Below are 733878 nucleotides of genomic sequence, written 5' to 3' on the forward strand. Positions count from 1 at the left end.
CCTCCGCCTCGACGATCGTTTTTGACGCCCTGCGCAAGGCCATCATCGAAGGCGACCTGAAGGAAGGCGAACCGCTGCGGCAGGATGAAATAGCCCAGATGTTCAACACCAGCCGAATCCCCGTGCGCGAAGCAATTTCGCGTCTGGAGGAGCAAGGACTGGTAAAAACCCAACGCTACAAAGGCGCCGTGGTCTCTGGCCTGTCAGCTCAGGAAGCTCAGGAAATCTTCGATTTCCGGGCCGTGTTGGAATCTGAAGTTATCCGCCGCGCAGTACCGCGCATGTCCCCCATGGCTATTTCTACTGCGAAGGCCTGTCTGGAGGCGTTCTCGCAATCCGAAGATCCGATGACTTGGGGTGATTTGAACCGCGATTTTCACTCCACGCTCTATCGGGAGAGCGGGCTGCAGTATCATATGGATGTGATCGACAATGCGATGGATCGCGTCGACAGTTATCTGCGGGCGCAATTGGTACTGTCCAACGGCAACGAACGCGCCAATGCCGAGCACCTCGCGATTTGGGACGCCTGTGTTGCTGGAGATGCCGACCTTGCAGCGGCGCTCACACGCGACCACATAACTGGCGCCTGCAAAACCCTGCTGGACACTCTGAAGGACCTTGGTTGAGGCCTACGGATCGATGCCCCAAGCGGCGCTCAGGCGGTTTTGAGCGCTTTTTTGAGGCGACGGCGTTCGGATAGGGCAAATCCCAGCACCCATGAGGGGTGTCTCCAAGCTGAGACCCCGAGCTTTCGCAGCCCCCCTTCCAGATAGGATCGGCGCAGTTGTCGTTCCTCCAGTCGGCGACGCATGGCTTTTACAATTGGATCTTGGTCACTGAGACCAAACACCTGTGCATCTGCAAGACGCTGACGTAGAAGAAAAATTTCTCGACCGACTTCAATCAGACGCTTGTTTCGAAAGGCTTCTGCATCGGCAATGCGACGTGCTGTACTGGTCTGGCCCATACCGACGCGATATACAATGAGCTCTTCGTCGATGAACGCCACCCTGCCCTCAAGCGCCGCTCGGAACCCAAGAACAAGATCCTCGTAGCAATCCGCAAACTGAATGGGACCATACTTGCGGAACAGTTCTTTGTGCCATGCGCAGGTCGCACCGAGGAACAACTGCATGGAACAGGCGGCCGACATGGCATCGGTTCGGGTATAGAAAGTGGCTTTTGCATAGGATTTCGGCATCGGTTTGCCGTCCAAGGTCTCAACGTGACCATGTGAGAAGGACAGAAGCGGATCGTCGCGCTCAAAGACTTCAATGGTGCGCGCCACACGACCCGGCAAAGAGATATCGTCACCAGAGGCCGCAATGATTACATCCCCGGAGCTAAGCTCAAAACACCGTTCGATATGTTTATTCACGCCCAAATTCTGCGGATTTTTGTTCAGCACAACGGAATGTGGCCCCGCGTAATCGGCAACCAGAGCCCGCATCACCTCGAAGGTATCATCCTGCGAGCAATCGTCCGACAGAAGGATCTCGATCGGGTCACTCTCCTGCGCAAGAACCGCCTCAACCGCCTCTTTCACATAATCCTGCTGATTGTAGGTAAGAAGCACAACTGAATAGCGGTATTTGTTCATTTCGACCCAATCCTACCTGCACACTCGTGCAGAAAATCCATTTCTGTTCCGCCGTCTGCCGCCCTGGGCTCGTTGTCAGGCACGCCTTGTTTGCGGTCTGCGCGCGACACCAACCGGAGAGGAGAGGCTGCGCCCCATCAATAGAGCAGTTCGCTCTGCGGTTCCATGGAAGACGTCGCTTGCTCTATCATGCCCCCGCCCATTCTCTCCCTTGGAGCTGAGCGACATGGTCCCGAACTAGAGAACCGCATTCTGCGCAAGGCGTGCCCTTGCCTCAGCCAAGTTCCGCAGACCATCCGCAGTATGTCCAATTCGATTGATCGGAGGCGACAATATGGTAGACAACTGAGCCAATAGATTAGACCGGATCGCACTCTTGTGGTGGGAAATCCGACGCCTGTTCCGATCAGCTGCGACAAGCGGATCGATGTCACAATACCGGAGTGCGGATTTGCCCCTCAGCGACTGCAAATTTATAGACCTGCCCAAGATCGAAGATGCCCGCGGCAACCTGACATTTGTCGAGGGGATGAACCACATCCCGTTTGATATCAAACGGGTCTACTACCTTTATGATGTGCCGGGCGGATCCGATCGCGGTGCCCATGCTCATAAGGGTCTACACCAGTTCATGATTGCAATGTCGGGCAGCTTTGACGTGGTTCTGGATGACGGGGTCAATGAAAAACGCTTCCATCTCAACCGCTCCTATTTCGGCATCTATATCTGCCCGATGATGTGGCGCTATCTCGACAATTTCTCGTCGGGCGCGGTCTGCATGGTCATGGCCTCCGCGCCCTATGACGAGGGGGATTATATCCGCGATTACGGCGCATTCCGCCAAGCGGTCGGCGTCAAATGATGCAGGTCCCCTTCCTCGACCTGAAGGCCGCGTATGATGAGCTGGCAGAGCAGAGTGAACCGAAGATGCTGGAGAGCCTGCGATCTGGCTGGTATATTCTCGGCCCTGAGGTTTCCAGGTTTGAGCAGGATTTTGCCAGCTACTGCGAGGTCTCGCACGCTCTTGGCGTGGCCAACGGCCTGGATGCCCTGAGACTCGCCCTGGTGGCGCTTGACATCGGGCCGGGCGACCGTGTCCTCGTCCCCTCCAACACCTATATCGCCACCTGGCTCGCGGTTTCCCAATGTGGCGCAATCCCGGTTCCGGTGGAGCCTGATCCCGCGACCCACAATATCACCGCCGAGGGTATTCGGGCCGCCATGGTCCCCGGAACCAAGGCCGTCATACCTGTCCACCTATACGGGCAACCTGCGAATATGACCGCCATCATGGCAACCGCGCGTGATCTCGGGCTGAAGGTCATCGAAGACGCCGCTCAAGCGCATGGCGCCTGCTGGGATGGACACCGCATCGGCGGTGCCGGCGATATCGTCTGCTGGAGCTTCTATCCGGGCAAGAACCTCGGCGCGTTGGGGGACGGCGGTGCGCTCACCACCAATTGCGACACTCTGGCAGAGCGGCTGACGCTGCTGCGGAATTACGGCTCGCGGGAGAAATACCGCAATGAGATCGCAGGCTTCAACAGCCGCCTTGATCCGGTTCAGGCCTCCTTTCTGTCGGTCAAGCTTGCGGTGCTGGACGACTGGAATGCGAGGCGCGCGACGATCGCAGCCCGCTATCTGTCGGAGCTGGATGGACTGGGCCTGACTCTGCCGTATGTCGCCGCAAAGGCCGATCCAGCCTGGCATCTGTTCGTGGTGCGTCACCCGGAGCGGGACCGGCTAGCCGCCGATCTGGCGCAGACCGGCGTTCAAACGCTGGTGCATTACCCTATCCCACCGCATGCTCAGGCGGCCTACGGCGATATGGGCCTGACGGATGAGGCGCTGCCGCTGGCGGCGACCTTGGCACGGGAAGTGCTTAGCCTGCCTATCGGCCCGCATCTGAACACCGCGCAGATCGATCATGTGATCAAGAGCCTCAGACAGCTGGCCTGATCGCCCCACCTTGAGCGCTATCAGGGATTGATCGGCAGGAAATCATTGTCCAGGTGCTCGACCACCTCCACGCTGGAAGGCTGGCGTAGCAGCTTGGCGTATTTGTATTTGAACGCACCACTGGAAAGGGCAACGATCTGCTGCGCGACCCAACCGGGTTCCAACATGGTCGACGTATCCGTGTCACTGCCCGCCCAGAACTTCGTTTGAATACCTGAGGGCGCAACAACCAGCACCTTGCCAATCCCCTCGCCCCGGACCAGCGCTGCGCCCAGCATACCCAAGCCAGCCTTGGTCGCGCAGTAAGCGGGCATTTCGGGCTGCGGTTTATATTGTGAGCTGGAGGTCACCAACATCAGCTTGAGCGGCCCCGAGGCCTGACGCACGAGGCGCTGAATCAACATCATCGGTGCAAGCAGCCCGACATTCGCCATCTGTGAAAGCGCCCCATCCTCCAGAGTAGCAATTGATCCACGCTGCAAAAATCCGGCGCAGTAGACCAATGTCTGCACATCCCCAACCCGCATGACCAGTTCGTCAAGCTGCGCGGTTAAGTCTGCAACATCATCGGTGATCGATAGCGCGTGAAACTGAACGCCAGCGCACCCCGGATCAACACGGCCAGCAATCGTGACACGATGCCCCTCGCAGGCATAGTGTCGGGCCAATTCCAAACCAACCCCCGAAGAGCCTCCAACGATCAGAATGTTCTTTTTCAAAGCAACCTCTTACCACAACCTGCCAAGTTACGGATAGCGCTCAACAAACGCAGCGGCAACAGCGCATGATCGCACACACCGGGGTACGGCTGGTGCCTTTGAATAACAGTACAAAAGTTGGGGTGATGGCGGAGACGAAGGGATTCGAACCCTCGAGACCCTTCCGGGCCTACTCCCTTAGCAGGGGAGCGCCTTCGACCACTCGGCCACGTCTCCGCTGACCCGTCTATCAGCGCAACCAAGCTGAGAACAAGGGCGAAATGCGCTTTTCAGGAAAAAATTTCCACGCGTTCAGCCGGAGTTCCGAAACCAATATCGCCCCGCCGCGATGTGATGCGACGGGGCGATATATAACTCTGTTTGCAAAGACCTGCAGCAGGCCTGCTCATGAAGCCTACGGCAGGATGGCGAGCCGCTTTAGGAAGAGAGATTTCACAGCATCTGCGTCAACGCCCATGTAGACATCGATAGGCTGGCGGGCGCTGTCAGAGGCGAGGCGGGTTTCGCCCGATGTCTCGCCCTCGCAGGACACTTCCATTGCCACTGCACGTGCGGTGAACAACTCCGGATGGGTACAGGCGATGACCGCAGCCGGATCATGCAGTGAACAGCCATCGAACTTTCCAACCGTTTCGTAGAAATGCAGATAGAAGACTGACATTTCCTGCAGCATGCCACCCAGTTCCGGTGACGTCGCCGCAATAGCGGAGAAATCTTCCTTGGTGCACAGGATACGGTGGGTCACATCAAGGCCCACCATTTCAACCTTCGCGCCGGAGCCAAAGACGACGTCAGCGGCATGGGGGTCGTGATAGATATTGGCCTCTGCATGCGGGGTGATATTTCCACCCTCCTCAAGCGAGCCGCCCATGATGACGATGCGTTTCACGTTCTTTGCGAACTCACCGTCGCGCTGGATCGCGTGGGCGATGTTGGTCAACGGGCCAATCGGGCAGACCACCAGCTCACCCTTATGTTCACGCGCCATACGGATCAGGAAATCAGCCGCGTCTTCGTCCAGTGCCTGCCCCTTGGGCGTCTTGGCCGGGATATCACCAAAACCCTCGGCACCGTGCACATGGGCCGATGGCGTGAAGGGCGGCAACACCAATGGGGTTTCCGCGCCATGCGCAACGGGCAGGTCCAGACCGGCAGCTTCCAGCAAGCGCAGCGCGTTGCGAGTTGCCGTTTTGGTGGTCACATTGCCAAAGATCGTGGTAAGCCCCAATAGATCAATGTCAGGCGCTGCCGCCGCATAGAAAATCGCCATGGCATCGTCGATACCGGGATCCGTGTCGATGATCAGCTTTGTCATTTTTATCCTTCCGACTGATTAATCGTGGGGGTTTAGCACCTTCGTTAGCGATAACTCAAGCCTGCCACTTTCAGGAATAGGCGACAACTCTATCAAGAAAATACCCGCCTTCGCTAGAAGACGGGCATCGAAGTTCTGTAAATTCTGCGAGTGATCAGGTGTTGAACAAGAAGTGCAGAACGTCGCCATCTTTGACGACATAGCCCTTGCCTTCGGCACGCATTTTGCCCGCCTCTTTGGCGCCTTGCTCACCGCTGTGCGCGATGAAGTCCTCATAGGCGATGGTTTCTGCCCGGATAAAGCCCTTCTCGAAATCGCCGTGGATGACGCCTGCGGCCTGCGGTGCCGCAGTACCTGTGCGGATGGTCCAAGCGCGGGCCTCTTTCGGTCCGACGGTGAAATAGGTTTCCAGATGCAGCAGCTCGTAGCCTGCACGGATCAAGCGATCCAGACCTGCCTCGGCCAGCCCCATTTCAGACAGGAACATTTCCGCCTCTTCCGGCTCAAGCTGACTGATCTCTTCCTCGATCTGAGCGGAGATAATCACGTGGGAATTGCCCTGCGCTGCCGCCATCTCCGCAACTTTGGCAGAGTATTCATTGCCTTCAACGGACTCACTCTCACCCACGTTACAGACGTAGAGCACCGGTTTGGTGGTCAGCAGCTGCAGCATTTTCCAGGCCTTGGCATCCTCGGCGTCGACCTCTACCAGACGGGCGGGTTTTCCCTCCTCAAGCATCGCTTGCGCGTCCGCCAAAAGGCGATCCTGCTGCTGGGCCTCTTTGTCATTTCCCTTCAGCTTGCGCACCAAGTTGGTGCGACGCTTCTCGATGCTCTCAAGATCGGAGAGCATCAGCTCCGTCTCGATCACCTCAGCGTCAGCCACCGGATCAACGCGACCGTCCACATGAGTTACGTCGCCGTCTTCAAAACACCGCAGCACATGAGCAATTGCATCCGTTTCGCGGATATTGGCCAGGAACTGGTTGCCCAGACCTTCACCTTGTGAAGCGCCTTTGACGAGGCCCGCGATGTCAACAAAAGTCATTCGGGTCGGAATGATCTGTTTGGACCCGGCAATCGCGGCCAGCTTGTCCAACCGGGCGTCCGGTACGCCGACTTCGCCGACGTTTGGTTCGATGGTGCAAAACGGAAAGTTCGCCGCCTGCGCCGATGCGGTTTTCGTCAATGCGTTGAACAGAGTCGACTTGCCGACGTTCGGCAGACCCACGATTCCCATTTTAAAGCCCATTTCGGCCTCCTGATGCCACTTGGGAGGTGCTTCTAGGCAGCATTTTGCAGTGACGCAAGCGCGCATCTCACGCTCACACCTCGGCACCAATCCATCGGCACCTTTACGTAGCATGACCACCACTGGGATTGTCGGCGCCGATGCAGAGCAGATAAAAAGTCGGCAGGAGGTGCAACCATTTGGCGACACTCGCGTTCCTTTGAACAGGGCGTGATGCATTTGACCAATTGGACAGTGGACATTTCCCTGATTTCGCAGATCATTTCAATCAAGCTGGCCAACACGAGACTACTAAAATGACTTTACGCACCTTCGTTACAGCAGCCCCCGTCGCCTGTGCCCTGATGCTTGGCAACGCCCTGCCCGCCACAGCCGGTGACTGGATTTTCGGGGCGGGCTATTCGAGCTTTTCAAGAGACGGCGCCGAGGACAGTGCACTGGTGTCAGTTGAATATCAGCACGATGCGTTCTGGCAACGCGGCAATTTTGATGCATCTTTCGGCGCGGCGCTGGACGTTCAGACCACCGGCGACTTGTTCATCGGTGCCGGCGCAGTTGGCAAATGGCACCTGCAACGCGGTTGGTTTATCGAAACCAGTGTCATGCCTGGCGCTTACGCCGAAAGCGTTAAACTGAACGACTTGGGATCCACCTTTGAAATCCGCAGCGCTATTGCTGTAGGCAAGAAGTTTGCGAATGGAAAATCGCTGTCTCTGGCGCTGACCCATAAATCCAATGCTTCAACGGCGGACATCAATCCGGGAGTGAATTCACTGCTGCTACGCTGGCACGTCCCGTTCAACGGCTAGCCGGTCATGAAACCGCATCTTCTGCGTCACTGCGGGGACAAAGAGGCGCACGGGATTGATTTCCGCCGAAACATTCGTCACACCGGGGCGGACACATCTAAAAGGCCCGATCATGACCCGCATTGATGCCAAATTCACCGAGTTGAAAGCTGCTGAGAAAAAGGCCTTCGTCGCCTATGTCATGGCGGGCGATCCTGACTTCGACACCTCGCTTGAACTGGTCAAGGGCCTGCCTGCGGCGGGGGTGGACGTGATTGAACTAGGCCTGCCCTTCACTGACCCGATGGCTGATGGTCCAACCATCCAGCTGGCCGGTCAGCGCGCGCTCGAAGCGGGTATGACATTGGAGCGCACGCTGGAGCTGGCGCGCGCCTTCCGCGCCGAAGACAACACCACACCCATCGTCATGATGGGCTACTATAACCCAATCTACAGCCGCGGCGTCGAGACTTTCCTGAAGGATGCCAAGGAGGCGGGCATAGACGGGCTGATCGTGGTGGACCTGCCCCCGGAAGAGGACAGCGAGCTATGTTTACCTGCACAGGAAGCGGGGCTGAATTTCATTCGCCTGGCGACCCCGACCACAGATGACAAACGACTGCCCCGTGTGCTGCAAAACACCTCTGGCTTTGTATATTACGTCTCGATTACCGGGATAACCGGTGCCGCAGAAGCCGAAGCAACCAATGTCGGCCCCGAAGTGGCCCGGATCAAAGCAAAGACAGATCTGCCTGTCATCGTTGGCTTCGGCATCAACACACCCGAGAAATCACAAGCCATCGCATCCGTTGCAGATGGCGCCGTGGTCGGCTCGGCCATCGTCAGCCAGATCGGTGCGGGAAAACCGGTGGGCGAGGTCCTCAGCTTCGTCAAGTCCCTCGCAGACGGCGCGCATTCCGCCTAAGTCACTATTCAGTAACAACCTTTACAGAGGCCGCACCGAGTTGGTGCGGCCTTTTTGCTATGCCGAGATCATGGATTGCGCTTTCGCCCTCCAATTGGTAAGAATTTATTACCAAATAAAGGTGAGGACAAAGCCGTGCCGGTCATTACCAATATCGACGATCTGAAACGCATCTACGAACGCCGCGTGCCGCGGATGTTCTATGACTATGCGGAAAGCGGTAGCTGGACCGAGCAAACCTTTCGCGACAACACCAACGACTTTGAAAAAATCCGCCTGCGCCAGCGGGTGGCCGTCGATATGGCCGGGCGCAGCACAGCCAGTCAGATGATCGGGCAGGATGTTGCGATGCCGGTCGCCCTCGCTCCGGTTGGTCTGACGGGCATGCAGCACGCCGATGGCGAGATCAAAGCCGCGCGCGCGGCCGAAGCCTTTGGCGTGCCCTTCACGCTATCCACCATGTCCATCAATTCGATCGAAGACGTCGCCGACGCCACGACCAAGCCCTTCTGGTTTCAGCTATACACCATGAAGGATGATGATTATGTGCGCCGCCTGATCCAGCGGGCCAAGGATGCCCGATGCTCAGCTCTGGTGATTACACTGGATTTGCAGATTCTCGGCCAACGCCACAAGGATCTGAAGAACGGCCTCTCAGCCCCGCCCAAGCTCACCCCCAAAACCATTGCAAATCTGATGACCAAATGGACCTGGGGGCTGCAAATGTTGGGCGCAAAGCGGCGCAATTTCGGCAATATCGTCGGTCATGTGGAGGGTATATCCGACGCTTCATCACTTGGCGCATGGACTGCGGAACAGTTTGATCCCTCGCTCGATTGGAGCAAGATCGCCAAGCTCATCGAACTCTGGGATGGCAAGGTCATCCTGAAGGGTATTCTGGACGTCGAAGATGCCAAGATGGCCGCCAAGCTTGGGGCGGATGCGATCGTGGTGTCGAATCACGGCGGCCGCCAGTTGGACGGTGCACTCAGCTCGATTCAGATGCTGCCTGCGATCATGGATGCTGTTGGCGACCAGATCGAAGTGCATCTAGACAGTGGTATTCGCTCTGGACAGGACGTTCTTAAGGCACTGGCCTTAGGTGCCAAGGGAACCATGATCGGACGCGCCTTTGTCTACGGTCTCGGTGCGATGGGCCAGGAGGGCGTCACCCGCGCGCTGGAGGTGTTACACAAGGAGCTGGACACCACGATGGCGCTCTGCGGTGAGAAATCCGTGGCCAATCTGGGGCGCCACAACCTGCTCATCCCAGAGGATTTTGGCGGGCGCTGGCAGTAACAGCTGTTCGCACAGCCCGGTCAGATCGGGTTTGCGGCTTGCAATAGTAACCGATCCGGTCTATGCGCACGACTTCACGCGGGGTGACAGCCTTGGAGGCACCCCCATTGTCAAATTGGAGAATTATCATGGCTGGTCAGATTCCTGATCTTGTTTGCCAAGAACGTACGGGGTCGGGCAAGGGCGCCGCTCGTGCAGCACGTCGTGCTGGCATGGTTCCTGGTGTTGTATTTGGTGGCGACGCGGATCCCGTGTCCATCCAGATCCCCTTCAACGAACTGCTGAAAAAACTGAAGGCTGGTCGCTTCAAGTCCACCCTGTGGAACCTGAAAGTGGAAGGTCAGGAAGACGTGCGCGTCATCTGCCGCGACGTTCAGCGTGACGTTGTTAAGGACTTGCCGACCCACTTCGACCTGATGCGCCTGCGCCGCACCTCGAAGGTGAACCTCTTCGTTCCAGTTGAGTTCATCAACGAAGAAGAAGCTCCGGGCATCAAACGTGGCGGCGTTCTGACCGCTGTGCGTCCCGAGGTAGAGCTGGTCGTTACTGCCGGTGACATCCCCGAGAAGCTGATTGTTGACCTCGCCGGTCTGAACGTTGGCGACACCGTCACCATCTCGGCGATCAAGCTGCCTGAAGGTGCAAAGCCGACCATCGACCGCGACTTCGTAGTGGCCAACATCTCCGCTCCGTCGGGCCTGAAGTCCGCAGACAACGAAGAGTCTGAAGACGAAGCCGAAGCGGCCGCAGAAGAATAAGCTCCGACCGAAAGGTTTGGAACGTGAGAGCGAGGTCGGTTTCGGCCTCGCTTTTTTGTTTGCGCTTAAGTCGGGATATGCCGCGTCGGTCAGCTGCCGACCACAGAATGATATGCAGGGTCTGGATTTTTTCCCTGAAACGCGCGATGTAGCGCCATAAGACAGTTCCCCATCCCAAATACATCGTTGAAGTGTGCATGAAACTATTTGTTGGTCTTGGAAATCCCGGTGCAAAATATGCAGGCAACCGGCACAATATAGGCTTCATGGCACTGGATCAGATCGCCAGCGACCATGGGTTCACCCCGTGGAAATCCAAGTTCCAGGCACAGATCAGCGAAGGCGTTCTTGGCCGCACCAAAGTGCTGCTGCTGAAACCGCAGACATTCATGAATCTGTCCGGCCAATCCGTTGGCGAAGCAATGCGGTTTTACAAACTGACCCCTGCTGATGTGACCGTCCTTCACGACGAGTTAGACTTGGCACCGGGCAAAGCACGGGTCAAACAAGGTGGCGGACATGCCGGTCACAACGGGTTGCGTTCGATCCATTCTCATATCGGCGCCGACTATGGCCGCGTCCGCTTAGGCATTGGCCACCCCGGTCACAAGGACGCTGTCGCAGGCTATGTATTGCGTGACTTTGCCAAGGCTGATGAGGCCTGGCTTGACGACCTGATGCGCGGAATCTCCGATGGTGCCGCCCAGCTGGCCGCAGGTGATGGCGGAAAATTCATGAATGCCGTGGCGCTGCGCGTCGCCCCCCCGCGCAGCTCTGGTTCCGGCGCAGAAGGCAAAGGGAGCAAAGCTGTCACCAGTTCAAAAAAAGCGACACAGCCCGGCACCAAGAAGACGCCTCCCCTTGCCTCAGAGACATCCGCTGCAGAGAGCACTGATGAAAGCCCGCCGTCGGCTATTGAACGGCTTCTAAACAAGTTCAAGTAACCAAAGTTTCCGTTGCGTCCTGTTTGCACGCGCGGGCTGCGGCTGACTAGGCTCAGCCGTGTCCGAGGAGGATTATTATGCGTCGATATTTAAAGTTATTTTCTTATTTTCTCATTATCTTACTGATCTTCGCCGGGGCTCTTGCCTACTGGCAGCGCGAGCAACTGAGCCGGTTGATGGCCGTTAACACGCTGTTTGACGAAGATCGCATTGTTTCCAATTTTTCAAATATGGAAGACGCCTTTCTATCCGCGCCACTTGATCGCGGCGATGGCCGGGTGAGCGCGCTGCCTCCCGGGATAGAGATGACCCTGCCTCCCGGCGCGCAAGACTGGATCAGTCGCCGTAAAGTGACCTCCCTGCTGGTGTTAAAAGGCGGTCAGATCCGCCACGAGAGCTACTATCAGGGTACAGGGCCGGATGATTTGCGGATCTCTTGGTCGATGGCAAAAAGCTATCTCTCCGCACTCTTCGGCGTGCTGCTGCGAGAGGACAAGATCCGCTCTCTGGATGATTTGGTCATCGAGTATGCGCCAGAGCTGAAGGGGAGCGCTTATGAAACGGCCAGCATTCGCAATGTGCTGAATATGGCCAGCGGCGTGAAGTTCAACGAGGACTATCTGGACTACGATTCCGATATCAACCGGATGGGCCGTACTCTCGCGCTTGGTGGGACGTTGGATGATTTCGCCGCAGGCCTGACGGAAACAATCGGAGGACCGGGCGAAGCTTGGCAATATGTGTCCATCGACACCCATGTTCTGGGCATGGTTATTCGTGGTGCAACGGGACGCCCGGTCCCCGAGTTGCTGTCCGAGAAAATACTGCGGCATCTAGGGTTGGAACGCGCTGGCTACTACCTAACGGACGGCGAAGGCGTCGCATTCGTTCTTGGCGGCATCAATCAAACCACACGCGACTACGGGCGCTTTGGCCAGATGATCGCCCAGAACGGCCGCTACAACGGCAGACAGGTTGTGCCACAGGCCTGGATCGCTGCCTCGACCCGCTCATCCGCGCCGACCAAGGCAGGCCGGATCGGATATGGGTTTCAATGGTGGATCCCGAAGAACGCAGTTCCGGGTGAATTTCTGGCCAGAGGCGTCTATGGGCAATATATCTACATCAACCAAGGCCGTGACGTGGTTGTTGTGGTCACCAGCGCTGATCGGGGATTTCGCAAACCCGGTGTTGCGGATGAAAACGTCAAAATGCTGCGCGCATTGGCAAAATCACTGTAGGATAGACCCATGGATCAGAACGACAGCATAAATGTGTTCGGGGAAGCATTGGCCCCCTGTTCCACTACTCCCCTGACCGGGTTCTTCCGGGACGGCCATTGCAACACCTGCGCGCAGGACCAGGGCAGCCACACGGTCTGCGCAGTGATGACCGACGAATTCCTGGCTTATTCCAAATACGTCGGAAATGATCTGTCCACCCCACGGCCTGAATTCGGCTTTGCAGGGCTAAAAGCAGGCGATAGCTGGTGCCTCTGCGCCGGGCGCTTTTTGCAGGCCGCCGACGAGGGCTGCGCGCCGCAGGTCAATCTCGCGGCGACACACAAACGCGCGCTGGAGATCGTACCGCTCAACGTGCTGGAAAGCCATGCATTGCCGGGAGATGTGGCCTGAGGCCAAGACCCGTTACCAGAAATGAAAAAAGGCGCCCGCGATGCGAGGCGCCTTTTGTTTTCTTCGCTCTGCCGGGATCAGTCGCTGTCGCGACCTTCGGTATCCGACATATCGAAGCCAAGGTGACGCGCGACGGTAAAGATATCCTTGTCGCCACGACCGCACATGTTCATCACGATAATATGGTCCTTGGGCAGGTCAGGCGCGATCTTCATCACATGGGCCAGCGCGTGGCTCGGCTCAAGCGCCGGAATGATACCTTCCATAGCGCAAGACAGCTGGAACGCCTCCAGCGCTTCCTTGTCGGTGATGGACACATAGTCGGCGCGGCCGATGTCGTTCAACCAGGCATGCTCCGGGCCGATGCCGGGATAATCAAGCCCCGCAGAGATGGAGAATCCTTCCAGAATCTGACCATCCTCATCCTGCAACAGATAGGTCCGGTTGCCGTGCAGCACGCCGGGGCGCCCGCCAGTGAGCGAGGCACAATGCTGCATCTTCTCATCGACGCCTTTGCCACCGGCCTCAACACCGATGATATTGACCGATTTGTCGTCAAGGAACGGATAGAACAGCCCCATCGCATTGGAGCCGCCACCGATCGCTGCGATTACAGTATCCGGCAGACGCCCCTCGCCCTCCTGCTCCGCCAGTTGCCAGCGAACCTCTTTGCCGATTACAGACTGGAAATCCCGCACCATGGCCGGGTAGGGGTGCGGCCCGGCCACTGTGCCGATGCAGTAGAAAGTGTCGTGCACATTAGTCACCCAATCGCGCAGAGCATCATTCATGGCATCCTTCAGCGTGCCACGGCCGGAGGTCACCGGAATGACTTCGGCCCCCAGGAGGCGCATGCGGAAGACATTAGGGGCCTGGCGCTGCACATCATGCGCGCCCATATAGACCACGCATTTCAGCCCGAATTTGGCACAGACAGTAGCTGTCGCCACGCCATGCTGGCCCGCGCCGGTTTCCGCGATGATCCGATCCTTGCCCATGCGGCGGGCCAGAAGGATCTGCCCAAGCACATTGTTGATCTTATGCGCGCCGGTATGGTTCAGCTCATCCCGTTTCAAATAGATTTTGGCGCCGCCCAGATGCTCGGTCAACCGCTCGGCGAAGTAGAGCGGGCTGGGGCGACCGACATAGTTTTTCCAGAGATCATCCATCTCCGCCCAGAAACTGGGGTCGTCCTTGGCGCGATCATATTCCTCTTCCAGGCTGAGGATCAGCGGCATCAAAGTCTCGCTGACGAACCGTCCACCAAAAATACCAAACCGTCCCTGTTCGTCGGGACCGTTCATGAAGCTGTTGAATAGATCTTCGGCCATGGTTCTTTCCTTATTCGCGGCGCTCGATATGAGTATAGCGCGGCCTGCTCCGGGTAAAGAGAGGTGCAGCGGATTCTAGGGTCTGATGCGCAATGTCGCGGCGCTGAGGTCAGGCGTGTAAGGCCGATATGTGCGCTTCAGCGGCGCGGCGCGCCAGCGGCTTCACAGAAGGCGCGAATGCGAGCCGGATCCTTCTCCCCGGGCGCACTCTCAGCACCAGACGCCACATCGACCTGACGCGCGCCAGTGACGCGGATCGCCTCTGCGACATTCTCGGGCGTCAGCCCGCCGGCCAGCATCCAAGGGGCGCGCCAGTATTTCTTGCGTGCCAGAAGCCCCCAATCAAAGGTGACGCCATTTCCGCCCGGCAAGACAGCGCCCTTCGGCGCCTTGGCGTCCACCAGAATTTGATCGGCAACGGTCTCATAGCCCTCGATCCTTTGAATATCCTCGAGAGTGGACACCCCGAGCACCTTCATCACAGGCAAACCATAGCGCGCCTTCACCTCGGCCACGCGCTCCGGCGTTTCCTGCCCGTGCAGTTGGATCATGTCCAATGGAACCGCGCTGGTAATCTCGTCGAGTATGGCATCATCAGGGTTGACCACCAAAGCAACCTTACACAGCCCAACCGGTGCCTCGACGGCGAGCGCGGCCGCTCCCTGCGGGGTCACCGAGCGGGGGGACTTCGCGAAAAAGTTGAACCCAATATACGCCGCCCCCGCTTCCGCCGCAGCAACGATGTCCTGCGGCGTTTTCAACCCGCAGATCTTAACCCGAATGTCCATCATCAGAGCGTCAGCTTGCTTCGTCGAGTATGGCGAGGACCTCGTCCTTGCCCTCGTGCTTCTGCTTTTTGAGGCGATTGACCTCGCGCGAGAGCTTCTTCGCCTCACGGGCCTTCAGATCTGCCTCACGACGGTGTTTGTGTTCACGCAGCCATTCAATGATGAAACCGATGATCAGGCCAATAGCGATGCCACCCAAAACAACCACAAACAGGGGCAGTTCAATGCGGAAATTATAGCCCAAGAACTCGGCAAAGGCTGTCGGCATCAGCTTGAGCTCAACCAGACCCCGATTTGCCAGAGAAACAGAGATGAGGGCGATGGCAATCACCCCAAGGTAGGCATAGCGAATATAGCGCATCAGGCTTTTCCGTTCAGGCGGTCCCTCAAGAGTTTACCTGTCTTGAAGAACGGCACGTGTTTTTCCTCAACATGGACCGTTTCACCCGTGCGGGGATTGCGACCAACCCGCGCATCCCGCTGTTTCACTGAGAAGGCGCCAAAGCCCCGCAGCTCCACACGGTCGCCGCGCGCCATTGCGTCGGTCACCTCTTCGAACACCGTATTCACGATCCGCTCCACATCACGCTGATACAGGTGCGGGTTTTCGTCTGCAATCTTCTGAATCAATTCCGAGCGGATCATTTCTCGGCCCTCCCAAGCCAAGCTAGGCACAGTTTCTATCCCACGACTATAGGTACAAAACCTCAAACCGGGAACAGTGGATGCAGGCCTGCCCCGCAAATAAGTCAGCGTTTGCCTATCATTAGGCGAGTTCTGGCGGCTTCTGCCTACAAAGCAGAGATGGGCCCCCCTCAATTCCGCTGCAAGAGTTCGCAATTGCACTTGTGATTCGCAGCAATTTTTCGCCCGCGCTCTCTCCCAGGCTAGGGCAGAGCAGCCTGCGACAAAAAGAAACGGCCCAACCCCAAGGGGCAGGACCGTTCTAAAGTCTTCAGCCTAGGCTGGCTGCTGAAATCAGTCGCCTGTTTTCAGTGCGGCACCCAGAATGTCGCCCAAGGACGCGCCGGAATCGGAGGAGCCATACTGTTCGACGGCTTCTTTCTCTTCCGCGATTTCGCGTGCTTTGATCGACAGACCCAGACGGCGAGTCTTGCTGTCCACGTTGGTCACGCGCACGTCAACCTTGTCGCCGACCGAGAAACGCTCAGGGCGCTGTTCGGCACGATCACGGGAGAGATCGGAGCGGCGGATGAAGGACTTCATGCCTTCGTATTCCACTTCGATGCCGCCTTCTTCGATGGCAGTGACGTTCACGGTTACAATGGAACCGCGCTTCACGCCGCCAACGGCTTCAGCGAACTTGTCGCCGCCCAGGGCTTTGATCGACAGGGAGATACGCTCTTTCTCGACATCCACTTCGGAGACAACGGCCGAAACCATGTCGCCTTTGCGGTAGTTCTGGATCGCATCTTCGCCGCGCTCGTCCCAGGAGAGGTCGGACAGGTGAACCATGCCGTCGATGTCGCCGTCGAGGCCAATGAACAGACCGAATTCGGTGATATTCTTGACTTCGCCTTCGACCTGAGTGCCCTCGGGGTGTGTTTCTGCAAACACTTCCCACGGGTTGCGCATGGTCTGCTTGAGGCCCAGGGACACGCGGCGCTTGGCACCGTCGATTTCCAGAACCATGACGTCGACTTCCTGGGAAGTGGAGACGATTTTGCCCGGGTGGACGTTTTTCTTGGTCCAGGACATCTCGGAGACGTGGACCAGACCTTCGACGCCCGGCTCCAGCTCAACAAATGCACCGTAATCGGTGATGTTGGTGACGCGACCCTTGTGCACGGAGGACAGCGGGTATTTGGCGCCAACCAGATCCCACGGATCTTCCTGCAGCTGCTTCATGCCGAGGGAGATACGGTGTGTCTCTTTGTTGATCTTGATGACCTGAACCTTGACGGTTTCGCCGATCGACAGGATCTCGGAGGGGTGGTTCACACGGCGCCATGCCATGTCGGTGACGTGCAGCAGGCCGTCAACGCCGCCCAGGTCAACAAACGCACCGTATTCGGTGATGTTCTTGACCACACCGTCCACTGCCTGACCTTCGGACAGGTTGCCGATGACTTCGGCACGCTGTTCGGCGCGGGACTCTTCGAGGATTGCACGACGGGACACGACGATGTTGCCACGACGACGGTCCATCTTCAGGATCTGGAATGGCTGCTTCAGACCCATCAGCGGGCCAGCGTCGCGCACGGGGCGAACGTCAACCTGCGAACCGGGCAGGAATGCAACTGCGCCGCCCAGGTCGACAGTGAAGCCGCCTTTGACGCGACCGAAGATGGCACCTTCGACGCGCTGGTCGTCTGCATATGCTTTTTCCAGGCGATCCCATGCTTCTTCGCGGCGCGCCATCTCACGGGAGATAACAGCTTCGCCACGGGCGTTCTCAGCAGCGCGCAGGTAGACTTCTACTTCGTCGCCAACAGAGATTTCGGGAGCTTCGCCAGGGTTTGCGAATTCTTTAAGCTCAACGCGGCCTTCCATTTTGTAGCCGACGTCGATGATGGCCTGGCCCGCTTCGATCGCGATGACCTTGCCTTTAACAACGGAACCCTCTTCGGGGGTGTCCATTTCGAAGCTTTCGTTCAGGAGGGCTTCGAATTCCTCCATCGATGTGTCTTGAGCCATGTGGTCTCAGGTTTCCTTTACAAATCGGTTTTATCTGGCCGGGCGGTTGTCTCCGCCGGTCTTGAAGATTGGTCCTTATGAGGCGCAGCACAGGCCGGTCTGATCAGACAAACACAAAGGGCCGAGGTATGCCCCGACCCTGCTCAGAATGCCGTCCGTGCGTTAACCGCCTCTATAGTGACAGCGCGCTTACTATGCGGATTCCCGCTCCGGCGCAAGGGAAACCGTCATCACGGCACCAAGGAGCGGCGAACAGTCACACGGTCACAGCAGGTCCAAACGGCCCGCAATCACAGGCCGTGGAACCGTTACCGCGACCGGATCAGGCTAGCGCCGTGCATCAATCGCCGCGATAGCCATCGCCACAGCCTCATCAATCGTGAGGGCACTGGTATCAATCAGCACCGCATCGCTGGCGGGCTTCAACGGTGATTCCGACCGGTTGGTGTCGCGTGCGTCCCGCGCCTTAACATCTTCCAGAACCTCGGCGTAGCTGGTGGGATTGCCCGCAGCCATCAATTCCTGCAAGCGGCGCTGCGCACGGACTTCGGCGCTGGCTGTCACGAAAAGCTTGGCCTGCGCGCGCGGGCAGATCACCGTACCGATGTCCCGCCCGTCCAGAACCGCCCCGCCTGCACGGCGGGCAAAAGCGCGCTGGAAATCGACCAAGGCCGCGCGCACCTCAGCGATCACTGCCACTTTGGATGCAGCCTGCGCCACCTGAGCTGTGCGCAGTTCTGGCCGTTCCAGATCATCCGGCAGCAGTGCAAGGGCGGCGTCAATCGGCTTATCCCCGGCAAGCATCCGCGCGCCAACCGCTCGGTAGAGCAAGCCCGTGTCCAGATGGCCAAACCCGAAATGGGCCGCAACCGCCCGGGAAATCGTGCCCTTGCCAGCAGCAGCCGGGCCATCAACTGCAACAGTAAAGCTCATGCCGTTGTCTCTAGCCGCGCCCCCAGCGCGGTCATCAGCGGGGTGAAGATCGGAAACGAGGTGGCAATCGGCGTGCCATCATCAACAGTCACGGGTTTCTGAGCCCCCATGCCCATCACCATGAAGGACATCGCAATCCGATGGTCAAGGAAGCTCTCGCAGGTGCCTCCGCCGGGCACACCTTCCGGTCCCAGACCGGTAACCGCCCACCAATCCTCGCCCTCTTCAACCATCACGCCATTTGCGCGAAGACCGCGCGCCATAGCGTCGATCCGGTCGCTTTCCTTTACCCGGAGCTCCTTTACGCCGGTCATCATGGTCTTGCCCGTCGCAAAGGACGCCACAACCGATAGCACCGGATATTCATCAATCATCGAGGCTGCGCGCTCCGGCGGAACATCGATCCCCTTCATGTCGGGCGAGTATCGCGCGCGCAGATCCGCGACCGGCTCACCGCCCTCTTCGCGCATATTTTCAAAGGTCAGATCCGCGCCCATATCCTGTAAAGTATAGAACAAGCCCGCCCGCGTCGGGTTGAGGCCGATACCAGGTACCAGCACATTAGACCCCGGCGTAATCAGTGCTGCGCAGACCGGGAAGGCCGCGCTGGAGGGGTCACGTGGAACTGCAATGACCTGCGGTTTCAGCTCAGGCTGCCCCGTTAGTGTGATGACCCGGCCTTCATCCGTGTCCTCGACAGTGATCTCGGCGCCAAACCCCGCGAGCATCCGCTCAGAGTGATCTCGGGTGGCCTCTTTTTCGATCACGACTGTCTGCCCCGGAGCATTCAGCCCGGCCAGAAGGACCGCGGATTTCACCTGCGCAGAGGGCACCGGAACCGTATAGCGCACCGGTGTCGGCTCCGCAGCACCAACAATTGTCATGGGCAGACGCCCACCGGAGCGACCAACAGATTGGGTCCCAAACAAGGCGAGCGGATCGGTCACCCGCGCCATTGGTCGTTTGTTGAGGCTGGCATCCCCGGTGAAGGTGACCGTAATGGGGGACGTCGCCATAACCCCCATGATCAGACGCACACCGGTGCCAGAGTTGCCGCAGTCGATCACCTGGTCCGGTTCCGCCAGCCCACCGACACCGACGCCATGCACAGACCAATTGCCGCCACCATGGTTGATGACCTCCGCCCCCATGGCCTGCATTGCCTTGGCCGTATCCAATACGTCTTCGCCCTCGAGCAGGCCTGAAATCTTGGTCTCTCCCACGGCCAGTGCGCCCAGGATCAGCGAGCGGTGCGAGATTGATTTGTCGCCCGGAACCTCGGCAATGCCGGTCAGCGGATCCGCGCGGTGCGAGGTCATCGGGATGGGCGTACCGTGTCCGGACATGAGGAGCCTTTCGAAATGCTAGCGTTCACAATTGGACTACCCAATCGCTTGGTGTCGGTCCAGCGCGTTTTCCCATTGCCGTCGCCCCTCGCAAGATATTGCGCCATACACAGAGCAGGGTCAGGTCGCAGGATCAGAGGCGACGGAATGTCATATAATGAGGTGTGCGACCTTCGCGCAGCGCCTTTTGCTCGTAGCGGGTCGAGATCCAGTCATCCCAAGCCACGCGCCAATTATCCGGCCCCTCTGCCAGCCACTCGAATCCGGCCTGCGGCACCTCTTCCATGGTCTGGCGAACGTAGTCGGGAATATCCGTAGCCACCCGAAAGATCGCACCCGGTTTCAGGCATTTTGCCAGCGGCTCAAGATGTTCCTGCGTGACGAAACGGCGCCGATGGTGGCGCGCCTTTGGCCAAGGATCAGGGTAGAGTAGAAACGCACGCGAAATCGACTGCTCCGGCAAGACATCCATCAGGTCACGGGCATCGCCGGGGTGGACCTTGATGTTATCCGCCCCTGCGCGCCGGATTTTGCCCAGCAGCATTGCGACGCCGTTGATATAGGGTTCCGCACCGATGATGCCGACATCCGGGTTCGATTTGGCCTGATGTACCAGATGCTCACCACCGCCAAAGCCAACTTCCAGCCAGACGTCACGCCCGCCGAACATGTTCTGCAGATCCAAGGGTGTACGATCCGGATTCACATCCCAACCCACCGCGCCGGGGCTGAGCGAGGCTAGATCCTCATCAATATAGCGCTGCTGGCTATCCTTCAGTTGCTTGCCCTTCAGGCGCCCGTAGAAGTTACGCCAAGGCGCACCACTCTGATGTTTATCAACCGCGTTGGGCCGACTATCGCCGGAGGGCGCCTGGTTGGGTTTGCTGTCATCAGACATCGGGGATTTTTCCTATCGAGCGTTCAAAACCTGGCCGCCCCTCTGCCCGATGCAGGCGTCTGGGTCAAGCCAGCCACCGCGACGGCCCCGCTCTAGGGGGTCTCGCGCAGCACCCCAGCCGCCATCAGACGCAGCCGGGTCGGGTACCAGACATCCTCGGGGTTGGTTTTCAGCGTCTCAATCGCAAAGGCCGGATCCACGCCACGCTGCATCATATACTTCATATGGCGAAAAACCTCTGACTGCGTGTCACGATAAATCCAAGTCCCGAATTCAAAAGGTGTGGCCCAGTTTTCATCCTTGCGCCATAGGCGATAGTAGCTCTGCACCGCTTTCGGTGTCCAGTCGCGCTGGTGAAAACCAATCTTCGACCCGAGGGTCATTCGGCGTCGATTGCCAGCCAAGAAGATATCTACACAGGCGCTGATGCATTCTCCGACCACCCAGGTATCCAGCGCATGATCCTGAACAATATCCGCGATCGACTCCCCCGCGTAAACGCTGCCTCCCCCACTGTTCAGCTGGAGCCGCGTGATATTGGGGTTGGCATCCAGAATATCGCGGAAGGGATCGATATCCTCATCACTGATCTCACCGGTTTCGGCGTGCTGCGTGCCATCAACCTCCTGCGCAACCAGATTGTCGGTGTCGTAGATCAGCGTTGTCCCATCAATTTTGAACTTGGGTGGAAGCGTCTGACGGGCCTCCGCCGCATGCGGTATCAACGAGACTGCCAGCACACAGGCCAATCCCCACAGCGCAAGCCGCCGACACACGCGCAGGTGCAGGATGAACCAGCAGCGAGACCCCATCAAAGTCAGCTCCATAACAATGCAATTACAGAACTATACTGACCGCAAAATACCAGGATCTCCAAGCGCTTTGCGCATCTGAAACCGCTGGATGTGACGCCTAGACGAAAAAAGGCGGGGAGACCCCCGCCTGTTCTCAACACATATAAGAAATATCGAACTGGGTCAGATCGCTTTTGTCAGCGCCTCAACCAGATCAGTCCGCTCCCAGCTGAAACCGCCATCAGCATCCGGCTCGCGACCAAAATGACCATAGGCTGCAGTGCGTTCATAGATTGGCTTGTTCAGCCCAAGGTGATGGCGAATACCGCGCGGCGTCAGATCCATAATTCGATCAATCGCCGCCTCAATCCTGGCCGCATCCACATCGCCCGTGCCGTGAGTATCGGCGTAGATCGACAGTGGTTTGGCAACGCCAATCGCATAAGACAGCTGAATTGTGCATTTATCAGCAAGCCCTGCCGCCACAACATTTTTGGCAAGATAGCGTGCCGCATAGGCTGCCGAACGGTCAACCTTGGTCGGATCTTTCCCCGAGAATGCGCCACCACCATGAGGTGCTGCACCGCCATAGGTGTCGACGATGATCTTGCGCCCGGTCAGGCCCGCATCCCCGTCGGGACCACCGATAACGAATTTACCGGTTGGGTTGACGTGCCAGATGGTTTCATCGGTCAACCAGCCGTCAGGCAGGGTCTCGTGGAAATAGGGTTCTACGATGGCACGTATGTCGTTGGAGGTCAGCGTCTCATCCAGATGCTGGGTCGACAGCACCAGCGAGCTGACACGCACTGGTTTCCCATTTTCATAGACCACCGAAAGCTGCGACTTCGCATCAGGACCCAGCGTCGGTTCGGTACCGTTCTTGCGCACCTCGGCGAGGCGCCGCAGGATTGCATGGCTGTACTGAATCGGTGCAGGCATCAATGCAGGCGTTTCATTGGTCGCGAAACCAAACATGATGCCCTGATCGCCTGCGCCCTCTTCCTTGTCGACTGCGGCATCAACGCCTTGGGCGATATGGGCGGATTGCTCGTGCAGCAGGTTGGTGATCTCCACCGTCTCATGATGGAACTTATCCTGCTCGTAGCCGATGTCCTTGATGCAGGCGCGGGCGATCTCATCGATGCGGCCCATGTAATCGTGCAGTTTGTCCTGATCCGACAAACCCACTTCCCCCCCGATGACCACGCGGTTCGTGGTCGCAAAGGTTTCAGCCGCGACGCGGGCTTCGGGCTCTTCGCTCAGAAAGGCGTCCAGTACGGCGTCCGAAATACGGTCACAGACCTTATCCGGGTGTCCCTCGGAAACCGATTCCGAGGTGAAAGTATAATTCGTGCGGGTCATGAAAGGTGCTCCGTTGGGTTTAGCCTGCCACGCCAGGAAGCCGTTGTGGCAGTAATCGATCCGCAGTACGCGGGGAGACGTGTGTCGTCAATCTATAATGCCCAGAGGTTAAGCAGCTATGACCCGCGTGCAACTGTGGTGCTGCGTCGCAGCGCCAGCCCGCCAAGGACGATGCAGAAAAGAAACACCGGCAAATCTCCGGTCTTCGCATAAAGGGTTCGCGGCAGCGGTGCAGGCAGCGCCGCATCGAGATAGCCCGCAACGCCTAGGGGAAGGGCCTCCAAAATCCGGCCATATGGATCAATCATGGTCGAGATCCCGGTATTTGCGACGCGCGCCATGGGCAAGCCCTGCTCAATCGCGCGCATCCGCGCCTGAACCAGATGCTGATAGGGGCCGGAATAGGTCCCGAACCACGCATCATTGGTGATCTGGATCAGCAGGTCAGCACGCCCCGGTGCGGCATTCACATCCTGCGGAAACACTGCCTCATAGCAGATCAACGGCAGTGCCTTTCCCACAGGTAGATCCAAAAGCCGAGGCCCCGGCCCCGCCGCATAACCCGCCCCGGCCTGCGACGCAAAACCATGCACGCCAAAGCGCGCCATCAGATTGCCCGCCGGTATATACTCCCCAAAGGGGACAAGATGCGCCTTATCATAGATCTGGGCAGGAACGTTACTGCCCTCCAGTACAATCGCCGAGTTGTGATATTGCCCGTCTGTTCTGCGCTGGATGCCCAACATCACCGGCGTCTCCCCAGCGGCAGACACAACCTCATCCAAGACATCTTCGGCATAGTTCAACATCAGGGGAATCGCCGTTTCCGGCCAGAGGATGAGATCCACCGTCGATCCATCAGTTGCCGGCGCACGCGAGTACTCCAACTGCCGTTCCACAAACGACCAGCGCAGGTCCGGATGCCATTTCTGGTCCTGAGGCGCATTGGGCTGCACCAGGCGCAGCGTGTGCTCGGTCAGTGCGGCGACAGGTGGTTTGGGCAGAAGCACCACGCCGGCGCCCACTGCAATGAGTGGCAACAGCGCAGCAACCGGGCGGTGGCGGATCAAACCAAGTGGCACGGTGGCAACCAAGGTCAGGAGACCCAAGCCATGTGGTCCGATCCAAGGCAGCAACTGCGCAGCCGGGGTATCGATCCAGAACTGCCCGAAAGCGGCCCAGGGCAGGCCGGTCAGGACATAGGCCCGCGCGAACTCCGCCAGCGACAGCACAGCGATGAGCAACAACAGCCTAGCAGCCCCTTGCCCAAACCGCACCGCAACACCAAATGCCAGTGCCCAAAACAGCGCCAACCCGCCCGCAAGGCCCATAACTGCAAAAGGCGCCATCCAGGCATAACGGTCTGCATCAATCTGAAATGGCTCGTAGATCCAGATCATACCGACGGAAAAAAAGGCCGTTCCCAGCAACCAGCCAAACAGCGCGCCCTGGCGGGGCGAAGAAGCCTGAAGCAGCTGATATCCGACCATGCCAAGACATAGCGGCACCAACCAAAGCGCGTGAAACGGCGCCAGCGCAAACGCCAGCAACCCTCCCGCTGCGACAGCGGTAGCAATAGGTAGGAACGCGGACCGAAGGCTGGTCGCCGACCAGACCCTAGTGATCATCCCGACAATCCGGCAGCCGCACCCGCAATCGCTTGATCCGGCGCGGATCGGCGTCCATGACTTCAAACTCAGGCCCATCGGGATGCTGAATGACTTCGCCCCGTGCCGGTACCCGTCCCGACAGCATGAAAACCAACCCGCCAAGGGAATCGATCTCCTCACCGTCCACATCCTCGTGGCTTGTCAGCGACCGGCCGATTTCATTCTCGAACTCATCCAGCGGGGTACGGGCCTGTGCGATGTAGCACCCCTGCTTCTCACGAAACCAGGTCTGATCCTCACCGGCATCATGTTCATCCTCAATCTCACCGACAACCTGCTCGATCAGGTCTTCGATGGTCAGAAGGCCATCAACTCCGCCATATTCATCAATCACCAGCGCCATATGGCGCCGCTCCGCCTGCATCTTGGTCAGCAGAACACCGATCGTCATAGATGGCGGCACAAACAGAAGCGGCCGCACCATGCCTTCGAGACCGAAATCCGCTTCGGTGCCATTGAAGCCATGCATCAGGGCGAAATCTTTGAGATGGACAAAACCGATGGGCGTATCCAGCGTGCCCTCATAGACGGGGATCCGGGTGAAACCGCTTTCGCGGAAAATCTGAACCAGTTCATCCTTGGGTGTGGAAACCGGGATCGCGACAATCTCCGCTGCGGGAATGGCCACATCCTCAACCCGCAAGCGACGGAGGTTGATCATCCCATGCGGCTGGTTTGGTAGACGTGTGTCCGGACCGGAAGTCACGTCTTCTTCAGTCTCGGCAGGGGCAAAGGAGCCGAAAATACGCCCCAGAAATCCCGTTGATTGTGCAGCCGCGACACTGTTGTCAGCGCCGCTCTTGTTCTCCAGCGCGCCCTGCGCTGCGTTAGAACTTCCGTCTATATCGTCCATCGTTCCTATCCGATACGCCCCTGATTGGGGCTGTCATCCAAAGTATATGGGTCATCGACACCCATTTTGCCAAGTATCTGCACCTCAAGACGTTCCATCAAAGTGGCGTCAGGGTCACGGATGTGATCATAACCCAAAAGATGCAACACTCCGTGAACGATCAAATGGCGCAGGTGATCAACCAGCGGCTTGTGCGCAGCCTCCGCCTCGCGGGCACAGGTTTCATAGGCAATCGCAATATCGCCAAGCGGGATTTCGCCGGTGAAATCCGCTTCGGGCGGCAGCGGCTCGCCACCCGCCTCCTCTGGCGAAAGATCCACCGCGGGCCAGCTGAGCACATTTGTAGGCTTCGCCTTCTGGCGAAACTCAGTATTCAGCTCCGTGATCCGTGCGTCATCGCAGGCCAGCAGAGACAGCTCGCAATCGTCGGCATCCAGATCGAAATGCGCCAGCACCGCTGCAACCGCTTGCTCGGCATTCGGGCGCAAACCCGCCTCTTGCCAGCGGCTATCATCAATGGAGATGTCGAGAGTCATATTACAAGTCTCAATGCTATCGCCGCCCGAAGCGCAAGCCGGATGGGGAACCGAGGGTCCAAGCCCTCCCGATCTTCATCCGGCAGATAATCGTCCCGCTTTCAGCACCTAGCTGCTGGATCAGGCGGAGTTTTCATCCGCCTCATAGGCCTCGATGATCGCGGCTACAAGCGGATGTCGCACTACATCACGCGATGTGAAGTAGTTAAAGCTCACCTTGGGAATATTGCTTAGCAGGCGTTCTGCATCCGCCAGCCCCGATGCCACGCCACGCGGCAGGTCAACCTGGCTGCGGTCACCAGTGATGACCATACGCGATCCTTCGCCCAGACGGGTCAGGAACATCTTCATCTGCATCGTGGTGGCATTCTGAGCCTCGTCCAGCACCACAAAGGCATTGGACAGCGTGCGCCCCCGCATGAAGGCCAGCGGTGCGATCTCGATCTGTTTCTCTTCCAACAGCTTCGCCAATTGCTTGCCCGGGAGGAAATCATTCAGCGCATCATAGAGCGGCTGCATATAGGGATCGACCTTATCCTTCATATCACCGGGCAGATACCCAAGCTTCTCGCCGGCCTCCACCGCAGGGCGGCTAAGAATAATCTTGTCGACATGGCCAGTGATAAACATACTGACCCCTACGGCGACGGCCAGATAGGTTTTCCCGGTACCGGCCGGGCCGATGCCAAATGCCAGTTCATGTTCAAACAGAGACTGAACATAGGCTTTTTGTGCATCGGTGCGTGGCTCGACCAGCTTCTTGCGGGTCTTGATCTCGACCTTGCCGCCCCGAAACATCTCCAACTGGCTACCGGGATCGGCGACCTGCTCCTGCCCCATCCGCAACTCGCGATCAATATCGCCGGCCTCTACGCTTCGACCAGTTTCCAACCGATCATATAGCGCGGCCAAAACAGCTGCGGCCTGATCCCGTGCGGCTTCTTCGCCCAGCACCGAAAGCTGGTTGCCACGCCGGACGATCTGCACACCGAGCTTTTGCTCAAGCGTTGCAAGATTGCGATCGTATTCGCCGCACAGATCAATCAACAGTCGGTTATCGGGAAATTCAAGCAGCGCCTCGTGGGAGGCATCCTGCTCCTGCGATGGGGTCAAAGTGCCAATGGCCAATCCGGTCTCCTGTCTTTGACGTTGTCCTTTCAGTGTGCCTTTCCAGTCGCGCCGGTGCAAGGCTGCGCACCCGCAATTTCACGCGATTGAAACAAAATGGCCGCCCCGGGAGGGCGGCCAATGCTGCGTGTTTTGAATATCTGGCGGATCCGGTCAGATCGGATCCTCGACACTGGAGCCTGACTTGAACGGGCCAACTGCGGTATTGGGAGGCGCAACGCCAGAACACACCGGACGCCCATCGGGGGCCAAGCGTTGCGACAGATAACCTTCCACACCATCGTCGATGATCCAGTGATCGCAGCCGGTTGGGTCGACCCAAATGCCTGCCTTCAACTGAGAGAGGTCCTTGCTGTCGAAACCGCGATCCACGGTCTTGTCGACTTTTTCGTCGCAGGCCGCGAGACCAATCGCCACGGATGCCAGCAACACTGCTTTGATGAATGACATAGACGTGCTCCTCAGCGCAGGCAGATGATTTCAACGCGGCGGTTCTGCGCCATATTGGCGGCAGAATCATTGGGGACACGCGGATCGCGTTCGCCGTATCCGCGTGCCTCAAGGATACGCGCGCCAACCGATTGGCCGACCTTGGCGACCGCATTTGCTCGGCGTTGCGATAGGCGCATATTGTATTCATCCGATGCACGGCTGTCGGTATGGCCGGTAATAATGAACGAACGCGCATTCGCGGATTGGAAAAACTCGCGCAGGCGCTGCTGCCCCGCTGCGCTGATGTGGTGCCTGTTGGTCGCAAAGAACTGATCGCTGGGCATCACGCCGCAGATATCGCCGCGACGGCAAACAGGTTTGCCATCACGGGTGACATGCGGTGTCATGAAGCCTTCGGCGCCGTCATCCATTACCCAATGTTCACACCCATCGGGATCCACCCAGATAGTCGGTACATAGCTCTGGCCGATCACAGCGCCGACGCCTGCATCCTGCGCCATCAACGCACCAGCGCTCAGGCAAATGGTCGCGGCAGCCGCAGAAAGAACCCCGCCCAGCTGTTTCGTCAGTGTTTTCAACACACCTAATATCCCCCTTACACCAATCGTTCGCAGGCGCCATTCTTGCGGCCACGCAGGCTTTGCGCCGACCGTTACAGTGATATTCGCAGGTATAGAACGCAAATTGCAATCATTTGCTTAAGGAAATCAGAAGTTTCACGCGACCGTAGCGCATCGAGACCACGACTTGGCCGACACGGCAGCAGCCATTGCCGCGCCGCCAGTTGCTATTCAATCAGCGCACCCGCCAGCGAGTTGGCACCGGAGGACAGGATCCGCACACGGGCGAGATCCCCGATGGCCCGGTCACAATCCGCGACATGGACCGCGTGCAGGTAATCGGATTTCCCAACCATCTGGCCCGGGAACCGCCCTGCCTTCTCAAACAACACGGTGACGTCACGATCTACCATGCTGTCCTGAACCTCGCGTTGCTGCTTTGTCAGCAGGGCCTGCAATCGTTGAAGCCGATCGTCTGCCTCTTGCGGGTCAACCTGGGTACGTTCCGCCGCCGGGGTCCCGGGGCGAGTTGAGTATTTGAAGGAATAGGCGGTGCCGTATTTCACTTCTTCCACCAGATCCAATGTTGCTTGGAAATCCTCTTCGGTCTCTTCCGGAAAGCCGACGATAAAATCGCCGGAGATCAGGATATCAGGCCGCGCGGCGCGGATGCGCTCGATCAGGCGCAGATAGCTTTCGGCGGTATGGGCACGATTCATCCGCTTCAGGATTTTGTCGGACCCTGCCTGCACAGGCAGGTGCAGATAGGGCATCAGTTTGGCACAGGTGCCATGCGCCTCGATCAGGTCATCCTGCATATCGTTGGGATGCGAGGTTGTGAAACGGATACGCTCCAGCCCATCTACCTTGTCCAGCTCCCAGATCAGCTGCGCCAGCGTCATGTCGCCATTGGGGCCAGCCCCGTGATATGCGTTCACGTTCTGGCCCAAGAGAGTGATTTCGCGCACACCACGCTCCACCAGATCCTGCGCCTCTCGCAGGATGCGGTCTGCCGGGCGTGAGACCTCGGCACCGCGGGTGTAGGGCACCACGCAGAAGGCACAGAATTTGTCGCAGCCTTCCTGCACCGTCAGAAACGCGGTTGGGCCACGTTTGGCTTTGGGGCGGTTCTTCAGCTTCTCGAACTTGTCTTCCTCGGGGAAATCGGTGTCGAGCACCTTTTCGCCGGTCCGTGCCTTCGCCTCCATCTCCGGCAAGCGATGATAGCTTTGCGGGCCCACCACCAGATCGACCAACGGCTGTCGGCGCATGATTTCCTGGCCTTCTGCCTGCGCAACGCAGCCTGCAACGCCGATCTTCAAATCCGGTTTCTCCGCCTTGAGCCCCTTGAAGCGGCCCAGTTCGGAATAGACTTTCTCGGCGGCCTTCTCCCGGATATGGCAGGTGTTCAGCAAGATCATATCGGCGTCATCAGCCGATTTCGTCTCTACATACCCCTCACCGCCCAGCGCCTCGGCCATGCGTTCACTGTCATAGACATTCATCTGACAGCCATAGGTCTTGATAAACAGCTTCTTCGGGGCGCTCATGGGGACAACCTTTTCAGCGGAGGGGTCGCAACAGCGGCGTGGCATAGCCCGAAACGGCTCTGCTTGCAATGCCGCCCCGATTACCCGATTTTAGCAGCAACCGCCAGATAAGGGCGTCGGCAAAGAGCAGCAGGCAATCGGATATGATGCATTCATCACTCGAGGGATTTCTCGAACATGCCAAAACGGCCCTGACAAAAGGGCCTGTCGCTCTGATCTTTGTCGAGGACAAGGTTGAGATCGCAACAACCCTGCGCCACCATCTTGATCTAGGCTTTGCGACTGTCGTGGTGTTTATGCCCGATGCCTTTGATATCCCCTATGATCTGGAAACACGCATCGAGCGCGTACCGTATGATTGCAGCAGGCGGGATACCGTGTTTGAAGCCATAAACAAAGTCATCGCGGCCGCCGCACCCGGATGTTGGCTCTACTACTGTTATAACGCTGAATACCTGTTCTACCCCTTCTGCGAGAGCCGGAACGTTGTGGAATTGCTAGGTTTTCATGCCGAAGAACGCCGTGACGCGATGCTGAGTTATGTTATCGATCTCTATGCGGGGGATCTTGCGGCAGCGCCGAACGGAGTTTCGTTGGACACTGCACATTTGGACAAATCCGGCTACTATGCCCAATCCCGCAACGATCCGCAGACTGGTCACCCGCTGGACCGTCAGCTGGATTTCTACGGCGGCGTGCGCTGGCGGTATGAGGAACATATTCCGGCGGCCAGTCGCAAGATCGACCGGATTTCACTATTTCGCGCCAAACCTGACCTGCATCTGTTCGACGATCACCGCTTTAGCGAGCCCGAGTACAACACCTACGCCTGCCCCTGGCATCACAATCTGACGGCGGCCATCTGCTCCTTTCGGACGGCAAAAGCGCTGAAACGCAATCCCGGATCCTCCTTTGAGATTGATAACTTTCGCTGGCATAATTCTGCGCCGTTTGACTGGCACTCGCGCCAGCTTCTTGATCTGGGGCTGATGGAACCGGGGCAGTGGTTCTGAAGGTCTGAGCCGTCACGCCGCCTCAGACCCTGATACCCGTCAGCGCTGCAACAGAACCGGAAACCAATCCTCGCGCAGAAGCTGACCCGGTGTCATCTCATGGCCGGGATATGGCGGCGACGTCGGTCCAGGCCGTTCGATGTAGCGCGCATCATCTCCGACAAGACGCAGCGAAAAGGCACGACGACGGGAGCTGCTGGTATTGGCGCGCGCGCCATGCAGGGTGCGATAATTGAATGCGACCGCATCACCCGGCTGCATCTCCCATTCTTTGACTGTCATGCCTTCAGCATCTGGATCCGGAACCGGCATGTACTGCCCCTCATCGGCAAAGAACCCTTCTTCAGACACCCACCGTGTCGGCAGGACCTCTTTCTCCCACCGGTGAGAGCCCGCGACACAACGCAGTGATGCATCCGTGACCGGATCAAGCGGTGACCAGAAGCTTATGGTTTGCTGACCTTCAACAAAATAGTAGGGTCCGTCCTGATGCCAGGGTGTCGCCATGGAGGTGCCCGGCTCCTTCACCAAGACATGATCATGAAACATCTGAACGCGTTTGGACTGCATCAGATCTGCCGCCACCTCGGCGACGGGTGAGTGTTTGATCGCCTCTTCGAACTGAGGGATGCGGGTCCAGTTGCAATAGTCGTCAAAGAAACGCCCTGTCTGGCCCTTTTTTTCGTTATTCGAAGCATAGGGGCCCGGCTCGGCCATATTGGCCTCCACGCCGTCACGGAGAAGCTCCACCTGCTCCGCGAAGAGCCCGCGGATCAGCACCACGCCGTCACGTTGGAACTGATCGATATGATCCTGAGTAATGAGGGGATGAGGCATGGGGATAGTCCTTGAGATCGAAATTCTGGGCTGCGACGGCTGGCGAAGTGCCCCACTTGCCTTCGATCTTGCGCACAGAGGTTACGCATGCTCAAATAATATCTTAATATGCAAAAAATAATCTGATGTTATATCTAACACTGCGCCACTACGAATACGTCTGCGCAATTGCGCAGCATGGCAGCCTCTCAGCGGCCGCAGCGGCGGTGCATGTCAGTCAGCCAGCCCTGTCCACCGCACTCGCGCGGATTGAGGCGCAGTTGGGGGAGACCTTGTTTCTACGCCGTCGTGGCGCTGCGGTGGTTCTCACACCGCAGGGACGCAGTTTCGCAGCACGCGCGCAAGTGCTGCTGGAGCAGGCTTCACGGTTGGAACGTCAAGGTAGCGAGGATGCGACCGGCCAGCAGCTGACGGTTGGCTGGTTTACTGACCTCGCGCCATTCCTGCTCGCCCCCGCTCTCAAGCGCCTTCGCGCTGCACTTCCGGGTGTCGCGATCCGTTATAAGGTCGACCATTTTGAACCACTGATCGCCGCAATGGTTGCCGGGGATGTTGACTTGGCCGTCAGCTACGACCTGGGCGTGGACGCCAGCTTCATGCGCCAGGAGCTGTCACGCCGGTCGCCCGTTGCACTGCTGTCGCCCTGCCATCCGCTGGCAGGGCGGGATCACCTGTCGCTAGCAGATCTCGCTGAGCAACCGCTGATTCTATCAGAAGAGGGGCACTCCGTGCGCCATATGCTTGGGTTATTCAAATCTATCGGCACCCTGCCCCGTATCGCCCACCGCGCCGCATCGGTGGAGCTGTTGTGCAGCTTGGCCGCCCACGGCGAGGGCATTGGCATCACCTACAGCAGGCCACCCGGCACAAATTCTTACGATGGGCCCGGATTGGTCTCGGTTCCGGTCAGTAACACCTCTGCGGAAGAGCCTCTTGTGCTGATCAGCCACAGCCGTCCTGCCCTCGGCAGCGTGATACAACGCGCACAAGGTATTTTGGCAGACGTGATAACGGCTAGCTCACCGGATCAGTGAAGGTCTTCAGATCTTGCGCAGGCGGATCACAACATCAACGGATGCAATTTCAACCCCCTGAGGTGCCGCAGGAAGGCTCTTGATCACCAACTGGTCGGATGGTGCATCTGACAAACGCCCCTCATCCTCCCAATAGAAGTGGGGATGATCGTGCGTATTGGTGTCAAAATAGCTTTTGGAGCCATCCACCGTGATTTCCTGCAACACACCAGCATCGCAAAACGCGCGGAGCGTATTGTAGACGGTGGCAAGGGACACAGCAGCGCCTTTGTCCTTCGCCGCATCAAACAGGCTTTCAGCGGTGACATGGCGATGCTTGCCATCGCCCACGAGCAATTCTGCCAGCGCCACCCTCTGACGGGTCGGACGCAATCCGGCTGTTTCCAGCCAGTTGGTAGCGATATCTGCGGGTGTTGGCGTCATAAAGCAGGTCCTGCATAGCGTTGCTGGGCCCATTTATAGGCCGAAAGGGCCACTGTATTCAATTCAATTTGCGCGGCGTCAGCATCTCCTCCTAGACTGTTACAGTTGAAAAACCTGAAGGCCACAGGCGGGATGCCCGTTGCCCCGCTGCGCCCGGAACCCTTGCAGGAGAGTCGAAACGGGTGCTACAGGGGGCCAGATAGACGATGATAACATAGGCAGGAGAAGCGCCAGCATGGCCGATTACCCCAGCAGCTTTGACAAAGACGATTTGCTAAAATGCGCCAGAGGCGAGCTGTTTGGCCCCGGCAATGCGCAGCTGCCCGCCCCTCCCATGCTAATGATGGATCGCATCACCGATGTGTCCGCAGATGGCGGCGCCCATGGCAAAGGTCACATTACAGCCGAGTTCGACATCACCCCTGAGCTGTGGTTCTTCGACTGCCACTTTCCCGGCAACCCGATCATGCCCGGCTGTCTTGGTCTTGATGGCCTCTGGCAGCTGACCGGCTTTAACCTCGGTTGGCGCGGCTGGCAGGGGCGTGGCTATGCATTGGGTGTTGGTGAGGTCAAATTGACCGGCATGGTGCGCCCGGATCGCAAGCTACTGACCTACAAGATCGACTTCACCAAGGCGATCCAGACCCGCCGCCTGACCATGGGTGTTGCCGATGGGATCGTCGAGGCAGATGGCGAAGTCATCTACCAGGTCAAAGACATGAAGGTGGCCCTGTCCGAGAGCTGATCGACAGCTTTCCTCTGGCCCCCTTGAAACAGCATAGGAGTACGCAGCATGCGTCGTGTCGTCGTCACCGGTCTGGGCATCGTCTCGTCCATCGGGAACAATGCCGAAGAGGTCCTGACCTCTCTCAAAGCTGGAAAATCCGGCATCGAAGCCAGCCCTGAAATGGCGGAACATGGCTTTCGCAGCCAGATCGCAGGCACGCTCAAGCTGAATGTGGCAGATCATGTCGACAAACGCACCCTGCGCTTCATGGGCGCGGGCGCGGCCTATGCTCATATCGCGATGAGCCAGGCGATTGCGGATGCCGGTCTGTCCGACGATCAGGTGGTGAATGAGCGCACCGGCCTTGTTGCAGGCTCTGGTGGCCCATCTACATCCGCCATGCTGACAGCGCATCAAACCGTTCTAAAAACCGGCGCGACCAAGCGTATCGGGCCGTTTGCAGTGCCCAAATGTATGTCCTCCACTATCTCTGCCAACCTGGCGACGGCGTTCAAGATCAAGGGCATCAACTACTCCATCACGTCCGCCTGCTCCACCTCGCTGCATTGCATCGGCAACGCAGCCGAGCAGATCATGATGGGCAAACAAGATGTGATGTTTGCCGGCGGCGGCGAGGAACTGGACTGGACGCTTTCGTGCCTGTTCGACGCGATGGGCGCGATGTCGTCGAAATATAACGACACACCGGAGAAAGCCTCGCGTGCCTTCGATCAGGATCGCGACGGGTTTGTGATTTCCGGCGGCGGTGGCATTGTTGTGCTGGAAGATCTGGATCACGCCTTGGCCCGCGGTGCCAAGATTTATGCCGAGGTAACCGGTTTTGCGGCGACATCGGATGGCCACGACATGGTCGCCCCCTCCGGAGAAGGTGGCGAACGCGCCATGCGGCTGGCTCTGCAGTCCCTGCCTGACGGCCGCAAAGTAGACTACATCAATGCCCATGGGACCTCGACCCCGGTTGGCGACGTCGGCGAGATCGAAGCGGCCCGGCGGGTCTTCGGTGCGGGCAAGGTTCCCCCGATCTCCTCAACCAAATCGATGACCGGTCACGCACAGGGCGCGGCTGGAGCGCTGGAAGCAATCTTCTGCCTGCTGATGCTGGACAACGACTTCATCACCCCGTCGATCAACGTCGACACCCTGGCCGAAGGCATTGAGCCCGCAGAGGTCGCAACACAACTGGTGGAAAACGCCGGTCTGGACAGCGTGATGACCAACAGCTTCGGCTTTGGTGGCACCAATGGCTCAATGGTTTTGAGCAAATACAAAGGATAACGGCGTATGTCAGGAGTATTGACGGGCAAGCGTGGCCTAATCATGGGGGTCGCCAACGATCGTTCGATCGCTTGGGGTATCGCCAAGGCCATGGCTGAGGCCGGAGCAGACCTGGCCTTTACCTATCAGGGTGAGGCATTCGGCAAGCGTCTTGAGCCTCTGGCTCAGAGCGTTGGCAGCGATTTCATGGTCGATGTCGATGTGACTGACGACGCCTCACTCGACAGGGCCTTCGAACAGCTGTCTGCACGCTGGGATAGCCTTGATTTTGTCGTTCATGCCATCGCCTATTCGGACAAAGCAGAGCTGACCGGGCGGTTCCTTGATACCAGCCGCGAGAACTTCAAGAACTCGATGGATATCTCGGCCTACTCCTTCGTTGAGGTCGCGCGCCGCGCCTATCCGCTGATGAAGGATGCGGGCGGTACTCTACTGACGTTGACTTATCAGGGGTCAAACCGTGTCGTCCCCAACTACAACGTCATGGGCGTCGCCAAGGCAGCGTTGGAAAGCGCCACGCGCTATCTGGCCAATGACCTCGGCCCTGAGGGCATTCGCGTTAACGCGATTTCTCCCGGCCCGATGAAAACCTTGGCCGGCGCCGCCATCGGCGGTGCGCGCAAAACCTTCAAGCATACCGCTCAGAATGCACCAATGCGGGACAATGCAACGCTGGAAGCCGTTGGTGGGACAGCTGTCTACCTCGCTTCTGACGCCGGAGCCTGCACCACCGGTGAAGTCATTCGCGTCGACGGGGGATTTCACGTTCTTGGAATGCCGCAGCAGGACAATCTCTGAACGCTGCCTCACTTTCTGGACAACGATTGAAGGGCACCCGTTACGGTGCCCTTTTTCGTTTAGCTGTGCTGTTTATGGGGGGGGTCGGTCCTACTGTGCTGCTGACAATTCTGCCGTAAGCTGCTGCATGAGATCTGCCGTCGGCATCGGGCGCGCGGCTGCCGCGCCCTGCCCCGCCCATTGCGCACCATATCCGGCTTCCCCTGCCTGTTTGGCGGCAGCGTTCAGCGCCTTCCCCGCATCGTATGCAATCGGGTAATCCGGGATCATTTCGGGGTCGACCCTGCTCGCCCAGTCGGTAAATCGGTTGCTCAGGCAGCGCGCAGGTCTGCCTGAAATCGCCGCGGTCATCTCGGTTTTCGGATCATCCGCCAACAAAGCGTCCCTATAGCCCGCATCGGCGCTGCTTTCCGGGCAGGCGATAAATACCGTACCCAGCTGCGCCGCCACCGCTCCTGCGGCAAGCGCCCCCGCAATATCAGCGCCGGTCATCAGCCCACCAGCAGCAACCACCGGCAGGTTTAACTCTGTAACCAAACCGCGAACCAGCTCCAACGTGCCAAGCCGCTCATCCCTGCCCCTGGGGTCAAAGACACCCCGATGCCCCCCGGCCTCCCAGCCCTGTGCAACAACAACATCGATGCCTGCCTCCTCCAGCATCTTGGCCTCCACCAGAGATGTTGCAGTGGCCATCAAGAGGATACCTGATGATTTCAATGCCGCTATTACCTGATGCGGCGGCAGGCCAAAATGAAAGCTGACAACAGCAGGCCGACGCGTCAGCAGCATCGCCTGCATATCTGTATCAACATTAAAACTGGTGTAGATTTCGCGCAGCTCCTTCGGCGGCGTGGTCTGGAAGACTTCAAACACAGGTGCGAGATGCCGGAGCCACACCGATTCTCGTTGACGGTCAGACACCGCAGGGTGATGGCAAAAAACATTGATATTAAATGGCTTATCCGTCAGCGCAGCCGTCTGGCGTATCATCGCCTCGGCTCCGCCCACAGATGCCGCACCAATGCCCAAAGCACCTAACCCGCCTGCATTGCTGACGGCAGCGGCCATGTCTGGTGTACTGACGCCCGCCATCGGTGATTGCAGGATCGGCAAGGATATTCCAAGGCGATCCATAAAGGCTTCTGAAGTAGAAAATTTGGCCATGCCGTCCTCTTTCGCCTTAGATCGTTCCGCAGCAAAAGAGCCGGTTTGGTGAGGCGACGCAAGAGGCGCCACCTCCGCCGGCCTTAGTTGATCGATACCAATTCGATATCAAAAATCAGATCCTTGCCCGCCAGCGGGTGGTTGGCGTCAAGGGTCACGGTCGCCTCGGTCACTTCCACCACAGTTACCGGCAGAACTTCCCCGGTTGGAGCCTGCATCTGCAGCTGGGTGCCCACCTCAAGTGGGATATCATCGGGAATGCCTTCGCGCGGGATGGTCTGACGCGCCTCATCATGGCTGGGGCCATAGGCCTGATCAGCAGGAATGTTGAGCGTCTTTTTCTCGCCTGCGGTCATACCAGCCAGACCTGCGTCCATACCTTCGATGACCTGACCGGAGCCAACGGTGAACTCAAGCGGCTCGCGCCCTTCAGAGCTGTCAAAGACGCTGCCGTCTGTCAGCTTGCCTGTGTAGTGGATGCGTACGGTATCGCCGCTTTTTACCTCGGTCATGGGACCTCCAGTTGGTTTCACGTTACAAAGGCGCGCACAGTATAGGACCCACCCCTGATGTAAACCCAACCTACCAGCGCCCCGAACTGGTAGCGGTTTGTCACGGTATGCATCGCATTGTGGCTGGAATTAACGCCCGTTTTGCGCCTAGGCTAGCTCAACCACAGGACACCGGACGGGAGACCCCATGGCGATCACAACCTGTATCTTCGATGCGTATGGCACATTGTTCGACGTGACGGCGGCCGCACGACAAGCCGCCCATGAACCGGAGTTCCCACATCTGATTGATCATTGGGCCGAGCTGGCCAACCATTGGCGGCTGAAACAGCTACAATACACCTGGCTGCGCGCCATCACCAACGCCCACACGGATTTCTGGCAGGTCACCCAAGACGGATTGGACTGGGCGATGGAAGCCACCGGACTTAGCGGGGATCCGCAGCTGAGAAAACGGTTGCTTGATCTCTATTGGCAACTTCAAGCCTATGAGGAGGTGCCGGAGATGCTACGCGCGCTCAAGGCAGCTGGCCTGCAGACAGCCATCCTGTCAAATGGGTCACCCAAGATGCTGGAAGGTGCCGTCAACTCCGCCGGTGTGAGCGGGCTGCTGGATGATGTCTTATCCGTGGAGGCCGTCGGTGTTTTCAAACCCGCCGCACAGGTTTACGATCTCGTCGGGAAACGGTTCAGCTGTCAGCGCAACGAAGTTCTGTTTGTGTCCTCCAACGGCTGGGACGCTGCAGGGGCGTCGGGGTATGGATTTACCACAGCCTGGGTCAATCGTGGCGGCGAGCCAATGGATCGTCTGCCCTGGACGCCGCATCATGTGTTGAGCGATCTGAGCAGTATTCCGACATTACTTGGGACATAATCCTGTGTCGCTTACATCAGGACCGCTTTCAGTCTTCACCACCTCGGACGGGTTGCAGCTCGCCTATGACGATCCCAACCAGTCAGCCAGCGGAGCGCGCCCACCGTTGCTATGTCTGGCAGGTCTAACACGCGACGGGCAGGATTTTCGATACCTTCGGCCGCACATTCATGGTCATCGTATGATCACGCTGGACGCACGCGGTCGCGGCAGATCGCAATACGCCGAAGACATTCACAGCTATTCAGTCCCGCGTGAGGCGCAGGATGTAATCGAGCTGCTGGATCATCTTGATATTGATCGCGTCACACTTCTTGGCACATCACGCGGCGGGCTGGTCGCCATGGCGCTGGCCGCTTTGCACAAACACAGATTGGCTGGTGTGATCCTGAACGACGTCGGGCCAGAGATTCCGGCGGATGGGATCGCGCGGATTATGGCCTATGTCGGGCATCGCCCTGCGGTCAAAACTCACGAACAGGCCGCTTCGGTGCTGGCGACACATATGGCCCCAGCATTTCCCGATGTGCCAATGGCGCGCTGGCGCGAGGAGGTGGAGGTTTTCTACACCCAGACGCAGGACGGCTTGGCTCTGCGCTACGACGCACGATTGCGCGACGCCCTGCTAGCACAGGCTGCCACCGGACCAACGCCAGACTTGTGGCCGCTGTTCCACTCTCTCAGCGGGGTACCGTCAGGCCTCATCCGTGGGGCCAACTCGGATATACTCAGCGCCGACACCTACCAGAAAATGCAGCTCCGCCTGCCGGAGTTGCTTGCCGTAGAGATTCCGGACCGCGGTCATGTCCCGTTCCTTGATGAGCCCAGGTCGCTGGCGCTTATCCATCGTATTCTGGAGATTGCCCAATGACCTCTTTTGCCGCGATTACCGCAGCCGCCGACCGCCTGAGCGGTCACGCACGCGAGACGCCGCTGTTATCTTCACCGTTTCTGGACGACATCGCCGGACGGCGCGTTTTGGTGAAGGCCGAATGCCTGCAACACACTGGTTCGTTCAAATTTCGCGGAGGCTGGGCTGCCCTCTCTGCGATGACCGATGAGCAACGGCACTGCGGCGTCCTGACCTATTCCAGCGGCAACCATGCACAGGGGGTGGCCGCTGCAGCCGCTGCACATTCAACTCCCGCTGTGATCCTGATGCCGCAGGACGCGCCGGCCATCAAAATTGCCAATACGCGCGCGCTCGGCGCGGAGGTGGTGTTGTTCGACCGGGCCAAAGACAACCGTGATGCCATCGGAGCAGAACTTGCAGAGGCGCGCGGTCTTACCCTGATCAAACCCTACGACGACGTGGAGGTCATCGCCGGACAAGGCACTGTTGGCTTGGAGATTGCCCGCCAAGCTGCTGAGTTGGACGTAGCCGAAGCAGATGTCTTGGTGTGCTGCGGCGGTGGCGGTTTGACCGCGGGCGTTGCACTTGCTCTGGAACAAACAGCACCAAAGATGAAAGTAAGTCCCTGCGAACCTGAGCGTTTTGACGATGTCATCCGTTCACTGGCTGCGGGTAAAATCTGCCGGAATGAGGCCTCCGCGGGTTCACTCTGTGATGCCATACTAACGCCGGCACCGGGCGAAATCACCTTCCCCATCCTGTCGCGGCTCTGCGGTTTGGGCGTCGTCGTCAGCGAAGAGGAGGCGATGCGCGCCATGGCGCTGGCCTTTTTACGACTGAAGATCGTGTTGGAACCCGGTGGTGCGGTGTCTCTCGCAGCAGCCTTGTTCCATGGTGACCAATTAAGCGGCCCTGCCACAATCGCTATCGCAACAGGCGGCAACGTCGACGCAGCCCTTTTTGCTGAGGCGTTGCATCGGTTCGGCTAACTCCGAATGACCGCCCTTATCGAGCTTAGAGTACAACATGACCGAATTCACCATTGCATCCTTCAACGTGAAAAACCTGATAGGTCCGGATCAGGAATACTATAAATTTCAAAGCTACACGCCTGAGGAATACGCGTGGAAGGCCGATTGGATGGCCGATCAGCTGCTGACTCTGGATGCCGATATCGTGGGGTTTCAAGAGATTTTCGAGGAAGCGCCGCTGCGTGAGATCATCGCTGAGACCGACCGGCGCGGGCAGGAGGCAAATGCCGCCAGCCTGCCTGACCGGTCCAAACGCTATCACCGGAAGGCGATTTTCCGCAAACTGGCCTATACGCCCTACACTGAGGCTGAGCTGGCCTTTGCGCCGAACATAAACGACAGCGAAATACCAGGGAAACGGCGCCCCGGCCTTGCTATCCTGTCGCGGTATGGCTTCGCTGAACCGGTTGAGATTATTCAGGATCTGCCGCAACCGCTTGATATTCCGATGGCCTGCCTTGGTGGCGAAGAGGACGCGGGCTATTACACGCTGAGACGGCTGTCGCGCCCGATCATGAAGGCCCGGATCCCCGTCGCCGGGCAGATTGTCAGCGTCTTCAACTGTCATCTGAAATCCAAACTGGGTGAGTTCATCACCCCGCAAGGTGCGCCCTATCCACCTGAAACCGTGCTCACAGCCTATGATGCGGGTGGTCGTGCCTTGGGCGCGCTGCGCGCAGCTCTGCGCCGTATGGCTGAGGCCTGGGTGCTGCGGCGGATGGTCTTGGACGAATTGGAACAGAACCGTCCAGTCATCGTATTGGGAGATTTCAATGACGGGGAAAACGCCGTCAGTTCCGAAATCATCAGCGGCGAGACCCCATTTCGAAATTACTCCTGGATGCTGCGCCATGACGCCCGACATTCAGGAGACCGCTACAGTGCGGAGGAGAACCGGCAGATCCGCGAAACCATCGACAAGTTTCGATTGCGGTCAGCAGAAAAGCAATTCCTCAAAAAGTCGCTCCGCGATGTGGTCTACACCACGGCATTTGGCGGCGTTCATGAAAGCATTGATCAGATCTACATGTCCCGCCATTTTGATCCGGACTGGGCAGGCCAAATCGGAGAGATGGAATATTTCAGCGTCTTCAATGACCACCTGACTGATGGCAGCCATCCCGAAGCTCCCTACAACAAACTCGCCTCTGATCACGGGCAGATCATGGCTCATATGCGGCTCAAATCTGGGGGTTAGGGCCGCATATGCTCATCTTTTCACGGTCCGGCTGACTTTACCTGAGGGCGCCCGCGCGTTAGAAACCGCGACTGAACACACCCCGGAGCCCCTTTATGCCATTTGCTGATCTGGGCGATATCCAGCTACATTACCAACTGGATGGAACTGCCGACGGACCTCCTTTGGTCTTTGCCAATTCCCTTGGCACTGACCTGCGTGTCTGGGATCAGGTGGTAGAACGACTGCCGAGAGAACTGCGCATTATCCGCTACGATCTGCGTGGCCACGGCGGAACACCCGCAACGCCCGCCCCCTACTCCATGGGCACATTGGTCCGCGATGCCGAGCGGTTGTTCGACCATTTGCAGATAAAGGGCTGTATCTTTGTCGGGCTGTCTATCGGCGGCATGATTGCGCAGGGGCTGGCGATCAAGCGGCTGGATCTGATGCGTGGGCTGGTACTCTCCAACACCGCCGCCAAGATCGGGACCGCCGCCACTTGGCAACAGCGCATTGACGCAATCAAACGTGACGGGATTGATGCCATTGCGGACAACATCATGGAGCGATGGTTTGCACCGGCATTTCGAAAATCGCCCGAGATGGCGCCTTGGCGCGACCATCTGCTCCAGCAATCGAGCGAGGGCTACATCGGGTGCTGCGCGGCGATCGCCGGGACAGATTTTTACACACCCACCAGCGGCTTACGATTGCCGACCTTAGGAATTGCGGGTTCTGATGACGGCGCGACACCCGCGGACTTGGTACGTGAAACGGTCGACCTCATCCCCGGTTCCAAGTTCGAATTGATCCGCCGCGCCGGTCATATACCTTGTGTCGAGCAGCCCGAGGCTTTTGCGGATCGTCTGATCACCTTCCTGAGGGAGCAAGGGCATATCTGATGGCTGCTGTGCCGAGGTCCGGTGCGCTCTCGGGAACGTGCGAGCGACCACAACAACTGGCACAAATGGTAGCCGACCGCCCTTATGATAGGGTAACAGGCCTGTATATACCCCATTTGCCGCCTATTGCTGCCCCGCAGCAGCCATGGCAACCCTTAGTGAAAGATCTCTGATGGCCGCTTCTCTCTTCGACAGCCAACTCTATGCGTCATTGTTTCCTGCGGGAGATATTTCCCGGCTGTTTTCAGACAGCGCCGAAATTCGCGCGATGCTGCTGGTCGAGGGGGCGCTGGCCAAGGCGCAGGGCAAACTCGGCCTGATCCCGGAGGAAAGCGCGGCAGCGATTGGCCGCGCGGTGATGGAGGTCGCTCTGGACCCCGGCGCATTGGGCAAATCGGCCGGACAGAATGGCGTTCCGGTTCCAGGTTTGGTGAGTGCATTGAGGGACGAGATGAACGCGCCGGAGCACGCCCAATATGTACATTGGGGGGCAACCTCGCAGGATATTATGGACAGCGCCCTGATGCTGCGATTGCGGCAGGCACTTGCGGCCGTTGAGGCTGATCTGCTCACCCTGCTTACGCAACTGTCCGATATGGCCGACACCCATGCCAACCTTCCGATGGCTGCACGCACCTATGGTCAGTTGGCCACCCCGACCAGCTTCGGAGCCGTTGTGGCCACGTGGGGACAGCCTCTGGCGGCACTGCTCGAAGAGCTGCCAGTGCTCCGTCAAACCTGTCTTCTGGTGTCACTTTCCGGTGCTGCTGGAACGTACAGCGCATTGGGGTCCAAGGCCAGTGAGCTGCGCGCGGAGCTGGCTGCGGGATTATCGCTGGCGGACCCACATCGCAGCTGGCACACGGATCGCAGCCCGGTTTTGCGGATCGCAGACTGGCTCACCCGCGCCTGCACCGTATTGAGGAAATTGGGGACTGATTGCCTTGCCCTACGCCAAAGCGGTATCGACGAGCTAACAGTCGGCACAGCGGGCGCCTCCTCAACCATGCCGCAGAAACAGAACCCGGTTGCCGCCTCGGCGCTGATCGCACTGGCCGCGCAGGCAACCGCACAGCTTTCGGCGCTGCATCATGCCGCCGCGCATCAAAACCAACGCGACGGCGCCAGCTGGTTTGGCGAATGGCTGAGCCTTCCGCAGATCGTTTTCTGCGCCGCAAGTGCCGCCCGGACCGCTGTCTCCATGACCATAGAACTGGCGCCAGACGCCAAGCAAATGTTGCGCAACCTCCACGCTGCCAATGGGACAATCTATGCAGAAGCGCTAAGCTTTGCCTTGGCGGAGCAGATGCGGAGGGGTGAGGCACAGGCCGCAGTCAAGGATCTCTGCGTGAAGGCAGCGCAGGACGGAGTACCCCTGCAAGAGGTTGTTGCCGTGCAATTTCCAGAGCTGGATCAGACCACACTCTTTGACGCAACACGGCAACTCGGATGTGCCCCAGACGAGGCACAGCGATTTGTGAAAACCACAGCCGCTCTGAAAGGCCGCAAGGAATCGACCTGATACACTGCTCATCAGCGACCTAAGTGGGTGCGCCCCGCTATCCCTGCGCCTATGTGCCTCGGTATGCGACGCTTCATTGACGGTTTCAGACTTGCAGCCCTCCTCCCTCCGGTCCACCGTGGCCTACAAACAGGGAGAGAGATGCATGCCAACCATCAAAGCCGCCGTCTGCCACGAGTTTGGTAGCCCTCTCGTGATTGAAGAGGTACAGCTTGCCGCGCCGCGCACTGGAGAAGTAGAGGTGACGCTGGACGCCGTTGCGATCTGCCACAGCGACATCTCATTTGCAGAGGGCGCCTGGGGTGGGTTTTTACCCGCCGTTTATGGCCACGAAGCCGCTGGCGTAATCAGCGCCGTCGGCGATAATGTGCAGGGCTTTGCTGAGGGGGACAGCGTCGTTGTCACTCTGATCCGATCCTGTGGCAGCTGTCCCAGCTGCGCAGGCGGTGCGCCCACCCTATGCGAAACACCTTATGATACCGTCAACGGTCCGCTCAAAACCACCGACGGCGCGCCCTTGATGCAAGCAATGGCTTGCGGTGCCTTTGCTGAACGGGTTGTCGTGGATCAACGCCAAATCGTAAAAATTCCAAGCGAAATTGCCAAAGATGTCGCCGCGCTAATCTCCTGCGGCGTCATCACAGGCGTCGGTGCAGCAGTGAATGCCGCAAAGCTTCGTGCAGGCGAGGATGTCGTTGTGATCGGCGCAGGTGGCGTTGGCCTCAATGCGATCCAGGGCGCCCGCATTGCCGGTGCGCGACGGATCGTTGCCGTCGATCTGAGCGAGGAAAAGCTGGAGATTGCCAAGGAGTTTGGCGCGACCAACACAGTCCTCGGCCGCCTCGATGCACCATGGAAGGCTTCATACAAGGCCCTTGGCGGCAAGGGGGCTGATGTTGTTCTGGTCACAGTCGGCGCTATCCCAGCCTATGAGCAGGCCACGCGATATCTGGGCATCGGCGGGCGCATGGTGATGATCGGCATGCCGCACTCGGGCGCGAAAGCCAGCTATGAGCCGGTCATCATGGCCGCCATCGGGCAAGGCATGATCGGCTCCAAAATGGGTGACGTGGTAATTCAGCGCGATATTCCGTGGATGGTAGACCTCTATCAGCAGGGGCGCCTGAAACTGGACGAGTTGATTTCCGGACGTTGGAAGCTTGAAGACATAAACGCTGCGATTGCCGATACAAAGACAGGATCGGCACGTCGCAACGTCATCCTTTTTGACCGATAGACCTCTGAGCACACAGGGAAATACCTGACATGAAACTGCAAGACCTAGACATCATTGTCACCGCTCCACCAGCCCCTGGCTGGGGCGGGCGTTACTGGATCCTGGTCAAGGTGACCACCGATACCGGTATCACCGGCTGGGGCGAATGCTACGCGGCCTCCGTTGGCCCTGACGCAATGACGCATGTGATCCGCGATGTCTTTGAGCGGCATATGCAGGGTATGAACCCCGAAGATATCGAATGGATGTTTCGGCGGGCCTATTCCTCGGGTTTCACGCAGCGCCCCGACCTGAGCGTCATGGGCGCGTTTTCCGGCCTTGAAATCGCCTGCTGGGATATCCTCGGCAAGGACCGTGACCGACCGGTTCATGCTTTGATTGGCGGGCAAATGAACGACCGGTTGCGTGCATACACCTATCTTTATCCATTGCCCCACCACGATATTGATGCGTTCTGGAACACGCCCGAACTGGCGGCTGAGTCTGCAATCGCAGCAGTGGAAAAAGGCTACACCGCAGTCAAATTCGATCCCGCCGGTCCCTATACGATGCGGGGGGGGCATATGCCGGCCCAATCTGACATCACCCAATCCGTCGCCTTTTGCCGCGCCATCCGGGAGGCCGTCGGCAATAGAGCAGATTTGTTGTTTGGCACCCATGGCCAGTTCACACCCGCAGGGGCCATTCGGCTCGGCCAAGCGTTGGAACCTTATGAGCCCCTGTGGTTTGAGGAGCCCACACCTCCTGATCTAGTTGCAGATATGGCTCGGGTCGCAGATCGGGTCCGCATCCCCGTCGCGACAGGGGAACGGCTAACAACGAAAGCGGAGTTCGCCGCAATCTTGCGTGCAGGTGCGGCAGAAATCCTGCAACCGGCCCTGGGGCGATCCGGCGGCATCTGGGAGACCAAGAAAATCGCAGCTATCGCCGAGGTTTTCGGCGCACAGATGGCGCCTCATCTCTATGCGGGTCCTGTCGAATGGGCGGCCAATATCCAGTTTGCGGCCGCAATCCCCAACCTCTTGATGATCGAAACAATCGAGACACCGTTTCATGCGGCGCTGATCAAGCAGGGGATCACTGTGGAGGACGGTTTCGTGATCCCGTCAGAGAACCCGGGTCTTGGCATTGAGGTCGACGAAGATCTTGCCCGCGCCCATCCCTTTATCGGGGATGATCTGCACCTCAACATGCAGGATGCCCCATGCAACTATGCCGAGGGTAACAGTTTTGTGGGCGGCGCCCCTCCTATTGAAGAATAACCAGCGCCACGCAGGAAAGGCGCGCATCTCCTGCGAAAAATCGCCATGCCGTGTGCCATATGCGCACGGCATGGCCCAACGGGCCGGATCCTGGCCAAGATCCAGCGACGGGCGGGAGTGCATGGAATGAAGAAATACAGTCAACTGTCTTCGACGATATGTTGTCGCTGTTCACCCAGCCCATCGATGCCTAGCCGCAGGGTATCGCCCGCCGTCAGATAGATCGGGTCGGGCTTCTGCCCCATCCCCACCCCCGGCGGTGTCCCGGTTGCAATAAGGTCACCCGGATGCAGTGTCATCAACTGACTGAGATGCGAGATGATTTCGGCGACGGAGAAGATCATTGTACTGCTGTGACCCTGCTGCATGTGCTTGCCGTTCACATCACAATAAAGCGCAAGTTGCTGCGGGTCGGGAACCTCATCGGGTGTTACCAGCCACGGGCCAATAGGGCCGAAACTGTCGCAGCTCTTGCCTTTGGTCCATTGCCCGGACAGATCCATCTGGAAAGATCGCTCCGAGACATCATTGACCACGCAATAGCCCGCTACATGGTCGAGCGCGTCTTCAACCCCGACGTATTTGGCGGTTTCCCCAATCACCACGCCCAACTCCACTTCCCAGTCGGCTTTCCGCGCGCCGCGCGGCAAAACCACCGGATCGTTTGGGCCACTGATGGCTGAATTGGCCTTTAGAAACAGGATCGGATGCTGCGGGATCGCAAGTCCCGCCTCCTCAGCGTGATCCCGATAGTTCAGGCCGATACAGAGGAATTTGCCGACGTTGCCAACGCAGGGGGCCAACCTCGGCTCTCCCTGAACGATCGGCAGATCTGCCAGTGGAAGCGATGCCAGCTCCTCTCGCGTATCATGCCCTAGTTCTGCGCCCGTGAGATCTTTGACATGCCCGCCGAGATCTCGCAGGGTTCCATCCCCGGCTTTAAGGCCGGGACGAATACCAGCGTCACTATAGTATCTTAGTAATTTCATGGCAGTCGTCTCCTCTCGATCCCAAACGCCCGCACCTCTCATGGACGCGTATAGTGTCCCTTAAAAGCGATCAGCTCGACACATAGCCTGCAACGACTTGCAACAGTTTAAACGCGGTCGCGGCATCGTTTTCCACAACCGCGAGGAACTCCTCCTCACCAATCCGCAAACAGGTCAAATCGCTTTCCGCAATCATGCTGAGGGCTCGGGGTTCCTTCCGGATCAGACCCAATTCGCCGACCAGACGACCGGCGCCAACTTTGGCAACCAGGCGGCGTGTCTCCCCGTCCTGCGGCAAATACAGGCCTGCCTCTCCCTCCAGCACCATATAGGCGCCATCGCTGGCCTCATCGTCTTTCAGAAATACTGTGTCACCAGATTTTGCCGTGTACCAGCGCGCGCCAAAGGCCAAAAGGCGCAGCTGACGGCGGTTGAGTTCGGAGAACAGCTCTGTCTGCTCCAGCGCTCTGAGTTTGCGCGCAAGGTCCGCACTCCCCGCGCCATCGCTGACCGCATCCGCGACTGGGCTATCGCTGACCAGTCGTCCCTGCCGCAGTTCATAGTAGCCGTCGAATACATCCGGGCTTTCGAAGCTGCTGCCAAGGTAAATCAACGTGGTGTCCGGCAACAGCTGGCGCAGATTCTTGTGGATTGCGATCCGGGTGTCGAGATCATAACTCGCCATAGCGGCGTCCAAGATCAAGATATCAGGGCGTTTGATGGACGCCCGAGAGAACGCAAGCGGCTCGGCAAAGCTGGCAGCAAGCCCCTGCCCGCCCAGCGCGATCGGCAGATCAAAGATCAGCTCAACCACGTGGTCGCGGACACCGTTCTTCACCAACACATCCGAGACAAGTTTCTGCACCTCTTCCGCCCGCCCGCCGGCGCTATCGGAGATTTTTCCGAACAGGGCGTTTTCCAGAACCGTCAAGCCCGGTGCAAATGCCCGGTCATCAAGCGGTTCGAAAATATCATCCAGCGTCGCCATCAACTGGCTGGAATGACTCTGCCGGAAGGCCAGAATACGCTCTTCTATCTCACTGCTGAACGCCGCACCGATCTGCTCAGCTGAAATGCTGAAAGGAACGATCAGCAACCGCGCCAGCTCCTCATGGCTCAGCGCGGAGACGCCATCGTTACGGGTCTTATCCACCAGCGCGAGCGCCCCCTCATAGGCCGAGGCCTCCAGACCCAGCTTGCGAAACAGCGGATGATCGGTGCCGTCGATTCCAAAGATCTGCCGCAGCATTTCCACCACATCGCGACTTAGGGCGACAAGATCCGCGTCCAGATTGAGGTCCCGCAGCTGATCGAGGAAATCATCCTGCTGGCGCAGCACGTTTTCGCTCATACGGACCTGAGTGGTCGCATACAACAGGTTTTCAGCCACTGGCAGTGCCGGATTGTAGCGATCAGGTGCCAAGAAATGCACATAGCCATCTAGGCCCGCGTCGATGACGGCCTGCTGTACCATGCCGCGCAGATCGACAAGTTGCTGCGCCAGTTCCGGGTGACTTGAAGGCTCAAAGCGTTGCTCCACCCCGCGGCGAAATAGTGCTGTGTCAGACCCGATACCTGAAACCAGTCTTAGCCACCAGTCACGCAGCTCCGCCTCGCTCGAGAACCCGGCAAGGGCCGGATCAAGCCATGACGCGTCTAGAGGATCGGGACTATTGCCTGCCCGCTGCGCCACATCATACCGACGCAGATCCTGTGCGGCTCCCAGCGGGCGCTGTCGAATCGGCATCATCACATTGTCGCCAAATGATCCTTGAAACAGCACCGGTCGGGAGGTGGCATGACCGATACGCGCAGCGATCACCGCCTGATGAATGTCGCGCATGTTCTGACCATCAATCGAGACCTCGCCAGCCGAGGGCAGTAGTTCCCGGGTCAGCAGCCCCGCTAGGGCGCGGCGATCTTCCTCCGACGGGGCGGCGACGCCGATCACCTTCCCCGCCGGGAACCGTGCGTTCAAATCTTCCAGAACGAGATTGCCATTGGCATCACGAACATTGACCCCCTCAACGACGATATCACTCTGAAGGCGCTGCAATTCATCCGGTGCGCCAGTCATCAACGCCTCGTCCACCATTCCCGGCGGATCGAAACGCTCCAGGATGACATCCCAGCGCAACGCCATATCCTGCGTCTGATTGTAGTAGGCCAGCAACTCCTTCCAGGGAGATGCCAGATCCTTGTAGGCTGCGAGAGCGGCAACCAACGCGCCAAGCGAGACCTTGCCCTCCAGCACCAGATAACCACCCACCGCATAAAACAAGAACGGCGTCAGCTGCGTGATGAAGTTGTTGAGAAACTTCATGAAGAATTTCTTCTGATAAATCTCAAACCGGATGTCATAAAGCCAGCCAAGCCGGTCTGTGATCACAGCCATCCGGTAGCGCCAGCCGCCATTCAGACGCAGGGTCGACGCCCCCGCCGCGCTCTCTCCTATTTCAGAGGCCAAGGCCCGGATCTGGCGAATACGTTTCTTGTTCAGCAGGTTGATCTGGCGCTGCAACATCGGAATCAACCAGCCCTGCAACGGAATAAGCGCAACAGCCGCCAGCCCGAACCAGACATTCTGCATGAACAGAAAATACAGGATGGTCAGCATTTGACCCGCCTGCAGAACCGGCTGGCTGACCGCATCCCCCATGAGCCCACCCATGGGCTCGCTCTCGGATGTGATCATGGAGACCAATTCACCCTGGCTGACCCGCTCGAAATACGGCTGCGGAAACCTTAGCACACGTGAGATCAGCCGATAACGAAACCGTCGCAACATCCGCTCGGCCAGAATGCCCTTCATCGTGTTGATGCGCATCTTCAAGAGGCCATGGGCCAGCACCGCCAGAAGGAACCCGCCGCACAATAGCCAGAGGTAGTGCAGCTGGGTCAGTTCGTAGCCAAACAGATCAATGCTGGAACTTTGAGCACCGATAGCATCATTGATGATGCGCTTTGGCAGTTCCAGCGTCAGATACAGTAATGGAAACAGGCAGGCAGTAACCACCAGCAAGACCATCTGGTCGCGCTTGGAGTAAGTCCAGATAAACCGAAAGAGAGTGCGTTCTATGGGACGGCTCCGAAATGGCGACAGTTGCGGAAACGGATCCTGATATGCCTAGCCCGGATTACCTGTTGCAGGCAATGGCAACAGGGCGATCCCCCATCGAAGTTCGTTCACAAGCCTCATGACAACACTAAGTTCCGGCACAGTTGACGGTGCGTCGTGACGAATACTGTTACAGGCCATTTGCCTGCATCAAAAAAATACGTAAGCTTTCAGAGCTCGCGACACAAAATGAGGCCGTTCCTTTGTCAGATCCTCTCGCATCCCTGTTGGGATTGCTCTGCCTGCTTCAGATCAAGCATATGTTTGCCGATTTTTATCTGCAGACGCCTAAAATGCTGTCAGGCCGCGGGGAATATCTACATGCAGGGCGCGCGCAACATGCCGGGGTTCATGTGTTGGGATCAATCATAGCCTTTGTGATCATGGGGGCGCCCGTCGGATTTATTCTGATTATATGCGCGCTGGAATGGGTCGCCCATTTCAATATCGACTATTGCAAGGCCTGCTATTCCAAACGCAAGGAACTGGCACCGGACATGGCTGTCTATTGGCGTGCAATGGGGACAGATCAGGCGCTGCACCAGCTTACCTATCTGGCGATGGCAGCCGCTTGGGCACATGTGAGCTTCGGATAGATACCCCAGAGAAGCGTGGCGCACAGCCATCACCAATTAGGCCCAGTCTAGGGCGCCACGGGTTCATCGCGTTTAATAGTCCGCAGAACCACATTTGTCTGCGCGCTGGCCACCGCAGGCAAGCGGAACAAAAACTCCTCCAGAAATCGGTTGTAGGCATCCAGATCAGGTGCCAGCACGCGCAGGTGATAGTCTGACTGCCCAGTGGTCGCATAACATTCCTGAACCAGACGGCTGGTTTCCACCGCCCTGATGAAATCCGCCAGCTTATCGCGATCATGACGTGTCAGCTGGACATGAACGATGGCATGAAACCCCAGCCCCATCGCCTTTGCATTCACCACGGCACCATAGCGTTCAATTATGCCAGCCTCCTCAAGCATACGCACCCGCCGCCACAGCGCAGAGGTGGACATGCCGACTGCGTCAGCCAGATCCGCATTCGACATTCGCGCATCCTGCTGAAGGAGTGTCAGGATGCGGTGGTCACGGTCATCCAGCACCAATTCATCACTCATGGACGTACTTTCCAGATTACCTCGTCTAATGGTACGGATATTCACTTTTACGCCTACGGGCAAACAATCTGGCACAGATTTTCGGCATGATCGGGTTATTCTTTCAAATAATAACCACTTTGATGCAAGGGATGCCTCCATGACCCAGCTCAGCCATGATTTCCGCAGCTACCAGCTGGATGACCGATATGAGTATACCAGAGGCCGCGTTTTCCTGACAGGCACACAGGCACTCGCGCGGGTCATGTTGGATCAGGCCCGGCGCGACAAGTCTGCGGGATTGAACACGGCGGGTTTTGTTTCCGGGTACCGTGGGTCACCGCTGGGTGGAGTTGATCTGGAATTCTGGCGCAGCCGCAAACGCATGGATGCGCACAACATTGCCTTCATGCCTGCCGTCAACGAGGACCTGGGCGCAACCGCTGTTCTGGGCGCACAGCAAGCCATTCTCGACCCTCACTGTGAGGTCGAGGGCGTGTTTTCCATGTGGTATGGCAAAGGACCGGGTGTCGACCGGTCTGGTGATGCGCTGAAACACGGCAACGCCTATGGCTCATCAGAAAAGGGCGGCGTTTTGGTGGTTGCGGGCGATGACCATGGCTGCGTCAGCTCCTCCATGCCCCATCAATCCGATGTGGCCTTCATGTCGTGGTTCATGCCGGTCCTGAACCCTGCCGATGTCTCCGAGTTTCTGCAATTCGGCGAATATGGATTTGCGCTTTCACGTTACTCCGGCACGTGGGTCGGATTTAAGGCCGTTTCGGAAACAGTAGAAAGCGCCCGTTCGGTCGAACTGCGTCCGGATCGCAGTTTTACGTACCCAGAGCTTCCAGACTACCCTGGCGGCCTGCACATCCGCCGCTCCGATCTTCCTTCTCCCGAGATCGAAACCCGGATCCATGCCAAACTGCGTGCGGTACGAGCCTTTGCCGAGGCCAACCCGATCGACACCAGGATCTATGACCTGCCAAAAGCGAAGTTCGGGTTTGTGACCACTGGCAAGGGTCACCTCGATCTGATGGAAGCGCTGCGGTTGCTTGGTCTTGATCAGGCCGCCTGTAAGCGTTTGGGCATCGATATCTACAAGGTTGGCATGGTCTGGCCGCTTGCTCGAACGGAGGCGCTGCGCTTTGTGAAGGGCAAGCAAGAGGTTCTGGTTGTCGAGGAAAAGCGTGGCATTATCGAAAGCCAGTTCAAGGAATATTTCTACGACTGGCCTGGCGATAAACCGGAGCGGATGGTTGGCAAACATGACAGCCAGGGAAACCCGCTGATCCCTTGGACCGGGGAGCTGTCCCCTCTTACCTTGGTGCCGATTATCGCAGAACGGCTGAACCGGTTTTTCCCGGAGGAGAACCTGCTGGACCGCGCAGATGCCCTGACTGCGCATCCACCCCGATTGCTGAATGTACCGGGTGCCACCCGCACGCCCTATTTCTGCTCAGGTTGCCCTCACAACACCTCGACCAAACTGCCCGAAGGAAGCAAAGCAAATTCCGGTATCGGCTGCCACGTCATGGCAAGCTGGATGGACCGCGACACCGCTGGCTACGCCCAGATGGGCGGCGAAGGCGTGCCCTGGACCGTTGCCTCCAAATTCAATGGCGGCAAACATGTGTTTCAGAACCTTGGTGAGGGGACGTGGTATCACTCTGGTTCGCTGGCCATTCGTCAGGCCGTCGCGGCCAACACGAATATCACCTACAAGATTCTCTATAATGACGCCGTTGCGATGACGGGCGGTCAGCCGGTAGATGGCCCTGTGAGTGTCTCAGGCATCGCCCAGACCTGCCGCGCCGAAGGCGTTGACCGGATCGCATTGGTGTCGGACAACATTGAGAAATTTTACAAGTCGGAGTTCCCGGCAGGCACCAGCTTTCATGATCGAAGCGACATGGACAGCGTCCAGCGTGAACTGCGCGAGATCCCGGGCGTCACCGTCCTGATTTACGAACAGACCTGCGCCACTGAAAAGCGCCGCCGCCGCAAGCGCGGCACGATGGAAGACCCCAAGCGTTTTGCCTTCATCAATGATCTGGTCTGCGAGGGCTGTGGCGATTGTTCTGTGGAATCCAACTGTCTGAGCGTTGAGCCAAAAGAAACCCCCTTTGGTCGCAAGCGTAAAATCAACCTCTCCAGCTGTAACAAGGATTTCTCCTGCCTGAACGGCTTCTGCCCCAGTTTTGTGACCGTAGAGGGCGCGACACGACGCAAAAAGGAGGTCGCTGCACTGGATGCTTCAGCGTTGACCGCAGATCTGCCACCCCCGGCTCTGCCATCACTAAAAGAGCCGTTCGATCTTCTGGTGACGGGCGTTGGTGGCACGGGTGTGGTCACCGTAGGTGCGCTGATCACCATGGCAGCCCACCTGGAAGGCAAAGGTGCCAGCGTGCTGGATTTCACCGGCTTTGCGCAGAAGTTTGGCACAGTTTTGGGCTATATTCGCCTGTCCAATACACCGGACGCCCTGCATCAGGTGCGCATCGACCAAAGTGCCGCGGACGCAGTGATCGGCTGTGATGTGGTCGTCAGTTCTGCGCCCAAAGCCTCCGCCCATTATCGCGCAGGCACCAAGATGGTACTGAACCGCGCCGAAATGCCGACAGGTGATCTGGTCCTACGTCGAGATGCAGACCTGATGGCCAATCTGCGTGAGAAATCCATCTCGGATGTCATCGGTGCGGACAACCTGTCAGGGTTCAACGCAAACGAGGCGGCTGAGACCCTCCTCGGTGATGCGGTCCTGGCCAATGTGATGATGCTTGGCTTTGCTTGGCAGAAAGGGTTGGTGCCCGTGAGCCTCGGCGCGTTGGATCAGGCAATTGTACTCAACGGGGTCGCCATCGAGAAGAACCGCCTGGCGCTCTCCATTGGGCGTGCATTTGCCCATGATCCTGCGCGCCTGTCCGACCTATATGACGAAACAGAAGCCCCAGATGAAACGCTGGCAGAACTGATTGACCGGCGCGCCACCTTCCTGACCGGGTATCAGGACGTCGCCTATGCACAGTCCTATACCGCGCGGCTGGAGGCGCTGCGCAATGCGCTCCCCGAAACCGGGTCAGACGCGCTGGTGACCGCCGCGGCGCGATCGCTGTTCAAACTGATGGCTTACAAGGACGAATTTGAGGTGGCCCGTCTGCTGAGCGATGAAAGCTTCAAACATCAGCTTGAAGCCGAGTTTGATGGCGACTTCCGGGTAAATTATCATCTCGCGCCGCCGCTTCTCAGCCGGAAGACAGATGCGCGCGGGCGTCCTCAGAAAGTGCAGTTTGGTTCCTGGATGCGCCCCGCGCTGCGTCTTCTTGCCCAGGGTCGCCGCATGCGTGGCAGCCGTTGGAATCCATTTGGGCGCCACGAAGAGGCGCGCCTGCACCGCGACTTGCTGATCTGGTATCAGACCATCATCACAACCGCCACAGAGCGCTATTCACCTGAGCATCATGAGGTCTGGCTGAAAGTGCTTAGCGCCCCCATGGATATACGGGGCTATGGCCCTGTAAGGATGGCGGCGGCTGAAAAGGTCAAAGCCGAGGTCAACACCCAGCTGGAGACGCTTTGATATCACCGGTCAAGGCCGCCTCAAGGACGCCAGAACTCTCTGGCATAACCCGCAAATTCAGCCAGTTCTTCGGGGCTGGCTGCTTGCCCTGTGAACACTTCCAAATAGGCGCCGGTCATGCCGAGCCGCTGCTCATAGGGCTCGTTCAGACCTGCCATGTCGTATCCCAGCTGCATATAGTAGAGCACCTTTGCACGCGTCTCCGCGTCGCGTTCCGCAAAGTCATAGCGCCGGAACATCGCCGTCAGCGCGTCGATCCGCCTTGCATCAGACATATCCAGAATATTACGTACATGACCGGATCTGCGCGCCCAATCACGCACCGCGAAATCCAACGCTGTGTTGAACAATTGCGGATTGGCGGTGCAGCGAAATACGTTCAGCACTGCCGCCGCAATGGTGTCCGCCTCAGCCTCGGCCTGACCGATCATGCCAATCGTATTGGTCTGCTCCCAACTGGTCAGCAGCGCGTCGAGCAGATCCTGGCGTGATTTGAAGTACCAGTAGAACGAGGAGCGCGAGACGCCCATCCGCTCGGCCAGGGCCAGCACCTTCACTTGCTCCACTCCGTCGGTGATAAGAACATCCATAGCAACATTCAGCCAGTCAGCGCGTGTGACCTTGATGTTGCCAACCAGCGGAGCGGCATCTGGATCGTCACGATGCAGAACGGGTTTATCTGCCATGTCAGGCCCCTGAATTGTTGGATCGAGAAGGCGGCAGAGCAGCCGCAGAAAACGCCCTCAATCTGCCGCTGTTTTCGGCCACTGTCCATCCATACGGCAGGCTCCTCTTCCAGAGAACGCCTACAGTTGAGCGCTGGGTCGCGCCGCGATCCGGTCGTACCATCCACGGGTGGCAGTATTCCCCTCAGGGATACGCATTTTGATAACGCGCGCGAAATCGACAAACACAAATGCAGCGATATCGGCAAGGGTCAGATGATCCAGCGCCACAAAAGTGCTTTGCTGCAATCGTGCCTCCAACAGATCAAAGAATTTCTGCGTTCGACTACGACCCCGTTCTGCCAACTCAGGGATTTGCGCATGGTTTTCCGGGCCAGGAATGGCCCGATGGGCAAAGGCCGGGTGGCTGTTGCGTAATGCCTCGGCAATAGGCAGCCCACCCTGCGCCTCGACAATCGCGTGCCACATCAGGACTTGCCCCTTTTCCTCGGGGGTGCGCCCCATCAAGGGAGGCTCAGGGTGCAACGCTTCCAGATAGGCTGCAATCCCCAAGTTTTCGGTCAAGATCAGCTCACCGTCGGTCACCAGCACCGGCAGTGTCGCCTGCGGGTTGATGGCGCGGAATTCCTCGGACATCTGCTCCCCCTTGGCGATGGAGATGTCCCGCGTTTTGATGTCCAAACCTTTTTCCGCGATGAACATCCGCGCCCGCCGCGGGTTAGGTGCAGTGCTGCAGTCGTAGAATATCATCGTGTCACCTCTTGCCAGCGCCCATCATCCCGGACCAACCTTGGTCGGTTTCTGGTGATGAGGCCAGAGAAACCCAACGTCGCTAAGAGCAGTGCGGCAAGGCGAAGACGTGTCAGGCAGTCCGACGGTAGATGAAGCAGCGACCCGGCACAGCTCCCTCCGGCAACGGCTGTTCCTCCAGCGCGTCGAAATACATCCGGTCAGAGGAGACCATCAAACCATTGATCGCCAGCAGCGGTTCGATCAATGGTGAAATCATCCTCGCAAAAGCGTCGTTCTTTTCCCGGTCGTGCCCACCCAGATCCGCATGGATCAGGCTGGCACCCGCAGGAAACCGGGTGCGCGCTGCGGGCAGAGTCTCGCGGACATCGCCGAGAATGGTCAAATGCTCCGCCGGTGTACTGTCCGGGTGCGATGCCACCGCCCGTTCAAACACATAGACATCACGATCTCGGATACGCTCCCGCATGTGGTGAAAGGTGCGCCCATTGCCCAAGCCCAGTTCGAAAACCGGTTCGCTCCTGCCCGCTGTCTGCGTGATTGCCGCATCCAAGCAGGCCCGCTGTGACACCATCCGGTCGATAAAGAGATCCAGACGGGTGATGGTGTTCTGCTCGCTCATGGCATTCTCCCCTTGGGTAAAGATTGGCGCCAGAAGGCGGCCTGCCGCGACAGCTGTGCCAGAGATTGCCGCGAATGTGTAGCATCCTATCGATAGGTGTCCGGGCGTTACAGCACGAGGTTTGGCCGCTCTCATACGCTCAAATTTTCGACATCGATGTTTAGCGGATGGAAATGGGATTTGACTATTGCACCAGTGGCGCGCGACAGTGGGCGAAAAAACAGGGGATATGGAACCACGATGAAAGCGCCTCAACGGCTTGGTGGCTTAGGCTAAATGACGCCTCTGCTGTCTGTCGAAAACCTCAGTATCGGATTTGGCCAGGGCGACCCGGTTGTACAGAACGTGAATTTTTCCGTCGCTGCCGGAGAAACTGTTGCCCTTGTTGGCGAAAGTGGATCCGGCAAAACCGTGACCTGCCGCGCCGTTCTGCGCATCCTGCCAAAGGCCGCGCAGATCCGGCATGGTCGGATGCTGTGGCGCGGAGTCAATGGTGGTGGAGAGCGGGATCTGCGGCTCCTTGGCGAGCGGCAGATGCGCGATATTCGCGGCAATGAGATCGCGATGATCTTTCAGGAACCCATGCGTTCGCTCTCACCGCTGCACCGGATTGGTAACCAGGTTGCCGAAGTTCTTTGGCTGCATGGCGGAAAAAGCGAAAGAGCAGCAAAGCGGGAGGTTTTGACCTGTTTTGAACGCGTGGGCTTCCCCGATCCCGAACGCACCTACAAATCCTACCCGTTTGAGCTGTCCGGTGGGATGCGCCAGCGGGCGATGATTGCGATGGCTATGGTGGCCAAACCTGATTTGTTGATCGCGGACGAGCCGACCACCGCGCTGGATGTGACAACACAGGCCCAAGTCCTAGGACTGATGAAAGATCTGCAGCGTGACACGGGCATGGCCATGATCCTGGTAACCCATGATCTGGGTGTGGTCGCCAATATGGCCGAACAGGTCGTTGTCATGCACAAAGGGCGCGTGATGGAGGCCGGCAGTGCGGAAACCGTTCTTGGCGCACCAGCGCATCCCTATACCCAAGCTCTGTTCAAGGCGGCACCGCAAATCCCCGAGACGCCTGAACCTGTCACCCCGGCGCCAAGCGATGATCTCATTCTTGAGTTGCGAAACGTCTCCAAAACCTATGCATTGCGCGCGGGCAAAGGCTGGTCTGCCCCGACCCTCATTCACGCCTGCAAGGAACTGAACCTGGCGTTGCCACGCGGCAAAACACTGGCGATTGTTGGCGAAAGCGGCTCCGGAAAAACCACTGCTGCCCGCATCGCACTGGGCGCCGAAATGCCCGATCCCGGCGGCGAGGTGTTGTTTCGGTCTGCATCCGACGCGACACCGATTGCCGTTCACGATATGAACCGAAGCAGCCGGACCGCCTTTCAGAAAGCGGCTCAGATGGTGTTTCAGGACCCCTATTCGTCGCTGTCGCCGCGCATGCGGGTTCAGGATGCCATGGTGGAACCGATGGAGATCCACGGTCTGGGCAACCGCAGCAGTCGCCGGGAGCGCGCTGCTGAGATGTTGCGACTGGTGGGGCTGCAGCCCGAGATGTTGCTACGATATCCGCATGCCTTCTCCGGCGGTCAGCGGCAGCGACTGTCGATTGCGCGTGCGCTGATGCTGGATCCATCACTGATTGTCTGCGATGAGCCGACTTCGGCGCTGGATGTCTCGGTACAGGAACAGATCCTGCGTCTGTTGGAAGATATTCGCGACCAACAGCAGCTTTCCTATCTCTTCATCAGTCACGACCTCGCTGTTGTGGCCCGCATTGCCGACGAGGTGGCGGTGATGCGTCGTGGTATGGTGGTAGAACAGGCACCACCTGAAACACTGTTTTACAATCCGCAGCATCCCTACACGAAGGCACTGATCGCCGCCCAACCAGAGCCAAGCATTAAGCGCCCGATCAACCTCAAATTGGTCGCACAGGGTGCCGGATCACCCGACAGCTGGCCCGATCGCTTCAAATTCTCTGGCATCACGGCCCCGCCATTGGTGCACGTGGAACCCGGACATAAGGTACGATGTCATGTTTAATCTGCGCCAATCCCTGAAGACCCTCGCAACTGGCGCGCTTTTGGCCCATGTTCTGCCCCTTGCCATAGCCTCGTCTGCTATCGCCAGTCCGGCAGCGTTGGTCGAAAGCGGATTTTGGGAGCAGGAGGTCAAGTCAGGTGACCTGCCACCGATTTCCGAGCGCCTGCCCGAGGTGCCATTGGTGGTCGATCTGGAAGCCAAGGGGCGTCAGCCCGGCATTCAGGGCGGTACCCTCAACACGATGGTCACACGGTCCAAGGACATCCGGCAGATGGTTGTCTACGGTTACGCCCGGCTGGCGGGCTATGACGAAAGCTACCAGCTGCAGCCCGATATACTGTTGAACTTCGAGGTCGAAGACAATCGGCGCTTCACCCTGAAACTGCGCCCCGGTCATCGCTGGTCGAATGGCGACCCGTTTACCTCAGCCGATTTTGAGTATTGGTGGAAAGACGTCGCCAATAACCTGCTGCTCAATCCCACAGGCGCTCCAGACTATCTGAAGGTGGATGGCGCCCTGCCGACCGTGAGCTTTCCTGACGAAACAACCGTAATCTACGAATGGGCGGCCCCTAACCCGAGCTTCCTGCACAGCCTCGCGCAGGCCAGCCCGCCGTTCATCTATCGCCCGTCTGCCTATCTGAAACAATTTCACGCAGACTATGCGGACCCCGCAAAACTCGCCGAGGAGGTCGACTACGCCAGGGTCAAAAGCTGGGCCGCGCTGCACAACAAGCTCGACAACATGTACAAGTTCGACAATCACGAATTGCCGACCCTTCAGCCCTGGATCAACGCCACCTCGGGCAAGAAAATCCGACACCTCTTTGTCCGCAATCCCTATTACCATCGGCTCGATAGCAATGGCGTTCAGCTTCCCTATATCGACACGGTCGAGATGGAAATCGTGGCAGGCGGGCTGGTCGCCGCCAAGACCAATGCCGGTGAGGCAGATCTTCAGGCCCGCGGCCTTGGCTTTCGCGACATTCCGATCCTGCGCAAGGGCGAAACCGATGGCGCCGACTACAAGACCTACCTCTGGGGCAATGGCACCGCGTCGCAAATCGCGATCTATCCCAATCTTAATGTCAACGACGACCAGTGGCGCCAGGTGCTGCGCGACACCCGTGTCCGTCGCGCATTATCCGTGGCGATCAATCGCGCAGGCATCAACAAGGCGCTGTATTTCAAGCTGGCAAAACCCGGTGCAATGACGGTTCTGGAGGCCAGCCCCTTCTTTGATCCCGCCCTCCGCGAGGCTTGGGCACAATATGATCCTGAACTGGCCAATCAGCTGCTGGATGAGGCCGGGCTAACCGAGCGCGACGGCTACGGCATTCGCAAACTCCCCGATGGCAGACCGATGGAACTGGTTGTGGAAACCGCAGGGGAGCGGCAGGAGGTTGAAAACGCTCTGCAAATCCTATCGGACGACTGGCGCGATGTCGGTGTCAAACTGGTGATGCGCCCGCTGGATCGTGACATCCTGCGCAACCGGGTGTTTTCCGGCACCACAATGGCGTCGGTCTGGTACGGTTGGGACAATGGCCTGCCACAGACCTACACCTCGCCTGCGTATCTGGCGCCAACGGATCAGGTCTTTCTGTCCTGGCCAAAATGGGGCCAGTACCACCAGACCGGTGGCGATGTTGGCGAGGCTCCCGACCTTGAGCCCGCGCAAAGGCTCATGACACTCTGGCATGACTGGGAAACGGCCAAGACTGACGAAGAGCGAACACGCGCCTGGCAGGAAATGCTGAAGATTCACGCTGATGAGGTCTATGCCATCGGCCTTGTCGCTGCGGCCCCGCAACCGGTTGTCGTCAGCAACCGCCTGCGCAATGTACCGCAAAAAGGGATCTGGGCATGGGATCCCGGCGCCCATTTTGGCATCTACCGCCCGGATGAGTTTTTCTTCGAAGACGGCAAGGGCTGAGGAACCACATCAATGGAGATCCTGCGCTACGCCATCTACCGGTTTGGAACCATGTTGCTGACGCTGCTGGTGGTGTCTGTGCTGATTTTCATCATCATCAACCTGCCTCCCGGTGACTACCTGTCAAACCAAATCGCTGAGCTCCGCGCCTCCGGTCAATCCTCCGGTGTTGAGAAGGCTGAATTCCTGCGCAAGGAATACGCGCTGGATCGTCCCCTTTGGCAGCAGTACATGATCTGGATGGGCTTTATGCCCGGCCCACATGGGTTTTCCGGTATGATCCAGGGCAACTTTGGCTGGTCGTTCGAATTTGACCGGCCTGTTGCCGAAATCGTAGGCGAAAGCCTCTGGCTGACCGTTCTGGTCAATGTCGCGGCGGTGCTGTTTGTCTATCTCGTCGCCCTTCCGCTGGGCGTTCTGGCAGCGGCCCGATCACGCACATGGGTCGATTACACTTCTGCCTTTGTCGGTTATCTTGGGCTCGCTACACCAAACTTTCTGCTGGCGCTTATCCTCTTCTATTACGGGCACAAATATTTCGACCTGCCCATAGGCGGGCTAATGGATCCCTCCTATGAAGGCGAGCCCATGACCTGGGACAAGGTGAAGTCCATTCTGATCCATCTGATCGTACCAACCTTCGTCATCGGCACCTCTGGTGCATCCGCCATGATGCAGCGGTTGCGTGCCAATATGCTGGACGAACTGGGCAAACCTTACGTAGAAACCGCCATCGCAAAAGGGATGGCCCCCGCGCGGATGCTGACCAAATACCCGCTGCGCGTGGCGTTCAATCCCTTTGTTGCGGATATCGGAAATCTGCTCCCCGCAATGATCTCCGGTTCGGTTCTAGTGTCCGTCGTTCTGGGCCTGCAGACCATCGGCCCAACCCTGCTGACTGCCCTTAAGACACAGGATATGTTCCTCAGCGGGTTTGTCCTGATGTTCGTTGCGCTGCTGACGCTGATCGGGACCATGATTTCCGATGTGTTGCTTGTCATGCTGGATCCCCGCATCCGCTATGAGGAGCGCAAACGATGAGCACGCAGCCCGACAATCGCTATGTCGACACCACCCCCTATGATCCGGATGCAGCTCTGCAAGAGCTGGAGCGCAAGGATCTGGATGCCCCCAATTGGGTTCTGATCTGGCGGAAGTTCAAAACACATAAGCTCGGTCTAACCTCAGGTATCTTCCTGCTGGTCTGCTACCTCCTGCTTCCGGTCATCGGTTTCATAGCGCCATATGGGCCAAACGATCGCGACAGTGAGCATATCTATTCGCCTCCGCAGTCCATCAATCTGTTTCACGAAGGCAGTCTTCGCGCGCCGTTCATCTATCCGATGACCTCGGAGGCGGATCTCGAAACCTTCCAGTGGATCTTCAAACCCGATCTGGAGAACCCTCAGTCGCTACGGTATTTCTGCGAGGGCGCGACTTACAAGATTGCCGGGCTGATCCCTTCCAATACGCATCTTTTCTGCGCCCCTGAAGGTGCCACGCTCTTCATCTGGGGGTCTGACCGCTTGGGCCGCGATGTCTTTAGCCGCATTCTCTATGGCGCACAGCTCTCCCTCACCGTAGGTCTGATCGGCATCACCGTCTCCTTCATTCTAGGTATATTCTTTGGCTCTCTGGCCGGATATTTCGGTGGTAAACTGGACTGGGTGATCAACCGTATGATCGAAATCCTGCGGTCCCTGCCAGAACTGCCATTGTGGCTGGCACTCTCGGCTGCTGTGCCGTCCAATTGGTCGCCAGTCGCGGTGTTCTTCGTCATCTCGATTATCCTCGGAATTCTTGACTGGCCCGGCCTTGCACGCTCGGTCAGGGCAAAATTCCTGTCTTTAAGGGAAGAGGAATACGTCCGCGCAGCCGAAATGATGGGCGCGTCATCGGGACGTGTCATTCGCAAACACCTGTTGCCGAATTTCATGTCGCATCTGATTGCATCAGCCGCGCTCTCGATCCCGGCGATGATCTTGGGTGAGACGGCCCTGTCTTTCCTCGGCCTTGGTCTACGCGCGCCCGCTGTAAGCTGGGGGGTCATGCTGAATGATGCACAGAACCTTGCCTCAATTGAAATCTACCCCTGGACCGCTATTCCGATGCTCCCAATCATCGTTGTTGTGCTGGCATTCAACTTCCTGGGCGATGGGCTGCGCGACAGTCTGGATCCCTATCAGCAATAAGCCACGCCAGCCTAACGATAACCATGAGGAGGCGACAATGCGCGATCTTCCCAGCCATGACATGTTTCGCGTGATCCCCGGTGATCACTGGCCAAGCTGCTATGCTGTTTCGGAGTTGGCCAACCGCTCGCTGGCCGCCGTCGGGGTCGCCCTTGCGGAGTTGATGAAGGCCACAGATCTCACCGCAGCTGCGCAGCCAATCACCCTAGATCAACGCCGTGCCGCGCTGTGGTTTCGCTATAGTTTTCGGCCTCAGGGCTGGGAGATGCCCAATCTCTGGGATCCTCTGGCGGGTGACTATCGGACTGCTGACGGATGGATCCGCCTTCACACCAACCTGCCCCATCATCGCGCTGCTGCGTTGAATGTTCTGAGCTGCAACCCTGAGCCGGAAGCCGTTCGCGACGCGGTTTCACAGCAGCTGGGCGATACGTTGGAACAGGCTATTGTCGCCGCAGGCGGCGTCGCAGCAGCCATGCGCAGCGCCGCAGAGTGGCAAACCCACCCGCAGGGTCAGGCTGTCGCATCGGAGCCGCTGATCGCGTGGAGCAATGCCCGCCATATTCACATGCGGGAGCGGCCATCAGCCACACCGGCGCGACCTTTGGCAGGGCTTCGGGTGCTGGACCTTACCCGTGTTCTGGCCGGTCCAGTGGCGACGCGAACCCTAGCCGCATTTGGTGCGACGGTGCTGCGGATCGACCCGCCGGGATGGGATGAGCCTGGTGTTCTTCAGGATATTTCACTGGGTAAGCAGATGTCATCATTGGACCTGCGCTCTGAACAGGGATGTGACCAGTTCGAAGCCCTCCTGACGAAGGCTGACGTGCTGGTGCATGGTTTTCGCCCCGGTGCGCTTGAGGGGCTGGGATACGATAGTCCAAAACTGCGAAAGCTTGCACCGAACCTGATTGATGTGCGCCTCAATGCCTATGGCTGGAGCGGCCCTTGGGCCAAACGCAGAGGCTTTGACAGCCTTGTACAGATGAGCAGCGGCATCGCGGAGCGCGGGCGGCACTGGATGGCAGGTGGGCAAATCGCGCCTGATACATCGGCCAAACCAGTACCACTACCGGTTCAGGCGTTGGATCACGCCACTGGTTATCTGATGGCTGCCGCTGTGCTAAATGCTCTGACCAAGGCCTGCCAAGGCGATCCCGTGGGGGATGCACGCCTGTCCCTGGCCCGCACTGCTCATGCCCTTACGGCCCTGACAGAGCATCACGGTGACGACAGCTCCCCCGTCGGCCCGCTCATGGGCGCGGATGATGCGGATTATTCCAACCATATTGAGCTAACGAGCTGGGGGCCGGGGCACCGGTTGCTGCCGCCATTGACGGTCGGAAAGACGCCGATGCGCTGGGAGCAGCCTGCAACAGCATCAGGCACCGCCGCACCAGTCTGGCCCGGATAAGACGTTAGCGGTCATCTACTCCGCCATCGTTCACATCCATCAGATCGTCATCAATGGCGGCCTGAACCGCGCCGACTGCAAGATCGCGCTTCTCCTTCGGTGCCTGATCTGCCTGATCCTCTGCCAAACGCACGGTGACCTCGCGATGAGCAAATTTGATCCCTTCACGGGCGAAAAGGTCGCGAATATCCTGAAACACTTTCTTGCGTACGAGCCATTGGTCACCGGGTTTGGTCATGAATTTGACCCGTATGATCATCGCGGAATCCTGCATTTCGATCACCCCCTGCGACTTCAGGGGCTGGATGAACGTGTCGCCGATCACCGGATCATCCAGCAATTCCTGTCCCAGTTTCTTGATCAGCTTGCGAACCTTCTCGACATCGGTGTCATAGGTCACCCGTAACGGCAGCTTCATCATGACCCAGTCACGGGAGTAGTTGGTCAGCACGCGGATTTCGCCAAAGGGGATGGTGTGCAGAGCCCCCAGGTGATGCCGCAATTGAAACGAGCGAACAGAAATACGTTCAACCGTGCCTTTAACATCGCCGATATCGATATATTCGCCTTTACGGAAGGCATCATCGACTAGGAAAAACGCACCCGAGAAGATGTCCCGCACCAACGTTTGTGAGCCAAAGCCCACAGCCAGACCAACAACACCAGCACCAGCGAAGAGCGGGCTGACGTTGATCCCCAGTTCCAGCAGGACGATCAGGACGATGGACACCACCACTACGGCAAGAATGGCGCCCCGAAACAAAGGTAACAAGGTGGCAAGTCGGCTGGCTCCACCGGCACCGCCTTCATCGCCCAACTCACCCACGGGCATGTCCCCAACTTCTTCGTCGATTTTGCTGTCGATCCAGATCCGGGCAATATGATAGACGATATAGCCGATAAACAGGATTACGATGATATCACTCATCCGGTCCAGTCGGGAGTTCTCCATCCACGCAGCCTCGGGGTTCCATATAGCAACCATCGCGAAGAAACCGACGGTGAACGCTAGGATCCCCGCAATCCGACGCGCGAGATCTTCGAAGGTGGCGATCGGATGCCGCGGCTGTGGCGCGACTTCAGCCTCATCGTTCTCATTGTCAGCATCATCGTCGTCGCTGATAGCGCCGCTCTCGACCAAAACCCGTCGCTGCGACCGGTTGAAGAAGCGCTCGATCACATAGTTGATGATGCCATAGACCACGAGGATCGAGGTCAGAACCGAATAGCTGCCGGCCATCAGCGGCAGCGACATATCGCGCTCAAGCACCAGATCAAAGGCCAATTCCAGCCAGCCGAAGATGATGTAGATCATCAACACTGGCGCCCAGACCACAGACAGAAGCCGGACCAGCCATGAGCACGCCTCGGACGGGCGACCTGCGCGGATTGCATTTGAAATTGCGCGGGCGTTGATCACCACCATCAAGAGGTTACCCACGGTACCCACCAGCGCCAGCACACCATAGACAAGCGCATAGACGTTGTAGTTCAGCCCGAAATCCCCGACCCAGGTTGCAAACAATACCGAGCAAATATCATAGGTCGCCAGCACTGAGGCCCAAACGTAGAGGCGACGTGCATCGCGGTCCGAAAAAACGGGAATACGGTATTGGCTCAGGTAGGGAGACAGTACCATACGCCACAAATCCGAGACCGATCTGGACAGGAAGAAGGCTGTGTAGATGGCGGTAACGGTAAACTTTACCGATGAGTTACCGGACGATCCAAAGATAAGGTAGGATGTCAACAGCGCGAAGGCCATGGCCACAATGGTCCCGACAACCCCCATGAGAAAGCGAAATACCAGAAATGGCATTTTGTCCTGATAGCCCTCGGGGTTCTCTTTGATCCGCGCGACCACATGCTTTTTGACAATCCGCTTGCCATAGATCTCCACCGAGACCCAACGTCCAATGAACAAAAGCAATAGGCTCCAGCCAAGCACCTTCACATAGGTGATGATGCGCCCATCCGGGCTGGTTTGCCGCAGAATATACTGCACTTCGAATATCGAATAGGGCATCGCCTCGAGGCGACTTTCCAAAGCAGCGCCGAATTGCTCGACCTCGGATTGTGCCTTCATCAGCGCCGAGGCGCCCTCCATCTGATCCGTTGCCGGAACCGGAGTGGCGTCGGTAGGTGTATCCGAGGTAGACACGAGCTTCCCGCGCCCATCCACGATGATCACGCCAACCCCGCTATCTGCCGCCTGTTCGATCGCTTTGGCCAGACCATCGTCGCCGGTTGAATTCGTGGCCTGAGCCAGTGCTTCAGAGGTGCTACTGACCGCAAAGGAGAGCGCCACGATCAAGCAGATAAGAAATTGCGATACCAGTCGCCGCATACGCACCACCTCTGAATTTGTAACCATTCATTCACCAAGGCCGCAAAACGGTGAAAATATCAAGCCTTTGCACGGCTGTGTACATCAAGAGGTCAGGATTATTCCCGCCCTGCAGCGCTTGATTGCAACTTATGCCTCTGCGCGTTATAGAAAATTCAGCGTACCGCGTGAGACGTGAAGATAGGACGGGACCCACGGGCACCGTAAGCCTCCTTCCACGGTTTGGGCCGGACGCAGCAACGATCTGTGCCTTGGCCCGTAGTGTGTCAGGCTGAGCAACCTGAGGCGACACTATGCTGAGGCGGACCCTGGCCAAGCCGACACGCACAGCCGCTGATGCGGGGGGTGGACAGATATGTCCAATCATCCGCCGCACCGGCAACCTGCTAGATCATGCCGGTGCCGCAACCTCCCTTCCCTCTTTCCAGACGCAGGCCCAGCTATGACAGCCAACGCCCCCTCCAGCGCCCTTCGCGGGGCGCGTGTCATGCTCTACAGCCACGATACCTTTGGGCTGGGCCATCTGAGACGATCACGGGCACTGGCAGGCGCGATCACCCATGCTGATCCGACCGCCTCAGCTCTGATCCTGACCGGTTCCCCTGTGGCAGGACGTTTCGCCTTTCCCTCCCGGGTCGACCACGTGCGACTGCCCGGCGTGATCAAACGCTCGGACGGCTCTTATGCCTCGCGCACGATGGGAATGTCGATTGAGGAGACGACATCTCTGCGCGCCGGTCTGATCCGCTCAACCGCGCTACAATATGCCCCCGATGTGCTGATCGTTGATAAAGAGCCGACTGGCTTCCGTGGCGAACTGCTGCCAACGCTGGACGAGCTTAAGTCGAATGGAAACACGCAGCTGATCCTCGGCCTGCGTGATGTTTTGGATGAGCCAGACGTTCTGGCCACTGAATGGGCGCGCAAAGACGCTGTTGCAGCCACCGAACAATTCTACGATGAGATCTGGGTCTACGGCATCCGTTCCGTCTACGATCCGACAGCCGGTCTGCCGCTTAGTCAGGAGGCGCAGGCGCGGATGCACTGGACCGGATATCTGCGTCGCGATTTGGGTGAGTTGGGCGCACCACCCGAGCAACCTTATGTTCTGATCACTCCCGGCGGTGGGGGCGACGGCGCGATGATGGTTGATCTTGTGCTGACCGCTTATGAGCGGGATCCGGACCTGGCGCCGCGCGCGATGCTGGTCTACGGCCCGTTTCTGTCCGGCGACACCAGAACCGAATTCGAGACCCGCGTTGCCGCGCTTGATGGCCGGGTTACCGCTGTGGGTTTCGAATCCGAGATCGAAACCCTCTTTGCAGGCGCTCAAGGGGTTGTCTGCATGGGCGGCTACAACACGTTTTGCGAAGTGCTGTCCTTTGACAAACCCGCCGTTATCGTCCCGCGCACCACACCGCGACTTGAGCAATGGATCCGGGCCAGCCGCGCCGAAGAACTGGGGCTGACAGCGATGCTCGACGAGCGCCGCGACGGCTGGACACCCGAGGCCATGATCCGGGCCATTCGCGCGCTTGCCGATCAGCCGCCCCCCTCTGCTGCGATCCCTGACGGCTTGCTGGACGGGCTGGACTACGTCACCGACCGTGTCGACGCGCTGCTGCATGGCACCAACGGAAAGGCTGCCGAATGACCACCGGATCAACCGGGCCATCCCGCCCGCCCCTTGCCGTTGTTGTAAAAGGCTGGCCACGTCTTTCTGAAACCTTCATTGCACAGGAGCTGGTCGCGTTGGAAGCGGCAGGTCATCAGTTCGAGATCTGGTCTCTGCGCCACCCTACAGATGTGAAACGCCACCCCCTGCACGAAAAACTGACTGCGGCGGTCCACTACCTGCCGGAATATCTCCATCAGGAACCGGATCGTGTTTGGGCTGCGCGGGATCAGGCCAAAACAATGCCTGGCTATCAGACCGCTTATCGGATTTGGCGCGAAGATCTGCGTCGCGATCCTACTCGCAACCGAATTCGCCGCTTTGGGCAGGCCTGTGTTCTGGCCACTGAGATGCCCGACGCGGTGCTCGGTCTCTACGCTCATTTTCTGCACACGCCGTCTTCTGTCGCGCGCTATGCGGCAATTATGCGCGGCCTACCGTGGAGTTTTTCGGCCCACGCCAAGGACATCTGGACCTCACCTGATTGGGAACTGCAGGAGAAACTGGCCGCCAAGAGCCATGGGGCCACCTTTGGGGCGACCTGCACCGGATTTGGCGCGAAGCATCTGCAGGAAATGGCAGACCGCAGTGACCGCGTTGATCTGATCTACCACGGGCTTGACCTGTCACGGTTCCCCTCGCCCCCACAGCGTAAATGGCGCGCACCGGGCGATCCGCTGCACCTGATGTCAGTGGGGCGGCTGGTCGAAAAGAAAGGCTTTGATCGGCTGATAGGTGCGCTGGCGCTTTTGCCCGGCGGGCTGGATTGGCACTGGACCCACATAGGTGGCGGTGACATGCGGGATTTGTTGCAGGGCATCGCCGAGGACCTGGGAGTCGCGGATCGCATCACTTGGCGCGGAGCCTGCGATCAGCCCGAGGTGATCGCCGCCATGCGCGCCTGCGATCTGTTCGTCCTGCCCAGCCGCATCGCCCGTGATGGTGATCGGGACGGTTTGCCTAATGTACTGATGGAAGCCGCCTCCCAGCGTCTGCCAATCCTGTCCACGGCAGTATCAGCTATCCCGGAGTTCATCGAAAGCGGCACCCATGGCCTGCTCAGCGAGGACACGCCTGAAGCCTTGGCTGAAGCCATCCTGACCCTCAGTCGAAACCCCGAGCAGGCGGCCCGCATGGCAGAGGCTGCCTTGGGTCGGTTGCGCAGCGATTTCGGGATGGATCCCGGCATTGCACGCCTGTCGGAACGACTGACCCTTATGATGCAAAACGCATGACGCTTGGCCAGGGCCGAACTATAGCCTTTTACGCGCCAATGAAATCGCCGCGCCATCCGGTCCCCTCAGGCGACCGCGAAATGGCGCGAAACCTGATGGGTTTGCTTTCTGGCTCTGGTGCGATGGTCACATTGGCCAGCGAGTTGCGGATCTACGACAAATCAGGCGATGCGGAGCGTCAGGCAATTCTGCGCGCCAAGGCAGCGCATGAAATCGACCGCATCTGCACCGAGATAGTAACCGCGCCAAAAGCGGAGCGACCGGACCTCTGGCTAACTTACCACAACTATTACAAAGCGCCCGACCTGATCGGACCAACCGTCGCCCGCCGACTTTCTATCCCCTATGTGCAAGTGGAGTCGACAAGAGCCAAGAAGCGCCTGTCGGGCCCTTGGTCCGAATTTGCCCAAGCCGCCCATGACGCGGCGGACGCAGCCTCTGTCATTTTCTATCTGACGCAGCAGGACCACCAGACATTGTTGCGGGACAGGTATTGCGATCAGCATCTGGTTCACCTGTCGCCGTTTCTGCTGGATCACCGGTTGCCGGAGCCCAGTGACCGGTCCGGCCCCATGCTCTGTGTCGGTATGATGAGGGAGGGTGACAAACTCGCGTCATACCGCATTCTCGCCGACGCGCTGGCTCAGGTGGCGCAACCATGGCGACTGAATATCGTCGGTGACGGCCCCGCCCGACCTGAAGTGGAGCAGGTCATGTCCCGCTTCGGCAACAAAGTTCGTTTTCTGGGGGAGTTGGACCGGGACGCCTTGGGCATACTCTATAGGAAAGCCTCCATCTTTGTCTGGCCTGGCGTCAATGAGGCATTCGGGATGGTTTATCTGGAGGCCCAGTCCCACGGGGTTCCGGTCTTAGCACAGGATCGCCCAGGTCTGCGTGACATTGTCACCAACTGGGATCTTTCTGCGCTCACGCCGCCACCAGACAGCGGCCCGGAAGGCTATGCACAGGCATTGACACAGGTGCTTGATGATCCGGTCCTGTGTGACCGACAGGCCAGCCGTGTCCGCAACCGGATCGCAAATCGCCACCTTGCACCGGCGGCCGCACAACGTTTGTGGTCAACACTTTCACCCTTGCTGGAGATCCCATCATGATCAGGCTTGCTCTCTTGCGCCACGGCCACACCGATTGGAACCGCGCTGGCCGCATACAGGGGCGCAGTGACATTCCGCTGGACGACACTGCCCGCGCCGAACTTTCCGCGCAAACCCTCCCCGCGCCTTGGGATCAGGCGTCACTCTGGTCCAGCCCCCTGAAACGCGCGGCTGAAACTGCGGAACTGGTCGCCGGACGCGCACCCAAAACCAGCCCAGCCCTAATTGAAATGAACTGGGGTGACTGGGAAGGGCAGCACGGCAAAGAGCTCAAGTCCGATCCAGCCAGCGGGTTCCGCGATATTGAGCACTGGGGGTGGCACTACCGCCCGCCCGGTGGGGAAACCCCGCAGGAGGTCTGGGAGCGGATCGCCCCTTGGCTTGCGAATCTGACGGAAGACACGGTTGCAGTCTGCCACATTGGCATCATGCGGATGATCCTCGCCCGGGCTCATGGCTGGAACTTTGACGGCCCCGCCCCGTTTCAGGTCAAGCGCAATCGATTGTTTGTGGTCGAGCTTGATGGTGATGGAACTCTCACCCCCACTGCCGACCCGGTGCGCCTCAGGAAACGGGTTGCGGAATGAAAATTCTGATTGCTGTGACACATCTGTTGGGCACAGGACATCTGTCCCGTGCTCTGACGCTGGGCCGGGCCTTCGCCGCAGCTGGGCATCGGGCCTATGTGGTATCAGGCGGCGGAGCCGCACCCCACCTTGATCACAGCGGCGTTGATCTGATCCAGCTGCCGCCACTACGCTCTGACGGCGTGGCGTTTAACAGATTGCTGGCTCCAACCGGCGAGCTGGCGGACGATACCTATCTCAACAATCGTGTTGAGCAGCTCTGCGACACACTTCGAGATGTCGCACCCGATATCCTGATCACCGAGTTGTTTCCCTTCGGTCGGCGCAGCCTGAAGCAGGAGTTTCTGGCACTTTTGGATAAGGCCAACACTCTGCCTAACCCTCCGGTCATTCTGGCATCAATACGCGACATTCTCGCGCCACCTTCAAAACCCAAGAAGGCGGAGGATGCCGCTACTATCCTAACGACACATTACGACGGCGTGCTGGTGCATTCCGACCCGCAGGCCACCCGGTTGGAGGCCTCTTGGCCGGTGACAGCCGAGATCTCGGAGAAACTTCGCTACACGGGTTACGTTGCTCCAGCTGCGCCGGTGCCGCATCCTGAGGGTGTTGGCAAAGGCGAGATCCTTGTCAGCGCTGGTGGTGGCAGCGTTGGGTCAGCGCTTTATCGGGTTGCTGTAAAAGCCGCCAAATTGCGACCGGCCCTGCGATGGCGCATCCTGATAGGCGGAAATAATGCGGCTGAAGAAATCACGCGTCTGAAAGAACAGCACGGCGAGACCGCTGCCATTCTGGAGCCAGCACGGCCAGATTTTCGCCAGATGCTGCAGGGCGCTGCCGCCTCAGTCAGCATGTGCGGCTACAACACCGCACTAGACTTACTTCAGACCGGTGTGCCTGCGGTGATTGTTCCCTTTGATGCGGGCAACGAAGTTGAGCAATCTCTGCGCGCCGCCAGCCTCACCCCACTCGATGGTATCACCTCTCTGACTGCCGCCGATTTGACACCAGAGGTGCTTTGCGCGGCACTGGATGACGTCATTGCCGCTCCTGCACGACCGACGGATGGCTTCCGGTTTGACGGCGCCGCCCGAACGGTAGAGATTGCGTGCAACTTGGAAAAGGAGCGTGCATGACACCGGATTGGACCAGCTTGGACCGCGAGCTTTCTCGATGGCAGGACGATGGGCTGATCCTGCCAATCTGGTGGCGCGACGACGACGCAACGGCCCCCACGCCACAGCTGGACCAACTGATTGAGCTGTCAGAACGCCTGGCCCTGCCCGCCCATCTTGCGATCGTTGCGCGTGATGCGACACCAACCCTGGCGACCCGACTGGCGCAGGTGGACACCCTAGTGCCAGTCGTGCACGGCTGGGCTCATGAAAACCACGCGAGCGCCGGTGACAAGAAAGCAGAATTTGGCACCCACCGTCCGATCGACGATGTGTTGGAAGACGCTGAAAATGCTCTGAACCGGCTGCGCGACCTGTTGGGTGACCGGCTGCGACCCATGTTTGTCCCGCCCTGGAACCGGATAGATACCGACGTCGAGCCCTGGCTCGCCGGGTTGGGCTACAGCGCCCTGTCGACCTTCACCCCGCGCCGCCGGGCAAAAGCGGCACCGGGGCTCTGGCAGATCAACACCCACCTCGACCCGATTGACTGGAAGGGCTCGCGCGGGCTTGTAGCCCCAACACTGTTGCTGTCACAGCTGGTGACACAGCTCGCCGCACGTCGTAAGGGGCAAGCTGATATTGCCGAACCCTACGGCATCCTCACCCACCATCTGGTGCAGGATGATGCGACTTGGGGATTTTGCGAGGATGTGATGCGCCGCCTGCTCGATGGGCCAGGGCGGGCTTGGGTATTTGATGAAAGGATTATCTGAATGAGCCGCTTGGATTCCATGCTGCGCCGTCTGACCGCGCAGCGGGATGGGCTGAACTGGGCCGCGGAGCAGGTTCGCAACCTTCCGGGGGATGTGCTCGACATCGGTTTGGGCAACGGGCGTACCTATGATCATCTGCGCGAAACACTGCCGGACCGGCGGGTGCGCGTTATCGACCGGGTGCTGCAATGCCACCCCTCGTGCGTGCCGCCAGAGGCTGATTTCCTGCAAGGCGAGGCCCGCCCAATGCTGGGCACGCTGGCACAGGAAAGCCGCCGGATCATATTGGCCCACTACGACCTTGGTTTTGGTGTGAAAGAAAAGGACGTCGCCGAAGCCGCCGCTCTGTCCCCGGCGATTGCGGCTGTGATGGCACAGGGAGGGATCATCGTGTCTGGTCAGCCCCTCGTCGGATTTGATGAGCTGGACGGCCCGCAAGGGATACCTCCTGGGCGCTATCTTTTCTATCGGGTGAGATGAGAGCCCCGCGATGCTTGAAAAAACGCCCCGGAACAGTCCGGGGCGTTTTTTGTTACATTTTGCACCCTGGGATCAGGCGACACGATTGCCACGCGACCAGACCGCACCCAGCGCTGGAACGCCAGCCCGCATCCGGAAGCGGATCAGATCAGCCCGCTTGCCAATTTCGATACGCCCGCGATCTGCAAGATTGACTGCATCCGCCGGGGCCGAAGTGACCGTTGCCAGACCACGCGCAATATCTCCCCAGATTTCGCCAAGCTGCGCGGCCGCCAGCAACAGGGCCGCAGGCACATAGTCCGAGGACAGCACATCAAGGAGTTCCAGCTGTGCCAGATCCTTGGCTGCGACATTGCCGGAATGCGATCCCCCCCGGATCAGGTTAGGTGCCCCCATCATCACCTTGATACCGTGGTCGTGACAGGCTCGCGCGGCCTCTACCGTGGTGGGAAATTCCGCCAAATGGATACCGTGGCCGGCGGACACCGTCACCTGCTCTGAGGTTGTATCATCGTGACTTGCCAGAACCGCACCAAAGCGGCGCGCGGCTTTCACCGCTTCGACCTCATGCAGATCACCGTAGGTGTCGCGCATGCGCTTCAACCCGGCGACATGCGCCTTAAAACCATCGTCGTCAAAGCCGTGCTTGCCTTTGACGTAGGCTTCCAGTTTCGACATGTCCCGGAACTGTCTCTGCCCTGGCGTATGATCCATCAAGGAGACAAGGCCGACACGATCTGCATCACCAAATTCGTTCAGCTCATTAACAAGCGTCTCAGAACAGACTTCGGCGCGCAGATGCAGGAAATGACTGATTTTCAAAACGTTTTGATCGCGCAACTCAAGCATCTCGCTTGCAAGGCTGCGCGCGTATGCACCATATCGGGATTCCGCTGCCTTGATAGAACCCACCCGCATAGCATCGAAAACTGTGGTGATACCGGTGCCTGCCAACTCAGCATCATGGGCGATAATCGCTGCCGCGTGGGGCCAGTCGACCTTGGGGCGGGGCTGGATGTGTCGTTCCAGATTGTCAGTGTGCAGTTCCACCAGACCAGGGCTGACATAATCCCCCTCCATGTCCACAGCACCCGTTGGGACGGAAGTGCCATCGGCAATATCGGCGATCAGCCCATCTTTCAGCGTCATGGAACCTGTTCGGGTCTCTCCCGGCAGAACAAGCGTGGCATTGGCAAGGATCAAAGGTTCTGTCATCTGACTTTCACACGGTTTGAGCTATAGAACGGGCCACACCTAGGAGGCCATTGTGACATTCACGCGATACGCGATCTATTATGTGCCGCCCAAACAGGCGGAATGGAGCCGGTTTGCATCCAGTTGGCTGGGCTGGGACATTCATGAGGGTTCTTCGTCGGACCATCCCACCGACACTGGCCTTGACGTGGCGACCATCACCGATGTGCCGCGCAAATACGGGCTGCACGCGACCATAAAACCGCCGTTCCGGCTTGCGGAGGGAACGACATTTGACGCTCTGGCCGAGCGGTTCGCGCAATTCACAACTGCGGCAAAGCCGGTGACGCTGGAAGGGCTGTCGTTGACCCGGCTTGGCCGTTTTCTTGCACTTTGCCCCACCGGGGATCAATTGAGGCTGAACCGTCTTGCATTTGGCTGCGTCCGCGATCTGGATGAATTCCGTGCGCCCGCCACCACCGATGAACTGGAAAAACGGCGCGCTGGTGGGTTGTCGCCTGCCCAGGAGCAAGCGCTGGTAACATGGGGCTACCCTTACGTGGGCGACAGTTTCCGGTTCCACATCACCTTGAGCGGCAAGCGACCTAAAACGGAGTTGCCTGCCATAGAGGCTGTTCTGCAGGATCGTTTGGTTCCCCAGCTGCCAAAACCCTTTGTCATTGGCGATCTGGCTTTGGTTGGAGAGGACAGCGACGGACGGTTTCACATGGTTCATCGTCATGCCCTTTCCGGCTGAAGCCAGGGCATCAGGGCGGTTTCCGCCGCCTGGACCGCCTCTTCCAACTGACCACTGTTGTCGATCTCAATCACCTGCGACAATCCCGCAGGCATAGGTGTTGCCGCGCAGGCGAGCCTGCGCTCAATCTCCGCGCGATCCTCACGCCCGCGCGCCATGAGCCGTTCGGCGAGCACCTCGGGTGTTGTTGTGACAGAGAGAACAACCAACCTGCCGAAGACCGCCTCAGCCTCCAAGAGTACCTTGCGTGAGAGGTTCACCAGAACACCCGAGGCCCGATTACGCAGATCATCAATCTCGCGTGGGATTGCATAGGAAAGACCATGCGCCTGCCAATGCAGGGCAAAGCCCGGCTCGGTACACAGCGTTGCGAACCGATCCTCAGTTACAGCCTCGTAATCCTCCCCACCGAGTTCCGGCGCGCGGGTGATGATCCTCCGCTGCCTTACCAGTCCCGGAACGCGCTCAAGTAGCGCCTCCATCAGGCTGTCTTTGCCGACGCCCGACGGGCCGACCACGGCGATCACCGGCGCTTTGACTGATCCCGCACTCATGCGGCAGCCTTCGGTGTGAAGGCAGACACATCGACAAAGCGATCACAAACCTGTTCGCGCGCAGCCTCATCATGGAAAATTCCAATGATGGCCGCGCCGCGCGCCTTTGCCTCCTCTATCAGGCTTAAAACCGTGGCGCGGTTTTGCGCATCAAGGCTCGCCGTCGGCTCGTCCAGCAACATCGCAGGATAGGTATGGGCAAAACCCCGCGCGATATTCACCCGCTGTTGTTCCCCGCCGGAAAACGTTGTCGGGCTAAGTTCCCAGAGGCGTTCGGGAATGTTCAGCCCCGCGAGCAGCGTCGCGGCGCGGTCGCGCGCCACCGCTGAATCTACCCCAACCGCCAGAAGAGGCTCCGCCACGACATCCAGCGTCGGCACCCTTGGCACCACCCGCAGAAACTGGCTCACGTAGCCTAGCGTCTCGCGTCGTAGCGCCAGAATGTCGCGCGGTGCGGCCCTGGCGACATCCACACCGCCAATCATGACCTTGCCGGACGCGGCGAGATAGTTTCCATAAATCACCCGCATCAGCGTCGATTTTCCAGCCCCGGACGCGCCCGTAAGGCCAATACACTCCCCTGCCGCGACCTTCAGGCTCGCGCCCTCCATCACGGGGATGACCGCAGCACCTTGATTGTGCAGGGTGAAACTCTTGCTCACGTTTTGAAGTTCAATCATCTCAGATCCTCAAACCTGAAGAACGCTGGAAACCAGCAATTGTGTATAGGCGTGTTGTGGATCGTCCAGCACCTGATCGGTCAGCCCCGTCTCGACGACATGGCCGTCTTTCATCACCATCAACCGATCCGCCAGAAGCCGCACGACTGCGAGATCATGGGTCACGATAATGGCGCTTAGCCCCATTTCCCGCACCAGGCTGCGCAACAGATCCAAAAGCCGCGCCTGCACCGAAACATCCAAGCCCCCCGTGGGTTCATCCATGAAGACAAGCCTCGGTCCGGTGACCAAATTGCGGGCAATCTGCAACCGTTGCTGCATGCCACCCGAGAAAGCGGAGGGACGATCATCAATGCGGCTTTCGGCGATCTCGACCCGGCCCAGCCAATCGGCAGCGCGGGCACGGATATTGCCGTAATGCCGATCCCCCACAGCCATCAGCCGCTCGCCAATATTGCCTCCCGCCGAAACGGACATCCGCAACCCATCGCGCGCATGCTGATGGACAAAAGCCCAATCCGTGCGCCCCAGCATGCGACGTGCTGGTTCCGACATGGTGACAGTATCGATTGGTCCGTCAGCACGGGTGTCGAAAACCACCTCACCCCGATCTGGCGTCAGATGCCCGGCCATACTGTTCAACAGGGTCGATTTTCCCGACCCGCTTTCCCCGACGATGCCCATGACTTCGCCCGGATAAAGATCAAAGCTTACATCCGTGCAGCCAACCCGCGCACCATACATCTTGGCCAGGTTTTTTACTTGCAACAGCGGCGTCATCACGCGGCCTCCTCGCTCAGGCGGCCGAGATGGCCCGCGTCACGCCGGGATCGGCAATAATCCGTGTCGGAGCAGACAAACATCCGGTTGCCGGCATCATCCAGGATCACCTCATCCAGATAGCTGTCCTCTGCCGCGCAGAGATCGCAGGGATGATCTGCCTTGCTGGCCTCGAACGGGTAATCCTCAAAATCGAGTGAGACCACTTCGGTATAAGGCGGGACGGCATAGATGCGCTGTTCACGCCCCGCGCCAAAAAGCTGAATCGCCGCCATGTTCATCTTTGGATTGTCGAACTTTGGAATGGGAGACGGATCCATCACATAGCGATCCGCGACCTTCACCGGATACGCATAGGAAGTCGCGATGGCGCCGTGCTGGCTGATATCCTCATAAAGTTTCACGTGCATCAACCCGTATTCCTGCAAGCTGTGCATCTTGCGAGTTTCGGTTTCGCGCGGCTCAAGGAAGCGCAAGGGCTCCGGGATCGGCACCTGATAGACTAGGATCTGATCCTCGCTCAGCTCCGCTTCCGGGATCCTGTGGCGAGTCTGGATGACACTGGCCTTTGCGGTTTCTTCGGTGGTGGCCACGCCTGCGGTGTTTTCAAAAAACTTCCGGATCGAGACCGCATTGGTGGTGTCATCCGCGCCCTGATCAATGACCTTCAGCGTATCATCCGGTGTCAGCGTCGCAGCCGACACCTGCACGCCACCCGTACCCCAACCATAGGGCATCGGCATTTCTCGGCTTGCAAAAGGAACCTGATACCCCGGTACCGCCAGCCCTTTCAGGATTGCCCTGCGGATCATCCGCTTGGTCTGTTCGTCAAGGTATGCAAAATTATAGTCGGACATCTTGGGCACCTTTCTTGAAATTGGCCCTGAGGCGTATGCAGCTCATTCTGCCGCCTCCTTTGCTGCCATTTGTTCTGCCAACTCGGCCGCCTCGCGGCGCAGTTTGCGGACCAGTTCCAGTTCCGATTGGAAATCGACGTAATGCGGTAGTTTGATGTGCTCCAGGAAACCGGTGGCTTGAATATTATCGGCGTGGCTCAGGACAAATTCCTCATCCTGCGCGGGGGCGCCAAGGTTATCTTCGCCGAGTTCTTCCCAACGCAGTGCACGATCGACCAGCGCCATGGCGATAGATTTGCGTTCTGACTGGCCGAACACCAACCCGTAGCCACGGGTGAACTGCGGCGGCACGGTTTTCGAGCCCTTGAACTGGTTCACGGTTTCACATTCGGTCAGCTCCACCTCGCCAATCTCGATGGCAAAACCCAGTTCCGGGATCTCCATCTCCACCGGCACGGTACCGATACGCAATTCCCCGACAAAGGCGTGGTTGCGCGCATAGCCACGCTGTGTCGAATAGGCCATGCCGAGGATGAACCCCTCATCTCCCCGGGTGAGCGACTGCAACCGTACCGCCCGCCCAGCTGGGAACGACATCGGCTCCCGCGTCAAATCACCCGGTTCGGCATCTGTTTGGGGTTCCTGCTCAATGATGTTCTCACCGTCAAGGAAGGACAGAATATGCGGTGTGTCTTCGCTTCTTGGCTCGGCTTTTGACGCTTCTGGCACCTCAGCCCCATCGGCCTCAGCGGCCAGTTTGAAATCCAAAAGCCGATGGGTATAGTCGAAAGTCGGCCCCAAAACCTGTCCCCCCGGCACATCCTTGAAGGTCGCGGAGATCCTGCGGTCACAGGCCATACGCCCAGTCTCAACCGGCTCAGATGCGCCAAAACGTGGCAGGGTGGTGCGATAGGCGCGGATCAGAAAGATCGCTTCAATCAGATCCCCGCGCGCCTGCTTGATTGCGAGCGCCGCTAGATCAGGATCGTAAAGCGAGCCCTCCGCCATCACGCGGTTCACGGCAAGACTGAGCTGTTCGCGGATCTGCGCGAGGCCCAACTCCGCGACAGAAGTGTCTCCACGGCGTTCCTCAGCGAGCCAGGCATGGGCGTTGTCAATCGCCCGCTCGCCCCCTTTTACGGCTACATACATGTCTTAGCCTCCTTTATTGGAAAGCGGCGTGATCCGGCTGGATCGGGGCAGCGCGGAAACCTGGCTACCGGCGGTAAAATAGCTGTCAAAGCCAAGTGGGAAGAGCATGGAATTGGCCTGAAACGGACCGATATCCGGCAACCAAATCTCAGTGCTGGCCTTGATGCCGGGGCCACGCAACTCGGCGTTGGGCGTGTTAAAGGACGGCAACTCCACAATCAGGGTCGCCGAGCGATCCGGGTACTCCGACGTCCCGATGCGATAACGATCCAGCGGCGTAAGCGCTGACCATCCGCCAATGGCAAAATCAGCCTGTTCTGGCCTGACAAAAGGCGCGCCTGTGTGAAAGGTAATCCAGTCCCGCACAGCCGGGCGGTCCACGTCGGACGCAAGATAGAGGCTCGTATCTGGATCGCAGAGCGTCAATAACAGGCACCCTGCGGCAACCGAGAGCCCTTCGGGTGGAGTGGTGCCAGTGATGTCTTTGATCTCACCGGGCCGCGCCATGGCGGTCATCGCAGCGCGAAACGCTTTCGCTGACTGGATCGGCGGAGCGGTGAAACCTCCGGAGAAATGAGACGCCTGGGTTTGTGACGACATCAGTCTTCCCCTCGCACCATGGTGAAAAAATCAACTTTTGTCGCAGCGGCTTTTGCAGCTCGGCTCATTTTTCGCGCCTGCTTTGCCGCCTCAAGCGGTGACAGAATCTGGCGACGAACATCCTCTGCTGCGTCTGTCTGCATCAGCGCATCGACCTTGGCCGCAGTCTCTGCCTGACCCTTGCTGCGCCCCTGCACATATCCGTGCCCGACAGTGCCATCCGGCAATGTCAGCGCGCAGCGGGTGACCGTCATTTCGCCCAGATTAAAAGGTGCGCCACTGGCCCCCATCCTCCCCCGCACCATGACGCCACCAACTTCAGGGGGGCGCAGCCATGTGTGATCGGGGTCATGTCCGTAACCCTGCCACAGCTCGCTTAGCAGCCTGATGTCTGCTGTCGCCAAAAGGCCCATCCAAGCCTTGCGGTCAGCCTCATCACCGGTGCTGCTTACTGTCATGTTCTTGTCACTGTTCATTCTGTCTAAGCCTCTTGGCCTGCTTGTCTAGATGAGCTATACAACTAGACAAATACTACCTGAGTCGCACTGGGCGGCGCAACGACAACCTTGTGAAAGTTTCGTGACATGGCCCGCACCCCAGTATGGAAATCCATCGCCATCAGTCTCACCGATGATATCGCGCAAGGCCGCTATCAGACGGGAGACAAGCTGCCACCCGAAGTGCAGCTCTCAGGCAGGTTTGGCGTGAACCGCCACACCGTCCGTCGCGCTCTTTCAGACATGGCCGATCAGGGCCTGGTCCACGCCCGACGTGGCGCCGGGGTCTTCGTTGCGGCGCAGCCCACCGATTACCCCATCGGCAAACGGGTGCGATTTCACCAGAACCTTGCCCGTCTGGGGCGCATTCCCGCCAAGAGGATCCTGACGCTAGAGACCCGCGCCGCAGGTCAGCGCGAAGCCGAGGCGCTCAGGTTGGAAGCAGGTGCAGCTGTTCACGTATATGACGGACTCTCGCTTGCTGATGGGCAGCCGATTGCACTGTTTCAAAGTGTCTTTCCGGCCGCACCGTTGCCAGGGCTTCTCAGCGCTCTGGAGGAAACGCATTCGGTAACGGCAGCGCTGAAACACTGCGGCATCCAAGATTTCACCAGAGTAGAAACCCGCATCACAGCCAAACTGGCAACAGCGACGCAGGCCCTGCACCTCAAGATTTCCGAAGGAAGTCCCATTCTGCGAACAACCGGGATCAACGCCACACCGGGCGACGACCCGATAGAGTTCGGTCGCACATGGTTTGCCGGAGACCGCGTGACCTTGACCGTCAGCGATCAGGACAATCCTGAAACGAACGGGCGGCGTAGGCAATCAACCAGGGCGTTCTGAAACCGAAGCATCGACGAGTGTTAGCTCGTATTTCTCTAGAAACGCCTCAGCACAGAGCAATCGGAAGTCGGGTACAGTCGCCCTCAGTCGCGCATGATCCCAGTTCCACCAGGCCAAAGCCATCATGCGGTCGGCGACAGATTCGCTATAGCGTCGCCGGATCAGCCGGGCCGTATTCCCTCCGACAATTGTGTAAGGGGCAACATCTTTTGTCACCACAGCCCCTGCCGCGACAACGGCTCCATGACCAATGGTCACCTCCGGCTTGATCAGCGCGCCGTGACCGATCCAGGTATCGTGTCCAATATGAGCCAGACGACTGGCGCGGTGATCAAACCAAGCAGCATCATCCTCGATATCTTCCCAATAGTGGGAGGACCGATAGAGGAAATGATGCAGAGAGGCTTTTTGCAGCGGATGATCCGTCGCCCCAATGCGGGTGGTGCTGGCGATATTGGAGAATTTTCCAATCCGCGCATTGGCGATATCGCAGTTTCGATCACAGTAGCTGTAGTCGCCAAACTGGCTGTTCAGCACGCGACTGTCTGCGCCGATTTCGACAAAAGCGCCGAACTCGCTGTTTGTAACGGCACAGTTGGGATGTAAATACGGGTGATCGGCTGAGAGACGAGGCATCTGATAGCTTTCAGTAAGATATGACGGGAAGATGACACCCCCGGACAGTCAGGGCAGTAACATCGCGGCCCCTTGGCGGCGCGCCTTGCGACCCGGTTCACCCTTGATCAAGCGGCGACGAAGCCAGCCAGAGAGCCAGTCCATCAACATCACCATGAGGATGATCAATACGATGTAGTATGCGACTTCTTCCCAATCTTTCTGGGTGATGATTGCCTGCGTCAGTAGCAGTCCGATGCCACCGCCGGTGATGGCGCCAATAATTGTCGCGCTGCGGGTGTTCGACTCAAGAAAGTAGAGCAGCTGACTGAGCAAGACCGGTGTAATTTGCGGGATCACGCCAAACCGGTAGCGCTGCGCCGGCTTGGCGCCGGTTGAGGCAACGCCCTCGATCTGTTTCTGATCGACGTTTTCCAATGCTTCGGAGAAGATCTTGCCGAAGGTACCGGTATCCGTCACCAGAATTGCCAGCGCACCGGTCAACGGACCAGGGCCGAAGGCCCGTGCCAGAACAACGGTCCAGATCAGCGAGTCCACCCCGCGCACAAAGTCGAACACACGACGGGTGGCAAAGCGAACCGCACGCAGCGGCATGAAATTCCGGGTGGCCGCGAATGCCAGCGGAAGCGCAATCAAACCTGCCCCCATCGTTCCCAGAAATGCCATCAGAAGTGTTTCAAAAATCGCCCAAGCGACATCCTGATGACGCCACATCTTGTTGGTCCAGAAATCATGAAAAATCGCACCCGCTTCGCCGGTTGCGGCCCGCGTCATCAGTTCACCGATGCCCATGCCGTGGTACGGACTGTCCAGGGTGAAGAAAAACAGCTCCCAACCGGCAAAATAGCGAAACACCTCCGCCCGGTTGCGGGTCACTGTCAGGCGCCCGGCGTCCGTAGTGACGGCCAGCCGGTTCTTGGAGGCGTTGATCCAATCCGGCAAATCCCCTGCCGGGAATTCCGCCTGGACACCGGCACTGCGGCTTGGCGTTGCGCGAATAGTACCATAGCCGGGTATGTCAAAGGCGATGGTCTCAGGACCGAACCGGACCTCATAGCCATCTTCGAGGTCGACGATCGTAACCTTCGAAGAAGTATCGGCAAGCGTCACCCACTCCGGAGACTGCCCGTCCGGATAGGCGCCCTTGCGCTCTCCCTCGATGGCCACGCTGACGGCACCGCTGCGGTTGTCACGGGTGACGTGGGTTTTGTAACTGTAGCTGTCTGCTACCAATGTGCGCGCATTCTTCGGGTTCATTCGCTCGGCCAGGCCCGCCACATCAAAGGCGACGAACACATAGGCAAGATAGGCAAGCACCAAGAGCGGCAACGCCAGGCTCAAGGCACGCTTGCGCATGAACAGGCGTTCCATATCCAATTTGCGCAGAGTCGGAGGGACGGTCGTGTCAAAAGTCGTCATTGTTTGGCTCCGTGGGTCAACCGGTCACGCAGCAGGCCCGACAGTTGATCCACCAGGACGATGGTGAAAAACAGCAGAAGAAAGATTGCAGCGGCCTCGTCGTAGCGGCCCTGCCCCCAGGACATCGCGTTGCGCAACTCATACCCGATGCCGCCGGCCCCTACAAAACCGAGGATAGCCGAAGCCCGAATATTGATTTCAAACCGCAAGAGCGCGTAGCTGACGTAGTTTGGGCCAACCTGGGGGAAAACGCCCAACACCATGCGCTGCGCCCAGCCAGCACCGACAGAGGCCAGCCCTTCGACTGGTTTCAGGGATGCATTTTCATTTACTTCCGAGAACAATTTCCCCAGAGCGCCCGCCGTATGAATTGCAATGGCAATCATCGCTGGCACAGGGCCGCCACCCAGAAGAAAGATCAGAACCAGCGCGATCACGATTTCCGGGATCGCGCGGAAGATATCCAATAACCGGCGAAAGACCGGGATCAAGGACGGCCAGCGGGCCAGACCCCGCGTCGCCAACAGCGACAGAAGAGTTCCGAAAATCGCACCAATCAGCGTGGCCGCAGCCGCGATATTCAGCGTCTCGACCAGCGCGGGGAAAAACTGCAAAACATGTGCAGGCAGGAGGGAGAGCTTCTCAACCGCTTCTGACAGCACCTCGGAAGGGTAGTCGAAAACATGGGTAATGCCATTCCAGAATGAGCCGGCATTGCGATCATCTGCAATCCGGAAACCGGCTGCCATCATAGCGACAAATACCGCCAGAATGACCCCGCCATACAAGCGCTTTCGCTGGATTAGTGCCTGATACTCGGCCTGTATATCAGCCACTGGCCGGGCCGAGACTGTTGCATGTGTCATGACTGGGATCCTGTTTTGCGGCAACTGTGTCATCAGCCGACGGGACAGTGACGCTATCGAAAGAGCATCTTCGCTGACCTGTGCGGACTCTTGGCAATTGGCCGACAAAAATGGCGGGGGCGATGCTCATCGCTCCGCCCCCACACGCTTTGGTGCTGAAATTAGTTGGACTTCAACTTTCGTGCTTCGATAATCACCTCATAAGCATCATGGGTGATCGGCATGAAACCCTTGGCCTCGCCTGCGGCTACGCCGTAAAAACAATCGGCGTCCATTGATTTCAGGGATGCCATCAGGCCGGTCATCTTCAGTTTTACGTCCTCGGGCAGCTCTGTACGCAGAACCACGGGACCTTCGGGGATCGGCTTCGATTGCCAGATCTGCACCAGATCATTCATGTCAACGAGGCCCGCATCGACGGCACGACGCAGCGCACCCGAATTGAAACCATCTTCCCATTCGCCCAGGCCATCGGCCCAACTGACGCCCGCATCCACATCGCCATTGGCGACCGCAACAATGGTCTGTTCATGGCCGCCGGTGAATTTCACTTCACCAAAATAATCGCCCGACGTCATTGTCGCGCCGGTTGCTTCGGGGATCTCAATTGAGGGAATCAGAAACCCGGAGGTGGAGTTCGGGTCACCAAAGCCAAAGGTCTTGCCCTGCATATCGTCCAGCGACGTGATGCCGCTGTCCTTGCGGGCAAAGCCGATGGAGTAGTAGCCGTAGCCGCCGTCGTTATTGACCTTCACGAGGATAGGCTCAACGGCGGCCGGATCGCTCAGGTAGGTCTTGGCGTAACCCGATGCGCCCAACCAGGCCATATCAATGGTGCCGCCCAACAAGCCTTGAATGACGCCGTTGTAATCTGCTGGGGCGAAGAGTTTGGTTTCAACACCAAGAAGATCTTCAGTTTTCTGGCGCAGACACTCGTTGTTGTTCAAACGATCCTGAGCATTCTCGCCACCAAGAATACCAATGCGGAACTCCTGGATCTCCGAGGTGTCAGCCAGAACCGGCGTGGTCAGGGCTGTGGTCGCCAGAATGGCGGTAAACAGGTTTTTCATAGTTCGATCTCTCTGGTTGGTCACCCCAGCACACAAACGGCCGGGTTTGGAAAAGCAATCAAACAGCCGCAACGGGCTGGCGGCGCGGCTTGGTACGGTTCAGGGTCTCAATTTCAGTGGAGGTGGCGGCTTCGGAGAAATCGTCACCCGCACCATAGATTTCGCGGGCAACTCCCGTGGTCAGTTGCTCTGGCAGACCGTCAAAGACGATACGCCCATCGCGCATGCCGACAACGCGGTCGCAATAGCGGCGCGCCGTGTCCAGTGTATGCAAGTTCGCAATCACCGTGCGGCCGTCCTCTTCGTGAATGCGCCGGAGCGCCTCCATCACGGTCTGTGCGTTCATCGGGTCCAGTGAGGCAATCGGTTCATCGGCGAGAATGATCGCCGGATCCTGCATCAGGGCGCGGGCAATAGCGACGCGTTGCTGCTGACCGCCGGAGAGTGCCTCTGCCCGTTTGGCGGCATGTTCCGCGATACCCAGCCGTTCAAGGATGTCGATTGCGCGGTGGATGTCATCCATTGGGTAGAGATTGAACAGCGTCGCCAAGGTTGAGCGTCGGTTGAGCGTGCCGTGCAGTACATTGGACACGACATCCATGCGCGGCACCAGATTGAACTGCTGAAAGATCATCGCGCAATCCGATTGCCAGGCGCGCTTCTCCTTGCCGCGCAATTGGGTCACGTCCCGCCCTTCGAAAAGGATCCGCCCCTCGCTGGCATCGCCGAGCCGATTTATCATGCGCAACAGCGTGGATTTACCGGCCCCCGACCGGCCGATGATGCCGATCATGCATGGCTTATCGATATCCAGCGTAGCGGTATCCACCGCGATTTTATCGCCGAATCTCTTGGTCAGTTTGTCAATTCGCAGCACCTGAGGCTCCCGTCTCTGTCTGGGACTGCCTAAGGGGAGAGAGCAAAACTTGTGTGTCACCGCAGTGAAGCTTTTGTAACGCCATCCCTCGTGGCTATCGGTGCCCCCTAGGCGCGCAGCTTCCAAGCCGCTATATGGCGGCAAAACGCTGTCCACGAACCCAAGGAACCGCTGCCATGTCTTTCGACCGCTCCATCAAGATCGCGCCGTCTATCCTGTCCGCTGACTTCGCCAACTTTGGCCAGGAAATTCAGGCCATCGAAGCCCAGGGGGCCGATTGGGTCCATATTGACGTGATGGACGGTCATTTTGTGCCCAATCTCACCTTCGGCCCGATGGCGGTGAAGGCCTTTCGCCCCCATGTGAAAACCGTGATGGACGTGCATTTGATGATCGCCCCAGTCGATCCCTATATCGACGCATATGCCGATGCGGGCGCCGATGTTCTGACCGCCCATGTAGAAGCAGGCCCACACATCCATCGCACCCTGCAGGCGATCCGTGCTGCCGGGATGAAAGCCGGTGTCGCGCTCAACCCCGGCACCCCAGCAGAAGCGGTGGCGCATCTTCTCGACCTGACCGATCTGATCTGCGTGATGACCGTCAACCCCGGTTTCGGCGGGCAGAAGTTCATCGATATGACCAGCAAGATCCGCAGCCTGCGCGAGATGATTGGTGATCGTCCGGTCCATATCGAGATTGACGGTGGCATTGATCCGAAAACCGCACCACTGGTTGCCGAAGCCGGTGCCGACGTTCTGGTAGCGGGCTCCGCCGTCTTCAAGGGGGGCTCTGTCGACAACCCTGAGATCTACGGCGAGAACATTCGCAACATCCGCGCCGCTGGAAGCGGTGTCTGGGCATAAGACCCAGCGGGCAGATCCCCTGAATAAGAGGCGTCCTGTCGGGCGCTTCTTTTCCTTCTGGGATCATACGGCGGGCAGTTGATCCGCAAAATGTGACAGCAGCACGTGCTTCAGTATCTTCCCTGTCGGTGCGGCTGGCAGCTGCTCCGTCAGGATGAAGAGACCAGGCCGTTTGTAGCCTGCAAGCTGCTCCGCCACGAAGGCACGCAATTCACTCACCTTTGGTTCATCCCCAACCGCCACCTGTACAAAGGCAACCACCTGCTCATCTCCTCCTTGCGGGCGACCGACTACAGCGGATTGAACCACCTGCGGGTGAGCGTTCAGCGCTGCTTCGACTTCTGGCGGAAAGACGTTGAAGCCTCCGTGGATGATCAGTTCCTTGGCACGCCCGTCAATATGTAGGTTGCCACTTTCGTCCAGCCGCCCCATGTCTCCGCTGCGCAACCAGCCCTCAGGATCAAGAACAGCTTGGGTTGCCTCCGGGTTGTCGAAATACCCCAGCATGACATTGCCGCCCCGCAGGCAAATCTCTCCCAACCCATCGCCACCACCCGGAACGCTCTGATCCAGACGCACATCGACACCCGGTAGCGGCGGACCTACCGACGTATCAGGATCACCCAAGCAGTTACGCGTGGCACAGATACCTGCGGTCGCCTCGGTCATGCCGTATCCGTTTTGCAAGGCAACGCCGTAAAACGCCTCGGCCCGACGTTTCCAATCGGGATCCAACGGCGCAGCACCGGACGACACATAGCGCAAATCCGGACTGCCGAGGTGGTCCAGCCCCTGCTCCTTGGCATATTGCATCACCAGCGCGTGCATCTGCGGCACTGCAGAGACAAGGGTGATGCCGGACCGCAACGCCTGATAAAACCGCTCCGCCGTGAACCGTGTCTCAAGCCGCACCTCGGCTCCGATCATCACGGAAGCAGTTAAAACAGACGCAAGGCCAAACACATGGCTAAGAGGCAACACACCGTAGACCACGTCATCGACGGTCATATCGCGCAACCGTGCCGAGGCACCGCCGCCGAAATTCAGATTGTCGTGGCTTAGCATCACCCCTTTCGGAGCGCCGGTGGTGCCTGTGGTATAAAGGAGCACTGCCAACCCCTCGGGTATCTGCACGTGGGATCTGCCATCTGCATCCTTAGAAACAACATGCAGGCGGCCAAAGTCGCCTTCAATAGCCTGCGCGCCGAGGCGGCGGGCATGGGCGGCCGCGTCAGGCGAAGCCGCAGCGGTCAGCAGAACCACCACAGGCTTGGCATGAGCGAGGATGCGGTCGACCTCAGGCGCGCGCATCCGGGCATTGACCGGAACCGCCACGGCTCCCAGCTGTGATGTGGCAAACAACGCGGCGACCGCGGCGCAGCAATTCTCGCAGAGCAGCATCACCCGGTCACCCGGCCCGACACCTAGGTCGGCCAGATGTGTCCGTAATGCGTCGCAGGCCCGCGCGAGATCACCATAGGTCCAGCGCGTGCCACCACTGTCACCAAAAGCCGGGGCCTTGGGGCGTTGGCGCGCATGTTCTTCAAGGTATTCGTGCCATAGCGTCATGGATCATCCCCTGTGATTTTACGGGCCGTGTCGGATCACTCGGCGCGGAAACAATGGGCGCACGTCAGCGGCGTATCCTTTTGAATACGCCACTTGCCGTGGCGAGGACGTGGCCACCGCTGTCCACCAGTTCGCCCGTGACATAGGCCAACGATGCGCCGCCACCGGTTGCTTTGGCCGTGGCCTCAACCCGGCCGGTGCGCGCAGCAGCCACATAAGAGAGGGTCAACGACACGGTGACCACCGGCGGGTGCGCCAGCACATCAAAATGCTGCGAGGCTGTATTGCCGCAAACCACATCCATCAATGTCGCGACGATGCCACCGTGCAGCAGCCCGTTGCGGTTGAGATGTTGCGGTGCGAGCTCCAATGAGACACGGCAGGCTCCAGTGCGCGTGTCAATCTCCGTGCGATAGCCGACCAGTTGCTGGCAGCCCGGGTCCTCAATAATCCGTTTAACCGGCACGGGCGCCTCTCCGCCCTCAGCCGAGTTGGTTGACGATATCGGGTCAGGCTGCTGCGAGGTCAATGAACCGCTCCAGCTGAGTGTCCGCGTCGCCAAACCGATGTTCGGCCATCACGATGCGCTTGGCGATATGGGCCAGCTCATATTCTGCGGTCATTGCAATGCCGCCGTGCAGCTGGATTGCCTCTTCGGCGATATGACGCCCGGTTCGACCGATGAGATTGCGTGCAGCTGCAATGTGGCGGTCGCGTGTCTGCGGGGTATCCCCAAGGTGGCCCGCAGCATTGATCACCGCAGAGCGCGCCTGTTCGACCTCAATCAGCATCTCAGCAACACGATGTTGCAGCGCCTGGAACGTCCCGATTGGCCGCCCAAATTGCTGTCGCGTCGTGAGGTAATCCATCGTCAGCCGCGTGGCCGTTTCCATAGCACCGAGGGTTTCTGCCGCCAGCGCAACCTCTGCCGTGGCCAATGCTGTCTCAATCCGGGTAGCGGCCCCGCTCGCTGAACCAAGACGCGCTGAGAGCGGCAGGCGGACACCATCCAGCTCGATCTCTGCGGCTCTGCCGCCGGCCAGCAGCGCGCTGCCCTGCATGCGCACACCAGCCGCTTGCGGATCAACGAGAAACAGTGACAGGCCGTCGCGGTCACCAGAGGCCCCTCCTTCGCGCGCAGAGACAATCAACAGCTCCGCCGCCTCAGCATTGACCACCACGGTTTTGCGGCCCGTCAGGACAATATCCTGTCCATCAACAGTCGCGGTGGTCTCAACCCAAGTGCGCTCGTAGCGGCTGGTCGGCTCTCCATGGGCGAAGGCCAATTGCAGGTCTCCCGCAACCAGCCGCTCAAGATATTCCCGGTCACGGGGCGACGGCTGCGCATCACGTGGCCCGCACAACAAAGCACCGCAGAGCACTGCTGAATCAAGGACCGGTTCGACCACACCCGCACGACCCAACTCTTCAAAGACTGTCGCGATGTCAAAGCCAGCGCCGCCGTATCCGCCGAACGCTTCGGGTAGCAAAGCGCCAAGCACGCCCAAGTCAGCCAGTTGTGTCCAAATCGCAGGGGAATACCCCGAAGGATCCGCAATCGCCTCGGTTCGCGCAGCCACCGTATAGCGGTCCGCAAGAAACCGACGCAGGCTATCCTGCAACATCTGCCGCTCGTCCGTCAGCTGAAAGTTCATGACCTGCCTCCCAGCGATACCTTGGCGATGATGTTTTTCTGGATTTCGTTCGAGCCGCCAAAGATCGACAGCTTGCGATTGTTGAAATACTGCGCCGCAACGGCGTCGCTGCCCTCCGGCGGAGCAAGGGCACTGTTGTCGCCGGCCAAAGCCTCAGACGCGAAGGGAAGCGCGTAAACGCCAGCAGCACGGCGCGCCAGATCATTAATCTCCTGACGAATTTCGGTGCCTTTCACCTTGAGCATCGAACTCTCCACGCCCGGGGCCTGACCTTGGGAGGCGGCAGAGATGATGCGCAGATTGGTAGTCGCCATAGCCATCAGGTCGATTTCTGCGCGGGCCAGCCGCGCCGCGAAATGCGGGTTCTCAATCAGCGGGCGGCCACGATGGATCTGCTGACGTGCGAGCCGCTTCACCGCTTCCAATCCCGCCTGGCTGAACCCCACGCCTGCGATATTCGTACGCTCATGGGTCAGCAGATATTTCGCGTAGGTCCAGCCTTTGTTTTCCTCGCCAACCAGGTTTTCAACCGGCACCCGCACATCGGTGAACCAGACTTCGTTCACCTCGTGGGTGCCATCAAGCAGGATGATCGGTCGCACCTCGATACCGGGCGTATCCATATCGATCAGTAGGAAGGAAATGCCCTCCTGCTGTTTCGCATCCGGGTCGGTCCGCACGAGGCAGAAAATCCAGTTGGCGTATTGGCCGAGCGTGGTCCAGGTTTTCTGTCCGTTGACAACGTAATGATCCCCGTCACGAACAGCCCGTGTGCGCAGACTGGCAAGATCAGAACCGGCGCCGGGTTCGGAATACCCCTGACACCACCAATGTTCCCCCGAAAGGATCTTGGGTAAAAAATGGGCGCGCTGTTCGTCGGAGCCAAATTTCTGCAAAACAGGCGCCAACATGGTCAGTCCAAAGGGGACGATGCGTGGCGCATGGGCGCGGCAGCATTCTTCCTCAAAGATATGACGCTGAACTGCGTTCCAACCGCAGCCTCCGTGTTCCTCTGGCCAGGTTGGTGCCAGCCAGCCCTGCTCATTCAGAATACTGTGCCAGCGATCATGCCCCTCCTTGCCCAACCCGCGCCCCAGACGAACGGCGTCTGAGAGGTCCTGGGGCAGCTTGGCGTCCAAAAAGGCGCGGACCTCCGCGCGAAAGGCAAGGTCCTCGGTCGAATAGTTCAGGTCCATATGCCGCGCACCTCCCCGTGCTGATTGGCTGCTATGTTTGACTTGTCCGCCCCGCTCCCCTCAACACGGCGAGCCGCGCGCGGTTGTGATCAATAAATTTCAAACAGACCCGCTGCGCCCATGCCGCCGCCTATGCACATGGTGACCACCCCGAGTTTGGCGCCACGTCGGTGACCTTCACGCAGGAGGTGTCCCACCATCCGCGCGCCAGTCATGCCGAACGGGTGGCCGATTGCAATTGAACCGCCGTTGACGTTACAGATTTCATCCGGAATGCCGAGTTTATCCCGGCAGTAAAGCGCCTGACTTGCGAAAGCTTCGTTCAGCTCCCACAAGTCAATATCAACCACCGTCAACCCGTGCCGCTCCAGCAGACGCGGCACGGCATGCACGGGGCCGATGCCCATTTCGTCGGGCGCGCAGCCTGCCACGCAAAACCCTCGAAACGCCCCCATAGGATCAAGACCGCGGCGGCTGGCCTCATTAGCCTCCATCATCACGACGGCAGCCGCTCCATCCGAGAGCTGGCTGGCATTCCCAGCGGTGATGAATTTGCCTGCACCGCGCACCGGTTCCAGCCCAGCCAGCCCGTCCAATGTCGTCTGCGGACGGTTGCATTCATCCCGATTTACTGTGACCTCGCGATGACTGACCTCTCCTGTGTCCCGGTCCTTTACCGCCATAACCGTTTGCATGGGCATGATTTCATCATCGAAGAGGCCCGCATCCTGCGCTGCTGCGATCTTCTGCTGACTGCGCAGGCCATAGGCATCCTGCGCCTCCCGGCTGATACGATACCGCTCAGCCACGACATCCGCCGTGTCAATCATCGCCATGTAGACGTCAGGATTATGCTCTTGCAGCCAGGGATCCTGCACCTGTGTCACGTTGGGCTGCACCATGGAAATGCTCTCCACCCCGCCCGCAACCATCGGTCCGACCCCATCGGCAGTGATTTGCTGCGCCGCCAGCGCAATGGTCTGCAGGCCCGACGCGCAGAACCGGTTCACTGTCATGCCAGCCGCTGACTGCGACAAGCCGGAGCGCAAAGCGATCTGGCGCCCGATATTGTGCCCCGTCGCCCCTTCGGGAAAGCCGCAACCGATGATGCAATCCTCAACTGCGCCCCCTTCCAGACCGGCCCGTTCAACAGCGGCAGCAACAGCATGCCCCCCCAAGGTGGCACCATGCGTCTGATTGAAAGACCCGCGAAAGGATTTGGCCAGACCGGTGCGAGCGGCAGAAACGATAACAGCCTGTTTCATATCAGCGAGCCTCCTTGTTGAGATCATCAAAGCTGCGCCCTTCAGCGACCAACTGCTCCAGCAGCGGTGCTGGCTGCCAGAAGAAGGCATCTTCCTTGGCGTAGCGGCGAATATCCTTGAGAATACTGTCCAGCCCCTGCAGATCCGCCCATTTCAGAGGGCCGCCCCAGAACCGGGGGAAACCGTAACCAAACAGCAGCACCATATCGACATCCAGAGGACGGCGGGCGATGCCCTCACCGACAACCTTTGCCGCCTCATTGACCATCGCGCACATGTAGCGGCGCAGAACCTCGTCATTGGCAAAAACCTGTGGTGTCACGCCCTGATCGCGCTGATCGCGTTCGATGTATTCGGCTACCTGTGGATTCGGCGTCCCGCCACGCTTGCCCTCTTCGTAGACGTAAAAACCGCGACCGGTTTTCTGCCCGAAATCGCCGCCTTCACAGAGCATATCAGAGAAATGCACCACCCGTTCACGTTGGTCGAGTGTCGGCGCGCGACGCTTGCGCGCGGCCCAGCCGATGTCCAGCCCAGCGAGATCAGCGACCGCAAACGGACCCATGGCGAAGCCAAACCCGGTCATCACCTTGTCGATCTGATAGGGCGATGCGCCGTCCAGAACCATATAGTCAGCTGCCTTGCGATAGCTGTTCATGATCCGATTGCCGATGAAGCCATCACAGACGCCGGAGCGTACCGAGGTTTTCTTCAGCCTTTTGCCAAGGGCGAAACCGGTGGCCACGACATCAGGCGCTGTCTGATCTGCGACCACCACCTCCAGCAGTTTCATCACATGCGCGGGCGAGAAAAAATGCAGCCCGATCACGTCAGATGGACGACCGGTGGCGGTCGCAATGTCGTTGATATCCAGATATGACGTATTGCTGGCGAGAATGGCACCCGGTTTGCAATGCTCATCCAGCGCTGCAAAAACGTCGCGTTTCACACCCATGTCTTCAAAAACCGCTTCGACCACCAGATCGACCTGCGACAGCGCTGCATAATCCGTTGCCAGTTCAAGCGCCTCATTGAGAATGGCGTCGAATTGCGACTGGCTGATCTTGCCCCGCTTCAGCGCGCCCTTGAGATTGCCTTCAATGCGCTCCCGCGCCGCAACTGAGGCTGCCTCGTCCCGTTCAATCAGCACCACCGAAAGTCCTGCCAGCAGCGCAGCTGTTGCGATGCCAGCCCCCATGGTACCGCCACCGATGACCCCCATCGCAGCAATATTGCGGGGAGTTACATCAGCAAGCTCAGGCAGTTTGCTGACCGCCCGCTCCGAGAAGAAAGCGTGGATCAGGCCCTGCCGCTGATCGCTTTCCATCAGTTTCATAAACAATTCGCGTTCTTGCCGCACACCATCAAGAAAACTTGGCGCCTCGCAGGCGGCCTGCACCGCCCGCACCGCAATAGCCGGGGAGAGCTGACCGCGCCCACGGGCCAGAACACGATCATATGTGGCATCAAAATCGACAGGCTCCGGCGCGGGCATGTCACAGATCGGGCGACGCGGTGCATTCTGTTCAAGGAGCTCACGGGTATAGGCCAGCCCGACTTCACGCGGGTTGCCCTCAGCAATACGATCAATGACGCCCTTATCGAAAGCCTCGGCAGCCGCCACGTGGCGGCCAGTTGTGATCATCTCCAATGCGGCCTCCGTACCTGCGACGCGAGGTAACCGCTGGGTCCCACCAGCGCCTGGAATGATCCCCAGATGGACCTCCGGCAACCCCATCTTGGCGCCTGGCACGGCGATCCTGTAGTGCGAGGAAAGCGCTACCTCCAACCCACCGCCCAGCGCTGTGCCGTGCAGGGCCGATACGACGATCAGCTTGGCGGCTTCGATACGGTTGCAGAGATCTGGCAGGCCCGGTTCCTCCATGGGTTTGCCAAACTCTCGGATATCAGCACCTGCAAAATACGTCCGCCCCTCACCATAAATCAGCACGGCTCGCGCGCCTTCCTTCTCGGCGCGTTCAATTCCTGCCAACAGACCGCGGCGCACATCTATACCAAGTGCATTCACCGGCGGGTTCTGCGCGGCAAGAACTGCGATGTCACCAATCCGCTCGTAGACAATGGCTTCGGTCATGGAACTTTCCTCTTTTTGCGGGCGGTGCCGATCAGGAATGCAACGCAGCGAAGCTCACCGGAGCCAGTCTGCGGCATGACTATCCTCGGTCGACGCAGGCGTCGGCCCCAATAATTTCGCAATGCGGAACATTATTCCGCAACATGGGGCCCACCCTAGATATGGCTCTGCAAGCTGACAAGACCCATCATGCCGTGCCCCACTGCAGCTTGCCAACCGCCGCTCAACATCTTCGGCATATGACGGTGCGTCTCTTCAGACATGACAATTGCGATCAGTTCGCAGGTTTTGGGATCGGTCGGCGGTAGGCTTCAGTCAATGTGTCATCCACCTCGGACGCCTTGTAGACACCCAAGAGAATCCCCTTTCGGGCCGACTTCCCCCGCCGCGTGGCAATCTGTTCGTCCGATAGCGTGATGCGCTGCGACATCCGTAGCCCCCACTCCAATAGACGGTCATACATCAGATCAATCACCTCCTGATGCGCGCCGGTCTTAACCAGATCTACCAGTTCATCAGGATCGTCCTGAAGATCAAACAGCATGGGGCGAAGACCGCCTTCTGCGTGCATGAACTTCCACCGTTTATCGACCACCATAAACAGGCGGGCATCTTTGGGGGCCAGCCCGAGTTTTTCACACAACGGCAGCGTCGCATAGTCAAACTCTGCGACAGCATAGTCGCGCCATTCGGGCATCTCGCCACGCAGCCATGGCATCAGTGAGCGCCCCTCAAGGATATGCGAGGCAGCCGCCCCTTCTGCAGCCTCCAGAAATGTCGGCAACAGATCAATCGCCTCAACCAACTCATCGCAAGTGGTTCCGCGTGTGACATCCGCTTCCTCTCGCGGATCATAGATTATCAATGGCACCTTGATCGACGGCTCATGGAACAGGTTCTTTTCTCCCAACCAGTGATCGCCGAGGTAATCCCCATGGTCTGACGTCAGCACGATCATAGTGTCCTGCATACGTCCCGTCGCCTCTAGCCACGCAAATAGATGGCCCATCTGATCGTCGGCCTGCTTAATCAATCCCATATAGGCCGGGATCACCTTCTGACGCACCTCATCGCGGGAAAAGGCCTGGCCAATCTGATTGTTCATCATCCCCGCGAACACGGGATGAACCTCCTCCCGCTCAGCCGCACTGCGCACAGCCGGAAGCACATGCTCGGCACCATACATATCGTGATAGGGAGCCGGCACGATGTAGGGCCAATGCGGTTTGATATAGCTCAGATGCGCGCACCAGGGCTGATCACCGTTTTGTTCGGCTGTCTCAATAAACCTCATTGCCTCACGGGTGAGCCATGGCGTCTCGCTGTCTTCCTCAGCAATATTGGCTGGTTTGTCGGCATTGACCATGAACCAGCCGGACGCGATATCCGCCCCTTCCGTCCCGGCATTGGCAAAATCACCCCACGGGTTCTCACCCGGATAGCCCTTCGATTTGAGATACTCGTTATAGGGGCTGCGCTTACTGTCATAAAAACCATCAGGCCCTTCGGCCCAAAGCCCATCGTCACGCACAAACGGATCAAAACCACATTCCGTCTGGCGCACGCCAATAATACTGTCACGAGCAAGGCCAAGGCGCTGCATCCCTTCCGCATCGGCAACCATATGGGTCTTACCAATCAAATGGCAGCTCATCCCGGCCTTGCGCAGATGGTCACCCATCGTCCACTCCCCCACACGCAGAGGGTAACCGTTGAACTGCACGCCATGACTTGATGGATAGCGGCCTGTGTAACTGGACATACGCGAGGACCCACAGGTCGGCGATTGCACATAGGCACGAGTGAACCGCACCCCACGCGTTGCCAAGCCGTCAATATGCGGTGTCTGCAAGTGCGGGTGCCCAGCACAGCTGAGATAATCAAACCTCAGTTGGTCAAACATGATGTAGAGAATATTCATCAAGCCCTCCTCAGCCTTTGACTATCTCTGCCTGCTACTGACACGCTGGCCAAAGGTGCAGACCAAGGCTCTTGCCAGTCAGAGCACAGGCGCAAAATTAGTCAACATGTAAACTATTCCACATCTGATCGCTCAGCGAAACAGGCTTCCGGGCTGGACGCATCAACACTGCACCACGCTGACCAACCGGCTGGTTGCAGATTACTAATATGTTACAGATTTCATGCAGTATGCATATTACGGTTACATCTCTCTTGCCGAGAATCACTTCTACGCCTATTACCGACTATATGGTCGGCTTATAACTTGCCGCGATCTGGAGACGCGAACACCCATGGATGCTTTCATCTGCGATGCCACCCGCACCCCAATCGGCCGCTACGGCGGCGCGCTCAGCCAGGTGCGGACCGATGATCTGGCCGCCCTGCCAATTGCCGCGTTGGCAGCGCGCAACCCAGACGTCGACTGGGGCTCCTTGGATGATGTGATCCTGGGTGATGCCAATCAGGCGGGCGAAAGCAACCGCAACGTGGCCCGTATGGCCGCTTTGCTGGCGGGCTTGCCCACCACTGTGCCCGGCACCACCATCAACCGCCTCTGCGCCTCCGGCATGGATGCGGTCGGCATGGCGTCGCGCGGCATCAAGGCAGGCGACTATGACATGGCCATTGCCGGCGGCGTCGAAAGCATGAGCCGCGCGCCCTTTGTGATGCCCAAGGCGACCTCCGCCTTCACCCGCGCCAACGCGGTCTATGACACCACCATCGGCTGGCGCTTCGTGAACAAGAAAATGCACGAAATGTACGGCACTGACTCGATGCCGCAGACCGCCGATAATGTGGCCGAGGATTATGGTGTCAGCCGCGCCGATCAGGACGCCTTTGCCGCCCGCAGCCAGGCTCGCTGGGCCGCTGCGCATGAGGGTGGCATCTTCAACGACGAAATCACCCCGGTCACCATCCCCCAGCGCAAGGGTGATGCTATTGTGGTGGACACCGACGAACACCCCCGCCCCGGCACCTCGGCGGAGAAACTCTCAGGCCTCAAGGGCGTCAACGGCGCGGACAAGACTGTGACCGCCGGCAACGCCTCTGGCGTCAACGACGGCGCCGCGGCGATCCTGATGGCGAATGAGGCCGCGGCCGCGAAGAATGGCCTGAAACCGATGGCCCGCATCGTCGGCATGGCCGCCGCAGGGGTAGAGCCACGCATCATGGGTATCGGCCCGGTGCCCGCCACGCGCAAGGTGCTGGCCCGCACCGGTCTGACCATTGACCAGATGGACGTGATCGAGCTGAACGAGGCCTTCGCCGCGCAGGGCCTTGCGACACTGCGTGAGCTTGGTCTTCCGGACGATGCACCCCATGTTAATCCCAACGGCGGTGCAATTGCACTGGGCCACCCGCTCGGCATGTCCGGGGCGCGGCTGGTGCTGACCGCCGCATACCAATTGCAGCGCACCGGCGGGCGGTATGCGCTCTGCACCATGTGCGTCGGCGTCGGACAGGGCACCGCCCTGATCCTCGAACGCGTGTAAGAAACCCAAGGGAGGTCCCAGACATGTATGCTCAGATGGTCAAATCCGAAGCGACCCAGGACGATCCGGAAAAGCTGGCCGCCTTTCAGGCGCGTATCGACGCGGGCGAGAAGATCGAGCCCAAGGACTGGATGCCCGAAGGCTACCGCAAGACGCTGATCCGCCAGATCGGCCAGCACGCCCATTCAGAAATCGTCGGCCAGCTGCCCGAGGGCAACTGGATTACTCGCGCGCCCACGCTGGAACGCAAGGCGATCCTGCTCGCCAAGGTACAGGATGAGGCGGGCCATGGCCTGTACCTCTACTGCGCGGCGGAAACCCTCGGCGTGTCGCGCGACGAGATGACTGAAATGCTACTGGACGGGCGCATGAAGTATTCGTCGATCTTCAACTACCCGACGCTGAACTGGGCCGACATCGGCGCAGTCGGCTGGCTGGTGGACGGCGCGGCGATCATGAACCAGGTGCCGCTGCAACGGACCTCGTTCGGCCCCTACTCCCGCGCGATGATCCGCATCTGCAAGGAAGAGAGCTTCCACCAGCGCCAGGGCTATGACGCCATCCGCAGGATGGCCGAGGGCACGGCTGAGCAGAAAAAGATGGCCCAGGACGCACTGAACCGCCTGTGGTATCCGTCACTGATGATGTTCGGCCCCTCCGACAAGGATTCGGTCCACTCCACCCAGTCGATGGCCTGGAAGATCAAGATGAACACCAACGACGAGCTGCGTCAGAAGTTCGTAGACCAGACCGTGCCGCAGGCCGAATACCTTGGCCTCACCGTCCCCGACCCGGACCTGAAATGGAACGAGGAACGTGGCCATTATGACTACACCGACCCGGACTGGTCAGAGTTTTACGACGTACTGAAGGGCAACGGCCCCTGCAACACAGACCGCCTCGCCGCCCGCAACAAGGCCTGGGACGACGGCAAATGGGTGCGCGACGGGCTCTTGGCCCACGCCAGAAAGAAAGCCGCACGCCAGCACGCCGCCGAGTAACCCCAAGCATTTTGGCGCTCCGCCCGATTTTGAACGCTGCGAAAGCGCCCCCTTCAGCCAGGAGGAATTGAAACATGAAAAACGAATGGCCCCTTTGGGAAATCTTCATCCGCGGCCAGCATGGCATGAGCCACCGCCACGTCGGCTCCCTGCATGCGCCGGACGCCGAGATGGCGATCAAGAACGCCCGCGACGTCTACACCCGCCGCAACGAAGGTGTGTCGATCTGGGTGGTTGAGGCCAACCACATCGCCGCCTCCTCGCCCAGCGACAAGGGCCCGCTTTATGAGCCATCGGAAAGCAAGGTCTACCGCCACCCGACCTTCTTCGACATCCCCGAAGAAGTGGGGGCCATGTAATGACCGCCGCTGTTAACACGGAAGACGCGCTCACCCAATTCCTGCTGCGGATGGGCGACAACACCCTGATCCTCGGCCACCGGGTCAGCGAATGGTGCGGCCACGCGCCGGTGCTGGAAGAAGACATCGCGCTGGCCAACACCGCGCTGGACATGATCGGCCAGACCCAGATGTGGCTCGGCCTCGCAGCTGAGGTGCAGGGCGACGGCAAATCCGCCGACGACCTCGCCTTCCTGCGCGACGCCTGGGACTTCCGCAATGTGCTGCTGTGCGAGGTGCCGAACGGCGACTTCGGCCGCACCCTGATGCGCCAGTTCCTGTTTGACGCCTGGCATTCGATCCAGCTGGGCCGACTGATGAAATCTTCGGATGAACGGGTGGCCGCAATTGCCGAGAAAGCCTCAAAAGAGGTCGCCTATCACCTGGAACGCTCTGCCGACACGGTGGTGGGCTTGGGTGACGGCACCGAGGAAAGCCACCGCCGGATGCAGGAAGCACTGGACTATCTGTGGCCCTACGTGGGTGAAATGTTCCAGTCCGACGATGTGGACGCCGAGATGGTCAAGGCAGGCATCGCCCCCGACCCGGCCAGCCTGCGCGAAGAATATGACGCGCTGATCTCCCGCATCCTGGGCGACGCGACGCTGACCATTCCGGAAAGCCGCTTCGCCCATAAGGGCGGGCGCACCGGTGCGATGCACACTGAACATCTGGGCCACCTGCTGACCCAGATGCAATGGCTGCAACGCGCCTATCCCGGCGCCAAGTGGTAACGGAATTGATGAAGAGTTAAGGGCAACGCCCGCTCGCCGGGGCGGGACGGGCATTGCCCGGTGTTCCGCCGGACGGAACAGCCAATGAGGGTAACCGCATGAGCCAAGTGACAACTCAGCCAAGCATCACCCGGATCTGGGAGTGGCTCGACACCGTACCCGATCCGGAAATCCCGGTGATCTCGCTGGTGGATCTGGGCATCATCCGCAATGTGGCTTGGGAGGATGAAACACTGGTGGTAACCGTCACCCCAACCTACTCCGGCTGCCCGGCCACTTCGGTGATCGCAATGGATATTGAAACCGCCCTGCGCGACCGCGGTATCGAGGATCTGAAACTCACGACCCAGATCTCCCCCGCTTGGACCACCGACTGGCTGTCCGAAAAAGGCCGCGCCAAGCTGGAGGACTACGGCATCGCCCCGCCCCAGCCCGCAGGCGGCCCCGAAAAATGCCCGCACTGCGGCAGCAAACATGTCACCAAGGTCAGCCAGTTCGGCTCGACCCCCTGCAAGGCCCACTGGCGCTGCCAGGACTGCCTCGAACCTTTTGATTACTTCAAGTGCATCTGAGGAGACCCTGATGGCGCGCTTTCACGACCTAGAAGTCACCGACGTTCGTAAGACCATCCGCGATGCGGTGGTTGTCACATTGAAGCCCGCGGGTGGCGCGGCTGAGGAGTTCAACTTCACCCAAGGCCAGTACCTGACCTTCCGCCGCGACTTCGACGGCGAGGAGCTGCGGCGTAGCTACTCGATCTGCGCAGGGCGCGGCGAAGGTATTCTGCAGGTTGGCATCAAACGTGTCGACGGCGGTGCGTTCTCCACCTGGGCCAACACCGAGCTGAAAGCCGGCGATACCCTGCAGGCAATGCCGCCGATGGGGAGTTTCTTCACCCCGCTCAATGGAGCTGCTGAAAAGCACTACCTGGGCTTTGCTGGCGGCTCCGGCATCACGCCCGTGCTGTCGATCCTCAAGACCACGCTGGACGCCGAACCCAATTCCTCCTTCACGCTGGTCTACGCCAACAAGGGCGTGAACACGATCATGTTCCGCGAGGAGCTGGAGGATCTGAAAAACCTCTACATGGGCCGCTTCAACGTGATCCACGTGCTGGAATCCGACGCACAGGAAATCGACCTGTTCACCGGTCTGGTGACGGAAGAGAAATGCGCCCAGCTGTTCGAGCACTGGATCGACATCCAGTCGGTCGGCACCGCCTTCATCTGCGGCCCGGAGCCGATGATGCTAGGCATCGCCAGCGCCCTGCGCACCGCCGGCCTCGATGACAGCCAAATCAAGTTCGAGCTGTTCGCCTCTGCCCAGCCGGGTCGTGCAAAACGCACGGCCACCGCAAGCGATGCTGCCTCCGGTGCCAATCAGACCAAAGCTGCGATCACCTTGGATGGCGCGACTCAGACCATCGAGATGGGTAAGAACATGACTCTTCTGGATGCGGCGCTGGAAAACGCGATGGACGCCCCCTATGCCTGCAAGGCCGGTGTCTGCTCCACCTGCCGCTGCAAGGTGCTGGAAGGGGAGGTCGAGATGGTCGCCAACCATGCGCTTGAGGATTACGAGGTCGAGAAGGGCTACGTCTTGTCCTGTCAGGCTTATCCGCTCAGTGACAAAGTGGTGGTGGACTATGATCAATAGCCCATTAGGTTAGAGCGCAGGCAGCGGCAGCCCCCCACTCAGCAAACCCGAGGAGACCATGCCATGAATGATGAGATGAGCATTGAGAGCTATCTGGCAGCCGGTGGCGTCCTCAGCAATCCATCCAATGTTCCGCCACGCTACCGCGCCGAGTTGATGACCATCATGGCCAGCTTCGTCGACAGCGCGCTTGCGGGGGCGGCAGGGTTTGTCGATATCATCAATGAAGGCCCAGGCATTAAGTCCCGCATGGCTGCGGCCCGGATCGTGCTGGAAAAAACCGCCAACGCTGATCGTGTTCTGCAGGTCATGGGTGATTTCGGTGCCGACACCGAACGCTATGTGGATCATCACCCCTGGACTGCGCGCCTGGATCGCGAGGCCGGGTTGGATCAGAGCCGATCCAAACACGACCGGCGCCTTGCGGTATTCAACTACCCTCTGGAAGGGTGGGCCGATGCTGTGGTTATGAACCTTCTGATGGGCCGCGCGGTCGCTGTACAGCTCGCGGAACTGTCGATGATTTCCTACCAACCGTTGGCTGAGGCCTTCCGCGCAATTCAACCCGTCGAGGCCCATCATGCGCGTCTTGCCCACGAAGGGCTGTCGCGATTGGTGCAGGAAGGCGACATCAACATGTTGCAGGAATCCATCCACTATTGGTGGCCACGTGTCGCCATCAGCTTTGGCACTGATACCTCTGACAAGTTCGAGACCCTCTGTGGGCTCGGCCTGCGCCACCGCAGCAATGCGGACCTGCGCACCAGGTGGCAAAGCGAGATGCGCGGCGTTCTGCGAGAGCTGGGGCTGGAGGCGCCAGAGCCCGCCTGATCGAGACGTAGTCGTCTCCCTGATCTAGCAATTCGCCCAAGCGCAGATGGCAGGAAAAGGTCTGGACGGCTGACCCATTGCGCCATAGGCTCAGCCCACTCCGGCACCCACAGGACGAGGCCAGGCATGGCGATCAGCAAGACCATTCGCACCTATTTCAACGGCAGCTGGCACGATGGCGATGTCGCGATCATGAAGGCTGCAGACCATGCCGCCTGGCTTGGGTCCTCCGTGTTCGACGGGGCACGCCTGTTCGATGGGGTCACCCCTGATCTTGATCTGCACTGCGCCCGCGCCAATGCTTCAGCTGAGGCGCTTATGATGGCACCGACCGTCAGTGTCGCTGATATGGTCGCCATCGCCAAAGATGGCCTCTCCCTCTTTGCACCCGGCTCGGCCGTCTACATCCGGCCTATGTATTGGGCGACAGGCGGTGATTCCACGATGATCGCTCCGGAGCCAGAAAGCACCCAATTCGCGCTCTGCCTGGAAGAAATCCCAATGGCGCCCCCGACCGCCTCCGCCACACTGACCCGCACCTCCTTTCGGCGACCCATCCTTGAGAGCGCCGTGGTGAATGCAAAGGCCGGCTGCCTCTATCCCAACAACGCCCGCATGTTGCGTGAAGCCCGCGCCAAAGGCTTCAGCAACGCCTTGGCATTGGATGCGATGGGCAATGTTGCTGAAACCGCGACGGCGAATATCTTCATGGTGCGTGATGGAGAGGTTTTCACCCCAATCGCAAACGGCACCTTTCTTGCCGGGATCACACGTGCCCGACATATCGCAAACCTGCGCGCCGATGGTGTCACGGTTCACGAGAGCGTCCTGGGCTACACGGATTTTGAACAGGCCGATGAGATCTTCATGTCGGGCAACATGAGCAAAGTCACCCCGGTCACCGCCTTTGATGATCGCCAGTATCAGATCGGCCCCATCGCCAAACGAACACGCGATCTTTACTGGGACTGGGCCACAAGCAACGGCAGTTGATCCCGGCAGCGTGACGCCGCGGCTCGTCTATTGCACCATTGGATCGCTTACGCCATGATCCAACCGGAACAACCAGAGGATCAATATGCGCAAATTTCTTGTCGTATTGGATGACAGCCGCGAATGCCTGAATGCGATGCGGTTCGCTGCAATGCGCGCTGCCAAAACCGGTGGCGGGGTCGAGATCCTGTCGGTAATTCCCCCGGATGAATTCAACCATTGGATCGGCGTCGGCGAAGTGATGCGGGAGGAAGCCCGGGAACGCATACACGCGCATTTTGAAGTTTTTGCGAAATGGATGCGCGACCGTCAGGGGGTTGAACCGAAACTTGTGATCCGTGAAGGCGAAGCCGTTCCCGAGATCATCGCCCAGATCGAGTCCGACACCGAAATCGGTGTTCTGGTGCTAGGCGCAGGAGACGATCGCAAAGGTCCCGGCCCGCTTGTTACTCAACTGAGCCGCTCATCCGGCAGCCTGCCGGTGCCGATCACAATCGTGCCCGGCGATCTGTCCAAGGAAAAACTGGAAGCGATCACCTGATCGCTTCTGACCTGCCAGCACGGTTACCCTTCTCCTCCTGAGGAGATTGGATCACGAAGCGCCAGCACAGCCCGCGAGGGCTTTCGAATTTAGAATTGTTCCAAATCTTGACTTAAGCGGGTCGGAGGCGCATATCTCTGCCACGCTTTAAGGAGGCCCGACATGTTCATTCAGACCGAATCCACGCCCAACCCGGCGACGCTGAAATTCCTGCCGGGCCAGACTGTTCTGGAGATGGGCACCGCAGATTTTCCAACCGCAGATGCCGCAGGCAGCTCGCCTCTGGCGCAGCGAATCTTTGCCGTTTCCGGGGTTACCGGCGTTTTCTTTGGCAATGACTTTGTCACAGTCACCAAGGCTGACACCGTTGAATGGGATCACATCAAACCCGCAATCCTGGGTGCGGTGATGGAGCATTTCCAGTCCGGCCAGCCCGTCATCTCTGAGGGCGGAGAGCAGGCATCCGGCCATGCTGAACACACCGGCGAAGATGGCGAAATCGTCAACCAGATCAAGGAGCTCCTCGACAGCCGCGTACGCCCTGCCGTGGCCCAGGATGGCGGCGACATCACGTTCCATGGCTTTGATCGCGGCGTTGTCTATCTGCATATGCAGGGGGCTTGTGCCGGTTGCCCGTCTTCGACGCTGACCTTGAAGATGGGTATTGAAAACCTGCTGCGTCATTACATTCCGGAAGTGACCGAGGTGCGCCCCGTTGCCGTCTGACGTTCTCGTCCTCGGATTTGATACATCGGCCGCGCATTGCGCGGCCGCTTTGTTGCAGGGTGACGTCATCCTTGCCCAAGCTTGCGAAGAGATGGCGCGCGGACAGGCCGAGCGCCTGATACCTCTGCTGGAAGAGGTACTGGCTGAAGGCGGAGTAACTTGGGCGGATCTTGATGCGCTGGGAGTTGGCGTAGGTCCGGGTAACTTCACCGGCATTCGCATTGCCGTCTCAGCTGCGAGAGGCCTGGCACTGGGGTTGGAAATCCCCGCCGTCGGCGTCAACGGGTTTGAGGCGCGTGAGCACCCCGGCACATTCGCTGCGGTGCCAGCCCCACGTGATCAAGTGTACGTATACCCGCCCGGAGAAGACCCTCGGCTGATGCCGCTTTCCGAAGCGCAAGCCATCGCAACCACGCTGAGGCTGGAATTGGCTGCCGAGGCGACGCCACCGCGCATCGCCGAAACAATCGCGCGCAGGGCTGCAGAACGCTACAAAGACACCATATCCGCCCCGGCCCCGCTGTATCTGCGAGCCGCTGACGCCGCCCCTGCCAAAGACGCACCGCCAACACTGATTGACGGCTGAAATCTGCCTGCCGACCATGACAACACCCGTGCACAATCAACCGAGCACTCCGACGCCGGAGGACATGACCCGCACCCATCAGGCTGCCTTTCTGCAGGGGCGCCCCTGGTCAGCACGCGAATTTGCGGCCCTGCTTGACAGCCCGTTCAGCTATGCCGTCGGGGATGCGCGCAGTTTTGCCCTTGGCCGCGTCGTCGCGGGAGAAGCGGAACTCCTGACAATTGCCACCCACCCCGATCATCAACGGCAAGGTCTGGCCCGGGCGATTCTGGAGAGATGGTGGGAGGTCGCCTTGGCGCATGGTGCAACCGATGGTTTTTTGGAGGTCGCAGAAGACAATCACCCGGCCCGCAGCCTGTACAAGGCTTATGGATTCGCAGAAAGCGGCAGACGGGTCGGATACTACACCCGCCAAGGCACAGCAGCAGTGGACGCAGTGCTCATGAGCGTCAGTTTACGCAAGGCTGAAAGCGCAGAATAACACCAAAAGGTCAAAAAACGGTTGACCCTTTCCGCAGCCTACGGCCTAAATTGTCGCACCTTTTTAAAAACACATGGGTTGGGGCGGTCAAACTGGCCGCAACAAGAACAACAAATTGGGAGTACCCCTATGACCCTGATGAAATCCCTGATGAGCGCCGCGGCAGCCGTGGCGCTGACTGCCGGTGCTGCAATGGCAGAACCGGCGCTGATCTTCGATCTGGGCGGCAAGTTCGACAAGTCCTTCAACGAAGCAGCCTTCACCGGCGCGCAGCGTTGGGCTGAAGAAACCGGCGAAAGCTTCCGCGAAATCGAACTGCAGTCCGAAGCCCAGCGTGAGCAGGCGCTGCGCCGCTTTGCCGAAGCAGGCGCAAACCCGATCGTAATGGCAGGCTTTGCCTTCGCAGACGCACTGGGTCAGGTCGCTGCAGACTACCCGGAAACCAAATTCGTGATTATCGATATGGTTGTCGATGCACCCAACGTCCGCTCGGTGGTCTTCAACGAGCATGAAGGCTCCTACCTCGTGGGTATGCTGGCGGCCAAAGCGTCCAAATCGGGCACCGTTGGTTTCATCGGTGGCATGGATATCCCGCTGATCCGCAAATTCGCCTGTGGCTACGCCGAGGGCGTAAAAGCGGCCAACCCGGACGCAACCGTGATCGCCAACATGACCGGTACCACCCCGGCGGCCTGGAATGACCCGGTCAAGGGCTCCGAGCTGACCAAAGCGCAGATCAGCCAGGGCGCTGACGTTGTCTATGCAGCAGCAGGCGGCACCGGCGTTGGCGTACTGCAGACCGCAGCTGACGAAGGCATCCTGTCGATCGGCGTGGACAGCAACCAGAACCACCTGCACCCGGGCAAGGTTTTGACCTCCATGATGAAGCGCGTCGACAACGCTGTGTTCGAAGCCTTCTCCGACGGTCCTGAGCTGGAAACTGGTTTCTCCGTCATGGGTCTGTCCAATGGTGGCGTTGGTTTCGCGGTTGACGACAACAACGCGTCTCTGATCACCGAAGAGATGACCGCTGCCACTGATGACGCGGCTGCCAAGATCGCAACCGGTGAGATCACCGTGCATGACTATATGTCGGACGACAGCTGCCCGGCTCTGTCCTTCTAAGCGCTGAACTGCCCCCCGGCCCACCGTGATCCTCTTGCGATCATGGTGGTGACCGGGGGTTTCATATTGCCCGGAGGCTGCGCCTTTGCCGCCTCCGGGTTTGGTTTTTCCTAGGTTGGCTAAAATGCACATGTTAACCGCCCGTCGCTGTGACGCGGATCTGTGCCAACTGATCGAGGATGAATAAGGGGAGCCCGAATGACGGCACCAGCAATTGAACTAAAAGGCATCTCCAAAGCCTTTGGCCCGGTTCAGGCCAATAAGGATATCTCAATCCGTGTTTCCCCCGGCACGATCCACGGGATCATCGGCGAAAACGGGGCGGGCAAATCAACGCTGATGAGCATCCTCTACGGGTTCTATAAGGCCGACAAAGGCGAAGTTTGGATTCACGGGAAACGGACAGAGATCCCGGACAGCCAGGCGGCGATCTCAGCGGGGATCGGCATGGTGTTCCAACACTTCAAGCTCGTTGAGAACTTCACCGTGCTGGAGAATATCATTCTGGGCGCCGAGGACGGCGGACTGCTAAAGCCCTCGCTCAGCAAAGCCCGCAAGTCTCTGAAAGAGCTGGCAGCCGAGTACGAGCTGAACGTTGATCCCGATGCGCGTATCGACGAAATCGGTGTGGGCATGCAACAGCGCGTCGAGATTCTGAAGGCGCTCTATCGGCAGGCCGACATTTTGATTCTGGATGAACCGACCGGCGTGCTGACCCCGGCAGAAGCGGATCAGCTGTTCCGCATTCTGGACCGGCTGCGCGCTGAGGGGAAAACAATCATCCTGATCACCCACAAGCTGCGGGAGATCATGGAGTACACCGACACGGTTTCGGTGATGCGCCGTGGCGAGATGACCGCCACCGTCAAGACAGCCGAGACCAGTCCCGAACATCTGGCCGAGCTAATGGTTGGTCGCAAGGTGCTGTTGCGCGTCGATAAAGTCCCCGCAACTCCTGGGAAGCCGATCCTCGAGATTGAGAACCTCAGTGTTGTTGATGAGGCCGGTGTTGCGCGTGTTAAGAACATTGATCTGACCGTCCGAGCCGGAGAAATCCTGGGGATCGCAGGCGTTGCGGGCAATGGCCAGTCCGAGCTGATGGAAGTCTTGGGTGGCATGCGCGAAGGTCAGGGAAGCATTCGCCTCAACGGCGTTGCCCTACCTTTGTCCGGTTCTGGATCTGACGCCCGCGCACGTCGCGCAGCCCATGTGGCCCATGTTCCCGAAGACCGCCAGCGCGAAGGTTTGATCATGGATTTCCACGCCTGGGAAAACGTGGCCTTTGGCTACCACCACGCGCCCGAATACCAACGCGGCCTGCTGATGAACAACGCAGCCCTGCGCGCTGATACAGAAGCCAAGATGGCCAAGTTTGACGTTCGTCCGCCGGATCCATGGCTCGCCGCCAAGAACTTCTCCGGAGGCAACCAGCAAAAGATCGTTGTGGCCCGCGAAATCGAACGCAACCCGGAGCTGTTGCTGATCGGCCAGCCCACCCGTGGCGTCGATATCGGTGCTATCGAGTTCATTCACAAGCAGATCGTCGAACTGCGCGATCAGGGGAAAGCTATCCTCTTGGTCTCGGTCGAGTTGGAAGAGATCCTGTCGCTCGCCGACCGTGTTGCTGTGATGTTTGACGGAATGATTATGGGTGAACGCCCTGCTGATCAGACCGATGAGAAAGAGCTGGGCCTGTTGATGGCCGGCGTCGCGGGGGAGGCCGCGTAAATGGATAAGATGCCTAAATGGGCCGATGTTGTGCTGATCCCGCTGATCAGCCTGCTGCTGGCCGCTATTCTGTCTGCCTTGGTGATCCTTGGCATTGGTGAAGACCCGATTGCAGCCGTGAACCTGATGGTATCCGGGGCTCTGGGGTCAACCTATGGCTGGGGCTATACGCTCTATTACGCGACCAACTTCCTGTTCACAGGTTTGGCCGTATCCGTGGCCTTCCACGCACGCCTCTTCAACATCGGCGGCGAGGGTCAGGCGATGCTGGGTGGCCTGGGGGTTGCCCTGGTCTGCCTGTACATCCCTTGGCCGCATTGGTCGCTGGCCTTGATTTTCGCCAGCCTCGGGGCTGCGCTGTTCGGGGCGGCCTGGGCAGCCATTCCTGCTTATCTTCAGGCGAAACGTGGCAGTCACATCGTGATCACTACGATCATGTTCAACTTTATCGCTGCTGCGGTACTGAACTATGTGTTGGTGAATCTTCTGCGTCCCGAAGGATCAATGGATCCGGCCACAGCCCGCTTTCCTGAGGCCGTTCACCTGCCGTCACTGCATGAAATTCTGGCGCCTATTGGCATCGAGTTTTCCAAGGCCGCGCCGGCAAATGTCAGCTTTCTTGTAGCGGTTGCGGCTTGTATCGCAGTCTGGCTGCTGATCTGGCGCACCAAGCTTGGCTATGAAATTCGCGCCTATGGCAACTCCGAATACGGCGCGCTTTATGCCGGGATTTCGCCGGTGAAAATCACCATGATTGCCATGCTGATCTCAGGCGGTCTGGCCGGCATGATGGCCACCAACAACGTTATGGGTGAAGCAGAGCGTCTGGTTCTGAACTCCACGGAAGGCGCGGGCTTTATCGGCATTGCCGTGGCTCTTATGGGGCGCAGCCATCCCTTTGGTGTGTTCCTTGCCGCGATCCTGTTCGGCTTCCTCTATCAGGGCGGCGCTGAACTGGCGCTCTGGACCAGCATCCCACGCGAATTGATCGTAGTCATTCAAGCCCTGGTGATCCTGTTCACGGGTGCATTGGACAATATGGTGAGAGGCCCGCTGGAGCGGATCTTCCTCGCTCTGCGCCGGGGGAAAGCGTGATGGATTTTCTGACTCTGATCCAAGTGCTCGACAGCACCGTTCGTCTGGCAACACCGCTTCTGCTGGCCTGTCTTGCAGGTTTGTTCTCCGAGCGTGCAGGTATCTTTGACATTGGCCTTGAAGGCAAAATGCTGATGGCTGCCTTCTTCTCCGCTGCGGTTGCCGCGACCACGGGGAATGTCTGGTTGGGCCTTCTGGCTGGCATCGCCTCTTCATTGGTCCTCAGCGGGCTGCATGGGCTCGCGTCCATCACCTTCCGCGGCAACCAGCTAATCTCTGGTGTGGCAATCAACTTCCTCGCTGCCGGCATGACCGTGCTGATTGCGCAGGACTGGTTCCAGCAGGGCGGTCGTACCCCGTCGTTGTTCTCCGGCGGTCGTTTCGAGCCAATCAATCTGCCGTTTGCGGATGCGTTGGCAGATGTTCCGATACTAGGGCCGATCTATAGCGAACTGCTGTCAGGTCACTCTGTGCTGGTCTACTTGGCCTTCTTGGCGGTTCCCGCCACAGCATGGATCCTGTTTGGCACCCGCTTCGGCCTGCGGCTCCGCGCCGTTGGTGAGAATCCGGCCGCCGTTGATACCGCCGGTGTGTCCGTGGTCGGGCTGCGTTACGCCGCCGTGATGATCTGCGGCCTCCTTTGTGGGATCGCGGGTGCGTATCTTGCGACCGCACTTCAGGCCGGGTTTGTGAAGGACATGACCGCAGGCCGGGGCTTCATTGCCTTGGCAGCGCTGATTTTTGCGAAGTGGCGTCCCTGGCATGCGCTAGGCGCCTGCCTTCTGTTCGGCCTCCTACAAGCGGTTGCTCTCCGGTTCCAGAACATTGAAATCGGGACCTTTGTGATCCCGGTTCAGATGATGGACGCGTTGCCCTACATTCTGACAGTCGTGATTTTGGCTGGGTTTGTTGGCAAGGCTGTTCCGCCGAAGGCCGGCGGTGAGCCCTACGTCAAAGAACGCTAATATCCAGTTCCATTCCGCATAGTCCCTTGGGACTGTGCGGAAACATCGTCAAGCGCCCGGCCATGGCCGGGCGTTTTGCGTTTCATTCTACTTGCACACATCAAACAGCAATCAACAGGACCGGGTCCCCCTGCCGAAAATCATAGGTCCAGTTTTCCCCACAACATCAGTCCTGTTTTCTGCACAGCGGCATCGACAGTTGATTTTACCAAGGTGCTGCGGTCTAACACTGATATGCAGATTTATCTTCCCATCGCCGAGGTCTCGGTCAACGCATTCCTGCTTCTCGGGCTCGGCGGTATGGTCGGCATCCTGTCCGGCATGTTCGGGGTTGGCGGCGGCTTTCTGATGACACCGCTCTTGTTTTTCATCGGTATCCCCCCGGCGGTTGCCGTAGCTACCGAAGCCAATCAGATCGTCGCCTCATCTTTCTCCGGCGTTCTTGCCCATTTCAGGCGGCGAACCGTCGACATCAAGATGGGTCTGGTCCTGCAAGTCGGGGGTCTGTTTGGAGCAGCACTTGGGGTTGTAGTCTTTAACTACCTCAAGGCGCTTGGTCAGGTCGATCTACTGGTTAAACTCTGCTATGTCGTCTTCCTTGGCGTGGTTGGCGGGCTGATGTTTATCGAAAGCCTGAACGCGATTCGAAAATCCAAGGCCTCCGCAGGCGCGGCGCCAGCGCCTCGCAGACAGCGTGGCTGGGTTCACGCTCTGCCGTTCAAGATGCGGTTTCGCACGTCAGGTCTCTACATCTCTGTCATTCCACCACTGCTCGTCGGCGTCGCTGTCGGCATTCTTGCAGCGATCATGGGGGTTGGCGGCGGTTTCATCATGGTACCTGCGATGATCTATATTCTGGGCATGCCGACCAAGGTGGTTGTCGGTACATCGCTGTTCCAGATTATTCTGGTCACCGCCTTTACCACCATGTTGCACGCCACCACAAACTACACAGTGGATATCGTCCTTGCGGTTCTGTTGCTGGTCGGCGGCGTCATCGGCGCGCAGATTGGCACCCGTATTGGGGTTTATCTGAAAGCAGAGCAGTTGCGTATCCTGCTCGCCCTCATGGTGATCGTAGTCTGTGTCAAGCTCGGTCTGGACCTCTTGCTCATGCCGTCAGAGCTCTATTCGCTCGGCAGCGACGGGGGCCATTGAGATGCTCCGTTGCGCTATCCATCGTAATCACCACGTCGAGGTACGCTCAGGCTGGCGCCGCGCAAGTCGACGGCTTTGTGCAGCAGTCTTCTTAGCGATGCCGTTCACGCCATTGGCCTCAGCCCCAACGGCAGCACAAACCGTGACCAGCCTAGCCAACAGTGAGCCTGCAGCCGGACCGCGCGAAGAGGTCGTCCTGGGTCTCAGCCAGGATCGTGTGGCCATCACTGCCAACTTTGACGGCTCGGAGATCCTGATCTTTGGCGCCGTGAAGCGCGAGGCACCGATCCCGCAGGATGACCCGCTTGAGGTGATTGTCGCGGTGTCCGGCCCGGCGTCTCCAGTGATGGTTCGGCGCAAAGAGAAAAAACTGGGCATTTGGGTCAATACTGACAGCGTTCTGGTGGATTCGGCCCCCAGCTTTTATGCGGTCGCCACCAGTGCGCCTCTCTCGCAGGTGCTGAGCGATACCGAAGATCTGCGGTATCGGGTGTCCGTGGGTCGTGCGATCCGCTCGGTTGGGGCGGGAATGCACATCCGCGGTGCCCAGCAATTCGCCGAAGCCGTGATCCGCATCCGCTCCGACAATGATCTCTACTCGCTACGGGAAAATACCGTCGCGGTGGATCAGCAGACCTTGTTTCGCACGGCGATTGACATGCCTGCCGACCTTACCGAAGGGGCTTATAGCACGCGCATTCTGCTTACCCGAGGGGGATCAGTGGTGGCGCAGTACGAAACCAGCATCGACGTGCGCAAAGTGGGGCTGGAACGGTTTCTCTACGCGATGTCGCGGGAGCAACCGTTTCTCTACGGTCTGATGTCTCTGGCGATTGCGATTGCTGCAGGCTGGGCAGCCTCCGCCGCCTTCCGCCTTCTGCGCAGAAGCTGAGAACGGCTCCCACGGTAAAAAGGCGCCGCGTCCCGTCTAACCGCGTCCAATATAGGGCATGGTCGTCGCCATGACCGTCATGAATTGCACATTCGCCTCAAGTGGCAAATCTGCCATATGCAGCACCGACTGCGCGGCATCTGAAACAGCAAACGTCTCCATTGGTGCGGCGGTCGGATCAGCGGCGATCTGGCGCGCGCTCAACTCTTCCACCATGGGGGTACGCGCATTGCCGATATCGATTTGCCCGCAGGCGATCTGAAAGGGACGCCCGTCCAACGAGAGGCTGCGGGTCAGCCCGGTAATCGCGGATTTTGTCGCGGCATAGGGCGCTGATCCGGGGCGCGGCACATGGGCGGCAATGGAGCCGTTGTTGATAATCCGGCCCCCCTGTGGCGATTGCCGGCGCATCTGCCGAAAAGCCGCGCGGGCTGCCAGAAACATACCGTTCAAATTGACATCAACCGCCGCAAACCAATCTTCCAGCTCAATCTCGTCAATGGTGCCCGAAGGGGTGAATATACCGGCATTGTTGAACAGCACATCCAACCGCCCTACCCGCCTTGCAAAGCAATCAAAGGCGTGGTCCACAGCCTCTGGATCCGTCACATCGGCAGAGAGAACATGAGCTGTGTCACGCCCCCGTGCGACCTCTTCCAACTGTTCGGCACGACGCGCCAGCAGGCCAACCTGCCAGCCTTTCTTCAGAAACAACTCAGCCACGGCGCGACCAATACCTGAGCTCGCGCCGGTGATCAGGATGGTACGTTTGGGGGTATGATCCTCTTCGCTCATACCGGGTTCTCCTCCTGCATTTCCAAGGTCAGCGTACTGGCCGTTGCTGCGCGCAAGTCATCCACCTGCAGGAGGCCTGTTGGCTTTGCCAGACGGTTACGCACCACCCATATAAGCCGCTCTTGCGCCCGTGTAATCGCAACATAAGCCAACCGCTTCCACAGGGGCTGGCCAGCTTCCACTCGACCCATCCGCGCAGCTGCGTAGATGTCAGGCGCAAAAACCTGTGCCGTTGGCCACTGTGATCCTTGAGCCTTGTGAATGGTGACCGCTGCCCCATGCAGAAACGCCGCGCCCATCCGCGCAGCAAACGGAATGAAGGGCTCTTCTTCTTCGGGTTTTTCGATCTTCACGATTGACGCGGCGGACACCTGCGGATCCTCTGCCCCCATCACATGAAGACGCGAAAATCCCGGTTTCCGGCCCGGCCCAAGATAGATCACCTGCGCCCCCTTGATCAGACCACGAGCCTCCAGATCCAACCGTTTCTTGCGGTGTTTCATCGGCAGTTCAATGCCATCACAGATCAGCGGTTCGCCCGCCAGCAGGCTGTCTTCCGGGGCACCATGCACATTTCTGAAGGCGTTGATCAGCCGGATGCGGGTGTTGTTGCGCCAGACCAGAACCGGGGAACGTGCCATCAAATCCACCTCCACCCGCTGCCCCCAGACCACGCGCTCATCCTTGCGGGAAAGATCTTCGACCATACGCTCGAAATCCTCAAAACCGACCTCCGGATCAGCCAGCGCATGGGCGAGATCGAGAATAGGGTTGCCCGCCTCCTGACGGTGAATACGGTTGAGGACTAGCTTTCGCTCTTCCGGCAGTGTTTCAAAGACCATCGCACCAGATTGGTTCACAGGTGCAAGCTGCGCCGGGTCTCCGAACAGTAAAAGGGTCGGAAAAATCTCCTTCAGATCCTGAAACTGGCGATCATCCAGCATGGAAGCCTCATCGATAAAACCGATGTCCAGCGGTTCCTCTCGGCGCTTCCAGCCGGTAATGAAATCGGACCCCCGCAGACCCGCAGCCGCCAAGGCACCTGGGATGGATTTATTGCGCTCATAGAAGGCTTTGGCACGGGCCAGCGCCTCCTCGGTTAACCCTTCAATCTCGGGTTCGTCGCCGCTACCGGCCAGCCACTCGGCAATTCGTTCGTATTCAGGATCATAGACGGGCGTATAGAGAATTCGGTGAATGGTGGTTGCCGGCACGCCACGCAGGCGTAGAACACTGGCCGCTTTGTTTGTCGGCGCCAGGATCGCAAGCGTGCGGCGGTCCTCGTTTTTCTTCCGGCTTTCATAGTCGCCCGATACGACTTCAACCCCGGCTTTCTCCAGTGCCTTGTAAAGCTCCGCCAGCAACAGCGTCTTACCGGACCCGGCCTTGCCGATCACAGCCATCGCACCACCGTCACCGCGCGGTGGGTGTAGCAGATCGTCTTCCAGATCGACTCCTGCATCATGAAGAAGACTGCTGACGCGATCAAAGGCAACTGCCTGATCATCGGAGAATTTTATGGGTGCTGCGCTCATGTCGCGACCCTACAGGCGCCGGGCCGACTGCACCAGAGCAGACGGCCCGGCGTGGCCCGGTTTTGGCAGAGCTCAGGTCTGCCTCTCACGTCCTCTTCAGCGCAGCCGTCAGCCGGTCAGGGCGACGGGTCCAGGCTCCCCTGCCCCGCCAAACGAACGATCAAACCACAAAGTCGACAGCTCCGGCTGTATACTCGCCTTCTGTGCAACGCGGTGATAGGCCTCCGACGAGTAATCCCAGAGGCCGAGGCAGATCCGGTCCCGCCCCTCGCCCATGGTGCCAATCACCTCCGGGCTAAAACCAAGCGAGCGGTAGATCCGGACCATCCGGCGATCAAACACCCCTGCAAAATGGGCAATGTTGAAATTCCGCATGATCTCCAGCCCGGCCAATGTCAGCGCCCCGGCGACGTTACCAGTGACATCGCGTGAGAGGCAGAACCGCGTGCATTCCCAGATCAGCGGGCTGCTGATCGCATGGCCCCCGGTTAGCTCAGGAAAGACATCGTTGACCATGATCGGACCCGTGGATGGTAGGAACCGCATGGAGCCGCCGTGACGGCCATCGGCTTGCTCCCAAATCACATATAGCGGATCAAGCGCGTCATACTCGTCGCGCTCTTCTCCTTGGGCGTCGACTGCGACATCCCATCCGAGCCGTGTTTTGAATTGATCGGCGCGGTCAACGAACATCGAATGAGCCAATTCACGGTGCTGGTGCAGGTCGTGTGCATATACATAGCGAAGCATAACTTAGTCCCCTTTAGATAGAAAAGTAGGACCAGATTACGACCAGAAGAGATTCTCAACTATAAGGTTAATGAATGCCTGTAGCTTCAACGTGTTAAATGATGATGAGACCGAGACTCAGCGCACGAGCGATGGCGTGGGTGGTGTTGATGGCCCCCAATTTGAATCGCGCGCTCTCGATATAGACACGTAGAGTATGCTCCGAGATCGTCAGTGTCTTCGCCACCTGAGCACGGCTATAGCCCATCGCTAGCAGGGTCAGCGCGTCAATCTCACGGGGGGACAGCGGTTGGACATGTTCGGGACTGCGATCTGGCTCAAACTCCAGCGCCTTGCGATTGAAGTAGTGCCCAATCAAGATCAGATCACGGCTGTGTTTGTCGGTGAACCGGGTCCAAGTGTCATCGTCGCAGTTATGACTGACCGTAAACAATGCAAATTGCCCATTTGGGCCTCGGATCGGGATTGAATACCCTTGATTCCCGACATCATGAGCCAAGGCATCCTGCAGAAACTCACGTGCGGGTTTGGAGGACCAGTCAAGCCGTCGCCAATCGACCGGATGGAATCGCTGATAGCACCCGATAATCACAGGGTCGACGCGCACATAGGCTTTTTCCTGGTAACGCTCCACCCAACCCTGCGAATAGGTGCCAAAGTGATAATGATCACCGGCACTATCAACCCAGTGATACATGGCATGATCAACTTCAAAAGTATCGCAAACCCGCTGGATGATCTCCTGCAGGCCATCGACTGAGGTTGTCGCATCCAATACCTCGAGGATCAGATCAAGATTAACTTTGGTCGCCATAAATTGCCTGGATCTCACTTAGTCTTGGCACAGGTCTCCTGCACCGTTGCGGCTGTCTGCATAAATTGCAAGCCACGTTCCTAGTCTTTGTGCCGCGATCATTGCGGCAGCGTCAACGGAATGCCTGCATGTTGATCGAGTTTTTATTTCATAGGGGATTATCTAGCGCGCGGCTACAAAATGTCTGCATCATCAGCACCAAGCCGCTTGCCTATCCAACGTCACGATCCGCAAGACGACAACATGCAAAACACATGAAAAACCCCGCCAGTCCTTTCTGAGACCGGCGGGGCGAAACTGATAGAAATCAACTGGAGGGTCTACCCTGCCAGGACATCTTCCAAAGTCCGCAGTCCGGTACGCGGCGCCTGAACAAGAACGGACATATTGCCGGGCTTATGTTCGTTACGCAGCATCTTCATATGGGCCTCCGGCAAGTCTGACCAAGAGAAGACCTCAGACATGCAGGGGTCTAGGCGACGCTCGACCATCAGTTTATTTGCTGCGGCCGCTTGTTTCAGATGCGCGAAATGGGAGCCCTGCAGACGCTTCTGGTGCATCCACATATAGCGCACATCAAAGGTCAGGTTATAGCCGGTGGTACCGGCGCAGATCACAACCATACCGCCTTTTTTGCAAACAAAGGTCGAGACTGGAAATGTGCTTTCGCCCGGATGTTCAAACACCATGTCAACATTATTGCCTTTGCCGGTGATGTCCCAGATTGCCTTGCCAAACTTGCGCGCTTCCTTGAACCAATTGGCATACTCAGGGGTGTTCACTGTCGGCAGCTGGCCCCAGCAGTTGAAGTCTTTGCGATTGATGACACCTTTGGCCCCCAACCCCATGACAAAGTCGCGTTTACTCTCGTCCGAGATCACGCCGATGGCGTTGGCGCCAGCGGTGTTGATCAGCTGGATCGCATAAGAGCCGAGGCCACCCGATGCACCCCAGACCAGTACGTTCTGGCCCGGCTTCAGATCATGTGGTTCATGACCGAACAGCATCCGGTAAGCAGTGGCCAGTGTCAGCGTATAACAGGCGCTTTCTTCCCATGTCAGATGTTTGGGCCGAGGCATCAGCTGCTGTGACTGAACATTGGTGAACTGAGCAAAAGATCCATCAGGCGTCTCATAGCCCCAGATCCGCTGGCTGGGGGAGTACATTGGATCGCCGCCGTTGCATTCCTCATCATCGCCGTCGTCCTGATTGCAGTGGATCACCACCTCATCACCGACTTTCCAACGCTTCACCTTGTCCCCAACGGCCCAAACAATGCCAGAGGCATCGGAACCTGCGATGTGAAATGGAGCGCCATGCCCGTCGAACGGGCTAATAGGGGTCCCGAGTGCAGCCCACACACCGTTGTAGTTCACCCCAGCCGCCATCACGAGAACGAGCACATCGTGGCTGTCGAGCTTGGGCACATCGACAACTTCCTGCACCATGGCAGTGTCGGGGTTGCCGTGACGCTCCTTGCGGATCGTCCAAGCATACATTTTTTGCGGCACATACCCCATCGGCGGAAGTTCACCAATCTCATAGAGCTCTTTTTCAGGGGCCTCGTAGGAGAAGGCGCCGTTCTGCGTATCCAAAGCCATGCTGGCCTCCTTTTTTCCGCTGTTCGCCGCAATGCAGAATCGCGACTGCTATCTAGGGAATATGATTCACCAAGCAATAATGCAACATCATTTATTCAATTTGGGTAACTTTATGACCCAGCGAGTGCAGAATGACATTTTGCGACTGCAGAAAAATTACACTAGTCAGACACTTCTACTGGCGGATCAGGAATGAGATGGCGGATGGAATTTGCATAGTAGACAAGCAGATCCTGGCGCTCTGCGACCACCTGATAGCGGTTTTGGTGCTCTTCCAAGATCCCCCGGGCTGTTAGCTGACGCAGCCCGACCTCCGCTGTGTAACCATGACTGTCACGCGGCATGTGAATATAGGCGAAGGGCATCTGGGCGAGTAGCCCCTCCATCGCCTGTTCGATATCTGACCGGCTCAACGGGTCGGAGCCAGACGACAAGCGCACCAACGTTGCGGCCACCAGAGCCACCGGCAGAACCGGAACACATTCGCCAATCCGCCCCATCAACTCCTCCGCCAAGACGGTCGGCGTATCTTCCTCCCCGTCACGCAACATAAACGCCCGCAGGCTAAGTGGACGCCCGAAGCTGACCGCCGCATATCCAAATCGTTGGTAACGTCCTGTGAGCCAGAGCATCAGTTGACGCAGCATTCGGATGGCAACCACATGGATGCGCGGACGAAATCGCCGTTCTCCGGATTGGGCCGCCGACGTCAGAATCTTGTCCTCAAGGACACGGTCGTAATTCAGAGCGACCGGCACAAACACCACATCCCGCCCCCCTTCGCCCTGGGCCAACTGCCCATCTACAATATATTTGAGCAGCCCCACCTTCGGCTCGGCCAGGGCGCCGTCCAGGCTCAGCCCACCCTCGGGAAACATCGCCTGTGTCACACCGCCTTGCGTCGCCAAGCGTACATAGGTCGCAAGAACACGGCGATAGAGGTCATTCCGTGATTTCCGACGAATGAAATATGCACCCATCGCCCGGATCAACCGTGATAAGGGCCAAACCCGCGCCCACTCCCCCACCGCATAGGAGAGCGCGGACCGATCTGCAGCGAGGTAGGTGATCAGCACATAGTCCATATTTGATCGGTGGTTCATCACAAACACCACTGTCGCCTCCGGATCAATGGCCTTAAGCGCGGCCTCGTCGACGTAACCGAGGCGCACCCGGTAGACTGCGTTGGACAGAAACCGAGCCACACGGATCGCAACACTGAAATAGGCAACCGCAGAGAAGGAGGGCACAATCTCGCGCGCGTAGCGGCGGGCCTCTTCAAAGGCAACGTTCTCCGGAATACTCATATTACGCGCATGATCCGCGATCGCTTGTGCCACCTGTGGGTCGTAAATCAGCCGCTGAATCATGTCGTAGCGCCGCGCCAGTTTGAACGGCTGAATAGGACGCTCAAGCCGCCGATTGAGTCGCGCCACCGCACGCTCAAGCCGACGACGAAAGAACCACCGCACCGAAGGGAACAGAAAATGCGACGCAAAGGTGATCGCAGCAAACAGCAGGATCAGCACAAAGAGCCAAAGCGGGAGTTCCACGGTCTGCGTCATCCCGCTAAGCCTTGCCCAAACCTGCCCCGTTTACAAGCCTTTGCAACCTCACCTCACCGCTACCGGTCACCCTGCGTGGCCCCACGCCTCGCTAAGAACATCCGCTTGGGAAGGCAACTCACCCAGTCGGGAAATGACTATGGACAGGATCACAGTTTGCCTCTGCGCAATGGCAGCAGCCAGCACATAGTTCTGGCCCGCAAGCGCATCAACAGCGTGACAATCGCCCACCTCAGCAAGGCGGTGCCCAGTGAGCGCACCTCGTCAAGTCAGCACTCTTCTAAAGCTGTAACCAATTTGTAGGATCTCAAATCAAACACGGAACCACCTCAACGATCTACAAGCGACCAAAAAACACGAGAGAGACACTGCGATCCCAGAAATGCCGCAACGCAGCGAATTGACATAGGTCTATAATTACTATTTAGATCCACACAAAGAAATATAATTACCTCAACCCTATTGGGAGGCTGATGATGCCGCAGATGCAAAAAGACCGCCCTTGGCTGATCCGCACATATGCGGGCCACTCCACTGCCAGCGCATCCAACGCGCTCTACCGTGCTAACTTGGCGAAAGGGCAAACCGGTCTTTCCGTCGCCTTCGACCTGCCAACCCAGACCGGCTATGACAGCGACCACGTATTGGCACGTGGCGAAGTCGGCAAGGTTGGCGTGCCGGTCTGCCATCTGGGTGACATGCGGTCCCTGTTTGACGAGATCCCGCTAGAGCAGATGAACACCTCGATGACCATCAACGCCACGGCCCCCTGGCTGCTGGCGCTCTACATTGCGGTGGCTGAGGAACAGGGTGCGGATGTCTCCAAGCTGCAGGGCACCGTGCAGAACGACCTGATCAAAGAATACCTCAGCCGTGGAACCTATGTCTGCCCTCCCAAACCCAGCCTCAAGATGATCGCGGACGTGGCGGAATACTGCTACACCAACGTACCCAAATGGAACCCGATGAACGTCTGCTCCTACCACCTGCAGGAGGCCGGTGCGACGCCGGAGCAGGAACTGGCCTTTGCACTCGCAACCGCGCAGGCAGTGCTGGACGAACTGAAACCGCGCATCGCACCGGAGGATTTCCCGGCTATGGTCGGTCGCATTTCTTTCTTCGTGAACGCGGGCATCCGGTTCGTGACCGAAATGTGCAAGATGCGCGCCTTTGTCGATCTTTGGGATGAAATCTGTCGCGACCGCTATGGTGTCGAGGACCCCAAATTTCGCCGTTTCCGCTACGGTGTGCAGGTGAATTCTCTTGGCCTGACCGAACAGCAGCCGGAGAACAACGTCTACCGTATCTTGATCGAGATGCTGGCTGTGACACTGTCGAAAAAAGCGCGAGCCCGCGCCGTGCAGCTGCCCGCCTGGAATGAAGCGCTTGGCCTGCCCCGCCCCTGGGACCAGCAATGGTCCATGCGGATGCAACAGATCCTCGCCTATGAGACCGATCTTCTGGAGTATGGCGATCTGTTTGATGGCAACCCCACAGTGGATGCAAAGGTTGAAGACCTAAAGACAGGCGCACGTGCCGAGTTGGCCAATCTGGAGTCCATGGGCGGCGCAGTGGCCTCCATTGAGTACATGAAGGGCCGGTTGGTCGACTCCAACGCCGAACGCCTGAACCGGATAGAGAAAAACGAGACCGTTGTCGTTGGCGTCAACAAATGGACCGAGGGTGAGCCGTCTCCGCTACAGACTGAAGATGGCGGTATCATGGTGGTCGATCCGGCGGTCGAGCAGGAGCAAATCAGCCGCCTGAATGACTGGCGCAGTGGGCGTGACGATGAGGCAGTGCAATCGGCGCTCACAGCTCTGCGCGCCGCAGCGCAAAATGGTGACAATATCATGCCGCCTTCCATCGCCGCAGCCAAAGTCGGCGTCACCACCGGTGAATGGGCCGAGGAAATGCGCAAGGTCTATGGCATCTATCGCGGCCCCACCGGCGTTTCGGGTTCAGTGTCCAACAAGACTGAAGGTCTTGATGAGTTGCGCGACAAGGTCAACGCGGTAAGCGATCAACTTGGTCGCCGCCTGAAATTCCTGGTCGGAAAACCTGGACTCGACGGTCATTCCAATGGTGCTGAGCAAATCGCCTTTCGCGCCCGCGACTGCGGTATGGATATTACCTACGACGGTATTCGCATGACTCCGGAGGAGCTGGTGGCATCGGCAATCGCGGATGACGCCCATGTTGTTGGCATGTCGATCCTCTCCGGCAGTCACCTACCCCTGATCGAAGAGTTAATGGGCAGAATGGCAAAAGCCGGTCTTTCGCATGTTCCCGTTATTGTGGGAGGAATCATTCCGGACGATGACGCTGACCGCTTGAAAAAAATGGGGGTGGCCCGCGTCTATACTCCCAAGGATTTTGAGCTCAACGCAATCATGGGAGATATTGTTGAACTTGCAAAACAACCAGAAACGGCTGCGCATTAGCGGATTTTCGCAATAAAAATAATCGAAACAATTTTCTTGGTGAAATCACCATGAATATGAGGCCATAAGTGAATGCGCCTCGACGTAACCCGTCGTGCATTCATTCATGGAGACAAAAAATGACCGTTGACCTCACATCGATGTCGCGAAAAGATCTTTTGGAATTACAGAAAAACGTTGAAAAGGCATTGAAAGACGCTGAGCAGCGAGAGCGGATCGAAGCATTGAAAGCCGCAGAAGAAGCCGCTGCAAAATTCGGTTTCTCGCTCGATGAGATCGCAGGCAATGGCCGCGGCACTGCCAAGAAAACTAAGGCTGCTCCGAAATACCGCAACCCTCAAAACCCGGAAGAAACCTGGACTGGCCGCGGCCGCAAACCACATTGGGTTCATGCAGCGCTGACATCCGGCGTTGATATTTCCGATCTGGAAATCTGATTTTCCGAAATTGAGGTTAAAAAATGACTGTTCATATCGGGGCCGCCAAGGGCGAGATTGCAGAAACCGTTTTGCTGCCGGGAGACCCCTACCGCGCGAAATGGGCGGCCGAGACATTTCTGAAAGATGTGCGCCTTGTAAACGAGGTGCGCGGAATGTTGGGATTCACCGGCACATGGGATGGTCACCCGGTTACGATTCAGGGCAGCGGAATGGGCATGCCGTCCCTGTCCATCTACGTGAATGAACTGATCCGCGATTATGATGCCAGGACCCTGATCCGCATCGGTTCCTGTGGCGGCATGCAGGACAAGGTGAAGATCCGCGACGTGATCCTCGCCATGACAGCGACAACCACCGGCTCCCCCTCACGCGGGATTTTCAAGGAGGTCAATTTCGCCCCCTGTGCCGATTGGTCCCTCCTCCAGGCGGCCGTAAAAGCTGCTGAAACCCATAAACTGACCCCGCATATTGGCGGCATCTATTCGTCGGATGTGTTCTACGATGAACGCCCGGATCTGAACGAACAAATGGTGCGCCACGGCATTCTAGGCGTCGAGATGGAAGCCGCTGAGCTTTACACGCTTGCAGCGCGCTACGGCTGTCGCGCCCTGGCAGTGCTGACCGTGTCCGATCACCTCGGCACAGGCGAGGCGCTGCCCTCCGACCAGCGCGAACGCAGCTTCGGGGATATGGTGGAAATCGCACTTGAGGCAGCCTTCGCCTGAGCAGGCTGGTCTCTTTAATCCAACCGAAAAGGCAGCACCTGAGGTGCTGCCTTTTTCCTATTCGCAACATGACAGATCAACTACAACCGTGACTGCCATCGTAGCCATTGCGCGCAGGCGATTGCCAGCCATCCAACGCAGTGCCCTCGGGTGTAAAGACCTCTACCAACAGCGGGTAGCACGCAGCACTGTCGCTGGTATGTTCCGATCCACAATCACCTCCAGGGCAGGCACTTAATGCCCCCAGCAGGTCGATTTCGGCGAAAAACTCCAGATAGTCACCGGGGCGTACCGGACTGGCCTTCATAAAATACTGCCCGGTATCGCGGGTGAACCCGGTACACATGAAAACATTCAAAACGTCGTGTACATGCCGCTCCGCGTCTGCCAGCGATAGGTTCAGTTCATCAGCCAGTGCGCGAGTCAGATTGGAGTGGCAGCAATGGTGATAGTGATCGCCGGCAAGCAGGTTTCCGGTATAGGGATCGCAGCGCGTGCCGATCACGTCATGCACCGAGCCACCGTAGCTGTCGATCCCATACCAGCCGAGGGTGTCCGCAACAATGGTCGCCATGGGGCGCAGATGCGGCAGCGTGCTCCACAGCCTCTCCCCCTCGGTCACATGGGTTCCGTGCAAAGCCCGCGTCTTACCGGAGAAAAACCGCTCGCTCAGATCGGAGCCGTTCCAGAGGTTCAGGTCCCCCACCTGTGCCCCTTCGACCGATGTAATTCGGAAAAAACTGCCGGCTGCGACACGAAAACAAGCCGCTTGGCGCGGGGCAACCAGCACCTCATCGGTCTTTCGCGCTGTCTCACGCGCTGCAAGGTATCGCGGCAAATCCGGCTTTGGCAGCGTTTCATTGGGATAGCAGATCACTGGCGGGATCGCGCGCCGCTCCTCTGCATCAGACGGCAACCCTGTCTCGGCATTTGGGAGCTCAGTATTGGACATGGCGCAAACCTCTTTATTGTTTGCGCCATGAAAGCCAAAGCGACGTTCCGAAACAAGCGGTGATTGCGACCGCATTCACCAGCCACTGAGGTCAGATCACCACTACATCCAGCGGCGGGAAGCCGTTGAAGCCGACCGATGCGTAGGTGCTCGTATAGGCGCCACAGGCATGTATCACGACCCGGTCTCCAGCTTTCAGCTCCAGCGGCATCTGATAGAGCTGCTTTTCATAGAGCACATCCGCACTGTCACAGGATGGACCGGCCAGAATGCAGGGACCGGTTTGCCCATCACCATGATCCGTGGTGATGCGATAGCGGATCGCCTCGTCCATGGTTTCGGCCAGACCGGAGAATTTGCCGATGTCCAGATAGACCCAGCGATGCAGATCACCTGCATCTTTGCGCGACACCAGTAGAACTTCTGCTGCGATTGCGCCTGCCTCTGCCACCAGCCCGCGGCCCGGTTCCGCCATGATCTCGCAGGCGTCCGGAAACCGTGCGTTCACCAGCGCCATTACTTCCTGAGCATAGCGGTTCGGCGCCATCACCTCAGTGCCATAGCTGGCGGGAAAACCGCCGCCAATGTTCAGAAGTGTCAGCTGATGTCCAGCGCCCTTGGCCGAACGCCAGACCTGCGCCACCTGATCAAGCGTGTCAGCCCACATCTGCGGTTCACGGGTCTGCGATCCGACATGGAACGAGAGACCAGACACGCAGAGATCAAGGTCGCGGGCCCGGTCCATCAGGGTCAGGGCCATTCCTGCGGTACAGCCGAACTTACGGCTCAGCGGCCAATCGGCGCCGGTCGCCTCAACCAGCAGACGGATACAAACCCGCGCGCCCGGCGCGTGAGCGGCCAATTTTTCCAGTTCCTCCAAAGCATCAACAGCGAAATGCGTGATACCGATCTCATGCGCGAAAGCGATGTCCGCCGGACGCTTGATGGTGTTGCCAAAGGTGATCTGTTTCGGTTTTGCGCCAGCGGCCAAACACATCTCGATCTCAGCACGGCTGGCGGCATCAAAATTCGCCCCCATCCTGGTCAGACGACGCAGGATCTGCGGCTCCGGATTGGCTTTGACTGCGTAGTGAATACGGGCGCGGCCCAGACCCTGCGCGAGAGCGGCGTATTGCCGGGCGACAGCTTGACTGTCGATCACCAGTGTCGGTCGGTCAAATGCGTTCTGTGCAATGTAAGACAGGTGGCGAGAAACGGGAGCAATAGCATCTTCACGGACGAGTGGCCCGGTTACGTTTGCGTTCATGGTCATCTCCAAAAGACCCGGCCATCTATGACCGCTCACTTCAATCAGAGACGTTACCGTCGCTACGTAACCATGGGGGATGACCCTTGGGACAGAGGCGCGTGCGTTGGCGTCTGCGCGCCATATCCACCAAAGCAACGAGTCGATCAAGCACTTTTTCGCCCGCCTCTCAGCCTATGCGGGACATGTGCGTATGCCAGGTGTCAGCGGTCTCACCAGCCTTACGACATAGTGGTTTGGGCGAAGCCCCTGCCTACTCCGCCAGACGCAGACATAGTTTCGGCGCCGCAGAGCCGGGTTGTACGGCGCCGCAAGCCGCACATCTCCACTGGTCAGCCGCGCGTTCCTGCCGCCAACGACAATGTCGGCTCAGACTGGACGTGTTGTGCCGCCATAGGAAGTATCCAAAAACGCCAAGCAACAGAAAGATTATCAACACGGGCATGCAGCCTGTCTATCTACTGCTTTATTCAGCTGCAACTGCTGCCAACGCCAGCCTGCTCCGACCAATCAGGCCGCGGCATAGTAATCGACAACGCCCTCAGTGGTCGCAGGCTCTATGATAGCGCCGGAAGCTGCGCGTGGTTCCGGCACATAGTAAGCCCAGGCCTGTTCCAGATGTGCCAGTGCTTCGGCAGCTCGCCCTACCTTCGGCGACGTCGCAGAGTTTGCAGCGGTCTGGTGAATTTGCTTCACGGCTTGATCGGTCATGTGATCGCTCCTGCTCAAGAGAATGCCTCTCCCCTGCTCAGGAATTTATGCCTGTGAGCGTGCTAACACACCCTCCGTTTCAACAAGATCGCCATGCGTGCAGCGCAACCCCATACCCAAGGGATCTTTGAAAAGACAGTGTCTGACGATACAAAGAAAAACGCCGCCCAGGGGTCCTGAGCGGCGTTTGAGAATACGTACTCTGAGTCAGATCAGACCGCGCGTTCCACCATCATCTGCTTGATGTGCGAAATCGCCTTGGCCGGGTTCAGACCCTTGGGGCAGGTTTTTGCGCAGTTCATGATCGTGTGGCAACGGTAGAGCTTAAAGGGGTCTTCCAGCTCATCCAGACGTTCCGGTGTCGCCTCATCCCTGCTGTCGATGATCCAACGGTACGCATGCAGCAGCGCGGCCGGCCCAAGATAGCGATCACCGTTCCACCAATAGCTGGGGCAGGACGTCGAACAGGAGGCACACATCACACATTCATAAAGACCGTCGAGTTTCTTGCGATCCTCAATAGACTGTTTCCACTCTTTTGCAGGGCGGTTGGTCTTGGTTTCCAGCCACGGCATGATTGAGGCATGCTGAGCATAGAAGTGCGTCAAATCGGGGATCAGATCCTTTACCACCGGCATATGCGGCAGCGGATAGACCTTCACGTCACCCTTGATTTCATCCAGCCCGTAAATACAGGCTAGCGTGTTGATACCGTCGATGTTCATCGCGCAAGAGCCGCAGATCCCTTCGCGACAAGAGCGGCGGAATGTCAGGGTCGGATCGATCTCATTCTTGATCTTGATGAGCGCGTCCAGAACCATCGGACCGCATTTGTCCATGTCGACAAAATAGGTATCCACCTGCGGGTTCTTGCCGTCGTCCGGGTTCCAGCGATAAATGCTGAATTTGCGCACATTGGTTGCGCCTTCGGGCTTGGGCCAGGTTTTACCCGTGGTGATCTTGGAATTTTTCGGAAGTGCGAATTCGACCATAGATCGTTCTCCTTGCTTAGCTGCCCACCGACCGCAGGCGCGAGGCGCTGCGGAGGCAGGAGATCGGTGTCTGCGGCCCGGACAGGCCGGATCGCAGCTCTTTGGGTGTCGCGGCTATGCCAGCCGCAAAGTCATGGGCACGGGGCCGCATCAGAACAGCCCCCCTGCCGTAAAAGGGGTGTGTTCCGCCAGCCGCGAAAGCCGAGCCGCATCATCGGGGTAATGCCGCACCAAAGCTGCCAGCAGTGCGTCATCACGAGCCGCGAGGTGCAAAATCGCCTGATATTCTGCATCTCCCGCCATCTGTCGGCAGCGTTGATCCGTCTTCAGATCAAAATCGGCGTCGCCCTGATCCTTGTCGAAGGACGACCCACCGCCGTAGGTTTGCATCTTGCCGAGCGTATTGTCCGCAACAGGCAGGCCCAAACGGTCCAGCAGATCCGTCCGATAGTTGGCACTGCGCATCCAACGGTCGTAGTCAACCACCACCAGTGCAAGCTCATCCGCATGTGAGGCCAGCTCCAGCATGCGCCGATAGCTGTCTATTGCCCGCAGCACCACGGCGTTACGCTGAACCAGCGAAAAAGCGGGATTACTCTGCAGCTTTTTCAACAAAGAGGCCGACCAATTCAGGAAACCACGCAGTAGCAGGATATCCCCGCTAAACAGCCTCTCATCCAGATCGCCCGAGACAGGACGATCCAGACTGTAATCCGACGGAACAGTGTCTTCGTAAGAAATCAACAGCAGACCACCGGAGGCCATTGACGCCCCAAGCGCATGCAGATCACGCGCCTCTGATCGCGACAGGCCCACGGTATTACGCTCTATCCCTTGATGATGCGACAGCGGCAGTCGGGCCGGTTTGCAGTTGTTGAAGAACAGAGCCTGCTGCCTCGGCGCGTTGCGTTGCAACCAATTGGCAATCGCATGATTGCCGGACCGACGCATCCCGAACAGGCGAAGTGCGACGTCAGGCTGCCAGCCAAGACCCGGCCAACCGCCGGGTTGTTCTGCAGCAGCGGCCGGAGACGGTATTGAAACGTCTTGCTCAATTGCCATCATAGCAGCCCCCAACCATGTACACTCAGCTCCCGCGAGGGGGCGCTGAGTGTCATGTGATATGCGGGAACTGCGCGCATCACGGTCTTAGAACGTCCGTGCCTTGGGGGCGATTTTCGCCTCGCTGATGCCGCCTTCGGCCTCAGTGGTGAGAGGATCAACAATCACCGGACGGTAAGTCAGATCCACCTTGTTGCCATCGACGCGGCTCACGGTATGGACACGCCATTTCTCATCGTCCCGGCTGGTGAAATCCTCATGCGCATGGGCACCACGGCTTTCCTGACGTGCCTCGGCCCCGACAATTGTCGCCAGGGCGTTTGGCATCAGGTTGGTCAGCTCAAGCGTTTCCATCAGGTCAGAGTTCCAGACCAGCGACCGGTCCGTCACAGCCAGATCGTCGATCTTTGCTGCGATGGCGGTCATCTTGGTCACACCTTCCGCCATGGTCTCCGATGTGCGGAACACGGCCGCATCGCTCTGCATGGTGCGCTGCATTTCCAGACGCAGATCCGCGGTTGGAATGCCGCCCTTGGCATAGCGCAGACCGTCAAACCGGTCGAAGGCTTTGTCCACCTGCGCCTGATTGAGAACCGGGTTCGGCGCATCAGCATCCACCACCTTGCCCGCACGGATTGCCGCAGCTCGGCCAAAGACCACAAGGTCGATGAGCGAGTTGGACCCCAATCGGTTGGCCCCGTGAACTGAGGCACAGCCCGCCTCGCCCACGGCCATCAGGCCCGGCACCACAGCGGTCGGATCCTCGGCTGTCGGGTTCAGCACCTCACCCCAGTAGTTGGTCGGTATACCGCCCATGTTGTAGTGAACCGTTGGCAGAACCGGAATCGGTTCCTTGGTCACATCCACGCCGGCAAAGATCTTCGCGCTTTCGGAAATCCCCGGCAAGCGTTCGGCCAGCGCTTCGGCTGGCAGATGGCTGAGGTTGAGGTGAATGTGATCACCATGTTCACCCACACCGCGGCCTTCGCGGATCTCCATGGTCATCGAACGCGAAACATAGTCACGCGGCGCCAGATCCTTGTACTGGGGCGCATAGCGCTCCATGAACCGTTCGCCTTCGGAATTGGTCAAATACCCGCCTTCGCCCCGCGCGCCCTCGGTGATCAGACAGCCGGAGCCATAGATCCCTGTGGGGTGGAATTGCACGAATTCCATATCCTGCAGCGCAAGGCCTGCCCGCGCCACCATGCCACCGCCGTCGCCAGTACAGGTATGCGCAGAAGTTGCGGAGAAATAGGCACGGCCGTAACCGCCAGTTGCCAGCACCACCATCTTCGCGTTGAAGACATGCATGGTGCCATCGTCCAGCTTCCAGCAAACAACACCCTGACACTGCCCATCCTCGGACATGATCAGGTCGATAGCAAAATACTCGACATAGAACTCAGCATTGTTCTTCAGCGACTGACCATAGAGCGTATGCAGGATCGCGTGGCCGGTCCGGTCAGCAGCGGCACAGGTACGCTGCACTGCAGGGCCTTCGCCGAACTCGGTGGTATGCCCACCGAAGGGACGCTGGTAGATCTTGCCTTCCTCGGTCCGCGAGAATGGCACACCGTAATGCTCGAGCTCGTAAACCGCCTTGGGCGCTTCACGCGCGAGGTACTCCATCGCGTCAGTATCGCCGAGCCAGTCAGACCCTTTGACCGTGTCATACATATGCCACTGCCAGTGGTCAGGACCCATGTTGGACAAGGACGCCGCAATGCCGCCCTGGGCCGCCACGGTATGCGAGCGGGTCGGGAAGACCTTCGTCACGCAAGCCGTGCGCAGCCCCTGCTCTGCCATGCCGAGGGTGGCGCGCAGGCCGGCACCACCGGCGCCAACCACGACCACGTCATAATCATGTGTTTCGTATTCGTAAGCAGCCATTGAAAACCTCGGGATTTACAGCGCCAGGCGGATCAGCGCATAGGCGCTGACCGCGGCCACGGCATAAGACAGGCAGGTGACCAGAATGATCGTCAGACGACCGGCAAAGCCATGCACATAGTCCTCGATCATGATCTGCGCACCGGATTTAAAGTGCATCATGCCGACCCAGATGGTCAGCAGAGCGACAAGTGCAGGAAACGGGCGAGCGTAGTAGGCGGTGATCTCTTCATAAGATCCGCCCAGCGCCGAGCCAAAAGTGAACACGAACAAAGGCACCAGGATAAGCAGCCCGATAGAGCTGACCTGCATTGACCAATGATGTGCCGTACCGGATTTCGCAGCACCCATGCCCACGGCACGCTTGCGATCTGTCAAATAACGCATTGCGATTGCTCCTTCAGATCAGACGAGAACAAGGGTGAGGGCGGTCAGCACAACCGACCCGATAATGACGAACCAACCCAGTTTCTGCGCAGGCTCCAGATCCAACATTTTGCCGTTGTCCCAGATCAGGTGACGCACGCCAGCCAGCGTATGGTACCAAAGGCCCAGCACCGACAGGCTCATCACGATGTCGCCGAACCAGCTGGTCATTACAGTATTGGCGGTGCGGAAGTAGTCTTCAGAGGTTGCCGCCGCCAGGAACCACCAGGCGATCAGTAACGCGCTCACGATAAGGGCATTGCCCGTAATCCGCGTCAGGATCGAGGTGATCGAAGTGATCTGCGGGCGATAAACCTGCAAATGTGGCGAAAGCGGGCGGTTGCCCCGATTTACATCGGCCATGTTGGCTCCTTTCCGGTTAGCTGACGACGTTTTAGCGGTTTTTTACGTCCTGTCACGCAAACGAGCGGTAAAAATGCGCAGTTATTTTTAGGAATGCCGCGAAAACAACAATATGTGATCACACGCTTCCGGTAAGTGATCACAAAATAGGATATACGAGAATCCTTACAGAATCACATGGTGTTCGCGAATTTATGGGATCGTCGGGAGAAAGCTGCTCAATCCCGCGTTCTGCTGCGCCACTTCACGTAACAGCTTTTTACGGATCGCTTCCGGATAGTCCTCAAACCCTGCTGCCGTCTGCACAAAGGCGCCCGCTCCATGAATGACCTGCTCAAAGAAATAGGCCGTCAGATCCGGCTCGCTCTCCTCAATGGCCAAGGCATTCACCGTGACGCCAGCGGCGCTGAGCGCGTCTCGGATGGCGGTTGGCTCCACCCCCTCATTGGACGGCCCGTCGCCAGAAACATCAATCACGCGGCGGCGGCATCCGGGCACGGTTTGAAACTGCTTGATGGCCAGCTGTAGCGCCTCTCCTATGCCAGTTGCATAGTTTCGCCAGGGACGCGGCGCCGCCGCGATATCAGCCGCCAGCTGGTCCAAGGCTTGGAAGTCCGCAGCACGTCGCCAGCTGAGCGTGATCTCCTGGCGACCACTGCCAGACCACTGCATCAATGCTACCCGCGCCTGCGCCCGCACCAAGGCCTCCGCCACGACCCCATCCTGTAACGCGGCGGCCAGACCTTCCATCTGTGTGCGGTATTCTTCAACATCGACGCTGCCAGAGACATCCACCGCTAGTACCAATGCCAGATCACAGGCGCGCGCCGGTATTGGCACCTGGATGACAAGCATAAAAACCAACAGTCGAAAAATCCGCATAGGGCTAGCTTAACTAAAACCGAACCGCGGCCCTATTGTTTTTCTCGTGATTGGTTTTGGTCCACAAATAATGTCTCTATCGGTGCCCAGTGGGACAGCGGACTATGGCTGCGACGGTCATATGCAAACCAGTTGCCGCCACCGGGAGGTTGATCCCACCGTCGATCAATTTTCTGCCCGGCCAGCGCGCAATATAGCAGTGTACCAACAGCGCCATGACCACAGATGATTAACGCACACCCCTCGTGATCTGCCTCTGCGGCGACCATCTCGCGTAGAATGCGGGCCTGTGCATTCTGTGCCGTCTCCCAACCGCGGACTGATCGCGCCGGGTTGGCAAAAAACGCATCCGCTTGCCGCTCAAACGCGTCGGGCGGTAAAAACCCGGTACTGCTGCGGTCGTTCTCATGCGTGTGATGGCGCTGCTCAAGATCCACGCCCAGCGCATTGGCAAGTGGCTTGGCCGTCTCAATTGCTTTTCGCTCTCCACTGCAAACCACTGCAACAGGACAAGTCGACGACAGAGCAGCAACACGTTTCGCCAGTTGGTCAACGCGTTCTGCCCCCAATACGGATAGCTGCCACTCGGTCACCTGTACCTGCGTGTCCACAATGACCTGAGGATGGGTGACATAGATCGCCGTCTGTGGCGTCAGTTGCATGGCGCAACCTCTCTGCCTCTGCGTTAGAGCGGCATCAACGCCCAGTAGTCGAGATCCAGCAGAACCTCCGGGTGATATTTGCCGTCCTCCCCCTTCAGTTGGAAAGGTGCCCCACCGCTGGTCGCAACCAGACGCAACCGAATGGCGCCGACACCGGGCGCACTTGTCTCAACCTTATCCAACACTTCGGACCAAGCACGGATCGTCATACCGGCGGTACACGGGTTGGCATGCGCACCGCCATTCAGCCCGACAATTATTTGCGCATTGGCCAAGCCGTTGAAGGACAGCGCCCGCGCCATGGAGATCACATGCCCGCCGTAGATCAGCCGTGATCCATCCGGCCGAGCCGTGGTGTCAAAGTGAACCTTGGCCGTGTTCTGCCAGAGCCGGGTTGCGAGCATATGCTCGGCCTCTTCGACCGTGACACCGTCGATGTGATCAATCTGTTCCCCCACCGCATAGTCGCCCCAGCGGTGCGGCTCCCCCGCGAGCGTGAAATCATAGCTGGAGAAATCCAGCCCTTCGGGAATGACCAGATCCTCAGCCGGGATCACCCTGGTGAGTTCGGGAATACAGGTCTCGGGCGCGGGCGCTTCCAGATTGCCTTTGCGCACCATAACCCAGCGCACATAGTCCAGCACGCAGTCATCCCGCTGATTGAGGCCGCGTGTGCGAACATAGACCACACCGGATTTCCCGTTAGAATTCTGTTTGACCCCAATCACTTCGCTCTCAGCGCGCAGAGTATCACCAGCGTAAACCGGCAGATGCCAGCGCCCTTCGGCATAGCCAAGGTTTGCCACCGCATTCAACGAGACATCCGGAACGGTCTTTCCAAAGACCATGTGGAACGCCGCCAGATCCTCAAGCGGCGCGCCCGCCAGACCACATCCTCGCGCAAATTCATCCGAGGAGTAGAGCGCATGCCGTGCCGGGTACAGCGCATGGTATAATGCGCGCTCCCCCCCCGAGACAGTGCGCGGAACCGCATGGTACAGCACATCGCCAACGGCATAATCCTCGAAAAAGCGGCCCGGATTGGTCTTGGCCATTAGTGTTCTCCCAGTTTGGTCTCAGGCGTGTAGGTGCCAGGCACCTCCTTCACCACGGATTGACCGCAGCGCATGATCCCCTTCACGGGGTCGAAAGTCTGGGTCGGACTCCCGTAGAGCTCCCACCCTTTGTTCAGCGCATCGGTCACCTTGTGGCAGAAGGCTGACGTGTCGTCCTCAGACAGAAATCGATAGAGTTTCATCATTGATTACCCCGGAAACGGCGAGGGGCCGATCAGCCCGTGAACATAGCCGATCACACCCAATAGGACGATCGACGCGACAAAGAACATCCCGTCCTTGGCAAGGCTGCCCTTCGGGTTTGCTGTCCAGACCGGCTCAGCGCGATTGATCACAACCATTTCCGCCAGCGCCCAAATCAGCATGCTCCCAAAGAGCACAAAGGACGCAGGATCCCAGTTTACCAGCAGATGTGCGACCGCCCACATCGCAACGCCCAGCAACATGGGGTGGCGGAGTTTGTAAAACAGCGCGCCCTTGCTGGGACCAGGGCTGGTGAAATAAAGCGCCAGCAACACCAATGTGTTGTTGATGTGCGTGAAGAATGGCGGCGGCAGCGCAAGATCAAAGGACTCAGCACTACGATATCCGACAACCATCAAAACCACACTGGCCAGCAAAATAAGCGCTATCAACCCTTTGCCACGATCGCCAAGAGCAGCGCGTGCATCAGGCGCCAAACGTTTAAAAAAATGGGCTCCCCACCAAATCAGGATGCCTAGAAGCAACAATGCCATGTCAGTCTCCCATAGAATTTTGACTGACCCAACGCCTAGGCTGAAACCGCTGCGATTGCATCCGCTTTTGCAAGAATTTCACGGGCGGTAGCCACGTGCAGATTCTCGACAATCTTGCCATCCACAACGGCCACACCCTGCCCCTCTGCCTCTGCGGCATCAAACGCCGCGATCTGACGTCGTGCGAGGTCAATCTCGTCCTCGGAAGGGGCGAAGGCGACATTTGCCACATCTACCTGCGCCGGGTGGATCAATGTCTTGCCATCAAACCCCATATCGCGGCCCTGATTACACTCGGCTTCCAACCCTTCGGCATCCTTAAAGGCGTTGTAGACCCCGTCGACAATGACCACCCCTTCCGCCTTGGCCGCCAGCAGGCACTGCCCTAGCCCGGCCATCAGCGGCAACCGATCCGGGCGAAAGCGCACTTGCAGCTCCTTCGCCAGATCATTGGTCCCCATCACCATGCCTTGCAAGAGCGGATGCGCAGCGATGGCCGCGGCATTCAACATGCCGCGCGGTGTTTCCATCATCGCCCACAGCGGTTTATTCCCTGTGATGGTTGCCAGAGCGTCCAGATCAGCTGGGGAGGAGACTTTGGGCAACAGGATCGCATCACAGTCCATCTTGCCCGCCGCCGCAGCATCAGCGCGCCCCCATTCGGTATCCAATCCATTGATCCGAACAATCTTCACCCGCGCCCCATAGCCACCTTCGCGCAGCGCCTCTTCCAGCGTTTGGCGGGCGTTTGCTTTCTCATCCGCCGAGACCGCGTCCTCAAGGTCAAAGATAATCGCATCCACCGGCAGATTGCGGGCCTTGTCCAGCGCGCGAGGCTTGGACCCCGGGATATACAGAACCGACCGATAGGGGCGTGTGCGCGGATCCATGAGTAATCTCCTGAGTCATTTTGTTGCGCAAACGGCTATATAATTGAAAGTTAGCTTTCAAGTGAAATGATGCCGCACCGCAGAATAAGTCACGTTAACACAGCGAGTACGCAGGTCTGTGATCGCAATAAAGCCCAGATAAATAGTTATTATTACTGGCTCCGCCCCCCGAGAACGGGCCGTTAAGAGGATGTCAGCTTCTTTTCGCCACTTTGTTTGCACCGGATGAGGATCGAACCAAAACGGCATCACACATCCGGGAGCGGGCACAGCAGCCCGTGCAGACGATGACGCGATACCGGTACGGCGTACACCCTGTCCGGGTCTGATCACACGACCCGAAGGGCCAGCCCGCCGCCGGATCTTCCGGAAAGGGTAAAACCCATGTTGAAGAAGACGTTTGAACTTGCAGTCCTCAAAAGCGCCGCTTTGGCAGCACTCGCCCTGATGGCACTGCCCGCTGTCGCACAGACAAGCAACAACTGCGCGCCCCGCGATCAGGTGGTGAAGCGCCTTGCCGAACGCTACGGCGAAAGTCGGCAAAGCATCGGCATCGGACAGCGCGGCGTGGTGATGGAAACATTCGCCTCGGCGGATACCGGCAGCTGGACCATCACGATAACCACCCCCGGCGGCGTGACCTGCCTTGTGGCCTCGGGCCAGTCTTATAAATTTCTGGCGGAGGCCCTACCAGTTGTCGACAGTGACGCCTGAGCGGGCTTCATCGCAAGATGAGCCTTAGGCGTGAGACATCCGATCTGACCAGTCGGCGGAGGGGCCATGTAAAAATGGCCCTCTGCCAGCAACGCAAGATCCGCCCCCGCTCAGGTCAATCCGTCCCAGATCAGCTTTGTCCCGGTGGTGACCAACAGCACATAGGTCAGGCCAAAAAACATAGGCTCAGATACCCGATGATGTAAGCGGACCCCGATCCAGGCCCCCAGCAAGGCGAAGGGCGCCAGCATCAGATCCAGTGTCAGTGACGCGGGCGTCACCATTCCCAGCATCGCATAGGGGACGAACTTTGCCGCATTCAGGATACCGAACACCAACACGGTCGAGGCTTGGTATTCTGTTTTGCTCATATTGCGTCCAAGCAGATAAACAGCCGCCGGCGGTCCACCTGCGTGGCTCACGAAACTTGTAAACCCAGCAACCACGCCGGCTACAATCCCGGTCACATCCGCCTTTTCGCGCGGCTTAGCCAATCGTGCCCTGAGTCGCCCGGACAGCTGCCAGGCCACAAAAGCGACCGAGATCACACCAATCAATATCCGCATCGCATCGGCGTCGACAGATTTGTAAAATGCTGCCCCCAATGCCACGCCAGGCAAGCCGCCGAGGATCAACAAAAGCGACTCCCGCAGCCGCCAGCGCCCCCAATAAGGCCGCAGCGAGGCAACATCGATCAACATCAACAGAGGCAACATAAAAGCAAGCGCCACGCCGGGCTCCACAATCAGAGCGAGAATCGAAGACGACGCAAAAGCTGCGCCCGATCCAAAACCGGCCTTAGAAACACCAGCAAACGTAATTGCCAATACCGCTACCAGAAAAAACATCACTGTAATCTCAGGCATCTGCGAAACCCCTCTAAGTGCCTCATATGTCGGTTTTTTAAACACATCTGTCCGATTTGAACAGTCTGCGGCACATCGGCCTTCGCGGTGCAGGGATCTTGCGCCACGCCACGGAACGGCTTAGTCCTCCCGGCAATCACAACCGGACCGGAGATAAATCCCAATGGCTCGACCCAAAATCGCCCTGATTGGCGCAGGTCAGATCGGTGGCACACTTGCCCACCTCGCAGCACTGAAAGAACTCGGCGACGTCGTCCTGTTCGACATTGCCGAAGGCACCCCCGAAGGCAAGGCGCTCGACATCGCTGAATCCGGTCCTTCCGAAGGCTTTGACGCCAAGCTGAAGGGTACCCAATCCTACGAGGATATCGCTGGTGCAGACGTCTGTATCGTGACCGCCGGTGTGCCGCGCAAACCCGGCATGAGCCGCGATGACCTTCTGGGCATCAACCTCAAGGTCATGAAATCCGTAGGCGAAGGCATCCGCGATCACGCCCCAGACGCGTTTGTGATCTGCATCACCAACCCTCTGGACGCGATGGTCTGGGCTCTGCGTGAATTCTCCGGCCTGCCCCACGAGAAAGTCTGCGGCATGGCTGGTGTGCTGGACAGCGCCCGCTTCCGCCACTTCCTGGCAGAAGAATTCAACGTTTCCATGAAAGACGTCACCGCATTTGTTCTGGGTGGCCACGGCGACACTATGGTGCCGCTGACACGCTATTCCACCGTTGCCGGTATCCCGTTGCCTGATCTGGTCAAGATGGGCTGGACCAGCCAGGAGAAACTGGACGCGATTGTCCAGCGTACCCGCGATGGTGGCGCTGAGATCGTCGGCCTGCTGAAAACCGGCTCCGCCTTCTACGCACCTGCGACCTCCGCGATTGAGATGGCCGAAGCCTACCTCAAGGATCAGAAACGCGTCCTGCCCTGCGCGGCCTATGTTGACGGCGCTCTGGGCCTCAAAGGCATGTATGTAGGCGTGCCGACGGTGATCGGCGCAGGCGGCATTGAGCGTGTGATCGACATCAAAATGACCTCGGATGAGCAGACCATGTTCGACAATTCTGTCAACGCGGTCAAAGGTCTGGTTGAAGCCTGCAAAGGTATCGACGGCTCGCTGGCCTAAGATCTGGCCAAGACACTGTGAATTCCCTGAAGGCCCGTCCAATTGGCGGGCCTTTTCCTTTGCAGTTTCTTAAGGACGCATCTTTAGCACCGCTGCGCGCTTGCTCACGTACCGCCGAGACGCCCCACAATGAAGTCCGCCCGAGCCACGACGTCGGTCTTCGGCAAAATAACGATATCATAGCCAAGCGTCTGATACCCTGATCGCAGCCGTGTGTATTCCTCTAGCGCCTGCGCGTAGCTGTGCCGCCGCGCTGCTGTCTGTCGATAGATTTCGGGCCAGGGTGGCGTGAGAAAGACCACGTCATAATAGCGCTCAGCAGGATCCAGAGTGGTCGCAACCGAGAGCCCGCATACATGCTCCAGGGCGAGAGCCGCATCCACCAACCCACGATCAAAGAATACCCAATCCTTCGCGGTTGCCACTCGTTGGCGGTCCGCGCGGGCCAGCTGTAGGGCGCACCGGGCGAAAGCCTCCATATTGACCCAAGGAAGGGCGCCCCCCGCACTATCCATCTCTTGCGCGACGATCCGGAGACCCGGCTCCGGCACGGTCTCAAATCCCCGCCCCGACAGCTCCGTCAGCAGCGTTGATTTCCCCCCGCCGGAACACCCGGACAGGATCACATGCCGTGTTTTGATGTCTGCAGTCATATCGGTGCTCCAGATCTCCTTTGCAGTCGGCATTCCACTAATTTCCAGCCTATCATATGGCTCCGGACCAAGCGGCACCGCCGCACCTCAATCAGTTTCGCCTTAACCAGATAGATGCCGCATCAGTGTAACGTAGTGTCGGAGTTGATCAAAACCGCTCTTATCGAATCAACTTCGTTCACCTCTTGTAAATTTGTGATCACACGTCGGAAATGCGTGATCACAAAATCAATAAATCTTCGGGATTTCTTTACCAGCTGTAAGAAAACCCTTTAAACATTGGCGCTATGACGGCGTATTAGATCAAGATAATTGCAGCCAGACGGGACAGTTTCAGATGAACATCCACGAATATCAGGCCAAGGCCCTCCTCCGCAGCTACGGCGCGCCGGTTTCGGACGGGCGTGTGGTGCTCAAGGCAGAAGATGCCAAAACCGCAGCAGGTGAGCTGGACGGCCCGCTCTGGGTGGTCAAAGCTCAGATCCACGCTGGTGGTCGCGGCAAAGGCTCCTTCAAGGAGGCTGACGCGGGCGAAAAAGGCGGCGTGCGTCTGACCAAATCGGTTGAAGAAGCGGCTGACGAAGCCAAGAAAATGCTGGGCCGCACCCTTGTGACCCATCAGACCGGCCCGGCCGGTAAGCAGGTGAACCGCATTTACATCGAGGCAGGCTCCGGCATTCAGACCGAACTCTACCTCGCGCTGCTGGTGGATCGTCAAACCTCGCGCATCTCCTTCGTCTGCTCCACCGAGGGCGGCATGGACATCGAGGAAGTCGCCGAAGCCACCCCCGAGAAAATCCTGTCCTTCTCCGTTGATCCGGCGACTGGCTATCAGGCGTTCCACGGCCGCCGCATCGCCTTCTCGCTCGGTCTTGAAGGCGCACAGGTCAAGCAATGCGTCAAGCTGATGGGCCAACTCTACAAGGCATTTGTCGAAAAAGACATGGAGATGCTGGAAATCAACCCGCTGATCGTCTCCGACAGTGGCGACCTGAAGGTGCTGGACGCCAAGGTCGGCTTCGACGGCAACGCGGTCTACCGCCACGCTGACATTTCCGAACTGCGCGACACCACCGAGGAAGACCCCAAGGAGCTGGAAGCCTCCAAATACGATCTGAACTACATCGCTCTGGACGGTGAGATCGGCTGCATGGTGAACGGCGCGGGTCTGGCGATGGCCACCATGGACATCATCAAACTTTATGGTGCGGAGCCTGCAAACTTCCTCGATGTGGGCGGCGGCGCCACCAAGGAGAAAGTGACCGAGGCGTTCAAGATCATCACCTCTGACCCGAACGTCAAAGGCATCCTGGTCAACATCTTCGGCGGCATCATGCGCTGCGACGTCATCGCCGAGGGCGTGGTCGCCGCGGTGAAAGAGGTCGGCCTGAAGGTACCGCTGGTTGTCCGCCTCGAAGGCACCAACGTGGAAGCCGGCAAAGACATCATCAACACCTCCGGTCTTGATGTCATCGCAGCCGACAACCTGTCCGACGGCGCCGAGAAAATCGTGAAAGCGGTGAAAGGATAAAGCCGCTTATGCTGCTGTGGGCGACATACGCAATTGCGATCATTCTTGCCGGTTTGGCTGCCGCTTTGGCCGCCGGTTTGGTTGGGCTTGCACTTGTACCATTGGTTCGGTTTGCCCATCGCAGCGCGCTTTTCCTTTTTGTACCAATCGTAGGGTTCGCGGGGTACTGGGTTTCCAGAACCACCATCTATCCGATTCAACAAGGTTTTGAGTCAGGAACCATTGACGGTCCTTCCGGCATTGGGGCGGCAGCACTGCTATTTGGCGCCTACGCTTTTGTCATCGCATTTTGCGCTGCATCGTTTTTTGTCTGCGCAAATCTTTGGATCCAGTCTGCGGCGAAGACGCCGAATGAGACGAACTAATCAAGGAGACTCCTAAATGGCAGTCCTCATCGACGAAAACACCAAAGTCATCTGTCAGGGCTTCACCGGCTCGCAGGGCACCTTCCACTCCGAACAGGCCATCGCCTATGGCACCAAGATGGTCGGCGGCGTGACCCCCGGCAAAGGTGGCCAGACCCACCTGAACCTGCCGGTCTTCAACTCCGTGCACGAAGCCAAGCATGTGACCGAGGCGAATGCCTCTGTGATCTACGTGCCGCCCCCCTTCGCGGCTGACTCCATCCTTGAGGCCATCGACGCCGAGATGGAGCTGATTGTCTGCATCACCGAGGGCATCCCGGTTCTGGACATGATGAAAGTGAAGCGCGCGCTGGAAGACAGCAAATCGCGTCTGATCGGCCCGAACTGCCCCGGCGTGATCACGCCTGATGCCTGCAAGATAGGCATTATGCCTGGCCACATCCACAAACGTGGCTCGGTTGGCGTTGTCTCCCGCTCGGGCACCCTGACCTATGAGGCGGTGAAGCAAACCGCAGACATCGGTCTGGGCCAGTCCACCGCTGTCGGCATCGGCGGCGACCCGATCAAGGGCACCGAGCACATCGACGTGCTGGACATGTTCCTGAACGATGATGAAACCCAGTCGATCATCATGATCGGTGAAATCGGTGGCTCCGCTGAAGAAGAAGCCGCAGAATTCATCGCCGAGCAGAAGAAAAAAGGCCGCTGGAAGCCCATCGCTGGCTTTATCGCAGGCCGCACTGCCCCTCCGGGCCGTCGCATGGGTCACGCTGGCGCGATTGTCGCAGGCGGCAAAGGTGGTGCCGAAGACAAGATCGAGGCGATGAAATCCGCTGGTATCGTCGTCGCCGACAGCCCCGCCACACTGGGCGAGGCGGTTCTGAAAGCGATCGGCAAGTAATGCGATTGGCGCGCGCAGCATATACCGAACTGACGAGATCTTTTGATTTCGCAAATCGTACTGCGCGCGCAGACTATTTCAGCTTTGTAGTCGCCAGCATGTGCACAATGAGCCTGGTAATTTTCGCCTGCCATCACGTGCTGCCCTCAGACATTGCTCTGCAAGCAACGCTACTCACCGTCTTGTTCTTTTACTTTCCCGTAACGTCGGCCGGAGTACGACGATTGCATGATGTAGGGGAAAGCGGCCTCCTTATGTTGGAGCCGCTAAAGCCGTTCCTTGCTCTTGGAGTACTGGCGGTTTTGGTCTGGCTTTGCGTCTCTGGAACGGTAATCGGCGGTTTTGTAGGAATATTCTCCGCGCTTTACTTTGGGACTGCCATAACAATCGTCGCGTCCATCGCAGCTTTGGTTGCTCTCTTCCTGACCCTTGCTTCTTTCTCCACAACGCTGGGCTTACTTTTCCTGCCCTCCCAAACTGGCCCTAACAAATACGGTCCCAACCCGCACGAGGCACCCAAATGACCGACCAATCGCCCAACGACCTCTTCCACGCCTCCTCTTTCATGCAGGGGCACAATGCGGAGTATCTTGAGCAGCTCTATGCCCAATACGCCAATGACCCCAATGCGGTGGATGCCGCCTGGGCTGAGTTCTTCCGGCAAATGGGTGACGCAGAACTTGATGTGAAGGCGGAGGCCGCCGGCCCCTCCTGGGCGCGCGGCGACTGGCCTCCTGCCCCCAATGATGATCTAACAGGCGCGCTGACAGGCGAGTGGCCCGCTCCAGCCGAAACCAAGGGTGCTGGTAAGAAGATCAAGGAACAGGCTGCCGCCAAGGGCGTCGAAGTCACCGATGACCAAGTGCAGCGCGCTGTACTGGATTCGATCCGGGCGCTGATGCTGATCCGGGCCTACCGGATCCGTGGCCATCTGGCCGCCAATCTCGACCCCCTCGGTATGCGCGAGGAAGCCCAGCACCCCGAGCTGGATCCGCGCACCTATGGCTTCACCGAAGCGGACATGGACCGCCCGATCTTCATCGACAATGTTCTGGGGCTTCAGGTCGCCTCGATGCGTCAGATCGTCAGCATCGTGAAGCGGACCTACTGTGGCACCTTTGCGCTACAGTACATGCATATCTCCGATCCCGAACAGGCCAGCTGGCTGAAGGAGCGGATTGAAGGCTACGACAAGGAAATCCGCTTCACCCGTGAAGGGCGCAAGGCAATCCTCAACAAAATGGTTGAGGCAGAGGGTTTCGAGAAGTTCCTGCACGTCAAATACATGGGCACAAAGCGCTTTGGTCTGGACGGTGGCGAGAGCCTCATTCCGGCAATGGAGCAGATCATCAAGCGCGGTGGCGCGCTGGGGATCCGCGATATCGTCATCGGCATGCCGCACCGCGGTCGCCTGTCGGTGCTCGCCAATGTGATGCAGAAGCCCTACAAGGCCATTTTCAACGAATTCCAGGGCGGCAGCTTTAAGCCTGAAGATGTCGATGGGTCAGGCGATGTGAAATATCACCTTGGCGCGTCCTCGGATCGCGAATTTGACGGCAACTCCGTTCACTTGTCGCTGACCGCGAACCCCTCCCACCTCGAGGCGGTGAACCCGGTGGTGCTGGGCAAGGTCCGCGCCAAACAGGATCAGCTCAAGGACAGCGAGCGCAGCAAGGTGCTGCCGATCCTGCTGCACGGTGATGCAGCCTTTGCCGGTCAGGGTGTTGTGGCTGAGTGTTTTGCACTCTCCGGCCTGCGCGGCCACAAGGCCGGCGGCACGATGCATATCGTGGTGAACAACCAAATCGGTTTCACCACCGCACCGCATTTCTCGCGCTCCTCGCCCTACCCCACCGACAACGCGCTGGTGGTCGAAGCGCCGATCTTCCACGTGAACGGCGACGATCCGGAGGCTGTGGTCCACGCGGCCAAGGTCGCCACTGAATTCCGCCAGAAGTTCCACAAGGATGTCGTTCTCGATATCTTCTGCTACCGCCGGTTTGGCCATAACGAGGGCGACGAGCCCATGTTTACCAACCCGCTGATGTACAAGAAAATTAAAGGCCACAAAACAACCCTGTCGCTTTATACTGAGCGTCTGGTCAAGGATGGCTTGATTCCCGAGGGTGAGATTGAGGATATGAAAGCCTCGTTCCAAGCCCGATTGAATGAGGAATTCGAAGCCGGCAAGAACTTCAAGCCGAACAAGGCTGACTGGCTGGATGGCCGCTGGTCGCACCTCGACAAGAAGGACACCGATTATCAGCGCGGCCAGACCTCTGTGTCGCCCGAGACGTTCAAGGACGTGGGCACGGCTCTCAGCCGAGTGCCCGACGGTTTCCCCGTCCACAAGACCATTGGTCGTTTCCTGGACGCGCGCGCCAAGATGGTGGACAGTGGCGAGGGGATTGACTGGGCAACCGGTGAGGCGCTGGCCTTTGGTTCTCTTCTGACCGAAGGTTATCCGGTGCGCCTGTCCGGGCAGGATGCCACCCGTGGTACATTCTCGCAGCGTCATTCCGGCATCGTCAATCAGAACACCGAGGAACGTTACTATCCGCTCAACAATATCCGCAGCGGGCAGTCCCACTATGAGGTGATCGACTCGGCCCTCAGCGAATATGCTGTGCTCGGCTTCGAGTATGGCTATTCACTTGCCGAACCCAATGCACTGACGCTCTGGGAAGCGCAGTTCGGCGACTTCGCCAACGGTGCCCAGATCATGTTCGACCAGTTCATCTCCTCTGGCGAAAGCAAATGGTTGCGGATGTCCGGCCTGGTCTGCCTGCTACCGCACGGATTTGAGGGCCAGGGGCCGGAGCACTCCTCCGCCCGCCTTGAACGCTTCCTGCAGATGTGTGGTCAGGACAACTGGATCGTGGCCAACTGTACGACGCCTGCTAACTATTTCCACATTCTCCGCCGCCAACTGCACCGCACCTTCCGCAAGCCGCTGATTCTGGTCACGCCGAAATCGCTGCTGCGTCACAAATTGGCGGTGTCCAAGACAGAAGAGTTCACCACCGGATCGTCCTTCCACCGGGTTCTGTGGGATGATGCGCAGCACGGCAATTCTGACACCAAACTTGTCGCCGATGACAAGATTAAGCGCGTCGTACTCTGCTCAGGCAAAGTCTACTACGACCTCCTCGAAGAACGCGACGTCCGTGGGCTCGACGATGTCTACCTGATGCGGATCGAACAATATTATCCGTTCCCTGCCATCTCCCTTGTGAAGGAGCTAGAGCGCTTCAAAGGTGCTGAGATGGTCTGGTGCCAGGAGGAACCCAAAAATCAGGGCGCCTGGAGCTTCATCGAACCGAATATCGAATGGGTGCTGACGCGCATCGGCGCCAAGCACAGCCGCCCGACCTATGTCGGTCGCGCCACCTCGGCTTCGCCCGCAACGGGCCTGGCCAGCGAACACAAAGCCCAACAAGCTGCGCTCGTGAACGAAGCGCTGAGCATCGAAGGATAACACCCCATGACCACCGAAGTTCGCGTGCCCACCCTGGGCGAATCCGTGACCGAAGCCACCGTCGCCACCTGGTTCAAGAAGCCGGGTGACGCGGTCGCCGCAGATGAAATGCTCTGCGAGCTGGAAACAGACAAAGTCACCGTTGAGGTCCCGGCTCCTGCCGCCGGCACCCTGGGTGAGATCGTCGCCGCCGAGGGCGAAACCGTCGGCGTCGATGCGCTGCTTGCGACAATCGCAGAAGGCGGCTCTGCCGCAGCGGCCGCCCCTGCAGCTTCCGCACCAGCCGCCACGAAGGAAACAACAGAAGGTGATGCAGGCGCAGCCACCGATGTGATGGTTCCCACCCTGGGCGAATCTGTGAGTGAAGCCACCGTTTCCACCTGGTTCAAGAAGGTCGGCGACAGCGTCGCGCAGGACGAAATGCTCTGCGAGCTGGAAACGGATAAGGTTTCAGTCGAAGTTCCAGCCCCGACTGCCGGTATCCTGACCGAGATCACCGCTGAAGAAGGCAGCACCGTCGACGCGACTGCCAAACTGGGTGTGATCTCAGGTGGCGAAGCAGGCGCCGTAACGCCTACGCCCACCAAAGGGGAAACCGCAGGTGGGGCGCAATATACCACGCCCCCCGCTGGCCAGGGCGGCCCCGCCAAGGATATCGCAAATGCACCTTCCGCCGAGAAGGCAATGGCAGAGGCCGGCCTGTCCGCCGATCAGGTGCAAGGCAGCGGCCGCGATGGCCGCATCATGAAAGACGACGTTGCCCGTGCCGTGGCCGCTGCCGCAGCTGCGCCTGCCAGCACCTCGACCCCAGCAGCGGCGGCACCTGTGCGCGCGCCGGTTGCTGCGGACGACGCCGCCCGTGAAGAGCGCGTGAAAATGACACGCCTGCGCCAGACCATCGCCAAGCGTCTGAAGGACAGTCAGAACACCGCTGCCATGCTCACCACCTACAACGAGGTCGATATGACCGAGGTGATGGCCCTGCGCAACGAGTACAAGGATCTGTTCCTGAAGAAACACGGCGTGAAACTGGGCTTCATGTCGTTCTTCACCAAGGCCTGCTGCCACGCCCTGAACGAGGTCCCTGAGGTCAACGCCGAGATCGACGGCACCGACATCGTCTACAAGAACTTCGTCCACATGGGCATCGCCGCTGGCACGCCCACGGGTCTGGTCGTTCCGGTCATCCGCGACGCCGATGCAATGTCGTTCGCGGACATCGAGAAGGCGATCGCTGAGAAGGGCGCCCGCGCCCGTGACGGCAAGCTGTCGATGGCAGAGATGCAGGGCGGTACCTTCACCATCTCCAACGGCGGCGTCTATGGCTCGCTGATGTCTTCGCCCATCCTGAACCCGCCGCAATCCGGCATCCTGGGCATGCACAAGATCCAGGACCGCCCGATGGCGATCAACGGCAAGGTTGAGATCCGCCCGATGATGTATCTGGCACTCTCCTATGACCACCGCATCGTCGACGGCAAAGGCGCCGTCACCTTCCTCGTGCGCGTCAAAGAAGCACTGGAAGATCCTCGTCGGTTGCTGATGGATCTGTAAGGTTAGCAGATGGTACCTCCCATTGGAGGTACCATCCGCCTATTTGATCGGTGTAGTTAATGAATGATATTGAGAAGTCAGAAATCGTAATCTCAAAGATCGTCAACTTATTGATGAGTTGGGGCATACAGGAATGCACCATGGAATTTGACGAACTGGAATTAGATCCGGAGGAATTTGGCGGTTTCTTTTTTCCCTGTGTCGATTGGCTGGTATCCGAAGGCGTCATTCGCGTCCAAGACATTCGCCGCTACACTGACTCAAACCATTCCGGCTTTCCTGACCGTCCGGTCCTCACCTCGTACGGGTTCCAGCTTTTGGAGCAGAAAATTAGTGTTGGAGCTGACGCTGAGCGTCTTGCTAATCGAGTGAAGGAAGTGAGCAGTAACGGTGTTGGGTATGCTAATGTCGGTGACTTAATCGGAGGTATTTTAGGCGGCTTTACGAAGTCGATAGGTTCATGACCCCTGAACTCACAGCCCTCACCCTCGCTGCCCTGCTGCAAGCCTTGCAGTTTTGCGCATATGCAATCACGGCAAACCGTCAGCTGGATCCCAAAATCGCTCTGGGCCCCCGCGACACACCTGTCACCCTCACAGGTACAGCCGGGCGCTTCAAACGCGCGATGGAAAACCATTTCGAAGGGCTAATCCTCTTCACCATCGCCTGCGGCGTGGTGGTGATCAGCGATCAATCGACGGGCTTCACCTCGGGCTGCGCCTGGGTCTACCTTGCCGCCCGGGTGCTCTACGTACCAGCCTACGCATTGGGCTGGACCCCTGGCCGTTCGATCATCTGGTTTGTCGGCTTTTTCGCAACGGTCTTCATGTTGATCGCAGCGCTGGTATGAACCGTCATCTTTCCCCAAATACTCCGGGGAAGGCCCGCAAGGGCCAGGGGCAGCGCCCCCTCCCCGTTCAACCCTGAAGGAGCACATCAAAATGGCATCCTATGACGTCATCGTAATCGGCGCCGGCCCCGGTGGCTATGTAAGCGCCATCCGCTGCGCCCAGCTCGGCCTCAAGACCGCGGTGGTCGAAGGCCGCGAAACCCTCGGCGGCACCTGCCTCAACGTCGGCTGTATCCCGTCAAAGGCATTGCTGCACTCGACCCATCTGCTGCATGAAGCGGAACATAACTTCGCCCATATGGGTCTGAAGGGCAAAAGTCCCTCGGTCGACTGGTCCCAGATGAAATCCTATAAGGAAGAGGTCATCGGCCAGAACACTGGCGGTATCGAATTCCTGTTCAAGAAGAACAAGATTGACTGGATCAAGGGCTGGGCCTCCATTCCCGAGGCTGGAAAGGTCAAGGTGGGCGACGACAGCCATGAGGCCAAGAACATCGTGATTGCCTCCGGCTCCGTTCCCTCCTCGCTGCCAGGCGTTGAGGTCGACAATGACAAGGGGATTGTGGTGGACAGCACCGGCGCGCTGGACCTGCCGAAGATCCCCAAGAAAATGGTTGTGATCGGTGCTGGTGTGATCGGCCTGGAACTGGGGTCAGTCTATGCACGTCTGGGGTCTGACGTGACCGTGGTTGAATATATGGACGCCGTCTGTCCCGGCATGGACAAAGATGTTCAGCGCAGCTTCAAGCGGATCCTCGAAAAGCAGGGCCTGACCTTCATCATGGGGGCTGCGGTACAGGGGGTTGAAACGTCCAAAACCAAGGCGAAGGTGAAGTATCAGCCTAAAAAGGGTGGTGACGAAGAGGTGATCGATGCCGATGTGGTGCTCGTTGCCACAGGTCGCAAACCCTATGCCGATGGTCTTGGGCTGGACGCACTTGGCATCAAGATGACCGAGCGCGGCCAGATCGCAACCGATGCTCATTGGGCCACCAATGTCAAAGGCGTTTACGCCATCGGCGACGTCATCGAAGGTCCCATGCTGGCGCATAAGGCCGAAGACGAAGGCATGGCCGTTGCCGAGGTGATTGCGGGCAAACATGGCCATGTGAACTACGGCGTCATTCCCGGCGTGGTCTACACCACGCCCGAGGTGGCAACCGTTGGCCAGACCGAAGATGCGCTGAAAGCCGAAGGTCGCAAAATTAAGACTGGCAAGTTCATGTTCATGGGCAACGCCCGCGCCAAGGCCGTGCATCAGGCCGAAGGTGGTTTTGTGAAACTCATCGCGGACAAGGAAACCGACCGTATCCTGGGTGCAGCCATTATTGGTCCGGGCGCTGGCGATCTGATCCATGAAATCTGCGTCGCAATGGAGTTCGGCGCCTCTGCCGAGGATCTAGCCCTCACCTGTCACGCGCATCCGACCTATTCAGAGGCGGTCCGCGAGGCGGCCCTGGCCTGCGGCGACGGCCCGATCCACAGCTGATCAGGGCTTTGCCAATAGGAAACGGGGTACGTTCTGCCACCGCCTGCTGTTAAATATAGACCCAACACCAAAGCGGCCCATCCATGGTGGGCCGCTTTCTTATAAAACGGAGCCTTTGCCATGACAGTCAGCCTGCAAGTGATCTACCCCGCATCCGAAGACGCAACCTTTGACTACAACTACTATGAAAAAACCCATCTTCCCCTGTTGGAAGAACACTGGGGCGATCTGATGGACACGGTGGAGGCCTCACGCGGGATTGCCAGCGGGCCGGACGTACCACCTGCCTTTCTGCTGATTGCGACCATTACCTTCCCGAATATGGAAACGCTCGACACAGCGATGGTGGAGAAAGGCGGGCCAATCATTGATGATGTGGCAAACTTCACCAACATTCGCCCGCAGATCCTTGTCGGGCAAGTCCTGATGAGCTGACTGAAGGCACCTCACGCCTTAACTATCGATGCCCTTAAGAAGGGGCGCTGGTCCGCGCCCCAACGCGTTGGCTTTACCACATGGTCTTGGCGGCGCGCGGTGCCCAGGCTTCGTCGTAGGCCTTTCCGCCCTCTTCTCCGGCTGTCTGCTCCGCAAGGATCTCCCCCATGGTGGGCAGACCTTCGCTTTCGTCGCCAGAACTCCAGGTCCGCGCCCGCATTAGAGCACGGGCACATTGGCTATAGATCTCGTTGATTTCAATAACAATGACGGTGCTGGGCTGTTTGCCACTCCTGTCAAACTTGGCGCGCAGGTCGGCATCTACCGTCACCTTGGCTGTCCCGTTCACGCGCACCACATTGTTCGATCCCGGCACCAGAAACATCAGAGATACGCGCGGATCCCGCACGATATTACGCAGGCTGTCGATCCGGTTGTTGCCGCGCCAGTCCGGCAGGGCCAGTCTGCCCGGGTCGAGTTCAAGAACGACCGGGCCATCATCACCGCGTGGGCTGTCATCGGTGCCTTCCGGCCCGACCGTGGCCAACATGCAAAGCCGCGAGGCCATGATCCACTTGCGATAAAGCGGCGTCATCTGCCGTGCGACCTTGCGCAGGGAAGGCGCCCCTGGCGTACCGTAGTGGGCCTCCAGCTCTTCAACCGTGGTGAGAAACTCCATCGACTTTAAACCCCGCTTCCTGCATCAACTTATTCGAATGATTTTCGACCTCGCGCTCAAGCCTGGCCATGAACTCATCGCGCTCCAGTCCCGGCGCGATCGCGGGCAAGAACTCAACAACACCCAGGCCGGGTTTGCGCATGATTCCGGTGCGCGGCCAGAACAGCCCAACATTGGTCGCCGCAGGCACACAGGGCTGCTCCAGCGCGGCATAAAGAACCCCAGTGCCGATTTTGTAAGGCCTGTCTGCCCCCGGTGCGACGCGGGTGCCTTGCGGATAGATCACCAGCTGACCGGGGTCGGCGAACTCTGCCGCGACATCCTTGACCATGCGGGCGATGGCATTGCCCTTCTTACCGCGGTTGACCGGCACACAGCCCAGACGCTTTGCATAAATGCCAATGATCGGTGTCCACAACAACTCGCGTTTCATGATGAACTTGGCTGAAGGCGTGGCGTGAAAAATGATCAGAATGTCCAGAAAGCTCTGATGCTTCGCTGCGATGATCACCTCTTCGGTCGGCACTGGACCTCGCACCTCGGTACGCAGACCCAGCATCCAGCGGGCGCACCAGAGCACATAGCCCGCGTAGCTGCGACAGGCGACGCGGGCACCGCGCGGCGACACCAAAGCCCATGGCGCAAAAACCAGACCAAAGATCAGCATCATCACATAGATCTGAACCATAAACACGGCCGAGAGCAGCCATCGCAATGCAGTTTTCACGCCAAATCTCCAAGACGTTTGTTGGCCGCACGCGTTGTTGCGGCAAAGGCGACGAGCGCACCAAGCAAAGGAATGCACAGGGGCAGGAGCCAGCTCCACCCCTGAAAACCAAGACCAGTCAGAAATCCGCCCTCACGAGAGGCCTCGGGCATCAGCCAGACTCCCAACATACCAAGCCCCACGCCAACCCCCGCCCCAAACAGAGCGCGCAGGGTAAAGCGACGGATAAAGGCCTGAGCAATATAGGTATCTAAGGCACCAACAAGGCGCAGCACCTCAATTACCTGGGCATTGGCCGCAAGGGCCGCATTGGCTGCGAGGGTGATCATCGCGGCCGTGGCACCACCGATAAGCAGAATAGACACCCACGCCAGACGCCGTAGCGCCTGCGCCGCGTCCACCAACGGTGCCCGCCAACGGGTATGATCATCCAGAACAGCACCCGGCACCTCAGCCTGCAGCCGCAATCGCAATCCTGCATCATCGTAGCCCGGATCACCTTCGATCACCTCAATCAGCTGCGGGATCGGCAGTGTGTCCAGCGGCAGCTTGGTCCCGAACCACGGTGTCAGAAGTGCCGCCTGTTCTTCGCGGCTGAGCGCGCGGGCGGAGGCAACACCCGGGGTCTGTTCCAGAATGGTCATCGCCGCTTCGGTCTGGGCGACTCGCTGCTCGGCAGGCGCGTTGATTCGCAGCGTCGCAGCGCGGGCGAGCTCTTCTGCCCAGCGGTCCGCCAACCGGCCTGAGGCCAGCGACAAGGCCAGCGCAAAGACAGCCAGAAACGCCATCGCCCCCGACACAAACAGCGTCAGCTGGGCGGTAAACCCGCTTGGCGGAACCACGCGGTCAGCCTGAGCATCTCCGACGATCACATTGCGCAGCCGGGCCAGATTCATAGATCTGCCCCCGCCTGCTGAAGCTGCCGGTTAGAAATCCGCAGGACCCGTGCCTGCACCTGTTTTTTGGCCGCCCGGATGAGCGACAGATCATGAGTGGCCACCAATACCGTTTTGCCCATGTGGTTCAGCTCCACCAGCAATTGCAGCAGTCGCTGCGACATGTCCCAATCCACATTGCCTGTTGGTTCGTCCGCGATGATTACCTCAGGTGACAGAATAACCGACCGGGCCAGAGCCGCGCGCTGCCGTTCTCCCCCGGACAGCTCCGGCGGCGTTGCATGCGCCCGCTCCGACAAGCCGACCCAATTGAGCAATTCCCTCAGATTGGCCTCTTCCTGATCGATGTCGCGCCCGGATACCGTCAGCGGCAAAGCGATGTTTTCGATCACCGGCAAATGGTCCAAAAACCGGCAATCCTGATGGACCACACCGATACGCCGCCGCAAATAAGCCATCTGATCACGGTCCAAACCATTGATATCCATGTTGAAAGCGCGCGCGCGGCCTGACGTTGGAGTCAATGCGCCATAGCAGAGTTTCAACAGGGTCGTCTTGCCCGCACCCGACGGGCCCGTTAGGAAATGGAACGACCCCGGCGCCAGCTGTACTGACACCTCGCTCAGCAGTTCCCCGCCACCGTAATTGTACCCCACATTGTCCAGCTCGATCACGGCGGTCCCCTTTTGGTCACCGGTGTTTTGCCCGACTGTGCGACCAGTTTCAATGGTCGGCGCTGTTGCGGTGCTGCGCCCTCTGGAACAGTCAACGCCCGTCGACGCGATTGGCTCTTTCGTGGAAAGGCGGAACTGCCTATGATTATTCAACAATCACACGCCGACAGCCGCCCGGACCCCCCCGGAGCCACCCCAGGTCCCAAGGAGTGACCCATGCGACTGACATGTCCGAACTGTGCCGCCCAGTATGAGGTGCCGGATGATGTAATCCCTGATGAGGGCCGCGACGTGCAATGCTCCAATTGCGGGCAGACGTGGTTTCAGGCTGGCCGTGCGTTGGACGCAGATGACGCTGAGAGCGCGCCAACAGCAGGCCCGAATCTCGCCGACCTACCGCCGGATGCAGATACGCCCGCATCTCATATTTCTGATCAGGACCCGCTGACAGACGACGCAGACGACGATATCGCCGAGGAGACCGATCTGCCCCCCGATGAGGCAGTGTCCGAAGATCACCCCGCCGAAGAGGACACGGCCGAGGATCGCCCCCCCGACGTCGCGGCCACTGCGCGCGGTCTGGATCCGGCAATCAGCGATATCCTGCGCGAAGAGGCAGAGCGCGAAGCCAGCCTGCGTGCCGCTGAAAACAGCCCGCTGCAAACCCAGACAGATCTGGGGCTTGATTCACTGCCTGAGGAAGAATCGGCGCGACGTGCCCGTGAAGCCCGCGAACAGATGGCCCGGATGCGCGGCGAGGATCCGCAGCAGCTGGCCACCGCTGAGACGGAATCTCGCCGTGGACTGTTGCCGAATATTGATGAGATCAATTCCACCCTGCGCTCAGGCGAGGGCGCCGCAGCGCCAATCACCCCCCCGATGGATGCAGCACCGCCCAAGAAAAAGCGCAACTTTGCCCGCGGGTTTGCCTTCGCCCTGCTGATCGCGCTGGCCCTTGCTATGGCCTATGATAACGCGCCCCTGATCGCACAGAAACTGCCACAAGCTGATCCCTATCTCAGTACATATGTCGCCAAGGTGGATGCCGCGCGGTTGTGGCTGGATACGCAAGTGCGCGCTTTCACCGTGCAGCAATAGCCCGTCGCGCTCAGGCTTGGAGAACGTCCAAACGTGGTGGCGCCACCGGCCCCATCAGAACCGGTCGAGTAACCGCTCAAGATAACTGCGTTCGGTGTCGCTGCGGCTGCGTTCACCGGCCCGGCGGCGGATTTCCTCCAGCAGGTCCCAGGCGCGGCGATAGGCCTGACCCTCGCTGAACTGCCCGTCCGAGACCCCGCCGTCCCCCTGTTCGCCATTACGCCGACCCAGCGGGTCCATGCGATTGCCCTGCGCCGAGGTATTGGCGCGCCCCTGCCCCTGCTGCTGTCCGGGCTGTTGCTGTTCTGCCATCGCTTCGCCAAGCGCCCGCATACCTTCGCGCAGCGCCTCCATGGCGTCGGACTGGCGGTCGATGGCCTCTGCCAGATCTCCCTGTCGCAGCGCCTCCTCAGCACCGTCCATGGCACGCCCGGCATCATCCAAAGCGTCCCGCGTCGCCTGATCCCCTTCGCCATTGCCCAATGGCAGACCGTCGCGCTGCGCACGCAGCTGATCCCTGAGGGCTTGCTGGCGATCCGCAAGGGAACCACCGAGGCCACGACGCCCGCCCGGCTGGGCTGCATCGCCACCGCTCTGCCCCCCATCGGCATCAGGTGCGCGCTGCCCCTGACCACCCTGGCCGGGCTGTCGCTCCCCGCCGGGAGTGCCAGCACCCGGCCGGTCGCCCTGCCCCCCTTGATTGCCCTGCCCGCCCTCATGGGACTGTCCACGGCCCAGACCGCCATTGCGTCCTTCGTTGCCTTCGCTTTCGCCACGGCGAGCACCGGGGTTGAATTGCTCCTGTAAGTCGCGGAACGCCTGATCCGACAAGCCCTGCTGTTCGCGCAGGGTATCAGCCAGCCCCTCCATGCTTTGCTCACCGGGAGACCCATCCTGCCCCTGCTGCCCCTCAGTCACGCGCATGTTCTCCATCATCTGCTGAAACTCACGCAGCGCCTGCTCAGCCTCGGCCATGCGGCCCTGTTCCATCAGCTCCTGAATGCGATCCATCATCGCTTGCAAGTCCTGCTGGCTCAACTGCATCGCGTTCTCATCCGGGGCGCCCTGCTGCTCGCCCTGATTGCCCTGTTCTTGTGCCTGCCGCTGCAACTGGCGCAGATAATCCTGCGTCGCATCGCGCAGCTGCTGCATCAGGCGGGCAATCTCTTCCTCGCTGGCGCCGTCTCGCATCGCCTGGCTGAGCTGCTCCTGCGCCCGTTGCATCCGCGCCATGGCATCCCCGACGTCTCCCTCTTCAAGCTGAACAGCAAGATCCCATAGCGCCTCAGCAAGATCTTCCTGCTGGTTCGGCCCCAAAGTGCCCGCCGCGCTATGCTGCTCAAGTCGACGTAAAATAGTGCGCAGGCGCAGGTAATCACCGTGATCGCGAAATACCTCAGCCGGGTAGGTCGACAGGGTGCGCAGGATCTGCGCCACCCTTGATGCATTGGCGCGCGCCCAGAGGAGGTCGCGCCGCTGCTCCGCCACCGCAGCGGCCATAGGATCAAAGAAACGGCGGGTCACAAGCGGCGCGCTCAGTGGCTCGGCCTTCGCCTCCTGACCAGCAGCATCCTGTGCAACCATCCGGTAGGTGACCGGCATATTCGCCCATGGATGCTTGGCGAAGGTCTCAATCATCTGTTCATCAAACGCACGACGATCACCACTGAGTGGCAGCGGCAGATCCAGCACAATCGGATCACGCGCACCCGGCAACGCCGCCAACCCGTGACGCCGATCCAGCGCGTCCAAATCCAGTGCGATCTCCACCTGCCCACCATCGACGCCGTAGTCATCGCTTGCCGTGTAGGCCAGCGATGTGGTGTCATCAGCTTCAAGCGTCGGCTCGCCGATGATGGCAACGCTCGGAAGCTGATCCCTTAGCAGTGTGACATCCCAACTGCGCCCGCCTGCACCGTTGATCGAGAGTGTGCCGTCACGGGTAATCTCAAAACTCTGTTCGGCGGCAGCGGCAGACGGCAAGTCACCAACACGTCCGGAGATTGTCTCGTCCAGTGTCAGATCGCCGACCTCACCATAAAATCGCAGGGTAAGACGGCTGTTCTCCGGCAGGTTCAGCGCGGTCTCAGTCTGATCATTGAGATAAAGCACCGGAAGCCCAGTGTAGCGTGGCGGCTCGATCCAGCCTTCCCAGGTCGGCCCCGTAGCAGCCGCAACCGCGCCGGGGGTGATCTCGCCAAGGGTGCCGACCCGCCAGATGGAGCCGAACAACACTGCCACCGCCAGCGCCAACATCGCCAGATAGCGCAACGCAAACGGGTCCGCCCGCGCAACAGAGAGATTGGGTTTCGGAGCTTTGGCCGCAGCAGCGCAGGCCTGCATCCGCTGCTGGTGCGCCTGCCAGAGCGCTTGCGATGCGGGATCATCAGAACCAATAGCCTGCGCATCCAGCAGTGCGGCAATCGGATGTCCGGGAACCGTCGCATCCAATCGCGCAAGAGCGTCCGACAGACGAGGCCAAGTAAAGCGCCAGACCCCAAAAGCAAACGCTGCCACAACAGCCATGACCAGCGCAACCGCGCCGAACCAGACCAGCTCCACCGGCAGCTTTTCATGCAGCCCAAGCATCATCGCGGCAAGCGCCAGCATCACCAGCGACAACAGGGGCCAATAGGCCCGTACCAGGCGTTCAGAGAGCAGGCCGAGCCATGTTAATCGCAAGGGCAAGCGCAATCGCGTCAACCGCGGGTCAGAAAACTGCAAACCTGATGACGCAGAATCTGGCGGCGCGTCGCCGCCACCTGCTCCCGATGTCCGCCCCAAATCTGCCTTGCCACGCCCCTGAGAACTGGGCGCGGTTGCAGGTCTGTCGTCAGCCTTGCGGCGAAACTTGGGGGTCTTCACCATGCGGGCGGCGCCTCCGATCAGCCCTGCGCCGCGCCAGATGCCGCGAAACCCGTCAGAGCCACTCAGGGATGGTATCGCGGTTTATCATTTCGTCAAAGTCCGGACGTCGGCGAATAACCGCAAATTGATCCCCATTCACCAGAACTTCGGGGATCAGAGGGCGCGAATTATATTCACTGGCCATCACCGCCCCATAAGCGCCTGCACTGCGAAATGCGACCAAATCCCCCGCCTCAAGTGGCGGCATATCGCGGTGGCGGGCAAAGGTATCGCCGGTTTCGCAGACCGGACCAACAATATCATAGGCCCGCTGTTCAACCCCAGCACTCGGTTCGATGACCGGGACGATATCGTGGTAAGCCTCATACATCGCGGGGCGGATCAGATCATTCATCGCACCGTCAATGATCAGGAAATCCCGGTCTTCCCCGGATTTCACATAGATCACCTTGCTCACCATGATCCCGGCGTTGCCCGCAATCAGGCGCCCCGGCTCAATCTCAATCTCACACCCAAGGTGCCCCAATGTGCGCTGCACCATGGCACCATATTCCACCGGCAGCGGCGGTGTATCATTGGAGCGGGTGTAGGGAATGCCCAAGCCACCGCCGAGATCCAGCCGGTGGATATCATGCCCGTCGGCGCGCAACTGCTCGGTCAGCTCCGCCACCTTCTGATAGGCCAGTTCAAACGGGGCAAGCTCAGTCAGTTGCGATCCGATATGAACATCGATGCCGATCACTTTCAGCCCCGGCAGGCTCGCGGCTCGGGCATAGACTTCGCGCGCGCGGGCAATCGGGATGCCAAACTTATTCTCGGATTTGCCGGTGGCAATCTTGGCATGCGTTTTGGCGTCAACATCAGGATTCACTCGCACGGTGATGGGCGCCACCACTTCCAGCTCCATCGCCACGGCGTTGATCACATCCATTTCCGGCTCGGATTCGACGTTGAACTGGCGGATGCCGCCGCTAAGTGCGGTGCGGATCTCGTCCTGGGTCTTACCGACGCCCGAGAACACGATCCTGTCGCCCGGAACCCCTGCCGCCTTCGCGCGCAGATATTCGCCCTGGCTGACGACATCCATTCCGGCTCCGGCCTGTGCCAATGTTTTCAGAATCGCCTGATTGCTGGCGGCCTTCATCGCGTAGCAGACCAGATGATCCATACCCTTCAATGCGTCATCAAAGAGATGAAAATGGCGCAGCAGCGTCGCGGTGGAGTACAGGTAGAACGGGGTGCCCACAGCGGCCGCGATCTCGGCCACCGGCACATCTTCGGCGTAAAGCGCGCCGTCACGATAGAGAAAATGATCCATAGATCGCGCTTAGACCAGAACCGGGGCGCGGATCAAATGATTCCGCGCTGCATCACACGCCAAGATAAACGCTGAGCGGCCCCTTGTGCAGGCCAAGACTGCCGCCTGCGTGCACACCGCTGCTAGAAACACCGACGCCTGCGTTCAGAGAGGGGCGCACCGGTTCGCCGTCAACACCACAGGCCGCAAGACCAGCGCAGGCTGCCAGCGCACATAGGATCAGAACGGGTTTTGCCATGGCGACCTCTTTCGACGTTGGCCTCTATTCAGTTGGGCGGTTGCGGTCGGGTTTCCCTTCTGGCCGCAACCTTGCTGCCGTCAATCGGACAGGACATCCTGCCAGCGGGCGATCTGCGCACGCACTTGCGCCGGAGCCGTGCCGCCATAAGATATGCGTGAGTTTACCGAATTCTCAACACCAAGCACAGAGAAGATGTCTTCGGTGATGCCTTCGTGAACACCCTGCATATCCGCCAGCGACAGGTCTGGCAGGTCGCAGCCACGGCTTTCGGCCATGGCCACAAGCGTCCCGGTCACGTGGTGGGCGTCGCGGAACGGCACCTTCAGCACCCGCACCATCCAGTCTGCCAGATCGGTCGCGGTGGAGAAGCCAGAACCTGCGGCGGCGGCCAAAGATTCGCGGTTACCGGTCATATCTTTGACCATGCCTTCCATCGCCGCCAGCGCCAGCATCCAGTTATCGGCGGCGTCAAAGACCTGCTCCTTGTCTTCCTGCATGTCCTTGGAATAGGCCAGCGGCAACCCCTTCATCACCATCATCAGCGCGGTATTGGCGCCAAAGATCCGTCCCACCTTCGCGCGGATCAGCTCGGCGGCGTCCGGGTTCTTCTTCTGCGGCATGATGGATGAGCCGGTGGAGAAACGGTCCGACAGGGTCACAAAGCGGAACTGGGCGGAGGACCAAATCACCAGCTCTTCGGCAAAGCGGCTGAGGTGGACAGCACTGATCGAAGCCACCGACAGGAATTCCAACGCGAAGTCGCGGTCACTGACCGCATCCAACGAGTTTGCTGCCGGACGATCAAAGCCAAGCGCCTTCGCCGTCATCTCCCGGTCGATCGGAAAGGAGGTGCCGGCCAGTGCCGCCGCGCCCAGCGGCGATTCGTTCATCCGCGCGCGGGCGTCGCGCACGCGGGACAGGTCACGGCCGAACATCTCGACATAAGCCATCATGTGGTGGCCCCAGGTCACCGGCTGCGCGGTTTGCAGATGGGTGAAGCCCGGCATCACCCAATCGGCGCCTGCCTCAGCCTGCGACAGAAGCGCGCGGATCAGCGCCAGAAGGCCGCTTTCGGCTGCGTCCAGCTGGTCGCGCACCCAGAGTTTGAAATCGGTCGCCACCTGGTCATTGCGGCTACGGCCCGTGTGCAGACGGCCCGCGGGCTCACCGATGATCTCCTTCAGGCGGGCCTCCACGTTCATGTGGATATCTTCCAGCGCGGTGGAAAACTGGAAAGTTCCGCCCTCGATCTCTGACAAAACGGTGAGCAGCCCTTCCCGAATGGCTTTAGCATCATTATCCGTAATAACGCCTGTCGCGGCCAGCATCGCCGCATGGGCTCTGGAACCGGCAATGTCCTGCGCTGCCATCCGCTTGTCGAACCCGATCGAGGCATTGATTGCCTCCATGATCGCGTCCGGGCCAGCGGCAAAGCGGCCGCCCCACATCTGGTTCGAGGATTGATCTGTCATGGTGTGGAACCCCGGAGATAATATGCGTCTGTTTCGTCAGCTTTCCCTTTATATGGCCCTGACCTTGGGTGCAAATGCCGCCTTGGCCGCCGACCCGGTGGCGCTCGCGGATATGCGACAGGGCGACATGAAAAAACTGGTGCTCCATAGCGCCCCGAAACCTGTGTCCAGCGCGGAGTTTCAGTTGGCGGACGGCGCGGGCACCGCGACGTTGGGGGATTACCAAGGCAAGATCGTACTGCTGAACTTCTGGGCCACCTGGTGCGCGCCCTGCCGCAAGGAGATGCCCCAGCTGTCAGAGCTGCAAGAAGAATTTGGCGGCGACGATTTCGAGGTGCTGACACTTGCCACCGGGCGCAACTCGCCTGCCGGTATCCAGAAGTTCTTTGACGATACCGGCATCACCAACCTCCCCCGCCATCAGGACCCCCGGCAGGCCGTAGCGCGTGAAATGGCGGTCTTGGGTCTGCCGATTACCGTTCTGCTCAACCGCGAGGGCGAAGAAATCGCCCGACTACGCGGCGATGCCGAATGGAACTCTGACAGCGCCAAAACCATCATCCGGGCGCTGATCGCCTCCGACTGAAGTCTCAGGGCAATCGTTTGCCGAACGTCTCGCCAACGACAACGGCAGGCCGCTTGACCCCACGCCACCTTTGACAGGACCGCGCCCCTGCCACCAATCTCGGTGGCAGGGAGGATATGATGCCGCTGGAAATCCTGATCGCAATGGTGCTGGTCGGCATTATTGTCATAGCTGTTGTGCTTCATTTTACTGGCCGGTCGGCGCCAGTCCCCATGACGCGCGAGACGGCTTCTAGGGCATGGTCCCGCCACGATCCCGACTCCCGGATCCATGATGCCCAGCCAAGCACTCTTGGCCATGCCGCCCTGATTGACACGGATAATGGGCTCGGTTTGGTCTGGTGTTTTGGTGCCGACACAATCGCCCGCCCGCTTGCCGGGTCCAGCCTCATGGATCACCCCAAAGGGTTCCGGGTTAGGTTTGCCGATTTCGCTACCCCATCTGTGCTGCTGCACCTGTCCGATAGTGAACGCGAGGGCTGGCGCCGCCGGATCCTGGCCGCAAGCGCCACCTCACAGCCCCCGACCGCCACAGAACAGAGAGACCAGACACATGCCTGATACGATCTCCTACCCTGATGTCACCCAATGGGCCGTTCCCTTTTTCATCGCGGCCATTCTGGCGGAGTTTCTCTGGATCGCGATCAAGCGGCGGGGCGGGCGCTATGAGACCCGTGATGCTGTCACCTCTCTGGTGATGGGGGCAGGCAGTGTGGCCTCTGGCATTGCGCTCGGTTTCATCGCTTGGGCGTTCTTCATGCTGCTGTGGCAGATCACGCCGCTAGACCTCGGCACCTCGGTCTGGGTGATTGTACTGTGTTTTGTCCTTGATGACCTGCGCTACTACTGGGTGCATCGGTTTGGGCATCGGGTGCGCTGGGTCTGGGCCAGCCATGTCAATCATCACTCCAGCCAGCACTACAACCTGACTACGGCACTGCGGCAGACTTGGACCGGCACCTTCACCTTCATGATGGTAGTGCGCGCGCCTCTGGTTCTGCTGGGGTTTCACCCCGCCATGGTGCTTTTCGTCGGGGGGATTAATCTGGTCTATCAGTTCTGGATCCACACCGAAGCTATTGGCCGTATGCCCCGCTGGTTTGAGGCGGTGATGAACACGCCCAGTCACCACCGCGCCCATCATGGGCGCAATCCACGCTATCTCGATTGCAACTATGCCGGTGTCTTCATCATCTGGGACAAGGTGTTTGGGACCTTCGTTCCCGAACAGGATCACGATCGGCCGGATTATGGTCTGGTCCACAACATTGGTACTTTCAATCCGCTGCGTGTGGCTTTTCACGAATGGGTCAGTATTTTCAAAGACATGACACAGCCGGGCCTGACGCTACGGCAGCGCCTTCTCTACGCAGTTGCGCCCCCTGGGTATAGCCACGATGGCAGTCGCGACAGCTCCGAGACGATCCGCGCCAAACATCTGCAGCGGCATCCGGAGGACATTGGCAGCGCCGGATTTGACAAGACCTGAGCGCTGCTCCTCAATTTGGATAAAATTCTTCCTTTAATCCAAGCGCAACGCTTTTGCGTCAAGGTACAGCCTGATCCATATTGATCAAACCACGCCAGTGCCAAGGGATATACCCGTGAAGAAGAAGCAAAAGGTCATGGCCGACATGCCGGAAGGCGGGGAGAATCCGCTGACCTCTGCGGTTGTCTCGCGCGATCGGTCGACCCTCGACATGGTCAGCGATGCGATTCGTCACAATCAGACTATGCTCGCCTATCAGCCCATCATGCAGGCCATGCCGCCACAGGGGGTTGCCTTCTACGAAGGGTATATTCGTGTTCTCGACTCGACGGGTCGTGTGATACCAGCACGCGACTTCATGCCATTGGTTGAAGACAAAGAAGAAGGCCGCGAACTGGACTGCCTCGCCTTGGAACATGGCCTGAAGGCGCTTGCGCGCAGCCCCAATATCAGGCTCTCCATTAACATGTCAGCGCGATCTATCGGCTATCGGCGCTGGATGCGGGTTCTGGAACGCCACCTGAAGAAAGATCTCACACTGGGCGAGCGGTTGATGCTTGAGATCAGCGAAGCCTCTGCAATGGCGACGCCTGAACTGGTGATCGATTTCATTGACCGGATGCAGAAACATGGCATCGCCTTTGCGCTTGATAACTTTGGTGCGGGAGCAACCGCTGTCAGCTACTTCCGGCAATTCTTCTTTGATGCGGTGAAAATCGACGGCCAGTTTGTGCGCAACATCCATGCCAGCCACGACAATCAGGCAGTGGTCCGTGCGCTGGTCGGGATCGCAAAGCAGTTTGATATGCTCGTCGTTGCTGAATCCGTAGAAAGCCCAGCCGACGCCGAATTCCTGATCTCGATTGGGGTGGATTGCCTGCAAGGGTATCTGTTTGGCGCACCCTCAGTCAGCCCGCCTTGGCTGGAAGAGCTGCGGGAAAACAGCCGCGCCTCCTAACCCCTCCGGCCTGCTATCCACAACCTGGCCAAAATTAGCCGATTCTCGCTCCGTGCAGAATCGCCATAAGGCCGCGTTGAATTGATTGCTTGGCAAATGCGCGGGCCTGTCACAGTATATTAGACATAGTATTGATTGACACAGGCTCTTCCTGTGGGACACCTTGCACGTGCTGCACTTGCAGCAAGATACACGGCCTTTTTCAGAAAAGGCAGGGGGATCCCGGTTGCTGCGGCTGCAAAAAAGTAGACTGCTCAGTTGGCCTCCCGGGACTATGAATCGCAGAGGACCCTAACTGATGACTAACGTAGTAATTGCATCCGCCGCACGCACCGCCGTCGGCAGTTTTGGTGGCGCATTCGCCAAGACCCCCGCACATGACCTCGGCGCTGCGGTGCTTCAAGCGGTTGTCGAACGTGCCGGGATCGACAAATCCGAAGTCTCAGAAACCATTCTGGGCCAAGTGCTGACTGCAGCGCAGGGGCAGAACCCAGCCCGTCAGGCGCATATCAATGCAGGGCTCCCTCAGGAAGCCGCAGCTTGGGGCCTCAATCAGGTCTGCGGATCGGGATTGCGGGCCGTGGCCTTGGCCGCTCAGCACATTCAGTTGGGCGACGCTGCTATCGTCTGCGCCGGCGGTCAGGAAAATATGACGCTCTCGCCGCATGCTGCAAATTTGCGTGCCGGTCACAAGATGGGCGATATGAGCTATATCGACACCATGATCCGCGATGGTCTTTGGGACGCCTTTAACGGCTACCACATGGGGCAAACCGCTGAGAATGTTGCCGATAAATGGCAGATTTCCCGCGAGATGCAGGATGAGTTCGCTGTTGCCAGCCAGAACAAGGCCGAGGCGGCTCAGAAGGCGGGCAAATTTGCTGATGAAATCGCGGCCTTTACGGTCAAAACGCGTAAAGGTGACATTATTGTGGATCAGGATGAATACATCCGCCACGGTGCTACAATCGAAGCCATGCAAAAACTGCGCCCCGCCTTCGCCAAGGATGGTTCGGTCACCGCCGCTAATGCCTCCGGCCTCAATGACGGTGCCGCTGCCACACTGCTGATGAGTGCGGATGATGCTGAGAAGCGCGGCATTGAGCCTCTGGCGCGGATCGCCTCCTATGCCACCGCTGGGCTGGATCCGTCGATCATGGGTGTCGGCCCGATCTACGCCTCCCGTAAGGCGCTGGAAAAGGCAGGCTGGTCCGTTGATGACCTAGATCTGGTGGAGGCGAACGAAGCCTTCGCAGCGCAGGCTTGCGCGGTGAACAAGGATATGGGCTGGGATCCAGCAATCGTGAACGTCAACGGTGGTGCCATCGCCATTGGTCACCCGATTGGGGCCTCTGGATGCCGGGTTCTCAACACTCTGCTGTTCGAAATGAAGCGGCGCGACGCCAAAAAAGGGCTGGCAACCCTTTGCATCGGTGGCGGCATGGGTGTCGCCATGTGTGTGGAGCGCCCCTAAGGCGCAGACTGCTGACCATATCAAGGGCGCCCCGGTGGCGCCCTTTTCTATCTCTGGTGTATTTTGCGATACATTTGCGGAACAAGGCGACGCGACGTTCACCTTAATATCGACCTAAGAAGATGTTTTCTTCACGAAATATAATTGCGCAACTTATATCAAAATAGTAGCAAGATTACCAAGTCAAATAACGGAGGACTATTCCATGGCACGTAACGCACTCGTCACCGGCGGCTCTCGCGGCATCGGCGCAGCAATCTCTCAGGCGCTGAAGGCGGAGGGTTACACGGTGGCGGCGACCTATGCCGGCAATGACGAAGCAGCGGCAAAGTTCACCGAAGAGACCGGCATCAAGACCTACAAGTGGGACGTTGCCAGCTATGAGGATAGCGCTGCCGGAATCGCCAAGGTCGAAGCGGATATCGGCCCCATCGACATCGTGGTCGCCAATGCCGGCATCACCCGCGACGCCCCGTTCCACAAGATGACGCCAGAACAATGGCAGCAGGTGATCGACACCAATCTCACCGGTGTGTTCAACACCGTGCACCCGATCTGGCCCGGCATGCGTGAGCGCAAATTCGGTCGTGTGATCGTGATTTCTTCAATCAACGGGCAAAAGGGTCAGTTCGCGCAAGTGAACTATGCCGCAACCAAAGCTGGGGACCTCGGCATCGTGAAATCCCTGGCCCAAGAAGGCGCCCGCGCCGGCATCACTGCAAACGCCATCTGCCCCGGCTATATCGCGACTGAGATGGTGATGGCCGTTCCAGAGAAGGTCCGCGAATCGATCATCGGTCAGATCCCGGCAGGCCGCTTGGGCGAACCCGAGGAAATCGCCCGCTGTGTTGCCTTCCTCGCGTCGGAGGACTCGGGCTTCATCAACGGCTCAACCATCTCGGCAAACGGCGCGCAGTTCTTCGTCTGAGACCCAGAAAGCCAAAAAACGGCAAGGGCCGGTCCTACGGGCCGGCCCTTTTCCAATCCCGTAAGGACATGCGCGCTATGCCCAGCGGGAAACCCCTGTACCCACACGGCCAATACGACGGGATGCAAATAAACGTGCCCAGAGTGCACGAAGGACCTGACCGCGCTCCTCATGCGCGCGCTGCATGGCCAGTTTCACTGTACTATTGGCAGAATATTCCATCGTTTCGGCCTCCATTCAGATCAGTGTTGCTAACTTGATCTCAATATGGACCTTTCTTGGAAAAGCGACAAACGAGACTTTTCACCGCTTCAGTTAAGTAATACTGATGTCAAATGTCCGACCGTCTTCCTCCACTGACCGCCTTACGTGCCTTTGAGGCAGCTGCGCGCCACATGTCCTTTGCCCGTGCGGCGCAGGAGCTCAACGTTACGCCCGCAGCGTTGTCGTTCCAAATAAAATCACTTGAAGAGCATTTGGGCACACCGGTGTTTCGTAGGCTAAACCGCGCAGTGGAGCTGACCGCCGCCGGAACCGCCCTTGCGCCAGGAACCTCTGATGGGTTCCAGGCCCTGACCGCCGCGTGGCGCACAGCCCTGCGCCTGCAAGACGAGGGTGCCTTGACGGTTACCGCCGGTCCCGCCTTCACCGCCAAATGGCTGGCCCCTCGGTTTTATGAATTTGCCCGCGCCCATCCGGAGATTGATCTTCGGTTTTCCGCCAGCCTGCGCCGGGTAGACCTGATGCGCGACGATGTGGACGTCGCCATCCGCTTTGGCTATGGCCCCTATCCGGACGTCTATTCCATGCCGCTTCCAGTCGAATGGGTCATGCCCGTGATGACACCAGAGGTGGCTCAGCAATATCCCACACTCAAAGCCCTGAAAGACGCGCCACTGATCCACGATGATTCACTGAATTTCATGTCCCCGCAGTTGGACTGGGCCGCCTGGTTCAAAATGATGGGCGAGGAATTCAACCCGACGCATGGCGCGCGCTTCAGCAATTCAGATCACGCGGTTGACGCAGCCTTGGCCGGTGCGGGAGTAGCCCTGGGAAGGCGGGCCTTGGTGGTGAAAGATATTGCCGAAGGACGACTGGTTACGCCGTTCAGGACGGCACTTACAGGCAAGGCCCGCTTTAGCTTTCTGTGCCAGAAGGGGGCCGAGAACCGCCCTCAAATCGTAGCCTTCCGCGACTGGATACTTGCCGAAATCGAAAAAACGGCTGAGGTATCCGAAGGATTGACCATAGTCTCGGTGGATAGCTTTACATGAGTAGAAATCGCGCAACCGCCATCGGATTTATCGCTGTGCTCCTCTGGGCTCTTCTGGCGGTTTTCACCGTTGGCACGGCCCCAACCCCGCCACTGTTGTTGAATGCGTTGTGCTTCACCATTGGCGGTTCGCTGGGGCTGATCTGGTGTTGGCGCAGTGGCGGCCTTACCGCATTGCGGGCGGTGTCGTGGCGTGTCTACCTCTTTGGCAGTCTGGGTCTCTTTGGCTATCACGCGCTCTATTTTTCGGCCCTGCGGCTAGCGCCCGCTGCCGAGGCCGGATTAATCGCCTACCTCTGGCCATTGCTGATCGTGTTGTTCTCCGGCCTGTTGCCTGGAGAGACCCTGCGGGTCGGGCATCTCCTCGGGGCTATTTTGGGGTTTGCAGGAGCCGCCACGATCATCACCGGCGGCGGCGCGGAGTTTGATGCTGCGGCCCTTCCGGGGTACGGGCTGGCGCTACTCTGCGCCCTAACTTGGTCGGGCTATTCCGTGCTTGCGCGACGTCTTGGCACCGCGCCTACAAGTACCGTTGCGGTGTTCTGCCTGATTACTGCTGCGGCCTCCTGGCTGCTGCATTTCGCGCTTGAGGACAGTCAATGGCCCATTGGCATCGCAGGTTGGGGCGCAACACTGGCGCTGGGGTTGGGGCCGGTTGGGCTGGCGTTCTACGTCTGGGACATTGGTGTGAAGCAAGGCGACATCCAATTGCTTGGCACAAGCTCTTATGCGGCGCCGCTTCTCTCTACCCTAATCCTGGTGCTGGTCGGGATTGCCCCTGCCACCTGGACGCTGGCCATTGCAGCCTGCCTGATCACGGGCGGAGCCGTTCTTGCAGCCCGTGCCAACAGAGGGCATTCATAGAGATGGAAACGAAAAGGGGCCACCAGCCACGCCGATGACCCCCTCACATCCTACTTCAAGTTCCCGCTACCGCAGCGGCGGCGCTGCAAGTCACACGGGAGACAAAGCGCTCCTCAGACGGCAAGCTCCTCCGTCGAGAGGCGTTCAATTTCTTCTTTCAGCTTCAATTTCTGCTTCTTCATCGACGCGATACTTAGCCCGTCCGTTGCAGGCGAACGTTGGGCGTGTTCAACTTCCATGCTCAGATGCTCGTGCTTCTTCTTTAGTTCGGTGAGATGCGAGCTGAGGCTCATGTCATTCCTCCTTCTTTGAGCGTGTTGCGTACAAAGTGAGTGGAGCACAAGAATATTGCCCTGTCACGCTGCAGAAGCATATATTTTGTCATGAAACCGTCATTTCGGCATGGACCCGCCGAATGAGGTCCGATTTCTCAGGAATCAACCGTAAGTGTTAACGAGGCCAGGGTAGCGCACACCCATCTCGAAGCACGGCCCGAATATCCGGCCGGTAGCTCTCGGCATCACACAGATGCACCTCTCCATCATGCAGGATCAGTGGCGCGTGCAACTTGAAACCCGCACGTCCGCCCTTGCGCGCGCGCAGCAACACGAGTTCTGCGCTCCGGCCCACACGAGCGGCCAAGGGCAGCACCTCAAGCGATCCCAAACGCCCCAGACAGGCGCCCAGCATTTCCGGCAGGCGATCGGCCCGCTGGATCATATGAAGATACCCTTTGTGAGAGAGACGCCGCGCAGCTGTGTCGAACCAGACGCTCAGCTCGGTTGCGCCACCCAGCGCAATTTGCCGCCCGACATCCTGCGCGGGGCTATGCGCGCCTGCACGGTAATAGGGCGGATTGGCGATCACCTGGTCAAATTGCTGTTGCCGCAAATCCATCGGCAACTCTGCCAGATCCGCTTCAACCACGGTCATTTCGACTGCGTTCAGCGCGGCATTGCGTCGCGCCAGATCCGCATAGTCAGCTTGCAGCTCCACGCCGGTCAGTTCAAGCCCCGGCACCCGTGCGGTCAGACAGAGCAGTCCTGGCCCACCGCCGCAACCCAGCTCTAGCACCCTGTCGCCAGGGCGTGCAGGAACAGCCGCAGCCAGCAACACCGGGTCCACGCCAGCACGATATCCTTGCTTCGGCTGCAACAGCTGCACTTGCCCACCCAAGAAAGCGTCCTGAGTAAGCGCCGCGTCGTCAAACCCCTGCATCAACGCAACGGGATGTCATTGTCGCGCATCACACGCTCGGCCGCGGCATGATCATCGCTGCGCACCATCAGCCTGCGGGGAAAGATTCCGATGCCGCCTTCAAGGATGCTCATATTTACGTCCATTTGAAAGCAGTCTATATCCTCACCCTCAAGAAGGGCGGTGGCAAAGGCCATGATGGTTGGGTCGGTGCTGCGCAAAAGTTCCTTCATAGGGATGGATCTAAGGGCAAGGCCTGCGCCTTGTCGAGCCTTGCAAGCGGGAAAACGATGAATCAAATCCTGACGCAAAAGCCGCATGACATGCTGGCCGCGACACTCAGCGACGAAATGGCAGCGGTGAATTCGCTGATCCAGACCCGGATGGCGTCCAAACACGCCCCGCGCATTCCCGAAGTGACCGCCCATCTGGTTGAGGCCGGCGGCAAACGCCTGCGCCCCATGCTGACGCTCGCAGCAGCGCGCCTCTGTGGATACAGCGGCGACAACCATGTGAAACTGGCAGCCACTGTGGAGTTCATTCACACTGCCACCTTGCTGCATGACGATGTGGTCGACGAAAGTGGCCAGCGGCGCGGTCGCCCGACGGCAAACCTGCTGTGGGACAACAAAAGTTCCGTCTTGGTAGGCGATTACCTGTTTGCCCGTAGTTTTCAGTTGATGGTGGAAACGGGATCATTGCGGGTTCTCGACATCCTCGCCAATGCCTCCGCCACCATTGCCGAAGGTGAAGTCCTGCAAATGACCGCAGCCAGTGATCTGGCTACGGACGAGGACATCTACCTTCAGGTTGTGCGGGGCAAAACCGCGGCATTGTTCTCAGCGGCCACGCAGGCTGGTGGCGTTGTCGCAGGCGCGCCTGAGGCGCAGGTTGACGCCCTCTTTGCCTATGGGGATGCCCTTGGTATCGCCTTTCAGGTCGCCGATGATCTATTGGATTATCAAGGTGATAGCGCCGCCACCGGCAAAAACATCGGCGATGATTTTCGCGAACGCAAGCTGACCCTCCCGGTGATCAAAGCCGTGGCGCAGGCCACCGCAGAGGAGCGTGCATTCTGGGTCCGGACTATTGAGAAGGGGCGTCAGGACGAAGGTGATCTGGACCACGCACTGGCGCTGATGGAGAAATACGACACCCTGAGCGCAACCCGCCACGACGCCATGGGCTGGGTGGCAAAAGCGCAGGATGCATTGACCGCGCTGCCCGATGACCCAATCCGCCAGATGCTGCATGACCTGGCCGATTACGTGGTGGCCCGGCTCGCCTGAAATTCTAAAATAAAGTGGTGATATAGCCAAACGAAGCCAGCGCCCACGCGCTGGCTTTATCAGTATCAGGGTCTCAGGCCAGCAGACGCCCTGCGCGGACCCACCAATCAGCATCTACCCCCCGCAGCCAGTCTGCGGCGGCCTGTGCTTCTGCATCTGTTGGGTAAAGACCATAGCAAGTCGCGCCCGAACCAGACATGGCGTGATACAGGGGCGCCGTCTCAGACAACGCATCCAGAACCTCTCCAATCACCGGCTCCAATCGGATCGCTGGCGGTTGAAGATCGTTGCGCTGTGTCTTGAGCCATGCCGCCAGATCGCCAACAGAGTCCCAGGTTGGCAGCTCAGCAGGCATGGCAGGGTTGTCCCGTTTGCCCATCGCGCGAAAAATCGCAGGCGTCGCAACCGACACGCCCGGATTGATGAGCACAATCGCGCAGTCTGGTAGCGGCGACAGACCGTCCAGCCGCTCCCCAATCCCGCGCATCCGCTGCGTGCTCGGCGACATGCAGACCGGCACATCGGCCCCCAGCGGCAGGACCTCCTGCGTGCCCGGCAGGGGTTGCCCCCATAGTTCAGCAAGTGCCCGAAGAGTCGCCGCCGCATCAGAGGACCCACCGCCAATGCCAGATGCAGGCGGCAGGTTTTTCTCCAGTGACAGCGCAGCGCCGCGCGCGGGATCCATCAGCGCCGCGGCCTTCATCATCAGATTGCTGGCATCCACCGGCACGCCTGCTGCCATCGGCCCGGTCACCTGCAGCGATCGCTCATCCGACGAAGCAACCGTGATCCGATCACCGATATCGGCAAAAACCACAAGAGAATCAAGGATGTGATAGCCATCCGCGCGTTGGCCAGTCACATGCAGGGTCAGATTGATTTTGGCCGGGGCAAAGGCCTCAACCGTCATGGGCAACCTTCAAGGGCGCCGCGCCCTCTTCCGCAAGCACCGCATCGAGCCCGGTGTCCAGTTTGCGGCGAATACGCTCTGGGTCGGCCTCGCTGTCAGTATCCTCCGGGTCGATGAAGGATAGCGCCCGCTTCCACTGGAATTCAGCCTCACGGGCCCGGCCAACGGCCCAGTAGACATCGCCAAGATGATCATTGACCACCGGGTCCACCGGCATCAACTCGACGGCAGTCTCCATATGGCCAACCGCCTCTTCATAACGCCCCAGTCGATAAAGCACCCAACCAAGGCTATCGACGATATAGCCTGCATCAGGCCGTGCCGCGACAGCGCGCTCGATCATCGAGAGGGCTTCATCCAGCTTGATCTGCTTTTCCACCAGCGAATAGCCAAGATAGTTCAGCACCTGAGGTTGATCGGGGCGAATATCCAAAGCCGCACGAAAATCGGCCTCTGCCTGCTCCCAGTTTTTCAGCCGCTCATGACAGATTCCGCGGGCATAGAGCAGGAACCAGCGCCCCTCAACGCTCTCATCCATCAGATCCAGCGCGGTATCATAGGCGGTGACCGCGCCGCTATAATCTTCCTGCTGGCGCAGCAGGTCACCCAGATTGGTGTGAACCGGCACTTCCATTGGGAAATCGCGCGCCAACTGCTGCAACACCTCGGCGGCAGCATCCGGCTTGGCTGCACGGCGCAGGGCCTCAGCCCGGCCCAGTTCAGCCGCGTGGTAATCGGGATGGTCGCGCGGCACCTGTTTGTAGAGATCGATCGACAGGGTATAGCGGCCCAATTGGTCAAACAGCTCTGCCGCCAGCAAGAGCGCATCCACGTGATCCTCTCGCAGGGCCGCAGCGACGCGCGCATACATCAGCACATAGTCATCCGCCATCTCACCATTGAGTGCCGCACCCATGGTGAAAAATACTTCGGCAATGCCCTGCTGCGGTGTCGCCGCCAGCGCGTAAGGCAATGTTTCACCGTCCTTCAAGCGGTCCGACAGAGCCGCCAGACCGGGGTCCAGCTGCCCACTGAAAGCCTCGGAAAGGACCTCCAGCGCCTTCTCGTTGCGGCCGAGCTGGGACAGGATTTCAAGCCGTGCGATCACCGCTCGGCGTGAGGTATTGGTCAGCTGCCCCTCATCAGCGGCAAAAAGCGCCTCCGCCCCCTCATAATCGCCAACGGATGCGAGCGCCAAAGCACGGTGATAGCGCGCAAAGAGGCCCAGCCCCTCTTTCTCGCCCAGTTGGTCGAACTGCGCCAGCGCATCATTCACCGATCCGGCGCCAAGATAGGCCCAGCCCAACAACAGCCCATCAACCAGAGCGTTGATTTCATATTGGCCGTCTTGCTGCGAGGTCACGCGCTCAATAATGGTATGGTAGTCCTCTGCCATCACCAGACTGGCGGTCATGACGATATTGGCAACCTGACTGCGCGCGCCCATTTCGGACAGGCGTTCCGCCACTGGCGCTGCCCCTTTGACGTCACCCAGCGCCAGCCGCGCAAAAACCACATGCTCCATCAGCAGCGGGTTCTGCGGATCGCGCACCAACGCCCGATTGTAATAATCTGCCGAGGCCTGGAAATCGCTATCCAATGTCGCCGCCCGCGCCGCCAGATACGCCCCGGCAAGCCCATTTGCATGCGCTGCATTGGCCTGCAAGAACATCGGCAGGGTGGTCGTCGCGGCGAGGGCCGCCGCACATGTCAGGCTGCGAAAGAATCGGACGGGCACGGGGGGCCTCCTCTTTGGTGACTGGTCAATATCTGCCTCGCCACAAAGCGTAGAGCGCCACCCCTTAACACGCAATGGGGCAGCCCGCAGGCTACCCCTATTATTCCGGCAAATACCCGCCGAAACCGCTCGATAAGCGATCACATGTTCGGGTAGTTCGGCCCATCGCCCCCCTGCGGCGTGGTCCAGGTGATATTCTGGCTCGGATCCTTGATGTCACAGGTCTTGCAATGAACACAGTTCTGGAAGTTCACCACGAACTCCGGCTTGCCATCCTTTTCGACCACCTCATAGACACCGGCCGGGCAGTAGCGTTGCGCGGGTTCGGCGAATTTGGGCAGGTTGACACTGATTGGGGTGTCCAGATTGCCCAGACGCAGGTGACAAGGCTGGCTTTCCTCGTGGTTGGTGGCGGCAAAGGCCACGTTGGTCAGCCGATCAAACGACAACACACCATCGGGTTTGGGGTAATCAATCGGCTTATGCTTGGAGGCTTCTTCCGTTGCCTCGGCGTCGTTTTTGCCATGGCCAATCGTGCCGAACAGCGAAAAGCCGAGTGTGTTGGTCCACATATCCAGACCACCGAGCATCAACGATGCAGTGAGGCCCCACTTTGACCACATCGGTTTGACATTGCGCACCTTTTTGAGGTCGGCGCCAATCGCCCCGTCGCGAACGCTGACCTCATAGTCGGCCAGCTCATCGCCCGAACGCTCCGCCTTGATCGCGTCGAAGGCCGCTTCGGCAGCAGCTTTGCCCGACAACATGGCGTTGTGGTTGCCCTTGATGCGCGGCACATTGACCATACCGGCAGAGCAGCCCAGCAGAGCCACACCCGGCGCGACCAGTTTCGGCATGGACTGATAGCCACCTTCGGTGATCGCACGGGCACCGTAGGCGACGCGCTTACCCCCCTTCAGCAACTCAGCCACCATCGGGTGATGCTTGAAGCGCTGGAATTCCATGTAGGGATACAGATGCGGGTTCTTGTAGTTCAGGTGAACCACGAAACCGACATAAACCTGATTGTTGTCGAGATGATAGATGAAGGAACCACCGCCCGCATTGGAGCCCAGCGGCCAGCCCATTGTGTGGGTGACAGAACCCTCTTTGTGCTTGGCGGGGTCGATCTCCCAGATCTCTTTCATGCCAACGCCGTATTTCTGCGGCTCTTTGTCATCAGAGAGGCCGTATTTGGCAATCACTTCCTTGGAGAGCGAACCGCGCACACCTTCGGACAGGAACACATATTTGCCGTGCAGCTCCATGCCCGGTTCGGTGTTGGGACCATAGGAGCCATCAGCTTCCAGACCAAAGACACCGGCAACCACACCTTTGACTTCGCCGTTGTCGCCGTAAACCAGCTCGGAACACGCCATGCCCGGGAAAATCTCGACGCCCAGCTCTTCGGCCTGCTCTGCCATCCAGCGGCAGACGTTGCCCATGGAAACGATGTAGTTGCCGTGGTTGTTCATCAACGGTGGCATGGGGAAGTTGGGGATACGGATCTGACCCGCCTCACCCAGCATGTAGAAATTGTCGTCCTTGACCGGCACGTTCAGCGGCGCGCCTTTGTCCTTCCAGTCAGGGATCAACGCATCCAGACCGCACGGGTCCAACACCGCACCGGAGAGTATGTGCGCGCCCACTTCGGACCCTTTTTCCAGCACCACAACCTGCAGGTCGCTATCCAGTTGCTTCAATCGGATCGCCGCAGACAGACCAGCCGGGCCTGCCCCAACGATCACAACGTCGTATTCCATCGCTTCACGTTCAATCTCGGCCATTGCGGGCTCCTTGGCTGTAGGTCTGGGCCATCCCATGCGGGTGGCGTATCCTTGGCGTAATTTTGTTTCGCGGTTGCTTAGCGGGTGGCAGAGGCACTGGTCAATCCAAACTCTACGTTACACTGCTGTAGAACCCTCAAATGCGACAATTCGAGCGTCAGTTTTCGTCATTTGAAGGAGTATTCCCGTCGTTCATCGTTTCTGAGGGCTTATCCCCCATCAGATAGCGCGGTCCCTGCCCTTTGGCAGCGGCAGCATCATCCGGGTTGTACAGCTTGCAGGTGGGCAAAGACAGACAGCCGCAACCAATGCAGCCATCCAGATTATCGCGCAAACGCTCCAGCGTTTCGATTCGGGCATCCAGATGGCTGCGAAAAGCAGCGGACAGATCGGTCCAGTCGGCCTTGGTCGGGGTACGCCCCCCCGGCAGGCTTTTCAGAAAGTCGCGGATCTCCGGCAGTGTGAAGCCAAACTTCTGCGCGATCATAATAAAACTCAACCGCCGCAGATCCGCCCGGTGAAACCGCCGCTGCCCACCCGTATTGCGCCAAGGCTCAACCAGCCCCTGTGCCTCATAGTAGCGAATTGCCGACACCGCGAGGCCCGTGCGCTCCGCCAGATAGCCGATGGTCAACCCGTGAGATGCAGCCATGAGATACTCCCTTACAGCCCCGGAGATTTCGTAACGCCTTAGCCTGCGGGCTCAGAAAAATCAGAAAACACCAAAAAAATGCTTGAGCTAAAGTTAGGTTTAGAAATTACAACTCAATCAGGCAAGAGAAAACACAAAGGAGCCTGACATGACCGTACGTCTTGAACACGCAAACATCACCGTGTCCTCTCCCGAGACCACCGCAGCATGGATGCAGGATGTGTTTGGCTGGCACATTCGCTGGCAGGGGGAGGCCATTAGCGGCGGCTACAGCCTGCATGTGGGCGAGGCTGACAGCTATTTGGCACTGTACTGCCCCCCAGAACCCCTGGCCAAAGCCCCGACCAGCTACACCGTAAACGGAGGGCTCAACCATATCGCCGTTGTTGTCGACGATTTGGACGCCGTCGAAACACGGGTTCGCGCGGCTGGCTTCATCCCGGGCGAGCATCACGACTATGAACCGGGTCGCAGGTTCTATTTCCGCGACCGGGACAATATCGAATTCGAGGTGGTTCAATATGATGCTTGATCTCCTTTGGCACAGCAGCCACCCGCGCGCGGTTTTACCCACCCAGCGGCGGCACCCCGCCCCGACGATATTGTCGCAGCAGCGCGCGACGACACGCCAGCTGCCACGGATCCGACGCTCTTCCACGATCAGCCGTCTGATCAGCTTACTGCAAGGGCTGGATCCCCGGCCACGGGTGCCCCGCCACAGCATCACCGGCAAAACATCCAGTCTGCCTGAGGTTCCCTGACCGCACCAAGACGCCGCCGCGATGAAGACAAAAGCGGACCGAAGTCGGCCGACACATTGCGAGTTTCTCGCCAAATCTCCGTCCGGGGGCGTCTAAAAAAGCGGAGTTTTCCGCCTGTTGGCATGAAATCGCTGTGGACAGGCAACCCCGCCCTCTTGCATTCGGCGGCAGGATTGGGTCAGGTAAATACGACACAACCGGTTTGTCCCGCTGTCAGTTCGGCAGTGGGACAACCGGTTTTCCTATAGACGCGAACCGCCACGGCTGGTGGCCAAACCTGACACGATATCTGGACACAGACATGGAAAAGATCCCGATGACCCCCACGGGTCACGCCGCCCTCGAAACTGAGCTGAAGACCCTGAAATCGGTGGAACGCCCGGCGATCATCAAGGCCATCGCCGAAGCCCGCGAGCTGGGCGACCTGTCGGAGAACGCCGAATACCATTCCGCGCGCGAAAAACAGTCCTTCATCGAAGGCCGTATCAAAGAGCTGGAGGGCATCCTGTCGCTGGCCGATGTGATCAACCCGGCAAAGCTCTCCGGTGCAATCAAGTTCGGCGCCAAGGTCACCGTCGTCGACGAAGACACTGACGAAGAGAAGACCTGGCAAATCGTCGGCGAACATGAGGCCAATATCGAAGCCGGTCTTTTGAACATCAAATCCCCCATCGCCCGTGCCCTGATCGGCAAGGAAGAAGGCGACAGCGTCGAAGTCCGCACCCCCGGTGGGGATCGCGCTTATGAGATCCTCAAGATCATCTACGCTTAACATACAGCAGCGGCGTGGCGCGCCATACAGGCGCCCCGCCAATCTCTCCCAGCCGCCGCACACTGCGGCATATGCCAACCCATCTCGCCCCTGTTTCCGAGCAACAGTATGACCCGTTCCAGTTCCCCAGCCGCAACGCCGCCCACCAGCGCCCTAGAGGCACCACCGGAACGCCCGGTCTTTGGCCTGATCGAAGCTGCGGCACTCGGGCTCAGCGCCCTGTGGTTTCTGGCAATCGTCGCGATTTTTGTATTGGGTGGCACAGCAGATGCGCCAGCAGCGGGATGGCCGGATATTCTGCTGCGAATCGTCGCGGTGATCCTGCCGGTGCTACTGATCTGGGTGGGCGCCATCGCCCTGCGCTCAGCGCAGGTGATGCGAGATGAATCACAACGGCTCCACGCGGCCATCGACGGGATGCGCAACGCCTATATTGCCCATGCTCAACAGGCGGCCTCGGTTGCCGAACCTTCAGTGACCCGCAAGCTGGATGAAATCGCCGCCGCGACCCGCAAGACAGAAACCGCGCTTGCCACATTCCAGACCAGCCGCCGAGCCCGGCCGATGCCGGGGATCTCCACGACTGCCGCAGCAGGGGGCGAGACGACCGATCAGGGGCTTCTGGCACTTGGTACCCCCGCCGAGGATCTGGCCACTCCGCTGCCCTCTGCCCAGTTGATCCGTGCGCTGAATTTTCCGGAAACCGCAGAGGATGAGGAAGGGTTTGCCGCGCTGCGTCTGGCCCTGCAGGACCGTAAGGCCGCACAGATCATTCAGGCCGCACAAGATGTGCTGACACTGCTCAGCCAAGACGGCATCTATATGGATGATCTGCGCCCCGATATGGCGCGTCCGGAAATCTGGCGTCAGTTCGCACAAGGTGCCCGTGGCCGCGCGGTCGCAGCCTTGGGCGGGGTGCGGGATCGCAGTTCACTCGCGCTCACGAACGCGCGGATGAAACAGGATCCGATCTTCCGTGATGCCGCACATCACTTCCTGCGCCGTTTTGACCAGATGCTAGCCGAGTTTGAGGACGACGCCAGCGATGCAGAGATTTCGTCACTGGGCGAAACCCGCACTGCCCGCGCCTTCATGCTGTTGGGGCGTGTTGCTGGCACCTTCGACTAGACCCGCGCGGGTTAGAGGCCGAAACTGGCGTAGGGTATGAAACGCACCGGGTCACCGGGTTCGATCGTGGCCGCGCCATCCGCCAATTCAACCAGCCCCTCCGCCCAGCTGAGCGAACTGACCCGTCCTGAGCCTTCGGATTTGAACACCTCAACCTTGCCATCCCGCACACGGGCACGCAGATATTCCCGCCGCCCTGGCTTTTTCCGCTTATGAAAGGCGGCCGGTAAGTCAAAGCCCTGCGGCTCAACCCAGCGCGCACCCGCCATCAACCCCATGGATGGACGTGCAAAAATCAATGTACAGACCAATGCCGCGACCGGATTGCCCGGCAAACCAAACACCGGCACCCCCTGCCACATCCCCAGCGCCAGTGGCCGGCCCGGCTTCAACGCAATCCGCCATTGCTGCATGGCACCGCTCTCCCGCAACAATGCCGACATATGATCCTCATCCCCCGCAGAGGCACCGCCGCTGGTCAAGATCACATCAACCTGTGTCGCCGCACGATCCAGACAGTTGCGCAACGCTGCGCGATCATCTGGCGCTTTTCCCAGATCCACCGCGACAAATCCCATTTGGGCCAACAAAGCCAACAACATCGGACGATTGGCATCATAGATCTGCCCTGCCGCCGCAGGCTCTCCCGGCTCCACCAGTTCATCACCCGTAGAGAGAACACCAACCCGCAGCAGCTCCCGCACTGGAAGTTCGGACAAGCCCGTCGCCGAGGTCAGCGCCAGATCCGCAGGTGTGATCACCCGCCCCTTGGACAGGATCAGATCACCCGCAGCCGCATCTTCACCAGCCTTGCGGGTATTGACGCCACGCTTGAGCGGCCCCTGAAACGCGATCTGAGCGCCCTCCCTGCTGACATCCTCCTCAAGGATCACGGTATCCACCCCTTGCGGCAGGGCAGCCCCCGTCAGGATACGAATGGCCTGCCCAGCGGCGACCTCCCCCTCATAGGACAGACCCGCCGCCGCCCGCCCCTCACAAAGAGGCAAGACCTGTGGCCCCTCTCCGGCAGGGCCTGCAAACCCGTAGCCATCCACCGCCGTATTCGGTTGCGGCGGGTTGCTGCGAAGAGCAAACACATCCTCCGCCAAAACCCGGCCCAGACATTGCCCCAACGGTCGCACCGCAGCAGCAGTCACCACTGTCAGGTTTTGCCGCAGATGATCCAGTGCCGCATCAACCGGTGTCCAGTCGACACCAGCGGGCAAGGCAAAACAATCATTGCGTAAAGGCGGCGGGGCAAGGGTCATAGTTGGTCCACTCCCAGGATCCAGCCCTCTTCGGGCGCGGTGACGGTCAACAGCCGCTGTAATTCTGCCATGGGTAGGCCCGCAAGTTCCAGCGCCAGCTTGTGCACCTGCCAGGCATCCTTGATCCAGTGGTCTGGCCCCGGCCCAGCCAGCAATGTCGGCCAGATTTCAACCAGCGCCACTGGTTTGTCCAGCGGTTCAAACGGCCAGACCGCGACCTGACCAGCAAAGCGGCGACGCAGGCGCTCCAAAACCGGCAGACCCATCATCACCTGACTGCCAACCGCTCCTGCACCGGACATTTGCCAGCAGGTGAAACTGCCCTTGGCATGATGTTCAACCGCGCGGCGCTCAGGAAACGGATTGCGGTAGTTGTCTTTCTTGCGTGGCAACCCCGGAATATCGCGTTTTAGACCATTGGCCCAGAACGGCCCCAAACCACCAAACCGCCGGTTGATGCTCCCGGCGAGATCAAACCGATTGTTGTCCCCCGGCGCATCCTCGATGCGCGTCTCAAACCAGTGCCAGAGGTCAAGCGGATCATCCGAGTCGGTCAGCGCGCGACAAAATCCAGCCGGGTAGCCAAAAGGGAAATCGAACCCAAGCATTAATCTGCGCCCGGCAGTCAGTTCGACCCCGATCAGATCGGTCAGCCAATCCTCTGCCAGTTGACGATTGCGCAGATACACAGGGGCATCCGCAGCACCGTCACGATGGACGCTGGCCCAGATCGCATCCTTGCAAGGCGTTGCACCCCGGTCGTTGCCACCCGACCAGTCCACCATGGCAAAGCTCTGCCAGTGGTTCACCGGGCAATCTCCCCCGCAATGAAATCGGCAATCGCTGCGGTATCATCCAGATCAAAAACTGGTCGGTCCAGATCCAGCGGGATGTCACTCGCCACGGCGCGGATGGTGGAATCTTCAGGCGCGATGAGAGGCTGCCCCGCCGCCGTACGATAGGCCTCTATCTTCGGATGGGCCTCACGTTTGAACCCTTCGACCAGTACCAGATCCACCGGGCGCAACCGGGCCAGCAATTCGGTAAACTCCGGCTCAGGCGCACCGCGCAGCTCCTGCATGATGGCCATCCGATTGGGCGAAGCCAGAATAACCTCAGCCGCTCCAGCCGTTCGGTGACGATAGCTGTCGGTCCCCGGCTGATCCACATCCGTGCTGTGATGGGCATGTTTCAGCGTCGAGACGCTGAGGCCGCGCCGACAGAATTCAGCGACCAATCGCTCCATCAACCCGGTCTTGCCGCAGTTCTTCCAACCCGTGACACCATAGATCTTCATCGCAGCAATGCCTCCGCCCGCACCAGATCATCCGGCGTATTGACGTTGAAAAACGGATCAAACGGGTCTGCATCAAACAGCGCTTCGCGACCATCATGGCGGTCGGTCCAGAGCACAACCTTGCGCAGGCCATCTTGCAAGGCCGCGCGTAGATCATCGCGCAGGGCCACCGGCCAGAGGCCAAAGGTCGGATGTCGGTTTACCCGGCTGCGCCCTCCGGATTTCAGCTCTTCTCCCGTCCGCGGCGTCGTCGCGAGTACCAGTGGATGCATCTGCCCGGCGGCGCTTTCGCTCAGCCGAGCAACGAGGTCCTGCGGGAAAAAGGGCGTATCGGCCGCGACGGTCACGATGCTGTCAGCCCCCTGTTCCGCAGCCCAGTCCAGTCCCGCCAGCACCCCGGCCAGAGGGCCAGCGAATCCGGCGATACTGTCAGCGACCACCGGCAGTTCCAGATCGGCGAAACGCGCCGCATCACCGTTGGCATTCAGCGCCATATGCGCGACCTGCGGCGACAGGCGATCAATCACGTGACGGATCAGGCTGCACCCGCCAACCTGCAAGCGCCCTTTGTCGCCACCGCCCATGCGGGTCGCGAGACCTCCTGCGAGGATGATGCCCAAGGGTCCGTTTTGTCTCATGACATCTCCTCTTTGCGCGCGAAATGACGTGGTTTCATAAGCGTACCCCGTATCGAGAGCACTTATCGTTCGGCGCTCTTGCGCCGATGCGCCTTGGCCTCTGCGGGCACATTGGCCGGATCCATATCCCGGATCAGCCGCGCCTCACCCGACAAACAGATGAACCGCTGCCCGCGCATCCGGCCGATAAGTGTCAGGCCCAGTTCCTGTGCGATCTCCACGCCCCAAGCGGTGAAGCCGGAGCGCGACACCAGCACCGGGATCCCCATCATCGCGGTCTTGATCACCATCTCCGAGGTAAGCCGTCCGGTCGTATAGAGGATCTTGTCAGAGACCTCTGCATCCGTGCTCTGGATCCAGCCCGCGATCTTATCCACGGCATTATGCCGCCCGACATCCTCCATATAGACCAGAGGGCGATCTTCTTGGCACAGCACCGTGCCGTGAATGGCGCCTGCCTCAAGATAGAGCGAAGGGGTGCGGTTGATCTTGTGGGCCAGCGCATAAAGCCAGGAGCTGCGCACGGGTGTCTGCGGCAACACGACCCCCTCAAGCCCCTCCATCATGTCGCCAAAAACCGTCCCAACTGCGCAGCCTGATGTGCGGGTCTTTTTCTGCAGCTTGTCCTCATAGGAGGTCTCAACCGCAGTTCGAACCACCACCGTCTCCAGTTCTTCGTCATAGTCGATGGCGGTAATCTCATCACCTGGGTGCAACATGCCCTGATTGCGCAGAAAGCCAAGCGCCAGATACTCAGGATAATCCCCGATGGTCATCGCCGTCACGATTTCCTGACGGTTGAGGTAGATCGTCAACGGCCGTTCCTCCACCACCGAGATTTCTGTTGCCGTGCCGGTGTGGTCGACCCCCTGAACCGCCCGCGTCAGCCGCGCATCTGCAGGCGCAGGGGCAATCACATATTCTGCCAATACCGACGCCAAGTCAGAGCCTTCCTCAGCCATCATCAATTGCAAACCTCCCTCGGCGAGCTTATGCCATCTGAGCAGTAACCTAGGACCAGACCATGGCAATCACCACCACGAAATCGGCTTTTTGGAAGGGGTTTCGCGATGGCGCGCCCTTCCTTCTGGTCTCGGGACCATTTGGGCTGCTGTTTGGCGTTCTCGCCGCCGAAGCGGGACTGATTGTCCCCGAAGCCATGATCTTTTCGCTCTCGGTCTTTGCCGGGTCAGCACAGTTCACAGCCCTGCAGCTGATGGAAGAGAATACACCTGTGCTGATCATTCTGATCTCAGCGCTGGCCGTGAACCTGAGGGTCGCGATGTATTCGGCATCTCTCACACCGTATCTCGGCGGTGCCCCGTTGTGGCAGCGTGCCTGTGCAGCTTACCTGACCGTTGATCAGTCTTATGCGCTCTCCATTGTGCAGTTTGAAACCTACCCGCAGATGACCCTGTCGCAACGCATGGCGTATTTTTTTGGCACCAACGGATGCGTGGCGCCGGGCTGGATGATTGCCACCTATATCGGCGCCTTGGTAGGCGCTCAGATCCCGGCCAGCTGGGGGCTCGACTTTGTACTGCCGCTGGCGTTTCTGGCTATGATCGGGCCAATGCTGCGCACGCCAGCCCATGTTGTTGCCTGTTTCGCCGCCGTCGCCACGGCTCTGCCTGCGACTGCCCTGCCCTATAATCTTGGCCTGATTGTTGCAGGCCTCGTCGGCATGATGGCCGGTGCCCAGACCAAGGTCTGGCTGGAGCGCCGCCAAACTGCAAAGGATCCATCATGACACAGGCCCCCGATCCGACCCTGCTCTGGACCATTATCATTGGTCTGGCCATCGGCAGTTTCGCCCTGCGGTTTGCCTTTATCGGGCTGATGGGCGGGCGCAGCATGCCGCCCTGGCTGATGCGCCACCTGCGGTACACTGCGGTAGCGATCATTCCGGCGCTAGTGACACCTCTCGTGGTCTGGCCAACCCCAACGGGCGGCACGCCCAGCCTTCCGCATCTGGCAGTTGCGGCAGCGGTTTTCGCACTCGGCTACTGGACGCGAAATGTTCTGATCGCCATGGGCAGCGGCGCGATCGGCTTTCTGCTGCTGTTCCTGTTTTCAGCCTGATCCATTCCGACCAAAAACAAAAGCCGCAGACGATGCTGCGGCTTTTCGCTATCTTCGGTCGTGGCAAGCGCCGAGGGGATCAACCGCCCGCGTTCAGCGCGGCGTTGTTCTTCGCCAGCCCTTCTTGCAGATCTGCGCTGTCATTCTCCCGGTAACGCTCCGTCGTGACACCCGGCAATGCCCCGAACTGCTCAGACAGTTTGCCCGGATAGAAAGTCACATCCAGTGTCTCGAGCCCCGGAACCTGTTTCAGAATGGACGCCGTCGCATTGGCGCAGAACGCCCCCGGTACACGCCCGTTCGCCCGGACCAGCTGATAGGCCCGTTGCGCTTGCTCCGGTGTCACCTCGAGCCGCTGCACCACCACATGATGCGTGCTACGTGCATGAGACCCGCGATAGGCTTTTTCTACTCCCGGCGTAATGCCAAACAGCACATCGTCGCGCTCTGGCACCACATCGGCATAAAATGAGCCCGCCGGATCAAAAATCACCCGTTCGGAGGCGTTGACCATAAGCGACGTATGCGCGCCCTTGCCGGTGCGATTGTTGATCATGGTGTACAGCGTCAACGCAGGCGGACCATTGTGACGATAGGCCACCCGCTCAAGCGTGGCGTCATCGGCATTGGGCTGCTGCTGGGCCGCGCAAGCCGTCAGCGCGGCAACCACCACACCAAGCGCAGCAAACCGCAATCCGGTCGACAGCCGCCGGATACCGGAACGCACGTTAAGATCAGAACCGCTCACGAGGGTGATCAGGTCGCGAAGATTGCAAGGAACACAGCAAAGAGCAGCGCCGCAATGCAGAACCGAGTGGTAAATTTGAGGAAGCCTTCGTAGGTCTTTTCCTGAACGGTAATATCCATCGAACCGTGCTTATGGTCAGCCATATGTCCATTCCTATACGCGTCTGTTTTCCGCTGAATACTGGATTTCGAAGACCCTGTCACCACGTCAATCGGGCGCAGCCGGGTCAAATCAGCGGGTGAAATTGCCACGGCAGGGCCGGTAGCCATACCCCCAACGCCAACTCAACCCCGAGCAGGGCGCGCCGCCGAATCGCACGGCCGCGTAGATCGCCGTCGCCACTGGTGACGCAAGATTGGCGATTGTGGGTTCTTTGCCGCTGAGGTTCGTCTCTACGCAGCGGCGCAGAGCCTGATCCGCAGCCAACCGCGCCCGTTGGCTGACCGCCGCCAGCACCGCCTCTTCCCATGCGATTGGATCTGCACCACCAATCCCCGCAGCGTTGTGATAAAGCTGGTCATGGGCAATGCAGCAGGCCTCAAACGGCGGGCCACCATCAGCACCGGACCTTCCGCTCATCTGCCGCCAGATCGCCGACAAACCACCGCTACACCCATCCGTGGTGAACGGCACTGTCTCACCCCCAGCCGCTGCGACCTCCTGCATCAGCGCGTGATGTGCGGCGCGCTCCAAGCGCTCCCAATAACCGTCTGGCCTGTCCGTATCCGCAGCAATAGCGCTGGCGGCGACGCAGCAAAACAACGCAACGCCGCCCCACAGGGATAGTGTAACGCGAATATCAGGTCTCAGACCCGTCGCCCTCAAGGTCAGACACCAGACGGAAACCGATCCGATTGGCAGGGGCGGCCTCATTGCGTTTTGGCAGGGCCCGCAACATCACATTGAGCTGGCTAACATGCTGCACCAGCTGAGTCCGCGCACCGCTGGAATCGCTGCCGTAATATGTGATGATATCGGGGTCAAAATACCCCATACCTTCAATCCGCATCACCCCGGCATCGCCACCGGCAAAGCCCATCGCGACCTCATGCTCCCCGTCCAGCTGCTCCTCGAAATTCTTGATATAGAGGATCAGTCGCTCATAGGCCCAGCGTGCGGCGCTCTTGTCTGCGACGGGTTTCTGCAACGGCTCAGGCAGCTTCTCGATGCCTGTACAGGCATCAGGATCGGCATGAACCTCATGCACACAGGGCAGAACAGCCGCCTCGGCGGCCTCGGCGCTTGTTGCGATTTCATCTGTCATGATCTCTCCCTTTCCAGGGGTCGATCACCCCTTGCGCTGGTAGAGCCAGGCCCCGTCAGCCCGGCGGCTGCGGTCCACCTGACCCAGATGGTACAGATGATTTACATGGGCCACCGCCTCGACCAAAGCAAGCCCGTATTCCCCGCCCCCGATCTTGCGCTTGAACAACGGAGCAAAACACTCTGCCGCAGTCCTCGGCTCATCAAGGTGATCGAGCAACCGCGCCAGCGCGCCGTGGTGATTGTCAATGAGCTGCGCCATGCGATGCGGCAGGCCCAGAAACGGCAGTTTATGCCCACCCAAGGCGAGTTGATCCGGCCGGGTAAGCGGTGCCAGACGTTCACAGGCCTCCAGCCATTCCGCCACCGGATCCGCCATCGGCTCGGTCGCGTAGACACCGATATTGGGGCTAATCGACGAGAGGATCTGATCCCCTGTGATCACCAGATTGTCATCACGGCTCCAGAAGGTTGCATGCTCTGGCGCGTGGCCATTGCCCATATGCACATCCCAGTCGCGCCCGCCCATGCGGAACACATCGCCCTGTTTGATACGAGTAAATCCAAGCGGCATGGGATAGACCGTATCAGCAAAATTGAATGGCCGCTCCGCCACCCGTGCGTCGTAGATCGCCGGATCCATCCCGGCGCTGCGATAAAACGCCAGCGTCTCCTCCGGCCAGCTTTTCTGCACATCCAGCGTCAGCATCCGTGCAAACAGCCAGGCCGTCCGTGTCGTGACCAATTCCGCGCCATGCTCCGACTGGAACCACCCCGCATTGCCGATGTGATCCGGATGATGATGCGTCACGACCACCCGGCGAACCGGTTTGCCACCCAACGGCCCCGCCATCAGCTGTTCCCAGATCCGACGGGTCTTGTTCGACGACATACCCGTGTCAACGATGGTCCAGCCATCGCCGTCGTCCAGCGCATAGACGTTCACGTGATCCAGTTTCATCGGCAGTGGCAGGCGCATCCAGAGGACGCCCTCAACCACTTCAATCGCTTCGCCCTGCGCGGGAGGTTCACTCCATGGGCCATCGGGGCGTGGGCTGGTCATCCGTCGGCCAACTCATCCAGGGTCAGCGCCCGTGCGCCATCTGCCCCCGCCTGCGCATGCGCCAGCAACGCAGCATGTTCCGGCAACATCCGGTTGATGTAGAAGCGCGCAAGCTTCTCACGCGGCCCGCCCAGATCCGCCATCGCCGCCGCCAAATGGTAATGCCCGCCCAGAACCCGTGCAAAAGCATGCAGATAAGGCACAGCCCCGGCAAAACGCACGTCCAGATCATCCTGTGCTGTCAGCCATTCGGTCGCCTCGCGCAGAGATTCGCAGGCCTGCCAGACCGCCTCTGCCATATTCGGATGGGTGGTGCGGGCGCGTTCGGCCTGTTCCTCGATCTCGTCAATCAACCGGTGCGCCATGTCGCCACCGTCCATCATCTTGCGACCCACCAGATCCATCGCCTGAATGCCGTTGGTGCCTTCGTAGATCGCCGTCACCCGCACATCGCGGTAGAATTGCGCCGCGCCGGTTTCTTCAATGAACCCCATGCCACCGTGCACCTGCACCCCGGCTTCCGAAACCCGCATTCCGGTTTCCGTGCCAAAACTCTTGGCGATCGGCGTCAGGAAAGCCGCCCGCGCGGCCCAGTCCTGCGCACCGGTGGCCGTCTGCATATCAATCGCCTGCGAACACGCCAGAAGGATCGCGCGCGCGGCAAAGAGATCCGCCTTCATCTCCATCAGCATCCGGCGCACATCCGCATGATCGACAATGGTGCCAGACGCAGAATTGCCCTGTTTGCGCTCAAGCGCATAGGCCAGCGCCTTTTGATAGGCCGCGCCGGCAATGCCAACGCCCTGACCACCAACGCCAAGACGGGCATTGTTCATCATCGTGAACATCGCCGCCAGACCACCGCCCGGCTGACCGACCATCCAGCCAATAGCACCATCATATTGCATCACACAGGTGGGTGAGCCATGCAGACCCATCTTGTGCTCAAGGCTCACCACCTTCAGATCATTGGCCTTGCCGGGATTGCCCTCGGTGTCCGGCAGATACTTTGGCACCAGAAACAGGGAAATCCCCTTGGTGCCCGGCGCCGCATCAGGTAGGCGCGCCAGCACCAGATGGCAGATATTGCCCGCAAAATCATTGTCGCCCCAAGAAATGTAAATCTTCTGCCCGCTGATCGCGTAGGTGCCGTCGTCCAACGGCTCCGCCTTGGAGCTGAGCGCGCCCACATCGGACCCCGCCTGCGGTTCGGTCAGGTTCATGGTGCCGGACCACTCGCCTGAGATCAGCTTCGGCAGATACAGCGCCTTGATCTCATCGCTGGCGTGATGTTCCAGCGCCTCGATCTGGCCCTGGCTCATCAGTGGCGCCAGTTGCAGCGACAGGCAGGCGCCCGACATCATTTCATTCACGGCGGTGGTCAGGGTCATCGGCAGTCCCATGCCGCCAAACGCCTCAGAGGCGCTCATCCCGATCCAGCCCCCCTCGGAGATCGCCTGCCACCCTTCGGCATAGCCCGGCGATGTGCGCAGCACCCCGTTGTCCAGATGCGCCGGCTGGAGGTCACCATCACGGTTCAACGGCGCCATGACCTCATCACAGAACTTCCCCGCCTCGGTCAGGATCGCCGTTACGACGTCATCGCTCGCTTCACCAAAGCGGTCGGTGGCAGCGATTTCATTGAAACCGATGATATGTTCGAGGAGAAACTGATACTCGGGAACCGGGGCGCGGAAGGTCATGTCTGGCCTCTTTCAGAGAGAGCTGTTCGGGGCAGTCTTGGCATCATTGCCCCAAACCTTTATGTTGGTTGTCTTGTTCGATTACCTAATCGGGCCCTGTTTTCAAGCAACCAAAACGCCGCGTCACCAGCCATGTCCAGCCCAACAACCCGCCTCCTGACCGCCCAGCCGCAGGAAATCAGCACCGCTGCGGACCTGTTGAAGGAGGGCAAGCTTGTCGCCTTTCCGACAGAAACCGTCTACGGACTGGGCGCCGACGCGCGCCAGACCGACGCGGTTGAGGCGCTTTATGCCGCCAAGGGACGCCCCAGCTTCAATCCGCTGATCGCGCATGTCCATTCGGTCGAAACCGCTCAGCGCCATGTGATCTGGTCCGATATCGCCGACAGGCTGGCGGACGCCTTCTGGCCCGGCCCGCTGACCTTGGTCCTGCCGCTGCGCGAGGACCACGGTATTTCGCCTTTGGTCACCGCCGGGCTGAGCACCCTTGGCATCCGTATTCCTGCCCATCCCGCCGCCCGCGCGCTGCTGTCGGTACTGGATGGGCCGGTCGCGGCGCCTTCGGCCAATCCGTCTGGCAGGATCAGCCCGACCACCGCCGCCCATGTTATCGCCGGTCTCGATGGGCGGATCGCTGCGGTTGTTGATGACGGCCCCTGCGGCGTTGGTGTGGAATCAACAATCATCGGACTGGCCACTGGCACGCCCTTGTTGCTGCGGCCCGGAGGGCTGGCCACCGAAGAGATTGAGGCCGTTCTGGGCCAGCCTTTGCACCTGCGCGATGCCAGCGATCCGCTGACTGCGCCGGGCCAGCTGCTGTCACATTACGCCCCCCGCGCCAGCGTCCGCCTGAACGTCACGGCCCCGCAGGACGGTGAACTCTACCTTGGTTTCGGCGCCATGGAATGTGATTTGAACCTCTCCGCCAGCGGTGACCTGCGCGAGGCGGCCGCGCAATTGTTTGGCCATCTGCACCGCCTTGATGCCAGAGCGCTGCCCATCGCTGTCGCCCCCATCCCGGAGACCGGGCTGGGCGTTGCCATCAACGACCGCCTGCGCCGCGCTGCTGCGCCGCGCTGATCGGCAAGACCCAAACGTCAGCGTGTCTGGAACGGTCAGGCGTGACCGGCACTGGTAGACAGGGTCAAAGGATCAACCCCCAGCGACCGCAAGGCCGCCTCCCATTTGGTGATATCATCCAGATCAAACACCAGTTCCGGTGTTGCCGGAGCGGTGAGCCAGCCATTATTGGCAATCTCCGTCTCCAGCTGCCCCGGCCCCCAACCTGCATACCCCAGCATCACCATGACCTGCTCAGGTCCGCGTCCCATCGCGATATCTTCCAAAACATCCACGGTCGCCGTCATTGAGAACGCCTCCGCCACCCGCAGAGAACTGACGTTGGATTTATATTCAGGTGAATGCAGCACAAAACCACGCTGCGTCTCAACCGGGCCCCCAAAACGGACCGGCAGGGCCGCCTCTTCTGCACTGCGCGGTGTGATGTCCAACTGTTCCAGAAGATTGGACAAATCGACACCCGCTGCGGGCTTGTTCACGATCAACCCCATTGCGCCATCATCTTCATGTGAGCACAGCAAGATCAGCGAATGCTCAAACCTCGGGTCACCGATGCCGGGCATCGCAATCAGCAGTTCGCCGGTAAGATCCATATGAATCTGTCGTCCTTTTTGTAATTGCCGTCATCCGCAGTGCGGCGACGGGCCTGCCCTTTCACAATGGCCACCCACAGCGAGAGGTTCAAGGCCAAGCCGTGCCAAAGCGTCAGCCCGCAAGCGCTGACCGGAACGTGACTTGGCATTTCAGGCGGAATTGCGCATCTAACATGACATGACGACACATCCGTTTCTCTCTGCTTTCGCGACTGCTGCCAGATCACTGGCGAAGGGTCTTTGCACACTGCTTGGGCTGGGGCTTGTGGCCTTGCCTGCCAGCACCTCGGCCGAACAAATGTCCGATATCGTGCAGATCGAAGTGCTGGATGGCGGCCCGACCCGGCGCGGCACCCATATGGGCGCATTGCGACTGACACTCTCGGAGGGCTGGAAAACCTACTGGCGCGCACCCGGTGACGCAGGCATCCCGCCCCGATTCAGCTGGCGGGGATCGCGCAACGTCGGTGCGGTTGAAATCCGCTGGCCCACGCCCGAGGTTTTCCTGACCTCCGGATTTCGCACCATCGGCTACCATGATCAACTGGTGCTTCCGATTGAAATCACCCCCGCCAAACCCGGTCAGCCACTGCGACTGAAAGGCCGGATGGAACTCGGTGTCTGCAAAGATGTCTGTGTCCCCTCGGAACTGCGCTTTGATCGCCCACTTCAACCCGACAGCCGCCGCAATCCGGCGATTGTTGCAGCGCTGGCGGATCGCCCATGGTCGGCGAAAGAGGCCGGCGTGCAGGCCGCAACCTGTGCGATCACCCCCAGCCGCTACGGCATGGAGCTGGTCGCTCGGATCACCATGCCCAGCGCCGGCGGCGATGAGGTCGTGGTGGTTGAACCGGGTCCTCCCACCTTGGTGACGACCGAGACGACAACCACCCGGCAGGGTCGCCATCTGACCGCCAAAACCGAGATCATCTCGGCTGAGGGTGGCCCCTTCGCAGTTGATCGCTCGCAGATGCGGTTTACCGTGCTGGGCCGCAACCACGCGGTGGACATTCAAGGCTGCACCCGACACTAATAAGGGGATTATCAGCCGGATCGGATCCAGCCATGCCCAACGATGCAGCCATCCCCGATAGCTCCAGCGGTCAAAATCAGCCCCCGCGCCCGGTCCTTGGCGCCCTTGCGGTGGTCTGCCGCGCAGGTCAGGGCGGCGATCAGGTCATCCTCATCCAGCGCAAATCGCCCCCGAATGCGGGCTGGTGGGGATTCCCCGGCGGCCATGTCGAACTGGGAGAGACGGCGATGCAAGCTGCCGCCCGTGAACTGCTAGAAGAAACCGGCGTCATCGCAACCCCGCGCGAGGTGCTGACCCATGTCGATGTCATGCTGCGCGATGAGGCCGGCAAGGTACACCGACAGTATCTCTTGGTCGCCGTGCTCTGTGATTACATCTCAGGTCAACCAACCCCGGACGATGATGCCCTGCAGGCGCAATGGGTGCCAGTCGCCGATCTGACCAACCGTTTTGGCGCGACCCCTGACCGTATGCTGATCGATCAGGTGGCGGAGGTCGCCGCACTTGCCCAAGAACAGCAGCATAGCGCAACAAGCGCCTGACCTCCATTACGCAGGCCGAACCGGTGGGGCAGCCGATGGTCAGATCCCTGCGCGACGCCCTCCCAGCATCCGTGCTGTGACATAGGCCATCAAACTGAGCAGCACCGCGCCGGTCACAAACAGCAGCAGGGCAGCGCGCAGCGGATCCATCTCCACCAGCCCGGGCGCGACCGCTCTCAGCACCGGGTGCAGCGCCCCCACCGCCATCGCATAGCCAACAGTCACCGCCAGCCACAGGATCTGTGCCGCACCAAGCCCCAGAGTCAGCCAACGCAGGTCACCAGCGCGCGAGGACATCCCCCGACGCAACGCTGCAAAAGGACGCGCCACATCTGCCTGCACAGCCACCAACGCGGGCACGACCAGAAGCACCAGAAACATGCCGAAGCCAAGACCATAGACCAGCGTGATCACTGTGGGTTTGAGGAACTGTGCTTGTTGCGAGCCCTCATACATCAACGGGGCCAGCCCCAGAACGGTCGTCAGTGTCGTCAGCATCACCGGCCGCAAACGATCCGCAGCCCCGTCAATGATCGACGGGATCAGCCCGCGCTCTTCTGCGTATTCGTCAATGGTTGTCACCAATACGATCGAGTCGTTGATGATAATTCCCGTCATCCCCAACAGGCCAACAACGGTGAACATCGACAGCGGCACCTCCCACAGGTAGTGCCCCCAGATCGTCCCGACGAGGCCAAAGGGAATGATCGCCATAACCACCAGGGGCCGCGTCCAGCTGGCGAAAATCCACGCCAGCACCAGATAGATCCCCGTCAGGCACAGGATCAATCCGGTTCTGGCATCATTCAGAAACTCATTTTCTTGCTCACTCAGCCCCGCCAATTGCCAATCCACCTGTCGCTCACTGGCGATCTTCGGCAAGATCTCCTCTTGCAGCGCTGTGGCAATGGCCTGTGCCCGTGTCGGATCATCCTCTGAGATATCCCCGGTGACGCTGATCACGCGGACACCATTTTCACGCCGAACGGTGGAAAATCCGGTGCGCTGGGTCACCGACACGATATCGGCCAAGGGCAGATAGACACCTGCCGGGCTGCGCATCAGCGTACGCTCCAGGAAATCAGCGGTCAGCTCCCCCTCCGGCAGCTCAACCCGGATCGCGGCACTGCGCGGCCCATCCGGATAGGTTGCCGCCTCTATGCCATTCAACCGTGCCCGCAAGGCACGCCCCAGCGTCTCCACCGTGAACTCAAGCGCCCTTCCCTGCGGGGTCAGTTCGAGCACCAGCTCTTCCTTGTCATAGGCAAGGTTGTCCTCGACTGCGGACACCTCCGGGTAGCGCAGGACGGCGGTTTTCAAATCTTCTGATGCAGCCTTTAACACCTCGACCGCAGCGCCACTGAACTGCACATCCAGTGCATCACCACCGGGACCGGACCGCCAGCCTCTGAACGATACCGTCTCCGCCAGCGGGTGGCGGCGCACACTGTCCTGCAGCTCCGCCACAAAGGCAAAACTGGAGTATGGGCGCAGATCAGCATCAATCAACTCAATTGAAATCCCCCCAAGAAGATCGCTGTCCTTGGCGTCCACCCCGGCCAGACCACGCCCGGCATTGCCGCCAATCTCGGCCATGACAAAATCAACCGGATTGCGGCCATGCCGGGCCTCATAGTCGCGCCCCAGCGCCTCAACCGCGCGCTGCATTTCCCGCATCATCGCAAGCGTATCCGCCCGGGTTGCCCCCTCGGCCATGGCAAAATTTCCGGTGACCGATCCACGCTCCGGCGCGTTGAAAAACCGCCATTTCACGTCGCCGCCAATGAACAGCGCCAGCTGGCTTGCCAGGATCACCGCAGCACCAGCCAGCACCACGTAGCGGGCACGAACCACCAGCCCCATTAAAGGCCGGAACAGGGTGTCACGCAGGCGGCGAAACCCCCGGTTTACCACACGGCTGGGCAGGTCATACCAATGCTCCTTGGCACTATGCGCCAGCGCATGGGCCAGATGATTTGGCAGGATCAGAAAACACTCGATCAGTGAACCCAGAAGCACCGCAATCACCGTCAGAGGGATATCTCGGATCAACTCGCCAAACCGACCGCCAATCGACACCAATCCGAAGAACGCGATCACCGTGGTCAATGTGGCCGCGAAGACCGGCATCGCCATGCGGCGCGCGGCGTTCTCTGCCGCCGCAACCGGGTGTTCGCCCAGACGCCGCGCCCTGAAATCGGCATGTTCCCCCACCACGATTGCATCATCTACCACAATGCCAAGGGTGATGATCAGGCCAAACAGGCTGATCATATTGATGGTCAGCCCCGCCATATACATCAGTGCAATGGCGGCAAACATGGCTGCGGGAATACCCGCCGCAACCCAGAAAGCGATGCGCGCATTAAGAAACAGGAACAGCAGCGCCAGCACCAGGCCCAGCCCCATCAGCCCGTTATCGACCAGAATATCCAGACGCCCGGTGATCGCTTCAGCGCGGGTGCGGATCAGATCCGCACTGACGCCATCCGGCAGGCTGGCCTGCAAGGCTTCCACCACACCTTCGACCTGATGCTGGATGTCGATGGCATCGCCCTGATCCGACCGGTCCACCCGGATCGACATCGCAGGGTTGTCCCCCACGAAATAGGAGCGATTGCGGTCCACGCCCTCGACCCGGATTGTAGCAACATCACCCACGGTAAGGGCCGACCCATCCGGATTAGTCCGCAGCACGATGCCCGCCAACTCCTCCGGCGTGCGTTTCTCACTGCCAGTGCGGATGCGCGCGTTGGCGCCACTCACGTCACCCGCCGGATTGGCGTCAACCTCCGCTGCAATCGCTGCCGCGATATCAGCCATTGCGATGTCATGAGCGATCAAACTGGCAGAAGGCACTTCCACCATGGTCTGCGGTGCAGCAATGCCTCGGATCGTGGTGCGGGTGACCCCCACTTCAAACAGGCGCACAACCAGCTCATCCGCAAACAGTCCCAACTGGCGCGGTGCAATTGGCCCGGTGATCACCACATCAGTGACACGGTCGCGCCATGCGCCACGGCGCACGCTCGGATCTTCGGCCTCCTCCGGCAGCGTGGTGATCCCGTCTACAGCACTCTGGACATCATCGGCCGCGCGCGCCATGTCCCAGCCCGGCTCGAAGTCCAGCGAGATGCTGGCGCGTCCCTCGCGCGATGTGGCACTGGAGCTTTCGACCCCATCAACGGCCAGCAGCGCGGGTTCCAGCGCCTGCACGATGGCGCTGTCGATGTCCTCAGGCCCGGCCCCTTCCCATTCGACCGAGACGGACACCCGGTCCACGATCACATCCGGAAAGAACTGCGCGCGCATGTTCGGAATCGCCGCTGCGCCCAGCACCAGCAGCAAGACCAGAAGCAAGTTCGACAAGGTCCGGTGCCGGGTAAAATAGCTCAGAACGCCGCCAGCCGAGCGGGGGAGGTTCCGCAGCATGATCCCTAGCCCCCCATCCGGGTTTCAATACGGTTGATCAGCCGCGCGGGGACCTTTGCGGCGGCCAACTGTTCCAGCATCCGCGCCCGCACCGCCTCTGGCATCCCACTGTTGCCTTCAACCATAGCAACCAGCCTGGCCCGGCGATCCTCCGACAGTTCAATCAGGTCAGCCTCTGCTGCAGCGGTGTCGCGCGGGGTGTCAGCATTGGCACCGGTAACCTCTGCCCCCTGTCGCAGGGGCCGCACCTTGATGCCTGCGCCCAGCAGGGGCGTGCGCCCGGTGACAACCTCGCGCCCCTCCAGCCCTGCGCCGCGCAGCAGCACATCATCCGCCTGACGACGCACCAATGTCACGTCCAGCGCCTGTAGCCGGTCATCCTCCCCCAGCACCAGCACCGTGCCGTCCGATCCCAGCGCCGATGCGGGCAGTCGGGCCACCTCGCTCACCACCGGTTCCTCAACCTCCACAGTGACAAAATCACCGGGTTTGAAACCAAGCGCCGGGTTCAGTCGGGCGTAGATCAATCGGCCGGCCAGACCCTCGCCTGCATCGCCACTGTCTCGCACCACGACGCCAGACGCCGTCAGCGCCGCACCGGTAGCATCCAGCGTAACCTCCACCGGCGCCGAGAGCAGCTGTCCCTTAGCGTCCAGCAGCCGGGCATATTGCACGGTCGAGACCCGAAACGCCACATCCAGCTGCGCCGGGTCCACCAGATCCGCAAGCTTTTCATTGGCCGATACCAGCCGCCCCTCAACCAGATTGACCGACTGCAAAGTTCCGTCAAAGGCAGCGATGATCGTCGTATCGTCAAGATTGCGCCGCGCCTCATCCAGTGCAATCTGCGCCCGCGCCAACCGCGTTGCTGCCTGATCAATACGCGCTTCCGCCAAGGACAGCGCCTGCCGGCGGGAAATCACTGCCTGTCGGGCCTGTGCAGCGGCCAGTTCAGCCACTTCCACCGTTGCAGCTGACCCAACACCGCGGGTTTCAAGATTTTGCTGCCGATCCAACGCGCGGGCCCTCAACGTCGCCTGATCCTCGGCTGCTGACAGCTCATCCCGCGCCAGCGCCAATCCGCGCCGGGCCTCGCGGGTTTCCGCCTCGGCGTCCATCATGTCCGCCTCTGCGCGCTGCAGGGCCGCCCGCGCATCGGCCGGGTCGATCTGCACCAGCAGAGTGCCCGCCGTGACGTCGCCGCCATCCTCGAACCCCGATGCCAGCTCAACCACCCGACCAGCCGCTGCGGTGCGCAATTCCAGCCTGCGACGGCTCTCGATCCGACCAAAGGCGGTCAGCACAGGCTGCACGGAGCCCAACTCGGCCCGCACAACATTCACGGCAAACACCCGCTCACGGGCCGGCGGCGCACGGCGCTCGTCACCCATACGGGTCTGGATCGCGGACAGTACCATCTGCACCGCCAGGAGCAGCAGCGCCGCCGTCAGCGCCGCAAGGAACACCCCAATCACCGTTTGCCGCAAAAACCGCATACTCTATTCCTCAATCGGTCAAACGAACCGGCACAAACAACTGCCGCAGTATCCATGAACGGACCTCGTCAGGCCCAAAGAATACCAGTTTGCACAAAGCTATACGAGGTTACACGCAGTCGCGGATCAATTCCGTCTCACTTACGACGCAAATGTTCGTCAAGCCGTGGCATGATTTCTACGAAATTGCAGGGCCGGTGCCGGTAGTCGAGCTGCTTCACGAGGATTTCATCCCAGGCGTCCTTACAGGCCCCCGGACTTCCCGGCAGCGCAAAGAGATAGGTGCCCCCCGCAACCCCGCCTGTGGCCCGTGACTGCACCGCAGATGTGCCGATTTTCTGCATCGATACGATGGTGAAGACCGTTCCAAACGCGTCGATTTCCTTCTCGTAAACATCCCGGTGCGCCTCAACCGTGACATCGCGCCCGGTCAGGCCGGTGCCTCCGGTTGAGATCACCACATCAATCTCCGGGTTGGCAATCCAGTCGCGCAGCTGGGTTGCGATCTCGGCGCGCTCATCGGGGAGGATCTTGCGGTCCGCCAGGACATGCCCGGCGGTTTCCAACCGATCAACCAGCACCTGACCGGAGCGATCCTCCGCCAGTGACCGGCTATCCGATACGGTCAGCACCGCAATCCGAACCGGAATGAAATCCTTGGTGTTGTCGAGTTGCGCCATGGTTCTGGCCCTTATCCCTGATGTTTTCACAATCTTAAAGAACGATGCCCGGAAACCCCGAGACCCGATCAGATTTCAGCCTGCCGACAGCCGCGCCTTGATCTCAAGAAGATCCGCCCACGCAGCGCGTTTCTGTGCTGGTTGTCGCAGCAGATAGGCCGGGTGGAACATCGGCATAACTGGCTTGCCCTGAGCCTCCTGCCAAGTGCCACGCATCCGGGTAATCCCGCGTTTGCCAAGCAGGGCATCACAGCTGATGTTGCCCATAGCGATCAGGATATCCGGCTTTGCCAGCGCGATATGACGCTCCAGAAATGGGGTCATCATGGCGATTTCCACCGGCAGAGGATCGCGGTTCTGCGGCGGCCGCCAGGGCAACACATTGGCGATATAAACGTTCTCCGCCCGCGACAGGCCAATCGCCGCCAGCATCCGGTCCAGAAGCTGCCCGGCCCGTCCAACAAAGGGTTTGCCCGCGATATCCTCATCGCGGCCAGGCGCCTCGCCCACCACCATAACGCGGGCACCGGGCTGTCCGTCTGCGAACACCAGATTGCGCGCGCCTTTTTTCAACTCGCAATGCTCAAACTGCGCCAACGCCTCATAGAGGCCCTCCAGCGAGCCTGCCGCACCCGCCATCTGTCGGGCCACCTCAACCGGATCAACCTCCCGTGGTTTCACAGGCTCAGCCGCCGCTGCGGCTGCGGCCTTTGGTAGCCGGGCCTGCAATTCATAGCGATTGACCGGCGCGTCACCGATCGCATCGGTTGCCCCCAGTTCAATCTGCCACGCCAAGAGCGCATGGGCGCTGTGATAATCCAATGCCGATTCCATACCCCAAGCTACCCTGCCTGGAGGCGGATCAAAATACCCGCCGTGCGCGCCGCTTGCCGCAGGTCACAGCCCTGCTATAAGAGCGCCAAACATCGCGGAGCCTGCCCATGCCCAACGCCACCTTGTCACCTGATCCGATGGCCTTTTCTCAACGGCATCTCTTGGGCATCGAACCGCTGAGACCGCATGAAATTACCGCCATCCTTGATCTCGCTGACAGCTATGCCGATCTGAACCGCCGTCCCGACAAACACGCAAATGCGCTGTCGGGGCTGACCCAAGTGAATATGTTCTTTGAGAACTCCACCCGCACGCAGGCCAGTTTTGAAATTGCCGGCAAACGGCTGGGCGCGGATGTGATGAACATGGCGATGCAAGCCTCCTCGATCAAAAAGGGGGAGACCCTGATTGATACGGCGATGACGCTGAATGCCATGCATCCCGATCTTCTGGTGGTGCGTCATCCGCATTCCGGCGCCGTGGACCTTCTGGCGCAGAAGGTAAACTGCGCGGTGCTGAATGCCGGCGACGGGCGGCATGAACACCCGACGCAGGCGCTGCTGGATGCTCTGACCATCCGCCGCGCAAAGGGGCGTCTGCACCGGCTGAACATCGCGATTTGCGGTGATGTGGCCCATTCCCGTGTGGCGCGCTCAAACCTGATCCTGCTGGGCAAGATGGAAAACCGCATTCGTCTGATCGGCCCGCCGACACTGGTGCCCAGTCACTTTGCCGAGTTCGGGGCTGAAATCTACGACGACATGCGCGAAGGCCTGAAAGACGTGGATGTGGTCATGATGCTGCGCCTCCAAAAGGAGCGTATGGACGGCGGCTTCATCCCGTCGGAACGCGAATACTACCATCGCTACGGGCTTGATGCGGAGAAACTGGCGCTGGCCAAACCCGACGCCATCGTCATGCACCCCGGCCCGATGAACCGCGGCGTTGAAATTGACGGCACGCTTGCCGATGACATCAACCGGTCGGTCATTCAGGAACAGGTCGAAATGGGCGTCGCCGTCCGCATGGCGGCGATGGATCTTCTGGCCCGCAACCTGCGCGCCAGCCGCGAGCGTGCGGCGTCGCAACCGGGCGTGGCCTGATCCATGGCAGACCCGGTGGCACAGCCCCTGATCATCGCCGCAGGCGAGCAGCGGGTGATCCATGTCTTCGACCTCGACATGCGGCCCGAACAGGCGCGTTTCCTGCGTGAACCCGGTGCGCTGGCGCAGGTTCTGGGCATTGAAGATATCGATCTGGATCACGTGGAGATTTTCCCGGTGAGCGATCTGGAGGATCTGGGGCTTGTCGGTTATTTGCGCGATGGCTGCGGTATCCCGAGTGAGCAGCTGGCCTCCGACAGTCAGAAACTCGCTGCGATCGAAGGCTATGTGCTGCTGCTGCGGTCGCGCGCGCTGCGCGGCGAGGCAGCGCGCCTCACCCCGGCCAGTCAAATTCGACATATTGGCAACTATAGTGAGGTGGGGGCAGATTGGGCCAGTGTTCCCAGCAATCCTGACGACGCACCGGAAAGCGCCAAACCCTATTCCTCATCACGCCCCTCCCCACGGGAGGCCCGCTCTCGCGCACGGCGCATCGGGGCGACGATCTTTGCAATCGTGATGGCGCTGATCCTGCTTGTCGTGCTGATGCTGGCGACCTGAGATGTCCGAAACCGTCTTCCCCCCTGATCGTATGGCATACTGGCGCAGCCACGCCTGGCTGGCCGTCATCGCCATGGTTGGAGCCATAGGCATTCTCTGGATCATGGGAAACCCGCATGTCTGGACCGGTGCCATCGGCGGGCTGGCCGCCATTGGCCTGCGCGGTGGCTACCTCATGTCCGATGAGATGACCCGCGTCTGGTCGCTTGAGGGCGGCGCTATCAAAGGCCCCGATCAACAGACCATTCCGCTCGCGGATATCGCCGAGCTTAACCGTCTTGGCAGCACGGTCCAGATCGTCACCCATCAGGGTCACAAACACCTGATCAAATACCAGCCCGACCCAGGCGCGACCCTCAATGCAATTGAAAGAGCAAAGGTATGAGTAGCACAGACGAATGGACCGACATCCTTGATGATGGTGAAGAAATTATCTGGCAGGGTCGACCTGATGGGGCGATTGCCTTACGTCCCGCATCCCTGTTCGAAGCCGCTTTTGGATTGTTTTTTTCTGGCTTTGCTCTGTTTTGGATGCTGGGGGCATTCAAATCGGGTGGATCATTCTGGATGTTTGGTCTTTTGCACTTCAGCGTCGGCTTGGGGATCATTTTCCACGCTGTATTTTGGTCATCATATGTTCGCAGGAACAGCTGGTACACGCTAACCGACCGTCGCGCGTTCATCGGAACCCGCCTACCCTTGCTAGGACGGAAGCTGAAGTCCTACCCGCTCACCGGCAGCACACCGCTAGAACTGGTTGATGGACAACCCGCCAGCGTATTTTTTGCCGAAAGAACCAAGCGCGGGGAGAACGGATCAACAACCGTTGCGGTTGGATTTGAGCGAATTGCGGAAGGTCGCGAGGTCTATCGCATGATGCGCGATGTTCAGGCCAGGGCGTCGGAAAGGAAATGACACGTATGACCACTCTCTTCACCAACGCCCGCCTGATCGACCCTGAGGCCGGAACCGATAGCATCGGTGCGGTTCTGGTGCAGAACGGCCGCATCGCGGTAGTCGATAAGACCGGCACAGACCCTGACCAATTGTTTCGCACGCGAAACATTGGGGCAAAGGATGTGACCCTTATTGATTGTGGGGGCAAATGTCTGGCCCCCGGCATTGTCGATATCGGCGTGAAGGTTTGCGAGCCGGGTGAGCGCCATAAGGAAAGCTATAAATCTGCTGGCCTCGCGGCGGCGGCGGGCGGGGTCACCACCATGGTAACGCGCCCCGATACCACCCCGTCCATCGACAGCCCGGAAACGCTGGAGTTCGTGACCCGGCGCGCGCAGGCCGATGCGCCGGTGAATGTTCTGCCCATGGCTGCCCTGACCAAGGGACGCGCAGGCCGGGAAATGACCGAGATCGGCTTTCTCATGGATGCCGGCGCGGTTGCCTTCTCCGATTGCGATCATGTGGTCGCCGACACCAAGGTTTTTTCCCGTGCGCTGTCTTATGCGCGCAGCTGCGGCGCGCTGGTCATTGCACATCCGCAAGAGCCGGGACTAAGCAAAGGGGCTGCCGCAACCTCGGGTAAATTTGCCACCCTGCGCGGTCTGCCCGCCGTCACGCCGATAGCGGAACGAATGGGGCTGGATCGCGATATCGCCCTATTGGAGATGACCGGTGCCAGATACCACGCCGACCAGATCACCACCGCCCGCGCCCTGCCTGCGTTGCAGCGGGCAAAGGCGAACGGGCTGGATATCACCGCGGGCACGTCGATCCATCATCTGACGCTGAACGAACTGGATGTGGCAGACTACCGAACTTTCTTTAAGGTAAAACCACCGCTGCGCTCCGAAGAAGACCGTCTGGCGCTGATCGAGGCGCTGCGCGAGGGGCTGATTGACACGATCTCCTCCATGCACACGCCGCAGGACGAGGAAAGCAAGCGCTTGCCGTTTGAGGAGGCCGCCGCCGGTGCTGTCGCATTGGAAACCCTGCTGCCCGCAGCCCTGCGGCTTTATCATGCGGAGCAGCTGGACCTGCCGACATTGTTCCGTGCCATGTCCCTGAACCCGGCCAAGCGCTTGGGATTGAAATGTGGTCGTCTGTCCGAAGGGGCACCTGCGGATCTGGTGCTGTTTGATGCGGAGCAACCCTTTGTGATGGACCGGTTTGCGCTGCACTCGAAATCACAGAACACCCCCTTTGACGGGCAGCGGATGCAAGGTAGGGTGCTGGCAACCTATGTGGCCGGTGAACCGGTCTACCGGAGAGATTGATGCCGCCTATTGAAACTGCCGCCCCTGTCCTGCTGCTATGGGCCGTGATTGGCTATGCACTGGGCGCCATCCCCTTTGGCCTGCTGCTCACCCGGGTCATGGGGTTGGGCAATCTGCGCACTATCGGATCGGGCAATATCGGCACCACCAACGTGCTGCGCACCGGATCGAAGAAAGCCGCTGCGCTGACCCTGCTGCTGGATGGCGGCAAGGGGGCTATGGCCGTTCTGCTGGCCCGCGCTCTGGTCGGTGAAGATGCCGCACAGCTGGCCGGTCTGACGGCCTTCCTCGGCCATTGCTTCCCGGTCTGGCTGAAATTTCAGGGCGGCAAAGGCGTTGCCACCTTTCTCGGTCTGATGCTGGCGCTGGCCTGGCCGGTGGGAATCGCCTGCTGTCTGACTTGGCTGGCCGCCGCCTACCTGAGCAAGATTTCCTCGATGGGGGCTTTGGTGTCTGCAGTGGCGGCGCCGCTGTGGTGCCTGCTTCTGGGCGCACCAATGACGACGGGTCTGGCAGCACTACTGGCGGTGATCATCTTGTGGCGGCACAAGGAAAACATCGCGCGGCTGCGTCTCGGGACAGAGCCAAAGATCGGGCAGAAGTAACCCGACACCTGCTAAACCTTTGTTTTACAAAGACGCCCTCCTCCGTCATGGACGAGGGCTTTTTCATGTTCACAGGAATGTGCCACAGCGCCTGTGCAGAGGATTTGTGCATCAACGCACATACAAAAGGAGTTGTTTTGAACGTGATCGAGGGAGCCCTCATATCGGTGTCGTGACCAAAACGGTCCAATTTTGAAGACCTGAATTTTGATGACGTAACGCTTTGATCATTCCAACTCAGGGTGCCGAGGTACCCGCTACATCGAAAGGTTCATACCGATGAACACCGTAAAATCCCTTCTGGGCGGGATCGCCCTCTCCGTTACTCTGGCAACCTCTGCGCTGGCCGCTGGCGTTGATGTCAACGCCTCCTCTACTGGTCTGGCCATGCAGGGATATGACCCCGTCGCCTATTTCAACGCCGGTGAAGCGACCAAAGGCTCCTACAAGGTGACCGCAACCCACGACGACGCCACATATTGGTTCGCCACCGAAGAGAACAAAGCCCTGTTTGAAGCCACGCCGGACGCCTACATCCCGGCGTATGGTGGCTACTGCGCCTTTGGTGCGGCGATGGGCTTCAAGTTCGACGGTGATCCGCACCAGTGGAAAATCGTAGATGACGTCCTCTACCTGAACCTGTCGAAGGATATTCAGGAACGTTGGAGCACAGACATTCCCGGCTTCATCGAAAAAGCCGATGTGAACTGGGATGAAATCGCCGACGCTGAACCGGCGGAGCTGCTGCAGTAAGCCTGTAACGGCAGATCCAAATTGCAGATGGGCGGCAGGATATCCTGCCGCCCATTCTGTTCATCCCTCAGAGGGAACACTCGCTCTGCGCAGGGAATAATTACTTCGATGCCAGCCGTTCGACCGCTTCAGCCGTGCGCTTGGTGTTGTTGTAAATCCCTAGCGCGAGGTAGAGGGAGCCGGCGATCAGGATCACATAGAGAGTGCCCACCACCAGAACCCCTAGTGCCGCGAGGATGCCGCCGCCGCCCGGCTGCATGGTTGCCAGAACCGCGCCGCCGACAACTGCGAGCAGCAGCAGAACAACGACGACACCAACCAGTTTCTCAAATGCCGAAATGAAGAAATTGCCCATATCAATACCTTTCAGAGCCATAGATTACGCGCTCTTTTAGGGGGGCGAAATTTAGAGAACAAGCTCTCAATTAGGGGGAAAATCAAGCGGATAGCGCCAGAGGAAGCTTCCGCCAACATACCCCGAACCCGTCGCGCAACAACCGCGCCGCCCCGGCAGAAAAAAGGGCGCCTGCCAGCGCCCTTTCCGTGATCTCAGCCTGATCCCCTATGGGACTTAGTAGCTGTATTCAGAGTAGATCCGGCTCAGATCGCCATTCCAGTCGCCATGATAGCGATCCAGCAGCTCATCCGCGGGGACTTTGCCGGTTTCGATACTGTCCTTCAGCGCATTCAGGAAGTGGGTTTCATCCGGCACCAGCCCCCCAGCCCCGGCGCGGGCACGCGATTTGAGACCCGCCTCAGAGATCGCCACGACTTCGCGGGCCAGATCATGCATTTTGATGTTGCCGACCTGTGCCTGCAGCCCCTGTTCCGATGCGGCCACACGCTGGGCCTCGCGGGTCTCTGCATCCCAGCCTTTTGCCAGATCCCACGCGGCATCAAGACTGGATTGATCGTACATCATGCCAACCCAGAATGCAGGCAGCGCGCAAAGACGACGCCAGGGGCCGCCATCCGCGCCGCGCATTTCCATGTACTTCTTGATCCGTGCCTCGGGGAAGGCGGTGGTCAGGTGATCTGCCCAATCGCTAAGGGTAGGCGTTTGCCCCGGCAATGCGGGCAGCTCCCCCTTCAGGAAATCGCGGAACGACATCCCAAGCGCGTCGATATACTCACCGTCGCGGTAGACAAAATACATTGGCACATCGAGCGCATATTCGACCCAACGCTCGAACCCGAACCCCTCGTCAAAGACAAACGGCACCATACCGGTCCGGTCTGCATCCAGATCGCGCCAAACGCGCGAGCGCCAGGATTTGTGATTGTTCGGCTTCCCCTCAAGGAAGGGCGAATTGGCAAAGAGAGCGGTTGCCACGGGTTGCAGGGCGATGGCCACGCGCATTTTCTGCACCATGTCCGCCTCGGATCCGAAGTCGAGATTCACCTGCACGGTGCAGGTGCGGCGCATCATAGTACGGCCCATACTGCCGACCTTGCCCATATAAGCGTCCATCAGCTTGTAGCGGCCCTTAGGCATCAAGGGCATTTCTTCGTGGGACCAGATCGGGGCCGCTCCCAGACCGATGAAACCGACGCCAATTTCATCCGCGATATCCTTCACCTCGCGCAGGTGGGTGTTCACCTCGTCGCAGGTTTCATGGATGGTTTCCAGCGGGGCACCAGAGAGTTCCAGCGCGCCGCCCGGTTCCAGCGAGACATTGGCGCCGTCTTTCTCCAGACCGATCAGATGGCCACCTTCGCGCACCTCGGACCAGCCGTGGCGGTCGCGCAACCCCTCAAGAACGGCCACGATAGAGCGCGCGCCCTCAAACGGCAGCGGCTTCAGCGAGTCCTTGCAATAGCCAAATTTCTCATGCTCGGTGCCGATACGCCATTGGTCACGGGGCTTGCAGCCAGAGGCAAGATATTCCGCCAATTGTTCGTGCCGTTCGATCGGCCCACCGCCGGATTGAGGGATAGACATCTGGGGCTCTCCGTAAGGTTGATCCGTCTTGCGCTGCAAGTCGTGGTCGGTATTTCCGGCAGTGTCAATGCAGCCTGTGCACGGTTGGTCGTGTTGGCGCGCGCTCCCAGATCACGACCTGGTGACCGCCGGATCTGTGCAATTCTGCCAGCATCCGCTCCATACGCAACCCCGGCAGGGTCGCGAAAGCGTCAAAGAGCGCATCGGTGTTGGTTGCATTGACCGGGATCGCCAAGGCCGACTGCCCCGGTTGATCCAGCAACCAATGAGGTGGTTTGGCGGCGTGATCCAGTGTCAGGCGCTCCAGTTCGGAGAGCGCGACAGCCCCACCGGTGAGAGGGCCGAAATAAGCGATCTGCCCTTCGTCCACCTGAACCACACCGGGGCCGCCGCCGCCGAGGCGAAACCGCATGCGCTGCATGCCGATGACCGCGATGACAACGCCCAGCCCCAGCAGCGCCCAGCCCAGCAGCGCCTGAAATCCGTAGCTGCCAAGCGCCCAGAACAGGCCAAGCGCACCAAGAGCCGTCGCCGCAATCATCTCGCGCCAGCGCCAAAGAGCCGCGCGGGCTTCTGGTCGAATGAAGGTCATGAAGCAGACCCTCCTCCAGCCAGCTCAGGCTGCGGCGCATGATCAAAAAGGATGAGAGAATAACCGCCGATGGGTTGAAATCCGATGGCCCGATAAGCCCGCACGGCGGCCTCTCCCGCTGCAAAAAGCACGGCCTGTTCCACGCCCGCCCTGCGGGCTTCTTTCAGGTGTAGCGCCAGCGCGCAGCGGGCGTAGCCGTGGCCGCGTTGTTCGGGCGGTGTGTAGACCCCACCGATTTGCACCACCTCAGGCAGCTGCGCGTTGAAACCTGTCATGGCGACCCAGCGGTCTGCGATGCTCAGCACTCGGTGACTGTCGCGCAAAAGGTAGCTGTCGATATCCTGTGATGCGATGGCCACCGCCTCACTCGCGGGGGTGCCGAGAATTTCCTGATGATAAGCCGCGCGCCACTGCACCAGCATCGGGCGGGGCGCAGCCGACAAGGGGTGCAGCGTCGCGCCTTTTAGCTGCGGTCGGTCAAGACTGCTCAGATCCAGATCCGTCAGCGAGAGCGCCAGTCCCGGCTCATCACGGTCAAGCCGCTTGGGGTGCTGGTCCAGCCCGGTGGCCGCAAGGTAGCGGCGCGCTTGCGTCGTTTCCCCCAACACACCGACCTGGGGTTGCGATGAGGTCTCTGCCAGTCTCTGCTCCACCAATTGCTGCAATTGCTGCCAGTCCGCAGCACTGGCCTCAGCCGCCTGAATCAGCAGGGTGCCATCATTGGTAAGGCCCGCAACGCCGCTATTTCCACTGCCGCGCACCCAAACACGCATCGCCTTGGCCTCGGTCCCGTGCAGGCCGTGGTCGCGCAGATTGATCAGTAGAAACATGGAGCTGGCGACGTTGCGACGCAGCAGGTCACGGATCGCAGCGAGGTCGCCGTCCTGTGCCGGACGCCAGCTCATCCCCAATCTCCATAGCGTTGCTGCCAAACGGTTAGTGCCGCGACCGCAGCGGTATCAGCGCGCAGGATTCGTGGCCCCAGGCTGACCACATGGGACTGTGACAAGGCGTGTAGCCGCTTGCGCTCGGATGGTGAAAACCCACCTTCGGGACCGATGAGAATCGCCCATGGGACCGGTGCCGTTGTCTCGCTGGCCAGTGCCAATGCGCTGCCGACCTCGGCTTCGTCGCAAAACATCAACTGGCGCTCTTCGGGCCAGTGGTCCAGCAGGCGCGAGAGTTTTTGCAGTTCGGTCACTTCTGGAACATAGGTGCCACCACATTGCTCGGCGGCTTCAACCGCGTGGGCCTGAAGGCGGTCTTGGCGAATGCGGTCGGAATTTGTGAACTCGGTCTGTACCGGCAGAATCCGCGCCGCACCCATTTCGGCGGCCTTCTCCACGATGAAATCGGTACGGGCCTTTTTGATCGGGGCAAACAGCAGCCACAGATCCGGCGGCAACACCAATGGGCGGGTTTGCTCCTGACAGACCAGAACGCCACTGCGTTTGCTGGCCTCGGCCACCTCCACGCGCCATTCGCCATCGCGCCCGTTGAACAGCAGCAGCTGTGCCCCAACCGCCTGCCGCATCACCCCAAACAGGTAATGCGCCTGATCCCGGTCCAGAGGAACCGATTGCTCTGCCCCCAGCGGGTGCTCTACATACAGTCTGATCTTTGCACTCATGAGGCATACATATGCAAGGCGGGACGCCAACACCAGATGGACAGGTCGCAGATGCGGTCAAAGGCAATTGGGTCGATCGCTACGCCCCTGAATGGAGCCGCCCCTATCTGCGCCTCAGCCGCGCGGATCGCCCCATCGGGACCTGGCTGCTGCTGATCCCTTGCTGGTGGGGGCTGATGCTGGCGATCCTGTGGGATCAAAGCCCACGCTGGGGGGATCTGTGGATTTTTGTCGCCTGCGCCGCCGGGGCCTGGCTGATGCGCGGGGCCGGCTGTACCTGGAACGACATCACCGACCGCAACTTTGACGGCAAGGTCGAACGCACCCGATCGCGGCCCATCCCCTCGGGTCAGGTCACCGTCACCGGGGCTGTCGTCTGGATGGGGCTGCAAGCGCTAATCTCGCTCGGCATTCTGCTGAGTTTCAATCAGGCTGCTATCGCAATGGGTATTCTGGCGTTATTCCCGGTGGCGGTTTACCCCTTTGCCAAGCGGTTCACCTGGTGGCCACAGGTGTTTCTGGGGCTGGCCTTCAACTGGGGGGCGATGCTGGCCTGGGTGGCCCATACCGGCACACTGAACTGGCCAGCGGTTATCCTGTATCTGGCGGGAATTGCCTGGACGCTGTTCTACGACACGATTTATGCGCATCAAGACACCGAGGATGACGCGCTGATCGGCATCAAATCCACAGCACGGCTGTTTGGCACGCAAACGCCCATGTGGTTGCGCCGGTTCATTGTCGCCACCGTCAGCCTGATGGCCGTCGCCATCATTCTGGCCGTGCAGCCGCAGGGATCGGTTCTGGCGTTGATGCTGGCACTGGCTGCGCCATGGGCGATGGGCTGGCATATGACTTGGCAGCTGCGGGTGTTCGATGCGGAGAACAATGATCGTTTGGTGCAGCTGTTTCGACTCAACCGGGATACGGGCTTGATTCCGCTGATCTTCTTTGCCGCAGCTCTGTTCGCATGATTGAACCCGTCGCGCAGCCCCTGTAAGACAGGCAAAAGCCGTCTCAGACGGACGCCTCAACGGAGACCAGCCTGCCCATGCGCCTGTCCTCGCTTTTGATCTCTGGCCTGACCTTTGTCGCCGCTGCCGCGCTGAGCCTGGTGGTGGCCGGTTTTGCGGTGACGGGCATCGAGGCGGGCAGTGAAACCGCAGTACGCCGTGCGCTAGACACAGCCGGCCATACCTGGGCCGAAGTCACCGCTGACGGGCTGCGCGTGATCCTGAATGGCACCGCGCCAGATGAGGCGACACGTTTCAGCGTGATTTCGCTGGTGGGCGGAGTGGTCGACGCGGCGCGGGTGATCGACGAGATGCAAATCACCCCCTCCGAAGGCATCGCGCCACCCCGATTTTCAGCCGAAATTCTGCGAAATGACAGCGGCATTTCAATCATCGGGCTGATCCCTCGCGTTACCGACCGCGAAACAGTGATCACCCGGCTGAATACAATCGCCGGTGCGGATCAGGTTGCGGATCTGCTGGAAACCGCAAATTACACCGCCCCCAAGGGCTGGATGCCCGCTATGGACTTCGCATTGGATGCTCTGAGCCTGCTGCCCCGGTCAAAGATCTCGGTCGAGGCGGAGGAAGTTTCCATCACCGCCATTTCCGACAGCGCCGATGCCAAGGAACAGATCGAGAAACGCCTGACCCGCATGGCACCAGCCGGGCTGCGCCTGGCTCTGGATATTGCGGCGCCGCGCCCGGTCATCACACCGTTCACCCTGCGCTATAGCCTTGATGATACGGGCGGTCGCTTTGACGCCTGCTCCGCAGAAAGCGCCCTGAGCCGAGACCGGATTTTGCGGGCGGCGACCAAGGCCGGGTTTGACGGCAAGGCCGATTGCGTGATCGGCATGGGGGTCCCCTCGCCCAATTGGGCCCGCGCCGCCGAGCTGGGGATTGCATCTCTGGCAGAACTGGGTGCGGGATCCGTGACGCTGGCCAATGCCGATATGACGCTGGTCGCCGCCGAAGGCACCGCACCGGCACTGTTTGACCATGTGGTTGGTGAGCTCGAGAGCGCCCTACCCCAGGTTTTTGCCCTGCATGCGGTCTTGCCCGAGCCGGAAACCGATGAAGGAAGCGGTCCACCTGAGTTTACCGCAACCCTGAGCCCGGAAGGTCAAGTGCAACTGCGTGGGCGGATTTCGGATGAGGCGCTGCGCCAGATCAGCAGCAGCTATGCCCAGGCGCGGTTCGGGTCGCAGAATGTCTATAGTGCCACACGGGTGGTTGAGGATCTGCCTGCCGATTGGCCCGTGCGGGTTCTGGCCGGGCTAGAGGCACTGTCCCATCTTCAGCGCGGCGCGGTGTCGGTGACCCCGGACAGCCTGAGTCTGAGCGGAATGAGCCACCGCGAAGACGCGCCTTCTGAAATCGCCAAGCTGTTGTCCGCCAAACTTGGCGAGGCAGAGAGCTATGAGCTGAACGTCACCTATGAGGAGCCGCCGGAACCTGCGGATAAGCCGATGTCGCCGGAGCTGTGTGAGGCGGAGCTGGCGGCGGTGCAGGCGGTCTCAAAAATCACCTTTGAACCGGGCTCGGCGACCGTGGCCGCCGATAGCCGGGACACATTGGACCAGATCGCCGACATCCTGGCGCGCTGTGACGGGGTGCGGCTGGAGATCCAGGGCCATACCGACAGTCAGGGACGCGAAGAAATGAACCAGAACCTCAGCCAAGCACGGGCACAGTCGGTTCTGAATGAGCTGCGGGGTCGTCGTCTGGTCACCAGCAGCTTCACCGCCAAGGGGTATGGCGAAAGCACCCCGATTGCGAGCAATGACACAGAAGACGGCCGTGAAGCCAATCGTCGGATCGAATTCCGCCTGATCCGCCCCGCTAATGACGCCACCAGCGAAACCACGCTTGATGAGGCCGCCACCGCCCCTGAAGGCACCTCAGAGACCCCTTCCGACAGTGAACAGGAGACATCCGGACAATGAACAGGACAGAGTTCATCATCACCACTGCCATTATCCTGTTTGTCGCCTTTGCGATGGGGTGGTTTGCCAATTGGCTGGTGCATCGCTTTACCCGCGTGAAGCAGAGCGACGTGGCCGATCTGGACCGGATGAGCCAGGAGTTGCACGAAGCAGAAGAAACCCGCGATCAGGCGATCACCTATCTGCAGCAGCGAGAGGCCGAACTGTCCAATCAGCTGGTTCAGACAGAGGCTGAACTGCGCGCGGCCATGGACGGGCTGCGGGATGCGCGCCGCGAAGCGGAAGAATTGCGCGGGCAGTTACACGGATAAGACGGTCGGCGGGATCAGTCCCAGCGAGTCAGCGCCTCTTCGTCGCTGTCCTTTGCCTCTACCCAGTTTCCGGTGCCATCCTGCGTCAGCTCTTTCTTCCAGAAGGGGGCGCGGGATTTGAGGTAATCCATCAGATATTCTGCGGCCTCAAATGCATCGGAGCGATGACGGGCTGCGGTGGCGACCATCATGATCTGCTCGCCCGGAACCAAGCGCCCATGGCGGTGAATGACCAGCGCATCCGCAAGGGACCAGCGCTGTTGCGCCTCCTGCGTGATCGCCTCTATCGCGCGCTCGGTCATACCGGGGTAATGCTCAATCTCCATTGCCACCATGTCGCCGCTGTCGGATCCCCGCACCACGCCGGTGAAGGTTACGAGAGCACCGGCATTGGCGCCGGAGGTCGCAACATCCGACGCAAAGCGCTGGCTTTCCTCCCCCAGATCAAAGGCGTCCGTTTGCACCGTGATCCGCATCTCTCAGCCTCCGGTCATAGGTGGGAAAAATGCCACCTCTCGCACGCCATCAAGCGAGGCATCAAAATCAGAGAGGTCCTGATCCAGCGCCACACGTAGCGCCGACAGATCCGCAAAAGCCGCGGCATAGCGCGGATCGCGGCCGCTGAGTTCGGCCACCAGATCGCGTACAGTTCCGGCTGTGGTCTCGAGTTTTTCCTTCGGCAGTCCGATACGCTCGCGCACCCAGGCAAAATAGAGAACATCCATCAGCGGGTCTCCTTCAGATGTGGCAGTGCCTTGCGCATATAGTCAGCGCCAGTCACCAATGTCAGCGCCGCCGCGATCCACAGCAGCAACAGGCCCAACCGGCTGGTCCAGATCATGCCTTCGTATTTCCAGCGCAGGCCAAATTCATCGCTGATCTCGCCCAGCATAATCTGATCCACCAGCGGCTGATCCATGCCAAAGGAGGACATCACCAGATAGTGCTCAAAGATGCCTTGGGAAAACAGCGTGGCAATGGCGATCATCTGCGCGGTCGTCTTCCATTTCGCCAGCGCCGTCACCTTGAGCGTGCCCGCCGTATCGCCGAGAAATTCGCGCAAACCGGAGACAAATACCTCACGAAACAGGATCACCGTGGCGGGCAGCACCAGCCAGGGCGTCCAGTGTTCGGCAGCGTATCCCACGAGGATCATCAATGCGATCACCACCATCGCCTTGTCAGCGATGGGATCAAGCATCGCCCCCATCTTCGTCTCTTGCCCCCAGGACCGCGCGAGGTAGCCGTCAAACCAGTCGGTAATCGCCGCGCTGACAAAGAGGATCAGCGCAAACCAATCCGCATAGGGGCGCGAAAAATAGAGGAACATAATCGCGAGCCCCGGTGCTGCCACCAGGCGCATCAGGGTGAGGATATTGGGCACGGTCCATTTCATGGCTGCACACTAGCCCGCAGTTTCACGGGTGGAAAGCGGTACAGGTGAATTTTCGGACGCGAATGGCCACATCTTCGCGACTGTTTTTTGACCATCAAGTCAGGACCTTGTCCCACCGCACCATCAGCCTCTCACGGAGTATGCCGCAGCCGACACAGAATGGCTGCCAGTCTGGCTGGCAGCCAAGCCCGAGCAGCTACCCCTGAGCATGAAAGAAATCATAGATCCGCTGCGCTAACGCTGCTGAGACCCCTTCTACCGCCTTCAGGTCCGACAGGTTGGCCCGGCTGACCGCCTTGGCGCTGCCAAAATGTGCCAACAGCGCACGTTTGCGGGCCGCACCGACACCCGGCACCTCATCCAGCGGCGTGGCGCCCATGGCTTTCGCCCGTTTGGCGCGGTGGGTGCCAATCGCAAAACGGTGCGCCTCATCCCGCATTCGCTGCACAAAATAGAGAACCGGATCATTGCGTTGGAGGGCAAAAGCGGGCTCCCCCAGGCGGTGAAACTCTTCCTTGCCGTGGTCCCGGTCGACACCTTTGGCGACACCAATCATGGGAATGTCCTGCACACCATGCTCAGCCATGATCTCCGCCACTGCGCTGACCTGCCCGGCGCCGCCGTCAATCAACAGAAGATCCGGCCAGAGGCCCTTCGCACGGTCGGGATCCTCCTTCAGCAGGCGCGAGAAACGACGATGCAGGACTTCTTTCATCATGCCGAAATCATCGCCGGGCGTGAGATCATCGCCCTTGATATTGAACTTGCGATAAGCGTTTTTCATGAACCCTTCGGGGCCGGCGACGATCATACCACCGACAGCATGGCTGCCCTGAATATGGGAGTTGTCGTAGACCTCAATCCGCTGCGGTGGCCCCTCCAGACCGAAGGCTTCAGCCACACCGCCCAGCAATTTGGCCTGTGTCGCGCTTTCGGCCATGCGCCGGGCGAGGGATTCGCGGGCGTTGCGCACGGCACCGGCCACCAGCTCTGTCTTCTCTCCACGCTGCGGCACCAGAATTTCGACCCGGCGCCCGGCCTTGTCGCTGAGTGCCAGTTCCATCAGATCGCCATTCTCAATTTCGTCAGACAGGATCAACTGCCGGGGCGGTTCCTTATTGTCGTAGAACTGGCCGATGAAGGCCTCCATCACCTCAGCCGAGGAGACGTCACCGTTGATGCGGGGATAGAAATCCTGGTTGCCCCAGTTCTGGTTGGCCCGAATGAAAAACACCTGCACGCAGGCCTGTCCGCTGTCGAGATGCAGACCGATCACATCCGCCTCCGCCACGCCGCGTGGGTTGATACCCTGCGAGGTCTGCACCTGCGTCAGCGCCTTGATCCGGTCGCGCAGGGCGGCGGCGCGCTCAAACTCCATCGCCTCGGAGGCTGCCGCCATCTGCTCGGCGAGTTCTTCCTGGATCTTGGTGGAACGCCCGGACAGAAACCGCTCAGCATCCCGCACGGAGGCCGCATAGTCCTCGGCCGAGATCTCACCGGTACAGGGCGCGGTGCAGCGCTTGATCTGATATTGCAGGCAGGGACGCGTGCGGCTTTCGAACATCGCATTGCTGCAATTGCGCAGCAGGAAGGCCTTCTGCAACTGATTGAGAGTTCGGTTGACCGCGCCTGCACTCGCGAAGGGACCAAAATAGCTGCCCTTCTCGCGTCGGGTGCCGCGGTGTTTCTTGATCTGCGGAAACGCGTGATCCTTTGCGACCAGAATATTGGGGAAACTTTTGTCGTCACGCAGCAGTACGTTGTACTTTGGCTTGAGCTGCTTGATCAGGTTCTGCTCCAGCAGCAGTGCCTCAGTCTCCGTACGTGTGGTCAGGAACATCATCGATGCAGTAGCCGCGATCATCCGCTCAATCCGGGGCGAATGGCCCGGACGGGAATAGTTCGACACCCGCGCCCGCAGATTGCGCGCCTTTCCGACGTAGAGCACACGGCTCTCGCTATCCAGCATCCTGTAGACACCCGGAGAACTGTCTAGGGTCTTCAGGTAATCCTGTATTATGGCGTACCCCGTCCGGGGGATGGGGCTTGTCGTTTCAGGTGAGGTTTCGGGCTGATGGTCTGTCATGTTCCGAGATCTATGATTCCCGCAGGTGGTCTGCAATGTTAGCGCATCAGGATCAACATGGAACAAATCCACTGATGCTGTGGATAAGTCTGGTAATATCTTATGGCTATCCGCATTTTTTCCTTATTTTTGGCTGATTTCCAGCGTTTGCCTAAAAAATAGGCACATAGGTAAGCACATGATAACAAAGGAAAACTTTTATGATTGCGGACAAGGTTATGATTTCAAAAGGATTTTTGTAACAGGTTTACGACCAGTTGACGCTACGTGCACAACTTCGGCGCTACCACTTTTGAACCGCCCCGCAGACAGGGTTATTCCAACCCCACAACGTCCGGTGTTTCCCAGCTGAGATGCTGACCGCTGTCGATGCAAATAAGCTGCCCGGTGACCGATGGCGCGCGCAGAAGATAGCTCAGCGCCGCTCTGATATCAGCCGGATCGGCACCGCGCTGCAGCGGGGTGTTGGCACATTGGCGGGCGAATTGGCTTTCGCTCTGCCGCGGACCTCTCAGCGTGGGTCCTGGGCCGATACCATTGACACGGATGCGGGGCGCAAGCGCCTGCGCACTGGTGCGGGTCAGCGTCCAAAGCGCGGATTTCGCCAGCGTATAGGTCATGAAGTCCGGTGTCAGTTTGCGCACGCGCTGATCAATGAGATTGATGACGGACGCAGACGCCAGCGCCCGCCCCTGCTCATCAACCTGTTGCGGCAGATCCTGCGCGGCCAACTGTTGCGTCAGGATAAAGGGCGCACGCAGATTGCTGTCCATATGGCGATCCCAGCTGTTGCGAGTCGCCGTCTCCAGGCTGTCGTGCTCAAATATAGAAGCGTTGTTCACCAGACAGGTGATCGGCCCTCCCAGAGCGTCCGCTGCGGCAGGCAGCAGGGCCTCTGTCTCTGCTTCCTTCAGCAGATCAGCCTGCAGGGGAACAGCAACGCGGCCCATCGCGCGAATATCTGCCGCTGTGGTTTCTGCTGCGTCAGCTGAGCTCGCGTAGTGGACGGCGACGTCATAGCCGTTTGCCGCCAGCTCCAACGCCATCGCGCGGCCAAGTCGCTTGCCCGCGCCGGTTACCAATGCCCGCATATTGCTATCTCCTCATCTGCCTGTTGGCAATGAGTTAGAACAGCTGCACCAGGTAGACCACATAAACAGCAGATAAAATCACACCCCAAGTGCGGGTGATGTCCATTTTGAAGAAGACAAAGGGCACCAGCAGCAGTGACGAAGCCAGCATCACCCAAAGATCCGCCCGCAGGAAGGAGGGATCAACACTGATCGGACCAACAAAGGTTGCGATGCCAACGATCGCGAGCAGGTTGAACATGTTGGAGCCGATGACATTGCCGAGCGCGACATCTGCCTGACGACGCAGCGCGGCCATGACGGTTGTCGCAAGTTCCGGCAAAGAGGTGCCAATGGCCACCAGCGTCAGGCCGATCACAGTTTCCGTGACCCCATAAGTGCGGGCGATAATCGACGCATTATCGACCAGCAAATCAGCCCCCAGCGGCAAGCCGATTAGCCCCAGGAAAAGGTAGATGCCGATGCGCCAGTAAGGCATATCGGGATCGGCCTCCTCGATATCATCCAGCTCACTGTCCTTGCCATTGCGGCGATGGGCGCGGGCCTCGCGGAAGGCAACGCCAAGAACCACCGACAGAGCTGCCAGCAGGATCAGGCCGGACCAGACCGTGAAGGTCCCGCAGAAGGCCAATCCGATAAACAGGACCGAGGCGATCAGCATAAAGACATAGTTCTTGCGCGTGTCGCATTCACTGGTGTGCAAGGAGCGCATCAGTGCGGGAATGCCGAGGACCATCAGGATATTGGCCGTGTTTGACCCGACCACATTGCCAAGTGCAATCCCGTCAGCATTTTCGCCGACGGCGCGGATGGCGATCAGCAGCTCCGGCGCCGAGGTGCCAAAAGCCACGATCGTCAGACTGACAATGAGCGCCGGCACACCAAGCCGCAAGCTGAGGTTCACAGCCCCGCGCACCAAAGCGTCCCCGGCGAGCAGCAGGATCACAAGCCCAAGTCCAGACAACAGCCATGGCATCATTGCCGAGGCCCTCCATTCTTTTTGCAGGCACAGGGGCCTTTTCCGATCTTGAAGCGGCCGCAGCTGCCACAGCGCCGCGAGGCCAAGTGTTTTTGGCCGGGCATCCGCAGCTTGCCGAACATCGCCAGCACAGCCATCACCACAAGAAACAGGGAAACAATCTTAAAAATCACGTCAGAGGCCAAACCGCGCGTATTCGGCGCGTTCCTCAATGCCGCTCAGCGCGTCTTGCGCAATCTGCACACCGATCCGGCCCAGAAGCGGCTTCTTAATGCCGTAGCGCCGGAACCGCACCTTGGGACCAAAGCGCGCCTGCATCTTGGGGCGCAAATGGCCGATGCCATCAATCAGACCAAGGGAGACGGCGCGTCGTCCAAGCCAGATCTCACCGGTGTAGAGATCCTCACTGGCATCCAGTTTGTCGCCACGGCGATCTTTAACATGGGCGATGAAATTGTCGTGGATATCGCCCAGCAGCTGCTTCAGGCGCTTCACGTCCTCCGCGTTTTCCGGGCGGAACGGGTCCAGCATCGATTTGCTGCGACCAGCGGTATAGACCCGCCGCTCGACGCCTTGACGCGCCAGGAACACATGGGCACCGAAGCCTGCGGAAATGACGCCAATGGAGCCGAGGATCGAGCTTTCATCGGCCCAGATCTCATCCGCCGAAGCCGCCAGCCAGTAGCCGCCTGAGGCCGCCACATCTTCGACAAAGGCGATGGTGGGGACCTTCAGCTCCTCAGAAAGGCGGCGAATGCGCGCGCCGATCAGGGCGCTTTGCACTGGTGAGCCACCGGGCGAGTTGATCTCAAGAGCGACCGCAGCCGGTTTGCCCTTGCGAAAGGCACGTTCCAGCACCGGACCAAGTGCGGCATCATTCAGGGCACCGCGACCGGCCATGCCAATGGCGCCATTGAGGCGCACAACAGCAACCAGCGGTGGCTTGTTCAAGAAGGGCAATTTTAGGTTCATGGCGCCGATGTAGAATGCCGACTGCCCTGAAACAAGGGATGGGGCCGGAACGATGCAAGCGCAGCGGCAAAAAAGCCGCGTCGCTTGGGTAAAATTGCAACGTTCCCTCAATACGTGCGACGTCCGCACAGATTGCCTGCCGTTGGAGCAGCCCGATCAGGGCCGCCCCGATATCGTGTGTGTGATGCTCAAGACCCGCCGCAAGCGCCTGATGGTCTGACCATATTGCCTGGCCGTCAGGACCGAATGCGCCAACCGGTTTTGAAAATCCACCAGATCACCGCAAGGCAGAGCGCCGTAAACCCACCAATGGCCAGCAGACTAAGCCCGACGGGCACGTCTGAGGCACCGAAGAAAGACCAGCGGAAACCGGAAATCAAATAGACCACCGGATTGAAGAGGGTGATTTTCTGCCAGATCGGCGGCAGCATCGAGATCGAATAAAACGACCCACCTAGGAACACCAGTGGCGTGACGATCAGCAAAGGCACCAGTTGCAGCTGCTCAAAATTCTTGGCCCAAACCCCAATGATGAAGCCCAACAGAGCGAAGCTGACGCATGTCAGCACCATGAACAAAACCATAGCCAGCGGGTGCGCGATGGTCAGATCAACAAAGAGCGACGCCGTCACCAGGATAACCACGCCGATGAACAGCGCCTTGGTTGCCGCCGCCCCCACATAGCCAATCACGATTTCCAGGAAATTCACCGGCGCGGAGAGCAACTCATAGATGGTGCCGATAAATTTGGGGAAATAGATCCCGAAAGAAGCGTTGGACGTGGCCTGCGTCATCACGCTGAGCATGATAAGACCCGGCACGATGAAGGCACCGTATGGCACGCCTTCAACCTGATCAATGCGGCTGCCGATGGCGGCTCCAAACACAACGAAGTAGAGCGAGGTGGACAGCACCGGAGACAGGAAGCTCTGCATCAGTGTGCGAAAGAACCTCGCCATTTCAAAGCGGTAGATTGAAGCGATTGCGGTCCAGTTCATGTCGATTCTCCTGAAACCAGCCCGACGAATATGTCTTCAAGGCTGGATTGCCGGGTTTGCACATCCGCCAGCGTCAGGCCGGATTTTGCCACGTCGTTCAGCAGCGCCGTGATGCCGGTGCGCTCGGCGTTGGTGTCGTAGGAATAGATCAGCCCACGGCGATCCTCGGTCAGGGTCAGCCCATAAGCTCCAAGGCTGTCGGGGACCGCTGTCAGCGCGTCGGTCAGCTGGACTTCCAGCTGCTTCTTACCGAGTTGCGCCATCAGCTTGGCCTTCTCCTCGACCAGCAGGATTTCTCCATTGGTGATGACACCGACGCGGTCGGCAATAGCCTCGGCTTCCTCGATATAATGGGTGGTCAGAATGATGGTGACACCATCGCGTTTCAGCTCCGCCACCACATCCCACATGTCTTTGCGCAGCTCCACGTCGACGCCAGCGGTCGGTTCATCCAGGAACAGGATGCGGGGATCGTGGCTGAGCGCCTTGGCAATGAGCACCCGACGTTTCATGCCGCCTGATAGCTCCATAATCCGGCTCTTGCGTTTATCCCAGAGCGACAGCTTGCGCAGGATGTCCTCAAGCAAGGCATCGTTGCGCGGTTTGCCAAACAGTCCACGGGAAAATCTGACGGAGTTCCAGACGGTTTCAAAGGGCTCCAGATTGATTTCCTGCGGCACCAGCCCGATCAGGCTGCGGGCGGCCCGGAAGTCTTCGATAATGTCATGCCCGCCGACAGATACGTGACCCGAAGTGGGGGTCGTGATGCCGCAGACGGTTGAAATCAATGTGGTCTTGCCCGCGCCGTTTGGACCAAGCAGCGCGAGGATTTCGCCCTCCTCTATGTCAAGCGAGACCCCTTTGAGGGCCTGAAACCCACCCTCATATGTCTTTTCCAAATCACGAATGGATAGGATGGCTGACATTGCTGCCTCCTTCAAAAGTAAACTCATCAGTTCAGCGCACGGTAGCGCCAACACTGCGCAACCGCCAGCGGGGATTGCAACGCCAGCGTTTACAGATGCGCATTGTCTTGTGCATTGGTGCAGATCGAATTTTATCTTGATGTCAAAGTAAATTTGGTCCATCAATTATCTCGAAGTAAAGATATGAGGCATAAATGGATATTCTTCTTTTTGGGGCGACCGGAGATGTCGGCCGCGCCACGGTCCTGCAAGCCATTGAACGCGGGCACCGTGTGACTGCGATTGCGCGCAATCCAGACCTGCGCGGACCACTTGGCAACCAGCTGGTGACACCGCTCGCCCTGGATGTGTTGACCAGCGCTGAGCAACTGGCCGATCTTGCCCGCCGACATCACATCATTATCAGTGCCTTGCGCCCGGTCGCCGGGCAGGACGCCTTGCTGGTGGCGTTGACGCAAGCGGTGCTGCAGGCCGCAGAAGCGGGCAATATCCCCGCTCTGATCACCGGAGGCGCTGCCCTTTTGAAGCTGGCTGACGGCAGCGGGGAGACGGTGCTGAGCGCACCGGGCTTTCTGCCGGACACCGTACGTCCGATTGCAGAGGCCTGCGCCGCGCAGGATCATTTGCTGGAGAGCACATCACATGTGGATTGGACCTGCCTGCGCCCAGCTGCGATACTGCAGGAGGGAGAGCGTCGGGGTCGCTACGAATGGGGCACCGATACGCTGGTGACCGATGCCGATGGGCTGTCGCAGATTTCCTTTGCCGATTTTGGCGGTGCCCTGATGGATCTGGCAGAGCAGCAAAACCGCCCCGAAAAGCGGCTGACTGTCGCCTGGGGGAACGCCTAAAATCAGACCCTAATAGGGCAATCCCACATAGTTTTCGGCCAAAGATGCCTGCGCCGCGTCGGAGGAGAACAGGTAATCGAGATCTGCCTGCTGCAGCCGCAGATCCGCTGGCGACATGTCAGGGAAGCGATGCAGCAGGTTGGTCATCCACCAGCTGAACCGTTCAGCCTTCCAGATCCGCGCCAAAGCGCGCTCGGAATAGCTGTCCAACGCAGTGTCATCATTGCGTTGGAAGTGATCCGACAAACCTTCGTACAGATAATGGATATCTGAGGCTGCGAGGTTCAGCCCCTTGGCCCCAGTTGGCGGCACGATATGGGCGGCGTCTCCGGCAAGAAATAGCGCGCCATAGCGCATCGGCTCCGCCACGAAGCTGCGCAGCGGCGCGATGGACTTCTCAATTGAGGGCCCGGTTTGCAGTCCACGCGCCACATCCTCTGGCAAGCGTCGCTTCAACTCCTCCCAGAAGGCGACATCGCTCCAGTCCTCGACCCGATCGGTCAGCGGCACCTGAATGTAATAGCGGCTCAACTGCGCATTGCGCATCGAGCATAAGGCAAAACCACGGTCGTGCCGGGCATAGATCAACTCATCCGCGGCGGGAGATGTCTGCGAGAGCACGCCGAGCCAGCCGAACGGGTAGACCTTTTCATATTCGCGCAGGACATCTGACGGAATCGACTTCCGGCTGACCCCGTGAAACCCATCCGCGCCGACAATGAATTTGGTATCAATCCGACCGGTTTCGCCCTGCTGTTCATAGGTAACATAAGGCCGCGCCGTCGTCAGATCATGCAGTGCGACATTCGCGGCTTCGTGGATGATCTGGCCACCTATGGCATCGCGGGCTTCATAGAGATCGCGTGTCACCTCGGTCTGGCCATAAACCATCACCGTCTGCCCCTTGGCGCTGCCAGCAAGATCGATACGGTCTAGCCGCCCCTGATGGGCAATGTGAAATCCGTGATGCACCACACCATCGCGGTCCATGCGCGCGCTGGCACCAGCCCGGCGCAGCAAGTCCACAAATCCGTGCTCCAAGACCCCCGCACGAATGCGCCCCAGCACATAATTCCGGGTCTGACGCTCCAGCACGATTGTGTCGATCCCGGCGCGGTGCAGCAATTGCGACAGCAAAAGCCCGGAGGGACCACCCCCAACAATCACCACCTGTGTTGTCTGGCTCTGCATCAGCTTTCTCCTGTTCGCCTGCCTATCATGCAGAAACTCCGCCATCTTGCGAATAGACCCAACCGCCCAGTTCTTGTATATTTCGCACATGACTGAACCGAAGGCGATAACCACCTACTCCCTGTTTGGAGAGAATACGGAGTTGGCGGATCTTCTGCATATTGAGAGCATTGAGGCGCGGTCCTCGCTCCATGATTGGTCGCTGACGCCCCATCGTCATGCGCGGTTGCATCAGATTTTAACCCTGACACAAGGCGCAGGACTGGCCACGATTGACGGTATCGAGCTAGATCTTCATCCCCCGTGCATGATCAATGTACCCCGTGGCGCCGTGCATGGGTTTCGGTTTAATAGCAATACTACAGGATGGGTGCTGACACTGACATCCGATCTTATGGATCAAGTGCTTGAGGATAACCTCGATATTCTGACACCCCTGGATCGCGCGGCGGTCACACCCCTGCGGGATGACTTGCTACAGCTAGTCACTGCGATCCGCGACGCCTATGAGGCAGATGGTTTTGCGCGCACACCGATCCTGCGTGGACTTGTCGGCGCGGTCACCGGCACGGTTGCGCAATGCATCGGTGCGCAGCAGTCTCGCGAGTCCAACCCGAAGGCTCATCAACTGTTCGCCCGGTTCGAAACGCTGGTGAACCGGGATTTCCGTGCCCGGCGGCAGGTCAGCGACTACGCGCGTGAACTTGCCGTTTCGACAACGCACCTCAACCGGATCAGCCATCAGGCAACCGGGCAATCCGCCTCACAGCTGATCAACGAGCGGATGTTACGTGAGGCGCGCCGCCTACTGATTTATACGACATTGAGTGCCGCGCAGATCGCCTATGAGCTTGGCTATGCTGACCCCGCCCATTTCAGCCGTGTGTTTGCGCGGGGCACCGGGCTACCGCCACGACGGTTTCGTCGGCATGTCACCGCAGGCGGGTTGCCACCTGAATAAACCGCCGCTGTCTCGGCAGATGATCAAAAATAAACCGCCCCGGATTGCTCACGAGGCGGTTTTGATTGGTTTTGACCAGATGGTTGGCGCTTACTCTTCCGGGCCCAGTTTCGACAGACCTTTCAGAATGTCGATAGCATAAGCCAGCTGGTAATCCTCTTCGCGGCGCTCCGCTGCGGCCTCGGCCTTGGCGCGGTCTTCCTCAATCTGACGGATCTCATCCTCGGAAAGGCTATCGTTGTTCAGACGCCCCCGCAGATCTGCCTCAGACCGGGTCCGGCGGGCGGCGGAGGTATTGTCCTCTTCCTCCTCCGCATTTGGATCCCGGCGGGGCTGTTCCACAACGATGTCGGGGGATACCCCAAGCGCCTGGATCGAACGGCCCGATGGGGTGTAGTAGCGCGCCGTGGTCAGACGCATTGCGCCCTCTCCCTTGAGCGGCATCACTGTCTGCACGGAGCCTTTACCGAAGGATTTGGTACCGACCACAATGGCACGGCGGTGATCTTGCAGCGCACCCGCGACAATCTCAGATGCCGAAGCCGACCCGCCATTGATCAGGACCACGATGGGTTTGCCGTCAACAAGATCGCCTGGCGTTGCGTTGAACCGTTCACCGTCCTCAGGATTACGCCCACGGGTAGAGACGATTTCACCGCTGTCGAGGAAGCTGTCCGCCACTTTGATCGCCTGTGTCAGCAGACCACCGGGGTTATTGCGCAGATCCAGTACGATACCGTTGACATTGTCCATGCCACCGGCCTCTTCCAGCTGCTTTTTCAGGCCCGCCTCAAGGTTCGGCGTGGTCTGGTCATTGAAGGTGGTCAGGCGCAGAACAACTGTTTCATCTTCGGTCCGGGCGCGTACCGCCGTCAGCTTGATTGTGTCGCGAATGATAGACACATCAAAGGGCTCCGCCTCGCCTTCGCGCACAACGGTGATGACAATCTCGGAGCCAACCGGCCCACGCATTAGATCCACCGCCTCGTCCAGCGCCAGTCCCAGAACGCTTTCGCCATCCACATGAGTGATGAAGTCGCCGGATTCCATCCCGGCCTCATCCGCCGGGGTGCCATCAATGGGCGAGACCACTTTGACGAAGCCTTCTTCCTGCGTGACCTCAATACCGAGACCACCAAATTCACCACGGGTCTGCACCCGCATATTGGCGGCATCATCCGGGGAGAGGTAGCTGGAATGCGGATCCAGCGAGGCGAGCATGCCACCAATGGCGGCTTCAATCAGCTCGGTCTCATCGACGTCTTCGACATATTGTACGCGGATGCGTTCAAAAATGTCGCCGAAGAGGTCCAGCTGCTCATAAACGCTGGCCTCCCGGCTGCCTTCCTGTGCCAAAAGCGGCTCAGCTACATAGGTGGTGGCAAGTATCCCTGCCAGCGTGCCGCCCACTGCGGCCATCGCGAATTTTCTCATGAACTAATTTCCATCCTTGTCGGTGCGGAACCAGGTTTCGGGGTCCACCGGACTGTTGTCCATTCTCACTTCTATATAGAGCGTTTCTGTGCGGTCAGTTCCAGCCCCTTCACCGCTTAGTGACAAAATGGCGCCGATTTCCGGGTTTTTTCCCCCCATCAGGCCAATTGGGGTTCCTCCGGGGATGACCTCCCCCATGGTTCCGTAAACTTCGGCCAGTCCCGACAGCACAAAAAGCGTCTCGGGCTGCGGTTCGAGGATGACGACATTGCCAAGATCCAGCAGTGGCCCCTGATAGCGGATCGTGGCGGCGGTAGGCGACACCACAAGCGCGCGCGGACGTGCCGCGATCAACCAACCGGGACGGGCGATGCCTGCGGCGTCTTTTTCACCATAGCCGCGAAGGACCAGTCCTTCGACGGGGATCGGAAGCGTGCCGCGCAAGGCGCTGACATCAGCATCGGTTGTTGCGATCTCCCCCTCCGCGATTTCAGCCAGCCCGCTGGCAAACCCGCTGAGCGTCTCCGTCGAGGATATCAGAATGGCAGTTCGCACAGGATCCTGGATGAAGCGACGTGGCAGATCGGTGCGGTCGGCGATGGCGGCAGACAGTTGTACACGGGCCTCTTGTACACCGTTCAGACCCTCCTGCAGGGTGTTGGCCGCGCTTTGCTGCAACAGGCGCAGCGTCTGGACCTCCTCCAGATCGCGACGCAGCGCAGTTGCCCGCGATTGCAGCGCCGGTGTCACCTCTGCCAGTGTCATAGCTGAACGCGCCGCGCCGAGCGGACCCGAGGGATGTAGCATCAGCACAGGGGGCGGCGAGGTTTCGATCGTCTGCAAGACACCAAGCAAATCCGCCACGTCATCCTCGCGCGCCTTCAACTGAGCGGCCAACTGCCCTTCGCGCTGCGCCACACGGCGCAGACCATCGCGCATAGCGGCCAGCCCTGCCTCATAAGCGCGAACGGTTTCTGTCAAGGCCGCCACCCGATCACGGGCGCTTTCCGCGTCTTGCAGCGCCAAAGTCGCCGCCTCAAGCTGGTTGGCCGCCTTCTGTGCGGCAGTCGCGGGATCCTCTGCTGCTTCTATTCCCCCTGCCAATACTGACAAACCCAGCGCAAGGGCACAGACCTGCAAGCCATGTCGGGCAACATCAGACCAAAGGATGCCGAATGCTGAACTCATGCCAGCAGGCTTTCCCCGGTCATTTCATCCGGTTTCGGCAGGTCCATCAACTGCAACAGCGTTGGTGCCAGATCTGCGAGGCGACCGTCACGCAGCTGTGTCCCTTCGAGTCCACCAACCAGCGCAACCGGCACCAGATTGGTGGTATGCGCTGTATGTGGCCCACCGGTTTCCGGGTCCACCATCACCTCGCAATTGCCATGATCGGCTGTGACCAGCATCACGCCACCTGCGGACTTCAACGCGGCGACGACTTTGGCCAGCCCCTGATCTACCGCTTCGCAGGCCTTGATTGCGGCGTTGAGATCGCCGGTATGACCAACCATATCCGGGTTCGCGTAGTTGGTGACAATCAGGTCATAACCCGCCTCGATCGCCTCGACGAACCGCTCGGTCACCTCAGGCGCTGACATTTCCGGTTGCAGATCATAAGTCGCAACCTTGGGCGATTTCGGCATGGCGCGGTCTTCGCCCTCCTCCGGGTCTTCTTTGCCGCCATTGAGGAAGAAGGTCACATGCGGATATTTCTCTGTCTCGGCGAGGCGGAACTGACGCTTGCCCTGTTTCGCCACCCAGGCACCCAATGTGTTGACGATGGCGCGTTTGGGAAACACCGTCTGCATGTATTCGTTATGACCTTCGGAATACTCCACCATGCCAAGCAAGGCCGAGAGATCAGGGCGCGCGCCGGTGTCGAAAGCGTCAAAGTCTGGCTCACCAATGGCGCGCAGAATTTCGCGGGCGCGGTCAGCGCGGAAATTCAGGCAGAAAATGCCATCCCCGGCCTTTACGCCGTCATACCCATCAATCACCGTGGCCTTGATAAATTCATCCAGCTCATCGCGCGCATAGCTGGAACTGATCGCGTCCGCGGCGGTCTCCGCCTCATACTGCCCGCGACCATGGATCATGGCGTCATAGGCCTGACTGACACGTTCCCAGCGATTGTCGCGATCCATAGTGTAGTAGCGCCCGGTGACGGTGGCGATACGCGCGCCCTCCGCGAGATCACCTTGCAGGGCGGTGACGAAGTCCAGAGCAGATTTCGGGGCGACATCGCGCCCATCGGTCATCGCATGCAGCCAGACAGGCACGCCCGCATCCCGGACCGCCTTTACCGCGGCAAGGATATGGGTGACATGGCCATGGACACCGCCATCTGAGACCAGCCCCATGAGATGTGCCGCACCGCAGGTTTCCTTCAACCGGGCGATAAAGGCTTGCAGGGCGTCATTGTCGAAGAATGTGCCATCCTCAATCGCCAGATCAATCTGCCCCAGATCCATCGCCACCACGCGACCTGCGCCGATATTGGTGTGGCCCACCTCTGAGTTCCCCATTTGCCCGCTTGGCAGACCGACATCCGGCCCATGGGTGATCAACCGCGCCATTGGGCAGGTCTTTGCAATCTCGTCGAGCGTTGGTGTCTCAGCCAGATAGGGCGCATTCGCGGTTCCCGGCTCAGCATTCCCCCAACCATCAAGGATACACAGAACAACAGGTTTGGGCGTCGACATGGTTTCAGGCTCCGGCTCTGAGTGGCGTTACTGCCTTCTACAGATTTGCCGGGGGTTGGGAAACCGCCGATCGGTCTGGAGGGGCTATCCGCGCGCCCCTCCGTTCTGGGGCGAGGTCCTCAGACCGGCTGCGCCGCCGATGTGCGATACTGGCGTTCAATGTCCAAGAGCCGCTGTTTGCGCCACAGTCCCCCACCGTATCCGGTCAGCGACCCATCCGCACCAATCACCCGGTGGCAAGGCACCACCAGGGCGATCTGATTGGCGCCATTGGCGCGGGCCACAGCACGGGTGGCATCGGGTCGGCCAATGGTGCGCGCAATCTCCGAATAACTGCGGGTGATGCCGGGTGGGATTTGCCGCAGGGCATCCCAGACCTGCTGCATGAAGGCTGTGCCATGATAGGCCAAAGGGGTCTCAAACTGTGCCGAGCGCCCAGCAAAAAACGCGTCAAGTTCTGCCCGGATCTGCTCGCTCGGCGGTGTGGGACCGATGCCAAGGTCGCCTTTCACCGCGCGTTGCAGCTTGTCCAATTCGCCCTTTAGCGCCTTACGTTCCACAAATTCCAGCAGGTGCAGTTCTGTCTTGCTGGCAACGGCAATCATGTCACCAAGCGGTGTCGCAATCCAATCCGCTAGCAACAGGCCTTCACCGGTCAGGCTACCCGGCGCACGTCCCAACAAGCGGGCAAATGCGGCGCGAAACGCACTAGGAGAGTCAAATTGCGCGTCCAGCTGCGCCTCGATCACCTTGCCGCCGTCCGACAACACAGTGAAACCTTCGCGCAGTCGGCGCTGGCGGGCCATCTCCAGAAAAGTCATGCCGAACTGCCGCTTGAAACTGCGCCGCACCGTGGAGAGATCAAATCCCATGCGGGTAATGTCCCCCTCCCCCCAGCGATAGTCCGGACGTTGATCCAGAGCCGCCAAAAGGGTGGCCACCGCCGGATCCGCCTCTGCCATCGGGCGCAGGGGGTGGCACCGTTTGCAGGCGCGAAACCCTGCTTCGATACATTCGCCTACACTACCGAAAAACTGGCAGTTCTCGCGTTTGGGTTTGCGTGCCGGGCAGGTCAGACGACAAAAGATGCCGGTGGTGGCGACGCAGACATAAGCCTGTCCGTCATACCGGTCATCGCGATTGAGCAGCGCCTGATACAGCGCCTCATGGTCAGGAAGATCAAACAACATATGCCTTGTTTAGCATATGGCCGTGAGCCTGCCGCCGATAATCAGGCGTGGATTATGCGGCGGCAGTTTTTTTGGTTTAGCAGCCTCTGGCATGCGCCCCAATCAGTCCAGCGCGACGCGACACCAGACGGCATCGTGATCGGACAGCGGACGGCCATTTTCATCGACTGAAGACACCAGACGGTTTTCCGTCGAGCACATGCCACGGGTGCAGAACCAATCCAGTTTCATCTGCCTATCCGGATGCGGCGTGATAAGGCTTGGCCGGGTGGTGACACCATCCGGTGTCGCCGACCAGTCATAGCCATGCGCGCGCGCCAGATCGAACAGCGTTTCACGTTGCCAGTCGAAATCAGGCGGCAAATGGTTGCCGGTGTTGAGATCACCGCCGATCAGCACCGGCATATCCGGCGCAAACGCATCGATCGCATGCAGCAGACGGTCGAATTGCGCATGGCGGTGGTCAGCGTCAGCATTGCTTTCCAGATGAGTGGAGACAGCGCAAATCGGCCCCGCCTCAGTCGGCAGGACCGCCGCGATAGCCATCCGCCCGCCAAGACGCGGCTGTTCCGGATCTGCGGGCACCTCATCCGAGGAAAACCAGTGGCCGTGGTCATCCAACCGGATCAGGGTGACACGCTCTGGCGGAACGGCCGAGAGTATGGCGTTCCCGTGCCAGCCAAACAGGTTGAAATCATCCGTGCAGAAGGCCTGCTCGGTCGGGCCACCCAGATCCAGCTCATGGAACTCAACCCCAAAGACGTAAGCCATGTCCAGTGCTTTCGCCATGGCCTCGGTGGTGTGGCGCTGACCGGTGCGGGCCATGCCATGATCCACCTCCGACAGCAGGACGACCTGCGGGGCGAGAGGTTGAATATGACGGGCCGTATCCTCCGGGAACAGGCAGCGCTCGACGTTCCAGGCAACAACAGAAACCGAAGCGGTCAAGACCTCCAGAGAAGCCTGACCGCCGGATTGCAAGGCCGACATTGCCGGCACCTCAGCCATCAGCGACCGGTGCGCCTCCGCATTGCGCGGTGCCGCCTTGATCCGCGCCTGCAGATCGGATGAAACCGACGGCAGACTGTTCAGCACCGCTGTCATCGTCGCTGGCCGCTTTCCGCATCAAACAGGCAGATCGCTGCCGGGTCGACCGAGATCTGATGGGTGCCGGGCTCAACCGGGATATCCTTCAGCACATGGATGGTGAAGGGCTGCCCACCCAGTTTGCCATGCAGAAGACGGTGTGCGCCGAGTTCTTCGATCAGTTCGACATCAATGGAGACACCGCCTTCGCTGACCAGCTGTACATCTTCCGGGCGGATCCCCAGCTTAACCGCGCCCTCTGCGGAGGTCTTAAGCGCGCCCATAGCAACGCCATCTGGCAAGGTGACCTGCCCACCAGCAATGCTGGCATCAATCAGGTTCATCGGCGGTGCGCCCATGAATGACGCCACAAAGACGGACGCCGGGTTGTGATAAATCTCCGAAGGGCTGCCGATCTGTTCGATACGGCCACCGTTCAGCACGATGATGCGATCCGCCATGGTCATCGCTTCGACCTGATCGTGGGTCACGTAGATAGAAGTGACCCCCAACCGGCGCTGCAATGCCTTGATCTCAATCCGCATCTGGTTGCGCAGCTTGGCATCAAGGTTCGACAAAGGTTCGTCGAACAGAAACAACGCCGGGTCACGCACGATGGCACGGCCCATAGCAACCCGCTGGCGCTGACCACCGGACAACTGAGACGGTTTGCGCTCCAGATACTCTTCGAGGTTCAGCATCTTGGCGGCCTCGGCCACCTTGCGCTCGATCTCATCCGCAGGGGTTTTGCGGTTCTTCAGACCGTAGGCGATATTCTTGCGCACGGTCATATGCGGATAAAGCGCGTAGTTCTGGAACACCATCGCGATATCGCGATCTGCGGGATCCACGTTATTCACCACCCGGTCGCCGATCTCCAGCGAGCCTTCGGTTATGTCCTCCAGACCGGCGATCATGCGCAGCAGGGTGGATTTGCCACAACCCGACGGGCCGACCAGGACGACGAATTCGCCGTCCTCGATCTTGAAGCTGGAAGAGGTAACGGCCTCAACCCCGTTGGGGTAGACCTTGCGTACAGAATTCAGGGTAACCTGAGCCATTGTGTGAAGTCCTTACTTGTCGGATTCCGTCAGGCCCTTGACGAACCAGCTTTGGAAGAAAATGACGACTGCCACCGGGGGCAGGATGGCAATCACTGCCAGAAGATTTGCACGACCGAATTCCGGCACATTGGTGCCTTCCAGGGTCTGGGTGATCTGTTTGATCCCCCGTACCAGCGTATACATGTCCTCTTCGGTCGTGATCATCGTGGGCCAGAGATACTGGTTCCAGCCAAAGACAAACATGATGATGAACATCGCTGCGATCATGGTTTTGGACAGCGGCACGAGAATATCGATGAAGAACTTCACCGGCCCTGCCCCGTCGATGCGGGCGGCCTCAACAAGTTCTTCGGGGATCGACCGAAAATACTGCCGGAAGAAAAATGTCGCCGTGGCCGATGCGATCAGCGGGATGATCAGGCCCTGATAGGTGTTCAGCATACCAAGCTTCTGCACAACCTCATAGGATGGCAGAATACGCACCTCCAACGGCAGCAGCAGCGTGGTGAAGATCACCCAGAATGCCAGCGAGGCGAACCGCAGGCGGAAGTAGACGATAGCATAGGCCGCCATCATCGCGATCACGATTTTGCCAAGCGCAAAGCCGATGCCCAGCACGAAAGAGTTGAACAGCATCCGGCTCCCGGTATTCGCTCCGGAGAATCCAGACGCCTCAAACATCGCCTTCTCGAAATTCTCATCGAACTGATCGCCGATTTTCAGCTGCGGGCCGTATTTGATTATGTCCACGTCCGGTACCGTGGTGGTCAGTACCACCATGATCAGCGGCACCAACATGAACAGTGAGCCGAGGATCAGCACAGTGTGGTCGCCGATCGCCCCCCAGTTGATGGAGCGGCGTGGCGTTTGGACGGGTGTTTGGTCAGCCATGTCAGCCCCCTCAGGTATAGTGGATGCGGCGGTCGATCAGCCGGAACTGAAAGATCGTAAGCGCCAGAACAAGGACCATCAGAATAACAGACTGCGCCGACGAACCACCCAGATCGTTGCCACGGAACCCATCCACGTAGACCTTGTAAACTAGGGTCATCGGGTTGTTCCCCGGCTCACCTTTCACAAGGGTGTCGACGATGCCGAAGGTGTCGAACAGCGCATAGGTGATATTGATGATCAGCAGGAAGAAGCCAGTCGGCGCCAGCAGCGGAAAGGTGACATCCCAGAACCGACCTGTGGCTGAGCGATTGTCGATCAGGGCCGCTTCGCGCACGGAACGCGGGATCGACTGAAGACCGGACAGGAAGAAGATGAAGTTGACCGGAATCTGTTTCCAGACCGAAACCAAGACCATGGCGGCGGCAGTGTCATTGAAATTCACACCCAGCACAAAATCCCAGCCAAAGACGCCAGCAAGGCGTGTCAGTGGCCCCCAGCTCTGGTCGAACATGATCAACCCGATAAAGCCCGCAACCGGAGGGGCCACCGCGTAGACCCACATCAGAAGCGTCCGGTAGGTGCGGGCACCGCGCAGAACATTGTCCGCCTTCACCGCCAGCAGCAGTGCAATCGCCAGCGAGAAGAAGGTTACCAGCACCGTAAAGACGAGCGTGAAAATCGCGACACGGCGATATTCGGAATTGCCCAGAAGATCAGTGTAGTTATCCAACCCTACGAAGGTTGAGCCAAACCCAAACGGATCCTGAAGGTAGAAGGACGACTGGATTGCATGCCAGGCGGGCCAATAGAAGAAAATAGCGATAATGACGAGCTGCGGCATAAGCAACAGGATCGGCATCCACTTGGTCGAGAATCCGGCGCGTTTCACGGTATGCCTCTTCGTTGGAATGCGTGACGGCCGCAGGGACTGCGGCCGTCACAAGTAAGGGGAAGCCCCGCGATTAGCCTTGGGTCTTGGCGAAACGGGCCAGCAGGTTGTTGGCTTCGGCTTCGATGGCGTTGAACGCGTCTTCAACCGATGTTTCACCCGTCAGGATGCGGCCGTATTCACGGTTCATCACGTCGCGGATCTGCACGTAGAAACCCATGCGATAGCCTTTGGTGTTGTCACCACCGGGCAGCGAGAGCTGCTGGATACCAACCTCGGCAGCAGGTGCGCGGTCATAATGGCCGTCCGCTTTTGCCATTTCATAGGCGGCTTCGGTGATCGGCACATATCCGGTTTCTTTGTGCCAGAAATACTGCACCTCAGAAGAGGTCAGGAAGTCGAAGAACGCAGCGGTTGCCTTGTTTTCTTCGGCATCATGACCAGCCATTGCAAACAGGGACGCGCCGCCAATGAAGGTCTGCGTCGGCTCTTTGGTCACACCTTCCCAGTAGGGCAGCATGGTTGCGGAGAAATCAAACGGCAGGTCTTTCTTGCTCAGACCACCAAAGGAGCCGGAAGACCCCAGCCACATGGCAACCTTGCCTTCCTCAAACGGCGTCTGGTTGTCGCCCCAGCCTGTGCCGAACCATTCGAAATGGCCCTTTTCCTGCCAGTCGGTCACAGCGGTGAAATGCGCCTTGATCGCGTCATTGTTCACCAGAATCTGAGTGTCGACGCTGTCGTAACCATTGTTGTTGGTTGCAAACGGCAGGTTATGGCGCGAATGGAAGTTCTCGGTGAAGATCCAGGGCAGGTGCGATTGCGACAGGGCGGTATACCCGGCCTCTTTCAGCGCAGGCGCGGTCACAGTCTGGAATTCTTCCCAGGTTTTGGGTGCGGTAACCCCGGCTTTTTCCAGCGCCTGGATATTGTAGTACATGATGGGCGTGGAGGAGTTGAACGGCATGCCGATCATCTTGCCATCGCTGTCGGCGTAGAAATAACGCACACCAGCGATATAGTCGTTGATGTCGAAATCAACGCCATTATCGGCCAAAAGATCCTGCACCGGAATGGTCGCGCCCTTCGCGCCAATCACGGTCGCGGCGCCGGCGTCAAACACCTGCATCACATTGGGTTGCTCACCCGCGCGGAAGGCGGCGATGCCCGCAGTCAGCGTCTCTTCATAGGTGCCCTTGAAAACCGGGGTGATCTTATACTCATCCTGGCTCGCGTTGAAGTCGGATGCGATCTGGTTGACGGTATCACCCAGCGCACCACCCATAGCGTGCCACCAGGTGATTTCAGTTTCGGCATATGCAGCATTGGCGGCGAATGCCAGCGTGGCAGCGGTTGTGAACGCAATACGTTTCATCTTCTGTCTCCGGTCCTCCGTCGCCCCTTTAAGAGCGAGCGGTTCCAATTGAACCACGGCGACCGGTTCAGGCCGCCGCGGTATTATTAATTGGCCTCCCCTTAGGCCAGTGAGCTCTGCTGCAGCAGCGCTTGAAGCGCTTTTGTCTCAGGAACGAGTCCGTTGCACCAGACCTGCACACGTGTTCATATAGGGGCGGTATGTAACGGTTGTGTCAAGGGTTTCGGTGTTTAGCGAAAAAAACATCCCGCCCGAAAGGGACGACAGATGAAACGACAAGGCCCAGCAGCTGGTAGGCGGCTGTCGCGCGTGACAGCAGCGGATGTCGCTGAAATCGCAGGTGTTTCGCGTTCGGCAGTGTCACGCGCCTTCACCGAGGGCGCCTATCTTGATCAGGAAAAGCGCGAACGCATCCTGTTGGCCGCCCATGAGCTGGGGTATCAACCCAATGCACTGGCAGCCACATTGCAGGGCGCACGCTCCAATCTGGTCGCGGTCTTTGCCGGTGAGATGCGGAACGAATACGACAAGGAGGCGACCTCAGCGCTGATTGCCGGTCTGAACGCCGCAGGTAAATGGCCTGTGGTGATAGCCGGCAGTGGCGACCATGCCCGTGATGCCGTCACTCAGGTGTTGCGCTACCCGCTGGACGCGATGATTCTGCGCAGCGGCAGCCTCGCCACCGAGATTGTCGATCTCTGCAGCAAGCTGCATATCCCCGTCATTGCCTCTGGCCGGATTATCGACTCTGAACGGGTCGACAACATATGTCTACGCAATCACCAAGCGGCAATGTTGGCAGCAGATATATTTGCGCAGCGGACACGGCAGCGCGTCGCTCTAGTAGGGGGACCGGACGACTTCGGCGCGACCGCTGAGCGTCGGAATGGGCTGCTCGACGGCCTGGCGAGGCATCGGCTCATCCTTGCCGGAGAAATCAAAGGAAACTACACCACCGAAAGCGGATATTTCGCCACGCAGAGATTGTTGGAACAGGCCCACTTCGACGGGATATTCTGTGCCAATGATGCCATGGCCATCGGCGCACTCGGGGCGCTCAAGGACGCAGGGCGTGTTGTATCACAGGATATCTCGGTCGTCGGTTTTGACGATATCGAGATGGCCCGCTGGCCAACCATCCGGCTGACCACATTGCGAAACCCGATTGGTGACATGGTCGCTGCGGTATTGCGCTGTCTGGATCGGCGCCTCGACCACCCTCAGGCGCAGGAAGAGACCGTGCTGCTGGATGCAGAGGTCATCCTGCGTGACACTCACTGACCTCCAAGTCCTGTTTATAATCTGTCTTACCCGTGCCTTGACGAGCGCTTACAGGGCGGCGGTGCGGATATACATGCGATTTGAGTCGCGTCGGATCTGCACAAATGATGGGTAAGAGCGTTTGCCTATCAGGGCTTGAGTGCGCTCAACCAGCCCGCAAAGGCAGCCAGGCTCCAGACACATTAAATTACAGCCAGAACAGGACGGTAGCTGCGAGAGCGATGGCCGAGAGGAAGACCTTCGGGCACCTGTCATAGCGAGTGGCTACACGGCGCCCGCCCTTCAGGCGTCCGAACATAATCTCGATCCTGTTACGGGGTTCGTAGCGGCGCTTGTCGTATCGGACAGGTTTGTCGCGCGATTTTCGACCCGGAATACAGGGTTTTATTCCCTTGTCTGTAAGGGCTTCGCGGAACCAATCGGCATCATAGCCGCGATCACTCAGTAGCCAATCAGCCGATGGAAGGCTATTCACCAAAGCTCTGGCCCCCATGTAATCGCTGACCTGCCCTGCGGATATGAAGAAGCGTATCGGGCGTCCGAGACTATCGGCAACGGCATGCAACTTCGTATTCATGCCCCCCTTGCTGCGTCCGATCAGCCTGCCATGCCCCCCCTTTTTCAACCGCAGGCTGGAGGCCGTGCGGTGCGCTTTGAGGTAGGTTACGTCGACCATGAGGGTCTTGTGATCGGTTCCCTCCGCAGCGAACCCGGTCATGATCCGAGCGAACACACCCATATCGCTCCACCGCTTCCATCGGTTGTAGAGGGTTTTTGGTGATCCATATTCGCGAGGCACATCAGACCAACGCAACCCATTGCGATTAATGAAGATAATTCCGCTCAAAACACGTCGATCATCAACTCTCGGCTTGCCATGTCTCTTCGGAAAGTAAGGCTGAAGGCGCGCCATCTGTTCGTCAGTCAGCCAGAATAGATTGCTCGTGATATACCCCTGAAACTCAGGGGCTTGAAACACGCAGCCGAGATGGCGGCAACCAAACTAGTGGGTCCAGAATTTAGCCTCGCGCGCCTCTACTAATCTGGAGTAGTTCAGTGATGAGAGATTTCTGATCGGTGACACGCCTTGGCTTCCGTTCACCAACCTTGTCAGGGATCTTTGTATCGAACGGGGGTTTGTCCCAAAGACTGGACAGGTTGCGTATCTTCGGGACGAATTCTTTACGTTTGTGCTGTTGGGCATGGGCGTCCTGATTTATCCCGAGAACGTTGTGCGCGCGCGCCGGGCTGGGCTCAGGGCCGTGCGCATCCGGGATGTGGGGAAAGTTGTCGATATTTCGGCAGTTTGGCTTAAGGAGACACGCAACCCGGCACTTCCAGGGTTTCTTGACCTGTTGCCTGGCCAGATTGCGTGATCCTCTTCTATCGCGCTTGTGTCTTTCACTGCGCGGGGATCGGTTTGGCCGGGATGTCGACCATCTTGCCGCGGGGGATCAGGCGGTCAGCGTCATACATGGGCAAGGTACAGGTTGTGGCATTTATCCCAATCTGCCTGGGGTAGTTCGACCGGGAAACTTCTGATCTGCATAGCGTCTCGTCAGTTACGGTGAACATTGGTGCGCTAACGTGCTTTTCTTCCCTCGGGTCAGGCGCTTCTTTTGTGTCCAGTCCAGACATCAGTTTGCGGACTGAACCGATCATTCCATCGAGATGCTGGAGACTGCCAGAGTGGATCTTGCAATCCTCTGGAAACTCGGCGACTGGGCGAACTACAAAAGCAAACGTCTCATGCCTTGCCCTGCAGTCCCAACGTCTAATCAAGCTATCGTCGGCCAAATTGAGAAAATGGAAATTGCAGATGCTATGCGCAGTCTTCCATTGCTTAGCGATAGCTCTGGTGACGCGGGCCGGCGCGCCTAGTATGATGCAGCTAGGCTACTTTATGAACCCAGTCGGTCAACCCTTACAACCCTGACTCTAGCAGCCGTCTTGCCATTGCGAAGAGGGAACTGGGGTTTAAGGATCACCGGAGTGTCCGCTCTCGCCCAGCCCCCCCTGATTGGTTCGCACATACAGAGAATGGTAGCAAGCCGCCCCAAGTGTTGGATTCAGGACCTTCAAACCTCAGGCACATTGCAGTTCTTGAAAACTAGAAGAACAGTCAAGTTGACCGAGGATAGCCCATTTAAATCGTCACATTCCGTAGAATCTACGATTTCACACGTCAAGATCTGCGTTCCAGGCCAGACAAGTTTCGCCTCACGCCAGACGGTATGTTCAAAGGAAAATGGCTGGGGTGGTAGGATTCGAACCTACGATCTTCAGTACCAAAAACTGTTGCCTTACCACTTGGCCACACCCCATCGGTGAGCGGCTGTCTAAAGGCAGATATCGGGAGGCGCAAGGGGGTTTTTGGAAAAAAATGCAGTTTTCACGCCTCCCTTTGATCCTGCAGATCACCCTCAGAAATCACCGCCCGAGATTTTAGTTTTTCGTGGTTCACCCGGTCTTTACAAGGATCGCGCCTGCGCGTTTTCCGGCCTCCACGGCCTGATGCGCCCTTGCTGTATCCACCAGGTTGAAAATAGCCGCGATAGGGGGCTGAAACGCGCCCTGCGCCGCGGCGGCATTGATACGCTCTATGGCATTGCGCCGGGCTTCTGCGGGCAACAGATAGACCAGCGCCATCTCCAATGTCACAGCTTTAAACATCAAGGGATAGAACGGTAGGCTGGGGGTCATGTCCCGTGCCGACCCATATGCGGTGATGCGTCCATTGGGGGCGATGACGGCCGTGTCGACCGCACAATTGTCACCAAATTCGACCTCAACAATGTGATCCACGGGACAGCCCCCGTTTGCCGCCAGGATCTGTTCAGCCAGATCGTCCTCAGCGTAACTCAGCACTGCATCAGCTCCGGCACGCTTGACCCGTTCGAAATCCGCTGACGAGCAGGTGGCAATCACCCGCGCGCCGCCCCATTTGGCCAGCTGCACCGCCAGCAGACCAACAGTACCAGCTCCACCCTGAACCAGTACTGTTTTGCCACCGACATCACCGCCAGAAAACACCGTATGGGCCGCAGTAAGCCCTGGAATGCCCAGAACTGCCCCCTGTTGCAGGGTCAGCCCTACAGGCAAAGGGACAGCTTGATCCGCAGGCAAGGTGATCGAACTGGCTGCGGTGCCACATGGACGCTGCCACTGACCGTTCCAGATCCAGACCTCTTCACCAATTCGGGCCGGATCAACACCCTCACCCACCTCGACGATCACGCCAGATCCGTCGCTATGCGGAACAATCACAGGATAGGGAAGTTCAGACACTCCGGCCCGGGCACCGGCTCTTGCCTTCACATCAGACGGGTTGACGCCGGAATAGGCCAATTCAACGCGCAGTTCGCCCCGCGCGGGCGCGATATCGGGCAGATCTTCCAATTGCAGCACAGTTTCCGCCGGTCCAAATGCCCGATATGTGATCGCTTTCATAATTTGGCCTTTCTCACCTGATGCGACCGACCGTCTGCTCCAACAGGATTTGGTGCCAGTCACCCTGCAAAAGAGCGAAGACGCGGCAGGCTTGCAAGCCCCCGCGTCTGCTTTGCGTGCATAGGTGTTGAATAATCACCTGGCTTTCATCGTGTTCAGGTTCATCGTGTTCAGGCCGGAACGCCTGCAGATCTCAATGCCTTGCTCCAGTCCTTGCCGAAGGGGGCATTGGGTGCAGCATGGTCTTTCTCGTAGCGGGCGATGTTGAATCCCGGCTGGACGTCCAGCAGGGATTTCACAACATCCCGCGCCTTGACCGTCAGCCCCATGGATTGCAGGGCAATGGCCTTCGTCCGCAACGTGGCCGGGAACGTCGGGTTGGCCTGTAGCGATCGATCCGCAAGGCTGACTGCGCGGTCATAGTTCTGCGCCCCAAGGTTGGCCGTTGCCGAAAGCGAATCGAAGTAATATCGCTGCGGCCCAAGCGGTGACAGCCGACGCGCGGCATCAGTCAGGCGGACGGCATCTTCCGGCTGGTTCTGATAGGCAAATGTTGTCCCTTTCAATAGCAAGGCCAGGGCCTCGTTCGGATTGTCCTTCAACGCAAGATCATAGGAATCCTGCGCGAGATCAAAGCGGAACATTAGATGGCTGGCTATCAATCCGCGTACAGTCAAGGCGAGAGAGAAGGAAGGATCCTGCGCAAGTGCCGCTGCAATCAACTGATTGGCCAGATGCGCATCCAACTGCCGATCCGTAGAGAACCCCTTCTGTACGCGCATCACATGCCACATGGCCATCCACGTCAGCGCAACCGGGTGCTGCACCTCACGCTCCAGCAATACAGCAAGAATTTCCTGCGCCTGATTGAACTGCGGCAACTGCATGTCCTGCATCAGTGCAATCGCCGCCATCAACAGCGTGTGACTGTCATGTTTGGACAAGGGGCGAAAGCCGACCAGCCGCACTGACTCCCCCACAACCGTCCATCCGATCTGCGCAGTCACATCCCTCAGCGCTCCACTACAACCGCTGGTCAGTAACGAGAGTGGTTCTGTGAACTCACGGGACCAGATGACCTGCTCACGCTCTGCATCATGCAGATCGACCTGTAGCCGATACGTCTGCCCGGTAACATTCACCGTTCCCGAGACCAGATAGTTGGCGCCCGCCATGGAGTAGACTTCGCTTGGCCGCACCTGATGCGGGTCAAACTGCCGCGAGGCCAAATAAGAAGTTACGCAAAAGGCGTGGCTGCGCGACAGATGGCGCGCCAATTCCTCAGAGAGCAATGCACCAAGTGGCGATTTCGCGTCTCCCGGCGCACGATGCACAAACGGCAGAACCGCAATCGGTGGCAGCAGGCTGTCAAGCACCGCACGGCTATAGTCCCGCAACATACCGGTGGCCGCCCGATTCCGCACATCGGCTCGCGTCAGCTCATTGCGTTGCTGTTCCAGCCAGACTGCAAATGTCGTTTCATGCGGAAGCTCGAACCCTTCCATGAAATCGCCTTTTCCCGGATCCGCGTCCACGTCGACCTTGGACAAATCCAGGACCACGCGCTCCCGATTTGCCGAGAGCAAACTCGCGCTATCTGGACCAAGATGTCGCCGAAGGGTCGAAAGCGCAGTCCGCAGGCTGGCCTTGGCCTGTTCTGGCTGGGCCAAACTCCAAAGTGTGCGCTCCAGAAAGGCCCGCGTGCGGACCCCGCCTTCTGCGGTAGACAAAAGTGCCAATAGTGCTTGGTGCTTTGAGCCGAGGAGAATACTCTCTCCATCGGGCAGAAAAACTCCAAAAGCGCCAAAGTGGCGAATTCTAAGTTTATTTTCCATATCCCAAACCCACTGTCTCTAGCAATGCAACCGGAACCAAAACCCCCTATCCCGACCAAATTGATTACCCACAAATTAACCATCCCACAGGAAACGATGAAAGTCACCAAAAATAATACAACCTAAAGTTTTTCAATAGTTTGAATAACGCACTTTTGTGGCAGTCTGAACTTATTTGGCGTTACCCTCACACTCCCAAAGTGAAGCTCCTAGTCGGTCTACGATATGGGTTAGCACTAAGATATGCGATCGACACTTCTCGCTCCCTCCGCATCAGGATATCGAGAAGATCTATAATTACATGAAAATCAATATCTTACGGTGAAAATTCAATGTTGTATCTGTCCTGCACGAAATTCATTAAATTCCTTATGTCAGAATGCACGCAGTAGCTGTTTACGAATTATAATTTTGGCACGAACCGATACCCGCTGCTGGCTGCCTCAACATACCCTAAACCGCCTTTCGGCAGATGATACCCAACAACCATGAGTTGTTCATGAGCTAACTGTTCCAGCAGCTTCTGCCGCACCTGTGCTGCGGCGACAGGATCCTGATCTGACGCAATTTCCCAGCTCGGTTCAGAGAAGCTGACGTGAGCGTTGGTTACTGCATCCCCCAGGATCATAATCCTGTCGGATCCACGTGCGATCTCAAACGACATATGGCCAGGCGAATGGCCAAAAGTAGCCCGTGCAGCGATACCGGGAAGAATCTCGGCACCGTCATCAAAGAGAGTGATTCCATCTGCCAGTATCTCCATTCGACGACGTGCACCGACGGCCATTGATGCCCTATCCTCGCCAATCGTATCAACAGTCGCCGGATCAAACCAATAGTCCCATTCCTGACGTCCCATCAAATGCTTTGCGTTGGCAAAAAGCGGATCATCAAAATCGTCCAGAACCCCCCAGAGGTGATCCGGGTGACAATGAGTGAAGACAACATGGGTGATATCCTCCGGGCTGATGCCAACCGCGGCCAGTGCATCCGGCAACTGCCCTGCCCCATCTTGAAAACTTGGCCCGGCCCCCGCATCGAAAAGAACAATACGATCCGCGTCACGCAGAAGCGTGATATTGATCGCCGGCGTCAGCGGATCGTCAGGGGTCATCCCATGCTCTGCTAACACCGGGGCAAGCATGGCGGGATCCAGATCACCGTATAGGAACGACGGCGGCAGACGCATCTGACCGTCGGACAGGCTGAGAATCTCTGCACCACCAAGCGAGACTCTGGTCTCAGACCAAACGCGACTCGCTGGCAACAAAGCCATGCCCGCCCCCAGCCCCTGCACGAAACGCCGTCTTGTCACTGTCATGATCTGCCTCCCTCGACACGTCATATTGGTATTCAAATATATGCATAAAATGAAGCCCGGTCAGACCTGATATCTCGGATTGTTTTCGCTGAATAAAAAAGAGCCTACAGATTGCGATCTGCAGGCTCTTTGGTTTTCCTTGCGAGAATACGGCTTACTTCCGGCTCAACTCTTTCCAGATGCCGTTTTCTACCACCGAAATCACAATGACATCGGCACCGCGATGGTCATCAGGACCATATGTGATTTGTGTGTCAGTCAGCGCATCAAAGAAATCGAGGCTTTCCATCCCCTTGATGAAACTCTCATGCGTCAGCTCGGGGCCCGCCGCCTCCAACGCGTTCACCACGGTATTGGCAGCGCTATATCCAAGCATGGCAAAGCCACCGGCGGGCTGGCCGAATTTGGCCTCATAGTCCGCCATAAATTTGGCGGGCACTTCATCATCGGCCCGGGCGATCAGATCGGCCCAGCCTGCCGCCGCATACAACCCATCTGTCACGCCGCCCGGTACGGCGGCCACCACCTCAAGAAATCCGGCAGAGGTGTTGAGAAATTTCACATCCGTCCAACCCAGTTTCTTGGCGGTGCCAACCACGGTGATCCCCTGCCGCACGCCAAGAGCCATAGTGACAACATCGCACCCTTCCGCTTTCAGCTTGGTGAGGGAGCCAACAAAATCCAGCTCGTCCGGTTTGTGGGTGGTCTCAGCGGCGAAACGCAGGCCCAGGTTGGCGGCGATATCCGCACTGCCCTCCTTGATCTCCTTGCCAAAGTCGGACGGGATATACATGGAGCAGACTTCCTTGGCATCGAACTCCTCTGCCAGATAACTCACCCCGGCCTGCACCTGATCGTAGTAGCTGGAAAAGCCGATAAATTTGTTGTCCACCGGGTCCTGCAGCATCTGTCGCGCAGCGGTCAGCGGGCTGATGTTGGGAATGCCCTTCGGGTCGAGCAGTTTAAAACCGGCGATATTCATCGGCGTGCCAAGCGACAATAACATCGCAAACACCTGATCGCGGTTCAGAAGCTTATTGTAGCCCTGCATCGCCCGCGGGATCTGGTAGCCGTTGTCTTCCACCACGAAACGGATCTGACGACCATGGACCCCGCCATTGGCATTGGCTTCCTCGAAACGCAGATTGGCGCCATTTACCGCAGGCACGCCGACCGCAGCAAAGATCCCGCTTAGGTCATTGACTGACCCCAACACGATTTCGCTGTCGCTGACGCCCTGAGTATCCGCCATCGCCTGCGGCGCAAGCCCCGCTGCCAAAGCTATCCCGACAAGCTTCGCTGTCCATGTCTTCATCTGCGCTTACTCCCTTGTGTCCCCCGGCGCGGATGCGCCCGTTATGTCAGTACATCTGGTCAATCAGGTTCTTGTGCTTTTTCTCCACCAGCCCGCGTTTCAACTTCATCGTTGCGGTCAGCTCGTCATCCTCAGCTGTCAGCAGGACATTGATCAGGCGAAAATCCTTGATCTGTTCGACGCGCGCGAAATCTCTGTTCACGGCATCGACCTCCCCCCGGATCAGGTCAACCACCTGTTCCGCCGCACAGAGCGAGGCAAAATCACTAAACGGGATTTTTCGATCCTGGGCAAATTTCTCGACGTTTTCCTGATCAATCATAATCAGGCAGGTGAGGAATTTGCGCCGATCACCAATCACCACCGCGTCGGAAATATAGTGGCTGAATTTTAGCCGACTCTCGATTTCCGCCGGGGTGATATTCTTTCCGCCAGCGGTGATGATAATGTCCTTGATCCGCCCGGTGATGGTTAAGAAACCTGCATCATCCAGCTGTCCGACGTCGCCTGTGCGCAGCCAGCCGTCCTCGGTGTAGGTTTCAGCGGTTTTTTCAGGCTTGTTCCAGTAGCCCTGGAAGTTGTTTAGCCCCCAAAGCTGAATTTCGCCATCCGGCGCGATGCGGATCTCAACGCCAGGCACCGCCTGACCAACGGTGCCTGGACGATGCGACAGGACCCGGTTGGCAGCGGTCAGCCCGGCGTTTTCGGTCATCCCGTAACCTTCAATCAGAGGCACCCCGATCGACCAGTACCAGCGCAGCAACTCAGGTGAGATCGGTGCCGCCCCCGTACCGCCCCGGCGCAACCGGTCCAGCCCCAGCATCCGCCGCAGATTCCGTAGGACCAGCAGATCCCAGATCCGGTAGCGCACAGCGATGCCGGTCGGGACGGGTTTCGCGGCCAGCACATAGTTGGCCCGCGCCGCGCCCGCCGCCACCGCCCGGTTAAAGGCCCAGCGGCCAAGCCAGGTCGCCTCCTGCGCCAATACCAGAACCCGGGAATAGACTTTCTCCCAGACACGTGGCACCGCAAAGAAGGTTGCAGGCGAGACTTCCTGAATATTGTCAAAGACCGTCTCCGGACTTTCGGCGAAATTGACCGTACTGCCCGCCGCCATCGGCAGATAGACCGAGACGTTGCGCTCAAGAATATGGCACAGCGGCAGGAAACACAGTTGTTCATCCGTGGCGTAACACTCCAGCGACCGTGCGCCCGACTCCATCGTGGCCAGGATATTCTCATGGCTCAGCATGGCGCCCTTAGGCAGACCCGTGGTCCCGGAGGTATAGATCAGCAGCGCAGTATCATCCGGTCGAGATCGCGCCACCGCATCCTCAAACACGGTTGGGTTGGCAATTTTATAGGCCGCCCCCTGATCATAGAGCTGATCGAGAAACAGACATTTTTCATGCCGGAGATCATGCAGCCCGTCGCGGTCCAGAATGATCACCCAGCACAGGTGCGGAACCTCCGCCTCAATCTCCAGAAACTTGTCCAGCTGTTCGTCATTCTCCACCACCAGAAACCGGCTGCCGCTGTCATTGATCAGATAGGCCAGTTGTTGGGCTGAATCCGTGGTATACACCCCCGAGGCAATCGCCCCGGCGCCCTGAATACCCATATCGAGGTAGAGCCATTCCTTGCGATCTTCGCTGAGGATTGAGACAACTTCGCCTCGCTCCAACCCAAGCGCCATCAGGCCGAGGCCGATTTTCTCGGCGTGGTCCCAATAGTCCTGCCAAGAATAGGCCTTCCAGATGCCCATGTCCTTTTCGCGGTGCGCGGTGCGGGGACCAAGCGTGCGACAGCGCAGTGCAAATAGCTTCGCCACCGTATCGCAGCGATCCACCATGACCGGCCGTTGTCCGGGCGTTGCGTTGTAGCTAGCACCGTTCAGCACGACCTGAGGCAACGGGGCCGTTGCCCCATCCTGCTCTGCTCTGCGATCTGCCGCCACCACTGTCTGTGTCACCGTTATCCCCATCCGCGCTTAAACCCATGTTTTTGCGCCTGTTCAGGCCTCTTAATCAGCGCCATGTCTTCTTGCGCTTCCAGCGTTTTTCACTGCGTTGGCCCGCTTCCTGATGGCCCAGATAGAAGGATTTGATATCCTTGCTCTCCATCAGTCGGTCGGCGCTGCCGTCCATGACAATACGCCCAATTTCCATGACATAGCCGACATGAGCCAGTTCAAGCGCGATACGCGCGTTCTGTTCCACCAACATCATGGTCACCCCCTCATCACGGTTCAGCCGTTTGAGGATGCCAAAAATTTCCTGCACCAGTAGCGGCGACAACCCCAGGCTTGGCTCATCCAGAAGCATGATCCGCGGGCGCAGCATCAGGCCGCGGCCAATCGCCAGCATCTGCTGCTGACCGCCGGACAACGTCCCGGCCTCCTGGTGGCGCCGTTCCGCCAGAATGGGGAAATAGTCAAACACCATCTGGCGGTCACGTTCGATCTCCGCCTGATCGCGCCGGGTGTAGGCGCCCAATGTCAGGTTTTCCTCAACAGTCAGCAGGGGGAAAACCTCCCGCCCCTCCGGCACATGCACGATGCCGCGCCGGACAATGCGGTGTGGCTCCTCGCCTTGGATCTCTTCACCAGCGAAGCTAACACTGCCCTTTTCAGGGTCCATGATACCAGAAATTGTCTTTAGCAGCGTCGATTTCCCAGCGCCATTTGCGCCCAGAACAGTGACGATCTGACCGGCCTCCACCGACAGCGAGACACCGCGAATGGCCATGATCGGCCCGTAAAAGCTCTCAAGGTTGCGAATATCCAACAAGGCTGCACCCATCACACCGCCCCCGCGCCCAGATAGGCCTCGATCACCGCAGGGTTGGCCTGAACCTCAGCCGGGGTTCCTTCCGCCAATTTGGCGCCATCCGCCAGAGCCAGCACCCGGTCCGATACGCTGGAGACCAGCCCCATATCGTGCTCCACCATAAGAACGGTGATCCCCATCTGCTTGCGAATATCGTCAATCCACCAGCGCATGTCCTGAGTTTCTTCAACCGACAGGCCTGAGGCGGGCTCATCCAAGAGCAAAAGCCGCGGGCCGGACGCCAGCGCTCGGCCCAGTTCAACCACCTTGCGCACCCCATAGGGCAACCCGGCGATCATCTTGTCGCGATAGGCCTGCAGGTCGAGGAAATCGATCACCTCCTCCACCGCGGCCCGGTGGCGGCGCTCTTCGCGCCGAACGCGCGGAGAAAAGAACAGCTCCTCCATCAGCGTGCTACGCCGGTGGCGATGCCGCCCGACCAGCAAGTTCTGCAATACGGTCGCATGGTCGAACAGCTCGATATTCTGGAACGTGCGCGCGATGTCCAAGTCGGCCACCGCATCAGCTTTGGACTGCAACAAATCCCGTCCGTCAAAACTAATACGGCCCGAATGCGGTTCGTAGAACCGGGAAATCAGGTTGAAAACCGTCGACTTACCCGCGCCATTGGGGCCGACGATGGCATAGACCTCCCCCTCCTCAACCGAGAAGCTGAGGTCATTCACCGCCACCACGCCGCCAAATTTCAGCGTCGCATGTTCAATCTCCAACAGGCTCATCTGAGGCGCTCCGTCTTGAGATAGGATTTCTGGCGGCGGAACATGTCTTTGCGGGCAAAGGGGAACAGCTCAAACCAGATGCGGATCTTCAGCCAGCGCCCATATAGCCCCATCGGTTCAAACAGGATGAACAGGATCAGGATCATGCCGAAGACGCCGGTTTCCAATCCCGGGATAGCAACACCGCCGCCCAGCACGCTGTCTTTCAGCATCGACAGCCCCTGCGGCAGGAAGGCAACCACCACCGCGCCAAAAAACGCGCCATGGATGGATCCAAGCCCCCCGATGACGATCATCATCAACAAGGTGATGGAGATCACCAAAGAGAATGTCTCGTTGTTGAAAGCGCCCGCGTAGTAGCCCATCAGCGCCCCGGCCCAACCGGTGATCATGCAGCTCAGCCCGAAAGCGGTCGCCTTGGTGCGGGCGATATGAACACCCATCGCGGTGGCACTGACCTCACTGTCGCGCACTGCGGCAAAGGCCCGGCCAAGCGGTGAGCGCAGCAGGTTTCGATAAAACAACGTGCAGACGACCGTGACACCGAGCACAAGATAGTAAAACCGCACCGGCATCGTCCAACGCTCGATCTCAATACCGAACAGGCGGATCACATCAGGGAACTTGCCCGAGACACCACCGGTCCATGGCTCCAGAAGCACGATGATATCGTCGGCGAGGATCGACAGGGCAATCGTCGCAATGGCGAGGTATATCCCGTGCAGGCGCAGCGCCGGAATGGCGATGATTGCCCCGACAATCCCAGTAATCAACCCCGCCAGCGGAAAGGCCACTGCAAAGGGAAGGCCTTGTTCGATCAGGATGGTATTGGTGTAGCAGCCAATCGCCAGAAACGCCGCGTGCCCAAGGCTGGCCTGACCTGTCTGCCCGGTCAGCAGCATCAGCCCCAGACCGGCAATTGCCCAGATCAGAACATTTGTGACTTCGCCGATGTAGAACTCATTGATCAGCAGCGGCAGGATCAGCGCGAGCACCAGCAACGCGCCGTAGACCAGCAGGCTGTGACGGTCGGGAAACAGGCGTATATCGTGATCGTAACTGGTTTTGAACTGGATCCGCATCGGCTCAGACCTTCTTCGTGCGGACTTGGCTGAACAGGCCGTGTGGGCGGAACACCAGCACGGCGAGCAACAGCACATAAGGGGCAATCTGTGAATACCCAGCCGCAAGGTATCGCGCGGCAAAGGGTTCGATGACACCCACGATCAACCCGCCAGCCAATGCCCCAGGAAGGGATCCAAAGCCACCGATGACCGCGGCTGCAAAGGCCTTGATCCCCAGCAGCCCTGCATTCGGATCAATCGCCCCTTTGGAGGCAAAAAGAATGCCCGCAACCGCTGCAGTTGCCCCCGAGAGGCCCCAGATCAGCCCCTGTACCCGTTTGACAGGAATGCCCATGAAATAAGCGGCCATCTGGTTCTGACTGGCCGCCTGCATCGCCAGCCCCAGCTTGGTGCGCTGAAAGAACTGATAGAGTGACCAGGTCAGCAGCACAGTCACAATTATGATCGCCAGATCCGCCAATCCCAACACAACCCCTGCGAGTTGCACATCACCCAAGGCAAGCGGGCTTTCCAGCGTTTGCGGTTCATGTCCCCAGATGGCGCCCGCGAAAAACCGGATGACGAAGCCGAGCGCGATGGTCAGGATGACCACCGCCGTCTGGTTCTGACCGAAGAGATGGCGCAGGATCACCATATCCAGAAGATACCCAAGCCCGGCCATGATCGCGATCGACAAGGGCGCCGCCAACCAGAACGGCAGATGCAGATATTCGGCGTTGGTCAGCCCCAGTGTGACAAAGGCGCCGAGCATCATGAAATCGCCTTGCGCAAAATTGACCGCTTCAGTCGCCTTGTAGATCAGCACAAAGCCAAGCGCGATCAGGCCGTAAACACAGCCATTCGCAAGCCCGCTAACCAGCAGCTGCACTCCGTCCAAATTGTCCTCCCCTGCCCGTTCAGGGCGGTTCTCGCGTATTTTCTACGGTGCAGACCTCCTCAAGCCTGCTCGTCACTGCGATTAAACCCAGAGTAGAGAGATATATTTTCACCTGTCAATCCACGCGACCCTGCGTCAGGGCCAGAAAAACAGGCTATCAGATTCGCAAAAAGCACCTAACATTCGCGTCAGATCAACCGGTCACAGCAGGACCAAAATAGATCGTATCGTCGCTGTCAGGTGCAGACGTTTTTCAGTGCAGCGCAGAATCTCGCGGCGGCTGGGGACAGGCGATGTTCACTGCGCAAACACAGTCCCACCGGCCCACGGGTGCTGTCCGTATCCAACGGCAGTGCCACCAGAACTCCGCTGGCAAGATCGGATCGCACAACGCCGTGGCTGATCACCCAGATAGCCTGATGGGCCAACGCGAATTGGCGGCCAAACGTTGACGACACCGTCTCGATGGGCGCATCGGGCATCGAGATGCCTTGCTCCAGGAACATCCGCTCAACTGAGGATCGTATAATCGACGCAGGAGGCGGCATCAGCACCGGGTATTCGCCGAACAGGGCATCCGGCAGATGCGCAGCATCCAAACTTGTCAGCGGATGGTCCGGCGCCACAACCACCGTGACCCGCTCGCGAAACAGTGGGTCGAAATCCAAGCCAACCATGTTTTCAGGCGCAGGCAAACGCCCCACCACCACGTCCAGCTCTCCCCGTCGCAACAGATCAAGGAGATATTGATTGTCACCCGACATCACCGAAAACCGGCTGCGCCCGCCTTGCTCCCAGATACTGGCCAGCGCTTCGGGCACCACGGTGGCCGATACCGTAGGCAAAGCCCCAATTGTGACTTTCGATCCTTCCGCCGCATCCAGCCCGCGTAGCAGATCAACACCATCACGCGTCAGCGCCAAGCTGCGTCCGGCATAGTCCCGAAACATTTCACCATAGGCAGACAGACGAATGCCGCGTCCATGCTTCTCCACCAGCGGCTTTTCACATACCGCTTCTAACTCACGCAGGGCGCGCGTGACTGCCGGTTGGGTCATACCCAACCGCTCTGCAGCCTGGGTGACGCTCATCTTGCGCGCAACCTCAACGAAGACTTCAAGATGGCGGAGTTTCAACTGAGACGAAAGACGCATATCATTTTCGACATAAGAACATCCATACTACAGGATTATACAGACCAATTACGATATGAGATAACACATAGCGAATGGAGAAGCATATGCGCAAGCCACAGTATGACGCAGGTCAGAACATTCGCCGCGAGGTCTTGGGAGCGAGCCACGTCGCCAACGCAGATGCGGCCACGACCCCACTGGACGCGCCGTTCCAACAGTTGATTACCGAAGCCGCCTGGGGAACGGTCTGGGCTTCGGATCAGATCAGCCGCCGAGAACGGTCTATGCTGACGCTCGCGCTCTTGGCAGCGCTCGGCAATTTTGACGAGATTCCGATGCATATACGCGCGACCACAAACACCGGGGCGACGCCTGAGGATATTACAGAAGTTTTTCAGCACGTTGCCATCTATGCCGGTGTGCCACGCGCCAATCATGCATTGAAGCTCGCCAAGAAAACCTACGCCGAGATGGCCGCCGAACAAAAGGCCGCAGACGGCAGTGCAGGAGACAGCCATGACGCCCCCTGATTACTACGTCCGCGACCGCCGGTGGCACCCGCCAGCATTTACACCGGACTACAAAACATCGGTGAGCCGGTCACCCAGATTACCCTTGCTCAGTCTGGAGAATACGGCGAGCGAAATCACCGGCCCAACCTTTGCGCCGACTGACATCGCCCCGGGCGACAACGATCTGCTGACCAATTTCGCACATGACGGCGGCAGCCCGATCGGTGAGCGGATCCTGCTGCATGGCCGGGTCCTGGATGAAAACGCACGACCTGTCCCCAACACCTTGGTCGAAATCTGGCAGGCTAATGCCTCTGGCCGGTACCGGCACAAAAAAGACGGCTATTTGGGTGCAATAGACCCGAATTTCGGAGGCTGCGGCCGGGTGCTGACAGATGAAAATGGCGCCTATGCCTTTCGCACGGTCAAACCGGGAGCCTATCCCTGGCGCAATGGTATCAACGACTGGCGTCCGGCGCATATCCACGTTTCGGTCTTCGGAAGCGCCTTTGCCCAGCGCCTGATCACGCAGCTTTACTTCGAAGGCGACCCGCTGATTGCCCGCTGCCCCATCGTTAGCACCATCCCGGATCCAGCCGCCGTGCAGCAGTTGATCGCGCGGCTCGATATGAATGAAACCCGCCCACTGGACATGATCGCTTATCGGTTCGACATCGTTCTGCGCGGACGTCGGTCGACGATGTTCGAAAACCGAATGGAGGGGAACTGATGACGTCGCTGAAGGAAACACCCTCACAGACTGCAGGGCCTTATGTCCATATCGGTCTGGCTCCCGGCGCTGCCGGGTTTGACATCTACGAAACCGAGCTGGGCCAGGATATCGCCGGGCCGGAGGCCAAGGGCCAGCGCATCCGCGTAGAAGGCCGGGTTCTGGATGGCACTGGCACCCCGCTAAAGGACGTGTTGATTGAGGTCTGGCAGGCCAACGCCAAGGGGGTATATGCGCACCGGGAGACGCCCCAACCAGAAGGGGAGCCTCAACAGGTCGAGGCCGGGTTTCGGGGATGGGGGCGCGTGATTTCAGATTTTGATACCGGCGACTGGCAGTTTGAAACTGTGAAACCCGGTCCGGTTCGCGACCGCGGCGGCCAAATGATGGCGCCCCACATCAACCTCTGGATTGTGGCGCGCGGCATCAACGTTGGCCTGAATACCCGACTCTACTTCGAGGAAGAGCAGGAGGCGAACGGTAACGACCCTGTGCTGAAGCTGATCGAACAGACCAGTCGACGCAGCACTCTCCTCGCCCGGAGGCAGATGCAAGCAGACACGAGCACCGCCGAAACACCTTTGGTCTATCGCTTCGACATTCATCTACAGGGACCGGATGAAACCGTGTTCTTTGATATCTGAGGAGGCTGATCATGAACAATCCTTGTATCATCTGCGTCGCCATTACTGGATCTGTTCCGCGCAAGGCTCATAATCCAGCCGTACCAATCAGCATTGAAGAGCAGATCGAAAGCACCCATGAAGCCTATGAAGCCGGTGCCAGCATCGCACATTGCCATGTCCGGCTGGAGGATGAGACGCCGACCTCGGATCCCGACCGCTTCGCCCGGCTCATGGGTGGTATCCGTCATCACTGCCCTGATATGATCATCCAGCTGTCGACTGGTGGGCGGTCAGGGGCCGGACACGAACGCGGCGGCATGTTGTCACTGCGACCGGACATGGCCTCGCTCTCTGTCGGCTCCAACAACTTCCCAACCCGCGTCTATGAGAACCCACCGGATCTGGTGGACTGGCTGGCGGCACAGATGCTGGCGTATGACGTCAAACCGGAGATCGAGGCCTTTGACCTCTCGCACATTCACCAGGCGGTGGCGATGTCACGGGACGGTCGACTGAAGGCCCCGCTTTATGTGCAGTTTGTACTGGGTGTCAAAAACGCGATGCCGGTGGACCGCGATGTCTTCGATTATTACGTGAAGACCATGCAGCGGCTTGCTCCGGACGCGCAGTGGTGTGCCGCTGGGATTGGTGCAGGTCAGCTGGACGTCAACGAATGGGCCATCGCAGCGGGTGGTCACACACGCACCGGGCTGGAGGACAATCTGCGGCTGGACCGCCATACGCTTGCGCCCTCCAACGCCGCATTGGTGCGCCGCGCCGCAGATCTATGTGACCGCTACAACCGCCCTGTGGCAACATGCGCCGAAGCCCGTGATATTTTAGGTCTGCGCGCTGCCAACAGCTGAAACCCCTCGCGCATAACCTCTTGGGCCGGGTGGTCACAGGCCCTCCGCCCTCCCCTCTTTCGGCTGCTTTATGCTGAGAATTGCGGACGCCGCGTCAGGCGGCTCTCACCTCTTGTTTGCGCGGATAGCGCACCTTATCTCGATGATGCGCGCGACGCATTCGCAGCAAGAGCCGCTCCTCCCTCGGCTGCTGTTGCCCCACTGCCTGACCCTCCCGAGTTGCATAGGGCCTCGAATGCGCCGCGCGTCACTCCGGATCACAAACACCTGCCGCTCTGAGGCGCCAGCCTATCCCTCACCCACTTCAGGCGGCTGGGACAGATCACGCAGAATGGGGCAGTCAGGCCGATTGTCACCTGCGCAACAGGTCACCAGCTCCGACAGCGTATCCCGCATCGCTTCAAGATCGGCGATCTTGATATTGATCTTGTCGAGATGCTCCTGCGCCAATTGTTTCACGTCGGCGCTGGCCCGGCTCTCATCCTCATAAAGCGCAAGCAGCGTCCGGCAATCTTCGATGGTAAAGCCAAGCGCGCGGGCGCGGCCCAGAAACGCCAGCTTGTGCAGGTCGGTCTCCGCAAAGCAACGATAGCCATTCTCACTGCGCCGCGGTTTGATCAGGCCTATGTCTTCATAGTAGCGAATGGTCTTGGCCGACAGGCCAGAGCGGCTGGCCACATCACCAATGTTCATGGTCGCACCTCATTCATCTGCTGCGCGGGTGTTGGATCCGCCGGTGTCGCTGACTGATCTATGTCCGAACGCAGCCCACGCAAGCGCAGCGCATTGCTGAGTACAAACACACTGGACATCGCCATCGCACCTGCCGCCAGTCCTGGCGACAAAAGCGGCCCGCCAAAGGGCACCAGGATCCCCGCAGCCACAGGCACCAGCAGAATATTATAACCAAAGGCCCACCCCAAATTCTGCCGGATATTGCGCAACGTCGCCCGGCTGATCTTGATGGCGTTGACCGCCCCGCGCAGGTCACCAGAGACCAGGACGATATCCGCTGCCTCAATGGCCACATCCGTTCCGGTGCCGATTGCAATCCCGACATCTGCTGCCGCCAGGGCAGGCGCATCATTGATCCCGTCACCAATGAAGGCAAGGGCTCCGTGTTGCTTCTGCAGCGCCTCCAGTGCACTCACCTTATCACCGGGCAGACAGTTCGCTTCAACGATCTCAATCCCCAGATCATCAGCGATAGCCTGCGCCGTGGCCGCCCCATCGCCGGTCAGCATCGCAACTTTCAACCCCTGAGCGGCCATGGCTTTTACAGCGGCACGGCTTCCCTCTTTGACAGGGTCGGTTACGGCCACCAACCCTGCCAGCTGTCCATCAACCGCCGCAAATAGCGTGGTTGCACCGCGCGCGGCGAGATGCTCAGCCTCCACCTCAAATGGCGCACAGGAAATCCCCTCACGCGTCATCAGTCGCGCAGCCCCGATAAGAACCAGCTGGCCCGCTACAGTTGCGCGCAAACCATATCCTGGAATGGCTTCAACCTCGGTCGCTTGCGGGATATCCGCCCCCGCTGCACCTGTTATGGCCCGTGCGATCGGATGTTCCGACTGGGCCTCCGCCGCCCCCAGCAGCGGCAGCAGCCCGGCCCTGTCAAACCCGTCGGCACAGCGCAGCATGGTCAGTGTTGGGCGGCCTTCCGTCAGGGTGCCCGTCTTATCCAAGGCAACCACGCGTGTGTCCTGCAACCGTTGTAGAGCGTCTCCCTTGCGGAACAGCACCCCCATCTGTGCCGCACGCCCAATCCCAACCATGATCGAAGTTGGCGTCGCCAGCCCCATTGCGCAGGGGCAGGCGATGATCAGCACAGATACCCCCGCAACCAGCGCCAAGGGCAGGGCCGGGTCCGGGCCAAACAGCAGCCAGACAGCGACCGTCAGCGCCGCAATCACGATCACCGCCGGGACGAACCACAGTGTCACACGATCCACCAGCGCCTGCACCGGCAGTTTGGCGCCCTGCGCCTGCTCAACCATCCGCACGATCTGCGCCAGCAGCGTATCCGCACCGACATGAGTGGCGCGATAGTCCAAAACCGCAGCCCCATTGATGGTGCCCGCCGTCAGCACATCGCCAGCAGCTTTCTCCAAGGGGACCGGTTCTCCGGTGATCATGCTCTCATCAACAAAGGAGCGGCCGGTCAAAACCGTACCATCCACGGCAATCCGCTCACCCGGTCGCGCCCGCAGATGATCGCCAACGCACAGCTCCGAGACCGGACGTTCCTCTGCCTTGGTGCCGGTAACAACCAACGCGACCTTGGGCTGCAGCCCGACCAGAGCACGGATAGCAGCGCCGGTGCGCCCCTTGGCACGGGCTTCCAGCCAGCGCCCCAGCAGGATCAAGGTGACGATAACCGCTGCCGCCTCGTAGTAGACATTGACGGTACCCACAGGCAGCAAGCGCGGAGCAAAGGTTGCCACCACCGAGTACCCGTAGGCTGCCGTAGTCCCGATCGCCACCAACGCATTCATATCCGGCGCAGCGCGCAGCAGTGCAGGCACCCCCTGGCGGTAGAACCGCAGACCGGGACCAAACAACACCAGTGTTGTCAGCAGAAATTGCAAAATATGGCTATTCCCGGTGCCGATGGTGCGCGCAACCCAATGGTGCAGCGCAGGGATCATATGGCCGCCCATCTCGATCACAAAGACCGGCAGCGTCAGGGCAGCAGCGATAAGTAATTCCCAGCAAAGACGCTGAATTTCAGCTTCCTTTGCAACCTTCAGGCTATCGGCGTCACTTTGCGTGTTCCCGATATATATCGCGGGATAGCCTGCGTGTTTGCTGGCCTTCAGCAGATCCTCCGCAGTCAACACGCCAGCCAAATAGGTCACATAGGCCTGCTCCTGCGCAAGGTTCACGTCTGCCGAAACTACCCCGTCGACCTGTTGCAGAGCGCGTTCGACGCGACCAACGCAGCTTGCGCAGGTGAGACCGCTGATCTGCAACTCAATCATCGCCTCTGCCGCCGGGTATCCGGCCGTTTTCAAGGCCCCGCGCAGATCCTCCGCCGATATCTCGGATGACCCCACAATACGCGCTTTGCTGGTCGCCAGATTGACGGATGCCTCCTGCACCCCGGACACCGAAGCCAGCGCCCGCTCTGCTCGCCCGACACAGCCAGCACAACTCAGGCCGGTCACCTCAATGTTCAGTTCCCTGACGTGTGGTTCTTCCATGGCTGACACCTTCCAGACATTGCCATTAAGATCATATCCTTGTTGACATGGGGCTTCCAGCCGCAGGAAGCTCAAGAGCCAATCCGCGTAAAATTAGTCTTCGGCATCCCAATCTCCCCTTCCCCCGAACGGGCTTCGGGATGACGGGAACGGATGTCTCGCTGTCGTATTTTTTCAGGGCACAGTTGATCAGCATTGCTAGACTGGCGACACCAAGAAATGCACACCCCGCGACAGCGGGCGGTTTACGCCCCCCCAACGGGTCTGCCAATATGACGCTCAGCGCAATTGGCGCCTGCCGTCACAGACAGAACAAAGGAATTTCACCATGATACGCACTCGCGCCGCTGTGGCCGTTGCCCCGGGCAAACCGCTGGAGATTATGGAGGTGAACCTCGAAGGCCCGAAGAAGGGCGAGGTGCTGGTCGAAATCAAGGCAACTGGTCTTTGCCACACAGATGAGTTCACCCGCTCCGGTGATGATCCCGAGGGTATCTTCCCGGCAATTCTGGGCCATGAAGGAGCAGGCGTTGTGGTCGAAGTTGGCGAAGGCGTGACCAGCCTGGAAGTGGGCGATCATGTGATCCCACTCTACACGCCGGAATGCCGCGAATGCGAATACTGCCTCAACCCCAAGACAAACCTGTGTCAGGCGATCCGCTCGACGCAAGGCCAAGGCTTGCTGCCGGACGGCTCCACACGGTTCTCAATGCTGGATGGCACGCCGATCTACCACTACATGGGATGCTCGACCTTCGCCAACCACACCGTGGTGCCGGAAATCGCCTTGGCAAAAATCCGCAAAGACGCCCCTTTCGACAAGGTCTGCTACATCGGTTGCGGTGTCACCACGGGTATCGGCGCGGTGATCAACACGGCCAAGGTAGAGATCGGCTCGCGCGCTATTGTCTTTGGTCTTGGCGGCATTGGCCTCAATGTCATTCAAGGCCTGCGCTTGGCCGGTGCGGATCAGATTGTCGGTGTGGACCTCAACCCCGGCAAGGTCGAGATGGCCAAGCAGTTTGGCATGACCGATTTTGTGAACCCGGCTGAAGTTGACGGCGATCTGGTTGCGCATCTCGTGGAACTGACCAAAGGTGGAGCGGATTACACCTTTGATGCCACGGGCAATGTACAGGTGATGCGGACCGCGCTTGAAGCCGCGCATAAAGGCTGGGGTGAGAGCATCATCATCGGCGTGGCACCGGCAGGTGCCGAAATCTCCACCCGTCCGTTCCAACTGGTGACAGGCCGCAGCTGGCGCGGCACCGCCTTTGGCGGCGCGGCCGGGCGTACGGATGTGCCCAAGATCGTGGACTGGTATATGGACGGCAAGATCGAAATCGACCCGATGATCACCCACAAGCTGTCTCTTGATGAAATCAACCACGGGTTCGACCTGATGCATGAAGGCAAATCGATCCGCGCCGTCGTCGAATTCTGATCCCGCATCGCAAATAAGACACTACAGACAAGACCATGACGCAGGCCACCCGGCCTGCGTTTTCATTTGGGCTGCGCATCCGCCGTGTCAGGATCAAACATGCCGACAGGACTGGCGGCGCCGTTCAACCACAGGCATACTCAACCTCACATGCTCCGCTTTGGCCGAGGAACCGGATTGAAACTGCACGCCATCGATATCTCCAAAACCGAGTCCGCCGCGACGATCATCTTTCGCGCCCTGCAGAAGGCAATCATCACCGGTGAGCTCTCTGATGGCACGCCCCTGCGGCAGGATGAAATCGCCAAGGCCTTTCGAACCTCCCGATTTCCCGTACGCGAGGCCATCGCCCGTTTGGAACAACAGGGGCTGGTCACCTCCCAGCGCTACAAAGGAGCGGTGGTCGCGACCCTGTCGATGCAGGATGCCTCCGAGATTTTTGAACTGCGCGCGAAGCTTGAAGCCGATATTATCCGCGCCGCGGTTGCCAATATGACGCAAGAGATCACGGATCAGGCCCATGCGCATCTGGATGCCTTTGCAGCCTGTAATGATCCGATGCAATGGGGACCGCTGAACCGGCAATTTCACGGCACGCTCTACAGCGTCAGCGGCCTACCCTACCATATCGAAGTCGTTGAGAGCGCAATGGATCGTATCGACCGCTATCTGCGGGCGCAGTTGATCATGAGTGACGGCATGGCCCGCAGCGACCAGGAACATCGCGCTATCCTCCGCGCCTGCGAGGAGCGTGATGCTGAACAGGCCGCCCGGCTAACAGCAGAACATATACTGGCGGCCAAAACCTCACTTGAGGAGCAATTGCGGGCTCAGATCCCCTGATCCAGCGTCATTCCCCTGCATCGACTGCCGCAAGACTGACATCATACCCCCAGAGCCTGCGCAGGTGCTTCAGTACCTCGTCACGGTCCTCCTCCGACAGGTGGATTCCGTCGCGCACGGTATGGGTCAGCTTCAGCTCGCGATCCCCCTTCAGATCGGCGTCCGTGACCTGAATATCAGGCTCTAAATAGGCCAGATCGTAAGAGTGTGCGAGATCCCGGCGCACCGAGCGATAGCCAGTACGATTGTGAATCTGGCTTACCACCAGATGCGACTGTTCGGCATCATCGGCGAGGGTGAACAGCTTGAACTTGCGGATAAGATGAGGCGACAGGAACTGCTGGATGAAGCTTTCATCCCGGTAGTTGGCCCAGGCGTTCCGCATCACCCGCCGCCAATCAGGATCGCCTGCAAAATCAGGAAACCACTCCCGATCTTCGTCGGTCGGCTCCTCGCAGATCCGCCGGATATCCTGCATCATCGCAAACCCCAGCGCATAGGGGTTGATACCGGAATAACGCGGGTCGTCATACTCGGGCTGAAGCACCACATTGGTGTGGCTGTGCATCATCTCCATATAGGAGCCTTCGGTCAGGCGCCCCTGCTCAAACAGCTTGTTGATGATGTAATAATGCACAAAGGTCGCGCAGCCCTCATTCATGACCTTGGTCTGCTTCTGCGGATAAAGATACTGCGCCAGCATTCGCACAATGCGCAGGATCTCGCATTGCCAAGGCTCCAGTACCGGACTGTGCTTTTCCAGAAAATACAGCAGGTTCTCCTGCGGCAGGTTCATCAGCTTGCGGCGGGCACTGTAAGGTTCATCCTTGATCTGTTCCAGCTTGTCCCGGCCCAACGTGGCATCGGTCCAGATGTCCAATACGCTCTGCGCGCTTTCATGGCCTTCCCGCACCTTTTGCATCGCGGCCAGTTCTTCGGTGGTTGGTTTGGGCGGGCGCCCATAACGAAACACCCCCTGCGACTGCAATGCATGGGCCGCATCCAGGATTTCCTCAACCGCGCTGAGACCATAGCGTTCCTCGCAGGCGGCGATGTAATTCTTGGCAAAGGCCAGGTAATCATGGATACCAGCCGCGTCGGTCCATTGCTGGAACAGGTAGTTGTTCTTGAAGAAATGATTATGCCCAAAGGCCGCATGCGCCATGACCAGCGTCTGCATGGCCATCGTATTCTCTTCCATATTGTAGCTGATACAGGGGTTTGAGTTGATGACAATCTCATAGGCCAACCCCTGTCGGCCAGTCCGATAGAGCGCCTCATCACGGGCAAAATGCTTCCCGAACGACCAGTGCTGATACATCAGGGGCAGGCCGACGCAGGAATAGGCATCCAGCATCTGTTCGGCCGAGATGATTTCGATCTGATTTGGATAGACATCCAGCCCCAGATCATTGAGCGCGATATCCTCAATCGCATCGCGCGCGACCTCCAACAACTCAAAGGTCCATTCCGGCCCTGTGAACATTGGTTTCGCGACAGTGTCACCCGCCTGCATTCTGCGCCCCTTTTGCCTTGGGAAGGAAGAATTCCCGGAAAATCGGATAGATATGCGATGGCTGCGACACGCGCTGCATTTCAAAATGCGGAGCCTGTGCCTTCACCTGCCGGTAGTTCTGCCATAAGTCCTCGCCCGCTTCGGGGTTGTTCAACAGCATCTCTGCGTTTTCATCGACGATTTCGACGTACGCGTAATACTGGCAAACCGGCAGCAGGTCCTCCAGCAGCAGCGCCTTGCAGCGCGCCGAGTCATTGCCGAAATTTTCCCCGTCAGAGGCCTGTGCGCCATAGATGTTCCATTCATCCGGCGGATACCGTTCGGCGACAATCTCCTTCATTTTTTCCAGCGCGGTCGAGACGATGGTGCCACCGGTTTCGCGCGCATAGAAAAACGTCTCCTCATCGACCTCTTGCGCGTGATGGGTATGGCGCACAAACACCAGTTCGGTGTGTTCGTAGCTGCGGGTCAGGAACAGATGCAGCAGCAGGAAGAAGCGTTTTGCCAGATCCTTCTCCCGCTCCTGCATGGAGCCGGAGACATCCATGAGGCAGAAGACAACCGCGCGTGAGTTGCGGATTTTTTCCGGCACATGCGTATCATAGCGCAGATCCAGCGGATCGATATAGCCAACCACCCGACGTTTGCGCTCCAGAACCTCCAGCCGGTGTCGCAAATCCTCGAGATGGATCTGCTGTTTTTCGCTACGTTCCGGCAGCGACTCCAGCTCTTCAATCTCGCCCTGTAGCTCGGCAATGGATCTGGCGGAGGGCCGCTGCAACGCGATCCGGCGCCCCAAGGAATTGCGCATGGTCCGCACAAGGTTGAGGTTATTCGGCGTGCCCGCAGTGGTCAGCCCTGCACGGCGTGTTCCGATGGTTTCAGTCTCTACAGTCGCCTTTTCGACCAGATCCGGCAATTCCAGCCCGTCGAACAAGATCTCAAGATATTCGTCACGCGTCAGTGTGAAGGAAAATTCATCCGCGCCGTCACCATCCTCGGAGGCCTGTTTGCCGCCCTCACCCGCCCCACCTTGGGGTCGCTTCAGGGTATCTCCGACAACAAAATCCTTGTTGCCCGGCAGCACATGGCGGCGTCGCCCGCCTTTGGATGAGTGGTGGAAGCGGGGCTCTTTCAGCCCGCGCGAAGGAATGGTGACCTTCTCACCTTCGGCCGGGATGCCACCGCCATCCTTGATCGACTTATCTCGGACCGACCTATCGACACGTTCCTTGATGCTTTCACGGGCACGCTCAAGGAACCGTTGCCGGTTCCCCAAACTCTTGCCCTTGGGATTGGCGCGCCTGTCGATAAAATGATGCATCTGGCACCCACCCTTTTTCTGTTAGCCCGCCTTGTTCACGCGCATGTACCATTCCACCAAGCGCCGGACCTGCCGGTCGGTATAGCCGTGGCTGCGCATCCGTTCGACGAATTCCTGATGCTTGCCTTCGGTCTTGCTGTCTTTCTTAGATCCGAAAGAAATCACCGGAAGCAGCTCCTCGACCTGACTGAACATGTGTTTCTCAATCACATCCCGCAGTTTCTCGTAGGAATTCCACGCCGGGTTTGACCCGGTATTGGCACGATGACGCAGGGCGAATTTCACAACCTCATTGCGGAAATCCTTGGGGTTGGCGATGCCGACGGGTTTCTCGATCTTGCTGAGCTCGGCATCCAGAACCTCGCGGTCATAGAGCTGGCCAGTATCGGGGTCCTTGTAATCCTGCTCCTCAATCCAGGCGTCAGCATAAGAGATATACCTGTCGAACACGTTCTGCCCGTATTCGGTATAGCTCTCCAGATAGGCCTTCTGGATTTCGTTGCCGATGAACTCCTCGTAACGAGGCGCCAGTTCCGTCTTGATGAAGGCGAGATATTTTGCCTCCGTCTCCGTTGGGAACTGTTCGCGTTTGATCATCTGCTCCAGCACATACATCAGATGGACCGGATCTGCTGCGACCTCATCGGTGTCGAAGTTGAACGTGGTCGACAGCACCTTGAAGGCAAAGCGCGTGGAGATCCCGTTCATCCCTTCATCGACCCCGGCCCGGTCCTGATATTCCTGCACAGTTTTCGCCTTTGGGTCGGTATCCTTCAGGCTCTCGCCATCATAAACGCGCAGTTTGGAATAGAGGTTAGAATTCTCATGCGGCTTCAGCCGGGTGAGAACTGAGAACCGGCTGAGGATTTTCAGCGTTTCAGGAGCACAAGGGGCTTCCGCAAGCTCACTATACTCAATTAGCTTGTCGTAGATCTTCGCCTCTTCGGTGACGCGCAGGCAATATGGGACCTTCACAATCGACACCCGGTCGATGAAGGCCTCATTGTTCTTGTTGTTCTTAAACTGCTGCCATTCAGATTCGTTTGAATGCGCCAAGATCAGCCCTGTGAAGGGAATCGCGCCGAAGCTTTCGGTCCCCATGTAGTTGCCTTCCTGCGTGGCAGTCAGCAGCGGGTGCAACATCTTGATCGGCGCTTTGAACATCTCGACAAATTCAAGCACCCCCTGCGTTGCGCGGTTCAACCCGCCCGAGAAACTATAGGCATCCGGGTTGTCCTGGCTGAAATGCTCCAACTGGCGAATGTCAACCTTCCCGACAAGAGTGGAGATATCCTGATTGTTCTCGTCTCCCGGCTCAACCTTCGCTACGCAAATCCGCCTCAGCCGCGACGGGTACAGCCGCACCACTGAGAATTTGTTGATATCGCCACCAAACTCATCCAACCGCTGCACCGCCCAGGGAGACATGAGCCCCGGCAGACGATGCTGGGCGATCCCGTATTCATCGCTCAGCAGCTTGCCCATGCGAACCGGATCAAAAAGGCCCAGCGGGCTCTCAAAAATGGGGGACAACTGGTGCCCTGCCTTCAGCACGTAGATTGGCTGATCCTCGACCAGACGTTTTAGGCGTTCCGCGAGAGAAGATTTACCGCCGCCAACGGGGCCCAGCAGGTAGAGTATCTGTTTGCGCTCTTCCAACCCCTGCGCAGCGTGGCGGAAGTAGCCCACGATCCGCTCGATCGTGTCCTCCATGCCGTAGAAATCCTTGAAGGCAGAGTATCGCTTGATAGTACGGTTCTGAAAGATCGGCCCCAATCGCGCATCTTTTGATGTATCGACCAGTTCCTCTTCGCCAATTGCCTTGAGCATACGTTCGGCGACATTGGCGTACATGCTGGGATCATCACGGCAGGCATTCAGGTAGTCCTGCAACGACATCTCCTGCTCACGCGTTTCGCCATATTGTTCGGCAAAGATTTCGGCAATGTCTTTCATCTGGCTCTAGCCTCCTAGTTACTGCGCGCCGGTCCTCCTGGGGTCCAAGATCGCACACGGACAGAGGGCGCCCAGCGCGAGGGCCAAGGATTGTCCGCGTGAAAATATTCGTCTGAATTCTGCTCGGCGCCGGATCCGGCGATACAAGACCAGCGGGTCACTCTGAACGGTGACGTTACAGCTGCGGCCTGGGTTTCGGCGTCGTGTACTTAGGATCAACTCTACACCAATTATGCCCTTCATCCTATCTGAAACTGGTGTCTTTTTGGTTAATTTCCAGTGCGTTTTAATAGAACACTTGTTCACACATCAGCGATATAGACGTGACCTGATCGGCCAAAATCGCGCCCTCATCATGCCGATCAAGAAAGGGCAGGTTCCAGCAACCGCCTTAGAGATAAGGCCCACGAACGCTCACGCGCAGCGCAAACCTATCGCAAGCCCACCGCATCAAATTCCCTAACGTCAACCAGAAGGGAATATTAACAAAAATCACCCAATAAACTTCGATGCAAATTGAATACAAATTAGCCACACCCGGATCTTTTCGGTAAAAATCCGCTCATCAAAACCTAGACAAGGCCGCCGAGAAGGCAGCAATATGGCGCCAATATGGCCGCGGAGACGGCTGATGGGCAAAACAATGCAGGCTACCTTGGCGCTATGATTCTGGCGCTTTGGTCTTTGACGAGCGGTATATAAAAATGAGTACGGTTGGATACATCGTCCGCGACATGGCGGGCACCAAGCAGCATGGTACATCTGCTGACACCCCACAGGCGACTATTGCAACGGCAACGGCGAAAGACATTTCGCTGAATCTCGGCCCGTCCGATGTCGAGAGCTACGCACGGCGGGGTCAGGACCTTCACATAACGCTGATCGACGGCCAGGTGGTGGTGCTGGATGATTTTTTCAACACCGGAGCAACCGGAAGTAAGAACCTGTTCCTGAGCGAGGAAGGCAACTTCGTCGAGGTGGTCCTGGAGGACCGCACCGATGGAATGCTCTATGCCAGCTACGAACCGCTGGACCTAAGCGGCAAGTGGAGCGCCTATGATGATATGGTGTTCCTTGACGTGGAACGCATTGAACCCGTTGTGGCACCTCTCGTAGCACCACTTCTCGGCGGTCTCGGCACTGCTGGTGCGGCGGCCGGTGTTGTCGGTGCAGCTGCCATCGTTGGTGGTGGCGGTGGCGGCGGCGGTGGCGGCGGGGCAGTCACGCCCACCGTCGACAATCCCGATGCAACCTATCCCGTCGCCGGATCCACCACCGAAGATGTGGTCGTCAGCGGCACCGGTGCCCCCGGCTCCACCGTCGAGGTGACACTGGGCAGCGTCACCGAAACTGTCACGGTTAAGGACGATGGCACCTGGACTGCCAATTTCCCGGTGACCAACCTGCCGCCAGACGGTTCTTACGAGACCACAGTCTACGTAAAGGACCCGGACGGGACCGAATTCAATCTGGATGGCCCTTCGGTCATCATCGACACCACACCGCCGCCGATCGACGTCAACACGGTCGAAGGCGATGACCACATCAATTATATCGAAGTGGCCGATGGTGTTGTGATCAACGGTACCGGTGAAGCCGGTGCCAGCGTCAGCGTGGAATTCCAGGGCGTGACCCGCACCACCACAGTCGCTGATGACGGCACATGGTCGGTGAACTATAGTGTGAACGAGGTGGCGACGGGCATCTACAGCTCCACCATCGAAGTCACCAGCGCCGATTCCTTTGGCAACACCAGCACCACCACACACACTGTTGATGTCGACACAGAAACCCGTGTGACCATCAACACCCAAGTGGGCAATGATCACATGATCAGCGGTGCCGAGCAGGCGGCAGGCATCACCCTCACAGGTACCGCCGAAGCCGGGTCAAGTGTTGTGGTCACCTTCCAGGGGGTGAGTCGCACAGTGACAGCTGACGCACAGGGCAACTGGTCGGCCAGCTATCTCAGCTCGGAAATCGCGACCGGCACCTATGACGCAAGCGTCTCCGCCGTGGCGACCGACACCAGCGGCAATACCAGCTCCACCTCAACCACTATCCCTGTGGACACCGAAACCACGGCATCTCTCGATGCGGTTCAGGCGGGCGACAATGTGATCTCCGCACCGGAAGTGACCAGCGGTGTAACCCTGACGGGCAAGGCCGAGGCCGGGGCCAGCGTCGCTGTGACACTTGAGGGCACCACGCACACAGTAACAGCGGATGCGCAGGGCAACTGGAGCGCGGATTTCGCCACTAGCGAGATCCCGACAGGCGAATATGACGCCAATGTCTCGGTCACAGCAACCGATGCGCTCGGCAACACGGCCTCCACCACTGGTACCGTCCGTGTGGACACCGAAACCGAGGTGGCACTCAGCAACCCGCTGGCAGGTGATAACCTGATCAATGCGGTCGAGGCCAACAACGGTCTGGATCTGACAGGCACCGCCGAGGCAGGCGCCAGCGTTGTGGTTCAGCTGGGCAATGCCACCCGCACCGTGACTGCCAATTCTCAAGGGCAATGGACAGCGAGCTTTGCCGGGTCCGACATTGCCGATGGGACTTATGACACAACCGTGACGGCAACAGCGACGGATGCCTACGGCAACACCGCCTCGACCAGCAGCCAGATCCATGTCGACACGACAACCAGCGTCGGTCTCGACAACGGGCAGGCCGGTGGCGATGACGTGCTGAATGGTGCAGAAGCCGCGGGCGGCCTCACCTTGACCGGCACTGCAGAGGCCGGTGCATCCGTTGCGGTCACCTTCCAGGGCATCACCCGCACCGTGACAGCCGATGCACAGGGCCGCTGGAGCGCGCCTTATACCACTGGTGAAATCACCCCTGGTGAATATGACGCTCCGATCAGCGTCACCGCGACTGATGCAGCCGGGAACAGTGAGAGCACGACAGGCACCCTGCGCGTCGACACCTCAACCGCGGTCAGCATTGATGCCAATCAGGCAGGCGGCGATAATATCGTCAACGCCGCCGAGGCACAGGCCGGTGTGACGCTTACCGGCGCTGCTGAGCCAGGATCTGCTGTTGAGGTGACGGTCGCGGGTGTAACCCGGACTGCAACCGTGGCCGCAAATGGCACTTGGAGCGCCCTCTTCGAGCCGGGCGCGCTGACGGCTGGCGAATATAATACCTCGGTCACAGTGTCGGCAACGGACGCGGCGGGTAATACCGCTTCGGCCTCCTCTGCCCTGCGGGTAGACACCGTCGCAGGCACTGTGGCGCTATCTCCCGACCCGATCGAACTCGACGATGTGATCAACGCCGTCGAACGCGCCGACGGTGTCGAAATCAGTGGCACCGCGACACCGGGTCTGACCGTGACGGTTGGCCTCGGTGCGGCAAGCCGCCAGGTGGTCGCGGATGTCAACGGCGACTGGGCTACGACCTTCCCGGCGACCGCAATCCCGACGGGCACGCAGTCCTTGCCGATTACCGCCTCTATCATCGACGATGCGGGTAACACGGCAAGTGTCTCTGACACCGTCGCGCTCGATACCGAAGTCGTGCCTTTGACGGTTCAGCCGAACCAGACGTCGGACGACATCGTGAACAAAGCGGAGCAGATCGCAGGCACCACCCTGTCGGGCACGGTTGAGGCTGGCTCTACGGTTGCTGTCACCATCGGCGCGGTCACCAACAACGCGACGGTTGATGCCTCCGGGAACTGGAGCGTGACCTTCGCTGATGCGGATCTGCCCGATGGCACCTATACCGCTACGGCCACCATTCGTGCGACAGACGCCGCCGGAAATGAACGCAGCACTGTTGAGCAGTTCTCGGTGGATACCGAAGTTGGTGCCGCGACGATCAACACGGTCACAGAATCCAGCAATGGGATTGTGCGGCTGGAAACGCTGGATGCGACCGACAACTATACTGTCAATACATTGAACCCAAACGGCACCATGGGGTCCCCTGCTGCGTCGAAAACCGTCGATCCCATCGACGGGACAGAGTTCCGCTTTGGCTCTGCCATTCCGGATGGCACGCATCTTGTGCTATCGCGCAACGATGCGGTCGGCAATACATCCAGCACGCTCGTGGTTTTTGACGACAACGCGACCAATTCAGGCTCTCTGGACCACGCGGCCCTTGGACAGTTCAACGTGGACGATCTGAACCTGCACTACGCATCTGATGTCAGCCTGACCCTGAACGAGGCGGATATCAAAGCGCTGTCCGGCAATTCAGACACGCTTACGATCCGTGGTGACAACAACGACACCATCACCTTGGCTGGTGGCAATGCAGGTGGCACCCGTCAGATCGACGGCGAAACCTTCAATGTCTATACCATCGGCAACGATGGCACGACGCTGATTGTCGATCAGGACGTGCAGGTGGTTCTCTGATCCACAGAGATCGACCGGGGGCCGATTTGGCGCTGGCCATTGGCCCCCGACACGAATACCCGGACACAAGGGTAAGGATACAGGCGATGCGAGGGGGCAGAATGCAATTGGGACGACCCATTGGCGCTGTGGCACTGTTGTGCTGCCTGTCGGCCTGCATGCAGTCCCTCCCCTTTGCCAAGCCCGGCGAAGGCGCCGATACGGATGTCAGCCGTCGCGCCAGCAGCTTTGCCCAGCCAGATGCCAAAAACCCCTCTGCCGTGATTTCCACGCTGATGCAGCGTCAGTCGCTGCTGGAAGACGGTAGCGTCTATGACGTCGTGGCCCAATCAACGATCTCCGCCTCTGCCCGTGCCGCCGAAGCGGAGCTGACCAGCGCCAAATTGCGCGCCGAAGCCAAGTCGAAAAACTGGCTACCCACGCTGGGGCCTTCTGTCAGTCTCACGGATCTCGGCGACCTGGTGGCGGGTATCCTGATTGAGCAGGTGCTGTTCGACAACGGCCGCCGCAAAGCAGAGCGGGCCTTTGCCGCCGCCGACGTCGAGGTCGCCGCAGTCAACCTGTCGATTGATATGAATGAGCGCGTCGAAACCGCGCTCAGCCTCTATGTGTCCGGGCTGCGCGGCTCCGAAAAAGCCGCCGTCGGCACCCGTGCTCTGTCACGGATGTATGAATTCGAGCGTATCGTTTTGGGCCGCGTTGAAGGCGGCGTCTCGGATCGCGCCGATCTCAATGTCGTGCAGAGCAAAATCAACGGGATGCGCTCTGCTGTGGCGACGGCCAAGGACGCAACCTCGACGGCCACCGCCGAGTTGAAAGCGATCACCGGTCAGAGCTTTGCCGAGACCCCGAGCCACCTGCAACTGGCCTCCCCACCGGAAGCCGGAACCTATTTGACTGTGCTCAAGGCGGAAGCCGAGGCCACCCGCAGTGTGGAACAGGCCAAGATGGAACGCGCCGGTCTGCTGCCGCAAGTCTCTGCGGCGGGCAATGTCACCAGTGATGGATCCGGCGCGGGTCTGACGCTGGATCTGGCGCAGCCCTTTGGCCTTGGTACCCCTGCCGCGCTGAAAGCGATCGAGGCCTCCAAGGAAATTGCCAAACGTCAGGTCTCCGAGGTCGAAGAAGACGCGCGCCGCGACTACAGCCGACAGATGCAGCGCCTTGCCTCCTATCGCAGGCAAGAGGCCGAAGCCGCAACACTGGCGCAGACCAGCCGCGAGACCTATCGCCTGTTTCAGGCACAGTTTAAGGCCGGGCAACGCTCGGTCATGGATGTGGTGTCCATCTACGAAGAAGTGGTACGCCGCGAACACGCCCATATCGATGCAAAATACGAAGTCGTTCTGATCCAGCTGGCACTGGCAAGCGATATGGGACTTTTGGCCGATGGGGACCGGATTTGAGCAATTCTAATCGCCCGACAGATGACACCGTGCTGCGGACCGTCCCCCCAGCCCCCCGCGCGCCGGATGATGCTGCACGCGGCAGCGGCGGTAAACCTGTACTCCGTGCTGTAGAGACCCAAGCCGCACCACATCTGGCGCCAGCTTCAGCTGCACCAACGCCCACACCCGGCCCCGCAGCCCCCCCGATGGCTGAGGTAGATCTAACCGGGTTGCTGGAAGACGGCGACATCGGCGAGGTGAGCGCGCTGATTGAGGATGCGACTGCCCGCATTCAGCACCGCGCCGCACTGATCGCGACCTTTGCCGCCCTCAAAGGGACCAATGTCGCCCTCAGTGACGTTGCCGAACACATGTGGCGCAACGATCCCGGCGATGTCTCAGTGGACTCGCTTGCCCGTGCGCTACAAACCACCGGCATGCAGGCACAGATCAATCATCAGGTGCCTCTCACCGCCGAGAGCTGGCCCGCGCTGGCAATGATGAACAACGGCCAATGTGTGCTGGTGCTGTCGCAAAGCCGCGACATGCTCAGCGTCTATGACACCACCTGCACTGACAATCGTGCCGATGTTCCGGTGGGTGAGTTCGGCCCCTATTTCACCGGCACCACGCTGGGTGCGCGGAATTCGCTGAAACAGATCGCCGCGCGTCATACGCCGCAGCTGGAAAGCGACCATTGGTTCTGGGGGGAATTCCCCAAATACCGCCGTCAGGTCGGCGAGATCATGCTCGGCTCGCTGGTTGCCAATATTCTGGCAGTCTCGGTCGCGCTCTTCTCCCTGCAGGTCTATGACCGCGTCGTGCCGCACCAGTCCCACGCAACGCTTTGGGTGCTGGCGGTTGGTGCTTTCCTCGCCATCATGCTGGAGGCGCTGCTGAAACTGGCCCGTGCTCGTCTCACCGATGCCGCCGGACGCCAGATTGAGCTCTCTGTCCAGAACAACCTGATGCGCCGTCTGATCGGGATGCGGTCGGACAAGAAACCGCTGCCCCCGTCAGGCTTGTTCGCCGCAATGCGTGACTTCGGATCAGTGCGCGAGTTCTTCACCTCGACAACGATTTCGACACTGGCTGACATCCCCTTCATCGCTGTTTTCCTGCTATTGGTCGCATCAATTGCCGGCCCGATTGTCTGGATCATCATCGCCGGCGGTATACTGATGCTGCTGCCCGCGTATTTCATGCAGAAGCGCATGATTGCCCTCACGCGTCAGACCCAAGGGGCCAATGCCAAAGCTGGTCGCTTGCTGCACGAGGTGGTGAATGAACTGGACACCCTCAAGAGCCAACGCGGCGAAGATCGTGTGCTGCGCCTCTGGGACGAGTTGAACACCCTGTCCACCCATGCCGCAACCGAACAGCGCCGCCTGTCCAGCGCCCTGACCCATTGGTCGCAGGGCGTGCAGCAGGCCACCTATATCGGGTCGGTTGTGGTTGGTACTCTGATGGTGTTTGCCGGTGAGTTCACCGTCGGGACCATTATTGCGACCGGCATTCTGACCAGCCGGACGCTGGCGCCTCTTACCCAGTTCGCCGCGACACTTGCCCGCTGGAGCAACGTCAAAGGCGCGCTGGAAGGGCTGGATGCCATCGCCAATTCTGCTCAAGAAAAAGAAGACGAACGATCCTATCTGCGCCGTGACAGCCTGCAAGGGCGGTTTGAACTGCGCGAAGTGATGTTCCGCTATGACGAAGACGGCGCGCCGACGCTGGATGTGCCGGGTGTCGCGGTGACACCGGGCCAGCGGGTTGCCGTGCTGGGCGTCAATGGCTCGGGCAAATCCACGCTGCTCAAACTGATGTCGGGGCTCTATGCGCCGGACCGCGGCCGGGTGATGATCGACGGCACCGATATGACCCAGATCGACCCGCGCGACCTGCGCCGACACATCGGCTATCTCAGCCAGGATGTGCGCCTGTTTGCCGGCACGCTGCGCGAGAACCTGAACCTCAACCAGCTGGAGCGCGACGACGACCGGTTGATGACGGCACTGGATTTTGCAGGTCTTGGCGCGCATGTGCGCAACCACCACAAGGGCCTCGACCTGGAAATTTTCGACGGGGGCGGCGGTCTGTCCATCGGGCAGCGCCAGTCCATCGGCTGGGCACGCCTGTGGTTGCAAAACCCATCAATCGTGCTGCTGGATGAGCCAACCGCAGCGCTTGATCAAACGCTGGAACGCACTTTGGTCAGTCGCCTGGAAACCTGGCTGGAAGGACGCACGACGGTGATCGCAACGCACCGGATGCCAATCCTGTCGCTGACCAACCGAACACTAATCCTGCAATCGGGCCGGATGGTGGTCGACGGTCCGCGTGATCAGGTTCTGGCCCATCTCGCGGCAGGGGAAGCCAAATGACCTCAACCGGCTACGATCTTCGCGAGACCTCGCGCGGGGCCAGCCGTATCATTTATCTGGTCGCAGGCGCGTTGGTGGTGTTTCTACTCTGGGCCAGCTTTGCATGGGTTGATGAAATCGTACGCGCAGATGGTGAGGTTGTCTCCTCCTCGCGCTCCCAGATCGTGCAGAACCTTGAGGGCGGTATTCTGGCCGAACTGCACGTCCATCAGGGTGATGCGGTGAAGGCCGGTCAGATCCTTGCGCGTCTGCAAGACACCAAATTCCGCGCCGCAGCAGATGATCTGCAAGACCGGATCGACGCACTGGAAATCAAACAGTACCGTCTGGAGGCCGAACTGGAAGGTGCGTTTGATTTCAACGTGCCGGACGAACTGGCCAAGCGCTCCCCCGGGATCTACACCTCTGAACGTGCGCTGTTGAACGCCCGTCAGACCGATTTCACCAGCCGCCGCGACAGCGCCCGCGAAATCCTTGACCAGTTGAAGGATGAATTGGCCAATATGCAGCGCCTCTATAAAAAAGAGATCGTCGCTCTGATCGAGGTCAACCGCGCGCAAAAATCTGTCAGCGATGCGCAGGCGAAATACAATGAAATCGGCACGCAATCCGAACTTGAGCTGGCGGAGGACTACTCCAAAACGCTCCGCGAACTGACATCCTACCGGCAGGAACTGCGGCTGGCACAGGATCAGCTGAACCGAACGGTGATCACCTCCCCCATGGCCGGGATCGTCAACAGCCTGGCCGTCACCACCATCGGCGGCGTGATCCGCCCCGGCGAGGAGATTGTCGAAATCATCCCGCTGGGTGAAGAGATGTTTGTCGAAGCGCGGGTCAAGCCTGAGAATATCGCCAGCGTACAGCCCGGGCAGGATGCCACGATCAAACTGTCGGCCTATGACTACACCATCTATGGCTCGCTGAGGGGCAAGGTAGATTTTGTTTCAGCTGATACATTCGAGGACGAGCGCAATCCGCGTGCCGAACCTTACTATCGCGTTACGGTGAAAGTGGACCGGTCGGAATTTACCGAACGTCAGCAGGCGATTGAAATCCGTCCGGGTATGCGCGCGACGGCGGAATTGCAGACCGGCAGCAAGACGATCCTAAACTACATGCTGAAGCCGCTGTATAAATCCCGCGAGGCGCTGCGCGAACCTTAGGGGCACGTCTTAACTCTCTCGCTGCGATCCAACCGGGATCAGGCGATATCGCAACGTATCATTGCCAGGCTGAGATCTGTCTGAGGCTGCGCTGGTCCGGGAGGGCAATTCAAAAATGCCTACTATCAGCCGGAATAACCTCTGAAAAGCGACTGTGTGGGTGGGTCAACGGGGGCTGCTCGACCCGGTCTCTATGCCGGTTTACCCCGTCAGATCCTCACATCAGCTGGCGGAGCGCATCATCGCAATCACTGTGCGGTCAAATGAGGTTCCGATGGAAACCCGGCGATTGCCCACCGCTGCCTTGGCCGAAATGACAGAAACCAATCGCGGCATCCGGCCCGGCGCCACATCAAACACTGGTGCCCCGGAGGCTCCGAAATCAACCCGACAAGTCATCACCACGACCTGCGCCTGACGGGCGAGTACATGACAATTCTGCTCCAGATTGGGGCGGTTCTGCTGCGCCATTGAATAAGAGAGGACCTCAACCGACGCCCCCCGCGCCGGACGGTTCGCCAACTCAAAAGGCTGGATCATCTTGCGACTTATGGGACGGTCCAGACGCAAGATTGCGATATCATTACCAAGCTGTGAATCGCCCGGCTGTTCGTATTGGTAGCTGGGATGCACGACCGTTTTTGTGATTGAGCGCGCCGCCTTTGCCCGTCGCCCGTTTAGCCCCGCCTCGAAGCGGATGCTGGTCGGGTCGACCTGCCGACCAGTGATCGGATCATAGACACAATGCGCAGCTGTCACGACCAGATCAGGCGCAACCAATGCCCCGGTACACATGTTCCGCCCCGAAATGTTCAGCCGACCCACGGCCTCCCATCCGATGACAGAGGTAATGCTGGACTGCGGATCATCCGCAGCAGCATTATCAGGCATGCCAAACAAGAGGCATGCCGCAAAAGCAGCAAAAATGCGTTTCATCACCCTCTCCAAATTCCCACGCTCACACCTTGGTGTAAGGCTGCGGCCGGATTGAGGCGCGAAGCTGCCGAACATGGTCGAAACCATGCACGAAATAAGTCTCTACTAACAAATCAGTACCCCCCCCAGGGTGTTGATGCCCCATCATCGCAAAAAAACCGCAGAGCGCACACAATTTCTCAGTGATTTTATTAACTTTTTAACAAGGCCTTGTAATCACTTGCTAAAAAATTCCGTCGATCCACCGTATCCCAGTCCTTTACACCCCGAAGCTGCAGCATTGCGGCCTTAGCGCGGCAGGATCGCCATATTGCCGCGAGCGCGGTACTCACAGGCGGCAGGTGCCAACGGGAAACGGCTATGCTAACTTTCAAAAAATCAAAACTAGGCCTTAACGCTCTGTTAGGTTTTATCTGTAATATCTTAACGCGCGGCGGTATGATGCTGCCAATATGACCTATCTGGAGCGGCGTAGCCCCCTGAACGGCTGAATAAGAATCATATTAAGCCGGGGAATCAGGGCCCACATAGCAGCGCCGATTGCCAGAGAGGCCAGCAGCACAGCCGCCGCACGAAACGTCCCCAAAAACCCTAACTCAGCGATTCCCGGAATGCTCACTGCCGGGGACAATACCTGTCCTAGAAACACCGAGGCCATCAAAGCCCCTGAAACGATCCCGCGCCGGTTGGCCGGTGATAAGGCCAGGGCCAGGGCGATGAAATTTGGCATCACGGTTGCCAACCCAGCACCAATCGCCCCCATCGCAAGGCTCTGCCACAGATCACCGTCAATCGTCAGCAGCAGGAACCCGCCCGCCATCAGGGCGTACCCCAGAGCATAAGAACCAGCTTCGCGCAGAACGCGATTGATGCGCAGGTAGAAGAATCCCATCATCCCGCCAGACAGCGTCAGAATGCCCAGCATCACCCCGGTTTTTGCCGAATGATCGCCGCCTTGTGAAGCAAGGAAAAACGGCAATTGGGTTGGCATCATAAAGAAAATCAGACTGGTGATCATCTGCAGCAGCGCCAGCCCTGAAAGCAGTATCCGCCATCTTGCGTGACCTGCACCACCTTCAGACCCAGCGGCATATTTGTTCTGGCTCAGAGGAGCCGGCTCTGTCACGTGACGCCAGACCAGCGGCACCAGGATGATCGCAGCACCGTAGATGGCAAACGGCAGCCGCGGCGATATCAGGGCCAGCCAGCCCGCAGAGGTGATAAACAGCAACCCACCAAAGTTGCGCGCAGAGGTCTGCAACCCCATCATATTGCGCCGTGCGTCGCCGATGAAGTAATCACCGATCAGCGCGGTCTGGGCTGTCATGATCATTGCCACAGCAACTCCCAGCAGCAATCTGCTGATCATGATGGATGGCAGGTCAGGCAACACCAGCCCCGCCGCACCGCTAGCCGCAAAGAGCACAACACCCAGCAGCAGCATCCAGCGCCGCCCGTATCGATCTGCAAGCCACCCAGCAACGGGCGCGCAAATCAGGACTGAAAGCGACGGTGCTGGCACCAGGAACCGCGTCAGTAAAGCAGCATTCGGGCTTCCGGCGAATTCTGCCTCGATGCCAGGAAGCGCCGGGCTGATGGTGGCATTTGCCATGATCGTCAAGGTTGCCGCCAGCAACAATGCTATGGCGCGCGGATCCTTCCAGATGGCGTCGGACCCTGAAACTATCTGCCCGGACATGCAAAACTCCTGTTGTGATAATCAGCACTCTCAAGCACCCTGCAACTTCAAGTCCACTTTAGGTCAAGGGGGAAATTGATGCGCCTATATGATATCGGAGAGGTTGCTGCCCGCTGTGGTGTTACACCCGCCACGCTCAGGTATTATGAGAAACTCGGCCTGATCACCTCGCTGAGCCGCAAGGGATTGCGGCGGCAGTTCGGACCAGAGACGCTCTTGCAGCTCTCGCTCATCTCACTTGGCAAAGCCGCCGATTTCACGCTGACGGAAATTTCCGGCATGTTCGGTTCCGATGGTCAACCGGATCTGCCCCGCGCCGAGCTGCATCAGCGCGCGGATCAACTGGATCAGCAGATCCGCAGCCTATCGACCCTGCGTGACGCCATCCGCCATGTCGCCGACTGCCCTGCCCCATCGCATATGGAATGCCCAACATTTCAGCGCCTGCTGAAGGTTGCAAACCGCGTCCGTGCCACCGGATGACACCTCAGATGTCGCACCGTCCATAGACTTATGCAGGCTCTGATCCATATCGCAGGGGGCAAGGGATTCAGCTGCGAGGCAAAGACATCATGGGTGTGGCACATTCGATTTACAAGCTGATCACGGATGCGAAGGCTCCAGATCAGCAGGCAGCCGACCGGGTCGCCACCCATGTTATCGCACTGACTGCAACCAAGCTGGCAGACGGGTTGATTGACCCTAAACTGGTGCTGGCTTGGCTGCTGAACGCAATCGGAGCACCGGGCTACCTGATCGGCGTGCTGGTTCCGGTGCGTGAATCCGGCTCACTGCTGCCGCAGCTGGCGCTTGCGCAGCGCATCGAACAAAGTCGCCGACGTAAATACTATTGGGCTGCAGGCTCAGCGCTACAAGGGCTTGCAGCACTCGGCATGGCAGCAGCGGCTCTATTGCTGCCGGGGTTTTGGGCAGGCTGGGTCATCTTGATCTGTCTGGCGTTGCTCGCGGTGGCGCGGTCGGCCTGCTCTGCCAGCTACAAGGATATTCTGGCCCGCACCGTGGACAAGGGTAAACGCGGCTCGGTCTCGGGCACGGCGGGGACGCTCGCGGCCAGTGGCGTGTTCCTCTTTGCCGTTCTTCTCAGCACCGGCGCTCTGCCCCGCACGACTGTCGCAATCTCGCTGGTGGTTGCCTTGGCAGGGGTGTTCTGGCTTGGCTCAGCAGCCATTTTTGCGCGACTGGATGAGCCCGAGGCCACACCCCAGGAGGCTGAAGATTTTGCCCCGAACCAGCTGCTGCGTCCACTCAAGAAAGACCAGGAGCTGCGCCGCTATATCGGCACAAGAGCGCTGCTGATCTCAACCGCCCTCGCGCCACCATTTCTGGTGATGCTTGGTGGCCGAGATGCAGAGGGCGGATTTGGCAACCTTGGCCTCTTGGTTCTGGCATCATCGATTGCCGCGATTGTGTCGTCATATATCTGGGGAAAACTGTCGGATCGCTCCAGCCGCCAGACCTTGATGATCTCCGGAGCATTGAGCGCCGTAACGCTGGCTATGGCCGCCGCTGTTGGCTGGGCCGCCGGAGCGCCTGCAAGTATCGCGGTCGCTGGTTTTGTCTTTGTGGCGCAGGTTGCCTATCAAGGCGCGCGCGCCGGGCGCAAGACCCATCTAACGGATATGGACACCCATGGGCACACATCAGTTTACACGGCGCTGTCCAACACGATGATTGGGGTACTCCTGCTGCTGGGTGGTGGATTTGGACTGCTGGCCGACGCGGTTGGGACCGCCCCTGTTCTGGCTATCCTCGCGATGCTCAGCGGGCTTGGCGCGGCTCTTGGCACACGGTTGAGCGAGGTTCAGGCAGACGCCGATGACTGACCGCCGCACCTCGCCCGCGCAGCTCAGGCCGCAAAGGACGACGACTGGCCATCACGCCGCGCTGTACCCCCTTGGTCCTCTGCGGAGAGTGGGGCACAATCAGATTCAGTATTTGCCCGCCTTTCAGCGTCCAACCCTGCGCCAAACAAGATGACAAAGGCAGAGAGCCACATCCATGTGAGGAGCAGGATCACCCCAGACAGCGCGCCGAACGTTTCGTTGTAGCTGCCAAACGCCTGCACATAGAGGCTAAAACCAATGCTTCCGGCCACCCAAAGCGTGCAACTGAGAATTGCACCAGGAGTAAACAGCCGCCAGCCCTCACCTGACCGATCCGGGCCAAACCGATAAAGCAGCGAAATTCCGGCGATCCCGACCACAAACATCAAAGGCCAGCGCAGTAGTTGCGTTGTCCCCGCCAGCAGAGCGGAGTCACCAAAGAGCGCAACCGCTGCTGGAATTGCTGCAACGATCAATAAGAGCAGAAGCGCACCACAGATTGCGGCAAATGTGATGGTGACAATCACCGCCTTTAGCACGATAAAACTGCGCTGTTCCTTCGTGCCAAAAATGACGTTCAACCCTTGGATCACACTATCGGTACTGCGTGACGCCGACCATAGTGCCAGCGCCGCAGAGGCGGCAGCAGCCCAACCGAGCGTATCAGGCCGCGCCCCGGCAACCTGCACCAACTGCTGGTTCACCAGTTCCGCCGCCGAAGACGGCAATAGGCTGGTCAGCCAGCTAGATTGCTCGGTGATCAATGTCGGATCCGCAAACAACCCAAACAGTGCAACCGATGCCGTGATCCCAGGAAATACGGATAGAAGCCCGTAAAAGGCCACGCCCGCCGCCAACAGCCCGCCATGAGCGTTGCCCATGCGGGTCCACGCACACCAGAGCAACTTGACGGAAGAAGGAAGCCTTCCTAGCCATCCTCTGTCACTGGTGGGTCGTGCTTGGTCGGTAGCACCCAAGCTATCGCCCACCGCGCTGTCCGGCCGTAGTGCATCCCGACCCTGGGGTGTAGTCTTCGCAAAATCGTCCGTAACCGGAGGATCGCCTTCGGTGTGGCCTACCGTAGAGGCAGGCTCCTTGACTGCATCCGCTCGTTTGTCTGGCTGGCTTGGCATGTTGTCTCTCCTGAGTTGTCAAACCAACGCGACAAACGTGCTTTTTGTTTCTTGGAACTTACCGGTTGGCTGCGGGTTGAGGTCCTGACTTAGTCTGATCGGAGATAACCATGAGCCATTTGACCCACCCACCCGCAGCTTCCCATGATCTTGTGGTGATCGGCGGTGGTTCCGGCGGGCTGGCCGCAGCAAAGGCCGCCGCACGGCTGGGCGCATCGGTCGTCATGATCGAGCGCGCGGAACTGGGTGGGACCTGCGTCAACCGGGGCTGCACACCCAAAAAGTTGATGTGGAGCGCAGCTGCGCAACAGCAGAGCCTAAGAGAAATGGCCAAGGTCGGTCTGATCGACAGGCCGCCCCTTGACTTTGCGGCCCTACGCCGCCGGTCGGACGCAAAAATCGACCGGCTCAATCGCCACTTCGAAGATGAGCTGCAACAAGCCGGTGTTCGCCTGCTGCGAGCAACTGCCGAGATCGGCGAGGCTGGGCAAGTGCACGCCGGCGGCGATGTCTTTCAACCGGGCAAGCTGTTGCTTGCCACCGGTGCTCGTCCGCGCACTTTGGACATTCCGGGAGGGGATCTGGCCGCAACAAGCGATGATGTCTTCCATTGGACCGATCTGCCCGGTCGGCTGCTTATTGTCGGCGGCGGTTATATCGGCTGCGAGTTCGCCAGCATATTTGCGGCCCTTGGCAGCGAAGTTCAACTTATGACCGATGGCGAACGGCTGTTGAAACAGTTTCACGCCCCCGCTGTAGACTGCGTGCAGGCTGGGCTCGAAAAACAGGGCGTGACCATCGGATTTGGCTGCAAGCCTGTTCAGATCGATTTCAACGGGACTATGTTTAAGGTCAGCTTTGATGACGGCAGCATCCAATATGCTGACCGCGTCATTGCAGCGGTCGGACGGGTGCCCAATACGGACGACCTCGGGCCGGGTCTTCAGGGCATCGCTTATGCAAAGACTGGCGCTTTGGCCATTGATGAGCGTTTCCAGACCTCGATCCCAGGTATTTATGCGATCGGCGACGTCGCAGACCGTCTGCCGCTGACACCGGTGGCGACGCGCGATGGCGCCTGTTTCGCCGCGCAACATTTTGGGGCGGGCGCCGAGCAGATCAATCTGGATCTCGTTCCCCAGTCGGCCTACACGATCCCGCCCGTGGCCCAGGTTGGCTCTATGTCAGAGGGGCAGGATGATGGGGAGGTCATTGCTGATTTAGCCAATGATGTATTGGACGACGGTACCGCAGCGAACTCTTTCTTCGCACGAGCGATCCCTGACGGTCGTCTGAGCGGCGTTGCCCTGGTCAACCATGCAGCACCTGAAATGATCGCCCCCTTTGCCGCTCTCCTAGCAAGTGGGGCAAGCGCTGATGATTTGAGTGCTGTCACCGGCGTTCATCCGAGTTTCGGGGAAGAGACTGTCGGCTCTTAAGGGTGCCTAAAGGACAAAAGACGCGATCCCAAGGGAGCGCGTCTTTTTTGCGGTAAACCGAGCCAGTCGGCCCCGTCTCTTTGCGCTGTGTTCTGACTGTCGCAGCATCAGTTGCAGAGTGTCCGGTCGATCAGTGCCAGTCCAAGCAAAAACATCGAAGCTAGGAACACCACATTTGCGGCCATAGCCAGCACGGTCGCAACGCCACTAAATGCCAACTCCGCTGAAACCGCGGCAACCAGTGAGAAAATCAATGGCCAGTTTATCATCGCTCTTCCTCATTCTGTCGTTGTCGATCTGTTGAGAAAACGCGTTTCATAAGGGAAAGTTCCCCCGGACCGAACCTCAGGGACGCCCGGTCCGGATATATACTGGAGGCCTGACCTATTTTTCAGGGATCTCAGGTTTGATCTGCGCATAGGTTAGCACGGTGAAGACCGCGGTGCCGCCAATGACATTGCCAACAAGCACCGGGATAAAGAATCCAAAGATCGCTTGCCCCAAAGGCAACAATCCCTGCACCATCAAAAATGCCATTTCAACTGATCCAGCAACGATATGGGTGAAGTCGCCTGCCGCAATCAACCATGTGAAAATGACAATCAGAGGAATTTCACTGTGCTGTGCAGAAGGCAGCATCCAGACAATTGCAGCGATCAAAATCCCCGAGGGAATACCACTGATCATGCCGATAAGGGGCGGCATGCCGGTTGCATGTTCACTGATTTTCACCATGGCTGCGCGCAAATCGACATCCAAAACCGGTGTGAGTGCAAAAAAAGACGCGATGAGAAAGGCACCGACGACATTCGCCGCCAGTACCACCGCCCAAAGCCGCGCCGTACGCAGAAAACTCGCCTTGTCCCCGCGCAGCATGACAGGCACCACGGTGGTGATGGTATTCTCGGTGAAAAGCTGCATGCGCCCCAGGATCACCATCAGGAACCCCAGCGAATAGCCGAGATTTTCCACTAGGGGGGACCAGCTCGCATCCGGCAAGTGTGTCTTGAACACTGCCTTGCCCAGTACCGAAAAACTGATCAACAACCCGGCGGCAATGCCTGACCACCAAAGTGCACGGACCGGGCGTTCCAGCTCTTCTTCGCCGTTGCGACGTATGGTTTCAAAGACCAATCTGGGAGACAGACCTGTCGCCTCCTCGACCGCCTCATTCTCGCATTCTTCCTGAATGAGATCCTCGCCGGAGGTTCTGGCTTCGGTCATATGCAGCTCCTGTTTTCCAATATTGTACAACGTTCCGGCACCTCGAAGTGTTCCGCCCGACGGAACCTTTTTCACCCATCCGCGTTGAGAGACGAGCCGTGCAAAAAAGGGGATGCCCGTGACCGAAGACCTCAGCCTGACACTGATGGAGCAGATAAGCGGCTGGGTGGCGAGTGCTGTCACAGCGGCCCCGCGGGTCGGCGTTGCACTGGCTATCCTGCTTCTGACAGCTCTTCTGGTCTGGCTGGCCAAGACCGTTATCAGACGCATCAGTCGGCAGCTGAAGCTGCGGCGCAATCTCTGCGATGTGCTACAGCTCTTGGCCAGTGTGGTGCTATGGCTGATCGGCAGCCTGATTGCCGTGACGGTGGTCTTCCCAACCGTGACACCCGGCAAGGCGCTCACCACGCTTGGTCTCGGGTCTGTCGCCATCGGCTTTGCGTTCAAGGATACCTTCGAGAACTTTCTGGCCGGTATCCTGTTGTTGCTGCGCGAGCCGTTTCAGATTGGGGATTTCATCGAATGTGAGGGGGCCGAGGGGAAGATCGAGGCGATCACGGTGCGCGACACGCACATCCGTCAGACTGACGGTCAGCTGGTGGTTGTTCCCAACGCACAGCTCTTTCACAACGCGGTGACGGTCCGCACCAACAAAGAACTGCGCAGAGCCACATTGATTTGCGGCATCGCCTACGGCGAGAGTGTTGATACGGCGCGTAGCGTAATCTCCGAAGCCGTACGCAATGTGGATATGGTTCGCGACGATGTTCGCGATGTTCAGGTCTTTGCAAAAACCTTCAGCGCCTCTTCCGTTGACTTCGAGATCACGTGGTGGACCGGCTCCGAACCTTTGGATATCCGGGCCAGCCGGGATCAAGTTGTGGCGGCCGTGAAAAGCGCCTTGGACGATGCCGGGATTGAAATCCCGTTTCCTTATCGGACTTTGACTGTAAACGAGCCAATCCCGGTCCAAATCGACAGCCAGAACAATACCCCAATGGCCTCTGCCAACCACGGCAGCCGCAGGGACTGACTGTTTTTGCCACCTACGCTCTGGAGCGCTTTGTCATTCCGGTCGGATAAAGAGGATTCAAATCACCATAATGGGAATGGCGCCGGCCTTGCGAAGGGTCTTCAAGAATTAACGGAAAACTCTACATTCGAGTTAGCGTCCAAAACCAGCTGATCTCCTGATTCACGTGCAACTGCCGGCTATTCTCTCGCTTCTGAGACAATCACCGGCCACATAGATTTTCACAGCGCTGGTGCCCATGGTCTCAGCCCTCTGTGCTGACCGGCAGATCCATGCCGTGGTCTTTCAGCAGGGCGTGGCGGCGGGCGGTTTTGAGGTCTTCGCGCACCATTTCGGCGCACATCTCTTGGGTGGTGATTTCCGGCTCCCAGCCCAGTTGCTCCTTCGCCTTAGAAGGATCACCCAGCAGTGTCTCCACCTCGGCGGGGCGGAAATAGCGCGGATCAATGCGCAGCACCACATCGCCCACTTTCAGCGCCGGGGCCATATCACCCTCAATCGCGGTCACCGTGGCAATTTCCTCGACACCTTCGCCTGAAAACGCCAGCGTCAGCCCCAGCTCCTGCGCCGACCAGGTGATGAACTGGCGCACCGAATATTGCTTGCCGGTGGCGATGACAAAATCCTCCGGCGCCTGCTGTTGCAGCATCATCCACTGCATGCGCACGTAGTCCTTCGCATGGCCCCAGTCGCGCAACGCGTCGATATTGCCCATATAGAGACAGTCTTCGAGGCCTTGCGCGATATTGGCCAGGCCGCGGGTGATCTTGCGCGTCACAAAGGTCTCCCCCCGGCGCGGGCTCTCGTGGTTGAACAGGATGCCGTTGCAGGCATACATGCCATAGGCCTCGCGGTAGTTGACCGTGATCCAGTAGGAATAGAGCTTGGCCACCGCATAGGGGCTGCGCGGATAAAACGGCGTGGTCTCGCGCTGCGGGGTTTCCTGCACCAGACCATAGAGCTCAGAAGTGGAGGCCTGATAGAAGCGGGTTTTCTTCTCCAGCCCCAGAAAGCGGATCGCCTCCAGCAGGCGCAGGGTGCCGATGCCATCGACATCGGCGGTATATTCCGGCGCCTCAAAACTGACCGCCACATGGGACTGCGCGCCGAGGTTATAGACCTCATCCGGCTCAATCTCGCTCAGCAGCCGGGTCAGGTTGGAGGTGTCGGTCAGATCGCCGTAATGCAGTTTGAACCGGGCATGATCCACATGCGGATCCTGATAGATGTGATCCACCCGCTGGGTGTTGAACGACGACGCCCGCCGCTTCAGCCCATGCACCTCATAGCCCTTCTCAAGAAGAAACTCCGCAAGGTAGGACCCATCCTGACCCGTTACTCCGGTGATGAGGGCTTTTTTCACAGTTGGCATTTTGTATCCATAGTTCTTGCAATCAGACGTCCGATGCAGCTCAGGCTGCACAGTCACGCATGGATTTGGGCTGCGCCACCGCTTTGAACGCACTGGCAACGCTGAAAACATCCGCAGTCGACAGGTTGTGGTGGTTTGGCAAATAGATCCCGTAATCATGGATCAGATCCGCATTTGGCAAAACCTGACGCCCATAGTGCCGGATCCAGAAAGGATGGCGAGCGATGTTGCCGCAGATGAGCGGCCGACATTCGATCTGCTGTTCTCTCAGATGCTCAAACACGTCCATTCTATTCTCAACCAATGTGCCATAGGCAAAAGAGGACAGCAGATCAGTCTCGCTCTCCTGAGAATAAAATTCGTGCAGTTCTTCGGCATAGGTGTCGAAATTGCGCGCCCGCACGCGGCAGATATCGTCAAGCTTTAGTATCTGCTGTCGCCCGATAAACGCTTGTAGATCGGTCGAACGCAAGTTGAAGCCCGCGTAGTAGAAGGTGTAAAGATTGCGGAAATCATCGATGTTGTGGTCCTGCTGTAGTTGATCGCGCAAGGTCGGGTTCAGATCCCGGCTCCAGCCATGGGAACGAAGCGATAGCATGACCTGATGCAACTCACTGTCGTCGGTTACCACCATCCCACCCTCGATCGTTGAGATGTGGTGGCCATAGTAGAATGAAAAACTGCCCGCAGCGCCATGACAGCCGAGTTTGCGTCCATCACTGACCGATCCAAGGGCTTCGCAGCTGTCTTCCAGCAACAGGACATCGTAACGGTCACAAATATCTTGGATCGCCTTCATGTGATTGGCATGACCCAATACATGGACAAGGATCAGCATCGCCGGAGCCTCATCCTTGCAGAGCTGTTCCAAGTGTTCCAGGTCCAGACCAAGGTTCACCGGGTCACAGTCGCAGAGCCTGACATCAAACCCGAACTGAATAAGCGGCGATACAGTTGTCACCCAACTGACTGCAGGGGCAATCACCTTACTGTTCCGCAGTCGGCCTGCCTCGCGTGCGGCATATATCATCAACAGGTTTGCTGAGGAGCCGGAGTTGACGAATACTGCATGTTTGGAGCCCATCCAGGCCGCGAATTCTTCCTCGAATGCAACGGTTTCCTCCGCCTTTGTCAGACGATTACCTGCCATCATCCAATCCGCAGTCTGCTGCAGTTCACGCCGCGAGATCGTGTCCTGCGCAAGAGTGATCGGGCGGGGAGGTTGAAAATTCTTCATGCCTGCGCCCCCCTCACAGCTTGCATCGCCTTCAGCTCGACATAGTAGTGGCGCACCTCATTATAGGCGGCAGCTATATTGGCTGCTTTCTCCTTGTCCTTCAGCGCATCAATCGTGATCGATCCATCGTGAGCACGGAAACTTGCGAGAGGTTCCTTTACAAAACCAATCTTTGGATAGCGCAACATGGACAACAGAGAGGCAAAGATGTCCGGACCTACACCATGGTATTCGCTGCTTTGTAGTGGCAGGCGCCCCTGATAGAGCGCATCGATCAGCACTTGACGCCGGAACAGCGCCGCACCCGGTGAGATGAGCGAGCCGACAATGTTTTCTTCCGCTAGGCGGTTGTCGAATACTCCGGTCTCCGGCAGCCATTCCAAAAACTGCATCATCATTTGCTTGCCAGTTTTGTCATCGATGACTTCCGCACCGGTGAAGGCAAACCCAACATCATCCTTGAAAACAGATGCGCATTTTTCGATAAAGGTCGGCGCGATCCAATCATCATCATACTGCAGGTGGACCAATTCACCGGAGGCATGCAGCACGCCTTCAAGCCAGCAAAAATGCGGGCCAAAGTCTTTCTCCCGGCGAATATAAGTGATTTTGTCGCCATAACCCGCAGCGATTTGTGCAGTATGATCGGTCGACCCGTGGTCAGACACGATGACCTCGCATGGCACCGTTTGACTAAGCGCACAGTCAATCGCTTTGGGCAACATATCAGCACGGTTAAACGTCGGGATGACGATGGAAATTGTCTTAGTCATGGCGTTCTCCAAGGATCGCACGGAGGCGCGTCACATCAGCCTCGAGCGTGTCGTTTTGGCCCACGGGCCGTATATTCAGCGGAAAGGGAGCGATTGCTTGTGCAAAATCGGCCACAGTCATCGCATCACCAGACGCGACATTGACGGGCCCCTTTGCTTCAGAAAGCGCGAGTTCGGTGATCAGGTGCGCAGCCTCAGACGCCGGGAGAAAATCGCGCCGACTGCCAGCCCCATACAGTTCAAACGGTGCCTCTGGTGAATGGGTTGCAAATCGCGTTTCAAGCGTTGGGCGCAGATAGCTTCCGATTTGGTCGGGATCATGAATTGAAAACAGTCGTGCGACGCACAGCGATCGACCGGTTGCCGCACAAATCTGCTCCGCAGCTTGCTCTGACATGAGCTTTGTTTGACCATAAAGCGATACCGGCTCAGTTGTGTCGGTCTCTTGAAGCGGAGTGTCTTTGCTTGCGTAGACATGACTGGACGAACACAAAAGCATCCGTGCCGCGCTGCCACCAAGCGCCGTGAGGAGGTTGATTGTCCCACCCGCGTTGACCGCAAAAGCTGCGCCCGGATTTGCGCGAACTGACTGAACCGGCACCATTGCTGCAAGATGGATAACCAGATCAAGCGGCCCGGCTCTCTCTATAGCCTGCACAACTTCATGCAGATTGGTCAGATCAGCGGTGTTTCGCAAAACCTCGGCATCAGGTGCTAGCGTCTCCAGCGCCCTCAGCACATGGCGTCCAACGACACCCCCGCTTCCGGTTATAAAAATACGTCTCGACATGCTCACTGCACCGCAACCGACTGTGACGGGCACTGGGCCCCAAGCCCCATAGCGCGGAATTGAGCAGCCAACTTGTCACTGGCCTGTTCGATCTTGTTACGCGGTCCGCGGTCCGGAACACTGGGCTCAGGGTTCAAGCCTGGCCATTTTGAAAAATCATCCGAAAGGACAAAGTTCGCAAAGGAAACCAGGCTAACACCATGGGCGCGCAGATGGTCATTGTCCTGATGAGGTCGAAATTCGGCTTGCGAGTCCTCGTCTGAATAATACCGCCCGACAACCATAGGAATACGCGTGAATTTGCAGTTTTTGTTAGCCAGCATTTGCCAGAAAATCGAATCGCCGATTGATTTAATCGGCATTTGGTTGCCAAAATAGCTGGGATACCACTGCCCCACCTGTTTCAGGTTCCAAAGCGTCGCCGGCCCGTAGGTCCCCCGCTCTCCTGTGCCACTGCCGAGCCTCTGCTCAGCCTGCGCCTTCGGTGGCCAATCGGCGATGAAATTCGTCTTCCAGAGGTCCTCGACCACAAACTGCTGTTCCAAATGGCTCTCATCAAAACTAACCAGCCATTCGCCACCCACCAACGTCGACTTGGTGGCAGCCGCTGTCGCCACCATCGCCTGGACTGCATTTGTGGCCAAGCGGTCATCCATATTGAGGTTCATGATGTAGTCGGTCTGTGCCAACGCCGTTGCTGCTGACCAAGCTTCGTAGATCGTCAGAGGCGCATCGAAGCTATGCCAAGGAGCCTCCAGCCAGTCCGGAGCAACATCGCCGTTGTCGAAAATGTAACAAGGCTCCACCGGAATCGACTGCGCCTTCAGATTCTCCCAATGAGAGCGCAATAACTCCAACTTATTGGGCTGCTTATGCCAAACAGCACAGAAAACCGTCACCAACGGGCGATCAGGCGCATCTGGATCAGGAGCGTTAAACGAACGGAATTGCATGTGACCGGTTCTCCAGCAAAATACGCACGGCTTTGTGCGCGTACATTCGCGAAGATACGCTCAGAAGAGATAAATTTGAGTTAAGTCACCATGGTTATGTAGATGTCTCTGATCACTTAGAGACAGGGCCCACGGCAAATAGATTGAGATGGCAGACAGGAAGACCTTCGCGCACTGGTCTCAGCGGGTCGCCACTCGCACCAATCCCTGAATCTGCCGAACACGATCTCAATCACTGCCCAATGGTCGAAACGAGGTTTCGGAATGGGTGCCATCACCGTCGTTTCCTCACCGTGATCCGCGGTCAACCGATCATCGTCAGCGTAGAGGCGCCCTTCTCGCCCCACCGATTCCAACGGTTGCAGAGCGCCTTGTACCCACCGCATCCATTATGCGCGTCATACCAGCACAAGCCATCGCGGTTGATGAAGACAATCCCACTATGTACCCGTTTCTCAGCCACCCACGGTATGCCATGGGGCCCACGAAAATCTTCTTTTAGATGCTTCATGTGCGCCTCACCCAAACCTAAGTAATCAGGCGCGCTGATAAAGCGCGTTTCAAACCGTGACCCACGTAGAACGCAGAAAACCGATGGAACCTAAGCTTAGGCCGCAAACCACCAGCTGTGATTTATCTGCAGCGAAGTGAAATGACCAATCCCGATCAGCAGGAGCCAAAGGTGGCATAAAACGCCAGTTTCCGTCCAAACGTTGAGAAGTAGCGCAGCCTGCGAGTATACCTCAAACGGTGGGCGCTAAAGTAGCTGGTCAGCCATTTCTCTTATGAGTTCTGAATGGAAGGCTTCGACGCGTGCATCTGGCTGTTGCCCATTGATCCTCTGCAAAAGAGGGTCTTCTGCACGAATCTTGGAGCCGGACATCTGTTCCAGCATCGCATGGCCGCAAAACGGGACATAAAGCTCAGAATAGCCCCCTTCATGAGCCGCCACCATTTTACCGTCCGTAATATCCATAATGCGCTTTGTCATTTCTCTAAACGTCTCTGCTGAGCACATCATGCGGGCAAGCGGATCGAACCCGCCAGCATCAAAACCGCACGCAATGATGACGAGATCAGGGTTGAAGGCTTGGATCGCAGGGGCAATTAACCTCTCGGTTGCGTCGATATAGGTGTTGTGGCCGCAACCAGGTGGCAGTGGGATGTTCATGTTAGCACCTAGACCGGCCCCCGTGCCGCGGTCTTCAACCGCTCCAGTATCCTGCGGATAGCAACGGTCCTGATGAATTGAAATTGTCATAACATCCGGGCGGTCATAGAAAATTGCCTCCGTGCCATTTCCATGATGCACATCCCAATCAAGGACCACGACCTTTTTGGCCCATCCTTCAGAAATTGCCTTTTCCACTGCAACTGCGACATTCGCGAGAAGACAGAAACCATTAGGCCAATCTGGCAAACAATGGTGCCCGGGCGGCCGCGACAATGCGTAAGCATTGTCATACTCTCCTTTTGCCACGCCCTCGACCGCCTGAATAACCATACCTGCTGACAACATGGCGATCTCAAAGGCACCCGGCCCAAACGGGGTGCGCAGCCCCAATTCACCGCCGCCATTGTCGGAAAGAGTTTTGAACTGCTCAAGATATGTTTTTGGGTGCACCCGCTCGAGGTCTTCCCAAGTCGCTGATGTCCCCACGACCATTTCAAGGTCTTGATCCAGGCCGGTAACCTCAATCAAATTCTTGAGCCGACGCTTGGTTTCGGGGGCTTCTGGCAAGCCACCAGAAACCATAGGCTGTACCAGCCCGCCAACCGGCGCAAGCAGAGCATAGTTGCCGCCAAAGTGCCAAAAACACTTCTCGTGTGAAATGAATGCTGTTTTTCTCATGTTCGTCTACTCTAAACAGACAGGTATTTTTGTTTCGCGGCTCTGGCTTCTTCGGAGAAGAAGCTGTCTCGCGAAAACTCATGCAACACTTGGCCTTGTTCGAAAATATAGTGGCGGTCAGCCAGTTTTTCGCAGACTCGAAGGTTCTGTTCCACGAGCAGGATTGGCATGCCAGTTGATTTGATCTTTTCGAGGGTTGCAACAATTTCTTGAATGATAACAGGGGCAAGGCCCTCTGATGGTTCATCGCAAAGCAAGATCTTTGGCGCATTGAGCAAAGCGCGGGCGATTGCCAGCATCTGTTGCTCTCCCCCCGAAAGCTGCCCGCCGCCGTTGGTTTTCCGTTCTTCAAGCCGAGGGAACAGATCGTAGATATCTTTGATACTCCAACTGCTGTTGGGTTTCTGAGACAGCAACAGATTTTCTTCAACAGTCAGGATCTGAAAAATGTCGCGCTGCTCAGGGATCAGGCAGATACCCAGTTCCGCAATTTTGTGGGTCGGCATACCGATGAGGCTTTGCCCGCCAAATTCGATCGCACCAGTAACATTTGGAACAAGCCCCATGATCGAATTCAGGGTTGTCGATTTCCCTGCGCCATTGCGGCCCAGAAGTGTGACAATTTCGCCCTCACCAACTTCGATGGATACATCAAAGAGAATGTGGCTCTTTCCGTAGAGAGAGTTAACATCGCTAAGGCGCAACATTTAAAGGTCCTCCCCAAGATACGCGGTTTTGACTTTCTCGTCGTTTGACACCTCGTAAGGGGTTCCTTCGGAAATGACTTTCCCCCCTTGCAGGACGGTCACCGCGTCGCAAACTTCGGTGACCAGTCCGACATTGTGCTCGATAAGTACAATCGTGCACTCCTTTTTGAGATCATTCAGGAGTGCGATCATTTGTGGGATGTCATCAATACCCATGCCGGATGTCGGCTCGTCCAGAAGGAGTACACGCGGTTTCGACATTAGAGCGACGCCGACTTCAAGCACGCGCTGCTGACCGTGGGACAATGCAGAAACCGGTGTGTCACGTTCGGCGCTGAGCGACGTGCGCGCGAGCACTTTGTCGACAGCCTCAGCAGTGGACCCAGTCTCCTGCGCGGAGCGCCAGAAAATGAAACCATTTCCCGGAGTCAAAGCCTGATGCGCGAGTCTCAAGTTCTCAAAGACCGACAGGTCGCCAAACAAGGAAGTCACCTGGAAAGAACGCGAAAGACCGGCAAGCGGGCGCTTGTGCTGGGCAAGTTTCGTTATGTCGTTGCCTTCCAGAAGGACTTGGCCGGATGTCGTCTGAACGGTGCCGGCAAGGCAATTGAAGAATGTCGTTTTGCCAGCTCCGTTTGGGCCGATGACGCCATGAACGGTGCCCTTTGCGACACGAAGATTGATATCTGTGTTCGCTACAAAGTCGCCGTAGCGCTTGGTGAGTGATCTTGTTTCGAGAATGGCAGTCATGGCTTCTTCCCCCGCTTGCCGTTTGCTGCGGAAAGCTTGTGAAACAGGCTTTCAAGGGATTTAGAGACGCCGCCTGGCATATAGAGCATGACAAAAATCAACAGCAACCCGAGCAGGATCATCCAGCGCGGCCAGAGTTCGGCAAAGAAATCCGACGCAATCAGGAACACCGCAGATCCAAGCACCGAGCCGTAGATCGACCCAAGCCCCCCGAGGATCGTCATGAACAAAATCTGTGAGCTGGTCTCGAGATCAATATTTGAAAGTGGCGCAAATTTCAGCATGAAGGCGTAGAGGGCGCCCGCAAGTGCGGTTATGGCTCCGGAAAAGGCAAAAACAATGATTTTGTAGAGAGTGACATTGTAGCCGATTGCCTCAGCCCTTGCCTCGTTTTGTTTGATGGCCCTCAGCACGGTCCCCAGAGGCGAGCTCACCAATCTTTGCATAAGTACAAACACCAGTACAAAAATGGTGCCGGTCAGAAGGTAGAAGCTGAGGTCGCTGGAGAACTCAATTTTAGCCACAAACGGTACCGAAAATGCGGGCCGCTGAATATCCAGCAATCCATCTTCGCCGCCGGTGATTGGTTCGGCAAGGAACGCAATGTAGTATCCAAGCTGCGCAAAGGCCAGCGTCAGCATGATGAAATAGATCCCGGCCCGTCTGATTGCAAAGAAACCGACAAAGACCGCAATCAAAGATCCCAAAACCATCGTGATCACCAAAGTGGACACGATGTCGAAGTTGAGATGTATGGACATCAGCCCTGCAAAGTAAGCACCCGACCCAAAGAAGAGCGCCTGCCCAAATGACAGAAGGCCTGTGTAACCCAATAGAAGATTGCAGCCTATAACAGCGAGGCCGAACAGCAGGATTTCCGTAGCGAGCACGTAAGACGGCAGAACCATAGGCAACACGGCAGCTATCGCAAGGGCGGCCAGGAAGTGAACGAACAGTGGAATATTGTTGAGCATTGTCTAGGCCTTTCCGAACAGGCCGTTCGGGCGCAGAAGAATAATCAGAGCCATAACCGAATAGATCATGACCTTGGTGCCTTCTGGCCAAAGGATTGCGGTGAAACTTTGCACGAGGCCAACGATCAGCCCTCCAAGAAGCGCACCAGTGAAACTTCCCATCCCGCCAATCACCACGACGACAAAGGCAATACCCAGTGCTTCATCACCTGAAAACGCATCGGCACCACGAATGGGCGAGAGCAGAGCACCGGCAATCCCTGCGAGGGCGACCCCAAATACGAATGTGAATGCAAAGAGCCTGTCAGTATCTACGCCAAGCAAGGACACCATCTTTGGGTTTTCGCTGCCTGCACGGATTGTGATGCCGAACTTGGTACGCTCCAGCAGATACCAGACACCAAAGCCAATGCCCGCAGAAATAGCGATGATGAAGAGGCGGTACCTAGGGTACACAAAATCTCCAAGGAATATGACTCCTTGCAGGATCGAAGGTGTTGCAACCGGCTTTGGTACCGTGCCCCATATGATCAGGATGCCTTCACGAATGATGAGCATTAAGCCGATTGTTATGAGAATCTGTACCGCGTGGTCCACTCGGTAGAGCTTCGTGATCAGGATCTTTTCAAGAGCGAACGCAACCGCGCCAATCAAGATGGGCGTCAGGATCAAACCAATCCAATAGGAGCCAGTGATCTGAACGACCTGATAGCAAATGAAGGCTCCAAGTGCGTAAAACACACCGTGGGCGAAGTTTACAAAGTTCATCATCCCAAAGATAATGGTTAACCCAACGCCCATCAGGAAATAGATCATTCCCAGCCCGACGCCATTGAGCAACTGGAATAAGTACAGGCTCACAACTGTCTCCCCAAGTTTTTATTTGCAGATTTCCAAGACTAAGCCTGTCTGCACGAGACAGATACGCGGTGTTTGGCTTGAGACTCGTTGATTTCGAGAGAGCGCCCGCTGTTCAAGCAGAACGGTCGCGCTGGGGCGCTCTCTTCAGGGAGAAACCTTATTTTTCGCAGCCGGCTTCAGCCGCTGTCAGGAAGAATTTTCCTTTGGAAACAACATCAGCAAAGTCGTTTTCATCAGTCTGACTGGCTGCGTCCTTACCCAGAAGAAGGTAGAAATTCTTCTCAACCTGATTGTTGTCAGCAGAAACCATTTCGACCCCGGTGATGCCATCGTAGGTGAGTCCTGCCAATTGAGCCTTGATGGCCTCAGGATCTGCGCCGCCCGTTGCATTCACAGCATCGATCATCACCTTTGTCATCTGGTAATAGGAGGCCAGAGGATAGTTCGGGGCTTCTCCGAGTTTTTCCTGAGTGAGAGCAACAAGGGCCTGGTTTCCGGCGGCCTCCTCTTCGTGCCAGTACTGTGCACCAAAATAGACCCCATTCGACACCTCAGCGCCAAGTGATTGCATCGTGTCGAGACCGCTGCTCCACACCATTAGGATCTTCATCCGCTCCTTGAGGCCGAAGTTCACTGCCTGCTGCATTGAAGCCGCTGCCTGAGATCCGAAATTCAGCAGGATCAGAAGATCAGGGTTTGCGGCTTGCGCTTGCGCGATGAACCCCGAAAACTCTTTGTCCTTGAGCGAATGGTAGCTGTTGCCGACATGCTCAATACCCTGTTCCTCAAGAACAGCTTTTGCGTTCGTAAGCATCGCCTCGCCAAAGACATACTGTGGCGTGATAGTGTAGACCCGCTTGATGTCAGGGTGCGCTTCCAAAACCGGACGCAGGCTGGCATTGACTGCCCCATAAGTCGGCGCGCTCCAGCGGTACATGGATGCGTTGCATTTCTCACCAGTCAGCTCATCCGCACCGCCGCCGTTAATGTAGACGCCTCCGGCTTCGTGCACTGCCTGCCCAACAGCCAAGGCTGTGGATGACAAGGTCGTTCCGACATAAATGCCGGGGCCATTTTCACTCAGATCGGCCTGAACTTTCCGGGCGCCCTTGCCTGCATTACTTTCGGTGTCGATCACAACCATTTTGAGGGGCATTCCAGCCGCTTCCCCGGCTTCCTCAATGGCAAGTCTCGCACCTTTTTCGGCCTGCAGGCCAAAGTTGGCAAATGCACCGGACATGCTGGCGACGATGTTGATCGTAAGCTCGTTGTCTTCGGCATATGCTGCTGGAGCACCAAGTGACATGGCGCTCGCACAGCCGATTATGAATTTACTGAACTTTTTCATCTCTTCCTCCCATTGGCTATTTTCTGTGGGCGCCAAAAAGACGTGCCTTTTTGCGCGGCGGCCCTCCACCAGGTTTTGCTGGCTCCTCCGTAGGACGCCGCTTCGCCAACTTACTAAGCACCTACTTGTACAGCACAGATTGACATGTTCACAAAATACAAAGATTAACTACATACTGACATTAGATGTATAAGGAGTGCGATTTGCGGCTTACTTACAAGCAGGTAACCTACATACGGGAAATCGCACGGCAGGGCAGTATTACAACGGCCTGCAAGGTCCTTAACATTTCACAGTCATCTTTGCTTGCTGCGGTCGAGGCAGCTGAACAGGGAACCAAAACACGTTTGTTCCATAAAAGGCGCGGGCGGGGTGTCGCCATCACTCCTGCCGGTCAGGCTTTCTTGACCTCAGCTCAAAAATTCCTGGCAGCAGGGGCTGAGTTTGAAAAGACTATTGATGAATTCTCCCAAGTGGCGCCTCAGACCCTTCGGTTAGGTTGTTTTTCACCATTTGGCGCGCTTCTTCTTCCACCTCTGATCAAGCGGTACTCAGAGCAGTACGGATCCAGCCAAATTCTATTGCGTGAGGGGGATCAGCGGCAGCTTCGCGGATGGCTAGCTTCTGGTGATTTGGATCTCATCGTGACCTACGATATTGGAGATGACTTTACCGGAGAGGTGACACCAATTTGCAAATTCCCGGCCCATGCACTTCTAAATGTTGAAGATGAGCATGCGGGGAACGAGACAATCTCGATGGCAGAACTCGCGGAAAAGCCGCTCATACTTTTGGATTTGCCCGAGACACGCGAATATCTTCTGGCGCTGTTCGATCTGACCGCCCGCAGACCTAGCATCGCGCTTAGAACGCATTCTTACGAAACAGTAAGGTCGTGTGTCGCAAGCGGATTAGGGGCATCGCTTTTGAATATTTGTCCCTCAGAAACAAGCCCGGATACTGAGAATGTCGTCCGGGTGCCAATTTCAGACCCGTTGATTCAGCCAACCTTGGTCGTAGCGAACCCATACGGTCCGTTGAAGCCTGACTACGTTCGCGACTTCATAGGGATTGTATATGAGTTTTTTCTGGAACTGGGACCTGAGAACTTCGCCGTTGTTGTGCCTGAGTTCGGAAAGAACATGGTATATCCTGATCCGAGGAAATAGGCGTGCCCAAACTCATCAATTGGGACAAAGCACCGGCGCGCCACCGCTAGAAAACTCACATGCTATTTATTGCACGAAAGGAGCTGAGCAGCCTGATCTGACTGGTCGGTTTGATTGTTAGTGCATCATCACCCTGCAATCTATCAGGATGATGGTTTCGGGCGCTGACCGGCCATAGCCCGGAGCACTGTCGAGCCGCTTTGCGTTGTGGTGGTTCCTCCATTGTTCGATCAGAGTTTGAGCTTCGCGTAGGCTGTACAAGATTTCACCGCTGAGCAGCTCATTGAAGCTTTCACACCATCCATTCTCCCATGGGCTGACAGGTTCAGTGTAAGCTGTCTGGGCGATAAATTCTGGCCTATTCTTGAATGTATGAAGCGGGGTGCTCCCCGTAGTATTAATAGATCGTCACGCAAATAGTGATCAATATTTAGTTCTTTACGGGAAATCAAAAGGACCCGCTTGCGCCTTTTTTGTTTGCCAATAACACATGGTGATTTTGCTAAGAAGAAGATTTGCTTTCGCCCCTCAGATCTTAGCTTCGCGTCAGGCATCAAAATCAAAGAAAGGCCCATCATGCACCTAAAAACCGTAGCTGCCGCGATCTTGACCACTCTGGCTTTTGGCACCGCGCATGCGGGCGAACCCTTTATCTTGTCGAGCCCCGAACTCGCATCAGGTCAGTCGATCCCGGCCAAATATTACTGGAATAACTTCGGTTGCTCTGGTGAAAATGCTCGCCCAGAACTAAGCTGGTCAGGAGCACCCGAGGGGACAAAGAGTTTTGCTCTCACCTTTTATGACAAAGACGCGCCGACCGGCAGCGGATTTTGGCATTGGAGCGTGTACAATATCCCCCTCAACGCAACTGGCATAGGAACTGACATTCCCAAAGGTGCTATTGAAAACAACACTGACCTGAATCAACCTGGATTCTTTGGGCCCTGTCCACCTGTCGGACGGACGCATTCCTATGTTTATACGGTATACGCTCTGTCCGTTCCCAGTCTGGACCTTCCAGAAAACGCCTCAGCCGCACTTGCAGGCTTCTTCTACAACAGCAACACCCTTGCAACCGCGACGCTTGAGGTGATTGCCGGACCACGCGAGGAGTAGCAGACACAGTAGATCAGATTAGGGTCGGCCGAGGCCCCTCGGTCGGCCTTTGTTTGCCATTCCCAAAAATAGATTTCGCAACTGATCTGATTATCTGGCCGAAACGCGCGCATAGGCTGTCACGACAAATGAGGAAAACCTGATGTCGGACCATCGCGCGAACTCCACCGTTCTTGAAGACCTCGAGAAGAAGGCACTCTGGCTATCGACATGGACGATACACCACGCCAACGCCATCCGCCCGAAATCGGATTCTCTCAAGGTTGGTGGTCATCAGGCCTCATCGGCTTCGCTCTCGACCCTGATGGCGGTACTCTATGGGGCGGTGCTGCAGCCCGAGGACCGGGTCGCCGTCAAACCGCACGCTTCTCCGATCTTTCATGCCTGGCAGTACCTTCTCGGGCGGCAGACCCGCGAGAACCTCGAAAACTTCCGTGGGTTCGGCGGCGCACAATCTTATCCGTCCCGCACGAAGGATGCCGATGATGTGGACTTTTCTACAGGTTCGGTCGGCCTAGGCGGCGCTATGGCGGTATTTTCCGCGATGGTGCAGGATTATGTTGCCGCCAAGAGTTGGGGCAAGCAGGCTCCCGGGCGTATGATCTCTATCCTCGGAGATGCCGAACTTGACGAAGGCAACCTCTACGAGGCGCTGCTTGAGGGTAGAAAACACGATCTTCGCAATTGCTGGTGGTTCATCGACTACAATCGGCAAAGCCTTGATGCAGTCACGAAAGATGCGCAGAACGCGTTCTTTCGCGATGTTTTTGCTTCGATGGGCTGGGAGGTGGTCGAGCTCAAGTACGGATCGCTTCTAGAGGCAGCGTTCGCCGAACCGGGGGGTAAACAGCTGCGCGACTGGATAGATGGATGTTCCAATCAGATCTATGCGGCGCTGACTTTTTCCGGCGGGGCCGCCTGGCGCGAACAACTGCTGAACGATCTTGGTGATCAAGGCGATGTTAGCCACCTGATCGAGAGCCGCACGGATGACGAACTGGCTAGGCTGATGACCAACCTTGGTGGTCACGACCAGCGCAGCTTGATGCAGACTATTGCTTCAATCGACCATGATCGCCCCGTTTGCTTCATCCTTTACACAGTCAAGGGCCATGGTCTGCCTCTTGCGGGTCATAAGGATAACCACTCGGGCCAGATCAACAGCGCCCAGTTGGGGATCTTGCGTGATGCCCATCAAATTCGCACCGGGCATGAATGGGACCTTTTCGAGGGTCTGTCCCGCCCCGCCGCCGAATACGATGCATTCCTGACTAAGGTACCCTTCATCGCGCAAGGTTGTCGGCGCTACACTGCCGCGCGTATCGACGTGCCGGATCTGACGCCTCTATCGACAAAAGCCGCTCTGTCGACACAGGAAGGGTTCGGTAAACTACTGGACGATCTTGCGCGCAGTTCATCACCTCTATCGGATCGCATCCTGACAATGGCACCGGATGTGGCAACCTCGACAGGACTGGCTGGATGGGTAAACCGTAAGGGGGTTTTTGCCAAAAGCCCGATTGCGGACGAGTTTCGAGATAGGGGCATTGCCTCGATGCAGAAATGGGCTGCATCGCCTGAAGGCGCACATATCGAGTTGGGCATTGCCGAGATGAATCTCTTTACCCTGCTCGGTGCAGCAGGGCTGTCGCACGCGTTGTTCGGCGAGCGGCTTATACCGATCGGGACGCTATACGATCCTTTCATCGAGCGCGGTAAGGACGCGCTGAACTATGCCTGTTATCAGGATGCCCGCTTCATTGTGGCCGCGACTCCATCCGGCATTACCCTAGCGCCCGAGGGCGGCGCGCATCAATCCATCGGAACACCACTGATCGGCATATCGCAAGATGGTCTGGCCAGTTTCGAACCTGCCTTCGTGGACGAGCTTGGCTGCATTCTGGAATGGTCATTCGACTACTTACAGCGTGACGGAGAAGAAACTCCTGAACAAGGCGACTGGCTGCGCGATGAAACCGGCGGATCGGTCTATCTGCGCCTATCCACCCACAAGCTGGAACAGCCGACACGTACGTTGGGTGGCAGACTAAGGCGCGACATCGTGAATGGCGGCTACTGGCTGCGCAAGCCGGGTCCGGGTTGCGGCCTCGTGATCGCCTATACCGGTGTGGTAGCAGCCGAAGCGATTGCCGCAGCCGGGCGAATTGGACAGGATCAACGCGACATCGGGGTGCTGGCTATCACATCCGCGGATCGGCTTAACGCCGGGTGGCACGCCGCAGATCGAGCTCGCGCCCTAGGGCATCCCAATGCGCAATCCCATATCGAAACACTGTTGTCCAAGGTCAGTAGGGATGCGGCCATCGTCACGGTTACGGATGGGCATCCTCTCGCCTTGTCCTGGCTTGGGTCGGTCTTGGGTCAGCGGGTTCGCCCGCTCGGAGTCGAGCATTTTGGGCAGACCGGATCAATTGCAGATCTGTACCGCGCTCACCGCATCGACGCCGATGCGATCATGCGAGCGGCGGAACTAGCGCTCAACGGGCGCCCGCTCCGTCTGGCCCGAATTAGCTGAAACCAAGAAGGGAAGATTCCATGAAACACCTTGTCAACTCGCTCTGCATGAGTGCGGCCATCGCCTTTCCTGCCTGGAGCGAAACCCCGCAAACTGCTGAGGTCGTTGCAGAACTCCCGCAATCTGTCGGCAATATCACATTCACGCCCGATAATCGGATCATCTATAGCCACCACCCGTTCTTTTCGCCTGAAATCCGGGTGGCCGAACTGGGCGAAGACGGCAAATCCTTTGCCCCATTTCCCAACATCGAATGGAATACACCACGGGATGGAAGCGACCGCTACTTCGACAGCGTCCTGGGTCTTCGCGGCGATGAAAACGGGATCGTCTGGATCCTCGATATGGGTCAGCGCACCGGGCTGACACCCAAACTGGTCGGCTGGAACACCTGGGAGGATCGGCTGGAAAAGGTCTACTATATTCCAGCCCCAGCCTCGCGACCCGAAAGCCAGCACAACGATTTTGTCGTCAATCACAAGGATGGCGTTTTTGTTATCGCCGACGAAGGCATCGGGCCGGGCGGCGACGGAACGACGGCGGCATTGGTCATAGTCGACATGACGACTGGCGCCACGCGGCGCGTTTTGCAAGGGCACGTGTCGACCTTGCCCGAGGACGTAGCGATCGTAGTGGATGGCAAGCCGCTGACCGTCCCGGATGGCGATGGCGGGCAGACCGTGATCAAGGTAGGTGCGGACGGTATCGCTGCGGATACGGAATTCGAATGGTTGTATTTCGGTCCGCTTAACGGCTCCGCCATCTATCGCATCCGTTTTGCCGATCTTCTGAATGAAACCCTGACCGAGACTGAGCTCGGTGCGCGGGTCGAACGCTATGCCGACAAACCCAACAATGGGGGCCTGTCGATCGACCAGGCTGGAAACCTCTATCTGACCGAAGTGGAAACCAACGCTGTCGGGATCATCCCGGCAGATAGCCGGGAATATCGCCGCTACGCCGTGGCAGAGGATCTGTCCTGGCCTGATGGCGTAAGCTATGCGTTGGACGGCTACATGTATGTTTCCGCAGCCCAGATATCCAAAGCCGCTCTGTTCAACGATGGTGAGGCAAAGAACGAAGCGCCTTATCTGATCTACCGATTCCGCCCCGAGGCACCAGGGCGTATCGGACACTGACACCTCTCCCCAAACTTGTCCGCGCGGATAACCGTGCGGACCCCTTTTTTGGTAGTAGACACACATGAAAACCGTATCCGCAATTGGCCAAGGAGCCGCAAAAGACAGTTTCCGCATCACAAACGGCGCCGTGCCTGAGCCTGGTTCGGGCGAAGTGCGTGTGCGTATTCACGCTAGCGGAATCAATCCGTCAGACTACAAGGTCCGCTCGGGCGCTCAGGGCCCGTTGCCTGATGGCAATGTGACCCCTCATTCAGATGGTGCCGGCATCATTGAGGCTGTGGGCAAGGGGATTTCCTCCGACCAGATCGGCCAGCGTGTCTGGCTGTTCAATGTGAACCGTACCGAAGACGGCCAAGCCCAAGGCAACAGGGGCACCGCCGCGGAGCAGATCGTGGTCAAAGCCGAACTTGCGGCCCCGCTGCCCGATGGCATCTCCTTCGAACAGGGTGCTTGTCTAGGCGTTCCCGCCATGACCGCTCATCGCGCGTTGATGGCGGACGGGCCAGTTAAAGACCAGTGGGTTCTGGTCACTGGAGGCGCCGGTGCTGTTGGCCAATGCGCCATCGCCCTGGCGAAATGGGCCGGCGCGCGGGTGATCGCTACTGTCAGCGGACCCGAAAAAGCAGAGATCGCACGCCAAGCCGGGGCAGACTACATCATCAATTACCGGGAAGAAAACCTGCCCGCTGCGGTCCTAACCGTTACTGGCGGAAAGAGAATTGACCGGATTATAGATGTGGCCCTATCCGATACGATGAAAGAGGCCCATCTCTACCTCAAACAGGGCGGTGTCATTGCGCACTATGCTACCAGTGACCCTGCTGCTCCCCTGCCCTACCGTTCCCTACTGGTAGCAAACGCAGTCGTCAGGTTCGTGTTTGTCTACGCAATCTCCGCCCAAGCGCGGCAGAATGCGATTGAGGACATAAACGCATGTCTTCAGACTGGAGCGTTAAAACTCAAGATCAAGCGATCATTCCCTCTGGACCAGATTGTGGCCGCGCATGAGTTCGCTGAACAGGGCGGCTTTGCAGGAAAAGTCATTCTAACCGTTTGAGTGAGCCTCCCCCAATGAAATGGTCCGTCCCTATGATTAGGGGCGGGCCCCATGGAATTCTGGCTATCTGCGTGGTTCACGGTTCGAAAAATTAGCGGTGAACATGTCTGATCTTTTCTGGCTGGCCGACGCCCAGATGGCGCGTCTCCGGCCCTTCATCCCCAAGTCAAACGACAGACCTCGCACCGATGATAGGCGTGTGCCAAATGGGATCATCTTCATAAATCACAATGACTTAAGATGGTGCGATGCACCCAAGGAATACGGTCTGCACAAGACGCTCTCTAACCGGTGGAAACATTGGAGCGCTAAGCGCATCTGCGCAAAGGTGATGATGGGACTGGCAGCCGATCATGGTGGGGAGAAAATCGTGGTAATTGATGCAACTTATCTCAAAGCGCACCGTTCGCCAGCAGCAGATTGGTCATCGGTGGGGCCAACACAAACCGAACCGGTGCAGCCATAGCAATGGCCAACATCGCCCCAGCGGAGAGAAACCACAGACTGGAATACGTCTCAAAGAAGTTGAACCATCAGCGGATTTGTAGGCAGTCAGCCAAAGTGGGATCGATCCAACACAGATCATTGCATCCTGGCTGGTAAATTCAAACGTCTTTCTCGTATCCGTAAAATGATCCAAGCTGCTGATATATATCAACAAAAAATTTTCACACTGAAAGGCCTGTTAATCGCAGAGGATCACTTGATGTCGGACGATGCAATGGCCTACATGTTCAGCCAGCTTGGTCCTGACATCCGCGTTGTTGCTGTCGGTTCGGTAGATCAAACGCTGGAACAACTGGGAACAGATGGTCCGTTCGACTTGGTGCCACTGGATTATGACATACCCAGGACCAGCAGACTGCGGGGTCTTGAACTTATCCAGCAGCAGTTTCCAGCCCAAACCGTTGGGATGCTATCCGGCCACACTGACGTTCATCCGTTGAAATCCGCCATTGATGGCTGGCCTCTCAAAGCGAGGTCAGAGGACCCACTGCTGCACGCCTTGCGGATGATGGCCGCTGGCCGTCAGTTCATTCCCAAGAGAAGTGCTGGCCGAGCTTAAACAGCTTGAGGATTGGTGGGGATCATTGACCCAAGCTGAGACGCAAGCAACATTGTTGCCCAAGGGCTCACAGACAAAGAAATTGTCGCGCAGATGAGGCTGTCACCAAAAACCGTGGAGAACCATGTGCGGCCCTGCTGAAGAAGGTCGGCGCGATGAACCGGACCAAGTTTGCTGCGATGTTTACGAGCGACGGGAAGTGACGGCCCAAAGCCGCCGTCCAGCCTACTGGAGTGTTGCCGCCGCTGCAGCCTGCAAAGCAGACATTCACGTCAATCGAATTGATCCGCGCTGACTAAATTCAGTTAGCGGAACTAATGGCGTTCCAAACTATCTAAATACGCGTCAGCAACTGGCGCCCAAAGGCTGTGAGCCGCGCTAAGGGCATGCCCATTTCCACCGGGAACATCGAACACAACGTATGTTCCTTGACCACCTTTGGCCTCAAATGCCTCAAACCGCTCTTTGGTATGCGCGATGGAGTAAAACGGATCGTTCTCGCCGTAAAGTGACAGTGTCTTGTGTGGGAATTCGGCCGCTTGAACGAACAACGCGTCATTTATGGCTGCGCCATTAGGGCAGCCTTCCGCCATCCAGCCACCAACAAAATTGATGACCCCAGACACTTGTCTCGGATAGTGGCCCGCATATGCCATCGACAGGATGCCGCCACGCGATACACCGCTCAGAAGAATAGAGGCCGAGGAAACATCGGGCCTTTTGCTTAGAGCTGTAACGATATGGTCAAGATCGGTGATGGCGCGTTCCGCTCCGGCCAGCGATGTGCGTGTGTCGCAACTGTATCCTTGTGCGCGATCTTCATTGAAGCCTTCGTCATAAAGCCCGTCCGATGTCCCTCTTCCACGCCGCTGGGGAAAAACAACGATGTATCCGCGATCTACAAGAAATTGCGCAATCGCAGTATCCACGAACGTCAACTTAGCAACGGCTGGATTTTTTCCATCTCCTGTCGAGCCATGATTGACGATTGCCAGAGGATACGGTCCTGGACCATCAGGCTTGAAAGTCACGATCTCAAATGCGATGGGTTCACCAGCTTCGAAAAGCTCTGTCCTCATCTTCTCAAACTTCGCTGACGTCCATTTTGGTTTGCTCATACTCCCGTCTAACGTGTGAAGCACAGCCTGTGAGAATGCGCGCCCTGCTTGAAATTCAGCCATTAGGACGCCGGATGGCAATTTTCGATAGTTGGCGACAAAGCCGTTACCCAGGACAGTCAGAGTATTTTCTTCAATTTGCGCAGGATACCTTTGCCAGTCGCGGTTTATGCCCCAACTCACCATGTCGCCATGTGCATAAACTACCTCCGCACGACCATCAGGCTGAACATTGTCCACTAGCAATATGTGCTTCAGCCTATGGCTCCATAAGCCGGACCATGCTCCGGAAAAACCTTCCCGATCAGGCGACGTAGCCGATTTTATCGCATCGGGCAAAGGGACCCCGTCATAGTCGTATATCTGTGCGTTTGAAATCGGAGCCGAGAATATTGCACAAAGGCAAAGGATTAGTCGCACAAGCATCGGTTCGTGCCCTTTGATTTTTTTGGTCGTCCAAGTGAGATCATGAATCTTGGGAGACTAAAATTGGTACATGGGAAAAACAATGACTGCAACTCTTAGTGGTCGATGAGAAGGTTCATTCTCGTCATCCAGGTCTTCCTCAGGAGCGGCCCCCATCGCGAGTTGGCCTCGTTCCGGTGCGTTTTGCTACGAGCACGAACGACCCCGCGGATGCGAGTCTCAAGTATTTGTTATTGCTTGCTTAAGTTGGTTGCGGGAGTAGGATTTGAACCTACGACCTTCAGGTTATGAGCCTGACGAGCTACCGGGCTGCTCCATCCCGCGGTATATTTCCAGATCACGTTTTTTGTGATTAGGAAGGTGTCCCTTCAGCTGGGATATCTGAAGGTATTTTTGATCGTTTAGATTTATGGATTTTACTAGGTTTGGCGGTGACCTACTCTCCCACGCCTTAAGACGCAGTACCATCGGCGCAACAGTGCTTAACTTCCGGGTTCGGGATGGGACCGGGTGTTTCACTTGCGCTATGACCACCAAACCGAGGAAAATCCATATTCGCGACGTTTTTATTTTGAGACGTCGCGGAGATACAATCGACATGAAGTCCATGTTTTAGTTTTGCTTTTGGTTCATTGTGTCACTGCCTGTTACTGGAACAGATCAAGCCTATCGGGCGATTAGTACCGGTCAACTGAATGCATTGCTGCACTTACATCTCCGGCCTATTGACGAGGTGGTCTACCTCGGCCCTCAGGGATACCTTGTTTTGAGGGGGGCTTCCCGCTTAGATGCCTTCAGCGGTTATCCTGTCCGATCATAGCTACCCTGCACTGCTGCTGGCGCAACAACAGGTCCACCAGTGGATCGTTCACCCCGGTCCTCTCGTACTAGGGGCAACTCCTCTCAAGTATCCTACACCCACGGCAGATAGGGACCGAACTGTCTCACGACGTTCTAAACCCAGCTCACGTACCTCTTTAAACGGCGAACAGCCGTACCCTTGGGACCTGCTCCAGCCCCAGGATGAGATGAGCCGACATCGAGGTGCCAAACACTGCCGTCGATATGGACTCTTGGGCAGTATCAGCCTGTTATCCCCGGCGTACCTTTTATCCGTTGAGCGATGGCCCTCCCACTTGGGACCACCGGATCACTATGGCCGACTTTCGTCTCTGCTCGACTTGTCAGTCTCGCAGTCAGGCTGGCTTCTGCCATTGCACTCAACGAGCGATTTCCGACCGCTCTGAGCCAACCTTCGCGCGCCTCCGTTACGCTTTAGGAGGCGACCGCCCCAGTCAAACTACCCGCCACGCAGGGTCCCGGATCCGGATAACGGACCGCGGTTAGACATCAAGAGTGCGAAGGGTGGTATCTCAAGGGAGGCTCCACCGGAACTAGCGTTCCGGTTTCGATGCCTACCACCTATCCTGCACATCACAATCCTGATGCCAGTGCGAAGCTGTAGTAAAGGTGCACGGGGTCTTTCCGTCTAACCGCGGGAAGCCTGCATCTTGACAGGCAATTCAATTTCGCTGAGTCGATGTTGGAGACAGCGGGGAAGTCGTTACGCCATTCGTGCAGGTCGGAACTTACCCGACAAGGAATTTCGCTACCTTAGGACCGTTATAGTTACGGCCGCCGTTTACCTGGGCTTCAATTCGGAGCTCTCACCCCTCCTTTTAACCTTCAGGCACCGGGCAGGCGTCAGACCCTATACGTCGTCTTGCGACTTCGCAGAGCCCTGTGTTTTTAATAAACAGTCGCCACCCCCTGGTTTGTGCCCCCAGCTCCAAGTTGCCTTGGAACCGGGCCTCCTTCTCGCGAACTTACGGAGGTATTTTGCCGAGTTCCTTCAACATCGTTCTCTCAAGCGCCTTGGTATTCTCTACCAGTCCACCTGTGTCGGTTTAGGGTACGGTCTCATGGAGGGCTATTTCCAGGGACTGATCAGCAGCCCATTCAATCCGATAAGGATGAACTACCTTCACAATCCGTCACATCCTCCTGGCCTAGGAATATTAACCTAGTTCCCATCGGCTACGCCTTTCGGCCTCGCCTTAGGGGCCGGCTTACCCTGCTCAGATTAGCTTTAAGCAGGAACCCTTGGACTTTCGGCGAGAGTGTCTCTCACACTCTTTGTCGCTACTCATGTCATCATTCTCGCTAGTGATCTCTCCACGGGATCGCTCACGCGCCCGCTTCATCGAAAGCCTCTTGTCTCCAATGTGTCCGAAGACACTAAGGAGACATGAGACTATGTCACACTACGCTCTGCTACCATGCACTATGTGCATCCTAAGCTTCGGCTCATGGCTTGAGCCCCGTTACATCTTCGCCGCAGGACGTCTTAATTAGACCAGTGAGCTGTTACGCTATCTTTAAAGGATGGCTGCTTCTAAGCCAACCTCCTGGTTGTTTTGGACATCCCACCTGCTTTCCCACTTAGCCATGAATTAGGGGCCTTAGCTGTAGGTCAGGGTTGTTTCCCTCTCCACTACGGACGTTAGCATCCGCAGTGTGTCTGCCATCTAGTACTCCCGGGTATTCGGAGTTTGGTTAGGATCAGTAAGCCTGTGGGGCCCCATTACCCATCCAGTGCTCTACCCCCCGGGGTATTCGGATGACGCTCTACCTAAATAGATTTCGCAGAGAACCAGCTATCTCCGAGTTTGATTGGCCTTTCACCCCTAGGCACAGCTCATCCCGATCTTTTTCAACAGATGTGGGTTCGGTCCTCCAGTGCATGTTACTGCACCTTCAACCTGGCCATGCCTAGATCACTCGGTTTCGGGTCTGATCCCACGAACTCATGCGCCCTATTAAGACTCGCTTTCGCTGCGCCTACACCTAACGGCTTAAGCTTGCTCGTGAGACCAAGTCGATGACCCATTATACAAAAGGTACGCTGTCAGCCCTCAAGGGGCCTCCAACTGATTGTAGGCGTTCGGTTTCAGGTACTGTTTCACTCCCCTCGTCGGGGTGCTTTTCACCTTTCCCTCACGGTACTGGTTCGCTATCGGTCAGTAAGGAGTACTTAGCCTTCGAAGGTGGTCCTCCGATCTTCAGACAGGATTTCACGTGTCCCGCCCTACTTAATACGTCCTATCATGCTTCATATACGGGGCTATCACCCACTATGGCTGTGCTTCCCAACACATTCTATTCACACTCAAGGCTCGGCTGGTCCCCGTTCGCTCGCCGCTACTAGGGGAGTATCATATTGATGTCCTTTCCTCCGGGTACTTAGATGTTTCAGTTCCCCGGGTTTGCTCTTAAAACCCTATGTATTCAGGTCTTAAGTACCTGATTAAGCTCATTATTGATAGCAGAGCTAACAATAACGAACTGTCAGGTGGGTTCCCCCATTCGGAAATTCATGGATCAAAGCCTATTCTCAGCTCCCCATGACTTATCGCAGAGTATCACGTCCTTCATCGCCTCTTACTGCCAAGGCATCCACCAAACGCCCTTCTCGCGCTTGATCTGGTCCAGAAAAAGACAGTGAACTGTCACGCCACAGAAGCTGGTAAGAAACTGCGGCCTTATTCTGAACCAAAAGCATACTTTCCCGCTCACTTCATAAGAAGTGAACATTGGTTCATAAACCTTGCGGAATATGAACCGGGTTAGTGTACTTGACTTGGACAACACTGTGGTTTCAATCCGGCAGACCCTCGCGCGCCCGAGGAAAAGGGCGGATGCAAAGGCTCGCATCAGACCACCGAAGTGGCCCTCAGCACCAAACTGAGGTCGATCCCTTACACGGGTGACCAACAGTGTTGTTGATTGTATCTCTCTAAACGATGTCAATTCCATTGCTCTTCTGATGAAGACCAATGAATGTCCGATTGGACGATCAAACACTCAAAGCAAGTGCTTGATGATCAAATCATATTCTGAAGAATGGTGGGTCGAGGAGGACTTGAACCTCCGACCTCACGCTTATCAGGCGTGCGCTCTAACCACCTGAGCTACCGACCCATTCTATGTGGGCCGTTCGCATGAGTGGTGGAGCCTAGGAGGATCGAACTCCTGACCTCCTGAATGCAAATCAGGCGCTCTCCCAGCTGAGCTAAGGCCCCTTGCTAGATCCTGCCTCCAGGGCAAGATCATGACAGTTCTGAAGAGATATGAGGACGGCCTGGTCCGGATGTGATCAGTTTTGATTACTGATCTTATGCTAAGTGTATCACGAGACAGAGCAAGCTCTGATCTAGCTAGATACATCCTTAGAAAGGAGGTGATCCAGCCGCAGGTTCCCCTACGGCTACCTTGTTACGACTTCACCCCAGTCGCTGAGCTCACCGTGGTCCGCTGCCCCCTCGAAAGGTTGGCGCACGGCCTTCGGGTAAACCCAACTCCCATGGTGTGACGGGCGGTGTGTACAAGGCCCGGGAACGTATTCACCGCGTCATGCTGTTACGCGATTACTAGCGATTCCGACTTCATGGGGTCGAGTTGCAGACCCCAATCCGAACTGAGACAGTTTTTTGGGATTAACCCATTGTCACTGCCATTGTAGCACGTGTGTAGCCCAACCCGTAAGGGCCATGAGGACTTGACGTCATCCACACCTTCCTCCCGCTTATCACGGGCAGTTTCCCTAGAGTGCCCAGCCGAACTGCTGGCAACTAAGGATGTGGGTTGCGCTCGTTGCCGGACTTAACCGAACATCTCACGACACGAGCTGACGACAGCCATGCAGCACCTGTCACTAGGTCACCGAAGTGAAAGCCAAATCTCTCTGGCGGTCCTAGGATGTCAAGGGTTGGTAAGGTTCTGCGCGTTGCTTCGAATTAAACCACATGCTCCACCGCTTGTGCGGGCCCCCGTCAATTCCTTTGAGTTTTAATCTTGCGACCGTACTCCCCAGGCGGAATGCTTAATCCGTTAGGTGTGTCACCGACAAGCATGCTTGCCGACGACTGGCATTCATCGTTTACGGTGTGGACTACCAGGGTATCTAATCCTGTTTGCTCCCCACACTTTCGCACCTCAGCGTCAGTATCGAGCCAGTGAGCCGCCTTCGCCACTGGTGTTCCTCCGAATATCTACGAATTTCACCTCTACACTCGGAATTCCACTCACCTCTCTCGAACTCAAGACCAGGAGTTTTGGAGGCAGTTCCGGGGTTGAGCCCCGGGATTTCACCCCCAACTTTCTGATCCGCCTACGTGCGCTTTACGCCCAGTAATTCCGAACAACGCTAACCCCCTCCGTATTACCGCGGCTGCTGGCACGGAGTTAGCCGGGGTTTCTTTACCAGATACTGTCATTATCATCTCTGGCGAAAGAGCTTTACGACCCTAAGGCCTTCATCACTCACGCGGCATGGCTGGATCAGGCTTGCGCCCATTGTCCAAGATTCCCCACTGCTGCCTCCCGTAGGAGTCTGGGCCGTGTCTCAGTCCCAGTGTTGCTGATCATCCTCTAAAACCAGCTATAGATCGTAGACTTGGTAGGCCGTTACCCCACCAACTATCTAATCTAACGCGGGCCGATCCTTCTCCGATAAATCTTTCCCCCGAAGGGCGTATAAGGTATTACTCACCGTTTCCAGTGGCTATTCCTTAGAGAAGGGCACGTTCCCACGCGTTACTAACCCGTCCGCCGCTCACTCCGAAGAGTGCGCTCGACTTGCATGTGTTAGGCCTGCCGCCAGCGTTCGTTCTGAGCCAGGATCAAACTCTCAAGTTGAAAAGCACTTACATGCTTATCCTTGACGTTCGAACCTCTGCACATCTTGATTGCGCTACCGCCTACCGGCTACTTGAGCGCGATAAGACGTGATCCAGACCCGGCTAGGAACCTGGAATTGCAATCATGTTTCTCTGTCTGTTGTGCTTGGTTTCAAAAGAAACCGAAGCCGAACAAGACAGTGAAGCTGACACTCTATCATCGAACCGAAGTCCTAAGAGCGCGATATACAGACGTTGATCCATCGAATGAACCAAACCGCCCACATATCTCTTCAGATATCATCAATGTCAAAGAGCATACATCCAGAGACAACAACCAACAGATGCGCCAAATTCCTGACGCGCCCGCCGATCAAAACCCCATAAATGCCACCGTCTTTCCGATGCGTCCGACCGTCTCTCCAGCCCGTCCCAGCGTCTCTCCGCCGCGTTTCCCGCCCAATCCAGCGTCGCCGCCGTCCCGTCCAGTGTGTCCCCGTAGCGCCTCAGCGCCGCCGGTGAAGGGGGTTCTAAGCCCAGTTACCGATGGCCGCAACACCAAAATCATAGAAAATGGAGATTTTTGCTGTATTTCTAAAAAGTCATTTATTTTCAAATATTTAAATATCACCCTCCGTCGGGAGAGCTGTCTTGATCAGAGGAAAAGCCGCCCAATTCCCCACAAGAACAAAGCTGCAACCGGTTTCAGACCCGAGTCAGCGTTGTTTGCGCTCACCCTAATCCGAGTCGGGATCCATCAAAGCCCCTCTTGCGAGTCGATGGAGGGTCTTTGACGCCGACATGAGCCGCTGCATAAGCTGCTGGCGCGGTCTCACGCCAGTTTCAGCCGCGCGGCCGATGGCAGGCGGAGTGCCAACAGAAGCAGAATCACCGCCATGTAGACCAGCGGTTCCAGCTGAAACCCCTTTGCCAGCATCACATAGTGCAGCGCCCCGAGAACAGCGGCCGGATAAGTCAGCCGATGCAGGAGACGCCATCGCGCGCCCAACCGGCGCACCGAGATCCCATTAGAGGTCAGCGCCAAGGGGAGCATCAACACGAAACCGGCCATGCCGATGGTAATATATGGTCGCTTCAGAATGTCCGCCAAGATCTGCCCCAGCAGCTGCACATCAAGCAGCAGCCACACCAACAGGTGGCAGCTGACATAGAAAAAGCACAATAGACCAATGGCTCGGCGGAACCGCATCAGGTTCAATCCGAGCAACCGGCGTAGCGGCGTGATCGCCAGAGTCGCCACCAGCAACTGCAGAGCCAATTCGCCATATTCATGTTCCAGGGCCTTGATCGGTTCCGCACCAAGCGCACCAGAGAGCCCCTGATAGAACAAGACACCAGCCGGCAGCATCCCGGCCACATACACCAACCATACAGGAACCGCGCGCAATAGGGTGTTGATCCGCTGCATTCAGAAGTTCTCAGCCAGATCCATACCCTGATAGAGCGCGGCCACATCTGCCTCATAGCCGTTGAACATCAATGTCGGCTCACGACGGGCAAAGAGACCGCCGCCAATGCGGCGCTCTGTGGCCTGGCTCCACCGGGGATGATCTACCTTGGGGTTCACATTACTGTAGAACCCATATTCGCGCGCGTTTGCCATGTTCCAGCTGGTTTGCGGCTGCTGATCCGTGAGCGTGATGCGGACAATCGATTTGATCGATTTAAAGCCGTATTTCCACGGGACCACCAGCCGCAGGGGCGCGCCGTTCTGATTAGGGAGCGGTTTGCCAAATATGCCAGTGGCCATAATTGTCAGCGGGTGCTGCGCCTCATCCAGACGCAGACCTTCCCGGTAGGGCCAATCCAATACGTTATAAGCGGTGCCCGGCATTTCTGATGGGCGATAGAGGGTTTCAAACGCCACGTATTTGGCGCCGTCCTGCACGCCGGCCAGATCAAGAAGATCCGCCAGCTCAAACCCCTGCCAGGGTACAACCATTGACCAGGCTTCAACACAGCGGAAGCGATAGATCCGCTCCTCCAGCGTCATCGTCTCCAGAATTTGCGCCATGGAGTAGCTGCCAGGCCGCTCTACCAGACCGTCGATCTCAACACTCCAAGGCTTCGTCGTCATCTGGCCTGCATAGGCGGCGGGATCCCCCTTACCCGTGCCGAATTCGTAGAAGTTGCAATAGGTGGTGACATCCTCCCAGCTGTTGGGCTCCAGCGCCGCCTCCGTAGCGGCTTGCGCCGCAGTGCCACCCAGCCCCGCCAGACCCAGCCCCACAGCACCGCCCAGACCAGCCATGATCTGACGGCGGTTCAGAAATGCCGAATAGGGCGTGACATCAGCGTCGTTCAGATCGTTCGTCCAGCGGTGGGCCATGCGGGGTCTCCTTTATATCCGTTGATAAGGACCTAAGGCAGCTGGCGGCGCAGTCCAAAACATATCCTCTCACGTCTCCGCGATGGCACTGTAACCTGGCATCAGCTCATGCATCGGCCGACTGCGCCCATCCTCCTGCATGATCCGGACATGACGACGACGAAGCTGGCGTGGCTCGCTCACCCCGACGGAATGAGCAATGGTTTCCACCTCATGGATAATCTCCTTGGCGTAACGGGCAACGCGGGTGGACTTCTCCTCGACCACCAACCCCTTTTGCAGGCGCTTGTCATGGGTGGTGATTCCGGTGGGGCAGCTGTTGCGATTGCATTTCAGGGCCTGAATACAGCCAAGTGAGAACATGAACCCCCGCGCCGAGGTGACAAAATCAGCCCCCGCCGCCAGCGCCCAGGCGATATCACCCGGATTGACCAGCTTGCCCGAGGCAATCAGGCGGATACGGTCCTTGAGCCCGTATTCATCACGCAGATTACAGACCAGGGGCAGCGCCTCGCGCACGGACATCCCAACCAGATCAATCAGCGGCATCGGGGCGGCACCTGTTCCGCCCTCACCTCCGTCAATGGTGATGAAATCCGGTGCACTGTCGTCTTGGCGCGCCGCAATGTTCAGAAACATTTCGCGCAGGGCAGCCTCGGCGCCGACCACCAATTTGATACCCACCGGCTTGCCGGTCACCTCCCGGATGTGGGCGATCATATCCAACAGCTGGTCATAGTTGGCAATTTCAGGGTGACGGTTGGGAGAAATACTATCCTGCCCCTCAGGAATGCCGCGGATCTCAGCAATCTGTTGGGTGACCTTGGCGCCGGGCAGAATGCCCCCTTTGCCCGGCTTTGCGCCCTGCGCCAGCTTCAGCTCAAACATCCGCACGGTATCATGAGCCGCGATCCGGCGCAGGTGCGCGTCGCTCAGCGCCCCCGTCTCATCTCGCACGCCGTATTTCGCGGTCCCAATCTGAAACACCACATCGCAGCCGCCTTCCAGATGAAAGGGGCTCAACCCACCTTCACCGGTGTTCATCCAGATACCCGCCTCTTTGGCCCCATGGCTGAGGGCACGCACCGCAGGTGCCGACAGCGCCCCATAGCTCATCCCGGAGATATTGAAGAAGGACGGCGCCATATAGGGCTGGCGGGCAGTCGGACCAATCAGACGTGGCTCGCAGCAGGCTTTGTCATCATCCAGCGCCGGAAAGGCCGCATTCACGAAGATCGGCGTGCCGGGCACATTCAGATTGCGGGTAGAGCCAAAGGCGACCGTGTTGCCCTTCCCCTCCGCTGCACGTCCAACCCATTCCCGTTGCGCACGGTTAAAGGGCATCTCCTCACGGTCCATGGCAAAGAAATACTGGCGAAAAAACTCACCTAGAGTGCTAAACAACCCACGAAACCTACCGATCACCGGATAGTTGCGCCGCACCGCGTCCTCTGTCTGGATCCGATCCACCACAAACAGCCCCACCGCGATCAGGGCCAGCGCGCCCAGCGCGAAGACAAAGACATAAGCGAGGAATTCTATGGCATTTGCCGCGAAACCCATGCAAAAACTCCTATATGATAATGGAACGCGCTGCCCACCGGCCCGCCCACTCCAACTTGGCGTATTCCACGGGGCAGGCAAGTCACCTTTGATCACATTGGGAGAGGACCATGACGAAATCCACAACAGCCGGGACCACATTGCGCTGTATCGGGCAGCTTGCTGCCTGCCTGACAGCCGCCTCCACCCTTGCCCTGGCAACCAGCCTGCCCGCAACAGCACAGCAATCAGACACGTCACATATGGTCAGCTACCAGACGGCACTGGCCTTTGATGATGTGACCTTCGGCCTGGAAAACGCAATCACCGATCGCGGGCTGGTGGTCGATCACATCAGCCATGTCGGAGAGATGCTGGAACGCACTCGTGCGGATGTCGGCTCTGATGTGGTTCTGTTTGAACAAGCCGAGGTTTATTCCTTTTGCTCTGCCAGCCTGTCCCGCAAGGTGATGGAAGCCAACCCGATGAACATCACCTTCTGCCCCTATGACATCTTCGTCGCGCAACAGCCGGGAGAGGAAACCACAACAATCGGCTTTCGCGCCTTCCCCGAGGGTGAGATGCAACTGATCCAGACGTTGCTGAATGACATCGTTCTTGAGGCGATTGAAGAATAGAGCCGCTCGCACCGGATTTCCCCGCTGTCTGCCGCCATCAGCCTTGATATGCTAAGAGTACCGATACGTTGAGCGAGCAGTCCCTATATGAAGTCCATCGTTGTTTCCCTGCTGCTGCTTGCCACCGCACTGGTTACAGGCTGCGCGCCCCAGACCAGTGGCGGGCAGGATGATGTCAGCCGACTTCGTCACGCAATCGAAGCCCTGAGCCCCGACGTCCATCCAGCCGAGGCTGCGCGCGCGGCCCAGATCGCCTATGACCATGCGACGGCCCTCGCAGAAGAGTATCAGGTCACGACCTCGCCCATCCTGCACAACACCCTCGTCAACAGCGGCGTCCGGCAACGGGGCCTGTGTTACCATTACGCCGAAGACATGCAGGCCAGGCTGCAAAACGAGGGCTTTCAGAGCCTGACAATTCTGCGGGCCATCGCAGCACCACGAAACAGCTTTCGCATTGAACACAGCAGCGCTGTCATCGCCCCCAAAGGCGCAGATATCTACGGTGGTATCGTGTTGGACCCCTGGCGCCATGGCGGCAATCTCTACTGGTCCGCCACCTCCGATGATCCCCGCTATGACTGGGAGCCGCGTTTGACCGTTTTGCGCCGCAGGGGCGCCACACGCGTGGTCGCCAGCAACTGAGAGCAACATCTCCGCGCAAAAAGGCCCGCCGGATCTGGCGGGCCTTTCCTATTCAGTTCAATCGCATCTGCGCATATTTAATGAACAACCGCATCATCAGGAAGCGGCCGTTCGCTGGTACCAATCCGATCCCCGATGATCAGGCCCTCGGCCCCTGCGCTGACCGGCACAGTGTCGCCATCGCGGATCTCTCCGGCAAGCAGCATCTCCGCCAATGGATTCTGCAATGCCCTCTGGATCACCCGCTTCAGCGGACGCGCACCGAACACCGGGTCATAACCCTCATCGGCAAGCCAGGTTTTCGCGCCGTCGTCCAGTTCCAGCCTGATCTTGCGCCCGATGAGGCGCTTTTCAAGCCGGGCCAGCTGTAGCGTAACGATACCATCCATATCCTTGCGCGCCAGACGATCAAAAATGATCGTCTCATCCAACCGGTTCAGGAACTCGGGGCGGAAATGTGCACGCACCGCGTTCATCACGTCCCGTTTGGCGTCAGCAGCATCTGCCCCATCCGGCAGCTGGCTCAGCGCTTGCGCGCCAAGGTTCGACGTCAGGATGATCAGCGTCTGCTTGAAATCGACGGTCCGACCCTGCCCATCCGTCAACACCCCGTCGTCCAGAACCTGCAACAAAACGTTGAAGACATCCGGGTGCGCCTTTTCCACCTCGTCAAAGAGAACCACCTGATAGGGCTTGCGCCGGACCGCTTCGGTCAGCACGCCCCCCTCATCATAGCCGACATAACCCGGAGGCGCGCCGATCAGACGAGCAACCGCGTGTTTCTCCATGAATTCCGACATATCAACGCGGACCATGGCGCTATCATCGTCAAACAGGAAATCAGCGACCGCTTTGGTCAGCTCAGTCTTACCGACGCCGGTCGGGCCTAGGAACAGGAACGACCCTAGCGGGCGATTCTCATCGTTTAGCCCCGCACGGGCACGGCGCACAGCATTGGACACGGCAGTCACAGCCGCATCCTGACCAATCACCCGGCCATGCAGATCCGCTTCCATCCGCAACAGCTTCTCACGCTCCCCCTCCAACATCTTGGAGGTGGGGATACCGGTCCAGCGTTCGACCACACCAGCAATCTGTTCCGGGCGCACGGCTTCTTCGACCATTAGGCCATTGCGTTCAGAGGCTTCCGCCTCGCTCAGCTGTTTTTCCAACCCCGGGATGACACCATAGGACAGCTCTCCCGCGCGGGCGAGATTACCATCGCGTTTGGCCGTATCCAGATCGGCGCGGGCACGGTCCAGCTGCTCCTTCAACTCGCGGGCAGAGGCCAGCTTGTCCCGTTCGGACTGCCACTGCGCAGTCATCTCCGCAGATTTCTCCTGCAGCTCCGACAACTCTTTCTGCAATGTCTCCAAACGGTCCTTGGAGGCCGCGTCATCTTCGAGTTTCAGCGCCTCTTCCTCAATCTGCATCTGGAGGATCTGCCGATCGAGCGCATCCAGCTCTTCGGGCTTGCTGTCGACCTGCATTCGCAGACGGGCCGCAGCCTCATCCACAAGGTCGATTGCCTTGTCCGGCAGAAACCGGTCGGTGATATAGCGATGCGAAAGCGTCGCCGCCGACACCAGCGCCGCGTCCGCAATACGGACACCATGGTGCAGCTCATATTTTTCCTTAATACCGCGCAGGATCGAAATGGTGTCCTCAACCGTCGGTTCGGTCACCATTACCGGCTGGAACCGCCGCGCCAACGCGGCATCCTTCTCAACATATTTGCGATATTCATCCAGCGTCGTGGCCCCGATACAATGCAGCTCTCCCCGTGCAAGCGCAGGCTTGATCAGGTTGGCGGCATCCATCGCGCCATCCGACTTCCCTGCACCAACCAACGTGTGCATCTCATCGATGAACAGAATAATCTCGCCGGCAGCCTCCGTCACCTCTGTCAGAACCGCCTTCAGGCGTTCCTCGAACTCACCACGATATTTGGCACCGGCAATTAGCGCGCCCATATCAAGAGAGAGCAGCTGTTTGTCACGCAAGGATTCGGGCACATCGCCGTTGACGATACGCAGGGCCATGCCTTCGGCAATTGCAGTCTTACCAACCCCCGGCTCACCAATCAGCACCGGGTTGTTCTTGGTCCGGCGGCTCAACACCTGCATCGCGCGGCGAATTTCCTCGTCACGGCCAATGATCGGATCGATCTTACCCTCTCGTACCGCCTCCGTCAGATCGCGGGCGTATTTCTTCAGCGCATCATAGCCATCTTCGGCGCTGGCGCTGTCGGCCTTGCGTCCCTTGCGGATATCATTCACCGCCTCGTTCAGCGCCTGCGCGGTGACCTTTCCAGCCGCCAGCGCATCCTTGGCCTTGGACTTCACCATGCAAAGCGCCATCAGAACCCGCTCAACGGGCACAAAGCTGTCGCCTGCCTTCTCGGCAATCTTGGCGGCCTCGTCCAGCACTTTGGCGGTCTGGCCATCCAGATAGATATCTGCGGAATTGCCCTGAACCTTAGGCAGTTTCGACACTGCCAACTCCAGCGCCTGCACCACTTGCGCGGGGGTGCCTCCAGCGCGAGTGATCAGATTGCTGGCCAGCCCTTTATCGTCATCCATCAGGGCCTTCAACAGATGCTCAGGCATCAGCCGTTGGTGATCTTCCCGGCGCGCAATGGTCTGGGCCGCCTGCACAAAACCGCGCGCCCGCTCTGTGAACTTGTTCAAGTCCATCTTGCTCTCCTTATATAAGCGCCCCGTTTGGTGGCGACGCCCGCTTTGCGGCACGTCCCGGTCAGGGCCTTCACGTTCAATGTGGGAGATCTTGCTGTCTCTTCAAGGTCAGTATGCGGCAAATATGTCACCAAATCCCTGACCCAGATCAAGAGTTTGGCCCGTCAGCACTCCTCCCCCAACACTGAAGGACCATGGCCACCCCGCCGCCCCCGCTGTTTTCCCCTTTCCCAACGGCAGTACCGACACTAAAAGCAGCGCAATTCCTAGACTGCCTGCACGTCCACACCGCCCGCAAAGGCGCCCCCAAAGACGAGGAACCTCCATGTCCGCATCTTCAACTGCCCAGCCCCGCCCGGAAACCACAACCGACGACCGCTTGATCGTCGCGATGGACGTTCCCAACGCAATCGCCGGACTGCAGCTGGCCGATACGCTTGGCGATGCGGTGTCGTTCTACAAGATCGGCCTGGGCATGTTGACCGGCGGCGGGCTAGCGCTTGCAAATGAGCTGAAGCAGGAACGCGGCAAACGCATCTTCCTCGACATGAAACTCTTCGACATCAGCGCAACGGTTGAGGCGGCTGTTCGCGGTCTGGCCCAGTTTGACCTCGATTTCCTGACTGTCCACGGCGATCCCCACGTCGTGCGCGCCGCAAAGGAAGGCGCCGCTGGCACCAACCTCAAAATCCTTGGCGTGACCATCCTCACCTCTCTGGACCGCGCCGATCTGGACGAGGCGCTGATCAAATCTGGCGATATCCCGGATCTGGTGCAGGAACGCGCGGGCCGTGCCCTCACCGCCGGAGCCGATGGCGTAATCGCCAGCCCGCAGGAGGCCGCCCTGATCCGCGCTCTGCCGGAGGCGTCGGGCAAACTGATCGTCACCCCCGGTGTACGCCCCGCTGGATCCGAGCTTGGTGATCAAAAACGCGTGGCGACACCGGCAAGCGCGTTGGAGGCAGGTGCCGACCATATCGTAGTGGGCCGTCCGATCTGGGCCGCCGAAGCACCACGCAGCGCAGCCGAGGATATTCTGTCCAGCCTGCCACGTTGACGCAGCCTCAGGCGATCAATTGGGCGGCCAGCCAACCGCGACCCAGTTACACTTCTTCAACACATCAAACCCGTCAGCGCAGATCGCCCTGGCGGGTTTTCCTCTCGCAGCGGTCAGATTGGCCACTTCAGCACTGCCACGGCTGCGAACTGCCCAAACATTAGGCAGAAATAAAACATTTGACTGCGCCCTACCCAGGTGGTTCGCAAGCCGCTTCTGCACGATGTTTACCTTAGGTCAAGTATGGGAATTACAACAGATTTCTACATCAATGTGCCACCAAATGCGCCTTTTTGTCCTGTGCCCACAAAAGCACACAGCCAGAGATGGAATTACATAATCCTGCGCAACAGACTATGCCGGGAAGCGAAAATAACCGACCCTATGGGAGAGACACTCCCCTGACGGCCTTGCTCTTCCTGAGGTTCGTCACCTCCCCCGCTACAGCAGCGGGGGTTCTTTCTTTCAGGCCATCGACTCTGAGCCGAGCAGCAAACGTGCCTAGGCTCAGGCGCTGATAGTGTCCCGATGCGATAGATAGGCCTGCAGATAATCTGCGAAATGTGGTACCGCCAGATCATGCGCGATGTACCATTCTGGCGGGACCAACGCCCAGCTCTGCCCTTCATCCCCCAGTCTGATGTCCCGCTCTCTCATGGCAGGCAAATGTGCTGCAAAAAACCAGACGACACCGTTGGGCCGCGCATAGCTTTGCCGCCAGACGAGATCTGCCTCATGTACGAGCAGTCCGACCTCCTCCTCGGTTTCGCGCAGGGCGCAGGTTTCCGGTGTTTCCGCGCCTTCACGACCGCCCCCCGGAAAGTCCCAGTGGCCGGGATAGGGGATGTGCGGATAGGCGTCGCGCTCAATGACCAACAGCCTGTCACCGATGAAAAGTGCCAGCTTGGCTCCGTTGAATGTCATTCCTGCTCTCACCATGTCAGATCGTCTAAAGACAATTTCCGTGGCAGAGGCAACTCTAAGCCCCCCTGCAGCACCATGAGATTCCCTCATCCAACCTCTCCCGGTCTTTACCTCCATGTCCGACCAGCACCCCATAACGTCTGATCTGACCATATCCGAGGGTCCGGCCGGCGGCGGCCAAAACCTGCAGGTGCTTTGCCGGGAATGCCTGTCTCATGGCGTGCTGAAACCAAAGAATGGCAGAACCCCAAACCCAAAGCGCTGCCCCGGTTGCCAAAGCTCGCGTATCAAAGCGCACCCTGAGCTATTCTCGCTCTCGATTGCACATATGGATTGTGATGCGTTCTATGCCAGCGTTGAAAAACGCGACAACCCAGATCTCGCCGACAAACCGGTTGTGATCGGTGGCGGGCAGCGCGGCGTCGTCTCCACCGCCTGTTATATCGCGCGCATTCGCGGTGTTCGCTCTGCCATGCCGATGTTTCAAGCGCTGAAACTCTGTCCTGACGCGGTGGTGATCAAACCTCGCATGAATGTCTATGTCGACGTCAGCCGCCAGATCCGTGCCATGATGGATGAGCTGACCCCGGATGTTGAACCGCTATCGCTGGATGAGGCGTTCATGGATTTATCTGGCACCCAGCGGCTTCATGGCGCGCCACCTGCGGTCATGCTGGCGCGGCTGGTCAAACGCATGAAGGATGAGCTGGGTGTGACCGGATCCATTGGGCTGTCGCACAACAAGTTTTTGGCCAAGGTGGCCTCCGATCTGGACAAGCCACGCGGATTTTCGGTGATTGGCGCGGCAGAAACCTCGGCCTTCCTAAAAGACAAACCAGTACGCCTGATCTGGGGTATCGGTCCCGCCGCGCAGGCCTCACTTGAGAAAGCTGGCATCCGTAGTTTCTCTGACCTGCTGCGCTGGGAACGCAACGATCTGAATGCGCGCTTCGGTTCGATGGGAGAGCGGCTCTGGCATCTCGCACGTGGTCAGGACCGGCGCCGCGTCTCCTCCAATGCGCCCATCAAATCCATCTCGAATGAAACCACCTTCTTTGAAGATACGGCCAGTCTTGAGGTGCTTGACGGACATCTGTGGCGCCTTGCAGAGAAGGTGTCCGACCGGGCCAAGGCGCGGCAACTGGCCGGACGCGTGGTGACGCTGAAGCTAAAGCGCGCAAATCACAGCAGCCTCACCCGCCGACAATCGCTGCGCGATGCCACCCAGATTGCCGATATGATCTACCGCACAGCCCGTGCCCTGCTGGATCAGGTCGGCGACGAAGGTCCCTATCGGCTGCTTGGCTGTGGTATTTCCGATTTGGTCCCGGAAACCCAAGCCGATATCACCGGTGATCTGCTCGATCCTCAGGCGGGTCAGCGCGCCAAAGCAGAACGCGCGACAGATGCCATTCGCGAACGTTTTGGGAAAGCTGCCATCCAGAAAGGTCGCGCCCTTCGCTGACAGGGGCCGGACTTACTCCGCCGCCAGAGGCACCGGATCACAATACAGCCGCGATAGTTCCGCAATCACATCGGTCAGCACCATCTGAAGCGCGGCAAAATCGGCGGTTTTCTCCACGCGCGCCTCATTCATATAAAGGCTGCGATCAATTTCAACCTGCACTGCATGTTGCCCACGCGACGGACGACCATAGGTCTGCGTAATATAAGCCCCTGCAAAGGGGGTGTTGCGCGCCACACGCAGCCCGGCGCTGACAAACGCAGCCTCGACCCGGTCCATAACCTCAGATGAGGCGGCAGCGCCAAACCGGTCACCCAGCACGACATCAGGCAGCCCCACCCCTCGCCGTCCGGCAGCGGATATCGCCTCATGCGGCATTGAATGGCAGTCAATTAGCACCGCCTGCCCAAACCCGATCCGTGCGCGATCCAGAAGCTGCTGCAACGCAGCATGATAGGGCCGCCAATAGGAGGTGATCCGTCGGCTCGCCTCGCTCTGGCTCATCTTACCTTGGTAGATCGCCCGGCCATGGGCCACCACACGCGGTACAACTCCCAGCCCAGAAGCCACCCGCGGGTTCTGCCCCCGTTTGATGACCCCCTCAATCAACGCGGGGTCCAGTTCTTCGGTGGAACGGTTGAGATCGACATAGGCGCGGGGGACCTGCGCCATCAGCAAAGGCATTCCGAATCGCGGCGCGGCTGCGAACAGCTGATCAACAAAGGCATCTTCCGAACTGCGCAGCTGCAACGGGTCCAGAACCGTCTGCGCCAGAAACCCCGCGCTATAGTCCGATCCGCTGTGTGGTGAGGCAAAAACCACCCCAGACCGCAATTCCTGTGGCATTTCCACCAAATATACTGTGTCAGACATGCAGGCTCCGGCCGCTCAAATACAAGAAACAGCATAGACCGGAAATTTCTGCGGTCAAAAGCTCTTGCACCCCTCTCCGACTCATTTTATAGACCCCCTCACCGGCGCGGTCATCCGCGCCCCATTCAATTTGGGGCCGGCCGAAAGCGTAGGTATTTATGGGCGATTAGCTCAGTGGTAGAGCACTTCGTTGACATCGAAGGGGTCACAAGTTCGAACCTTGTATCGCCCACCATGAATTCATTGCTCTGGTCTGACGATCGGAGCCCCGCAACCCAGGCGCTGGTTCGCGCCGCAGAACAGGAGATAGGCCATGAAGGTCAAGAACTCGCTCCGCTCGCTCAAGAACCGGCACCGTGATTGCCGCGTTGTGCGTCGCAAGGGCCGTGTCTATGTGATCAACAAGACCCAGCGCCGCTTTAAAGCACGCCAGGGCTGATCGCCAGACGCAGCTTAGCTGATTTGAAAGCCGCATCTTCGGATGCGGTTTTTTTCATTTTGCACGTCCCCTCTTCTTATCGCGACCCGCAGCCAAATTGCGGAGGCTCGTGTCTTTTTCCGATTCTTTTTGTCGGTTTTTCTTTGCATTTTTGCTGAAACTCTTTATCTGAGCAAATCAGTCGGGTTCGACGCCACTGGCCAAGATCCCCGAGTGTTTTGAATAGATGGGATGTACCATGCTGAAATCGACCACCATTCTTGCAGGCGCCTTGATCGCCGCCGTCGCCACTTCTGCCGCTGCCGAGGGTGAGCTGAACCTCTACTCCTCGCGCCACTATGATACTGACGAACGTCTCTACTCTGATTTTGAAGAGGCCACCGGCATCACCATCAACCGCATCGAAGGCAAAGCCGACGAGCTGATCGCCCGCATGAGCGCAGAGGGAGCGAACTCCCCCGCTGACATCCTGCTGACAGTCGACACCTCTCGCCTTGCCCGCGCCAAGAACGAAGGCCTGCTGCAGGCCATCGACAGCGACACACTGGAAGCCCGCGTTCCCGGTTATCTGCAGGATGCAGACAACCAGTGGTTCGGTTTCTCGCAGCGCGCGCGTATCATCTACTTTGACAAAGCAGATGTCGCCAACCCGCCAAAAACCTATCTCGATCTCGCCGATCCCGCCTACAAAGGTCAGGTCTGCATCCGGTCATCGACCAACACCTACAACCAGACCCTGCTGGCCTCGATCGTCACTCACCACGGTGAAGAAGCCGCAACCGACTGGGCAAAAGGTGTCGTCGCCAACATGGCCCGCGCACCACAGGGTGGTGACACCGACCAGCTGCGCGGCATCGTCTCCGGCGAATGCGAAATCGCAGTCGGCAACAGCTACTACTTCGCGCGCTCCATCCGTAAGGATGTGAAAGGTCTCTCTGCAGATCGCGACATGATCGGTTGGGTCTTCCCCGCGCAGGACGCAGAAGGCGCGCATATGAACCTGTCCGGCGGTGGTGTAGCGGTGAACGCGCCCAACAAAGACAACGCGGTGAAGTTCCTGGAATACCTCGCCTCCGATCAGGCACAGCAGTATTTCTCGGCTGGTAATGACGAATACCCTGCGGTTCCCGGCGTTGCTCTGGCACCCAGCATCGCAGCACTCGGTCACTTCAAGCCGGATGATGTTCAGCTGTCCGACGTGGCAAAGAACATCCCCACCGCCCAGAAAATCTTCAATCAGGTGGGCTGGGAATAATCACCCCAGTGGGACGACCGGCGCATATGCGTCATTGATGTAAAGATAAAGGCGCAGGAAATCCTCCTGCGCCTTTGTTGTACTGAAGGGCACACCGTAACCGAACTACTCTGCCGGTGAAACCTGATCCCCAGATCCAGACTGACCCTTGGGCGCCAGACGGGATAGGCCAAACGCCACTACATAAAGCCCCAATCCGAACGAGAAATGCGACATCAGGCTCTTCAGCCGCGCGGCATCCGGGTTGGGTTTGTTTGCCGCCATGATCCCGGCCCCCAGTGCCGGCTGCAGGATGAAGAACGGCGCCACCACCGTCACCAGACCAAAGAGGATCGGCGCAACCGGCCCCGGCTGCACCAATTGACGCTGCCCGCCAACCGCCACAAAAACCGCCGCGAAGATCACGCCGACAATGTAATGCGCAGTCCAGCCCAGTGCGGCCTCATTCGCCACCGGCGCCGCCTTGCGGATACTGTCGTGGGTGAACACCCCCTCAGGCATATGGCCAAGCCAGCGCCCGACCACCACAAAATTGCTCTGCGGGACGCCGAACAATGCATCGGCGGCAATCGCCCATAGATCCATGAAGGCCGTCGCCCCCAGCCCCAATAGGACAATGCGAATAATCAATTCATTGCGGTTCAACACGGCTTCCATCCCTTTTTCATGGTTTTGCTACCCGGCGGACAAAGCCCCTCTCGGGTCCCTGTGATTTTAGGGCGACCCCGCCGCCTACTGCCAATCGCATTGTCTGAGGTGCCCCCCCAACAAAGCGAATACGCCATAACTCAAACGCGCAAATTGCTGCCGATACCGGCTTGACCTGACGTCGCGCGGAGGGTGGACGGAACAATAAAGACCACCTATAGCTGCAGCCCGAATTCAGTGATGCAGAGCGGGGGGACGAGCCATGCGTGACCATATCATTCCATTGGGGCGCACCCGATGAACCGAATCCCCGTCACCATTATCAGCGGCTATCTCGGCGCCGGAAAAACCACCCTGATCAATCGGCTTCTGAGCGAGGATCATGGATTGCGCCTGACGGTTCTGGTCAATGACTTTGGTCGCATCAACATCGACGAAAGTCTTCTTCAGGAGGCCAACAACTCTCAGACCATCGCGCTTAGCAATGGCTGCGTTTGCTGCACCTTGGGCGAGGATCTGACCGCCGCGTTGCACCGCGTTCTGGCAGATGAGAGCCACCCGGATCACATCGTGATCGAGGCCAGCGGCCTCTCTGATCCGGTGGCCATCGCCAATACCGTGGTGAACGAAGCTCCGCTGTCCTACGGTGGGATCATCACCGTTACTGACGGTGAAAACCTCACGGATCTCCTTGGCGATGATCTCTTGCGCGATCAGGTCAGCCAGCAGATCCGGGCTGCAGATCTGGTGTTGATCAGCAAATGTGACACCCCCTCGGACGCTGTTATGGAGCAGCTAAACGCCCTTGGCGCCCGCACGCCAACACTTTTGGCAGACGCTCCTATAGCCGATCTCCTGTTTGACGTGCTGCCTTTGCCTGTGGGCAGGACCAGTGCGAAATCCGCCCATCATGCCTATGCCACCTGGCACCATCGCAGCACCGACCCCATGGACCGCTGTCGCCTGGGTGACAAACTGGCGAACCGGCCCGATGGCCTCTACCGGATGAAGGGCTTTGTGCTGACCAACGGCGGCGGGTATGAGCTGCATGTGGTTGGACGACAGGTCTCTGCCAAACGCTGCGAAGCGGAAGAAACCGTGCTTGTCGCCCTTGGCCCTGCGGCCCGGATCTCCCGCGAAGATATTGAGGATTGGTGGCACAGCTGAGCCACCAAAGGAGGCCGCGCTTAACTGCGCCGCCCCACCTGCCGACAAATCAGGATCACCGGCAACAGACCAACCAACATGATCACCAGCGAGGGTACCGCCGCGCCTTCCAGCCGCTCGTCCGATGCCAGACGATAGGCCTGAACCGCCAGGGTATCATAGTTGAAGGGACGCATGATCAGCGTCGCAGGCAGCTCCTTCATCACATCGACAAAGACGATCAGCAGCGCCGTCATCAGGCTGGGCGTCAGGATCGGCAGATGCACCCGGCGCAGCATGCCCAGCGGACTTTGCCCCAAGGACCGCGCGGCGGCATCCATATTCGCGTGCACCGTAGATTGCCCCCCCTCATAGGCGCCCAAGGCCGCCGCCAGAAAGCGCACCATATAGGCCGCTACCAGCAGCCAGATCGACCCGGTGATCAGCAGGCCAGTCCGGATCTCGAAATTCGCCCGCATCCAGGCATCCAATGCGTTGTCAAAGGCTGCGAAGGGCACCATCAGCCCGACCGCAATCACCCCGCCCGGCACCGCATAACCCAACCGCGAGACATGCCCCGCCAGCGCTGAGGGCCGACCCGGCCGCAGGCGCTGGTAGAACCCAAGGCAAACTGCTGCGACCACCGTCAGGAGGGCCGCCGTCATCGCCAGCGTAAGCGAGTTCTGCAGAAACCTCAGGTAGCGTTTGCTCAACAGGTTCTGCTCCGACTCCATCCCCATCTGCGCCAGAATCACAACCGGCAACAGGAACCCCAACAGAACCGGCAGGACACAGAGGCCAAACGCCAGAACCGCCTTGAAACCATGCAGATCCACCGGCGGCATCTTGGCCTGCTGCTTGCCTGCGTGGTGATAGCGCGCCCGTCCGCGTGTGGCCCGTTCTGCGACCGCCAGCGTCAAGGCAAAGCCCAGCAGGCACAGCGCCAACTGCGCCGCACCAGCCCGATCAGCCAGAGAAAACCAGCTGGTATAAATCCCGGTGGCAAAGGTCTGCACACCGAAATAACTCACGGTACCGAAATCAGCGATGGTCTCCATCACCGCCAGCAGAACACCGGACGCGATCGCCGGGCGCGCCATGGGCAGGCTGACCCGCCAGAATGCCTGCAAAGAGGTATTGCCAAGTGCACGCGCCGCCAGAAAAGCCCCCGCGCTTTGCTGCAAAAACGCAGCCCGCGCCAGCAGGTAAACATAGGGGTAGAGCACCAGCACCAGCATCACCGCCGCCCCTCCGACAGAGCGGATCTCAGGGAACCAATAGTCGCGCGGCCCCCAGCCGGTAACCTGTCGCAATGTGGTCTGCACAACGCCGGGGTGATCCAGAACGAAGGTATAGGCATAGGCCAACACATAGGCCGGGAAGGCCAGCGGCAAGATCAGCACGACCTCCATTATTCGCACACCTGGGAAGCGGGTCATCGTCACCAGCCAGGCCGCACCCACACCGACCATTCCGGTTCCCAACGCCACCAGCAAGACCAGAACCAATGTCGTTCCGGCATACCCTGGCAACACCGTGTCCATCAGGTGCCGGATCGTCTCTGTCCCGCCTGTCAGAGCCGCAAGCATCACCGCCAGCATTGGCAACAAACACGCCAGGGCCACCACCCAACCGACAGCGGCAAACAGCGCACCACCGGGTTTCTTTCGCCGTGCCCGACGGCTTGGACCTGCAACGGATGTCGCAGCGCCTGCGGCGGCGGCACGCTCAGCCTCTGCTGCTACGGGTGAAATAGGTGTGATCTTTGGCATGAATGCAGGACTACCTCAGTGCAGCCCCCTATTTCGATCATTTTCGTCGGAAATGCCAGCAACAATGGCAAAGCGCAGCCATTCGCCGCGCCCGCATACGTCAATGTGCTAGGGAATTCCAAACTGGCGCAACCGGAGGGAGGAACCGGTTGCGCCAGATATACCCCGGATCGGGCGGCTCCCACAGGACAGGGGATCAGTCGTAGCTGCGCTGGTCCTCAATCACCAAACCGTCCTTAGGCAGAACACCAGGAGCGACCACTTCAACGCGCCCTTTCAACTTCAGCACCTCCACGACAGAACGGGAAAACGCGATTTCATCGCCGTCCTGTGCTTCGATCTGGACAGTCATCGCATCCATTTCACCATCACGGCTGGCAATGACCCGCGCCTTTACGATTTCATCGTGCTTGTCGACCAGTGCCGCAACCTGTTCGGGGCGCACAAACATGCCCTTGATCTTGGTGGTCTGATCGGCGCGGCCCATCCAGCCTTTGATCCGCATATTGGTGCGGCCACAGGGAGATTCACCCGGCAATACGGCGCTCAGATCGCCGGTGGCAAACCGGATGAGCGGATAGTCCGGGTTCAGCGTGGTCACTACAACCTCACCCACCTCACCCACCGCAACTGGCGTACCAGTGCCGGGGGTAACGATCTCGACGATGACCTGTTCATCGACGATCATCCCCTCCATCGCTGCACTCTCATAGGCGATATTGCCCAGATCCGCCGTCGCATAGGATTGCAGACAGGTGATTCCGCGATCTGCATATTCCTGACGCAGGGACGGGAACAAGGCACCGCCTCCGACCGCCGCCTTGGTAAAGCCCAGCTGCACACCCATGGCGTCGGCCTTGTCCAGGATCACCTTCAAATAGTCTGGTGTCCCGGCATAGGCCGTGGCCCCGACGTCACGCGCCGCAGTCACCTGAAGCTCGGTCTGGCCCGTACCCGCGGGCAGCACAGCAGCGCCAACGGCCCGCGCCCCATTCTCAAAAATCATGCCTGCGGGCGTCAGGTGGTAGCCAAAGCAGTTCTGCACCACATCACCGGGACCAATACCCGCCGCATGAAGGAATCGCCCCATACGCCACCAGTCATGATCCACCCCGCCCGGTTCGTAGATTGGGCCTGGCGACTGGAAGATGTGGGCAAAGCCACTGGCAGGCTTCACCGTAAACCCACCAAACGGCGGATGCGCGGCCTGTGCCTTGCCTAAGTCAGATTTGCGCAGAACCGGCAGAGCGGCCAGATCCGCAACAGAGGTAATGGACGCGGCATCAACATTCCGCAGGCTGTCTCCATAACCCGGCGCGGCCATAGCGCGGGCGATCTGCTGCGGCAGTTGTTTCGCCAAATCGGAGACACGGGCGTCTGCGCTGCGTGTCTCAAGGCTATCAAAATTTGTCATGTCAGCACCCCGCCTCAGCTCAACCACCGCTTCCGGCGGCGATATGATCGCACGTCGCGAAAACTCTTACGCCCTTCGTCAGACATCCCGAGGTAGAACTCCTTCACATCCGGGTTCTCGCGCAGTTCAGCGGCAGGGCCATCCATCACCACACGACCGGATTCCAGAATGTAGCCATAGTGCGAATAGCGCAGCGCCACATTGGTGTTCTGTTCGGCCAGAAGGAAGGTCACCCCTTCGTTTTCGTTGATCGACTTCACAATCTCAAAGATCTGTTCCACCAGCTGGGGCGCCAGCCCCATTGATGGCTCATCCAGCAGGATCGTCTCCGGGCGGCTCATCAGGGCGCGGCCCATGGCAACCATCTGCTGTTCACCACCAGAGGTATAGCCCGCCTGGCTGCGGCGGCGCTCCTTCAGGCGTGGGAAATAGCTATAGACCATCTCCAGATCGCGCTGGATGTTCGCATTGCCATCGCTGCGGGTATAGGCGCCGGTCAGCAGGTTTTCCTCAACGGTCAGATGTTCAAAACAGTGACGGCCTTCCATCACCTGAATAACACCCTTTTTGACCAGTTCGGCAGGATCTCGGTCCTGAATGCGCTCACCACGATAGCTGATCGACCCTTTGGTGACCTCGCCCCGCTCGGAGTGCAGCAGGTTTGACACCGCCTTGAGTGTTGTCGTCTTACCCGCGCCATTGCCGCCCAGCAGCGCGGTGATCCCGCCCTTCGGGACCTTCAGGCTGACGCCCTTCAAAACGAGGATCACGTGGTTGTAGATCACTTCGATGTTGTTGACCTCAAGCAGGGTCTCTGCCTGAACATCGGTGGTTTTGGCTGTATCCAGCATCTTTTGTTGTCCTCACGCGGTCCTGACCCGATCGCCCTGTTCCGGGTCTGTCAGTGGGTGCGGCCCTCGCGCGCCGCACCGGGTGATATGCGCGCCAGCAGCGACGCGGTTCAGCAGATCCGCCCCCGGCCGAAAGCCGGGGACAGACCAGACTGCATTACTTGCAGCCCGCCTCGATGTTGTTTTCCTTGGCATAGGCCATGGAATCTTCCTCGATCAGTGGCTGGATCACATCCCGATCGCTCGGTGCAAAATCGCTGATCAGGTTCCAGGTTTTGGCCGAAGCATCCCACTGGGTCATACCAACCAGACCGGGGCCGCCATGGTTCTCGCAGGAGACGTTGAAGGACGGACCGAAATACGGCATCCCCAGCGCAGACATGCGCGCTTCAGGCATTTCCAGAGCTTCCATACCATCGCGCATCATCGCAGGGGTGATGTCGTTGGTGCCATGGATTTCCTGGGCCGTTTTTGCCGCCTCAACAGCCAGCATCGCCGCATACATACCACGGTTATAAAGCACGTTGCCGATCTGATCGCCCGCACCAGCCGCAAGCCCTTTGTCTACAACATGCGTCTGGATATCCGCGAACACAGGGAAGTCGCGGCCCACACCGTGGAAGGTCACAGCCTTGTAGCCATTGGCCTTTTCACCCGCTGCCATCACATCATGCTCAGCACCGGACCACCAGACGCCAATGAAATTCTCCATCGGATAGCGAATGTTGGCGGCTTCCTGAATGGCGACCTGGTTCATCACGCCCCAGCCCCACATGATCACGAAATCCGGACGGTCGCGACGGATCTGCAGCCACTGGGATTTCTGCTCCTGACCGGGGTGGTCAACGGGCAATGTCGACAGGGTGAAGCCGTGTTTCTTCGACAGCTCCTCCAGCGTCCGGATCGGCTCCTTGCCATAGGCGGAGTTGTGGAACAGCAGCGAGATTTTCTTGCCGTTCAGATCACCGCCGTTTTCTTCCAGCAGATAGTTGATGATCCCCGAAGCACCATCCCAGTAGTTGGCAGGATAGTTGAAGACATTGCTGAACACTTCACCATTTGCCGCCGATGTCCGGCCATAGCCCATGGTGTGCAGCGGAATGCCATCTGCGGTCACTTTTGGGATCAGCTGATAGGTGATGCCGGTGGACAAGGGCTGATAGACCAGCGCGCCTTCGCCCTTGGTCGCCTCATAGCATTCCACACCTTTCTCGGTGTTGTAGCCGGTCTCGCATTCGATGACCTTTGCCTTCACGCCATTGATGCCACCATCACGCTCATTGACCAGCGTGAAATAGTCCGCATAGCCATCCGCAAAGGGGATACCGCCAGCCGCGTAGGGGCCGGTGCGATAGCTCAGCGACGGAAACACCAGGTCCGCCATGGCAGGGCCAGCGGCCATCACGGCGCCCAGCGCCAGAGTCGTCAGTTTCATTTTCATCGGGTCTCATCCTCCCTTGAATTGTCCGATGTGGGTCAAACGGGGTTTGATCTTGTTATTGCCCCGCAGTCTTGCTTGGCCGGTCCCGCTTAGTGCGGGAAAGGCCAGAGTCTCAGTTTTTCCTTGGCCACGCGCCACAGCTGGGCGATTCCATGTGGCTCCGCGATCAGGAAGATCACGATCAGCGCACCAACAATTACCAACTGGATATGGGCCACGATATCCGTGGGCCAGCCGAGCACATCCACGCCCACGACCTTGAGAACGACCGGCAGCAGCACTAGGAACGCCGCCCCTGCAAAGGAGCCAAAGATCGAGCCCAGACCGCCGATGATCACCATGAACAGCACTAGGAATGATTTATTGATGCCAAAGGCTTCGCCGACCTCGACTGCGCCAAGATAGACGGAAAAGAACAGCGCGCCGGAAACACCGATGAAGAAGCCCGACACCCCAAAGGCCGAGAGCTTGGCCTTTAGCGGGTTCACCCCGATGATCTCCGCCGCAATATCCATATCGCGGATCGCCATCCAGCTGCGGCCCACGGTCCCGCGGGTCAAATTTCGGGCAACCAACGCGCAGAAAGCGAGGAAAATCAGGCTGAACATATAAGTGGCCCAGGCCGGTGCATTGGGACCGGTGATGATGATACCGAACACATCTCGTTCGGGTGCACTGATCTGGCCCGAGGCAGAGTAGTTATAAAACCACGGCACCCGGTTGAAGAGCCAGACCAGAAAAAACTGCGCCGCCAGCGTCGCCACGGCAAGGTAGAACCCCTTGATCCTCAGCGATGGAAGACCGAAGGCAATGCAGACCAGCGCCGTGATACCGCCGGCGAGCAACACGTGAATGAACATGCTCATTTCCGGGAATGCGGTCATCAGCTTGTAGCAGGCATAGGCCCCCACAGCCATGAAACCGCCAGTCCCGAGGGACACCTGACCACAGTATCCGACCAGAATATTCAGGCCAATTGCGGCAATCGAGTAGATCAAGAACGGCAGCAGGATCGCATTGGCCCAGTAGTCATTTACCACAAAGGGAACCACCAGGAATGCCAGCGCCAGCACCACGTAGTAGCGGATCCGGTCAAACTTGATCGGGAAGGTCTGACTGTCATCTTGGTAGGAGGTTTTGAAATCTCCGGCTTCACGATAGAACATGACTCAGATGCTCCCTTCTTGCTGCGCGCGGTTTCTCTGACCCGCGTCGAGTTGATTTGTCTTGCTTGCGTAGCCACTTAGCTCGGCCACACGGGCCAGTCGCAAGTAGGCAAGGATCCCGGTGATCAGCCCCGCCGCCGCCAGCAGCGATGCCGTGACCATCTGCGCCTCCGAAAACCCCTCGGCAGTCAGCGCCAGGTAGCCAAAGGCCCAGAACCCGGCCCATGCAATCACATTGACGATGGCAATCAGCTTGGTCATCTGACCCCTCCGACGTTAACCATTTCTTCGGATTTCCGGCTTTCGCCACATTTCGCCCAATTCTCTGTGCCATCTTCTGCGTGGGAAAAGTGAGTGGGAACGATGAGTGCAATTTTGCAGGAAATCCGGCAGCTAGAGGCTGCCCGGGACAGGGGGGACATATCCCCCGAAGACTTTACAAAGGCGAAGAACCGGCTGCTAAGCACAGTCGAAGACGCGACAGTGTTACCGCAGGCCAACCGCCAGCCACCCCCGCGCGCCACAGTGCGGCAATCGGGAACCCCGGCCTCTACCGCCTGGGGCATGCTGCTACTGGCGCTGTGCGCCGCGACTGTCATGACGGTGCTTGTTGGCCAGTTGGTCGGCGACATGACCATCGCCTTCACACTGGTGGTCACCGTCTTTGCCGCCATCGTCATCGCTGCCTTCCGGCGTCTGGAGGGCTGAGCAGACCGGCATGGCGCGGCCATATTCCGGTGGCGCCATGCAGACATGATAACGGCCTCAGACCCGTTCAATGATCTTCTCCCCGAACAGACCCTGAGGGCGGAACACCAGGAACAGCAGGGCCAGCACATAGGCAAACCAGTTCTCCGTCGCGCCGCCAACCATCGGGCCGACCAAGAATTCAAACAGTTTTTCGCCAACACCGATGATCAGCCCGCCGACAATTGCACCGGGGATTGAGGTAAAGCCGCCAAGCATAAGCACCGGAAGGGCTTTCAGCGCGATCAGCGACAGGGAGAACTGTACGCCGGATTTCGTGCCCCACATGATGCCGGCAACCAGCGCGACAAACCCCGCAACAGACCAGACCAGCACCCAGATGAAGTTCAGCGAGATGCCAACAGACAAGGCCGCCTGGTGATCATCAGCAACAGCCCGCATCGCGCGGCCCTGTTTGGTGTACTGTGCAAAAGCCACCAGCCCGGCCACGAGCAGCGCGGCAATAACCGTCGCCACGATATCGAGGTTGTCGATGAAGAACCCATAGTCGAAGATCTGATAGGTGGTCTCGTCGATCCACAGGTTGATCCCCTGCGGCAGGCCGACATCCAACGCTTTGATCTCAGACCCCCACATCAGATCCGCCACCCCTTCAAGGAAATAGGCAAGTCCAATGGTGGCCATGAACAGAATGATCGGCTCCTGACCAACCAGATGGCGCATCACGAAATGCTGCACCATCCAGGCCAGCAACACCATCACGCCCACTGTCATGAGAATTGCGATAAAGGACGGGACCGTCCAACCGAAATGGGTGATATGCCCACCAAAGATCGCGTTGATCACATGGGAGAACGGCACCTGACCGTTCATGATCCCCACCAGTGTCATAGCCGCAAATAGCGCCATCACACCCTGTGCATAGTTGAAGATTCCCGAGGCCTTGTAGATCAGGACAAAGCCCAGCGCGACCAGCGCATAAAGCACGCCCGCCATCAGGCCATTCAGCGTGACTTCCATCGCAAAGACGAGTTGTTCAGGCATCCCGCTCTCCTCCTACAAGTGTCTTCAGAGACGCTTGCCAAAAAATTTCATAATTTTTCCCGCTGAGCTGCTGATCAGTCATGGCTAACCCCCAGATAGGCATCAATCACATCCTGATTGCTGCGCACCTCATCGGGTGTGCCGTCTCCGATTTTCTTGCCGTAATCCATCACCACAACCCGGTCGGACAGGTCCATGACCACGCCCATATCGTGTTCGATCAAAGCAATGGTGGTGCCGAATTCGTCATTCACATCGAGGATAAAGCGGGACATGTCCTCTTTTTCCTCGACGTTCATGCCCGCCATCGGCTCGTCCAGCAGCAAAAGCTTGGGTTCCGCGGCCAGCGCGCGCGCCAGCTCAACCCGTTTTTTCAGGCCATAGGGCAGTCGTGCCACCGGCGTCTTGCGGATGTGCTGGATTTCGAGAAAATCGATGATCCGCTCCACCGCCTCGCGGTTTTCGGTCTCTTCCGCCTCTGCCTTGCCGCGCCAGATCGCCTGCTGAAAAATATTGGTTTTCATGAAGTTGAGGCGCCCGGTCATCACATTGTCCAGCACACTCATGCCATCGAACAGCGCGATATTCTGGAATGTCCTCGCGATGCCCTGACGGGCCACCTCATAGGGGCGCATCTGCGGACGGGGTTTGCCGCGAAACAGCACCTGGCCTTCCTGCGGCACATAAAACCCCGAGATCACGTTCAACATCGAGGATTTGCCCGCGCCGTTGGGACCGATGATGGCCCGGATCTCACCCTCGCGTATGTCGAAGGAGATATCCTTGATCGCAACCACGCCGCCAAAGCGCAGGGTGATGTTTTTCATCTCCATCACCACGCCGCCGATCTTGCGCCCGTCCTCGGTGATATAGCCGTCTTCCATATCCTTCACGACACCGCGCCTTTCGCATTGTTGTTTTGTTGTCTATGGCTTCGCGCCGCTGCCGGCCGCATCGCTGCAGGTCTTGTCATCAACTGTCTCATTCTGCAGCCACCGCCTGTGGGGCAACCGGCACGACCTTGGCATCAATGATGTCCAGCGTGGCGCTGATCTCACCCTTTCGGCCATCCTCATAGGTCACTTCCGTACGTGTCGAAATCTGCGAGGAGCCATCGTAAAGCGCTGTGATAATGTCCGAATACTTGTCCTCGACCACAACACGGCGCACCTTGCGGGTCCGGGTCATCTCGCCATCGTCAGCGTCCAGTTCCTTGTGCAGGACAACAAAGCGATGCACCTGGCAGCCGGACAGCATCCGGTCCTGCGCCACCGACTCGTTGACGGTTTCGACATGTTCCTTGATCGATTGCAGCACCTTCGGGTGACCTGCCAGTTCCTGATAGGACGCATAGGCGATATTGTTCCGCTCCGCCCAGTTCCCCACCGCTGTCAGGTCGATATTGATAAAGGCGACGCAGCGGTCCCGGCCATTACCGAACAGCACAACTTCCAGAATGTCTGGGTAAAACTTCAGCTTGTTCTCGACGTATTTGGGCGCAAACATTGCCCCGTCCGCCATTTTGCCAACGTCCTTGGCTCGGTCAATAATCCGCAGATGCCCGCTGTCTTCTTCAAAGAAACCGGCATCCCCGGTGGCGACCCACCCCTCGGCATCCTTGGTCGAGGCTGTGGATTCCGGGTTGTTGTAATACTCAACAAAGGTTCCGGGAGAGCGATAGAAAATCTCGCCATTGTCCGCGATCTTGATTTCCACATCAGGGGCTGGAACACCGACGGTATCTGCACGCACCTCACCGTCAGGCTGCACGGTGATGAACACCGTCGCCTCGGTCTGGCCGTAGAGCTGTTTCAGGTTGATCCCAAGGCTGCGGTAGAAATCGAAGATTTCCGGCCCGATCGCCTCACCGGCGGTGTAGCCAACGCGAATACGGCCATAGCCCAGCGTATCCTTCAGCGGACCATAAACCAGAAGATCACCAAGCTTGTACTTCAGCCGGTCCATCAGTCCGACCGGGCGACCATCCAGAATGTCGCCGCCAACCTTCTTGGCATGCGCAAGGAAGTGGTGGAACATCTTGCGCTTCAGCGTGCTGGCATCTTCCATACGGATCATGACGCTGGTCAGCTGACCTTCGAAAACACGCGGCGGCGCGAAGAAATAGGTCGGCCCGATTTCGCGCAGATCGGTCATCATGGTGTCGGCACTCTCTGGGCAATTCACACAGAAACCGCACCAATAGGCCTGCCCGACCGAGAAGATAAAATCACCAACCCAGGCCATCGGCAGATATGACAGGATATTTTCGCCTGCCGTCAGCTTGTCGAACTCCGCAGAGTTCTTGGCGCTTTCGATCACATTACGATTGGACAGAACAACGCCCTTGGGCTTGCCCGTGGTGCCAGAAGTATAAAGCATCACGCAGGTGCTGTCGTAGGTCAGCTTGGCCTTGCGGGCTTCCAGATCGGGCGTCCATTCATCGCGCGCGGCCCGACCCTGCTCCTGCACATGGGCATATTCATGCAGCGTATGGTGGTCATATTTGCGCATGCCGCGCGGATCCAGATAGATGATCTGCTCCAGATTGCTCAGCTGCTCCTGAACCTCGAGCACCTTGTCCACCTGCTCCTGATCACCGGCGATGACGAACCGTGCGCCACAGTGATCCAGAACATAGGACATCTCTTCGGCGACCGCGTCCTGATAGAGAGGCACCGGAACCGCGCCCACCGATTGCGCCGCAACCATCGCCCAGTACAGCGATGGACGGTTGCGCCCGATGATGGCGATGAAATCTCCCTCGTTCACCCCGAGGTTGATCAGCCCAAGCGCAAGCGCCTCGATTTCCTTCTGGGTCTCGGACCAGGTCCAGCATTGCCAAATGCCGAATTCCTTTTCCCGATAGGCTTGGCGGTCGCCAATCTGCGCCGCATTGCGTTCAAGCAGCGCCGGCAGGGACATCATCCCTGCGGCACCCGACTGCGTCTGAGCCACGTTCTTTCTCCTCCCCTTTCCGACCCATGCGGCCGGACTGATCGCTACCCGCGATTCTGATCCCGATTAGGGACGGCCTCATGCTATGGCGTCAACTTTTTCCTGATGTTTTCCCAAATCTTACGAATTGTAACAGCTGTTCACCTGGCGTACGCAGGCCCTCTTGAGCGGTCTCCCTGTGACAGGCTTGCCCCTTTGCGCAGGCCGATCAGGATGCTAGCCATACGCCGTGGGAGACAGCATGAACCGATCCGAAAAACACCGCGCCACGATGACCACCGCCGGGCTCAACCTGATTGCCCAGGCGATGTCGATCTATGACAGCGATTTGCGTCTGGTGGTTTGCAACCAGCGCTTTCAGGAGATGTTCGACCTGCCTGATGCGCTGATCACTCCGGGCGCGCGGTTTGACGAAACCATCCGCCATATCGCCACCAGTGGCGAATACGGGCCCGTTGATGATATTGAGGGGTTCGTGCAGCAACGGGTCGATCAGGCGCTGGATTTCGTGCCCCATTATCTGGAGCGCGAGCGTGCCAACGGGCAAGTGATTTCGATCGAGGGGGCACCGCTGCCGCAGGGGGGCTGGGTCACGGTCTACACCGACATCACCCGCACCAAACGGATCGAACAGCTGCTACGAGCCCGTTCCGAGGAAATGTCGGATCAGCTGATCGTCCATACCGAAGAACTCTCGGCCACCAACCGGAAATTGGCCGCCACGATCACCGCGCTTGAGGAGGCCAAACGCCAGCTCACCGAGATGGAGGCCCGCACCCGCCTGACAACCGAGATGATGCCGGCCCATATCGCCCATGTGGATGCAGAGGGGTACTATACCTATACCAACCGACGCCTCAGCTCGGTCTTCCCCAGCCGTCCTTCTGAAATTCTCGGCATGCATATTGCGGAGGCACTTGGAGCTGCCGCCTATGACAAGATCGCCCCACATCTGATGGCCGCCTATCAGGGCGACAGCCCGGTGTTCGAATTCACCGAAAATCACGACAGCCGCCGGATCCGTGTCGCTTTCACCCCCGATGCTACTGGCGGCGTGTTCATCCTGTCGATGGATGTGACCGAGGAAACCCAAACCCGCGTCGCTCTGCAACAGGCCCGCCGCCGCGAGATGGCTGCTCAGATGACCAGCGGGCTGGCGCATGACTTCTCCAACCTGTTGACCATCATCCTCGGAATGCAGGGCAAGCTGGCGAAATCGGAGCTGAACCCGGAGGCCGCGGATCTGGTTCAGGCAACACTATCGGCAGCGCGGCGCGGCGGCCGGTTGCTGAACCGCATCGCAGAAATGACAGGCCATCGCAGTCTGCGCCCGCGCGCCACCGATCTTCATTCCCTACTGCAGGAACTAAAAGTCCTGGCAACGCCCTCGCTGCCGCAGGGTATGGGCCTCAGCATCGTGGACCATACCCCAGATATAAGGCTGCTGCTGGACCCCGGAAAACTGCAGGATGCACTGCTGAACCTTATCCTGAATGCACGTGATGCCTGCGGCACCCAAGGCCAGATCACCGTCAGCGCCCATGTCGTTGGTCAGACATGGTTGGAGGTCAGCGTGACCGACACCGGACCCGGCTTTTCCAAAACCGCATTAGACAAGGCGCTTAATCCGTTTTTCACCACCAAGGGCGGCGAAGGCTCCGGCCTGGGCCTGCCCATGGTCTACGACATGGCAAAATCCACCGGCGGCGACATGCGTATCGGTAATACGGTCTCCGGCGCCAGTGTGACCCTGCGCATCCCCTATCGGCTCGCGCCGGATGCTGCAGGCGGGCTGGCGCTTCTGGTGGAGGACAGCGAGGAGCTGCGCGCCACCTTCCGTGACATGCTGATCGATCTTGGCTATGCCGTGGTGGAAGCAACCAGCGTGGATGAAGCCTGCGCGCTGACCGCCGATATTGAGGGCATTTCGCTGGTGCTGTCTGATATCAAACTTCAGGGCAGCGCCACCGGCATTGATCTGGCCGAACGGTTGCAAGGCGCCCGGCTGCCCTGCATTCTGATGACATCCCTGCCAACCAGCGACCCTCTGTTTCGCACCGCCCTGAAACGCTGCCCGGTGTTGCAGAAACCCTTTACCACCCATCAGCTCTCAGCGCTGATCAAATCGGACTCCGCCGCATGAGCAGACCCCTTATTACAATTCTGGACGACGAACCTGAGATCCGACGCATCCTGACCGACACGCTTGAGGAGGCCGGGTTTCGTACTCAGAGCTTTGCCCGTGCCCGCGAGTTCGAGGCCTCGCTCAATCGGGTAACCCCCGATGTCTGTCTCGTGGATCTGTCACTGCCAGATACCGACGGGCTGGCGCTGGTCCACCGGCTGGCACTGGAACAGGGCGCCGCCGTGATCATCATTTCTGGACGCGCACAGGTGCAGGATCGTGTTACGGGGCTGGAGCTCGGGGCGGATGACTACATCACCAAACCCTTTGACCCGGCAGAGGTCGTGGCCCGCATTCGCGCCCGCCTACGTGGCGGCCCGCGCAGCGCTGCAACCACGGGAAACAGCGCAGAGTTTTCCGGCTGGACCGCGCATTTTGACCGCTACATCCTAGAAGATGACAGCGGCGCAGAGACACCATTCTCCCATGCAGAGGGCGAGGTGCTGCGACTGTTCCTAGAAAGCCCGAAACGCCTGATCTCCCGCGCGCAAATGCAGGAAAGCCTCGGTGGTGGCGCAGGCGAAAGTTTCGACAGGGCAATGGATGTGCGCATTTCACGCCTGCGCACCAAACTGCGGGAGGACCCGAAGAACCCCCGGCTGATCAAAACAATCTACGGTGCCGGCTACATCTTTCTCGGCGATGTGACTTGGCTCTGACCGGCAGACCGGCCCGCGGAATATCATGACGACTGCAGCGCAGACTGGACGCAGAGAATCGGGGACGATATGATTCGTATATGGCTACCTGTCTGCTCTATCGCCAAGCCCCCGCGCGGGTTCCGCGCTTTTATCGGATCGAACTTGCAATGAACCTGTTCGCCGAAGTCTCCGTTCTGCGGGAATGGGGGGTTGCTGGCGGCAGCGGACAGAGTGCGATCAACATTTACGGCAACCTGCGTGAAGCATCGATTGCCGCGGACCAACATCGTAAACGGATGCTGAAACGCGGCTACGATCGCGCCTGATCTTCGCTGCTGCCGCCGCTCCAACCGGGTTAAGATCTGTTCGCCGACTGTTCAAAACGCGGCACAGTCTCAGGTTCTCATCACCGAAACCTACCGTTCGCACGCTGCGCAACAGCTGCAAAACCAGTGCATTTTCGCGATCTGCCGTTAAGCTTTTGTTCGGTTGTTTCGCACGCGAAACATTTAGTCCGATCCGGACCTAAAAGCCAGGTCATGCGCCTGCTCTGCCCGATTGGATCCAAAATCACGAACTGACCCTTTCCACCGTTGCAAAGCTTGCATAAGACTTGCGCGGACGCAAAGGAACACGCCATGACCCACATCACGCTGATCCGCCACGGACAGGCCAACACCGGCGCCCGCGATGAGGCGAGCTATGACCGGCTAAGCGATTTGGGCCATCAGCAGGCACGCTGGTTGGGCGCGCATCTGCGCGACACCCGTGCGCATTACACCCGCGTCTATTGCGGCACTCTGACCCGTCACATCGAAACGGCTGCCGGGATGGGGCTGGAGGATGTGGTGCAGGATCCCCGCCTGAACGAGATGGAGTATTTCAACCTCGCTGAGGCGATGCAGGACCAGCACGGTCTGGATATTCCCACCGAGCGTGAGGGGTTTGTCGATCACATGCCCAAAGTCTTTGCCGCCTGGGCTGCAGATGACATCGCAAACCCGCCCGAAAGCTGGCGCGACTTTGAAACCCGCACCAGATCGGCCCTGACAGAAATCGCGGCGGGAGACGGCCCGGCCTTGGTGGTCACATCGGGCGGGTTGATCGCGATGGCGATGAGGCAAGCGATGGGGCTTGATACAACCGGAACTGCGCGGATCGCACTGGCGATCATGAACAGTTCCCTGCACCGACTGCACCCAATCGGCGGTCAACTGAGCCCGGTTTTATTCAATGCGGTACCGCATCTTGAACATCCGGAACGGCACTACGCGCAAACGCATCTCTAGGCTCAGCAGGGAGTACTGAGAACGCATGATCTGAGGGAGGACAGACTGATGCAGCTATATTACGCACCCAAGACGATTTCGGTGGCCGTGGCCATTGCGCTGGAAGAGGCCGGACTGGACTATGAACCCATTCGCATCGACTTTGCTGCCAAGGAGCAACTTGGCGACGCCTACGCCCAGATCAACCCCAAGGGCCGCGTGCCAGCATTGGTCGTCGATGGCGGTATTCTGACCGAGACCGGCGCGCTGCTGGAATATGTAGCCGACGTGGCCCCGGACGCTGGCCTGCGCCCCAAGGATCCCGTGCTGCTGGCACGCATGCGCGAGGTGATGTTCTATCTCGCATCAACCATGCATGTGAACCACGCCCACAAGCTGCGCGGCAGCCGCTGGGCCACGGAGCGCAGCAGCTGGAAAGATATGCAGAAGATGGTGCCCCAGACCATGGCGGCTTCCTGCGACTATATCTGCCAGTCTGGCCTGCGCGGCCCCTTGGTGCTGGGTGACACGCTCAGTCTCGCCGATTGCTATCTCTATGTGGTGTGCAGCTGGCTGGAAGGCGACGGGGTCAATGTCGCGAACTACCCCAAAATTCAGAAATTCATGGCGACCATGGATCAGCGCGAGTCCATTCGCGCCGTGACCGCCAAGGGCATGCTGTAAAGGACAAGACATGACACATCTATGGGTACGGGCCGAGCAGCGCCCCAACGAAGAGCGGGTCGGCCTGACCCCCGAAGGCGCCAAGGCGCTCTTGGGCGCAGGCATCAAGGTCACGGTTGAGGAAAGCTCAGTCCGGGCGATCCCCTTGCAGGGGTATATCGATGCAGGGTGCGATATCGCAGCAGAGAACGCTTGGCCGGACGCCCCAAAGGATGCCATCATCTTTGGCCTCAAGGAACTGCCAGAGGACGGTACCCCGCTGCCGCATCGCCACATCATGTTCGGCCATGCCTTCAAGGGCCAGCATTCCGGCAAGGCACTGCTGGAGCGGTTCAAGGCCGGTGGCGGCACGCTCTATGATCTGGAATATCTGGTGGATGACACCGGCCGCCGGGTTGCCGCCTTCGGCTATTGGGCCGGCTATGCAGGAGCCGCCGTCACCCTAAAAACCTGGGCCGCACAACAGCGGGGCGAGATCTGCGGGCCAGTGGGTGTCTACTCCGGCAAGGACGCGCTTTTGGCCGAACTCGGCGCCGAGCTGGACGCGCTCGCAACAGCCCGTCCCAGCGCTATGGTCATTGGCGCTCTGGGGCGCGTCGGGACTGGAGCGGCGGATCTCTGCGAGGCGATGGGAGTCACCGTCACCAAATGGGATATGGCCGAAACCGCCAGCGGCGGTCCCTTCCCCCAGATCCTGGCCCACGGCCTGTTTTTCAACTGCATCTTTGCCCGTCCCGGCACCCCGGTGTTCGTCCCGCGTGAGGCATTGGAGCAGGATCGCCAGCTGACCGCCATCGGGGATGTCGCCTGCGACCCCGACAGCGACTACAATCCGGTGCCGGTCTATACCGAAGCCACCACCTGGGAGGCCCCCGCCCTGCGCGTGGCCGAGACCCCGGTGCTCGACGTGATGGCCATAGACAATCTGCCATCCATGCTGCCGATCGAAAGCTCACAAGACTACGCAGCACAGCTCCTGTCCTCCCTGCTGACCCTCACCGATCTGCACACCGGCGTCTGGGGGCGGGCGGAAACCACCTTCAAGGATCATCTTCCGGGCTGACAGCCGACGGAACCAACAACGGAGACTGAGAAAATGACAATCCATTGGTGCGGCACCGGCCTGTCCGCAATTCCCGGCCTGCGCCGCCTGCTTGAGGCCGGTCATGATGTCGCGGTCTGGAACCGCACACCGGACAAGGCGCGCGAGGCGATTGGCGATCTGACCAGCAACATCCGCAGCTTCAGTCTGGCCAACCTTGGCCAGATGCTGAGCCCTAAGGACGTCATCGTGTCGATGCTGCCCGGCGACTGGCATGTGCCTCTGGCGGAGCTGGCGATTGAGCATGGCGCGCATTTCGTGTCCTCCTCCTACATTGCGCCGGACATGCGTGCCCTGGACCAAAAGGCCAAGGATGCAGGCGTCTGCCTGATCAATGAGGTCGGTCTCGATCCCGGTATCGATCACCTGATGGCCCACGCGCTGGTGGCGGACTATAAGGCCTCGGACGCCTTCGATGCGGCAAATGAAATCAGCTTCATCTCCTACTGCGGTGGCATCCCCAAGACACCGAACCCGTTCCGCTACAAGTTCAGCTGGTCGCCGCTCGGCGTGCTGAAGGCGCTGCGCTCTCCATCCAAATCGATCCGCGATTTCAAAGCACTGGATGTCGCGCGCCCTTGGGATGCGATCTCATCTTATGCAGCACCGCTGCCCACACCGGAGAGTTTTGAGGTCTACCCAAACCGCGACTCCCTCCCCTTCATGGCGCAGTATGAATTCGGTGACGACTGGAATGTGAAGGACTTCGTCCGCGGCACCCTGCGCCTCAATGGCTGGGCTGAAGCCTGGGCAGATGTGTTCAAGGAGGTCGAAACCCTGGAAGGCGCCGAAGGGGATGCCCGGCTCAAAGACATGTCGGATCAATTCTGGACCGAAAACGCCTATGCCGAAGGTGAGGCAGACCGCGTCGTGCTTTGCGTCGGCCTCAAGGCTGAAAGAGACGGCTCTGAAGTCTGGCACAAAACCTACGTCATGGATGCATGGGGGGATGAACGCGGCACCGCGATGGCGCGTCTGGTGTCTTATCCCGTGTCTTTCGCCATTGAGGCAGCCATGAACAGCAAAATCACGCCCGGCGTCAGCGCCGCCCCCAGCGATCCTGCATTGGTGGATCAATGGATGGCCAAGATCGGTGAACTGGCGCAGCATCTTGAGGTTGTCGACAACAAGGCCTGAGGCATCCCGCTGTTAGAGGCAGCACCCCGGCAGACAGACAAATCATACGGGCGCCGGTTTCCGGCGCCCGTCTGCATCAGGCCTCACAGATCGGAGGCAAGCTGAACGGGTCAGCCGACTGTGTTAGACATCTTTGCTAGCGATCCAGCTAGCGCCCGATGACATCCTCTTCAACGCCCTGCACATCAATCCCCAACGCATCCAACCCGGCCTCCAGATTGTCCGCCAGATGCGGCGTGCCGATCAGATAATCGGCGGTTGGGGTGGTCGCCTCCTGCCGGGCCGTGGCGATGGCCTCTTCCAGATCACCGGCCTCGAAACTGTCGCGACCGATCCACATGATCGCCACCAACTCGGCCTGTTCATCTTCGCTCATCCGGTCAATAAACGCCCTGAGTTCACCTTCGGCACGGATCAATTCGCGGGCCATCAGGGCCACCTGTGCCACCTTGCGGGTACTGATCTCAAGCATGGCGATTGTCCTCCGTTGTTCGCGCTTGCAACGGGGATCTAAACCACATGCGCAGCCACCGTCCTTGATCTGAGGCAAAGACCGCAGCAGAGGCCCCGATCAGCCATCTCTGCCGTAGATCTCAATCACCTTGCTGCGTCCGCGCAGGGTGACCGGCGGCAGGGCCACCCAGCGTTGGCGGGCGGGTTCGACTCCTGCCACCGTCAATGTAGCGGCGGAGGCAATGATGATTTGCGGCACTGTCTTGCTGTGTTGCTCCAGCCTTGACGCCGTGTTCACCGCATCTCCAAAGACCGAATACTCCAACCGCGCCGCATTACCCACAACGCCGGAAAACACCTCGCCGGCATGGACGCCGATGCCGATCTCAACCACCGGCTCCCCGGCTGCAACCCGTCGGTCCGACCAGCGGTGAACCGCCTCGCAGAGCGTCGCAGCGCAGGCCAATGCCCGGGCGGCACCATTGGGGCCACCCATTGCGACCGGTGCATCATCAAACAGCAGCATCGCGGCATCGCCCATGTATTTGTCAATCATGCCGTCATGACGCGCCGCGCTGTCTTCAACCTCGTTACGAAAAGCTGTGATGAAATCTCCGACTTCCTGCGGGTCACGGGTTTCCGACCATTGGGTGAAGCCACGAATATCGACAAACATCACCGCCATCGGCTGCCGCTGACCTTGCTGTAGCGCCGACAGCCCACCATCTGCCAGTTGATCGGCCACCTGCGCCGGCAGATAGCGGGTCAGATTGGCGCGTGCATCAGCCGCCTCCAACTCGCGGTAGAACAGCCGCCGCATGCGCGCCGCCGCCAGCACCATGACCAGACCGGCGAGGAGGATCATCGTCAGCTTCATCACATTGGCCGGAGTGTCCAAAACGCTATGCAAAATGCCAAGCTGCCCGGCATCAAGCCGATCGTCTGGCCAGAATATCAATGCGCCCAACCCTCCGCTAAGCAGCACAGTTGTATAAAGCTGCAGGCGCGGGTCCATCCGCATCACGCCATAGGCCAGCACCAGCGGCACCAGCCAGGCCGGCGGCAACAGCAACGCCACCCCGCCAGGATAACTGCTGTTTTCAAGGCTGAACCACACATTGAAGAGGAGAAACCCGCAATCAGCCGTCACGCTGAACCACGACATCCAGGGCCGGAACCATCCGATCGTGGTTGCGGCAAAAGTCACCACGCCCAGGATCAGATAGGCAAACATCGTCAGAACGGCGAACAACAGCTGGCGATGCAGAAATGGGGCCAATGTGCTGAAATCCAACCCGGCCACGGTGACCGCGAACACGGCAAACAAGCCCAATGTCACCCCGATCCTGAGGACCGAAACCAACCGCTCTGCCGCGATTGAGGCATTGGTCAGCAGGGGCGCGATTGTGGTCTGCTGCATCAGCTCTCCGGCCGCCCCAGCGGAACGACGTTGGCTGGATCACCGGGCTCGCCGATCCCTGCCGACGGTCCCGCGATTTCCTCAAAATCGAAATTGTCCAGCCGCTGCGCGCGACGGCCCGCCTTGTCGGCGCTGATCTTGATCTCTGCAACATCCTTGGCCGCCATGCCGAAATGCCGGTCCAGATTGCCGACCCGGTCGCCCAGGCGCTCCACATCCTTGTGCAAATGTCCCAACTCGCTGCGGATTGCCCCGGCCTGTTCCCGCATCCGCGCATCTTTCAGAATGGCACGCATCGTATTCAGCGTCGCCATGCAGGTTGTCGGAGAGACGATCCAGACCTTTGCGGAGAAGCCCTCCCGTACAATATCAGAGAAATTGGCATGCAGCTCAGCATAGACCGCCTCGGACGGGAGGAACATCAGCGCGCCATCTGCGGTCTCGCCGTCCAGAATATATTTCTCCGAAATGGCGCGAATGTGGGCACGCAACGCGGCCTTCAGCTGGCGCGCCGCACTGGCGCGCTCCTCCTGTGTTTCCGCATTGCGCAGTGCCTCATAAGGTTCCAGCGGGAACTTGCTGTCGATCACAATCGGGCCGGGTGGATTGGGCAGGTGGATCAGACAATCGGCGCGCTTGCCATTGCTCAGCGTATGTTGAAACGCATAGCTGTCAGCGGGCAGCGCCTTGGAGACGATATCATTGAGCTGGATCTCACCAAACGCGCCACGCGTCTGCTTGTTTGCCAGAATATCCTGAAGCCCCAGAACATCCCCGGACAGTTTGGTGATATTGTCCTGCGCCTTGTCGATCACCGCCAGCCGCTCCTGTAGCTGAGTGAGCGAGGTCACCGTGCGCTTGGTGGATCCATGTAGGCTCTCCTGCAGGCGTTCCTGCATATCCGCGAGCGCCCGCGCCTGTCGCAAAGCGTTATCTGACAGACGATCATTGACCTGTTGCTGCACTGCGCTGAGCCGGGTCTCCACCGTCTGGATCATCTGAACCTGCGCATTGGCCTGCGCGTCCGAGACATGTTGCACGCCGCCGCGCAGCTGCTGAACGCTTTGCCCCAGATGGGCCATCTGTTGCGCAATCGGCGCAATACTCTGCGCTGCACGGGCATTGGCGCGCAGCAGCATCACCAGAACTAGCAGCACCAGCCCCCCAAGCCCCAGCAGTGCGAGAGTCTGCGGGTCTGCGGTCTCAAGAAAACGCAGGATCTGCTCCATCAACTGCGTCCAAACAGGCGTTCAATGTCGGCCAGTTTCAGCTCAACATAGGTGGGGCGGCCATGGTTGCACTGGCCCGAATGCGGTGTGGCTTCCATTTCGCGCAGTAGGGCGTTCATTTCCTCGCCCCTCATCCAGCGACCCGAGCGGATGGAGCCATGACAAGCAACGCGGCTGAGGATGGCTTCGATCTTGGCCTGAACCAGCTGGCTTTCGCCCTGATCATCCAGCTCATCCAGAATATCGCGCACCATGGCCTCGGCATTCACAGTCCCCAGGATGGCCGGTGTTTCCCGCACGGCAATGGCGCCACCGCCAAAGGCCTCGATACCCAAACCAAAGCGGCTGAGGTCCTCTGCAACCGCAAGAATACGGGCGCAATCACCTTCGCTCAGTTCCACAATCTCAGGGATCAGCAGAGCCTGTGCAGCGACGCCCGCCTCTGCCATCTGGCGTTTCAGTTTTTCGTAGACCAGCCGTTCATGGGCGGCGTGCTGATCGACGATGACCATACCGTCCGCCGTCTGAGCGATAATGTAGTTTTCATGCACCTGCCCGCGTGCGGCACCAAGCGGCAGATGTTCGGCCCCGGGGGCGGCAGTGTCGGGCTGATCCGACGGCAGACCCGGGGCTATGCCATGTTCAGCGACCCTCGGCGTCTCGGTCACCCGACCGCTATAGGCACTGGCCAGCTCGGCAAATCCTGGTGCTGGTGGCGCGCCCTGATCATCCGCAAACGACCGCGCGGGCGCCTGCGCCGCGTAAGACAGGTTGCGCGCACCCAAAGAGGGGCGGTCCATCTGGTAGATCCGTGGCGCACCGTCGCCCCCGGGCTGATTGGCCATCGGTTCCGGGCGCATCGCCCCGAGCGTCGCCCCTGCAACAGTGGTGGAGGCCCGGTGGCCAGCCTCAGCCAGCCCGTGGCGCAGTGACGATACGATCAACCCCCGCGCAACACCCGGATCCCGGAACCGGACTTCGGATTTCGCGGGGTGGACGTTGACGTCCACCAGCGTCGGATCACAGTCCAGAAACAACGCCGCCGCCGGGTGGCGATCCCGGCTGAGGAAATCGAAATAGGCCGCCCTGAGGGCACCGGTCAGCATCTTATCCTTGACCGGTCGCGTGTTCACGAACAGGAATTGGGCCACAGCGGCCCCGCGCGAATAAGTGGGCAAGGCCGCATAACCGTATAGTCGGATGCCCTCACGGGTGGCATCTATCTTCAGCGCGTTTTCGGCAAATTCCCGGCCGAGAACCGTCGCCAACCGGCCGTGCAGTGCATCGAAAAGATCCCCGGTCAGGGGATCGGCGCGGAAGGTTACGCGCCCCTCGCCACCGCCGGACACATCGCGCAGCGTGAACCCCACTGAGGGTTCCGCCATAGCCAGACGCTTGACCACATCGCCGATAGCTTGGGTTTCGGCCCGGTCGCTGCGCATGAACTTCAACCGGGCTGGGGTGGCGTAGAACAGATCCCGCAGCTCCACCACCGTACCGGCCCGCAAGGCCGCCGGTTTCACCGGGTCCATCTGTCCCCCGGCCACACGGATCTGGGCGGCGTCCTGATCCTTGGCACGACTGGTGATGCTCAGCCGTCCGACCGCACCAAGGGAAGGCAACGCCTCACCGCGAAAGCCAAAGGTATGGATGTTCAGCAGATCCGAGCCGTCGATCTTGGAGGTGGCGTGACGGGACAGCGCCAGCGGCAGATCCGCAGGCGACATACCGCAACCATCATCGCTCACCCGGATCAGCGTCTTGCCGCCATCCGCGATGTCGATGGTGATCCGCGCGGCCCCCGCATCAATGGCGTTCTCCACCAATTCCTTCACCGCCGAGGCGGGGCGTTCCACCACCTCGCCTGCCGCGATGCGATTGATGGCGCTGTCGTCGAGCTGCCGGATAACCGGTTGAGAGATGCCGCTGATTTGGGGGTCTGCTTGTGCCATGCCGCAATATTTAGCATGGCACTGCGCGATTCTTCCAGCCGCAATCCTCGCGGCTGGAAGCTGTCAGTGGTACGAAAATCAGATGCCTGCGGGTGCTCCGGCCCGGTGTCGGCACGGCCCAAACCGCGCTGCGATGGCCAGTAACAGACCCGAAACTGTCGCGATCATCCCCGCTGCGCTGACCGCATCGGTCGCGCCAAGCCACAGCGGCCCATACCCCGCCAGTACGTAGCCGAAGATAGCGGACACAACAGCAAAGACGACACTCCAACCCAGCTGCCCTTCCAGACGGTTCGACATCATCCGCGCAGCCGCAGGCGGGCAGATGAACATCGCAATCACGATGATCGATCCCACCGCGTCAAAGGCCGCAACGGCGGCAATTGCGGCGGTGATAACCAGCCCCAGCCCCAAAAGATTGGTGCGAATGCCAAGGGTCCGGGCAAAGCCCTCGTCAAAGGTCGAGATCTTGAGCGACCGCCAAAACAGAGCAATGAAAAGAATGACACCAATCAGGGTCAGTGCCATGCGTGGCAGCTCGGCCGGCAGATAGCTGAGAGCCACCGGATCCAGCAGCGAGGCCCAGCCGGTGGCATCCAGCCAGATCAGGCTTTCGAGATTGCCATAAAGCGCATGTTCCACATCTAAATGCACCGTCGATGTGTCAGTCTGCTCCAGCAACAAGACACCAGCGGCGAACATGGTGGTGAAGACAACACCCATCGCCGCGCCCGGCTCGATCCGGCCAAGGCGCCGGATCAGTTCAATCAGGATCACCGCGACAATCGCAGCCCCAGCCGCACCCAGCATCATTGGCCCGGCGGCAATCACCCCGGTCAGAAGGAAGGCCACCACAATGCCGGGCAGGACCACATGGCTGATGGCATCACCGATCAGCGCCTGACGACGCAGCAGCAGGAAATTGCCGGGAAGCGCGCAGGCCACGGCAGCAAAGATACCGATCAGCAGCGGCGTCAGCGACAGGGGGACAAATTCAGCGCCATTCATGCCGGAACCTCGCGGGGGCCGCCGATGCGGCGGTCAATTTCAGAAATCTGATCCTCGGTTAGGACCGTCTCAATCTCGCGCAGCCCATCATAGAGCGCGGCTGCCGCTTCATGGGTCTGATCGCTGCGGACCAGTGCCCAGCGATGCTCATCCCGCAAGGCCTTGGCGGCGCGCGCACGGCCTTTTTCCGTGGCCACACCATCCGCGCGCAACAACCCCCGCTGACGCAGCAGCCGTAGGGTCAGTGGCTCGTAGATCACCTGATCCTGCGCCAGTGCCAGCAATCCCTGCCGCAGATGGACCCGGCGCTGAAACCGCAGATGGCGCAACACAGCGGCAAGCACGCCACGATTGGGGGCCAACAGAAGCGACAGCACAAAGAGGGCAAAGCTCATCAACACAATGATCGGACCGGTGGGAAGATTGGGCGCCGAGGCTGAGACCGCAGCCCCCAGATAGGCCGACAGCCCTCCGGCCACACCCGCCAACAGCACCACCATATCGGATCGCTCGGTCCAGAAACGGGCGGTGACAGCCGGGATGATCAGCAAGGCCACGATCAAGATCAGACCGACGATCTTCAACCCGACAACGGTGACAGCCATCACCAATCCCATCATCATCATATCGATCCGCGACACGGAAATGCCCCGCGCCGCCGCATATTCAGGGTCGAACGCAACCAGCGTCATTGGACGCCTGAGCAGTAGGATCAGCAGCAATGTGGCCGCGCCACCGCCAGCGATCACCAGCGCATCATTCCACAGCATGCCCGCAGTGGAACCGAGCAGGAACCCCTCCAACCCGGCCTGACGACCCACGCCAAGCGTCTGAATCACGGTCAGGATCACGATGCCGAACCCGAAGAACACCGACAGCACCGCGCCAATCGCGGCATCCTCAGCAAGGCGGGTGCGCCGTGTGAGCCAGTTGAGGCACCAGAGCCCCGCCATCGCCGAGAGACCAGATCCGACCAGCAGACCAGCCAGATTGCGCCCATCACCGCCAAGCGCGACCATGACAAGAAAGGCCAGACCAACACCGGGCAGAGTGGCATGGCTGATGGCGTCGCTGACCAGCGCCCGTTTGCGCAGGAACAGGAAGGTGCCGGTGATCCCGGATGAAATGCCAAGCAGCGTCGCGCCAATGGCCACCAGCGTGGCGTTATAGCCCATCTGCAGCAGCAGAGCGTCCCAAAGCATCAGAGCGCCCCACCGGTCTGCGGACGCCGCGACCGCGACGCCGGTACTGTGGCCAGTTGATCGACCTGCGCCGTGGCAAGCCGTCCGCCGTAAGCGCTTTGCAGCGTTTCTGCGGTAAAGGCCTGCGCCACCGGACCTTCGGCCACTTTGCGGGTGTTGATCAGGAACACATTGTCAAAATACTCAGCCACCGTGGCGAGGTCGTGATGGACCACAACCACGGTCTTGCCATCTGCACGCAACTGTTTCAGCACCGCGATAATGGCCTTCTCGGTCGCTGCATCCACGCCGGCAAACGGTTCATCCAGCAGGTAGAGATCCGCACCCTGCGCCAAGGCCCTCGCCAGAAAGACCCGCTGCTGCTGGCCGCCAGAGAGCTGGCCGATCTGGCGGGTGGCAAAATCGCCCATCCCAACCCGGTCCAAACAGGCCTGTGCGGCCGTCCGGTGGCGGCCAGTGATCCGTCCCAGAAGACCAAGCTCGCGGTAGAGGCCCATCATGACCACATCAATCACTCGCGTCGGGAAATCCCAGTCCACACTGGCACGTTGTGGCACATAGGCGATGCGACCACGCTGACTGTTAATCGGTTTGCCGAAGACCTGCACCCGCCCCGAAACGGGCGGCACAATGCCAAGCGCCGCCTTCAGAAGCGTTGATTTACCGGCCCCATTGGGGCCGATAATCGCGGTCATACGACCTGGTTCCACCGTCATGTCTACCGAAAAAACTGCGGGTTTCTCACCATAGGTGACAGTCAGGCCGCGAATGGCCAACGGCGATTGTTCCAGGTGTTGGCGGCTCTCGGCCGCACCAGCAGGTGCGCCATTTTCACGGGCTAATTCCACAGTCATCTCACTCGGTCCTATCAAAGTCCGGCACCGGAAAGGCGGCCCGACATGCCCTTGGGCGGCACCTCGGCTCCAAGCGCGGCGGCGATGGTGGTCATATTGTGATCCAGCATCCCGACATAGGTCCCCTCATAGCTGCCATCCGCGCCCATGGCATCGGAGAACAATTCCCCGCCGATACGGACCTCGTGACCCTGCGCGGCTGAACCTTCGATCAGGGCACGGACGGAACGATCCGAAACCGAGCTTTCGACGAAGACTGCGGAAACGCCACGTTCCACCAACAAATCGACCAGTTCGCCGATGCGGTTGAGGCCCGCCTCCGACTGGGTGGAGATGCCCTGAATGCCAAGAACCTCAAACCCGAAGTCCCGCCCAAAGTAGCCAAAGGCATCATGTGCCGTGACCAACACGCGGTTTTCCTCAGGGACCTGGGCAAGAATTTCAGTTCCGTAGGTGATCAGCTGATCCAGTTCCGCCAGATGCGCCTTAGCATTGGCCGCAAACAGGTCAGCCTGCTCCGGGCGCGCCTCGGTCAGCGCCGCCTGTACCTCTGCCACCATGTCCTTCCACAGGGCGGGCGTCATCCAGACGTGCGGGTCGAATTTATCGGCATAGGTATCGTGCCCACGCAGTTTGCCCTTGTCCAGCCCATCGGCAACTGCCACCACAGGCCGTTTTCGCGCCAGATCGTGGAAAAACTCCTCCATCTGCGCCTCTAGATACAGACCATGCCAGAGCACCAGATCTGCGCGCGTCATCGCAACGATGTCGGACCGCGTCTGACGATAGGCATGGGGGTCAACCCCCGGCCCCATTAAAGCGCGGACTTCAACGGCATCACCGCCAACCTGTCGGGCGGCATCCGCGATCATGCCGGTTGTTGCCACCACTTTCAGCGGGGCCTCTGCCCGTGCAGGGCTAACACCGAGCCCCCCCGCTGGCAGGGCGATAAGTCCGGCAAGAGCCATGACAGCTGCAAGCATCGTTCTGCGGGCCATCGTCGGTGAGTTCAGTCGCAAACGCATTGGGCAAGTCCTTTGGATACTATCTGGCACCAATAAGAACACGGTGCGGCCTCCTGTCAATGCTAATGCGAATTATTCGCAATAATAAATGCGAATCGTTCTCAAAATCAGTAAATTTTTGTCCAAACAGTCAAAATTTCACTCTCAAGGCGTTGTCGCTTGCTTGCCAAGACTGGGTGGTCGTGCGATTTTCGCACCGAACTCGAACGAGGATTCCCGGCATGGAAAGCCAAATTGCAGAGCACACCGCGCAGCTGCCGCAGGTGGGCGAACCGCGTAACCCCGGCATAGAGCTGGATCTAGACTGGGCATTAGGGGTTGAGGCAAATACCTCCGCCATCGAACGCCGCTGTGCCACCCTGCCCGGTCGGCGCAGTGTGAAAAAGAACCATCAGGCAGCTTGGCTGCTGAAGGCGATCACTCTGATCGATCTGACCACATTGTCCGGCGATGACACTGTTGGCCGGGTGCAGCGCCTTTGCGCTAAAGCCCGTCAGCCAGTACGTTCCGATCTGATGCAGGCGCTTGATATGGAGCCGATCACCACCGGCGCTGTCTGCGTTTATCATGATATGATCGAGACAGCCGTAGCCGCGTTGGATGGCACCGGCATTCCGGTTGCTGCGGTATCCACCGGCTTTCCCGGCGGTCTGTCGCCATTTCACCTGCGACTGGCAGAGATCGAAGAAAGCGTGAAAGCTGGTGCAAAGGAGATCGATATCGTGATCTCCCGCCGCCATGTTCTGTCTGGCAATTGGCAGGCTCTCTATGATGAGATGAAAGCCTTTCGCGAGGCTTGCGGAGACGCCCACGTCAAGGCGATCCTCGCCACTGGTGAATTGGGCACGTTGCGCAATGTCGCGCGTGCATCGCTGATCTGCATGATGGCCGGGGCCGATTTCATCAAGACCTCGACCGGCAAGGAAAGCGTCAACGCCACGCTACCGGTCAGCCTGGTGATGATCCGCACGATCCGCGACTATCACGAACGCACCGGATACCGGGTTGGCTACAAGCCCGCAGGTGGGATTTCCAAGGCCAAAGACTCGTTGGTCTACCTATCGCTGATCAAGGAAGAGCTGGGGGATCGCTGGTTACAGCCAGATCTGTTCCGTTTTGGTGCCTCGTCGCTGTTGGGCGATATCGAACGCCAGCTCGAACATCACGTGACTGGCGCCTATTCCGCCGGCTACCGCCACGCGCTGGCGTAAGACCCAGACGCCACCCTCGGGCGCCCAAAATGCGTCCGTCCGGGCCGTTTCCCAGATTCGGGGCAGACGGCGACAGACCACAAGGCTCAACATATGACCGTAACTGTAAAAGAGATCTTTGAAACGATGGACTATGGCCCCGCCCCCGAAAGTGCCGCTGACGCCCTGGCGTGGCTGGTGGATCAGGGCGCTCGGTTCGGCCATTTCATCAATGGTGAGTTCACCGCCCCCGGTGATGGGTTTGACAGCAAGAACCCGGCCACTGGCGAAGTTCTGGCAACCCTGAGCCAAGCCACCCATTCCGATGTGGACAGCGCCGTGGATGCCGCGCGCAAGGCGCAAGCCAAATGGTCGGCTGCTGGCGGTGCCGCACGGGCGCGGTATCTTTATGCCATAGCGCGTCTGATGCAGAAACACGCGCGTCTGTTTGCGGTGCTGGAGACCCTGGACAACGGCAAGCCGATCCGCGAGAGCCGTGACATTGACGTCCCCTTGGCACAGCGTCATTTCTACTATCACGCGGGCATGGCCCAGCTGATGGAAAGCGAACTGCCCGACCGTGAGGCATTGGGTGTTTGCGGTCAGATCATCCCCTGGAATTTCCCGCTGCTGATGCTGGCATGGAAAGTGGCGCCAGCCATTGCCATGGGCAATACGGTGGTGCTGAAGCCTGCCGAATACACATCTCTCACAGCGTTGCTATTTGCAGATATCTGTCGTCAGGCGGGTCTGCCCAAAGGTGTTGTGAATATCGTCACCGGCGATGGTACTGTGGGGGAAATGATCGTTGGCGCAGACGTCGATAAAATCGCCTTTACCGGCTCTACCGCTGTGGGTCGCCGTATCCGCGAAGCCACCGCAGGCAGTGGCAAGGCGCTGACATTGGAGCTGGGCGGCAAATCGCCCTACATCGTGTTTGATGACGCCGATATCGACAGCGCCATCGAAGGGCTGGTCGATGCAATCTGGTTTAATCAGGGTCAGGTCTGCTGCGCCGGTTCGCGTCTGTTGGTACAGGAAGGTATTGCAGAACGTTTTCACACCAAGCTGCGCGCGCGGATGGACAAGCTGCGCATCGGCAATCCGTTGGACAAGAGCATCGATGTCGGGGCCATCGTGGATCCGGTTCAGCTGACCACCATCAGCGAGATGGTCGCGGCCAATACAGCGGGCCGCATGCATCAGGCGCAGATAACTGTGCCGGAACACGGCTGTTTCTATCCGCCGACGCTGATTGAAGGGCTGGCCCCCTCTGATGCGCTGATGCAGGAAGAAATCTTCGGCCCGGTTCTGGTCTCCACGACGTTCCGCACCCCTTCCGAAGCCGTCGAACTGGCCAATAACACCCGCTACGGACTGGCTGCGACCCTCTGGACCGAGAACGTCAATCTGGCGCTGGATATCGCGCCGAAACTGGTCGCGGGTGTGGTTTGGGTCAATGCAACCAACCTCTTTGATGCGGCGGCTGGTTTTGGGGGCACCCGCGAAAGCGGCTTTGGCCGGGAAGGTGGCTGGGAAGGACACAGCGCTTATACCAAACCCAGGGGCAAGGCAAAAACGCTTGACCAGATCAAAGGTTTCAGCGGCGAGGGTGCGCCGGTTGACGCGGTGGATCGCACCGCAAAGCTGTATGTTGGCGGCAAGCAGGCCCGCCCGGATGGCGGGTATTCCAAAGCCGTCCACGCAAAATCAGGCGCTCTGCTCGGCCACGTCGGGCTTGGCAATCGCAAGGATGTGCGCAACGCCGTGGAGGCCGCCGCAGGCGCAAAAGCATGGTCCAAAACCACCGGCCACCTGCGGGCGCAGATCCTTTACTATATCGGGGAGAACCTGTCGGCGCGGGCCAGCGAATTTGCGGATCGTATCGACCGGATGACGGGCAAATCGCTGGGCGCGCAGGAGGTCGAGGCCTCAATCCAACGCCTGTTCACAGCTGCTGCCTGGGCTGACAAATATGACGGTCAGGCGCATGGCGTTCCGATCCGCGGTGTCGCACTGGCAATGAAGGAGCCGGTCGGCTTGATCGGCGCGCTCTGCGCAGATGAGGCGCCTTTGCTGGGTCTGGTGTCGGTGATGGCACCGGCAATTGCCATGGGCAACCGCATGGTTCTGGCCGCCTCCGAGGCCTATCCGCTGGCCGCCACCGATTTCTATCAGGTGCTGGACACATCCGATTTGCCCGGCGGTGTCGTCAACATTCTGACCGGTCGTCACGCCGAGCTGGCCGAGCCACTGGCCGCGCATCTCAACGTCGATGCGGTCTGGAGCTTCTCCTCTTCGGATCTCTCCTCCACGATCGAAGCGGCTTCGGCTGGCAACCTGAAGCGCACCTGGGTGAACAACGGTTTGGCGATGGACTGGTCTGCCGATCACAGCCGCCGCTTCCTTGAGGCGGCAACAGAGGTGAAGAACATCTGGATTCCCTACGGCGAGTAAACCGATTGGGGCAGCTATGGCTGCTCCGATCACATCCTGCAAAAAGGGCGCGACCAGAAATGGCCGCGCCTTTTTCGTTTAATCGGCTTTGCGCTGATCTCAATTGGTGGATTGCAAACCTTCCGGTCGACCAACCACGATGAAGTGCAACTGCTCTGGCAATAGGATTTCGCTGGCCACTTTGTTGATGTCTTCCAGCGTGACAGCATTTACCTTGTCATTGCGTGTGGCAATGTAGTCAATCGGCAGATCGTCCATCTGCATCCCCGCCAGGATCGAGGCGATGCGGCTATTGCCGTCGAAACGCAACGGATACGCGCCAGTCAGATAGGTTTTGGCGTCTTCCAGCTCTTTCTCCGTCACACCTTCAGCTGCCAGTTTTGCCCATTCTGTCTGAATGACCTCGACCGTTTCGGCAATCTTGCCATTGGCCGATGCAACCGACCCCATGTAGACGGCCCCCAGATCACGCGGCACCAGATAGCTGTAGACGCCATAGGTCAGCCCGCGTTTTTCGCGCACTTCCGACATCAAACGACTGTCAAAAGACCCGCCACCAAGGATCTGGTTCAACAGGTAGGCTGCGAAATATCGCGGGTCGTCACGTTCGATCCCGGCATGTCCAAACAGAGCCACGGATTGCGGGGTATCGTAGTCAACCACGGTCACGCCGCCGTCGATGGTAACCTCCGCCGGTCCCGGGATTGGCGCCCCTGCGTCTGGCAAATCGCCCAGCAAAGTATCCAGCAGCGCCCCCAGTTCGGCCTCAGTGATATCCCCAACCGCCCCGACATAGAGCCGGTCGCGGGCAAACACCGCGTCATGGGCATCGAACATGTCCTGACGGGTCAGCGCGGTAACGCTTTTGATGGTGCCGTTGCCCTCGGTGCCGTAGGGGTGGTCGCCAAAGGCCATCTGAGAGAACACCCGCCCTGCGATATCGTTGGGGTCCTTGGCATCTGCACGCAGCCCCGCCAGAACCTGGGCGCGCACCCGGTCGAGCGCATCCTGATCAAAGCGCGGCTCATGGATGGTCTGGCGCAACAGATCAATGGCTTGGTCGCGGTTCTCGCTCAGAAACTGCGCTGAGATCGACACCGTGTCCTTATCCGCATCATAGGAAAACCCGGCTGCCAGGCTTTCAACTGTGCGGGCGTAGTCCTGCGCAGCCAGTGGCCCGGCCCCCTCCTCCAGCAGCCCCGCCATCAGATAGGTCGCGCCACGTTTGCCCGGCTTGTCGAGCGACGTGCCGCCGCGAAAGCGCAGCTCCAGCGCAGTGAAGGGGATGCTGTGATCTTCAACCAGCCAGGCGGTTATGCCGCCGGGAGAGGTCACCTCTTTGATCTTCACCTCTGCCCAGACCGGCAAGGCGAGGAAACAGGCGGCCAATGCCGCCGCGACAAGCTTTAGCGCCTTCATTGGCTTACCTCTTCGTCTCGCATCATCCAGCCGGTGACCGAAACCTCCGGTCGCAGCACCTCGCGGGCGACGGCGATAATCTCATCTGCGGTGATCGATTGCAGGATACGCGGCCAGGCCTGCACATCCTCAACCGTCAGACCCGACGCCAGCGCCCGCCCGTAGCGGTTGGCGATCCCATCGACATTGTCGCGGGCGTAGATTTCTGCGGCCCGCAGTTGCAGTTTGATCCGCTCCAGCTGCGCCTCGTCCACGCCCTCTTCCAAAAATCGGGCGAAGGTTGCATCCAGCGCGGCCTCGGCCTCTTCAAGACTGACATCCGCCCCGGGCACGACCAGAAAATCGAAGGTGGTATCGTCAAGCGACACATCCGAGTAGAATACCCCGGTGTAGACCGCCACCTGCTGATCGAACTGCAACGCGTTGGTCAGGTAAGAGGTGCTGCCACCGCCCAGAAGCTCCGCCAGAAGATAAAGCGCTGCCGCACGTTCCTGCGCGCCACTGTCGCGTTCCGGTGCCAGGTAAGAGCGCTGGACAAACGGCTGCGCTACGCGGGCGTCCTTGAAGACAATGCGCCGGGCAGCGGTCTGCGGCGGCTCCTTGCTGCGGAGCCGTTCGGGAAGGTCAGGGTTGGCCGGGATTTTACCATAGGTTTCCTCGGCAAGGCGACGCACCTCCCCCGGATCAACGTCACCTGAGACAACCAGAATAGCATTATTCGGCGCGTAATAGGTGCCGTAGAAGGAAAGCGCGTCCGCCATATCCAGCTCTTCCATCTCGTGACGCCAGCCAATAATGGGCTGGCCATACCGATGGTTGAGGTATTGCGCCGCGTTCAACTGCTCACGAAACAACGCCCGCGGCTCACTGTCGGTGCGCTGGTTGCGCTCCTCGAGGATGACCTCACGCTCGGTCTCGATATCCTGCTCCGTCAGGCGGATATTGACCATTCGGTCGCTTTCCATCTGCATCATCAGCCCTAGGCGGTCCGCCGCAACACGCTGGAAATACGCCGTGTAGTCATAGCTGGTAAAGGCGTTGTCCCGGCCGCCGTTTGCAGCAACCGTGGCCGAAAGTTCCCCTGCCTCCAGCGTATCGGTCGCCTTGAAGAGCAAATGTTCAAGGAAATGCGCAACGCCGGACTGGCCGACAGGTTCGTCAGCGGAACCAGCCCGGTACCAGACCATATGCTGCACGACAGGCGCGCGGTGATCTTCGATCACCACCACCTGCATGCCGTTATCCAGAACGAAGCTGGACACCAGATCATTGGCGTCGCTCTGCGTTGTCGCATCCTGCGCCTGTGCGCTGCGAACAAACGTGCCAGCGGAGAATCCCGATGCTTCCATGGCCATCATGGCTGCGACAAACGCAGCTGCCCCGGTGACCCGTCGGATCATAGGTTTCAGAGGGGGGATCATTTCACGATCTCCTTTTTGCGGTGCGCCAACGGCACGTATCGACCGGCAGCGCCAAAATAGACTGATGTCGCGGATCGCACCCGGAGGCGGGCTCTTTTGAACCTCGCATCGCGCGCCCGGTCCGTAAGGGCAGCGATGCACCAGCACCGAGGTCAATCCAACAACATATCAATGGCGACCGATCCGGAAAACGGATCGATTTTGCTACTGTCAAACTACGCTCTGGAGGGGCATGTGCAAGAGAAATGGCGTTTTTGTGATCACCCGACGCCGCCGGATCAGCCCGTTCGGCGTTACTCTGCCGGTGGGGCTGACGGTGTCTCGAAGCCCGCCCGACGGTACCGTTCGCTCACCACATCCGGCGCGATGGCTTCACGTTTGTAAGCCTCCTGATAGCGATCGACCGGGAACAATTTGAACCGTGCGGTGCGGTTTTCCCGCTTGCGCTTTTTCGCATCCTGCGCCGCGAGATCTGCGCGCACCTCGGGGTCGACACCATAGCGGCTGGCAGCGGTTACCAAGGCACCATCGCTGGCAGGGATACCTTCGCCGGGGACCAGTGCGGCGGGGTTGCCCCCCAGCACGGCCACGGCTTCACCCTTGGGGTTGCGGTCGGTCAGATTGGCGGCGCCGGGTGTCGGCTGCGGCAATGTCTGATAGCTGGTCGGTTCGGCCAGTGGCTTGGCAGGCAAGACCATGAACTCATCCGGGCCGGTTCCAGCAGGGCGCAGATCGCGCAGCCCTTTTTGCCCGCAGGCAGATACGGCCAGCGCGCCCATCAGAACAATCACACCAAAAGGGATCCGCATGACCCGTTACTCCTGCCTGTTTGAGCCGCTTTTATCGCATTTCCCCGGCGAGGTCACGCAGGGTTTTTCTGCCGCCCGTCAAATAGGATCAAGCCGGCCGCACCGGCAAAGATGAAGATGTCCGCAACGTTGAAGACAAAGGGATTGTTGATACCGCAGCAGGACATATTGAGGAAGTCCAGCACATAGCCGTAAAGCAGTCTGTCCACCACATTGCCAAGCGCGCCTCCGATCACCAGACCGGCTGAAAGCTGCATCATGCGCGCATTGGCGGGCAGGCGCGCGATCCAGATCACCAGCACCACGCAGATCACAAGTGATAGACCGATGAGAACCCATCGCGTGGTATCAGTGCCACCGCCGAACAGGCCGAAGTTGATGCCCGTATTCTCGCCATAGCGAAACCGCAGCAGCGGTGCCAGCACATCAATGCCACCACGATTGGCCACATCCATGACCCGCACCACCAGATATTTGCTGACCTGATCGGTAAGCAGCGCCAGTATCGCGGCCCAGATCATCACTTTGGCTCGCATCTTGCGGCCCCCTTTGCCCGAAATCTAAGACGTGATCGGGCCAAAACCGGCCCGATCTGTCTCAGCTGCATTTAGTGGCGGAAATGGCGCATGCCGGTGAAGACCATTGCCAGACCTGCCTCATTGGCGGCCTTGATGACCTCATCATCGCGCATGGATCCACCGGGCTGAATCACACAGGTTGCACCGTTCGCCGCAGCTTCCAGGAGACCGTCCGCAAAGGGGAAGAACGCATCGGAAGCAACCGCAGACCCTTTTGCCAAGCTTTCGGGCAATTCCAGCGCATCAGCCATCCGCTGCGCTTTGATGCCTGCGATGGTAGCACTGTCCAGGCGGCTCATCTGGCCGGCGCCGACACCAACGGTCTGGCCGGATTTGACATAGACGATCGCATTGGATTTCACGTGTTTTGCAACCTTCCAGGCAAACAACAAATCCTGCATCTGCTCATCCGTCGGGGCCTTTTCAGTGACCACCTTCAGGTCATCCATGGCGCGGTGACCGACGTCCTTGTCCTGCACCAACATACCGCCCGACACCTGACGGGTGGTCAGACCTGTGTCCTGCGGATTGGGCACACCATCGGTCAGCAACAGACGCAGATTCTTCTTGGCGGCAAAAATCGCCTTTGCCTCATCCGAGGCACCGGGGGCGATGACGACTTCGGTGAAGATCTGCACGATCTCTTGCGCGGTTTCGCCGTCCAGCGGTTGGTTCAGGGCCACAATCCCGCCAAAGGCAGAGGTGCGATCGCAGTCGAAGGCCTTTTGGTACGCATCTTTCAGCATTGTGCCACGGGCAACACCACAGGGGTTGGCGTGTTTGATGATCGCCACGGCTGGGCCATCAGCGGGTGCAAACTCGCTGACCAGTTCAAACGCCGCATCGGTGTCGTTGATATTGTTGTAGGACAATTCCTTGCCCTGCACCTGCTGGGCCGTGGCCACACCTGCACGCGCGGAGCCATCCAGATAAAAGGCCGCCTGCTGATGCGGATTTTCACCATAGCGCAGCGTCTGCGCCAACTGTCCCGCCACTGCGCGGCGGCGCGGCGCCTCAAGGTTCAATGCGCCCGCCATCCAGTTTGAAACTGCAGCGTCATATGCGGCAGTGCGGGCGTAGGCGTTCTGCGCCAACCACTGACGGAAGCCGTAGGAGGTCTGGCCATCATTGCGATCCAGCTCTGCCAGCAGCGGTTCGTAGTCTTCGACATCCACCACAACGTTCACGAACAGGTGGTTCTTGGACGCCGCACGGATCATCGCGGGACCGCCAATATCAATGTTCTCAATGCAGGTGTCGTAGTCGGCACCCATGGCCATGGTTTCCTCAAATGGGTAGAGGTTCACGACCAGCAGATCGATGGCGCCGATGCCATGCTCATCCATTGCTGCGACATGGGTATCGTTGTCGCGCAGCGCCAGAAGCCCGCCATGCACCATCGGATGCAGGGTCTTAACCCGGCCATCCATCATTTCCGGAAAGCCGGTGATCTCGGAAACATCCTTGACGGTCAGCCCTGCGTCGCGCAGCGCCTTGGCGGTCCCGCCGGTCGAGAGCAGCTCAACGCCGCGTGCGGCCAAGGCCTTACCAAGGTCGATCAACCCGGTCTTGTCGGATACGGAAAGCAACGCACGGCGTACGGGGTGAAGGTCGGTCATGGCAGGCAGGTCCTTTTCAGGCTCAGTCAGTTAGCGCGGGGTCATCCCGGTTCAGGTCTCGCACGGCAACGGCAGTTTCCTGCGCCTTACTGAGCGTCCACCGGATGCGCGTGGCATAGTCCATTGCCCGCCCGGAGAGAACGATCTGTTTTGCCGCACGCGGCTTCAAGCGGGTTTTTTCCAGGTACACGCTGGGTTCCAGCTTCAATTCGCAGGTTCCGTCGTGGCGGAACACCCAGATCTCCCCGCTCTTGAGCGCCATGGATACTGCTGCGCCCCCCAAGTCAAGGGCTGCATCCACATCCGGGTGGAGATGCAGGCGGATCTCAAAGCCGATACCGCTTAAGGAATGGGCATCCATCGCCTTGTCAAAGCGCCGCTTGTTGCGGGTATCCAGCGCCAGAAGCATGTCCTCAACGGCCAAGCCACGCCCATCCACCGCCAGCTCCAGCGTACGGGCATGGGTCAGGCCGAAATGGCGTTCATACCCGTTGTGGCCACCCTGAAAGCGATAGCCATCCTCCAGATCAGAAATATCCAGCGGCACAGTATCCGGGGCCTCTGTCATGATCTCATGGCCACTGCCGCGTTCCGGGGGCGACAGACGGGCGCTGGAATGGCCCTCAATACAAAGGGTAGAATGCGACGGTGTGGCTCGACCTGCGCGACGCCATTCAACGCCAAAGGTTTCGCCCGAACCGCAGTTGACGATCAGGGGACGACGACCGGAGGTCAACTCAAACGCGAGGGTCGAAGCATGACCGTTCCATGAGGCGCGCCCTTTGGGCGGCACGGAGGCATCAATAATCACAGAGGTGCGCCGCCCAGAGAGACGAGCATAGCCCATCGCAAGACCATCAGCATGGCGCGTAGTGACGTGGCTTGCGGCAAGTGCATGATCCAGCCGCCCCTCAAGCCCGCGACCACCGCCGTGGAACCGCGCCAGGCCGCCATCCGCGTGACGCAATGTACGCAGGGTCGGTGCGATGCGTTCAATGGCGGCGAGTTGGGCGGGCGGGACACCCCGTCCGGCATCCTGCAATGCCGCTGCCGCCCAGGTTAGCAGGGTGAAGACTTCCAGCAATTCCTCAGGATTGCGAGTGGGCAGCCCGCCCTGATCGTCGATCTGACTGGCGCATTCCTCGGACAAGGCCTTTAGCGCGGGATCAACCTGATCTTCATGCCCTTTGAGAGCAAGGCCCGCATAGATCAAACCGGTGAGCGCCTCAAAGCGTGGCAATCCGGGAGAGGCCCCTTGCCAACGCCGAGAGAGAAACCATGTCTGGCGTGACAAGGCTCCGAAAAACGCATCCGATTGTTCGGCGGTACGGGCTGCCAGCAGGAACAGCGCGTGATTGATCCAGCGGATGACCCGACGCCCGGTCAGATCTGGTGACCAGCCCGGCCCGCTGCCCTGGCCATGGGTATCGATCCAGCCCCAAACCCAGAGTTGCGCCTTTTCTCGGGCGCGGAAATCACCGACAGCGGCTAGATCATCCAGCCAGGCAAACCCATGCCGTTCTGCATCAAAGGCAAGATCAGGCGCCACCACATCCCAAAGTATCGTGGTGGGTGATTCGACGAGGTACCCCGCAAACAGGAGATTACCGGCCACCAGCTGACGACCACGGGCAAAGCTCCCGATGGTGCGCGGCTCAGGCTGCGACACAAAGGTGGTAGCGCCGGGCTGCCGTCGTGCGCGCCGTGCGTAAAAGCGGTTCAACAGGCGGGTGCCGCGCCGCGCCATTCTATCGTATCGGGACATGCTCTCTTGCCTCACGCCAGAGATTTTTTCCGGGGCGTTTTGAGCTGAGCATAGCGATGGTTAGCGGCCAAGTCACCGATAATGCGGCCAATCACGCAGAGCACTATCGGCAAAGGGTCGCTTGCCGTCAGACCGACTTGCGCAGCTCAGCCATGTAGAACCCGTCCATACCGCCCAATTCGGACCAATAATCAGGCCGCAGCCGCAGCCCGCCTTCTTCTGTGATCCAATCAGGATCGATGCCCTCGACCTCGTGGATCCGATCGCCGACCGACATATCGGGAAACATCTCAAGCGCATCTTCAACCTGACATTCGCCCTCATCGGGCAACAGCGAACAGGTACAGTAAATCAACCGTCCACCCGGTTTCACCAGGCTCCAGGCATGGGCAAGCATCTGTGCCTGCAATTCAATCAGCGCGCCAAAGCCACTGCCATCCTTGGCATGAGGCAGGTCCGGGTGACGGCGAATCGTGCCCGTGGCAGAACACGGCGCATCCAGCAGGACCCCATCATATTGGCCGGTCTGTTCCAGCGCATCACCGACAATCACCGTGGCGCTGAGGTTGGTCCGGTCAAGGTTCTCCGACAGCCGCGCCATCCGACCAGCGGATTGATCCACGGCCGTCACATTCGCGCCGGTGGCAGCGATCTGCATCGTCTTACCCCCTGGCGCCGCACAGAGATCCAGGACCGATTCGCCTGGTTGCGCATTCAAAAGCTGTGCCGGTAGCGCGGCGGCGGCATCCTGTACCCACCAGTCACCGGTCTCAAAGCCCGGCAGGCCAGAGACCTGAACCGACCCGTGGATACGATACGAGCCGGTCGGCAGACGCAGCGCCTCCAGCGCCGACAGATCCGCGCCGGGTTTTGCTGTCAGATTCAGCGGCGCGCCTGCGAGATGGGCAGCCTCGATCTGCAGCATCGCAGCTGCGCCCCAGGCCTGCGACAGCGGGCTGCGCAGCCATTTCGGCAGGCGCGGGACCCGCAGCTTGGCCCATTCAGCAGGCCCCTGATCCGCCACCTTGCGCAGAACCGCGTTGACCAACCCCTTCAGTTTACCGTGGCGGCGGTGACGCGCGATGATGTCCACCATCTCATTCACCACACCATGTGCGGCCCCGCCCTGACACAGCTCAACCGTGCCGATGCGCAGAGCGTTATGTACGGTCAGCGGCGTCGATTTCTTCAGGTGTTTTTGCAAGATCCGATCCGCGCGCTCCAAATTGCGCAGCGTGTCTGTTGCGAGTCGCTGGCTGCGGGCGCGGTCCTCCGCAGGCAATTTATCCAAGGCCCCCGCCGCATAGCACTCAGACAGCAGCTTACCCTCCCCCAGCACCTGATCCAGCAGGTGAATGGCGCGGCGGCGGGCTTGGCTTGCATTGGACATGCGGATCTCCTGAACGAGGGGCAGCGGTCGATGGGTTGTCGCCGCCGGACGCGGGCGTATATCATAGAACGACAACAAGGGAACCCGGCATGAGTGACGCTGACAAAACCGAGATCACACCCGCGCTACCACCCGCCGCGCAGCGCGCGCTTGCGGAAGCCGCTGAGCGCCGCAAGGCCGCTGAGGCCGAAGCCGCCAATCGCCCAGTAGAGCTGGGTGGCCGCGATGGCCCCGATCCCGCGCGCTATGGCGATTGGGAGAAAAAAGGCATCGCCATCGATTTCTGACAGTGTCACCGCAGGAGGCCTGCATGATCATCGAGATCCGCCGATACAGGCTGCACCCCGGCAAACGCGAAGCCTTTATTGAGGTCTTTGAACGGGTGAACAGACCAGCATTGCGCGACGCGGGCATGCTGGTTTTTGGCCCGATGCGCGATCTGGAGGATCCGGACACCGTCCATTGGATGCGCGCCTTTGCAACGCTATCGGACCGCGAACGCATCAAGGATGACTTCTACGATGGTCCTGTCTGGCTGAAAGAAGTGGAACCGGTGGTGATGCCATTGATCGCTCATTTCGAAGCTTCAGTGGTGGAAACCACCGAAGAGTTCGAGACGTTCAGCGGCGCAGCATCCCTGCTCTGAAAATCAGAGCCCCAGCACGTCCAGCATATCGTATTGGCCTGGCTCCCTATCCTGCCCCCACAGTGCCGCCTTGATCGCGCCACGGGCAAAGATCGCGCGATCGGTTGCCAGATGGCGCAGGACGATACGCTCTCCCTGACCGGCAAACAGGACGTCATGTTCCCCGACGATATCGCCACCCCGAATGGCACTGAAACCGATATCACCGCGTTTGCGCGCCCCGGTTATGCCGTCGCGCCCGCTGTCACTGACATCTGAAAGCGCTACGCCACGCCCCTCAGCGGCGGCTTCACCCAACATCAGCGCGGTGCCGGAGGGGGCGTCGACTTTGTGATGGTGATGCGCCTCAATCACTTCGATATCAAAATCCTCATCAAGGGCGGCGGCGACCTTCTTGGTCAACTGGACCAGCAGGTTCACGCCAAGGCTCATGTTGCCAGCGCGCATCTGCACCGACTGACGCGAGGCTGGTTCCAGCTGAGCGATCTGTGCGTCGCTCATCCCGGTGGTGCCAATAACATGAACAATACCGGCCTCGGCCGCCAACCCGGCAAAGGCAATAGTCGCCTCTGGGCTGGTGAAGTCGATCACGGCCTGCGCCTTGGCAAAGGCAGCAGCGGCATCGTCGGTCACTGTCACGCCGATGTCAGAGCCGCCCATAGCCAGCCCTACATCCTGACCGACCCAATCGTGGCCCGCCCGCTCCACCGCGCCGACCAGTTGCGCGCGGGGATGATCCGCAATCGTCTTGATCAGCATCTGCCCCATGCGCCCGGAAGCGCCGGTGATCACGATGCCGGGTGTATCCGTGCTGGAAGCTGCCATGTCGGGGTCCTTCATTGTTGCGCTGGATCGCGCGTGGTCTGTTTCGGGCTGGTTTTGTCCTAACCGCTTGTGCTGCGCTTGGCAAAGCCCCGCTTTCGGCATAAATCGGATATATGGCTAAGAACAAACTCCACGAGGGCTCAGGGCCCTCACAACGTCAGCTCCGCGTCGGCGAATTGATTCGCCGCGCCCTGTCCGAAATTTTTGCACGCGGTGATCTGCATGATCCCGAATTGAACCGACTGTCGATCACTGTCGGCGAGGTTCGCACTTCGCCCGATCTGCGCATTGCCACCGCTTACGTTCTGCCACTTGGTGGCAAGGGGCAGGAAGACACGCTCAAACTGATGGCCCGCAACAAGGGCGAACTGCGTCGGATGATCGGCAAGAAGCTGGCGCTGAAGTTCACGCCGGAACTGCGGTTCCAGCTGGATGACACCTTTGACCGGATGGATGACACCCGCCGGATGCTGTCGCAGGACGCGGTGCGCCGCGATATCGGCGAGTGATTCGCTGGGCGGTGGCTATGGCGCTGGCCCTCTGGGCCGCGCCTGCTGCAGCGGTGGACTGCCGCGACATCGCCTATGACGACAACCGCTACACGATCTGCGAGGTCAACGTCGCCGAGGATGAGTTGCGCCTGTTTCTGAAAAACGACGCGGGCGAAGTCTACGGGCATTTCTCCACCATCGAAAGCGATCTGGAAGCCAAGGGGCAGAGTCTGCCCTTTGCGACAAATGCCGGTATGTACCATCGCGACCGTTCTCCTGTCGGATTGTATCGGGACGGCGACGACGAGGAGATGCGGCTGATCACATCCCCCGGTCCGGGCAATTTCGGACTGCTGCCCAATGGAGTGCTATGTATCGGCGCTGCCCGCACGGATGTGATCGAAACACTGACCTTTGCTGAGACCAAACCACAGTGCCGCTATGCCACGCAATCCGGTCCAATGCTGGTGATCGATGGCGCGTTGCATCCGCGGTTTCTGCCGGACTCGACCTCGTATTTCATTCGCAACGGCGTCGGCACCAGCGCCGACGGCCAGCGCGTGGTCTTTGCCATCTCGCGGAACGCTGTGACGTTTCACCAGTTTGGCAGCCTGTTCCGGGACCATCTGAAGCTGCCAAGTGCGCTCTATTTTGATGGCAATATTTCGCGGCTCCACGCGCCGCAGATCAACCGCAGCGATGCCGGCTTCATGATGGGACCGGTGGTAGGCGTGGTGGCTGACGGCACCAAGAGCGACGCGGCGACCAACTGAGTCAACCACACGCGTCGGGCCAGCCCATGCCGCAGTTGGCTGACGGTTTCGCCACCTCCCGCGATTGACAGCCCGGGATGGCTGGGCTACCTCGCGCGCCTCTCTCACCGACGATGACATTGGGGTACAACATGGGACGCAAACGCAAAGGGCGCGATATTTCCGGCTGGCTGGTGGTCGACAAGCCTGCGGGGCTGACGTCCACTGCGGTTGTCAATAAGGTCCGCTGGGCCTTTGATGCCAAGAAGGCAGGCCATGCCGGCACGCTGGACCCCGAAGCAACCGGCGTTCTGGCAGTCGCTTTGGGCGAAGCCACCAAGACTGTGCCTTATATCACCGATGCGCTGAAGGCCTACACTTTCACTGTGCGGCTCGGTCAGGCGACCAATACCGATGACGCCGAAGGCGAAGTGATCGCCAGCAGCGATACACGGCCAAGTGATGAGGACATCGTGGCGGCGCTGCCGCAATTCCTTGGTGATATCATGCAGGTACCACCAAAATTCTCAGCGGTGAAAATCGACGGCCAGCGTGCCTATAAGCTGGCGCGCGATGGTGAAGACATCGAACTGGCCGCCCGCCCGTTGTGGGTTGAGGAACTGATCCTAGTGGATCGTCCTGACGCTGACCATGTCGTGTTGGAAATGACCTGCGGCAAAGGCGGCTATGTGCGGTCCATCGCCCGGGATCTGGGCGCGGCCCTTGGGTGTTACGGCCATGTCAAATGCTTGCGCCGGATCTGGTCGGGGCCGTTTGACGCCGAGGATGGTATCAGCCTGGAAACACTGGACGAGATGGCCAAATCGCCGGATCTGGACGGTTTTTTGCGCCCGCTTGAGGAAGGGCTTGCCGATCTGCCCCAGCTGATCTGCACCCCCGAAGGTGCGGCGAAACTGCGCAACGGCAACCCGGGCATGGTGCTCGCCTCCGATGTTGAATACGGCGAAGAGGCCTGGGCCTCGCTGGAGGGTCAGGCCGTCGCAGTCGGCCACTACAAAGCCGGTGAGTTGCATCCCAGCCGCGTCTTTGTGCGCTAGCCTGTGGTTGACAGCGGCGCGAGGTCTGGGCACGACGGGCGCCATGATCCATCGCAGCCACACCAAGGGCGACGCGCCCTCAACCGCAGTCTATTCCAACTGCGAGCAGTATCGATATAGCCTCAGCCGGATCTGGGATCCGGCGGGGACACGGGTGATGTTTGTGATGCTCAACCCGTCTACCGCGACTGAGGTGCAGAACGATCCAACGATTGAGCGCTGCGAAAGACGCGCGCGCGCCTTGGGACATGGCGGATTTCGCGCGACCAATATCTTTGCCTTTCGGGCCACTGACCCCCGCGACATGAAACAAGCTGCCGATCCAGTTGGGCCGGATAATCTGGGAATAATTCTGGAGGGTGCGGACTGGGCGGATCAGGTGATCTGCGCCTGGGGCACCCACGGCGCGTTTCGTCAGCAAGGTGATCAAGTTGCGGCGGCACTTGTTGAAACCGGTCGGCCGTTGTTTCATCTCGGACTGAGCAAGGCCGGTCATCCCAAACACCCGCTCTACATTCGCTACGACCAGAAACCCGAACCCTGGCGGCCCACGCTGTCATAAGATCTTGCTAACCATCGCTTCTGATTTGATTTGATACACAACTATTACGTGTATCATATTGGTCATGCGGGTGTTCCGCGTGTTTCATGAGGGGTCGCCGGAATGTTGATGCTGGCTGCAATGTTGGGGGTCGCCGCCGTTGGCGGCATCTTGTTGATTGACGAGGGGGACAGCGGCTCTGACACCTCTGACGTCAATGAAGACAACGATGATACTGCCGAAAAGGGCAGCAGCAGCGAAACCATCTCACTCGACACACTCGTCTCTACTGGCACCGCTGCACCCGATCAGCTTGGCGGCGATGGTGCAGACGATCTACTGCACGGCCTGGCTGGGGATGATCAACTGAACGGCTACGCCGGTGATGACAGCGTACAAGGTGACGAAGGCAATGACACACTGCACGGCGGTGAGGGGGACGACACCCTAGAGGGCGGCTCCGGAGATGATCTCCTACACGGCGACCATGGCGATGACCTGCTGGCCGGTGATGATGATGATGACAGGCTGTTTGGCCACTTCGGTGAGGACACGCTTGACGGCGGTGCAGGCGATGATCAGGCTCACGGCGGTCAGGGCAATGATACGCTGGTCGGGGCCAACGGGCGCGACGCGCTGCACGGGAACGACGATGATGACCATCTGACAGGTGGCCAGGGGCAGGACACGCTGTTCGGCGGCACTGGTGATGATCTTCTGGTCGGCGACGATGATGGCGACACTGCAGATTACCTGAACGGAGGTGACGGCGATGACACGATACTTGCCGGGGCCGGTGATATCGTGACCACCGGCACAGGCGCCGACAGTATCCTTGTTGGCGCAGGTAATTTTTATGTCAGCGAGGACGCAAACGGGGACAATACGGACCCCACCGCCCCCATCGATTTGTCCGATTTCAATAAAAGCGAGGATCAGCTGGTTGTCATCTGGGACAAATTCGGCTCTGACACGCCTGTCGTTGACGTGAGCAGCGATCCAGATACCCCCGGTGAGCATATCGTAACGATAGACGGCAAGGAGGCGCTGCGCGTGACCGGCCCTGCAGAACTGGCAGCATCCGACATACTGGTCGTAGACCAAGAGGCCGCGATCCGCTTCGGCGTGATGGCGAATGAAGCTGGCAGCGGCGGGCTAACGCTCGACTAATCCAGGTCTCGTCAGCCCGACATCCGCTGCGCTGACAGAGACTATGCCGCAAAACCTTTTGCTATTTCCGAAGAATCTGCGTATACGCGCGACCTGTTCAACGGCGCTGCGGCCTTCTGCGGAAAACTGCATCGCCCGAGACGCCTCCATGGGCCTGTGCTGGACGACATCCCGGCCTGCGCCATTCACACAAACCTTCAAAGGAGACCCCGATGTCGATCACTGCTGAAGAAAAAGCCCGCCTGATGAAAGAATTCGCAACCAAAGACGGCGACACCGGTTCCCCGGAAGTCCAGGTTGCAATCCTAACCTCGCGCATCAACACCCTGACCGAGCACTTCAAAACCCACAAGAAGGACAACCACGGTCGTCGTGGCCTTCTGAAAATGGTTGCTCAGCGTCGTAAGCTGCTGGACTACACCAAAGGCAAAGACGTGGCCCGCTATCAGGACCTCATCAAACGTCTCGGCATCCGTCGCTAATCGCGACGACCAGACGGTTGAAGATCAACGCCCGCGCCATTTGGCTGCGGGCGTTTTTCGTTGCACTGGCTGATCTGCGGGCTGCTAGGCTACAGCCCCGCACTGTGACATAGCGGCCGTCGGATGGGCCGTCTCCGCTTGCGATGGTGCGTCCTTGACCAAGCTCACGCCAAGACCTGCAAGAATGTCCAGGCGCCGCGCTGCAAAAGCATGGGCGCGGGCGCGCAGGACAGCAAGGTTTTCCTCAGCCAGTTCCAGCACCCGACCATCCTGTTCCAGCCGCTGCCCCTGCGGCTCAAGAATTCGCCAGACAAAACTCGCCCAATCATCCGGGGTCTGATGTCCCTCGCTTTGTGCAAGCAGGAACAGCTGCTCCATTCGGTCAACCGCAACGCCGCCCCCCGTCACCGGAGATGCCAAGAAGCCTAGACGCTCACTATCCTCAGCATTCTTGCAAACCGCCGAATTGAAGTCGTGGCATCGCGCAACCCGATCCGCATATCCCGTCTGCGGCAGACAGGGCACGATATAGCCCGCACCAGTCAGGATTGTCAGCATCCGCGTGATATCGCCCCAGGTCATATCTGAGAACACCCCTTGCTCCAGCAAGGCGCGAACGGTGTGCTGCCCAGCGGCCAAAGCGTGCAAAACAGGCTCATACTGGCTCGCTTCCAACGCGATATCTCCCTTGCGCCAGCTGATTTTCAACGGGCCGGTTCCATAATGGCGCGCCAGCGCGAAGGTGGTCTGAAACCACCCTCCGACGCCGCCACGTTGCGTTTGTGGCAGCCACCCCCGTACAAAAACATCCGCGCGGAACTGCTCGTTTAACAGAATGTCACGCAATCCCTCGCGCCTGATCGCATTGCTTTCTTCTGCCAGAAGCGCCCGCTGTGGCGCGCTGAGGCAGATATCGTCGATGTGATCCAGAGGATTCGCCGCCCCCATGAACTCCAGTTTTGCCTGCGCCAGATCTTCTGCCACATCGGCAAAATGAAACGGGGTCCAATCCTTGTTGAAGAACTCATGCGCCAGGTAGTTCCGCGACATCGACTTCATCTCGCTCAACCGGGTCAGCTGGCCCGGATTGGAAGCAAAGAACCCCGCACCGGCCTGTTTCAATTGCTCGGCAAACCCCAAGGCTTCGTCAATGCGCTGCTCCAGCGGCCCGGTGCTCTGCGCCGCGCGATCCGTCAGCAACCGGCGCAATGGCATCGATGGAGCCCAGCCAGGTTGCGTGTTGTAACTGATATAGACCAGCCCACCCGGTTTCAGGCGGCGGGCGATGAAGCCGGTAATCCGTTCCTGATTCTCCCGCGAGACCCAGCTGTAGACGCCATGGAGCGCAATCACATCGAAGCTATTTGGCAAGGTTGCCTCCTCCTCGAAATCCTCAAAGGATCTTTCGTAGAAGGTGACATTGGGCACCGTGGCCTCCTGTGCCAGTCGATGTGCACCAGCGATATGCGCCGGGTTGAAATCCATCGCATGCACATCAACATGCGGGTTTGCAGCGGCCAGCAGATTGGCGGTGAACCCCTGCCCGCAGCCCAACTCACAATAGGTTAGACGGTTGTCATCCAACCCATGCCGATGCCCCCGCGACAACGCAGCAAACGCCAAGCGCGATGGCGTCATCTCATGAAAGAAATCATGCGTGTAGTCGAGCTCGGCAACATAGCCGGAGGTCCAATCGTTCATTCAGCACCTGTTCATTCGTGGTGGGGTCGACGGCGTCTTGCCCTTCTGGGGTGCGCAAAGTTTTCATAAAAACGCTGAGGATCTGGTTAACGCACAGGTATTTAGAACTCGCCATCGGCGTTGCTGCGCCCTGTGGTATGGGGCCTGGCGCGAAATCTCTGAGAACCGGCATCACCAGCGCTTGCCCTTTCAATCTGTACAAAAATCCTGTAAGGGCGGCCTATCTGAGACGTGCTGCCAAGACCCCGGCAGTCGAAAGAAAGATAGAGAGGGGTCGGCGGCAATGGGGCCGCCACATCAAACGGGAGACCCGGGATACGCCCGGGAGTGCTCCCAGCTAGGATAAGCTGAATGTTTAACGTTACAAAGAAATCGATGCAGTGGGGCGAAGAGACGCTCACACTGGAGACCGGCAAGGTTGCCCGTCAGGCTGATGGCACCGTGATTGCCACCCTGGGCGAGACCTCGGTCATGGCAAATGTCACCTTTGCCCGCCAGCAGAAACCGGGTCAGGACTTCTTCCCTCTGACCGTCCACTACCAGGAAAAATACTACGCGGCGGGCAAGGTCCCCGGTGGTTTTTTCAAGCGTGAAGCACGCCCCACCGAAAAAGAAACGCTGACTGCGCGTCTGATTGACCGTCCGATCCGCCCGCTGTTCGTCCCCGGCTTCAAGAACGAAGTTCTGGTGATGTGCACCGTGCTGAGCCACGATCTGGTCAACGATCCCGACATGGTCGCCATGATCGCAGCCTCTGCGGCGCTGACCCTGTCCGGCGCGCCCTTCATGGGCCCGATCGCCGCTGCGCGCGTTGGTTTTGAGGGCGGCGAATACGTCCTGAACCCGACTGTCGACGACATGCAGGACCTGCGCCTGAACCCTGATCAGCGTCTGGATCTGGTTGTTGCCGGCACCAAAGATGCCGTGATGATGGTTGAATCCGAAGCTTACGAGTTGACCGAAGCCGAAATGCTGGGTGCGGTGAAATTTGCTCATGAGCAGATCCAGCCGGTAATCGACCTGATCATCTCGCTGGCGGAAGAGGCGGCGAAAGAGCCGTTTGACTTCCAGCCTGCTGATTATTCCGAGCTGTTCGCCGCTGTTAAGGCTGCCGGTGAAGAGCAGATGCGCGCTGCATTTGCGATCACCGACAAGCAGGAGCGCACCGCCGCTGTTGCCGCCGCCCGCGACGCGATCAAAGCCTCGCTGAACGAAGAACAGCTGGAAGATGCCAACCTCGGTTCCGCCCTGAAGAAGCTGGAAGCTGGCATTCTGCGTGGCGATGTGGTCAAGACCGGCAAGCGGATCGACGGACGTTCGACCACCGATGTCCGCGCCATCGAGTCGGAAACTGGCATGCTGCCGCGGACCCATGGTTCGGCGCTGTTCACCCGTGGTGAAACTCAGGCACTGGCTGTGACCACGCTGGGCACCGGTGACGACGAGCAGTTCATCGACGCGCTGCACGGCAATTTCAAATCCAACTTCCTGCTGCACTACAACTTCCCTCCCTATTCGGTTGGTGAAGTGGGTCGTGTCGGCTCCCCGGGCCGTCGTGAAATCGGTCACGGTAAGCTGGCATGGCGCGCATTGCAGGCGGTTCTGCCTGCGCCGACCGACTTCCCCTACACCGTCCGTGTGGTGTCGGAGATCACCGAATCGAACGGTTCCTCCTCGATGGCATCCGTCTGCGGTGGTTCGCTGTCCATGATGGACGCCGGCGTTCCGCTGAAAGCACCGGTTGCCGGTGTGGCCATGGGTCTGATCCTGGAAGACGACGGCTCCTACGCGATCCTGTCGGACATTCTGGGCGACGAAGACCACCTCGGCGACATGGACTTCAAAGTGGCGGGTACCGACAAGGGCATCACCTCGCTGCAGATGGACATCAAGGTTGCAGGCATCACGCCTGAAATCATGGAAAAAGCACTGGATCAGGCCAAGGACGGCCGTCTGCACATCCTCGGTGAAATGGCCAAGGCTCTGTCGGAAACCAATGCGTTCTCCGTCCATGCGCCGCGCATCGAGACCATGCAGATCCCGACCGACAAGATCCGTGAAGTCATCGGCTCCGGCGGTAAGGTCATCCGCGAGATCGTGGAAACCTCCGGCGCGAAAGTCGACATCAACGACGACGGCGTGATCAAGATCGCATCGGCCGACGGCACCGCCATTCAGAAGGCCTATGACATGATCCACTCGATCGTGGCAGAGCCGGAAGAAGGCGCCATCTACACCGGTAAGGTCGTGAAGATCGTCGACTTCGGCGCCTTCGTGAACTTCTTCGGCAAGCGCGATGGCCTGGTACACGTGTCCCAGATCGAAAACCGCCGCCTGAACCATCCTTCGGACGTTCTGAAGGAAGGCCAGGAAGTGAAAGTGAAGCTGCTGGGCTTTGATGATCGCGGCAAGGTCCGCCTGTCCATGAAGATCGTGGATCAGGAAACCGGCGAAGAAATCAAAGCTGAGAAGAAAGAAGACGCGGAATAATCTGCCTCTTTTTCAAAGCATCCCGAACCCCGCCAGAAATGGCGGGGTTTCTTCGTTTTCGGGTCCACAGGCTGCGGCCTCCCTCTTTTCACCGCTGGGCAAGATCGCTACCTCTGGCTTATGCGATCCTACATCATTCATATGGCAGGTGATCAGAAACGCGCCCCAAACGTGGCACGGCTGATGACAGAGCTGCCGCAGCCGGAGATCATTGAGGCGGTCAATGGCCGCGCGGTTCTGAAGGCAGGCGGGATCACCGTACACAATGGCGACTTGCACCAGCCGCGTTACCCCTTTGCGCTGAGGGCTGGGGAGATCGGCTGTTTCCTCTCCCATCGCAAATGCTGGCAGAAGATCGTCGACAGCACCGATGAGTTCGGCTTGATCGTCGAAGATGATCTTGCCTTGGACCTGACGATCTGGCGCGATGCCATCAAATTGGCCGAAAATCGCGCCACCACCGAGAGTTTTATCCGGCTGCCTGCCAAACACCGCGAAACCGCGACGCAGCTTATCGCGACCGAGGGCGAAGCGCGCCTGTTTCTGCCAAGACGCATCGGATTGCAAACCGTCGCGCAGGTGGTGGGAAAAGCCGCGGCGGCGCGCCTACTGGCAGCCACGGAGACGCTGGACCGACCGGTTGATACCTTCCTTCAGATGCACTGGGTCCATGGGCAAATGGTCCACACAATCTGGCCCAATGGTGCATCAGAACTGACGGAGGAATTGGGGGGCTCAACCATCCAGTCGCGCCCCACAGGAGGAAAGATCGCGCGTGAAGTGAAACGCGCGCTCTACCGGAGCCAAGTCGCCCTGCGCCCACAAAAGCACTCGTAGTGGAGCCATAGAAAAAGGGGCCAGTTGGCCCCTTTCCCACAACGGTCATTTCACAAGGGTACAACGCCCCCGTTTGAATGTTTCAGTCGGCTATTCCGGCGCCTTGGTTTTGCGCAGATAGGGGAAGATCGTCTCGAACTCACCGAATTTGGCCTTGGCATCCTCATTCGATACACTCGGCGGAATAATCACATCTTCGCCGGGCACCCAGTTCGCAGGCGTCGCAACGCCTTTGCCAGACATCTGCAGACCGTCCAGAGCGCGCAGAATTTCGGCAAAGTTACGGCCCACCGTCATTGGGTAGGTCATCGACAGCTTCAGCTGCTTATCCGGACCAATGATAAAGACCGAGCGCACGGTGGCGCTGTCTGCGGGCGTGCGACCATCTGGCAGATAGGCCTCGGCTGGCAGCATGTCGAAGGCCTTGGAGACGGCCAGACCTTCATCGGCGATGATCGGGAAACCAGCGCTGGCCTTACCATAGCTTTCAATATCGCCCTTCCATTTCTTGTGATCCTCAACGCCGTCAACCGACACACCGATCACCTTGGTATTGCGGGCTGCCCATTCGTCAGCCAGCTGCGCCACTGCCGAAAATTCCGTGGTGCAGACAGGTGTAAAATCTTTGGGGTGGGAAAACAGGATCGCCCAGCTATCACCGATCCAGTCATGAAATGAGACGGTGCCCTGATCGGTTTCTGCGGTGAAATCCGGAACCACATCATTGATACGCAAACCCATGGGTCTCTCCTCTGCTGTCAAATAAATACTCTCTGGTCGATAACCTAACCACTCGACGCGCAGGTTAAACCCTTGATAGCTGGCCAGCAGTCGAAAAGATCAACTCACGCGTCAATCTGACCCGCTCGGGACATGCGTGCAGGTCTATCGATGAGATCGCACACCCCTCCCAGAATAGCGGCAAAATAGCGGATTTTTATCCATTTCGACAATTTGATCAAATTATTCATTCCCCCCTTGCCCATCCGAAACACCGGTGACAGAGTGTCGGCCAATTGCGGGGTTTTGCTCCGTCACACCCTGATACCTGGGAGATCGACAGATGATCGAGAAACGTGATTTTTACATCAACGGCCAATGGGTCGCCCCTGCTGCACCCAATGATTTTGAAGTGATCGACCCCTCGACCGAGGCGCCCTGTGCAGTCATTTCCCTGGGCGATGCTGCGGATACCAATGCCGCTGTCGCTGCGGCCAAGGCCGCCCTGCCGGGTTGGATGGCGACACCGGTTGAAGAGCGTATCGCGCTGGTCGAAAAACTGATCGAAGTCTACGAGAGCCGCACAGAAGATCTGGCGCAGGCAATGAGTGCCGAGATGGGGGCGCCCATCGACATGGCCCGCACCCAGCAGGCAGGCGCAGGCAGCTGGCATCTGCGCAACTTTATCAAGGCGGCGAAGGCGTTTTCCTTCGATGCTCCTCTGGGCGACCATGCCCCCAATGATCGCATCATCCATGAGGCTGTAGGCGTCGCTGCGTTGATCACGCCATGGAACTGGCCGATGAACCAGGTCACCCTAAAAGTTGGCGCCGCAGCCATCGCGGGCTGCACCATGGTTCTGAAACCTTCGGAGCAAAGCCCGCTCAACGCGATGATCTTTGCCGAAATGATGGACGAGGCTGGCTTCCCTGCTGGTGTCTTCAATCTGGTGAACGGTGACGGCACCGGCGTGGGCACCCAGCTGTCCAGCCATCCCGATGTGGACATGGTATCCTTCACCGGCTCGACCCGCGCCGGCACTGCAATTTCCAAGGCGGCGGCAGATACCCTGAAAAAGGTTCATCTAGAGCTTGGTGGCAAAGGCGCCAATGTGATCTTTGACGATGCCGACGAGAAAGCCGTGAAGCGCGGCGTACTGCATATGATGAACAACACCGGCCAAAGCTGTAACGCGCCGAGCCGCATGTTGGTTCAGAAAGGCATCTACGACAAAGCCGTCGAGGAAGCCGCGGCTGTTGCCAACAAGGTCGAGGTCGGCCCCGCCTCCAGCGAAGGTCGCCATATCGGTCCCGTAGTCAACGAACTGCAATGGGGCAAAATCCAGGACCTGATCCAGAAAGGCATCGACGAAGGCGCCCGATTGGTTGCAGGCGGTACCGGTCGCCCCGATGGCTTGAACCAAGGCTTCTATGTCAAGCCAACCGTCTTTGCCGATGTGAACAACCAAATGACCATCGCCCGCGAAGAGATCTTTGGCCCGGTGCTGTCGATTATCCCCTTTGAGAGCGAAGAGGACGCAATCGAGATCGCCAATGACACGCCCTATGGTCTAACCAACTATGTGCAGACGCAGGATCCCGCCCGTGCCAACCGCATGGCCCGCAAACTGCGCGCCGGCATGATCGAGATGAACGGCAAGTCGCGTTCCGCGGGCTCGCCGTTTGGGGGCATGAAACAATCCGGCAATGGCCGCGAGGGTGGCAGCTGGGGGATCGAGGATTTCCTGGAGGTGAAAGCCGTCGGTGGCTGGGCCGACGAATAACGCGCCATACAATTCTACTAACTCAGACGAGAAGAGCCGCCCATCAGGGCGGCTCTTTGGTATTCTTGCGCTGATTTCAGGTAAAACGGCTCCAATCAGGCAATTCCAGAACCAGCTGGGGCACACCATCTGAGGTCCGCTCAACCGAGCGGCCATCCCATCCGATGGTGCCACTGATCCGCTGACGCATTGCGGAGAAACTGTCGAATTTCACCACATCCACTGGCTCTTCCAGATGCAGGGTCACACGTCGGCGCGCGCCCTCACCAAACACCTGCAATCCGCGCAGCTCAGCCGTGAAGGCCTGACCAAGGTAGCTGCCCCGCAGGGTCTGCCCGACACGCAAGGTCTGCTGCGGAATATTCGGACGTGGTCTGTCCGCCTTGGCGCTGATCGTATTCCAGTCTTTGTAGCCGTATTGCCGGGCCACCATCTCAAGCGCGGCGCTGTGTGACAGGGTGAGATTGCGGGCCTGCAGCTGCTGTCGCAGATTGCGCGCCTGTTGTTTCAGGCTCCCGACGGTCGGAAGATCTTCTGGGTTGGTCGTCATTCTTGCCTCTTGTCCAATCAACAAGATGCGCCGAAAACATGGAGCCCGCATTGCCATTGGCGCATCAAATCGATGGGCGAAAGACAGGAAATCTATAGACGGGGGTTCACCATGGTCATGTTGACCGCGAGCGGCAGGGCCCCGACCCTGCTTCAGCCTTAGGCCGTTCCACCCGCCATGGTCAAGGCCTTAGCCACCTAATAGCTGCGATTGAATAGCTGTCTATCAGCTCGGCTGGGTAGAGAGAGACCGCCTCCAAACCACATCAAAAGAAACAACCAGGGAGGTCATTTACCCCTTGATCTAAACCTGACTTGAGCTTGCAGGGTAGGAAAAACGATTGTTCAAAGGAGACACCGAATGATCCATGAAAAGCCTGTCCCCGCCGTCAAAATCGGTATCAACACCACTTTGACCGGTATCTACGAAACCCACCTGCCCGTGAAAAACCTTAACGTTTCAATGGCCTTTTATGGGGAGACCATCGGGCTAGAACTTGCGCGTTACCTTCCCGAGCGGCAGGTCGCTTTCTACTGGGTCGGTGGGCAGCCACAGGGAATGCTGGGGCTATGGTCGGGCGGTTCGGCCCCGATGGGGATGCGGTTGCACATGGCGTTTCGCACCACGGTCTCAGCACTTGATGGTATTTGCGACCGGCTGTCAGATGCCGGGATCACGCCGCTTGATTTTCACGGGTCCCCGACGACAGAACCGGTGGTGCTGGGCTGGATGCCCGCGCTGTCGATCTACTTCAAGGATCCGGACGGGCACTCGATTGAGTTTCTGGCGCCGATGACCGACGACCCGGATATGGATTTTGGCGTTGCAAGCTACAGCAGCTGGCAGGCGCGATCCGGCGGATGAACCTGACCGGGACTGGTCATGGCAGTCGATGACGCCTATCAACGCGATATATCGCTCCGAGGGACCAACCATGATCATCACCCGCCTGCATGGCCGACTGGGCAACCAGATGTTCCAATACGCTGCCGGGCGTGCGCTGGCGGATCGGCTCGGCGTGTCGCTTGCGCTGGACAGTCGCGGCGCCGAGCTGCGCGGTGAGGGCGTGCTAACGCGCGTCTTCGATCTTGATCTGGCCACACCGGATATCCTGCCGCCGTTGCGCCAACGTGCTCCGCTTGGTTATGCGCTATGGCGCGGTTTAGGACAGCATCTCGGCACCGGGCCAAAGCTACGCCGGGAAGCAGGCCTGGGCTACAATCCGGGTTTCGCAGACTGGAACGACAACAGTTACCTGCACGGTTACTGGCAGAGCGAGCGCTATTTCGCACAAAGTGCCGAACGCATTCGGCGCGACTTCACCTTCCCTGAGTATTCAAATCAGCAGAACGCGGAGATGGCGGCGCGCATCCACGAAACCAATGCAATTTCGCTGCACGTACGCCGGGGCGACTATCTGACCCTCGCCGCGCATGTGCTTTGTGATCAGGCCTATTACGAGGCCGCACTGGCGAAGTTTCTGGACGGGTTGGAGAGACATCCAACGGTCTATGTCTTCTCGGATGATCCACAATGGGCAAAGGAAAACCTTTCTCTGCCCTGCGACAAAGTGGTGGTGGATTTCAACGGCCCCGATACCGACTATGAGGATATGCGCCTGATGAGCCTGTGCAAACACAACATCATCGGCAACAGTTCGTTCTCCTGGTGGGCGGCCTGGCTGAACCAGACACCGGACCGCCGCGTGGCCGGTCCCGCCAAATGGTTCGGCGATCCGAAACTGAACAATCCCGATATTCTGCCGCCAGACTGGCTGCGCATCAGTGTTTAGGCAGGGCCGACCTCAAAACGGCGCCTTGACGCGAAACTTCATCGATTCACCACTGTCAGGATGTTTGATCCGCAGTTCTTCTGCGTGCAGCATCATACGCGGATGATCCAGCGCGCGCCCCTCTGCATAAAGTGGATCACCAAGGATGGCATGACCAAGCGACAACATATGCACGCGCAACTGATGTGACCGCCCGGTTTTGGGCGTCAGGCGCACGCGGGTTGCGGTGTCCTCATATTTCATCACCCGCCAGTCGGTCACGGCCTCTTTGCCGGTGTCGTGGCAAACCATCTGGCGCGGACGATTTGGCCAATCGACAATGAGCGGCAGATCTACGGTGCCGCTGCGCGGTTCAAGCCGACCGTCAAGCCGCGCCACATAGGCTTTCTTCGCGGTGCGTTTTTCAAACTGCATGGACAGATGCCGCTGGGCATGTGGAGTGACGCCGAACACCATCACACCGGAGGTATCCCTATCCAGTCGATGCACCAAAAGCGCCTCCGGGAAGGCCGCCTGTAGCCTGCTCAGCAGACAATCCGCAAGATGCTCCCCCCGCCCCGGCACGCTGAGCAGGCCATGGGGCTTGTTCACCACCAAGAGCTGGGCATCGTGGTGCAGGATATCCAACGGATCGGTTGGCGGGGTGTAGTCGCTGGAAACTGTCATGCCCGCGTCCCTAGCGACCCTGCCGCGCCAGAGCAAGGTATCGCGACGTCGCGCTTGCCGGTTCTGCGGTCCGGCGGCAGGGTAAACCGGCAGGTCCGCAACCCGGCGGACCGCTCTGTTCTGAGAGGCGCGCATGACACATCCAACCATAACCAGACTGCAAGAGGTCGTCGCCAAGGGTGATGACAGTCAGATTGCCGATCTCTTGGCCGAAGATGTGCAGTTTTTGCCACCAACCTATTGGAAAACCTGGACCGGACGTGCGCCGGTGGCGGCCATTCTTGGACATGTCGGACAGATCTTCAGTGATTTCCGCTACCGCCGGATCATGGGCAATGGCAACGATTGGGCGCTAGAATTTCAATGTCGAATTGGTGATTTCGATGCAGTCGGCGTTGATCTGATCACCCTGAACTCCGACGGGCTGATTGATCAGTTCGAGGTGGTGATGCGCCCTTACAAGAGCGTTGGGATCCTGCGGGAAGCAATCATGGCGCGCGTTACATCCGATCCGCGATTTCTCCAGTATCAATCGGCGCTCAGCTGATCGGCCTGGACCATATCGCCCGGATCGTACTGCTGCCACTGCTGGTCGTGCAGGCGATCAACGTGCGGCGCAGGGCGTTACGCTTACCTGAACCATGGGGCCCACGGTTTGGGCAGTTGGGGCGTGGCACACCGTTGCGTCTACTGATTGTCGGCGATAGCTCTGCCGCAGGGGTTGGTGTCGGCCGACAGGATGATGCGCTTTGCGGTCAACTGACCACGAAACTGGCGACTGGGCGGCATCTAACCTGGCGATTGGAGGCGACAACCGGGCATCGCAGCGCCGATGCGCTGGCGCGGGTGCGCGCACTGCCACCGCAGACATTCGACGTCGCTGTCTTGGCGCTTGGCGTAAATGATGTGACGCGGCTTGCACGACGGCGACGGTTTCACATGGAACAGTCAGCCCTGATCCGACTTCTGCGTGATCGATTTGGGGTCACACTGGTGATCCTGTCCGGTGTGCCGCCGATGGCGGATTTTCCCGCCCTTCCCAATCCGCTGGCCTGGGTGCTGGGGCGGCATGCGACGCGGCTGGACCAAGTTCTTGCCAAACTGGCCGCGCAAGATTCAAATGTCGTACACCTGCCCTTCACACTATCACCCGATCCAACGCTGGCCGCACGAGACGGATACCACCCTTCGGCCACAGCTTATACGCTGTGGGCTGACACTCTGGCCCAGACAATCAACGCCGAACTGTCGGGGCCTTCCGATCCGTCAGGCGCGACGCATCTGGCGCAGCAGAGAAACGGAATAGATCACCAGCGCGAGCCATATCATCGGGAAGGCGATCATCCGGGCGCGGCCGAACTCCTCGCCGAAGACAAAGACCGCCGCCAGAAAGATCATGGTGGGCGCGATATATTGCAGAATACCGATCGTGGATAGGCGCAGCAGTTTGGCGCCATTGGCATAGGTGATCAGCGGCACCGCCGTCACCACACCACACCCCAGCAACAGCGCGGTATCGCTGAAGTCGCCGCCAAAATGGGCCCCGCCCGTGACCGTCAGATATCCCAAATACAGCAGTGCAGGGGGTGTCAGGATCAGCACCTCCAACATGAACCCCTGATTGGGACCAACCGGTAGGGATTTCTTGAAAAAGGCGTAAAACCCCCAGCTGAGCGTCAGCCCAATCGCCGCCCAGGGCAGCCGACCCGCATCCAGAGCGAGCACCAATACCGCCAGTGCTGCCAAACCGATGGCGATCAATTGGGCAGGCGACAGCCGTTCACCCAGCAGCACAGCGCCAAGCATGACGCTGAACAGCGGGTTAATGTAATAGCCAAGAGCCGCATCCAACGCATGGCCGGTCGCGATGGACCAGACATAGATGCCCCAATTCACCGAAATCAGTGCTGCTGTTACCGCGCCCATCATCAACACTCTCGGGGAGGTCAGTGCTGCACGTAGGTCACGGGTCCGACGCAGGATGATAAGCAGAGCTCCCGCAACGGGCACCGACCAGATCACCCGATGGGCGACCACTTCTGCAGCGGGCATATGCGCCAGCGCCTTCATATAGAGTGGCAGAAAACCCCACATCAGATAGGCGGAAACAGCAAAGGCGAGGCCCTGTGGCGTGTCTTTGTTCTCGGACTGCGGCGTCATCGTAAAATCTCCCTGAGCCGCGTTTATGACAGGTCAGCCGACAATGAACAGGGGGGATACTGCCAAAGGTGTTGATGTCATCGTTGGGCGGCAACTTACTCTACGCTGCCGGGAAGATGCGCGGTTCTCGCACGCATCTTCCCCTATGACGTGTTATATCATGTCACAAGATCGGACGTTTCTATTGCTTCACCCGTTCCGATTTTGGGTCATACATCGGCTTCAGCGAAACCTCGGACTTCACCTTCACGCCGCAAACGTCAATCTCATAGGTGGACCCCAGCACATCTGCCGCACTTTCGCCCTCACACGGCACATAGCCCATGCCAATGGCAGCACCTAGGGTGTGGCCGTAGTTGCCAGAGCTCAGATAGCCCACATATTTGCCGTCACGGATGATCGGCTCGTTGTGGAACAGCAGCGGCTCGGCGTCGGTCAGTTTGAACTGAACCATGCGGTTCTTTGGGCCGGTCTCCTTACGCTCCAGCACCGCAGCCTTGCCGATGAAATCCGCCTTATCGGTCTTCACCGCGAAGCCCAGACCAGCGTCGATCACATTGTCCTCGCAGGTGATGTCGTGGCCGAAGTGACGGAAGCCCTTTTCGATCCGGCAGCTGTCCATCATGTGCATGCCACAGAGCTTCAACCCCATGTCCTGGCCTGCTTCCCACAGTGTTTCGAAAGCGTGACCGGCCATATCGGCGCCGACATAGATCTCCCAGCCCAGCTCGCCCACATAGGTCACGCGGTGAACACGGGCGAGGCCCATGCCCAGCTCGATATCCTGCGCGGTGCCAAAGGGGTTGGCATCATTGGAGAAATCGTTGGGCGACACCTTCTGTAGCAATTTGCGCGCATTCGGACCCATGACCGCCAGCACGCCCTCGCCTGCGGTCACATCGGTGATCACCACGCGGTGGTCGCCCACGTGGCGCATCATCCAGGTCTGGTCGGCCAGACGGGTCACCGCCGGGGTCACCACCAGATAGGCGGTCTCGCTTAGGCGGGTGACGGTCACGTCTGCCTCGATGCCGCCGCGGGAGTTCAGGAACTGGGTGTAGACGATCTTGCCCGCAGGCACCGACAGATTGGCGCCGCAGATGTAGTTTAGGAAGGTTTCCGCATTGGGGCCCTCCACGCGGATCTTGCCGAAGGAGGACATGTCGTACATGCCCACATTTTCGCGGACTGCCTTGTGTTCAGCTGCGGAGTTTTCAAACCAATTCTGCCGCTTCCAGCTGTACTGGTATTCGCGCTCCTGGCCTTCATTGGCGAACCAGTTGGCGCGTTCCCAGCCGCCGATCTCGCCCATCACCCCGCCCCGCTCCAGCAGATGGTGGTGGAACGGAGTGCGGCGCACACCACGGGCGGTGGCCTTTTGGCGGTAAGGGAAGTGGTCGGCATAAAGCAGTCCCAAGGTCTCTTTGGATCGCTCGAACAGGTAATGCTTGTTGCCCTGGAACGGCTGCATCCGGGAGATGTCCACATCGCCGAGATCAAAGGGTTTCTGGCCGTCTTCCATCCACTGCGCCAGCGCCATGCCGGCACCGCCGGCCGATTGGATACCGATCGAGTTGAAGCCTGCCGCGACCCAGAAATTATCCATCTCCGGCGCCAGACCCAGGTGGTAGGCGTCATCCGGGGTGAAGCTCTCCGGCCCGTTGAAGAACGTGTGGATGCCTGCCTCCGCCAGCATCGGCATCCGGTTGCAGGCGGCCTCCAGTATCGGCTCGAAGTGGTCGAAATCCTCGGGCAGTTGGTCAAATTCAAATGTGTCGGGGATACCGTTCATCGCCCAGGGTTTGGCGTTTGGTTCAAACGCACCCAGCAGGATTTTGCCTGCGTCTTCCTTGTAGTAGGCGCATTCGTCCGGCACCCGCAGCACCGGCATCTGGGTCAAGCCGGTGATGCCTTCGGTGACAATGTAGAAATGCTCGCAGGCATGCAGCGGCACGTTGACGCCCGCCATGCGGCCAACCTCATGGCCCCACATGCCGGCGCAGTTCACCACCATATCCGCCTCGATGTGGCCCTGCGACTGGCCATCATCGCTGGCCCAGTCGACGCCAGTGACGCGGCGGCTGTCTTTGGAGAAGCCGGTGACCTTGATCCGCTCCTTGACCAGCGCGCCACGCTGGCGGGCGCCTTTGGCCAGAGCCAGTGCGATGTTTGCCGGGTCGCCCTGCCCGTCTTTCGGCAGCCACACCCCGGCAGTCACATCGCCAACATTCAGATGCTCGTAGCGGGTTTTCACTTCCTCAGGGGAAATTTCTTCGACCTCAACACCAAATGCGCGCGCCATGGCGGCCTGACGGAAGATCTCTTCCTTGCGCTCTTCGGTCAAAGCAACGGTGATCGAGCCGCAGCGTTTGAAGCCGGTGGCAACGCCAGTTTCCTCTTCCAGCGCGCCATAAAGCTCCTGGCTGTATTTTGCCAGCTTTGTCATGTTGGCGGTCGCGCGCAGTTGAGCAATCAGACCGGCGGCATGCCAGGTCGTGCCGGAGGTCAGCTGTTTGCGCTCCAGCAGCACCACATCTTTCCAGCCCAGTTTTGTCAGGTGATAGGCGACCGAGCAACCAATCACGCCGCCGCCGATGATGACCACGCGGGCCTTATTGGGAAGATCGCTCATCATGTGCCTCCTGAACTTGACTGGACGAATTGCTTGGGCGGATCTTGCCAGATCAAGGCGACAACAAATGCATCAAAAACGCCAGTCTGTGCGCTCTATTCTCCACAGCTACCGTTCGGGTTACCGGCGTTTCTGCCGTGACTGCGACACACGCCGAGATTTACGCAGAGCAAACGGTGTAATGCCAAAAAATGCCTTATACAGGGTCGAAAACCCATTGGAGAACCCGCAGGCCAAACCGATTTCGCGCACGCTCATCGTGGTGTTCAGCAAGAGGTTATTGGCTTTGTTCAACCGCATCTCCCGATAGAAGCCATTGGGTGTCGTGCCAAGAAAGGTCTTGAACTTGCGCTCCAGCGACCGGGTCGAAATCCCGAGATGGTCAACAATCTCATTGATTGGCAGCGGTTCCTCTATGTGCTCCTGCATAACGTGAATGGCCTGATCAAGGTCCGCATCACCTGTGATCGTTGGTTTCACTCCCGAAAACGGCTGTAACGATGCGAAGTCCCGCACCTTGTCGTGCAGGAGAATATTGGCAACCGTCACCTGCGCCGCCGCCGTGGTCAGCTGTCCGATCAGGGCCAGAACGATGTCCACCGTCGCCCCCATCCCGGCACAGGTCACAACCTGCCCATCTTCACTCGCCAACGCAAAATTGGCGTCGAACAATCCGATGCGTTCACGCATCAAGTTGGCGTTTTCCCAATGGGTTGTGTGCTGGGCCCCGTCCTTGCCACTATCGCGGATGTAGCGACTGGCGGCCTCTGCCAGCAGATAGACCTTTGCCCCGCGCGTGCGGTAGCTGCTGATCAGCGACCCCATCGACAACTCTAGGCAATCCGGATCCGTATTGCCCAGAACAAAGACGCAATCAGCCTCAGCTCTGCTCACGAAGGGCTCCGTTTCGACAAAAGCCCCGGCGCGGCATCCGACCTGACCGCCCCCAGCTGAGCGCATTGTCCAGGAGAACGGTGGTTGCGCCAGCACCCGATTGGCCAACCGCAAGGGCTCCACCACAGCAGAAAACTCAGTGAGCACAAAACCTTCCGTCAGGATGATATCAACCTGCCACTGACGTCCCTCCGGGGGTGTTCCCCCGGAGGCCACAACTGTCTCAGGCGCGGAGCCGGTCATTGCCTGGATCCCACAGCGGTTTGTCTTCCTGAACTACAGCGCGGAATTTCTCACCGTAGATTTCGACCTCCAGCTCGGTGCCCGGCACCGCTGCATCGCTGCGAACCATGCCCAGCGCGATTGAGGCATTTACGCGATACCCCCAATCGCCGGAAGTGGTCTCTCCGACGATCTCGCCGTCCTTCCAAATGCAGGACATATAAGGCGCATCCGCATCACCAGCCTCAACAATCAGAGTGACAAAGGACTTCTTGACGCCCTGCTGTTTTTCACTCTGGATCGCGGCCTTGCCAGGGAAGTCTTGCGGCTTATCCAGTTTTACAAACCGCTCAAGACCGCCTTCCAGCAGCGAATAATCGGTGCTGAGGTCACCTTTCCACGTGCGATAGCCTTTCTCGATCCTCAGCGAGTTCAGCGCATACATGCCAAACGGCTTGGCGCCGCCTTCGATCAGCGCTGCGTAAATGTCAGTCTGATGTGCGTTGGCGCAGTGGACTTCCCAGCCCAGCTCACCAGCATAGGACACCCGCGCTAAGAAAGCTGGCTTGCCCGCGAAGGTGGCTTCCTGATGGGTCAGCCAACCCAGCGACAGATCAGCGTCCGAAAGGCCTGCAATCAGCTCACGTGACTTTGGACCGGTGACAATCATGGTCGCAAATTCAGTGGTGTGGTCTGTCAGACTCAGACCTGCGGGCAACGCCTTTTTCAGGATCTCGAAGTCATGCCACTGGGCCGAACCCGCGGTGATCATGGTGAAGTGATCCTCACCGTGACGAATACAGGACATCTCCGTCAGGATACGGCCGCGCTCATCCGAGAAATAGACCAGGTTCATCCGCCCCACCTTGGGCAGACCGCCGGTCACCAGGCTACGCAGGAATTCGGCGGCACCTGCGCCGCTCAGATTAAAGCGAGAGAAGCCCGGCAGATCCAGAACGCCAACGCCGTCGCGCACGGCTTCGCATTCTTCCTTGATGCGCTGCTGCCACGGACCGGAGCGGCCCCAGGTGTGGGTGGCATCCTCGGACGTGTCGTCACCCGGCTGCGCAAACCAGTTGGCGCGTTCCCAACCGTTGTAGGCGCCCATCACGCCGCCCAGTTCTTTGATCCTGGCATGCACCTGGCTGACTTTCTTGTCGCGCGCAGCGGGCCATTCGTGGTGCGGGAAGTGCATGGCATATTCGTTGCCGTAGACCTCCATACCTTTCTGGTCGCAGTAATCCTGATCGGTGTAGTCGGTGTAGCGGCGCGGATCGACCGCCCACATGTCCCATTCAGTCTGACCATCGACGATCCATTCCGCCAGCACCTTGCCAGCACCGCCGCCCTGGGCGATGCCGAAGGTAAAGACGCAGGCCTCAAACGCATTGTTCACCCCTGGCATCGGGCCGAGCAATGGCAGGCCGTCGGGCGCATAGGGGATCGGCCCGTTGATCACGCTGGACACACCGGAGGTGGCCATCAGCGGCACACGGTCCATGGCGTCGGTCACGATATCCTCGATCCGGTCCAGATCGTCTGACCACAGCTGGAATGAGAAGTCGTCCGGCATCTGGTCATCTTCGGTCATCCAGTGACCTCGGCAGTTCGGCTCATAGGGGCCGAGGTTATAGCCATTCTTCTCCTGGCGCAGGTAATAAGACACATCCACATCACGGATCAGCGGTAGCTTTTTGCCATGCTCCTTGCTCCAGGCTTCGACCTCCGGAATCTGCTCTGTCAGCAGATACTGATGCGACATCACCATCATCGGCACAGTACGGCCGCCATAGGGTTTGAACCACTCCCCCACCCGCTGGGCATAGTAACCGGCGGCATTCACCACATAGTCACATTCGATCGCACCCTTTTCAGTATGCACGATCCAGGTTTTGTCTTCCTTCTGCGTCACTCCCGTTGCCGGGCAGAAGCGGATAATCCTGGCTCCCATGTCGCGTGCACCCTTGGCCAGCGCCTGCGTCACCTGTGCCGGGTCGATGTCTCCATCGGTGGGATCATAGAGCACCCCTTCCAGATCATGGGTCTCAAGAAACGGGTAGTGCTCCTTGGCTTGCTCAGGTGTCCACATCTCCATCTCAATGCCCTGATACCGGCCCATGGAACAGGCGCGTTCGAACTCCTGCATCCGCTCCTTCGTGTGGGCCAGACGGATAGACCCGGACTGATGGTAGTTCATCGGATAATCGACTTCCTCCCCCAGACCCGCATATAGTTCGGTCGAGTAGCGCTGCATGTTCATGATCGCCCAGGACGTCGAAAAGGTCGGGACGTTGCCCGCCGCGTGCCATGTGGAGCCAGCAGTCAGCTCATTCTTCTCAAGCAGCACGCAATCCGCCCAGCCTTTCTTGGCCAGATGATAAAGCGCCGAACAGCCGACGACACCGCCGCCGATGATGACCACACGGGCCTTTGTTGGAAAATCAGACATGATGCCTCCCTCGTCGTCAGTCCTCTTGCGGCACACCGTCCGCAATGTCGTAGTAATCGCCCCTGGAGGCGGTGAAGATGTGCTTTTCGACGCTGAGACCGGTGTTCCCGTCGACAGCGCCAAGTGCAAAGCTGATGGTGTCTTCGTCCGTGCCTTTCCAGAACAAGAAAGAGCCGCATCGCGGGCAGATACCGCGTTTGGCCAGCGATGTTGCCTCAAACCAGCGGACCGGGCCCGTGATCATGAGGTCCACGTCACGCACCTGTGCAGAGGCCCAGATGCCGCCCGATTGCTTGCGACATTGGGTACAATGGCACATCGATGCTCCACTTGGTTCTGCGGCGGTTTCAAAACAAACGTCACCACAGAGGCAAGACCCTTTGATCATCGCATACCCTCCAGATCGGGAACACTGGTCGACCCCAAGAGCACCCCGTAGACAATGAAACAAATGGCCAGAAGACGCCGGATCCACAGGTTGAAGACCGCTTTCATCGCCGCCTGACCCATCGCAACACCAAGCAGCGTGAACCCCGTATAGCTCAGCGTTGTGAGGACCAGCGCGGTGGGCATAATCACCAGCATCTGGTCCCAGATCGGCACGCTCGGCTCAACAAATTGCGAAAACGCTGCGAGATATCCCGCGACGCTCTTGGGGTTGATCACCGCCACCGCCAGAGCATGCAGATAGACATGGCGCGCAGGTCGCTCCACCGCTGGAGCTGGCCGTGTGGCGTTGCGCCACCCGCGCACACCTAGGTAGATCAGGAATGTGGCCCCGATCAGCTTGGCAATCAGAAACACACTCGGCGAGGCAGCAATCAGGGCCGTCACGCCGATCGCCGACAGCAACAGAAACAAGGTCGCCTGGGTCAGAATAGCCAGAACGCCGACCATTGCCCGCCAGAACCCCAAGCTCATTCCATTAGAAATGCAATTCACTGCATTTGGGCCGGGTGTGGTGACGAAGACCAGCCAGAACAGGGCGAAGAGGGTCCAGGCGTCAAAGCTCATCAGTACACCGGCGGCGCGATGACCCAGACAGCCACGGCAGGCTCGTCGTAGGGGTTGGCCCATTGGTAGGCTTCTTCCTTGATCCGGAAACTGTCACCCGGCCCAACGGTGAAGCTGCGGCCTCCGATCACCAGATCCAACTGCCCGGCAATCATATATCCGACCTCCTGGGTCGGACGATCCGCCGGGACCTGCATTCGGGAATGCGGGCGAAAGGTGGAATGCACCATCTCAAAATCATCCGTCAGATCCGGCGACAGCAACTCCTCAATCAGGCCTTCCTCCCCAGACCCCATCGGGCGACGTGCGCCGGCACGAACGATATAGCCCTGCTCTTCAACTGGAGCCGCCGAATGGGCAAACAACATCGACATCGGCACATCAAGGGATTTGGCAATCGCGCGAAGATCCGAAATCGACGGCTCTGACATATCCCGTTCGACCTGACTCAACCAGCCGACAGACCGGCCCAGACGTGCCGAAAGATCAGCCAGCGTTGCACCTCGCGCCTTGCGCAAGGCGCGCAAATCGGCCCCTAGGCTTGTGGGTTGTGGAGATTGATCCGTCACACGGCACCTTTGAAAATTATCACCCTTTTTTCACGATGCATCGTATTCGTGAAATTTCCAAGGATTTTTTCACGAACAGCAACCGGAAAAAAAACCAGCACACTAAGGGCGCCGGGCTCTGTCATCTTTCCGTCAATACTCTGGGGTGAGGCCCTGAGGGCCGAGGGGCAAAGCCCCTGCCACTGCGAATCAGCTTGGAGCGAAGACCCGCTTCAGGATCGCAGAAATCTGTTCTGCATCATCCGCAGTGAAAGCCTCGGGCTGGTCGCTGTCGATGTCAAAAACCCCGATTAACGCCCCATCACCGTTCCAGACTGGCAAAACCAGCTCTGATCGCGTCGAGGAGGCGCAAGCGATGTGACCGGGGAACGCCTCGACATCGGCCACCAGCTGAACCTCGCCGGTCCGGGCCGCTGCGCCGCAGACCCCCCGGGAGAACGGGATCTGCAGGCAGCCATGACCACCCTGATACGGGCCGATCTTAAGCAGTTCCGGCGCCACCACCCGATAAAACCCGGTCCAGTCAAACCGCTCATCACTGTGATGCACTTCGCAGGCCACGGTGGCCATCAGCGCGACCTCGTCGGTTTCACCCTCAGTCAAAGCGCTGATGGTTTTGGCCAGTGTTTCGTAGTCAACCTGCATGGATAGCCCTCCTTCAACGTCGCAGAGGGGGCTGTCTGCCCCCTCTTGACCTGTCGGTCAATTCACCCCCGAGAGTATTTTTTGAAAGGTGATGATCACATGCGCTCAATAGCGATGGCCGTGCCTTCACCGCCACCAATGCAAATGGCTGCGATGCCACGTTTCAGGCCACGGTTTTCCAATGCGTTCAGCAAGGTCACCATGATCCGCGCCCCAGAAGCTCCAATCGGATGACCCAAAGCGCAGGCGCCGCCATTGACGTTCACTTTGTCACGCTGCAGCCCCATTTCATGCATGAAAGCCATTGGCACGACGGCGAAGGCTTCGTTCACCTCCCAAAGATCCACATCGCCAACGGCCCAGCCAAGCTGCTCCATCAGTTTTTGTGCTGCCGGAACAGGGGCGGTTGTAAAGAGCCCCGGCGCCTGGGCGTGACTGGCATGCCCCATGATACGGGCGCGTATGGTCAAGCCTTGCGCTTCCGCAGCATCCTGGGAGGCCAGCAGCAGTGCGGCAGCGCCATCCGAAATCGACGAAGCATTGGCTGCGGTCACAGTACCGTCCTTGCGGAAGGCCGGTTTCAGCGTCGGAATCTTATCAGGGCGCGCTGATTTGGGCTGCTCATCCGCGTCCGTGACAGTCTCGCCCTTGCGGGTTTTGACGGTAACCGGCGCGATCTCGTTATCAAAGGCACCGCTCTCCTGTGCTGCCAGCGCATTGGACAGCGACGTCAACGCATAGTTATCCTGTGCCTCCCGCGTAAACTGATAGGTCTCCGCACAATCTTCGGCAAAGGTGCCCATCAGGCGGCCCTTGTCATAGGCATCTTCAAGCCCATCCAGGAACATATGATCGACCACCTGCCCGTGCCCAAGCCGAGCACCATTGCGCATCTTTGGCAGCAGATATGGTGCATTTGTCATGCTCTCCATGCCGCCCGCAACCATGGTGTCCGCCTGCCCCAACGCGATCTGATCATAGGCCATCATCGCCGCTTTCATGCCTGAGCCGCACATTTTGTTCAGCGTGGTTGCGGGCACCTCTTCTCCCAAACCAGCTGCGAATCCTGCCTGCCGTGCTGGCGCCTGACCTTGGCCCGCGGGCAAAACACAACCCATCAGAACTTCATCGACAGTGGTGGCCCCTGCCCCCGCAAGCGCGGCGCGAATTGCAGCACCGCCCAGCTCGGCGGCTGCGACGCCGTCGTACATGCCCTGAAATCCGCCAATCGGGGTGCGGGCTGCGCCTGCAATCACAACAGTTTTCATCTAATATTCCTCCTAATGTCGAAATAGTGCATACAAAATCGTAAGGATTGGCGTCTAGGCTGATCGTCAACACATATTGACGCGGGGACACTCATGAGCCTGACCAGTACAACAGCCGATGGCACTCAGATCGTGACCGTCAATGCCGAGCGCATTGATGCAGCCATGGCCATCCAATTCAAAGAAGATATGCGCGCGACCACCGAAAACGGCCCTGATCGTGTCATCCTTGACCTGTCAGAGGTGAAATTTATCGATTCCAGCGGGCTTGGCGCTATTGTCGCGGCCATGAAACAACTCGGTCAGGGACGCAAATTGGATCTCGCCGGATTAACGCCGATGGTCGATAAAGTGTTTCGACTGACGCGAATGGATACTGTTTTTGATTTATATGCGTCGCTGGGCGATGCAACGACCGCAACCCGTATCGATTCTTGAACCCACGCGTGTTTGCAACGCGGAGCGAAAACTCCATGGTAGAAACCTTTTCCTGCACGTTCACGGCGACGGAACTGGATGCCAGATCTGGCGTACAGGATGTCGTTGCGCGACTGCGCACTATGGGGATCCCGGACCCCCGCGTCGACGAGGTTCAGATCGCTCTTACCGAAGCCGTGAACAACGTCGTCGAGCATGCCTACGCCGGTATGGATATCGGTGACGTGCGTATTCGCTGCAACCTGCACCCTGATCAGTTGTGGATTTCCATTGGCGATGGCGGTGCCCCGTTTAAGAATGGCGAGTTGCCGGTGGGCACGCCACATGATCTGACTGTTGATGCCGATCAGCTGCCCGAGGGAGGCTTTGGCTGGCTGCTGATCCGGGAGCTTACCTCCGATGTTCAGTACAAGCGCGATGACAGTGGCAACAATCTCTCGCTCTGCTTTGAAATCCAGATGCGCAACGCCAACAGCGCCTGAACAGACCACGTGGACAAAACGCATCGCCAGGATGGGCAACCTGACGCGTAACTGCACAGTCACGCACGCCCACGGCACGAAAACAAAGAATCTTGCGACGGCCGCCAGCTTGCCGTGTGCACTTTCCCCCGCCTGCACCATCAACATCGGCAGACGCTTTGTCGTTGCCTTTGCCTCTGTGCGATCTAAGCTGCCCTCCAATCACAGGAGGCATCATGCGCGATTTTCATTTCCCGGGGCGATCAGCCGTATTCGCTGAAAATGGTCTCTGCGCCACATCTCACCCGCTGGCAGCGGGCGTGGCGATTGACATCCTGAAGCGGGGAGGCAATGCCATGGATGCCGCAATTGCGGGGGCCGTATTGCTTGGCATATGCGAACCGCAAATGACCGGGATCGGCGGCGATTGCTTTGTTCTTTACTCACGCCCCGGCGCCGCGGTTCAGGCGATGAATGGGTCTGGGCGTGCGGCGGCAGCCGCAGATGCGGCAGGACTGCGGGCGACCGGGCTGACGACCGTTCCATTGACCAGCGCAGATGCGGTGACCATCCCCGGCGCGGTTGATGCCTTCTGCACGCTTTCCGATACGGAAGGACGGCTTGGACTGGATACGCTCCTTGCACCAGCCATCCACTATGCCGAAGCCGGGGTACCGGTTGCCCCACGCGTCGCCTTTGACTGGCAAAGTGATGCGGAGACCCTGCAAGGCCGTGCGCGTGATCACTACCTTTTCAATGGTACGCCACCCAAAATTGGCCAGATGTTTCGCGCACCAGGGCAGGCTGAAGTGCTGCGCCGGATTGCCAAGGATGGCCGCGATGCCTTTTACACCGGCGAAATCGCTGAGGACATGGTCACCACATTGCAGGCGCTCGGTGGCGTTCATAGCGCGGATGATTTTGCCAACACCAAGGCCGAACTGACCCTTCCTGTTGCCGGAACTTACCACGATATCGATCTGGTTGAGCATCCGCCCAATGGCCAGGGGGCCACTGCCATTCTGATGCTGAATATCCTCAAACATTTCGACATCGCTGGAATGAACCCCTTAGGTGCTGAGCGGGTCCACATCGAGGCTGAGGCGGCGAAGCTGGCCTATGATGCCCGCAATCGGTTTATTGCCGATGCCGATCACACCGACCGGTTGGATCATATGCTGGCCCCTGAGACGGCAGCCCGACTGGCTGAGTTAATCAATCCGAAACGAGCAATGGCGGCCGCCGCCGCACTGAGCGAAGCTGTGCATAAGGACACAATCTATATCACCGTGGTCGATAAGGACCGCATGGCCGTCTCGCTGATCTATTCGATCTTCCATGGCTTCGGGTCAGGAATTGCCTCTGATAAATTCGGCATCCTGCTACAGAACCGGGGTGCCGGTTTCACCTTGGAGGAAGGCCATCCCAATATGTTGGCGGGAGGCAAACGCCCGATGCACACCATCATTCCCGGAATGCTGCGTAAAGAGGGCGTTGTGACCATGCCCTTCGGCGTGATGGGCGGGGCGTATCAGCCCAATGGGCACGCGCGGTTTGTGTCCAACCTGACGGATTTCCGGATGGACCCACAAGCAGCAATCGATATGCCCCGTGCCTTTGCCGATGCTGGCCAGCTGAAAGTCGAACGAGGCTATAGCGATGCGGTGCGTCAAGAGCTCGCCGATATGGGACATAGCGTCACGATTCCCGAGACGGCCATTGGCGGTGCTCAGGCGATCCAGATCCATAGTTCCGGCATTCTGGAAGGCGCAAGTGACGCACGCAAGGATGGCTGCGCCTTGGGCTATTGATCCACCCTCACCGGTCGGCCAGCAAAAAAAGAGAGAGGTCTTCGCATCATACATATGCGGAGATCTAATCCGCTAACGGTGCCTAGTTCAGCTGATAGTGCAACGCATAGCTGCCATCGTCAAAACTGCCAAACATCTCGGGGATATCAGGGTGACCTACTGGCTCGCCGGAATAATCCGCAATCAGGTTCTGTTCAGACACATACGCCACGTAATATGTCTGATCGTTCTCTGCCAGCAGGTGGTAATAAGGCTGATCCTTCACCGGACGGCTATCCTCGGGGATCGCCTCATACCATTCTTCGGTATTGGCAAATTCAGGGTCGACATCGAACACGACACCGCGAAAAGGGTGTTTGCGATGGCGGACAACCTGTCCCAGATTATATTTCGCGCGCGTTCTAAGCATGAATGCTGTTCCTATCGCCTCATGATACTCTGCCACAAGGGAAAATGTCGAATCCGCGACAGGGTTTCGGCGGAAACACTCTGTCCTTCACGATAGGACAATACTGCCACCCTCGTTGCACCGCTTTCAGACCCCGTAAAACAGCCATGAATTTGAAAAGGCCCGAGGCTTTGCACAGATCGACCCTTGGTTTCTGAGCGGCCAGCTTTCATATAGGTGGCAAGTTCGAAATGGAGAGCAAGCGCATGATCGATATTCTTGGCGGCGCGGGAGATATGGCCCCCGCAGGTGATCTGGTCAAAGACGTGACCGAAGCAACATTCATGCAGGACGTTGTCGATGCCTCAATGCAGGCGCCGGTGATCGTGGATTTCTGGGCGCCCTGGTGCGGCCCCTGCAAGACCCTTGGCCCCGCATTGGAAGCGGCCGTGACCAAAGCCAAAGGCGCGGTCACAATGGCAAAGATCGACGTTGATCAGAACCAGCGTCTGGTGCAGGCGCTGTCGCAGCAGGGCTTGCCGCTGCAGTCGATCCCCACGGTTGTCGCCTTTGTCCAAGGTCGGCCAATTGACATGTTTCAGGGCGCTGTGGCCCCATCCGAAATCGATGCGTTCATCAAGCGTGCCATCGAAGCAGGTGGCGGTAGCGCGGATGGTGGTCTGGGCGATGCGATCGAAGCCGCAGAGCAGATGTTGGCCGATGGCGATGTGGCAGATGCCGCGCAGACCTTCGCCGCTGTTCTCGGCGAAGACGATAAGAACGCAGCCGCTTACGGTGGTCTGGCTCGTGCTCATGTTGCCATGGGCGACCTGGATCAGGCGGAGGCTGTGCTGAATGGCGCCCCGGCTGAGATTTCCGACGCCGCAGAGATCGAGGCAGCCCATGCCCAGATCGCCCTCGCCCGCCAGGCCGAGAATGCCGGTCCGGTGGCCGAACTGCGCGCAACCGTGGAGGCCTATCCCGAAGACCATCAGGCGCGGTTTGATCTGGCGCAGGCCTTGCATGCCGCAGGTGAGACAGAGGCCGCCGTGGATGAACTTCTGACGCTGTTCCGCAAGGATCAAGAATGGGATGACGGCGCTGCAAAAGCCCAGTTGTTCACGATCTTTGATGCACTGAAGCCAAATGATCCGATTGTTCTGAATGGTCGGCGCAAACTCAGCTCAATCATATTTGCCTAAGGCAATGTCAGCGCTACAGTCCATAGCATGATACAGGCTGCTGATCTGCCCGATACCTTACCGGTGTTTCCTCTGCCCGGGGCGCTGTTGCTGCCCCGTGCCCGTTTGCCGTTGCACATATTTGAGCCGCGTTATCTGCAAATGCTGGAAGACACCTTCAAGACATCGCACCGGTTGATCGGCATGGTACAGCCGTTCCCTTCGAAAACGGAAGAGAGCCCCCTTCACAGTATTGGCTGCGCGGGGCGTGTAACCCAGTTTTCAGAGACCGAAGATGGGCGCTACTTGATAACCTTGTCTGGGGTGTCGCGCTTCCGCATCAAGACTGAGGTCAACGGCTTCACCCCTTACCGGCGATGTGAAGTCGATTGGGGCGATTTCACTCGCGATTTGGGTAAGGTGGAGGCTGACAAAAGCTTCAACCGACCAGAATTCTTGGACTTGCTCGAGCGCTTTTTCGAATCGCGCAGCCTGTCGACAGATTGGGACGCATTGAAGGACGCCGAGGACGAGCTGTTGATCAACTCGCTGTCCATGATGCTCGACTTCGATCCCGAGGACAAACAGGCCTTGCTCGAGGCGCCTTGCCTTGCCACAAGACGCGAAACCCTGGTCACATTGATCGAGTTTGCCCTGCGCGGCGGCTCACATGAGGAAATTCTGCAATGAGCACTGAACCGTCTTCCGCCGATGCCGTGGCGGCCTCCTTTGATCGCCGGATGCTGGAGGCATTGGTCTGCCCGCGCACCCAGACGGTTCTGGAGTACGACGCATCTGCACAAGAGCTGATTTCGCGTGCAGCCAATCTGGCCTTTCCAATCCGCAACGGCATTCCGGTGATGCTGGAAGATGAAGCCCGCGTACTGGACTAACTCCGGCGTTCTTTATTGAGGCATCCTGCAATGTGACAAAGGCCGGGCATGGTTTGCTCGGCCTTCATCCGTTAGATCGCCCGCCCCTGCAGCAGACGCGGCAGATCACCGGTCAACCCAGCGGCCTCTCGGATAAAGTTTTGCCGCAGACCTGGGATCGCGCCAACCACGCCCATACCGATGTCTCGCCCAAGACGAAGCAGTGGATTGTCGCTGGAAAACAACCTGTTGAACATATCCGTGGCCGCGGCAAGACTGGCAGTATCAAAACGACGCCACTGCTGGTATCGCGCCAACACCAAGGGTGAGGCGATATCTTCGCCACGGCGCTTCGCCTCAGTCAGCACCTCCGCCAGGGCGCCAACATCGCGAAGACCCGCATTGAGCCCCTGCCCAGCAATCGGATGGACCCCATGTGCGGCATCGCCGACCAGCGCCAGCCGCTCTGACACGAACGCATTCGCCAGCGTCAGGTTCAGCGGATAGGTGAACCGGTCCCCGGCCAGACTGATCTCGCCCAAAAAATCACCAAAGCGCGGACGCAGGGCCGCCAGATAATCCGCCTCTCCAAGCGCCTGAATGGACTGGGCCATGCTGCTGCGTTCGCTCCACACAATTGAAGACCGGTTACCCGGCAGCGGCAGGATGGCCAGAGGGCCAGGTGGCATGAAGAATTGATGTGCGACCCCGTGGTGGGGCTTTTCATGTTCAATCGCACAGACCAAGGCCGTCTGCCCGTAGTCCCATCCCGTCCGTTTGATACCCGCCCGTGCTGCGGTCCCGCTGCGCCGACCATCCGCGCCAACAATCATACCAGCACGCAACGTATCGCCAGACGCGAGTGTTACAGTCACACCGCTGGTATCGACCTGCTGCGCGACCACTGTCTGCTCATCCACCAATGTGATCGCGGCGCTATCTTCCATGGCGCTGCGCAGGGCCCGGCGCAGATAGCGATCCTCAATCATGTAGCCCATGGGGCCATCTTCGATCTCGGCGTGGTCGAAATGCATGAAAAACGGCGACGGCCCCTGTCCGGCCCTGCCGTCGGTAACTTTGATATCCAGCATCGGCTGCGCCTTGTCAGCGACCTGCGACCAGACGCCGATCTGATCCACCAGCCGCTGCGAGGCCAGCGCCAGGGCATAGCTGCGCCCGTCGAAGCCATCATCGTCGCGCAGATCTCGGGGAAGCGCATCAATCAGGGTCACGCTGTGCCCGGTCTGTGCCAGCGCCAAAGCAAGAGCCGGACCATTCAGGCCACCGCCCACAATCAGGATGTCAGATGTGTTTTTCATGCCCCGCAATATGCGCCTGCGATTGGGATTGTCCATGGGGCGCGGTGCCGCTACCGTCGCCCCATCCCGTGCAATTTGGAGAGGCGCATATGCAAGAGTGGCTGACGCAGACCGCGGCGAATTTGGGCCGAGGCATCGAGGCTGGCGATATCTGCCCGGTCGCCCTGACCAAAACCTATCTCGACGCGATTGACGCCCATCCGCATCGTGATCGGATCTACACAATCGTGACCCATGAACGTGCCCTTGCCGAAGCAGAAGCCGCCAAAGAGCGCGCTACAAATGGACAGCGATTGTCGCTATTGGACGGTGTTCCGATCAGTTGGAAAGACCTGTTTGACAGCGCCAGCATAGCGACCGAATCCGGGTCTGATCTGCTGGCCAATCGCATACCTGATCGCGATGCGCTGGTGTTGCAGTCAGCAACCGCGATGGGCGCTGTATGCCTTGGCAAGACGCATATGAGCGAGCTGGCCTTTTCCGGACTTGGCCTCAACCCGGTGAAGGCGACGCCGCCTTGCATTCATGACGACGCGGCCGCCCCTGGCGGGTCATCTTCCGGTGCGGCAACCTCTGTCGCCTTTGGGCTTGCGGCCTGCGGAATCGGCTCTGACACTGGGGGTTCAGTGCGTATTCCAGCGGCGTGGAACGATCTTGTAGGGCTGAAAACCACCTCTAGCCGGATCAGCCTGGAAGGGGTCGTGCCGCTCTGCCTCAAGTTTGATACGGTTGGGCCGCTGGCCCGATCGGTTGAGGATACGGCGCTCTATCTCGGTATGTTGGAAGGTGGCCATGGCCCTGACCTGAGAGGGGCAACACTAGCAGGGAAGCAATTTGCCGATCTGTGGACGGTCGCACAGCAGGACCTCGCGCCTGAGATCGCAAGCGCCTACAGCAAGGCACTGGATCAGTTGCGCGCCGCCGGGGCGGAGATCATTCCGCTAGAGGTGCCCGTTCTAGAAGACGCCATGGCCCTGAGCGCAGTCCTCTTCACATCCGAGGCCTACGGTCTATGGAAGGATGTGATTGAAGCGGCCCCGGATCTGATGTTCCCGGAGATCCTCGAACGCTTCCGCTCCGGTGCGGATTTCAGCGGCCCAGATTATGTCGCAGCCTGGGCCAAGCTGGAACAGTTTAGAATGGACTGGGATCTGGCCACCGCAGGCTTTGACGGGATCCTCTGCCCAACGTCGCCCATTCTGCCGCCGAATGTCGCACGGCTCCAAAGCGATCACGACTACTACATCCATTCCAACCTGATGGCGCTGCGCAATACCCGGATCGGGAACCTGATGGGCCTCTGCGCCCTGACGCTGCCGACAGGGGTGCCATCCTGTGGGTTGCAGATCCTCGGCCAGCCCGACTGCGAAGCGGCACTTTTGCGGATTGGCGTTGCGGTTGAGCGAGCGTTGGCGTGAAAGCCACATTTCGCCAAGCCCGGTTTTGCGTGGCTGGACGCAGCGGGATCGGCTCTGTAGTTTGTTCGTAAACGGGGCACTAACGATCCCGGACCTGAGGCCAGATATATGAATTTTCCGGAGCGGTTTTCAAACCTGCCGCCATATGCGTTTCCGCGCCTGCGGGCGTTGCTCGACCACCACACGCCGGGCGGCGACGTGGTGCATATGACCATTGGCGAACCCAAACATGATTTCCCTGCCTGGGTTACCGATGTCATCGTCGAAAATGCCGCCGGATTCCAAAGCTATCCGCCAAACGAAGGCAGCGCCGAGTTGCGCGGCGCCATCAGCGACTGGATCAAGCGCCGCTATGATGTGAGCGTTGACCCAATGACACAGGTGATGGCGCTGAATGGCACTCGTGAGGGTCTTTACAACGCCGCAATGGCATTATGCCCGGAGCAGAAAAACGGTGACAAACCCGTAGTTCTGATCCCTAATCCGTTTTATCAAGTCTACATGGTGGCGGCGATCTCCGTCGCGGCTGAGCCTGTTTTTGTGCCTGCCACGGCAGATACCGGCCATCTGCCCGACTATGCGAGCCTATCGCCGGAGGTGTTGAACCGTACTGCGGTGGCCTACATCTGCTCCCCCGCGAACCCGCAGGGCGCTGTTGCCAGCCGGGCATATTGGACCCAGTTGATCCAGTTGGCGGAACAGTATGATTTCCGCATCTTTGCTGACGAATGCTATTCTGAGATCTACCGCGATACCGCACCTGTCGGCGCATTGAGCGTGGCGCAGGAGCTGGGGGCAGATCCCGAACGCGTTGTTCTGTTCAACTCGCTCTCGAAACGGTCCAATCTTGCTGGTCTGCGTTCAGGTCTGATTGCAGGCGGCCCGGATACAATGAAACGCGTGCATCAGCTGCGTGCCTATTCCGGCGCCCCTCTGCCCGCGCCATTACAGGCGGCCGCGGCCCGGGTCTGGGCCGATGAAGCGCATGTTGCCGAGAATCGCGCACTCTATCAGGAGAAATACCGGATCGCGGATCGGGTCTTTGACGGGCTCGACGGCTATATGGCACCCGAGGCGGGATTTTTCCTCTGGCTTCCGGTCGAAGACGGAGAGACCGCCACACTAAAACTGTGGCAGGAAACTGGTGTGCGGGTCCTGCCCGGTGCCTACCTAGCCCAGGGCGAGGGGGCGGAAAACCCCGGCAAAGGCTATATTCGCGTGGCGCTGGTTGCGCCCGCAGAACAGACAGAGGCCGCCCTGCGCACGTTGCGCAGCTGCCTGTACTGACGACCAATTGCATGCGCCCCGTTCAGGGTGACGCCAAGATAAGAAAAGTCATGGGGATCAAACCCGCACCAAAAGCGGGACACCCCGATGGACAAGATGAAACGAGGTAGGCATGGCATTTCAAACGCGCAGCCGTGATCCATTGCTGGACAGCACGATGCAGGCGGCCATTGAGAAACGCGGCAAGGAGCTGATTGGTGTCTTGCTGATCGGGCTGGGCCTGATGGTTGCCCTGATGATCGGCAGCTATTCCGCAGATGATCCCAACTGGATGGTATCCACTGATGCCCCGGTTCAGAATCTGCTGGGCCGCACCGGTGCCTCCGTCGCCTTCATTCTCATCACCCTCTTTGGCAAGGCCAGCTGGGCGATTGCGCTGTTCCTTTCAGTCTGGGGCGGGCGTTGTATCCTGCACCGGGGCGAGGATCGTTTTCTCTGGCCGCTGCTGCTGTCATTGCCTTGGCTCCTACTGGTCTCTCTGCACCTGGAAACACTGGTCCCCTCGGAAGCATGGAAATCGGCCCATACTTTTGGCCTTGGCGGTATGATCGGGTACACCTTCCTTGGCATGTTGCTGGCACTGCTGCCGGTCGGACTGATCTTTCTCGTCAAATTTCTGTCGCTGCTGACGGCGCTTGGCATGGTCAGCCTCGGCGCGACCGTGCTCGGCTTCACCCGACCCGAGGTGACACGTGGCCTGCGGTTTGTTCTGGTTGGCCTCATCCTGATCTATGGTGCGATTGCGGGTCTGCTTGGCCGGGGTGCCGCCAGTGGCATGCAGGCGGCGCTCAGCTATCGCAGCCGTCGCGCCGAACGAACAGCCGCCGCTGTCGCCATGGCCGATGTTGTCGACAGTGCCGAAACCGATCCGCAGATGTTTGAGCCGATGGACTTCGACGATGCCCCCATGGCCGCACCGCCACTGGGCGCCCCGTCACTTGGGCCAGCTGCGGCTCCCCATGCTCGGGTTGAGCCTGCCTTTGAGGCAGCGCAGGAAGACGCCGCCGAGCCGGTTAAGGAAAAGACCGGGCTATTTGCCCGCGTGCCAAACCTCATTCGTCGCGCAGAACCGGTCATGCCAGAACCAGAGCTGGTTGAACCGACCCTAAGCGATCTGGATGCCGCCGCAGATCTGGGCGATCTGCCCGGCGATGAACGAATCGCGGAGAAAATCGCCAGCGCGGTGCGCGTACGCCGAGCTGCTGATGTCGCCCCCGAAGTGGATTTCCCGCTAACCAAGGGCCGCGGACGCCGCCCTGAACCGCTGATTTTCAATCCCAGTCAAGCGGTGGACGGCCTGCCGCCAGAGCCACCGCTGACCGGTGCATCACTGGACGCCATGGACGCGGCAATGGGGGGGATCCCATCTTTGCCCCCTGCACCCGAAACGGGTTTCTCTGCCGAGATCGATCCCCATAGGGACTACGATGCGGCGACCTATGATCATCCTGCGGCCACATCGTCTGAGTTACAGCATGACAGCTCTCCTGAGTTCGTTGATCATGTCGCATCGGAAGATCTGCCACATGCGCCCGCCGTCACCTCAGGTGCTGGACAGGTTCTGCGCCGCACGCCTCAGACAGCGCAAGCGGTCCCTGGCACCCCAGCAAACGCTGCACCTGTGACACCGCCTGTAACGCTCCCCGTGGCAGAGCCCCGTCGGGCCGTTGTGGAACAACCGGTACGCAAACAGCCGCAACCATCGACCCGAGCCAAGGCGGAAGCGCAACCTCCCCTGGCATTTGAGGATACCAGCAGTGACTTTGAACTGCCGCCGCTCTCTCTGCTGACCAGCCCGGCGCAAATCGAACGTCATCATCTGAGCGATGAGGCGCTGGAAGAAAACGCCCGGATGCTGGAATCCGTGTTGGATGACTACGGCGTCAAAGGAGATATCGTTTCAGTGCGTCCCGGCCCCGTTGTCACCATGTATGAACTGGAACCGGCACCCGGCCTGAAAGCAAGCCGTGTTATCGGCCTCGCGGATGATATCGCCCGCTCGATGTCGGCGCTCTCTGCGCGGGTGTCTACCGTGCCCGGCCGCACAGTGATCGGTATCGAACTGCCAAATGACAAACGCGAGAAAGTTGTCCTGCGCGAAATCCTCGCCTCGCGCGATTTTGGTGATGGCACCCATGCCCTGCCGCTTGCGCTTGGCAAGGATATTGGCGGCGACAGTATGGTCGCCAACCTCGCCAAAATGCCCCACCTGCTGATCGCAGGGACCACCGGTTCGGGTAAATCCGTGGCGATCAACACCATGATCCTGTCGCTGCTATACAAGCTGACGCCAGAGGAATGCCGCCTGATCATGATCGATCCGAAGATGCTCGAACTCTCGGTCTATGACGGTATTCCGCACCTTCTGTCGCCGGTGGTGACCGATCCGAAAAAAGCTGTCGTTGCCCTGAAATGGGTCGTCGGCGAAATGGAAGATCGCTATCGCAAGATGTCGAAAATGGGCGTCCGCAACATCGCAGGCTACAATGGCCGAGTGAAAGAAGCGCTCGACAAGGGTGAGATGTTCAGCCGGACGGTGCAGACCGGTTTTGACGATGACACCGGCGAGCCAGTGTTTGAGACAGAAGAATTCGCCCCCGAAGCCCTGCCCTACATCGTCGTCATTGTCGACGAGATGGCCGACCTGATGATGGTTGCTGGCAAGGAGATTGAGGCCTGCATCCAGCGTCTGGCCCAGATGGCGCGGGCCTCGGGCATTCACCTGATCATGGCCACACAGCGGCCGTCGGTCGATGTGATCACCGGCACGATCAAGGCCAACTTCCCGACCCGGATTTCCTTCCAGGTGACCTCAAAAGTGGACAGCCGGACCATCCTTGGTGAGATGGGCGCTGAGCAGCTCCTTGGGATGGGGGACATGCTCTATATGGCCGGGGGTGCCAAGATCACCCGCTGCCATGGTCCATTTGTGTCCGATGAAGAGGTGGAGGAGGTCGTCAACCACCTCAAGCAGTTTGGCCCGCCTGAGTATATCGGCAACGTATTGGATGGCCCCGACGACGAAAAGGCAGACAATATCGATGCGGTTCTGGGCCTGTCTACCGGTGGCAATACCGATACCGAGGATGCCCTCTATGACACCGCAGTGCAGATTGTGATCAAGGATCGTAAGTGCTCCACCTCCTATATCCAGCGCAAACTCGCCATCGGCTATAACAAGGCCGCACGTCTTGTTGAACAGATGGAGGAAGAGGGCCTTGTTTCCCCAGCAAACCACGTTGGTAAAAGGGAAATTCTGGTTCCTGAGCAATGAATTCGGGGCGGGGCCAATGGTCCCGCCTCTTCACATTTGCCGCAGCGTCCTTATTTAGAAGCCATGAAACAAATCGCCTACGCCATAGCGCTGACGCTCTGTTCCCCGGCTGCATGGGCAGCCGAGAAGCTGAGCCTGAACGACGTTTCGCAATACTTAAACGGGATTTCCACCGCCACGGCGCCCTTCAGCCAGATCAACGATGACGGCAGCCTGTCGACCGGGAAACTGTATATGCACCGGCCCGGTCGGATGCGGTTCGAATATGACCCGCCGAACAAGGGTGTTGTGGTGGCAGGAGCAGGTGCTGTGCTGATTCAGGATCCGAAATCCAACCAGCCACCGGAAACCTATCCGCTGAAGCGCACCCCGCTCTCCCTGATCCTTGCTCGGAACGTGAACCTTGGGCGTGCCAATATGGTCGTTGGTCACAGTTTTGACGGCACCTCGACCATTATCCGGGCGCAGGATCCCAAGAACCCGGAGTATGGCAGCATCGAAATGATGTTCACCGACAATCCGGTCGAGCTGCGCAAATGGGTCATTCACGATGGCTCTGGTGGGCAGACCACAGTGATCCTCGGCGGGTTGGAAACAGGTGGAAAACTGCCTTCGAAACTGTTCAACACCAGCTCTGCCCCGTCGCGCTAACTGTTAGCGTAACCTGGAACAAAAAGACCCCCGCGCCGATCATCGGGCGGGGGTTTGTCATTGTCGAGATCGCAGCTATCGACGTGCGCGGCGACAGGTTGCGAGCTGTGTCTGATACATCTCAGCCCGTGCCTGCACCTTACCAGCGACGCGCAACAGCCAAGGTTTCGAACGATACGTGCCCCGCGCATAGCCAGTGTGGCCATCGTGATAAGCGAGATACTGGTTACGCGCGTCATAGAGCGACACGCCGTTGCGTTCCCGCGTCTGGTTCATGTACCAGCCCATAAAGTCGGTGGCGTCCTTGATGCGATTTCGTTTCGCACCACGCCGTCCAGCTGATCTGCGGTAGTCGTCCCAAGTGCCGTCCAACGCCTGACTATAGCCATACGCGCTGGATTGCCGCCCCATCGGGATCACCCCAAGCGCAAACCGGTGTGGTGTGCGTGCGTCGGAACGGAACCGGCTCTCTTGGTGGATAACGGCCATCTGTACATGCATGGGCACGCCCCAGCGCTTTTCCGTGGCGCGGAACGCCTTCAGATATTCAGGGCGCTGCTTGATGATACTGCACGCGTTGTCGAGATTGCGCGGTGGTGAGCCACCGCCACCGCCGCAGGATGCCACGATCAACAATAGGATCATGGCGCCTATGATTCTGCTCATTGCCTCTGCCTCTTGTAAATCACTGGGCGTATTTTGGCCGCAGTGTAACCAATCGCAGACGGCGTGAAAATCACTATTCCGTGGCGCCTATGGCTGGAGTGGCATTGACGACATTGCCCAACACCGATCAGAGATCAAATGTTGCGAAAACCGGCGCGTGGTCACTGGGCTTCTCCCACCCACGGGCATCACGCATCACCCGGCTGGAATGGGCTGCGTTCTTGATATCCGGGGTCGCCCAGACATGATCCAGTCGGCGTCCCTTGTCCGCCGCATCCCAGTCCTTGGCGCGGTAGCTCCACCAACTGTAGAGCTGCCCATCAGGAATATCGTTGCGCGTGACATCGGACCAGCCACCTGCGTCCATGACATCTGCGAAATATTCGACCTCAATCGGGGTGTGACTCACCACCTTCAGCAGCTTTTTGTGGTCCCAGACATCATCCTCGCGCGGCGCAATATTGAGGTCACCAACCAGAATGGATTTCTCGGGCCGTTCGGCGTTGAACCAGTCGCGCATGTCCGTGAGGTAATCGAGTTTCTGACCGAATTTTTCATTCACCGCGCGGTCCGGGACATCGCCGCCGGCAGGCACGTAGAAATTGTGGATCGTAACCCCGTTTTCCAACCGCCCCGCGATGTGGCGTGCATGACCTAAGCCTGCAAAATCTTTGTCGCCAACATCCTCGATCGGCAGTCGGGACAGGATCGCCACACCGTTGTACCCCTTCTGCCCACGCGCAACCATATGGCCGTAGCCAAGCTCGGCAAACTGCTCCATCGGGATCTTGTCCACCGGGCTTTTGCATTCCTGCAAGCACAGAACATCCGGGCCCTCCTCCGCCAACAGCTTGCAGACAATCGGCTCCCGCAGGCGAACCGAATTGATGTTCCAGGTGGCTAGGGTAAACGACATTGCGCGCCTCTTTCTGTCAGGTCTGTGCGGTTGGCGCGATACTGCCCTCTCTGACGCGGTGATACCAGTGGCCAAATGACTGCAAGGGAGCTCTCGCATATCAATGCAGCATTCCCAAACCAGCATGACCTGGGCAAAAAAAGGCCGGGCACAAAGGCCCGGCAGTCCAACAGGGAGGAACATGTCATTACCCGGACATGCACGGGAACTCTCATCAGCGCCGTGGCGCCTGTCTCAGTGGTCAGCGTAGCCCCAAGACCTGGCGATTCTATGGCGCTGACATGTCAAATCGCCAGTTTGTAGCCACCCGACTCAGTCACCAGTATACGTGCATTCGACGGGTCTGGCTCAATTTTTTGGCGAAGTCTATAAATATGCGTCTCCAGCGTGTGGGTTGTGACACCTGCATTGTAGCCCCAGACCTCGTGCAGCAGCACATCACGCTGTACCACTCCCTCGTTAGAGCGGTAGAGGAATTTCAGGATGTTGGTTTCCTTTTCCGTCAGACGAATCTTGCGCTCATCCTCGGTCAGCAGCAGCTTCATCGCAGGTTTGAACGTATAGGGGCCAAGCGCAAAAACAGCATCTTCGGACTGCTCGTGCTGGCGCAACTGGGCGCGGATTCGCGCAAGCAGCACCGGGAACTTGAACGGTTTGGTGACATAGTCGTTCGCGCCCGCATCCAGACCCAGAATAGTGTCCGCATCGCTGTCGTGTCCCGTCAGCATCAGGATCGGTGCCTTCACGCCCTGTTTGCGCATCAGGCGGCAGAGCTCCCGCCCATCCGTATCCGGTAGGCCAACATCCAGAATAACCAGATCGTAAAGCGCCTCTTTCGCACGCTCCATCGCATTCTGACCATTCTCGGCCTCAAAGACATCGAAGTCCTCAGTCATGACCAACTGTTCGCTCAAGGCTTCGCGCAGATCCTCGTCATCATCAACGAGCAGAATTTTCTTCAGTTGGGCCATCACCTTGTCCTCCTGTGCTACTCCCAACACATGCGCAGTCCATCGCCCGATCACAAGTTATGCTGCAAAGCTTTCACGCCGACGTGTCCATCAGACGGGAATTGTTTCACTTTCACCCAAATTATGACTACGTAATGACTACTCGCCGCTACGCTACTGCGCCCGACGATTTCAATGACCGACAGGATTTCCGCATGAGTCTGATGCCTACGATGATCGACCTTCTGGCCCGCGCGCGGGTGGATTTGCGGATGGGGTTGCCGGTGGTTCTGACCACACCGGATCAGGCTATTCTTGCCCTCGCAGTGGAGCCTTTGGATACGAAACGTCTTACCAGCTTGCGCGCGCTTGGTCCCATTGTGCTAACGGTGACAGCGCGGCGCGCCGAAACACTGAAGGCACGTGTCTATGATGGGGATATCGCCCGCATTACCGTTCCATCATCTGCTGATCTTAGCTGGATTCAAGCAGTTTCAGATCCGGCCGATGACCTTCGCACCCCTATGAAGGGGCCTCTACGGAGCGATAGGGACGGTGACGTGGAACTCCACCGACTGGCCATTGCTTTGACGAAATCAGCCCGTCTCTTACCCGCGGCAGTTATCTGCCCGCTGGAGCATCCAGCGCAATTCGCCCAAAGCCACGGGTTGACGACATTGCCGCTGGCCGCAGTTGCTCCGCTGATGGTCGAAAGCTCTCCGCTCCACCCTGTCGCCGCCGCCCGCCTGCCGATTGCCGCTGCCGAGGCTGGCCGACTGCATATCTTCCGCCCGGAGGATGGCGCAGAAGAACACTACGCCATCGAGATCGGCAAACCTGACCGCAGCCAGCCAGTTCTGGCCCGGCTGCATTCGGCTTGTTTTACCGGCGATGTTCTGGGGTCGCTGAAATGCGACTGCGGTCCACAGCTTCATGGGGCACTGGCGCAAATGGGCGCCGAGGGCCAGGGTGTTTTGCTCTACCTGAACCAGGAAGGGCGTGGGATTGGTCTGGCCAACAAGATGCGCGCCTATTCCCTGCAGGATCAGGGGTTTGACACTGTTGAAGCCAACCACAGGCTGGGGTTCGAGGACGATGAACGGGATTTTCGTCTGGGCTCTGCCATCCTCAAGGAGTTGGGGTTTTCATCGGTGCGACTTCTGACAAATAACCCGAACAAAATTTCTATGATGGAGAAAACCGGCATTACCGTTGCGGAACGGGTTCCGCTTAAGGTTGGAGAGACCGCATTCAACCGAGGTTACCTCGCAACCAAAGCCGCCAAGTCAGGTCACATGCTGTGAGACCCTCGATAGCGCGTGCTTTGGGGCCGATGGACATGGTGCTCACACGGCAGGGGCTGCGCTTTGCCGGGCGCCTCCTGCCCTGCACGATTGGGCGCGGCGGGCTGACCCGCAACAAAGCGGAGGGCGACGGGGCGACGCCTATCGGCTGCCATGAGATCGTCGGAATGCTCTACCGACCTGACCGCATGACCCCGCCGGTAGACTGGGCGGAACCGATTGGGCCCGGTGATCTGTGGTCCGACGCTTCCGGTGCGATTGACTACAACCACCACGTCCGCGCGCCATACGCTGGCAGCCATGAAGCTCTGAGGCGGGCTGATCCGCTGTATGACCTGATCTTGGTGACGGATTGGAACTGGCCAGACGCTGAACCGGGACGCGGATCGGCGATTTTTCTGCATCAATGGCGCCGCCCCGGATACCCAACGGAGGGATGTATCGCCTTCTCACGAAAAAACCTGCACTGGCTGGCCGGACAGATTGCCCTCCGAACGCGCCTTATTGTGCCGCCGCTGGCGCTGGCACAGTGACACAACTTCAGATTGGCATGCCAGCCCCTAGATTTCGTAGGCACGGGCCCCGAAAATAGCGGATCCAACCCGAACATGAGTCGCGCCCAGAGCCACGGCAGTTTCGAAATCACCGCTCATGCCCATCGACAAACCAGTCAGACCGTTTCGGGCCGCAATTTTACCCAATAGGGAAAAATGCAGGCTCGGCTCTTCATCCGCGGGTGGAATACACATCAGACCTTCAATGATGAGATCCATGTCCTGACACTCGCGGATAAAGGCGTCCGCCTCGCGCGGGGGAATACCCGCCTTTTGCGGCTCTTCGCCAGTGTTCACCTGAACAAACAAATTGGGGCAGTGACCCAACTCCTGCGCCAGTCGGGCAAGGGTCTTTGCCAGCTTCGGGCGATCCACGGTGTGAATGTTCTGAAACAGTTCCATCGCCTGCCGCGCCTTGTTGGTTTGCAGTGGACCAATCAGGTGCAGATCAAGACCTGAATAGCGGGTCGAAAAATCCGGCCACTTTCCCGCGGCCTCCTGCACGCGATTCTCGCCGAAACAGCGATGCCCCTGCTCCAGAACCGCTTCAACCCGTTCGTTTGGCTGAACTTTGGAGACTGCGATCAGCTGTGCAGAGCCTTGCGGGCGACCCGCTTTTTCTTCGGCGGAACGAATGCGGGATTGAATGTCTTGAAGCGACATGGGGTAGTCTCACTGTAGTCATCTGATGCCGCAGACAAACACGGTTTTTACACAAAAGAAAAGGGCGAGCTCGTAAGAGCCCGCCCCAAGAACCGTAGTGGTTCAGATCAGCTTAGAAGCTGAACTGAGCACCGAAGTCGGCACGCATCTGGCCGTCGGCGTTGCCGGTTTTGCTTTCGCCGATACCGCCACGCAGGGAGACGCCGCCGCCCAGGTCGTGGATCACGCCCAGACCGATGTTGCGGGTGTCGCCGTCGCCGGAGCCGTCGCCGTAAGCGAAGGTCAGGGTGGTTGCGGAGCTTACGTCGTAAGCAGCGGAGATACCGTAGAAGGTGTCGGATTCGTTGACTGCTGCAACAGATTCGTCACCAACAATCAGGGTACCGGAGAATGCACCCCAGGAACCGCCGAGAGTCAGGACGGTCATGTCGTAGTCGGAACCTGCACCGTTGTCGGTCTCACCATATGCCAGAGCGGCAGTGATGTTGCCAAAGGTGTAAGCAGCGTGGATGTCGAAACGGTCGCCGTCTGCGCCGTTTGCTGCCTGGTCGTAAGCAGCTGCAACAGCGAAGTCACCAACAGCGTAACGTGCGTATACGCCGTTTACGCCTGCGCCACCGGAGGAGTAACCGATGAAGTCATAGTCAGCACCGGAGTACTGGCCCATAAAGTTTTCCAGGCCCGGCTCGTTGCCGTAGTAGTTGGGCAGGTTGTCGATTGCGCCAGCAACGTTGCCTACGTCAACACGCAGACCGCCGTACTCAACCGAGAAACGCGCGCCGTTCAGGCCAGCTGCGTTTGCTTCGCCGGAAGCGGCATCTTCGTCAGCCTGCATACGAACGCGAGCGGAGAATTTCACGCCTGCGTCGGTTTCAGCGGATGCGTCGATGTTCATACGGAAGCGGCTGACGATCACAGTGTCGGAAGTGCCACCAACTGTGCGGTCTTCAACGTAACCAACACCAAAGCGGCCGTAGCCACCGAACGAAACGTCTGCTGCTGCAACACCAGCGGTGGCGACCAGCGCAGTCGAAGCGAAGAGAATCTTTTTCATGTTTTTCCCTCGGGTTTAAATGTCCAAGCTCAAACAGGCGCTGAGTGGCACAAGTCTGAGTACGCCCTCCGTTTCGCTCTTTTTGGGGTCGTTACGCAAGCTTGGGCTCAGACCGCAAAACCTTTCGGCCCGAAGTTGATGCAACCATGTCACAGTATCTTAACCCCAGCGGCATCAACGGCTTCGCACAGAGAGAGTCTATTAAAGAATAGGCTTGTTGCCGCCCTATCGCTTGGCTAGGACTAGTCCGCAACCGGAATAGCAACGGATCTTGCCCATCATGCGCTGGCTCACGAATCTAGGACTCATCTCGCTTCTGGCTGTCACGGCCAGCTGTGGCGCATTCGGCGGTAAGAACCGCGGCGGCCCGTCGACCTATAATGACAACGTCATTGGCGGTAATCCACGCAATCCTGAAAACATCGAAGGCACGACCATCTGGGACGCGTTCAAACCGACCAAGGCGGAGCAGATCGTTCAGGTCAACCGCTACCTTTGGACGGCAACGCTGGATGTGCTGGATTTCTTGCCGTTGCAAACCGTTGAACCCTACACCGGGGTCATCGTAACCGGCTATGGCACACCTCCCGGTGGCGGGCGCGCCTATCGCGCCACGGTTCATATCAAGGACCCCGCTCTGGATGCCCGCTCGCTGAATGTATCGCTGCAGACCCGCAACGGTCCCGTCAGCGCCAGCACAGCACGCGCGATTGAGGATGCGATTCTCTCCCGGGCGCGGCAGCTTCGGATTGCTGATCGCAAACTCTGACGCGGCGGCACATACCCCTCTTCTGCCCTCTGGAACAGCAGGGCAAACATCACTATCACAAGCGCCAGGCCCCAAACCTGGCGTTTTTATCTACGAAGGACTGCTCTGATGCCCCGTTATGTTGCCCCGGAAATCGAAGCGCGCTGGCAAGATGCCTGGGAGAAGGCCGGGATTTTTCAGGCAAAACGCTCCGTCGACAAGCCGAAGTACTATGTGCTGGAGATGTTCCCCTACCCGTCGGGCAAGCTGCATATGGGGCATGTGCGCAACTACACGATGGGCGATGTAATCGCGCGCTACAAGCTCTCAACCGGGCATAGTGTTCTGCACCCGATGGGGTTTGATGCCTTTGGTATGCCCGCTGAAAACGCCGCGATGGCGAGCGGCGGCCACCCCAAGGACTGGACCTACGCGAATATCGACACGATGGTCGAGCAGATGAAACCGCTTGGGCTGTCGCTGGACTGGTCACGGATGTTCGCCACTTGTGACGAATCGTATTACGGCCAGCAACAGGCACTGTTCCTCGACTTCCTTGAAAAGGGTCTGGTCTACCGCAAGAACGCTGTGGTGAACTGGGATCCGGTCGACATGACCGTGCTGGCAAACGAACAGGTCGAAGGCGGTCGCGGCTGGCGCTCCGGCGCGCTTGTCGAACGGCGCGAGCTGACGCAATGGTTTTTCAAAATCTCCGACTATTCGGATGAACTGCTGACAGCACTGGACACGCTGGAGAACTGGCCCGCCAAGGTGCGCCTGATGCAGGAAAACTGGATTGGCAAATCCCGCGGCCTCCAGTTCAGCTTCACGCGCACCGACGGTGGTGACCCGATTGAGGTTTATACGACCCGTCCCGACACGCTGAACGGTGCGTCCTTTGTCGGCATCTCGCCCGACCATCCGATTGCCAAGACGCTGGAAGCCGAATCCGCTGTGGTAGCAGCCTTTGTTGCCGAGTGCCGCAAAGGTGGCACCACGGAAGAAGCCATCGAAACCGCTGAAAAGCTCGGCTATGACACTGGCATCCGTGTCAAACACCCGCTGAACCCGGACTGGGAGCTACCGGTCTGGATCGCGAACTTTATTCTGATGGATTACGGCACCGGCGCAATCTTTGCCTGCCCGGCCCATGATCAGCGCGACTATGAGTTCGCGACCAAATACGATCTGCCCATCATCCCGGTGTTTGAGAACCCTGAGGACGACAGCCCTCTGACGGAGGCCTATGTCCCGACCAAAGCGGAGAAAGTACGTTATATCAAGGGGTTCGCGGGCAATAACGAACAAACCGGCGAAGACGCGGTAAATGCCGCCGTCGACAAGGCCGAAGCGGAAGACTGGGGCGAAGGTGTGACCAAATTCCGCCTACGCGACTGGGGTCTGTCACGCCAGCGCTATTGGGGTTGCCCGATTCCGGTGGTGCATTGCCCGGATTGCGGCGTGGTGCCCGAGAAGAAAGAAAACCTGCCCATCGCGCTGCCCTATGACGAAGACGGAAAACCGATTGACTTCTCCGTTCCCGGCAACCCTTTGGATCGTCATCCCAGCTGGCGCAACTGCGCTTGCCCCGCCTGTGGCAAGCCTGCACAGCGCGAAACCGACACGATGGACACATTCGTCGATTCGTCATGGTATTTCGCCCGTTTCACTGCGCCGGACGCGGACACTCCGACCCGGATGGAAGACGCTGAATACTGGATGAACGTCGATCAGTATATCGGCGGTGTCGAGCATGCGATTCTACACCTGCTCTATTCGCGCTTCTTTGCCCGTGCGATGCAGATCTGTGGCCACCTGCCGGAGAAGGCCATAGAGCCGTTTGATGCACTGTTCACCCAAGGCATGGTAACCCACGCGATCTATGAGAATGCAGAGCGCCGCACCGAAAACGACCGTCCGATCTATCACTACCCTGAGGAGGTCGAAGACCGGGACGGCGCGACCGTGGTCAAGGAAACCGGTGAAGCGGTCAAAGTCATTCCCTCGGCCAAAATGTCGAAGTCGAAAAACAACGTCGTCGATCCGCTGCATATCATTTCATCCTATGGCGCGGACACCGCGCGCTGGTTTGTGCTCTCCGATTCGCCGCCGGAACGCGATGTTGAATGGACAGCCTCCGGGGCTGAGGCTGCGCATAAGCACCTGAACCGCGTCTGGAACCTCTGTGATCGCATTGGTGAGATGGACCCCGGCGCCAGCGGCAACGGTGATGAGGATCTGCTGCGTGAAATGCACAAGGCGATCCGCGATGTCACCCTCAGCATCGAAACCTTTGGTTTCAATGCCGCAATTGCCAAGCTCTACGGCTTTACCAATACGCTGGCGAAATCGAAGGCAGGCGCCGCTGCTCAGAAACAGGCAATCATGACGCTGGCGCAGCTGATGTCGCCCATGACACCGCATCTTGCGGAGGACATCTGGAATCATCAAGGCGGCGAAGGCCTCTGCGCGACAGCCCCCTGGCCGGTGGCGGATGACTCGATGCTGGTCGAGGACAGCGTTACCCTGCCGATCCAAATCAACGGCAAACGCCGGGGCGAAATCACCGTGGCCAAGGATCTGGCCAAGGATGAGGTTGAAAAACTCGCCCTCGCACACGAAGCTGTGCAAAAGGCGCTGAATGGCAGCGCCCCCAAAAAGGTGATCGTTGTGCCGGGTCGGATTGTGAATGTCGTGGCTTAACCTGAAATATCCAGCCGCATTGGCTGCTGCCTTTCTGGTGGCGGCTTGCGGCTTCACTCCTGTCTATGCCCCGGGGGGCACCGGATCGGCGCTCTATGGTGTGGTGACGGTTCAGGCCCCGGAAACGATCGGGGCGACCGATGATACCGATGCCTATTTTCTGGTTCAGAACCTTGAAACACGGCTGGGTCGCGGGGGTGGTTCTGACTATGCCCTGGATCTGAAGCTGCGCACCCAAAGCGAAGGGCAGGCCATTACCGCCGACAATGAAATCACGCGCTATTCGATCGTCGGGCAGGCCGCCTATGTGCTGACCCGGCAATCCGACGGTGTCATTGTCGCCAGTGGCGATGTGGAGAATTTCACCGGGTATTCCGCCACAGGGACCACCGTTGAAACGCTCGCCGGGGAACGTGATGCCCATCGACGCCTTATGGTTATCCTCGCAGATCAAATCACCACTGAACTGCTGAGCACTGCGGACCTTGCTCTCTCCAGCGGCGAACAGCCTCCGGCTGCCACCAAATGAAACTGAGCCCGCGCGAGGCGGATGGATACTTCGCCAAACCGGATCCGGGCAAAACGGGCCTGCTAATCTACGGTACCGACGCCATGCGCGTCTCGCTGAAACGTCAGCAAATGCTGGCGGCGCTGCTTGGCCCCACAGCCGAAGAAGAGATGCGCCTGACCCGGATGCCCGCAGCGGATCTGCGCAAGGACCCGGCATTACTGATGGATGCGATGAAGGCGGTTGGTTTTTTCCCCGGCATCCGTGCGGTGTTTGTCGAAGATGCCAATGATACCGCAGCCCCTGCCGTGATCGCCGCGCTTGAGGCCTGGCAGCAAGGCGATGCGCAAGTCATCGTGACAGCCGGGCAATTGAAAGCCACCTCGAAACTGCGAAAGACGTTTGAGGGGCACCGCAACGCCTATGCAACCGGTATCTATGACGATCCTCCGTCACGCGGTGAAATCGAGCGTATTCTGGGCGACGCCCGTATTCGCGATGTACCGGGGGACAGCATGTCGGCACTGGTCGATATCGCCAACGACATCGGCCCCGGTGATTTCTCTCGCATGGTGGAGAAACTGGCACTGTACAAATACGAGGACAGCACCCCGCTGACCCTTGACGATATTCAGGCCATCGCCCCGCAATCGACCGAAGCGGCAGTCGACGACATGCTCAATATCGTGGCCGAGGGACGCGGCGCCGAAATCGGCCCGCTGATGGGGCGTTTGCAGGCGCAGGGCACCAATGCGGTGACCCTCTGCATCGGAGCGACCCGTCATTTTCGGACGCTTTACACCATTGCCTCTGATCCCGGCGGCCCGGCGCAGGGTATTGGGCGGCTACGCCCGCCGGCCTACGGCAAACGCCGTGACAGGCTGCTGCGGCAGGCCCAAAGCTGGGGTGCGTTCAAGCTTGAAACCGCGCTCACCTTGCTGACGGATACCGATCTGCAATTGCGTTCAGCAGGGCAGACAGCCCCCGCACTGGCGTTGATGGAACGGGCGTTGATCCAGCTGGCCCGCCTCAGCCGGGTCGGCTGAGACAATCATCACCTCAGACTACGAACGCCGCGTTTCTATCACGGCTGCTTGAGCATGGCTTGACCTCACAGTGGGAACCCGGTTCCGTTCCGGGCATAAACCGCAGGGAGATTTCACAATGTACACCGTTATCGGCAAGCAGCTGACGCGCAGCTACCGCGTTCTTTGGGCGCTTGAGGAGCTGGGCCAACCCTATGAATTGAACCCCGCCTCGCCACAGAGCGAAGATGTCTTCGCCCTCAACGCTTCAGGGAAGGTGCCTGTGTTCAAGGATGGTGAGGAGGTGATCACCGATTCGACCGCCATCATCACCTATCTTGCGGATAAACACGGCCAACTGACCGCCCCTGCTGGCACCATCGCCCGCGCAAAACAGGACGCGATGACGAATCGACTGCTCGATGAGCTGGACGCAGTGTTGTGGACTGGCGCACGCCACAGTTTTATCCTGCCCGAAGATAAGCGCGTGCCCGAGGTGAAAGACAGCCTGAAATGGGAGTTTTCCCGCAATCTGGCACAGCTGGAGAAAAGCATGGTCGGCCCATTTCTGATGGGGGAAGAGTTCACCATTCCCGACATCATCTGCACCCATTGCCTGAACTGGGCCTATAGCGCCAAATTCCCGATCAAAAGCGAGGCAATGCTGGCCTATAGCAAACGGATGCGCGCGCGCCCCGCGTTTCAGGCGGTTGCGGCGTCGGTCACATAGTCACCCGTCAGATATCGGACTGCTGATCGCCCCGCCCAACGCCCTGTCGCAAGGCATGCGGTCAGCAAATATCCACCGGTCGGCGCTTCCCAGTCCAGCATTTCTCCCGCGCAGAATACGCCGGGGCGCCTGTGCAGCATCAATCCGCTATCAACCGCCTCTGCCAAGACACCTCCGGCGGTGGAAATCGCTTCGTCCAGCGGCCGCAGCCCCTGATGCCGGATCGGCACTGTCTTCAGCAGCTTGGCCAGTGCCGCAGGTTCAGCCGGAAGCGGACGGGCAAATTCCTGTAGGATCGCCAGTCGTGGAGGTGTCAATTTTGTCACCTTTCGCAGATGGGTCGAGAAGCTGGATTTCCCCCGTGGGCGTGCCAGACGCGCGGCAACCTGCTCCTGCGACAGATCCGGTAACAGATCCATATATAGCTCCGCCCCCTCACGCACTGCAGCACAGACAGAATAGATGCCGCCGCCTTCAAGTCCGCGCTCAGAGATCACCGCCTCGCCCCGCGACCGGATTGATCCCGCGTGCAGCGCGATCCCCTTCAACGGTGCTCCAAATTGTGGTGCCATATGATCCGACCAGCCGACCAGTAGCCCTGCATTCGCGGGTTGAAAGGGCGCCAGCGGCACATCCTCCCCTGCCAGAGTTGCAGCCCATGCCCCGTCAGAGCCGAGCCGCGCCCAGCTGGCGCCGCCCATTGCCAACACTGTTGCTCCCGCTCTGATCGTACGGGGACCATCCGGGGTTTCAAACTGCAAGGCATCGCCGCTCCAGCTCTGCCAGCGCCAGCGGGTGCGCCGTTCAACATCGTAGCCATCCAGACGGGCCAACCATGCCCGCAACAGCGGCGAAGCCTTCATTCCGCGGGGGAAAACACGTCCCGTGGTGCCCGTGAACAGGGTGCTGCCCAGTCCTGTCGCCCAAGCCATCACCTCTGCCGCGTCGCAATCTGCAATCATCGGCGCCAGCCAGTCCGCAGCCTCGCCATAGTGGCTAAGCAGAATCTCGCGCGCCTCATCCTTCGTCAGGTTCAGACCGGATTTCCCAGCCATCAGGAATTTTCGTGCAACGGACGGCTTCGCATCAACAACCAGCACGCGACGACCCGCCGCCCCCAGTTCTTCAGCTGCCCGCAAACCAGCAGGTCCGGCGCCCACGACCACTGCGTCCCAGCTGTCCGGTTGATGTGTCAAATTAACAGTTCCTTACGTACTTATCCTTGCCGATCGCAACCGCCAGCGCATGTCTTACGGTTGAAACAGCCATACTGAGAGACTGCGCCAATGTCACCGTCTGCCAATGTCGATCCGATATGCCCGCTGTGTCAGCGGCCAATCCCTAAGGAGGTCGCCCAAAGCCTGCATCACCTGATCCCCAAACTGAAGGGCGGCAAAGGCGGACCGACGGTGCTACTGCACCATATCTGTCACAAAGAAATTCACGCGGCCCTCAGCGAGGCGGAACTGGCGCGGTCTTTCGATACGATTGAAGCTCTGCGCCAGCACCCGAGGCTGGCAAAATTCATTGCCTGGGTGCAGAAACGCCCGCCCTCCTTCCAGTCGCGCGTACCAGGTGGTCGGCGCAAACGCTGAAGCGACAGGCCCTATGCTGGGCCGCAGTCTTCCAGAATTGCCCGCGCCATCTCCACCTCCGCCGCAAGGCTATCCGCCATCAACTCGTGCGCCATCGTCATCAACGCGTCAGAAGCAACGATACGATCAATCAGCCCAAAGATATGCGCCTCATCAGCGGTGATTTTCTGTCCAGCCGCCAGAATCATCTTCGTACGCGCAGGACCGATCAGAGCTGCCATCCGTCGCGCGTCGGAAGGTTGCGGGCGATAACCAAGCTTCATCACCGGATAAAAAAACTTCGCCGTCGGCACCGCGATACGTAAATCGCAGGCAAGTGCCATGCCGTTTGCTCCCCCCGCCAAAGTACCATTGAGCGCCGCCACTGTCAGACAGGGCAGATCAGCAATAGCACCCGATAGCTGCTCCCACAGGGGTGACGTGGCCAATCCAGCTCGCGCCGCATCCAGATCTGCCCCGGCGCTGAAGACACGGCCAGCCCCGGTGATGATCAATCCGCGAGCCTGTCGCGCCCGTTCTGCGATATCGCAGAGTTGCTCCAGCATCGCCGCAGTCAGCGCATTGGCCTTGTCGGGCCGGTTCAATGTCACCGTCCAAAGCCCGTTTTCGCCGATATCAAGGTCGATCATATCAGGCCGACCTGCTTGCGGATACGCTCATCCCGTAGCGAGATTTCGGTGCCGACCAGATCGTCTGCCGCCTCAGTGCACATCCACAGAAGGGCGCGCGCCGGCCACTCCGCCGGGATATGATCAGACCATTCCAACTGGCTGACCGGATTGACGCCGCTCGCCTTGATCACGCGCTGCATTTCCGTCGCGACGGTGCCCGGCGACAGCCCCATGGCACGGATGCCATTGGCTCCTTCTTCATGGTGCAGGCTCCGGGTCAGCATCGCAGCGGCGGCCTTGGAGGAGCAATAGGCGCTCCAGCCTTCGACGGGATTATGCGCAGCCCCTGAACTGACGGTCAGTACAGTGCCGCCGCCGACAGCCTTCATCCCAGGCAAAACCGCCCGCATTCCGTTGAAAACCCCATTCACATTGATGCCGATCAGCTGTGCCCAGTCCGCGGGATCAGCCGCTTCAAGCCGGGCAATGGGATCAACCACACCCGCGTTATTGATCAGCACATCGATCCGCCCAAACTGCGCCTCGGTTTCGGCAACGGCGGCAGCGACGGCCGGATAGTCCGCCACATCACAGGCAAAGGTCAGCACATTTCCGCCGATCTCCTTGGCAAGCGCGGTCAAGCTGTCCTCGCTCCTTGCCAGCAAGGCCAGATTGGCCCCGGCAGCAGCAAACACGCGGGCCGCGTCGGCCCCGATCCCCCGGCTTGCGCCGGTTATCACAACTGTCTTGCCCTTGATCTCCATAGTATTAATCTCCAAGTCCCTGTTTTGAAATGTGGTAGACTGGTTAGGGGGAACGGTCCAGAGCGATGCCCCCTTGACCCAGCACCTCCTCAGGCCAACCATGGCGCAAAATAGACCACGAAAGGTATACTTATGTCCGTTTTTCTCGCCCGCAGCAGCGGTGTTGCGATTGTTATGGCGTTTTCCGCCCAGGCTGCCCTGGCTGATGTAACGGCAAAAGACGTCTGGTCAGACTGGAAGTCTTACATGACTGCCACGGGCTACACCGTGAGCGGCACTGAGACCATGTCCGGCGATACCCTCACCATCTCGGATATCTCTATGGCCATGCCGGTCATGGAGGAGAACACTAACGGCACATTTACCCTGCCTGACATCAAGTTCGTCGAAAACGGCGATGGCACTGTCAACATCATGCTGCCTGCTGAAATGCCGATGATGTTTAAAATTGATGGTCCCGACGGCCTCGTCAGTGGCACCGTTCTGTATTCCCACGATGGCAGCCCGATGCTTGTCTCTGGTGACGCGAATGAAATGACCTACGATTACGCCAGCGGCCTGATGAAAATCGCGCTGAAGGATCTGACGGTGCCAGACGCCGACGTTCCGAAAGACGCGATCAAAGTCAGCATGACACTGACGGATGTGGTCACCAAGACTATCATGTCAAATGCAGATAGCCGCACCTACAACCAGACAATGACCAGTGAAACACTGAATTTTGACGCCTCTGTCGATATCCCTGAAGACGACGGCAGCGGTGCCTTCAAGGGAGCGATGCAGGGGGTGAACTTCACCGGCATCACAACTGTCCCTAACGGGTTGGAAAGCACCGACATGGCGGCACTGCTACGTGGTGGTTTCAGCGCGGAAGGCACATTTGACTTTGCCAGTGGCAACAGCGCAATCAATGGCCAGGATGGCGCGGATACATTTGCGTTGGACAGCACCTCTGAAGGCGGGACAATCGCCTTTGACATGGGCCTTGATGGCCTGACCTATGACGTGAAACAGAACCAGACCCAAACCAACATCACCAGTTCTGACCTGCCATTCCCGCTGGCGCTGTCGATGGCTGAGGCTGGTTTCAAACTGACAATGCCAGTCGCCAAATCCGACGAGGAACAGGACTTTGCCCTCGGCCTCGTCCTGCGCGACTTTGCCGTGCCGGAAATGCTATGGGGGATGGTGGATCCAACTGGTGCCCTGCCCCACGATCCAGCCACAATCGCACTGGATCTTGCAGGCAAGGCAAAGCTGGCCTTCGACTTCTTTGACCCCGAAGCCATGGCAGAGGTGGAGAACGGCGAACAGGCGCCGGGTGAGCTGCACGCGCTGACCGTAAATTCGCTTGAAGTCTCGGTCGCAGGTGCAAAGCTGACCGGTACCGGTGATTTTGCCTTCAACAATGAAGATCTGAGCACCTTCGACGGCATGCCGGCGCCCTCAGGTGAGGCAAATCTGACGCTCGCAGGTGCCAATACCCTGCTGGACAAGCTGATCGGCATGGGTCTGGTATCGGACAGCGACGCCATGGGCGCGCGCATGATGATGGGCATGCTGGCAGTTCCGGGCGATGGCGAGGATACGCTGACCTCCAAGATCGAGGTGACCGAAGACGGTCAGATCAAGGCCAACGGCCAGCGCATCAAGTAATCGCGACACAAGGCTGATCCCAGATTGGGGCCGCAATTTGCGGCCCCTTTTTTCGTCTGCGCTCTTGCAGCATCTGGCCACGCTGGCTAGCTCTAGGTGACGTTCAACCCATGTAGGTGCCTATGACCCAGACCCCCGAAAGCCTAAGCCATGCACTCCTTGATGCCGCCCGCAAGGCCGGAGCTGATGCCGCCGATGCAATGGTGGCCGAAGGCAGCTCTCTCTCCATCGAGGTGCGTCAAGGCACACTGGAGCATGCAGAACGGTCAGAAGGTGTTGATCTTGGGCTGCGGGTCTTTGTCGGGCAACGTCAGGCCTGTGTCTCAGCATCAGACATACGGGCCGAAACATTGACCGCTATGGCCGAACGCGCCGTCGCCATGGCCCGCGAAGCACCCGAAGATCCCTATGCGGGCCTCGCCGAACCGGACCAACTCGTCCGGGACTGGGATCTGGCGGCACTGGAATTGTTTGATGCAAGCGCCGAACCGGCACCCGCTGCCCTGCAAGAGGATGCGCTTGCTGCTGAGGCTGCGGGCCTGGCTGTCAACGGCGTCACGCAGGTGCAATCTGCGGCAGCGGGCTACGGCACCCATAAGGTCCATATGGCCGCAACCAACGGATTCTCCGGCGGCTATCAGCGCAGCAGCCGGTCGACCTCCTGCACGGCGATTGCGGGCAGCGGTACAGGAATGGAACGCGATTACGATGGCGACTCCCGTACGTTTCAGGCCGACCTGCGCAGCGCTGATGAAATCGGTCGGCAGGCAGGTGAACGGGCCATCGAACGGCTCGGCGCGCGCAAGCCAGAAACTGGCAGCTACCCGGTCCTGTTTGATGAACGGGTCTCCTCCTCACTGATCGGCCATCTGCTGGCGACTGTGAATGGTGCCAGTATCGCCCGTGGCTCTTCCTGGCTGAAAGATGCGCTGGGTGAGCAGATCCTGCCTACACAGCTGAGCGTGACGGAAGACCCCTTTCGTCCGCGCATCGCGGGGTCCCGCCCGTTTGATGGCGAAGGGCTGGCGACGCAACGCCGCGCCATTATCGACAATGGGATCCTGACAGGATGGACGCTGGACCTTGCCTCAGCGCGCAAACTGAACATGCAAAGCACTGCTAACGCAGCGCGTGGTGTTGGGTCCGTGCCCTCGCCGTCCCAGTGGAATATCGCCCTGACGCAAGGCAATGACAGCCGCGCTGATCTGATATCCGGCATGGGGACCGGCCTGCTGGTGACCTCCATGATCGGATCAACCATCAACCCCAATACCGGCGACTATTCCCGTGGGGCCGCAGGTTTTTGGGTGGAAAATGGCGAAATTGCCTATCCGGTCAACGAATGCACCATCGCTGGCAATCTGCGCGACATGCTGCGCAGCATCGTGCCCGCCAACGACGCCCGCAGCCACCTGTCTCGCGTTGTGCCTTCACTGCTGGTTGAGGGGATGACCCTTGCCGGAAACTGACCTCTCCCTGCTAATTCGCGCGGCCGAGCAGGCAGGCGACATCGCCTGCCGCTACACAGGCCCAGAAGCGCAGAAATGGGAGAAACCCGGTGGTGCTGGACCGGTGACCGAGGCTGACCTTGCCGTCAACGAGATGCTATCCGAGATGCTGCAAGAGGCGCGGCCCGACTATGGCTGGTTATCAGAGGAAAGTGAGGATACAGCAACGCGCCTGGACCGTGACAGGCTGTTCATTATTGACCCGATCGACGGCACCCGCAGCTTTGCCGAAGGGTCGCGCACCTGGGCCCATTCGCTGGCAATTGCCGAAAATCGAGAAATCACCGCAGCGGTCATCTATCTGCCCCAGCGTGATCTGATGTATTGTGCGGCGCGCGGACAGGGCGCGACCTGCAATGGCGCAGAAATCCGGGTTTCCGCAAAAGCTGACCTCAACATGGCGAACGTGCTGGCTGCACGGCCTGTGCAGGACCCCAAACACTGGCAGAATGGCCAAGTGCCGGGCTTCAATCGCAGCCACCGCCCCTCTCTGGCTTACCGCATGGCTCGGGTTGCAGATGCGAGTTTCGACGCGATGCTTACCCTCCGCCCCAGCTGGGAATGGGATATCGCCGCCGGCGATCTGATCCTGCGTGAGGCAGGCGGGTGTTGCAGTGACCGTCTGGGGGCAGACTTGCGGTTCAACAACCCGCATCCTACGCTCAACGGTGTTGTCGCCGCGCCGCCATGCCTGCATGACCAGCTGATCACCGCTCTCGACCCGCAGAGCCCCGGCCTTCGCCCGCTTTGACATGTGCTCCGCAGCAGGACCCCTTTAGCCATGTCGAGACTTTCCGCCGCATCCGAACGCAGCCTCCGCTGGCCCGCCCGGCCAGTGGGCGAAGTGCTATGGGTCCATGCCTCCTCGGCTGAGCGATATCTTGCACTTGGCGATCTGGGCAACCGGATGAAATCCCTGCGCCCCGATCTGTCGGTGCTGGTGACATGGAGCCGCAGCATCACCAACCGCCCACCGGTTGACGGCTACGATCTGGCTGCGGGCCCACCGCCAGATGACATCCCGGCAGAGGTGCGGATGTTTCTGGATCACTGGCGGCCCGACCTGCTGATCTGGTCGGGCGGGGATCTCCGCCGTGGCCTTATGCGCCAGATGAGTGAACGCAACCTGGACAGTCTGCTAGTCGATATTGATGCCAGCGAACTGCCCGACCGGACCAGCCGCTGGTTACCGGATCAACGACGCAGGCTGTTTGAGCGCTTCACCGAAATCATGACTCCCTCGGATGACGCACGGGCGCAGCTGCTGCGCCTCGGCCTCACCGCAGACAGGATCCAACGCACAGATCCTTTGCGATTGTCCACCACGCCCCCCGGCTGCAACAGTGATGAACTCACCCATATGCAGACTACGTTGGGCAGCCGCCCGGTCTGGTTTTCATCGCAGACTGAGCTGGACGATCTGCCCACAATCCTGAACGCACACCGCAGTGTGTTACGCCTGTTGCACCGCCTGTTGCTGGTCGTTGCCATGCGTGACGAGCAAGATTTGGCTGCAGCGCGCGATGCGATCATCAATAGCGGCCTGCAATTGGCTGATTGGGACAGCGGCGAAGAACCCGATGAATACACACAGGTTTTGCTCAGCTCTGCCGAGGACAGCGGCCTTTGGTACCGGCTATCCCCACTTTGCCTACTCGCAGGCAGCCTGTCCTCGCGCGCGAACGGGCAGAACCCATTGGATGCGGCGGCACTTGGTTCCGCTGTCCTGCACGGGCCGGGTTTGGGAACCTATGGCCCCCTCTATAAGCGCCTGACTGAGGTTGGCGCTGCGCAGAAGGTCGACAACGCCGAGGATCTGGCGCAGGGCGTGCTGAGCCTGTCAGCACCAGATCGCGCTGCCGAGATGGCACTGGCCGGCTGGCAGATTGTCACCGAAGGCGCCAGCATGACAGACCACCTGATGGATCGCGTCCAGGAGCTTCTGGACAAGCGAGAGGACAGATATGAAAGCCCCTGATTTCTGGCACAAACCAGCCGGACAATTCGATATTCGCAAAACCCTGCTGTCCCCGCTGGGCCATATCTATGCCCGTGCTACCGCAAAACGGCTGGCTAGCGGCACCCCGCTAACTGTGGGTGTGCCGGTGATTTGCGTCGGCAATATCAATGCTGGCGGCACCGGCAAAACACCGACAGTTATCTGGTTTCTGGAACGCTTGCGTGACATGAGGCACGAACCGCATGTGGTGACGCGCGGCTATGGTGGCACGCTTGAGGGACCAGTGCAGGTAGATCCCGGACGTCATCGCGCCAGCCAGGTTGGCGACGAACCGCTGTTGCTGGCCGCCTTTGGCGAGGTGTGGAAGGCAGAGGATCGCGCCGCCGGTGCCGAAGCCGCCGCAGCTGCGGGGGCAACGGTCATTCTCTTGGACGATGGTTTTCAGAACCCGGCGGTGCACAAGGATCTCTCGGTTGTTGTGGTCGATGCTGATCGTGGGTTCGGCAATGGGCATTGCCTGCCCGCTGGGCCGCTGCGCGAACCGGTCACAACGGGGCTGGCCCGTGCTGATCTGGTCTTGTCACTGGGGCAATCCGAGGCGCAGGCCCGGTTCCGGGCAGCATGGCAGAACGCGCTGACGGCTTGCCCACATTACTCAGGTATGCTTGAGCCGCTGAAAACCGGCATGCCTTGGGGTGGAACGCCTGTTTTGGCTTTTGCCGGCATCGGCCATCCACAGAAATTTTTCGACACACTGCGAGACCTCGGCGCCGATCTGCGCCGCAGTGAGGCCCTGGACGACCACCAACCGCTCTCCACTGCACTGATGACCCGACTGGAAACAGAGGCCAAGCTGATCGGCGCGCAAATGGTCACCACCGAGAAGGACGCCGTCCGCCTGCCGGAGAGTTTCCGCAATAAGGTGATCACCCTGCCGGTACGTCTGCAGATCAGCAATGATGAGGCGCTCTTGGCGCGAATTCGCGAGATTGCGCCACCGCCGCCGTAGCCACATCTGCAGACAATACAACGAAAAAACCCGCCACGGAGATCGGGCGGGTTTTCTGGGTCTATCCGCTCAGTGCGACGGCGGTTAGCCGTCCAGTTCGGCGTCGATCAGTGTCTTGAACGCATCATACGACTGATTTTCGATCTTCTTGCCGTTCAGAATGAAAGAGGGTGTGGATTCGATCCCATGCTCAGTCGCATTTTCCTGATACCAGCTCACTAGGGTCTGTGCCTTGGTACCATCCTGGAGGCAGGCTTCAAGCTGGTCTTCTTCAAGGCCCGCCAGACGTCCGATCTTACGCAATGCATCGACAATCTCAGTCGCGCCGCCAGCGCGCGCCCAATCGGATTGCCCCTTATAGATCAAATCGCTGATCCCAAAGAATTTTTCAGGCCCACCGCAGCGCGCAATCATTGAGGCCCACAGACCGTAACGGTCGAAATAGACCTCACGGTAGATGAATTTCACCTTGCCGGTGTCGATATAGTCCTTCTTCAGCTGCTTGTAGGTGCCCTGATGAAAATTCGCACAATGCGGGCAGGTGTAAGACGCGTACTCGATCAACGTCACCGGAGCATCTTCGGCACCCTGCACCATTTCAACGATCGTGGAGGTATCCACCTCGGCCTCTTGGGCATAGGCAGCCCCGATCTGCGGACTGCTGGGCATAGCCGTACCGCCCTGCAATGTGGCATAGCCATAGACGCCCGCCGCAACTGCGACGGAGGCAAAGATGCCGGACATCAAACGGGTCATTCGTACCCCTTTCTAAGAGTTTTCTGTTTTGTCAGCACATTGCGCCCAAGCCGTTCCAGGGCTGCGCGCAAATCATCGCTTTCCACCCCAGTCGCGGCCTTGGCAGCTGCCGCCACATCCTGCGGATCAGGCGCCTGAGGTTTACGAACCTTTGGTGCATATTTGAAGGAGACCTGCCCATCGGCAAAACCGGTGGGCGCGGTCTGGGTGATGCGAACCTTGGAAATGGCGTTATAGCCATAGACCGCGTTGACCTTACTGCGCAGCGGTTCCTTTTGCATCTCCAGCATCGGGGCATGGGCACCGGTGGTCAGCAACGTCAATGTCGCGCCAAACCCGCCACGCCCATAGTGGACGTTGACTGGCCGCGCGATGGAGGAGATGTCAGGCCCTGCAATTTCTTCCCAATGGGTCAGCAAACGCGACACAGCAAAACCCCGGCTTTCACCGGCCTTGCGAATCTGATCATTCAGAAGCTGCGATGTTCGTTTGAACCCGCGAGATTTTGTCCGTTGCACTGCCATGCCCGTGGTTTTGCTAGACTGCTCGCCCTATTGTAAAGGGCTGCCATGCGAGAACCAGCGAAACTGGGCCACAAAGGATAAAGAATGCGTGACCTCGACAGCCAGAGCCAACCACAAAGCAGCACATTGCTGGAGTGGTACGACCAGCACGCCCGCAGCTTGCCCTGGCGGATCAGCCCGGCGGACCGCGCAGCTGGGGTCTGGCCGGATCCCTATCGCATCTGGCTAAGCGAGGTGATGCTGCAACAAACAACTGTGGCCGCAGTGAAAGACTACTTTCACCGCTTCACCAGCCGCTGGCCCACCGTAGCAGATCTGGCAGCCGCGCCGGATGCGGATGTGATGGGCGAATGGGCCGGGCTTGGATATTACGCGCGGGCGCGCAATCTGCTGAAATGTGCCCGAGTGGTTGCGCAGGACTATGGCGGCACCTTTCCCAATACCTACGACGGGCTGATCGCCCTGCCCGGCATCGGTCCTTATACGGCGGCGGCTATCTCTGCCATTGCCTTTGACCGACAGGAAACCGTCTTGGACGGCAATGTGGAGCGGGTGATGGCCCGGCTCTATGATGTCCATGTCCCCCTGCCGACCTCCAAACCACAGCTTAAGGAGAAAGCAGCCGCTCTCACCCCGGTAGAGCGGCCCGGCGATCATGCTCAGGCCGTTATGGATCTCGGCGCCACGATCTGCACGCCGCGCAATCCCGCCTGTGGCATTTGCCCATGGCGTACGCCCTGCGCGGCCCGCGCGGCGGGGACTGCGACAGAACTGCCCAAGAAAACCCCAAAGAAGCCCAAGCCAACCCGGCTCGGCATTGTCTATCTGGCCCGCAGCGCTGCGGGTGACTGGCTGCTGGAACAGCGCCCGGACAAGGGGCTCCTGGGCGGCATGTTGGGCTGGCCCGGCAGCGACTGGACCGACAGCCCCGACCATCCCAACCCCGCACCGCCGTTTGAGTCTGACTGGCAGCTGCTCGATGCCGAGGTGCGTCATACCTTCACGCATTTTCATCTTATCCTGCGCGTCATGCTGGCAGAGCTGCCTGCGGATTTCGCAGCTGAGGACCATCACCGCGTGATCGCACGACATGACTTCAAATCGACGGATCTACCAACGGTCATGCGCAAGGCCTTTGACCTATGGAAGGGTCGCTGATCCCTTCTCTTTCTCCGGGAGCACAGGCATAGTCGGCACAAATGTCTTCGACATCCCTGGATTTGCGCCATGATGACAACTCCCGAAACACTGCGCAGCTGGCAGGCGGCTCTACCGTTCTGGCTGTCTTTTCTGTTGATTCCCTTGGTGGTGTTGGCCGCCGTCTATGGCGGTTGGGCCATTTTGTTGCCCCCCTTGGCCACCTGGTATCTCTTTGCCGCGCTTGACGGGGTGTTCGGTCTCAACCTGGAGAACGCCGATCCTCTCACGCCCGAGGACGACCTTCGCTGGTACTCCGCCCTGACCATGGCTTGGGTCCCTGCGCAGGCCCTGTTGCTGATTGTCATGCTTATCTATGTGCCTCAGGCCGAACATCTGTCAGGTCTTGAGAAATTCGGCGTGTTCTTTGGCGTCGGTGTCCTGAGTGGCACTGTTGGGATCAACTACAGCCACGAATTGATGCATCAGAAGAGCAAGCTAGAACGCTGGCTGGCGGATATCCTGCTGGCGATGGTGCTCTACTCACATTTCAGATCCGAACATCTGCTCGTCCACCACCGCCATGTCGGCACGCCCCGCGACCCGGTGACGGCGCGCTACAACGAAGGGTTCCACCGGTTCTACCCGCGGGTGCTGCGGCAGTGCTGGCAGTCCGCGTTTCGCGCCGAGAGCGCCCAACTGGCACGCCGCGATCTGCCCTGGACCGATCGGCGCAATCCGTTCTTTCGCTACTGGACGCTACAAGGGCTTATGCTGTTGGTCGCGTTTTTTCTGGGCGGGCTCACGGGGCTGTTGCTGTTTCTGGCACAAGCTGGTGTCGCGATCTGGCAGCTGGAGCTGGTGAACTACGTCGAACACTATGGACTGACCCGCAAATATCTGGGCAATGGCAAGTTCGAACACGTAATGCCGCGGCATTCCTGGAATGCTGCACATAAGGCCTCGAACTGGTTGCTGATCAATCTGCAACGTCACTCCGACCATCACTACAAACCGGACCGACGCTTTCCCCTGCTCCAGAACCACACCAAGGCCGACGCGCCGCAGCTGCCCTATGGCTATCCGGTGATGACCGTCGCCGCGATGTTTCCACCGCTGTGGCGCCGGATAATGAACCCGCGGGTGCGACGCTGGCGGCAGATGTATTATCCCGAAATCACCGACTGGAGCGCCTACAACAAAGCTCTGAAACCGGATCAGCGCCCGGATCCGGTCACCACCGGTCCTGCAACTACTTAACGCGGCAGCGCCCAGAGTGTCATCGACCGTGTCAATCCACGCAGCTCAGATGCAGGGTACTGGACAAAACCCGCCTTCTCCAGATTGGCCGGACCACCCTCGGCCCGCACCTGTTGACGCAGCGCTTCACTGATCACAAGCTGGGCTTCCAGTTCACGGGTCCGCTCCTCCAGCCGGGCAGCAATATTCACAGTATTGCCAATCACCGCATACTCCAGCCGGTTCGCACCGATGTTACCTATCACGGTCTCACCGTAATGAACCCCGATACCGACGCGGATTTCAGTCTCACCATAGCGGCGGCGCTCTGCGTTCCAATCGGCCAGTGACGCCAGCATGGCGCGTGCGCAGGTTAAGGCGTTGGTTGCATCCTTCGGTCCCGCCAAAGGCGTGCCAAAGGTCGCCATCAGCCCATCGCCGAGGTATTTGTCCAGCGTTCCTTCGTGATGGAAAACCTCCCGCTCCATCCGTCCGTGAAAATCCCGCAAGAGATCAATCACCTTATAGGCGTCGCTGTCTGCGGCAAGCCGGGTAAATCCAATGATATCGATGAACAGGATGGCCACATCCTGACGCCGGGTTTGTTTCAGCGGCTCGTCGTTTTGCGAGAGCTGCTGCACGACATTTGGCGAAAAATACCGCGAAAGATTGGCCCGCTCGCGCTCCAGCACCGCATTGTTCTGGATCAGATGATAGAACCGCCTTGAGGACACCGCCAGCGTGAGCGCCACCAGAAAGAATACGATCCCCTCCTGAAGGCGCTGCTGCAACATAAAGCTATTTGGGTCGATGAACTCGGCCATTGCGTGATTATGGTTCACCGCTGCCAGCACAGCCTCGCTCAGCCCCGGCACCGGGTCGTAGATCCACCAGGCCATAAAGGCTGCCGACAACCAGATCACAACGGTCCAGGTCCCGATCGCAGCGACCGTGCGCCAAGAATAGGCGAGGGTTCCAGCTGCCAATATGATGAAAAAATAGAGGAAATTCCCATAGCGATATTGAATAGCCAACGGCAGATCTTCGCTACTGAACGGGTTAGGAAACAGCATACCTGCTGTCATGATCGTAAGGTCGGCCAGGATCAGCAGCATCTCAAGCCGTGACTGCCCGACCCGGCCAACGCGGCGGATCAGCCAGCCATTAAGACACAGCAGCGCAAGAATGGCGTGATAATAAAGCACATGCCATTCGGGGATCACATAAATCAGAAACAGCGCCGTAACCGCCATTGCGATCCAGCGGGCCCGCACTGCCAGTTCCAGACCATTGCGCTTGTGCTCGGTCAGCGCGTCAAGCGCATAAGGGCTCTCTTGCGTGAAAATCGCTTCATCGCTGTCCAATGCAGGAGCGGGGGCGGAGGCAGTTATGGCCATGACGTTTGTCCATCTATTGGCGCTGGTCTTGCACCAAATTAGCGACAGCTGTCATCAGATGCACCCCATGAAGCGCTATCCCAAAACGAAAAGACCCCGCCGGGTTGGCGGGGCAAGGTAGGCGCCGCCGACAATGCGACAGCGCCTGTGGTTTCACACAGGTTGTGAAAAAGGTGGGATTAGTTCTGCAACTCAGCCCGAATCTGTTGGCGCAGCACATCAATGGGCACGGTTTTTCCATCCCGCTTGAAGCACCAGTAAGTCCAGCCATTACAGGATGGTGCATTTTCCAGATGCGCCCCGACCTGATGAATCGACCCCTTGATATTGTCGCCGATCAGCGTCCCATCCGCGCGGACCTTCGCCTTGTGGCGCTGGTTCATCGAATAAAGCTCATCACCCGGACGCAGCATGCCACGCTCGACCAGCTGGCCAAAGGGCACGCGCGGCTCGGCGCGTTTGCTGGCGGACACCTGCAAAGCCTCGCGGTCGAATTTACGCACCGATTTGATACGTTTCTCCGCGACCTCACGATAGGCGGCCTCGCGCTCGATCCCGATGAACTCACGACCCAGCATCTTGGCCACGGCACCTGTCGTACCCGTGCCAAAGAAGGGATCCAGCACCACATCACCGGGATTGGTCGACCCGACGAGGATACGATGCAACAACGCCTCTGGCTTTTGCGTCGGATGCGCCTTGTTGCCGGCGTCATCTTTCAGGCGCTCATGGCCTGTGCAGATCGGCATCACCCAGTCCGAACGCATCTGCAAACCTTCGTTCAGCGCCTTCAGCGCCTCGTAGTTGAAGGTATATTTTGCGCCTTCGGACTTTGACGCCCAGATCATCGTCTCATGGGCATTGGTATAACGCTTGCCCCGGAAATTCGGCATCGGGTTCGACTTGCGCCAGATCACATCATTGAGGATCCAGAACCCTTCGTCCTGCACGGCTGTGCCGACCCGGAAGATATTATGGTAGGAGCCGATCACCCAAATGGAGCCGTTGGGCTTCAGGATACGGCGGGCCTGTTTCAGCCAGTCGCGGGTGAATTTGTCGTAGACGCCAAAGCTGGAAAATTGGTCCCAGTGATCGTCAACCGCGTCCACCTTGCTGTTGTCGGGACGATGCAACTGCCCTTTCAGCTGAAGGTTATAGGGCGGATCTGCAAAAATCAGATCAACCGAATTTGACGGCAGACCGGACATCACTTCGATGCAGTCACCGTCAAGGATCGCGTTTAGCGGGAGCGCCTCGGCGCCCCGTGTAAGTGTTTTGTTCATTTGCTCTGCCTCGATAACCACGGCGCATTTTTGCGCTCATTTTGGTTGTCCACAGGATGAGTCATCGTGGATTCGAGGTCAATTTCTTTTTTAGAACAACGCGATGTGGTTCACTCTTGATACAATATCTTGTGTACCGGCTTGAAGGAGCACCGATGATGTGGGGTTACCCCTAGGCTGACCAGCGCCTCGCGATGCTGTTTGGAAGGGTAGCCTGCGTTTTTCTCCCAGCCATAGCCGGGAAACTGTTGCGCCAAATCCACCATGATCCGGTCACGTGCCTGTTTCGCCACTATCGAAGCCGCCGCGATGGAGACTGATTTGGCATCCCCCTTGATGACAAACTCCGATGCTTGCAGCAGCCCCTTGGGGATCAGATTGCCGTCGATCAGCAAATAGTCCGGTGCCGGGTCCAGTGCTGCAACCGCACGTTCCATCGCCAGATGCGACGCACGTAAAATGTTCAAAGAATCAATCTCTTCGACAGAGGCATGGGCAATCGACACCTCAGCCTGTGCAAGGATAGACGCCTCCACCGCCTCGCGCCGTTTGGCGCTCAGCTTCTTGGAGTCGTTCAGCCCCTCTGGGATGCTATCAGGGTCCAGGATCACCGCCGCAGCCGTCACCGGCCCTGCCAGCGGGCCACGCCCTACCTCATCCACGCCTGCTATGCGCATCTGGCCACGCGCACGCGCCGCCGCTTCCAAACTATAATCGGGATACTCCATCCCTTGGTCTGACCGGGTTTTGCGCTGAGTTTCAAGCCCAGCGATCAGATGAGCACAAAAAGAGGGGGCCGAAGCCCCCTAAGTCTGCTCGAACCTGGTTTCCGTCTTAGCGACGAGTGATGCGATATCCGCGGTTCTTCAGGCAATCCGGGCGATAACCGACCCGGTTCCGTTTGCCGTTCCAAAAGGTCACTTGGCAGGCGCGGGGCAGTTTGTGTTCAAACCCATACTGTTTGCGCAGGCATCCCCGGCCCATCAGGGTGCGGCTCTGGCTGTAGCGTGGGAAGTAGCGTACGCATTGCGCTGGCAGGTCATAGCGCGCCACCCGCGGCGGCAGTGGTTTGGGACGATGCGGGCGATGTGGCCGGGTTACTTGCTGACGATCATCATCCCGGTTGTTCTTCACGATGGCGCCGATAATGCCAAGAACCGCCAGACCCGCCAGGACCTTAGCAACATCTTCATCCGCCCGTGCAGGGGCCGTTGAAAACCCCGTCACGGCTATGGCAGCGGCAACGATCAGTGTAATGAACTTGCGATGCGGTTTGATATCAACGTTGGAGCGGGTGCTGCGAAACATGGGATGTCCTTCCTGAGGTCTGAAAACATGAGGTCAGATGACCGATGCAGTCAGCCTGGGGTCAGCCCTCTCGGACAGGCAATAACGCGGCCCTGTTATCGAATATCACTGCGCGCAATCACCTGTGGTTATTGAATATCCTGCAATAAATGCGCAGGGTGAGGGCATGAAACAAATCCTTATCTCCACTGCCCTGATTGCCGGTCTCGCGGTAGGCATACTCAGCGATACACCTGCGGCCACAGCCGCCGAATGCTACGCCGACTACAAGGCAAAACAGGACGCCCCCCTGCGGTTGCACTACGGTGTCATCCAGATCGGCGGTGCCTGTAGCAAACCGGCGGCCGAGGCTGAAATCTCCGGAAGGTTATCGGCGGCAGGCTGGACCTTGCTGAATGTTCTGTCCATTTTTGGTCCCGACGGGCTGGAACAAAGGAAAGCAGATGCCGGACCCTATTTTCTCCGTTTCTGAGGTACGCGCAGCAGGCAGCCGCGTCATCGCATTGGGGATTGCTGCCATTGTCGCCCTCCTGGTCATTGCCGGCACCGTTCTTCTGCTGACGCTGCCGGATGCCAATGCCTTCAACGCACGCGTCGAACAGGTCTTTGTCGAAAATGACCTCACCACTCAGGCCGAAATCAAACTGCTGGAAATCCTCGCCCAATCCGGCACCGCCTTTGCCGATACGCTGACCAGCTATCGCATGGTGATTTTTGTCCTGCTGGTTTTTGCCACCATGATGATGGTCGCCGCTCTGGTGGTGCTGGCCATGCTGGTCATGCTGAACCGGCGCATGGTGCAGATCGAACGCGCAGGCATTCAGGTGACCGAGCTGCTGATCAGCCGCGAGGAAAACACCGTCTATCTCAACACCATGGGCTTCAAACTGACAGCCGCCGCTATGGAAACCCTCGCGGTTCTGGCAGAAGCACGTCTGGATGACGATGTGCTTTCCGGTGCTGAGATTGAGGCGATGATCTCTGGCCGCCCGTCCATCGATTGCGAAGAGGCCGCAGGCGCCACTCGGATCAAACGCCTGCGCGATACATTGGGCAATCAGATGGTGAGTGAACTTCTGGTCAAAAATATCGCCAAACGTGGCTATGTTCTGTCGATCAGCAAGGATGTGATCCGCATGGTCTGATCGACTGCACATGGCACCCGTGCAGTCGGTGACCAATTGGCAACCAATGTGGAAACAGCCGTGAGGTCATGCCGATCAATTTCCCCGTGCCGCTCTGGCATTTCTATGACCAGTCACCACATAATAGACGGCAGGTCGCATGGCCCCCATGCTGGCCAATCAGCAGGGAACGACGCTTATGAATATGCGCGCAAATACCGCTCGACAGCCCTATGGCATCCTGATCGAAGAGCTGCGCGGGCCGGTTACTGCACGCCTCGGTGGAAAAATCATCGCACAAAGCACCCGCGCCAAGGTGATGTATGAAACCCGCCAGCCTGCCGCGATCTATTTTCCCCGCGATGATATCCACTCCTGCCTGTCTGCGGCCAACGGTCACCAGACCTTCTGCCCTTTCAAGGGAACAGCCGGGTATCAAGATCTTCAACTTGGACAGGATTGCATCAGTAACGCCGCTTGGTCCTACGACGATGCCCTGCCCGAGGCGTCCGGAATTGCAGGTCATGTCAGCTTCATGCCGGACGCCAACGTCGAGATTGACCTTGGCAAAAATCAACTGGACGTACCTGAATATGGGAGCATCTCCGGACCGCTGATCGACTGGCTGCTGCGTGAGGCGGCCTATCTGCCCACACCGGAGGAGTTTACACAGCGCCTTTCCGAAAAACTGGTGGAGCAAGGCGTTCATCTATCCCGCCTTTCCGTGATGGCCTGGTCTTTGCATCCAATGATCGCGGGCAAGAACTTCATCTGGAGCCGCGCATCAGGCAAGGTGACCACCTATGCGCCAAGCTATGAGATCCACGACCACCCGGCCTTCCAGAACAGCCCCCTGCGCCACGTTTCCAATGGGCTGGGCGGTATTCGTCAACGTCTGGATCTGGAACAGCCCAGCGACGCGTTTCCCATCCTGACCGATCTGCGGGAGGAGGGCGCGACGGATTATGTGGCTATGCCGCTGCCGTTTTCTGATGGGCGCATCAATGTGCTGACGGTCGCCAGCGATCATCCCAAAGGATTCACGACTGAGAACTTGGGACTGATATTTGAATGCTCCGCAGTGATCGCGCGTTATTACGAAGTGTTCATGCAACGGGAAAATGCCCAGTCCTTGCTGGAGACCTATGTCGGCAAGCGCACCGGCGCGCGGGTTCTGGGCGGGGAAATCCGGCGCGGCGATGGCGACGATATTGATGCGGCCATCATGTTCTGCGATCTGCGCGGTTCGACCCGTCTGGAAGAAGAGCTGGGCCGCACCGCCTATATCGAACTGCTCAACAATTTCTTTGAGACCGCATCCACCATCGTGCATGAACACGGCGGTGAAGTGCTGAAATTTATCGGTGACGCGGTTCTGGCGGTCTTCCCGGCGGGCGACACCCCGGCAGAGGCGCGGGCGCAGGCCTTGCAATCCGCACGCGCCATTGTCGCCGCGCTGGACGCCATGGGCGACGATCCCGGCCAGAGACGCAGTGAATGCTCCATCGGTCTGGCCTATGGCGGCGTCACCTATGGCAACGTCGGATCGCGTGAGCGGCTGGACTTCACCGTCATCGGACAGGCCGCAAATATCGCGGCTCGGCTCGGCGACTATGGCAAATCCTGTGGCCATACCATTGTGGTCAGCCGAGACTTGCTGGAGACACCGGAACAGGCCACGCCGCTGGGATCAGTGTCACTGCACAACGTCTCACGCCCGGTAGAGGCCTTCGCCGTGTCCATGGCCATCGATCCAGGCCAGCGTGCTAGCGGCTAACCAGCGCCCGCTGCGCGGGATCCCCCATGGCCACCACCACCGGGTCCTGCGCCTGTCGCGTCTTGAACGCCGCCTTCCCGTCCAGCCCCTGCCAGTTGATTTGTGCCAGTGACTGCGCCACGGCTCCGCCAAGTGTGGTACCCGGCCCGGCGATGATGAACAGATCCGGCGCAAACTCCTGCGCCGCCACCTGCACGGCGCGGGTGAAATCATAGGGTTCGACCACCTGCGTGTTCAGCGTATAACGCCAAAGGCTTTCTACAGTATCCGCGCCCGGCCACCAGATCTGCCCGCGTCCGTCAATCAGCGGCTTCTGGGCGGGACCAAATAGCGATTGTGACAGCCGTGCCCGACCGGCGGCAGCTACCGGAGCCTGCAGCTCCGTGTGAAATGCCGCATGATTGGCCAGTCGCATGGGAAAACGATCCTGGACCTGGGGCACGGCCCGTTCGAACGCGTCGAGCCCCTTGGCATTCCCGGCCAGAACCAGCATACCACCCAGATCGATTGACAGGGACAGCTGGTGACCGGGTCGCATGGCGATGTCACCGACCAGCTGCAACAGCTCCACCTTGCGACGACGATCCAACTGCCAATCTTCACTCTGACAGGGATAGACCAACTGCCCGCCAATCAGGTGCTGCTGCATCAGTTGGCCCATGGTATTCACCACGTCAAACCCTGCCTGAGGGCTGAGCACACCCGCCGCCGCCAGCGCGATATACCAACCCATGGAATTGCCGGTGACCGCGACGACATCGATGTCCTCAGCCAGCGACTGCGCATCTGCGATAGCACTGGCATAAATCAGCGGCGAGGCCACGTCACCGCGCGTGTATTTCGACACTGAATAGCGATCGGCAGCATCCAGAGCCGAGACGCTCTCCTGTCCGTTCGCTGCCCGCATAGCGTCAAATGCGCTAAGTAGAGCCTGTTTCTCACTGTGATAGCGGGACAGGTAGCCCAGCTCCGCCTTGTTATAGGTGCCTCGTCCGGGGCAGATCAAAACGGCGGTCCGGGTCATGTTGCGGCTCCCGTCAAGCGAAGGGCGGCAGCCACAATACTCTCCTTCGAGGGCAAGGTCGCCGCATAGGCCGGTCCCGTCGGGATGAAACAATCTTCTGCCACAACACGGGCCATTGGGGCGCCTTCAGCCTCGTAGAACAGCGCCATCAACGCCTCTGACTGGCTGCCAGTGGTGCGGCATTCATCCACAATCAGGATCTTATCGCAGTCGGCGGCTGCAGCCAGCAGCGCCTCCTTTGGCAGAGGCGCAAGCCAGCGCAGATCAACGACACGGGCAGCGATCCCCTTGGCTACGAGATCCGCCTGTGCCTGCGTCGCCAGATAGCGGCCGTTGCCGTAGGTGACGATTGCCAGATCGGTTCCATCCCCATGTACACCGACCTCTCCCAATGCGATCCGCTGATCCGGCGCCGGGTAGTGACGCATCCATCCGCCATCCTTGGCCTCATGCAGATCCCGCATCGGATAAAGCGCGATAGGCTCGATGAAGACCACGACCCGTTGCTCCTCCCGGGCAAGCCGCACAGCCTCGCGCAGCATCATCGCAGCTTCTGCCCCATCCGAGGGGCAGGCAATCACAATGCCCGGAATATCACGCAGCACAGCTAACGAGTTGTCATTGTGGAAATGGCCGCCGAACCCCTTCTGATACCCAAGCCCTGCAATACGCAGCACCATTGGATTGCTGAACTGGCCATTGGAGAAAAACGGCAATGTCGCCGCCTCGCCGCGGATTTGATCTTCTGCATTGTGCAGATACGCCAAGAACTGGATCTCTGGGATCGGCACGAATCCGTTGTGCCCCATGCCAATAGCGAGACCAAGGATCGACTGCTCATCCAGCAGCGTATCAATCACCCGGTCCTGGCCAAACCGTTGCTGCAATTTCTGGGTAACACCATAGACACCTCCCTTGCGGCCGACGTCCTCACCCATCGCGACCAGTTCGCCGTGCTCCAACATCAGGTCGGTGAGCGCCCAGTTGATCAACCGGCTCATCGGCTGTGGATCTGCCTGCGCACGCAGGTCGCTGCCCAGCAGATCTGCCCGAGCCTCAGCGCTTGCTCCGTTGGTCGGTCGGCACGTTCGGGCTGGCGGAACCAGGCTCGCGGTCACCTCATCAGCCGTTTTCAGATGGGGGCGGGTGACAGCCTCCGTTCGGATCCGCTCCACCCGTTCACAGGTCTCGGTATAAATCTCCAGCGCGGCCTCGCAGGACAACGCGCCGACCTCTGACAAGAGACGTACCGAATGCAGCAGCGGATCATTGGCCTCATCCGCTTCTACCTCCGCCTTGCTCAGGTAGGTTGTCGGCACATCGGCCCCCGCGTGACCATAGAGCCGGACAGTGCGCAGATGCAGGAACGCCGGCTTGCGCCGCAGTCGCACATAGTCTGCGGCCGCCTGTGCAGTTTCATAGGCATCATGCATATTCAGCCCATCAGCCTGGAAATAACGCATCCCCGGACGCTGAGACATCGACGCCTCGATCCAGCCCTTCGGCGTCTTGACCGAAATGCCGATCCCGTTGTCCTCGCAGACGAACAGCAGCGGCAAGGGTGTCGACTGCACAGACGTCCAGCACGCCGTATTAATCGCCCCCTGCGCCGTTGAATGATTGGCAGAGGCGTCACCAAAGGAACACATCACCAGCCCGTCTTCGGCCAGAACCCGATGTTCCGGATCATGACGCCGCGCTGCGCCGATGGAGTAGGCCGCGCCGACTGCCTTTGGCAGATGGCTGGCGATGGTGGAGGTCTGCGGCGGGATCATCAACGCTTTGGAGCCCAGCACCTTATGCCGCCCGCCGGATGTCGGATCTTCAGCGGAGCAAGCGAAGGACAGCAGCATATCCCAGGCAATACTCTGCCCCGGCACTTGGCCTGCACGGGCAATCTGAAACGCCGCATCGCGATAGTGCAGAAAAGCCATGTCATCAGGCCGCAGCGCCCGCGCCACCGCCGCCATACCCTCATGACCGGACGACCCGATGGTATAGAACCCCTGCCCGGCCTTCTGCATCGCCCGGCTGGTCCGGTCCAGTGCCCGGCTCAGTACCTGCGCGCGATAGATCGCTACCGCTTCACTGGGCGTCAGAGCGCCCTTCGCTGCGGCGCCCGGTGGCAGGGACCCTGTCCGCACGCGCTCAAGGAAATTTTGATGTACGATCTCGGCGCGATCCATGGCCTTACCCCTGACAGTTCAATGGCTTTATCACCCAAATTCACCAGCCTTACCAATGAGATTACCGCTACTACCTATGAGCATCACTCATAGGTTTCTGACCTTCATCACTTAGAAACGACAAAGGCCGCGCCAAGGCGCGACCTTTGCTCTCACGTCAGAAACTGAACCGTGATCAGTCTGCTTTGGCGCGCAGGCTGTCCCGGTAAAGCGCTTTTGCCAGCGAGATCATCATGAAGACCATGACAATGGTAAACGGCAACGCTCCGATAATCATCGCGTTCTGCAAGGCCCCAAAGGGGTTGGACGCCGTCCCGCTGTTTCCTGCGATGATCAACGCACCAATGACAGAAGTCAGGATCAACCCCCAGATAATACGGTGTTTGATCCCGGTTTCCTGCTCACCGCCGGACATAATGGTGTTCATCACCAAAATCCCCGAGTCCGCCGACGTGACCAGGAAGGTCATGATCAGTACAACACACATCACGGTGATGGCCGACAGGAAGCCACCGGAAATCATCTGCTCCAGCGTTGCAAAGAGCTTCGCCGTATTGGTTGCTCCGATGATTGCTCCTGCGGCGGAACCGTTCAGTTCCAGATCGATCGCGGTGCCGCCCAGAATGGTCATCCACAGGAAGCAAACGATCGCAGGCGCGATTACACAGCCCAGGATGAACTCACGCACCGTGCGGCCCTTGGAAATACGTGCCAAAAACAGGCCAACAAAGGGCGAGAACGCAATCCACCAGGCCCAGTAGAACGTGGTCCAGCCTGCCTGCCAGCCAAACTGACGACCGGGTTCACCGGCAGCGTAGACTGCATTTGCATCCAGCGCTGCTGCTGAGGCAGGCAGCCCTTCGGTGAAGCCGCCCAGCGACCCCCACGGCGATGTTGCCGAACCGTAGACCGCGCTTAGATCTTCCGCGGGCAGAGCCTGTGCAGCCTCCGGCAGAGCTGCGGCAAAGGCCTCAGTTGATTGCGGGCCATAGGCACCAAAGGACATTTGGGTGAAATGAAGGATGTAATCCACCAACCCGCTGCCGAATTTGGTCATCGCAAAGAAGAAGGAGCCGAAGAACACAAAGGTCAGCAGCAGAATGACCGACAGCACAAGGTTCAGGTTAGAGAGGTATTTGATCCCGCGACCCACGCCTGACACGGCTGACAGGATCGACAGTCCCATGATCACAAAGAGAGCCGACAGCAGGCCCACAGTGCTGGGCTTCGGGGCTTCGGTATCGCCGTTCATCAGCCATTCCATACCCGAGACCGCATAAACACCATCGACAAACTGGCTGACGCCAAACCCAATGGTGACCGAAACGCCCAGGATCGTGGCAACCACACCCAGCACATCAACCAGATGGCCAACGAAGCCGTTTGCAGCCTTACCCAGCAATGGCGTCAACGCCGAGCGAATAGTCAGCGGCATATCGCGCGTGTAGGCGTAGTAGGCCAGCGACAGACCGGTCAGCACATAGATCGCCCAGGCATGGAACCCGTAATGCAGGAAGGTATAGCGATAGGCAGATTGCACCGCTTCCTCGCTGTTGGCTGCCACGGCACCGGACAGAACAACCGGGTTCGATCCCCAAAGGCCCAACGGCTCAGCCGTTGCGAAAACCATCAAACCAACGCCCAGACCAGCGCCGAACATCATTGAGAACCAAGAGAAATTGGAAAACTCAGGCGCGGCATCCGCCGGACCCAGTTTTTTGCTCCCCGTGGCAGGCAAGATTGCCAGCACAAACAGGAAAAAGGCAAACGCCCCTACTGAAATGATATAGAACGCGTTGAAACCATTCAGCAATTCACTGTTGACCCAAGACAGAATGCCGCTGGCCTTGCTGGGCCAGACCAAGGCCCAGAGGACCAGCGCTGTCATGATGATCTTACTGATCAATGCGATAGGAAGGCTGTGGCCTTCGTAGAACCCGGATGGAGCCGTTTCGATCTCCAACTCGGTAAATGGTGGCTTGATTGACATGATCGTTCCCTGATGAGTGTGGCGCGTCGTTTTTTGTCGATCCCCGTCTCACCCTGACGCTCAGGTGGCGGGTTGGTCTTCGCCCACACGAAGGAACCGCGCAGGCTTCAATTGAATGATAATGGACTGCAGGCGACTTCGGAAAATGCGCGCGCCCCCTTGGCAACGGTGCATCCCTTCGGCGTTGCCAGAATGACAGTTCCGGTTGTTCTCCCTTTCCTCTGCCATCCCCGGCGCGGCGTCACCATACATTTGGCCAAGACTAACCAAATACAGCGCGTCAGGCACTTCGAATAAAATGTAGTGAACTTCAGATTATCTAAATCCACCACGACACGCGGTGAATGATCAGCCAGTCAAAGGCATGATGAATGCAATTTTCGACCGCGACAGCAGCCGAAAGCGACAGATTTGACGTTTCAAGCAGCAAATCCCGCTAACGAATACGTTGCAGCCGACCGTCTCTCCTGCACCACTGTAGGCCAGGAGGCTCGACCGCTACGCTAACGCGTCGCGAAAATCAGACGGATACACCCACCAAAAGATCCGCCCTGCTGACGTCATTGCGGCCACCAGCCAATGTGACACGGCCCTGGCGAAGAACCACAAACCGATCTGCCAACTCGTAGGCAAAGTCAAAATACTGCTCTACCAACACAATCGCCATCTCACCTTCAGTCCGCAAATGCCGGATGACCTCACCGATCTGCTGGATAATATTCGGCTGGATGCCCTCTGTCGGCTCATCAAGCAATAGCAGTTTTGGTCGCGTGATCAGCGCCCTGGCGATGGCAAGCTGCTGTTGTTGCCCCCCCGACAGATCCCCACCACGCCGGTGCCGCATATCACGGAGCACAGGGAACAACTCATAGATCTTATCCGGAACGTGGCGCTCAGCCTGTGGCAGGCACCCAAAGCCAGTTTCGAGATTTTCCAGAACCGTCAGGAGCGGAAAAATCTCCCGCCCTTGCGGCACATAGGCAATCCCACTTCTTGCCAACTGATGTGCCGAGGCGGCGCCCAAAGATTGGCCGTCCAACTCAATGATACCGCCGGACCGCGCATGGCGCCCAGCAATCGCTTTCATCAGGCTGGTTTTGCCAACGCCATTTGTTCCCATAACACAGGCCACCTCCCCACGAGGCACCTCCATCGAGATCCCATGCAGAACCTGAGAATGACCATAGTGCAGAGTTACATCGTCAAGTTTTAACATCGCTCAGCGCCCCAGATAAACATCGATAACTGCTTGGTCAGCAGTCACATGGTCCAACGATCCTTCAGCCAGAACCGCGCCCTCGTGCAGCACGGTGACCCGGCAATTCAGTCTTCGGACGAAATCCATATCGTGCTCCACGACCACCACCGCGCGCGTTTTAGCCGCCGCAACCAAAATTGCTGTGGTCTGTTCCCGTTCTTCCAGCGTCATGCCTGCGGCAGGCTCATCCACCAACAATAGGCGCGGCTCCTGTGCCAGCAACATGCCAATCTCCAGCCACTGTTTCTGGCCGTGGCTCAACTCCCCAGCCCGACGCTGCAGTGCATTGCTCAAGCCGACCTCGCCTGCCAGTTCTTCGATCCGGGTCAGGTGCGACCGGACTGGGCGGTACCGCAATACGGCAAGTGGGCGGCGATCCGCTTTGAGCGCAAGCAGTAGATTTTCCTGAACTGTCTGTTCTTCAAAGACCGTTGGTTTCTGGAATTTCCGCCCAATGCCTTCACGGGCAATACGCGCTTCTGAACGGGTAAACACTGACCGTCGGCTCCCATCCCAGATGATGCTACCACTGTCCGGCGCTGTTTTTCCGGTGACGATATCCATGAACGTTGTCTTGCCCGCACCGTTCGGACCGATGATCGCGCGCAGCTCAGCCCGACCGATCCGAAACGACAGATTATTGATTGCACGAAACCCATCAAAGCTGACGGAGACACCCGATACTTCCAGAAGAGGATTCATGATTTTGCCTTCTCTGTGCTGGGTGACATCTCGGTCGTGCGGCGCTGCTGAACCAGGTCGACCAAACCACCAATCCCTTTGGGGGCGAATAAGGTCACCAGAACAAACCCCAGCCCCAGAACAACCTGCCACCAATCGACCCAGCGCACAGTAAACAGTCCGAGATCAACATCCGGAGCCTGCCCGCCTGTGAACCAACTGGACAGCAGCGATACAAAGACCGCACCAATCACCGCACCGTAGAGCCGACCCCGCCCGCCAATCGCGACCCAGACCGCCAGATAGATGGAGGCGATCGGCGCCATTTCGGCTGGATTGATAATCCCCGCCTGCGGATAATAGAGCGCACCAGCGATACCCGCGACGCAGGCCGTCCCTGTGAACATCACCAGTTTGTATCCCTCAACGGAATATCCAAGGAACCTCACCCGGGTTTCATTGTCGCGAATGGCGCGCAAAACGGAGCCAAATTTTCCACCGACCACCCAGGCCGCGATCACATAGCCCAGTCCCAGCACGAGAGCCGACGCCCAGAAGAACCAGATCGAGATCAACGACTGCGGCACCTCAGCTAATCCTGGCAAATTCTGCAATCCGCTCAACCCGTTGTTGCCGCGCAAACCGCTGTCGTTCTGAAACAGATACAGCGCCAGCGCCAAGGTCATCGCTTGGGTCAGGATCGACAGGTATACACCGGTCACCCGACTGCGAAAGGCGAGCCAACCGAAGGTCAGCGCCAACACACCGGGAACAGCCACAACCAAGAAAAGTTGCAGAAGCAAGCTGTCGGCAAAGGCCCAGACCAGCGGGAAACTGTCACCGCCAACGACACCGAAAATCTGATGCGCAACCGCATCTCGTATTTCAGTTTCAGTTGGCGGCAGCACAGCGTCAGACAGCGACGCCAGCACCGTGTCCCGGGTCCGCTCATACATCAGCCACATGCCGATCATATATCCGCCCAACCCGAAGAAGGCGAAATGACCAAGACTCAGAATTCCTACATAACCCCAGATCAAATCCATCGCGATGGCAACCAGGCAGAGGCAAAGTGTTTTTCCCAATGTCTTGATCAGTGAGGTTGAGACGACCCCAATCCCCAAGCCTTCGGACAACAGGGTGACGCCCAGCGTAAACAGGGCAAGGATCGTGACGAAGATCAGGACAGACGGGTTTCGGGCAATGAAGCTACGTTGCATGGATCAATCTCCCGCCGCGCGCCCGCGCAGGGCAACAATCCCACGCGGCCTGAATTGAATGAAGATAATGATCAACACGATCATGTAGGTCTGCGCAGCAAGCGTATTGGAGGGGTTGAGCCATTCGATCCCCTTCTGGGAGAAGCCAATCATCACAGCGCCCGCCAGGGTCCCCCAGATACTGCCGACCCCGCCGACAACCACCGTCATGAAACTCTGCACGATGTAATCGTTGCCCAGCTCCGATGTGACCTTCGCAAACAATCCGATCGCCACGCCCGCAATCCCCGCAATGCCTGACCCCAGACCAAAGGTAAGCATATTCACACGGTCCGGATTGATTCCCATTGAGGCCGCCATAGTGCGGTTCTGTGTTACTGCCCGTGTTTCTAATCCCAGGCGTGTGCGACGGATGATGAACAAAAGCAGCGCGAGAAAGCCCAGCGCGAGACCAAAAATCGCAATGCGGATATAGCTGATCGACACCACATCATTCACGATCCACGCGCCATCGAGCCAGCCCGGTGCGGTCAGCGGACGCGCTTGTGTGCCAAAGGTGTTCTTGGCCAGCTGTTGCAGCGCAATCGAAATGCCGAAAGTAGCGAGCAGTGTTTCCAGAGGGCGGTCGTAGAGCCATCGGATCACCAACCGCTCCATCGCAATCCCCGCACCAAAGGTGACAGAAAACGCAGCGGGGATCGCCACCAGAATGGAAAGCGTGTGATCCGGGATCACCAGCTGGATCACGTAACCAGTGTAGGCGCCCATCATGATGAACTCACCATGCGCCATATTGATAACCCCCATCACGCCAAAGGTGATCGCCAACCCAATGGCTGCGAGGAAATAAATGGAAGCCAGCGATATTGCATCCAATGCCAGATCCGCCGCCTTATGGAAGGCAACCTTGCGGTTGCTCCGTGCCAGCGCCGTCTCCGCTGCATTGGTCACGGCAGAAGAGGCCTCATTATAGATATCGACAAACCGGTAACGGGCAACAGTGTCGGCCATTTCCGGCAATGTGGGACCAAGACGCACCACCCCTGCCGCAGCCAGCTTGCCATATGCACTCCGCCGCGTGGCCATATCCGAGAGTTGCGCCAGAGGAATTCCTGCCACACGCCCGTCAACAATATGTGCCTCTAGCGCCTGTCTGATCTCGTCGCTTTGCAACTGCGGTTCGGCGAACCCTCTGGCAACCAACACAGCATAGGCGTCGGCTTGGCTAAAGTCCTGACCGATACGACGTTCTGCCGCGACATTTCCTGTTGCTAGCTCTCCCTCAGGAAGAATCTGCAACGAGGTGTCCAGCAGCGGGTTCAGGGCCGCGCGCACATCAACACCCAGATCGCCCGACATGTCTTCGATTGCGGCGACACGGGCCTTGGGATCATTGTCAAATCGGATGGTCAGCAAGCGCTCCTGACGCTGCTTTAAAACGCGCAGGTCCTCGTCGGCTTCGCTGAGGATCGACGCCCGCAGAGGCTCCAGCGCTTTTGCCGACGGATCCCGCCCAATTGAGGTGACCGCAGCCCTGCGGATCGCAGCCACCGGATCGTTCAGTTGGAACCGTACAAGAGCGGTGCCAATCAGGGCGCGCACGCCAGAATTGGGTTTGATCTGTTTGAGATCTGCTGTGCCAACAACCCCGACCACAGCTCCACTGTCCAGATCCGTCAGTTCATAACGACTATCTCCCCTCGTATCGCCCCGAAAGAAAAGCCCATCCGACTTGCGCATGACCAGTTTTTTGCTCTGCCACAGCTGCAAAAGCGTCTGCACCTCGTCCAAACCACTCTGCGCGACCGCATCAATGGCGGGTTGAATTGTCCGCCGTGAACTGGCGGTGATAAGGTCAGACTGTGACTGAAGAAGTTGCTGAAGGGGCGCATTTGACGTCGTTGATACCTCGGTTTGAGGCAACTCCAACGTCGGCATCGTCTGGGCCATGGCAGCAAGGCAGCCCCACAGGACAAGCAGACCAGCGGCAAAAAACCGTGTCATAATAGAGGTCATTTCCATTGAAAGAGAGCAAGTTGGAAGGGGTGCCCCCCTTCCTTTGGTTCCTGCGAAATCAGTAGTTGGACAATGTCTGTACGCAGCTCTTGGTCTCGGTATTGTACATTCCGCAGCCAAGATCCTTCCAGTCCGAGGTCAAAACCGCAGATTCAGGAAGAAAATCCGTCCAAGCATCACCGGGCACCTCTTCGGTCTGGCTGATGATATCGAATTGGCCGTTGTCCAGAATTTCGCCAATCAGAACCGGCTTGGCGAGGTGATGGTTAGGCAGCATGACAGCTGTACCGCCTGTCAGGTTCGGAAACTCCTGCCCATACATCGCAGTTCGTACAGCATCGACATCAGTGCTGCCCGCTTCTGTGGCAGCATTCACCCACATATTGAAACCGATGTAGTGGGCTTCCATGGGGTCATTCGTGACGCGTGCATCACCCATGCGCGCCTTCCATTTCTCCACAAAAGCGCTGTTGGCCTCTCCATCAGCGGACTGGAAGTAATTCCAAGCGGCCAGATGTCCGACAAGGTTGGAGGTATCCAGGCCCGACAGCTCTTCCTCACCCACGGAGAAGGCCACCACAGGGATATCATCCGCACTGATACCAGCCGCCGCCAGTTCCTTATAAAAGCCGATGTTCGCATCGCCATTAATGGTGGAGATCACGCCAACTTTCTTACCGTCCGCGCCCAAGGCAACGACATCCGCGACAATCTTTGACCAATCGGAATGACCGAACGGTGTGTAGTTCACAAAGATATCGCTCTCCGCGACCCCCTTCTGGTCCAGGTAACTGGCTAGAATATTGTTGGTCGTCCGCGGATAGACGTAATCTGTGCCGAGCAACGCAAACTTCTCAACACCAAGCTCTTCCAGGAAATAATCCGTTGCCGGGATCGCCTGCTGGTTCGGTGCCGCGCCCGTATAGAACACATTACGCGAGCTTTCCTCACCCTCATATTGCACCGGGTAAAACAGCAGACCGTTCAACTCTTCGATCACTGGCAACACTGACTTCCGGCTTACCGAGGTCCAGTTGCCAAAAATCACATCCACCTCGTGCACGCTTAGCAGTTCACGGGCTTTCTCCGCAAACAGCGGCCAGTTCGACGCAGGATCAACGACAACCGGCTCCAGCTCACATCCCAGCACGCCACCCTTGGCGTTCTGCTCTTCGAGCAGCATCAGCATGGTATCCTTCAGAGTCGTTTCAGAGATTGCCATCGTACCGGACAACGAGTGCAGGACGCCCACCTTGATCGGGCAATCTGCAGCAAAGGCCCCGGTTCCAATCGTCGTCATCGCCAATGCCACAACGGTGGCCTTCGTTACCGAAACAGATTTTCGGGTGATCATATAGTCTCTCCTCGCCGGAACGACGGTGGATCCCTTGCGCCGGGGCGCCGGATTTCCTACCTGTACCGGGCAGCTTCGTGTTGCATCCGTGTGGCGGCTGGCGAGATCGCAAATTCCTCCGGTCGTCACACATCCACAGTCTCTCTGGGTCATGCCCTTGTGGATGGACCCAGCATTCTGCATCGCAGAAAATTTCGCAAACGCGTCGAGAAAATCACGTAGCGCCAACCATGTGCGCGCCTGTTTTTTCATCATCAATCCAGCAATTGGCCTCTATTTTGCGCAGGGCTTGGCGCAGAATGCCGAATAGCTCGCTTTGCGCTGGCGGTGGGTCTGCGCTGTGATGAAATCAGCGGCATGACGCCCAGACCTTCATCTCAACGCCAGCAATCGTCTTGGCCCGACCATGCCTGTGAACTGCCTGTAACCCGGTACCAGCAAGCCAAAACAGCGCCTGCCGCATCAATACAATCAGCTCCCCCACGCGCCGTTGGAGATATCTCAGTCTCAACCAAGCGGCGTGGCAGCGCATCAGTCCTGGCCGACCTCCGGCAGGTTGGATCGCTGAAGCTCTTGTTTCCGCGTACCAGTGACACTGCGCTGCAGGGAGTGATCGTCAATACCGCAGGCGGTGTGACAGGTGGTGATAAACTCAATCTGAATGCCACTGCCCGCGCCGGGACATCACTGACACTCACCACCCAGGCCGCCGAACGCGCCTATCGTGCGCAGCCCGGACAGATGGGCATGGTCCGCAACGCGCTCAGCGTTGAACCCCGGGCCAGCCTCGCTTGGCTTCCTCAGGAAACAATCCTGTTTCAGGACTGCAACCTGGACCGAAGCCTCACCGTTGATCTGAACGCACACTCCCGCCTTTTGTTGTGTGAAACGCTGGTATTTGGGCGGGCCGCCATGGGCGAGAAACTAACCAAAGCCCACCTTAATGATCGCATCGACATTCGTCGCGCCGGGCACCCCCTGTTCCTGGATACGATACGTCTGCAGGGCGATGTCGCCGCACATCTGGCCAAACCTGCAACGGCCGGTGGCGCAGGCGCCATTGCGACTCTGGTATATGTCGCGCCCGATGCCCAAGGCAGGCTTGCTCCTTTACGTGCACAACTCGGCCCTACTGCCGGTGCCAGCCTAATCGGCGATGATCTTTTGATCCTGCGTGCCCTCGCTCCCGACAGTTTTGCCTTGCGCCAGTTACTGCTGCCGATCCTCAGCAATCTGCACGGCGCCCCTCTTCCCCGACCCTGGATGATCTGACATGAATCTGACCCCACGTGAAAAAGACAAGCTTTTGATTTCCATGGCCGCAGAGGTGGCCCGGCGGCGCCTCTCGCGCGGTGTAAAACTGAACCATCCCGAAGCCATAGCGCTGATAACAGACGCGGTGGTCGAGGGGGCACGCGACGGTAGATCCGTCGCGGACATGATGGAAGCGGGCGCACAGGTCATCACTCGCGACGACTGTATGACGGGCGTTGCCGAGATGATCCACGACATCCAGGTCGAAGCGACCTTCCGCGATGGAACCAAGCTTGTCACCGTCCACAACCCCATTCGCTGATCCACATTCAGGAGATCTAAACCCATGACACTACGCCCTGCATTGTTCTCTCTCTTGCTACTGATCGGCAGCCCTGCCCTCGCCCATAGCGGCGCACATATTCACCCCCACGGCGCGGAGACATGGCTTCTGGCAGCCTTACTCGCGACCGTGGTCATTGGCTGTGCAAGCCTTCTGTGGCGACGCAAATGATCGCCGGCGAACTCTTCCCCGCTTCGGGCCATCTGGAGCAGAACCCGGATCGCCCCGTTACCCGTCTGATGGTTGCAAACACCGGCGATCGACCGGTTCAAGTAGGATCGCACTACCACTTTGCCGAGGCAAACCCGGCGCTCGACTTTGACAGGGATGCCGCACGCGGCCAGCGTCTTGATATTGCAGCGGGCACAGCCGTGCGGTTCGAACCAGGCCAGCGCCGCGAAGTGCAGCTGATCCCGATATCCGGCGCACGGCGCATCTTTGGCTTCAACGCCGCCATCATGGGAGACCTCTGATGCCTTCCCAAATCACACGCGCCGATTTTGCGGCAATGTTTGGCCCAACGGTGGGCGACCGCCTGCGTCTGGCAGACACTGATCTCATCATTGAGGTGGAGCGCGACCTGATCGCCGAAGCCAGCGGCGACGGCAAGGCGCTAAGCTATGGGGAAGAGGTGAAATTCGGCGGGGGCAAGGTGATCCGCGACGGCATGGGCCAATCACAGGCCAGCCGCGCCGAGGGGGCGGTCGACACGGTCATCACCAATGCGCTGATCGTGGACCATAGCGGCATCTACAAGGCCGATGTCGGCCTGAAAGACGGGCGCATCGCTGCAATTGGCAAGGCAGGCAACCCGGACACACAACCCGGTGTCACGATCATCATCGGACCGGGAACCGAAATCATCGCAGGAGAAGGACGGATCCTGACCGCAGGTGGTTTTGACAGCCACATCCACTTTATCTGCCCTCAACAGATCGAAGAGGCGCTGCATTCCGGGCTGACAACCATGCTGGGCGGCGGCACCGGACCAGCGCATGGGACCCTCGCCACGACCTGCACGCCGGGACCATGGCACATCGGACGTATGCTGCAGGCGGCTGACGCCTTTCCCATGAACATGGCCTTTGCAGGCAAGGGCAACGCCTCTCAGCCCCGCGCACTGGAAGAGCAGATCACCGCAGGTGCCTGCGCGATGAAATTGCACGAAGACTGGGGGACCACCCCCGCTGCCATTGATTGCTGTCTCTCTGTCGCAGACGCGATGGACGTGCAGGTGATGATCCACACCGACACACTGAATGAATCTGGCTTTGTGGAACATACCGTTGCAGCGCTGAAGGGGCGCACCATCCATGCCTTCCATACCGAGGGCGCAGGTGGCGGTCATGCGCCAGATATCATTAAAATCTGCGGAGAGGCACATGTTCTGCCCTCCTCCACCAATCCCACACGCCCGTTCACCGTCAACACCATCGAAGAGCATCTGGATATGCTGATGGTCTGTCATCACCTCGACAAATCGATCCCCGAAGACGTCGCTTTCGCTGAAAGCCGAATCCGCCGCGAAACCATCGCCGCAGAGGATATCCTGCATGATATGGGCGCCTTTTCGATCATCGCATCAGACAGTCAGGCCATGGGCCGTGTCGGCGAAGTCCTGATCCGCACCTGGCAAACTGCCGACAAGATGAAAAAGCAACGGGGGCGCCTGCCGGAAGAGACCGGCGAAAACGACAACTTCCGCGTCCGCCGCTATATTGCAAAATACACCATCAACCCCGCCATTGCCCACGGTATTGCCCATGAGATCGGCAGTATCGAAGTCGGAAAACGGGCTGATCTTGTTTTGTGGGACCCGGCGTTCTTTGGCGTGAAGCCAGAGATGGTTCTACTTGGTGGATCTATCGCCATGGCGCAGATGGGCGATCCCAATGCCTCCATCCCCACACCACAGCCAGTCTATTCACGCCAGATGTTCGCGGCCTTCGGACGCTCGGTGGAAAACTCTTCCGTCACCTTTGTATCAGAGGCAGCAGAAGCAGGCGGAATTGGCCAACACCTTGGCCTCGCCAAACAGACCTGCGCGGTCAGGAACACGCGCAACATTGGTAAATCTGATCTGAAACTCAACACCGCCCTGCCAGAGATCAAGGTCGACCCGGAAACCTATGAGGTCCGTGCAGATGGCGAACTTCTGACCTGTGCCCCGGCCGACGACCTACCGATGGCGCAGCGCTATTTTCTATTCTGACGGAGTTCTCGGATGTCCCTCCCCCTAAGCCAACACAAAATCCATGCGCATGATACAGAAGACCAGATCACCCTAAGCTATGAGGATCGGTTCCTACGGCGCAAAGTACTGACCAGCGATAGCGGTCTGCGGTTTCTGGCCGATTTTCGATCTACGCAATCGCTTGATGCAGGGGACGCCTTTGTGCTGGAAGACGGACGCAAAATCGGTGTTCGCCCGGCAGATGAGGCGCTTCTGGAAGTGACAGGCGACCACATCCTCCGTCTGGCCTGGCATATTGGTAACCGTCACATGCCCTGCCAGATAGAGGCCAATCGCCTGCTGATCCAGCGCGACCATGTAATCCGCGACATGCTACAGAAACTCGGTGCAGCATTGCGCGATGTAGTGGAGCCGTTCACCCCCGAGGGCGGAGCATACGGACATGGCCGCACCTATAGCCATTCTCACTCTCATTCACATGACGACGGGCACGGGCACTCCCATGCCCACTGATGCGCAATTGCTGACCCTGGCGCAGTGGTTTTCGCCCGGATATCCGGTGGGTGCGTTCAGCTACTCGCACGGGTTGGAATGGGCCGTAACCTCCGCTGCGGTCAGTACAGCAACCGACTTGCAGGACTGGATCGCAACGGTTCTACGGAACGGCGGAGGCTGGTCTGATGCACTGTTCCTCGCTGCGACCTATCACGCCCCGTCTCCTGACGCCGTGGCGCAGATCGACGCTCAGTGCCGCGCCTATGCACCATCCCTGGAACGCCTGCGCGAAACCGACCTCCAGGGCGCGGCGTTTGGCCAGATCACCCGTAGCGTATGGCCGGAAACGGACCAGAACGGCATACCCGCCAAACTCACTTACCCTGTCGCTGTCGGCTTTGCAGCAATCTGCTTTTCAATGCCCTTGCAAGCAACCATCGCGCTGTATCTGCAAGCCTTTGCCGCGAACCTTGTGGCGGCAGGTCAGCGCCTCGCCCCTATCGGGCAAAGCGCGGCGCAGGCAACCCTCCATGCCCTAGCACCGCTCTGCCAGGAAATCGCAGAACAAACCCGCGATGGTGACCTACAGCGCCTGTCCTCTACCAGCTTCCTTGCCGACATTGCCGCAATGAAACACGAAACTCAGCATTCAAGGATCTTTCGCACATGACCACTCTCAACGGGCCCCTGCGTATTGGAATTGGCGGACCGGTCGGCGCAGGCAAAACCACTCTGACTGCTGCGCTGAGCGAGGTTTTTCGCGACAGCCACTCCATCGCGGTGATCACCAATGACATCTACACACAGGAAGACGCCGAGGCGCTGATGCGCCAGCAGATCCTGCCACAAGACCGGATTCTGGGAGTCGAAACCGGCGGCTGTCCCCATACCGCTATTCGCGAAGACGCGTCCATCAACCTTGGTGCTGTGGCCGAGCTGCGCGAACGCCATCCTGATCTTGAACTCATCCTGATCGAAAGCGGTGGTGATAACCTATCGGCTACATTCAGCCCCGAGCTCGCCGATCTGACAATCTATGTGATTGATGTTGCCGCAGGAGAAGAAATCCCACGCAAAGGCGGTCCTGCAATCACTCGCTCGGACATTCTGATCATCAACAAAACAGATCTGGCGCCTCATGTCGGCGCGGATCTCTCAGTGATGGAGCGTGATGCGAAACGCATGCGAAACGAACGCCCCTTTATCTTTGCCAACCTAAAGGCCCGCGACGGTATCGACGCCATCCACACGCTGGTCTGCGACTTGGGTGGTCTCGACTAATGTAGCGAAGAGGTCCTTCACAAACCCAGTCACGCCGCCGGGCTTCAACCTGCGCATCTTTTTTGAAAGCTCGTCACCGCCCCAGGTCAAGACGCAACATTCGCAAGCATAGGAGATCCGCACCAAGCGGACTTCGATGCGGCGGCCGCAGTCAAACCGGGCCATACACCGAAGTGTCATGCCGCAAGTGCCGGTCCGTCCTGAACGGTCCGGCATAACAGTGCTATTTGATCGGGCGGTTGGCGTTCCTGTCCGGCCTTCTCGGTTTTGATCGTGGCGCTTGGAATTCACATGTGAGCAAAGGTTGACATCGGAAAAGACCACAACAGTCAACGAACAAGAACAGGCGCCACAAGGTCCGCAATGCGACCTGACCCGCGCCGGGACGGGTGAACGCGATCCCTGGAGAAAAGCGAGAGATCGTCAGGTCGGAACACCGAATCCAAGTCCAAAACGGTCACCCCCTGATCTGCTGCCGCCATGCGATCCAAGCGCCTCTCCAATATCCGGTATGGCGCAACACAGGTTGTCCCAGCGTATCGCGGAGCAGTGTAGTAATCCAACCAGACCACGCGGGGTCCACGGCGGCGCAGTTCTGCGACCAGCTCAGGAATTGCCCCCCTCGTTCCGCTCTCAGAGATCAGCCGATCAAGCACGTTGTCGCAGACCCTGCAGCTACATCCGCTTCCGCTCAGGTCATTGGCGCCGCCGTTCAACACCACCCAATCTGCTTCAACTTCGTTCAGCTGAGAGGGAATATTCAACGCCCCACCACCCCCGATAAGCCGTGCAAATGACAGCGAGACATCGCCCACCGGCTCTCTGAGGCGCCTCTCCAGCTCATCTGCTACCGCCCCACCACCGCTGCGGTTCCAGGCCATGATAGAGTCCCCAGCCACAACGATACGCGCTTCATCGGGCACGCTCCGCCCACAAGCACAAAGCAGCAGAATGCTCAAAATCATCAAGTGTTTCATGTTGCTGACGTAATACGGTTGGGCTCAGGATCAAACCGGCACAACATGGCGACGTCAGTTCTGCCTTCATCGACGCATGAGTAGGTGAACAACCTGCCGTTGCAACAGCTATTTACCTTTGATTTTGACCGTGTAAGATGGCCTGACACCCTTGGGTGGTGGTGGAAATGGAGCCGCGCGGCGAACCTGTGCAAGAGCAATGTTGTCTAGTTTTGACGAGCCCGAACTTTTGGCAATGCGGGCGGAGCCGAGAGCGCCGCTGCCGGTGATCGTGAACCGAACCAGCGCTGCCCCGCGGATGTTGACCCGCTGACGTTTGGCGCGCATCACCCGCCGCAGAACCTTTCCGCGGTAATTGTCTGCGGTCGCATTGCCCTGCTGTTTGGCCGTGCCCGGGGATGTCTGAGCCTGCCCAGAATGCTTTGGGGCGGTGCCTGACTGAGTTCCCGCCAGAGTGTTCTGCTCCGCATTGTTCCCACGCTTTTGCACTCTTGTGGGTTTGGGCCGAGGCTTCGGTTCCGGTTTGGCGTCCGGCAGTGGCTCAAGCACCTCCGGTTTTGGTGCCGCAGTTGCCGTTTCAGGTTGACGTGGTTCTGACAATTTCTCCGACTGGATCGGCTCGGCCTCAAGAGCCGGTAAGATCGGAACGGCGCCGGGCGGCGGGGTTTGCACGGCAGATTGTACGGCTTCTACCACAACCTTCTCAACCTGCGGTGATAACGTGGTTGCAGTAGGAACAGCGGCTATGTCTGCATCCGGCAACTCCTTGGCATCAATCGGCGCATCCACACCTTGCACCAAATCGGCAAAGGCAAAGCCCTGGGCGGCGAGACCAGTATTCCCACCGCTGAGTTCGGCCTTTTCAGGAACACTCAGCTGCGCCATGCCCGCATGGCCCGCTGCGGCCACGAACAGGGCGAACACGCCGATGAGCCGGGAGTGTGGGACTGTCATGGCAACGCTCTTTCGGAAACCAGCAGCACGTTTTGAGCGCCGGCAGCGCGCAACGCGTTGCCCAGTTTGACCAGATCCCGGGCCGGCAGATCGCGATCCGGTACGATCCGCACCTCGGCGCGCTCCTCTTCGGTCAGCATCGCAGCATATGTGGCGGCATCTGCCAGCACCTTGCCGCGCAGGGTGAGCCTGCAATCAGCATGCACCACTAAGGCATCCGGTGGTTCCCGCCCCTCCAGGTCCTTGGCCTCAATCAGCGTGACATCTTTGTCGAGTGGCACCGCCAAGGTGCCCGCGATCATGAAGAAGATCAGCATCAGAAAAACAATGTTAATCAGCGCAATCGTCGGTTCCTTCTGCCTCGCTTTATGTGGCCGGATACGCATCATCCCAGCACCACAGCTTGGAGGTCAGCCACCTGGCGCAACTGCGAGAGCAGATCGACCAGACGTTGTGAGGACGCCCCCTCGCCTGGGCTAATCAAAACCAGGTGGCCATCACCGGCTTGTGGCTGCAGGCGGATCAGATCGGCAATGCGACTAAGGTCGGCGGGCTGTGCGTTCAAGGTCAGGCTGTCTTCCCCAAGCTTGATAAACAGCATCTGCCGCTCTGCGGCGTCAGCTCCGCGTCCCGCCGCTATCAGTTCAATCTCGCCGAACTTTGAAAAAGTTGACGTCAGCATGAAGAACAGAAGCAGCAGAAAAATAACATCGATGAGCGAGGTCATCGAGAGCCTGCCACGACCCGCGCTGTGCAGTTTAAGTGCCATGCGCCACCTGAGGCCGGGTCTGGGCTGTCGGGGCAAAGATGGTGCGCAGAGCACGATTGGCAAAGACCCTCTCGCGCTGCATGCGGGCGGTGAGCCAGCTGAGCACAAGTGAGGTGGGCATTGCGACAGCCAACCCTGCCGCAGTGGTCAGCAGCGCCACCCAGATGCCGCCCGCAAGCAGTGAAGGGTCAACTGACGAGCCCGCCGACTGCAGTTCTTGAAACGCCTCAATCATGCCGATCACCGTACCGAAAAGCCCAAGCAGAGGTGCCAGCTGTGCCACCATGTCTAATGTTCCCAATCCGCGTTCCAACTGGGAGAAGCTTTCCTCTGCTTCGGCGTCGGCACGCTCGGCCAGCATTGTGTCTTGCGGACCTGAGAGGGCCAGCCGTATCACCGGGACCAAATAGGAGTGGCTATGGCCCAGCTTATTGAGGGCAGCCTCACCTTCACCGCGATCCCAGGCTGCGACTGCAGCGGCCAGCGCCGTATGCTGCCCAACGCGGGCAGAGCGATATTGCCAGATCTTGTAGAGGATCAGTGCAGTGGTCAGCACCGAAACTGCCAGCAAAAGCAACACAACCGGTCCGCCTAATTCCAGCACCTTGGAAAGGGCATCCTGAACGAATGTCATCCTGCCAGCTCCATCACCTTGCTGCTCAGCACCAGCCCGCGGCTGCAGGCCCCATCTGGGAGCCCGTCGCCGGTGCAGGTATCAGCACCGTTGATCAGGACCCGGCTGATACCTGCACAGGTGTGAGGAAACTGGAACTGCCGCACGCGCAGGCGCCCGGCAGGCAGATCCTGAAAATCGAGAAGCGTAAGCCGCGCCACTTGTCCCTGATCATCGAACAAGACGGTCTCATAGACCGCCTTGCCGATGTCCGCCTTGTGGCCATTTTGCACAACAAAGGACATTTTACAGGCCTGGCCGACCGGTTCGGCGTCACTCAGCTCGATGGTGACCCCTGTTTTGTCGGGCTCTTGCGCTGCGGCGCCACTTGCTGCTGCCAGCACAGCGGCCAGCAGCAGGGGTTTTCCGGTTTTCAATCCAAGTGTCATGGAACACCTCTCGATTTGCCTTTAGGATCAGAAGGTTTTGGAAACCGTCAGCTTGAAATTGCGCCCGGCCGCAGCACGGGTTGAGAGTTGGGTCTGATACTGTTTGTCAAAAACGTTCTCGACGCCTAACCGGATTTCGGTCCCTTCAAGCATGCCGTTTTGCGGCCGGAAGGTCGCGCGCAGGTTATTGACTCCGTAACCTGGCAATGGACCGCTGCCATTGATGGCATTTGTACTTTCTGCAGCCACCACTTCCCAGCTCAGATCCAGCGTGTCGTTGAACCGTTTGCCAACTGTCAGCGCAGCAGAACCAACCGGAGCCAAAGTATACTCTGACACAGTGCCATCCGGGCGACGTTGTTCACCATCTGCAACGGTTCCGTTCAGGTCGAAATAGAGACCGTTCGCCATGCCGTAAGACGCTTCGACTTCGAAGCCGTCGACATCCACCTGTGTCAGCACATCGCCGGCAACCCGGACATCGCTCAGGTTGGTGTCATAGTAGTTGACCTTAAAGGCCAACTGGTCGCCGGAGGTAAAGACATCTTGATTCTGATAGGAAAAACCAGCCTCATAGGTGGTCCCAATTTCCGGCACCCAGACCGAAGGATCCTTGTCCAACCGGTCAATGATCGGGAGAACTTCAGTGTATGCGGCGCTCGCAAAGACGGCAAAACCGCTGTCGAACTCATAGCGCGCCGATAGCCCGCCCATCAGAGCATCATTCTTGATCTCACCGTTATAGGGATCAGTCGCCCCGGGAGACACAGTGTCCGTGCCTTTCAGGTCCTGCGTTTCATAGCGCAGGGCAGGGGTCAGCGTGAAACGGTCACCAAACTGAATGTCGTCCACTGCAAACAGCGCGACCCTGCGGTCGGTGCCACCAGGGGCCGAATTCGCATCAAGGCGTTCACGATTTGTGATCTCCAGACCAAGCCGCAGATCGTGGGAGGCAATGCCGGTGTCAAAATAGCTGGTATTCTTCAGCTGCAGTTTGGTGGTTTTATAGTTGTGATCCGCGTTCAACAGGTCTGACACAGAGGCATCACAGCCCGGGAAACCAGCGCAGCTGCCAACAACATACGTGCTGTCGATGTCCTGTTCCGCATAGGTCAGTGTCGCCTCAAAATGGATGAGGTCGTTGTCAACCGCATCGAATTCGTAACGCAGTCCTGCGGTCCGGCTATCTGTGATCCGATCCACATCGCCAAAGTAGAACCCACCACCGGAGGACGCGCCCAGAATGTCATAGGGCACGCTGTTGTCGTCCGAATGGGTAACATTATACCAGGCACTCAGGGCGTGTTCGCGGGAATCTCCGAACGTGTAGCGACCCTTCGCCAGATAGGAATAGTTACGGAAGCCACTATTTGCGGTTTCAACACCATTACCATTGTCATAGGAGTCATTGTCGCGGACTGTGTAGTTCAGAAGAAATTCCAGATCCTCTGTTGGCTGCACAGCCAGAATGGAGGATGACGCCCATCCGGTGCCGTTAGACTGTGCTTCCAGAGTTTGCCGGAAGCGCGTGCCGATTTCGCCGCCGGTGAAGTCAGATGCATCCTTGGTTTCCAGCTGTACGACACCACCGACAACGCCGGATCCATACTCATAGCTGCCAACGGTTCCGCGGATGACCGAGATTTCCCTATAGAGTGCCGGATCTGTGAATAGCTGGTTGCCGATCCGATAGATCTCTTCGCCGCCAGTGGTCGCCCCATCAATGGTGATCAACACGCGTGGGTTGGATCCATAGGTCCCGTCAGCGCCAAAGCCACGGATCGAAATGCCGGAAGACTGCGGGGTGGTGCCATTCACCAGTGTCACGCCTGGTACGGACTCAACCAATTGGGCAATTGTTGCCGCTTGCCGGTCGTCGATTTCCTCTTGGTTGATAACGGTGAGCGGCACCCCGGTGTCGGTCTGCACCTCGCGCTTGCCTGCGCCCAGCTCAATCGTCCCAAGAAAATCGCCGTCTTCCGCAATATCCTGTGCCGCCAAGCTGTTTGCACTGGCTAGCAGGCCCAACACAGATACGGTGCTCAGCAACCGCCATCCCTTTTGGTATTTCCCCATCTCGCGTCCCTTCGCATTAGTCTAGTTCTGTGAACCAAATGCTTGCGGCGGGGCTGGCCTGGTCGTTTGTCTGATAGATCTGGTGGAATCATAAATTCCGCTTGTGTCTGTTATTAAAGCTGATAAAATCAGTCAACAAATTTAATGCACCGTAAAATGCGGTGGCCAGCTCTCGTGCGGCTCGTGCCGCCGCTGCCAGCCTCTTCTAGGACCTCTTAGTAGAAAGGGCTGCGATGACCGCCTCAACTATGACACCAGCAGCGATCCGTGCGGCGCGCGCAGAGCATGCAAACCTGAGAGATCGTGATTTTGCCGACAAATTCGGCATTGCCGAAGGCCAGCTGGTGGCGGCCTATGTCGGTGAAGGCGTCTCGCGCATTCAGGCCAGCCCGGATGAAATCATGCCCCGACTTGCGCCACTGGGTGAGGTTATGGCCCTGACCCGCAACCCATCCTGTGTGATCGAAAAGGTTGGCATCTACGAAAACTATCATTCAGGCCAGCACGCATCGATGATCCTCAATGATGCAATTGATCTGCGCTTCTTTCCCCGGCATTTCGTCTCAGCTTTTGCGGTGGAACGCGAAACGGACAAGGGCACCAAGCGGTCAATTCAGATCTTTGATGCAGCTGGAGACGCTGTTCACAAGGTACATCTGCGCGAGACCTCGGATGTGGATGCCTGGCAGCGGTTGGTTGAAGAATTGACTCTGGAGGAACAGAGTCAGGAACTGGCCGTAGAGCCGCGCAAACCGACAGAAGCTGCAAAAGCAAACCCGGAAAAAGCAGACATCCTGCGCGCTGAATGGGCAAAGATGACGGATACCCATCAGTTCATGCGGCTGACATCGAAGCTGAAGATGAATCGACTGGGCGCCTACCGCATTGCGGGGGAACCGCTGGCTCGCAAGCTGGACCCGGCTGAGGTCAATAAGATGTTGTTCGCGGTGCAGGATCAGGAACTCGAAGTTATGTTCTTTGTCGGGAATATGGGATGCATCGAAATCCATGGTGGCCCGATCCGCAATCTGCGTGAAATGGGTCCATGGCAAAATGTCCTCGACCCCGGGTTTGATCTACATCTGCGCATGGACCACATCGCTGAGGTTTGGGCGGTGACCAAGCCCACCCAGCGCGGAGACGCGGTGTCCGTCGAAGCCTTTGATGCCGAGGGCGGCATTATCTTTCAGGTCTTTGGCCGTCGGACCGAAGCCAAAGATCACCGACCGGAATGGAATGCCATCGTTGAAAACCTGACTTCCTTTGCTATGAAAGAACCTGCGTGATGTCTGTATTCAGCCGTCTGTTCTTGGGGCTTAATCTGCTGATGGCAGGGCTGCTAATCGGCAGTATTGCCTTGGCAGAGACGCCCAAACGCATCGTCTCTGTCGGGGGCTCGGTGACCGAAATCATCTACGCTCTTGGTCAGCAGGATCGGCTGATCGGTCGCGACCGAACCTCCTCCTACCCTGCGGCTGCATTGGCTTTGCCGGATATCGGGTACGCGCGGGCATTGTCCCCTGAAGGCGTGCTGTCGGTTGCCCCGGACATGATTATTGCGATTGAAGGCGCTGGCCCGCCTGAAACGCTGGACGTCCTCAAAAACGCGCAGGTTGACTACGTTTCGGTGCCAGAGATCTTTTCCGCAGATGGTATCACGGCCAAAATTCGCACCGTTGGTGCGGCGTTGGGCAAAGAGGCCGACGCCGAAGCATTGGCGCAGAAGGTTACACAAGACCTCAGATCCGCAGAAGCAGACGCGGCATCGGTTGCCGGAGAACATCCCAAAAAGGTGCTGTTCATTCTGTCAACACGCGGCGGCAGGATCATGGCGGGTGGTGCAAACTCGGCGGCTGACGGCATCATCCGAATGGCTGGCGCCGTTAATGCAGTGACGGAATTCGACGGGTATAAGCCGATGACCGACGAAGCTGTCTCGAAGGCTGCGCCGGATGTGATCCTGATGATGGATCGCGGCGGCGACCATGGCGCCGCGATCAGTGACTTGCTCGCTTTGCCCTCAATAGCGCCGACCCCCGCAGCTCAGAATGGCAAAGTGGTTCGCATGAACGGCTTGCATCTGCTTGGCTTTGGGCCTCGCACCGCCTCCGCAGTAACTGAACTCAATCAGGCACTCTACAGCGAGGCAGACTGACATGTCGCTCGCTGTAGATGCGCCTGAAACCGGTGTCACACCGGGGGGCGCTATTGACCGCCGGGTACAGGCCCGGAGACTGACTGTTGCCTTGGCTTTGCTGCTGGTAGTGATGTCGGTTTTGTCCTTGGCCTGGGGGGCATCAGGCACATCGCTTTGGGGGGCACTGCGGGATCTGGCGACCGGACGCGACCTGTCGCGACTGGATCAGATTGTTCTGTTCGATATCCGCTTACCACGTCTGTTCTTGGGTATTTTGGTTGGGTCGGCGCTCGCTGTTTCCGGCGCTGTGATGCAGGGGCTGTTTCGCAACCCTCTTGCGGATCCCGGGATTGTCGGTGTCAGCGCTGGCGCAGGTTTGGCCGCGATCTGTGCAATTGTGTTGGGCGCATTTCTGCCTGCCATGCTGCGCGATGCGATTGGCAGCTACCTTGTCCCCATCGCCGCATTTCTCGGCGGCTGGGCATCTACGCTCATTCTGTACCGTGTCTCGACACGCAGGGGGCAAACCTCAGTCGCCACGATGCTGCTGGCAGGCATCGCTCTGGGTGCACTTTCAGGGGCTCTGTCGGGAATTCTGGTCTACATCGCAGATGACAACCAATTGCGCGATCTGACATTCTGGGGCATGGGATCACTGGCTGGTGCAACCTGGTCAAAAGTTCTGGCGGCATCTCCAATCATCGGCGCCGCCCTGCTGGCCCTGCCAGCCTTGTCGCGCGGCCTGAACGGGCTGGCGCTGGGAGAAGCGGCGGCGGGGCATATCGGTATTCCTGTGCAACGGGTCAAAAATATCGCAATCCTCATAGTCGCGAGTGCCACCGGAGCCTCCGTTGCGGTCTCCGGCGGCATCGGATTTATCGGCATCGTCGTTCCACATCTCCTGCGCCTGGCCAGCGGACCGGACCACCACAGCCTGCTGCCGAATGCTGCCCTCTTGGGCGCCTCCCTGCTGCTGGCAGCGGATATGATCTCGCGGGTGATCATTGCCCCAGCCGAGCTTCCGATTGGCATTATCACAGCCGTGCTGGGCGCACCGGTGTTCCTGTGGATCTTGCTGCGCCGCTTCGGCAGCACGGGCCTGTGAGCGGAGAACCTGATGGAAGCTTTTGACATTACGGTCAAACTTGGCCACCGCACGATTTTGCATGGCATCGACTTTGCAGCGCGGCCAGGTGAGGTGACGGCAATCGCAGGCCCAAACGGCTCCGGCAAAACCACACTCCTGAGGGCAATGACCGGCGAGGTTCCCTTTGTCGGTCGGGTCTTGATAAACGGCCAGGACACTGCAGCGATGAAACCCTGGGAGTTGGCCGCGATCCGGGCCGTCCAACCGCAATCCGCCGCAATCGCATTTCCCTTCACAGTGATCGAAATCGTAAGGCTGGGGCTATCCGCAGGTCTGGCAGCCGCGGACACGGAGCTACCGCTCAGGGCGCTGGAACAGGTCGATCTGGGCGGGTTTGCAAACCGGTTCTATCAAGATCTCTCTGGCGGCGAACAGCAGCGCGTACAGCTGGCCCGGGTGATGACCCAAGTCTGGGAGCCGGTGGTAGAGGGCATCCCGCGTTGGCTTATTCTGGATGAACCTGTGGCCAGCCTTGATATCGGTCATCAGTTCACAGTGATGGATCTGGCGCGTAACTATGCAGCGCGCGGTGGCGGTGTTGTCGCGGTGATGCACGATCTGAACCTGACCGCGATGTATGCCGACCAGATCACCCTGATCCATGCCGGAAACGTCGCCGCCAAGGGCGCACCGCAGGAGGTTCTGACCAGCCGAACTTTGGAACAGGCCTATGGTTGCCCAGTCCCGGTCAACAGTTTGCCCCCCTCCGGTGTGCCCTTCCTTCTGCCACAGGCACGCCAGATCTGAGCAGCGAATCTGCCCCTCTCACAGGAGGGAAGATATCCACTCACACATTGTGATGTATTATATAAATTTCACTGCCAATAAAAATGGCGACCCCGGCAGGATTCGAACCTGCAACCTGCCCCTTAGGAGGGGGCTGCTCTATCCAGTTGAGCCACGGGGCCTGATCCGGGCCAGCCTGTTTACGCGATAGCAAACCCGTCATGGCAAGACAATCCTGAGGAATTGGATTTCGCGGCAGCCGTCCCCATTGTGCAGCCTGCGCTGTCTGCGCTAACCTAACGGGAACAACAATGTGAGGCCATCGACGTGACAACGGACAACAAGCGCCCGCTCACTCTTCGTGACGTATCCGAAGCCACCGGGGTGTCAGAAATGACCGTCAGTCGCGTATTGCGCAACCGGGGCGATGTGTCGGAAAAAACCCGCCAGAAGGTGCTGAGCGCGGCCAAGGAACTGGGCTATGTCCCCAACAAGATTGCAGGCGCGCTGGCCTCCAACCGGGTCAATCTGGTGGCGGTCATCATCCCGTCGCTCTCCAACATGGTTTTTCCCGAGGTGCTGACCGGTATCAATTCGGTTCTGGAAAATACCGATCTGCAGCCGGTTGTGGGTGTCACTGACTATCAGCCGGAGAAAGAGGAGAAAGTCCTCTACGAGATGCTTTCCTGGCGGCCCTCGGGCGTCATCATTGCGGGTCTCGAACATACTGAGGCCGCGCGCGCTATGCTCAATGCGTCAGGCATTCCGGTGGTTGAGGTGATGGACACCGATGGCAAGCCGGTGGATGCGATGGTTGGTATTTCGCATCGGCGCGCAGGCCGAGAGATGGCGAAGGCGATCCTGAAGGCCGGCTATCGCAATATCGGCTTCATGGGCACCAAAATGCCGCTGGACCACCGCGCGCGCAAACGCTTTGAAGGCTTCACCGAAGCCCTCGCCAAGGAAGGCGTGGAGATCATGGATCGCGCGTTCTACTCCGGAGGCTCTGCGCTGGCGAAGGGCCGGGAGATGACACAGGAGATGCTGGACCGCTCACCCGAGCTGGATTTCCTCTACTATTCCAACGACATGATCGGTGCCGGTGGAATGCTCTACCTGATGGATCAGAAGATCGACATCCCCGGTCAAATCGGACTTGCCGGCTTCAACGGGGTCGAACTATTGCAGGGGCTGCCACGTCAGCTGGCAACGATGGATGCCTGCCGCTTGGAAATCGGGCGCAAGGCGGCAGAGATCATTGCCGCCCAACTCGACAATCCGGATGCCGAGATCGAAAAGCACGTGACCCTGACGCCCACGATCACCTTTGGCGACACGCTCAAGCGGCGCTGATGGCTGTCGCGCGGCTGGACAACCGGGCCGCGCGGCGGCTGTTCATGGATCGCCATGCCCTGTTGGAGCAACCCAGCGGGCCAGCCAAGGGTGATGCACTGCTGGAGCTGATAACCCGGCTTGGTTTTGTGCAGCTGGACAGCATCAACACAGTGGCCCGCGCCCATGACATGATCCTGTTCTCACGCAGGCCCAGCTATCGGCCTGCGGCGCTGAAACGGCTTTATGAGCAGGATCACAACCTGTTCGAGCATTGGACCCATGACGCCGCTGTCCTTCCAATGGAATTCTACCCGCACTGGCATCTGCGGTTTCAGCGCGATGCCGAGGTGCTGCGCAAGAGATACCGCAACTGGCGCCGCGACGGGTACGAGGCGAAGTTCCAGCATGTGCTGGATCATATTCGCGACTATGGCGCGGTCAGTTCGTCGGATGTGGGCAAGGATGAGAAGAAAGGCACCGGCGGCTGGTGGGACTGGCACCCATCAAAAACCGCGTTGGAATACCTCTGGCGGTCCGGCGCACTGGCGGTTGTGGGGCGCAGCGGCTTTCAGAAACGCTATGATCTGAGCGAACGGGTCATCGACGCTCGTCACCTCCCCGCGCAAGGCTCCCCCGAACCAGAAGAAACACTGGACTGGCTCTGCAACGCGGCGCTGGACCGACTCGGCTTTGCCACCTCCGGGGAGCTGGCAGCCTTCTGGGCCACGGCCTCCCCAACGGAATGCGCCGCGTGGTGCAAACAGGCGCTGGCGGATGGGCAGATTGAACCGGTCGATGTCATGCTGGCGGACGGGCGCAGCCGCCGGGTCTTTGCCCGCCCCGGTGCTGTCGAACAGGCCGCCGCGCTGCCGCCACCACCCGGCCGCATGCGTTTCCTCAGCCCCTTTGATCCGGCCCTGCGGGATCGCAAGCGCGCCGAAGGGCTGTTTGGGTTTCACTACCGGATTGAGGTTTTCACCCCAGCCGCCAAACGCCGCTACGGCTATTATGTCTTCCCCCTGATGGAAGGCGACCGTCTGGTGGGGCGTATCGACATGAAGGCACACCGCCAGTCCGGGGATCTCGCAGGCGATCTGCATGTCACTGCGCTTTGGCCAGAGCGGGGCGTCAAATGGTCTCCGGCACGGCAAAACCGGCTGGAGGCCGAGCTGGAACGGACCCGCCGTTTCACCGACATGGAACGGGTGTCATTTGCGGATGGCTGGCAACGCGAACCGCTCTGACATCGGCTCTAATATGGGGGATATCCTGCCCTAGGCGAGGTCGGGCCGCAGCTGCGGCTCAATCACTGCGCGGTAATCTTCAGGCGCAGGCCTGGCGCTGAAATCCTCTGGCGCGATAAAGACACAGACGAATTTGCCCTCAAAACAAAGGGTGCCATCCTGCCGTGCTTCGACCCGAAAGGTCACGGATTTCTGACCCAGAGCCACAGGCCAGACCGAACAGGCCAGCCGATGGCGCGGTGTGACGGGAGAGCGGAAATCGATGCTCATATGCACGAACGGCGTGCCGGTGCCACGGTCCAGCTCCATCTGATACCAGCCATCCCCGTCCAGCTGATGTTCCCACCAGGCATCGATTGCCTGCAACGCAAACCCCGGCAAATGGCCGGTATAGGCAATGCGCGCCGGGTCACAGTCGCCCCAGCCTACACGGATTTCATGGATAAAATCGGGCGTATGGCTGTCGGTCATTCTGGGCCTCGGATCTGGAAAAACGGGATTGGAAATGGCAACGGCCACCCATCAGACCCCAGGGTCAAACGGGTGGCCGCGAGAGTGAACCGCGCCGTCAGCGCATCAACATCAACGGCAGCAACGTGATGATCGGAAACGCCACCAGGATCACAACCCGGATCAGGTCGGAGGCGACAAAGAACATCACCGCCTTATAGGTGTCGACCATACGGGTCGTCCGATCCATCGCGTTGATCACAAACAGGTTCATGCCAACCGGCGGTGTGATCAGGCCAACCTCGACCACGATCAGAACCAGAATGCCAAACCAGATTGCGACGTATTCGGTCTCCATCCGGTTCGCCATGCCCTTTGTCACGCGAATGCCCAGCTCTTTCATCTGCTCGCGGGTCAGCTCGGCGCCGGTGGCAATCGCCTCCTGGATTGAAGCAAGCATTTCCGCCCCCATCCCCTGCGGCACACCCGCCTTCAACACCTCCATCGCAGCTTCGGCCTGCATGGCGGGCAGGTTCACCAGACCAAAATCCATCGCCGAAATGACAGGGTAGAAAATCGGGATGGTCAGCAGGATCATCGACAGGCTGTCCATCAGGCAACCGAACACCAGATAGAAGGCCAGGATCAGCATCAGCACCATCCAAGGGCTCAGCCCTTGTGAGACCACGAAATCGGCCAGTTCCTGTGGCACCTTGGTGAGGGCGAGGAACCCGTTGTAGAACCCGGCCCCCAACACAATGAAAAAGATCATCGCGGTCGAGCGTGCTGTCACCATGAAGCTGTCAGTCAGGGTCTCGCGATTAAGCCCACCATTCAGCCAGGCAATCAGCCCGGTCCCCAACGCGCCAACGGCGGCGCCTTCGGTCGGGGTGAACCAACCAAGGTAGATACCACCAACCACCAGTCCAAAGACCAGAAGAACCGGCCAGACATGGAACAGCGCCGCAAACCGTTCGCCCCATGGTACAGGCGGGCGGGTGCCGGCACTTCCGGGAAAGACGCGGACGTAGATCGAGATTGCAATCACATAGCCGATGGCGGCCAGAATACCGGGGATGAAGGCGGCAAGAAACAGTTTGGCAATGTTCTGTTCGGTCAGGATCGCGTAGATCACCAGCACCACAGAGGGCGGGATCAGAATGCCCAGGGTGCCACCAGCCGCCAGCGTCGCGGTGGAAAACCCACCGGCATAACCGTAGTTGCGCAGCTCAGGCAGGGCAACACGGCCCATGGTGGCAGCCGTTGCCAGCGATGAGCCGCAGATCGCACCAAAACCCGCACAGGCGCCGATGGCGGCCATGGCAACACCGCCCTTCTTATGGCCAAGGAACCCCTCCGCCGCCTTGAACAGCGCGGTGGACATGCCTCCCAGCGTCGCAAAATGACCCATCAGCAGGAACATTGGCACGATGGTCAGTGAATAGGAGGAGAAGGTCGAATAGGTCTCGCTCTTCATCCGGCCAAAGGCAACTTGGGTGCCGTCAGTCACGATGATCAGCCCGACCAGACCAACGAGGAACATCGACAGGCCAATCGGAACCCGCAGGAAAATCAGCATCATCAGGACGGGAAAAGAGGCAATCCCGATTTCAAGCGCAGTCACTGTTCGCCCTCCACGCCGTCCCAGACAAGGATGCGGCCAGTCATAAATTCAATCGTACGTATAGCGGCCATATAGATGCCCACCACTGCGGCCACGCTGGCCGCGACTAGGCTGGCGGCATAGGCCCACCAGACCGGAAACTCGAGCAGGAAGGAGGTCTCGCCGTTCTGGAACTTGCTCAGCGCACCAGCCCCAAGCCGGACCGCGATCAGCACCAGCACTGCCGCAAAGACGATCTCCGTCACCATCCGCAGGAATCGCTTGGCTCCCCTCGGAAAACTGTTGGTCACAATGTCCACTGACGCATGACCGGCCGTAATTTGACACAGCGGCAGAAAGGCAAAGATCGCAAAGGCAACGCCCGCCTCGACCACCTCGAAATCCCCGTTGATCGGCCCGACGCCGATCGCGATCAACCACTCGGCCAGATCCGGCGCGATGCTCTGCATCAGGGCGCCGTGCAGCCCCCCGTTCAAGAGCCGCCCGGCAATCGACAGACATGTCAGCAGGATCAGCAGCGACAGCACAACGCCGCCCGCCATGGCCATGGATCTGGCCAGTCCCATCATCAGCTTGTGCATGGAAAGCCTACCCTTTCAGGTGGGGGTGGACCTGCGGATTAACGCAGCCGCAGGTCCACCAGTCTTGGCTCAGTTGTCGTACTGAGCAGTGTATTTGTCGATCAGATAGGTGGCCTGCTCCAGCAGCGCGTCACCATCGACCCCTTTGGCCTTCATATCATCCAGCCACTGTTTGTAGATCGGCTGCGACGCCTCACGCCAGATCGCGGTCTGCTCTTCGTCCAGAGTGATGACATTGTTGCCTTCGTCCAGCGCAAATTCCCGCGCGGGAGTGTCGGCATCCGCCATAGTGCCACCGGCAAAGACGGAGAATTCCAGACCGGAATTCTCATCAACAGCCTTCTTCAGATCGTCAGGCAGGCTTTCGTACTTCTCCTTGTTCATCGCCAGAACAAAGGTCAGCGTATAAAGCGCACGGCCAGTGAACTCGGTGTGGTTCTCGACCAGCTCCGGCACTTTCAGCGCGGTGGTGACTTCCCACGGAATAGTGGTGCCGTCGATCACGCCCTTGGACAGCGCTTCGGGGATGGCCGGAACCGGCATACCCACCGGGGTTGCGCCCAGCTCGGTCAGCAGTCCATTCACAGACCGGCCACCGCCACGGATTTTCATGCCGCGCAGGTCATCGGGGGATTCCACCGGATCAGTGGTATGGATGATGCCCGGACCATGGACCCATGTGCCCAGGATTTTCACGTCCTTGAACTCAGTGTCCTTCATATGTTCGTCGAACATTTCCCAATAGGCGTGCGACGCCGCGCGCGCATTGGTCATCATGAACGGCAGTTCGAACACCTCGGTCGACGGGTAGCGGCCAGGCGTATAGCCCACCACGGTCCAGACGATATCTGCAACACCATCAATGGCCTGATCCATCAGCTCTGGCGGTTTGCCGCCCAGCTGCATCGACGGATAGCGGTCAATCTTGATGCGGCCATCGGAAGAGGCCTCAACCTTGTCGGCCCAGACATCCAGAATCAGCTTGGGCACATTCGCCTGCGCCGGCAGAAACTGGTGCAGCTTCAACGTCACCTCCTGTGCCATGGCAGACGTCGCGCCCATTGCCATGAGTGCAACGGCCCCCGCCGCGCCAAGTAGCTTTCTCCGAGTGGTCATGTGTTTCCTCCCTCTGACCTTTGTTCGTTCCATTTATCGCCATCGGACCCAGCCGATGCAACAAACGCCCTTGCCCTGCGACACTGTGCAAACGAGGTTACTTGACCCCAGATCGTCACGATAGCGCCCCCTTGGCTCACCAGCTATTAGGTGCATTTGTAACCATCAACCGATGATTATGCATTTCTGCCACATGATTTCGCGATCCTGCGTAAGCTGCACAGCGTGTCGAAAGAAAAATACGTTACAAGATAATCAAAACAAGCGGTAATTCGGTTACTAAACTCGCGCCATAGGTGTGTATTGATGTTAAACTCACCATAACGCCTGTATATCGCGCGCCGATCTCTCAGCGCAGCGTCAACCGCACCGGCATCAACCCGTCAATCCCACCTTCGATATAATCGCCTGCGACAACCGGTCCGACGCCCGCCGGGGTGCCTGTCATGACCAGATCGCCGGGCCGCAGGTGATAGTACCGTGACAAATGGCAAAGGATTTCCTCAACCGACCAGATCAGTTCCGCAAGCGAGGCGTCCTGGCGAATCTCATCATTGACCCGCAACCAGATCCGCTGTTGCCCCGGCGCGCCCCAGTCCGCCGCCGCGCGCAGCGGCGCAAAGACACTGCCGTTCTCCAGATCCTTTCCCAGACTCCACGGGCGTTGCTTCTGCCGCTCACCCAGTTGCAAATCCCGCCGGGTCATATCCAGTGCGCAGCCGTAGCCCCAGATCGCTGCGCGCGCCTGCGAGGCCGTCGCATCCTGCAACGGCGCAGAAATAGCCACCACAAGCTCCATCTCATGATGAAAATTCTCCGTCCCCTGCGGATAGGGCACCTCGGCACCGCTCAGCACCGCGTGGGCTGCTGATTTGGTGAAATAGAACGGCTTTTCACGATCCACCTCAACGCCCATTTCGGCCGCATGGGCAGCATAGTTGCGCCCGACACAAAAGATTCGGCCAACCGGAAACCCGGCCTCCTGACCCTCAACCGGAATCACGGGCTTCGCAGGCAACTCAAACATAGGCGACACCATCACAGGCTCCTTACCTCTGGGACAAAACCGGCAACCGCCCGCAGGCCGCACCGCTTTGCGTTAGCGCTCGCCGCACCCTATCAACCCAAGGCAGCCCCCGCGACCACAGAGCCACGAAAACAGAGGACTTTTGCAAGAAAAGACCAAGAAACACCCAGCAGCGACAGCTGCGGTGTTTGGTAGATTATCTGGAAATTTTCAGTGGAAAGAGAGGAAGTGGTGAGCCGTGCAGGATTCGAACCTGCGACCCACTGATTAAAAGTCAGTTGCTCTACCAACTGAGCTAACGGCCCACTTCTTCATCGGAACAATGCGTCGTTCCTTGGTCGCTCTTTAAGGACATAATCCAGAAGGATCAAGCACTTAATTTGCTTCGGAGCGGCGCGACCGTGTCAGTCATGCTGTCCCGATAGGCGGCGTATCTAGGGGTAAGGGCAGAGACGGTCAACCCCTTTTTTCAAGTTTCTCGCTGCAAGGCTGGATTCATCTCCGGCGGAGGTCTATATGCCCGAAATGACCATAGGATCAGACACCCGCTTGCCCTTTATGAAAATGCATGGCCTCGGCAACGATTTCGTTGTGGTGGACGCGCGCGATCAAACCTGGGACATCACCCCAGCCATGGCTGAGGGAATCGCCCATCGTCAGATGGGGATTGGATTTGATCAGCTGGCGGTCATCACCAAAGGTGACGAGGACGCACATCTGACGTTCTACAACGCCGATGGATCAACCTCTGCCGCCTGTGGCAATGCCACCCGCTGTATCGCACGCCAGCTGCTGGATGAAAGCGGCAAGACTCACCTGCGTCTGACCACCGACCGTGGTCTCCTCCTGGCGGAGGACGCAGGGAACGGGCTCACCTCCGTCAACATGGGTCAGCCGCAGCTTGACTGGCAGGACATCCCGCTGGCCGAGGATGTTGATACGCTTGAACTGCCCATCGAGGGCACCCCCACCGCCACTGGCATGGGCAACCCCCATTGCACCTTTTTTGTAGAAAACGCAGAGGTGATTCCGCTCGCGGAGTTTGGCGCGCGCTACGAACACCACCCGCTGTATCCCGAACGCACCAATGTGCAGGTGGCCCATGTGGTCGCCCCGGATCATCTGCGGATGCGGGTCTGGGAACGCGGTGTCGGCATTACACTGGCCTCCGGCTCCTCCTCCTGCGCAACAGCCGTGGCCGCTGCGCGCCGCGGGCTGACGGGGCGCAAGGTCCAGATCGATCTGGACGGCGGCACGCTCTGGATCGACTGGCGCGAGGATGGCGTCTGGATGACCGGTCCCACCATGCATGTGGCCGACGGCCATTTCACCCGCCAATTCCTCGAAAGCCTCTCCAAGTGACCAACGCCCCCAAGTTCACAACACTCGGCTGTCGGCTGAACGCCTATGAGACCGAGGCCATGAAGGAACTCAGCCAGCAGGCCGGGCTTCAGAATGCGGTGGTGGTGAACACCTGCGCTGTCACGGCAGAGGCGGTGCGCAAGGCCCGGCAGGAGATTCGCAAGCTGCGCCGCGAAAACCCCGACGCGCCGATCATCGTCACCGGCTGCGCCGCCCAGACCGAGCCTGAGACCTTTGCCGCCATGGATGAGGTCACGCAGGTCATCGGCAATACCGAAAAAATGCAGGCGGACACCTGGCAGCAGATCGCCAAGGGACCGGATTTCATCGGCACCACCGAAAAGGTGCAGGTCGACGACATCATGTCCGTGACGGAAACCGCAGGCCACCTGATTGATGGCTTCGGCACCCGCTCGCGCGCCTATGTGCAGGTCCAGAATGGCTGCGATCACCGCTGCACCTTCTGCATCATCCCCTATGGTCGCGGCAACTCACGCTCGGTTCCGGCAGGCGTGGTGGTGGACCAGATCAAGCGGCTGGTGGACCGGGGTTATAATGAGGTGGTGCTGACCGGCGTCGATCTCACCTCCTGGGGCGCGGATCTGCCCGCCACGCCAAAGCTGGGCGATCTGGTGATGCGCATCCTGAAGCTGGTGCCGGATCTGCCACGGCTGCGGATCTCCTCGATCGATTCGATCGAGGTGGATGACAACCTGATGCAGGCAATCGCAACAGAACCCCGTCTGATGCCGCATCTGCATCTGTCCCTGCAGCACGGCGATGACCTCATTCTGAAACGCATGGCCCGGCGCCACCTGCGCGATGATGCGATCCGCTTCTGCGAGGAAGCCCGCAAACTGCGCCCGGAGATGACCTTCGGTGCCGATATCATCGCGGGCTTTCCGACCGAAACCGATGCCCATTTTGAGAATTCGCTCAAGCTGGTCACCGACTGTGATCTCACCTGGCTGCATGTTTTCCCCTACTCAAAGCGCGAGGGAACACCCGCAGCCCGGATCCCCAGCCAGGTCAATGGCACTCTGATCAAGGACCGCGCCGCCCGCCTGCGCGCCGCTGGGGACACCCAGGTTCAGACGCATCTGGCCGCCGCAAGGGGCAAAGCCCATCAGATTCTGATGGAAAATCCCCACATGGGCCGAACCGAACAATTCACCGAAGTCACCTTTGCCACGCCCCAGGTCGAAGGGCAGATCGTGACCGCCACACCAACCGGGATCACAGGCACGCAGCTCACGGTCTGACCGCGCCTATACATTGGGAGACAGATGCATCAATGGCTCTCATTCTCTTTCTTCATGGCGCCTCCAGCAGCGGTAAATCCACACTTGCAACCGCATTGCGGGATCAGGCGTCGCGGCCCTTCCTGCATCTTTCCATTGACCATCTGCGCGACAGTGGCGCCTGGCGGCCTGCGGATTATCCCGATTGGCCCACAGCGCGTCCGGCGTTCTTTGTCGGCTTCCACCGCATGCTGGCCGGCTTTGCCGAGGCCGGGAACGACCTGATTGTCGAACATATCCTCGACACTCCCGGCTGGCACGCTGAGCTACAGGCCCTGCTGAGCCGCCATGATATTGTCTTTGTCGGGCTGCGCCCGCCGCTCGCAACGCTCACTCAGCGCGAGAAGATCCGCGGCTACAGGCCTGCAGGCAGCGCCGCACGAGACGCGGCGCATGTCCATGATGGGCTCCGCTATGATCTGGAATTTGACGGCAGCACCCCGGCCGCAGATATGGCCCAAACGCTCCTCACACATCTAGAGACCCCAAGACTCCGCTCCCGCTTCTTCGCCTGACAGCAGCCTCAGCGCGCCCAGCCCGGTCATCTGCCCCGGTCATCTACCCCCGTCACCTTTCCAAAAATACTCCGGGGTGAATGCCCGCAGGGCAGAGGGGCAGCGCCCCCAAAACGAAAAACCCCCGCAGGGCAGGACCGTGCGGGGGTTTCATGTTCTTAATGGCAGAGAGAACCGGCTTAGCTGGTTTTCCTGCCTTTGTGCGGTGCCCAGAGACGCTTGTTGGTCAGATACAGCAGCACCGACAGCAGCGTCAGGAACAGCACGCCGACAAAACCAGCCTGCTTGCGTGCCATCATCTTCGGCTCTGCGGTCCACATCAGGAAAGCCGCGACGTCCTGAGACAGGCTTTCCACATCTGTCGGCGCGCCATCGATGAACTCGACCTGCTCATCCGAAATCGGCGGCGCCATGGAGATCCAGCCACCCGGGAAGGCCGTGTTCTCATAGAAGGTGGTGCCAGCCTCTTCCTTGGTTTCACCCGTGTAGCCCGCCAGCAGAGAGGCGATATATTCGGCGCCGCCCATGCCTTTGAACATCTGGTTCAGACCCAGACCATAGGGCCCGTGAAAGCCTGCCCGCGCCTTCGCCATCAGCGACAGGTCAGGGGCACCAGCGTTGTTGTTCTCCGGGAAGTGATCCGTCGGCTTCGCCGGGCGGTCCTCATCCAGTTCCGGGTCATAAACGCTGAAGTTGTCAGCCGCATAGGCACGGACCTGATCCGCAGGCAGGTTCGGTCCGCCTTCGTCTGCCAGCGTGCGCAGCGGCACCTGTTTCAGACCGTGGCAGGCCGCGCAGACCTCGGTATAGATCTGCAAGCCGCGCTGCAGCTGGTTGGTGTCATAGGTGCCGAACGGGCCTTCAAAAGAGAAGTCGTAGTCTTCGACATGGCCTGCCCCGCCTGCCGCAAAAGATGCGGCAGGAACGAGCGCCAGAGCGAAGGCGGCACCGGTTGCAAGTTTTTTCAACATGGTTGCTGTCCTTCTCAATTACTCAGCCGGCGTGGCGTCAGCGCCAGATTTTTTGCCGTAGTGGGCATCAAAATCGGCTTCGATGGTCTCGGGAATGGCCGTCGGCTTCTCGATCACGCCCAGCAGGGGCAGGATGACCAGGAAGTAACCGAACCAATAAGCCGAAGCCACCAGGGAGAACGACGCATAGGGTTCTTCCGCAGGCATCGCACCCAGCCACATCAGGGCAAAGAAGTCGATGACCAGCAACAGGAACCACCATTTGAACTGCGGACGGAAGCGACCGGAGCGCACACGGCTGGTGTCCAGCCAGGGCGCCAGCGCCATCACGGCAATCGCACCAAACATCGCCAGAACACCAAAGAACTTGGCATCCACGATACCACCGGTGACGAAGGACGCGATCTGCACAACCCAGACTTCAGAGGTGAAGGCCCGCAGGATCGCGTAGAACGGCAGGAAGTACCATTCCGGAACGATATGCGCAGGGGTCTGCAGCGGGTTGGCTTCGATGTAGTTATCCGGGTGCCCCAGGTAGTTCGGCATGAAGCCAACGATTGCCCAGAAGATCACCAGCACAACCGCCAGACCAAGGAAATCCTTGATCACGAAATACGGCCAGAAGGGCAACGTATCCTTAGACGCGTCTTCCTTGGAGGTGCGGCGCACTTCAACACCGGTCGGGTTATTGTTGCCCGTGGTGTGGAACGCCCAGATGTGGACGATCACGAGACCGGCAATCACAAACGGCAGCAGGTAGTGCAGCGAGAAGAAGCGGTTCAGCGTCGCGTTATCCACGGCCGGACCACCCAGAAGCAGGGTCTGGATCGGCTCACCGATGAACGGGATCGCGCCAAACAGGCCGGTGATCACAGTCGCGCCCCAGAAGGACATCTGACCCCAGGGCAGAACGTAGCCCATGAATGCGGTGCCCATCATCATCAGATAGATCAGCATACCGATGATCCACGTGATCTCGCGCGGTGCCTTGTAGGAGCCGTAGTACAGACCACGGAAGATGTGGATATAGACCGCAATGAAGAACAGCGACGCGCCATTGGCGTGCAGGTAGCGGATCATAAAGCCGCCGTTCACGTTGCGCATGATGTGCTCAACGGAGGAGAACGCCAGATCCACATGCGGGGTGTAGTGCATCACCAGAATGATACCGGTGACGATTTGCAGGGCCAGACAGAAAGCCAGAACAATGCCCCAAATCCACAACCAGTTCAGGTTTTTGGGCGTGGGGATCATGATGGTGTCGTAGATCAGGCCGACGATGGGCAGACGGCTGTGAAGCCACTTCTCGCCACCGGTTTTCGGCTCGTAATGATCGTGCGGAATGCCGGACATATGTGCCTCCCTTATCCCAGTTGGATGGTCGTTGCGTCGATGAACTCCGCGGCCGGAACCGGCAGGTTCTCGGGTGCGGGGCCTTTGCGGATACGACCGGCAGTGTCGTAGTGCGAACCATGGCAGGGGCAGAACCAGCCGTTGAATTCGCCTGCACCGTCACCCAGCGGCACACAGCCGAGGTGGGTACACACACCCATCATCACCAGCCATTCGCCAGCGTCATCCAAGGTGCGGTTTTCGTCGGATGCGTCCAGACCGGGTTTGTTCGCATTGCGGTCCTGCTGATCGGGCAGTTCCGCCAGATCGACAGCACGGGCTTCTTCGATCTCTTCCGCGGTACGGCGGCGAATGAACACCGGCTTGCCAAGGAACATAACCGAGAGCTGAGTCCCGACTTCTACGCCGCTCACATCCACGATGATCGAGGACAGAGCCTGAACGTCAGCCGAGGGGTTCATCTGGTTGACCAAGGGCCAAATTGCGGCACCCGCGGTCACTGCCCCGGCGCCGGCAGTGGCGTAGTAGAGGAAATCTCTCCGGGTTCCTTCGTTGTCTTCTGCGTGGGACACGAGGTTTTCTCCAATTCCAGCGCCCGTTTAGGGCAAACATGCGCATGCACTGCGCAAAGAACGCAGTGACTCATCGCGGGTATCTAGCGGGGAGAAGGGCTTTCGTCCAGCGGTCATAGGCGCGCAGATGGACGCATCCGCAAGTAATTATGTGCAACTGTTGCAAACAGCCTCACATATTTGCGCAGGCGCACCCGAATTCAAGGGGTACGCCTGCGCCAGATCTCAGCTTTCCGGCGGGCGTGTCGCCTGCATCGACGGGCGCGAATCGAATGCGGCAAACCACTCTGCAAGCGCCTCATTGCCGTTGCGCCATCCCATATCCGGGTGGCGGAAATCCACATAGGCCAGCGCACAGGCCACCGCGATCTGGCCGATGCGTAGCGGGCCATGCAGATGCGCCATCCAGCGTGTGTTCAGCGCCGCACAACCACCCAGCACCTTGCCGCTCTGTCCTTCGATCCACTCAGGCCACTGTTTATCCGCCGGGCGTAGACGCTTTTCGTAGGACAGCAATACCGCCGCCTCCATGATCCCATCGGCCGTGGCCTCCAGCACCCGCGTGTCCCAGCCGCCCTCATAAAGCGCACCACCCGCTCGGTCGGCCAGATAGGCGCAGATCACCCGGCTGTCATACAGCGTCGCCCCATCCGCCCGTTCCAGAGCCGGGATCTTCGCCAGCGGATTGGCCGCCTTCAGATCGCTCGCCGGGGAAATCGGTGTCGTGGCCACCGGACGCAGCTCCACATCTGCCAACTGATCTGTCTCGTGCAGCAGCACCATGACCTTGCGCACATAGGGAGAGGTCGGCGCGTGATAGAGTTTCATGTCGAATGTCCTTTTAATGGTAATCTGACCAGTCGTGTTTCACTCTAGCTGCGCAGGCCGGTAGGAAAACCCCCCTTTGCCGCGCGCCGCGGGCGCGCTTTTTCTTGCCTTTGACCTGTGTTGCGGCCATGGTCGCGCTGTTCTCAGGGCGGGGCGGAATTCCCCACCGGCGGTAAGCGGGCCAGTCCCGCAAGCCCGCGAGCGGCTTCCAGGTTTTTGGAAGTGTCAGCAGATCTGGTGCAACTCCAGAGCCGACGGTCATAGTCCGGATGGAAGAGAACGTGTGACGGGGCCACGGGGAACGTGTGCCCTCATCACTCGTGATCGCCTTGGGTGACGTGTCAAACCTATAGGAGTTATCGATCATGACACACACCCGTTTCGCATTCATCAAGGCGCATTGGCATTCCGATATCGTCGACCGTGCGCTGGAGGGTTTTCAGGAGCTGATCCCCGCCGAGCAGATCGACGTATTTGATGTGCCCGGTGCCTTTGAAATGCCACTTCTGGCCAAAGAACTGGCTAAGACCGGCAAATATGACGCCATCGCCTGCGCGGCCTTTGTGGTGGACGGCGGCATCTATCGCCATGATTTTGTGGCGCAAGCCGTCGTGGACGGTCTGATGCAGGCTGGTATGGACACCGGCGTGCCGGTCCTGTCCGTGTCCCTGACGCCGCACCACTATCAGGAAACCGATCATCACAACGCGATCTACCGCGCGCATTTCGTCGACAAGGGGCGCGAGGCAGCCAATGCCGCACTGATGATCACCAAAACCCGCAAGGAGGCACTGAGCGCCTAAACCCTCAGGGCGCGAAGGCCTATCCCAGATAGGCCTTCAGCGCAGGCGGCGGATTGTCCAGCAATTCCGCCGTCGCCATCGGCGGGTGGGCCACGCCATCCGCCACCAACACCACCTGATCGGCAATCCGGCGCGCATCCGCAGGATCATGACTGACCATCAGCACGGTGGCCCCGGTCTCTGTCGCCAATTCCGCCACCAGATCCAGCATCTCCGCCTTCAGCGCTGGCCCAAGCGCCGCGAATGGCTCATCCAGCAGCAGAAGATCACGCCCCTGCACCAGCACACGGCCCAGCGCCACGCGGCTTTGCTGGCCACCGGACAGGGCGGCGGGCTTGCGGTCTTCCATACCCTGAAGGCCAACCCGTATGATCGCCGCGCGCACCTTTTCCTGTTCTTCAACACTCAGACGCAGGTTCGGGCGGATCCCCAACCCCACGTTCTGCGCCACGCTCAGATGCGGAAACAGATTTCCATCCTGAAACAGCATCGCAATCGGCCGCTGCCCCGGCAATACACCGGTCAGCGCACGATCCTGCCAGGATAGCGTGCCGGCCGTGATGGGAACAAACCCCGCGATGGCCTCGATCAACGTGGTCTTGCCCGCCCCGGAGGGACCAATCACCGCCACCCGGTGACCTGCCTCGATCACAAGATCCGCACGCACGATAAAGCCGCCGTTGTCCAATCTGCAGTTCTCAAGTCTCAGCATGACGCCGACCTCCCCGGTCGAGAATGTAAAACGCCCCCATGGACAGGCACAAAAGCAACAGCGCCCCACCCGAGGCCGCTTCCATCCGATACGCCCCCATCAGGCGATAGATCTGCAAGGGCAATGTCGCGGTTTCGCTATCGGCAAACAGCGCAATCACGCCCAGATCGCCCATCGACAGCGCTGCCGCCAACCCGGCGGCAAAACCGATCTGAGGGCGCAGACGGGGCAGCAGCACCCGGCTTAGAAACACCCCGCCGCGCATATCAAGCGAAAGGGACAGACGACTATAGCGCGCCAGCACCTCCCGCACCCGCGGAATCAGAATGCGCAGGGCGAAGGGCAGCGACATCAACGCATTCACCACCGCTGTGACCGGCAAGGCCAGGGCAAAAGGATCCGCCACTGGATAGATCAGAATAAACAGGCCGGTGCCAATCACCAGCGGCGATACCGCCAGCCCCAACAGGCCCGACAGTTCCACCAGCCCACCTCGGCCCAGCGCCACGGCCACCGCCATCGGCAGCGCAAGCGCCAGCAGCACAAGCGTGCTCACCCCTGCAATCAGCACCGAATTGCCCGCCGCCAGCCAGACCGAGGGCCCCATCGACACCAATCCCGGCAGCCCAGCAATCACAATCGCGCTCAGCGGAAGCAACAAGAACACTGCGGCACCGATGATACATATAGCGTCTGCGATGCGTGCGACGCTCTCCCGCCCGTCCCAACGCCGTACCGGACGGTCCAATCCAGCGCCAAACCCTTCGCCCGTGGCGACCCGAAGGGCCACCAGCGCTGCACCTCCGGTCAGCAAAAGCTGAATGCCCGACAGCATCGCTGCACGGCCGAGATCAAAGTCAAACCGAAACGCCTGATAGATTGCCAGTTCAATGGTGGTGGCGCGCGGCCCACCCCCCAGCGTCAGCGCCACGGCAAAGCTTGACAGGCAGATCGCAAACACCACCGCCAGCGCACCGGGCACCACCTGCCGTAGCATCGGCGCCTCCAGCAGCCGCCACATTGCTCGGCGATCTGCATTGATCTGCGCCGCCAGGCGAAACCGTTCTGCCGGGATCTCCTGCCAGCCCTGCAGGATCAGCCGAGTCGCCAGTGGCAGATTGAAAAACACATGCGCCAGCACAACCCCGTGCAACCCGTAGATCTGCAGCGGTTCAAACCCGAACAGGCCCAGCAGATCACTCAGCCAGCCCGACCGGCCAAATACCGCAAGAATGCCAAGGATTGCCACAATCACCGGCAGGATGAAGGGCGCCCCCATCAACGCAATCAGCACCCGCCGCCCGACGAACCGTCGCCGCGCCAGCGCCCGCGCCACCGGAACGGCGAGCACCACGCTGAACAGGGCGGACAAAACGGCCTGCACCAAGGTGAATCGGATCGCGGCCCAATCAGCAAAGCCAAGCCCACGCCCTACCTCCGCACGCCAGACCACTGCGGCCAGCGCCCCAAGGATCAGCGCCGCCACAGAGGCAGCGACGCCCAGACCCCAGCGGGATCTTAACGGCTGAGCGCGGTCAGCCATTCATCCAGCGCCACATCGCGCAGCGCCGCCGCCTCGTCTTCGCTCAGCAGCAGCGATTTTTCTGGCGACACCAGGGTCTCAAACCCTTTGGGCAAACCCTCTGCCGGAGTCACTGCCGGATACATCCAGTTGGTGGTCGGGATGACCGACTGGAACGCGTCACTGACCATGAAGGCGAGGAACTGATCCGCCAGCTCCGGCTGATCGCTGTTCGCCAGCTTGCCGGCAACCTCGACCTGCATGTAGTGACCTTCATCAAACACCGCTGCCGCCTTGCTGTCATCTTCCTCAGCAATCAGGTGATAGGCGGGAGAGGTGGTGTAGGACAGCACCATATCGGCTTCGCCCTCCAGGAACAGACCATAGGCCTCGGACCAGCCCTTGGTCACGGTCAGCACGTTGTCCGCCAACCCGTCCCAGACCTCAGGTGCCTTGTCGCCATAAGCGGCCTTCACCCACATCAACAATCCCAGACCCGGCGTAGATGAACGCGGATCCTGAATGACGATTTTCAGATCGCTCGCAGCCAGTTCGCCAAAGTTCTTCGGCGCGACAGCATCGGCCTTATGCACAAAGGCGAAATACCCCCAGTCATAAGGCGCGAAAGTGGCGTCTTCCCAGGCAAAGGGCAGTGCGTAATCAGCACTGACCGAGTGTTCCGCAAACAGGCCCGTCTCCTTGGCCGCCGCGGTCAGATTGGTATCCAGCCCCAGCACGACATCGGCGTCAGACCGCGCGCCTTCCAGCTTCACCCGCGCCAGCAGGGCCGCGCCGTCGCCTGCGCCGACCAGCTTCAGATCGCAACCACAGGTCGCCTCAAAGGCTTTCTCGACGGCCGGACCCGGCCCCCAGTCGGAGACGAAGCTGTCATAGGTATAGACAATCAATTCAGGCGTATCGGCATAGGCCGCCGTAGCGCCCAGCAATCCCGCTGCAAGTACAAGATGTTTCATGGCATCCTCCATCGCGACGAGGGGCAAGGGTGGAGCCAGTCCATACCTTCCCTCCGCCGGTTCTAGCCGGTTCAGGTTCTACGGGTGTGATCTCAGCGTCAGTGACGCACCCCGAGGTGGCGCGGACCCTAAGCGGCAGACTCGCGAAAGACAAGCGATAGCCGCCTCGCCTATGCTCAAAGAACGACAGTAGGGCTGACCAATTGTTTCGCACGCGAAACATTGGGGGAGTCTGCCTGTCCTTTCTGTCAGGTTAACACCCCCATCTTCTGACCGGAAATATCCCGGGGGAGTCGCCCAAGGGGCGGCGGGGGCAGCGCCCCCAACGGGCTGCGCAACACAGGAAACCCCTTGAGACAGCCGCCCACCCCCGCTAAGCACTCCCGCAAAGGAGACCGCGCCCATGTCGATCAACAGCTTTGGCCATTTGTTCCGTGTCACCACCTGGGGCGAAAGCCACGGACCCGCCTTGGGTGCGACGGTTGATGGCTGCCCGCCAAATGTGGCGATTGACCCTGAAATGCTGCAGCAGTGGCTGGACAAGCGCCGCCCCGGTCAGAACAAGAATATGACCCAGCGCAACGAACCTGACGCGGTCAAAATCCTGTCCGGTGTGTTCGAGGGCAAATCGACCGGCACGCCGATCCAGCTGATGATCGAAAACACCGACCAGCGTTCCAAGGACTATGGCGATATCGCCCAGACCTTCCGCCCCGGCCATGCCGACATCACCTATTTTCAGAAATATGGCAATCGCGATTATCGTGGCGGTGGCCGCTCCTCAGCCCGCGAAACCGCAGCCCGTGTGGCAGCGGGCGGTGTTGCCCGCGAAGCGATCAAGGCACTGGTCCCCGGGCTGGAGATCAAAGGTTACATGACCCGCATGGGGGAGATGGAAATCGACCGCAGCCGCTTTGACTGGGACGCCATCGACAAGAATGATTTCTGGATCCCTGATGCTGCTGCGGTGCAGGACTGGGAAGACTACCTACAGGGGCTGCGCAAGGATCACGATTCCGTCGGCGCGGTGATTGAGGTTGTCGCCCGCGGCGTGCCCGCAGGCATCGGCGCGCCGATCTATGGCAAATTGGACACTGATCTGGCCGCCGCGATGATGTCGATCAACGCTGTCAAAGCCGTCGAAATTGGCGAAGGCATGAATGCAGCCCTGCTCAAAGGGTCTGAAAACGCTGATGAGATCTTCCTCGGCGAGGATGGCCAGCCGGTTTATTCGTCAAACCATTCCGGCGGCATTCTGGGTGGCATCTCCACTGGGCAGGATGTTGTGGTGCGCTTTGCGGTCAAACCCACGTCATCAATCCTGACGCCGCGCCAGTCGATCCGCAAGGATGGCAGCGCTGCCGAGGTCATCACCAAAGGCCGCCATGATCCCTGTGTCGGCATCCGCGCGGTGCCGGTGGCAGAGGCGATGATGGCCTGCGTGATCCTGGATCACCTGCTGCTGCATCGCGGTCAGGTGGGTGAGAACCAGGGCCATATCGGCGGCTGATTCTCCCTCCGTCTCGCCCTATGTCAGACGCGCGACGGTGCAACCCTCTCCAATCAGGTAAACAGCTGGGCGAATGTCTCGCGCAGCGCTTTTTTCTGCACTTTGCCCATGGTGTTGCGCGGCAGTTCCTCCATCAGCGCGATATGTTTGGGCTGTTTGAACTTCGCCAGCTGCCCTGACAATGCGGACTTGATGGCCGCAGCATCGGTGCCCTCCCCAGTCGGGACCACAACAGCCACAACCGCCTCGCCGAAATCGGGATGCGGCACGCCGATCACCGCGCTTTCCAGCACCCCGGGAAGATCGTCGATTAACGCCTCGACCTCCTTCGGGTAGACATTGAAGCCGCCGGAGATCACCAGATCTTTCTCCCGGCCCACGATGGTGACGTAGCCCCTGTCGTCGATCTTCGCCAGATCACCGGTGATGAACCAGCCATCCGGTCGCAGTTCCTCAGCGGTTTTCTCGGGCATCTGCCAATAGCCCTGAAACACATTCGGGCCACGCACTTCCAGCACGCCGATTTCACCCAGCGGGATCTCCGCATTGTCCAGCGTCACCCGCGCCTCCACCCCCGGCAGCGCCAAGCCCACGGTGCCAGCGATCCGCTCGCCATCATAAGGATTGGACGTGCTCATATTGGTTTCCGTCATCCCGTAGCGTTCCAGAATACGGTGACCGGTGCGGGCCTGCCATTGCTCGTGGGTCTCCACCAGAAGCGGCGCGGACCCAGAAATGAACAGCCGCATATTGGCCGCCAGATCGGGGGTCAGCCGTGCGTCCGACAAGAGCCGCGTGTAGAAGGTCGGCACCCCCATCAGCGCCGTGGCATTTGGCATCGCGGCCAGAATCGCATCCGCATCGAAACCGGGCAGCAGCACCACCTGTGCACCCGACAAAAGCGCCACGTTGGTCGCCACAAACAGCCCATGCGTATGAAAGATTGGCAGCGCATGGATCAGCACATCCTTCGCCGTGAACTGCCAGTAGTCCCGCAAGGTCAGCGAGTTGGAATAGAGATTTTCATGACTGAGCATCGCTCCTTTGGAGCGTCCGGTGGTGCCGGATGTATAAAGGATCGCGGCCAGATCAGAGGGCACGCGCGCCACCGGATCAAATCCGCTCTGGGCTGCCGCCAAATCCCCTAGACTGCCCTGCTCCGCCGCATCCAGCGTCAGCAGTTGTGCCGCGCCTGCAACCACCTGAAGCCTGTCGAGCCGCGACGGATCACAGACAAAGACGGACGGTGTGGCATCCCCGATGAAGTAGGCAACCTCAGCATCGGTATAGGCGGGGTTCAGTGGCAAAAACACCGCCCCCGCCATCACAGTTCCCAGGTAGAGTTGAATTGCTGCCAGGGATTTATCCACTTGCGCAGCCACACGATCCCCCGGCGCAACTCCACGTGAAACAAGTGCGGCCGCCATACGCTCCGCGCCCGCAAACAGATCGCCATAGCTGACCAGATCCGCTCCGGGACGGGTGGCGAACAGCGCATCCTCGCGCCCCAGGGACGCCGCACGCAGGTGGCAGATCAGCGGATTCGCGTTATACATTCGGAGAGCTCCTTGCAGCTGGGCAATAGGTGATTGCGGCGTTGCGTGACCTTGGACAAAGCCGGGCGGGAAAATCAACCCGTTGCACTTTCCGACGCGGCGGCGCAGGGTCTGGGCATGGTCAAATCCTTAACATCGCATCAACCGGGCCGCGCCATCGCGCTGAAACTGGCCGCCATTGCCCTGTTCACCGGGCTGTCGGCGATTATCAAGGCGACCTCTGATGTGGTGCCAGCTGGCGAAGCGGTGTTCTTCCGGTCTTTCTTTGCCATTCCGGTGATTCTCGTCTGGCTGTCCATGCGAGAAGAACTGGGGCGCGGATTGCGCACCTCACATCCGGGCAAGCATTTCCTGCGCGGCATATTGGGAACCACCGCCATGGGCATGACCTTCATGGGGCTGGGAATGCTACCTCTGCCCGAGGTCACGGCAATTGGTTATGCCACACCGATTTTCACACTCATTCTTGCGGCGGTTTTGCTCGGCGAACGGATCCGCCTGATCCGCATCAGTGCCGTGACCATTGGGTTGATCGGTGTTCTGGTGATGCTCTGGCCGCGACTGGGAAGCGGCGACCTGGGTGATGCAGCGACGATCGGCGCCATCCTGATCCTGATTGCCACCGTGGCGCGGGGGGTGGTGCAGATCCACATCCGCCGCATGGTGATGACGGAGCATACTGCTGCCATCGTGTTCTATTTTTCGCTCACGGCCTCGCTCCTGTCGCTGTGCACGCTGCCCTTTGGCTGGGTCTGGCCTGATCCAACCACGCTGGCGCTTTTGATCAGCGCGGGGCTGGTCGGCGGCGTGGCCCAGATCCTTGTCACATCCTCCTACCGTTTTGCGCCCGCCTCCATGCTGGCCCCCTACGACTATTCCTCGATGCTGTTTGCCATCCTTCTGGGCTATATCTGGTTCAACGAACTGCCGACGCTGGTGATGCTGATTGGCGCCGGGCTGGTGATTGCCGGCAATGTGCTGGTGATCTGGCGCGAAAGCCGGTTGGGGCTGGAACGTGGCAAGGCGCGGTCTGTCACAGATCCCAAAGGGTGAGCCGCAGCCAACGCAGACTCTATTTGGACGCCATTCGTGCCCGCAGCGCGTTGACCCGGTCCCGCAGGTCCAGAATATCCTGAAGATCGCCGCCCATTTCTTCTACTGCGCAGGCGGTGATCTCGCCTGCCTGCACCGCAAGATCCCGGCCCTTTGCGCTGAGTTGGATCAGTCGGCTGCGGTCATCCTCCGGGTTGGGAACCCGGGAAAGAAAACCTGCCATCTCCATCCGTTTCAGCAAGGGCGTCAGCGTATTGGTTTCCAGATCCAGCCGCTGACCCAATGCGCCGACGGTCTGCCCATCAGCATGATAGAGCGAGACCAGCACCAGATATTGCGGATAGGTCAGACCCAGAGGCGCCAGCAAGGGACGGTAAAGCCGGGTCAACGCGTGATTTGCCGAATAGATGGCAAAACACAGCAGATCAGGCGTATCCGGGATGTCAGGGGGCGGCGCATTGGTCATGGGTATAATTTAAATCGCGCACGATCCATCTGCAAGGACTTGACGTCGCGCAAGGAAGTCCATTTATATCGCACGCGACATAAATAACTTCGACAGTGACCCAGGAAAGGATCCCGCCATGAGCGTCTCCCCAGTCTATACCGCATCCGCCACTGCAACCGGTGGCCGCGATGGCAAGGCCAGCATTCACGACAGCGACCTCAGCTTTGATCTCGATCCACCCAAAGAAATGGGTGGCGGCGGCAATGGCAGCAACCCGGAGCAGCTGTTCGCAGCAGGCTACGCGGCCTGTTATATTGGCGCGATGAAATTTGCCACCACACAGGACGACGCTCTGGCCAAGGTCCCGAATGATGTGTCGGTCCACGCCGAGGTCGGTATCGGCCCGCGTGACGAGGGCGGTTTTGGCCTGACCGTTGCGCTGAAGGTGGCGCTGCCCGGTCTCTCCCCCGAAGAGGCACAGGCCGTGACCGAGGCCGGTCACAAGATCTGTCCCTATTCCAACGCTGTGCGCGGCAATGTGACCGTCACAACCGAACTGGTCTGAGACCCGGTTGGGTGCACGCCCGGTCCCTGCACGCAGGGGCTGGGCTCATACGGAAAAAGCGCGGAGTCACCTCCGCGCTTTTGCATTTTAACTGGACCTGAAACGGCTGGATGATCAGCTGCGCACCAGTTCCTCATAAGCCTTGGCGATGTCTTGGGTCAGTTCCCCCACCTCAAAGCTGTGCGGGCCGATCTGGCCCACGGGGGTGACCTCTGCCGCGGTGCCGGTCAGCCAGCATTGCTCAAACCCGTCAAGCTCTTCCGGCATGATGTGACGCTCATGCACGGTGATGCCGCGATCCTTCAGCATGCCGATGACTGTCTGACGGGTGATTCCGTTCAGGAAACAGTCGGGTTTCGGCGTATGAACCTCGCCATCCTTCACGAAGAAGATATTGGCGCCGGTCGCCTCGGCCACGTAGCCACGGTAATCCATGAACAGCGCATCAGAGCAGCCCTTGGCCTCAGCCTTGTGCTTGGAGATGGTGCAGATCATGTAGAGACCCGCCGCCTTGGCGTGCACCGGGATGGTTTCCGGGCTTGGGCGTTTCCACTCTGCGATGTCCAGCTTGGCGCCCTGCATCTTGGCGTCGCCATAATAGGCGCCCCAGCCCCAGACCGCGATGGCCATGCGCACCGGGTTTTTCGCCGATGCGACACCCATATCCTCGCCCGAACCACGCCATACAACCGCACGCACATAGGCATCCTGCAAACCCGAAGCCTTCAGGGTTTCTTCCTTCGCAGCTTCGATCTGATCGACGGTGTAGGGCATTGGCATATCCAGCGCCTCTGCCGAAGCGATCAACCGCTCGGAATGTTCGCGGCTTTTGAAGATTTTGCCGTTGTAAGCCCGCTCGCCCTCAAAGACGGAGGAGGCGTAATGCATGGCATGGCTGAGGATGTGGACCTTGGCATCGCGCCAGTTGACCATCTCACCATCCATCCAGATCAAACCGTCCCGATCATCATACCCAGCCATGGCGCACCTCCTAATGTCTCGCCGAATTTTCATAAGTTGCGCCACATATGACCGGTTCGGACATAATATTGCGCTAAACCTGCGATTCGATACATCTTCGGACTTGGAATGTCAACAACGCTGACTTAAAATGACCCCAGCACAACAGGGAGAGACCCATGGCAGAAGGGCGACCGGGGCAGGGATTTGGCGGCGAAAGCCTGCTGTTTCTGACGGATGAGCAGTTGCGGCAGGGCATCGAGGCGATGTTCTTTGCCTATCGCGGATTTACCGCAGACCCGGATCGGATCCTGGCGGAGATGGCCTATGGCCGGGCACATCACCGGGCCATTCACTTCATCAATCGCGCACCAGGCACGACAGTAAACAACCTGCTGTCCATCCTCGGGGTGACCAAACAGTCGCTCAATCGCGTGCTCCGCGCGCTGATCGGCGATGGTCTGGTTGAGAGCCGGGTTGGCGTCACCGACAAACGGGAACGGCATCTGTTCCTGACCGATAAGGGACGGGCACTGGAGGCCACCCTGTCAGATGCCCAGCGCGCAAGGATGCGCACCGCGTATAAAGACGCCGGACCGGAAGCGGTTCAGGGTTTCAAACGGGTGTTGGAGGCGATGATGGATGCCGATATGCGCCGCGCTTATGCCAAGCTGCGGGAGAGTGGCACATGACCCAGTTCGATTCCCATCTGCTGATTGTCGATGATGATGAACGCATTCGCGGTCTGCTGAAGAAATTCCTGATGCGGGCCGGATTTCTGGTCACCGCTGCACGCGATGCGGCCCATGCCCGGCGGGTGCTGTCGGGGCTGGATTTCGATCTCATTGTGCTGGATGTGATGATGCCCGGCGAGGATGGGATCTCTCTCACCCGGTCGCTGCGCGAAACCATCGCCACACCGATCCTGCTTTTGACGGCGAAGGGAGAGACCGAAGACCGTATCGAGGGGCTGGAAGCGGGCGCGGATGATTATCTGGCAAAGCCGTTTGAACCCAAGGAGCTGCTGTTGCGGATCAACGCGATCCTGCGGCGGATGCCGGAGCCGGCTGCCAGCGACGCCGCCCCCAAGGTGCTGCATCTGGGACCAATCCGCTATGACATTGAACGCGGCGAGATGTGGCAGGGCGAGGAGCTGATCCGCCTGACCGGCACCGAAAACCAGCTGATGAAGATCTTTTCCGCCTGTCCGGGCGAGCCGGTGAGCCGCACCAAACTGGTCGAGGATCTGGGACGCGATCGAGGGCAGGCGCAGGAACGGGCGGTGGATGTGCAGATCACCCGCCTGCGGCGCAAGATCGAACCCAATCCGAAACAGCCGCAATATCTGCAGACGGTGCGCGGTGCGGGCTATATGCTGGCACCGGACTAAGCCTCAGGGCCGGGAACCGCTGCGCGGTATTTTAAGCCTCCGGCGGGGATATTTGTGGCCAGAAGAAACGGGGACGCCTCATGACGACTGCCTTGATCACCCATGCTGACTGTCTGACCCATGTGACGCCTGACGGGCACCCCGAGAGGGTCGCGCGGCTGGAACATGTGCTGCACGCCCTTGAAGGACTGGAGCTGCGCCGGGTGACCGCACCGATGGCGGCAGAGGATGATATCCTGCGCATCCACCCCGCGAGCTATCTGGCCGACCTGCGTCGGGCCCTTCCGCAGGAGGGGTTTGGCCAGATTGATGGGGATACCTTTCTGTCACCGGGGTCGCTCGATGCGGCGTTTCGCGCAGCGGGTGCGGCGGTGCGCGCGGTGGATCTGGTTGTCAGCGGCGAGGTCCAGAATGCCTTTGCCGCCGTGCGCCCGCCCGGACATCACGCCGAAACCGACACAGCCATGGGGTTTTGCCTGTTTGGCAATGCCGCGCTGGCGGCCAAACATGCCCTGGATCACCACGGTCTGGCCCGTGTGGCCGTGGTGGATTTCGATGTGCATCACGGCAATGGCACGCAGGATCTGTTGTGGGATGAGCCGCGCGCGCTGTTCATCTCCAGCCAGCAGATGCCGCTTTGGCCCGGATCAGGCCGACCGGAGGAAGATGGCGCCCGCGGCCAGATCCTGAACCTGCCATTGCCGCCAGGATCGGGCGGCGTGCAGATGAAAGCGGCGTATGTCGATCAGGCCTTCCCCCGGTTGCGGGCCTTCAAACCGGAGCTGATCATAGTCTCGGCTGGGTTTGACGCCCATCAGGACGACCCCTTGGCAGAACTGATGTGGAGCACCGGGGATTTCCGCTGGTTGACCCGTGAACTCTGCGCATTGGCAGCAGAGCTGTGCGGTGGTCGTATCGTCTCGACTTTGGAGGGGGGATATGATCTGAACGCGCTGGCCGCAGCGGCCAAAGCCCATGTGGAAGAATTAATAGAGGCAGGCACATGACCGATACCAGCACCCCCGAGACCCCCGTTGAAGAGCTGAGCTTTGAGCAGGCAATGCGCGCGCTTGAAACCGTGGTGGACCAGCTGGAACGTGGCGATGTGGCGCTGGATGCCTCCATCGCGCTGTATGACCGTGGGGCCAAGCTGAAGAAACGCTGCGAGGATGAGCTGAAGCGGGCTGAGGAAAAAGTGGCGGCGATCACGCTGGATGCCAAGGGTACGCCGACCGGCACCGCACCGCTGGATGCTGACTGACCCATGGTGGCCACAGCAGACGTAGAGGCCCGCCCCTTTGCGCAGGCGTTGAAGGATGCGCAGACCCGGATCACAGCGCATATGGATGCGCGGCTCGGCGGTGGTGATACGCTCCATGCCGCCATGCGCTATGCCGTCACCGGTGGCAAGATGCTGCGCGGATTTCTAGTTCTGGAGAGTGCCCGCCTGCATGACGTCGCTGAGGAGGCCGCGCTAGAGGCGGCACTGGCGATCGAATGTATTCACGCCTATTCGCTGGTGCATGATGATTTGCCCTGCATGGATGATGACGATCTGCGCCGGGGCCAGCCCACCGTTCATAAGAAATGGGACGAGGCGATGGCCGTGCTGGCGGGCGACAGCCTGCAGACATTTGCGTTTGAGCTGCTTGCCGATCCCAAAATCAGCCCCCATGCGCTGGCGCTGATCCGTGGTCTGGCGCAAGCCTCTGGCAAGGATGGGATGGTCTCCGGGCAGATGCTGGATATCGCTGCAGAAACCGCCACCACCCCGCTGGATCTGGAGCAGATCACCCGGTTGCAGAACCGCAAGACCGGTTGTCTGATTTCCTGGTCCGCCACCGCAGGCGCGGTCATGGCCGGCGCGGATGAGGCCCCGCTGCGACGCTATGCCGAGGCATTGGGCCTTGCTTTTCAGATCGCCGATGACATTTTGGACGTGGAAGGCGACGCCGCCAAAGTTGGCAAGGCGGTCCGCAAGGATGCGGATGCAGGCAAAGCCACCTTTGTGTCGCTCCTAGGACTGGAAGCGGCGAAGGATCGCGCCAACGCCCTGATGGAACAGGCCTGTGATGCGCTGAGCCCCTATGGCGATGCCGCCGAAACCTTGAAGGATGCCGCGCGCTTCGTTATCTCGCGCGATAGCTGAGCCGCACAATGCGTGCACCGCCAAAGCAACACGCCCAAGGAGCTGCCATGTCAGACCGGCCCCAGACCCCTCTTCTGGATCAGATCACCCGCCCGGCGGATCTGAAATCCTTGAGCGATGCGCAGCTGACGCAGGTTGCACAGGAGTTGCGGCAGGAAACGATTTCCGCCGTCTCTGTCACCGGTGGCCATCTGGGCGCCGGGCTGGGGGTCGTGGAGCTGACCACCGCGCTGCACGCGGTGTTTGAGACGCCTCGGGATAAGATCATCTGGGATGTTTCGCACCAGTGCTATCCGCACAAGATCCTGACTGGCCGGCGCGACCGTATCCGCACGCTGCGGATGAAGGACGGGCTGAGCGGGTTTACCAAACGCTCTGAATCGCCCTTTGATCCCTTTGGGGCGGCGCATAGCTCCACCTCGATCAGTGCTGCCCTTGGCTTTGCCGTGGCGCGGGATCTGGGCGGTGTGGTGCCCGAAGGGCTGGGCGATGCGATTGCTGTCATTGGCGATGGGTCGATGTCGGCCGGCATGGCGTTTGAGGCGATGAACAATGCAGGCCATCTGGGCAAGCGGCTGATTGTCATTCTGAACGACAATGAGATGTCGATTGCCCCGCCGGTTGGGGCACTGTCCTCCTATCTGTCGCGACTTTATGCCGAGGAACCGTTTCAGGAGCTGAAGGCCGTTGCCAAGGGCGCGGCATCCCTGCTGCCGGAACCGTTCCGCGAAGGGGCCAAACGCGCCAAGGATATGCTGAAGGGCATGGCGGTAGGTGGCACCTTGTTTGAAAGCTTGGGCTTTTCCTATCTCGGGCCGATTGATGGCCATGATATGGACCAGCTTCTGCCAGTGCTGCGCACCGTGAAGGCCCGCGCCACCGGTCCGATCCTGATCCATGTGCTGACCAAGAAGGGCAAAGGGTATGCCCCTGCCGAGGCCGCCCGTGACAAGGGTCATGCCACCGCCAAATTCGACATGGTGACAGGCGAGCAGAAGAAAGCGCCCTCCAACGCGCCCTCCTATACCTCCGTCTTTGGCAAGGAGCTGGTGCGGCTGGCGGCCGAGGACGACAAGATCTGCGCCGTCACCGCCGCGATGCCCGATGGCACCGGTCTGAGCCTGATGGCCGAACGCTACCCCTCGCGTACATTCGACGTCGGTATTGCCGAACAGCATGGTGTGACCTTTGCGGCCGCGCTTGCGGCGGGCGGGATGAAACCCTTCTGTGCGATGTATTCCACGTTCCTGCAGCGCGGCTATGATCAGGTGGTGCATGATGTGGCGATCCAGCGCCTGCCGGTACGCTTTGCCATCGACCGGGCCGGTCTGGTGGGGGCGGATGGGGCGACCCATGCGGGCAGCTTCGACATTGCCTATATGGCCAACCTGCCCGGTATGGTCGTGATGGCCGCCGCCGATGAGGCCGAGCTGGCCCATATGACCGCCACCGCCGCGGCCTATGATGACGGGCCCATCGCCTTCCGCTATCCGCGAGGTGAGGGCGAAGGCGTCGATATGCCAGAGGCGCCCGAGGTTCTGGAGATCGGCAAAGGCCGGATGATCCAAGAGGGCAAACGCGTGGCGATCCTGTCCTTTGGCACCCGTCTGGGTGAGGTCAGGAAAGCCGCCGAGGCGCTGAGCGCGAAAGGCATCACCCCGACGATTGCCGATGCCCGCTTTGCCAAGCCGCTGGACCGCGATATGATCCTGAAGCTCGCCGCAGACCATGAGGCACTGATCACCATCGAGGAAGGCGCAGTGGGCGGCTTTGGCTCCCACGTCGCCCAGCTACTGGCGGAGGACGGCGTTTTTGACAGCGGGCTGAAGTTCCGCTCCATGGTGCTGCCCGATACCTTCATCGATCAGGCCAGCCCGGCGGATATGTACAATGTCGCCGCCATGAACGCGCCGCAGATTGAAGCCAAGGTGCTGGAAGTTCTGGGCGTAGCGTCGATTGGGGAAAAGCGGGCTTAAACCCCCGTCGTCTCCGGCGGCGGGACGAAGGTCTCGAGATCCTCGGCGGCTCGGACAGCCCGCAGACCTTCGCGGTAGGTGGGATAGAGCAGCTCCACCCCCAGATCTTCCTTGATGCGCTGATTGGCGACGCGTTTGTTTTCGCCGTAGAAACTGCGCGCCATGGGGGTCATGCCGGCCTCATCGAAAGGAACCTCAGCAGGGATCGGCAAGCCCAGAAGCTCGGCGGCGAAGCCCAGCACATCCTGCGGCGGGGCCGGGTCATTGTCACAGAGGTTGTAGACTGCGCCGGGATTGGGCTGCGCGATTGAGGCCGCGAGAACCTGCGCGATGTCATCCACATGGATGCGCGAGAATACCTGCCCCGGTTTCACGATGCGCCGCGCCTTTCCGGCCATCAGCTTGGCGAAGGGGCCGCGACCGGGACCGTAGATCCCGGCGAGGCGAAAGATATGCAGCGGCAGCTCGGGTATGGCCTGCCAATCCGCCTCAGCGGCCGCGCGCCAGCGGCCACGCTGACTGGAGGGGGTGACGGCGGTGCCCTCATCCACCCAGGCGCCATCGTGATCACCATAGACCGCGGTGGTCGAGAGATAGCCGACCCACTCCAAAGTGTCGCCACGGGCGGCGGCTGCCAGCGCATCCGCCAGTTCCGCCAGCACCGGGTCTCCTACCTCCGCCGGGCCTACCGACGACAGGATATGCGTCACCCCATCAAACGGCAGAGGCGCACCGGGCCAGGTGATCAGGTCGACACCGGGCACCGGCACCGCATCCTCGACTGACCGGGTGGTGCCAATCACGCGCCAACCGGCCTGAAGCAGCCGGGGAGCCAATGCGCGGGCGGTATAACCAAATCCAAGACAGAGCAGCGTTTTTGTCATGGCTCATAGATGCGCGCGGCTCTTCTCGGGTGCAAGGGTTGATTCAAAGACCAAAACCGCATTTCCTGTACCCATGGCGCAAAAACCAATCACCCTGACCACAGCCTACGGGCTGGAGACGCCGGACCATTCCCGGCAGCTCTATGCCGACTGGGCGGAAAGCTACGATCAAAGCTTTGCACAGGAGACGGGTTATATCCTGCCGGATCAGGTGGCCGGGCTGTTTGCCGCGGCAGAGGGGTATGGCCCGGTTCTGGATGTCGGAGCGGGCACAGGACTATGTGGCGTGGCGCTGAACCGGCGCGGGATCGCGCCGATTGATGCCACGGATATCAGCCCGGAAATGCTGGCCCAGGCCCTGCGCAAGGATATCTACCGCGATGTGATTGAGGCGGATCTGACGGTGGGTGTGCCGGTGCCGCGTGCCGCCTATGCCGGGGTGGTGTCCTCTGGCACCTTCACCCATGGTCATGTTGGCCCTGAGGTGCTGCCGGGCCTGCTGCGCCTTGCGCGACCCGGCGCGGTGTTTGCGCTGGCTGTGAATGCGCGGTTCTCAGCCCGGTCCGGCTTTGCCTCAGCATTGGAGCGGTTGCAGGACGGGGGCTGGATCCGCAACCTGACCCTACCTGAGGTGGCCATCTACGGCGCCAAGGCGACCGGCGCTCATAGTGCGGACACGGCACTGATTGCATTATTTTCCAAGGTCTAGCACCAGCGCACATGGCGCCCGTGATCCACGATTCGGGCTGATATGTTGCGAGACCCGCTGTGCCCTATGACGCAGCGCCACGCCCAACGGCACAGGGGACCATCAGGTCACCCGAAGCGGGCGGGAGTGCCGGCCATCCAAGACTCCCCGCCATTCATCGCCGCATAGAACCCCGAAAACCCGATCACACCCCTCCTTAGCGGCCCTTCCAGACAGGATCCCGTTTCTCGGCGAAGGCCCGCGCGCCTTCCATCTGGTCCTCACTGTCATAGAGCACATCAACACTGCGCAGCTGGCGTTTGGTGATGCGGTTCATCGCGTCCTGAAATTTGCTATCCTCAGCGTCGCGGACGATTTCCTTGATTGCGGCGTAAACCAGCGGCGGGCCAGAGGCGAGCAGGCGGGCCAATTCCCAGGCGCGGTCCAACAGCTGATCCGCCGCTACGATCTCATTCACCAAGCCCCAGCGATGAGCTTCTTCAGCATCAAACCAGCGCCCCGTCAGCAACAGCTCCATGGCGATGTGATAGGGAATGCGTTTGGGCAGTTTGATCGAGGCAGCATCCGCCACCGTGCCGGAGCGGATTTCTGGCAGCGCAAAGGTGACGTGATCGGCCGCAATAATCATATCCGCCGACAGCGCCAGTTCCAGCCCGCCACCACAGGCGATGCCGTTCACGGCGGCGATCACCGGCTTGTTCATATCGCGCAACTCTTGCAACCCGCCGAACCCGCCAACACCGTAATTGCCGTCAACCGCATCTCCATCGGCTGCCGCTTTCAGATCCCAACCAGGGCAGAAAAATTTCTCACCGCCGCCGGTCAGAATCGCCACACGCAGCTCAGGATCATCGCGAAAACCCCGAAACACCTCGCCCATGGCAACGCTGGTTTTCAGATCAATGGCGTTGGCCTTCGGTCGGTCCAGCGTAATTTCCAGAATGGCGCCGTCGCGGCGCGTCCGGATGGGGGTATCAGTCATGGATCAGTTCCTTTTCTCGCAGCAGCGCGTCCACCGCTATGGCGTCACTGGGCGTACAAATCAGCGGGTTGATTTCAATTTCTTCAACTGTGTCCGAATGGGCAAGCACATAGCGTTCCACCGCCCGCACCGCCCGCAGGACAGCCGGACGATCTGCTGCCGGGGCACCGCGATAACCGTCAAGCAACCGGGTGATCCGCAGTTGATCCAGCGCCGCCTCCAACATGGTGTCGCTGACCGGCAGCAGTAGCGACACGCTGTCCTCCAGCAGCTCGGTCAACACACCCCCAGCACCCAATGTCAGCACAAACCCATGCGCCGGATCACGCGTGACCCCAATCAACAGCTCCGCAACCGTCCCGGTGATCATTTCCTCCAGCAACAGCTGGTCCCCCGGCATCTCCCGCGCAGCATCGGCGACAGCCTCTTGTGATCCAAGAGCAAGCCGCACCGCGCCAGCCTCGCTTTTGTGGGCAAGGCCTTCGGCCTTCAACACGAGGGGGAAGCCGACTTGGGATGTTACCTCAGCCAGCGTTTCATCCAGTGTTTTTCGGGACAAGCGACAGCTCCGTGGAATGCGCAAACCGGTTGCGGCAAGGCGCTGTTTGGCGATGCCTTCCGGCACAAGCGCTATGTCAGAGACCTCCCCATCAAGGTCGGTCCTAGGCAGGAGCGCAGGCACATCCGACGGGCTTGCGATCTGGCTGGCAGCCACCGTGGCGCTCATTGCCTCCCGCAGACCACAAAGCGGCACCACCCCTGCAGCGAGTAGACGGCCCGCGATCTCCTCAGGCATAAGTTCGGGCAGTGTCGCAACCATGGCCAAAGGCGCGCCAGTCTGCATCCGCGTGGCCATGGCGGCCTCAATTGCGCACTCCCAATCTGCGGCGCTACACCGGTCCTCGCGTGGGAAATCCACAATCAGCATCAATAGATCCAGATCAGAATGTACCATCGCACTGAACGCCTGTGTCATCGCAGGCACATCCCGCCAGATATAGGTGTGGTAGTCCAGCGGATTGGCCAGCGCTACCATGGGTCCTAGTGCGGCACGCAACGCCTGATGCTGCCCGTCGGACAGCGGCGGAAAGGTGACGCCCTGCGCCTGTCCCAGATCCGCGGCGAGACTGGCCTCCCCACCGGAACAACTGATTGTGGCAACCTGTGATCCCCGCCGGGGACCAAGCACATGCAGGATTTTCAGCGTTTCCAGAAACGCTGACAAATCATCGACCCGCGCGATGCCACAGCGCCGCAGGAAGGCAGCCGCCCCTGCCTCCTGCCCCGCCAGCGATGCAGTATGCGACAGGGTCGCAGCCTGGGCCTGATCCGAGCGCCCCACCTTCAGCGCCACAATCGGCTTGCCACGGGCGGCGGCCTCCTGCGCCAGCGCCTCAAAAGCGCGCAGATCACGGATCCCTTCAATATGCAGGCCAATGGCGGTGACGCGCGGATCCTCCAGCAGATCCCGCGCGATCTCCGCCATATCGCTCTGCGCCTGATTTCCGACGGTGATCATATAGGCTATCGGCAGACCACGGCTCTGCATGGTCAGATTGATGGCGATATTGGAGCTCTGGGTGAGAATGGCGACACCCTGCGCAACCTGTGCACCGCCATGCTGATCCGGCCAAAGCAGGGCGCCATCCAGATAATTGATGAACCCATAGCAATTCGGGCCAAGGATCGGCATATAGCCAGCCGCCTGTAGCAAATCCTGCTGCAGATCAGCGGCGTCCGATGCCTCTTTCTGTGCCTCAAGAAAGCCGGACGCAAAACAAACGGCGCCCCCGGCTCCGGACCGGGACAATGCGGCCACAACTTCAACAGTTGCGTATCTGTTGACCCCAATGAAACTTGCGTCAGGGGCTGCAGGCAGAGCGTCGACAGAGGCAAAAACCGGCAAACCGCAAAGCTCCGCAGCCTTGGGGTGAACCGGCCAGATATCTCCGGAAAATCCCATCTTCTGCAACTGCTGGATTACCTGCTGACACCAGGCCCCGCCGCCGATAACAGCGATCGTCCGAGGCCGGAACAGCCTGTTGAAATCACGCCTCATCGCGGATGCTCCTGATCAGTCTGAAGTAAGGATGCCTTCGGCGAGGATATTTGGAGCCAGAAGATTGCTCGTCTTTCCTTAACCAGAATCGGCGACCCTTGAGAGGCGGTACAGGCGGGGACGCCGATGACCGCGCCAGGAGATGGCCCCCGGTTGCGGCGCTGCCCATCCGGGGGCTTGATCCCCATTGCATCTTCTGGCCTGAAATATCCTCGCCGAAGGCGAAATTGACCGGCTCCTGGCTTCGCTGCCGCATGACGGGGACAGCACCACGCCTGCCCGTCATCACCCCCCCCTCGCGCGCAGCAACTCGCGGCTGATGATATGGCGCTGGATTTCACTGGTGCCTTCCCAGATCCGCTCCACCCGCGCGTCGCGCCAGATGCGTTCCAATGGCAACTCATCCATCAGCCCCATGCCGCCGTGGATCTGGATCGCCTCATCCGCCACCATGGCGAGCATCTCCGTTGCCTTGAGTTTGGCCATCGACATATCGGCTTCGGTCACGCTGCCCTGATCAAACTTCCAGGCGGCCTCCCAGGTCAGGAGGTTCGCGGCTTTCAGTTCCGTTGCCATATCGGCCAATTTGAAGGAAACGCCCTGAAATTTACCAATCTGCTGGCCGAACTGGCGGCGTTCAGCGGCGTAGGAGATCGCATGATCCAACGCGCGCTCCGCCCGTCCGATACAGGTCGCAGCCACCTGTAGCCGGGTGGCCCCCAGCCAGGTGTTGGCCACATCAAAGCCTTTGTCGACCTCGCCCAGAACCGCAGATTTGGGCAGGCGGCAGTCATCGAATTCCAGCACCGCATTGGTGTAGCCTCGGTGGCTCACATTGCGGTAGCCATCGCGAATGGTGAAGCCTGGCGTGCCCTTATCAACGAAGAAGGCTGTGATTTTCTTCTTTGGCCCGCGCGGGGTGTCCTCCTCGCCCGTGGCCATAAACACGATAGCGAAATCGGCGATGTCCGCGTGGCTGATGAAATGCTTGGTGCCGTTGAGAATGAAGTCATCGCCATCGCGATGGGCAGTGGCGGTCATGCCGCGCAGATCGGAACCAGCACCTGGTTCTGTCATGGCGAGACAGTCCCATTTTTCGCCTCGAATGCAGGGGTAGAGATATTTCTCTTTCTGCTCCTCGGTGCCCGCCAGAAGAATGTTCGACGGGCGCGCAACGCAGGTCCAATGCAGGGCATAATTGGCGCGGCCCAACTCCTTTTCATAGAGCAGCCATGTCAGCGTATCGAGGCCCGCACCGCCGACCTCCTCGGGCATATTGGCCGCATATAATCCGGCCTCAATCGCCTTGGCCTGGATCTCGCGCACCAACTCCATTGGCAGATGGCCACTGCGCTCCACCTCCAACTCGTGCGGATACAGCTCTTTGGTGACAAAGGCGCGCGTGGTGTCCACGATCATCGATTGTTCTTCGGACAGGCCAAACTGCATTTCCGCTCCCCCCTTTGGTGGTTTTCTGCGTTGCTCTTGACCTGAGCCTAGGGCTGAGAAAGGCTGCTATCGTGCAGAAATGGACATTTTCATGCCAAGTTGGAAGAAACCTCACGCTGCGGCGCAGCAGATCGACCTGTTGCTGTTCGATCAGTTCTCTGGCCACTGCCTCGCCAATACGGTTGAGCCGCTGCGCGCGGCAAATACCTTTGCCGGGCGGCAGGTGTATTCCTGGCGGTTTGTGACAGTAGACGGCGGCACCGCGATGTCGTCTGCCAGAATGGAGGTCACCGCGCAGATGCCACTGCGCAAGGCCGAGGGCGATATGCTGATTGCGATGCCCAGTTACGGATACCTGCGCCACGCAACGGAGGCCACCGCGCGGGGGTTGCGGGCGGCAGAGCAACGCTATGAGGTTCTGGCAGGTTTCGACACGGGCGCCTGGCTGCTGGCGGCGGCCGGGCTGCTGGATGGCTATCGGGCCACAATCCACAGCTCGGAACTGGAGGCCTTTACCGACATGTTCCCAGAGGTTCAGGCGGAGAAACACCGGTTTCTTTGGGATCGTGACCGGCTGACATGCTCCGGCGCCATGGCGGCCTTTGACGGGGTGCTCGACATGATTGCACAGCAGCACGGGCAAGCGTTGCGACTGGATGTGGCAGCCCTGTTCTTGAGCGAAAGCCAAATCGGGAGCGGCCGATCAGCCCCTGTGCGCAGTGCCTCCGTGGCCCGAGCTATCCATGTGATGGAGGACAATCTGGAAACGCCGCTACCGCTGGAGGAGGTGGCACGTCATGCAGGGCGCAGCCTGCGGGATCTGGCGCGCCGCACGCGAGGCGAGTTGGGCACGACACCGCAAGCGCTTTATCGGCATTTGCGGTTAAAACAGGCGAAACGCCTCGTACTAGAGACTGATTTCAGTGTCGCCGAGATTGCGTTGCGCTGCGGATATGAAGACCCCAGCGCGCTGACCCGCGCCTTTCGCAGCGCCTTTGCAACAACGCCGCGCGCGCTGCGCACCGCCCGAAGATAGCCGTCGCGGATCTCGGCAGTAGTCTTCTTGTTTTGCAAAAAACAGCTATTGTTTGCGCTAGCGCTCAAGGGGCCTTGCGCTTGCCCGGGTTATCGGAACAATTGGGCCATGACAGATATCGCATTCCCAAGCTGGCCCGACGTTGCCCCCCAATTGATCGAAGTCGCGGCAGGTCGCCGCCCTGCGGATACGGTGATCCGCAAAGGGATCTGGGTCAATGTTCACACCCGCGAACAACTGCCCGATCATGACATCGCCATCGTTGCAGGGCGCATCGCTTATGTCGGCCCTGACGCAAGCTATTGCACCGGTCCCAACACCGAGGTGATCGAGGCGGAGGGGCGCTATATGATTCCCGGCCTCTGCGATGGTCACATGCATATTGAATCGGGCATGCTGACGCCGGCTGAATTTGCCCGTGCGGTGATCCCGCATGGCACGACGTCAATGTTCACCGACCCGCATGAGATTGCCAATGTGCTGGGGTTGGAAGGTGTGCGTCTGATGCATGACGAGGCGCTGTTGCAGCCGGTCAATGTCTTCACCCAGATGCCATCCTGCGCGCCCTCCGCTCCGGGGTTGGAGACCACCGGCTATGAGATTTCGCCCGAGGATGTTGCCGAGGCGATGAGCTGGCCTGGGATTATCGGGCTGGGCGAGATGATGAATTTCCCAGGTGTGGCGGCGGGGGATCCGAAGATGCTGGCGGAGATCGCGGCGACACAGCGTGCGGGCAAAACCGTGGGCGGGCACTACGCCTCTCCTGATCTGGGGCCGGATTTCGCGGCCTATGTGGCGGGCGGTCCGGCAGATGACCACGAGGGCACCTGCGAGGCGGATGCCATCGCCCGGATGCGCCAGGGGATGCGCGCGATGGTGCGGCTGGGGTCGGCCTGGTATGACGTCGAGGCGCAGATCACCGCCATCACTGAAAAGGGGCTGGATCCACGCAATTTCATCCTTTGTACAGACGACTGCCACTCCGGTACGCTGGTCAATGATGGCCATATGAACCGGGTGGTGCGCCACGCTATCGACTGTGGCTGTGATCCGATCATCGCTTTGCAGATGGCGACGATCAACACCGCGACACATTTCGGGCTGGAGCGGGATATCGGCTCCCTCACACCGGGGCGGCGCGCGGATGTAATCCTGACCTCTGACCTCAACACCCTGCCGATTGAGGTGGTGATGGCCCGTGGCCAGATCGTTGCCAAAGACGGCGAGATCACGGTGGATTGCCCGCATCTGGATTGGCCCGACAGCGCACGGGGCACGGTGCATCTGGGACACGACTTGAGTGCGGCGGATTTTGAAATCAGCGCCCCGGATGGCGCCAATGCCGTGACGGCCAATGTGATCGGTGTGGTGGAGAACCAAGCCCCGACCAAAGCCCTGCAAGCGGAGCTGCCGGTGCAGGACGGGTTGGTCGAAGCGACGATGGCAGAGGCGGGTGACATCTGCCAGATCGCACTGGTGGAACGGCACCGGGCGACGGGTGGTGTGACTAACGCCTTTGTCTCAGGGTTTGGGTACAATGGACGGATGGCGATGGCCTCCACCGTGGCGCATGACAGCCATCATATGATTGTGGTTGGCACAGACCGCGACCAGATGGCGCTGGCGGCAAATCGTCTGGCAGAGGTGGGCGGCGGCATCACTATTTTCCGCGATGGACAGGAGCTGGCGCTGGTGGAACTGCCCATTGCCGGGCTGATGTCCGACAGTCCCGCCACCGAAGTTGCCGCAAAAGCGCAGCAGATGGTGGAGGCGATGGAGACCTGCGGCTGCACGCTCAACAACGCCTATATGCAGCATTCGCTGCTGGCACTGGTGGTGATCCCGGAGTTGCGGATTTCCGATCTGGGGCTGGTGGATGTGCGCAGTTTTGAGAAGATACCCGTCATTGTCAGCGCGCAGTCGTCCTGACCGCCTCCCTATTTTCAACCGACCTTCTGAACCGCACAGCGGACCCCGTTTTCCAGTGATCGAGCATACTCATGACAACAGTTAAGACCCCACAACTCCCAGCGGCGGAAGAGTTCACGGATGCTGCGGCCGCCGTCGCCCGGCTGGAGCTTCTGTACCGCGAGGCGACGCAGTTTCTCTGTGCCGAGTTCTCACGCATCCTGAGCGAAGGCCCAAGTGTCGGCAGCACCGGCACCGTTCCCCGTATCCGCGCGTTTTATCCTGAAATCCGCTTCACCACCTCGTCCTTTGCGCAGGTGGACAGTCGGCTCAGCTACGGCCATGTCTCGGCGCCGGGCACCTATGCCACCACAGTGACCCGCCCGGACCTGTTTCGCCATTATCTGACACAGCAGATCGGTCTGTTGATCCGCAACCATGGCCAGCCGGTCACCATTGCGGTGTCCGACACGCCGATCCCGGTGCATTTCGCAGTGGCAGCTGATCCGAGCCTGACCGTTCCGCAGGAGGGGGCCGCGGGGTTCACCTTGCGCGATGTCTTTGATGTGCCGGATCTGGCGACGACCAATGATGACATTGTGAACGGCACCTACAAGACAGCCGATGACACCGGACCACTGGCATTGTTCACCGCCCAGCGCGTGGATTATTCGCTGGCCCGCCTCGCCCATTACACCGCGACCGATGCGAGCCATTTCCAGAACCATGTCCTGTTCACAAACTACCAGTTTTATGTGGCCGAATTCGAAGCCTACGCCCGTGCGCAACTGGCAGATCCGGCATCAGGCTACAGCAGCTTTGTCAGCACCGGCGATCATAAAATCACCGAAGCCGAGGCGGAGATCCCTGCGATTGCGAAACTGCCACAAATGCCGACCTATCACCTGAAACGGGAAGACGGCAGCGGCATCACGCTGGTCAATATCGGTGTCGGCCCCTCCAATGCCAAGACGGCCACCGACCATATCGCGGTTCTGCGCCCGCATGCCTGGCTGATGGTTGGTCACTGTGCGGGCCTGCGCAACACCCAGACGCTGGGAGATTTCGTGCTGGGTCATGGCTATCTGCGCGAGGATCACGTGCTAGACGATGACCTGCCAATCTGGACGCCAATTCCGGCACTGGCAGAAATTCAGGTCGCATTAGAGGAGGCGGTGGCCGAGGTCACAGAGCTGGAAGGCTACGACCTGAAACGGATTATGCGGACCGGTACTGTCGCGACCATCGACAACCGCAATTGGGAACTGCGCGACCAGTCCGGCCCGGTGCAACGCCTGTCCCAGTCCCGCGCTATCGCACTGGATATGGAAAGCGCCACCATCGCAGCCAATGGCTATCGCTTCCGGGTGCCCTATGGCACGCTGCTGTGTGTCTCCGATAAACCACTGCATGGTGAGCTGAAGCTGCCGGGTATGGCATCAGAGTTCTATCACACTCAGGTTGCACGCCATTTGCAGATCGGCATAAAGGCAATGGAGCAGCTTCGCGGCATGCCTTTGGAACGTTTGCACAGTCGAAAACTGCGTTCCTTTGACGAAACGGCCTTTCTCTGAGTGCTATTTTCCCTCTAATTCTTCGAAAACCCCTATTTTAAGGGGTTTTTGACAACACTACTCGTTGTGTTAGCCCACAACATAACGCTAGAGTTACGCAATGAGGCCCCATAAGTCGGGCAGTGACAAGGAGACCTAAGAATGTCCAAACCGATGACCAAGACCCAGCTTGTTGCCGCACTGGCTGAAGAGATGGACAGCGACAAGAAAGCCGCAGGCGCAGCGCTGGACGCTGTTTGCGCGCTGATCACGCGCGAAGTGTCCGGCGGTGGCGCTGTGACTCTGCCCGGCGTTGGCAAGATCTACTGCCGCGAGCGCCCCGAGCGCGAAGTGCGCAACCCGGCCACCGGTGAGAAGTTCACCAAAGAGGCCGACAAAGTGGTCAAGATGACCATCGCCAAAGCGCTGAAAGACAGCGTGAACGGCTAAGGGGCACGGCACGGTTGACCGTGTTTCGGGTCGCCTTTCGGGCGGCCCTTTTTTGTGCCCATGTCGTAGGCTGCGCGGCTGATGCGGGCCGTCGGGCGTAGAGGAGGCGAATTCGGTTCCCTGCAAATGCTTGCCTTGCTAAAGATATCGCGACTGCGCCCGATCGGGCGACGGCCAGGACCGGTAGGTGACCGGCAGGGGGACATATCCATGGATCTGCGCGCTTTGGCGATGGGGTTGGCCTTTGCCCTTATGTGGTCGTCGGCCTTCACCTCGGCGCGGATCATCGTCGCGGATGCCTCACCGCTCTATTCGCTGGCGTTCCGGTTTCTGATTTCTGGCCTGATCGGTGTCGCGGTTGCCCGCTATATGGGACAGAGCTGGCGTCTGACCCGCGGACAGCTGAAGGCGACAATCATCTTCGGTATCTGCCAGAACGCGCTTTATCTCGGTCTGAATTTCGTCGCGATGGAAACCATCGAGGCGTCACTGGCGGCGATCATCGCCTCTACCATGCCGATGTTGGTCGCCATTGCACTGTGGCTGGTTAACGGCGAACGGCTGCCTGCACTGGGAGTCGTGGGACTGCTTGCGGGGGTGCTGGGCGTCGCCTTGATCATGGGCACCCGCATCAGCGCCGGGGTTGATCTGTTTGGTGTTCTGCTCTGCGGGATCGGTGTGCTGGCCCTGACATTGGCGACGCTGGCCCTGCGCGGCGCGACCTCCGGCGGCAACTATATGATGGTGGTGGGGTTGCAGATGCTGATTGGTTCGGCCGTTCTGTTTGTGGCCGCACCGATGGTAGAGACCTTCCGGCTGGAGCCAAGCTGGCCGCTGGTGCTGGCCTTTGTCTACACCACCCTTGTGCCGGGGCTGACTGCTACTTTCATCTGGGTGCTGCTGTTGAACCGAATTGGTGCAGTGCGCGCTGCCACATTCCACTTCCTCAACCCGGTGTTCGGTGTTGCGGTGGCCAGTGTGCTGCTGGGGGAGCAATTGGGCCTATTGGATATCATCGGTGTCGGCATCGTCACCTTTGGCATTCTGGCGGTGCAATTGGCGCGGCAATCCGTGCAGCGCACACCGAAGCCATGACATCGCCCTGCTCTCGGGCACCACACACGCAAACGCGAGCCATTGAAATACAGCTTTGCTTTTGCCCCGAACGACCCCATTTACAGCAACACAAGCAAGATCGGAGGACATGATGCGCAGCTATTCCAAAGACCCGGACGCCATTGCGGCCCTCTCGGAAGAAGAATTCTACGTCACCCAAAACGCAGGTACGGAACGCCCCGGCACCGGCAAGCTGCTCGGCAACAAGGAACCCGGTATCTATGTCGATATCGTTTCTGGCGAGCCGCTGTTTGCCTCTGCCGACAAATATGAATCCGGCTGCGGCTGGCCGAGCTTTACCAAGCCCATTGAGCCTGCCCATGTGCAGGAGCTGGAAGATCGAACCCTTGGCATGATCCGCACCGAGGTCCGCTCGACCCATGGGGACAGTCATCTGGGGCATGTGTTCCCGGACGGCCCCGCAGACCGTGGCGGCCTGCGCTACTGCATCAATTCAGCCTCCCTGCGGTTCGTGCATCTGGACGACATGCGGGCAGAAGGCTACGGCGATTACATAGATCAAGTGGAGGATAGAAGATGAGCAGCACGACAGAACGTGCCGTCCTGGCCGGTGGATGTTTCTGGGGCATGCAGGACCTGATCCGTAAGCGTCCGGGCGTCGTTAGCACCCGCGTCGGCTATTCCGGTGGCGATGTGCCCAATGCGACCTACCGGAACCACGGCACCCATGCTGAGGCGATTGAGATCATGTTCGATCCCAGCCAAACCAGTTACCGTGCGCTGCTGGAGTTCTTCTTTCAGATCCATGATCCAACCACCGTCAATCAGCAGGGCAATGATCTCGGCATGAGCTATCGCTCCGCGATCTACTATGTGGATGCCGACCAGAAGGCGATTGCCGAAGACACCATCGCTGATGTCGATGCCTCGGGTCTATGGCCCGGAAAGGTGGTCACGGAGGTCGAACCGGTGGGTGATTTCTGGGAAGCAGAGCCTGAGCATCAGGACTATCTGGAGCGGCAGCCGAACGGTTATACCTGCCATTTCGCCCGTCCCGATTGGGTGCTCCCCAAGCGCAGCGAGACCGCCGCCGAGTAGGTCGCCCGCGTGGGGCAGCCCTGATTGCTTTGCCAAAAAGGCCCCGTCATCTGGCGGGGCCTTCTGCGTGAAGGCGATGGTCAGCAGCGGCGGTTAACCCTGTGCAATACGCGGGCGGCCGCTGGCCTCCACCGTCAGGAACGCCTCGACAAACACCTGCCGTGCCTCCACCTCGGCAACACGAATATCGCGGTCCACCTGAATGGAGATATCCTGCGCACCAGCAGCCTCCGCCGCGGCACGAGCTTCAGCGCGCAATTCGGTTTCCAGACGAATAAGAGCCTCCTCCGAGCCCGCGAAATCCTCCGGGCCGTGCTCCAGATGAACCCGATATCGGCCCTCCTCCGGCGCGGTGACGGTGCCACTGCGCCGCATGGTGATGCGGCCCACCACCGCCCCGATGGCATTGGCGACACCGGCATGATCCGGCAAGATCATCCGGCAGTGAAGGCGGGACCCGACAGCAGGGTAATAGCTGGGCGCGGAGGCGCCAAGGCCCACGACATCCACATTCAGTCCTGCCTTGATGGCCACAAGCCCTTGATGTCCGGTCAGCCCGCGCTGCATCAGAACATGGCGCGCAAGCTGATCCGGTGGCGGCCCAAAGGGAGTGCTCTCTTCCGCAAATGCAGTCTCTAACAGGGTCATAGAGGTCTGTTCAGTCATCTGATCAACGATCATCTGCGCCAATGTCTCCGCATCCGGTGCCAGACGATCCCCGGATCCGACCCGGCGGCGGGCAAACAACGTCAGCGCCTTCTCAGCCGCCGCATTATCCCAACTGGACAGACGCCCAAGAACATGGCTGGCATCTGACGGCGTGACCCCGGCCACCTGCACCAACCCCCGATCCACCAACCGCATCAGCGCGCCCTGCTCGATACGGGTCTGTAGCACGGCACCCAAGGGATGTGTCTGGTCTCCGATCCGGTCCAACACCCGGGCCTCCCTGTCGCTGAGACCCAGAGAGTGCTGGCCGGGAATGGCGCGCACAAAGCGACCGTCGTATTCACCGACAGTGGCAGCGCGCAACTGCGTATCCAGCGCGGCATGCACCACATCCGGCGCCATCGTCGCGACCAGGGACACCGGCAGCACCCGGCGCGGCCCAAGGCTGACGCCGCCGCTCAGCCCCGCCGCAACCGGATGCACCTGACTGTCGCCACCCAGACCGCTGGTGCGCATCGCCACGGCCTCTACCATGGTGCGGAACCCGCCCACCTGAGCGCCTGCCGGATCAATCTTGGGTTTCCCATTTTCGATCAACGCGACATCGGTGGTAGTGCCGCCAATATCGCTGACCAGCGCGCTATCGACACCGGTCAACCAGCGGGCGCCGACAAGGGACGCCGCCGGGCCGCTGAGGATTGTCTCAATCGGGCGCGCCCGTGCCTGCGCAGAGGACATCAATGCGCCATCGCCGCGCACCACCATCATCTGCGCTGTGATCCCAAGATCAGCCAGACGTGTCTCCGCCCGTCCGATCAACCGGTCAATCATCCCGATCAGCCGCGCATTCAGAACCGCCGTCAATGCGCGTTTTGGCCCGTTCAGCCGTGCGGACAATTGATGCGAACAGGTGACGGGAACGCCGGTTTCTTCGGCAATAATGCGGGCGACCTCCAGCTCATGGGCGGGGTTGCGGGTGGCAAACTGACCGGCAATGGCAAACCCACTGACCGCGGCCGCCTCCCGTTGCAGGAACGCGCGAAGCGCCCTCGTGTCCAGTGGTGCTGCCTCACTGCCGGAATGAGTATGCCCCCCAGCCAGAACCAGTGCCGGGTCACCCTTCAGCGCCTCGCGCAAGCCGTGACGGTCCAGATCCGCCTCACCAAAGCCGATGTAGATCAGCGCGACGCGCCCTCCCTGCCCCTCCACCAGCGCATTGGTGGCCAGCGTTGTGGACAGCGCCGCCAGCGCAATTTCTCCCGGTGCCACCGCAGCCTCTGCAAGAACTGCGGCAACTGCCTCGCCCACGCCGATGGCCAGATCCTGCCGGGTGGTCAGCGCTTTGGCCTTGGCCAACACATCGCGATCATCGCGGATCAGAACCGCATCTGTATAGGTGCCGCCTGTATCGACCCCAAGCAAGAGCGCCATGGCCGTTCTCCCTTCACCATCTCTTTGGTCTTGGTCACCGGTTTAGCGCAGCCCTGCCGCCAATCCATCCTGTTTGCGTCACGTCAGTCGCTGAACGGCCCAACGAGCGGCATCTGCCACGGTGGGATCAGGATCTTCGGTCAAGGTTTCTGCTGTTGGGCGCAGTTTGGGCAGACCGGAATTCCCGATTGCATAAAGCACGTTGCGCACAAACCGGTCCCGGCCAATCCGCTTGATCGGAGAGCCGGAAAACAGCGCGCGGAAGCCCGGATCATCCAGAGCGGCCAGTTCCGCCAGCTTGGGCGCGTTGAATTCCGGGCGCGCCTCATAGCGGATATCACTGGCAGCCACGGCAAACTTGTTCCAGGGGCAGGCCGCAAGACAATCGTCACAGCCGTAGATCCGGTTGCCCAGTTTGCCGCGCAGCTCCTCATCGATGGGCCCCTTATGCTCAATCGTCAGATAGGAAATGCAACGCCGCGCATCCAGCTGATAGGGTGCCGGGAAGGCATCGGTCGGACAAGCGGTCAGGCAGGACCGGCACGAGCCGCAGTGATCAGGTTCAGCAGTATCGGTAGGGAGGTCGAGAGTCGTAAAAACAGAGCCTATGAAGGCCCAATTGCCCCAGTCCCGGCTCACCAGATTGGTATGTTTCCCTTGCCAGCCAAGACCCGCCGCCTGACCCAGCGGTTTCTCTGGCACCGGCGCGGTATCGACAAAGACCTTCACCTCGGCAGTATCACCGGCACGCGCTGCCTCTGCAATCAACCAACGCGCCAGCCGCTTGAGGCGCTTTTTCACCAGATCATGGTAATCCTTGTTGCGCGCATAGACCGAAATCGCCGCTCGATCTGCCTGCCCGACAATATCCATCGGGTCCACATCGGGCGTATAGCTTTCGGCAAGCATAATCACCGAACGTGCCTCCGGCCAGAGCAGGGCCGGGTCGCCACGCCAATGGCTGCGCTCCTCCATCCAGCCCATCTGGCCATGATACCCAGCATCCAGAAACGCCTGAAGCCGGTCCGGCACCTCGGGCACATCCGACGGTCGGCAGATCCGGCAGGCCACGAACCCCTCGTCCAGTGCCTGCGCGATCAAGCGGTTTTTTATGTCGGCTGTCTCTCTCATCTGGCTAGACATATATACCGTGTTGCGTCGGTCAACATCCGGAAACAGCAGAGCCAAGGGGGCGACCGGCTAGATCACCCCTTATAATGCCCGCTTGAAGGATCACAGAGCCGAAGCGCTCGCAGCGATGACGCGCAGATTTGAACCCGTTACCCCTGCCTGTCAGGGCCAGTGCAGCACGACTTTTCCGCTGCGGCCGGACTTCATTGCGGTGAAACCTTCCGCGAAATCCTCAACATCAAACCGATGGGTAATGACCCGGCTGACATCCAGCCCGTTCTGCAACATTGCGATCATCTTGTACCAGGTCTCGAACATCTCGCGCCCATAGACGCCTTTGATGGTGATCGCCTTGAACACGATGCGACTCCAATCAACGGGAGATTTGCCGGGCGGAATGCCTAAGAGGGCAATTTTGCCACCCATCACCAGCGCCTCCACCATCTGATCCAGCGCCGCCTGCGACCCGGACATCTCCAGTCCGACGTCAAAACCCTGCTTCATACCCAAATCTTCCACGACGTCGTTCAGATCGTCCTGTGCCACATTCACCGCGCGCACTGTCGGCACCACGTGCTGCGCTAGCGCCAGCCGGTCTGGGTTGATGTCGGTGATCACCACATGCCGCGCGCCGGCATGCCGCGCCACCGCAGCCGCCATGATGCCAATCGGACCAGCCCCGGTGATCAGCACGTCCTCGCCCAGAAGATCAAAGCTGAGCGCAGTGTGGACAGCATTTCCCAATGGATCCAGAATTGCGCCGATCTCATCCGGGATGTCATCCGGCAGCGGCACCACATTGAAAGCCGGAAGTTTCAGATACTGCGCAAACGCGCCCTGCTCATTCACCCCGATGCCGCGGGTGCCGGGATCCAGGTGGAACTTGCCTGCCCGGGACTGGCGCGAATCCGTCTGGATCAGATGCCCCTCGCCTGAACAACGCTGCCCGATGGCCAGGTCCGTGACATTGCGGCCGATCTCGACAATCTCGCCCGCGAACTCATGGCCGGTGATCATCGGCACCGGCACCGTATGGGCAGCCCAGTCGTCCCAGTTCCAGATATGAATGTCCGTGCCGCAAATGCCGGTGGTTTTGATCTTGATCAGCACCTCGTCCGGACCGATCTCCGGCACCGGCGCCTGCACCATCCACAGGCCTTCCTGCGGATGGCTCTTCTCCAGCGCCTTCATTGTGTTGGGCAGGCTCATGACACGATCCCCAACTCCTTGCCGACCTTGCCGAAAGCGGCCAATGCGCGGTCCAGATCGTCCCGCGTCAGTGCTGCATTCATCTGGGTGCGGATGCGGGCCTGGCCACGTGGCACCACCGGGAAGAAGAAACCGGAGACATAGACACCCTCGTCAAACAGCCGGGAGGCCATGTCCTGTGCCAGCTGTGCCTCGCCCAGCATCACCGGGATGATCGGATGCTCACCCGGCAAGAGGTCAAAGCCCAGTTTTTCCAACCCCGCACGCCAGTATCGCGCATTCTCGAACAGCTGCGCCCGCAGGTCGTTACCTACCTCCACCAGCCGTATCGCCTCCAGCCCGGCGGCTACAATTGATGGCGGCAGCGAATTGGAGAACAAATAGGGCCGCGCCCGCTGCCGCAGGAGATCGATCACTGGCTGCGGCCCGGCGATATAACCGCCGATGGCCCCCCCAAGTGCTTTGCCCAGTGTTCCGGTGACAATATCCACGTCCACCCCGAAATGCTCCGGCGTGCCCGCGCCAGTGGCCCCCATGAAGCCAGTGGCGTGGCAGTCATCCACCATCACGATGGCATTGTATTTATCCGCCAGAGCGCGGATCTCAGGCAGTTTTGCCAGATAGCCATCCATCGAGAACACCCCGTCGGTGGCGATCATGATATGCCGCGCCCCATCCTCGCGGGCCTGCTTCAGCCAGGCCTCAAGATCGTTCATATCGCTGTTCAAGTAACGATAGCGTTTGGCCTTGCACAGGCGGATGCCGTCGATGATCGAAGCATGGTTCAGGCTGTCGGAGATGATCGCATCCTCCGGCCCCAGCAGCGGCTCAAACAACCCGCCATTGGCGTCGAAACAGGCGGCAAACAGGATCGCGTCATCCTTGCCCAGGAATTTGGCCAGACGTTGCTCCAGCTCCCGGTGGATATCCTGCGTGCCACAGATAAAGCGGACGGAGGCCATGCCAAAACCCTTGTCATCCATCACGCCACGCGCGGCAGCGATCAGATCGGGATGATCTGCCAAGCCAAGGTAATTGTTGGCGCAAAGGTTGATGACTTCAGCATCCCCAACCCTGATCTCGCCCCCCTGAGGGGAGGTGATCATTCGTTCCCGCTTGTAGAGACCATCGGCTTTGATCTCTTCCAGTGTCTTGGAGATGTCGGTCAGAAAATCAGTAGACATGCGGGAACTCCTTCTCTTTCGAGTCGGAGTTCTATCATAACGGATTAATTTCCGAAATAGGAGATTTCAGGATAGCGGATGTATATCCGTCAAAATGGACATCCCCCGCGATAAACTTGCGTCATGCATTTTTCACGATCAGGAAAACGCGGGCCGCACCACCCAATGCTGCAATAGAATGGGTCACATCCGCGGCGTATCGTGCGGTGTCCCCTGCATGCAGCCGATCAGTCGCGCTGCCAGAGGTGAGCGCCACGGCCCCTTCCAGCACGGTTACATGTTCAACCGTCCCCCGCCCGTGCGGTTGGCTGTTCAGGGCGCCGCCATCCTTGAGCCGGATATCGTAGACCTCGTGCCCACCGGCGTCTTCCGGCGGGGACAGAATGCGGATCAGGCAGCCCTCGCCCATATTCTCAATCGACGGGACATCACCATCGCGCAGGATTTCGATACTGTCCTGCGCCTCATTGCTGTCGAGGAGCCCAGCAAAATCTACCTGAAGCGCGCGCGTCAAATTCCACAGAGTCGCAATAGTAGGCGAGCTTTCACCGCGTTCAATCTGGCTCACCATGGAGCGGCTCACCCCAGAGAGATTGGCCACCGCCTCAAGGCTGAGACCCTGGGCACGACGCGCCTCTTTCAGGCGGGCAGGCAACAAAGTCAGGATATCGTCTACATGTTCCGTCATGACGGAATCACTGCGCCTTTACGACCTGTTTGTCAAACAGACGCCATGAGAGGTCCGTCATGTTTTGACGGCACGTTCTACAGGACAGGCCATGCCGCATCTGCATACTCTGCGCCAAACCTATGAGGAGAGAGAAATGACCGATATCGTGATCCTGGATGGCGCCCGCACCGCCATCGGCACCTTTGGCGGGTCGCTTGCCGGCACCACGCCGATTGATCTAGCGACCGTGGCCTCCAAGGCCGCCATGGAGCGCTCAGGCGTTGCGCCGGAACAGATCGGCAATGTGGTTTTTGGCCATGTGATCAACACTGAACCCCGCGATATGTACCTGAGCCGCGTGGCGGCGATGCAGGCCGGTATCCCAAACGGCACGCCAGCGATGAACGTCAACCGGCTTTGTGGGTCTGGCGCGCAGGCGATTGTCTCCGGCATCCAATCACTGATGCTGGGCGATGCGGAATTTGCCCTCACCGGTGGGGCCGAAAACATGTCGCGCAGCCCCTTCATCGTGCCAAGCGCGCGCTGGGGACAGAAAATGGGCGATGCGCGAGCACTCGACATGATGCTTGGTGCACTGAACTGCCCGTTTGGAACCGGCCACATGGGGGTGACGGCGGAAAACGTTGCGGATGAACATGATATCACCCGTGAGCAGATGGATGAATTTGCCCTCGCCAGCCAGACCCGTGCAGCCGCGGCGATCGAGGCCGGATATTTCGCCAGCCAGATCACCCCGGTTGACGTGAAGGTCAAGCGGGACATGGTCCCGTTTGAGGTGGACGAACACCCCAAGACCAGCACGTTGGAGACATTGGGCGGGCTGAAAGCCGTGTTCAAGAAAGACGGCCGCGTCACGGCCGGCAATGCCAGCGGTATCAATGATGGCGCAGCTGCCATCGTCATGGCCACCGCCGACGCAGCGCAGAAGGCGGGGCTGAAGCCCAAAGCGCGTATTTTGGGCTACGCGCATGCCGGTGTCCGCCCCGAGGTCATGGGCATTGGCCCGGTTCCCGCAGTGCAGAACCTGCTGAAGAAAACCGGATTGTCCGCCTCTGATTTCGATGTGATCGAATCAAACGAAGCCTTTGCGGCGCAGGCGCTTGCCGTGAACAAGGAACTGGGGCTGGATCCTGCGAAGGTGAACCCGAACGGCGGTGCCATCGCGCTCGGCCATCCTGTCGGTGCGACCGGTGCGATCATCACGCTGAAAGCGCTCTATGAACTTGAACGCACTGGCGGCTCCAAAGGCTTGATCACCATGTGCATCGGTGGCGGTCAGGGCATTGCCCTGGCAATCGAACGTCTCTGATCTCAGCCCCCGAAACGCAAAAGGCCCCGGTTTTCACCGGGGCCTTTTTCATTGGGTGACATATGTCTTAGCTCGGACTCATTCCGCGCAAGCGTTCGGAACGACGGCGCAGCATCTCGACCACTGTGAGCAGACAGATCGAGACCACAACAAGAATGGTCGCCACCGCCAGAATGGTGGGAGAAATCTGTTCGCGCAGACCGATAAACATCTGCCAGGGCAGCGTCTTCTGTCCAGCCGAGCCGACAAAGAGCACGACAACAACCTCATCAAACGAGGTGATGAAGGCAAACAGGCCGCCGGAAATCACACCGGGCAGGATCAGGGGCATCTGCACGCGGAAAAAGGTGGTCACAGGACCAGCCCCCATATTTGCCGCAGCCCGTGTGAGCGAGCGATCAAAACCGACCAGCGTTGCAGTCACGGTGATGATCACAAAGGGAATCCCCAATGCCGCATGGGCCAGAACCACACCAAAATATGTCCCCTGCAGGCCAATCCGGCTGTAGAAGAAATACATACCCGCAGCCGAAATAATCAGCGGCACGATCATGGGCGAGATCAGGATCGCCATGATGGCACGGCGGAACGGCACATGCGGTTGGCTGAGGCCAATCGCGGCGAGCGTACCAAAGCCAACCGACAGGATGGTCGCCATCGGTGCGATCTTGATGGAGTTCCACATCGCCTGCTGCCAATCCGCATTGGTGAAGAAATCGCGGTAGTGTTTCAGCGAATACCCTTCAGGGTCAAAGCGGATCATTTCTGGCGTAAAGGTGAAGAAGTCCTGCGCGTTGAACGACAGCGGCATCACCACCAGAATCGGCGTGATCAAGAAGATGAAGATCGCCCCACAAATCACCCGGAACGTATAGTGCCACAGCACCTGCCCCGGAGTGAGATATGGCGCCAAGTGCACGCGGTAGCGCGATGTCGAGAGCCAGAAAATGAACCAGCCGACAAAAGCGCCGAACAGGAGCCCCATCACGGCGGCCGGCAGACCGCCCATCACGAAGCCCGCAACAGCGAAGGCTGCAATCAGGATCCAGCGGATCGGCCGCTCCTGATCGCGCATCCCGGCGAGGGCAAATCCAAGCCCACCGACAAGGGCTGCGCCAATCAGAACCCCGAGAAGCCCGGAGCCTTGGGCGGTCCCCACAAAGAGGCCGAAGAAGGCCCCGGCAGCAGCCGCAACAAGCGCGACAAAACCGGGAGTTTGGTTTTCAACAGGTGTCAAAGCCATGTGTCTTATCCCAGTTTCACGTTGTCGATGCCGACAATCTTGTCATAGGCCCAGTAGAGCGCGAGGACGACGACCAGCAGAATACTGCCAAGCGCCGCAGCAAGACCCCAGTTGAGCGATTGCGAGATGTGGAAGGCAATCCGGTTGGAGATGAAGACACCCTTGGTGCCGCCAACCAGCTCCGGCGTGATGTAGTAGCCAATCGCCAGAATGAAGACGAGGATCGACCCCGCACCGATACCCGGCACCGACTGCGGGAAATAGACCCGCCAGAAGGCTGTCCAATTGGTCGCGCCCAGAGATTTGGCCGCGCGCAGATAGGAGGGGTTGATCGTTTGCATAACAGAATACATCGGCAGGATCATGAACGGCAGCAGGATGTGGGTCATCGCTACAATCGTGCCGAACTGGTTGTTGATCATCACGAGACGCGCGTCATCTGCAACCAGCCCCAACCAGACCAGCGTATCGTTGATAACACCTTGTTGCTGCAACATGACTTTCCAGGCGGAGGTTCGCACCAGCAGCGAAGTCCAGAACGGCAGCAACACCAGGATCATTAAGAGATTCGCAGTACGCGACGGCAAATTCGCCAGGATCCAGGCCACCGGATAGCCCAGGATAATACAGCTCACAGTGATCGCCAGCGACATGATCAGGGTGCGCAGGAACAGCGTACCATAGATGCGTTCGTTTTCCGGTCGCAGCTCAGCACCGTCGGCACCTTTCTGGAAATCGGCAGCATTCAGGAAGTACCCGTTGGTATAGGCGCCGGAATAGGTCTGAATGGTGCGCCAGACCTCGGGGTCAGCCCAATCTTCGTCGATTTTGAGGAACTGCTCCTTGAACGGACCATCCTCAGCCAAATCCCAACGCTTGACCTTGCGCCCAGCCTTGCGGAACAGCGAGGAAATGCCCGGGTTTTCGTAGTTCAGACGTGAACCGACACGGGTATGAGTTTTTTCCTGCGCGGCCACCTGAAGGTCAGCGGCCAGCGCCGCGAATATGGCCTCATCCGGCGTCTCGCCCGAATTTGCATCCCAGTCTTGGAGCGCAACCACGGTCTTGGGCAGGGTATCAGAGACGATCTTATTCTCGACCGAGCGGAACAACATGTCGGCAATCGGGAGAATGAAGGTCAGAAGAACAAACAGCAGAAGCGGCGCAATCAACATAAGGGCGCGGATTTTCTGCATCCGGAGAGCTCGGGCCAGGCTACGCTTCAGCGGCGTGCCATCGGCGGCCAGGACCGGTCCGGTGTGGGTGGTATCGCTCATGGGTAGGAGCCCCCGTCGGAATTTTTTGTTGGTGGAGAAAGGGCCGTGCGCCAGGCACACAGCCCTTTCCCGATGATGTCAGTATCTGTTCAGGAACAGATTATTTGGCCAACCATGCCTGGAATTTTGCGTCCAGATCATCGCGGTTATCGGCCCACCATTCGTAGTCATAGACATGCACGTTGCCGGCATTTGCCGGATCGGTCGGCATGTGCGGCGCCATATCGATACCCAGAACGGCGTGCTTACCAACCAGCGGTGCCGACGATGCACGTGCCGGACCATAGGAGATGAATTTCGCCTGATCGGCCAGACGCTGGGTGTCGGTGGCGAACTTCAGGAAGTCCATCACGCGCGCCTTGCGATCCTCGGGCAGGTCAGCAGGAACAATCCAACCGTCCAGATCAAAAGACTGCATGTCCCACAGCATGTCGATTGGCTGGTTCTGCTCAGCGATTGCAGAGAAGAGACGACCGTTGAAGGTCGAGCCCATCACAACTTCACCGTCAGCCAGCAGCTGAGGCGTTTCTGCACCAGCGGTCCACCAGACAACCTGATCCTTGATGCTGTCCAGCTTGGCCAGCGCGCGCTCCACACCTTCATCGGTGCTCAGCGTGTCATAGATCTCATCCTTGGCAACGCCATCGCAGTAGAGAGCCCATTCAACGTTGTCGATCGGACGCTTCTGCAGGGCGCGCTTGCCCGGATATTTTGCAGTGTCAAAGATATCGCAGATGGAGGACGGCGGGGTGTCACCCACTTTGTCCATGCGGTAGCCGAAAGTTGTCGAATACACGATCTGCGGGACAAAGCAGTCGCTGACGATCAGCTCGCCGAAGTCTTCGCTTGCGGGGGTGCCATCGGGCGCCGCAGCCAGCACTTCGTCGTGGTCCAGCTCAGCGGCCAGACCTTCGTCGCACATACGCATGGCGTCGGAGGCAACAACGTCGACCAGATCCCAGGTCACATTGCCCGCTTCGGTCATGGCGCGCATTTTTGCGGTCGCTTCAGCCGAGCTTTCGTCCCAGATTACTTTCAGATCAGGGTGCATCTCTTGATAGGGTTCGACATATGCCTTCAGCTGGCTTTCCTGATAGGCGCCGCCCCAGGACACGATGGTCATTTCGTTGGCCATATCGGCAGCTATTGCCATCGGCGCACACAACGCCGTGGTAGCCGCCAAGGCAGTCAATTTGGTGAGTTTCATAGACACTCTACTCCTTGTTGAAATTATTATTTGTCTTGATCGTCGTCCCCCGGTCGTTCACTGCCGGGGGTTCGGGCACGCGTGGAGGCTTAGGCGTCCAACGCGCGGCAATCTTCAGGCAACCAGCCGATTTCGATCTGCTGACCGGGCTTCAGCCGTTCCTGATCGGGGGCGTTACGGGTTTTGATGATGAACTCATCATTGCCGGCAACCCGCAGGCGGGTGCGGAAAATATCGCCCATGTAGATGAATTCCAGCACTTCAGCTTTCAGCGTATGAGCGCCTTCCTGCATCCGGTCCTTGTTGTATTCGACACGTTCAGGACGGATCGAAACACGGGTCCGCTCACCTGGCTTGGACACATTGATTGGTTTGCAGTCGATCAGTTCGCCATCGTCCAGCTGCACCAGCGCGATACCGTTGTTAACCTCTTTGACAGTGCCTTCCAGCGTATTGTTCTCGCCGATGAACTGCGCAACGAAACTGTTGGACGGCTCTTCATACAACTGATCCGGCGGCGCCAGCTGCTGGATACGGCCGTCGTTGAACACAGCGACGCGATCCGACATGGTAAGCGCTTCGGTCTGGTCGTGCGTCACGTAAACCGTGGTAATGCCCAACTGATGTGCCAGATGGGTGATTTCGAACTGCATCTTTTCCCGCAGCTGCTTGTCCAGAGCCCCCAGTGGTTCGTCCATCAGAACCAGTTCCGGTTCAAACACCAGTGCCCGCGCCAAGGCGACCCGCTGTTGCTGACCACCGGACAATTGGGCAGGCCGACGGCCCCCGAAGGCACCCATCTCCACCATGTCAAGCGCGCGCTTTACCTTCTGCTCACGCTCGGATTTGCCCATGTTGCGGACCTCCAGCGGAAAGCTGAGGTTCTCGGCAATGGTCATATGGGGGAACAGCGCGTAATTCTGAAACACCATCCCGATGCCGCGCTTGTGGGGTGGGATATTGTTGATCGAGACGCCGCCCAGCCGGATATCACCATGGGTCGCAGTCTCAAACCCCGCCAGCATCATCAGGCAGGTCGTCTTACCCGAACCGGACGGGCCCAACATTGTCAAAAATTCGCCTTTCGGCATGGTGAGGTTCAGATCTTTGACAACGAGGTTCTCGCCGTCATAACTCTTCTGCACGCGTTCGAATTCAACGAACGCGCTCGTGTTTGACGCATCAGCCAAGTGAGGCTCCCTGGTTTGGTTCGGCAGATTGGCTCTGCACTTCTGTCGCGATGTAAGCACACCCGAGTGTTGGTGCGCAACCGGATCGTCCGGATCATCTCTTCAATTTACCTTAGGGCCGACAGCTCGGTTAACGGCACTTTTTGCGACGAATGGTTGTTAAAAAGCGACAATCCCGCATCCGAACCTAGGATAGAATTTCTATTCTTGCACGCCGTGATTGTACCGCGCAAACCGTTACCGGAAACACTTCAAGACTCGAATTTGAAAGGACCCGGACGGATTCGCAAACGTAAAAAGGCGCCAGTCCCGATCTGGAACTGGCGCCCTCTTCATTCAGCGGTAAGCCTGATGTCAGGCGCTGTGCAGCATGTCCTGTTCCTGCAAGGCCGCATAGCATTCATCGAGGGACTGACGCGCCCGCGCAATGAGGGTGTCGATCTCCTCCGGTGTGATGACCAGCGGCGGCGAGATAATCATCCGATCACCAACATGGCGCATCACCAGATTGTTGGCGAAACAACGTTCGCGACAGATATACCCAACAGTGCCACCCTCGGCGGCGAAGGCTGCTCGTGCCGCCTTGTTCGGGGTCAGGGCAATGGATCCCATCATGCCAACGATCTTGGCCTCCCCCACCAGCGGATGGTCTGCCAGCGCCTCCCATTTTTCCTTGAGATAGGGCGCGGCCACATCGCGCACATGGCCGACGATGTTTTCCTCTTCCAGGATACGGAGATTTTCAAGCGCGACGGCAGCCGCCACCGGGTGGCCGGAATAGGTATAGCCATGATTGAATTCGCCGGACCCGATCACCGACGCGATCTCGTCACTGACAATTGAGCCGCCAATCGGCGCATAGCCGGAGGATAGCCCCTTGGCGATTGTCATGATGTCAGGACGAATGCCTACAGTCTGGCTACCAAACCAATTTCCAGTCCGCCCGAACCCGCAAATCACCTCGTCTGCAATCAACAAGATCTCGTATTTGTCACAGATGCGCTGGATCTCAGGCCAATAGGTTGCGGGTGGTACAATCACGCCGCCAGCACCCTGCACCGGTTCGGCAATAAAGGCTGCAACGCGATCTTCGCCCAGCTCAAGAATCGCTTGTTCCAACTCTTGCGCCCGTGCGAGACCGAAGTCTTCAGCCGACATATCCCCGCCCTCGGCCCACCAGTTGGGCTGATTGATATGATGGATATCCGGAATCGGCAGACCGCCCTGCTCATGCATCGCCGTCATACCACCAAGGCTGCCACTGCCGACAGAGGAGCCATGATAGCCATTCTTGCGGCTGATGATCACCGATTTCGTCGGTTTGCCCTTCATCGCCCAATAGTGGCGCACCATACGGATATTGGTGTCATTTGCCTCAGATCCTGATCCGGCAAAGAACACATGGTTGAGGCCCTCCGGCGCCAGTTCGGCGATCTTCGCCGCCAGCGCGATGGCCGGCGCATGGGTGGTTTGAAAGAAGGTGTTGTAATATGGCAGCTCACGCATCTGGCGCGCCGCGACATCCGCCAGCTCGTCACGCCCATAGCCGATATTCACGCACCAGAGGCCCGCCATGGCATCCAGGATCTCATTCCCCTCGCTGTCCGTCAGCGTGACGCCGCGGGCACGGGTGATGATCCGCGCGCCTTTTTCAGCCAGCTCGCCATTGGCGGTGAAAGGATGCATGTGATGGGCCGCGTCCAGCGCCTGAAGCTCGGCTGTGGGCAGGTGATTTGTAATCGCAGTCATGGGAAAGACTCCTGAAAGAAGAGATTGCCCCCAGAATATGATCAAATTCTACCATGTCAATCGAATCAGCTGGCCTGTTTGAGTCCCTGTCGGACCTGATCCATCCCCTGGGCCACGTCTCTTTCCATCGCCAACGCCGCAAGATCTGCGTCCTTGCGGTTCAGGGCTTCCAGGATATCCTTGTGGCGATCAGGGAAGCTCTGGGTGCCAAGCCGCCCGCAGACCACCCGCAGCGACGGCCCAAAGCGCAGCCAAAGCCGATCTGCGAGATCTGTGAGGATTGGCGCGTCCGCATGTGCATAAAGCCGCGTGTGGAAAGCGTAGTTCTGCACCAGATAACCCGCTACATCTCCTGCGGAGATCGCCTGATCCAAAGCCGTGTCTATCGCCTCCAAGGCGGAAATATCGGCTGGTGTCACCCGTTCTGTTGCCAATCTCGCAAGTTGGCATTCAATTGTTTTTCTTGCATAAATTAACTCACTTAGGTCGCTTTCCCGCAGCATCGGGACAGACACGCGGCGATTGCCCTGAAACACCAGTGCCCCATCCGAAATCAACCGTCGGATGGCTTCGCGCACAGGCGTCATACCGGCCCCCAGCGACTCGACCAGGCCTTGGATCGTCACCGCTTGCCCGGGCGCCAAATCGCCGAACAAAATCTGCCCACGCAAGGTCTGGTAGACGGTTTCATGCGCCGGCAGTTTCGCGGTCGGCTGACTGACGGACGATGCGTCTGGTTGGCTTAGGTTCACCTTCGGAATCCCTCCTAAATTTTGAGCAGCTTGCACCAAGTTTTCCCAGGTGAAAACATAAACAGTATTGCCGAACGAGGCAAAACTTGATCAAATCCTTCTCAGCCGGGCACGGAAACCGGCACGCACAGGGAGATACTCATGACACTCAAGACGATGACATTGACCGCCATCGTGGCGCTGAGCAGTGCGGCCGCCGTCGCCGAAGAAGTTCGCGTTTACAACTGGTCCGACTATATCGACGAAGAGCTGCTGGAGAAATTCGAAGCCGAAACCGGCATTGATCTGATCTACGACGTCTTCGATAGCAACGAATTGCTGGAAACCAAAATGCTGGCCGGTGGATCGGGCTATGATGTTGTGGTTCCAACCGGATCCTTTTTGGCACGGCAGATCCAGGCCGGTGCGTTCCAGAAGCTGGACGCAGGCCAACTGTCGAATGCAGGCAATATGTGGGACGTGATCAAGGACCGCACGGCCCGTTATGATCCCGACAACCTCTATTCAGTGAATTACATGTGGGGCACCACCGGCATCGGTGCCAACACAGCCAAAGTGGAGGAAGCGCTGGGGGCCGATGCACCGATCGACTCGCTTGAACTGGTGTTCAACCCAGAGAACATGGAAAAACTGGCCAATTGTGGCGTCTACTTCCTGGATGCGCCTGATGAGATGATCCCAGCGGCGCTGAAGTATATTGGCGAAGATCCCAATAGCATGGACCCTGATGTAGTGGCCAAAGCCGAGCCGGTGCTGATGGCGATCCGTCCTTATGTAAAGAAATTCCACAGCTCCGAATACATCAACGCCTTGGCAAACGGCGATATCTGCGTCGCCTTTGGCTGGTCCGGCGATATCCTTCAGGCGCGTGACCGTGCGGATGAGGCCGACAACGGCGTCGAAATCGTCTTCAACGCCCCCAAGGAAGGCGCTCTGATGTGGTTCGACCAGATGGCAATCCCCGTGGATGCTCCGAACCCGGAAGGTGCGCATAGGTTCCTGAACTTCATCATGGAAGCCGAGAATATGGCGGCGGCGTCAAACTACGTCTATTACGCCAATGGCAACAAGGCGAGCCAGGAGTTCCTTGAGGAAGATGTGATCGGCGATCCCGCGATCTATCCAAGCGAGGCCACCCTGAAGAACCTCTACATCAAAGAAGCTTATCCGCCCAAGGTACAGCGTAAGGCCACCCGCATGTGGACCAAGGTCAAGTCCGGCACCTAATCCGGCAATGCTGATCACGCGGGGCATGGTATTTGTCCCGCGTTTTACCTTTTAAGGACGTCGGCAGCGGTTCCGCGCCCGTTCCACAATCTGCGTCTATTACTGGGGGCTCACGTGACCATTCCTGTTTTTGAACCCTGGAACGATCAAGAGGCCAAGCCCCTGATCCAATTCCAGAATGTCACCAAACGTTTTGGTGAGTTCACCGCCATCGACGATCTTACGCTCGGAATTTATGAGAAAGAGTTCTTTGCCCTGCTTGGTCCGTCAGGCTGCGGCAAAACAACAATGATGCGGATGCTTGCCGGGTTTGAGACCCCAACCGAAGGCAAGATTTTCCTGTCAGGTCAGGATATTGCCCCGGTCCCGCCGAACAAGCGGCTGGTGAATATGATGTTCCAGTCCTACGCCCTGTTCCCGCATTTGAGCGTCTGGGACAATATCGCCTTTGGACTGAAGCGCGAGAATAAGCCCAAGCATGACATTGCCGAACGGGTGCAGGAAATGCTGCGTCTGACCCGGCTTGAGAAATTCGCCCGCCGCAAACCGCACCAGATCTCCGGCGGCCAACGTCAGCGGGTTGCCTTGGCCCGGTCGCTGGCCAAGGCTCCGAAACTGCTTCTGCTGGATGAACCGCTCGGCGCGCTCGACAAGAAGCTGCGCCAGGATACCCAGTTCGAACTGATGGATATTCAGGAAAAAACCGGCACCACCTTTGTCATTGTCACCCATGATCAGGAAGAGGCAATGACTGTCGCCTCCCGCGTGGCGGTGATGGACAATGGCCGGATCGTGCAGGTGGCCACACCAGACCGGATCTATGAAACGCCGAACTCTCTTTATGTTGCGGATTTCATTGGCGATGTGAACATCATCGGCGGCACAGCCACCCCCACCGGCCCTGAACAATTCGCGGTCAACTGGAAAGATGGCGCCGCCCCGCTCACAGTCAAAAGTCAGGCATCCTTCTCCGATGGGCAGGCGTGTCATCTGGCGATCCGCCCGGAGAAAGTCACGATCAGCGCGGAGCGCCCGTCGGAGGCTGACAACACGGTGCAGGGGCGTATTCTCGATATCGCCTATCTCGGCAATATCTCCACCTATCACGTTGAGCTGCCCTCCGGCGCGGTGATCAAGGCGCAGGCCGCCAATACCCGCCGCATTGCACGCCGCGCCTTTACCTGGGAAGACTCGGTCTGGCTGTCCTGGACAGCCACCGCCGGTGTTCTGCTGGCGAACTAATGCGCCGCTTTATCCTGATTGCCATTCCCTATGTCTGGCTGCTGGCGCTGTTTCTCGTGCCCTTTGCCATCGTCTTCAAAATCTCGCTGTCGGATGCCGCCGTTGCCCGCCCGCCCTATATGCCGCAGTTCGACTGGGTCACCGGTATCGGCGCCTTCCTTGCGGATCTCGATTTTGAGAATTTCACTTGGCTGACCGAAGATGACCTCTACTGGAAGGCCTATCTCAGTTCCTTACGTATCGCGGTGATTTCGACCATTCTGACCCTGCTCGTGGGCTATCCGATGGCTTACGGCATGGCACGCGCGCCTTCGGAATGGCGCCCAACGCTGATGATGCTGGTGATCCTGCCGTTCTGGACCAGCTTTCTGATCCGGGTCTATGCTTGGATGGGTATCCTGTCGAACGAAGGCCTTTTGAACCAATTCCTGATATGGGCCGGGCTGATTGATACGCCCCTGACGATCCTGAACACCAATACAGCTGTCTATATCGGTATCGTCTACACCTATCTGCCGTTCATGATTCTGCCGATTTACTCCGCTTTGGAACGGCTGGATGGTTCGCTCATTGAGGCCGCCGAAGATCTGGGCTGCTCGCGTATGGAGGCCTTCTGGCTGGTCACCATTCCCCTGTCCCGCGCAGGTATCATCGCGGGCTGTTTCCTCGTCTTCATTCCGACACTCGGCGAATTTGTGATCCCATCGCTGCTGGGTGGATCTGACACGTTGATGATTGGCAAGGTATTGTGGGAAGAGTTCTTTTCCAACCGCGACTGGCCTGTGGCCTCGGCGGTGGCAGTTGTGCTCCTGCTGATCCTGATCGTACCCATCGTGCTGTTCCAGCGGAACCAGCAAAAACAACAGGAGGCGGACCAATGACCCGATTGAGCTGGTTCAACACCGTTTCGCTGACTTTGGGGTTTGCGTTTCTGTATATCCCGATGGTGATCCTGATCATCTTCAGCTTCAATGAAAGCAAACTGGTCACCGTATGGGCAGGATTCTCCGTCAAATGGTACGGCGAATTGCTGCAGAACGAGGCGTTTCTGAATGCAGCCTGGGTGACGCTGAAGGTCGCGGTGTTGTCCTCGACCATCGCAACTGTGCTGGGCACCATCGCCGCTTATGTCCTGGTGCGCGGCGGGCGTTTTTTGGGCCGCACACTGTTTTCGGGTATGATCTATGCACCACTGGTGATGCCGGAAGTGATCACCGGCCTGTCGCTGCTGCTTTTGTTCATCGGCATCGGTCTGGATCGTGGCGTGATGACCATCGTGCTGGCACATACGACCTTTTCGATGTGCTACGTCTCGGTCGTCGTCTCCTCACGGCTGGTGACCTTTGATCGCTCTCTGGAAGAGGCTGCGCTGGATCTGGGTTGCTCTGCGGCTGAGGCGTTCCGCCTCGTGACGTTGCCGATCATCGCACCTGCGGTGATCTCTGGCTGGCTTTTGGCCTTCACTCTGTCGCTGGACGATCTGGTCATTGCGTCCTTCACATCAGGACCTGCGGCAACCACGCTCCCGATCAAGATCTTCTCTGCGGTGCGGCTGGGGGTCAGCCCGGAAATCAACGCCCTTTCTACAATTATGATCGCCATTGTAACGGTCGGCGTGGTCACCGCCTCGCTGGTCACCAAACGCCAACTGGTACGCCAGCGCCGCGACGAGCAAAACGCCGAACGCAGCTAAGCATCAGCCCGCGTCCCACTCCGGGGCGCGGGCCAGCCCCAGCGCCTCAAGCTGACTTGACCCCTCATAGCGCAGCGCCTTGTCGTGCCAGAGGTCCGGCCCGGCCGCCAATTGATCATAGTAACCTTCGAACTGATGCGGCTGACCGAAGTGCTGACCGCGCTGTTTTTCGATCCGCGCTTTCTCCGTGATCTCAGGCAGGAATTTGCTGTGCAGAAGCACCCCGGATGGCAGAACACCATTCGGCCCATCATAGAGTGCATTGAGCCGTCGCGGCAGCGCCGCATGAGTGGAATTGGTGTAGACGTAGCGGCGATCCCATTTGATCAACGGCAATTTGTTTAATGTCGGCGCGCGCTGTGGGTCATCTGAAAAAAACACCCGGTCCCGCGTGCCGCCCTGCACCCACAGATTGCCCCGTGGTGTCTGCCGGACCCCGCGATAGGGACCGCAATCAAACCACGGCAAGACATCGCGGGGATCATCGCCGGGCGAGTAGTTCACCTTTCCCAGCGGCCCCTTGGGGAAAAGATCCAGCATCAGCGCGCCAAAGCCAATCCTGCCCTGACGGTCCAGCCAATGAGTCAATCCGCGCAAGCCATGTTGCGCATCACCGCCAAACACCAACAATTCGTCTGCATCAACACTTAAGCACCAGCGACGGTGACCATAGCGGATCTGCAGCCAGGTCGCCCAATCCAGACCAAATCGCGCATCCCGGTAGCTTGCTGTCGTGTGCCAGAGTGAAACATCCGGTTGAGCAGCAAGATATTCCGCCCCCCCATCATCACTGTCGTTGTCAACGATCAGAAAGTGATCAACACCCAGATCACGGTAGAACTTGAGGAAGAAAGGGAGCCGGGCCGCTTCGTTTCTCATTACGGTGATGGCAATCACCCCATCTGCCGTCAGATCGACAGTATGATCTGCCACCAGTCTCAGTTGATGACGTGCCCGGAACGCCCGCCAAAGCAACCGCCGACGCTGCCATCTGAGCCGATAAGCCGCCGCCAGCGAAATATCCGGCAGCGGCACAGAACCCGGAGCCATTGTTGGCCCCGTCATCTTAACGCTCGTAGGCACCGGCTTTGTGCCAGCCCCAGGCATCCGCAATCATCGTCTCAAGATCGGAACGGGTCGGCTCCCAGCCTAGCAGCGTTGCCGCCCGCACAGAACCCGAAACCAGCTTGGTGCAATCCCCGGCGCGCCGCGGCCCAATGGAATGCGGCACAGATTTGCCGGTTGTCGCTTCGGCCTTGTCCATCACTTCGCGCACCGAAAACCCGGTGCCTGTCCCCAGATTGAAGACCTGACTGCCCTTACCGTCTTTCAACCATTTCAGGCCCAAAACATGGGCATCGACCAGATCGCAGACATGCACATAATCGCGTACGCAAGTCCCATCCGGCGTGTCGTAATCGGTTCCGAAAATCGTCAGCGCATCACGCTTGCCATCAATCGCGTCCAGAACCAGCGGCACCAGATGAGTCTCGGGACGATGGAATTCGCCGACCTCAGCCTCCGGATCAGCACCCGCCACGTTGAAATAGCGGAAGATCACTGATCGCAGCCCGTGCGACGCACCGAAGTCGCGCAGGATATCCTCAACCGCACGTTTGGAGGCGCCATAGGCATTCAGCGGCACCTGCGGCGTGCTTTCGTCCAGCACCACATTGTCATGCTCCCCGTAGGTGGCACAGGTGGAGGAGAACACGAAATCAAGGCATCCGGCTGCTACCGCCGCTTCGATCAAAGTGAGGGAGCCACCAACATTATTGGCCCAGTAGCGACCCGGCTCACTCATGGCTTCGCCCACCTGACTCAATGCGGCGAAATGCATAACCGCCGCAGGCTGGTATTTGGCAAAAACTTCGTCCAGTCGCGCGCGATCTCTCAGATCCCCCTTCTCGAAGGGGCCGAACTTCACCGCGTCCTGCCAGCCGGTTACCAGATTGTCATAGGTCACAGGTGTGAACCCGGCCGCGCGTAGCGCCTTGCAAGCGTGGGAACCGATATAGCCGGCCCCACCGGTCACCAGAATATATGTCAAAGCAGCGTTTTCCTGATCAAAAGGCCGGACGTTGCTGCCCGGCCACCCAAAATTCACATGTACCAATCTTCGCCCCTCGCGGCGAAGTGGCAGGTCTTATTGCGCCGCCTTATCAACCTGCGCAATCTGATTGATATAGCACATCAGATCATCACGCAGTTCTTCCCGCGCCAGCGCAAAGGCAACCGTTGCCTGCAGGAAGCCCGCCTTGGACCCACAGTCAAACCGCTGACCACGGAACCGATAGCCATAGACCGGCACATCATCGGCAATGTCTTCAGCAATCGCATCGGTCAGTTGGATCTCACCACCGGCACCCTGCTTCTTCTTGTTAAGATTGCGCAGCACAGAAGGGGCCAGAATATAGCGGCCAATCACCGCCAGATTGGATGGTGCGTCATCAGCTTTGGGCTTCTCAACCATGCCATTCACAGACACCACCGATCCCATGTCATCACGCACATCCAGCACCCCGTAGGATGATGTTTGTTCCGGGGGGACTTCCATGGCTGCAACCATATTGCCGCCGGTTTCCTCATAGGCCTCAACCATCTGCTTGAGGCAGGGCGTTTCCGCTGCGATCACGTCATCGGGCAGGATCACCGCAAAGGGTTCATTGGCGATCAGGCGGCGCGCGCACCAAACCGCATGACCAAGGCCCAGCGCCTGATGCTGACGAATATAAGCAATCGCACCGGAATCCATATTGGTCGCCTTCAGGATGTCCAGCAGGTCATCCTTGCCCTTCTTGCGCAGCTCCTGCTCGAGCATGGGCGAATGGTCGAAATAATCCTCAAGCGCACCTTTACCGCGCGAGGTGACAAAGATGAATTCCTTGATCCCGGCTTCACGCGCCTCATCAATGGCATATTGGACCAGCGGACGATCAACCAGTGTCATGATTTCTTTGGGAACAGATTTGGTTGCCGGCAAGAACCGCGTCCCAAGTCCAGCCACCGGAAAAATTGCCTTCGTTACTTTTTTACGCATATCGCACTCTCATTGTCTATTTCTCAAACCGTTCTGATGCGGTTTGTCAGTGGTGGCCGATTTGGTGACAAAACCTGCCTCGAAAGACCGATCCAAGTATTCCGCAGGCAATTCAGAAAATATACCCCCAGTCACTTTTCGCTCACGACCTTCCCTAAGATGTTTCATTTTACCGACAATTCGGGCCTATTTGTGACCCATCTTTTTCATCATCGCCTCAATCAGTGGAACGTCTTCGGGGTTGTTCAGCTCCCAGAATTCACGTCCGCGCGCCTCAACCTCCACACAGAGGATCTTGCGCCCATTCTCCAGAAAACGCAGCTGCTCCAGCCCCTCCAGCGTCTCCAAGGGGCCGACTGGCCAGCCTGGATAAGCACTGAGCGCGTCTGGCCGGTAGGCATAGACCCCGACGTGATGGAACACCGGGGTGTCCTGATCCGCCTCATAGGTCGCCGAGGTGAACGGCACCACTTCCTTCGAGAAGTAGAGCGCGTTGTTATCCCGCCCGAACACAGCGGTGGTGCCTCCAACGCGACCGGCCTTACGGTCCGCCAGAAGACTGTTCAGTGTCGCCCCGTCGCAACGCAACACCGGTGTTGCCAGCCCCTTGTCAGGGGCACCGCGCAGGCCCGAGATCAGATCTTCGACAAACCAATGCGGCGTCAGCGGCGCGTCCCCTTGCAGGTTCACGACGATATCGTAGCCTCCGCCAAGATTGGCCAACGCCTCCGCACAGCGCTCGGTCCCATTGCCGCAGCTTTCCGAGGTCATCACAACTTCGGCGCCGAACCCTGTCGCAGCGTCGCGAATCCGCTCATCATCAGTGGCCACCACCACACGGTCGACACCATTGACAGCCATGGCAGCGCGCCAGGATCGCTCAATCAGCGTTTGGCTCTCTCCGCTGGCACCGGTCAAGGCAACAAGCGGCTTGCCAGGATACCGTGTGGAGGCGTAGCGGGCGGGGATGACAATCAGAACGGACATCAGGCTTTCTTCAGCTCCACACCCGGCGCATAGGCAATAAAGAAGGGGTTTGCGAATCCATCCTTGCCGTAGGTGAGTGGGCTGTGGTCATCGAAACGCACCACCTGACCACCAGCGCCACACAGAACAGCATGGCCAGCTGCGGTGTCCCATTCCATGGTGCGGCCAACCCGTGGATAGAGATCAGCTTCTCCGGTGGCGACCAGACAGAACTTCAACGACGAGCCTGCGCTTTTGCTGTCTTTCACCGCATATTTATTAATGTAGTCATCAGTCGCCTGATCACGGTGAGATTTGGAGGCAACCACCATCAGCGCATCATTGTCGCTATCTGCGACGCGAATGGGTTTGATTTCTCCCATCGTGGTGGGATCAAACGCACCGGTCTCCTCAACCGCAGCCCCATCGGCCAGCGTAAAGAACATCCGCGACCGCGCCGGAGCATAGACCACACCACGGGTCGGCACGCCGTTTTCAACCAGCGCGATATTGACGGTGAAGTCACCGCGGCGATGGATGAACTCCTTGGTTCCATCCAAGGGGTCAACGATCAGGAAGGTGTCGCCGCTCTTGCTATGCGAATCGGCCTGTTCTTCAGTCACCAGCATCACATCCGGAAATGCCGCCCGCAGCCCTGCGGAGATCAGGGCGTCGGCGGCCTCATCGGCGGCCGTGACCGGGCTTTCATCCGACTTCACCTTCACCTCGAATTCGTCCGAGTTGTAGATCTCCATGATCTTCTCTCCGGCTTCGATCGCCAATCGGCGGATTACCGGAATAAGGTCATCATATGTCACAAACGCTCTCCCTGACCGGGTTTGGTTGATTACAGCAGTTGTCCCCCTTATGGTCGCGGGGAAAGGGAACAGCAAGATTTCCGTGGTAACGATAAGCAGAGTTTCACCTAAAGCAGGTCAGGCTAAGCAACTTCATGTTCGAGCAGCGCCACAAACGGTCCCGTCTCAGCAGCCTCATCGCCATGGGTGAGGTTGTGTTTCATTCCGTGGCGCGCAGTGTGCGTTCCAAACATAACAATGCCTTCATGGCGCTTGCACTTAATTTGACGCAGGCCGTGATGTTCGTCGTTGTCTTTTACCTGATGTTCTCGCTGCTTGGTTTACGCGGCGCAGCCATTCGTGGTGATTTCCTGCTCTATGTCATGTCAGGCGTCTTTCTGTTTCTGACTCACACCAAGGCTGTCGCGGCTGTATCAGGCGCCGAGGGGCCGAGCAGCCCAATGATGCAACATGCGCCAATGAACACCATCGTTGCCATTCTTTCAGCCGCACTTGGGTCGCTGTACATTCAGGTGCTGTCGATGCTGATCATCCTGTTTGTCTATCACGTCGCCTTCACCCCGATTGAAATCGAAGAGCCAATCGCAGCCTTTGGCATGGTGCTGCTCTCCTGGATCACAGGCGCTGCGGTAGGTTTGATCCTGCTGGTCATGAAACCTTGGTCGCCGGGGACCGTGGGCATTATTTCGACGATCTATCAGCGGGCCAATATGATCGCCTCGGGCAAGATGTTTCTGGCCAACACCCTGCCCAGTTTCATGCTGTCGATGTTTGACTGGAATCCGCTGTTTCACTGTATTGATCAGGCGCGAGGATTTGTGTTCATCAACTACAATCCTCATTTCAGCAATTGGCAATATGCCTGCTGGGTCGCCCTGGTACTGATCATGATTGGCCTGATGGGGGAGTTTTACACGCGCCGCCGTGCCTCGATCAGCTGGGGAGCAAAACGCTAGACCACGGATAGCCCACCGTTCAGGTCACCACGCGCAGGGTCAGATTGATCCGCCCGCCCTTTGGCAGCAGGCGTGAGGATTTGAACCGAATGCGATCCACCCCGTGATAAGTCAGCCGGGCTTCCCCGCCCATCACGACCACATCACCTGAGTTCAACCAGATCGTGTCGGTCTTGCCGCCGCGCGATGAATTGCCAATCCGCAGCAAACCGTCATCCCCAAGAGAAATGGACACCACCGGATAGGAGAAATCCGCCTCATCCTTGTCCTGATGCAAGCCCATCCGGGCCCCTTCACCATAATAATTGATCAGACAGCAATCCGGCTGCCGTTCCAACCTAGTAGTGACTCGCCAGATGTCCAGAATCTCTGTTGGGATCTCAGGCCAGCGGCGCCCGGTCGGATGGCGCTCTTCATAGCGGTATCCATCCCGGTCACTGATCCAGCCATAGGCCCCGGCTGACGTCATCCGCACAGACATCTTACCGCCACCGGGCACCTCGGGTGAAAACAGTGGTGCTGCACGCAGAACCGGACGCAGGCACTCAATCAGCCGCTGCTGCCCATCCATATCCAGAAGGGGTTTTGTCAGCTCAAACCCCCGCAATCGCAACTTCATCATCACTGTTAGCCCGTTCTTAACCGCTCCCCTGTCAAAAACCGCTGTAATTCGCGAAACAGGACGCGATCTGGCGGTTGCAGGGGGCATTTGTGCTCCCTATATACGCCGGGAAGCGGTGAGGTGCAGACCAAACCGCAACTGAATCGGGGCCGGAATGCCAAAATGGGTTCAGACCTCGGGTAATCGCCTTAGAAAGTAAAAAGGGATCGAACATGAGCAAAGTTATCGGAATCGACCTCGGGACCACCAACTCCTGTGTGGCCATCATGGACGGCTCGCAGCCTCGCGTTATCGAAAACGCTGAGGGCGCCCGTACCACACCGTCGATCGTAGCCTTCACCGACGATGAACGTCTGGTGGGCCAGCCGGCCAAACGTCAGGCCGTCACCAATCCGGACAACACCGTTTTTGGCGTGAAGCGCCTTATCGGTCGCCGGTTTGACGACACGGATCTGGCAAAAGACAAGAAAAACCTGCCCTTCGCCGTGATCAACGGCGGCAATGGTGATGCATGGGTCGAAGCCAAGGGTGAGAAATACTCCCCGTCGCAGATCTCCGCTTTCATCCTGGGCAAAATGAAAGAGACCGCCGAATCCTACCTCGGCGAAGAAGTGACTCAGGCCGTCATCACCGTGCCTGCGTATTTCAACGACGCTCAGCGTCAGGCTACGAAAGACGCCGGCAAAATTGCTGGCCTTGAAGTGCTGCGCATCATCAACGAGCCGACAGCTGCGGCTCTGGCCTATGGTCTGGACAAAGAAGAAACCCAAACCATCGCGGTCTATGACCTTGGCGGCGGTACCTTCGACGTGACCATTCTGGAAATCGACGACGGCCTGTTCGAGGTAAAATCCACCAATGGTGATACCTTCCTCGGCGGTGAAGACTTTGACATGCGCATCGTCAACTATCTGGCAGAGCAGTTCAAGAAAGAGCACGGCGTCGACCTGACCAAGGACAAGATGGCCCTGCAGCGTCTGAAAGAAGCCGCTGAAAAAGCCAAGATCGAGCTGTCCTCCTCCAGCCAGACCGAAATCAACCAGCCGTTCATCTCGATGGATCCGTCCTCGGGTCAGCCGCTGCACATGGTCATGAAACTGACCCGTGCGAAGCTGGAAAGCCTGGTCGGCGATCTGATCAAAGCCTCCATGAAGCCTTGCGCCGCTGCGCTGAAGGATGCGGGCCTCTCCGCATCCGACGTTGACGAAGTTGTTCTGGTTGGCGGTATGACCCGCATGCCGAAGGTGATTGAAGAGGTCACCAAATTCTTCGGCAAAGAGCCGCACAAGGGTGTGAACCCCGATGAGGTCGTTGCCATGGGCGCCGCCATTCAGGCCGGCGTTCTGCAGGGTGACGTGAAAGACGTTGTTCTCCTCGACGTGACACCGCTGTCGCTGGGCATCGAAACCCTCGGCGGTGTGTTCACCCGACTGATCGACCGCAACACCACCATCCCGACGAAGAAGAGCCAAGTATTCTCCACTGCGGAAGACAACCAGAACGCGGTGACCATTCGTGTGTTCCAGGGTGAGCGCGAGATGGCGGCTGACAACAAGATGCTCGGCCAGTTCAACCTCGAAGACATCCCGCCCGCGCCGCGCGGCATGCCGCAGATCGAGGTCACTTTTGACATCGACGCCAACGGCATCGTTTCGGTCGGCGCAAAGGACAAGGCGACTGGCAAAGAGCAGAATATCACCATTCAGGCCTCCGGTGGTCTGTCCGATGATGATATCGAAAAGATGGTCAAGGATGCCGAGGACAACGCCGAGGCGGACAAGGAACGTCGTGAGCTGATCGAAGCCAAGAACCAGGCCGAAAGCCTGATCCACTCCACCGAGAAATCGATGGAAGAGCATGGCGACAAGGTCGACCCGACCACCATCGAAGCCATCGAACTGGCGATTGCTGCACTGAAGGACGATCTCGAGAATGAGAAGTCCACCGCTGAGAAGATCAAATCCGGCGTTCAGAACGTCACCGAAGCGGCAATGAAGCTGGGTGAGGCGATCTACAAGTCGAGCCAAGAAGAGGCTGCGGATGAACCTACCGCCGCAGACGATGCGGCAGGCCCCGGTGATGATGACATTGTCGATGCCGAATTCGAAGATCTGGACGACAACAAGCGTTAAGGTCTGATTTTGGCCAGAGCGGGCCGGTCCGAACTCCGGGCCGGCCCGCTCTCGTTGCGGCAAAAGGGGTATTCCGATGTCCAAACGAGATTACTATGACATTCTCGGGGTGTCCAAAGGGGCCACCGCCGATGAAATCAAGAAAGGCTTTCGCAAGAAGGCCAAAGAGCTGCACCCCGATCGGAACAAGGACAATCCCGAATCCGAGGGGCAATTCAAAGAGGCCAACGAGGCCTACGATGTTCTGAAAGATCCAGAGAAAAAGGCCGCGTACGACCGCTATGGCCATGCGGCTTTTGAAAACGGCATGGGTGGCGGTCAGCGCGGTGGTCAGGGCGGCCAGGGCTTTGGCGGCGGAGACTTCTCCTCTGCTTTCTCTGATGTATTCGACGATCTGTTCGGCGACTTCATGGGTGGTCGTGGTGGCCAGGGTGGCGGACGGCAACGGGCCGCGCGCGGCTCCGACCTGCGCTATAACCTGCGCATCTCGCTTGAGGATGCCTTCGCGGGTATGCACAAAACCATCAACGTGCCGACCGCTGTGGCCTGTGAGTCCTGCGAGGGCACCGGCGCTGAGGGCGGCGTGGAGCCAACCACCTGCCCGACCTGCTCAGGCATGGGCAAAGTGCGCGCGCAACAGGGCTTCTTCACGGTGGAGCGCACCTGCCCCACCTGCTCCGGCCTTGGCCAGATCATCAAGAACCCCTGTAAGTCCTGTCAGGGCCACGGTCGCGTCGAGAAAGATCGCTCCCTATCCGTGAATATCCCGGCTGGCGTAGAAACCGGTACCCGCATCCGCCTTGCTGGCGAAGGTGAGGCAGGTATGCGTGGTGGCCCTCCCGGTGATCTCTACATCTTCGTAGAAGTGGCCGCGCATGATCTGTTTGAACGCGACGGCAATAACCTTTATTGCCGCGTGCCGGTATCCTTGGCCAAGGCTGCTCTTGGTGGTGCAATCGAAGTGCCAACCATCGACGGTGGTCGCGGGCGGGTCCAGATCCCCGAAGGCAGTCAATCTGGCCGCCAGATGCGCCTGCGCGGTAAGGGTATGCCTGCGCTGCGCGGTGGGGCCACCGGCGACATGTTCATCGAACTCGCGGTGGAAACCCCGGTAAACCTCACCTCGCGGCAAAAAGAGCTGCTGCGGGAATTCGAGGATCTCTCCGAAGATAACACCAACCCGGAATCGCGGAGCTTCTTTTCTTCCGTCAAGAGTTTCTGGGACGGGATGAAGGGCTAAGCCCAGCTCTTTCACAGCATGAGACCAAGATAAAGCGCCCTAAAAAAGGGCGCTTTTTTTGATGGTTTTTCGGTACGGGACTGCTTTGGCCTGACGGATTAACCCTTTGGCAACCCTGGCAGCGCGAGCATTGCGTCATGCCCAAGGAGCCCGCATTCGAGGACGTCTCTCTGCCGCTGTTCCCAGACAGCGCAAAACTCACTGCATCTTCCGCAAAACCATCATCGCCCCCCTCTTACATCAGGGATCATCGCGCCCGATTGAGGGACCGATTCATGACAGGGGGCGCCGCTGCGATGCCGGATTACGAACTGCTGGAACTGGTGCTTTTCCGCTCCATCCCGCGCCGGGATGTGAAGCCGCTAGCGCGTCAGTTGCTCGACAGTTTTGGCGACTTCAACCGCGTGATCACTGCGCCCCCCGAACGGCTCTCCCAGATTGCGGGAATTGGTGATGCCGTGATCACCGATCTTAAGGTGCTGGAGGCCGCCGCCCATCGCATGGCCCGTGCAAAGGTCCTTCAACGCCACATCCTCTCTTCTTGGGACGCATTGCTGGATTATTGCCATACTGTGATGGCCCACCGCGAAACTGAGCAGTTCCGAGTGCTATACCTTGATCGTAAAAACAAGTTGATTGCGGATGAGGAACAGGCCAAAGGCACCGTCGACCATGTCCCTGTCTATCCGCGCGAAATCGCAAAGCGGGCCTTGGAGATCAGCGCCAGCGCCCTGATATTGGTGCATAATCATCCATCAGGCGATCCGACACCATCGTCCAGCGACATTGAAATGACCGACCGTGTTGCCCGCGCCCTGGCCGCGTTGGATATTGTGCTGCACGATCACCTGATCATCGGAAAATCCAGCGAACTCAGCTTCCGCTCCGAAGGATACCTTTGACAGTTTAACGCACCCAGACCTCGACCCGGCGATTCACTTGCCGCCCCCATCGTTGGTCTTCGCAGGCCATCGGCAGTGCTTCACCGAACGCTGCAATCTCGATTTCTGTACGCTCCAAGTTGGCAGTTTCAGCAGCTTCAATCACCGCATCACGCACCGCCTCGGCACGTTTCATGGCGATGGCTTTATTGCCACTCGCAGGTCCATCCCCGTCTGAGAAGCCGACAAAAACCAGTTCCCGCGCATCATAGGCGCCCGCCTCAAGCGAGCGCGCCAGTTGCATGATATTGCTTCGAGATTGCGCATCCGGGCGGGTCGAGCCCGGCTCAAACCGAAAAGACGTGGTCAGACGCTGTAAGCCATCCAAACGAGAGACAAGTCGCTGCAGCTCCCCCAGCGGCACCTCTGGCCCCGCCGCGGTGATGGCATTGGCCAAGCGGTCGCCCTGAACATTCATGGAGATACGCTCGGGTGCCTGATCGACGAAGCCAGCCCTGCGAATCACGATCTGCGCACTGGGTCCACGCACATAGCTTAGGAAATCCCGTGCCAGCTTAGGCAACCGCCGGGACGGCAGGTAGAGAAACATCGGCGCGGTCAGCGGATAATCTTCGGTTTTGATCGAACGGCGGTTGGCGCGCAGCGAAAACCCACAGGCACCTCGTAAAGTCAGGACCCGCGCAGTCGATGTTTCGGCAAAGCTGGCCAACCCAAGCGCAAAGGGATCCGTTGCAACAACGCGCACCAGAGTGCTGCCACGATCATGGCGCCGCAAACGGGTTCCCAGTGCCGCGATATCTGGTGTCTCCAGCCGGTCAGAGATCGCCTGCGCCAGACCAGAGCCTGCCACCGGCAGATGGAGTGAAATCGGCGCATTTGGTCCACCCAACTCCGACCAATTGCTGAGGTCACCAGACAGCACCCCTGCCAGATCTGCAACCGAGATTGAGCGGACGGGATTGCCCGGTGCCACAACAGGCACCATCGCGTCCAGCGCCAGAACGCGACTACGCTGCGCGCCGGTCATATCGCCCATCCCCGCCTCACGGGCCCGCTCACGCTCGGCACTGCGAATCTCACGCAAGGCCATGACAATGTCGGCCTCATTGGTGAGAAGATCGGCAAACCCTTCGTCCGTGTTGCTGACAAAGAAGCTGAACCTCGCTGCAACACGGCCAGTATCACGCAACAGGACATAGTCGAAATTGTTGTCGGGCATCGGATCGCGCCGTGTCTGAAACCCGTTTCGCAGCGCAAACCCCTCGATCAGGGCCGGCAAAAGGACCTCTGCCATGGTCGACGATCCGGACAGGCTGATCTCTGCAACGAAGTCAGACAGGCTCGGGCACCCCGGCCCTTCACAGCTGACGCCTGAGCCGTCGACAGTCAACTCGCCAAACTTGGTATCAACGCGATAGAATTCGCCGTCGAATCCCAGAATATTTCCGGTAATCTCAACGGCTCCATCTGGCGACGAAAGTGTCACGTCCTGCGCCTTCAGCGGCAGGATCCCAGTGACGAGAAAGAGTGCGGCGCATATTGCCGCACGAAACAAAGCCATGAGAAATCCTGAATAGACCGCGAGTTAATTTGCGGCGATTTTCAGTGTTTCCAGAAGATTATTCAACACAAGAAAGTCACCCGTAGCAGCACAATCTGGCATTGCCAGCGTCAAGTCACGGGTTCGCAATCTGCCATCGCGCAATTCCAGCGTCTGCGCCGAAACATCACGACCACAATTGATCGCGGTCACCTCGGCCTCAACGGTCAGATCAATCGCACCGCTTTGATCGCCGCCAAGACGTGGCACGCTATAGACCTCCGCCAACCGCGGGGCCAGCTGCGTAGCATCGCCAAGCTGTACGACGGAACCACGGCCTGCCGTCAGGTCGGCGCCACGCCAAACGTGACCCGCACTACCATAGCCCGCGCCAAATTCCCGCGCATGTAGTTCAAACCCGCTGTTGCCTGCCCATTGCAATACGACCCGGCTCACAAGATCCAAATCCGGCACCGATGTTGTCGCAACCGCGCCACGGCCACTTTTGGGTTCCACGATGAACACCGCCGAGGAGGACAAAGCCGGTATCTGCACCGTCAGCGCGCCAGTCGCATCCAGTCGGCTGGAGAACATCATGCCATTGTGATGAATGGTCAAACGTTCACCCGGTCGGCATAGGGACAATACGGTCAGCCGCACCTCCGCCATCGGGCCAGGAACAGCTTCAGCGGTCATCTCGCAAGAGGTCTCTGGATCCTGACGCAGAACTTTCTGAGCATTGCCGTCAACTTCTTCGGGAGTGGCCGCTGTCAGGCTGATGGCTTCAATCTGAAGCGGAGCGTCCGCAGGCAGATCAGGCAGCGCTACGGTCGGCTCGACTACGGACGCGGCTACACTAGCCTGCGGACTGCGCGAGGTGTGCTGCATAACAAGACCAATCGCCAGGGCGCTACAGAGGGTCGCCGCGCTCATCAGGGCTGTTCGTTTGCTGATCATTACCGACTCCTTACCCAAAAAGGTTAAGGAACCGTGACGCAGAAAGGCGGCCAATTGATGGCCGCCCCTTGCAGAGAATCTGGCGAAAGCGTGCAATTTTCACAGATTTCACCAGACTATGTGAGCGGATCGACCCCGCCTAACACCTCAGCTCAACCGACCGTGGCAGTGTTTGAACTTCTTGCCGGAGCCACAGGGGCATTTGTCATTTCGTGACGGGTTGCCCCATGTCGACGGATCATCCTCGACAAAGCCCTCTGCCGGGGCCTCCGGTGTCGCTGCCGCTTCCGCAGCGCCTGCCGCAGCCTTCTGCAATTCGGCCTGCTGGGCTGCCATTTGCATCATCATCTGGCGTTGTTCTTCTTCGCTGATGGGACGCACATGGGCCAGCTGCTGGGTGACAGTTTCCCGTAGTGTATCGAGCATGTTCTCGAACAGCTGGAAGCTCTCGTTCTTGTATTCATTGAGCGGATCGCGCTGCGCGTAGCCACGGAAACCGACAACAGACCGCAGATGCTCCAGCGTCAGCAGATGCTCCCTCCATTTCGCATCAATTGTCTGCAGCAAAACCTGTTTTTCGATATTGCGCATGGTTTCCGGGCCAAAGGCTTCGGTCTTCTCAGCCATCTTCGCGTCGCTGGCCTCAACCAGACGTTCGCGAATTTGCTCGTCGTCCACGCCTTCTTCGGCAGTCCACTCGACCACGGGCACGTCCAGACCCAGCTTCTCGCGGACTTGCTCTTGCAGACCTTCGCTGTCCCATTGATCAGCATAGGTCTTGGCCGGCATATGCACATCAAGGAGGTCGTCGATCACCTCATGACGCATATCGCCAACGATTTCCGACAGATCTTCGGCAGCCATGATTTCGCGACGCTGGTTGAAGATCACCTTACGCTGATCGTTCATCACATCGTCGAATTTCAGAACGTTCTTGCGCATGTCGAAGTTGCGGCCCTCGACCTTCGCCTGCGCACGTTCCAGCGATTTGTTCACCCATGGGTGAATGATCGCCTCGCCTTCTTTCATGCCCAAGGTCGAGAGCAGTTTATCCAACCGCTCGGAGCCGAAAATCCGCATCAGGTCATCTTCGAGGCTGAGATAGAACACGGTGCGGCCCGGATCCCCCTGACGACCCGAACGGCCGCGCAGCTGGTTGTCGATACGGCGGCTTTCGTGACGCTCAGAGGCCATAACGAACAGGCCACCTGCCTGTTTGACAGCTTCCTCATCGGCGACATGCGCCTCTTCGATGCGCGCGCGAATGGCCTCGTGATCCCCATCAGGGGTCTCTGCAATCGCCTCAAGCACCTTAAACTCAACGTTGCCGCCAAGTTTGATGTCGGTGCCCCGGCCCGCCATGTTGGTGGCGATTGTCACGGCCCCCAGACGACCGGCGTCAGCAACGATCTGCGCCTCCTGCTCATGGTGGCGAGCGTTCAGCACGTTGTGTTTGATGCCCTCCTTCTGGAGAAGCTGGCTCAGCAGTTCAGATTTCTCAATCGAGGTGGTGCCCAGCAAAACCGGCTGCCCGTTTTCATGGGCTTTCTTGGTCTCATTGATCATCGCCTGGTATTTTTCCATAGCGGTGCGATAGACCTGATCGTCCTCATCCTTGCGTGCAATCGGACGGTTGGTTGGCACTTCGACCACACCCAAACCGTAAATTTCGGCAAATTCTTCGGCTTCGGTCATTGCGGTACCGGTCATGCCCGACAGCTTGCCATAAAGACGGAAGTAGTTCTGGAAAGTCACAGAAGCCAGCGTCGTATTCTCCGGCTGAATCTTCACCTCTTCCTTGGCCTCAATGGCCTGATGCAGACCCTCGGAGAGACGGCGACCCGCCATCATCCGTCCAGTGAATTCATCAATCAGGACCACTTCTCCATCGCGAACAATGTAATCCTTATCGCGCTGGAACAGCTTGTGCGCGCGCAGGGCCTGGTTGACGTGATGGACTACCGTGGTGCTTTCAGGATCATAAAGCGATGCACCCTCCTCCAGCAGATCATGAGCGATCAGCTGCTGTTCGAGGTATTCGTTGCCCTCCTCGGTGAAGGTGACGCCACGGGTTTTCTCGTCCAGCTCGTAGTGATCATCACTCAGCAGCGGGATCAACTTGTCGATGGTGGAATAGAGTTCCGAACGGTCCTCGGCAGGGCCGGATATGATCAACGGCGTACGGGCCTCGTCGATCAGGATCGAGTCGACCTCATCCACGATGGCAAAGTTATGATGTTTCTGGAACACCTGATCCAGCGAAGGCTTCATGTTATCGCGCAGATAATCAAAACCCAGCTCGTTGTTGGTCGCATAGGTGACGTCGCTTTGGTAGGCGGCCATTTTCTCGGCATCCGGCTGACCTGACCAGATCACGCCAGTGGTCATGCCAAGCTGGGCAAACACCTTGCCCATCCATTCGCTGTCGCGCTTGGCGAGGTATTCGTTGACGGTGACCACATGCACACCCTTGCCCGTCAGCGCATTGAGATAGGCCGGGAAGGTCGCAACAAGGGTTTTACCCTCACCGGTCTTCATCTCGGAGATATTACCCTGATGCAGGAATATTCCGCCCATCAGCTGGGTGTCAAAGGCCCGCAGACCCAACGCACGACGTGCACCTTCGCGCACATTGGCAAAAGCCTCGGGCAGCAGATCATCCAGGCTTTCCCCGTCCAGCGCGCGTTTGCGCAGCTCGGCGGTCTTATCCTGCAAATCCTGATCGCTGAGTTTCTCGAACTCGGGCTCCAGCGCGTTGATCTTGGCAATCAGCGGCCGTGTCGCCTTGATTTTGCGGTCATTCGGCGTGCCGAATACCTTTTTGGCGAGTGTTCCGATACCCAGCATGTGTTCTCCAACCGTCCTGTCATTGACCCCTGGCGTTGGCAGGCTTGCCCGCCCCGCTCGCAACCCATAAACAATGATGGAACAGCGGTCCTGCCAAAGGCCTCATGGCGATGTAAGGTCCCGCAAATACAGTGTCAACGCTACGCCCCGCCGTGGCCAGATAATAGGAAGAATTCAATGCGCAAAGGTCTCACTTATTTGTCAGGACTGGCCCTGGCAGCCGCTTTGACACTGCCCATGTCCGCAACCGCTGAACCTCATGCCAACACGGTGGTGGCTACGGTAAACGGTGAAGAGATCACAATCGGTCACATGATCATTGCCCGCGCGACATTGCCCCAGCAGTATCAGCAGCTGCCCGACGATGTGCTCTATGACGCGATCCTGGATCAACTCATCCAACAGACCAGCCTGAAGCAAGAGCTGAATGGCGAGGTGCCGAAATACGTTGCCCTGTCGCTGGAAAACGAGGCGCGGTCCCTGCTGGCGGCAGATGTCATTGAAAAGGTCATGGAAAACGCAGCCTCGGACGAGGATCTGCGCGCGGCCTATGATGAGAAATATACCGACGGCACAGGCGGCGATGAATTCAACGCCTCGCATATTCTCGTTGAGACCGAAGAAGATGCCGCCGAAGTGCGCGCTGAACTGGATGCCGGCGCAGATTTCGCCACTCTGGCGCGCGAACGCTCCACTGGCCCGTCCGGTCCCAACGGTGGTGAATTGGGCTGGTTCGGCAAGGGCCGTATGGTCCCGGAATTCGAAGAAGCGGTTCTGGTGATGGGGGCTGGCGATGTCTCCGCTCCGGTTCAGACCCAATTTGGCTGGCACGTGATCAAGCTCAACGATCGCCGCACCTCCGCTGCGCCAACCTTTGATGAGGTCCGCGAAGAGCTGGCGACGCAGATGCGTCAGGACGCGGTAGAGGACCGCGTGCTCTCTCTGACCACAGCCGCCACCATTAAACGCCCGGAGATCGAAGATCTGGATCCCTCAATCCTGAAAAACCTCGATCTGGTAAGGAACTAACAATGGCATTGCCCCGCTCTCCTCTCGCTCCTGAACATTTTCCGGATCTGCCTCAAATCGCCGGTGTGCGATTTGCCTCGGCTGCCGCCGGGGTGAAATACAAGGATCGTACGGACGTGATGCTCGCTGTGATGGATCCGGGCAGCGCTGTGGCAGGCGTGTTCACTCGATCCGCAACCCGCTCTGCACCGGTTCTGGACTGTCAGGCAAAACTGGCCTCAAGTCACAATGACACCGCACACGGCGCCGCCATTCTGGTCAACTCAGGCAATTCAAATGCCTTTACCGGACACTATGGCCAAACCTCAGTCGCCGAGATTACCCGCACGGTCGCGGATATCACGGGTATTCCGGCAGCTCGGGTGTTCACCGCCTCTACTGGCGTCATCGGCGAGCCACTGCCTCATGAGCGGATCGTGTCGCAGATTGCGACCCTGAACGACGGACTAAATGCGACATCGATTGAAGGCGCTGCCGAAGCCATCATGACAACGGACACCTTCGCCAAAGGGGCCGGTGCCACGGTTGAGGTCGACGGTAAAACAGTCTCTATTGCAGGAATTGCCAAAGGCTCCGGCATGATTGCGCCCGATATGGCCACCATGCTTGTCTATATTTTCACTGATGCAAAGATCGCACAGGAAGACCTGCAAGCCCTCCTGTCGCAGATCTGCGACCGCACCTTCAACTGCATCACCGTGGACAGCGACACTTCAACATCCGACAGCTTAATGCTCTGCGCCTCTGGCGCTGCGGACGTCGACGTGACCGGAAACACAGATTTCGCCCTCGCGCTGGAAGGCGTGATGCTAGACTTGTCGCATCAGGTGGTTCGTGACGGCGAAGGCGCGACCAAATTTGTCGAAGTCCAAGTCACAGGCGCGATGAATGACCATGACGCCAAGGTTCATGGCCTCTCGATTGCCAACTCGCCTTTGGTGAAGACCGCCATCGCGGGAGAGGATCCCAACTGGGGCCGTGTGGTGATGGCCATCGGAAAATCCGGCGCCGCTGCCGACCGGGACAAGCTGTCGATCTCCTTCGGAGAGGTGCTGGTTGCTGAAAAAGGCTGGGTTTCGCCCGACTACAAAGAGGCCAACGGCGCCGCCGAGATGGCGAAAACAGAGATTGTCATCAAGGTTGATCTGGGGCTGGCCGAGGGGAAGAGTACCGTCTGGACCTGCGATCTGACGCATCAGTATATTTCCATCAACGCGGATTACCGGTCATGAAGATGGTTCTTGTATCCGCTGTCGCCCTGATTGATGTGGAAGGCCGTGTGCTCCTCGCGCAACGCCCGGAAGGGAAGTCCATGGCGGGTCTTTGGGAATTTCCGGGAGGCAAGGTAGAGCAGGGCGAAACCCCAGAGGCTGCGCTGATCCGGGAGCTGGAAGAAGAGCTTGGGATCAACACCTGGGAATCCTGCCTCGCACCGCTGACATTTGCCAGCCACAGCTATGATGATTTTCATCTCCTGATGCCTCTGTTTGCCTGCCGAAAATGGGAAGGCATCCCGCAAGCCAAAGAGGGGCAAACCCTGAAATGGGTGCGTGCGCAGAACCTGCGCGACTATCCGATGCCAGCCGCTGACATTCCGCTGATCCCGATTCTGCGGGACTGGCTGTAGCCAGGAATTACCTATTTTACGGTGCAATCGCATGGCTCCGCCAGTTTCTGTGGCGGGGTCCCGATCAACCCGTCAATCAATCATTAACTTTTCTGGTTAACCATGAGGACGAAGCAGAAAAAATTTACTGAAGTCTTGGCGACCAAAGGTGGCAGCGATCATGATCCGAACGATTAAACAGGGCGCGTTCATTTTTATACAGGGCACGTTTGTGCGCAGCTTGCCCAATGGAAAGATCTCAGTCCGCGTCGGCAATAAAACCTACGAAGGTGAACCCGTCAGCCGCGCGGCCTGACAGACACCAACACAGCCCCTCCTTGGCGGGTTTGTCCTCCCCCAAACCCGCCACAAAAAACCCCGACCAGATTGGCCGGGGTTTTTTATTTTCATCTTCGAACTTCTGATCAATCGAGCGTGCGGGTCACTTCCTCGCGCTCGAAGATCTCGATCACATCGCCCTTGCGGACATCATCGTAGTTTTCAAACGCCATACCGCATTCCTGACCCGACTGAACCTCGGCCACTTCGTCCTTGAAGCGTTTGAGGGTCTTCAGGGTGCCTTCGTGGATCACGACGTTGTCCCGCAGCAGACGGACCCCGGCGGAGCGGCGTGCCACACCTTCGGTGACCAGACAGCCTGCAACCTTGCCCACGTTGGACACTTTGAAAACATCCTTGATCTCGGCGTAGCCAATGAAGTTCTCGCGGATTTCTGCGGATAGCAGACCCGAGGCAGCAGCTTTCACATCGTCCACAAGGTCATAGATGACCGAGTAGTAGCGGATTTCCACACCCTTCTGGTTGGCGGAGTTCCGCGCCGATGTGTTGGCCCGGACGTTGAAGCCCATGACCGGCGCACCGGAGGCCTCAGCCAGACCGATATCGGTCTCGGTGATCGCACCAACACCCGAGTGCAGGACGCGCACGCGCACCTCGTTGTTGCCAATTTTTTCCATCGCCTGAACGATAGCCTCGGCGGAGCCTTGCACGTCAGCCTTGACCAGAATGGGAAGCTCGGAGACGTTCTCGTCCTCCTTAGCCTTCTGCATCAGCTGTTCCAGCGTGGTCGCAGCACCCGCAGCAGCGCGTTTGTCTTTCGCTGCCTGCTCGCGATATTCGGCGATCTCACGAGCCTGCGCCTCAGTGTCGGTCACATTCAGAACATCGCCCGCTTCGGGTGTCCCGTTGAGACCAAGAACCTCAACCGGCACCGAGGGACCAGCTTCCTTCACGCGCTCACCCTTGTCGTTGATCAGCGCACGGACCTTACCGTATTGCTCACCCACAACGAAGATATCACCCTGACGCAGCGTCCCGTTCTGAACCAGAACGGTGGCAACGGGGCCGCGGCCCACATCCAGCTGAGCCTCGATCACGGCACCTTGCGCGGCACGATCGGGGTTGGCTTTCAGTTCCAGAATTTCCGCCTGCAACGCAATCGCTTCCAGCAGCTCATCGAGACCCTGGCCGGTAACGGCAGAGACTTCGACATCCTGGACTTCACCAGACATGGCTTCCACGATCACTTCGTGCTGAAGCAGATCGGTACGGACCTTGTTCGGGTCAGCTGCCGGTTTGTCGATCTTGTTGATCGCGACGATCATCGGTACCTGCGCCGCCTTGGCGTGGTTGATCGCTTCAATCGTCTGAGGCATCACAGCATCGTCCGCAGCAACAACCAAGACCACGATATCCGTGACCTGCGCCCCGCGCGACCGCATGGAGGTAAAGGCCGCGTGACCCGGTGTATCGAGGAAGCTCAGCACGGCGCCACCTTCGGTTTTCACCTGATAGGCACCGATGTGCTGGGTGATGCCACCGGCTTCGCCAGCAACAACCCGCGCATCGCGGATTGCGTCCAGCAGAGAGGTTTTACCGTGGTCAACGTGACCCATGATGGTGATCACAGGCGGACGCGACTGCAGATCTTCGTCCTTGTCATCGATCTCTTTGATGACGTCTTCGACATCCGAATCGGAAACGCGCACAACTTTGTGGCCGAATTCTTCGATGATCAGCTCAGCGGTATCCGCGTCAATGGTCTGGTTCTGCGTGACCATCATGCCCATGTTCATCAGCGATTTGACGACTTCGCCGACGCGTTCCGCCATCCGGTTGGCCAGCTCAGAGACAACAATCGCCTCAGGCAGCTGAACGTCACGGATAACCTTCTCACGTTCAACCGAACCCATCGCCTTCTGACGCGCACGCTCCTGCTTACGCTTCATCGACGCCATGGAACGCTGACGACCGCCTTCGCCACCGGTGGCCTGACCAAGTGTCAGCTTCCCGGAACGGCGACCGCCACCATCATTACGACCCTTGGCATTGCGGTTCTGCCGGTCGTCGCGATCGCGGTCACCCTTACGGGGTTGCGAGGACGGGCCGGGAGCCGGGCGTGCCGAGGCTGGTTCAGATTTTTTCTTTTCAGCGTCAGAGGCTGCACGTTTTGCAGCGGCTTCGGCTTCGACGCGCTTACGCTCTTCGTCTTCGGCCTTCTGACGGGCGCGCTCTTCAGCTTCGCGCTGTTCGCGTTCCTTGGCTTCCTGCTCAGCCCGGCGGCGCTCACGCTCTTCAGCGCGGGCCTTCTCCTCAGCTTCGCGCTGTGCCGCTTCTTCCACTTCGCGGGCCTTGGCGGCCTGCAACGCCTTCAGGCGGCGCGCCATCTCTGCATCGCTGATGCCAGCCGGACGCCGCGATGCGTCGCCGGAGGGCGTCGCACCGGAGCCCCCTTTTGCCGCGGTCGGCTTGGGGACCACAACGCGTTTGCGCTTGGTTTCCACCACGACATTCTTGGTCCGACCGTGGCTGAAGCTCTGTTTCACATTCCCGGGCCGGGACCCACCACGAAGACCCAACGTCTTTTTGCCGTCACTATCGCTCATAAAGCTCTTTATCCTTCCGTGCGGCCCTTGCCGCCCACCGTTTCGCGCAAACCTTGTAGTCGTTGCGCTTCCTCTACAACACGTTTGCCGAGTCCACCAGAGGCCAGCGCCGCATGTATCACAGTTTGGCGCCCAAAAGCCATGCCCAGCTCGTCCGCAGTGAGGCATCCGATGAATTTCCCACGGTGCGGCGTGCTCAATTTCGATTTGCCCCGTCCCGATCCATCCGAAGCCTGGATCAACACGCGGGCGTGTTCCTTGGCCAACCAGTCCTTGACCTTCTCGTAGCCAGAGACCGCATCGCCCGACTTACGCGCCAGGCTGATCAGCTCGATCAGGCGCCGCAGCACCTGACCTTTGATTTCATCTTCCAGCCCATCAGGCACCGTCACCGGAGCCTTGAAGCCGCGCGCAAAGAGTTTCTTCTTTATCGCGGTGCGAAGCGCAGCCTCGGTTGAAGTCACATAGACCCCGCGCCCGGGCAACTTACCCATCACGTCAGGCACGACCTGACCTTCAGGACCAACAACAAAGCGGATCAGCCCTTCCTTAGGCTGAATCTCGCCTGTCGCCAGACATTTTCGCTCCGGTCCATCGGACCGGTCTTTGTCACTGCCACCGCGTGCCATTGCTACCCTCGCTGCGAGGCCTGATATCAGGCTTCGCCCTCTTCTGCTTCGCCGTCTTCGATGTCGGCGTCTTCTTCAGCGTCGGCTTCCAGTTCGGTGGGATCCACCCAACCCAGCAGAACGCGGGCAGTCATAACAAGGGTCTGGGCATCCTCCAGCGACACATCGAAGGGCTCAAGAATACCATCATCCTTGATCCGTTCCCCTTTGTTGGTGGTCCAGCCGCCGGCCAGTTCCCAATCCGCGCAGGTGGCAAAGTCTTCCAGCGTCTTGATGCCATCCTTGGCCAATGCCTCAATCATTTGGGGCGTCAGACCGTCAAAGTCAATCAAGCTGTCCTCAACACCCAAGGCACGGGCGGCATCAATTGCGGCTTTTGCCTGGGCTTCCAGATAGTCAGCGGCACGGGCCTGCAGCTCTTGGGCGGTGCCTTCATCGACACCGTCAATGACCAGCAGTTCGTCCAGCTCGACATAGGCAACTTCTTCGAGGTTGGTAAAGCCTTCGGAGACCAGCAGCTGGGCGAAGAACTCGTCCAGATCCAGGGTTTCCATGAACAGCTTGGTCCGCGCCTCGAATTCCTTCTGGCGGCGAGCCGATTCCTCTTCCTCGGTCATGATGTCGATGTCCAGCGCAGTCAGCTGGGATGCCAGACGCACGTTCTGACCACGACGACCAATCGCGAGCGACAGCTGTTCTTCGGGCACGACAACTTCGATCTTGCCAGCTTCTTCGTCCAGAACAACCTTCGACACTTCAGCAGGCTGCAGCGCATTCACAAGGAAGGTCGGCTGGTCTTCGTTCCACGGGATGATGTCGATCTTCTCACCCTGCAACTCGTTGACCACGGCCTGCACACGCGAACCGCGCATACCGACGCAGGCGCCGACCGGGTCAATGGACCCATCATAGCTGATCACGGCGATCTTTGCGCGCGAACCGGGATCACGAGCCACGGCCTTGATCTCGATGACACCGTCATAGATTTCCGGCACTTCCATCTTGAACAGCTCAGCCATGAATTCCGGCGCGGTCCGCGACAGGAAGATCTGCGGGCCACGGGGTTCACGGCGTACGTCCTTGATGAAGCAACGGATACGGTCGTTCGGGCGGTAGCTCTCGCGGCCGATTTTCTCGTTGCGGCGCAGGATGGCTTCGCCAGCGCCCACATCGACGATAACATTGCCGTATTCTTCGCGCTTCACCAGACCATTGATGATGGTGCCGGCACGATCCTTGAATTCTTCGTACTGACGATCACGCTCAGCTTCGCGCACCTTCTGCAGGATCACCTGCTTGGCGGATTGGGCAGCAATACGGCCCATTTCGACCGGAGGCACTTCCTCGACAAAAACATCGCCAACCGACGGATCGGCCATATACTGTTTGGCCTGCTCAACGGTCATCTCTGCCTGGTAGTTCTCCAGAGCGTCATCTTCGACCACGGTGCGCACACGGGTGAAGGTCGCACGACCGGTCTTGCGGTCAATGGATACACGGATATCCATTTCGCTGCCGTAGCGGCTCTTGGCGGCCCGCGCCAGGCTTTCTTCCATCGCATCGACAACCAGAGCGGGGTCGATCATCTTTTCGCGCGCCACGGCTTCTGCGGTCTGCAGAAGCTCCAACTGGTTTGCTGACGTGATAGCCATTACTTTTTCTCCTCTTCGGACCCATCGGCCTCGATTTCGTCGAATGCGTCTTCGTTCAGGGTGCCCGCAGCTTTGCGCTGGCGCAGCATTTCTTTGATCAGATCGTCGGTCAGAACCAGCTTGGCGTCGCTCAACCAATCGAATTTCAGCCCGATTGTAACCGTCTCGCCGTGTTCTTCGATATTGATCAGAACCTCGTCATCCTCGACACCGGCCAGCTCGCCCTTGAAGCGGCGACGGCCGTCGATCAACTCGCTGGTTTCGATCTTGGCTTCATAGCCTTCGAACATCTCGAAGTCTTTGAGACGTGTCAGAGGGCGGTCGATACCGGGGCTGGAGACCTCCAGCGCATAGCTGTCTAGAATCGGGTCCTCAACGTCCAGCGTGGCGCTGACCGCATTGGAAATCTCGGCGCAGCCGTCCACCTCAATGCCGCCGTCCGGCTTGTCCGCCATGATTTGCAGCGTGGTGGTCTTGCCAGACATCAGCCGAATACGCACCAGCTCAAAACCGAGATCTTCGATCACCGGAGTGATGATCTCGGCAAGCCGACGGTCGATGGCTGCCTTGGCTATCAGGTCATTGGTCATACGAATTCCAGATCTGTGATTCGGGCACAAAAAAACGGGCGCGCGGCCCGTTGAATTTTCCGGTGGAGCTGAGGGGCAAACCCGACGCGCCGCTGTTATGACAGGCATATACGCCCTATCAGGTCAAACTGCAAGGGGCAGATCCCTGTCGCCTGTCCGGCGCCCGCTACCCCGCAAGCAAAATATCGCATTTTCACAGATCAGACACGCCACCAGCGTTCGGCGATACGGCCGTCATCCAGCGCTGAGCGGGCGCCGATCCTGCGTGGAAGGCCGACATCCCGGCGCGCCGCCAAGGCCATATCACTGGCCGACGGATGGTAGTGAAAACTGCCACGCGACAACACCCCATCGGGCGCAGGTAAGGCCGCAACATCAACGTAACCATCCCGCAGGGCCTCTGCCCGGACCTCTGCATCCGGAATCACAATCAGCTCGACCGTATCGACCCAGCCTGCCTGACCGGATTTGTAGTGATCCATCACCCGCGTCGCCCGAAAATCGCGCCCAGCGCGCGCGCGTTCCACCCGGTAGCATCCGGTGCCATCTGCGGCAGAGAGATCGCATGAAACCGCTCCCCCCGCAGCGATGAAAAAGCGGCCATCCGCCAACAGATAAGGCAGATGCGGGTTCGAGGCGCCCAGCACGATCTGAATACTCTCCTGAGAAAGCACCTCAATCTGCGCCGCATGATCGGTTTCAATAACGCTATAGCGCAGGCTGGCGGCCACATCCTGGGCCTGTAGCGGTACGCCGCTATGAAATGTCACATCAGACCGGATATCAAATCGCCAGATCCGCGCATCCGGGCTGCTGCTCCACCGGGTGGCCAGCTCAGGGCGCAATGACCCATCCGGGCCAATTTCCGTCAGCGTATCAAAGACAGCACCACGAGCCACATGATCCATCAGATCACCATCCCGCGGTACAGCCAATCGCAGAATTCCGCCCGGCCGCGGGGCATCCGCAAGCGCCGCACCAGTGGCAGCCAGCAAGGCTGCGGCGGCCCCCGATGTAAACAGCGCACGTCTGTCGATCCGTGTCATGGCTCCTGCTCCTCGGCAATCTCGTCCATCGCGCGCACCAGTTCCGCGCTGATTCCCGGTTCCGAGAGAGCATGGCCGGCATTGCGTACCATCTTCAACTCTGCATTTGGCCACAGCTCCTTCAATCGCCAGGCCGAGGTCGGCGGGCAGATCATATCATACCGCCCCTGCACGATGATGCCCGGAATATGCGATATGCGGCTCATATTGGCGAAGATCTGACCGTCGTAATCCAGAAAGCCGCCATTGATGAAGTAGTGGTTCTCCAACCGGGCAAAGGCGCGGGCGTAGTCGCCGGGACTTTCCCCTGAGACGCCATTGGAGTGGATAGAAGCCAGCGCATTCTCCCAAGCGGACCAAGCCCGACCGAACCGGATCTCCTCTGCCATATCGCCAGAAAACAACCGCCGGTTATAGGCCGCTATCAGGTCGCTGCGCTCATCGTCCGGGATCAGCGAAACAAATCGCGACCAGGTTTCCGGCCAGAACCGACCGGCGCCGCCTCCGTAGAACCAGTCCAGCTCCGACTTGGTCATCAGGAAAACGCCGCGCAGGATCAGCTGGCACACCCTCTCCGGATGGGTCTGAGCATAGATCAGCGACAGCGTCGCGCCCCAGCTGCCACCGAACACCATCCATTGCGACACTCCGATCAGGCGTCGGATGATTTCCATATCCGCAACCAGATTCCAGGTGGTGTTGTCCTCGCAGGAGGCATGTGGCCGCGACCGACCGCACCCCCGCTGATCGAACAGGATAATCCTGTAACGATCCGGGTCAAAATATCGCCGCATCGCCGGGCTGGATCCGCCACCGGGCCCCCCGTGACAGACCACCACAGGGATGCCATCCGGATTGCCGCTTTGCTCCATATAGATATGGTGCCCCTGCCCAACATCGATCATACGCTGGTCGAAGGGTTCGATGGGCGGGTACAAATACTGCACTGCGCGCTTTTGATACGGGTATTTGTCCATTACTGACCTAACTTAGTCCTGACTGATAAAAGAACACACGGAGACAGGAATGCAAGCGCCTCAATCCACGGTAGATCCGTCCGAGATCGCAAAATTCGAAGCCATGGCTGCTGAATGGTGGGATCCGACCGGAAAATTCAAGCCTCTGCATATGTTGAACCCCTGTCGCCTTGATTACATCACGCAGCAGATCGCAGCAGAATTCGATCGTGACCTGTCGTCAGATGCACCGTTCTCAGGTCTGCGTCTGCTTGATATCGGGTGTGGCGGCGGCCTGCTGAGCGAACCCATGGCGCGCTTGGGTGCGGACGTCGTCGGTGCAGATGCCGCAGCGGGCAATATCCCGGTGGCGCAGGTCCATGCGCAGCAATCTGGGCTGGATATCGACTATCGCCATACCACAGCTGAGGCACTGGCCGAGGCGGGCGAACAGTTCGATATCGTCCTGAATATGGAAGTGGTCGAACATGTGGCCGATCCGCTCAGCTATCTGACTGCCACGCGGCAATTGCTGAAACCCGGCGGATTGCAGATCTGTTCTACCATCAACCGCAATCCCAAAAGCTACGCCATGGCGATCTTTGGCGCAGAAGTGGTAATGCGCTGGCTGCCGCGCGGCACCCATGAATGGTCAAAGTTCATCACCCCGGATGAGCTATTCGAGCTGCTGGCAAAGGCTGGACTGACGCCGGTTGATCGCAAGGGATTCGTCTTCAACCCCGTGTTCTGGAGCTGGTCACTCTCGGAGCGAGACCTGAGCGTCAACTACGTCACAGCAAGCACGAAACCACGCTGAAACGCGTAGAATATCAGCCTATCCTATACTTAAGGATAGGCGATCATCCTTCTGCGCCGTTGGGTCGATACGCTGCCCGTGGTAAAACACTGGTAAGGGTCGAACAGTTCCGACCTGTCACCGAGTGAATGCACAGAGGCCCTTGTTCCGGGCCGCCCTGTCGTTAAGCCTACCACTCACGGACCAGCCTGACGGGGGGCACCAAGGACGTCTGTTCGCAGGCGTCCTTTTCCGTTGTCGGGGAGAGACGCCCAGTGCGGACACATCTATCTAGTCGCGACTGCCCAGCTTGATCCGAAATTCCCGCAGGATCGGCAGTGCGGATTTGACCCGGTCACCGCCCAGTTCCTCCACCACTTCAGAGATCATCGGCACAATGCTCGCCAGCGCCGCATCGCGTGCCCGCCGCCCAGCCGGGCTAATAGCAACCATTTTACGCCGCGCATCGTCCCAATCGGGGCGAATATGGATATATCCGGCAGCCTCAAGCTTGCCCAGCGTATTGGTCATCGCGCCGCGGGTCACATGAAACGCCTTCGCCAGCTGCGCGGGGGAGCGCTCCACGCCCGTACGTGCCAGATGGTTCAATACGGAAAAATGCGACAGTTCCATCCCCTTGGGCAGCACCTGTCCCAGCCGCGTTCGCGCCAGCTGATCTGCCATCAAGATTTCGCTAAATAGCGAAACCGCTAGGGAATTCGTGTCATCCATCAGGGGCCGTCAAACTCTCGGTCATGCGACAGGGAAGGCACCTGTCGGCGCGCTTGTGCCACTTTTTCAAGGTCAAGATCAATGTAGGTGATGCCAATATCCGTACCACCATCTGCGAGGATTTCACCCCAGGGCGACACAACAAGCGAATGGCCATAGGTGCGACGTGACGACCCACGGGCGGCCGGATGCGTGCCAGTCTGTGCCGCAGCCAGGACATAGCAGCCGGTTTCGATGGCCCGCGCCTGTAGCAAGGCGTGCCAATGGGCGGCGCCTGTGACATGGGAAAATGCCGCAGGCACCAAAAGAACCTGCGCCCCTGCCTTGGCCAGACGCCGATGCAGATAAGGAAAGCGCACATCATAGCAGATGGTCATCCCCAACGCGGCAAAGGGGGTTTCTGCAACCACCGCTTCGTGACCGGGCCGGTATCCATCGGATTCGCGGTAGGTTTCCTCAGGCGTGACGTCCACGTCAAACATGTGGATTTTATCATATCGGGCGACAATCTCACCCTTCGGATCAATCAGAAACTGACGATTGGCAAAACGCCCATCTGTATCCGTTGTCTTCAACGCGAGTGACCCCAGCGACAGCCAGACCCCATGCTGCACCGCCGTGTCTCGTAGCGCCGACAACGTCGGATCATCAGCCTCGAGATGCAGTACGGATTGCTGATGACTGCGACTGCCGGACAGGCAATTGGTCACCTCCGGCGTCAGCACAAACCCCGCGCCGCCTGCGACCGCGTTGCCGATCATCTGCTGCACCATCGCCAGATTATCGGCGGGTTGGTCGCTTGACGTCATTTGAAGTAGAGCCGCACGCATCTGTCACCTCCTCAGGCTTTCACTTTATGTACCGCAGTTTAGGCGGCCAGCAGCGGATCCAGCTTTCCGGAACGATCCAGCGCATAAAGATCGTCACACCCGCCCACATGAGTTTCACCAACGAAAATCTGCGGAACGGTACGCCCACCATTGGCGCGCTCAATCATTTCAGCTTTGCGGTCCGGGTTTGCCAAAACGTCGATTTCGTCAAAGCTTACACCTTTTTGCGTCAGAAGACGCTTGGCGGCGTGGCAGAATCCGCAAAGCGGGGATGTGTAGATTTCGACCGGTTTCATTCGGGTCTCCGTTTGAACATATCTGTTGGCTTGGCACGAACTTGGGCAGTCCATGATGAAATTGCCAGCCCCAGCGCGTTCAGATCACGAGTGCGTGACCCGTGCAAGCACCGCGACACGCACCGCCGTCGCCCCGGCGTCAAGGCAGGCCTCGCTACACGCGCTGAGCGTCGCGCCGCTGGTCATCACATCATCCACCAACAGGACAATTCTGCCACTGATCCGCTCGGCGTGTTTGGGATGCGCAGCAATCGACTGCATCAATGTCGTGTAGCGCTGATGGCGACTCTGCCCCTCCAGCGATGGGGTACGCCGTGTCCGGCGCAACAGATCCGGGCAATAGTCCAAGTCGGCATCTTGGGCCATGACCTTGGCCAATAGATCAGATTGATTGTAGCGACGGCGCAAAAACCGAGACCAATGCAACGGCACCGGCGCCACCAGCGGATTATCTGCCAATAAGGTAGTTGCAGCGCGCGCAAGCCAACGCGCCGCAGGCCGCGCGATCTCTGTGCGGTCTCCGTGCTTTAACGCCAGAATTAGACGCCGCGCGGTGCCTTCGTAAGACAACGCCGCGCGCCCCTGCTGCCAAGGGCGCGGATGCTCCATACAGTCATCACACTCAAGCCGGAAACCGTCCTCCTCCCCCATCAGCGCGACACCGCAACTGTCACAACAGGTTCCGCTGATGAAAGGGGTGTCGCGCCAACAGGGGCCACAAAGCCCGAAATCACTGTCGACCCAATCTCCACAAGCCAGACAACGTGGGGGGTAGATCAATGAAACAGCCGTTTGTATCCGCGCCTTCAACATCCTAAATAGCCCTCATGACCCAAGCCACGACGCCCCGCCCGCAGCTGTTCGACCGCCGCGCCATCACCGCCCATCGCAGCCGCCTGACGTCTCAGGCCTTGTTCCTGCATGACATCGCCCGCGATGAGATTGAGGATCGGCTATCCATGGTTAACAGAAGCTTTACCAGCCCAGCGCTGGTTGCGCCTTTTACCGAAGGCTGGGCGAGCTGTCTGCCCGATGCGAAACATGTGGCCGATGACGAGACCTTGGATCTGGAGGTGGGCGCGCACGATCTTGTGGTTCATGCGATGTCACTGCATTGGGCGAATGATCCCGTGGGTCAGTTGATCCAGTGTCACCGGGCCTTGACCGAAGATGGGCTGCTACTGGTTGTGATGTTGGGCGGCCAAACCCTACATGAACTGCGCAGCGCCCTGGCAACTGCCGAAACGCGACTATCTGGCGGGCTCTCCCCGCGCGTGGCCCCGATGGCCGAGGTGCGTGATCTGGGCGCCCTGTTGCAGCGGGCCGGATTTGCGCTGCCAGTTGCGGATGTGGTTCCGCTGACGGCAAAGTACCGCGACCTGCGACATTTAATGCATGAATTGCGTGGCATGGGCGAAACCAATGCGATGACCCAACGACAGAAGGTGACACCCTCGCGCCATCTCTTTGCAGAAGCTGAAGAAATCTATCGCGCCACTTACGCCACCGCAGACGGTCTGTTGCCCGCGACATTCGAACTGATCTGCCTGACCGGTTGGTCGCCATCGGAAACCCAGCAGAAACCGCTGCGCCCGGGATCGGCGAAGGCCCGTCTGGCAGATGCGCTTAAGGTGCCAGAAACACCGCTGCCCAAGTAGACAGCCACCGTCATAGATCTATCCTATGGCTCTGGTGGAATGATCCAATTGGCTATTTCCGCCGTATCTTCATATTGCTAGAGCGGACCACGATCCGCTGACCGAATTACCGCACAGGACCCTGACCAGATGCTGGACGCCACTGCCCCCGCCACCTGCCCCGCTCACGCTCCGGCAGACCACCCAAAAATCGCCCCGGCGAAAGTTGGCGTTCTGTTGGCCAATCTCGGCACGCCTGACGACTATAGCTACTGGCCCATGCGCCGGTATCTGAGCGAGTTTCTCTCTGATAAACGGGTGATCGATTATCCTGCCTGGAAATGGCAGCCGCTGCTTCAGCTGATCATTCTGGCGAAACGGCCCTTCACATCGGGGGCGGCCTATAAATCCATCTGGAACCACGACAAGGGCGAAAGCCCCCTGATGACCATTACCAAGGAACAGACCGCCGCCATGGCGGAGGCGTTGCAAGACCGCTACGGCAACGAGGTTATGGTGGATTTCTGTATGCGCTACGGCAATCCATCAACAAAATCCAAGGTCCGCGAAATGGTTGAGGCGGGCTGCCAGAAAATCCTCTTCGTGCCGCTCTATCCGCAATACGCCGGCGCCACCTCTGCGACCGCCAATGACCAGTTTTTCCGCGCCCTGATGGAGGAGACCTGGCAACCGGCTGCGCGCACAGTGGCTCCCTACTTTGACGATCCTGCCTATATCGACGCGCTGGCCCGCTCGGTCGAGAAAGCCTATGCAGCCGCAGAGAAAAAACCCGAAATCCTCGTGGTTTCCTATCACGGCATGCCAAAGCGCTATCTGATGCAGGGTGATCCTTACCACTGCCAGTGCCAGAAAACGACGCGCCTTCTGAAAGAGCGTCTCGGCTGGACCGACACCGAGATCACAACCACGTTCCAATCAGTCTTCGGGCCAGAGGAATGGTTGAAACCCTACACCGTGGATCACGTCGCCACTCTCGCCAAGGATGGGAAGAAGAATATCGCCGTGATCGCCCCGGCCTTCTCGGCTGATTGCATTGAAACACTTGAAGAAATCAACGAAGAAATCCGCGAGAGTTTTGAGCATGCAGGCGGCGAGGAGTTTCTCTACATCCCCTGTCTGAATGACGATGCGGAGCATATCGATGCGCTTTCCGGTGTGATCGAACGCAATTTGAAAGGGTGGCTGGACTAATCGGCACGCCCCGGTCCAAATAGCCCAAACGCCCCGGCCAACGGGGCTTGGGAGTTTTGAACAGGGGCATTTCATGACCGCAATCCGTTTGGCCGAAGATCACTGGGCCGCCGTCCTACACGACCACTGGGGCATCCGTGCCGAGTTGTCCCGGTTGGACGGAGAATATGACCTTAACTATCGCGCGATCGCAACGGATGGGCGAGGCTATATCCTGAAAGCCATGCGCCCCGGCTGCGCCTCCGACCTTGTCGATATGCAAATCGCGGCGTTGACGCATATCCACAAAACTGATCCCGGTCTGCCGATCCCCCGCACCGTTGCTGCAAGCAACGGAGAGCTATGCCTCAGTCTCCAAGATGACACCGGCGAAGACCGGCTGGTGTGGGTGCAAACTCTGCTGCCCGGCCGCTGCTATGCCAAAAGCGCTCCGAAATCCGCAGAGCTGATCCGCGAGGTCGGCGCGACCCTTGCCGGCACCACCCGCGCTCTCGAAGAGTTTGTGCATCCCGCTCTGGAGCGTAGGTTCAAATGGGATTTGATGACCGCAGACTGGATCAAGGATGACATAACCTGCATCACGGATAACCGCAGGCAGCAGGTGATTGCTGAGATCTGCGCCGATTTTGCATCCCTGAAACCGCAGCTCGACGCTCTACCAAGGCAGGCCATCCACAATGATGCAAATGACTACAATATCCTCGTCACTGGTGATCTGTCGGAACCTCGAGTTGTCAGCGGCCTGATTGATTTCGGCGATATGTGCGCAGGGCCACGAATCTGTGATCTCGCCATTGCGGCCGCCTATCTCGTCATCGACCACCCTCAACCACAGAGAGCGCTTGCGGCGCTGGTGTCGGGATATCACGCTGTAACCCCGCTAACGGCAGAAGAACTGGATCTTCTCTGGCCGCTGCTGCGGATGCGACTGGCCGTCAGTGTCATCAACTCCACCTTGGAGGCTCAAGACAATCCTGATGATCCCTATGTAACAATTTCGCAGGAACCGGCGTGGCGGTTTCTGGACCAGCCGAGTGAACATCCTGCGCTGATCACAGCGCGACTTCGGGCAACCTGCGGCCTGACGGTTGTCGATGGTGCAGACAGTGTATTAGCCTATTTAGAGACACATTCAGGTGACTTTGCCCCCCTGATGGGACGGGATCTGGCCGATCTGCCAATGGGATCCCTCTCTGTCGAAGAGTCCACTTGGCCACAGAACCCGTTTGACATGCCGCTGGCCGAGGCTGCTGATGTTGGACGTGAGTTTTCCGGCGAGGATGGCCGCGATTGGTGGCTTGGCTACTATCGCGAACCCCGTTTGATCTACACAGCGCCAGCCTTCCGCAAGGGAGAGTATAAGGCAAGCGATCGCCGGACCGTGCATCTGGCGGTGGACGTCTTCGCGCCTGCCGGAGAACCGCTTCATGCCCCATTGGCAGGGGAAGTGCTGGTTGTTGAGGATCGTGCCAATCACCTGGACTACGGTGGTGTTGTGATCCTGAAGCATCACACAGACAGCGGCGATGCGTTTTATACACTCTATGGCCACCTTGATCCGGAGTGCTGCACGCGTCTTTCTGTTGGGGACAAAATCGCCAAGGGCGCATCATTTTGCCAGCTTGGCACAGCCGACCAAAACGGTGGGTGGGCGCCCCATGTTCATTTCCAGCTTGCCCTGTCAACAGCGGGAATCGAAGCTGACTGGCCCGGGGTTGCCGACCCGGATGACCTCACACTCTGGACCGCGCTCTGCCCCAATCCGGCGCCACTCTTGAACCTGCCCGCTGCTCAGGTCAGCTATCGACCAACAGATAAAGCAACGGTTCTGGCGGGGCGGCACGCCCATTTTGGCGGGAACCTCAGCCTGACATACCGCGACCCGGTGATGTTGTTGCGCGGCTGGAAGCATCATTTGTTCGACGAATGGGGACGCCCCTATCTGGACGCTTATAACAACGTCCCACATGTCGGACATGCCCATCCACGCATTCAAGCCGTCGCTGCGGACCAGTTGAAACGGATGAACTCCAACACCCGCTATCTGCATCCGGCACAGACCGCTTTTGCCGAAAAAATACTGTCGAAAATGCCGGATCATCTCGAGGTCTGCTTCTTCGTCAACTCCGGCACCGAAGCCAATGAGCTGGCCCTGCGTCTTGCGCGGGCGCACACCAACGCCAAGGGGATGGTGACCCCCGACCACGGCTACCACGGTAATACAACCGGTGTGATCGACATCTCGGCCTATAAGTTCAATGCCAAGGGCGGGGTTGGCCCCTCCGATTGGGTCGAACTGGTGGAGGTCGCAGACGACTATCGCGGCACCTACCGTCGTGATGATCTGCAACGCGCACAGAAATACGCTGATCTGGTTGATCCCGCCATTGCGAAGCTACAGGCCAGCGGCCACGGCGTTGCTGGGTTTATCGCCGAAACCTTCCCCTCGGTTGGCGGCCAGATCATTCCGCCCAAGGGGTATCTGCCAGCAGTCTATGAGAAAATCAGGGCTGCGGGCGGGATTTGTATCGCCGATGAGGTGCAAACCGGGCTTGGGCGCTTAGGCGATTATTACTTCGGCTTTGAACACCAGGGGGCTGCACCGGATATCGTTGTTCTGGGCAAACCGATTGGCAATGGCCATCCGCTTGGCGTCCTCGTCACCACCCGCGCCATCGCCGATAGCTTTGCCCAGGGGCCGGAGTTTTTCTCGACCTTTGGTGGCTCCACCCTGTCCTGCCGCATCGGTACCGAAGTGTTGAATATTGTCGACGATGAAGGATTGCAGGAAAACGCCCGCGAGCGCGGAGCAGATCTGATCAAAGGTCTACGTGACCTTCAGTCGCGCTATCAGGCAATCGGTGATGTGCGCGGTATGGGGCTGTTCGTCGGAGTCGAGTTGATCCGTACCGATGGATCAGAGGCCTCAGAGATCTGCGCTTATGTCAAAAACCGGATGCGGGATCATCGCATCCTGATTGGCAGCGAAGGCCCAAGCGACAATATCCTGAAAATTCGCCCGCCATTGACGATAGATGCAGAGGGGATTGAGATGATCCTGAAAACGCTGGACAGCATCCTGTCAGAGCTGTCTGACCATTAAGCCACGCGCAGGCGGTATCGGCCTGTTCCGATGCCATCAGATGCCACGAAAAAAGGCGGTGGAAAAATCCACCGCCTTTCTTAACGTTCTGACACAAGCAATTAGTTGCTTGCAACAGCCGCGCCGACAACAACCAGCAGCAGCAGCGGCAGAAGGATGCCGCTGGAGGAGCTTTCGGTTTGCTCAACGATAACCGGCGCCTCAACGATCGGCTCAGCCAGGTTGCCCGCGGAAGCGGTCGAAGCAGCAGCAGTCAGAGCAGCAGCGATAACGAGTTTTTTCATGTTAACCTCCAAAAATATGCGCAGTTCAGTCCACCTGAACCACGCGCCCAAGACTTACCTCGTGATATTTTTCTAATCAGCAAAATCCCGGCATTGCAATTGCTTGTTGCATGATTCGGTCCCCGGAATGGGTCGATGTCGTCAAATTAGCAACACTTGAGTGCCCACTTTCGTCAGCCCAAATAGCTCTGAAATATGCTCATTATAAAGGCCAATACAGCCATTGGACGACTTACGTCCAATCTTGCGTGTATCGTGGGTTCCGTGGATTCGGTAATACTTCCAGCTGAGATACAAAGCGTGGGTTCCGAGCGGATTGTCCGGCCCCGGCGGAATATAGGCTGGCCACTCAGGATTACGTTTGCGCATGTTCGGAGTTGGCGCCCAGCCGGGTCCATCAACCTTGCGAATGATCTTCGTCCGACCGCGCCGCGTCAGATCATCAGAGAGCGGTACCGAAGATGGGAACAGCTTATAGACGCTTTGATCTTCAGACCAGAAATGCAGGGCACGGCTGTCGATATCAACCAGCACGGCCCCGTTGCGCAGGCTGTCGAAGTAGGGGCGCCAATCCTTGGATCGGAATGCGGAGATATTGCGCTGCACCGGCGGCTCGGGCTCAGGCGGCGGGCGAAGAGGGTCGAACCCCTCCGCGACGGTATCCGCTGCATCCTGGGCCCAGCCTGTGCTGGCAACACCACCACCAACCAGCGAAGCGCCGGCAAACGCGGATCCGGCAATAAACTGCCGTCTTGAAAGAATATCGAAGGGGCTGCGGGTCATGACTTTTCCAAACTGCGGAGATATGCATTCGTTATACCGTATCTTATGGCGCGAATGCCTCAGTCGCAAATCAAACCATCCAGCGATGATCAATTCACCGCTGACAGGTTTGCGCCTATGCCACAGCCGGGGTATTGGAGCAGCCAGCAAATGAAGCAAGGTGTAGTATGACACGTGTATTTCTGATCCTTATCGCCGGGCTGATGACCCTTGTCGCAGCCTGTGCACCTGTCCCCGATGGCAGCACGGGCGGCAGCGTGTATCGGATCCGTAACGCCGACAAGGTGCAGCTGCGGATGCTCGACTCGGTCAATGCCCTCCGCGAGGCGGCAGGTCGTCCCACCGTTCAGCTGAACCCGCAGCTGACCGCTGCGGCGGCCACCCATTCGCGCGATATGTCGGTGCAGAATCGGCCCTGGCATTTTGGCTCCGATGGCTCTTCGCCGCTGGACCGTGTGGCCCGCGCAGGCTTCACTGGCACCATGATCGGCGAAACGATCTCGGAAACCTATGAATCCGAACTGCAGACACTGACGGCCTGGATGGAATTGCCCGCAACCCGGTCTGTCATCATGGACCCCAAAGCACGCACGATGGGCTTTTCCTGGTTTCAGGAATCCAACGGCAAGATCTGGTGGACCCTGGTGATGGGCAGCTGATCCGGCGCTTTCGCCACAGCCAAAAAATGACAAAGGCCCGATCTGCCATTCAGGCAATCGGGCCTATTCTATTGAGCTGCGACCTGCGGTGATGATGGACATACTGTCCACGCGGTTACGGGCGCAGGGTGATCACCGTACCATCGCGAACCATCGCGTAGATTTCTTCAATCTCATCATTCGTGACGGCAATGCAGCCCGCGGTCCAGTCGTCCACGCGCGCCGCGCGCTTGCGCGCCTTTGCATTATTAGGCTCACCGTGGATGAAAATCTCACCTCCCGGTTTTTTGCCCATCGCGGCGGCTTTCGCCCGGTCCTGCGCGTTGGGATAGGAAATCCCGATTGACAGGTGATAGCGGCTATTGGGATTGCGCCGGTCAATCAGATAGGTGCCTTCGGGTGTTTTACCGTCACCTTCGATTTGCTTGTGACCAAGCGGAGCAAAGCCAAGCTCCATATCATATTCGCGCAGAATATCCTCATGATGAAGAAGATAGACCTTGCGCGCGCCCTTGTTCACGACGACCGAGGTCACCTCGGGCCCGTTATAGCTGCGAAATTTACTTGGACCGGAGCTGCACCCTGCCAGCCCAAGGGTCACCGCAGCGCCCAGTCCGAATGTACGTCTGTCCATTATATTAGGTCTCTGCCTGATTTGCCTCAATTTCCAACTACTATCTTCGCGGGAAAAATCAAAATCACTTCTTCTCCTGCGGCGGCTGCAAGGCCGCGATCTGCTGCTCAATTGCCTCTAACCGGGCCAAAACCAGATCGCGATAGGCATCGGTGCGTTCGCCTTCTTCCTCGTGATGGGCATCCTGCATGGAATTCACGATCAGACCCACCAACAGGTTCACAACCGCAAAGGTGGTCACCATGATAAATGGCACGAAGAAAGCCCAGGCGTAGGGGTAGATCTCCATCACCGGCCGCACGATCCCCATGGACCAGCTTTCCAAAGTCATGATCTGGAACAGGGAATAGGCGCTTAGTGCAAGATTGCCGAACCAATCAGGAAAACTCTCCGCAAAGAGCTTCGTCGCAATAACTGACCCGATGTAGAAAATGATGGCCATCAGAAGGAACACCGAGCCCATGCCCGGCAAAGCGGTGATAAACCCTTCGACCACGCGGCGCAGGCGCGGCGCGACGGAGATGACGCGCAGCACCCGCAGGATACGCAGCGCCCGCAGCACCGAGATTCCCTGTGCACCAGGCAGAAAGGCGATGCTGACAATTACAAAGTCGAAGATGTTCCAGCCCCGCAGGAAAAACCGCAGCCGCTGTACCCAAAGCTTCGCCAGCAGCTCAACGACAAAAATCGCCAGACAAAGCTGATCAACGAAAAGAACAACAGCCCCAAATCGGGACATGATCGTATCTGAGGTTTCCATCCCCAGCGTGACCGCATTGATCAGGATCACAGCTGTGATGAAGTTGCCAAAGCCATCGCTGGAAATAAGCGTCCCAAGCCGCTGGGTCAGGGATTGTTTTGCGCTGGTGCTCACCGGTTTCACCCCACGTAGGAAAAGCTGGCCGCCAGTTCGCAATGCGAAGACCAGCGGAATTGATCGACCACCTGTACCCAATCCAGACGGTAGCCGCCATCCGTCAGGATCTTGGCATCACGGGCAAAGGTAACGGGATTACAGGACACATAGGCAACCCGCTTGGTTCGTGCAGCAACCAACTGCGTTACCTGTGCTTCGGCACCTGCGCGGGGCGGGTCGATCACGGCGACATCAAACGCCGCCCCAAAGGGGTTGAGATCCTCTGCCAGAAGCGGATTGCGAAACAGATCACGGGTTTCGGTTGTGACCTTTTTCAGCCCTTTGGCTTGTCGCCAGCCGGCATCAAGCGCGCGCAGCATACTGCCTTCACCCTCGACCGCGTGCACCTCTGCATGTTTCGCAAGCGGCAGGGTGAAGGTGCCGCAGCCAGCGAATAGATCCACGATGCGTTTCGCACCAGCCACACAGTCCTCAACCGCCGCAAGAAGTGCGGCTTCGCCGTCGCGCGTTGCCTGCAAAAATGCACCCGGCGGCGGGCAGACATGGGCCGGTCCAAACGGTTGGGTTGGTGCCTGCTCCATACCGATCAACTCATCCTCCCAGGTCAGACGCGCTATATGATGGGCATCAACAACCTGTGCCAACGCAATACGCAAGGGACCATCCAGCGGTTTGCCATTGGTCACCAGCACGTCCACACCAACCTCAGACAGGGTCACGGTTACCGAGAGCGGTGCCTTACGACTGGCGCCCACCATGGCCAGTGCCTCTGCCATAGGGATGGCGGACAGCAGCTGCGGTGCCAGCAATTGGCAGTCAGGAATTTCCGTAATCACCCCGGAGGCGCGCCCATGGAACCCGGCCATCGCCCCCTTTTTTGTGCGGCGCACTGACAAGGTAGCACGACGACGCGATTGTGGCGGTGAGGTGTGGATCGGGCGGAATTCCGCCTCAAGCCCCTGCGCCGCCAGCGCATTACGAACGATGTCGACTTTCCAGTTCGCAACAAAATCATCTGTCGCGTGTTGCAGCTGGCAACCACCGCAGGATTTATAGTGCCGACAGGGCGCCTGGACACGCATCTCCGACGGGCTTTCGATGCGAATATCGCCGAGTTGGTGCCCGTCGCGAATACCGCTGACGGTCTCCCCCGGCAGCGTGCGCGGTGCAAAAAGCGGGCCTTCGGCGACCCCGTCGCCCTGATGGCCCAGACGAATGATTGTGGCTGTGGTTCTAGCTGCATGTGTCATGGCCGCTGCATACCCTGCGACCGCCGCATGCAAAAGAAAAATGCGCAGCCCTCGCGGGAGCGACGGCTGCGATGGGTCATACGGCGTCTATTCCGCAGCATCCCGCGGCAGTGAGCTCCCGGCCTGATCATCAGCCTCCGTCCGGATGAAACCACCAGACTGCCGCGCCCAGAACTGCGCATACAAACCGCCCTGTTCCAGCAATGCGTCATGCGTGCCCGCCTCCGCGATGCGTCCCTGATCCATGACGATGATCCGGTCCATTTCGCTCAACGTGGACAGACGATGCGCAATCGCCAGAACGGTTTTCCCCTGCATTACTCGCTCAAGTGCGGACTGAATGGCTGCTTCCACCTCTGAATCAAGGGCCGAGGTCGCCTCATCCAGTACAAGAATAGGCGCATCTTTCAGGATCGCGCGCGCCAGCGCGATACGCTGCCGCTGACCACCAGACAGCTTCACTCCGCGTTCGCCGAGATGAGCATCATAGCCGGTGCGACCCTGCCCATCCTCCAGATCAAGGATGAACTCATGCGCTTCGGCTTTTTGCGCGGCGGCGATCAGCTCCAACTCGCTGGCGTCAGGTCGGCCATACAAAATGTTGTCCCGCGCCGAACGATTGAACATCGCCGTTTCCTGCGTGACCATGCCGATCTGACTGCGCAACGAATTCTGTGTGACCTCTGCGATATCCTTCCCATCAATCAGGATCTGACCAGATTCCCCGTCATAGAGCCGTAGCAAAAGCGAAACGAGTGTCGACTTCCCCGCCCCGGAGGCCCCAACAATTCCAAGTTTTTCCCCCGGTGCAATGGTCAGCGAGACATCCTGAATGCCGCCGATATCGCGCCCATACGCAAAACCGACCTCGCGAAACTCAATCTGCCCTTCGGTGACATTCAGCACCTCAGCCGCTGCTTGATCCTCAACCCGGTCGGGCCGGGTCAGGGTCGTCATGCCATTCTCGATCTCACCAATGTTGGAATAGATTGCCATCAGGGTGAAACTGACCCACCCCGTCATCTGAGCAATACGCACGGACACCGCACCAGCTGCGACGATATCACCTTCGCTTGCCATCCCGTCGCGCCACAGCACCAGCGTCGCGCCAATCAACAAGACTGGCAGTACGCCCGCCAGTGTCATCAGACAAAACCGGAAACTCGCCGACAGATACCCGAAATGCAGCGCCTTGGTGCGGAAATCCGCCATGGAGTCCTGCGCCGTACGCTCCTCAAAATCACCGTGGGCAAACAGCTTCACCGTTTTGATGTTGGTGATCGTATCAACCACCTGCCCCGACACCATTGCCCGCGCCCCAGCTCGCGCAGCGGAGCGTTTGCGAATACGTGGCAAAAACCAGCGGATGGTGGCGAAATAGCCAACCAGCCAAACCACGAACAGGCCGGTAATCCGCCAGTCAATCGCACCCAGCAGCGCCAGCGCCCCCAGAAGCGAGGCCAGCGCAAAGGCAACCACGTTGATCATCTCAACCGCAACCGAGGTCACCGCATTGGCTGTCTGCATCTGTTTCTGCGCGATACGACCCGCAAAATCATCGTCGAAGAAGCGCACCGATTGGCCCATGGTCCAGCGATTAAGCCGCGACAGCACCAGCGGGTTGACGTTTGGCTGCACGATGATTGCATTGGATGCCGCAGACAGGCCAAATAGGATCGGTCGCAGCAGTAGGAAAAATCCCAGCGCCCCTGCAATGATCACAAGATTACCGACAGAGAAAAACTGCCCCGGCCCGCTGGAAATCGCGGTATCAATCACCAGACCCAGGATATAGGCCGTCCCTGCTTCCATCCCGCCAGCCAGCGCTGAACAGAACGCGGCCAGCGCAAGCATTGGCCAGGCCCCTGAAAGGCACCAGCGCAGAAAGCCCCCAAGCCGATTGGGCGGCGGGCCCTTGGCGGGTTGAAATGCGTCGATCAAATTGCCGAGTTTCATTCTGCTGCCTCGATATTCAGGAACCCGCCGGATTGACGTGCCCAGAACTGGGCATATAGGCCCTCTGAGCGCAAAAGCACGTCATGCGTTCCCTCTTCAACAATCCGTCCATCATCCAGCACCAGGATGCGATCCATCTGAGCAATGGTGGACAGGCGATGCGCAATCGCGATCACCGTCTTGCCCTGCATCATCCCATAAAGCGTTTGCTGAATTTCAGCCTCTACCTCAGAATCCAGAGCAGAAGTGGCCTCGTCTAGGATCAAAATTGGCGCGTCTTTCAGAATGACACGGGCCAAAGTAACCCGCTGACGCTGGCCACCCGACAATTTCACCCCGCGCTCCCCGACATGTGCGTCATAGCCGCGACGTCCCTCCGGGTCTTCCAGATCCAGAATGAACTCATGCGCCCGTGCTTGCTTTGCCGCCTCGATCATCTCTGCCTCGGTGGCATCAGGGCGACCATAAAGCAGATTGTCGCGGACTGACCGGTGCAGCAATGCGCTATCCTGCTGCACCATGCCGATCTGGCTGCGCAGACTATCCTGCGTCGCCATGCGGATGTCCTGACCGTCGATCAGGATCGCACCGCCCTCAGGATCGTAAAACCGCAGCAACAGCTTCACCAGCGTGGATTTCCCTGCACCGGAACGCCCGATCAGGCCGATCTTTTCGCCCGCGCGGATGTTCAGGCTGATCCGATCCAAACCACCAGAGCCGCGCCCGTAGTGATGTGAAAGCTCACGCAGCTCCACCGCACCTTCACGCAGATCAAGCGGTGTTGCATTGGCCGCATCCACCAGATCGATCGGCTGAGCGATGGTTTCCATCCCCTCTGCCACAACACCAAGCTGGCGGAAGAAGGTGGTTAGCGCCCACATGATCCAACCCGTCATCGCATTGAGGCGCAGTGTCAGCGCAGTCGCAGCCGCAACCACCCCGACCGAGGCAAGGCCCTGCATCCACAGCAGAATTGCCCAACCGACAACACCGACGATCAACAATCCATTCAACGTCACCAGCGCGGCATCCATGACGGTGTAGAGCCGCATCTCAGCCTGGAACGTCTTGCGTGTGCCCTCAATGGCTTCTTTGGCATAGGTCAGTTCGGTGTTGTGATGGGCGAACATCTTCACCGAATGAATATTGGAATAGCTGTCCACAACCCGGCCCGTTACGGTAGAGCGCGCATCAGATGCCGCCTGACTGGCCGGTCCCACCCGGCGCACGGTCCAGCGGATCAGCACCGCATAGAGCGCGAACCAAACCAAGAGCGGCAGCAACAGTCGGATGTCCGCGAGCCACAGCAACAGCGCCGCCCCCACCAAATAGGCAAGCGCAAAGGTGATCGCGTCGAAAACCTGAAACACCACCTCCCCGGCGGCGGGTGGGGTTTGCATAATCCGGTTGGCGATCCGACCGGCAAAATCATTCTCGAACCAGCCAACTGATTGACGAAGAACATGTTTATGAGACCGCCAACGGATCAGCGTGCCGAAATTTGGCAGGATCGCATTGTTCAGCAACAACACATCGAACAGCTGCAGCAACGGACGCACAGTCAGGATGAAAACCGCCAGCAGGATGAATTCCGTGCCGTGGTCCTGCCAGACCCTGGCCGGTTCACCGGACAACAGATCAACCACCCGACCCATGTAATGGATCAAGCCAATTTCCACGCCAGCCACAATCACCGACATCAGCGCGGTGACTGCGAACACTTTTTTGAAAGGCTGCGAATAGTCCTTCAGAAACGGCCACAGCTGCCGCGGCGGCGTGTCCGTTTCCGGATAGTCACAATAGGGGTCGATCAGATTTTCGAAAAAACGAAACATACGGGTGCTCCAATAATTGAGCGTAGGGAATAGTCATGCGAATAGAGGCCATCGCCGTGGCCTCCCCGACATACGTCGGACAGGTCAGGCGTCAGTCGTGCCAGATCCCGTGGTACATGCGTATTCCTCCCGTCATAAGATGGTCCCTTATGGGTAGGAAAAAAAATCCGCTCTGTCACCCCTTTTGATGGGGCGCGGCCAATTGGGCAGGTTAAAGCAGCCGTTTCAGCAACGCATCGCGGTCAAGCATGAACCCAGATTTAATCCAGTCCTTCTGCAAGGATTTGAGCGCTGCACCCAGCGCTGCTCCTTGCAGGTCTGGCATCAAATCCTTGGCAGAAAGCGGGAACACAGCTCCGGCTCCTTTGGTAATTTCAGCCTCTAAATCAGGTGTAATCGGCATTTCTAATAAGGCAGAGCGCAACAGCATCACATTGCGCGCGGTGTTCGCGCCGTGATGATAAGCCAGTTCCGCCGGTCCATCCGTGCCTTCCGCAGCTGCGCGCAGCAGGCGCACATCCGCAGCTTGGGCTTTACTCAGGCGCAACGCCTCCCATGGCGCATCCCCGCCCAGCGCGGCCAGGCGGCAAAGCGGTTCGGCAAGCCTCCCCCCCTCAAGATGAACGAGCGGCCCCAGGGCGCGATCATCGCTTCCCGGAAGAATCAGAGATAGCAGCCCAACCTGCCGCATCACGGCAATCGCCGGCGCCGGATCTGGCGCCGCAAGCAGCTTCAGCACTTCACTGCCAACCCGTTCACGCGAGAGGCTGCCAATCCCATCCAGGTTTTCGGCGATGGCCGACAGGGCGTCCGGGTCAAATCCTGCATCTGGGTTGCCATACCAGGAATGAAACCTGAAATAGCGCAGCGAGCGTAGGTAGTCCTCACGGATCCGCTGCGCCGAACTGCCGATGAACCGGACGAGTCTTGCGCGCAGATCCGGCAGACCATTCAGCGGATCCACCAGCCCGCCATCGGGACGGGCATAAAGCGCATTCATGGTGAAATCGCGCCGCGCAGCGTCCTCCTCAATCCGGTCGGAAAATGCCACGACGGCGCGTCGGCCATCGGTAACCACATCACGGCGAAACGTGGTGATCTCATAAGGTGTCCCGCGATAGACCAATGTCACCGTACCGTGGTCAATGCCTGTGGGTATAGCCTTGATCCCGGCCTCTTCAGCAAGGGCCATGACACGCTGTGGTGGCACATTGGTTGAGAGATCAAGATCCGAAACCGGCACCCCCAATAGCGCGTTGCGCACACAACCGCCAACAAAATAGACCTCTGCCCCGCCCTTTGTCAGGACGTCGCAGACGTGCTGCACAGCTGGATCCTCCAGCCATTTGGCCTGTATATGGGTCATCCCTGCATCCGTTCGGCAAGACCATGCAACATGCGGGCGGTGGCACCCCAAATGTAATAGGGACCGTAGGGCACCGCAAAGTAATGCCGCCGTATCCCACGCCAGCGCCGGGACTGAATCTGATAGTTCGACGGGTCGCAAAGATGGGAGAGCGGCACGCTGAAGACTTCGGCCACTTCGCCCGCTTCAGCCACGATATCAAATGGTTGGTCAATCAGCGCGACAACCGGCGTCACCGTAAACCCGGTGACGGTTTCATGTATCGGCAGCTCTCCGACGATCTGCGGCAAGTGGCGCGGCAAACCGATTTCCTCCCAGGCTTCCCTGAGGGCGGCATCGGTAACGCCCGCATCTGCTGCGTCCTGCTTTCCGCCGGCGAAGGCGATCTGACCCGGATGGTGCTTCAATGCGGACGAGCGTTTGGTCAGAATAACACGCGGCGCGCCCGCTGCGGTGCTGATCGCCACGAGAACACCCGCCGGCCGCAGTTTACGGTCAGCGGGTAGAACCACATCGGGGTTCAGGTCAAAATCTGAGGACCCTCCCCCCTTTGTGCCCAGCGCGGCGGTCAACTGTGTCCGAAGATCAGACACTCTTACCCTGTTCGCTGTCGCCTGCATCTGCCTCAAAACCCAGCGTCGCCGGATCAAGGTCGTAATGTGCACCACAGAACTGGCAATCGGCTGTCACGCGCCCCTCGTCAGTTGTCATCGTTGCAATGTCCTTGGCCGAATAGATCGACAGGCTTTCGCGGACGCGATCGGTAGAACATGTGCAGCCAAACTTGACCGCCTGCGCATCAAAGACCCGCGGTTGTTCCTCGTGAAACAATCGCAAAAGCAGATCTGTCGGCGTCACGGACGGGCCAATCAGCTCCATATCTTCTACGGTTGCCAGCAGGTGCATCACACGGTTCCAGTTCTCACCCTCTTCACCGCTGACCAGATCCTCTGCGGCAAGCGTCGCACCAGTGCCTTCGCCATCCGCAACGAACGGAGAGGCCTTTGGCATCTGCTGCAGCATGATACCCCCAGCGCGCCAGTGTTCCGGAACCCCAGGCTCAGCCGAGCGACCAAAGCTAAGCGAGAAGCGTGTCGGCAGCTGCTCGGACTGCGCAAAATAAGCCTCAGCACAGGACGCCAAAGACCCACCAGCAAGCGGTGTGATCCCTTGGTAGGGCTTCATACCCTCTCCCTGATCGACGAGAATGGCGAAATACCCCTCGCCAACCTGATCAAATGGCGCACCGCTGGTCAGCCGTGAATCATCATAGCTGGCATAGGCACGAATACGCGCTGGCTCGCCCTCGGCTGCGGGCGCGTAGTAATCGGTGGCAATCATGCGCACGGCCCCTTTGGACTGGACCTGCAAGGACAGTTTCCACTGCAATTTCATGGTCTGGCCAATCAACGCCGTCAGCAATGCCATTTCAGCAACCAAGGCTTCAACAACGGGCGGGTAATTGTGCTGCTTCAGAATGCCATCCAGCACACCATCCAACCGCGCGACGCGGCCGCGCATGTCCGATACATCAAGCTGGAAGGGCAGGACAGTATCGTCCCACGCGATTTTCGATACAAGTGTCATGGGGTTTCCTTACGCGCCGTGGATTGGCATATCGGGCCTATATAGGGTTTACATCATCAGAGTGAAGAGGTCAGCGCCGTGATCAGACGTTTTGGCGATACACCGGAAAAATCGCAAAGCTATCGGCGGCGGCCAGGGGTCTATGCGCTCTTGCCACGCAATGGCGAACTGCTGCTGACCTGTCAACGTGAGCCCGGCCAAGATATTCAGCTGCCCGGAGGGGGTATTGATCCGGGAGAGTCGCCCATTCCAGCGTTGCACCGTGAGGTGATGGAAGAAACAGGCTGGACCATCTCCCAGCCACGCAAGCTGGGCGCGTTTCGCCGATTTGCCTATATGCCAGAGTATGATCTCTGGGCAGAGAAACTCTGTCATATCTATATCGCGCGTCCGGCGCGTCGGATCTGCGCACCTACCGAGCCCTTGCATGATGCGATGTGGATGCGCGCGGACGTCGCATGCGAAATCCTCGGGAATGCTGGTGATCGGTATTTCGCCAGCATCATAGCGCGATGGATGGGGCAGACCTAACCTGTCAGGCAACGCGCAAAAACGAGCGCCTGTGGTGCGCGGTTTGACGTTTTAAGGACCTTCATACTCAAACAAGGTCGCGGAGACATCATCCTCCAGCCCGTATTGCGAGGACATCACCTGTGTCAGGTTCCAATAGAGATCATCCAGGAATTCCTGGCCTGTCTGCTCCGCGTTGCACTTTCCAATAAGCTCAACCAGACCTTCCGCCTCAAGCATCTCGCCATTTTCCAGACGGGCCTCGGTAAAGCCATCGGAATACAGCAGCAGGCGGTCGCCCTTCTCCATCACCACATCTTCCTGTGAATAGGTGATATCCGGTACCAGACCAACAGGAACGCCACCTTTGCCGATAAACTCGGTGCTGCCATCTTTGCGGATCAACAGCGGATGCGGATGACCTGCCTGCACCATCTTCAGCACGCCGCTGCGCAGATCGACGATGCAATAGGCCATGGTGAAATATTCTTCGATCCCGGTGTCCGCGATCAGTCGCGCATTCAACAGGCTGGCGACCTCTTCCGGCTGGCGCAGCGCATAAAAGCGGTTGAACCGCTTCTCCATCCCGACGTTCTGATCAAAATAGGTCGACGACAGATACCCACCGAGCCGCGCTGTCATCATCGCAGACGTAATGCCGTGCCCGGAGACATCGACCGAATAAAAGCCAATCCGATTCACACCGGGTGAGAACATACCAACCAGATCGCCGCCGATGTGGCCGCAAGGTTTCAGCAGCAGGCTCACAGTGGAAGATCCGAAATCTCGGGAAAGTTCTGGGACCAGAGATTCCTGAATTTTCCGGGCCTGAATCAGATCCTTTTCAATCGCGTCATAGACCCGCTGCAGTTCATCCAGCGTATCTGATACGATCCGGTTTTTCTCGGAAAGCTCACGCTGCATCCGCAGAATACGCTCCCCCGCAGAAATCCGGGCGCGCAACTCGTCCGAACTGACTGGCTTGGTCAGGAAATCATCCGCACCCGCATCCAACCCCTGTGCCACCTCGTTCTTTTCACTCTTGGAGGTGAGCAGGATAAAATAGCTGTAGTTGTCTTGAGACTGAGCGCGAAAGGCCCGGCAGAACTCCAGACCGTTCATCCCCGGCATCATCCAGTCGCTAAGAATCAAATCCGGCGGATCGCTCTCGCAAATCTCCATCGCCGCCTCGCCGCTTTCGGCTTCGACAACCTCGAATCCCCATTTTTTCAGCGATGCGACCAAGATTCGCCGTTGCAGACGGCTGTCATCGACCACCAGAACACGGCGGATCGAATTGGTCGTAACCTCTTGGTTTATTTCGATCGAACTGTCTGGCAACACCGAGTGAACCCCACAAAAAACGGCGCAAGATACCTTAAACGCAAGTCACTATCGCGCCCTTCGCTTAACAGGAGGTGAAGTTTGCGAATTATCAGCCTAGCCTCGCGTTAATCGGTGATTTACGAGTTTATAAGTAAAGCAATCGTAAAATGCGATATCAAAACAAGGTTTGCAAAGATGATTGATTGGTCACGCGCGAAAGAACTGCACGAGGAAGTCGGCGCTGAGGACTTCTCCGAAGTTGTTGAAATTTTCCTGGAGGAGGTCGAAGGCGTCATCGAAAAGCTGCGATCCCCCGATCTGGCAACTTTGGAACAGGACCTCCACTTCCTGAAAGGCAGCGCATTGAATCTGGGATTCCGTCAGTTTTCCCGCCTCTGCCAAGAGGGCGAGCGCCGCTCCGCCCAAGGCGAAGCCAAAGACGTAGACACCGGTGCCATCATTGCCAGCTATGAAAATTCCAAAGAAGAGTTTCTGCGCGATATGAGCAGCCAACTCTGAGCCGACACCGGCTCAGATCACAAACTGTGCCAGGGTTTCGTCGCTGGTGATATCGGTATAGGCGAAGCCGGCGGCATCCAGCCGGGCATAGAGATCAGCAAAGTTCTCAGGCTGCTTGGTTTCAATACCAATCAACACCGAGCCAAAGTTGCGCGCGGACTTCTTCATATATTCGAACCGGGCGATATCATCCTCAGGTCCCAGAATGCCCAGAAACTCCTTCAGCGCACCGGGCCGCTGTGGCAGGCGTAGTAGAAAATACTTCTTTAGCCCCATGTAGCGCTGCGCACGCTCCTTCACTTCCGGCAGGCGCTCGAAATCAAAATTTCCCCCAGACGTCAGGCAGACCACGGTTTTGCCGCGGATCCAGGAGCGTACATCACGCAGGGCTTCAATCGCGAGTGCCCCAGCCGGTTCCAGCACCACACCTTCGACGTTCAGCATCTCAAGGATTGTTGTGCAGATGCGATCTTCGGCAATCGACAGCACATCGGGCAATGGGACCTGTTTCAGCACCTCAAACGGCCGTGATCCAACACGACCAACAGCCGCGCCGTCAACAAATGTATCAACGTGATCCAATGCAACGGGATGCCCTGCAGCCAGCGCCGCGCGCAGGCATGCCCCGCCAGCAGGTTCCGCAAACAGGCAATGCACCCGATCTCCGAACCAACGCGCCACACCTGACGACATGCCACCGCCACCAACTGGCAGGATAACATGATCCGGAGCCCCACCCAGCTGGGCCTCAATTTCCACCGCGATGGAGCTTTGCCCCTCAATCACATCATCATCGTCAAACGGCGAGAGGAAATGGCCACCTTCATCCGCACACCACTTCTGCGCCGCAGCCAAAGTGTCATCGAAATAATCGCCAACCAGATGGATCTCGACACTGTCGCCACCAAACATCCGGGTTTTCTGGATTTTCTGCTGCGGCGTGGTCACCGGCATGAAGATCACGCCCCGCTTACCCAGCTCGCGGCACATATAGGCGACGCCCTGCGCGTGATTACCTGCTGACGCGCAAACAAACAGCGATTGCTCCAGCTGCTTGCGCATCGCATTGAAGGCGCCACGAATCTTGTAAGATCGTACCGGGCTCAGGTCTTCACGTTTCAGATAGATATCGGCGCCAAACCGGTCAGACAGCAGCGCGCTGCGTTGCAACGGTGTGGCAGGAAAAATCGCACGCATGGCCTGTTCGGCGGCCTGGGCCCGGGTCTGAAAATCACTCATGTCACTTGAGTGACCCAACCCCGCCCCCAAGACAAGGGGGCAAGGTCAAAGCATACGGAAGAATACCGCCAATCAGATCGGCCGTTTCTCGACGTAGTAGCCGTAAAGCGTGGTGAGAGCGCTGATATTCAAGATCGCAAGCACAACAGAGAAAGCTATCTCAAGAACCATCGCGATAAGCGCAGCATCAGCCACAAGGAACAGGATCAGTTCGGCCACGAGCTGCAGACCAAAAAGACAAACACCGAGGACAAACAACGTACCAAATGCGCCGGTCGTCAGTGCCAATGACTCGCTCACACCAATAGGCTTACCAAGCGCCGCCGCCGGCAGGACCAATGCAAACCTGAACATGAATATCGCAATCAGCGCGCCAGCGGCCAATAACAGGTATAGGCCAACCATCCCGAGACTCTGGATCAAGGCCGGCCCAATAAATGCCAGGACAGAGAAGAACAGCATTCCGATCAGAAACAGCTTGATCAGACCCAAGATATAGTTGCCAGTCTCCGCCTTATGCAAAGCTGGAAGCCAGCCGCGAGGATGCTCTTCCAGCAGAATGTAGCGATGCCAGACCACCGCAGTCCACGCGCCAATTAGTCCAATCACCAGCCATAGTCCAACGATGCGCCAGAGAACTGAAAAGAACATGCCGCTGTCAAACCCTCGCGCCTGAAGTCCGACATCGCCAAGCAGGCCACCAATGGTCAAATAGGCGATCGCCAACGCTATCAGTGTGGGCACAAGAAAGATCCGCATCAGTTGCGGAACATTTCGCTGCACCATTCTTACCGAGTGTAGAAATAGCTTCCAGCCAATCATTTATTCATGCTCCAATACTGCTCAATCGTCGCCCGTGACCATAATGTGCGCGCTCAGGTTCCGATCCGGGGAAAACCTTGCCCTTCTGGCAAAAACCGGGTAGGCCGCAGGCGTTCTGATCAAGAGGAAATCCAATGTCCGCGCCCAAGAAAGTTGTCCTCGCCTACTCCGGCGGTCTTGATACGTCAATCATTCTGAAATGGCTGCAGACCGAATACGGTTGCGAAGTGGTGACTTTCACTGCCGATCTCGGTCAGGGTGAGGAACTGGAGCCCGCACGCCAGAAAGCCGAGCTTTTGGGTATCAAGCCGGAAAACATCTTTATCGAAGACGTTCGTGAGGAATTCGTGCGGGATTTCGTCTTTCCGATGTTCCGCGCAAATGCTGTCTATGAAGGCCTCTATCTGCTGGGCACCTCCATCGCCCGTCCGCTGATCTCCAAACGCCTTGTTGAGATCGCGGAACAGACCGGCGCCGATGCTGTCGCCCATGGCGCCACCGGCAAAGGCAACGACCAGGTCCGTTTTGAACTGGCGGCCTATGCGCTGAACCCCGACATCAAGGTGATTGCCCCATGGCGTGAGTGGGATCTGACGTCGCGGACCCGCTTGCTGGAATTCGCAGAAGCCCACCAGATCCCGGTGGCCAAGGACAAGCGTGGCGAGGCGCCTTTCTCGGTGGATGCAAACCTCTTGCACACGTCCTCCGAAGGCAAAGTGCTGGAAGATCCCGCCGTGGCCGCGCCTGACTACGTCTACCAGCGTACTGTCCATCCTGAAGACGCGCCCAATGAAGCTGAATTCATCGAGATCGGTTTTGAAAAAGGTGACGCGATCAGTATCAACGGCAAAGCAATGTCGCCCGCGACCATCCTGACCAAGCTCAATGAATATGGTGGCAAACACGGCATCGGCCGTCTCGACCTTGTCGAGGGGCGTTTTGTCGGCATGAAATCCCGCGGCATCTACGAAACGCCCGGCGGCACCATCCTGCTTGAGGCCCATCGCGGCATTGAGTCCATCACCATGGACCGCGGCGCGATGCACCTCAAAGACCAGCTGATGCCGCAATATGCTGAACTGATCTACAACGGTTTCTGGTACTCGCCCGAGCGTGAAATGTTGCAGGCCGCCATTGATCGCAGCCAGGAGCATGTGACCGGCACCGTCCGCGTGAAACTCTACAAAGGCTCCGCAACCACCGTGGGTCGCTGGTCTGATCACTCGCTCTACTCGGAGGCCCATGTGACCTTTGAAGATGACGCAGGCGCCTACGATCAGAAAGACGCTGCCGGCTTCATCCAGCTGAACGCGCTGCGACTGAAGCTCATTGCCGCCCGCGAGCGCCGGTTGAAAAAATGAGCGACCGCGTCGATATCACAGACGATATAGACGACGATCTGACCGAAGAGATGGAGATGTTCGTCGAAGCGCAGGACACCGTCTGGAACGATGTCCTCGCCGAACTCTCTGCGGGAAATAAGACGAGCCACTGGATGTGGTTCGTCTTTCCGCAACTGGCCGACCTTGGTCAGTCCCATATGGCCCAGCTTTACGGGATCGAGGACCTGACAGAGGCAGCCGCCTACCTTGCCCATCCCGTTCTGCGCACACGGTTGATCGAAGCCAGCGAACTGCTGCTAAGCCACACGGACCGCAGCGCGCAGGATATCCTGGGCGAAACCGATGCCAAGAAACTGCGCTCCTCCATGACGCTTTTCACCGCTGTGCCCGACGCCCCACAAGTGTTCGACGCGGTGTTGAAGACGTTTTTCGATGGCACCCCCTGCCCACTCACCTGTGATGCGCTTCGCTGACAGTTGACGCGACCTCCCCTTTGGTCACCCTTGCCCGCTGACACTCCGGTGCCTAACCCTTGGCACAACGAGAGACACCGAGGGGGACATCATGGCACTACAACCACTGGCAGAAGGCATCCGCGCTGGTCTGACCGGGAAAAGCTTTGACGGATCACTGAAATTCGACTGTGGCGATGACGGTGTCATCGTCCTTGCGGATGGCGATGCTTCAATGGAAAATCGCGATACTGACTGCACCATTCGTATCAGCACCGAAAATCTAAAAAAGCTGCTGACCGGGAAATTGAACCCGATGACCGGCGTGATGATGGGTAAGCTGAAAATTTCAGGTGACATGGGCGTGGCAATGAAGCTGGGCAAACTGATCAGCTAAGCGAAACGCACTCGATAGCTGTCACCTTTCCGAAAATACTCCGGGGGTGAAGCGCCAGAGGCGCGAGGGGGCAGCGCCCCCTACGCGATCAGATTTTCTGCGCTTTCAACCGGTCATAATAGGGCATAGCGGCGTCCAAAACCGGCTGCAAATTTGCAGGCACGTCAGGCAACGGCCCCTCGGGTCCTGCAAATTTGGTCGACTGCCAGACAGACCCATACCAATGCGCAGCCCAGATCCCGTCGTCCTTATGTCCGCCCATTGGCCATGACAGCATCTTGGGGGAAAACGGGACACCCAGGCTCTCGCAGAGCCGCTCCAATACCGCTGCGGGATCGCTGCGGATATCATCGCTCTCCACCACCACGGGCGACTGACCCCAGCGTGTCACCAGATCAAACAACTCCGCCTGCTGGCGAAATCCGATATCATCCAGCGTCGGGTTCTCCCGTTTTTCAGCATATGAGGCAATGACTCGCGCCGGATGGCGTATCAGAAACACATTTGTGACCTCCCGCATCCAGTCGCGCGGCACCCCGTCTATCATATGCTGGGTCATATGTTTTTGATAGAAAAACGGTTTTGCAGCGGGCACCGGCCCCAGCAGAGATGCCGCAACAACCTCGGCATCCCTCGGCTGGCTCTCCAGGATTTCAGCCCGCATGGGATGTTCCAGGCCGGTCTGCGCCAGATAGGCAGCATAGAACGGCTCATCCACCACAGCGCAATCGCCACGGTTGCCAAAGGCATACATCATTGCGGTCGACAGGTTGCGTGGCCCAGACCACATGGCAATCCGCATCAGGCACACTCCTGCGCGATCAGATCCTTGTACAGCGCGCGGATACGCTTGGTCACCGGCCCCATCTCGCCATCACCAATCCGCCGCCCATCGATATCACCCACCGGTGTTTGTGCCCCAAAGGTGCCGGTCAGAAACGCCTCATCCGCACCATAGGTATCCACAAGGGAGTAGTTACGCTCAAACACCGGAATGTCATTGGCGCGGCACAGATCGATGACCTTCTGCCGGGTGATCCCGTTCATGCAATAATCCCCGGTGGAGGTCCAAACTGCCCCCTTGCGCACGATAAAGAAATTGCAGGCATTGGTCGTATTCACAAACCCGTTCACGTCCAGCATCAGCCCCTCATCGGCGCCCGCTTTCTCTGCCGCGATACAGGCCAGAATGCAGTTCAGCTTGGAATGTGAATTCAGCTTCGGATCCTGTGTCATCGGCAGCCCGCGCAGATGCGGCACTGTCGCCAGCCGGATCGGGCGCGGCAGGTTCGGGCGCGAATGCTCCATGATAATGGTGAACGTTGGTCCCTGCTGCGACAGCGATGGGTGCTGGAACGGGCGGGACTTTACCCCCCGCGTCACCATCAGACGCGCATGGGCATCGCTGGTCATATCATTGGCGTTTTGCGTGTCTAACACGGCTTGTTTGACCTGATCCCGGTCCATCCCGATGTCCAGATCGATAGTCTTCGCAGCCTCGAACAGCCGGTCGAGGTGTTCATCAATAAACGCCCAGGTCCCGTTATAGAGCCGCAGCCCCTCCCAGACACCATCCCCCAGCATGAAACCACTGTCATAGACGCTGACCTTGGCCTCGGCTTTGGGAACAATCTCACCGTTCAGATAGATCAGGATTTCTTCGTTGCGCTGATCTTCCTGCGCTTGATGCGTGCTCATTTTTTCGGTCATCTGCTCCTCCTGCGAGGCGCACGCTAGAAGGATTGGATCCTATTTCCAAGCGGTAACTTCCCGTCACCAAGCCGTGACAAACCATGTCATGTGATTGAGCCTGAACAACCCTCGGGCCAATGTAGCGCAACGATGGAGGCGATGATGCGTTCGACAAACACCGCAAGACCAATTGTCCTGACCCTGTTCATGCTGCTGGCCGTAGCGCTGAAGGGGCATCAAGCTCATGCCCAGAATGTTGAGACACTAACCGTCGCCGGCGGCTGTTTCTGGTGTGTTGAGAGTGATTTTGAAAGCGTGACCGGCGTGCTCTCGGCAGTATCCGGCTATACCGGCGGCAGCACCAAATCACCGACCTACAAACAGGTCACCGCAGGCGGCACCGGTCACTATGAAGCGGTCCAGATCCGGTTTGACCCGACCAAGGTGACACGCAAGCAGCTGTTGTCGATGTTCCTGCGCTCCGTTGATCCCACTGACGCGGGTGGTCAGTTCTGTGATCGCGGCGACAGTTATAGAACGGCTATTTTTACTGCCGACGCAGACCAGAGATCTATTGCCAAGACTGCGAAGGCCGAGGCGCAGTCCGCACTTGGCCAGACTATCGTAACGCCAATCCTGCCAGCAACGGCCTTCTACCCGGCCGAAGCCTACCATCAGGACTACTACAAGGGTCGCAAACTGGTTCTCACGCGCTTTGGCCCCAAACGTCAGTCAGAAGCCTATAAGCGCTATCGCAAAGCCTGCGGGCGGGACGCCCGTGTGTTGCAGCTTTGGGGGGATGCAGCGCCTTTTGCGAAGGGGCATTAACAACGCACTTAAGGCGATTGAAATGAAGAAGGCGCGGATGATACCGCGCCTTTTCCTATGCGGACCCCGTTGGCAGGATCAAAAACTTGTGTCCTGAACCTCTTTCAGATCAGGGATCACATCGGCGGTGCCCTTACGCGTCACCATCAATGCAGCGGCGCGATTGGCCTGCGCCAATGCCTGCGCCATCGGCAGTCCACGATCCAGACCAGACAGCACATAGCCGGTGAAGGTATCACCAGCCCCTGTTGTATCAACCGGGACAACGGAATGCGCCGCGACATCATGGGTAGTCCCTGCCATGGTGTCGTAGTGGCGCGCGCCCTTGGCGCCCAGCGTCACAATCACATCCGCAACGCCCAGCGCCTCGGGTGTCTTGCCTGTCGCCTCACGCAGCTGTTCGGCCTCAACCTCATTCAGGAACAGATAGTCGAGATAGGGCAGAACCGCCTGAACGGCTCCTGCGTCAAACGGGGCCGCTGCATAAGCCACCTTCAACCCCAGATCACGCCCCATTTGGGCTGCCTCAGCCTGCATATTGGTTTCGTTTTGCATCACAAGGATATCGCCCGCACTGGCGGTAGACAGCGCTGCACCAATCTGATCGTCGCTGATCTCACGGTTTGCTCCGGGGAACAGGATGATCTGGTTCTCACCCGAAGGATCCACGGCGATGATCGCATGACCGGTCGGCACCTCCAGCTGTGCGATATGGCGCGTATCGACCCCATATTCCAAAAGACGTGTGACAGCCCAGGTCCCCTCTGGCCCAACGGCGCCCAAGTGACAGACATGGCTGCCAGCACGCGCAGCCGCAACCGACATATTGGCCCCCTTGCCGCCCAGAAACTGCTCCAGCCCCGTCGCCGCGAGGGTTTCCCCCGCGGTCGGCATATGAGGCAGCGCATAAATCATGTCGGCATTGATTGAGCCGAGATTCCAGATCGCCATGAGATCACCCGATATTACAGGCAGCCAGAACCGCCATGTTCAGAACGTCATTTGCCGTCGAGGTGGTCGAGCAGATCTGGATCGGCTTATCGACACCAGACAGGATCGGACCAACAACAGTTGCCCCACCCATTTCCTGCATCAGCTTGACCGAAATCGACGCGGAGTGGCGCGCGGGTACGATCAGGATATTGGCAGGACCGGTCAGGCGCTGGAAGGGATACGCCTCCTGCGCCTTGGCGTTCAGCGCAACATCCACGGTCATTTCGCCTTCATACTCGAAATCGACACCGCGCTGGTCCAGCACCGTGGGGGCGATATGCATCTTCTCCGCGCGCTCCGACACCGGATAGCCAAAGGTCGAGAAGCTGACAAACGCCACCCGCGGCTCAAGCCCCATGTGCCGGGCCACGCCTGCGGCATGTTCGGCGATATTGGCGAGGTCATTCTCATCCGGCCATTCGTGCACCAGCGTATCGCCTATCAGCACAATACGCCCCTTGTGCAGAAGCGCGGTCACCCCGGCCGAACCGTTCTTTGCATCGGCATCAAACACATGGTTGATCTGATCAAGCACATGCGCAGATTTCCGGGTGGCTCCGGTGACAAGACCGTCGCCATGACCATGCGCCAACATCAGCGCCGAGAACACATGACGGTCACGCCCAACCAGACGGTGAACATCCTTGCGATCAAAGCCTTTGCGGTTCAGCCGCTCATAGAGGAAATCCTTGTAGGTCTCGAAATGCTGGGTATTGGCCGCGTTGATAATCTCCAGCTCGCGCACCGCATCGCCCAGGCCCGCTGTTTCCAGCTTGCTGCGGACATCGTCCGGACGACCAACAACCAGCGCCTTGCCGAAGCCAGATCGCTGATACATCACCGCCGCCCGTAGAACGCGAGGGTCATCGCCCTCGGCAAAGATCATGCGCGACTGTGCGGCACGGGCACGGGCGTTCAGACCACGCAGGATCGACTGGGTCGGATCCATCCGGCCACGCAGCCCGTGTTCATAGGCATCCATGTCGATGATCGGACGGCGCGCAACACCTGTGTCCATCCCCACCTTTGCCACTGCCGGCGGGATCCGATGGATCAGACGCGGGTCAAACGGTGTCGGGATGATGTAATCCCGGCCAAAGGACAGCGATTTGCCGTAAGCCAGCGCCACCTCATCCGGCACATCTTCGCGTGCGAGCCGGGCAAGCGCATGGGCACAGGCGATTTTCATCTCGTCATTGATGGCCCGGGCGTGAATATCCAGCGCGCCACGGAACAGATACGGGAAGCCCAGAACATTATTGACCTGATTGGGGTAATCCGACCGACCGGTGGCCACAATCGCATCCACACGCACCTCGTGGGCCTCTTCCGGGGTGATCTCCGGATCCGGGTTTGCCATTGCAAAGATCACCGGATTGTCCGCCATGGATTTCACCATGTCCTGCGTCACTGCACCTTTGACCGATACGCCAAGGAACACATCCGCGTCCTTCATCGCCTCTTCCAGCGTGCGCAGATCCGTCTTGATCGCATGGGCAGATTTCCACTGGTTCATACCCTCGGTACGCCCCTGATAGATCACGCCCTTGGTGTCGCAGACGATGCAGTTATCATGCCGCGCGCCCATGGCTTTCAGCAGTTCAATACAGGCGATACCGGCAGCACCCGCACCATTCAGGACAATCTTTACATCCTCAATCTTCTTGCCGGAGATATGCAGCGCGTTGATCAACCCCGCGGCACAGATAACCGCCGTTCCGTGCTGATCATCGTGGAAGACAGGAATATCCATCTCTTCCTTCAGGCGCTGCTCAATGATGAAGCACTCCGGCGCCTTGATGTCCTCAAGATTGATCCCGCCAAACGTCGGCCCCATCAGGCGCACCGCCTTGATGAACTCATCCGGGTCTTCGGTATCCAGCTCAATATCGATCGAATTCACATCGGCAAACCGTTTGAACAGGACAGATTTGCCCTCCATCACCGGTTTGGAGCCCAGCGCCCCGAGATTTCCCAGACCCAGCACCGCAGTACCGTTGGAAATCACCGCAACCAGATTGCCCTTGTTCGTATAATCATAGGCGGTTTCGGGGTTCTCCGCGATCGCCTCGCAGGGCACCGCAACACCGGGGGAATAGGCCAGCGATAGATCCCGCTGCGTGGTCATCGGGACCGTTGCGTTGATCTCCCATTTACCGGGGGTCGGTTCCAGATGGAAGGCAAGCGCCTCTTCGTTGGTAATCTTCGCTTTGGGCATTGGCTTTGGGTGTCCTCTCACTGTCTCAAGCGTCATAGCCCAGCGCGCGCCTCTTCTCAACGAAGTTGCGTTTTCACCTTTCGTCGCAGTCGCCCGATTTGTAAGGTCGCGCCAAGGAAATCCCCCATTTCATGGAGCCGAACTTTGTCCACAGTCACGCCGATGATGGCCCAATACCTCGACATCAAGGCGCAGTACCCGGATGCCCTCTTGTTCTACCGCATGGGCGATTTCTACGAGATGTTCTTTGAGGACGCGGTGAATGCAGCCGAGGCCCTCGACATCGCGCTGACCAAACGCGGCAAACATGACGGCAATGACATCCCTATGTGTGGTGTCCCGGTCCATGCCGCCGAGGGCTATCTGTTGACCCTGATCCGCAAAGGGTTTCGCGTGGCCGTTGGTGAACAATTGGAAAGCCCAGCAGAGGCCAAGAAACGTGGCTCCAAATCCGTCGTGAAACGGGATGTCGTGCGACTGGTCACCCCCGGCACCATCACCGAAGATTCCCTGCTGGAGGCGCGCCGTCACAATTTCCTCACCGCTTACTGCGAGCTGCGCGACCAGTCCGCCCTCGCCTGGGCAGATATCTCCACCGGCGCGTTCCATGTGATGCCCGTCGCGTCCGTCCGGGTGTCCCCTGAACTGGCCCGGCTGGCGCCATCGGAGTTGATTGTCTCCGATGGCCCCGCACTGGACCAGCTGCGCACCATTGCGGAGGACCACCAGATCCCGGTGACCCCTCTGGCGAAATCCAGCTTCGACAGCACCGCCGCTGAAAAACGCATCTGTGATCTCTTTAAGGTCTCAACACTGGAATCTTACGGCTCTTTCAACCGGGCAGAGATTTCGGCCATGGGCGCAGTCATCGACTATCTCGACATTACACAGAAAGGTAAGCTGCCGCTGCTTCAACCCCCGCAGCAGGAGGCCGAGGACCGGGTTGTGCAGATAGACGCTGCGACCCGTCGCAGTCTGGAGCTCACCCGCTCGCTGACCGGTGGTCGCGGCGGCTCGCTGCTTGCGGTGGTGGATCGCACCGTTACCCCCGCCGGCGGCCGGCTTCTTGAACAACGGCTGTCCAGCCCATCGCGCAACCTTGATGTGATCCGATCCCGGTTGACAGCGCTGGACTTCGTGGTGGAGCAAACGCAACTCGCTCAATCGCTGCGCGCAGCCCTGCGCAAGACACCCGATCTGGACCGGGCCCTGTCCCGGCTTGCCCTGGAGCGCGGCGGCCCACGGGATCTCGCTGCCGTACGCAACACGCTGATCCAGTCTGAGGCCATTTCGGACCTCTGTGACAGGGCAGATATGCCGGCACTTCTACAACAGGCGCTCTCAGGGCTAACCGGATTTGACGATCTGCTGCCCCTGCTTGATGCCGCGCTGATTGCAGAGCCGCCGCTCTTGGCTCGCGACGGCGGGTTTATTGCAGAGGGCTACGACAGCGAGTTGGACGAGGCCCGCACACTCCGTGACGAAGGTCGCTCTGTCATTGCCGCGCTACAAAAGAAATACTCCGATCACACAGGTATCAGCTCACTAAAAATCAAGCACAACAATGTGCTTGGCTACTTCATAGAAACCACCGCGACCCATGCAGAGAAAATGCTCTCTGCCCCCTTGTCGGAGACCTACATTCACCGCCAGACAACAGCCAATCAGGTTCGTTTCACAACGGTGGAGTTGAGCGAGATCGAGACCCGTATTCTGAATGCGGGTAACCTGGCGTTGGAGATCGAAAAGCGGCTCTATACAAGGCTATCAGATGCTATCTTGGCAAATGCAGCCTTGCTAAATACCGCGGCGCGGGGACTGGCAGAACTGGACCTGGTCACGGCCTTGGCCGATCTCGCTCTAGGCGAAAACTGGTCTTGTCCAACGGTAGACAACTCGCGCGAATTCAATATTTCAGGCGGTCGGCACCCTGTTGTGGAACAGGCACTGCGGCAACAGGGTGGCAGCAGCTTTGTTGCCAATGACTGTGATCTAACCGCCGATACAGGGGCCGCCATCTGGCTGCTGACCGGTCCGAACATGGCCGGTAAATCAACCTTTCTGCGCCAGAATGCCCTGATTGCTATCCTTGCCCAAATGGGGAGCTACGTCCCAGCCGACAGCGCTCATATCGGATTGATCAGCCAGTTGTTCAGCCGGGTTGGTGCCTCGGACGATCTGGCACGCGGGCGCTCGACCTTTATGGTTGAGATGGTTGAAACCGCTGCCATCCTCAATCAGGCAGATGAGCGCGCACTGGTCATACTCGACGAAATCGGGCGCGGTACTGCGACCTATGACGGGCTGTCGATCGCCTGGGCCACACTGGAACATCTGCATGAGGTCAATCGCGCCCGCGCGCTTTTTGCGACCCATTACCACGAACTCACCCAGCTCGCCGGCAAGCTGCCCGGCGTCGATAATGCCACCGTTTCCGTCAAGGAATGGGAAGGTGAGGTTATCTTTCTGCACGAGGTCAAGAAAGGCGCCGCAGATCGGTCCTACGGGGTGCAGGTCGCGCAGCTTGCCGGCCTGCCCGGATCGGTTGTTGCACGGGCTCGGGACGTTCTGGACATGCTGGAAGAGGGCAGTCGCAGTGGCGCCGGCAAGATCCACATCGACGATCTCCCCCTCTTCGCCGCAGCCCCACCGCCGCAAGCAGCAGCACCGGTCGGCCCCTCACCAGTTGAAATGCTTCTGGGCGACATCCACCCTGATGATCTGTCACCACGGGAAGCACTGGAAGCGCTTTATCGCCTGAAAGAAGCCGCGAGCTGATACAGAAAAACGGCCCCTAGGATCACCAAGGGGCCGCTTGTCATCTTTCCAAAAATACTCGCGCCGCAGGCACGGACCGCAAGGTCCGTCACTGCTGCGGTTCAGCTGGCCGGCGTCGAGGAAACACCAACCTGCGCCGGGCGCAGCAGACGGTCGTGCAGCATGAAGCCCTCGGCAGAAACCTGAATGATATCGCCGGCTTTGGTGCCTGGCACCGGGGCCTCGAACATCGCCTCATGCACCTGCGGATCGAATCTCTCACCAACTTCCGGCGCGATCACCTGCATTCCGTGCTTTTCAAACACACCAAGCAACGCACGCATGGTCAGTTCCACGCCTTCAATCAAAGCAGCGGAGACTTCGCGCTGCTCATCGCTGGCGGCTTCGATTGCACGTTTCATATTGTCGTAAACCGGCAGCATATCCCGCGCCAGTTTGGAACCGCCATATTGCTCAGCTTCGCGGCGTGCCTTATCGCCGCGCTTGCGGGCATTCTCCGCATCAGCCAGGGCCCGCATGAACCGATCTTTCAGCTCATCCCGTTCGGCCCGCAGGCTGTCAAGCTCCAGCGCTGCATCATCAAATTCTTCAGTCTGCGCAGAGAGCTCCTCTGCTTCGGCTTCTGTGATGTCGTCCAAAAAATCGTCGTTCTTGGGCTCTGCCATATTTCACCTCTAACTCCGGTCGGAAAGCAGCTTCCCGACCAGTTGCGCCGTATAGTCCACAATCGGCACGATCCGGCCGTAATTCAGGCGGGTTGGGCCAATGACACCCACCGCACCAATGATCTTTCGATCCGCGTTCATATAGGGAGACACCACCAAAGAGGAACCCGAAAGTGAAAAAAGTTTGTTCTCCGAACCGATAAAAATGCGCACACCTTCGCCATCTTCAGTCAGCTGAAGAAACTCTTCGATATCACGTTTGCGTTCCAGGTCATCAAACAGGTTCCGGATCCTGTCCAACTCCTCCGCAGCTCCGCCGTCCGACAGGAGATTCGCCCGACCACGCACGATTAGCCGCGCAGAATCGCTGCCGTCGTCTTCCCAAGCGGCCAACCCGCTTTCGATCATTTCACGGGCCAGAACGTCGATCTGCTGCTGTCGGGCCTTGATCTCTTCCTGTATGGCGCCGCGCACGTCGCCCAACGTGCGCCCCTCGATCAGCGCATTGAGGAAATTCGCCGCCTCCCGCATTGAGCTGGGCGTCTGCCCGGGCGGTGGCGTGAACAGGCGGTTTTCCACGTGACCATCTGAAAACACCAGAACGACGAGCGCGCGATCATGGGCCAGAGTGACGAATTCAATATGGCGAATTTCGGCTTCATGTTTCGGGGTCAGCACCAGGGAAGCCCCTTGTGTCACCCCCGACAAGGCCGAACCGACACGATCCAGCATCCCAGCCAGACCCGCAGCCCCACCGCCAGCAGTTCCGCCCATGGTTTCATCAATTTTCTGGCGGTCCTGGGTGTTCAAATCCCCAACTTCAAGCAGACCATCGACAAACATCCGCAATCCGACCTGCGTTGGAACCCGACCAGCGCTGGTATGCGGACTGTTCAACAGCCCAAGATGCTCCAGATCCTGCATCACGTTGCGTACAGTCGCGGCGCTCACCTTCTCATTCAGGGATCGCGTCAGTGTTCGGCTGCCAACGGGATCTCCCGTCTCCAGATAGGATTCCACGACCGCACGAAACACATCCCGTGACCGGTCATTCATATCCTTCAATATGTCGGTGCTGCTGTTCATTGCATTCTATGTGTGGTCACTGCCGAAGTTCCGCAAGCCTTGGCTCCCTGTCCTACAGTTGTCATTAAAGAGCGCAGCACCAAAAGGTCAATCATGCTTGCATCGCCAACCCTGCGGACGCTATCCCGATGGGTAATCAAACAAAGGATGACCCATGCGACCCTCCGGACGAGACCTAAACCAAATGCGCGCCGTTTCCATCGAAACCGGTTTCACCAAACACGCTGAGGGATCTTGCCTGATCAAGATGGGCGATACCCATGTGCTCTGCACCGCCACTATTGAGGATCGTGTGCCGCCGTTCATCAAAGGCTCAGGTCTCGGTTGGGTGACCGCTGAATACGGTATGCTGCCCCGCGCGACCAATACCCGTATGCGCCGCGAAGCCGCGATGGGCAAACAGGGCGGTCGCACGGTAGAAATTCAGCGACTTATCGGGCGCGCACTGCGCGCCGGCGTCGACCGCGTCGCACTCGGCGAGCGCCAGATCAGCATCGACTGTGATGTGCTGCAGGCCGACGGCGGCACCCGCTGTGCCTCCATCACCGGCGGCTGGGTCGCCCTGCGCCTTGCAGTGAACAAGTTGATGAAAACCGGCGAGGTCAAGATTGATCCACTCGTTGATCCTGTGGCTGCAGTTTCCTGCGGTATCTACGCAGGTCAGCCTGTACTGGATCTGGACTACCCGGAGGATTCCGAAGCCGGCGTCGATGGCAACTTCATCATGACAGGTTCCGGCCAACTCATCGAAGTGCAGATGTCTGCTGAGGGTTCCATGTTCAGCCGCGATCAAATGAACACGCTGATGGATCTCGCAACCAAGGGCACCGCCGAACTGGCAGAACTGCAGAAGGCAGCCTGCGCATGACCCGCAAATTTGTCGGGGACCGGCTGCTGGTCGCCACCCATAACAAGGGCAAGCTGGAGGAGATGAAACATCTTCTCCACCCCTTTGGCGTGAGTGTCATCGGCGCCGGCGAGATGGAGCTTCCTGAACCTGCCGAAACCGAAGATACATTCGTCGGGAATGCCCGGATCAAAGCCCATGCCGCCGCTACGGCGACTGGTTTACCGGCCCTCTCCGATGATTCCGGGATCACCATTGATGCGCTAGATGGCGCCCCCGGCGTTTACACCGCTGACTGGGCAGAAACCGGTGATGGCCGCGATTTCATGATGGCCATGACCCGCGCCCATAATGAACTGGAAGCCAAGGGCGCAGCCCACCCCCGCCTTGCCCAATTTCGCTGCACGCTTGTTCTCGCCTGGCCCGATGGTCACGATGAGGTATTCGAAGGCGTGATGCCCGGCCAGCTGGTTTGGCCTATTCGTGGCAAGGATGGGTTTGGCTATGATCCAATGTTCCAGCCAGACGGACATGATCAAACCTGTGCTGAAATGGATCGTTGGGCCAAAAACAAGATCAGCCATCGCGGTCAGGCCGTCGCAAAATTCGTCGAGGCGTGTTTCGGTGGATGATTGGCGCAACGGGGGGTTTGGTCTCTATGTGCATTGGCCCTTCTGTCAGGCCAAATGCCCCTATTGCGATTTCAACAGTCATGTCACCGCTCAGATCGACCAAAGCAGGTGGGCTGCAGCCTATCGGGCAGAAATGCTGCGCGCGGCCCCGTCTCTATCTGGTCGCGTTCTGAATACGATTTTTTTCGGGGGTGGGACACCCTCCCTGATGCATCCCGATACTGTGGCCACAATTGTTGAAACCGCTCGGGAAATATGGCCTTTTTCCAATGACATAGAGATCTCTCTTGAAGCAAACCCGACCTCAGTCGAGGCAGGTCGCTTTACGGGATACCGGGATGCTGGCGTCAACCGAATTTCTATGGGTATTCAGGCGCTTAACGACAATGACCTGCGCCGTCTGGGGCGGATGCACAGCGTTTCTGAGGCACAAAAGGCCTTTGATGTGGCTCGGAACTGCTTTGATAGAGTCAGTTTCGACCTGATCTACGCGCGTCAGGGGCAAACCCTGGCCTGCTGGCAGCAGGAACTTAACCAAGCCTTGTCCATGGCGATTGACCACCTGTCCCTCTATCAATTGACCATTGAGGAAGGCACAGCGTTCGGCGATCGATACGCACGGGGCAAGTTGCGCGATCTTCCAACCGACGACAACGCCGCTGATATGTACCTCGCCACACAGGACATCTGCGACAAGCATGGCCTGCCCGCCTATGAGGTCTCCAACCACGCTCGCCCCGGCGCGGAGTCGCGGCACAATCTGATCTATTGGCGCTATGGCGATTACATTGGTATCGGACCAGGAGCGCATGGGCGCCTGACTCTGGACGGTACCCGGTACGCCACGGAAACCTATCTGCAACCTGGCGCCTGGCTGGCAGCTGCAGAAAGCCACACCGGTGAGTCTTCGCGAATACCACTTACCTCCGAAGATGCTAGTGCTGAATACCTCATGATGGGGATGAGATTGGTTGAGGGGCTCGATTTAGATCGCTACCGCGCCATTTCAGGTCGTCGCCTCTCTTCCGACCGCATATCCAATCTTTGCGAAATCGGCATGGTAAAGCTTTCTGGAAATCGGATTCAGGCAACTGACGCCGGTCGTGCGGTGCTAAATGCCGTACTTCGCGATCTACTGGTGGAGTAACTTATGCGACTTCTCTACGCCGCGCTTGGGCTTCTATGTGTTGGGTTAGCGCTCGTCGGGGTCGCCCTTCCTCTCTTACCGACGGTTCCATTCTTGCTGCTCGCAAGTTTTTTCTTTGCCAATTCTTCGGAACGGCTGCACGACTGGATCATAAACCATCGACTGTTTGGCCCGATGATCCAGGATTGGCATGAGCGAGGCGCCATCCGACCTGCCGCAAAAAAGGCGGCAACCTTCTCAATTGCCGCCGTGTTCGGTTTGTCGGTTATTTTCTCAGCACCAAGTCACGTCCTGATCATTCAGGCCATCACACTTAGCGCAGTGATGATATTCATCTGGTCACGCCCTAACGGCTAAGACGCCCGCAAAGATCATCCAACTCATCCAAAGATGCATAGCTGATCGAAAGAACGCCACTTTCACCACCAGCACGATGATCAATCGACACTTTCATACGCAGCGCGGCTGAGAGATCTGCTTCCAAGGCGCGCGTATCCGCATCTTTCTCGGCTGTTTTCTTTGCCGAACGCGCTGTTACGACTTGCAGGCCGGCAGCATCCTTTTTCACCAACGCCTCAGTGGCACGTACTGACAGACCACCTTTAACAATTTTCTTCGCCAAATCTGACGCATTATCTGACGTGATAAGAGCACGGGCATGACCAGCTGAGAGGCGACGCTCTTGAACCAAAGACTGTACATCATCTGGAAGATGCAGCAGTCGGACCAGATTGGCGATATGGCTCCGGCTCTTACCGAGCGCCTCTGCCATTTTCTCTTGTGTATGGCCAAATTTGTCCATCAGTTGTTTATAGCTCTGCGCCTCTTCCATCGCGTTGAGATCAGAGCGTTGAATGTTCTCGATAATGGCGACTTCCATCATCTCAACATCGGAATAGTCCCGAATAATGACCGGCACTTCGTGTAATTGCGCCCCTTGCGCAGCACGCCAACGGCGTTCGCCGGCGACGATCTCATACAGACCGCCTGGACGCGGCCGCACGATAAGGGGCTGAAGAACCCCCTTTTCCCGGATCGATGCAGTTAGATCATCCAGATCTTCTTGCAGAAACTGCCGACGCGGCTGATCTGGGTTCGCATTAATTTTCTCGATAGGCACCATGACTTCGGTGCTTCTGACTGCCTGTTTTTCTGTGCTAACAGGTTCCGGGTTCACATCCGCCATTAGAGCTGACAAGCCTCGTCCCAATCCTCTGGGTTTATTTTTCTTTTCTGACATTACTGCGCCTCCAGCTGTGGTTAGGCTGCGAGTTTCTGATGTCTCGCAATCAGTTCTTCTGCAAGGGCGCGATACGCATTCGCCCCAAGCGAGTTCGTGTCGTAGTTCAACACCGGCAACGCATAAGACGGCGCCTCGCTAACACGTACATTTCGAGGAATCTTCGTTTCAAAGACCAATTCCCCCAGATGCCCGCGAGCATCCTGCTCCACCTGCTGAGACAGGTTATTCCGCCGGTCGTACATCGTCAGAACAATCCCCTCAATCCGAAGATTCGGGTTTGCTGTCTGACGCACCTCACGGATCGTGAGCATCAGTTGTGAGACCCCCTCAAGTGCAAAAAATTCGCTCTGTAATGGGACCAACACAGAATGGGAAGCAACCATCGCGTTGACAGTCAATAGGTTCAGCGATGGTGGGCAATCGATCAGAACATAATCCCAGTCGTAATCATCCATCGCAGACTGACGTAACGCATCGTGCAGTAGGAAGCTACGCTTTTCATTTGTAAACAGTTCAATATCCGCAGAACTCAGATCAACCGTCGCCGGAATAATGCAAAGATCTTCGATCTCCGTCTCGCGAATGACGTCATTCAAAGCAACATCATCTACAAGAAGATCATAGGTTGTGCGGGTGCGATCTGTCGCTTCGATTCCAAGACCCGTTGAGGCATTGCCTTGCGGATCCAGGTCGACAACAAGGACCCGATACCCAGTTTCAACCAAAGCTGCCGCTAAGTTGATTGCGGTTGTTGTTTTACCAACCCCACCCTTTTGATTGGCCACTGCAATAATTCGAGGCCCAGCCGGCCGGGACAAATCAGACACGCGTCACTCCCCTGATTTCTAATATAACCGCCTCGGGTTCAGTCCAACTACTAGTGGATTTCAGGTCGAATTGCCATTGGCTCCGCGCGTTATCCACTTCTTTTTTCCACTGTATTCCTTTGGAAAACAGAGCAGTGCCCTCCGGTTTAAGATGCCTCTCAGCGAAGCCCAGTAACGTTGTGAGATCAGCCAACGCACGTGCTGAGATCATATCAGCAGCCATCGGTGGAACCTGTTCGATACGCTTCGACATCACTGTTGCCTTCGCCCCGCATTCTCGAATTGCTGTACGAAGAAATGCACACTTACGCTGATCACTTTCGATCAGAGTAATTGCGCAATCCGGCGCACGCTCGGCTGCGAGAATTGCAACAACAACACCTGGAAAGCCACCGCCACTCCCAATGTCGAGCCATGTCTGCGGAAAAACCACCTCTTCGCAGATCTGTATAGAATCAACAATATGGCGGTCCCAAATGTCGGACAATGTAGACTTTGCAATGAGGTTGATTTTAGGCGACCACTTTTTGACGAGAGTTTCGTAGTGTTTAAGACGCTCGTATGTTTCACGTGAAACATACGTCTCTCCAATTTTTATTTCAGCCATTTCGCGCTGTCTTCCCATCGCTGGTAGCAGTGCCACGGCGTAATCTTGCCAATATCAGCGCAAGCGCCGCCGGCGTCATACCATCAACTCTACCGGCTTGAGCGAGTGTTTCTGGCCGAGATTTCTCAAGTTTTCCACGCAATTCATTCGACAGACCCTCAAAACTGTAAGAAAAATCTTCAGGAATACGATAACCTTCATCCCGCTTCAGAGCCTCGATCTCACGTTTCTGGCGGATGATGTAGTTCGCGTACAGGGCATCTCGCTCGATTTGACGACGAATAGGGTCTTCGCAAGTCTCAAGATCGGGAAGTAGGCGCAAGATATCCTCGAACACCACGTCAGGAAACGCCAGTACATCAGTTGCGGTCCGCCTGTTTCCATCCTGGTTAACTGAAATACCAACTTCATTGATTTCCTTTGGGGTGAACTTGCGATCATTCATCACGGATCTGGCATCTTCCAGCTTCTCCATTTTTTTAGAGAAATACCCGCGGCGCAGCTCACCAACACATCCTAGATCGATACCAATGCTCGTTAACCGCTGATCAGCATTGTCGGCACGCAGCGATAGCCTGAATTCTGCTCGGGAGGTGAACATTCTATACGGCTCGGTCACGCCATTTGTTGTAAGATCATCCACCATCACGCCAATGTAGCTGTCGGAACGACTAAATGTGATTGGATCCATATCCTTTGAATAACGCGCAGCATTCAATCCAGCGACAAGCCCCTGTGCCGCGGCCTCTTCATATCCTGTGGTGCCATTAATCTGTCCCGCAAGATATAGGCCTCGATAAGATTTTAGTGCCAAATCTAATCCGAGCGCGCGTGGATCCACATAGTCATATTCAATGGCATACCCTGGCTGTAAGATAGTAGCATCTTTCAAACCAACGATGGAACGCACATAGCGCTCTTGAACATCCAGTGGCAGACTCGTAGAAATCCCATTTGGATAAACCGTATGATCCTCCGCGCCCTCCGGTTCTAGGAAAATCTGATGACTTGTCTTATCAGAGAACCGAACAACCTTATCTTCAATCGAAGGACAATAACGCGGACCGACACCGTCGATATGCCCGCCGTACATAGCGGATCTTTCTAGGTTCTCGCGGATAATATCATGTGTATGCGTATTGGTATGTGTAATGCCGCATACAACTTGAGGAGCCGACACAGATGCCGTCAGGAAACTGAAAAATGTAGGGTCATCATCTCCGGGCTGCCCCTCCAGCTTTTCCCAGGCAATGGTACGACCATCCAGCCGTGGTGGCGTGCCCGTTTTCAGTCGCCCAAGTTGTAGATCAAAACTGTCGAGCCGTTCTGCGAGACGGACTGATGGTTTATCTCCCATACGCCCACCAGGCTTAGATATGTCACCGATATGGATGACACCTCTCAGAAATGTCCCAGATGTCAGGATCACAGCGCGGCTGGCAATTTCACTGTCATCAGCCAGACGAACGCCATGGATCACATCTCCTGTCATTAGGAAATCAATAACTTCACCGGTGACAATATCGAGATTAGGCTGTGCTTCGGTCTCAGATAGCATCTCACGACGATATATCTTCCGATCTGACTGGGCCCTTGGGCCCTGCACAGCCGGCCCTTTGCGTCTATTGAGGAGTCGGAATTGAATGCCAGCTTTATCAGCCACACGCCCCATAACGCCGTCCAGCGCATCAATCTCACGAACCAAGTGACCTTTACCCAATCCACCGATTGCCGGATTGCAAGACATCACACCAATGCCGTCCTTAGTGAGAGTGATGAGAGCCGTCTTGACGCCCATCCGGGCAGCAGCATGCGCTGCCTCCGTCCCTGCGTGGCCGCCACCTACAACGATCACATCGTAATCTGGATGTTTCACGTGAAACACTCCCTACTTTCCTAAGCAAAAACTGGAGAAAATTTCATCCAGCAGATTTTCCACCCCTACGCGGCCAACCAGCATCTCTAGAGATCGAATAGCCGAGCGCATATCCTCAGCGGCGACATCATAGAACTCTGGACCATGCGCTAGCACATCTAATGCAGATTGAAGCCGGCTATACGCCGTCTTCATTGTCTCTCGATGTCGTGCTCGAGTTGCGATACCTACTTTACCAGCTCTGCTTTGCAGTACATTGACAATATCCGTAATCAACAGGTCTATACCCTGCCCTGTTCTTCCGGAAACCGCTTTTTCAGAAGCATCATTGTCGATCAGATCCGCCTTTGGGGTAACAACAATATCGTCCTCAAGGATATCGATATCAATTGCATCTCGATCATTGGTCAAAAACACGCGAAGGTCTGCTGCCTCTGCACGTTTCTTCGCTATTTTGATGCCGATCCCTTCGACATGATCGTCAGTCTCGCGTAGGCCAGCGGTATCAAGAAGAGTGACTGGCAGTCCAGCCAAATCCATCCTTACCTCGATCACGTCCCGGGTCGTACCGGCATATTCCGACGTGATAGCAGCCTCGCGGCCGGCCAGAGCGTTGAGTAGTGTTGACTTTCCAACGTTTGGCGCGCCGATGATTGCAACCTCAAAACCGCTGCGAATCCGTTCGGCCATTTGCACGCCGGAAATTTGAGGTTCCAGATCCGCTGTTACACCGGCCAAAAGCTCTTTGACTTCCTCAGTTACATCTACGGGGACATCTTCGTCAGCGAAGTCAATCGTCACCTCGATCAGGGATGCAGCGCGAATAAGGTCTTTTCGCCAGCGCTCGGCCAAGTCAGAAAGCCCGCCGGCGAGCACAGCCTGTGCCTGAACCCGCTGCGCCTCGGTCTCTGCATCGATCAAATCCGCCAATGCCTCAACCTGGGAGAGGTCCAGCTTACCATTTTCAAGAGCACGGCGCGTGAACTCACCTGGGTCCGCCAGCCGCACGTCCTCAAACTGACCCAGAAGATCAAGCATAGCGCTGACAACTGAAGTGCTGCCATGCACCTGAAATTCAACGGTATCTTCACCAGTGAAGCTATTCGGGCCGACGAATGTAAGCACCAAGGCTTCGTCGATAGGTGCTTCGCTGCGATCAGACAGAACGCGCAACGCCCGACCAGGACAAGGCAAAGCACCGCCACTGATAACAGAAGCGGTGCTGATAGCCTTTGGGCCCGAGAGGCGAATAACCGAAACGCCGGCCTTCCCTTGGGCGGAGGCCAGCGCAAAGATCGTGTCCATCAGGTGACCTTCCTTTCGTGCCGGCCGGTCTATTAGGTGTTCATTGAGTCGAAGAATTCAGAATTTGTCTTTGTTTGCTTTAACTTAGACAAAAGAAACTCGATCGCGTCTGTAGTACCCATCGGATTCAGAATCCGGCGAAGCACAAATGTCTTGGCAAGATCGCCTTTGTCGACGAGCAGATCCTCTTTCCGTGTACCCGATTTGAGGATATCGATAGCCGGGAAGACGCGTTTGTCTGCGATCTTCCGGTCCAGGACGATTTCAGAGTTACCGGTCCCTTTGAATTCTTCAAAGATCACTTCATCCATCCGACTACCCGTATCGATCAGAGCCGTCGCGATGATGGTCAGAGAACCGCCTTCTTCGATATTCCGGGCTGCACCAAAGAACCGTTTGGGGCGTTGAAGTGCATTTGCATCGACACCACCAGTCAAAACTTTACCGGAGGACGGCACCACAGTGTTGAATGCCCTACCAAGTCTTGTGATTGAGTCCAGAAGAATCACAACATCTCGTTTGTGTTCCACCAAGCGCTTGGCTTTTTCGATCACCATCTCGGACACCGCAACGTGCCGGGTCGCCGGTTCGTCGAATGTCGAAGAGACAACCTCACCATTGACCGACCGCTGCATGTCAGTGACTTCTTCCGGACGTTCATCAATCAGCAGGACGATCAGATAGCATTCCGGATGATTCTTCGCGATGGAATGCGCGATATTCTGAAGGATCACTGTCTTACCGGTCCGTGGCGGTGCCACGATCAGGGAACGCTGACCTTTACCAATCGGGGAGACCAAATCGATCACGCGAGCAGAGCGATCCTTGATGGTTGGATCTTCGATCTCCATCTTCAGGCGCTCATCCGGATAGAGCGGTGTCAGGTTGTCAAAAGCGATCTTGTGACGGGCCTTCTCCGGCTCTTCAAAGTTGATTTTGGTGACATTTGTCAGCGCAAAATACCGTTCGTTTTCCAGCGGCGATTTAATCTGCCCTTCGACCGTGTCGCCGGTCCGCAGCGCATATTGCCGGATCATATCGGGCGAAACATAGATATCGTCGGGACCTGGCAGATAGTTGGCTTCAGGCGAGCGCAGGAAACCGAATCCATCTTGAAGAACCTCAAGCACACCATCGCCGGCAATTTCCCAGCCCTCATCCGCACGTTCGCGCAGAATCTGGAACATCATCTCGCCCTTGCGCATGGTCGAGGCGTTTTCGATCTCCAGCTCTTCGGCCATGGACAGAAGGTCCTTAGGGCTTTTGGCCTTAAGATCGGAAAGGTTCAGGGATTGAACGGTCATATATATACGGCCTTTATTCTCCCCTGAGATCTGGGGAGCGGTGTCATAGGTATAAGGAAGACACGAGTGCCCGGACGGGCCCGTTAGCCGCATACATAAGGGCTCCACCCTGCTGAGTCAAATCCCCGCTCAGAACTTGAAGATGACGGATACCACGATGACCACCATCAGCAGTGTCGGGACTTCGTTCATCATTCTATAGCTGCGACCACTGCGGGTGTTCTTCCCATTTGCGAAGTCACGGTGACGGATCAATAGCCAGTGGTGAAACCAGGTCATCCCCAGGACGCTCAGGCCCTTCGTCCAGGGCCAAAGACTAGTCCAGTCGACCAACCCCGGCGTGAGTACCATTAACAGCCCTGCAGCCCAGCTAACGTACATAGCGGGCTTCATGATGATGCGGAGCAACTTCTCCTCCATCATGACAAAGATGGGAAGACTGTCTGGCACCTTCTCTGCCTGCTCCACGTGATAGACGAAAAGCCTCGGGAGGTAGAACAGACCTGCCATCCAGCTAATCACTGCCATGATGTGCAGAGATTTGGCGTAGGGGTAAATTTCAAAGAGCAGATCGCTCAGGTCCATGGTTGGCCTCTCGGTTCCCTCTCTCCCCTTAAAATATAAGTATTTTAAAAGGATGATGTTTTAGTAGTGCACCCTAAAAACGGTGGATAACTGACTCGTCCACCGGCTTATCCCCGCTTGGGATAACTTACCAGCTTTACCCCCAGCGACATGATGCCTCTTGCCGGCAGGCTATAAAAATATGAGAAATATCACGTTCATTTTGGGGTTTCGTCGTGGGGATAAACTTGGGGTGAAATCGGAGTAACTGAGATATCCACGATTTCAAAGTTATCCCTATCCTCTCAGGGCGAATCTGCCGGCAAGCAAATGGGGATTTTGAGGTTCTCCACGGCTTGCGAAATGGCCGAAATTTCATACAAACCATCCTAAGCTCACCACACTCTTGCCCACGGGGTTTTCCACATGTCTACCCACATCGTTCTGGCGTCCGGATCGCAGATACGCGCCCAGCTGCTGCGGCAGGCTGGCGTTCCGTTTGAGGTCGCCGCGGCCCGTATCGACGAAGCGGCGATCAAAGCGGCGCTTCTGGCTGAGGAAGCCACGCCGCGTGATATCTCCGATACGCTGGCAGAGGCGAAGGCGCGCAAGGTCAGCGCCAAGTTCCCCGGTGCCCTGGTGTTGGGCTGTGATCAGGTCCTCGAGTTTGATGGAAAATTGTTATCAAAACCAAAAGATTCGGATGACGCCTTTGCTCAGCTGAAGATGATGCGGGGTAAGCGACATATGTTATTGTCCGCTGCGGTCATCTATCGCGACAATGAGCCGCTATGGCGGCATATCGGCCAAGTGCGGCTTAGGATGCGGTCCAGTTCGGATGCATATCTGCGCAGTTATGTTGCGCGAAACTGGGACAGCATTCAGCATGCCGTTGGCGGATATAAGTTGGAGGAAGAAGGGGTTCGATTGTTCAGCGCCATCGAGGGAGACTATTTCAACGTGCTTGGATTACCGTTGTTGGAACTGCTGAACTATCTGGCCCTTCAGGGAGTGATTGAGCAATGAATGATACTCGGATTCCGCTGGCTGGTGTGATCGGCAGCCCGGTGGCCCATTCCCGATCGCCATTGGTGCACGGCCATTGGCTCCGGACTTATGGCATTGCTGGCCACTATGTGCCTCTGCATGTCGAACCTGATCAGTTGGAGGAGGTTGTCCGCAATTTGCCCAAGATGGGGTTTGTCGGGGCCAACATCACCATCCCGCACAAGGAACAGATCATGGAGATCGCCGATCAGGTGACAGATCGTGCGACATTGATTGGTGCGGCCAACACGCTGATCTTCCGTCCTGATGGCTCAATTCTTGCTGACAACACAGATGGCTACGGGTTTATTACCAATCTGCACCAGGCTGCGCCGGACTGGGATCCTGTCACCGGTCCAGCCGTTGTATTTGGGGCCGGCGGCGCCAGTCGCGCGGTGATCGCTTCGCTGCTTGAGGCAGGCGTACCAGAGATTCTGTTGAGCAACCGAACACGAGAGCGGGCGGACCAGTTCCGCAGTGAGTTTGGCTCTCGCATTCAGGTGGTTGACTGGGTACAGGTTGGCAATGTGATCGAACAGGCTGCACTCTTGGTGAATACGACCTCTCTTGGGATGGTCGGAAAGCCACGCCTGCGTGTGCCCTTGGATGGGCTGCGCTCCAGCACTGTTGTCACGGATCTGGTCTACACACCGCTGAAAACGGACATGTTACAATGGGCCGAAGATATTGGCTGTACCACCGTTGATGGTCTTGGAATGCTGTTGCATCAGGCGGTACCAGGATTTGAACGCTGGTTTGGCAAACGACCCGAGGTAGACGCCGCCACGCGAGAGGCCGCATTGGCATGAGCTATGCGTTAGGGCTAACCGGGTCCATCGGTATGGGCAAAAGCGCAACTGCGCAAATCTTTGCCGACGAAGGCTGCGCAGTCTGGGACGCGGATGCTGCGGTTCACCGTCTTTATGATGTGGGCGGGGCAGCGGTTGCCCCCATTGGGGATGTATGGCCAGCGGCCGTTATCGAAGGACGGGTTGACCGGGGTCGCTTGCGTGACATCATCGCCGGCGATGGCAGTGCCCTGCCCCGGATTGAGACGATCGTACACCCTCTTGTCGCGGCTGACCGCGAGGCTTTCAAAACGTCGTCGTCGCATGATGTTCTGGTGTTTGATATTCCGCTGCTGTTTGAAACCGGCGGTGACGCAGGAATGGATGCCGTCGCCTGTGTCTGGATCGATGCCGAGACCCAGCGCCAGCGGGTCCTGGCGCGCCAGACGATGACGGTTGAGCAGTTTGAACAAATCCTGCAAAAACAGATGCCGATAGAGGACAAGAAAGCGCGGGCCGATTATCTGATCGAGACCGACACCCCAGACCACGCCCAGGCGCAGGTGCGGTCCATCCTCGCACAAATTAGAAGGCAGATCGCAGATGCGTGAAATCGTTCTTGATACAGAAACCACCGGCTTTGATCCGTTCTCCGGTGACCGGATTGTTGAAATCGGTGCAGTCGAATTGCTCAATCACATGCCAACGGGTGAGACATTTCACGTCTATATTAATCCTCAGCGCTCCATGCCGCAGGACGCGTTTAAGGTTCACGGTATCGGGCCGGATCTTCTGGAGCCGCCACAGCAACCCGGTCCGGGTGCGGTCACATTGCGCGACAAGCCCGTGTTCGCGAAAGTGGGGCAGAAATTTCTGGATTTCGTCCGGGATTCCAAAATGGTGATCCACAATGCCGCCTTCGATATGAAGTTCCTCAATGCGGAGCTAGATTGGATGGGATTGCCAAAGCTGCCGATGGAACAGGCGGTTGATACGCTGGCGATTGCCCGCAAACGCTTTCCTGGCTCGCCGGCGACGCTGGATGCGCTCTGCCGCCGCTTCAATATCGACAACAGCAACCGAACACTGCATGGCGCTTTGCTCGATTCCGAAATCCTGGCTGATGTTTATCTGGAACTGATCGGGGGGCGGCAGCCTGATTTTGGCCTTTCAACCTCCAATGACAAGGCCAGCAGCGGGGCGACGGTGACTGATGACTGGCGCCCGACCGCCCGGCCCTCCCCGCTGCCGTCGCGGTTGACAGAGCAGGAACAGGAGGCACATGCCAATTTTGTTGCAAAAATGGGGGATGACGCCCTGTGGAACGGCGCCGGTAGCTGATCCCTGACCCTAGGTCCTGAATGCAAAAACGCCGCTGAAAACAGCGGCGTTTTTCATATTCGAATTTGGCGAGACGTTACTGCTGAGGCTGTTCTGCGGCCTCGGCCTGCTGACGGCGCGCCAGTTCGTTGCGGTAGATCGCAACGAAATCGATATTATCGAGGTTCAGCGGCGGGAAACCACCGTCGCGGGTGATGTCGGACACGATGCGACGCAGGAACGGGAAGAGCATACGCGGGCATTCGATCAGCAGGAACGGATGCAGCTGATCTTCGGGAATGCCGGAGATGTTGAAAATCCCGACATATTCCAGTTCCAGAACGAAGAGGACGACGTTGCCTTCTTTGTCCTTGGATTCGATGTTCAGTTTGGTCATCACCTCATACTGGTTTTCCGCCTGACGCTTCTTTGCATCAAGGGCAACCTGCACGCTGACATCGGGCTGAACGTCGGCGCCAACGCCTTTTTGTGCCATGACGTTTTCGAACGACATATCACGGATGAACTGGCCCAGGATATTCATCTGGACTTGCGGCTGCTGCACGCCTTCTGTTGCGCCGTTTTCGGCCATGAAGCTACTCCTAAACTATGTTTTTCCCGTGCTTATCAGCTTGGCGGCGGTACCTCAACGGGGGTGTCACGCCTCCCGGCTAGCCCTGCCCGTCAACCCAGCCGGAGGGGCCTTTTCGCGGTCGGTCCTTGCTGACGTCTTCATAGTCAGCATCAATGATATCGCCCTGCGGTTTAGGGGATTTGTCGCCAGGGTAGCTGCGGCCGTGCATGCTGCCAGGGCCCATCTGGAACCGGGCCACTGTCACTTTTGAGCGGAGGTAGCGATAAACGGCAATACGTATCTGCGGGACCAGAAGGGTGAAGCCAACCGCGTCTGTGAAAAAACCGGGCGTAAGCAGCAGGGCACCGGCCACCAGGATCATGGCACCATGCGCCAGCGGCTCGGTGGGGTCGTTCAGCTGTTCGAAAGAGGCACGAAGCTGGCCGAGGGCCAACCGCCCCTGCGTCCGAACCAGCCAGGTTCCCAGCACGGCCGTCAGCACCACGATGGCCAGCGTTGGCCAGAGGCCGATCGCGCCACCGACTTGAATAAAAAGTGCGATTTCAATGATCGGAACCATCAGAAAGGCGAGAAAGAGATACATGCTAGGTTTCCTCAGAACTTGCGCGGGACGGTGGACTTGCGCCGGCCCGTCACCTACATAAGGTTGGAACGCTTTAGTTTCAAACGAAGCATGAACATCTACCGTAGAGGTTGTTATGGAGTCGCCCGTGATTCAGCTGTTGGTTTTGGCCGGTATTGCCGTGTTTTTGATCCTGCGCCTGAAGAGCGTATTGGGCACCCGTGAAGGGTTTGAAAAACCTGCCGTGCCACAGGCTGATCGCCAGAATCGACGCCCCGAACTTGAGGTGATCGAAGGCGGGCCGGATCACGACATCGTTGACTACGTCCCCGAGGACAGCCCCCAGGCCAGCGATCTTGCTGCGATGAAAAAGGCCGAACCATCCTTTGAGGTGCGCGATTTCGTGCAGGGCGCCCGTGGCGCATATGAGATGATCCTCATGGCCTTTGAACGCGGCGAGCTGGATGATATTGAAGCTTTCCTCGCGCCCGACGTCTTTGACAGCTTTGTCACTGCAGTGGCTCATCGCGAGGATCAGGGGCTGACGATTGAGGCGGAATTTATCGGTGTCCGCGAGACCACATTGACCGACACCAGCTTTGATCCGGCGACTGGCGATGCACAGATCACGATGCGGTTTGTCGCTGAGTTGACTTCGGTTGTACGTGATCGTGGCGGGGATATTGTTGAGGGTGATCCCAAGGCCGTGAAACGCCAGAAAGATACTTGGGTCTTTGGCCGCACCATGGGCAGCGCGGACCCGAACTGGCATCTGGTCGCTACGGACGCATGATGCGTGGGCTCCGGCGGGCACTCTGTGCGCTGGCTCTTGGAGCTGGCGCATATTTGTTTCCGCAGGGCGGACAGGCGGAAACCAGCTACACCATGCTGTCGTTCTCTCAGCTGGAGGGATGGGCCGAGGATGATCACAAAGCGGCGTTGGGTGCATTTCTACAGACCTGCCGGGATCTGAATGATCCCGACTGGCGCGCGCTCTGCGCCTTGGCCAACGAGCAAAACCCCGAAGCTGCACGTGGCTTTTTTCAGCTGTTCTTTCGCCCAGTCTTGATTGAAGACGGCGCGCCGGCGCTGTTCACCGGCTATTTTGAACCCGAACTTTCGGGTGCGCGCCGGCCCAGCTCGCGCTATCGGTATCCAGTTTATCGCCAGCCGCCGGAGGCACGTAAGATCAGCCAGTGGCTGACGCGGCGTGAACTTCTGACAAGCGGCGTGATGGAGGGGCGCGGATTGGAAATCGCCTGGGTCGACGATCCGGTGGAGCTGTTTTTTCTGCAAATTCAGGGGTCTGGTCGAATTCGCCTGCCCGATGGGTCTTCGATTCGTGTCGGCTACGGTGGTGCAAACGGCCATGAATACCGGTCTATCGGCACCGAATTGGTCCGTCGCGGTATCTACAATATCCATCAGGTCAGCGCCGCAGTGATCAAACGCTGGGTGCGGCGCAATCCGCTCGCTGGCGAGGACCTCCTAATGCACAACCCCTCGTATGTGTTTTTCCGCGAGGTGAGCCGCATTCCCGCCTCCGCGGGGCCGCTGGGGGCAATGAACCGCTCAGTGACGACCCTACGCAGTTTGGCAGTCGATCCACGTTTCACGCCGCTGGGGGCACCGGTCTGGTTGGAAAAAGACGGCGCGAAGCCGATGCGCCGCCTGATGATTGCGCAGGATACCGGATCAGCGATCAAGGGCGCGCAGCGGGCTGATGTGTTCTTTGGCAGCGGCGATGAAGCAGGGATTGAGGCCGGCAAGCTGCGGGATCCCGGCCGTATGGTGGTGCTTCTGCCGATTCAGCGTGCCTATGCGTTGTTGCCGGGGGATTACTGATGACCCGCCGCAAACTGACATCTGAGGAAATCGATCTCTGGCACCGCGTCGCCAAACAGGCGGAACGGCTACATCCGAAAACACGAACTGCTCCTGCCACTGGCCATTTGCCAAAACCAAAGCCGACAAAATCGCCCCTTCCGCCGCAAGAGCGGTTCACGCCAGAGCTGTTCGAGTTGGGGTCCAAGGCTGGATCAAAGCCGGCCAGGCATGATCTGAAGCCCAGTGTCACCAGCGGTCTGATCGCTGCGCCAATGCAGATGGACGGCAAGGCCTACCGCAAGATGAAACGCGGCAAACTGAAGCCCGAGGGTAAGTTGGATCTGCATGGAATGCGGGTTGATTCCGCCCATCCGGCGCTGGTTGGCTTTGTCCTGTCAGCGCATTCTGCCGGCAAGCGGCTGGTGCTGGTGATCACCGGCAAGGGGAAGGATCGCGACGAACCCGGCCCAATGCCGATTCCCCGTGGCGTGTTGCGGCATCAGGTACCGCAGTGGCTGTCCCTGCCGCCACTGTCGCAGGTGGTGCTTCAGGTGACGCCGGCTCATGTCAGCCATGGCGGTGGCGGGGCGTATTACGTCTATCTGCGCCGCCACCGCTAAGATCGGTTCAAGGCGCTTGGGTCAGCGATCTTCGCCGCGATAGACATTTGCTTGATAGTTTTCCGACAGCGTGATCTCGACGGCGTTCTCCTCTTTGTCGACGACCAGTCGACCGGGGAACAGGCGCTGGATCGAGAGCGCCTCTCGGTCGAAGGCCGCCGCAGTCTGGCGGGCTGAATTGAGGATAGACAGTACCGCCGGCGAGGTTGCGGCCACAAAATGCCCGGATTCCGCAGTATCGGCATAGGCGGTTGTATCGACCACCTCAATGGGCAGCTCAGACACGTCATCCAATGATTTCAGATTGCCGAGCCGGCCTCGGTTGTGGGTTCCACGAAGGCGTTGCGACAGGTTCAGCACATTGTCCTTACGCGAGACCATCACGACAAATGGCTGCGGTACCGGATCGATCCTGCGCATTTGGCTGCGGAACACTTCGACATCCAGATCTGGCGACATCAGGATCACCGCTCCAAGGTTTTTGCTGCTCCAGCCGGGTGTCTTGATCTCCATCTGGCGCATGGTTTCCATCACCAGCTGCGATCCCATGGAATGTGCCACCAGCACCACGCGGTTGGACACACCGGGTTTCAGATTGCGCAGCAATTGCTCCAGGCCATCGCGTGCAAATAGCACGCTGTCGCCGTCGTAGGCATAACCCAGAGGATTGCCCTGACTGGGCCAAGAATAAATGATCGTGGCGCCGGGGATATCGATGTCATTTGTCAGCTGAGCGGCCCGGAAAGCAGTCTCTGCCTGGGTTGAGTTGAACCCATGTACAAAAACAGTGATGTCACGTTCCCCGACAGGATATGCTGACAGGTCCTGAGCGATCCGGCGGTTCAGCTCAGCCATCCCACCGAGCCTTTGCCGGCCCGCCATGGTGAACTGGGTTTCGGGGTTGGGTTCGGCATAGGCAAAATCCAACTGTCCTGGCGAATGACTGGGCGGGATCGACACCGTTAGCTCCAGCAGGCGCAGGGTATCAGATCGTTCTGGGCCAAAGGTGCCGTTGGGCAGCGGCTCACGAGTGGTTGCGCCGAATATGGTTTTTGCTTTGCCAACCTCCAACGCGCCGGGAACGGTTGGGGTAAAGGATCTGTCAGTGCAGCCAGCTGCAACAATCAACACGATGCAAAGACGGGAAAGGACTCGTGAAAAACGCATGTTTCGGACCACCAATTGACAATGGCGGCAGGCTACTGGGCGCCCACCGCCATGTCCACTGATTGCGCAGATGCCCTAGCGACGATTAGAGCACATATCGGCTGACATCTGCGGATTTGGTCAGCTCACCCAAGTTCTTGCGGACAAATGCGGCATCCACAGTGACTGTTTCACCTGAACGATCCGGCGCGCTGAACGACAGTTCCTCGAACACTCGTTCAATCACCGTATAAAGACGCCGTGCGCCGATGTTCTCAACGGTCTGATTGACCTCAGCTGCAATCTTTGCCAGCGATGCGATCCCGTCATCGGTGAAGCTGACAGTCACCTCCTCAGTACCCAGCAGAGCAGTATATTGCAGCGTCAGAGCATTGTCCGTCTCGGTGAGGATACGTACAAAATCCTCCTCGCTGAGCGCGCGCAGATTGACGCGGATCGGCAGGCGGCCCTGCAGTTCGGGCAGCAGATCTGACGGTTTGGCGATATGAAACGCACCCGAAGCGATAAACAGGATATGGTCGGTTTTGACCGGACCGTGTTTGGTCGACACGGTGGTGCCTTCAATCAGGGGCAGCAGATCGCGCTGGACCCCTTCGCGGCTGACGTCGCCGCCACGCGCGTCTTGACGGGTGCAGACCTTGTCGATTTCATCGAGAAACACGATGCCATTCTGTTCAACTGACTCAAGCGCCGCCTTGGTCACGGTTTCGTCGTCTAGGAGCTTGTCCGCCTCTTCGCCGATCAGCACATCATAGCTGTCAGCAACAGTCATCTTCTTGCGCGTGGTGCGTCCGCCCATCGCTTTCCCGAAGAGGTCACCGAGATTCATCATGCCCATGTTGCCACCCGGCTGACCGGGGATTTCGAACATGCCCCCCATCGGGTTGGAGCTGTCTGAGACATCCAGCTCGATGATGGTATCATCCAGCTCGCCGGCTTTCAGCTTCTTGCGGAACATATCGCGGGTGGCATCACGTGCGTCGGTGCCGGCGATGGCATCAATCACCCGTTCTTCAGCAGCCTGGCGGGCCTTTGTCTTCACATCGTCGCGCATGTGTTCGCGCGTTTGAACAATGGCAATATCCACCAGATCCCGGATGATCTGCTCCACATCGCGACCGACATAGCCGACCTCGGTGAATTTGGTGGCTTCCACCTTGATAAAGGGCGCGCGGGCCAGTTTTGCAAGCCGACGAGAGATCTCTGTCTTGCCGACACCGGTGGGCCCGATCATGAGAATATTCTTGGGGTAGACTTCGTCGCGCAGATCATCGCCCAGCTGCTTGCGGCGCCAGCGATTGCGCAGGGCGACGGCAACAGCGCGTTTTGCATCGGTCTGGCCAATGATGAAGCGATCCAGTTCAGAGACGATTTCGCGAGGGGTGAGGTCAGTCATGAGAGGTCCGTTTCAGTGAGCAGGCGGCAGCCGGTCCAGCGGCAACACCCGTGAGAGAGGGGAAATCAGCAAGGCCCGGATCCGTGCCCAGAAGGCACCTAGGATCACCAGGAACAGGCCCAGCACGAGAATGGTAGTGGCGGCGCCGTCTCCGTCGAAGACCGTGGCTGCCAAGGTAACGCTGTAACCGATCGCAGCAATCAGAAATGACCGCCGGTCGATGATGATCGCAACCAGCGCGAAGGTGAGGAGCACAGCCATCAGCGCCAGATTGGCGCTGGATGTGCCGTTGTCCAGAAGGCTGAGAGCGATGGTATTGACCAACGCCGGCGCGGCCACCACGTGCAGCCAGAACCCCTGAGCAGAGCGCCGGGTGACCCGGTGCGGATCGCTCAGGTCAAACAGCATCGCCACCGCAAAGACACCGACGCCAACCAGCAGGGTTACCCAGGCAAAGGGGCCAGAGGCTGACAGCAGAAACAGATCACTCATGCCGGTTAGGCTGCCCGATTGATTTGCGGCCAGCATCAGGGCCAGCGTGAACACGCCAAGCGCGATCAGCGCCATCGCAAAGGGGACGCGAAACCGCAGCCAGTAGACCGCAATTGAGAGGGTGGTCAGTGCAACAGCCAGCGGCAGACTGGAATAGTCACCCTGCGCGACCATGAACACCTGCGAATATTCCGCCGAAAGCCCGACGCCGGCATTCAGGGTCCAAAGGATCGAGAGCGCAATCGCCGGCGCGACCATGCGGCGGCGGCGGATGAAATACTCACTCAGCACCCATAAAACCACGGCCCCAACCAAGGAGGACATGGTCGCCTTTTGAACCAGCCCCCCCAACCCTTCGGTCATGGAAATGCCGGTTACAGCGGCCCATCCGGTGGCCAGGATGATCAAACCGATGACAATGAAAATCTCGTTGAACCCTTTGAACAGCTCAAAGGGTTCATCACCGGGAGCGAGATTTTCACGCGCCCCCCGTCGGCTATGTGCCAAGGCCATGAGAGAGGCAGCCTGTGACTCGCTCAACAGACCTGAGCCAACCGCTGCGCGAATATCGTTTTGATCGATATGGCTCATGTCAGTCCTTCTGGCTGATGCTTTCAACTGTCAAACGACCGTTGGTATAGACGCAGATATCAGCGGCAATCGCCATGGCATCCCGGGCAACGGCCTCGGCGTTGCGATCACTGTCCATCATGCCGCGTGCGGCCGCCAGCGCGAAGTTGCCGCCTGATCCGATGGCGGCGACGTCATGTTCGGGTTCCAGCACATCGCCGGCGCCGGTGATCACGAACATATCCGCCCCGTCGGTCACGATCAGCATCGCCTCCAGTTTTTGCAGGTATTTGTCAGTGCGCCAGTCCTTGGCCAGCTCGACACTGGCGCGGGCGAGCTGCCCGGGAGTGGCCTCCAGTTTCGCCTCCAGCCGTTCCAGCAGAGTGAAGGCATCGGCGGTAGAGCCGGCAAACCCCGCCACGACATCAAATCCACCGGGCGACAGGCGGCGCACTTTGCGGGCAGAGCCCTTGATCACGGTTTGGCCAAGGGACACCTGCCCGTCGCCAGCGATGACGACTTCGCCGTCTTTTTTTACGCCAATGATCGTGGTGCCGTGCCAGCCCGGAAATTGATCGTCTGCCATCATGTTCTCCTCGTTTCCAGGCCTATATGGGCACTGGTCATTTATACCTCAACCGGGTGCTATCCGTTGCGGGGGCCGGGGATCAAGTGAATAGCCACCTCCCTCGCCTTGCGCCGAACCATCTGACAAGGTCCTGTCGAGTAAGCGAAGACCGCTCGCCGAGGATGGCTGAGAAGAGCCTTGCGCCCGTTACGCGGGCAGGTTGCCTAAAAAACATGCTATGCAAAAACTGCAATTCGGGGCTGTCGAACCGGCAATTGTGAGACTCGGCAGCCCACCCTACATGAGGCTCACAACCGACACGGTGTCGGCTGGTTCTCATAAGGAATGCGCAAATGGCTACCACAGCAAACATCCATGCGCCGATCGGTGCAGTGACCGTACTCCGCCTGGTGGACGCAGTCTTCAACGCCAAGTCTTCGATCCTGGCGTGGAAAGAAGCACGCGACACTCGTAACGCCCTGTCCGAGCTGACCGATACGCAGCTGGAAGACATCGGCCTGACCCGCGCGGATATCGCAAAGATCTGAGGGCAGATTCCTCAGTACCAAGATGATTTGGCCGCTCCTTTCAGGGCGGCTTTTTATTTTGTCAGAGCCTGTTTTGCGATCAGGATCGCAACCTATAGCGCCCTGCCTGATCCGGTAGCCAAGCTTCTACCGCAGCTGTGGCAACCACATGTTTGCCGCCGTCCGCATGATCATCCACATTCAATCCGCCAAAAACCGCCCGCACGGTGGCGCGTCCACGTGGCAGATCGCCCGCGACCAGATCGCAATCCACCTTGTCAGGCTCCTGAACACCGATTGTGACCTCGACACGCATTTCAGTGTGATCAATACCCAATTTCGCAAAGAGTGTGATCGAGGAGTGGTGCAGCGCATCCTGCACCGCGCGGCGGGCCGCCTTGGTGTAATCCTGCCCATAAAGATCATTGCCGGTGCCCATTTCCAGAATAATGCGTTTCTCAGTCATCTGTCGGCTCCATATCAAATGAGACGATGATGGCTGCATTGGCGATCACCGTGTGGCCAGTACCGGGTTTATCGATATCGAGGCCCCCCTTGGTCACATGAATCTCCGCTGTGCCATAGGGAAAGACCGCGCTGAGCGCGTCGTGGTCGATGGCGTCTGGGTTTTGCACGCCGATTTCAGCACGGATGCGCATGGCGGATTTTGGAAAATCGAACAGTTCGGCAACATTGACTGAGTTGTGCCAAAGCGCATCCTTGATCGCTCGCTTTGCGGCTTCGGTATAGTCCTGGCGCCGCAGCGACGTCCCCATCCCGAACTCTACCAATACCCGTGTTTCAGCCATTGGATCTCCCCTGTTCTGTGGCCCAGAATGCGGCCTATAAAAAAGGCGCCCCAGTGGGACGCCTTCTGATATCTCGGTCTCTGCAACCGGATCAGATCGAGTCGTCGATCCAGCTTTGCAGTGCCGCTTTGGGGGCAGCACCAGAGCGGTTGGAAACAACCTCGCCGTCCTTGAAAATGAACAGTGCAGGAATGCCGCGTACACCCATGGCCGAAGCTGCGTTGGGGTTGCTGTCGACATCGACCTTGGCGATCTTGACCTTATCGCCGTATTCAGCCGCCAGCTCTTCCAGAGCGGGGCCAATCTGTTTGCAGGGACCGCACCATTCGGCCCAGAAATCCACCACGACGGGGACTTCGGAATTCTTCACTTCGGCATCGAAAGTGGCATCGGTTACGGCGACGGTGGACATTGGAATGTCTCCCTAAGAGTGTGGCAGTTCGGCTGTGAACCTATGAACGCCTTAACGGATCGTCAAGGTATCTGGCGGCGCTTAAGCGCGGATGACACAAGATCGTGTGGCAACTCCATCAGCGTCGCGGTACGGGTCCAAAGCAGCGCAGTGTCAATCCGCCGATCAGGGTAGAGGGCTGCAAGCGCATGGGCATAGGCCCCCATTTGCCGCAACAGCCCCTCCGGGCAGGCCTCCACGCTGGTGGGAACGGTGGCGTTCGATTTGAAATCAATCGCCTGGACCCGATCCGGTGTCACGATCAGCCGGTCAATCACGCCATGAATGCGACGGCCATCCAGATCTGCGGTTATCGCAACCTCAGCCAGGGTATCCGGGGCAAAGATCGGGGTCAGATCCGAGGTGGTCAGCACTCGCGTCGCTTCAGCCAGCAGATCTGCGGTGTCTTCATGCCCTGCGAGCAAAGCCTCCGCCAGTTGGGGCCAGCTATCCTGATCTGCGCTGGGTAGATGTTCCAGCAGGCTATGCAAACGGCTGCCGCGTGCCTTGGCGATATCTTCGTCCTGTCCCAGATCCCCCGCCAAAGCCTTGGCGCCGCCCAGTTCCGACGGGCTGAGTGTTGAGGTTGGTGGCTGATAGGGCGGTGGCAGCTGTTTGAATACCTCCGGCAGTTGCGGCGTGGTCGTGACCACCGGGGGATCTGCGTGAAACGGCAGCCCGTCCCAATCCCCATGCTGCAGCCGCAGGCCCTCACCATTGCCGGTATCATAGGGGGTGGCACCGGCCTCTTGCAGCGCGCGCTCGACCATCTGGTACCAACTGTCCCCATCCTTGGACAGCTCACCCGCAGCGGCGACGATTAACCACTTTTCCGCCCGTGTCAGCGCCACATAGAGCAGCCGGAGCCTTTCATTCCGTGCCTTCTCCTGCGCGGTCTCGCGGGCGGCTTGCATCACATCGGGCATCTGGGCGCTGGGCAGTTTCCACATCGGCCCAGCTTCGGCGCGCATGATCTCATCATCACGTGGAGGTTTGCGTTTCGCGGTGTCAGGCAGGATCACGATTGGTGCCTCGAGACCCTTTGATCCATGCACCGACATCACCCGGATCATATCGCCCGCCGCGCCCATCTGGCGTTTGATTTCCAGATCGTCGGCCTGCATCCAGACCAAAAACCCAGTGAGGCTGGGAATATCCGTGCGTTCATAGGCCAGTGCCTGGCTGAGCAGGGCGTTAATGCCATCCTCCGCCTCCGGTCCCAACCGGCCAAGCAGGCGCTGACGTCCGCCGTGACGTGTCAGGATCCGCTCAATCAGGTCATAGGGACGCAGGAAATCGGTCTGACTGCGCAGGTCATCAATGATGGCCATCGTGTCAGGGTATTCCGCAGCGCGATCCCGCAGCGCGGTCCAGAGATAACTGCCGCCCTCACGCCGGTGGGCCAGATCGAACAATGTCTGTTCGTCCCAGCCAAACAGTGGTGATTTCAGTGCAGCAGCCAGCGACAGGGAATCTTCCGGCGTGGCGAGAAAGGACAACAGCGCCGCCAGATCCTTCACCGCCAGTTCTGCGCCAATTTTCAACCGGTCGGCGCCGGCGATGGGCAGTCGTGCAGCCTTACAGGCGCGGATGATTTCAGAGAACAGCTCGGACCGGCGCTGTACGAGGATCAGAAAATCTCCAGCCTGCACTGGGCGACGGCGAAAGCTGCCCCGCTCTGGGCCATCCTCCGGCAGGGTTACCTTGCTGTCGATCATTTCCTTGATCGTGGTTGCGATCCGTTCCGCCAGAATGACGGTGTGATGGCGCGCGCCGGGGCGATCCACCGGATCGGTCCAGTCACGCTCTTCTTCGGTGTCAACTTTGTCTACGACCGGCCAGAGATCGACCCGACCCGGCAGTTCCGATTTAAAGGCGCGGTGCAGGGCGTCGCGGTGAAATCCTGCGCCGGGGCTATCCTTGAACACCAGATCAACCAGCCCAAGGATCGCCGCGGAGGAACGGAACGAGAATTCCAGCGCCGCGTTTTGCAAGGCGTTGCCAGTCTCTGCCAGTCGATCTGCAAATTCTGTCTGCATCCTGTCAAAGGCGTCAGGGTCGGCGCCCTGAAAGGAATAGATCGACTGTTTCTTGTCACCGACAACAAAAATCGTACGCTCAACCTCAGACCGCGCGCCCTCCCCTGCGGTAAACTCCTGCGCCAGCTTCTCAACCACATCCCATTGCACCGGGCTGGTGTCCTGTGCTTCATCCACCAATATGTGATCAATGCCGCCGTCCAGCCGGTAGAGAACCCAGGCAGCCACCGCCGGATCATTCAGCAGCTGACGTGCCTTCAGGATCAAATCGTCAAAGTCGAGCCAGCCGCGCAGCTGTTTACGGCGATCATATTCCGGCAGGAATGCGGCGGCAAAGTCATGCAGAATCAGCGATTTCTCAACTGCGGCCAGGGCGAGGCGCTGGGCGCGGGCCGCCTCAACCCGTCGCATCAGTGGTTCCAGCTGATCCATCAGCGCGACATTGCTTTCCCGCAGTTTCTTGGTGGGAAAGGCATTGATTTTGGCCGTAAAGGGCGCCTTTGCGGAGGCCCCGGTCAGAAACACCGATTCAAGAACTGGCAAATCCGCAAGCGTCGGCTCGGTGATTTTGCGCAGCTTCGCAGCGGCCTTGGCATCGGTGCTGCCACCCTGTTCCAACATGGTACAGGTGCGCGCCAGCAGGTCCCCCTCGCCCCCCAGATAGACGCTTTCCTCCAACATCTTGGCATCGAAGTCCGTCGGCAGATCGAACAACCTGCGCAATCCGGCGCGATCCAGTGGCACCTCAAAATCGGAGCGGCGCTGACAGATTGCGGCGGTCAGCGTCTCAAAATCGCTATCGGTCACCTGCCAGGCCAGTCTGGCGATCAGACCGGCCTCCTCCGGGATTTCGCTGTTTGCGATGGCTTCTACCACCTCGCCCCGCAGCAATACCGCGGCGCGGTCGTCCATTTCTGAAAACTGTGGGCTGACGCCGGCCTCTAGCGGGAACCGGCGCAGCAGCGAGGCGCAAAAGGAATGGATGGTCTGGATTTTCAAGCCACCGGGCGTCTCAATCGCACGTGCAAACAGGGTGCGGGCCTGCGCCATACCCTCGGCCGAGATCACATCATGGGCGCCCAGCTCTGTCAGTGCAGACGTAAGTGCCTCATCTCCGAGCATAGCCCATTCGCCGAGCCGTTTGAACAGGCGGTTCTGCATCTCGCTTGCGGCGGCTTTGGTGTAGGTCAGGCACAAGATGTGTTGCGGTTGGACCCCACGTAGCAGCAGGCGAGCCACGCGGTCGGTCAGCACTTTGGTTTTGCCTGATCCAGCGTTTGCCGCCAGCCAGGTTGAGGCATCGGGGCGCGCGGCGCGGAACTGCGCCTCTGAGGCGGCGTCGCGGGCGGTCATGTGAGTATCTCCGATACCGGTTGATCGCTTCGGTCCCATTCTCCGTAGCGTGCCAGATGATCGTAATCGCCCGTCTGGGTGTCCTGAAACACCATGCGACGGCTGCTATACCCTTGATCCGGCTCGAAATAGGCTGAAATCAGTTTGCTCAACTCTTCCCAGACCTTACCCGGTGGTTCGTCCATGAGCGGGGCTGCAACCTCTTTCAGCGGGCTTTTGAGGCCAAGGAACAACGCCCGTTCCACCCTGCCCTCGCCATAGCGCTCAAACGCACCGCGTTCAGCCATAGCGGCCTCAATCAATAGCTGCTTTTCAAAGGTTTTCTGCTGGCTTTCAGTCGGTGGATCGCCGGTTTTGTAATCAAACAAATGAAGACCGCCGCGCTCATCCACATCAATTCGATCGGCGGTGCCTGCAATCTCAAAATCAAGCGGCGCAACGCGCACGGCACCGGAGACTTCAAAACCAGTCGGGCGCGCAGTGGCCTGTCGCTGGCGCTCTCCATTGATGAAATCATCCGCAATGCGTTCAAGTCGGGCCAGCCAGAGGCTGCGCGCTATCGGCCATGGGACCTTTGCCTCCAGATGGGCTGCCGCTGTTGCAAGGAAATCCTGCGCTGTCAGTTTACTGGGGTCAGCAACGGTTGCCTTGATAAAATCCTCCAGGATCTTGTGGAGCACGATGCCGCGCAGCAAGGCGTTGGGTTCCTGCACCAGAGGATCAAGCGGACGCAATTTTAGCACGTGTTTGGCATAAATCGCATAAGGGTCGCGGATCAGGCGGGGGATTTCCGTGATGGTCAGACGGCGGGGGCGGGCCGAAACCGGCGGGCGCGGCGCTGGCCGGTTGGCGGGGTCTATTGGTGTCGGGGCCTCCAATACCTCCGCCCAGCCTAGCCATTCCTGACCACGGGCTCTCATCTCTGTCAGCGCGACAGGGCCACCCTGCCCCGGCAAGCCGGACAGTAGGTTGGTCATCCGGTTGAGCCAGCGTGATGGCACTGTATCCGCCTCGTCCGAGCGTTCGGAGCGGGTCAACCAGACTTCGGGTGCGGCGATGGCTTGTTGGAAATCATGCGCCGACAGCCCGATGCGACGTTCCGGCAGCAACAGGCCCGCCTGATGGCGCAGTTGTCGGTTGAGCCAGGGATCGGGTGCAGCAGCTTCCGGCCAGCTGCCTTCGTTCAGGCCGCCAAGGATCACCAGATCGGCCCCCTGCACGCGCGCCTCAAGCGTTCCCCAGATCAGGATGGAACCATAGGGCGCATCGCGGTCCCGCACCTCCCCCTGCGATAGCAGCGCGCGCAGAAGATCGGCAAAATCGCGGGCGGTCATCTCACCGCCATAGCCAGATTCCGCCTGAAGGTTATTCATGATTTCCAGCGCTTTGCGACCGGCTTTCTTGTCCCAGAGGCCACCGGCAGCGGCCTCCTGACTGCCACGGCTGATTGCTTCGGCGAGGTTCCGCAGGGCATCAACCCATTGTGACAGAGGCTGCGTTCCATTGATGGGTTTGTCGGCAAAACACTGTGCGAGCCAAGCGGTCCAGCCAGGCATCAGCTCCCGCCCGATTTCAAACGCAGCAAAACTGTCGGCATCCGGAAAAGGGGGGCCATAACGGCGCAGCCGCAGCTCCAATTCGCGGGTGTGGCGCAGGTGATCACCGCGCCCTGCCCCATCGTGACAAAGCGGATGTTTCAGCAGGGTCAGCAATGTGTCGCAGGCCAGCGGCTTGCAGAACAGTTCCGCGATGTGGCGCAGAAACCGGCCCGGAGGTGACAGTTGCAGTGGCTGGCCCGCGGAATCGTCCGGCAGAATATCCCAGCGATCCAGCGCGGCTGCCACCTGTCGGGTCAGCATTCGATCCGGTGTGATCAGCGCCGCTGTCTGCCCATCCTCGGCAGCCTTACGCAACCGCAGAGCGATAGCCAGTGCTTCGGCACGGGGATTGGGAGCCTCCACCAGGGTTACATCGGCGGTGGCCTGATCGATATCGCGCAGCTCGGGGCCTTCGCGCATCCAGGCGTCCGTAACAGGAGCCGGGCGCAGGGCCAGTGACACCAGTCGATTGCGCGCCGTGGATGCCGGTATCGCATCAACCCATGGACGCACCTGATCCGGGGTCATGTCCAGATCGCGCATGATCTTGAAAAACCGATATTGCGGGTGGTCTTCTGACATCAGCGGATCATCTAGATGTTCCCAGACGTGGTCCGGCTGCTGGTCATCGAAACCGGGCAAGATAACCGCGCCCTGCGGCAGGCGCGCAATCGCTTCCATCAGCATCAGCGTGGTGCCACGCGATCCAGTGGAGCCGGCCAGGATGACCGGGTGTTGCGGTGGGCGGTCCTGCCACTCTTCGATCAGATCAAGCACAACCTGTCGCTGACGGGCCTGTGCATCCATTGCGTGTTCATAGGTCTCGGCAAAGTCGTCGGCGATGGCGATGAACTGCTGCGCGCGCGCCCAATGGCCGGACATGTCGGAGACATCCAGCGAGCGGATCGTCTCCGGGCTGACCCCTTCGCCCTGCATTTCGTCAAACAATGCTGCGAGACTATCTGAGAGATCATAGAGGGAGGACCGGGCGGCCAGATCTGGCTGTGCTTCCAGTAATTTAGCAATCAGCTGTGATAGCTCCAGCCGTCGCCGCAACGGTGGCAAGGCTGGCGGCAGACCCCGTAAGGTGGCGCGCATGTCGAGATCACTCAGCAGCGAGATCCGCGGCAAAAGCAGGGCTGGCCCCTGGTCAAACAGGTCCCGCACCCGGCGCGCCATGCGGGAGGTGTTGACGATCAGTTCGACCTTGGCCAGGGCTTCTGGCGGCGTGTTCCGACTGCGGGCAACCAGCCCGTCAACCAACGCGCGTGGGAAATCGACGCCGCAGGGAACAGCAAAAAGGCGTGGCGTGTCTTGCGGCTCAAATCTCATCTTGGGCTATCAGGTCCTCAGCCAGGGGGATCCCTTCGGGGGTGCCGACATCGCACCAATGGCCGGGATATTCCAGCGCAAACAGGCGTCCTTCTGCGGCCATCAAATCCCACAGGGTGTTCAGCGAAAACACGGTCTCGTCAATCTCGTCCAGCCTGTTGGTCCGCAGCAACTGAACACCGCCATAGACCAGATTGCCGCCGCGATGCAGACGCCCGTCTTCGTCTGTGTGGAAATCACCACCGCCGCTGCGTCCGACAGTTCGGCTGATGGGAATACAGGTCAGCAGCGCATCCATGCGCGTAGGGTCCCACGCGTCGCGCAACAGGCAAAGCGGGTTCGGCCCGCGCCAGCCCACATCCGGGTTCATGGTGTAGACCGGTCCCGATTGCGTTCCGAGCAGCGGCAGCGCATGTCGCAGCCCACCACCGGTGTCGAGAATCTGAGGATCCTCACGGCTGATCACCACCTCGCTGTTTGCAAGATGGTCAGCCAGAACGTCACTCTTGTAGTGAGTGTTCGCCACGATCACCGGCGGTGTGACTTCCCGCGCCAGATCCAGCGCATGGTCGATCAGTGGGCGACCGGCGACCGGGATCATCGGTTTGGGCTGGTGGTTGGTCAGGTGCCGCATCCGGGTGCCAAATCCGGCAGCGAAGATCATAACGGGATAAGTGATATCTGCCATCAGCCGCGCAACCGATCCAGCACCTCAGGGGTGGGCGCAGGCATTTCCTGATGGAGGAATTCCGCCAGTGGCGCCATCGCCGGGTGATCCAACCCGCGGTGAAAATGGTCCCAGACGCGGGGGATAAGATCAACGTAGTGAGGTTTGCCATAGTCACGCCCAAGGCGGGCAAAAACGCCCAAGATACGCATGTTGCGCTGCACGCCCAGCACGGTGTAGGCGGCGCGAAAGCTGCCCTCATCAACACCGGTCGCAGCGATATACCGCTCCATCATCTGCATCTCGATCACCGCAGGGACATCGCGGCGGGCGTCCTGTAGCAGTGACACAAGGTCATAGGCGCGATGGCCGGCGCGCGCTGCTTGAAAATCCAGCAGACCGACTTGTGCAACGCCGCTGCGCTCCGGCAACCAGATCAGATTTTCGGCATGGTAATCGCGCTGAACCAGTACCACGTCACCTTTAATCGTGCGGCGTAGGATATCCTCGAACTGATCGGTGAAGCGGGCGACATGTTCCGGTGAGGCGTCCTCACGTATCACATCGCGGTATTTGGCAAAGGCGAGGCTAGACAGCTCCGCCATCAACCGTGGTCCGAGCGGTTCCAGTTCCGGCATCGGGGCGTCGTGCAGTGCGACCAACACATCGGTTGCCGCTTCATATAGCGGGCGTTCCTGTGCCGGGTCGTTGCGCATCACATGCGCGAATAGCGCGTCGCCCAAATCCTCGATCACCAAGAAGCCATTGTCATGATCCTCGGCCAGAATTTCCGGGGCACTCAGACCTTGCTCCCGCAGGTAGGTCGCAATCGCGACAAATGGGGCGACGTCCTCTCCCTGATCCGGCGGTGCGTCCATCAGCACCACGGTGGCCCCATCTGCATCGCGAAGCCGCTCATAGCGCCGGTTGGAGGCATCCCCGGCCAGCGGCACGCGGGTCCAGCTATGCCATGGGGTATCGGTGAGGAAGGAGGCAATGAGGCTTTGTCGGTCGGTCATGCGGTAATCTGTTTCATTAAGGGCTCCCAACGCGCATCAGTCCAGCGCAGCGTTGCGGTACGGGCATCATCGTCATTCGGATCCAGAGCCAGTGATATATGCAAAGCGGCAGCTGGCGTCAGTTCCTCGAGCCGATCTGGCCATTCGATCAGACAGATAGCGGACTCAAAAGCGGAGATCAGGCCAAGTTCCTCAATCTCGTCCAGCGACGACAGACGATAGAGATCGGCATGCCACAACTCGCCATTTGGCAAATCATAGGTCTGAACAAGGGTGAATGTCGGTGAGGGCACATCCTCAGGCATTACCATCTGCGATTGGATCAGACTGCGGGCAAAATGCGTTTTGCCGGCGCCGATGATGCCTGACAGAAGCAGGCAGTCACCATTGCTTAGTTCTGCGCCCAAACGGGCGGCCAGGTCGGCAGTCGCTTCGGGCGAGGGTAGGGGGATTACGAGGGTCTTCTGGGTTGTCATGGGGCGACAATGCCGCCCTGCGCGCGGCGCTGCAAGCTGGATCGAAAAAGCCCGGCATCGAACCGGGCAATCTCTTTGATTTCAGATAATGAGAGCTGTTCTATTTGCCCGGTTTTGTAATCGCAAACCGCTGCTGATCAACCGGGGCGGGGGTTGGCTCAGGGGAGCGGAAGCTAACCATGGTTGCCCCATTCTGAATGGCGCTGACCTTGCAGACCATAGGCTTGCCATTGCGCAGCTGTACATTGGCCCACCAAGCAGCGCGATTCTCACTGCCGGCGACAAAATCCCGGATTTCACCCCAAGCGGGTGTTGCCGCGCACATATCCTGCCAGACGCGGCTGGAATCCATTATGGTGATCTTGGCGAAGCTGCCGTCGGGATCCATCTGCCAAAGATCATGATAGGCCGCGTTGGAGAAGGTCATGGTGCCATCATTGGCAAAAACCGCGATGGCTTCGTCCATCTGATCCATGATCGACTGGCCCATTTCCAGCTCAGAGCGGAACTGTCGGGTCAGGGTGATTTCGGCAGTGATATCCTCAAACAGGAACGCGATAGCTCCATCGGGGTGCGGGCGACCGGAGACGGAATAGACCGATCCGGATGGCAGTGACCATGTTTCCTGGTAGCGCCCCTCAGCCGCTGCTTCCAGCAGATCAGCCATCTGGTGGCGCCAGCTGGAATAGTTCTTTGGTTCCGGCATCATGCGCTGATCGCGCAGCCGATCAAAGAAGGTCAACAGATTTGGGCGCGAACTCAGGAAGTTGGCGGGCAGGGCGGTCAGATCGATCAGCACGGGGTTGAACAGAACCAGCTGACGATTGCGGTCAAAGATCGCAAGGCCAATGGAGAGTTGGGCAAAGGTTTTTGCCAGTGTCTGCACAAAGTTGCGCTGGGCAATCTCGGCGTCAACAACCGCGTTTACATCTACGGCGTGACAAAGCCAGCCTGCCTCTGTCTCGGTGGTCGAGATATTGTACCAGAGTTTTTTCTTGCTCTCAGGCAGCGGGATAGAGATCCGCTCCGGCTTGCCGCTGGCCATCGGGTCATCAAGATCAGTGAACAGAGGTTCGGAAAAATCGACGTTGCGGCCGCGGATTTTCTGGCTGAGATCATCATAGGCGAGGTTGGACCAAGTGACGGCCCCGTCATCGGACTGTAGCCAGACCGGGTAGGGCGCCTGATGCACGGCTGAGCGCAGTGTCGTCAGCTCCTGATCGATGCTGTGATTATGTTCCTCGGATGAGGTGCTGCGCAGCTGAACGCGGGTCACACCGTCGATCCATTCACATAGCGCTTCGCGACTTTCGGCGTTGGCTGTGCCAGAGAGTACAAGCGGGCCGACATCCTTCAGGAAACCGGGGGATTGGGGCAAGCCTGGATAACTGCGGGCCAGTTGTTCGCGTAGGTTTGCCCAGCTGAAGGTTTCGGCCTGTTCACCGATGAAACGGCGCGCGCCGGAGGACCAGCCGATCAGCGTCGTATCGTCGAAGAGAAACACGGCGTCGGACCGTCCATCCCCCTGCAGCAGGTCCTGCTCAAACCCCTTTGGTTTGGGGCTAGGAGACAGCCACCAGACAGCTGCCGCTGCCGTTGCCGCACAAAGCGTCGCCAATACAAGCCAGTCGGTCGATAGGATCTGCTGCATGATGTCCGTTACCCACAAGTGTTTCGCTCTTACCCCCGATGTTTCCTGATAATGGTTAAATGAAGTTTAATTGGTTGCCTAAAAGTGAATAGTTAAATTTCTATACGTTTATTTTCCCCGATGGGAACGGCATTTTCGCCTGTCAGTGCGTCAATTTTGCTGCGAGGCCAGCTGACCTGTACCAAAGCTCCGCGCCGCGCGGGATCACGGGTCAGCGTTTGATTTGGATCTGAGCCGTTTGCAAACGTCAGCTGTGCACCACTGCGCTCAAGCAGAGTTTTGGCAATGAACAACCCCAGACCCATACCCTCATACTCCGGTCGCTGGCGCCGGTCGCTGTCGCTGCGTCTGCGGCGCACGAAGGGATCGCCAATCCGGCCTAGCAAGTGCGACGGATATCCCCGCCCGTCATCGCTGATGCGCAGCGTGATCATCTCATCGTTCCAGCTGGCATCAATCCAGACAGTTGACCGGGCGAAATCCACGGCGTTCTGAACCAGATTGCGCAGCCCATGAATGATCTCCGGCTGGCGCAGGATAGTCGGGTGCTGCAGATCGCCATCGCTTTCGGGGGCCTCCTCGAACTGGATAGTCTTGCCGCGGTCCATATGGGGTTCAGCCGCCTCGTTGATCACGGTGGAGAGGGGGGCCTGGCGTAGATGCAGGTCGTCCTTGCCGGCGCGACCCATACTTCGCAGGATATCGCGGCATCGATCAGCCTGCTCACGGATCAACGCGGCGTCTTCGCGCAGATCGGGTCGGTCCTCCAGCTCATCAATCAGCTCTGCACTGGCCAGTTTGATTGTGGCCAATGGTGTGCCCAGCTCATGCGCCGCTGCAGCTACCACACCGCCAAGATCTGTCAGCTTTTGTTCGCGGGACAGGGCCATTTGGGTTGCGGCCAGTGCATCAGACATCGAGCGGATCTCGGCGCTGATGCGATAGGAATAGGCACCGATGAACAGTACCGCAATCACAATGGCGGTCCAGTTGCCGAAGACAAAGATGTCCGGCACCCGCAGCACAAAACCTTGCGGGGTGCGCAATGGCAGATGAAATTCTGCCAGCAGCGTCACCAGAATGATCGCGGTTGCACCAATGATCAGCGTAGAACGGAGCCGCATCATTGAGGCGGATATGGTCACCGGGCCCAAGACCAGAAGTGCAAAGGGATTGTTCAACCCGCCGGTCAGATAAAGCAGAAAGTTCAGCTGCAAGAGATCAAAGAGAACCATCAGAAAGTTCTCGAACTCCGACAGGCGTTTGTTCTGTGGAAACAGGATGATTGCGATCAGGTTGCCGAGCACGGACACACCGATAGCGATATAGCACAGTACCAGTTCCAGCTGCAGATTATACAGCTGCTGGGCCACGGTAATCGCTGAAACCTGACCGACAATCGCCACCCAGCGCAGCAGGATCAAGGTGCGTAGGCGGATCCAGTGGCTGCGTTCCTGGCCGCTCAGCAGATCGATATTTGTTGCGCTCATCTCGCACTCCATGGCGAAAAGGGGGGCATTGGTGGTCTTATTGGAATCTGCTTACATAAGGACCGGTCTCGGACAAGGTGAAACCGGATAAGACGAAGCAGGGTCATTGCTGTAATCTCGCATTCTCAGCGCTCACAGACAATTGATCTACAGGTTAAAGGGTCTTTCTTTGGCGTGAAAATCTGCGGAACGATCCCGGCTGCGCTGTTTTGTCCGTCTGGTCATTGGGGGTCGGCGTGCGATAGGTCCGACCCCGCGCAGGATCGCCATGACCCGGTCTGGTTGATGCGCGGTGGTTGCGTCGCTCCGCCCGTTGCATCGCCTGAAATTCTTGGTAGGTCTGGCGCAGCCTGTCGATAAACCTATTCCTAGCGCAAAGTGTGATCTCATGACCCGTCTCTACGCTGTCCTTGCTGCCGTTGTTGTTGCTGCCCTGGTGGGTGGCGCTTGGTTTGCCACACGAGGTGGCGGTGCGGACGACGACTTTGCGCAGTGCCGCGCCAGTCAGATCGCCGGTGGCTCTGATACCATTGGCGGCCCGTTTGAGTTGCTGAATGCCAGCGGCGAGACCGTGACAGAAAAGGACGTGATTACCAAGCCGTCGCTGGTCTACTTCGGCTATACCTTCTGCCCAGATGTCTGCCCGCTGGATGTTGCACGCAATGCAGAGGCCATCGATCTGCTGGATGAGCGCGGGCAGGATGTGACGCCGGTGTTCATCTCCATTGACCCTGATCGTGACACGCCTGAAGTGGTCGGCGACTTCGCCGCCAATCTGCATGAGCGTATGATCGGGCTCACCGGATCGCATGAGCAGGTTAAAGCTGCCAGCCGTGCCTACAAGACCTACTACAAGAAACAGGATGGTGATGAAGATTACTATCTTGTTGATCATTCGACCTTTTCCTATCTGGTCTTGCCAGAACAGGGGTTTGTTGAATTCTTCCGCCGCGATGAGACGCCGGAGCAGATTGCCGATAAGGTCGGTTGCTTCCTGGAAAATCTGTAACCTGGATGAAGGTTTGACGTTTCCGGGGTGAGACGTAATATCAAGCCTCACGACCTGACGACATTGCGGGGGACCGACAGTATGGGCGAAGCTGCTATGCAGGAGATAGGACCGGACAAGACACTCTTGTTGGTCGATGACGACGAGCCCTTTCTGCGGCGCCTGGCCAAAGCCATGGAAAAAAGAGGTTTTGAGGTTGAAACCGCTGGCTCCGTCGCCGCTGGCAGTGCGATTGCAACCGCGCGTCCGCCCGCCTTTGCGGTGGTGGATCTGCGGCTTGAGGATGGCAATGGGCTGGATGTGGTGGAGATCCTGCGGGAACGCCGCCCGGATAGCCGTGTGGTTGTTCTGACCGGATACGGGGCGATTGCGACGGCTGTTGCTGCGGTGAAGATTGGTGCTACCGACTACCTGTCAAAACCTGCGGATGCGTCGGACATCATGAATGCGCTGCTCGCCAATGAGGAAGAGCTGCCACCCCCGCCGGAAAACCCGATGAGTGCGGATCGTGTCCGTTGGGAGCATATCCAGCGGGTTTACGAGCTTTGTGACCGCAATGTTTCCGAGACCGCACGGCGGCTCAATATGCATCGGCGCACGTTGCAGCGTATTCTCGCCAAGCGCAGCCCCAAATAACATCAAGGCCTCTCCTTATCTGGAGTGGCTTTTGCAGTTGTGATCAGAGCCGTGCCAGAAGGTCGGCGTGGCGGGTAACGTAATCCCTACGCACCTCAACCGGCGGCCGCAGGCGGATCGAAAGGCCCTCAAGCAGCGTTTGATCTGGCTTTCCGAACAGGCGGTCGGCCTCGCTTCTGGAGAAACCTGCGATCTCGATGGCTTCCATCCAAGCGCTGATCCGGTCAGCCTTTTTGATTTGTGCTTTCACCGTTTTAGGAAGCGCGGCAGGCAGGCCAAAGCGGATGTGAATCGCAGCGGTCAGCCGCTGATCGAGTTCGCCATAGCTGGGGCCGACCGCATTTTTCACGGGCGAGATCATGTCGCCGATGACATATTCCGGGGCATCATGCAGCAGCGCAGCCAATTGCCAGCGTACTGGAGCCTTGGAATTGAGGCGGCTGTAAATCGTCTCCACCAACAGTGAGTGCTCCGCTACGGAATAGGCAAAGTCACCCATCGTCTGCCCGTTCCAGCGCGCCACAAACGCCAACCCATGGGCGATATCTTCGATTTCAACATCAACCGGCGTCGGGTCGAGCAGATCCAGTCGGCGCCCGGAGAGCATCCGTTGCCAAGCGCGTGGAGGTTTGGGGGGCATGGTCTGTCCCTTCTTGTTGACGGTGCCTTCTGACTAGCTGCTGGGCGAAGGTCGCGCAATTGCTTGCGGTGCAGCGGACGGTGATCAGCAATGAGGTTTCTCAGACAATATGGTTGGTCGCCTCAGCCCGATCACGTGGATCACCACAAACAGTTGACCGCCTGGCATTTGATAACGCCATGCCAAGACCCCATATTTATAGGTACGACAGGGGCTCTTGCTCCCTTGGCAAGCCTCTTTCGTCGCTAAGGTTAGTCACTCAGGCGCACACGAAAGGAGACTGCCATGTTTAAACGTCTAGCCTGTACCTCGCTTGTCTTTGGAATGCTCGCAACCGCACCACCTGCGCTGGCGTCAGGGTGTAGTCCGCGCGATCATCTTGTGGACCGTCTGCAATCCTCCTACGCGGAACGGCTGACCGCTGGCGGGCTACAATCCAGCCAGCCTGTATCTACCGTGATTGAGTTCTGGGCTTCTGCGACAACCGGCACCTTCACAGTGCTGGTTTCCCATCCCAACGGGCTCAGCTGTGTCGTGGCCTCCGGCACCGGATTTTTCCAACTGATGGAAGATCCCAAACCACAAGGCACACCCAGCTGACCTGTCCCCCCGGACCGTTGGGAAGGCCGGGGCGCATGATCGCTGGTCACCGCGCCCCGGCGCTCTTGGGCATCTTCGTTGCTTATAAACCATTGCGGTGTTACCTGCTGCGGTAGACAAAATGTAACCGGAATGGAGCACGCAATGCCCGGGGATTATATCGTCAAGGACATCGCGCTGGCCGAGTTTGGCCGCAAGGAACTCGATATCGCTGAGACCGAAATGCCGGGGCTGATGGCTCTGCGTGACGAATATGGTGACAGCAAGCCGCTGAAAGGGTCCCGGATCGTCGGGTCGCTTCACATGACCATTCAGACTGCGGTGCTGATTGAGACACTGGTGGCGCTGGGCGCAGATGTGCGCTGGGCCTCCTGCAACATCTTCTCGACCCAGGACCACGCCGCCGCGGCCATTGCTGCTGGCGGCACGCCGGTCTTTGCAATCAAGGGCCAGACCCTTGAAGAGCATTGGGATTATCTCGACCGCTCGTTCCAATTCCCAGAAGGTGCCAACCTCATTCTGGATGATGGTGGTGATGCGACGCTTTATGTGCTGCTGGGTGCCCGTGTTGAGGCTGGCGAAACAAACCTGATTGAAGTTCCCACCTCGGAAGAGGAAGAAGCGATCTTCAACCAGATCAAAAAGCGTATGGTCGAAAGCCCCGGCTGGTTCACCAAGACCCGCGAGGCGATCAAGGGTGTGTCCGAGGAGACCACCACCGGTGTCCACCGTCTCTATGAGCTGGTGAAAGAGGGGCAGCTGCCCTTCCCTGCGATCAACGTGAACGATTCGGTCACCAAGTCGAAGTTCGACAATAAATATGGCTGCAAGGAGTCGCTGGTCGACGGGATCCGCCGGGCTACCGACACCATGATGGCTGGCAAGGTCGCAGTGGTCTGTGGCTATGGCGATGTGGGCAAAGGCTCCGCCGCTTCGCTGCGTGGTGCTGGCGCTCGGGTCAAGGTTACCGAGGTCGACCCGATCTGTGCCCTGCAAGCGGCCATGGACGGCTTTGAGGTGGTGCTGCTGGAGGATGTTGTCGATAGCGCCGATATCTTCATCACCACGACTGGCAACAAGGACGTCATCCGCATCGAGCATATGCGCGAGATGAAGGATATGGCGATTGTTGGAAACATCGGCCATTTCGACAACGAAATCCAGGTTGCCAATCTGAAGAACCACAAATGGACGAACATCAAAGAGCAGGTCGACATGATCGAGATGCCCTCGGGTAACCGTCTGATCCTGCTCTCCGAAGGTCGCCTGTTGAACCTTGGCAACGCAACCGGGCACCCGTCTTTTGTGATGTCGGCCTCTTTCACCAATCAGGTTCTGGCCCAGATTGAGCTGTGGACCCGTGGTGAGACCTACAAAAACGATGTCTACATTCTGCCCAAGCACCTGGACGAGAAAGTCGCCCGCCTGCATCTGGAGCGGATCGGTGTAAAATTGTCGAAACTGGCGCCTGAACAAGCTGCCTATATCGGTGTTACACCAGAAGGCCCGTTCAAGCCTGAGCACTACCGGTATTGATCATCATACTGCCTGTGTAACTGCGAAGGTGAGTGACCAAAGCAACACCTCGCCATTGGCGGGGTGTTTTCGGTTATGTGACTGTATTTTAATTGCCTTTTGGCTGGATTGATCTAAAGCGCGCCGCGGGCGCGCAACGCAACCCTGCGCGTAGAAGTTCCAAAAATTTAGGGGCGAAATTCCACGGAAATCTTGGAACGTCTGCAAGGTTGGTGACGTTTGGTTGGCGTACTTCAAGCGAAGGAGAAAACGACATGACCGAACTGAAAACCAAAACCCGTATTCTGGCTGGTGTTACTGCTGCTGCATTGATGGCAGGCGCAGGGATCGCACAGGCCGACACTTCTGTCCCGCGCGGTGAAAGCAAGTCGGATACCGAGATCGAGACTGTTGGCGGTCAAGACACCACCAGCGGCGCGTCGCTTGACACCACCGAAGGCACAACAATTCCGCGTGGTGAATACAAGGTAGACAGCGGCGTGGAGACCGTGAATGACGAAATGCCTGCGGATGGCGATGTAAACATCAATGCAAGCTCTGATGCTTCCACCACCATCCCGCGCGGCGAATACGACAGCTCGGATGCTGCGGGTGAACCACTGCCTCCCCTGGATGAGATGACCGTCGCCGACGTGGTCGGGAAGAACGTGTTTTCCGCAACCGGTAAGGACGTAGGTGAAATCGACTATGTTATTGAACAGGATGGTAAAATCGCAGGTGTCATCGGTGTTGGCGGTTTTCTTGGCATGAACGAATACACTGTTGCCGTGCCGCTGTCCGATATGGATTTCACCCGCAATGGTCAGCTGAAGCTGAACAGCCGCACCGAAGCAGCGCTGCGCTCTATGCCTGAGATCGACGAAGATATGATCAAGCCTCTGCAGGATGATCGCCTGATCGGCAATAGCGTATGACAACGCTCTGATTTTTGATCTGGCATCTGATGAGGGTGCCAGCTGAAGAAAACGGCGCCCCTTTCGTGGGGGCGCCTTTTTGCCTTTGGTACCTCGTCATCAAGGGCGTGTTCTCAGAAATGAGAGGCGGGCACAGAAATTCCCAGTTGCCCCGCTCCGTTCTGTGGCTAAGCTGTTGGAATAAGAAATGATCAGGCGCTGCGCCTGGCGCTAACAAATGGTTCCGCTGAGTAACATGGGAGAGAGAGTTTTGGGAAAACGCGACGATCTGATCGAGCAATATGCGAATGATCTGAAAACCAAATGCGGCATGGATCCGGACATGGATCTGCTCACAAAGGTCACCATCGGCTGTGGTCCGGCTATTTACGATGCTGATGCGTCGACCGTGGCCTCCAGTCAGCCGGCGGAATTGGAAACCGTCAAAAACAACTTCCTGATCAAAAAACTGGGCCTGTCCGACGGGCCTGAGCTGATGTCCGCGATTGACAGCGTGATTGAAACCTACGGTAAATCAGAGCGGAACAAGTATCGTGCCGTCGTCTATTATATGCTGACCAAGCACTTCGGAAAAGAATCCGTCTACGGCTGATCAATTAGCCGAAATATCGACCGAAAAAGCCCGTCGGACGGATCCGGCGGGCTTTTTTGTCGTTGCCATCTCGCCTCTGAGACATTGGAGGCATGTCTATAATCCAGTGGGCCTCGCAGGCCGCTGCAACGCTAAGAGGACAGTCTCAGGTTGTATATGTGTCGCATTTTACCTGTATTACCTTTGCGGAATCACCGCTGACCGGACTATCGTCTGAAGACCGGTCAGGATGGCCAGGATCACAGATTTACGAACACGTGTGGTGGAATTGGAGCACGTGGGGTGAAAGGGAAGATCCTGGCATATGTTCGGATCTTCCCTTTTTTATTTGCGCGGTCTGTATCGTGACATCCGCTGCTGGATGCGTCGCAGCTTAGAATAGCGTCAGGACCAGACCGATGGCGCCACATGCAAGCGTCGCATAGCCGCCGTCGATCACCGACAAACGAAATGGTCGAACGGCGTAGAGGTTGTTGATCATGATCCACGGCGTAATGAAAAACAGTCCCACGCCCAGACCGCTGACCAGACCGCCGCCAACCGTATCGATACCCGAGAGAGCGAAGACATGGCGCATCATACCAGCCACGACGATTTGTAGACCAAACGTCGCGGCGAACACCGCTGGTGTCTGCCCGCCTGCAGGTTTGCCGTTCTCATCACGCGGTACTTTCGCCGCTTGCATCCACGGTTCAGCAAGCAGGCCATACCAGACTGCGCCTAGAACAAAGCCAGCGATAGCCGCGGCGACAACATTCAGAATTTCCATTAATCTCTCCCTGAAACCAGCATCAGTGAGAGAATTTTGTCAGATCAATCCGGATCTGTCTTCCCCAACGCGCAGATATGGGCCCATTCCGCTGCAGTGACAGGCTGTACTGACAGCCGGGAGTTCTTCACGAGAACCATATCCTCAAGACGCGGGTCACCCTTGATCTGATCGAGAGTGACCGGCACAGAAAAGCTGCGCACCGCTTTGATATCAACGCATTCCCAGCGGGGATCGTCTGTGGTGCTGTCTGGATGAATCTCAGCGCAGATTTCAACGATCCCGACCACGGATTTTTCCTTCATCGAATGATAGAAGAATCCACGATCTCCGATCTTCATTTCGCGCATGAAATTGCGCGCCTGATAGTTGCGCACGCCGTCCCATTCCTCACCCGTCTCGCCCTTGGCTTGCTGGTCAGCCCAGCTCCAGGTGGAGGGTTCGGATTTGAACAGCCAATATGCCATCAGCCGACGACTTTCTTCCAAGTGATCAGCTCAACCGCTTCAAACAGGCCAGCCTTGGCGTAGGGGTCGTTGTCGGCCCAGTTCTGACCGGCGGCCATATCTTCGACATCAAGGATGATCAATGAGCCAACCATGCCGCCATCCTGGTCCAGCAGGGGACCGGCCTGCGCCACAACACCGGTTTCCTCAATATACGTGAGATGCGCCGCCCGGTTGTCCATCCGGGTCTGCAAATGATCGGGTTTATCGCGCGCGATCAGGGCAATCAGCATGTCATTCCTCTTTCAATGGTCTTGCAAGCAGTTGAGCGGTGGCGTCGGCAATCGTCAAGCGTTGATCGAGCAGGGCCACAACAATGGCGGTGATGGGCATGTCCAGATTTTGCGACTGAGCTTCGGCGTGAACGGCACGCGCGGTAGCAGCGCCTTCAACCGTGATATTGGGGTCAAACGTCTCGTTTCGTCCAATAGCCAGCCCAAGACGATAGTTTCGCGACAGCTCCGAGCTGCAGGTCAAAGTGAGGTCACCAAATCCGGAGAGACCTGCCAGCGTATCGGCCTGCGCACCAGCTGCCAGTGCCATGCGCTGCATTTCGGCATAGCCGCGGGTCATCAGCGCGGCACGGGCGCTGTCGCCAAGTCCAGCGCCAATGACAGCACCGCAGGCAATCGCCATCACGTTCTTCAGCGCGCCGCCAATTTCGGCGCCGCTTGTGTCCGTAGTACGGTAAAGCCGAAGGTTCTTCGTGGTCAGCTGCTGCTGCAATTGCGCCCCCGTTTCCGGGTCACGGCAAGCCAATGTCAGCGCCGTCGGCAGGCCTTTTGCGATATCGGCGGCGAAACTGGGGCCGGTCAACAAGGCGGTCCGGGCCGTCGGAAGGCAGGCGTGGAGAACCACCAACGGACCCTGACCGGTTTTGAGTTCAATCCCCTTGCAGCAGGCCACAAGAGCGCGGTTGCGCAGCAGATCAGCATGGGTGCTGACAAAACTCCGTAGGGTCTGCATCGGCACGGCGAGCAAGATGGTATCAGCCTGCGTAGCGCGCTCCAGATCACTGGTCACCGTCAGTGTTTCCGGCAGATCGGCGCCGGGCAGGCGCCGGGTGTTGCGCCGGGTCGCCTGCATATCGCGCGCCTGAGCGGCATCTCGTGCCCATAGGGTAACCGGACCATTGCCTGCGAGAGAAATTGCCAGCGCCGTGCCAAATGCGCCGGATCCAAGCACCGAAACACTCATGCTTTGGCGCCTTTCTTGCCGCTGCCCAACATGGCGGGGCTGCTCTGATCCAGTGGCCAGCGTGGCCGGGCGGTCAAGTCCATGCCGTCCTGCGCGCCATTGCGGAACCGTTCAAGCCCGGCGTAGGCGATCATCGCCGCATTGTCCGTGCAAAGCGCCAGAGGCGGGGCGAGGAACTGTGCGTCAACCTCAGAACAAACAGTCTCTAATATGGACCGAATAGCGGTATTCGCTGCAACGCCACCCGCGACGGCAACGGTGCGGGCCGCCGGGGCTTCTTCAAGATAGTGCCGGATTGCGCGACGTGTCTTTTCCGCCAGGACGTCAGCAACAGCTGCCTGGAAACCGGCACAGAGATCGGCGCGGTCCTGACGTGTCAAACCGCCCTTCTCAGCCATCACCTGATCCCGCATGCGCATCAGTGCGGTTTTCAGGCCGGAGAATGAGAGGTTGCAATCTGGACGGTCCAATAGCGGACGGGGAAAGCGGAAACGGCGGGGATCCCCGCTTTCGGCTTCCTTCTGCACCGACGGGCCGCCGGGTTGCGGCAGGCCGAGCAGGCGAGCGGTCTTGTCAAAGGCTTCGCCGGGCGCATCGTCGATTGTTCCGCCCAGCCGTTTGAAATCATCGGGCCCCCGCACGATCAGGTACTGACAATGCCCGCCTGATACCAGCAGCATCAGATAGGGATAGGGCACCGCATCCGTCAGTCGGGGTGTCAGCGCATGGCCGGCCAGATGGTTGACGCCAACCAGCGGTAGCCCGGTCGCGGCCGCCAGCCCCTTGGCGCACATCACACCAGAAATCACGCCGCCAATCAGTCCCGGACCTGCCGTGACGGCGATGGCATCCATATCCCGCAGGTGCAGATCGGCCGCGGCCAGCGCATCGCGGACGCAGTGGTCGAGCTTTTCGGCGTGGGCGCGGGCTGCGATTTCTGGCACCACACCGCCAAAGGCGCTGTGGAGTTCGGTCTGGCCAAACACGACGGAGGAGAGCACCTCTGCCGGGCCTTGCCCGGACTGGCGCACCACGGCAGCCGCCGTATCGTCGCAGCTGCTTTCCAATCCCAGAAGGGTGAGGCTTTGTTCCATGGCGTTACCGTTGCATCCTGTCCGTGCCGGGGCTACCACCTATGACAGTGGCGAACAATCCCGAGGGGCGTGTGATGGTCGGCCTATTGATGACGCGCCCCCGTGTGGTGGCAGAGCGATTTGTCGAAGATCTGCCCGCCTCGACCAGAGAGACTGTGCAGGTGATCTACGCGCCGTTGATCAGGACAACGGCGCTGAACCCGCCATCTGATCCCTCCGCACGGGGGCTTTCTTCAGGAGATGTGATCTTCTCATCCGCGAATGGGGTGCGCTATGCATCTGCGCCGTTTGCGGGGCAGGGCGCCTATTGCGTCGGGCAACGCACAACGCAGGCCGCAGCGGCGAAAGGGTGGCGCGCGATTTGCTGTGGTCAGGATGCTGACGCGTTGGTGCAGACCTTATCCGAGGTTCCACCTGCAGGTCCGCTGATCCATTTGCGCGGCGTCCATAGCCGCGGCGACATAGCCGAGCGGCTTCGCCTGGCGAGGGTCAATTGCCGGGAACAGGTGATTTATGATCAGGTTTTGCTTCCTTATGAAGACGAGGCGCGGATTGCGATGGATGCGCAAGCGTCGCTGATCGTGCCGCTTTTTTCACCGCGGACCGCTCAGCAATTTGTCAAATTGGCGCCATATTGCGCAGACCTGCATCTGATTGCATTCAGCAAGGCGGTTGCAGAGCCTCTGAAAGGCTTGAAATGCAAGGGCTTACAGATATGTAAGTCTCCAACCGCGGCAGCAATGTGTACACTGGTGCGTGATGCCGCAGCTGGTCTGGCGCGGGTTGAGGGTGGGCCATCGGCACAGTAAGTTTATTGCTGAGTTGCTGTTAAGAGATTTTGAGAATCGAGGGGGACGTCGGCGTGGCTGACAAGAAAACAACCGATGAGACGCAGGCAGAAGAGAGCCAGACGTCTGTCTCCAAACCGGACATCGACGACACAACCGCTGGTGATGCGGTCTCTGACAGCCTGAGTGTTGAAGATGATGAGACATCCGATATGGCTGCTGTGGCGGACTTGAACGACCCGGACAACACGGATCCCGCGGCTGCACAAGAGGACGCAGTCTTCAATGAGTCGGATGACGATCCGGCGCAAGGGGGCGCTGATCTCGATCCCATCGAGACAGCTGAGGGCATGAATGCTGAAAATGCGTCGGAGGACCAAACAGTTGATAATCCGCCTGTTGCTGCGGCATCGGTCCATGAGGTCGAACGTGTCGTCGAAAAACGAGGTGGGTTTGGAGCCGCTCTCCTAGGGGGGGTCGTTGCTGCGGGGCTGGGCTTTGTAGCGGGCCAGTCAAATGTGCTGAATGATTTTATGCCGCCCTCTTGGCGCAGTTCAGCGCCCGTCGATGCAGCCGCGCTTGAGCAGTTGAAGCAAAGCTTCAGCGCTCAGATTGCGGAGCTGGAGGAGCGGGTTGCCGCTGACGATGTCCCGGATATCGCGCCGCTCACGCAGCAGATAGATGCGTTGGCAGAGGAGGTTGCCTCCCTGCGGTCCAGTGAGATGGCGACTGGATCTGATGAATTGGCGGGGGTGATTGAGACATTGGCGGTCCGTGTGGATGCTCTGGAGAGCCGCCCCATCACGGATGCTGCCAGCCCGGCCGCTGTTGCGGCATTCGAAGCCGAGCTGAGCAAGCTTCAGGACAGCCTCGCTGAACAGCGCGCCGAAGTGGAAAAGATGGTTGAGGAGGCGCGGGCGATGGATGCAGCCAGCGCCGAAGCCGCCCGTATTGCAAGCGCCCAGACAATCGTCGCCCGGCTGCGGTCGTCGATTGATGCGGGCACCAGCTTTGGCGGATTGATCGAAGAGTTGCAGGCCGTTGGTGTAACCGCGCCGGAGGCGTTGACCGGGTCCGCAGAGGCGGGCGTCAGCACGCGTGCAAGTCTGCGTGATGGGTTTGCCCCGGCTGCGCGTGAGGCTCTGGCTTCGGCCCGTCAGGAAACCAAGGGAACAGGCGGCATCGCGGCCTATGTGCGGCGTCAGCTGGGCGCACGTTCGGTCGCCCCACGTGACGGAGATGATCCCGATGCGGTGCTGTCGCGCGCCGAAGCCGCTGTGCAGAGCGGCGATCTGCAAGGGGCCCTGACCGAGTTGCAGTCTCTGCCGGAAACCGCCCGTGCACCGTTGGCCGATTGGGAGGCCGCTGCGCGCGCCCGTCTGGCCGCTGTTGCTGCCGTGAATGATCTGGCCCAAAGCCTGAACGCCAAATAAGGAAGCTGCCATGCTCTGGTCGTTGTTGAAGATCCTCGTATTTGTCGCCATCGTGGCGGTGCTGGCCTTTGGTGCTGCTTTGCTGACGGAGACGGCGGGGGGCGTGCAGATCACTGTCGCCGGCACTGAATACACCCTGAGTGCGCTGCAGTCGGTAATCGCGCTAGCCATTCTGGTATTTGCAGTCTGGGTCCTGTTCAAACTGTTGTCATTGTTGCTGGCGACGCTGCGCTTTCTCAATGGAGATGAGACCGCGATTTCGCGCTATTTTGACAAGGGCCGCGAGCGGAAGGGCTATCAGGCGCTCTCTGACGGTCTGATGGCGTTGGCCTCCGGTGAGGGGCGTCTGGCCATGGCCAAGGCTGCGCGGGCGGAGAAATATCTGGAGAAGCCGGAACTGACGGATTTGTTGACTGCGCAGGCGGCGGAGCTGGCCGGGGACACAAAAAAGGCGGCCGAGGCTTACAAACGCTTGGTCAGCAACCAGTCGACCCGCTTTGTTGGTGTCCGAGGCATCATGAAGCAAAAGCTGTCTGAAGGGGATACCGACACCGCACGCCAACTGGCGGAGAAGGCGCTCAGTCTGCGGCCCAAGCACGAGGAGGTGCAGGATACCCTGCTGACGCTTCAGGCACGGGCACAGGATTGGGCCGGCGCCCGCAAGACGCTGACCACCAAGCTAAAGACTGGCACCCTGCCACGTGATGTCTACAAACGTCGCGATGCTGTGCTGGCGCTGTCGGCCTCCAAGGCGATCGTTGAAGAGGGCGCGACGGTCGATCAGCAGGAACAGGCGATTGAAGCCAACCGGCTTTCGCCGGATTTGGTTCCGGCGGCAGCCATGGCGGCGCGGGCTTATCTGGCTCGGGACAAGAAACGGTATGCAATCCGGGTGCTGAAGAAAGCCTGGGAGGCGCAGCCGCACCCGGATCTGGCCCATGCGTTTGCAGAGGTTGAGCCGACTGAAACCGCACAGGAGCGGGTGAAACGGTTTGCCCAGCTGTCACGTCTTGCGCCGCAACACGATGAGACCCGTTTGGTGATGGCCGAACTGCATATCGTGGCTGAGGATTTCCCAGAGGCGCGCCGCGCGCTGGGCGATCTGGTTGAACGCGAGCCGGACGCGCGTGCGTTGACCTTGATGGCGGCGATCGAAAAGGGCGAGGGCGCCAGCGATGCGGTGATCCAGGGTTGGCTGGCACGGGCGCTGAATGCGCCACGCGGGCCGCAGTGGGTCTGCGGAAACTGCAACCACATCCATGCAGAATGGGCGCCGGTCTGCGAAAACTGCGCCAGTTTTGATACCCTCAGCTGGCGCCGCCCGGAGGCACCGGAGGTTGTTGGTGCCACAGGGGCGCAGGTTCTGCCATTGATCACCGGCACGCCAGAGGGCGCAGCTGGCCCGGATGCCTCCGATATTCCAGAGGTGGAGCTGTTGGAGGGCGGCGATACAGCTGTACCCGACATGGATGAAACTGTGACCCAGACCCCTGATACGGGTGACGGGGATTCCAAAACCCAAAGCGCAAAATAGATCTTTTCCAAGCGGTGCGCCGATGCTAAAGCGCGCCGCACCGATTTTTGCAGGCCAAACCTGCACCGGTCGCCGCTGTAGCTCAGATGGTAGAGCACGTCATTCGTAATGATGGGGTCGGGGGTTCGAGTCCCTTCAGCGGCACCAGTTTTCTTCTCAAGACGGACCTTTGTTCACCTGCTCCGCGTCCGCGATGACGTACCGTCAGAGTGGACAGTTCTCGCAAAAGCGGTGCTGATCTGCTGGCAGCCTGGGAGAGCTGTTGACGCAGGATGTGCGGGGAGGTCGTGATGGAGGCGGACTATGTGATCGTTGGCGGTGGCTCAGCGGGGTCGACGCTGGCGTCCCGACTGAGTGAAGATCCCGATGTGACGGTTTGCCTGCTGGAGGCCGGCGGGCGCGGTGACGGTCTGTTGGTCCGGGCCCCGGCCGCAGTTGTCGCTATGCTGCCGGGTCGCCCAAAGATCAACAACTGGGCCTATGAGACGGTGCCGCAGCCGGGCCTGAACGGGCGGCGGGGCTATCAGCCACGTGGCAAGGGGTTGGGTGGATCCAGCGCGATCAACGCCATGCTCTATATTCGTGGCCATTCCAAAGACTATGATGAATGGGCGGCCTTGGGGTGTGAGGGGTGGGACTGGAAATCGGTGCTGCCCTATTTCCGCAAGTCTGAGAACAACGAACGTGGTGATGATGCGTTGCACGGCGCGGCTGGTCCGCTTCAGGTCAGCAATCAGAAATCACCTCGCCCGATCACAGACGCCTTTGTGAAGGCGGGGCAGTCCCTGCAAATCCGGCACCGTGAGGATTTCAACTCCGGCGATAACGAGGGCATCGGCCACTATCAGGTGACGCAGTTTCACCGGGATGATCGCAATGGCGAGCGGTGCTCGGCTGCGACGGCCTACCTACATCCGGTCATGGAACGCCCAAATTTGACGGTGATCACCCGTGCGCAAGCGTCCTCTGTTGCGTTCGAGGGCAAGCGGGCAGTTGGGGTGCACTATAGTCAGGGTGGTCGCGCGCATATGGTGCGCGCCCGCCGCGAAGTGATCCTGAGCGGTGGGGCGTTCAATTCACCCCAGCTGCTGCAACTGTCTGGTGTTGGCCGTCCCGAAGACATACGCCCGCATGGGATCGATATGGTGCACGAACTGCCGGGAGTTGGTCAGAATCTGCAGGACCACCTCGATTTCACGCTGGCTTATAAGTCCCGGGATCGGGACAATTTTGGTATCTCCTTGCCTGGCAGTGTTTCGCTGCTGCGCCATATCTGGAACTGGCGCAAGACCGGGCGCGGTATGATTGCCACGCCCTTTGCCGAAGGGGCAGCGTTTCTGAAAACCGACCCCAATGAGGAGCGGGCTGATATACAGCTGCATTTCGTCATCTCAATTGTCGATGATCACGCGCGCAAACTGCATATGGGGCATGGGTTCAGCTGTCATATCTGTGTGCTGAGGCCGAAGTCTCGCGGCTCTGTTAGCCTCAACAGTGCTGATCCCAAGGCCGCCCCTCGAATTGATCCGCAGTTCCTTGCCGATCCAGAGGATCTGGCCGTGCTGATCAAGGGCGTGCGCAAGACGCGGCAGATCATGGCGGCAGAGCCACTGGCGGGCTATGTACACAAGGAATTGTTCATAGACGACGAGCCGGATGACGCTGCCTTGGAGCAGCACATTCGTGCACGGGCGGATACAATTTATCACCCGGTTGGCACCTGTAAGATGGGAACCGATCCGCTGTCGGTGGTTGATCCTTCGCTTCGGGTCCACGGGCTACAGGGATTACGGGTGGTTGATGCGTCGATCATGCCGCGGCTGATTGGCGGGAATACCAACGCCCCCACCATTATGATCGCGGAAAAAGCCGCAGATATTATACGCGGCGCTTCGGCCCGCGGCTGACATTTCAATTTCGGAGAAGACGACGATGCTTGGCAAGATGATGCACAAACAGCTGACCATAGGCTCGCTGATAGAACACGCGGGGCGTTTCCACAGTTCAACGACGGTCACTTCGGTTGAGACGTCGGGTGAAACCGAGCATGTGACCTGGGGTGATATTGATGCCAATGCCCGCAAACTCGCGGCGGCTCTGGGGCGCCTCGGTATCGCCCAAGGCGCCCGTTGCGGTACCATCGCCTGGAACAACCGCCGCCACCTTGAGATTTACTTCGGAGTGTCAGGCGGTGGGTATGTCTGCCATACGATTAACCCGCGCCTGAAGCCGGAGCAGCTGATTTACATCATCAACCATGCCGAGGATCAGGTGCTGTTTATTGACACCACCTTTGTTCCGGCCGTGGCGCAGTTGCGCGCGCAGTTCACCACGGTGCAACATATCGTGGTGATGGGATCGAAAGATGCCGATATCGCAGCGCAGATCGAAGGCGTGCTGTTCTACGATGATCTGCTGGATGTGGAGACCGCGGATTATGACTGGCCCGATCTGGATGAAAATCTGCCCTCTAGCCTGTGCTACACCTCAGGCACCACCGGTAACCCCAAGGGCGTCGAATACACCCACCGGACCAGCGTGCTGCACACGATTGGCGGAAATCAGCCCGATGGTCTGGCCCTGCGCGCGCGGGATACGGTGCTTGCGGTGGTGCCAATGTTTCACGTGAATGCCTGGGGTACGCCGTATATGACCGCAGCTGTTGGGGCGAAGCTGGTGCTGCCGGGTCCACATCTTGATGGGGTGAGCCTGGCCAAGTTGATTGATGCGGAAAAGGTGACTGTGGCGTTGGGCGTCCCGACCATCTGGATGGGCTTGCTGCAGGGGCTGGAGGAAACCGGCTGCACCGCCGAGAGCCTTGAACGTACGATTGTGGGCGGCTCTGCCCTGCCGACGGTCATGATCCCGACCTTCCGCGACAAATATGGCGTCGAGCTGGTGCATGCTTGGGGGATGACGGAAACCAGCCCTATTGGAACGCTGAACCAGCTGTTGCAGAAGCACAATGAGCTGGATGCCGAAGCCCAAGCTAAACTGCGCGAAGGGCAGGGGCGACCAATGTATGGCATCGATCTTCGTATCGTTGACGATAGCGGTGCTGTCTTGCCGCATGATGGCGAGACGCAAGGCAACCTGCAGATCTGCGGACATTGGGTGATCGACAGCTATTTCCGCGCTGGAGAAACTGCACTGACGGATGATGGATGGTTTGATACCGGCGACGTCGCCACAATTGATGGTGATGGCTATATGATCATTCGCGACCGCTCCAAGGATATCATCAAGTCCGGGGGCGAATGGATTTCCACTGTGGAGCTGGAAGATATCGCCATGTCGCATCCCAATATCGCTCAGGCGGCGGCGATTGCGGCGAAACATCCCAAATGGGACGAACGCCCTGTTGTGATCGCCGTGAAACGGTCTGCCGATGTCACTGAGGCTGATCTGTTGGCATATTATCAGGGCAAGGTCGCCAGCTGGCAGATTCCCGACCGTGTGGTTTTTGTTGAATCCTTGCCATTGGGCGGCACCGGCAAGGTTCAGAAGAATACACTCCGGGAGAGATACGAAGGCATCCTGCTGGACTCCTGATATCCTGAACCGCCATCGAGTATTTCTCCCGGTGGCGGTGCCTGTCCCTAATTATCGGGCGCATGTATTGCAGGTTATGAACCCGCTGAGGCCCGCCGGACAGCATAACTGCCGGCAAATTTATCTGTTAAGGGCCGCTTAAGACCCCACCTGATATCCCAGTAGTGGGTGAAAATAGGTGGTGGATTATGAGCGCACAAGGAAATGTGGCGCCCATTATCATCAAGAAGAAAAAGTCAGGTGGTGGCGATGGCCATCACGGTGGAGCCTGGAAGGTCGCCTATGCGGACTTCGTGACGGCTATGATGGCGTTCTTCATGTTGATGTGGCTGCTCAACGCAACGACTGAAAAGCAGAGAAAAGGGCTGGCGGATTACTTCTCGCCATCCATTCCGCTGAGCCGGGTTTCGGGTGGCGGCAACGGGGCCTTCAACGGGGACAGTATGTTCACCGAAGAAATCAAACCCCAGAACGGAACCGGTGCGTCGGATATCAGCCCGGCAGATGCACAGCAGGCCAAGGGCGATTCCGGCGTCGAACAAGACAAGGACCGCGAGGCCGCAGACGAACAGTTCCGCGCTCTGGAGGAACAGCTGAAAGGGCGTGGTGGCGAAAGCATGGTCTCAATCGAGATGGCTCAGCACATCATCACGCGGGTCACGGATGAGGGTTTGGTTGTCGAACTCTTCGATACCGAGGAGTCACCGCTGTTCAAAGATGGAACCGCGGAGCCGACGCTGCTGTTCCGGGATATTGTGAAGATGGTGTCACGTGTCACAGGGGTTGTTGAAAACAACATCGCCATTGGCGGGCATATCAGATCTCATGCGGTTGTTGTGGCCAATAATCCGGTCTGGGAATTGTCCCACGCGCGGGCGGATGCCACTCGTGTGATGCTCGAATCAGGTGGAACCAAGTCCAAGCGGATGCACCGTGTGACCGGCCATGCAGATCGTAAACTGACGGATAACAACCCGATGTCAGCGCGAAACAACCGGGTAGAAATCATCCTTCTGCGGAAATAAGCGCGGGTACGTTGAAAAACGGGCGGCCAACAGATCAGACAATTTTATCTGTTAGCCGCCCGTTAATGGGCAATCGGCTAGCTGTTGCATCAAGAAAGATTCGATGCAGCAGAAAGGCGTATCCATGACGATTTCTTCCTCGCTTAATGCCGGCGTTGCCGGGCTTACCGCGAATGCCAGCCGACTGGCCTCCATTTCCGACAATATCGCAAACTCCTCGACCGCCGGCTATAAGCGGGTTCAGACGGATTTCCATTCGATGGTCATGAGCTCCTCTGGCGGCACCTATTCGGCCGGCGGTGTGCGGACGACCAATGTGCGTCTGATCGACGAGCGGGGACCGCTGGTGTCAACCAGCAACGCAACCGATCTTGCGGTGCGGGGCCGCGGCATGCTGCCCGTCACCTCCATGAACGAGGTTGAGACGGGCGCCGCCAACCCGCAGATGATGCTGACAACCACGGCGTCGTTCAGAACCAATGCCGATGGCCTGCTTGCAACCGAGTCCGGACTGGTCCTGATGGGCTGGCCTGCGCAATCTGATGGCACAATCCCACCCTATGCGCGTGATACATCTGACGCGCTGGAGCCGGTGCGGTTCAATGTGAACAAACTTTCCGGAGAGCCGACAACCGAGATGTCGCTGGGTGTGAACCTGCCCGCGACAGCGACGGAATCTACGTCGGCAGGCACCAGTGAGAACCTTTCGATCGAGTATTACGACAATCTGGGTAAATCCGAGAGCCTGCAGATCGAATTCGTGCCCACCGTTCCGGCAACGGGCGAGTCGAACGAATGGACCATGATCATCACAGACACCGCGACCGGTGCGACCCCAATTGGGGAATACACATTGACCTTCGATGACAACCGGACCTCCGGCGGCGCCTTGAATGCAGTTACCGATACGACCGGTGGTGCCTATGATCCAGCGACGGGCTCCATCATTGTGACCGTCGCAGGCGGCCCGATGGAGATCAATATCGGTATGTTAGGTGATGACAACGGGTTGACCCAATTGTCCGACACCTTTGCCCCCGCCTCGATCTCCAAGGATGGGGCTCCGGTCGGCAACTTCACCGGTGTTGAGATTGATGAGGCCGGCTATGTGCATGCCAACTATGACACGGGTGTCAGCCGCGTGGTTTATCAGGTTCCACTGGTTGATCTGCCGAACCCGAATGGCATGATCGCCATGGACCGACAGACCTACATGCCGTCCAGTGAAAGTGGCTCCTACTTCCTGTGGAATGCTGGTGAAGGTCCGACAGGCGACATCCTCGGGTATGCCCGCGAGGAATCCGCAACAGATGTGGCAGGTGAGCTGACCAATATGATTCAGACCCAGCGAGCCTATTCGTCTAACGCAAAAGTCATTCAGACCGTGGATGAGATGTTGCAGGAAACCACCAACATCAAGCGCTGATAGGCGTCCGCCCTTCTGATTTACATTCGCGCAAAGGTTGGATGACCCATGTCCATTACAAGTGCTCTCAATTCCGCAATGACCGGGCTGACGGCGGCTGGCCGCTCGACGTCGGTTGTCTCCGAAAACCTGTCGAATGTCCTGACACCGGGCTATTCGCGCCGGAGCCTCGCGCTTACCAGTGCCGGGGATGGGTTCAGCGGGGTCAAGGTTGGTCACGTGCAGCGGATCAACGATCCGGCCCTGCAATCCAGCGTGCGATCTGCCAATTCGGAGGTTGGCGTTGCCGAGGTGAAATCCGCTTTTTTTGGTCGCATGACCGAATTGGTTGGCAGCGCCGACGACCCCTATTCAATCACGCAGCGGCTAACGGATTTTGATTCCGGCCTGATCGAGGTGATTTCACGACCCGATTCCGGACCGCGGCTGAATGATCTCGCGATTCAGGCAGAAGAGTTGGTACGGTCGATTGCGGATGCGGCAGAGGGGCTGCGCAATCAACGTACAGCCGCCGACAGAGCAATTGACGTGCAGGTCGACACGGTCAATCAGTCATTGGAAAAACTTCAAAAACTGAATGCAAAAATTGCGGTCAGCCAATCAACAGGGTCCGATTCAGCGTCGTTGCTGGATCAACGAGACCTGCTGATTGACGAGGTGAATAAGATCATTCCGGTCAAGGTCGTCAACCGCGACAGGGGTCAGGTTGCACTGTTCTCCGAAGGGGGCGCTGTGCTGCTGGACGGCCAGGCAGCTGAGCTGAGTTTCGATGGTAAGGCCGATACACTGCCTTATATGACGCTGGGCAACGGTTTGCTTTCCGGGTTGCAGATCAATGGTATTGATGTTGCGACAGGGCCTGGTGGACCTATCCGTGGTGGAACACTTGCAGCCCAGTTCGAGGTGCGCGATGTCCTGACCGTTGAGGCGCAGGAAGATCTGGACGCCATGGCAAAGGATCTTATCGAACGTTTTCAAGATCCTGCACTGGATCCCACCTTGGCGGCAACGGATCCGGGTATCTTCACCGATCAGGGAGCATTTTTTGATCCGGTCAATACTGTCGGTATCGCCAACCGGATTGAGCTGAATGACAAAATCGCCATGCAGGGGCAGGCCGAAACCTGGCGGCTGCGCGATGGTCTGAATGCAGCTTCGCCCGGCAATGCAGGGGATGCGACACTGTTGCGTGGATATGCAGATGCATTGGACGCCAAGCGCACCGTTTCCTCTGTTGGCCTGGGGACGGCAAATCTGGATGCCAGCACGCTGAGTGCGAACCTGTTGTCCCGGTTTGCGCAGAGTGAAAACTCTGCAGAACAGAACGTCGCTTTTGCAGCGGCAACCTATACCGAAATGTACCAGCGCGAGTTGGCGCAGGGCGTCGATAGTGATGCCGAACTGCAGAACCTTATCGTGATTGAAAAAGTCTATCAGGCCAACGCCAGGATGATCTCCGTGGTCGATGAGCTGATGGAAACGCTTCTGAGGATTTAACGCATGATTATGAATTCCTATGGGGACATGGCTCAACACCTGTTCCTGCGCAATCGCTCGGTTGGTCTGAAGAACGATATCTCGACCCTGACTCAGGAGTTGAGCACTGGAAAAACCTCGCAGTTGACGCAGAAACTGGGGGGGGATTTAACATATCTTTCCGATGTCGAGCGTAATTTGGATCGTCTCAAATCCTTTCAGGTTGCAAACACCGAGGCGGCTCTGTTTGCGTCGTCAATGCAGAATAATATCGAGTTGATCTCTGATAATGTGGTTGAGCTCACCGGCGATATTTTTGCTGTAACCACGTCCCCGAATGACGAAACATCGCAGCAATTGTCGAACCAGGCAGAAGTGTATCTTACCGAAGCTATCCGTTCTTTGAATGGCGAAGCCGCAGGTCGCAGCCTGTTTTCTGGCAAAGATACCGAAGCCCAGCCTCTCGCCGATATCAACACATTGATGTCCTCACTGGTGACGGAGGTTACCCCTTTCACCACTGCGCCTGATATCGTGCAGGCCGTCAAAGATTGGTTCGCCGATCCGCTGGGATTTGATACGGTGATGTATCAGGGCTCATCGGACCTGATGGATCCGGTGAAAATCGGCCCGACTGAAGAGGTCACCGTCTCTCTGAAGGCCAATGACGATGCATTTAAGCAGACACTGCAGAGTCTTGCCATTGCAACTTTGGTCAATGATCCAGGACTTAGCCTCACCTCAGATGTGAAGTTCGAGATGTTGCGTAGCACTGGCGTTGAGCTGCGCGAAAGCCAAGTCCAGTTGATCCAGATGCAGTCGGATCTGGGTTTTGTGGAGGGCCGCATTGAAGAGACCGCGACACGCAACGGCGCCGCCCAGACCAGCCTCAGCTTGGTCTTCAACCAGCTTGTTCAGGCCGACCCCTACGAAACCTCCACTCGTCTGGATGAGGCGCAGTTCCAATTAGAAAGCCTGTTCACTGTCACGGCTCGAACATCGCAGCTGTCGCTGATGAGGTTCCTGTCATGATGCGGTTCATCCGGGTTCTTCTTGCTGTACTGCTGCTGCCGGCGATGGCCCAGGCCAATGCGATCAGACTGAAAGATCTGGTTGAGTTCGACGGCGTACGCGGCAACGATCTGGTTGGTTACGGTCTGGTCGTAGGGTTGAACGGGACAGGCGATGGTCTGCGGAACTCTCCCTTCACCGAAGAGATCATGTCGAATATTCTGGAACGGCTGGGCGTGAATGTGACCGGCGAACAGTTTCGGCCCAAAAACGTTGCTGCGGTATTTGTCACCGCAACCTTGCCGCCGTTTGCCCGTGTAGGCGGCACTGTTGATGTGACAGTCTCCGCGATCGGCGATTCAAAGAGTCTGCTGGGCGGGACACTGGTCATGACGCCCTTGAATGCCGCAGATGGTCAGATCTATGCGGTCGCCCAAGGTACCATTCTAGCAGGTGGAGCCGTCGCGGAGGGGGAAGGCGCGTCTGTCACACAGGGGGTTCCGACTGCTGGTGTCATCCCTTCGGGTGCGCGGGTTGAGCGTGAGATCGACTTCGATCTGTCCTCGCTCTCGTCCATGCGTCTTGCGTTGCGAGAGCCTGATTTCACCACTGCTGGCCGCATCGAACGTGCGATCAACGCGGAATTTGGGCGTAATGTGGCTCTGATGCGCGACTCTGGAACGGTTGAGATTGACGTGCAGCGCACGAACACCCGCTCCACCGCTCATGCTGTCGGGCGGATCGAAAATATTCTGGTTGAACCTCAGCGCAAGGCGCGTGTGGTTGTCGATCAACGCTCCGGTACCATTGTGATGGGCAGCGATGTGCGAATCTCGCGGGTTGCCGTCGCACAGGGAAATCTGACTCTGCGGATCGAAGAAACACCGCTGGTTGTTCAGCCGAATCCATTTGCCGATGGCGAAACAGTGATTGTTCCACGCACTGGCGCTGCGATCGAAGAGGAAGAGGGTATTCAGCTGGCAGAGGTCCCGGAAACCACCTCACTGTCTGAAGTGGTGGCGGGTCTCAATGCGCTAGGGGTGTCGCCGCGGGACATGATTGATATCCTCAAGAGTCTGAAAGCGGCCGGTGCGCTGCACGCCGAATTCGTGGTGAGATAGCGCGCCCATACAGAGCTGCACGCAGGCGGACGAGCCCCTAGAACCTCTACGTTCCGGGGGCTTTTGCGTTGGCAATAGGCCGCCATGTATATCCATTGCTTCGCTACATCTGACCCGGCCGGCTTCATGACACTGTGGATGAGCCGAATGTCGACCCAGCGCATATCGAGAGTGCCTTGACCCTCTTACCAGGCTAGGTTCGTCCGTGTGCTGGATGTGAAAGTCATACTACCCGAAAGGTGTTCTAAGGATCATATGGCTCCTTAGGATAGTGTGATCTGTCCTCCGACGCAGCGCTGTTACGTGTGAGGTTGAGTAGCTTTTGGTCGAGAACCTGTCGAGATCAGGTTTGTCGCGCCAATGCAAAACGCCCCGGCCACTGTTATGACCGGGGCGTTTTGCAGGGCAGTTCCTGTAAAGGTTTAGATTGTCAGGGAAAGTAACTGCGGACCAAGGCGCTTGCGATGAGGCTCCACCCGTCAGCGACAACAAAGAACGCAAGTTTGAAGGGCATAGATACAACAGCTGGCGGAACCATCATCATCCCCATCGACATCAGCACGGCCGCGACCACCAGATCGATGACCAGAAACGGCAGGAAGACCAAAAAGCCGACTTGAAAGGCTCGGGCAATTTCCGACAGCATAAAGCTCGACACCAGGGTCGATAAAGGGGCGTCAGCGGTAGGGTCTATTCCCGCAGTGGCGGGTCGCAGATCCGCAATCGCATAGAAGGTATCGGGATCAAGACGCGCAGCCATGAACACCCGAAACGGCTGCAATGCGCGCTCAAGCCCGGTTTCTACATCCAGTTGCTCCTCAATCAGCGGATTGATTCCGGTTGTCCAGGCTTCGGTGAAAACCGGCTCCATTACGAAATAGGTGAGGAACAGCGCGAGGCTGATCATCAACATGTTCGGTGGTGCCTGTTGCAAACCGATGGCCTGTCGAAGAATTGACAATACGGTGACAAGAAACGGGAAGCATGTGATCATAATCAACAGCCCCGGGGCGAGGCTGAGGACGGTGATCAGCAGGATCAACTGAATCGATCGGGCCGATATCGACTGGCCATCGCCCAAGGATAGGTTGAGATCCTGCGCGCTCACAGTATCTGGCAGACCGATGGCCAGCATGGCCGCCAGAACGGCGGCAAAAAAAGCGGTGCGTGTCATCCCAGGCCGCTTTGCAAATCCGCGATTTCGGTCAGTCGTACTGCCAATTGACCAGCCTGCTCGCCTTCCATTTCTTCCAGTTGGCCTCTGGCGACAAGGCGATCCCCGACATAAAGGTCGACGGGATCCTCCACGCGTTTGTCGAGTGTCAAAATCGCGTTTTCACCGAGGTTTACAAGATCGCGGATCAATGGCCGCGCCTTACCAACCGAGACGACCACCTCGACCGGTACTGACACAAACGGATTGCCTGAATCGCCAGATTTCCGGTTCATTTCAGCAGGATTATCCATATTTGCTGTCCTCTGTTATGTGAAAGGAGAAGGCCTCAATCGACTCCTGAATGGAGTCGATCAGGGCAGAACTGTTGATTTCCCGCTCGATGCCGCCGACCTTGAGATAGGCCTGACCGGGAGACAGCACGACGTCCTCGCGGACCTGCACCGGCACAGTGAAACTTTTGGTCAATAGCGCTCGCACGGTTGCACCTTCGCCGGGGGAGACAACAATATTGATCGCCTGATCGGCCTGACTCTTGGCCATGTCCGTAAGCTGATCGACGATATGATGGCCGAAACTGGCAGCCATGGCATCTGGCAGAACTGCGCTGGTCAGAACCTTGAACATTGGATCCAGCGATTCAAGCAGTTGTGTCTGCGCCTCATGGAAGGTGAAGCTGAGATCTTCGAGCGAGTTGGCCAGTTCCGAAGAGACATGGGTGCTCTCCTTGTCCTTGGCCGTCACCGCATCGTCCCAACCAGCGCTGTAGCCCTTTTCGTAGGATTCCAGCCGCGTTTCTTCCATCATTTCTTCACTGACTTCGGCAATCGGCACCGCCGGCGTGTCCATGGCAAAATCTTCAAGAAGATGGGCAATTGTCATCAGGCTCTCTCCTCATTTTCTTCCAGCCAGCCGCGCAGGATCTGCACCGTCTCTTCCTGGCGTTCACCAATCATTGAGCGGAGACGGTCAACGGGGTTGTCGCCGCCGCCAAGGGCTGGCAGGCCACCCATATCCCCCATTCCGCCCATGCCCATACCGGTACCCATGCCCATGCCGCCCATGGGTTCGAACTGTCCGGTTTCGTTGTTCTCGATCTCGCCATCAAGGGCGAGGTCTGCACCAAGGTTGGGGTTGGCCATGAAGCCACCTCCGCCGCCAAGTGCGGGCAGTTCATCCATGGCATCACCTGTTGGCGCGCCAAGTGCCGGGACGCTGGCCTGATTCGACAGAATGGGACGAATAACAAAGAGGCCGAGGATCAGAGTGACAAGTGCAAGGGCAGCCATCTGGATCAGCGACATCGCATCCAGATAGATATTGTCGAAGATCGAGGCACTGACGACGGTGCCTTGTGGCTCTACCGTAGGCATTTCCATAGATTTCAGTGTGATGACGTCTCCACGTTCCTCACTGAACCCGACCGCCGCAGAGATCAGCTCACGCAGGGCGCCGAGCTCCTCTTCGGCACGCGGCTCCATCACCGTCTCACCTGTTGCGGTGGTGGTCGGCACACCATTCACCAAGACCGCAACGGTCAGACGTTTGATCGCGCCGGGCCCACGCAAGATCTCTTTCTCAGTCTCGGAAATTTCATAGTTGACCCGTTCGCGCGTGGCATTGGTACTGGCTTTTGAGCCATCTCCAGAGGCGGCGTCGCCATCTGGGATGTTAGACGCAACCGTCACCTCACCTGATTGGTTCTGCGAAGAATCGGAGCGCTCTTCCACATCGGTGCTGATGGCCACACGGCTTTCGGGATCGATGCGTTTTTCGCGAATGGATTCGGTATCGGTCACGGTTTCGACGCTGACCTCGACCACAGCATTGCCGTGACCAACGCGCGCTTCGACCAACCGCATGACCCGTTCACGAATCGATTGCGAGCGATCATCGGTACCGGCACCAACTGCGGCGGCAGCCTCGGGCGAACCGATCAGCGCGCCATTGGCATCAATCACAGCGACATTTTCCACAGCGAGGCCAGTAACAGCAGAGGAAATCAGAAATCGGATCGCATTGGCCTGCGCGGGTGTGATGGGGGATCCCATCGGCACAACCGACACAGAGGCCGTCGGCTCAGCTGTACGCTGAAACGGATTTGAGCCAGTATTTGCGATATGGACCCGAGCCTGTGTGACATGGGGGCTAGCGACGATGGTACGGGCCAGTTCCCCTTCTTTTGCACGCCAGTAGGCGGCGTCAAACATTTGCGATGTTGTGCCAAACCCGCTGAGCGAATCGAGTAGCTCATAGCCGCGCCCGCCGTTGGCTGGCAGACCTTCGCTGGCCAATGTCATGCGAAGTTCATCGCGCGCCGAAGCTGGAACATAAATGGATCCACCGCGGACTTCATATTCGGTACCGCGCTGTTCGAGCGCGCGCACCACATCCCCAGCCGAGCCGCTTTCCAGCCCGGCATATAATAATTGCATCGTGGGCGTATTCGCCACACGGGACATCGCCAGGACGCTGAGAATCACGATCACCGTGGCCCCCACGGCAATCAGGCGCTTTCGCGTGTCCAAACCTGCCCAGACATTCTTGATCTGCTGCACATTAACCTCCGTAGCACCGGCATTCTGTCCGATGTGCAACCCTTTTGCCGGATTGCCCTTAACATTCGGTTAGTGTCCGCGAGTTAAGAAGATGAGGCACGACGTATTAGGGATAGTCATGACAGACGCTGTAGTAGACACAGAACAGGACGCCCCGGCCAAGAAGAGCAAGCTGCCCCTTATTATTGGGGTTGTCCTTGCGCTTGTTGGCGCCGGTGGGGGATTCTTCGCTGTCCAGTCAGGCCTTCTTCCCTTTGGTCAGAGCGCAGCCCCAGAAGGGGTGGATGCGACCGAAGTGGCGCCAGAAGGCGTGGACAATGGTGAGTCGGCGGAAGATATCGCCAATCTCGCTTTTATCGAAATGGAACCGATTGTGATCAGTTTGCGCAAGGCAAGTGGTCTAAAGCACCTTCGATTCCGCTCTCAGCTGGAGGTTGATCTCGCCCACCGGGCCGAGGTTGAGAAAATCCTCCCGCGGGTTGTCGATGTTCTCAACAGTTATCTCAGGGCACTGGAGCTGGAGGATCTGACCGATCCGATGGCCCTGCCCAAACTGCGCGCACAGATGCTGCGGCGGATCAATATTGCAGCTGGCCAGGGCCGGGTGCGGGATCTGCTGATTATGGACTTCGTATTGAACTAGGAGAACGGGATGGAACTGATTGCGGATATCCTGCTTGCGGCCGGGGCCATGGGGGCAGGCTTTTACTGCCTGGTGCTCTCGCGTCGGCTGAAGCGTTTTAATGATCTGGAAAAAGGTGTTGGCGGCGCTGTTGCAGTGCTTTCGGCGCAGGTCGATGATCTCAACAAGTCACTGCTGGCCGCGCGCCATGTATCGGATGGCTCCAGCAAGGCGCTGGACCAGCTGACCGGGCGCGCCGAATCGGTTGCGCAGCGGTTGGAGCTTATGATGGCCTCTATGCACGACATGCCGGAGGCACCAGCACCTGAGCCGAAACCTGAGACTGCTGCACCTGCGGCTGAAGAAAGCGATGCATTGGCTGCGGCATATGAGGCTGACGCGGAGCCTGAAGTGGCGGCGGAGCCAGAACCTGCGAAACCCGCAGGGCTGATGTTTGTCCGCCATAACCGGGCGCAGGGTCGGGTTGCATAATGGCCAATATAGCAAATACAAAAGCCACCCCTGCGAAGCCGAAAAAGGCGACGCGTATCAAGCGGACGCGCAGTGGTGCTCTCATGATGCTGGCCCTGCTGTTGATGGGATCGGCAATTGTGCGCCTCGGCCTGGAAGCTGGCCCAGCCATCGCGCGTGAAGTTGCAAATCTGCAGGACGAATCGACCCTGAAAGAAGAGCCGAAAGGCACGCTGAATGGTCAGTCGATGCCCTCTTCTGCCGAATTGCAGAATATGCTGGCAGCCTTTCAGGAACGTGAAGCGGCCCTATCCGCCCGTGAGGCCGAGATTGAAGACCGTATGAAAGCGCTTGAGATCGCAGATGATGCGATTGAGCAGAAACTGGTGGCTCTTGAGCAGGCCGAGGAAGAGCTGAAATCGACGCTTGCCCTTGCTGACGGCGCGACCGAAGCGGATCTGACGCGGCTGACATCGGTTTACGAACAGATGAAACCAAAAGAATCGTCTGCCCTTTTTGAGGAGATGGATCCTGCCTTTGCAGCGGGCTTCCTTGCGCGCATGCGCCCCGAGGCAGCAGCCGGCATCATGGCAGGGCTTAGCCCGCAGGCGGCCTATACAATCAGCGTGGTCCTGGCGGGTCGCAATGGGTCTGTTCCAAAGGAGTAAGCAGGCGCTGCTCCTCAGGCTTTTTTAACGTGAATCGCCTAAACTTGTAGAAACAAACGAAATTCGGAGTGGACCTAATGCTCGGTATTGTAGGCATCGTGGTTATCTTTGTCATGGTGTTCGGGGGATATCTCCTCGCAGGTGGCAAGTTTGCGATCATCATCAAAGCTCTGCCATTCGAATTCATGATGATTGGTGGAGCGGGTGTTGGCGCCTTTCTGATCAGCAATGATATGGGCGGCGTTAAACATACGCTGAAAGACGTCGGTAAGGTATTCAAAGGGCCCAAATGGAAGCCCGATGACTACCGAGATCTTCTATGCCTGCTCTTCTCTCTGATTAGGATCGCAAGGGCGAACCCGGTTGAGGTCGAACAGCACATCGAAGACCCGGAAAACTCATCTGTTTTCAATCGCTACCCGAAAATCCTTGCAGATAAGGAGGCGGTAAATCTGATCAGTGACACCATGCGGTCAGCTTCGATGAACTATGATGACCCGCATCAGGTTGAGGAAGTTCTGGAAAAGCGGATTGAGGCGAACCTGCACCATGCCCTGCACTCCAGCCATGCGCTGCAATCGCTTGCCGACGGTCTTCCGGCGCTGGGCATTGTTGCGGCTGTTCTCGGCATCATCAAAACGATGGGATCAATTGACCAGCCGCCAGAAGTTCTGGGTAAGCTGATCGGTGGTGCTCTTGTTGGGACATTCCTGGGTGTTTTCCTGGCCTATGGTCTGGTCGGCCCCTTCGCAGGCAAGGTGAAGTCAGTTGTCGAAGAGGACGCACATTTCTATTCGCTCATCCGCGAAGTTCTGGTGGCCAACCTGCACAATCACGCAGCAGCGATCTGTATCGAAGTGGGGCGTCAGAATACCCCATCCCACATCCGCCCTGGGTTTTCTGAACTGGAAGATGCCTTGAAATCGGTGAAACAGGACGCAGCATGATGTGGCGCGCGCTGACCTTTGCAGCATTGACCCTGGCTGCGGCATCTGTCGATGCCCAGACAGTGGTTGCACGTTCGGGAGAGCATGCCGGGTTTTCTCGATTGGTCATGCGACTCCCGGACGGGGCGCCCTGGTCCTTGCGTCAGTCCGGGCAAGTCGCCCAGGTCGTGATCGATACGCCCACAGTTGTGTTTGACACATCGCAAGTCTTTGACCTCATTCCGCGTACACGCTTGCAATCGGTCTCGCAGGCGGGACCTGGGCAACCGTTACAGCTGCAGCTTGGGTGTAACTGCGATGTCACCTCCTTTGTTCAGAAGGACGGGTATCTGGTGGTTGATATTGCCGATGGCACGCCCGGTTCTGATCAGCCTTTGGCGGCCGGATCGCCGCTGCCGCTCTTGCCCGGAAATATCAATAGTACCGGGTATCGGTTTAATCTTGCTGCGCGGGCAGCTGCGGACGCGCGTGCCGCCCTTGATCTTGCTGGTGTGACGTCCCGCAGCACTTCTGGTGCTGATCAGGTGCAGCGCCTTCCTGTTGCTGTGGCGGAAACACCGTCAGCGATCCAACTACCCCTTGATCTGACCCGAATCCCACGCACTGAGGCGCCCGCCCCAGCGGCTGAAGAAGCACGCGTTGCGGTGGAGCCTACCGTTGTGCCGACCCCGGTTCCGGTCCAAGTGGACGCGGATATGCTGCTTGATTTATCGGAAACAGAGAGAGCGGCAACCGTCAACGAATCCGAACAGCGGCTGTTGCAACAGATCAGCCGTGCCACCAATCAAGGGTTATTGGACTTGGTCGGTGTGGAGGTGCATGACGGCCCGAATGGGCACGTCCTTGATCCTCTGAGCAGCCGGGATCGCCCTCTTAATCCGCTGGACCAGATTTCCGTCACCTCGTCCGTGGACCGTGAAACTGGTCTTATTGCGCGCAGGTCTGACATTTCAGGCCAGCCAACGCATTGCCTTCCAAGTCGACAAGTGGCCGTACACGAATGGGGCACGGATGAGCCATTTGCAGACCAGATTTCGCCGCTGCGCGCGGATTTGGTACGTGAATTTGATGACGTCGATCCGGAAGCGGTTTTGACATTGGCGCGGGCCTATCTCTTTTTTGGATTTGGTGCTGAGGCACAGGCGATCCTGCGGATGATGCCGTCTGGTGCTGCAGAGCACGACGATGCCGTGGCGCTGACGGCCATGGGGGCTGTGCTCGACGGCCAGCAGATGGAGGTTAACCATGCTTTCGCGGGGCAGCAGGTCTGCGATAGCGAAGTGGCGCTCTGGGCCGCCTTGGCTGATGGGACCATCAAAAAAAGCGCCAAAACAGATGCAATCCAACAAGCTTTTGCCAAGCTGCCACCGCATCTGCGGGTACAAGTCGGCCCGCGCATTAGTACGTTGTTTGCCAAGGCGGGCGATCCCCATCTGGCGGGCGCGGCATTGCGATCTGTAGATCGCACTGGTGTTGAGCATGTTCCTGAAATCAACCTGGCCGAGGCAGAAATCGCCAGACTGGAAGGCGATGTTGAAACCGTCGCCCAAGAGTTGACGGATGAAGTGGCCGAGCGGACGGAAAACGCACCACGGGCCCTGATTGAACTGATCGACCTCAGCTTTGCTGAACGCAGCGCGCTGTCGCCGGATGTGCCGGATCTGGTCGCCTCCTATGAGGTAGAGAACCGCGACAGCCCATTGGGCGCGGAGCTCAGGCGTGCCGTGGTTGCCGCCCTGGCGTTGACTGGTGAGTTTCATGACAGTTTCAACGAACTGGAAGTGTTGACCCGACGCGATGGCCCGGCCGCTCGTACTGCGGCGCTGGAACCGTTGCTGACCTTGCTGACAGAGCGGGCGGACGATGTTACCTTCCTGCAATATGCGCTGGTCATCGCGGCCAATGGCACCACTGCAGAGGTCGCGCCGGTTGCGGACATCGTGGCCGAACGCCTGCTGGATCTGGGGTTTGCGCAGCAGGCTCAATCAATCCTGAAAAAGCTGGCGATGGAGCCTGGAAACACGAAACGCCGACTAATCCTGGCCAAAGCGGCGTTGGCGATGGACAAACCGCATTCCGCTTTGGTTGAGTTGATGGGGCTGTCCGGTTCCACGGCAAACAAGCTGCGTGCAGAGGCACTTTGGCGCAATGGAGAATATGCGAGAGCGGGTGAGTATCTGCTTGAAGAAGAAGAAAAAGATGCAGCTGCGCGCGGATTCTGGCATTCGGAGGATCGTGATACGCTTGCCACGATTGATGCGGATGACACGGAGCAGTTCGGTGGCGTTGCGCGCGTGACAACAGAAATCGAAGAGACCGCGAAAGAACCCACTGGCCTGCCGCCCTTGGCCCATGCGAGGGCGCTTGTTGAAAGCAGCGAGGGGACGCGTGGCGGTATCGCAGATCTGTTGCAGAAGGTCGCGCCGCAAGCCGATCCTTCCGACGATGGATCGTAGCATCCAATAACCACAACTATCTGAGCTGAGCATTTGCGAAGACCGCCTAATCGGGGCGGTCTTTGCGCGTCTGGTGCTAACGGTTTGTCAACGCTCTCACCTTACGCTCGAACCTAGGGTGAATCCTCATTTGGACAGGCAGAATGCCGAAATCGAGCTATTATTTCCGACAACAGCGGCGGTGTGTCCGCTGCGCAGGCAGTTTGCCGAAGTGGTCCGTGCTGCTTGTCGCAGTATTTGGCCTTTTGGGGCTGCTTATTCCTCAGAAAATATACGCGGCTTCGCCGCAGGTATCGGCGCTATGTGATCTTGCCGCGCGACGGGCCGCACGTGATCAGGGCGTTCCGCTGGACGTGTTGCGTGCCATCACCAGAACGGAGACCGGCCGCGGCGGCAAGCAAGGGCTCCAGCCGTGGCCCTGGACCGTCAATATGGAAGGTGCCGGCAAGTGGTTTCAGACAGAAGATGAGGCTCGGGCCTATGTCTTCTCCCACTTCAAACGCGGTGCGCGGAGCTTTGACGTCGGGTGTTTCCAGATCAATTTCAAATGGCATGGTCAAGCTTTTGACTCGATTGACCAGATGTTCGACCCGCTTGCGAATGCGCAATATGCGGCGCAGTTCTTGCGCGAACTGCACGATGAATTTGGTGACTGGTCGCAGGCTGCCGGCGCCTACCACTCGCGCACACCCACCTATGCAAACCGCTATACTGCGCGTTTTGACAGGGTGCGCGCGGACCTAAAGCCGGTAGAGACAGTCGCGGCGCTACCGGTCGAGCGAAACCGGGCTACGTTCACCGCCCCACAACCCCTCGCCATGCTTCACAATCCATCGCCGCTGATCACTCAGGGTGGGGCACCGTCCGGTGCTGCCCGCCTGGGATCTCTGGTTCCATTAACCGGCGGCGGCACTTCGGCGCAAGCGCTCATCATACTGAAATAAGGGCTGAATTTCGTGCCAAATATTGATATGCAAAAACTGTTCAGCCCAACTGTGCTGCTGGCGCTCGCGCTGATGGCGATCATCGTTATGATGATCCTGCCGATGCCGGCCTGGGTTCTGGACGTTGGCTTGGCGGCCTCGTTTGGTCTGGCGATCCTGATCTTCACGATTACCTTATTCATTGAGCGCCCGCTGGATTTCTCGTCCTTCCCGACCATTTTGCTGGCCTCGCTAATGCTACGCCTCTCGCTCAATGTGTCGTCGACGAAACTGATCATCGGTCAGGGACACACCGGTACCGATGCCGCTGGCGGCGTGATCGAAGGATTTGCCCAGTTTGTGATGGGCGGAAGCGTCTTCCTGGGTCTCGTAGTCTTTGGCGTGTTGTTGATCGTGAACTTCATGGTCATCACCAAAGGTGCGGCGCGGATGGCAGAGGTCGGTGCCCGCTTTGCTCTGGACGGGATGCCGGGCAAACAGCTGGCCATCGACAGTGATATGTCCGCAGGGGCGATTGACCATGCAACTGCGCGTGACCGCCGCGAGACGGAACAGCGTGAGACGACGTTCTTCGGGTCTCTGGATGGGGCGTCCAAATTTGTAAAAGGCGACGCGATTGCCGGCCTGTTGATCACCCTCTTGAACCTGATCATGGGCTTGATCATGGGTGTGCTTGTTCATGGCATGCCGGTAGTATCCGCTTTTGAAACCTATGCCATCCTGACCGTTGGTGACGGTCTGGTTTCGCAGATCCCATCGGTCATTATTTCGATCGCGGCTGCTCTGCTGCTGGCACGTGGCGGGGCAACAGGGTCGACGGATATCGCGCTGGCCGACCAGCTAGGTAAACACCCGGCTGCCCTAGCGACCGTGGCCATTCTCATGGGTTTGTTCGCGCTGGTTCCCGGTCTTCCGTTTATCCCCTTCATGGTTGGGGCTGGTGTGCTTGGCTATTCCGCCTACCGGATGAGCAAAAACCTGAAGGACCGCGAAGAGGCGGAGATGGAAGAGCAGATCGAAGAGGTCATGGAGCCCAAGGAAAACCGGGCTCTTGGTGACATCCTCGATCTGGATGACCTGCATCTGGAATTTGCGCCCGATCTGGTGAGCATGGTGCTGGACGCAGGGACCGGTCTGGATGCCCGTATCGCCAACATGCGAACACATGTGGCCACGACATTCGGGCTGATCCTGCCTGAAATCCGCCTGACGGATGAGCCGGAACTGATGACAGGTACTTATGTGATCAAGATTCAGGGTGTCGAACAGGTGCGTGGCATCCTGCATCCGGAAATGGTTCTAGCCCTGATGCCGGACAATCATGATGCCCTGCCGCCGGGCACGGATGTCACCGAACCGGTCTATGGCGCCCCGGCGCGCTGGATTTCCTCAAAAGCGCAGGAAGATGCTGCGCTTTCGGGGGCGACAATTGTGACGGCGCCAGAGATATTGGCGACGCATCTGCTGGAGGTGATCAAACAGAACTTCCCCCGCCTGCTGACACTGAAATCCCTCCGTCGCCTGTTGAATGAGATGACGGAGCTGACCGATGAGTTCCGTGCGGAAGCCAATCGAAAGCTGCTGGATGAGCTGGTTCCGGACAAGGTTCCGATTGATACACTGCATACGGTGCTGCGGCTGCTGCTGGAGGAGCGGGTATCAATCCGCAATATGCCTCTCATTCTTGAGTCGATTGCCGAGGCCCGCCTGCATACTCCGCAGCCGGAGACTATCTGCGAACATGTGCGTCAGCGGCTGGGCTTCCAGTTGGTTGGTGAGATGAAACGCGAAGATGGCACCATTCCGTTGATCCAGCTAGCGCCTGAGTGGGAGGAGACATTCTCCACCTACCAGATCGACGCCCAGGGCGGTGCCGTCGATATTGCGCTGCCGCCGGAACAGTTCAACCGGCTGGCCGAAGGGCTGAGTGAGCGGCTGAATACCACCACGGAACAGGGCGTATTTGCAGCGGTTGTGACCTCAACCCGGCGCCGTCGATATCTGCGGACAATCCTCAAATCGCGTGGCATCCTTAACCCGGTCCTATCATTCGAGGAGATCGGGCTTGAAGCGAGACCGGCGCTCGTTGGTATGGTTCCCGCATGAATCTGGACTTTCTGCCACCTGAGCTGGTCGCCCTTCTGGGCGCCGGCTTTTGGCATGGGGCCATCGTTTTCCTGCGGATTGGGGCGATGGTTTCGGTGTTGCCCGCCTTTGGCGAAAAATATGTGCCGACGCGGATCAAGCTGGCAATTTCTCTGGCGTTCACGTTTATCGTGGCGCCGGCCTTGCCGATCCTTCCGCCGCCGGACAGCCCACTACATTATGGAAGCCTCGCACTCAGCGAAGCGGTTGTTGGTCTGGCGCTGGGAATGGCGATCCGTATGTTCGTTCATGCCATTCAGATTGCCGGTACCATTGCCGCGCAATCGACCTCGCTGGCGCAGGTGTTGGGAGGTATCGGCGCCGAGCCCATGCCCGCTATCGGTGCGGTCCTGCTGATCTCTGGCCTGGCGCTGGCCGTGATGTTGGGTCTGCACATCCGGGTGGCTGAGTTCATGATCTACAGCTACATGATGTTTCCGGTGGGTGAGTTCCCGAGCGCTTCTGGGTTGTCGGACTGGGGCGTGCACCGGGTGTCGCGCAGTTTTGCAATGGGCTTTTCGCTGGCAGCACCATTCCTGATCGGTTCGATGGTCTATAACCTGACACTTGGCGTCATCAACCGCGCGATGCCTGCGCTGATGGTGGCCTTTGTGGGTGCTCCTGTTGTGACCTTCGGAGGTCTCGCAATTCTGATGGTGGCCAGCCCGATGATTTTGGATATCTGGAGCACGGCACTTATGGGGTTCTTCGCCAATCCGGGGGAGGGGATGCCATGAGCGACGATGATTCAGACAAGTCATATGAGCCAACACCGCAGAAACTGGAGAAAGCGCGTAAGAAGGGGGAGGTTCCAAAGTCGACGGACCTCAACGTGGCGGCATCCTATCTTGGCCTGATTATCGCCATCTATGTATCAGGCGCGGATGTGGTTGAAGAGCTGGGGACGGTATTAATGTCGTTCTTAGACCAGCCCGACCGTTTGGCTGATTTGTTCTTCGGTGGCGCGGGGACCGTGCCGGTTGGTGGGATATTTATGGCGGTCGGCACATCCAGCCTGCCAATATTTATTGTCCCAATGGCCGCTGTCCTGCTGTCGATCATCGCACAGCGCGCGCTGGTCTTTGCTCCGAGTAAGCTGGAACCAAAACTCTCAAAAATTTCGATCATTTCGAACGCCAAGAACAAATTCGGGCGTTCGGGGCTGTTTGAGTTTTTCAAAAGCACGGTCAAGCTGGTGCTTTATTCAGTCTGTATGGGCGTGTACCTCAATTATCGGTTGCCGGATATGATTGCCTCTTCGGCTACCGGGGCGTTTGTTGTTGTGATGATGATGGCGCAACTGGCGCTGGAATTTCTGATCCTGGCGTTAATCATTGCGCTTGGTATCGGGGTGATTGATGCGTCCTTTCAGCAGGCAGAGCACAATCGCAAAAACATGATGTCTCGTCAGGAGATCATGGACGAAAGCAAAGAATCAGAAGGTGATCCGCATCTGAAGGGCGCGCGCCGTCAAAAGGCACATGAAATCGCTATGGGCCAAGGGGTTGCCGACGTGGCTGAGGCTGATGTGGTGATCGTCAACCCGACACATTACGCTGTTGCGCTCAAGTGGGATCGCGCGCCGGGGCAGGCCCCTATTTGCGTCGCCAAGGGTGTCGACGAGGTTGCGGCAGTTATCCGCGAAGTCGCCAATGAGAATGGGGTTCCGATCCACAGTGACCCGCCCACCGCGCGTGCATTGCATGCGGCGGTCGATATCGGTGAGGAAATTCACGAAGAACATTTTGCACCTGTTGCTGCCGCCATCCGCTTTGCGGAAAAAATGCGTCAACGGGCCAAGGGGATGGTGTGATGAAGCAGAAGATGCTGGACCAGATGGCAGATGTGACAGAGGCCATGTACCTGCAAGAGCATGCCAAGGTGAAACCGGTTCTGGATGCTGAGGCGCGGGTGCGCGGTCAATTGGCGAAACTGGATCAGCAGATCAAAGACAGTCGCGAAATGGCTAATTCCGACCATGCGATGAAAGCGCTCGGTGCGGATCTTCTCTGGCAGGGCTGGCACAGCCGCACGCGCAGACAATTGAATATGGAGCTGGCGCAGATTACCGCGCAGAAGCTGCGGGCGATGGACAATCTGCGCAAGGCGTTCGGCCGCAAGCACGCGGTAGAAACGATGGCGATCCAGGAGCGCCAGCGGGTGAAAAAGGACAGGGCGCAAAAGCTGCACAACCGGCTGATGAATATGGAATGAGATTAACGCAACATGTTTGCATCAAAAAAGGCCGGTTCATTTGAACCGGCCTTTTTCGTTGATGTTGAATTGGGCTTCAGACGTCTTGTCGTGACATTTCCACGATCAGCACATCATAAATATCCTTGCCCAGTTGCTTCTGCGCAGCTTCGCGCAGGGCAGTTCGCAAGGGCGTCAACATGTCGGAGCGGGTGAAAGCGCCACGAAAACCGCCCATGTTGGCGTGATCGAACAGCACCTGCAGGAAGACATCCCGCAGCTTCGGCTCGTAGGCGTGGATTTTCTCGTTCATCCCGGCCTTGGTTTCCAGGCTGAGAGAGATCACCACCAGAGAGGAGAGCTGTTCACGCTCGACAACTGGAACGACGAATTGGTTCGCCATCTTGATGTATTCGCGCTGCTCTTCCTCTTCGCCCGGCAGTTCAGGGGTAATTTCTTCGGCGTGCTCGCCGCTGTCCTCGGCGTGCTCTTCCGGGGCGGGGGCCGGGGCCAGCATGACACCGGCGCCGATCCCACCGGCGGTCCCAACAAGGAGCAGAATGACGGGCAGTAGTTTTGACAACATATGCAGGCCTCAGAATGGCAGGATCACGTCCAGCACTTGCTGGCCGTAACGGGGTTGTTGAACATCTGTGATCTGGCCACGGCCACCGTATGAGACCCGCGCGGAGGCGATCTTGTCATAGGTGATCTCGTTCTGGCGGCTGATATCGTCAGGGCGCACGTAGCCTGTCACCAGCAATTCGCGCATCTCGAAGTTGACGCGCAGCTCTTGTGTGCCGCTGATCGACAGCACACCATTCGGCAGCACATCCACCACTGTTGCGGCGACCCGCAGTTCCAGTTTCTCGCTGCGCTTTACAGAGCCTTTGCCGCCGGAGCTGCTGCTGCTGCCGATATCAACGGCATCGGCCATTGACGCCCCTTCGGGCAGTTTCCGATCCAATCGCTGGGGCAGGCCGAGCAGTTGCGGAACCGCCAAACTTTCGGAGCCGGAGCGCGACCGCTTGGTGTCGTTGGAGATTTCGGCCTCTTCATCGATTTCGATGACGACGGTCAGGATGTCACCCTGTTTGGTTGCCCGGCGATCTCCCAGCAGTGACTGGCGCGACCCGCTCCACAGTGATGCTTGATCAACCGGGCGTTGGGTCTGCGTGTTTACAGGCAAGCCCTGAAACAGCATGGCAACATGTTCAGGAGATTCATTTGCGGGGCTGAACGTCGGTGGTTTGCCAACATGATCCAGCCGTCCGCAGGCGCTCAGCGTGATCATAGCCGCAAGGGCCGAATTCGCCAAAAGGGTTCTATTTTTCATCAGTTTACCTCAACTGTTCCATCTGCGGCGATACGCCCGCTGATGGTCGTGCGTGACGATAAGTTCATGACACGGATTGCTTCGCCATCAGCGCCGCGACCAAGCGAACGGCCCTCAGCCAGAATGGTCAGACCACCACGTTTGAACCGAATGGTGACCAGATCGTTACGCTCCACGATGGCTGGCGGGCCAACGTCGCCGGGGCGCATTGGCCGCCCTGCATAGAGCGCCACGCGGGCTTCCTGGCCAATCACCAAAGACGGATCGGAGATCGCGCCCAGCACCTCGGCCTGTTTCAGAACCAGATCCTCGGCCGTCACGATTTCCTTGGCCCGGATGGTTCGCACCGGGACCAGAATGTCGGCCCAGGCGGGCTGGGCACAGAACAGCATCACAATGGCGAGGATCCGTTTCATTAGCGTACCTGCGTGGTTGCGCCCATCATCTGATCGACGGCAGAGATGACCTTGGCATTCATTTCATAGCCGCGCTGGGCTTCGATCAGCTCCGTGACCTCGCGGACGGCATCCACCGAACTGGCCTCCAGATAGCCCTGACGCAGGGTGCCGAGACCATTCTCACCAGGAGAGGCAACAGTGGCCGCACCTGAGGCTTCGGTCTCTACAAAGAGGTTGCTGCCCAGGGCTTCCAGGCCTTTGGGGTTGGAGAACCCGGCCAGCGTCAACTGACCCATCAGCTGCCCTTCGGCGGTTTCATCGAAATAGGCGTAGACCTCACCATCGGCATTGATCGAGACGTTGCGCGCGTCGCTGGGGATGGTGATATCCGGGGAGACCGTAAAACCATCTGAGGTGACAACCAGACCCTCGGCCGATCGTTTCAGGGCACCGTCGCGGGTATAGGCGGACTGTCCGGAGGGGAGCGTCACCTCGAGATATCCTTTGCCGTCGATGGCAACGTCCAGATCATTCCCGGTCTGGGTCAGGGCCCCCTGCGCCAGATGAATGGAGATTGCAGAGGCGCGGACACCAAGGCCCACCTGCACACCGGTGGGCAGCACAGTCCCGTCGGAGGCGTTTACCGTGCCGGCCCGTGTAACTTGCTGATAATGCAGGTCTGCAAATTCCGCGCGCCGAGCGTTATAGCCCGTGGTGTTCATATTCGCGAGGTTGTTCGAAATTGTCTCAACACGCAGCTGCTGCGCGGTCATTCCGGTTGCGGCGATCTTCAGGGCGCGCATGGGCTTACTCCTACGACTTCGTCAGATTTTTGATGGCGTTGCGGACACGTTGATCTTCGGTCTCAAGAAAGCTCTGGCCCATTTCATAGGCCCGCTGAATTTCGACCATTCGCGCCAGCTGAGAGATGGCATTGACGTTTGATCCCTCCAGAAACCCCTGGAGCACGCGGGCGTCGCCAGCGTCTTCGATTTCGCCATCGACGCGGAACATCACCCCGTCTTCTCGGATCATCTGATAATTCTCTTCCGGTTTAAAAATGCCGATTTGGCCGAGCGCACGACCATCTGCGCTCAATGTGCCGTCGGCGCCGAATTTGATGGATTTGGCATCGCCCGGAATGAACACAGGCGCGCGACCGGCATCCAAGACCCGATGACCATCCATGGTGACCAGATCACCCTGGGCGTTGGTGGAAAATGCGCCCGACCGGGTCAGCCGCTCCCCCATCGGGGTTTCGACCATGAAGTACCCGTCGCCTTCGATGGCAAGATCCAGATCACCGCCCGATTGAGTCAGAGCTCCCTGCGCCATCGAGGTGTTGCGGATATTTGCCCGCCCCATCGACAGGGATTCCTGACCGGGTGCAGTCTGGATAAATTCGGAAAAGATGACCCCTTCGGCCCGGTATCCGGTGGTGGCTGAGTTGGCGATGTTATTTGCGACAACGCGCATTTCGCGCATCAGACCCGATTGGCGGGACAAGGTGGTGTAACCGGTGTCTCCCATTACAGACCTCCTGAAATCAGTGGCACAACGTGCCCATCAAAAAAGGCAACCAAGGTCTGCGTCATGAAACCCATGGTCATCCAGAAAACGACAAGAATGGCGGTAAGCTTTGGCACAAAGGTCAGGGTCATTTCCTGCACCGATGTCAGGGCCTGAAACAGGCCGATGGCGAGGCCAACAACCAGTGCAACCAGCAAAATCGGTGTCGACATCATCACGGCCGCCCAGAGGGCCTGGCGCAGAGTGTCGTAGAAAAGCCCTTCGCTCATCATGGGCTTACACCGGCATCCGCAGGATTTCCTGATAGGCTTCGACAACCTTGTTGCGGACGGTCACCGCGGTTTCCACCGCCAGTTCCGTCTGGGCCAGGGCTTGCACCAGCGCATGTGGGTCGCCGTTGCCTGTCATTGCGGTGACCGAAACCTGCTCGCTTTGCTGCAGGGTGCCTGCGAACTCTTCAAAGCTGGCCTTGATCTTGGCCTCGGCGCTGCTGGGCATGTGCTCCGGATCGACCTTGGTCGCAGGGCGTGCGGCGGCGTAGCCGGTGGTGGCGGAAAGACTGCGAATATCCATTCTGGATCTCCAGGTATGTCAGTATGTTTCAGAAAATCTCGGTGTTATCTGCGCAACAGGTCCATCAGTGATGACGACATTTGCCGCCCCTGCTCGAACATCTTGAGGTTGGCCTCGTAGCTGCGCTGTGCCTCGCGGGCATCGGCGATCTCGATCATCAGGTCTACATTCGACCCTTCGTAATGGCCGCTCTCGTCTGCCAGCGGGTGGGAAGGATCAAAAACCTGCTCCAGATCGGATCGGTCCAGACGCACAGGGCCGACCTCCACCTTTTCTACGTCGGAGCGCAGATCGCGCACCGCTTCAAAGGGAACAGTCTTGCGGCGATACCCGGGGGTATCTGCGTTGGAAATATTCTCTGACACATGACGTAGGCGGCTTGCCTGGGCTTTCAATGCGCTTGCAGAGACGGAGAGGGATTTGGAAAATTCGCTCATGGTCTAACCTCCTCAGTTCCGGCCAAGGCTGCTGCGCAGCACGTTCATCGAGGATTTATAGATCGCCAACGCGCGGTCATGCTGCCGCTTGACCTCAACCCCTTTCAGGATTTCGCCTTCGATCGAGACCGTGTTGTCATTGGGATCACCGCCCCCGCGCGTGGCGGTGACAGCCCAGTCCATACCGTTGCCGGAGGCGCCGTGCAGATGGTTGGAGCGGCTGGCAACCATGTCGCCTGCACGGGGTCCCTGCGCATAGACTTCTTTGAAAGGCTTGATGTCCTTGGCATGATAGCCAGGCGTATCGGCATTGGCGATGTTCTGCGACACCAATGCCTGGCGCTTCCCTGCATGGGTGGCCATTGAGTAGGCAATCTTAAAGACGTTCAGTTCTTTAAACACCGGGGCTTCTCCCTCGATCAATTTCAATCAAGGCTTAACCCCGATTCCTTTAGAAATTGTTTTCAGGAACAGTTGGAGACACCAGAACATGATCTCAGCCATCAACGCATTGACCCAGGATTTGGCGAACAAGAAACTGTCGTCAGCCGTGGGGCGCGTGTCGGAAATTTCAGGTGGCGCAATCACGGTATCGGGGTTGAATGGTCAGGCGCGTATTGGGGATCGGTTGATCCTTCGTCGGGCGGGGAGTGACCCGTTAGAAGGTGAGGTTATGCGGATTTCATGTAGTGAAGTCAGTATGTTACCAGATACAGCTCCGGATCGTGTTGCTGTCGGGGATGCTGTTCTGTTGCACCCAACGCCGGATTTTGCCCCCGGTGACAGTTGGATCGGACGCGTGATTGATCCCTTCGGCGCACCTCTGGACGGACGACCGATGATGCGTGGAGAGGCAACTCGGGACTTGATGGCAGCGCCACCAAAAGCTGCTTCACGTCGTCCGATGGGGGAACGACTCAACACTGGTCTTGCGGTCTTCAACACGATTCTGCCGATCGTAAAAGGGCAGCGAGTCGGTCTTTTTGCAGGGTCAGGTGTGGGAAAATCCACGCTGTTGGCCACATTGGCACAGAATATGGAGGCTGATGTCGTCGTCATCGCGCTGATCGGCGAGCGGGGACGTGAGGTCAACCACTTCGTAAAAGATGTTCTGGGCGACGAGGGGATGCAGCGTGCAGTTGTCGTTGCAGCCACGTCCGACCAATCGGCGCTGGTGCGTCGACGCTGCGCGTGGTCAGCGATGGCCGTGGCAGAACATTTTCGAGATCAGGGAAAAAATGTGCTGTTTCTTGCAGATTCGGTGACTCGATTTGCCGAAGCACACCGCGAGATTGCCGTTTCATCAGGTGAAGCGCCAGCCCTGCGCGGATACCCACCGTCAGTGACACCGCTGATTACCGGTCTTTGTGAGCGTGCCGGGCCTGGCAGTGGCGACCAGGGCGATATCACCGCGATTTTCAGCGTGCTGGTTGCAGGTTCTGATATGGATGAGCCGATCGCCGATATTCTGCGCGGCGTTCTGGATGGGCATATTGTGCTCAACCGTGAGATTGCAGAACGAGGACGATTCCCGGCTGTCGATGTCTCGCGGTCGGTGTCCAGAAGCCTGCCTGCGGCCGCAACAGCGGATGAGAATTCAGCGATTCTGGATGTCCGAAAGTATCTCGGCGCTTATGAACAATCAGAGGTTATGATCCGCGCAGGCCTTTATTCGGAGGGCAATGATGTGACGCTGGATCAGGCTGTGAAGCTCTGGCCAGAGTTGGATTCGTTCTTCGGCAGGTCAGATCCTGAAGGGGTACAAAGCAGCTTCAATCGCCTGATGCTGATGATGCGACGCGCCGTGGCGATACGCTAATCTGATGCAGGGCTTGCAGCTAGAGGAATGTAGTGCGCGTTCAGCGCGGCTCTGCGAAGCTGGTGTAGCTGCCTGATTGCAAGGAGGATCCAACAGGCGCGGGTGTCCTGAGTCACGTATTTGGGCAGATGTGTCTGTCTATCCTGGTGGGTAGATTGAACTCGCTGATGTCGCGTTGAGCTTCAGATGCCTCGAACCGACAGTCTTTTGGCATCTTCTACCTCGGAAATCTCAGATTGGGCCCGTCGTTTCTCGGGTTGCCTCATCATGAAGAGGAGTGAGCGACGGGATTTCCTACGGCACGAGTGCATTTTGCACGCGCGGTTCCATATCGATCTTTTTGATCGGGAGACCCTTCGCGCGCTGATGTCATGGGAGAAGCGCAAACTAAGTGATTTCAACTCGCACTGAATTGCTCTGCGCTCAAGAAGCTATAAAATGATGACTTTAGCGGTGTCGATTGGCCCTCTTGGACAATGACGCTGAAGGAGTGGTCGTTCCGCTGCGGCATTCATCACCTGGTTTGAACGACGGTTTTCAAACCTAGGAGACCTACTGCACACCACAGATGATAGAGACAACGGTCGTATTGAGGGTCAGTAGTTAATGCGCTCCAGCACGCGAATTAACTACTCACAACCAGTACATACGGAGCGGAAGTGTGAAAAGAACAAGGTCGTGAGTCAATCTGCGTGTTTTATGCAAGTTTGTCGTGCGGATTACCGAAACCCGCGGACACCTACAAAGCAAGATCAGATTGCCCAGTCACTCGCTGACCAGAATAGCTTTCACAAAATAATTCCAGCCGACAGTGCCTTTCCAAGACACGATCGGCTGAGAACTCACGATGGGCGTACGGCCATCAGTCGATCTTCGCGTGGCAACAAGGTGCGCAGCGCTTTCAAACATCTGTAGTGGTTGTCTGAGAGGACAGCATCGGTGGCCTCTGCCAGTGACGCACGGCTGTCAGGATCTGTGAACACCTGACTCAGTTCCTCTATCCGGCGCAGCATTTGAAGGCGATCCTCCTCGCCATCGACATCGCCAGACAGAACCAACTGGGCCGCGTAGCAGACGCGTCGCACCGGAGTGTTTGCTTCTTCCGGGTGGATGGCATCACGCAGCCGCAGGATGTTTGCATCTGGGGTTACAATGGACAATCGACTGCGCCGATCTCCGTTTTCAATTACTGCACCGTTCACCAATACCCGCTCTTTCGGGGCAAGTTTCAGGACCAATCCGCTCATATTCAGGACGCTCCGCTGCGAAGGCCACGCATGATGGCCGTGTTGATTTCCACCAGAAGCCGTACATCCGCTTTGCGGGCCAGGACTTTGCTGGTGTGTTGATGGGTGAATTCCCCAAGCGAGAGCAGCTGAGCTTTCAATTCGTCCGGGAGTGGGTTTCCAGGACTGGCAACTTCGACTGAAAAGATCGACCAGAGTTTGCGATTGTCGGTCAGTGCTGCGGCAAGTTCGGTAAAACCTGGCTTACCTTTTTGGGCTGCGGCGACCATGCGACGGGTTACGCGGGCGATGACTTCATATTCGAGGTTCTTTGCAGTTCGAGTCGGGGCCTTTGCCGCCGAATAGGCGCTCTTCGCCTTTAGAAGGGCATTCACGTGTTATCCTAACATGTAATCTACAGATTCTCTGCGATAGGGGATCTGGGGCGCGCGGTGGCGCCCCAGATCAAGCTGCTATTAACGGAACAGCTGCATCAGGGTCTGTGGCGCCTGGTTTGCAATCGACAGCGATTGCACCGCCAGCTGCTGCTGAGTCTGAAGCGCTTTCAGCCTCGCAGAAGATTCTTCCATATTTGTATCGGTCATCGTGCTGACACCCATTGTCAGGGAGTCGGAGAGTTTCGACACAAACATGCCTTGGTCGGTCAGGCGATTGGAATCAGCACCCAGCTGAGCGGCCGCATCGATCGCGTTACCAAGCATGGTTTCGATCTCGGTCAGCGCAGTAGAGGCGGTTGCCACATCAGTAATATCGGTGATCCCGGCAGTACTGATGTTTGCTTCAGAGTCGATCGCCGTTACGGTGATGGTATCCGCAGCTGGATCCAGTCCACCCAGAACAGTCAACGAGGTGGTGACGTTGTCATCAAGCAGATTTGCTCCGTTGAATTCAGCGGAGTCGATGATCGATTCGATCTGCGCTGCCTTCTTGGCGATGCTGTCCTGAATCTTTGCGTGGTCAACGTTTTCCGAGTTTGCGGAAATCGCCAGCTGCTTCATCTCGGTGAGAGTTTCAACGATTTGCTCGGCACCGGACAGGGCCACAGCAACAGTCGCTTCACCAACGCCAAGAGATTCCTGTACCGACTTATAGCCAGAGATATCAGAGTCCATGGTTTTGGAGATCGCCCAAACCGCGGCGTTATCCTTGGCCGAACCGATCCGCTTACCGGTCGAAATCTGGCTCTGGGTGTCGTCAAGGCTGTTGTTTACGGACTGCAGCGTCTGCAGTGCAACCATTGCGCCATTGTTAGTCAGAATGCTGGACATAGCATGTATTCCTTTAGTTAGAGGCGTTTTGACCTCTGGTTTCCCTGCCCCGAAGGGCGCTCTCTGACGTCTTTCTGACTATGCGTTCCGCCGTCCGGCTTCCGCGCCACCCTCCTTTGAAGGTGCAAAGTGACATTGGCCTACTATGTGCTAAGGGAGTGCTAATGCCGGAAATTCCATTGCTAGAATTTTCTCTAAATTGGGCCGGTTACGCGCGTTTCTCGAGGTTGGGGGTGCCGCCAGTCGCAAAACGGGTCTTGCGCCCCGACTGGTCATAGACATCCAACCCTTTGCGCACACGGCGCAGTTCCGCCATTCGGGCAGCGACCGCACGGATACCTTCCATGGCGCTGTCCAGTAGAACCTGATTGCGAGACACCTTGCCCTGAACATGTTCCAGAGCTTCACGCTCCAGATCTGCGGTCATATTCAGTGTCGTTATGATTGCTTCCTTTTTGGCGAGCAGTGGTTCCAGCTCTTGCAGATTACCACTCACTAGCGCCGCGCGCTCAGCATCCAGTAGGGTATCAAGCTCTTCGATCAGCTGTTGCGGGGTTTGTTCAGTCATTGTCCTGTGCCTCTTTCAGTGCGTGATAAAGTGATTCTGCCAAGCCGACGCCGCCCGCTTTGGTGATTTGCTCCGCCTGTGCGCGCACCAGGAAACTGGAAAACTGGTCCTCGCCAGCACCCCCGCCCATTGTTTCGCGACTTTCGCCGAGACCGGCGGATTTCAACATTTCTGTAAGGAAAGTCGCCTCAAGCTCCTGTGCGGCCTTGCGCAGCGGATCTTGTGGCGGCGGGGTGATGGCCGCGGGACGCCGCATCGCCGGAAGTTGAGCAATTGGTTCCATGATGTACCTCGTTCTGAGATGTCGAAATTGCTTCGATTTTTTCTATTTTGGCGGATGATCGGTTAAAATTGCCGTAACCGATTGGCGTTATGGTGCTGGCATCGAGATAGAATGTCTGGAAGCCAATGTTTATCAACGCACTTACAAGCCCCACCTCTGGTGGCGCGCAGGGATCTGAGAAGGTTCAGCAAGGCGAATCGGCAAAATCGCGTAAAGGCGCAAGTTTTGACGCGGTTATGGCAGAGACTGCAAATTCGTCAGATGATGCAGGAACTGACGTAATGCAGATGGAAGAGGTTGCTGAGCAGCATGCTTCCACATCGGATGCGTCGGAAAAGGCGAATCAAACAACACATGATGATGATGCCGAGGCAGCCACCGGAGAGGGCCCGCAAGATCCGCAGGATCAGGCGGCGGCCAAGGAGGCGGCAGCAGATCAGGACGCTTTGGCGGTTCCGACGCAGCTGGATGTCAATGTTGCTGAGCAAAAGCGGATTGAGAACGGCCGTCGTGAGGGCGCGTCTGCGGAGAAAGCTGGAAGCCAGGCAACCGCATTACCTCATCCAAATGCTGATGGGGCGAAGGCAACAGCCGAAGCCAGCTCATCTGAGGACGGTTTGCCGGGTGGTCGTGCTGTTGCGCAGGGTGCCGCTTCCGATTCTGAGACAACTGCAAAGGATGGCTTGCTAGCTGAAGGAAAGAGTGGGGGCGGCAAGAGCGACCCTGCCATCGCGCAGAGGGCGCTGTCTGAGACGGGTAGCGTCCCGCAGCGGATGGTCACAGGCGTGGAGGACCAATCGACACAGGGACTACGCAGCGATTCGGTAGCTGCTGAAACCAAGGCGCCAGGTGATACCGCTGGGGATATGGGTCGAACTGTGGTCGAGGCAAACGGTATAACATCTGGGCCAAGAGGTCGAGTTGTGCAAACCGACGCCGTCTCCAATCCTGGCGCTCATCCTCAGCCAGAGGTTAAATCCACTGAGGCCGCGGCAACGGCGGCAGCGGCATCCGAGGCGGTGAAGGATGCCGTGAAACCGTCCGTGGCAGCGCAAACTCAAACGGTGCAACAGGCGAACCCAACGGCCGGTCCATCTCCGTTAGAGGGGGGCGCTTCGGAGACGACTTCGCCAGTGCGCGAAAAGCTTGAGGCACGGCGTACAGCCGCTGAACAGATGCGAGCCCCCACGCCGACGCAGACCACCACAATTCTGCCTCAGGGTACATATTCGGTTGCCAGCTTTGGTCTGGGTGCAGGAGCTCTTACAGCCGCTATGCCAACATCCACGTCGGCGCTTGCTATTGATCCATCGTTCTCAGCGGAGATCGGAGGTAGCGCGGTGACCGGCGGTAGCAGCGGGTTTGAGCTGCCTGGCCTGTCACAGCTGCTGACAGAAGCAACGGTAAGCCCAGGTACTGTGCATAAACCTGAAACGCCCCGCCTGATTGCGAATCAGATGGCCGAAGCGCTGGCAATGAAGGGAGAGCGTAACGTCGATGTAGCGCTCAATCCCAAGGAGCTGGGGCATGTGAATATGCGTGTCTCTGTCACCGAGACGGGCGTCAGTGTCATGATTCAGACTGAGCGCGCTGAAACTGGTGACCTGATGCGGCGTCATATCAGTGAGCTGGCGGATGAGTTTAAGCGGATGGGGTTTGAGGATATTTCGTTCCAGTTCTCTGGTGATGAAGCCTCGAATCAAAGTGGCGGCCGCGGCGAGGCGAATACCCACGCCGGCCGGTCCACCGGGGTTGGCGATGAGGAACTGGCTGACCTTCCTGCAGAACCGATGACGCAATCACTCAACCTCGGCGAGGTTGGGCTTGATATGAGGATTTGAGATTATGACAACGAGTGTATCGGGTGCTTCGGCATCGCAACAACAGCAAGCGGCGTCGACCGCCTCGGCTGAACCAAAGAAAACCACAGGGATCGCCTCTGACTTTGAGACTTTCCTTAAGATGCTCACCGCACAGGCGCGGTATCAGGATCCTTTGGAACCGATTGATTCAACAGAATACTCGGCGCAGTTGGCGCAATTCTCAATGGTTGAACAACAGGTTCAGGGCAATGAGGTGCTGGAGGGGATCCAAGCGCAGTTGGGTCTGGCAAACATGGCAGCCATGTCCGGCTGGGTGGGTATGGAAACCCGATCGGCAGCACCCGCCTACTTTGACGGGGCCAACCCTGTAACCGTCTCGCCGAACCCGGCCCAGATCGCCGACACTGTTCATCTGGTGGTCAAGGATGACACCGGTAAAGAGGTGCAGCGAATCAGCCTCCCTGTTTCAGCTGAACCTTATCAGTGGCAGGGTATTGATGACGACGGATATGCGTTTGATCCAGGCAGCTACAGCTTTACGTTGGAGAGCCAGAAAAACGGTGAAGTCGTCCTCTCCGATACTGCGGAGACCTACACCCGGGTGAAAGAAACTCAGATGCGTGGCAACGAAGTGGCCTTGATCCTGGAAGGCGGCTCGGCGATCTTGGCATCATCGGTGACAGCGCTGCGCGAACCTGTGGCACCCGCAGTCTGACGCACAAGGGCACCGGAAATCTGGCGCGTAGTTGACACGAGCCGAAACCACGGAGCCTGACCTGCCAAACCTGTCGCCATATTTTATCGCCCGCTTTCTGGCATATCTGTCGGACTGCGGCGTGAGCGATGCCACGCCGTCGCCTCTTCTGGGGGGGCGCTCCAACCGTGTCTGGCGTTTGGGTGGGATTGTGGTGAAACTCTATGGCGACAGTCATGCCAACCCGCTCTTTGCCAATGATGCTGCACGCGAATACGCAGCGCTTCAGGCACTGAATGGCACCGCTTTGGTGCCAGAACTGCTGACATCTGGTCAGTTTGAGGGGCATGATTGGCTGGCATACCGGCACTCGCCGGGCGTGACCTGGTCGTCGGGCAGCGCAGAGGTGGCGGCACTGCTTGGCCGGTTGCATGCACAGCCCGTGATACCGGGTTTGCCGACAGGTGTGTCCGGCAGTGCGGCGATCAACGACCAGACCCGGTCTATTCTGGCCTATTGCGGCGATGCTGGTGATCTGAACCGGCTTGAGCCCGGCAGGCAGATACCCGCAGCAGGGCGCAGGGTGTTGATCCACGGCGATCCCGTACCCGGTAATATCGTGACCTCAGGCGGGTGTCTGACGCTGATCGACTGGCAATGCCCGCAGATCGGAGACCCGGCCGAGGATCTGGCGCTGTTCCTGTCGCCCGCAATGCAGCAGGTCTATCGCGGTGCGCCCCTGACTGGCGCAGAGGAGGCAACCTTCCTTGCGGCCTATCCGGATCCGGAGATCACCGCGCGCTACCTATCACTGAAACCTTGGTACCACTGGCGCATGGCCGCCTACTGCCAATGGCGCGACGAACGGGATGGTGATCAAAACAGCCTTGCCTATCGCCTGGAACGGGCCGCCCTAGAGGCCTGCCTGGAGCATGCGTGACCCACTCAGGGCCGTGATCTCGCAACAACAGCGTCAATCCCAAATTCATTGTTTCCAAATAGCTTACATGGCATATTGTGCGGAATGTCGCTGGCGGTGATGCAGTCGGGTTGACGACAGTCCGAGATGGCACCTTTGCAACCGGGGATGGAAGCAGTCTTGAGCCTTTGGGAGTCTTATCGCATGCGGCTGCGGCGGAAACGTCGCATCCTGCGTGCCATGCGCAAGTCCCGCGAGCTGTCAGCGGTTCAGGACCAGACGGATCGTATCCGACCGGGCGATATCCTGCTGGTAACCACCTTGCGCAATGAGCAGATCCGGTTGCCCTATTTCCTCGACTACTACCGTAAGCTCGGCGTCAATCATTTCCTTGTTGTCGACAACGGATCGGTGGATGGCACACGTGAGTATCTGCGCGGCATGCCGGATGTCTCGGTCTGGCATACCATGGCGAGCTACAAGCGTGCGGGGTTTGGCATCGATTGGATGAACCATCTGAAACGACGCTATGCCCATGGCCATTGGGTTCTGGTGGTCGATCCGGATGAGCTGTTCATCTATCCTTTCTGCGACAGTCGACCGCTGCGCGCGCTAACGGACTGGCTGGACAGTTCGGCTATCCGCAGTTTCTCTGCGATGTTGATTGACGTCTACCCGAAGGGCAAACTGGATGCCGTGCCCTACAACGCCGGGCAGGATCCACTTGAGATCGCCAATTGGTTCGATAGCGGCAACTACTCGATCAAGCGCAATCCGACTTACGGCAACCTCTGGATACAAGGGGGACCACGGGCGCGGGTATTTTTTGCGGATCAGCCAAAGAAGGCGCCAGCCTTGAACAAGATCCCGCTAGTGAAATGGGATCGGCGCTATACCTACGTCAGCTCGACCCATGCACTGCTGCCGCGTGGCTTAAATCAGGTTTATGAGACCGACGGCGGCGAGAAGGCCAGTGGCGCGCTCTTGCACACCAAGTTTCTGCATACGTTTGTCTCCAAAGCCGAGGAAGAGATGCTGCGTGGGCAGCACTACGCCGGGTCCGCCGAATACAAAGCCTATGCTGAGGCTGCCGGAGATCAGCCCGAGCTTTGGTGCAAGTGGAGTGAGAAATATATCAACTGGCGCCAGCTGGAGATTCTGGGCCTGATGTCCAAGGGGAATTGGGCATGAGCGCTGTCGGCATCGTCATGCTGGTCCACACGGCGCTGGATCGTGCAGAACAGGTGGCCCGGCATTGGGTGGCAGGGGGGTGCCCCGTTGTTCTTCATGTCGACAAAAAAGTCCCTCAGGCAACATATGCGGCGTTTAAGGCTGCGTTTTCCGGTGACCCCATGGTGCGGTTTTCGCGGCGGCATCGCTGCGAATGGGGAACCTGGGGCATTGTTGCAGCGTCGCAGTCTGCTTCGGAGTTGTTGCTGGCGACATACCCATCTGTGCGGCATGTTTTCCTCGCCTCCGGGTCCTGCTTGCCGCTGCGGCCTGTGTCGGATCTGGTGGATTACCTCGCCGCGCGTCCGCGCACGGATTTTATCGAAAGTGCCACCACCGCTGATGTTCCGTGGATCGTCGGGGGGCTGGATGTTGAACGTTTTACACTGCGCTTTCCCTTCTCCTGGAAAAAACACCGCCATCTCTTTGATGGATATGTCTCGCTACAACGCAAGCTGGGCATCCGGCGCAAGATTCCCGATGGGTTGGTCCCGCATATGGGCAGCCAGTGGTGGTGCCTGACACGACAGACCCTGTCGGCCATTTTGGAGGACCCGGACCGGCCACGATATGACCGGTATTTCCGCAAGGTCTGGATCCCCGATGAGAGCTACTATCAGACCCTTGCGCGGCTCTATTCCGGCAATATCGAGAGTCGATCTCTCACTTTGTCCAAGTTCGATTTTCAGGGCAAACCGCATAATTTCTACGATGATCATCTACAGCTGCTGCGCCGCTCTGATTGTTTTGTTGCACGCAAGATCTGGCCGCATGCAGATCGGCTTTATGCGACATTTCTGGGGGATCGGCCGGATGTGATGAAGAGCAGGGAACCCAATCCAGGCAAAATCGACCGAATTTTTGCCAAGGCGGTTGAGCGTCGGACCCGGGGGCGTCCGGGGCTGTATATGCAGAGCCGTCTTCCCGCCAACGGGTTGGAAAATGGTATTACCTGCAATCCTTATTCGATGTTCCAGGGCTTTGCTGAGCTGTTTGAGAATTTTGAGGAATGGCTGACCCAGGTCACCGGCGCCAAAGTACACGGTCATCTGTTTGCACCTAATAGCGTCGAATTCGCCGATCGCCAGACGCTGATCAACGGCGGTCTCAGCGACAGTGCAAAGCTGCGCGACTATCATCCGAAGGGGTTTCTGACCAATCTGATCTGGAACACACGCGGAGAGCGACAGTGTTTTCAGTTTGGGCCACAAGACAATCAGGCCATCAACTGGCTGGTGGCGCGTGACCCAAATGCGCAGGTCTCAGTAATCTCCGGTGCTTGGGCGGTGCCGCTGTTTCGGTCCAATCGAAACTTTTCCGACCTGAGACGGGAGGCGGCGAGATTGCAGCAGATTGAAGCCAAACATCTTGAGATCCTGCGTTCCAAATACGTGAAGGCGCGTGTTCGGATCTGGTCAATGGCGGAATTTGTCGAGGCTCCGATGGAGCCGATACAGACCGTTCTTGATGAATTTGGGGCGCAGGCGCAGCGCCACTTGAATACCGCGCCGACAATGGTGGATCTGGCGGGTTTTGGCCAGTTTCTGCAAAATCTCAAGAACCAGGGGATGCACCCCTATCTGATGGGTGATTTTCCGGCGGAACAAGGGCCGTTGAACATGTCCAAAACGCCGCGCAAACCCTATCTGGTACGATAACGAACCATGCATCAGAACTTTGATTACTTCGTTGTGTTTGCCGAAATGCGCACCGGCTCGAATTTTCTTGAAGCCAATCTGAACGCGCTGGAGGGGGTCACCTGCCACGGTGAGGCGTTTAATCCCCATTTTATCAGTTACCCAAACCGCGAGACGACGCTGGGGTGGACGCAGCAGCGCCGCGATAGTGATGCACTGGGGTTTCTGAACCTTTTTCGTAGTGCTGAGGGGGGACTGAACGGGTTTCGTTATTTCCATGACCACGATCCACGCGTATTGGACCAGGTCCTGGACGATCCGCGTTGTGCCAAGATTATCCTGACCCGAAATCCGGCTGATAGCTATGTCTCCCACCAGATTGCACAACGCACTGGTCAGTGGAAGTTGACTAACGTGAAACGTCGCAAGGAAGGGCTGGCAACGATCAATGCGGAGGAATTCGCGCGGCATGTGACAGAGCTGCAGAGCTTTCAGGTTACCTTGCTGAATCGGCTGCAGAAATCTGGGCAGACAGCGTTTTATGTCGCCTATGAGGATCTGCAGGATCTGGAGGTTCTCAATGGGCTGGCCAAATGGCTGGGCGTGAAGTCCCGGCTGGACCAGCTTGATGACAGTCTCAAGCCGCAGAACCCTACCTCGCTGGAGGAGAAAGTCGCCAATCCGCAGGAACTGGATCGCGCGATGGCGGGGTTGGATCGGTTCAACCTGTCGCGTACCCCGAACTTCGAACCGCGTCGCGGGCCGGTGGTCCCTGAGTATATTGCTGGTCAACAGCTGCCGTTGTTGTTTCTGCCGGTCAGTGGCGGACCAACTGATATTGTCTGCGGCTGGATGGCCGGGCAGGAACCCGATGGCGGAGAGGCGCTGATTTCTGGGATGAACCAGAAACAGCTGCGCCAGTGGAAGCGCGGTCATCCCGGATTTCGCAGCCTGACCGTGCTGCGCCATCCCGTGGCCCGCCTGCATCATGTTTTCTGCACCCGTATTCTGGACACCGGGCCGAAATCTCTGCGCCAGATCCGCAATCTGATGCGCAATCAGTTCAAGGTGCCATTGCCGAAAGATCCAGCAGATGGGTCGTACACGCAGGACCAACATCGCTTGGCCTTTGCGAAGTTTGTTGAGGTGATTGGCGCCAATTTGTCGGGCCAGACCGGGTTCCGCACCAATGCGTCCTGGGCGACGCAGGCACAGACGATTGCCGGGTTCGCAACGATCCAGTCGCCGGATCTGATCTTGCGGGAAGCAGATTTGGTGCGCACATTGCCGGATCTTGCCCGCTGGGTTGGGCGATCAGAAAATGTCCTGCCCGCGGCGCTGGAGATGGATCATCCCTACAGTCTGGCAGATATCTATGATGCCGAATTGGAGGCGCAGATCGCGTCGGTGTATCAGCGCGATTATCTGTTGTTTGGATTCGGAGACTGGGGCGCGTGACTGCCAGATGATCTGATCGATCAGGCCGCCTGAACGGACTGATCTTCGGTCAGGATGGTGTGGAGTGTCGCTGGATCGGGGTTTGCCCGCAATTTCGTGCAGAAACTCTGCTCGCGCAGGGTGCGCGATACCAGCGCCAGGGCTTTCAGGTGCTCGACACCGGCATCTTCAGGTGCGAACAGCGCGAATGCGATGTCGATTGGCTGGCGGTCCACGGCGCCAAACTCCAGCGGAGTGTCCAGCACCAGAAACACGCCAACCACCTTATCCAGCCCATCCAGACGTGCATGGGGCAGGGCAACGCCGTGCCCGACCCCGGTGGGGCCAAGGCTTTCGCGATCCAGCAAAGCCTCGACCGTTGGTTGCGCGGGCAGCCCGTAGGCGAGTTGAGCAACATCTGCAATCTCTTGAAACAGACGCTTTTTGCTGGATGCAGCACCAAAGACACGAACGGCCTCTGGCTTCAGGATGTTAGAGATCTGCATACTTCGATAGCTCCGCTCAACTCACGTAAGACGCCGTGACAGGTTACGGATCGATCCACCCGATATTCCCGTCTTCCCGACGATAGACGACATTCAGGCCGTCCTTGCCTTCCTTGCGAAACACCAGAACCGGGGCGCCTGCCAGTTCCATTTGCATCACGGCCTCGCCAACCGAAAGGGATGGAATTTGCGTTTCCATCTCGGCGACGATGATTGGCTGCAATGATTCTGGTTCAGACTCGGTGCCGGCGTCTTCAGAGGCGAGGATATAAGAGCTAGCGCCGGAGAGTTCAACCGGCTCGCTCCGGTCGCGGTGGTGGTCCTTCAAACGGCGCTTGTAACGGCGCAGCTGTTTTTCCATTTTTTCACAGCAGGCCTCAAATGCGGCATAAATTTCAGTGGCATGCGCTTTTGCTTGTGCGGTCAGACCAGTGGACAGATGCACAGTCGTTTCACAAACATATTCATGCGCAGACCGCGAAAAGACAACATTGGCGTCAGTCGGACGTTCAGCATATTTCGCGACCGCCGCTCCAAGCTCCGATTGCACATGGGACTGCAACGCTTCGCCAATGTCGATCTGTTTTCCGCTGATTTGGTAACGCATGTGATCTCCTTCACAAATAGACCTTCAAAACCCAGTCCGGGCCAAGCCCGCCTGCTATCGTTCAGTTCTGAAAGTGGGATTTAGGCAAGACAGTCGATTGCATTCGTCTGGGCCTTGGTAACAAGGCTGGAGCGAGGACAGCATCGGACTGCGGTTTTGCCATATCTCAATTCGATGCCAACGAGGCGGGAGAGTCAATGCAAATCGGCGTCAATCGGTTACCCAAATATGAGGAGGCAGCGGGTTTCCACTTGTTGTCAGATAGTTGACGAATGGCACTCGGCAAAAACCGCGATAGGACGCAGAGGCGACCCATTCGGAATTGCGGGTGGTGCGATCAGGAAATCCGGAAATTGTCACCCAGATAGACGCGGCGGACGTTTTCATTGTCGACCACCTCGGCCGGGGTGCCGGACATCAGCACCTTGCCGTCGTGCAAGATATACGCCCGGTCCACGATCTCCAGTGTCTCGCGGACATTGTGGTCAGTGATCAGCACACCGATACCGCGTTTCTTGAGATCGCCCACCAGATGGCGGATATCACCGACAGAGATCGGATCCACCCCGGCAAAGGGCTCATCCAGCAGCAGATACTTCGGGTCTGCCGCCAGGCAGCGGGCGATTTCAACGCGGCGACGCTCGCCACCCGACAGGGCCAGGGCGGGTGCCCGGCGCAAATGCTCAATCGAGAAATCGGACAACAATTCTTCGAGCCGTTCGCGCCGTTTGTGAGCGTGCTTCACCGCAATATCCAGCACAGAGGAGATATTGTCCTCCACCGAGAGGCCACGAAAAATCGACATCTCTTGCGGCAGGTAACCGATCCCCATGCGGGCGCGCCGATACATCGGCAGGGTGGTGGCATTCTGCCCGTCAATCGTGACGGAGCCTGCCTCGGGGAACACCAGCCCGGCAATGGCGTAGAAGCTGGTGGTCTTACCCGAGCCATTGGGGCCGAGCAGGGCCACGACTTCGCCCCGGTCCAGCGACATGGAGACGTCGCGGATCACCACCTTTTTGCTGTAGGATTTGCGCAGCTTCTCGATACGCAGGCCCGAGCTGCCGTTGGTGACTGTCAGTTCCGGTTTTGCCATCAGTCGCCGCCGCCGTTGAGGATGGTTTTGACGCGGCCGGACAGGCTTGCGGTGCCAGTGGTCAGATCCACCACAAGACGGTTCGATGTCAATGTGCCCGTTGACTGGCTCAGCAGGACATTACCCGTCATCACCACAGTGCCGGAATCGATGGTATATTCGGCTTTGTCGGCCTCAGCTGCGTCGGGGCCATTGACCAGCAGGACATCACCTGTGGCTTCCAGCCGCTCGACGCCGGTCTTTCCGGTTTCGTCCTGCTTGTAGATCACCAGCACATCATTTGCCGACAGGCGCATCACGCCCTGAATAATCACCACATCACCGATAAACCGCGCTGAGCCATCAGCCTGATTTACATCCAGTGTTTCTGCGGTGACCTCAACCGGTTGAGACGGGTCTGCCTTGACCGCGCCAAATGCGATGGATGCAGATTGCGCCGAAAGCCCTGTGGCAAACAGGGTGACCGGCAGGCAGAACATCAAAACACGCAGATACAACACAGGTTATCTTTCCAATTGTTGCGGGTCATATAGCAGCTTGACCCCTTTGTTGAAAACCATATGTACCGCCCCGCTATCGGTTTTTGTATCGATCTGCATGGCGCCGGCGGTCAGATCCCCCATGGCACCGCTGGCCTGAACCGGGCCGGGGCTGTCCGCGCGCACACCACTGAGGGCTGCATTCAATTCCTGAGTGGTGACACGCAAACCATCGCTGGACAGGATTTCAACATCGCCGCGAAAGTTTGCCATATCCTTGTCCGGGCGCAAGGCGCCGGTGTCGGAACTTAGCAGGAAACGGCCACCGCCGGTCATCTTGATCTCAGCCTCAAGGTTCACAGCCGTCGCCGGCGCATCTGCGCCGCCTGGGCGGGCGAGGGCGGCGGTTACCATGATCTCATCGCCCTGCGCCGTAGTGCCTGAGAAAAATGGCGCGGTGATCTGCTGACCACGGGTACGGTCTTCCAGATCCTGCTCCGCAAAAGGGATCACTGCATCGGTGTTCACGCCGCGCGAAATCAGAAACATGGTCGACATCAACGCCAGAGCCATCAGCGGCAGCAGGACCTTCAGGTAGGCCACAAGGCGGGAATAGCCGTCCATCGTTCCTTGGCCTCCGTTAGCCCAGCCCGACGCGCAGGCAGTCGTGGATATGCAGCAACCCCACCGCCTGCGCGGTGTTACCCTCCGGATCGACAACAAACAGGCAGGTAATCTTACGGTCGTTCATGATCGCGACGGCTTCTTCGGCCAATGAACCGGGGGCAATCGTTGTCGGATCGCTGGTCATCACATCAGCCGCTGTTTTGTCCAGCAACCCATCCATATGCCGCCTTAAGTCACCGTCGGTTATAATGCCCTGCAAGGCGCCATCGGCGCCTGTGACGCCTGCGACGCCAAATCCCTTCTGGCTGATTTCGATCAGCGCATCGGACATCGGGGTGTCTGCACCGACCAGCGGCAGCGCGGCCCCGTCGTGCATAAGATCGTCGACCTTTGACAGCCGCGCGCCCAATTTACCACCGGGGTGGAAGGCGCGGAAGTTTTCAGGCCGGAAATCGCGATGCTTCATCAGGGCGATGGCCAGCGCATCGCCCATCGCCAATGTCAGCGTTGTTGAAATCGACGGCACCATGCCAAAGCCGCAGGCCTCCCCCAAGGCGGGAATTTGCAGATGCACATCCGCCTCTTTCATCAGGGTGCTGTCCATACGGCTGGACAGCCCGATCAGCGGGATACCGAAGCGACGGGTGAACGACAGAAGGTTGGCCAGCTCAGGCGCTTCACCCGAATTGGAGATCGCCAGAACCACATCTCCCTTGGATAACATGCCGAGGTCGCCATGGCTGGCTTCTGCCGGATGGACGAAATAGGCGGGCGTTCCGGTAGATGCGAGAGTCGCCGCGATCTTATGCCCGATATGGCCGGATTTGCCGATCCCGCTGACGATAACGCGGCCTTCGGCCTGCAAGACCAGATCAACCGCTTCGGCAAAGCGCGCATCCAGCCCGTCTGCCAGCGCATCAAGGGCGCGGGCCTCATCGGTGATCACCTGTCGCGCGGTGGCGAGGAATGTCTCTGCGCTGCTCATGAGTGTGCAAAGATGTCTGTGTCAGACCAACCTGCGAGGTCCAACTTGGCGCGCATTGGCAGGAAATCGAAGCAGGCCCGTGCCATGTCACTGCGACCTTCACGTTCCAGACGCTTGTCCAGAGCGGCACGCAAACGGTGTAGGTGCAGCACGTCGGAGGCGGCATAGTCAAGCTGTGCGTCGCTCAGTTGCGCGGCACCCCAATCGCTCATCTGCTGTTGTTTGGAAATATCCACGCCGATCAGCTCCTGCGTCAGGTTTCTCAGCCCATGGCGATCCGTATAGGTGCGTACCAGGCGGCTGGCGATCTTGGTACAATAAACCGGGGCAGCCAATGCGCCAAAGGCATGATACATCGCGGCGATATCGAACCGGCCAAAATGAAACAATTTCAGAACCTTGGGGTCCTCCAGCATCGCGCAAAGATTCGGCGCTGCGGTCTGCCCTTTGGCGATCTGCACCATATGGGCATTGCCGTCACCGCCCGACAGCTGAACGACACAGAGCCGATCCCGATGCGGGTTGAGTCCCATCGTCTCGCAGTCGATTGCGACCACCGGCCCCAGATCGAGCCCGTCGGGCAGGTCGTTTTGATAGAGGTGATTGGCCAAGTGACAGGATCCTTTGTCTTGCCGATGCGGCGTGTTTGGCACCGAGATAGGGGTTTCGGCGGGCAAACTCAACTCTTGCAGGGCATAGGATCCATCGACACGTCTGCACTCAGGCTGAACCTCAGGTCAGGGCGGAGCTAAGTGGTCAATGGATAGGCCGACACACAATGCCCAGCACCATCGGTATGCTGCTCGTGCAAATGATACTGTCGGGGATATGGTGCCCAGGAGAGGACTCGAACCTCCACGTCCATACGGACACTAGCACCTGAAGCTAGCGCGTCTACCAATTCCGCCACCTGGGCAGGTGTCGTGAGGGGCGTATAAGCAGAAGCAGCAGGGGCGTCAAACGGAAAATTCACCGCGCAGCGGATCTGGAAATTCGATGCCTGATCAGCGGGAATAGCGGGGAAATCTTGGACGGCGCATCACCGGCGTGAGCCAACCCGGTGCCCTATAAGAGCATCATCATAGGTTTATGAATGTCGGGGATATGGTGCCCAGGAGAGGACTCGAACCTCCACGTCCATACGGACACTAGCACCTGAAGCTAGCGCGTCTACCAATTCCGCCACCTGGGCAGGTGTCGTGAGGGGCGTATAAGCAGAAGCAGCAGGGGCGTCAAACGGAAAATTCATGGTTTCTGGGGCTCGTCACATCGCTCAGGGCGATCGGCAGCTGTCCGCGACTGCGTATGCTGTTTGTAGACCTGACGTGGGCCGTCATGCGGTTCTGAGAAAGTTCATGTTGAGCGCGACATCAGTCAGAAAGCTGCGCCAGGCGCTATGTGTATCTTCGCTCCATTCCGGGCCGAGGATGTCTGCCAGCGCACCGGTGAAGCTGTGAATGAACCCATCAAAATGTGCATCGGTGATCTGGATCGCACGATGGCGCTCTCCTTGATGTTTCAGTATCGCCGACAATTTTTCCGGATGGTCCAACGCTTCGATAATATGCGTAAGTGAGGTCAGCAATTTTTCGTGCTGACTTGCCATATCGTTGGGGAAAAGTGCGCGCACGTCCGGGCAGATTTCAAAAAATTTCGCGTAGAACAGGCGCACAAAGTGATCCAGCTCCATACGTTCGCTTTCAACACTTTTGTGAATCAGGGTTCTGCCGTCCTCTGACACCATGATGCCGGGCCTCCGATCTGCCGTGGATAGTCGACGAACTGGTATTCGGGATTGGCACACAACCTATATCACGGAGCTAAATCAGTCGTTAATGGCCCCGTGGGATAAGGCGCAGAGAGAGTTGTGCCGCGATGGGTCGATTTGCGCCTTGTTCCAAAGGGCGCAGGGCGGTAAATCGGATCAACAGCTAATGTAGGAGCCAAAAGATGTCCAAACTGGTCACGATCTATGGCGGGTCCGGTTTTGTCGGCCGTTACATCGCCCGCCGCATGGCCAAGGAAGGTTGGCGTGTCCGCGTCGCCGTACGCCGTCCGAATGAGGCGATGTATGTCAAACCCTATGGCGTGCCCGGCCAGGTGGAGCCCGTTCTGTGCAATATCCGCGATGATGCCTCGGTTGCCGCAGTGATGCAGGGGGCGGATGCGGTGGTGAACTGCGTTGGCATCCTGAATGAGCTAGGCAAGAACACATTTGATGCCGTTCAGGCGGACGGCGCTGAGCGTATCGCGCGAATCGCTGCCGGTCAGAGCGTCAGCGCCATGGTTCATGTGTCTGCCGTCGGTGCAGATCAGGATAGCGACAGCGAATATGCCCAGTCAAAGGCCGCTGGCGAAGCGGCTGTGCTGGAGCATATGCCAAACGCGGTGATTCTGCGTCCGTCTATTATCTTTGGTGCCGAAGATCAGTTCTTCAATCGGTTTGCTGCGATGACACGTCTGTCGCCGGTGCTGCCGATCGCCCATGCCGATACTAAGTTCCAGCCGGTCTATGTTGACGATGTTGCCAAGGCAGCCGTTGCTGCGGTGCTCGGTCAGGCGGAGCCGGGTGTCTATGAGTTGGGTGGTCCGGAGGTGAAGAGCTTTGGCGCGCTGATGCAGCAGATGCTTGAGGTGATTGATCGTCGTCGCCTGGTGCTGTCGCTGCCCGGTCCGATTGCAAAGCTGGTGGCGCTTGGTTTTGACGTGATGCAGTTCGTGAGCTTCCAGCTGATCGAGAACAAGATGCTGACTCGCGACCAGCTGAAGAACCTTGGTGCTGATAATGTGGTCTCTGATGACGCCAAAGGCTTTGATGAGTTGGGGATTCATCCGGTTTCTCTGGCGTCGGTTCTGCCGGACTACCTGTGGAAGTTCCGCCCCTCGGGTCAATACAGTGAACTGATGGACTCCGCGCGCAACCTGCGCAACGATCTCTGATCTCTCAGTCTGGTTCAAAATAGCTAAGGCGCGGCACTGGTCCGCGCCTTTTTTTGTTGGGCGGCGTTTGGCGCAGGCTGATCAGCTCTGGTAAGCGATGGTCAGCAATACAAGGCCCAGAATCACGCGATAGATGACATAGGGTGTAAAACTGACGGAGCGCAGCAGCCGCATCATCAGGGTCAGGGCCGCAAGCGCGGCAATCATCGACAACAGCGCTGCTATGGCCGCATCCCGCATCACCGCAGCGTTGGCATCTATGGCCACTTCAGCACCCAGCAACACGCCGGAGGCGATGATTGTCGGAATCGACATCAGCATGGAGAGGCGCGCCGCATCCATCCGGGTGTACCCCAGCTGGCGGGCGCCAGTGATGGTGATGCCGGACCGGGATGTGCCGGGGATCAGCGCCAGCATTTGCCACAGCCCCATGATTAGCGCATCGCGCAGGTTCCAGTCACTGCTTTGCTTATGTGTTGGGCTGTAGCGATCTGCCACATAGAGTACGATGCCAAAACCCAACATCGTCCAGCCGATTACCTTCATCGAGCGGAGCGCATCGCTCAACCCGCTGAAGTGCAGAAACGCGCCGAACAGAACGGTTGGAATGGTGGCAACGATCAACCCCATGGCCAGCCGGGCGCCGGGTGTGTCCATCCGTCCGGTCAGGGCGCGCGGCAGGCCAATCAGCCCCGCACGCACATCCTGCCAGAAAAACAGCACCACCGCCGCCAGTGTGCCCACATGGACGGCGACATCGATGATCTGGCCTTGATCTTCCAATCCTGTCAGCCCTGGCAGCAGAATCAGATGGCCAGAGGAGGATACTGGCAGGAATTCTGTGATGCCCTGAATCAGAGCGATAAGGATCAGCTGAAAAAGCGGCATGGCATCAGTCCGTTTGGGGGTTGTTGAGGGATGGCAAAGAACGGCTGGCGTGTAAATCCATTGATTTCATTGGTAGTCGTCGCCTATTGGTCCGAAGTGGACCTAAAATCACTGTACATTTCCGCTCAGGAGAGTATCAGAACATAACTGCTGCCATATTAGGTCAGTATAGTTGACTTTTAATTCGCTCCGCTCCGATCACTCGTTTATCGCAGCCAGCCCAACATGGAGTCCGCCCCGTGGCCAAGCAACCGATGCTCAAGTTCGTGCAGATCGATCGCGACATGCCCAGCAAACGGGCCGCAGAAGATCGCAGGGAAGATTTCGACGAAATCTATGCCGAATTCGCGGCCGCAAAGGCCGAAGAACAGGCCAGCCGCTGCAGCCAATGTGGTGTGCCGTACTGCCAGTCGCATTGCCCTTTGCACAATAACATCCCTGACTGGCTGCGCCTGACAGCCACGGGCCGTCTGCAAGAGGCCTATGAGACCAGTCAGGCCACCAATACCTTCCCCGAGATCTGTGGCCGGATCTGTCCGCAGGATCGCCTTTGTGAGGGCAACTGTGTGATTGAGCAATCGGGCCATGGTACTGTGACCATCGGCGCGGTGGAGAAATATATCACCGATACCGCCTGGGATCAAGGGTGGGTGCAACCGATCAAACCGGCGCACGAGCGTGGCGAATCTGTTGGTATCATTGGCGCAGGCCCGGGTGGCCTTGCGGCGGCGGACATGCTGCGCCGCGCCGGTGTGAAAGTTACGATTTATGACCGCTATGACCGCGCCGGTGGTCTGCTGACCTACGGCATCCCCGGCTTCAAGCTGGAGAAAGACGTGGTGATGCGCCGCAATCAGCTACTGGCAGACGGTGGTGTTGAGTTCGTGATGAACTGCAATGTGGGTCAGGATATTTCCTTTGATGATATCCGCGCCAAACATGATGCGGTGATCATTGCCACAGGTGTTTACAAATCCCGCGATCTGGAAATGCCTGGTTCCGGTGCCACCGGCATCGTGAAGGCGATCGACTTTCTGACCGTGTCCAACAAGGCGTCGAACTTCGGCGACAGCATCGAAGAGTTCGACAACGGCACTCTGAACGCCGAGGGCAAGCGCGTTGTGGTCATTGGCGGTGGTGACACCGCGATGGACTGCGTGCGGACCTCTATCCGTCAGGGCGCAACTTCGGTCAAATGCCTCTACCGTCGTGACCGCGCCAATATGCCCGGCTCCCAGCGTGAAACCCAGAACGCTGAGGAAGAAGGCGTGGTGTTTGAATGGCTGTCGGCGCCCAAAGGCTTCACCGATGACGGCGGCAAGGTCGCAGGCGTGATGGTGCAGAAAATGCGCCTTGGCCAGCCCGATGCCTCTGGCCGTCAGGCCCCTGAGGTCATCGAAGGTGCTGATTATATTGAGCCTGCCGAATTGGTGATCAAGGCGCTCGGGTTTGAGCCTGAGGACCTGCCGACTCTCTGGGGTCAGCCGGAACTGCCGGTGACCCGCTGGGGTACCGTCAAGGCCGCGTTCCAATCCGGCGCGACCGAGCTGGATGGCGTGTACGCGGTCGGTGACATCGTGCGTGGTGCGTCGCTGGTCGTCTGGGCCATCAAGGATGGGCGCGACTGCGCCGAGGCGATCCTGAACCGTTTCAACACCGCCGCCAGCAGCATGGCCGCCGAGTAAGACAGATATTCTACCGGGCAGGTGCCGCCCCCTTGGGGCCGCCCACCGGAACGGGAGCAAGACATGACAAAATATGATGCAGAATGGGTCCGCGCCGAAGAGGCAAAGCGTCAGTGGATGGCCGAAAACGGCCTCTATGCCGAGGAGGAAGAGCATTCTTCCTGCGGTGTTGGCCTAGTTGTTTCGGTCAACGGCAAGCGCAGCCGTAAGGTTGTTGAGGCTGGCATTGATGCGCTGAAAGCGATCTGGCACAGGGGTGCGGTGGATGCGGATGGCATGACTGGCGATGGTGCCGGCATTCACGTGCAGATTCCAGCGCCTTTCTTCTACGATCAGGTGCGTCGCACCGGTCATGAACCGCGCGAAGATCAGCTGATGGCAGTGGGGCAGGTCTTTCTGCCGCGCACTGACTTTGGCGCGCAGGAACGCTGCCGGACCATCGTCGAAAGCGAAGTCCTGCGGATGGGCTATTACATCTATGGCTGGCGCCATGTGCCGGTCGATGTGACCTGCCTGGGTGAAAAAGCCAACGCGACTCGCCCGGAAATTGAGCAGATCCTGATCTCCAACTCCAAAGGCGTGGATGAGGAGACCTTTGAACGTGAGCTTTACGTGATCCGCCGCCGGATCGAGAAAGCCGCCGCCGCCGCGCAGGTCGGGCAGCTCTATGTGGCTTCGCTGTCCTGCCGCTCAATCATCTACAAGGGCATGATGCTGGCTGAACAGGTCGCCGTTTTCTACCCCGACCTGATGGATGAGCGGTTTGAGAGCGCCTTTGCGATCTATCACCAGCGCTATTCCACCAACACCTTCCCGCAGTGGTGGCTGGCGCAGCCGTTCCGTATGCTGGCCCACAACGGCGAGATCAACACGTTGAAGGGCAACATGAACTGGATGAAGAGCCATGAAATCCGCATGGCCTCTTCGACCTTTGGGGACTACGCCGAGGATATCAAACCCATCGTTGCCAGCGGTTCGTCGGATTCGGCGGCACTGGACTCGGTGTTTGAGGTTCTGGTGCGGGCTGGCCGTTCCGCGCCGATGGCGAAGACCATGATGGTGCCTGAAAGCTGGTCCAAACAGGCGGTCGAACTGCCGCAGGCCTGGCGTGATATGTATTCCTACTGCAACTCCGTAATGGAACCATGGGATGGTCCCGCCGCGCTGGCGATGACCGATGGTCGTTGGGTCTGCGCGGGTCTGGATCGGAATGGCCTGCGTCCGATGCGCTATGTGGTCACCGGCGATGGTCTGGTGATTGCGGGTTCCGAGGCAGGCATGGTGCCGATTGACGAAGCCACCGTGGTTGAGAAAGGCGCGCTGGGCCCGGGTCAGATGCTGGCTGTCGATATGAAAAAGGGCAAGCTGTTCCACGACACCGCGATCAAGAACAAACTTGCCGCTGCACTGCCGTTCGGCGATTGGGTGAAGAAGATCAACGATCTGGACGGTACGCTTGCCACTGCCACCGAGAAGCCGCTGTTCAGCGGAGACGAGCTGCGTCGTCGTCAAATTGCCGCGGGCTACACCATCGAAGAGCTGGAGCAGATCCTCGCGCCGATGGCGGAGGATGGCAAGGAAACCCTTGCTTCGATGGGCGATGATACGCCTTCTGCGGTTCTGTCGAAAATGTACCGCCCGCTCAGCCATTTCTTCCGGCAGAACTTCTCTCAGGTAACCAACCCGCCCATCGACTCCCTGCGCGAATACCGCGTGATGTCGCTGAAAACCCGGTTCGGTAACCTCAAGAATGTGCTGGATGAGGACAGCTCCCAGACCGAGATCATCGTGCTGGAAAGCCCCTTTGTCGGCAATTCCCAGTGGGATGAGTTGGTCCAAAACCTGAACGCGCCGCTGGCGGAAATCGACTGTAGCTTCGCCCCCGGCCAGGGCTCTCTTAATGCTGCCCTTGCGCGTATCCGTGCAGAGGCGGAAGAGGCGGTCAGCTCCGGTGCCGGCCATATTGTCCTGACCGATCAGCATTCGGGTGAGGGCCGCGTGGCGATGCCAATGATCTTGGCAACATCCGCCGTGCATTCGCATCTGACCCGCAAGGGGCTGCGTACGTTCTGCTCGCTCAATGTGCGCTCTGCTGAATGTATCGACCCGCATTATTTTGCGGTTCTGATCGGCTGCGGCGCCACCGTGGTGAACGCCTATCTGGCGGAAGATTCGCTGGCAGATCGGATTGAGCGCGGCTTGCTGGATGGCAGCCTGACCGAGAACGTCGCCCGTTACCGCGAAGCGATCGACCAGGGTCTGTTGAAGATCATGGCCAAGATGGGGATTTCGGTGATCTCTTCTTATCGCGGCGGTCTCAACTTCGAGGCCGTGGGCCTCAGCCGTGCCATGTGTGCGGAATTCTTCCCCGGCATGACGTCACGGATTTCGGGCATCGGTGTGACTGGCATCCAGAGCAAGCTGGAGGAAATCCACGCCAAGGCATGGGATAATGGTCAGGATGTCCTGCCCATTGGTGGTTTCTACAAGGCGCGTAAATCTGGCGAGACCCACGCCTGGGAAGCGACTTCCATGCATATGATGCAGATGGCTTGTAACCGCGCCTCTTTTGAGTTGTGGAAGCAGTATTCGGCCAAGATGCAGGCGAACCCGCCGATCCATCTGCGCGACCTGTTGCAGATCAAGCCCATGGGCGAGGCGGTGCCGATTGAGGAAGTCGAAAGCATCACTTCGATCCGCAAGCGATTCGTAACACCGGGGATGTCTCTCGGCGCGCTGTCGCCCGAGGCGCACAAAACCCTGAACGTTGCGATGAATCGGATCGGTGCTAAGTCCGACTCGGGCGAGGGTGGTGAAGATCCGGCGCATTTCGTGCCGGAGCCAAACGGCGACAACCCCTCTGCCAAGATCAAGCAGGTGGCGTCGGGTCGTTTTGGCGTGACTGCGGAGTATCTGAACCAGTGCGAAGAGCTGGAAATCAAGGTGGCCCAAGGCGCCAAGCCGGGCGAGGGCGGTCAGCTGCCGGGGATGAAGGTCACCGACCTTATTGCTCGCCTGCGCCACTCGACCAAAGGCGTGACCCTGATTTCACCACCGCCGCACCACGATATCTACTCGATCGAGGATCTGGCGCAGCTGATCTATGATTTGAAACAGATCAATCCGCGCTGCAAAGTGACGGTGAAGCTGGTGGCGTCTTCCGGTGTTGGCACCATTGCCGCCGGCGTGGCAAAGGCGAAGGCCGATGTCATCCTTATTTCGGGCCACAACGGCGGCACCGGGGCGTCGCCTGCGACCTCGATCAAATATGCAGGCTTGCCGTGGGAAATGGGCCTCACTGAGGCGCATCAGGTGCTTGCGATGAACAACCTGCGAGAGCGGGTGACGTTGCGCACCGACGGTGGTCTTCGCACTGGGCGTGATATTGTGATGGCAGCGATGCTGGGTGCTGAGGAATACGGTATCGGCACCGCCGCGCTGATTGCCATGGGCTGCATCATGGTGCGCCAGTGCCAGTCCAACACCTGCCCTGTTGGCGTCTGTACTCAAGACGAAGCCCTGCGCAGCAAGTTCACCGGCAATGCCGACAAGGTGGTGAACCTCATCACCTTCTATGCGCAGGAAGTCCGCGAGATCCTTGCCTCCATCGGTGCCCGTTCTCTGGACGAGGTGATCGGTCGGGCGGATCTTCTGGCTCAGGTGTCCCGTGGTTCTGCGCATCTGGATGATCTGGACCTGAATCCGCTGCTGATCACCGTCGATGGCTCTGCCAATATCGTCTACAACCGTGACAAGGACCGCAACGCGGTGCCTGACACGCTGGACAAGGAAATTGTGCGCGACGCTGCGCGTTTCCTTCAGGACGGCGAGAAGATGCAGCTATCCTATGCGGTGCAGAACACGCATCGCACCGTGGGCACCCGCACTTCCAGCCATATTGTTCGCAACTTCGGTATGCGCAACACGCTGCAATCAGACCATCTGACGGTGAAGCTGCAAGGCTCCGCAGGTCAGTCGCTCGGGGCGTTTGCCGCACCAGGTCTGAAGCTGGAAGTATCCGGTGATGCCAATGACTACGTTGGCAAGGGTCTGTCCGGCGGTACCATCGTCGTGCGCCCGCCTATGGCGTCGCCGCTCAATGCGAGCGAAAATACCATCGTTGGTAATACTGTTCTTTATGGTGCGACGGACGGATATTTGTTCGCTGCGGGCCGTGCTGGTGAACGCTTTGCCGTCCGTAATTCCGGTGCGAGCGTGGTGGTTGAGGGCTGTGGCGCCTGTGGCTGTGAATACATGACCGGTGGTATCGCGGTGATCCTCGGCTCCATCGGTGCCAACTTCGGCGCGGGCATGACCGGGGGCATGGCCTATATCTACGATCCTGATGGGAAGGCTGAAACCATGATGAACATGGAGTCGCTGGTGACCTGTGCGGTGACCGTCGCCCACTGGGAAGATCAGCTGAGAGGTCTGATCGAACGTCATCTGGAGGAAACCGGCAGCCGCAAAGCAGCTGAAATCCTGCAGCATTGGGACAATGAGAAGGGCAATTTCCTGCAAATTTGCCCGAAGGAAATGCTGAATAAACTGCCGCAGCCTCTGACGCTTGAGGCTACAGCCGTTCCGGCGGAATAGGCCCCGCCACTTCCTCTGCATGTGCCTTGGATAGGCTCCGACCGCTGCTGTGGTCGGGGCCTTTTCACATCTGTTTACTGCAGCTGGGCAATCTCTTGCGGGTGAAGGGATTTCCCGGTTGGAGCAATCCCGATCTCTGCCGTATAGAGACCATATGGCGAAGGCAGCAAAATCATCCGGGGCAAGCAAATCCTCGACCAAGGGCAAACCCCGCAGCAAGGCAACTGCCAAGGGCAAGGTCCGCGCAAAGCTCTCTCCCCGTAGCTTGTTGCGGCGCTGGTTGGGGCGGGCTGCTTTGGGTTTTCTGGTTGTGACCCTGCTGCCAATCCTGCTGTTTTCGGTGGTTAATCCACCCATCACCCACACCATCTGGTCAGAATATCGCCGCCTTGGGGATATTGATCGTGAGTGGGTGCCGATCGAACATATCGCACCTGCGGTTGGGCGATCAGTCGTCGCGGCAGAGGATGCCCGTTTCTGCCAGCATTGGGGGCTTGATGCGCAGGCGATCCGCGCCGCGATCGCCGAGGGCGGCCAGCGTGGTGGCTCGACCATTTCTCAGCAAGTGGTGAAGAATGTCTTTCTTTGGCAGGGCCGCAGTTGGTTCCGTAAGGCGCTGGAAACGCTGATGACCCCGATGGTTGAGGCGGTCTGGACCAAGCGTCGTATCCTTGAGGTTTATCTCAACGTTGCTGAAATGGGCGAAGGTGTCTTTGGTGCAGAAGCCGCCGCGCGGCACTATTTTGGCGTTGGCCCGGATGAGTTGAGCCACAGGCAGGCCGCTCTTCTGGCCACCGTTTTGCCCAACCCGAAAGAGCGCTCGGCTGCAAAACCCACCGCGTTCATGCGCAAACGGGCGGCGCAGATTATGGACGGGGCGGCCACCATTCGCGCAGATGGTCGGGCAGCCTGTTTCGAGGATTGAAACTTCTTCCGCTTTTGGGCATTGCTGTCTGACCCCAGCCACCCGTAACAGGAGACCCGTTGTCCCATGGCCCGCCTCTATCATGTGCCCCTCTCCCCCTTTTGCCGCAAAGTGCGCCTGTCGCTGGCCGAAAAGCGGATAGAGGTTGAGCTGGTCGAGGAGCGTTACTGGGAGAAAGAGGCTGATTTCCTGCGCCGCAACCCTGCCGCCAAGGTGCCGGTGATCCGTCTGGATGGTAAGCTGATGGCCGAAAGCGCTGCGATCTGCGAATATCTGGAAGAGACCCGCCCTGACCCGTCTCTGATGCCAAGCGACCCCGAGGGCCGCTATGAGGTGCGCCGTCTGGTCAGCTGGTTTGATGACAAGTTTCACCATGAGGTCACCTCCAAACTGCTCTATGAGCGGGTGAATAAAAAGGTGACAGGGCAGGGCTATCCTGACAGCGGCAACGTCAAAGCGGGCGCGCGTGCAATCAAATACCATCTGGATTATCTGGCGTGGTTGCTTGATCACCGCCGCTGGCTGGCCGGAGATCAGATGACATTGGCAGACTTCGCAGCTGCTGCACATCTGTCGTCGTTGGACTATATCTCGGATGTCGACTGGAACCGCTCCGCCGTGGTCAAGGATTGGTACGCCAAGATCAAGTCGCGCCCGGCCTTCCGCTCAATCCTTGCCGACCAGATACCCGGCTTTAGCCCGCCGGCCCACTACGCCGACCTGGATTTCTGATATACGTTAGAGTGCGCTGATCATACGCTCCACCGGCCATGTACAGTGTGTCAAACGGCTCCGTCGAATAGTACCTGTACCTTCGGCATCGGATGGACGTCAGCATGCGGGGTCAGCTGGTGGTCCGTAGGGTCGCTCTACATATGTTTGGATAGAAGAGGATGGTTATGGGGTCAGCTTTTGTCGCCCTGTGTCACTGAGCGACCAGGCTGACGCGCCGTCAAAGACAGCTGTGGTGAGCGGTTTGCCGTAGCCCGCCCCTGTGTCGAGGTTGACGCGATTGCCATAATGCGTGGGTGTATCGACCGGTGTATGGCCGTGGATGATCAGTTTTGGATGCTGCTCGGTGTGTTTATGGAAGGGCTGACGGATCCATACCAGATCGTTCTCGGTCTGGTCATCTAGTGGAATGCCGGGTTTGATCCCTGCGTGGACAAAAGCCAGATCATCGGTTTGATGCATTGCCTTCAACTCTTGAAGGAACGTTATATGGTGTTCGGGTACGGCAACTTTTGTCGCGGCATGGACCTCCTCCAGACGAGTGCGTTCAGGGACCGCAACGCCGTAACTTTCCAAGGTTTCGATCCCGCCGATACGCTCATGTAGCCAGTGATAGCCCACCAGCATATGGGGGTCGTGGCGCGGGGTGTCCTCCATGAACCATGCGAACATGCGGTCATGATTGCCAAGCAGCATGATCCAGTCCCGCCCTTCTTTCTGCCCACGGATCAGCAGGTCTATGACACCCCGGCTATCGGGACCACGGTCGATATAATCCCCCAGGAACACGACCTGTGCGTCACGACCGCCGTCTGCTTCGATACGTTCCAGTGCTCGCTCCAGCATCTCCAGCTGGCCGTGGATATCACCGATCGCATAGATGGGATTTGTCATCGACGGGGCTCCCTTGGGGCTGACCGAAATGGAAATAATAAGAAATACGCCGCCGGTATAACACGGCGGCGTATCATTTCAATTGGACGTGGCTTCAGCGCTTAACTGACGTCAAATTGCAGCGGTTTGATCTGATTGAAGAACTCAGTTTCCGCAAGAGCGGCACGAGCCGCAGCGGGGACGGGTTCATCTACATAAAGGAGCGCGATGGCCTCTCCGCCAGCCTCGGACCGGCCAAGGGTAAAGTTGGCGATATTGACGCCCATGTCGCCCAGGATCTGCCCCAGTGTACCGATGATGCCGGGAACGTCTTCGTTGGTGGTGTAGAGCATATGCGCGCCCACTTCGGCGTCGATGTTGATGCCTTTGATCTGGATGAAGCGTGGCTTGCCGTCGGAGAAGACCGTCCCGGCCACCGAACGCTCGCGCTTGCTGGTGACCACCGTGACCTTGATATAGCCGTCGAAGGTGCCGGATTTATCCTGATTGGTGGTGGAAATCTGAATGCCGCGTTCGCGGGCCACCACCGGGGCAGAGACCATGTTCACGTCCGGGTTCAGTTTTTTCATAATGCCGGCCACAACAGAGCAGTTCAGCGCGGCGAGGTTCATCTCGGAGGCAACACCGTCATATAGGATATTGATTGCCTGAATGGGCTCATCCGTCATCTGCCCGATGAAGCCGCCGAGATGGCCGGAGAGGGCAACCCATGGGCCCATGACGCGGGCTTCCTCAGCCGTCATCGATGGCATGTTCAGCGCGTTCTCAACAGCGCCGTCCAGCAGATAGTTGGACATCTGTTCCGCGACCTGCAGGGCAACATTCTCCTGTGCCTCGCTGGTGGCGGCGCCCAGATGCGGGGTGCAGACCACATTCGGCAGGCCAAAGAGCGGGTTGGTCTTGGCAGGTTCTTCAGAGAACACATCAAAGGCCGCACCGGCGACATGGCCGGACGTCAGCAGCTCTGCCAGGGCAGCCTCATCTACCAGTCCGCCACGCGCACAGTTGATGATCCGCACGCCTTTCTTGGTCTTCTCCAGATTTTCCTTGGACAGGATGTTCCGGGTCTGATCAGTCAGCGGCACATGCAGGGTGATGAAATCGGCCCGTGCGAGCAACTCATCCAGTTCGACTTTCTCCACGCCGATCTTGTCAGCCTTCTCCTGACTGAGGAAGGGATCATAGGCGACGACTTTCATCTTCAGCCCACGCGCACGGTCGCAGACGATGCCGCCGATATTCCCAGCCCCGATCACGCCAAGGGTTTTGTTGGTCAGCTCAACCCCCATGAACTTCGACTTTTCCCATTTCCCGGCGTGGGTGGAAGCAGAGGCTTCGGGGATTTGGCGGGCAACGGCGAACATCATGGCGATGGCGTGTTCTGCGGTGGTGATCATATTGCCAAAGGGCGTGTTCATCACGATCACGCCTTTTTGCGAGGCAGCATCCTTGTCGATATTGTCGGTGCCGATGCCGGCGCGGGCGATCACCTTGAGATTGGTGGCGTTGTCGAGGATTTTCTGCGTGACCTTTGTCGCCGAGCGGATCGCGAGCCCGTCGTAGTCGCCGATGATTGCGGCCAGTTTGTCCTTGTCTTTGCCAAGGTCGGGCTGAAAATCAACGTCGATACCGCGATCACGGAAGATCTGAACGGCGGCTTCGGACAGCTTATCGGAAATGAGAACTTTGGGAGCCATGGGTTAGGTCCTTCATGCGGGGGCCGGTTGGGCCGAATGTTTGGAATGTCGCCGCGCTGGGCGTCAGGGTATTTGGTGCCTGCCCGATATGGTTGCTCGGGCAGGCCGCCTCTTGATCAGGCAGCGACTGACTGGGCTGCGATTTCGACCTCAAAGGCCCATTCGAGCCAGGGCAGCATCGCCTCGATATCCGAGGTCTCAACAGTGCCACCGCACCAGATGCGCAAACCAGCCGGGGCGTCGCGATAGGCGCCGATATCCAGAGCGATGTTCTCCGCTTCCAGCCGCTTGGCAATAGCCTTGGCAAAGGCGGCGCCATCCTGAATGCGGGGATCGGTGAACTTCAGGCAGACTGAGGTGTTTGACCGTGTCGCGACATCCGTTGCCAGATTGGCGATCCAAGGGCGGTTGCCGCAGAAGTTGAAGATCGCCTGAGCATTTGCGTCCGCGCGCGCCTTCAACCCGTCCAGACCACCAACAGACCGCGCCCAGTCCAGCGCCAGCAGATAATCCTCAACCGCCAGCATGGAGGGGGTGTTGATTGTAGCCCCCTTAAAGATACCGTCGATCAACTTGCCGCCTTTGGTCAGGCGGAAGATCTTCGGCAGGGGCCAGGCTGGGGTGTAGCTCTCCAGTCGCTCCACGGCGCGTGGCGATAGGATGATCATGCCATGTGCGGCTTCGCCACCCAGAACCTTCTGCCAGGAGAAGGTGGTCACATCCAGTTTGTCCCAGGGCAGATCCTGCGCGAAGGCGGCAGAGGTCGCATCGCAGATGGTCAGCCCTTCACGATCAGCCGGGATCCAGTCGCCATTGGGAACCCGTACACCGGATGTGGTGCCGTTCCAGGTGAATACGACGTCATTGTTGAAATCGACGGAAGCCAGATTAACCAGCTCACCGTAGTCGGCGGTTTTCACAACCGCGTCCAGCTTCAGCTGTTTGACGACATCCGTGACCCAGCCCGCGCCAAAACTTTCCCAAGCCAGCATCTCCGCGCCGCGTGCCCCAAGAAGGTTCCACATTGCCATCTCGACCGCACCGGTATCAGAGGCGGGAACGATGCCGATTTTGTACTCCGCCGGTATGCCGAGGATTTCGCGCGTGCGTTCAATCGCGGCGAGCAGCTTGTCTTTGCCAACAGCAGCACGGTGGCTGCGGCCCAGAGGTGCGCCTGCGAGTTTGGTCAGATCGAATGCGGGAGGTTTGGCACAGGGGCCAGAAGAAAAACGCGGATTGCCCGGCCGCGTTGCCGGTTGTTCAATAGCCATTACTGCTATCCTTCCAGATAAGCGCCTCTCGTTGGGGAGAGGTGTCCCACAGACAGGGCTAGAGGCTGAATTCCCGCGCGGCAAGCTAAAAAACGACTGATAGCGGCTATATTCAGATCAATCGCGACCTGTTTTGACGCCTTTCGGAAACAGATGACACTCGCGGCCACAGACAAGTCGCGGATGAGACGTGCGCAGCACAGTTTTGACGCCGGGATGGAATCGAGGGCTTGGCGATAGCGGGTTGGCAGGCGTATGACGGGCGCAACCCTGCCCGAACGGAGCCTGCCGATGTTTGTTGCCACCCTGCTTTGCAATCCGAAAAAACCCTGCCTTGCGCCTGCGTTGATCGAGTCTCTGCGCAATGCCTGGGGCGGTGGCGATGTGCTCTGGCTGGCCCCGGATGTTGCTGCGGAATTCTCGCTGGATATCCAACCGGACAATCAATGGCAGGTTTGGGCGGACCTTCAGGAACTTGGCGTAGATCTGGTGATTCAGCAGGCGGAGGGGCGTCGTAAGAAGATGCTTCTTGCGGATATGGACAGCACGATGATCCAGCAAGAGTGTATTGATGAACTGGCCGAGGAGGCGGGCGTCGGTGCGCGTGTGAAGGAGATCACCGCGCGCGCCATGAATGGTGAATTGGATTTCGACGGTGCCCTTCGGGAGCGCGTGGCGCTGCTGAAAGGGTTGCCTGTCGATGTCATTGCTCAGGTTCTGGATCGTCGCATCACTTTGATGCCTGGTGGACCCGCGCTGCTGGCTACGATGAAGGCCGACGGGGCCTATGCGGCGCTGGTGTCCGGTGGGTTCACCGCCTTCACCTCGCGGGTGGCAGAACAACTCAGCTTTGACGAGAACCGTGCCAATACGTTGCTGGTTGCCGATGGTTTCGGGATGCCGATTCTGGGGCGCGCCGCCAAGGTTGAGGCACTGGAACAGATCACCGTCCGCCTTGGTTTGAGTGAGGCGGACGTCATGGCGGTCGGTGATGGGGCCAATGATCTCGGCATGTTGGGCCGGGCAGGTGCAGGGGTTGCCTTGCACGCCAAACCATCCGTAGCCGCAGACTGTGATATCCGTATCAACCACGGCGATCTGACGGCCCTGCTTTATCTCCAGGGCTATGCCCTCACTGATTTCAAAGGCTGATATCATGTTCGAAGTGGGGTTCGATCTCCTGCTGCTGTTGATGGCAGCGGGGTTTGCGGCTGGGTTCATTGATGCGGTCGCAGGCGGCGGAGGGTTGATCACAGTGCCCGTATTGCTGCTGGCGGGGGCCAACCCCATCACCGCTCTGGCGACCAACAAGATCCAAGGGTTGTTTGGAGCCGCCACCGCGGCGATCAGCTATTCCCGCGGCGGTCATGTGGATTTGCGGGCGCAGGCAGGGTCGGCGCTGATTGCCGGTATTGCCTCCATCTGCGGCGCGTTGCTGATATCCGTTCTGCCGACAACCTGGATCCGCTGGATTCTGCCGCTGTTGTTGATCGGAATCGCAGTATTCTTTGCCACCAAGAAGGGCCTGGACGACAGCGATAGGGCACGACGTCTTTCACCGACGCTGTTTGCAGTCACAATCGTGCCGCTCTGCGGACTCTATGATGGTCTTCTGGGGCCTGGGGCCGGCAGTTTCTACATGCTTGGCTTCGTGTCTCTGGCCGGTTTCGGAATCTTGCGGGCGACCGCACATACGAAGTTGCTGAATTTCGCCTCCAACGCTGGCGCGCTTCTGGCCTTTGCCTTTGTTGCGACCCCTTGGTGGGGTGTGGGGCTGGCCATGGGTGCTGCGCAGATTGCGGGTGCGCGTGTGGGCGCTGGGATGGCGCAGAAACAGGGTGCAAGGATGATCAAGCCGCTTCTGGTTCTCACCTCGGTGATTCTCGCGTTGCGGCTGCTATGGGATATGCTTTGATCTGTGAAACCCGTTGAAAATCAAATGATTGACTGATGGTTGTGGTTATTTCAATGATTAACCTATCCATTAATTAACGGATGTGTTAAGGTTATCGTATGACACCGCTTCTGAAATCCTTCTCGGCGCTCTCTGACGGAACTCGCATGGCCATCGTTGAACAGTTGGTGGAACACGGCGAATTGCCCGCCGGGGATCTTGTCCGCGGATCGGGCATCACGGCGCCGGCCATCTCGCGTCATCTCAAGGTCCTGCGGGAGGCGGGGCTGGTTGCGCAGCGTGCCGATGGAACGCGCCGCTTGTACTCTGCGCGACCGGAGGGGCTGAAGCTGATCGCGGATTGGACCATGTCGCGCCAGTCATTCTGGCAAAGCAGCTTGGATCGGCTAGAGGCTGCGCTTCGGGAGGAAATGGAATGACTGATCTCAGACTGGAGCGTGAATTCGCGGTGTCACCGGAGCACCTGTTCGCCTGGATCAGCGAGACGGATAAACTGCTGCAATGGTGGGGGCCGGAGGGGATGACCGTGCCTGAACATACGTTGAATTTCCGCCAGGAGGGGCCGTGGTCCACCGTTATGATCAACGCGGATGGCGATCGTTATCATGTCTCCGGCGTGGTGACCCATGTGCGGCCACCACAGTCCATCGGGTTCACCTGGGGGTGGCACGACGAGACCGGTGTGCGCGGACATGAGAGCCATGTCACGCTGACGGTTGAGGCTTGTGACAGCGGTGCACGTCTGATTGTCGATCACCGCGACCTGGACGGTTCCGGGCAGGCTGACGGCCATCAAAAAGGCTGGGAGTCGACCCTGCGCAAACTGGCCTCTCAGATCCAATAGCCCGGCAGTCATATGCCCGGCACATGTTGTTAACGAAGACCCAAACGGGAGAGGAGTATCCAATGCCACAATTCATTTTTGCCTATCACGGCGGCAAGACACCTGAGTCACCTGAGGAGGGGGCCAAGGTTATGGACGCGTGGAAGAGCTGGATGGGAGAAATGGGCGATGCGCTTGTCGTGCCCGGAAACCCCGTTGGGATGTCCAAGACGGTTCAGCATTCCGGGATTGAGGATAATGGCGGTGCCAATCCGCTTTCCGGGTATTCTGTGGTCGAGGCGGTCGATATCGACGCCGCCTGTAAAATGGCAAATGGCTGCCCGATGGTCGCCAGCGGCGACGGCTCAGTCGAGGTGGCCGAAATCATCGAAATGTAAGGACAGACTATCGTCTTACGCATCGCCCCGGGCGCCATGTGGCTGCCGGGGCGATTTGCATTCAGAACATCATTTCGGCGGATGGTCGGACGGATCCGCAGTCGATGCCGCGACGATTGATCAGCGGGGCATTCCGGTACTTCAGCGTTGCTGGATGATCCGCATCTAGAACACCCAGCCCCACCAGGATGCTTGCAATGGCGCATTCGCTGGCGCGGGTGGCTCCATCCGTGATCTTGAGCGCAACGCCCAGTTTCTGCTCCGGCAGGATAGCGATGAAGACCGCTTCAGCCCCGGTTTTGATAGCAACCTTGCCGTTCATGGCGCGCATCAGGTTGGTGCAGGCGCGGGTTTCCCCGGCCACCAGTTCAGGATGTGCGGTCATCGCGGCTACCAGCTGCTGTGCGGCAGCTGCGTCCCGGTCGGATCGGTCGGAGGCAGAGGCAAACCAGGCCATCGCCCGGGCCAGTCCTTTTACAGAGGTTGCGAAATTTGGTGCGGAACAGCCGTCGATGCCATATCCGGGGCTGGCTTCATCGGTCACTTGCTCAAAGGCGCTGCGGCAGGCTTGCTGTACCGGGTGGTCGATCTCGACATATTCTGGTCCGGCGCCCAGATGCTGCGCCAAGGTCAGAAAACCTGCGTGTTTACCGGAGCAATTGTTATGTACCTGACAGGGGCTGGTGTCGGTCTTGATCAACGCATTGCGCGCTGGGATATCATCCGGCAGCTGCGGGCCGCAGCGGAAATCATGATCATTCATCGACAGCTGGTCCAGCCAGGCGTTGACACGGCTGGTGTGAATTTCAGCCCCGTTATGTGACGCGCAAGCCAGCGCCAGCTGTTCGGATGTTAGACCGTATTTGGCTGCGGCTCCCGATGTAACGAGAGGCAGAGCCTGGATCATTTTGGCTGAGCTGCGAGGGTAGATAACGGCGTCCGGATCACCCCAGCTGCGCACGACCTCGCCCTTGGCGTTACAGACCACGGCATGGCCGAGATGAAGGCTTTCCAGGAGCGGACCGCGCCATACTTCGGTCATTGGTACGGGGTTGGTCATCACAAAACGCCTTTCCTGTTGGCAATTTCCCGCCAAAACGGGCTTTCACACGTGGCGATAGTTACGATAGTGTGTATGAGTACACAAGCGAGGGGATCGGGACCAGACGGCGGAGGCAACGCCGCATGTCCTCTGGCTTATTTGAGGTAACGACAGTCTTTGGAGTTGGGACAAATGACATCAAAACTCGTCCGCTGCATCGCGGGCCTGTGTCTGGCCGCAATGGCCACCAGCGCATCCGCACAGCAGGCAGAATCTGACAATCGCGTTGCAAGCAATGTCGACTGGAGCGTGTTCCAAGGCGAAAGCCCCAAGGAATGTTGGGGTGTCTCCGCGCCCAAGGAAACTGTGAACACCCGCGATGGTCGGGTGAAGGCGGTGCGCCGTGGCAAGATCCAGCTGTTTGTTTTCTATCGGCCAGAAACCGGCGACAAGGGTCAGGTGACCTTTACCGGCGGATATCCTTTTGCTCCGGGGTCGACGGTGAACCTCGCCGTGGGTGACACAGAATTTGAACTGTTTACCGAAGGCGAATGGGCCTGGCCTGCAACCGCTGCGGATGACTCGAAGATCATCACCGCGATGAAACGGGGTGCCAAGGCTGTGCTGACAGCCCGCTCTGCCCGCGGCACACAGACGAAAGATACCTTCTCGCTTCTGGGCTTTACCGCCGCGGTCGAAGACGCAGAAAAGCGCTGTAACTGAGGGCATCCGGTCATCGTTCCGGAACGCTTAGAAACCCCGGCCTTTGTCCGGGGTTTTGTGTTTGAACCACCAGAATGTCCATTCGGTTGGGCGACGACAAAAGGACAGGCACATCATGAAAAAGTACATGCTTTCCGCCCTTCTTGCTCTGCCGCTGCCCGCCCTTGCGGATCCGGCAATGGAATGCAGTGATACCGGCTCTCAGATTGAGCTGCGAGACTGCTTGACTGGCGACCAGATTCGCGTGAACGCCGCTCTGTCGCAGGCGCTTGGCTATGCCCGTGAGGCGGCCGCCGATCTGGACCACACGACAGGGCGCCAAAGCGCCGGCCCGGCGTTAGAGGCGGCGCAACAGTCGTGGGAGGCGTTTCGCGATGCGCATTGCGACTTTGTTGGCGCGACCTTCGGCGGCGGATCAGGAACCGGTATCGCCATTCTGTCCTGTCGTATCAGTTTGACGCGGGGTCGGGTTGAGGCGCTGATGGACCACGCAGGATAGCGGGTGGAAAAGGTCAATCCGCAGGATTCCTTTTGATCTTCGCTGAGAATCCTATATAGAGCCGCATCCACCCAAACAGACTGAGTCTTTTTGCCATGACCGCCAATGCGCCGATCACCCAAGACGTCCTGACCCTGCCCCGCAAACTGCCAGAGGGCGGCAAGATCAATCTTGTGGGCCTGACCCGCGACCAGCTGCGCGACACCCTGATTGCGCATGGCACGCCGGAAAAACAGGCTAAAATGCGCGTGGGGCAGATCTGGCAGTGGATCTACCAATGGGGCAAACGCGACTTTGCCGAGATGACCAATCTCGCCAAAGCTTATCGCGCTGATCTGGATGAGCATTTTGAAATCGCGATCCCGGAGGTGGTGAGCAAGCAGGTTTCGACCGACGGCACGCGTAAATATCTGGTGCGGATCGCAGGCGGTCACGAGGTTGAGGTGGTCTACATCCCGGAGGAAGGGCGCGGCACGCTCTGCATTTCCTCGCAGGTGGGCTGCACTCTGACCTGTTCGTTCTGCCATACAGGCACGCAGAAACTGGTCCGCAATCTGACCGCCGCTGAAATTGTTGGCCAGATCATGATGGCCCGTGACGATCTGGACGAATGGCCTGTGCCCGGAGCCCCCAAGGACGAGACGCGTCTGTTGTCGAACATCGTGCTGATGGGCATGGGTGAGCCGCTCTACAACTTTGAAAACGTGCGTGACGCCATGAAAATCGCCATGGATCCGGAAGGCATCAGCCTGTCGCGCCGTCGGATTACCCTCTCGACCTCCGGCGTGGTGCCTGAAATTGCCCGCACCGCTGAAGAAATCGGCTGCCTGCTAGCGGTCTCCTTCCACGCCACCACCGATGAGGTGCGCGATAAGCTGGTGCCAATCAACAAGCGTTGGAATATCGAGGCACTTCTGGAGGCGCTGCGCGCCTATCCTCGTCTGACCAATTCGGAGCGGATCACTTTCGAATATGTGATGCTGAATGGTGTGAATGACAGCGATGAAGACGCGCATCGCCTTGTTGAATTGATCGAGGGGATCCCGGCGAAGGTGAACCTCATCCCATTCAATGAATGGCCCGGCTCACCCTATACGCGCTCCTCGAACAACCGAATTCATGCGTTCGCGAACATCATTTATCAGGCCGGCTATGCCTCGCCGATCCGTACCCCGCGTGGTGAAGATATTCTGGCGGCCTGTGGTCAGTTGAAATCCGCAACCGAGCGTGCGCGCAAGAGCCGTAAACAGATTGAGGCCGAGGCGGGGCTCAACCCCTGACCTCGACCTCTAGGCAGGTCCCCGGCTGCCTCAACTGAATATGAAATCCGACCCGGTTAGGGTTTCGGAGTAATTGGTCAGCTCCAGCTCGAACCAATTGCCATAGGAGATGGTGGTGGTGCCGCTGTCTTCTGAGATGTCCAGCTGATCCAAACCGGTCAACCAAACACCCGACAGATCAATCACATCTGCGCCTCGGCCAAAATCGGTGATCCGGTTGGTGTCGAAGGCATCAGCCTGATCAAAAACGAAGGTATCCGCACCGGTGCCACCGGTCAGAGTATCGCTGCCGTCGCCACCCACCAGCGTGTCGCGGCCAACACCACCCAAAAGGTGATCGTTGCCGGATCCGCCGTGCAGCATGTCATGCCCGCGATTGCCGTAGAGGACGTCATCATCACTACCACCGGAATAGGCGTCGCCTGTGGTGCCGCCAATCAGGAGGTCTGCGCCATTCCCGCCGAATAGGCGATCCTCCCCCAAGCCGCCAACCATCGTGTCGCGTCCATCCGCGCCGCGCAGCGTGTCATCTGCTTCACGGCCCTGAACGTGGTCATGGCCGCCCTTGGCATTAATGGTGGTGTTTTGATCGGTGCCGATCACCGTTTCAGAGGCATTCGTGCTGCGGATGATGATCGGGTCGTTTCCACCCCCCAAAATTTCCCACTCATCAAAACCGTCGCTGTCGCCATAAAGGTGCTGCATCGCCTGAATGTCGAATGTGCCCAGTTCGGTCACATAGGCAGGGCTATGATTGTAGGACATCACGGTATTCGCGGGCGTATCTGCATGGTGATCCAGTGTCAGGCCACCGTCATGCGAGTGTTGCAGTCCGAGCGCATGGCCTATTTCATGTAACACCGTGACATAGCCATAAGAGCCTTTTGTCATGACATCTGCATCAATGGTCACATCGCCTCTGCCGGTGAAACCATTTCCGGACATTGCGATATTGGCCCAGCCACCAGCACTGCTGCCGGTCGTGCCAAACGCATTGATCATGCCCCGGCCTTCGACTTCAATAAACCGGATACCCGAGATGTCTTCGTAGAGAGAAAGCCCTTCGCGAAAGATATCGCGCTGGTCTTCGTCAAATGACCAGTACTCCGTCGCGCCATAGGGATCACTGACTGCAGGATCGGCAAGGCTACCGGTCTCTGTGAAGCTATATGTGACAATAGCCTGTGTCCCCAGGTCTGCAGGGGCGTTCCAGCGAAAATGATCACCATCAAGATAGTATAGCAGCGCTGAATAATCCGAGACTCTTGGCATGTGACCACTCCACATTGGGTTGCCGTCAATCTCGTCAATGAATGTGGCGCTGATACGCCCAAGATTGGGACTTTTTGCGCAGCTTTGGGACGCGCGAACGCTTTGAATGATGGAACCTTCGCTGATCTGCTCCTGCTGCTGTTTCTGCCGCTCCCCTGCAAAAACGCAGCTTGTTCAACGCAATACTTGAGAGTTGTAAAGGCTGGACAGCTAGTTTTCTGTCAGTTGTCCGAAGATGGCATTTCTGCGCCGGAAGTTCACATTCAAAGCAATCCTTTAAAGGCTGAATACTACGAGGCGAGTCTGATGGCTCTCGGTCTCCGGTTGCCAGTTGTTGATTCCGCACTCAATGGCTTGCGGTTTGGGTGGCGCCCGAAAATTTCCTTAATCAGGGTACATTTCTGCCATTTCGACAGAACAGTTTCCAAATCGTAGACAGTCAATGGAAGGGAAAGAGATCATGGCACGTCACACACCGGCCGCCACGCCGATTGAGCCCACCGTTTTGGATCTGGTGCGCGAAGAACGCAGCAAGGCGCTCAGCCCGCGTGAATGGAAATTCCGCCTGCGCGGCTACGGCTATGCGATCAAGGAAATTGAAGGGTCGCAAATTCTGACCCGCCTGCCGCATGGCAAGCCGCTGGGTGTTCTGCCAACGGAATTTGCCTGACCTATTTGCAGATTTACCGGTCCCCGCCACGCGCGATGTGTTGCGCGACGGGGAAGGTCATATGATCAATCGTCGCGCCCGGGCAAGCTGTCGCGCGGCGGCGCTGGTTCCCAGTTGTCGATAATGTGGAGCGCCTCTTCCGCGGTTTCTACAAAACGGAAAAGATCAAGATCCTCCTCGGAAATGGTGCCGGCATCCGCCAACGCCTCCCAATTGATGATCTTCTCCCAGAAGGCACGGCCGAACAACAGGAACGGCACACGCTCCATCCGGCCGGTCTGAATAAGTGTCAGGGTTTCAAACATCTCATCCAGGGTACCAAAGCCACCAGGGAAAACGGTGATGGCCCGTGCACGCATCAGAAAATGCATCTTCCGGATCGCAAAATAATGGAAGTTGAAACACAGGTCGGGTGTCACATATTCATTCGGCGCCTGCTCATGCGGCAGTACGATATTGAGGCCAACCGAGGCCCCCCCGGCATCGATCGCGCCACGATTGCCTGCCTCCATCACACCCGGTCCACCGCCGGTGACGATGACATCATTCTTGCCGCCGGTGGCCATGGATTTTTCGGTCATTAGCTTCGCAAATTTGCGGGCTTCATCGTAGAAATGCGACAGGTCACGCAATGTCTTGGTGCGCGCTTGATCCTTGTCCTTTGGGGCTGGGATCCTGGCACCACCAAACATGACGATTGTGCTTTCAATACCATGTTCATCCAGCATGAGCTGGGGTTTCAAAAGCTCCAGCTGCAACCGCACCGGGCGCAGCTCGTCGCGACAGAGAAAATCGTTATCTGCGAACGCCAGGCGATACGCGGGAGACTCGGTCTGCGGTGTCGATGGCACATGCTCGGCGCGATCCCTGTCAGAATGTGCATCCCGGAATCGGCTGTGGCGATCATCATTCATTGCAAACCTACTGTGTTAATTCTGAAAGAAAGCGGAGTTTCAGTTCTACTGCTTTGGCCGTCGTGGCGCCAGTCCGGAATGGCGTGCCGATACGAAGGTGATCCGCAGTGAAGCTTGGTCAGGTGCAACGAGGGCTTGCACCCGCCGGTACAGGGCTTACGGTCAGCGCGCCGAGGGCAAAAGGGGACAGCATATGCATTGGACGCAGGATATCAGGGCCGCTGACATGCGGATCCGCCCGTATATTCAACGCACACCGATACTCGAAACCACCGGTTTTGGATTGGATTACCCAATCTCACTGAAGCTGGAGCATATGCAGCACACCGGCAGCTTCAAGGCGCGGGGTGCCTTCAACACATTGTTGGGCGGATCTGTGCCGGATGCAGGGCTGGTCGCGGCATCCGGCGGCAATCACGGTGCAGCGGTGGCTTATGCGGCAAAGCGGCTTGGGATGCGCGCGCGCGTTTATGTGCCTGAGATGGCAGGCCCTGCAAAAACTGCGCTGATCCGGGCCTGTGGCGCCGATCTGAAGGTTGTGCCGGGTGCCTATGCCAATGCGCTAGAGCAGGCGCAGGCTTACGAACAGCAGACAGGTGCCATGCAGGTCCATGCCTATGATGCAGCTGCAACGGTGATTGGTCAGGGGACCTGTTTTGCGGAATGGGATGCCCAAGGTCTGGAGGCGGATACGCTGCTGATCGCTGTAGGCGGCGGCGGCCTTATCGCTGGCGCGATGGCCTGGTATGGTGGATCGAAGAAGATCGTGGCAGTGGAGCCGGAAACCAGTTCGGCCCTGAATGCAGCGCTTGCGGCTGGCGCGCCGATTGATGTCGAAGTGTCGGGTGTTGCTGCAAATGCGCTTGGTGCTCGGCGAATCGGAACCATCTGTTATGAGCTGGCACAGGGTCAATCTAATACCATGACCTCGCTCACCGTGTCGGATGAGGCCATTAGCGCAGCGCAGAACAAACTATGGCAGGAGCGCCGACTGCTGGTGGAGCCAGCAGGTGCAACTGCGTTGGCAGCGCTGACCAGCGGCGCCTACCAGCCTGCCCCGGATGAGCGGGTCGCTGTGCTTCTCTGTGGAGGCAATATTGCCCATGATCCGCTGGAGGTGCCGAATGTACCTGCGTGAGTGTTGTGTTGGAAATTGGCTCTCTCATCGATGTTGCGGTGCTGTATCATGAGTGTTAGCGCCACAATCTCTGACCGTATCTATCATGCGTTGAGCGAACGGATTGTCACCGGCGCGCTGCCTGCGGGTGAGAAGTTGCGCCAGGATCATATCGCGCGTGAGTTTAACGCCAGCCATGTGCCGGTCCGCGAGGCACTCCTGCGGCTGGAAGCACACGGGCTTGCCAAGTCCATTCCGCGCCGGGGAATGCGGGTGACCGCTCTGGACCCATCTGAAATACGTGAGGTCATCGAAATGCGTGTCTCGCTAGAGCTGCTGGCCTTGCAGAATGCATTTGCACACCTCGGCCCGGATGAGCTGGCGGCCGCAGATACCGCAAGACTCGCCTGCGACGCCGCGACCGATATGGCTGATTGGGAGCAGAAAAACCGGGCCTTTCATCGGGTGATCCTGTCGCCCTGTGGCATGCCACGTCTGCTTGCGACCATTGATGATCTGCATATCGCCTCCGCCCGCCACCTCTTTGCCAACTGGAAGCATCGCTGGAGCCAGCGCGCCGATACGGATCATGCCTTGATCGTGCAGGCCATGCGCCGCAAGGATGTGACCACCGCCTGTGATATTCTGCGCCGCCATCTGCGCCGCGTTCGCTAGCTCAGAAGTGATTGGCCGCTGCGGAGGGGAATATTGACGCAATCCGCACATGACCCCGCGATAAAATGAGGGTATGTAGCGGCGAAACCAACCACACGCCGGAGAGACCCCTGATGTCCAACGCTCAGCTGGAAACCGCAATTGAGGCCGCTTGGGAGGCCCGTGATACCATCACATCCGCCACCACAGGTGAGCAGCGCGATGCGATCGAAGAAACCCTTAACGCATTGGACTCCGGCAAGCTGCGTGTGGCTGAGCGTCAGGACAGTGGCGACTGGCATGTTAACCAATGGGCCAAGAAGGCTGTGCTGCTGGGCTTCCGCATCAAGGATATGGAAGAACAATCCGGCGGCCCGCAAGGCTCTGGCTGGTGGGACAAGGTCGACAGCAAATTCAAGGGCTGGGGTGAAGCCCAGTGGAAAGAGGCCGGTTTCCGTGCGGTGCCCAATTGCGTGGTCCGCAAATCCGCCTACATCGCGCCAGGCGTTGTTCTGATGCCGTCCTTCGTGAACTTGGGCGCTCACGTCGATGAAGGCACCATGGTGGACACCTGGGCAACCGTTGGCTCCTGTGCCCAAATCGGCAAGAACGTGCATCTGTCCGGTGGCGTTGGTATCGGTGGCGTTCTGGAGCCAATGCAGGCCGGTCCCACGATCATTGAGAACAATTGCTTTATCGGGGCACGCTCCGAAGTGGTCGAAGGCTGCATCGTGCGTGAAGGCTCGGTTCTGGGCATGGGCGTCTTTATCGGTCAGTCTACCAAGATCGTTGATCGTGAAACCGGCGAAGTCATGTACGGCGAAGTGCCGCCTTATTCGGTTGTCGTCGCAGGCTCAATGCCGTCGAAAAACGGCATTAACCTTTATTGTGCTGTGATCGTGAAGCGTGTCGATGAGAAGACCCGCTCCAAGACTGGAATCAACGAGCTGCTGCGCGACTGAGTGCGCAGCACAGCCTGTCAAACGGAACGCGCCCTGCAAAACGGGGCGCGTTTTCTTTTGTCATGACCGGGGCTTTGCCCCGGACCCCAGAGTATTTTCTGGAAAGATGACAGGGGGCTACATGTCACCTTTCTCCAAGTACTCCGGGGTGAGGCCCTAAGGCCGGAGGGGCAGAGCCCCTTTGACCTCAGAGGATACCAGGCAGGTTCAGCCCGTGCTCGCGTGCGCAGTCCTTGGCGATGTCATAGCCTGCATCCGCATGGCGCATGACGCCAGTCGCCGGATCGTTCCACAGCACCCGGCCAATGCGGCGGTCGGCGTCCTCGCTGCCGTCGCAGCAGATCACCACCCCGGAGTGCTGCGAGAAGCCCATACCAACGCCGCCGCCATGGTGCAGCGACACCCATGTGGCACCCGATGCGGTGTTCAGCAGCGCGTTCAGCAGCGGCCAGTCGGACACCGCATCAGAGCCGTCCATCATCGCCTCGGTCTCGCGGTTGGGCGAGGCGACGGAGCCGGAGTCCAGATGGTCGCGGCCGATGACGACCGGCGCCGACAACTCACCATTCCGAACCATTTCGTTGAAGGCGAGGCCCGCCTTGTGGCGGTCGCCGAGGCCGATCCAGCAGATCCGCGCGGGCAGGCCCTGGAAGGCAATGCGCTCCTGCGCCATGTCCAGCCAGCGGTGCAGGCCTTCGTTCTCGGGGAACAGCTCCTTCATCTTGGCGTCGGTCTTGCGGATGTCCTCCGGATCGCCCGACAGCGCGCACCAGCGGAACGGGCCGATGCCCTTGCAGAACAACGGGCGGATATAGGCGGGCACAAAGCCGGGGAAGTCAAAGGCGTTCTCCAGCCCCTCCTCCAGCGCCATCTGACGGATGTTGTTGCCGTAATCCACTGTGGGCACGCCCATCGCGTGGAAATCGCACATCGCCTTGACCTGCACCTTCATCGAGGCACGGGCAGCCTTTTCCACCGCTTTCTTGTCGCTCTCGCGGCGCTCTTTCCATTCCCCCATAGTCCAGCCCAACGGCAGGTAGCCGTTCACCGGATCATGGGCAGAGGTCTGGTCCGTCACAATATCGGGGCGGATGCCGCCTGCTTCCGCGCGCTTCACCAACTCCGGGAAAATCTCTGCCGCATTGCCCAAGAGGCCCACGGATTTCGCATCGCCCGCTTTCGTCCAGCGCTCGATCATCTCCAGCGCTTCGTCCAGGGTTTCGGCCTTCTCGTCCAGGTATTTCGTGCGCAGGCGGAAGTCGATGCTGTCCGGGTTGCACTCCACGGCCAGGCAGGATGCCCCGGCAAAGACCGCCGCCAGCGGCTGCGCGCCGCCCATACCGCCGAGGCCGCCGGTCAGGATCCACTTGCCCTTGAGGCTGCCGCCATAGTGCTGACGGCCCGCTTCGGCAAAGGTCTCATAGGTGCCCTGCACGATTCCTTGCGTGCCGATGTAAATCCACGAGCCGGCCGTCATCTGACCGTACATCATCAGGCCCTTCTTATCGAGCTCGTTGAAGTGGTCCCAGTTGGCCCAATGCGGCACCAGGTTGGAGTTGGCGATCAGCACGCGGGGCGCGTCCTTGTGGGTCTGAAAGACGCCGACCGGCTTGCCGGACTGCACCATCAGGGTCTGGTCTTCCTCAAGGGTCTTCAGGGTCTCGACGATCAGGTCGAAGTCCTTCCAGGTGCGCGCGGCGCGGCCGATGCCGCCGTAAACCACCAGCTCATGCGGGTTTTCGGCCACATCGGGATGCAGGTTGTTCATCATCATCCGCATCGGCGCCTCGGTCATCCAGGACTTGGCGGTGATTTCCGAACCGGTGGGCGGAAAGATGTCGCGGGTGTTCTTGCGGGGATCGCTCATGCCGAGGGCCTCCAGTTTTTGAGATCAATCAGGATTTTGGTGAGATGCGCGCGCAGATGTTCCGCGCGCTCCGGCAGATAGGTCCAGGGGGGGCTTTCCTGGCAGTAGGTGGCCTGCGCCAGCTCCATCTGGATGGCGTGCAGCCCGTCCGCAGGGCGCCCGTAGTGGCGGGTGGTCCAGCCGCCCTTGAAACGGCCATTCAGGACCGAGGAATAGCCCTCCGCTGCCTCGCAATGGGCCACGGTCAGGGCTTCGATCGACGCGTCACAGGTTTCACCCATGTTGGTGCCGGTGTTGAAATCAGGCAGGCGGCCTTCGAACAGGAACGGAATGTCGCCGCGGATCGAATGGCAATCGTACAGTATGGCAAAGCCGTGGATCGCCTTCACCCGCTCCAGCTCCGCCATCAGCGCCGCGTGGTAGGGCGCGTGATAGGCATCACGGCGGCGGGTGATTTCCGCCTCATCGGGCTCCTTGCCCTCCTGCCAGATCGGCAGCCCGTCAAAATCCGTGAGCGGCACCAGAGTGGTGGTGTTTTGCCCTGGATAGAGACTGATACCGGCGGGATCGCGGTTCACGTCGATCGCATAGCGATGGATGGGGGTGCGAACGGTTGTCACCTCCTCAACCAGTCCCGCGTAGAGGTCGTGGATATGCCAGTCGGTGTCCGCCAGCGCCCTGCCGGTCTCGTTCAGGCAGTCCCAAATGTCCGGGGGCACATCGGTGCCGGTGTGGGGCAATCCCAGCACCAGCGGGGAGTTGCCTCGGGTCACTTCGATCATGCCGTCACCTTCACGCCGGCGGCATCCGCCACGCGGCCCGCGCGCACCATCGCGCTGGCCGTTTCGATGTCCGGTGCCAGATAGCGGTCCTCTGCCAGCGCGGGAATGTCCGCGCGCAGCATGCCCAGAACGTCCTGCAGGCGCGCGGAGGTTTGCAGCGGCGCCCGTGCCTCCACCCCTTGCGCAGCACAGAGCATTTCGACGCCCAGGATCACCGACAGGTTGGCGTTCATCCGTCCCAGCCGCAGCGCGCCGTGAGCAGCCATCGACACGTGGTCCTCCTGGTTGGCGGACGTCGGCGTCGAGTCGGTGACGCAAGGGTTGGCGAGATGCTTATTCTCGCTCATCAGCGCGGCGGTGGTTACCTCGGCAATCATGAAGCCGGAATTCAGACCCGGATCAGGGGTCAGGAACGGCGGCAGATCGTGGCTGAGGGTCGGATCCACCATCAGCGCCACCCGGCGCTGTGCAATGGCGCCGATTTCGGCGACGGCCAGCGCGATCTGGTCAGCGGCAAAACCCACGTATTCGGCGTGAAAGTTCCCGCCCGAGACAATGCGGCCTTCGTTCACCAGCACCAGTGGATTGTCGGTGACAGCGTTGGCCTCGATCTCCAGCGTCTTGGCGGCCATCCGCAGCACGTCCAGCGCCGCGCCGACCACCTGCGGCTGGCAGCGGATGCAATAGGGGTCCTGCACCCTGGTGTCGCCCTCTCGGTGGCTCTCGCGGATCTCGGAACCGTCCATGATCCCGCGCATCTGTTGCGCAACGTCGATCTGCCCGGCATGGCCGCGCAATGTGTGGATATCGGCGATCAGCGGCGCAGTGGAGCCCATAATCGCGTCCGTGCTCAGCGACGCGATTGCCATCGACGCCTCTGCCATGCGCCAGGCGTCAAACAGTCCGGCGAGCGCACAGGCGGTTGAAAACTGGGTGCCGTTGATCAACCCCAAGCCTTCCTTGGGCCCCAGCACAATCGGCTCTAACCCGGCCTTTTTCAACGCTTCTGCGCTGGACATGCGGGTGCCTTCGTATGTGGCCTCCCCTGCCCCGATCATCGCCGCCGCCATATGCGCCAGCGGCGCCAGGTCGCCGGAGGCGCCCACGGACCCCTGCGACGGGATCACCGGCACCACGCCGCGCTCCAGCATCTGCTCGATCTGCGCAATCACCAGCCAGCGCACGCCCGAGGCACCACGGCCCATCGACAGGAGTTTCAGCGTCATCATCAGCCGGGTCTTGTCTTCCGGCAGCGCCTCCCCCACCCCGCAGCAATGGCTGAGGATCAGGTTGCGCTGCAGGGTGGCGGTGTCTTCCGGTGCGATCTTGGTCGAGGCCAGCTTGCCGAAGCCGGTGTTGATGCCATAGACGGCGTCCTCGCCCGCAGCGGCATCCGCGACCATCTGCGCGGCGGCCTCCACCGGTTCACGGGCAGAGGCGTCCAGCTTGGCCGGGGTCAGGTTGCGGTAGATAGTTTCCAGCGTGGACAGGGTCACTGTGCCCGGAACCATCTGAATTATCTCGGTCATTGTTTGCCCTCATAAATACGGGTGTGAAGCGGGTTGAAACCGATGCGGTAAGCAAGCTCGGCAGGGGTTTCCACGTCCCAGACCGCCAGATCGGCGCGCATATCGGCAGCGATTTGACCACGATCCGTCAGCCCCAGCGCGCGGGCGGCATTGTGTGTGACGCCTGCCAGCGTCTCTTCCGGCGTCATGCGGAACAGGGTGCAGCCCATATTCATCGTCAGCAGCAAGGAGGTCAGCGGCGAAGAGCCGGGATTGCAGTCTGTCGCCAGCGCCATCGGTACGCCGTGGGTGCGGAAGTGGCCGATCGGCGGCGCCTGGGTTTCGCGGATGGTGTAGAACGCACCGGGCAGGATCACCGCGACCGAGCCGGAGGTAGCCATCGCTTTGGCGTCGTCCTCGGTGGCATATTCCACGTGATCGACTGACAACGCGCCGTATTGCGCGGCCAGAACGGTGCCGCCCTGATGACTCAGCTGTTCGGCGTGCAGTTTCACCGGCAGGCCCAGTTCCTGCGCGACTTTAAAGACGCGCTCGATCTGGGCAGGTGCAAAGGCGATATTCTCGCAGAAGCCGTCGACCGCATCCACCAGACCCTCCGCATGGGCGGCGCGCAGGGTGGGGATGCAGACCTCGTTGATATACTCATCGTCGCGGCCCTTGTATTCGCCGGGCGTAGCATGGGCGCCAAGGAAAGTGGTTTTCACCGTGATCGGGCGCAGTTCGCCCAGCCGACGGGCAGCACGCAGCATGTTCAGCTCGGTCTTGCGGTCCAGCCCGTAGCCGGATTTCACCTCCACCACCGTGGCGCCCTCGGCGATCAGCGCATCCAAACGCGGCAGCGCGCCCTGCACCAGATCCTCCAGCGAGGCCTCGCGGGTGGCCGACACGGTTGAGACGATGCCACCACCAGCACGGGCGACCTCCTCGTAGGAGGCACCATTCAGACGCATCTCGAACTCCATCGCCCGGTTGCCGCCAAAGACGATATGGGTGTGGCAGTCGATCAGACCTGGCGTCACCAGTCTGCCGCCCATCGAGACGCGTGGCCAATCGGCATAGTCCTTGGGCAGCTGCGCCTCAGGCCCCGACCAACGGATCCAGCCGTCTTGAACAACAATCAAGCCATCAGGAACCAACCCGTAGGCAGGATCACTACCGACCATCGTTGCCAGTGTCGCATCACAGATCAGATAGGATTGGGAGCTGTCCATGGCATCCTCACAAAAACGCTTGATAGGCGTAATGTATGAATCTAATATCTTTATGTCTATACATAAGAGGATCTGATGCAGACAATTTTTGCACATCACGCGCGGATGCCTCAGGGCTGGGTCACCGATCTGCGCCTCACGATTGAGGCAGGAAAGATCACAACGCTTGAGCCCGGTGCGGCTGTGCAGCCGCAGGACCATCGGGTCGGGGCATTGGTTCCGGCATTGGCCAATCTGCATTCTCACAGTTTCCAGCGGGCGATGGCCGGAATGACCGAAACCCGCGTGTCAGGCCGGGACAGCTTCTGGTCCTGGCGCAAGCTGATGTATCAATTCGTTGATCACCTGACGCCTGAGCAGTACGAGGCGATTGCGGCGCTTGTTTTCATGGAGATGCTGGAAGCAGGCTATGCGTCGGTCGGGGAATTCCACTATGTGCATCACCAGCCGGGTGGTCAGCCCTATGAGGCGCTGGGAGAGCTGAGCAATCGCGTGTTTGCAGCGGCGGATTTGACCGGAATCGGACTGACTCATCTGCCGGTGCTGTATACCTACGGCGGAGCGGGGCAGGTCCCTTTGAGCGGTGGACAGCAACGATTTGGCAATGATGTGGGGCGCTACGCAGATCTTCTGTCCGACTGTCGCTCCGCTGCGGGTAAGCATTTGCCACCGGATGCGCGGGTCGGCATAGCGCCCCATTCATTGCGTGCGACCGCGCCGGAGGAACTGGCCGAGGTGCTCACTTTGCGCGCGGGAAGCCCGGTTCATATCCACATCGCTGAACAGCCGCAGGAGGTCGCAGATATCAGCGGATGGCTGGGAGAGCGACCGGTGCAATGGTTGTTGAACAACTGTGCGGTGGACACCGATTGGTGCCTCATCCACGCCACTCATATGACGGAGCAGGAAACCCATGATCTGGCGCGCAGTGGCGCGGTGGCTGGGCTTTGTCCGATCACCGAGGCAAATCTGGGCGACGGTCCGTTTAATGGCGCGCTGTTCCAGAACAGTGGCGGTCGCTTTGGTGTGGGGTCAGACTCGAATGTCAGAATTTCCCTCAGCGAGGAACTGCGGCTGCTGGAATATTCTCAACGACTGCGTGATCTCGCCCGCAATGTGATGGTGCCGGGGGAGGGATCGGTCGGCGCGGCTCTCTATCTTGGTGCTGCCAGCGGCGGCGCTCAGGCTCTGGGTCGTGACGCCGGCCGACTTGAGGTTGGGGCGCTGGCGGATCTGATGGCCTTTGACACCACTGACGTCACACTCTGCGCATTGCGCCCGGATCAATTGCTGGATGGGCTGTGTTTTGCTGCCGACGATTCCGTGATCCGAGATGTCTGGTCGGCGGGACGCCACGTAGTGACTGGCGGGCGCCACGCGAATCGTGACCAGATCATCGCCCGCTATACCTCTGCCATGGCTGCGCTGCTTAGCGCGCTTTGACAGGTGGGATTGGGACACATGGGGTTGCGGCACAGTATGGCCTGTGGCAGCGGTTGAGCAGGGCGCAAGAAGGGGCAGGCACATGACAGAACGGACCAAGATTGGCTTTCAGGATGTCCGTGATGAGGTGTTGCAACGCATTCAGGACCGGGTCTGGGCGCAGGGTGATCTGTTGCCAACCGAGCAGGAGCTTGCAGAAGAATTTGGCTGCGCCCGCGCCACGGTAAATCGCGCTCTGCGCGAACTGGCCGACCGCGGCATCATTGATCGCAAGCGCAAAAGCGGCACACGGGTGGCAGTGTTACCCGTGAAACAAGCCAAACTCGAGATTACTCTGACCCGCCAACTGGTTGAAGATCGCAACGCCATCTACCGCTATGCGCTGGTGCACCGGGAGGAGATTCCGGCTCCAGGGTGGCTGGCGTCGCAGCTTCAGCTGGCAACGGATACTCCTGTGCTACATATCCGCGCGATGCACTACGGTGACAATCAGCCATTTCAGTTCGAAGATCGCTGGATCAACATTGCCGCTGTGCCCGGCGTTGCTGAGGCTGACTTCAGTACCGTTGGACCTAATGAATGGCTATTGGCCGAGGTGCCGTTTTCGACGGCGGAACTCAGCTTCGGAGCAATTGCTGCTGATGCGGCGCTTGCCGAATACCTTGCTTGCCCGATTGCGACACCGTTGTTTCAGATGGAACGCACAACGTGGTTTCAGGCGCAGCCGGTGACCTTTGTGAGGATGAGTTTCCATCCAGGCTATCAGATGCGCAGCCGTTACTGACCGGTCGCTTTGCGGTGTGCGGTCGATTGGCTTGTATTGACCAAACCCCCGTCACAGGGATATGGCGAGCGCATGGAAAAAAAGAAAATCTCCCGTCAGCAGGTCTACACGCTTGTGGTGCAAATCGGGCGCAAGGAAGGTGATGGCCTTCCCGAAGGGGCCACTGGTGCAGCCCTGATGATCTACGCTTCCGGCGTTGATGAGGCTGAGGCCGTGCGTGAAACCGTCGCTATCCTGAAGCAGGCCGATACCGCGCCGCTGGATGTCACCGGCTACGGAACTTTGGCTGACCGTGAGGCCGAGGATCAAGACATCTCGGATGAAGAGCGCGAGCTGATGCAGCGGGCGCTGGACGAGAATTCGGTGATTGTTGCGCAGATGACGCCGTTCTTTGAGGACGGGCCTGCAACTCTGCACTGACGGGCGGGCCTTTGGCGTCCCTGATATAGGGCGGCTTTGGAGCAGGCCACCTTGGTCATGCATGATTGGTCAGGGCGCTTTACCAAACCATTTTCGATAGATATCGCCGTATTCCCCGTTTTCGCGCAAAGCCAGCAGGGCGCGGTTGATCTCTTCCAGGTGCGGTGAGCCGTCCGGCAACAACAGGCCATAGTCTTCTCGCAGGAACACCTGACCGACCGCGCGCCCATGCAGGCGACCGCTATCTTCCATATAGTGATCCAGCACGGGGGCATCGAACACCACAACCCGTGTATTGCCGCTTTCAAAATCGCTCAGCAGTGAGGCCAGATCCGAGAACCCGCGGTAGCTGATATCACGCCGCTCGAGGAAGCGGGCGGCCGTCGACTCTGCGAGGGTGCCGACGTCCTTGTCATAGAGGTCATTGACAGAGTTGATAGATCCGCTGATGGCCTCCACCGTCATGACCGCAGTGATCTTGGCGACGAAGAGGGACACCACAAACAGTGAGGACACGACAAGAATCACGCCAAAGATCCGCCCGATCGGCGTGCGCGGAACCCGCTCCTCAAACCCGCCGTTGACGACGAGGTTCAGAGCCCACCAGAACGACGGGAACCAAGCCTCTTTCAGGGGACGGTCGAAGTAAGGCTGTGCGCGCCGCTCCAGCCCCCACATCAGCATGCCTCCCCCCATCAGCAAGACGACCGCAATCGCGATAGCAATCATCAGATCGGCGGAGAACAGCACGCGGATCAGCGAGGGTGAACGCACATCAGCCGCCGCTACCATGATCCGTAGACCACTCTCAAAGATGGGGTGGCTGAAATCCATATCGGTTTCGCGCGCTGCGGTGATAGAGATATTGGCTGCCGCCATATCAACCTCACCCTTGCGCACCATTTCCAGCATTTCGCCAAAGGTATCGGTGCGGACGAGCTGATAGTCCCAACCCAACCGGTCGGTCAGGCTGCGCACCAGATCAATGGAGAACCCGGTCTCACGGTCCCCTTCCATCATCGAAAATGGAGGCCGCGTTACGGTGCTGACGGTCAGGGTCTCGGCAGTCGCCGCCAGGCCCCACAGCAGGTAGATCAGGACAAAAGGAGCAAAAAAGCGGCGCAACGGAACGATAGGACCCCATGAGACATCATTCGTTTTGTCCTTAGAATGTCCCAAAGCCTCAGGCAAGTGTCGCGGTCAGGCGATGCGCCGTTCTGCCAAAACTGCGGCATCAAAGCTGCGCAGCAACGGGGCCGGATCCATGGCATGTTCGGGGAGCGTATTGCGATCCAGATGGGACAGCGCGCTGGCCTCATAGGCGCTGCGCTTTCTCCGCAGGCGACCCAAATACAGGCTTTCGACGGCCGTGCCCGCTGCAATGAAGCGCTGATGACGTGGCAGTATCAGTTGGGTCAGTTCAATCAACGGGCAAGGGCCGTCAGGCCTGCCGTACAGCTCAATCGGTGCCGGCGCGGCCACGGCAGTTCCCTGAAGCATCTCCGCTGTCAGGCGCACATCCGGGCGACCAAAGAGGTAATCCACATCTGTGCCGGAGATCACCAACCGTTGTTGCGGCGCCAGCAAAAGATCCTCTGTCAGCCCAAAGAATGGCGACCGCAGACGCATGGGGGCATCGTGACCAATGGCTGGGACGCGGCGGTCGATACGATGCAGAACGGGCACGGCATCACCCTCTGGCGTCAGCACCAGATCTCCGCGTTGCAGTAATCCCAGAGATTTCTCTCCCTCTGGTGTGGCAATCTTGGTCTGCGGGACCAGCCCCGCAAGCGGCGTTACCGGCACAATATCTGAGTTCAGTGAAACGGCCCGCAGCCCGCAGGCCTCTGCCGTCGCTGGCAACTGCGACAGTAGTGTTTTTGTGTCCCGCACCCGTAATGGTGGAGGCGATGAAATGTCCACGGTCGCGATGTTTCCGCCCGAGCCTGTCATCAGCGCCAACCGCCCCCAGCGCAAGAGGCTGTTCCAGGAATAGATCAGCCGCGCTGCATCGCTTTCGTTGCTAAGAGCGGTGTCGGCAATGATCCGGTGCTCTAATTCGCAGCCCGGCTGGCAAAGGGTCAGGGTTATGCCGCGGCCCAGGTGTCGCCGAAGGCGCAGCAAGAGGGGCCAGCCCTCCGGATCCTTCATTGTTCGCTCCAGCAGCAGCAGATCACCGCTTGGGCGTGCCTCATCCAGGGATAAATCCAGACAGAGGCTGCCCTGCGTCATCAGGGCGTCGTCGGGGCAGCGGCTGTTCTGGGGTGTCGCCAGTGCGATCCCCTTCCGGTCAATACTACGTGCCGCCATCCAACCCATCATATCAGCACGTCAAGCGTGGCGGACAGCAGGCGCGCCTCATAGCTGCGCAGGCTGGGGCGGGCTGCCGGGCCGTAGCCCTCGCCGGTGCGGGGGTCGAGGTCCGGGAACAGCGCTTGCAGTTCGTCAAGAACGTCTTGGTCGAACTGCCGACTGGTTTGTGGACCAGGCTGGAAGCTCTCGGTCACTAAACCTTCACTGACGACCAGCTGATGATCATCGAACAGCACATGGACATAAGTGACCTCCCCACCGGGCTTGCGCGTTATCGACCGGTCGTTGACCAGATCTTTGGCGGCGACCAGCACTTCATGCGCGCCAAACAGCATTTCGGCCATCCCGTTGCTTAGCAATATGCGGTGCTGTGGCGACACCCAGAGGTCGTCATGCTCACCAAGCGCACCGGCCTTGATTCGGATCGGTGCAAAACGCCCCTGCGCTTGTACCCGCCGCGAGCCAATCCAGCGCAGGGGTTGCAAGCCATCATCACGGGTCATGACGAGATCACCGGGTTGCAGGACTTCGACGGGGACCAGCCCCCGGTCTGTCAGCAGGCGACTGCCGGCCACGAAACAAGGGATGCTGGTTGCCTCCACATAGCCAACATCGCTGTTGGTGCCATTGCTAGCGGTATAGGTGAAGGCGAAGTCTTCTACATCGCCATCCCCGATCAAGGTTAATGTGCCATTTGCATTAAGCTGGACCTGCTGACCGGTTCCCAGCGTGATTACATCTCCAGCAACAACCGCGGTGCCGTTAATATGTGTGATGGTCAGTGCAGTTGCGGAGTCGTTGGTATCATTGGCCAGTACATTGACCACCCGCGATCCGTTGGCATCGACGCGGACAGTGTCGGTTTCCGCGATCACCTCGGTCTGCGCGGAGTCGGCAGCGATCAGCAGGTTACTGTCGTAGCTGCCGTCTGACACATCGGCGATGCCGATCCGTATGGTGTTTTCCACACCGGGATCGACCTGCATGGTCAACGTCATGGTGACGGTCAGACCGTCCATTTCGGTGTTGTAATCGTCGTTGGCGTTGTCGAGGTAGATGTTGGAATTATTGCTGGAGTTCACATTGCCGGGATCAGCGTCGCCATTGCCGATCTCCAGATTCACCATCTGTCCATTGACCCAGACACCGACGAAATCCTGAAATACTGAGTCTTGGTACTCAGGGTACTCCTCAGAGGCAAAGACGAACTGCATCGTCATGACCGACCCATTGGGCACAAACGTGACATCCAGATAAGAGGCGTCGAATGTCCGCGTGCCCGCTGCTGTGTTGAACGCCGGATCTCCGTTAGGGCCGTTGCTGGCAGTGGTCTGATTGCTGGACTGATTGGCCTCACCGGTTGAGTTGGTATAGGCGCTCGCTTGGCCTGTGGACAGGATGATGCCAGTGTCGGAAGGCGTCGCACCGGGCGCGATCGTATCGCCGTCGGAATAAATCGCCGAGGCGCGTGTATCGCCGGTATAGCTGGCGTTTACCACCTGCACACTATCGCCAAAGATGGTCTCTGCCATCTGCTCCGCAGTCGCGTTGATGTTATATGTCAGCTCGGATGCTGCAACCATTGCTCTGTCTCACCTCTGTACGATGAGGCAGCATATGTGGCAGATCACGACATCATACCAGCGGTTGCCGGTCACGCGGCCCTGCCGGGGCTGCGCGATGTTTGATCTGCGCTGTGGCCCCGCTATTACGGTGGATCCCCAGCATGACTACTCTGCCTCGAGTCGTATGTTAGCTTTTTGTTAACACTTTCACTGGTGTCTTGTCTGGTTGACCAAAGGGTGACGGCGGAACAATGCAGGCCTGCGCGGCATTTGCGCCACAAGCTGGCGCCTTGCTCCTTAGGTAGACGCGCAGCGGGGGGCTTGTGGGATCAGCCCTGGAGTGGAGGTTTGCACCATGGCCCGAACCGGGGTAGCCAGTGGTCGCAGATCAGGGCCAGAGACTCGCGGCCCATAATCGGAGGATCCAAATGACGCATTCGCCACTCGACCCGCAACAGTTGACCGCTGATCTGATCCGCTGTGCGTCTGTCACACCGGAGGAGGGCGGAGCGCTGGTCCTGCTGGACAAGGTGCTGAGTGCGGCTGGTTTTGCCTGTACCCGTGTGGATCGCGGTGAGGTCAGCAATCTGATCGCCCGTTGGGGTGACAAGGGGCATCCGCGCACCATGGGCTTCAACGGTCATACCGATGTGGTGCCGGTTGGTGACACCGCCGCCTGGACCGTTGACCCTTTTGGTGCGGAGGAGAAAGATGGCTTTCTCTATGGGCGAGGGGCGACGGACATGAAATCCGGCGTTGCCGCCTTTGTCGCTGCGGCTATTGATCTGGTCCAGACCACGCCGCCCGATGGGGCTATCATCCTGACCATCACCGGAGATGAAGAAGGTGATGCCATCGATGGCACTACCGCGTTGCTGGACCACATGGACCGCGAGGGCGAGCAAATGTCGGTCTGTCTGGTGGGAGAGCCGACCTGCCCCAATGAGATGGGGGAGATGATCAAGATCGGGCGCCGAGGGTCGCTGTCCGCATGGTTCACAGTCACCGGTGTTCAGGGCCATTCGGCCTACCCCCATCGCGCCAAGAACCCGCTCAATGCCATGGTTCGCCTGATGGATCGCCTTGCCAGCCACGAGTTGGATCAGGGCACGGATCATTTTGATGCCTCGACCCTTGCGGTGGTGACCATCGATACCGGCAACCCGGCGACCAATGTCATCCCGGCGCAGGCGCGGTCCACGGTCAATATCCGCTTCAACGATGCCCATACTGGCGCGGAGCTCAGCGATTGGCTGCGCGCAGAAGCGGCGCGTGTCGCAAAGGATTTCGATGTTGATATCGGGGTTGAGATCAAAATCTCCGGCGAGAGTTTCATCACCCCGCCGGGGCCGCTGTCCGATCTTGTCAGCGCTGCAGTCGAGGCCGAGACTGGCCGCAAACCTGAGCTGTCCACCACTGGCGGCACCTCGGACGCGCGGTTTGTCAAAAACCACTGCCCGGTTGTCGAAATCGGCCTGGTTGGCAAAGCCATGCATCAGGTGGATGAACGGGTGGAGATTGCTCAGATACATCAGCTGAAATCGATCTACGGTCGCATCCTGAGGGACTATTTTGCCCAAAGCTGACCAACACAGGGGCTGACATCTTCACGGGCGCGCCTTTGCAATGACGTCTGCGGCGCGCTTTTCACGATGACCTTGGGGGCTGGGCGTGGTAGCTCAGGCATATGACCCGTATTCCTTCCAAGGCCGAGATCCTCGACTGGATCGCAGCCCATCCGACCCATACCTCCAAACGCGACATCGCCAAAGCTTTCGGCATCAAGGGCTCCGACAGGATCGACTTGAAGCGGATCCTCAAAGAGCTTGAGGCCGAAGGTCATCTGGAGAAGCGCAAGAAGACCTATCGCGACCCGGAGCGCCTGCCTCCGGTCAGCGTTCTGCAGATCAAAGCGCCGGATGGCGATGGCGATCTTTTTGCACGGCCGCTGGAATGGCACGGCGAAGGCGTGGAGCCAATTGTGCTGGTGATGCCGCGTGCATCAGACCCCGCGCTGGGCGAGGGGGATCGCATACTAGCTCGGCTGACCGTGGTTCAGGATGCCGATTACCATTATGAGGCGCGGCTGATCCGTCGCATTGGGACCAATCCGCGTCGGGTGATCGGGATCTTCCGCAAGCGGGACGAAGGCGGGCGTATTGTGCCCATCGACAAATCGGCCTCCACGGAATGGGCCGTTGCGGAAAACGCCACCCATGGTGCGCGCGATGGTGAGCTGGTGGAGGCGGAACAGGCCGGACCGAAATCGCGCCTTGGCCTGCCGCGCGCCCGCGTGGTGGAGCGGCTGGGTGATCCATCCGCGCCCAAGGCGGTATCGCTGATTGCGATTCATCAGCATGGTATCCCTGACCATTTCCCGGATGAGGTCATCGCCGAGGCTGATGCCGCCAAACCGATGGGTCTGAAGGGACGCGAAGATCTGCGAGATCTGCCGTTGATCACCATCGACCCTGCGGATGCGCGCGATCATGACGACGCTTGCTATGCTCATGCCGATGACGATCCCAAGAACCCGGGTGGCCATGTCATCTGGGTCGCGATTGCCGATGTCGCCGCCTATGTGCAGCCGGGGTCAGCGCTGGACCGCGAGGCGCGCAAGCGTGGCAATTCAAGCTATTTCCCGGATCGGGTTGTGCCCATGCTGCCGGACCGGTTGTCGGGTGATCTTTGCAGCCTGCACGAAGGGGTGCCGCGGGCCTGCGTTGCGGTGCGGATGCAAATCGATGCAGATGGCAACAAGATCGCTCATCGCTTTGTGCGGGGGTTGATGCGGTCGGCAGCATCGCTGCACTACGCTGAGGTGCAAGAGGCGATGGATGGCGCGCCAACTGATCGCACAGGCCCCTTCCTGGAGCCTGTGATCAAGCCGCTCTACGCCGCCTATGCCGCATTGGTCAAAGCCCGGGCAGAGCGCCAGCCGCTGGATCTGGACCTGCCGGAACGCAAAATCGTTCTGGATGAGAAGGGCACAGTCGTTTCGGTGAATTTCCGCGACCGGCTGGACGCGCATAAGCTGATTGAAGAATTCATGGTACTGGCCAATGTGGCAGCCGCGGAAACCCTGATCAAGAAGCGCACGCCCTTGTTGTTCCGCGTGCATGAGGAACCGGCACCGGAGAAGCTGGAAGCGTTGCGTGAGACCGCTCGCGCCGCCGGTCTTTCGTTGGCGAAAGGGCAGGTCTTGCAGACCCGCCACCTGAATGCGCTGCTGAATGGTGCCGCCGGGACCGATGATGCGGAGCTGATCAATATCTCCACCCTGCGATCCATGCAGCAGGCCTATTATGCGCCGGAGAACTTCGGCCATTTCGGTCTGGCTCTGCGCAATTATGCGCATTTCACCTCACCCATCCGCCGCTATGCCGACCTGATCGTACACCGTGCCTTGATTGCCGCTCATGGTTGGGGTGATGACGGGTTGGACAATGCCGAGATCGAACGGCTGGAGCAGACGGCCACCCATATCTCAGAGACCGAACGCCGGTCTATGATGGCAGAACGGGATACCACAGATCGCTATCTTGCCGCCTATCTTTCGGAACGGGTCGGCAATGAGTTCGAAGGCCGTATCAGCGGTATTGCCCGGTTTGGCGCCTTTGTGAAACTGGATGAAACCGGGGCCGATGGTCTGGTGCCAGTGCGCTCTATCGGGCGGGAGTTTTTCCATTTCGATGCCGAGGCCGGGACCCTGATGGGTGCCGATACCGGCCTGATCATCGCGATTGGCCAGCGGGTGAAGGTGCGTCTGGCACAGGCCACTCCGGTGACCGGAGGGCTGGAACTGGAATTGCTGTCGATCGAGGATAAGCCGATGCCAGCGGGCGGCGGTGGCGGGCGGCGCAGCCCGGCGGGTCGATCCGTGAAACGCAAATCCGCCAAGGCGAAGGCCAAGCGCAGTAAGATCAAGCGTAAGGTGGAGCGCAAACGCCGCAGCTGAACAGGCCTTAGTTGAACCGGTCCGCGTCCCTACGGGCCCGGCCAGCAGTCACCTTGGATTTGCGATAGGTTAAGGCGTGACGGATCAGCCAACCGTGTCGCAGAGGCTCCACCTCTTCGACACGGTTGAACAGCACGCCACGGGTTCCGTCAAATCTGTCCCAAGCCGGAAAACGACTGGCAAAATTGTCGATCACCCGGCTTTGGCAGTGAACCAACAATGCAAATCGCGCCTGATTGGACCGGCCCAGACGCAGTGGGGTGCCTAGCCCGGCACGCGCCGCGACATAGGAGGGCTGCCCCCATTTTAGGGTCTCCGTGACCGGCCCGACATCCGGATCGCTTTCAGCCACATCAAAGATCAGCGTGCGCAATCGCAACAGGCCTTCCCGCGTGCCCGGCGGCGCCTGATCAAAAACGGTAGAAATTTCAGCGCTAGCAAAGGGGCGGGTCATACCGGTCTGGCTCCTTGGAAGATGAGTTATCCTGTTTTAGCGGTTTCTGATGACAGAAACTGTCATCAGGGGTAGGGATGATGGGGCCATGTCCCGATCTCATCGTCTTTTTCAGGTTATGCAGTTGCTGCGTCAGGGCGGTGGCCCTCACACCGCCGCTAAACTGGCGCAGGACCTTGGTATTTCTGCCCGAAGTGTGCACCGCGATATCGCTACCCTGCGTGAGATGGGGGCAATTATCGACGGCGAGGCAGGCTATGGTTTCACACTGATTGAGGATAATGCGCTGCCGCCCATGGGGTTTCGCGACACTGAGCTGGAGGCGCTGGTTCTTGGCCTCCGTGAGGTGCAGCAGATTGGTGATCCTGAACTGGCCGATGCCGCCGCCGATGCCTTGCGCAAGCTGCAGGCGCGGCTGCCCAATCGTCAGGCTCATCGGCTGCGGCATGCGGTGTTGTCTGCCTATCGGTTTCAGCGTCCACAACCGCCGGGGATCGCCCTGGCCGACCTGCGCCGCGCGACATGGGATGAGGTTGAGGTGCGGCTGGACTATTGCGATGCCAAAGGCGCCGTCACCCAGCGACAGGTCAAGCCCCTTGGTTTGGTCTATTTTGATCGTTCCACCGTGCTGATTGCCTGGTGCGGATTGCGAGATGACGTGCGGGTATTTCGCGTTGACCGGATTGCGGGGTTTGAGGCCACAGACGTCAGCTTTCGCCCTCATCGGGTGCCAATGCTGCGGGATGCGCTGGCTCAGATGCGCGCCGACCGTGCAGCCTGCGCGCCGCAGGCCGACGTGGAGCCTGATGCGCCCGAGGGGTAGCGCGGTGCTTCTGATACGTCGGCAAGCCTCCGCACATCGGCGCGCCACTGCTTTGAGCGAGGCAGGGATACGGGTAGACTGAGGCAGAGCAGATAAAAATGAGGTGTAAGATGCAGTATGATCTTGGCGCCCGCAGGCACATAGTCCTGACAGCAGCAATGGTTGCGGCCCTTGTGGCGACCGATGCCAGCGTTGCAGCCAGCCCCTTGCCGACAGCCGCTGGCCCACTGGTGGAGATTGCGGCATCGCAACCGCCGCAGGTGTCCTTGCGCCCAACGGCCCGCCCTGCGACGCCATCAGGCGTGGCAGCTACCCCATTGCGGCCACGGATACGTCCGGCGCAACAGAATCCCACGCCTGAGGAGCCTCGCGCCTCCCCCGCCACGCAGCGCGCCTTTGAGGGTTGGATCGCCAAGTTCCGCGCCCGCGCACGGGCCGAAGGACTGTCGCAGGCCACTCTGGACCGGGCGTTCGCTGGTGTGGAGTTTGATCCGAGGATCGTGCAGCGTGACGGCAACCAATCGGAGTTCGTAACCCCGATCTGGACCTATCTTGAGCGTGCAGTCTCTGACGCGCGCATTGAAAACGGACAGGCTGCCCTGCGTGAGCACGCGCAGGCGTTGGCCCGCATCGAAGCCACATATGGCGTCGACAAGGAGGTCGTCGCGGCTGTCTGGGGCATGGAGAGCAACTACGGCACTTTTCGGGGGGAGCGCGATATCATCCGGTCGCTGGCGACGCTGGCCTTTGACGGGCGGCGCGCTGCGTTTTTTGAAAGCCAGCTGATCGCAGCCTTGCAGATCCTTCAGGCGGGTGACGTGACGCCGGAGGCGATGACCGGCAGCTGGGCCGGGGCCATGGGGCATACGCAATTCATGCCGACCTCCTACTTGGCCTATGCGGTGGATTTCACCGGGGATGGCAAACGCGATATCTGGTCCGACGATCCCACTGATGCGCTGGCATCAACCGCCGCCTATCTGAAGCGTTTCGGCTGGGTCAAAGGCCAACCCTGGGGACTGGAAGTACGGCTGCCGGCCGGGTTTAACTACGCGCTGGCGGATCGTAAAATCACCAAATCCGCGCAGGCCTGGCGGCAGCTGGGAGTGACCAGCGCCGATGGCGGTGTCCTTCCTGATCATGGCAAGGGCGCCTTGCTGCTGCCCGCCGGTGCGCAGGGGGCTGCGTTCATCGTCTATCGAAACTTCGCCGTGATTGAGCGGTACAATGCAGCGGATGCCTATGTGATTGGCGTGGGGCACCTGAGCGACCGGTTGCGTGGCACCGGGCCGATCCGCGCCAGCTGGCCGCAGAACAGCCGCCCTCTTACCTACAAAGAACGGCGCGAACTGCAGCAGCGGCTGACTGGTGCGGGCTATGGTACCGGCGGTGCAGACGGACGGATCGGGCCAAAAACCCGCGCCGCCCTGCGCGCATATCAACTGGCCATGGGGCTGACCCCGGACGGCTACCCGTCGCTTTCAGTTTTGAACCGCCTGCGCTGACGCGCCTAGCTAAAAGCGGCTGCAGCAAAAGCAATCGCCAGACCCAGCCCCAGGCCGCAGAGCCCCGGCAGCATCCAGCCAGTCTTTCCGGATCGACGGTTGCGGTCATCGGTTTCATGAATCTGGGCAATCAACGCCTGTTCGACAAGCGCGGGCAGGCGGGGGCCAAAACGGGCCATCACCTTGGCCGTGCTCATCAAGTCATTGACGACGGCCCGGGGACCAATGGATTTCTTGATGTAGTCTTCAACCACGGGGCGGGCCGAATCCCAGATGTTGATATGGGGGTCCAGTGACCGCGCCACACCTTCCACCACTACCATGGTGCGTTGCAGCAGGATCAACTCGGTCCGGGTTTCCATGCCAAAACGCTCGGTCACTTCAAACAGATAGTTGAGCAACCGCCCCATGGAGATATGGGTGGCGTCCATGCCAAAGATCGGTTCCCCCACCGCGCGCAGGGCGCGGGCAAATTCATCGACATCGCGGTCGGCAGGCACATATCCGGCCTCAAAATGAACCTCGGCGACACGCTTGTAGTCCCGTTTGATGAAACCAAAGAGAATCTCGGCGTAGACCCGGCGGGTGTATTCATCGATATGCCCCATGATGCCGAAGTCATAGGCGATAATATCACCATTGGCTGCGACTTTCAGGTTGCCCTGATGCATGTCCGCATGGAAATAACCATCGCGCAGCGCATGGCGTAGAAACAATGAGAGTACACGCTCCGCCAACACCCGACGGTCATGCCCGGCGGCATCCAGCGCGGCATTGTCACCAAGCGGCAGCCCGTCGGCCCAGCCGAGTGTCATCACGCGGCGGGCCGAGTGGTTCCACAGAATCTGAGGCAGCTGAAAACCTTCGTCATTCTTGGTATTGGCGGCAAACTCGGAGGCGGCGGCGCTTTCCAACCGCAGATCCAATTCGCCCTGCACAACGCCATCGAAATGCTTGATCACATCCATCGGCTTCAGACGCCGTGCGCCGGGGGCAAACAGATCAGCAATCCGCGCGGCAAAATAGAACGCGTCCACATCCTTGCGGAAGGCGCGTTCGATGCCGGGGCGCAGCACTTTCACGGCAACCTCTTGGCCGGTGTCCCTCAGCCGTGCGCGATGCACCTGCGCGATAGACGCTGCGGCAATGGGTTCGCTGAACTCGGAATAGATTTGATCAACCGGCTGTCCGAGTTCCTGCTCGACCTGGGCCATGGCTTCGGCCCGGGAAAACGGGGGCAGCTTATCCTGTAGTACCCGCAATTGTACCGCCAGATCATCACCAACCACATCGGGCCGGGTGGACAAGACCTGCCCGAATTTGATGTAGGCAGGCCCCAGTGCGGTCAGCGCGCGGGTGGCCGGTGGCATCGTCGGATCGCCCTTATACCCCAGCCATTTGAAGGGCCAGCCAAGGGTGCGGGCCAGAATGCGCAGGGGTTTTGGCGCTTCAAACGCATCCAGTACGACATTCATGGCGCCCGTGCGCTCGAATGTGGCGCCTGTGCGGATCAGGCGGATAATATTGTGAGGGCCACGCATGGTTCAGATCTTCCAGCCAGAGTGCAGCGCCGCGATGCCCAGCGACAGGTTGCGATATTTGGCGTTGGCAAACCCGGCCTCACGCAGCATCGACAGGAATGTGTCCTGATCCGGGAAATTGCGGATCGATTCGACCAGATATTGATAGCTGTCATAATCGTTCGCGATCATCTGACCCATGCGGGGAATCACGTTGAAGGAATACAGGTCATAGGCCTTCTGCATTGCCGGGTTTGGCAGCTGGCTGAATTCCAGCACCATCAGCCGACCGCCGGGTTTCAGCACCCGGTAAGCCTCATTCAGTGCTTCCTGAGGGCGGGTGACATTCCGAATGCCAAAGGAGATGGTGTAGACATCAAAGGTGTTATCCTTGAACGGCAGCGCCATGGCATCACCGGTGACCCAGTCCAGACTGTCGGCCATCTGCGCGGCCTCAGCCCGTTTGCGGCCCTCTTCCAGCATTGGCGCGGTCAGATCGAGCACAGTGGAATGGCCATAGCCTGCGCGCTTCAGGAACCGGAACGAGATATCGCCGGTACCTCCGGCCACATCCAGAAGGCGTTGACCGGGGCGCGGTGACAGCCAGTCCATCATCGCATCTTTCCAGATCCGGTGGATGCCCATGCTCATGACATCATTCATCACGTCGTATTTTGACGCGACTGAGTTGAATACGCCCTGCACGCGCCCCGCCTTTTCTGACTCGGGCACGGTTTCGAACCCGAAATGGGTGGTATCTTCAGATCTCTGGGTCATGCGGCTTGCCGTTTGTTATGAGTCGCCCCAGTTATAGGGCGCTGAGAGGGCGGTACAATGCGGCCCTTCGGCCCCATGTTGGTGCAATGTGTCAGGAGGGATGTAATGCCAGAATTGCCCGAGGTCGAGACGGTGCGCCGCGGATTGTCCCCCGCAATGGAGGGGGCGGTGATCGAAAAGGCTGCCGTCAATCGACCAGATCTGCGCTGGCCCTTTCCCGAGCGCATGGCCGAACGACTGACCGGGCGCCGTGTCACCGCGCTGCGGCGGCGCTCCAAATACATCTTGGCTGATCTGGACAGCGGCGAGACGCTGCTGGTGCATCTTGGCATGTCGGGGCGTATGACTGTGTCTGGTGATCCTCTGGGTCAGTTCGTCCATGATCACCCGCAGGCGCAGAAACACGACCATGTGGTGTTTGATATGGACAATGGTGCGCGGATCATCTTCAACGATCCACGCAGGTTTGGTGCCATGGACCTGCTGGAGACCGCCACTGCGGATCAGCACAAGCTATTGGCGGTTCTGGGGCCGGAACCGCTTGGCAACAGCTTTCACGAAGACCACCTGATCGCGGCCTTCAAGGGGCGCAATACGCCGGTGAAATCGGCGCTTCTGGATCAGGGAATCATCGCGGGTCTTGGCAATATCTATGTCTGCGAAGCGCTCTTCCGTGCGGGAATATCGCCCAAGCGCAAGGCGGGGCAGATCGCCGCGCAGCGGGTCGGGGCCTTGGTTCCGATCATCAAGGACGTGCTGACGGACGCCATAAAGGCGGGTGGATCATCACTGAAGGATTTCCGCCAAGCCGATGGAGAACTTGGATATTTCCAGCACAGTTTTGATGTCTATGGCCGTGAGGGAGAACCCTGCCGACGGACGGGGTGTGACGGCACGGTGGGTCGAATCACCCAATCGGGGCGCTCTTCCTTCTACTGTGGCAAATGCCAAAGATAGCTTGAATGCGATGTGTCGCGTGATAATGACTCTTCCCTGAACGGAACAACCGAAAGCGACTACCATGGCCTATGAGACGATCAACGTCGAAGTGCAGGACCACGTTTGCCAAATTAAACTGAACCGGCCCGAAGCGTTGAACGCGCTCAATTCCGAGCTTTTGAGTGAGCTTTGCACCGCCCTGGAAGAGGCGGATGCCAGTGACAAGGTGCGCTGCATCATCCTGACCGGGTCCGAGAAAGCCTTCGCCGCAGGAGCCGATATCAAGGAGATGTCGGAAAAGAGCTTTACCGAAGTGTTCTCAACCAATCTGTTTGCCGGTGTGAATGACCGCGTCAGCGCGATCCGCAAGCCTATCATTGCAGCCGTGGCAGGCTACGCGCTTGGCGGCGGATGTGAGCTGGCGATGCTTTGCGATTTCATCATTGCTGCGGATACCGCCAAATTCGGCCAGCCGGAGATCAATCTTGGCGTGATCGCTGGTATCGGCGGGACCCAGCGCCTGACCCGCTTTGTCGGGAAGTCGAAATCCATGGACATGAACCTGACCGGACGCTTCATGACGGCTGAAGAGGCTGAGCGCGCAGGGCTGGTGTCTCGCGTGGTGCCCGCCAAGAAATTGTTGGATGAAGCCACCGCAGCGGCGCATAAAATTGCCGAGAAATCCTTGCTGACAGCGATGGCGGTGAAAGAAACCGTGAATCGCAGCTATGAGTTGCCGCTGAGCGAAGGGCTGCTGTTCGAACGCCGGGTGTTCCACTCAATGTTCGCCACCGAAGATCAGAAAGAGGGCATGGCCGCCTTCCTGGAAAAGCGCGAAGCTCAGTTCCGCGACAAGTAAGCCTGTTAACGGGCTGTGACGACGCAATCTGCGGCGTCTCTTTTCGAGATTTGAAACGGGCAGGCGCTGGCGTCTGCCCGTTTCTCGTTGGGGCTGTGGCAGCGTGCTGGAACCGGGAAGGGCGATCAGCTCCGTCATGGCTTGCATTCCTCGGGGTTTGACGTTACTACCCGCCGCCATACATGCGCGTGCAGCCCGCTTGGCTAGAATCACACCGGTGGATCGGATCCGGGTTCGGCTGGCATTGCGCCTATTTAAAACACGAAACCAAAGTTAGGTCCTACACCATGGCAAATTCGCCTCAGGCAAAAAAGCGCGCCCGTCAGAACGAGAAACGCTTTGCTGTCAACAAAGCCCGTCGTTCGCGCATTCGTACCTTCCTGCGTAAAGCTGAAGAAGCCATCGCATCCGGCGATAAAGACGCGGCAGCCGCAGCTGTTCGTGCCGCTCAGCCCGAGCTGATGCGTGGCGTCACCAAAGGCGTTTACCACAAAAACACTGCAGCGCGGAAAATCTCCCGCCTGACCGCCCGCGTCAAAGCGCTGGGCTAAATCGGGACCTACCGGGGCTTGCTGATTCCATCGCACCCGCGCTGAGCGCTTCCCCGACAAGCCGTAAAAAATAGAAAGGCGTCGCGTTCAGCGGCGCCTTTTGCATTTTGGTCACAGCTTGTGCGACCTCGACGGACGCAGGAGATTCTTTGTCACCAATCCCTGAGTCAACATCATAGTTTCATTGCTGCGACCCCCTCCGAATTGCTACCACTGTTACAGCGATTCACTCGCTGGGGGGACAGGCTGCTATAGCATCCTTGATGGGACTCAAGGGCGCTGATTGCGCTGGTGCACAGGCATTTCAATGCTCCGTGCACCACGCTCCTGCTGTGTTTTTGGAGTCATCCAGACGGCAGGCCTGTTCCAATTGTGTATGTATTTGGTTCGTTTATTCGACCGCCGAAAATCTGTTGGCCGGTCGACTATACGCGATCCCGACTTTGCCTTCTGCAAGGCAGTGCTGCTCCATCTGCGGAGACAGTAC

General features: G+C 58.8%; 695 protein-coding genes, 11 tRNA genes, 3 rRNA genes, 3 pseudogenes and 3 riboswitches (1 of these 715 running past the window's edge). Of the genes and pseudogenes, 321 read left to right on the forward strand and 391 right to left on the reverse strand.

Annotated features, from left to right (window positions below; all coding sequences use genetic code 11):
* On the forward strand, nucleotides 1–629 hold the 3' portion of the coding sequence (locus GAL_RS14655) for a GntR family transcriptional regulator (protein ID WP_024098349.1). 34 nt of this gene lie to the left of the window's left edge; only the last 629 of its 663 coding nucleotides appear in the window; its start codon lies off the left edge, out of view; it ends in the stop codon at nucleotides 627–629.
* A gap of 29 nt (nucleotides 630–658) precedes the next feature.
* Here GAL_RS14655 and GAL_RS14660 read toward each other — a convergent pair whose 3' ends face one another.
* Entirely contained in the window at nucleotides 659–1603 is a 945-nt protein-coding gene (locus GAL_RS14660) for a glycosyltransferase (protein ID WP_024098350.1), read from the reverse strand.
* Nucleotides 1604–2030: 427 nt separating this feature from the next.
* On the opposite strand from GAL_RS14660, the gene GAL_RS14665 reads away from it, so the two are divergent.
* On the forward strand, nucleotides 2031–2465 hold the full coding sequence (locus tag GAL_RS14665) for a sugar 3,4-ketoisomerase (RefSeq protein ID WP_040104109.1): 435 nt from the start codon (nucleotides 2031–2033) through the stop codon (nucleotides 2463–2465).
* Nucleotides 2465–3562 (forward strand): DegT/DnrJ/EryC1/StrS family aminotransferase, encoded by a 1098-nt coding sequence (locus GAL_RS14670; RefSeq protein ID WP_040104110.1) that lies wholly within the window; start codon nucleotides 2465–2467, stop codon nucleotides 3560–3562. Before GAL_RS14665 ends, GAL_RS14670 begins: the two co-directional genes overlap by 1 nt.
* 20 nt (nucleotides 3563–3582) lie before the next feature.
* Here GAL_RS14670 and GAL_RS14675 read toward each other — a convergent pair whose 3' ends face one another.
* The 4 genes from GAL_RS14675 to ychF form a co-directional block, all read right to left on the reverse strand.
* Complete coding sequence (locus GAL_RS14675) at nucleotides 3583–4281, reverse strand: SDR family NAD(P)-dependent oxidoreductase (RefSeq protein WP_024098353.1); 699 nt, start codon at nucleotides 4279–4281, stop codon at nucleotides 3583–3585.
* 126 nt (nucleotides 4282–4407) lie between these two features.
* Nucleotides 4408–4497, reverse strand: a tRNA-Ser gene (locus GAL_RS14680).
* Nucleotides 4498–4675: 178 nt separating this feature from the next.
* Entirely contained in the window at nucleotides 4676–5596 is a 921-nt protein-coding gene (locus tag GAL_RS14685; RefSeq protein WP_024098354.1) for a nucleoside hydrolase, read from the reverse strand.
* 154 nt (nucleotides 5597–5750) lie between these two features.
* The gene (gene ychF / locus GAL_RS14690; RefSeq protein ID WP_024098355.1) at nucleotides 5751–6848 is read right to left on the reverse strand and encodes a redox-regulated ATPase YchF; all 1098 of its coding nucleotides are present in this window, start codon (nucleotides 6846–6848) and stop codon (nucleotides 5751–5753) included.
* 296 nt (nucleotides 6849–7144) lie between these two features.
* On the opposite strand from ychF, the gene GAL_RS14695 reads away from it, so the two are divergent.
* The 7 genes from GAL_RS14695 (at nucleotide 7145) to GAL_RS14725 (ending at nucleotide 13196) form a co-directional block, all read left to right on the forward strand.
* The gene (locus tag GAL_RS14695) at nucleotides 7145–7657 is read left to right on the forward strand and encodes an acyloxyacyl hydrolase (RefSeq protein WP_024098356.1); all 513 of its coding nucleotides are present in this window, start codon (nucleotides 7145–7147) and stop codon (nucleotides 7655–7657) included.
* Between the two features lie 112 nt (nucleotides 7658–7769).
* Entirely contained in the window at nucleotides 7770–8561 is a 792-nt protein-coding gene (gene trpA / locus GAL_RS14700) for a tryptophan synthase subunit alpha (RefSeq protein ID WP_024098357.1), read from the forward strand.
* A 135-nt stretch (nucleotides 8562–8696) separates the two neighbouring features.
* A complete protein-coding gene (locus tag GAL_RS14705; protein ID WP_024098358.1) occupies nucleotides 8697–9860 on the forward strand; it encodes an alpha-hydroxy acid oxidase in 1164 nt (387 codons plus the stop codon).
* A gap of 128 nt (nucleotides 9861–9988) precedes the next feature.
* Nucleotides 9989–10618 (forward strand): 50S ribosomal protein L25/general stress protein Ctc, encoded by a 630-nt coding sequence (locus GAL_RS14710; RefSeq protein WP_024098359.1) that lies wholly within the window; start codon nucleotides 9989–9991, stop codon nucleotides 10616–10618.
* A gap of 197 nt (nucleotides 10619–10815) precedes the next feature.
* Complete coding sequence (gene pth / locus GAL_RS14715; RefSeq protein WP_024098360.1) at nucleotides 10816–11562, forward strand: aminoacyl-tRNA hydrolase; 747 nt, start codon at nucleotides 10816–10818, stop codon at nucleotides 11560–11562.
* Between the two features lie 77 nt (nucleotides 11563–11639).
* A complete protein-coding gene (locus tag GAL_RS14720) occupies nucleotides 11640–12803 on the forward strand; it encodes a serine hydrolase domain-containing protein (RefSeq protein WP_024098361.1) in 1164 nt (387 codons plus the stop codon).
* 9 nt (nucleotides 12804–12812) lie between these two features.
* The gene (locus GAL_RS14725) at nucleotides 12813–13196 is read left to right on the forward strand and encodes a DUF2237 family protein (protein WP_024098362.1); all 384 of its coding nucleotides are present in this window, start codon (nucleotides 12813–12815) and stop codon (nucleotides 13194–13196) included.
* Nucleotides 13197–13273: 77 nt separating this feature from the next.
* Here the strand turns inward: GAL_RS14725 and trpB are convergent, their stop codons facing one another.
* From trpB to miaB, 17 genes are all read right to left on the reverse strand, one after another.
* Complete coding sequence (trpB, locus tag GAL_RS14730) at nucleotides 13274–14527, reverse strand: tryptophan synthase subunit beta (RefSeq protein ID WP_024098363.1); 1254 nt, start codon at nucleotides 14525–14527, stop codon at nucleotides 13274–13276.
* Between the two features lie 137 nt (nucleotides 14528–14664).
* A complete protein-coding gene (locus tag GAL_RS14735) occupies nucleotides 14665–15318 on the reverse strand; it encodes a phosphoribosylanthranilate isomerase (protein ID WP_040104111.1) in 654 nt (217 codons plus the stop codon).
* Nucleotides 15319–15325: 7 nt separating this feature from the next.
* On the reverse strand, nucleotides 15326–15676 hold the full coding sequence (locus GAL_RS14740) for a lipopolysaccharide assembly protein LapA domain-containing protein (RefSeq protein ID WP_024098365.1): 351 nt from the start codon (nucleotides 15674–15676) through the stop codon (nucleotides 15326–15328).
* On the reverse strand, nucleotides 15676–15960 hold the full coding sequence (gene ihfB, locus GAL_RS14745) for an integration host factor subunit beta (protein WP_008560927.1): 285 nt from the start codon (nucleotides 15958–15960) through the stop codon (nucleotides 15676–15678). The genes GAL_RS14740 and ihfB overlap by 1 nt, the downstream gene beginning before the upstream one ends.
* 333 nt (nucleotides 15961–16293) lie before the next feature.
* Nucleotides 16294–17973, reverse strand: coding sequence for a 30S ribosomal protein S1 (gene rpsA / locus GAL_RS14750; RefSeq protein ID WP_024098366.1), 1680 nt, complete (start codon nucleotides 17971–17973; stop codon nucleotides 16294–16296).
* Nucleotides 17974–18300: 327 nt separating this feature from the next.
* A complete protein-coding gene (cmk, locus tag GAL_RS14755) occupies nucleotides 18301–18906 on the reverse strand; it encodes a (d)CMP kinase (RefSeq protein WP_024098367.1) in 606 nt (201 codons plus the stop codon).
* A complete protein-coding gene (gene aroA / locus GAL_RS14760; protein WP_024098368.1) occupies nucleotides 18903–20252 on the reverse strand; it encodes a 3-phosphoshikimate 1-carboxyvinyltransferase in 1350 nt (449 codons plus the stop codon). Before aroA ends, cmk begins: the two co-directional genes overlap by 4 nt.
* A gap of 133 nt (nucleotides 20253–20385) precedes the next feature.
* Nucleotides 20386–21150 (reverse strand): tRNA (guanine(46)-N(7))-methyltransferase TrmB, encoded by a 765-nt coding sequence (trmB, locus tag GAL_RS14765; protein ID WP_024098369.1) that lies wholly within the window; start codon nucleotides 21148–21150, stop codon nucleotides 20386–20388.
* 92 nt (nucleotides 21151–21242) lie between these two features.
* Nucleotides 21243–21962, reverse strand: a complete 720-nt coding sequence (locus GAL_RS14770; RefSeq protein ID WP_024098370.1) for a COG3904 family protein — start codon at nucleotides 21960–21962, stop codon at nucleotides 21243–21245.
* A 165-nt stretch (nucleotides 21963–22127) separates the two neighbouring features.
* Nucleotides 22128–23309 (reverse strand): methionine adenosyltransferase, encoded by a 1182-nt coding sequence (gene metK, locus GAL_RS14775; RefSeq protein WP_024098371.1) that lies wholly within the window; start codon nucleotides 23307–23309, stop codon nucleotides 22128–22130.
* A 6-nt stretch (nucleotides 23310–23315) separates the two neighbouring features.
* Nucleotides 23316–23364, reverse strand: a riboswitch (SAM-SAH riboswitch).
* Nucleotides 23365–23425: 61 nt separating this feature from the next.
* Entirely contained in the window at nucleotides 23426–24937 is a 1512-nt protein-coding gene (gene lnt, locus GAL_RS14780; RefSeq protein WP_024098372.1) for an apolipoprotein N-acyltransferase, read from the reverse strand.
* Nucleotides 24927–25832: a hemolysin family protein gene (locus GAL_RS14785; protein WP_024098373.1), complete on the reverse strand. Its 906-nt coding sequence runs from the start codon at nucleotides 25830–25832 to the stop codon at nucleotides 24927–24929. Before GAL_RS14785 ends, lnt begins: the two co-directional genes overlap by 11 nt.
* A gap of 5 nt (nucleotides 25833–25837) precedes the next feature.
* Complete coding sequence (gene ybeY, locus GAL_RS14790; protein ID WP_024098374.1) at nucleotides 25838–26368, reverse strand: rRNA maturation RNase YbeY; 531 nt, start codon at nucleotides 26366–26368, stop codon at nucleotides 25838–25840.
* 120 nt (nucleotides 26369–26488) lie between these two features.
* Nucleotides 26489–27496 carry a PhoH family protein gene (locus GAL_RS14795; protein WP_024098375.1) on the reverse strand — a complete coding sequence of 336 codons (1008 nt, stop codon included), beginning with the start codon at nucleotides 27494–27496 and terminating at the stop codon, nucleotides 26489–26491.
* Nucleotides 27497–27649: 153 nt separating this feature from the next.
* Nucleotides 27650–27946: a hypothetical protein gene (locus GAL_RS14800; RefSeq protein ID WP_024098376.1), complete on the reverse strand. Its 297-nt coding sequence runs from the start codon at nucleotides 27944–27946 to the stop codon at nucleotides 27650–27652.
* An 11-nt stretch (nucleotides 27947–27957) separates the two neighbouring features.
* Complete coding sequence (locus tag GAL_RS14805; protein ID WP_040104183.1) at nucleotides 27958–28518, reverse strand: OmpA family protein; 561 nt, start codon at nucleotides 28516–28518, stop codon at nucleotides 27958–27960.
* A 218-nt stretch (nucleotides 28519–28736) separates the two neighbouring features.
* Complete coding sequence (gene miaB / locus GAL_RS14810; RefSeq protein WP_024098378.1) at nucleotides 28737–30059, reverse strand: tRNA (N6-isopentenyl adenosine(37)-C2)-methylthiotransferase MiaB; 1323 nt, start codon at nucleotides 30057–30059, stop codon at nucleotides 28737–28739.
* Nucleotides 30060–30202: 143 nt separating this feature from the next.
* Here miaB and GAL_RS14815 point away from each other — a divergent pair, with 143 nt between their 5' ends.
* A complete protein-coding gene (locus GAL_RS14815) occupies nucleotides 30203–31072 on the forward strand; it encodes a glycosyltransferase family 2 protein (RefSeq protein WP_024098379.1) in 870 nt (289 codons plus the stop codon).
* Nucleotides 31073–31111: 39 nt separating this feature from the next.
* Here the strand turns inward: GAL_RS14815 and GAL_RS14820 are convergent, their stop codons facing one another.
* A complete protein-coding gene (locus GAL_RS14820; RefSeq protein ID WP_024098380.1) occupies nucleotides 31112–31909 on the reverse strand; it encodes a phytanoyl-CoA dioxygenase family protein in 798 nt (265 codons plus the stop codon).
* A gap of 125 nt (nucleotides 31910–32034) precedes the next feature.
* Here GAL_RS14820 and GAL_RS14825 point away from each other — a divergent pair, with 125 nt between their 5' ends.
* Nucleotides 32035–32943: a LysR family transcriptional regulator gene (locus GAL_RS14825; RefSeq protein ID WP_024098381.1), complete on the forward strand. Its 909-nt coding sequence runs from the start codon at nucleotides 32035–32037 to the stop codon at nucleotides 32941–32943.
* 6 nt (nucleotides 32944–32949) lie between these two features.
* Here the strand turns inward: GAL_RS14825 and irrA are convergent, their stop codons facing one another.
* A complete protein-coding gene (gene irrA / locus GAL_RS14830) occupies nucleotides 32950–33366 on the reverse strand; it encodes an iron response transcriptional regulator IrrA (RefSeq protein WP_014873568.1) in 417 nt (138 codons plus the stop codon).
* 235 nt (nucleotides 33367–33601) lie between these two features.
* Here irrA and fabA point away from each other — a divergent pair, with 235 nt between their 5' ends.
* From fabA to GAL_RS14845, 3 genes are read left to right on the forward strand one after another with little or no spacing between them, the layout of a single operon-like run.
* Nucleotides 33602–34111 carry a bifunctional 3-hydroxydecanoyl-ACP dehydratase/trans-2-decenoyl-ACP isomerase gene (gene fabA, locus GAL_RS14835; protein WP_014879135.1) on the forward strand — a complete coding sequence of 170 codons (510 nt, stop codon included), beginning with the start codon at nucleotides 33602–33604 and terminating at the stop codon, nucleotides 34109–34111.
* A 48-nt stretch (nucleotides 34112–34159) separates the two neighbouring features.
* Entirely contained in the window at nucleotides 34160–35389 is a 1230-nt protein-coding gene (fabB, locus tag GAL_RS14840; protein WP_024098382.1) for a beta-ketoacyl-ACP synthase I, read from the forward strand.
* A gap of 6 nt (nucleotides 35390–35395) precedes the next feature.
* Nucleotides 35396–36187, forward strand: a complete 792-nt coding sequence (locus tag GAL_RS14845) for an enoyl-ACP reductase FabI (RefSeq protein WP_024098383.1) — start codon at nucleotides 35396–35398, stop codon at nucleotides 36185–36187.
* Nucleotides 36188–36277: 90 nt separating this feature from the next.
* On the opposite strand, the gene GAL_RS14850 is transcribed toward GAL_RS14845, so the two are convergent.
* Both GAL_RS14850 and GAL_RS14855 read right to left on the reverse strand, forming a co-directional pair.
* Nucleotides 36278–37351, reverse strand: coding sequence for an NAD(P)H-dependent flavin oxidoreductase (locus tag GAL_RS14850; RefSeq protein ID WP_024098384.1), 1074 nt, complete (start codon nucleotides 37349–37351; stop codon nucleotides 36278–36280).
* Nucleotides 37352–37434: 83 nt separating this feature from the next.
* Entirely contained in the window at nucleotides 37435–37863 is a 429-nt protein-coding gene (locus tag GAL_RS14855; protein ID WP_024098385.1) for an FKBP-type peptidyl-prolyl cis-trans isomerase, read from the reverse strand.
* A gap of 187 nt (nucleotides 37864–38050) precedes the next feature.
* On the opposite strand from GAL_RS14855, the gene GAL_RS14860 reads away from it, so the two are divergent.
* The 8 genes from GAL_RS14860 to GAL_RS14895 all read left to right on the forward strand — a co-directional run bounded on the left by GAL_RS14860 (nucleotide 38051) and on the right by GAL_RS14895 (nucleotide 46724).
* The gene (locus tag GAL_RS14860; protein ID WP_024098386.1) at nucleotides 38051–38737 is read left to right on the forward strand and encodes a haloacid dehalogenase type II; all 687 of its coding nucleotides are present in this window, start codon (nucleotides 38051–38053) and stop codon (nucleotides 38735–38737) included.
* Between the two features lie 4 nt (nucleotides 38738–38741).
* Nucleotides 38742–39608, forward strand: a complete 867-nt coding sequence (locus GAL_RS14865; protein WP_024098387.1) for an alpha/beta fold hydrolase — start codon at nucleotides 38742–38744, stop codon at nucleotides 39606–39608.
* Nucleotides 39605–40579 (forward strand): threonine ammonia-lyase, encoded by a 975-nt coding sequence (locus tag GAL_RS14870; RefSeq protein WP_024098388.1) that lies wholly within the window; start codon nucleotides 39605–39607, stop codon nucleotides 40577–40579. Before GAL_RS14865 ends, GAL_RS14870 begins: the two co-directional genes overlap by 4 nt.
* A 37-nt stretch (nucleotides 40580–40616) precedes the next feature.
* The gene (locus GAL_RS14875; RefSeq protein ID WP_024098389.1) at nucleotides 40617–41819 is read left to right on the forward strand and encodes an endonuclease/exonuclease/phosphatase family protein; all 1203 of its coding nucleotides are present in this window, start codon (nucleotides 40617–40619) and stop codon (nucleotides 41817–41819) included.
* Between the two features lie 95 nt (nucleotides 41820–41914).
* Nucleotides 41915–42703, forward strand: coding sequence for a 3-oxoadipate enol-lactonase (gene pcaD / locus GAL_RS14880; protein ID WP_024098390.1), 789 nt, complete (start codon nucleotides 41915–41917; stop codon nucleotides 42701–42703).
* A gap of 172 nt (nucleotides 42704–42875) precedes the next feature.
* A complete protein-coding gene (locus GAL_RS14885; protein WP_040104113.1) occupies nucleotides 42876–44225 on the forward strand; it encodes a lyase family protein in 1350 nt (449 codons plus the stop codon).
* Nucleotides 44226–44370: 145 nt separating this feature from the next.
* Entirely contained in the window at nucleotides 44371–45462 is a 1092-nt protein-coding gene (locus GAL_RS14890) for a Zn-dependent alcohol dehydrogenase (protein WP_024098392.1), read from the forward strand.
* A gap of 29 nt (nucleotides 45463–45491) precedes the next feature.
* Nucleotides 45492–46724 carry a mandelate racemase/muconate lactonizing enzyme family protein gene (locus GAL_RS14895; RefSeq protein ID WP_024098393.1) on the forward strand — a complete coding sequence of 411 codons (1233 nt, stop codon included), beginning with the start codon at nucleotides 45492–45494 and terminating at the stop codon, nucleotides 46722–46724.
* A 140-nt stretch (nucleotides 46725–46864) separates the two neighbouring features.
* Here the strand turns inward: GAL_RS14895 and GAL_RS14900 are convergent, their stop codons facing one another.
* A complete protein-coding gene (locus GAL_RS14900; protein WP_024098394.1) occupies nucleotides 46865–47713 on the reverse strand; it encodes a fumarylacetoacetate hydrolase family protein in 849 nt (282 codons plus the stop codon).
* Nucleotides 47714–47783: 70 nt separating this feature from the next.
* Nucleotides 47784–50741: an ABC transporter transmembrane domain-containing protein gene (locus tag GAL_RS14905; protein WP_024098395.1), complete on the reverse strand. Its 2958-nt coding sequence runs from the start codon at nucleotides 50739–50741 to the stop codon at nucleotides 47784–47786.
* Between the two features lie 293 nt (nucleotides 50742–51034).
* On the opposite strand from GAL_RS14905, the gene GAL_RS14910 reads away from it, so the two are divergent.
* On the forward strand, nucleotides 51035–51427 hold the full coding sequence (locus GAL_RS14910; protein WP_024098396.1) for a DUF3307 domain-containing protein: 393 nt from the start codon (nucleotides 51035–51037) through the stop codon (nucleotides 51425–51427).
* Between the two features lie 47 nt (nucleotides 51428–51474).
* Here GAL_RS14910 and GAL_RS14915 read toward each other — a convergent pair whose 3' ends face one another.
* Nucleotides 51475–51945 (reverse strand): Lrp/AsnC family transcriptional regulator, encoded by a 471-nt coding sequence (locus tag GAL_RS14915; RefSeq protein ID WP_024098397.1) that lies wholly within the window; start codon nucleotides 51943–51945, stop codon nucleotides 51475–51477.
* A 139-nt stretch (nucleotides 51946–52084) separates the two neighbouring features.
* On the opposite strand from GAL_RS14915, the gene GAL_RS14920 reads away from it, so the two are divergent.
* A complete protein-coding gene (locus GAL_RS14920) occupies nucleotides 52085–55507 on the forward strand; it encodes an indolepyruvate ferredoxin oxidoreductase family protein (RefSeq protein WP_024098398.1) in 3423 nt (1140 codons plus the stop codon).
* Between the two features lie 20 nt (nucleotides 55508–55527).
* Here GAL_RS14920 and GAL_RS14925 read toward each other — a convergent pair whose 3' ends face one another.
* From GAL_RS14925 to GAL_RS14935, 3 genes are all read right to left on the reverse strand, one after another.
* Nucleotides 55528–56193, reverse strand: coding sequence for a TetR/AcrR family transcriptional regulator (locus GAL_RS14925; RefSeq protein WP_024098399.1), 666 nt, complete (start codon nucleotides 56191–56193; stop codon nucleotides 55528–55530).
* 120 nt (nucleotides 56194–56313) lie between these two features.
* Nucleotides 56314–56943 (reverse strand): glutathione S-transferase family protein, encoded by a 630-nt coding sequence (locus GAL_RS14930; protein WP_024098400.1) that lies wholly within the window; start codon nucleotides 56941–56943, stop codon nucleotides 56314–56316.
* A 112-nt stretch (nucleotides 56944–57055) separates the two neighbouring features.
* Nucleotides 57056–57565, reverse strand: coding sequence for a class I SAM-dependent methyltransferase (locus tag GAL_RS14935; RefSeq protein WP_024098401.1), 510 nt, complete (start codon nucleotides 57563–57565; stop codon nucleotides 57056–57058).
* Between the two features lie 276 nt (nucleotides 57566–57841).
* Between GAL_RS14935 and GAL_RS14940 the strand changes: the two genes are divergently transcribed.
* The 5 genes from GAL_RS14940 to GAL_RS14960 are packed head-to-tail and all read left to right on the forward strand — an operon-like array spanning nucleotide 57842 to nucleotide 65162.
* Nucleotides 57842–59620, forward strand: coding sequence for an ABC transporter ATP-binding protein (locus GAL_RS14940; protein WP_024098402.1), 1779 nt, complete (start codon nucleotides 57842–57844; stop codon nucleotides 59618–59620).
* Nucleotides 59613–61556, forward strand: coding sequence for an ABC transporter substrate-binding protein (locus GAL_RS14945; RefSeq protein WP_024098403.1), 1944 nt, complete (start codon nucleotides 59613–59615; stop codon nucleotides 61554–61556). Before GAL_RS14940 ends, GAL_RS14945 begins: the two co-directional genes overlap by 8 nt.
* A 12-nt stretch (nucleotides 61557–61568) precedes the next feature.
* Nucleotides 61569–62597: an ABC transporter permease gene (locus tag GAL_RS14950; RefSeq protein WP_024098404.1), complete on the forward strand. Its 1029-nt coding sequence runs from the start codon at nucleotides 61569–61571 to the stop codon at nucleotides 62595–62597.
* The gene (locus GAL_RS14955) at nucleotides 62594–63748 is read left to right on the forward strand and encodes an ABC transporter permease (RefSeq protein WP_024098405.1); all 1155 of its coding nucleotides are present in this window, start codon (nucleotides 62594–62596) and stop codon (nucleotides 63746–63748) included. Before GAL_RS14950 ends, GAL_RS14955 begins: the two co-directional genes overlap by 4 nt.
* Nucleotides 63749–63785: 37 nt before the next feature.
* Nucleotides 63786–65162 carry a CoA transferase gene (locus GAL_RS14960; RefSeq protein ID WP_024098406.1) on the forward strand — a complete coding sequence of 459 codons (1377 nt, stop codon included), beginning with the start codon at nucleotides 63786–63788 and terminating at the stop codon, nucleotides 65160–65162.
* Nucleotides 65163–65166: 4 nt separating this feature from the next.
* On the opposite strand, the gene GAL_RS14965 is transcribed toward GAL_RS14960, so the two are convergent.
* Nucleotides 65167–67509, reverse strand: a complete 2343-nt coding sequence (locus tag GAL_RS14965) for a mechanosensitive ion channel domain-containing protein (RefSeq protein WP_024098407.1) — start codon at nucleotides 67507–67509, stop codon at nucleotides 65167–65169.
* 442 nt (nucleotides 67510–67951) lie between these two features.
* Between GAL_RS14965 and GAL_RS14970 the strand changes: the two genes are divergently transcribed.
* The 7 genes from GAL_RS14970 (at nucleotide 67952) to GAL_RS15000 (ending at nucleotide 74495) form a co-directional block, all read left to right on the forward strand.
* On the forward strand, nucleotides 67952–69163 hold the full coding sequence (locus GAL_RS14970) for a glycosyltransferase family protein (RefSeq protein WP_024098409.1): 1212 nt from the start codon (nucleotides 67952–67954) through the stop codon (nucleotides 69161–69163).
* Complete coding sequence (locus tag GAL_RS14975; protein ID WP_024098410.1) at nucleotides 69160–70419, forward strand: glycosyltransferase family 4 protein; 1260 nt, start codon at nucleotides 69160–69162, stop codon at nucleotides 70417–70419. Before GAL_RS14970 ends, GAL_RS14975 begins: the two co-directional genes overlap by 4 nt.
* Before the next feature lie 95 nt (nucleotides 70420–70514).
* Nucleotides 70515–71534 carry a glycosyltransferase family 4 protein gene (locus GAL_RS14980; protein ID WP_322786990.1) on the forward strand — a complete coding sequence of 340 codons (1020 nt, stop codon included), beginning with the start codon at nucleotides 70515–70517 and terminating at the stop codon, nucleotides 71532–71534.
* On the forward strand, nucleotides 71531–72121 hold the full coding sequence (locus GAL_RS14985) for a histidine phosphatase family protein (protein WP_024098412.1): 591 nt from the start codon (nucleotides 71531–71533) through the stop codon (nucleotides 72119–72121). Before GAL_RS14980 ends, GAL_RS14985 begins: the two co-directional genes overlap by 4 nt.
* Nucleotides 72118–73260: a glycosyltransferase family protein gene (locus tag GAL_RS14990; RefSeq protein WP_024098413.1), complete on the forward strand. Its 1143-nt coding sequence runs from the start codon at nucleotides 72118–72120 to the stop codon at nucleotides 73258–73260. The genes GAL_RS14985 and GAL_RS14990 overlap by 4 nt, the downstream gene beginning before the upstream one ends.
* Nucleotides 73257–74015 (forward strand): polysaccharide deacetylase family protein, encoded by a 759-nt coding sequence (locus GAL_RS14995; protein ID WP_024098414.1) that lies wholly within the window; start codon nucleotides 73257–73259, stop codon nucleotides 74013–74015. Before GAL_RS14990 ends, GAL_RS14995 begins: the two co-directional genes overlap by 4 nt.
* Entirely contained in the window at nucleotides 74016–74495 is a 480-nt protein-coding gene (locus GAL_RS15000; protein WP_024098415.1) for a class I SAM-dependent methyltransferase, read from the forward strand.
* 72 nt (nucleotides 74496–74567) lie between these two features.
* Here GAL_RS15000 and GAL_RS15005 read toward each other — a convergent pair whose 3' ends face one another.
* A complete protein-coding gene (locus tag GAL_RS15005; RefSeq protein ID WP_024098416.1) occupies nucleotides 74568–75710 on the reverse strand; it encodes an alpha-D-ribose 1-methylphosphonate 5-triphosphate diphosphatase in 1143 nt (380 codons plus the stop codon).
* Between the two features lie 52 nt (nucleotides 75711–75762).
* Between GAL_RS15005 and GAL_RS15010 the strand changes: the two genes are divergently transcribed.
* Nucleotides 75763–76446 (forward strand): DUF1045 domain-containing protein, encoded by a 684-nt coding sequence (locus GAL_RS15010; RefSeq protein ID WP_024098417.1) that lies wholly within the window; start codon nucleotides 75763–75765, stop codon nucleotides 76444–76446.
* On the opposite strand, the gene phnN is transcribed toward GAL_RS15010, so the two are convergent.
* Genes phnN through phnG form a run of 7 tightly spaced genes read right to left on the reverse strand, consistent with a single transcriptional unit; the run spans nucleotide 76428 to nucleotide 81545 of the window.
* Nucleotides 76428–77000: a phosphonate metabolism protein/1,5-bisphosphokinase (PRPP-forming) PhnN gene (gene phnN / locus GAL_RS15015; protein ID WP_024098418.1), complete on the reverse strand. Its 573-nt coding sequence runs from the start codon at nucleotides 76998–77000 to the stop codon at nucleotides 76428–76430. The genes GAL_RS15010 and phnN overlap by 19 nt on opposite strands.
* Complete coding sequence (phnL, locus tag GAL_RS15020) at nucleotides 76997–77680, reverse strand: phosphonate C-P lyase system protein PhnL (protein ID WP_024098419.1); 684 nt, start codon at nucleotides 77678–77680, stop codon at nucleotides 76997–76999. Before phnL ends, phnN begins: the two co-directional genes overlap by 4 nt.
* Nucleotides 77681–77689: 9 nt before the next feature.
* Nucleotides 77690–78460, reverse strand: coding sequence for a phosphonate C-P lyase system protein PhnK (gene phnK, locus GAL_RS15025; RefSeq protein ID WP_024098420.1), 771 nt, complete (start codon nucleotides 78458–78460; stop codon nucleotides 77690–77692).
* On the reverse strand, nucleotides 78460–79317 hold the full coding sequence (locus GAL_RS15030; protein WP_024098421.1) for an alpha-D-ribose 1-methylphosphonate 5-phosphate C-P-lyase PhnJ: 858 nt from the start codon (nucleotides 79315–79317) through the stop codon (nucleotides 78460–78462). The genes phnK and GAL_RS15030 overlap by 1 nt, the downstream gene beginning before the upstream one ends.
* A gap of 42 nt (nucleotides 79318–79359) precedes the next feature.
* Nucleotides 79360–80469 carry a carbon-phosphorus lyase complex subunit PhnI gene (locus GAL_RS15035; RefSeq protein WP_024098422.1) on the reverse strand — a complete coding sequence of 370 codons (1110 nt, stop codon included), beginning with the start codon at nucleotides 80467–80469 and terminating at the stop codon, nucleotides 79360–79362.
* 3 nt (nucleotides 80470–80472) lie between these two features.
* Nucleotides 80473–81069: a phosphonate C-P lyase system protein PhnH gene (gene phnH / locus GAL_RS15040; RefSeq protein ID WP_024098423.1), complete on the reverse strand. Its 597-nt coding sequence runs from the start codon at nucleotides 81067–81069 to the stop codon at nucleotides 80473–80475.
* Nucleotides 81069–81545: a phosphonate C-P lyase system protein PhnG gene (gene phnG / locus GAL_RS15045; protein ID WP_024098424.1), complete on the reverse strand. Its 477-nt coding sequence runs from the start codon at nucleotides 81543–81545 to the stop codon at nucleotides 81069–81071. Before phnG ends, phnH begins: the two co-directional genes overlap by 1 nt.
* Nucleotides 81546–81653: 108 nt before the next feature.
* On the opposite strand from phnG, the gene phnF reads away from it, so the two are divergent.
* Nucleotides 81654–82412 (forward strand): phosphonate metabolism transcriptional regulator PhnF, encoded by a 759-nt coding sequence (gene phnF / locus GAL_RS15050; RefSeq protein WP_024098425.1) that lies wholly within the window; start codon nucleotides 81654–81656, stop codon nucleotides 82410–82412.
* Here phnF and GAL_RS15055 read toward each other — a convergent pair.
* The 5 genes from GAL_RS15055 to phnC form a co-directional block, all read right to left on the reverse strand.
* A complete protein-coding gene (locus GAL_RS15055) occupies nucleotides 82395–83048 on the reverse strand; it encodes an LbetaH domain-containing protein (protein ID WP_024098426.1) in 654 nt (217 codons plus the stop codon). The two genes, phnF and GAL_RS15055, sit on opposite strands and share 18 nt — an antisense overlap.
* A 48-nt stretch (nucleotides 83049–83096) precedes the next feature.
* Nucleotides 83097–84467, reverse strand: a complete 1371-nt coding sequence (phnE, locus tag GAL_RS15060) for a phosphonate ABC transporter, permease protein PhnE (protein WP_024098427.1) — start codon at nucleotides 84465–84467, stop codon at nucleotides 83097–83099.
* Nucleotides 84464–85333, reverse strand: coding sequence for a phosphonate ABC transporter, permease protein PhnE (gene phnE / locus GAL_RS15065; RefSeq protein ID WP_024098428.1), 870 nt, complete (start codon nucleotides 85331–85333; stop codon nucleotides 84464–84466). Before phnE (GAL_RS15065) ends, phnE (GAL_RS15060) begins: the two co-directional genes overlap by 4 nt.
* A gap of 161 nt (nucleotides 85334–85494) precedes the next feature.
* Entirely contained in the window at nucleotides 85495–86403 is a 909-nt protein-coding gene (gene phnD / locus GAL_RS15070; protein ID WP_024098429.1) for a phosphonate ABC transporter substrate-binding protein, read from the reverse strand.
* A 58-nt stretch (nucleotides 86404–86461) separates the two neighbouring features.
* On the reverse strand, nucleotides 86462–87280 hold the full coding sequence (gene phnC, locus GAL_RS15075; RefSeq protein ID WP_024098430.1) for a phosphonate ABC transporter ATP-binding protein: 819 nt from the start codon (nucleotides 87278–87280) through the stop codon (nucleotides 86462–86464).
* A 176-nt stretch (nucleotides 87281–87456) separates the two neighbouring features.
* Here phnC and rpe point away from each other — a divergent pair, with 176 nt between their 5' ends.
* The gene (gene rpe, locus GAL_RS15080) at nucleotides 87457–88146 is read left to right on the forward strand and encodes a ribulose-phosphate 3-epimerase (protein ID WP_024098431.1); all 690 of its coding nucleotides are present in this window, start codon (nucleotides 87457–87459) and stop codon (nucleotides 88144–88146) included.
* Nucleotides 88147–88209: 63 nt separating this feature from the next.
* On the opposite strand, the gene GAL_RS15085 is transcribed toward rpe, so the two are convergent.
* The 7 genes from GAL_RS15085 to GAL_RS15115 all read right to left on the reverse strand — a co-directional run bounded on the left by GAL_RS15085 (nucleotide 88210) and on the right by GAL_RS15115 (nucleotide 97847).
* Entirely contained in the window at nucleotides 88210–89715 is a 1506-nt protein-coding gene (locus GAL_RS15085; protein ID WP_024098432.1) for a class I adenylate-forming enzyme family protein, read from the reverse strand.
* 64 nt (nucleotides 89716–89779) lie between these two features.
* Nucleotides 89780–90244: a PaaI family thioesterase gene (locus GAL_RS15090; protein WP_040104114.1), complete on the reverse strand. Its 465-nt coding sequence runs from the start codon at nucleotides 90242–90244 to the stop codon at nucleotides 89780–89782.
* Nucleotides 90225–91370, reverse strand: coding sequence for an acyl-CoA dehydrogenase family protein (locus tag GAL_RS15095; RefSeq protein WP_024098434.1), 1146 nt, complete (start codon nucleotides 91368–91370; stop codon nucleotides 90225–90227). Before GAL_RS15095 ends, GAL_RS15090 begins: the two co-directional genes overlap by 20 nt.
* Nucleotides 91367–92566, reverse strand: a complete 1200-nt coding sequence (locus tag GAL_RS15100) for an acyl-CoA dehydrogenase family protein (protein ID WP_024098435.1) — start codon at nucleotides 92564–92566, stop codon at nucleotides 91367–91369. Before GAL_RS15100 ends, GAL_RS15095 begins: the two co-directional genes overlap by 4 nt.
* Before the next feature lie 89 nt (nucleotides 92567–92655).
* A complete protein-coding gene (locus GAL_RS15105) occupies nucleotides 92656–93831 on the reverse strand; it encodes an acetyl-CoA C-acyltransferase (RefSeq protein ID WP_024098436.1) in 1176 nt (391 codons plus the stop codon).
* A gap of 1 nt (nucleotide 93832) precedes the next feature.
* Nucleotides 93833–95926, reverse strand: a complete 2094-nt coding sequence (locus GAL_RS15110; protein WP_024098437.1) for a 3-hydroxyacyl-CoA dehydrogenase NAD-binding domain-containing protein — start codon at nucleotides 95924–95926, stop codon at nucleotides 93833–93835.
* 274 nt (nucleotides 95927–96200) lie between these two features.
* Nucleotides 96201–97847: a sulfatase-like hydrolase/transferase gene (locus tag GAL_RS15115; RefSeq protein ID WP_024098438.1), complete on the reverse strand. Its 1647-nt coding sequence runs from the start codon at nucleotides 97845–97847 to the stop codon at nucleotides 96201–96203.
* Between the two features lie 334 nt (nucleotides 97848–98181).
* Between GAL_RS15115 and pcaF the strand changes: the two genes are divergently transcribed.
* From pcaF to GAL_RS15205, 18 genes are all read left to right on the forward strand, one after another.
* Nucleotides 98182–99384, forward strand: a complete 1203-nt coding sequence (gene pcaF, locus GAL_RS15120) for a 3-oxoadipyl-CoA thiolase (protein ID WP_040104115.1) — start codon at nucleotides 98182–98184, stop codon at nucleotides 99382–99384.
* A gap of 23 nt (nucleotides 99385–99407) precedes the next feature.
* Nucleotides 99408–100385, forward strand: coding sequence for a 1,2-phenylacetyl-CoA epoxidase subunit PaaA (paaA, locus tag GAL_RS15125; RefSeq protein WP_024098440.1), 978 nt, complete (start codon nucleotides 99408–99410; stop codon nucleotides 100383–100385).
* Nucleotides 100386–100459: 74 nt separating this feature from the next.
* The gene (gene paaB / locus GAL_RS15130) at nucleotides 100460–100744 is read left to right on the forward strand and encodes a 1,2-phenylacetyl-CoA epoxidase subunit PaaB (protein ID WP_008557866.1); all 285 of its coding nucleotides are present in this window, start codon (nucleotides 100460–100462) and stop codon (nucleotides 100742–100744) included.
* The gene (gene paaC / locus GAL_RS15135) at nucleotides 100744–101517 is read left to right on the forward strand and encodes a 1,2-phenylacetyl-CoA epoxidase subunit PaaC (protein WP_024098441.1); all 774 of its coding nucleotides are present in this window, start codon (nucleotides 100744–100746) and stop codon (nucleotides 101515–101517) included. The genes paaB and paaC overlap by 1 nt, the downstream gene beginning before the upstream one ends.
* Nucleotides 101518–101615: 98 nt before the next feature.
* The gene (gene paaD / locus GAL_RS15140; protein ID WP_024098442.1) at nucleotides 101616–102089 is read left to right on the forward strand and encodes a 1,2-phenylacetyl-CoA epoxidase subunit PaaD; all 474 of its coding nucleotides are present in this window, start codon (nucleotides 101616–101618) and stop codon (nucleotides 102087–102089) included.
* A 10-nt stretch (nucleotides 102090–102099) separates the two neighbouring features.
* Nucleotides 102100–103173 (forward strand): 2Fe-2S iron-sulfur cluster-binding protein, encoded by a 1074-nt coding sequence (locus tag GAL_RS15145; protein WP_024098443.1) that lies wholly within the window; start codon nucleotides 102100–102102, stop codon nucleotides 103171–103173.
* Nucleotides 103174–103236: 63 nt separating this feature from the next.
* Complete coding sequence (locus GAL_RS15150) at nucleotides 103237–104004, forward strand: Phenylacetic acid catabolic protein (protein ID WP_024098444.1); 768 nt, start codon at nucleotides 103237–103239, stop codon at nucleotides 104002–104004.
* A 126-nt stretch (nucleotides 104005–104130) separates the two neighbouring features.
* Complete coding sequence (locus GAL_RS15155; protein WP_024098445.1) at nucleotides 104131–104997, forward strand: branched-chain amino acid aminotransferase; 867 nt, start codon at nucleotides 104131–104133, stop codon at nucleotides 104995–104997.
* Nucleotides 104998–105082: 85 nt separating this feature from the next.
* Nucleotides 105083–105538 (forward strand): universal stress protein, encoded by a 456-nt coding sequence (locus GAL_RS15160; RefSeq protein WP_024098446.1) that lies wholly within the window; start codon nucleotides 105083–105085, stop codon nucleotides 105536–105538.
* A 162-nt stretch (nucleotides 105539–105700) separates the two neighbouring features.
* Nucleotides 105701–106264: a NifU family protein gene (locus GAL_RS15165; RefSeq protein WP_024098447.1), complete on the forward strand. Its 564-nt coding sequence runs from the start codon at nucleotides 105701–105703 to the stop codon at nucleotides 106262–106264.
* On the forward strand, nucleotides 106254–106850 hold the full coding sequence (gene tsaB, locus GAL_RS15170) for a tRNA (adenosine(37)-N6)-threonylcarbamoyltransferase complex dimerization subunit type 1 TsaB (protein ID WP_024098448.1): 597 nt from the start codon (nucleotides 106254–106256) through the stop codon (nucleotides 106848–106850). Before GAL_RS15165 ends, tsaB begins: the two co-directional genes overlap by 11 nt.
* Nucleotides 106851–106914: 64 nt before the next feature.
* Nucleotides 106915–107331, forward strand: coding sequence for a GNAT family N-acetyltransferase (locus GAL_RS15175; RefSeq protein ID WP_040104116.1), 417 nt, complete (start codon nucleotides 106915–106917; stop codon nucleotides 107329–107331).
* Nucleotides 107332–107460: 129 nt separating this feature from the next.
* Complete coding sequence (locus GAL_RS15180; RefSeq protein WP_024098450.1) at nucleotides 107461–108456, forward strand: BMP family lipoprotein; 996 nt, start codon at nucleotides 107461–107463, stop codon at nucleotides 108454–108456.
* A 198-nt stretch (nucleotides 108457–108654) separates the two neighbouring features.
* Nucleotides 108655–110184: an ABC transporter ATP-binding protein gene (locus GAL_RS15185; protein ID WP_024098451.1), complete on the forward strand. Its 1530-nt coding sequence runs from the start codon at nucleotides 108655–108657 to the stop codon at nucleotides 110182–110184.
* On the forward strand, nucleotides 110185–111279 hold the full coding sequence (locus GAL_RS15190) for an ABC transporter permease (protein WP_024098452.1): 1095 nt from the start codon (nucleotides 110185–110187) through the stop codon (nucleotides 111277–111279). It begins immediately after the preceding gene.
* On the forward strand, nucleotides 111279–112244 hold the full coding sequence (locus tag GAL_RS15195) for an ABC transporter permease (RefSeq protein WP_024098453.1): 966 nt from the start codon (nucleotides 111279–111281) through the stop codon (nucleotides 112242–112244). The genes GAL_RS15190 and GAL_RS15195 overlap by 1 nt, the downstream gene beginning before the upstream one ends.
* A gap of 234 nt (nucleotides 112245–112478) precedes the next feature.
* Entirely contained in the window at nucleotides 112479–113402 is a 924-nt protein-coding gene (locus GAL_RS15200) for a sulfite exporter TauE/SafE family protein (protein WP_024098454.1), read from the forward strand.
* 1 nt (nucleotide 113403) lies between these two features.
* Nucleotides 113404–114294, forward strand: a complete 891-nt coding sequence (locus GAL_RS15205; RefSeq protein ID WP_040104117.1) for a TIGR02186 family protein — start codon at nucleotides 113404–113406, stop codon at nucleotides 114292–114294.
* A 36-nt stretch (nucleotides 114295–114330) separates the two neighbouring features.
* On the opposite strand, the gene GAL_RS15210 is transcribed toward GAL_RS15205, so the two are convergent.
* The 6 genes from GAL_RS15210 to GAL_RS15240 form a co-directional block, all read right to left on the reverse strand.
* On the reverse strand, nucleotides 114331–115089 hold the full coding sequence (locus tag GAL_RS15210) for an SDR family oxidoreductase (RefSeq protein ID WP_024098456.1): 759 nt from the start codon (nucleotides 115087–115089) through the stop codon (nucleotides 114331–114333).
* On the reverse strand, nucleotides 115086–116624 hold the full coding sequence (locus GAL_RS15215; protein WP_024098457.1) for an AAA family ATPase: 1539 nt from the start codon (nucleotides 116622–116624) through the stop codon (nucleotides 115086–115088). Before GAL_RS15215 ends, GAL_RS15210 begins: the two co-directional genes overlap by 4 nt.
* Nucleotides 116625–116732: 108 nt before the next feature.
* The gene (locus GAL_RS15220; RefSeq protein WP_024098458.1) at nucleotides 116733–117374 is read right to left on the reverse strand and encodes an acyl-homoserine-lactone synthase; all 642 of its coding nucleotides are present in this window, start codon (nucleotides 117372–117374) and stop codon (nucleotides 116733–116735) included.
* Between the two features lie 94 nt (nucleotides 117375–117468).
* Nucleotides 117469–118188, reverse strand: a complete 720-nt coding sequence (locus GAL_RS15225; protein WP_024098459.1) for a helix-turn-helix transcriptional regulator — start codon at nucleotides 118186–118188, stop codon at nucleotides 117469–117471.
* A gap of 320 nt (nucleotides 118189–118508) precedes the next feature.
* The gene (gene ccrA / locus GAL_RS15230) at nucleotides 118509–119789 is read right to left on the reverse strand and encodes a crotonyl-CoA carboxylase/reductase (RefSeq protein WP_024098460.1); all 1281 of its coding nucleotides are present in this window, start codon (nucleotides 119787–119789) and stop codon (nucleotides 118509–118511) included.
* A gap of 161 nt (nucleotides 119790–119950) precedes the next feature.
* Nucleotides 119951–121354 (reverse strand): 1-acyl-sn-glycerol-3-phosphate acyltransferase, encoded by a 1404-nt coding sequence (locus GAL_RS15240; RefSeq protein WP_024098461.1) that lies wholly within the window; start codon nucleotides 121352–121354, stop codon nucleotides 119951–119953.
* Between the two features lie 428 nt (nucleotides 121355–121782).
* Here GAL_RS15240 and GAL_RS15245 point away from each other — a divergent pair, with 428 nt between their 5' ends.
* The 3 genes from GAL_RS15245 (at nucleotide 121783) to deoD (ending at nucleotide 124963) form a co-directional block, all read left to right on the forward strand.
* Nucleotides 121783–123798, forward strand: a complete 2016-nt coding sequence (locus GAL_RS15245) for a protein meaA (RefSeq protein WP_276326195.1) — start codon at nucleotides 121783–121785, stop codon at nucleotides 123796–123798.
* Nucleotides 123799–123917: 119 nt separating this feature from the next.
* A complete protein-coding gene (locus GAL_RS15250; RefSeq protein ID WP_024098463.1) occupies nucleotides 123918–124235 on the forward strand; it encodes an H-NS histone family protein in 318 nt (105 codons plus the stop codon).
* A gap of 23 nt (nucleotides 124236–124258) precedes the next feature.
* The gene (gene deoD / locus GAL_RS15255) at nucleotides 124259–124963 is read left to right on the forward strand and encodes a purine-nucleoside phosphorylase (protein ID WP_024098464.1); all 705 of its coding nucleotides are present in this window, start codon (nucleotides 124259–124261) and stop codon (nucleotides 124961–124963) included.
* Nucleotides 124964–125039: 76 nt separating this feature from the next.
* Here the strand turns inward: deoD and GAL_RS15260 are convergent, their stop codons facing one another.
* The 14 genes from GAL_RS15260 to GAL_RS15325 form a co-directional block, all read right to left on the reverse strand.
* The gene (locus tag GAL_RS15260; RefSeq protein ID WP_024098465.1) at nucleotides 125040–125915 is read right to left on the reverse strand and encodes an urea carboxylase-associated family protein; all 876 of its coding nucleotides are present in this window, start codon (nucleotides 125913–125915) and stop codon (nucleotides 125040–125042) included.
* Between the two features lie 91 nt (nucleotides 125916–126006).
* Nucleotides 126007–127188 carry a type III PLP-dependent enzyme gene (locus GAL_RS15265; RefSeq protein ID WP_040104119.1) on the reverse strand — a complete coding sequence of 394 codons (1182 nt, stop codon included), beginning with the start codon at nucleotides 127186–127188 and terminating at the stop codon, nucleotides 126007–126009.
* A 504-nt stretch (nucleotides 127189–127692) separates the two neighbouring features.
* Nucleotides 127693–127893: a hypothetical protein gene (locus tag GAL_RS15270; RefSeq protein WP_024098467.1), complete on the reverse strand. Its 201-nt coding sequence runs from the start codon at nucleotides 127891–127893 to the stop codon at nucleotides 127693–127695.
* A gap of 212 nt (nucleotides 127894–128105) precedes the next feature.
* Nucleotides 128106–128885: a succinate dehydrogenase iron-sulfur subunit gene (locus tag GAL_RS15275; protein ID WP_014873480.1), complete on the reverse strand. Its 780-nt coding sequence runs from the start codon at nucleotides 128883–128885 to the stop codon at nucleotides 128106–128108.
* Between the two features lie 150 nt (nucleotides 128886–129035).
* Nucleotides 129036–129950, reverse strand: a complete 915-nt coding sequence (locus GAL_RS15280) for a hypothetical protein (protein ID WP_024098469.1) — start codon at nucleotides 129948–129950, stop codon at nucleotides 129036–129038.
* A gap of 84 nt (nucleotides 129951–130034) precedes the next feature.
* Complete coding sequence (gene sdhA / locus GAL_RS15285; protein ID WP_024098470.1) at nucleotides 130035–131840, reverse strand: succinate dehydrogenase flavoprotein subunit; 1806 nt, start codon at nucleotides 131838–131840, stop codon at nucleotides 130035–130037.
* Between the two features lie 15 nt (nucleotides 131841–131855).
* On the reverse strand, nucleotides 131856–132227 hold the full coding sequence (gene sdhD, locus GAL_RS15290; protein WP_014873477.1) for a succinate dehydrogenase, hydrophobic membrane anchor protein: 372 nt from the start codon (nucleotides 132225–132227) through the stop codon (nucleotides 131856–131858).
* A gap of 18 nt (nucleotides 132228–132245) precedes the next feature.
* On the reverse strand, nucleotides 132246–132629 hold the full coding sequence (sdhC, locus tag GAL_RS15295) for a succinate dehydrogenase, cytochrome b556 subunit (protein WP_024098471.1): 384 nt from the start codon (nucleotides 132627–132629) through the stop codon (nucleotides 132246–132248).
* 192 nt (nucleotides 132630–132821) lie between these two features.
* Nucleotides 132822–133511, reverse strand: coding sequence for a DUF1194 domain-containing protein (locus GAL_RS15300; protein WP_024098472.1), 690 nt, complete (start codon nucleotides 133509–133511; stop codon nucleotides 132822–132824).
* Between the two features lie 32 nt (nucleotides 133512–133543).
* Nucleotides 133544–134173, reverse strand: coding sequence for a histidine phosphatase family protein (locus GAL_RS15305; protein ID WP_024098473.1), 630 nt, complete (start codon nucleotides 134171–134173; stop codon nucleotides 133544–133546).
* A 23-nt stretch (nucleotides 134174–134196) separates the two neighbouring features.
* Nucleotides 134197–135228 carry a MaoC family dehydratase gene (locus tag GAL_RS15310; RefSeq protein ID WP_024098474.1) on the reverse strand — a complete coding sequence of 344 codons (1032 nt, stop codon included), beginning with the start codon at nucleotides 135226–135228 and terminating at the stop codon, nucleotides 134197–134199.
* Nucleotides 135228–135431, reverse strand: coding sequence for a DUF1737 domain-containing protein (locus tag GAL_RS15315; protein ID WP_040104187.1), 204 nt, complete (start codon nucleotides 135429–135431; stop codon nucleotides 135228–135230). The genes GAL_RS15310 and GAL_RS15315 overlap by 1 nt, the downstream gene beginning before the upstream one ends.
* Nucleotides 135432–135437: 6 nt before the next feature.
* On the reverse strand, nucleotides 135438–135986 hold the full coding sequence (locus tag GAL_RS15320; protein ID WP_024098476.1) for an NnrU family protein: 549 nt from the start codon (nucleotides 135984–135986) through the stop codon (nucleotides 135438–135440).
* 35 nt (nucleotides 135987–136021) lie between these two features.
* Nucleotides 136022–136876, reverse strand: a complete 855-nt coding sequence (locus GAL_RS15325; protein ID WP_024098477.1) for an HpcH/HpaI aldolase/citrate lyase family protein — start codon at nucleotides 136874–136876, stop codon at nucleotides 136022–136024.
* A 384-nt stretch (nucleotides 136877–137260) separates the two neighbouring features.
* On the opposite strand from GAL_RS15325, the gene GAL_RS15330 reads away from it, so the two are divergent.
* Nucleotides 137261–137590, forward strand: coding sequence for a hypothetical protein (locus GAL_RS15330; protein WP_024098478.1), 330 nt, complete (start codon nucleotides 137261–137263; stop codon nucleotides 137588–137590).
* A 110-nt stretch (nucleotides 137591–137700) separates the two neighbouring features.
* Here the strand turns inward: GAL_RS15330 and GAL_RS15335 are convergent, their stop codons facing one another.
* Nucleotides 137701–138456 carry a sulfite exporter TauE/SafE family protein gene (locus tag GAL_RS15335; protein ID WP_024098479.1) on the reverse strand — a complete coding sequence of 252 codons (756 nt, stop codon included), beginning with the start codon at nucleotides 138454–138456 and terminating at the stop codon, nucleotides 137701–137703.
* A gap of 163 nt (nucleotides 138457–138619) precedes the next feature.
* Between GAL_RS15335 and mdh the strand changes: the two genes are divergently transcribed.
* Complete coding sequence (gene mdh / locus GAL_RS15340; RefSeq protein WP_014873467.1) at nucleotides 138620–139582, forward strand: malate dehydrogenase; 963 nt, start codon at nucleotides 138620–138622, stop codon at nucleotides 139580–139582.
* A gap of 104 nt (nucleotides 139583–139686) precedes the next feature.
* On the opposite strand, the gene GAL_RS15345 is transcribed toward mdh, so the two are convergent.
* Nucleotides 139687–140235 carry an AAA family ATPase gene (locus GAL_RS15345; protein WP_024098480.1) on the reverse strand — a complete coding sequence of 183 codons (549 nt, stop codon included), beginning with the start codon at nucleotides 140233–140235 and terminating at the stop codon, nucleotides 139687–139689.
* 337 nt (nucleotides 140236–140572) lie between these two features.
* Here GAL_RS15345 and sucC point away from each other — a divergent pair, with 337 nt between their 5' ends.
* The 10 genes from sucC (at nucleotide 140573) to GAL_RS15395 (ending at nucleotide 150838) form a co-directional block, all read left to right on the forward strand.
* A complete protein-coding gene (sucC, locus tag GAL_RS15350) occupies nucleotides 140573–141766 on the forward strand; it encodes an ADP-forming succinate--CoA ligase subunit beta (protein ID WP_024098481.1) in 1194 nt (397 codons plus the stop codon).
* A gap of 8 nt (nucleotides 141767–141774) precedes the next feature.
* The gene (locus GAL_RS15355; RefSeq protein ID WP_024098482.1) at nucleotides 141775–142131 is read left to right on the forward strand and encodes a hypothetical protein; all 357 of its coding nucleotides are present in this window, start codon (nucleotides 141775–141777) and stop codon (nucleotides 142129–142131) included.
* Nucleotides 142132–142147: 16 nt separating this feature from the next.
* Nucleotides 142148–143032: a succinate--CoA ligase subunit alpha gene (sucD, locus tag GAL_RS15360; protein WP_014873464.1), complete on the forward strand. Its 885-nt coding sequence runs from the start codon at nucleotides 142148–142150 to the stop codon at nucleotides 143030–143032.
* Nucleotides 143032–143556 carry a DUF805 domain-containing protein gene (locus GAL_RS15365; protein ID WP_024098483.1) on the forward strand — a complete coding sequence of 175 codons (525 nt, stop codon included), beginning with the start codon at nucleotides 143032–143034 and terminating at the stop codon, nucleotides 143554–143556. Before sucD ends, GAL_RS15365 begins: the two co-directional genes overlap by 1 nt.
* Entirely contained in the window at nucleotides 143553–146510 is a 2958-nt protein-coding gene (locus GAL_RS15370) for a 2-oxoglutarate dehydrogenase E1 component (RefSeq protein WP_024098484.1), read from the forward strand. Before GAL_RS15365 ends, GAL_RS15370 begins: the two co-directional genes overlap by 4 nt.
* Before the next feature lie 6 nt (nucleotides 146511–146516).
* On the forward strand, nucleotides 146517–148064 hold the full coding sequence (odhB, locus tag GAL_RS15375) for a 2-oxoglutarate dehydrogenase complex dihydrolipoyllysine-residue succinyltransferase (protein WP_024098485.1): 1548 nt from the start codon (nucleotides 146517–146519) through the stop codon (nucleotides 148062–148064).
* Nucleotides 148065–148123: 59 nt separating this feature from the next.
* On the forward strand, nucleotides 148124–148528 hold the full coding sequence (locus GAL_RS15380; protein ID WP_040104120.1) for a hypothetical protein: 405 nt from the start codon (nucleotides 148124–148126) through the stop codon (nucleotides 148526–148528).
* Nucleotides 148525–148914 (forward strand): MAPEG family protein, encoded by a 390-nt coding sequence (locus tag GAL_RS15385; protein ID WP_024098487.1) that lies wholly within the window; start codon nucleotides 148525–148527, stop codon nucleotides 148912–148914. Before GAL_RS15380 ends, GAL_RS15385 begins: the two co-directional genes overlap by 4 nt.
* A gap of 91 nt (nucleotides 148915–149005) precedes the next feature.
* Nucleotides 149006–150403, forward strand: coding sequence for a dihydrolipoyl dehydrogenase (gene lpdA, locus GAL_RS15390; protein WP_024098488.1), 1398 nt, complete (start codon nucleotides 149006–149008; stop codon nucleotides 150401–150403).
* A 120-nt stretch (nucleotides 150404–150523) separates the two neighbouring features.
* The gene (locus GAL_RS15395) at nucleotides 150524–150838 is read left to right on the forward strand and encodes an EthD family reductase (protein WP_024098489.1); all 315 of its coding nucleotides are present in this window, start codon (nucleotides 150524–150526) and stop codon (nucleotides 150836–150838) included.
* A 73-nt stretch (nucleotides 150839–150911) separates the two neighbouring features.
* Here the strand turns inward: GAL_RS15395 and GAL_RS15400 are convergent, their stop codons facing one another.
* The 4 genes from GAL_RS15400 to GAL_RS15415 are packed head-to-tail and all read right to left on the reverse strand — an operon-like array spanning nucleotide 150912 to nucleotide 153814.
* Entirely contained in the window at nucleotides 150912–151517 is a 606-nt protein-coding gene (locus GAL_RS15400; RefSeq protein ID WP_024098490.1) for a pyridoxamine 5'-phosphate oxidase family protein, read from the reverse strand.
* On the reverse strand, nucleotides 151495–152244 hold the full coding sequence (locus GAL_RS15405) for a lysophospholipid acyltransferase family protein (RefSeq protein ID WP_024098491.1): 750 nt from the start codon (nucleotides 152242–152244) through the stop codon (nucleotides 151495–151497). Before GAL_RS15405 ends, GAL_RS15400 begins: the two co-directional genes overlap by 23 nt.
* A complete protein-coding gene (locus GAL_RS15410; protein WP_024098492.1) occupies nucleotides 152241–153140 on the reverse strand; it encodes a cell division protein FtsX in 900 nt (299 codons plus the stop codon). The genes GAL_RS15405 and GAL_RS15410 overlap by 4 nt, the downstream gene beginning before the upstream one ends.
* Nucleotides 153137–153814 carry a cell division ATP-binding protein FtsE gene (locus GAL_RS15415; RefSeq protein WP_024098493.1) on the reverse strand — a complete coding sequence of 226 codons (678 nt, stop codon included), beginning with the start codon at nucleotides 153812–153814 and terminating at the stop codon, nucleotides 153137–153139. Before GAL_RS15415 ends, GAL_RS15410 begins: the two co-directional genes overlap by 4 nt.
* A 216-nt stretch (nucleotides 153815–154030) precedes the next feature.
* On the opposite strand from GAL_RS15415, the gene GAL_RS15420 reads away from it, so the two are divergent.
* Nucleotides 154031–154912: a zinc-ribbon domain-containing protein gene (locus tag GAL_RS15420; protein ID WP_024098494.1), complete on the forward strand. Its 882-nt coding sequence runs from the start codon at nucleotides 154031–154033 to the stop codon at nucleotides 154910–154912.
* 54 nt (nucleotides 154913–154966) lie between these two features.
* Here the strand turns inward: GAL_RS15420 and GAL_RS15425 are convergent, their stop codons facing one another.
* From GAL_RS15425 to argH, 4 genes are all read right to left on the reverse strand, one after another.
* Complete coding sequence (locus tag GAL_RS15425; RefSeq protein ID WP_024098495.1) at nucleotides 154967–157780, reverse strand: DUF4175 domain-containing protein; 2814 nt, start codon at nucleotides 157778–157780, stop codon at nucleotides 154967–154969.
* Between the two features lie 52 nt (nucleotides 157781–157832).
* Complete coding sequence (gene lysA / locus GAL_RS15430; protein ID WP_024098496.1) at nucleotides 157833–159098, reverse strand: diaminopimelate decarboxylase; 1266 nt, start codon at nucleotides 159096–159098, stop codon at nucleotides 157833–157835.
* Nucleotides 159099–159150: 52 nt separating this feature from the next.
* Nucleotides 159151–159336 carry a hypothetical protein gene (locus GAL_RS15435; protein ID WP_014873451.1) on the reverse strand — a complete coding sequence of 62 codons (186 nt, stop codon included), beginning with the start codon at nucleotides 159334–159336 and terminating at the stop codon, nucleotides 159151–159153.
* An 80-nt stretch (nucleotides 159337–159416) separates the two neighbouring features.
* Nucleotides 159417–160811 (reverse strand): argininosuccinate lyase, encoded by a 1395-nt coding sequence (gene argH / locus GAL_RS15440; protein ID WP_174888027.1) that lies wholly within the window; start codon nucleotides 160809–160811, stop codon nucleotides 159417–159419.
* A gap of 22 nt (nucleotides 160812–160833) precedes the next feature.
* On the opposite strand from argH, the gene GAL_RS15445 reads away from it, so the two are divergent.
* The 8 genes from GAL_RS15445 to yddG all read left to right on the forward strand — a co-directional run bounded on the left by GAL_RS15445 (nucleotide 160834) and on the right by yddG (nucleotide 168385).
* Nucleotides 160834–161397 carry a TlpA disulfide reductase family protein gene (locus GAL_RS15445; RefSeq protein ID WP_244918393.1) on the forward strand — a complete coding sequence of 188 codons (564 nt, stop codon included), beginning with the start codon at nucleotides 160834–160836 and terminating at the stop codon, nucleotides 161395–161397.
* A gap of 119 nt (nucleotides 161398–161516) precedes the next feature.
* On the forward strand, nucleotides 161517–161957 hold the full coding sequence (locus tag GAL_RS15450) for a hypothetical protein (RefSeq protein WP_024098499.1): 441 nt from the start codon (nucleotides 161517–161519) through the stop codon (nucleotides 161955–161957).
* Complete coding sequence (locus GAL_RS15455) at nucleotides 161950–162885, forward strand: sterol desaturase family protein (protein WP_024098500.1); 936 nt, start codon at nucleotides 161950–161952, stop codon at nucleotides 162883–162885. Before GAL_RS15450 ends, GAL_RS15455 begins: the two co-directional genes overlap by 8 nt.
* Before the next feature lie 136 nt (nucleotides 162886–163021).
* The gene (locus tag GAL_RS15460; protein ID WP_096596773.1) at nucleotides 163022–163843 is read left to right on the forward strand and encodes an EAL domain-containing protein; all 822 of its coding nucleotides are present in this window, start codon (nucleotides 163022–163024) and stop codon (nucleotides 163841–163843) included.
* A gap of 298 nt (nucleotides 163844–164141) precedes the next feature.
* Entirely contained in the window at nucleotides 164142–165317 is a 1176-nt protein-coding gene (locus GAL_RS15465) for an acetyl-CoA C-acetyltransferase (RefSeq protein WP_024098502.1), read from the forward strand.
* A 205-nt stretch (nucleotides 165318–165522) separates the two neighbouring features.
* Nucleotides 165523–166245 carry an acetoacetyl-CoA reductase gene (gene phbB / locus GAL_RS15470; RefSeq protein ID WP_014873444.1) on the forward strand — a complete coding sequence of 241 codons (723 nt, stop codon included), beginning with the start codon at nucleotides 165523–165525 and terminating at the stop codon, nucleotides 166243–166245.
* Between the two features lie 335 nt (nucleotides 166246–166580).
* Entirely contained in the window at nucleotides 166581–167522 is a 942-nt protein-coding gene (gene gcvA, locus GAL_RS15475; protein ID WP_040104121.1) for a transcriptional regulator GcvA, read from the forward strand.
* Nucleotides 167519–168385: an aromatic amino acid exporter YddG gene (yddG, locus tag GAL_RS15480; RefSeq protein ID WP_024098505.1), complete on the forward strand. Its 867-nt coding sequence runs from the start codon at nucleotides 167519–167521 to the stop codon at nucleotides 168383–168385. The genes gcvA and yddG overlap by 4 nt, the downstream gene beginning before the upstream one ends.
* Nucleotides 168386–168498: 113 nt before the next feature.
* On the opposite strand, the gene GAL_RS15485 is transcribed toward yddG, so the two are convergent.
* From GAL_RS15485 to GAL_RS15495, 3 genes are all read right to left on the reverse strand, one after another.
* Complete coding sequence (locus GAL_RS15485; RefSeq protein WP_014873441.1) at nucleotides 168499–168678, reverse strand: YdcH family protein; 180 nt, start codon at nucleotides 168676–168678, stop codon at nucleotides 168499–168501.
* Nucleotides 168679–168835: 157 nt separating this feature from the next.
* Nucleotides 168836–169603, reverse strand: a complete 768-nt coding sequence (locus GAL_RS15490) for a tRNA1(Val) (adenine(37)-N6)-methyltransferase (protein WP_024098506.1) — start codon at nucleotides 169601–169603, stop codon at nucleotides 168836–168838.
* Nucleotides 169603–169815, reverse strand: a complete 213-nt coding sequence (locus GAL_RS15495; protein ID WP_024098507.1) for a putative signal transducing protein — start codon at nucleotides 169813–169815, stop codon at nucleotides 169603–169605. The genes GAL_RS15490 and GAL_RS15495 overlap by 1 nt, the downstream gene beginning before the upstream one ends.
* Nucleotides 169816–169872: 57 nt before the next feature.
* Between GAL_RS15495 and GAL_RS15500 the strand changes: the two genes are divergently transcribed.
* On the forward strand, nucleotides 169873–170871 hold the full coding sequence (locus GAL_RS15500) for a polyprenyl synthetase family protein (RefSeq protein WP_024098508.1): 999 nt from the start codon (nucleotides 169873–169875) through the stop codon (nucleotides 170869–170871).
* A gap of 73 nt (nucleotides 170872–170944) precedes the next feature.
* On the opposite strand, the gene GAL_RS15505 is transcribed toward GAL_RS15500, so the two are convergent.
* The 4 genes from GAL_RS15505 to soxR all read right to left on the reverse strand — a co-directional run bounded on the left by GAL_RS15505 (nucleotide 170945) and on the right by soxR (nucleotide 175958).
* Nucleotides 170945–171781, reverse strand: coding sequence for a 4-(cytidine 5'-diphospho)-2-C-methyl-D-erythritol kinase (locus GAL_RS15505; RefSeq protein ID WP_024098509.1), 837 nt, complete (start codon nucleotides 171779–171781; stop codon nucleotides 170945–170947).
* Nucleotides 171771–173519 carry a tetratricopeptide repeat protein gene (locus tag GAL_RS15510; protein WP_024098510.1) on the reverse strand — a complete coding sequence of 583 codons (1749 nt, stop codon included), beginning with the start codon at nucleotides 173517–173519 and terminating at the stop codon, nucleotides 171771–171773. The genes GAL_RS15505 and GAL_RS15510 overlap by 11 nt, the downstream gene beginning before the upstream one ends.
* Nucleotides 173520–173659: 140 nt before the next feature.
* On the reverse strand, nucleotides 173660–175306 hold the full coding sequence (locus GAL_RS15515; RefSeq protein WP_024098511.1) for an electron transfer flavoprotein-ubiquinone oxidoreductase: 1647 nt from the start codon (nucleotides 175304–175306) through the stop codon (nucleotides 173660–173662).
* Nucleotides 175307–175463: 157 nt separating this feature from the next.
* Nucleotides 175464–175958 carry a redox-sensitive transcriptional activator SoxR gene (gene soxR, locus GAL_RS15520; protein ID WP_024098512.1) on the reverse strand — a complete coding sequence of 165 codons (495 nt, stop codon included), beginning with the start codon at nucleotides 175956–175958 and terminating at the stop codon, nucleotides 175464–175466.
* A gap of 148 nt (nucleotides 175959–176106) precedes the next feature.
* On the opposite strand from soxR, the gene GAL_RS15525 reads away from it, so the two are divergent.
* The 3 genes from GAL_RS15525 (at nucleotide 176107) to GAL_RS15535 (ending at nucleotide 178619) form a co-directional block, all read left to right on the forward strand.
* Nucleotides 176107–176490, forward strand: coding sequence for a VOC family protein (locus GAL_RS15525; RefSeq protein WP_024098513.1), 384 nt, complete (start codon nucleotides 176107–176109; stop codon nucleotides 176488–176490).
* Between the two features lie 530 nt (nucleotides 176491–177020).
* The gene (gene greA / locus GAL_RS15530; protein WP_024098515.1) at nucleotides 177021–177491 is read left to right on the forward strand and encodes a transcription elongation factor GreA; all 471 of its coding nucleotides are present in this window, start codon (nucleotides 177021–177023) and stop codon (nucleotides 177489–177491) included.
* Between the two features lie 108 nt (nucleotides 177492–177599).
* Nucleotides 177600–178619, forward strand: a complete 1020-nt coding sequence (locus tag GAL_RS15535; protein ID WP_024098516.1) for a hypothetical protein — start codon at nucleotides 177600–177602, stop codon at nucleotides 178617–178619.
* A gap of 11 nt (nucleotides 178620–178630) precedes the next feature.
* Here the strand turns inward: GAL_RS15535 and GAL_RS15540 are convergent, their stop codons facing one another.
* The 5 genes from GAL_RS15540 to GAL_RS15560 all read right to left on the reverse strand — a co-directional run bounded on the left by GAL_RS15540 (nucleotide 178631) and on the right by GAL_RS15560 (nucleotide 182787).
* Nucleotides 178631–179887, reverse strand: coding sequence for a molybdopterin-binding protein (locus GAL_RS15540; RefSeq protein WP_024098517.1), 1257 nt, complete (start codon nucleotides 179885–179887; stop codon nucleotides 178631–178633).
* The gene (locus GAL_RS15545) at nucleotides 179884–180696 is read right to left on the reverse strand and encodes a hypothetical protein (protein ID WP_024098518.1); all 813 of its coding nucleotides are present in this window, start codon (nucleotides 180694–180696) and stop codon (nucleotides 179884–179886) included. Before GAL_RS15545 ends, GAL_RS15540 begins: the two co-directional genes overlap by 4 nt.
* Nucleotides 180693–181184, reverse strand: a complete 492-nt coding sequence (mobB, locus tag GAL_RS15550; protein WP_024098519.1) for a molybdopterin-guanine dinucleotide biosynthesis protein B — start codon at nucleotides 181182–181184, stop codon at nucleotides 180693–180695. The genes GAL_RS15545 and mobB overlap by 4 nt, the downstream gene beginning before the upstream one ends.
* Nucleotides 181181–181822 (reverse strand): molybdenum cofactor guanylyltransferase MobA, encoded by a 642-nt coding sequence (gene mobA, locus GAL_RS15555; protein WP_024098520.1) that lies wholly within the window; start codon nucleotides 181820–181822, stop codon nucleotides 181181–181183. Before mobA ends, mobB begins: the two co-directional genes overlap by 4 nt.
* Before the next feature lie 62 nt (nucleotides 181823–181884).
* Nucleotides 181885–182787, reverse strand: coding sequence for a formate dehydrogenase accessory sulfurtransferase FdhD (locus tag GAL_RS15560; protein WP_024098521.1), 903 nt, complete (start codon nucleotides 182785–182787; stop codon nucleotides 181885–181887).
* Nucleotides 182788–182846: 59 nt separating this feature from the next.
* Between GAL_RS15560 and GAL_RS15565 the strand changes: the two genes are divergently transcribed.
* Both GAL_RS15565 and GAL_RS15570 read left to right on the forward strand, forming a co-directional pair.
* On the forward strand, nucleotides 182847–183572 hold the full coding sequence (locus GAL_RS15565; RefSeq protein WP_024098522.1) for an AzlC family ABC transporter permease: 726 nt from the start codon (nucleotides 182847–182849) through the stop codon (nucleotides 183570–183572).
* Nucleotides 183569–183904 carry an AzlD domain-containing protein gene (locus GAL_RS15570; protein WP_024098523.1) on the forward strand — a complete coding sequence of 112 codons (336 nt, stop codon included), beginning with the start codon at nucleotides 183569–183571 and terminating at the stop codon, nucleotides 183902–183904. The genes GAL_RS15565 and GAL_RS15570 overlap by 4 nt, the downstream gene beginning before the upstream one ends.
* A gap of 79 nt (nucleotides 183905–183983) precedes the next feature.
* On the opposite strand, the gene GAL_RS15575 is transcribed toward GAL_RS15570, so the two are convergent.
* From GAL_RS15575 to GAL_RS15600, 6 genes are all read right to left on the reverse strand, one after another.
* Nucleotides 183984–184652 carry a hypothetical protein gene (locus tag GAL_RS15575; protein ID WP_024098524.1) on the reverse strand — a complete coding sequence of 223 codons (669 nt, stop codon included), beginning with the start codon at nucleotides 184650–184652 and terminating at the stop codon, nucleotides 183984–183986.
* Nucleotides 184653–184660: 8 nt separating this feature from the next.
* Entirely contained in the window at nucleotides 184661–184795 is a 135-nt protein-coding gene (locus GAL_RS15580) for an aa3-type cytochrome c oxidase subunit IV (protein ID WP_024098525.1), read from the reverse strand.
* Between the two features lie 88 nt (nucleotides 184796–184883).
* On the reverse strand, nucleotides 184884–185345 hold the full coding sequence (locus GAL_RS15585) for a hypothetical protein (protein WP_244462765.1): 462 nt from the start codon (nucleotides 185343–185345) through the stop codon (nucleotides 184884–184886).
* A gap of 106 nt (nucleotides 185346–185451) precedes the next feature.
* Entirely contained in the window at nucleotides 185452–185916 is a 465-nt protein-coding gene (locus GAL_RS15590; protein ID WP_024098527.1) for a DUF6173 family protein, read from the reverse strand.
* Between the two features lie 24 nt (nucleotides 185917–185940).
* Nucleotides 185941–186978: an MBL fold metallo-hydrolase gene (locus GAL_RS15595; RefSeq protein ID WP_024098528.1), complete on the reverse strand. Its 1038-nt coding sequence runs from the start codon at nucleotides 186976–186978 to the stop codon at nucleotides 185941–185943.
* Nucleotides 186975–188681: an acyl-CoA dehydrogenase gene (locus GAL_RS15600; protein WP_024098529.1), complete on the reverse strand. Its 1707-nt coding sequence runs from the start codon at nucleotides 188679–188681 to the stop codon at nucleotides 186975–186977. The genes GAL_RS15595 and GAL_RS15600 overlap by 4 nt, the downstream gene beginning before the upstream one ends.
* 132 nt (nucleotides 188682–188813) lie before the next feature.
* Here GAL_RS15600 and GAL_RS15605 point away from each other — a divergent pair, with 132 nt between their 5' ends.
* The gene (locus GAL_RS15605) at nucleotides 188814–189761 is read left to right on the forward strand and encodes an L-threonylcarbamoyladenylate synthase (RefSeq protein WP_024098530.1); all 948 of its coding nucleotides are present in this window, start codon (nucleotides 188814–188816) and stop codon (nucleotides 189759–189761) included.
* Nucleotides 189762–189796: 35 nt separating this feature from the next.
* Here the strand turns inward: GAL_RS15605 and GAL_RS15610 are convergent, their stop codons facing one another.
* A complete protein-coding gene (locus GAL_RS15610; protein WP_024098531.1) occupies nucleotides 189797–190354 on the reverse strand; it encodes a YqgE/AlgH family protein in 558 nt (185 codons plus the stop codon).
* A gap of 178 nt (nucleotides 190355–190532) precedes the next feature.
* On the opposite strand from GAL_RS15610, the gene GAL_RS15615 reads away from it, so the two are divergent.
* Nucleotides 190533–191387, forward strand: coding sequence for a protein-disulfide reductase DsbD domain-containing protein (locus GAL_RS15615; protein ID WP_024098532.1), 855 nt, complete (start codon nucleotides 190533–190535; stop codon nucleotides 191385–191387).
* A 32-nt stretch (nucleotides 191388–191419) separates the two neighbouring features.
* Nucleotides 191420–191929: an NUDIX hydrolase gene (locus GAL_RS15620; RefSeq protein WP_024098533.1), complete on the forward strand. Its 510-nt coding sequence runs from the start codon at nucleotides 191420–191422 to the stop codon at nucleotides 191927–191929.
* A gap of 39 nt (nucleotides 191930–191968) precedes the next feature.
* Here GAL_RS15620 and GAL_RS15625 read toward each other — a convergent pair whose 3' ends face one another.
* The 4 genes from GAL_RS15625 to GAL_RS15640 all read right to left on the reverse strand — a co-directional run bounded on the left by GAL_RS15625 (nucleotide 191969) and on the right by GAL_RS15640 (nucleotide 198371).
* Nucleotides 191969–195361 (reverse strand): efflux RND transporter permease subunit, encoded by a 3393-nt coding sequence (locus tag GAL_RS15625; RefSeq protein WP_024098534.1) that lies wholly within the window; start codon nucleotides 195359–195361, stop codon nucleotides 191969–191971.
* Nucleotides 195362–195366: 5 nt separating this feature from the next.
* Nucleotides 195367–196857, reverse strand: a complete 1491-nt coding sequence (locus tag GAL_RS15630) for an efflux RND transporter periplasmic adaptor subunit (protein WP_024098535.1) — start codon at nucleotides 196855–196857, stop codon at nucleotides 195367–195369.
* 137 nt (nucleotides 196858–196994) lie between these two features.
* Nucleotides 196995–197537 (reverse strand): molybdenum cofactor biosynthesis protein B, encoded by a 543-nt coding sequence (gene moaB / locus GAL_RS15635; protein ID WP_024098536.1) that lies wholly within the window; start codon nucleotides 197535–197537, stop codon nucleotides 196995–196997.
* Between the two features lie 75 nt (nucleotides 197538–197612).
* Nucleotides 197613–198371, reverse strand: coding sequence for a uracil-DNA glycosylase (locus GAL_RS15640; RefSeq protein ID WP_024098537.1), 759 nt, complete (start codon nucleotides 198369–198371; stop codon nucleotides 197613–197615).
* 107 nt (nucleotides 198372–198478) lie between these two features.
* On the opposite strand from GAL_RS15640, the gene GAL_RS15645 reads away from it, so the two are divergent.
* The 7 genes from GAL_RS15645 (at nucleotide 198479) to GAL_RS15675 (ending at nucleotide 203624) form a co-directional block, all read left to right on the forward strand.
* Nucleotides 198479–199474, forward strand: coding sequence for an aspartate carbamoyltransferase catalytic subunit (locus tag GAL_RS15645; RefSeq protein WP_024098538.1), 996 nt, complete (start codon nucleotides 198479–198481; stop codon nucleotides 199472–199474).
* 3 nt (nucleotides 199475–199477) lie between these two features.
* The gene (locus GAL_RS15650) at nucleotides 199478–200035 is read left to right on the forward strand and encodes a hypothetical protein (RefSeq protein ID WP_024098539.1); all 558 of its coding nucleotides are present in this window, start codon (nucleotides 199478–199480) and stop codon (nucleotides 200033–200035) included.
* 1 nt (nucleotide 200036) lies between these two features.
* Nucleotides 200037–200420: a hypothetical protein gene (locus GAL_RS15655; RefSeq protein WP_024098540.1), complete on the forward strand. Its 384-nt coding sequence runs from the start codon at nucleotides 200037–200039 to the stop codon at nucleotides 200418–200420.
* On the forward strand, nucleotides 200417–200950 hold the full coding sequence (locus GAL_RS15660; protein WP_024098541.1) for a hypothetical protein: 534 nt from the start codon (nucleotides 200417–200419) through the stop codon (nucleotides 200948–200950). The genes GAL_RS15655 and GAL_RS15660 overlap by 4 nt, the downstream gene beginning before the upstream one ends.
* 5 nt (nucleotides 200951–200955) lie before the next feature.
* Complete coding sequence (gene pyrC, locus GAL_RS15665; protein WP_024098542.1) at nucleotides 200956–202266, forward strand: dihydroorotase; 1311 nt, start codon at nucleotides 200956–200958, stop codon at nucleotides 202264–202266.
* Nucleotides 202266–202871, forward strand: a complete 606-nt coding sequence (gene plsY, locus GAL_RS15670; RefSeq protein ID WP_024098543.1) for a glycerol-3-phosphate 1-O-acyltransferase PlsY — start codon at nucleotides 202266–202268, stop codon at nucleotides 202869–202871. The genes pyrC and plsY overlap by 1 nt, the downstream gene beginning before the upstream one ends.
* Before the next feature lie 279 nt (nucleotides 202872–203150).
* On the forward strand, nucleotides 203151–203624 hold the full coding sequence (locus tag GAL_RS15675; RefSeq protein WP_014873405.1) for a YHS domain-containing (seleno)protein: 474 nt from the start codon (nucleotides 203151–203153) through the stop codon (nucleotides 203622–203624).
* Nucleotides 203625–203724: 100 nt separating this feature from the next.
* Here GAL_RS15675 and GAL_RS15680 read toward each other — a convergent pair whose 3' ends face one another.
* The 5 genes from GAL_RS15680 to GAL_RS15700 form a co-directional block, all read right to left on the reverse strand.
* Nucleotides 203725–203979, reverse strand: coding sequence for a hypothetical protein (locus tag GAL_RS15680; protein WP_014873404.1), 255 nt, complete (start codon nucleotides 203977–203979; stop codon nucleotides 203725–203727).
* Nucleotides 203980–204195: 216 nt separating this feature from the next.
* The gene (locus GAL_RS15685; protein WP_024098545.1) at nucleotides 204196–205566 is read right to left on the reverse strand and encodes a glutamate--cysteine ligase; all 1371 of its coding nucleotides are present in this window, start codon (nucleotides 205564–205566) and stop codon (nucleotides 204196–204198) included.
* A gap of 64 nt (nucleotides 205567–205630) precedes the next feature.
* The gene (locus tag GAL_RS15690; protein ID WP_024098546.1) at nucleotides 205631–206158 is read right to left on the reverse strand and encodes a hypothetical protein; all 528 of its coding nucleotides are present in this window, start codon (nucleotides 206156–206158) and stop codon (nucleotides 205631–205633) included.
* The gene (locus GAL_RS15695) at nucleotides 206155–207063 is read right to left on the reverse strand and encodes a GNAT family N-acetyltransferase (RefSeq protein WP_024098547.1); all 909 of its coding nucleotides are present in this window, start codon (nucleotides 207061–207063) and stop codon (nucleotides 206155–206157) included. The genes GAL_RS15690 and GAL_RS15695 overlap by 4 nt, the downstream gene beginning before the upstream one ends.
* Entirely contained in the window at nucleotides 207060–207788 is a 729-nt protein-coding gene (locus tag GAL_RS15700; protein WP_024098548.1) for a 16S rRNA (uracil(1498)-N(3))-methyltransferase, read from the reverse strand. Before GAL_RS15700 ends, GAL_RS15695 begins: the two co-directional genes overlap by 4 nt.
* Before the next feature lie 11 nt (nucleotides 207789–207799).
* On the opposite strand from GAL_RS15700, the gene ubiA reads away from it, so the two are divergent.
* From ubiA to GAL_RS15715, 3 genes are all read left to right on the forward strand, one after another.
* Complete coding sequence (gene ubiA / locus GAL_RS15705; protein WP_024098549.1) at nucleotides 207800–208762, forward strand: 4-hydroxybenzoate octaprenyltransferase; 963 nt, start codon at nucleotides 207800–207802, stop codon at nucleotides 208760–208762.
* Between the two features lie 77 nt (nucleotides 208763–208839).
* A complete protein-coding gene (locus GAL_RS15710; RefSeq protein ID WP_024098550.1) occupies nucleotides 208840–210750 on the forward strand; it encodes an OmpA family protein in 1911 nt (636 codons plus the stop codon).
* Complete coding sequence (locus GAL_RS15715; protein WP_024098551.1) at nucleotides 210747–211061, forward strand: hypothetical protein; 315 nt, start codon at nucleotides 210747–210749, stop codon at nucleotides 211059–211061. Before GAL_RS15710 ends, GAL_RS15715 begins: the two co-directional genes overlap by 4 nt.
* 14 nt (nucleotides 211062–211075) lie before the next feature.
* Here GAL_RS15715 and GAL_RS15720 read toward each other — a convergent pair whose 3' ends face one another.
* The 9 genes from GAL_RS15720 to GAL_RS15765 all read right to left on the reverse strand — a co-directional run bounded on the left by GAL_RS15720 (nucleotide 211076) and on the right by GAL_RS15765 (nucleotide 219509).
* Nucleotides 211076–211537 carry a molybdenum cofactor biosynthesis protein MoaE gene (locus tag GAL_RS15720; RefSeq protein WP_024098552.1) on the reverse strand — a complete coding sequence of 154 codons (462 nt, stop codon included), beginning with the start codon at nucleotides 211535–211537 and terminating at the stop codon, nucleotides 211076–211078.
* A 3-nt stretch (nucleotides 211538–211540) separates the two neighbouring features.
* The gene (gene moaD, locus GAL_RS15725; protein WP_024098553.1) at nucleotides 211541–211786 is read right to left on the reverse strand and encodes a molybdopterin converting factor subunit 1; all 246 of its coding nucleotides are present in this window, start codon (nucleotides 211784–211786) and stop codon (nucleotides 211541–211543) included.
* Entirely contained in the window at nucleotides 211786–212457 is a 672-nt protein-coding gene (gene pgsA / locus GAL_RS15730) for a CDP-diacylglycerol--glycerol-3-phosphate 3-phosphatidyltransferase (RefSeq protein WP_024098554.1), read from the reverse strand. The genes moaD and pgsA overlap by 1 nt, the downstream gene beginning before the upstream one ends.
* Before the next feature lie 196 nt (nucleotides 212458–212653).
* On the reverse strand, nucleotides 212654–214543 hold the full coding sequence (gene uvrC, locus GAL_RS15735) for an excinuclease ABC subunit UvrC (RefSeq protein WP_024098555.1): 1890 nt from the start codon (nucleotides 214541–214543) through the stop codon (nucleotides 212654–212656).
* A 314-nt stretch (nucleotides 214544–214857) separates the two neighbouring features.
* Nucleotides 214858–215634: an SDR family oxidoreductase gene (locus GAL_RS15740; protein WP_024098556.1), complete on the reverse strand. Its 777-nt coding sequence runs from the start codon at nucleotides 215632–215634 to the stop codon at nucleotides 214858–214860.
* 34 nt (nucleotides 215635–215668) lie between these two features.
* Nucleotides 215669–216613, reverse strand: coding sequence for a calcium/sodium antiporter (locus GAL_RS15745; RefSeq protein ID WP_024098557.1), 945 nt, complete (start codon nucleotides 216611–216613; stop codon nucleotides 215669–215671).
* A 174-nt stretch (nucleotides 216614–216787) separates the two neighbouring features.
* Entirely contained in the window at nucleotides 216788–217585 is a 798-nt protein-coding gene (locus GAL_RS15755; RefSeq protein WP_024098558.1) for a S49 family peptidase, read from the reverse strand.
* 236 nt (nucleotides 217586–217821) lie between these two features.
* Entirely contained in the window at nucleotides 217822–218583 is a 762-nt protein-coding gene (locus GAL_RS15760) for an ABC transporter permease (RefSeq protein ID WP_024098559.1), read from the reverse strand.
* Nucleotides 218580–219509: an ABC transporter ATP-binding protein gene (locus GAL_RS15765; protein WP_024098560.1), complete on the reverse strand. Its 930-nt coding sequence runs from the start codon at nucleotides 219507–219509 to the stop codon at nucleotides 218580–218582. The genes GAL_RS15760 and GAL_RS15765 overlap by 4 nt, the downstream gene beginning before the upstream one ends.
* A gap of 194 nt (nucleotides 219510–219703) precedes the next feature.
* Here GAL_RS15765 and GAL_RS15770 point away from each other — a divergent pair, with 194 nt between their 5' ends.
* On the forward strand, nucleotides 219704–220360 hold the full coding sequence (locus tag GAL_RS15770; RefSeq protein ID WP_024098561.1) for an NAD(P)-dependent oxidoreductase: 657 nt from the start codon (nucleotides 219704–219706) through the stop codon (nucleotides 220358–220360).
* Between the two features lie 9 nt (nucleotides 220361–220369).
* Here the strand turns inward: GAL_RS15770 and pobA are convergent, their stop codons facing one another.
* Nucleotides 220370–221551, reverse strand: a complete 1182-nt coding sequence (gene pobA / locus GAL_RS15775; RefSeq protein ID WP_024098562.1) for a 4-hydroxybenzoate 3-monooxygenase — start codon at nucleotides 221549–221551, stop codon at nucleotides 220370–220372.
* A gap of 88 nt (nucleotides 221552–221639) precedes the next feature.
* Here pobA and GAL_RS15780 point away from each other — a divergent pair, with 88 nt between their 5' ends.
* Nucleotides 221640–222512, forward strand: coding sequence for a helix-turn-helix domain-containing protein (locus GAL_RS15780; RefSeq protein WP_024098563.1), 873 nt, complete (start codon nucleotides 221640–221642; stop codon nucleotides 222510–222512).
* A 90-nt stretch (nucleotides 222513–222602) separates the two neighbouring features.
* Here GAL_RS15780 and GAL_RS15785 read toward each other — a convergent pair whose 3' ends face one another.
* From GAL_RS15785 to GAL_RS15825, 9 genes are all read right to left on the reverse strand, one after another.
* On the reverse strand, nucleotides 222603–223946 hold the full coding sequence (locus tag GAL_RS15785; protein WP_024098564.1) for a S41 family peptidase: 1344 nt from the start codon (nucleotides 223944–223946) through the stop codon (nucleotides 222603–222605).
* 3 nt (nucleotides 223947–223949) lie between these two features.
* A complete protein-coding gene (locus tag GAL_RS15790) occupies nucleotides 223950–225134 on the reverse strand; it encodes a murein hydrolase activator EnvC family protein (RefSeq protein ID WP_024098565.1) in 1185 nt (394 codons plus the stop codon).
* Complete coding sequence (gene gpmI, locus GAL_RS15795; protein WP_024098566.1) at nucleotides 225131–226651, reverse strand: 2,3-bisphosphoglycerate-independent phosphoglycerate mutase; 1521 nt, start codon at nucleotides 226649–226651, stop codon at nucleotides 225131–225133. The genes GAL_RS15790 and gpmI overlap by 4 nt, the downstream gene beginning before the upstream one ends.
* Nucleotides 226652–226770: 119 nt before the next feature.
* Nucleotides 226771–227841 (reverse strand): bifunctional transcriptional activator/DNA repair enzyme AdaA, encoded by a 1071-nt coding sequence (locus GAL_RS15800; RefSeq protein WP_024098567.1) that lies wholly within the window; start codon nucleotides 227839–227841, stop codon nucleotides 226771–226773.
* A 102-nt stretch (nucleotides 227842–227943) separates the two neighbouring features.
* Entirely contained in the window at nucleotides 227944–228945 is a 1002-nt protein-coding gene (locus GAL_RS15805; protein ID WP_024098568.1) for an endonuclease/exonuclease/phosphatase family protein, read from the reverse strand.
* Nucleotides 228942–229988, reverse strand: a complete 1047-nt coding sequence (locus GAL_RS15810) for an ABC transporter ATP-binding protein (RefSeq protein WP_024098569.1) — start codon at nucleotides 229986–229988, stop codon at nucleotides 228942–228944. Before GAL_RS15810 ends, GAL_RS15805 begins: the two co-directional genes overlap by 4 nt.
* 12 nt (nucleotides 229989–230000) lie before the next feature.
* Entirely contained in the window at nucleotides 230001–230882 is an 882-nt protein-coding gene (locus GAL_RS15815) for an ABC transporter permease subunit (RefSeq protein ID WP_024098570.1), read from the reverse strand.
* Nucleotides 230883–230892: 10 nt separating this feature from the next.
* Complete coding sequence (locus GAL_RS15820; RefSeq protein ID WP_024098571.1) at nucleotides 230893–231774, reverse strand: ABC transporter permease subunit; 882 nt, start codon at nucleotides 231772–231774, stop codon at nucleotides 230893–230895.
* 73 nt (nucleotides 231775–231847) lie between these two features.
* Nucleotides 231848–233149, reverse strand: a complete 1302-nt coding sequence (locus GAL_RS15825; protein WP_024098572.1) for an extracellular solute-binding protein — start codon at nucleotides 233147–233149, stop codon at nucleotides 231848–231850.
* A 267-nt stretch (nucleotides 233150–233416) separates the two neighbouring features.
* Between GAL_RS15825 and GAL_RS15830 the strand changes: the two genes are divergently transcribed.
* The gene (locus GAL_RS15830) at nucleotides 233417–234430 is read left to right on the forward strand and encodes a LacI family DNA-binding transcriptional regulator (RefSeq protein WP_024098573.1); all 1014 of its coding nucleotides are present in this window, start codon (nucleotides 233417–233419) and stop codon (nucleotides 234428–234430) included.
* A 187-nt stretch (nucleotides 234431–234617) separates the two neighbouring features.
* Here the strand turns inward: GAL_RS15830 and GAL_RS22260 are convergent, their stop codons facing one another.
* Nucleotides 234618–235379, reverse strand: a complete 762-nt coding sequence (locus GAL_RS22260) for an IS5 family transposase (RefSeq protein ID WP_276525141.1) — start codon at nucleotides 235377–235379, stop codon at nucleotides 234618–234620.
* A gap of 124 nt (nucleotides 235380–235503) precedes the next feature.
* On the opposite strand from GAL_RS22260, the gene GAL_RS23005 reads away from it, so the two are divergent.
* A complete protein-coding gene (locus GAL_RS23005) occupies nucleotides 235504–235806 on the forward strand; it encodes a LysR substrate-binding domain-containing protein (RefSeq protein ID WP_407674851.1) in 303 nt (100 codons plus the stop codon).
* Nucleotides 235807–236679: 873 nt separating this feature from the next.
* Here the strand turns inward: GAL_RS23005 and GAL_RS15845 are convergent.
* The 11 genes from GAL_RS15845 to pcaQ form a co-directional block, all read right to left on the reverse strand.
* A tRNA-Gln gene (locus GAL_RS15845) sits at nucleotides 236680–236754 on the reverse strand.
* A 136-nt stretch (nucleotides 236755–236890) separates the two neighbouring features.
* Nucleotides 236891–237880 (reverse strand): NADPH:quinone reductase, encoded by a 990-nt coding sequence (locus tag GAL_RS15850; protein ID WP_024098575.1) that lies wholly within the window; start codon nucleotides 237878–237880, stop codon nucleotides 236891–236893.
* A gap of 170 nt (nucleotides 237881–238050) precedes the next feature.
* The gene (locus tag GAL_RS15855) at nucleotides 238051–239715 is read right to left on the reverse strand and encodes a transcriptional regulatory protein (RefSeq protein WP_024098576.1); all 1665 of its coding nucleotides are present in this window, start codon (nucleotides 239713–239715) and stop codon (nucleotides 238051–238053) included.
* 403 nt (nucleotides 239716–240118) lie between these two features.
* Entirely contained in the window at nucleotides 240119–241036 is a 918-nt protein-coding gene (locus tag GAL_RS15860) for an MBL fold metallo-hydrolase (protein WP_024098577.1), read from the reverse strand.
* A gap of 154 nt (nucleotides 241037–241190) precedes the next feature.
* Nucleotides 241191–242351 (reverse strand): ABC transporter substrate-binding protein, encoded by a 1161-nt coding sequence (locus GAL_RS15865; RefSeq protein ID WP_024098578.1) that lies wholly within the window; start codon nucleotides 242349–242351, stop codon nucleotides 241191–241193.
* 46 nt (nucleotides 242352–242397) lie between these two features.
* Nucleotides 242398–244335 (reverse strand): AMP-dependent synthetase/ligase, encoded by a 1938-nt coding sequence (locus tag GAL_RS15870; protein ID WP_024098579.1) that lies wholly within the window; start codon nucleotides 244333–244335, stop codon nucleotides 242398–242400.
* Between the two features lie 43 nt (nucleotides 244336–244378).
* Complete coding sequence (locus tag GAL_RS15875) at nucleotides 244379–245152, reverse strand: ABC transporter ATP-binding protein (protein WP_024098580.1); 774 nt, start codon at nucleotides 245150–245152, stop codon at nucleotides 244379–244381.
* The gene (locus tag GAL_RS15880) at nucleotides 245152–245919 is read right to left on the reverse strand and encodes an ABC transporter ATP-binding protein (protein WP_024098581.1); all 768 of its coding nucleotides are present in this window, start codon (nucleotides 245917–245919) and stop codon (nucleotides 245152–245154) included. Before GAL_RS15880 ends, GAL_RS15875 begins: the two co-directional genes overlap by 1 nt.
* Nucleotides 245916–247001, reverse strand: coding sequence for a branched-chain amino acid ABC transporter permease (locus GAL_RS15885; protein ID WP_024098582.1), 1086 nt, complete (start codon nucleotides 246999–247001; stop codon nucleotides 245916–245918). Before GAL_RS15885 ends, GAL_RS15880 begins: the two co-directional genes overlap by 4 nt.
* 4 nt (nucleotides 247002–247005) lie before the next feature.
* Nucleotides 247006–247881, reverse strand: coding sequence for a branched-chain amino acid ABC transporter permease (locus tag GAL_RS15890; protein WP_024098583.1), 876 nt, complete (start codon nucleotides 247879–247881; stop codon nucleotides 247006–247008).
* Nucleotides 247882–248117: 236 nt separating this feature from the next.
* Complete coding sequence (gene pcaQ, locus GAL_RS15895; RefSeq protein ID WP_024098584.1) at nucleotides 248118–249035, reverse strand: pca operon transcription factor PcaQ; 918 nt, start codon at nucleotides 249033–249035, stop codon at nucleotides 248118–248120.
* 86 nt (nucleotides 249036–249121) lie between these two features.
* On the opposite strand from pcaQ, the gene pcaC reads away from it, so the two are divergent.
* The 4 genes from pcaC to GAL_RS15915 are packed head-to-tail and all read left to right on the forward strand — an operon-like array spanning nucleotide 249122 to nucleotide 251751.
* Nucleotides 249122–249547, forward strand: a complete 426-nt coding sequence (pcaC, locus tag GAL_RS15900) for a 4-carboxymuconolactone decarboxylase (RefSeq protein ID WP_024098585.1) — start codon at nucleotides 249122–249124, stop codon at nucleotides 249545–249547.
* The gene (pcaH, locus tag GAL_RS15905) at nucleotides 249534–250259 is read left to right on the forward strand and encodes a protocatechuate 3,4-dioxygenase subunit beta (protein ID WP_024098586.1); all 726 of its coding nucleotides are present in this window, start codon (nucleotides 249534–249536) and stop codon (nucleotides 250257–250259) included. The genes pcaC and pcaH overlap by 14 nt, the downstream gene beginning before the upstream one ends.
* A complete protein-coding gene (gene pcaG / locus GAL_RS15910; RefSeq protein WP_024098587.1) occupies nucleotides 250259–250903 on the forward strand; it encodes a protocatechuate 3,4-dioxygenase subunit alpha in 645 nt (214 codons plus the stop codon). The genes pcaH and pcaG overlap by 1 nt, the downstream gene beginning before the upstream one ends.
* A gap of 11 nt (nucleotides 250904–250914) precedes the next feature.
* Nucleotides 250915–251751, forward strand: a complete 837-nt coding sequence (locus GAL_RS15915) for a BKACE family enzyme (RefSeq protein ID WP_024098588.1) — start codon at nucleotides 250915–250917, stop codon at nucleotides 251749–251751.
* Nucleotides 251752–252039: 288 nt separating this feature from the next.
* On the opposite strand, the gene cueR is transcribed toward GAL_RS15915, so the two are convergent.
* Nucleotides 252040–252444, reverse strand: coding sequence for a Cu(I)-responsive transcriptional regulator (cueR, locus tag GAL_RS15920; protein WP_024098589.1), 405 nt, complete (start codon nucleotides 252442–252444; stop codon nucleotides 252040–252042).
* Nucleotides 252441–254957: a heavy metal translocating P-type ATPase gene (locus GAL_RS15925; protein ID WP_024098590.1), complete on the reverse strand. Its 2517-nt coding sequence runs from the start codon at nucleotides 254955–254957 to the stop codon at nucleotides 252441–252443. Before GAL_RS15925 ends, cueR begins: the two co-directional genes overlap by 4 nt.
* Nucleotides 254958–255285: 328 nt before the next feature.
* On the opposite strand from GAL_RS15925, the gene GAL_RS15930 reads away from it, so the two are divergent.
* Together GAL_RS15930 and GAL_RS15935 are read left to right on the forward strand one after the other, a co-directional pair.
* Complete coding sequence (locus GAL_RS15930; RefSeq protein WP_024098591.1) at nucleotides 255286–256401, forward strand: S-(hydroxymethyl)glutathione dehydrogenase/class III alcohol dehydrogenase; 1116 nt, start codon at nucleotides 255286–255288, stop codon at nucleotides 256399–256401.
* Between the two features lie 177 nt (nucleotides 256402–256578).
* Entirely contained in the window at nucleotides 256579–257244 is a 666-nt protein-coding gene (locus GAL_RS15935) for a GntR family transcriptional regulator (protein ID WP_040104196.1), read from the forward strand.
* 7 nt (nucleotides 257245–257251) lie between these two features.
* Here the strand turns inward: GAL_RS15935 and GAL_RS15940 are convergent, their stop codons facing one another.
* From GAL_RS15940 to GAL_RS15950, 3 genes are read right to left on the reverse strand one after another with little or no spacing between them, the layout of a single operon-like run.
* Complete coding sequence (locus GAL_RS15940) at nucleotides 257252–258760, reverse strand: SpoVR family protein (RefSeq protein WP_024098593.1); 1509 nt, start codon at nucleotides 258758–258760, stop codon at nucleotides 257252–257254.
* Nucleotides 258747–260084 (reverse strand): YeaH/YhbH family protein, encoded by a 1338-nt coding sequence (locus GAL_RS15945; RefSeq protein ID WP_024098594.1) that lies wholly within the window; start codon nucleotides 260082–260084, stop codon nucleotides 258747–258749. The genes GAL_RS15940 and GAL_RS15945 overlap by 14 nt, the downstream gene beginning before the upstream one ends.
* Before the next feature lie 21 nt (nucleotides 260085–260105).
* Entirely contained in the window at nucleotides 260106–262040 is a 1935-nt protein-coding gene (locus tag GAL_RS15950) for a PrkA family serine protein kinase (RefSeq protein ID WP_024098595.1), read from the reverse strand.
* A 704-nt stretch (nucleotides 262041–262744) separates the two neighbouring features.
* Here GAL_RS15950 and GAL_RS15955 point away from each other — a divergent pair.
* From GAL_RS15955 to GAL_RS15970, 4 genes are all read left to right on the forward strand, one after another.
* Nucleotides 262745–266422, forward strand: a complete 3678-nt coding sequence (locus tag GAL_RS15955) for an Ig-like domain-containing protein (RefSeq protein WP_024098596.1) — start codon at nucleotides 262745–262747, stop codon at nucleotides 266420–266422.
* A 101-nt stretch (nucleotides 266423–266523) separates the two neighbouring features.
* Nucleotides 266524–267828: a TolC family protein gene (locus GAL_RS15960; protein WP_040104192.1), complete on the forward strand. Its 1305-nt coding sequence runs from the start codon at nucleotides 266524–266526 to the stop codon at nucleotides 267826–267828.
* Complete coding sequence (locus GAL_RS15965; RefSeq protein ID WP_040104193.1) at nucleotides 267825–270191, forward strand: ATP-binding cassette domain-containing protein; 2367 nt, start codon at nucleotides 267825–267827, stop codon at nucleotides 270189–270191. Before GAL_RS15960 ends, GAL_RS15965 begins: the two co-directional genes overlap by 4 nt.
* On the forward strand, nucleotides 270188–271357 hold the full coding sequence (locus tag GAL_RS15970) for an HlyD family type I secretion periplasmic adaptor subunit (protein WP_024098599.1): 1170 nt from the start codon (nucleotides 270188–270190) through the stop codon (nucleotides 271355–271357). The genes GAL_RS15965 and GAL_RS15970 overlap by 4 nt, the downstream gene beginning before the upstream one ends.
* A 222-nt stretch (nucleotides 271358–271579) precedes the next feature.
* On the opposite strand, the gene GAL_RS15975 is transcribed toward GAL_RS15970, so the two are convergent.
* A complete protein-coding gene (locus tag GAL_RS15975; protein ID WP_024098600.1) occupies nucleotides 271580–272293 on the reverse strand; it encodes a trypsin-like serine peptidase in 714 nt (237 codons plus the stop codon).
* A 457-nt stretch (nucleotides 272294–272750) separates the two neighbouring features.
* Nucleotides 272751–273992 carry an MFS transporter gene (locus tag GAL_RS15980; protein ID WP_024098601.1) on the reverse strand — a complete coding sequence of 414 codons (1242 nt, stop codon included), beginning with the start codon at nucleotides 273990–273992 and terminating at the stop codon, nucleotides 272751–272753.
* Nucleotides 273993–274070: 78 nt separating this feature from the next.
* On the opposite strand from GAL_RS15980, the gene GAL_RS15985 reads away from it, so the two are divergent.
* The gene (locus tag GAL_RS15985) at nucleotides 274071–274475 is read left to right on the forward strand and encodes a helix-turn-helix domain-containing protein (RefSeq protein WP_024098602.1); all 405 of its coding nucleotides are present in this window, start codon (nucleotides 274071–274073) and stop codon (nucleotides 274473–274475) included.
* 89 nt (nucleotides 274476–274564) lie between these two features.
* Nucleotides 274565–275836, forward strand: a complete 1272-nt coding sequence (locus GAL_RS15990) for a hypothetical protein (protein ID WP_024098603.1) — start codon at nucleotides 274565–274567, stop codon at nucleotides 275834–275836.
* A 23-nt stretch (nucleotides 275837–275859) separates the two neighbouring features.
* Here the strand turns inward: GAL_RS15990 and GAL_RS15995 are convergent, their stop codons facing one another.
* Nucleotides 275860–276969 carry a YihY/virulence factor BrkB family protein gene (locus GAL_RS15995; protein WP_024098604.1) on the reverse strand — a complete coding sequence of 370 codons (1110 nt, stop codon included), beginning with the start codon at nucleotides 276967–276969 and terminating at the stop codon, nucleotides 275860–275862.
* 110 nt (nucleotides 276970–277079) lie between these two features.
* Between GAL_RS15995 and GAL_RS16000 the strand changes: the two genes are divergently transcribed.
* On the forward strand, nucleotides 277080–278408 hold the full coding sequence (locus GAL_RS16000; RefSeq protein WP_024098605.1) for a dihydrolipoyl dehydrogenase family protein: 1329 nt from the start codon (nucleotides 277080–277082) through the stop codon (nucleotides 278406–278408).
* Between the two features lie 107 nt (nucleotides 278409–278515).
* Here the strand turns inward: GAL_RS16000 and GAL_RS22535 are convergent, their stop codons facing one another.
* A complete protein-coding gene (locus GAL_RS22535; RefSeq protein WP_024098606.1) occupies nucleotides 278516–278677 on the reverse strand; it encodes a hypothetical protein in 162 nt (53 codons plus the stop codon).
* 115 nt (nucleotides 278678–278792) lie between these two features.
* Nucleotides 278793–279632 carry a formate/nitrite transporter family protein gene (locus GAL_RS16005; RefSeq protein ID WP_024098607.1) on the reverse strand — a complete coding sequence of 280 codons (840 nt, stop codon included), beginning with the start codon at nucleotides 279630–279632 and terminating at the stop codon, nucleotides 278793–278795.
* A gap of 112 nt (nucleotides 279633–279744) precedes the next feature.
* On the opposite strand from GAL_RS16005, the gene GAL_RS16010 reads away from it, so the two are divergent.
* Complete coding sequence (locus tag GAL_RS16010; protein ID WP_024098608.1) at nucleotides 279745–280665, forward strand: mechanosensitive ion channel family protein; 921 nt, start codon at nucleotides 279745–279747, stop codon at nucleotides 280663–280665.
* A gap of 244 nt (nucleotides 280666–280909) precedes the next feature.
* Here the strand turns inward: GAL_RS16010 and gmd are convergent, their stop codons facing one another.
* The 11 genes from gmd to GAL_RS16065 form a co-directional block, all read right to left on the reverse strand.
* Nucleotides 280910–282028, reverse strand: coding sequence for a GDP-mannose 4,6-dehydratase (gmd, locus tag GAL_RS16015; protein WP_040104198.1), 1119 nt, complete (start codon nucleotides 282026–282028; stop codon nucleotides 280910–280912).
* 49 nt (nucleotides 282029–282077) lie between these two features.
* The gene (locus GAL_RS16020) at nucleotides 282078–283274 is read right to left on the reverse strand and encodes a DegT/DnrJ/EryC1/StrS family aminotransferase (RefSeq protein WP_024098610.1); all 1197 of its coding nucleotides are present in this window, start codon (nucleotides 283272–283274) and stop codon (nucleotides 282078–282080) included.
* Nucleotides 283271–284047 carry a glycosyltransferase family 2 protein gene (locus tag GAL_RS16025; protein WP_024098611.1) on the reverse strand — a complete coding sequence of 259 codons (777 nt, stop codon included), beginning with the start codon at nucleotides 284045–284047 and terminating at the stop codon, nucleotides 283271–283273. Before GAL_RS16025 ends, GAL_RS16020 begins: the two co-directional genes overlap by 4 nt.
* Complete coding sequence (locus GAL_RS16030; RefSeq protein WP_040104194.1) at nucleotides 284040–284837, reverse strand: NAD-dependent epimerase/dehydratase family protein; 798 nt, start codon at nucleotides 284835–284837, stop codon at nucleotides 284040–284042. The genes GAL_RS16025 and GAL_RS16030 overlap by 8 nt, the downstream gene beginning before the upstream one ends.
* A 2-nt stretch (nucleotides 284838–284839) precedes the next feature.
* Nucleotides 284840–285790, reverse strand: coding sequence for a glycosyltransferase family protein (locus tag GAL_RS16035; RefSeq protein WP_024098613.1), 951 nt, complete (start codon nucleotides 285788–285790; stop codon nucleotides 284840–284842).
* Between the two features lie 757 nt (nucleotides 285791–286547).
* Nucleotides 286548–287642, reverse strand: a complete 1095-nt coding sequence (locus GAL_RS16040) for a class II histone deacetylase (RefSeq protein WP_024098615.1) — start codon at nucleotides 287640–287642, stop codon at nucleotides 286548–286550.
* A gap of 11 nt (nucleotides 287643–287653) precedes the next feature.
* Complete coding sequence (locus GAL_RS16045; protein ID WP_024098616.1) at nucleotides 287654–288349, reverse strand: ABC transporter ATP-binding protein; 696 nt, start codon at nucleotides 288347–288349, stop codon at nucleotides 287654–287656.
* Entirely contained in the window at nucleotides 288350–289099 is a 750-nt protein-coding gene (locus GAL_RS16050) for an ABC transporter ATP-binding protein (protein WP_024098617.1), read from the reverse strand.
* Nucleotides 289096–290073 carry a branched-chain amino acid ABC transporter permease gene (locus tag GAL_RS16055; RefSeq protein WP_024098618.1) on the reverse strand — a complete coding sequence of 326 codons (978 nt, stop codon included), beginning with the start codon at nucleotides 290071–290073 and terminating at the stop codon, nucleotides 289096–289098. The genes GAL_RS16050 and GAL_RS16055 overlap by 4 nt, the downstream gene beginning before the upstream one ends.
* Nucleotides 290074–290076: 3 nt before the next feature.
* Nucleotides 290077–290934: a branched-chain amino acid ABC transporter permease gene (locus GAL_RS16060; RefSeq protein WP_024098619.1), complete on the reverse strand. Its 858-nt coding sequence runs from the start codon at nucleotides 290932–290934 to the stop codon at nucleotides 290077–290079.
* Between the two features lie 157 nt (nucleotides 290935–291091).
* Nucleotides 291092–292282 (reverse strand): ABC transporter substrate-binding protein, encoded by a 1191-nt coding sequence (locus GAL_RS16065; RefSeq protein WP_024098620.1) that lies wholly within the window; start codon nucleotides 292280–292282, stop codon nucleotides 291092–291094.
* Nucleotides 292283–292485: 203 nt separating this feature from the next.
* Here GAL_RS16065 and GAL_RS16070 point away from each other — a divergent pair, with 203 nt between their 5' ends.
* Nucleotides 292486–293451, forward strand: a complete 966-nt coding sequence (locus tag GAL_RS16070) for a LysR family transcriptional regulator (protein WP_040104200.1) — start codon at nucleotides 292486–292488, stop codon at nucleotides 293449–293451.
* A gap of 117 nt (nucleotides 293452–293568) precedes the next feature.
* Here GAL_RS16070 and GAL_RS22270 read toward each other — a convergent pair.
* Nucleotides 293569–293858 (reverse strand): annotated as a pseudogene (locus GAL_RS22270) (integrase core domain-containing protein); the annotation flags it as partial.
* 169 nt (nucleotides 293859–294027) lie between these two features.
* On the opposite strand from GAL_RS22270, the gene GAL_RS16075 reads away from it, so the two are divergent.
* The 7 genes and pseudogenes from GAL_RS16075 (at nucleotide 294028) to GAL_RS23010 (ending at nucleotide 300509) form a co-directional block, all read left to right on the forward strand.
* Nucleotides 294028–294567 (forward strand): YbhB/YbcL family Raf kinase inhibitor-like protein, encoded by a 540-nt coding sequence (locus GAL_RS16075; RefSeq protein WP_024098622.1) that lies wholly within the window; start codon nucleotides 294028–294030, stop codon nucleotides 294565–294567.
* Between the two features lie 142 nt (nucleotides 294568–294709).
* A complete protein-coding gene (locus tag GAL_RS16080) occupies nucleotides 294710–297103 on the forward strand; it encodes a pyruvate dehydrogenase complex, dehydrogenase (E1) component (protein ID WP_024098623.1) in 2394 nt (797 codons plus the stop codon).
* 20 nt (nucleotides 297104–297123) lie between these two features.
* Nucleotides 297124–298242: an L-dopachrome tautomerase-related protein gene (locus GAL_RS16085; RefSeq protein WP_024098624.1), complete on the forward strand. Its 1119-nt coding sequence runs from the start codon at nucleotides 297124–297126 to the stop codon at nucleotides 298240–298242.
* A gap of 64 nt (nucleotides 298243–298306) precedes the next feature.
* The gene (locus tag GAL_RS16090; RefSeq protein ID WP_024098625.1) at nucleotides 298307–299302 is read left to right on the forward strand and encodes an NADPH:quinone reductase; all 996 of its coding nucleotides are present in this window, start codon (nucleotides 298307–298309) and stop codon (nucleotides 299300–299302) included.
* Between the two features lie 103 nt (nucleotides 299303–299405).
* Nucleotides 299406–299720: pseudogene (locus tag GAL_RS22275) on the forward strand (transposase); the annotation flags it as partial.
* A 213-nt stretch (nucleotides 299721–299933) separates the two neighbouring features.
* Entirely contained in the window at nucleotides 299934–300368 is a 435-nt protein-coding gene (locus tag GAL_RS16095; protein ID WP_040104195.1) for a response regulator, read from the forward strand.
* A gap of 51 nt (nucleotides 300369–300419) precedes the next feature.
* Nucleotides 300420–300509 carry a LuxR C-terminal-related transcriptional regulator gene (locus tag GAL_RS23010; protein WP_081731451.1) on the forward strand — a complete coding sequence of 30 codons (90 nt, stop codon included), beginning with the start codon at nucleotides 300420–300422 and terminating at the stop codon, nucleotides 300507–300509.
* A 173-nt stretch (nucleotides 300510–300682) separates the two neighbouring features.
* Here the strand turns inward: GAL_RS23010 and GAL_RS16100 are convergent, their stop codons facing one another.
* From GAL_RS16100 to GAL_RS16150, 10 genes are all read right to left on the reverse strand, one after another.
* Nucleotides 300683–301726 (reverse strand): alpha/beta hydrolase family protein, encoded by a 1044-nt coding sequence (locus GAL_RS16100; RefSeq protein WP_158524448.1) that lies wholly within the window; start codon nucleotides 301724–301726, stop codon nucleotides 300683–300685.
* Nucleotides 301727–302159: 433 nt separating this feature from the next.
* Nucleotides 302160–302236: transfer RNA gene (locus tag GAL_RS16105), tRNA-Met, on the reverse strand.
* A 99-nt stretch (nucleotides 302237–302335) separates the two neighbouring features.
* Nucleotides 302336–302450 (reverse strand): 5S ribosomal RNA (gene rrf, locus GAL_RS16110).
* Between the two features lie 118 nt (nucleotides 302451–302568).
* Nucleotides 302569–305396 (reverse strand): 23S ribosomal RNA (locus tag GAL_RS16115).
* Between the two features lie 420 nt (nucleotides 305397–305816).
* Nucleotides 305817–305893, reverse strand: a tRNA-Ile gene (locus tag GAL_RS16120).
* A 25-nt stretch (nucleotides 305894–305918) separates the two neighbouring features.
* Nucleotides 305919–305994 (reverse strand) — tRNA-Ala (locus GAL_RS16125).
* A 151-nt stretch (nucleotides 305995–306145) separates the two neighbouring features.
* A 16S ribosomal RNA gene (locus GAL_RS16130) occupies nucleotides 306146–307609 on the reverse strand.
* The 16S, 23S and 5S rRNA genes sit together here with 3 tRNA genes alongside, the layout of an rRNA operon.
* Nucleotides 307610–308422: 813 nt before the next feature.
* The gene (gene msrQ / locus GAL_RS16140; RefSeq protein WP_024098629.1) at nucleotides 308423–309019 is read right to left on the reverse strand and encodes a protein-methionine-sulfoxide reductase heme-binding subunit MsrQ; all 597 of its coding nucleotides are present in this window, start codon (nucleotides 309017–309019) and stop codon (nucleotides 308423–308425) included.
* Nucleotides 309020–309940: a protein-methionine-sulfoxide reductase catalytic subunit MsrP gene (msrP, locus tag GAL_RS16145; protein ID WP_024098630.1), complete on the reverse strand. Its 921-nt coding sequence runs from the start codon at nucleotides 309938–309940 to the stop codon at nucleotides 309020–309022. It abuts the gene before it with no gap.
* Between the two features lie 69 nt (nucleotides 309941–310009).
* Nucleotides 310010–311503 (reverse strand): FMN-binding glutamate synthase family protein, encoded by a 1494-nt coding sequence (locus GAL_RS16150; protein WP_024098631.1) that lies wholly within the window; start codon nucleotides 311501–311503, stop codon nucleotides 310010–310012.
* Nucleotides 311504–311613: 110 nt separating this feature from the next.
* Between GAL_RS16150 and GAL_RS16155 the strand changes: the two genes are divergently transcribed.
* On the forward strand, nucleotides 311614–312120 hold the full coding sequence (locus GAL_RS16155) for a DUF302 domain-containing protein (protein ID WP_024098632.1): 507 nt from the start codon (nucleotides 311614–311616) through the stop codon (nucleotides 312118–312120).
* 87 nt (nucleotides 312121–312207) lie between these two features.
* On the forward strand, nucleotides 312208–312765 hold the full coding sequence (locus GAL_RS16160) for a hypothetical protein (protein WP_024098633.1): 558 nt from the start codon (nucleotides 312208–312210) through the stop codon (nucleotides 312763–312765).
* A gap of 77 nt (nucleotides 312766–312842) precedes the next feature.
* Here the strand turns inward: GAL_RS16160 and clpB are convergent, their stop codons facing one another.
* Entirely contained in the window at nucleotides 312843–315461 is a 2619-nt protein-coding gene (gene clpB / locus GAL_RS16165) for an ATP-dependent chaperone ClpB (RefSeq protein ID WP_024098634.1), read from the reverse strand.
* A gap of 325 nt (nucleotides 315462–315786) precedes the next feature.
* On the opposite strand from clpB, the gene pyrF reads away from it, so the two are divergent.
* A complete protein-coding gene (gene pyrF, locus GAL_RS16170) occupies nucleotides 315787–316518 on the forward strand; it encodes an orotidine-5'-phosphate decarboxylase (RefSeq protein ID WP_024098635.1) in 732 nt (243 codons plus the stop codon).
* A gap of 507 nt (nucleotides 316519–317025) precedes the next feature.
* On the opposite strand, the gene GAL_RS16175 is transcribed toward pyrF, so the two are convergent.
* The gene (locus GAL_RS16175) at nucleotides 317026–317442 is read right to left on the reverse strand and encodes an NUDIX hydrolase (RefSeq protein ID WP_040104320.1); all 417 of its coding nucleotides are present in this window, start codon (nucleotides 317440–317442) and stop codon (nucleotides 317026–317028) included.
* Between the two features lie 184 nt (nucleotides 317443–317626).
* Here GAL_RS16175 and GAL_RS16180 point away from each other — a divergent pair, with 184 nt between their 5' ends.
* The gene (locus GAL_RS16180) at nucleotides 317627–318907 is read left to right on the forward strand and encodes a DNA polymerase IV (protein ID WP_407674853.1); all 1281 of its coding nucleotides are present in this window, start codon (nucleotides 317627–317629) and stop codon (nucleotides 318905–318907) included.
* Between the two features lie 12 nt (nucleotides 318908–318919).
* On the opposite strand, the gene GAL_RS16185 is transcribed toward GAL_RS16180, so the two are convergent.
* Nucleotides 318920–319780: an N-formylglutamate amidohydrolase gene (locus tag GAL_RS16185; RefSeq protein WP_024098638.1), complete on the reverse strand. Its 861-nt coding sequence runs from the start codon at nucleotides 319778–319780 to the stop codon at nucleotides 318920–318922.
* 160 nt (nucleotides 319781–319940) lie between these two features.
* Here GAL_RS16185 and GAL_RS16190 point away from each other — a divergent pair.
* From GAL_RS16190 to GAL_RS16205, 3 genes are all read left to right on the forward strand, one after another.
* A tRNA-Val gene (locus GAL_RS16190) sits at nucleotides 319941–320015 on the forward strand.
* Nucleotides 320016–320093: 78 nt separating this feature from the next.
* Nucleotides 320094–320219, forward strand: a complete 126-nt coding sequence (gene ykgO / locus GAL_RS16195) for a type B 50S ribosomal protein L36 (protein ID WP_008562923.1) — start codon at nucleotides 320094–320096, stop codon at nucleotides 320217–320219.
* Nucleotides 320220–320457: 238 nt separating this feature from the next.
* On the forward strand, nucleotides 320458–321474 hold the full coding sequence (locus GAL_RS16205) for a Fe(3+) ABC transporter substrate-binding protein (RefSeq protein ID WP_024098639.1): 1017 nt from the start codon (nucleotides 320458–320460) through the stop codon (nucleotides 321472–321474).
* Nucleotides 321475–321579: 105 nt separating this feature from the next.
* On the opposite strand, the gene GAL_RS16210 is transcribed toward GAL_RS16205, so the two are convergent.
* Entirely contained in the window at nucleotides 321580–322131 is a 552-nt protein-coding gene (locus tag GAL_RS16210) for a DUF2938 domain-containing protein (RefSeq protein ID WP_024098640.1), read from the reverse strand.
* 288 nt (nucleotides 322132–322419) lie between these two features.
* Between GAL_RS16210 and GAL_RS16215 the strand changes: the two genes are divergently transcribed.
* Complete coding sequence (locus GAL_RS16215; protein ID WP_024098641.1) at nucleotides 322420–323289, forward strand: CobW family GTP-binding protein; 870 nt, start codon at nucleotides 322420–322422, stop codon at nucleotides 323287–323289.
* Between the two features lie 20 nt (nucleotides 323290–323309).
* Here the strand turns inward: GAL_RS16215 and GAL_RS16220 are convergent, their stop codons facing one another.
* From GAL_RS16220 to GAL_RS16245, 6 genes are all read right to left on the reverse strand, one after another.
* Nucleotides 323310–325040: an ABC transporter permease gene (locus GAL_RS16220; protein ID WP_024098642.1), complete on the reverse strand. Its 1731-nt coding sequence runs from the start codon at nucleotides 325038–325040 to the stop codon at nucleotides 323310–323312.
* A gap of 196 nt (nucleotides 325041–325236) precedes the next feature.
* Complete coding sequence (locus tag GAL_RS16225) at nucleotides 325237–326454, reverse strand: phenylacetate--CoA ligase family protein (protein WP_024098643.1); 1218 nt, start codon at nucleotides 326452–326454, stop codon at nucleotides 325237–325239.
* Nucleotides 326455–326468: 14 nt separating this feature from the next.
* Nucleotides 326469–327305: an ABC transporter ATP-binding protein gene (locus tag GAL_RS16230; RefSeq protein WP_024098644.1), complete on the reverse strand. Its 837-nt coding sequence runs from the start codon at nucleotides 327303–327305 to the stop codon at nucleotides 326469–326471.
* Between the two features lie 157 nt (nucleotides 327306–327462).
* Nucleotides 327463–328746, reverse strand: coding sequence for an ABC transporter substrate-binding protein (locus GAL_RS16235; RefSeq protein WP_024098645.1), 1284 nt, complete (start codon nucleotides 328744–328746; stop codon nucleotides 327463–327465).
* A gap of 89 nt (nucleotides 328747–328835) precedes the next feature.
* The gene (locus GAL_RS16240; protein WP_024098646.1) at nucleotides 328836–329912 is read right to left on the reverse strand and encodes a branched-chain amino acid ABC transporter permease; all 1077 of its coding nucleotides are present in this window, start codon (nucleotides 329910–329912) and stop codon (nucleotides 328836–328838) included.
* A 3-nt stretch (nucleotides 329913–329915) separates the two neighbouring features.
* Entirely contained in the window at nucleotides 329916–330173 is a 258-nt protein-coding gene (locus GAL_RS16245) for a hypothetical protein (RefSeq protein WP_014876152.1), read from the reverse strand.
* Nucleotides 330174–330275: 102 nt separating this feature from the next.
* Between GAL_RS16245 and GAL_RS16250 the strand changes: the two genes are divergently transcribed.
* Nucleotides 330276–330620, forward strand: coding sequence for an SHOCT domain-containing protein (locus tag GAL_RS16250; protein WP_024098647.1), 345 nt, complete (start codon nucleotides 330276–330278; stop codon nucleotides 330618–330620).
* Nucleotides 330621–330677: 57 nt separating this feature from the next.
* Here GAL_RS16250 and GAL_RS16255 read toward each other — a convergent pair whose 3' ends face one another.
* The 3 genes from GAL_RS16255 to GAL_RS16265 all read right to left on the reverse strand — a co-directional run bounded on the left by GAL_RS16255 (nucleotide 330678) and on the right by GAL_RS16265 (nucleotide 334589).
* Nucleotides 330678–331664, reverse strand: a complete 987-nt coding sequence (locus GAL_RS16255) for a branched-chain amino acid ABC transporter permease (RefSeq protein WP_024098648.1) — start codon at nucleotides 331662–331664, stop codon at nucleotides 330678–330680.
* A 74-nt stretch (nucleotides 331665–331738) separates the two neighbouring features.
* Nucleotides 331739–332548: an ABC transporter ATP-binding protein gene (locus GAL_RS16260; protein WP_024098649.1), complete on the reverse strand. Its 810-nt coding sequence runs from the start codon at nucleotides 332546–332548 to the stop codon at nucleotides 331739–331741.
* Nucleotides 332549–332645: 97 nt separating this feature from the next.
* On the reverse strand, nucleotides 332646–334589 hold the full coding sequence (locus GAL_RS16265; RefSeq protein ID WP_040104342.1) for an AMP-binding protein: 1944 nt from the start codon (nucleotides 334587–334589) through the stop codon (nucleotides 332646–332648).
* A gap of 271 nt (nucleotides 334590–334860) precedes the next feature.
* Here GAL_RS16265 and GAL_RS16270 point away from each other — a divergent pair, with 271 nt between their 5' ends.
* The 7 genes from GAL_RS16270 to GAL_RS16300 all read left to right on the forward strand — a co-directional run bounded on the left by GAL_RS16270 (nucleotide 334861) and on the right by GAL_RS16300 (nucleotide 341636).
* Nucleotides 334861–336762: a hybrid sensor histidine kinase/response regulator gene (locus tag GAL_RS16270; protein WP_024098651.1), complete on the forward strand. Its 1902-nt coding sequence runs from the start codon at nucleotides 334861–334863 to the stop codon at nucleotides 336760–336762.
* On the forward strand, nucleotides 336759–337463 hold the full coding sequence (locus GAL_RS16275) for a response regulator transcription factor (protein ID WP_014876158.1): 705 nt from the start codon (nucleotides 336759–336761) through the stop codon (nucleotides 337461–337463). The genes GAL_RS16270 and GAL_RS16275 overlap by 4 nt, the downstream gene beginning before the upstream one ends.
* Before the next feature lie 80 nt (nucleotides 337464–337543).
* On the forward strand, nucleotides 337544–337771 hold the full coding sequence (locus GAL_RS16280; RefSeq protein WP_024098652.1) for a WGR domain-containing protein: 228 nt from the start codon (nucleotides 337544–337546) through the stop codon (nucleotides 337769–337771).
* A 312-nt stretch (nucleotides 337772–338083) separates the two neighbouring features.
* Nucleotides 338084–338734 carry a histidine phosphatase family protein gene (locus GAL_RS16285; RefSeq protein ID WP_024098653.1) on the forward strand — a complete coding sequence of 217 codons (651 nt, stop codon included), beginning with the start codon at nucleotides 338084–338086 and terminating at the stop codon, nucleotides 338732–338734.
* A gap of 48 nt (nucleotides 338735–338782) precedes the next feature.
* The gene (locus tag GAL_RS16290) at nucleotides 338783–339397 is read left to right on the forward strand and encodes a glutathione S-transferase family protein (RefSeq protein WP_024098654.1); all 615 of its coding nucleotides are present in this window, start codon (nucleotides 338783–338785) and stop codon (nucleotides 339395–339397) included.
* A 10-nt stretch (nucleotides 339398–339407) separates the two neighbouring features.
* Complete coding sequence (locus GAL_RS16295; protein WP_024098655.1) at nucleotides 339408–340460, forward strand: saccharopine dehydrogenase; 1053 nt, start codon at nucleotides 339408–339410, stop codon at nucleotides 340458–340460.
* Nucleotides 340461–340493: 33 nt separating this feature from the next.
* Entirely contained in the window at nucleotides 340494–341636 is a 1143-nt protein-coding gene (locus GAL_RS16300; RefSeq protein WP_024098656.1) for a saccharopine dehydrogenase family protein, read from the forward strand.
* Nucleotides 341637–341784: 148 nt separating this feature from the next.
* On the opposite strand, the gene GAL_RS16305 is transcribed toward GAL_RS16300, so the two are convergent.
* The 8 genes from GAL_RS16305 to GAL_RS16340 form a co-directional block, all read right to left on the reverse strand.
* Nucleotides 341785–342108, reverse strand: coding sequence for a DUF3775 domain-containing protein (locus tag GAL_RS16305; protein WP_024098657.1), 324 nt, complete (start codon nucleotides 342106–342108; stop codon nucleotides 341785–341787).
* A 99-nt stretch (nucleotides 342109–342207) separates the two neighbouring features.
* Complete coding sequence (locus GAL_RS16310) at nucleotides 342208–343509, reverse strand: adenylate/guanylate cyclase domain-containing protein (protein WP_024098658.1); 1302 nt, start codon at nucleotides 343507–343509, stop codon at nucleotides 342208–342210.
* A complete protein-coding gene (locus GAL_RS16315) occupies nucleotides 343509–344738 on the reverse strand; it encodes a DNA recombination protein RmuC (protein WP_024098659.1) in 1230 nt (409 codons plus the stop codon). The genes GAL_RS16310 and GAL_RS16315 overlap by 1 nt, the downstream gene beginning before the upstream one ends.
* Nucleotides 344738–346690 (reverse strand): DNA mismatch repair endonuclease MutL, encoded by a 1953-nt coding sequence (mutL, locus tag GAL_RS16320; RefSeq protein ID WP_024098660.1) that lies wholly within the window; start codon nucleotides 346688–346690, stop codon nucleotides 344738–344740. Before mutL ends, GAL_RS16315 begins: the two co-directional genes overlap by 1 nt.
* A gap of 78 nt (nucleotides 346691–346768) precedes the next feature.
* Nucleotides 346769–347698 carry a metal ABC transporter permease gene (locus GAL_RS16325; RefSeq protein ID WP_024098661.1) on the reverse strand — a complete coding sequence of 310 codons (930 nt, stop codon included), beginning with the start codon at nucleotides 347696–347698 and terminating at the stop codon, nucleotides 346769–346771.
* Complete coding sequence (locus GAL_RS16330; protein ID WP_024098662.1) at nucleotides 347695–348900, reverse strand: metal ABC transporter permease; 1206 nt, start codon at nucleotides 348898–348900, stop codon at nucleotides 347695–347697. Before GAL_RS16330 ends, GAL_RS16325 begins: the two co-directional genes overlap by 4 nt.
* On the reverse strand, nucleotides 348900–349754 hold the full coding sequence (locus tag GAL_RS16335) for a metal ABC transporter ATP-binding protein (RefSeq protein ID WP_024098663.1): 855 nt from the start codon (nucleotides 349752–349754) through the stop codon (nucleotides 348900–348902). Before GAL_RS16335 ends, GAL_RS16330 begins: the two co-directional genes overlap by 1 nt.
* A gap of 14 nt (nucleotides 349755–349768) precedes the next feature.
* Complete coding sequence (locus GAL_RS16340; protein ID WP_024098664.1) at nucleotides 349769–350779, reverse strand: metal ABC transporter solute-binding protein, Zn/Mn family; 1011 nt, start codon at nucleotides 350777–350779, stop codon at nucleotides 349769–349771.
* A gap of 221 nt (nucleotides 350780–351000) precedes the next feature.
* Between GAL_RS16340 and deoC the strand changes: the two genes are divergently transcribed.
* Nucleotides 351001–351990 carry a deoxyribose-phosphate aldolase gene (gene deoC / locus GAL_RS16345; protein WP_024098665.1) on the forward strand — a complete coding sequence of 330 codons (990 nt, stop codon included), beginning with the start codon at nucleotides 351001–351003 and terminating at the stop codon, nucleotides 351988–351990.
* A 93-nt stretch (nucleotides 351991–352083) separates the two neighbouring features.
* Nucleotides 352084–354426 (forward strand): aldehyde dehydrogenase family protein, encoded by a 2343-nt coding sequence (locus GAL_RS16350; RefSeq protein ID WP_024098666.1) that lies wholly within the window; start codon nucleotides 352084–352086, stop codon nucleotides 354424–354426.
* A gap of 99 nt (nucleotides 354427–354525) precedes the next feature.
* Here the strand turns inward: GAL_RS16350 and GAL_RS16355 are convergent, their stop codons facing one another.
* The 7 genes from GAL_RS16355 to GAL_RS16385 form a co-directional block, all read right to left on the reverse strand.
* Nucleotides 354526–355845 carry a M16 family metallopeptidase gene (locus GAL_RS16355; protein ID WP_024098667.1) on the reverse strand — a complete coding sequence of 440 codons (1320 nt, stop codon included), beginning with the start codon at nucleotides 355843–355845 and terminating at the stop codon, nucleotides 354526–354528.
* On the reverse strand, nucleotides 355842–357266 hold the full coding sequence (locus GAL_RS16360) for a M16 family metallopeptidase (protein ID WP_024098668.1): 1425 nt from the start codon (nucleotides 357264–357266) through the stop codon (nucleotides 355842–355844). The genes GAL_RS16355 and GAL_RS16360 overlap by 4 nt, the downstream gene beginning before the upstream one ends.
* Nucleotides 357267–357559: 293 nt before the next feature.
* Nucleotides 357560–358075, reverse strand: a complete 516-nt coding sequence (locus tag GAL_RS16365; protein ID WP_024098669.1) for a DUF3035 domain-containing protein — start codon at nucleotides 358073–358075, stop codon at nucleotides 357560–357562.
* 53 nt (nucleotides 358076–358128) lie between these two features.
* Nucleotides 358129–358611 carry a signal peptidase II gene (lspA, locus tag GAL_RS16370; protein WP_024098670.1) on the reverse strand — a complete coding sequence of 161 codons (483 nt, stop codon included), beginning with the start codon at nucleotides 358609–358611 and terminating at the stop codon, nucleotides 358129–358131.
* 71 nt (nucleotides 358612–358682) lie between these two features.
* Entirely contained in the window at nucleotides 358683–360272 is a 1590-nt protein-coding gene (gene purH / locus GAL_RS16375; RefSeq protein WP_024098671.1) for a bifunctional phosphoribosylaminoimidazolecarboxamide formyltransferase/IMP cyclohydrolase, read from the reverse strand.
* Between the two features lie 22 nt (nucleotides 360273–360294).
* The gene (locus GAL_RS16380; protein ID WP_024098672.1) at nucleotides 360295–362037 is read right to left on the reverse strand and encodes a heparinase II/III family protein; all 1743 of its coding nucleotides are present in this window, start codon (nucleotides 362035–362037) and stop codon (nucleotides 360295–360297) included.
* Between the two features lie 127 nt (nucleotides 362038–362164).
* The gene (locus GAL_RS16385) at nucleotides 362165–363427 is read right to left on the reverse strand and encodes an RsmB/NOP family class I SAM-dependent RNA methyltransferase (protein ID WP_024098673.1); all 1263 of its coding nucleotides are present in this window, start codon (nucleotides 363425–363427) and stop codon (nucleotides 362165–362167) included.
* Nucleotides 363428–363516: 89 nt separating this feature from the next.
* Between GAL_RS16385 and GAL_RS16390 the strand changes: the two genes are divergently transcribed.
* A complete protein-coding gene (locus GAL_RS16390; protein WP_024098674.1) occupies nucleotides 363517–363714 on the forward strand; it encodes a DUF1674 domain-containing protein in 198 nt (65 codons plus the stop codon).
* 23 nt (nucleotides 363715–363737) lie between these two features.
* Nucleotides 363738–364073, forward strand: coding sequence for a putative quinol monooxygenase (locus tag GAL_RS16395; RefSeq protein WP_024098675.1), 336 nt, complete (start codon nucleotides 363738–363740; stop codon nucleotides 364071–364073).
* A gap of 3 nt (nucleotides 364074–364076) precedes the next feature.
* On the opposite strand, the gene dapB is transcribed toward GAL_RS16395, so the two are convergent.
* Nucleotides 364077–364898 carry a 4-hydroxy-tetrahydrodipicolinate reductase gene (gene dapB / locus GAL_RS16400; RefSeq protein WP_024098676.1) on the reverse strand — a complete coding sequence of 274 codons (822 nt, stop codon included), beginning with the start codon at nucleotides 364896–364898 and terminating at the stop codon, nucleotides 364077–364079.
* Between the two features lie 113 nt (nucleotides 364899–365011).
* Between dapB and rbfA the strand changes: the two genes are divergently transcribed.
* From rbfA to rpsO, 6 genes are all read left to right on the forward strand, one after another.
* Nucleotides 365012–365407 (forward strand): 30S ribosome-binding factor RbfA, encoded by a 396-nt coding sequence (gene rbfA / locus GAL_RS16405; protein WP_024098677.1) that lies wholly within the window; start codon nucleotides 365012–365014, stop codon nucleotides 365405–365407.
* Between the two features lie 17 nt (nucleotides 365408–365424).
* Entirely contained in the window at nucleotides 365425–366162 is a 738-nt protein-coding gene (locus GAL_RS16410; RefSeq protein WP_024098678.1) for a phosphodiester glycosidase family protein, read from the forward strand.
* 131 nt (nucleotides 366163–366293) lie between these two features.
* Nucleotides 366294–367199, forward strand: a complete 906-nt coding sequence (gene truB, locus GAL_RS16415; RefSeq protein ID WP_040104317.1) for a tRNA pseudouridine(55) synthase TruB — start codon at nucleotides 366294–366296, stop codon at nucleotides 367197–367199.
* A gap of 43 nt (nucleotides 367200–367242) precedes the next feature.
* Nucleotides 367243–367761, forward strand: coding sequence for a DUF1643 domain-containing protein (locus GAL_RS16420; protein ID WP_024098680.1), 519 nt, complete (start codon nucleotides 367243–367245; stop codon nucleotides 367759–367761).
* A gap of 102 nt (nucleotides 367762–367863) precedes the next feature.
* Nucleotides 367864–368910: a calcium-binding protein gene (locus GAL_RS16425; RefSeq protein WP_024098681.1), complete on the forward strand. Its 1047-nt coding sequence runs from the start codon at nucleotides 367864–367866 to the stop codon at nucleotides 368908–368910.
* Between the two features lie 212 nt (nucleotides 368911–369122).
* Nucleotides 369123–369392: a 30S ribosomal protein S15 gene (rpsO, locus tag GAL_RS16430; RefSeq protein ID WP_024098682.1), complete on the forward strand. Its 270-nt coding sequence runs from the start codon at nucleotides 369123–369125 to the stop codon at nucleotides 369390–369392.
* Between the two features lie 84 nt (nucleotides 369393–369476).
* On the opposite strand, the gene GAL_RS16435 is transcribed toward rpsO, so the two are convergent.
* Nucleotides 369477–371093 (reverse strand): class I SAM-dependent methyltransferase, encoded by a 1617-nt coding sequence (locus tag GAL_RS16435; protein WP_024098683.1) that lies wholly within the window; start codon nucleotides 371091–371093, stop codon nucleotides 369477–369479.
* 351 nt (nucleotides 371094–371444) lie between these two features.
* Between GAL_RS16435 and pnp the strand changes: the two genes are divergently transcribed.
* Entirely contained in the window at nucleotides 371445–373583 is a 2139-nt protein-coding gene (gene pnp / locus GAL_RS16440) for a polyribonucleotide nucleotidyltransferase (protein ID WP_024098684.1), read from the forward strand.
* A gap of 120 nt (nucleotides 373584–373703) precedes the next feature.
* On the forward strand, nucleotides 373704–374420 hold the full coding sequence (locus GAL_RS16445; RefSeq protein ID WP_024098685.1) for a glycosyltransferase family 25 protein: 717 nt from the start codon (nucleotides 373704–373706) through the stop codon (nucleotides 374418–374420).
* A 90-nt stretch (nucleotides 374421–374510) separates the two neighbouring features.
* On the opposite strand, the gene GAL_RS16450 is transcribed toward GAL_RS16445, so the two are convergent.
* Nucleotides 374511–375161, reverse strand: a complete 651-nt coding sequence (locus GAL_RS16450; RefSeq protein WP_024098686.1) for a peroxiredoxin — start codon at nucleotides 375159–375161, stop codon at nucleotides 374511–374513.
* 322 nt (nucleotides 375162–375483) lie between these two features.
* Between GAL_RS16450 and GAL_RS16455 the strand changes: the two genes are divergently transcribed.
* A complete protein-coding gene (locus GAL_RS16455; RefSeq protein WP_024098687.1) occupies nucleotides 375484–376923 on the forward strand; it encodes an aldehyde dehydrogenase family protein in 1440 nt (479 codons plus the stop codon).
* Nucleotides 376924–376999: 76 nt separating this feature from the next.
* On the opposite strand, the gene GAL_RS16460 is transcribed toward GAL_RS16455, so the two are convergent.
* Nucleotides 377000–377473 carry a glyoxalase superfamily protein gene (locus tag GAL_RS16460; RefSeq protein WP_024098688.1) on the reverse strand — a complete coding sequence of 158 codons (474 nt, stop codon included), beginning with the start codon at nucleotides 377471–377473 and terminating at the stop codon, nucleotides 377000–377002.
* A gap of 360 nt (nucleotides 377474–377833) precedes the next feature.
* Here GAL_RS16460 and GAL_RS16465 point away from each other — a divergent pair, with 360 nt between their 5' ends.
* Together GAL_RS16465 and GAL_RS16470 are read left to right on the forward strand one after the other, a co-directional pair.
* On the forward strand, nucleotides 377834–378337 hold the full coding sequence (locus GAL_RS16465; protein ID WP_024098689.1) for a VOC family protein: 504 nt from the start codon (nucleotides 377834–377836) through the stop codon (nucleotides 378335–378337).
* Nucleotides 378338–378407: 70 nt separating this feature from the next.
* A complete protein-coding gene (locus GAL_RS16470; RefSeq protein WP_024098690.1) occupies nucleotides 378408–379265 on the forward strand; it encodes an alpha-1,2-fucosyltransferase in 858 nt (285 codons plus the stop codon).
* A 12-nt stretch (nucleotides 379266–379277) separates the two neighbouring features.
* Here GAL_RS16470 and GAL_RS16475 read toward each other — a convergent pair whose 3' ends face one another.
* Entirely contained in the window at nucleotides 379278–379931 is a 654-nt protein-coding gene (locus tag GAL_RS16475) for an RluA family pseudouridine synthase (protein ID WP_024098691.1), read from the reverse strand.
* A 133-nt stretch (nucleotides 379932–380064) separates the two neighbouring features.
* Here GAL_RS16475 and GAL_RS16480 point away from each other — a divergent pair, with 133 nt between their 5' ends.
* Both GAL_RS16480 and GAL_RS22290 read left to right on the forward strand, forming a co-directional pair.
* The gene (locus GAL_RS16480; protein WP_024098692.1) at nucleotides 380065–380478 is read left to right on the forward strand and encodes a nuclear transport factor 2 family protein; all 414 of its coding nucleotides are present in this window, start codon (nucleotides 380065–380067) and stop codon (nucleotides 380476–380478) included.
* 62 nt (nucleotides 380479–380540) lie between these two features.
* Nucleotides 380541–381137 (forward strand): annotated as a pseudogene (locus GAL_RS22290) (SGNH/GDSL hydrolase family protein); the annotation flags it as partial.
* Between the two features lie 60 nt (nucleotides 381138–381197).
* Here the strand turns inward: GAL_RS22290 and rarD are convergent.
* The 9 genes from rarD to GAL_RS16525 all read right to left on the reverse strand — a co-directional run bounded on the left by rarD (nucleotide 381198) and on the right by GAL_RS16525 (nucleotide 391784).
* Nucleotides 381198–382091: an EamA family transporter RarD gene (rarD, locus tag GAL_RS16485; protein ID WP_024098694.1), complete on the reverse strand. Its 894-nt coding sequence runs from the start codon at nucleotides 382089–382091 to the stop codon at nucleotides 381198–381200.
* Nucleotides 382092–382272: 181 nt separating this feature from the next.
* Nucleotides 382273–384723 carry a GcvT family protein gene (locus GAL_RS16490; protein ID WP_024098695.1) on the reverse strand — a complete coding sequence of 817 codons (2451 nt, stop codon included), beginning with the start codon at nucleotides 384721–384723 and terminating at the stop codon, nucleotides 382273–382275.
* Nucleotides 384724–384843: 120 nt separating this feature from the next.
* Nucleotides 384844–385860 (reverse strand): GlxA family transcriptional regulator, encoded by a 1017-nt coding sequence (locus GAL_RS16495; protein WP_024098696.1) that lies wholly within the window; start codon nucleotides 385858–385860, stop codon nucleotides 384844–384846.
* On the reverse strand, nucleotides 385841–388288 hold the full coding sequence (locus GAL_RS16500; protein WP_024098697.1) for a GcvT family protein: 2448 nt from the start codon (nucleotides 388286–388288) through the stop codon (nucleotides 385841–385843). The genes GAL_RS16495 and GAL_RS16500 overlap by 20 nt, the downstream gene beginning before the upstream one ends.
* A 16-nt stretch (nucleotides 388289–388304) precedes the next feature.
* Entirely contained in the window at nucleotides 388305–388676 is a 372-nt protein-coding gene (locus tag GAL_RS16505; protein WP_040104316.1) for a GFA family protein, read from the reverse strand.
* Nucleotides 388673–389302: a LysE family translocator gene (locus tag GAL_RS16510; RefSeq protein ID WP_024098699.1), complete on the reverse strand. Its 630-nt coding sequence runs from the start codon at nucleotides 389300–389302 to the stop codon at nucleotides 388673–388675. The genes GAL_RS16505 and GAL_RS16510 overlap by 4 nt, the downstream gene beginning before the upstream one ends.
* Nucleotides 389302–389871 carry a helix-turn-helix domain-containing protein gene (locus tag GAL_RS16515; RefSeq protein ID WP_040104315.1) on the reverse strand — a complete coding sequence of 190 codons (570 nt, stop codon included), beginning with the start codon at nucleotides 389869–389871 and terminating at the stop codon, nucleotides 389302–389304. The genes GAL_RS16510 and GAL_RS16515 overlap by 1 nt, the downstream gene beginning before the upstream one ends.
* A gap of 189 nt (nucleotides 389872–390060) precedes the next feature.
* Nucleotides 390061–390516, reverse strand: coding sequence for a GAF domain-containing protein (locus GAL_RS16520; protein WP_024098701.1), 456 nt, complete (start codon nucleotides 390514–390516; stop codon nucleotides 390061–390063).
* Between the two features lie 95 nt (nucleotides 390517–390611).
* Complete coding sequence (locus tag GAL_RS16525) at nucleotides 390612–391784, reverse strand: thiolase family protein (protein ID WP_024098702.1); 1173 nt, start codon at nucleotides 391782–391784, stop codon at nucleotides 390612–390614.
* A gap of 93 nt (nucleotides 391785–391877) precedes the next feature.
* Here GAL_RS16525 and GAL_RS16530 point away from each other — a divergent pair, with 93 nt between their 5' ends.
* From GAL_RS16530 to GAL_RS16540, 3 genes are all read left to right on the forward strand, one after another.
* The gene (locus tag GAL_RS16530) at nucleotides 391878–392222 is read left to right on the forward strand and encodes an STAS domain-containing protein (protein WP_014876212.1); all 345 of its coding nucleotides are present in this window, start codon (nucleotides 391878–391880) and stop codon (nucleotides 392220–392222) included.
* 35 nt (nucleotides 392223–392257) lie between these two features.
* A complete protein-coding gene (locus GAL_RS16535) occupies nucleotides 392258–392704 on the forward strand; it encodes an ATP-binding protein (protein ID WP_024098703.1) in 447 nt (148 codons plus the stop codon).
* Nucleotides 392705–392919: 215 nt separating this feature from the next.
* On the forward strand, nucleotides 392920–394494 hold the full coding sequence (locus tag GAL_RS16540; protein WP_024098704.1) for a gamma-glutamyltransferase family protein: 1575 nt from the start codon (nucleotides 392920–392922) through the stop codon (nucleotides 394492–394494).
* A gap of 82 nt (nucleotides 394495–394576) precedes the next feature.
* Here the strand turns inward: GAL_RS16540 and hspQ are convergent, their stop codons facing one another.
* Nucleotides 394577–394903, reverse strand: a complete 327-nt coding sequence (gene hspQ / locus GAL_RS16545) for a heat shock protein HspQ (protein WP_014876215.1) — start codon at nucleotides 394901–394903, stop codon at nucleotides 394577–394579.
* Nucleotides 394904–395148: 245 nt separating this feature from the next.
* On the opposite strand from hspQ, the gene GAL_RS16550 reads away from it, so the two are divergent.
* Genes GAL_RS16550 through GAL_RS16560 form a run of 3 tightly spaced genes read left to right on the forward strand, consistent with a single transcriptional unit; the run spans nucleotide 395149 to nucleotide 396956 of the window.
* Nucleotides 395149–396084 (forward strand): tetratricopeptide repeat protein, encoded by a 936-nt coding sequence (locus GAL_RS16550; RefSeq protein WP_024098705.1) that lies wholly within the window; start codon nucleotides 395149–395151, stop codon nucleotides 396082–396084.
* A 27-nt stretch (nucleotides 396085–396111) separates the two neighbouring features.
* A complete protein-coding gene (locus tag GAL_RS16555; protein WP_024098706.1) occupies nucleotides 396112–396753 on the forward strand; it encodes an LON peptidase substrate-binding domain-containing protein in 642 nt (213 codons plus the stop codon).
* On the forward strand, nucleotides 396750–396956 hold the full coding sequence (locus tag GAL_RS16560; protein ID WP_024098707.1) for a Trm112 family protein: 207 nt from the start codon (nucleotides 396750–396752) through the stop codon (nucleotides 396954–396956). The genes GAL_RS16555 and GAL_RS16560 overlap by 4 nt, the downstream gene beginning before the upstream one ends.
* Nucleotides 396957–397027: 71 nt before the next feature.
* Here GAL_RS16560 and GAL_RS16565 read toward each other — a convergent pair whose 3' ends face one another.
* Nucleotides 397028–398254 carry an FAD-dependent monooxygenase gene (locus GAL_RS16565; RefSeq protein ID WP_024098708.1) on the reverse strand — a complete coding sequence of 409 codons (1227 nt, stop codon included), beginning with the start codon at nucleotides 398252–398254 and terminating at the stop codon, nucleotides 397028–397030.
* Between the two features lie 89 nt (nucleotides 398255–398343).
* Here GAL_RS16565 and GAL_RS16570 point away from each other — a divergent pair, with 89 nt between their 5' ends.
* The 4 genes from GAL_RS16570 to GAL_RS16585 all read left to right on the forward strand — a co-directional run bounded on the left by GAL_RS16570 (nucleotide 398344) and on the right by GAL_RS16585 (nucleotide 404884).
* Nucleotides 398344–399672: an amidase gene (locus GAL_RS16570; protein WP_024098709.1), complete on the forward strand. Its 1329-nt coding sequence runs from the start codon at nucleotides 398344–398346 to the stop codon at nucleotides 399670–399672.
* Between the two features lie 108 nt (nucleotides 399673–399780).
* A complete protein-coding gene (locus GAL_RS16575; RefSeq protein WP_024098710.1) occupies nucleotides 399781–400959 on the forward strand; it encodes an aminotransferase class I/II-fold pyridoxal phosphate-dependent enzyme in 1179 nt (392 codons plus the stop codon).
* A gap of 112 nt (nucleotides 400960–401071) precedes the next feature.
* Entirely contained in the window at nucleotides 401072–404233 is a 3162-nt protein-coding gene (locus tag GAL_RS16580; protein WP_024098711.1) for a DNA translocase FtsK 4TM domain-containing protein, read from the forward strand.
* A gap of 63 nt (nucleotides 404234–404296) precedes the next feature.
* Nucleotides 404297–404884: a LolA family protein gene (locus GAL_RS16585; RefSeq protein ID WP_024098712.1), complete on the forward strand. Its 588-nt coding sequence runs from the start codon at nucleotides 404297–404299 to the stop codon at nucleotides 404882–404884.
* 75 nt (nucleotides 404885–404959) lie between these two features.
* Here GAL_RS16585 and GAL_RS16590 read toward each other — a convergent pair whose 3' ends face one another.
* The 3 genes from GAL_RS16590 to GAL_RS16600 all read right to left on the reverse strand — a co-directional run bounded on the left by GAL_RS16590 (nucleotide 404960) and on the right by GAL_RS16600 (nucleotide 407437).
* Nucleotides 404960–405550 (reverse strand): transglycosylase SLT domain-containing protein, encoded by a 591-nt coding sequence (locus tag GAL_RS16590; protein WP_024098713.1) that lies wholly within the window; start codon nucleotides 405548–405550, stop codon nucleotides 404960–404962.
* 127 nt (nucleotides 405551–405677) lie between these two features.
* Nucleotides 405678–406466, reverse strand: coding sequence for an exodeoxyribonuclease III (locus GAL_RS16595; RefSeq protein WP_024098714.1), 789 nt, complete (start codon nucleotides 406464–406466; stop codon nucleotides 405678–405680).
* 284 nt (nucleotides 406467–406750) lie between these two features.
* A complete protein-coding gene (locus GAL_RS16600; protein WP_024098715.1) occupies nucleotides 406751–407437 on the reverse strand; it encodes a response regulator transcription factor in 687 nt (228 codons plus the stop codon).
* Between the two features lie 194 nt (nucleotides 407438–407631).
* Here GAL_RS16600 and ribA point away from each other — a divergent pair, with 194 nt between their 5' ends.
* Nucleotides 407632–408720: a GTP cyclohydrolase II gene (ribA, locus tag GAL_RS16605; protein ID WP_040104340.1), complete on the forward strand. Its 1089-nt coding sequence runs from the start codon at nucleotides 407632–407634 to the stop codon at nucleotides 408718–408720.
* Nucleotides 408721–408755: 35 nt separating this feature from the next.
* Nucleotides 408756–409253: a L,D-transpeptidase family protein gene (locus GAL_RS16610; protein ID WP_040104339.1), complete on the forward strand. Its 498-nt coding sequence runs from the start codon at nucleotides 408756–408758 to the stop codon at nucleotides 409251–409253.
* 27 nt (nucleotides 409254–409280) lie between these two features.
* Here the strand turns inward: GAL_RS16610 and GAL_RS16615 are convergent, their stop codons facing one another.
* Entirely contained in the window at nucleotides 409281–409937 is a 657-nt protein-coding gene (locus tag GAL_RS16615) for a YggS family pyridoxal phosphate-dependent enzyme (protein WP_024098718.1), read from the reverse strand.
* A 112-nt stretch (nucleotides 409938–410049) separates the two neighbouring features.
* Nucleotides 410050–410991, reverse strand: coding sequence for a porin (locus GAL_RS16620; protein ID WP_024098719.1), 942 nt, complete (start codon nucleotides 410989–410991; stop codon nucleotides 410050–410052).
* A 280-nt stretch (nucleotides 410992–411271) separates the two neighbouring features.
* Between GAL_RS16620 and GAL_RS16625 the strand changes: the two genes are divergently transcribed.
* The 5 genes from GAL_RS16625 (at nucleotide 411272) to GAL_RS16645 (ending at nucleotide 416705) form a co-directional block, all read left to right on the forward strand.
* A complete protein-coding gene (locus GAL_RS16625; RefSeq protein WP_024098720.1) occupies nucleotides 411272–411760 on the forward strand; it encodes a DUF3576 domain-containing protein in 489 nt (162 codons plus the stop codon).
* Between the two features lie 108 nt (nucleotides 411761–411868).
* On the forward strand, nucleotides 411869–414442 hold the full coding sequence (gene leuS, locus GAL_RS16630; protein ID WP_024098721.1) for a leucine--tRNA ligase: 2574 nt from the start codon (nucleotides 411869–411871) through the stop codon (nucleotides 414440–414442).
* Nucleotides 414429–414971, forward strand: coding sequence for an LPS assembly lipoprotein LptE (gene lptE, locus GAL_RS16635; RefSeq protein WP_024098722.1), 543 nt, complete (start codon nucleotides 414429–414431; stop codon nucleotides 414969–414971). The genes leuS and lptE overlap by 14 nt, the downstream gene beginning before the upstream one ends.
* Nucleotides 414968–415996, forward strand: a complete 1029-nt coding sequence (holA, locus tag GAL_RS16640; protein WP_024098723.1) for a DNA polymerase III subunit delta — start codon at nucleotides 414968–414970, stop codon at nucleotides 415994–415996. Before lptE ends, holA begins: the two co-directional genes overlap by 4 nt.
* A 118-nt stretch (nucleotides 415997–416114) precedes the next feature.
* A complete protein-coding gene (locus tag GAL_RS16645; protein ID WP_024098724.1) occupies nucleotides 416115–416705 on the forward strand; it encodes a glutathione S-transferase family protein in 591 nt (196 codons plus the stop codon).
* Here the strand turns inward: GAL_RS16645 and GAL_RS16650 are convergent.
* The gene (locus GAL_RS16650) at nucleotides 416678–417901 is read right to left on the reverse strand and encodes a TIGR03862 family flavoprotein (protein WP_024098725.1); all 1224 of its coding nucleotides are present in this window, start codon (nucleotides 417899–417901) and stop codon (nucleotides 416678–416680) included. The genes GAL_RS16645 and GAL_RS16650 overlap by 28 nt on opposite strands.
* A 90-nt stretch (nucleotides 417902–417991) precedes the next feature.
* On the opposite strand from GAL_RS16650, the gene GAL_RS16655 reads away from it, so the two are divergent.
* Complete coding sequence (locus GAL_RS16655) at nucleotides 417992–418300, forward strand: HNH endonuclease family protein (RefSeq protein ID WP_024098726.1); 309 nt, start codon at nucleotides 417992–417994, stop codon at nucleotides 418298–418300.
* A gap of 11 nt (nucleotides 418301–418311) precedes the next feature.
* Here GAL_RS16655 and GAL_RS16660 read toward each other — a convergent pair whose 3' ends face one another.
* Nucleotides 418312–418929, reverse strand: coding sequence for an enoyl-CoA hydratase/isomerase family protein (locus GAL_RS16660; RefSeq protein WP_024098727.1), 618 nt, complete (start codon nucleotides 418927–418929; stop codon nucleotides 418312–418314).
* A complete protein-coding gene (locus tag GAL_RS16665; RefSeq protein WP_024098728.1) occupies nucleotides 418926–419675 on the reverse strand; it encodes an SDR family oxidoreductase in 750 nt (249 codons plus the stop codon). Before GAL_RS16665 ends, GAL_RS16660 begins: the two co-directional genes overlap by 4 nt.
* A gap of 132 nt (nucleotides 419676–419807) precedes the next feature.
* On the opposite strand from GAL_RS16665, the gene GAL_RS16670 reads away from it, so the two are divergent.
* The 5 genes from GAL_RS16670 (at nucleotide 419808) to lpxK (ending at nucleotide 425808) form a co-directional block, all read left to right on the forward strand.
* Nucleotides 419808–421331, forward strand: a complete 1524-nt coding sequence (locus tag GAL_RS16670) for a DUF2125 domain-containing protein (protein WP_024098729.1) — start codon at nucleotides 419808–419810, stop codon at nucleotides 421329–421331.
* Between the two features lie 122 nt (nucleotides 421332–421453).
* Complete coding sequence (locus GAL_RS16675) at nucleotides 421454–422800, forward strand: TldD/PmbA family protein (protein WP_024098730.1); 1347 nt, start codon at nucleotides 421454–421456, stop codon at nucleotides 422798–422800.
* The gene (locus GAL_RS16680; protein ID WP_024098731.1) at nucleotides 422787–423590 is read left to right on the forward strand and encodes an inositol monophosphatase family protein; all 804 of its coding nucleotides are present in this window, start codon (nucleotides 422787–422789) and stop codon (nucleotides 423588–423590) included. Before GAL_RS16675 ends, GAL_RS16680 begins: the two co-directional genes overlap by 14 nt.
* A 30-nt stretch (nucleotides 423591–423620) precedes the next feature.
* Entirely contained in the window at nucleotides 423621–424817 is a 1197-nt protein-coding gene (locus GAL_RS16685) for a 3-deoxy-D-manno-octulosonic acid transferase (protein ID WP_024098732.1), read from the forward strand.
* Nucleotides 424804–425808, forward strand: a complete 1005-nt coding sequence (gene lpxK / locus GAL_RS16690; protein ID WP_024098733.1) for a tetraacyldisaccharide 4'-kinase — start codon at nucleotides 424804–424806, stop codon at nucleotides 425806–425808. Before GAL_RS16685 ends, lpxK begins: the two co-directional genes overlap by 14 nt.
* Before the next feature lie 84 nt (nucleotides 425809–425892).
* Here the strand turns inward: lpxK and GAL_RS16695 are convergent, their stop codons facing one another.
* Nucleotides 425893–426564 (reverse strand): DsbA family protein, encoded by a 672-nt coding sequence (locus tag GAL_RS16695; protein ID WP_024098734.1) that lies wholly within the window; start codon nucleotides 426562–426564, stop codon nucleotides 425893–425895.
* Nucleotides 426561–427088 carry a DUF721 domain-containing protein gene (locus GAL_RS16700; protein WP_024098735.1) on the reverse strand — a complete coding sequence of 176 codons (528 nt, stop codon included), beginning with the start codon at nucleotides 427086–427088 and terminating at the stop codon, nucleotides 426561–426563. The genes GAL_RS16695 and GAL_RS16700 overlap by 4 nt, the downstream gene beginning before the upstream one ends.
* Before the next feature lie 84 nt (nucleotides 427089–427172).
* Here GAL_RS16700 and mutY point away from each other — a divergent pair, with 84 nt between their 5' ends.
* Both mutY and GAL_RS16710 read left to right on the forward strand, forming a co-directional pair.
* Nucleotides 427173–428246 (forward strand): A/G-specific adenine glycosylase, encoded by a 1074-nt coding sequence (gene mutY, locus GAL_RS16705; RefSeq protein WP_024098736.1) that lies wholly within the window; start codon nucleotides 427173–427175, stop codon nucleotides 428244–428246.
* Nucleotides 428247–428318: 72 nt separating this feature from the next.
* Nucleotides 428319–429485 carry an alkane 1-monooxygenase gene (locus GAL_RS16710; RefSeq protein WP_040104338.1) on the forward strand — a complete coding sequence of 389 codons (1167 nt, stop codon included), beginning with the start codon at nucleotides 428319–428321 and terminating at the stop codon, nucleotides 429483–429485.
* Here the strand turns inward: GAL_RS16710 and GAL_RS16715 are convergent.
* The 4 genes from GAL_RS16715 to GAL_RS16730 all read right to left on the reverse strand — a co-directional run bounded on the left by GAL_RS16715 (nucleotide 429482) and on the right by GAL_RS16730 (nucleotide 433452).
* The gene (locus GAL_RS16715) at nucleotides 429482–430861 is read right to left on the reverse strand and encodes an adenylate/guanylate cyclase domain-containing protein (RefSeq protein WP_024098738.1); all 1380 of its coding nucleotides are present in this window, start codon (nucleotides 430859–430861) and stop codon (nucleotides 429482–429484) included. The genes GAL_RS16710 and GAL_RS16715 overlap by 4 nt on opposite strands.
* A gap of 179 nt (nucleotides 430862–431040) precedes the next feature.
* Nucleotides 431041–432144 (reverse strand): site-specific DNA-methyltransferase, encoded by a 1104-nt coding sequence (locus GAL_RS16720; protein WP_024098739.1) that lies wholly within the window; start codon nucleotides 432142–432144, stop codon nucleotides 431041–431043.
* Between the two features lie 110 nt (nucleotides 432145–432254).
* Nucleotides 432255–432872: a ribonuclease HII gene (locus GAL_RS16725; RefSeq protein ID WP_024098740.1), complete on the reverse strand. Its 618-nt coding sequence runs from the start codon at nucleotides 432870–432872 to the stop codon at nucleotides 432255–432257.
* A gap of 106 nt (nucleotides 432873–432978) precedes the next feature.
* The gene (locus GAL_RS16730) at nucleotides 432979–433452 is read right to left on the reverse strand and encodes a hypothetical protein (protein WP_024098741.1); all 474 of its coding nucleotides are present in this window, start codon (nucleotides 433450–433452) and stop codon (nucleotides 432979–432981) included.
* Between the two features lie 166 nt (nucleotides 433453–433618).
* Here GAL_RS16730 and GAL_RS16735 point away from each other — a divergent pair, with 166 nt between their 5' ends.
* The 3 genes from GAL_RS16735 to GAL_RS16745 all read left to right on the forward strand — a co-directional run bounded on the left by GAL_RS16735 (nucleotide 433619) and on the right by GAL_RS16745 (nucleotide 436353).
* Nucleotides 433619–433924: a hypothetical protein gene (locus GAL_RS16735; RefSeq protein WP_024098742.1), complete on the forward strand. Its 306-nt coding sequence runs from the start codon at nucleotides 433619–433621 to the stop codon at nucleotides 433922–433924.
* A complete protein-coding gene (locus GAL_RS16740; RefSeq protein WP_024098743.1) occupies nucleotides 433896–434597 on the forward strand; it encodes a winged helix-turn-helix domain-containing protein in 702 nt (233 codons plus the stop codon). Before GAL_RS16735 ends, GAL_RS16740 begins: the two co-directional genes overlap by 29 nt.
* A gap of 178 nt (nucleotides 434598–434775) precedes the next feature.
* Nucleotides 434776–436353 (forward strand): DUF427 domain-containing protein, encoded by a 1578-nt coding sequence (locus GAL_RS16745; protein WP_244462796.1) that lies wholly within the window; start codon nucleotides 434776–434778, stop codon nucleotides 436351–436353.
* On the opposite strand, the gene GAL_RS16750 is transcribed toward GAL_RS16745, so the two are convergent.
* From GAL_RS16750 to urtA, 8 genes are all read right to left on the reverse strand, one after another.
* Nucleotides 436343–437377 carry an ACP S-malonyltransferase gene (locus GAL_RS16750; protein ID WP_024098745.1) on the reverse strand — a complete coding sequence of 345 codons (1035 nt, stop codon included), beginning with the start codon at nucleotides 437375–437377 and terminating at the stop codon, nucleotides 436343–436345. The genes GAL_RS16745 and GAL_RS16750 overlap by 11 nt on opposite strands.
* Nucleotides 437374–439563: a dehydrogenase E1 component subunit alpha/beta gene (locus GAL_RS16755; RefSeq protein ID WP_024098746.1), complete on the reverse strand. Its 2190-nt coding sequence runs from the start codon at nucleotides 439561–439563 to the stop codon at nucleotides 437374–437376. Before GAL_RS16755 ends, GAL_RS16750 begins: the two co-directional genes overlap by 4 nt.
* A 175-nt stretch (nucleotides 439564–439738) precedes the next feature.
* On the reverse strand, nucleotides 439739–441553 hold the full coding sequence (locus GAL_RS16760; protein ID WP_024098747.1) for a BCCT family transporter: 1815 nt from the start codon (nucleotides 441551–441553) through the stop codon (nucleotides 439739–439741).
* A gap of 520 nt (nucleotides 441554–442073) precedes the next feature.
* The gene (gene urtE / locus GAL_RS16765) at nucleotides 442074–442769 is read right to left on the reverse strand and encodes an urea ABC transporter ATP-binding subunit UrtE (RefSeq protein ID WP_024098748.1); all 696 of its coding nucleotides are present in this window, start codon (nucleotides 442767–442769) and stop codon (nucleotides 442074–442076) included.
* Between the two features lie 3 nt (nucleotides 442770–442772).
* Entirely contained in the window at nucleotides 442773–443513 is a 741-nt protein-coding gene (urtD, locus tag GAL_RS16770) for an urea ABC transporter ATP-binding protein UrtD (RefSeq protein WP_024098749.1), read from the reverse strand.
* Nucleotides 443510–444712 carry an urea ABC transporter permease subunit UrtC gene (gene urtC, locus GAL_RS16775; RefSeq protein WP_024098750.1) on the reverse strand — a complete coding sequence of 401 codons (1203 nt, stop codon included), beginning with the start codon at nucleotides 444710–444712 and terminating at the stop codon, nucleotides 443510–443512. Before urtC ends, urtD begins: the two co-directional genes overlap by 4 nt.
* 3 nt (nucleotides 444713–444715) lie before the next feature.
* The gene (gene urtB / locus GAL_RS16780) at nucleotides 444716–446716 is read right to left on the reverse strand and encodes an urea ABC transporter permease subunit UrtB (protein WP_040104337.1); all 2001 of its coding nucleotides are present in this window, start codon (nucleotides 446714–446716) and stop codon (nucleotides 444716–444718) included.
* A gap of 70 nt (nucleotides 446717–446786) precedes the next feature.
* On the reverse strand, nucleotides 446787–448082 hold the full coding sequence (urtA, locus tag GAL_RS16785; protein ID WP_024098752.1) for an urea ABC transporter substrate-binding protein: 1296 nt from the start codon (nucleotides 448080–448082) through the stop codon (nucleotides 446787–446789).
* 573 nt (nucleotides 448083–448655) lie between these two features.
* Here urtA and GAL_RS16790 point away from each other — a divergent pair.
* From GAL_RS16790 to ureG, 8 genes are read left to right on the forward strand one after another with little or no spacing between them, the layout of a single operon-like run.
* Nucleotides 448656–449354, forward strand: coding sequence for an urease accessory protein UreD (locus tag GAL_RS16790; RefSeq protein ID WP_024098753.1), 699 nt, complete (start codon nucleotides 448656–448658; stop codon nucleotides 449352–449354).
* 1 nt (nucleotide 449355) lies between these two features.
* The gene (locus tag GAL_RS16795) at nucleotides 449356–449658 is read left to right on the forward strand and encodes an urease subunit gamma (RefSeq protein ID WP_024098754.1); all 303 of its coding nucleotides are present in this window, start codon (nucleotides 449356–449358) and stop codon (nucleotides 449656–449658) included.
* Between the two features lie 24 nt (nucleotides 449659–449682).
* Nucleotides 449683–449850 carry a hypothetical protein gene (locus GAL_RS22550; RefSeq protein WP_024098755.1) on the forward strand — a complete coding sequence of 56 codons (168 nt, stop codon included), beginning with the start codon at nucleotides 449683–449685 and terminating at the stop codon, nucleotides 449848–449850.
* Nucleotides 449847–450152 (forward strand): urease subunit beta, encoded by a 306-nt coding sequence (locus GAL_RS16800; RefSeq protein WP_024098756.1) that lies wholly within the window; start codon nucleotides 449847–449849, stop codon nucleotides 450150–450152. The genes GAL_RS22550 and GAL_RS16800 overlap by 4 nt, the downstream gene beginning before the upstream one ends.
* Nucleotides 450152–451891: an urease subunit alpha gene (gene ureC / locus GAL_RS16805; RefSeq protein ID WP_024098757.1), complete on the forward strand. Its 1740-nt coding sequence runs from the start codon at nucleotides 450152–450154 to the stop codon at nucleotides 451889–451891. Before GAL_RS16800 ends, ureC begins: the two co-directional genes overlap by 1 nt.
* Before the next feature lie 12 nt (nucleotides 451892–451903).
* A complete protein-coding gene (locus GAL_RS16810; protein ID WP_024098758.1) occupies nucleotides 451904–452386 on the forward strand; it encodes an urease accessory protein UreE in 483 nt (160 codons plus the stop codon).
* Entirely contained in the window at nucleotides 452376–453038 is a 663-nt protein-coding gene (locus GAL_RS16815) for an urease accessory protein UreF (protein ID WP_040104313.1), read from the forward strand. Before GAL_RS16810 ends, GAL_RS16815 begins: the two co-directional genes overlap by 11 nt.
* Nucleotides 453035–453649 (forward strand): urease accessory protein UreG, encoded by a 615-nt coding sequence (gene ureG, locus GAL_RS16820; RefSeq protein WP_024098760.1) that lies wholly within the window; start codon nucleotides 453035–453037, stop codon nucleotides 453647–453649. Before GAL_RS16815 ends, ureG begins: the two co-directional genes overlap by 4 nt.
* A 329-nt stretch (nucleotides 453650–453978) precedes the next feature.
* Here the strand turns inward: ureG and GAL_RS16825 are convergent, their stop codons facing one another.
* The 7 genes from GAL_RS16825 to GAL_RS16855 form a co-directional block, all read right to left on the reverse strand.
* On the reverse strand, nucleotides 453979–454626 hold the full coding sequence (locus GAL_RS16825; RefSeq protein ID WP_024098762.1) for an SGNH/GDSL hydrolase family protein: 648 nt from the start codon (nucleotides 454624–454626) through the stop codon (nucleotides 453979–453981).
* Between the two features lie 108 nt (nucleotides 454627–454734).
* Nucleotides 454735–455580: an energy transducer TonB family protein gene (locus tag GAL_RS21980; protein ID WP_024098763.1), complete on the reverse strand. Its 846-nt coding sequence runs from the start codon at nucleotides 455578–455580 to the stop codon at nucleotides 454735–454737.
* Entirely contained in the window at nucleotides 455577–455966 is a 390-nt protein-coding gene (locus GAL_RS16835) for an ExbD/TolR family protein (protein WP_040104334.1), read from the reverse strand. The genes GAL_RS21980 and GAL_RS16835 overlap by 4 nt, the downstream gene beginning before the upstream one ends.
* Nucleotides 455966–456349 (reverse strand): ExbD/TolR family protein, encoded by a 384-nt coding sequence (locus GAL_RS16840; protein WP_024098765.1) that lies wholly within the window; start codon nucleotides 456347–456349, stop codon nucleotides 455966–455968. Before GAL_RS16840 ends, GAL_RS16835 begins: the two co-directional genes overlap by 1 nt.
* Entirely contained in the window at nucleotides 456339–456983 is a 645-nt protein-coding gene (locus GAL_RS16845) for a MotA/TolQ/ExbB proton channel family protein (protein ID WP_024098766.1), read from the reverse strand. The genes GAL_RS16840 and GAL_RS16845 overlap by 11 nt, the downstream gene beginning before the upstream one ends.
* Nucleotides 456980–457411: a hypothetical protein gene (locus GAL_RS16850; RefSeq protein ID WP_024098767.1), complete on the reverse strand. Its 432-nt coding sequence runs from the start codon at nucleotides 457409–457411 to the stop codon at nucleotides 456980–456982. The genes GAL_RS16845 and GAL_RS16850 overlap by 4 nt, the downstream gene beginning before the upstream one ends.
* 27 nt (nucleotides 457412–457438) lie before the next feature.
* Nucleotides 457439–459487: a TonB-dependent receptor domain-containing protein gene (locus GAL_RS16855; protein ID WP_024098768.1), complete on the reverse strand. Its 2049-nt coding sequence runs from the start codon at nucleotides 459485–459487 to the stop codon at nucleotides 457439–457441.
* A gap of 233 nt (nucleotides 459488–459720) precedes the next feature.
* On the opposite strand from GAL_RS16855, the gene GAL_RS16860 reads away from it, so the two are divergent.
* Genes GAL_RS16860 through GAL_RS16875 form a run of 4 tightly spaced genes read left to right on the forward strand, consistent with a single transcriptional unit; the run spans nucleotide 459721 to nucleotide 463518 of the window.
* A complete protein-coding gene (locus GAL_RS16860; RefSeq protein WP_024098769.1) occupies nucleotides 459721–460773 on the forward strand; it encodes a hemin-degrading factor in 1053 nt (350 codons plus the stop codon).
* On the forward strand, nucleotides 460773–461642 hold the full coding sequence (locus GAL_RS16865) for a heme/hemin ABC transporter substrate-binding protein (RefSeq protein WP_024098770.1): 870 nt from the start codon (nucleotides 460773–460775) through the stop codon (nucleotides 461640–461642). The genes GAL_RS16860 and GAL_RS16865 overlap by 1 nt, the downstream gene beginning before the upstream one ends.
* Before the next feature lies 1 nt (nucleotide 461643).
* The gene (locus GAL_RS16870) at nucleotides 461644–462729 is read left to right on the forward strand and encodes a FecCD family ABC transporter permease (protein WP_024098771.1); all 1086 of its coding nucleotides are present in this window, start codon (nucleotides 461644–461646) and stop codon (nucleotides 462727–462729) included.
* Between the two features lie 12 nt (nucleotides 462730–462741).
* On the forward strand, nucleotides 462742–463518 hold the full coding sequence (locus GAL_RS16875; RefSeq protein WP_024098772.1) for a heme ABC transporter ATP-binding protein: 777 nt from the start codon (nucleotides 462742–462744) through the stop codon (nucleotides 463516–463518).
* An 84-nt stretch (nucleotides 463519–463602) separates the two neighbouring features.
* On the opposite strand, the gene GAL_RS16880 is transcribed toward GAL_RS16875, so the two are convergent.
* A tRNA-Arg gene (locus tag GAL_RS16880) sits at nucleotides 463603–463679 on the reverse strand.
* A 145-nt stretch (nucleotides 463680–463824) separates the two neighbouring features.
* Here GAL_RS16880 and GAL_RS16885 point away from each other — a divergent pair.
* Both GAL_RS16885 and GAL_RS16890 read left to right on the forward strand, forming a co-directional pair.
* Nucleotides 463825–464850, forward strand: a complete 1026-nt coding sequence (locus GAL_RS16885) for a LacI family DNA-binding transcriptional regulator (protein ID WP_014881441.1) — start codon at nucleotides 463825–463827, stop codon at nucleotides 464848–464850.
* Nucleotides 464850–466076: a winged helix-turn-helix domain-containing protein gene (locus tag GAL_RS16890; RefSeq protein ID WP_024098773.1), complete on the forward strand. Its 1227-nt coding sequence runs from the start codon at nucleotides 464850–464852 to the stop codon at nucleotides 466074–466076. The genes GAL_RS16885 and GAL_RS16890 overlap by 1 nt, the downstream gene beginning before the upstream one ends.
* Nucleotides 466077–466106: 30 nt before the next feature.
* Here GAL_RS16890 and GAL_RS16895 read toward each other — a convergent pair whose 3' ends face one another.
* The 6 genes from GAL_RS16895 to GAL_RS16920 all read right to left on the reverse strand — a co-directional run bounded on the left by GAL_RS16895 (nucleotide 466107) and on the right by GAL_RS16920 (nucleotide 471179).
* Nucleotides 466107–466547 carry an acyl-CoA thioesterase gene (locus GAL_RS16895; protein ID WP_024098774.1) on the reverse strand — a complete coding sequence of 147 codons (441 nt, stop codon included), beginning with the start codon at nucleotides 466545–466547 and terminating at the stop codon, nucleotides 466107–466109.
* Between the two features lie 97 nt (nucleotides 466548–466644).
* The gene (locus GAL_RS16900) at nucleotides 466645–468150 is read right to left on the reverse strand and encodes a TRAP transporter large permease (protein WP_024098775.1); all 1506 of its coding nucleotides are present in this window, start codon (nucleotides 468148–468150) and stop codon (nucleotides 466645–466647) included.
* A complete protein-coding gene (locus GAL_RS16905; RefSeq protein ID WP_024098776.1) occupies nucleotides 468147–468731 on the reverse strand; it encodes a TRAP transporter small permease in 585 nt (194 codons plus the stop codon). Before GAL_RS16905 ends, GAL_RS16900 begins: the two co-directional genes overlap by 4 nt.
* 69 nt (nucleotides 468732–468800) lie before the next feature.
* On the reverse strand, nucleotides 468801–469847 hold the full coding sequence (locus GAL_RS16910) for a TRAP transporter substrate-binding protein (protein WP_014881445.1): 1047 nt from the start codon (nucleotides 469845–469847) through the stop codon (nucleotides 468801–468803).
* Nucleotides 469848–470196: 349 nt separating this feature from the next.
* Complete coding sequence (locus GAL_RS16915) at nucleotides 470197–470886, reverse strand: fumarylacetoacetate hydrolase family protein (RefSeq protein WP_024098777.1); 690 nt, start codon at nucleotides 470884–470886, stop codon at nucleotides 470197–470199.
* A 217-nt stretch (nucleotides 470887–471103) separates the two neighbouring features.
* A tRNA-Lys gene (locus tag GAL_RS16920) sits at nucleotides 471104–471179 on the reverse strand.
* A 211-nt stretch (nucleotides 471180–471390) separates the two neighbouring features.
* Here GAL_RS16920 and dapF point away from each other — a divergent pair.
* From dapF to GAL_RS16935, 3 genes are read left to right on the forward strand one after another with little or no spacing between them, the layout of a single operon-like run.
* Nucleotides 471391–472236, forward strand: a complete 846-nt coding sequence (gene dapF, locus GAL_RS16925) for a diaminopimelate epimerase (protein ID WP_024098778.1) — start codon at nucleotides 471391–471393, stop codon at nucleotides 472234–472236.
* On the forward strand, nucleotides 472233–473498 hold the full coding sequence (mtaB, locus tag GAL_RS16930) for a tRNA (N(6)-L-threonylcarbamoyladenosine(37)-C(2))-methylthiotransferase MtaB (RefSeq protein ID WP_024098779.1): 1266 nt from the start codon (nucleotides 472233–472235) through the stop codon (nucleotides 473496–473498). Before dapF ends, mtaB begins: the two co-directional genes overlap by 4 nt.
* A gap of 32 nt (nucleotides 473499–473530) precedes the next feature.
* Nucleotides 473531–474052, forward strand: a complete 522-nt coding sequence (locus GAL_RS16935) for a chloramphenicol phosphotransferase CPT family protein (protein WP_024098780.1) — start codon at nucleotides 473531–473533, stop codon at nucleotides 474050–474052.
* Nucleotides 474053–474231: 179 nt separating this feature from the next.
* Here the strand turns inward: GAL_RS16935 and GAL_RS16940 are convergent, their stop codons facing one another.
* From GAL_RS16940 to GAL_RS16955, 4 genes are all read right to left on the reverse strand, one after another.
* Nucleotides 474232–475023 (reverse strand): cytochrome c1, encoded by a 792-nt coding sequence (locus tag GAL_RS16940; RefSeq protein WP_024098781.1) that lies wholly within the window; start codon nucleotides 475021–475023, stop codon nucleotides 474232–474234.
* Between the two features lie 18 nt (nucleotides 475024–475041).
* Nucleotides 475042–476376, reverse strand: coding sequence for a cytochrome b (gene petB, locus GAL_RS16945; RefSeq protein ID WP_024098782.1), 1335 nt, complete (start codon nucleotides 476374–476376; stop codon nucleotides 475042–475044).
* An 11-nt stretch (nucleotides 476377–476387) separates the two neighbouring features.
* On the reverse strand, nucleotides 476388–476948 hold the full coding sequence (gene petA / locus GAL_RS16950) for a ubiquinol-cytochrome c reductase iron-sulfur subunit (protein WP_024098783.1): 561 nt from the start codon (nucleotides 476946–476948) through the stop codon (nucleotides 476388–476390).
* A 225-nt stretch (nucleotides 476949–477173) separates the two neighbouring features.
* The gene (locus GAL_RS16955) at nucleotides 477174–477776 is read right to left on the reverse strand and encodes a glutathione S-transferase (protein WP_024098784.1); all 603 of its coding nucleotides are present in this window, start codon (nucleotides 477774–477776) and stop codon (nucleotides 477174–477176) included.
* A gap of 135 nt (nucleotides 477777–477911) precedes the next feature.
* A riboswitch (FMN riboswitch) is annotated at nucleotides 477912–478061 on the forward strand.
* Between the two features lie 80 nt (nucleotides 478062–478141).
* On the opposite strand from GAL_RS16955, the gene GAL_RS16960 reads away from it, so the two are divergent.
* Nucleotides 478142–478579 carry a 6,7-dimethyl-8-ribityllumazine synthase gene (locus tag GAL_RS16960; RefSeq protein WP_024098785.1) on the forward strand — a complete coding sequence of 146 codons (438 nt, stop codon included), beginning with the start codon at nucleotides 478142–478144 and terminating at the stop codon, nucleotides 478577–478579.
* Nucleotides 478580–478598: 19 nt separating this feature from the next.
* On the opposite strand, the gene GAL_RS16965 is transcribed toward GAL_RS16960, so the two are convergent.
* The 3 genes from GAL_RS16965 to thiB are packed head-to-tail and all read right to left on the reverse strand — an operon-like array spanning nucleotide 478599 to nucleotide 481787.
* A complete protein-coding gene (locus GAL_RS16965) occupies nucleotides 478599–479291 on the reverse strand; it encodes a thiamine ABC transporter ATP-binding protein (protein WP_024098786.1) in 693 nt (230 codons plus the stop codon).
* The gene (locus tag GAL_RS16970; RefSeq protein WP_024098787.1) at nucleotides 479278–480834 is read right to left on the reverse strand and encodes a thiamine/thiamine pyrophosphate ABC transporter permease ThiP; all 1557 of its coding nucleotides are present in this window, start codon (nucleotides 480832–480834) and stop codon (nucleotides 479278–479280) included. The genes GAL_RS16965 and GAL_RS16970 overlap by 14 nt, the downstream gene beginning before the upstream one ends.
* A complete protein-coding gene (gene thiB, locus GAL_RS16975) occupies nucleotides 480810–481787 on the reverse strand; it encodes a thiamine ABC transporter substrate binding subunit (RefSeq protein ID WP_024098788.1) in 978 nt (325 codons plus the stop codon). Before thiB ends, GAL_RS16970 begins: the two co-directional genes overlap by 25 nt.
* A 31-nt stretch (nucleotides 481788–481818) precedes the next feature.
* Nucleotides 481819–481911: riboswitch (TPP riboswitch) on the reverse strand.
* Between the two features lie 279 nt (nucleotides 481912–482190).
* Here thiB and aroC point away from each other — a divergent pair.
* Nucleotides 482191–483297 (forward strand): chorismate synthase, encoded by a 1107-nt coding sequence (aroC, locus tag GAL_RS16980; RefSeq protein ID WP_024098789.1) that lies wholly within the window; start codon nucleotides 482191–482193, stop codon nucleotides 483295–483297.
* A 53-nt stretch (nucleotides 483298–483350) separates the two neighbouring features.
* Here the strand turns inward: aroC and GAL_RS16985 are convergent, their stop codons facing one another.
* On the reverse strand, nucleotides 483351–484853 hold the full coding sequence (locus tag GAL_RS16985; RefSeq protein ID WP_024098790.1) for a malonate--CoA ligase: 1503 nt from the start codon (nucleotides 484851–484853) through the stop codon (nucleotides 483351–483353).
* Nucleotides 484854–484970: 117 nt separating this feature from the next.
* Here GAL_RS16985 and GAL_RS16990 point away from each other — a divergent pair, with 117 nt between their 5' ends.
* Nucleotides 484971–485906, forward strand: a complete 936-nt coding sequence (locus tag GAL_RS16990; RefSeq protein ID WP_024098791.1) for a DMT family transporter — start codon at nucleotides 484971–484973, stop codon at nucleotides 485904–485906.
* Between the two features lie 19 nt (nucleotides 485907–485925).
* Here the strand turns inward: GAL_RS16990 and GAL_RS16995 are convergent, their stop codons facing one another.
* Nucleotides 485926–486372: a MarR family winged helix-turn-helix transcriptional regulator gene (locus tag GAL_RS16995; protein ID WP_024098792.1), complete on the reverse strand. Its 447-nt coding sequence runs from the start codon at nucleotides 486370–486372 to the stop codon at nucleotides 485926–485928.
* A gap of 118 nt (nucleotides 486373–486490) precedes the next feature.
* On the opposite strand from GAL_RS16995, the gene GAL_RS17000 reads away from it, so the two are divergent.
* Nucleotides 486491–486919, forward strand: a complete 429-nt coding sequence (locus GAL_RS17000) for an organic hydroperoxide resistance protein (RefSeq protein ID WP_024098793.1) — start codon at nucleotides 486491–486493, stop codon at nucleotides 486917–486919.
* 114 nt (nucleotides 486920–487033) lie between these two features.
* Here the strand turns inward: GAL_RS17000 and GAL_RS17005 are convergent, their stop codons facing one another.
* Nucleotides 487034–487900, reverse strand: coding sequence for a branched-chain amino acid aminotransferase (locus GAL_RS17005; RefSeq protein WP_014876296.1), 867 nt, complete (start codon nucleotides 487898–487900; stop codon nucleotides 487034–487036).
* Nucleotides 487901–488058: 158 nt separating this feature from the next.
* Here GAL_RS17005 and GAL_RS17010 point away from each other — a divergent pair, with 158 nt between their 5' ends.
* The 6 genes from GAL_RS17010 (at nucleotide 488059) to dxs (ending at nucleotide 493394) form a co-directional block, all read left to right on the forward strand.
* Nucleotides 488059–488571 carry a MarR family winged helix-turn-helix transcriptional regulator gene (locus GAL_RS17010; protein ID WP_024098794.1) on the forward strand — a complete coding sequence of 171 codons (513 nt, stop codon included), beginning with the start codon at nucleotides 488059–488061 and terminating at the stop codon, nucleotides 488569–488571.
* On the forward strand, nucleotides 488568–489269 hold the full coding sequence (locus GAL_RS17015) for a response regulator (protein WP_024098795.1): 702 nt from the start codon (nucleotides 488568–488570) through the stop codon (nucleotides 489267–489269). Before GAL_RS17010 ends, GAL_RS17015 begins: the two co-directional genes overlap by 4 nt.
* Before the next feature lie 80 nt (nucleotides 489270–489349).
* The gene (locus GAL_RS17020; RefSeq protein ID WP_024098796.1) at nucleotides 489350–490276 is read left to right on the forward strand and encodes a histone deacetylase family protein; all 927 of its coding nucleotides are present in this window, start codon (nucleotides 489350–489352) and stop codon (nucleotides 490274–490276) included.
* A complete protein-coding gene (locus tag GAL_RS17025; RefSeq protein WP_024098797.1) occupies nucleotides 490273–490530 on the forward strand; it encodes an exodeoxyribonuclease VII small subunit in 258 nt (85 codons plus the stop codon). The genes GAL_RS17020 and GAL_RS17025 overlap by 4 nt, the downstream gene beginning before the upstream one ends.
* A gap of 3 nt (nucleotides 490531–490533) precedes the next feature.
* Nucleotides 490534–491418, forward strand: coding sequence for a polyprenyl synthetase family protein (locus tag GAL_RS17030; RefSeq protein ID WP_024098798.1), 885 nt, complete (start codon nucleotides 490534–490536; stop codon nucleotides 491416–491418).
* 47 nt (nucleotides 491419–491465) lie between these two features.
* A complete protein-coding gene (dxs, locus tag GAL_RS17035; RefSeq protein WP_024098799.1) occupies nucleotides 491466–493394 on the forward strand; it encodes a 1-deoxy-D-xylulose-5-phosphate synthase in 1929 nt (642 codons plus the stop codon).
* On the opposite strand, the gene GAL_RS17040 is transcribed toward dxs, so the two are convergent.
* Nucleotides 493391–494278 (reverse strand): SDR family oxidoreductase, encoded by an 888-nt coding sequence (locus GAL_RS17040; RefSeq protein ID WP_024098800.1) that lies wholly within the window; start codon nucleotides 494276–494278, stop codon nucleotides 493391–493393. The two genes, dxs and GAL_RS17040, sit on opposite strands and share 4 nt — an antisense overlap.
* A gap of 73 nt (nucleotides 494279–494351) precedes the next feature.
* Here GAL_RS17040 and GAL_RS17045 point away from each other — a divergent pair, with 73 nt between their 5' ends.
* Nucleotides 494352–494987, forward strand: a complete 636-nt coding sequence (locus GAL_RS17045; RefSeq protein WP_024098801.1) for a class I SAM-dependent DNA methyltransferase — start codon at nucleotides 494352–494354, stop codon at nucleotides 494985–494987.
* 196 nt (nucleotides 494988–495183) lie between these two features.
* Here GAL_RS17045 and GAL_RS17050 read toward each other — a convergent pair whose 3' ends face one another.
* The 3 genes from GAL_RS17050 to GAL_RS17060 all read right to left on the reverse strand — a co-directional run bounded on the left by GAL_RS17050 (nucleotide 495184) and on the right by GAL_RS17060 (nucleotide 499477).
* A complete protein-coding gene (locus tag GAL_RS17050; RefSeq protein WP_024098802.1) occupies nucleotides 495184–495969 on the reverse strand; it encodes a carnitinyl-CoA dehydratase in 786 nt (261 codons plus the stop codon).
* Nucleotides 495962–498028: an acetate--CoA ligase family protein gene (locus tag GAL_RS17055; protein ID WP_024098803.1), complete on the reverse strand. Its 2067-nt coding sequence runs from the start codon at nucleotides 498026–498028 to the stop codon at nucleotides 495962–495964. Before GAL_RS17055 ends, GAL_RS17050 begins: the two co-directional genes overlap by 8 nt.
* A 285-nt stretch (nucleotides 498029–498313) precedes the next feature.
* A complete protein-coding gene (locus GAL_RS17060) occupies nucleotides 498314–499477 on the reverse strand; it encodes an acyl-CoA dehydrogenase family protein (RefSeq protein ID WP_024098804.1) in 1164 nt (387 codons plus the stop codon).
* 91 nt (nucleotides 499478–499568) lie between these two features.
* On the opposite strand from GAL_RS17060, the gene GAL_RS17065 reads away from it, so the two are divergent.
* The 7 genes from GAL_RS17065 (at nucleotide 499569) to msrA (GAL_RS17095) (ending at nucleotide 506599) form a co-directional block, all read left to right on the forward strand.
* Nucleotides 499569–500513 carry a GlxA family transcriptional regulator gene (locus tag GAL_RS17065; protein WP_024098805.1) on the forward strand — a complete coding sequence of 315 codons (945 nt, stop codon included), beginning with the start codon at nucleotides 499569–499571 and terminating at the stop codon, nucleotides 500511–500513.
* Nucleotides 500514–500621: 108 nt separating this feature from the next.
* The gene (ade, locus tag GAL_RS17070) at nucleotides 500622–502442 is read left to right on the forward strand and encodes an adenine deaminase (RefSeq protein ID WP_024098806.1); all 1821 of its coding nucleotides are present in this window, start codon (nucleotides 500622–500624) and stop codon (nucleotides 502440–502442) included.
* A 71-nt stretch (nucleotides 502443–502513) separates the two neighbouring features.
* On the forward strand, nucleotides 502514–503995 hold the full coding sequence (locus GAL_RS17075) for an AMP nucleosidase (protein ID WP_024098807.1): 1482 nt from the start codon (nucleotides 502514–502516) through the stop codon (nucleotides 503993–503995).
* 141 nt (nucleotides 503996–504136) lie between these two features.
* Complete coding sequence (locus GAL_RS17080) at nucleotides 504137–504424, forward strand: HU family DNA-binding protein (RefSeq protein ID WP_014876311.1); 288 nt, start codon at nucleotides 504137–504139, stop codon at nucleotides 504422–504424.
* A gap of 210 nt (nucleotides 504425–504634) precedes the next feature.
* Nucleotides 504635–505519, forward strand: a complete 885-nt coding sequence (locus tag GAL_RS17085; RefSeq protein WP_024098808.1) for a DMT family transporter — start codon at nucleotides 504635–504637, stop codon at nucleotides 505517–505519.
* A 112-nt stretch (nucleotides 505520–505631) separates the two neighbouring features.
* Entirely contained in the window at nucleotides 505632–506081 is a 450-nt protein-coding gene (msrB, locus tag GAL_RS17090; protein WP_014876313.1) for a peptide-methionine (R)-S-oxide reductase MsrB, read from the forward strand.
* Entirely contained in the window at nucleotides 506078–506599 is a 522-nt protein-coding gene (gene msrA, locus GAL_RS17095) for a peptide-methionine (S)-S-oxide reductase MsrA (RefSeq protein ID WP_024098809.1), read from the forward strand. The genes msrB and msrA (GAL_RS17095) overlap by 4 nt, the downstream gene beginning before the upstream one ends.
* A gap of 93 nt (nucleotides 506600–506692) precedes the next feature.
* On the opposite strand, the gene GAL_RS17100 is transcribed toward msrA (GAL_RS17095), so the two are convergent.
* From GAL_RS17100 to GAL_RS17120, 5 genes are all read right to left on the reverse strand, one after another.
* On the reverse strand, nucleotides 506693–508699 hold the full coding sequence (locus GAL_RS17100; RefSeq protein WP_024098810.1) for a hydantoinase/oxoprolinase N-terminal domain-containing protein: 2007 nt from the start codon (nucleotides 508697–508699) through the stop codon (nucleotides 506693–506695).
* 78 nt (nucleotides 508700–508777) lie between these two features.
* On the reverse strand, nucleotides 508778–509830 hold the full coding sequence (queG, locus tag GAL_RS17105; RefSeq protein WP_040104310.1) for a tRNA epoxyqueuosine(34) reductase QueG: 1053 nt from the start codon (nucleotides 509828–509830) through the stop codon (nucleotides 508778–508780).
* Between the two features lie 162 nt (nucleotides 509831–509992).
* Entirely contained in the window at nucleotides 509993–511021 is a 1029-nt protein-coding gene (gene tdh, locus GAL_RS17110; RefSeq protein ID WP_040104332.1) for an L-threonine 3-dehydrogenase, read from the reverse strand.
* Nucleotides 511022–511035: 14 nt separating this feature from the next.
* A complete protein-coding gene (locus GAL_RS17115; protein ID WP_024098813.1) occupies nucleotides 511036–512223 on the reverse strand; it encodes a glycine C-acetyltransferase in 1188 nt (395 codons plus the stop codon).
* 121 nt (nucleotides 512224–512344) lie between these two features.
* Nucleotides 512345–512911, reverse strand: coding sequence for a helix-turn-helix domain-containing protein (locus tag GAL_RS17120; protein WP_014881477.1), 567 nt, complete (start codon nucleotides 512909–512911; stop codon nucleotides 512345–512347).
* 136 nt (nucleotides 512912–513047) lie between these two features.
* Between GAL_RS17120 and GAL_RS17125 the strand changes: the two genes are divergently transcribed.
* On the forward strand, nucleotides 513048–514223 hold the full coding sequence (locus GAL_RS17125; RefSeq protein WP_040104331.1) for an acetyl-CoA C-acyltransferase family protein: 1176 nt from the start codon (nucleotides 513048–513050) through the stop codon (nucleotides 514221–514223).
* Between the two features lie 67 nt (nucleotides 514224–514290).
* On the opposite strand, the gene GAL_RS17130 is transcribed toward GAL_RS17125, so the two are convergent.
* The 6 genes from GAL_RS17130 to GAL_RS17155 form a co-directional block, all read right to left on the reverse strand.
* Nucleotides 514291–515466 (reverse strand): ABC transporter permease, encoded by a 1176-nt coding sequence (locus GAL_RS17130; RefSeq protein WP_024098815.1) that lies wholly within the window; start codon nucleotides 515464–515466, stop codon nucleotides 514291–514293.
* A 5-nt stretch (nucleotides 515467–515471) separates the two neighbouring features.
* Nucleotides 515472–516743, reverse strand: coding sequence for an ABC transporter permease (locus tag GAL_RS17135; protein ID WP_024098816.1), 1272 nt, complete (start codon nucleotides 516741–516743; stop codon nucleotides 515472–515474).
* 100 nt (nucleotides 516744–516843) lie between these two features.
* Nucleotides 516844–517950 (reverse strand): extracellular solute-binding protein, encoded by a 1107-nt coding sequence (locus GAL_RS17140; protein ID WP_024098817.1) that lies wholly within the window; start codon nucleotides 517948–517950, stop codon nucleotides 516844–516846.
* Nucleotides 517951–518039: 89 nt separating this feature from the next.
* Entirely contained in the window at nucleotides 518040–519140 is a 1101-nt protein-coding gene (locus tag GAL_RS17145; RefSeq protein ID WP_024098818.1) for an ABC transporter ATP-binding protein, read from the reverse strand.
* Nucleotides 519141–519494: 354 nt separating this feature from the next.
* Nucleotides 519495–520889 carry an aspartate aminotransferase family protein gene (locus GAL_RS17150; protein ID WP_024098819.1) on the reverse strand — a complete coding sequence of 465 codons (1395 nt, stop codon included), beginning with the start codon at nucleotides 520887–520889 and terminating at the stop codon, nucleotides 519495–519497.
* Between the two features lie 65 nt (nucleotides 520890–520954).
* Nucleotides 520955–521641, reverse strand: a complete 687-nt coding sequence (locus GAL_RS17155; RefSeq protein ID WP_024098820.1) for a GntR family transcriptional regulator — start codon at nucleotides 521639–521641, stop codon at nucleotides 520955–520957.
* Nucleotides 521642–521782: 141 nt separating this feature from the next.
* Here GAL_RS17155 and GAL_RS17160 point away from each other — a divergent pair, with 141 nt between their 5' ends.
* From GAL_RS17160 to GAL_RS17175, 4 genes are all read left to right on the forward strand, one after another.
* Nucleotides 521783–522868 (forward strand): polyamine ABC transporter substrate-binding protein, encoded by a 1086-nt coding sequence (locus GAL_RS17160; protein WP_024098821.1) that lies wholly within the window; start codon nucleotides 521783–521785, stop codon nucleotides 522866–522868.
* A 114-nt stretch (nucleotides 522869–522982) separates the two neighbouring features.
* Complete coding sequence (locus GAL_RS17165) at nucleotides 522983–524110, forward strand: ABC transporter ATP-binding protein (protein ID WP_024098822.1); 1128 nt, start codon at nucleotides 522983–522985, stop codon at nucleotides 524108–524110.
* Nucleotides 524110–524991: an ABC transporter permease subunit gene (locus tag GAL_RS17170; RefSeq protein ID WP_024098823.1), complete on the forward strand. Its 882-nt coding sequence runs from the start codon at nucleotides 524110–524112 to the stop codon at nucleotides 524989–524991. The genes GAL_RS17165 and GAL_RS17170 overlap by 1 nt, the downstream gene beginning before the upstream one ends.
* Nucleotides 524988–525803, forward strand: coding sequence for an ABC transporter permease (locus GAL_RS17175; protein WP_024098824.1), 816 nt, complete (start codon nucleotides 524988–524990; stop codon nucleotides 525801–525803). Before GAL_RS17170 ends, GAL_RS17175 begins: the two co-directional genes overlap by 4 nt.
* Nucleotides 525804–525806: 3 nt before the next feature.
* On the opposite strand, the gene GAL_RS17180 is transcribed toward GAL_RS17175, so the two are convergent.
* The 5 genes from GAL_RS17180 to cysQ all read right to left on the reverse strand — a co-directional run bounded on the left by GAL_RS17180 (nucleotide 525807) and on the right by cysQ (nucleotide 530627).
* Complete coding sequence (locus GAL_RS17180) at nucleotides 525807–526853, reverse strand: glycosyltransferase family 2 protein (RefSeq protein ID WP_244462794.1); 1047 nt, start codon at nucleotides 526851–526853, stop codon at nucleotides 525807–525809.
* Between the two features lie 16 nt (nucleotides 526854–526869).
* Nucleotides 526870–527853: a UDP-glucose 4-epimerase GalE gene (gene galE / locus GAL_RS17185; protein WP_040104330.1), complete on the reverse strand. Its 984-nt coding sequence runs from the start codon at nucleotides 527851–527853 to the stop codon at nucleotides 526870–526872.
* Nucleotides 527854–527949: 96 nt separating this feature from the next.
* Nucleotides 527950–528843 (reverse strand): UTP--glucose-1-phosphate uridylyltransferase GalU, encoded by an 894-nt coding sequence (gene galU, locus GAL_RS17190; protein WP_024098827.1) that lies wholly within the window; start codon nucleotides 528841–528843, stop codon nucleotides 527950–527952.
* Nucleotides 528844–529029: 186 nt separating this feature from the next.
* A complete protein-coding gene (locus GAL_RS17195) occupies nucleotides 529030–529830 on the reverse strand; it encodes a 3-deoxy-manno-octulosonate cytidylyltransferase (protein WP_024098828.1) in 801 nt (266 codons plus the stop codon).
* Nucleotides 529830–530627, reverse strand: a complete 798-nt coding sequence (gene cysQ, locus GAL_RS17200) for a 3'(2'),5'-bisphosphate nucleotidase CysQ (protein WP_024098829.1) — start codon at nucleotides 530625–530627, stop codon at nucleotides 529830–529832. The genes GAL_RS17195 and cysQ overlap by 1 nt, the downstream gene beginning before the upstream one ends.
* Before the next feature lie 134 nt (nucleotides 530628–530761).
* Between cysQ and GAL_RS17205 the strand changes: the two genes are divergently transcribed.
* The gene (locus tag GAL_RS17205; protein WP_024098830.1) at nucleotides 530762–531583 is read left to right on the forward strand and encodes an ABC transporter permease; all 822 of its coding nucleotides are present in this window, start codon (nucleotides 530762–530764) and stop codon (nucleotides 531581–531583) included.
* 19 nt (nucleotides 531584–531602) lie between these two features.
* Here the strand turns inward: GAL_RS17205 and GAL_RS17210 are convergent, their stop codons facing one another.
* Entirely contained in the window at nucleotides 531603–532205 is a 603-nt protein-coding gene (locus GAL_RS17210) for an alpha-ketoglutarate-dependent dioxygenase AlkB family protein (RefSeq protein ID WP_040104308.1), read from the reverse strand.
* 212 nt (nucleotides 532206–532417) lie between these two features.
* Here GAL_RS17210 and dnaK point away from each other — a divergent pair, with 212 nt between their 5' ends.
* The 3 genes from dnaK (at nucleotide 532418) to radC (ending at nucleotide 536479) form a co-directional block, all read left to right on the forward strand.
* On the forward strand, nucleotides 532418–534337 hold the full coding sequence (gene dnaK / locus GAL_RS17215) for a molecular chaperone DnaK (protein ID WP_024098832.1): 1920 nt from the start codon (nucleotides 532418–532420) through the stop codon (nucleotides 534335–534337).
* Between the two features lie 76 nt (nucleotides 534338–534413).
* On the forward strand, nucleotides 534414–535577 hold the full coding sequence (gene dnaJ, locus GAL_RS17220) for a molecular chaperone DnaJ (protein WP_024098833.1): 1164 nt from the start codon (nucleotides 534414–534416) through the stop codon (nucleotides 535575–535577).
* Between the two features lie 137 nt (nucleotides 535578–535714).
* The gene (gene radC / locus GAL_RS17225; protein WP_040104307.1) at nucleotides 535715–536479 is read left to right on the forward strand and encodes a RadC family protein; all 765 of its coding nucleotides are present in this window, start codon (nucleotides 535715–535717) and stop codon (nucleotides 536477–536479) included.
* Between the two features lie 4 nt (nucleotides 536480–536483).
* Here the strand turns inward: radC and GAL_RS17230 are convergent, their stop codons facing one another.
* The 3 genes from GAL_RS17230 to secA all read right to left on the reverse strand — a co-directional run bounded on the left by GAL_RS17230 (nucleotide 536484) and on the right by secA (nucleotide 541823).
* Nucleotides 536484–538040, reverse strand: a complete 1557-nt coding sequence (locus tag GAL_RS17230; RefSeq protein WP_024098835.1) for a substrate-binding domain-containing protein — start codon at nucleotides 538038–538040, stop codon at nucleotides 536484–536486.
* A 24-nt stretch (nucleotides 538041–538064) separates the two neighbouring features.
* On the reverse strand, nucleotides 538065–538976 hold the full coding sequence (locus GAL_RS17235) for a hypothetical protein (protein ID WP_024098836.1): 912 nt from the start codon (nucleotides 538974–538976) through the stop codon (nucleotides 538065–538067).
* Nucleotides 538977–539123: 147 nt separating this feature from the next.
* Complete coding sequence (gene secA / locus GAL_RS17240; RefSeq protein ID WP_024098837.1) at nucleotides 539124–541823, reverse strand: preprotein translocase subunit SecA; 2700 nt, start codon at nucleotides 541821–541823, stop codon at nucleotides 539124–539126.
* Between the two features lie 177 nt (nucleotides 541824–542000).
* Here secA and GAL_RS17245 point away from each other — a divergent pair, with 177 nt between their 5' ends.
* Genes GAL_RS17245 through mutT form a run of 3 tightly spaced genes read left to right on the forward strand, consistent with a single transcriptional unit; the run spans nucleotide 542001 to nucleotide 544479 of the window.
* Nucleotides 542001–542852 carry a peptidylprolyl isomerase gene (locus GAL_RS17245; protein ID WP_024098838.1) on the forward strand — a complete coding sequence of 284 codons (852 nt, stop codon included), beginning with the start codon at nucleotides 542001–542003 and terminating at the stop codon, nucleotides 542850–542852.
* A gap of 2 nt (nucleotides 542853–542854) precedes the next feature.
* Complete coding sequence (argJ, locus tag GAL_RS17250) at nucleotides 542855–544084, forward strand: bifunctional glutamate N-acetyltransferase/amino-acid acetyltransferase ArgJ (protein ID WP_024098839.1); 1230 nt, start codon at nucleotides 542855–542857, stop codon at nucleotides 544082–544084.
* A complete protein-coding gene (mutT, locus tag GAL_RS17255) occupies nucleotides 544081–544479 on the forward strand; it encodes an 8-oxo-dGTP diphosphatase MutT (RefSeq protein ID WP_024098840.1) in 399 nt (132 codons plus the stop codon). Before argJ ends, mutT begins: the two co-directional genes overlap by 4 nt.
* A 404-nt stretch (nucleotides 544480–544883) precedes the next feature.
* Here the strand turns inward: mutT and infB are convergent, their stop codons facing one another.
* The 6 genes from infB to pip form a co-directional block, all read right to left on the reverse strand.
* Complete coding sequence (infB, locus tag GAL_RS17260; protein WP_024098842.1) at nucleotides 544884–547364, reverse strand: translation initiation factor IF-2; 2481 nt, start codon at nucleotides 547362–547364, stop codon at nucleotides 544884–544886.
* 8 nt (nucleotides 547365–547372) lie between these two features.
* On the reverse strand, nucleotides 547373–547993 hold the full coding sequence (locus GAL_RS17265) for an RNA-binding protein (RefSeq protein ID WP_014876348.1): 621 nt from the start codon (nucleotides 547991–547993) through the stop codon (nucleotides 547373–547375).
* 26 nt (nucleotides 547994–548019) lie between these two features.
* Nucleotides 548020–549645 carry a transcription termination factor NusA gene (gene nusA, locus GAL_RS17270; RefSeq protein ID WP_024098843.1) on the reverse strand — a complete coding sequence of 542 codons (1626 nt, stop codon included), beginning with the start codon at nucleotides 549643–549645 and terminating at the stop codon, nucleotides 548020–548022.
* Nucleotides 549645–550235, reverse strand: a complete 591-nt coding sequence (rimP, locus tag GAL_RS17275) for a ribosome maturation factor RimP (protein WP_024098844.1) — start codon at nucleotides 550233–550235, stop codon at nucleotides 549645–549647. The genes nusA and rimP overlap by 1 nt, the downstream gene beginning before the upstream one ends.
* A 200-nt stretch (nucleotides 550236–550435) precedes the next feature.
* A complete protein-coding gene (locus GAL_RS17280) occupies nucleotides 550436–551281 on the reverse strand; it encodes an ABC transporter substrate-binding protein (protein ID WP_024098845.1) in 846 nt (281 codons plus the stop codon).
* Nucleotides 551278–552258, reverse strand: a complete 981-nt coding sequence (gene pip, locus GAL_RS17285; RefSeq protein ID WP_024098846.1) for a prolyl aminopeptidase — start codon at nucleotides 552256–552258, stop codon at nucleotides 551278–551280. The genes GAL_RS17280 and pip overlap by 4 nt, the downstream gene beginning before the upstream one ends.
* Nucleotides 552259–552307: 49 nt before the next feature.
* Here pip and ubiG point away from each other — a divergent pair, with 49 nt between their 5' ends.
* Nucleotides 552308–553054 (forward strand): bifunctional 2-polyprenyl-6-hydroxyphenol methylase/3-demethylubiquinol 3-O-methyltransferase UbiG, encoded by a 747-nt coding sequence (gene ubiG / locus GAL_RS17290; protein ID WP_024098847.1) that lies wholly within the window; start codon nucleotides 552308–552310, stop codon nucleotides 553052–553054.
* Nucleotides 553055–553324: 270 nt separating this feature from the next.
* Here ubiG and GAL_RS17295 read toward each other — a convergent pair whose 3' ends face one another.
* From GAL_RS17295 to GAL_RS17310, 4 genes are all read right to left on the reverse strand, one after another.
* Nucleotides 553325–553765: a MarR family winged helix-turn-helix transcriptional regulator gene (locus GAL_RS17295; RefSeq protein WP_024098848.1), complete on the reverse strand. Its 441-nt coding sequence runs from the start codon at nucleotides 553763–553765 to the stop codon at nucleotides 553325–553327.
* Nucleotides 553765–554595: a carbon-nitrogen hydrolase family protein gene (locus GAL_RS17300; RefSeq protein WP_024098849.1), complete on the reverse strand. Its 831-nt coding sequence runs from the start codon at nucleotides 554593–554595 to the stop codon at nucleotides 553765–553767. Before GAL_RS17300 ends, GAL_RS17295 begins: the two co-directional genes overlap by 1 nt.
* A gap of 38 nt (nucleotides 554596–554633) precedes the next feature.
* Nucleotides 554634–554891, reverse strand: coding sequence for a glutaredoxin 3 (gene grxC, locus GAL_RS17305; RefSeq protein WP_014881502.1), 258 nt, complete (start codon nucleotides 554889–554891; stop codon nucleotides 554634–554636).
* Nucleotides 554892–554975: 84 nt separating this feature from the next.
* The gene (locus GAL_RS17310) at nucleotides 554976–555704 is read right to left on the reverse strand and encodes a ComF family protein (RefSeq protein ID WP_024098850.1); all 729 of its coding nucleotides are present in this window, start codon (nucleotides 555702–555704) and stop codon (nucleotides 554976–554978) included.
* Nucleotides 555705–555718: 14 nt separating this feature from the next.
* Between GAL_RS17310 and GAL_RS17315 the strand changes: the two genes are divergently transcribed.
* From GAL_RS17315 to GAL_RS17325, 3 genes are all read left to right on the forward strand, one after another.
* Nucleotides 555719–556549: a methyltransferase domain-containing protein gene (locus tag GAL_RS17315; protein ID WP_024098851.1), complete on the forward strand. Its 831-nt coding sequence runs from the start codon at nucleotides 555719–555721 to the stop codon at nucleotides 556547–556549.
* A gap of 129 nt (nucleotides 556550–556678) precedes the next feature.
* Nucleotides 556679–557740 (forward strand): ferrochelatase, encoded by a 1062-nt coding sequence (gene hemH / locus GAL_RS17320; protein ID WP_024098852.1) that lies wholly within the window; start codon nucleotides 556679–556681, stop codon nucleotides 557738–557740.
* Nucleotides 557741–557813: 73 nt separating this feature from the next.
* On the forward strand, nucleotides 557814–560843 hold the full coding sequence (locus GAL_RS17325; protein ID WP_024098853.1) for an aminotransferase class III-fold pyridoxal phosphate-dependent enzyme: 3030 nt from the start codon (nucleotides 557814–557816) through the stop codon (nucleotides 560841–560843).
* 101 nt (nucleotides 560844–560944) lie between these two features.
* On the opposite strand, the gene GAL_RS17330 is transcribed toward GAL_RS17325, so the two are convergent.
* Both GAL_RS17330 and GAL_RS17335 read right to left on the reverse strand, forming a co-directional pair.
* The gene (locus tag GAL_RS17330; RefSeq protein WP_014876361.1) at nucleotides 560945–561127 is read right to left on the reverse strand and encodes a hypothetical protein; all 183 of its coding nucleotides are present in this window, start codon (nucleotides 561125–561127) and stop codon (nucleotides 560945–560947) included.
* Between the two features lie 141 nt (nucleotides 561128–561268).
* The gene (locus tag GAL_RS17335) at nucleotides 561269–561910 is read right to left on the reverse strand and encodes a L,D-transpeptidase (protein ID WP_024098855.1); all 642 of its coding nucleotides are present in this window, start codon (nucleotides 561908–561910) and stop codon (nucleotides 561269–561271) included.
* A 167-nt stretch (nucleotides 561911–562077) separates the two neighbouring features.
* Here GAL_RS17335 and dalA point away from each other — a divergent pair, with 167 nt between their 5' ends.
* Nucleotides 562078–562569, forward strand: coding sequence for a divisome-associated lipoprotein DalA (gene dalA / locus GAL_RS17340; RefSeq protein WP_024098856.1), 492 nt, complete (start codon nucleotides 562078–562080; stop codon nucleotides 562567–562569).
* A 115-nt stretch (nucleotides 562570–562684) separates the two neighbouring features.
* Here the strand turns inward: dalA and GAL_RS17345 are convergent, their stop codons facing one another.
* From GAL_RS17345 to hslO, 8 genes are all read right to left on the reverse strand, one after another.
* A complete protein-coding gene (locus GAL_RS17345) occupies nucleotides 562685–563203 on the reverse strand; it encodes a L,D-transpeptidase family protein (protein ID WP_024098857.1) in 519 nt (172 codons plus the stop codon).
* A gap of 64 nt (nucleotides 563204–563267) precedes the next feature.
* Complete coding sequence (locus GAL_RS17350; RefSeq protein ID WP_040104329.1) at nucleotides 563268–564077, reverse strand: ion transporter; 810 nt, start codon at nucleotides 564075–564077, stop codon at nucleotides 563268–563270.
* 5 nt (nucleotides 564078–564082) lie between these two features.
* Complete coding sequence (locus tag GAL_RS17355; protein ID WP_024098859.1) at nucleotides 564083–565330, reverse strand: class I SAM-dependent RNA methyltransferase; 1248 nt, start codon at nucleotides 565328–565330, stop codon at nucleotides 564083–564085.
* 87 nt (nucleotides 565331–565417) lie between these two features.
* Nucleotides 565418–567286 carry an ABC transporter ATP-binding protein gene (locus GAL_RS17360; protein WP_024098860.1) on the reverse strand — a complete coding sequence of 623 codons (1869 nt, stop codon included), beginning with the start codon at nucleotides 567284–567286 and terminating at the stop codon, nucleotides 565418–565420.
* Entirely contained in the window at nucleotides 567283–569121 is a 1839-nt protein-coding gene (locus GAL_RS17365; RefSeq protein WP_024098861.1) for an ABC transporter ATP-binding protein, read from the reverse strand. The genes GAL_RS17360 and GAL_RS17365 overlap by 4 nt, the downstream gene beginning before the upstream one ends.
* Nucleotides 569122–569332: 211 nt before the next feature.
* On the reverse strand, nucleotides 569333–570487 hold the full coding sequence (locus GAL_RS17370) for a CCA tRNA nucleotidyltransferase (protein WP_024098862.1): 1155 nt from the start codon (nucleotides 570485–570487) through the stop codon (nucleotides 569333–569335).
* Entirely contained in the window at nucleotides 570484–571080 is a 597-nt protein-coding gene (locus tag GAL_RS17375) for a CoA pyrophosphatase (RefSeq protein WP_040104306.1), read from the reverse strand. Before GAL_RS17375 ends, GAL_RS17370 begins: the two co-directional genes overlap by 4 nt.
* Nucleotides 571073–572074, reverse strand: coding sequence for an Hsp33 family molecular chaperone HslO (hslO, locus tag GAL_RS17380; protein WP_024098864.1), 1002 nt, complete (start codon nucleotides 572072–572074; stop codon nucleotides 571073–571075). The genes GAL_RS17375 and hslO overlap by 8 nt, the downstream gene beginning before the upstream one ends.
* 78 nt (nucleotides 572075–572152) lie before the next feature.
* Here hslO and GAL_RS17385 point away from each other — a divergent pair, with 78 nt between their 5' ends.
* Complete coding sequence (locus GAL_RS17385) at nucleotides 572153–572605, forward strand: NUDIX hydrolase (protein ID WP_024098865.1); 453 nt, start codon at nucleotides 572153–572155, stop codon at nucleotides 572603–572605.
* A gap of 51 nt (nucleotides 572606–572656) precedes the next feature.
* Here GAL_RS17385 and GAL_RS17390 read toward each other — a convergent pair whose 3' ends face one another.
* Nucleotides 572657–573928: a PP2C family protein-serine/threonine phosphatase gene (locus tag GAL_RS17390; protein WP_024098866.1), complete on the reverse strand. Its 1272-nt coding sequence runs from the start codon at nucleotides 573926–573928 to the stop codon at nucleotides 572657–572659.
* A 177-nt stretch (nucleotides 573929–574105) separates the two neighbouring features.
* Here GAL_RS17390 and GAL_RS17395 point away from each other — a divergent pair, with 177 nt between their 5' ends.
* Nucleotides 574106–574429, forward strand: a complete 324-nt coding sequence (locus GAL_RS17395) for an Hpt domain-containing protein (RefSeq protein WP_014876374.1) — start codon at nucleotides 574106–574108, stop codon at nucleotides 574427–574429.
* Nucleotides 574430–574441: 12 nt separating this feature from the next.
* Here the strand turns inward: GAL_RS17395 and ilvA are convergent, their stop codons facing one another.
* Both ilvA and GAL_RS17405 read right to left on the reverse strand, forming a co-directional pair.
* On the reverse strand, nucleotides 574442–575668 hold the full coding sequence (ilvA, locus tag GAL_RS17400) for a threonine ammonia-lyase IlvA (RefSeq protein WP_040104305.1): 1227 nt from the start codon (nucleotides 575666–575668) through the stop codon (nucleotides 574442–574444).
* A gap of 72 nt (nucleotides 575669–575740) precedes the next feature.
* A complete protein-coding gene (locus GAL_RS17405; protein ID WP_024098868.1) occupies nucleotides 575741–576490 on the reverse strand; it encodes a hypothetical protein in 750 nt (249 codons plus the stop codon).
* A 134-nt stretch (nucleotides 576491–576624) separates the two neighbouring features.
* Here GAL_RS17405 and GAL_RS17410 point away from each other — a divergent pair, with 134 nt between their 5' ends.
* From GAL_RS17410 to GAL_RS17420, 3 genes are all read left to right on the forward strand, one after another.
* Nucleotides 576625–577851, forward strand: coding sequence for an argininosuccinate synthase (locus tag GAL_RS17410; protein ID WP_024098869.1), 1227 nt, complete (start codon nucleotides 576625–576627; stop codon nucleotides 577849–577851).
* Nucleotides 577848–578306: a DUF1810 domain-containing protein gene (locus GAL_RS17415; protein WP_024098870.1), complete on the forward strand. Its 459-nt coding sequence runs from the start codon at nucleotides 577848–577850 to the stop codon at nucleotides 578304–578306. Before GAL_RS17410 ends, GAL_RS17415 begins: the two co-directional genes overlap by 4 nt.
* 91 nt (nucleotides 578307–578397) lie before the next feature.
* Complete coding sequence (locus GAL_RS17420) at nucleotides 578398–578682, forward strand: SCP2 sterol-binding domain-containing protein (RefSeq protein WP_024098871.1); 285 nt, start codon at nucleotides 578398–578400, stop codon at nucleotides 578680–578682.
* 88 nt (nucleotides 578683–578770) lie between these two features.
* Here the strand turns inward: GAL_RS17420 and GAL_RS17425 are convergent, their stop codons facing one another.
* Together GAL_RS17425 and GAL_RS17430 are read right to left on the reverse strand one after the other, a co-directional pair.
* Nucleotides 578771–579484 carry a sulfotransferase-like domain-containing protein gene (locus GAL_RS17425; RefSeq protein WP_024098872.1) on the reverse strand — a complete coding sequence of 238 codons (714 nt, stop codon included), beginning with the start codon at nucleotides 579482–579484 and terminating at the stop codon, nucleotides 578771–578773.
* Nucleotides 579484–580392 (reverse strand): D-amino acid aminotransferase, encoded by a 909-nt coding sequence (locus GAL_RS17430; RefSeq protein ID WP_024098873.1) that lies wholly within the window; start codon nucleotides 580390–580392, stop codon nucleotides 579484–579486. Before GAL_RS17430 ends, GAL_RS17425 begins: the two co-directional genes overlap by 1 nt.
* Nucleotides 580393–580536: 144 nt before the next feature.
* Here GAL_RS17430 and msrA (GAL_RS17435) point away from each other — a divergent pair, with 144 nt between their 5' ends.
* Nucleotides 580537–581202, forward strand: a complete 666-nt coding sequence (msrA, locus tag GAL_RS17435; protein WP_024098874.1) for a peptide-methionine (S)-S-oxide reductase MsrA — start codon at nucleotides 580537–580539, stop codon at nucleotides 581200–581202.
* Nucleotides 581203–581280: 78 nt separating this feature from the next.
* Here the strand turns inward: msrA (GAL_RS17435) and GAL_RS17440 are convergent, their stop codons facing one another.
* Nucleotides 581281–582153, reverse strand: coding sequence for a ribokinase (locus GAL_RS17440; RefSeq protein ID WP_024098875.1), 873 nt, complete (start codon nucleotides 582151–582153; stop codon nucleotides 581281–581283).
* A gap of 4 nt (nucleotides 582154–582157) precedes the next feature.
* A complete protein-coding gene (locus GAL_RS17445) occupies nucleotides 582158–584413 on the reverse strand; it encodes an NADP-dependent malic enzyme (RefSeq protein WP_024098876.1) in 2256 nt (751 codons plus the stop codon).
* 162 nt (nucleotides 584414–584575) lie between these two features.
* Between GAL_RS17445 and mutS the strand changes: the two genes are divergently transcribed.
* Nucleotides 584576–587191 (forward strand): DNA mismatch repair protein MutS, encoded by a 2616-nt coding sequence (gene mutS, locus GAL_RS17450; protein ID WP_174888036.1) that lies wholly within the window; start codon nucleotides 584576–584578, stop codon nucleotides 587189–587191.
* Nucleotides 587192–587292: 101 nt separating this feature from the next.
* Here mutS and GAL_RS17455 read toward each other — a convergent pair whose 3' ends face one another.
* Both GAL_RS17455 and hrcA read right to left on the reverse strand, forming a co-directional pair.
* Entirely contained in the window at nucleotides 587293–587856 is a 564-nt protein-coding gene (locus GAL_RS17455) for a nucleotide exchange factor GrpE (RefSeq protein WP_024098878.1), read from the reverse strand.
* A gap of 9 nt (nucleotides 587857–587865) precedes the next feature.
* Complete coding sequence (gene hrcA, locus GAL_RS17460; protein ID WP_024098879.1) at nucleotides 587866–588942, reverse strand: heat-inducible transcriptional repressor HrcA; 1077 nt, start codon at nucleotides 588940–588942, stop codon at nucleotides 587866–587868.
* A 154-nt stretch (nucleotides 588943–589096) separates the two neighbouring features.
* Between hrcA and rph the strand changes: the two genes are divergently transcribed.
* The 4 genes from rph to GAL_RS17480 are packed head-to-tail and all read left to right on the forward strand — an operon-like array spanning nucleotide 589097 to nucleotide 591925.
* Nucleotides 589097–589810, forward strand: a complete 714-nt coding sequence (rph, locus tag GAL_RS17465; RefSeq protein WP_024098880.1) for a ribonuclease PH — start codon at nucleotides 589097–589099, stop codon at nucleotides 589808–589810.
* Nucleotides 589807–590421: an RdgB/HAM1 family non-canonical purine NTP pyrophosphatase gene (gene rdgB / locus GAL_RS17470; protein WP_024098881.1), complete on the forward strand. Its 615-nt coding sequence runs from the start codon at nucleotides 589807–589809 to the stop codon at nucleotides 590419–590421. The genes rph and rdgB overlap by 4 nt, the downstream gene beginning before the upstream one ends.
* Entirely contained in the window at nucleotides 590414–591568 is a 1155-nt protein-coding gene (gene hemW, locus GAL_RS17475) for a radical SAM family heme chaperone HemW (RefSeq protein ID WP_024098882.1), read from the forward strand. Before rdgB ends, hemW begins: the two co-directional genes overlap by 8 nt.
* Nucleotides 591569–591571: 3 nt before the next feature.
* A complete protein-coding gene (locus GAL_RS17480) occupies nucleotides 591572–591925 on the forward strand; it encodes a YbaN family protein (protein ID WP_024098883.1) in 354 nt (117 codons plus the stop codon).
* Here GAL_RS17480 and GAL_RS17485 read toward each other — a convergent pair.
* The 7 genes from GAL_RS17485 to GAL_RS17515 form a co-directional block, all read right to left on the reverse strand.
* Nucleotides 591915–592808, reverse strand: a complete 894-nt coding sequence (locus GAL_RS17485; protein WP_024098884.1) for a ParB/RepB/Spo0J family partition protein — start codon at nucleotides 592806–592808, stop codon at nucleotides 591915–591917. The genes GAL_RS17480 and GAL_RS17485 overlap by 11 nt on opposite strands.
* A gap of 20 nt (nucleotides 592809–592828) precedes the next feature.
* The gene (locus tag GAL_RS17490; protein ID WP_024098885.1) at nucleotides 592829–593638 is read right to left on the reverse strand and encodes a ParA family protein; all 810 of its coding nucleotides are present in this window, start codon (nucleotides 593636–593638) and stop codon (nucleotides 592829–592831) included.
* Entirely contained in the window at nucleotides 593631–594245 is a 615-nt protein-coding gene (gene rsmG, locus GAL_RS17495; protein WP_024098886.1) for a 16S rRNA (guanine(527)-N(7))-methyltransferase RsmG, read from the reverse strand. Before rsmG ends, GAL_RS17490 begins: the two co-directional genes overlap by 8 nt.
* Complete coding sequence (gene mnmG / locus GAL_RS17500) at nucleotides 594238–596121, reverse strand: tRNA uridine-5-carboxymethylaminomethyl(34) synthesis enzyme MnmG (RefSeq protein ID WP_040104327.1); 1884 nt, start codon at nucleotides 596119–596121, stop codon at nucleotides 594238–594240. The genes rsmG and mnmG overlap by 8 nt, the downstream gene beginning before the upstream one ends.
* A 12-nt stretch (nucleotides 596122–596133) precedes the next feature.
* Entirely contained in the window at nucleotides 596134–597426 is a 1293-nt protein-coding gene (mnmE, locus tag GAL_RS17505) for a tRNA uridine-5-carboxymethylaminomethyl(34) synthesis GTPase MnmE (protein WP_024098888.1), read from the reverse strand.
* A 32-nt stretch (nucleotides 597427–597458) separates the two neighbouring features.
* Complete coding sequence (gene rho / locus GAL_RS17510; protein WP_040104304.1) at nucleotides 597459–598730, reverse strand: transcription termination factor Rho; 1272 nt, start codon at nucleotides 598728–598730, stop codon at nucleotides 597459–597461.
* Between the two features lie 129 nt (nucleotides 598731–598859).
* A complete protein-coding gene (locus GAL_RS17515; protein WP_024098890.1) occupies nucleotides 598860–599315 on the reverse strand; it encodes a CopD family protein in 456 nt (151 codons plus the stop codon).
* A 405-nt stretch (nucleotides 599316–599720) separates the two neighbouring features.
* On the opposite strand from GAL_RS17515, the gene GAL_RS17520 reads away from it, so the two are divergent.
* The 4 genes from GAL_RS17520 to dnaQ are packed head-to-tail and all read left to right on the forward strand — an operon-like array spanning nucleotide 599721 to nucleotide 602470.
* Nucleotides 599721–600320: a Maf family protein gene (locus GAL_RS17520; protein ID WP_024098891.1), complete on the forward strand. Its 600-nt coding sequence runs from the start codon at nucleotides 599721–599723 to the stop codon at nucleotides 600318–600320.
* Nucleotides 600317–601150 carry a shikimate dehydrogenase gene (locus GAL_RS17525; protein WP_024098892.1) on the forward strand — a complete coding sequence of 278 codons (834 nt, stop codon included), beginning with the start codon at nucleotides 600317–600319 and terminating at the stop codon, nucleotides 601148–601150. Before GAL_RS17520 ends, GAL_RS17525 begins: the two co-directional genes overlap by 4 nt.
* Nucleotides 601147–601740 carry a dephospho-CoA kinase gene (gene coaE, locus GAL_RS17530; protein WP_024098893.1) on the forward strand — a complete coding sequence of 198 codons (594 nt, stop codon included), beginning with the start codon at nucleotides 601147–601149 and terminating at the stop codon, nucleotides 601738–601740. Before GAL_RS17525 ends, coaE begins: the two co-directional genes overlap by 4 nt.
* Nucleotides 601733–602470 (forward strand): DNA polymerase III subunit epsilon, encoded by a 738-nt coding sequence (gene dnaQ / locus GAL_RS17535; RefSeq protein ID WP_024098894.1) that lies wholly within the window; start codon nucleotides 601733–601735, stop codon nucleotides 602468–602470. The genes coaE and dnaQ overlap by 8 nt, the downstream gene beginning before the upstream one ends.
* 76 nt (nucleotides 602471–602546) lie before the next feature.
* Here dnaQ and secB read toward each other — a convergent pair whose 3' ends face one another.
* Both secB and GAL_RS17545 read right to left on the reverse strand, forming a co-directional pair.
* The gene (gene secB / locus GAL_RS17540; protein ID WP_024098895.1) at nucleotides 602547–603041 is read right to left on the reverse strand and encodes a protein-export chaperone SecB; all 495 of its coding nucleotides are present in this window, start codon (nucleotides 603039–603041) and stop codon (nucleotides 602547–602549) included.
* Nucleotides 603042–603120: 79 nt separating this feature from the next.
* A complete protein-coding gene (locus tag GAL_RS17545; RefSeq protein ID WP_024098896.1) occupies nucleotides 603121–603627 on the reverse strand; it encodes an FxsA family protein in 507 nt (168 codons plus the stop codon).
* Nucleotides 603628–603742: 115 nt separating this feature from the next.
* Between GAL_RS17545 and GAL_RS17550 the strand changes: the two genes are divergently transcribed.
* The 3 genes from GAL_RS17550 to GAL_RS17560 are packed head-to-tail and all read left to right on the forward strand — an operon-like array spanning nucleotide 603743 to nucleotide 606053.
* On the forward strand, nucleotides 603743–604399 hold the full coding sequence (locus tag GAL_RS17550; RefSeq protein ID WP_014876404.1) for a Tim44/TimA family putative adaptor protein: 657 nt from the start codon (nucleotides 603743–603745) through the stop codon (nucleotides 604397–604399).
* A complete protein-coding gene (gene mltA, locus GAL_RS17555; RefSeq protein WP_040104303.1) occupies nucleotides 604396–605451 on the forward strand; it encodes a murein transglycosylase A in 1056 nt (351 codons plus the stop codon). Before GAL_RS17550 ends, mltA begins: the two co-directional genes overlap by 4 nt.
* The gene (locus tag GAL_RS17560) at nucleotides 605451–606053 is read left to right on the forward strand and encodes a Smr/MutS family protein (RefSeq protein ID WP_024098898.1); all 603 of its coding nucleotides are present in this window, start codon (nucleotides 605451–605453) and stop codon (nucleotides 606051–606053) included. Before mltA ends, GAL_RS17560 begins: the two co-directional genes overlap by 1 nt.
* A gap of 21 nt (nucleotides 606054–606074) precedes the next feature.
* On the opposite strand, the gene GAL_RS17565 is transcribed toward GAL_RS17560, so the two are convergent.
* The 4 genes from GAL_RS17565 to hslV all read right to left on the reverse strand — a co-directional run bounded on the left by GAL_RS17565 (nucleotide 606075) and on the right by hslV (nucleotide 610264).
* Complete coding sequence (locus GAL_RS17565; RefSeq protein WP_024098899.1) at nucleotides 606075–607220, reverse strand: alpha/beta hydrolase; 1146 nt, start codon at nucleotides 607218–607220, stop codon at nucleotides 606075–606077.
* Nucleotides 607221–607305: 85 nt separating this feature from the next.
* Nucleotides 607306–608616 carry an ATP-dependent protease ATPase subunit HslU gene (gene hslU / locus GAL_RS17570; protein ID WP_024098900.1) on the reverse strand — a complete coding sequence of 437 codons (1311 nt, stop codon included), beginning with the start codon at nucleotides 608614–608616 and terminating at the stop codon, nucleotides 607306–607308.
* 12 nt (nucleotides 608617–608628) lie between these two features.
* A complete protein-coding gene (locus GAL_RS17575) occupies nucleotides 608629–609699 on the reverse strand; it encodes a hypothetical protein (protein ID WP_024098901.1) in 1071 nt (356 codons plus the stop codon).
* A gap of 1 nt (nucleotide 609700) precedes the next feature.
* Complete coding sequence (hslV, locus tag GAL_RS17580) at nucleotides 609701–610264, reverse strand: ATP-dependent protease subunit HslV (protein WP_024098902.1); 564 nt, start codon at nucleotides 610262–610264, stop codon at nucleotides 609701–609703.
* Nucleotides 610265–610599: 335 nt separating this feature from the next.
* On the opposite strand from hslV, the gene GAL_RS17585 reads away from it, so the two are divergent.
* On the forward strand, nucleotides 610600–610794 hold the full coding sequence (locus tag GAL_RS17585) for a DUF1127 domain-containing protein (protein ID WP_024098903.1): 195 nt from the start codon (nucleotides 610600–610602) through the stop codon (nucleotides 610792–610794).
* A gap of 79 nt (nucleotides 610795–610873) precedes the next feature.
* Here the strand turns inward: GAL_RS17585 and GAL_RS17590 are convergent, their stop codons facing one another.
* The 10 genes from GAL_RS17590 to regB form a co-directional block, all read right to left on the reverse strand.
* On the reverse strand, nucleotides 610874–611239 hold the full coding sequence (locus GAL_RS17590; RefSeq protein WP_024098904.1) for a Lin0512 family protein: 366 nt from the start codon (nucleotides 611237–611239) through the stop codon (nucleotides 610874–610876).
* Nucleotides 611232–611582: a Lin0512 family protein gene (locus tag GAL_RS17595; protein ID WP_024098905.1), complete on the reverse strand. Its 351-nt coding sequence runs from the start codon at nucleotides 611580–611582 to the stop codon at nucleotides 611232–611234. The genes GAL_RS17590 and GAL_RS17595 overlap by 8 nt, the downstream gene beginning before the upstream one ends.
* A 91-nt stretch (nucleotides 611583–611673) precedes the next feature.
* A complete protein-coding gene (trxA, locus tag GAL_RS17600) occupies nucleotides 611674–611994 on the reverse strand; it encodes a thioredoxin (RefSeq protein ID WP_024098906.1) in 321 nt (106 codons plus the stop codon).
* A 62-nt stretch (nucleotides 611995–612056) separates the two neighbouring features.
* Nucleotides 612057–615425: a double-strand break repair helicase AddA gene (addA, locus tag GAL_RS17605; RefSeq protein ID WP_024098907.1), complete on the reverse strand. Its 3369-nt coding sequence runs from the start codon at nucleotides 615423–615425 to the stop codon at nucleotides 612057–612059.
* Entirely contained in the window at nucleotides 615422–618355 is a 2934-nt protein-coding gene (addB, locus tag GAL_RS17610) for a double-strand break repair protein AddB (RefSeq protein WP_024098908.1), read from the reverse strand. Before addB ends, addA begins: the two co-directional genes overlap by 4 nt.
* A complete protein-coding gene (locus tag GAL_RS17615) occupies nucleotides 618345–619019 on the reverse strand; it encodes a nucleotidyltransferase family protein (RefSeq protein ID WP_040104326.1) in 675 nt (224 codons plus the stop codon). Before GAL_RS17615 ends, addB begins: the two co-directional genes overlap by 11 nt.
* Nucleotides 619020–619042: 23 nt before the next feature.
* A complete protein-coding gene (locus tag GAL_RS17620; RefSeq protein ID WP_024098910.1) occupies nucleotides 619043–620041 on the reverse strand; it encodes an aminoglycoside phosphotransferase family protein in 999 nt (332 codons plus the stop codon).
* A complete protein-coding gene (gene tsaE / locus GAL_RS17625; protein WP_024098911.1) occupies nucleotides 620038–620517 on the reverse strand; it encodes a tRNA (adenosine(37)-N6)-threonylcarbamoyltransferase complex ATPase subunit type 1 TsaE in 480 nt (159 codons plus the stop codon). Before tsaE ends, GAL_RS17620 begins: the two co-directional genes overlap by 4 nt.
* Nucleotides 620518–620617: 100 nt before the next feature.
* Complete coding sequence (locus tag GAL_RS17630; protein WP_040104325.1) at nucleotides 620618–622168, reverse strand: PAS-domain containing protein; 1551 nt, start codon at nucleotides 622166–622168, stop codon at nucleotides 620618–620620.
* Nucleotides 622169–622260: 92 nt separating this feature from the next.
* A complete protein-coding gene (regB, locus tag GAL_RS17635) occupies nucleotides 622261–623658 on the reverse strand; it encodes a sensor histidine kinase RegB (RefSeq protein ID WP_024098913.1) in 1398 nt (465 codons plus the stop codon).
* A gap of 388 nt (nucleotides 623659–624046) precedes the next feature.
* Between regB and GAL_RS17640 the strand changes: the two genes are divergently transcribed.
* Entirely contained in the window at nucleotides 624047–624667 is a 621-nt protein-coding gene (locus tag GAL_RS17640) for an SCO family protein (protein WP_024098914.1), read from the forward strand.
* Nucleotides 624668–624748: 81 nt separating this feature from the next.
* Nucleotides 624749–625303: an ActR/PrrA/RegA family redox response regulator transcription factor gene (locus tag GAL_RS17645; protein WP_014876423.1), complete on the forward strand. Its 555-nt coding sequence runs from the start codon at nucleotides 624749–624751 to the stop codon at nucleotides 625301–625303.
* A 43-nt stretch (nucleotides 625304–625346) separates the two neighbouring features.
* Here the strand turns inward: GAL_RS17645 and GAL_RS17650 are convergent, their stop codons facing one another.
* Nucleotides 625347–625943 carry a YfbR-like 5'-deoxynucleotidase gene (locus GAL_RS17650; protein ID WP_024098915.1) on the reverse strand — a complete coding sequence of 199 codons (597 nt, stop codon included), beginning with the start codon at nucleotides 625941–625943 and terminating at the stop codon, nucleotides 625347–625349.
* A gap of 285 nt (nucleotides 625944–626228) precedes the next feature.
* Here GAL_RS17650 and GAL_RS17655 point away from each other — a divergent pair, with 285 nt between their 5' ends.
* From GAL_RS17655 to GAL_RS17670, 4 genes are all read left to right on the forward strand, one after another.
* Nucleotides 626229–626543, forward strand: a complete 315-nt coding sequence (locus GAL_RS17655) for a hypothetical protein (protein ID WP_024098916.1) — start codon at nucleotides 626229–626231, stop codon at nucleotides 626541–626543.
* Between the two features lie 144 nt (nucleotides 626544–626687).
* Nucleotides 626688–628079: an adenosylhomocysteinase gene (gene ahcY / locus GAL_RS17660; protein WP_024098917.1), complete on the forward strand. Its 1392-nt coding sequence runs from the start codon at nucleotides 626688–626690 to the stop codon at nucleotides 628077–628079.
* A gap of 254 nt (nucleotides 628080–628333) precedes the next feature.
* Complete coding sequence (locus tag GAL_RS17665; RefSeq protein WP_024098918.1) at nucleotides 628334–628993, forward strand: PRC-barrel domain-containing protein; 660 nt, start codon at nucleotides 628334–628336, stop codon at nucleotides 628991–628993.
* Between the two features lie 250 nt (nucleotides 628994–629243).
* Nucleotides 629244–629585, forward strand: coding sequence for a DUF2853 family protein (locus GAL_RS17670; RefSeq protein WP_024098919.1), 342 nt, complete (start codon nucleotides 629244–629246; stop codon nucleotides 629583–629585).
* 373 nt (nucleotides 629586–629958) lie between these two features.
* Here GAL_RS17670 and GAL_RS17675 read toward each other — a convergent pair whose 3' ends face one another.
* From GAL_RS17675 to tsaD, 5 genes are read right to left on the reverse strand one after another with little or no spacing between them, the layout of a single operon-like run.
* Entirely contained in the window at nucleotides 629959–630354 is a 396-nt protein-coding gene (locus tag GAL_RS17675; RefSeq protein ID WP_024098920.1) for a DUF1761 domain-containing protein, read from the reverse strand.
* Between the two features lie 44 nt (nucleotides 630355–630398).
* Nucleotides 630399–630821 carry an EVE domain-containing protein gene (locus GAL_RS17680; RefSeq protein ID WP_024098921.1) on the reverse strand — a complete coding sequence of 141 codons (423 nt, stop codon included), beginning with the start codon at nucleotides 630819–630821 and terminating at the stop codon, nucleotides 630399–630401.
* Nucleotides 630821–631093, reverse strand: coding sequence for a YciI family protein (locus GAL_RS17685; protein WP_024098922.1), 273 nt, complete (start codon nucleotides 631091–631093; stop codon nucleotides 630821–630823). The genes GAL_RS17680 and GAL_RS17685 overlap by 1 nt, the downstream gene beginning before the upstream one ends.
* A gap of 1 nt (nucleotide 631094) precedes the next feature.
* Nucleotides 631095–632057, reverse strand: coding sequence for an NAD(P)H-dependent glycerol-3-phosphate dehydrogenase (locus GAL_RS17690; protein ID WP_024098923.1), 963 nt, complete (start codon nucleotides 632055–632057; stop codon nucleotides 631095–631097).
* Entirely contained in the window at nucleotides 632054–633151 is a 1098-nt protein-coding gene (gene tsaD, locus GAL_RS17695) for a tRNA (adenosine(37)-N6)-threonylcarbamoyltransferase complex transferase subunit TsaD (RefSeq protein WP_024098924.1), read from the reverse strand. The genes GAL_RS17690 and tsaD overlap by 4 nt, the downstream gene beginning before the upstream one ends.
* 41 nt (nucleotides 633152–633192) lie before the next feature.
* Here tsaD and GAL_RS17700 point away from each other — a divergent pair, with 41 nt between their 5' ends.
* From GAL_RS17700 to GAL_RS17750, 11 genes are all read left to right on the forward strand, one after another.
* Nucleotides 633193–633960 carry a uroporphyrinogen-III synthase gene (locus tag GAL_RS17700; RefSeq protein WP_040104302.1) on the forward strand — a complete coding sequence of 256 codons (768 nt, stop codon included), beginning with the start codon at nucleotides 633193–633195 and terminating at the stop codon, nucleotides 633958–633960.
* A 53-nt stretch (nucleotides 633961–634013) separates the two neighbouring features.
* Entirely contained in the window at nucleotides 634014–635372 is a 1359-nt protein-coding gene (locus GAL_RS17705) for a COG4223 family protein (protein ID WP_024098926.1), read from the forward strand.
* A gap of 10 nt (nucleotides 635373–635382) precedes the next feature.
* The gene (locus GAL_RS17710; RefSeq protein ID WP_024098927.1) at nucleotides 635383–636906 is read left to right on the forward strand and encodes a heme biosynthesis protein HemY; all 1524 of its coding nucleotides are present in this window, start codon (nucleotides 635383–635385) and stop codon (nucleotides 636904–636906) included.
* A 71-nt stretch (nucleotides 636907–636977) separates the two neighbouring features.
* Nucleotides 636978–637053, forward strand: a tRNA-Thr gene (locus tag GAL_RS17715).
* A 143-nt stretch (nucleotides 637054–637196) separates the two neighbouring features.
* A complete protein-coding gene (locus tag GAL_RS17720; protein WP_024098928.1) occupies nucleotides 637197–638813 on the forward strand; it encodes a GMC family oxidoreductase in 1617 nt (538 codons plus the stop codon).
* Between the two features lie 25 nt (nucleotides 638814–638838).
* Nucleotides 638839–640458, forward strand: coding sequence for a long-chain-fatty-acid--CoA ligase (locus tag GAL_RS17725; protein WP_024098929.1), 1620 nt, complete (start codon nucleotides 638839–638841; stop codon nucleotides 640456–640458).
* Nucleotides 640459–640646: 188 nt separating this feature from the next.
* On the forward strand, nucleotides 640647–641483 hold the full coding sequence (locus GAL_RS17730; RefSeq protein WP_024098930.1) for a flagellar motor protein MotB: 837 nt from the start codon (nucleotides 640647–640649) through the stop codon (nucleotides 641481–641483).
* Between the two features lie 103 nt (nucleotides 641484–641586).
* Nucleotides 641587–642909, forward strand: a complete 1323-nt coding sequence (locus GAL_RS17735) for a flagellar hook protein FlgE (protein WP_081731437.1) — start codon at nucleotides 641587–641589, stop codon at nucleotides 642907–642909.
* A gap of 48 nt (nucleotides 642910–642957) precedes the next feature.
* Nucleotides 642958–644406, forward strand: a complete 1449-nt coding sequence (gene flgK / locus GAL_RS17740) for a flagellar hook-associated protein FlgK (protein ID WP_024098932.1) — start codon at nucleotides 642958–642960, stop codon at nucleotides 644404–644406.
* Nucleotides 644407–644409: 3 nt separating this feature from the next.
* Nucleotides 644410–645417, forward strand: coding sequence for a flagellin (locus GAL_RS17745; RefSeq protein WP_024098933.1), 1008 nt, complete (start codon nucleotides 644410–644412; stop codon nucleotides 645415–645417).
* Nucleotides 645414–646517 carry a flagellar basal body P-ring protein FlgI gene (locus tag GAL_RS17750; protein WP_024098934.1) on the forward strand — a complete coding sequence of 368 codons (1104 nt, stop codon included), beginning with the start codon at nucleotides 645414–645416 and terminating at the stop codon, nucleotides 646515–646517. The genes GAL_RS17745 and GAL_RS17750 overlap by 4 nt, the downstream gene beginning before the upstream one ends.
* Nucleotides 646518–646947: 430 nt before the next feature.
* Here the strand turns inward: GAL_RS17750 and fliP are convergent, their stop codons facing one another.
* From fliP to fliF, 4 genes are read right to left on the reverse strand one after another with little or no spacing between them, the layout of a single operon-like run.
* A complete protein-coding gene (fliP, locus tag GAL_RS17755; RefSeq protein WP_024098935.1) occupies nucleotides 646948–647691 on the reverse strand; it encodes a flagellar type III secretion system pore protein FliP in 744 nt (247 codons plus the stop codon).
* Nucleotides 647688–647984: a FliM/FliN family flagellar motor switch protein gene (locus GAL_RS17760; RefSeq protein WP_024098936.1), complete on the reverse strand. Its 297-nt coding sequence runs from the start codon at nucleotides 647982–647984 to the stop codon at nucleotides 647688–647690. Before GAL_RS17760 ends, fliP begins: the two co-directional genes overlap by 4 nt.
* Entirely contained in the window at nucleotides 647977–648573 is a 597-nt protein-coding gene (locus tag GAL_RS17765) for a FliH/SctL family protein (protein WP_024098937.1), read from the reverse strand. Before GAL_RS17765 ends, GAL_RS17760 begins: the two co-directional genes overlap by 8 nt.
* Complete coding sequence (gene fliF / locus GAL_RS17770) at nucleotides 648573–650249, reverse strand: flagellar basal-body MS-ring/collar protein FliF (protein WP_024098938.1); 1677 nt, start codon at nucleotides 650247–650249, stop codon at nucleotides 648573–648575. Before fliF ends, GAL_RS17765 begins: the two co-directional genes overlap by 1 nt.
* Before the next feature lie 118 nt (nucleotides 650250–650367).
* On the opposite strand from fliF, the gene GAL_RS17775 reads away from it, so the two are divergent.
* From GAL_RS17775 to GAL_RS17820, 10 genes are all read left to right on the forward strand, one after another.
* Nucleotides 650368–650892 carry a flagellar basal body-associated FliL family protein gene (locus GAL_RS17775; RefSeq protein WP_024098939.1) on the forward strand — a complete coding sequence of 175 codons (525 nt, stop codon included), beginning with the start codon at nucleotides 650368–650370 and terminating at the stop codon, nucleotides 650890–650892.
* A 9-nt stretch (nucleotides 650893–650901) separates the two neighbouring features.
* Entirely contained in the window at nucleotides 650902–651363 is a 462-nt protein-coding gene (locus GAL_RS17780; RefSeq protein WP_024098940.1) for a hypothetical protein, read from the forward strand.
* Nucleotides 651363–652010: a MotE family protein gene (locus tag GAL_RS17785; protein WP_024098941.1), complete on the forward strand. Its 648-nt coding sequence runs from the start codon at nucleotides 651363–651365 to the stop codon at nucleotides 652008–652010. Before GAL_RS17780 ends, GAL_RS17785 begins: the two co-directional genes overlap by 1 nt.
* Before the next feature lie 77 nt (nucleotides 652011–652087).
* Nucleotides 652088–652957, forward strand: coding sequence for a flagellar motor stator protein MotA (motA, locus tag GAL_RS17790; RefSeq protein ID WP_024098942.1), 870 nt, complete (start codon nucleotides 652088–652090; stop codon nucleotides 652955–652957).
* Complete coding sequence (locus GAL_RS17795) at nucleotides 652957–655413, forward strand: hypothetical protein (RefSeq protein WP_024098943.1); 2457 nt, start codon at nucleotides 652957–652959, stop codon at nucleotides 655411–655413. The genes motA and GAL_RS17795 overlap by 1 nt, the downstream gene beginning before the upstream one ends.
* Nucleotides 655414–655556: 143 nt before the next feature.
* A complete protein-coding gene (locus GAL_RS17800; protein WP_024098944.1) occupies nucleotides 655557–656357 on the forward strand; it encodes a transglycosylase SLT domain-containing protein in 801 nt (266 codons plus the stop codon).
* A 27-nt stretch (nucleotides 656358–656384) separates the two neighbouring features.
* The gene (gene flhA / locus GAL_RS17805; protein ID WP_024098945.1) at nucleotides 656385–658463 is read left to right on the forward strand and encodes a flagellar biosynthesis protein FlhA; all 2079 of its coding nucleotides are present in this window, start codon (nucleotides 656385–656387) and stop codon (nucleotides 658461–658463) included.
* Nucleotides 658460–659239: a flagellar biosynthetic protein FliR gene (locus tag GAL_RS17810; protein ID WP_024098946.1), complete on the forward strand. Its 780-nt coding sequence runs from the start codon at nucleotides 658460–658462 to the stop codon at nucleotides 659237–659239. The genes flhA and GAL_RS17810 overlap by 4 nt, the downstream gene beginning before the upstream one ends.
* Complete coding sequence (flhB, locus tag GAL_RS17815) at nucleotides 659236–660315, forward strand: flagellar type III secretion system protein FlhB (protein ID WP_024098947.1); 1080 nt, start codon at nucleotides 659236–659238, stop codon at nucleotides 660313–660315. Before GAL_RS17810 ends, flhB begins: the two co-directional genes overlap by 4 nt.
* A complete protein-coding gene (locus GAL_RS17820) occupies nucleotides 660315–660716 on the forward strand; it encodes a hypothetical protein (RefSeq protein WP_024098948.1) in 402 nt (133 codons plus the stop codon). Before flhB ends, GAL_RS17820 begins: the two co-directional genes overlap by 1 nt.
* 76 nt (nucleotides 660717–660792) lie before the next feature.
* Here GAL_RS17820 and GAL_RS17825 read toward each other — a convergent pair whose 3' ends face one another.
* The 9 genes from GAL_RS17825 to GAL_RS17865 are packed head-to-tail and all read right to left on the reverse strand — an operon-like array spanning nucleotide 660793 to nucleotide 665371.
* Entirely contained in the window at nucleotides 660793–661281 is a 489-nt protein-coding gene (locus GAL_RS17825; protein WP_024098949.1) for a flagellar basal body-associated FliL family protein, read from the reverse strand.
* Nucleotides 661282–661290: 9 nt separating this feature from the next.
* Nucleotides 661291–662031, reverse strand: coding sequence for a flagellar basal body L-ring protein FlgH (gene flgH / locus GAL_RS17830; protein ID WP_024098950.1), 741 nt, complete (start codon nucleotides 662029–662031; stop codon nucleotides 661291–661293).
* Complete coding sequence (flgA, locus tag GAL_RS17835) at nucleotides 662031–662447, reverse strand: flagellar basal body P-ring formation chaperone FlgA (RefSeq protein ID WP_014881583.1); 417 nt, start codon at nucleotides 662445–662447, stop codon at nucleotides 662031–662033. Before flgA ends, flgH begins: the two co-directional genes overlap by 1 nt.
* Nucleotides 662447–663232 carry a flagellar basal-body rod protein FlgG gene (flgG, locus tag GAL_RS17840; RefSeq protein WP_024098951.1) on the reverse strand — a complete coding sequence of 262 codons (786 nt, stop codon included), beginning with the start codon at nucleotides 663230–663232 and terminating at the stop codon, nucleotides 662447–662449. The genes flgA and flgG overlap by 1 nt, the downstream gene beginning before the upstream one ends.
* A gap of 10 nt (nucleotides 663233–663242) precedes the next feature.
* Nucleotides 663243–663959: a flagellar hook-basal body complex protein gene (locus tag GAL_RS17845; RefSeq protein WP_024098952.1), complete on the reverse strand. Its 717-nt coding sequence runs from the start codon at nucleotides 663957–663959 to the stop codon at nucleotides 663243–663245.
* On the reverse strand, nucleotides 663959–664231 hold the full coding sequence (locus tag GAL_RS17850; RefSeq protein ID WP_024098953.1) for a flagellar biosynthetic protein FliQ: 273 nt from the start codon (nucleotides 664229–664231) through the stop codon (nucleotides 663959–663961). The genes GAL_RS17845 and GAL_RS17850 overlap by 1 nt, the downstream gene beginning before the upstream one ends.
* A gap of 4 nt (nucleotides 664232–664235) precedes the next feature.
* Entirely contained in the window at nucleotides 664236–664532 is a 297-nt protein-coding gene (gene fliE, locus GAL_RS17855; RefSeq protein ID WP_014876464.1) for a flagellar hook-basal body complex protein FliE, read from the reverse strand.
* Between the two features lie 44 nt (nucleotides 664533–664576).
* Nucleotides 664577–664969 carry a flagellar basal body rod protein FlgC gene (gene flgC, locus GAL_RS17860; protein ID WP_014876465.1) on the reverse strand — a complete coding sequence of 131 codons (393 nt, stop codon included), beginning with the start codon at nucleotides 664967–664969 and terminating at the stop codon, nucleotides 664577–664579.
* Nucleotides 664970–664981: 12 nt separating this feature from the next.
* Nucleotides 664982–665371, reverse strand: coding sequence for a FlgB family protein (locus GAL_RS17865; protein WP_024098954.1), 390 nt, complete (start codon nucleotides 665369–665371; stop codon nucleotides 664982–664984).
* Between the two features lie 88 nt (nucleotides 665372–665459).
* Between GAL_RS17865 and GAL_RS17870 the strand changes: the two genes are divergently transcribed.
* Nucleotides 665460–666788 carry a FliI/YscN family ATPase gene (locus GAL_RS17870; RefSeq protein WP_024098955.1) on the forward strand — a complete coding sequence of 443 codons (1329 nt, stop codon included), beginning with the start codon at nucleotides 665460–665462 and terminating at the stop codon, nucleotides 666786–666788.
* 842 nt (nucleotides 666789–667630) lie between these two features.
* Here GAL_RS17870 and flbT read toward each other — a convergent pair.
* The 5 genes from flbT to GAL_RS17895 all read right to left on the reverse strand — a co-directional run bounded on the left by flbT (nucleotide 667631) and on the right by GAL_RS17895 (nucleotide 670154).
* Nucleotides 667631–668035, reverse strand: a complete 405-nt coding sequence (flbT, locus tag GAL_RS17875; protein ID WP_014876468.1) for a flagellar biosynthesis repressor FlbT — start codon at nucleotides 668033–668035, stop codon at nucleotides 667631–667633.
* 2 nt (nucleotides 668036–668037) lie between these two features.
* Nucleotides 668038–668409: a flagellar biosynthesis regulator FlaF gene (gene flaF / locus GAL_RS17880; protein WP_014876469.1), complete on the reverse strand. Its 372-nt coding sequence runs from the start codon at nucleotides 668407–668409 to the stop codon at nucleotides 668038–668040.
* An 81-nt stretch (nucleotides 668410–668490) separates the two neighbouring features.
* A complete protein-coding gene (locus tag GAL_RS17885) occupies nucleotides 668491–669303 on the reverse strand; it encodes a flagellin N-terminal helical domain-containing protein (protein WP_024098957.1) in 813 nt (270 codons plus the stop codon).
* Between the two features lie 208 nt (nucleotides 669304–669511).
* Entirely contained in the window at nucleotides 669512–669871 is a 360-nt protein-coding gene (gene flgN, locus GAL_RS17890) for a flagellar export chaperone FlgN (protein ID WP_024098958.1), read from the reverse strand.
* Nucleotides 669864–670154, reverse strand: a complete 291-nt coding sequence (locus tag GAL_RS17895; protein WP_014876472.1) for a rod-binding protein — start codon at nucleotides 670152–670154, stop codon at nucleotides 669864–669866. The genes flgN and GAL_RS17895 overlap by 8 nt, the downstream gene beginning before the upstream one ends.
* A 281-nt stretch (nucleotides 670155–670435) precedes the next feature.
* On the opposite strand from GAL_RS17895, the gene fliK reads away from it, so the two are divergent.
* The 6 genes from fliK to GAL_RS17925 all read left to right on the forward strand — a co-directional run bounded on the left by fliK (nucleotide 670436) and on the right by GAL_RS17925 (nucleotide 677915).
* Nucleotides 670436–671995, forward strand: coding sequence for a flagellar hook-length control protein FliK (gene fliK, locus GAL_RS17900; RefSeq protein ID WP_024098959.1), 1560 nt, complete (start codon nucleotides 670436–670438; stop codon nucleotides 671993–671995).
* A gap of 4 nt (nucleotides 671996–671999) precedes the next feature.
* Nucleotides 672000–672692, forward strand: a complete 693-nt coding sequence (locus GAL_RS17905; protein ID WP_024098960.1) for a flagellar hook capping FlgD N-terminal domain-containing protein — start codon at nucleotides 672000–672002, stop codon at nucleotides 672690–672692.
* A 31-nt stretch (nucleotides 672693–672723) separates the two neighbouring features.
* Nucleotides 672724–673611, forward strand: coding sequence for a phosphotransferase family protein (locus GAL_RS17910; RefSeq protein WP_024098961.1), 888 nt, complete (start codon nucleotides 672724–672726; stop codon nucleotides 673609–673611).
* A gap of 183 nt (nucleotides 673612–673794) precedes the next feature.
* Entirely contained in the window at nucleotides 673795–674781 is a 987-nt protein-coding gene (locus GAL_RS17915; protein ID WP_024098962.1) for a glycosyltransferase family 2 protein, read from the forward strand.
* The gene (locus tag GAL_RS17920) at nucleotides 674778–676478 is read left to right on the forward strand and encodes a DUF5927 domain-containing protein (protein ID WP_024098963.1); all 1701 of its coding nucleotides are present in this window, start codon (nucleotides 674778–674780) and stop codon (nucleotides 676476–676478) included. The genes GAL_RS17915 and GAL_RS17920 overlap by 4 nt, the downstream gene beginning before the upstream one ends.
* 6 nt (nucleotides 676479–676484) lie before the next feature.
* Nucleotides 676485–677915, forward strand: coding sequence for a hypothetical protein (locus GAL_RS17925; RefSeq protein WP_024098964.1), 1431 nt, complete (start codon nucleotides 676485–676487; stop codon nucleotides 677913–677915).
* Nucleotides 677916–677935: 20 nt separating this feature from the next.
* On the opposite strand, the gene GAL_RS17930 is transcribed toward GAL_RS17925, so the two are convergent.
* The 10 genes from GAL_RS17930 to GAL_RS17975 form a co-directional block, all read right to left on the reverse strand.
* Complete coding sequence (locus tag GAL_RS17930) at nucleotides 677936–678400, reverse strand: PTS sugar transporter subunit IIA (RefSeq protein WP_014876479.1); 465 nt, start codon at nucleotides 678398–678400, stop codon at nucleotides 677936–677938.
* Nucleotides 678401–678443: 43 nt separating this feature from the next.
* Nucleotides 678444–679007 (reverse strand): ribosome hibernation-promoting factor, HPF/YfiA family, encoded by a 564-nt coding sequence (gene hpf, locus GAL_RS17935; protein ID WP_014876480.1) that lies wholly within the window; start codon nucleotides 679005–679007, stop codon nucleotides 678444–678446.
* A 337-nt stretch (nucleotides 679008–679344) separates the two neighbouring features.
* A complete protein-coding gene (gene lptB / locus GAL_RS17940; RefSeq protein ID WP_024098965.1) occupies nucleotides 679345–680103 on the reverse strand; it encodes an LPS export ABC transporter ATP-binding protein in 759 nt (252 codons plus the stop codon).
* Nucleotides 680103–680582, reverse strand: coding sequence for an LptA/OstA family protein (locus GAL_RS17945; protein WP_040104323.1), 480 nt, complete (start codon nucleotides 680580–680582; stop codon nucleotides 680103–680105). Before GAL_RS17945 ends, lptB begins: the two co-directional genes overlap by 1 nt.
* 24 nt (nucleotides 680583–680606) lie before the next feature.
* A complete protein-coding gene (lptC, locus tag GAL_RS17950; RefSeq protein ID WP_024098967.1) occupies nucleotides 680607–681206 on the reverse strand; it encodes an LPS export ABC transporter periplasmic protein LptC in 600 nt (199 codons plus the stop codon).
* Nucleotides 681207–681222: 16 nt separating this feature from the next.
* A complete protein-coding gene (locus tag GAL_RS17955) occupies nucleotides 681223–682194 on the reverse strand; it encodes a KpsF/GutQ family sugar-phosphate isomerase (protein ID WP_024098968.1) in 972 nt (323 codons plus the stop codon).
* Complete coding sequence (locus GAL_RS17960; protein WP_024098969.1) at nucleotides 682191–682805, reverse strand: ribonuclease D; 615 nt, start codon at nucleotides 682803–682805, stop codon at nucleotides 682191–682193. The genes GAL_RS17955 and GAL_RS17960 overlap by 4 nt, the downstream gene beginning before the upstream one ends.
* Before the next feature lie 218 nt (nucleotides 682806–683023).
* Nucleotides 683024–683110: transfer RNA gene (locus GAL_RS17965), tRNA-Leu, on the reverse strand.
* 189 nt (nucleotides 683111–683299) lie between these two features.
* Nucleotides 683300–683386 (reverse strand) — tRNA-Leu (locus tag GAL_RS17970).
* A 141-nt stretch (nucleotides 683387–683527) separates the two neighbouring features.
* Entirely contained in the window at nucleotides 683528–683938 is a 411-nt protein-coding gene (locus GAL_RS17975; protein ID WP_024098970.1) for a globin domain-containing protein, read from the reverse strand.
* 206 nt (nucleotides 683939–684144) lie between these two features.
* Between GAL_RS17975 and GAL_RS17980 the strand changes: the two genes are divergently transcribed.
* Nucleotides 684145–685134: a complex I NDUFA9 subunit family protein gene (locus GAL_RS17980; RefSeq protein ID WP_024098971.1), complete on the forward strand. Its 990-nt coding sequence runs from the start codon at nucleotides 684145–684147 to the stop codon at nucleotides 685132–685134.
* An 81-nt stretch (nucleotides 685135–685215) separates the two neighbouring features.
* Here the strand turns inward: GAL_RS17980 and GAL_RS17985 are convergent, their stop codons facing one another.
* The gene (locus tag GAL_RS17985; RefSeq protein WP_024098972.1) at nucleotides 685216–686022 is read right to left on the reverse strand and encodes an undecaprenyl-diphosphate phosphatase; all 807 of its coding nucleotides are present in this window, start codon (nucleotides 686020–686022) and stop codon (nucleotides 685216–685218) included.
* Between the two features lie 239 nt (nucleotides 686023–686261).
* On the opposite strand from GAL_RS17985, the gene GAL_RS17990 reads away from it, so the two are divergent.
* From GAL_RS17990 to fzlA, 4 genes are all read left to right on the forward strand, one after another.
* The gene (locus GAL_RS17990; protein WP_024098973.1) at nucleotides 686262–687707 is read left to right on the forward strand and encodes an NAD(P)-dependent oxidoreductase; all 1446 of its coding nucleotides are present in this window, start codon (nucleotides 686262–686264) and stop codon (nucleotides 687705–687707) included.
* A gap of 63 nt (nucleotides 687708–687770) precedes the next feature.
* A complete protein-coding gene (gltB, locus tag GAL_RS17995; protein ID WP_024098974.1) occupies nucleotides 687771–692303 on the forward strand; it encodes a glutamate synthase large subunit in 4533 nt (1510 codons plus the stop codon).
* 154 nt (nucleotides 692304–692457) lie between these two features.
* On the forward strand, nucleotides 692458–693228 hold the full coding sequence (mtgA, locus tag GAL_RS18000; RefSeq protein ID WP_024098975.1) for a monofunctional biosynthetic peptidoglycan transglycosylase: 771 nt from the start codon (nucleotides 692458–692460) through the stop codon (nucleotides 693226–693228).
* Between the two features lie 66 nt (nucleotides 693229–693294).
* Nucleotides 693295–693960, forward strand: a complete 666-nt coding sequence (fzlA, locus tag GAL_RS18005) for an FtsZ-binding protein FzlA (RefSeq protein ID WP_014876492.1) — start codon at nucleotides 693295–693297, stop codon at nucleotides 693958–693960.
* 165 nt (nucleotides 693961–694125) lie between these two features.
* Here the strand turns inward: fzlA and GAL_RS18010 are convergent, their stop codons facing one another.
* From GAL_RS18010 to GAL_RS18020, 3 genes are all read right to left on the reverse strand, one after another.
* Nucleotides 694126–694854, reverse strand: coding sequence for a metallophosphoesterase family protein (locus GAL_RS18010; RefSeq protein ID WP_024098976.1), 729 nt, complete (start codon nucleotides 694852–694854; stop codon nucleotides 694126–694128).
* 101 nt (nucleotides 694855–694955) lie between these two features.
* Nucleotides 694956–696551: a phosphoglycerate dehydrogenase gene (serA, locus tag GAL_RS18015; RefSeq protein WP_024098977.1), complete on the reverse strand. Its 1596-nt coding sequence runs from the start codon at nucleotides 696549–696551 to the stop codon at nucleotides 694956–694958.
* Nucleotides 696552–696667: 116 nt separating this feature from the next.
* Nucleotides 696668–697822 (reverse strand): phosphoserine transaminase, encoded by a 1155-nt coding sequence (locus tag GAL_RS18020; protein ID WP_024098978.1) that lies wholly within the window; start codon nucleotides 697820–697822, stop codon nucleotides 696668–696670.
* 291 nt (nucleotides 697823–698113) lie between these two features.
* Between GAL_RS18020 and serB the strand changes: the two genes are divergently transcribed.
* From serB to GAL_RS18045, 5 genes are all read left to right on the forward strand, one after another.
* Nucleotides 698114–698974 carry a phosphoserine phosphatase SerB gene (gene serB, locus GAL_RS18025; protein WP_024098979.1) on the forward strand — a complete coding sequence of 287 codons (861 nt, stop codon included), beginning with the start codon at nucleotides 698114–698116 and terminating at the stop codon, nucleotides 698972–698974.
* Between the two features lie 4 nt (nucleotides 698975–698978).
* On the forward strand, nucleotides 698979–699737 hold the full coding sequence (locus GAL_RS18030) for a TSUP family transporter (protein WP_024098980.1): 759 nt from the start codon (nucleotides 698979–698981) through the stop codon (nucleotides 699735–699737).
* A 98-nt stretch (nucleotides 699738–699835) separates the two neighbouring features.
* A complete protein-coding gene (locus GAL_RS18035) occupies nucleotides 699836–700156 on the forward strand; it encodes an ArsR/SmtB family transcription factor (protein WP_024098981.1) in 321 nt (106 codons plus the stop codon).
* Complete coding sequence (locus GAL_RS18040) at nucleotides 700153–700581, forward strand: SRPBCC family protein (protein ID WP_024098982.1); 429 nt, start codon at nucleotides 700153–700155, stop codon at nucleotides 700579–700581. The genes GAL_RS18035 and GAL_RS18040 overlap by 4 nt, the downstream gene beginning before the upstream one ends.
* A gap of 62 nt (nucleotides 700582–700643) precedes the next feature.
* A complete protein-coding gene (locus tag GAL_RS18045; RefSeq protein WP_024098983.1) occupies nucleotides 700644–700958 on the forward strand; it encodes a YciI family protein in 315 nt (104 codons plus the stop codon).
* A 61-nt stretch (nucleotides 700959–701019) separates the two neighbouring features.
* Here GAL_RS18045 and GAL_RS18050 read toward each other — a convergent pair whose 3' ends face one another.
* A complete protein-coding gene (locus tag GAL_RS18050) occupies nucleotides 701020–702018 on the reverse strand; it encodes an asparaginase (RefSeq protein ID WP_024098984.1) in 999 nt (332 codons plus the stop codon).
* 174 nt (nucleotides 702019–702192) lie between these two features.
* Here GAL_RS18050 and GAL_RS18055 point away from each other — a divergent pair, with 174 nt between their 5' ends.
* The 3 genes from GAL_RS18055 to rlmN all read left to right on the forward strand — a co-directional run bounded on the left by GAL_RS18055 (nucleotide 702193) and on the right by rlmN (nucleotide 704502).
* Nucleotides 702193–702723: an invasion associated locus B family protein gene (locus tag GAL_RS18055; protein WP_024098985.1), complete on the forward strand. Its 531-nt coding sequence runs from the start codon at nucleotides 702193–702195 to the stop codon at nucleotides 702721–702723.
* A gap of 115 nt (nucleotides 702724–702838) precedes the next feature.
* Nucleotides 702839–703222 carry a lysozyme inhibitor LprI family protein gene (locus GAL_RS18060; protein ID WP_024098986.1) on the forward strand — a complete coding sequence of 128 codons (384 nt, stop codon included), beginning with the start codon at nucleotides 702839–702841 and terminating at the stop codon, nucleotides 703220–703222.
* Between the two features lie 95 nt (nucleotides 703223–703317).
* A complete protein-coding gene (gene rlmN / locus GAL_RS18065; RefSeq protein WP_024098987.1) occupies nucleotides 703318–704502 on the forward strand; it encodes a 23S rRNA (adenine(2503)-C(2))-methyltransferase RlmN in 1185 nt (394 codons plus the stop codon).
* Between the two features lie 30 nt (nucleotides 704503–704532).
* Here rlmN and GAL_RS18070 read toward each other — a convergent pair whose 3' ends face one another.
* Nucleotides 704533–705774 carry a M12 family metallopeptidase gene (locus tag GAL_RS18070; RefSeq protein ID WP_024098988.1) on the reverse strand — a complete coding sequence of 414 codons (1242 nt, stop codon included), beginning with the start codon at nucleotides 705772–705774 and terminating at the stop codon, nucleotides 704533–704535.
* Here GAL_RS18070 and GAL_RS22555 point away from each other — a divergent pair, their 5' ends adjacent.
* Together GAL_RS22555 and GAL_RS18075 are read left to right on the forward strand one after the other, a co-directional pair.
* Nucleotides 705775–706209: a hypothetical protein gene (locus GAL_RS22555; RefSeq protein ID WP_145957943.1), complete on the forward strand. Its 435-nt coding sequence runs from the start codon at nucleotides 705775–705777 to the stop codon at nucleotides 706207–706209.
* Between the two features lie 25 nt (nucleotides 706210–706234).
* The gene (locus tag GAL_RS18075) at nucleotides 706235–706444 is read left to right on the forward strand and encodes a hypothetical protein (protein ID WP_024098989.1); all 210 of its coding nucleotides are present in this window, start codon (nucleotides 706235–706237) and stop codon (nucleotides 706442–706444) included.
* A gap of 65 nt (nucleotides 706445–706509) precedes the next feature.
* Here GAL_RS18075 and GAL_RS18080 read toward each other — a convergent pair whose 3' ends face one another.
* On the reverse strand, nucleotides 706510–707358 hold the full coding sequence (locus GAL_RS18080) for an LOG family protein (protein ID WP_024098990.1): 849 nt from the start codon (nucleotides 707356–707358) through the stop codon (nucleotides 706510–706512).
* A gap of 193 nt (nucleotides 707359–707551) precedes the next feature.
* Here GAL_RS18080 and GAL_RS18085 point away from each other — a divergent pair, with 193 nt between their 5' ends.
* From GAL_RS18085 to dapD, 3 genes are all read left to right on the forward strand, one after another.
* Entirely contained in the window at nucleotides 707552–708496 is a 945-nt protein-coding gene (locus GAL_RS18085; protein ID WP_040104297.1) for a threonine/serine dehydratase, read from the forward strand.
* 48 nt (nucleotides 708497–708544) lie between these two features.
* The gene (locus tag GAL_RS18090) at nucleotides 708545–709150 is read left to right on the forward strand and encodes a GntR family transcriptional regulator (RefSeq protein WP_024098992.1); all 606 of its coding nucleotides are present in this window, start codon (nucleotides 708545–708547) and stop codon (nucleotides 709148–709150) included.
* Between the two features lie 113 nt (nucleotides 709151–709263).
* The gene (dapD, locus tag GAL_RS18095) at nucleotides 709264–710091 is read left to right on the forward strand and encodes a 2,3,4,5-tetrahydropyridine-2,6-dicarboxylate N-succinyltransferase (protein WP_024098993.1); all 828 of its coding nucleotides are present in this window, start codon (nucleotides 709264–709266) and stop codon (nucleotides 710089–710091) included.
* Between the two features lie 187 nt (nucleotides 710092–710278).
* Here dapD and hutU read toward each other — a convergent pair whose 3' ends face one another.
* The 4 genes from hutU to hutI are packed head-to-tail and all read right to left on the reverse strand — an operon-like array spanning nucleotide 710279 to nucleotide 715480.
* The gene (gene hutU, locus GAL_RS18100; RefSeq protein ID WP_024098994.1) at nucleotides 710279–711958 is read right to left on the reverse strand and encodes a urocanate hydratase; all 1680 of its coding nucleotides are present in this window, start codon (nucleotides 711956–711958) and stop codon (nucleotides 710279–710281) included.
* A complete protein-coding gene (gene hutG, locus GAL_RS18105) occupies nucleotides 711955–712740 on the reverse strand; it encodes an N-formylglutamate deformylase (protein ID WP_024098995.1) in 786 nt (261 codons plus the stop codon). The genes hutU and hutG overlap by 4 nt, the downstream gene beginning before the upstream one ends.
* On the reverse strand, nucleotides 712737–714260 hold the full coding sequence (gene hutH / locus GAL_RS18110) for a histidine ammonia-lyase (RefSeq protein WP_040104321.1): 1524 nt from the start codon (nucleotides 714258–714260) through the stop codon (nucleotides 712737–712739). Before hutH ends, hutG begins: the two co-directional genes overlap by 4 nt.
* A gap of 5 nt (nucleotides 714261–714265) precedes the next feature.
* Nucleotides 714266–715480, reverse strand: a complete 1215-nt coding sequence (hutI, locus tag GAL_RS18115) for an imidazolonepropionase (protein WP_024098997.1) — start codon at nucleotides 715478–715480, stop codon at nucleotides 714266–714268.
* A 75-nt stretch (nucleotides 715481–715555) separates the two neighbouring features.
* On the opposite strand from hutI, the gene GAL_RS18120 reads away from it, so the two are divergent.
* From GAL_RS18120 to GAL_RS18130, 3 genes are all read left to right on the forward strand, one after another.
* Nucleotides 715556–716923: a formimidoylglutamate deiminase gene (locus GAL_RS18120; protein ID WP_024098998.1), complete on the forward strand. Its 1368-nt coding sequence runs from the start codon at nucleotides 715556–715558 to the stop codon at nucleotides 716921–716923.
* 82 nt (nucleotides 716924–717005) lie between these two features.
* Complete coding sequence (locus GAL_RS18125; RefSeq protein ID WP_024098999.1) at nucleotides 717006–717707, forward strand: GntR family transcriptional regulator; 702 nt, start codon at nucleotides 717006–717008, stop codon at nucleotides 717705–717707.
* Between the two features lie 72 nt (nucleotides 717708–717779).
* Nucleotides 717780–718127 (forward strand): hypothetical protein, encoded by a 348-nt coding sequence (locus tag GAL_RS18130; RefSeq protein ID WP_024099000.1) that lies wholly within the window; start codon nucleotides 717780–717782, stop codon nucleotides 718125–718127.
* 69 nt (nucleotides 718128–718196) lie between these two features.
* Here the strand turns inward: GAL_RS18130 and GAL_RS18135 are convergent, their stop codons facing one another.
* The 3 genes from GAL_RS18135 to GAL_RS18145 all read right to left on the reverse strand — a co-directional run bounded on the left by GAL_RS18135 (nucleotide 718197) and on the right by GAL_RS18145 (nucleotide 722023).
* Nucleotides 718197–719252 carry a transporter substrate-binding domain-containing protein gene (locus tag GAL_RS18135; RefSeq protein WP_014876518.1) on the reverse strand — a complete coding sequence of 352 codons (1056 nt, stop codon included), beginning with the start codon at nucleotides 719250–719252 and terminating at the stop codon, nucleotides 718197–718199.
* Between the two features lie 75 nt (nucleotides 719253–719327).
* A complete protein-coding gene (locus GAL_RS18140) occupies nucleotides 719328–720437 on the reverse strand; it encodes a Hint domain-containing protein (protein ID WP_244462793.1) in 1110 nt (369 codons plus the stop codon).
* Between the two features lie 8 nt (nucleotides 720438–720445).
* A complete protein-coding gene (locus GAL_RS18145) occupies nucleotides 720446–722023 on the reverse strand; it encodes a Hint domain-containing protein (protein WP_024099003.1) in 1578 nt (525 codons plus the stop codon).
* 410 nt (nucleotides 722024–722433) lie between these two features.
* Here GAL_RS18145 and dapE point away from each other — a divergent pair, with 410 nt between their 5' ends.
* Both dapE and rnr read left to right on the forward strand, forming a co-directional pair.
* A complete protein-coding gene (gene dapE, locus GAL_RS18150; protein ID WP_024099004.1) occupies nucleotides 722434–723591 on the forward strand; it encodes a succinyl-diaminopimelate desuccinylase in 1158 nt (385 codons plus the stop codon).
* 101 nt (nucleotides 723592–723692) lie between these two features.
* A complete protein-coding gene (gene rnr / locus GAL_RS18155; RefSeq protein WP_024099005.1) occupies nucleotides 723693–725963 on the forward strand; it encodes a ribonuclease R in 2271 nt (756 codons plus the stop codon).
* Nucleotides 725964–725970: 7 nt separating this feature from the next.
* On the opposite strand, the gene GAL_RS18160 is transcribed toward rnr, so the two are convergent.
* A complete protein-coding gene (locus GAL_RS18160; RefSeq protein WP_024099006.1) occupies nucleotides 725971–726417 on the reverse strand; it encodes a DUF1801 domain-containing protein in 447 nt (148 codons plus the stop codon).
* An 88-nt stretch (nucleotides 726418–726505) separates the two neighbouring features.
* Between GAL_RS18160 and GAL_RS18165 the strand changes: the two genes are divergently transcribed.
* Both GAL_RS18165 and GAL_RS18170 read left to right on the forward strand, forming a co-directional pair.
* Entirely contained in the window at nucleotides 726506–727240 is a 735-nt protein-coding gene (locus GAL_RS18165; protein ID WP_024099007.1) for a helix-turn-helix transcriptional regulator, read from the forward strand.
* A 110-nt stretch (nucleotides 727241–727350) separates the two neighbouring features.
* Entirely contained in the window at nucleotides 727351–728745 is a 1395-nt protein-coding gene (locus GAL_RS18170) for a lytic murein transglycosylase (protein WP_024099008.1), read from the forward strand.
* A gap of 5 nt (nucleotides 728746–728750) precedes the next feature.
* Here GAL_RS18170 and ubiB read toward each other — a convergent pair whose 3' ends face one another.
* Both ubiB and ubiE read right to left on the reverse strand, forming a co-directional pair.
* Entirely contained in the window at nucleotides 728751–730286 is a 1536-nt protein-coding gene (gene ubiB / locus GAL_RS18175) for a 2-polyprenylphenol 6-hydroxylase (RefSeq protein WP_024099009.1), read from the reverse strand.
* A gap of 3 nt (nucleotides 730287–730289) precedes the next feature.
* Nucleotides 730290–731042, reverse strand: coding sequence for a bifunctional demethylmenaquinone methyltransferase/2-methoxy-6-polyprenyl-1,4-benzoquinol methylase UbiE (gene ubiE, locus GAL_RS18180; protein WP_024099010.1), 753 nt, complete (start codon nucleotides 731040–731042; stop codon nucleotides 730290–730292).
* Between the two features lie 105 nt (nucleotides 731043–731147).
* Here ubiE and mutM point away from each other — a divergent pair, with 105 nt between their 5' ends.
* The 3 genes from mutM to rpsT all read left to right on the forward strand — a co-directional run bounded on the left by mutM (nucleotide 731148) and on the right by rpsT (nucleotide 733391).
* Nucleotides 731148–731999 (forward strand): bifunctional DNA-formamidopyrimidine glycosylase/DNA-(apurinic or apyrimidinic site) lyase, encoded by an 852-nt coding sequence (gene mutM / locus GAL_RS18185; protein ID WP_024099011.1) that lies wholly within the window; start codon nucleotides 731148–731150, stop codon nucleotides 731997–731999.
* Nucleotides 732000–732063: 64 nt separating this feature from the next.
* Entirely contained in the window at nucleotides 732064–732840 is a 777-nt protein-coding gene (locus tag GAL_RS18190) for an enoyl-CoA hydratase (RefSeq protein WP_014876529.1), read from the forward strand.
* A 287-nt stretch (nucleotides 732841–733127) separates the two neighbouring features.
* Nucleotides 733128–733391: a 30S ribosomal protein S20 gene (rpsT, locus tag GAL_RS18195; RefSeq protein ID WP_024099013.1), complete on the forward strand. Its 264-nt coding sequence runs from the start codon at nucleotides 733128–733130 to the stop codon at nucleotides 733389–733391.
* The last annotated feature ends 487 nt before the right edge of the window (nucleotides 733392–733878 follow it).

This window comes from Phaeobacter gallaeciensis DSM 26640, from assembly GCF_000511385.1.
In the GTDB taxonomy this organism is placed as follows: Bacteria; Pseudomonadota; Alphaproteobacteria; order Rhodobacterales; family Rhodobacteraceae; genus Phaeobacter; species Phaeobacter gallaeciensis.

Bases quoted from the DNA above. Each gene is read 5' to 3' on its own strand.
- GAL_RS14660 (WP_024098350.1), bottom strand. From the start codon at position 1,603: ATGAACAAATACCGCTATTCAGTTGTGCTTCTTACCTACAATCAGCAG.
- GAL_RS14665 (WP_040104109.1), top strand. From the start codon at position 2,031: ATGTCACAATACCGGAGTGCGGATTTGCCCCTCAGCGACTGCAAATTT.
- GAL_RS14670 (WP_040104110.1), top strand. From the start codon at position 2,465: ATGCAGGTCCCCTTCCTCGACCTGAAGGCCGCGTATGATGAGCTGGCA.
- GAL_RS14685 (WP_024098354.1), bottom strand. From the start codon at position 5,596: ATGACAAAGCTGATCATCGACACGGATCCCGGTATCGACGATGCCATG.
- ychF (WP_024098355.1), bottom strand. From the start codon at position 6,848: ATGGGCTTTAAAATGGGAATCGTGGGTCTGCCGAACGTCGGCAAGTCG.
- GAL_RS14695 (WP_024098356.1), top strand. From the start codon at position 7,145: ATGACTTTACGCACCTTCGTTACAGCAGCCCCCGTCGCCTGTGCCCTG.
- trpA (WP_024098357.1), top strand. From the start codon at position 7,770: ATGACCCGCATTGATGCCAAATTCACCGAGTTGAAAGCTGCTGAGAAA.
- GAL_RS14710 (WP_024098359.1), top strand. From the start codon at position 9,989: ATGGCTGGTCAGATTCCTGATCTTGTTTGCCAAGAACGTACGGGGTCG.
- pth (WP_024098360.1), top strand. From the start codon at position 10,816: ATGAAACTATTTGTTGGTCTTGGAAATCCCGGTGCAAAATATGCAGGC.
- GAL_RS14720 (WP_024098361.1), top strand. From the start codon at position 11,640: ATGCGTCGATATTTAAAGTTATTTTCTTATTTTCTCATTATCTTACTG.
- GAL_RS14725 (WP_024098362.1), top strand. From the start codon at position 12,813: ATGGATCAGAACGACAGCATAAATGTGTTCGGGGAAGCATTGGCCCCC.
- trpB (WP_024098363.1), bottom strand. From the start codon at position 14,527: ATGGCCGAAGATCTATTCAACAGCTTCATGAACGGTCCCGACGAACAG.
- GAL_RS14735 (WP_040104111.1), bottom strand. From the start codon at position 15,318: ATGATGGACATTCGGGTTAAGATCTGCGGGTTGAAAACGCCGCAGGAC.
- GAL_RS14740 (WP_024098365.1), bottom strand. From the start codon at position 15,676: ATGCGCTATATTCGCTATGCCTACCTTGGGGTGATTGCCATCGCCCTC.
- ihfB (WP_008560927.1), bottom strand. From the start codon at position 15,960: ATGATCCGCTCGGAATTGATTCAGAAGATTGCAGACGAAAACCCGCAC.
- rpsA (WP_024098366.1), bottom strand. From the start codon at position 17,973: ATGGCTCAAGACACATCGATGGAGGAATTCGAAGCCCTCCTGAACGAA.
- cmk (WP_024098367.1), bottom strand. From the start codon at position 18,906: ATGAGCTTTACTGTTGCAGTTGATGGCCCGGCTGCTGCTGGCAAGGGC.
- aroA (WP_024098368.1), bottom strand. From the start codon at position 20,252: ATGTCCGGACACGGTACGCCCATCCCGATGACCTCGCACCGCGCGGAT.
- trmB (WP_024098369.1), bottom strand. From the start codon at position 21,150: ATGTCTGATGACAGCAAACCCAACCAGGCGCCCTCCGGCGATAGTCGG.
- GAL_RS14770 (WP_024098370.1), bottom strand. From the start codon at position 21,962: ATGGGGTCTCGCTGCTGGTTCATCCTGCACCTGCGCGTGTGTCGGCGG.
- metK (WP_024098371.1), bottom strand. From the start codon at position 23,309: ATGACCCGCACGAATTATACTTTCACCTCGGAATCGGTTTCCGAGGGA.
- lnt (WP_024098372.1), bottom strand. From the start codon at position 24,937: ATGATCACTAGGGTCTGGTCGGCGACCAGCCTTCGGTCCGCGTTCCTA.
- GAL_RS14785 (WP_024098373.1), bottom strand. From the start codon at position 25,832: ATGGACGATATAGACGGAAGTTCTAACGCAGCGCAGGGCGCGCTGGAG.
- ybeY (WP_024098374.1), bottom strand. From the start codon at position 26,368: ATGACTCTCGACATCTCCATTGATGATAGCCGCTGGCAAGAGGCGGGT.
- GAL_RS14800 (WP_024098376.1), bottom strand. From the start codon at position 27,946: ATGTCATTCATCAAAGCAGTGTTGCTGGCATCCGTGGCGATTGGTCTC.
- miaB (WP_024098378.1), bottom strand. From the start codon at position 30,059: ATGAGCGCCCCGAAGAAGCTGTTTATCAAGACCTATGGCTGTCAGATG.
- GAL_RS14815 (WP_024098379.1), top strand. From the start codon at position 30,203: ATGATGCATTCATCACTCGAGGGATTTCTCGAACATGCCAAAACGGCC.
- GAL_RS14820 (WP_024098380.1), bottom strand. From the start codon at position 31,909: ATGCCTCATCCCCTCATTACTCAGGATCATATCGATCAGTTCCAACGT.
- GAL_RS14825 (WP_024098381.1), top strand. From the start codon at position 32,035: ATGTTATATCTAACACTGCGCCACTACGAATACGTCTGCGCAATTGCG.
- irrA (WP_014873568.1), bottom strand. From the start codon at position 33,366: ATGACGCCAACACCCGCAGATATCGCTACCAACTGGCTGGAAACAGCC.
- fabA (WP_014879135.1), top strand. From the start codon at position 33,602: ATGGCCGATTACCCCAGCAGCTTTGACAAAGACGATTTGCTAAAATGC.
- fabB (WP_024098382.1), top strand. From the start codon at position 34,160: ATGCGTCGTGTCGTCGTCACCGGTCTGGGCATCGTCTCGTCCATCGGG.
- GAL_RS14845 (WP_024098383.1), top strand. From the start codon at position 35,396: ATGTCAGGAGTATTGACGGGCAAGCGTGGCCTAATCATGGGGGTCGCC.
- GAL_RS14850 (WP_024098384.1), bottom strand. From the start codon at position 37,351: ATGGCCAAATTTTCTACTTCAGAAGCCTTTATGGATCGCCTTGGAATA.
- GAL_RS14855 (WP_024098385.1), bottom strand. From the start codon at position 37,863: ATGACCGAGGTAAAAAGCGGCGATACCGTACGCATCCACTACACAGGC.
- GAL_RS14860 (WP_024098386.1), top strand. From the start codon at position 38,051: ATGGCGATCACAACCTGTATCTTCGATGCGTATGGCACATTGTTCGAC.
- GAL_RS14870 (WP_024098388.1), top strand. From the start codon at position 39,605: ATGACCTCTTTTGCCGCGATTACCGCAGCCGCCGACCGCCTGAGCGGT.
- GAL_RS14875 (WP_024098389.1), top strand. From the start codon at position 40,617: ATGACCGAATTCACCATTGCATCCTTCAACGTGAAAAACCTGATAGGT.
- pcaD (WP_024098390.1), top strand. From the start codon at position 41,915: ATGCCATTTGCTGATCTGGGCGATATCCAGCTACATTACCAACTGGAT.
- GAL_RS14885 (WP_040104113.1), top strand. From the start codon at position 42,876: ATGGCCGCTTCTCTCTTCGACAGCCAACTCTATGCGTCATTGTTTCCT.
- GAL_RS14890 (WP_024098392.1), top strand. From the start codon at position 44,371: ATGCCAACCATCAAAGCCGCCGTCTGCCACGAGTTTGGTAGCCCTCTC.
- GAL_RS14895 (WP_024098393.1), top strand. From the start codon at position 45,492: ATGAAACTGCAAGACCTAGACATCATTGTCACCGCTCCACCAGCCCCT.
- GAL_RS14900 (WP_024098394.1), bottom strand. From the start codon at position 47,713: ATGAAATTACTAAGATACTATAGTGACGCTGGTATTCGTCCCGGCCTT.
- GAL_RS14905 (WP_024098395.1), bottom strand. From the start codon at position 50,741: ATGGTCTTGCTGGTGGTTACTGCCTGCCTGTTTCCATTACTGTATCTG.
- GAL_RS14915 (WP_024098397.1), bottom strand. From the start codon at position 51,945: ATGAGTGATGAATTGGTGCTGGATGACCGTGACCACCGCATCCTGACA.
- GAL_RS14920 (WP_024098398.1), top strand. From the start codon at position 52,085: ATGACCCAGCTCAGCCATGATTTCCGCAGCTACCAGCTGGATGACCGA.
- GAL_RS14925 (WP_024098399.1), bottom strand. From the start codon at position 56,193: ATGGCAGATAAACCCGTTCTGCATCGTGACGATCCAGATGCCGCTCCG.
- GAL_RS14930 (WP_024098400.1), bottom strand. From the start codon at position 56,943: ATGATATTCTACGACTGCAGCACTGCACCTAACCCGCGGCGGGCGCGG.
- GAL_RS14935 (WP_024098401.1), bottom strand. From the start codon at position 57,565: ATGAGCGAGCAGAACACCATCACCCGTCTGGATCTCTTTATCGACCGG.
- GAL_RS14940 (WP_024098402.1), top strand. From the start codon at position 57,842: ATGACGCCTCTGCTGTCTGTCGAAAACCTCAGTATCGGATTTGGCCAG.
- GAL_RS14945 (WP_024098403.1), top strand. From the start codon at position 59,613: ATGTTTAATCTGCGCCAATCCCTGAAGACCCTCGCAACTGGCGCGCTT.
- GAL_RS14950 (WP_024098404.1), top strand. From the start codon at position 61,569: ATGGAGATCCTGCGCTACGCCATCTACCGGTTTGGAACCATGTTGCTG.
- GAL_RS14955 (WP_024098405.1), top strand. From the start codon at position 62,594: ATGAGCACGCAGCCCGACAATCGCTATGTCGACACCACCCCCTATGAT.
- GAL_RS14960 (WP_024098406.1), top strand. From the start codon at position 63,786: ATGCGCGATCTTCCCAGCCATGACATGTTTCGCGTGATCCCCGGTGAT.
- GAL_RS14965 (WP_024098407.1), bottom strand. From the start codon at position 67,509: ATGCGGCGACTGGTATCGCAATTTCTTATCTGCTTGATCGTGGCGCTC.
- GAL_RS14970 (WP_024098409.1), top strand. From the start codon at position 67,952: ATGACAGCCAACGCCCCCTCCAGCGCCCTTCGCGGGGCGCGTGTCATG.
- GAL_RS14975 (WP_024098410.1), top strand. From the start codon at position 69,160: ATGACCACCGGATCAACCGGGCCATCCCGCCCGCCCCTTGCCGTTGTT.
- GAL_RS14980 (WP_322786990.1), top strand. From the start codon at position 70,515: ATGGGTTTGCTTTCTGGCTCTGGTGCGATGGTCACATTGGCCAGCGAG.
- GAL_RS14985 (WP_024098412.1), top strand. From the start codon at position 71,531: ATGATCAGGCTTGCTCTCTTGCGCCACGGCCACACCGATTGGAACCGC.
- GAL_RS14990 (WP_024098413.1), top strand. From the start codon at position 72,118: ATGAAAATTCTGATTGCTGTGACACATCTGTTGGGCACAGGACATCTG.
- GAL_RS14995 (WP_024098414.1), top strand. From the start codon at position 73,257: ATGACACCGGATTGGACCAGCTTGGACCGCGAGCTTTCTCGATGGCAG.
- GAL_RS15000 (WP_024098415.1), top strand. From the start codon at position 74,016: ATGAGCCGCTTGGATTCCATGCTGCGCCGTCTGACCGCGCAGCGGGAT.
- GAL_RS15005 (WP_024098416.1), bottom strand. From the start codon at position 75,710: ATGACAGAACCTTTGATCCTTGCCAATGCCACGCTTGTTCTGCCGGGA.
- phnN (WP_024098418.1), bottom strand. From the start codon at position 77,000: ATGAGTGCGGGATCAGTCAAAGCGCCGGTGATCGCCGTGGTCGGCCCG.
- phnL (WP_024098419.1), bottom strand. From the start codon at position 77,680: ATGATTGAACTTCAAAACGTGAGCAAGAGTTTCACCCTGCACAATCAA.
- phnK (WP_024098420.1), bottom strand. From the start codon at position 78,460: ATGACGCCGCTGTTGCAAGTAAAAAACCTGGCCAAGATGTATGGTGCG.
- GAL_RS15030 (WP_024098421.1), bottom strand. From the start codon at position 79,317: ATGTCCGACTATAATTTTGCATACCTTGACGAACAGACCAAGCGGATG.
- GAL_RS15035 (WP_024098422.1), bottom strand. From the start codon at position 80,469: ATGTATGTAGCCGTAAAAGGGGGCGAGCGGGCGATTGACAACGCCCAT.
- phnH (WP_024098423.1), bottom strand. From the start codon at position 81,069: ATGTCGTCACAAACCCAGGCGTCTCATTTCTCCGGAGGTTTCACCGCT.
- phnG (WP_024098424.1), bottom strand. From the start codon at position 81,545: ATGAACAGTGACAAGAACATGACAGTAAGCAGCACCGGTGATGAGGCT.
- phnF (WP_024098425.1), top strand. From the start codon at position 81,654: ATGGCCCGCACCCCAGTATGGAAATCCATCGCCATCAGTCTCACCGAT.
- GAL_RS15055 (WP_024098426.1), bottom strand. From the start codon at position 83,048: ATGCCTCGTCTCTCAGCCGATCACCCGTATTTACATCCCAACTGTGCC.
- phnE (WP_024098427.1), bottom strand. From the start codon at position 84,467: ATGACGACTTTTGACACGACCGTCCCTCCGACTCTGCGCAAATTGGAT.
- phnE (WP_024098428.1), bottom strand. From the start codon at position 85,333: ATGACACATGCAACAGTCTCGGCCCGGCCAGTGGCTGATATACAGGCC.
- phnD (WP_024098429.1), bottom strand. From the start codon at position 86,403: ATGAAAAACCTGTTTACCGCCATTCTGGCGACCACAGCCCTGACCACG.
- rpe (WP_024098431.1), top strand. From the start codon at position 87,457: ATGTCTTTCGACCGCTCCATCAAGATCGCGCCGTCTATCCTGTCCGCT.
- GAL_RS15085 (WP_024098432.1), bottom strand. From the start codon at position 89,715: ATGACGCTATGGCACGAATACCTTGAAGAACATGCGCGCCAACGCCCC.
- GAL_RS15095 (WP_024098434.1), bottom strand. From the start codon at position 91,370: ATGAACTTTCAGCTGACGGACGAGCGGCAGATGTTGCAGGATAGCCTG.
- GAL_RS15100 (WP_024098435.1), bottom strand. From the start codon at position 92,566: ATGGACCTGAACTATTCGACCGAGGACCTTGCCTTTCGCGCGGAGGTC.
- GAL_RS15105 (WP_024098436.1), bottom strand. From the start codon at position 93,831: ATGAAACAGGCTGTTATCGTTTCTGCCGCTCGCACCGGTCTGGCCAAA.
- GAL_RS15110 (WP_024098437.1), bottom strand. From the start codon at position 95,926: ATGACCGAAGCCATTGTCTACGAGCGGATTGGTGACATCGCAGTTCTT.
- GAL_RS15115 (WP_024098438.1), bottom strand. From the start codon at position 97,847: ATGAATATTCTCTACATCATGTTTGACCAACTGAGGTTTGATTATCTC.
- pcaF (WP_040104115.1), top strand. From the start codon at position 98,182: ATGGATGCTTTCATCTGCGATGCCACCCGCACCCCAATCGGCCGCTAC.
- paaA (WP_024098440.1), top strand. From the start codon at position 99,408: ATGTATGCTCAGATGGTCAAATCCGAAGCGACCCAGGACGATCCGGAA.
- paaB (WP_008557866.1), top strand. From the start codon at position 100,460: ATGAAAAACGAATGGCCCCTTTGGGAAATCTTCATCCGCGGCCAGCAT.
- paaC (WP_024098441.1), top strand. From the start codon at position 100,744: ATGACCGCCGCTGTTAACACGGAAGACGCGCTCACCCAATTCCTGCTG.
- paaD (WP_024098442.1), top strand. From the start codon at position 101,616: ATGAGCCAAGTGACAACTCAGCCAAGCATCACCCGGATCTGGGAGTGG.
- GAL_RS15145 (WP_024098443.1), top strand. From the start codon at position 102,100: ATGGCGCGCTTTCACGACCTAGAAGTCACCGACGTTCGTAAGACCATC.
- GAL_RS15150 (WP_024098444.1), top strand. From the start codon at position 103,237: ATGAATGATGAGATGAGCATTGAGAGCTATCTGGCAGCCGGTGGCGTC.
- GAL_RS15155 (WP_024098445.1), top strand. From the start codon at position 104,131: ATGGCGATCAGCAAGACCATTCGCACCTATTTCAACGGCAGCTGGCAC.
- GAL_RS15160 (WP_024098446.1), top strand. From the start codon at position 105,083: ATGCGCAAATTTCTTGTCGTATTGGATGACAGCCGCGAATGCCTGAAT.
- GAL_RS15165 (WP_024098447.1), top strand. From the start codon at position 105,701: ATGTTCATTCAGACCGAATCCACGCCCAACCCGGCGACGCTGAAATTC.
- GAL_RS15175 (WP_040104116.1), top strand. From the start codon at position 106,915: ATGACCCGCACCCATCAGGCTGCCTTTCTGCAGGGGCGCCCCTGGTCA.
- GAL_RS15180 (WP_024098450.1), top strand. From the start codon at position 107,461: ATGACCCTGATGAAATCCCTGATGAGCGCCGCGGCAGCCGTGGCGCTG.
- GAL_RS15185 (WP_024098451.1), top strand. From the start codon at position 108,655: ATGACGGCACCAGCAATTGAACTAAAAGGCATCTCCAAAGCCTTTGGC.
- GAL_RS15190 (WP_024098452.1), top strand. From the start codon at position 110,185: ATGGATAAGATGCCTAAATGGGCCGATGTTGTGCTGATCCCGCTGATC.
- GAL_RS15195 (WP_024098453.1), top strand. From the start codon at position 111,279: ATGGATTTTCTGACTCTGATCCAAGTGCTCGACAGCACCGTTCGTCTG.
- GAL_RS15200 (WP_024098454.1), top strand. From the start codon at position 112,479: ATGCAGATTTATCTTCCCATCGCCGAGGTCTCGGTCAACGCATTCCTG.
- GAL_RS15205 (WP_040104117.1), top strand. From the start codon at position 113,404: ATGCTCCGTTGCGCTATCCATCGTAATCACCACGTCGAGGTACGCTCA.
- GAL_RS15210 (WP_024098456.1), bottom strand. From the start codon at position 115,089: ATGAGCGAAGAGGATCATACCCCCAAACGTACCATCCTGATCACCGGC.
- GAL_RS15215 (WP_024098457.1), bottom strand. From the start codon at position 116,624: ATGAGCGCAGCACCCATAAAATTCTCCGATGATCAGGCAGTTGCCTTT.
- GAL_RS15220 (WP_024098458.1), bottom strand. From the start codon at position 117,374: ATGCTTCGCTATGTATATGCACACGACCTGCACCAGCACCGTGAATTG.
- GAL_RS15225 (WP_024098459.1), bottom strand. From the start codon at position 118,188: ATGGCGACCAAAGTTAATCTTGATCTGATCCTCGAGGTATTGGATGCG.
- ccrA (WP_024098460.1), bottom strand. From the start codon at position 119,789: ATGGCTTTGGATACGCAGAACGGCGCCTTCTCCTACGAGGCCCCTGAA.
- GAL_RS15240 (WP_024098461.1), bottom strand. From the start codon at position 121,354: ATGACGCAGACCGTGGAACTCCCGCTTTGGCTCTTTGTGCTGATCCTG.
- GAL_RS15250 (WP_024098463.1), top strand. From the start codon at position 123,918: ATGACCGTTGACCTCACATCGATGTCGCGAAAAGATCTTTTGGAATTA.
- deoD (WP_024098464.1), top strand. From the start codon at position 124,259: ATGACTGTTCATATCGGGGCCGCCAAGGGCGAGATTGCAGAAACCGTT.
- GAL_RS15260 (WP_024098465.1), bottom strand. From the start codon at position 125,915: ATGTCCAATACTGAGCTCCCAAATGCCGAGACAGGGTTGCCGTCTGAT.
- GAL_RS15265 (WP_040104119.1), bottom strand. From the start codon at position 127,188: ATGACCATGAACGCAAACGTAACCGGGCCACTCGTCCGTGAAGATGCT.
- GAL_RS15270 (WP_024098467.1), bottom strand. From the start codon at position 127,893: ATGACCGATCAAGCCGTGAAGCAAATTCACCAGACCGCTGCAAACTCT.
- GAL_RS15275 (WP_014873480.1), bottom strand. From the start codon at position 128,885: ATGGTCGAATTCGCACTTCCGAAAAATTCCAAGATCACCACGGGTAAA.
- GAL_RS15280 (WP_024098469.1), bottom strand. From the start codon at position 129,950: ATGATGGCAATTGAGCAAGACGTTTCAATACCGTCTCCGGCCGCTGCT.
- sdhA (WP_024098470.1), bottom strand. From the start codon at position 131,840: ATGGCTGCTTACGAATACGAAACACATGATTATGACGTGGTCGTGGTT.
- sdhD (WP_014873477.1), bottom strand. From the start codon at position 132,227: ATGCGTTATTTGACAGATCGCAAGCGTGCCGTGGGCATGGGTGCTGCG.
- sdhC (WP_024098471.1), bottom strand. From the start codon at position 132,629: ATGGCCGATGTAAATCGGGGCAACCGCCCGCTTTCGCCACATTTGCAG.
- GAL_RS15300 (WP_024098472.1), bottom strand. From the start codon at position 133,511: ATGCGGATTTTTCGACTGTTGGTTTTTATGCTTGTCATCCAGGTGCCA.
- GAL_RS15305 (WP_024098473.1), bottom strand. From the start codon at position 134,173: ATGCAACTGACGCCACAGACGGCGATCTATGTCACCCATCCTCAGGTC.
- GAL_RS15310 (WP_024098474.1), bottom strand. From the start codon at position 135,228: ATGGCCAAGACCAATCCGGGCCGCTTTTTCGAGGATTATGCCGTTGGC.
- GAL_RS15315 (WP_040104187.1), bottom strand. From the start codon at position 135,431: ATGAAACTCTATCGATTTCTGTCTGAGGACGACACGTCAGCCTTCTGC.
- GAL_RS15320 (WP_024098476.1), bottom strand. From the start codon at position 135,986: ATGGCATTGTTGCTTCTAGGCATCCTGATTTGGTGGGGAGCCCATTTT.
- GAL_RS15325 (WP_024098477.1), bottom strand. From the start codon at position 136,876: ATGGATCCGCGCACACGCCCCTATCGGTCGGTTCTGTATATCCCGGGG.
- GAL_RS15330 (WP_024098478.1), top strand. From the start codon at position 137,261: ATGTTGAAGAAGACGTTTGAACTTGCAGTCCTCAAAAGCGCCGCTTTG.
- GAL_RS15335 (WP_024098479.1), bottom strand. From the start codon at position 138,456: ATGCCTGAGATTACAGTGATGTTTTTTCTGGTAGCGGTATTGGCAATT.
- mdh (WP_014873467.1), top strand. From the start codon at position 138,620: ATGGCTCGACCCAAAATCGCCCTGATTGGCGCAGGTCAGATCGGTGGC.
- GAL_RS15345 (WP_024098480.1), bottom strand. From the start codon at position 140,235: ATGACTGCAGACATCAAAACACGGCATGTGATCCTGTCCGGGTGTTCC.
- sucC (WP_024098481.1), top strand. From the start codon at position 140,573: ATGAACATCCACGAATATCAGGCCAAGGCCCTCCTCCGCAGCTACGGC.
- GAL_RS15355 (WP_024098482.1), top strand. From the start codon at position 141,775: ATGCTGCTGTGGGCGACATACGCAATTGCGATCATTCTTGCCGGTTTG.
- sucD (WP_014873464.1), top strand. From the start codon at position 142,148: ATGGCAGTCCTCATCGACGAAAACACCAAAGTCATCTGTCAGGGCTTC.
- GAL_RS15365 (WP_024098483.1), top strand. From the start codon at position 143,032: ATGCGATTGGCGCGCGCAGCATATACCGAACTGACGAGATCTTTTGAT.
- GAL_RS15370 (WP_024098484.1), top strand. From the start codon at position 143,553: ATGACCGACCAATCGCCCAACGACCTCTTCCACGCCTCCTCTTTCATG.
- odhB (WP_024098485.1), top strand. From the start codon at position 146,517: ATGACCACCGAAGTTCGCGTGCCCACCCTGGGCGAATCCGTGACCGAA.
- GAL_RS15380 (WP_040104120.1), top strand. From the start codon at position 148,124: ATGAATGATATTGAGAAGTCAGAAATCGTAATCTCAAAGATCGTCAAC.
- GAL_RS15385 (WP_024098487.1), top strand. From the start codon at position 148,525: ATGACCCCTGAACTCACAGCCCTCACCCTCGCTGCCCTGCTGCAAGCC.
- lpdA (WP_024098488.1), top strand. From the start codon at position 149,006: ATGGCATCCTATGACGTCATCGTAATCGGCGCCGGCCCCGGTGGCTAT.
- GAL_RS15395 (WP_024098489.1), top strand. From the start codon at position 150,524: ATGACAGTCAGCCTGCAAGTGATCTACCCCGCATCCGAAGACGCAACC.
- GAL_RS15400 (WP_024098490.1), bottom strand. From the start codon at position 151,517: ATGGAGTTTCTCACCACGGTTGAAGAGCTGGAGGCCCACTACGGTACG.
- GAL_RS15410 (WP_024098492.1), bottom strand. From the start codon at position 153,140: ATGAATCTGGCCCGGCTGCGCAATGTGATCGTCGGAGATGCTCAGGCT.
- GAL_RS15420 (WP_024098494.1), top strand. From the start codon at position 154,031: ATGCGACTGACATGTCCGAACTGTGCCGCCCAGTATGAGGTGCCGGAT.
- GAL_RS15425 (WP_024098495.1), bottom strand. From the start codon at position 157,780: ATGGTGAAGACCCCCAAGTTTCGCCGCAAGGCTGACGACAGACCTGCA.
- lysA (WP_024098496.1), bottom strand. From the start codon at position 159,098: ATGGATCATTTTCTCTATCGTGACGGCGCGCTTTACGCCGAAGATGTG.
- GAL_RS15435 (WP_014873451.1), bottom strand. From the start codon at position 159,336: ATGGCAAAACCCGTTCTGATCCTATGTGCGCTGGCAGCCTGCGCTGGT.
- argH (WP_174888027.1), bottom strand. From the start codon at position 160,811: ATGACAGATCAATCCTCGAACCAGATGTGGGGCGGCCGCTTTGCCGCT.
- GAL_RS15445 (WP_244918393.1), top strand. From the start codon at position 160,834: ATGCGTCTGTTTCGTCAGCTTTCCCTTTATATGGCCCTGACCTTGGGT.
- GAL_RS15450 (WP_024098499.1), top strand. From the start codon at position 161,517: ATGCCGCTGGAAATCCTGATCGCAATGGTGCTGGTCGGCATTATTGTC.
- GAL_RS15455 (WP_024098500.1), top strand. From the start codon at position 161,950: ATGCCTGATACGATCTCCTACCCTGATGTCACCCAATGGGCCGTTCCC.
- GAL_RS15460 (WP_096596773.1), top strand. From the start codon at position 163,022: ATGGCCGACATGCCGGAAGGCGGGGAGAATCCGCTGACCTCTGCGGTT.
- GAL_RS15465 (WP_024098502.1), top strand. From the start codon at position 164,142: ATGACTAACGTAGTAATTGCATCCGCCGCACGCACCGCCGTCGGCAGT.
- phbB (WP_014873444.1), top strand. From the start codon at position 165,523: ATGGCACGTAACGCACTCGTCACCGGCGGCTCTCGCGGCATCGGCGCA.
- gcvA (WP_040104121.1), top strand. From the start codon at position 166,581: ATGTCCGACCGTCTTCCTCCACTGACCGCCTTACGTGCCTTTGAGGCA.
- yddG (WP_024098505.1), top strand. From the start codon at position 167,519: ATGAGTAGAAATCGCGCAACCGCCATCGGATTTATCGCTGTGCTCCTC.
- GAL_RS15485 (WP_014873441.1), bottom strand. From the start codon at position 168,678: ATGAGCCTCAGCTCGCATCTCACCGAACTAAAGAAGAAGCACGAGCAT.
- GAL_RS15490 (WP_024098506.1), bottom strand. From the start codon at position 169,603: ATGCAGGGGTTTGACGACGCGGCGCTTACTCAGGACGCTTTCTTGGGT.
- GAL_RS15495 (WP_024098507.1), bottom strand. From the start codon at position 169,815: ATGAAGGAACTTTTGCGCAGCACCGACCCAACCATCATGGCCTTTGCC.
- GAL_RS15500 (WP_024098508.1), top strand. From the start codon at position 169,873: ATGAATCAAATCCTGACGCAAAAGCCGCATGACATGCTGGCCGCGACA.
- GAL_RS15505 (WP_024098509.1), bottom strand. From the start codon at position 171,781: ATGACGGTTGAGGCCTTTGCCCCGGCCAAAATCAATCTGACCCTGCAT.
- GAL_RS15515 (WP_024098511.1), bottom strand. From the start codon at position 175,306: ATGGCCGAGATTGAACGTGAAGCGATGGAATACGACGTTGTGATCGTT.
- soxR (WP_024098512.1), bottom strand. From the start codon at position 175,958: ATGGCTGCATCTCACGGGTTGACCATCGGCTATCTGGCGGAGCGCACG.
- GAL_RS15525 (WP_024098513.1), top strand. From the start codon at position 176,107: ATGACCGTACGTCTTGAACACGCAAACATCACCGTGTCCTCTCCCGAG.
- greA (WP_024098515.1), top strand. From the start codon at position 177,021: ATGGAAAAGATCCCGATGACCCCCACGGGTCACGCCGCCCTCGAAACT.
- GAL_RS15535 (WP_024098516.1), top strand. From the start codon at position 177,600: ATGACCCGTTCCAGTTCCCCAGCCGCAACGCCGCCCACCAGCGCCCTA.
- GAL_RS15540 (WP_024098517.1), bottom strand. From the start codon at position 179,887: ATGACCCTTGCCCCGCCGCCTTTACGCAATGATTGTTTTGCCTTGCCC.
- mobB (WP_024098519.1), bottom strand. From the start codon at position 181,184: ATGAAGATCTATGGTGTCACGGGTTGGAAGAACTGCGGCAAGACCGGG.
- mobA (WP_024098520.1), bottom strand. From the start codon at position 181,822: ATGAGACAAAACGGACCCTTGGGCATCATCCTCGCAGGAGGTCTCGCG.
- GAL_RS15560 (WP_024098521.1), bottom strand. From the start codon at position 182,787: ATGATGGCTGAGGAAGGCTCTGACTTGGCGTCGGTATTGGCAGAATAT.
- GAL_RS15565 (WP_024098522.1), top strand. From the start codon at position 182,847: ATGGCAATCACCACCACGAAATCGGCTTTTTGGAAGGGGTTTCGCGAT.
- GAL_RS15570 (WP_024098523.1), top strand. From the start codon at position 183,569: ATGACACAGGCCCCCGATCCGACCCTGCTCTGGACCATTATCATTGGT.
- GAL_RS15580 (WP_024098525.1), bottom strand. From the start codon at position 184,795: ATGGCTGACCATAAGCACGGTTCGATGGATATTACCGTTCAGGAAAAG.
- GAL_RS15590 (WP_024098527.1), bottom strand. From the start codon at position 185,916: ATGACAGATGAAATCGCAACAAGCGCCGAGGCCGCCGAGGCGGCTGTT.
- GAL_RS15595 (WP_024098528.1), bottom strand. From the start codon at position 186,978: ATGACCAGCCCACGCCCCGATGGCCCATGGAGTGAACCTCCCGCGCAG.
- GAL_RS15600 (WP_024098529.1), bottom strand. From the start codon at position 188,681: ATGACCTTCCGCGCCCCGGTTCCCGAGTATCAGTTTCTCCTCGAACAT.
- GAL_RS15605 (WP_024098530.1), top strand. From the start codon at position 188,814: ATGTCCAGCCCAACAACCCGCCTCCTGACCGCCCAGCCGCAGGAAATC.
- GAL_RS15610 (WP_024098531.1), bottom strand. From the start codon at position 190,354: ATGGATCTTACCGGCGAACTGCTGATTGCGATGCCCGGCATCGGTGAC.
- GAL_RS15615 (WP_024098532.1), top strand. From the start codon at position 190,533: ATGACGACACATCCGTTTCTCTCTGCTTTCGCGACTGCTGCCAGATCA.
- GAL_RS15620 (WP_024098533.1), top strand. From the start codon at position 191,420: ATGCCCAACGATGCAGCCATCCCCGATAGCTCCAGCGGTCAAAATCAG.
- GAL_RS15625 (WP_024098534.1), bottom strand. From the start codon at position 195,361: ATGCTGCGGAACCTCCCCCGCTCGGCTGGCGGCGTTCTGAGCTATTTT.
- GAL_RS15630 (WP_024098535.1), bottom strand. From the start codon at position 196,857: ATGCGGTTTTTGCGGCAAACGGTGATTGGGGTGTTCCTTGCGGCGCTG.
- moaB (WP_024098536.1), bottom strand. From the start codon at position 197,537: ATGGCGCAACTCGACAACACCAAGGATTTCATTCCGGTTCGGATTGCG.
- GAL_RS15640 (WP_024098537.1), bottom strand. From the start codon at position 198,371: ATGGAATCGGCATTGGATTATCACAGCGCCCATGCGCTCTTGGCGTGG.
- GAL_RS15645 (WP_024098538.1), top strand. From the start codon at position 198,479: ATGCCCAACGCCACCTTGTCACCTGATCCGATGGCCTTTTCTCAACGG.
- GAL_RS15650 (WP_024098539.1), top strand. From the start codon at position 199,478: ATGGCAGACCCGGTGGCACAGCCCCTGATCATCGCCGCAGGCGAGCAG.
- GAL_RS15655 (WP_024098540.1), top strand. From the start codon at position 200,037: ATGTCCGAAACCGTCTTCCCCCCTGATCGTATGGCATACTGGCGCAGC.
- GAL_RS15660 (WP_024098541.1), top strand. From the start codon at position 200,417: ATGAGTAGCACAGACGAATGGACCGACATCCTTGATGATGGTGAAGAA.
- pyrC (WP_024098542.1), top strand. From the start codon at position 200,956: ATGACCACTCTCTTCACCAACGCCCGCCTGATCGACCCTGAGGCCGGA.
- plsY (WP_024098543.1), top strand. From the start codon at position 202,266: ATGCCGCCTATTGAAACTGCCGCCCCTGTCCTGCTGCTATGGGCCGTG.
- GAL_RS15675 (WP_014873405.1), top strand. From the start codon at position 203,151: ATGAACACCGTAAAATCCCTTCTGGGCGGGATCGCCCTCTCCGTTACT.
- GAL_RS15680 (WP_014873404.1), bottom strand. From the start codon at position 203,979: ATGGGCAATTTCTTCATTTCGGCATTTGAGAAACTGGTTGGTGTCGTC.
- GAL_RS15685 (WP_024098545.1), bottom strand. From the start codon at position 205,566: ATGTCTATCCCTCAATCCGGCGGTGGGCCGATCGAACGGCACGAACAA.
- GAL_RS15690 (WP_024098546.1), bottom strand. From the start codon at position 206,158: ATGACCTTCATTCGACCAGAAGCCCGCGCGGCTCTTTGGCGCTGGCGC.
- GAL_RS15695 (WP_024098547.1), bottom strand. From the start codon at position 207,063: ATGAGCTGGCGTCCGGCACAGGACGGCGACCTCGCTGCGATCCGTGAC.
- GAL_RS15700 (WP_024098548.1), bottom strand. From the start codon at position 207,788: ATGAGTGCAAAGATCAGACTGTATGTAGAGCACCCGCTGGGGGCAGAG.
- ubiA (WP_024098549.1), top strand. From the start codon at position 207,800: ATGCAAGGCGGGACGCCAACACCAGATGGACAGGTCGCAGATGCGGTC.
- GAL_RS15710 (WP_024098550.1), top strand. From the start codon at position 208,840: ATGCGCCTGTCCTCGCTTTTGATCTCTGGCCTGACCTTTGTCGCCGCT.
- GAL_RS15715 (WP_024098551.1), top strand. From the start codon at position 210,747: ATGAACAGGACAGAGTTCATCATCACCACTGCCATTATCCTGTTTGTC.
- GAL_RS15720 (WP_024098552.1), bottom strand. From the start codon at position 211,537: ATGCGGATCACGGTGCAAACGGACGCCTTTGATCTGGGGGAGGAAAGC.
- moaD (WP_024098553.1), bottom strand. From the start codon at position 211,786: ATGGATGTTCTCTATTTTGCCTGGGTGCGCGAGCGTATCGGACTGCCG.
- pgsA (WP_024098554.1), bottom strand. From the start codon at position 212,457: ATGAAATGGACCGTGCCCAATATCCTCACCCTGATGCGCCTGGTGGCA.
- uvrC (WP_024098555.1), bottom strand. From the start codon at position 214,543: ATGACAGACCATCAGCCCGAAACCTCACCTGAAACGACAAGCCCCATC.
- GAL_RS15740 (WP_024098556.1), bottom strand. From the start codon at position 215,634: ATGCGGGCATTGGTAACCGGCGCGGGCAAGCGACTTGGCCGCGCGATG.
- GAL_RS15745 (WP_024098557.1), bottom strand. From the start codon at position 216,613: ATGATGCCATGGCTGTTGTCTGGACTTGGGCTTGTGATCCTGCTGCTC.
- GAL_RS15755 (WP_024098558.1), bottom strand. From the start codon at position 217,585: ATGAACCTAAAATTGCCCTTCTTGAACAAGCCACCGCTGGTTGCTGTT.
- GAL_RS15760 (WP_024098559.1), bottom strand. From the start codon at position 218,583: ATGAACTGGACCGCAATCGCTTCAATCTACCGCTTTGAAATGGCGAGG.
- GAL_RS15765 (WP_024098560.1), bottom strand. From the start codon at position 219,509: ATGTCAGCCATCCTATCCATTCGTGATTTGGAAAAGACATATGAGGGT.
- GAL_RS15770 (WP_024098561.1), top strand. From the start codon at position 219,704: ATGGATATTCTTCTTTTTGGGGCGACCGGAGATGTCGGCCGCGCCACG.
- pobA (WP_024098562.1), bottom strand. From the start codon at position 221,551: ATGCAGAGCCAGACAACACAGGTGGTGATTGTTGGGGGTGGTCCCTCC.
- GAL_RS15780 (WP_024098563.1), top strand. From the start codon at position 221,640: ATGACTGAACCGAAGGCGATAACCACCTACTCCCTGTTTGGAGAGAAT.
- GAL_RS15785 (WP_024098564.1), bottom strand. From the start codon at position 223,946: ATGAGAAAATTCGCGATGGCCGCAGTGGGCGGCACGCTGGCAGGGATA.
- GAL_RS15790 (WP_024098565.1), bottom strand. From the start codon at position 225,134: ATGAGTTCAGCATTCGGCATCCTTTGGTCTGATGTTGCCCGACATGGC.
- gpmI (WP_024098566.1), bottom strand. From the start codon at position 226,651: ATGTCGACGCCCAAACCTGTTGTTCTGTGTATCCTTGATGGTTGGGGG.
- GAL_RS15800 (WP_024098567.1), bottom strand. From the start codon at position 227,841: ATGTTGTTTGATCTTCCTGACCATGAGGCGCTGTATCAGGCGCTGCTC.
- GAL_RS15805 (WP_024098568.1), bottom strand. From the start codon at position 228,945: ATGACAGCGGTGCTGAACAGTCTGCCGTCGGTTTCATCCGATCTGCAG.
- GAL_RS15810 (WP_024098569.1), bottom strand. From the start codon at position 229,988: ATGGCTCAGGTTACCCTGAATTCTGTACGCAAGGTCTACCCCAACGGG.
- GAL_RS15815 (WP_024098570.1), bottom strand. From the start codon at position 230,882: ATGGCTGACCAAACACCCGTCCAAACGCCACGCCGCTCCATCAACTGG.
- GAL_RS15825 (WP_024098572.1), bottom strand. From the start codon at position 233,149: ATGAAACGTATTGCGTTCACAACCGCTGCCACGCTGGCATTCGCCGCC.
- GAL_RS15830 (WP_024098573.1), top strand. From the start codon at position 233,417: ATGAAACGACAAGGCCCAGCAGCTGGTAGGCGGCTGTCGCGCGTGACA.
- GAL_RS15850 (WP_024098575.1), bottom strand. From the start codon at position 237,880: ATGAAAGCGATCACATATCGGGCATTTGGACCGGCGGAAACTGTGCTG.
- GAL_RS15855 (WP_024098576.1), bottom strand. From the start codon at position 239,715: ATGGAAAATAAACTTAGAATTCGCCACTTTGGCGCTTTTGGAGTTTTT.
- GAL_RS15860 (WP_024098577.1), bottom strand. From the start codon at position 241,036: ATGACAGTGACAAGACGGCGTTTCGTGCAGGGGCTGGGGGCGGGCATG.
- GAL_RS15865 (WP_024098578.1), bottom strand. From the start codon at position 242,351: ATGAAGACATGGACAGCGAAGCTTGTCGGGATAGCTTTGGCAGCGGGG.
- GAL_RS15870 (WP_024098579.1), bottom strand. From the start codon at position 244,335: ATGGGGATAACGGTGACACAGACAGTGGTGGCGGCAGATCGCAGAGCA.
- GAL_RS15875 (WP_024098580.1), bottom strand. From the start codon at position 245,152: ATGGGTGCAGCCTTGTTGGATATTCGCAACCTTGAGAGCTTTTACGGG.
- GAL_RS15880 (WP_024098581.1), bottom strand. From the start codon at position 245,919: ATGAGCCTGTTGGAGATTGAACATGCGACGCTGAAATTTGGCGGCGTG.
- GAL_RS15885 (WP_024098582.1), bottom strand. From the start codon at position 247,001: ATGCGGATCCAGTTCAAAACCAGTTACGATCACGATATACGCCTGTTT.
- pcaQ (WP_024098584.1), bottom strand. From the start codon at position 249,035: ATGCGTCTTTCGTCTCAGTTGAAACTCCGCCATCTTGAAGTCTTCGTT.
- pcaC (WP_024098585.1), top strand. From the start codon at position 249,122: ATGCGCAAGCCACAGTATGACGCAGGTCAGAACATTCGCCGCGAGGTC.
- pcaH (WP_024098586.1), top strand. From the start codon at position 249,534: ATGACGCCCCCTGATTACTACGTCCGCGACCGCCGGTGGCACCCGCCA.
- pcaG (WP_024098587.1), top strand. From the start codon at position 250,259: ATGACGTCGCTGAAGGAAACACCCTCACAGACTGCAGGGCCTTATGTC.
- GAL_RS15915 (WP_024098588.1), top strand. From the start codon at position 250,915: ATGAACAATCCTTGTATCATCTGCGTCGCCATTACTGGATCTGTTCCG.
- cueR (WP_024098589.1), bottom strand. From the start codon at position 252,444: ATGAACATTGGTGATGTGGCCAGCCGCTCTGGCCTGTCGGCCAAGACC.
- GAL_RS15925 (WP_024098590.1), bottom strand. From the start codon at position 254,957: ATGGAAGAACCACACGTCAGGGAACTGAACATTGAGGTGACCGGCCTG.
- GAL_RS15930 (WP_024098591.1), top strand. From the start codon at position 255,286: ATGATACGCACTCGCGCCGCTGTGGCCGTTGCCCCGGGCAAACCGCTG.
- GAL_RS15940 (WP_024098593.1), bottom strand. From the start codon at position 258,760: ATGCAGGCGGGTGACACTGTCGCGAAACCAATGTTCACAGGGCCGGAA.
- GAL_RS15945 (WP_024098594.1), bottom strand. From the start codon at position 260,084: ATGCATCATTTTATCGACAGGCGCGCCAATCCCAAGGGCAAGAGTTTG.
- GAL_RS15950 (WP_024098595.1), bottom strand. From the start codon at position 262,040: ATGAAAGACATTGCCGAAATCTTTGCCGAACAATATGGCGAAACGCGT.
- GAL_RS15955 (WP_024098596.1), top strand. From the start codon at position 262,745: ATGAGTACGGTTGGATACATCGTCCGCGACATGGCGGGCACCAAGCAG.
- GAL_RS15960 (WP_040104192.1), top strand. From the start codon at position 266,524: ATGCAATTGGGACGACCCATTGGCGCTGTGGCACTGTTGTGCTGCCTG.
- GAL_RS15970 (WP_024098599.1), top strand. From the start codon at position 270,188: ATGACCTCAACCGGCTACGATCTTCGCGAGACCTCGCGCGGGGCCAGC.
- GAL_RS15975 (WP_024098600.1), bottom strand. From the start codon at position 272,293: ATGAAACGCATTTTTGCTGCTTTTGCGGCATGCCTCTTGTTTGGCATG.
- GAL_RS15980 (WP_024098601.1), bottom strand. From the start codon at position 273,992: ATGTCCGGGCAGATAGTTTCAGGGTCCGACGCCATCTGGAAGGATCCG.
- GAL_RS15985 (WP_024098602.1), top strand. From the start codon at position 274,071: ATGCGCCTATATGATATCGGAGAGGTTGCTGCCCGCTGTGGTGTTACA.
- GAL_RS15990 (WP_024098603.1), top strand. From the start codon at position 274,565: ATGGGTGTGGCACATTCGATTTACAAGCTGATCACGGATGCGAAGGCT.
- GAL_RS15995 (WP_024098604.1), bottom strand. From the start codon at position 276,969: ATGCCAAGCCAGCCAGACAAACGAGCGGATGCAGTCAAGGAGCCTGCC.
- GAL_RS16000 (WP_024098605.1), top strand. From the start codon at position 277,080: ATGAGCCATTTGACCCACCCACCCGCAGCTTCCCATGATCTTGTGGTG.
- GAL_RS22535 (WP_024098606.1), bottom strand. From the start codon at position 278,677: ATGATAAACTGGCCATTGATTTTCTCACTGGTTGCCGCGGTTTCAGCG.
- GAL_RS16005 (WP_024098607.1), bottom strand. From the start codon at position 279,632: ATGACCGAAGCCAGAACCTCCGGCGAGGATCTCATTCAGGAAGAATGC.
- GAL_RS16010 (WP_024098608.1), top strand. From the start codon at position 279,745: ATGCCCGTGACCGAAGACCTCAGCCTGACACTGATGGAGCAGATAAGC.
- GAL_RS16020 (WP_024098610.1), bottom strand. From the start codon at position 283,274: ATGAAGAATTTTCAACCTCCCCGCCCGATCACTCTTGCGCAGGACACG.
- GAL_RS16025 (WP_024098611.1), bottom strand. From the start codon at position 284,047: ATGACTAAGACAATTTCCATCGTCATCCCGACGTTTAACCGTGCTGAT.
- GAL_RS16030 (WP_040104194.1), bottom strand. From the start codon at position 284,837: ATGTCGAGACGTATTTTTATAACCGGAAGCGGGGGTGTCGTTGGACGC.
- GAL_RS16035 (WP_024098613.1), bottom strand. From the start codon at position 285,790: ATGCAATTCCGTTCGTTTAACGCTCCTGATCCAGATGCGCCTGATCGC.
- GAL_RS16040 (WP_024098615.1), bottom strand. From the start codon at position 287,642: ATGAGAAAAACAGCATTCATTTCACACGAGAAGTGTTTTTGGCACTTT.
- GAL_RS16045 (WP_024098616.1), bottom strand. From the start codon at position 288,349: ATGTTGCGCCTTAGCGATGTTAACTCTCTCTACGGAAAGAGCCACATT.
- GAL_RS16050 (WP_024098617.1), bottom strand. From the start codon at position 289,099: ATGACTGCCATTCTCGAAACAAGATCACTCACCAAGCGCTACGGCGAC.
- GAL_RS16055 (WP_024098618.1), bottom strand. From the start codon at position 290,073: ATGCTCAACAATATTCCACTGTTCGTTCACTTCCTGGCCGCCCTTGCG.
- GAL_RS16065 (WP_024098620.1), bottom strand. From the start codon at position 292,282: ATGAAAAAGTTCAGTAAATTCATAATCGGCTGTGCGAGCGCCATGTCA.
- GAL_RS16075 (WP_024098622.1), top strand. From the start codon at position 294,028: ATGCACCTAAAAACCGTAGCTGCCGCGATCTTGACCACTCTGGCTTTT.
- GAL_RS16080 (WP_024098623.1), top strand. From the start codon at position 294,710: ATGTCGGACCATCGCGCGAACTCCACCGTTCTTGAAGACCTCGAGAAG.
- GAL_RS16085 (WP_024098624.1), top strand. From the start codon at position 297,124: ATGAAACACCTTGTCAACTCGCTCTGCATGAGTGCGGCCATCGCCTTT.
- GAL_RS16090 (WP_024098625.1), top strand. From the start codon at position 298,307: ATGAAAACCGTATCCGCAATTGGCCAAGGAGCCGCAAAAGACAGTTTC.
- GAL_RS16095 (WP_040104195.1), top strand. From the start codon at position 299,934: ATGATCCAAGCTGCTGATATATATCAACAAAAAATTTTCACACTGAAA.
- msrQ (WP_024098629.1), bottom strand. From the start codon at position 309,019: ATGCAGCGGATCAACACCCTATTGCGCGCGGTTCCTGTATGGTTGGTG.
- msrP (WP_024098630.1), bottom strand. From the start codon at position 309,940: ATGGCCCACCGCTGGACGAACGATCTGAACGACGCTGATGTCACGCCC.
- GAL_RS16150 (WP_024098631.1), bottom strand. From the start codon at position 311,503: ATGGGTTTCGCGGCAAATGCCATAGAATTCCTCGCTTATGTCTTTGTC.
- GAL_RS16155 (WP_024098632.1), top strand. From the start codon at position 311,614: ATGACGAAATCCACAACAGCCGGGACCACATTGCGCTGTATCGGGCAG.
- GAL_RS16160 (WP_024098633.1), top strand. From the start codon at position 312,208: ATGAAGTCCATCGTTGTTTCCCTGCTGCTGCTTGCCACCGCACTGGTT.
- clpB (WP_024098634.1), bottom strand. From the start codon at position 315,461: ATGGACTTGAACAAGTTCACAGAGCGGGCGCGCGGTTTTGTGCAGGCG.
- pyrF (WP_024098635.1), top strand. From the start codon at position 315,787: ATGTCCGCATCTTCAACTGCCCAGCCCCGCCCGGAAACCACAACCGAC.
- GAL_RS16175 (WP_040104320.1), bottom strand. From the start codon at position 317,442: ATGACATTCAACGGAGCCAAGCTGGCACTTTTCATCGGTGACAGGCTG.
- GAL_RS16185 (WP_024098638.1), bottom strand. From the start codon at position 319,780: ATGTCTGACACAGTATATTTGGTGGAAATGCCACAGGAATTGCGGTCT.
- ykgO (WP_008562923.1), top strand. From the start codon at position 320,094: ATGAAGGTCAAGAACTCGCTCCGCTCGCTCAAGAACCGGCACCGTGAT.
- GAL_RS16205 (WP_024098639.1), top strand. From the start codon at position 320,458: ATGCTGAAATCGACCACCATTCTTGCAGGCGCCTTGATCGCCGCCGTC.
- GAL_RS16210 (WP_024098640.1), bottom strand. From the start codon at position 322,131: ATGGAAGCCGTGTTGAACCGCAATGAATTGATTATTCGCATTGTCCTA.
- GAL_RS16215 (WP_024098641.1), top strand. From the start codon at position 322,420: ATGAACCGAATCCCCGTCACCATTATCAGCGGCTATCTCGGCGCCGGA.
- GAL_RS16220 (WP_024098642.1), bottom strand. From the start codon at position 325,040: ATGCCAAAGATCACACCTATTTCACCCGTAGCAGCAGAGGCTGAGCGT.
- GAL_RS16225 (WP_024098643.1), bottom strand. From the start codon at position 326,454: ATGACAAATTTTGATAGCCTTGAGACACGCAGCGCAGACGCCCGTGTC.
- GAL_RS16230 (WP_024098644.1), bottom strand. From the start codon at position 327,305: ATGCTGGATACAGCCAAAACCACCGATGTTCAGGCAGAGACCCTGCTT.
- GAL_RS16235 (WP_024098645.1), bottom strand. From the start codon at position 328,746: ATGAAAATGAAACTGACGACTCTGGCGCTGGGCGCCGTGATGGCCGCT.
- GAL_RS16240 (WP_024098646.1), bottom strand. From the start codon at position 329,912: ATGTTCTATCGTGAAGCCGGAGATTTCAAAACCTCCTACCAAGATGAC.
- GAL_RS16245 (WP_014876152.1), bottom strand. From the start codon at position 330,173: ATGACCAAGCTGATTGCCATCGTCAATGTGATTGCATGGGCCGGGTTC.
- GAL_RS16250 (WP_024098647.1), top strand. From the start codon at position 330,276: ATGAGTGCAATTTTGCAGGAAATCCGGCAGCTAGAGGCTGCCCGGGAC.
- GAL_RS16255 (WP_024098648.1), bottom strand. From the start codon at position 331,664: ATGCCTGAACAACTCGTCTTTGCGATGGAAGTCACGCTGAATGGCCTG.
- GAL_RS16260 (WP_024098649.1), bottom strand. From the start codon at position 332,548: ATGGAAGACGGCTATATCACCGAGGACGGGCGCAAGATCGGCGGCGTG.
- GAL_RS16265 (WP_040104342.1), bottom strand. From the start codon at position 334,589: ATGATGTCCCTGCCGGCGCTGCTTGAACGCAATGCGGCGCAGATTGGC.
- GAL_RS16270 (WP_024098651.1), top strand. From the start codon at position 334,861: ATGAACCGATCCGAAAAACACCGCGCCACGATGACCACCGCCGGGCTC.
- GAL_RS16275 (WP_014876158.1), top strand. From the start codon at position 336,759: ATGAGCAGACCCCTTATTACAATTCTGGACGACGAACCTGAGATCCGA.
- GAL_RS16280 (WP_024098652.1), top strand. From the start codon at position 337,544: ATGGCTACCTGTCTGCTCTATCGCCAAGCCCCCGCGCGGGTTCCGCGC.
- GAL_RS16285 (WP_024098653.1), top strand. From the start codon at position 338,084: ATGACCCACATCACGCTGATCCGCCACGGACAGGCCAACACCGGCGCC.
- GAL_RS16290 (WP_024098654.1), top strand. From the start codon at position 338,783: ATGCAGCTATATTACGCACCCAAGACGATTTCGGTGGCCGTGGCCATT.
- GAL_RS16295 (WP_024098655.1), top strand. From the start codon at position 339,408: ATGACACATCTATGGGTACGGGCCGAGCAGCGCCCCAACGAAGAGCGG.
- GAL_RS16300 (WP_024098656.1), top strand. From the start codon at position 340,494: ATGACAATCCATTGGTGCGGCACCGGCCTGTCCGCAATTCCCGGCCTG.
- GAL_RS16305 (WP_024098657.1), bottom strand. From the start codon at position 342,108: ATGCTTGAGATCAGTACCCGCAAGGTGGCACAGGTGGCCCTGATGGCC.
- GAL_RS16310 (WP_024098658.1), bottom strand. From the start codon at position 343,509: ATGCAGCAGACCACAATCGCGCCCCTGCTGACCAATGCCTCAATCGCG.
- GAL_RS16315 (WP_024098659.1), bottom strand. From the start codon at position 344,738: ATGGAGCAGATCCTGCGTTTTCTTGAGACCGCAGACCCGCAGACTCTC.
- mutL (WP_024098660.1), bottom strand. From the start codon at position 346,690: ATGGCACAAGCAGACCCCCAAATCAGCGGCATCTCTCAACCGGTTATC.
- GAL_RS16325 (WP_024098661.1), bottom strand. From the start codon at position 347,698: ATGAATGGCGCTGAATTTGTCCCCCTGTCGCTGACGCCGCTGCTGATC.
- GAL_RS16330 (WP_024098662.1), bottom strand. From the start codon at position 348,900: ATGCTTTGGGACGCTCTGCTGCTGCAGATGGGCTATAACGCCACGCTG.
- GAL_RS16335 (WP_024098663.1), bottom strand. From the start codon at position 349,754: ATGACTGTGGAATTAGCCCGTGAAAATGGCGCACCTGCTGGTGCGGCC.
- GAL_RS16340 (WP_024098664.1), bottom strand. From the start codon at position 350,779: ATGCGTTTGCGACTGAACTCACCGACGATGGCCCGCAGAACGATGCTT.
- deoC (WP_024098665.1), top strand. From the start codon at position 351,001: ATGGAAAGCCAAATTGCAGAGCACACCGCGCAGCTGCCGCAGGTGGGC.
- GAL_RS16350 (WP_024098666.1), top strand. From the start codon at position 352,084: ATGACCGTAACTGTAAAAGAGATCTTTGAAACGATGGACTATGGCCCC.
- GAL_RS16355 (WP_024098667.1), bottom strand. From the start codon at position 355,845: ATGAAGGCGCTAAAGCTTGTCGCGGCGGCATTGGCCGCCTGTTTCCTC.
- GAL_RS16360 (WP_024098668.1), bottom strand. From the start codon at position 357,266: ATGATCCCCCCTCTGAAACCTATGATCCGACGGGTCACCGGGGCAGCT.
- GAL_RS16365 (WP_024098669.1), bottom strand. From the start codon at position 358,075: ATGCGGATCCCTTTTGGTGTGATTGTTCTGATGGGCGCGCTGGCCGTA.
- lspA (WP_024098670.1), bottom strand. From the start codon at position 358,611: ATGCGAGCCAAAGTGATGATCTGGGCCGCGATACTGGCGCTGCTTACC.
- purH (WP_024098671.1), bottom strand. From the start codon at position 360,272: ATGACCGACCTTCACCCCGTACGCCGTGCGTTGCTTTCCGTATCCGAC.
- GAL_RS16380 (WP_024098672.1), bottom strand. From the start codon at position 362,037: ATGTCCCGATACGATAGAATGGCGCGGCGCGGCACCCGCCTGTTGAAC.
- GAL_RS16385 (WP_024098673.1), bottom strand. From the start codon at position 363,427: ATGTCCAATGCAAGCCAAGCCCGCCGCCGCGCCATTCACCTGCTGGAT.
- GAL_RS16390 (WP_024098674.1), top strand. From the start codon at position 363,517: ATGAGTGACGCTGACAAAACCGAGATCACACCCGCGCTACCACCCGCC.
- GAL_RS16395 (WP_024098675.1), top strand. From the start codon at position 363,738: ATGATCATCGAGATCCGCCGATACAGGCTGCACCCCGGCAAACGCGAA.
- dapB (WP_024098676.1), bottom strand. From the start codon at position 364,898: ATGGCAGCTTCCAGCACGGATACACCCGGCATCGTGATCACCGGCGCT.
- rbfA (WP_024098677.1), top strand. From the start codon at position 365,012: ATGGCTAAGAACAAACTCCACGAGGGCTCAGGGCCCTCACAACGTCAG.
- GAL_RS16410 (WP_024098678.1), top strand. From the start codon at position 365,425: ATGGCGCTGGCCCTCTGGGCCGCGCCTGCTGCAGCGGTGGACTGCCGC.
- truB (WP_040104317.1), top strand. From the start codon at position 366,294: ATGGGACGCAAACGCAAAGGGCGCGATATTTCCGGCTGGCTGGTGGTC.
- GAL_RS16420 (WP_024098680.1), top strand. From the start codon at position 367,243: ATGATCCATCGCAGCCACACCAAGGGCGACGCGCCCTCAACCGCAGTC.
- GAL_RS16425 (WP_024098681.1), top strand. From the start codon at position 367,864: ATGTTGATGCTGGCTGCAATGTTGGGGGTCGCCGCCGTTGGCGGCATC.
- rpsO (WP_024098682.1), top strand. From the start codon at position 369,123: ATGTCGATCACTGCTGAAGAAAAAGCCCGCCTGATGAAAGAATTCGCA.
- GAL_RS16435 (WP_024098683.1), bottom strand. From the start codon at position 371,093: ATGAACGATTGGACCTCCGGCTATGTTGCCGAGCTCGACTACACGCAT.
- pnp (WP_024098684.1), top strand. From the start codon at position 371,445: ATGTTTAACGTTACAAAGAAATCGATGCAGTGGGGCGAAGAGACGCTC.
- GAL_RS16445 (WP_024098685.1), top strand. From the start codon at position 373,704: ATGCGATCCTACATCATTCATATGGCAGGTGATCAGAAACGCGCCCCA.
- GAL_RS16450 (WP_024098686.1), bottom strand. From the start codon at position 375,161: ATGGGTTTGCGTATCAATGATGTGGTTCCGGATTTCACCGCAGAAACC.
- GAL_RS16455 (WP_024098687.1), top strand. From the start codon at position 375,484: ATGATCGAGAAACGTGATTTTTACATCAACGGCCAATGGGTCGCCCCT.
- GAL_RS16460 (WP_024098688.1), bottom strand. From the start codon at position 377,473: ATGACGACCAACCCAGAAGATCTTCCGACCGTCGGGAGCCTGAAACAA.
- GAL_RS16465 (WP_024098689.1), top strand. From the start codon at position 377,834: ATGATCCATGAAAAGCCTGTCCCCGCCGTCAAAATCGGTATCAACACC.
- GAL_RS16470 (WP_024098690.1), top strand. From the start codon at position 378,408: ATGATCATCACCCGCCTGCATGGCCGACTGGGCAACCAGATGTTCCAA.
- GAL_RS16475 (WP_024098691.1), bottom strand. From the start codon at position 379,931: ATGACAGTTTCCAGCGACTACACCCCGCCAACCGATCCGTTGGATATC.
- GAL_RS16480 (WP_024098692.1), top strand. From the start codon at position 380,065: ATGACACATCCAACCATAACCAGACTGCAAGAGGTCGTCGCCAAGGGT.
- rarD (WP_024098694.1), bottom strand. From the start codon at position 382,091: ATGACGCCGCAGTCCGAGAACAAAGACACGCCACAGGGCCTCGCCTTT.
- GAL_RS16490 (WP_024098695.1), bottom strand. From the start codon at position 384,723: ATGAGCGATCTTCCCAATAAGGCCCGCGTGGTCATCATCGGCGGCGGC.
- GAL_RS16495 (WP_024098696.1), bottom strand. From the start codon at position 385,860: ATGACCGGCTCCGCGCCTGAGACAGTTGTGGCCTCCGGGGGAACACCC.
- GAL_RS16500 (WP_024098697.1), bottom strand. From the start codon at position 388,288: ATGTCTGATTTTCCAACAAAGGCCCGTGTGGTCATCATCGGCGGCGGT.
- GAL_RS16505 (WP_040104316.1), bottom strand. From the start codon at position 388,676: ATGATCAAAGGGTCTTGCCTCTGTGGTGACGTTTGTTTTGAAACCGCC.
- GAL_RS16510 (WP_024098699.1), bottom strand. From the start codon at position 389,302: ATGAGCTTTGACGCCTGGACCCTCTTCGCCCTGTTCTGGCTGGTCTTC.
- GAL_RS16520 (WP_024098701.1), bottom strand. From the start codon at position 390,516: ATGCAGGTTGACTACGAAACACTGGCCAAAACCATCAGCGCTTTGACT.
- GAL_RS16525 (WP_024098702.1), bottom strand. From the start codon at position 391,784: ATGAAAACTGTTGTGATTGCAGGCGCAGCCCGCACCCCGATTGGCGGA.
- GAL_RS16530 (WP_014876212.1), top strand. From the start codon at position 391,878: ATGAGCCTGACCAGTACAACAGCCGATGGCACTCAGATCGTGACCGTC.
- GAL_RS16535 (WP_024098703.1), top strand. From the start codon at position 392,258: ATGGTAGAAACCTTTTCCTGCACGTTCACGGCGACGGAACTGGATGCC.
- GAL_RS16540 (WP_024098704.1), top strand. From the start codon at position 392,920: ATGCGCGATTTTCATTTCCCGGGGCGATCAGCCGTATTCGCTGAAAAT.
- hspQ (WP_014876215.1), bottom strand. From the start codon at position 394,903: ATGCTTAGAACGCGCGCGAAATATAATCTGGGACAGGTTGTCCGCCAT.
- GAL_RS16550 (WP_024098705.1), top strand. From the start codon at position 395,149: ATGATCGATATTCTTGGCGGCGCGGGAGATATGGCCCCCGCAGGTGAT.
- GAL_RS16555 (WP_024098706.1), top strand. From the start codon at position 396,112: ATGATACAGGCTGCTGATCTGCCCGATACCTTACCGGTGTTTCCTCTG.
- GAL_RS16560 (WP_024098707.1), top strand. From the start codon at position 396,750: ATGAGCACTGAACCGTCTTCCGCCGATGCCGTGGCGGCCTCCTTTGAT.
- GAL_RS16565 (WP_024098708.1), bottom strand. From the start codon at position 398,254: ATGAAAAACACATCTGACATCCTGATTGTGGGCGGTGGCCTGAATGGT.
- GAL_RS16570 (WP_024098709.1), top strand. From the start codon at position 398,344: ATGCAAGAGTGGCTGACGCAGACCGCGGCGAATTTGGGCCGAGGCATC.
- GAL_RS16575 (WP_024098710.1), top strand. From the start codon at position 399,781: ATGAATTTTCCGGAGCGGTTTTCAAACCTGCCGCCATATGCGTTTCCG.
- GAL_RS16580 (WP_024098711.1), top strand. From the start codon at position 401,072: ATGGCATTTCAAACGCGCAGCCGTGATCCATTGCTGGACAGCACGATG.
- GAL_RS16585 (WP_024098712.1), top strand. From the start codon at position 404,297: ATGAAACAAATCGCCTACGCCATAGCGCTGACGCTCTGTTCCCCGGCT.
- GAL_RS16590 (WP_024098713.1), bottom strand. From the start codon at position 405,550: ATGAGCAGAATCATAGGCGCCATGATCCTATTGTTGATCGTGGCATCC.
- GAL_RS16595 (WP_024098714.1), bottom strand. From the start codon at position 406,466: ATGTCGTTTACCCTAGCCACCTGGAACATCAATTCGGTTCGCCTGCGG.
- GAL_RS16600 (WP_024098715.1), bottom strand. From the start codon at position 407,437: ATGGCCCAACTGAAGAAAATTCTGCTCGTTGATGATGACGAGGATCTG.
- ribA (WP_040104340.1), top strand. From the start codon at position 407,632: ATGAGTCTGATGCCTACGATGATCGACCTTCTGGCCCGCGCGCGGGTG.
- GAL_RS16610 (WP_040104339.1), top strand. From the start codon at position 408,756: ATGGTGCTCACACGGCAGGGGCTGCGCTTTGCCGGGCGCCTCCTGCCC.
- GAL_RS16615 (WP_024098718.1), bottom strand. From the start codon at position 409,937: ATGTCGCTTCAAGACATTCAATCCCGCATTCGTTCCGCCGAAGAAAAA.
- GAL_RS16620 (WP_024098719.1), bottom strand. From the start codon at position 410,991: ATGAAAAAGATTCTCTTCGCTTCGACTGCGCTGGTCGCCACCGCTGGT.
- GAL_RS16625 (WP_024098720.1), top strand. From the start codon at position 411,272: ATGCGCTGGCTCACGAATCTAGGACTCATCTCGCTTCTGGCTGTCACG.
- leuS (WP_024098721.1), top strand. From the start codon at position 411,869: ATGCCCCGTTATGTTGCCCCGGAAATCGAAGCGCGCTGGCAAGATGCC.
- lptE (WP_024098722.1), top strand. From the start codon at position 414,429: ATGTCGTGGCTTAACCTGAAATATCCAGCCGCATTGGCTGCTGCCTTT.
- holA (WP_024098723.1), top strand. From the start codon at position 414,968: ATGAAACTGAGCCCGCGCGAGGCGGATGGATACTTCGCCAAACCGGAT.
- GAL_RS16645 (WP_024098724.1), top strand. From the start codon at position 416,115: ATGTACACCGTTATCGGCAAGCAGCTGACGCGCAGCTACCGCGTTCTT.
- GAL_RS16655 (WP_024098726.1), top strand. From the start codon at position 417,992: ATGTCACCGTCTGCCAATGTCGATCCGATATGCCCGCTGTGTCAGCGG.
- GAL_RS16660 (WP_024098727.1), bottom strand. From the start codon at position 418,929: ATGATCGACCTTGATATCGGCGAAAACGGGCTTTGGACGGTGACATTG.
- GAL_RS16665 (WP_024098728.1), bottom strand. From the start codon at position 419,675: ATGGAGATCAAGGGCAAGACAGTTGTGATAACCGGCGCAAGCCGGGGG.
- GAL_RS16670 (WP_024098729.1), top strand. From the start codon at position 419,808: ATGTCCGTTTTTCTCGCCCGCAGCAGCGGTGTTGCGATTGTTATGGCG.
- GAL_RS16675 (WP_024098730.1), top strand. From the start codon at position 421,454: ATGACCCAGACCCCCGAAAGCCTAAGCCATGCACTCCTTGATGCCGCC.
- GAL_RS16685 (WP_024098732.1), top strand. From the start codon at position 423,621: ATGTCGAGACTTTCCGCCGCATCCGAACGCAGCCTCCGCTGGCCCGCC.
- lpxK (WP_024098733.1), top strand. From the start codon at position 424,804: ATGAAAGCCCCTGATTTCTGGCACAAACCAGCCGGACAATTCGATATT.
- GAL_RS16695 (WP_024098734.1), bottom strand. From the start codon at position 426,564: ATGACCCGTTTGATGTCCGGCATCTTTGCCTCCGTCGCAGTTGCGGCG.
- GAL_RS16700 (WP_024098735.1), bottom strand. From the start codon at position 427,088: ATGGCAGTGCAACGGACAAAATCTCGCGGGTTCAAACGAACATCGCAG.
- mutY (WP_024098736.1), top strand. From the start codon at position 427,173: ATGCGTGACCTCGACAGCCAGAGCCAACCACAAAGCAGCACATTGCTG.
- GAL_RS16710 (WP_040104338.1), top strand. From the start codon at position 428,319: ATGACAACTCCCGAAACACTGCGCAGCTGGCAGGCGGCTCTACCGTTC.
- GAL_RS16715 (WP_024098738.1), bottom strand. From the start codon at position 430,861: ATGGCCATAACTGCCTCCGCCCCCGCTCCTGCATTGGACAGCGATGAA.
- GAL_RS16720 (WP_024098739.1), bottom strand. From the start codon at position 432,144: ATGAACAAAACACTTACACGGGGCGCCGAGGCGCTCCCGCTAAACGCG.
- GAL_RS16725 (WP_024098740.1), bottom strand. From the start codon at position 432,872: ATGGAGTATCCCGATTATAGTTTGGAAGCGGCGGCGCGTGCGCGTGGC.
- GAL_RS16730 (WP_024098741.1), bottom strand. From the start codon at position 433,452: ATGTTTCGCAGCACCCGCTCCAACGTTGATATCAAACCGCATCGCAAG.
- GAL_RS16735 (WP_024098742.1), top strand. From the start codon at position 433,619: ATGAAACAAATCCTTATCTCCACTGCCCTGATTGCCGGTCTCGCGGTA.
- GAL_RS16740 (WP_024098743.1), top strand. From the start codon at position 433,896: ATGCCGGACCCTATTTTCTCCGTTTCTGAGGTACGCGCAGCAGGCAGC.
- GAL_RS16745 (WP_244462796.1), top strand. From the start codon at position 434,776: ATGAATATGCGCGCAAATACCGCTCGACAGCCCTATGGCATCCTGATC.
- GAL_RS16750 (WP_024098745.1), bottom strand. From the start codon at position 437,377: ATGACCCGGACCGCCGTTTTGATCTGCCCCGGACGAGGCACCTATAAC.
- GAL_RS16755 (WP_024098746.1), bottom strand. From the start codon at position 439,563: ATGGATCGCGCCGAGATCGTACATCAAAATTTCCTTGAGCGCGTGCGG.
- GAL_RS16760 (WP_024098747.1), bottom strand. From the start codon at position 441,553: ATGTCAATCAAGCCACCATTTACCGAGTTGGAGATCGAAACGGCTCCA.
- urtE (WP_024098748.1), bottom strand. From the start codon at position 442,769: ATGTTAAAACTTGACGATGTAACTCTGCACTATGGTCATTCTCAGGTT.
- urtD (WP_024098749.1), bottom strand. From the start codon at position 443,513: ATGAATCCTCTTCTGGAAGTATCGGGTGTCTCCGTCAGCTTTGATGGG.
- urtC (WP_024098750.1), bottom strand. From the start codon at position 444,712: ATGCAACGTAGCTTCATTGCCCGAAACCCGTCTGTCCTGATCTTCGTC.
- urtB (WP_040104337.1), bottom strand. From the start codon at position 446,716: ATGACACGGTTTTTTGCCGCTGGTCTGCTTGTCCTGTGGGGCTGCCTT.
- urtA (WP_024098752.1), bottom strand. From the start codon at position 448,082: ATGATCACCCGAAAATCTGTTTCGGTAACGAAGGCCACCGTTGTGGCA.
- GAL_RS16795 (WP_024098754.1), top strand. From the start codon at position 449,356: ATGAATCTGACCCCACGTGAAAAAGACAAGCTTTTGATTTCCATGGCC.
- GAL_RS22550 (WP_024098755.1), top strand. From the start codon at position 449,683: ATGACACTACGCCCTGCATTGTTCTCTCTCTTGCTACTGATCGGCAGC.
- GAL_RS16800 (WP_024098756.1), top strand. From the start codon at position 449,847: ATGATCGCCGGCGAACTCTTCCCCGCTTCGGGCCATCTGGAGCAGAAC.
- ureC (WP_024098757.1), top strand. From the start codon at position 450,152: ATGCCTTCCCAAATCACACGCGCCGATTTTGCGGCAATGTTTGGCCCA.
- GAL_RS16810 (WP_024098758.1), top strand. From the start codon at position 451,904: ATGTCCCTCCCCCTAAGCCAACACAAAATCCATGCGCATGATACAGAA.
- GAL_RS16815 (WP_040104313.1), top strand. From the start codon at position 452,376: ATGCCCACTGATGCGCAATTGCTGACCCTGGCGCAGTGGTTTTCGCCC.
- ureG (WP_024098760.1), top strand. From the start codon at position 453,035: ATGACCACTCTCAACGGGCCCCTGCGTATTGGAATTGGCGGACCGGTC.
- GAL_RS16825 (WP_024098762.1), bottom strand. From the start codon at position 454,626: ATGAAACACTTGATGATTTTGAGCATTCTGCTGCTTTGTGCTTGTGGG.
- GAL_RS21980 (WP_024098763.1), bottom strand. From the start codon at position 455,580: ATGACAGTCCCACACTCCCGGCTCATCGGCGTGTTCGCCCTGTTCGTG.
- GAL_RS16835 (WP_040104334.1), bottom strand. From the start codon at position 455,966: ATGCGTATCCGGCCACATAAAGCGAGGCAGAAGGAACCGACGATTGCG.
- GAL_RS16840 (WP_024098765.1), bottom strand. From the start codon at position 456,349: ATGGCACTTAAACTGCACAGCGCGGGTCGTGGCAGGCTCTCGATGACC.
- GAL_RS16845 (WP_024098766.1), bottom strand. From the start codon at position 456,983: ATGACATTCGTTCAGGATGCCCTTTCCAAGGTGCTGGAATTAGGCGGA.
- GAL_RS16850 (WP_024098767.1), bottom strand. From the start codon at position 457,411: ATGACACTTGGATTGAAAACCGGAAAACCCCTGCTGCTGGCCGCTGTG.
- GAL_RS16855 (WP_024098768.1), bottom strand. From the start codon at position 459,487: ATGGGGAAATACCAAAAGGGATGGCGGTTGCTGAGCACCGTATCTGTG.
- GAL_RS16860 (WP_024098769.1), top strand. From the start codon at position 459,721: ATGACCGCCTCAACTATGACACCAGCAGCGATCCGTGCGGCGCGCGCA.
- GAL_RS16865 (WP_024098770.1), top strand. From the start codon at position 460,773: ATGTCTGTATTCAGCCGTCTGTTCTTGGGGCTTAATCTGCTGATGGCA.
- GAL_RS16870 (WP_024098771.1), top strand. From the start codon at position 461,644: ATGTCGCTCGCTGTAGATGCGCCTGAAACCGGTGTCACACCGGGGGGC.
- GAL_RS16875 (WP_024098772.1), top strand. From the start codon at position 462,742: ATGGAAGCTTTTGACATTACGGTCAAACTTGGCCACCGCACGATTTTG.
- GAL_RS16890 (WP_024098773.1), top strand. From the start codon at position 464,850: ATGGCTGTCGCGCGGCTGGACAACCGGGCCGCGCGGCGGCTGTTCATG.
- GAL_RS16895 (WP_024098774.1), bottom strand. From the start codon at position 466,547: ATGACCGACAGCCATACGCCCGATTTTATCCATGAAATCCGTGTAGGC.
- GAL_RS16905 (WP_024098776.1), bottom strand. From the start codon at position 468,731: ATGCACAAGCTGATGATGGGACTGGCCAGATCCATGGCCATGGCGGGC.
- GAL_RS16910 (WP_014881445.1), bottom strand. From the start codon at position 469,847: ATGACCACTCGGAGAAAGCTACTTGGCGCGGCGGGGGCCGTTGCACTC.
- GAL_RS16915 (WP_024098777.1), bottom strand. From the start codon at position 470,886: ATGGTGTCGCCTATGTTTGAGTTGCCTGCGAAGCCCGTGATTCCGGTT.
- dapF (WP_024098778.1), top strand. From the start codon at position 471,391: ATGCCCGAAATGACCATAGGATCAGACACCCGCTTGCCCTTTATGAAA.
- GAL_RS16935 (WP_024098780.1), top strand. From the start codon at position 473,531: ATGGCTCTCATTCTCTTTCTTCATGGCGCCTCCAGCAGCGGTAAATCC.
- GAL_RS16940 (WP_024098781.1), bottom strand. From the start codon at position 475,023: ATGTTGAAAAAACTTGCAACCGGTGCCGCCTTCGCTCTGGCGCTCGTT.
- petB (WP_024098782.1), bottom strand. From the start codon at position 476,376: ATGTCCGGCATTCCGCACGATCATTACGAGCCGAAAACCGGTGGCGAG.
- GAL_RS16955 (WP_024098784.1), bottom strand. From the start codon at position 477,776: ATGAAACTCTATCACGCGCCGACCTCTCCCTATGTGCGCAAGGTCATG.
- GAL_RS16960 (WP_024098785.1), top strand. From the start codon at position 478,142: ATGACACACACCCGTTTCGCATTCATCAAGGCGCATTGGCATTCCGAT.
- GAL_RS16965 (WP_024098786.1), bottom strand. From the start codon at position 479,291: ATGCTGAGACTTGAGAACTGCAGATTGGACAACGGCGGCTTTATCGTG.
- GAL_RS16970 (WP_024098787.1), bottom strand. From the start codon at position 480,834: ATGGCTGACCGCGCTCAGCCGTTAAGATCCCGCTGGGGTCTGGGCGTC.
- thiB (WP_024098788.1), bottom strand. From the start codon at position 481,787: ATGAAACATCTTGTACTTGCAGCGGGATTGCTGGGCGCTACGGCGGCC.
- aroC (WP_024098789.1), top strand. From the start codon at position 482,191: ATGTCGATCAACAGCTTTGGCCATTTGTTCCGTGTCACCACCTGGGGC.
- GAL_RS16985 (WP_024098790.1), bottom strand. From the start codon at position 484,853: ATGTATAACGCGAATCCGCTGATCTGCCACCTGCGTGCGGCGTCCCTG.
- GAL_RS16990 (WP_024098791.1), top strand. From the start codon at position 484,971: ATGGTCAAATCCTTAACATCGCATCAACCGGGCCGCGCCATCGCGCTG.
- GAL_RS16995 (WP_024098792.1), bottom strand. From the start codon at position 486,372: ATGACCAATGCGCCGCCCCCTGACATCCCGGATACGCCTGATCTGCTG.
- GAL_RS17000 (WP_024098793.1), top strand. From the start codon at position 486,491: ATGAGCGTCTCCCCAGTCTATACCGCATCCGCCACTGCAACCGGTGGC.
- GAL_RS17005 (WP_014876296.1), bottom strand. From the start codon at position 487,900: ATGGCTGGGTATGATGATCGGGACGGTTTGATCTGGATGGATGGTGAG.
- GAL_RS17010 (WP_024098794.1), top strand. From the start codon at position 488,059: ATGGCAGAAGGGCGACCGGGGCAGGGATTTGGCGGCGAAAGCCTGCTG.
- GAL_RS17015 (WP_024098795.1), top strand. From the start codon at position 488,568: ATGACCCAGTTCGATTCCCATCTGCTGATTGTCGATGATGATGAACGC.
- GAL_RS17020 (WP_024098796.1), top strand. From the start codon at position 489,350: ATGACGACTGCCTTGATCACCCATGCTGACTGTCTGACCCATGTGACG.
- GAL_RS17025 (WP_024098797.1), top strand. From the start codon at position 490,273: ATGACCGATACCAGCACCCCCGAGACCCCCGTTGAAGAGCTGAGCTTT.
- GAL_RS17030 (WP_024098798.1), top strand. From the start codon at position 490,534: ATGGTGGCCACAGCAGACGTAGAGGCCCGCCCCTTTGCGCAGGCGTTG.
- dxs (WP_024098799.1), top strand. From the start codon at position 491,466: ATGTCAGACCGGCCCCAGACCCCTCTTCTGGATCAGATCACCCGCCCG.
- GAL_RS17040 (WP_024098800.1), bottom strand. From the start codon at position 494,278: ATGACAAAAACGCTGCTCTGTCTTGGATTTGGTTATACCGCCCGCGCA.
- GAL_RS17045 (WP_024098801.1), top strand. From the start codon at position 494,352: ATGGCGCAAAAACCAATCACCCTGACCACAGCCTACGGGCTGGAGACG.
- GAL_RS17050 (WP_024098802.1), bottom strand. From the start codon at position 495,969: ATGACTGATACCCCCATCCGGACGCGCCGCGACGGCGCCATTCTGGAA.
- GAL_RS17055 (WP_024098803.1), bottom strand. From the start codon at position 498,028: ATGAGGCGTGATTTCAACAGGCTGTTCCGGCCTCGGACGATCGCTGTT.
- GAL_RS17060 (WP_024098804.1), bottom strand. From the start codon at position 499,477: ATGCAGTTTGGCCTGTCCGAAGAACAATCGATGATCGTGGACACCACG.
- GAL_RS17065 (WP_024098805.1), top strand. From the start codon at position 499,569: ATGCCAAGTTGGAAGAAACCTCACGCTGCGGCGCAGCAGATCGACCTG.
- ade (WP_024098806.1), top strand. From the start codon at position 500,622: ATGACAGATATCGCATTCCCAAGCTGGCCCGACGTTGCCCCCCAATTG.
- GAL_RS17075 (WP_024098807.1), top strand. From the start codon at position 502,514: ATGACAACAGTTAAGACCCCACAACTCCCAGCGGCGGAAGAGTTCACG.
- GAL_RS17080 (WP_014876311.1), top strand. From the start codon at position 504,137: ATGTCCAAACCGATGACCAAGACCCAGCTTGTTGCCGCACTGGCTGAA.
- GAL_RS17085 (WP_024098808.1), top strand. From the start codon at position 504,635: ATGGATCTGCGCGCTTTGGCGATGGGGTTGGCCTTTGCCCTTATGTGG.
- msrB (WP_014876313.1), top strand. From the start codon at position 505,632: ATGCGCAGCTATTCCAAAGACCCGGACGCCATTGCGGCCCTCTCGGAA.
- msrA (WP_024098809.1), top strand. From the start codon at position 506,078: ATGAGCAGCACGACAGAACGTGCCGTCCTGGCCGGTGGATGTTTCTGG.
- GAL_RS17100 (WP_024098810.1), bottom strand. From the start codon at position 508,699: ATGGCGCTCTTGCTTGGGGTCGATACAGGCGGCACCTATACAGATGCG.
- queG (WP_040104310.1), bottom strand. From the start codon at position 509,830: ATGAGAGAGACAGCCGACATAAAAAACCGCTTGATCGCGCAGGCACTG.
- tdh (WP_040104332.1), bottom strand. From the start codon at position 511,021: ATGAAGGCGCTGGAGAAGAGCCATCCGCAGGAAGGCCTGTGGATGGTG.
- GAL_RS17115 (WP_024098813.1), bottom strand. From the start codon at position 512,223: ATGTCTACTGATTTTCTGACCGACATCTCCAAGACACTGGAAGAGATC.
- GAL_RS17120 (WP_014881477.1), bottom strand. From the start codon at position 512,911: ATGACGGAACATGTAGACGATATCCTGACTTTGTTGCCTGCCCGCCTG.
- GAL_RS17125 (WP_040104331.1), top strand. From the start codon at position 513,048: ATGACCGATATCGTGATCCTGGATGGCGCCCGCACCGCCATCGGCACC.
- GAL_RS17130 (WP_024098815.1), bottom strand. From the start codon at position 515,466: ATGGCTTTGACACCTGTTGAAAACCAAACTCCCGGTTTTGTCGCGCTT.
- GAL_RS17135 (WP_024098816.1), bottom strand. From the start codon at position 516,743: ATGAGCGATACCACCCACACCGGACCGGTCCTGGCCGCCGATGGCACG.
- GAL_RS17140 (WP_024098817.1), bottom strand. From the start codon at position 517,950: ATGAAACTCACCAAATTGACTGCCTTGGCGGCTACCACGGCGTTGTGT.
- GAL_RS17150 (WP_024098819.1), bottom strand. From the start codon at position 520,889: ATGACTGCGATTACAAATCACCTGCCCACAGCCGAGCTTCAGGCGCTG.
- GAL_RS17160 (WP_024098821.1), top strand. From the start codon at position 521,783: ATGACACTCAAGACGATGACATTGACCGCCATCGTGGCGCTGAGCAGT.
- GAL_RS17170 (WP_024098823.1), top strand. From the start codon at position 524,110: ATGCGCCGCTTTATCCTGATTGCCATTCCCTATGTCTGGCTGCTGGCG.
- GAL_RS17175 (WP_024098824.1), top strand. From the start codon at position 524,988: ATGACCCGATTGAGCTGGTTCAACACCGTTTCGCTGACTTTGGGGTTT.
- GAL_RS17180 (WP_244462794.1), bottom strand. From the start codon at position 526,853: ATGGCTCCGGGTTCTGTGCCGCTGCCGGATATTTCGCTGGCGGCGGCT.
- galU (WP_024098827.1), bottom strand. From the start codon at position 528,843: ATGCGTAAAAAAGTAACGAAGGCAATTTTTCCGGTGGCTGGACTTGGG.
- GAL_RS17195 (WP_024098828.1), bottom strand. From the start codon at position 529,830: ATGTCCGTTCTGATTGTCATCCCCGCCCGCTACGCCTCCACACGGTAT.
- GAL_RS17205 (WP_024098830.1), top strand. From the start codon at position 530,762: ATGTTCGAGCAGCGCCACAAACGGTCCCGTCTCAGCAGCCTCATCGCC.
- GAL_RS17210 (WP_040104308.1), bottom strand. From the start codon at position 532,205: ATGATGAAGTTGCGATTGCGGGGGTTTGAGCTGACAAAACCCCTTCTG.
- dnaK (WP_024098832.1), top strand. From the start codon at position 532,418: ATGAGCAAAGTTATCGGAATCGACCTCGGGACCACCAACTCCTGTGTG.
- dnaJ (WP_024098833.1), top strand. From the start codon at position 534,414: ATGTCCAAACGAGATTACTATGACATTCTCGGGGTGTCCAAAGGGGCC.
- radC (WP_040104307.1), top strand. From the start codon at position 535,715: ATGCCCAAGGAGCCCGCATTCGAGGACGTCTCTCTGCCGCTGTTCCCA.
- GAL_RS17230 (WP_024098835.1), bottom strand. From the start codon at position 538,040: ATGGCTTTGTTTCGTGCGGCAATATGCGCCGCACTCTTTCTCGTCACT.
- GAL_RS17235 (WP_024098836.1), bottom strand. From the start codon at position 538,976: ATGATCAGCAAACGAACAGCCCTGATGAGCGCGGCGACCCTCTGTAGC.
- secA (WP_024098837.1), bottom strand. From the start codon at position 541,823: ATGCTGGGTATCGGAACACTCGCCAAAAAGGTATTCGGCACGCCGAAT.
- GAL_RS17245 (WP_024098838.1), top strand. From the start codon at position 542,001: ATGCGCAAAGGTCTCACTTATTTGTCAGGACTGGCCCTGGCAGCCGCT.
- argJ (WP_024098839.1), top strand. From the start codon at position 542,855: ATGGCATTGCCCCGCTCTCCTCTCGCTCCTGAACATTTTCCGGATCTG.
- mutT (WP_024098840.1), top strand. From the start codon at position 544,081: ATGAAGATGGTTCTTGTATCCGCTGTCGCCCTGATTGATGTGGAAGGC.
- infB (WP_024098842.1), bottom strand. From the start codon at position 547,364: ATGAGCGATAGTGACGGCAAAAAGACGTTGGGTCTTCGTGGTGGGTCC.
- GAL_RS17265 (WP_014876348.1), bottom strand. From the start codon at position 547,993: ATGGCACGCGGTGGCAGTGACAAAGACCGGTCCGATGGACCGGAGCGA.
- nusA (WP_024098843.1), bottom strand. From the start codon at position 549,645: ATGGCTATCACGTCAGCAAACCAGTTGGAGCTTCTGCAGACCGCAGAA.
- rimP (WP_024098844.1), bottom strand. From the start codon at position 550,235: ATGACCAATGACCTGATAGCCAAGGCAGCCATCGACCGTCGGCTTGCC.
- GAL_RS17280 (WP_024098845.1), bottom strand. From the start codon at position 551,281: ATGACACGGATCGACAGACGTGCGCTGTTTACATCGGGGGCCGCCGCA.
- pip (WP_024098846.1), bottom strand. From the start codon at position 552,258: ATGGACAAATACCCGTATCAAAAGCGCGCAGTGCAGTATTTGTACCCG.
- ubiG (WP_024098847.1), top strand. From the start codon at position 552,308: ATGCAAGCGCCTCAATCCACGGTAGATCCGTCCGAGATCGCAAAATTC.
- GAL_RS17295 (WP_024098848.1), bottom strand. From the start codon at position 553,765: ATGGATGACACGAATTCCCTAGCGGTTTCGCTATTTAGCGAAATCTTG.
- GAL_RS17300 (WP_024098849.1), bottom strand. From the start codon at position 554,595: ATGCGTGCGGCTCTACTTCAAATGACGTCAAGCGACCAACCCGCCGAT.
- grxC (WP_014881502.1), bottom strand. From the start codon at position 554,891: ATGAAACCGGTCGAAATCTACACATCCCCGCTTTGCGGATTCTGCCAC.
- GAL_RS17310 (WP_024098850.1), bottom strand. From the start codon at position 555,704: ATGTTGAAGGCGCGGATACAAACGGCTGTTTCATTGATCTACCCCCCA.
- GAL_RS17315 (WP_024098851.1), top strand. From the start codon at position 555,719: ATGACCCAAGCCACGACGCCCCGCCCGCAGCTGTTCGACCGCCGCGCC.
- hemH (WP_024098852.1), top strand. From the start codon at position 556,679: ATGCTGGACGCCACTGCCCCCGCCACCTGCCCCGCTCACGCTCCGGCA.
- GAL_RS17325 (WP_024098853.1), top strand. From the start codon at position 557,814: ATGACCGCAATCCGTTTGGCCGAAGATCACTGGGCCGCCGTCCTACAC.
- GAL_RS17330 (WP_014876361.1), bottom strand. From the start codon at position 561,127: ATGAAAAAACTCGTTATCGCTGCTGCTCTGACTGCTGCTGCTTCGACC.
- GAL_RS17335 (WP_024098855.1), bottom strand. From the start codon at position 561,910: ATGACCCGCAGCCCCTTCGATATTCTTTCAAGACGGCAGTTTATTGCC.
- dalA (WP_024098856.1), top strand. From the start codon at position 562,078: ATGACACGTGTATTTCTGATCCTTATCGCCGGGCTGATGACCCTTGTC.
- GAL_RS17345 (WP_024098857.1), bottom strand. From the start codon at position 563,203: ATGGACAGACGTACATTCGGACTGGGCGCTGCGGTGACCCTTGGGCTG.
- GAL_RS17355 (WP_024098859.1), bottom strand. From the start codon at position 565,330: ATGACACATGCAGCTAGAACCACAGCCACAATCATTCGTCTGGGCCAT.
- GAL_RS17360 (WP_024098860.1), bottom strand. From the start codon at position 567,286: ATGAAACTCGGCAATTTGATCGACGCATTTCAACCCGCCAAGGGCCCG.
- GAL_RS17365 (WP_024098861.1), bottom strand. From the start codon at position 569,121: ATGTTTCGTTTTTTCGAAAATCTGATCGACCCCTATTGTGACTATCCG.
- GAL_RS17370 (WP_024098862.1), bottom strand. From the start codon at position 570,487: ATGACCCATATACAGGCCAAATGGCTGGAGGATCCAGCTGTGCAGCAC.
- hslO (WP_024098864.1), bottom strand. From the start codon at position 572,074: ATGACACTTGTATCGAAAATCGCGTGGGACGATACTGTCCTGCCCTTC.
- GAL_RS17395 (WP_014876374.1), top strand. From the start codon at position 574,106: ATGATTGATTGGTCACGCGCGAAAGAACTGCACGAGGAAGTCGGCGCT.
- ilvA (WP_040104305.1), bottom strand. From the start codon at position 575,668: ATGAGTGATTTTCAGACCCGGGCCCAGGCCGCCGAACAGGCCATGCGT.
- GAL_RS17405 (WP_024098868.1), bottom strand. From the start codon at position 576,490: ATGATTGGCTGGAAGCTATTTCTACACTCGGTAAGAATGGTGCAGCGA.
- GAL_RS17410 (WP_024098869.1), top strand. From the start codon at position 576,625: ATGTCCGCGCCCAAGAAAGTTGTCCTCGCCTACTCCGGCGGTCTTGAT.
- GAL_RS17415 (WP_024098870.1), top strand. From the start codon at position 577,848: ATGAGCGACCGCGTCGATATCACAGACGATATAGACGACGATCTGACC.
- GAL_RS17420 (WP_024098871.1), top strand. From the start codon at position 578,398: ATGGCACTACAACCACTGGCAGAAGGCATCCGCGCTGGTCTGACCGGG.
- GAL_RS17425 (WP_024098872.1), bottom strand. From the start codon at position 579,484: ATGCGGATTGCCATGTGGTCTGGGCCACGCAACCTGTCGACCGCAATG.
- GAL_RS17430 (WP_024098873.1), bottom strand. From the start codon at position 580,392: ATGACCGAAAAAATGAGCACGCATCAAGCGCAGGAAGATCAGCGCAAC.
- msrA (WP_024098874.1), top strand. From the start codon at position 580,537: ATGCGTTCGACAAACACCGCAAGACCAATTGTCCTGACCCTGTTCATG.
- GAL_RS17440 (WP_024098875.1), bottom strand. From the start codon at position 582,153: ATGGCGATCTGGAATCTCGGCTCAATCAATGCCGACATGATTTATGCG.
- GAL_RS17445 (WP_024098876.1), bottom strand. From the start codon at position 584,413: ATGCCCAAAGCGAAGATTACCAACGAAGAGGCGCTTGCCTTCCATCTG.
- mutS (WP_174888036.1), top strand. From the start codon at position 584,576: ATGATGGCCCAATACCTCGACATCAAGGCGCAGTACCCGGATGCCCTC.
- GAL_RS17455 (WP_024098878.1), bottom strand. From the start codon at position 587,856: ATGGCAGAGCCCAAGAACGACGATTTTTTGGACGACATCACAGAAGCC.
- hrcA (WP_024098879.1), bottom strand. From the start codon at position 588,942: ATGAACAGCAGCACCGACATATTGAAGGATATGAATGACCGGTCACGG.
- rph (WP_024098880.1), top strand. From the start codon at position 589,097: ATGCGACCCTCCGGACGAGACCTAAACCAAATGCGCGCCGTTTCCATC.
- rdgB (WP_024098881.1), top strand. From the start codon at position 589,807: ATGACCCGCAAATTTGTCGGGGACCGGCTGCTGGTCGCCACCCATAAC.
- GAL_RS17480 (WP_024098883.1), top strand. From the start codon at position 591,572: ATGCGACTTCTCTACGCCGCGCTTGGGCTTCTATGTGTTGGGTTAGCG.
- GAL_RS17485 (WP_024098884.1), bottom strand. From the start codon at position 592,808: ATGTCAGAAAAGAAAAATAAACCCAGAGGATTGGGACGAGGCTTGTCA.
- rsmG (WP_024098886.1), bottom strand. From the start codon at position 594,245: ATGGCTGAAATAAAAATTGGAGAGACGTATGTTTCACGTGAAACATAC.
- mnmE (WP_024098888.1), bottom strand. From the start codon at position 597,426: ATGGACACGATCTTTGCGCTGGCCTCCGCCCAAGGGAAGGCCGGCGTT.
- rho (WP_040104304.1), bottom strand. From the start codon at position 598,730: ATGACCGTTCAATCCCTGAACCTTTCCGATCTTAAGGCCAAAAGCCCT.
- GAL_RS17515 (WP_024098890.1), bottom strand. From the start codon at position 599,315: ATGGACCTGAGCGATCTGCTCTTTGAAATTTACCCCTACGCCAAATCT.
- GAL_RS17520 (WP_024098891.1), top strand. From the start codon at position 599,721: ATGTCTACCCACATCGTTCTGGCGTCCGGATCGCAGATACGCGCCCAG.
- GAL_RS17525 (WP_024098892.1), top strand. From the start codon at position 600,317: ATGAATGATACTCGGATTCCGCTGGCTGGTGTGATCGGCAGCCCGGTG.
- coaE (WP_024098893.1), top strand. From the start codon at position 601,147: ATGAGCTATGCGTTAGGGCTAACCGGGTCCATCGGTATGGGCAAAAGC.
- dnaQ (WP_024098894.1), top strand. From the start codon at position 601,733: ATGCGTGAAATCGTTCTTGATACAGAAACCACCGGCTTTGATCCGTTC.
- secB (WP_024098895.1), bottom strand. From the start codon at position 603,041: ATGGCCGAAAACGGCGCAACAGAAGGCGTGCAGCAGCCGCAAGTCCAG.
- GAL_RS17545 (WP_024098896.1), bottom strand. From the start codon at position 603,627: ATGTATCTCTTTCTCGCCTTTCTGATGGTTCCGATCATTGAAATCGCA.
- GAL_RS17550 (WP_014876404.1), top strand. From the start codon at position 603,743: ATGGAGTCGCCCGTGATTCAGCTGTTGGTTTTGGCCGGTATTGCCGTG.
- mltA (WP_040104303.1), top strand. From the start codon at position 604,396: ATGATGCGTGGGCTCCGGCGGGCACTCTGTGCGCTGGCTCTTGGAGCT.
- GAL_RS17560 (WP_024098898.1), top strand. From the start codon at position 605,451: ATGACCCGCCGCAAACTGACATCTGAGGAAATCGATCTCTGGCACCGC.
- GAL_RS17565 (WP_024098899.1), bottom strand. From the start codon at position 607,220: ATGCGTTTTTCACGAGTCCTTTCCCGTCTTTGCATCGTGTTGATTGTT.
- hslU (WP_024098900.1), bottom strand. From the start codon at position 608,616: ATGACTGACCTCACCCCTCGCGAAATCGTCTCTGAACTGGATCGCTTC.
- GAL_RS17575 (WP_024098901.1), bottom strand. From the start codon at position 609,699: ATGAGCCATATCGATCAAAACGATATTCGCGCAGCGGTTGGCTCAGGT.
- hslV (WP_024098902.1), bottom strand. From the start codon at position 610,264: ATGGCAGACGATCAATTTCCGGGCTGGCACGGCACCACGATCATTGGC.
- GAL_RS17585 (WP_024098903.1), top strand. From the start codon at position 610,600: ATGGCTACCACAGCAAACATCCATGCGCCGATCGGTGCAGTGACCGTA.
- GAL_RS17590 (WP_024098904.1), bottom strand. From the start codon at position 611,239: ATGACTGAGAAACGCATTATTCTGGAAATGGGCACCGGCAATGATCTT.
- GAL_RS17595 (WP_024098905.1), bottom strand. From the start codon at position 611,582: ATGGCTGAAACACGGGTATTGGTAGAGTTCGGGATGGGGACGTCGCTG.
- trxA (WP_024098906.1), bottom strand. From the start codon at position 611,994: ATGTCCACCGTCGCCGTAACCGATGCCACTTTCGATGCCGAAGTGAAG.
- addA (WP_024098907.1), bottom strand. From the start codon at position 615,425: ATGACCGCCCGCGACGCCGCCTCAGAGGCGCAGTTCCGCGCCGCGCGC.
- addB (WP_024098908.1), bottom strand. From the start codon at position 618,355: ATGAGATTTGAGCCGCAAGACACGCCACGCCTTTTTGCTGTTCCCTGC.
- GAL_RS17615 (WP_040104326.1), bottom strand. From the start codon at position 619,019: ATGATCTTCGCTGCCGGATTTGGCACCCGGATGCGGCACCTGACCAAC.
- GAL_RS17620 (WP_024098910.1), bottom strand. From the start codon at position 620,041: ATGACCGACCGACAAAGCCTCATTGCCTCCTTCCTCACCGATACCCCA.
- tsaE (WP_024098911.1), bottom strand. From the start codon at position 620,517: ATGACAACCCAGAAGACCCTCGTAATCCCCCTACCCTCGCCCGAAGCG.
- GAL_RS17630 (WP_040104325.1), bottom strand. From the start codon at position 622,168: ATGCAGCAGATCCTATCGACCGACTGGCTTGTATTGGCGACGCTTTGT.
- regB (WP_024098913.1), bottom strand. From the start codon at position 623,658: ATGAGCGCAACAAATATCGATCTGCTGAGCGGCCAGGAACGCAGCCAC.
- GAL_RS17640 (WP_024098914.1), top strand. From the start codon at position 624,047: ATGACCCGTCTCTACGCTGTCCTTGCTGCCGTTGTTGTTGCTGCCCTG.
- GAL_RS17645 (WP_014876423.1), top strand. From the start codon at position 624,749: ATGGGCGAAGCTGCTATGCAGGAGATAGGACCGGACAAGACACTCTTG.
- GAL_RS17650 (WP_024098915.1), bottom strand. From the start codon at position 625,943: ATGCCCCCCAAACCTCCACGCGCTTGGCAACGGATGCTCTCCGGGCGC.
- GAL_RS17655 (WP_024098916.1), top strand. From the start codon at position 626,229: ATGTTTAAACGTCTAGCCTGTACCTCGCTTGTCTTTGGAATGCTCGCA.
- ahcY (WP_024098917.1), top strand. From the start codon at position 626,688: ATGCCCGGGGATTATATCGTCAAGGACATCGCGCTGGCCGAGTTTGGC.
- GAL_RS17665 (WP_024098918.1), top strand. From the start codon at position 628,334: ATGACCGAACTGAAAACCAAAACCCGTATTCTGGCTGGTGTTACTGCT.
- GAL_RS17675 (WP_024098920.1), bottom strand. From the start codon at position 630,354: ATGGAAATTCTGAATGTTGTCGCCGCGGCTATCGCTGGCTTTGTTCTA.
- GAL_RS17680 (WP_024098921.1), bottom strand. From the start codon at position 630,821: ATGGCATATTGGCTGTTCAAATCCGAACCCTCCACCTGGAGCTGGGCT.
- GAL_RS17685 (WP_024098922.1), bottom strand. From the start codon at position 631,093: ATGCTGATTGCCCTGATCGCGCGCGATAAACCCGATCATTTGCAGACC.
- GAL_RS17690 (WP_024098923.1), bottom strand. From the start codon at position 632,057: ATGAGTGTTTCGGTGCTTGGATCCGGCGCATTTGGCACGGCGCTGGCA.
- tsaD (WP_024098924.1), bottom strand. From the start codon at position 633,151: ATGGAACAAAGCCTCACCCTTCTGGGATTGGAAAGCAGCTGCGACGAT.
- GAL_RS17700 (WP_040104302.1), top strand. From the start codon at position 633,193: ATGACAGTGGCGAACAATCCCGAGGGGCGTGTGATGGTCGGCCTATTG.
- GAL_RS17710 (WP_024098927.1), top strand. From the start codon at position 635,383: ATGCTCTGGTCGTTGTTGAAGATCCTCGTATTTGTCGCCATCGTGGCG.
- GAL_RS17720 (WP_024098928.1), top strand. From the start codon at position 637,197: ATGGAGGCGGACTATGTGATCGTTGGCGGTGGCTCAGCGGGGTCGACG.
- GAL_RS17725 (WP_024098929.1), top strand. From the start codon at position 638,839: ATGCTTGGCAAGATGATGCACAAACAGCTGACCATAGGCTCGCTGATA.
- GAL_RS17730 (WP_024098930.1), top strand. From the start codon at position 640,647: ATGAGCGCACAAGGAAATGTGGCGCCCATTATCATCAAGAAGAAAAAG.
- GAL_RS17735 (WP_081731437.1), top strand. From the start codon at position 641,587: ATGCAGCAGAAAGGCGTATCCATGACGATTTCTTCCTCGCTTAATGCC.
- flgK (WP_024098932.1), top strand. From the start codon at position 642,958: ATGTCCATTACAAGTGCTCTCAATTCCGCAATGACCGGGCTGACGGCG.
- GAL_RS17745 (WP_024098933.1), top strand. From the start codon at position 644,410: ATGATTATGAATTCCTATGGGGACATGGCTCAACACCTGTTCCTGCGC.
- GAL_RS17750 (WP_024098934.1), top strand. From the start codon at position 645,414: ATGATGCGGTTCATCCGGGTTCTTCTTGCTGTACTGCTGCTGCCGGCG.
- fliP (WP_024098935.1), bottom strand. From the start codon at position 647,691: ATGACACGCACCGCTTTTTTTGCCGCCGTTCTGGCGGCCATGCTGGCC.
- GAL_RS17760 (WP_024098936.1), bottom strand. From the start codon at position 647,984: ATGGATAATCCTGCTGAAATGAACCGGAAATCTGGCGATTCAGGCAAT.
- GAL_RS17765 (WP_024098937.1), bottom strand. From the start codon at position 648,573: ATGACAATTGCCCATCTTCTTGAAGATTTTGCCATGGACACGCCGGCG.
- GAL_RS17775 (WP_024098939.1), top strand. From the start codon at position 650,368: ATGACAGACGCTGTAGTAGACACAGAACAGGACGCCCCGGCCAAGAAG.
- GAL_RS17780 (WP_024098940.1), top strand. From the start codon at position 650,902: ATGGAACTGATTGCGGATATCCTGCTTGCGGCCGGGGCCATGGGGGCA.
- GAL_RS17785 (WP_024098941.1), top strand. From the start codon at position 651,363: ATGGCCAATATAGCAAATACAAAAGCCACCCCTGCGAAGCCGAAAAAG.
- motA (WP_024098942.1), top strand. From the start codon at position 652,088: ATGCTCGGTATTGTAGGCATCGTGGTTATCTTTGTCATGGTGTTCGGG.
- GAL_RS17795 (WP_024098943.1), top strand. From the start codon at position 652,957: ATGTGGCGCGCGCTGACCTTTGCAGCATTGACCCTGGCTGCGGCATCT.
- GAL_RS17800 (WP_024098944.1), top strand. From the start codon at position 655,557: ATGCCGAAATCGAGCTATTATTTCCGACAACAGCGGCGGTGTGTCCGC.
- flhA (WP_024098945.1), top strand. From the start codon at position 656,385: ATGCAAAAACTGTTCAGCCCAACTGTGCTGCTGGCGCTCGCGCTGATG.
- GAL_RS17810 (WP_024098946.1), top strand. From the start codon at position 658,460: ATGAATCTGGACTTTCTGCCACCTGAGCTGGTCGCCCTTCTGGGCGCC.
- flhB (WP_024098947.1), top strand. From the start codon at position 659,236: ATGAGCGACGATGATTCAGACAAGTCATATGAGCCAACACCGCAGAAA.
- GAL_RS17820 (WP_024098948.1), top strand. From the start codon at position 660,315: ATGAAGCAGAAGATGCTGGACCAGATGGCAGATGTGACAGAGGCCATG.
- GAL_RS17825 (WP_024098949.1), bottom strand. From the start codon at position 661,281: ATGTTGTCAAAACTACTGCCCGTCATTCTGCTCCTTGTTGGGACCGCC.
- flgH (WP_024098950.1), bottom strand. From the start codon at position 662,031: ATGAAAAATAGAACCCTTTTGGCGAATTCGGCCCTTGCGGCTATGATC.
- flgA (WP_014881583.1), bottom strand. From the start codon at position 662,447: ATGAAACGGATCCTCGCCATTGTGATGCTGTTCTGTGCCCAGCCCGCC.
- flgG (WP_024098951.1), bottom strand. From the start codon at position 663,232: ATGCGCGCCCTGAAGATCGCCGCAACCGGAATGACCGCGCAGCAGCTG.
- GAL_RS17845 (WP_024098952.1), bottom strand. From the start codon at position 663,959: ATGGGAGACACCGGTTACACCACCTTGTCCCGCCAATCGGGTCTGATG.
- GAL_RS17850 (WP_024098953.1), bottom strand. From the start codon at position 664,231: ATGATGAGCGAAGGGCTTTTCTACGACACTCTGCGCCAGGCCCTCTGG.
- fliE (WP_014876464.1), bottom strand. From the start codon at position 664,532: ATGGATATTCGCAGTCTTTCCGCCACCACCGGCTACGCCGCCGCACGC.
- flgC (WP_014876465.1), bottom strand. From the start codon at position 664,969: ATGAGCGAATTTTCCAAATCCCTCTCCGTCTCTGCAAGCGCATTGAAA.
- GAL_RS17870 (WP_024098955.1), top strand. From the start codon at position 665,460: ATGATCTCAGCCATCAACGCATTGACCCAGGATTTGGCGAACAAGAAA.
- flbT (WP_014876468.1), bottom strand. From the start codon at position 668,035: ATGAGCGGATTGGTCCTGAAACTTGCCCCGAAAGAGCGGGTATTGGTG.
- GAL_RS17885 (WP_024098957.1), bottom strand. From the start codon at position 669,303: ATGTCCAGCATTCTGACTAACAATGGCGCAATGGTTGCACTGCAGACG.
- flgN (WP_024098958.1), bottom strand. From the start codon at position 669,871: ATGACTGAACAAACCCCGCAACAGCTGATCGAAGAGCTTGATACCCTA.
- GAL_RS17895 (WP_014876472.1), bottom strand. From the start codon at position 670,154: ATGGAACCAATTGCTCAACTTCCGGCGATGCGGCGTCCCGCGGCCATC.
- fliK (WP_024098959.1), top strand. From the start codon at position 670,436: ATGCAGATGGAAGAGGTTGCTGAGCAGCATGCTTCCACATCGGATGCG.
- GAL_RS17905 (WP_024098960.1), top strand. From the start codon at position 672,000: ATGACAACGAGTGTATCGGGTGCTTCGGCATCGCAACAACAGCAAGCG.
- GAL_RS17915 (WP_024098962.1), top strand. From the start codon at position 673,795: ATGCGGCTGCGGCGGAAACGTCGCATCCTGCGTGCCATGCGCAAGTCC.
- GAL_RS17920 (WP_024098963.1), top strand. From the start codon at position 674,778: ATGAGCGCTGTCGGCATCGTCATGCTGGTCCACACGGCGCTGGATCGT.
- GAL_RS17925 (WP_024098964.1), top strand. From the start codon at position 676,485: ATGCATCAGAACTTTGATTACTTCGTTGTGTTTGCCGAAATGCGCACC.
- GAL_RS17930 (WP_014876479.1), bottom strand. From the start codon at position 678,400: ATGCAGATCTCTAACATCCTGAAGCCAGAGGCCGTTCGTGTCTTTGGT.
- hpf (WP_014876480.1), bottom strand. From the start codon at position 679,007: ATGCGTTACCAAATCAGCGGAAAACAGATCGACATTGGCGAAGCGTTG.
- lptB (WP_024098965.1), bottom strand. From the start codon at position 680,103: ATGGCAAAACCGGAACTGACAGTCACCAACGGCAGCTCGGGCCTGCGT.
- GAL_RS17945 (WP_040104323.1), bottom strand. From the start codon at position 680,582: ATGTTCTGCCTGCCGGTCACCCTGTTTGCCACAGGGCTTTCGGCGCAA.
- lptC (WP_024098967.1), bottom strand. From the start codon at position 681,206: ATGGACGGCTATTCCCGCCTTGTGGCCTACCTGAAGGTCCTGCTGCCG.
- GAL_RS17955 (WP_024098968.1), bottom strand. From the start codon at position 682,194: ATGAGCAGCGCAGAGACATTCCTCGCCACCGCGCGACAGGTGATCACC.
- GAL_RS17975 (WP_024098970.1), bottom strand. From the start codon at position 683,938: ATGGTGTCAGAGGACGGCAGAACCCTGATTCACAAAAGTGTTGAAAGC.
- GAL_RS17980 (WP_024098971.1), top strand. From the start codon at position 684,145: ATGTCCAAACTGGTCACGATCTATGGCGGGTCCGGTTTTGTCGGCCGT.
- GAL_RS17985 (WP_024098972.1), bottom strand. From the start codon at position 686,022: ATGCCGCTTTTTCAGCTGATCCTTATCGCTCTGATTCAGGGCATCACA.
- gltB (WP_024098974.1), top strand. From the start codon at position 687,771: ATGACAAAATATGATGCAGAATGGGTCCGCGCCGAAGAGGCAAAGCGT.
- mtgA (WP_024098975.1), top strand. From the start codon at position 692,458: ATGGCGAAGGCAGCAAAATCATCCGGGGCAAGCAAATCCTCGACCAAG.
- fzlA (WP_014876492.1), top strand. From the start codon at position 693,295: ATGGCCCGCCTCTATCATGTGCCCCTCTCCCCCTTTTGCCGCAAAGTG.
- GAL_RS18010 (WP_024098976.1), bottom strand. From the start codon at position 694,854: ATGACAAATCCCATCTATGCGATCGGTGATATCCACGGCCAGCTGGAG.
- serA (WP_024098977.1), bottom strand. From the start codon at position 696,551: ATGGCTCCCAAAGTTCTCATTTCCGATAAGCTGTCCGAAGCCGCCGTT.
- GAL_RS18020 (WP_024098978.1), bottom strand. From the start codon at position 697,822: ATGGCTATTGAACAACCGGCAACGCGGCCGGGCAATCCGCGTTTTTCT.
- serB (WP_024098979.1), top strand. From the start codon at position 698,114: ATGTTTGTTGCCACCCTGCTTTGCAATCCGAAAAAACCCTGCCTTGCG.
- GAL_RS18030 (WP_024098980.1), top strand. From the start codon at position 698,979: ATGTTCGAAGTGGGGTTCGATCTCCTGCTGCTGTTGATGGCAGCGGGG.
- GAL_RS18035 (WP_024098981.1), top strand. From the start codon at position 699,836: ATGACACCGCTTCTGAAATCCTTCTCGGCGCTCTCTGACGGAACTCGC.
- GAL_RS18040 (WP_024098982.1), top strand. From the start codon at position 700,153: ATGACTGATCTCAGACTGGAGCGTGAATTCGCGGTGTCACCGGAGCAC.
- GAL_RS18045 (WP_024098983.1), top strand. From the start codon at position 700,644: ATGCCACAATTCATTTTTGCCTATCACGGCGGCAAGACACCTGAGTCA.
- GAL_RS18050 (WP_024098984.1), bottom strand. From the start codon at position 702,018: ATGACCAACCCCGTACCAATGACCGAAGTATGGCGCGGTCCGCTCCTG.
- GAL_RS18055 (WP_024098985.1), top strand. From the start codon at position 702,193: ATGACATCAAAACTCGTCCGCTGCATCGCGGGCCTGTGTCTGGCCGCA.
- GAL_RS18060 (WP_024098986.1), top strand. From the start codon at position 702,839: ATGAAAAAGTACATGCTTTCCGCCCTTCTTGCTCTGCCGCTGCCCGCC.
- rlmN (WP_024098987.1), top strand. From the start codon at position 703,318: ATGACCGCCAATGCGCCGATCACCCAAGACGTCCTGACCCTGCCCCGC.
- GAL_RS18070 (WP_024098988.1), bottom strand. From the start codon at position 705,774: ATGCCAAGAGTCTCGGATTATTCAGCGCTGCTATACTATCTTGATGGT.
- GAL_RS18075 (WP_024098989.1), top strand. From the start codon at position 706,235: ATGGCACGTCACACACCGGCCGCCACGCCGATTGAGCCCACCGTTTTG.
- GAL_RS18080 (WP_024098990.1), bottom strand. From the start codon at position 707,358: ATGAATGATGATCGCCACAGCCGATTCCGGGATGCACATTCTGACAGG.
- GAL_RS18085 (WP_040104297.1), top strand. From the start codon at position 707,552: ATGCATTGGACGCAGGATATCAGGGCCGCTGACATGCGGATCCGCCCG.
- GAL_RS18090 (WP_024098992.1), top strand. From the start codon at position 708,545: ATGAGTGTTAGCGCCACAATCTCTGACCGTATCTATCATGCGTTGAGC.
- dapD (WP_024098993.1), top strand. From the start codon at position 709,264: ATGTCCAACGCTCAGCTGGAAACCGCAATTGAGGCCGCTTGGGAGGCC.
- hutU (WP_024098994.1), bottom strand. From the start codon at position 711,958: ATGAGCGATCCCCGCAAGAACACCCGCGACATCTTTCCGCCCACCGGT.
- hutG (WP_024098995.1), bottom strand. From the start codon at position 712,740: ATGATCGAAGTGACCCGAGGCAACTCCCCGCTGGTGCTGGGATTGCCC.
- hutI (WP_024098997.1), bottom strand. From the start codon at position 715,480: ATGGACAGCTCCCAATCCTATCTGATCTGTGATGCGACACTGGCAACG.
- GAL_RS18120 (WP_024098998.1), top strand. From the start codon at position 715,556: ATGCAGACAATTTTTGCACATCACGCGCGGATGCCTCAGGGCTGGGTC.
- GAL_RS18125 (WP_024098999.1), top strand. From the start codon at position 717,006: ATGACAGAACGGACCAAGATTGGCTTTCAGGATGTCCGTGATGAGGTG.
- GAL_RS18130 (WP_024099000.1), top strand. From the start codon at position 717,780: ATGGAAAAAAAGAAAATCTCCCGTCAGCAGGTCTACACGCTTGTGGTG.
- GAL_RS18140 (WP_244462793.1), bottom strand. From the start codon at position 720,437: ATGGCGGCACGTAGTATTGACCGGAAGGGGATCGCACTGGCGACACCC.
- GAL_RS18145 (WP_024099003.1), bottom strand. From the start codon at position 722,023: ATGGTTGCAGCATCCGAGCTGACATATAACATCAACGCGACTGCGGAG.
- dapE (WP_024099004.1), top strand. From the start codon at position 722,434: ATGACGCATTCGCCACTCGACCCGCAACAGTTGACCGCTGATCTGATC.
- rnr (WP_024099005.1), top strand. From the start codon at position 723,693: ATGACCCGTATTCCTTCCAAGGCCGAGATCCTCGACTGGATCGCAGCC.
- GAL_RS18160 (WP_024099006.1), bottom strand. From the start codon at position 726,417: ATGACCCGCCCCTTTGCTAGCGCTGAAATTTCTACCGTTTTTGATCAG.
- GAL_RS18165 (WP_024099007.1), top strand. From the start codon at position 726,506: ATGTCCCGATCTCATCGTCTTTTTCAGGTTATGCAGTTGCTGCGTCAG.
- GAL_RS18170 (WP_024099008.1), top strand. From the start codon at position 727,351: ATGCAGTATGATCTTGGCGCCCGCAGGCACATAGTCCTGACAGCAGCA.
- ubiB (WP_024099009.1), bottom strand. From the start codon at position 730,286: ATGCGTGGCCCTCACAATATTATCCGCCTGATCCGCACAGGCGCCACA.
- ubiE (WP_024099010.1), bottom strand. From the start codon at position 731,042: ATGACCCAGAGATCTGAAGATACCACCCATTTCGGGTTCGAAACCGTG.
- mutM (WP_024099011.1), top strand. From the start codon at position 731,148: ATGCCAGAATTGCCCGAGGTCGAGACGGTGCGCCGCGGATTGTCCCCC.
- GAL_RS18190 (WP_014876529.1), top strand. From the start codon at position 732,064: ATGGCCTATGAGACGATCAACGTCGAAGTGCAGGACCACGTTTGCCAA.
- rpsT (WP_024099013.1), top strand. From the start codon at position 733,128: ATGGCAAATTCGCCTCAGGCAAAAAAGCGCGCCCGTCAGAACGAGAAA.